The 918,429-nt window shown below is 72.3% G+C and carries 783 protein-coding genes, 27 pseudogenes and 1 riboswitch (2 of these 811 cut by a window edge); of the genes and pseudogenes, 403 read left to right on the forward strand and 407 right to left on the reverse strand.

What is annotated here, in order from left to right; all coding sequences use genetic code 11:
• The 4 genes from OHS71_RS34395 to OHS71_RS34410 all read right to left on the reverse strand — a co-directional run.
• Positions 1-768: the 5' portion of a vWA domain-containing protein gene (locus tag OHS71_RS34395; RefSeq protein WP_328483208.1), read on the reverse strand. The gene continues 84 nt to the left of window position 1, outside the view; the window shows 768 of its 852 coding nt (coding positions 1-768); its start codon is at positions 766-768; its stop codon lies beyond the left edge, outside the window.
• A 99-nt stretch (positions 769-867) separates the two neighbouring features.
• Positions 868-3,222, reverse strand: a complete 2,355-nt coding sequence (locus OHS71_RS34400) for an outer membrane protein assembly factor BamB family protein (RefSeq protein WP_328483209.1) — start codon at positions 3,220-3,222, stop codon at positions 868-870.
• 101 nt (positions 3,223-3,323) lie between these two features.
• Entirely contained in the window at positions 3,324-5,381 is a 2,058-nt protein-coding gene (locus OHS71_RS34405) for an outer membrane protein assembly factor BamB family protein (RefSeq protein WP_328483210.1), read from the reverse strand.
• Positions 5,382-5,627: 246 nt separating this feature from the next.
• Positions 5,628-6,098 (reverse strand): winged helix-turn-helix transcriptional regulator, encoded by a 471-nt coding sequence (locus tag OHS71_RS34410; RefSeq protein ID WP_328483211.1) that lies wholly within the window; start codon positions 6,096-6,098, stop codon positions 5,628-5,630.
• A gap of 135 nt (positions 6,099-6,233) precedes the next feature.
• Between OHS71_RS34410 and OHS71_RS34415 the strand changes: the two genes are divergently transcribed.
• Entirely contained in the window at positions 6,234-7,403 is a 1,170-nt protein-coding gene (locus tag OHS71_RS34415; protein ID WP_328483212.1) for a thiolase family protein, read from the forward strand.
• Positions 7,404-7,442: 39 nt separating this feature from the next.
• Here OHS71_RS34415 and OHS71_RS34420 read toward each other — a convergent pair whose 3' ends face one another.
• On the reverse strand, positions 7,443-8,264 hold the full coding sequence (locus tag OHS71_RS34420; RefSeq protein WP_328483213.1) for a TVP38/TMEM64 family protein: 822 nt from the start codon (positions 8,262-8,264) through the stop codon (positions 7,443-7,445).
• A 49-nt stretch (positions 8,265-8,313) separates the two neighbouring features.
• Between OHS71_RS34420 and OHS71_RS34425 the strand changes: the two genes are divergently transcribed.
• A complete protein-coding gene (locus OHS71_RS34425) occupies positions 8,314-9,060 on the forward strand; it encodes a DNA alkylation repair protein (protein ID WP_328483214.1) in 747 nt (248 codons plus the stop codon).
• Here OHS71_RS34425 and OHS71_RS34430 read toward each other — a convergent pair.
• A complete protein-coding gene (locus tag OHS71_RS34430; protein WP_328483215.1) occupies positions 9,055-9,615 on the reverse strand; it encodes a hypothetical protein in 561 nt (186 codons plus the stop codon). The two genes, OHS71_RS34425 and OHS71_RS34430, sit on opposite strands and share 6 nt — an antisense overlap.
• A gap of 266 nt (positions 9,616-9,881) precedes the next feature.
• Between OHS71_RS34430 and tuf the strand changes: the two genes are divergently transcribed.
• Both tuf and OHS71_RS34440 read left to right on the forward strand, forming a co-directional pair.
• The gene (tuf, locus tag OHS71_RS34435) at positions 9,882-11,069 is read left to right on the forward strand and encodes an elongation factor Tu (protein ID WP_328483216.1); all 1,188 of its coding nucleotides are present in this window, start codon (positions 9,882-9,884) and stop codon (positions 11,067-11,069) included.
• 443 nt (positions 11,070-11,512) lie between these two features.
• Complete coding sequence (locus OHS71_RS34440; protein ID WP_328483217.1) at positions 11,513-12,385, forward strand: spermidine synthase; 873 nt, start codon at positions 11,513-11,515, stop codon at positions 12,383-12,385.
• A 32-nt stretch (positions 12,386-12,417) separates the two neighbouring features.
• On the opposite strand, the gene OHS71_RS34445 is transcribed toward OHS71_RS34440, so the two are convergent.
• Positions 12,418-13,464 carry a hypothetical protein gene (locus OHS71_RS34445; RefSeq protein ID WP_328483218.1) on the reverse strand — a complete coding sequence of 349 codons (1,047 nt, stop codon included), beginning with the start codon at positions 13,462-13,464 and terminating at the stop codon, positions 12,418-12,420.
• Positions 13,465-13,734: 270 nt separating this feature from the next.
• Between OHS71_RS34445 and OHS71_RS34450 the strand changes: the two genes are divergently transcribed.
• The gene (locus tag OHS71_RS34450) at positions 13,735-14,172 is read left to right on the forward strand and encodes a DUF4442 domain-containing protein (RefSeq protein WP_328484740.1); all 438 of its coding nucleotides are present in this window, start codon (positions 13,735-13,737) and stop codon (positions 14,170-14,172) included.
• A 225-nt stretch (positions 14,173-14,397) separates the two neighbouring features.
• On the opposite strand, the gene galU is transcribed toward OHS71_RS34450, so the two are convergent.
• Positions 14,398-15,387 carry a UTP--glucose-1-phosphate uridylyltransferase GalU gene (galU, locus tag OHS71_RS34455; RefSeq protein ID WP_328483219.1) on the reverse strand — a complete coding sequence of 330 codons (990 nt, stop codon included), beginning with the start codon at positions 15,385-15,387 and terminating at the stop codon, positions 14,398-14,400.
• Positions 15,388-15,803: 416 nt separating this feature from the next.
• On the opposite strand from galU, the gene OHS71_RS34460 reads away from it, so the two are divergent.
• Positions 15,804-17,699: an RICIN domain-containing protein gene (locus OHS71_RS34460; protein ID WP_328483220.1), complete on the forward strand. Its 1,896-nt coding sequence runs from the start codon at positions 15,804-15,806 to the stop codon at positions 17,697-17,699.
• Positions 17,700-17,857: 158 nt separating this feature from the next.
• Here the strand turns inward: OHS71_RS34460 and OHS71_RS34465 are convergent, their stop codons facing one another.
• Positions 17,858-18,271, reverse strand: coding sequence for a hypothetical protein (locus tag OHS71_RS34465; RefSeq protein ID WP_328483221.1), 414 nt, complete (start codon positions 18,269-18,271; stop codon positions 17,858-17,860).
• 252 nt (positions 18,272-18,523) lie between these two features.
• Between OHS71_RS34465 and OHS71_RS34470 the strand changes: the two genes are divergently transcribed.
• Positions 18,524-19,174: a DedA family protein gene (locus OHS71_RS34470; RefSeq protein WP_328483222.1), complete on the forward strand. Its 651-nt coding sequence runs from the start codon at positions 18,524-18,526 to the stop codon at positions 19,172-19,174.
• A gap of 83 nt (positions 19,175-19,257) precedes the next feature.
• Here the strand turns inward: OHS71_RS34470 and OHS71_RS34475 are convergent, their stop codons facing one another.
• Positions 19,258-19,785, reverse strand: a complete 528-nt coding sequence (locus OHS71_RS34475) for a gamma carbonic anhydrase family protein (RefSeq protein ID WP_328483223.1) — start codon at positions 19,783-19,785, stop codon at positions 19,258-19,260.
• Positions 19,786-19,860: 75 nt separating this feature from the next.
• Here OHS71_RS34475 and OHS71_RS34480 point away from each other — a divergent pair, with 75 nt between their 5' ends.
• On the forward strand, positions 19,861-20,652 hold the full coding sequence (locus tag OHS71_RS34480; protein WP_328483224.1) for an acyltransferase: 792 nt from the start codon (positions 19,861-19,863) through the stop codon (positions 20,650-20,652).
• A 36-nt stretch (positions 20,653-20,688) separates the two neighbouring features.
• Here OHS71_RS34480 and OHS71_RS34485 read toward each other — a convergent pair whose 3' ends face one another.
• Positions 20,689-21,546, reverse strand: coding sequence for a DMT family transporter (locus tag OHS71_RS34485; protein ID WP_328483225.1), 858 nt, complete (start codon positions 21,544-21,546; stop codon positions 20,689-20,691).
• Positions 21,547-21,741: 195 nt separating this feature from the next.
• Between OHS71_RS34485 and OHS71_RS34490 the strand changes: the two genes are divergently transcribed.
• Together OHS71_RS34490 and OHS71_RS34495 are read left to right on the forward strand one after the other, a co-directional pair.
• The gene (locus OHS71_RS34490) at positions 21,742-22,317 is read left to right on the forward strand and encodes a helix-turn-helix domain-containing protein (protein WP_328484741.1); all 576 of its coding nucleotides are present in this window, start codon (positions 21,742-21,744) and stop codon (positions 22,315-22,317) included.
• A gap of 43 nt (positions 22,318-22,360) precedes the next feature.
• Entirely contained in the window at positions 22,361-22,918 is a 558-nt protein-coding gene (locus OHS71_RS34495) for a YbaK/EbsC family protein (protein WP_328483226.1), read from the forward strand.
• A 199-nt stretch (positions 22,919-23,117) separates the two neighbouring features.
• Here OHS71_RS34495 and OHS71_RS34500 read toward each other — a convergent pair whose 3' ends face one another.
• Positions 23,118-24,260, reverse strand: coding sequence for a cation diffusion facilitator family transporter (locus OHS71_RS34500; RefSeq protein ID WP_443047121.1), 1,143 nt, complete (start codon positions 24,258-24,260; stop codon positions 23,118-23,120).
• 61 nt (positions 24,261-24,321) lie between these two features.
• On the opposite strand from OHS71_RS34500, the gene OHS71_RS34505 reads away from it, so the two are divergent.
• The gene (locus tag OHS71_RS34505; protein WP_328483227.1) at positions 24,322-24,684 is read left to right on the forward strand and encodes an ArsR/SmtB family transcription factor; all 363 of its coding nucleotides are present in this window, start codon (positions 24,322-24,324) and stop codon (positions 24,682-24,684) included.
• 10 nt (positions 24,685-24,694) lie between these two features.
• Here OHS71_RS34505 and OHS71_RS34510 read toward each other — a convergent pair.
• Together OHS71_RS34510 and OHS71_RS34515 are read right to left on the reverse strand one after the other, a co-directional pair.
• Positions 24,695-25,663 (reverse strand): annotated as a pseudogene (locus tag OHS71_RS34510) (FAD-dependent monooxygenase).
• A gap of 1 nt (position 25,664) precedes the next feature.
• Positions 25,665-26,072 carry a CoA-binding protein gene (locus tag OHS71_RS34515; RefSeq protein ID WP_328483228.1) on the reverse strand — a complete coding sequence of 136 codons (408 nt, stop codon included), beginning with the start codon at positions 26,070-26,072 and terminating at the stop codon, positions 25,665-25,667.
• Between the two features lie 111 nt (positions 26,073-26,183).
• Between OHS71_RS34515 and OHS71_RS34520 the strand changes: the two genes are divergently transcribed.
• The 5 genes from OHS71_RS34520 (at position 26,184) to OHS71_RS34540 (ending at position 32,800) form a co-directional block, all read left to right on the forward strand.
• On the forward strand, positions 26,184-26,942 hold the full coding sequence (locus OHS71_RS34520; RefSeq protein ID WP_328483229.1) for a hypothetical protein: 759 nt from the start codon (positions 26,184-26,186) through the stop codon (positions 26,940-26,942).
• A complete protein-coding gene (locus tag OHS71_RS34525; RefSeq protein ID WP_328483230.1) occupies positions 26,939-27,490 on the forward strand; it encodes a SixA phosphatase family protein in 552 nt (183 codons plus the stop codon). Before OHS71_RS34520 ends, OHS71_RS34525 begins: the two co-directional genes overlap by 4 nt.
• Before the next feature lie 135 nt (positions 27,491-27,625).
• On the forward strand, positions 27,626-28,252 hold the full coding sequence (locus tag OHS71_RS34530; protein WP_328483231.1) for a YigZ family protein: 627 nt from the start codon (positions 27,626-27,628) through the stop codon (positions 28,250-28,252).
• A gap of 361 nt (positions 28,253-28,613) precedes the next feature.
• Positions 28,614-29,777, forward strand: a complete 1,164-nt coding sequence (locus tag OHS71_RS34535; RefSeq protein WP_328483232.1) for an exonuclease SbcCD subunit D — start codon at positions 28,614-28,616, stop codon at positions 29,775-29,777.
• Positions 29,774-32,800 (forward strand): SMC family ATPase, encoded by a 3,027-nt coding sequence (locus OHS71_RS34540; RefSeq protein ID WP_328483233.1) that lies wholly within the window; start codon positions 29,774-29,776, stop codon positions 32,798-32,800. The genes OHS71_RS34535 and OHS71_RS34540 overlap by 4 nt, the downstream gene beginning before the upstream one ends.
• Here OHS71_RS34540 and OHS71_RS34545 read toward each other — a convergent pair.
• Entirely contained in the window at positions 32,761-33,207 is a 447-nt protein-coding gene (locus OHS71_RS34545; RefSeq protein WP_328483234.1) for an Lrp/AsnC family transcriptional regulator, read from the reverse strand. The two genes, OHS71_RS34540 and OHS71_RS34545, sit on opposite strands and share 40 nt — an antisense overlap.
• A gap of 140 nt (positions 33,208-33,347) precedes the next feature.
• On the opposite strand from OHS71_RS34545, the gene OHS71_RS34550 reads away from it, so the two are divergent.
• Positions 33,348-33,881, forward strand: a complete 534-nt coding sequence (locus OHS71_RS34550; RefSeq protein ID WP_328483235.1) for a rhodanese-like domain-containing protein — start codon at positions 33,348-33,350, stop codon at positions 33,879-33,881.
• Between the two features lie 137 nt (positions 33,882-34,018).
• On the opposite strand, the gene OHS71_RS34555 is transcribed toward OHS71_RS34550, so the two are convergent.
• On the reverse strand, positions 34,019-35,710 hold the full coding sequence (locus OHS71_RS34555) for a DUF885 domain-containing protein (RefSeq protein WP_328483236.1): 1,692 nt from the start codon (positions 35,708-35,710) through the stop codon (positions 34,019-34,021).
• A gap of 33 nt (positions 35,711-35,743) precedes the next feature.
• Positions 35,744-36,235, reverse strand: coding sequence for an Lrp/AsnC family transcriptional regulator (locus OHS71_RS34560; protein WP_328483237.1), 492 nt, complete (start codon positions 36,233-36,235; stop codon positions 35,744-35,746).
• A gap of 60 nt (positions 36,236-36,295) precedes the next feature.
• Here OHS71_RS34560 and OHS71_RS34565 point away from each other — a divergent pair, with 60 nt between their 5' ends.
• The gene (locus OHS71_RS34565; RefSeq protein WP_328483238.1) at positions 36,296-37,573 is read left to right on the forward strand and encodes a trans-sulfuration enzyme family protein; all 1,278 of its coding nucleotides are present in this window, start codon (positions 36,296-36,298) and stop codon (positions 37,571-37,573) included.
• Between the two features lie 494 nt (positions 37,574-38,067).
• On the opposite strand, the gene OHS71_RS34570 is transcribed toward OHS71_RS34565, so the two are convergent.
• The 3 genes from OHS71_RS34570 to pdxR all read right to left on the reverse strand — a co-directional run bounded on the left by OHS71_RS34570 (position 38,068) and on the right by pdxR (position 42,852).
• Positions 38,068-39,495, reverse strand: coding sequence for a GNAT family N-acetyltransferase (locus OHS71_RS34570; protein WP_328483239.1), 1,428 nt, complete (start codon positions 39,493-39,495; stop codon positions 38,068-38,070).
• Between the two features lie 205 nt (positions 39,496-39,700).
• Positions 39,701-41,287: an alkaline phosphatase D family protein gene (locus tag OHS71_RS34575; protein WP_328483240.1), complete on the reverse strand. Its 1,587-nt coding sequence runs from the start codon at positions 41,285-41,287 to the stop codon at positions 39,701-39,703.
• A 128-nt stretch (positions 41,288-41,415) separates the two neighbouring features.
• Entirely contained in the window at positions 41,416-42,852 is a 1,437-nt protein-coding gene (gene pdxR / locus OHS71_RS34580; protein WP_328483241.1) for a MocR-like pyridoxine biosynthesis transcription factor PdxR, read from the reverse strand.
• A gap of 47 nt (positions 42,853-42,899) precedes the next feature.
• Here pdxR and OHS71_RS34585 point away from each other — a divergent pair.
• Positions 42,900-43,736: pseudogene (locus OHS71_RS34585) on the forward strand (EamA family transporter); the annotation flags it as partial.
• Between the two features lie 45 nt (positions 43,737-43,781).
• Here the strand turns inward: OHS71_RS34585 and OHS71_RS34590 are convergent.
• A complete protein-coding gene (locus OHS71_RS34590; RefSeq protein WP_328483242.1) occupies positions 43,782-44,612 on the reverse strand; it encodes an alpha/beta fold hydrolase in 831 nt (276 codons plus the stop codon).
• Positions 44,613-44,940: 328 nt separating this feature from the next.
• Here OHS71_RS34590 and OHS71_RS34595 point away from each other — a divergent pair, with 328 nt between their 5' ends.
• Positions 44,941-45,702 carry a GntR family transcriptional regulator gene (locus tag OHS71_RS34595; RefSeq protein ID WP_328483243.1) on the forward strand — a complete coding sequence of 254 codons (762 nt, stop codon included), beginning with the start codon at positions 44,941-44,943 and terminating at the stop codon, positions 45,700-45,702.
• A 128-nt stretch (positions 45,703-45,830) separates the two neighbouring features.
• Here OHS71_RS34595 and OHS71_RS34600 read toward each other — a convergent pair whose 3' ends face one another.
• Positions 45,831-46,988, reverse strand: a complete 1,158-nt coding sequence (locus OHS71_RS34600) for an ROK family transcriptional regulator (protein ID WP_328483244.1) — start codon at positions 46,986-46,988, stop codon at positions 45,831-45,833.
• A 428-nt stretch (positions 46,989-47,416) separates the two neighbouring features.
• Between OHS71_RS34600 and OHS71_RS34605 the strand changes: the two genes are divergently transcribed.
• Positions 47,417-47,788, forward strand: coding sequence for a hypothetical protein (locus tag OHS71_RS34605; protein WP_328483245.1), 372 nt, complete (start codon positions 47,417-47,419; stop codon positions 47,786-47,788).
• Positions 47,789-47,853: 65 nt separating this feature from the next.
• Here the strand turns inward: OHS71_RS34605 and mug are convergent, their stop codons facing one another.
• The 8 genes from mug to OHS71_RS34645 form a co-directional block, all read right to left on the reverse strand.
• Positions 47,854-48,399 (reverse strand): G/U mismatch-specific DNA glycosylase, encoded by a 546-nt coding sequence (gene mug, locus OHS71_RS34610; RefSeq protein ID WP_328484743.1) that lies wholly within the window; start codon positions 48,397-48,399, stop codon positions 47,854-47,856.
• Positions 48,396-49,838 (reverse strand): adenylosuccinate lyase, encoded by a 1,443-nt coding sequence (purB, locus tag OHS71_RS34615; protein ID WP_328483246.1) that lies wholly within the window; start codon positions 49,836-49,838, stop codon positions 48,396-48,398. The genes mug and purB overlap by 4 nt, the downstream gene beginning before the upstream one ends.
• Before the next feature lie 73 nt (positions 49,839-49,911).
• Positions 49,912-50,721, reverse strand: coding sequence for an SGNH/GDSL hydrolase family protein (locus OHS71_RS34620; protein ID WP_328483247.1), 810 nt, complete (start codon positions 50,719-50,721; stop codon positions 49,912-49,914).
• A 65-nt stretch (positions 50,722-50,786) separates the two neighbouring features.
• Positions 50,787-51,824, reverse strand: coding sequence for a hemolysin family protein (locus OHS71_RS34625; protein WP_328483248.1), 1,038 nt, complete (start codon positions 51,822-51,824; stop codon positions 50,787-50,789).
• On the reverse strand, positions 51,821-53,161 hold the full coding sequence (locus OHS71_RS34630) for a hemolysin family protein (protein WP_328483249.1): 1,341 nt from the start codon (positions 53,159-53,161) through the stop codon (positions 51,821-51,823). Before OHS71_RS34630 ends, OHS71_RS34625 begins: the two co-directional genes overlap by 4 nt.
• 205 nt (positions 53,162-53,366) lie before the next feature.
• On the reverse strand, positions 53,367-53,792 hold the full coding sequence (locus OHS71_RS34635) for a GNAT family N-acetyltransferase (RefSeq protein ID WP_328483250.1): 426 nt from the start codon (positions 53,790-53,792) through the stop codon (positions 53,367-53,369).
• Between the two features lie 88 nt (positions 53,793-53,880).
• Complete coding sequence (locus tag OHS71_RS34640; RefSeq protein WP_328483251.1) at positions 53,881-56,448, reverse strand: ABC transporter permease; 2,568 nt, start codon at positions 56,446-56,448, stop codon at positions 53,881-53,883.
• Positions 56,449-56,452: 4 nt separating this feature from the next.
• Positions 56,453-57,361 carry an ABC transporter ATP-binding protein gene (locus OHS71_RS34645; RefSeq protein ID WP_328483252.1) on the reverse strand — a complete coding sequence of 303 codons (909 nt, stop codon included), beginning with the start codon at positions 57,359-57,361 and terminating at the stop codon, positions 56,453-56,455.
• 147 nt (positions 57,362-57,508) lie between these two features.
• On the opposite strand from OHS71_RS34645, the gene OHS71_RS34650 reads away from it, so the two are divergent.
• Both OHS71_RS34650 and OHS71_RS34655 read left to right on the forward strand, forming a co-directional pair.
• On the forward strand, positions 57,509-57,751 hold the full coding sequence (locus tag OHS71_RS34650; RefSeq protein ID WP_328483253.1) for a toxin-antitoxin system HicB family antitoxin: 243 nt from the start codon (positions 57,509-57,511) through the stop codon (positions 57,749-57,751).
• A 4-nt stretch (positions 57,752-57,755) separates the two neighbouring features.
• Positions 57,756-58,130, forward strand: coding sequence for a fic family toxin-antitoxin system, toxin component (locus OHS71_RS34655; protein WP_328483254.1), 375 nt, complete (start codon positions 57,756-57,758; stop codon positions 58,128-58,130).
• Between the two features lie 4 nt (positions 58,131-58,134).
• Here OHS71_RS34655 and OHS71_RS34660 read toward each other — a convergent pair whose 3' ends face one another.
• Both OHS71_RS34660 and OHS71_RS34665 read right to left on the reverse strand, forming a co-directional pair.
• A complete protein-coding gene (locus OHS71_RS34660) occupies positions 58,135-58,821 on the reverse strand; it encodes a class I SAM-dependent methyltransferase (RefSeq protein ID WP_328483255.1) in 687 nt (228 codons plus the stop codon).
• Between the two features lie 95 nt (positions 58,822-58,916).
• On the reverse strand, positions 58,917-59,603 hold the full coding sequence (locus OHS71_RS34665; protein ID WP_328483256.1) for an esterase/lipase family protein: 687 nt from the start codon (positions 59,601-59,603) through the stop codon (positions 58,917-58,919).
• Between the two features lie 118 nt (positions 59,604-59,721).
• On the opposite strand from OHS71_RS34665, the gene OHS71_RS34670 reads away from it, so the two are divergent.
• Positions 59,722-62,145, forward strand: a complete 2,424-nt coding sequence (locus OHS71_RS34670; protein WP_328484744.1) for a LuxR C-terminal-related transcriptional regulator — start codon at positions 59,722-59,724, stop codon at positions 62,143-62,145.
• 481 nt (positions 62,146-62,626) lie between these two features.
• Here OHS71_RS34670 and bioD read toward each other — a convergent pair whose 3' ends face one another.
• From bioD to bioB, 3 genes are read right to left on the reverse strand one after another with little or no spacing between them, the layout of a single operon-like run.
• Positions 62,627-63,349, reverse strand: coding sequence for a dethiobiotin synthase (gene bioD, locus OHS71_RS34675; RefSeq protein ID WP_328484745.1), 723 nt, complete (start codon positions 63,347-63,349; stop codon positions 62,627-62,629).
• A gap of 2 nt (positions 63,350-63,351) precedes the next feature.
• On the reverse strand, positions 63,352-64,650 hold the full coding sequence (locus OHS71_RS34680; protein WP_328483257.1) for an adenosylmethionine--8-amino-7-oxononanoate transaminase: 1,299 nt from the start codon (positions 64,648-64,650) through the stop codon (positions 63,352-63,354).
• A complete protein-coding gene (gene bioB, locus OHS71_RS34685) occupies positions 64,643-65,884 on the reverse strand; it encodes a biotin synthase BioB (RefSeq protein WP_328483258.1) in 1,242 nt (413 codons plus the stop codon). The genes OHS71_RS34680 and bioB overlap by 8 nt, the downstream gene beginning before the upstream one ends.
• Before the next feature lie 147 nt (positions 65,885-66,031).
• Between bioB and OHS71_RS34690 the strand changes: the two genes are divergently transcribed.
• Positions 66,032-67,159 (forward strand): 8-amino-7-oxononanoate synthase, encoded by a 1,128-nt coding sequence (locus OHS71_RS34690; RefSeq protein WP_328483259.1) that lies wholly within the window; start codon positions 66,032-66,034, stop codon positions 67,157-67,159.
• 46 nt (positions 67,160-67,205) lie between these two features.
• Here OHS71_RS34690 and OHS71_RS34695 read toward each other — a convergent pair whose 3' ends face one another.
• Together OHS71_RS34695 and OHS71_RS34700 are read right to left on the reverse strand one after the other, a co-directional pair.
• Positions 67,206-67,448, reverse strand: a complete 243-nt coding sequence (locus OHS71_RS34695) for a DUF397 domain-containing protein (RefSeq protein ID WP_328483260.1) — start codon at positions 67,446-67,448, stop codon at positions 67,206-67,208.
• A gap of 9 nt (positions 67,449-67,457) precedes the next feature.
• A complete protein-coding gene (locus OHS71_RS34700; RefSeq protein WP_328483261.1) occupies positions 67,458-68,318 on the reverse strand; it encodes a helix-turn-helix domain-containing protein in 861 nt (286 codons plus the stop codon).
• A gap of 213 nt (positions 68,319-68,531) precedes the next feature.
• Between OHS71_RS34700 and OHS71_RS34705 the strand changes: the two genes are divergently transcribed.
• Positions 68,532-69,014, forward strand: a complete 483-nt coding sequence (locus OHS71_RS34705; RefSeq protein WP_328483262.1) for an ATP-binding protein — start codon at positions 68,532-68,534, stop codon at positions 69,012-69,014.
• 56 nt (positions 69,015-69,070) lie between these two features.
• Here the strand turns inward: OHS71_RS34705 and OHS71_RS34710 are convergent, their stop codons facing one another.
• The 3 genes from OHS71_RS34710 to OHS71_RS34720 all read right to left on the reverse strand — a co-directional run bounded on the left by OHS71_RS34710 (position 69,071) and on the right by OHS71_RS34720 (position 71,057).
• Entirely contained in the window at positions 69,071-69,544 is a 474-nt protein-coding gene (locus OHS71_RS34710; protein WP_328483263.1) for a C40 family peptidase, read from the reverse strand.
• A gap of 3 nt (positions 69,545-69,547) precedes the next feature.
• Positions 69,548-69,718, reverse strand: a riboswitch (cyclic di-AMP (ydaO/yuaA leader).
• A 390-nt stretch (positions 69,719-70,108) separates the two neighbouring features.
• Positions 70,109-70,414, reverse strand: coding sequence for a hypothetical protein (locus OHS71_RS34715; RefSeq protein WP_328483264.1), 306 nt, complete (start codon positions 70,412-70,414; stop codon positions 70,109-70,111).
• A 7-nt stretch (positions 70,415-70,421) separates the two neighbouring features.
• The gene (locus OHS71_RS34720) at positions 70,422-71,057 is read right to left on the reverse strand and encodes an ATP-dependent Clp protease proteolytic subunit (RefSeq protein ID WP_328483265.1); all 636 of its coding nucleotides are present in this window, start codon (positions 71,055-71,057) and stop codon (positions 70,422-70,424) included.
• A gap of 74 nt (positions 71,058-71,131) precedes the next feature.
• Here OHS71_RS34720 and OHS71_RS34725 point away from each other — a divergent pair, with 74 nt between their 5' ends.
• Positions 71,132-71,410, forward strand: coding sequence for a type II toxin-antitoxin system Phd/YefM family antitoxin (locus tag OHS71_RS34725; RefSeq protein WP_328483266.1), 279 nt, complete (start codon positions 71,132-71,134; stop codon positions 71,408-71,410).
• Positions 71,411-71,701: 291 nt separating this feature from the next.
• Here the strand turns inward: OHS71_RS34725 and OHS71_RS34730 are convergent, their stop codons facing one another.
• Positions 71,702-72,691, reverse strand: a complete 990-nt coding sequence (locus OHS71_RS34730; RefSeq protein ID WP_328483267.1) for an ABC transporter permease — start codon at positions 72,689-72,691, stop codon at positions 71,702-71,704.
• Between the two features lie 164 nt (positions 72,692-72,855).
• Between OHS71_RS34730 and OHS71_RS34735 the strand changes: the two genes are divergently transcribed.
• From OHS71_RS34735 to OHS71_RS34770, 8 genes are all read left to right on the forward strand, one after another.
• Complete coding sequence (locus OHS71_RS34735) at positions 72,856-73,485, forward strand: TetR/AcrR family transcriptional regulator (RefSeq protein ID WP_328483268.1); 630 nt, start codon at positions 72,856-72,858, stop codon at positions 73,483-73,485.
• Positions 73,486-73,617: 132 nt separating this feature from the next.
• Positions 73,618-73,920, forward strand: coding sequence for an urease subunit gamma (locus OHS71_RS34740; RefSeq protein ID WP_028808600.1), 303 nt, complete (start codon positions 73,618-73,620; stop codon positions 73,918-73,920).
• Positions 73,921-73,930: 10 nt separating this feature from the next.
• The gene (locus OHS71_RS34745) at positions 73,931-74,242 is read left to right on the forward strand and encodes an urease subunit beta (RefSeq protein WP_328483269.1); all 312 of its coding nucleotides are present in this window, start codon (positions 73,931-73,933) and stop codon (positions 74,240-74,242) included.
• Positions 74,235-75,956, forward strand: a complete 1,722-nt coding sequence (locus OHS71_RS34750; RefSeq protein WP_328483270.1) for an urease subunit alpha — start codon at positions 74,235-74,237, stop codon at positions 75,954-75,956. Before OHS71_RS34745 ends, OHS71_RS34750 begins: the two co-directional genes overlap by 8 nt.
• A 28-nt stretch (positions 75,957-75,984) precedes the next feature.
• Positions 75,985-76,659, forward strand: coding sequence for an urease accessory protein UreF (locus OHS71_RS34755; RefSeq protein ID WP_328483271.1), 675 nt, complete (start codon positions 75,985-75,987; stop codon positions 76,657-76,659).
• 126 nt (positions 76,660-76,785) lie between these two features.
• Entirely contained in the window at positions 76,786-77,463 is a 678-nt protein-coding gene (gene ureG, locus OHS71_RS34760) for an urease accessory protein UreG (protein WP_328483272.1), read from the forward strand.
• Between the two features lies 1 nt (position 77,464).
• Entirely contained in the window at positions 77,465-78,223 is a 759-nt protein-coding gene (locus OHS71_RS34765; RefSeq protein ID WP_328483273.1) for an urease accessory protein UreD, read from the forward strand.
• A 187-nt stretch (positions 78,224-78,410) separates the two neighbouring features.
• Positions 78,411-79,943, forward strand: coding sequence for an alpha/beta hydrolase (locus tag OHS71_RS34770; RefSeq protein WP_443047181.1), 1,533 nt, complete (start codon positions 78,411-78,413; stop codon positions 79,941-79,943).
• A 104-nt stretch (positions 79,944-80,047) separates the two neighbouring features.
• Here OHS71_RS34770 and OHS71_RS34775 read toward each other — a convergent pair whose 3' ends face one another.
• From OHS71_RS34775 to OHS71_RS34800, 6 genes are all read right to left on the reverse strand, one after another.
• Positions 80,048-80,782 carry a lysophospholipid acyltransferase family protein gene (locus tag OHS71_RS34775; RefSeq protein WP_328484746.1) on the reverse strand — a complete coding sequence of 245 codons (735 nt, stop codon included), beginning with the start codon at positions 80,780-80,782 and terminating at the stop codon, positions 80,048-80,050.
• Positions 80,783-80,923: 141 nt separating this feature from the next.
• Positions 80,924-82,177 carry a PP2C family protein-serine/threonine phosphatase gene (locus OHS71_RS34780; RefSeq protein ID WP_328483275.1) on the reverse strand — a complete coding sequence of 418 codons (1,254 nt, stop codon included), beginning with the start codon at positions 82,175-82,177 and terminating at the stop codon, positions 80,924-80,926.
• An 84-nt stretch (positions 82,178-82,261) separates the two neighbouring features.
• Positions 82,262-84,745: a SpoIIE family protein phosphatase gene (locus OHS71_RS34785; protein ID WP_328483276.1), complete on the reverse strand. Its 2,484-nt coding sequence runs from the start codon at positions 84,743-84,745 to the stop codon at positions 82,262-82,264.
• A gap of 183 nt (positions 84,746-84,928) precedes the next feature.
• On the reverse strand, positions 84,929-86,158 hold the full coding sequence (gene rocD / locus OHS71_RS34790; protein WP_328483277.1) for an ornithine--oxo-acid transaminase: 1,230 nt from the start codon (positions 86,156-86,158) through the stop codon (positions 84,929-84,931).
• A complete protein-coding gene (gene ddaH / locus OHS71_RS34795; RefSeq protein WP_328483278.1) occupies positions 86,155-86,967 on the reverse strand; it encodes a dimethylargininase in 813 nt (270 codons plus the stop codon). The genes rocD and ddaH overlap by 4 nt, the downstream gene beginning before the upstream one ends.
• 164 nt (positions 86,968-87,131) lie before the next feature.
• Positions 87,132-87,617: an Lrp/AsnC family transcriptional regulator gene (locus tag OHS71_RS34800; protein WP_328483279.1), complete on the reverse strand. Its 486-nt coding sequence runs from the start codon at positions 87,615-87,617 to the stop codon at positions 87,132-87,134.
• Between the two features lie 78 nt (positions 87,618-87,695).
• Here OHS71_RS34800 and OHS71_RS34805 point away from each other — a divergent pair, with 78 nt between their 5' ends.
• The 4 genes from OHS71_RS34805 to OHS71_RS34820 are packed head-to-tail and all read left to right on the forward strand — an operon-like array spanning position 87,696 to position 91,763.
• Positions 87,696-88,460 carry a LytR/AlgR family response regulator transcription factor gene (locus OHS71_RS34805; RefSeq protein WP_328483280.1) on the forward strand — a complete coding sequence of 255 codons (765 nt, stop codon included), beginning with the start codon at positions 87,696-87,698 and terminating at the stop codon, positions 88,458-88,460.
• Positions 88,457-88,834, forward strand: coding sequence for a hypothetical protein (locus OHS71_RS34810; protein WP_399345664.1), 378 nt, complete (start codon positions 88,457-88,459; stop codon positions 88,832-88,834). Before OHS71_RS34805 ends, OHS71_RS34810 begins: the two co-directional genes overlap by 4 nt.
• Positions 88,831-90,561 carry a sodium/solute symporter gene (locus OHS71_RS34815; RefSeq protein WP_328483282.1) on the forward strand — a complete coding sequence of 577 codons (1,731 nt, stop codon included), beginning with the start codon at positions 88,831-88,833 and terminating at the stop codon, positions 90,559-90,561. The genes OHS71_RS34810 and OHS71_RS34815 overlap by 4 nt, the downstream gene beginning before the upstream one ends.
• Positions 90,558-91,763: a sensor histidine kinase gene (locus OHS71_RS34820; RefSeq protein WP_328483283.1), complete on the forward strand. Its 1,206-nt coding sequence runs from the start codon at positions 90,558-90,560 to the stop codon at positions 91,761-91,763. The genes OHS71_RS34815 and OHS71_RS34820 overlap by 4 nt, the downstream gene beginning before the upstream one ends.
• 78 nt (positions 91,764-91,841) lie before the next feature.
• On the opposite strand, the gene OHS71_RS34825 is transcribed toward OHS71_RS34820, so the two are convergent.
• Together OHS71_RS34825 and OHS71_RS34830 are read right to left on the reverse strand one after the other, a co-directional pair.
• Positions 91,842-92,012, reverse strand: a complete 171-nt coding sequence (locus OHS71_RS34825; RefSeq protein WP_328483284.1) for a hypothetical protein — start codon at positions 92,010-92,012, stop codon at positions 91,842-91,844.
• A 60-nt stretch (positions 92,013-92,072) separates the two neighbouring features.
• Complete coding sequence (locus tag OHS71_RS34830) at positions 92,073-93,023, reverse strand: cytochrome c oxidase assembly protein (RefSeq protein WP_328483285.1); 951 nt, start codon at positions 93,021-93,023, stop codon at positions 92,073-92,075.
• A gap of 180 nt (positions 93,024-93,203) precedes the next feature.
• Between OHS71_RS34830 and OHS71_RS34835 the strand changes: the two genes are divergently transcribed.
• On the forward strand, positions 93,204-93,842 hold the full coding sequence (locus OHS71_RS34835; protein WP_328483286.1) for an HAD family hydrolase: 639 nt from the start codon (positions 93,204-93,206) through the stop codon (positions 93,840-93,842).
• Between the two features lie 10 nt (positions 93,843-93,852).
• Positions 93,853-94,092, forward strand: a complete 240-nt coding sequence (locus OHS71_RS34840; protein WP_328483287.1) for a hypothetical protein — start codon at positions 93,853-93,855, stop codon at positions 94,090-94,092.
• A gap of 27 nt (positions 94,093-94,119) precedes the next feature.
• Here OHS71_RS34840 and OHS71_RS34845 read toward each other — a convergent pair whose 3' ends face one another.
• From OHS71_RS34845 to OHS71_RS34860, 4 genes are all read right to left on the reverse strand, one after another.
• On the reverse strand, positions 94,120-95,550 hold the full coding sequence (locus OHS71_RS34845; RefSeq protein WP_328483288.1) for a hypothetical protein: 1,431 nt from the start codon (positions 95,548-95,550) through the stop codon (positions 94,120-94,122).
• Positions 95,551-95,785: 235 nt separating this feature from the next.
• The gene (locus OHS71_RS34850; RefSeq protein WP_328483289.1) at positions 95,786-96,811 is read right to left on the reverse strand and encodes a 6-phosphofructokinase; all 1,026 of its coding nucleotides are present in this window, start codon (positions 96,809-96,811) and stop codon (positions 95,786-95,788) included.
• A gap of 342 nt (positions 96,812-97,153) precedes the next feature.
• Positions 97,154-97,882 (reverse strand): type 1 glutamine amidotransferase, encoded by a 729-nt coding sequence (locus OHS71_RS34855; RefSeq protein WP_328483290.1) that lies wholly within the window; start codon positions 97,880-97,882, stop codon positions 97,154-97,156.
• 17 nt (positions 97,883-97,899) lie between these two features.
• A complete protein-coding gene (locus tag OHS71_RS34860; protein WP_328483291.1) occupies positions 97,900-99,138 on the reverse strand; it encodes a MurT ligase domain-containing protein in 1,239 nt (412 codons plus the stop codon).
• A gap of 156 nt (positions 99,139-99,294) precedes the next feature.
• Between OHS71_RS34860 and def the strand changes: the two genes are divergently transcribed.
• On the forward strand, positions 99,295-99,849 hold the full coding sequence (gene def, locus OHS71_RS34865) for a peptide deformylase (protein WP_328483292.1): 555 nt from the start codon (positions 99,295-99,297) through the stop codon (positions 99,847-99,849).
• A gap of 630 nt (positions 99,850-100,479) precedes the next feature.
• Here def and OHS71_RS34870 read toward each other — a convergent pair.
• A complete protein-coding gene (locus OHS71_RS34870; RefSeq protein WP_328483293.1) occupies positions 100,480-101,121 on the reverse strand; it encodes a TetR family transcriptional regulator in 642 nt (213 codons plus the stop codon).
• 178 nt (positions 101,122-101,299) lie between these two features.
• On the opposite strand from OHS71_RS34870, the gene OHS71_RS34875 reads away from it, so the two are divergent.
• Positions 101,300-102,526: an acyl-CoA dehydrogenase family protein gene (locus OHS71_RS34875; RefSeq protein ID WP_328483294.1), complete on the forward strand. Its 1,227-nt coding sequence runs from the start codon at positions 101,300-101,302 to the stop codon at positions 102,524-102,526.
• A 135-nt stretch (positions 102,527-102,661) separates the two neighbouring features.
• Here OHS71_RS34875 and OHS71_RS34880 read toward each other — a convergent pair whose 3' ends face one another.
• The 5 genes from OHS71_RS34880 to OHS71_RS34900 form a co-directional block, all read right to left on the reverse strand.
• Positions 102,662-102,895, reverse strand: coding sequence for a DUF6213 family protein (locus OHS71_RS34880; protein WP_328483295.1), 234 nt, complete (start codon positions 102,893-102,895; stop codon positions 102,662-102,664).
• Between the two features lie 25 nt (positions 102,896-102,920).
• On the reverse strand, positions 102,921-104,306 hold the full coding sequence (locus tag OHS71_RS34885) for an NADP-dependent succinic semialdehyde dehydrogenase (RefSeq protein WP_328483296.1): 1,386 nt from the start codon (positions 104,304-104,306) through the stop codon (positions 102,921-102,923).
• A gap of 76 nt (positions 104,307-104,382) precedes the next feature.
• The gene (locus OHS71_RS34890; protein ID WP_328483297.1) at positions 104,383-104,856 is read right to left on the reverse strand and encodes an NUDIX domain-containing protein; all 474 of its coding nucleotides are present in this window, start codon (positions 104,854-104,856) and stop codon (positions 104,383-104,385) included.
• Complete coding sequence (locus tag OHS71_RS34895; RefSeq protein ID WP_328483298.1) at positions 104,853-106,391, reverse strand: ATP-dependent DNA ligase; 1,539 nt, start codon at positions 106,389-106,391, stop codon at positions 104,853-104,855. The genes OHS71_RS34890 and OHS71_RS34895 overlap by 4 nt, the downstream gene beginning before the upstream one ends.
• 114 nt (positions 106,392-106,505) lie before the next feature.
• Positions 106,506-107,534, reverse strand: coding sequence for an NAD(P)/FAD-dependent oxidoreductase (locus tag OHS71_RS34900; protein ID WP_328483299.1), 1,029 nt, complete (start codon positions 107,532-107,534; stop codon positions 106,506-106,508).
• A 79-nt stretch (positions 107,535-107,613) separates the two neighbouring features.
• Between OHS71_RS34900 and OHS71_RS34905 the strand changes: the two genes are divergently transcribed.
• From OHS71_RS34905 to OHS71_RS34930, 6 genes are all read left to right on the forward strand, one after another.
• Positions 107,614-108,186, forward strand: coding sequence for a helix-turn-helix domain-containing protein (locus tag OHS71_RS34905; RefSeq protein ID WP_328483300.1), 573 nt, complete (start codon positions 107,614-107,616; stop codon positions 108,184-108,186).
• A gap of 111 nt (positions 108,187-108,297) precedes the next feature.
• The gene (locus OHS71_RS34910) at positions 108,298-109,269 is read left to right on the forward strand and encodes an NADPH:quinone oxidoreductase family protein (RefSeq protein ID WP_328483301.1); all 972 of its coding nucleotides are present in this window, start codon (positions 108,298-108,300) and stop codon (positions 109,267-109,269) included.
• On the forward strand, positions 109,266-110,450 hold the full coding sequence (locus OHS71_RS34915) for an acyl-CoA dehydrogenase family protein (protein WP_328483302.1): 1,185 nt from the start codon (positions 109,266-109,268) through the stop codon (positions 110,448-110,450). Before OHS71_RS34910 ends, OHS71_RS34915 begins: the two co-directional genes overlap by 4 nt.
• Entirely contained in the window at positions 110,447-111,529 is a 1,083-nt protein-coding gene (locus OHS71_RS34920; protein WP_328483303.1) for an acyl-CoA dehydrogenase family protein, read from the forward strand. The genes OHS71_RS34915 and OHS71_RS34920 overlap by 4 nt, the downstream gene beginning before the upstream one ends.
• A gap of 171 nt (positions 111,530-111,700) precedes the next feature.
• Positions 111,701-112,561 carry a phosphatidylinositol-specific phospholipase C/glycerophosphodiester phosphodiesterase family protein gene (locus OHS71_RS34925; protein WP_328483304.1) on the forward strand — a complete coding sequence of 287 codons (861 nt, stop codon included), beginning with the start codon at positions 111,701-111,703 and terminating at the stop codon, positions 112,559-112,561.
• A 140-nt stretch (positions 112,562-112,701) separates the two neighbouring features.
• Positions 112,702-112,896, forward strand: coding sequence for a hypothetical protein (locus OHS71_RS34930; protein ID WP_328483305.1), 195 nt, complete (start codon positions 112,702-112,704; stop codon positions 112,894-112,896).
• Positions 112,897-112,928: 32 nt separating this feature from the next.
• On the opposite strand, the gene OHS71_RS34935 is transcribed toward OHS71_RS34930, so the two are convergent.
• The 3 genes from OHS71_RS34935 to OHS71_RS34945 all read right to left on the reverse strand — a co-directional run bounded on the left by OHS71_RS34935 (position 112,929) and on the right by OHS71_RS34945 (position 116,183).
• Positions 112,929-114,158 carry a phosphodiester glycosidase family protein gene (locus tag OHS71_RS34935; RefSeq protein ID WP_328483306.1) on the reverse strand — a complete coding sequence of 410 codons (1,230 nt, stop codon included), beginning with the start codon at positions 114,156-114,158 and terminating at the stop codon, positions 112,929-112,931.
• 254 nt (positions 114,159-114,412) lie between these two features.
• The gene (locus tag OHS71_RS34940) at positions 114,413-115,606 is read right to left on the reverse strand and encodes a bifunctional class I SAM-dependent methyltransferase/NUDIX hydrolase (protein WP_328483307.1); all 1,194 of its coding nucleotides are present in this window, start codon (positions 115,604-115,606) and stop codon (positions 114,413-114,415) included.
• A gap of 127 nt (positions 115,607-115,733) precedes the next feature.
• Positions 115,734-116,183 carry a carboxymuconolactone decarboxylase family protein gene (locus OHS71_RS34945; protein ID WP_328483308.1) on the reverse strand — a complete coding sequence of 150 codons (450 nt, stop codon included), beginning with the start codon at positions 116,181-116,183 and terminating at the stop codon, positions 115,734-115,736.
• A gap of 112 nt (positions 116,184-116,295) precedes the next feature.
• On the opposite strand from OHS71_RS34945, the gene OHS71_RS34950 reads away from it, so the two are divergent.
• On the forward strand, positions 116,296-117,186 hold the full coding sequence (locus OHS71_RS34950) for a pirin family protein (RefSeq protein ID WP_328484747.1): 891 nt from the start codon (positions 116,296-116,298) through the stop codon (positions 117,184-117,186).
• Positions 117,187-117,220: 34 nt separating this feature from the next.
• On the opposite strand, the gene OHS71_RS34955 is transcribed toward OHS71_RS34950, so the two are convergent.
• Positions 117,221-118,504: a YhgE/Pip domain-containing protein gene (locus OHS71_RS34955; protein WP_328483309.1), complete on the reverse strand. Its 1,284-nt coding sequence runs from the start codon at positions 118,502-118,504 to the stop codon at positions 117,221-117,223.
• A 500-nt stretch (positions 118,505-119,004) separates the two neighbouring features.
• Here OHS71_RS34955 and OHS71_RS34960 point away from each other — a divergent pair, with 500 nt between their 5' ends.
• The 4 genes from OHS71_RS34960 to OHS71_RS34975 all read left to right on the forward strand — a co-directional run bounded on the left by OHS71_RS34960 (position 119,005) and on the right by OHS71_RS34975 (position 125,680).
• Positions 119,005-120,081: a PucR family transcriptional regulator gene (locus OHS71_RS34960; RefSeq protein WP_328483310.1), complete on the forward strand. Its 1,077-nt coding sequence runs from the start codon at positions 119,005-119,007 to the stop codon at positions 120,079-120,081.
• Between the two features lie 179 nt (positions 120,082-120,260).
• On the forward strand, positions 120,261-120,701 hold the full coding sequence (locus tag OHS71_RS34965; RefSeq protein ID WP_328483311.1) for a hypothetical protein: 441 nt from the start codon (positions 120,261-120,263) through the stop codon (positions 120,699-120,701).
• A gap of 544 nt (positions 120,702-121,245) precedes the next feature.
• Entirely contained in the window at positions 121,246-122,955 is a 1,710-nt protein-coding gene (locus OHS71_RS34970; protein WP_328483312.1) for a VanW family protein, read from the forward strand.
• A 352-nt stretch (positions 122,956-123,307) separates the two neighbouring features.
• Complete coding sequence (locus OHS71_RS34975; protein ID WP_328483313.1) at positions 123,308-125,680, forward strand: protein kinase domain-containing protein; 2,373 nt, start codon at positions 123,308-123,310, stop codon at positions 125,678-125,680.
• Positions 125,681-125,875: 195 nt separating this feature from the next.
• On the opposite strand, the gene OHS71_RS34980 is transcribed toward OHS71_RS34975, so the two are convergent.
• Positions 125,876-127,777, reverse strand: a complete 1,902-nt coding sequence (locus tag OHS71_RS34980; RefSeq protein WP_328483314.1) for a glycoside hydrolase family 97 protein — start codon at positions 127,775-127,777, stop codon at positions 125,876-125,878.
• A 34-nt stretch (positions 127,778-127,811) separates the two neighbouring features.
• Positions 127,812-130,145 carry a glycosyl hydrolase family 95 catalytic domain-containing protein gene (locus tag OHS71_RS34985; RefSeq protein WP_328484748.1) on the reverse strand — a complete coding sequence of 778 codons (2,334 nt, stop codon included), beginning with the start codon at positions 130,143-130,145 and terminating at the stop codon, positions 127,812-127,814.
• A gap of 174 nt (positions 130,146-130,319) precedes the next feature.
• Here OHS71_RS34985 and OHS71_RS34990 point away from each other — a divergent pair, with 174 nt between their 5' ends.
• A complete protein-coding gene (locus OHS71_RS34990) occupies positions 130,320-131,009 on the forward strand; it encodes a polysaccharide lyase family 7 protein (RefSeq protein WP_328483315.1) in 690 nt (229 codons plus the stop codon).
• An 18-nt stretch (positions 131,010-131,027) separates the two neighbouring features.
• Here OHS71_RS34990 and OHS71_RS34995 read toward each other — a convergent pair whose 3' ends face one another.
• Positions 131,028-131,687: a DUF6629 family protein gene (locus OHS71_RS34995; protein ID WP_328484749.1), complete on the reverse strand. Its 660-nt coding sequence runs from the start codon at positions 131,685-131,687 to the stop codon at positions 131,028-131,030.
• 275 nt (positions 131,688-131,962) lie between these two features.
• Here OHS71_RS34995 and OHS71_RS35000 point away from each other — a divergent pair, with 275 nt between their 5' ends.
• Together OHS71_RS35000 and OHS71_RS35005 are read left to right on the forward strand one after the other, a co-directional pair.
• Positions 131,963-132,316, forward strand: coding sequence for an STAS domain-containing protein (locus OHS71_RS35000; RefSeq protein ID WP_443047122.1), 354 nt, complete (start codon positions 131,963-131,965; stop codon positions 132,314-132,316).
• On the forward strand, positions 132,313-133,245 hold the full coding sequence (locus tag OHS71_RS35005; protein WP_328483316.1) for an anti-sigma factor RsbA family regulatory protein: 933 nt from the start codon (positions 132,313-132,315) through the stop codon (positions 133,243-133,245). Before OHS71_RS35000 ends, OHS71_RS35005 begins: the two co-directional genes overlap by 4 nt.
• Positions 133,246-133,481: 236 nt before the next feature.
• Here OHS71_RS35005 and OHS71_RS35010 read toward each other — a convergent pair whose 3' ends face one another.
• On the reverse strand, positions 133,482-135,293 hold the full coding sequence (locus OHS71_RS35010; RefSeq protein WP_328483317.1) for a protein kinase domain-containing protein: 1,812 nt from the start codon (positions 135,291-135,293) through the stop codon (positions 133,482-133,484).
• Positions 135,294-135,479: 186 nt separating this feature from the next.
• On the opposite strand from OHS71_RS35010, the gene OHS71_RS35015 reads away from it, so the two are divergent.
• The 10 genes from OHS71_RS35015 (at position 135,480) to OHS71_RS35060 (ending at position 144,257) form a co-directional block, all read left to right on the forward strand.
• The gene (locus OHS71_RS35015) at positions 135,480-137,198 is read left to right on the forward strand and encodes an FAD-dependent oxidoreductase (protein WP_328483318.1); all 1,719 of its coding nucleotides are present in this window, start codon (positions 135,480-135,482) and stop codon (positions 137,196-137,198) included.
• A 134-nt stretch (positions 137,199-137,332) separates the two neighbouring features.
• Positions 137,333-137,938: a hypothetical protein gene (locus OHS71_RS35020; protein WP_328483319.1), complete on the forward strand. Its 606-nt coding sequence runs from the start codon at positions 137,333-137,335 to the stop codon at positions 137,936-137,938.
• 116 nt (positions 137,939-138,054) lie between these two features.
• Positions 138,055-138,807 (forward strand): class F sortase, encoded by a 753-nt coding sequence (locus OHS71_RS35025; RefSeq protein WP_328483320.1) that lies wholly within the window; start codon positions 138,055-138,057, stop codon positions 138,805-138,807.
• A gap of 136 nt (positions 138,808-138,943) precedes the next feature.
• Positions 138,944-140,104, forward strand: a complete 1,161-nt coding sequence (locus tag OHS71_RS35030) for a SchA/CurD-like domain-containing protein (RefSeq protein WP_328483321.1) — start codon at positions 138,944-138,946, stop codon at positions 140,102-140,104.
• Between the two features lie 95 nt (positions 140,105-140,199).
• Positions 140,200-140,619 (forward strand): cupin domain-containing protein, encoded by a 420-nt coding sequence (locus OHS71_RS35035; RefSeq protein ID WP_398153261.1) that lies wholly within the window; start codon positions 140,200-140,202, stop codon positions 140,617-140,619.
• A complete protein-coding gene (locus tag OHS71_RS35040; protein ID WP_328483323.1) occupies positions 140,616-141,884 on the forward strand; it encodes a beta-ketoacyl-[acyl-carrier-protein] synthase family protein in 1,269 nt (422 codons plus the stop codon). The genes OHS71_RS35035 and OHS71_RS35040 overlap by 4 nt, the downstream gene beginning before the upstream one ends.
• A complete protein-coding gene (locus OHS71_RS35045; RefSeq protein WP_328483324.1) occupies positions 141,881-143,131 on the forward strand; it encodes a ketosynthase chain-length factor in 1,251 nt (416 codons plus the stop codon). The genes OHS71_RS35040 and OHS71_RS35045 overlap by 4 nt, the downstream gene beginning before the upstream one ends.
• Positions 143,132-143,166: 35 nt before the next feature.
• The gene (locus OHS71_RS35050) at positions 143,167-143,421 is read left to right on the forward strand and encodes an acyl carrier protein (RefSeq protein WP_328483325.1); all 255 of its coding nucleotides are present in this window, start codon (positions 143,167-143,169) and stop codon (positions 143,419-143,421) included.
• A gap of 1 nt (position 143,422) precedes the next feature.
• Positions 143,423-143,905: an SRPBCC family protein gene (locus OHS71_RS35055; protein ID WP_328483326.1), complete on the forward strand. Its 483-nt coding sequence runs from the start codon at positions 143,423-143,425 to the stop codon at positions 143,903-143,905.
• 19 nt (positions 143,906-143,924) lie between these two features.
• Positions 143,925-144,257, forward strand: a complete 333-nt coding sequence (locus tag OHS71_RS35060) for a TcmI family type II polyketide cyclase (protein WP_328483327.1) — start codon at positions 143,925-143,927, stop codon at positions 144,255-144,257.
• A 62-nt stretch (positions 144,258-144,319) separates the two neighbouring features.
• Here OHS71_RS35060 and OHS71_RS35065 read toward each other — a convergent pair whose 3' ends face one another.
• From OHS71_RS35065 to OHS71_RS35085, 5 genes are all read right to left on the reverse strand, one after another.
• The gene (locus tag OHS71_RS35065; protein ID WP_328483328.1) at positions 144,320-145,348 is read right to left on the reverse strand and encodes a methyltransferase; all 1,029 of its coding nucleotides are present in this window, start codon (positions 145,346-145,348) and stop codon (positions 144,320-144,322) included.
• 31 nt (positions 145,349-145,379) lie between these two features.
• Positions 145,380-146,567 (reverse strand): right-handed parallel beta-helix repeat-containing protein, encoded by a 1,188-nt coding sequence (locus OHS71_RS35070; protein ID WP_328483329.1) that lies wholly within the window; start codon positions 146,565-146,567, stop codon positions 145,380-145,382.
• 100 nt (positions 146,568-146,667) lie between these two features.
• Positions 146,668-148,935 carry a sensor histidine kinase gene (locus OHS71_RS35075; RefSeq protein WP_328483330.1) on the reverse strand — a complete coding sequence of 756 codons (2,268 nt, stop codon included), beginning with the start codon at positions 148,933-148,935 and terminating at the stop codon, positions 146,668-146,670.
• A 166-nt stretch (positions 148,936-149,101) separates the two neighbouring features.
• A complete protein-coding gene (locus OHS71_RS35080) occupies positions 149,102-150,301 on the reverse strand; it encodes a sugar ABC transporter permease (protein ID WP_328484751.1) in 1,200 nt (399 codons plus the stop codon).
• 257 nt (positions 150,302-150,558) lie between these two features.
• Positions 150,559-151,647, reverse strand: coding sequence for a substrate-binding domain-containing protein (locus OHS71_RS35085; RefSeq protein WP_328483331.1), 1,089 nt, complete (start codon positions 151,645-151,647; stop codon positions 150,559-150,561).
• Between the two features lie 121 nt (positions 151,648-151,768).
• Here OHS71_RS35085 and OHS71_RS35090 point away from each other — a divergent pair, with 121 nt between their 5' ends.
• Together OHS71_RS35090 and OHS71_RS35095 are read left to right on the forward strand one after the other, a co-directional pair.
• On the forward strand, positions 151,769-154,108 hold the full coding sequence (locus tag OHS71_RS35090) for a SpoIIE family protein phosphatase (RefSeq protein ID WP_328483332.1): 2,340 nt from the start codon (positions 151,769-151,771) through the stop codon (positions 154,106-154,108).
• Entirely contained in the window at positions 154,105-155,199 is a 1,095-nt protein-coding gene (locus OHS71_RS35095) for a substrate-binding domain-containing protein (protein ID WP_328483333.1), read from the forward strand. Before OHS71_RS35090 ends, OHS71_RS35095 begins: the two co-directional genes overlap by 4 nt.
• 22 nt (positions 155,200-155,221) lie before the next feature.
• On the opposite strand, the gene OHS71_RS35100 is transcribed toward OHS71_RS35095, so the two are convergent.
• Positions 155,222-155,506 carry a zinc-ribbon domain-containing protein gene (locus OHS71_RS35100; RefSeq protein ID WP_328483334.1) on the reverse strand — a complete coding sequence of 95 codons (285 nt, stop codon included), beginning with the start codon at positions 155,504-155,506 and terminating at the stop codon, positions 155,222-155,224.
• Positions 155,507-155,821: 315 nt separating this feature from the next.
• Between OHS71_RS35100 and OHS71_RS35105 the strand changes: the two genes are divergently transcribed.
• Complete coding sequence (locus OHS71_RS35105) at positions 155,822-156,802, forward strand: hypothetical protein (protein ID WP_328483335.1); 981 nt, start codon at positions 155,822-155,824, stop codon at positions 156,800-156,802.
• Between the two features lie 301 nt (positions 156,803-157,103).
• On the opposite strand, the gene OHS71_RS35110 is transcribed toward OHS71_RS35105, so the two are convergent.
• From OHS71_RS35110 to OHS71_RS35125, 4 genes are all read right to left on the reverse strand, one after another.
• The gene (locus OHS71_RS35110) at positions 157,104-157,802 is read right to left on the reverse strand and encodes a response regulator transcription factor (RefSeq protein ID WP_328483336.1); all 699 of its coding nucleotides are present in this window, start codon (positions 157,800-157,802) and stop codon (positions 157,104-157,106) included.
• Positions 157,803-158,001: 199 nt separating this feature from the next.
• Positions 158,002-159,375, reverse strand: a complete 1,374-nt coding sequence (gene dacB / locus OHS71_RS35115) for a D-alanyl-D-alanine carboxypeptidase/D-alanyl-D-alanine endopeptidase (RefSeq protein ID WP_328483337.1) — start codon at positions 159,373-159,375, stop codon at positions 158,002-158,004.
• 151 nt (positions 159,376-159,526) lie between these two features.
• On the reverse strand, positions 159,527-161,119 hold the full coding sequence (locus OHS71_RS35120; RefSeq protein ID WP_328483338.1) for a hypothetical protein: 1,593 nt from the start codon (positions 161,117-161,119) through the stop codon (positions 159,527-159,529).
• 227 nt (positions 161,120-161,346) lie between these two features.
• Positions 161,347-161,949: a hypothetical protein gene (locus tag OHS71_RS35125; protein ID WP_328483339.1), complete on the reverse strand. Its 603-nt coding sequence runs from the start codon at positions 161,947-161,949 to the stop codon at positions 161,347-161,349.
• A 346-nt stretch (positions 161,950-162,295) separates the two neighbouring features.
• On the opposite strand from OHS71_RS35125, the gene OHS71_RS35130 reads away from it, so the two are divergent.
• Positions 162,296-162,589 carry a DUF6355 family natural product biosynthesis protein gene (locus OHS71_RS35130; protein ID WP_328483340.1) on the forward strand — a complete coding sequence of 98 codons (294 nt, stop codon included), beginning with the start codon at positions 162,296-162,298 and terminating at the stop codon, positions 162,587-162,589.
• 222 nt (positions 162,590-162,811) lie between these two features.
• On the opposite strand, the gene OHS71_RS35135 is transcribed toward OHS71_RS35130, so the two are convergent.
• Entirely contained in the window at positions 162,812-163,663 is an 852-nt protein-coding gene (locus tag OHS71_RS35135) for an alpha/beta fold hydrolase (RefSeq protein WP_328483341.1), read from the reverse strand.
• A gap of 196 nt (positions 163,664-163,859) precedes the next feature.
• Here OHS71_RS35135 and OHS71_RS35140 point away from each other — a divergent pair, with 196 nt between their 5' ends.
• From OHS71_RS35140 to OHS71_RS35160, 5 genes are all read left to right on the forward strand, one after another.
• Positions 163,860-166,799, forward strand: a complete 2,940-nt coding sequence (locus OHS71_RS35140; protein WP_328483342.1) for an AfsR/SARP family transcriptional regulator — start codon at positions 163,860-163,862, stop codon at positions 166,797-166,799.
• A 422-nt stretch (positions 166,800-167,221) separates the two neighbouring features.
• Complete coding sequence (locus OHS71_RS35145; RefSeq protein ID WP_328484752.1) at positions 167,222-169,123, forward strand: AfsR/SARP family transcriptional regulator; 1,902 nt, start codon at positions 167,222-167,224, stop codon at positions 169,121-169,123.
• Positions 169,124-169,217: 94 nt separating this feature from the next.
• Entirely contained in the window at positions 169,218-170,297 is a 1,080-nt protein-coding gene (locus OHS71_RS35150) for a helix-turn-helix domain-containing protein (protein ID WP_328483343.1), read from the forward strand.
• Positions 170,298-170,630: 333 nt separating this feature from the next.
• The gene (locus tag OHS71_RS35155; RefSeq protein WP_328483344.1) at positions 170,631-171,599 is read left to right on the forward strand and encodes an alpha/beta hydrolase; all 969 of its coding nucleotides are present in this window, start codon (positions 170,631-170,633) and stop codon (positions 171,597-171,599) included.
• 21 nt (positions 171,600-171,620) lie between these two features.
• Complete coding sequence (locus OHS71_RS35160) at positions 171,621-172,337, forward strand: alpha/beta fold hydrolase (protein ID WP_328483345.1); 717 nt, start codon at positions 171,621-171,623, stop codon at positions 172,335-172,337.
• 260 nt (positions 172,338-172,597) lie between these two features.
• Here the strand turns inward: OHS71_RS35160 and OHS71_RS35165 are convergent, their stop codons facing one another.
• Positions 172,598-173,539 (reverse strand): TIGR01777 family oxidoreductase, encoded by a 942-nt coding sequence (locus OHS71_RS35165; protein WP_328483346.1) that lies wholly within the window; start codon positions 173,537-173,539, stop codon positions 172,598-172,600.
• Between the two features lie 448 nt (positions 173,540-173,987).
• Between OHS71_RS35165 and OHS71_RS35170 the strand changes: the two genes are divergently transcribed.
• Entirely contained in the window at positions 173,988-176,042 is a 2,055-nt protein-coding gene (locus OHS71_RS35170; RefSeq protein WP_328483347.1) for a galactose-binding domain-containing protein, read from the forward strand.
• A gap of 23 nt (positions 176,043-176,065) precedes the next feature.
• The gene (locus OHS71_RS35175) at positions 176,066-176,686 is read left to right on the forward strand and encodes a TetR/AcrR family transcriptional regulator (protein ID WP_328483348.1); all 621 of its coding nucleotides are present in this window, start codon (positions 176,066-176,068) and stop codon (positions 176,684-176,686) included.
• On the opposite strand, the gene OHS71_RS35180 is transcribed toward OHS71_RS35175, so the two are convergent.
• Positions 176,667-178,733, reverse strand: a complete 2,067-nt coding sequence (locus tag OHS71_RS35180; RefSeq protein WP_328483349.1) for a SpoIIE family protein phosphatase — start codon at positions 178,731-178,733, stop codon at positions 176,667-176,669. The genes OHS71_RS35175 and OHS71_RS35180 overlap by 20 nt on opposite strands.
• Positions 178,734-178,869: 136 nt before the next feature.
• On the opposite strand from OHS71_RS35180, the gene OHS71_RS35185 reads away from it, so the two are divergent.
• Positions 178,870-181,332: a SpoIIE family protein phosphatase gene (locus OHS71_RS35185; RefSeq protein WP_328483350.1), complete on the forward strand. Its 2,463-nt coding sequence runs from the start codon at positions 178,870-178,872 to the stop codon at positions 181,330-181,332.
• A 233-nt stretch (positions 181,333-181,565) separates the two neighbouring features.
• Positions 181,566-181,844: pseudogene (locus tag OHS71_RS35190) on the forward strand (SDR family oxidoreductase); the annotation flags it as partial.
• A gap of 65 nt (positions 181,845-181,909) precedes the next feature.
• Here OHS71_RS35190 and OHS71_RS35195 read toward each other — a convergent pair.
• The 6 genes from OHS71_RS35195 to OHS71_RS35220 form a co-directional block, all read right to left on the reverse strand.
• Positions 181,910-182,239, reverse strand: coding sequence for a CU044_2847 family protein (locus tag OHS71_RS35195; RefSeq protein ID WP_328483351.1), 330 nt, complete (start codon positions 182,237-182,239; stop codon positions 181,910-181,912).
• A gap of 41 nt (positions 182,240-182,280) precedes the next feature.
• Positions 182,281-183,501, reverse strand: a complete 1,221-nt coding sequence (locus OHS71_RS35200) for an extracellular solute-binding protein (protein WP_328483352.1) — start codon at positions 183,499-183,501, stop codon at positions 182,281-182,283.
• The gene (locus tag OHS71_RS35205) at positions 183,498-184,388 is read right to left on the reverse strand and encodes a hypothetical protein (RefSeq protein WP_328483353.1); all 891 of its coding nucleotides are present in this window, start codon (positions 184,386-184,388) and stop codon (positions 183,498-183,500) included. Before OHS71_RS35205 ends, OHS71_RS35200 begins: the two co-directional genes overlap by 4 nt.
• Positions 184,385-185,848 carry a VWA domain-containing protein gene (locus OHS71_RS35210; protein ID WP_328483354.1) on the reverse strand — a complete coding sequence of 488 codons (1,464 nt, stop codon included), beginning with the start codon at positions 185,846-185,848 and terminating at the stop codon, positions 184,385-184,387. The genes OHS71_RS35205 and OHS71_RS35210 overlap by 4 nt, the downstream gene beginning before the upstream one ends.
• Before the next feature lie 70 nt (positions 185,849-185,918).
• The gene (locus OHS71_RS35215; RefSeq protein ID WP_328483355.1) at positions 185,919-188,060 is read right to left on the reverse strand and encodes a tetratricopeptide repeat protein; all 2,142 of its coding nucleotides are present in this window, start codon (positions 188,058-188,060) and stop codon (positions 185,919-185,921) included.
• Positions 188,061-188,069: 9 nt separating this feature from the next.
• On the reverse strand, positions 188,070-189,770 hold the full coding sequence (locus OHS71_RS35220) for a trypsin-like peptidase domain-containing protein (protein ID WP_328483356.1): 1,701 nt from the start codon (positions 189,768-189,770) through the stop codon (positions 188,070-188,072).
• A gap of 207 nt (positions 189,771-189,977) precedes the next feature.
• On the opposite strand from OHS71_RS35220, the gene OHS71_RS35225 reads away from it, so the two are divergent.
• The 5 genes from OHS71_RS35225 (at position 189,978) to OHS71_RS35245 (ending at position 197,327) form a co-directional block, all read left to right on the forward strand.
• Positions 189,978-190,964 (forward strand): hypothetical protein, encoded by a 987-nt coding sequence (locus OHS71_RS35225; protein ID WP_328483357.1) that lies wholly within the window; start codon positions 189,978-189,980, stop codon positions 190,962-190,964.
• A gap of 63 nt (positions 190,965-191,027) precedes the next feature.
• The gene (locus tag OHS71_RS35230; RefSeq protein ID WP_328483358.1) at positions 191,028-192,875 is read left to right on the forward strand and encodes an HSP90 family protein; all 1,848 of its coding nucleotides are present in this window, start codon (positions 191,028-191,030) and stop codon (positions 192,873-192,875) included.
• 2 nt (positions 192,876-192,877) lie between these two features.
• Positions 192,878-195,814: a hypothetical protein gene (locus OHS71_RS35235; RefSeq protein ID WP_328483359.1), complete on the forward strand. Its 2,937-nt coding sequence runs from the start codon at positions 192,878-192,880 to the stop codon at positions 195,812-195,814.
• A 126-nt stretch (positions 195,815-195,940) separates the two neighbouring features.
• The gene (locus OHS71_RS35240) at positions 195,941-196,162 is read left to right on the forward strand and encodes a hypothetical protein (protein ID WP_328483360.1); all 222 of its coding nucleotides are present in this window, start codon (positions 195,941-195,943) and stop codon (positions 196,160-196,162) included.
• A 487-nt stretch (positions 196,163-196,649) separates the two neighbouring features.
• Entirely contained in the window at positions 196,650-197,327 is a 678-nt protein-coding gene (locus OHS71_RS35245) for a phosphatase PAP2 family protein (protein WP_328483361.1), read from the forward strand.
• Positions 197,328-197,363: 36 nt separating this feature from the next.
• On the opposite strand, the gene OHS71_RS35250 is transcribed toward OHS71_RS35245, so the two are convergent.
• The 22 genes from OHS71_RS35250 to OHS71_RS35355 all read right to left on the reverse strand — a co-directional run bounded on the left by OHS71_RS35250 (position 197,364) and on the right by OHS71_RS35355 (position 227,723).
• Positions 197,364-198,698: a glutamate-1-semialdehyde 2,1-aminomutase gene (locus OHS71_RS35250; protein ID WP_328483362.1), complete on the reverse strand. Its 1,335-nt coding sequence runs from the start codon at positions 198,696-198,698 to the stop codon at positions 197,364-197,366.
• An 8-nt stretch (positions 198,699-198,706) separates the two neighbouring features.
• Positions 198,707-199,258 carry a dTDP-4-dehydrorhamnose 3,5-epimerase gene (gene rfbC, locus OHS71_RS35255; RefSeq protein ID WP_328483363.1) on the reverse strand — a complete coding sequence of 184 codons (552 nt, stop codon included), beginning with the start codon at positions 199,256-199,258 and terminating at the stop codon, positions 198,707-198,709.
• Positions 199,255-200,493: a polysaccharide pyruvyl transferase family protein gene (locus OHS71_RS35260; protein ID WP_328483364.1), complete on the reverse strand. Its 1,239-nt coding sequence runs from the start codon at positions 200,491-200,493 to the stop codon at positions 199,255-199,257. The genes rfbC and OHS71_RS35260 overlap by 4 nt, the downstream gene beginning before the upstream one ends.
• Positions 200,490-201,437 (reverse strand): glycosyltransferase family 2 protein, encoded by a 948-nt coding sequence (locus OHS71_RS35265; RefSeq protein ID WP_328483365.1) that lies wholly within the window; start codon positions 201,435-201,437, stop codon positions 200,490-200,492. The genes OHS71_RS35260 and OHS71_RS35265 overlap by 4 nt, the downstream gene beginning before the upstream one ends.
• Positions 201,434-202,744: a hypothetical protein gene (locus OHS71_RS35270; RefSeq protein WP_328483366.1), complete on the reverse strand. Its 1,311-nt coding sequence runs from the start codon at positions 202,742-202,744 to the stop codon at positions 201,434-201,436. The genes OHS71_RS35265 and OHS71_RS35270 overlap by 4 nt, the downstream gene beginning before the upstream one ends.
• A 5-nt stretch (positions 202,745-202,749) precedes the next feature.
• Positions 202,750-204,123 carry a DUF4910 domain-containing protein gene (locus OHS71_RS35275; RefSeq protein WP_328483367.1) on the reverse strand — a complete coding sequence of 458 codons (1,374 nt, stop codon included), beginning with the start codon at positions 204,121-204,123 and terminating at the stop codon, positions 202,750-202,752.
• Complete coding sequence (locus tag OHS71_RS35280; RefSeq protein WP_328483368.1) at positions 204,120-205,145, reverse strand: NAD-dependent epimerase/dehydratase family protein; 1,026 nt, start codon at positions 205,143-205,145, stop codon at positions 204,120-204,122. Before OHS71_RS35280 ends, OHS71_RS35275 begins: the two co-directional genes overlap by 4 nt.
• 3 nt (positions 205,146-205,148) lie before the next feature.
• The gene (locus tag OHS71_RS35285) at positions 205,149-205,796 is read right to left on the reverse strand and encodes a PIG-L deacetylase family protein (RefSeq protein ID WP_328483369.1); all 648 of its coding nucleotides are present in this window, start codon (positions 205,794-205,796) and stop codon (positions 205,149-205,151) included.
• The gene (locus tag OHS71_RS35290) at positions 205,793-206,620 is read right to left on the reverse strand and encodes a glucose-1-phosphate cytidylyltransferase (protein ID WP_328483370.1); all 828 of its coding nucleotides are present in this window, start codon (positions 206,618-206,620) and stop codon (positions 205,793-205,795) included. Before OHS71_RS35290 ends, OHS71_RS35285 begins: the two co-directional genes overlap by 4 nt.
• A complete protein-coding gene (locus tag OHS71_RS35295; RefSeq protein ID WP_328483371.1) occupies positions 206,617-207,852 on the reverse strand; it encodes a class I SAM-dependent methyltransferase in 1,236 nt (411 codons plus the stop codon). The genes OHS71_RS35290 and OHS71_RS35295 overlap by 4 nt, the downstream gene beginning before the upstream one ends.
• Complete coding sequence (locus tag OHS71_RS35300) at positions 207,849-209,123, reverse strand: glycosyltransferase (RefSeq protein WP_328484753.1); 1,275 nt, start codon at positions 209,121-209,123, stop codon at positions 207,849-207,851. The genes OHS71_RS35295 and OHS71_RS35300 overlap by 4 nt, the downstream gene beginning before the upstream one ends.
• Positions 209,124-209,125: 2 nt before the next feature.
• On the reverse strand, positions 209,126-210,358 hold the full coding sequence (locus tag OHS71_RS35305) for an O-antigen ligase domain-containing protein (RefSeq protein WP_328483372.1): 1,233 nt from the start codon (positions 210,356-210,358) through the stop codon (positions 209,126-209,128).
• A 1-nt stretch (position 210,359) separates the two neighbouring features.
• A complete protein-coding gene (locus OHS71_RS35310; protein WP_328483373.1) occupies positions 210,360-211,883 on the reverse strand; it encodes a right-handed parallel beta-helix repeat-containing protein in 1,524 nt (507 codons plus the stop codon).
• A 13-nt stretch (positions 211,884-211,896) separates the two neighbouring features.
• Positions 211,897-213,864, reverse strand: coding sequence for a heparinase II/III family protein (locus OHS71_RS35315; protein WP_328483374.1), 1,968 nt, complete (start codon positions 213,862-213,864; stop codon positions 211,897-211,899).
• On the reverse strand, positions 213,861-216,056 hold the full coding sequence (locus OHS71_RS35320) for a bi-domain-containing oxidoreductase (protein ID WP_328483375.1): 2,196 nt from the start codon (positions 216,054-216,056) through the stop codon (positions 213,861-213,863). The genes OHS71_RS35315 and OHS71_RS35320 overlap by 4 nt, the downstream gene beginning before the upstream one ends.
• A 45-nt stretch (positions 216,057-216,101) precedes the next feature.
• Entirely contained in the window at positions 216,102-218,027 is a 1,926-nt protein-coding gene (gene asnB / locus OHS71_RS35325) for an asparagine synthase (glutamine-hydrolyzing) (RefSeq protein WP_328483376.1), read from the reverse strand.
• Between the two features lie 3 nt (positions 218,028-218,030).
• Positions 218,031-219,584, reverse strand: a complete 1,554-nt coding sequence (locus tag OHS71_RS35330) for a Wzz/FepE/Etk N-terminal domain-containing protein (protein WP_328483377.1) — start codon at positions 219,582-219,584, stop codon at positions 218,031-218,033.
• The gene (locus tag OHS71_RS35335; protein WP_328483378.1) at positions 219,581-220,957 is read right to left on the reverse strand and encodes a Wzz/FepE/Etk N-terminal domain-containing protein; all 1,377 of its coding nucleotides are present in this window, start codon (positions 220,955-220,957) and stop codon (positions 219,581-219,583) included. Before OHS71_RS35335 ends, OHS71_RS35330 begins: the two co-directional genes overlap by 4 nt.
• Positions 220,954-222,219 carry a glycosyltransferase family 4 protein gene (locus tag OHS71_RS35340; protein WP_328483379.1) on the reverse strand — a complete coding sequence of 422 codons (1,266 nt, stop codon included), beginning with the start codon at positions 222,217-222,219 and terminating at the stop codon, positions 220,954-220,956. Before OHS71_RS35340 ends, OHS71_RS35335 begins: the two co-directional genes overlap by 4 nt.
• A complete protein-coding gene (locus OHS71_RS35345) occupies positions 222,209-223,525 on the reverse strand; it encodes a nucleotide sugar dehydrogenase (protein ID WP_328483380.1) in 1,317 nt (438 codons plus the stop codon). The genes OHS71_RS35340 and OHS71_RS35345 overlap by 11 nt, the downstream gene beginning before the upstream one ends.
• 82 nt (positions 223,526-223,607) lie before the next feature.
• Positions 223,608-225,086, reverse strand: a complete 1,479-nt coding sequence (locus OHS71_RS35350) for a sugar transferase (protein ID WP_328483381.1) — start codon at positions 225,084-225,086, stop codon at positions 223,608-223,610.
• 948 nt (positions 225,087-226,034) lie between these two features.
• Positions 226,035-227,723: a TROVE domain-containing protein gene (locus OHS71_RS35355; protein ID WP_328483382.1), complete on the reverse strand. Its 1,689-nt coding sequence runs from the start codon at positions 227,721-227,723 to the stop codon at positions 226,035-226,037.
• 799 nt (positions 227,724-228,522) lie between these two features.
• Here OHS71_RS35355 and OHS71_RS35360 point away from each other — a divergent pair.
• From OHS71_RS35360 to OHS71_RS35385, 6 genes are all read left to right on the forward strand, one after another.
• Entirely contained in the window at positions 228,523-229,461 is a 939-nt protein-coding gene (locus tag OHS71_RS35360) for an ABC transporter ATP-binding protein (RefSeq protein ID WP_328483383.1), read from the forward strand.
• Complete coding sequence (locus OHS71_RS35365) at positions 229,458-230,297, forward strand: ABC transporter permease (RefSeq protein ID WP_328483384.1); 840 nt, start codon at positions 229,458-229,460, stop codon at positions 230,295-230,297. The genes OHS71_RS35360 and OHS71_RS35365 overlap by 4 nt, the downstream gene beginning before the upstream one ends.
• Positions 230,298-230,323: 26 nt before the next feature.
• Positions 230,324-231,607, forward strand: coding sequence for a sensor histidine kinase (locus OHS71_RS35370; protein WP_328483385.1), 1,284 nt, complete (start codon positions 230,324-230,326; stop codon positions 231,605-231,607).
• Positions 231,604-232,272 (forward strand): response regulator transcription factor, encoded by a 669-nt coding sequence (locus tag OHS71_RS35375; protein WP_328483386.1) that lies wholly within the window; start codon positions 231,604-231,606, stop codon positions 232,270-232,272. The genes OHS71_RS35370 and OHS71_RS35375 overlap by 4 nt, the downstream gene beginning before the upstream one ends.
• Before the next feature lie 263 nt (positions 232,273-232,535).
• Positions 232,536-232,745 carry a DUF6243 family protein gene (locus OHS71_RS35380; protein WP_328483387.1) on the forward strand — a complete coding sequence of 70 codons (210 nt, stop codon included), beginning with the start codon at positions 232,536-232,538 and terminating at the stop codon, positions 232,743-232,745.
• Positions 232,746-232,975: 230 nt separating this feature from the next.
• Complete coding sequence (locus OHS71_RS35385; protein ID WP_328483388.1) at positions 232,976-233,638, forward strand: hypothetical protein; 663 nt, start codon at positions 232,976-232,978, stop codon at positions 233,636-233,638.
• A 306-nt stretch (positions 233,639-233,944) separates the two neighbouring features.
• Here the strand turns inward: OHS71_RS35385 and OHS71_RS35390 are convergent, their stop codons facing one another.
• Positions 233,945-234,955 carry a LacI family DNA-binding transcriptional regulator gene (locus OHS71_RS35390; protein WP_328483389.1) on the reverse strand — a complete coding sequence of 337 codons (1,011 nt, stop codon included), beginning with the start codon at positions 234,953-234,955 and terminating at the stop codon, positions 233,945-233,947.
• A 446-nt stretch (positions 234,956-235,401) separates the two neighbouring features.
• On the opposite strand from OHS71_RS35390, the gene OHS71_RS35395 reads away from it, so the two are divergent.
• On the forward strand, positions 235,402-236,718 hold the full coding sequence (locus tag OHS71_RS35395) for a ferredoxin reductase family protein (protein WP_328484754.1): 1,317 nt from the start codon (positions 235,402-235,404) through the stop codon (positions 236,716-236,718).
• 912 nt (positions 236,719-237,630) lie between these two features.
• Here OHS71_RS35395 and OHS71_RS35400 read toward each other — a convergent pair.
• A complete protein-coding gene (locus OHS71_RS35400) occupies positions 237,631-239,100 on the reverse strand; it encodes a non-reducing end alpha-L-arabinofuranosidase family hydrolase (RefSeq protein ID WP_328483390.1) in 1,470 nt (489 codons plus the stop codon).
• Between the two features lie 821 nt (positions 239,101-239,921).
• Here OHS71_RS35400 and OHS71_RS35405 point away from each other — a divergent pair.
• The gene (locus tag OHS71_RS35405; RefSeq protein WP_328483391.1) at positions 239,922-241,352 is read left to right on the forward strand and encodes an endo-1,4-beta-xylanase; all 1,431 of its coding nucleotides are present in this window, start codon (positions 239,922-239,924) and stop codon (positions 241,350-241,352) included.
• A gap of 31 nt (positions 241,353-241,383) precedes the next feature.
• Positions 241,384-242,757, forward strand: a complete 1,374-nt coding sequence (locus OHS71_RS35410; RefSeq protein ID WP_443047123.1) for an RICIN domain-containing protein — start codon at positions 241,384-241,386, stop codon at positions 242,755-242,757.
• On the opposite strand, the pseudogene OHS71_RS35415 reads toward OHS71_RS35410, so the two are convergent.
• From OHS71_RS35415 to OHS71_RS35440, 6 genes and pseudogenes are all read right to left on the reverse strand, one after another.
• Positions 242,705-243,438 (reverse strand): annotated as a pseudogene (locus OHS71_RS35415) (cation:proton antiporter domain-containing protein). The gene OHS71_RS35410 and the pseudogene OHS71_RS35415 overlap by 53 nt on opposite strands.
• 39 nt (positions 243,439-243,477) lie before the next feature.
• Positions 243,478-243,876, reverse strand: coding sequence for a DUF2255 family protein (locus OHS71_RS35420; RefSeq protein ID WP_328483392.1), 399 nt, complete (start codon positions 243,874-243,876; stop codon positions 243,478-243,480).
• A gap of 256 nt (positions 243,877-244,132) precedes the next feature.
• Complete coding sequence (locus OHS71_RS35425) at positions 244,133-244,516, reverse strand: nuclear transport factor 2 family protein (RefSeq protein WP_328483393.1); 384 nt, start codon at positions 244,514-244,516, stop codon at positions 244,133-244,135.
• 1 nt (position 244,517) lies between these two features.
• Positions 244,518-245,534, reverse strand: a complete 1,017-nt coding sequence (locus tag OHS71_RS35430; RefSeq protein ID WP_328483394.1) for a zinc-dependent alcohol dehydrogenase family protein — start codon at positions 245,532-245,534, stop codon at positions 244,518-244,520.
• A 36-nt stretch (positions 245,535-245,570) separates the two neighbouring features.
• Complete coding sequence (locus tag OHS71_RS35435; RefSeq protein ID WP_328483395.1) at positions 245,571-245,777, reverse strand: hypothetical protein; 207 nt, start codon at positions 245,775-245,777, stop codon at positions 245,571-245,573.
• Between the two features lie 30 nt (positions 245,778-245,807).
• Positions 245,808-246,131, reverse strand: coding sequence for a carboxymuconolactone decarboxylase family protein (locus OHS71_RS35440; protein ID WP_328483396.1), 324 nt, complete (start codon positions 246,129-246,131; stop codon positions 245,808-245,810).
• Between the two features lie 274 nt (positions 246,132-246,405).
• On the opposite strand from OHS71_RS35440, the pseudogene OHS71_RS35445 reads away from it, so the two are divergent.
• The 3 genes and pseudogenes from OHS71_RS35445 to OHS71_RS35455 all read left to right on the forward strand — a co-directional run.
• Positions 246,406-247,078 (forward strand): annotated as a pseudogene (locus OHS71_RS35445) (helix-turn-helix domain-containing protein); the annotation flags it as partial.
• Positions 247,079-247,183: 105 nt separating this feature from the next.
• Positions 247,184-247,294 (forward strand): annotated as a pseudogene (locus OHS71_RS35450) (type 1 glutamine amidotransferase domain-containing protein); the annotation flags it as partial.
• Between the two features lie 270 nt (positions 247,295-247,564).
• Complete coding sequence (locus OHS71_RS35455; RefSeq protein WP_328483397.1) at positions 247,565-248,512, forward strand: quinone oxidoreductase family protein; 948 nt, start codon at positions 247,565-247,567, stop codon at positions 248,510-248,512.
• A 476-nt stretch (positions 248,513-248,988) separates the two neighbouring features.
• On the opposite strand, the gene OHS71_RS35460 is transcribed toward OHS71_RS35455, so the two are convergent.
• Positions 248,989-249,444: a MarR family winged helix-turn-helix transcriptional regulator gene (locus tag OHS71_RS35460; protein WP_328483398.1), complete on the reverse strand. Its 456-nt coding sequence runs from the start codon at positions 249,442-249,444 to the stop codon at positions 248,989-248,991.
• Between the two features lie 72 nt (positions 249,445-249,516).
• Here OHS71_RS35460 and OHS71_RS35465 point away from each other — a divergent pair, with 72 nt between their 5' ends.
• The 4 genes from OHS71_RS35465 (at position 249,517) to OHS71_RS35480 (ending at position 253,079) form a co-directional block, all read left to right on the forward strand.
• Positions 249,517-250,308, forward strand: coding sequence for an SDR family NAD(P)-dependent oxidoreductase (locus OHS71_RS35465; protein WP_328483399.1), 792 nt, complete (start codon positions 249,517-249,519; stop codon positions 250,306-250,308).
• 285 nt (positions 250,309-250,593) lie between these two features.
• Complete coding sequence (locus tag OHS71_RS35470; RefSeq protein ID WP_328483400.1) at positions 250,594-252,129, forward strand: aldehyde dehydrogenase family protein; 1,536 nt, start codon at positions 250,594-250,596, stop codon at positions 252,127-252,129.
• Positions 252,130-252,495: 366 nt separating this feature from the next.
• Complete coding sequence (locus tag OHS71_RS35475) at positions 252,496-252,864, forward strand: TetR/AcrR family transcriptional regulator (RefSeq protein WP_328483401.1); 369 nt, start codon at positions 252,496-252,498, stop codon at positions 252,862-252,864.
• A gap of 8 nt (positions 252,865-252,872) precedes the next feature.
• Positions 252,873-253,079, forward strand: a complete 207-nt coding sequence (locus OHS71_RS35480; RefSeq protein ID WP_328483402.1) for a hypothetical protein — start codon at positions 252,873-252,875, stop codon at positions 253,077-253,079.
• A 10-nt stretch (positions 253,080-253,089) separates the two neighbouring features.
• Here OHS71_RS35480 and OHS71_RS35485 read toward each other — a convergent pair whose 3' ends face one another.
• The gene (locus OHS71_RS35485) at positions 253,090-254,463 is read right to left on the reverse strand and encodes an FAD-dependent monooxygenase (protein ID WP_328483403.1); all 1,374 of its coding nucleotides are present in this window, start codon (positions 254,461-254,463) and stop codon (positions 253,090-253,092) included.
• A 19-nt stretch (positions 254,464-254,482) separates the two neighbouring features.
• On the opposite strand from OHS71_RS35485, the gene OHS71_RS35490 reads away from it, so the two are divergent.
• From OHS71_RS35490 to OHS71_RS35500, 3 genes are all read left to right on the forward strand, one after another.
• Positions 254,483-254,938 (forward strand): hypothetical protein, encoded by a 456-nt coding sequence (locus OHS71_RS35490; protein ID WP_328483404.1) that lies wholly within the window; start codon positions 254,483-254,485, stop codon positions 254,936-254,938.
• Positions 254,938-256,041, forward strand: coding sequence for an alcohol dehydrogenase catalytic domain-containing protein (locus OHS71_RS35495; RefSeq protein ID WP_328483405.1), 1,104 nt, complete (start codon positions 254,938-254,940; stop codon positions 256,039-256,041). The genes OHS71_RS35490 and OHS71_RS35495 overlap by 1 nt, the downstream gene beginning before the upstream one ends.
• A 65-nt stretch (positions 256,042-256,106) precedes the next feature.
• Complete coding sequence (locus OHS71_RS35500) at positions 256,107-256,994, forward strand: SDR family oxidoreductase (RefSeq protein WP_328483406.1); 888 nt, start codon at positions 256,107-256,109, stop codon at positions 256,992-256,994.
• A 201-nt stretch (positions 256,995-257,195) separates the two neighbouring features.
• Here the strand turns inward: OHS71_RS35500 and OHS71_RS35505 are convergent, their stop codons facing one another.
• Both OHS71_RS35505 and OHS71_RS35510 read right to left on the reverse strand, forming a co-directional pair.
• Positions 257,196-257,432, reverse strand: coding sequence for a TetR-like C-terminal domain-containing protein (locus OHS71_RS35505; RefSeq protein WP_328484756.1), 237 nt, complete (start codon positions 257,430-257,432; stop codon positions 257,196-257,198).
• A gap of 31 nt (positions 257,433-257,463) precedes the next feature.
• A complete protein-coding gene (locus OHS71_RS35510; protein ID WP_328483407.1) occupies positions 257,464-257,655 on the reverse strand; it encodes a hypothetical protein in 192 nt (63 codons plus the stop codon).
• Between the two features lie 181 nt (positions 257,656-257,836).
• Between OHS71_RS35510 and OHS71_RS35515 the strand changes: the two genes are divergently transcribed.
• The gene (locus OHS71_RS35515) at positions 257,837-259,372 is read left to right on the forward strand and encodes a hypothetical protein (protein ID WP_328483408.1); all 1,536 of its coding nucleotides are present in this window, start codon (positions 257,837-257,839) and stop codon (positions 259,370-259,372) included.
• Here the strand turns inward: OHS71_RS35515 and OHS71_RS35520 are convergent.
• The 3 genes and pseudogenes from OHS71_RS35520 to OHS71_RS35530 all read right to left on the reverse strand — a co-directional run.
• Positions 259,373-259,564: pseudogene (locus OHS71_RS35520) on the reverse strand (transposase); the annotation flags it as partial.
• Positions 259,565-259,604: 40 nt separating this feature from the next.
• Positions 259,605-259,859, reverse strand: a complete 255-nt coding sequence (locus OHS71_RS35525) for a hypothetical protein (RefSeq protein WP_328483409.1) — start codon at positions 259,857-259,859, stop codon at positions 259,605-259,607.
• Between the two features lie 364 nt (positions 259,860-260,223).
• The gene (locus OHS71_RS35530) at positions 260,224-260,823 is read right to left on the reverse strand and encodes a TetR/AcrR family transcriptional regulator (protein ID WP_328483410.1); all 600 of its coding nucleotides are present in this window, start codon (positions 260,821-260,823) and stop codon (positions 260,224-260,226) included.
• A 143-nt stretch (positions 260,824-260,966) separates the two neighbouring features.
• Here OHS71_RS35530 and OHS71_RS35535 point away from each other — a divergent pair, with 143 nt between their 5' ends.
• A complete protein-coding gene (locus tag OHS71_RS35535) occupies positions 260,967-261,761 on the forward strand; it encodes an alpha/beta fold hydrolase (RefSeq protein WP_328483411.1) in 795 nt (264 codons plus the stop codon).
• Positions 261,762-261,853: 92 nt separating this feature from the next.
• On the forward strand, positions 261,854-262,225 hold the full coding sequence (locus OHS71_RS35540) for an antibiotic biosynthesis monooxygenase family protein (protein WP_328483412.1): 372 nt from the start codon (positions 261,854-261,856) through the stop codon (positions 262,223-262,225).
• A gap of 189 nt (positions 262,226-262,414) precedes the next feature.
• Here OHS71_RS35540 and OHS71_RS35545 read toward each other — a convergent pair whose 3' ends face one another.
• The 6 genes from OHS71_RS35545 to OHS71_RS35570 form a co-directional block, all read right to left on the reverse strand.
• A complete protein-coding gene (locus tag OHS71_RS35545) occupies positions 262,415-263,785 on the reverse strand; it encodes a (2,3-dihydroxybenzoyl)adenylate synthase (protein ID WP_328483413.1) in 1,371 nt (456 codons plus the stop codon).
• A 261-nt stretch (positions 263,786-264,046) separates the two neighbouring features.
• Positions 264,047-264,337 (reverse strand): hypothetical protein, encoded by a 291-nt coding sequence (locus tag OHS71_RS35550; RefSeq protein WP_328483414.1) that lies wholly within the window; start codon positions 264,335-264,337, stop codon positions 264,047-264,049.
• Positions 264,338-264,483: 146 nt separating this feature from the next.
• On the reverse strand, positions 264,484-265,152 hold the full coding sequence (locus tag OHS71_RS35555; protein ID WP_328483415.1) for an NAD(P)-dependent oxidoreductase: 669 nt from the start codon (positions 265,150-265,152) through the stop codon (positions 264,484-264,486).
• Positions 265,149-265,982 carry an NAD(P)H-binding protein gene (locus tag OHS71_RS35560; protein ID WP_328483416.1) on the reverse strand — a complete coding sequence of 278 codons (834 nt, stop codon included), beginning with the start codon at positions 265,980-265,982 and terminating at the stop codon, positions 265,149-265,151. Before OHS71_RS35560 ends, OHS71_RS35555 begins: the two co-directional genes overlap by 4 nt.
• A 155-nt stretch (positions 265,983-266,137) precedes the next feature.
• Complete coding sequence (locus OHS71_RS35565) at positions 266,138-267,058, reverse strand: RNA polymerase sigma-70 factor (protein ID WP_328483417.1); 921 nt, start codon at positions 267,056-267,058, stop codon at positions 266,138-266,140.
• Positions 267,059-267,237: 179 nt separating this feature from the next.
• On the reverse strand, positions 267,238-267,711 hold the full coding sequence (locus tag OHS71_RS35570) for a carboxymuconolactone decarboxylase family protein (protein ID WP_266719165.1): 474 nt from the start codon (positions 267,709-267,711) through the stop codon (positions 267,238-267,240).
• A 170-nt stretch (positions 267,712-267,881) separates the two neighbouring features.
• On the opposite strand from OHS71_RS35570, the gene OHS71_RS35575 reads away from it, so the two are divergent.
• Positions 267,882-268,265 carry a DoxX family protein gene (locus tag OHS71_RS35575; RefSeq protein WP_266719163.1) on the forward strand — a complete coding sequence of 128 codons (384 nt, stop codon included), beginning with the start codon at positions 267,882-267,884 and terminating at the stop codon, positions 268,263-268,265.
• Positions 268,266-268,476: 211 nt separating this feature from the next.
• Here the strand turns inward: OHS71_RS35575 and OHS71_RS35580 are convergent, their stop codons facing one another.
• Together OHS71_RS35580 and OHS71_RS35585 are read right to left on the reverse strand one after the other, a co-directional pair.
• Positions 268,477-269,673: an NAD(P)/FAD-dependent oxidoreductase gene (locus OHS71_RS35580; protein ID WP_328483418.1), complete on the reverse strand. Its 1,197-nt coding sequence runs from the start codon at positions 269,671-269,673 to the stop codon at positions 268,477-268,479.
• A 113-nt stretch (positions 269,674-269,786) separates the two neighbouring features.
• Positions 269,787-270,239, reverse strand: a complete 453-nt coding sequence (locus OHS71_RS35585) for a nuclear transport factor 2 family protein (RefSeq protein ID WP_266719159.1) — start codon at positions 270,237-270,239, stop codon at positions 269,787-269,789.
• Between the two features lie 166 nt (positions 270,240-270,405).
• Here OHS71_RS35585 and OHS71_RS35590 point away from each other — a divergent pair, with 166 nt between their 5' ends.
• On the forward strand, positions 270,406-271,296 hold the full coding sequence (locus tag OHS71_RS35590; RefSeq protein WP_328483419.1) for a LysR family transcriptional regulator: 891 nt from the start codon (positions 270,406-270,408) through the stop codon (positions 271,294-271,296).
• Positions 271,297-272,400: 1,104 nt separating this feature from the next.
• Here OHS71_RS35590 and exaC read toward each other — a convergent pair.
• The 4 genes from exaC to xylB form a co-directional block, all read right to left on the reverse strand.
• Entirely contained in the window at positions 272,401-273,924 is a 1,524-nt protein-coding gene (exaC, locus tag OHS71_RS35595) for an acetaldehyde dehydrogenase ExaC (RefSeq protein ID WP_328483420.1), read from the reverse strand.
• Positions 273,925-274,372: 448 nt separating this feature from the next.
• Positions 274,373-275,641 (reverse strand): GAF domain-containing protein, encoded by a 1,269-nt coding sequence (locus OHS71_RS35600; RefSeq protein ID WP_328483421.1) that lies wholly within the window; start codon positions 275,639-275,641, stop codon positions 274,373-274,375.
• Positions 275,642-275,887: 246 nt separating this feature from the next.
• Entirely contained in the window at positions 275,888-277,096 is a 1,209-nt protein-coding gene (locus OHS71_RS35605) for an ROK family transcriptional regulator (protein WP_328483422.1), read from the reverse strand.
• A gap of 38 nt (positions 277,097-277,134) precedes the next feature.
• Entirely contained in the window at positions 277,135-278,580 is a 1,446-nt protein-coding gene (gene xylB, locus OHS71_RS35610; protein WP_328483423.1) for a xylulokinase, read from the reverse strand.
• Positions 278,581-278,707: 127 nt separating this feature from the next.
• Here xylB and xylA point away from each other — a divergent pair, with 127 nt between their 5' ends.
• Positions 278,708-279,874: a xylose isomerase gene (gene xylA / locus OHS71_RS35615; RefSeq protein ID WP_328483424.1), complete on the forward strand. Its 1,167-nt coding sequence runs from the start codon at positions 278,708-278,710 to the stop codon at positions 279,872-279,874.
• 949 nt (positions 279,875-280,823) lie between these two features.
• On the opposite strand, the gene OHS71_RS35620 is transcribed toward xylA, so the two are convergent.
• Both OHS71_RS35620 and OHS71_RS35625 read right to left on the reverse strand, forming a co-directional pair.
• Positions 280,824-282,128: an SWF or SNF family helicase gene (locus OHS71_RS35620; protein WP_328483425.1), complete on the reverse strand. Its 1,305-nt coding sequence runs from the start codon at positions 282,126-282,128 to the stop codon at positions 280,824-280,826.
• A complete protein-coding gene (locus OHS71_RS35625; protein ID WP_443047182.1) occupies positions 282,125-285,145 on the reverse strand; it encodes a DEAD/DEAH box helicase in 3,021 nt (1,006 codons plus the stop codon). The genes OHS71_RS35620 and OHS71_RS35625 overlap by 4 nt, the downstream gene beginning before the upstream one ends.
• A 283-nt stretch (positions 285,146-285,428) precedes the next feature.
• Between OHS71_RS35625 and OHS71_RS35630 the strand changes: the two genes are divergently transcribed.
• On the forward strand, positions 285,429-285,611 hold the full coding sequence (locus OHS71_RS35630) for a hypothetical protein (protein WP_020125819.1): 183 nt from the start codon (positions 285,429-285,431) through the stop codon (positions 285,609-285,611).
• Positions 285,612-285,705: 94 nt separating this feature from the next.
• Here OHS71_RS35630 and OHS71_RS35635 read toward each other — a convergent pair whose 3' ends face one another.
• Together OHS71_RS35635 and OHS71_RS35640 are read right to left on the reverse strand one after the other, a co-directional pair.
• Positions 285,706-286,599: a hypothetical protein gene (locus OHS71_RS35635; RefSeq protein WP_328483426.1), complete on the reverse strand. Its 894-nt coding sequence runs from the start codon at positions 286,597-286,599 to the stop codon at positions 285,706-285,708.
• Positions 286,600-286,737: 138 nt separating this feature from the next.
• Positions 286,738-287,067: a hypothetical protein gene (locus OHS71_RS35640; RefSeq protein ID WP_328483427.1), complete on the reverse strand. Its 330-nt coding sequence runs from the start codon at positions 287,065-287,067 to the stop codon at positions 286,738-286,740.
• 96 nt (positions 287,068-287,163) lie between these two features.
• Here OHS71_RS35640 and OHS71_RS35645 point away from each other — a divergent pair, with 96 nt between their 5' ends.
• Entirely contained in the window at positions 287,164-288,060 is an 897-nt protein-coding gene (locus OHS71_RS35645; protein ID WP_328483428.1) for an oxygenase MpaB family protein, read from the forward strand.
• Here OHS71_RS35645 and OHS71_RS35650 read toward each other — a convergent pair.
• The gene (locus tag OHS71_RS35650) at positions 288,046-288,570 is read right to left on the reverse strand and encodes a PadR family transcriptional regulator (RefSeq protein ID WP_328483429.1); all 525 of its coding nucleotides are present in this window, start codon (positions 288,568-288,570) and stop codon (positions 288,046-288,048) included. The two genes, OHS71_RS35645 and OHS71_RS35650, sit on opposite strands and share 15 nt — an antisense overlap.
• A 155-nt stretch (positions 288,571-288,725) precedes the next feature.
• On the opposite strand from OHS71_RS35650, the gene OHS71_RS35655 reads away from it, so the two are divergent.
• Positions 288,726-289,484 carry an alpha/beta fold hydrolase gene (locus tag OHS71_RS35655; protein ID WP_328483430.1) on the forward strand — a complete coding sequence of 253 codons (759 nt, stop codon included), beginning with the start codon at positions 288,726-288,728 and terminating at the stop codon, positions 289,482-289,484.
• 4 nt (positions 289,485-289,488) lie between these two features.
• On the opposite strand, the gene OHS71_RS35660 is transcribed toward OHS71_RS35655, so the two are convergent.
• The gene (locus tag OHS71_RS35660) at positions 289,489-290,088 is read right to left on the reverse strand and encodes a class I SAM-dependent methyltransferase (RefSeq protein ID WP_328483431.1); all 600 of its coding nucleotides are present in this window, start codon (positions 290,086-290,088) and stop codon (positions 289,489-289,491) included.
• 152 nt (positions 290,089-290,240) lie between these two features.
• Here OHS71_RS35660 and OHS71_RS35665 point away from each other — a divergent pair, with 152 nt between their 5' ends.
• The 5 genes from OHS71_RS35665 to OHS71_RS35685 all read left to right on the forward strand — a co-directional run bounded on the left by OHS71_RS35665 (position 290,241) and on the right by OHS71_RS35685 (position 295,171).
• Complete coding sequence (locus tag OHS71_RS35665) at positions 290,241-291,035, forward strand: MHYT domain-containing protein (protein WP_328483432.1); 795 nt, start codon at positions 290,241-290,243, stop codon at positions 291,033-291,035.
• 41 nt (positions 291,036-291,076) lie between these two features.
• Entirely contained in the window at positions 291,077-293,629 is a 2,553-nt protein-coding gene (locus OHS71_RS35670) for a sensor histidine kinase (RefSeq protein WP_328483433.1), read from the forward strand.
• A complete protein-coding gene (locus OHS71_RS35675; RefSeq protein ID WP_328483434.1) occupies positions 293,626-294,063 on the forward strand; it encodes a roadblock/LC7 domain-containing protein in 438 nt (145 codons plus the stop codon). Before OHS71_RS35670 ends, OHS71_RS35675 begins: the two co-directional genes overlap by 4 nt.
• A gap of 22 nt (positions 294,064-294,085) precedes the next feature.
• The gene (locus tag OHS71_RS35680; protein WP_328483435.1) at positions 294,086-294,496 is read left to right on the forward strand and encodes a DUF742 domain-containing protein; all 411 of its coding nucleotides are present in this window, start codon (positions 294,086-294,088) and stop codon (positions 294,494-294,496) included.
• Positions 294,497-294,565: 69 nt separating this feature from the next.
• Complete coding sequence (locus OHS71_RS35685) at positions 294,566-295,171, forward strand: GTP-binding protein (RefSeq protein WP_328483436.1); 606 nt, start codon at positions 294,566-294,568, stop codon at positions 295,169-295,171.
• A gap of 20 nt (positions 295,172-295,191) precedes the next feature.
• On the opposite strand, the gene OHS71_RS35690 is transcribed toward OHS71_RS35685, so the two are convergent.
• The gene (locus OHS71_RS35690; RefSeq protein WP_328483437.1) at positions 295,192-295,620 is read right to left on the reverse strand and encodes a PPOX class F420-dependent oxidoreductase; all 429 of its coding nucleotides are present in this window, start codon (positions 295,618-295,620) and stop codon (positions 295,192-295,194) included.
• Between the two features lie 105 nt (positions 295,621-295,725).
• On the opposite strand from OHS71_RS35690, the gene OHS71_RS35695 reads away from it, so the two are divergent.
• Both OHS71_RS35695 and OHS71_RS35700 read left to right on the forward strand, forming a co-directional pair.
• Positions 295,726-296,139 carry a roadblock/LC7 domain-containing protein gene (locus tag OHS71_RS35695; RefSeq protein WP_328483438.1) on the forward strand — a complete coding sequence of 138 codons (414 nt, stop codon included), beginning with the start codon at positions 295,726-295,728 and terminating at the stop codon, positions 296,137-296,139.
• A 133-nt stretch (positions 296,140-296,272) separates the two neighbouring features.
• A complete protein-coding gene (locus tag OHS71_RS35700) occupies positions 296,273-297,151 on the forward strand; it encodes a DUF6397 family protein (protein ID WP_328483439.1) in 879 nt (292 codons plus the stop codon).
• 9 nt (positions 297,152-297,160) lie between these two features.
• Here OHS71_RS35700 and OHS71_RS35705 read toward each other — a convergent pair whose 3' ends face one another.
• Positions 297,161-298,027: an acyl-CoA thioesterase gene (locus OHS71_RS35705; protein ID WP_328483440.1), complete on the reverse strand. Its 867-nt coding sequence runs from the start codon at positions 298,025-298,027 to the stop codon at positions 297,161-297,163.
• 37 nt (positions 298,028-298,064) lie between these two features.
• Positions 298,065-300,578 carry a DEAD/DEAH box helicase gene (locus tag OHS71_RS35710; protein ID WP_328483441.1) on the reverse strand — a complete coding sequence of 838 codons (2,514 nt, stop codon included), beginning with the start codon at positions 300,576-300,578 and terminating at the stop codon, positions 298,065-298,067.
• 145 nt (positions 300,579-300,723) lie between these two features.
• On the opposite strand from OHS71_RS35710, the gene OHS71_RS35715 reads away from it, so the two are divergent.
• On the forward strand, positions 300,724-301,518 hold the full coding sequence (locus tag OHS71_RS35715; RefSeq protein ID WP_328483442.1) for a metal-dependent hydrolase: 795 nt from the start codon (positions 300,724-300,726) through the stop codon (positions 301,516-301,518).
• A gap of 92 nt (positions 301,519-301,610) precedes the next feature.
• On the opposite strand, the gene OHS71_RS35720 is transcribed toward OHS71_RS35715, so the two are convergent.
• The 4 genes from OHS71_RS35720 to OHS71_RS35735 all read right to left on the reverse strand — a co-directional run bounded on the left by OHS71_RS35720 (position 301,611) and on the right by OHS71_RS35735 (position 306,415).
• Entirely contained in the window at positions 301,611-301,868 is a 258-nt protein-coding gene (locus OHS71_RS35720) for a type B 50S ribosomal protein L31 (RefSeq protein ID WP_328483443.1), read from the reverse strand.
• 69 nt (positions 301,869-301,937) lie between these two features.
• Positions 301,938-302,408: a DUF5709 domain-containing protein gene (locus tag OHS71_RS35725; protein ID WP_328483444.1), complete on the reverse strand. Its 471-nt coding sequence runs from the start codon at positions 302,406-302,408 to the stop codon at positions 301,938-301,940.
• Between the two features lie 321 nt (positions 302,409-302,729).
• The gene (locus tag OHS71_RS35730) at positions 302,730-304,556 is read right to left on the reverse strand and encodes an ABC transporter ATP-binding protein (RefSeq protein ID WP_328483445.1); all 1,827 of its coding nucleotides are present in this window, start codon (positions 304,554-304,556) and stop codon (positions 302,730-302,732) included.
• Positions 304,553-306,415, reverse strand: a complete 1,863-nt coding sequence (locus tag OHS71_RS35735) for an ABC transporter ATP-binding protein (RefSeq protein WP_328483446.1) — start codon at positions 306,413-306,415, stop codon at positions 304,553-304,555. The genes OHS71_RS35730 and OHS71_RS35735 overlap by 4 nt, the downstream gene beginning before the upstream one ends.
• 415 nt (positions 306,416-306,830) lie before the next feature.
• Here OHS71_RS35735 and OHS71_RS35740 point away from each other — a divergent pair, with 415 nt between their 5' ends.
• Positions 306,831-308,519, forward strand: a complete 1,689-nt coding sequence (locus tag OHS71_RS35740; RefSeq protein WP_328483447.1) for a peptide-N4-asparagine amidase — start codon at positions 306,831-306,833, stop codon at positions 308,517-308,519.
• Positions 308,520-308,708: 189 nt separating this feature from the next.
• Entirely contained in the window at positions 308,709-310,259 is a 1,551-nt protein-coding gene (locus tag OHS71_RS35745) for a cation:dicarboxylate symporter family transporter (RefSeq protein WP_328483448.1), read from the forward strand.
• Positions 310,260-310,349: 90 nt separating this feature from the next.
• Here the strand turns inward: OHS71_RS35745 and OHS71_RS35750 are convergent, their stop codons facing one another.
• Positions 310,350-310,853 (reverse strand): MarR family winged helix-turn-helix transcriptional regulator, encoded by a 504-nt coding sequence (locus OHS71_RS35750; RefSeq protein ID WP_328483449.1) that lies wholly within the window; start codon positions 310,851-310,853, stop codon positions 310,350-310,352.
• A 93-nt stretch (positions 310,854-310,946) separates the two neighbouring features.
• On the opposite strand from OHS71_RS35750, the gene OHS71_RS35755 reads away from it, so the two are divergent.
• Positions 310,947-312,749 carry an ABC transporter ATP-binding protein gene (locus OHS71_RS35755; protein WP_328483450.1) on the forward strand — a complete coding sequence of 601 codons (1,803 nt, stop codon included), beginning with the start codon at positions 310,947-310,949 and terminating at the stop codon, positions 312,747-312,749.
• 53 nt (positions 312,750-312,802) lie between these two features.
• Positions 312,803-313,666 (forward strand): endolytic transglycosylase MltG, encoded by an 864-nt coding sequence (gene mltG, locus OHS71_RS35760; protein WP_328483451.1) that lies wholly within the window; start codon positions 312,803-312,805, stop codon positions 313,664-313,666.
• 34 nt (positions 313,667-313,700) lie between these two features.
• Here mltG and OHS71_RS35765 read toward each other — a convergent pair whose 3' ends face one another.
• The gene (locus OHS71_RS35765; RefSeq protein ID WP_328483452.1) at positions 313,701-314,777 is read right to left on the reverse strand and encodes an NAD(P)-binding domain-containing protein; all 1,077 of its coding nucleotides are present in this window, start codon (positions 314,775-314,777) and stop codon (positions 313,701-313,703) included.
• A gap of 223 nt (positions 314,778-315,000) precedes the next feature.
• On the opposite strand from OHS71_RS35765, the gene OHS71_RS35770 reads away from it, so the two are divergent.
• Both OHS71_RS35770 and OHS71_RS35775 read left to right on the forward strand, forming a co-directional pair.
• Complete coding sequence (locus tag OHS71_RS35770) at positions 315,001-315,423, forward strand: secondary thiamine-phosphate synthase enzyme YjbQ (protein WP_328483453.1); 423 nt, start codon at positions 315,001-315,003, stop codon at positions 315,421-315,423.
• A 92-nt stretch (positions 315,424-315,515) separates the two neighbouring features.
• Positions 315,516-317,156: a serine/threonine-protein kinase gene (locus OHS71_RS35775; protein ID WP_328483454.1), complete on the forward strand. Its 1,641-nt coding sequence runs from the start codon at positions 315,516-315,518 to the stop codon at positions 317,154-317,156.
• Between the two features lie 23 nt (positions 317,157-317,179).
• On the opposite strand, the gene OHS71_RS35780 is transcribed toward OHS71_RS35775, so the two are convergent.
• Both OHS71_RS35780 and OHS71_RS35785 read right to left on the reverse strand, forming a co-directional pair.
• Positions 317,180-317,395: a DUF4177 domain-containing protein gene (locus OHS71_RS35780; protein WP_328483455.1), complete on the reverse strand. Its 216-nt coding sequence runs from the start codon at positions 317,393-317,395 to the stop codon at positions 317,180-317,182.
• Between the two features lie 221 nt (positions 317,396-317,616).
• Positions 317,617-318,354 (reverse strand): class I SAM-dependent DNA methyltransferase, encoded by a 738-nt coding sequence (locus OHS71_RS35785; RefSeq protein WP_328483456.1) that lies wholly within the window; start codon positions 318,352-318,354, stop codon positions 317,617-317,619.
• A gap of 494 nt (positions 318,355-318,848) precedes the next feature.
• Here OHS71_RS35785 and OHS71_RS35790 point away from each other — a divergent pair, with 494 nt between their 5' ends.
• The 4 genes from OHS71_RS35790 to OHS71_RS35805 all read left to right on the forward strand — a co-directional run bounded on the left by OHS71_RS35790 (position 318,849) and on the right by OHS71_RS35805 (position 322,755).
• Positions 318,849-319,052 carry a cold-shock protein gene (locus tag OHS71_RS35790; RefSeq protein WP_020125862.1) on the forward strand — a complete coding sequence of 68 codons (204 nt, stop codon included), beginning with the start codon at positions 318,849-318,851 and terminating at the stop codon, positions 319,050-319,052.
• 205 nt (positions 319,053-319,257) lie between these two features.
• Positions 319,258-320,673, forward strand: coding sequence for a DEAD/DEAH box helicase (locus OHS71_RS35795; RefSeq protein WP_328483457.1), 1,416 nt, complete (start codon positions 319,258-319,260; stop codon positions 320,671-320,673).
• A 53-nt stretch (positions 320,674-320,726) separates the two neighbouring features.
• Positions 320,727-321,167 (forward strand): OsmC family protein, encoded by a 441-nt coding sequence (locus OHS71_RS35800; protein ID WP_328483458.1) that lies wholly within the window; start codon positions 320,727-320,729, stop codon positions 321,165-321,167.
• Positions 321,168-321,354: 187 nt separating this feature from the next.
• Positions 321,355-322,755, forward strand: a complete 1,401-nt coding sequence (locus OHS71_RS35805) for a cytochrome P450 (protein ID WP_328483459.1) — start codon at positions 321,355-321,357, stop codon at positions 322,753-322,755.
• Positions 322,756-322,801: 46 nt separating this feature from the next.
• Here the strand turns inward: OHS71_RS35805 and OHS71_RS35810 are convergent, their stop codons facing one another.
• The 11 genes from OHS71_RS35810 to OHS71_RS35860 all read right to left on the reverse strand — a co-directional run bounded on the left by OHS71_RS35810 (position 322,802) and on the right by OHS71_RS35860 (position 341,734).
• Positions 322,802-325,276, reverse strand: a complete 2,475-nt coding sequence (locus OHS71_RS35810; protein WP_328483460.1) for a cellulosome protein — start codon at positions 325,274-325,276, stop codon at positions 322,802-322,804.
• 114 nt (positions 325,277-325,390) lie between these two features.
• On the reverse strand, positions 325,391-326,293 hold the full coding sequence (locus OHS71_RS35815; RefSeq protein ID WP_328483461.1) for an amidohydrolase family protein: 903 nt from the start codon (positions 326,291-326,293) through the stop codon (positions 325,391-325,393).
• A 33-nt stretch (positions 326,294-326,326) separates the two neighbouring features.
• Positions 326,327-326,575: a hypothetical protein gene (locus tag OHS71_RS35820; RefSeq protein WP_328483462.1), complete on the reverse strand. Its 249-nt coding sequence runs from the start codon at positions 326,573-326,575 to the stop codon at positions 326,327-326,329.
• A gap of 45 nt (positions 326,576-326,620) precedes the next feature.
• Positions 326,621-327,175 carry a DinB family protein gene (locus tag OHS71_RS35825; protein WP_328483463.1) on the reverse strand — a complete coding sequence of 185 codons (555 nt, stop codon included), beginning with the start codon at positions 327,173-327,175 and terminating at the stop codon, positions 326,621-326,623.
• A gap of 87 nt (positions 327,176-327,262) precedes the next feature.
• Positions 327,263-329,206 carry a hypothetical protein gene (locus OHS71_RS35830; protein ID WP_328483464.1) on the reverse strand — a complete coding sequence of 648 codons (1,944 nt, stop codon included), beginning with the start codon at positions 329,204-329,206 and terminating at the stop codon, positions 327,263-327,265.
• Positions 329,203-333,189: a DUF5682 family protein gene (locus OHS71_RS35835; RefSeq protein ID WP_328483465.1), complete on the reverse strand. Its 3,987-nt coding sequence runs from the start codon at positions 333,187-333,189 to the stop codon at positions 329,203-329,205. The genes OHS71_RS35830 and OHS71_RS35835 overlap by 4 nt, the downstream gene beginning before the upstream one ends.
• A 5-nt stretch (positions 333,190-333,194) precedes the next feature.
• Positions 333,195-334,376 carry an ATP-binding protein gene (locus tag OHS71_RS35840; protein WP_328484758.1) on the reverse strand — a complete coding sequence of 394 codons (1,182 nt, stop codon included), beginning with the start codon at positions 334,374-334,376 and terminating at the stop codon, positions 333,195-333,197.
• A gap of 35 nt (positions 334,377-334,411) precedes the next feature.
• On the reverse strand, positions 334,412-339,415 hold the full coding sequence (locus OHS71_RS35845; protein ID WP_328483466.1) for a hypothetical protein: 5,004 nt from the start codon (positions 339,413-339,415) through the stop codon (positions 334,412-334,414).
• Complete coding sequence (locus OHS71_RS35850; RefSeq protein ID WP_328483467.1) at positions 339,412-340,266, reverse strand: DUF4132 domain-containing protein; 855 nt, start codon at positions 340,264-340,266, stop codon at positions 339,412-339,414. Before OHS71_RS35850 ends, OHS71_RS35845 begins: the two co-directional genes overlap by 4 nt.
• A 247-nt stretch (positions 340,267-340,513) precedes the next feature.
• Complete coding sequence (locus OHS71_RS35855; protein WP_328483468.1) at positions 340,514-340,903, reverse strand: cold-shock protein; 390 nt, start codon at positions 340,901-340,903, stop codon at positions 340,514-340,516.
• Positions 340,904-341,347: 444 nt separating this feature from the next.
• Positions 341,348-341,734 carry a DUF5997 family protein gene (locus tag OHS71_RS35860; protein ID WP_328483469.1) on the reverse strand — a complete coding sequence of 129 codons (387 nt, stop codon included), beginning with the start codon at positions 341,732-341,734 and terminating at the stop codon, positions 341,348-341,350.
• A gap of 58 nt (positions 341,735-341,792) precedes the next feature.
• Between OHS71_RS35860 and OHS71_RS35865 the strand changes: the two genes are divergently transcribed.
• The gene (locus OHS71_RS35865; RefSeq protein ID WP_328483470.1) at positions 341,793-342,587 is read left to right on the forward strand and encodes a LysR family substrate-binding domain-containing protein; all 795 of its coding nucleotides are present in this window, start codon (positions 341,793-341,795) and stop codon (positions 342,585-342,587) included.
• A gap of 14 nt (positions 342,588-342,601) precedes the next feature.
• On the opposite strand, the gene OHS71_RS35870 is transcribed toward OHS71_RS35865, so the two are convergent.
• Both OHS71_RS35870 and OHS71_RS35875 read right to left on the reverse strand, forming a co-directional pair.
• Positions 342,602-345,388, reverse strand: a complete 2,787-nt coding sequence (locus OHS71_RS35870; RefSeq protein ID WP_328483471.1) for a beta-L-arabinofuranosidase domain-containing protein — start codon at positions 345,386-345,388, stop codon at positions 342,602-342,604.
• 141 nt (positions 345,389-345,529) lie between these two features.
• A complete protein-coding gene (locus tag OHS71_RS35875; RefSeq protein ID WP_328483472.1) occupies positions 345,530-346,006 on the reverse strand; it encodes an Lrp/AsnC family transcriptional regulator in 477 nt (158 codons plus the stop codon).
• A 302-nt stretch (positions 346,007-346,308) separates the two neighbouring features.
• Between OHS71_RS35875 and OHS71_RS35880 the strand changes: the two genes are divergently transcribed.
• Positions 346,309-347,817, forward strand: a complete 1,509-nt coding sequence (locus tag OHS71_RS35880) for an FUSC family protein (RefSeq protein WP_328483473.1) — start codon at positions 346,309-346,311, stop codon at positions 347,815-347,817.
• A 176-nt stretch (positions 347,818-347,993) separates the two neighbouring features.
• Complete coding sequence (locus tag OHS71_RS35885; RefSeq protein WP_328483474.1) at positions 347,994-349,034, forward strand: lactonase family protein; 1,041 nt, start codon at positions 347,994-347,996, stop codon at positions 349,032-349,034.
• An 856-nt stretch (positions 349,035-349,890) separates the two neighbouring features.
• Here the strand turns inward: OHS71_RS35885 and OHS71_RS35890 are convergent.
• From OHS71_RS35890 to OHS71_RS35905, 4 genes are all read right to left on the reverse strand, one after another.
• Positions 349,891-350,814 carry a sirohydrochlorin chelatase gene (locus tag OHS71_RS35890; protein ID WP_328483475.1) on the reverse strand — a complete coding sequence of 308 codons (924 nt, stop codon included), beginning with the start codon at positions 350,812-350,814 and terminating at the stop codon, positions 349,891-349,893.
• 189 nt (positions 350,815-351,003) lie between these two features.
• Positions 351,004-352,011, reverse strand: coding sequence for an N-acetylglucosamine kinase (locus OHS71_RS35895; RefSeq protein ID WP_443047183.1), 1,008 nt, complete (start codon positions 352,009-352,011; stop codon positions 351,004-351,006).
• Between the two features lie 79 nt (positions 352,012-352,090).
• Positions 352,091-352,768 carry a uracil-DNA glycosylase gene (locus tag OHS71_RS35900; protein ID WP_328483477.1) on the reverse strand — a complete coding sequence of 226 codons (678 nt, stop codon included), beginning with the start codon at positions 352,766-352,768 and terminating at the stop codon, positions 352,091-352,093.
• An 81-nt stretch (positions 352,769-352,849) separates the two neighbouring features.
• Positions 352,850-353,935 (reverse strand): WD40/YVTN/BNR-like repeat-containing protein, encoded by a 1,086-nt coding sequence (locus tag OHS71_RS35905; protein WP_328483478.1) that lies wholly within the window; start codon positions 353,933-353,935, stop codon positions 352,850-352,852.
• 290 nt (positions 353,936-354,225) lie between these two features.
• Between OHS71_RS35905 and OHS71_RS35910 the strand changes: the two genes are divergently transcribed.
• The gene (locus OHS71_RS35910; RefSeq protein ID WP_328483479.1) at positions 354,226-354,807 is read left to right on the forward strand and encodes an Rv1733c family protein; all 582 of its coding nucleotides are present in this window, start codon (positions 354,226-354,228) and stop codon (positions 354,805-354,807) included.
• Between the two features lie 148 nt (positions 354,808-354,955).
• On the opposite strand, the gene OHS71_RS35915 is transcribed toward OHS71_RS35910, so the two are convergent.
• Positions 354,956-356,686 (reverse strand): acyl-CoA dehydrogenase family protein, encoded by a 1,731-nt coding sequence (locus OHS71_RS35915; RefSeq protein WP_443047124.1) that lies wholly within the window; start codon positions 356,684-356,686, stop codon positions 354,956-354,958.
• 63 nt (positions 356,687-356,749) lie between these two features.
• On the opposite strand from OHS71_RS35915, the gene OHS71_RS35920 reads away from it, so the two are divergent.
• On the forward strand, positions 356,750-357,502 hold the full coding sequence (locus OHS71_RS35920; RefSeq protein WP_328483480.1) for a PaaX family transcriptional regulator C-terminal domain-containing protein: 753 nt from the start codon (positions 356,750-356,752) through the stop codon (positions 357,500-357,502).
• A 77-nt stretch (positions 357,503-357,579) separates the two neighbouring features.
• Here the strand turns inward: OHS71_RS35920 and OHS71_RS35925 are convergent, their stop codons facing one another.
• Positions 357,580-358,401, reverse strand: coding sequence for a pectate lyase (locus OHS71_RS35925; RefSeq protein WP_328483481.1), 822 nt, complete (start codon positions 358,399-358,401; stop codon positions 357,580-357,582).
• Positions 358,402-358,826: 425 nt separating this feature from the next.
• On the opposite strand from OHS71_RS35925, the gene OHS71_RS35930 reads away from it, so the two are divergent.
• Positions 358,827-360,167, forward strand: coding sequence for an extracellular catalytic domain type 1 short-chain-length polyhydroxyalkanoate depolymerase (locus tag OHS71_RS35930; protein WP_328483482.1), 1,341 nt, complete (start codon positions 358,827-358,829; stop codon positions 360,165-360,167).
• Between the two features lie 290 nt (positions 360,168-360,457).
• On the opposite strand, the gene OHS71_RS35935 is transcribed toward OHS71_RS35930, so the two are convergent.
• Entirely contained in the window at positions 360,458-361,822 is a 1,365-nt protein-coding gene (locus OHS71_RS35935; protein ID WP_328483483.1) for an FAD-dependent oxidoreductase, read from the reverse strand.
• A 317-nt stretch (positions 361,823-362,139) separates the two neighbouring features.
• Positions 362,140-362,778, reverse strand: a complete 639-nt coding sequence (locus OHS71_RS35940; protein WP_328483484.1) for a DUF305 domain-containing protein — start codon at positions 362,776-362,778, stop codon at positions 362,140-362,142.
• Between the two features lie 189 nt (positions 362,779-362,967).
• Here OHS71_RS35940 and OHS71_RS35945 point away from each other — a divergent pair, with 189 nt between their 5' ends.
• A complete protein-coding gene (locus OHS71_RS35945) occupies positions 362,968-364,470 on the forward strand; it encodes an LVIVD repeat-containing protein (RefSeq protein ID WP_328483485.1) in 1,503 nt (500 codons plus the stop codon).
• Here the strand turns inward: OHS71_RS35945 and OHS71_RS35950 are convergent.
• The 3 genes from OHS71_RS35950 to OHS71_RS35960 form a co-directional block, all read right to left on the reverse strand.
• Complete coding sequence (locus OHS71_RS35950) at positions 364,458-365,132, reverse strand: TetR/AcrR family transcriptional regulator (RefSeq protein WP_328483486.1); 675 nt, start codon at positions 365,130-365,132, stop codon at positions 364,458-364,460. The two genes, OHS71_RS35945 and OHS71_RS35950, sit on opposite strands and share 13 nt — an antisense overlap.
• Before the next feature lie 252 nt (positions 365,133-365,384).
• A complete protein-coding gene (locus OHS71_RS35955) occupies positions 365,385-365,873 on the reverse strand; it encodes a hypothetical protein (protein WP_328483487.1) in 489 nt (162 codons plus the stop codon).
• 26 nt (positions 365,874-365,899) lie between these two features.
• Positions 365,900-366,571: a phosphatase PAP2 family protein gene (locus OHS71_RS35960; protein WP_328483488.1), complete on the reverse strand. Its 672-nt coding sequence runs from the start codon at positions 366,569-366,571 to the stop codon at positions 365,900-365,902.
• 243 nt (positions 366,572-366,814) lie between these two features.
• Between OHS71_RS35960 and OHS71_RS35965 the strand changes: the two genes are divergently transcribed.
• Entirely contained in the window at positions 366,815-367,120 is a 306-nt protein-coding gene (locus OHS71_RS35965) for a hypothetical protein (protein ID WP_328483489.1), read from the forward strand.
• 11 nt (positions 367,121-367,131) lie between these two features.
• Positions 367,132-367,257, forward strand: coding sequence for a hypothetical protein (locus tag OHS71_RS35970; protein WP_328483490.1), 126 nt, complete (start codon positions 367,132-367,134; stop codon positions 367,255-367,257).
• A 115-nt stretch (positions 367,258-367,372) separates the two neighbouring features.
• Here OHS71_RS35970 and OHS71_RS35975 read toward each other — a convergent pair whose 3' ends face one another.
• From OHS71_RS35975 to OHS71_RS35990, 4 genes are all read right to left on the reverse strand, one after another.
• On the reverse strand, positions 367,373-367,867 hold the full coding sequence (locus OHS71_RS35975; protein WP_328483491.1) for a DUF3883 domain-containing protein: 495 nt from the start codon (positions 367,865-367,867) through the stop codon (positions 367,373-367,375).
• Positions 367,868-367,961: 94 nt separating this feature from the next.
• Entirely contained in the window at positions 367,962-368,612 is a 651-nt protein-coding gene (locus OHS71_RS35980) for a PASTA domain-containing protein (protein WP_328483492.1), read from the reverse strand.
• Positions 368,613-368,961: 349 nt separating this feature from the next.
• Positions 368,962-369,897, reverse strand: coding sequence for a M56 family metallopeptidase (locus OHS71_RS35985; protein ID WP_328483493.1), 936 nt, complete (start codon positions 369,895-369,897; stop codon positions 368,962-368,964).
• 81 nt (positions 369,898-369,978) lie between these two features.
• Positions 369,979-370,521 (reverse strand): DUF5134 domain-containing protein, encoded by a 543-nt coding sequence (locus OHS71_RS35990; RefSeq protein WP_328483494.1) that lies wholly within the window; start codon positions 370,519-370,521, stop codon positions 369,979-369,981.
• Between the two features lie 287 nt (positions 370,522-370,808).
• Here OHS71_RS35990 and OHS71_RS35995 point away from each other — a divergent pair, with 287 nt between their 5' ends.
• Entirely contained in the window at positions 370,809-372,419 is a 1,611-nt protein-coding gene (locus OHS71_RS35995; protein WP_328483495.1) for an FUSC family protein, read from the forward strand.
• On the forward strand, positions 372,416-373,015 hold the full coding sequence (locus OHS71_RS36000; RefSeq protein WP_328483496.1) for a MarR family winged helix-turn-helix transcriptional regulator: 600 nt from the start codon (positions 372,416-372,418) through the stop codon (positions 373,013-373,015). The genes OHS71_RS35995 and OHS71_RS36000 overlap by 4 nt, the downstream gene beginning before the upstream one ends.
• Before the next feature lie 79 nt (positions 373,016-373,094).
• Here OHS71_RS36000 and OHS71_RS36005 read toward each other — a convergent pair whose 3' ends face one another.
• Both OHS71_RS36005 and OHS71_RS36010 read right to left on the reverse strand, forming a co-directional pair.
• Positions 373,095-373,859, reverse strand: coding sequence for a VOC family protein (locus OHS71_RS36005; RefSeq protein ID WP_328483497.1), 765 nt, complete (start codon positions 373,857-373,859; stop codon positions 373,095-373,097).
• Between the two features lie 117 nt (positions 373,860-373,976).
• Positions 373,977-374,369: a VOC family protein gene (locus OHS71_RS36010; protein ID WP_328483498.1), complete on the reverse strand. Its 393-nt coding sequence runs from the start codon at positions 374,367-374,369 to the stop codon at positions 373,977-373,979.
• A 73-nt stretch (positions 374,370-374,442) separates the two neighbouring features.
• Between OHS71_RS36010 and OHS71_RS36015 the strand changes: the two genes are divergently transcribed.
• The gene (locus tag OHS71_RS36015; protein ID WP_328484760.1) at positions 374,443-374,979 is read left to right on the forward strand and encodes a GNAT family N-acetyltransferase; all 537 of its coding nucleotides are present in this window, start codon (positions 374,443-374,445) and stop codon (positions 374,977-374,979) included.
• A 105-nt stretch (positions 374,980-375,084) separates the two neighbouring features.
• On the opposite strand, the gene OHS71_RS36020 is transcribed toward OHS71_RS36015, so the two are convergent.
• On the reverse strand, positions 375,085-375,768 hold the full coding sequence (locus tag OHS71_RS36020) for a glycerophosphodiester phosphodiesterase (RefSeq protein WP_328483499.1): 684 nt from the start codon (positions 375,766-375,768) through the stop codon (positions 375,085-375,087).
• Between the two features lie 287 nt (positions 375,769-376,055).
• Here OHS71_RS36020 and OHS71_RS36025 point away from each other — a divergent pair, with 287 nt between their 5' ends.
• From OHS71_RS36025 to OHS71_RS36040, 4 genes are all read left to right on the forward strand, one after another.
• Entirely contained in the window at positions 376,056-377,453 is a 1,398-nt protein-coding gene (locus OHS71_RS36025; RefSeq protein WP_328483500.1) for a DUF6421 family protein, read from the forward strand.
• Between the two features lie 35 nt (positions 377,454-377,488).
• The gene (locus tag OHS71_RS36030) at positions 377,489-378,235 is read left to right on the forward strand and encodes an SDR family oxidoreductase (protein WP_328483501.1); all 747 of its coding nucleotides are present in this window, start codon (positions 377,489-377,491) and stop codon (positions 378,233-378,235) included.
• Positions 378,232-379,302, forward strand: coding sequence for a threonine aldolase family protein (locus OHS71_RS36035; RefSeq protein ID WP_328483502.1), 1,071 nt, complete (start codon positions 378,232-378,234; stop codon positions 379,300-379,302). The genes OHS71_RS36030 and OHS71_RS36035 overlap by 4 nt, the downstream gene beginning before the upstream one ends.
• 101 nt (positions 379,303-379,403) lie before the next feature.
• Complete coding sequence (locus OHS71_RS36040; protein WP_328483503.1) at positions 379,404-379,997, forward strand: transglutaminase domain-containing protein; 594 nt, start codon at positions 379,404-379,406, stop codon at positions 379,995-379,997.
• A gap of 73 nt (positions 379,998-380,070) precedes the next feature.
• Here OHS71_RS36040 and OHS71_RS36045 read toward each other — a convergent pair whose 3' ends face one another.
• A complete protein-coding gene (locus OHS71_RS36045) occupies positions 380,071-380,799 on the reverse strand; it encodes a lysophospholipid acyltransferase family protein (RefSeq protein WP_328483504.1) in 729 nt (242 codons plus the stop codon).
• A 177-nt stretch (positions 380,800-380,976) separates the two neighbouring features.
• Entirely contained in the window at positions 380,977-381,405 is a 429-nt protein-coding gene (locus OHS71_RS36050; protein WP_328483505.1) for a DUF4395 domain-containing protein, read from the reverse strand.
• 75 nt (positions 381,406-381,480) lie between these two features.
• Here OHS71_RS36050 and OHS71_RS36055 point away from each other — a divergent pair, with 75 nt between their 5' ends.
• The 4 genes from OHS71_RS36055 to OHS71_RS36070 all read left to right on the forward strand — a co-directional run bounded on the left by OHS71_RS36055 (position 381,481) and on the right by OHS71_RS36070 (position 384,631).
• A complete protein-coding gene (locus OHS71_RS36055; protein ID WP_328483506.1) occupies positions 381,481-381,894 on the forward strand; it encodes a TlpA family protein disulfide reductase in 414 nt (137 codons plus the stop codon).
• A gap of 208 nt (positions 381,895-382,102) precedes the next feature.
• Positions 382,103-382,612: a flavin reductase family protein gene (locus OHS71_RS36060; RefSeq protein WP_328483507.1), complete on the forward strand. Its 510-nt coding sequence runs from the start codon at positions 382,103-382,105 to the stop codon at positions 382,610-382,612.
• 217 nt (positions 382,613-382,829) lie between these two features.
• On the forward strand, positions 382,830-383,618 hold the full coding sequence (locus tag OHS71_RS36065) for an electron transfer flavoprotein subunit beta/FixA family protein (protein ID WP_328483508.1): 789 nt from the start codon (positions 382,830-382,832) through the stop codon (positions 383,616-383,618).
• 50 nt (positions 383,619-383,668) lie between these two features.
• On the forward strand, positions 383,669-384,631 hold the full coding sequence (locus tag OHS71_RS36070; RefSeq protein WP_328483509.1) for an electron transfer flavoprotein subunit alpha/FixB family protein: 963 nt from the start codon (positions 383,669-383,671) through the stop codon (positions 384,629-384,631).
• 64 nt (positions 384,632-384,695) lie between these two features.
• Here OHS71_RS36070 and OHS71_RS36075 read toward each other — a convergent pair whose 3' ends face one another.
• Positions 384,696-385,619, reverse strand: a complete 924-nt coding sequence (locus tag OHS71_RS36075; RefSeq protein ID WP_328483510.1) for an endonuclease/exonuclease/phosphatase family protein — start codon at positions 385,617-385,619, stop codon at positions 384,696-384,698.
• A 182-nt stretch (positions 385,620-385,801) separates the two neighbouring features.
• Between OHS71_RS36075 and OHS71_RS36080 the strand changes: the two genes are divergently transcribed.
• Positions 385,802-387,091: a DUF6986 family protein gene (locus OHS71_RS36080; RefSeq protein ID WP_328483511.1), complete on the forward strand. Its 1,290-nt coding sequence runs from the start codon at positions 385,802-385,804 to the stop codon at positions 387,089-387,091.
• Between the two features lie 320 nt (positions 387,092-387,411).
• Here the strand turns inward: OHS71_RS36080 and OHS71_RS36085 are convergent, their stop codons facing one another.
• The 3 genes from OHS71_RS36085 to OHS71_RS36095 all read right to left on the reverse strand — a co-directional run bounded on the left by OHS71_RS36085 (position 387,412) and on the right by OHS71_RS36095 (position 389,670).
• Positions 387,412-387,801: a VOC family protein gene (locus tag OHS71_RS36085; protein WP_328483512.1), complete on the reverse strand. Its 390-nt coding sequence runs from the start codon at positions 387,799-387,801 to the stop codon at positions 387,412-387,414.
• A gap of 86 nt (positions 387,802-387,887) precedes the next feature.
• Positions 387,888-388,625: a hypothetical protein gene (locus tag OHS71_RS36090; protein WP_328483513.1), complete on the reverse strand. Its 738-nt coding sequence runs from the start codon at positions 388,623-388,625 to the stop codon at positions 387,888-387,890.
• 7 nt (positions 388,626-388,632) lie between these two features.
• Positions 388,633-389,670 (reverse strand): LacI family DNA-binding transcriptional regulator, encoded by a 1,038-nt coding sequence (locus tag OHS71_RS36095; protein WP_328483514.1) that lies wholly within the window; start codon positions 389,668-389,670, stop codon positions 388,633-388,635.
• 233 nt (positions 389,671-389,903) lie between these two features.
• Here OHS71_RS36095 and OHS71_RS36100 point away from each other — a divergent pair, with 233 nt between their 5' ends.
• From OHS71_RS36100 to OHS71_RS36110, 3 genes are all read left to right on the forward strand, one after another.
• A complete protein-coding gene (locus tag OHS71_RS36100) occupies positions 389,904-390,875 on the forward strand; it encodes an ROK family protein (protein WP_328483515.1) in 972 nt (323 codons plus the stop codon).
• Positions 390,876-391,222: 347 nt separating this feature from the next.
• The gene (locus tag OHS71_RS36105; RefSeq protein ID WP_328483516.1) at positions 391,223-391,417 is read left to right on the forward strand and encodes a hypothetical protein; all 195 of its coding nucleotides are present in this window, start codon (positions 391,223-391,225) and stop codon (positions 391,415-391,417) included.
• 150 nt (positions 391,418-391,567) lie between these two features.
• A complete protein-coding gene (locus tag OHS71_RS36110) occupies positions 391,568-392,611 on the forward strand; it encodes an NUDIX hydrolase (RefSeq protein WP_328483517.1) in 1,044 nt (347 codons plus the stop codon).
• 418 nt (positions 392,612-393,029) lie between these two features.
• On the opposite strand, the gene OHS71_RS36115 is transcribed toward OHS71_RS36110, so the two are convergent.
• Positions 393,030-394,385 carry a dipeptidase gene (locus OHS71_RS36115; protein WP_328483518.1) on the reverse strand — a complete coding sequence of 452 codons (1,356 nt, stop codon included), beginning with the start codon at positions 394,383-394,385 and terminating at the stop codon, positions 393,030-393,032.
• Positions 394,386-394,578: 193 nt separating this feature from the next.
• Here OHS71_RS36115 and OHS71_RS36120 point away from each other — a divergent pair, with 193 nt between their 5' ends.
• Entirely contained in the window at positions 394,579-395,886 is a 1,308-nt protein-coding gene (locus OHS71_RS36120; protein WP_328483519.1) for a geranylgeranyl reductase family protein, read from the forward strand.
• Positions 395,887-395,919: 33 nt separating this feature from the next.
• Here the strand turns inward: OHS71_RS36120 and OHS71_RS36125 are convergent, their stop codons facing one another.
• Entirely contained in the window at positions 395,920-396,375 is a 456-nt protein-coding gene (locus OHS71_RS36125) for a nitroreductase family deazaflavin-dependent oxidoreductase (RefSeq protein WP_328483520.1), read from the reverse strand.
• A 153-nt stretch (positions 396,376-396,528) separates the two neighbouring features.
• On the opposite strand from OHS71_RS36125, the gene OHS71_RS36130 reads away from it, so the two are divergent.
• The 3 genes from OHS71_RS36130 to OHS71_RS36140 all read left to right on the forward strand — a co-directional run bounded on the left by OHS71_RS36130 (position 396,529) and on the right by OHS71_RS36140 (position 399,583).
• The gene (locus tag OHS71_RS36130) at positions 396,529-397,233 is read left to right on the forward strand and encodes a TetR/AcrR family transcriptional regulator (protein ID WP_328483521.1); all 705 of its coding nucleotides are present in this window, start codon (positions 396,529-396,531) and stop codon (positions 397,231-397,233) included.
• Positions 397,234-397,631: 398 nt separating this feature from the next.
• Positions 397,632-398,885, forward strand: a complete 1,254-nt coding sequence (locus OHS71_RS36135; protein ID WP_328483522.1) for a histidine kinase — start codon at positions 397,632-397,634, stop codon at positions 398,883-398,885.
• A gap of 32 nt (positions 398,886-398,917) precedes the next feature.
• Entirely contained in the window at positions 398,918-399,583 is a 666-nt protein-coding gene (locus OHS71_RS36140; protein ID WP_328483523.1) for a response regulator transcription factor, read from the forward strand.
• On the opposite strand, the gene OHS71_RS36145 is transcribed toward OHS71_RS36140, so the two are convergent.
• Both OHS71_RS36145 and OHS71_RS36150 read right to left on the reverse strand, forming a co-directional pair.
• Entirely contained in the window at positions 399,544-399,828 is a 285-nt protein-coding gene (locus OHS71_RS36145) for a DUF6332 family protein (RefSeq protein WP_328483524.1), read from the reverse strand. The genes OHS71_RS36140 and OHS71_RS36145 overlap by 40 nt on opposite strands.
• 260 nt (positions 399,829-400,088) lie before the next feature.
• Positions 400,089-401,579, reverse strand: coding sequence for an MFS transporter (locus OHS71_RS36150; protein WP_328483525.1), 1,491 nt, complete (start codon positions 401,577-401,579; stop codon positions 400,089-400,091).
• A gap of 86 nt (positions 401,580-401,665) precedes the next feature.
• Here OHS71_RS36150 and OHS71_RS36155 point away from each other — a divergent pair, with 86 nt between their 5' ends.
• The gene (locus OHS71_RS36155) at positions 401,666-402,073 is read left to right on the forward strand and encodes a MarR family winged helix-turn-helix transcriptional regulator (RefSeq protein WP_328483526.1); all 408 of its coding nucleotides are present in this window, start codon (positions 401,666-401,668) and stop codon (positions 402,071-402,073) included.
• A gap of 13 nt (positions 402,074-402,086) precedes the next feature.
• Here OHS71_RS36155 and OHS71_RS36160 read toward each other — a convergent pair whose 3' ends face one another.
• The 4 genes and pseudogenes from OHS71_RS36160 to OHS71_RS36175 all read right to left on the reverse strand — a co-directional run.
• Positions 402,087-402,833 (reverse strand): maleylpyruvate isomerase family mycothiol-dependent enzyme, encoded by a 747-nt coding sequence (locus tag OHS71_RS36160; protein WP_328483527.1) that lies wholly within the window; start codon positions 402,831-402,833, stop codon positions 402,087-402,089.
• Positions 402,834-402,882: 49 nt separating this feature from the next.
• Entirely contained in the window at positions 402,883-404,121 is a 1,239-nt protein-coding gene (locus tag OHS71_RS36165) for an MFS transporter (protein WP_328483528.1), read from the reverse strand.
• Between the two features lie 263 nt (positions 404,122-404,384).
• Positions 404,385-405,032, reverse strand: a complete 648-nt coding sequence (locus OHS71_RS36170; RefSeq protein WP_328483529.1) for a response regulator transcription factor — start codon at positions 405,030-405,032, stop codon at positions 404,385-404,387.
• Positions 405,029-405,478, reverse strand: a pseudogene (locus OHS71_RS36175) (ATP-binding protein); the annotation flags it as partial. The gene OHS71_RS36170 and the pseudogene OHS71_RS36175, both read right to left, overlap by 4 nt.
• Before the next feature lie 55 nt (positions 405,479-405,533).
• On the opposite strand from OHS71_RS36175, the gene OHS71_RS36180 reads away from it, so the two are divergent.
• The gene (locus tag OHS71_RS36180; RefSeq protein ID WP_328483530.1) at positions 405,534-406,187 is read left to right on the forward strand and encodes a hypothetical protein; all 654 of its coding nucleotides are present in this window, start codon (positions 405,534-405,536) and stop codon (positions 406,185-406,187) included.
• 185 nt (positions 406,188-406,372) lie between these two features.
• Entirely contained in the window at positions 406,373-408,313 is a 1,941-nt protein-coding gene (gene htpG, locus OHS71_RS36185) for a molecular chaperone HtpG (protein WP_328483531.1), read from the forward strand.
• 356 nt (positions 408,314-408,669) lie between these two features.
• Here the strand turns inward: htpG and OHS71_RS36190 are convergent, their stop codons facing one another.
• Positions 408,670-409,809, reverse strand: a complete 1,140-nt coding sequence (locus OHS71_RS36190) for a methyltransferase (protein ID WP_328484761.1) — start codon at positions 409,807-409,809, stop codon at positions 408,670-408,672.
• Positions 409,810-409,886: 77 nt separating this feature from the next.
• Here OHS71_RS36190 and OHS71_RS36195 point away from each other — a divergent pair, with 77 nt between their 5' ends.
• Together OHS71_RS36195 and OHS71_RS36200 are read left to right on the forward strand one after the other, a co-directional pair.
• A complete protein-coding gene (locus OHS71_RS36195) occupies positions 409,887-410,549 on the forward strand; it encodes an alpha-ketoglutarate-dependent dioxygenase AlkB family protein (RefSeq protein ID WP_328483532.1) in 663 nt (220 codons plus the stop codon).
• A gap of 28 nt (positions 410,550-410,577) precedes the next feature.
• On the forward strand, positions 410,578-411,822 hold the full coding sequence (locus OHS71_RS36200) for an ROK family protein (protein WP_328483533.1): 1,245 nt from the start codon (positions 410,578-410,580) through the stop codon (positions 411,820-411,822).
• A gap of 133 nt (positions 411,823-411,955) precedes the next feature.
• On the opposite strand, the gene OHS71_RS36205 is transcribed toward OHS71_RS36200, so the two are convergent.
• On the reverse strand, positions 411,956-412,492 hold the full coding sequence (locus OHS71_RS36205; RefSeq protein ID WP_328483534.1) for a hypothetical protein: 537 nt from the start codon (positions 412,490-412,492) through the stop codon (positions 411,956-411,958).
• 199 nt (positions 412,493-412,691) lie between these two features.
• On the opposite strand from OHS71_RS36205, the gene OHS71_RS36210 reads away from it, so the two are divergent.
• Positions 412,692-413,642: an NAD(P)-dependent oxidoreductase gene (locus tag OHS71_RS36210; protein WP_328483535.1), complete on the forward strand. Its 951-nt coding sequence runs from the start codon at positions 412,692-412,694 to the stop codon at positions 413,640-413,642.
• A 14-nt stretch (positions 413,643-413,656) separates the two neighbouring features.
• On the forward strand, positions 413,657-414,079 hold the full coding sequence (locus tag OHS71_RS36215) for a PPOX class F420-dependent oxidoreductase (RefSeq protein ID WP_328483536.1): 423 nt from the start codon (positions 413,657-413,659) through the stop codon (positions 414,077-414,079).
• A 108-nt stretch (positions 414,080-414,187) separates the two neighbouring features.
• On the opposite strand, the gene OHS71_RS36220 is transcribed toward OHS71_RS36215, so the two are convergent.
• Genes OHS71_RS36220 through OHS71_RS36230 form a run of 3 tightly spaced genes read right to left on the reverse strand, consistent with a single transcriptional unit; the run spans position 414,188 to position 416,252 of the window.
• On the reverse strand, positions 414,188-415,096 hold the full coding sequence (locus OHS71_RS36220; RefSeq protein ID WP_328483537.1) for a phosphotriesterase family protein: 909 nt from the start codon (positions 415,094-415,096) through the stop codon (positions 414,188-414,190).
• Entirely contained in the window at positions 415,093-415,677 is a 585-nt protein-coding gene (locus OHS71_RS36225; RefSeq protein ID WP_328483538.1) for a DUF4865 family protein, read from the reverse strand. The genes OHS71_RS36220 and OHS71_RS36225 overlap by 4 nt, the downstream gene beginning before the upstream one ends.
• On the reverse strand, positions 415,677-416,252 hold the full coding sequence (locus OHS71_RS36230; protein WP_328483539.1) for a TetR/AcrR family transcriptional regulator: 576 nt from the start codon (positions 416,250-416,252) through the stop codon (positions 415,677-415,679). The genes OHS71_RS36225 and OHS71_RS36230 overlap by 1 nt, the downstream gene beginning before the upstream one ends.
• Before the next feature lie 301 nt (positions 416,253-416,553).
• On the opposite strand from OHS71_RS36230, the gene OHS71_RS36235 reads away from it, so the two are divergent.
• Positions 416,554-416,847, forward strand: a complete 294-nt coding sequence (locus OHS71_RS36235) for an SHOCT domain-containing protein (protein WP_328483540.1) — start codon at positions 416,554-416,556, stop codon at positions 416,845-416,847.
• 181 nt (positions 416,848-417,028) lie between these two features.
• Here OHS71_RS36235 and OHS71_RS36240 read toward each other — a convergent pair whose 3' ends face one another.
• Positions 417,029-417,565 carry an ATP-binding protein gene (locus OHS71_RS36240; RefSeq protein WP_328483541.1) on the reverse strand — a complete coding sequence of 179 codons (537 nt, stop codon included), beginning with the start codon at positions 417,563-417,565 and terminating at the stop codon, positions 417,029-417,031.
• A gap of 217 nt (positions 417,566-417,782) precedes the next feature.
• The gene (locus OHS71_RS36245; protein WP_328483542.1) at positions 417,783-418,106 is read right to left on the reverse strand and encodes a hypothetical protein; all 324 of its coding nucleotides are present in this window, start codon (positions 418,104-418,106) and stop codon (positions 417,783-417,785) included.
• Positions 418,107-418,503: 397 nt separating this feature from the next.
• Between OHS71_RS36245 and OHS71_RS36250 the strand changes: the two genes are divergently transcribed.
• Positions 418,504-419,628 carry a PLP-dependent cysteine synthase family protein gene (locus OHS71_RS36250; RefSeq protein WP_328483543.1) on the forward strand — a complete coding sequence of 375 codons (1,125 nt, stop codon included), beginning with the start codon at positions 418,504-418,506 and terminating at the stop codon, positions 419,626-419,628.
• Between the two features lie 21 nt (positions 419,629-419,649).
• Here the strand turns inward: OHS71_RS36250 and OHS71_RS36255 are convergent, their stop codons facing one another.
• Positions 419,650-420,120, reverse strand: a complete 471-nt coding sequence (locus tag OHS71_RS36255) for an SRPBCC family protein (RefSeq protein ID WP_328483544.1) — start codon at positions 420,118-420,120, stop codon at positions 419,650-419,652.
• Between the two features lie 56 nt (positions 420,121-420,176).
• Positions 420,177-421,007, reverse strand: a complete 831-nt coding sequence (locus OHS71_RS36260) for a DeoR/GlpR family DNA-binding transcription regulator (RefSeq protein WP_328483545.1) — start codon at positions 421,005-421,007, stop codon at positions 420,177-420,179.
• A 291-nt stretch (positions 421,008-421,298) separates the two neighbouring features.
• Between OHS71_RS36260 and OHS71_RS36265 the strand changes: the two genes are divergently transcribed.
• Positions 421,299-423,632 (forward strand): hypothetical protein, encoded by a 2,334-nt coding sequence (locus OHS71_RS36265; protein ID WP_328483546.1) that lies wholly within the window; start codon positions 421,299-421,301, stop codon positions 423,630-423,632.
• 5 nt (positions 423,633-423,637) lie between these two features.
• On the opposite strand, the gene OHS71_RS36270 is transcribed toward OHS71_RS36265, so the two are convergent.
• The 4 genes from OHS71_RS36270 to OHS71_RS36285 all read right to left on the reverse strand — a co-directional run bounded on the left by OHS71_RS36270 (position 423,638) and on the right by OHS71_RS36285 (position 428,265).
• Positions 423,638-426,085, reverse strand: a complete 2,448-nt coding sequence (locus OHS71_RS36270) for a right-handed parallel beta-helix repeat-containing protein (protein WP_328483547.1) — start codon at positions 426,083-426,085, stop codon at positions 423,638-423,640.
• A 108-nt stretch (positions 426,086-426,193) separates the two neighbouring features.
• On the reverse strand, positions 426,194-426,799 hold the full coding sequence (locus OHS71_RS36275; RefSeq protein ID WP_328483548.1) for an Rv1733c family protein: 606 nt from the start codon (positions 426,797-426,799) through the stop codon (positions 426,194-426,196).
• Between the two features lie 182 nt (positions 426,800-426,981).
• On the reverse strand, positions 426,982-427,806 hold the full coding sequence (locus OHS71_RS36280) for an MOSC domain-containing protein (RefSeq protein WP_328483549.1): 825 nt from the start codon (positions 427,804-427,806) through the stop codon (positions 426,982-426,984).
• 39 nt (positions 427,807-427,845) lie between these two features.
• Positions 427,846-428,265, reverse strand: a complete 420-nt coding sequence (locus tag OHS71_RS36285) for a DUF6643 family protein (protein WP_328483550.1) — start codon at positions 428,263-428,265, stop codon at positions 427,846-427,848.
• Positions 428,266-428,545: 280 nt separating this feature from the next.
• Here OHS71_RS36285 and OHS71_RS36290 point away from each other — a divergent pair, with 280 nt between their 5' ends.
• Positions 428,546-429,862, forward strand: coding sequence for a TerD family protein (locus OHS71_RS36290; protein ID WP_328483551.1), 1,317 nt, complete (start codon positions 428,546-428,548; stop codon positions 429,860-429,862).
• Positions 429,863-429,943: 81 nt separating this feature from the next.
• Here the strand turns inward: OHS71_RS36290 and OHS71_RS36295 are convergent, their stop codons facing one another.
• Complete coding sequence (locus OHS71_RS36295; RefSeq protein ID WP_443047184.1) at positions 429,944-431,107, reverse strand: glycosyltransferase; 1,164 nt, start codon at positions 431,105-431,107, stop codon at positions 429,944-429,946.
• Between the two features lie 69 nt (positions 431,108-431,176).
• On the opposite strand from OHS71_RS36295, the gene OHS71_RS36300 reads away from it, so the two are divergent.
• Both OHS71_RS36300 and OHS71_RS36305 read left to right on the forward strand, forming a co-directional pair.
• Positions 431,177-431,965 (forward strand): glutamate racemase, encoded by a 789-nt coding sequence (locus OHS71_RS36300; protein ID WP_328483553.1) that lies wholly within the window; start codon positions 431,177-431,179, stop codon positions 431,963-431,965.
• Positions 431,966-432,073: 108 nt separating this feature from the next.
• Positions 432,074-432,649 (forward strand): hypothetical protein, encoded by a 576-nt coding sequence (locus tag OHS71_RS36305; protein WP_328483554.1) that lies wholly within the window; start codon positions 432,074-432,076, stop codon positions 432,647-432,649.
• Between the two features lie 25 nt (positions 432,650-432,674).
• Here OHS71_RS36305 and OHS71_RS36310 read toward each other — a convergent pair whose 3' ends face one another.
• Positions 432,675-433,688, reverse strand: coding sequence for an O-antigen ligase family protein (locus tag OHS71_RS36310; RefSeq protein WP_328483555.1), 1,014 nt, complete (start codon positions 433,686-433,688; stop codon positions 432,675-432,677).
• Between the two features lie 260 nt (positions 433,689-433,948).
• Here OHS71_RS36310 and lnt point away from each other — a divergent pair, with 260 nt between their 5' ends.
• The 4 genes from lnt (at position 433,949) to OHS71_RS36330 (ending at position 438,928) form a co-directional block, all read left to right on the forward strand.
• Positions 433,949-435,559: an apolipoprotein N-acyltransferase gene (lnt, locus tag OHS71_RS36315; RefSeq protein WP_328483556.1), complete on the forward strand. Its 1,611-nt coding sequence runs from the start codon at positions 433,949-433,951 to the stop codon at positions 435,557-435,559.
• A 26-nt stretch (positions 435,560-435,585) separates the two neighbouring features.
• Positions 435,586-436,065, forward strand: coding sequence for an NUDIX hydrolase (locus tag OHS71_RS36320; protein ID WP_328483557.1), 480 nt, complete (start codon positions 435,586-435,588; stop codon positions 436,063-436,065).
• 54 nt (positions 436,066-436,119) lie between these two features.
• Positions 436,120-436,923: a 3-hydroxybutyrate dehydrogenase gene (locus OHS71_RS36325; protein WP_328483558.1), complete on the forward strand. Its 804-nt coding sequence runs from the start codon at positions 436,120-436,122 to the stop codon at positions 436,921-436,923.
• 76 nt (positions 436,924-436,999) lie between these two features.
• Positions 437,000-438,928, forward strand: a complete 1,929-nt coding sequence (locus OHS71_RS36330; RefSeq protein WP_328483559.1) for a helix-turn-helix domain-containing protein — start codon at positions 437,000-437,002, stop codon at positions 438,926-438,928.
• A 314-nt stretch (positions 438,929-439,242) separates the two neighbouring features.
• On the opposite strand, the gene OHS71_RS36335 is transcribed toward OHS71_RS36330, so the two are convergent.
• Positions 439,243-440,643, reverse strand: a complete 1,401-nt coding sequence (locus OHS71_RS36335; RefSeq protein WP_328483560.1) for an MFS transporter — start codon at positions 440,641-440,643, stop codon at positions 439,243-439,245.
• Between the two features lie 901 nt (positions 440,644-441,544).
• On the opposite strand from OHS71_RS36335, the gene OHS71_RS36340 reads away from it, so the two are divergent.
• A complete protein-coding gene (locus tag OHS71_RS36340; RefSeq protein WP_328483561.1) occupies positions 441,545-443,965 on the forward strand; it encodes a SpoIIE family protein phosphatase in 2,421 nt (806 codons plus the stop codon).
• Between the two features lie 62 nt (positions 443,966-444,027).
• On the opposite strand, the gene OHS71_RS36345 is transcribed toward OHS71_RS36340, so the two are convergent.
• From OHS71_RS36345 to OHS71_RS36360, 4 genes are all read right to left on the reverse strand, one after another.
• Complete coding sequence (locus OHS71_RS36345) at positions 444,028-444,360, reverse strand: putative quinol monooxygenase (RefSeq protein ID WP_328483562.1); 333 nt, start codon at positions 444,358-444,360, stop codon at positions 444,028-444,030.
• A gap of 265 nt (positions 444,361-444,625) precedes the next feature.
• A complete protein-coding gene (locus OHS71_RS36350) occupies positions 444,626-446,236 on the reverse strand; it encodes a sodium/solute symporter (RefSeq protein WP_328483563.1) in 1,611 nt (536 codons plus the stop codon).
• Positions 446,233-446,790, reverse strand: a complete 558-nt coding sequence (locus OHS71_RS36355; RefSeq protein ID WP_328483564.1) for a DUF485 domain-containing protein — start codon at positions 446,788-446,790, stop codon at positions 446,233-446,235. Before OHS71_RS36355 ends, OHS71_RS36350 begins: the two co-directional genes overlap by 4 nt.
• Before the next feature lie 143 nt (positions 446,791-446,933).
• Positions 446,934-447,986: an alcohol dehydrogenase catalytic domain-containing protein gene (locus OHS71_RS36360; protein WP_328483565.1), complete on the reverse strand. Its 1,053-nt coding sequence runs from the start codon at positions 447,984-447,986 to the stop codon at positions 446,934-446,936.
• 152 nt (positions 447,987-448,138) lie between these two features.
• On the opposite strand from OHS71_RS36360, the gene OHS71_RS36365 reads away from it, so the two are divergent.
• From OHS71_RS36365 to OHS71_RS36375, 3 genes are all read left to right on the forward strand, one after another.
• Positions 448,139-448,867, forward strand: a complete 729-nt coding sequence (locus tag OHS71_RS36365; protein ID WP_328483566.1) for a TetR/AcrR family transcriptional regulator — start codon at positions 448,139-448,141, stop codon at positions 448,865-448,867.
• A 133-nt stretch (positions 448,868-449,000) separates the two neighbouring features.
• Positions 449,001-450,008 (forward strand): NADP-dependent oxidoreductase, encoded by a 1,008-nt coding sequence (locus OHS71_RS36370; protein ID WP_328483567.1) that lies wholly within the window; start codon positions 449,001-449,003, stop codon positions 450,006-450,008.
• An 82-nt stretch (positions 450,009-450,090) separates the two neighbouring features.
• Entirely contained in the window at positions 450,091-450,888 is a 798-nt protein-coding gene (locus OHS71_RS36375) for a maleylpyruvate isomerase family mycothiol-dependent enzyme (RefSeq protein WP_328483568.1), read from the forward strand.
• Positions 450,889-450,984: 96 nt separating this feature from the next.
• On the opposite strand, the gene OHS71_RS36380 is transcribed toward OHS71_RS36375, so the two are convergent.
• Complete coding sequence (locus OHS71_RS36380) at positions 450,985-454,644, reverse strand: LamG-like jellyroll fold domain-containing protein (RefSeq protein ID WP_328483569.1); 3,660 nt, start codon at positions 454,642-454,644, stop codon at positions 450,985-450,987.
• 434 nt (positions 454,645-455,078) lie between these two features.
• Here OHS71_RS36380 and OHS71_RS36385 point away from each other — a divergent pair, with 434 nt between their 5' ends.
• The 5 genes from OHS71_RS36385 (at position 455,079) to OHS71_RS36405 (ending at position 461,122) form a co-directional block, all read left to right on the forward strand.
• Complete coding sequence (locus OHS71_RS36385; protein ID WP_328483570.1) at positions 455,079-456,101, forward strand: LacI family DNA-binding transcriptional regulator; 1,023 nt, start codon at positions 455,079-455,081, stop codon at positions 456,099-456,101.
• 143 nt (positions 456,102-456,244) lie between these two features.
• Positions 456,245-457,492, forward strand: coding sequence for a sugar ABC transporter substrate-binding protein (locus OHS71_RS36390; protein WP_328483571.1), 1,248 nt, complete (start codon positions 456,245-456,247; stop codon positions 457,490-457,492).
• Positions 457,493-457,502: 10 nt separating this feature from the next.
• Positions 457,503-458,483, forward strand: a complete 981-nt coding sequence (locus OHS71_RS36395; RefSeq protein WP_328483572.1) for a carbohydrate ABC transporter permease — start codon at positions 457,503-457,505, stop codon at positions 458,481-458,483.
• Positions 458,480-459,304, forward strand: a complete 825-nt coding sequence (locus OHS71_RS36400) for a carbohydrate ABC transporter permease (RefSeq protein ID WP_328483573.1) — start codon at positions 458,480-458,482, stop codon at positions 459,302-459,304. The genes OHS71_RS36395 and OHS71_RS36400 overlap by 4 nt, the downstream gene beginning before the upstream one ends.
• An 81-nt stretch (positions 459,305-459,385) precedes the next feature.
• Complete coding sequence (locus OHS71_RS36405; RefSeq protein ID WP_328483574.1) at positions 459,386-461,122, forward strand: amylo-alpha-1,6-glucosidase; 1,737 nt, start codon at positions 459,386-459,388, stop codon at positions 461,120-461,122.
• Positions 461,123-461,235: 113 nt separating this feature from the next.
• Here the strand turns inward: OHS71_RS36405 and OHS71_RS36410 are convergent, their stop codons facing one another.
• Both OHS71_RS36410 and OHS71_RS36415 read right to left on the reverse strand, forming a co-directional pair.
• The gene (locus OHS71_RS36410) at positions 461,236-462,795 is read right to left on the reverse strand and encodes a mucoidy inhibitor MuiA family protein (RefSeq protein WP_328483575.1); all 1,560 of its coding nucleotides are present in this window, start codon (positions 462,793-462,795) and stop codon (positions 461,236-461,238) included.
• A 6-nt stretch (positions 462,796-462,801) separates the two neighbouring features.
• The gene (locus tag OHS71_RS36415) at positions 462,802-464,910 is read right to left on the reverse strand and encodes a DUF4139 domain-containing protein (RefSeq protein WP_328483576.1); all 2,109 of its coding nucleotides are present in this window, start codon (positions 464,908-464,910) and stop codon (positions 462,802-462,804) included.
• A gap of 269 nt (positions 464,911-465,179) precedes the next feature.
• Here OHS71_RS36415 and OHS71_RS36420 point away from each other — a divergent pair, with 269 nt between their 5' ends.
• Both OHS71_RS36420 and OHS71_RS36425 read left to right on the forward strand, forming a co-directional pair.
• On the forward strand, positions 465,180-465,899 hold the full coding sequence (locus tag OHS71_RS36420; RefSeq protein WP_328483577.1) for a DinB family protein: 720 nt from the start codon (positions 465,180-465,182) through the stop codon (positions 465,897-465,899).
• 706 nt (positions 465,900-466,605) lie between these two features.
• Complete coding sequence (locus OHS71_RS36425) at positions 466,606-467,757, forward strand: acyl-CoA dehydrogenase family protein (protein WP_328483578.1); 1,152 nt, start codon at positions 466,606-466,608, stop codon at positions 467,755-467,757.
• On the opposite strand, the gene OHS71_RS36430 is transcribed toward OHS71_RS36425, so the two are convergent.
• From OHS71_RS36430 to OHS71_RS36445, 4 genes are all read right to left on the reverse strand, one after another.
• Positions 467,751-468,320, reverse strand: a complete 570-nt coding sequence (locus tag OHS71_RS36430) for a PaaI family thioesterase (RefSeq protein WP_328483579.1) — start codon at positions 468,318-468,320, stop codon at positions 467,751-467,753. The two genes, OHS71_RS36425 and OHS71_RS36430, sit on opposite strands and share 7 nt — an antisense overlap.
• Positions 468,321-468,336: 16 nt before the next feature.
• A complete protein-coding gene (locus OHS71_RS36435) occupies positions 468,337-469,311 on the reverse strand; it encodes an LLM class flavin-dependent oxidoreductase (protein ID WP_328483580.1) in 975 nt (324 codons plus the stop codon).
• Positions 469,308-471,659, reverse strand: a complete 2,352-nt coding sequence (locus OHS71_RS36440) for a bifunctional acetate--CoA ligase family protein/GNAT family N-acetyltransferase (protein WP_328483581.1) — start codon at positions 471,657-471,659, stop codon at positions 469,308-469,310. Before OHS71_RS36440 ends, OHS71_RS36435 begins: the two co-directional genes overlap by 4 nt.
• Before the next feature lie 134 nt (positions 471,660-471,793).
• Positions 471,794-472,873 carry an amidohydrolase family protein gene (locus OHS71_RS36445; RefSeq protein WP_328483582.1) on the reverse strand — a complete coding sequence of 360 codons (1,080 nt, stop codon included), beginning with the start codon at positions 472,871-472,873 and terminating at the stop codon, positions 471,794-471,796.
• A gap of 184 nt (positions 472,874-473,057) precedes the next feature.
• Between OHS71_RS36445 and OHS71_RS36450 the strand changes: the two genes are divergently transcribed.
• From OHS71_RS36450 to OHS71_RS36480, 7 genes are read left to right on the forward strand one after another with little or no spacing between them, the layout of a single operon-like run.
• Positions 473,058-474,380 carry a phenylacetate--CoA ligase family protein gene (locus OHS71_RS36450; RefSeq protein ID WP_328483583.1) on the forward strand — a complete coding sequence of 441 codons (1,323 nt, stop codon included), beginning with the start codon at positions 473,058-473,060 and terminating at the stop codon, positions 474,378-474,380.
• Positions 474,380-475,102 carry a hypothetical protein gene (locus OHS71_RS36455; protein WP_328483584.1) on the forward strand — a complete coding sequence of 241 codons (723 nt, stop codon included), beginning with the start codon at positions 474,380-474,382 and terminating at the stop codon, positions 475,100-475,102. The genes OHS71_RS36450 and OHS71_RS36455 overlap by 1 nt, the downstream gene beginning before the upstream one ends.
• Positions 475,103-475,112: 10 nt before the next feature.
• Positions 475,113-476,024 (forward strand): SDR family oxidoreductase, encoded by a 912-nt coding sequence (locus tag OHS71_RS36460; RefSeq protein WP_328483585.1) that lies wholly within the window; start codon positions 475,113-475,115, stop codon positions 476,022-476,024.
• Between the two features lies 1 nt (position 476,025).
• Positions 476,026-476,469 (forward strand): Zn-ribbon domain-containing OB-fold protein, encoded by a 444-nt coding sequence (locus tag OHS71_RS36465; protein WP_328483586.1) that lies wholly within the window; start codon positions 476,026-476,028, stop codon positions 476,467-476,469.
• Positions 476,466-477,614: a thiolase family protein gene (locus OHS71_RS36470; protein WP_328483587.1), complete on the forward strand. Its 1,149-nt coding sequence runs from the start codon at positions 476,466-476,468 to the stop codon at positions 477,612-477,614. The genes OHS71_RS36465 and OHS71_RS36470 overlap by 4 nt, the downstream gene beginning before the upstream one ends.
• Before the next feature lie 18 nt (positions 477,615-477,632).
• Positions 477,633-478,880 carry an acyl-CoA dehydrogenase family protein gene (locus OHS71_RS36475; RefSeq protein WP_328483588.1) on the forward strand — a complete coding sequence of 416 codons (1,248 nt, stop codon included), beginning with the start codon at positions 477,633-477,635 and terminating at the stop codon, positions 478,878-478,880.
• Positions 478,877-479,992, forward strand: a complete 1,116-nt coding sequence (locus tag OHS71_RS36480) for an acyl-CoA dehydrogenase family protein (RefSeq protein ID WP_328483589.1) — start codon at positions 478,877-478,879, stop codon at positions 479,990-479,992. Before OHS71_RS36475 ends, OHS71_RS36480 begins: the two co-directional genes overlap by 4 nt.
• 648 nt (positions 479,993-480,640) lie before the next feature.
• Here OHS71_RS36480 and OHS71_RS36485 read toward each other — a convergent pair.
• The 6 genes from OHS71_RS36485 to OHS71_RS36510 are packed head-to-tail and all read right to left on the reverse strand — an operon-like array spanning position 480,641 to position 486,083.
• Entirely contained in the window at positions 480,641-481,798 is a 1,158-nt protein-coding gene (locus OHS71_RS36485) for an acyl-CoA dehydrogenase family protein (protein WP_328483590.1), read from the reverse strand.
• 51 nt (positions 481,799-481,849) lie between these two features.
• A complete protein-coding gene (locus OHS71_RS36490) occupies positions 481,850-482,410 on the reverse strand; it encodes a DoxX family protein (protein ID WP_328483591.1) in 561 nt (186 codons plus the stop codon).
• 8 nt (positions 482,411-482,418) lie between these two features.
• Positions 482,419-483,330, reverse strand: a complete 912-nt coding sequence (locus OHS71_RS36495) for an SDR family NAD(P)-dependent oxidoreductase (RefSeq protein ID WP_328483592.1) — start codon at positions 483,328-483,330, stop codon at positions 482,419-482,421.
• 17 nt (positions 483,331-483,347) lie between these two features.
• Positions 483,348-484,514 (reverse strand): CaiB/BaiF CoA transferase family protein, encoded by a 1,167-nt coding sequence (locus OHS71_RS36500; protein WP_328483593.1) that lies wholly within the window; start codon positions 484,512-484,514, stop codon positions 483,348-483,350.
• A gap of 32 nt (positions 484,515-484,546) precedes the next feature.
• Entirely contained in the window at positions 484,547-485,326 is a 780-nt protein-coding gene (locus tag OHS71_RS36505) for an enoyl-CoA hydratase/isomerase family protein (RefSeq protein WP_328483594.1), read from the reverse strand.
• 1 nt (position 485,327) lies between these two features.
• Entirely contained in the window at positions 485,328-486,083 is a 756-nt protein-coding gene (locus OHS71_RS36510; protein ID WP_328483595.1) for an SDR family NAD(P)-dependent oxidoreductase, read from the reverse strand.
• A gap of 85 nt (positions 486,084-486,168) precedes the next feature.
• On the opposite strand from OHS71_RS36510, the gene OHS71_RS36515 reads away from it, so the two are divergent.
• The 6 genes from OHS71_RS36515 to OHS71_RS36540 all read left to right on the forward strand — a co-directional run bounded on the left by OHS71_RS36515 (position 486,169) and on the right by OHS71_RS36540 (position 492,836).
• Positions 486,169-487,311, forward strand: coding sequence for an acyl-CoA dehydrogenase family protein (locus OHS71_RS36515; protein ID WP_328483596.1), 1,143 nt, complete (start codon positions 486,169-486,171; stop codon positions 487,309-487,311).
• Between the two features lie 107 nt (positions 487,312-487,418).
• Complete coding sequence (locus tag OHS71_RS36520; RefSeq protein WP_328483597.1) at positions 487,419-488,909, forward strand: aldehyde dehydrogenase family protein; 1,491 nt, start codon at positions 487,419-487,421, stop codon at positions 488,907-488,909.
• A 28-nt stretch (positions 488,910-488,937) separates the two neighbouring features.
• Positions 488,938-490,512 carry an AMP-binding protein gene (locus tag OHS71_RS36525; protein WP_328483598.1) on the forward strand — a complete coding sequence of 525 codons (1,575 nt, stop codon included), beginning with the start codon at positions 488,938-488,940 and terminating at the stop codon, positions 490,510-490,512.
• A 4-nt stretch (positions 490,513-490,516) separates the two neighbouring features.
• Positions 490,517-491,668, forward strand: coding sequence for a thiolase family protein (locus OHS71_RS36530; protein ID WP_328483599.1), 1,152 nt, complete (start codon positions 490,517-490,519; stop codon positions 491,666-491,668).
• The gene (locus OHS71_RS36535) at positions 491,665-492,069 is read left to right on the forward strand and encodes a Zn-ribbon domain-containing OB-fold protein (RefSeq protein ID WP_328483600.1); all 405 of its coding nucleotides are present in this window, start codon (positions 491,665-491,667) and stop codon (positions 492,067-492,069) included. The genes OHS71_RS36530 and OHS71_RS36535 overlap by 4 nt, the downstream gene beginning before the upstream one ends.
• Positions 492,070-492,086: 17 nt before the next feature.
• Positions 492,087-492,836 carry a FadR/GntR family transcriptional regulator gene (locus tag OHS71_RS36540; RefSeq protein WP_328483601.1) on the forward strand — a complete coding sequence of 250 codons (750 nt, stop codon included), beginning with the start codon at positions 492,087-492,089 and terminating at the stop codon, positions 492,834-492,836.
• A gap of 27 nt (positions 492,837-492,863) precedes the next feature.
• Here the strand turns inward: OHS71_RS36540 and OHS71_RS36545 are convergent, their stop codons facing one another.
• From OHS71_RS36545 to OHS71_RS36555, 3 genes are read right to left on the reverse strand one after another with little or no spacing between them, the layout of a single operon-like run.
• Positions 492,864-493,886, reverse strand: a complete 1,023-nt coding sequence (locus OHS71_RS36545; protein WP_328483602.1) for a TIGR03617 family F420-dependent LLM class oxidoreductase — start codon at positions 493,884-493,886, stop codon at positions 492,864-492,866.
• A complete protein-coding gene (locus tag OHS71_RS36550; RefSeq protein WP_328483603.1) occupies positions 493,883-495,061 on the reverse strand; it encodes an acyl-CoA dehydrogenase family protein in 1,179 nt (392 codons plus the stop codon). The genes OHS71_RS36545 and OHS71_RS36550 overlap by 4 nt, the downstream gene beginning before the upstream one ends.
• Positions 495,062-495,064: 3 nt before the next feature.
• On the reverse strand, positions 495,065-495,883 hold the full coding sequence (locus tag OHS71_RS36555; RefSeq protein WP_328483604.1) for an enoyl-CoA hydratase/isomerase family protein: 819 nt from the start codon (positions 495,881-495,883) through the stop codon (positions 495,065-495,067).
• An 80-nt stretch (positions 495,884-495,963) separates the two neighbouring features.
• On the opposite strand from OHS71_RS36555, the gene OHS71_RS36560 reads away from it, so the two are divergent.
• A complete protein-coding gene (locus OHS71_RS36560) occupies positions 495,964-496,818 on the forward strand; it encodes a crotonase/enoyl-CoA hydratase family protein (protein WP_328483605.1) in 855 nt (284 codons plus the stop codon).
• A gap of 173 nt (positions 496,819-496,991) precedes the next feature.
• A complete protein-coding gene (locus OHS71_RS36565; RefSeq protein ID WP_328483606.1) occupies positions 496,992-498,407 on the forward strand; it encodes a glycoside hydrolase family 1 protein in 1,416 nt (471 codons plus the stop codon).
• On the opposite strand, the gene OHS71_RS36570 is transcribed toward OHS71_RS36565, so the two are convergent.
• Entirely contained in the window at positions 498,386-498,889 is a 504-nt protein-coding gene (locus tag OHS71_RS36570) for a MaoC family dehydratase (RefSeq protein WP_328483607.1), read from the reverse strand. The genes OHS71_RS36565 and OHS71_RS36570 overlap by 22 nt on opposite strands.
• A gap of 45 nt (positions 498,890-498,934) precedes the next feature.
• Positions 498,935-499,756, reverse strand: a complete 822-nt coding sequence (locus OHS71_RS36575; protein WP_328483608.1) for an enoyl-CoA hydratase/isomerase family protein — start codon at positions 499,754-499,756, stop codon at positions 498,935-498,937.
• A gap of 110 nt (positions 499,757-499,866) precedes the next feature.
• On the opposite strand from OHS71_RS36575, the gene OHS71_RS36580 reads away from it, so the two are divergent.
• The 4 genes from OHS71_RS36580 to OHS71_RS36595 are packed head-to-tail and all read left to right on the forward strand — an operon-like array spanning position 499,867 to position 503,484.
• On the forward strand, positions 499,867-500,985 hold the full coding sequence (locus OHS71_RS36580; RefSeq protein ID WP_328483609.1) for an acyl-CoA dehydrogenase family protein: 1,119 nt from the start codon (positions 499,867-499,869) through the stop codon (positions 500,983-500,985).
• A gap of 32 nt (positions 500,986-501,017) precedes the next feature.
• A complete protein-coding gene (locus OHS71_RS36585) occupies positions 501,018-502,196 on the forward strand; it encodes an acyl-CoA dehydrogenase family protein (protein ID WP_328483610.1) in 1,179 nt (392 codons plus the stop codon).
• A complete protein-coding gene (locus tag OHS71_RS36590) occupies positions 502,193-502,708 on the forward strand; it encodes a nuclear transport factor 2 family protein (protein WP_328483611.1) in 516 nt (171 codons plus the stop codon). The genes OHS71_RS36585 and OHS71_RS36590 overlap by 4 nt, the downstream gene beginning before the upstream one ends.
• Positions 502,705-503,484, forward strand: a complete 780-nt coding sequence (locus OHS71_RS36595) for an SDR family NAD(P)-dependent oxidoreductase (protein WP_328483612.1) — start codon at positions 502,705-502,707, stop codon at positions 503,482-503,484. The genes OHS71_RS36590 and OHS71_RS36595 overlap by 4 nt, the downstream gene beginning before the upstream one ends.
• 36 nt (positions 503,485-503,520) lie before the next feature.
• On the opposite strand, the gene OHS71_RS36600 is transcribed toward OHS71_RS36595, so the two are convergent.
• On the reverse strand, positions 503,521-504,738 hold the full coding sequence (locus tag OHS71_RS36600) for a CaiB/BaiF CoA transferase family protein (protein ID WP_328483613.1): 1,218 nt from the start codon (positions 504,736-504,738) through the stop codon (positions 503,521-503,523).
• A 144-nt stretch (positions 504,739-504,882) separates the two neighbouring features.
• Here OHS71_RS36600 and OHS71_RS36605 point away from each other — a divergent pair, with 144 nt between their 5' ends.
• From OHS71_RS36605 to OHS71_RS36630, 6 genes are read left to right on the forward strand one after another with little or no spacing between them, the layout of a single operon-like run.
• Positions 504,883-505,398, forward strand: a complete 516-nt coding sequence (locus tag OHS71_RS36605) for a PaaI family thioesterase (protein WP_328483614.1) — start codon at positions 504,883-504,885, stop codon at positions 505,396-505,398.
• A 4-nt stretch (positions 505,399-505,402) separates the two neighbouring features.
• Entirely contained in the window at positions 505,403-506,248 is an 846-nt protein-coding gene (locus tag OHS71_RS36610; protein ID WP_328483615.1) for an enoyl-CoA hydratase-related protein, read from the forward strand.
• 19 nt (positions 506,249-506,267) lie between these two features.
• Positions 506,268-506,720 carry an FAS1-like dehydratase domain-containing protein gene (locus OHS71_RS36615; protein ID WP_328483616.1) on the forward strand — a complete coding sequence of 151 codons (453 nt, stop codon included), beginning with the start codon at positions 506,268-506,270 and terminating at the stop codon, positions 506,718-506,720.
• A complete protein-coding gene (locus OHS71_RS36620) occupies positions 506,717-507,139 on the forward strand; it encodes a MaoC family dehydratase (RefSeq protein WP_328483617.1) in 423 nt (140 codons plus the stop codon). The genes OHS71_RS36615 and OHS71_RS36620 overlap by 4 nt, the downstream gene beginning before the upstream one ends.
• A complete protein-coding gene (locus tag OHS71_RS36625) occupies positions 507,136-508,596 on the forward strand; it encodes a class I adenylate-forming enzyme family protein (RefSeq protein WP_328483618.1) in 1,461 nt (486 codons plus the stop codon). The genes OHS71_RS36620 and OHS71_RS36625 overlap by 4 nt, the downstream gene beginning before the upstream one ends.
• A gap of 11 nt (positions 508,597-508,607) precedes the next feature.
• Positions 508,608-509,735: a serine hydrolase domain-containing protein gene (locus OHS71_RS36630; RefSeq protein ID WP_328483619.1), complete on the forward strand. Its 1,128-nt coding sequence runs from the start codon at positions 508,608-508,610 to the stop codon at positions 509,733-509,735.
• Positions 509,736-509,820: 85 nt separating this feature from the next.
• Here OHS71_RS36630 and OHS71_RS36635 read toward each other — a convergent pair whose 3' ends face one another.
• Positions 509,821-511,002, reverse strand: a complete 1,182-nt coding sequence (locus tag OHS71_RS36635; protein ID WP_328483620.1) for an amidohydrolase family protein — start codon at positions 511,000-511,002, stop codon at positions 509,821-509,823.
• Positions 511,003-511,223: 221 nt separating this feature from the next.
• On the reverse strand, positions 511,224-512,027 hold the full coding sequence (locus OHS71_RS36640) for a FadR/GntR family transcriptional regulator (protein WP_328483621.1): 804 nt from the start codon (positions 512,025-512,027) through the stop codon (positions 511,224-511,226).
• A gap of 182 nt (positions 512,028-512,209) precedes the next feature.
• Here OHS71_RS36640 and OHS71_RS36645 point away from each other — a divergent pair, with 182 nt between their 5' ends.
• Together OHS71_RS36645 and OHS71_RS36650 are read left to right on the forward strand one after the other, a co-directional pair.
• Complete coding sequence (locus OHS71_RS36645) at positions 512,210-513,112, forward strand: enoyl-CoA hydratase-related protein (RefSeq protein ID WP_328483622.1); 903 nt, start codon at positions 512,210-512,212, stop codon at positions 513,110-513,112.
• A complete protein-coding gene (locus OHS71_RS36650; RefSeq protein WP_328483623.1) occupies positions 513,109-513,702 on the forward strand; it encodes a DUF2889 domain-containing protein in 594 nt (197 codons plus the stop codon). Before OHS71_RS36645 ends, OHS71_RS36650 begins: the two co-directional genes overlap by 4 nt.
• 16 nt (positions 513,703-513,718) lie before the next feature.
• Here the strand turns inward: OHS71_RS36650 and OHS71_RS36655 are convergent, their stop codons facing one another.
• Positions 513,719-514,483, reverse strand: a complete 765-nt coding sequence (locus OHS71_RS36655) for a DeoR/GlpR family DNA-binding transcription regulator (protein ID WP_443047125.1) — start codon at positions 514,481-514,483, stop codon at positions 513,719-513,721.
• Positions 514,484-514,828: 345 nt separating this feature from the next.
• Between OHS71_RS36655 and OHS71_RS36660 the strand changes: the two genes are divergently transcribed.
• From OHS71_RS36660 to OHS71_RS36670, 3 genes are read left to right on the forward strand one after another with little or no spacing between them, the layout of a single operon-like run.
• Positions 514,829-516,106, forward strand: coding sequence for an extracellular solute-binding protein (locus OHS71_RS36660; protein WP_328483625.1), 1,278 nt, complete (start codon positions 514,829-514,831; stop codon positions 516,104-516,106).
• A 1-nt stretch (position 516,107) separates the two neighbouring features.
• Positions 516,108-517,163 carry a carbohydrate ABC transporter permease gene (locus OHS71_RS36665; RefSeq protein ID WP_328483626.1) on the forward strand — a complete coding sequence of 352 codons (1,056 nt, stop codon included), beginning with the start codon at positions 516,108-516,110 and terminating at the stop codon, positions 517,161-517,163.
• A gap of 50 nt (positions 517,164-517,213) precedes the next feature.
• Positions 517,214-517,993, forward strand: coding sequence for a carbohydrate ABC transporter permease (locus OHS71_RS36670; protein WP_328484762.1), 780 nt, complete (start codon positions 517,214-517,216; stop codon positions 517,991-517,993).
• A gap of 62 nt (positions 517,994-518,055) precedes the next feature.
• On the opposite strand, the gene OHS71_RS36675 is transcribed toward OHS71_RS36670, so the two are convergent.
• From OHS71_RS36675 to OHS71_RS36685, 3 genes are all read right to left on the reverse strand, one after another.
• The gene (locus tag OHS71_RS36675; RefSeq protein ID WP_328483627.1) at positions 518,056-519,255 is read right to left on the reverse strand and encodes a flotillin family protein; all 1,200 of its coding nucleotides are present in this window, start codon (positions 519,253-519,255) and stop codon (positions 518,056-518,058) included.
• 13 nt (positions 519,256-519,268) lie between these two features.
• On the reverse strand, positions 519,269-519,517 hold the full coding sequence (locus OHS71_RS36680; RefSeq protein WP_328484763.1) for a hypothetical protein: 249 nt from the start codon (positions 519,515-519,517) through the stop codon (positions 519,269-519,271).
• 111 nt (positions 519,518-519,628) lie between these two features.
• Positions 519,629-520,855, reverse strand: coding sequence for an acyl-CoA dehydrogenase family protein (locus tag OHS71_RS36685; RefSeq protein ID WP_328483628.1), 1,227 nt, complete (start codon positions 520,853-520,855; stop codon positions 519,629-519,631).
• A 140-nt stretch (positions 520,856-520,995) separates the two neighbouring features.
• Here OHS71_RS36685 and fabG point away from each other — a divergent pair, with 140 nt between their 5' ends.
• From fabG to OHS71_RS36710, 5 genes are read left to right on the forward strand one after another with little or no spacing between them, the layout of a single operon-like run.
• Positions 520,996-521,742: a 3-oxoacyl-ACP reductase FabG gene (fabG, locus tag OHS71_RS36690; RefSeq protein ID WP_328483629.1), complete on the forward strand. Its 747-nt coding sequence runs from the start codon at positions 520,996-520,998 to the stop codon at positions 521,740-521,742.
• 48 nt (positions 521,743-521,790) lie between these two features.
• Positions 521,791-523,041, forward strand: a complete 1,251-nt coding sequence (locus OHS71_RS36695) for an acetyl-CoA C-acetyltransferase (RefSeq protein WP_328483630.1) — start codon at positions 521,791-521,793, stop codon at positions 523,039-523,041.
• A gap of 1 nt (position 523,042) precedes the next feature.
• The gene (locus OHS71_RS36700; protein WP_328483631.1) at positions 523,043-524,482 is read left to right on the forward strand and encodes an OB-fold domain-containing protein; all 1,440 of its coding nucleotides are present in this window, start codon (positions 523,043-523,045) and stop codon (positions 524,480-524,482) included.
• A complete protein-coding gene (locus tag OHS71_RS36705; RefSeq protein WP_328483632.1) occupies positions 524,479-525,687 on the forward strand; it encodes an acetyl-CoA acetyltransferase in 1,209 nt (402 codons plus the stop codon). Before OHS71_RS36700 ends, OHS71_RS36705 begins: the two co-directional genes overlap by 4 nt.
• Positions 525,688-525,703: 16 nt before the next feature.
• The gene (locus OHS71_RS36710; RefSeq protein WP_328483633.1) at positions 525,704-526,498 is read left to right on the forward strand and encodes an SDR family NAD(P)-dependent oxidoreductase; all 795 of its coding nucleotides are present in this window, start codon (positions 525,704-525,706) and stop codon (positions 526,496-526,498) included.
• An 87-nt stretch (positions 526,499-526,585) separates the two neighbouring features.
• Here the strand turns inward: OHS71_RS36710 and OHS71_RS36715 are convergent, their stop codons facing one another.
• Positions 526,586-529,285 (reverse strand): branched-chain amino acid ABC transporter permease/ATP-binding protein, encoded by a 2,700-nt coding sequence (locus OHS71_RS36715; protein WP_328483634.1) that lies wholly within the window; start codon positions 529,283-529,285, stop codon positions 526,586-526,588.
• Positions 529,286-529,413: 128 nt separating this feature from the next.
• Between OHS71_RS36715 and OHS71_RS36720 the strand changes: the two genes are divergently transcribed.
• Genes OHS71_RS36720 through OHS71_RS36730 form a run of 3 tightly spaced genes read left to right on the forward strand, consistent with a single transcriptional unit; the run spans position 529,414 to position 531,894 of the window.
• The gene (locus tag OHS71_RS36720) at positions 529,414-530,652 is read left to right on the forward strand and encodes an ABC transporter substrate-binding protein (protein ID WP_328483635.1); all 1,239 of its coding nucleotides are present in this window, start codon (positions 529,414-529,416) and stop codon (positions 530,650-530,652) included.
• Positions 530,653-530,662: 10 nt separating this feature from the next.
• Positions 530,663-531,406 (forward strand): ABC transporter ATP-binding protein, encoded by a 744-nt coding sequence (locus OHS71_RS36725; protein ID WP_328483636.1) that lies wholly within the window; start codon positions 530,663-530,665, stop codon positions 531,404-531,406.
• A gap of 41 nt (positions 531,407-531,447) precedes the next feature.
• Positions 531,448-531,894: an acyl-CoA reductase gene (locus tag OHS71_RS36730; protein ID WP_328483637.1), complete on the forward strand. Its 447-nt coding sequence runs from the start codon at positions 531,448-531,450 to the stop codon at positions 531,892-531,894.
• A 41-nt stretch (positions 531,895-531,935) separates the two neighbouring features.
• Here the strand turns inward: OHS71_RS36730 and OHS71_RS36735 are convergent, their stop codons facing one another.
• The gene (locus OHS71_RS36735) at positions 531,936-532,595 is read right to left on the reverse strand and encodes a YceI family protein (RefSeq protein WP_328483638.1); all 660 of its coding nucleotides are present in this window, start codon (positions 532,593-532,595) and stop codon (positions 531,936-531,938) included.
• Between the two features lie 219 nt (positions 532,596-532,814).
• On the opposite strand from OHS71_RS36735, the pseudogene OHS71_RS36740 reads away from it, so the two are divergent.
• Together OHS71_RS36740 and OHS71_RS36745 are read left to right on the forward strand one after the other, a co-directional pair.
• A pseudogene (locus OHS71_RS36740) lies at positions 532,815-533,009 on the forward strand (LLM class flavin-dependent oxidoreductase); the annotation flags it as partial.
• Positions 533,010-533,121: 112 nt separating this feature from the next.
• Entirely contained in the window at positions 533,122-533,694 is a 573-nt protein-coding gene (locus OHS71_RS36745) for a MarR family winged helix-turn-helix transcriptional regulator (protein WP_328483639.1), read from the forward strand.
• Between the two features lie 94 nt (positions 533,695-533,788).
• On the opposite strand, the gene OHS71_RS36750 is transcribed toward OHS71_RS36745, so the two are convergent.
• Positions 533,789-534,610: a gamma-glutamyl-gamma-aminobutyrate hydrolase family protein gene (locus tag OHS71_RS36750; RefSeq protein WP_328483640.1), complete on the reverse strand. Its 822-nt coding sequence runs from the start codon at positions 534,608-534,610 to the stop codon at positions 533,789-533,791.
• A 310-nt stretch (positions 534,611-534,920) separates the two neighbouring features.
• Here OHS71_RS36750 and OHS71_RS36755 point away from each other — a divergent pair, with 310 nt between their 5' ends.
• The 3 genes from OHS71_RS36755 (at position 534,921) to gndA (ending at position 538,943) form a co-directional block, all read left to right on the forward strand.
• On the forward strand, positions 534,921-536,555 hold the full coding sequence (locus OHS71_RS36755; protein ID WP_443047185.1) for a cellulase family glycosylhydrolase: 1,635 nt from the start codon (positions 534,921-534,923) through the stop codon (positions 536,553-536,555).
• A 251-nt stretch (positions 536,556-536,806) separates the two neighbouring features.
• Positions 536,807-537,313: a MarR family winged helix-turn-helix transcriptional regulator gene (locus OHS71_RS36760; protein WP_328483641.1), complete on the forward strand. Its 507-nt coding sequence runs from the start codon at positions 536,807-536,809 to the stop codon at positions 537,311-537,313.
• Positions 537,314-537,503: 190 nt separating this feature from the next.
• Positions 537,504-538,943 (forward strand): NADP-dependent phosphogluconate dehydrogenase, encoded by a 1,440-nt coding sequence (gene gndA / locus OHS71_RS36765; RefSeq protein ID WP_328483642.1) that lies wholly within the window; start codon positions 537,504-537,506, stop codon positions 538,941-538,943.
• A 152-nt stretch (positions 538,944-539,095) separates the two neighbouring features.
• Here gndA and OHS71_RS36770 read toward each other — a convergent pair whose 3' ends face one another.
• Positions 539,096-540,547 carry a glyceraldehyde-3-phosphate dehydrogenase gene (locus OHS71_RS36770; protein WP_328483643.1) on the reverse strand — a complete coding sequence of 484 codons (1,452 nt, stop codon included), beginning with the start codon at positions 540,545-540,547 and terminating at the stop codon, positions 539,096-539,098.
• A gap of 588 nt (positions 540,548-541,135) precedes the next feature.
• On the opposite strand from OHS71_RS36770, the gene OHS71_RS36775 reads away from it, so the two are divergent.
• Positions 541,136-541,534, forward strand: a complete 399-nt coding sequence (locus OHS71_RS36775; RefSeq protein ID WP_328483644.1) for an SseB family protein — start codon at positions 541,136-541,138, stop codon at positions 541,532-541,534.
• 73 nt (positions 541,535-541,607) lie between these two features.
• Here the strand turns inward: OHS71_RS36775 and OHS71_RS36780 are convergent, their stop codons facing one another.
• The 3 genes from OHS71_RS36780 to OHS71_RS36790 form a co-directional block, all read right to left on the reverse strand.
• Complete coding sequence (locus OHS71_RS36780; RefSeq protein ID WP_328483645.1) at positions 541,608-542,000, reverse strand: MarR family winged helix-turn-helix transcriptional regulator; 393 nt, start codon at positions 541,998-542,000, stop codon at positions 541,608-541,610.
• A gap of 74 nt (positions 542,001-542,074) precedes the next feature.
• A complete protein-coding gene (locus OHS71_RS36785) occupies positions 542,075-542,425 on the reverse strand; it encodes a VOC family protein (protein WP_328483646.1) in 351 nt (116 codons plus the stop codon).
• A gap of 279 nt (positions 542,426-542,704) precedes the next feature.
• Positions 542,705-543,733, reverse strand: coding sequence for a LacI family DNA-binding transcriptional regulator (locus tag OHS71_RS36790; protein ID WP_328483647.1), 1,029 nt, complete (start codon positions 543,731-543,733; stop codon positions 542,705-542,707).
• Between the two features lie 125 nt (positions 543,734-543,858).
• Between OHS71_RS36790 and OHS71_RS36795 the strand changes: the two genes are divergently transcribed.
• The gene (locus OHS71_RS36795; RefSeq protein WP_328483648.1) at positions 543,859-545,139 is read left to right on the forward strand and encodes an RNA-guided endonuclease InsQ/TnpB family protein; all 1,281 of its coding nucleotides are present in this window, start codon (positions 543,859-543,861) and stop codon (positions 545,137-545,139) included.
• Here OHS71_RS36795 and OHS71_RS36800 read toward each other — a convergent pair.
• The 3 genes from OHS71_RS36800 to OHS71_RS36810 are packed head-to-tail and all read right to left on the reverse strand — an operon-like array spanning position 545,091 to position 548,244.
• Complete coding sequence (locus tag OHS71_RS36800) at positions 545,091-545,996, reverse strand: carbohydrate ABC transporter permease (RefSeq protein ID WP_328483649.1); 906 nt, start codon at positions 545,994-545,996, stop codon at positions 545,091-545,093. The genes OHS71_RS36795 and OHS71_RS36800 overlap by 49 nt on opposite strands.
• Positions 545,993-546,916 carry a carbohydrate ABC transporter permease gene (locus tag OHS71_RS36805; protein WP_328483650.1) on the reverse strand — a complete coding sequence of 308 codons (924 nt, stop codon included), beginning with the start codon at positions 546,914-546,916 and terminating at the stop codon, positions 545,993-545,995. The genes OHS71_RS36800 and OHS71_RS36805 overlap by 4 nt, the downstream gene beginning before the upstream one ends.
• Positions 546,913-548,244 carry an ABC transporter substrate-binding protein gene (locus OHS71_RS36810; RefSeq protein ID WP_328483651.1) on the reverse strand — a complete coding sequence of 444 codons (1,332 nt, stop codon included), beginning with the start codon at positions 548,242-548,244 and terminating at the stop codon, positions 546,913-546,915. The genes OHS71_RS36805 and OHS71_RS36810 overlap by 4 nt, the downstream gene beginning before the upstream one ends.
• 229 nt (positions 548,245-548,473) lie before the next feature.
• Here OHS71_RS36810 and OHS71_RS36815 point away from each other — a divergent pair, with 229 nt between their 5' ends.
• From OHS71_RS36815 to OHS71_RS36875, 13 genes are all read left to right on the forward strand, one after another.
• Complete coding sequence (locus OHS71_RS36815) at positions 548,474-550,495, forward strand: beta-galactosidase (RefSeq protein WP_328483652.1); 2,022 nt, start codon at positions 548,474-548,476, stop codon at positions 550,493-550,495.
• Positions 550,496-550,599: 104 nt separating this feature from the next.
• Entirely contained in the window at positions 550,600-552,168 is a 1,569-nt protein-coding gene (locus OHS71_RS36820) for a glycoside hydrolase family 53 protein (protein ID WP_328483653.1), read from the forward strand.
• A gap of 228 nt (positions 552,169-552,396) precedes the next feature.
• Positions 552,397-552,684, forward strand: coding sequence for an ArsR/SmtB family transcription factor (locus OHS71_RS36825; RefSeq protein ID WP_328483654.1), 288 nt, complete (start codon positions 552,397-552,399; stop codon positions 552,682-552,684).
• 132 nt (positions 552,685-552,816) lie between these two features.
• Positions 552,817-553,785: an SMP-30/gluconolactonase/LRE family protein gene (locus OHS71_RS36830; protein ID WP_328483655.1), complete on the forward strand. Its 969-nt coding sequence runs from the start codon at positions 552,817-552,819 to the stop codon at positions 553,783-553,785.
• Between the two features lie 79 nt (positions 553,786-553,864).
• The gene (gene crcB, locus OHS71_RS36835) at positions 553,865-554,320 is read left to right on the forward strand and encodes a fluoride efflux transporter CrcB (protein WP_328483656.1); all 456 of its coding nucleotides are present in this window, start codon (positions 553,865-553,867) and stop codon (positions 554,318-554,320) included.
• Entirely contained in the window at positions 554,317-554,727 is a 411-nt protein-coding gene (locus OHS71_RS36840; protein ID WP_328483657.1) for a DUF190 domain-containing protein, read from the forward strand. Before crcB (OHS71_RS36835) ends, OHS71_RS36840 begins: the two co-directional genes overlap by 4 nt.
• Positions 554,728-554,729: 2 nt before the next feature.
• The gene (crcB, locus tag OHS71_RS36845) at positions 554,730-555,095 is read left to right on the forward strand and encodes a fluoride efflux transporter CrcB (RefSeq protein ID WP_328483658.1); all 366 of its coding nucleotides are present in this window, start codon (positions 554,730-554,732) and stop codon (positions 555,093-555,095) included.
• Between the two features lie 161 nt (positions 555,096-555,256).
• On the forward strand, positions 555,257-556,093 hold the full coding sequence (locus OHS71_RS36850; RefSeq protein ID WP_328483659.1) for an undecaprenyl-diphosphate phosphatase: 837 nt from the start codon (positions 555,257-555,259) through the stop codon (positions 556,091-556,093).
• Between the two features lie 185 nt (positions 556,094-556,278).
• The gene (locus tag OHS71_RS36855) at positions 556,279-556,956 is read left to right on the forward strand and encodes a FadR/GntR family transcriptional regulator (protein WP_328484765.1); all 678 of its coding nucleotides are present in this window, start codon (positions 556,279-556,281) and stop codon (positions 556,954-556,956) included.
• Positions 556,953-558,392 carry an amino acid permease gene (locus tag OHS71_RS36860; protein WP_328483660.1) on the forward strand — a complete coding sequence of 480 codons (1,440 nt, stop codon included), beginning with the start codon at positions 556,953-556,955 and terminating at the stop codon, positions 558,390-558,392. The genes OHS71_RS36855 and OHS71_RS36860 overlap by 4 nt, the downstream gene beginning before the upstream one ends.
• 44 nt (positions 558,393-558,436) lie before the next feature.
• Positions 558,437-559,453, forward strand: coding sequence for an asparaginase (locus OHS71_RS36865; RefSeq protein WP_328483661.1), 1,017 nt, complete (start codon positions 558,437-558,439; stop codon positions 559,451-559,453).
• 276 nt (positions 559,454-559,729) lie between these two features.
• Positions 559,730-561,142 carry an aspartate ammonia-lyase gene (aspA, locus tag OHS71_RS36870; protein WP_328483662.1) on the forward strand — a complete coding sequence of 471 codons (1,413 nt, stop codon included), beginning with the start codon at positions 559,730-559,732 and terminating at the stop codon, positions 561,140-561,142.
• Positions 561,143-561,236: 94 nt separating this feature from the next.
• The gene (locus OHS71_RS36875; protein ID WP_328483663.1) at positions 561,237-562,166 is read left to right on the forward strand and encodes a glutaminase; all 930 of its coding nucleotides are present in this window, start codon (positions 561,237-561,239) and stop codon (positions 562,164-562,166) included.
• Positions 562,167-562,172: 6 nt separating this feature from the next.
• Here OHS71_RS36875 and OHS71_RS36880 read toward each other — a convergent pair whose 3' ends face one another.
• Positions 562,173-562,952 carry an alpha/beta fold hydrolase gene (locus OHS71_RS36880; RefSeq protein ID WP_328483664.1) on the reverse strand — a complete coding sequence of 260 codons (780 nt, stop codon included), beginning with the start codon at positions 562,950-562,952 and terminating at the stop codon, positions 562,173-562,175.
• 192 nt (positions 562,953-563,144) lie between these two features.
• On the opposite strand from OHS71_RS36880, the gene mptB reads away from it, so the two are divergent.
• Both mptB and OHS71_RS41435 read left to right on the forward strand, forming a co-directional pair.
• Positions 563,145-564,551 (forward strand): polyprenol phosphomannose-dependent alpha 1,6 mannosyltransferase MptB, encoded by a 1,407-nt coding sequence (gene mptB / locus OHS71_RS36885; protein WP_328483665.1) that lies wholly within the window; start codon positions 563,145-563,147, stop codon positions 564,549-564,551.
• Positions 564,552-564,805: 254 nt separating this feature from the next.
• Positions 564,806-565,198, forward strand: a pseudogene (locus tag OHS71_RS41435) (glycosyltransferase family 87 protein); the annotation flags it as partial.
• Positions 565,199-565,344: 146 nt separating this feature from the next.
• Here the strand turns inward: OHS71_RS41435 and OHS71_RS36895 are convergent.
• Together OHS71_RS36895 and rho are read right to left on the reverse strand one after the other, a co-directional pair.
• Entirely contained in the window at positions 565,345-566,727 is a 1,383-nt protein-coding gene (locus tag OHS71_RS36895; protein ID WP_443047126.1) for a D-alanyl-D-alanine carboxypeptidase family protein, read from the reverse strand.
• 86 nt (positions 566,728-566,813) lie between these two features.
• Positions 566,814-567,956, reverse strand: a complete 1,143-nt coding sequence (gene rho, locus OHS71_RS36900; protein WP_328483666.1) for a transcription termination factor Rho — start codon at positions 567,954-567,956, stop codon at positions 566,814-566,816.
• Between the two features lie 431 nt (positions 567,957-568,387).
• Here rho and OHS71_RS36905 point away from each other — a divergent pair, with 431 nt between their 5' ends.
• Positions 568,388-569,281 (forward strand): hypothetical protein, encoded by an 894-nt coding sequence (locus tag OHS71_RS36905; RefSeq protein WP_328483667.1) that lies wholly within the window; start codon positions 568,388-568,390, stop codon positions 569,279-569,281.
• A gap of 30 nt (positions 569,282-569,311) precedes the next feature.
• Here the strand turns inward: OHS71_RS36905 and OHS71_RS36910 are convergent, their stop codons facing one another.
• Positions 569,312-569,728: a nuclear transport factor 2 family protein gene (locus tag OHS71_RS36910; RefSeq protein WP_328483668.1), complete on the reverse strand. Its 417-nt coding sequence runs from the start codon at positions 569,726-569,728 to the stop codon at positions 569,312-569,314.
• 79 nt (positions 569,729-569,807) lie between these two features.
• Between OHS71_RS36910 and OHS71_RS36915 the strand changes: the two genes are divergently transcribed.
• Together OHS71_RS36915 and OHS71_RS36920 are read left to right on the forward strand one after the other, a co-directional pair.
• Complete coding sequence (locus OHS71_RS36915; RefSeq protein ID WP_328483669.1) at positions 569,808-570,371, forward strand: PadR family transcriptional regulator; 564 nt, start codon at positions 569,808-569,810, stop codon at positions 570,369-570,371.
• A 5-nt stretch (positions 570,372-570,376) separates the two neighbouring features.
• Positions 570,377-571,150: a class I SAM-dependent methyltransferase gene (locus OHS71_RS36920; protein WP_328483670.1), complete on the forward strand. Its 774-nt coding sequence runs from the start codon at positions 570,377-570,379 to the stop codon at positions 571,148-571,150.
• Here OHS71_RS36920 and OHS71_RS36925 read toward each other — a convergent pair.
• The 7 genes from OHS71_RS36925 to OHS71_RS36955 all read right to left on the reverse strand — a co-directional run bounded on the left by OHS71_RS36925 (position 571,128) and on the right by OHS71_RS36955 (position 576,955).
• On the reverse strand, positions 571,128-571,886 hold the full coding sequence (locus tag OHS71_RS36925; RefSeq protein WP_328483671.1) for a GntR family transcriptional regulator: 759 nt from the start codon (positions 571,884-571,886) through the stop codon (positions 571,128-571,130). The genes OHS71_RS36920 and OHS71_RS36925 overlap by 23 nt on opposite strands.
• A gap of 155 nt (positions 571,887-572,041) precedes the next feature.
• The gene (locus tag OHS71_RS36930) at positions 572,042-573,208 is read right to left on the reverse strand and encodes a serine hydrolase domain-containing protein (RefSeq protein WP_328483672.1); all 1,167 of its coding nucleotides are present in this window, start codon (positions 573,206-573,208) and stop codon (positions 572,042-572,044) included.
• A 124-nt stretch (positions 573,209-573,332) separates the two neighbouring features.
• Complete coding sequence (locus OHS71_RS36935) at positions 573,333-573,737, reverse strand: nuclear transport factor 2 family protein (RefSeq protein ID WP_328483673.1); 405 nt, start codon at positions 573,735-573,737, stop codon at positions 573,333-573,335.
• 10 nt (positions 573,738-573,747) lie between these two features.
• Positions 573,748-574,716: an acetylxylan esterase gene (locus OHS71_RS36940; RefSeq protein WP_328483674.1), complete on the reverse strand. Its 969-nt coding sequence runs from the start codon at positions 574,714-574,716 to the stop codon at positions 573,748-573,750.
• An 86-nt stretch (positions 574,717-574,802) separates the two neighbouring features.
• Positions 574,803-575,390, reverse strand: coding sequence for an Rv1733c family protein (locus OHS71_RS36945; protein WP_443047186.1), 588 nt, complete (start codon positions 575,388-575,390; stop codon positions 574,803-574,805).
• Between the two features lie 190 nt (positions 575,391-575,580).
• On the reverse strand, positions 575,581-576,357 hold the full coding sequence (locus OHS71_RS36950; protein WP_328483676.1) for a ferredoxin reductase: 777 nt from the start codon (positions 576,355-576,357) through the stop codon (positions 575,581-575,583).
• Positions 576,350-576,955, reverse strand: a complete 606-nt coding sequence (locus OHS71_RS36955) for a sulfite oxidase-like oxidoreductase (RefSeq protein ID WP_328483677.1) — start codon at positions 576,953-576,955, stop codon at positions 576,350-576,352. The genes OHS71_RS36950 and OHS71_RS36955 overlap by 8 nt, the downstream gene beginning before the upstream one ends.
• A gap of 217 nt (positions 576,956-577,172) precedes the next feature.
• Between OHS71_RS36955 and OHS71_RS36960 the strand changes: the two genes are divergently transcribed.
• Complete coding sequence (locus OHS71_RS36960; RefSeq protein ID WP_328483678.1) at positions 577,173-578,105, forward strand: NADP-dependent oxidoreductase; 933 nt, start codon at positions 577,173-577,175, stop codon at positions 578,103-578,105.
• Complete coding sequence (locus tag OHS71_RS36965) at positions 578,102-578,830, forward strand: GNAT family N-acetyltransferase (protein WP_328483679.1); 729 nt, start codon at positions 578,102-578,104, stop codon at positions 578,828-578,830. Before OHS71_RS36960 ends, OHS71_RS36965 begins: the two co-directional genes overlap by 4 nt.
• Before the next feature lie 55 nt (positions 578,831-578,885).
• Here OHS71_RS36965 and OHS71_RS36970 read toward each other — a convergent pair whose 3' ends face one another.
• The gene (locus tag OHS71_RS36970; RefSeq protein ID WP_328483680.1) at positions 578,886-579,347 is read right to left on the reverse strand and encodes a MarR family winged helix-turn-helix transcriptional regulator; all 462 of its coding nucleotides are present in this window, start codon (positions 579,345-579,347) and stop codon (positions 578,886-578,888) included.
• 278 nt (positions 579,348-579,625) lie between these two features.
• Here OHS71_RS36970 and OHS71_RS36975 point away from each other — a divergent pair, with 278 nt between their 5' ends.
• Entirely contained in the window at positions 579,626-580,486 is an 861-nt protein-coding gene (locus OHS71_RS36975; protein ID WP_328483681.1) for a putative protein N(5)-glutamine methyltransferase, read from the forward strand.
• Here the strand turns inward: OHS71_RS36975 and OHS71_RS36980 are convergent.
• A complete protein-coding gene (locus OHS71_RS36980; protein ID WP_328483682.1) occupies positions 580,479-581,210 on the reverse strand; it encodes a hypothetical protein in 732 nt (243 codons plus the stop codon). The two genes, OHS71_RS36975 and OHS71_RS36980, sit on opposite strands and share 8 nt — an antisense overlap.
• A gap of 117 nt (positions 581,211-581,327) precedes the next feature.
• Complete coding sequence (locus tag OHS71_RS36985; protein ID WP_328483683.1) at positions 581,328-583,394, reverse strand: SpoIIE family protein phosphatase; 2,067 nt, start codon at positions 583,392-583,394, stop codon at positions 581,328-581,330.
• A gap of 241 nt (positions 583,395-583,635) precedes the next feature.
• Between OHS71_RS36985 and OHS71_RS36990 the strand changes: the two genes are divergently transcribed.
• The 4 genes from OHS71_RS36990 (at position 583,636) to OHS71_RS37005 (ending at position 587,767) form a co-directional block, all read left to right on the forward strand.
• Positions 583,636-584,529, forward strand: coding sequence for a hypothetical protein (locus OHS71_RS36990; protein ID WP_328483684.1), 894 nt, complete (start codon positions 583,636-583,638; stop codon positions 584,527-584,529).
• Between the two features lie 121 nt (positions 584,530-584,650).
• A complete protein-coding gene (locus OHS71_RS36995; protein ID WP_328483685.1) occupies positions 584,651-585,019 on the forward strand; it encodes a hypothetical protein in 369 nt (122 codons plus the stop codon).
• Between the two features lie 116 nt (positions 585,020-585,135).
• The gene (locus OHS71_RS37000) at positions 585,136-587,151 is read left to right on the forward strand and encodes an NADPH-dependent 2,4-dienoyl-CoA reductase (protein WP_328483686.1); all 2,016 of its coding nucleotides are present in this window, start codon (positions 585,136-585,138) and stop codon (positions 587,149-587,151) included.
• Between the two features lie 31 nt (positions 587,152-587,182).
• Positions 587,183-587,767: a PadR family transcriptional regulator gene (locus tag OHS71_RS37005; protein ID WP_328483687.1), complete on the forward strand. Its 585-nt coding sequence runs from the start codon at positions 587,183-587,185 to the stop codon at positions 587,765-587,767.
• Here OHS71_RS37005 and OHS71_RS37010 read toward each other — a convergent pair.
• Together OHS71_RS37010 and OHS71_RS37015 are read right to left on the reverse strand one after the other, a co-directional pair.
• Entirely contained in the window at positions 587,764-588,309 is a 546-nt protein-coding gene (locus OHS71_RS37010) for a hypothetical protein (protein ID WP_328483688.1), read from the reverse strand. The genes OHS71_RS37005 and OHS71_RS37010 overlap by 4 nt on opposite strands.
• A gap of 284 nt (positions 588,310-588,593) precedes the next feature.
• Complete coding sequence (locus tag OHS71_RS37015; RefSeq protein WP_443047127.1) at positions 588,594-589,574, reverse strand: fibronectin type III domain-containing protein; 981 nt, start codon at positions 589,572-589,574, stop codon at positions 588,594-588,596.
• Positions 589,575-590,409: 835 nt separating this feature from the next.
• Between OHS71_RS37015 and OHS71_RS37020 the strand changes: the two are divergent.
• Positions 590,410-591,111, forward strand: a pseudogene (locus OHS71_RS37020) (glycoside hydrolase family 75 protein); the annotation flags it as partial.
• A gap of 384 nt (positions 591,112-591,495) precedes the next feature.
• Here the strand turns inward: OHS71_RS37020 and OHS71_RS37025 are convergent.
• The 3 genes from OHS71_RS37025 to dhaK are packed head-to-tail and all read right to left on the reverse strand — an operon-like array spanning position 591,496 to position 593,570.
• Positions 591,496-591,906, reverse strand: a complete 411-nt coding sequence (locus OHS71_RS37025) for a PTS-dependent dihydroxyacetone kinase phosphotransferase subunit DhaM (protein WP_328483689.1) — start codon at positions 591,904-591,906, stop codon at positions 591,496-591,498.
• 7 nt (positions 591,907-591,913) lie between these two features.
• The gene (gene dhaL, locus OHS71_RS37030) at positions 591,914-592,525 is read right to left on the reverse strand and encodes a dihydroxyacetone kinase subunit DhaL (RefSeq protein WP_328484768.1); all 612 of its coding nucleotides are present in this window, start codon (positions 592,523-592,525) and stop codon (positions 591,914-591,916) included.
• 52 nt (positions 592,526-592,577) lie between these two features.
• The gene (dhaK, locus tag OHS71_RS37035) at positions 592,578-593,570 is read right to left on the reverse strand and encodes a dihydroxyacetone kinase subunit DhaK (protein ID WP_328483690.1); all 993 of its coding nucleotides are present in this window, start codon (positions 593,568-593,570) and stop codon (positions 592,578-592,580) included.
• Between the two features lie 407 nt (positions 593,571-593,977).
• Here dhaK and OHS71_RS37040 point away from each other — a divergent pair, with 407 nt between their 5' ends.
• Positions 593,978-594,541 carry a hemerythrin domain-containing protein gene (locus OHS71_RS37040; RefSeq protein ID WP_328483691.1) on the forward strand — a complete coding sequence of 188 codons (564 nt, stop codon included), beginning with the start codon at positions 593,978-593,980 and terminating at the stop codon, positions 594,539-594,541.
• A gap of 340 nt (positions 594,542-594,881) precedes the next feature.
• Here the strand turns inward: OHS71_RS37040 and OHS71_RS37045 are convergent, their stop codons facing one another.
• Positions 594,882-595,409 carry a hypothetical protein gene (locus OHS71_RS37045; RefSeq protein ID WP_328483692.1) on the reverse strand — a complete coding sequence of 176 codons (528 nt, stop codon included), beginning with the start codon at positions 595,407-595,409 and terminating at the stop codon, positions 594,882-594,884.
• A 270-nt stretch (positions 595,410-595,679) separates the two neighbouring features.
• Between OHS71_RS37045 and OHS71_RS37050 the strand changes: the two genes are divergently transcribed.
• The 4 genes from OHS71_RS37050 (at position 595,680) to OHS71_RS37065 (ending at position 601,091) form a co-directional block, all read left to right on the forward strand.
• Positions 595,680-596,474 (forward strand): YqjF family protein, encoded by a 795-nt coding sequence (locus OHS71_RS37050; RefSeq protein WP_328483693.1) that lies wholly within the window; start codon positions 595,680-595,682, stop codon positions 596,472-596,474.
• A 184-nt stretch (positions 596,475-596,658) separates the two neighbouring features.
• The gene (locus tag OHS71_RS37055) at positions 596,659-597,120 is read left to right on the forward strand and encodes an RpiB/LacA/LacB family sugar-phosphate isomerase (RefSeq protein WP_328483694.1); all 462 of its coding nucleotides are present in this window, start codon (positions 596,659-596,661) and stop codon (positions 597,118-597,120) included.
• Between the two features lie 258 nt (positions 597,121-597,378).
• The gene (locus tag OHS71_RS37060; protein WP_328483695.1) at positions 597,379-599,763 is read left to right on the forward strand and encodes a phosphoketolase family protein; all 2,385 of its coding nucleotides are present in this window, start codon (positions 597,379-597,381) and stop codon (positions 599,761-599,763) included.
• Between the two features lie 350 nt (positions 599,764-600,113).
• Positions 600,114-601,091 (forward strand): ATP-grasp domain-containing protein, encoded by a 978-nt coding sequence (locus OHS71_RS37065; RefSeq protein WP_328483696.1) that lies wholly within the window; start codon positions 600,114-600,116, stop codon positions 601,089-601,091.
• On the opposite strand, the gene OHS71_RS37070 is transcribed toward OHS71_RS37065, so the two are convergent.
• A complete protein-coding gene (locus tag OHS71_RS37070; protein ID WP_328483697.1) occupies positions 601,075-602,733 on the reverse strand; it encodes an ATP-binding SpoIIE family protein phosphatase in 1,659 nt (552 codons plus the stop codon). The genes OHS71_RS37065 and OHS71_RS37070 overlap by 17 nt on opposite strands.
• A 223-nt stretch (positions 602,734-602,956) precedes the next feature.
• Between OHS71_RS37070 and OHS71_RS37075 the strand changes: the two genes are divergently transcribed.
• Positions 602,957-605,341 carry an excinuclease ABC subunit UvrA gene (locus tag OHS71_RS37075; protein WP_328483698.1) on the forward strand — a complete coding sequence of 795 codons (2,385 nt, stop codon included), beginning with the start codon at positions 602,957-602,959 and terminating at the stop codon, positions 605,339-605,341.
• Positions 605,342-605,466: 125 nt separating this feature from the next.
• On the opposite strand, the gene OHS71_RS37080 is transcribed toward OHS71_RS37075, so the two are convergent.
• Entirely contained in the window at positions 605,467-605,832 is a 366-nt protein-coding gene (locus OHS71_RS37080; RefSeq protein WP_328483699.1) for a DUF6479 family protein, read from the reverse strand.
• Positions 605,833-605,979: 147 nt separating this feature from the next.
• Here OHS71_RS37080 and OHS71_RS37085 point away from each other — a divergent pair, with 147 nt between their 5' ends.
• Together OHS71_RS37085 and OHS71_RS37090 are read left to right on the forward strand one after the other, a co-directional pair.
• Positions 605,980-606,369 (forward strand): four-helix bundle copper-binding protein, encoded by a 390-nt coding sequence (locus OHS71_RS37085; RefSeq protein ID WP_328483700.1) that lies wholly within the window; start codon positions 605,980-605,982, stop codon positions 606,367-606,369.
• Between the two features lie 332 nt (positions 606,370-606,701).
• Entirely contained in the window at positions 606,702-607,880 is a 1,179-nt protein-coding gene (locus OHS71_RS37090) for an acyl-CoA dehydrogenase family protein (protein WP_328483701.1), read from the forward strand.
• Between the two features lie 262 nt (positions 607,881-608,142).
• Here the strand turns inward: OHS71_RS37090 and OHS71_RS37095 are convergent, their stop codons facing one another.
• A complete protein-coding gene (locus OHS71_RS37095; RefSeq protein WP_328483702.1) occupies positions 608,143-609,066 on the reverse strand; it encodes an SDR family NAD(P)-dependent oxidoreductase in 924 nt (307 codons plus the stop codon).
• Positions 609,067-609,150: 84 nt separating this feature from the next.
• On the opposite strand from OHS71_RS37095, the gene OHS71_RS37100 reads away from it, so the two are divergent.
• Positions 609,151-609,720 (forward strand): TetR/AcrR family transcriptional regulator, encoded by a 570-nt coding sequence (locus OHS71_RS37100; protein WP_328483703.1) that lies wholly within the window; start codon positions 609,151-609,153, stop codon positions 609,718-609,720.
• 848 nt (positions 609,721-610,568) lie between these two features.
• On the opposite strand, the gene OHS71_RS37105 is transcribed toward OHS71_RS37100, so the two are convergent.
• Positions 610,569-611,471: a helix-turn-helix domain-containing protein gene (locus tag OHS71_RS37105; RefSeq protein WP_328483704.1), complete on the reverse strand. Its 903-nt coding sequence runs from the start codon at positions 611,469-611,471 to the stop codon at positions 610,569-610,571.
• A gap of 229 nt (positions 611,472-611,700) precedes the next feature.
• On the opposite strand from OHS71_RS37105, the gene OHS71_RS37110 reads away from it, so the two are divergent.
• The 8 genes from OHS71_RS37110 to OHS71_RS37145 all read left to right on the forward strand — a co-directional run bounded on the left by OHS71_RS37110 (position 611,701) and on the right by OHS71_RS37145 (position 622,035).
• Positions 611,701-612,840, forward strand: coding sequence for an MFS transporter (locus tag OHS71_RS37110; RefSeq protein ID WP_443047187.1), 1,140 nt, complete (start codon positions 611,701-611,703; stop codon positions 612,838-612,840).
• A gap of 94 nt (positions 612,841-612,934) precedes the next feature.
• The gene (locus OHS71_RS37115; RefSeq protein WP_328483706.1) at positions 612,935-613,957 is read left to right on the forward strand and encodes a zinc-dependent alcohol dehydrogenase family protein; all 1,023 of its coding nucleotides are present in this window, start codon (positions 612,935-612,937) and stop codon (positions 613,955-613,957) included.
• Between the two features lie 269 nt (positions 613,958-614,226).
• The gene (locus tag OHS71_RS37120; protein WP_328483707.1) at positions 614,227-615,363 is read left to right on the forward strand and encodes an XdhC family protein; all 1,137 of its coding nucleotides are present in this window, start codon (positions 614,227-614,229) and stop codon (positions 615,361-615,363) included.
• Positions 615,364-615,888: 525 nt separating this feature from the next.
• Positions 615,889-616,536 carry a (2Fe-2S)-binding protein gene (locus OHS71_RS37125; protein WP_328483708.1) on the forward strand — a complete coding sequence of 216 codons (648 nt, stop codon included), beginning with the start codon at positions 615,889-615,891 and terminating at the stop codon, positions 616,534-616,536.
• Positions 616,537-616,548: 12 nt separating this feature from the next.
• Positions 616,549-617,529, forward strand: a complete 981-nt coding sequence (locus OHS71_RS37130; protein ID WP_328483709.1) for an FAD binding domain-containing protein — start codon at positions 616,549-616,551, stop codon at positions 617,527-617,529.
• Complete coding sequence (locus tag OHS71_RS37135; RefSeq protein WP_328483710.1) at positions 617,526-619,724, forward strand: xanthine dehydrogenase family protein molybdopterin-binding subunit; 2,199 nt, start codon at positions 617,526-617,528, stop codon at positions 619,722-619,724. Before OHS71_RS37130 ends, OHS71_RS37135 begins: the two co-directional genes overlap by 4 nt.
• A 359-nt stretch (positions 619,725-620,083) precedes the next feature.
• The gene (locus OHS71_RS37140; protein ID WP_328483711.1) at positions 620,084-620,764 is read left to right on the forward strand and encodes a flavodoxin; all 681 of its coding nucleotides are present in this window, start codon (positions 620,084-620,086) and stop codon (positions 620,762-620,764) included.
• Positions 620,764-622,035 (forward strand): ferric reductase, encoded by a 1,272-nt coding sequence (locus OHS71_RS37145; protein WP_328483712.1) that lies wholly within the window; start codon positions 620,764-620,766, stop codon positions 622,033-622,035. The genes OHS71_RS37140 and OHS71_RS37145 overlap by 1 nt, the downstream gene beginning before the upstream one ends.
• 329 nt (positions 622,036-622,364) lie before the next feature.
• Here the strand turns inward: OHS71_RS37145 and OHS71_RS37150 are convergent, their stop codons facing one another.
• The 5 genes from OHS71_RS37150 to OHS71_RS37170 all read right to left on the reverse strand — a co-directional run bounded on the left by OHS71_RS37150 (position 622,365) and on the right by OHS71_RS37170 (position 626,275).
• Positions 622,365-622,955, reverse strand: coding sequence for a TetR/AcrR family transcriptional regulator (locus tag OHS71_RS37150; protein ID WP_328483713.1), 591 nt, complete (start codon positions 622,953-622,955; stop codon positions 622,365-622,367).
• A 130-nt stretch (positions 622,956-623,085) separates the two neighbouring features.
• A complete protein-coding gene (locus OHS71_RS37155) occupies positions 623,086-623,514 on the reverse strand; it encodes an ester cyclase (protein WP_328483714.1) in 429 nt (142 codons plus the stop codon).
• A 214-nt stretch (positions 623,515-623,728) separates the two neighbouring features.
• A complete protein-coding gene (locus tag OHS71_RS37160) occupies positions 623,729-624,427 on the reverse strand; it encodes an SDR family oxidoreductase (protein WP_328483715.1) in 699 nt (232 codons plus the stop codon).
• A 201-nt stretch (positions 624,428-624,628) separates the two neighbouring features.
• A complete protein-coding gene (locus OHS71_RS37165; RefSeq protein WP_328483716.1) occupies positions 624,629-624,769 on the reverse strand; it encodes a hypothetical protein in 141 nt (46 codons plus the stop codon).
• Positions 624,770-625,156: 387 nt separating this feature from the next.
• Positions 625,157-626,275 (reverse strand): alpha/beta hydrolase, encoded by a 1,119-nt coding sequence (locus tag OHS71_RS37170; RefSeq protein WP_328483717.1) that lies wholly within the window; start codon positions 626,273-626,275, stop codon positions 625,157-625,159.
• Between the two features lie 786 nt (positions 626,276-627,061).
• Between OHS71_RS37170 and OHS71_RS37175 the strand changes: the two genes are divergently transcribed.
• The 3 genes from OHS71_RS37175 (at position 627,062) to OHS71_RS37185 (ending at position 629,076) form a co-directional block, all read left to right on the forward strand.
• Positions 627,062-627,559: an alpha/beta fold hydrolase gene (locus OHS71_RS37175; protein ID WP_328483718.1), complete on the forward strand. Its 498-nt coding sequence runs from the start codon at positions 627,062-627,064 to the stop codon at positions 627,557-627,559.
• 284 nt (positions 627,560-627,843) lie between these two features.
• Positions 627,844-628,659 carry an oxidoreductase gene (locus tag OHS71_RS37180; RefSeq protein WP_328483719.1) on the forward strand — a complete coding sequence of 272 codons (816 nt, stop codon included), beginning with the start codon at positions 627,844-627,846 and terminating at the stop codon, positions 628,657-628,659.
• Positions 628,660-628,953: 294 nt separating this feature from the next.
• Positions 628,954-629,076 (forward strand): hypothetical protein, encoded by a 123-nt coding sequence (locus OHS71_RS37185; protein WP_328483720.1) that lies wholly within the window; start codon positions 628,954-628,956, stop codon positions 629,074-629,076.
• Positions 629,077-629,400: 324 nt separating this feature from the next.
• Here the strand turns inward: OHS71_RS37185 and OHS71_RS37190 are convergent, their stop codons facing one another.
• From OHS71_RS37190 to OHS71_RS37205, 4 genes are all read right to left on the reverse strand, one after another.
• Positions 629,401-630,300, reverse strand: a complete 900-nt coding sequence (locus OHS71_RS37190) for an NADP-dependent oxidoreductase (RefSeq protein ID WP_328483721.1) — start codon at positions 630,298-630,300, stop codon at positions 629,401-629,403.
• A 517-nt stretch (positions 630,301-630,817) separates the two neighbouring features.
• Positions 630,818-631,816, reverse strand: a complete 999-nt coding sequence (locus OHS71_RS37195; protein WP_328483722.1) for an SMP-30/gluconolactonase/LRE family protein — start codon at positions 631,814-631,816, stop codon at positions 630,818-630,820.
• 145 nt (positions 631,817-631,961) lie between these two features.
• Positions 631,962-633,188: an MFS transporter gene (locus OHS71_RS37200; RefSeq protein WP_328483723.1), complete on the reverse strand. Its 1,227-nt coding sequence runs from the start codon at positions 633,186-633,188 to the stop codon at positions 631,962-631,964.
• 120 nt (positions 633,189-633,308) lie between these two features.
• Positions 633,309-633,995, reverse strand: a complete 687-nt coding sequence (locus OHS71_RS37205; protein ID WP_328483724.1) for an SDR family NAD(P)-dependent oxidoreductase — start codon at positions 633,993-633,995, stop codon at positions 633,309-633,311.
• A gap of 155 nt (positions 633,996-634,150) precedes the next feature.
• On the opposite strand from OHS71_RS37205, the gene OHS71_RS37210 reads away from it, so the two are divergent.
• Positions 634,151-634,888, forward strand: coding sequence for an IclR family transcriptional regulator (locus OHS71_RS37210; protein ID WP_150484059.1), 738 nt, complete (start codon positions 634,151-634,153; stop codon positions 634,886-634,888).
• A gap of 82 nt (positions 634,889-634,970) precedes the next feature.
• On the opposite strand, the pseudogene OHS71_RS41440 reads toward OHS71_RS37210, so the two are convergent.
• The 4 genes and pseudogenes from OHS71_RS41440 to OHS71_RS37225 form a co-directional block, all read right to left on the reverse strand.
• Positions 634,971-635,100 (reverse strand): annotated as a pseudogene (locus tag OHS71_RS41440) (IS630 family transposase); the annotation flags it as partial.
• A 186-nt stretch (positions 635,101-635,286) separates the two neighbouring features.
• Positions 635,287-635,568 carry a PAS domain-containing protein gene (locus OHS71_RS37215; protein ID WP_328483725.1) on the reverse strand — a complete coding sequence of 94 codons (282 nt, stop codon included), beginning with the start codon at positions 635,566-635,568 and terminating at the stop codon, positions 635,287-635,289.
• A gap of 265 nt (positions 635,569-635,833) precedes the next feature.
• A complete protein-coding gene (locus OHS71_RS37220; protein ID WP_328483726.1) occupies positions 635,834-637,723 on the reverse strand; it encodes a propionyl-CoA synthetase in 1,890 nt (629 codons plus the stop codon).
• Positions 637,724-638,196: 473 nt separating this feature from the next.
• Positions 638,197-638,820, reverse strand: a complete 624-nt coding sequence (locus tag OHS71_RS37225) for a TetR/AcrR family transcriptional regulator (protein WP_328483727.1) — start codon at positions 638,818-638,820, stop codon at positions 638,197-638,199.
• A 148-nt stretch (positions 638,821-638,968) separates the two neighbouring features.
• On the opposite strand from OHS71_RS37225, the gene OHS71_RS37230 reads away from it, so the two are divergent.
• The 5 genes from OHS71_RS37230 to OHS71_RS37250 all read left to right on the forward strand — a co-directional run bounded on the left by OHS71_RS37230 (position 638,969) and on the right by OHS71_RS37250 (position 643,338).
• On the forward strand, positions 638,969-639,964 hold the full coding sequence (locus OHS71_RS37230; RefSeq protein ID WP_328483728.1) for an NADP-dependent oxidoreductase: 996 nt from the start codon (positions 638,969-638,971) through the stop codon (positions 639,962-639,964).
• Positions 639,965-640,012: 48 nt separating this feature from the next.
• Positions 640,013-640,879: an alpha/beta fold hydrolase gene (locus OHS71_RS37235; protein WP_328483729.1), complete on the forward strand. Its 867-nt coding sequence runs from the start codon at positions 640,013-640,015 to the stop codon at positions 640,877-640,879.
• 202 nt (positions 640,880-641,081) lie between these two features.
• On the forward strand, positions 641,082-641,684 hold the full coding sequence (locus OHS71_RS37240; protein ID WP_328483730.1) for a TetR/AcrR family transcriptional regulator: 603 nt from the start codon (positions 641,082-641,084) through the stop codon (positions 641,682-641,684).
• 118 nt (positions 641,685-641,802) lie between these two features.
• Positions 641,803-642,264, forward strand: a complete 462-nt coding sequence (locus OHS71_RS37245; protein ID WP_443047128.1) for a hypothetical protein — start codon at positions 641,803-641,805, stop codon at positions 642,262-642,264.
• A 63-nt stretch (positions 642,265-642,327) separates the two neighbouring features.
• Complete coding sequence (locus OHS71_RS37250) at positions 642,328-643,338, forward strand: enoyl-CoA hydratase/isomerase family protein (protein ID WP_328483732.1); 1,011 nt, start codon at positions 642,328-642,330, stop codon at positions 643,336-643,338.
• Between the two features lie 418 nt (positions 643,339-643,756).
• Here the strand turns inward: OHS71_RS37250 and OHS71_RS37255 are convergent, their stop codons facing one another.
• Complete coding sequence (locus tag OHS71_RS37255) at positions 643,757-644,224, reverse strand: winged helix-turn-helix transcriptional regulator (protein ID WP_328483733.1); 468 nt, start codon at positions 644,222-644,224, stop codon at positions 643,757-643,759.
• 105 nt (positions 644,225-644,329) lie between these two features.
• Between OHS71_RS37255 and OHS71_RS37260 the strand changes: the two genes are divergently transcribed.
• The 3 genes from OHS71_RS37260 to OHS71_RS37270 all read left to right on the forward strand — a co-directional run bounded on the left by OHS71_RS37260 (position 644,330) and on the right by OHS71_RS37270 (position 648,598).
• Positions 644,330-644,830, forward strand: coding sequence for a PaaI family thioesterase (locus tag OHS71_RS37260; RefSeq protein ID WP_328483734.1), 501 nt, complete (start codon positions 644,330-644,332; stop codon positions 644,828-644,830).
• A gap of 593 nt (positions 644,831-645,423) precedes the next feature.
• A complete protein-coding gene (locus tag OHS71_RS37265) occupies positions 645,424-646,311 on the forward strand; it encodes an oxygenase MpaB family protein (RefSeq protein ID WP_328483735.1) in 888 nt (295 codons plus the stop codon).
• 55 nt (positions 646,312-646,366) lie between these two features.
• Positions 646,367-648,598: a serine/threonine-protein kinase gene (locus tag OHS71_RS37270; protein ID WP_328483736.1), complete on the forward strand. Its 2,232-nt coding sequence runs from the start codon at positions 646,367-646,369 to the stop codon at positions 648,596-648,598.
• A gap of 48 nt (positions 648,599-648,646) precedes the next feature.
• Here OHS71_RS37270 and OHS71_RS37275 read toward each other — a convergent pair whose 3' ends face one another.
• Positions 648,647-648,931, reverse strand: a complete 285-nt coding sequence (locus tag OHS71_RS37275) for a hypothetical protein (protein WP_328483737.1) — start codon at positions 648,929-648,931, stop codon at positions 648,647-648,649.
• Between the two features lie 196 nt (positions 648,932-649,127).
• Between OHS71_RS37275 and OHS71_RS37280 the strand changes: the two are divergent.
• Both OHS71_RS37280 and OHS71_RS37285 read left to right on the forward strand, forming a co-directional pair.
• A pseudogene (locus tag OHS71_RS37280) lies at positions 649,128-649,619 on the forward strand (transposase); the annotation flags it as partial.
• Positions 649,620-649,664: 45 nt separating this feature from the next.
• Positions 649,665-650,039: pseudogene (locus OHS71_RS37285) on the forward strand (integrase core domain-containing protein); the annotation flags it as partial.
• On the opposite strand, the pseudogene OHS71_RS37290 reads toward OHS71_RS37285, so the two are convergent.
• A pseudogene (locus OHS71_RS37290) lies at positions 650,039-650,428 on the reverse strand (3'(2'),5'-bisphosphate nucleotidase CysQ); the annotation flags it as partial. The pseudogenes OHS71_RS37285 and OHS71_RS37290 sit on opposite strands and share 1 nt — an antisense overlap.
• 126 nt (positions 650,429-650,554) lie before the next feature.
• Here OHS71_RS37290 and OHS71_RS37295 point away from each other — a divergent pair.
• Positions 650,555-651,475, forward strand: a complete 921-nt coding sequence (locus OHS71_RS37295) for a LysR family transcriptional regulator (protein WP_328483738.1) — start codon at positions 650,555-650,557, stop codon at positions 651,473-651,475.
• A 56-nt stretch (positions 651,476-651,531) separates the two neighbouring features.
• Here the strand turns inward: OHS71_RS37295 and OHS71_RS37300 are convergent, their stop codons facing one another.
• The 4 genes from OHS71_RS37300 to OHS71_RS37315 form a co-directional block, all read right to left on the reverse strand.
• A complete protein-coding gene (locus OHS71_RS37300; protein WP_328483739.1) occupies positions 651,532-652,386 on the reverse strand; it encodes a hypothetical protein in 855 nt (284 codons plus the stop codon).
• Positions 652,387-652,828: 442 nt separating this feature from the next.
• Positions 652,829-653,425, reverse strand: coding sequence for an NADPH-dependent F420 reductase (locus tag OHS71_RS37305; protein WP_328483740.1), 597 nt, complete (start codon positions 653,423-653,425; stop codon positions 652,829-652,831).
• A 41-nt stretch (positions 653,426-653,466) separates the two neighbouring features.
• The gene (locus OHS71_RS37310; RefSeq protein WP_328483741.1) at positions 653,467-654,288 is read right to left on the reverse strand and encodes an inositol monophosphatase family protein; all 822 of its coding nucleotides are present in this window, start codon (positions 654,286-654,288) and stop codon (positions 653,467-653,469) included.
• Between the two features lie 100 nt (positions 654,289-654,388).
• The gene (locus OHS71_RS37315) at positions 654,389-655,336 is read right to left on the reverse strand and encodes a hypothetical protein (protein WP_328483742.1); all 948 of its coding nucleotides are present in this window, start codon (positions 655,334-655,336) and stop codon (positions 654,389-654,391) included.
• A gap of 475 nt (positions 655,337-655,811) precedes the next feature.
• On the opposite strand from OHS71_RS37315, the pseudogene OHS71_RS37320 reads away from it, so the two are divergent.
• Both OHS71_RS37320 and OHS71_RS37325 read left to right on the forward strand, forming a co-directional pair.
• Positions 655,812-655,946: pseudogene (locus OHS71_RS37320) on the forward strand (LuxR C-terminal-related transcriptional regulator); the annotation flags it as partial.
• 146 nt (positions 655,947-656,092) lie between these two features.
• Positions 656,093-658,684, forward strand: a complete 2,592-nt coding sequence (locus tag OHS71_RS37325) for a fibronectin type III domain-containing protein (RefSeq protein ID WP_328483743.1) — start codon at positions 656,093-656,095, stop codon at positions 658,682-658,684.
• A 367-nt stretch (positions 658,685-659,051) separates the two neighbouring features.
• Here the strand turns inward: OHS71_RS37325 and OHS71_RS37335 are convergent, their stop codons facing one another.
• Both OHS71_RS37335 and OHS71_RS37340 read right to left on the reverse strand, forming a co-directional pair.
• Positions 659,052-659,300: a cupin domain-containing protein gene (locus tag OHS71_RS37335; RefSeq protein WP_328483744.1), complete on the reverse strand. Its 249-nt coding sequence runs from the start codon at positions 659,298-659,300 to the stop codon at positions 659,052-659,054.
• A 183-nt stretch (positions 659,301-659,483) separates the two neighbouring features.
• Positions 659,484-659,675: a hypothetical protein gene (locus tag OHS71_RS37340; RefSeq protein ID WP_328483745.1), complete on the reverse strand. Its 192-nt coding sequence runs from the start codon at positions 659,673-659,675 to the stop codon at positions 659,484-659,486.
• A gap of 183 nt (positions 659,676-659,858) precedes the next feature.
• Between OHS71_RS37340 and OHS71_RS37345 the strand changes: the two genes are divergently transcribed.
• The 4 genes from OHS71_RS37345 (at position 659,859) to OHS71_RS37360 (ending at position 665,849) form a co-directional block, all read left to right on the forward strand.
• Positions 659,859-661,502 carry a phytoene desaturase family protein gene (locus tag OHS71_RS37345; protein ID WP_328483746.1) on the forward strand — a complete coding sequence of 548 codons (1,644 nt, stop codon included), beginning with the start codon at positions 659,859-659,861 and terminating at the stop codon, positions 661,500-661,502.
• A 54-nt stretch (positions 661,503-661,556) separates the two neighbouring features.
• Entirely contained in the window at positions 661,557-662,666 is a 1,110-nt protein-coding gene (locus OHS71_RS37350) for an NAD(P)H-dependent flavin oxidoreductase (protein ID WP_328483747.1), read from the forward strand.
• On the forward strand, positions 662,663-664,216 hold the full coding sequence (locus tag OHS71_RS37355) for an acyl-CoA synthetase (RefSeq protein WP_328483748.1): 1,554 nt from the start codon (positions 662,663-662,665) through the stop codon (positions 664,214-664,216). The genes OHS71_RS37350 and OHS71_RS37355 overlap by 4 nt, the downstream gene beginning before the upstream one ends.
• 136 nt (positions 664,217-664,352) lie before the next feature.
• Complete coding sequence (locus OHS71_RS37360) at positions 664,353-665,849, forward strand: acyl-CoA synthetase (protein ID WP_328483749.1); 1,497 nt, start codon at positions 664,353-664,355, stop codon at positions 665,847-665,849.
• Here OHS71_RS37360 and paaK read toward each other — a convergent pair.
• Positions 665,844-667,145, reverse strand: coding sequence for a phenylacetate--CoA ligase PaaK (gene paaK, locus OHS71_RS37365; protein ID WP_328483750.1), 1,302 nt, complete (start codon positions 667,143-667,145; stop codon positions 665,844-665,846). The two genes, OHS71_RS37360 and paaK, sit on opposite strands and share 6 nt — an antisense overlap.
• A 177-nt stretch (positions 667,146-667,322) precedes the next feature.
• On the opposite strand from paaK, the gene OHS71_RS37370 reads away from it, so the two are divergent.
• Together OHS71_RS37370 and OHS71_RS37375 are read left to right on the forward strand one after the other, a co-directional pair.
• The gene (locus OHS71_RS37370; RefSeq protein ID WP_328483751.1) at positions 667,323-668,168 is read left to right on the forward strand and encodes an alpha/beta fold hydrolase; all 846 of its coding nucleotides are present in this window, start codon (positions 667,323-667,325) and stop codon (positions 668,166-668,168) included.
• 132 nt (positions 668,169-668,300) lie between these two features.
• Positions 668,301-669,809 (forward strand): esterase/lipase family protein, encoded by a 1,509-nt coding sequence (locus tag OHS71_RS37375; protein ID WP_328483752.1) that lies wholly within the window; start codon positions 668,301-668,303, stop codon positions 669,807-669,809.
• Positions 669,810-669,880: 71 nt separating this feature from the next.
• Here OHS71_RS37375 and OHS71_RS37380 read toward each other — a convergent pair whose 3' ends face one another.
• Positions 669,881-671,485: an acyl-CoA synthetase gene (locus OHS71_RS37380; protein ID WP_328483753.1), complete on the reverse strand. Its 1,605-nt coding sequence runs from the start codon at positions 671,483-671,485 to the stop codon at positions 669,881-669,883.
• 173 nt (positions 671,486-671,658) lie between these two features.
• Here OHS71_RS37380 and OHS71_RS37385 point away from each other — a divergent pair, with 173 nt between their 5' ends.
• The 6 genes from OHS71_RS37385 to OHS71_RS37410 all read left to right on the forward strand — a co-directional run bounded on the left by OHS71_RS37385 (position 671,659) and on the right by OHS71_RS37410 (position 676,952).
• On the forward strand, positions 671,659-672,459 hold the full coding sequence (locus OHS71_RS37385; protein WP_328483754.1) for a crotonase/enoyl-CoA hydratase family protein: 801 nt from the start codon (positions 671,659-671,661) through the stop codon (positions 672,457-672,459).
• A 131-nt stretch (positions 672,460-672,590) separates the two neighbouring features.
• Positions 672,591-673,535: a Zn-ribbon domain-containing OB-fold protein gene (locus tag OHS71_RS37390; protein WP_328483755.1), complete on the forward strand. Its 945-nt coding sequence runs from the start codon at positions 672,591-672,593 to the stop codon at positions 673,533-673,535.
• A complete protein-coding gene (locus OHS71_RS37395) occupies positions 673,532-674,602 on the forward strand; it encodes a thiolase domain-containing protein (protein WP_328483756.1) in 1,071 nt (356 codons plus the stop codon). The genes OHS71_RS37390 and OHS71_RS37395 overlap by 4 nt, the downstream gene beginning before the upstream one ends.
• Positions 674,599-675,765, forward strand: coding sequence for a thiolase domain-containing protein (locus tag OHS71_RS37400; protein WP_328483757.1), 1,167 nt, complete (start codon positions 674,599-674,601; stop codon positions 675,763-675,765). The genes OHS71_RS37395 and OHS71_RS37400 overlap by 4 nt, the downstream gene beginning before the upstream one ends.
• A gap of 83 nt (positions 675,766-675,848) precedes the next feature.
• Complete coding sequence (locus OHS71_RS37405) at positions 675,849-676,091, forward strand: DUF397 domain-containing protein (protein ID WP_328483758.1); 243 nt, start codon at positions 675,849-675,851, stop codon at positions 676,089-676,091.
• Between the two features lie 363 nt (positions 676,092-676,454).
• Positions 676,455-676,952 carry a hypothetical protein gene (locus OHS71_RS37410; RefSeq protein ID WP_328483759.1) on the forward strand — a complete coding sequence of 166 codons (498 nt, stop codon included), beginning with the start codon at positions 676,455-676,457 and terminating at the stop codon, positions 676,950-676,952.
• A 7-nt stretch (positions 676,953-676,959) separates the two neighbouring features.
• Here OHS71_RS37410 and OHS71_RS37415 read toward each other — a convergent pair whose 3' ends face one another.
• Together OHS71_RS37415 and OHS71_RS37420 are read right to left on the reverse strand one after the other, a co-directional pair.
• Entirely contained in the window at positions 676,960-678,891 is a 1,932-nt protein-coding gene (locus OHS71_RS37415) for an N-acetylmuramoyl-L-alanine amidase (protein ID WP_328483760.1), read from the reverse strand.
• A 242-nt stretch (positions 678,892-679,133) separates the two neighbouring features.
• Positions 679,134-680,264, reverse strand: a complete 1,131-nt coding sequence (locus OHS71_RS37420; protein ID WP_328483761.1) for an aminoglycoside phosphotransferase family protein — start codon at positions 680,262-680,264, stop codon at positions 679,134-679,136.
• 232 nt (positions 680,265-680,496) lie between these two features.
• On the opposite strand from OHS71_RS37420, the gene OHS71_RS37425 reads away from it, so the two are divergent.
• Positions 680,497-682,008: a DNA-binding protein NsdB gene (locus OHS71_RS37425; protein ID WP_328483762.1), complete on the forward strand. Its 1,512-nt coding sequence runs from the start codon at positions 680,497-680,499 to the stop codon at positions 682,006-682,008.
• 24 nt (positions 682,009-682,032) lie between these two features.
• Here OHS71_RS37425 and OHS71_RS37430 read toward each other — a convergent pair whose 3' ends face one another.
• Entirely contained in the window at positions 682,033-683,424 is a 1,392-nt protein-coding gene (locus tag OHS71_RS37430) for a PP2C family protein-serine/threonine phosphatase (RefSeq protein WP_328483763.1), read from the reverse strand.
• Between the two features lie 349 nt (positions 683,425-683,773).
• Here OHS71_RS37430 and OHS71_RS37435 point away from each other — a divergent pair, with 349 nt between their 5' ends.
• Positions 683,774-684,187, forward strand: coding sequence for an SsgA family sporulation/cell division regulator (locus OHS71_RS37435; RefSeq protein WP_328483764.1), 414 nt, complete (start codon positions 683,774-683,776; stop codon positions 684,185-684,187).
• Positions 684,188-684,200: 13 nt separating this feature from the next.
• Here the strand turns inward: OHS71_RS37435 and OHS71_RS37440 are convergent, their stop codons facing one another.
• Together OHS71_RS37440 and OHS71_RS37445 are read right to left on the reverse strand one after the other, a co-directional pair.
• A complete protein-coding gene (locus tag OHS71_RS37440) occupies positions 684,201-685,226 on the reverse strand; it encodes a Gfo/Idh/MocA family protein (RefSeq protein ID WP_328483765.1) in 1,026 nt (341 codons plus the stop codon).
• 126 nt (positions 685,227-685,352) lie between these two features.
• Positions 685,353-686,447 (reverse strand): baeRF3 domain-containing protein, encoded by a 1,095-nt coding sequence (locus tag OHS71_RS37445; RefSeq protein ID WP_328483766.1) that lies wholly within the window; start codon positions 686,445-686,447, stop codon positions 685,353-685,355.
• Positions 686,448-686,834: 387 nt separating this feature from the next.
• On the opposite strand from OHS71_RS37445, the gene OHS71_RS37450 reads away from it, so the two are divergent.
• The 5 genes from OHS71_RS37450 (at position 686,835) to OHS71_RS37470 (ending at position 707,606) form a co-directional block, all read left to right on the forward strand.
• Positions 686,835-688,544, forward strand: a complete 1,710-nt coding sequence (locus tag OHS71_RS37450; RefSeq protein ID WP_328483767.1) for a fatty acyl-AMP ligase — start codon at positions 686,835-686,837, stop codon at positions 688,542-688,544.
• A 156-nt stretch (positions 688,545-688,700) separates the two neighbouring features.
• Positions 688,701-702,896: an SDR family NAD(P)-dependent oxidoreductase gene (locus OHS71_RS37455; protein WP_328483768.1), complete on the forward strand. Its 14,196-nt coding sequence runs from the start codon at positions 688,701-688,703 to the stop codon at positions 702,894-702,896.
• A gap of 148 nt (positions 702,897-703,044) precedes the next feature.
• A complete protein-coding gene (locus OHS71_RS37460; protein WP_328483769.1) occupies positions 703,045-705,618 on the forward strand; it encodes a thioester reductase domain-containing protein in 2,574 nt (857 codons plus the stop codon).
• Positions 705,615-706,748: an alpha/beta hydrolase gene (locus OHS71_RS37465; protein ID WP_328483770.1), complete on the forward strand. Its 1,134-nt coding sequence runs from the start codon at positions 705,615-705,617 to the stop codon at positions 706,746-706,748. Before OHS71_RS37460 ends, OHS71_RS37465 begins: the two co-directional genes overlap by 4 nt.
• A gap of 63 nt (positions 706,749-706,811) precedes the next feature.
• On the forward strand, positions 706,812-707,606 hold the full coding sequence (locus OHS71_RS37470) for an alpha/beta fold hydrolase (RefSeq protein WP_328483771.1): 795 nt from the start codon (positions 706,812-706,814) through the stop codon (positions 707,604-707,606).
• Positions 707,607-707,628: 22 nt separating this feature from the next.
• On the opposite strand, the gene OHS71_RS37475 is transcribed toward OHS71_RS37470, so the two are convergent.
• Together OHS71_RS37475 and OHS71_RS37480 are read right to left on the reverse strand one after the other, a co-directional pair.
• Entirely contained in the window at positions 707,629-709,119 is a 1,491-nt protein-coding gene (locus OHS71_RS37475; protein WP_328483772.1) for an FMN-binding glutamate synthase family protein, read from the reverse strand.
• Positions 709,120-710,727 (reverse strand): alpha/beta hydrolase, encoded by a 1,608-nt coding sequence (locus tag OHS71_RS37480; RefSeq protein ID WP_328484769.1) that lies wholly within the window; start codon positions 710,725-710,727, stop codon positions 709,120-709,122.
• A gap of 305 nt (positions 710,728-711,032) precedes the next feature.
• Here OHS71_RS37480 and OHS71_RS37485 point away from each other — a divergent pair, with 305 nt between their 5' ends.
• Complete coding sequence (locus OHS71_RS37485) at positions 711,033-711,815, forward strand: chaplin (protein WP_328483773.1); 783 nt, start codon at positions 711,033-711,035, stop codon at positions 711,813-711,815.
• Positions 711,816-712,372: 557 nt separating this feature from the next.
• Positions 712,373-713,149, forward strand: coding sequence for a GNAT family N-acetyltransferase (locus OHS71_RS37490; RefSeq protein ID WP_328483774.1), 777 nt, complete (start codon positions 712,373-712,375; stop codon positions 713,147-713,149).
• A gap of 225 nt (positions 713,150-713,374) precedes the next feature.
• Here the strand turns inward: OHS71_RS37490 and OHS71_RS37495 are convergent, their stop codons facing one another.
• Entirely contained in the window at positions 713,375-713,815 is a 441-nt protein-coding gene (locus OHS71_RS37495; RefSeq protein WP_328483775.1) for an SPW repeat protein, read from the reverse strand.
• Positions 713,816-714,088: 273 nt separating this feature from the next.
• Positions 714,089-714,685: a sigma-70 family RNA polymerase sigma factor gene (locus OHS71_RS37500; RefSeq protein WP_328483776.1), complete on the reverse strand. Its 597-nt coding sequence runs from the start codon at positions 714,683-714,685 to the stop codon at positions 714,089-714,091.
• Positions 714,686-714,824: 139 nt separating this feature from the next.
• On the opposite strand from OHS71_RS37500, the gene OHS71_RS37505 reads away from it, so the two are divergent.
• Entirely contained in the window at positions 714,825-715,793 is a 969-nt protein-coding gene (locus OHS71_RS37505; protein ID WP_328483777.1) for a MerR family transcriptional regulator, read from the forward strand.
• 374 nt (positions 715,794-716,167) lie between these two features.
• Here OHS71_RS37505 and OHS71_RS37510 read toward each other — a convergent pair whose 3' ends face one another.
• Both OHS71_RS37510 and OHS71_RS37515 read right to left on the reverse strand, forming a co-directional pair.
• Positions 716,168-717,541 (reverse strand): cryptochrome/photolyase family protein, encoded by a 1,374-nt coding sequence (locus OHS71_RS37510; protein ID WP_328483778.1) that lies wholly within the window; start codon positions 717,539-717,541, stop codon positions 716,168-716,170.
• 152 nt (positions 717,542-717,693) lie between these two features.
• Positions 717,694-719,223 carry an SDR family oxidoreductase gene (locus OHS71_RS37515; RefSeq protein ID WP_328483779.1) on the reverse strand — a complete coding sequence of 510 codons (1,530 nt, stop codon included), beginning with the start codon at positions 719,221-719,223 and terminating at the stop codon, positions 717,694-717,696.
• A 123-nt stretch (positions 719,224-719,346) separates the two neighbouring features.
• Between OHS71_RS37515 and OHS71_RS37520 the strand changes: the two genes are divergently transcribed.
• The 7 genes from OHS71_RS37520 (at position 719,347) to OHS71_RS37545 (ending at position 725,581) form a co-directional block, all read left to right on the forward strand.
• Positions 719,347-719,853: a MarR family winged helix-turn-helix transcriptional regulator gene (locus OHS71_RS37520; protein ID WP_398152346.1), complete on the forward strand. Its 507-nt coding sequence runs from the start codon at positions 719,347-719,349 to the stop codon at positions 719,851-719,853.
• A gap of 240 nt (positions 719,854-720,093) precedes the next feature.
• Positions 720,094-722,235 (forward strand): MMPL family transporter, encoded by a 2,142-nt coding sequence (locus tag OHS71_RS37525; RefSeq protein WP_328483780.1) that lies wholly within the window; start codon positions 720,094-720,096, stop codon positions 722,233-722,235.
• 84 nt (positions 722,236-722,319) lie between these two features.
• A complete protein-coding gene (locus OHS71_RS37530) occupies positions 722,320-722,487 on the forward strand; it encodes a hypothetical protein (protein WP_328483781.1) in 168 nt (55 codons plus the stop codon).
• 258 nt (positions 722,488-722,745) lie between these two features.
• On the forward strand, positions 722,746-722,823 hold the full coding sequence (locus OHS71_RS41445; protein ID WP_350786652.1) for a putative leader peptide: 78 nt from the start codon (positions 722,746-722,748) through the stop codon (positions 722,821-722,823).
• 334 nt (positions 722,824-723,157) lie between these two features.
• Complete coding sequence (gene ssuE, locus OHS71_RS37535) at positions 723,158-723,712, forward strand: NADPH-dependent FMN reductase (RefSeq protein WP_328483782.1); 555 nt, start codon at positions 723,158-723,160, stop codon at positions 723,710-723,712.
• A 167-nt stretch (positions 723,713-723,879) separates the two neighbouring features.
• The gene (locus OHS71_RS37540; protein ID WP_328483783.1) at positions 723,880-724,320 is read left to right on the forward strand and encodes a peptidoglycan-binding protein; all 441 of its coding nucleotides are present in this window, start codon (positions 723,880-723,882) and stop codon (positions 724,318-724,320) included.
• 28 nt (positions 724,321-724,348) lie between these two features.
• Positions 724,349-725,581 carry a hypothetical protein gene (locus OHS71_RS37545; protein ID WP_328483784.1) on the forward strand — a complete coding sequence of 411 codons (1,233 nt, stop codon included), beginning with the start codon at positions 724,349-724,351 and terminating at the stop codon, positions 725,579-725,581.
• Here OHS71_RS37545 and OHS71_RS37550 read toward each other — a convergent pair.
• Positions 725,546-726,574 (reverse strand): acyl-CoA dehydrogenase family protein, encoded by a 1,029-nt coding sequence (locus OHS71_RS37550; RefSeq protein ID WP_328483785.1) that lies wholly within the window; start codon positions 726,572-726,574, stop codon positions 725,546-725,548. The genes OHS71_RS37545 and OHS71_RS37550 overlap by 36 nt on opposite strands.
• 114 nt (positions 726,575-726,688) lie before the next feature.
• Between OHS71_RS37550 and OHS71_RS37555 the strand changes: the two are divergent.
• The 8 genes and pseudogenes from OHS71_RS37555 to OHS71_RS37590 all read left to right on the forward strand — a co-directional run.
• Positions 726,689-727,273: pseudogene (locus tag OHS71_RS37555) on the forward strand (RNA polymerase sigma factor); the annotation flags it as partial.
• A 111-nt stretch (positions 727,274-727,384) separates the two neighbouring features.
• Positions 727,385-728,710 carry an aldehyde dehydrogenase family protein gene (locus tag OHS71_RS37560; RefSeq protein WP_328483786.1) on the forward strand — a complete coding sequence of 442 codons (1,326 nt, stop codon included), beginning with the start codon at positions 727,385-727,387 and terminating at the stop codon, positions 728,708-728,710.
• Between the two features lie 268 nt (positions 728,711-728,978).
• The gene (locus OHS71_RS37565; RefSeq protein WP_328483787.1) at positions 728,979-729,143 is read left to right on the forward strand and encodes a hypothetical protein; all 165 of its coding nucleotides are present in this window, start codon (positions 728,979-728,981) and stop codon (positions 729,141-729,143) included.
• The gene (locus OHS71_RS37570; protein ID WP_328483788.1) at positions 729,140-729,703 is read left to right on the forward strand and encodes an RNA polymerase sigma factor; all 564 of its coding nucleotides are present in this window, start codon (positions 729,140-729,142) and stop codon (positions 729,701-729,703) included. Before OHS71_RS37565 ends, OHS71_RS37570 begins: the two co-directional genes overlap by 4 nt.
• On the forward strand, positions 729,700-730,566 hold the full coding sequence (locus tag OHS71_RS37575; protein WP_328483789.1) for a hypothetical protein: 867 nt from the start codon (positions 729,700-729,702) through the stop codon (positions 730,564-730,566). Before OHS71_RS37570 ends, OHS71_RS37575 begins: the two co-directional genes overlap by 4 nt.
• Positions 730,567-730,620: 54 nt before the next feature.
• Positions 730,621-731,541: an aldo/keto reductase gene (locus OHS71_RS37580; protein ID WP_328483790.1), complete on the forward strand. Its 921-nt coding sequence runs from the start codon at positions 730,621-730,623 to the stop codon at positions 731,539-731,541.
• A gap of 504 nt (positions 731,542-732,045) precedes the next feature.
• Positions 732,046-732,441 carry a VOC family protein gene (locus OHS71_RS37585; RefSeq protein ID WP_328483791.1) on the forward strand — a complete coding sequence of 132 codons (396 nt, stop codon included), beginning with the start codon at positions 732,046-732,048 and terminating at the stop codon, positions 732,439-732,441.
• A gap of 27 nt (positions 732,442-732,468) precedes the next feature.
• Positions 732,469-733,539: an adenosine deaminase gene (locus OHS71_RS37590; protein WP_328483792.1), complete on the forward strand. Its 1,071-nt coding sequence runs from the start codon at positions 732,469-732,471 to the stop codon at positions 733,537-733,539.
• On the opposite strand, the gene OHS71_RS37595 is transcribed toward OHS71_RS37590, so the two are convergent.
• Together OHS71_RS37595 and OHS71_RS37600 are read right to left on the reverse strand one after the other, a co-directional pair.
• Positions 733,521-734,036, reverse strand: a complete 516-nt coding sequence (locus OHS71_RS37595) for a mycothiol transferase (protein WP_328483793.1) — start codon at positions 734,034-734,036, stop codon at positions 733,521-733,523. The two genes, OHS71_RS37590 and OHS71_RS37595, sit on opposite strands and share 19 nt — an antisense overlap.
• 25 nt (positions 734,037-734,061) lie before the next feature.
• On the reverse strand, positions 734,062-734,946 hold the full coding sequence (locus OHS71_RS37600; RefSeq protein WP_328483794.1) for a LysR substrate-binding domain-containing protein: 885 nt from the start codon (positions 734,944-734,946) through the stop codon (positions 734,062-734,064).
• Between the two features lie 123 nt (positions 734,947-735,069).
• Between OHS71_RS37600 and mgrA the strand changes: the two genes are divergently transcribed.
• Positions 735,070-736,062: an L-glyceraldehyde 3-phosphate reductase gene (mgrA, locus tag OHS71_RS37605; protein ID WP_328483795.1), complete on the forward strand. Its 993-nt coding sequence runs from the start codon at positions 735,070-735,072 to the stop codon at positions 736,060-736,062.
• A gap of 396 nt (positions 736,063-736,458) precedes the next feature.
• Here the strand turns inward: mgrA and OHS71_RS37615 are convergent.
• A pseudogene (locus tag OHS71_RS37615) lies at positions 736,459-736,584 on the reverse strand (nuclear transport factor 2 family protein); the annotation flags it as partial.
• Positions 736,585-736,891: 307 nt separating this feature from the next.
• On the opposite strand from OHS71_RS37615, the gene OHS71_RS37620 reads away from it, so the two are divergent.
• The 4 genes from OHS71_RS37620 to OHS71_RS37635 are packed head-to-tail and all read left to right on the forward strand — an operon-like array spanning position 736,892 to position 741,222.
• Positions 736,892-737,302 (forward strand): hypothetical protein, encoded by a 411-nt coding sequence (locus tag OHS71_RS37620; RefSeq protein WP_328483796.1) that lies wholly within the window; start codon positions 736,892-736,894, stop codon positions 737,300-737,302.
• 48 nt (positions 737,303-737,350) lie between these two features.
• Positions 737,351-739,690, forward strand: coding sequence for an FHA domain-containing protein (locus OHS71_RS37625; RefSeq protein ID WP_328483797.1), 2,340 nt, complete (start codon positions 737,351-737,353; stop codon positions 739,688-739,690).
• 9 nt (positions 739,691-739,699) lie between these two features.
• Positions 739,700-740,245 carry a hypothetical protein gene (locus OHS71_RS37630; RefSeq protein ID WP_328483798.1) on the forward strand — a complete coding sequence of 182 codons (546 nt, stop codon included), beginning with the start codon at positions 739,700-739,702 and terminating at the stop codon, positions 740,243-740,245.
• Complete coding sequence (locus OHS71_RS37635; protein ID WP_328483799.1) at positions 740,245-741,222, forward strand: serine/threonine-protein kinase; 978 nt, start codon at positions 740,245-740,247, stop codon at positions 741,220-741,222. Before OHS71_RS37630 ends, OHS71_RS37635 begins: the two co-directional genes overlap by 1 nt.
• A 132-nt stretch (positions 741,223-741,354) precedes the next feature.
• Here OHS71_RS37635 and OHS71_RS37640 read toward each other — a convergent pair whose 3' ends face one another.
• Entirely contained in the window at positions 741,355-742,623 is a 1,269-nt protein-coding gene (locus OHS71_RS37640; RefSeq protein WP_328483800.1) for a streptophobe family protein, read from the reverse strand.
• A 196-nt stretch (positions 742,624-742,819) separates the two neighbouring features.
• Between OHS71_RS37640 and OHS71_RS37645 the strand changes: the two are divergent.
• Together OHS71_RS37645 and OHS71_RS37650 are read left to right on the forward strand one after the other, a co-directional pair.
• Positions 742,820-744,091, forward strand: a pseudogene (locus tag OHS71_RS37645) (DUF6777 domain-containing protein); the annotation flags it as partial.
• Positions 744,092-744,436: 345 nt separating this feature from the next.
• Positions 744,437-744,889, forward strand: a complete 453-nt coding sequence (locus OHS71_RS37650) for an ATP-binding protein (RefSeq protein ID WP_328483802.1) — start codon at positions 744,437-744,439, stop codon at positions 744,887-744,889.
• A gap of 57 nt (positions 744,890-744,946) precedes the next feature.
• Here the strand turns inward: OHS71_RS37650 and OHS71_RS37655 are convergent, their stop codons facing one another.
• A complete protein-coding gene (locus OHS71_RS37655) occupies positions 744,947-745,834 on the reverse strand; it encodes an RNA polymerase sigma factor SigF (protein ID WP_328483803.1) in 888 nt (295 codons plus the stop codon).
• 209 nt (positions 745,835-746,043) lie between these two features.
• Here OHS71_RS37655 and OHS71_RS37660 point away from each other — a divergent pair, with 209 nt between their 5' ends.
• On the forward strand, positions 746,044-746,472 hold the full coding sequence (locus tag OHS71_RS37660) for a helix-turn-helix domain-containing protein (RefSeq protein ID WP_328483804.1): 429 nt from the start codon (positions 746,044-746,046) through the stop codon (positions 746,470-746,472).
• Between the two features lie 19 nt (positions 746,473-746,491).
• Here OHS71_RS37660 and OHS71_RS37665 read toward each other — a convergent pair whose 3' ends face one another.
• Positions 746,492-747,094 carry a ClpP family protease gene (locus tag OHS71_RS37665; protein ID WP_328483805.1) on the reverse strand — a complete coding sequence of 201 codons (603 nt, stop codon included), beginning with the start codon at positions 747,092-747,094 and terminating at the stop codon, positions 746,492-746,494.
• 1 nt (position 747,095) lies between these two features.
• Positions 747,096-747,734 carry an ATP-dependent Clp protease proteolytic subunit gene (locus OHS71_RS37670; RefSeq protein WP_328483806.1) on the reverse strand — a complete coding sequence of 213 codons (639 nt, stop codon included), beginning with the start codon at positions 747,732-747,734 and terminating at the stop codon, positions 747,096-747,098.
• Between the two features lie 222 nt (positions 747,735-747,956).
• Between OHS71_RS37670 and OHS71_RS37675 the strand changes: the two genes are divergently transcribed.
• The 3 genes from OHS71_RS37675 (at position 747,957) to OHS71_RS37685 (ending at position 750,241) form a co-directional block, all read left to right on the forward strand.
• Positions 747,957-748,439 carry a VOC family protein gene (locus OHS71_RS37675; protein WP_328483807.1) on the forward strand — a complete coding sequence of 161 codons (483 nt, stop codon included), beginning with the start codon at positions 747,957-747,959 and terminating at the stop codon, positions 748,437-748,439.
• A gap of 250 nt (positions 748,440-748,689) precedes the next feature.
• Positions 748,690-749,490, forward strand: a complete 801-nt coding sequence (locus OHS71_RS37680; RefSeq protein ID WP_328483808.1) for a VOC family protein — start codon at positions 748,690-748,692, stop codon at positions 749,488-749,490.
• A gap of 31 nt (positions 749,491-749,521) precedes the next feature.
• Positions 749,522-750,241, forward strand: coding sequence for a ribonuclease H family protein (locus OHS71_RS37685; protein WP_328483809.1), 720 nt, complete (start codon positions 749,522-749,524; stop codon positions 750,239-750,241).
• 15 nt (positions 750,242-750,256) lie between these two features.
• On the opposite strand, the gene OHS71_RS37690 is transcribed toward OHS71_RS37685, so the two are convergent.
• From OHS71_RS37690 to melC1, 3 genes are all read right to left on the reverse strand, one after another.
• The gene (locus tag OHS71_RS37690; protein WP_328483810.1) at positions 750,257-750,709 is read right to left on the reverse strand and encodes an SRPBCC family protein; all 453 of its coding nucleotides are present in this window, start codon (positions 750,707-750,709) and stop codon (positions 750,257-750,259) included.
• Between the two features lie 91 nt (positions 750,710-750,800).
• Positions 750,801-751,625, reverse strand: a complete 825-nt coding sequence (gene melC2, locus OHS71_RS37695; protein WP_328483811.1) for a tyrosinase MelC2 — start codon at positions 751,623-751,625, stop codon at positions 750,801-750,803.
• Positions 751,626-751,681: 56 nt separating this feature from the next.
• The gene (melC1, locus tag OHS71_RS37700; RefSeq protein WP_328483812.1) at positions 751,682-752,050 is read right to left on the reverse strand and encodes an apotyrosinase chaperone MelC1; all 369 of its coding nucleotides are present in this window, start codon (positions 752,048-752,050) and stop codon (positions 751,682-751,684) included.
• Between the two features lie 350 nt (positions 752,051-752,400).
• Here melC1 and OHS71_RS37705 point away from each other — a divergent pair, with 350 nt between their 5' ends.
• From OHS71_RS37705 to OHS71_RS37725, 5 genes are all read left to right on the forward strand, one after another.
• Positions 752,401-753,618: an FAD-dependent monooxygenase gene (locus OHS71_RS37705; RefSeq protein ID WP_328483813.1), complete on the forward strand. Its 1,218-nt coding sequence runs from the start codon at positions 752,401-752,403 to the stop codon at positions 753,616-753,618.
• Positions 753,619-753,731: 113 nt separating this feature from the next.
• The gene (locus OHS71_RS37710) at positions 753,732-755,216 is read left to right on the forward strand and encodes an MFS transporter (protein WP_328483814.1); all 1,485 of its coding nucleotides are present in this window, start codon (positions 753,732-753,734) and stop codon (positions 755,214-755,216) included.
• A complete protein-coding gene (locus OHS71_RS37715) occupies positions 755,213-755,842 on the forward strand; it encodes a TetR/AcrR family transcriptional regulator (protein WP_328483815.1) in 630 nt (209 codons plus the stop codon). The genes OHS71_RS37710 and OHS71_RS37715 overlap by 4 nt, the downstream gene beginning before the upstream one ends.
• A 122-nt stretch (positions 755,843-755,964) precedes the next feature.
• Positions 755,965-756,948: an aldo/keto reductase gene (locus OHS71_RS37720; RefSeq protein WP_328483816.1), complete on the forward strand. Its 984-nt coding sequence runs from the start codon at positions 755,965-755,967 to the stop codon at positions 756,946-756,948.
• Positions 756,949-757,115: 167 nt separating this feature from the next.
• Positions 757,116-757,541 (forward strand): DUF6328 family protein, encoded by a 426-nt coding sequence (locus OHS71_RS37725; protein ID WP_328484771.1) that lies wholly within the window; start codon positions 757,116-757,118, stop codon positions 757,539-757,541.
• A 6-nt stretch (positions 757,542-757,547) separates the two neighbouring features.
• Here the strand turns inward: OHS71_RS37725 and OHS71_RS37730 are convergent, their stop codons facing one another.
• A complete protein-coding gene (locus tag OHS71_RS37730) occupies positions 757,548-758,612 on the reverse strand; it encodes a hypothetical protein (RefSeq protein WP_328483817.1) in 1,065 nt (354 codons plus the stop codon).
• A gap of 158 nt (positions 758,613-758,770) precedes the next feature.
• Positions 758,771-759,742, reverse strand: a complete 972-nt coding sequence (locus OHS71_RS37735) for an LLM class F420-dependent oxidoreductase (RefSeq protein WP_328483818.1) — start codon at positions 759,740-759,742, stop codon at positions 758,771-758,773.
• Between the two features lie 97 nt (positions 759,743-759,839).
• Here OHS71_RS37735 and OHS71_RS37740 point away from each other — a divergent pair, with 97 nt between their 5' ends.
• Positions 759,840-761,300, forward strand: a complete 1,461-nt coding sequence (locus OHS71_RS37740; RefSeq protein WP_328483819.1) for a serine hydrolase domain-containing protein — start codon at positions 759,840-759,842, stop codon at positions 761,298-761,300.
• On the opposite strand, the gene OHS71_RS37745 is transcribed toward OHS71_RS37740, so the two are convergent.
• The 9 genes and pseudogenes from OHS71_RS37745 to OHS71_RS37785 all read right to left on the reverse strand — a co-directional run bounded on the left by OHS71_RS37745 (position 761,289) and on the right by OHS71_RS37785 (position 774,431).
• Complete coding sequence (locus OHS71_RS37745; RefSeq protein ID WP_328483820.1) at positions 761,289-762,929, reverse strand: serine/threonine protein kinase; 1,641 nt, start codon at positions 762,927-762,929, stop codon at positions 761,289-761,291. The genes OHS71_RS37740 and OHS71_RS37745 overlap by 12 nt on opposite strands.
• 307 nt (positions 762,930-763,236) lie before the next feature.
• Positions 763,237-764,193 (reverse strand): annotated as a pseudogene (locus tag OHS71_RS37750) (threonine/serine dehydratase); the annotation flags it as partial.
• 129 nt (positions 764,194-764,322) lie between these two features.
• A complete protein-coding gene (locus OHS71_RS37755; protein ID WP_443047129.1) occupies positions 764,323-765,387 on the reverse strand; it encodes a polyprenyl synthetase family protein in 1,065 nt (354 codons plus the stop codon).
• A 461-nt stretch (positions 765,388-765,848) separates the two neighbouring features.
• A pseudogene (locus OHS71_RS37760) lies at positions 765,849-766,868 on the reverse strand (tetratricopeptide repeat protein); the annotation flags it as partial.
• Between the two features lie 299 nt (positions 766,869-767,167).
• Positions 767,168-770,161: a helix-turn-helix transcriptional regulator gene (locus tag OHS71_RS37765; protein ID WP_328483821.1), complete on the reverse strand. Its 2,994-nt coding sequence runs from the start codon at positions 770,159-770,161 to the stop codon at positions 767,168-767,170.
• 270 nt (positions 770,162-770,431) lie between these two features.
• Positions 770,432-770,785, reverse strand: coding sequence for a UBP-type zinc finger domain-containing protein (locus OHS71_RS37770; protein WP_328483822.1), 354 nt, complete (start codon positions 770,783-770,785; stop codon positions 770,432-770,434).
• Entirely contained in the window at positions 770,782-772,257 is a 1,476-nt protein-coding gene (locus OHS71_RS37775) for an ATP-binding protein (RefSeq protein WP_328483823.1), read from the reverse strand. The genes OHS71_RS37770 and OHS71_RS37775 overlap by 4 nt, the downstream gene beginning before the upstream one ends.
• Positions 772,254-773,930 carry an FAD-dependent oxidoreductase gene (locus tag OHS71_RS37780; protein WP_328483824.1) on the reverse strand — a complete coding sequence of 559 codons (1,677 nt, stop codon included), beginning with the start codon at positions 773,928-773,930 and terminating at the stop codon, positions 772,254-772,256. The genes OHS71_RS37775 and OHS71_RS37780 overlap by 4 nt, the downstream gene beginning before the upstream one ends.
• Before the next feature lie 144 nt (positions 773,931-774,074).
• A complete protein-coding gene (locus OHS71_RS37785; RefSeq protein WP_328483825.1) occupies positions 774,075-774,431 on the reverse strand; it encodes a VOC family protein in 357 nt (118 codons plus the stop codon).
• 61 nt (positions 774,432-774,492) lie between these two features.
• On the opposite strand from OHS71_RS37785, the gene OHS71_RS37790 reads away from it, so the two are divergent.
• Entirely contained in the window at positions 774,493-775,365 is an 873-nt protein-coding gene (locus OHS71_RS37790) for a universal stress protein (protein ID WP_328483826.1), read from the forward strand.
• Position 775,366: 1 nt separating this feature from the next.
• Here the strand turns inward: OHS71_RS37790 and OHS71_RS37795 are convergent, their stop codons facing one another.
• The 3 genes from OHS71_RS37795 to OHS71_RS37805 all read right to left on the reverse strand — a co-directional run bounded on the left by OHS71_RS37795 (position 775,367) and on the right by OHS71_RS37805 (position 778,129).
• Positions 775,367-776,602 carry a DUF4032 domain-containing protein gene (locus tag OHS71_RS37795; RefSeq protein WP_328483827.1) on the reverse strand — a complete coding sequence of 412 codons (1,236 nt, stop codon included), beginning with the start codon at positions 776,600-776,602 and terminating at the stop codon, positions 775,367-775,369.
• A 9-nt stretch (positions 776,603-776,611) separates the two neighbouring features.
• Complete coding sequence (locus OHS71_RS37800) at positions 776,612-777,361, reverse strand: MBL fold metallo-hydrolase (RefSeq protein WP_328483828.1); 750 nt, start codon at positions 777,359-777,361, stop codon at positions 776,612-776,614.
• Between the two features lie 138 nt (positions 777,362-777,499).
• On the reverse strand, positions 777,500-778,129 hold the full coding sequence (locus OHS71_RS37805) for an alpha-ketoglutarate-dependent dioxygenase AlkB (protein WP_328483829.1): 630 nt from the start codon (positions 778,127-778,129) through the stop codon (positions 777,500-777,502).
• A 157-nt stretch (positions 778,130-778,286) separates the two neighbouring features.
• Between OHS71_RS37805 and OHS71_RS37810 the strand changes: the two genes are divergently transcribed.
• Together OHS71_RS37810 and OHS71_RS37815 are read left to right on the forward strand one after the other, a co-directional pair.
• A complete protein-coding gene (locus tag OHS71_RS37810) occupies positions 778,287-778,946 on the forward strand; it encodes a TetR/AcrR family transcriptional regulator (RefSeq protein ID WP_328484773.1) in 660 nt (219 codons plus the stop codon).
• 28 nt (positions 778,947-778,974) lie between these two features.
• Positions 778,975-780,648: an FAD-binding dehydrogenase gene (locus OHS71_RS37815; protein ID WP_328483830.1), complete on the forward strand. Its 1,674-nt coding sequence runs from the start codon at positions 778,975-778,977 to the stop codon at positions 780,646-780,648.
• Between the two features lie 9 nt (positions 780,649-780,657).
• Here OHS71_RS37815 and OHS71_RS37820 read toward each other — a convergent pair whose 3' ends face one another.
• Positions 780,658-781,017 (reverse strand): DUF488 domain-containing protein, encoded by a 360-nt coding sequence (locus OHS71_RS37820; protein ID WP_328483831.1) that lies wholly within the window; start codon positions 781,015-781,017, stop codon positions 780,658-780,660.
• A gap of 153 nt (positions 781,018-781,170) precedes the next feature.
• Here OHS71_RS37820 and OHS71_RS37825 point away from each other — a divergent pair, with 153 nt between their 5' ends.
• The 4 genes from OHS71_RS37825 to OHS71_RS37840 all read left to right on the forward strand — a co-directional run bounded on the left by OHS71_RS37825 (position 781,171) and on the right by OHS71_RS37840 (position 786,027).
• Positions 781,171-782,586 (forward strand): M1 family metallopeptidase, encoded by a 1,416-nt coding sequence (locus OHS71_RS37825; protein WP_328483832.1) that lies wholly within the window; start codon positions 781,171-781,173, stop codon positions 782,584-782,586.
• A gap of 244 nt (positions 782,587-782,830) precedes the next feature.
• Positions 782,831-783,529, forward strand: coding sequence for a response regulator transcription factor (locus OHS71_RS37830; RefSeq protein ID WP_328483833.1), 699 nt, complete (start codon positions 782,831-782,833; stop codon positions 783,527-783,529).
• Positions 783,526-785,424, forward strand: a complete 1,899-nt coding sequence (locus tag OHS71_RS37835; protein WP_328483834.1) for a sensor histidine kinase — start codon at positions 783,526-783,528, stop codon at positions 785,422-785,424. The genes OHS71_RS37830 and OHS71_RS37835 overlap by 4 nt, the downstream gene beginning before the upstream one ends.
• Before the next feature lie 153 nt (positions 785,425-785,577).
• The gene (locus OHS71_RS37840) at positions 785,578-786,027 is read left to right on the forward strand and encodes a DUF6098 family protein (protein ID WP_328483835.1); all 450 of its coding nucleotides are present in this window, start codon (positions 785,578-785,580) and stop codon (positions 786,025-786,027) included.
• Between the two features lie 92 nt (positions 786,028-786,119).
• Here OHS71_RS37840 and OHS71_RS37845 read toward each other — a convergent pair whose 3' ends face one another.
• On the reverse strand, positions 786,120-786,368 hold the full coding sequence (locus OHS71_RS37845) for a WhiB family transcriptional regulator (protein ID WP_328483836.1): 249 nt from the start codon (positions 786,366-786,368) through the stop codon (positions 786,120-786,122).
• A gap of 103 nt (positions 786,369-786,471) precedes the next feature.
• Positions 786,472-787,689 (reverse strand): saccharopine dehydrogenase family protein, encoded by a 1,218-nt coding sequence (locus OHS71_RS37850; protein ID WP_328483837.1) that lies wholly within the window; start codon positions 787,687-787,689, stop codon positions 786,472-786,474.
• A gap of 358 nt (positions 787,690-788,047) precedes the next feature.
• On the opposite strand from OHS71_RS37850, the gene OHS71_RS37855 reads away from it, so the two are divergent.
• Positions 788,048-788,755, forward strand: coding sequence for a TetR/AcrR family transcriptional regulator (locus OHS71_RS37855; protein ID WP_328483838.1), 708 nt, complete (start codon positions 788,048-788,050; stop codon positions 788,753-788,755).
• Here OHS71_RS37855 and OHS71_RS37860 read toward each other — a convergent pair.
• Entirely contained in the window at positions 788,745-789,647 is a 903-nt protein-coding gene (locus OHS71_RS37860; protein WP_328483839.1) for a LysR family transcriptional regulator ArgP, read from the reverse strand. The genes OHS71_RS37855 and OHS71_RS37860 overlap by 11 nt on opposite strands.
• Positions 789,648-789,724: 77 nt before the next feature.
• Between OHS71_RS37860 and OHS71_RS37865 the strand changes: the two genes are divergently transcribed.
• A complete protein-coding gene (locus OHS71_RS37865; protein WP_328483840.1) occupies positions 789,725-790,339 on the forward strand; it encodes a LysE/ArgO family amino acid transporter in 615 nt (204 codons plus the stop codon).
• Between the two features lie 222 nt (positions 790,340-790,561).
• Entirely contained in the window at positions 790,562-791,872 is a 1,311-nt protein-coding gene (locus tag OHS71_RS37870) for an MFS transporter (RefSeq protein WP_328483841.1), read from the forward strand.
• Positions 791,873-791,884: 12 nt separating this feature from the next.
• On the opposite strand, the gene OHS71_RS37875 is transcribed toward OHS71_RS37870, so the two are convergent.
• Together OHS71_RS37875 and OHS71_RS37880 are read right to left on the reverse strand one after the other, a co-directional pair.
• Positions 791,885-792,340: a cyclic nucleotide-binding domain-containing protein gene (locus OHS71_RS37875; RefSeq protein WP_328483842.1), complete on the reverse strand. Its 456-nt coding sequence runs from the start codon at positions 792,338-792,340 to the stop codon at positions 791,885-791,887.
• Between the two features lie 383 nt (positions 792,341-792,723).
• Entirely contained in the window at positions 792,724-792,999 is a 276-nt protein-coding gene (locus OHS71_RS37880) for a hypothetical protein (protein ID WP_328483843.1), read from the reverse strand.
• A 341-nt stretch (positions 793,000-793,340) separates the two neighbouring features.
• On the opposite strand from OHS71_RS37880, the gene OHS71_RS37885 reads away from it, so the two are divergent.
• From OHS71_RS37885 to OHS71_RS37905, 5 genes are all read left to right on the forward strand, one after another.
• A complete protein-coding gene (locus OHS71_RS37885; RefSeq protein WP_328483844.1) occupies positions 793,341-793,781 on the forward strand; it encodes an ATP-binding protein in 441 nt (146 codons plus the stop codon).
• Between the two features lie 225 nt (positions 793,782-794,006).
• Positions 794,007-794,825 (forward strand): SigB/SigF/SigG family RNA polymerase sigma factor, encoded by an 819-nt coding sequence (locus tag OHS71_RS37890; RefSeq protein ID WP_328483845.1) that lies wholly within the window; start codon positions 794,007-794,009, stop codon positions 794,823-794,825.
• A gap of 44 nt (positions 794,826-794,869) precedes the next feature.
• Positions 794,870-795,112, forward strand: coding sequence for a DUF5133 domain-containing protein (locus tag OHS71_RS37895; RefSeq protein ID WP_328483846.1), 243 nt, complete (start codon positions 794,870-794,872; stop codon positions 795,110-795,112).
• Between the two features lie 157 nt (positions 795,113-795,269).
• Entirely contained in the window at positions 795,270-796,106 is an 837-nt protein-coding gene (locus OHS71_RS37900) for a DUF1206 domain-containing protein (RefSeq protein WP_328483847.1), read from the forward strand.
• Positions 796,107-796,134: 28 nt separating this feature from the next.
• Positions 796,135-796,566, forward strand: a complete 432-nt coding sequence (locus OHS71_RS37905) for a hypothetical protein (protein ID WP_328483848.1) — start codon at positions 796,135-796,137, stop codon at positions 796,564-796,566.
• A gap of 70 nt (positions 796,567-796,636) precedes the next feature.
• On the opposite strand, the gene OHS71_RS37910 is transcribed toward OHS71_RS37905, so the two are convergent.
• Together OHS71_RS37910 and OHS71_RS37915 are read right to left on the reverse strand one after the other, a co-directional pair.
• Entirely contained in the window at positions 796,637-798,889 is a 2,253-nt protein-coding gene (locus tag OHS71_RS37910; RefSeq protein WP_328483849.1) for an FUSC family protein, read from the reverse strand.
• A gap of 29 nt (positions 798,890-798,918) precedes the next feature.
• Entirely contained in the window at positions 798,919-800,295 is a 1,377-nt protein-coding gene (locus tag OHS71_RS37915; protein ID WP_328483850.1) for an NAD(P)/FAD-dependent oxidoreductase, read from the reverse strand.
• 233 nt (positions 800,296-800,528) lie between these two features.
• Here OHS71_RS37915 and OHS71_RS37920 point away from each other — a divergent pair, with 233 nt between their 5' ends.
• Entirely contained in the window at positions 800,529-801,017 is a 489-nt protein-coding gene (locus OHS71_RS37920; protein WP_328483851.1) for a MarR family winged helix-turn-helix transcriptional regulator, read from the forward strand.
• Positions 801,018-801,024: 7 nt separating this feature from the next.
• Here the strand turns inward: OHS71_RS37920 and OHS71_RS37925 are convergent, their stop codons facing one another.
• The 6 genes from OHS71_RS37925 to OHS71_RS37950 are packed head-to-tail and all read right to left on the reverse strand — an operon-like array spanning position 801,025 to position 806,899.
• Positions 801,025-802,764 carry a PP2C family protein-serine/threonine phosphatase gene (locus tag OHS71_RS37925; RefSeq protein WP_328483852.1) on the reverse strand — a complete coding sequence of 580 codons (1,740 nt, stop codon included), beginning with the start codon at positions 802,762-802,764 and terminating at the stop codon, positions 801,025-801,027.
• Positions 802,761-803,870: an ATP-binding SpoIIE family protein phosphatase gene (locus tag OHS71_RS37930; protein ID WP_328483853.1), complete on the reverse strand. Its 1,110-nt coding sequence runs from the start codon at positions 803,868-803,870 to the stop codon at positions 802,761-802,763. Before OHS71_RS37930 ends, OHS71_RS37925 begins: the two co-directional genes overlap by 4 nt.
• Positions 803,867-804,319 carry an anti-sigma regulatory factor gene (locus OHS71_RS37935; protein ID WP_328483854.1) on the reverse strand — a complete coding sequence of 151 codons (453 nt, stop codon included), beginning with the start codon at positions 804,317-804,319 and terminating at the stop codon, positions 803,867-803,869. Before OHS71_RS37935 ends, OHS71_RS37930 begins: the two co-directional genes overlap by 4 nt.
• Positions 804,316-804,720 carry an STAS domain-containing protein gene (locus OHS71_RS37940; RefSeq protein ID WP_328483855.1) on the reverse strand — a complete coding sequence of 135 codons (405 nt, stop codon included), beginning with the start codon at positions 804,718-804,720 and terminating at the stop codon, positions 804,316-804,318. The genes OHS71_RS37935 and OHS71_RS37940 overlap by 4 nt, the downstream gene beginning before the upstream one ends.
• On the reverse strand, positions 804,717-805,616 hold the full coding sequence (locus OHS71_RS37945; protein WP_328483856.1) for an STAS domain-containing protein: 900 nt from the start codon (positions 805,614-805,616) through the stop codon (positions 804,717-804,719). Before OHS71_RS37945 ends, OHS71_RS37940 begins: the two co-directional genes overlap by 4 nt.
• Positions 805,617-805,621: 5 nt before the next feature.
• Positions 805,622-806,899, reverse strand: a complete 1,278-nt coding sequence (locus OHS71_RS37950) for a PP2C family protein-serine/threonine phosphatase (RefSeq protein ID WP_328483857.1) — start codon at positions 806,897-806,899, stop codon at positions 805,622-805,624.
• A gap of 105 nt (positions 806,900-807,004) precedes the next feature.
• Between OHS71_RS37950 and OHS71_RS37955 the strand changes: the two genes are divergently transcribed.
• Entirely contained in the window at positions 807,005-807,487 is a 483-nt protein-coding gene (locus tag OHS71_RS37955) for a MarR family winged helix-turn-helix transcriptional regulator (RefSeq protein WP_328483858.1), read from the forward strand.
• A 165-nt stretch (positions 807,488-807,652) separates the two neighbouring features.
• Here the strand turns inward: OHS71_RS37955 and OHS71_RS37960 are convergent, their stop codons facing one another.
• From OHS71_RS37960 to OHS71_RS37975, 4 genes are all read right to left on the reverse strand, one after another.
• Positions 807,653-808,042, reverse strand: a complete 390-nt coding sequence (locus OHS71_RS37960; protein ID WP_328483859.1) for an STAS domain-containing protein — start codon at positions 808,040-808,042, stop codon at positions 807,653-807,655.
• A gap of 227 nt (positions 808,043-808,269) precedes the next feature.
• Complete coding sequence (locus tag OHS71_RS37965; RefSeq protein WP_443047130.1) at positions 808,270-810,771, reverse strand: SpoIIE family protein phosphatase; 2,502 nt, start codon at positions 810,769-810,771, stop codon at positions 808,270-808,272.
• Between the two features lie 55 nt (positions 810,772-810,826).
• Positions 810,827-815,119 carry a HAMP domain-containing protein gene (locus OHS71_RS37970; RefSeq protein WP_328483860.1) on the reverse strand — a complete coding sequence of 1,431 codons (4,293 nt, stop codon included), beginning with the start codon at positions 815,117-815,119 and terminating at the stop codon, positions 810,827-810,829.
• Positions 815,120-815,421: 302 nt separating this feature from the next.
• Positions 815,422-816,303, reverse strand: a complete 882-nt coding sequence (locus OHS71_RS37975; RefSeq protein ID WP_328483861.1) for an RNA polymerase sigma factor SigF — start codon at positions 816,301-816,303, stop codon at positions 815,422-815,424.
• Positions 816,304-816,503: 200 nt separating this feature from the next.
• Between OHS71_RS37975 and OHS71_RS37980 the strand changes: the two genes are divergently transcribed.
• Together OHS71_RS37980 and OHS71_RS37985 are read left to right on the forward strand one after the other, a co-directional pair.
• On the forward strand, positions 816,504-816,875 hold the full coding sequence (locus OHS71_RS37980) for a PRC-barrel domain containing protein (protein ID WP_328483862.1): 372 nt from the start codon (positions 816,504-816,506) through the stop codon (positions 816,873-816,875).
• Entirely contained in the window at positions 816,872-817,330 is a 459-nt protein-coding gene (locus OHS71_RS37985) for an ATP-binding protein (protein ID WP_328483863.1), read from the forward strand. The genes OHS71_RS37980 and OHS71_RS37985 overlap by 4 nt, the downstream gene beginning before the upstream one ends.
• Before the next feature lie 87 nt (positions 817,331-817,417).
• On the opposite strand, the gene OHS71_RS37990 is transcribed toward OHS71_RS37985, so the two are convergent.
• Both OHS71_RS37990 and OHS71_RS37995 read right to left on the reverse strand, forming a co-directional pair.
• Positions 817,418-817,864: an ATP-binding protein gene (locus OHS71_RS37990; protein WP_328483864.1), complete on the reverse strand. Its 447-nt coding sequence runs from the start codon at positions 817,862-817,864 to the stop codon at positions 817,418-817,420.
• A 178-nt stretch (positions 817,865-818,042) separates the two neighbouring features.
• Positions 818,043-819,947, reverse strand: coding sequence for an AMP-dependent synthetase/ligase (locus tag OHS71_RS37995; protein ID WP_328483865.1), 1,905 nt, complete (start codon positions 819,945-819,947; stop codon positions 818,043-818,045).
• 197 nt (positions 819,948-820,144) lie between these two features.
• Between OHS71_RS37995 and OHS71_RS38000 the strand changes: the two genes are divergently transcribed.
• The gene (locus OHS71_RS38000) at positions 820,145-820,378 is read left to right on the forward strand and encodes a DUF6480 family protein (protein WP_328483866.1); all 234 of its coding nucleotides are present in this window, start codon (positions 820,145-820,147) and stop codon (positions 820,376-820,378) included.
• A gap of 67 nt (positions 820,379-820,445) precedes the next feature.
• Here the strand turns inward: OHS71_RS38000 and OHS71_RS38005 are convergent, their stop codons facing one another.
• From OHS71_RS38005 to OHS71_RS38030, 6 genes are all read right to left on the reverse strand, one after another.
• Positions 820,446-821,534 carry a glutamate--cysteine ligase 2 gene (locus OHS71_RS38005; protein WP_328483867.1) on the reverse strand — a complete coding sequence of 363 codons (1,089 nt, stop codon included), beginning with the start codon at positions 821,532-821,534 and terminating at the stop codon, positions 820,446-820,448.
• Positions 821,535-821,591: 57 nt separating this feature from the next.
• A complete protein-coding gene (gene glgB / locus OHS71_RS38010) occupies positions 821,592-823,796 on the reverse strand; it encodes a 1,4-alpha-glucan branching enzyme (protein ID WP_328483868.1) in 2,205 nt (734 codons plus the stop codon).
• A 5-nt stretch (positions 823,797-823,801) separates the two neighbouring features.
• Complete coding sequence (locus OHS71_RS38015) at positions 823,802-825,163, reverse strand: maltokinase N-terminal cap-like domain-containing protein (RefSeq protein WP_328483869.1); 1,362 nt, start codon at positions 825,161-825,163, stop codon at positions 823,802-823,804.
• Between the two features lie 28 nt (positions 825,164-825,191).
• Complete coding sequence (treS, locus tag OHS71_RS38020) at positions 825,192-826,928, reverse strand: maltose alpha-D-glucosyltransferase (protein WP_328483870.1); 1,737 nt, start codon at positions 826,926-826,928, stop codon at positions 825,192-825,194.
• Positions 826,929-826,960: 32 nt separating this feature from the next.
• Entirely contained in the window at positions 826,961-828,916 is a 1,956-nt protein-coding gene (locus OHS71_RS38025) for an alpha-1,4-glucan--maltose-1-phosphate maltosyltransferase (protein ID WP_328483871.1), read from the reverse strand.
• A gap of 73 nt (positions 828,917-828,989) precedes the next feature.
• The gene (locus OHS71_RS38030; RefSeq protein ID WP_328483872.1) at positions 828,990-829,289 is read right to left on the reverse strand and encodes a DUF5133 domain-containing protein; all 300 of its coding nucleotides are present in this window, start codon (positions 829,287-829,289) and stop codon (positions 828,990-828,992) included.
• 294 nt (positions 829,290-829,583) lie between these two features.
• Here OHS71_RS38030 and OHS71_RS38035 point away from each other — a divergent pair, with 294 nt between their 5' ends.
• Both OHS71_RS38035 and glgX read left to right on the forward strand, forming a co-directional pair.
• The gene (locus tag OHS71_RS38035) at positions 829,584-830,096 is read left to right on the forward strand and encodes a pep a2 (RefSeq protein ID WP_328483873.1); all 513 of its coding nucleotides are present in this window, start codon (positions 829,584-829,586) and stop codon (positions 830,094-830,096) included.
• A gap of 35 nt (positions 830,097-830,131) precedes the next feature.
• A complete protein-coding gene (gene glgX / locus OHS71_RS38040; RefSeq protein ID WP_328483874.1) occupies positions 830,132-832,249 on the forward strand; it encodes a glycogen debranching protein GlgX in 2,118 nt (705 codons plus the stop codon).
• 46 nt (positions 832,250-832,295) lie between these two features.
• Here glgX and OHS71_RS38045 read toward each other — a convergent pair whose 3' ends face one another.
• A complete protein-coding gene (locus OHS71_RS38045; protein WP_328483875.1) occupies positions 832,296-833,099 on the reverse strand; it encodes a VOC family protein in 804 nt (267 codons plus the stop codon).
• A gap of 100 nt (positions 833,100-833,199) precedes the next feature.
• On the opposite strand from OHS71_RS38045, the gene OHS71_RS38050 reads away from it, so the two are divergent.
• A complete protein-coding gene (locus OHS71_RS38050; protein ID WP_328483876.1) occupies positions 833,200-833,535 on the forward strand; it encodes an ANTAR domain-containing protein in 336 nt (111 codons plus the stop codon).
• A gap of 3 nt (positions 833,536-833,538) precedes the next feature.
• On the opposite strand, the gene OHS71_RS38055 is transcribed toward OHS71_RS38050, so the two are convergent.
• Positions 833,539-834,330, reverse strand: coding sequence for a SigB/SigF/SigG family RNA polymerase sigma factor (locus tag OHS71_RS38055; RefSeq protein WP_328483877.1), 792 nt, complete (start codon positions 834,328-834,330; stop codon positions 833,539-833,541).
• A 586-nt stretch (positions 834,331-834,916) separates the two neighbouring features.
• Here OHS71_RS38055 and OHS71_RS38060 point away from each other — a divergent pair.
• Entirely contained in the window at positions 834,917-835,438 is a 522-nt protein-coding gene (locus OHS71_RS38060; protein ID WP_328483878.1) for a hypothetical protein, read from the forward strand.
• A gap of 60 nt (positions 835,439-835,498) precedes the next feature.
• Here OHS71_RS38060 and hemC read toward each other — a convergent pair whose 3' ends face one another.
• The 5 genes from hemC to OHS71_RS38085 form a co-directional block, all read right to left on the reverse strand.
• On the reverse strand, positions 835,499-836,434 hold the full coding sequence (hemC, locus tag OHS71_RS38065) for a hydroxymethylbilane synthase (RefSeq protein WP_328483879.1): 936 nt from the start codon (positions 836,432-836,434) through the stop codon (positions 835,499-835,501).
• A 127-nt stretch (positions 836,435-836,561) separates the two neighbouring features.
• Entirely contained in the window at positions 836,562-837,029 is a 468-nt protein-coding gene (locus tag OHS71_RS38070; RefSeq protein WP_328483880.1) for a GNAT family N-acetyltransferase, read from the reverse strand.
• Positions 837,026-837,172, reverse strand: a complete 147-nt coding sequence (locus OHS71_RS38075; RefSeq protein WP_328483881.1) for a hypothetical protein — start codon at positions 837,170-837,172, stop codon at positions 837,026-837,028. Before OHS71_RS38075 ends, OHS71_RS38070 begins: the two co-directional genes overlap by 4 nt.
• 78 nt (positions 837,173-837,250) lie before the next feature.
• The gene (locus OHS71_RS38080) at positions 837,251-838,027 is read right to left on the reverse strand and encodes an NPP1 family protein (protein WP_328483882.1); all 777 of its coding nucleotides are present in this window, start codon (positions 838,025-838,027) and stop codon (positions 837,251-837,253) included.
• A gap of 154 nt (positions 838,028-838,181) precedes the next feature.
• Entirely contained in the window at positions 838,182-839,162 is a 981-nt protein-coding gene (locus tag OHS71_RS38085) for an ATP-dependent DNA ligase (protein WP_443047131.1), read from the reverse strand.
• Between the two features lie 293 nt (positions 839,163-839,455).
• Here OHS71_RS38085 and OHS71_RS38090 point away from each other — a divergent pair.
• The 8 genes and pseudogenes from OHS71_RS38090 to OHS71_RS38125 all read left to right on the forward strand — a co-directional run.
• Positions 839,456-839,929: pseudogene (locus OHS71_RS38090) on the forward strand (response regulator transcription factor); the annotation flags it as partial.
• Positions 839,930-840,218: 289 nt separating this feature from the next.
• Positions 840,219-841,451: a cytochrome P450 gene (locus tag OHS71_RS38095; protein ID WP_328483883.1), complete on the forward strand. Its 1,233-nt coding sequence runs from the start codon at positions 840,219-840,221 to the stop codon at positions 841,449-841,451.
• A 54-nt stretch (positions 841,452-841,505) separates the two neighbouring features.
• The gene (locus OHS71_RS38100) at positions 841,506-841,700 is read left to right on the forward strand and encodes a ferredoxin (protein ID WP_328484776.1); all 195 of its coding nucleotides are present in this window, start codon (positions 841,506-841,508) and stop codon (positions 841,698-841,700) included.
• Complete coding sequence (locus OHS71_RS38105) at positions 841,697-842,866, forward strand: NAD(P)/FAD-dependent oxidoreductase (protein ID WP_328483884.1); 1,170 nt, start codon at positions 841,697-841,699, stop codon at positions 842,864-842,866. The genes OHS71_RS38100 and OHS71_RS38105 overlap by 4 nt, the downstream gene beginning before the upstream one ends.
• A 213-nt stretch (positions 842,867-843,079) precedes the next feature.
• Positions 843,080-843,598, forward strand: coding sequence for a MarR family winged helix-turn-helix transcriptional regulator (locus OHS71_RS38110; RefSeq protein ID WP_328483885.1), 519 nt, complete (start codon positions 843,080-843,082; stop codon positions 843,596-843,598).
• A 504-nt stretch (positions 843,599-844,102) separates the two neighbouring features.
• The gene (locus tag OHS71_RS38115; protein WP_328483886.1) at positions 844,103-844,501 is read left to right on the forward strand and encodes a DoxX family protein; all 399 of its coding nucleotides are present in this window, start codon (positions 844,103-844,105) and stop codon (positions 844,499-844,501) included.
• Entirely contained in the window at positions 844,498-844,965 is a 468-nt protein-coding gene (locus OHS71_RS38120; protein ID WP_328483887.1) for a peroxiredoxin, read from the forward strand. Before OHS71_RS38115 ends, OHS71_RS38120 begins: the two co-directional genes overlap by 4 nt.
• 65 nt (positions 844,966-845,030) lie before the next feature.
• The gene (locus tag OHS71_RS38125; RefSeq protein WP_328483888.1) at positions 845,031-847,379 is read left to right on the forward strand and encodes a SpoIIE family protein phosphatase; all 2,349 of its coding nucleotides are present in this window, start codon (positions 845,031-845,033) and stop codon (positions 847,377-847,379) included.
• Positions 847,380-847,412: 33 nt separating this feature from the next.
• Here OHS71_RS38125 and OHS71_RS38130 read toward each other — a convergent pair whose 3' ends face one another.
• Positions 847,413-848,243 carry an aldo/keto reductase gene (locus OHS71_RS38130; RefSeq protein ID WP_328483889.1) on the reverse strand — a complete coding sequence of 277 codons (831 nt, stop codon included), beginning with the start codon at positions 848,241-848,243 and terminating at the stop codon, positions 847,413-847,415.
• A gap of 191 nt (positions 848,244-848,434) precedes the next feature.
• Between OHS71_RS38130 and OHS71_RS38135 the strand changes: the two genes are divergently transcribed.
• Positions 848,435-849,430 (forward strand): TauD/TfdA dioxygenase family protein, encoded by a 996-nt coding sequence (locus OHS71_RS38135; RefSeq protein ID WP_328483890.1) that lies wholly within the window; start codon positions 848,435-848,437, stop codon positions 849,428-849,430.
• Positions 849,431-849,436: 6 nt separating this feature from the next.
• Here OHS71_RS38135 and OHS71_RS38140 read toward each other — a convergent pair whose 3' ends face one another.
• The 3 genes from OHS71_RS38140 to OHS71_RS38150 form a co-directional block, all read right to left on the reverse strand.
• A complete protein-coding gene (locus OHS71_RS38140; protein ID WP_443047132.1) occupies positions 849,437-850,471 on the reverse strand; it encodes an LLM class flavin-dependent oxidoreductase in 1,035 nt (344 codons plus the stop codon).
• A gap of 68 nt (positions 850,472-850,539) precedes the next feature.
• Complete coding sequence (locus tag OHS71_RS38145; RefSeq protein WP_328483892.1) at positions 850,540-852,045, reverse strand: metallophosphoesterase family protein; 1,506 nt, start codon at positions 852,043-852,045, stop codon at positions 850,540-850,542.
• A 345-nt stretch (positions 852,046-852,390) separates the two neighbouring features.
• Positions 852,391-853,239, reverse strand: a complete 849-nt coding sequence (locus OHS71_RS38150; RefSeq protein ID WP_328483893.1) for a class I SAM-dependent methyltransferase — start codon at positions 853,237-853,239, stop codon at positions 852,391-852,393.
• A gap of 413 nt (positions 853,240-853,652) precedes the next feature.
• Here OHS71_RS38150 and OHS71_RS38155 point away from each other — a divergent pair, with 413 nt between their 5' ends.
• Entirely contained in the window at positions 853,653-856,058 is a 2,406-nt protein-coding gene (locus OHS71_RS38155; protein WP_328483894.1) for a M4 family metallopeptidase, read from the forward strand.
• 83 nt (positions 856,059-856,141) lie between these two features.
• Here OHS71_RS38155 and OHS71_RS38160 read toward each other — a convergent pair whose 3' ends face one another.
• From OHS71_RS38160 to OHS71_RS38170, 3 genes are all read right to left on the reverse strand, one after another.
• Positions 856,142-857,401 (reverse strand): glycoside hydrolase family 64 protein, encoded by a 1,260-nt coding sequence (locus tag OHS71_RS38160; protein WP_328484777.1) that lies wholly within the window; start codon positions 857,399-857,401, stop codon positions 856,142-856,144.
• A 111-nt stretch (positions 857,402-857,512) separates the two neighbouring features.
• On the reverse strand, positions 857,513-858,268 hold the full coding sequence (locus OHS71_RS38165) for a dienelactone hydrolase family protein (protein ID WP_328483895.1): 756 nt from the start codon (positions 858,266-858,268) through the stop codon (positions 857,513-857,515).
• A 133-nt stretch (positions 858,269-858,401) separates the two neighbouring features.
• On the reverse strand, positions 858,402-859,022 hold the full coding sequence (locus tag OHS71_RS38170; protein WP_328483896.1) for an L-threonylcarbamoyladenylate synthase: 621 nt from the start codon (positions 859,020-859,022) through the stop codon (positions 858,402-858,404).
• Positions 859,023-859,243: 221 nt separating this feature from the next.
• Between OHS71_RS38170 and OHS71_RS38175 the strand changes: the two are divergent.
• Positions 859,244-859,600, forward strand: a pseudogene (locus OHS71_RS38175) (helix-turn-helix domain-containing protein); the annotation flags it as partial.
• 115 nt (positions 859,601-859,715) lie between these two features.
• Here the strand turns inward: OHS71_RS38175 and OHS71_RS38180 are convergent.
• The 8 genes from OHS71_RS38180 to OHS71_RS38215 all read right to left on the reverse strand — a co-directional run bounded on the left by OHS71_RS38180 (position 859,716) and on the right by OHS71_RS38215 (position 866,628).
• Positions 859,716-860,939, reverse strand: coding sequence for a cytochrome P450 family protein (locus OHS71_RS38180; protein ID WP_443047188.1), 1,224 nt, complete (start codon positions 860,937-860,939; stop codon positions 859,716-859,718).
• A 2-nt stretch (positions 860,940-860,941) separates the two neighbouring features.
• On the reverse strand, positions 860,942-862,186 hold the full coding sequence (locus OHS71_RS38185) for a cytochrome P450 (RefSeq protein ID WP_328483898.1): 1,245 nt from the start codon (positions 862,184-862,186) through the stop codon (positions 860,942-860,944).
• Positions 862,183-862,809 carry a GTP-binding protein gene (locus tag OHS71_RS38190; RefSeq protein WP_328483899.1) on the reverse strand — a complete coding sequence of 209 codons (627 nt, stop codon included), beginning with the start codon at positions 862,807-862,809 and terminating at the stop codon, positions 862,183-862,185. The genes OHS71_RS38185 and OHS71_RS38190 overlap by 4 nt, the downstream gene beginning before the upstream one ends.
• Positions 862,778-863,143 (reverse strand): DUF742 domain-containing protein, encoded by a 366-nt coding sequence (locus OHS71_RS38195; protein ID WP_328483900.1) that lies wholly within the window; start codon positions 863,141-863,143, stop codon positions 862,778-862,780. Before OHS71_RS38195 ends, OHS71_RS38190 begins: the two co-directional genes overlap by 32 nt.
• Positions 863,140-863,562: a roadblock/LC7 domain-containing protein gene (locus OHS71_RS38200; protein ID WP_328483901.1), complete on the reverse strand. Its 423-nt coding sequence runs from the start codon at positions 863,560-863,562 to the stop codon at positions 863,140-863,142. The genes OHS71_RS38195 and OHS71_RS38200 overlap by 4 nt, the downstream gene beginning before the upstream one ends.
• Positions 863,559-865,085: an ATP-binding protein gene (locus tag OHS71_RS38205; protein ID WP_328483902.1), complete on the reverse strand. Its 1,527-nt coding sequence runs from the start codon at positions 865,083-865,085 to the stop codon at positions 863,559-863,561. The genes OHS71_RS38200 and OHS71_RS38205 overlap by 4 nt, the downstream gene beginning before the upstream one ends.
• 362 nt (positions 865,086-865,447) lie before the next feature.
• The gene (locus OHS71_RS38210) at positions 865,448-866,044 is read right to left on the reverse strand and encodes an HD domain-containing protein (RefSeq protein ID WP_328483903.1); all 597 of its coding nucleotides are present in this window, start codon (positions 866,042-866,044) and stop codon (positions 865,448-865,450) included.
• Positions 866,045-866,160: 116 nt separating this feature from the next.
• Positions 866,161-866,628, reverse strand: a complete 468-nt coding sequence (locus OHS71_RS38215; RefSeq protein ID WP_328483904.1) for a hypothetical protein — start codon at positions 866,626-866,628, stop codon at positions 866,161-866,163.
• Positions 866,629-866,864: 236 nt separating this feature from the next.
• Here OHS71_RS38215 and OHS71_RS38220 point away from each other — a divergent pair, with 236 nt between their 5' ends.
• On the forward strand, positions 866,865-867,101 hold the full coding sequence (locus OHS71_RS38220; protein ID WP_328483905.1) for a hypothetical protein: 237 nt from the start codon (positions 866,865-866,867) through the stop codon (positions 867,099-867,101).
• A gap of 159 nt (positions 867,102-867,260) precedes the next feature.
• Here the strand turns inward: OHS71_RS38220 and OHS71_RS38225 are convergent, their stop codons facing one another.
• Both OHS71_RS38225 and OHS71_RS38230 read right to left on the reverse strand, forming a co-directional pair.
• Positions 867,261-867,674, reverse strand: coding sequence for an ArsR/SmtB family transcription factor (locus tag OHS71_RS38225; protein WP_328483906.1), 414 nt, complete (start codon positions 867,672-867,674; stop codon positions 867,261-867,263).
• Between the two features lie 156 nt (positions 867,675-867,830).
• On the reverse strand, positions 867,831-868,205 hold the full coding sequence (locus OHS71_RS38230; RefSeq protein ID WP_028806388.1) for a hypothetical protein: 375 nt from the start codon (positions 868,203-868,205) through the stop codon (positions 867,831-867,833).
• Positions 868,206-868,617: 412 nt separating this feature from the next.
• On the opposite strand from OHS71_RS38230, the gene OHS71_RS38235 reads away from it, so the two are divergent.
• Positions 868,618-869,517 carry an alpha/beta hydrolase gene (locus OHS71_RS38235; RefSeq protein WP_328483907.1) on the forward strand — a complete coding sequence of 300 codons (900 nt, stop codon included), beginning with the start codon at positions 868,618-868,620 and terminating at the stop codon, positions 869,515-869,517.
• A 65-nt stretch (positions 869,518-869,582) separates the two neighbouring features.
• On the opposite strand, the pseudogene OHS71_RS38240 reads toward OHS71_RS38235, so the two are convergent.
• The 7 genes and pseudogenes from OHS71_RS38240 to OHS71_RS38270 all read right to left on the reverse strand — a co-directional run bounded on the left by OHS71_RS38240 (position 869,583) and on the right by OHS71_RS38270 (position 879,098).
• Positions 869,583-871,387: pseudogene (locus tag OHS71_RS38240) on the reverse strand (RICIN domain-containing protein).
• A 62-nt stretch (positions 871,388-871,449) separates the two neighbouring features.
• Positions 871,450-873,585: a beta-galactosidase gene (locus OHS71_RS38245; RefSeq protein ID WP_328483908.1), complete on the reverse strand. Its 2,136-nt coding sequence runs from the start codon at positions 873,583-873,585 to the stop codon at positions 871,450-871,452.
• 108 nt (positions 873,586-873,693) lie between these two features.
• Positions 873,694-874,623: a carbohydrate ABC transporter permease gene (locus OHS71_RS38250; protein WP_443047133.1), complete on the reverse strand. Its 930-nt coding sequence runs from the start codon at positions 874,621-874,623 to the stop codon at positions 873,694-873,696.
• The gene (locus OHS71_RS38255) at positions 874,620-875,444 is read right to left on the reverse strand and encodes a carbohydrate ABC transporter permease (protein ID WP_328484779.1); all 825 of its coding nucleotides are present in this window, start codon (positions 875,442-875,444) and stop codon (positions 874,620-874,622) included. The genes OHS71_RS38250 and OHS71_RS38255 overlap by 4 nt, the downstream gene beginning before the upstream one ends.
• 46 nt (positions 875,445-875,490) lie before the next feature.
• Positions 875,491-876,888: an ABC transporter substrate-binding protein gene (locus OHS71_RS38260; protein WP_328483909.1), complete on the reverse strand. Its 1,398-nt coding sequence runs from the start codon at positions 876,886-876,888 to the stop codon at positions 875,491-875,493.
• Positions 876,889-877,201: 313 nt separating this feature from the next.
• Positions 877,202-878,344: a LacI family DNA-binding transcriptional regulator gene (locus tag OHS71_RS38265; RefSeq protein ID WP_328483910.1), complete on the reverse strand. Its 1,143-nt coding sequence runs from the start codon at positions 878,342-878,344 to the stop codon at positions 877,202-877,204.
• 166 nt (positions 878,345-878,510) lie between these two features.
• Positions 878,511-879,098: a hypothetical protein gene (locus OHS71_RS38270; RefSeq protein ID WP_328483911.1), complete on the reverse strand. Its 588-nt coding sequence runs from the start codon at positions 879,096-879,098 to the stop codon at positions 878,511-878,513.
• Positions 879,099-879,431: 333 nt separating this feature from the next.
• On the opposite strand from OHS71_RS38270, the gene OHS71_RS38275 reads away from it, so the two are divergent.
• The gene (locus OHS71_RS38275; RefSeq protein ID WP_328483912.1) at positions 879,432-879,884 is read left to right on the forward strand and encodes a flavodoxin family protein; all 453 of its coding nucleotides are present in this window, start codon (positions 879,432-879,434) and stop codon (positions 879,882-879,884) included.
• 139 nt (positions 879,885-880,023) lie between these two features.
• Here the strand turns inward: OHS71_RS38275 and OHS71_RS38280 are convergent, their stop codons facing one another.
• Complete coding sequence (locus tag OHS71_RS38280) at positions 880,024-880,488, reverse strand: hypothetical protein (RefSeq protein WP_328483913.1); 465 nt, start codon at positions 880,486-880,488, stop codon at positions 880,024-880,026.
• A 507-nt stretch (positions 880,489-880,995) separates the two neighbouring features.
• On the opposite strand from OHS71_RS38280, the gene OHS71_RS38285 reads away from it, so the two are divergent.
• Positions 880,996-883,266 (forward strand): M4 family metallopeptidase, encoded by a 2,271-nt coding sequence (locus OHS71_RS38285; RefSeq protein ID WP_328483914.1) that lies wholly within the window; start codon positions 880,996-880,998, stop codon positions 883,264-883,266.
• A 284-nt stretch (positions 883,267-883,550) separates the two neighbouring features.
• On the opposite strand, the gene OHS71_RS38290 is transcribed toward OHS71_RS38285, so the two are convergent.
• Entirely contained in the window at positions 883,551-884,255 is a 705-nt protein-coding gene (locus tag OHS71_RS38290; protein ID WP_328483915.1) for a hypothetical protein, read from the reverse strand.
• Positions 884,256-884,407: 152 nt separating this feature from the next.
• Between OHS71_RS38290 and OHS71_RS38295 the strand changes: the two genes are divergently transcribed.
• The 4 genes from OHS71_RS38295 to OHS71_RS38310 all read left to right on the forward strand — a co-directional run bounded on the left by OHS71_RS38295 (position 884,408) and on the right by OHS71_RS38310 (position 887,026).
• Entirely contained in the window at positions 884,408-884,680 is a 273-nt protein-coding gene (locus tag OHS71_RS38295) for a hypothetical protein (protein WP_328483916.1), read from the forward strand.
• Positions 884,681-884,894: 214 nt separating this feature from the next.
• Positions 884,895-885,233 carry a hypothetical protein gene (locus OHS71_RS38300; protein WP_328483917.1) on the forward strand — a complete coding sequence of 113 codons (339 nt, stop codon included), beginning with the start codon at positions 884,895-884,897 and terminating at the stop codon, positions 885,231-885,233.
• 188 nt (positions 885,234-885,421) lie between these two features.
• Positions 885,422-886,258: a chitosanase gene (locus OHS71_RS38305; RefSeq protein WP_328483918.1), complete on the forward strand. Its 837-nt coding sequence runs from the start codon at positions 885,422-885,424 to the stop codon at positions 886,256-886,258.
• Between the two features lie 324 nt (positions 886,259-886,582).
• Positions 886,583-887,026: an ATP-binding protein gene (locus OHS71_RS38310; RefSeq protein WP_328483919.1), complete on the forward strand. Its 444-nt coding sequence runs from the start codon at positions 886,583-886,585 to the stop codon at positions 887,024-887,026.
• Between the two features lie 40 nt (positions 887,027-887,066).
• Here the strand turns inward: OHS71_RS38310 and OHS71_RS38315 are convergent, their stop codons facing one another.
• On the reverse strand, positions 887,067-887,576 hold the full coding sequence (locus OHS71_RS38315) for a molybdenum cofactor biosysynthesis protein (RefSeq protein ID WP_328483920.1): 510 nt from the start codon (positions 887,574-887,576) through the stop codon (positions 887,067-887,069).
• Positions 887,577-887,693: 117 nt separating this feature from the next.
• Positions 887,694-889,019 (reverse strand): lipase family protein, encoded by a 1,326-nt coding sequence (locus tag OHS71_RS38320; RefSeq protein ID WP_328483921.1) that lies wholly within the window; start codon positions 889,017-889,019, stop codon positions 887,694-887,696.
• Positions 889,020-889,361: 342 nt separating this feature from the next.
• On the opposite strand from OHS71_RS38320, the gene OHS71_RS38325 reads away from it, so the two are divergent.
• The 7 genes from OHS71_RS38325 to OHS71_RS38355 all read left to right on the forward strand — a co-directional run bounded on the left by OHS71_RS38325 (position 889,362) and on the right by OHS71_RS38355 (position 899,436).
• Entirely contained in the window at positions 889,362-890,009 is a 648-nt protein-coding gene (locus OHS71_RS38325; RefSeq protein ID WP_328483922.1) for a hypothetical protein, read from the forward strand.
• 50 nt (positions 890,010-890,059) lie between these two features.
• Positions 890,060-891,127: a helix-turn-helix domain-containing protein gene (locus OHS71_RS38330; RefSeq protein ID WP_328483923.1), complete on the forward strand. Its 1,068-nt coding sequence runs from the start codon at positions 890,060-890,062 to the stop codon at positions 891,125-891,127.
• Between the two features lie 322 nt (positions 891,128-891,449).
• Positions 891,450-892,934 carry an MFS transporter gene (locus OHS71_RS38335; RefSeq protein WP_328484780.1) on the forward strand — a complete coding sequence of 495 codons (1,485 nt, stop codon included), beginning with the start codon at positions 891,450-891,452 and terminating at the stop codon, positions 892,932-892,934.
• 147 nt (positions 892,935-893,081) lie between these two features.
• Positions 893,082-893,528 (forward strand): hypothetical protein, encoded by a 447-nt coding sequence (locus tag OHS71_RS38340; protein ID WP_328484781.1) that lies wholly within the window; start codon positions 893,082-893,084, stop codon positions 893,526-893,528.
• A gap of 290 nt (positions 893,529-893,818) precedes the next feature.
• On the forward strand, positions 893,819-896,875 hold the full coding sequence (locus OHS71_RS38345; protein WP_328483924.1) for a glycosyl hydrolase: 3,057 nt from the start codon (positions 893,819-893,821) through the stop codon (positions 896,873-896,875).
• Positions 896,876-897,150: 275 nt separating this feature from the next.
• Positions 897,151-898,302, forward strand: a complete 1,152-nt coding sequence (locus tag OHS71_RS38350) for an abortive phage infection protein (protein ID WP_328483925.1) — start codon at positions 897,151-897,153, stop codon at positions 898,300-898,302.
• A 93-nt stretch (positions 898,303-898,395) separates the two neighbouring features.
• Positions 898,396-899,436, forward strand: coding sequence for a YihY/virulence factor BrkB family protein (locus OHS71_RS38355; RefSeq protein WP_328483926.1), 1,041 nt, complete (start codon positions 898,396-898,398; stop codon positions 899,434-899,436).
• Between the two features lie 8 nt (positions 899,437-899,444).
• Here OHS71_RS38355 and OHS71_RS38360 read toward each other — a convergent pair whose 3' ends face one another.
• The 4 genes and pseudogenes from OHS71_RS38360 to OHS71_RS38375 all read right to left on the reverse strand — a co-directional run.
• On the reverse strand, positions 899,445-900,218 hold the full coding sequence (locus tag OHS71_RS38360; protein ID WP_328483927.1) for a polysaccharide deacetylase family protein: 774 nt from the start codon (positions 900,216-900,218) through the stop codon (positions 899,445-899,447).
• 189 nt (positions 900,219-900,407) lie between these two features.
• The gene (locus OHS71_RS38365) at positions 900,408-902,345 is read right to left on the reverse strand and encodes a glycoside hydrolase family 5 protein (protein ID WP_328483928.1); all 1,938 of its coding nucleotides are present in this window, start codon (positions 902,343-902,345) and stop codon (positions 900,408-900,410) included.
• Between the two features lie 249 nt (positions 902,346-902,594).
• Complete coding sequence (locus OHS71_RS38370) at positions 902,595-903,167, reverse strand: AMIN-like domain-containing (lipo)protein (RefSeq protein ID WP_328483929.1); 573 nt, start codon at positions 903,165-903,167, stop codon at positions 902,595-902,597.
• A gap of 320 nt (positions 903,168-903,487) precedes the next feature.
• Positions 903,488-903,928 (reverse strand): annotated as a pseudogene (locus tag OHS71_RS38375) (amino acid permease); the annotation flags it as partial.
• Positions 903,929-904,030: 102 nt separating this feature from the next.
• Between OHS71_RS38375 and OHS71_RS38380 the strand changes: the two are divergent.
• The 3 genes from OHS71_RS38380 to OHS71_RS38390 are packed head-to-tail and all read left to right on the forward strand — an operon-like array spanning position 904,031 to position 905,849.
• Positions 904,031-904,738 (forward strand): nucleotidyltransferase family protein, encoded by a 708-nt coding sequence (locus OHS71_RS38380; RefSeq protein ID WP_328483930.1) that lies wholly within the window; start codon positions 904,031-904,033, stop codon positions 904,736-904,738.
• Positions 904,735-905,082, forward strand: coding sequence for a BON domain-containing protein (locus tag OHS71_RS38385; protein ID WP_328483931.1), 348 nt, complete (start codon positions 904,735-904,737; stop codon positions 905,080-905,082). The genes OHS71_RS38380 and OHS71_RS38385 overlap by 4 nt, the downstream gene beginning before the upstream one ends.
• Positions 905,079-905,849, forward strand: a complete 771-nt coding sequence (locus tag OHS71_RS38390) for a metallophosphoesterase family protein (RefSeq protein ID WP_328483932.1) — start codon at positions 905,079-905,081, stop codon at positions 905,847-905,849. Before OHS71_RS38385 ends, OHS71_RS38390 begins: the two co-directional genes overlap by 4 nt.
• 123 nt (positions 905,850-905,972) lie before the next feature.
• Here the strand turns inward: OHS71_RS38390 and OHS71_RS38395 are convergent, their stop codons facing one another.
• Together OHS71_RS38395 and OHS71_RS38400 are read right to left on the reverse strand one after the other, a co-directional pair.
• On the reverse strand, positions 905,973-906,470 hold the full coding sequence (locus tag OHS71_RS38395) for a peptidylprolyl isomerase (protein WP_328483933.1): 498 nt from the start codon (positions 906,468-906,470) through the stop codon (positions 905,973-905,975).
• 149 nt (positions 906,471-906,619) lie between these two features.
• Entirely contained in the window at positions 906,620-908,095 is a 1,476-nt protein-coding gene (locus tag OHS71_RS38400; protein WP_328483934.1) for a glutamate-cysteine ligase family protein, read from the reverse strand.
• A gap of 378 nt (positions 908,096-908,473) precedes the next feature.
• Between OHS71_RS38400 and OHS71_RS38405 the strand changes: the two genes are divergently transcribed.
• On the forward strand, positions 908,474-910,264 hold the full coding sequence (locus tag OHS71_RS38405; RefSeq protein ID WP_328484782.1) for an MFS transporter: 1,791 nt from the start codon (positions 908,474-908,476) through the stop codon (positions 910,262-910,264).
• Positions 910,265-910,660: 396 nt separating this feature from the next.
• On the opposite strand, the gene OHS71_RS38410 is transcribed toward OHS71_RS38405, so the two are convergent.
• Positions 910,661-911,857 carry an MFS transporter gene (locus tag OHS71_RS38410; RefSeq protein WP_328483935.1) on the reverse strand — a complete coding sequence of 399 codons (1,197 nt, stop codon included), beginning with the start codon at positions 911,855-911,857 and terminating at the stop codon, positions 910,661-910,663.
• Positions 911,858-912,182: 325 nt separating this feature from the next.
• Between OHS71_RS38410 and OHS71_RS38415 the strand changes: the two genes are divergently transcribed.
• Positions 912,183-913,688 (forward strand): glycoside hydrolase family 3 N-terminal domain-containing protein, encoded by a 1,506-nt coding sequence (locus OHS71_RS38415; protein WP_328483936.1) that lies wholly within the window; start codon positions 912,183-912,185, stop codon positions 913,686-913,688.
• A 95-nt stretch (positions 913,689-913,783) separates the two neighbouring features.
• Here the strand turns inward: OHS71_RS38415 and OHS71_RS38420 are convergent.
• A pseudogene (locus OHS71_RS38420) lies at positions 913,784-914,344 on the reverse strand (glycosyl hydrolase); the annotation flags it as partial.
• Positions 914,345-914,513: 169 nt separating this feature from the next.
• On the opposite strand from OHS71_RS38420, the gene OHS71_RS38425 reads away from it, so the two are divergent.
• Entirely contained in the window at positions 914,514-915,542 is a 1,029-nt protein-coding gene (locus OHS71_RS38425) for an N-acetylglucosamine kinase (RefSeq protein ID WP_328483937.1), read from the forward strand.
• Between the two features lie 244 nt (positions 915,543-915,786).
• Here OHS71_RS38425 and OHS71_RS38430 read toward each other — a convergent pair.
• Positions 915,787-916,930 (reverse strand): annotated as a pseudogene (locus OHS71_RS38430) (NEW3 domain-containing protein); the annotation flags it as partial.
• Between the two features lie 105 nt (positions 916,931-917,035).
• The gene (locus OHS71_RS38435; protein ID WP_328483938.1) at positions 917,036-917,920 is read right to left on the reverse strand and encodes a MurR/RpiR family transcriptional regulator; all 885 of its coding nucleotides are present in this window, start codon (positions 917,918-917,920) and stop codon (positions 917,036-917,038) included.
• 177 nt (positions 917,921-918,097) lie between these two features.
• On the opposite strand from OHS71_RS38435, the gene OHS71_RS38440 reads away from it, so the two are divergent.
• Positions 918,098-918,429 carry the 5' end (the start) of an SIS domain-containing protein gene (locus OHS71_RS38440; protein ID WP_328483939.1) on the forward strand. The gene runs 457 nt beyond the window's last position, so the window shows 332 of its 789 coding nt (coding positions 1-332); it begins with the start codon at positions 918,098-918,100; its stop codon lies beyond the right edge, outside the window.

Genomic DNA, 918,429 nt, shown 5'->3' on the forward strand with positions numbered 1-918,429 from the left:
CACCAGACCCCGGCTGCCGTACCGCACCGGGACGTGCAGTGCTCCCGCGGTCTCCCGCATGCTGTCCGGCAGTTCGCTGGACATCGAGAACAGCAGCCTGCCCTCGGGCGGCAAGTCGTCGGGGGTCTGCGGATACAGCATGGGATCGAGCGGCAGCGAGGTCACGTGCGCGTTGAAGAGGAGTACCTGCCCGTCCCTGGTCGCGAGCGAACGCACCCGCTCGGCCGGTTCCACCGGCGACTCCCCGGTGGCCAGACCGTCCGTCAGATTGACGACGATGGGCGGGAAGCTGCGGGGATGCTGGTCCACCCACTCCGTCAGCAGGTCGTGGGCGTAGTCCAGTGCGGCCGTCATGTCGGTCCGGCCGCCGGCGGCCGTCTCCACCCACACCGGGAACCTCACCGGCACGTCGATCACGCCCCCGGCCCCGTCGGGACGGGTCTGCGTCCGTTCCTCGATCCGGGCCGGGTTGTCGCGCAACTCGCTGATGGTCACGATGTCCTTGTCCGCGAGCGGGCCGCAGAACAGTGAGCGCACGGTGTCGTCGTAGCCGATGATCGAGATGTCGTAGTAGTTCTTGACCTTCGACTGGGTGCTCGGGCTGGCCCGCTGCACGAGTTCGAAGATCAGCCGGTTCAGGGCGTCGGCGACCTCCTCGGACTTGGGGCGGGTGCCCCCGAAGAAGGGCGCGTCCATGGAACCCGACTGGTCTATGAGCAGGACCACGTACGTCGGGTGAGCGCTGTTGATCTCCGCCTCGTACGGCATGCTGTCTCTTTCCGCTCGGTGCATATGTGTGGTGGTAAGTGGGTCGGGTGTGCGGTCGGGTGGTACGGCGCCTGCCGCGCGCGGTCTTCTTTCGAGGCCTCAGTCGGCGCGGTTGAAGAGGACGGTGAGCGCCGCGTCTATCTCCGGGTCGATGCGCAGGGCGCCCTGCGGCCCGCCGGCCCCTGTGCGTGTGGCCACGGCGTAGAGGTGGCAGTCGGACGAGCCGGTGAACACCAGGCCGTCGGCCGCGAGGGGACCGCAGCGCCCGATCCGGCCCGTGGTGCGCCGGGACCACAGCGGGCGCCCGCTTCCCTCGGTCACGGCCCACAGACACCGGTCGCGGGTGGCCACGAAGACCATCCCGGGGCCGGGGGCCGGCGCGGTGGTCACGGCGGTGGGCAGTGCGACGACGGACCGCAGGTGTCCTGATACGGCGTCATGGACCGCGACCATGCCTTCGGAGCCCCGCGAGCCGCTCACGTACAGGGCGCCGTCGGCGGCGAGCGGTGGCCCGGTCACCGCCCCGCCGGTCGGGCAGGTCCACCGCACCTCTCCCGACGCGGCGTCGCAGGCGTACACCAGACCATCGGGGGTGCTGCCGAACAGCAGACCTCCGGCCAGGGCCAGGCCGCACCCGTTGAGGTCGCCGAGATCGGGCCGGGACCACAGGGCGCTGCCGTCGCAGGCCAGCCGGTGCAGCCCGGTCACGGTGGGAATCCACAGACATCTCTGCCCCGCAACGACATCCGAGGCCACTACGTCCGCGGGCACACCGGGTACGGCGACCGTGTTCCGGGACCCGTCGCGGAGGCTGACCGTCTGGAGGGTGCCGTCGACCCCGCCGAGCCAGACCCGGTCGTCCACCACGGCGGGCGCGGATCCCAGCGGGTCGTCGATGGACACCGACCACTGCACCCGGCCGTCGTCAGCTCCCACGCTGTACAGCCGGCCGTCCCGTGCCGCCAGCAGGATGCCGTCGCGGTACGGCACCGGGGCTGCCTGGCACGGGCCGTCGACCCGGAGCTCCCACAGGCCGGCGCCGCTGCCGCCTTCCACAGCGCGCAGTACGCCCTCGCCGCGGTCGGTACCCGCGACATAGAGCACCCCGCGCGCGTACGCGGACGGGGCGTCGGGCAGGAAGCCGAGGTCTGTCGTCCAGCCCCTCTCGGGCAGGGGCGGCCGGGATGGATCGGCGGCCGGGGTCACGGTCTGCTGCCGCTGCTCGACGGCGTGGTCGTCGGCGCGGGCGGCCGCGACCGCCGCCGGCAGCTCCGCGCCCGGCACCGGCTCGTCGGGCGCCGGGGTGACGTCGGGCCGGTCTTCGGGGCGGGGCGGTGCCTCGACGCCGTGGTCGACGACGGCCGACGCGTCCTCCGTCGGCACCGGCACCGCTACGAGGGCGGTGGACGGGGTCTGGGCGGTCATGGGCAACTCGCCGTGACCCTGTCCGACGGGTTGCGGCTCGCAGACCTGCGGCTCGTCGGCCTGCGGTACGTCGGCCGGATGTGGCGGCAGTACGCCGGACGGGTGTGGTCGCCCGCTCGGCGTGGCGTCCGGCGCGGGCGGAGCTGTCAGGTCCGTTGCGGGCGGGTCACCCGGGTCCGTGGCGTCGGACGCTTTGCGTGCGGCGCCGAAAGTGGTGACGGTGCCGCCGGTGGGGAAGCGGGTGTCTCCGGCGGCCGTCGCCCTGACCAACCGGCTCGTCCACTGCGCGAGTGCCGCACCGGGCTTGAGACCGGTCCTGCGAAGCCCCTTCGAGGCCCGGTGCGCGACCTGCTGGGGCGACGGCCTGCGCCAGGGCTGATGGCGGGTGCACTCCTCGACGAGGCTGCGGAGAGCTTTGCCGCCGGGGCCGGGAGTTCCGCCGACGATGTTCTTCAGGACCATGCCGAGTGCGTACACGTCGGACGCGGTGCCGCCCCATTCGTCGCGGACGATGCTCTCGGGCGCCAGATAGAGGGTGCCGAACCGCGGATGACTCGGCGTGACCTCGCTGTGTCTGCGTTTCCGGGCGGTCCGGCTCAGCGGTCCGACCAGGGAGTGGTCGGCCAGCAGCGGCCCGCTTGCGGTGCAGAGGATCGTGGTGGGGTCGAGCGCGCCATGGCTGCGGCCGTCCTCCGCCAGTGCCCGCAGCACGGTCGCGACGGACTGGGCCAGCCACAGGACGACCGGCACGGGCAGCCGGCCGGTGTGCCGCTCCAGCGTGTCCAGCGTGGGTGCGGCCACGAGGTCCGTCACCACACAGAAGCCGCCGCCGAGGTCACCGGGCCGCAGGACACCGCGCACGGCGACGGCTCCGGGCACCCGGGCGTCGCGGGCGTGGGCGGCCGCCTGTTCCAGGCGGACCGGGCCCGTCGGATCGACCGTCCAGTGCGGGGTGAGCCGTGTGAGCGCCACGGGGCTCCCGTCGTCCGTGAGTCCTTTGAAGGTCTCGCCGAGCAGTCCTTGCCGCATCGGCGTTCCCAGCCTGTAGCGCGCCGTCGGGGCCGTGCGCGCCGGGTCGGTTCCCGATCCGGGCGGCTCTGCCTTCCTGGTCCGGCGCCCCGGTCCGAACCTCATGGGCACGACTCCCGGACGAGCGTGCGTGTGCGGCCGGCCCCGAGCTCGACGGCGTGTACACGGCCGTCGGCCGAACCCACGTAGACCAGACCGTCCGCCACGGCGACCGCGGAGTCCACGGCGCTGTCCGCCTCGAACCAGCGCCGGCGGTGCCCGGTGCGGCTGTGCACGACGTGCACCACCCCGTCCTGGCTCGCGACGTAGACGCACTGGTCGTGCGGTGTCGGCGTCGCGCGGATCGCCGCGCCGACCAGGTAGCGGTGGACGACCCTGGCGTCGGTCAACGACAGGGCGTAGACGCCGCCGTCGGCACAGCCCACCCACACCAGCCCGTCATGGACGGCGGGGGAGGCGACGACCTGGCCCTCGGTCCGAAAGCGCCAGTTCTGCTTCCCGCTCGCGGCGTCGAAGGCGTACACATGGCGGTCCCCACTGCCCACCAGGACGGTGTCGCCCGCCACCACCGGCCCGCCCTGGAGCTCCCCGCCGGTCGGCGACCGCCACAGCCGCGTGCCGTCGGCGGCGTCGAAGGCGTACAGGTGGTGGTCCCATGCCGCCGCGTAGACGACGCCCGTCGGTTCGCGGACGGCCGGCGCCCCGAGGACGGCCCGGCTGCCCGCGCCCGTCCGCCACCGTAACCGGCCGGACCCGGGCTCCAGCGCCGTCACCCTTCCCTCACGGTCGCCCAGACAGATCAGGGAGTCCGTCGCCGAGGGCGCCGAGGGCGCGGTGTTGCCGGTGCCGTGCCGCCACAGTGTGGCGCCCGAGGCGAGGTCCAGGGCGTAGACGGCGCGGTCGGCGCAGGGGACGATCACCGTTTCGCCGGCCGCGGCCAGGGTGCATTCGACCCGTGCGCCCAGCGCGCGGGTCCACACGGGTGTGCCGTCGGCGCAGTCCAGCGCGCGCACCGTGCCGTCGAGCGCGGCCACCAGGAGGCGGCCCTGGTGCGGCAGCGGCGTGGCGTAGTAGGTCCGCCCGGGCAGCCGGTACGACCAGCGGGGCGCGATGCGGGTCGCCGCCGGTGCACCGGACAGGGGTCCGGGCCCGGACCGGGCGGGTCTCGCGTGCGGCCGCCGGTAGGGCGTCGGACCGGCCGGCGGATCCGCGGGCGCCTGCGGCACGAGTACGTTCGCGTAGCGCCGCAGTACCTCCTGGGCGCCCTCCGGAAGCCAGGCGAGAGCGCCCAGGCCGGTTGTCGCGCGGCCGCCGCCGACGCCCTGCGCGGACAGGGAAAGGCGATCGGCCCGGTCCATCAGGGCGGCAGGGGCCATACGGCCGGAGGCGTCCTGGACCATGCAGGCGTCGACGAGGTCGCGGACGACGGCGGGCAGGTGCGCGATGTCCGGTGAGCCGTCCGGCCGGCGGGCGACCATCACCCCGTTGTCGCCCAGCGGGAGGTCCTCGCCCGTCACGGCGAAGGCCAGTACGCCCCCGAGCGCGTACACGTCGGTCGCTCCGCCGACACCCCGGTTGCGGACCTGCTCCGGTGCCACGTATCCCACTGTGCCTCTCGGCGTGGAGAGGCTGCCGGACGGCAGGGTGATGTCCCGGACCAGCCCGAAGTCGATCATGCAGGGTCCGTCGGGGGTGACGAGGATGTTCGAGGGCTTCAGATCACGGTGGACCAGGCGCAGTTCGTGCAGTCTGACGAGGATCCGGGCCAGTTCCCGTACGAGGGCCATGGCCGCGGGCACGGGGAGCGGCCCGGACTCCTTCACCAGGTCCTTCAGGGTGGGCGCCTTGACGTAGTCGATGGCGAGCCAGGGCCGGAGGCCGTCGAGGCTGTAGTTCTGCACCGCGGGCGTGCAGTGCCCGCCCAGTTTCCGGCACGCCGCGACCTCACGGGTGAACCTCTCGCGGAACTCGGCGTCCAGGACGTGGTCGGCCTTGATCGTCTTGATCGCGGCGGGCCGCCCGCCGCGCGCGAGCTCACCCAGGTAGACGCGGCCCATTCCGCCCTGACCGATCACGGCCCGCAGGCGGTAGTCCCCGATCCGGCGCGGGTCCTGGTTGCCCAGTGCCCGCAGGACGTTCGGGGCTGCAGACGTGGCCATGACCGGAACCGCCTCTGTGCTCGCTGCCGACAGGTACATGTCGTTTCCGTCAAAGGCCCTGATAAACACGGAAGTTGGGCAACGGATACGATAGACCACCCGATCATCCACCATCCATCAAATGGGCTTATTCGCCCTCTTGAACGGACTTGCGAACCGGTCGACTGCGGTCTGTGGTCCGCAGGTTCGAGGGCCGCGGGTGCGAGGTGTGCGGGTTCGAGGACCGCGGGTGCGAGGTGTGCGGCCTCAGGCGGTCGACGGGCCCGTCACGGTCCACCCCGGGGTCTGCGGATGGGCCCTCAGGTCCTCGTGGCGGACCCGGCCGCCGCAGGCGGAACAGGTGACCTCGGGGGTCAGCTCGTTGCCGCAGACGTGCTCGATCACCATGGGCCGCTCGTCGTCCCGGCGGAGGTGGCGGTCGCCCCACGCCATGAGCGTCATCAGGACCGGCTCCAGTTCGAGCCCCGCGGGCGTGGGCCGGTACTCGAAGCGCTGCGGGCGCTCGCTGTACGCGCGCTTGGTCAGGATGCCGGCGTCGACCAGGCGCCGCAGCCGGCCGGCCAGGATGTCGCGCGGGGCGCCGATGTTGCGCACCAGCTGGTCGAAGCGGCCGTTGCCCAGGCAGGTCTCCCGCAGGACGAGCAGGGAGTACTTCTCGCCGACGAGGGCGAGGGTGTCGGCGATCGAGCAGGGGCGCGGGTCTTTGGGGGAGGCCATGGCCGCGAGTCTAGGGGAGGGTTGGAAAAGTGAACCCTGGTGGGTTGGATTTCCAAACCCTCAGGGCTATGGTGAGTCCAGATTTCCTACTCACCGGTAATCTTCCTGCCCGTGCTCGTCATGGAGGCCCCGCAGATGCGTGACGCAGTCATCGTCGAAGCCGTACGCACCCCGATCGGCAAGGGCAAGCCGAACGGCTCCCTCGCCCACGTCCACCCCGTCGAACTCCTCGCCCACACCCTGCGCAGCCTCGTCGAGCGCTCCGGCGTCGATCCCGCACTGATCGACGACGTCATCGGCGGCACCGTCGACCAGGTCGGCGAACAGGCCATGAACACCACCCGCTACGCGCTGCTCTCGGCGGGCTTCCCGGAAACGGTCCCCGCGACCACCGTCGACCGGCAGTGCGGCTCCTCCCAGCAGGCCGTGCACTTCGCGGCCCAGGGCGTCATCTCCGGCGCCTACGACCTCGTCGTCGCCTGCGGTGTCGAGTCGATGAGCCGCGTCCCGATGTGGTCCAACGTGCCGGCGGGCAAGGACCCCTTCGGCCCCGGCGTCGCCGAGCGCTACCCGGAGGGACTCGTCCCGCAGGGCATCAGCTCCGAGCTCATCGCCGCCAAGTGGTCGATCACGCGGGAGCAGATGGACGCCTTCGCGGTCTCCTCGCACCACAAAGCCGCCGCGGCCTGGGAACAGGGCCTCTTCGACGCCGAGGTCGCGCCCCTGGACGGCGTCTCGCGCGACGAGTGCGTACGGCCCGGCAGCACCCCCGGGATCCTCGCCGGTCTCAAGCCCGCGTACTACGACCCGGCCTTCGCCGAGCGCTTCCCGCAGATCGAGTGGAACGTCACCGCGGGCAACGCTAGCCCGGTCAACGACGGCGCCTCGGCCGTGCTGATCACCTCCACCGAGACCGCCGCCCGCCTCGGTCTGCGCCCGCTCGCCCGGCTGCACAGTTTCGCCGTCACCGGCTCTGATCCGCTGCTGATGCTGACCGGCGTGATCCCGGCGACCGAGAAGGTGCTGCACCGGGCGGGGCTGCGGCTCGACGACATCGACCTCTTCGAGGTCAACGAGGCATTCTCCAGCGTCGTCCTGGCCTGGCGGCAGGAGACCGGGGCCGACCTCGCCAAGGTCAACGTGCACGGCGGCGCGATCGCGCTGGGCCACCCGCTCGGCGCCAGCGGCACCCGGCTCACCACCACCCTCGTCCACGCCATGCGGGAGCGCGGCGCCCGCTACGCCCTCCAGACGATGTGCGAGGCGGGAGGGCTCGCGAACGCGATGGTCCTGGAGTCCGTGTAGCGGCCCGGGCGTCAGGCGGCGGAGCCAGGGGCCGGCCGGCTACGGCCGGCGCAGATGGTGGCGCTTGCGCCAGGCCACCACCGCGCCGAGCAGGGCCGGCAAGGCGATGCAGGCCATGGCGATCAGGAAGGCCGGCGAGGTGGGCGAGGAGGCGCGGGCCCCGGCGACGACGTACGCGGCGGTGTTCGGGATCGAACCCAGCGCCGTCGCCACCAGGAAGGACAGCCAGCCCATGCGGGAGACGGCGGCGCAGTAGTTCGCGGCCCAGAACGGCACCCCCGGGAACAGACGGGCCGCCAGCATCGAGCGCATGCCGTGGCGGCTCAGCTGCCCGTCCGCCGCCTTGAGCAGCCGGCCGCGCAGCAGTGGTCGCAGCGCCTCCTGCCCGAGGAGCCGGCCGAGCCCGAAGCTGATACCGGCTCCCAGCACCGTGCCCGCCAGCGCCGCGGCGATGCCCCACTGCGAGCCGAACAGCGCGCCCGCGGCCAGGTTCAGCAGCGGTCGCGGAACGAACGCCACGGTGCACAGGCCGTAGGCCAACGCGAAGACCGCGGCCGCCGAGGCGCCGCCCAACTGGGGTGGCCAGCCGTCCGCGAGGAGTTTCTGCGGCTCGAAGAGCAGCACGCTCGACGCGGCCGCCGCGAGCAGCGTGACCAGCAGCGCGAACCGCGACCAGGGCGAGAGGAGCACTCTCGTGCAGCGCGCGGCGAAGCCGCCGGGCGCGACGGCCGCCGAAGCGACGGACGCGGTGACGGGCACGGTGCGGGGCACGGGAGCGAGCGCGGGGACGACGAGCTCCGTGGCGGTGGCCCGGGGAGGGGCCGTGGCGGTGCCCCCAGAGCGGGTGGTGGCATCGAGCATCCAGCGACACTAACCGACGCACGTGTGTGATCGCCGTATGGTTCGTCTCATGACGGTCACAGGTGCGGACACGATCGGCGTGCCGGACAGCGTTCTCGCCGACCTTGTGCTGGAGCGGCTGACGACCGTCTACGGCGCCGCGGCCGACCCGGGCCGGGCGGCGGCCATGCGCGCGTACATGAAGGACGTCGCCCCGTTCCTGGGCCTGCCCACCCCCGCCCGGCGGGCCCTGTCGCGCACCGTCCTGGCGGGAACGGCCCGTCCGGACGAGGGCGACTGCACGGCGGTCGCGCTGCGCTGCTGGGCGCTGCCGCAGCGGGAGTACCACTACTTCGCCGTCGACTATCTGCGCCGGTACGCGCCCCGCCTCTCGTCCTCGTTCCTGCCCGTCGCACGCCGGCTGGTGACCACGGTCTCGTGGTGGGACACGGTCGACCTGCTCGCCGCACACGTGGTCGGCGCGCTCGTCGAGGCCGACCCCCGGCTCCGCGCGGACATGGACGCCTGGATCGTCGACGAAAACCTGTGGGTCGCCCGCACCGCGCTGCTCCACCAACTCCGTTACAAGGAACACACCGACACCGACCGGCTGTTCGCCTACTGCCTGCGCCGGTCGGGCCACCCCGACTTCTTCGTCCGCAAGGCCATCGGCTGGTCCCTGCGCGAGTACGCCAAGACCGACCCGGCGGCCGTCAGCGCCTTCGTCGCCCGCGAGCGGGGACGCTTCGCGCCGCTGACGGTGCGTGAGGCGCTGAGGAACATCGGGGACACGGCGACGCCGCCCGGCGGGTCATGAGGGACGCAGGCGGGGCGCCTCGTCGTCCGGGGTGTGCGGGCTCGCGAAGTGGAAGGGCACCGACAGCCCTGCGGCCAGGGCCCTGCCCACCTGGTCGGCGACGGCGGCGCAGGGATGGCTCAGGGAGGGATCCGTGCCCGCGAGGAGCCGCTGTGCCGCGCGCCGGTAGACGGTGGCGAGGACCTGCTCGCCGTCGGGGTCGGCGGTGACGGCGTACAGGGTCACGAACCAGTCGTGGACCGTGTCCCCGTCCCAGACGGCCTCGACCGCCACGACCCGGCCCGGCGCCCCCGCCGCACGGGCGGTGAGCGAATCCAGGTCCAACGGGTCGTCGGGAGTCCGGGCGATGCGGTCACCGTGGTGGGAATAGCGTTCGTGGACCACGACCTGAGCCTCGTGAAGGTCGAGACCGTGGGCCCGTCCCGCCTCCCAGGCGACGCGGACCGCCCGGAACCAGGCGTCCTGGAGGACGAACCCGTCCACCTGCTCACGGACGCCCTCCGGCAGCAGCCGCCACCACCGCTCCCACGACTCACCCTCGTCGATGTCGGTCATCAGGACCGCACCCCTCTCCATCCCGCGAAAACCATTCGACACCGAACGAACCGTCGGCGATGATCGACTCCATGTTCCGGTACGCCTTCCTCCTCGCAGCATCCGCCGTCGCGGATACGCCGAAGGCTGCCGTCCCGCTCCTCGTGGCCGCTGTCGACGGCGCCCGAAGCTGACCCTCTCCGGAACGTCCGGCGGACCCCGCAGGGGGAGGGTCGGCCAGGTTACCGGGGTCCCCGCTTCCCACGGACACGCTTCGAGGTAGAGCCATGCCCAAGACCGCTTACGTACGGACCAAACCACACCTGAACATCGGCACCATGGGGCACGTCGACCATGGCAAGACCACCCTGACCGCCGCCATCACCAAGGTCCTCGCCGACCGCGGCAACGGCACGTTCGTGCCGTTCGACCGCATCGACCGCGCCCCGGAGGAGGCCGCGCGCGGCATCACCATCAACATCGCGCACGTCGAGTACGAGACCGACACCCGGCACTACGCGCACGTCGACATGCCGGGCCACGCCGACTACATCAAGAACATGGTCACCGGCGCCGCACAGCTCGACGGGGCGATCCTCGTCGTCTCCGCGCTCGACGGGATCATGCCGCAGACCGCCGAACACGTGCTGCTCGCCCGGCAGGTGGGCGTCGACCACATCGTGGTCGCGCTCAACAAGGCCGACGCCGTCGAGGACGGCGAGGACACCGAGCTCATCGACCTCGTCGAACTGGAGGTCCGCGACCTGCTCACCGAGCACGGCTACGGCGGCGACTCCGCGCCCGTCGTCAGGGTGTCGGGGCTGCGGGCCCTGGCCGGCGACCCGCGCTGGACGGCGTCCGTCGACGCCCTGCTCGACGCGGTCGACACCTATGTGCCCATGCCCGAGCGGTATCTGGACGCGCCGTTCCTGCTGCCCGTGGAGAACGTGCTCACCATCACCGGCCGCGGGACGGTCGTGACCGGCGCCGTGGAACGGGGGACGCTCCGCCTCGGGGACCGGGTCCAGGTGCTCGGTGCCGAAGCCGACGCCGACACGGTGGTGACCGGCATCGAGACCTTCGGCAAGCCGATGGGGGAGGCGCAGGCCGGGGACAACGTGGCACTGCTGCTGCGCGGGGTGCCCCGGGACGCCGTCCGGCGCGGACACGTGGTGGTGGCGCCGGGGAGCGTGCTGCCCAGCCGGCGGTTCACGGCGCAGGTGTACGTCCTGTCCGGGCGCGAGGGCGGCCGGACGACACCCGTCTCGACCGGGTACCGGCCGCAGTTCTACATCCGCACGGCGGACGTCGTCGGCAACGTGGACCTGGGGCAGATCCCGGTCGCGTGGCCCGGTGACACGGTCGGCATGACCGTCGAACTCGGTCGCGGGGTACCGCTGGAGCCGGGTCTCGGTTTCGCCATCCGCGAGGGCGGCCGCACCGTCGGAGCGGGAACCGTGACAGCCGTCCTGTGAGACCGGCCGGGGCGCGTGGGGACCACCCGCGCGCCCCGGAGACGGCGAACCGACTTCGCGGCCCGTCCGCCCGCCGGTTCCTGGCCCCGCGGTGGCGCACAGGCGGGGGCGTCTGGGTCTCACTCGCCCATGGTCGGGAGCGGCGAACCGGCCACGGCTTGCCCGCCCGCCGGTCCCTGGCCCCGCGGCGCCGCACCGGCGGGGGCGTCTGGGTACCACCCGCGCTGCTCGGGAGCGGCGAACCGGCCGCGGTCGGTCGCCCGCCGGTCCCCGGCGGTGCGGTGGGGTGGCGGTCTGCGGCGTGCCGCACCCGCCGGCCGTCGACCGTCGGCAGACCGCCCACATCCCGGTGCTCGGGGACGTGGTGCGTCGGCGGTTGCGCGGGTCGTCGGCGCTGCGGTGCCGACGGCTGCCGCCCGGGGGCCCACGAGCTCTTCGCAGGCATGGGCCGCAGGCACAATGGGACGGTGAACGACGAGCCCGTACCCGTCTCCCGCGCCGTCGACCACGGCACCGCCAAGCTGATGCCCGACGTCGACCGGGAGCGCGCCTGGCTGCTCACCGTCGACGGCGCGCCGCAGTCGTACGTCGACCTGGACGAGCCGACGCATCTGGAGTTCGAGTACGCGCGGCGCCTCGGACATGTCCTGGACACCGCCGCCGAGACTGGGCGCCCCCTGGAGGTCGTGCATCTCGGCGGCGGTGCGCTCACCCTGCCGCGGTACCTGGCCGCGACCCGGCCGGGTTCCCGGCAGGACGTCGTCGAGTTCGACCGCGGTCTGCTGGAGATGATCGTCGAGCACCTGCCGGTCCCTCCCGGAACCGGCATCGCGCTGCACGCCGCCGACGCGCGGGCCTGGCTGGAAGCGGCGCCGGACGGCTCGGCCGACGCGCTGGTCGCCGACGTCTTCGGCGGCTCGCGTGTCCCCGCCCATCTGACGTCCCTCGCCTGCACCCGGGAAGCAGCACGGGTCCTGCGCGGCGACGGCGTCTATCTGGCGAACCTCGCCGACGCGGCGCCCTTCGGCTTCCTGCGGTCCCAACTCGCGAACCTCGCCGCGGTTTTCGGGGAACTCGCCCTCATCGCCGAGCCGGCCGTGCTGCGCGGACGACGGTTCGGCAACGCGGTGCTCGTCGCCGCGCACCACCCGCTCGACGTGGCCGGCCTCGCCCGCCGCACCGCCTCCGACGCGTTCCCGGCCCGGGTCGAGCACGGCCCCGGGCTGCGCCGCTTCATCGGCGACGCACGCCCGGTGCGGGACGAGGACGCCGTACCGTCACCGCAGCCGCCCGAGGGCGCGTTCGGCATCGGCTGAGCGATGCGCCGAGCCCGGAGTCCCGTCCGCCCCTAGTTCTGTGTCGGTGTCCCGTGCAGCCGTACGGTGCTGAGGATCTGCATGATCGTGGCCTTGGGGAGTTCGTCCTTCACGCCCTTGGCCCCGTACAGGTTCCACGACACGTAGTCCCCGTTGGAGTTCTTGAAACCGAACGTGATCGCCTTGCCGTCGCTGTCGCACTTGCCCTTCTGGGGCGTGTTCGCCGACTGCGCCCAGGCGTAACTGCCCTTGACGCCCGAGGCGGTGGTGAAGGCGGTCGCCTTCTTGTCGAAGGTCAGGCTCTTCTTGTCCGGCTCGGTGTAGCCGCCGAAGACCCACCAGGCGGGCGTGTTGACAGCGATCTCGTCGGTGCTCTTGGCGCCTTCGGCGCCCTTGCTCCCGACCACGGCCAGGGCGGTGTCCTCGGTCTTGCCGTCCTTGTCGGAGTCCGTGGAGCACCACTTCGACTTGAGCTCGGCCGTACCCCCCTGAAGGATCCGGTCGTAGCCGTCGGACTTCGTCTTGTCCTCCCACTCGAACCCCTGGCTGAGGCTCGGCGACTGCACCTCCCAGTCCGCCGGCACGTCGAAGGCGATGCCCCACTTGGGGTTCACCACGACCTTCCAGCCGGCGACGGTCGGCTTCTCGGTCTCGTTGCTGCGCGGGTTGTCGTCCGTGCCGGCCGACGAAGACGCGGAAGCCGAGGCGGAGCCTGACGAGGAGACCGTGGGGCTCGCGCTGCCCTTGCTCACGTCTGCCGGGTCGTCGTCGCCGCCCAGCACCAGGAACCCGGTGACACCGGCGGCCACGACGACGGCGGAGGCCGCGATGACCGCGACCAGCTTCGTCCGGTTGCCACCGCCCGTGCCGCCCCCGCCGGGCGGAGGTGTGGGCGCGCCCGCGGGTGACGGGGCGCCCCACTGCGGCTGCTGCACATAGGGGTTGGGCTGGGGGCCGGGCTGCTGCTGATATCCGGGTTGCTGGTACGGATTCGGCTGCTGGTATCCCGGCTGCTGGTACGGATTGTTCTGCGCCTGCGGGTTCTGCTCTCCCCCGGGCGGCTGCTGTCCTGGCCACATGGCCAGAAACACTAGTGCCGCCCGGGACACGATGCGGTCACCGCCCCTTGTCAGGGACGTACCGAATCGGGATTTCCGCCGGCCGGGACGGGCTGACGGTGTCCGTGATCCGACGTATGCGCCGGATTGCGGTGACCGGTCCCTCGTCGCCCAAAGCGTGGGTCGCACACGTTCCGGGTCGTCCTCGCGGCCGGTGTGCGGGGCTGGTCACACCGGTCTGGCCAGTCGAAGCTACTCACAGGTAACATCGATTTCATGAGCGCAGACCAGATGTCCATCGGCGAGATGCTCGCCGCCACGGTGCCCATGGCCCGGACCCTGCACCTCGAGTTCCTCGAGGCCGGTCCGGAGAAGGCCGTGGTCGCCCTGCCCGACCAGGGCGAGTTCCACAACCACGTGGGCGGGCCGCACGCCGGGGCGATGTTCACGCTCGGGGAGTCCGCCAGCGGCGCGATCGTCCTCGCCGCGTTCGGCGACCAGCTCGGCCGCGCCGTGCCGCTGGCCGTCGGCGCCGAGATCACCTACCGGAAGCTGGCCATGGGCGCCGTCACGGCTACCGCCACCCTCGGCCGCCCGGCCGCCGAGGTCGTCGCGCAACTCGACGCGGGGGAGCGGCCGGAGTTCCCCGTGACGATCGAGATCCGGCGCGCCGACGGGGCCGTGACGGGTGAGATGACGGTGATCTGGACCCTGCGCCCCAACGGCTGAGCGGCCGCCGTACGAAGGCGCGCCCCGCGATCACACCCGTCGCCGCCCCTGCCGGTCCGTCAGGCGCCACCGCCGGTCCGGTGATGCCGACGCGGTGCCGCGCGTGCGGCATGGACGGCGCGACAGCGCGCCGGCGTGCCGTGGACTCCTTGGCCGCGACGGGCGTCGGCGGAGGCAGGGAACAGTCCGCACACCCGGCGCCGGGCGGGTGCCGTCGGGCGCCCGTCAGGCCGCCAGCCGATCGCCGGCCGCTTCGCCGGCCGCGTTGCCGTCCGTGGCTCCGTCCGTGTCCTTCTCCGGGTCCTCCTTTGCCCCGCCGGTTTCCAGGTCCGCCACGAACTCCTTGAGCCAGGCGACGAACTCCGGTCCCAGGTCGCGCCGGTCGCAGGCCAGACGGACGACCGTGCGCAGGTAGTCCGCCTTGTCGCCCGTGTCGTAGCGACGACCGGAGAAGACCACGCCGTGCACCGTGCCGGCCGCCGCAAGCTCCTGGAGGGCGTCGGTGAGCTGGATCTCGCCGCCGCGCCCGGGCCCGGTGCGCTCCAGGACGCCGAAGACGGCCGGGTCGAGGACGTACCGCCCGATGACCGCGTACCGGCTCGGGGCGTCCTCGGGGGCGGGCTTCTCCACCAGGCCGGTGACACGCACCACCCCGTCCTCGCCGGACGGCTCCACGGCCGCGCAGCCGTAGAGGTGGACCTGCTCGGGCGGGACCTCCATGAGGGCCACCACACTGCCGGCGTACCGCTCGCGGATCTCGAGCATCCTGCTGAGGAGCGTCTCCCGGGGGTCGATGAGGTCGTCGCCGAGCAGCACCGCGAACGGCTGGTCGCCGACGTGGTTGCGGGCGCACAGCACCGCGTGACCGAGGCCCAGCGGGTCGCCCTGGCGGATGTGGTGGATGTCGGCGAGCCGGGCGGGGTCGCGCACGGCGTCCAGCCGCACGGTGTCGCCCTTGGCGGCGAGCGCCTGCTCGAGCTCGAAGGCGTGGTCGAAGTGGTCCTCGATGGCCCGTTTGCGGCGGCCCGTGACCATCAGGACGTCGTCGAGACCGGCGGCGGCCGCCTCTTCGACGACGTACTGGATGGCCGGCTTGTCGACCACCGGCAGCATCTCCTTCGGCGTCGCCTTGGTGGCCGGCAGGAATCGGGTGCCGAGGCCGGCGGCCGGGACGACCGCCTTGCGGACACGGGGTGCGGAGTGGGGGGCGCTCATGCGGATCAGGGTGACCCGCCGGGATGGGAGTACCCCGGGAGTGACCTCTGAGATTCCTGTGGACCGTCCGGGCGCCGGCACCGGCACCGGCAACGGCGGCGTCGCCCGTCCTCGAAGTCGCAGATTCCTGTGTCATCCGGCTTTGCGTGTACACGAGTTGAGTCCGGAGGCCGGGCGGCTTTCGAATGCGGGTGCGGATACCGCCGGTAACTTATCTGAAATTCCCGCACTTTGAACTTGGGTCACTCGAACTGCTTGTTTCATGTGAGACCTGTGTGCGAAGGTGAGCCTCCCCTTACGGATGGACCGGATCAGGCCAACGTGCCTGGTCAGGCCAAAGGTACGCACCAATCCGGCACCGCTTTCCGACACCGTGCTTTTCCGTGCCGTTCGTTGGCTTGGAAGGAAATGGTTCCGTGCAATCCCCCAACCCCCCACGCCCGCCCCACCCGCCCCGCCCCGGCTGGACCCCCGGCGATTCCGATCCCCAACTCGCCGCCCGGCTGGCCGACCGGCCCGCCCACGGAGACGCACGGGCCGGCGCGGTCGCCCTGCTCTTCGCCCGCCACTGGCGCGCGGCCCACGCCTACGCCACCGTCTGCCTCGCAGGCACCGAGGACACGGCCCGACTCGTGGCCGCCGCCGCGTTCCACGAGGTGCTCGGCAAGCTCACGGACGGACGTACCGGCGGCGCCCTGCGTCCCCAACTCCTCGTAGCCGTACGGGAGACGGTCCGGGAATGGGCCGGCGCCGACGGAGTGGCCGACGTTCTGCCGGAGCTCCGCAAAACCGTCGGAGGCCGCGGACTGCGCGCCGCGCGGCCGGTGACCGCGGAAAGGCGGCAACTCGCCGAGCGGTCTTTCCAGTCGCTTCCGGCCGCCTCCCAATGCCTCTTGTGGCACACCGAGGTGGAGGCGGAACCCATAACCGTACCGGCCGGTCTGTCCGGTGTGGACGTCATCAGTGCGACGGCAGCACTGGAACAGGCGCGGCAACAATTCCGGGCGGGCTGTGTCCGTGCCCACCGCGAACTCGCGCCCACGAGCGAATGCCGCTTCTACAACCGTCTCCTCGACATTCCCCTGCGCCGCGGCGGAACCCTGCTCCCCGATGTGCGGCAGCATCTCGCGCACTGCCGCTTCTGCCGGCACGCCGCCGAACAGCTCAGCCATTTCGACGACGGACTGGACGTGCTGCTCGCCGAGACCGTGCTCGGCTGGGGAGCCCGCCGCTACCTCGACTCGCGCCCCGGGCGCAGGGCCGCGGCCGACGCGCCGGCCCGGCCCGCCGCGGAACGCCCGCCCGTCGCGAACGGCCGGCACCGCACCACCTCCGCGGGACTGCTGGACCTGCCGGGCCGACGGCACAAAGCCGTGCTGGTGGGCGTGGGCCTGGCCTCCCTCGCCCTGGTCGCGACCGTGTTCGCGGCCAGGAGCTGGTCCGACGGCAACGGTGTCCCCGCTCCCGGGGCCACCTGGGGCGCGCCCGTCGGCGGGGCCGGCACCTCGGCCACCGGCGCACGGGGCCCGGCCGGCGGCCCCGGCCACCCCTCGCCCTCCGGATCGCCGTCGGCCGCCTCCGCGTCCCGGTCCGCCGAGGTCGCGCACGGCACGCTGCGCAGCCCGGACACGGACCTCTGCCTCGAACCCGCCGGTGGCCGAGCCCGGGCCGGTGCGGCGATGGTGCTCGCGGGGTGCTCGCAGGCCGCGGCCCAGCAGTGGTCGTACGAGGAGGACGGGCTGCTGCGCAGCGCGGCCGACCCGACGCTCTGCCTGGCGGCCGACCCGGGGCGACGGACGACCGCACTGGTCAACTGCCTGGTGCACGCGGGCGAGACGTTCTTCGACCTGACGGTCCGTGGCGAGCTCCTGCTGCGCCGGGACGACACTCTGGTCGTCGCTCCCGCAGCCGGTGAGCGCGGCGCGCCCGCGGTCGTCGCCGAGCGGGACGGTTCCGGCGGTCAGCGGTGGGTGTTCGACACCGCCGGCGGAGCGCCCGGGGCGCCTGGTCCGGAGCTGCGGAATCCGGCGGCTCCGGCCGCTCCCGGCACACCCGGCGCCCCCGGCGTCCCGGCGCCGCGCGGCGACCGGCGCCTCGTCCCCGACGCCGATCCGGCGCCTGCCGGAACCGCTCCGGCCGTACCGGAGTCCGGGACGAGGGTGGCGCAGGTGCAGTGCTGCGACCGGCCCGCCGACCCGGCCGGGCCGACGTTCCCGGCCACGCTCCTCGATGCCCTCCCGGCGGCGCCCGCCCAGGTGTCCGACGCGCTGGGGAACGTCGTCACGGACGTGACGAAGCCCCTCGGCGGCTGAGCCGCACAGCCGACGGATCGGGGAGCCGACGAAGCCGGGAGCCGGGAGCCGGGAGCCGGGGGAGGAGCGCACGGGAAGAGGAACGTGCCAGGAGCCGACGCAGGGGCCGCACGAGGGGAGCGGCCCCTGCGTCCTCGTCGTGCGGACGGCCACCCGGGTCACGACGTGCAGAGGTCCCTCAGCTCCGAGGCCGCCCTGTCGATCCCGGCGGAGTCGGGCCGCCCGCCGGCGAGGACGTCCCGGTTGTAGTCCTCCACGTCCTGCCGCAGGTCGTCGACCGCACGGTCGACCTTGCCGGCGTCGGCGTCGCTCTCGGCCGCCCAGTCGTGGATCCGGTCCAGGTTCCTCTGGATGGCGTCGACGGAGTCCCCGGTCCTCGACGGGTCCCCGACGGCGTCCGCGCCGGCCCTGTTGATCGCCGTGATGCTGTCCGTGAGGTCGTCGGCGTTCGCGACGCAGTCGACGGAGTCGTCGAACTCGCAGCCGGTGAGGAGGCCGGCGGTCAGCGCGAAGACTGCCGCTGCGGTGGCGACGGCGGCGGCACGGCGTCCGCGTCGGTGGGGCACGGCCATGGGAGGTCCCTTCGGAAACGGTGGGGCACGGCGGGTTCGTCCTCCACCACGATCACGTCGCGGGGCCGCCGTCACGAGGGACCGGGCCCCCGGATCCGTGGTGTAGCCGGCTACACCACGCAACCGGGCGGGGCCGGGCGACCCGGTAGGCTTCCCGGGTAGGCGAGGGGGCCGCCACCCGGCGGAGGCCGCCTTCGGCGGCGGCCGGCGGTGCGAGGCCGGCCCAGGGACGTCAAACGGGAGGAACCCGCGGTGCACGTGCAGGAATGGCTCGACACGGTGCCCGCGGCCGCCGTCTACGCGGTGGTCGGCCTGGTCATCGGACTCGAGAGCCTCGGCATCCCGCTGCCGGGCGAGATCGTCCTGGTCTCGGCCGCGTTGCTGTCCTCACAGCACGGCGGGATCAACCCCGTGGTCCTCGGCGCGTGCGCCACCGCGGGCGCCGTCGTCGGCGACTCCATCGGCTACGCCATCGGCCGCAAGGGCGGACGCCCGCTGCTCGCCTGGCTCGGCGCGAAGTTCCCCAGGCACTTCAGTGAAGGGCACATCGCCACCGCCGAGCGGTCCTTCGAGAAGTGGGGCATGTGGGCCGTGTTCTTCGGCCGCTTCGTCGCCCTGCTGCGGATCTTCGCCGGCCCGCTCGCGGGCGTGCTGCACATGCCGTACTGGAAGTTCCTGACCGCCAACGTCCTCGGCGGCATCGCGTGGGCGGGCGGCACGACGGCCGTCATCTACTACGTGGGCGTCGTCGCGGAGTCCTGGCTGAAGAAGTTCTCCTACCTGGGCCTCGTGGTGGCGGTGCTGATCGGCCTGACGTCGATGCTGATCATCAAGCGCAAGGCGAAGAAGATGCAGAGCACTCCGCGAGAGACCGAACCGGAGCCGGTGCCCGCCGCCGACTAGCCGCAGGGCACGACCGAGAGGTGGCCCGTCCCGCCCGCGCGGCGGAGCACCGTGTCACACCCCCGCGGCCGAGGGCGCCGCGCCTACTCGTGGATCTCCGAGTGGGCCTTCGCCAGGTCCGCGTACAGCGTGCCGTTCAGGGTCACGCCCTGCCGCTCCTCCTCGCTCAACTCCCGCCTCACCTTGGCGGGCACCCCCGCCACCAGCGACCCCGGCGGGACCTCCATCCCCTGGGGCACGAGCGCCTGCGCGGCGACCAGCGAACCCGCCCCGATCACCGCCCCGTTGAGGACCGTCGCCCCCATCCCGATGAGGCAGTCGTCGCCGACCGTCGCCCCGTGCACCACGGCGTTGTGGCCGACGGACACCCGCTCCCCGATCGTCACGGGAAAGCCGGGGTCGGCGTGCAGCGTCACGTTGTCCTGGATGTTGGCGTCCGCCCGGACGGTGATCCGCTCCACATCGCCCCGGACGACGGCCCCGTACCAGAGGCTCGCGCCCGCCTCCAGCGTCACGTCCCCGATCACCGAGGCGGTCGGCGCCACGAACGCCCCCGCGTCGACCTTCGGTTCCCTGCCGCCGATGCCCACGATCAGCGCCCTGTGCGTCATCACCGTCTCCTCGTGTCGGTCGTATGCCCGCACCGTACGCCACGGGTGGGGCGAAGATCACAGGGCCGCGGGCCCATGGCCGCACCGCGCGCTGAGTACGGTGAGCGGGTGCCGAAGCCCTGGAACACGTTCTCATCATGGCGGCGCCGACAGGTGCAGCGCGCCGTCCACGCGGGCTGGGCCTGGGTCCAGCGCACGGGCTCCGTCACCGCCGAGCATCCCGGACGCTTCCGCTTCGGTTCGATGGGCCGGGGCACCCGGCTGGCCTTCCCGCTCGGCACGGTCTTCGGGGAGCCCTGGATCCACCTCGGCGCCCACTGCATCGTCGGCGAGCAGGTCACCCTGACCGCCGGCCTGATGCCCGACCTGGACCTCGGACCCGACCCGATCCTGCGCCTCGGCGACGGCGTGGTGCTCGGCCGGGGCAGCCATGTCATCGCCGACACGACGGTCACCATCGGCAGCGACTGCTACTTCGGTCCGTACGTGTACGTCACGTCCACGAACCACTCCTACGACGATCCGCACGAGCCCATCGGCAAGCAGTGGCCCCGCATGGAGCCCGTCGAGATCGGCCCGGGGTGCTGGATCGGCACGGGCGCCGTGATCCTGCCGGGCGCGCGGATCGGACGCAACGTCGTCGTCGCGGCCGGGGCGGTGGTGCGCGGCACGGTCCCGGACCACGCCGTCGTCGCGGGGGCGCCCGCCAAGGTCGTACGGCGCTGGACGCCCGCCGAGGGCTGGCAGCCGCCGCTGCGCACCCCGGCGCCGGTGCCGATCCCGGACGGGGTCACCTCGGACCAGCTGGTCGCACTGTCGGGACTGGACGAGGAGACGGCGGCCGCGCTGGCCCGGCTGGAGCCGTAGCGTCGCTCGGGCGGATCACGAGGGACGTGGCCCCTGTCACCCCGCCGCCAGCAGCAGCGTGCCCACCAGGGCCAGTCCCGCGCCCGCCGCCTGGACCGCGCGCAGCCGCTCCCGCAGGAATCCGCGCGCGGCGAGGGCGGTCACCACGGGATAGAGCGAGGCGAGCACGGCGGCCACCGTGACCGGGCCGTGCTGGGCGGCGACGGCGTAGGTGCCGTTGGCTGCGACATCGGCACACCCGACGAACCCGTAGGCCGGCAGCGAGGTCCACGACAGCCCGCCCTCGGGAAGCGCGGGCGACCCCCGCCGGACGGCGACGTACAACGCCGCACCTCCTGCGGCCACGTTGGTCACGCGCTGCACGAACAGGGCGAGGAACAGGCCGGTGACCGTCGTGGACGCCTCGGTGATCAGGACGAAGACCGTGCCGAAGCCGAGCGCCGCGACGAGCGTGAGCAGGACGGCCCGCCGCTGCACGGGGGCGCTCCTCAGCTGCGGGCCGCCCGCCAGGACGACGCCGACCACCGCGACCGCGATGCCCGCGACCTGGACGAGCCCCGGCCGCTCGCCGAGGATCAGCCCGACGGAGACCGGCACGGCCACGCTCAGGGTGGCCAGCGGGGAGACGACTCCCATGGGGCCGAGCGCCAGCGCCTGGTAGAAGGACAGCAGGGCGACCGGGCCCACCAGCCCGGCCGCGACCGCGAACCACAGGCGGGGACCGGTCTCGCTCCAGCCGCCGGTGGCGACGACGATCGCACCGAGGGCGGCTGCCGCGATCGACTGCGACACGACGACCACGGTGAGTGCCGGGACCCGACGGGTGAGCAGCCCGCCGCCGAAGTCCGCCAGTCCCCACAGAAGGCTGGTGGCCAGGGCGAAGAGTGCTGTCACGGGGTCCCTCGCAGTACAGTTCGTTGCACGATCGGGTGCACCACACGGTAGTGCAGGAAACTGAACCCTGTCATCCAGGATATTGAACTCCGGAAGGGCTGGAACCAGCCGGGAACCCGCTGTAACCCATTGAGGGCGGAGGGGTCGGGCGGGATCGGGCGGGTCCGGACGGGACCGGACGGAATGGGACGGAAAGTGTCGGACCTCGACCTGCTGACGGCGTCCTTGGCGCGCAACGTCAAGCGCTGGCGCACCGAGCGCGGATTCACCCTGGACGCGCTCGCCGCCCGCGCCGGTGTCAGCCGCGGCATGCTCATCCAGATCGAGCAGGCCCGCACCAATCCCAGCCTCGGCACCGTCGTCAAGATCGGCGACGCGCTCGGGGTCAGCATCACCACCCTGCTCGACTACGAACAGGGCCCGAAGGTCCGTATCGTCCCCGCCGAACAGGCGGTGCGGCTGTGGCACACCGACGCGGGCAGCTACAGCCGGCTGCTCGCGGGCACGGAGGCGCCCGGCCCGCTGGAGATGTGGGACTGGCGGCTTATGCCCGGCGAGAGCAGCGGCTCGGACCCGCATCCGTCCGGCACGGTCGAGATCGCCCATGTCACGGCCGGTGAACTCACCCTCGCCGTGGACGGCACGGAGTACCGCGTCCCGGCCGGCGCGAGCGTCACCTTCGAGGCCAACGCCGCCCACATGTACGGCAACCGGGGCGACGTCCCGATGGAGATGGTGCTGACCGTCTCGGTGCCGCCGCCCGTGCACTGAGACGGCCCTCCGACGGCCCGGAACAGACTGTTAGCGTGCGGCCATGCGCGCACCCATCGGCAACTTCGACACCGCCGTCCCGGTTCCCGACTGCCTCGACGAGCTGACCCGCCCGGTCGCCGACGCCGTACGCCGCTGGAGCGGCAGCGTGCCCGCCGATCAGCTTCTCCACGTCGACACCGAACCGGAGTGGGCCGACACGGCCGTCTTCGTGGAGCAATACGGTCGCGACCTGCTGGAGCGGTCCGCCAACTGTGTGGTGGTCGCCGGGAAGCGGGGCGGCGGGACGACCCTCGCCGCGTGCGTCGTGCTGTCCACCACCCGGGTCGACGTCAACGGGGTCGTCCGCCGGCGACTCGGCGCCCGCAAGGCCTCGTTCGCCGCGATGGACACGGCGGTGGGGGAGACCGGCATGGAGTACGGAGGCATCACCCCGATCGGACTCCCTGCGGGCTGGCCGGTGTTGGTGGATCCCGCCGTCGTCGACCTGCCGTACGTCCTGGTGGGCAGCGGTCGTCGGCGCGGGAAACTGCTCGTCCCGGGCAAGGCGCTCGCCGAACTGCCGGACGCGGTCGTGCTGGAGGGGCTCGGCGTGGCCTGACCTCAGCCCCGCGCTCACGCGATCCGCTCACGCGATCCGCTCACGCGATCCGCTCACGCGATCCGCTCACGCGATCCGCTCACGCGATCCGCTCACGCGCGTCGCTCGACTCCGAGCGCTCGCCCGCACCGTTCGGCCCTGCCCGCCGCTCGACTGCTCGGCCCTGCGTCGGTCTCTCGCGCCGCTCGGCGCGCCGGTCTCAGGCCGCCGTGTGGTGGGCGAGGGCCAGATGCGGGTCGTCCTCGCCCGGTACCGGGGCCGGATCCGCGTGCACCAGCGCGGCCGTCAGGCGCGGTACGGCGTGCAGCAGGGCGTGTTCGGCCGCCACGGCGACGGCGTGCGCCCGGCGTACCGTCGCCTCACCGTCCACGACGACCGCCACCTCGGCCCGTAGCCGGTGCCCGATCCAGCGCAGCCGCAGCTCGCCGACCGCGCGGACCCCCTCGACCTCCCGCAGCGCCCGCTCGGCCCGGTCCACCAGGGCGGGGTCGACCGCGTCCATCACCCGCCGGAACACCTCCCGCGCCGCGTCGCGCAGCACCAGCGCGATCGCCGCCGTGATCGCCAAGCCGACCAACGGGTCGGCGAGCTGCCATCCCAGCGCGGAGCCGCCCGCGCCCAGCAGTACCGCCAGTGAGGTGAAGCCGTCCGTGCGCGCGTGCAGCCCGTCGGCGACCAGCGCTGCCGAGCCGATCGAACGTCCGACGCGGATGCGGTAGCGCGCGACCCACTCGTTGCCCGCGAAACCCGCCAGCGCGGCCACGGCGACCGCGCCGAGCTGCTCGACGGGGCGGGGGTCCATCAGGCGCTCGACCGCCGTCCACCCGGCGAAAGCCGCCGACGCGGCGATGGTCAGCACGATCGCGATGCCCGCCAGGTCCTCGGCCCGCCCGTAGCCGTAGGTGAAGCGGCGGGTGGCCGGCCGCCGGCCCAGCACGAAGGCGATGCCCAGGGGTACGGCCGTGAGCGCGTCCGCCGCGTTGTGCACCGTGTCTCCGAGCAGCGCCACCGAGCCGGACAGCGCGACGACCACCGCCTGCCCGACGGCTGTCACACCCAGCACCGCCAGGGAGACCCACAGCGCGCGCATGCCCCGGGCCGACGACTCCAGCGCCGGGTCCAGCTTGTCGGCGCTCTCGTGCGAGTGCGGCGTGAGCAGGTGGGCGACCCGGTGGCGCAGGCCGGGGGAGGCGGGTGAGGAGGCGTGGTGGGGGTGCTCGTGGGCCTGCTCGACCGCGTGCCCGCGGTGGCGCCAGTGCTCCTGCTCGTGGTGGTGTCCGTGCTCCTGGTGGTGCCCGCGGTCGTGCCGGTGCCCGTGCTCGTGGTCGTGCCGCTCCCTCACGTCGATCCCTTCCGGTGCGCCGAGGTGGACGCGCGTCCGTCCACACCGCCATTATGTGCGTATGAGCGCACGCATGCACCTGTCACCTGCGCACCATGCGCACCCGCGCACCCCCGGCGAGGAGCAGTTCGCCCTTGCCGCCGAGCTCCTCGCCCTGCTCGGCGACCGCACCCGGCTCACCCTGCTGCACGCGCTGACCTCGGGCGAAGCCGACGTCACGACGCTGACGGAAGTCTGCGCGGCGGCCCGGCCGGCCGTGAGCCAGCACCTGGCGCGGCTGCGGCTGGCCGGGCTGGTGAGCACCCGCAAGGAGGGGCGCCGGGTGATCTACTCGCTCTCCGACGGCCATCTGCGCCGCCTGGTCGACGAGGCGCTGAACGTGGCGGACCACCGGCTCGGGGACGAGCCGGTGCACGACGACTGACCCGGCCGGTTCAGTAGTGCGCGGCCGTTCCGAGGTACTGCTCGGCGAACGCGGCGGCAGCGGTGGGAGAGGCGAACAGGCGGCGCAGCCGGGCGACCGTGGTGCCCGCGCGGCGCTTCTCGATCAGCCGCCCCTCGGTGAGCGGTGGGGCCTCCGCCGCATCGAGGCGCCGGCGCAGTTCGGACCAGACCCGGTCGTGGGGCCAGTTCCCGGGGTCGTCACCGGGCGGGCACTGGAGGTAGTAACGGGTCACCTCGGGACTGCGCGCCATGTGCCCGGCGAACCCGTTCGGATGGACGCCGAACAGCACACAGTCGGAGGACGGCGGCGCCTCGGCGAGCAGCGCCGGCCAGCCCATGCCGTAGTCGTGCCGCGCGATCCGGGCCCGCCCCGGCACCAGGGCGGCGCGGCTCACTCCGCGCGCCCCGTCAGCGCCCACGACGAAGTCGCAGGTCAGCACCTGCCGTTCGGGGGCGCCGGGGCGGGTGTACGACACGGAGGGGCGGCCCGTGTCCAGGTCGTGCAGTGCGACGTCGCGCACCGAGAAGCGGGCGTCACCGCCGCGTACGTCGACGTACTCGCGGACGAGGTCCGTCACCAGCAACGGCTGTGGATACACTCAGTGGTGACGGCCGGTCAGTTCGGTGTAGGGGAAGCGGTGGCGTTCGCCGTCGAAGCGGAACTCGCAGGCGGAGTGCCGCTGGGCCCGCGCCAAGAGGTTGTGCGCCAGGCCGCGTTGGCGCAGGCCGAGGACGGCCCACTCCTCGATGACGCCGGCACGCGGCCGCCGCTCGATGAACTCACGGCTCTCCGTCTCCAGTACGACGCAGTCGACGGACGCGGCCCGCAGGACGTTGCCGACGGTGAGACCCGCGGGGCCCGCGCCCACGACGACGACCGGAGTGTGGTGGGGGAAGGGGAGTCGGTCACCCGCACAGTATGGGCGGGCTCCCGGGCCCGCCGGGGGAAGCGCCGGCAGGTCAGCCCAGCCGGGGGATCTCGATCGCCGGGCAGCGGTCCATGACCATCTCCAGGCCCGCGGCCCGGGTACGGTCGTAGGCCGCCTGGTCGATGACACCGAGCTGGAACCACACCGCCTTCGCCCCCTTGGTGACCGCCTCGTCGGCGACGGCCCCCGCGAGTTCGCCGTTGACGAAGACGTCGACGACGTCCACCTCGAAGGGGATGTCCGCGAGGGAGGCGTACCCCCGCTCCCCGTGCACCGTCTCCGCCTTCGGGTGGACGGGGACGACCCGCTTGCCGAAGCGCTGGAGGACCTCGGCCACCCCGTAGGCCGCCCGCCCGCGGTTCGTCGACAGGCCCACCACGGCCCAGGTGTCACCGAGTCCGGTGAGGATCTTGCGGATCGCTGCCTCGTCGCCGTACACCGGCGGCCTCCTTGGATCGGAAAGGAACACTCGTCGACCACAACAGTGCGCGCCGGACCCTGATTCCGGCCCCTGCCTGCGAAGTCGCCCCCGCCCGCCTAGGCTCGCCTCGTGCTGCGCATCATCGACGCCCGAACCGGCGAACCCGTAGTCGCCGCCCCCGTCCGCCGTGGCCTGACCCGGGTGGAGGCGCACGCCTCCGGCTACGGCGCAGGGTCGCTGAGGGTCCTTCTCGTCGCCGACCTGCTCGTCCGTGCGCTGGAACTCGGCGGCACACCCGTCTGGGCGCTGCTGTCCGGTGAGGACGATCAGGCGGAGCTCAGAGCCGGGGCCACGGCGCTCGGCACGCATCCCTTCGAGGACGGCCGCGACCTCGGCGCGGGCGCCGGAGTGGGCGAGGCGCAGATCCTGCACGTGGTGGCGGAGGGCGGCCCGGCCCCGGACGGGGGCCGGATCGCCGTCGCGCCGGCGCAGGGGGCCGTCCCCGGGGGGCCGCCGTCGGGCCAGGTACGAGAGGGACCGGACACGGAGTGGGCCGTCCTGCGGCTCGCGCTCCTCTCCCGGCCCCGCACTGAGCCCCTCCAACTCGACGCGGACGTGCTGGCCGAGGCGCGGGACACCCTCGCACGCTGGCGGCGAGCCGTCGCCGAGTGGGCGCGGCGGCCCTCGCGGCCGGTTCCCGACGAGGTGCGCAGCCGACTGCGCGGCGCCTGGGAAGACGACCTCGACCTGCCCGAGGTGCTGCGGGTGCTGCGCTGGGCGGAGGACGCCGGCCCCGAGCTGCCGGAGGGCGCCCGCTTCGAGACGTACGCCTACGCCGACCGCCTCCTGGGCCTCGACCTCATGCGCGACGTGGGAGGCCCGGCGTGAACCGGCCCGGCGGCGGGACACCGCCGCGCCGGCTGGTCGTGCTGCGGCACGCCAAATCGGCCTGGCCGGCGGGTGTGCCCGACCACGAGCGGCCGCTCGCCCCGCGCGGCCGGCGGGACGCGCCGGCCGCGGGCCGCGTGCTGGCCGGCGCCGGCTGCCTCCCGGACCTGGCCCTGTGCTCCACCGCCGCCCGCGCCCGCGCGACCTGGGAGTCGGCCGCCGCCGAGTGGGGCGCCCCGCCCCCGGTGCGCTTCGACCCACGGCTCTACGGGGCCGACGTCCCCGAACTCCTGGACGTCGTGCACGAGACGCCGGCGGCCGTCGGGACGCTGCTGCTGGTCGGGCACAACCCCGGCCTCCAGGAGCTGGTCCTCGAACTGGCCGGGGACGGTCCCGACGACGCCCTGGACGAGGTGCGGCTGAAGTTCCCGACCTCGGCGACCGCCGTCCTGACCTGGTACGGACCCGGCTGGTCCGCCCTGACCCCGGGCACGGCTCTGCTCACGTCGATGGCCGTGCCGAGGGGCCGGAAGCCGCCCTCGGCCTGAGAACCCGTCCTGACCGACGCGCACGCGCGGCCCTCGCCCGGGACCGGCTTCCGCGCCGCGACACCTCCCCCAACGTCGCCCGTCGACCGCACCTGCGACGACGGCGACCCGGCGAGCACCGCATAGGCTGGCCGGATGCAGGACGAGTACCGGACGATCCTCCACGCGGGCGTGCACGAGACCGAGGTCAACCGTTCCCGCTTCCTGTGCGCCCTCGCCCCGGCGGCCACCGAGCGGGAGGCCCAGGACTTCATCGCGTCCGTCCGCAAGGAGCACTCCGACGCCACCCACAACTGCTGGGCGTACGTCATCGGCGCCGACGCCTCCGTGCAGAAGGCGAGCGACGACGGCGAACCCGGCGGCACGGCCGGCGTCCCGATGCTCCAGATGCTGCTGCGCCGCGACATGCGGTACGTCGTCGCCGTCGTCACCCGCTACTACGGCGGGGTCAAGCTCGGGGCCGGCGGCCTCATCCGGGCCTACGGCGGCTCGGTGGGCGAGGCCCTCGACGCCCTCGGCACTCTCACCCGCCGCCGCTTCCGGCTCGCCACGGTGACCGTGGACCACCAGCGCGCCGGCAAGGTGCAGAACGACCTGCACTCGACGGGACGCGCGGTACGGGACGTCCGCTACGGCGAGCGGGTCACCATCGAGATCGGCCTGCCGGACGCCGACGTGGACGCCTTCCGCGCCTGGCTCGCGGACGCGACGTCGGGAACGGCCGGGTTCGAGCTGGGCGGGGAGGCCTACGGGGACGCGTGAGCGCGCCGCGTGATCGTGAGGCCGGAGTCGTGAGGCCGGAGTCGTTCACCCGGTCCGTGATGCCAGGCCGTGATGCCCGGTCGGTGATGACCGGCCCGTGATGACCGGCCCGTGATGACCGGCCCGTGATGACCGGCCCGTGATGACCGGCCCGTGTGTTCGGTCCGTGGTTCACGAGTCCTGAGGTGCGGTCCGTGAGGCGTGCATCCGTGCGGCCCGGTCCGTGACGAGTGACACGTGACATGGCGAGCCGGAAGGCGGGCCGAAATGTCCGGAACGGCTCGTTGTGTCGCCCGGTATGACGGTGCGATACGGGAGTAACCGCCCGTGCTGTCGGACCCGGCCGTTAGTCTCGGGGATCATGAGGCTCCTGCACACTTCCGACTGGCACCTCGGCCGGGCGTTCCACCGGGTGAACATGCTCGGCGCCCAGGCCGAGTTCATCGGGCACCTCGTCACGACCGTGCGGGAGCGCGAGGTCGACGCGGTGGTCGTGTCGGGAGACGTGTACGACCGCGCGGTGCCGCCGCTCGCCGCGGTCGAGCTGTTCGACGACGCCCTGCACCGGCTCGCCGGCCTCGGCGTGCCCACGGTGATGATCTCCGGGAACCACGACTCGGCCCGCCGACTCGGGGTCGGAGCCGGGCTCATCGGCCGCGCCGGCATCCACCTGCGCACCGATCCGACGGCGGCGGGGACGCCGGTGGTCCTCGCGGACGCCTTCGGCGAGGTCGCCTTCTACGGCCTGCCCTATCTCGAACCCGCCCTCGTCAAGGACGAGTTCGGCGTGGAGAAGGCCGGCCACGAGACCGTGCTGGCCGCCGCGATGGACCGGGTCCGCGCCGACCTGGCCGCACGCGCGCGTGGTACACGGTCCGTCGTCCTCGCCCATGCCTTCGTCACCGGCGGCGAGCCCAGCGACAGCGAGCGGGACATCACCGTCGGCGGGGTCGCCTCCGTGCCCGCCGGGGTCTTCGACGGCGTCGACTACACGGCGCTCGGACACCTGCACGGCTGCCAGACCATCACCGAGCGCGTGCGCTACTCCGGCTCCCCGCTGCCGTACTCCTTCTCGGAGAGCGAGCACCGCAAGACCATGTGGCTCGTCGACCTCGGCGCAGGCGGGGAGATCGAGGCCGAGCGGATCGACTGCCCGGTGCCGCGGGCGCTGGCCCGGGTCCGCGGCCCGCTGGAGGAACTGCTCGCCGATCCCGCCCTCACGCGCCACGAGGACGCCTGGGTCGAGGCGACGCTCACCGACGCCGTCCGTCCGGCCGACCCCATGGCCCGGCTCATCCAGCGCTTCCCGCACACCCTGAGCCTCGCCTTCGCCCCCGAGCGCGCGCCCGACGACCCCGATGTCTCGTACGCCCGGCGTCTCGCCGACCGGGACGACCAGGAGATCGCCGAGGACTTCGTGGCACATGTGCGCGGGGCGGGGCCCGACGCCCGCGAGCAGGACGTCCTGCGGGACGCGTTCGACGCGGTGCGCGCGGACGACGCGGTACGGGAGGTGGCGCGGTGAGGCTGCACCGGCTCGACCTGACGGCCTTCGGTCCCTTCGGCGGCTCCCAGCGTGTCGACTTCGACGAACTCTCCGCCGCCGGGATCTTCCTGCTGCACGGGCCGACGGGCGCCGGCAAGACCTCCGTCCTGGACGCCGTGTGCTATGCCCTGTACGGCTCCGTGCCCGGCGCCCGGCAGAGCGGCCAGGGCCTGACCCTGCGCAGCGACCACGCGGCGCCCGGCACCCGCACCGAGGTCACCCTCGAACTCACCGTCGCGGGACGCCGACTGGAGGTCACCCGGCAGCCGCCCTGGGAGCGGGCCAAGAGGCGCGGCACGGGCACGACGGTCGAGAAGGCGCAGAGCCTGCTGCGCGAGCACGACCCGGTCGCCGGCGCCTGGAAGGACCTCAGCCGCTCCCACCAGGAGATCGGCGAGGAGATCAGCCAGCTGCTCGGCATGAGCCGCGAACAGTTCTGCCAGGTCGTGCTGCTGCCCCAGGGCGACTTCGCCCGTTTCCTGCGCGCCGACGCCGAGGCGCGCGGCCGGCTCCTCGGCCGCCTCTTCGACACGCGCCGGTTCGCCGAGGTCGAGAAGCGGCTCACCGAGCGCCGCCGCGCCACGGAGGCACGCGTGCGTGAGGGCGACTCCGCGCTGCTCGCCGACGCGCACCGGATGCAGCAGGTGGCCGGAGACGCCATGGCGCTGCCCGAATGCACCCCGGGTGAACCCGGGCTCGCGGAGGCCGTGCTGTCCGCGGCCGCCGTCGCCCGCAGCACCGCGCGCGAGCTGCTGACCAGCGCCCACTGCGGCCGCCTCGCCGCCGAGTCCGCGCAGGCCGACGCCGAGCGCACGCTGGAGGACGCACGGGAACGGGCCCGGCTCCAGCGCCGGTTCGCCGAAGCGCAGGAGCGGGCCGCGGCGCTGGAGGAGCGGGCCGGCGCCCATCGGGAGGCGCAGGCGCGGATGGAGCGGGCGCGCAAGGCGGAGGCGGTCGCTCCGGCTCTGGAGCTGCGCGACGCCGCCGACGCCGAGCACACCGAGGCGTCCGCCCGTGCGGCACGCGCCCGTGCCCGGCTCCCCGAGCGGTTCGCGGACGCCGGGGCCGCCGGGCTCGCCGCCGCCGCACGCCGGGCCGCCGAGGACCTGGGCGGGCTGGAGTCGGCCCGCCGTGGCGAGCGGCGGCTGACGGATCTGGTCGCCGAACGGGACGACCTGGACCGGCGGGAGCGGGACGACGAGGACGTCCTGACGGAGACCGAGGCATGGCTCGCGGGCTGGGACACCGTCCGCGCGGGTCTTCAGGCCCGCGTCGAGTCCGCGCAGGAGGCAGCCACCCGCGCCGAACAGTTCGACGGCCGCCGAGAGCCCGCGCAACGCCGTCTGAAGGCCGCCCGGCGGCGCGACGAGCTGACCCGTGACCTGGAGGCCGGCCGGCGCAGGGCCCTCGCCTCCGGCGAGCAGGCGCAGACGGCCCGTGCGCACTGGCTCGACCTCAAGGAACAGCGCCTGAACGGCATCGCAGCCGAACTGGCCGCCACCCTGGCCGACGGGAGACCGTGTGCCGTCTGCGGCGCCACCGAGCACCCCGCGCCCGCCCGCAAGGTCGCGGGACACGTCGACCGCGAGGCCGAGGAGCGGGCCCTGACCGCCTCCCGGCGCGCCGAGGAACGGCACGCCCAGGACGAACGCGATCTCGGTCCCGTCCGCGAGGCGCTCGCGGCCGCCGCCGCCGAGGCGGGCGACACCGCGACGGACCGGCTCGCCGCCGAGGCGCAGGAGGCCGAGGACGCCTACGCGCGGGCCCGCGGGGACGCCTCCGCGCTGCACTCCGCGCGCGAGGAGCTGCGCCAGGCCGAGCTGGAGCACGAGCGTCGCACCGCCGCGCAGCGCGAGGCCGCGGTGAGAGCCGCCTCCCGGGTGGGCCACCGCGACCGCCTGGAACGTGAACGGGCCGTCCTGGAAGAGGAGTTGGCGCAGGTCCGAGGAGCCGCGGCAAGTGTCGCGGCGCGGGCCGCCGAACTGGAGGAGCTGGCCGCACGCCTCACCGACGCGGCCGACAGCGCTCGCGTCGCCGAGGAGAGCGCCGCCCGCCTCAAGGCGGCCGACGGGCGCCTCGACGAAGCCGCGTTCCGGGCCGGTTTCGACACCCCGCGGGCCGCCGCCGACGCCCTCCTCGACGCCGCCGCCCACCGTGAGCTGCAACGGCGACTGGACGCCCGGCAGTCCGAGGAGGCCGCCGTACGGGGCGTCCTCCTCGCCGAACCCGAGACCGTGGCCGCCGGCCGGCAGCCGCCCGTCGACCTCGCGGCCGCGGAACGGTCGGCGGCCGCCGCGGCGGAGCGGCTGCGCACGGCTGCCTCCGTCCAGGACGCGGCCGCCCGTCGCTGCGCGGAGCTCGACCAGCTCTCCGCGCGCGCGAGCGACGGCGTACGGCGTCTCGGGCCGCTGCGCGAGGAGTACGACCGGGTGGCCCGACTGGCCGGTCTCGCCGCCGGCACCTCGGCGGACAACGAGCGCAAGATGCGCCTGGAGGCGTACGTCCTGGCCGCCCGCCTGGAACAGGTGGCCGCCGCCGCGACCGTCCGGCTCCAGCGCATGTCCTCGGGGCGCTACACCCTCGTCCACTCCGACGACCGGGCCGGACGCGGCCGCAGCGGGCTGGGCCTGCACGTCGTCGACGCCTGGACCGGGCGGGAGCGGGACACGGCCACCCTGTCCGGCGGCGAGACGTTCTTCGCCTCGCTCGCCCTCGCCCTGGGTCTCGCCGACGTCGTGACCGACGAGGCGGGCGGGGTCCGCCTCGACACCCTCTTCATCGACGAGGGGTTCGGCAGCCTCGACGACCAGACGCTCGACGAGGTACTCGACGTCCTCGACTCGCTGCGCGAACGCGACCGCAGCGTCGGCATCGTCAGCCACGTCGCCGACCTGCGCCGTCGCATCCACGCGCAGCTGGAGGTCGTCAAGGGCAGATCGGGGTCCGTCGTGCGGCAGCGGGGCTACCGGCCGAGCGGGCGCCGGGGGAGCGGCGAGGAGTAGACGACGCTGGTCGTCACCGACCCCAGCGCGCCGATCTTGCCCGACACCTCCTCCAGGTGCCGCATCGACCGGGCGGTCACCTTGATCACGAAGCAGTCGTCGCCCGTCACATGGTGCGCCTCGAGGATCTCGGGCGTGACGGCCACCAGGTCGTGGAACGGCTTGTAGTTGCCGTTGGGGTAGCGCAGCCGCACGAAGGCCAGGATCGGCAGCCCCAGCCGCTCGGGGTCCACCACGGCCGCGTACCCCTGGATGACGCCCGCCTCCTCCAGCCGTCGCACCCGCTCGGTGACGGCACTGGGCGACATCGCCACGGCGCGCGCCAGGTCGGCGAAACTGGCCCGGCCCTCGCGCTGGAGGACCTCGAGAATGCGCCAGTCGGTGGCGTCCGGGGAATACGCGGTCATGGAGGACAGATAGCAGGGGAATCCACGGCGAGGCAAGGCAAGGGCCGGGGAACGGCCCTTCAGGAAGGCGGTCGCCGGTCGTAGATTTCTGGGTGTCGGCAGCGGCCGCCGACCGTAACCCGCCACGGAAAGGCCCCGCGATGACCCCCGCGACCACCAGGATCCCCGAGAGCACCTCGAGCCCCCAGAGCACCTCGAGCCCCGCGACCGCCGTCAACCCCGTCCTGCGCGTCGCCCCCGCCGCCCCGGCCGAGGCCGCCGCCCACTTCCGGGCGAGTCTCGCCCTGTACGCCGACGTCTCCGACGTGGCCGCGGCCCTCGCCGCCGGCGGCGACCCCGGCTTCGTCGTCCTGGACTCCCGGTCCACGGATTCCTGGGACCAGGGCCACGTCCCGGGCGCCGTCCACCTGCCCACCGCACTCATCCCCACGCAGGCAGCACAGCTCCTCGACCCGGACGTGCCGGTCGTCACCTACTGCTGGGGTCCCGGCTGCAACGGAGCCACCCGCGCGGCCCTCGCGCTCGCCGAACTCGGCTACCGGGTCAAGGAGATGCTCGGCGGCTTCGAGTACTGGGTGCGCGAGGGCTTCGGCTACGACACCTGGCAGGGCCACGAGCGGCGCGACGCCGATCCGCTCACGGCGCCCGTCGACGCGGAGAACTGCGGCTGCTGACAGCCCGGGACACGGGGCCGCCGGCCGTGCATGCGCGCCGTACCCGTACGCACCGGGCGGGGCGCTCGGGCGCCAGGTGCGTACCGGCAGGGCCGGGGCGGCGACTACGTCCGACGCCCCGGCCCCGAAACCGCGCCTCAGAGCCGGGCCAGCTCGTCCACCAGGTCGTCCAGCCCCAGCGAGCCCTGCGAAAGGGCCGCCATGTGCCAGGACTTGAGGTCGAAGGCGTCTCCGTGACGCTCGCGGGCCTTCTCCCGGCCGAGCAGCCAGGCACGCTCGCCGAGCTTGTAGCCGATCGCCTGGCCGGGCATCGTCAGATAGCGGGTCAGCTCGCTCTCCACGAAGTCCGCGGGGCGGCTGCTGTGCCCCCCGAAGAACTCCTGGGCCAGCTCCGGCGTCCAGCGCTCACCCGGGTGGAAGGGGGAGTCCGCCGGGATCTCCAGCTCCAGGTGCATGCCGATGTCGACGATGACCCGGACCGCCCGCATCATCTGCGCGTCCAGATAGCCGAGCCGCTGCTCCGCGTCCGTGAGGAAGCCGAGTTCGTCCATCAGCCGTTCCGCGTACAGCGCCCAGCCCTCGCAGTTGGCGCTGACGAATCCCACGGAGGCCTGGTAGCGCGACAGGTTCTCGGCGACGTGCGCCCACTGCGCCAGCTGGAGGTGATGACCGGGGACGCCCTCGTGGTACCAGGTGGAGACGAGGTCGTAGACGGGGAAGCGGGTCTGCCCCATCGTCGGCAGCCAGGTGCGGCCCGGCCGCGAGAAGTCCTCCGTCGGCGGCGTGTAGTACGGGGCGGCGGCGCCGCCGGGCGGGGCGATGTGCGACTCCACCCTCCGCACCCGCTCGGCGAGTTCGAAGTGCGTGCCGTCGAGCTGCTCGATCGCCTGGTCCATCAGGCCCTGAAGCCAGTCGCGGACCTCGTCGACGCCGTCGATGTGCGTCCCGTGCGCGTCGAGGTGGGCCAGCGCCACCCACGGCGTCTCCGCGCCCGGCAGGACCTTCTCGGCCTCCTGCTTCATCTCGCCGAGCAGCCGGTGGTACTCCGCCCAGCCGTACGCGTACGCCTCGTCGAGGTCCAGGTCGGTGCCGTTGAAGTAGCGGGAGCAGCGGGCGTACCGCTCCCGGCCGATGGTGTTCGGCGCGCCCTCGATCGTCGGCGCGTACACCTCGCGCATCCAGTCCCGCAGCTGCACGACGGCCGCTGTCGCTCCACGGGCGGCCTCGTCCAGCTCCGCGCGCAGCGCCTCCGGCCCGCCGGCCGCGAAGTCCTCGAACCAGCCGCGCCCCTCGCCGTTCGTGTCCGACCACTCGGTGAGCTGTCCGACGAAGGTGGCGGTCGGCCGGGGAGCCGCGTACAGCTTGCGCTCCAGACCGAGCGCCAGTGACTCCCGGTAGCCGGCGAGGGCGGCCGGCACCGCGCGCAGCCGCTCGGCGATCGCCGCCCAGTCCGCGTCGGTCTCGGCGGGGGTCACGGTGAACACCTCGCGCACATGATGCGGAGGGGTGGCCATGTTGCCCACGGCGCGCAGGCCCTCGTCGGCGTCGTGCACGGCGAGTTCCGCGGTCAGGCGCTCGCGCAGCAGGCGAGCGCACCGGCGCTCGATGTCACTTTCCGCGCCGGGCCTGCGTTCCGCCGCGTCCAGCTCGGCCAGGGTGTCCCGCGCGAGCTGCGCGAGCGCGTCCTGGCCGGCGGGCGAGTAGTCGGGCAGACGGCTCGAACTCTCCTGCACGCCGAGGTAGGTACCGGTCACCGGGTCGAGGGCGATGAAGTCGTCGACATACGCGTCGGCGACCTCACGGGGAAGCGGGCTGTTGGTCTGTGACATGCGCTCCATCCTCGTACGGGGCGGTGGCGCACGTCACGTCGTTTGTCCCGAAGTCGTCGGCGGCAGCAGGGGCCCGCACTCCCACTGCTGGAATATCAGCCGGGTCTCGACCCGGGCCACCTCCCGCCGTGCCGTGAACTCGTCGAGCACCAGCCGCTGGAGATCCGCCATGTCCGCGACGGCGACATGGACCAGATAGTCGTCGGGCCCGGTGAGGTGGAAGACCGAGAGCGCCTCCGGCATCGCCCGGATCCGCTCCACGAACGGTCCCACCAACTCCCGCCGATGCGGTCTGACCTGCACCGACAACAGCGCCTGAAGACCACGCCCCAGTTTGGCCGGATCGAGTCGCAGCTGATGTCCGAGGATCACGCCCGAGCGCCGCAACCGTGTCACCCGGTCCAGGCAGGTCGAGGGGGCGACACCGACCTGTGCCGCGAGATCCCGGTAGGTGGTCCGGGCGTCGTTCTGCAGCAGCCGCAGCAGCTGGAGATCGACCGTGTCCAGTACGACGGATTCGGCCATCGGCCGAACGTAGCACGGTATTCGAACACAGCGACCCGTCCGTTGTTCACCCTGCGGTCCATGGACTCAGCCCCATCGAGCACGCACGCGTACGACGACGTACGCCGACCCGCGTCGAGAGCGCCCCGCGCACTGGCCACCGAGGCCGTGCACGCGGGACGGGACGATCTGGCCCGGCAGGGCCTGCACGCCCCGCCGATCGACCTGTCCACCACCTATCCCTCCTTCGACAGCCGGGCCGAGGCGGCGCGCATCGACGCGTTCGCCGCCACGGGCGCGGAGCCGGAGGGACCGCCCGTGTACGGCCGGCTGGGCAATCCGACCGTCGCCCGCTTCGAGACCGCCCTCGCCCGCCTCGAAGGCGCCGAGAGCGCGGTCGCGTTCGCCAGCGGGATGGCGGCGCTGAGCGCGGTGCTGCTCGCGCGCGCTTCGACGGGACTGCGGCACGTGGTCGCCGTCCGTCCCCTCTACGGGTGCAGCGACCACCTCCTGACCGCCGGGCTGCTCGGCTCCGAGGTCACCTGGACCGACCCCGCCGGGATCGCGGACGCGCTGCGCCCGGACACGGGTCTGGTCATGGTCGAGTCGCCGGCCAACCCGACGCTCGCCGAGGTCGACCTGCGGGCTGTCGCCCACGCCTGCGGCTCGGTCCCGCTGCTCGCCGACAACACCTTCGCGACGCCCGTGCTCCAGCGGCCCGTGGAGGAGGGCGCACGGCTCGTCCTGCACAGCGCCACCAAGTACCTGGGCGGGCACGGGGATGTGCTGGGGGGTGTGGTCGCCTGCGACGAGGAGTTCGCCGGGACGCTTCGGCAGATACGTTTCGCCACCGGTGGCGTGCTGCATCCGCTGGCCGGCTATCTGCTGCTGCGGGGACTGTCGACCCTGCCGGTGCGGGTGCGGGCCGCCTCCGCGACCGCCGCGGAGCTGGCCCGGCGGCTGGCCGCCGACCCGCGTGTCGCCCGTGTCCACTATCCGCGGATCGGCGGCGCGATGATCGCCTTCGAGGTGTACGGCGACCCGCACGAGGTGATCGCCTCGGTCGGCCTGATCACCCCTGCCGTCAGCCTCGGCAGCGTCGACACCCTCATCCAGCACCCGGCGTCCATCAGCCATCGCATCGTGGACGCGCACGAACGCCGGGGCGTGGGCGTGAGCGATCGTCTGTTGCGGCTCTCGGTCGGCCTGGAGGACGTCGAGGACCTGTGGGACGACCTGCGAGGAGCGCTCGGCGCGCGCCCCACGACCGCCGCGTCCGAGCGTCCGGCCGCCGCTGTCCGACCGGCGACGGCGGACCGTGTGGGCGAACCGCGTACGGCGGACCGCCTGCGCTGGTGAACCGTGTGCGGTGAGCTGCGCAGGGCGAACGGAGACGGCGAACCGTAAGTGCGTGGCCCGGCGGAGTGGCTCCGCCGGGCCCGCACGTTCGAGGCTCGCGGTTCGCGGCTCGGAGTCCGGAGTCCGGAGTCCGGAGGCCCGGAGGCCCGGAGGCCCGGAGTTGGGTGTCCCACGGTCCGGAGACCTTGGGGGCGCAGGTCCTGAAGTGCAAGGTCTGGTGGTCCATGGTCCGGAGACTTTGAGGTCGCAGGTCCTGAAGTGCAAGGTCCGGTGTCCGCACGGCCCGGAGACCTTGGGGGCGCAGGTCCTGAAGTGCAAGGTCCAATGTCCCCCGGTCCGGAGACCTTGAGGCCGCAGGTCCTGAAGCACATGGCCCGGTGGCCCACAGCCCGGAGACTCCGAGGCTCGGGACCCCGAGGCCCCGAGGCCCCGAGGCCCCAGGCCCGGAGGTCGGAGGGCCGGGGTCCGAGGCTCCGGGTCCGTGGTCCTGTGTCTCAGTCGCGGGTGACGCGCTCGTCGTAGCGCTCGGACGTCATCCGGGACCCGGCCGCGGCGACGCCCTCCAGGCGGGCGGTGATGACCAGGGTTCCCTCCTCGATCTGGTAGTCGAGCGGCAGGTCGAGGCCGCGCATCGCGGCGACCATGCCGGTGTTGGAGGCCTGCGTGACGGCGTAGACGCTCTCGCAGCGCGCCTCGAGGGCCATCGCCACCAGCCGGCCGAGCAGTTCGGCGCCGATGCCGCGCCGCTGCCACTGGTCCTCGATCAGCAGTGCGACCTCCGTCTCGTCGCCGTCCCACAGCAGATGGCCGAGGCCGACGATGCGTCCGGACGGCGTCTGCACGGCGAGGGTGCGTCCGAAGCGGGGGCTGAGCAGGTGCCTCAGATAGCGGTCCGCGTCGCCGACGGGCCCGTGGTAGCGCATCCCGAGCGTGCGTGCGGAGCACCGCTCGTGCATGGCCTTCGCCGCCGCCAGGTCACCGGTGTCGGCCCGGCGCACGGTGATGGCGTTGCCCTCGGGCAGCGTCAGCACGTCCTGGCCGGGCGGGATCCTCGGGCCGAGCCGGGCGTCCAGCTCCACCAGCGCACGCGCGCGTGCGAACTCGGTCGGGGTGAACGGCAGGTACGGCCGCTCCACCGTGATCACTCCGCCTTCCGGCGCCCGCAGGCGCATCACGGTGTCCTCAAGTACGCCCTCCATGGGCACGCTCTCCGGACTCCTGCCACCGCTCCATGAGGCGGCGGGCAGGGAACGGATCGTGCAGCGGCCCAGTAGCTGGCGCAGGGCCAGGGGGAGTTCGGCGGCGTCGAGGGCGGTACGGGTGGCCAGGCCGAGGACCCGGGTCGGCGCGTCCACCAGGTCGTGGGCGTCGGCCCGCTCGATCCAGGTGCGGCTGCCGCCCGCCAGGGCCACGGCGCGGGTGATCCCGGCCGCCGGCAGGGCGCCCGGTGCGCGCAGCAGGAACTCGTCCACGGTGTCCTCGCCCAGCGGGTGGGTCTGGAGGCTCAGGATGTCCACCCGCCGGCCGGCCAGCGCGGCGCAGAGCGCGGCCAGTGACCCCGGGGCGTCCTTGACCGTCGTCCGCATCCGCCACAGGGCGCTCTCCGCGGCGACCGCGGAGGGGAGTTCGGACGGCCCGGCCTGCGACTCGTCGGAGTGCGGCCGGGCGTCGGTATCGCTCGTGGGAGGCGCGTGGCCGTGGCGCCGTGCCCACCACGTGTGGAAGCCGGCCGTGGCGACGAGCAGGGCGGCGGAGGCGGACAGCAGTACCAGGCCGTCGGGGCCGTGCCCCACCAGGTTCGCCACACCGTCGGCCACCGCGACGGCCGTGAACAGTGCGGCGAGTTCCACCACGTCCCGCCGCCAGTGGTGCACCGGGCGTCCGCGCTTCGCGCGCGTCACATCAGGAATGTCTCGAGTCATGCAGCCACTGTGGAGGAACGGTGTTGCGTGATCACGAACGGTGTGTGACTGATGGGTAAAGGTTCTTAATGCCCGTTTTGTTGAGCCTTTTACGACCTACGCCCACGCCGCGCACCGGGGGATGACGCCGGTGCGCGGCACAGGACCGAGGGTACGGGACGGAGGGTACGCAACCGAGGTATGGGACGAGGTACGGGAGACCGGACTACTGCCCGACGCGCCCGGGCTGGAGCACCTTCGTGAACAGCACGGTCCCGTCCTGCTCGCGCAGACGCACGGTCAGCTCCCCGCTGCCGCCGTCGATGTCGACCTCGCCGAAGAACTGGTAGCCGCCCGCGGGCGAGACATTGGCGGCGGTCGGAGCCTTCACGAACACGCGCTCCGGACCGAACGTGGCGTCCAGCGCGCTGGCGGGGAAGGCGCCCGCGTTGAGCGGACCGGAGACGAACTCCCAGAACGGCTCGAAGTCGGTGAACGCGGCCCGCGACGGCTGGTAGTGCTGCGCCGAGGTGTGGTGGACGTCGGCCGTCAGCCACACCGTGCCGGTGATCCGCCGATGCTTGATGTACCGCAGGAGTTCGGCGATCTGGAGCTCACGGCCCAGTGGCGCCCCGGGGTCGCCCTGCGCGACGGCCTCGATGTTCGCCCTGCCCTCCGTGGCGTCCGGCACGACCAGCCCGAGGGGCATGTCCGCGGCGATCACCTTCCACACCGCGCGTGACCGGGACAGCTCCCGCTCGAGCCACTTCAACTGCTCGGCGCCCAGGATGCCCTGCGGGTCCACGCTCTGGTCGTCGGGCGAGTTGGCGTTGCGGTACGTCCGCATGTCCAGCACGAACACGTCCAGCAGCGGCCCGTGGCGCACGACCCGGTGGACGCGGCCCTGTTCGGCGCCCGGGCGCAGGCCGGAGATCGGGAAGTACTCGCTGAACGCCCGCCGGGCGCGCGCCGCGAGGACGTCGACGCTCTTCTCGGCGTACCGCGTGTCGGAGCCGGCGATCACCTCGCCGGGGTACCAGTTGTTGCGGACCTCGTGATCGTCCCACTGGATGACGGACGGCACCTGGGCGTTGAAGCGGCGCAGGTTGTCGTCGAGCAGGTTGTAGCGGAAGTTGCCCCGGAACTCGGCGAGGGTCTCGGCGACCTTGGCCTTCTCCTCGGTGGTGATGTTGCGCCACAGGGAGCCGTCGGGCAGGGCCTGCGTGGACGCGATCGGCCCGTCGGCGTAGATGTTGTCGCCGCTGCACAGGAAGAAGTCGGGATCGAGCTTCGCCATCGCGTCGTAGATGCGGTATCCGCCCAGCTCGGGGTTGATGCCCCAGCCCTGGCCCGCGAGGTCCCCCGACCACAGGAAGCGCACCCCGTGCCGGCGCCCGAGCGGGGCGGTCCGGAAGGTGCCGGTCACCGGCTCGCCGGTACGGCGCGGGTCGTCCGGGTCGGCGAGCAGCACGCGGTAGTGGATCTGCTCGCCGGCCGGCAGACCGTGCAGCCGGGTGGTGCCGGTGAAGTCCGTACCCGGGCCGAGCAGCGGGCCGTGCCACCGGCGGGCACCGCGGAAGGACTCAGTGGCGGACGTCTCGACGATCATCCGCGCCGGGCGGTCCGAGCGCACCCACACCAGACCGGAGTCGGCGGTCACGTCCCCGGTCTGCACCCCCCACCCCGCCCCGGGCCGCCCGGACCGTGCGAAGGCGGGGGCCGCGCCGAGGGTGGTGGGCAGGGTCAGGGCCGCGGACGCGGCGAGCGAGCCGCGCAGGACGCTGCGGCGCCCGGGAAACGGAGTGGGTGACATGAAGGGGCCTCCAGGGGCGGGATCCGGCCGGTGTGCACAGCCACAACTACTGGTGCGCCGCAGCGCACACGGAAACCGCAAGTGAACAACTGCCCGCGCCCGTGCGGGATCCGGCGCGCCGGCCCCGGTCACCGGGTGGCGACGGCCTCCGCCATCAGGCGTACGCCGTCCCGCACCCGCTCGGGAGGCACGTGCGCGTAGCCGAGGACGAGACGTACGGTCCCGTCCCGCACGGCACGCGCGTGTGTGTAGTCCGCCAGCGCGCGCACCTCGACGCCCGCCGCGGCCGCCCTGGCGAGGAACCGCTCCTGCGGCCCGTACCGCGGGGGGAGCTCGGCGATGACGTGCAGCCCCGCCGCGATCCCGGACACCCGCGCCCCGGGGAAGTGCTCCCGGAGCGCGTCCACGAGGGCGTCCCGGCGCTCACGGTAGGCCCGCTGGCAGCGGCGCAGCTGGCGGTCGTAGTCGCCGTGCTCCACGAACCGGGCGAACAGCGCCTGGTCGAGGGCGGGATGACCGAGGTCCATGGTCCGCTTGCGCTCGACGACCTCAGCGGCCAGCGCCTCGGGGACCAGCAGCCAGCCGAGCCGCAGTCCCGGCGCGAGCGACTTGCTGACCGATCCGGTGTAGGCCACGCGCTCCGGGTCCAGGCCCTGGAGCGCGCCGACGGGGGCACGGTCGTAGCGGAAGTCGCCGTCGTAGTCGTCCTCGACCACGAAACCGTCCACGGACCGCGCCCAGTCGAGCAGTTCCGCGCGCCGTCGCGCCGAGTACGCGATGCCGGTGGGGAACTGGTGCGCGGGCGTCGTCACCACGGCCCGGACCCCGGACGACCCGAGGGCGTCCATGGCGAGCCCCTCGTCGTCCAGCGCCAGGGGAACGGCGGTGACGCCCGCCGCCGCGTACAGGGCGCCGTGCCGGGGGCTCCCGGGGTCCTCGACGCCGACCGTGTCCATACCGCGCGCGTGCAGCGCGAGACCGAGCAGCGCCGTCGCCTGGGCCACCCCGGACACGACCACGACACGCTCCGGATCCGCGACCACGCCCCGGCGACGGGCGAGAAGTCCGGCGAGCGCGGTGCGCAGTCCGGGCAGCCCGCGCGGGTCGGGATAGCCGAGCTCGTGGTGGGGCAGTCCGGCGAGCACGCTGCGCTGTGCGGCGGCCCAGGCGGCGCGCGGGAACAGCGACAGGTCCGGAGTGCCCGGCACGAAGTCGGCCCGCGCGCCCGGGGTACGCGGAGCGAGGTCCCGCGCGTGTGGCCGGGCCGCCCGGACGGCGTCGCTCACCCAGGTCCCCGCGCCGCGGCCGCTGCGCAGATAGCCCTCGGCCGTCAACTGCTCGTACGCCTCGGTGACCAGGCCGCGGGACACCCCGAGGTCGGCGGCGAGGTCGCGGCTCGACGGGAGCCGGGTGCCCTGCGCGAGGCGCCCCGAACGGACGGCGTCCCGCAGCGCGGTCTGCAACGCGCGGCCACGCGCGCGCGGCGGGGCCGAGACGGCCGGCATCAGCACCTCCCAGGCCGCCGGTCCGGGCGCCCGGCCGGAATTGGTCCCCGATGACGTCATGGAAGTGGACCTTAACCGGGGCCGCCGCCCTTCCTACCGTCGCTTCCATGAACGTCACCACCCTGCGCGGGTCCCTGCTCGCCGCACTCGCCTGTCTCCTCGTCGGAGGGTCGTTCACCGCCAACAGCGTGCTCGGCGCCTACCCGTACGCGGGCGGTCAGGCCCTGCGCTACGGCCTCGCCTGTCTGCTGCTGGCGCCCGTGGTGGGCGCGGGGGCGGGGGCCCGGCTGCGGGCGCTCACCCCGCGGCTGTGGCTGCGCCTGGCGCTGCTCGCGGCCGTCGGGACGGTCGGCTTCAACATGGCCGTGCTGGCCGCCGAACGCTCGGCGGAACCGGCCGTGCCCGGCGTGCTGGTGGGCTGCGCGCCCGTCGTCGTCGGCGTCCTCGTCCCGCTCCTGGAGGGACGGCGGCCCCGCCGGTCGGTGCTCGCGGGGGCGTCGCTGGTCGCCGTCGGCGCGTTCACGGTGCAGGGGTGGGGCCGCACGGACGGCGCGGGGCTCGCCTGCTCGGTCTGCGCCCTGGCCGGCGAGGTCGGGTTCGCCGTCCTGGCCGTGCCCGTCCTGCGGCTGCTGGGGCCCCGGCTGCTGTCCGCCGCGGTGTGCGGGATCGCCGCGGCGGAGGCCGCGGTGACCGGTCTGCTGCTCGACGGCGGCGCGTGGCTGCGCAGGCCGGACGGCGCCGAGGCCGCCGCGCTGCTGTGCCAGGCGGCCGTCGTCACCGTCGTCGGCTTCGTGTGCTGGTACATGGGCGTGCAGCGGATCGGCGCGGAGCGCGCCACGATCTTCTCCGGGCTCATCCCGGTGGCGGCCGCCTGCACCGCGCCCCTCGTCGGAACGGGCGCCTACGGCCCCGCCCAGGCCGTCGGAAGCGCTCTCGTCGGGGGTGGGGTCGCCCTGGGGGCCGGTGCGGTGAGGCGTGCCCGCCGGGGCTCAGCGGCTGCCGTCGAGAAGCACCCGCGCGACGAGCGCCGGGTCGTCGCTCATCGGGCAGTGACCGCAGCCGGGCAGTCGCACCAGGCGCGCGGCGGGGATGACCCGCTTGGCGCGGACTCCCTGGCGGCGTACGAGCAGCCAGTCGCGGGTGCCCCAGCCGAGCGTGACCGGGATGCCGGGGACGTCGTCGGTGAACCGGACGGTGGTGCCGGCCCGCAGGGTCTGGTCGAATCCGGTGGCCCGGGCCAGGGCCAGTGTCTCGGCGACCACGGCCTCGGGTGAACGCCGGCTCGGGCGGGCGTAGATGGTGCTGGTGAGGGCCGTACGGCCGGCCACCGTGCCGGCCATCCGCTCGACGAGGGGCAGAGGCATCCGGCGCGAGATCTGGCGCATGGTCATGAGGATGCCGAAGGCGTAGCGCCGTTCGGCCTGCGACCAGAACCCGGCCGGGGACAGTGCGGTGACGGACCGTACGAGTTTCTCACGGCCGAGTTCCAGGGCGAGCAGACCGCCGAGGGAGTTGCCCGCGACGTGCGGCCGGTCGAGTTCCAGCGCCTCGCAGAAGGCGCCGAACACCGCGGCGGTGGTGGGCAGGTCGTAGGCCAGTCCGTCCGGCAGCGGCGGGGAGGCGCCGAATCCGGGCAGGTCCACGGCGATCACCTCGCGCTCGGTGGCAAGGATGTCCACCACCGGGTCCCAGGCCTGCCGGTGGTGTCCGATGCCGTGCAGCAGGAGCAGCGGCTCGCCCTTGCCCACGCGCGCGTAGGAGACGGTGACCGGCAGCGGGCCGCTGGGGGAGGGGACCGTGAAGGAGACGGTGGCGGACATGGGGAGCTCCTCGACTGGACGGGCCGTGGACCGGCCGGCGGACGCCGTAGACAGCTTGTCAGCAAAAGCTACCGACGGGTAGCCCCTCGGGCCGGTGTCGGGTCCCCGAGTCGTGTGGCCGGGGCTTTGCCGCACTGTCACGAGAACGCGCCCGTACGAACGCCCCGTGAACGCTTCCCGACCCGGAGCCCCAAGCCCCGCCGAGGGATCGAGGATTGGTCTTGACCAAGGGTGGGGGCCGTCCTATGGTCGCAGAGAAGTACAACAACCTTTAATAAACAAGGGCGCGAAAAATTGCCGCCGGACCACGGCGATTGCGGAGGACAGGGTGGGGACCACGCAACTGGAATCGGTACCGGAACCGAAGTACTGGCATCTCAAGACCGTGCTCAGTGAGGCACTCGACTCGGAATTCACCGTCGGCGAGATCCTCCCCAACGAGCGTGACCTGGCGGCCCGCTTCGGCGTCGCCCGCGCCACGCTGCGCCAGGCACTGGAGCAGCTCGAACTCGAGGGCCGTCTCCAGCGCCGCCGCGGCGTCGGCACCACCGTCGCCCCGCCGCGGATGGGAGTCGCCGTCGGCACCGGGCAGCAGGCCTGGCCCGGCACGGGCGACGACGCCTGGCAGGCCGTCGACTGCGCGCTCGCCGTCCCGCCCGCCGTCGTCGCCACCGCCCTGGAGACCGCGCGCGACCGGTCCGTCCACGTCGTGCGCCGCTCGCGGGTCTCACACGGCCAGCCCGTCGCCGCCGAGCTGCTCTACGTCCCCGTGACGTCGGTGCCCGATCTCACCGCGATCGACGCGCCCACCGAAGCGGCACGCGCGCGTGCGGTACTGCGCGAACTCCAGCGGCTGGAGCTCCAGGGCCAGGACAGCGCCGTCGAGCTGGGCTCGGCCCGCGCGGACGACGCCCGGGAACTCGACCGGCTTCCCGGCGCGCCCGTCCTCGTCGTCACCACCCGCTTCTTCGCCGGGGGACGCACCGCGGCACTCTCCGTCGCGACCTACCGCGCGGACACCTGCCGGCTGACGTTCGGCGCGTCAGGGGGCGTGGAAATACACCACGGACCGGAGCGACAGACGTCCTGAACACCCCCTCCGCCCCGCGCCGGACACGGCAGGCTCCCTGAACCGCCTGCAACCCGCCGCCGGGCGGACGCCCCCACCGCGCCCCGGAACCCCACCGGGGCGCGGCGCGTCGCACCGGTGACAGTCGGTCAGCGCCGCGCCGTCACCGTTCCCTCGACCGCGAACAGCTGCTCCTCGACGTGATCGAGGGCGAGCCGCAGCGCACCCGTCGCCACCGCCGCCTCACCGAGCAGCGACAGGGCCACCTTCGGCGGCCGCAGACAGTAGCGCGCCAACTCGCGGCGCAGCGGCTCCAGCACACCGTCCAGACCGGCCGCCCAGCCGCCGACCACCACCAGCTCGGGATCGAGCGCCAGGACCAGCGCGGCCACGTCGTGCACGAGCCGCTGGATGAACCGGTCCACCGCCGCCCTGGCCTCCTCGTCCCCCTCGCGGGCCTGCGCGAACACCTCCGCGACCGCCTGCTCGTCCAGCGGATGCAGCGGCTCGTCCGTCATGGACAGCAGCGTCTCGGGCGTCACCTCACGGCCCAGCAGGTGCAACGCGCCGATCTCCCCGGCCGCCCCGCCGTACCCCCGGTGCAGCCGCCCCCCGATCAGCGAGCCGGCACCCGGGCTCAGCCCGGCCAGCACGAAGACGACGTCGTCGGACTCGGTGGCCGACCCCTTCCAGTGCTCGGCCACGGCCGCCGCGTTGGCGTCGTTCTCCACCAGCACCGGACATTTGAAGGAACGACTCAGCCGCTCGCCCAGCCGCAGCCCCGTCCACTCGGGCAGCGCGGTGCCCAGCCGCACCGTCCCGTCCGCCTCCACGATGCCCGGCGTGGCGACGCCCACGGCCCGCAGCGAGCTGCGCGGGACGCCGGCCCGGCGCAGCAGCTCGGCGACCGCGGTACGCAGCCGCTCCAGCCGCTCGTCCGCCGGCGCCGCCTCGTCGACCTCCTTGGCCTGCGCGCCCAGCACCCGGCCGTCCAGGTCGGCCAGCAACGCGGCCACCCGGTGCGAGCCGATCTCCAGCCCCAGCAGATGCCCGGCCTCCGCCCGGAACCGGAACCGGCGCGCGGGCCGCCCCTGCCGCCGGGCCACGCTCTCGTCGGCCGCCTTCTCGACGACCAGCCCCGCCCCGATGAGATCCTCGACGACCCCCTCGACGGTCGGCCGGGACAGGCCCGTCACACGGGTGATCTCCGTGAGCGTCGCGCAGTCCGCGGCACGCAGCGCGTGCAGCACCACCGCGGAATTGATCCTTCGCAGCAGCGAGGGATCCCCGCCGGTCAGCCGCCCCAACGACCCGTCCTTCCAGCTCGTGCGCGTGATGGCCGGATCGTACTCGGCGGGACGGAGCCGGGCGAGTGAGGAATCCGTACCGATATCTTTCCGAAGCGCGATCACCGCGGTCGACGCATCGTGAGGCTCGCGCGGTGATCGCCGCCCGCGGCACGGTTGCTGCCCCGGGCTTCCGCGGCACCGCGTCGGCAGGCGGCCCGGCCATGTCCGTCCGCCGCCCCGCGATCAGGCGGCGGCCCACCGAGCCGCCGAGTCGCTCCCGGCAGGGGTGACAGCCACGCCGGGCCCCGGACCGGGCTCGCGGTGGCGGCCCGGTGGAGGGCAGGGGCGGTCGCGGCGGGGTCCTGGAGCGTGCGGCGGAGGGTCCCTGAGGGGTCAGCGGGCTGACGGTCCGCCAATTGTCGGTGGCGGCGGGTTTACTGGAGGTCATGGACATCGACAGGTACCTCGGGCCGGGTCACCGTATGACGGCCTTGGTGACCAGTCATGGCCTGGCGGTCGCGGACGCCGCCGCGCGTCTCGCGGAGCTGGAGCGCTTCCACGCGCGGAAGGAGGACCTCGCCGGGCAGCTGACCGGAAGATGGGGGGACCCGCACCACGTCGGCCTACAGACGGTCCGGCTGCGGACCGGGACCGAGGAGATACCCGAGCCGTGGGCCGAGCTGAGCCTGCGGGTGGCTGACGTGTACCTCTGGCGGACGGAGGAGCCCGGCCGCTGGGTGGCCCTGGGCGTCGCCGACCTCGACCCGTGGGACGAGATACAGCTGCTCCTGGTCGTCACCGACACCGACCCGCCCTGACGACCCGCCCTGACGATCCGCCCTGACGACCCGGCACCGACCCCTCGGACCTCAGCCCTCGGACCTCACTCCTCGGCGGCCACCCGCAGCCGCGCGAACTCCTGAGCCATCGTGGCCGCGGTCCAATGCGCGTTCAGGCCACTGGGATTGGGCAGCACCCACACACGGGTGTCCCCGATGAGGCGTTCCTGCGGGCCCACCGCCGCCTTGCGGTCGTCGAAGGCCGCCCGGTAGGCGGTCACACCCACCACCGCCAGCCAGCGGGGCTTCAGCCGAGTGACCTTCTCCGCCAGCAGCCGCCCGCCGTCCCGGTACTCCCGCGCCGTGAGCTCGTCGGCCCTGGCGGTCGCCCTCGCCACCACGTTGGTGATGCCGAGTCCGTAGGACAGCAGCTCCTGCTGCTCCGCCGGTCTCAGCAGCCTCGGTGTGAAGCCGGACAGGTGCAGCACCGGCCAGAAGCGGTTGCCGGGGCGGGCGAAGTGGTGGCCGCTCGCCGCCGTCATCAGTCCCGGGTTGATGCCGCAGAACAGCACACGCAGGCCGCCCGCGACGACGTCCGGTACGAGACGGTCGCGAGCGGCCTCCAGCTCCGCCTGGGTGAAGCGCGTCAGAGGATCGCTCCGGGGGTGTAACCGGCGGCCTCGGGACGCTGCTTCACGATCTCCTCGATCCGGCCGACGACCGTCGACACCTGGGCCGCCGCGGCGCCCGTGAACGACAGCTTGTCGGCCATCAGCGCGTCCAGCTGCGCCCGGTCGAGCGGGAGCCGCTCGTCGGCGGCGAGCTTGTCCAGCAGCTCGTTGCGCTCGGCGCCCCGCTCGCGCATCGCCAGCGCCGAGGCGACGGCGTTCTCCTTGATCGCCTCGTGCGCGACCTCACGGCCCACGCCCGCGCGCACCGCGCCCATCAGCACCTTGGTGGTGGCGAGGAACGGCAGGTAGCGGTCCAGCTCCCGGGCGACGACCGCCGGGAAGGCGCCGAACTCGTCGAGCACCGTGAGGAACGTCTCCAGCAGACCGTCGAGCGCGAAGAAGGCGTCCGGCAGCGCGACCCGGCGTACCACCGAGCAGGACACGTCGCCCTCGTTCCACTGGTCGCCCGCCAGCTCGCCGGTCATCGACGCGTACCCGCGCAGGATGACCATCAGGCCGTTGACGCGCTCGCAGGAACGGGTGTTCATCTTGTGCGGCATCGCCGAGGAGCCCACCTGGCCAGGCTTGAAGCCCTCGGTGACCAGCTCGTGCCCGGCCATCAGCCGGATCGTCTTCGCCATCGACGACGGTGCCGCCGCCAGCTGCACCAGCGCGGTGACGACCTCGTAGTCCAGCGAGCGCGGGTAGACCTGGCCGACGGAGGTGAACGCCTGCGAGAAGCCCAGGTGACCGGCGATCCGGTCCTCCAGCTCGGAGAGCTTCGCGGCGTCGCCCCCGAGCAGGTCGAGCATGTCCTGCGCGGTGCCGACCGGGCCCTTGATGCCGCGCAGCGGGTAGCGCGCGAGCAGTTCCTCGACCCGGCCGTAGGCGACGAGCAGCTCGTCGGCGGCGGTCGCGAACCGCTTGCCCAGGGTGGTGGCCTGCGCGGCCACGTTGTGCGAGCGCCCGGCCAGGACCAGCTCGCCGTACTCGCCGGCCAGCTTGCCCAGACGTGCCAGCACGGCCACCGTGCGGTCGCGGACGAGCTCCAGCGAGAGACGGATCTGGAGCTGCTCGACGTTCTCCGTCAGATCGCGGGAGGTCATGCCTTTGTGCACCTGCTCATGGCCGGCGAGGTCGTTGAACTCCTCGATCCGGGCCTTCACATCGTGCCGGGTGACCTTCTCGCGTTCGGCGATGGAGGCCAGGTCGACGGTGTCGAGGACACGCTCGTAGTCGGCGATCGCCGCGTCCGGCACCTCGATCCCGAGGTCCTTCTGCGCCCGCAGCACGGCGAGCCAGAGCTGACGCTCCAGCTTCACCTTGTGCTCGGGCGACCAGAGCGTGGCGAGCTCGGCGGAGGCGTAGCGTCCGGCGAGGACGTTGGGGATACGGGGCTTGGCGGGAGCGGAAGTCACGTGGACGGATTCTACTGGCGGTTCGTGCAGGCCAGCGACCCGGTCCCGTTCGGCGGAACCTACGAGACGGACGTCACCCGGCGTCACTCCGGCGCAGCACCCGCTGGAGCGGGCCCTCGTAGGGCAGCAGGTCGGGCCGCTTCGGCGGCAGGCCGTCCCCCGAGGACCTGCCGGTCAGCCGGCGGCCTATCCAGGGGATGAGGTACTGCCGGGCGAATCGCGCGTCCGCGACGCGCCGGGCGGCCCAGCCCGGCGGCAGCGTCGTCGGCATCGGCGTGTGCCAGGCAGTGTCCTCGGGGTCGTGTCCGAGGGTCTGCCAGACCGCCTCGGCGACCCGGCGGTGGCCCTCCGCCGTCAGGTGCAGCCGGTCCACGTCCCACATGCGCGGGTCGCTCAGCGAGGCGGCGCCGTACAGGTCGACGACGAGTGCGCCGTGCCGCTCCGCCAGTTCCTCGACGTGCACGAACAGCTCCTCCATACGCGGCCGGAACCGGTCGAGGACCGGCCCCTGCCGGCCCGGGCTGCGCATCAGCACCAGCTCCTTGCAGGCCGGTGTGAGGCGCTCCACGGCCTCGGTGAGCAGGCCCTTCACGCGGCCCATGTCGCACTTGGGGCGCAGCGTGTCGTTGAGGCCGCCGACCAGGGTGATCACGTCGGCGCCCATCGCGGCGGCCACCGGGACCTGCTCCTGGACGATCTGTCCGATCAGCTTGCCGCGCACGGCGAGGTTCGCGTACCGGAAGCCGGGGCTGCGGGCGGCCATCCGCGCGGCGAGGAGGTCCGCCCAGCCCCGGTAGGAACCGTCGGGCAGCAGGTCCGACATGCCCTCGGTGAAGGAGTCGCCGAGGGCGACCAGGCTGGTGTGTGTGGGATTCGTCTGCATGGCGACACAGATGGTAGCCCGAGTCCCATACCCAGTGGTCGGTCACCTCCGGTCCGTGCGCCCCCTCACGCCCGCTGGCCGAACAGCTCCTGCAACACGTCCTCCATGGTCACCAGGCCGGAGAGCTTCCCGTCCGAGCCGAGCACGGCCGCCAGATGCGTGCGGCTGCCCCGCATCGCGGTGAGGACGTCGTCCAGCGGTGTCGCCTCCCGCACGCGTGCGATGGGCCGCATGTCCGACGACCGGAACGGCTTGTCCCGCGGCGACGCGTCCAGCGCGTCCTTCACATGCAGGTAGCCGACGATCCGCCGTCCCTCGTCCACCACGGGGAACCGGGAGAACCCGGACTCCGCCGCCAGCCGCTCCAGTTCCTCCGGCGTGACGCCCACGCGCGCGTAGACGACCCGCTCCAGCGGCAGGACGACGTCCCGCACCGGTCGGCGGCCCAGTTCCAGGGCGTCGTGCAGCCGCTCCAGGGCGCGGTCGTCGATGAGACCCGCCTCACTCGCGTCCTTGACGATCTGGGCGAGCTGGGCGTCCGAGAACGCCGCGGCGACCTCGTCCTTGGTCTCGATCCGCAGCAGCCTCAGCAGGCCGTTCGCGAAGGCGTTGATCGCGAAGATCACCGGACGCAGCGCACGCGCCAGCGCGACCAGCGGCGGCCCCAGCAGCAGCGCGCTGCGCACCGGCTCCGCGAGAGCGATGTTCTTCGGCACCATCTCGCCGAGCAGCATGTGCAGATACGTCGCCAGTGCCAGCGCGATCACGAAGGACACCGCGTGTCCCGCGCCCTCCGGCACGCCCACCGCGTGGAACACCGGCTCCAGGAGGTGGGCGATGGCCGGTTCGGCGACCACGCCGAGGACCAGGGTGCACAGCGTGATGCCGAGCTGTGCGGCCGCCATCAGCGCGGACACGTGCTGGAGGCCCCACAGCACGCTCCTGGCGCGCCGCTCGCCCTGTGCCCCCTTCGCGCCGTCGCCGTCCTCGAGATACTGCTCGATCTGTGAGCGGCGTACGGAGATCAGCGCGAATTCGGCGCCGACGAAGAACGCGTTCACGACGAGGGTCGCCAGTGCGATCAGCAACTGGATGGCGATCACTTTCCGGCCTCCTGTCCAGAGCCCTCGGACACGGCGAGCGGCGCGTGCAGCAGCACCCGCGCGGCCCGTCGGCCCGAGGCGTCCACCACGTCCATGCGCCAGCCGGCCACCTCCACGGTGTCGCCGACGGCCGGTATCCGGCCCAGTTCGGCGGCGACCAGCCCGGCGAGCGTCTCGTACGGCCCCTCGGGGACGTGCAGTCCCACGCGCGCGAGCTGGTCGGTGCGGGCGGCGCCGTCGGCCGAGTAGAGGGCGCGGCCCTCGTCGTCCGTGCCCGCGGCGGCCAGCTCGGAGGTCTCGTGCGGGTCGTGTTCGTCGCGGACCTCGCCCACGACCTCCTCGACGATGTCCTCCAGCGTGGCCACGCCCGCCGTGCCGCCGTACTCGTCGATGACCACGGCCATCGTCCGCTTCCCGGACAGCCGGTCCAGCAGCCGGTCCACGGTCAGCGACTCGGGTACGAGCAGCGGCTCGCGCATCAGCTCGGAGACGGGCACGCGCGCGCGGCGCTCGGCCGGGATCGCCAGGACGTCCTTGATGTGCGCGGTGCCCACGACCGAGTCGAGGCTGCCGCGGTACACCGGGAACCGGGACAGGCCGGTCGCCCGGGTGGCGTTCGCCACGTCCTCACAGGTCGCCGCCGCCTCGAGGGCGATGACCTGGACGCGCGGGGTCATCACGTTCTCCGCGGTCAGATCGGCCAGGTTCAGCGTGCGCACGAACAGCTCCGCGGTGTCCGCCTCCAGGGCGCCCTCCTTCGCGGAGTGCCGGGCCAGGGCCGCGAGTTCCTGGGGGCCGCGCGCGGCGGCGAGTTCCTCGGTGGGCTCCACGCCGAGGCGGCGCACGATGCGGTTCGCGGTGTTGTTGAGATGGGTGATGAAGGGCCGGAAGGCGGCGCTGAACCAGCGCTGCGCGTTGCCCACGCGCTTGGCGACCGCCAGCGGGGAGGAGATCGCCCAGTTCTTGGGCACGAGTTCGCCGACGACCATCAGGAACACGGTCGACAGGGCCGTACCGAGCACGAGCGCCACGGAACTCGACGCGGACTGCGACAGGCCGAGCGACTCCAGCGGCCCGGCGATCAGTTTGGCGATCGACGGCTCGGAGAGCATGCCGACCACCAGGTTGGTGACCGTGATGCCGAGCTGGGCGCCGGAGAGCTGGAAAGTGAGGTTCCGTACGGCCTTGAGCGCTCCGGAAGCGCCGCGCTCGCCGCGCTCCACCGCCCGCTCCAGTTCGCTGCGCTCGACCGTGGTCAGCGAGAACTCGGCGGCCACGAACGCGCCGCAGGCGAGCGACAGCAGGATCGCCACCACGAGCAGCAGGACTTCGGTCATCGGGTCACCTCCGTCCCATGGTCGGACAGGGCGGACAGGGGCGCGCGATGTCGCGTGCGGGGCTCGGTCGTACTGGGAGGCTCGCCCATGGGCGGACGCTCACACCTTTCATGAAGTCATCAGGGGACCGCGCGGAGGCTCCGCACGGTCCCCCAATGGTAAAGGATCGGCAAAAGGGGCCGGGTGGCCCCCCGAAGGGCCGCGGTCAGTCGCTGAGCGGCTTCACCCAGCGCCGCCACTTCTCCTCGGGCGCGTACCCCGCCGCGCGCCAGGCATGATGCGCAGTTTCGTTCCGGGTGAGCACCATCGCGTCGCCCCGGCGCCCGCCCAGCCGCACGAACCGCTCCTCCGCGGCGGCCAGCAGCGCCGACCCGATACCCCGGCGGCGGTGCTCCGGATGCACCGCCAGCCGGTACAGGTGGCACCGCCAGCCGTCGAACCCGGCGATGACCGTCCCGACCAGCTCACCGCCCTGCTCGGCCAGGATCAGCGCCTCCGGGTCGCGGGCGACCAGGCGCTCCACCCCGCTCCTGTCGTCGCTGATGCTCGTGCCCTCGGCCGAGGTCTTCCAGAAGGCCAGCACCCTGTCCAGGTCCTCGGGGCCGCCGGCCCGTGTCCGCAGATCACTCATGGGGCCGATCCCACCACGCGTGGTTGCGGCCGGAACGCGATTTTCAGCATGCGGACCGCCCGCGTGACCCGGGCCCGCAGGGGCCGCGTCACTCGTGCGCGATCGCGGCCAGCACGTTCATCCGGGAAGCGCGCAGCGCGGGCAGCAGCGCGGCCACCACACCGACGACCGCCGAGCCCACCACGACGGCGACGATCGTGCCCCACGGGACAGCGAAGGCCTTCATGCCCTGCAACGACAGCACCTGCTGTATGCACACGCCCCACACCAGCCCGAGCGCCAGCCCCAGCACCGCGCCGAACACCGCGATCACGACCGACTCCAGCCGGATCATCCGGCGCAACTGCCGCCGGGCCAGCCCGATGGCACGCAGCAGCCCGATCTCCCGGGTCCGCTCCACCACCGACAGCGCCAGGGTGTTGACGACACCGAGCACCGCGATCACGATCGCGAGCCCCAGCAGCGCGTACACCAGGTACAGCAGGACGGCGATCTGGTCGTGCACCAGCTTCTTGTAGTCGGCCTGGTCACGGGCCTGGACCTGCGGATACGCGTCGAGCGTCTTCTCCAGGCGGGGCCGCAGCCCGTCGCCGGTCGTGCCGGAGGCCGCGTTCACGTACAGCGCGGAGTCCTGCCCCTCGGGCACGTACTTCTCGACCGTGGCGATCCCGAGGAACAGCCCGCCCTGCATGCCGAACCCGTCGCCGCCCTCCTGGTCGGTGAGCGCGCCCACCTTCAGGGACGTGGTCCGGCCGCCGGGGAACTGCACCGGCAGCACACTGCCCAGCCGCACGCCGTGTTCCCGGGCGAAGTCGACGTCCATCCCGATGGCGCCGTCGGCCAGCGCGGCCGCGGTGCCGCCCTCGGCGTACGTGACATGGGCGACCTCGTCGACCTGGTCGTCGTAACCGCTGGCGGTCGTCTCGACGCGCTTGCCGTCGGGCAGCCGCACGGCGACGGGCGCGAACCTCTGCCGTACGACCAGGCCGACCCCCTCGGTGTCGCGCACCGCGGCGGTCACCTCCGCGGAGAACGGCGTGAAGTTGGCGTTCTGGACGACGAAGTCGGCGCCCAGCGTCTTGTCGATCTGCTGGTCGAACGACTTGGACATCGAGGCGCTCGCCACCGACATCCCGCCGACCAGGGCGAGGCCCACCATCAACGCGGCCGCCGTGGCGCCCGTACGGCGCGGATTGCGCAGGGCGTTGCGCTGGCTCATCCGGCCGACCGAGCCGAACAGCGCCGGGAAGGCGCCGCCGAGGACGCGGATCACCGGGCGGACGAGCAGCGGCCCCGCGATGACGGTGGCGACCAGGGTGAGGACGACGCCGAGGCCCAGCAGGGAGGCCGCGGACGCCGTCTTCGACGAGCTCGCACAGCCGACGAGCGCGGCCACGCCCAGGACACCGACGACCGCGCCCACCACCGCGCGCACCTTGAGCGGACGGCCCACTCCGGCGATGTCGGCGTCGGCGAGGGCCGCCATCGGCGACACGGTCGCGGCGCGCCGGGCCGGGAGGTAGGCCGCCACGAAGGTGACGCCCACGCCGACGACGTACGCCGACACAGGCGTCGCCCAGCCGACGACCATCTCCGCGGCGTTCAGATTCATGCCGAACGCGCTCATGAGCTTGATCAGCCCGGCGGCCAGACCGATTCCGGCGGCGAGGCCGAGCGTGGAGCCCACCAGACCGAGCAGCACCGCCTCGGTGAGCACCGAGCGGCGTACCTGACGGCGGTCGGCGCCCAGGGCGCGCAGCAGGCCCAGCTCACGGGTGCGCTGGGCGATCAGCATCGAGAACGTGTTGACGATCAGGAACACGCCGACGAGGACGGCGATCCCGGCGAATCCGAGCATCACGTACTTGATCACGTCGAGGAACCCGCCCAGGGACTCCGACGACGACTTCGCCTGCTCCTCGGCGGTCTTCACCTCGTACGTCCCGGTACCGATCGCGGCGACGACGCGCTGTTCGAGCACCGCGTCGTCGACCCCCTGCGCGGCGTCGACGGAGATGCTCGTGGCCTTGTCCGCCGCCCCGAGGAGCTGGGTGCCGGCGGTGCGGGGGTCGAGGTAGACGAGGGCCGCGCCGGGGTTCGTGGTGGTGAAGGTGGCGATACCGACGATCTTGACCTTGAACGTGCCCGGCTGGGCCATCACCGTGAGTGTGTCGCCGATCCCGACGTGCTTCTTGTCGGCCGTGTCGGCGTCGAGCATGGCCTCGGCGGCGCCCTGCGGCGCGTGCCCGGAGGTCAGTTTCACCGGGCTGCGGTCAGTGACGAACCAGTCGGTGGCGATGGTGGGCGCGCCGGTGGTCGGCCCGACGGACTTGTTGTCGGCGTCGACGACGGTGATGTTCTCCACGCTCACGTCCGCGTGGGTGGACGCGACGCCGTCGACCCGGGCCACCTGCGCGGCCAGGGAGGCCGGCACGGTCTGCACCGCGCCGGTCGGCACGGACGACTTCAGGTCGTCCTTGGGCTGCACCGTCACATCCGGCGACGTCGACGCGAAGAGCCGGTCGAAGGTCCGCGTCACGGTGTCGGAGAAGATCAGGCTGCCCGCGACGAACGCCACCGACAGGACGACGGCGAGCGCGGACAGCAGCAGCCGGCCCTTGTGCGCGAGGAAACTCCGCAGTGTCGCCTTCAGCACCGGATCACTTCTCCTCGGCGTCGGAGTCGGCGTCGGCGCCGCGGACGTCGCCGGCATCGGCGCCGACGGCGGGAACGACCGTGTCGTCGCCGCTCCCGCCGCTCCCGCCGTCTTCGCCGCTCCCGCCGTCGACCTGGGCGCGGAGCACGTCGAAACGCTTCATGCGCTCCAGCACCTCCTCGGCCGTCGGCTGCTCCATCTCGTCCACGATCCGTCCGTCCGCCAGGAAGAGCACCAGGTCGGAGTGGGCTGCGGCGCCCGGGTCATGGGTGACCATGACGACGGTCTGCCCCAGATCGTCGACGGCCTCCCGCAGGAACGCGAGGACCTCCAGCCCGGCGCGCGAGTCCAGGTTGCCGGTCGGTTCGTCGGCGAAGATCAGCTCGGGGCGGGAGGCGAGCGCCCGGGCGCAGGCGACCCGCTGCTGCTGGCCGCCGGACAGCTGCGACGGCCGGTGCTTCAGCCGGTCGCGCAGGCCCAGTGTGTCGATCACCTGGTCCAGCCACTCCCGGTCGGGCTTCTGCCCCGCGATGTCCATGGGCAGGGTGATGTTCTCGGCGGCGTTGAGCGTCGGGATGAGGTTGAACGACTGGAACATGAACCCGATCCGGTCCCGTCGCAGCCGGGTGAGCTCCCGATCCTTCAGGCCGGTGATCTCGGTGTCGCCGAGCCACACCTGACCGGCCGAGACCGTGTCGAGGCCCGCCAGACAGTGCATCAGGGTCGACTTCCCGGAGCCGGACGGGCCCATGACGGCGGTGAAGCGGCCGCGCGCGATGTCCACGTCCACCGAGTCCAGGGCGAGCACCGCGGTCTCGCCCGAGCCGTACGCCTTGGTCAGACCGCGGGCGCGGGCCGCGATCCCGCCGGCCGGGGCCAGGCCGGGGGCGTGCTCCGCAGCAGGTGTGGACAAGGCTGCCTCCTCGCTCGTACGGACGTGCCGACTGAATGCCGGTGTTCCTGCCGGCCCGAGCGTAGTGTGACCCGGCGCACACCAGGTATCGCTTTTCGAACCCGAGCGCCCTTGCCGTTGCTAGCATTCTGGCGCTAGCGTCTAGGTATGGCGAAGACCCAGCTGAACGTACGCGTCGACGAGGGCACGGCCCGGGCCGCCCGCGAGCGGGCCACCGCCCGCGGCATGAGCGTCAACCGCTACATAGAGGAGCTGGTCAGACAGGACGCGGGCGAGGTCGGCCACACGTTCGTCGAGGCCGCCAGCGACTTCATGAAGCAGTACGAGGCGGTCTTCGTCGAGGAGTTCGGCGCCGAACGCGAGGGCGGCACGCGCGAAGGTCGCCGCTGATCCCTTGAGCGAACTGCGCATCGACCTCGCCTGGCTTCTCATGCTCGCCGAACAGAACACTCCTGGAGACCCCCAGGTCACCGACTGGGGGGCGCTGGTCGCGGCCGTGGCGCGGCACCAGGCCGAGATATTCGACGTCCCCGTCTACGACGACGCGCCGGCCCGCGCCGCCGCGCTGCTCCAGCTCCTCATCCACGTCCCCGCACTGGAGCGCTCCAACGCCCTGTTCGCCTGCGCCGTCGCCTACGCCTATCTCGTCGCCAGCGGGCTGAAGGTGGCGACCTCGCCCGAACAGGTCCGCGATCTGGCCCGCCTGGTCAAGAACGGGGAGGCGTCGGTGGCCGACATCGCGCAGGAACTGCGCCAGTGGAGTGCGTGAACCCTCACTCCGGTGCTGCGGGCCGCCAGGCGGCCCCGGTCACGCAGTAGGAGAACGGCAGCCGCGGCCCCTTCTCCGGCAGCGTCATCCGCCGGTACGGGCCCAGCTCGAACCCGGCGTCCCGGAGCGCGCCGACCGCGTCGCGGGTGAGCCGGCAGCCGCCGGCCAGGTGCGGCCACACCGTCCGGTCCAGGGCGCGCTGGGTGAGCCGCATCGCCCGGCCGCCGCCGGGCCCGTGCTCGAGGAACCGCACCTCGCCGCCGGGCCGCAGCACCCGCCGCAGCTCGGCGAGGGCGCGCGGCAGGTCCCGCACGCTGCACAGCACCAGCGAGACCACCGCCGCGTCGAAGGCCTCGCTCTTGACGGGCAACGCCTCGGCGGTCCCCGGCACCACGTCGACGGGCACGTCGGCGCGCACGGCCGCTTCCAGGGCCGGCCGGCGCAGTCCGCGCTCCGGTTCGATCGCGACGACCTCCGAGACGGCTCCGGGGTAGTGCGCGAAGTTCAGCCCGTTGCCCGCCCCGACCTCGACGACCCGGCCGGAGAGCCCGGCGAGCAGCCGGTCGCGCACCCCGGCCAGGCCCGCTTCTGTCTCCGCGGCCGTTGCGAGCCGGGCGTAGCAGCGGGCGAACAGCGGATGGTGGACCTGATCACCGGGCGCCTGTGGGGAACCGGTGGACCGTAGCGGCATGGCAGCCTCCCGGGCAGGACGGGCCTGTCGGGATTCTTCCCCGGACAGGCCCGTCGCACCCCCGCTGCCGCGTTCGCGCGGGGTCACCGCGCCCCTCACCGGACGAAGTCGCGCACCTTTTCGTATACGCCGTGGTCGTTGTTCATGGCGTCGTGCGAGATGCACCCGACGCCGACGTTCGTGGCCCCGCTCAGCAGCGCCGAGGAGTCCGGGTCGATGGCCGCGTCGCAGTTCGACCAGTAGGTCGCGTAGCTGACGCTGCCCGGGGTCTCGTCACCGGAGTTGAGCGCGGTGACGTACGAACTGCCCGTGACCATCTCGGCGCACGAGGTGTAGAGCCAGCTGCACCACGAGGCGACCGACGTCCCGTGGTTGGTGCCCGCGACCGAGACGAAGTCGTCCACGTACGCGGTCCCGCCGAGGTTCTTGAGGTAGTAGCGGGAGCTGAGCGCGCCCATGGAGTGGATGACGACGTCGACCTTGGCCGCGCCGGTCCTCGCCAGCACTTTCTTGATCTCGGTGGCCAGCTGGGAGGCGGTGGTGGCGTTCGACTGGGACCAGCTGTACGACCAGGCGTCCAGCTCGGCGGCCGTGTAGCCGTCGGCCTTGAAGTCCGCGACCCAGTCGTCCCAGCTGCTGGAGGAACTGCTGATGCCGTGCACGAAGACGATCGGGTCGTGGGTCGCGGCGTGGGCGGTGGGGGCGGAGAAGGACAGTGACAGAAGGAGCGATGAGACCACGGCCGAGAGAGCCGCGGCGATGCGACGCTTGGGGCGCTGCATGATGCCTCCTGAAACGTGTGGGGTTGCCAGGAGTGTCCAGCCGGGTCTACGCGCGCCGCATCGGTGTAATCGCCAGTCTTTACGGTTCAAGTAACCCGCCAGTAACGTCAGTTGTGTGGTGACATCGGTGAACCCCCCGCCTCTGGACCGCACTTCGCCACCGACGCCCCCGGACACGGGCCCGCGCCAGGGCCCGCCGCTGTCCGCCGGCGTCCGCGTGCGGGTGCTGCGCCTCGTCCACGGCGATCCGCGCGCCGCCGCGGAACTCCTCGCGCGGCTGACCGAACGCCAGGCGGTCGGCCTCGACCCACTGCCGGCCGAACCCGCCGACCTCGCCCCCGAGACGCTGCGCGCCCACCGCGCCGAGGTCCGCGCGCTCCCCGACGGCACCCGGCTGGTGCTGCTGCTGGCGGCTGCCGACCAGTACCCGGTGGCCACCCACGCCTTCCTGCGCGCCGTCGCCGCCGGCCGCCTGGACACCCGGCCCCTGGAGGCTGCCGAGGCGGCCGGGATCGCCTGCGCGACGGCCGGCGGAGTCGGCTTCCGCGACGCCTGGACCCGGATCGCCGCCTACGAGACGGCCGCCCCGGCCGACCGGCGCGACGCCCACCGACTGCTCGCCCGGGTCCTGCACGGCCCGGCGGAGGCGCCCCGTCGGGCCTGGCACCGGGGCGCCGCCGCGCTCGGGCCCAGCGCGCGACTCGCCGTGGAACTGACGGCGGCGGCCGCCCGGGCACGCGCCGCCGGCGACCCGGCGCTCTCCGGCACCCTCGCCGAACGCGCCGCCGTGCTCTGTGAGGACCCCCGCGAACGGTCCCGCCTCCTCGCCCACGCGGCGGCCGACGCCTGGCACTGCGGGGACGGCGACCGGTCCCGCGCACTGGCGGCCCGCACCGACGCCGACACCCTCACCGGCATCCTCGCCCTGCGAACGGGGCACGCGGGGGAGGCGTTCGACGCCCTGCTGGCCGGAGCGGCGCGGGCCGCGGGCAGGGTCACCGAGGCCGCCGAGGCGGCTGAGGTCACCGGGTCCGGCCGGACCGTCGACTCCGCCGAGGCCGCGGAGCCCGGCGCCGGCGCCGGCCATGCCGGGGGCGCCGGGTCCGGCCGGCCCGCCCCGCCTGCCCCGGCGGCGGGTGACGGCGGGGTCGAGGGAGCGGTCGTGGTTGCCGGGTCTGCCCTCGGTGCCGGGGGTTCGGGGGCCGTGGCGGCCGCCGTCGCCGGGGCGGAGGGTGTCGGGCCCGCCGCGCACTTCCTGGCGCGGGCCGCCGAGGCCGCCGTCTACACCGGGGACCTGCGCCGATGCCGTGAAGCGGCGCATGTGGCACGGCAGTCGGGCATCGACCCGCCGGGTGTGCTCGGCGGGATCGCCGCGGCCGTCGACGGGCGTTACGAGGACGCACGCCACCTGCTGGAGGCCGCCGCCGGGCGGTGCGGCCCGGGCGGGGACCCCACCCTCCTCCTGCACGCGGGCATCGCCGCGCTGATGCTCGGCGACCACACCCGCGCCGCCACCGCCACGGTCCGGGCGGCCGCCGCTGCCCGGGCCCGGGGCACCACGGCACTCGTGTCCCAGGCGATGGAGTTCCGCGCCTACGCCGACTTCTGGACCGGCCGCCCGCGCGCCGCGGAGGCAGCCGCCCTGGACGCCCTGCGACAGGCGTACGCCACCGGCCAGGACAACGGCGCCTGCCATCTGCAGGCCGCCCTCGCGATGTTCGCCGCCCTCACCGGCGACGAGGGCCTGTGCCGGGAGCGGGCCGCCGCCGCCCGGTCCTACGCCCTCGCCCACGCCCTGGGTCTGCCCGCTGCCCTGGCGCAGTGGGCGCTCGCCTTCCTCGACCTCGGTTCGAGCCGCTTCGACGCAGCCGCGGCGCGGCTGCGGGCGCTCGCCGCCTCGGGCCCGGGCCACGGCCACCGGGCCATCCGCCACCTGGCCACCCCGCACTATGTCGAAGCCGCCGTCCGCACCGGCGAGACCCGGGTCGCACGGGCCGCGCACGCCGACTACGAGCGCTGGGCCCGTGCCGTCGGCAGCGCCGACGACCTCGCACTCAGCGCCCGCTGCCGGGCCCTGCTCACACCGGGCGCCGACGCCCTCGAGCACTACCGGGCGGCCCTCGATCTGCACGCCGAGGGCACCCGCGCCGTCGAACGCGCCCGCACGGAACTGCTGTTCGGCAGCGCGCTGCGCAGACTGCGCCGGCGCGCGGAGGCCCGTGACCGGCTGCACAGCGCCCTCGAGGCGTTCGACGCCTTCGACGCGCCGCACTGCGCCGAGAGCGCCCGCGCCGAGCTCCGCGCGCTCGGCGCCCCCGCGGACCCCGCCCGCGGCGGCCGGCGCCCGACGGCCGATCTGACCGCCCAGCAGCTCCTGGTCGCCCGCATGGCAGCCGACGGCGCCACGAACCGGGAGATCGCCACCCGCCTCGCCCTCAGCCCCCGCACCATCGACCACCACCTGCGGGGTGTCTTCACCCGCCTGGGCATCCGCTCCCGCATCGAACTCGTGCGGCTGCTCGCGGACGCGGACGACGGCTAGGGCGTTCAGGCCGCCGCCGTGCGCGTATTCGAAGATCGTTGTGTGCCTGTCATGCGCACAACATTCCGTGTCACAACGGAGACCGCAGGGAGGACCTGTACGCCCGTGACAAGGCAGGCGTCCTCTGGTTCTACGGGCCGGGGCAACGGTACCTTCGGCACACGGGTCCGGGTCGGCAGCGGCTGGAACGCCATGCGCGAGATCAGCTCGGCGGGCGACCTGACCGGTGACGGCCGCAGGGACCTGCTGGCCCGCGACACCGCCGGAAAGCTGTGGCTGTACCCGGGCAACGGCAAGGGCGTCCGTCCGCGTCCTCTGACGCGTCGGTGCCGGAGCAGACGTACGCCTGACAGGGCGGGCCGGACGAGGACGGTCGCAACGGTGGGGAGTCCGGGGGTGTCGCCGCCCCCGTTCTCCCCTCCTCCCCGCCCCGCCCTCCGGGTCTCTCCCCGGGGCCCACACGGCGATCGGGCGAAGGACCCTACGCCCCTGAACCCGTCCGCGCCCGGAAGGCCTCCGCCTCCCAGGTCCCGTCCAGCCGGGGCGCCAGCCAACCCGGCGCCACGGTGCGGAAGTCGGCGGGTGCGAGCGCGCCGGCCCCCGAGGGCAGCGCCCCCAGCAGCGGCGCCCCGGCCACCTCCGGCAGGTCCGCGACATTGCAACGGGACGCCAGATCCGGGGAGTCGGGCCAGCTCCCGATCACCAGACCCAACAACTCCACTTCCCGCGACCGTAGTTCACGGGCCGTCAGCTCCGTGACGTTCAGCGTGCCCAGCCCCGCCGAGGCCACGACCAGCACCGGCGCCCGCAGCAGCTGCGCCGCGTCGGCCAGCGTTGCGCCCGCCTCGTCGAACCGTACGAGGAGGCCGCCCGCCCCCTCCACGAGCACCAGATCATGGCCGACGGCCAGCTTCTGCGCCGCCTCGGCGACGTCGTGGGGCCGCACCGGCGCCAAGCCCGCCCGCCGCGCCGCCGTCGCCGGGGCCAACGGCTCGGGATAGCGGGCGACCTCGACCGCCGTCACCGCGCCCGCGAGCCGGGCGACCTCGTCGGCGTCCCCGCACTCGTCCGCCCGCACCCCGGTCTGCGCGGCCTTGAGAACGGCCACCGACCGCCCGGCCGCGAGCGCCGACGCGGCGATCGCGGCCGTCGTGACCGTCTTGCCGACCTCCGTACCCGTCCCCGTGATCACCAGGATCGGCATGTTCATCCCTCCCGCGCCGCGGCACACACCGCGCGCGCGATCCGTGCCACGTCCGTGTCGTCGGTGACGTACGGCGGCATCGTGTAGACCAGGTCGCGGAACGGCCGCAGCCAGACGCCCTCGCGCACGGCGGCCCGGGTGGCGGCCGCCATGCCCGCGTCGTCGAGGGGGTGGTCGAGCTGGACCACACCGATCGCGCCGAGGACCCGGACGTCCCGCACACCGGGGATCTCCACCGCCGCCGCGAGGCCCTCCCGCAGCCCCGCCTCGATCCGCTTGACCTCCGCGAGCCAGTCCTGTGCGAGCAGCAGCTCGATCGAGGCACAGGCGACGGCCGCGGCGAGCGGGTTGCCCATGAACGTCGGCCCGTGGGCCAGGACCGGCACCTCGCCCCGCGAGATCCCGTCGGCCACCCGGGAGGTGCACAGGGCCGCCGCCATCGTCAGATAGCCGCCGGTCAGCGCCTTGCCGACGCACATCACATCCGGTGTCACCGCGGCGTGCTCCGCCGCGAACAGCGCACCGGTGCGCCCGAACCCGGTCGCGATCTCGTCGAACACCAGCAGCACGTCGTGCGCGTCGCACGCCTCGCGCAGCACCCGCAGGTAGCCGGGGGAGTGGAACCGCATCCCGCCCGCGCCCTGCACCACCGGCTCCACGATGACCGCGGCCAGTTCGTCGGCGTGCCGCCCGATCGCCTCGCGCAGCAGGTCGGCGTACGCCTCGTCGAACTCGGCGGGAGGCGGGTCCACGAAGACCTGCCGGGGCAGCACCCCGGTCCACAGGTCGTGCATCCCGCCCTCGGGATCGCACACGGACATCGGCTGCCAGGTGTCGCCGTGGTAGCCGCCGCGCCAGGTCAGCAGGCGCTGCTTGGCCGGGCGGCCCAGCGAGCGCCAGTACTGAAGGCACATCTTCACCGCGACCTCGACCGACACCGACCCCGAGTCGGCGAGGAAGACATGCTCGAGACCGTCGGGTGACATGTCGACAAGGAGCTTCGCCAGGCGGACGGCGGGCTCGTGGGTGAGCCCGCCGAACATCAGATGACTCATCCGGCCCAGCTGCTCGCGCACGGCCTCGTTGAGCACCGGGTGGTTGTAGCCGTGGATCGCCGACCACCAGGACGCCATGCCGTCCACCAGCTCGCCCGAGCCGTCCGCCGGCCGCAGCCGGACCCCGCTCGCCGACTCCACCACGAGCGGCTCGGCCCGGCCGGGCATCGGACCGTACGGATGCCATACGTGCCGCCGGTCGAGCTCCAACAGTTCGGAGACGCCGAGCGGGGACCGCTCAGGCATTGGGCGCGAGATCCGTGCCGGCGCCACGGCGGCGCACGGCGACCAGGTCCGTACGCGCCTCGCCGGCCGCCGCGACCGGGGAGGCGGCCGCCGCGGCCGCCGGGACGGAGCCGCACACCCCGCCGCCCTCGTGGGACCCGCACCCGGCGTCCTCGTGGGACCCGCAGCCGCCGCCCTCGTGCGATCCGCACCCGGCGCTCCCGTGCGACCCGCAGCCGCCGCCCGCCGTCGCCCGGTGCCCGGGCAGCGTGACCTGCTCCGCGCCCTCCACCTCGAAGCCGGCGTCCGCGATCATCTCCAGGTCGGCCCGGCCCGCCTGGCCCTCCGTCGTGAGGTAGTCGCCCAGGAAGATGGAATTGGCCAGGTGCAGGGCCAGCGGCTGCATCGTGCGCAGATGGACCTCGCGGCCGCCCGCGATGCGCACCTCCACGTCGGGGCAGACGAACCGCACCATCGCCAGGATGCGCAGACAGCGCTGCGGCGTGAGGTTCCACTCCTTGGCCAGCGGGGTGCCCTCCACCGGGATGAGGAAGTTGACCGGAACGGAGTCCGGGTCCAGCTCGCGCAGCGAGAAGACCACGTCCACGAGGTCCTCGTCGGACTCGCCCATGCCCGCGATGAGACCCGAGCACGCCGACAGGCCCGCCGCGTGCGCCTTCTGCACCGTGTCCACCCGGTCGGCGTACGTGTGGGTGGTGGTGATCTCGCCGTAGGTGCCCTCGGAGGTGTTCAGGTTGTGGTTGTAGGCGTCGGCGCCCGCCTCGCGCAGCCGTTCGGCCTGGCCGTCGGAGAGCAGGCCCAGACAGGCGCACACCTCGACGCCCTCGTTCTGGTCCTTGATCGCCTTGATGGTGCCGGCCACCCGGTCGACGTCCCGGTCCGTCGGGCCGCGCCCGGACGCCACCAGGCAGACCCGCTTGGCCCCGCCCGCCAGCCCGGCCGCCGCGGCCCGGGAGGCCTCCTCCGGCTTGAGCCAGGTGTACTTCAGGATCCCGGCCGTGGAGCCGAGCCGCTGGGAGCAGTAGGAGCAGTCCTCGGGGCACAGTCCCGACTTGAGATTGACCAGGTAGTTCAGTTTCACCCGCCGCCCGAACCACTGCCGGCGCACCCGGCCGGCCGCGGCCACCACGTCCAGCACGTCGTCGTCGGAAGTGGCCAGAACGGCCAGCGCTTCCTCGCGGGTCGGCAGCTCGCGCCGAAGCCCCTTGTCCACCAGCGTGTTCAGCAGGTCCATGAGAGCCGATCCTGTCCTACGCACCCGCTCCGGGCCAAGGTAGGGATCACACAACACACCGGGTTCGACGTGTGGGTATTGCCACACCGTGGGTGGGCGGTCGGCCCGCTAGTGTCTGTCCGCTACCTACAAAAGCCCGGAGGACCCATGGCGTTCGGCTGGATCGACGAACAGGCGGAGCTGCGCCGCCGGGCCGGACTCGTGCGGACCCTGCGGCCCCGTCCGGCGGAGTCACCGCTCCTCGACCTGGCGAGCAACGACTACCTCGGTCTCGCCCGCCATCCCGAGACCGTGGCGGGCGCCGTGGCGGCCGCCGGGACCTGGGGCGGCGGTGCCACCGGTTCCAGGCTCGTCACCGGCACCACCGAGCTGCACGGCGAACTGGAGCGTGAACTCGCCGAGCACTGCGGGTTCGAGGCGGCCCTCGTCTTCTCCTCCGGGTACGCGGCCAACCTCGCGGCGGTCACCGCGCTGGCCCCGCACGGCTCGCTGATCGTCTCCGACGCGGGCAACCATGCCTCGCTCATCGACGGCTGCCGGCTGGCCCGCGGCACCACCCAGGTCGTCGCCCACGCCGACCCGGACGCCGTGCGCAAGGCGCTCGGCACCCACGCCGGCCCGGCCGTGGCGGTCTCGGACACGGTCTTCTCGGTCGACGGCGACGCCGCCCCGCTGGCCGCCCTGGCGGCGGCCTGCCGCGAGTACGGCGCCGGACTGGTCGTCGACGACGCCCACGGTCTCGGGGTGCTCGGGGACGGCGGACAGGGCGCTCCGTACGCGGCGGGACTGGCGGGCGCCGACGACGTCGTGGTCACGGTCACCCTGTCCAAGTCGCTGGGCAGCCAGGGCGGGGCCGTGCTGGGACCGGCGCGGGTCATCGACCAGCTGGTGAACGCGGCCCGGACCTTCATCTTCGACACGGGTCTGGCGCCCGCGGCGGCGGGCGCGGCGCTGGCGGCCCTCAGGCTGCTGCGCCGGGAGCCGCAGCGCGCGGTGCGCGCCCGTGCCGTGGCGGGCGAACTGCACGCGCGCCTGACGGCCGCGGGCCTGGAAGCGGTGCGTCCGGACGCCGCGGTCGTCTCCGTGCGTGCTCCGTCCCCGGAGGCGGCCGTGCGGTGGGCGGCGGACTGCCGGTCGGCAGGCCTGGCCGTGGGCTGCTTCCGTCCTCCCTCCGTGCCCGACGGCATCTCACGCCTCAGGCTGACCGCGCGTGCGGACCTCTCCGGGGCCGAGCTGGAACGCGCTGTACGGGTGATCGGCGAAACACGACCATGAGTCGGCGTGACACGGCCGTGGACCGCCTCTGACTACTCGGGTGCGGTCAGCGGACCCGGGAGACCGCGGCCGTGAAGTCCGTCCAGCTCTCGGGGGAGAAGAGCAGGGCGGGTCCGGCCGGGTCCTTGGAGTCGCGTACGGCGAGCAGTCCGGCCAGGGGGCCGGAGGCCGGCCGGGCCGTCTCGACGCAGTTGTTCGCTCCCGTGCTGTAGCTGCTGCGCAGCCACCGCACATCCGGGAGACGGTCGGGTCCGGTACTGGAAGGTACGTTCCGCGGTGGTGCGGACATGGCGCCTCCTCACGCGCCGCCTGCTATCGCGGCGATGTAATCCGATGAGTCCCCGGGCGAAAGGGCGTGCGCCCGAAGGGCGTTGAAGGCCTCGGTGTAGGCCTGGAGGTCTTCTTTCCGTTCGAGATGGAGGCTACTCGTCAAGTGGTCGAGAACAACCACATCCAGATCAGAAGTGCGCGGAAATGAGAAGATAACGAAAGGGCCGGTAATGCCGATATGCGCTCCGGCGGCGAACGGCAGTACCTGGAGGCGTACTTGGGGCATCCGGGCGGCCTCCACCAGACGCTCCAGCTGATGCGCCATCACCTCGGCCCCGCCCACCTGCCGCCGCAGCACCGCCTCGTCCAGCACCGCGTTCAGCTCCAGCGGCGGCGTCGCGCGCAGTACGTCCTGCCGGGCCAGCCGCACCTCCACCAGCGTGTCGAGCTGGTCCTCGTCGGCTCCCTCCACGGCTGCCGCTGTCACGGCGCGCGCGTACTCGGGCGTCTGCAACAGCCCGGGGACCACGGTCGTCTCCAGGGTGCGCATGGCGCTCGCCTGGGACTCCAGACTGATGAAATCCCGGTAGGTGAGCGGCAGCACCCCGCGGTAGGCGTGCCACCAGTGGTCCCGGCCGCCCCCGCCGTCGGCTCCCGCGAGCGCGAGCATCAGTTCCCGCAGCTGCGGATCGGCGACCCCGTAGGCATCCAGGAGTAACCGCACATCGGCCGGTTTTGACCCACTGACCCCGGTCTCCATGCGGCTCACCTTGGACTGGTGCCAGCCCACGAGCCGGGCCGCCTCACCACTGGTGAGACCGGCCCGGGCGCGCAGATTGCGCAGTTCGGCGCCCAGTTTCCGGCGGCGCACCGCGGGACCGTGCTGCATGGGCTCCTCCTTACTCCTGACGGGTCGGCCATATACGCTCCGTCGTCGCAGAGTTCACCGCATCGGGCGACAGATATATGCATATCTTGGTGGATCGCCACCCGTGGCCGGCGCGGTAATGGCAGTCTGGCGAAGAAGCACCAGTCCGGGACCGTACTCGAACCATCCGCACCGCGTCGGGCTCCCGGTCCCGTGGAAAGGGGCGACGTCGCCATGGCAGATCACCTGGAAGCATCCGTCATTCTGCCGAGCGATCCCGCCTCGGTCTCCGCGGCCCGCTGCTTCGTGGCCGACGCCCTCGGGGAATGGGGTCTCCCGGCGGACGCGGAGCTGGCCGACGCCGTCCGGCTGATCGTCTCGGAACTCGCCACCAACGCCGTACAGCACACCTTCGGGCAGTCACCCACCTTCACGGTGGCCGTCGTCCTGGACCGTGACGAACACGTGCGTGTCGGCGTCACCGACAGTCACCCGCGCTTCCCCAGACGACTGCCGGCCGCCGTCCAGCAGGACAACGGCCGAGGCATGGTGATCATCCGCTGGCTGACCGCGGAGTGCGGCGGCAGGCTGAGGGTGCGGCCCACCCGGGAGGGCGGCAAGACGGTCACCGTCGAGCTCCCGTGGACCGTCCCGGCGACGGAGCCGGTGGCCGGCGTCCTGGCGGTTCCGGCGGAGGGTGAGCTCCCGGGGCGGTGAAGGCGCGTCAGGACGCCCCCACCACCCCGGGAAAACCGGCCGGCGAGCAGCCCGTCCTAGCGGACCCGGCCGTACCAGACGCTCTTGGTCCAGATCTTCTGGAGCTTCACCACGTCACCGGTCTTGGGCGAGTGCCAGATCTTGCCCTTACCCGCGTAGATCCCGACGTGGTAGACGTTCGACCCGGAGTGGAAGAACACGAGGTCGCCTGCCTTGCGGCTCGACGCCGAGATGTGCTTCGTCTTGTTGTACTGCTGGGCCGCCGTCCTGGGCAGGGTCTTGCCCGCCTTCTTGAACGAGTACATCGTCAGCCCCGAGCAGTCGAACCTCTTCGGCCCGGTGGCGCCGTACTTGTAAGGTGCACCCTTCTTGGAAGCCGCGATCTGGAGCGCCTTCGTCGCCGGTGTGGCGGCCGCGGCGTCCGGGGCGAGCCCCGGGACCACGACCGAGCCGCCCACGGCGGCAATGGCGAACGCCGAGGCCGTACCGGCCCGGACCATGAGCGACGGGACACGATTGAGCGCAGACATGCGCAACCCTTCGTCAGCCGCCTGTGAAGGATGACCTGTCGGATTCGGGCTGACAAAGTTGCCCGGCCGCGGTTGCGGCTTCACCCCAAGGGCTGCTCGGCCCGGTCATGGCGTGACCGTTCCGGCGACCCGTCGTGCCTGGGTCCTCCACTCCTGCCGATGCACTCCTGTCGACCGGTCATCCGGGCGGCGGCAGGACTCGGCGTCCGCCCGGACCGCCCCGCCGCTTGTGGCGGGGGCTTGTCGTCAGTCAGGGATCTTGGCTCACTCGTGTCCGAAAATCCCAACGGAACCGGGGATTTGTGGGGTTACTCACCACTCACCCGTTCGGGTGAACACTCTGATGGGCGATCAGATGTCCGAGTGCGTCAGGGGCTCCCACCAGCGGCGAAGCCTCCGGTTCGGCCCGCGGAGCGCCCTTTTGCGCAACTCCGGGGCGTCCGGGGAAACAGTAGACGCTCTGCCGAACGGGGGTACGCCTTCTGGGCCGTTTCAACTCCGTCGCGGTCGGCACGTCCCGGGGGCGGGCGGGCGGGCGGTGGGACCGGAGGCGGGCCGGCCGGATCAACTGCCGGAGAGCGGCGGCAGTGTGACGCGCGCGGTACGGCGCTCCCCGTCCAGGACGCGCAGCGCCCGCGCGAGCGTCGGCGCGTGCAGCTCGCTCTCGCCCCGCTGGTGCATCAGCGTCAGCGCGTCGCGCAGCGCGGTCGCCTTGGTCACCAGCGCCTGGGCGGCGCGCAGCCCACGGTAGGTGTCCCCGTGGTGGGCGGGGTTGATACGGCCGAGCATGTCGACGACGTCGAGATAGCCGTCGATCAGCTCGGCCTCCGCTCGGGTCAGCGCGGGCAGCGGTGGCAGCTCGGGCACCATCGGCGGCTCACCGCCCGCCGGTCGTGCCGGCCGAGGTCTTGCGGCTGGCGACGATCCCGTCCACCAGCCCGTACTCCACGGCCTCCCGGGCGCTGAGGGACGTGTCCCGCTCGATGTCCGAGGCCACCTGCTCAGGGGTTCGCCCGGTGTGCCGTACGAGCATCTCCTCCAGGCTCGCGCGGGTGCGTGCCAGCTCCGCGGCCTGGATGGCCAGGTCGCTCGCCTGTCCCTCGACCCGCTCGGACAGGGACGGCTGGCGGATCGTCATCCGCGCCCCCGGGAGCGTGAACCGCTTGCCGGGCGTGCCCGCCGCCAGCAGCACCGCCGCGGTCGAGCCCGCCCGGCCCAGGCAGGTCGTCTCCACGTCGCAGCTGACGAACCGGATGGTGTCGTACAGGGCCGTCATCGCGCTGAAGGAGCCGCCCGGGGAGTTGATGTACAGCGCGATGTCCCGGTCCGGGTCCTTGTGCTCGAGGTACATGAACTGGGCCGTCACGTCGTTCGCCGAGACGTCGTCGATCGGCGTCCCCAGGAAGACGATCCGCTCCTCCAGCAGCTTCGCGTACGGATCAGTGGTCCGGTGCCCGAAGCTCGTGCGCTCGGTGAACTCGGGCAGGACATGACGAGCCGACGGTCGGTTCATCGGAGCCCCCTCCTTCTGTGTCTGACGGCATCTGTAAAAAATGTACAGGATGTACGTGACGTTAGAATGGGGTCATGGCCTACGAGATTCCGGTGACGCAAGCCAGGGCTGAACTCGCCGATCTGATCAACCGTGTGGTGTACGGCGGTGAGCGTGTCGTCGTGACCCGGCACGGCAAGCCTCTTGTCGCCCTCGTCTCCGCCGCTGACCTGGAGCGACTCGACGAGCTCGACCGGGCCGCGGAGGAGCCGGTGATCAGCTCGGTCGCCGCCGTGCGCGAGGTCGCGTCCGCTCCCCGCGAACAGCACCGGTTCGGGGTGACGGCGGAGTACCGGGGACCGAACCCGTCCTAGGCCCGACGAGTCGGCCACCCGCACGCGAAGGGCCGTGCACCCAGGGACGGCACCCCGCACGCGGAGGGCCGTGCCCCCCGGGGACGGCAACCCGCACAAGGAAGAAGCGTCCACCCAGGGACGGCAGCACGCACGCGAAAGGCTGTGCCCCGGGGGCGGCACCCCGCACGCGAAGGGGCGTGCACCCCGGGACGGCGACCCGCACAAGCAAGGGGCGTCCGCCCGGGGGCGGCACCCCGCACGCGAAGGGCCGTGCACCCCGGGAGGAATGCACGGCCCTGTGGGACGGGGTCAGGCGACGAGCGCGGGCTCCCGTGCCCCGGCGGCCGGCCGGTCCGGGGCCGTCCCCCGCTTCAGCCGGGCACCCAGTACCACCGCCCCGAGACCCAGCGCGGCCCAGCAGGCCAGCGTGAGCGCCGGGCCGGTCGCCGCCGCTCCGTCGAAGAACGACACCGAGCGCACCAGGCTCGTGCCGGCGCCGGGCGGCAGCCACTGGCCGATCGCGCCCACCGGCTCCGGCAGCATCCGCGGCGCCGAGGCGGCCCCGGAGAACGGGTTGCCGAGGAACATCACCACGAACGACACGACTCCGATGCCCGGGGTGCCGAGCAGCGCGGCGCAGCCCGCCACCGCCGAGCCGACCGCCAGCGTCGACAACCCCAGCACGGCGGCCTCCGCCCACCAGTCACCCGTGAGCACCCCGAGCCAGCTGTGTGCCAGCGCCGCCGCGACCAGGCCGACCAGGGCGGCGGCGCCGAGCAGCGCGGCCACGGCACGGACCCCGCGCAGTCCCAGCAGGGACACCACCGCGCCCGCCGCGAGGCCGGCCAGGGCGAGCGGCAGCACGCTCGCTCCGAGGGCCGCGCCACGCGGATCGGTGGCCGGCGCCGGCACCACGTCCACCGTCCGCAGCTCGGCGCCCGTGGCGGCTGCCTGCCGCCCGACCGCCTGCTGGAGCAGCTGGGCGACGACCGGGCTCGCGGCCGAGGCGGTCAGCAGCTCCGGTCCCTGCGCCGTGACGACCACCGCGCCGTATACGGTCCGGTCCTCGACGGCGTCCCGGGCGGCCTTCAGGCCGGCGTAGCGGTGGATCTCGAAGGCGCCCTCGTGGCCGGCCAGTTCCTTCTCCAGCCGCGCGGTCGCCGCGGGCGGGCCCGCCACGCCGAGCGGCAGATCGCGGGGCGCGGTCCGGGCGGCCGGCCAGGCGAAGGCCCAGAGGGCGACGGCGGCGAGGGTCGGGACGATGAGGACGACGGCGATCAGGCGCCGGGTGGCGGACATGGGGCTCCCCCTGAGGGCGGTGTGAGGGTCTGGCTGACGGATGGGCCCCGTGCGAGCGATCGGGGCGGCGGCTAAAAAGAAGGATCGTTCGTTTTGCTGTTCTCTTACCGTGTTCCCGGCCGTGTCCCTTGTCAAGAAGGAATGTTCGTTTTAGTTTGACGACCATGGCCCGTGTATCCCAGGCACACCTGGACGCCCGCCGTCGGCAGATCCTCGACGGCGCATCGATCTGCTTCGCCCGCAACGGCTTCCACGCCACGTCCATGCAGGACGTGCTCAAGGAGGCCGACCTGTCCGCCGGGGCGGTGTACCGCTACTTCAGCGGCAAGGAGGAACTCATCGCGGCCATCGTCGGCGAGGTGCTCGGCCAGGTCCGGGAAGCCTTCGAGGAGGAGTCCCGGCACATTCCGCCCCCGGCGCCGGACGCCCTCGTCGCCGCGGTCCTCGGCCCCCTTCTCGCCGCCCGGGAGTCCCTGACCGTGGACGGACAGCCGGCCTTTCCGCGCCTCGTCGTCCAGGTGTGGACGGAGACGTTGCGCAACAAGGAGCTGGCGGCCCTTCTGTATGAGGGCTACACCGGGGTGCGCGAGGGCTGGGGCCGGATCGTCGTCGCCTACCAGGAAGCCGGGATGATGCGGACCGACGTGCCCCCGGACCACGTGGCGCGCACCATGATCGCCGCCGTACTGGGCTTCCTCGTCCAGCAGTCGCTGTTCGGGCCCGCCCCGGTGGAGGTGCTGCGGGACGGCCTACGCGCGTTGATGAGCGTGTCGCCCCCGCTGTCGGGGGCCTGAACCGGTCACAGCTCGGTTAACGCGCCTGAAATGCGGTCCAACTAGCCTGCCGATCCATGCCACCAGGGTCTTTCCCCGGTGGCCGCGGCAGCCGGGCCCCGCACGGCCTGGAGCGAGGATGTGAGGTGGGACGTGCAACTGACCCCGCACGAGCAGGAGAGGCTGCTGATCCACGTGGCGGCCGACGTCGCCGAGAAGCGCCGGGCCCGCGGGCTCAGGCTCAACCACCCGGAGGCGGTGGCCCTCATCACGTCGCACATCCTCGAGGGCGCGCGTGACGGCCGTACGGTGGCCGAACTCATGTCGTCCGGCCGCAAGCTGCTCACCCGCGACGACGTCATGGAGGGCATCCCCGAGATGATCCACGACGTCCAGGTCGAGGCCACCTTCCCGGACGGCACCAAGCTCGTCACCGTCCACGACCCGATCGTCTGAGGGGGCCTCGATGATTCCCGGAGAGTTCCTGTTCGCCGACGAGCCCGTCGTGTACAACGAGGGTCGTGAGGTCACCCGCCTGACCGTGCTCAACGCCGCCGACCGTCCCGTCCAGGTCGGCTCCCACTACCACTTCGCCGAGGCCAACCCGGGCCTGGAGTTCGAGCGCGCCGCCGCGCGCGGCAAGCGGCTGAACGTTGCCGCGGGCACTGCCGTGCGCTTCGAGCCCGGGATCCCCGTCGACGTCGAACTCGTCCCGCTGGCCGGCGCGCGGGTCGTGCCCGGGCTGCGCGGGGAGACCGGAGGTGCCCTCGATGCCTGAGATCTCGCGTGCCGCGTACGCCGACCTGTTCGGTCCGACGACCGGCGACCGCATCCGGCTCGCCGACACCGACCTGCTGATCGAGATCGAGGAGGACCGCTGCGGCGGTCCGGGGCTCGCCGGCGAGGAGGCGGTGTTCGGAGGCGGCAAGGTCATCCGTGAGTCGATGGGGCAGTCCCGCGCCACGCGCGCCGAAGGCACCCCCGACACCGTCATCACGGGCGCGGTCGTCGTCGACCACTGGGGTGTGGTCAAGGCCGACGTCGGCATCCGTGACGGGCGCATCACCGGTATCGGCAAGGCCGGAAACCCCGACACGATGGACGGGGTGCACCCCGATCTGGTCATCGGCCCGGAGACCGAGATCATCGCCGGCAACGGCCGGATCCTGACGGCCGGCGCGGTCGACGCGCACGTCCACTTCATCTGCCCGCAGATCGCCGACGAGGCGCTGTCCGCCGGGGTCACCACACTGGTCGGCGGTGGCACCGGGCCGGCGGAGGGATCGAAGGCCACCACCGTGACGCCCGGCCCGTGGCACCTGGCACGGATGCTGGAGGCGATGGAGCAGTACCCGCTGAACATCGGCTTCCTCGGCAAGGGCAACACCGTCTCGCAGGACGCGATGCTGTCCCAGATCCGGGGCGGGGCGCTGGGCCTGAAGCTGCACGAGGACTGGGGGTCGACGCCGGCCGTCATCGACGCCTCGCTGACCGTCGCCGACCGGACGGGCATCCAGGTCGCCATCCACACCGACACCCTCAACGAGGCCGGGTTCGTGGGCGACACCCTCGCCGCGATCGCGGGACGCGGCATCCACGCGTACCACACCGAGGGCGCCGGGGGCGGGCACGCGCCGGACATCATGACGGTGGTCTCCGAGCCGCACGTGCTGCCGAGTTCCACGAACCCCACCCGGCCGTACACGGTGAACACCGCCGAGGAGCACCTCGACATGCTGATGGTGTGTCACCACCTCAACCCGGCGGTCCCCGAGGACCTCGCCTTCGCCGAATCCCGGATCCGGCCGTCGACGATCGGCGCCGAGGACGTCCTGCACGACCTCGGGGCGATCTCGATCATCTCCTCCGACGCCCAGGCCATGGGCCGGGTCGGGGAGGTCGTCCTGCGGACCTGGCAGACGGCGCACGTGATGAAGCGACGGCGCGGTTCCCTGCCGGGCGACGGCCGGGCGGACAACAACCGGGTACGCCGCTACATCGCCAAGTACACGATCAACCCGGCCCTCGCGCAGGGCCTGGCCCGCGAGATCGGCTCGGTCGAGGGCGGCAAGCTCGCCGACCTGGTGCTGTGGGAGCCGGCGTTCTTCGGCGTCAAGCCGCACCTCGTCATCAAGGGCGGACAGATCGCGTACGCGCAGATGGGCGACGCCAACGCCTCGATCCCGACGCCGCAGCCGATCCTGCCGCGTCCGATGTACGGCGCGATCGGCCGGGCCCCCGCCTCGAACTCGTTCAACTTCGTGGCGCCACTGGCGATCGAGGACGGGCTGCCGGAGCGCCTCCAGCTCGGCAAGAGGTTCGTCGCCATCGACTCCACGCGCGGGGTGACCAAGGCGGACATGCGGGAGAACGACGCCCGGCCGCGTGTCCAGGTCGACCCCGACAGCTTCGCCGTGCACATCGACGGGGAACTCGTCGAGGCGACCCCGGCCGCCGAACTGCCCATGGCCCAGCGGTACTTCCTGTTCTGATGGCTGGTTCCCGGATCGCGAGGACGATGTGACGAGGGCAGCACTGCTGGTCCTGGCCGACGGCCGCTTCCCCGCCGGAGGGCATGCGCACTCCGGCGGTGCCGAGGAGGCCGTCAAGGCGGGGCGGATCACCGGCGCGACGAGCCTGGAGGCCTTCTGCCGCGGGAGGCTGCACACGGCCGGGCTGGTGGCGGCGGCGCTGTCGGCCGCCGCCGCGGCCGGGGCGGACCCGGCGGAACTCGACGCGGCGGCGGACGCCCGCACCCCGTCCCCGGCACTGCGGGTGACCGCCAGGAAACTGGGCCGGCAGCTGATGCGCGCCGCCCGGGCGGCCTGGCCGAGCCCCGAACTCGACGCACTGGCCCAGGAGTTCCCCAAAGGGGCCCATCAGCCAGTGGTGTTGGGACTGACCGCGCGGGCGGCCGGGCTGGAGGCGGCGGACGCGGCGTACTGCTCGGTCTACGAGAGCGTGAGCGGACCCGCCACCGCCGTGGTGCGCCTGCTGAGCCTCGACCCCTTCGAGGCCGCCGCCGTGCTGGCCCGGCTCGCGCCGGAGCTGGACCGGGTGGTCGACCGGGCGGTGTCCTGCGGGACGGCGGTGCCGGCCGGCGGCGTCGACGTGCTGCCGGCGGCCTCGGCGCCGCTGCTGGAGATCGGGGCGGAGGTGCACGCCGCCTGGCCGGTACGGCTGTTCGCCTCGTGAGTTTCCCCGCCCCCGCCGCCCCTTCCCGTTCCCGACCCTGGGAGCCTCGCCCCCAGCCCCCCGTTCGGCCCTGAAACGGGCCTCGTCCCCGAACGCCGGACGGGCTGTCCTTGAGGAGCCGCAGTCATGCATCTCGACCACACCCTCCACGGTCCGGCCGCCGTCGGCGCCGACGCCCGCCGGACCGACGGTTCGCGCCGGGCCCTGCGGATCGGGCTCGGCGGGCCCGTCGGGTCCGGGAAGACCGCCACCGTCGCCGCGCTGTGCCGGGCCCTGCGCGACGAACTGTCCCTCGCCGTCGTCACCAACGACATCTACACCCGCGAGGACGCCGAATTCCTGCTCCGGGAGGCCGTCCTGCCGCCCGAGCGGATCACGGCCGTCGAGACGGGAGCCTGTCCGCACACCGCGATCCGCGACGACATCTCCGCCAACCTCGAGGCCGTGGAGGACCTGGAGGACGAGGCGGGGCCGCTGGACCTGATCCTCGTCGAGTCCGGCGGGGACAACCTCACCGCCACCTTCTCCAAGGGGCTCGTGGACGCGCAGATCTTCGTCATCGACGTCGCCGGCGGCGACGACATCCCCCGCAAGGGCGGGCCCGGCGTCACCACCGCCGACCTCCTCGTCGTCAACAAGACGGACCTGGCGCCGTACGTCGGCTCCGACCTCGCCCGCATGGCCGCCGACGCCAAGGCCCAGCGGGCCGAACTGCCCGTCGTCTTCCAGTCGTTGCGCAGCGAGAGCGGTGTCACCGACGTCGCCGTGTGGGTGCGGGCGCGGTTCGCCGCCTGGACGGCGTGACATGAGCGGTGTGCACGCCACCGCGCGGATCGGGGCGCGCGACGACGGACGCGGAGGGACCTCCCTGCCCGTCCTCGAGAGCGACGGACCGCTCGCCCTGCGGCGTACCCGGGGCACCGGCGGCGAGGCGCGCGTCATGCTCGTCGGCGCGATGAGCGGGCCCCTCGGCGGTGACCGCTTCAGGGTCGAGGCGGACATCGGCGCCGGCGCCCGGCTGCGCGTCGGTTCGGCCGCCGCCACGATCGCCCTGCCCGGGCAGGCGAAGGACGAGGCGCACTACGACGTACGCCTCACCGTCGCCGACGGCGGCGAACTGCACTGGCTGCCCGAGCAGTTGATCTCGGCCAGGGGAAGCGACCTGTCCGTCACCACCCGGGCCGACCTCCAGGCGGGCGCCCGGCTCGTGCTGCGCGAGGAGCAGGTGCTCGGGCGGGCGGGGGAGGAGCCCGGAAGGCTGACCAGCCGGCTCACCGTGCGGATCGCCGGGGGAGTCGTCCTCGATCAGGAACTGTCCTGCGGACCCGGCGCACCCGGCGGCTGGGACGGGCCCGCCGTCCTCGCGGGACATCGTGCGGTCGGCCAAGTCGTGCTGGTGCGACCGGAGTTCGAGGGCGAACCGGCCGTGGCGCGGCGCGTCGCGGAAGACGCCTGTGTGATGCCGCTGGCCGGGCCCGCCGCGCTGGTCACCGCCGTCGCGCCCGACGCGTTGCGGCTGCGGCGGGTGCTGGACGAGGCGCTCGCCGATCTCGGCATCCGGTGAGCGGTACATCCCTTTCCGGTTATCGGATTGGCAAAGAAGGTCAACGACACCTTTTCTCAGGTGCCTCACAGCCGCAAGGATCCCTGTGCCGCCATAACCAGGTAGGGGGAGTTCCCACTTGAAGGACATACGACCCAACAAGCGCACCACAGCGCTCGGCTCGGCCGGTGTACTCGTCGCCGCGACGATGCTCGCCGGCGCCGTCGCGGCGCCCACGGCGAGCGCGACCAGCGGCCGTTCGGGCGAGGACCGGGAGGCACGAGGCGCCGCGGTCGCAGCGGAGCGCGCCGCGCAGGCGGGCATCGACTGGCAGGACTGCCCCGCCGACTGGGGTCTGGAGAAGCCGATCAAGTGCGGCTGGGTCAGCGTGCCGCTCGACTACGCCAAGCCCGACGGCAAGCAGATCAAGCTCGCCGTCGACCGCATCGGCAACACGGGCACGGCCGGGGAGCGCCAGGGCGCACTCGTCTACAACCCCGGCGGTCCCGGCGGCTCCGGGCTGCGCTTCCCGCGCCGTGTCACCACCAAGGCACCCGTGTGGGCCAACGTGGCGAAGGCCTACGACTTCGTGGGCTTCGACCCGCGCGGTGTCGGCCACTCCGCGCCCATCTCCTGCATCGACCCGCAGGAGTTCGTCAAGGCGCCGAAGGCCGACCCGGTCCCGGACAGCGAGGCCGACAAGCTCGGCCAGATCAAGCTCGCCCGCGAGTACGCGGACGGGTGCGCCGAGCGCAGCGGCAAGGCCGTACTCGCGCAGATGACCACCCCGAACACCGTCCGCGACCTGGACGTCATCCGCGCCGCCCTCGGCGAGAAGAAGCTCAACTACCTGGGCGTCTCCTACGGCACCTACATCGGGGCCGTCTACGGCACGATGTTCCCGGGTCACGTGCGCCGCATGATCGTGGACAGCGTGGTCAACCCGTCCCGCGAGAAGATCTGGTACGAGGCCAACCTCGACCAGGACATCGCCTTCGAGGGCCGCTGGAAGGACTGGGAGGACTGGGTCGCCAAGAACGACGCCGCCTTCCACCTGGGCACCACCCGCGCCGCCGTCCAGGCCAAGTGGCTCGCGCTGCGGGCCACCGCGAAGAAGAGCCCGCTCGGCGGTCTCGTCGGCCCGGCCGAGCTGATCTCCTTCTTCCAGAGCGCCCCGTACTACGACTCCTCGTGGGTCCCGGTGGCCACGGTCTTCAGCAAGTACGTCGCGGGTGACACCCAGGCGCTCGTCGACGCGGCCGCCCCGGACCTGACCGACACGGCCGGCAACATCTCCTCGGAGAACGGCAACGCCGTCTACACCGCCGTCGAGTGCACCGACGCCAAGTGGCCCACCAGCTGGCGCAAGTGGAACCGCGACAACACGCGGCTCAACAAGGACTACCCGTTCATGACGTGGGCCAACGCATGGATGAACCTGCCGTGCGCCTACTGGCCGGTCAAGCAGCAGACGCCGGTGAACGTCAAGACCCACAAGGGCCTGCCGCAGGTGCTCATCGTGCAGTCCACGAACGACGCGGCCACCCCGTACGAGGGCGCCGTCGAACTGCACAGGCGTTTCGACGGTTCCCGTCTGATCACGGAGAAGGACGCCGGCTCCCACGGAGTGACCGGCCTGGTGAACACCTGCATCAACTCCCGGGTGGACGCCTATCTCCTCGACGGCAGGCTGGACACCGCGGACGTGACCTGCGCGCCGCACGCCACGCCCAAGCCGTAACACCGCCCGCGCCGCGGCGGTGACCGCAGCGGACAGCGAGAGGGGCGGCCGGATCGATCCGGCCGCCCCTCAGGCGTCTGCCGACGGCGTCGCGCGTCGGTACGTCAACGCGACGGCAGACGCGGGAACTTGCGCTGCTTCTCCGTCCCGGCCGCCTTCGCCGCGGCCTCCTCGGCCTTGGCGGCCGCCGCGTACTGGTCCACATACTCCTGCTCGGACAGCGTCAGGATCGCGTACATGATCTCGTCGGTGATCGCGCGCAGCACCGCCTTCTCGTTCTCCATGCCGAGGTAGCGGGAGAAGTCCAGGGGCTCGCCGAAACGGATCACCACGGGGTGCAGGGTGGGGATCACCTTGCCGGGCGGCTGCGCCTCGAAGGTGCCGATCATCGCGCAGGGGATGACGGGGACCTGGGCCCGGAGCGCCATCACCGCCACCCCGACCTTGCCCTTGTACAGGCGCCCGTCGTGCGAGCGGGTGCCCTCCGGGTAGATGCCGAGCAGTTCGTCCTTGGCGAGCACGCCCAGACCCTCGCGGATCGCGGCCTGGCCGGCCTCCTTGCCGGAACGGTCGACCGGGATCTGGCCCGCGCTGCGGAAGAAGGCCGCGGTCAGCCGGCCCTTGACGCCGGGACCCGTGAAGTACTCGGCCTTCGCGAGGAACGTGATACGCCGTTTCAGCACCGCGGGCATCAGGAAGTGGTCGGAGAACGACAGATGGTTCCCGGCGACGATCGCCGCCCCCGTATCCGGTATGTGCTCCAGACCCTCTATTCGGGGCCGGAACAGCAGTCTGAGCACCGGTCCCAACACCACGTACTTCAGGAGGTAGTAGAACAAAGGAGTCGCTCCTCGTGTCCGGCGGATCGGCGTGCCGCCGTGTTCCAGCAGGTCAACCGGCATGGTGTGGGGTGTCAGTGTAGGGGCAGGCGGCCGCGGCCGGTACCGGGCCGATCGGGCGCCGTTCATCCGCCCGGGATCTCACAGCCGCACGACGACCAGGGCTGTGTCGTCGGTCGCGCCGCCGGGGGGCAGGAGTTGCAACAGGACGGCGTCCGCGAGGGTTTCGGGGTCGGCGTCCCGGTGCCGGGCGAGGGCGTCGGCGAGCCGGTCCAGGCCGGTGTCGATGTCCTCGCCCCGCCGTTCCACCAGCCCGTCGGTGTACAGGACGAGGGTGGCGCCGCCGTCGTAGGTGGTCCGTGCCTCGGGCCGCCGCATCGGGGTGGGGTAGGCGTCGAGCGGGGGATCGGTGGCCCGGTCGAGGAATTCCACCCGGCCGTCGGCGTGGACGAGCACGGGCGGAGGGTGGCCGGCGCTGCTGTAGGCGATGGTGCGGTGGTCGAAGTCGATGAACGTGGTGACCGCGGTGGCCGACTCGGCGCCGTCCACGACATGCGCGTACCTCCCGAGCACGTTCAGGGCCTCGGCCGGGCCCTCGGCGACCCGGGAGGCCGCGCTGAGCGCGCTGCGCAGCTGGCCCATCACCCCGGCGGCCTCCAGACCGTGCCCGACCACGTCGCCGACCGACACCCCGATGCGGTTGCCGCCCACCAGATCCACCAGGTCGTACCAGTCCCCGCACACGTTGAGCGCGCCGACCGCCGGACGGTAGCGCACGGCGGCCCGGTGATGGCCGACCTGCCGGCCGGCGGGCAGCATCGCCTTCTGGAGGGCGAGGGCCACCTCGCGCTCACGGGCGTGGGCCAGGCGCAGCCGCTCGTTCAGTTCCTGGAGCTCGCGGGCGCGGGTGTACAGCTCGGCCTCCAGGACCCGGCTCCTGCTGCCCACCCGCGCGCCGTTCCCGGCCGTTGCGCGCCCTCCCCGGGCCCGGATCAGTTCCGTGACCTCCTCGACCCGGTGCACCAGCAGCACCACCGAGCCGTCGGGGCCGTACACCGGCGCGTTGACCGGGCTCCAGTAGCGCTCGTCCCACTCGCCGGGCCGCTCGGCCGATTCGACGTCGTAGCGCTGTAGCGCCATGGCGTCCCGTTCGCCGGTGGCCAGCACCCGGTTCAGCGAGGCCTCCAGATTGCGCATGCCGTTCGCGGCCGGGTCGTTGGGGTTGTCCGGGAAGACCTCGAAGACGTGCCGGCCGACCATCTGTTCGCGGCTGCGGCCGGTCACCCGCAGGAACTCCTCGTTGGCGTCCGCGTACACCAGCTGGGGCGTCAGCAGTGCCACCATGCCCGGCAGGGCCTGGAACACCGCCGTGTAGTCGATCGCCGTATCGTTCATGGCCGCGCCCCATCCGCCCGTCTTGCGTCATTTTCTCATGTCATGTGACGAATGGTGGGGTGGTCGGTGGTCCCGCGGAACCGTTCACGCGCCGGAGTCCGCGAACGGCTGTTCGGCCCAGATGATCTTTCCCTCGGGCAGGAAGCGGGTGCCCCAGCGCTGCGTGACCTGCGAGACCAGCAGCAGCCCGCGGCCGCCCTCGTCGGTGGCGCGCGGATGACGCAGGTGCGGCGCCGTCGCTCCGCCGTCGAAGACCTCGCAGAGCAGGGCGCGCTCACGGATCAGCCGCAGCCGGATCGGTCCGGTGGCGTACCGGATGGCGTTGGTGACCAGCTCGCTGACCACCAGCTCGGTGGTGAACGACAGTTCCGCGAGACCCCACTCCGCCAGCCGGCGGCTCGCGGTCTTGCGGGCCTCGGCCACCGCCGCCGGGTCGGCGGGCAGCTCCCAGTCGGCGACCCGGTCGGCGGGCAGGCGGCGGGTCCGGGCCATCAGCAGGGCGACGTCGTCGTAGGGACGGGCCGGGACGAGGGCGTCGATCACGGCCCGGCACCGCACATCGAGCGTGTCCGCCTGCTGCTCCAGCGCCTGCCGCAGCCGTTCCCGGTCGGTGTCCAGCGCCCACCGTTCGCCCCGGGCCAGCAGACCGTCCGTGTGCAGCGCGAGCGTGCTGCCCTCCGGCAGGATCACCTCGGTCGATTCGAAGGGCGGCCCGCCCGCGCCGAGCGGCGCCCCCGGGGGCAGCGCGACGAACGTGACGGTCCCGTCGGGCAGGACGACGGCCGGGGCGGGATGCCCGGCGGCGGACATCGAGCACCGCCCGTCGACGGGGTCGTAGACCACGTACATGCACGCGGAACCCACGGTGCGGGTGCCGTCCGTCCGGGGTCCCGACTCCGCCTCGCCCTGCGCCGTGCCCTCCTCGTCGTCCATGCGGGTGACCAGGTCGTCGAGGTGCGCCAGGATCTCCTCGGGCGGCAGGTCCAGGGCGGCCAGGGTGCGCACGGCGGTCCGTACGCGCCCCATGGCCGCGGCGGCGTCGATACCGTGGCCCGGCACCTCGCCGACGACCAGGGCGACCCGCGCCCCCGACAGCGGGATCAGGTCGTACCAGTCGCCGCCGAGGCCGGTCAGCTCGTCGGCCGGCCGGTAGCAGGCGGCCACCTCGACCGCGTCCTGCTCGGGCAGCCGGCGGGGGAGCAGGTTGCGCTGGAGCACCAGGGCGGCGTCCCGCTCGCGCGTGTAGCGCCGGGCGTTGTCCAGGCAGACGGCCGCGCGGGAGACGAGGTCCTCGGCGAGCGTCAGGTCGTCGTCGTCGAACGGCTCGTGCCGGTGGCGGCGCAGGAAGGTGGTGACGCCGAGGGTGGCACCGCGCGCCCGGACCGGCACGATCATGGCGCTGGGCGGCTCGGACCCGGCGGGCAGACCGGCGACCCACTCCCCGGCGAACGGCTCCAGCGCGGCCGCGGCGTCGAGCGGATCCAGCCGCTCCACCCGCCAGGGCCGCCCGCCGCGCAGACAGCGCACCGCCGGCGAGCCGGCCCGGTACACGACCTCCGGCGCAGCGCTCGAGTCCCCGGCGCCGCCGGTGCGGCCGGCCGTCCGCCGCCCCGCCCTGCGCAGGGTGACGAAGTCGTCCGGCCCGTCCGCCGCCTGCGCCGGTGCGGGCTCCGCGCCCCGCAGCACCGGCTCCAGCAGGTCCACGGTGACGAAGTCGGCGAACCCGGGCACCGCCACGTCCGCCAGTTCCTGAGCGGTACGCGCGATGTCGAGGCTGCGGCCGATCTGCCGCCCGGCCCGGTCCAGCAGGGCGAGCCGCTGCCGGGCACGGTGCCGCTCGGTCATGTCCACGACCGTGTAGTAGACGCCCATCGCGCTGCCCTGGTCGTCGTCCAGCCGGGTGAACGAAAGCATGTGCGCAGTCTCGCGGTGCGGAGCGGCCCGCACCCGCCCCACCAGCTCGTAACCGATGACGGGCTCCCCGGTCTCCAGCACCCGGCGCATCTGCGCCTCGATCGCCTGGGCGTCCAGACCCGGCTGGACGTCCGCCAGCCGCAGCCCCAGCCGGCGTTCCGGCGCCCCGCCGCCGAACCGGGCCAGAGCGGCGTTCGACCACACGAAACGCAGGTCGGTGTTGACCATCGCTATGCCGATGGGAGAGCCGCCGATCATCTTCTCCAGCACCGAGCGGCTCATGTTCCAGCCGTGTGCGTCGGCCATCTCGTTCAGCAGGACCAGCCAGCGGGCGCGGCCGCCGGGCTCGTGGGCCGAGGTGATCCGCGCCATGACGGGCACCGGCCGCCCGTCCCGGCGGCGGGCCGACAGCAGCCCGGCCCAGCCACCGGACCGACCGCACCGTTCGAGGACGTCGGGGACCCGCCCGGCGTCCCCGTGGGCGAGCAGCCCGGCCAGGTCCATGCCCACCGCTTCGGTGGCCGCGTATCCCAGCAGACGCTCGGCGTCCCTGGTCCAGCTGGTCACCACGCCCCGGGTGTCGAGCAGCAGGGGCGCGGTGTCCGCCACGTCGAACCGCCGGCGGGCATCGTCGTCCTCGTCGTATGTGCCCACGGCCGACCTCTCTGTCGCTGAGAGTGGTCTACCACCTCCCGACTCAATCTTCACCCTGCCTGGAGGACAGCGGCTGAGCCACCCGGGAGCCTGACGCCGCGCCGCAGGGGAGGTGAGGGGAGCGCGGGGCCCACCGGCCCCGCGCTCCGCCGGCACTCCCTACCCCTGCCGCGCCGGCACTCCCTACCCCCGCTGCGCCAGCACCCTCCCCAAGGTGGCCAGCGCGGAGGACAGTTCCTCAGCGGTGATGGTCAGGGGCGGCGCCAGCCGGACGGTCGAGCCGTGGGTGTCCTTGACCAGGACGCCCTCCCGCATCAGCCACTCGCTCACCTCGCGGCCCGTGCCCAGGGCGGGGTCGACGTCCACGCCCGCCCACAGCCCGCGCGCCCGGAAGCCGACGACGCCCTTGCCGACCAGCCCGGTCAGCCCGTCCCGCAGGGCGACGCCCAGGTCGGCCGCCCGGCGCTGGAACTCGCCCGTCTCCAGCAGCTCCACCACCGCGGTGCCGACCGCGGCGGCCAGCGGATTGCCGCCGAAGGTGGACCCGTGTTCGCCCGGCCGCAGCACCGACAGCACCTCACGCCGGGCCACCACCGCAGACACCGGCACGATCCCGCCGCCCAGCGCCTTGCCGAGCAGCAGCACGTCGGGAACGACCCCCTCGTGTTCCACCGCGAGCGTCCGCCCGGTCCGGCCGAGCCCGGACTGGATCTCGTCCGCGACGAACAGACAGTTCCTGCGCCGGGTCAGCTCCCGCACCCCGGCCAGATAGCCGTCGTCGGGGATGACGACGCCCGCCTCGCCCTGGATCGGCTCGATCAGCACCGCCGCCGTCGTCTCGTCGACGGCCTCCTCCAGCGCGGCCAGGTCGTTGTACGGCACGATCCGGAAGCCCGGCGTGAAGGGCCCGAAGCCCGCCCGCGCTGTCTCGTCGGTCGAGAAGCTCACGATCGTCGTCGTCCGGCCGTGGAAGTTGTCTGCGGCGACCACGATCGTCGCCCGGTCGGCGGGCACGCCCTTCACCTCGTACGCCCACTTGCGGGCCACCTTGATGCCGCTCTCGACCGCCTCGGCGCCCGTGTTCATCGGCAGCACCATGTCCAGGCCGGTCAGCGCCGCGAGCCGTTCGGCGAACTCGGCGAGGCGGTCGTTGTGGAAGGCGCGGGAGGTGAGGGTGAGACGGTCCAGCTGACGGTGGGCCGCCTCGATCAGCAGGGGGTGACGGTGGCCGAAGTTGAGGGCCGAGTAGCCGGCCAGCATGTCGAGGTAGCGACGGCCCTCGACGTCCTGCACCCAGGCGCCCTCGGCGCTCGCGACGACCACGGGCAGGGGATGGTAGTTGTGCGCGAGGACGGGCTCCTCGGCACGGATCAGCTCGGCGGAGGTGCGCGTACGGACGACGGGTGCGGTCATGAACGGATCTCCTGCGTGCAGCACTTGATGCCTCCGCCGGCCTTCTGGAACTCGGAGAGGTCGACGGGGACGGGGACATAGCCGCGCTCGGTGAGACGGGAGGCGAGGGCCTCGGCCCGGGGTGCGATGAAGACGTGACGGCCGTCGGATACGGAGTTCAGGCCGAACGCCATGGCGTCGTCACGGGTGGCGAGCACCGCGTCCGGATACAGCCGGGCGAGCACCGCGCGGCTGCCGGCGGAGAACGCCTGCGGGTAGTACGAGATGTTGTCGTCGTCCAGGACGAACAGCGCCGTGTCCAGGTGGTAGAAGTGCGGGTCCACCAGCGTCAGGCTGATCACCGGGTGACCGAAGAACTCCTGCACCTCACGGTGCGCCTCACGGGTGGTGCGGAACCCCGTGCCGGCCAGGACGTACCGGCCCGTCCACACCAGGTCGCCCTCGCCCTCGCAGACGGACTGCGGCCGGTGGACCTCGTAGCCCGCCGCCGTGAACCAGGTGTCGTAGTGGTCGGACTCGGGTCGCCGCTCGGGCGCGTGGAAGAGGGAGCCGAAGACACGGCCCGCCACCACGACCGCCGAGTTCGCGGCGAACACCATGTCGGGGAGACCGGGGGCCGGCTCCACGGTGTCCACGGTGTGGCCGTGGGCACGGTAGGCGCGGATCAGTGACTGCCACTGTTCCTGGGCGAGGTCGACGTCGACGGGGGTGTCGGGACGCATCCAGGGGTTGATCGCGTACTGCACGGCGAAGTGTCTGGGTTCGCAGACGAGGAAGCGCCGGGGGCGCCGCACACGGCTATCGGTCACAGAGAGGTACCTCCACCTTTCCATGTTCCTACGGAGCCGACGGATGGGTTGACACCAAGGTAGGAACTGACCGGGACGCCCGACAAGGAACAAGCATTGCGTGTTCACGCAGGAATGCTGCGTGATGTGCCGATTCGACGCAGGTTACCTGCGCAAGGGCAGGTTTATTCGGGAGCGGGTTGGCTCGCACCCGCCTCCGGGCTGTCCGGCAGCAGGTGGGAGAGCACCATCACGCTGATCGTCTTGCGGATGAACGGCTCCGACCGGATGCGCTCCAGCACGTTCTCGAAGTGCTCCACGTCCCGCGCCCGCACATGCAGCAGCGCGTCCGCCCCGCCCGTCACGGTCATCGCCGCGGTGATCTCCGGATGGTTGCGCGCCACCTCGGCGAGGCGTCTGGGCGGCGCGGCGCCCTCGCAGTACACCTCCACGTACGCCTCGGTCCGCCAGCCCAGCGCCGCCGGCCGCACGGTGGCCGTGAACCCCGTGATCACCCCGGTGTCCCGCAGCCGGTCCACCCGGCGCTTCACCGCCGTGGAGGACAGACCGACGGCCGTGCCGATCTCGGCGAAGCTCGTCCTGGCGTTCGCCATCAGAGCTGTGATGATCTTCCGGTCGAGCTCGTCGAAAGAGGCAGGCACGCTGTTCATCCGCGCACTGTATCCAGCACATACGTCCACACCCCCGTACATGTCCAGACGTGCGGATCGCCCCTACACTCCACCCTCATGCTGCGCGCCCTCGCCGTCGACGACGAACGCCCCTCGCTGGAGGAGTTGCTGTACCTGCTCACCGCCGACCCCCGGATCGGCACCGTGGAGGGCGCCGGCGACGCGACCGAGGCGCTGCGCCGCCTCAACCGGGCCCTGGAGTCCGGCCCGGACGGCCCCGCGGCCATCGACGTGGTCTTCCTGGACATCCAGATGCCCGGCCTCGACGGTCTCGACCTGGCCCGCCTCCTCACCGGCTTCGCACGGCCGCCGCTGGTCGTGTTCGTCACCGCCCACGAGGACTTCGCCGTCCAGGCCTTCGACCTCAAGGCCGTCGACTACGTCCTCAAACCCGTCCGCAAGGAACGGCTCGCCGAGGCGGTCCGTCGAGCCGTCGAACTCAGGGCCGCCGACCGGCGCGGAGCCGCGCCGCGGATCCCCGTGCACGAGCCCGACCCGGACCACATACCCGTCGAGCTGGGCGGAGTGACCCGCTTCGTCACCGTCGGCGACATCACCCATGTCGAGGCCCAGGGCGACTACGCCCGGCTGCACACCGACCGCGGCAGCCACCTGGTACGGATCCCGCTGTCCACCCTGGAGGACCGCTGGCGCTCCCGCGGCTTCGTCCGCATCCACCGCCGCCACCTCGTCGCCCTGCGCCACATAGGCGAACTCCGCCTGGACGCCGGCACGGTGAGTGTCCTGGTCGGCGGCGAGGAACTCCAGGTAAGCCGCCGCCATGCCCGAGAACTGCGCGACCTGCTGATGAGGAGGCCCTGACCGTGCCCCACCAGGACCCCGCGGAACGCCGGGTCGTCGTCACCGGTCCCGCCCGCCGTTCCCGCCGCACCCGGCGGGACCCGGGCTATCACCGCCCGCGTACCGAGATCGACGAGCAGACCACCCTCGGCCACACCTACGTCCGTTCCCTGATGCGCTCCCAACTGCGGGCCGCCCTCGCGGTGTTCGCCGTACTCGCCCTTCTCGTGGGCCCGCTGCCCCTGCTCTTCGCGGCGATGCCCGACGCGCACCGCCTCGAATGGGCGGTCCTCGGCTTCTGCCTCTACGCCCCGCTCGTCCTGCTGGCCCGCTGGTACGTGCGCCGCGCCGAACGCAACGAACGGGACCTCATACGCCTGGTCGAGGACCGGTGAACTCGGCCTTCGCCGTCCCCGCGGTCGCCCTCGTCGTCGTCGCGACCGTCCTCGTCGGCGCCTTCGGCCTGCGCATCTCCCGCACCACGTCGGACTTCTACGTCGCCTCCCGGACCGTCGGCCCCCGCCTCAACGCGGCCGCCATCAGCGGCGAGTACCTCTCCGCCGCCTCCTTCCTCGGCATCGCCGGCCTGGTCCTGGTCCAGGGGCCCGACATGCTCTGGTACCCGGTCGGCTACACCGCCGGCTACCTGGTGCTGCTCCTCTTCGTCGCCGCCCCGCTGCGCCGCTCCGGCGCCTACACGCTCCCCGACTTCGCCGAGGCCCGCCTCGCCTCCCAGCCGGCCCGGCGGCTCGCGGGCGCCTTCGTCGTCGGCGTGGGCTGGCTCTACCTGCTGCCCCAGCTCCAGGGCGCGGGACTGACGTTGACGGTCCTGACCGGCGCACCGGACTCGCTCGGCGGCCTGATCGTCGCGGTCGTCGTCACCGCGACCGTCGCCGCGGGCGGCATGCGCAGCATCACCTTCGTGCAGGCCTTCCAGTACTGGCTCAAGCTGACCGCGCTCCTCGTCCCCGCCCTCTTCCTCGTTCTCGCCTGGCAGGGCGACGGAGCGCCCCGCGATGCCTTCGCGGAACCGGCCACCTTCCGCGACCAGCGGGCCGTCCGCGTCGACGACACCCTCGACCTGCGACTGGAGCGCCCTCTGACCGTGACGGTGACCGGCACGATCGACGGCCGCCCGCACCAGGACGCCGTGCTCAGCCTCCCCGCAGGCACCCACCACATAGACCGGGGCACCCGCCTCACCTTCGCCGAGGGCGCCACCGTCCCCGTCGCCGTGCGCGGCGGCAACGGCGCCATGTCCACCTCCCTCGCCGCCGGCCGTGAGGAACGTCCGCTGTACGCCACCTACGGCCTGATCCTCGCGACCTTCCTCGGCACCATGGGCCTCCCGCACGTCGTCGTCCGCTTCTACACCAGCCCGAACGGAGTCGCCGCCCGCCGCACCACGGTCGCCGTCCTTGCCCTGATCGGCGCCTTCTACCTGCTGCCGCCCGTCTACGGCGCCCTGGGCCGCCTCTACGCCCCCGAGCTGGCCCTCGGCGGCGACGCCGACGCGGCCGTCCTGCTGCTGCCCGACCGGGTGATCGGCGGCCCGGGCGGCGACCTGCTGGGCGCGCTGGTCGCCGGGGGAGCCTTCGCCGCGTTCCTGTCCACGGCCTCCGGGCTGACGATGGCCGTCGCCGGCGTCCTCACCCAGGACGTCCTGCCGGCCCGCGGCGTACGGCACTTCCGGCTGGGCACCGGACTCGCCATGGCCGTACCGCTCGCCGCGAGCCTGCTGGTGGGCGGGCTGCCGGTGGCCGACGCGGTCGGGCTGGCCTTCGCGGTGTCGGCGTCCTCCTTCTGCCCGCTCCTGGTCCTCGGCATCTGGTGGCGCCGGCTGACCCCGCCCGGCGCGGCCGCCGGGATGCTGGTGGGCGGCGGCTCCGCGTTCGCCGCCGTCGCCGCGACCATGGCGGGCTTCCCCGGCACGGGCGGCCTGCACGCGCTGCTCGCCTGGCCCGCGCTGTGGTCCGTACCGCTCGGCTTCCTCACGATGGTCCTGGTGTCCCTGGCCACCCCGGGCCGGGTCCCGGCCGGCACCGCGGCGATCCTGGCCCGGTTCCACCTGCCGGAGGAGCTGAGCACCGAGGAACTGCGGGCGGCGGAGGCGAAGGCGTGAGCGGCTTCCTCGCGGGCGTCTGCATCGCGATCCTCCCCTTCCTCGCCGCGGGGTTCTGGCTGGGCCGCCGCACGGCCCGCCCGGAGAACCTCGGCGGCCTGGGCACCCCCGTCGAGCACGCCACCTTCGAGACCCTGCACACCGCCTCGCTCGCCGCGCCCCCGCTGCGGGCCGGCCTCACCGAGGAGACGGCCCGCAGATCCGCCCGCAGACTGCGCACGCTGCTCGGCACGGACGCCCTGTGCCTGACCGACGAGAAGGGGGTGCTGGTCTGGGACGGGGTGGGGGCCCACCACCGCACCGAGATCACCCAGCGGCTCGCCGGCCCTCTGGAGAGCGGCCGCGGGGAGGCATTCCGGCTCACCTGCGAACACACCGACTGCCCCGTCCGCTGGGCCGTGCTCGCCCCGCTCACCGTCGACGACCGGGTGCACGGCGCCCTCGTGGCGTGCGCGCCCCGCGAGTCCGCCGTCCTGGTCCGGGCGGCGGGCGAGGTAGCCCGCTGGGTGAGCGTCCAGCTGGAGCTGGCCGACCTCGACCAGTCCCGCACCAAACTGATCGAGGCGGAGATCAAGGCCCTGCGCGCCCAGATCTCCCCGCACTTCGTCTTCAACTCGCTCGCGGTGATCGCCTCGTTCGTCCGCACCGACCCCGAACGCGCCCGCGAGCTGCTCCTGGAGTTCGCCGACTTCACCCGCTACTCGTTCCGCCGACACGGCGACTTCACCACCCTCGCCGACGAACTCCACGCCATCGACCACTACCTGGCGCTGGTCCGGGCCCGCTTCGGCGACCGCCTCGCCGTCACCCTCCAGATCGCCCCCGAGGTCCTTCCGGTGGCCCTGCCCTTCCTCTGCCTTCAGCCGCTCGTGGAGAACGCCGTCAAACACGGCCTGGAGGGCAAGGCCGACAAGTGCCACATCCAGATCACCGCGCAGGACGCCGGCGCCGAGGCGCTGGTCGTGATCGAGGACGACGGCGCCGGCATGGACCCCGTGGTGCTGCGCCGCATCCTGTCCGGCGAGGCCAGCCCGTCCGGGGGCATCGGGCTGTCCAACGTGGACGACCGCCTCCGCCAGGTGTACGGCGACGACTACGGCCTGGTCATCGAGACGGCTCCGGGGGCGGGCATGAAGATCACCGCCCGGCTGCCGAAGTACCAGCCGGGCGTGCACTCGGCGGCCCGTCCCACCGGCGGGTAGGACCGACCGGCGGGTAGGCCCCACCGGCGCAGACCGGGTGGGCCTGACCGGCGGCAGGGCCCACCCGGCGGACAGGCCTCAGCTTGTCCGCGTCACGATCATGGTGAGCGTGATCAGCCCCAGCACGACCCAGCCGAACCACAGCCAGCCGTTGCTGCCGAGCGCCACCGTATAGGCGGTCACCATGACGAGTCCGCCGACGGTGAGCACCCCCATGGTCTTCGTGGAACCGTCCGTCGTACCTGCCATCGCGACACCCTCCTCAGGGCCGCCCTCCGCAGGGCGCGTCCCCTCCATGGTGCCCCGGGTTCAGCGCCCGTGTGCCTCGAGCGACGCAAGATAGGCGTTGTACGCCTCCAGCTCCTGGTCGCCGTCGCGGTCGGCGGCCCGGTCCTTGCGCCTGGCCTGGCGCTGCTCGGAGCCGTACCACTGGAACAGCAGCGCGATCAGCACCAGCACCGAGGGGATCTCGCTGAACGCCCAGGCGATGCCGCCGGCCGCGTTCTGGTCGGCGAGCGCGTCGATGCCGAGCGAGGCGGGCGGGTTCTCGAACGTCCCGACCATCGGCTGCGACGCCATCATCAGCGCGATGCCGAAGAACGCGTGGAACGGCATGCCCGCGAACAGCTCCAGCATCCGCATCAGATACCCCGGCCGGTTCGGCCCCGGGTCCACGCCGATGATCGGCCAGAAGAACACCACGCCGACGGCGAGGAAGTGCACCATCATCGCCAGGTGCCCCGCCCTGGAACCCATCAGGAAGTCGAAGATCGGCGTGAAGTACAGCGCGTACAGGCTCGCGATGAACAGCGGGATCGTGAACGCGGGATGGGTGATGATCCGCATGTACCGGCTGTGCAGCAGCATCAGCAGCAGCTCACGCGGCCCCTTGCGGCCCCGTCCGGCGGCCGGCAGCGCGCGCAGCGCCAGCGTCATGGGCGCCCCGAGGAGGAGCAGGATCGGCGACAGCATGCTGATCACCATGTGCTGCACCATGTGCACGCTGAACATGACCATGCCGTAGTCGTTCAGCCCGGTGCACATGACGAGCATGATGGTCAGCACGCCGACGACGAACGAGACGGTGCGCCCGACGGACCACGCGTCCCCGCGCCTGCGCAGCCGCAGGACCCCCCACCCGTACAGCCCGAGCCCCACCAGACAGGCGACGAGGAAGAAGGGGTCCGCCGACCACTGAAGCCCCCGCCCCAGCGTGAACGGCGGCAGATCCATGGTCATGCCGTGCCCGCCGTGATCCATTGCGCCGGCTCCTGATTCGTGGGGGGTTGTACGTTTCCTGCCGCCCACAAGAGTAGGGAAGCCCCCGGCGATCTCCGTCACCGGGGGCCGGTGAGCACGTCCCCGCGCGGACCCGGCCCGCTTCCCCGTTCACCCGGGCGGTCCCGACTCGGAACCCGGCAGGGCGGGGAGGCATGTGCCATGTCTGTCATCTTCTTCGACATCGGGGCGACCCTGGCGGATCCCCGCCCCCGCCCCGACGGGTCGCTGGCACTGCGGCCCCGGCCGCGTGTCCTCGCCGTGCTCGACGGCCTGAGCGCGGTACGCAAGGGTGTCATCTCCAACCCGGGAACGGCCGAGGCCGCCGTGGCCCGGGCGCTGGCGGAGGCGTTCCCCGGCCGCTTCACGGACCCGGCCCTCGTGCACTGGGGAGTGAAGGACAGCCGGGAGATCTTCGACCGTGCGGTCGCCGCCACCGGGGGAGAGCGGGCCGACGACTGTGTCTTCGTGGGAGAGGACGCCCAGGAGCGCGGCTTCGCGCGGGAGGCGGGGATGCGGACCGCGGCCCACCCCGTGTTCGCCCTCGCCGCCGCGGAGCACCGTCCCGTGCTGCGGGCGCGGATCGAGTTGCGGGACGGCCAGGAGCAGCGCTCGCTGACCGCGGTCATGGACCAGGCCGAGGCGGTTCCCGTCGAGGTCGTCTCCGAACGGCTCGTGCTCGCCCTGGTGACCACGCGGGGCGTCGAAGCGCTGGAGGACGCCGGCTTCACGGTGGACGTGCGGGGGCCGGCGGAGGATCTGGTGGTCTCCCCCGTCCGGGACGACCCGCCCACGCGATGAGGAGCCTCGCATGACTGCGCGCGACGACGAGGGTCCGCAGCACGCCGGTGGCGGCGGGCAGGGTGACGAGCGCGACGACGTGGAGCCCGACGACGCCGAGCGCCGGGCGACCGAGAAGTTCGTCAGTGACCTGCTGGCGCGCGGCGAGGCCGTCTTCGAGGGTGAGGAGCCGACCCCGCGGACGACCCATGTGATCGAGCGCGCGGACGACGGACGGCTCCTCGTCCGTCGTCTGCGCTTCCGGAGCTGACGCGCCGGCGTACCGGGTGCCGGCTCGTCAGTCGAAGCACCGCCGGACCAGCGTGAGGCCGTCGTCGGTCGCGCTCCGCGTGATCTCGTGCGTCCTGAGCCGGGAGGGGCTGTCGTCGACGAACGCGGTGGCGGAGCGGTGCTCCTCGGGCACCTCGACCCGGCCGCGACGGAAGAGGTCCTCGAGGAACGACGTGGCCACCCGCTCGGGGTCGGCGGGCCGTACCGAGCCGCCGGCCGGGTCGGAGCCCGCGATGCCGAAGCGGCGCTCCTGCGCGGGTGCGGAGAGGGTGAGCGGCCCGGTGATGCCGTAGGTCTCGCCCTGGACCGTCACGGGCATCAGACCCATGTCGTCGGCACCGCCGGGCGCCATGTCGGCGATCGCCGCGCCCCTGCGCGCCATCTCCGGCTCGGTGAGGGACGTCGCGGCCTCCAGGGAGAGGATGCCGTGCCGGATGAAGGCCGAGCGCAGCGACGGACCGTACCTGCCGCCGTTGCGCCGACGGTCCGCGGCGATCATGTGCCCCGCGACCTGCGCGTAGTAGGCGGACACCACGGGCGCGGCCACGACGGCGTCCACCAGGAGCTGCCCGGCGATCTCGGCCGACATGGCCAGACCGGCCTGGTCCTGGAGGTCCTGCTGCCGGAAGATCCCGGCGACCGCCTTCAGGAACGCGCCGCTGAACACCCGGGAGAACGAGTGCGGCTCGCTGGAGAGGGTGTTCGCGGGGCCGTTCGGCGGCAGCTGCACGGGGTCGCGGTAGAAGAAGCTGTTCGCCATGTTGCGCAGGCAGTCGGGGTCGACCGAGTTGGGGTGCCGCTGGCGGATCGCCCAGCCGAGCTGCTCGGCCATCTTCGACACCCGCGAGGACAGTTCCAGGTCGCCCCGGGTCTCGGCCAGCACGACGATCCGCAGCGACTCCAGCTGCAGCGAGCTCAGCAGGGCGCTGATGTCGCCGAACGCCTCGTGCAGGGCGGCCGCCTCCGCGCTCGCCGCGCTGAACAGCTGAGGGCGCAGGGCGTCGAGGATCGCGTGCCCCGTTTCGTGCTCGACGACCTCGTTGCTCTCGCACGTGGCGACGTTGACGCCCGCCACCGTGTGCCGGAAGAACCACAGGCCCCTACGGTCGTAGAAGGCGTTGAGGTCGTCCCCCGCGTCGAGGTGCGCGGTCAGGGCCCGTCCGACCTGCGGATGCCACTGGGTCCCGGTCGGGACGAGGGGTCCCCACGTCTGGGCGGCCCTGCTCAGCGAGTCGGCCGCCACCCAGTAACGGAAGGCTTCGGTACCGGGGCCGGCACTGTCCGGCTGGGGCGTGTTCCCCGCGATGGCCGTGGGGAAGGGCTGCGTGTCGAGCCGCGGTACGGGATGCGGTACGGGCATGTTGACCTGGGGAGGGAATCCGGGGTCGTCCTCGTACACCAGCACCGTCGGGGTGGTGACCTGTGTCTGCGCCGTCATGGGGGCTCCCTGGGGGAGAGATGGGGGGAGGGGGAGGGCTCCAAGGGGACTCTCCAGAAACGGGAGTCCCTCACGTGCGGTCCCTCGCGCCCAGTACGAAGCCCCAGGAGCCGGGTGTCAATTCGAGGAGGGGCGGGCGGGGAAGCCCGAAGCGGCCCGTGCCCGGTGGGCACGGGCCGCCGAAGCGGTGAGGGGTAGGCGGCCGGTCAGGTGACGGCGCACAACCCCCGGACGGCTAGAGCACGCACTCCGCTTCCGCGTACCGGTCCTCGGGAACCGTCTTGAGCGTCGCGACGGCGTCGGCCAGCGGCACCATCACGATGTCCGTCCCGCGCAGGGACGTCATCTTCCCGAACTCCTGCCGGTGCACGGCCTCCACCGCGTGCCAGCCGAACCGCGTCGCGAGGACCCGGTCGTACGCGGTCGGCGTGCCGCCCCGCTGCACATGGCCCAGGATGACCGGCCGGGCCTCCTTGCCGAGCCGGGACTCCAGCTCGATGGAGAGCTGCCGGGCGATCCCGGCGAACCGCTCGTGCCCGTAGATGTCCTTCGCGCCCTCGTCGAAGGCCATGCTGCCGGCCTTCGGCTTGGCGCCCTCCGCCGCGACGACGATCGCGAACCGCTTGCCCGCCTCGAACCGCTCGCCGACCCGGCGGGCCAGCTCCTCGATGTCGAAGGGCCGCTCCGGCACGACGATGGCGTGGGCGCCGGCCGCCATGCCGGACTGAAGCGCTATCCAGCCGGTGTGGCGTCCCATGACCTCGACGACAAGCACCCGCTGGTGGGACTCGGCGGTGGTCTTCAGCCGGTCCAGCGCCTCGGTGGCGACACCGACCGCCGTGTCGAAGCCGAAGGTGACGTCCGTGCCGGCGATGTCGTTGTCGATGGTCTTCGGCACGCCCACGATCGGCAGACCGCTGTCCGACATCAGCCGCGCGGCCTTGAGCGTGCCCTCACCGCCGATGGGGATGATCGCGTCGAGACCGAGTTCCTCGACGTGGCCCCGGGCCCGCTCCACGCCGTCCCGCAGATGCGAGGGCTGGACGCGGGAGGAGCCGAGGATCGTGCCGCCGCGGGCGAGGATGCCGCCCACCGCGTCGAGGTCGAGCTTGAGGTAGTCACACTCCAGGAGGCCCTTCCAGCCGTCCCGGAAGCCGATGACCTCGTCGCCGTGGTCGGCGACGGCACGGTGCACGACGGACCGGATGACGGCGTTCAGGCCGGGGCAGTCGCCGCCGGACGTGAGGACACCAATGCGCATAGCCCGAAACAACCTTCTCCACGTGGGCCGGGTCCGGACCACTCTGTCCGGCTCGAATCCCGCCACCCTAGCGGCAGGAGGGGGCCGGGCCGAAGCACGCGTCCGCCTGCTGGACGTGCCTGCTCACCTGTGCGGATGCACCGTCAGACGGGCTGCTGACGGCACACCGACAAACAGGTGAACACACGACACACCGCCCGCCCACGAGACAGCCCCTCCGCAGCCCTGCGCGGACCGCCTCACACGGGCTGCCCGCAGCGGTGCCCACGCGGGCTGCTGCGCAGGTGGTGCCTACACACGCTGCCCGCAGCGGTGCCTACGCAGGCTGCTGCGCGGTGGTGCCTACGCAGGCTGCTGCGCAGCAGCGATGCGCTCGTTGCGGAGTGCCTCGTACCAGTGGTCGTCGATCGGGGGCAGCGCGTTCACGTCGAGGGCCAGTTTCAGCAGCAGGTCCGCGATCAGCGGGTTGCGGGCGAGTACCGGGCCGTGCATGTACGTGCCGAACACGGTGTCGTTGTACGCGCCCTCGGTGCCGTCACCCGTGCCGTTGCCCTTGCCCAGCTGGACACGGGCGAGCGGACGGGCGGTCGGGCCGAGGTGGGTGATGCCCTGGTGGTTCTCGAAACCGGTCAGCGGAGGCAGGCCGAGACGCGGGTCGATGTCCCCGAGGACGTCGCCGACGCACCGCTCGCCCTCGCCACGCGTCGTCGTCACGTCCAGCAGCCCGAGACCGGGCTCGCGCTGGCCGAGGTCGTTGACGAACTCGTGGCCCAGGATCTGGTAGCCGGCGCAGACGGCGAAGACGATCGCGCCGTTGTTCACCGCCTGGTACAGGTGCCCGTCACGCCGCAGCCGCTCCGCCGCGAGCCGCTGCGGCCGGTCCTCGCCGCCGCCGATGAGGTAGATGTCGCCGGAGGTCGGGATCGGCTGGTCGCTGCGCACGTCGAGACGCGCCACGTCGAGGCCGCGCTGCCGGGCCCGGCGCTCGACGACGAGGGCGTTGCCCTGGTCGCCGTAGGTGCTCAGCAGGTCCGGGTAGATCCACACCAGCCGCAGTTGGTTGTCGCTCATGGAAACGTCCTTCGGGGTCAGTTGCCGACGCGGCGGCGAAGGTCCTGGAACGCGGTGTAGTTCGCGATGACCTCGATCCGGCCCGGCGGCGCCTGCTGCACGGCCTGGTCGAGGTTCTCGCACACCTGGAAGTGCTGGTTGGCGACCTCCAGACGCACCGCGAGGTCCAGCTTGCGGTCACCGACGACGAAGATCGGGTGGCCGGTCAGCCGCGTGTAGTCGACGTCCCACAGCCAGGAGGTGTCGGTGCCGTCGGCGCCGCGCGCGTTCACCGAGAGGATCACCGGGGTGGGCGGCGGATCGATCAGGCTGAACGTCTCGAGCCAGCCGGCCGGGTTCTTCGCGAGCAGCAGGCGCAGGTCGCGGCCCAGGAACTGGACGACGTCGTAGCGTCCGGCGACGGCCTGCACCTGGTACATCCGCTCCAGCGCCACCTGCGGCGGCACCCCGAAGACGGCGGCCACCGCGGCCGAGGAGGCGGCGTTGGCCTTGTTGGCGCGGCCCGGCAGCTGGAGGTGGATCGGCCAGGCGGACCCGTGCGGGTCGAGGACATGGTCCCCGGACAGCGCCCAGCTCGGCGTCGGACGGCGGAAACCGCACTCGCCGCAGAACCAGTCGTCCCCGGGCCGCTGCATGACGCCGCCGCAGGACGGGCACGACCAGGCGTCGTCCTTCCACATCTGGCCGGCGGCGACCCACACCACGTTGGGGGAGGAGGAGGCGGCCCACACCACGAGCGGGTCGTCGGCGTTCGCGACGACGACGGCCTTCGAACCGGCGAGGCCCTCACGCCAGTTCTCCGCGAGCATGCGGGTCTCGGCGGCGCGGTCGAGCTGGTCGCGGGAGAGGTTGAGCAGCGCGATGCACTTGGGGGCGGTGTCCCGGGCCACACCCGCGAGGTACTTCTCGTCGACCTCGATCACGCCGTAGCGGGCCTCGGAGCCGCCGGCGAGGGCCGAGGTGATGCCGGCCGGCATGTTGGCGCCCAGCGCGTTGGACACGACAGGACCGGCGGCGCGCAGCGCCTCGGCGATCAGCCGGGTGGTGGTGGTCTTGCCGTTGGTCGCCGAGACGAGGACCACGTCCAGGTTCTGGGCGAGCCGGGCGAGGAGGTCGGGGTCGAGTTTCAGCGCCACCCGGCCGCCGATCACCGAACCGCTGCCGCGCCCCGCGGCGCGCGACGCCGCCGCGACCGCCTTGCCCGCGGTCACGGCGATCTTGGCCCGCGGCGTGAGCGGGTCCGAGTTGCCTGCCATCAGTTCTCGATCCTCCTTGCGTACGCGCCGCGCCTCTGCCGTACGGCAACGTGGTAGGTGGTCAGCCTATCGAGATCCATTCGCACTCCCGAATCCCGGCACCACCTCACGCCCGTGCGGCATGCGCGTGTCAGAAAGGACCGTACCCTTGCCGCCATGCGACACGGCTCCATCCCGGGCGCCCACGGGCACGTCCGGCCTCTCTCCCTGCTCGGCGATCCCGTCCTGCACACCCGCTGCGAGGACGTCACCGACTTCGGCCCCGAACTCGCCCGCCTCGTCGAGGACATGTTCGCCACGATGTACGCGGCTCAGGGAGTGGGCCTGGCCGCGAACCAGGTGGGCGAGCCGCTGCGGGTCTTCGTCTACGACTGCCCCGACGACGACGACGTCCGCCACCTGGGCCATGTGGTGAACCCCCGGCTGGTGGAGAGGGACGGCATCGTCTGGCGCGGCCCCGAGGGCTGTCTGTCCCTGCCGGGTCTGGAAGCGGGGACGGAGCGCCACGACATCGCGGTGGTCGAGGGGTTCACGGTGACGGGAGAGCCGGTCACCGTGGTCGGCACGGGATTCTTTGCCAGATGCTTGCAGCACGAGTGCGACCACCTGGAGGGGACGGTGTACGCGGACCGCGTCACCGGCCTGCGCAGGAGGAGACTGATGCGCCAGGTGGCCCGGGCCCCGTGGCACCGAGCGGGCACCCCGGCCTAGGGCGTGTCTGACAATTCGCGTCGGATCAGCGCGCGGCGTCCGGTGCGGTGCATCGCAAGGCGGAGCATCGCCCGCGTACTGGATGTACTCGGGTGATGCGACAACGCGGCGAGGTGCCGTGCCGGACGCCGCGCGCCCGGCGGGAATTGTCAGACACGCCCTAGGGCCGGTCGTTCGGATCGAGTCGCGCGTCGCGGGGTGTGGCACGCACTTCTGCGGCGTCGTCGTCGGTCGCCGACTCCCCCACTCTCGGCTTCGCTCGACCGAGGGGACCCCCTCGTGTCGACTCCCTCCTCCGCCTTGCCGCTGCACGCACCACACCCCGCTCGGGCCGGCTTGCAAGGCCGTGAGTCAGGCCGGCCTGATCCACACGAAAGGCCCGAGGCGCGACGCGGAGTCGTGTCGACCTGTCGACCTGTCGACGTGTGTGCCGCGCCGTACGGGCGGGCCGTGTCGACGTGGGGAGTCGCGTCGCACGGGCGGGGCCGCGTCGGCGGGGCTGCGCCGTACGGGCGGGGCCGCGTCGGCGGGGCTGCGCCGTACGGGCGGGACCGTGTGCCGCCGCTGCGGCGACGCCGGCGCGCGCAGGCCGCGCCGGTCACGACGGACCCGCCCGCCGGCGCGCGGCCGTCAGAAGCCGGGGCCGCCCAGCTTGTCGCCGGCCGCCGCGAGGCGGCCCCACAGCAGGTCTGCCAGACTGCGTACCAGTTCGGCCCGCGAACAGGGCCGCTCACCCAGCCACCAGTCCCCGGCGGCGTGCATCATGCCGACGATCCCGTGCCCCCACACCCGAGCCAGCTGCTGGCTCCCCGGTCCGAGGTCCACCCGGTCCTCGATGACCTGGGCCAGCTCCTCACCCATCCGCCGCAGCAGAGGAGCCGAGTGCTTTCCCACGTCGAAGCCCTGCTCGCCCGGCGACCCGTCCGACGGATGCATCAGGAACCGGTAGACCTGGGGACGGGCCTCGATGGCGTAGAGGTAGGTGTCCAGAGTGGCTTCCACCCGCTCCCGTCGCTCGGCGGGAGCGTCCAGCGCGGCCCGCAGCGAGTCCAGCAGCGCGTCCGTGTGCCGCTTGGCGAGCGCGGCGTACAGGCCGCCCTTGTCGCCGAAGTGCCGGTACAGGATGGGCTTGGTGATGCCCGCCTCGGCGGCGATCGCGTTCATCGACGCCTGTGGGCCGTCGCGCAGCACCACCCGGTCGGCGGCTTCCAGCAGCTCGCGCCGTCGGTGGTCGGCGGACCGCTGTTGCCCGGTCCGCTGCGTGGTGTCCATGATCTCTCCCCACCCGTGCTGTTTCGGTGACGCCTGCGCAAACTAACACCTGGCAGCAGCCTGACACCGAACGGGCCGGGCGGCTCCTGGGCTGCCGACAGGAGTTGACTTTTCCTACCGACCGGTAACAGACTCGCGTTACCGCTAGTAACACGCACGTTCCGCCGCTGGAGGGGTCATGGCCGAGTTCACCATGGAGCTCAACGACGAACAGAAGGAGGTCCGGGACTGGCTGCACGGCTTCGCGGCCGACGTCATCCGCCCCGCGGCCGCCGAATGGGACGAGCGTGAGGAGACTCCCTGGCCGGTCATCCAGGAGGCCGCGAAGGTCGGCATCTACTCCCTCGATTTCTACGCGCAGCAGTACTTCGACCCCACCGGCCTCGGCATCCCGATGGCCATGGAGGAGCTGTTCTGGGGCGACGCGGGCATCGCCCTGTCGATCGTGGGCACCGGACTCGCTGCCGTGGGCGTTCTCGCCAACGGGACCGAGGAGCAGATCGGCACCTGGATCCCCCAGATGTACGGCGACGCCAGCGACGTCAAGGTGGCCGCCTTCTGCTCCTCCGAGCCCGACGCCGGCTCCGACGTCGCCTCCCTGCGCACGCGTGCCGTGTACGACGAGGCCAATGACGAGTGGGTGCTCAACGGCACCAAGACCTGGGCGACCAACGGCGGCATCGCCAACGTCCACGTGGTCGTCGCGGCCGTGGACGCCGAACTCGGCTCCAAGGGCCACGCCTCCTTCATCGTCCCGCCGGGCACCCCGGGCCTCGCCCAGGGCCAGAAGTTCAAGAAGCACGGTATCCGCGCCTCGCACACCGCCGAGGTGATCCTCGACAACGTGCGGATCCCCGGCTCCTGCCTCCTCGGCGGCAAGGAGAAGCTGGACGAGCGGCTGGCGCGGGCCCGCGAGCGGGCGAAGACCGGTGGCGAGCGCGTGAAGAACGCCGCGATGGCGACCTTCGAGGCATCGCGGCCCGCGGTCGGCGCCATGGCCGTCGGCACGGCCCGCGCCGCCTACGAGGTGGCCCTCGACTACGCCAAGACGCGTGAGCAGTTCGGCCGCCCGATCATCGACAACCAGGGCGTCGCCTTCCAGCTCGCGGACATGCGTACGCAGATCGACGCCGCCCGGCTGCTGGTCTGGCGCGCGTCCTGGATGGCGATCAACGGCAAGCCGTTCACCGCCGCCGAGGGCTCGATGTCGAAGCTGTACGCCAGTGAGACGGCGAAGCAGGTCACCGCGCAGGCGGTCCAGATCCTCGGCGGCAACGGCTACACCCGTGAGTACCCGGTGGAGCGCATGCACCGCGACGCGGCCATCTACACGATCTTCGAGGGCACCAGCGAGATCCAGCGCCTGGTGATCGCCCGCACCCTGTCGGGTATGCCGATCCGGTAGCCCCGACCGGTCCGGTAGCCCCGACCGGGGAGCCGTGCGACGCCGGCCGGCGGCCCGCCCGGACCGGCCGCCGGCCCGCGTCGCAGGCGCGGATCGGCGACGGGCCCGCGCCCGCAGGGGCGCGGGCCCCGTCCGTTACGGGGTCCCGCTGCTGTGGGCGATGCACGCCACGTCGATGCGGTCGGCCAGCTTGGCCAGTTCGATGGTCAGGGCGGCCACCGTGTCCTCGTCGAGCCCGTCCGCACCGGCCTCGACGAGATGCAGCCAACGCCCTCCCAGCGTGCGGAGCAGCTTGCTCACGTCGGCCGCGGCCACCTGCAAGGTCCCGCGGTCGTCGACGATCAGAGGCAGAGTCACTTCGCGGTTCACAACCGGGATCGTAGCCGCGCGACCCTCACGCACCGTGCCAAACCGTGGTGATGTTGCAGAACTCCCGGATTCCGTGCCCGGACAGCTCACGGCCGTATCCGGACCGCTTCACCCCGCCGAACGGGAACGCCGGATGGGACGCGGTCATCCCGTTGACGAACACGCCGCCCGCCTCCAGGTCGCGTGCGAACCGGTCGACCTCGGCCTCGTCCCGGGTCCACACGTTGGAACTCAGTCCGAACGGCGAGTCGTTGGCGATGAGCACCGCCTCGTCCAGGTCGGCGGCCCGGTACAGCGTCGCGACCGGCCCGAACGCCTCCTCCCGGTGGATGCGCATCTCGCGGGTGACGCCGGAGAGGACGGTCGGCGGGTAGTACCAGCCGGGCCCCTCGGGCCGTTCGCCACCGCACAGCACGGCCGCGCCGCCGCGCCGGGCGTCGTCCACCAGCTCCTCCAGGTCCGACCGCCCCTGCTCGCTCGCCAGCGGCCCGACCTCCGTCTCCTCGGCCAGCGGGTCGCCGACCTTCAGCGCCGCCATGCCCGCCACGAACCGCTCGGTGAACGCGTCGTACACGTCCGTGTGAACGATGAACCTCTTGGCGGCGATGCACGACTGACCGTTGTTCTGCACCCGCGCCGTCACCGCCACCCGCGAGGCCCGGTCGATGTCCGCCGACGGCATGACCACGTACGGGTCGCTGCCGCCCAGCTCCAGCACCGTCTTCTTGATCATCTCGCCGGCCGTGGAGGCGACCGCCCGCCCGGCCGGCTCGCTGCCGGTCAGCGTCGCCGCCTTCACACGGTCGTCGCGCAGGATGTCGTCGACCGCCCCCGAGCCGACCAGCAGCGTCTGGAAACAGCCCTCGGTGAATCCGGCCCGGTGGAACAGGTCCTCCAGGTACAGGGCGGTCTGCGGGACGTTCGAGGCGTGTTTGAGCAGCCCCACGTTGCCCGCCATCAGCGCCGGGGCGGCGAACCGGACCACCTGCCAGAGCGGGAAGTTCCACGGCATCACCGCGAGAACCGGGCCCAGCGGCCGGTAGCGGACCAGGGCGCGTGCGCCCCCGGAGTCCTTCACGTCGGCGGCCGACGGCTCCTCGTCGGCGAGCAGTTCCGCCGCGTGCTCGGCGTACCAGCGCATCGCCCTCGCGCACTTCGCGGCCTCCGCGCGCGCCTGCTTCACCGGCTTGCCCATCTCGGTGGTCATCACCCGGCCGATCTCCTGCTGGTCCTCGTCCAGCAGATCCGCGGCCCGGTCCAGCAGGCGCGCGCGTTCGGCGAACGTCGTCGTCCGATACGTACGGAACGTGGCCTGCGCGAGCTGGAGCCGGCGTTCCAGCTCCTCCTCGCCCATGGCCTCGTACGTCCGAAGCGTCTCGCCGTTCGCCGGGTTCACCGTCGCGATGGGCATGAACGACCTCCTGAAGGGCTGACTGTGCTTCGACCTTCCCGCGCCGGACCCGGGGCCGCAACGCGTGCGCATCCGCTCAGCCCGAGTGCTCCGCGAGCCGGTCGAGAAACGCGGCCTGTGCCGTGACGATCACCTCGCGGGCCCGGTCGAGCCCGAACCAGGCCACCCGGTCCAGTTCGGGGAACTCCCGCGTCCGCCCGGACCTCGGCGGCCACTCCATGGTGAAGGTGCCGGGCTCGACGGCGTCCGGATCGAGATCGGCCTCGATCGCCCACACGATGACGGTCTTCCCGTTGGTCTGCCGGACCTCGCCGAGCGCGATCGCCTCACCGTCGGGCGGCGGCAGCCCCAGCTCCTCCCGGAACTCGCGGCGGGCCGCGTCCCAGGCCGGCTCGTCGGGCTCGTACTCGCCCTTCGGGACGGTCCACGCCCCGGCGTCCTTCTTCGCGAAGTACGGACCGCCCATATGGCCCAGCAACACCTGCGGACCGTCGTCGGTCCGCCGGAACAACAGCAGGCCCGCACTGCGCTTCCTCGCCGTGGCTGTCACGGGCGCACCTCCGGGTGGGCGGCGAGCAGGGTCTCCACCGTGTCGGCCTCCTGCGGGCGCTTGTCCTCGCGGTAGCGGAGCACCCGGGCGAAGCGGAGCGTGACGCCGGCCGGGTACCGGGTGGAGCGTTGCAGGCCGTCGTAGGCGATCTCCACGACGAGTTCGGGCCGTACGGTCACCACATGACCGCTCTCGTCGACGGCCAGTTCCCTCAGCCGCTCCGTCTGCCAGGTGAGCATCGCGTCGGTCAGCCCCTTGAACGTCTTGCCGAGCATGACGAAGCCGCCGTCCGCGGTGCGGGCGCCGAGGTGCAGATTGGAGAGCTTGCCGGTGCGCCGCCCGTGGCCCCACTCGGCGGCCAGCACCACCAGGTCCAGCGTGTGCACGGGCTTGACCTTCAGCCAGGACGCGCCCCGCCGGCCCGCGCTGTAGGGGGCGTCGAGGGCCTTCACCACGACTCCCTCGTGCCCACGCAGCAGGGTCTGCCTCGCGAACTCCTCCGCCGCCTCGGCGTCCCCGGGCCCGGACACGATCGTGCGGCGCACCCGCATCGGCTCGGGCACCAGCCGGGCCAGTTCCGCGTGCCGTTCGGCGAACGGCAGGTCGAGCAGGTCACGGCCGTCCACGGACAGCGAGTCGAAGAACACGGGGGAGACCGGGACCGCCTGCGCGGCCGCCGTCACGTCCACCCGGGAGCCGACCCGGCCGGCCGTCTCCTGGAAGGAGCGGGGGCGTCCCGTCGCGTCGAAGGCGATGACCTCGCCGTCCAGGATGAACCGCGTGCCTGCCAACCGCCGTGCGGCGTCCGTCACTTCGGGCAGCCGGTCGGTGATGTCGTCGAGCGTGCGGGTGTAGAGGCGGACGTCGTCGCCGTCGCGGTGCACCTGGACGCGGATGCCGTCCAGCTTCTCCTCCACCGCGCAGACGCCGAGCTTGCCGACCGCCTCGGTGACCGAGGACGCGGTGTGCGCGAGCATCGGCAGGACCGGACGGCCGACGGTCAGCCGGAACGCCTCCAGCGCGGCCGGCCCGTCCGCGAGCAGCGCCCGTGCGACCGTCTGTAGCGAACCGGCCAGCATCACCGCCCGCCGTACGTCCGTGGCGGGCGCCCCGGTCGCCTGCGCCAGGCCCTCCACGGCGACGGCGTCCAGCGCGCCCTGCCGGACCTCGCCGGTGATGAGTCCGAGCAGGAAGCGCTGTTCGTCCGCGGTGGCCGCGCTCATCAACTCACCCACCAGGCGTGTCCGTTCGGCCTGCGAGCCGGGGCCCGACACCTTGCCGAGCTCGCCGAGCAGGGCGTCGGTCTCCCGCACCGAGAGCGTCGGCTCGCCGGCCGGGTCGACCGGCCGGCTCAGTACCTTCCAGCCGACGCCCAGGCGGCCCTGGGGCAGTCGGCCGGCCAGGTAGGGGATGACGATCGGGACGTCGTCCGCCTCGGCGTCCCGGAAGAGTTCGGCGAGCAGGGCGATCTTGCGGGAGCGCGCCGAGGTGGCGGCGACCTCCCGGGACACGTCGGCGAGCCGGGTCAGCAGCATGCAGCCATGGTGCAACGCCGACGGCCCTTCTACCTCCGCACTGCGGTGGCCGCCGCCCGGTCGCTGCCTGTGTACGGCGGTGATTTCCGGCGGGCCGCTACCTCCGCACCGCTGTCACCTCCGTACGGCCGGGTCGGCCGTCGCCACCGCGAGCTCCGCGGCCACCGCGAGCTCGGCGGCCTCGGCGGCCTCCGCGGCCTTCGCGTCGAGGTCCGCCATCAGCAGCTCTCCGTTGATCGCGGCCCCGGCCCGGTAGCCGCGGCTCGCCGCGTTCACGACCTGCTCGGCGAAGCCCGACGCGTTGCCCGCCGCCCACAGGCCGGGCACGGTGGTCAGACCCGTTGCGTCGACCACGGGGTAGGCGCCGAAGGGCGTCTCGCTCATCTCGGCGCCCAGCCGGACGAGCAGATCGGTGCGCGGAACCGCCCGGGGTGCGACGAACAGCGCGTCGCGGTCGTGCACCCGCCCCTCCACGAGCCGGACCCCGGTGAGTCGGTCGTCCTCGACGACCAGGCCCGCCACCTCGCCGGGGACGACGCGTACGCCGGCCGCGGCCAGCCTGCGCAGATCCCCGTCGGTCAGCTCCGCCTCGGAGACCGTGTGCAGGAAGAGCGTCACGTCCTTCGACCACTGGGACACCATCAGCGCCTGGTGGACGCTCATCGAGGTGGTCGCGAGCACGCCGAAGGCCTGGTCGCGGACCTCCCAGCCGTGGCAGTAGGGGCAGTGGAGCACATCGCGGCCGAAGCGCTCGGCGAGGCCCGCGACCGGCGGCAGCTCGTCCTTCAGGCCCGTCGCGACGACGAGCCGGCGGGCGTGCACGGTCCGGCCCGCCCCGGATGCGGCACCCCCGGTGAGCCGCACGGTGAAGTCCTCGCCCCTGGTGGCGTCCACCACCCGGTCGCGGACCAGTTCCACGCCGTACCGCGCGATCTCCTCGCGGCCGGCGGCGAGGAAGGCGGCGGGCGACATGCCGTCCCGCGAGAGATAGCCGTGCATGTGAGCGGCGGGCGCGTTGCGCGGCTCACCCGCGTCGACGACCAGCGTGCGGCGCCGGGCCCTTCCCAGGACGAGCCCGGCGGACAGGCCTGCGGCGCCGCCGCCGACGACGATCACTTCGTACTTCTCGGCCTTGTCGGTCATGGTGACCACCTCCGCGACCACGGTCGCCGGACCGGCTCGGGATGGACAAACAACTTTGCCGGTTCGGCAATATGGAGGCATGACTACCGATGACGTACTCGCGGAGGTCGGACCGAGGCTGCGGCGGCTGCGCAAGGAGCGGGAGGTGACGCTCGCGGCGCTGTCCGAGTCGACGGGCATCTCCGTCAGCACCCTGTCGCGGCTGGAGTCCGGGCTGCGCAAGCCCAGCCTGGAGCTGCTGCTGCCGATCGCCCAGGCCCACCAGGTGCCGCTGGACGAGCTGGTCGGGGCGCCGCCGGTGGGCGATCCGCGGGTACGGGCCCAGCCGATCGTGCGGCACGGACGCACCTTCTGGCCGCTCACCCGCCAGCCCGGCGGACTCCAGGCGTTCAAGGTGCTGGTGCCCCGGAGCGACGAGCAGCCCGAGCCGCGCACCCACGAGGGCTACGAGTGGCTGTACGTGATGTCCGGGCGGCTGCGGGTGGTGCTGGGAGAGCACGACGTGGTCATGGCTGCGGGCGAGGCCGCGGAGTTCGACACGCGCGTCCCGCACTGGTTCGGCTCGACGGGGGAAGGGCCGGCCGAATTCCTGAGCCTCTTCGGACCGCAGGGGGAGCGGATGCATGTGCGAGCGAAGCCCCGGCAGGGGTGACGGAGGCGACTCTTCGGCCGACGCCTGTTCCCTCACGGCAAGCGACCGCTTAGTATGCGATCGACCCGGTCCGAACGCCGGGCGGACGACGCAGTCCCGTGGAGGCTCCGCATGCAGGCATGGCAGGTGCACGAGAACGGCGAGCCGAGCGAGGTGATGCGGCTCGAGGAGGTGGAGCGGCCCACGCCCGGCGACGGCCAGGTCCTGCTCAGGGTGCGAGCCGCGAACATCAACTTCCCGGACGTGCTGATGGTGCGGGGGCACTACCAGGTGCGGCCTCCGCTGCCCTTCACGCCGGGCGTCGAGATCTGCGGCGAGACGGAGGACGGCCGCCGCGTGATCGCCAACCCGGCCCTGCCGTACGGCGGATTCGCCGAGTACGCCGTGGCCGACGAGGCCGCTCTGCTGCCCGCCCCCGAGTCGCTGGACGACGCCGAGGCCGCGGCGCTGCACATCGGCTACCAGACGGGCTGGTTCGGCCTGCACCGCAGGGCGCACCTGGAGGCCGGCGAGACACTGCTCGTCCACGCCGCCGCCGGAGGGGTCGGCAGCGCGGCCGTGCAGCTGGGCAAGGCTGCGGGCGCCACCGTCATCGGTGTCGTCGGAGGCCCCGAGAAGGCCGCCGTGGCCCGGGCGCTGGGCTGCGACCTCGTCATCGACCGGCGGGCCGAGGACGTCGTCGGCGCCGTCAAGACGGCCACCGGCGGCCGGGGCGCGGACGTGATCTACGACCCCGTCGGCGGCGAGGCCTACGCCCAGTCCACGAAGGTCGTCGCCTTCGAGGGCCGGATCGTGGTCGTCGGCTTCGCGAGCGGGACGATCCCGAATCCCGCGCTGAACCACGCCCTCGTCAAGAACTACTCGATCCTCGGCCTGCACTGGGGCCTGTACAACACCAAGAACCCGAAGCTGGTCCAGCACTGCCACGAGCGGCTCACCGAGCTGGCCGCCCGGGGCGCGATCCGGCCGCTGGTGAGTGAGCGCGTACCGCTCGACGGGGCCGCGGCCGCCGTGCAGCGGGTCGGCGACGGCGTCACCACCGGCCGGATCGCCGTCGTACCGCAGAACGGAGCCGCCGTATGACCGACGCAGCCGAACTGAAGCGCCGCACAGCGGAGTTGCTGGCCGCGCACCCGCCCGCCGCTACCAGCCCCATGGACTTCCTCAAGGCCCGCTTCGACGCGGGGCTGGCCTGGGTCCACTACCCCGAGGGCCTCGGCGGCCTCGGCGCGCCCCGCTCCCTCCAGGCCGTCGTGGACGCCGAGCTGGCGGCGGCGGGCGCCCCCGACAACGACCCCCGCCGCCTCGGCATCGGCCTCGGCATGGCCGCGCCGACGATCCTGCGGTACGGCACCGAGGAGCAGAAGCAGCGGTTCCTGCGCCCCCTCTGGGTCGGCGAGGAGGTCTGGTGCCAGCTGTTCAGCGAGCCCGGCGCCGGCTCCGACCTGGCCGCGCTCGGCACCCGCGCCGTCCGCGAGGACGGGGGCGACTGGGTCGTCAACGGGCAGAAGGTGTGGACATCCAGTGCCCATGTCGCCCGCTGGGCCATCCTCATCGCCCGCACCGACCCCGAGGTGCCCAAGCACGCGGGCATCACCTACTTCCTCTGCGACATGACGGACCCGGGCGTCGAGGTCAGGCCGCTGCGCCAGATCACCGGCGAGGCCGAGTTCAACGAGGTGTTCCTCACCGACGTCCGCATCCCCGACTCCCGCCGCCTCGGTGACGTCGGTGACGGCTGGCGGGTCGCGCAGACCACGCTGAACAACGAACGCGTCGCCATCGGCGGCATGCGGCTGCCCCGCGAGGGCGGCATGATCGGCCCGGTCTCGAAGACCTGGCGGGAGCGCCCCGAGCTGCGCACCCACGATCTGCACCAGCGGCTGCTGAAACTCTGGGTCGAGGCCGAGGCCGCCCGCCTCACCGGCGAGCGCCTGCGCCAGCAGCTCGTCGCCGGCCAGCCCGGCTACGAGGGCTCCGGCATGAAGCTCGCCTTCGCCCGGCTCAACCAGGAGATCAGCGGCCTGGAGGTCGAACTCCGCGGCGAGGAAGGCCTGCTGTACGACGACTGGACGATGCGCCGCCCGGAACTGGTGGACTTCACCGGCCGGGACGCCGGATACCGCTACCTGCGGTCCAAGGGCAACAGCATCGAGGGCGGGACCAGCGAGGTCCTGCTGAACATCGTCGCCGAACGCGTCCTCGGCCTGCCGTCCGAGCCGCGTACCGACAAGGACGTCGCCTGGAAGGACCTCGCCCGATGAGCGCACAGCCCGATCTTCTCTACTCCGAGGAGGAGGAGGCGCTGCGCGCCGCCGTCCGCGACCTGCTCGCCGATCACTGCGGCGCGCCCGGGGTCATCGCGCGTACCGAGTCGGACGCACCGCACGACCTGGCGGCCTGGAAGGCGCTCGGTGACGGCATGGGCCTCGCGGGACTGCTGGTGCCCGAGGAACTGGGCGGTCAGGGCGCCACCCATCGTGAAGTGGCCGTGGTGCTGGAGGAGTTGGGGCGCGCTGTCGCGCCCGTGCCGTACCTGAGCAGCGCCGTGGTCGCCACGGAGGCGCTGCTGGCCGTCGGGGACGAGGAACTGCTCGGGCGGCTGGCTTCGGGGCGGACCATCGGTGTCCTGGCGGTCGGGCTGCACACCGCACCGGGAGCCGCCGTCAAGCCGGTGCACGTCGAAGGCGGCCTGCTCGGGGGCGAGTTGGCCGGTATCGCGGACGCCGCTGTCGCCGACGTACTGCTCGTCCCCGCCGACGACGGCGGCCTGTACGCGGTGGACGCCTCGGCCGTCACCGTCACCCCGCAGGTGTCCTTCGACCTCACCCGTCCGCTCGCGACGCTCACCCTCGCCGGCGCTCCCGGCCGCCGCCTCGGCGACGCCGAACCCGCCGTCCGCCGGGCCCTGCGGGCCGGTGCCGGACTGCTGGCGTCCGAACAGCTCGGGCTCGCGGACTGGGCGTTGACCGAGACCGTGCGCTACCTGAAGGAGCGCAAGCAGTTCAACCGGCCCGTCGGCGGCTTCCAGGCGATCAAGCACCGGCTGGCGCAGCTGTGGCTGGAGGTCGTCAACCTGCGGGCCGTGGCCCGGGGTGCGGCCGACGCGCTGGTGAGCGGTGAGGACGTCGACATCGCGGTGGCCGTCGCCCAGGCCTACGCGGCAGGGGTCGCCGTCCACGCCGCCGAGGAGGCGCTGCAACTGCACGCCGGGATCGGCATGACCTGGGAACACCCGATCCACCTCAACCTCAAGCGGGCCAAGGCCGACTCGATCGCCTACGGCACCGCGGGCGCCCACCGCGCCGCCGTGGCCGAACTCGTCGACCTGCCCGCCCCCTGACCGTCACCAGGTGAAGCCCGCCCCACCCGGGGCGGGCTTTTTCATGCGTGTGGCCGGAAGGAGTGAACAGGCGGCGGCGGTCCGGCCAACTCCCGTCACGCACAGCTTCTTCGGCCTTCGGACAGCCCATACTCCCTGTGGTCCCGGCCCGCCCCACAGGGAGGAACAGACATGGCCCCCGTCACCCGCCGCAGCGTTCTCACCGGCCTAGGCGCCACCACGGCCGCAGTGCTCGCACCGCCGGCCGGCAGCGCGTTCGCCGACGGTCGCGAGCACGGCCCCCGCCCTCTGTGGCGCGCCCACGCCCACAACGACTACGAGCACCCCCGCCCCCTGCTCGACGCCCTCGACCACCGCTTCGGCAGCGTCGAGGCCCACATCTTCCTCGTCGACGGCGAACTGCTCGTCGCCCACTCCGCGGACGAACTCGACCCCGCACGCACCCTGGAGTCCCTCTACCTCGCCCCGCTCGCCGCCCGCGTGAGGGCCGAACGCGGTTCCGTGTACCGGGGGCACCGGCGGCCGCTGCAACTGCTCATCGACATCAAGACCGAGGGCTCCTCGACCTACCTCGCACTCGACCGTCGACTCGAGCGCTACAAGGACCTGTTCACGACCTACGCCCACGGCCGCGTCCACTCCGGTCCGGTCACCGCCGTCGTCTCCGGCGACCGGGCGGCCCGCACGCCCATGGAGGCGCAGCGCGTGCGCCGGGCCTTCTACGACGGCAGGCTCACCGACCTCGGTACCTCGAAGGCGTCGTTCACCTCGCTGATCAGCGACAACTGGCCGCTCAACTTCACCTGGTCGGGCGTCGGAGCCTTCCCCGAAGCGGAACGGCGCAAGCTGCGGGATGCCGTGCGGGCGGCGCATGCCCGGGGGCAGCGGGTGAGGTTCTGGGCGACGCCCGACCTCGCGGGCCCCGCCCGGGACGCGGTGTGGGCCGAACTCCTCGCCGCCGGGGTCGATCACCTCAACACCGACGACCTGGCCGGGCTGGAGGCCTTCCTGGACGCCCACCGGACGGCGTAGACGCCTCGTCGGGCCACCTCCGTCCGCACTCCTTCCGACACCACTCGTTCGGCGGACGGATCAGCCGCCCGGACGAACCCCTCCTTACGCGACACTTACGGCCGAACAGTGTGTCAAGGGACGTGCGGAGGAGGTTGACGGTGGCCATTTCGATTTCCGCGGTGCTGTTGCTGCTGGTCCTGGCGGTGATCTTCATGCGCAACGGCGGACTGAAGGTCTCGCACGGGCTCGTCTGCCTGCTGCTCGGGTTCCTCCTGGCCGGCACCAACATCGCTCCCAGCATCCAAAGTGGCCTCACGGCGACGGCCGACATCGTCGGCGGGCTCCGGCCGTGAGGCGGCTGCGGGGCCGCCCATGACCCGGGCGGCTACCGGGTGAAGACTCCGATGCCGTTCGACACCGGGCGCTCGGACCCGTCGGACGGGTGGTTGCGGACCGTCACCCCGGCCGAGCCCGGGGGGCGGGCCACCAGGGTCGAGGAGCCGCCGCCGTCCAGGCTGAAGCCCTCGCTCGCGCCGAGGTTCTTCAGGGCGGTGGCGACCTCGGCGATGGTCAGGCCCCTGCGGTACGTGGTCGCACCGTCCAGCGAGAACAGGAACACCCGCTTCCCGCCGCTCGCGATGCCGACGGCCGTGCGCACGGCCGGCACCGAGTCGTCCAGACCGGCCCGCGGTCGGGCGCCCGACAGGATCGGGTAGCCGCCGACGGCGAAGCCGTACGCCCGGCCGGCCGCGGACGTGAGCCCGTAACGCACCGTCACCGGCTGGTCCCTGACGAGCTGCTGGAGGCGCTGGGCGCCCGCCTCGCGCCCGACGAGAACCGTCGTGCCCACCGCGATGCTTCCGCGCCCCGGTGCGGTCGACGCCGACACGACCCGGCCGCTCCTCAGCGTCACCTCGTAGGTGCGGGTACTGCACGGCGCGGCCCGTTCGGTGTCCGTGCCGCAGGTGGCCCGCCGGCGGGAGACGCTGCCCCAGTCCGAGGTGAACGCGCCGACGGAGTTCTCCGGCAGCGCGTACTGGTTGACGCCGCCCAGCGGCAGCTGTCGTCCCAGAGTGCTGTAGGTGCCGTTGAGGGTCAGGGTGTCCAGCCGGGCCCTGCCGTCGGTGCCGACACCGACCACGGCCCCGGTGCCGGTGCCCGGTGGCAGGGCGGGACCGAACCGCTGGGCGTTCGGGACCGCGCCCTTGAGCACCCTCCCGTCCGCGATCGCCGGCCCCACGCTCGCCCCGGTCGCCGCGACGCCCGGGTGCTGCGTCTCGCTGATGTCGAAGAAGTCCCCGTTGATGCCGGCGACGGCCTTCTGGCTGTTCGCCAGCGAGGAGACGGCCGCACGGGACGCGACGGCTCCCGGGTACAGAAGCCCCAGCCTTACACGGGTGTTGGCGAGATCGACGCTGAGCACGTGCGCGTGCGCCGTCCCGGCGGCCGCCCTGAGGTCGTACTGCCGGTAGGTCACGCCCGCCGCCACGGTGGTCCAGGTCGCGGCGGGGCCCGGGGCCGCCACCGCCGGCGTCGCACCGGCCAGCGTGCCCACTGCGACGAGCAGCGTGACGGCCGTGTTGCGCGCCCCGGACCGTTTCTGATGTCGTGTCACAGACCCCCCTGGGTGATTTCCGGCCGCAACTTTCTCATGAGCTGCGGTGGCCACCGCCAGGGGAACGGGTGGGAGGATCACGGGAATGGGTGATGAAATACCCGATTTCCGGTGATTCGCGCCGCAGTTCAGTCGCCCCACCGGGCCATCCGTGCTATTCGCGTGCGCTAAGTAGTGGTAGGCGGTGCGGTGCGCCGTCGCGGGGACGCCGTCCGGGCGGCCCCGGCGGCCGCTCGGACGAGGGCATCGTGGGCTCAGCCGCCGGCGCCGCCCGTGCGGTCGTCGTACGGGGTGAAGTGGGCCGGGGCGTGGTCGATCGGCAGGTCCGGTCGCCAGACGGTGAGGGACTGGGCGCTGCACACGAACAGGGACGGCGGCAGGTGGTCCAGGGAGTACCAGCGCCAGTCGCCGACGCTCTCGCCGGGCTGGTCGGCCGGTTCGCCCTCCCAGTCGGTGACGACGGCGCCGACGGTCATCCGCACGACACCCTCGACCCGGTCGAGGAGGGTGCCCAGCAGCCGTACCCTCGACGGGTCCGCCCGCAGCCCGGTCTCCTCCCGCAGCTCCCGCACGACCGTCTCCCGCAGTGACTCCCCGGGCTCCACCGTGCCTCCCGGCAGCTCCCAGGTGCCTCGGCGGTGACGGCCCAGCAGGAGCCCACGGGGGCCGTGCAGGATGGCGCCGACGCCGATCGCCGCGTGCGCGACGGGCGGGCGCCCGCTGCGGGGGCGTGCGGAGACGCGCAGGGGGCGCCGGGCTCGCAGGACACGGTAGGCGGCGGGGTTGCCGGGGTCGGGCGAGGTCACCGGCACCACGTCCTCCACACGCAGCCCGTGGTCGGTGAGCAGGGCTTCCCACACCTCGGTGGTGGGCACCCACATCCGCACCGTCGCCGCGCCGCCGCCCGCGAACCGCAGGGTCTCCGGGCGGGCCACCAGCTCCGAAGTCGGCCCCTCACCCGACGAGTTGGTGTGCAGGACGGAGAAGCACAGCGTCCCGCCCGGCTTCAGCGCGGTCGCCAGGGCGGGAAACAGCCGCCGTGGGTCGACGTACGGGACGGCGTTGACGGAGTAGATCACGTCGTACGGCCGCGCCGCCCGCAGATGTTCGACGGCGTCGGCGTGCAGCAGCCGCAGCCCGGGCAGCGCCCCGTACCGGTCCCGGGCCCGCTCGATCTGGCCCGGCGCGAGATCGACGGCGTCGACGGTGGCGCCGTACGCGCGGACGAGCCGGGCCGCGTGCCGCGCCGGTCCGCAGCCGAGGTCCAGGACCCGCCGGCCCGTCAGCTCTCCGAGGAACGCCTCGTCCGGCCCCGCGCCCGGGAACCCCCAGTCGATCCGCTCCGCCTGCGCGAGCACGGTGCCGCGCCGCAGATGGTGGGTGGCATAGGCCTGCCAGGCTTCGGCGTTGACGGACTCCGGGCCGTCGGGGGCGGGGGGAAGGGGCATGGGCGGGCCTCCACAGGGCGGCGGTCGGTGCTCACCGGGCCAGGCGATTCTTACCGGACCCGGCGCCGGGCAATCGCGGCCCTCCGACTCCCGCACTCCGGCGGCCCCGCGCCGGGCGGCGGTCCGCTCAGTGCACGGGGTGCTTGCTGAGGATGGACACCCGGTTGAAGGCGTTGATGGTGACGGCCACCCAGATCACCGCCGATATCTGGTCCTCGGTGAGAACCGTGAGGGCGTCGGCGTACGCGCTCTCCTGCGCGGCGGCGTCGGACGGCACGGTGGTCGCCTCGGCCAGCGCCAGGGCGGCGCACTCCAGGGGAGTGAAGAGGTCGGTGTCCCGCCAGGCCGCGAGGACGCCCAGCCGCCGGGTGTCCTCGCCCGCCCGCAGGGCCGCCCTCGTGTGCACGTCGAGGCAGAACGCGCAGCCGTTGAGCTGTGAGACGCGCAGGTTGACCAGTTCGACGACGGTGCGCTCCAGGCCCGCGTCGGCGGCGGTCGCCCGTACGGCCTCGGATGTCTGGACCAGCGCGTGGTAGGCCTTGGGGCTCTGCTTGTCTATGAAGATCCGTCGAGTCATAGTTGAATATCAAACCATTCATGGGTCGGAATTGCAGGAACGAGAGGTGCCCACGGTGAGCAAGGTCGAGGTACTCACGCCGAGAGACGTCCCGCTGGGCGGTCCCCGGGCGATGACCGTACGACGGACGCTGCCGCAGCGTACGCGCAGCCTCATCGGCGCGTGGTGCTTCGCCGACCACTACGGCCCCGACGACGTCGCCGACACCGGCGGCATGGACGTGGCCCCGCATCCCCACATCGGTCTGCAGACGGTGAGCTGGCTGTTCACCGGCGAGATCGAGCACCGGGACAGCCTCGGCAGCCACGCCTTCGTCCGCCCCGGCGAGCTCAACCTGATGACCGGCGGGCACGGCATCGCCCACACGGAGGTCTCCACCCCGGACACCACCGTCCTGCACGGCGTCCAGCTCTGGGTGGCCCTCCCGGACGCCCACCGCGACGCGCCGCGGGACTTCCAGCACCACGCCCCCGCCCCGGTGGACCTGCGCGGCGCCGAGATCAGGGTCTTCCTGGGCTCCCTCGCCGGGTCCGCCTCCCCGGTCCGCACCTTCACCCCGCTGCTCGGCGCCGAACTCGTCCTGCGGCCGGGCGCGGAGGTCAGCCTCGCCGTCGACCCCGCCTTCGAGCACGGCCTGCTCGTCGACACCGGCGAGCTGCGCTTCGCCGGCACCGTCCTGCGCCGCGCGGAACTCGGATACCTGGAACCCGGCTTCGGCCACCTCACCCTGACCAACGACTCGGACACCGACCCGGCCCGCGCGATCCTGCTCGGCGGCCCGCCGTTCGAGGAGGAGATCGTCATGTGGTGGAACTTCATCGGGCGCAGCCATGCGGACGTGGCGCGGGCCCGGGAGGACTGGACGGCGGAGCTCGCGCGGCCGGCGGGGCAACAGGGCCTGGGCAAACCCCGGTTCGGCGAGGTCGAGGGATACGACGGGGAGCCGCTGCCGGCCCCCGAACTGCCGTCGGTGCCGTTGCGGGCGCGAGGCAGGGCGCGCTGACCCGCGGTCTCGGCAAGGCTCTCGCACCCGCCGCTCAGGCGGGGGGCCGCGGGGTGAGGCGCCGGTGGCCCCTGCGGTCGTAGTACCCGGCCATCGCGAAACCGAAGAGCAGACCCGCGACCGCGCCGACCGCGATCATGATCCACGCCCGGGTCAGCCCCGCGTCGCCGCGCGCGTCGAAGTAGAGGATCGCCCGGACGCCGTCGCTGAGCTGGCGCATCGGCTCGAAGTAGGACAGGAAGCGGTAGAAGCCGGGCACGGCCTGGAGCGGGACGGTGGCGCCCGAGGAGGGCAGGCCGAGCACGATGAACACGAACATGGACACCAGCTGGCCGATCCCGCCGAAGGCCGCGTTGATGGCCTGGACGCCGAGGCCGACCGCGAGGGCCGCGCAGTAGGAGTAGACCCACAGCAGCGGGATGTGGGTCGCGTCCATGCCGAGGATGCCGACGCAGGCGAGCGTCACCAGGGAGACGCTGACGATCGTGATGCCGGCCGTCATGGCCATCTTCAGCAACAGCGTCTGGGTGCGGTTGATCGGCACCGTGGGGAACCGGGTGTGCCAGGGGCCGATCTCGTTGTCGGCGTAACCGAGCGCGGTGTCCACGCCGTTGCTGATGACGTTGCCGCCCATGAACCCGGCCAGTACCAGCAGCAGGGTGTAGTAGAAGGCGCTGAGACCGAGGCCGCTGTGGTCGCCGAGCGGGTGTCCGGCCTCGGTGGTGATGACGACCGGGTCGGCGAGCAGCAGTCGGCGTGTGGAGTCCGCCCCCTTGACGGCCGCCGTCAGCCGTTCGCCGATGGTCCGGGATGCCTGCTGGGCCGCCGTGGTGGTGATCCGGCTCGCGAGGGAGGAACCGAGGCTCCCCTTGGCGGGGTTGGTCAGCACCGTCATCCCGGGCCGCGTGGTCGCGTGCGTGGTGGTGAGCGCGGTCACGGAGTCGGTGAAGTCCGCGGGGATGACCAGGGCGCCGTACACCTTGCCCGAGTCCAGCTCGTCCTGGGCCCGGGCCCGGGACAGCTGCCGCCAGTCGGCGGCGTCGCTCGAGGTGTCCGAGGTGATGGCCGCGGCGATCTGGGTGCCGAGGTTCTGGCTCTGCCCGGCCGGCGGCCTGCCGGTGTCGCCGTTGACGAGTGCGATCGGCAGGTCGTGCAGATCGCGCTGCGGGCTGACGACGCCGCCCATGTAGAGCAGCGACAGCAGGAGGGCGAGCAGTCCGGTGAGGACCGTGGGCATCAGCCACAGCTTGGGACGGCGCACAAGCGTGGCGGCGCGTGCCTGCGGGCCGGGATCGGGGGTCGTGCCGTCGGCGGTCATGGTTCTCCGTCGGGTCTGGTACCTGGTGGGTGGGAAACCGGCTCCGGGGCGGGCCGGTCGTCCGCGGTTCGTCGGCCGGGACGAGGAGGTACGGCGGGCGCGGTACGGCGAGCGCCCCCAGTCTTGCCCCACCTCGGCCCGGGGGAGGGCAGGCGGTCACCGTGTCACCCCGCCGTAGGAGACCGCCGGGGGATGTCGAAAGCGCCGGCAGCCGGTCGGCCCGGCCTCGACCGGGCGAAGGCCGCCGCGGGGGACCGGAACGTCGGCACCGCGGGCAAGGCGACCTCGGGTGCCGCCGGCGGGGCCGGACGGGCGGGGCGCTCCGAAGGCGTCGCGGGGTCCGAACGTACTGGCGGCGCGCCGGTGCGTGCGGCCGTCCGCACGGGCCGCCGGGCAGACTTGCGCGCAAGTCCCGCCGGACGCGCCCGGCGCACCTCTCCGCCGTCGTACTGTTCGGTACGAACGCATGTCCGACGACGTCCTGACCGAACGGGGAGACCATGACCGGCCAGCACCCGTCCGAGCCGTTCCTCGACGGATTCGACCGGATCCTGGCGGACGCCGCGCGCACGGGCCGCCGGCTGACCCGCGACGAGATCGAGTCCCGCCGGGCGCTCGGCGCCCGGGCCGCCGAGGCCGGGCGCGGTTGGCGCGGCCTCGTCCACGCGCATCTCGTGGCCGGCCGGGAGAGCCGTCCGCGAGGAGCCGATCCCGACAGCGTCCTCGCCGTCGTCGAACAGGCCGTGGACGCCTTCGCCGACGGCTACGAAGGGGCACAGCGCCTCGTGATCCGCAAAGAGGAGGCGTCCCGCCGGGAGTTCATCGACGACCTGCTGCACGGGAGCAGCGCCGCGGGCCGACTCGCCGAGCGCTCCGAGCGGTTCGGGCTGAGGCTGTCCCGGGCCCATGCGGTCGCGGTGGCCGAGGGGCCGGCGAAGTACGACGAGACGGACCCCGTCGCCCGGCAGGTGGCGGACGAACTGTTCGGCCGCTTCGAGAAGCGGCGCATCCTGTTCACCACCAAGGACGGCCGGATGGTGTGCATCGCGCCCGCCGACCGCGACGAGGTCCTCACCCACTTCGCCCGGCACGTCCGTGCGGCCACGGGCGGCGCCCAGGTCGCCATCGGCCGCCCGCGGACGGGCCCGGTCGGCATCGGGCACAGTTACGAGGAGGCGCTGAACGCCCTGGACGTGGCCCAGCGCATGGGCCTCGACGAGCCGCTGCTGCGCGCCTCGGACCTCCTGGTCTTCCCCGTCCTGGCCCGGGACCGGCAGGCACTGGTGGATCTCGTGCAGGGTGCCCTCGGGCCGCTGGAACGGGCACGCGGCGGGGCGCGGCCCCTGCTCGACACCCTCACCACGTACTTCGACACCGGCTGCGTGGCCGCCGCCACGGCCCGGCGGCTCTCCCTCAGCGTGCGCGCGCTCACCTACCGCCTCGCCCGCATCCACACCCTGACCGGCACCGACCCCACCGACCCCGCCCACCGCCACGCCCTTCAGACCGCGGTCATCGGCGCCCGGCTGCTGGACTGGCCGGCCAGACCCCTGACCCCGGCCGAGATCTCCTCCTGAGGCGCGGCTCCCGCCCCCGCCCATTCCCGCTCGGGGTCCGTCGGCGCCCCCCGGCCGGCCCGGAGAACCGGGCGAGGCACGTGCGCTCCACGGCCGGGTGGGAGAATGCGTGCCGAGGTCCACGCTGCCATGGCGGCCGGCGTTCCCGGGGGCATGAGGGCCGGAAGGAAGCGTGGAGCATGATCGAGTGGGTGTCCCTCCGGGCCGGCGCCAGGCCCGTGCCCCAGCCCGTCGCGACCCCGGTGGTCTGGGCCACGGCCTTCGGCGGTGCACTGGTCCTGGTGGCGCTGCACAACCTGCTGGTGGGTTCGGACCGCCCGGGGTTCGCGCTGGCCGCGCTGTCCCTGCTGGCGGCGCTGCTGGGGCTCTGCGCCCGCTTCACCGCGGCCCCGGGCACGGCCGTCCTGTGCTGGCTGATCCTCAACGGTTTCGCCGTCCCGCCGGCCGGCACGCTCACCTGGGCCGGCCACCGGGACGCCTTCTGGCTCACCTGTCTGTGCGCGGCGGCTCTCGTCGGCACCGTCCTGGCCCGCATCGGCCAGGCCCGCGCCGCCTACCGGCGGATCGCCGCGGAGGTGACCCCGCCGACGGACCCGCACGAGGGTCCGCTCGGTTCCTGACGCTCGGCTCCCGACTTCTGCCTCCCGGCTCGCGGCTCGCGGACCTCAACTCCTGACGCCTGGCTCTTGCGTCCGGCCCCCGGCCCCCGGCCCCCGGCCCCCGGCCCCCGGCCCCTGGCCCCTGGCCCCCGGCCCCCGGCCCCCGGCCCCCGGCCCCCGGCCCCTGGCCCCCGGCCCCCGGCCCCCGGCCCCCGACGCCTGACTCTTGCGTCCGACCCCCGGTTCCCGGCTCCCGGACCCCGTCCCTGACGTCTGGCTCCTCCGTCCGACGCCGGGCTCACGGCTCCCGGCCGCCCGCGCGCCCGGCGGATCCCGACGGCCGGCGCGGCTCGGGCCGCGCCCGGGGCGGGGCACGGGCAGCCGGCCGCCCAGGCGGGGCGCGGGCGACGGAGGCACGGGCGCGCTTCAGGGGGACGTGATCCGGAACATACGTGTTCTGGGACATATGAGCCCATCGCCCAGTATGGGTAACTTGGGCGTCTTGCCCTGTGTGCGGTACCGCGTGCCGGGGCGCCCCCAGCCGACACGTCCGTCCAGGAGATCCATGCGCTCTCGAACCGCCTCCGTGCCGCCCCTCGCCCTGGCGGGCGGTGCGCTGACCGTCGGCGTCGGCGCTCTGTATCTGGCCGGACTGCTGGTCACGGGCGGTGAGATCGAGTCCGGTACGACGGTGCGCGGCGTGGACATCGGGGGCCTCAGCCGTACGGAGGCCATCCACAAGCTGGACAGGCGGCTCACGGCGGCCGGCGCGCGCGAGCTGACCGTGCGGGTCGGGGACCGCACCGCGCGCCTCGACCCGCGCCGGGCCGGACTCGCCTTCGACGCCGAGCGGACGGTCGACCGGGCGACGCGCAACGGCTCCGATCCGGTGGGCGTCTTCCGTGGGTTCTTCCGCTCGGGGGGCGAGCAGGAGCCGGTCGTCCGTCTGGACGAGACCAGGGCCCGCGCCGCTCTGGCGAAGCTGGCGGGGACGCTCGACCGGACGGTCCGCGAAGGCGCCGTCGGCTTCGCCGGCGGCCGGGTCCGGCAGGTCGCCCCCCGCAGTGGTCACGCACTGGACGTGGATGCCGCCGTCGGGACGCTGCGGACCGCCTTCCTGCACGGCGGCACGGCCGGGGTCACGGACCTGCCCGACCGCGAGACGCGGCCGAAGGTGACGGCGGACGAGGTGCGGCGGGCGGTGCGCGACTTCGCGCGGCCGGCCATGTCGGCGCCCGTGACGCTCACCGCGGGAGGCAAGCGGTTCACCATCGGCCAGGCCGTCCTGGGCGAGCACCTGACGATGCGGCCGGACGCCGCCGGGAGGCTGGTCCCGAAGCTGGACGCCAAGGGGCTGCGCGCCGGCCCCTCGGTGGCCCGCCCGCTGGCCGGCGTCACGACCGCCCCCGAGAACGCGGTGCTGCGGCTGGACGGCGACCGGGTCGTGGTGGCCCGCGACGCCCGGACCGGCGTGCAGGTCACCGACAAGGCGCTGGGCAAGGCGGTGCTGCCGCTGCTGACGCGGTCGGGCGGTGCCCGCACCGGGGAGGTGGCCGCCCGGCCGACCCGGCCGGAGGTGACCCGCGACAGCGCCGCCCGGCTGGGGCTGAGGGAGAAGATGTCCTCCTTCACCGTCCACTTCGAGCGGGCCGCCTACCGCACACAGAACATCGGGCGGGCCGCGCGGCTCATCGACGGCTCCGTCGTGAGGCCCGGTGAGACCTGGAGCTTCAACCGGACCGTGGGGCGGCGCACCGAGGCCAACGGTTTCGGCGAGGGCATCATGATCCTCGGCGGAGAGTTCACCAAGGCGCCCGGCGGCGGTGTCTCCACCGTGGCCACGACGATGTTCAACGCGATGTTCTTCGCCGGCGTCGAACCCCTGGAGCACGGCGCCCATTCCTTCTACATCGAGCGTTACCCGGAGGGCCGTGAGGCCACGGTCGCCTGGGGCAGCCTCGACCTGAGGTTCGCCAACGACTCGGGTCACGCCCTGTACATACAGGCCGAGGCCACCGACACCTCGGTGACCGTCAACTTCATCGGTACCAGAAAGTACGACGAGGTCAGGTCCGTCACCGGGCCCCGCACCAAGGTGACACAGCCGCGGCGGAAGGTGAGCACGGACGAGAAGTGCGTGCCGCAGACCCCGCTCGAGGGCTTCGACGTCACTGTCGACCGGGTCTTCTACGACGACGGCAGGGAAGTGCGGCGGGAGCCGTTCCGCACCCACTACACCCCGCGGGACGAGGTCACGTGCGAGACGGGCCGCTGAGCGGGAGCGGAGGCGGGCGGGGGCGATGAGAACGCGGGGTGACCTTCGGCACATCGGAGGTCTCCGGCCGGGTTGGTGATTTCATTCTGCACTTATGTCCCGGCTGTTGCTTCTGTCGCACTGTTCCCGCAGGACGGGCACGTGTCACCCGATCTCTGACGGGTCGTCATATCGCGTTCCCGAGGCACGGGCTGGACGGAACGCTCAGGTCCGGGACAGCGAAAACGGTTGCCGACAAGCACTCTCGTCCGCCGTTCCAGCCTCTAGTCTGCTGCCAGACCCCCCACAGGGCCTTCCCCCGCGGCGTGGGCGGGACTCCCGCCCGTACCACCGAGAACAGGCGGCCGAGGGCATGCAGCCACTGCACCCAGAAGATCCCGAGCAGCTAGGGCCCTACCGTCCGGTGGCCCGCCTCGGAGCAGGCGGCATGGGCCGCGTCTATCTGGCCACGTCGTCGGCCGGCCGTACCGTCGCGCTCAAGGTCATCCGTCCCGAGATGGCCGAGGACAAGAACTTCCGGATCCGCTTCAGGCGCGAGGTGGCCGCCGCGGCGGCGGTCGGCGGTGTGTACACGGCCCCCGTGGTGGACGCGGCGCCCGACGACGAGACGCCCTGGCTCGCCACCGCCTACGTACCCGGCCCCACCCTGGCCGAGGCGGTCGCCGCGCACGGGCCGCTGCCGGTGGAGACGGTCCTCGCGCTGGGCGCGGGCATCGCCGAGGCGCTGATCGCCGTACACGCCGAAGGGCTGGTGCACCGCGACCTCAAACCGTCCAACGTACTGCTGGCCGCGGACGGTCCGCGCGTCATCGACTTCGGCATCGTCCGGGCCCGGGACGGCTATCAACTCACCGGTTCGGGCGGTCTGTTCGGCTCCCTCGACTACGTCTGCCCCGAACAGGCCACCGGTGATCCGGTGGGACCGGAGGGGGACGTCTTCTGCCTGGGCTCGGTGCTCGCCTTCGCCGCGTCCGGACACGCGCCGTTCAGCGGGGCCGCGGCGGCCGCCCTGCTCTACCAGGTGGTCCACGGCGCGGCCGATCTCACGCTGGTGCCCGAGCCGTTGGACAAGATCATCAGCCTCTGTCACGCCAAGGACCCGGTCCTTCGTGTCAGCCCCGACCGCCTCTCCGCGGCCTGCGCGCCAGGCGGTGCCGAACTGGTGCTGACGGAGGGCTGGCTGCCCGCCCGGGTGGCCGCCATGGTCGACGACCGCCGGGCTGCCGCCGCGGACCTCGACCGCCTCGCGCGGACCCTGACCGCCGTACGGCCCGCAGCCGACGCACCCGGCGCCGATGCGTCCACCGCGTCCGGCCGCCGCGGACCGGCACGGCCGCCGGCAGGGCCCTCCGGGGAGGACACCACCGGCGGCGGAGGCGACGGGGCGGACCAGGATCGCGTCCTGCCCGACGGCGGCGCCGGCGACCGCGCGGCCGGTGGAGCCGCCGGCGGCGTGCCGCCCACCGCCGAGCCGCCGGAGCGGTTGTCCCCAGAGGTGCCGACGCCCACGGCGGAACCGGTGGTGGAACGTTCCGCCACCCCCGCGCACCGGCGTGCCCCCGGACGGTCCGTCGTCGGTCGGCGCACTCTTCTCGCCGTGACCGCGGGCGCGGCCCTGGCGGGGGGCACGGCCCTGGTCGTCAGAGGGAGAACCGGCGGCCGGCAGACGCCTCGGCTCGGTCCGGCCCCCGAGCCGACCTGGGTCTACCGCGGCAGCCCGTTGCTCCAGGCGCCGGCCGTCTTCAACGACGGCACGGCCCTGATGAAGACCCGCCCCGGCAACATGATCTGCCTCGACCTGGCGAACGGCTCCCGGCCCAGATGGCTCTACCAGGGCATCAGTCTCTCGCCCAGCCCGGTCCTGCTGGCCGACGGCGCCGCGGTCGCGCTCGGCACCGGTGCGACCCTGATCGGCGTCGACCCGGCCGCCGGCACCGAGAAGTTCACCCTGGACTTCGGCCAGGACTTCCAGTTCGACCAGATCTTCGGCATGTACGACGGCTACGTCGTCTCGGTCCTCGGCGCCAAGCTGGAACGCCGGTCCGAGGAGCAGGGCGTCGCGACCTCCACCAGCGCGGTCTTCGCCGTCGACCTCAGGGCCCGCCGGGCCGTCGTCATACCGATCGACCCCGAGGACGTCGGCATTCCCCTCCAGCCCGTCATCACGTCCGACTCCTTCGTCTACGCCGACGGACTGCGCAACGTCACGGTCCGCGGCACCCGCGACGGCGGCGGCCTGCGCTGGCGGCACCCGGTGGGCTACGACCTGCGGCCTGGGCTCGCGGTGCTCGGCGGGACGGTCTTCGCCATCGGCTCCGAGTTCATCGCCCTGGACCTCGCCACCGGGAAGCTCCGCTGGAAGGCGAAGGCGGAACGCGGCATGTTCGCCTCCCTCGGGGCGGCCGGCAACACGGTCTACGCCACGGGCACCGATCCCTACGGCGTCCACGCCTTCAACGCGGCGACCGGCGACCGGCGTTGGTTCTGCGAGACCCCCCGCCTCAACGTCGACCACCCGATCGCGGTGGGGGCGCACTCCGTCCATGTTCCGGCCTTCGAGAACAAGAACGGCTTCTACGCGATCGACACCGCCTCCGGCCGTCTGCTGTGGAACTTCACCGACGGCCGCGAGACCGGCGTCAACGACTGGCAGCTCTCCTGCGACGGAGCCGGACACCTGGTGGCCCAGCACTTCGACCGGGCCTACGGACTGCCCGTCACCTGAGGACGGGGGCCCGGGCAACGGCCCCCCGGCAGCGCCCCCTTCGGTCCCCGCCGGCCGCCGCACGCCCGGACGGGGACCGACGCGACGGTCAGGTCCCCGCCCGGGAGGCTGCACCCCCGGCGCGGCGCGCGTACGGGGAAGCCGTCCCCGCACGCGCGCCGCGCCGCCCCTGTCCGCCCGGTGAGCGCGGAGTGCTCAGCGGTGGCAGGTGGTGACGCCCGGCCGCCAGGGGCAGGCGAGGGCCGCGAAACCGCCGCCTGCGACCACGTCGACGGTGAGCGTGTCCCCGCCGCGCAGCACCCGCCGGTCCTGGACGAGGCCGTCGGCGCCGTCCCCGATCGTCTCGACCAGCCACCGCCCCGGACCGACGGACAGCGGCACCTCGGCCGTGCGGGCCGCACCCGCGTACACCCCGCCGATGAACCAGCGGTCACCGCTGCGGCGGGCGAGCACCGCCTCCTGCCCGGGCTGTCCGGCCAGCAGACGGGTGTCGTCCCAGGCCGCCGGCACCTGGTCGAAGTAGGCCCGGGCAAGCGGCCGTACGTCGTACGACTCGGGGGTGCCGGCGAACATCTGGAGCCCCGACTCGTAGGCGACGCTCAACCCGACCTCGGCCGCGTCGGAGTTGGGCCGCAGACCGACGCGCTGGAAGGCGCCAGGAGTGAAGTCCATGGAGCCGATGACGTTGCGGGTGAAGGGCAGGGTGGTGAGGTGCGCGGCGGTGTTCGTCCGCTTCTCCTCGCCGCCGACGCCCTCCAGGGTCATCACCTGCGGCCAGGTGCGCTGGATGCCCTTGGGGATCGTCGAACCGTGGAAGTCGACCAGGAGGTGGTGGGCGGCGGTCTCCGGGAGGATGGCGTCGTACCACCGGAGCATCGACTGTGCCTCGGAGTTCATGAAGTCGATCTTGACGCCCTTGACGCCCCACCGCTCCAGGGCGGGCAGCCACTGCGCTCGTTCCTCGGGGGTGTCCAGGTCGCGCTGGTGGATCCAGACGATGATCCCGACGCCCTTGGCCCGCGCGTACTCGACGAGTTCCGGCATCCAGCTGTTCGTCTGCCAGTCGGGGTCGGTGACGTCCCACTCGTCCTTCTTGAAGTACCAGCCCGAGTCGACGGCCTCGTAGGGCCAGTTCCGTTCGGCGGCGTAGTCCACGTAGGCCTTCTGCGCCGCGAGGCTCTGTCCCGCCGCACGGCCGCCGGCGAGCCAGGTCCACAGCACGGTGCCGGGCCGGATCCACCGCGGGTCGGCGACCTTGGAGGCGGGGGCGAGGTCGTCGGTGAAGGTGGACCGGGTGACGGTGGCGAGGTCGCCGGTCACCATCGCCCGCCAGGAGGTGGCGAGCGGACCGTCGGCCTCGACCTGTTCGTCGGCGAGTTGGACGCGGTAGGCGCCGCTGCCCTGCGTGTGGGCGAGCCTGGCCCCCGAGTAGCTGCCGGTGAGGTCGGACTCGGCCAGCAGGATGTAGCCGCCGGGGGTGGAGAACAGCGCTTGCGGGGAGTAGGCGTTGGTGGGCGCGGTGGCCGCCGTGTACGGTGCGAACTGGCCCTCGTTGTCGACCCGGTAGGTGCTGAGCCAGGCGCCCGCGTCCGCCGGCAGGTTGAACGCGGAGGTCTCGCCGAGCACGTCGCCGTACGCGGCGGGCAGGACGTACCGGTAGGCGACGCCGTCGGCGGAGGCGCGGACCACGAGGTCGAGCCGGGCGCCGGCGGTGGTGGCGAACGACAGCCGGGTCTCGTTCATACGGACCCGGCGGTCCAGCCGTTTGCCGGACTTCGTCCGGTACCGCTCGTCGACCAGCCGGTCCTTGCGGCGCAGGAAGCGCAGGTCCTTGGAGAAGTCGGCCTGTTCGGTGACGATGCCGACGGGCGACGGCTCGACGACCGTACGGCCGTCGCGGGACACCGCGAGGCTCAGCGAGCCGGTGGTGTCGTCCAGGGCTATCCGCGCACGGGGCGCGTGGGGAGCCGCCGAGACGGCCCAGACATGGTCGCGGGAGACCGTGTCCTGCCCGGCCCGCGCGGGGACGGTCGTGAGGAGTGTGGCCACCAGCCCGGCGCAGAGCGTGGCGACCGCGGTTCTGATCGGAACAGCCATGTGAGTCTTTCCTGTTGGTCCGGGCGGGCGGTGGTTACGGCAGGCCCCAGGCCGCGCCCGGTTCGCTGACGGCGACCGGCGCGATGACGAGGTCGGGGCGGGAGCCGGAGTGGATCAGCACCTCGCGGCCCTTGGGCAGGTCGATGGAGAGCACACCGCCGCCGAGGTCGTGGGTGCGGGCCGGGCTGCCGTCGTCGAGGAGCACGGTGAGCCGGCCGCTGAGACCGTGGCGCACCTGGAGCGGCTCGCCCGCCAGGCTCCTGATCCGGATGAACCGGGTCGCCCCCGCCTTGCGGACGGCGCTGACCAGGAACGCGCCCTGGGCGCGGAAGTCGTGCAGGGTGACGTCCGCCCAGGCGGCCGGGACGGCCGGGAAGACCCGGATCACGCCGTTCCAGCTCTGGCAGAACATGTCGTGCAGGGACTGCGAGGCGGACAGCGGCGTCTCGATGACCGGACCGGCCTCGGTGTAGTGCGTGTTGGGCCGGCAGGGGAAGCGGGTGGTGGGGTCGAAGAACTTCCGCAGATACGAGATCGCGGTGTCGCCGTCGCCGGCCATCGCGTACATGGAGGCGGCCCCGGTGTAGCTGTAGCCCCGGTGGGCGCCGGTCAGCGAGTGCCAGTGCACGAGGGACCTGGTGATCAGGTCGCGGCTCTCGGGCTGGTCCCAGTTGACGAGGTACAGCGGATACACCATCAGCAGGTGTGAATAGTGCCGGTGGGACTGGGCGTACGGGGTGTCCGCGCCGATCATGAAGCCGTTGGCGTCGACCGGGTACGGCGTGAGCTTGGCGAGCACCTCCCGCCACCGCGGCGCCAGTTCGTCGTCGATCCCGAGCAGGTCGGCGGAGTCGATGAGCGTTCGGCAGCCCCAGCGGATGAGCGCCAGGTCGTAGTTGGTGTCCTGCGGCGGCACGACGGGGTACTCGGGTGAGAGCGTGCTCGGCAGATGGAGCTTGCCGTCGCTGCCCGGCGTGAGGAAGTGCAGGTAGTAGTTGATCGCCCGACGCAGCACCGGGTAGACCGTGTCGCGCAGCAGGGCCTTGTCCATGGAGTGCCGGTAGGACAGCCACACGTTGTGCAGCGCCCAGGTGAGGTCGCCGGTCTCCGCGCCGGTGCCGGGCCGTCCCACGGTCCGGTTGGCGAACATGTCGGAGCTGCGGCCGACGCCGGCGCTGTCCGAGCGGTAGGCGGCGGGCACGTTGGCGGTCAGCTGTTCCTGGCTCTGGCGCAGCGTCGTGGCGAGCGAGTCCAGTTCGGGGTGGTTGAAGCCATGGATGAGCCAGTACTCCAGCTGGACGTTGAGGTTCCACCACACCGCCGGCCAGGGCGTGGGCTCCAGCCAGGGCCCCGACGTGGCCATGACCGGGCCGCCCGAGCGGCTGGCGGAGGCGACCTTGTAGAGCTGGATCCAGTGGAAGCTCTGCAACCGCTGGTCGGGGAACGACACGAAGCTCTTGGGGTAGAACGCGTGCCACCAGTCGGTGTGCCGCCGTCTGAGGGTCCCGTACGAGGACGCGCGCCGCAGGTTGCGCAGCGAGTCGGTCTCGGCGGCGGTGCCGGAGGGGAAGCTGTGCCCGACGCTCAGGAGCAGCTCGCTGCCGGCGCGGCGGTACGCGGTGGCGGTCAGGCCGCCGCCGGTCAGCGGCTGGAGCACCTGCTCCGTGCCGTCGGCGGCGGTCTTGGTGGTCCAGGCCGGGTTGGCCGTGTAGCCGGCGGGCGGCTCCTCCTGGATCCGGCGGGGGCTGAGGGCCTCCTCGGGATGGAAGGTCCAGGTGACCTTCTCGCCGCCGCTCGCCGTCACCCGGGTGGCCAGTACCTCGTCGTGGATGAGGGCGGAGAGCGTGAGTTTCCCGGCGGTCGTGGTGACGGTTCCCGTGAGCTCGGCGTTCCACAGGCTCAGTCGCCAGTCGACGGCGGTGATGGTGCCGACGGGATCGAGAGTGAGGTGTCCGACGGGCAGGCGGCAGGTGCCCCAGCCGCTGCCGAACTCGGGCCGGTGGTCCTGCACCCGGCCGTGCTGGACGGTGAAGCGGATGCGGTTTGCGTCCGGCTCCTGGTAGATCATGCTGCCGAGCAGTCCGTCACCGAGGAACGGACCCTCGTACCAGCGGGTGGGCAGCGTCCTCCACAACAGGTCCTGGCCGCGCAGGAACGCGGACCACGCGCTGTCGGTGGCCACGGCGGAGCGGAGTTTCCACGGGCTCTTGCCTGCTGCCGCCGCACCGGCGCCGGCGGACCGCACCGCCGGTAAGAACTCGTCCGCGTGGGCCGTTGCGGGCAGGGCCGCGACAGCCGCACCGCCCAGCGCGGTGCCGATCACGGCTCTGCGGGGCAGGGGGGAGCGCTTCCCCGGCTGCGAGGTCATCATCGTCCTCCAGGAACCTGACGGGTCGTCGATACATCGGGTGTATTCGGAACTTAGGCAGGCCCGTTGAGCCTGTCAATGCTCCGGAGTCCTTGACTCCTCCGATGTATTGCGCTTGCCTGCTGGCAGGTTCCTGACTGACCGACTCCATCCGCCACCGGAAGGAAACGCGTGATGAACAGGAGATCCGTCTTACGGGCCGGGGCCGGCCTGCTGGCCGGCGGCGCCGCCCTCACCCTGCCGCCCGCCCCGCTCGCCGGCGCCGCGACCGCAACGTCGGCCGCCGATCCGACCGACGGCTGGACGCAGACCTCGTTCTCGTACAGCTGGCAGAAACCCTGGAACCTCGACCTCGCCGACCGGCACGCCTACAGCGGCGGTGTCCACCGCATGTGGGTGTACGACACCGACGAGCCGTTCGAGGAAGGCAGTTCGACCGACCCGCGCACCGAGATGCGCTGGAAGGTGGACTACAGGACGGGCGAGCGCATGTGGGACGCCGACGTCTACCTCCCGTCCGGCACCGACGGCGCGTCCTTCGTCCAGATCCTGCGCGGCGTCCACCCCTCGGGCACCCCGGCCACCGACATCATGCTCAACGTCTACGACACGGGCGGCGGCACCGTGCGGCGCTACGACGGCACCGTGCTCAGGACGAACGCCTTCGACACCTGGTTCAACGTGAAGATCGCCCACGCCGCGACCAGCGGTACCGGAACAGTCAAGGTCTACTTCGACGACTCCCTCGTCCTGACGGTAGCCGACCGGGGCCCCGCCACGCGGTACTTCAAGAACGGCGTCTACAACCACGGTTCCGGCCGTGCCGAGGCCCGGTTCCGCAACATCGCCTACTGGACGCGCTGACCACACCGCAGCCCGGTCTCACCGAGCGGGGCCGGAGCTCCGCGACCGGCCCGGCGGCAACCGCGCCGGGTCCGGGCGCCTGCGTACCCAGTCGAGCAGCAGCACCGAGCTCACCGCGGCGAAGGCGCACCAGGTCGAGACGAACTCCAGCCGCCACAGCGCGAAGCAGGCCGACGCGCCCGCCCCGGTCACCACCCCCAGCACCAGCAGCCGGCGGTCGCCGGAGAGCAGCAGGGAGCCGACCGTGGCCAGGAGGTAGCCCGCGACGAGCACGGCCGGGTGCGGTAGGTCCACCGCGTACCCGACCGTGCGGCCGCGGATCTCCGCGGTCACCGGCCCGGAGGCGATCGCGGACGCCGACGCCACCGCGGCCACGACGCCGATCGCGAGAAGGAGCGTCAGTCTGCGCCGGGCGGCCGGCGGAGCCGCGCACCATACCCCGGCCGGCACCCACACGGCCAGCAGCGGCAGCGCGATCACGGCCCACAGGACGGTCGCGGGCCCGCGACCCCTGCCCGAGTGCCAGACGGCCGCCTCCACGATCTGATGAAACCCGAGCAGCAGCGGCAGGGCGGCGAGGGGAAGATCCCGGCCGCTGCGCACCCGCGTCACACAGGCGACCCCGACCGCCGCCACACCGGCGCCCGCCACCAGGTCGGCCGTCGCACTCCAACACATCACGTCACCAAGGGTTCGGCCGCCGTCCGGATCGCCACGCTGCGCGTGTCAGGCTACGTCCCGCCCGGTCGATCCACCGGCCGCCGGGCCGCGGACGGCGTCGTGCGGACGGCGCGGCCGGCAGGGCTGCGTCCTTCGCGGACCGCCTCGCGTCGGAGCGGCCGCCGACGGCCCCGGAGGCCGCGTTAGGCTGCTCCCCGTGGGCAGAAGGCTGCCCGTGGACCTCCCGCCTGGTGCGGCGGCGGGTGACCGGCAGGGATCGAAGGAGGCCACGGGTGGTGGACGCCTCGCACGGAGTCGAAGGATCCGCGCTGGTGCACGGCGTGGCTGTGCTGGAGGTGGGCCCGTTGTCCGGAAGGCCCGGCATTCGTGCCCGGGGCGAGATCAGCGAGGTCACTCGTTCGCCGTGGGAAGCGGCCCTGGCGGGCCTGGCGCGGCAGCACTCCGACGTCTCCTACGTGGAACTGTCCGAGGTGGGGTTCGTCGACGTGGCAGGGGTGGCGGCGCTCGCCGTCACGGCGCTCAGCCTGCCCGGGGGACGGGTGGTGGTCGAACACCCGCCGCCTCAGGTGCCGCGCGTGCTGGGCCTGTTCTGGCCGGGCCTCGGCAGGATCGAGGTGGCGCCGTGACGGCCACGGTGGCGACCCACGAGGCGTTCCAGCACCCCGCGCTGTTCTACCGCACCGAACAGGAGTACGTGGCCCGTACGGTGTCCTTCGTGCAGGAGGGCCTGGACCTCGGCGAGCCTGTCGCGGTGGCGGTGCCCGGGCCCAACCTGGAGCTCATCAGGGCCGGCCTGGGCCCGGACGCCGGGACGGTTCGGCTGCTGGACATGACCGTGGAGGGCCGCAACCCGGGCCGGATCATCCCCGGGGTGCTGCGCGCGTTCGCCGACGCCCATGAGGGAGGGCGGGTGCGGATCATCGGCGAGCCGGTCTGGGCCGGCCGCAGCGCGGTCGAGTACCCCGCCTGCGCGCAGCACGAGGCGTTGATCAACGCCGCCTTCGAGGGCCGGGCGGTGACCATCCTGTGCCCGTACGACGAGGCCCGTCTGGACGAGGAGGTCCTGGCCGACGCGAGGATCACCCACCCGACCGTCGTGGCCCGTGACGAGGAGCTGGTCAGCGACGCCTACGACTGGCGTTCCGTCGTCGCCCGCTACAACGAGGAGCTGGTGCCCGCACCGGACGCGGCCGTCTTCTCCTTCGGCGCCGACGAGCTGTACGCGGTGCGCGCCTTCGCTGTCGAGGAAGCCCGGCGGCTGGGCCTCGCGGGGCAGCGGCTGAACGACGTCGAGCTGGCGGTGGCGGAACTGACGACCAACAGCGTGGTGCACGGCGCCGGGCTGGGGACGCTCGCCGTCTGGGCGGTGGCGGGACAGGTCGTGTGCGAGGTCCGGGATGCGGGCCGGCTGTCCGATCCGCTGGCCGGCCGCAGGCCGCCCGCGCGCGGACAGATCGGCGGCCGCGGGCTGATGCTGGTCCACTACGTGGCCGACCTGGTCCGCCAGCACACCTCCGCCGAGGGCACGACCGTCCGCTTCTACCTCGGCCGCTGACAGCCCTCCCGAGCCGGACCGCCTCCGAGCACCCGCAGGCGGGCGGCGACCGGTCCCGCCGCACGGCGCGGCCGGTCCCCGCCTCCGTGCGGGCCGCTTTCCTCGCGGTCACCCCGGCCGACGGCACACTGCGCACCCCGCTCGGGGCCACGGCGCGCCCCCGACCGGGGTGTCCCACGATCCTGGTGTCCCCCGACCGGGGTGTCCCACGATCCCGGTGTCCCCGGACCGGGGTGTCAGACGGTGTCGCGCAGGGCGGCCCAGGTCGCCTTGTTGACGACGCCGTTGACCGCCAGTCCGCGGTCCGTCTGGAAACTGCTGACCGCCGTCTCCGTGTCGGCGTCGAAGTCGCCGTTCACACCCGAACCGCCCACGGCGTAACCGCGTTCGACGAGCATGCACTGCGCCTGCCGCACCCGCTTGCCGGTGTCTCCCAGGGCGGTGCGGGCCTTGCCGGCGTAGTACGTGCAGTCGGTGATCCAGGCCGGGGCGGCCGGCTCGGACGGTGCGGTGTCGGCGGACGGGCTCGGTGTGTCGGAGGGTGGGGAGCCGACGACGGCGGAGGCCGTGGCCTCCGGCCGCCCGGCGGAGGCGGAAGCGGGCACGGCGGTGCCGGGCGGCGGGGCGCTCTCGTCGCCGCTGACCTCGGCGCGTCCGCCGGCCGAGCCCGCGGCGGAGGCCTTGTCCCAGGCGCCGGGCGTGGCCGGCGGCATGCTCCGCCCGGACCGGGCCGTCGGCGTGACGGCCTCCGGCCGGGGCGAGGCGCCGGCCACCGAGCCGTCCGGGCGTGAGAAGACGAAGAAGCCCGCGGCGACCGCGCACAGGGCGGCACCGGCGGCGACGGCCAGCAGCCGCTTGCGGTGCGCCCCGGGCAGGGCGGCCGTCGGACGCGGGGGCGTGGGCGAGGCCGCGTCGGCGCCGGGGGAGGCGCCCAAGGACGCGGCCACCGCTGCGGCTGGCGCCGGGGCCGCCTGCCCGGGACCCGCCCCGGGAGGGGCCGCCGGCACCGGCTTCACCCGGTTGTCCGAGGGGCGCAGCCGGACCGCCCGTTCGACGGGGAGGCGATACAGCGTCTCGTACGCCCGCTGACGGGCCAGCACCCTGCCGTGCAGTGGCTCGGGCCAGCCGGACGACCCGGCCCGCGGCCCGGCGGCGTCGATGAGTTCACCGGGGGTGGGGCGCCGCTCGGGCTCCTTGGCCAGACAGGCCGTCAGCAGCGCCCCCAGCTCGGGGTCGGCCGCCGCCACCACGCCGGTCACCTCCGGGTTGGGCTCCTCGAACGCCACCCGGTGCATCACGTCGACACCGGTGCCGTCGCCGAACGGGGCCCGGCCGGTCGCCGCGTAGAGCAGGGTGCCGGCCAGTGAGAACACATCGGAGGCCGTGTCGCAGTGACCCGTCCTCAGGTACTCCGGTGACATGTAGGCCGGGGTGCCGACCCGGTTGCCGGTGCCGGTGATCGCGCTGGCGTCCGCGGCCTTCGAGATGCCGAAGTCGATCACATGAGCGCCCCGGAGCGACAGCAGCACGTTGGACGGCTTGAGGTCCCGGTGCACGATCTCCGCGGCGGCGAGGGCGGTGAGCGCCCGCCCCAGCTCCGTCACCAGCTGCCACACGGTGGCCGGCGGCAGGGCGCCGTCCTCGCGCACCACGTCGGCCAGGTCCAGCCCCGGTATGTACTCGGTGGCCATCCACAGCAGTTGGTCGTCCCAGCCGGTGCCGCGTAATCTCGGCGCGTGCGGCGGCCCGAGCCGGGCGTGCACGTGGGCCTCGTGCACGAACCGGCGCTGGAAGCGGACGTCCTCCGCGTACTCCGGCCGGATGACCTTCACCGCGAACAGACCCGGACCGTTGTCGGCGGCGCGGGCCAGATAGACCCGTCCCATCCCGCCGCTGCCGAGCAGCGCCACCGGCACGAAGGGGCCGACCCGGGCCGGGTCGCCGACCCGCAGAGGTGCGGCCCCGGTCCGCCGGAGCGCGGCGGCCTCGTCCGACGCGGAGTCCGCGGGGCCCTCGGAGTGCGGTGGGGGCGGCAGGTGGTCGGACACGTAGCTCCCGAAGTGATGTTCGTCGTAAGTCAGTTCGCCCTGTACAGGACACCGAATCTAGCCGAGCCACGGCCCGTGCTCAGGGTTTCCACGTTTCCGTCCGGCCGTCACGGGCCCGGGACGGCCCGCCGGCACCGCGACGCAGGCGGGTGAAGCCTGAGCCGCCGTCACCTCCGCGGGGCATGCATGAGGATCTCCGCCGTATCCGGCCGGGTCGGCGGAATCGACGCGCTGGAGGCGAGAGTGACGAAAGAACGTGCCGAAGAGAGCGGCCCCCACACCCTCAGGGTCCCGGTTCTCATCGTCGGCGGCTCCCTGGTCGGCCTGGCGACCTCGTTGTTCCTGGGACGGCTGGGCGTGCCCCACGTGCTGGTGGAGCGCCACGCGGGCACCTCCCTCCACCCGAAGGGCCGCGGGAACAACGTCCGCACGATGGAGCTGTTCCGGGTGGCGGGCGTCGAGCCGGCGATCCAGAAGGCCGCGGCCACCCTGGCCGGCAACCACGGCATCCTCCAGACGCCCACCCTGGTCGGCGACGCGGGCGAGTGGCTGTTCCGGGCCATCGACTCGGGCGGCGGGCTCGCCCGCTTCAGCCCCAGTTCCTGGTGCCTGTGCAGCCAGAACGACCTCGAGCCCGTCCTCCTCGACCACGCCCGCGAACACGGCGGCGACCTGCGCTTCCACACCGAGATGATGTCGTTCGACAGCGACGACACCGGCGTCACCGCGGTGGTCAAGAGCCGTGAGACGGGGGAGCACACCACCATCCGCGCCGACTACCTCGTCGCCGCCGACGGCCCCCGCAGCCCCGTCCGCGAGCAGCTCGGCATCGGCCAGAGCGGACCCGGCGACCTGTTCCACAACGTCAGTCTGACCTTCCGCTCCCGCGGGCTCGCCGAAATCGTGGGCGACCGCCAGTTCATCGTCTGCTACCTGACCGATCCGGAAGCCGACGGCGCCCTGCTGCCGGTCGACAACCGCGAGAACTGGGTCTTCCACGCCCCCTGGCACCCCGAACACGGGGAAACCCTGGAGGAGTTCACCGACGAGCGGTGTGCCGAGCACATCCGTCGGGCGGTCGGCGTCGCCGGTCTCGACGTGGAGATCACCGGCAAGGCGCCCTGGCACGCGGCCCAGCGGGTCGCCCGCAGCTACCGGTCGGGACGTGTGTTCCTGGCCGGCGACTCGGCCCACGAGATGTCCCCCACCGGGGCCTTCGGTTCCAACACCGGTATCCAGGACGCGCACAACCTCGCCTGGAAGCTGGCCGCGGTCCTCGACGGCTGGGCGGGGGAGGAGCTGCTGGACACCTACGACGCCGAGCGTCGCCCCGTCGCCGAGGCCACCAGCGCGCGGGCCGCCGCCCGGTCGGCCGAGCACAGCCACCCCGGTTTCGCGGCCCCGCCCACCGCGGGCGGGGGCGGGCCCCAGCGCGGCATCCTCAACGTGGCCCTCGGCTACCGCTACCCGCAGGGGGCCGTCGTCGGCGCCGATCCCGAGGTCCCGGTCGTGCCCGATGGCCTCGACCTGACCGGCGGACCCGGCAGCAGGGCGCCCCACCTGTGGGTCCGGCACGGGGACCGCCGGCTCTCCACCCTCGACCTGTACGAGCGGTCCCTCGTCCTGCTCAGCGACGCCGCCGAGCCGGGCGGATGGCACGAGGCGGCCACCCGCCTCGCCGGGGAACTGGCCCTCCCGCTCCTCTCCTACCGGGTGGGCGCCGGAGCCGGGGCCGACCTGGTGCCGGAGGGCGACGTCGACTGGGCGGAGCGCCACGGCACGGCGCGCGGGGGCGCCGTACTCGTCCGCCCCGACGGGTTCGTCGCCTGGCGGTCGCAGGGTCCGCAGGCGGATGCCGAGGCGGTGCTGCGCCGGGTCCTGAAGACCGGTCTGTCCGTCTCCTGACCCGATGGGCTTCACCCGTGTGAACGCCCCGGGTGGTGCTGCGCCGCCACCCGGCTGACGGTGGATCACGTGCCGTCCGGGTCTCGCGAGCTGACGAGGTGTCGGCTGCCCGGTCGTGACGGAAGGACCATCAGATGCGTTCTGCTCGCTTGATCCTGGCCACCGCGGCGGCTTCGGCCGCCCTCGCCATCGGCGCCCCGGGCGCCTACGCGGTCGGCGGTGACACGGACCACGACGACTCGTCCTACACCAAGGAGGACACCTCCTCGTACAGCTCGGAGCACGGCACGGAGGAGGACTCCTCCTACGGCAAGGAGGAGGACTCCTCCTCGGGCAAGGAAGAGCACGGCAAAGAAGAGCACGGCAAGGAGCACGGCAAGGAGCACGACTCCCCGCACGGTGGCATCCACACCGGCGGCGGCGCACTGGCCCTGACCGGCGACAGCACCGACCGCGGCGCCGCCAAGGACCCCCGCTTCGACCCCGAGACCTACAAGGACAAGTCCGCGGAGGGCTCGGACAGCTCCCGGGAGAACGGCAACGACTCCTGGAGCGGCGGCAAGGAGGAGTCCGGCGGCGGCTGGAGCAAGGAGCACGACAAGCCCAGCGGCGGCATGCACACCGGCGGAGGCGCCCTCGCCACCCCCACGTCGACCGCCGCCGGACTCGGCCTCCTCGCCGTCGCCGGCACCGGCCTGTACGCCCTGCGCCGCAAGAAGACGGCGGGAGGCGCGGCCTGACCCATGCCTGACGCGATAGCGAAGCCGCGGCCGCCACGCATGCCCCCGCGTGGCGGCCCGGCTCGCTCCCCGTGCCCCGTCCGCTCCGCTGCCGCGCCCGAGTGAGGTGGTCCCCGATGGCAGTTCCTTCTTCCGCCCCTTCTCCTTCCGACCCCGAGAAACCCACCGGCCGCGCGCCGGCGTCCCTCGAAGAGGGAAACTCCCGCACCGGCCTGATGATGATCTGCGCCGCGGCCGCGGTGCTCCTGGCGCTGAACCTGTTCGGCGCCAACGACACGTCCGGCGCCGCCAGCCCGCCGCCCGCCCCGCCCGCCGCCGGGTCGGTCCCCGCGGCCAGTGCACCGGGCGCCGGCGCCCAGCCCACCTCGGACCCGGCGGCAGGGCAGCCGGACGCCGGGGGCCCGGTCGGCAAGCACCTGCCGCGCTCCAGGCCCGTGCGGCTGCTCATCCCGAAGATCTCGGTCGACGCCCCCTTCACCGACCTCGCCATCGGCCCCGACGGCAGACTGGAACCGCCCCCGGCCGGCGACGTCAACCTCGTCGGCTGGCACGCCAAGGGGGCCTCGCCCGGTGAGACGGGCACCGCGATCATCGCCGGGCACGTCGACACGAAGACGTCCCCCGCCGTGTTCGCGGGACTCAGCGCACTGGCGAAGGGCGACGGCTTCCAGGTCCTGCGGGCCGACGGCAGGAAGGCGTCCTTCCGGGTCGACAGCGTCGAGATCTTCCACAAAGCGGACTTCCCCAGCGAGCGGGTGTACGGCGACAGCCGTCAGGCCCAGGTGCGGCTGATCACCTGTGCGGGCAACTACGACCGGCAGGTCATGGACTACACGGACAACCTGGTCGTCTTCGCTCATCTCGTCTGACGGCAGGCGGCCAGTCACCCACGTAGTTCATCCGAGTCGCGCGCTTGCGGGGACGGGCACAGGATCGAGGAATGCTGACGTCGCATCACCGCGGCCGGCGTTCACCCACCCCCTCCGCGAAGGAGATGTGCGCAGGATGACCACCACGTCCGAACGTGTTGCAGGTTCGCGGGCGCGACAGGCGTCGCAACGTGTCTCCCAGTCCGTGTTCGACGGTTCCCGGCTCCGAGTCGTCCTGCTGGTCGACGTCTACGACGGCGCCCAGCAGCAGTTCCTCGAGGCGTACGAGCAGCTCTGCAACCAGGTCGCGTCCGTCCCCGGACACGTCAGCGACCAGCTGTGCCAGTCGATCGAGAACCCCTCCCAGTGGCTCATCACCAGTGAATGGGAGAGCGCCCCGCCGTTCCTCGCCTGGGTCAACAGCGAGGAGCACGTGGCGATGGTCGAGCCGCTGCACAGCTGTGTACGCGACACCCGCTCGCTGCGCTTCCACGTCGTCCGCGAGACCGGCGGCCCGGCGGAGAGCACCGAGCAGGGCAAGCGCCGGCTCCAGACGTCGCCCAGGATCGGCGACGGGGTGATCCGGCACGCGCTCACCTTCACCGTCAAGCCGGGCAGCGAGGAGATCGTCGCCAAGATCCTCGCCGACTACGCCTCGCCCGAGCCGAAGGTCGACGACACCACCCGGCTGTGCCGCACCTCGCTGTTCATGCACGGCAACCGGGTGGTGCGGGCCATCGAGGTGCGGGGCGACCTGCTCTCCGCGCTGCGCCACGTCTCCCGGCAGCCCGAGGTGCGGGCCGTCGAGGAGGCCATCAACCCCCATCTGGAGCAGGACCGGGACCTCAACGACCCCGAGTCCGCGCGGGTCTTCTTCACCCGGGCCGCGCTGCCGGCCGTCCACCACGTGACGGCGGAGCGGCAGGACGCGCAGGCCGAGCGGTACGCCCTGCACTACCCGGCGCGGCCCGACCGCGGCATGAAGCTGGCCGAGCTCCTGGCCCGCCAGGACGAGGCGGCGGCGGACGACCCGCGCAGCCCGGTCCTGCGCAGCACGATCTTCCAGCGCGACGACGTCGTTGTACGGCTGATCGACGTGCGCGGCGGGCTCGAGGCCGCCGACCCCGTGCAGGCCCTCGGTCTTTCCGACCCCGGACAGGTGGCCGAACTGACGACGCTCCAGGACGACGCCGACGCCGACGCGGACGCGTCCGCGCCGAAGGACCGCCGTCTCGCGCGCTTCCTCGAACTGGCGCGCATGGATCTCGTCACCGACCGCCGGTCGCCCGACGCCTGATTCGTCATCGCGTGGGAGGGGCGGTGCCCCGCCCCTCCCGTGCCGGTGCAGTACACCATCGGAGGAACGTCGTGATCACTTCCCGTCACAGAATCGTGGATCTCAGCGAGGTCGAGCCCAACACCCGGCGGGGCGGCGACCTGCGCGCCATGCTCACCCCGGCCACGGTGGGCGCCACCAGCGGTTTCATGGGCCTGGCCCTCATCCAGCCCGGCGACCGCATCGGTGAGCACTACCACCCGTACTCCGAGGAGTTCGTGTACGTCGTGTGCGGGCAGCTGGAGGTGGACCTGGACGGTGAGCCGCATCCGCTCCAGCCCGAGCAGGGGCTGCTGATCCCGCTCAACGTGCGCCACCGCTTCCGCAACGTCGGCAAGGTGGAGGCCCGGATGGTCTTCCACCTCGGCCCGCTGGCCCCGAGCCCGCCGCTGGGCCACGTCGACACCGAGGGGACGGAAGCCGAGCCCGCGGCGGTCGGGGCCGAGGCGGCCGGGCGAGGTCAGGTCCGGTCATGACGCGACGAGTGGCGGTCACCGGCATAGGCATCGTCGCCCCGGGCGGCATAGGCGTACCGGCGTTCTGGAGCCTCCTGGCGGCCGGACGCACGGCGACACGCGCCATCACGTTCTTCGACCCGGCCGGTCTGCGTTCGCGGATCGCCGCCGAGTGCGACTTCGACCCGGCGGCCCACGGGCTGGACGCGCGGGACGTGGAACGCTGCGACCGCTACATCCAGTTCGCCCTGGTCGCGGGCGACGAGGCGGTACGGGACGCCGGCCTCGACCTCGGTGCCGAGAACCCCTGGCGGGTCGGCGTCTCGCTGGGCACGGCGGTCGGCGGCACCACCCGGCTGGAGAAGGACTACGTCCTGGTCAGCCACGGGGGGCAGCGCTGGGACGTCGATCACCGGGAAGCGGCCCCGGACCTGCACCGCGCGTTCACGCCCAGCACGCTCGCCTCGACGGTGGCGGAGCGGTTCGGGGCGCGCGGCCCGGTGCAGACCGTCTCCACGGGCTGCACCTCCGGACTCGACGCCGTCGGATACGCCTTCCACACCGTGGAGGAGGGCCGGGCCGACATATGCATAGCCGGCGCCTCGGACTCGCCGATCTCCCCGATCACCATGGCGTGCTTCGACGCGATCAAGGCCACCTCCCCGAACAACGACGACCCGGCGCACGCCTCGCGTCCCTTCGACGCCGACCGTGACGGGTTCGTCATGGGCGAGGGCGGGGCGGTGCTCGTCCTGGAGGAGCTCGAGCACGCCCGGGCCCGCGGGGCGCACGTGTACTGCGAGCTCGGCGGGTACGCCACCTTCGGCAACGCCTACCACATGACGGGTCTGACCAGCGACGGCCTGGAGATGGCCCGGGCCATCGAGGACGCCCTCGACCACGCCCGGGTCGACGCCGGCGCGATCGACTACGTCAACGCGCACGGGTCGGGCACCAAGCAGAACGACCGCCACGAGACCGCCGCGGTGAAACGGGTCCTGGGCCCGCACGCCTACGACACCCCGATGAGCTCCATCAAGTCGATGGTGGGTCACTCCCTCGGCGCGATCGGAGCGATCGAACTCGTCGCCTGCGTCCTGGCCCTGGCCAACCAGGTGGTACCGCCCACCGCGAACTACGAGACCCCCGACCCCGAGTGCGACCTGGACTACGTCCCGCGCGTGGCCCGCGAGCGCAAGCTCTCCAGCGTGCTCTCGGTGGGCAGCGGGTTCGGCGGATTCCAGTCCGCGGTGGTCATGAACCGGCCGAGGGAGAAGACACGATGAGCGAACCCCATGCTCGGCGCGCGGCCGTCACGGGAATCGGCGTGGTCGCGCCCAACGGAGCCAGTACCGAGACCTTCTGGAAGTCCACCAGGGAGGGCATCAGCGTCCTGGACCGGGTGACCCGCGAGGGCTGTGAACATCTGCCGCTGCGGGTGGCGGGCCAGGTGCGCGACTTCGACCCGTCGGCCGCGATCGAGGAGCGGTTCCTCGTCCAGACCGACCGGTTCACGCACTTCGCGATGGCCGCGGCCGACCTCGCGCTGGACGACGCCCAGCTGCACCGGACCGAGACCGACGGCGCCCCTTTCTCCGTGGGCGTGGTCACCGCGGCCGGTTCCGGCGGCGGGGAGTTCGGACAGCGCGAGCTCCAGAGGCTGTGGGGCAAGGGCAGCCGGTTCGTCGGCCCCTACCAGTCCATCGCCTGGTTCTACGCCGCCAGCACCGGCCAGATCTCCATCCGCCGCGGCTTCAAGGGGCCCTGCTCGGTCGTCGCCGCCGACGAGGCCGGCGGCCTGGACGCCCTCGCCCACGCGGCACGGGCCGTGCGGCGCGGCACCGACGTGATCGTGGCCGGGGCGACGGAGGCGCCGATCGCGCCCTACTCGGTGGTCTGCCAGCTGGGCTACGAGGAACTCAGCACGGTCGACGACCCGAGCCGCGCCTACCGCCCGTTCACGTCGGCTGCCTGCGGGTTCGTGCCCGCCGAGGGCGGCGCCATGGTCGTGGTGGAGGCGGAGGAAGCGGCCCGGTCCCGGGGTGCGCGCGTGCGGGCCCGGCTGGCCGGACACGCGGCGACCTTCACCGGAGCGTCCCGCTGGGAGGAGTCCCGGGAAGGGCTCGCCCAGGCCGTGCGGGGCGCCCTGGCGGAGGCCGGCTGTGCCCCCGAGGAGATCGACGTGGTCTTCGCGGACGCGCTCGGCGTACCGGAGGCGGACCGCGCCGAGGCGCTGGCGATCGCCGACGTCTTCGGGGCCCGCGGCGCCCGGGTGCCCGTCACGGCGCCGAAGACCGGGATCGGCCGGGGCTACTGCGCGGCGCCGCTGATGGACGTCGCGGCGGCGGTGCTCGCGATGGAGCACGGTGTGATCCCACCCACCCCCAACGTCTTCGACGTCTGCCACGACCTCGATCTCGTGACCGGCCGTGCCCGTACCGCCGAGGTACGCACGGCGCTGGTCCTGAGCCGGGGACTCATGGGGTCGAACTCGGCGCTGGTGCTGCGGCACGGCGCCAACGACGCCTCGTAGCGAGGCGCCGCGGAGCAGCAGAGGAAGGGAATGGCATGACCGACCGCATCACTGTGGAAGAGCTGGCCGAACTCATGAAGAAGTCCGCCGGTGTCACCGTCGCCCCGGAGGAACTCCTCCGCGACGAGGCGGGGTTCGACCGCCTGGGCGTCGACTCGCTGGGCCTGCTGGGCATCGTGGGCGAGCTGGAGAACCGGTACGGCACCCCGATGCCACCCGACGCCGAACGCTCCAAGTCGCCCCGGCAGTTCCTCGACCTCGTCAACAGTGCCCTCATGACAGGAGCGTGAGATGACCGGACACACGCAGAACGAGATCACCATCGCGGCGCCGCTGGACCTGGTCTGGGAGGTGACCAACGACCTGGAGAACTGGCCGCGGCTGTTCAGCGAGTACGCCTCCGTCGAGATCCTCTCCCGGGAGGGACGCAGAACGACGTTCCGGCTGACCATGCACCCGGACGAGAACGGCACCGTATGGAGCTGGGTGTCGGAGCGCGAGCCGGACCGCGACACGCTCACCGTCAAGGCCCGCCGGGTCGAGACGGGGCCCTTCGCCCACATGGACATCCACTGGCGGTACGAGGAGGTGCCGGGCGGCGGTACGCGGATGGTGTGGACGCAGGACTTCGCGATGAAGCCCGAGGCGCCGGTCGACGACGAGTGGATGACCGACAACATCAACCGCAACTCCAAGGTCCAGCTGGGCCTGATCCGGGACCGCATCGAGAAGACCGCCGCCGAGCGCGGTGCGACCCCCGGTCTGACCGACTGAGCCGGACGGAGACAGCCCCATGCACCAAGCCCTGATCGTCGCCCGGATGGCCCCGGGATCGGCCCCCGACATCGCCAAGGTGTTCGAGGAGTCCGACCGGGGGGAGCTGCCGCAGCTCGTCGGTGTGACCCGGCGCAGCCTGTTCCAGTTCGGCGACGTGTACATGCATCTGATCGAGTCCGAGCGCGACCCCGGGCCCGCCATCGCCAGGATCACCGGCCATCCGGAGTTCCGGGACGTCAGCGAGCGGCTGGCCGCGTACGTCAGCGCGTACGACCCCGAGACCTGGCGTTCCCCGAAGGACGCCATGGCGCAGCGCTTCTACCTCTGGGAGCGCGAGCCGGCCGGCTGACCCCCGCCGACCGGTGTCTTGAGGGGACGGGTGTGCGGGGGGAGCAGGGGGCCGCGCTCGGCTCAGCCGGGGACGTGGCAGTCGAACGCGTGCAGATACGGGTTGACCGGACTGATGTCGTCGATGACCAGGCCCGCCTCGGTCAGCCGCTCCACCATGCTCCGGGTGGTGTGCTTGGCCCCGCCGACGTTGAGGAGCAGCAGCAGGTCCATCCCGGTGCTGAACCGCATGGAGGGCGAGTCGTCGACGAGGTTCTCGATGACCACGACCCGTGTCCCGGGGCCGCCCGCCTCGCGGACGTTGCGCAGCGTGCGGGCCGTGCTCTCGTCGTCCCACTCGAGGATGTTCTTGATGACGTAGACGTCGGCCTTCACCGGGACGGCCGCGCGGACGTCGCCCGGCACCACGCGCGCACGGTCGGCGAGGTCGCCACCCGCGCGCAGCCTCGGTACCGCGTTCTCCACCACCCGGGGAAGGTCGAGCAGCGACCCGTGCATCGCGGGGTACTTGTCGAGCAGGCTCGCCACGACGTGCCCCTGGCCGCCGCCGATGTCGGCGACCGACGCGGCTCCGGTCAGGTCGAGGAACTCCGCGACATCCCGCGCCGACTGCACGCTGGAGGTCGTCATGGCACGGTTGAAGACGTCGGCCGACTCCGGGGCGTCCTCGTTGAGGTAGGGGAAGAACTCCTTGCCGTACAGGCCCTCCACCACGTTGTCGCCGGTGCGTACCGCCTCGTCGAGCAGCGGCCAGGCGTCCCAGGTCCACGGCTCGGTGCACCACAGGGTGATGGCGCGCAGGCTGTGGGGGTCGTCCTCGCGCAGCAGCCGGGAGACGTCGGTGTGCGCGAACGTCCCGTCCGCCCGCTCGTCGAAGACGCCGTAGCAGGACAGGGCCCGCATCAGCCGGCGCAGCGGGCGGGGTTCGGTCTTCACCGCGGCCGCGATGTCCTCCACAGCCATGGGGCTGTCGCCGAGGGCGTCGGCGACGCCCAGCCGGGCGGCCGCGCGCAGGGCGGCGGCACAGGCCGCCCCGAACGCGAGTTCCCGCAGCCGCATGGACGGCGGAGGGGCAGACTGTGCGGTCGTCATGTGTCGCCTTCCTTCTGGGAGGTCGGTGGAATCAGCACAGACCGGCGGGCTTCGACGAGCGGCAGGAGTTGCCGGTGAAGGAGTTGCCCTTGCCGCCGGTGTCCGTGACGACCAGGTCCGCCGGGGAGTTGCCCCGCAGCAGGTTGCCGCTGATCCGGTTGCGGTCGCTGGTCGTGCCCACGAAGCTCTTGAACAGGACGATGCCGCCCGACAGCGGGGACTTCCCGACGTTGTCCTTGATCACGTTCTGGGTGACCAGGCTGTCCTCGGCCCCGGTCAGCACGATGCCCGAGCCCTGGAGGGCGTCCAGCCGGGCCGTCTTCGGGCACGATTTGTTGTTGCGCTCGATGAGGTTCTCGCGCACGGTCACGAAGCCGGCCTTCGGCTTGTTCTCGTCGCCGACGACGAACACGGCCGCGCAGTTGCCCGTGAGGTGGTTGTCGGAGACGGTCAGGTTGCGCAGCCGGCGGACGGTGACGCCGATCCGGTTGCCCTCCAGCCGGTTGTGCTCGACCACCGTTCCCTCGGTGTCCGTGGCGCCGAGTTCCTCCTTCACGGAGTTGGCGAGGAACAGGCCCGCGTCGCCGTTGTCCCGGGCGGTGTTGTCGCGGTACACCCCGTGGACGGAGCGCTCCGTGGCGATGCCCCACACCCCGTTCTTCACCGCGGTGACCTTGCGCACGGTCAGCCCGTCGGCGTCCGTGGCGTAGACGCCGTTCTTGGTGAAGCCGGTCACGGTCAGGGAGGCGATGGTGACGTCGCCGACGTTGTTGCCCTTCGTGCCGACGACGCAGATGCCGTTGCCGCTCGCGGCACAGCTGCCCGCGGCCTTGGCTCCCGTCGAGCCCTTAGTCGCCTCGGGGCCCTTGGTTCCCTTCGGTCCCTTCGGCGTCGAGTCCTTCGGGCCCTTCGCTGCGCCCGATCCGGTGCCCGCGGTGGTGCCCGCGGTGGTGCTCGGCGCGGCCGCCGGCTGGAGCACTGTGTGGCGGCCCATGCCGCGCAGGGTGAGGCGCGGGGTGCTCACGTCGACGCTCTGGCGGAAGGTGCCGCGCGTCAGGAGTACGGTGTCGCCCGGCACGGCGGCGTCGACCGCCTTCTGGATCGATTCCCCGGGGTGGACGACGTGGACCGTGGGGTGGGCGGCCGACGGAGCGGCGCCGAGGCCCGTCCCGAGCAGCGCCGCCGTGCACGCCAGATATGCGATATGGCATTTCTTCATATTGTGGACTTTATGGCGCATTGAGGCCGAAACCGGCGCGATGCGCCATCCGGCGGCGTGTCCCGGCCGGCTCCGGCCGGCTGCCGCTCGCGCCCGGCCGTCAGCCGGCAGGTGGACGGCGGTCGCGCCGGGGCGCGCGGCGGGAGAGCCGTCGCGGACGGCCGCCGGGGGACGGCGCGGCCGACAGCTCGCCGGGGGGACGCGTCCCGGCCGGCTCGTCCTGCCACGCCTCGTAGTCCGAGAACGCGTCGCCGGAGTCCTGGCCGCCGTGAGACATCGTGGCGCCCGCGTACCGGGCCTCCGGGGCGGTCTTGAGCAGAGCCAGGGTCAGGGTGTCGGAGTCGGGCAGGGCGTCCGGCGAGAGCTGGGTGACCGAGTCGGGCAGCATGACCAGGGACGTCGTGCCGGACTCCTCGCCGGACGGGCGCAGCTGGACGCGGATGCCGTGCCGTTCGGCGAGTCGGCCCACCACGAACAGCCCCATGTGCTGGGCGATGTCGACGTCCACGGTCGGCGGGTGGGCCAGTTTGTTATTGATCATCGCGAAGTCGTCCGCCTCGAGACCGATGCCCTCGTCATGGATCTCGATCATGATCTGGCCGTCGGGGAGCCGGGCGGCGGTCACCCGCACCTCCGAGCGCGGGGAGGAGAACACGGTCGCGTTCTCCAGCAGCTCGGCGAGCAGATGCACGAGGTCGGGCACGACCGGGCCGCCGATCTGGGCCTCCGGCATGCCGGACAGCCGGATCCGCTCGTACTGCTCCACCTCCGAGGAGGCCGCCCGGACGACGTCGACCAGCGGCAGCGGCTGGTCCCACTGCTGGGCGGGCTTCTCACCGCCGAGCACCAGGAGGTTCTCGCCGTTGCGGCGGACCCGGGTGGCGAGGTGGTCCAGCCGGAAGAGGTTCTCCAGTTGCTCCGGGTCGGTCTCGTTGTCCTCCAGGCTGGTGATGAGGGCCAGCTGCCGTTCGATCAGGGACTGGCCACGATGGGACAGGTTGGTGAAGATCGCGTTGATGTTGCCCCGCAGCAGGGCCTGCTCGGCGGCCAGCCTGACCGCCTCGCGGTGGACGAGGTCGAAGGCGCGGGCGACCTCGCCGATCTCGTCGGTGGTGTCGATCGGGATGGGGAGGACCCGGGTGTCCGCTTCGGCCGAGTCGGGCCCGGACATCTGGTCGATGAGGGCGGGCAGCCGCCGGCCGGCGATCTCGATGGCGGCGGCGCTCAGCCCGCGCATACCGGTGCTCATCGTGCGGGCGACCCAGGAGGCCAGCAGGAAGGCCACGAGCACCGAGGCCAGCACGAGCGCCGCGTTGGTGACGGCGTCGCGGCGCGCCTCGTCGGCGATATCGTGGGCGCTGGTGAGCGCGGTGTCGGTGAGGTTCACCTGGATGCCCCGGTAGGCGTCGAAGCCCAGGGTGGACGCGGCGAAGAACGACTGTGCGGTGATGCCCCGCGCGGCCAGCTCCCCGGTCGGCTTCCCGGCGCCGATCTCGTTGATCATCTCGTCGATACCGGGCGGGGCGACGAACGTCCGGCCCGCCGCCCCGGCCTGGGCGGCGGCCTCCGCCGTCTGCTGCCTGCCCCGCTCCTCGGCGGCGGCCAGCGCCTGCCGCAGCCTGGTCATGTCCTCGGTGGTGCCGGCGCCGGCGTACTCCTGGAGCCCCACCTTCTCGAGGTAGGCGTACGAGCGGAACGAGGCGAGCTGGGAGGCCAGCTCACCCGGGGCGAGCCGGTCGCGGTCCTCCACCAGCAGGTGCGTGCCGATGGACCTGATCAGGGACTCGGCGGCCTGGGTGAGGGACACGGCGTAGAGCGTCCGGCCGAAACTGGCCTGGTTGCTGCTGCCGAAGCCCAGTTCGTTGGAGAGCTCCATCAGCGGGTGCTGGACGGTGTGGTAGCTCTCCTCCGTCTGCACCCCGGTCATCCGGGAGGTGAACGCGTTGGCCCGTACGGCGGCCAGCTGCGCCTCACCCGCGCGCACCAGCTGCACGCGCCGCAGGAGACCGCTGGTCCGCGGCATCCGGGTGACCGCCGCGTCGAACGCGCGTGCGTCCGCGTCGGTGATCGCGCGGGCCTGCGTGACGATGTCCGACGCCTTCGCGTCCGTCAGCAGGGGGATGACCGACAGATCGCGTTCGTTGATCGCGTCGCTCGCGTACTTGTTGCCCGCCTGGACGAGTTCGGCCACCCGGACGGCGTCGTCGGCGTCCTGCCAGGTGTCGATCGAGCGTTTCACCCGAACGCCCCCGAGCACCAGGGCGACGAGCACGGGGATCAGCAGCACGGCCCGGAGCCGTCTGGCCACCGGCCAGTTGCGGGTGAAGGGCTTTCTTCGTCCCTCGTCCGCGGTGGAGTTGTTCGGCACTGTCGACCTATCGCCTGTGGAGCGCCTCGCGCGTGACGCGCCGGTACCCCTCACTACGAGGCGTCGGTGCCATCGCGTTCAAAAGTGGTGCAAGTTTCACGTAAGCGATTGCGCTCGGCCCGCGCACGCGGCCCGTGCGAGCCCGTCCGTCATCCTCGGACGGGCGTCAGGCCCGTCCGTGCGCCTCCTGGGAACGCCGTGACAGCGAGTCGATGATCACCGCGGCGAAGAGCACCCCGCCCGTGATGACGAACTGCACGGCCGGGGGAGTGTCCGTGATCGCCATGCCCGAGGCGATCGACTGGATGACCAGCATGCCCAGCACCGCCGACCAGGTCGTACCGCGTCCGCCGAACAGACTGGTGCCACCGATGACGGCCGCCGCGATGGCGTTGACCAGCAGGACACCCGAGCCCGAACTCTGGCTCACCGAGGTGATGCGCGAGGCCAGGAACAGACCTCCCACGGCGGCCATCGTGCCCGAGGCCGCGAGCACCGCGGTCTGCACCCAGGTCACGTCGAGGCTGGCCCGGCGGGCCGCCTCGACGCTGCCGCCGAGTGCGTAGACCTGCCGTCCGTAGGGGGTGCGGCGAAGCAGGATGTCCAGGCCCGCCACCACCACGATGAAGATCAGCAGGGCGAGCGGCAGACCCTGGAACCGGTTGAGCAGATACGCGGTGCCGAACGCGATCGCCGCGAGCACCGCGGTGCGCACGGAGATGGCGCGCAGCGAGCGGTGCGGCATACCGATGGCCCTGCGCCGCCGCCGGTCCCGGTCGGCGACGAGGAAGACCGCGGCCGCGGCGACCGCCGCCAGTCCGTACGCGACGGCGTCGTCGGTGAAGTAGTAGCTGGTCAGCTTGGCGACCAGCCCGTTCTCGTCGAGGTTGACGGTGCCGCTGTCACCGAGGACGGACAGCATGAGGCCGTTCCAGGTGAGCAGCCCGGCGAGGGTGATCACGAAGGCCGGCACCCGGGTCCTTGCGATGGAGTAGCCCTGGACGGTTCCCGCCACGGTCCCCGCCAGCACCGCGACGACGAGCGCGAGCCACTCGGGCACCCCGTTGTTCACGTTCAGCACGGCGAAGACGGCCGCGGCGAGACCGCTGATCGAGCCGACGGACAGATCGAGCTCCCCGAGCAGCAGCACGAAGACGATGCCGACCGCGATCATCCCGGTGCCCACGATGTCCACGCTGAGGTTGGACAGGTTGCGGGGCGAGAGGAAGTTCTCGTTGAGGGACTGGAAGGTGATCCAGACGACGGCCAGGACGAGGACGACGGGGAGGGCGCCCAGCTCACCGGCGCTCAGCTTGCCCCGCACAGCCGTCACTCCGCTGCGCACGGCGCCGGTGACGGCCCGCATATCGGTCACCACCCCGCCTCCCGGGCGGCCTGCCGTCGGATGACCTCGGCGACGCCGAGGCGCTTGCGCGCGCCGCGCAACGCCGGCAACGGGGGATCCGGCACGGAAACCATCTCCTTCCCGAGGGCGTGGGGCCCGTGCTGCGAGGTCCGGGCTGCAAGGTCCATGCTGCGTCAGGTCGCGGCGGTGCGCAGTCGCTGCGGCGTCCGGCCGGGGCGGCCGGCCGGGCCGTTCGCCCGGGCCGCCGGGCCGTCCGCTCAGGTCAGTCCGGCCCGGACGCAGGCGGCCCGCAGTTCGGGGGTGCAGATCTGCCGGACGGTGTGCAGTCCGTCCCTGACCACCGTGTCCTCCATGTTCTCGGCGGTCACCGACACCGGGGTGAGCAGGACGGCGGCGACCGCGTCCCCGCCGCGCGTCGGCACCTGCTGTTCGGCCACCTGGTCCAGGCTCTCCCCGCGGGCCGCGGCCACGGCCATGGCGCCGCCGGCGGCCGCCTCGGGCCTGAACGGCTTGGCGACGGTCATGTACTGTTCGCCGCCGAGGATGCGCCGCAGGGCGGAGAGCTCCGCGTCCTGCCCGGTGACCGGCGGCAGCGGGTCCGCCTTGTTCGCCTTGAGGGCGGAGATGCTTCCGGCGGCGAGGCCGTCGTTGGCCGCGTAGACCCCGTCGATGGAGTCGAGGCCGAGGGCCGCGATGGCCCCGGACATGTTCATGTGCGCGGTCTCGGTGCGCCACTGCGGCGTGTCGTAGGCCTTGCCGATCTTCACCCTGGTGCCGAGCGCGGACAGCGCGCCCTCCTCGAACGACTTGGTGTTCGGATCACTGGGATCGCCGTTCATCATGACGATCTGCGCCCCCGGCACCTTGTCCCCCATCGCCTTCAGCAGCGCCCGGCCCTGGAGCCTGCCGACCTCCACGCCGTCGAAGGAGACGTAACCCGAGATGGGGCCCTCGGCGAGCCGGTCGTAGGCGATGACGGGGATGTCCGCCTCGTGCGCCTTGGTGACTGCGGGGCCCAGCGACCGGGCGTCCACGGCCACCAGCACGATGACGTCGACCCCGTTGGTGATCATCGAGTCCATCTGTTCCTGCTGGAGGGCCACATCACCCTTGGCGTTGGCGTGTTCGACGACGCAGTCGGCGCACAGTCCGCCGATCTCCTTCTCCAGCAGGGGCCTGTCCTGGGCCTCCCAGCGGGCGGTGGTGGCGTCGGGCAGCAGCAGACCTATGTGCGGCCCGTCCTCTTCGTGGGGGGCGTCGCCGGCGCTCGTCCCGCAGGCCGTCAGGACGACTGCGGTGGAGACCGCGGTCACCGCGGCGGCCGTGGCCCTTATGCAGGCCTTCATGGGTGATACCTGCCATAGACGACAATAAGGTGGATATGTTCGGTTGACCCGTATATGCGATTCTGGTGCTTGGGTGCCCCGATCTCAACCTGTCGGCACCTGCGCCAGGACGGGAGGTACGGTGCGGACATGCCTCGACCAGGCCCTGACCTTCGCCGGTGCGACACTGGCGGCGGTCTACGCGTCCGGGGCCGGCACACGCGAACTCCGACTGGTGGACATGTCCGGAAGCACCTCGTCCGGATCGGCGCCGCCGGAGCGCCTGCTCCTGTCCGGTGACTCGCCCGCGGCACGCGCCTTCCGGACCGAGAGCCCCCTGTGGCTGACCTCCGGGGCCCCGCTCGGTGCGCTGCCGCTCGGCGGCCGGCTGGGCTGCCTCCTCGTCCTCGGAGCCTCGGCGGACGGCTTCGAGACCGAGCAGCGCCGCTTCTGGGAACGGTACGCCGACGCGGTCACCGAACTCCTCCCACCGGGCCCGGACCTGCCGCGGCCGACGCCGCTGCTGGACCCCGCCCTGCGGAGTCTGCGGGCAGGCTTCTTCGTCCTCTCCCCGGACACCGGCCTGATCGAGGCCGACGACACCCTGCTCGAACTGGTCGGCATCACACCCGACGACTTCGACGGCAAGGTCGACACCCTGCTCGCCCACGCCCTCCCCGAGGACATGCACGCCCTGATGTCGGTCCTCGAACTGTCCACCGACGCCTTCGGCCGGCGGGACCTGGAGTTCCGGGTCCGTGGCCCCACCGGCGAGATGCGCTGGCTGAGTCTGAGCTGCCGGGCGGAGGCGGACGCCCACGACGGGCCGCAGCGGGTCCTGGGCGTGGTGACCGCGACCCCGGTACTGCGCCGCGGCGGCGACGACGTCTCCAGGATCCAGTGGCTGACGGCCGCCCTCGACGACGCCGCCACGGTCCGCGACGTCGGCCGGGTGGTCGTCGCGGCCCTGCGCGAGCCGCTGGCCGCCGACCACGTGGCCGTCGCCGCACTCCAGGACGACCGGGTCATGGTGACCGTCCTCGACCCGCCCCAGCCCAGCGCCTGGCCGCAGATCTGGCGCGCCGAGTGGCGCACGGAATGGCCCGACGCGCCCCTGCGCGCCCTGCCCACCCTCCAGGCGGCCCTGCGGGACGGGCGGATGGACCTCTGGCCCGCCGGTACCGCTCTCGAAGCCGGTCTGGCGGGTATCGGCGCCGGGGGACTGGCGGTCCTGCCGCTCCCCGCCAAGGGCCAGGTGGCCGGGGTCTGCCTGGTCGGCTGGGACCGGCCCCACGAGTTCGTGCCCGAGGAGCGGTCCCTGCTCACCGCCACCGCCGCCCTGGTCGGCCAGGCCCTCAAACGCGCCCACGCGCACGACGCCGAGCAGGAACTCGCGACGATGCTCCAGCGCAGCCTGCTGCCCCGGCGGCTGCCCGAACTGCCCGGCGGGACCGCAGTCGCCCGCTACCTGCCCGCCCGGCGCGGATTGCAGGTGGGCGGCGACTGGTACGACGTCATCGCCCTGTCCGAGGACCGGGTGGCCCTGGTCATCGGAGACGTCCAGGGACACAGTGCGGGGGCCGCGACGATCATGGGCCAGATGCGGACGGCGGTCCGCGCCTATGCCACCGAGGGCCACCCGCCCGACGTGGTCGTCTCGCACGCCAACCGGCTCCTGGTCGGCATGGAGACCGACCTGTTCGCCACCTGCTGCTATGCCGAACTCGACATGGAGGAGGGCAACGTCCTCTTCGTCCGGGCCGGACATCTCGCCCCCCTGCTGCGCCTGCCCGACGGCGCCACCGAGGAGGTCGAGGTGGCGGGCGGACCTCCGCTCGGCATCCTCGCGGAGGCGGACTTCCCCATGACGGCCCTCGAACTGGCCCCCGGCACGGTCCTCGCCCTGGTCACCGACGGTCTGGTCGAGGCCGCCGACCTGCACCTGGACGAGGGCATGCGCCGCACACGCGTCGCGCTCGCCGCGGCCGACCCCGCGGATCCGGGCAAGATGGCCGACGAACTCCTCGGCGACGCCGGCCGCCGGGAGGACGACGTGGCGCTGCTGCTCCTGCGCTACGACGGTATGAAGACCCGGCCGGTCAAGGTCGGCTGGATGGTGTGGCGGCTGCCCGACGCCGTCATGCACGCCCGCCGCTTCACGGCGCGCACCCTGCGCCGCTGGAAGGTCCAGGAGACGGCCGACGCCGTGCTCCTGGTCGTCTCCGAACTCGTCACCAACGCCCTGGTGCACACCCAGGGACCGGTCCGTCTCGACCTGATCCTGCGCGGCGACCGGGTGCGCGTCTGCGTGAGCGACGCCTCGCCGCGCGCGCCGGCCAAACCGGTGATCGTCGACTGGGAGGCGACCGGCGGCCGGGGCCTGCTGCTGGTCGAGGCCATGTCGGAGTCGTTCGGCTCGGTCCCGGTGGCCGGCGGCAAACAGGTGTGGAGCGAGATCGCCGTACCGGGAGGAACACCATGAGGACGCGTCGCGGAGCAGTCGTCGCGGTACTCGCCACGGCGCTCCTGACGACGCCTTTGGCCTCCTGCGGCGGAGGCGGCGAGGCGGCCGGGGACGACTTCACCGTCGGCCTGCTGCTGCCGAGCCGCGCGGTCCCGCGCTGGGAACACGCGGACCGGCCGCTGATCGAGGCGCAGGTGAAGAAGAGGTGCGGCGGCTGCCGGGTGGAGTACGCCAACGCCGAGAACGACGTCACCCGGCAGCGCCAGCAGATGATCTCCATGGTCACCAAGGGGGCCAGGGTCCTCATCCTCGACGCCGCCGACACCCGGGCGCTGCGCTCCTCGATCCAGGAGGCGCGCCGGGACGGTGTCCAGGTGATCGCCTACGACCGCCTCGCCGAGGGCCCGATCACCGGCTACGTCGGTTTCGACGGCCTCCAGGTCGGCAGGCTCCAGGGCGAGGCCCTGGTGAAGGCCATGAAACGCGAGGCCGGGAGCCGCGACGTCGTCATGATGAACGGCGATCCCACCAGCCCCAACGCGGCCTCGTACCGCAGGGGCGCGCTCTCCGAGCTCGCCGGCAGGGTCCGGGTCGCCCGGTCCTACAACACCCTGGACTGGAGCACGCAGAACGCCCACACGAACATGTCCGCCGCCATCGCGGCCCTCGGCCCGGACCGGATCGGCGGAGTCCTCGCGGCCAACGACAACATCGCCGCCGGCGTCGTCGCCGCGCTCAAGAGCGCCGGCGTCACCGAGATGCCGCCCGTCACCGGCCAGGACGCCGACCTCGACGCCGTGCGGCGCATCGTCAAGGGCGAGCAGTACATGACGGTCTACAAGCCGTTCGTGAAGGAAGCCGCCGCGGTCGCCGCCATGGCCGTCGCCGTCGGGCGGGGCGAGGACCCCCGTGACAGCGCCAGGACGACCATCGACAGCCCCACCCACCGCCGCATCCCGTCCGTCCTGCTCCAGCCGCATGCGGTGACCGCACAGGACATCCGCCGGACCCTGGTCGAGGGCGGCCTGTACACCATCGCCCAGATCTGCACCCCCGACCTGCGGGCCGCCTGCGTGCGGGCCGAGCTGACCGGCGCAGCGGGCCGGTGAGCCGAGCGGGCCGTACGGCCCGTCAGTGCTGGTACGGCTGCTGCTGCGGCTGCCCGTACGGCCGGCCGCCGACGCCGCCCTGCGCCGTCAGCTGCTCGGCCTGCTCCTTGGTCAGCTTCTGCTCCGCGCCGCAGAACGTGCACTGGGTCGCGTACTTCGTCGAGACCGGGAACAGCGGTACGAAGAACAGCGTGAACTTCGTGACCCGCTTGCGCAGCGTGTGCGCGGCGGGGTTCCCGCAGCGTCCGCACACGAGCGTCAGTATCGCCAGCTGGTAGAGGTATCCCTTGGTGCCGAAGATGATCACGCTGTGCTTCCTTCTGGGTGGGTGTCGATCCGGGTGGGCGTCGGTCCGGCTGGGTGTCCGTATGGAGGGGCGGCCGTCCGGATTCGCAGACCGTACGGACCGGTGGCGGGCCGGACGGATTCCGACCGGTCGCCCGTCCGCCCCGCACAGTCTGGTGCATCGCCGGCTCACCCGGGTGAGCGGCAGGCGGGTCCATGCCCTGGGCCACGCGGGCGATCCCCCGGCCGTGACTGCGGCGGCCGGGTCCCGCCCGGAGCCATGGTCGTCTGGCCGCCGCACTGCGGCGTTCCCGACTTCCCTGCAAGGAAGGGTCCCATGCCCCGAGCCCCCCGTCCGGCGGTTGTCACCGCCGCCGTCCTCGCTTTCGGCCTGCTCGCCACGGCTCCGGCCACGGGAGACGAGCCGAACGTCTCCGCACCGCGCGTCGTCGCCCACTTCGACCTCGCCCGGGGAGAGTCACCGGAGAACATCGCGCTCGAACCCGACGGCTCCGCCGATCTGACGTTCTCCAACGCCCGGCAGGTCGTCAACGTCACCCGGCAGGGCCGGACGCGGGTCCTCGCGACGCTGCCCGCGGTGGCGAACCCGCACACGCCCGTCGTCGGCGCGGCCGTCGTCCTCGGCATCGCCCGCGCGCAGAACGGCACCCTCTTCGTCAACTACGCCACCGGCACCGCCGCGACCGGCATCTGGCGCATCCCGGCCGGCGGCGGCAAGCCCCGGCAGATCGCGCAGCTGCCGCCGACCGGATTCCCCAACGGCCTCGCCCTCGACGAGCGCCGGGGTGTGCTCTACGCCGCCGACTCGGTGCTGGGCACGATCTGGCGTGTCCCGCGCTCCGGCGGCACGCCCAAGGCGTGGGCCACGGGAGCCGCGCTGGAGCCGCGCAACCCGCGGCCCGCGGCCCGGGTCGGGGCCAACGGCCTGCGGTTCCACCGCGACGCCGTGTGGGTGTCCAACACCAATGCCGGGACGCTGATGCGCATCCGCGTCCGCCAGAACGGCTCCGCCTGCGCGATCGAGACCCGGGCGACCCAGCTCTACGCGATCGACGACTTCGGGTTCGTCGAGCGGCACCGCGACACGGCTCTCGTCGCGCTGACCGGCGGCAGCGAGGTCGCGATGGTCCGCCCGGACGGCACCCATCGAGTCGTCCTCACCTCCAAGGACGGGCTGTCCAACCCCACCTCCGTGGCCGTACGCGGCCGGACCGCCTACGTCCCGGGCGCGGCGTACTTCACGCAGCGGGACCCGAACCTGCTGCTGGCCCGCGTGCACCTGCGCGACCGCGGCTAGGGCCTCTCGTTCGGATCAGGTCGGCCTGACTCACGGTGCCTTGTGGGCCGGCCCGAGCGGGGTGTGGTGTGCAGCTGCAAGGCGGAGGAGGGAGTCGACGCGATGGGGGTCCCCCCGGTCGAGTGAAGCCGAGAGTGGGGGAGTCGGCGACCGACGACAACGCCGCAGATGTGCGTGCCACACCCCGCGACGCGCGACCTGATCGGAAACGACAGGCCTCGGGTCCGTCCGCCGGACGCGGCCCCGTACCCGCAGGGCGGGTACGGGGCCGGGAGCGGAACGGGGGAGGGGCCGGGCCGGGTCAGGCCGCCGGCTGGACCAGCCCGTACTCGTACGCGAAGGCGACCGCCTGGACCCGGGCGCGGGCGCCGATCTTGGTGAGGATGTGGCTCACGTGTGATTTGACCGTGGTCGGGGCGATGGAGAGCCGGGCGGCGATCTCCGCGTTGGACCAGCCGGAGGCGACGGCGACGAGGACGTCGCGTTCGCGCTCGGTGAGGGAGGCGATTCCGGTCGCCCGCTCGCCGTGGCGCGGGGCCCGTGCGTGGCGGACGGTGTCGATGAGCGCGCGGGTCAGTTCGGGGGTGATGACCGCGTCTCCGGCGGCCACGATGCGGATGGCAGCGGTCAGTTCGTGGGCCGTGGAGTCCTCGATGAGGAATCCGCCGGCGCCCGCGCGCAGGGCGGCGTAGGCCTGCCCCTCGTGACCGGTCGAGGTCAGCACCAGGATCCGCGGCGGCTGCCCGTCCGGCCCGGCGGGTCCGTGGACCGCCGTCAGGTGTGACGGGTGTGCGATGCGGCGAATGGTCTCGGTGCCGTCCGTCCGGGAGCGGTCGCCGCCCATCAGGACGACGTCGGGACGGAGCGCGGCGCTCATACGGACCGCTTCGGCCCCGTTCGCCGTGTCGCCCACGACGGTGAGGTCGGGCTCGGCGCTCAGGAGCATGCGCAGACCGACGCGCTGGAGGGACTGGTCGCTGACGATGAGTACGGAGGCCATGGCTGTGTTCTCCATGCGAGTGGGGGTGTACGCCTCTCATGAACGAAACTGTTTCGTTCACTTGCTGGCCAGCGTAACCCTCCGGCTCATCGAAACGGTAGCGTCTTCTTGTGGCTTGGGTCACACCTGAAAAGTCCCGGTCCGGGAGGCAAGAAGGGCCGGACCCCCAGGGGGGCCCGGCCCGTGCTTCGCGTCCGCGCTAGGCCCAGCAGCCGTTCACCGTCGCCGCGAGCCCGTCCATGGCGTCCTTGATCTCGCCGGGGTCGGCCGTGGAGCCGTTCTCGATGAAGGAGAACACCTTCCACTTGCCGTCCTTGCCCTGCGTGAGGCCGCTCAACGCGATGGCCCCCGTGAGGGTGCCGGTCTTCGCGTGCACCTTGCCGACGGCGCACTTGGAGTTCACGTCGTCGAATCGGCCCCACTCGGGCCCGAGAGTGCTGCCGGCCTCACCCGAGACGGGCAGTCCGTCCAGAATGGAGCTCAGGGTGGCGGAGTAACGGGATTCCGTCAGCAGTTCGAGGATTTCCGCGAGTGTGGCGGCCGGAATGCGGTTGGCCCGCGAGAGGCCGCTGCCGTCGTGGATCTCGAAGTTCTTCAGGGACACGCCGTACCGCAGGCTCAGCACCTGACGCACGACCTCCGTGCCGGCCTCGAAGGTGGCCGGGCGGTCCGCGCCGAGGGCGGTCATCCGCAGCAGGGTCTCGGCGATGTTGTTGTCGCTCACCTTGATCATCGTGTGGACGATGTCCGACAGCGGCGCCGACCGGTGCCGGGCCACCGGTACGTCGTGCGGTCCCGCCTCGGCACGGGTGACGGCGCCGTCGACGGTGACCCCGGCCGCGGTGAGCTGCCGGGCGAAGACCTGCCCGGCGTCGATCGAGGTGTCCTGGACACCGTGCCCGTCGACGACCAGCGCGCGCACCGGTGCCACGGAGTCGGGGTAGTAGCCGCTGTTCCAGCCGACCGCCAGGGTCGGTTCGCCGAAGAGGCTGTCGTCGACGGCGACCTTCACCGACATCAGCCCCGCCGCCTTCAGGCCGGCGACCGCCGTGTTCGCCAGTTCGGCGAGGTCGGCACTGGTCAGGGTGCGGTCGCCGCCCCCGATCACGGTCAGCGTGCCGTTGCCGTACACGACCCGGGTGGTGAACCTGTGGTCCGGGCCGAGCACCGTCAGGGCGGCGGTCGCCGTGGCGAGTTTGGTGTTGGACGCCGGCATCAGCGCGGTCGCGCCGTTGTGGTCCCACAGGGTGGTGTCCGTCCCGGAGTCGAGCACCACACCGCTGACCGTGGAACCCAGCCGCCGGTCGACGACCCGGGCCTCGAGGTTGGTGACCATCTGCTGGTCGTCCGCGTCGAGAGTCCGGGCCGCCGATGTGCCCTTGGCCGTCGTGCCGATCCCCTTCTCGGCGGCGAACGCCGAGGGGCCGGCCAGGGCCGCCGACGTGACGGGCAGGGCCAGTGCGAGCACGACCGCCCGCCGGACACCGGTGCCGCTCTGCTTCGCCTTGCGGTGACGGCGCCGACCGCCCGGAGCAAAGGAATGCACGGGAGTTTCCGCCATTATGTCGTTCATGGAGTATCTCAAGGCTTTCGTGTGGGGGCCCTGCGCGAGAGAAATCCGGCGCACCTTATCACCCGTCACATCGGCCTAGGAGTAACCGAGTCGGCAATTGACGGCTGTTCAACGAACCGCAATTCCCGGTCTTTTCACTCCGAATTCCTCATCAGAGCCCCGTCCCCAGGCTCTGTGTCGTGTAGGCGCACTCCGTGTAGATGTAGCCCGACTGGAGCTTGGCCGTGTCCGAGGCGGGGGTGGCCAGGCTGTCGCCCTTGGGCTTGTGCAGGAAGTAGGTGGTGCCGACCGGCAGGCTGATCGTGCGCTGCGGATAGTTCCTACCGCTGTCGTTGCACGGCTCGAAGGACGGGTTGAGGGTGCTGCCGAGGGAATAGGCCTTGCAGCTGCCGCACGCCTTGAGGGTGAAGCTGCCCGTGACCGGACCCGTGTAGAGGACCGTGACCTCGTCGGGGCTGTCGTTCTGCACGGTGACCGAGATGCTTCCGCCGGTGCGGTTCGTCGGCAGCTTCCTGCCCGCGGCCGGCACGGTCTGGGCTACCTCCGCCGCTATCGCGATCTTCGTCGCCAGGGCCGCGTTCTTGGCGGTCTTGTGGTCGGAGACGTACTCGGCCATCGTCGTCCGCGCCGACTCGAAGTCCCCGTCGCGGTACTGGTCCACGCCGCAGGTGTACGCGCCGGCGTCCGCGCTGCCCGCGGCCCGCTGGGCGTCCTTGTCGAGAGCGGCGCCGACGTCGGCCTGTCCGGCCTGGAGGCCGTCGATCTGCGAGCCGAGCGTGCTCAGCCGCTGGACGGCCGCGCAGGGTTCGGCCCCGTTCAGGTCCTTCTGGGTACGGGTGACGGCGGCGGCCACGGACGGCTCGACCTTCGCGGACTGGTCCGACTCGGGGAACGTGGACAGCAGCTCCCCGTACTGCGACGCCCAGGTGGCCTCGCCGGCCGTGAGCGCCTTCGACGCGCACTCGTACAGCGAGGTGGCAAGCCGGTCGTCGGGCCAGGTCCTGAGCGTGCCGAGGTCCGTCCCGGGCAGGCTCTTGGGAACCGTGCGCAGATACTTCAGCGGCTCCACCGCCTGGCAGTAGTCGCCCTGCGCGTACGGGGCGCCGACCGTCGTGTAGTACGTCTTCATCCGTGCGGGCACCCGCTCGGCCGCCCGGGAGCCCGGGTGGTCGGACCTGAGGTCCGCATAGACCGAGAGCGCCTTGCGGTAGTCGGCACGGGCCGACTCGAACGACCGGTCACCGGCGGCCTGCACCAGCCGGTCGGCCTCGTCGAGCCGGTCGAGCAGCATCTGCTGGGTCGCCTCGTCCCGCGCGTCGTCGTACAGCACGACGCCCGCGGCCGGGACGACGAGCAGGAGCAGCGCGAGCCCGAGCGCCAGCGGCGCGCGCCGCAGCCCCGCGAGCGGAGTGCGCAGGCCCACGCGCGCACCGTGCGCCGCCGCCGCGGCGAGGAACACGCCGTACAGGACGAGGGCGGAGTCCGGCACACCGTCCGGATCCGCCGGCAGCGCCACGAACAGCAGGACGGCGGTGGCGGCCCAGCACAGCCCCATCAGGACCCAGCGGCGCACCAGCGCGTAGCCCAGGCCCAGACCGCTGAGGTTGAGCACGGCCACCGCGACGGCCCGCGCGCCGTCCGCCGGGGCCGGCGGTGGAGCCGGCGGGGCCGGCGGCATGGGCGGGACGTAGTAGAAGGTGTTCTGGTCGGTGTCGTCGTATCTGCCGTACTGGTCCCCCGACATGGCGGCTCCCCCCGATCAACTGCGCCCGCACGTCTACGATTTGTCAGTGTACGGGCGAAGCGGGCGGGCCGACAGGGGCGAAAGGGTTCCCGCATACGATCCGTGACGGGACCGTGACGGGACAGGCCCGGCCGGGGAGCGGGCCGTGTGGGGGCGCAGACGTCGGCCGGGCCGCCACGCGGGGGCATGCGTGGCGGCCGCGGCTTCGCTATCGCGTCAGGCATGGGTCAGGCCGCGCCTCCCGCCGTCTTCTTGCGGCGCAGGGCGTACAGGCCGGTGCCGGCGACGGCGAGGAGGCCGAGTCCGGCGGCGGTCGACGTGGGGGTGGCGAGGGCGCCTCCACCGGTGTGCATGCCGCCGCTGGGCTTGTCGTGCTCCTTGCTCCAGCCGCCGGACTCCTCCTTGCCGCCGCTCCAGGAGTCGTTGCCGTTCTCCCGGGAGCTGTCCGAGCCCTCCGCGGACTTGTCCTTGTAGGTCTCGGGGTCGAAGCGGGGGTCCTTGGCGGCGCCGCGGTCGGTGCTGTCGCCGGTCAGGGCCAGTGCGCCGCCGCCGGTGTGGATGCCACCGTGCGGGGAGTCGTGCTCCTTGCCGTGCTCCTTGCCGTGCTCTTCTTTGCCGTGCTCTTCCTTGCCCGAGGAGGAGTCCTCCTCCTTGCCGTAGGAGGAGTCCTCCTCCGTGCCGTGTTCCGAGCTGTACGAGGAGGTGTCCTCCTTGGTGTAGGACGAGTCGTCGTGGTCCGTGTCACCGCCGACCGCGTAGGCGCCCGGGGCGCCGATGGCGAGGGCGGCCGAAGCCGCCGCGGTGGCCAGGATCAAGCGAGCAGAACGCATCTGATGGTCCTTCCGTCACGACCGGGCAGCCGACACCTCGTCAGCTGACACGACCCGGCCCGACGTGATCCACCGTCAGCCAGCGAGCGCCTCTCCACCACTCAAGGCGCTCACCCGGGTGAAACCGTCGGCCGTACCGGCGATCTCCGCCGTCGGGTCGTTCTTCCGGGGTGATCACTCCGACGGAGCAGCGGCGAAACGATTCGCGGGGTGAACGGGCCGCGTGTGCGGTCAACTCCGGCGAGCCCGCCACGATCCTGGTGCGGCTGCCGGTCCGCACCGGACCTGCGCCTTTTCCCGTGCCGACCCGGTCTTCCGACCTTCATTTCACCCAAGGAGATCCGCTGTGCGTGTTCGTCGTACGGTGCTCAGCACCATCGGTTCCGTCGCTCTCGTGCTCACCTCGCTGGGCGCGCTGACGGCCGCCACCGCGAGCCCCGCGGCCGCTGACCCCTGCGGCTTCTACGAGACCGGTTCCGACGCCTTCTACAACCACTGCACCTCCGACGGCTCGCGCGTGGTCATCAAGGTGGACGTGGCCTGGGCCGCCGACTACGAGCGGTGCGTCGGCCCCGGCATCTCGTGGCTGGGCTCCGCCGACAAGATCCAGGGAGCCCACTACACCGGCCGTACCTGCTGACAGGCGGTCACACCCGGTTCCCGGGGCCCCGGGCGAGGTCGTCCCGGGGCCCCGAGCGCGTGTTTCGCCGGTCCGGCGGGCTCCGGGGCGACGGCGCCGTGCGCCTCCGGTCCGCCGGTCACGCCGACCGGTCACTCCGGGCCGCCGGTCGGCAGCCGGCCCCGGCCGTCATTCCGGGCCGCCGGTCGGCAGCCGGCCGGGCCGGGCCGGCGCTCCGGGCGGTCAGGCCAGGACGGTCAGCAGGTGGTCGGCGAACTCCTTCGGGGACTCGACGGCTGCGAGGTGGCCGCCGGGGAACTCCACCAGCCCGGATCCCAGGAGCTCCGCGAGGCGCGCGGCGGGCCCGTACAGCGGCAGCCGGCCGCGGGAGTCGCGCCCCGCGGCCGGCACCAGTTTGTGGGCCACGGGGCGCAGGGCCGCGAGGTCGGGCAGGGCGGAGGAGAAGGGGCACAGCACCCGCCCGAGGAAGACGGGCAGGTTGGCGCGCATCCGGCCGGCCATCTCCTGGATCCCCGGAGGCAGTTCCGTCGGTTGCCGCGCCGGCGCACGCTCGGCCGCCCCGTCCGCCAGGCCCTCGCCGAGCCGGGTCATGGCGGCGTCGGCACCCTCGGCGCGGAGGATCTCGCGCACCTCGGCGAACAGGGCCCGAGGAGGGACGGGGTCCTCCAGCAGTTCCAGCAACGGCGGCTCGTGCGCGACCACGCGGCGCAGCCGCTCCGGGTGCCGGGCGAGGAGTTCCACCGCGACCACGGCGCCGGAACTGCACCCGAGGACCACCGCCTCCTCGTCTCCGGCGAACCGTTCGAGCAGCCGGCGGGCGTCGTCGCTCCACACCTCCACCCGTTCGTCGGTGCGGGGTGCGTCCGCCGGGCCGTCGAGAGGGCTGCGGGACATGCCGCGCGGGTCGTACGAGACCACGGTGTACCGGGTGGCCAGTTCCGGCGCCATGCCCGCGTACAGGCCGGCGTCCCCCGCGCCGCCGGGAATGAGCAGCAGGACGGGTCCGCTGCCGAGCGTCTCGTAGTGCAGGGTGGCGCCGGGCACTGCCAGGGCGCCGGTCCGGTGCGGGTGCATCACGTGCTCCTGTCGGTCGTCGGCACGGCACGCGCCGTCCGGCTTCCTAGTATCCCTAGGTTTTCACCTAGCTCAACTAGTTTTCAGTGCGTCGCGGGCGCCTTCGGGAGAGCCCGAACGCGTTGGGGGTAACGCTGGGTAACGTCTCTCCTGTCGTACAGTCGGAGCCGGGGAGGAAGACCGGAGAGGGGATGACGTGCCGCTGGAGCCGGTGCGGTTCGCGGTCCTGGGGGCGGTTCGGGTCTTCCGGGGGGACGTGGAACTGGAGCTCGGAGGGCCGCAGGAACGTGCCTTCCTGGCCCTGCTCCTGGTCGGGGCGGGGCGGCCGGTGGCCGTGGGCGACATCGTCGACGTGCTCTGGGGAGCGGACCCGCCGCGCAGCGCGGTCAACGTCGTCCGGCGTCACGTGGGTGCGCTGCGCCGGCTGCTGGAGCCCGGCCTCGCCGCCCGCGCGGAGGGCCGCAGGCTGATACGGGACGCAGGCGGATACCGGCTGGTGACCGACGGTGACTCCGCGGACCTCCTGACGTTTCGCGCGTTGTGCGAGGAAGGGCGCAGGACCGCGGACAGCTCACCCGGGCAGGCCCTCGAACTCCTCACCGAGGCACTGTCGTTGTGGCGCGGGCCGCTCGCCGCGGGCATCCCCGAGCAGGCCCGCGCGCACCCGGCGTTCGACGCCGTGGACCGCGAGCGGCTCGCCGCCGTACGGCAGGCGGCCGGCGCCGCGCTGCGCGCCGGAAGACCGGAGGCGGTCCTGCCCGAGCTGCGGGAGGCCGCGGCACGGCACCCGTTGGACGAACCCCTCCAGGCGGCACTGCTCCTCTCGCTCGCGGCGGTCGGCCACCGCTCACAAGCCCTGGCCGTGTACGAGGCCGTACGGGCGCGGCTGGCCGAGGAACTGGGGATCGACCCCGGCGCGGACCTGCGCGACGCCCGCGACACGGTGCTGTCGGAGACGCAGGGGGCAGGGGCCCGGCGAGTGGAGGATGCCCAGGACGCACTTGGGGCACCCGGCCCCGACGGGGTGCGGGGTCCGTGCTCGGGCCCGGACGACGCCGTGGCGCCGGGGGCTGCCCCGACGCTGCCGGCCGTTTTCTCGCCGCCCGCCCAACTGCCGCACGACATACCGGCCTTCACCGGGCGGAGCGCCGAACTCGACGAGGCTTTCGCGCTGTCCGGTGCGGACGGCCCCCGGCCTGGGACCGTGGTGATCAGCGCCATCCGCGGAATGGCGGGCATCGGCAAGACCACACTCGCGGTGCACTGGGCGCACCGGGTCGCCGACCGCTTCCCCGACGGCCAGCTCTACGTCAATCTGCGCGGCTTCGATCCGTCCGGCGCCGTCATGGACCCGGGGGAGGCGGTCCGGGGGTTCCTCGACGCGCTCGGGGTGCCGCCGGAACGGGTCCCGTACGGCGTCGACGCCCAGGCCGCGCTCTACCGCAGTGTGCTCGCCGGCCGGCGGGTCCTCGTCGTGCTGGACAACGCCCGTGACACCGAGCAGGTGCGGCCGCTGCTGCCCGGCTCGCCCGGCTGCCTCACCCTCGTGACCAGCCGAAGCGGGCTGCCGGGGCTCGTCGCCGCCCATGGCGCCCACTGCGTGACCCTGCACCCCTTCGACACGGCCCAGGCCCGGGCTTTCCTGGTCCGCAGACTGGGCGCCGAGCGGGTCGCGGCCGAGCCCGCCGCAGCGGACGAGATCAGCGACCTGTGCGCCGGACTGCCCCTCGCCCTCGCCTGCGTGGCCGCCCGGGCCGCCGGTCACCCGCACTTCCCGCTCGCCGCCGTCGCCGGCGAACTGCGCGAGGCCCACGGCAGTCTCGACGCCTTCGCGCGCTCCGACGCCTCCGTGGACGTCGGCACCGTCTTCTCCTGGTCCTCCCGCGCGGTCTCGGCCGCGGCCGCCCGGCTGTTCCGTCTGCTCGCCCTGCACCCCGGTCCTGACTTCTCCCTGCCGGCCGCGGCCTCCCTCGCGGGCCTGCCCGCACGCCGGACCCGGCCGCTGCTGGCCGAACTGACCGGCCTGCACCTCGTCACCGAACACAGTCCCGGCCGCTACGGTTTCCACGACCTGCTGCGCGCCCACGCCGCCGAACTCGTCGACGAGCGCCACACCGGAACGGACCGCAGGGCGGCCCTGAACCGGCTGTACCACCACTACCTGCACACCGCCCACGCCGCGGACGTGCTGCTGGCACCCAACGCCGACCCGCTGCCCCCGCCCCCCGCGCCCGAAGGCGTCCACCCCGAACCCCTGGCCGACGACAGCCGCGCCCTGGCCTGGCTCACCGCCGAGCACGCGGTGCTGCTCGCCGTGGTCGACGCGGCCGCCGCCTCGGGGCAACCCGCGCAGGAACGTCTCGCCTGCCAACTCGCGTGGGCCCTGGAGCCGTTCTTCGACCGGCGCGGACACTGGCACGACGGGCTCGCCGTGCAGCGCACCGCCCTCGATGCCGCCCGACGGCTCGCCGATCCCGGACTGGAGGCCCGCGGCCTGCGCGGACTGGGCCGCGTGGAGGGCCGGCTCGGGCTGCACTCCCGGGCCGTTCCCCGGCTGGAACGGGCCCTGGAACTCTTCACCGAGCTGGACGACGCCACCGGCCGCGCCCAGACCCACCGCAGTCTGGGCTGGGAACGCGAGCAGCAGGGCGACCTGGCCGGGGCTCTGCGGCACAACCAGGTCGCCCTCGGCCTGTTCCGTGCCCTCGGCGAACGCGCCGCGCAGGCCAGCGTCCTGAACTCGGTCGGCTGGTACCACGCCCTGCTCGGCGAGTACCGGCACGCCCTGACGCACTGCTTCGAGGCGCTGACCATGCTCCAGCAACTCGGCGACCGCTACGGCCAGGCCGCCACCTGGGACAGCATCGCCTACGCCCACCACCACCTCGGCCGGCACCCGCACGCCCTCCTCGGCTACCGCAACGCCCTCGCCCTGCTGAGGGACCTGGGTGTGCCGTACGTCGAGGCGGACATTCTCGTCCGGGTCGGTGACACCCACCTCGCCACCGGCGATCACGAGGGCGCCCGCACGGCGTGGGAGCAGGCCCTTGTCCTCCTGCGGGCCCTGAACCACCCGGACGCCGAGCGTGTCGAGGCCCGGCTGACCGCACGGGAGGGGCACGCCGGTGCCGTCTGAAGCCCCGCCCCTGCCCGCACACCGGCACCGGCACCGGCCCCGGCACCGGCCTTCGCCGGCCTCCCCGCGCCGATTCGGGACGGCATCCCGCCAGTGCGAGGGCCCCGCGCCCGGGGCGGTGTCCCGCCCTCCCGGACCTGACGGGTCGGCAGTGTCCCGGCTCCCCGGCGCCGACGGGTGGGGGATGTTCCGGCTCCTCGGTTCCGACACGGCAGCGGTAGGGCGGCCTCTCGGCTCCGACACGGCGGCGGTAGGGCGGCCTCTCGGCTCCGACGGCTCGGTCGTAGCGTGTGCGGTCCTGCCCGTGAGGCTCGGTCCGATCGCGCCGCCGGGCCGGGCGCCGTCACCGGTCCCGCCCGGGCCGGACCGGCTGACCGGGCCGGCCGGCCGGTCCTCGCGGCTCGGACACGGTCTTGAGTGAGGTGATGCGCTTCGAGGTGCTGGGGCCCGTACGGGTCTGGCGGGAGGGGCGGGAGCTCGATCCCGGTTTCCCCCAGCAGCGCGCCCTGCTCGCCCTGCTCCTGGCACACGCGGGACGGACCGTGCCCGCGAGCGAGATCATGGACGTGCTGTGGGCCGAGCGGCCGCCCGCCAGCGCGCCGAACGTGGTGCGGCGCTACATCGGCGCGTTGCGACGGCTGCTCGAACCGGGGCTGCCGCCGCGCGCGCCGGGCCGGCGTCTGCCGCGCACCGCCGGGGGCTACCTCCTGGAGGCGGCCCCCGAGGAGGTCGACCTGCTGCGTTTCCGCGAGCTGACCCGGCAGGGAAAGCGTGCGGTGGCCACCGGACGTCCCGAGACGGCCGCGCGCCGGTTCGTGCTGGCGCTGGAGGAGTGGCGAGGACCGGTGGCGATGGGGGCTCCGGCGTCGGTGCGCGAGCACGTCCAGTTCACGGCCGTGCAGCGGGAACTCCTGGAGACGTCCGGGCTGGCGGCGGACGCGGCACTGCTGTGCGGCAGAGCCGACCAGGTGCTGCCCGCCCTGCGCCGGGCCACCGCGCACGATCCCCTCGACGAGTCGCTGCACGCCAGACTGGTGCTGGCCCTGGCCGCCTGCGGCCTTCAGGCGGAGGCGCTGGGGGCGTACGAGGGCATCCGCCGGCGCCTCAGCCGTGAACTGGGCCTCACCCCGGGCGCCGAACTCGCGGCGGCGCACACCCGCGTACTGCGCCAGGACGTGGGACGGCGGTCGAAACAGGGGCCGGTCGTGCGGCCCGGCCGCCCGGTCACCGCCACGGGGACGCACCCGGCCCCCGACACCGAGACCCGACCGCCCACTCCGGCCACCGGCACGCTCAGCCGTGCCGGTGGGGGCGGTGACGTGGCGGCGGCGGTGCCGTCTGCTCGGTTGCCGTCGGCTTCCGGGTTCTTCGTGGGGCGCGGAGCCGAGTCGGAGTGGCTGGAGGAGGCCGGTTCGGCGGCGGGCGTCGTCCTGGTCACGGGGATGGCCGGGATCGGCAAGAGCACCCTCGCGGTGCACTGGGCGCACCGGGCCGCCGACCGCTTCCCCGACGGCCGGTTGTTCGTGGCGCTGCGCGGCTCCGATCCGGACCGGTCCGCGGTGCGGCCCGCCGACGCGCTGCGCGGGATGCTCACGGCGCTCGGCGTTCCCGCGCCCCGCACACCGGACGGGGTCGACGCCCTCACCGGCGCGTACCGCACCTTCCTCGCACGTCGGCGTGTCCTCGTCGTCCTCGACGACGCCGCCGGCACCGCGCAGCTGGCTCCGCTGCTGCCTGCCGGGCCGGGCAGTCTGGCGCTGGTCACCAGCCGCCACGGACTGCCCGGTCTGGTCGCCTCGGGTGCACGTCCGCTCCGTCTCGCGCCGCTGTCCGCCGAGGACGCGCACGCGTTGCTGGCGCGGCGGATCGGCGCCGCGCGGGTGGCCGCCGAAGCCCGGGCCGCCGACGAGATCGTCGCGCGGTGCGGCCGGCTGCCCCTGGCGCTGACCGGCGTCGCCGCGCACGCCGCCGGCCGACCTGACATCCCGCTCGCCGCGGTGGCCGCCGGACTGCGCGAGTCCCACGGCGGTCTCGGCGCCCTCGCCACCACCCGTGAGGCGTTCCTGAGCTCGTACCGGCTCCTTGCGCCGGACGCCAGACGCCTGTTCCGGCTGCTGCCCCGGCACGAAGGACCCGGCATCACGGCGGCCGGGGCCGCCGTGCTCGCCGGTCTGCCGGTCCGCCGGGCCCGGCTGCTGCTCGGCGTGCTGGCCGACGCCCACCTCCTCACGGAAACCGCACCGGGGCGCTATGCCCTGCACGTCCTGCTGCGGGCCTTCGCCACGGAGCGCGCCGAGGCGGAGGGCCGTGCGGGAGGCTCGTGAAGGCGTCGTCACTTCGTTGTCACTCTTTTTGCACATCCGCCCAACTACCGTCCGCACGACGTGATCGACGATCCCCCGGAGGCTACGGCGGAAGATGCCCAGCACCAGCACGAGCACCTGTGACAGCACCCGCACTCCCGGCGCGTCCGCGAACCGGACACCCCTGGGCGTCGAGATCATGACCGGCGAGGAGACACCGGCCCGGCTGCCGGGAGAGGCGTCGTCGCACCGCGCCCACCGGCTGCTCGCCCGTGACGGCGGCGAGTACCTCTTCGTCGGACTGCGGACCGGCGGCCGGCCCGAAAGCGCTCCCGCCGCTCCGCTCGGCTCCCTCACGCCTCCCGGCCTCGCCGTAGCTACGGCTTCCGCCGGTCCGACCGCTCCCGCTGAGCCGCTCGACGCCCCCGCGTTGCCTCTGACACCCGGGGACGTCTGCTTCTACGACGTCCGCCGCGCCCCCGCGCTCGATTTCCGCGAGCCGTTCCGGGCGACGGTGTTCCTCGTCCCGGCCGACCTGCTGGGCCTCGCCGACTCCGACGTGGGGCGGATCGCGCGGACGCCGGTCGCCCGCTCCTCGGGGCTGGGCACCCTGCTGTCGCCGCTGCTGTCCGACCTGGCGCGGGCGACCGCCGAGGCCCGGCCCCCGGTCGGCGAGATGCTCGCCTGGAACGTGGTGAACCTGCTGGCGACCCTCGCCGCCGAGCAGTTGGGTTCAGCGGCGCCCGGAACACCCCGACCGTACGCGCCACCCGGGGCGCCTGGGACGTCCGGAACACCGGGAGCACCGAGCACGTCCGCGACAGCGGGTACGCCCGGCGCGCGCCCTGCGGTGCTGGGGCGCATCCTGGAGTACGTCGAACTGCACCTGACCGACCCGGACCTGTCCCCGGAGGTCATCGCCCGTGCCCACCACATCTCCGTGCGCTATCTGCACAAGCTGTTCAAGGACGAGGGCAGAACGGTCGGCCGGTGGATTCTCCGCCGCCGCCTGGAGGAATGCCGGCGCGATCTCACGCGGTACGGCCGCGGGGGCCGGACCATCGCGGCCGTGGCCGCCCGGTGGGGTTTCCTGAGCGCCACGCATTTCAGCCGGGTCTTCCGGTCCGCCTACGGCATGTCCCCCCGTGAATGGCGGGACACCGCGGGGCGCGGCGCGTGGGCCGGACCTCGCTGAACGGGACGGCGGGCGGCCTTTCGGGCGACCGGACCCGGTGCCGTCCGAGCCGTCCGACTGCTCTTCAGAAATTCAGGCGGCCGTAGGCCGTCACGCCCTTGTTCTCGCTCCGCCCGGGGACGGAACCCGCCGCGGAAAACCCGGAGGTCCCGCAATGTTCCGGCAACGCACGGGAAATGTGTCGGCAATGCACGAGCCATGTGCAAGGTCGCGGGAAAAGGCCTCTGTGCGCTGACAGCACAGCGTTCGTGCACAGGTGGACAAACCCCGCCCGCGTGGCAGTTTTAGCGTGACGGGGCAAGACAACGCACATCGATAGCAGCAGGAGATGCCATGTCCGACGTCGTCGAGCCGGTCACGCCGGTGCTCGAGCCCGCCGCTCAGGCGTTCGCCGAGGCGACCGCCCGTCCGCCGTTTCTGTTCGATCTGCCGCCGGCCGAGGGGCGCAAGGCCGTCGACGAGGTTCAGTCGGGTGAGGTCGACGCGCCGGCGGTGGACGAGGAGTGGGTGACCGTCCCGGGTGGTCCCACGGGCAGTGTGCGGGTGCGGATCGTGCGGCCGGCGGGTGCTTCGGGGACGTTGCCGGTGATTCTCTACATTCATGGTGCGGGCTGGGTGTTCGGCAACGCGCACACGCACGACCGGCTGGTGCGTGAGCTGGCGGTGGGTGCGGGTGCGGCGGTCGTGTTCCCCGAGTACGACCTTTCGCCGGAGGCGCGGTATCCGGTGGCCGTCGAGCAGAACTTCGCGGTGGCCCGGTGGATCGTGGAGGAGGGCGCGTCGCGCGGGCTGGACGGGGGCCGGCTGGCGGTCGTCGGCGACTCGGTCGGCGGCAACATGAGTGCGGCTCTGACCCTGATGGCCAAGGAGCGCGGTGGTGTTCCGCTGGTGCAGCAGGTGCTGTTCTATCCGGTGACCGACGCGGCGTTCGACACGGGTTCCTACCATCAGTTCGCCGAGGGCTATTTCCTGCGCCGTGACGGCATGCAGTGGTTCTGGGACCAGTACACGACGAGCGAGGCGGAGCGTGCGCAGATCACCGCGTCGCCGCTGCGTGCCACCACCGCGCAGCTGACCGGTCTGCCTCCGGCCCTCATCATCACCGGTGAGGCCGATGTGCTGCGCGACGAGGGCGAGGCCTACGCCAACAAGCTGCGCGAGGCGGGCGTGCCCGTCACCGCGGTCCGTTTCCAGGGCATCATCCACGACTTCGTCATGCTCAACGCCCTGCGCGAGACCCACGCCGCACAGGCCGCCATCACCCTGGCCGTCGGCACCCTGCGCGACGCCCTGCACGTCTGACCTCCAGGAGACAGAAAAGCCATGACCACCACCCCTACCGTCGTTCTGGTCCACGGAGCGTTCGCCGACGCGGCCAGCTGGTCCGGCGTCATCGCCGAGCTCCAGGGCCACGACATTCCCGTGATCGCCCCGCCGAACCCGCTGCGCGGCCTCGCCTCCGACTCCGCGTACGTGGCCTCCGTCGCCGCCCAGATCGACGGCCCCGTGATCCTCGTCGGACACTCCTACGGCGGCGCCCTCATCACCGTGGCCGGTGCCACGGAGAACGTCGTCGGCCTCGTCTACGTCGCCGCCTACGTCCTGGAGGAGGGCGAGAGCCTCGGCGAGCTGCAGAACCGCTTCCCGCTCTCGCCGCTGGTCAGCAACCTCAAGGAGTGGACGTACCCGGTGCCGGGCGGCGACCCGGCCGTCGAGGTCACCATCGCCGAGGACGCCTTCCCGTCGGTGTTCGCCGCCGATCTGCCCCCGGGCGTCACCAAGATCCTGGCCGCGGCCCAGCGCCCGCTGGCCGCCGCCGTGTTCGGGGAGACCGCCGCCGCGGCCGCCTGGCACACCAAGCCGTCCTGGGCGCTGATCGCCGGAGCGGACGAGGCCATCAACCCCGAGGTCGAGCGCTTCGGCGCCACGCGGGCCGGGGCGACGATCGTCGAGCTCGACGGCGCCTCGCACGCCGTCGCGGTGTCCCAGCCGAAGGCGGTCGCGGACCTCATCCTGGACGCGGTCCGCGCGACGGGCTGACGCTCACCGAGGACGGCGGCGCGGACGTGCAAGCCCTGTGCGCGTCCGCGCGGCCCCACCCGTTGCCGGCTCATCCGCTGCCGGCTCATCCGCGGCTCGTGGACGCCGGACACGAGCCCGTCCTCGACCGGCATCGTGTCCGGCCCTGCGGCGCACAGCGCGGGCACCCGGCGCGGGAGCGCGCCTTCCTGACAGCTCCTCACCCCAGCCCGGCACGGCCGCTTCCATGACCCGTGCCGTCCCGGCCCGGACGGCCCGTGTCAGCGGCCCCGCGCCCGTCGTACGAGGTCGGCGGCGGCCCCCGCCCACTCGGGGTGGTCGAACACGAAGCCCGCGTCGAGCAGACGACCGGGGACGACGCGCCGGCTCTTGAGGAGCAGTTCGGTGTCCGAGCGCAGGGCGAAGGCGCCGAGTTCGGCCATCCACCTCGTCGCCGGCAGGCCCACCGGCACACCCCACGCTCCGCGCAGCGCGCGCATGAACGCGCGGTGGGGGAGCGGGGCGGGGGCGGCCAGGTTCACCGGCCCGGCGACGTCCTCCCGGGCGACGAGGAACTCGACCGCCCGGACGAAGTCGTGGTCGTGGATCCAGGACACGTACTGACGGCCGCCCGCGACCGGGCCGCCGAGACCGAGCCGGGTGAGCCGCGACAGGACGTCGAACACCCCGCCCCGGTCCGGGCTCATCACCATCGCGGACCGCAGGGCCACCTTGCGGGTGTGCGGCGTGTCGGCGCTCTCCTGTTCCCGCTCCCAGGCGGTCGCGATGTCCACGCTGTAGCCCCAGTACTCAGGGACGCCGGGTTCCGTCCCGCCGATCACGCCGGTGGACTCGTCGTGGGGCGCGTCGAAGCGGTGGGCGTAGACGGTGGCGGTGCTCATCTGGAGCCAGACCCGTGGGGGCCGCGCGGCGTCGGAGACCGCCCGGCCCACGACCCGGGCCGAGTCCACCCGGGAGTCCATCATCGCCCGCAGGTTGTCCGGTGTGTAGCGGCAGCTGACACTGCGGCCGGCCAGGTTGACGACCACGTCGCTGCCGTCGATCGCCTCCGTCCAGGGGCCGAGGGTCCGGCCGTCCCACGCAACCTCGCCAGGGCCCGCGGGCCGTCTGCTCAGCACCGTGACCTGGTGTCCGGCCGCCGTCAGCGCGCGCCGCAGCACGGTCCCCACCTGTCCGGTCCCACCGGGCAGCACGATCTTCATGGGTAAGGCCCCCTCCGTGTGTCGGAAGACGACCCTACTACTGTTTTGAACGTGTTCAAAACTCCGTCCGGCGTGCCTCTGTGCTCCGCTCGACGCGCGACTCGACCGCACGTGACTCCCTGCGCCTCCGGCGCACCGTCGGACTCCCGGCACCGCCGCACTCCTGGCTCCGGCGTACGTCCGGGCGGGGGTGACCGGGTGGGGAAGGGTCCGGGTGGGGGAGCGCTCCCATGGTGCTCGTTACGCAACTGCCGCGCCGACGTGGGGCGTTCGGGTCGTGTAGCGGTGCACCACTCATCAGGTCAAGCGTCCCGGACTCTTGACTCGGTAGGCGGTCCGGCTCGATCCTCATCGCATTATCTTGCGTCGGTCATGACAATCTCATGGGCAGTCAAAACGCCCACGTCGACCGCGCCTTCCCGCCGACCGAGGGACGTGGGCTGTGACCATGACCGGACGCCCGTACCGCAGACGGCGGGATGTCACCGTCGTCTCCCTGCTCCTCCTCGTCCTCGCCACGATCCTCGGCCCGACGCCGAGTTCGGCGGCCGCCGCGGACTGGTGGACGCCGACGGCCAGGCCGAACCCCGACTCGCAGATCGGTGTCACCGGCGAGCCGTTCACCGGAACCGACTCGGCGGGCCAGGTGCGCGGGTTCGTCGACGCGCACAACCACCTCTTCTCCAACGAGGCCTTCGGCGGGCGGCTCATCTGCGGCAAGGTCTTCTCCGAAGCCGGCGTCGCCGACGCGCTCAAGGACTGTCCCGAGCACTACCCCGACGGATCACTGGCGATCTTCGACTACATCACCCACGGCGGCGACGGGAAGCACGACCCGGCCGGCTGGCCGACCTTCAAGGACTGGCCGGCCTACGACTCCATGACCCACCAGGCGAACTACTACGCCTGGGTGGAGCGGGCCTGGCGCGGCGGTCAGCGGGTGCTCGTCAACGACCTCGTCACCAACGGCATGATCTGCTCCGTCTACCCGTTCAAGGACCGCAGCTGCGACGAGATGACGTCGATCCGCCTCCAGGCGAAGCTGGCGTACGACCTCCAGGCGTACATCGACAAGATGTACGGCGGTACCGGCAAGGGCTGGTTCCGCATCGTCCTCGACAGCGCGCAGGCGCGTGAGGTCGTCAAGCAGGGGAAGCTGGCGGTCGTCCTGGGCGTCGAGACCTCCGAGCCGTTCGGCTGCAAGCAGATCCTCGACATCGCGCAGTGCAGCCAACAGGACATCGACAAGGGACTGGACGAGCTGTACGGGCTCGGCGTGCGCAGCATGTTCCTGTGCCACAAGTTCGACAACGCGCTGTGCGGCGTGCGTTTCGACGAGGGCGGCCTCGGCACGGCCATCAACGTCGGCCAGTTCCTGTCGACCGGCACCTTCTGGAAGACCGAGAAGTGCACCGGACCGCAGCACGACAACCCCATCGGCACCGCCGCGTCCACGGCGGAGGCCGACCTGCCGGCGGGCACGGACGTCCCGTCCTACGACTCGAACGCCCAGTGCAACACCAGAGGCCTCACCGGCCTGGGCGAATACGCCGTACGCGCCATGATGAAGCGCAAGATGATGCTCGAGATCGACCACATGAGCGTCAAGGCCACCGGCCAGGCGCTCGACATCTTCGAGGCCGCGAACTACCCCGGCGTCCTGTCCTCGCACAGCTGGATGGACCTCAACTGGACCGAACGGGTCTACTCCCTCGGCGGTTTCGTCGCCCAGTACATGCACGGCTCCGAGGCGTTCGGCAAGGAGGCCGCGCGGACCGAGGCGCTGCGTGACAAGTACGGTGTCGGCTACGGCTACGGCACCGACTTCAACGGCATCGGCGACCACCCCGCCCCGCGCGGCGCCGACGCCGCGAACAAGGTCACGTACCCCTTCAAGAGCGTCGACGGCGGCTCCGTCGTCAGCCGGCAGACCGTCGGCACACGCACCTTCGACTACAACACCGACGGTGCCGCCGACGTCGGTCTGATCCCCGACTGGATCGAGGACATCCGGCTCGTCGCCGGCCAGGGCGTGGTCGACGACCTCTTCCGGGGCGCCGAGTCCTACCTCGACACCTGGGGCTCGACCGAGCGGCACCAGGCCTCGGTGAACCTCGCCCAGGGCCGGACCGCCACCGCCGGTTCGTCCGAGTCCAACCCGTTCACCAGCTACCAGCCCGGCCGCGCCGTGGACGGCGACGACGCCACCCGCTGGGCCAGTGACTGGAGCGACGACCAGTGGTGGCAGGTCGACCTGGGCTCCACCAACCTGGTCTCCCGTGTCACCCTCGACTGGGAGCGCGCGTACGGCAAGTCGTACCGCGTCGAACTCTCCACCGACGGCGCCACCTGGACGACCGCCTGGTCCACCACCTCCGGTGACGGCGGCCTGGACACCGCCAGGTTCACCGGCACCCCCGCCCGCTATGTCCGGGTGCACGGCCTGGACCGGGGCACGGATTGGGGATACTCGCTGTACGAAGTGGGCGTGCACAGCGCCTGACAGGCGGTCACGGGGGGACACACATGGCACGGATGCCGTCGGCGCAGCGGCGCCGGCAGCTGACGGAAGCGGCGATCAGAGCGATGGCCCGGGACGGCGTCCCCAAGACGACGACCCGGTCCATCGCCGCCGAGGCCGGGGTGTCCCTCAGCGTCTTCCACTACTGCTTCGACTCCAAGCAGGCCCTCGTGGAGTCCGTCATCACGACGCTCACCGACCACTCGGTGAGCGTCGTGAAGGACGCGCTGCGGCCCAGGGCCACCCTCGAGGAGACCGTCCGGGCCGGATTCCAGGCGTACTGGGACCACGTCCGCGCCCACCCCGACGAGCACATGCTGACCTACGAACTCACCCAGTACGCCCTGCGCGAGCCGGGCTTCGAGCAACTGGCACGGCGGCAGTACGAGTTGTACGGCGACGCCTACACCGAACTCATCGAGCAGCTCCGCAGCGGCATGGACCTGCGGCTCCGTGTCCCCGTGTCCGTGCTGGCCCGCTACCTGGCCGCGATGACCGACGGACTGACCCTCAACTACCTCGTGCTCGGCGACGCGGGCGCCTGGACCGACATCCTCGACACGGTCACCGCCCACATCGCCGGGCTCGTCATGGCCGACACATCCGCTACAGGATCCGGGCGATGAGCAGGGCGACGTCGTCGTGGTCGTCGGGGTGGCGCAGGCCGTAGAGCAGCAGGTCGCAGATCTCCTCCAGGGGACGGCCGGGCTCGTCCAGGAAGGTGAGCAGGACGTCCAGACGGTCGTCGATGGAGTGCTGGCGCGTCTCCACGAGACCGTCCGTGTACAGGACCAGCAGATCGCCGGGGACGAGCTCGACCGTGGTGGTCCCGAAGGCGACGCCGCCGACGCCGAGCGGGGCCCCGGCGGGCAGGTCCAGCAGCCTGGGGTCACGGCCGGTGCCGGCCAGCGCGGGCGGCATGTGGCCCGCGTTGGCGATGCGGCACTGCCCGGTGCGCGGGTCGTACACCGCGTACAGGCAGGTCACGATGTAGTGCTCCAGATCGCAGGTGATCTTGTCCAGATGCCGCAGCACGGCGCCCGGATCGAGGTCGAGATCGGCGTAGGCGCAGGTGGCGGTGCGCAGCCGGCCCATGGTGGCGGCGGCGTCGATGCCGTTGCCCATGACGTCACCGACGACCAGCGCGGTCTTGTCGTCGGTCAGCGGAATGACGTCGTACCAGTCGCCGCCGACCTCGCTGGTCGCCTGGGCGGGCTGGTAGCGGGAGGCCAGTTCCAGACCGGTGTGGTGGGCCGCGTGGTCGGGCAGCAGACTGCGCTGGAGGGTGAGGGCGGTGTTGCGCACACTCTCGAACCAGCGGGCGTTGTCGATGGCCACGGCGGCCCGGCCGGCCAGTTCACCGGCCAGGACGACATCGTCCTCGTCGAACGGGAGCGGGTTGCGGGTGCGTTTGAGGTCCAGGGCGCCGAGCACCTCGCCGTGGGCGATCAGCGGCACCGCGAGATACGAGTGGACACCCGCCCGGGCCAGCAGCGCGCCGGCCCCGGCGTCGCGGGCGATCCGGGGGATGTCCTGCTCGCCGACGTGCCGCACGAGGACCGGCCTGCCCGTGTGCACGCACAGGGTGACCAGGCGATCGCCCTCGTAGGCCGCGACATCGCCGGGAGCGTCGGCGGCACGCAGCGCCACGGTGGGGTGGGCCGCCTTCAGCGCGAGGGCCCGGAACAGCTCCGGGCCGTTGTCCGGCCTGCGTGAGCGGCGGCAGGCCAGCGCGGAGTCGAGGATGTCCACGGCGACCACGTCGGCGAGCTGCGGGACGGCGATCTCGGCCAGCTCGTGGGCGGTGCGGTCCACCTCCAGTGTGGTGCCGACCCGGGTGGAGGCCTCGGCGATGAGGGCGAGCCGCCGCCGGGCCCGGTCCGCCTCCGCGGCGGCGCGGTGGCGTTCGGTGACGTCGACGACCGAGGCGGCCGCGCCCAGGACCCGCCCGCCCGGGTCCTCCAGGCGGTAGAAGGACAGCGACCAGGCGTGCTCGTGGTCGGGGTCGGTCGGCGGGCGGCCCACGTGGTACTGGTCGAGCAGCGGGGTGCCGGTGGTGAGCACCTGCCGCAGCGCGGACTCGACGGTGTCGATGTCGGGCAGGAGCTTCGCCTCCCTGAGGCTGCGGCCGACATGGTTCTCCGCGGGGATGCCGTCGACCCGTTCGAGCGCCGGGTTGACCAGCAGATAGCGCAGCTCCGGATCCAGCAGGGCCAGACCGATCGGGGACTGGTTGATCAGCCGTTCGCACAGCGCGAGGTCGGTCTCGACGCGCTGGAGCAGATTGTGGTCGGCGGCGATGCCCAGGGCGTAGACGTCCCCGAGATCGTCCTGGAGCCGCATGTTGCGGAACTCCATCAGGCGGCTGCTGCCGTCCTTGTGCCGGATGGGAAAGGCTCCGGCCCAGCTCCGGCCGGTCTCCAGCACCTCCGCGAACAGCCTCACCACCGACTGGAGATGCTCGGGACGGATCAGCAGCCGTGCCGCGTACCTGCCGAGGGCCTCCTGAGCGGTGTAGCCGAACAGCTCCTCCGCCTGGGGGGTCCAGAACACGATGCGCCCCTCGGCGTCGACGACCATCGCGGACACGCTCAGCACGTCCAGCAGACCGGTGGGGGCATGCGCCTCGGGACCGTACGGGTCGCCGTCCGGCCGGATGGGTTCGGCTGTCATCGCGAGCCTCCTCCTGTCCCTCCATGCTGCCCCCGGTGCGCCGAGTGCGGAAGCCGGGAGCACCGGGGGCGGGCCGACGGCGCCGTGCGCATCACGTGGACAAGCAGGACCATGGGTCGTGTAAAGGACGGCCGCCATGGACTCTGCACGAGAAGCTTCCGACGCTCCGACGCCCGCGGGGCCGCCCGATCTCCTCGACGCGTCCACCGACGCGGCGGCGATCGTGGCGGCCGACGGCGTCGTGGTCGGCTGGACCCGCGGTGCACAGGAACTGCTCGGCCGCGCGGCGTCGGAGGTGGTCGGCCGCTCGGCCGCGGAGTTGGTGGCGATGGACCGGGATCCGGCCCGGGTGGCCGGTGTCGCACAGCGGTGCCGCGCCGGAATGGGGTGGAGCGGTCTCGTCCCGGTACGGCACCGCGACGGCCGCGTGCTCGACGTCGACCTGAGGGTGTCCGCCTCCTTCCGGATCGGCGACGACGAGTGCTTTCTGCTCTCGGCCCGCGAACGCAGCCGGCGGTGGACGGTGGGCCAGTCCGTCCTCGACGGGTTCCTGACCCGTTCCCCGGTCGGAATGGCGGTGATGGATCTCCAGCTGCGCTATGTGTGGCTGAACGACACGCTCGAACGGTTCGGTGGTGTGCCGCGCGAACAGCGGCTGGGGCGGCGGCTGAGCGACCTGCTGCCCGGGTTGCAGGCGGTCTCCCTCGAGAAGCTGATGTGCAAGGTGCTGGAGACCGGCATCCCGGTCACCGACTACGAGTATCTGGGGTGGAGTTGGGCCGACCCCCACCGCCGGCACGCCTACTCCACGTCCTTCTTCCCCTTGGTGGGCGACGACGGCTCGATCACGGGGGTCTGTTACATGGTCCAGGACGTCACCGAGCGGTGGGACGCCCGGCAACTGCTGTCGCTGGTCAACGAGGCCGGGACCCGTGTCGGCACGACCCTGGACGTGATGCGCACGGCGCAGGAACTCGCCGACTTCGCCGTTCCCCGCTTCGCGGACTTCGTCATCGTCGACCTCCTGGAACCGGTGCTCAGCACCGAGGGGGACGGGGCGTGGCTGACCGACGCGGGACCCGCGCCCGTGCGGCCGGTGATGCGGCGGGCCGGGATGGCGTCCGTGCGCGAGGGCTGCCCGGAGGCCGTCGCGCGGATCGGGGACCGGGTGGATTTCCTCCCCCCGCCGCACGACGCCCATCTGCTCATCGACGGCGAGCCGATCCACATCCCCGTCCTCGATCCTTCCGACGCCCTGTGGACCGCCCAACAGCCCGAGAGGGCGGCCAGCATCCGCGCGTTCGGACTCCACTCCCTCATCTCGGTGCCGATGCGGGCCCGCAACACCGCCCTGGGCCTCGCCACCTTCGTACGGTCCGTCAACCCCGTCCCCTTCCGGTCCGACGACGTCCTGCCGGCCCGGGAGCTGGCGGCGCGGGCGGCGCTCTGCGTCGACAACGCCCGCCGGTACACGCGGGAACACACGGCGGCGGTCACCCTCCAGCGGAGCCTGCTGCCCCACGCCCTGGCGGGCGGGACGGCGCTGGAGGTCGCCTCCTCCTACCTGCCGGCGGACGCCACGGACGGGGTCGGAGGGGACTGGTTCGACGTGATCCCGCTGTCCGGGGCCCGGGTGGGTCTCGTCGTCGGCGACGTGGTGGGGCACGGCATCACCGCCGCGGCGACCATGGGCCGGCTGCGCACCGCGGTGCAGACCCTCGCCGACATGGAGATGCCCCCCGACGAACTGCTGGCCCACCTCGACGACCTCGTGCTCCGCCTCAGTGCCGAACGGACCGACGACCCGGCCGCCCAGCAGAGCGCTACCGCCTTCCTGGGCGCGACCTGCCTGTACGCCGTCTACGACCCGGTCACCCAGCGGTGCACGATGGCCAGGGCCGGACATCCGCCCCCCGTCGTCGTCACCGCCGACGGCCGGGTGTCGTTCCCGGAGCCCCCGGCAGGACCCCCGCTGGGACTCGGCGGGATGGCGTTCGAGGCCACCGAGATCGAACTCGCCGAGAACAGCCTGATCGGCCTCTACACCGACGGCCTCGTCGAGACGGCCGACCGGGACATCGAACAGGGCATGAACCGGCTCGGCGAGGTGCTGGCGCGGTCCGAGGCCGACCTGACGGCCCTGTGCACCTCGGCGGTGCGACAGCTCGTGCCCGTGCCCAGGCCCGACGACATCGCCCTGCTCCTGGCCCGCACCCATGCCCTGGGCGCCGACCGCGTCGTCTCCTGGGACGTTCCCGTGGACCCGGCCGCCGTCGCCGACGTCCGGGCCCGGGCGACCCGCCAGGTGGAGGCCTGGGGGCTGGGCGACCTCGCGATGACGTCCGAGCTCATCGTGAGCGAGCTGGTCACCAACGCCGTTCGCTACGCCACGCCCCCCATACGGCTGCGGCTGCTCCTCGACGCCCGTCTGACCTGTGAGGTCTCCGATGCCAGCAGTACGGCCCCGCGGCTGAGGCATGCCCGCATCATGGACGAGGGCGGCCGCGGCCTCTTTCTGGTGGCCCAGCTCGCCCATCGGTGGGGAGTGCGGTACACGGCCGACGGAAAGATCATCTGGGCCGAGCAGGAACTTCCCTGACCCGGCCGCCCCGAGGCGCTGCCGCTTGGGCCAGCGGGTCGGCGCAGCGGGTGAGGACGGGGCCCGAGGGGGCAAGGCCGGCCCGGACTTCCAGGAGTGCTCCGGCGGGGCGACCGGCACCGCGATGGATGTCCACGATGCCGATGCCCCTGCCCCTGCCCCTGCCGATGTGATGCGACGCGATGACGGTGGTGCTGTCGATTACGAGGGGGACGGACCGTGCGGTGGATCGCGTCGAGGCTGTTCAGACCGCCGCCGCCGCGCCCGCCTTCCGCGACGCGAACGTCCGCGAGACACCTCTGGGCCGCACCGGTACGGCGCACGAGGTCGCCCCGCTCGTCGGTTCCTGCTGGTCCGACAAGGCATCCTTCATCACCGGCGCCGAGATCCCCGTCGACGGCGGGCTCACCGCGCACGGCGGCGTGAAGTCCGTCTCCGACGCCCTGCGCGAGCCGGCTGCCGAGCCGTTCACCCCCGTCGTCGGTCCGGCGCGTGGACCTGGGGTCTTATGACAGGCGCGACGTGCGGGAACACGGCAGTCACGGGAGCGTCCGGCAGGGGGATCCACGGACCCCGGTCAGCTGGGCGGTGCCGCTTCGGTGCCGCTCCAGCGGAGGGTGACGTCCAGGTGGGCGCTGACGCCGGCGCTCGACAGGACCGCGCCGAGTTTCGCGTCCAGCACGACGCCGAAGGTGACCTCCACCTCGTCGGGCCGCTGGGCGACGCCGCGGAACTCGCTGATCACCTCGGAGGCCGCGGCCGTGATCGGCGTCAGCGCCTCGCGCAGACTGCTTCCCGCGCTCTCCAGCCGGGTTCCCAGACCCACGGCCCCGGTCCCGGTGCGGGCGGGCGGCGACACGAGGACGACGGTGCCGTCGTCGAGGCTGAACTGGACGGCGTCCGGCATGAAGGCTCCTGAAGGAAGGATCAGTGAGGGGGCGGCGGGGGTCAGGGGGTGTGGCAGAGCGGTCCGGGCGGCGGCGGTGATTTCGGGTTCGCGTACCCGAGTGCTTCCTGGACGTCGTCGAGTGCCTCCAGCAGCGGTCCCGCCGCCTTGCCGTTCGCGTAGTCCAGCACCGCCCGGTAGAAGGCGGCGGAGACGTCGGGGTCCATCGCGTCGGCGGCGCTGAAGCAGAGCGTGTACCGGGGCGAGCGGAGCATCTGCGCTATCCGGCCCTGCGTGGTGTCGGCGTACCGTGTCACCCGGCTGTCGGCGGAGAGCGCGAAGCCGGGTTCGTCCACCCATGCCTGCTGGGCCCGCGCACCCGCCAGGTACGCGATGAACTCGTCGGCGCTCCTGTTCCCGGTGAACTTCCCGACGAAGTCCGCCGAGACCTCCAGCGCTTCACGGGAGGAGGGCACGTACGTGTACCCGTCGTCCTTGACCTGGGCCGGATCGAAGGCCATCGCGGACAGGGCGCCGTGGCTCAGGGAGCACTTCCTCTCGGTCATCCTCTTCGCGGCGGCGCGGAAGTTGAACGCGGCCGCGCCCCTGCGGGCGCCGGCCACGAGGTCCCCCCATGCGGTCCAGGCGTCCCTGACGGGCTTCCCGTCCCATCGCACGTCCCCCGACGCCCAGTCGGTGTACGGGTCGACGCCCCCGTCGGCGAGCAGGATGTCCGCTATCCAGTCGGCGCCGGGCCAGCCGGAGGTCGGGCCCGACTCCAGCCCCAGGCACCAGTCGTCGGAACGGGACCGCAGCGCCGTCCAGCTGTCGGGAGGCCGGGGAGTGACCCTGGCGTCGTACCAGACGAGGCTTTTGACGTCGGCTTTGACGGGGACGGCGTAGACCTCCCCGCCGTGCATGCCGAGCCCGCGGAACGGCTGCACATAGGCCTGCGTGTCGATGCCGAGTCTGCGCAGCGCCCCTTCCTCGCGGTACTTGGCGATCGCCCCGACGCTGGGCAGCACGGCCAGGTCGGGCTCCGCGTCCGCGGCCACCGCGGCGTCGAGCTGCTGGGTCAGGGCGCGGGTGACCTGCGGTTCGACGTCGATGTCGTGATCCTTCTCGAAGGCCTTGACGACCGCGTAGAACGCCTGGAACTCGGTGCCCGACCAGGGAACCATGATCGTCACCTTGTCCTGCCGCGGTTCCCCGCACGCGACCGGCGCCAGCAGCAGCGCGAGGACCAGGGCGCAGCGGACGAGGGGTGCCGTGAGTCTCCTCATGAGCGGGGGAACCTGTACTCGGCGAGCCGGGGACGATAGGCCAGATATGTGAGCGCACCGGCGGCGGCGAGCACCGGCAGCGCGATCCCCGCGGCGAGCGGGTCGGTCGTGCACATGGCGACGCCGACCGACGCGGTGGCCGACAGGGCCAGGACGAGTGCCGGGCTGGGATAGCGCCGGTAGCGCCGGGCCACGATGTAGCCCGTAGCGCAGACCAGCACCAGCATGACCGTCACCGGTGCGATGAACAGGGGCCACAGGAGGGCGGGGTCGCGCCAGCCCGACCGGAGCTGGTCCCGGCGGGCTTCGGCCTCCAGTTCCTCGAGATCCCTGAGCGACTGTCTGAGACCGCCGGTGAAGGGGACCGGTTCCTTCCCGTCGTACTCCGGCGCGTCGTCCAGCGCGTCGCGGGCCCGCGCCACGCCGGACGCCCCGTCGAGGACCGCCCTGTTGGCCGCCTGCACACATGTGGACAACTGCCCCTGGACGAACTGGATGTGGCTCAGTCCCTGTTCCCCGGCCGCGTTGCCCTCCGTCGCCGAGGTGAGGTGGGAGGTCACACGGGTGGTGGCGTTGGCGAAGTCGCCGCCGGTGCCGGTCAGGGCGACCGCCCCGATCCCGGAGACGGCGTCGAGCGCGTCGTCCGCCTTGCCGGCCTGCTCGTAGGCGGCGCCGATGTGCCGGATGGCCGTCGTCGTGCGGTGGGCGGCCGCGATCTGCTCCCCGGCCCGGTTCGCCACCACCAGATACAGCAGCGCCGTCACCGCCACCACAGTCAGCATGCTCGCCCGCAGCCACCGCAGCAGGACGATCGGATGGGGGACCCGCCCCCGAATCCGCTCCCGCACCCGTGCCCGCACCGGTGTCCGTGTCCGCGCGCCGGTCACGGCGCGTCCACCGGCTCGTCGCCGACGCCCGCGTCCCCGAGCCGGTGCCCGCACTCCTCGCAGAACGTGGCCGTGGGCGAGGCCGACGTCGTACCGCACCGTGGGCACACGCGCGGCAGTCCGGACCCCCGGGGCAGCGGATCGTGCGGATCGTGCGGGTCCACCGGTCGTCTCGCGGTCTTGGTCGACTCGACGCCGATTCCCAGGATCTGGCCCCGGGTCACGTCCCGCCGCACCCGCAGCCGGCCGTCGGGGCCGCCGGCCGCCACCGCGCGCAGCAGTTTCAGACGCGCCGTGTCCCGCAGGGACTGCGCGAGGCCGATCGCCAGGCTCAGTTCGCGGTCCGCGCGGTCGAGGTCACCGCGCAGATGGGCGTCGGCGCAGGCGCGCATGGCCATGCCGAGTTCGCGCTCGTTCTCGACGCGGGTGAGGTCGGGGGAGCGGGCGATGCCGAAGCCGGGCGTCGAGCGGCGCCTCACGACCATCGCGGCCGTCTCGGAGCAGGGCCGGCGCGTTCCGTCGGGGAACTCGGCGTGCAGCGTGACGCGGGCGGCGCGCACGGTCTCGTCGACGGGCAGGCTGTCGGCACCGAACCGCAGGGAGATCTGGTACTGGCGGCTCTCCGGCGGCCAGGAACCCAGGGGGACGTGCGTCTCCTCGCCGTGCTGCTGGCGTGCCGTCAACTCCGCCTCGACGGGGCGGGTCTGCCGAACGAACCCCAGCCGGAAGACGCTGTTGAGACGCAGGCCCAGATAGACCCGGGGTACGACGATCCGCTGCGCCTCGCGCATCAGACGGGTGAAGTCCTGTGTGAGGTCGGAGAATGTGACGACGGCCTCGGCCGTGCCGTGCAGTGCCTCGGTGACGCGGAGCAGTTCGGTGTAGCGCCAGTCGTCGCCCAGTCCCCGGGCGTCGCACACGAATCGGTCGGTGCACTCCGCGAGGATCTCGCCCAGCTGTTCGGGTGTCTCGTGCTCGTCCTTGCCGTCGGTGTAGAGCACCGCGTGGCGCACCGTGCCGGGGGAGTCCACCGAGGAGAAGAGATGGCGGGCGCGTGCCAGCCACTGGCCGATCGCCGTGCCGCCCTCGGCGAGCTGGCCGACCACCCGGAGCTTGGCGTCCTCCCGGGTCCAGGCGTCGACGCGGGCCAGACCGCCCGTCGTCGGGAAGATCACCTCTGCCGTGTGGTTGCCGGCCACGATCCCCAGGAGAGTGCCGTCCCGAAGGGTGTCGATGCCCGCGCACATCGCGCGTTTCGCCTCGTCCAGTCGGTGCCCGGACATGGACAGCGAGCGGTCCATGATGAGGATCTCGGCAGCCGGGGCCTGCGCGGCCGAGCTCGCGGCGGAGCGTGCCGTGACGGTGATCAGGGCGTCCGCGCGGCGTTCGTCGTAGGGCAGATCCGAGGGTGCGTCCACTTCCAGGGCGAAGTCGAGCCCCAAGGGCGACCTGTCCCCCACCGGCACCACCCGATCGTGTCGCTGCTGCGTGTTCCCTTACGGAGCGTGCGAGCTTTCTCGACGGAAAGTGCTAGGAGCTTAGCCTGCCGGTCGTCGCTCCGAAACGGGAATGACCCGTTCTGCCACGTCTTTTGGACCATCCCCATCTCAGCGCCGGACGCAGCCGGTTCGCCAGATCCACCAGGGCGACGTACTCGCGCTCGGTCGGCGCGTGCGGAGCGAGGGCGCGGACGGTGTCGGACAGCTTCAACCGGTCGCGGGTGCGCAGGAACTCCGCGTACTGGATCTCGGCGCGCAGCGCGGCGGCCGCCGCCTCGTCCACGTCGAGACCGGGCAGGGCGGCTCTGGCCAGGGCCACGTCGTCCTCGGTCGGCGCCGGACGGCCCGGCCCGGGCAGGACCACGACACGCAGTCGCACGGCAGCCACGCGCGCCTCGCGTTCGTAGCGGAACTCCTCGGCCAGTTGTTCGGCGACCTCCACCGCCTTCGCGCGCTCGCCGGCCAGCAGCAGGACGCGGGCCAGTCCGAAACCGGCCGCACCGAGCGCGGGCGTGGTGCCGAAGACCGTGCCGTAGTGCGACCGCGCGACCGTGCGGTCCCCCCGCAGCTCCGCGCACAGGCCGAGGGCGAGGGGCGGTATCAGCTCACCGGGCAGTGCCCTGCGCACCCGGCCGAACACGACGGCGGCCCGCTTCGGGCAGCCGTCGGCCAGGGCGATCAGGCCGCAGTACCAGTCGGACAGCCAGTGCCAGTCGGGCAGGCCCGCCGCCGAAAGCTGTGCCGCCGCCGACGCCGGATCCTTTCTGCGCAGGGCGAGCCGGCCCTCGGCCAGCGCGCCGCCCGCCGAGCCCGTGACCCCTGGGTCGTCGGGATCCGACAGAGGAGCCGGGAGGGCGGCCGCCACGTCACCGGCTCGCGGTGAGGAGAACGGCGCGGGCATCTCCAGCAGGCCCTGCGCGTCCGGCTGCGCCTCCGTCCAGCGCGCCTGCACCCAGTGGGCGAGGGGCCGGGCCGCCCCCAGTCCGCCGTGCAGCGGTTCGGGCACCGAGCCGAACAGGGCCGAGGGCCTGGCCACCTGACGACGCGTGGGCGGGGCCGCCACGACCTGGCGGATGACACCGCTGAGCTGCTCCGCGAACTGCCGTGCCGACACGAACCGCCACCACGGTCGCGCGGGATCCGTGGCACGGTCCAGCAGCAGATGCAGCGAGTCGACGCCCGGCGCGCTGCGGTCCGTCCAGCGGGTGCGGCAGACCTCGCGCAGGGTCATGCCCAGCCCGTAGAGGTCGAAGCCCGGGGTCGGGTGCAGATGCTCCGGATCGGTCTCCGGCGGCGCGTACGCCCTCGTGCAGGCCACGACCGGCCCGGTGTCCTTCGTGTGGCTGCGCACCGCGCCGAAGTCGATGAGCCGCACCCGGTCGAGCGCGCCCGCCGGGCTCTCCTCCCGGAAGCGGATGATGTTCAGGGGTTTCACGTCGCAGTGCAGCAGACCCCTCGCGTGCAGGTAGTCGAGCGCCTGGAGGACGCGGACGCCGTGCGCGAGGAGGGTTTCCAGACGGTCGCCGTCCCGGGCCGAGAGCGGTTCGCCCGGCACGTACTCGAGGACCAGGTGCGGCCCCTCGGGCTCGTAGCCCAGGATGCGGACGATGCTGTCGTGCCGGAGTCCGACCAGGACGTCCCGTTCGTGCCGGGCGGTCTTGGCGACCGACTTGTGCAGGGCCTTGAGTACGACCTGGGTCGCCAGATTGCGGTCGTGGGCGAGGTAGGCGGCGCCGTACGCCCCCGAGCCGACGACGCGGGCGACGTCGTAACGGCCGGCGATGGTCAGACCGTCGGGCCGGGCGAAGTCGAACCGGGTGCCGCAGTGCGGGCAGAAGCCGGCGGTCCGGCCCGGTTCGCCGTCACGACCCCGGCCGACCGGCTGCCGGCACGACGGGTCCGGGCAGAAGCGGTGCGCCTCGGCGACCGGGTCCGACGAGGTGAGCGGTATGTCCGGGGCCTGATCGGAGTCGACCAGCGCGAGGCCGTACCAGGGATCGGGGCGCACGTGCGCCACGCCGACCCTCGCGCCGCCCCGCGCCGGCGGTTGCGCGGCCGGCGTCGCCGCGCCCTCCTCCTGCGGCAGCGGCCGGCGGTCGCACACGTCGCAGAATCCCTGTTCGTCGACGGCGCCGCGCCCGCAGCCGGGGCGGTTGCACATCAGCCCGCTCATCCCCGCATGTCACCTCTCCTCCAAGCGTCGGTCGACCTCGTCGATGTAGCGCCTGACCAGCGTGCGGGCGGTCCCGAGGTCGATCGGCTCGGTCAGCAGCGCACGGGCGGCGGGGGCGTGCCGCTCGGCGAGCCGCCGGTCCTCGTCGCCGAAGTACCGCGCGGCCCGCACGCGGTGCAGTTCCAGGCCGGCGGTGAGGTCCTCGTGCGCGGCGACCAGCCGGCGCAGGTCGCGATCGAAGCGGGTCAGGGCGGCGCGGGCGTCGTCGGCCCGGTCGTGGATCGCCGCGAGTTCGGGGCTCGGCTGCGTCGTCCGGGCCACGGCCAGCCGGACCCGTAACCGGGGCGCGGCGCGCGGCGGCAGCCGGGGCGCGGCGAAGAACCGCAGACCCCACTCCTGGTGCAGCGCGGACGCGGCGTCCTCCTGCGCCGTGAGCTGTGCGAGGGCCGTGTGGACCTCGGCGGCGGTCACACTCCGGCCGACGTCTCCGCGCAGCGGCTCGGGGTCGAGGCTGACGTCGTGGGGGAGACCGGCCGGTGGCACCCCCTCGAAGCCCAGCACCAGGCGGACGCCGCGCGACCGGGCCCGAGCGGCCAACTGCCCCAGCAGGTCCTGTACGAGGGCCTCCGGGTCCCTGGCCCGGTCGACGCCGCCCACCACCAGGCAGGCGGGCGGCCTGCGACGCAGCAGTTGCCGCCGCACCTCGTGGGCGTCCCCGCCGGGGAGCCCGAACCGGCGGGTGAGGTAGCCGCTGACATCGGCGAGCGACCTGCCGCGTGCGTCGTAGGCAGCGTCGATGGTGCCGAGCCGCAGGACGGTGTCCCCGGGTGCGCCGGTGAGTTCGGCGTCGGTGACGGTGGCCCGGGCCGCCGGATCGGCCGTCCGCACCAGACGGACCAGCCAGGAGTCGCCCACGGCCGTCGTGCCGCCGGTGCCGACGACGACGGTGCCGCACCAGTCGCTGTCGAGCAGCCGGGTGAGCTCCTGCGTCAGTGCGAGCCGCAGCGGGTCGCCGAGCACGTCGCCGGACAACTCACCGTGCGAGCGCCCCAGTTCGTCATTACGGTCGCCGCCGGTGAACTCCTCGATCCGGGGCAGGTACGTCAGGATCGTCTCGGTCGGCAGCATCCAGGCCGCCTTGGCGTCGCCGTTGACGTAGTCGGCCACCACGATGCCGATGACATGACCGTCGAACGCGCCGCCCACCGCCATCGCCCCGGCGCCCGAATAGCCCCGCTCGATCCACGGATCGCCCTCGCGTATCCGCTTCAGCAGGCCCCACTCGCCCTGCCGGTGACCGGATCCCGCCAGCCGTGCGTCGGCCCCCATGCCGAAGGGTTCGTCCTGGGGAAAGCCGTACACCTGGACCGTGCCGCCGGAGAGGGGCGCCTTCCACAGCGTGGTCCGCGTGCCGCAGCCGGCCGGCTCGTCGAGTTCGAGCAGCGCGACGTCGCCGCGCTGTGTGCCGTGGTCGTGCACCCAGGTGTCCGGGGCCACGTGCGCGGTGCGGGTCCACTCGGGGCGGCACGCCACACTGCTGATCCGGACGTGGGACGTGGTGCCCCCGGGCGCCGCTCCCGCGAACCCGACCACATGCGCGCAGGTGAGCACGTGGCGGTCGTCGAGCAGCACCCCGGCGCCACAGGGGGTGCCTGCCTCGTCGTCCACCCTCACGCGCCACGGGCGGTCACTGTGGTGATGCAGCGCCATGGGCCCAAGGTATGACAACGAGCGTCACATTGCGCCCGGTTGGCGGTACGGCGTTCCGCGTCCCGCCCGCACGGGCCGCGGCGGTGCACCGTCGGTTCGGCAAGGGGACCGAGCGGTGGAGCGTTGGTGAAAACCCTGTGGAAGTGGTGTCGGTGGCGCCGTTTATGCTGCCCCCGAAGATCACGCGGGACCAGGGGAGGGCGCGGCATGTTCGGCAAGCTGTTCGGAAGGGGCGCGGAGAGATCCGCGGCAGGTCCGCATGCCCTTCCCGCCCCGCGCAGACAGAAGAACGGGATGTACACGCTGCGCGCGCTCGGCGACGCGCGGGTGCTCGCGCTGGTCGAGGCCGCCGAGGCGGGCGACTGGGAAGCGGTCAGGGCGGCACTCGCCCCCTTCGACCTCGGCCGCGACCACCAGGTCCTCGGCGAGCTGGCCGACGTGGACGGCGTGCAGGACTGGATCGGCCGGGCCGTCGAGGAGGACAAGGAGCACCGGGCGACCGCCCTGCTCATATCCGGGGCACGCCACATCATCTGGGGCTGGCAGGCCCGCACCTCCGCGCGCGCTGTGCACGTCACACAGGAGCAGTGGCGGGTCTTCCACGAGCGGCTCCTCGTCGCGGAGGAACACCTGCTCGAGGCCGCCGAGCTGCGGCCGGACTGGGTCACCCCGTGGCGCCGTCTCCTCACGTCCGGCCGCGGCATGTCGCTCGGCACCGCCGTCAACGAGGCCCGCCTCGACGCCGCGCTGCGGCGCGACCCCCTGGACCTGGAGACCCACATCGAGTGGGTGTCGCAGTTGCAGCCCCGCTGGAACGGCGAGCCGGGACAGGCCCTGGCGTTCGCCCGGGACGCGTTCTCCCGCGCCCCGCACGGGCACCGCCTCGGCTGTGTGCTTCCCATGGCGTACATCGAGGAGTGGGTCGAGTCGGAGCGCGGGGACCACCTGCGGACCGCCGAGATCCAGGCACAGCTGCGGGAGGCGGCCGACCACAGCATCCTGCACCCCGCCTACGCGTGGCGCCCGGGCTGGCAGGAGGACTTCAACACGTTCGCCATGGCCCTGTCGCTGGCCGGCGAACGCCACACCGTCCGGCGCGTCTTCCGCACGCTGGACGGCGCCTACACCCTGTGGCCGTGGAAGTACTTCGGGGAGCCCGAGAAGCAGTTCGCCCTCCGCCACCGCCGTGCCTGAGCACCCGCCGGCCCCGGTGCCGCCCGCCCGCCACCCGTCGTCCCTCCCACCCCGGACTGCCCGATGACTTCGCCCGACACCGCCGTGGACCCGGCCGGCGCCGACCGCACCTTCCAGGTCGATCTGCGCGGCCTCGTCGATCTCCTCTCCCACCACCTCTACTCCAGCCCCCGTGTCTACCTCCGCGAACTCATGCAGAACGCGGTGGACGCGCTGACCGCACGGCACGGCCTCGAACCGTCCGCACCCGCCGGCGCCTTCGGCATCCGCCTCTACGCCGACGCATCCGTGGTCCGCGTCGAGGACGACGGCGTCGGTCTCACCGAGGCCGATGTACACACCTTCCTCGCCACCATCGGCCGCAGCAGCAAGCGGGCAGAGGGCATCGCCGAGCAACGCGGCGACTTCATCGGCCAGTTCGGGATCGGCCTGCTCTCCTGCTTCCTGGTCGCCGACGAGATCCACGTCCTCAGCCGCTCCGCCCGCACCCCCGGCGCACCGGCCGTGGAGTGGCGGGGACGCGGCGACGGCAGCTACACCGTCCGCACCCTGCCCGCCTCCGCCCGCCCCCGGCCCGGCACCACCGTCACCCTCACGCCGCGAGCCGACGCGCTCGAGTGGACGCGCCCGGCCCAGGTGCACGCGCTGGCCCGGCACTTCGGCTCCCTGCTGCGCCACCCGGTGACCTTCGACGACGGCACGGGCGGCCCGGGCGCGGCCGTCAACCCCGAGCCCGCGCCCTGGGCGCGCACGTACCCCACGCCGGGAGCCCGCTCCCGGGCGCTGGCCGCCTACGGCGCGGACGTCCTCGGATTCACGCCGCTCGACACCATCGAACTGGACCTGCCGGCGGTCGGCCTCAAGGGCGTCGCGTGCGTCCTGCCCGAAACGGTGCCCGCCGGGCGCCGCCACGGCCACCGCGTGCACGTCAAGGGGATGCTGCTCTCCGAACAGGCCGAGGAGATCCTGCCCGAGTGGGCCTTCTTCGTCCGCTGCGTCGTCGACGCGGAGAGCCTGCGCCCGACGGCCTCCCGCGAGTCCCTGTACGAGGACGACACCCTCGCCGCCGTCCGCGACGCCCTCGCCGAGCGGCTGCGCGCCTGGATCGCCCGGGCCGCCGCCAGCGACCCGGACCTGCTGGCCCGCTTCCTGCGGGCCCACCACCTGGCCGTGAAGTCGCTGGCGGTGCACGACGACGAGATCCTGCGGATGCTGCTGCCCTGGCTGCCGTTCGAGACCACCGACGGGCACACCACCCTCGACGAGTTCGCGCGCACCCACCGCACCGTGCTCGTGACGTCGAGCGTGGAGGAGTTCCGGCAGGTCGCGGCGATCGCCTCGGCTGCCGGGCTCGGCGTCGTCAACGGCGGCTACACCTACGACCGTGAGCTGGTCCACCGGCTGCCCGAGATCAGGCCCGAGGCCGCCGTCGCCGACCTCGACCCGGCGACCCTCACCGCCCACCTCGACCCCGTCGACCGCGACACGGAACTCGCCGCCGCCGCGTACCTCGCCCAGGCCCGCGACGCCCTCGCCGTCTTCGACTGCGACGTCGCGCTGCGCACCTTCCAGCCCGCCTCGGCCCCCGCCCTCCTCGTCGACAGCCGCGAGGCCCGGCACGAGCGCACCCGGTCCCAGCTCGCCCGCGAGCAGGAGGGCGGCCTGTGGGGTGACATCCTCGGCGCCCTGCGCCAAGAGGCGCCGCGCGCCCAGCTGATCCTCAACCAGCTCAACCCGCTGGTCCGCACCGCCGTCGCCATCGACGAACCGGAGCTGGCCCACACCAGCGCCGAAGCCCTCTACGGGCAGGCCGCGATGCTGTCCCGGCGCCCGCTGAGGCCCGCCGAATCGAGCCTCATCAACCGCTCCTTCCTCGACCTGCTCGCCCACGCCCTCCGCAAGGACAGCTGACGATGCCGACCGCACCCGCACCCCGGACCACCGACGAGCTGCGCCAGGCGCTCCAGGAGAACGACCGGCGCCCCTACGGGCGTACCCGTACCGTCACCGCGGAGGAACTCGTCGACGCCGCCGAGCAGTTCGCGGAGCCCGAGGTACTCGTCCACGCGCTCTTCGAACTCCAGGAGGCGTACGCCTACGGCTCCGAGCCCCGCAAGTCGCCCGTCGTCTTCGCCCGTCTGCTGAACCTCTTCGACGAGCAGCCCGACGTCTTCGACGAGCGCCTGCGCCACCTGCTGTTCTGGCGGTTCAAGTGGGTGGCCAACGCCCTGCGCGCGCTGCCCGAGATACCGCTGACGAGTCTGCGTCAGTGGCTGACGGAGATGCGCGACCGGTACGAGAAGGCCGGTCTGGGCCTCCAGCCCTACTACGGACAGGCGTACCAGCTGGCCACCCACGTGGGCGAGGACACCACCCTCGCCTACGAGCTGTGGGCGGGCCGCGCCCGTACCCGGCTCAGCGACTGCGAGGCCTGCGAGATCTGCGAGCGCGCTCTGCACCACCTCGCGGCGGGCGACGACGAGCGGGCACTGCGCGCCTGGGAGCCCGTCCTGGCCGGCAAGGAGTCCTGCCAGGAGGAGCCGGCCCGCTCCGTCTCGCACGCGCTGCTGCCCCTGCTGCGCACCGGCCGCACCGACCGGGCCCGCGAACTGCACCTGGCCGGATACCGCAGCTGCCGCCGCAACCCCTCGATGGCCCAGGAGGTCGGTCGGCACCTGGAGTTCTGCGCGCTCACCGGCAACGAGGCGCGCGGCCTCGAACTGCTCGCCGAGAACCGCGGCCTGTTCGACGAGGTCGACTCGCCGCTGGACCAGCTCGGTTTCCTCACCGGCGTGGAGGTCCTCCTCCAGCGCGTCGAGCTCCTCGGCCACGGCGAACTGCCCGCCGCCGGGTACGCGGGCCGCACCTGGACCGTGGCCGGTCTGCGCGCCGAGGTGCGCGGCCGCGCCGCCGGCCTCGCCGCCCGCTTCGACGCCCGCAACGCGACCACGGCGCACACCGACCGCCGCCGGGCCCGCCTCGACCGTGCCCCGCTCCTCGAAGCACTGGAACTGACCCTGCGCACCCCCAGCCTCGACGACGTGGCCCCGGCGGCGCCGACAGCCGCGCCCGCCGCGCGTGCGGCCGCCGCGGTCCCCGACTCGCTGCCCGAACTCATCCTCCGGGCAAGGGCCCTGGACGAGCAGGGACATCCGGACGAACCCGCCTGCTGGGCGCGGCTGCGCACGCTCGTCGCCGCCCGGGACTACACCCACCCCGACGATCCGGCCGTGGGCCCGCTCGTCCGGCTGCGCGCCGACCTGCTGGCCGACGAGGCGAGCCGGGCGGCCGAGAAGGACGAGTCCGACGCCGCCGCCCTCTACGAGGAGGCCGCGGCCCTCTACGACGACGCCGGACTCCCGGGACAGGCGGCGCTCGCCCGCGCCTGCGCCCTGCTGCCCGCCGCCGACACCCCCGCGCAGGACACGGACGGGGCCGAGGCGAAGGCCGCCGCCCTGACCGCCGCCCACGCCTCCATGGTCCGCCTGCACGAGGAGACGCCCGGCCTCCCGCCCTTCCTGGAGGGCCGCCTGCTGCGGCTGCGGGCGACCGCGCTCGGCATGCGCCTCCAGACGTCGGGGAGCGAGGCGCACGTCGCGCCGGTCCTCGCCGAGGTGGACCTGCTGCACGCCTTCGCCTCCCGGCACGATCTCGCCGGACAGATCTCCGGCGCCCTGTTGCTGCGGGCCAGCACGTACGCCCTCTCCGGCGATGTGTCCGCCGCGGTCACCGAGATCGACACCCTCCTCGACCGGCTGAAGGCGCACGGCCCCGCCTGGCACCTGCCCCGCACGCTCGGACTGCGCGGCCGGCTCCAGCTCCTCCTCCACGACGCGCAGACCGCGCACGCGGATCTGACGCAGGCTCTGCGACTGGCCGCCGACTGGCCGGCCGACGGGATCGACTCCTCCCGCCTGCACGGCGATCTGGCCGAGGCCTGCCTGCACCTGGGCCGCCCCGACGAGGCCCTGCGGCATCTGACGCGCTCCGCGGAGCTGGAACTTCGCCGCGGCAGCCGGACGGACGGCTTCCGCACGTACAGCGACGCGGCCCGGCTCAGCCTCGAACTGGGCCGCGTCGAGGACTGCATCGCCCTGCTCGACTCCCTGCTCGCGGAACCGGACGTCGGTGCGGGGGAGCGGGGCGACCGGCTGGTCGCGCAGCTCCGCCTGACGCGCGCCCGCGCACTGCGCGAGGGGGAGGACCTGAAGGCCGCCACGGCCGAGTTCGTCGCCCTCGCGGCCGAGTCGGCCGGCTGGGACGACGACCCGGGAAGCCACGTCATGATCGCCTCGGAGACGGCCGTCCTGCTCGGTGAGTCCGGCGAGTTCGACCGGGCCCGCGAGGTCGTGGACCGGGCACTCGCCGCCCACGCCGAGTCCCCGGCCTACGAGCGGATCAGCAACTGCCTGCGCGAACTCGCCAGGCTCCAGGCCCAGCGGCAGGGCGCCGACGGCCTGGCCGACGCCCTCGCCCTCCTCGCGGACGCCGCCCGGATCGCCGACGAGGCACGCGCCGCGGGACACGAGCCCCGCGGCCGCTCCCTGGACACCGCCCTGGCCTACGAACACGGCCGGGTCAACGCCCACGCCGGCGAGTACGAGACCGCTCTGGCCGCGCTCGAGAAGGCCCTCGCACTGCTCGGCGAGCCGGGACCGGACGACGACCGCGCCGGCGAATGGGCCGAGTGCGTCCGTCTCGCGGGCGCGGTGGAGGGCATCTACCTGGAACGCCCCGTCCCCGCCCTCGCCCGCCTCGACGCGGCGGTCTCCCGCCTGACCGCCCTGGGCCGCACCGAGGAGACCGAGCCACTGCTCTCCCTGGCGGCCCGCCTGCGCGACGAGGCGTGAAACGGCGGCGCCGGGGCGGCACGCCCGCCCCGGCGCCGGGCAGGCTTCGCGGGGCCTCGCCGACGGCAGCGGCGGCGCCGGGCCGGGAGGCGGGGAGAAGCCGGCGGGAACGGAAGGGGACCGGATATGACGAGGCAGCCGGACGGCAAGAAGCGCGGGTTCTCGCTGCCGGGATTCGCGTTCATGCTCTGCTCCGTCGCGATCGCGCACTGCGTCACCGAAGTCGCCTTCGGCCGCTCCGTCGGGAGCGCGCTGGGGACGCTGGCCGAGGACGCGGTCACGCTCGTCGTCGTGGTCGCGGTGGTCGCCCGCGTCCTGGCCGGGAGGCGGCGGAGGTCACCGGGGTGAGGGACCGACCCGGGCCGGGGACGCCCGGCTGGTCACGCGGCCAGGATTTGAGGACCAGGACCCAGGATTCCGCGGAGTGTCGACGCGGACTTTCCGGCGGCGGTGTTCCCGGACCGCACGGTTGGTTAATGTGACTGTCGGATAGTCATGGGTGGGGAGTGGCGTCGGCGGCGCGGGCGGTTCCCGCCGGGCGCGGCAGCGGCGGGTGACAGCGCGTCGGCCCCGACGGGAGGGGGAGGATGCATCGCATCTGCCGGACGGCCGAGGGTGTGCGGGCTCATCCCCGTCCCGGCCATGAGCGGGCCGTACGGCTCGACCGCCACCGGGCTGGGGTACGCGGACCGGCCGGGTCCGGCGACGAGGTGCGGGCCTCTGGCGGGGCCGTAGCGGCAGCCGGCGACCGGCGTCCGCGACGTACCGCGCGCGGCACGGCTGCGGACCGCCGGCCGGACCGCCGGCCGACCCTCGGTCCGCCACCGGCGGACGGGTGACCGGCCGGCCGGCGCCCGCGGTGCTGCCCCCGTCACTGCGCGGACGGCTCGGGCTGGTCGCGGCCCTCGCCGCGCTGGTGGTCGTCCTGCTCGGGGTCCTGTACGCAGGCGACAGCGAGCCCGGCCGGGTGGACACGCGGATCGGCGCGGTGGTGGACGGCGTGGGGCCGCCGTGGCGGCACGTCGCCCTGGCCATGGACTTCCTGGGGGAGCCCGTGGGAGCGGCCACGCTGGTCGCGGCCGCCGTGACCGGCTGTCTGCTGCTCCGGCGTCCTCGCGCGGCGGTGCTCTTCGTCGCCGGCGCCGCCCTGACGGTCGGGACGGCGACACTGCTCAAGCATCTGGCGGGACGCACCATCCACGGTGAGGGGAACCTGTCCTACCCGAGCGGGCACACCGCCTTCCTCACCGCGCTCGCCCTGGTGGCGGCGCTGCTCGCGACCGGCCGGCTCGGCCTCGGCAGGACGGCCGGCACGTCACTCGTGCTGGCCGCCGCACTGGCCGCCGGCGCCGCCATGGGCTGGGCGCAGGTCGCGCTGGGCGCGCACTACCCGACCGACGTCCTCGGCGGCTGGTGCACCGCGCTGGCGGTGACACCGGCGACCGCGTGGCTGGTCGACCGGTCGGCCGACCGGCTGGACGGCCGCAGGACCGACCGGCTGGTCGACCGGTAGGCCGACGCCGGCCGGCCGGGTGTCGCCGACGTCACGTCACGCCGAGCGCCGGAACACGGGCTTCACCGGCCGTCCGGCCAGCCACGGGGTGGCGTCACCCGCGTCCAGCGCCTTCCGGTACACCGCGCACGCCCGGGCCACCACCTCGACGGTGAGATCGATGTCGGCGTCGTCGAGCGCGCTGCTCACCACGAACGACGGGGCCAGCACCCCGCCCGCGAGAAGCCGGCGCAGGAAGAGGGTGCGGTACTCCTGCGACGGTTGAAGGTGCTCGTCGAGGGTGGCGAAGACCAGGTTGCTGGCCCGGCCCCGGACGACGATGTGGTCGCCGACCCCCATGGCGGCCGCCGCCTCGCGCACACCGGCGGCCAGCCGCTCGCCCAGGCTGTGCAGCCGCGCGGTGACCCCCTCTTCGACATAGGTGGCCTGCACGGCCATGGCGGCTGCCAGGGAGTGCGTTTCCGCACCGTGCGTGGTGGACAGCAGGAACACCCGGTCGCCGGAGTGCCGCAGCCCGCCCAGCTCCATCAGGTCGCGGCGCCCGGCCAGCGCCGAGACGGCGAACCCGTTGCCCAGCGCCTTGCCGAACGTGGAGAGGTCGGGGACGACGCCGTACAGGCCCTGCGCACCCGCCTCGGACCAGCGGAAGCCGGTGATCATCTCGTCGAAGACCAGTACGCAGCCGTGCCGGTCGGCCAGCTCGCGCAGGCCGGCCAGATACCCGGGCGGCGGCTCGGTGTGGGTGGCGGGTTCGAGGATCAGACAGGCGACCTCGTCCCGGTACCGGGTGAGCAGTTCCTCCGTGGCGGCCAGGTCCCCGTAGGGAAACGTCACGGTGAGCTCGTCGGTCGCCGCCGGAACACCGGCGGACATCGGCGTGGTGCCGATGAACCAGTCGTCGGTGGAGAAGAACGGATGGTCGGCGCAGAGGGCCACCCGCAGGCGCCCGGTGGCGGCGCGGGCGAGGCGCACCGCGGCCGTGGTGGCGTCGGAGCCGTTCTTCGCGAACTTCACCATCTCGGCGGTCGGTACCGTGGCCAGGAAGCGTTCCGCGGCCTCGACCTCGACGATGGACGGCCGGACGAAGTTGCTGCCGCGGTCGAGTTCGCGCCGCACCGCCTCGACGACGCGGGGGTGGGCGTGGCCGAGGCTGACCGACCGCAGCCCGGAGCCGTACTCGATGTAGCGGTTGCCGTCGATGTCCCATACATGGGCGCCGAGGCCGTGGTCGATGACCGGAGCCAGGTTGTCGGGGTACTGGTCGTCACCCTTGGCGTAGGTGTGCGCGCCCCCGGGGATCATGGCGTGCAGCCGCTCGTTCGCCCTCCGCGACCGGGGGAGGAGGAGCTCTTCGGTGCCTTCAGTGTCCAAAGCGGACCTCAACTCTCTGCGTGCTTCAGGACCTGGGCGAGGCTCGGCGCCTCCCGGTCCCGCTGGGACATCGATGTGACCGGCAGCGGCCAGGCGATGGCGAGCTCCGGGTCGTCGAACGCGATCGTCACGTCCTCGGCGGGATCGTGCGGGCGGTCGATGCGGTACGAGGTGTCGGCGGTCGCGGTCAGCGCCTGGAAGCCGTGCGCGCAGCCCGCCGGGATGTACAGGGTCGTCTGTGTCTCGCCGGACAACTCGAAGGAGGCCACGTTGCGGTACGTCGGCGAGTCCGTCCGCAGGTCCACGACGACGTCGAAGATCCTGCCGTAGGAGCAGCGCACCAGCTTGGCCTCGCCGGCGCCGGAGCGCAGGTGCAGACCGCGCAGCACCCCCCGGACCGAGCGGGACAGGCTGTCCTGGACGAAGGCGTCCGGATCGAGGCCGACCGAGCGGACCACGTCGGCGTCGAAGGTGCGGCAGAAGAAGCCGCGCTCGTCGGCGTACGGCGTCGGCTCGAACAGGTACGCACCGGAGATCTCCGGGACTTCGGTCGCTTTCACGGGGTCTCCTGCCGGGCGTGGGCGTGGGTGCGGTCGGCCGCCGGGAACAGGGCCGCGGTCAAGGCGGTGAACTGGTGCTCGAGTTGCCGGACGGCGTCCCGGTTCCGTTCGACGAGCGTCTGCCGCAGCTGCGCCGATCGTTCCTCCAGTTCCCGGAACTGCTCGAGCAGCCGGTCGGCGTCGACCTCGCGAGCCGGGTGACAGTACGCGGCGAGCCCCATCTGCGCCATGAGCGCGTCGCTCTTCGCCGCATAGCTGAGCGCGAGCGTCGGCGTGCCGGCCTTCAGCGCGCAGATCAGGTTGTGGTACCGGGTCGCCACCACGGTGTCGGCGGCCGCCGTCTCCTTCATCAGGTCGGCGAGCGAGGCCGTCTCGGCGGCGGTGACCAGCGGCGAGTCCACCGCGGCGAGGATCGCGGCGACCACCGGCGCGTCGCACTCGTCGCCGGTGAGCAGCCGGACCGGTCGGCCCTCCTCGGCCAGCGCGCGCACGAAACGGGTCGTCCCGTCGAGGTAGCGCCGGTGGATCTCCTCGGCCCGGGCGCGGTCGTCGTCGCCGCCGTGGAAGTCCATGACGCCGACGCAGACGGGGCCCGGCGCGCCCGTGGGCGCGTTCGCCGGCGGCGACGGCAGGGCGAACGCGAGGTCCGGGTGCACCTCGTCGCGCGCGGTGTCCACGCCCATCGCCCGCATCGCGTCGCGGGACGGGGCGTCCCGGTACGACCGGTAGGCCGCCAGCCGCGCCGACCGGCGCACCAGCGCCCGGGTGGCCCGGTTGCCGATCGGGGCGGCCCCGACGCCGACCAGCGCGACCCGGGTGCCGGACAGCCGTCCGGCCGCGCAGAGCAGGAACAGCGCGTAGGGGAAACCCCACGGCCGCAGCGGCAGCGTGGCCTCCAGGACGCCCATGCCGGGCACGATCACCACGTCGTGGCGGCGCACCCAGGCGGCGGTGCGGAAGACGTCGACGAACTTGCCCAGGCCCTTCCCCGCGATCGCGCCCGCCCGCGACGCGGTCCGGTACTCCCCGCGGTACCAGTGCAGCCGCGTCGCGGGGATCCCGTACCGGGCCGTCACAGCCTCGGGTCCGCCGCACAGCGCGTCGACGACCGCCGCCGGATGCTCCCGCCCGAGGTATCCGAGCACGGCCTCGAGCGACCCGTCGTTGCCGAGGTTGCCGGAGCCGAGCAGGCCGAACACCCCCACGCGCACCGGAGTTCCGTCCGCGGACGTCATGTCTGCCTCCCCTCCCGTCCGGCGACCAGCGCGTCGACGGAGACGGTGAGCCGGCCCGGGTCGAGCGGGGCGCGGTCCTCGACCCGTTCACCGGCGCCCGGCCGGACCCGGCTGGTCATCCATGCGGCCAGATGGCGGTAGCACGCGCGCCGGTCGTCCGGGGACAACGGAGCCCGCCGGATCGCCGAGACGAAGCCCCAGACGTACTCGGCGAGCAACCGGGGCGTCGGGTGCAGCGGGCCCGCCCGGCGCGGGTCCAGGTTGACGCAGCGGGAGCGCTTGGACGGGTTCGCCCGCTCGGCGCGGGTGGGGTGGTCGCGCCGGAAGTACAGCAGCTCCGGCACCTGGTGGAAAGGCCCGTGCAGGGTGATCTCGGCGACGTACGTGCGGTCCGCGTGGTGGTAGCTGTCCATCGCTTTCACCCGGCGCAGCACGTCGGCCCGCATCACCCCGTAGAAGTCGTCGCCACCGGGCTCGAACAGCAGACTGCGGAAGCGCTCCGGCGCGTGCGGCGAGTCGGTGGCGAGCCCGTACTCGTAGGGGACCGTCACCTTGCCGTCGCCGTCGATGATCGCCTGGCCGGTGTGCGCGAGGATCATCTCCGGCCGCTCGTCCAGCGCCTCCACGCAGCGCCGCAGCAGGTCCCGGCCGTACAGGTCGTCGTGCGATGCCCACTTGAACAGCTCGCCGCGGGACTCGTCGAGGACGTGGTTGTGGTTCGGCGTGGCGCCGATGTTGCGGGGCAGCCGCAGGTACCGGATGCGCGAGTCCTTCGCGGCGTACCGGCGGCAGATGTCCTGGGTCCCGTCGCTCGAGGCGTTGTCGGAGACGACCAGCTCGAAGTCCTCGTAGGTCTGGCCGAGCAGGGCGTCGAACGACTCGGCCAGGTACTCCTCGCCGTTGTACACGGGCAGGCCGATGCTCAGCCTGGGTCGGTCGGTCATGTGGTCCTCACTTCGGGGATGGGATCGCGGTGGCGCTCGCGCAGGGCGGACCGCAGGTGCAGCCACCACAGGGCCGAGCCGCTGATGGTCGCGGCGGCGACTCCCCAGGCCGACCCGACCGTGCCGGCCGCGACCGCCCCGCCGAGCCCGCCGCCGACGTAGCCTGCGGAGGCGAACAGCTGGCAGCGCAGGCTGCGCCGGGCCGCGCCGAGCGCACGCAGCCCGGCCGCCGCGCCGGTGCCGAGGCCGGCGCCCGCGACGCCGAGAGTGATCGGCACGATGAGCTGTGAGGCGGAGTGCCAGACGCCGCCGAGCACCAGCTCGCCGAACCGGCCCGGCACCAGCAGCAGCGCCCCGCCCCAGAGCAGCGCGCCGACGGCCTGTCCGCCGCCCAGGAGGAGGCAGAACGAGGCGAGGCGGTGCGGGGCCTGCCGCAGCACCCGCGCCGCCTCCGGGACCGTGACCAGCGACAGCCCCATCAGCACGGCGAGGAACGGGCCGAGCAGCAGCTCGGCGCCCCGCACCGCGCCCACCGCGCCGACCCCGACGATCGCGCCGAGGCCGTACGCCCGCAGCTGGCTCGCGCCGCTGAGGCTGACGTTCTCGACCAGGTACCAGTAGCCGAGGTCGCGCTGCTCGCGGAGCCACCCGCGCGCCTCGGTCGTCCGGGGCCGGATGCCGGACTGGAGCAGGCCGTACCCCGCCGCCACCGTGGCGGACGCGCCCCAGGCGAGCACGAAGGCGGCCACGCTGCCCACGCGGGCCGCCACGACCATGGCCGGGACGAGCGCGATGCCCCACACGAGGTCGTTGACGAACGCCTTCCGCCCCGCGCCGGCGGCGAAGAACGAGAACCGCCAGGCGTCCTGGAGCAGCAGCCCCGGCAACATGACACCGAGGGCGGCGAACGCGGGCCCCACGCGGCCGCCGAGGCCGAGCCCGGCCGTCAGGCACACCGTGCCGAGGGCGACGCCGACACCGAGCGCGGTACCCGACGCCCGGCCCACCGCCCCGCGCCAGGCCGCTTCCGGGACGCCGCTGAAGCGCACCACCAGGGGGTCGGTGGCCAGCCCGCGGGAGACGTTGAGCACCACGCCGTACGTCACCCAGGCGAGGCTGAACACGCCGAACGCGGTCACCCCCAGCGAGCGCGCCACGTAGATGCCCACCGCGAAGTTGCTGATGCTGGAGGCCGCCTGGTCGGCCAGTCCCCACGACAGCCGGCCGACCATGGCCCGTTTGGCGGTCCGCGGGGCGGGTCCGGCCGGTGCCGCCGGTGCCGTCGCGTGCTCCCCCTCGGTGTTCATCGGCGTCACGCCTTGATCAGTTCGGCGCCGTGCAGCGCGTCGGCCGCCGCGGTGACGGTGGCGAACGGCAGCCCGGACCGCTCGGCGACGTCCAGCAGACTGTGCTCGCCGTCGGAGAGGCTGAGCACCCAGAGCATGGCCATCTGGGCCTCCCTGGTGTCGCTGCGGCCGCCGAGCGCGTCGTACAGCCCGCGCCGGCCCAGCTGGGGTTCGCCGTAGGGGCTCAGGTTGACGTACCGCCGGTTGCCGTCCAGCACGGCGAACGCCTCGCGGCACAGGGCGAGCGTGTCCGCCATCGCCTCCGGGGAGACGAAGTCCGGGTTGTCCGCCGAGGTGTGGTACTCGGGGTATCCCGCGTACGGGGTCCGGCTGAGCGAGCCCACGCCGAGATCGAACCCGGGCGAGCAGTACTGCCGCTCGTCGTAGCCGTACGGAGTGAACTCGTTGATCTGGTGCGGGCGTTCGGACGCCGCCAGCACATACCGCATCACGCGGTCGATCTCCGCGTCGCCGCGCCTGCTCTGCTTGTACGTCAGGTGCCCCCGGTCGCCGGCGCAGGCCAGCACCAGCCCGTGCTTGACCCTTCCCCCAGCTCCCGGCTCCTCCCCCCCGCCCGGCTTCGCTCGCGCGGGGGGACCCCCATGAGCAGTTGATGCCCCCGTCACCCGTTCCGTGTTGCGGGCGAGCCAGGTGATCGCCCCGATGGTGCCGGGCGCGAAGATGAACCGGTAGGTGAAGTAGGGCGTCCGCTCCGCCAGCGCCCGGGCCAGAAAGGTGGCCACCGCGATGCCCGCCAGGTTGTCGTTGGCCAGCGACGGGTGGCAGACGTGGCAGGAGACGATCACCTCGTCGGCGACCTGCCCGGGGACCACGTGCTCGGCGTAGGTGAGGTGGCCGTCGGCGAGCGTCGAGTCGATGCACACCTCGTACGCGCCGTCCGGCATCGCGTCCAGGGTCTCCTGGGCCAGGCAGAACCCCCATTCCGGCTTGTAGTAGCTGGTGCGGTAGGGCACCCAGGACGGGTGGTCCGGCAGGGTGTGCAGATGCCCGCGCAGCTCGTCGAGCGGCATGGTCGCCGACACCGGCACGCTGTAGCCGAGCACGTGCAGGCTGGACGCGGCGAAGTCGACGACCCGCCTGCCGGTGGCGTCGGCGATGTAGGCGTCCCGGATGTTCCACTCCTGCGGCACCGTCCAGTCGAGCACCTGGGTCCCGGTCGGCACCTCGTGCACCTGAAGCGGCAGGTACTCGCCGACGATGTCCAGGGTGGCGCGCACCCCGTCGCCGGTGATGCTTCGGCACAGCGGGTACAACCGCTCCACCAGCGCGTGCATCTCCTCGCCGGCCGCGGCGACCGGCTGCTCGCCGTCCGCGGTCATCCGCGCCACCGCAGGGTGTCGTCGACGGTGCCGGCGTCGGAGGCCGCGCGCAGCACGGCCAGCCGGGTGAAGCGCCGTTCGAAGGCCTCCTGCGTCAGCCCGTGCTCGCGGTAGGCGTCGGCGAGTTCCAGCGCGCCCCGCTTCACCGACCACTCGCAGTCGAAGCCGGGGATCGCCGCGCGGAACCGGGAGAAGTCCACCCGGTACGACCGCGGATCGGCGCCGTTCTCCCCGGTGATCACCACCTTGGAGCCGGACACCGCCTCGGCGACCTGCCCGGCGATCTCGGCCACCGTGACGTTGTTGATCTCGCTGCCGATGTTGAACGCCCGGTCGTGCACCGCCTCCCGCGGCGCGGTCAGCGCGGCCGTGAAGGCCCGGGCGATGTCGGCGGCGTGCACCAGCGGGCGCCAGGGGGTGCCGTCGGAGAGCACGAGCACCTCGCCGGACAGGAGCGCGTGGCCCACCAGGTTGTTCAGCACGATGTCGGCCCGCAGCCGGGGCGAGTAGCCGAAGGCGGTGGCGTTGCGCATGTACACCGGGCTGAAATCGCCGTCGGCCAGCGCGTGCAGGTCGTCCTCCACCCGCACCTTGGACTCCGCGTACGGCGTCACCGGGCGCAGCGGGGCGTCCTCGGCCACCAGGCCGTCACCGCCGGCGGCGCCGTAGACCGAGCAGGTCGACGCGTACAGGAAGCGCTTCACCCCGGCCTCGCGGGCCAGCCGGGCCAGCCGCACCGACGCGTGGTGGTTGATGTCGTAGGTGAGTTCCGGAGCCAGCGACCCCAACGGGTCGTTGGACAGGGCGGCCAGATGGATCACGGCGTCCACCCCGGCCACGTGCCCGGCCGTGACGTCGCGCAGGTCCACCCGGTGCCCCGGCGGATCCGCGGGCGCCGGGCCCAGCACGCAGTCGGCGAACAGACCGGCGTCCAGGCCGACGACCTCGTGCCCGGCGGCCGCGAGGACCGGGGCCATCACGGTGCCCAGGTAGCCCTGGTGTCCGGTCAGCAGTACGCGCATGGGTCATTCCCCCAGATCGAGCGTGAGTTTGGTGACGGCGAAGGCCTCGGCGTAGCGCGCGTGGCTTTCGATGCCGCGGATCCGGGCCAGCCCGAGGAAGGCCTCCCGGTCGTACCAGGGCCGGTGCCGCTGCGAGGGGTAGTGCTCCTGAAGCAGTTGCACCTTCTGCTCGGCGATCTCCGGCGACAGCGGCTGGTACGCCGCCATACGGCCCAGATCGCCGTCCCACTTGACGATCTCGTAGCCGAGCACGAGGTGGTCGCGGAACGCGGTGGACACCAGCTTCGCCAGACCGCGGTGATCCTGGTGCGCGTCGTCGGTGCGGGGGGCGAGGACGAGATCCGGCTCCGTGTCCGCGCGCAGCTCCTCGACCGCGTCCTTGGCCTCGGCCCAGTACGCGGGCAGCCGGCCGTCCGGCAGCTTGTGCACGGTCAGCCGCAGATCGGCGCCGGGGCAGAAGGCGGCGAGCGCGGCCTGCTCCTCCTGCTCCCGCTCGCTGCCCCCGCCGGTGAGGACCAGTGCGTCGACACGGATGCCCGGCCGCGCGAGGCACAGTGTCAGCAGCGTGCCGCCCGCACCGATGGCTATGTCGTCGCAGTGCGCGCCCACCGCGACGATCCGGTCGAGGCGGTCGGCCCCGAGGCGGATCACGCCCTGGCTCCGGAACCGTCCAGGCTGCCGGACGTGCCCGCCCCCGCGCCGTCCCGTTCCCACACGGCCCACGGCCGGTCGCCCCGGGTGTAGGCGTCGTCGAGCGCGGCCCGCTCCTTCACGGTGTCGGTCGGCTTCCAGAAACCGCGGTGCTGGTGGGCCACCAGCCGTCCGCGCTTGGCGAGCTGGCCGCATCCGTCGGCGACCAGGTCGCCGCCCTCCGGTATGTGGTCGAAGATCTCCTGGCGGAGCACGAAGTAGCCGCCGTTCTCCCACAGCGGCAGTTCGCTCACCGCGGTGATGCCCCCCACCAGGCCGTCCTCGCCGAGTTCCACGCAGTGGAACGACGACTGCGGCGGCACCACCATCATCGACGCGCCGGCGTCGCGCCGGGCGAACCGGTCGATCATCTCCGGCAGCGGGGCGTCGGTGAGCACGTCGGCGTAGTTGGCGAGGAACATCTCGTCACCGTCCAGGTGGTGTCTGACCCGGCGCAGCCGCTCCCCGATCGGTGACTCGATGCCGGTCTGCGCGAACGTGATCGTCCAGTCCGAGATGTCGGTCGACAGCAGCTCGGTCCGCCCGCCCCGCAGCACGAAGTCGTTGGACGTCGTCTCCTCGTAATTGAGGAAGAAGTCCTTGATGTGGTGGGCCCCGTATCCGAGGCACAGGATGAACTCCGTGTGCCCGAAGTGCGCGTAGTAGCGCATGACGTGCCAGATCAGCGGCCGCGGGCCGACCATGGCCATCGGCTTGGGCACGTCGTCGGAGGCGCCGTTGCGCATGCGCATCCCGTAACCGCCGCAGAACAGAACGACCTTCATGACGTGACCTCGACGATGCTCAGTTCCGGTATGGGGAAGACCAGCCGGCCACCCCAGTCGTGCACGAAGGACAGCTGCTCGACCAGCTCGTCCCGCAGGTTCCAGGGCAGGACGAGGACGTAGTCCGGCCGGTCGGCGGCGATCTGCTCCGGCGGCAGGATCGGGATCCGGGTGCCCGGGGTGAACCTGCCGTGCTTGTAGGGGTTGCGGTCGACCGTGTACGGGAGCAGGTCGGGCCGGATGCCGCAGTGGTTGAGCAGGGTGTTGCCCTTGCCCGGGGCGCCGTAGCCGACGACCGTCTCACCGCGCTCGGCCGCCTCTATGAGGAACCGCAGCAGGTCCCGGCGCACCTTGGCGACCCGGGCGGAGAACTCCGTGTACCCGGACAGTTCCTGGAGCCCGGCGGCCTTCTCCCGGTCCAGTACCTCGGCCACCCGGCGGGTCGGCTCGCCGGCCACCTCGGCCGGCCGGGCCCACAGCCGGATGGAGCCGCCGTGCGTCGGCAGCAACTCGACGTCCACCAACGTCAGTCCGCCGCTCGCCAGGGCCCGGGCCGCGGACGCGACCGTGTAGTACTGGAAGTGCTCGTGGTAGATCGTGTCGTACTGGTTCTCCTCGATCAGGGTCAGCAGGTGCTGCACCTCGATGGAGACCCAGCCGTCGTCGGCGACCAGGGCGCGCAGCCCCTGCGTGAACCCGACCACGTCGGGGATGTGCGCGTACACGTTGTTGGCCACGACCAGGTCGGCCGGACCGTGCTCGGCGCGCACGCCGGCGCCGGTGGCCGGGTCCAGGAACTCCGTGAGGGTGGGCACGTCCGCGTCCCGCGCCGCGGCGCCGACGTTCACCGACGGCTCGACGCCGAGACAGCGGATCCCGCGGTCCACCACGTGCCTCAGCAGATAGCCGTCGTTGCTCGCGACCTCGACCACGAAGGAGTCGGCGTCCAGCCCCAGCCGCTGTACGGCGTCGCCGACGAACGTGTGCGCGTGCTCCACCCAGGAGGTCGAGTAGGAGGAGAAGTACGCGTACTCCTTGAACGTCTCCTCCGGAGTGATCAGCGGAGGGATCTGCGCCAGCCAGCAGTCGGTGCAGACCCGCAGATGCAGCGGGTACGCGGGCTCCGGCAGGTCCAGTCGGTCCTCGGCGAGAAAGCTCTCGCACGGCGGGGTCGCCCCCAGATCGACGACGCTCTCCAGCGCCGCCGAGCCGCAGAGTCGGCATCGTGTCATCTACTGCCCCCATCCCTCTCGCGCCGGTGCCCCCGCCGCGAGCCAGTGCTCATGTCCCCAACCGGCGGCGGGCTGTCCCCGCCGCCGGACCGACCCGCGATCGCGGTGCGGTACCCCTCCAGCAGGCGCTCCAGCCCGACGGCCGGGCTGAAGCCCTGCTCGTAACGGCGCCGGGCCGCCCGGCCCATCTCCTGGTTACGGTCCGGCCCGGCCGTGATCCGCCGCAGGCACGCCGCGAGCGAGGCGGCCTCGCCCGGCCGGTGCAGCAGCCCGGTCACCCCCTCGTCGACGAGTTCGACGAAGGCGCCGTGACCGGCGGCGACGACCGGGACCCCGGCCGCCATCGCCTCCACGACCACCAGGCCGAACGCCTCGAGCCACGTGGAGGGGGCCACCACGGCCACCGACCGCGCGACGGCCTTCTGACACTGCGCCGCGTCGTACAGGCCGTCGTAGCGCACGTCGTCCCGGCCCGCCGCCCAGGCGGCCACCTCCCGCTCCAGCGGCCCCGTGCCGGCGACCACCAGCGGCACCCCCACACCGCCTTGGGCGGCGATCTCGTCCCACGCGGCCATGAGCAGCCGCACGCCCTTGGCCTCCGCGAGGCGGCCGAGATAGAGCAGATGCTCGCCGGCGCCCGTCCGGCGGTCGGCCGGCTCGGGCACGAAGTTGTGCTTCACCGCCAGCCGTTCCGCCGGCATGCCGGAGCGCACCAGGACGTCGCGCTGCGCGGCGGAGATGCAGAAGAACCGCTCCACACCGGACCACCACCGCCGCCGGTTGACCGACAGGCTGACCGCGAGCGGCACCGTCGCCAGCCGGGAGCCCCGGTAGCAGCCGTGCCGCACGGCGGGCAGCGGCGCCGACCCGACGCACTCGGTGCACGGCCGGCCGTCCCGCTGGAGCGTGCCGGGCGGGCAGACCTGGGTGTAGTTGTGCAGCGTGGCGACGGCGGGGACCCCGGCGTCGGCACAGGCGGCCAGCACCGCCGGCGACAGGAGCGGGAAGACGTTGTGGACGTGCACCACGTCCGGCCGCTCGGCGCGAAGCCGGTCGGCGAGCTCGGCGCGGACCGACGGGTTCCACGGCACCAGCAGCGCCACCGCGGCCTTGCCCGGCAGGGACCGGGCGGCGATGTCGTCGCTGCGCCGCTCGAACAGCTCGACCCGGTGGCCGGCCCCGCGCAGCAGCGCCACCTCCTGGTCGACGACCTTGTTCTCCCCGCTCGGCTGCGCCGAGGCGTAGTGGTTGTGCACCACGAGGACGTGCATGCTCACGTCACCTCCGATCTGCGGGCCCATCGCGGGGCGGGTCGTCGAGTGACTTCGGGCGCCGTCGGGGCAGCGGCCGGGGCCGGCGCGGCCAGCAGCGAGGCGGCCACGGCCAGGTGCAGCAGATACGGGGAGGCGTCGCCCAGCCCGGCCTCGGTGTACGACGCGATAGCGCAGTAGCTGATCAGGAAGATCGCGCAGGCTCTCGACAGCGACGGCGGCCGCAGCAGCGCGACGCCGCCCAGCACGATGATGATCGCCGCCACCAGGGCGATGCCGGTCACGCCCTGCTCGTTGTAGACGGCCAGCCAGCTGTTGTCGATCGGGAGCCCGCCGAACGACTTGTCGCCCAGGCCCGTGCCGAACAGGTACTCCGTGGTCGTCCGGGGCGCCGCCAGCAGGGCGTGCCAGACCTTGGCCCGGCCGGTGAGGCTGGCGAAGTTCTCCTGGCTCTGCCCGCGCAGGAACCACGCCTGGAGCGCGGAGCTGAACCCCACCGCGGCCACCGCGGCGCACAGCACCGCCCAGGAGAAGACCCGGCGGGCGGCGGCGCTGGTCAGAACGAGGGAGGTGATCGCCAACGTGAGCCCGATGACCAGGCCGAGCGTGGCCGTCCGGGTATGGGTCAGCGCCAGCAGGACGAGGGAAGGCACGATGACCGTCGCCGCGCTGGTCCGGTCGGTCCTGCGGCCCAGGAGGAGCAGCACGGTGAGCCCGATGATCACCGCGGCGTACTGTCCGATCTGCGGCGGGGTGAGCGGCCACAACGCGCCGACAAGGCGTCCGCCGTAGAGATCGGGCAGCGCCGCGCCCGGTGAGATGACCAGGCCGGCGGCCACCGACCCGAGCACCGCGAAGTACATCCGGATGTGGTGCCGGACGAACGTCGGGCCGCCGTCCCACCAGCGGCTGAGCAGCCACAGCGTGCCGACGAAGAGAGCCAGCCGGGTGCAGCGGAACAGCGAGCCGAACCCGGCTCCCTGGTCCACGCTGGAGATGAGGCTCGGCACCAGCAGGAGGGTGAGCAGGAACACGTAGGCGCTGGCCCGGATACGCACCCGGGGGTTCACCACGAGCGCCAGTGCGAACGCGGCGACCAGCGAGCCCATGGTGACCATCTGGATGAGGGAGCGGGGCAGCGGGACGATGGTCCTCGCCCCGGCGGAGCCGAGGGTGTTGAGGACGAGCAGCCCCCAGACCGTCCCGACGATCTTCGATGTGTGGTCCGTGCTCATCTCACCCACCGTCCTTCGCGCGCAGGGTGCTGCCCGCGTCCTGCCGGTAGGGAGCGGCCCGCCACTGCTTTAAGCCGACGGTCCGGCTCGCGTCGTGGACGACGAAGGTCCACGGTCCGACGTAGACGTTGTCGTGCCAGCGGTTGTGCTGCGCGCCGGTGATCGCCTCGGCCACCCGCTCGCCCTGGTACGGCGACCAGTCGGGATAGGTGCCGTAGTTGGAGAGCACCGCCATGCGGTCGCACTTCACCGTGCAGCCGACGACGGACTTGTCCAGCACGAAGCGGTTGTCGTGGATGTCCACCCGCTGGGTCTTCCACCGGCAGTCGGAGTAGAGCGGTGCGTCGGCGATCGCGGGCTGCGCGCAGCGGCCGGTGTTCTTCACCAGCAACGTGCAGTCACCGGAGGAGGTGTTGGCCGGGCTGTTGCAGAACCGGTCGGCGTTCTCCCACAGGGTGATCCCGGACCAGTTGTTCTCCAGCACGTTCCGGTAGATGTCGATCTTGTCCGTGCGGGCCCGGATCCGGGGTTCGCCGCCGGACTCGGAGAGGTAGACCGTCGCGAACGGAAAGGTGTCGCCGGCAGCGGCGTAACTGCGGCCCTCCACCCAGTTGTTCCGCCGGATCGTGTTCTTCCGGATGACCGCGTTGTAGCTGGTCTCGTAGATCAGCGCGGCACCGTCGTTGTCCTCGATCAGGTTGTCCTCGATGAGGAAGTCGTTGTTGTTGGTGTCCGCCCACAGCCCGGTTCCACGGTTGTCGTGCACCCAGTTGCCGCGTATGTCAGCACCGTTGACGGCCCAGAACTTGACGCCGCCACTACAGCCGCAGTCCGGCCGCTGGCGCTCCCAGTCGTCCGTGTTGTTGCCCGTGATCTCGTTGCCCTCGACCACCAGGCCCTTGATACCGTCCGCGGCCTTGTACGCGTTCATGCCGTACTGGCCGTTGTCGCGCAGGCAACTGGCACGGACCTGCTGACGGGCGCCGGCCATCAGCCCGGCGCCGGTGTTCTTCTGGATCGTCGCGTGCTCGATCACCCACCCGTCGGCCGAGTCGTGGTTGACCACGCCCTCGTCCCGGGGCGCGACGAACTGCTGCACGGTCAGGTAGCGGATGGTGACGTCGGGGGCGGCGCCACCGAACGCGTACTGGTTGCTCCTGCGGCCGTCGAGCACCGCGCCCGGCGCGCCCACGTAGACGTCCCCCTCCTTGGGGATCACCTGGTCGTAGCGGTCCGACATGAGCGTGTGCTTGCCCGGCCGGAGCCAGAAGGTGGTGTGCGCAGGGCTGTTCTCGGTCTTCGCGGCCAGGTCGCCGGGCACCGCGGGGTCGACCGTCACCGCCCCCGCCGGCGCCTTCGCCGGCCCGGCGGCGGGCTTGGCACACATACGGGCCGCGGACGTGGGGGGCGCGGCGGTCGGCTTCGGCGTCGCGTCCGTCGTGCCGCTGTCACAGCCGGCCGCCGCCAGCAGAGCCAGCGCCAGCGGTGCCGCCGGCCAGACCCGGTGCCGCCACTTGATCCCCACGTGCCCTCCCTTCCTAACCGTGGAACCCGAGCACGGTGGTGAAGTCCTCCGTGCCGTCGGTGAAACCGGTGCCCACCAGGGTGGTGGCGGGCTCCTTGCGCCCGAAGCCGGCGGAGTACCAGCCCAGCGGCGGCTCGCTCTCGCCGCGATGCGCCCGCCACGACAACTGCCCGGGCAGGTCGAGCACCGCGGAACGGTCCTCGCCGTCCACGCTCCAGGTGAGCGCCGCCCGGCTGTCCACCAGGTCCGCTGCGACGGCCGGGCCCAGGTGGAACGCCAGACGCACGGCGCGGCGCGGGCCGCGCACCTCGTCGACCACCCTCAGTTCCTGGCTCGCGGCCGTCAGCTCCACCCGGCGGCGGTGCACGGAGGGCCGGTAGCCGTCGTGTTCGGCGCACCAGCGGGCCGTCCCCCCGTCGGAGGCGTCCGCGACCAGCACGCGGCTGCGGGCATGCCGGGTCCACAGGAACGGGCCGCCGGAGACGGACTGGTCCTCGCCGTCCAGCTCGACGGTGTTGTGGCCGAGCGTCGACCGGAAGTAGCGCCGCCACTCGGGCTGCCCGTGGTAGCAGAACGTCCCCGGGTCGGCGAGCACGTCGACCCCGTCGTGCCGGACCTCCACGGACAGCGCGTCCGCGTGGGCGTGCGCGGCGATGGACAGGAACCCGTGCGGACCGCCGTCGCAGCGGCACCAGATCTTCTCCGGCCCCCGCAGGACGGTCATGCCGGCGTCGGCGAAATGGGCCGGCCGGCTCGCCGGGCGGGACACGGCCGGTGCGGTGCCCCCCTTCGCGTACGGCCGGATGAGCGCGGCCAGCAGCGGGGTGCGCACATCGGTGCCGGTCACCGTCGGCCACCAGGCGAGCCGGCCGAACACGGCGTCCCCGGTGGCCAGCAGCGAACCCCAGCGGTCGGTGCCGGAGCCGTCCACGACCAGCCCGTGCCCGTCGTCCGCGTCCCCCTGCCGCGGCGGCCGCAGCCGGTTGTCCACGACGGCCGCGAGCGCGTCGGTCATCCGCAGCAGCACCAGCCGCACCGACGCGGGGACCGGCACGTCCGCGGCATCCGCCTCGGCCACCGCGGCCAGGCCGAGCTCCAGCACCAGCCCGTGGTACTCGCTGGCCAGTTCGCGGTTGAGGCCGGAGCCGAAGGTGTTGCCGCGCAGCTGCCGCTCCAGCGACCGCAGCGCGTCGGCCCGCCAGCGCGCCGAGGAGGGGAACCACCCGAACGCGCAGCCCGCGGCGAACTGCCCGGCGGTCTCGGCGATGACGTGGTTGTTCGCCGAGGACCCCCGGCTGGGGAAGGCGGCCAGCCAGCGCTGGTGGTGCCAGATCTGGTTCAGCGCCACCGGGTTGCCCTCGAACAGATGGGCCGCGCCCGGCCAGCCGTCGAGCAGACGGCGGACCCACACCCAGGACAGCAGCCGGATCCCCAGCTCGATGCCGCTGGTCCAGTGCACCCCGCGCAGCGGCGCGTTGGCCGCCCACCACGACCGCAGATGTCCGGCCGCCCGCTCGGCGTACCGCTCGTCCCCGGTGACCGCGTAGGCGGCGGCGAGCACGGTGAGGTGCTGGTGCCGGGACAGCTCCCAGATCTGCTTGATGTCCCCGACCGCTTCCTCGTCGCGGTAGGGCACGTCGAAGGCGTAGCCCGACGGCGCCCGGCGCCCGGTCCTCGGGTCGTGGAACCAGTCCGGGTCGGCCAGGTCGTCGCGGTCCACCCCGAAGTACTCGGCGTGCCCGGCCATCAGCCGGTCCGCCTCGGCGACGAGTCGCTTCGCGGCGTCCGGTGGCACCGCGGCGATCGTCCCCGCGGGCAGGACCGCGGTGAACCGGGCGCCGGTCACGCCCGGGCAGTCGGGCGGCGCCGACCGCCACCGCCGCCGGCGCACCGTGTCGCCCACCCGGCCGCCGACCTCGCGCGGTCCCATCCGGGACAGCCGCCGCAGGTACCAGCCCGGGCTCCCCGACCTCACCGTCATCGTGACCCCGCCAGGGTCACCGGCGCGCCGCCCGCCAGGCCGGCCCGCACGGCGAGGGTGGCCGCCGTGGTGGCGACCAGCGACTCCAGCGGCACCGGCATGGGCCCGCCGGTCCGCACGGCCTTGACGAACGCGGCCAGTTCGGCGGACTGGCCCTTGTCCCGGGCTTTGGGCAGCCGCGAACTGACCCACCGCTTGCGGTCGTAGACCGAGGCGCGGACGAAGTCGTCGAGCCGCAGCACCTTGCCGTCCGCCACCAGGTCCAGGGTCTCCTTGGGGAAGCCGGGCGCGCCGGTGGTGACGTAGCTGATGGCAGCGGTCGACCCGTCCGGGTAGCGGAGCACGACCTGGAGGTCCTCGTTGCCGGGCGCGGCGACCGCGTACACCGAGACCGGATCGGCGTCGAGCAGCCAGCTCGCCGTGTCGATGAAGTGCCCGCCCTCGCCGGCGAACCGCGAGCCTTCGGCGCCCTGCTGGAGGTACCAGCTGCCGTGGTCGAGACGGCCCGCGTTCACCAGGTAGCGCAGGCTCGCCGGACCGGTCCTGGCGCCGAACCGCTTCCTGGCCTCCTGAAGCAGCGGCGCGAACCGGCGGTTGAAGCCCACCTGGATCCGGTCGTTGCCGGACTCCTCCACGGCCGCGAGCACACCGCTCAGCTCGTCCTCGGTGAGCGCGAGCGGCTTCTCCACGAACACCGCCTTGCCGGCGAGGAGTGCCTTGCGGGTCAGTTCGGCGTGCGAGCTGTGGCGGGTGACGACGAACACCGCGTCGACGGACCGGTCGCCGAGCACGGCGTCGAGATCGGTGGTCGCCTCGGCGAAGCCGAACTTCCGCTTCGCGTTGGCCGCGGACAGCGCCGTCGTGGTGACCACCGTGGACAACTCGACGCCGTCGCGCTGCGCCAGGTGCGGCAGCAGCATCGACGTCGCGTAGTTCCCGGCGCCGACGAACGCCAGCCGCACCGGCGCCCCGGCGGCGCGGCCCGGGGCGGGCGCCGCCGTGCCGCGACGCACCGCGGGCACGGTCACGGCCGGGGCCTGCGCCTGCGCCGCCTCCGCCTCCTCCTTCTGCTCGGGGTACCGGAACAGCACGGCCACGGCCTTGAGTTCGCCGTCCTTCAGGCTCCGGTACGTCTCGACGGCGTCATCGAAGTCGGCGACATGGGAGATCAGGGGCTCCACGTCGACGCGGCCGCGGGCGGCGAGATCGAGGAAGCACGCCAGGTTGCGGCGCTCGGTCCAGCGCACATAGCCGATCGGGTAGTCCCGGCCCTCGAGCTCGTACTCCGGGTCGTAGCGCCCCGGGCCGTAACTGCGGGAGAACCGGACGTCGAGCTCCTTCTCGTAGTAGGCGTTCCACGGCAGGTCCAGGCGGCACTTGCCGATGTCGACGACCCGGCCGCGGTCCCGGCTCAGCCGGGCGGCCAGCTCGACGGGCTGGTTGCTGCCGCCGCCGGCGGCCAGGTACACCTGGTCCACGCCGTGCCCGCCGGTGAGTTCGGCGACGGCGTTCTCCACGGCCGCGGAGGCGGGATCGCCGCAGGCCGTCGCTCCCAGGCGTTCGGCGAGTTCGCAGCGCGCCGGGTCGGGGTCGGCCCCGACGACGCGGACCCCGGAGGCGGCCAGCAACTGCACCACCAGCTGCCCGATCAGCCCGAGGCCGACGACCAGTGCCACTTCGCCGAGCCGCGACTCGCCCTGGCGGACGCCCTGCATCGCGATCGACCCGACGGTGCCGAAGGCCGCGTGCCGCGGCGCGAGGCCGTCCGGCACCGGGGCGTAGAGGTTCTTCGGCACCCAGTTCAGCTCGGCGTGCAACGCGTGCTCGTTGCCGGCGCAGGCCACGAGGTCGCCGACCTTCACATCGTCGATCCCGGCGCCGACCTGCTCGACCACCCCGCACAGCGAGTAGCCCAGCGGTGTGTAGGAGTCCAGCTTGCCCATCACCTTGCGGTAGGTGGCGGGCACCCCGTTGGTGGCCACGCTCTGCACGACCTTGGCCACCTGGTCCGGGCGTGAGCGGGCCTTGCCCAGCATCGACATGCCGGCCTCGGACACCTTCATGAGCTCGGTCCCGGTGGAGATCAGCGAGTACGCGCTGCGGACCAGCACACCGTTCGGCTTGCACCCCGGCACCGGCACGTCGAGCAGCGCCAGCTCGCCGCTCTTGTAGTTCTGTACGACCTGTTTCACCCGAAGTCCTCTTGTCTCTACGCCGTCAAAGGGAGTTCTGAGCCGTCAAAGGGAGTTCCGACCGGCCCCGGAGGCCGCTGCGCGATACCAGTACTCGAGGGTCAGCACGTGCCACAGATGCTTGGAGTAGTCCCGGTGCCCGGCGGCGTCCTCGGCGACCATGCGCGCCAGGGCGTCGCGGCGCAGGAGGCCCGAGCGGACGAGTTCGCCGTCGTTCACGACCTCGCGCACCAGCGGTGCCAGATCCCGGCTCATCCAGGCCCGCAACGGGGCGCTGAACAGGCCCTTGGGCCGGTACACGATCTCCCGTGGCAGGACCGAGGAGGCAGCCTCCTTGAGGACGGCCTTGCCCTGCCTTCCGACGATCTTGCGGTCACCGGGCACGGCGAACGCCGCCCTGACCACCTCGACGTCCACGTACGGCACCCGCACCTCCATCGACGCGGCCATGCTCGACCGGTCGGTGTAGGCGAGGTTCAGGCCCGGCAGGAACATCCGGGCGTCACCCAGGCACATGCGGTTGACGAAGTCGTCGAGGTCGTTGTCCCGGTAGACGTCCGCGTGCTCGGTCAGCACGTCGTCGACCGTTCCGGCCAGGTCGGGATCGATCAGGGCCAGCAACTCGTCCTGGTCGTACATCGTGTAGCTGCGCCGGAACGCCGTCTCCTCCGGCAGATCGGCGAAGGAGAGGAACCGCTTCGCGAAACGCACCGAGCGGTATCCCCGTCGGGCCGTGGCGACCGGCAGCCGGTCCACGGCCCTCGACAGTCCGCGCCGCAGGGGCCGCGGGACGCGCTGGTAGCGCAGCGCGATCAGGTTGGCCAGATGCTTGCGGTACCCGGCGAACAACTCGTCGGCGCCCATCCCCGAGAGCATCACCTTGACGCCGGCCTCCCGGGCGGCCGAGCAGATCAGGAACGTGTTGATCGCGGCGGGGTCGCCGATGGGCTCGTCCAGGTGGTACGTCATCTGCGGCAGCAGGTCGAGCACGTTCGGCGCGATCTCGATCTCGTGCAGGTCGACGCCGAACCGCTCGGCCACCTGCCGGGCGTAGCGCAGGTCGTCCGGCATCGCCTCGAACCTGGCGTCCTCGGCGCGGAACCCGATCGTGTAGGCGGAGATCCCCGGCCGGTCACGGGCCGCCAGCGCCGTCAGATAGCTGGAGTCGAGCCCGCCGGAGAGGAACGTCGCCACGGGCACGTCGGAGATCAGGTGACGCCGCGTCGACTCCTCGACGACGGCGGCGAGGTCCGGCAGCTCTCCGCTCAGGGCCCGCTCCCGGCCCTCCGCGGCGACGTCCCTCAGGTTCCAGTACCGGCCGCGCTCCACCCGCCCGTCGGGCCGGCACCTGAGCCAGCTCCCCGGCGGCAGCTTCTCCGCCTCGCGGAACGCGCACCGCGAGTCCGGCACCCAGTAGTACAGCAGCGAGGCCACCAGCGCCGCATGGTCCACCTCGAGCGACCCGCCGGTCACGGCGGCGAGCGCCTTGAGCTCGGAGGCGAACACCAGGCCCTCGCCCCGCCGGAGCAGGAACAGCGGCTTGATGCCGAGCTGGTCGCGGGCGAGCACCAGGTCGCCGGTGCGCTCGTCGAAGATCCCGAACGCGAACATGCCGCGCAGCCGGGGCAGGCAGTCCGTGCCCCAGCGCCGCCAGGCCTCCAGCAGCACCTCGGTGTCAGAGGTACCGCGGAAGCGCACCCCGGCGGCCGCCAGCTCGGCGCGCAGTTCGGGCGCGTTGTACAGCTCGCCGTTGTACGTCAGGACGAGGCCGTCGGAGACCATCGGCTGGGCGCCGGTCTCGGACAGGTCGATGATGGCCAGCCGGCGGTGCCCGAGGTGTACTTCGGCGTCACCGACGGGGTGGCTGTACCGGCCCGCCCCGTCCGGGCCACGGTGGGCGAGGGTATCGGTGAGCCGGTCGGTCACGGCCTTCCCGTCCGGCCATCGGTAAGCTCCTGCGATGCCACACATGTGTTACTGAGCCTCCTGGTCGCTGTCCGGGACCCGTGCCGCCCACATCGGCAGCCGCTCCGCCCGCCGTGGGCCTTCCCCCACTGCCGGAACGGCGTGGGAGGTACCCCCACCGTTGTGCCGGGCCGGCCGCTCGTTCTGGCCGCGCAGCGCGGTGTGCCGCGCGTCCCACAACGTGCCGTCGGTCCGGTCACGCGGGTCGGGGTCGATCAGCACCACGCCGATCACCGTGATGTGCTGGTCCGCGAGCTGCCGCGCCACGGTGTGCAGCCAGGCGGCGCTGCCGTGCCCGGCACGCACGGTGAGCACCGCCCTGGTGCCGAGGTACTGGAGGTCGGTCCACGCCGTGCCGGGCGCGACCGAGCCGACGCCGATCCGGCGCTCCTGGGGCGACACGGCCTCGGCACGGTCGCCGGTGACGACGGCCGGGTCCCCCGGGTTCGGGCGGCGGCCGGCGAGCTGTCGGCCCGGCAGACCGTCGACGACGACCACCGGCCCCTCCGCCGCCAGCGCCCTGGCGAGGTCCAGGGCGATCACGCTCGTGTTGCGCGCGCAGCCCAGTTCCAGCAGCGACACGGGTTCCGCGGTGCCGCGCACTGTGCGGGCGAGGGACGTGGTGAGCCGTTCGCGTGCCGCCCGGACCCGGCGGCGCTGCCAACGCCGGCCGGACCGGTGGGGCAGCTCCGCGATGACCGAGGCGCCGAGGTTCGCGGCGATCTCCCGGCGCAGCACGGGACGGTCCGCCACCACCGCGCCCACCGCGGCCACCGCGAGCCCGAGGAACAGCCCGAGGAACAGCCCGATCACGGCGTCGGTGGCAGCGGCCTTGGGCAGGGAGCGCCGCACCACGTACGGGGCGTCCACGATCTGCGTGCCGGCGACGAGCCGGGGTGTCCCGATGCTCGCCTCTCCGGCGCGCTGGCTGAAGTCGGTGATCTGCGAGGTGAGTTCGGCCCGGCGGGCATAGAGGGATTCCAGATCGGCCGACGACTCCGGCCCGCTCGCCTCGGTCCCGTCCCCGATCGCCTTGTTGACCTGGGCCAGTTGGTCCTTCAGCTGGTCACGCTGGTCGAGCAGGGCCTTCGCCTCGGCCTTCGAGGCCTCCTGGATCCGCTTCACATGGTCCGCGACGAACGCATCGGCCAACGCCTTGGCGCGGGCCACCGCTTCCGTGCCGGTGTCACCGGTCACGGTGATCTGGAGCATGTTGTTGGTCAAACCGGTACCGCTGTAGTTCTGCATGAAGTCCTCGGCCTTTTCCTCGGACTTGAGGGACTTCAGAGCCGTGTCGGCGATCCGTGTGGTATGCAGCAGCGCGACGTCGGTGCGGATCAGCGTTCCGGGGTCGTTCGGCTGGTCCTCCTCGTGCGCGACGAGAATCTTGGTCACGGCGGTCGGCGGCTGCGGCAGCAGGAACGCCACCGCCGCGCCGCCGATCAGCCCCAACAGCGCGAGGGAGCACCAGAAGCGGCGCCGCCTGCGCACGGCCGCCACCAGAGCCTGCAGGTCCAGCAGCGGAGCGGCGGCCGACGACTCCGTGGTCGTACTCGTCGTCACCCTTTGACTCCTGTCGCGTCGTCCAGTTCGCCGTCGAAGCTCTCGAGCGCCGGTACGACGGCGTGCCGAGAGCCGTCGGCCGACCGCGACGCACGGACCGGACCGGCCAGGACGATGCCGACGACCGCGTGCTTGGCGTCCGCACACGCCTCGGCGACGCCGGCGAGCTCCGCCGCGGTCCAGCTGCCGGCGCTGAGCACGATGAGGGCGCCGGACTCCTGGCCGCGGTCGGGCACCATCGGCCGGGACACCGAGACCGCCACCGCTCGCAGCGCCGGATCGCCCCCGGCCTCGACGACGAGCTGCCCGGCGGCCCGGCGGGCGATCTCGTCACCCTCGGGGAAGACGACCAGTTGCCGCTGCGGTGCCGGCCGCTGCTCCCGCAGGCGGGAGCACACCCGCCGGTAGCGGATCTGCCTGCTGGCCTCGTCGCCGGACGTCTGCGGCGCCGGGATGTCCCACCGGACGTCGAGGCCCAGCAGCCGGCGGATCCACGCCTTCGGGCCACGGCCCGCCGGCCGGTGCATGGGACGTTCGACGGGCACGTCGACGGTACCGAGCAGCGCCGATCCCAGCGCCGCGGTGATCTCCGGTTCGCCGCGCAGCCGACGGCTCATCCGCGCTGCGGTGAGATGAGCGATGACCGCGAACAGGAAGAACAGCAGCGCTCCGCCGCCGATGAGCTGCGTCCTCGTCGGCGGTGCCTCGCCGGTCGGCCGGGCCGCCGACCCCATGACGACCATGCTCTTCGCCTCGTCGTCGGCCGGGTCGGCCTGTTCCATGGTGTTGATAGCCTCCCGCAGCGCGGTGCGCAGCTTCTCCAGTTCGGTGCGGGTCTGCACGCTCTCCACGGTCTGTCCCGGGTCGGTCGCGTCGGCCAGCTTGCTGATGCGGCGGCTGGTGTCCCTGACCGACTTCTGAAGCGCGGCGAGCTCCTGCGCCGCTCCCGGGTCGGCACTGTCGGCCGCGATCCGCGTGGCGTAGGAGACGAACTCCTTGGCCACCTGGTCGGAGAGCTGCTGCGCACGAGCCGGGGTGTCGGCCGTGCCGGAGATCTTGATGATGTTTCCGTCGGTGGTCTTGGCGCTGACCTGTTCCCGCAGGTCGCTGCCGCTCACCCCGGTCCAGCCGAGCCTGGCGGCCGCGCGGTCGACCACCACCGAGCTGGTCGCCACCTCCGTCTGCGTCAGCAGCTCGCGCTCCTCCCACGTCCCCGGCAGCAGTACCGATGCCGAGGTCGTGTAGCGCGGCGGGAACAGCAGGGAGGCGCCGTATCCGACGAGCGCACCCACCAGGGCCAAGATGGTGAGCAGCCGCCAGCGCCGACGGATGATCCGCCCCAGGGTGACCAGGCGTATCGTGTCATCGTTCAACGGCGCGGCCTCCGCCCTGCGCGGGACGGGGCGCCCGCGGACACCGGAGCCTGGTCACGGCAGGCCGCGGCGTAGGCGGCGAGCAGCGAAGCCTGTGAGTTCCGCCAGGCGAGCGGTCCGCTGATCCGCTCCTCGCCGATCTTGCCCATCCGGGCCCGCATCTCGGGATCGTCCAGCAGCACCGCGATGAGCCCGGCGAACGCGCTCTCGTCGTCGGCGGGCGCGTAGAGGGCGGCGTCACCGGCGGAGACGCGTGCCTCGCGGAGGTCGAACGAGACGATCGGCCGGCCCATCACCATGTACTCGAGGACCTTGTTCATGGTGGACACGTCGTTGAGCGGATTGCGCGGGTCGGGGGAGAGGCACACGTCCGCGGTGGACAGGTAGCGCACCAGGTCGGCGTCCGGGATGCGCCCGGTGAACTCCACCTGCTCCGAGAGGCCGAGCCGATGCGACAGCTCCACCATCGCGTCGAAGGTGTCGCCGCCGCCGACGAACACCGCGTGCCAGTCGGTCCGCCCGCACTCGTCGCGCAGTTTCGCGAGGGCCCGCAAGGCGTAGTCGACGCCGTCCTGCGGGCCCATGACGCCGAGGTAGCACAGCAGATGGGGCTTGCCGCGCTTCAGCTCCGGCTCGGGCGGCACGGGGTGGAAGCGTTCCACGTCGGGAGCGCTGCGCACCACGAAGACGTCCTCCGGACGCCGGCCGCCACGGCGCACCGCGACGTCCCGGTAGCTCTCGTTCGTGGCGAGCACGATGTCCGCGGCCCGGTAGGTCCGCCGTTCCAGCGCGCACACGGCGCGATAGAGCAGGTCCTCACCACGGTCGAACCGCGAGAGGTACAGCTCGGGAACCAGGTCGTGCTGGTCGAAGACGAACCGCGCTCCGCGCCGTTTCATCCACAGGGCCGGCAGGAACAGCAGGTCGGGCGGGTTGCAGGCGTGCACCACGTCGACCGGGCCGACCTTGCGGGCCAGCCGGACCGTGTGCCACAACGCCGATCCGTACTCCCGCAGATAGCCGGACGGCCCTCCGGTGGCCGCGCGCAACGGGTAGCGGTGGATCCGCACCCCGTCGATCTCCGCCTCCGGTTCCGTGTCCCGCTTGCTCCCCTGGGGACAGATGACGTCCACCGTCCAGCCCGCGTCGCGCAGCGTCGTGCACTCCTGCCACACCCGCCGGTCGAAGGGCACGGACAGGTTCTCCACCAGGATCAGCGCGCGCCGCTCCGGCCGGTCGCCGCTTCTCGCGTCACCAGGCAAGGCCCACGTACCCCGGTTCGGTCCGGCGCGCGTCGGCGTCGGGAAGGTGGACGAGGTCGACGATCACGGGGCTGTCGCCATGCGGGAGCTTCGACAGCACGGCCGGATCCCTGGTCCCGACCAGGCACACCTCGGCGTGCTCGAGCACCTCCTCGACGGAATCGGCGAGCAGTTGCGCGAGGTGCGGCAGCCGGGTCTCGATGTACTCGCGGTTCGCGCCGAGCAGCCGGGACAGGCTCACGTTGGCGTCGTAGATCTTCAGGTCGTAGCCCTTGCCGAACAGCCGTTCCGCCAGTTCGACGAGCGGGCTCTCGCGCAGGTCGTCGGTGCCGGGTTTGAAGGAGAGTCCGAACAGGCCCGCCCGGCGCTTGCCGGTGCGCTCGACCAGCTCCACCGCGCGCTGAAGATGGTCGGCGTTGGACGGCAGTACGTGGGACAGGATGGGCACCGAGACGTCGGCCCGCTGCGCGGCGTGGACCAGGCTGCGCAGATCCTTCGGCAGGCAGGAGCCGCCGAAGGCGAAGCCGGGCCGCAGGTAGGCGGGGCTGATGTTCAGCTTGCGGTCGGCCAGGAACACGTCCATCACCTGGTGGGAGTCCACCCCGAGTGCCTGGTACACCGCCCCCAGTTCGTTCGCGAAGCCGATCTTGAGGCCGTGGAAGGCGTTGTCCGCGTATTTGATCGCCTCGGCCGTCGGGATCGGCACCCGGAACACCTCGCCGGGCAGGCCGTCGTACAGCGCCCGCACCGCGTCGCCGCTCGCCGGGTCCAGCTCGCCGATGACGGTCTTGGGCGGGTCGAAGAAGTCCCGCACGCTCGTGCCCTCGCGCAGGAACTCCGGGTTGACCGCGACCCCGACGTCCACCCCGGCCGTGCCGCCGACGTACTTCTCCAGGATCGGTACCAGCAGGTTCAGGCAGGTGCCCGGGAGCATGGTGCTGCGGAACACGACGGTGTGCCGCCCGCCCCGCTCGGCGAGCGCCGCGCCGATCTGCTCGGTGACCCGCTCCAGATACGTGGTGCACAGGCTGCCGTTGGGCTCGGACGGCGTGCCCACGCAGACGAGCGACACCTCGCTGCCCTCGATCGCCTCGCGGACGTCGTCGGTGGCGCGCAACGCTCCCGTCCGCACGACCTCGGCGATGAGCTCGCCGATCCGCTCCTCGACCACCGGGGCCTTGCCGTCGTTGACCAGGTCGACCTTCACCTGGCTGACGTCGACCCCGATGACCTCGTGACCCATGCTGGCCAGGCACGCGGCCGACACGCAGCCCACGTAGCCGAGCCCGAAAACGCTGACTCTCATGACTCGTTCCTCCCCCCGGGCAGGCCCTTGTGGCCTGCGGTCCGCACACCGGCGGGACCGTCGGGTCGCAGCCCCCCGCCCATCAGTAGGCCCCCTGCCCGTAGAGCACGGCACGCAGCGTCTTCCACAAGATCACCGTGTCCAGGGCGAGCGACCAGTCCTCCACGTACCGCAGGTCCAGCCGGACCGCCTCCTCCCACGACAGGTCGCTGCGCCCGCTGATCTGCCACAGACCGGTGAGTCCGGGTTTGACCAGCAGCCGCCGCCGGATGTCGGGGCCGTACGCGGCGGACTCCTCCGGCAGCGGAGGCCGCGGACCGACGAGCGACATCGATCCGGTGAGCACGTTGAAAAGCTGCGGGAGCTCGTCGATCGAGTACCGGCGCAGCACCGTTCCCAGCCGGGTCACGCGCGGGTCCCGGCGGAGCTTGAACAGCAGGCCGGCGCCCTCGTTGCGGTCGGCCAGCTCGGCACGTGCCCTGTCGGCCCCCGCGACCATGGTCCGGAACTTGAGAATGGTGAACTCGCGGCCGTCCTTGCCGACCCGGCGCTGGCGGTAGAACGCCCCGCCCCGGCTGTCCACCAGTACAAGCAGGGCGACCAGCACCATCAGCGGCGCGAACAGCACCAGAAGAATCGTTGCGCCTACCCGGTCGACGACCCCTTTGACCGCCCGGCGGCCGCCGGTGAAGGTCGGCATGCTGACCCGCAGCAGCGGGATCCCGAGCACCGCGTCGACGTGCAGCCGAGGACCGGCCACCTCCATCAGCACGGGCGCCACGACCATCTCGGCGTCGCTGCCCTCGAGGTTCCAGGCCAGCCGCTGCAACCGGTGCGGCGACCAGTGCGGGTCCGGTGTGACCGCGACGACCCGGTAGCCGTCGCGGTGGACGTGATTGGCGACGTCCGCCAGCCGGCCGACGACCGGCACTCCGTCCAGTTGGTCGCCGTCGGTCCCGAGACCGTCCGTCGTGCACACGGCATCCACTCGCCAGCCCAGGTGCGGGAACTTACGGGTCCGGGTGATCAGGTCGTGCACGGTTGCCGGGCTCCCGGCGGCGAGCACCGGTCTCAGGCACCGCCCCTCCTTGCGCTGCTTGTGCAGCCCGAGGCGAAGCAGATACCGCGCGGTCATGGTGACGATCGCGATCGCGGGGATCGCGACGAAGATCCAGAGTTTGATGTTGCGCGAGGTGAGGGCGATACCGCCGAGTGCCAGGACGACGGTCGCGGTGAACAGCGAACGTCCGAGCCGCCGGAATTCCTCGGCGCCCTGTCCGAGTACGGCCGGAGACCACGACCGGCTCACCGCAAGTGAACCCAGCACCAGCAGTTCGGTGCCGAATGCAAGAATTCCCCACTTCTCGTGCCAGTTGGCCGCGTCGCGGGCCCCGAAGAAGTTGCCGATGCCCGCCACCACGAAAGCGGTTGCTGCGGTATCGCTGGTGATCACGGCGCGGCGATAGCGTTGTTCCCAGTCGCTCGCGGGCCGGCTGATTGCCCCGTTCGCCAGACGCCCCCGCGCTGACGGAAACGGGCTGACCAATTCCCCTTGTCGCACAGAACCCCCCAGGTCCCCAGTGGTTCGACGTGTTCGCCTAGCACTGTTCCTCCCCTCGGGAGGCCCCCGCCCCCCGCACTGTTTCCCTCTCCGGGAGGCCCCCGCCCCCCCGCACCTGCCCCTCCCTCGGAAGCCCCCGCTCCCACGCGAAATCCCGGCTGTCGAAAGCTGCTTGGACGCCCACCTCGACGGCGGGCAGGCCGGCATGGCCCGTCGGACTCCCGAGATGTGCGAGGACCCGTCGGAACCTCGGATGCTCCCCGCACCCGAAGCCCCTCTCGGGCTCCAAGAATTGATCACCCCCACGCTTGTCGCCGGGGACACGACCACCGGCTTTCCTTAGTGCCGGATCAATAGATCGTTAAGGGTTGCCTCGTGTCCGAACGGCTGAAGCAAGGTCAATCTAGACCATCGGGGCCAGTATGAAGAGAGGATGTGTGTAATTTGTGTTCAAGCTTTGAGACTTGATCGATTGATCGTTGACCGCCTCTGGACACCTTGACGTCACCCCGTGCTCAGGCCCGGAAGGCCGGTGGGCGAAGCCGGATGTGAGGGCGCATCCCGGTTTACCGCCCAGCCGCGTGCCACCCAGGGCACCCGACGGCGTCTTTCCCGGTCAGGTGCCCTTTTCCAGGCGGGGAAAGAAGCGCGTTTCCCATTGGTGAATATGACAGAAGCAGTTTCTTGGCCTGCTGATGGCACGCCCCACAGGGGGACGACTTGTCCCTCTGCCCCCTGCGGAAGCGTGAGGCCACCGGCCCGGGAACGGTCCCACTCACGGTCGCAAGCGCGATCCGGGCCTCGACGGTACGGCCCGTGCCTCGCCGACGACTGTCCGGAACTGACCCTCGACCTGTCGGCGCCCGGCCCGGCGCTCGGTCTCGTGCCCGGTCGCCGTCCTGGCGATCGTCTTCCGGCGGCTCGATCGGGCACGCATGCACACCACCCTCAGGAAGGTGCCGCCGTCCACGGCCACTTGGCGTCCTGGCCGGCCTCCAGGAGCGGGATCATCCGGAACGCGGCGTCGCTCAGGCCGCCGAAGGTATGGCGGTGAGGGCCGGACGGGGCGTGGGCCGGTGCGTAGCCGGCCAGGTTCCAGGTGTAGACGGGAATGTGGAAAGGGACCCTCTGCAACGGGTTGGACCACTGGGTCGGCCCGGTCTGCTCGTCGGTCACCACGACCACCCGGTCGTGACGGTCGTAGTGCCGGTTGAACGCTGCGGCCGTGTTGGTTCCGCCCAGGTCGTGGAAGCGCTCCAGGACGCGCAGTACCGGTTCGCCGGGGCCGAGCTCGACGCGACGGCTGTCCGACCCGAACTCCACCAGGTCGGCCCGCTCGGCCCGCAAGGCGAGCGCCGTACCGAAAACGGCCGCCGAATCGGCCCGGTTGAGCTGAGTGTGCTCACTGGGCCGGTCGAACATCGAGCCGGACCGGTCCACCAGGATCAGCGTGCGGCCGGGCAGTTCGGGCACGTTGGCGAGCGAGTGCCCGAGGGCCGTCTCCAGAGCGTCCTCCCAGCGGCGCGAGGGCGCGTTGCGGTGGGCGGCCAGGTAGCGGAAGGGGAACTGACGCGAGCGGCGCACCTCGTCCGGGCAGGAGATCCGCGCGGCGACCTCGGCGGCGACCCGGTCGCTCACCGCGGCCAGGTCGAGGTTGCGCAGGTTGCGCACGAGGGCCATCGCCCCCATCGAGGGGATCAGGGCCTCCCACACCGCCGCGTCGAGCGGCCCCTGCAACCAGCCCGCCACCGACTCCCAGGTCATCCCCGCCGCGTTCAGCCGCTCGGCGCCGCCCTGTGCGGTGACCAGGGCGCGCCGCTCCTCGACCGGTACGGCCATCAGCTCCCGGTGTGCGACGAGCAGCGTCTCGCCGGACGGGGGCAGGGCGCGGCCGGGGCGGTGGCGGCGGTCGAGCGCGTACGTGAACAGGGCGCCCTGCCACGGACGTCGAGGGTCGGGGGACGGGTGGGTGAGTTCGATGACGTCGCCGAAGCGGTAGGCGCGCGATTCGGTGTCGTACTTGAGGAGCGCGCGCCCGGTGTAGAGACGCCGTACGGCGTCGGCGATCCCGCGCTTGAGCGGCTGCGGGAGACTCCGCCCGTACCGGGAGGTCCAGTACGCGAGCAACTCACCCGGCTCATCGGGCCGTTGGAGCACGGTGGCCACGGCCCGCCGTGAGAAGCCGGCGGCCCCCGCGTCCAGCCTGGCCCGCACGAACTCGGCCGCGCCCACCAGGGAGGCGGTGCGCATCTGGCCCTCGGTGCGCAGCCAGCCCAGCAGTCCGAGGGTCCACTCGGGGTCGCTGACGGCGAGTCCGCGCACCAGCTGCTCGTAGCGCTCGTCCCGGGCGGCTGCGTCTTCGTAGAAGCTGTGCTGGCCGACCATGTTGGACATGGCCAGCAGGAAGAGTTCCGCCTTGGGCGAGCGGGCGTGCGCGGTGCCACCCTGGTGGGTGAGGTGGTGGGGCCTGAGGGCGGCCGGGTGCCGCAAGGTCCGTGTGCCGGCGGACTGTGGGAGTGGCCACCGGCCGTGGGTGGAGAGCGACGACGTCGCTCCGCCTGCGGTCAGGCCCGGTATCTCCGCCTGGATCTCGCTCCTGGCTTCGGACTTGGCCCGCTGACGGTTGAAATGGGGCATGCAGAAGGTCCCTTGGGAGACGTTCCGGGAAGAAGTGGAGACGCCTTCCGAGATCAATAGTGGCACCGGGGTGGTGTTGCGTCTCGGACAGGAAGTAACCGGGGCACAGCGCATCGGAAGGCGTCGAACAGGCACGCTAGCCGGTGCGGGAAGCGGACGCACGCGAATAAATGCGCTCCGGTCCATCCGGCCGATGACCGGCTCCCAGGGCTGCGCGGCACCGCGCCGAAGGCCATTCTGCGAAAGGGCGCCTGACGGTCCGTAAGCCAGTCCGGGCGCCCCTCCTTCCACGCGTCCGGAAGAAGCCGAGCTTCTTGGGCGAGTAGCTCACCAGCAGGTTCTTCGTCTGCTGGAGGTACACGCTCACCGTCGCCTCTGACCTGCGGCAAAGGGTGGAACCGGCTGCTGCTGAACCGAGTTGGCCGCGCCTGGTCAGGATCTCGGTCCGTGCTCTGTGGTGTCGGCGTGCGCGCCCTGCGGACAGCGGATGCCTCGACATCGGCGCGGCGTCCGGGACCCGGGGGGTCCGCTACGCCCGTTCGAGCGCGGAGCGAGCGGGCCGGTGCGCCGCGGATGCCGGCGCGCGGTGGTTCGCGCATCCGCGGGGGCCGGATGCCCGCCGCGACCACGGCGGAGCCGACGAACACGGAAAGCACCGCAGGTGGGCGCGTAGTACCGCGGTACCACGCGTACGGCGCAGATCAGCCTCCCGGTACCACCGGATCGGGGGATTCGACACCTAGCGTTGCCGGTGCGGCGTCGAAGTGACGGACGCCGGAGTCCGACAGAGAGAACGCGAATGATCGAGTCACGGCGGTTGACCAAGAGGTACGGCGAGAAGACAGCCGTCGACGGGCTGGACTTCGTCGTGAAGGCGGGCACGGTGACCGGCTTCCTCGGGCCCAACGGCGCGGGCAAGTCCACGACCATGCGCATGATCGTCGGCCTGGACGCCCCGACGAGCGGCTCCGTCACCGTGAACGGCCACCGCTACGCCTCGCACCGGGCGCCGCTCCAGGAGGTCGGCGCCCTCCTGGAGGCGAAGTCGATCCACCCCGGCCGCTCGGCGTACAACCACCTGCGGGCCCTCGCGCTGACACATGGCATTCCGGGCCGCCGGGTCGACGAGGTCATCGACCTCGCAGGCCTGGGCAGCGTCGCGAAGAAGCGGGCCGGCGCCTTCTCCCTCGGGATGGGCCAGCGGCTGGGCATCGCGGCGGCGCTGCTGGGCGACCCGCAGACGGTGATGCTGGACGAGCCGGTGAACGGGCTGGACCCGGAGGGTGTGCTCTGGATCCGCAACCTGCTCAAGGGACTCGCCGACGAGGGCCGGACGGTGTTCGTGTCGTCGCACCTCATGAGCGAGATGGCGCTGGTGGCGGACCACCTGATCGTCGTGGGGCGTGGCCGGCTGCTGGCCGACACCACCGTCGCGGACCTGATCCGCGAGGCGGGCGGGGACACGGTGAAGGTGGTGACGCAGGACCCGTCGCGGCTGCGGGACGTCCTGGCCGGGCCGGGTGTCGACGTCACGGGTCGGATCGGATCCGAGGAGCTACAGGTGAACGGGCTGACCGCCCGCGAGATCGGGCTGAAGGCGGCCGAGCACGGGATCGCACTGTTCGAGCTGAGCGCGCGGACCGTGTCGCTGGAGGAGGCATTCATGGACCTGACCAGGGATGCCGTGGAGTACCACGGCACCACGACCGGCATCGAGACCCTGGGGAGGCTCGCATGAGCACCCTCACCGCAACCGCGGAGGAACCCCGGACCACCCCCGCCCGCCCCGTCTACCGGGTGACCGGACGGCGTGTGCTCTCCTCCGAATGGGCCAAGTTGTGGTCCCTGCGCTCCACCTGGATCACCTTGGGCCTGGGCCTGCTGTTCCTGGTGGCCTTCGGCCTCATCGCCGCGAGCCGCTACAAGTCGGGGATCGACTCCGGCAACCTGGACCGGGACTTCGCCGACTCGACGACCGTGAGCCTGTCTCTCTTCGGTACGAACTTCGCCCAGCTGGCCCTGGGCGTGCTCGGCGTGCTGGTCACGGCGGGGGAGTACTCGACCGGCATGATCCGCTCGACGCTGGCGGCGGTGCCCCGCCGGCTGCCCGTGCTGTGGTCCAAGGCGGCCGTGTTCGGGCTGGTCGCGATGGTGGTGGGGACGCTGGGGGCGTTCGTCACCTTCCTGATCGGGAGCGGAATCGTCTCCGGCACACCCGCGGCCATGAGCCTCTCGCACGCGGGTGTCCTGCGGAGCCTGCTGGGCGCGGGGCTCTACCTCGGCCTGGTCGGGGTGATCGGCGCCGCCCTGGGCGCGCTGCTGCGGTCGGTGGCCGGCGGAATCTCGGTTCTGGTGGCTACCCTGATGCTGATCCCGGGACTCGTCTCACTGCTGCCGAGCTCCTGGCAGAACGACATCAGCCCCTATCTGCCGTCCAACGCGGGTCAGTCGATGTTCGCGCTGACCCACGACGCCACGTCCCTGTCGCCGGGCGCCGGACTGCTGGTGTTCCTGTGCTGGACGGCGCTGGCGCTGGGCGGTGCGGCGTACCGCCTCGTGCGCAGTGACGTCTGAGCCCGCACCGTGGACAGGTGACGTCCGTGACCACCGATGACCTCAGCGGAATGGGACCGCTGGTCGCCCGACTGTCCCGGGGCGGCCAGCGGCTGCGGCATGCCGACCGGACACATCCCTGGGTGCTGGACACCGCGGTCGTCGTCCTGGTCTTCCTGATGTTCTGCCTGCCCGACCTGATCCACGGCGGTGTGGACGACGGCGACGGCCCGCGCCGGTTCCGGCTCGCCTTCACCGAGCTGCCAGTAGCGGGGATGCTGGCCGTGCAAGCGGGACTGGTACTGCCCCTGCTGTGGCGGCGACGCAAGCCCGCGGCGGCCTTCGCCGCCATCACTGCGGTGTTCGTCCTCCAATGGTCCCTCGGCGCCCCACTGCGTGCGGACATCGCCCTCTTCATCGCCCTGTACAGCCTGGCCCTGCACGGGCGACTGCGACAGCTGCCGTGGGCCTGTGCGGCCGCGGCGGGCGCCCTGGCGCTGGTCGCGGTCCGCGCGTCCTCGGCCGTGTCCGTCGGGGACGCACTGTTCTTCCTGCTGAGCACGGCGACCGCGGCCCTCGCGCTCGGCCTCATGGTACGAATCCGGCGGGCCCAGCTGGCCGGTCTGCGGGAGCGCGCGGCCCGGCTGGAGATCGAGCGCGACCAGCGCAGCAGGCTGGCCACGGCCACCGAACGCACCCGGGTCGCCCGCGAGATGCACGACATCGTCGGCCACAACCTGTCCGTCATCATCACGCTCGCCGACGCCGGCGCCTACGCCACGGACATCGCACCCGAACGGGGCAAGGAGGCCCTGGAGCTCATCGGCGACACCGGCCGGCAGGCCCTCGGCGAGCTGCGGCGCGTGCTCGGCGTGCTGCGCGAGGCCGCGGACGCCCCCGCGGGCGGGCCCGAGCTCAGCCCGCAGCCCGGCATCACGGACATCGAAGCGTTGTGCGTCAAGGTGCGCGCGGCAGGACTCGAGGTCCGCTACCGGACCTCCGGCGACGTGGACGCCCTGGACAGCGGGGTGCAGCTGACGGTGTACCGCATCGTCCAGGAAGCCCTCACCAACACCATGAAGCACGCCGCCCCCGACACCCGGGTACACCTGGCGATCCTCGCCGAGGACAGCCGGCTGACCATCAGGGTCCAGGACATCGGCCCGGGCACCTCACCCGGACCGCCGAACGAGGAAGGACATGGCCTGGTGGGCATGCGGGAGAGAGCTGCCTTGTACGGCGGCACCGTCAGCGCGGGACCGGCGGCCGGTGGAGGATGGAGCGTCGAGGCCGTCCTCGACCTCACACCCGGAAGCGGCGGTGACCGATGACCACCGTGCTCATCGTGGACGACCAGCCTCTGCAACGCTACGGCTTCCACCTGCTCCTGGACTCCGTCCCCGAGACCGACGTCGTCGGCGAGGCCGCGCACGGCGCCGAGGCCGTCCGCAAGGCGGCCGAACTGCGTCCCGACGTCGTCCTGATGGACGTCCGCATGCCCGGCATGGACGGCATCGAGGCCACCCGCCGCATCGTCGCCGCCGGTGACCGTTCACGTGTCCTCGTGCTCACGACGTTCGACCTCGACGAGTACGTCCACGCCGCCCTGCGGGCCGGCGCGAGCGGCTTCCTCCTCAAGGACGCCCGCCCCGAGGAGCTCCTCGCCGGGATCCGCGCGGTCGCCGTCGGCGACGCTGTCATCGCGCCCGCTCTCACCCGCCGCCTCCTCGACGAGTTCGCCCAGTACGTCCCCTCCCACCGAACTGTCCCGTCCGAGGACCTGAGGCTCACCTCCCTGACCGACCGGGAGCGCGAGATCCTCGTGGCCGTCGGCAAAGGCTGGACCAACGGGGAGATCGCCGCGCGGTTCGTTCTGTCCGAGTCCACGGTCAAGACGCACGTCGGCCGTGTCCTGGCCAAGATCGGCGCCCGCGACCGCATCCAGGCCGTGATCTTCGCCTACGACCACGGCCTCGCCCGGCCCGCCGTGGACTGAACCGGCGAACGGCCGCCGGCTGTGATCCGGGAGCCCGTCACGCGGCTGCCCCTGGGCGCTCACCGAAGGCCCGGCCGACGCCGTGACGGCGAAAAACCTGGTATGCGGAGCCGACGCGACCAGGTAACGTCTTGGTCATGTTCTTCCAGACGCCGATTTACGAGTGAGAGCGTGACGGGCCCCTGCTGACGTCCTTCGACGTAGCCGCGCCCGTCGCCCACCGATGAATCCGTAGATCACTTCACATCATTCCGGGAGAACCCGTGAGCAAGAACATCAACAACCCAGTGGGCATGGGCGGCGGCCAGCGCAAGAAGCTGTCCCGCGCCGAACGGCAGAACAACGGTCCGTACCGCAACCTCGACCGCCAGGGCGCCGCCGACCAGAAGGCGGAGCTGGTGCGCAAGATGCGCGAGAAGGCAGGCACAGCCGAGGACGCCGGGCAGACGGGCGACAACACCGCACAGAGCTGACGCACCGCCACCGCAGGGCGGCACCGCACGGGGCAGGGCCCGGACCACGACACGTGGTCCGGGCCCTGCTGTGATGACGCTCTTTGAAAAATCCCATGCTTGGGAGTGGGACAGACCGCCTCGCTGAGACTCCCCACCCGCCCGCCGCCGTCACGCACGCCCTCTCACGCGGTCCTGACCGGTGCGGCACAATCGCGGTCAACTGGGCAGCCAACGGTGGGGGTGGGAACGTGGGGCGTTTTGGCTCGCGAAGCCGACGTAAGGGCATACCGAACGAGCCGGCACTCCTGGCGGCGGCTGCTGAGAACCCCGGTGGCAGCGTCGCCGAGATCGACCCGACGTATATCGACGACCCGAACGGCTACGTCCCGCCCGAGGCAATCCGCGGCGCGTGGCTGGTGGACGACAGCGGGAAACTGACAGGTGAGTACCAGGAGAATCCCCGTCACGGGGTGCCGCAGGACAACTTCAGCAAGCTCACCGACCCTGATCACTGGCTTGGCTGGCTCGGCGACGATCCCGCGACCGCCGTCCGGAAGGGCATCGAAGAGTCCTTGCGTGCCCAGGTGGCAGACGCAGTGGTCGAGTGGGTCAAGATCCTGGAAACGCCTCGGTTTCTCACGAGTGGGCGTCGACATCGTGAGGACGAACAGGTCATGTTGGTCACTCGCGCGGCACTCGCCGCGCCGTTTGCGTTGTCCGTGCGCACCACGCAGCACGGGCGTTCCATCCTCCTGGGGGTGTTTTCCTGGGCGGCGGTGAACCTCTCACCGCCCGAAGTCCGCAGGGACCGGCACTGGTTCGACCTGGGCGTCGGGCTGGACTGGGCCGGTGAACGGCTTCAAGAGCGGATCTACGAGATCGACGGTGCGGACGGCACCGCCGAGCGCTAGAGCGGCAATGCCATTTCGTACCGGGGGTCAGTCCCCTCGTACGTGGGAGTTCGTACGCACTCGGAACCCGGCGTTCATGCTGGTAACGGGCCGTACCTGATCGACCGTGTCGACGGCGGACTGCACCCGATCGGCGTCGTCTCTGCGGTAACCGGGCAGTGGGAGTCCGACTATCGAGCCCGAAGGTGCACTGTTCGGTGCTCCTGGCTGGTGGTCACGTCCCCGCCGCGCCTTCCTCGGTACGGTCCCTTCGGGTCGTCCCATTCGGGCAGCCGACGTGACAGCGCCGTTCCGGGCCCTCGCCGGTCACGGTGTGCCGTTCCTTTGCCGCACCGGGCGCCGTGTGGACCGGCGAGGGGCCAGCACCGGGTGCACGAGCCGGCGCCGGTCAACATCGCTGCGGGCATTGATGACAGCGATCAGCAGATCCACCGCTTCGCCGCTCACCCGGTCCGGACGGAGGCTGAGCGTGGTGACGGGCGGAGTGGTCGTCGCGTAGTCAGGATCCTCGCTGATGCACGCCACCAGCAGATCCTGCGGCACTCGCAGACGGTGGTGGCGAACGGCGGCGAGGATGTTGTGACCGGAGTCGGAGTAGGCGCCGACGACGGCATCCGGTCTCGGATCGTGGTCGAGCAGCCGGCTGACCGCGGCCTGTTCGGCCGTGAAGTAGTCGGGCAGCGACGCGTACTCCTCCACGAGGGCGGGCATGCGGTGTTCGTCGCACCAGGACTGGTAGGCGTGCGCGATCAGGCGCGGGTACGCGTCGTCGTGAAGGGGCAGGGCGAGCCCGATCCGCCGGGCGCCGGACTCCGCGAGGTGGTCGAGCAGCAGGCGCAGGCCCGCTTCGCAGTCGGCGTCCACCCACGCGTCGTCCCACTGCGGCTGGGGCGGCCGGCCTTGGCAGACCATCGGTATGCCACGCTCTCGCAGGATGGAACGCACCGGGTCGTCCGCGCGCGGATCGACGTGGATGACGCCGTCCATCGGCGCGTTGAGCCACATCCACGGTGACATCGAACTCGGCATCACTTGAAGCAGATAGCCGCGCTTGTGCGCCGCCGCCATGGCGCCCAGCGCCAGCTGTGCGTAGTAGGGGATCTCGGTGTACGGGACGGGAAGGTCGCCGTACGTCGTCATGGTCAGACCGAGCACTCCGGTGCCGCCGCGGGCCAGGGCACGGGCCGTGCTGGCCGGGGCGTAACCGAGTTCGCGTGCCGCGGCCAGCACACGCTGCCTGGTCGTCTCGGACAGTCGCCCGGTGCCGTTCAGCGCATTCGACACCGTGGCCGTGGACACGCCGGCATGTGCGGCCACGGTATCCAGCGTGGGACGCCGCCAGACACGCGAGCTCGTCATGTGTACCCCATGTTCCCCAACAGCCCCGTGACGGCTTGTGGTTAAGGCCTTAATCAACCAGCGTGCTCAGCGGCGGCCTGGATCGGCCGCCGGGTAGGGAGTTAATCAGATGCCAGATGTCCAAACCCTGGTCTCCGGACGGGTGGTCCACGACGCGGGATCGGAGACGGGACGGGCCCGAGCCGAGGCGGCGTAGCGCATGGGCGCGCCGGGCGCCGGCCGAGGGGTCGCAGTGCGCCCCGTAGGGCGCGGTGTGGTCCGCTCGATCAGCGTGCCGATCGCGGAACAAGAACGGTCGAGGCCAAGGAGAACTCTCCGTTCCTGAATGCGTCACCAGAACAAGAACAAGAACCAGAACCAGAACCAGAACAGAAGAGGAAGCGGTGGAAGCGACATATACACAGGTGCGGCGAGGTACCACACCTCCGGTGGTTGCGGCGCGCTGGGCGCTGTGGACGTTTGTCGTCGTCAACCTGTTGATCGTCGAGGTCCTGTTCCTCACCGCCGGGACCGGGCAGAACGGGGTGCTCACGGTCGCCCGGTTCTTCGGCCTGCACGCCGCCGTGCTGATGCTGTTCCAGCTGCTGCTGGTGGCCCGGCTGCCGTGGCTCGACCGCCGTATCGGCATGGACAGGTTGACGGTGTGGCACCGGTGGGTCGGCTTCACCCTGCTGTGGACCATCCTCACCCACGCCGTACTGGTGGTGCTCGGGTTCGCGAGACTCGGTGACGCGTCGATGACGAGGACGTTCCTCTCGCTGGCCGGAGTGCCGGCCTCCCTGCTCGGGATGGGGGCCGCGGCGATCGTCGTCGTGGTCGCCGCGGTCTCCGCCCGGTATGTGAGGCAGCGGCTGCGGTACGAGACCTGGCACGGCCTGCACCTGCTGCTGTACCTGGCGTTGGGGCTGGCGTTCGTCCACCAGTTGCAGGAGACCACGACCTTCACCTCCTCCGCGCCCGCGCAGATCTACTGGTGGGCCCTATGGCTGTTCGCGTTGGGTGCCCTGGTCACGGGCCGGATCGTCATGCCTCTGTGGCGCAACGCCTATCACCGATTCGAGGTCACAGCGGTGGTGCCGGAGTCGGACGACGTGGTGTCGGTGCACGTCACCGGCCGCCACCTCGACAGGCTGCCGGCCCGGGCCGGTCAGTTCTGCATCTGGCGGTTCCCCGGGCACAACCACTGGTGGCTGGCGAACCCGTTCTCGCTGTCGGCGGCACCCGACGGCCGCACGTTGCGCCTGACCGCCAAGGCGGCCGGCAGCACCAGCGCCGGCCTGCGGCATGTCCCGGTCGGCAGCCGCGTGTTCGTCGAGGGGCCGTACGGGGCATTCACCTCATTGCACCGAACGCGGCCCGGCGCACTGCTGATCGCCGGAGGGGTGGGGATCACGCCGGTTCGAGCCCTGCTGGAGGAGGAACCGGCCGGCGACGTCGTCGTGCTCTACCGGGTGCGCAGCGAGAACGACGCCGTGCTGGTCGACGAGGTCCGAGCCCTGGTCGCGGACCGCGGTGGGCAGCTGCACCTGCTCACCGGCCGTACAGGTGAGGGGAACCCGCCCTTCGAGCCGGACGGTCTCCGCGCCCTGGTTCCCGACATAACCGAACGCGACGTGTACGTCTGCGGCCCGCCGGCGATGACCTCGGCCGTGCTCAGCGCCCTGCGGACGCTGAAGGTTCCCCACCGGCACGTGCACGCCGAGCGGTTCGGCCTGGCCTGAGCCCCGTCTGCGGCGGTATCCGGTTCGAAGCCGAGGGGAGCGGGGAGGGGCACGGCCGGGCAGAGCCCGTGTGTGGGGGCTCTTGGCGCAGCCGTGACCGGAGGGCTCGGGACAGACGGTGCACCGAGTCCCTCGTGGCATCGGTACCATCGCGCGACGCGCGAAACCGTTCGGACGCTGCGGAGGCGGAAGCAGGAGCCATCTCCCACGGTAGGCCCCTGGCCCGCGCGGCACCCGGTGAGGGAGCGCCGCCGGGCGCCGTGCGGTCCGCCACGCGCATACGGGGGAACAGTGCCGGCGGATCCTGAGTCTCCGGAGCCGACAGTGGCTGTTCCTTCGTACACGGGCGGCCGTCGCCCGCCGACGGGCACCACGCACTGCGGCGGCCGTCGACCGCAGCCCCCTACCGCTGATCCGGCCGTGCCCCGCCCGCGAGGCAGGCCGAACTCGACCTTGCAGGATCGTGGGCGGAGCGGGAGGCGGCCCTTGAGCAGGGCACACGGCGAAGGGCCGTCCGGGGCCCGCAGTCGTGTCGTAGCAGGGCGTTCCCACTCAGAGCCGAAGCTGCGATTCAACGCCACCGACCAGCACGACAACCGCCGATAGGCCCGCACCGCGGAGCCCTCCTGCTCCGAGCAGGCTCCCCGATTCTGGTCGCTGGTACGCAGAGCTATGGCCAGCACTGCCTTCGGCACGCCCGATGAACCCACCCACCCCACCGTGAAGACCTCAGCAGCAAGCGCCACCGGCGGGGCACCGCGTCGCAGGATGGCCCTCGGGCCGGTGAGCGTTGCCCGCCCCTGCGCTCCGTCGCCGTATGAGCGCTGACGTGTCGCGTGACCCGGGCGGGCTCGGCCTTCCGCCGAGTCCGCCACGCCGGCTCCCTACCAGAGCCGGACCCGTGTCACGCCGTCAGCGCTGCAATGTCAGCAGACCCGGCCGGTAGGGCAGGAGGCCGTAGTCGACGCCGTCGGAGTTGGGGCTGCGTCCCTGGTAGAGGAACTGCAGGTTGCAGGGATCGACGGTCATGGTCTGATCGGGGCTGGTGCGGATCAGTTCGCCATGGCTGATGTCGTTGGTCCAGGTGGCGCCACTGTTGGCCTTGCCGGCGAAGGGATTGCTCTCGGTCGCGGCCTGGGGTGTCCATGAGCCGTCCAGACCGGTCGCCGTGAACGAGCGGAAATAGCGGCCCTGCGAGCCGATTGCCTCGACGATCATGAGGTAGCGGTTCTGGCCCTGCAACTTGTAGACCTGCGGGGCTTCGAACAGGTTGTTCCGCGTATCGCTCACGATCACTGCCGAGGTCGTGCCGAAGCTGCCCGGGAAGTTCCCGATCGGCATATTGGCCCGGTAGATCTTGCCGTTGTCACCGGCGAAGAACAGGTACATGTTGGTCCCGTCACCGATGAGCGTCTGGTCGATGGGTCCTGTTCCGGAGTCGGGGATGCTTCCGGAGAAGAGCACCTGCTCCGATGACCAGCCGTTCGGGTTGGTGGGGTCGCTCGACGTCCGGTAGGAGAAGGCGGTCCTACCCCACTGGTAGGCGAGCACCCAGATGTTCTTCGGCGCGAAGTAGAAGAGCGTGGGCGCGACGGTGGAGGCTGACATCGTGTTCTGGCCGGCCGATGCCATCTCGGACCAGTTGGTGAACAGGCCGAAGTTCATCGACCCCCACTTCGTCCCCGTGTCGTGTGTTGTCGCATAGACGAGTTGCCTGCCGTTGTAGGGGACGACGGTGAAGTCCTTGAGCGAGACCCACCCCGGCTTTGGCTGCGCCAGGGCGCCCGTCGATGTCCAGCGGTACGTCGACGCAAGAGCGCACGGGCCGGGGTTGTCGCCGCCGACCTTGACGAGCTGCCACTGCTGGTTGGTGCCGCCCCAGTCGTCGTACTGGACGATGTTCGCGTTGTCGGCGGTGGAGGCGCCTTGCACCTCGAGGGCCTTGTTGCTGTGGCGCGAGATGAGCCTCACGTAGCCGTCGGAGCTGTCGGCCAGCCGCCACTGCTGGTTGGTGGCGTTCTGGTCGGCCCATTGGACGATCGAGCCGCCGTTCGCGGTGGACCAGTTGTGGACGTCCAGCACCTTGCCGGAGTGGCGGGACTTGATGCGGTAGTAGCCGCCTCCGGAGTCGACGAACTGCCACTGCTGTTGGTTCTGATCGTTCCTGGTCCACTGGGTGATGCGGGCGCCATCGTTGGTCGCCAGGTTGTAGACGTCGAGGGCTTTGCCGCTGTTGCGGTTGACCAGCACGTACGAGGCGTTGGGGTCTACGGTCGTCGCTCCGGCCGGCTGGGCGCCGAGGAAGGTGGCCACGAGCAGCAAGGGCGCGAGGACGGCGAGCAAGCTTCTTGGACGAACCGGGGACGGGCGGCGAAACCACATCACAGGGCCTCCTTTGGGGGCGGGGGTGAGGTGACCCGATGGACCGCGGAGCGGACGTGCCGGGGACAGGGGCATTCTCGAATGTTTCGAAGGATTCTCCGGATGCTTCGACGCCACAAGCTAGGAACGCGGGGCTCTCTGGTCAAGGCATGGCGCTGATCTGTCCACAAAACAGCGCAACCCCTCTGGGCCTGACAAGCTGTCGCGCCGGCCGGAACCGCTCTGGGAACTGCGGATACGGCTCGTCAGTCCACGGTGGCGGCCGCCGAAGGCGACGCCGAGGATTCGCCTTCCGGCTTGGCGGGAGTCCGAAATATTTCGGGCGAGGAGCCGAAACATTTTTCTGCGGGGAGTATTGACGATCCACCGTCAATACCTCAATCATCCCTGTCTGAGAGACGGACCATAGTTCGAGTTTTCGAACCACGTCAGCCCTGAGCAGTCTGCGCTGCACGGCAGATCCACGCACAGCTGCACGGCAGATCCGCGCACCGAAGCACCTGCGCCACCCCGTCTCGTTCCGTGAGGTTCGCACCAGCGCATCCTGGATCTTCGCGCAGTCGAGAGGTACGCGACGCCGCGTGGCGGTCCCCCGGCTGAGCCGCGATGGAGTACCCACATGCCTGTGAAACACCGCCGCCGCCCGCCGTACGTCACCCGACGGCGGACCGGGTGCCGTCCGTGCCGGTTGAGATCGTCCCGGTCACATGACCGCGGTGCCCGGCGATTCCGTGCCGCCCGGGTTCCGGCCAGCCCTGTCCGTCTGCCGAGTGGGAGCGGACAACGCATTCCCCTTTGATTTCTACCTTGGAGGCACAGTCATGGGCACCTATGCCCCTCCCGGATCCGTTGTCCGCCGGAAGATCCGCGGCCTGTTGTGGGCGCTGGTCGTCGGCGTCCTCGGTGCGGCCGCCGTACTGGTCGCGCCGCCGACCGCACAAGCCGCCGAGAGCACGCTCGGCGCCGCGGCGGCGCAGAGCGGCCGCTACTTCGGCACCGCCATCGCCTCGGGTCGGCTGGGCGACTCGGCGTACACGACGATCGCGGGCCGTGAGTTCAACTCGGTGACGGCCGAGAACGAGATGAAGATCGACGCCACCGAACCGCAGCGGGGCCAGTTCAACTTCGCCGCCGGTGACCGCGTCTACAACTGGGCGGTGCAGAACGGCAAGCAGGTGCGCGGCCATACTCTGGCCTGGCACTCCCAGCAGCCCGGCTGGATGCAGAGCCTCAGCGGCAGCACGCTGCGCCAGGCGATGATCGACCACATCAACGGAGTGATGGCCCACTACAAGGGCAAGATCGCCCAGTGGGACGTCGTGAACGAGGCCTTCGCCGACGGTAATTCGGGAGGCCGGCGCGACTCCAACCTGCAACGCACCGGCAACGACTGGATCGAGGTCGCCTTCCGCACCGCGCGCGCCGCCGACCCGGCCGCCAAGCTCTGCTACAACGACTACAACATCGAGAACTGGACCTGGGCCAAAACCCAGGGCGTGTACGCCATGGTCCGGGACTTCAAGCAGCGCGGCGTGCCGATCGACTGCGTCGGTTTCCAGTCGCACTTCAACAACGACAGCCAGTACAACAGCAACTTCCGCACCACCCTGCAGAGCTTCGCCGCCCTCGGTGTCGACGTGGCCATCACCGAACTCGACATCCAGGGCGCCCCAGCCACGACGTACGCCAACGTGACCAACGACTGCCTGGCCGTCCCGCGCTGCCTCGGCATCACCGTCTGGGGTGTGCGCGACACCGACTCCTGGCGAGCGGAGCAGACGCCGCTGTTGTTCAACGGCAACGGCAGCAAGAAGCCCGCCTACACCGCCGTCCTCAACGCGCTCAACGGCGGCACCTCCACACCTCCTTCGGATTCCGGACAGATCAAGGGCGTCGGTTCGGGCCGCTGCCTGGACGTGCCCGGCGCCGCCACCACCGACGGCACCCAGCTCAACCTGTGGGACTGCCGCAGCGGCACCAACCAGCAGTGGACGTACACCACCGCCGGTGAGCTCAGGGTCTACGGCAACAAGTGCCTGGACGCCGCCGGCACCGGCAACAGCACCAAGGTCCAGATCTACAGCTGCTGGGGCGGCGACAACCAGAAATGGCGTCTCAACTCCGACGGATCCATCGTCGGCGTCCAGTCCGGTCTCTGCCTCGACGCCGTCGCAGGCGGCACCGCGAACGGCACCCTGATCCAGCTCTACTCCTGCTCGAACGGCAGCAACCAACGCTGGACCCGCACCTGAGCGGACCTGCCACAAACGAAAGGGTGAATCGATGAAGACCTACGGTGAGGTTTCTCCCGCCCCTCCACGATTACATGGCTGGTGGTCCCGGGTCGCCGCCCTGGTGGCGCTGACCCTCGCGATCGGCATGCTCGCCGCAGTGAATCCGGCGCCCGCCGAGGCGGCGACGGTGGACACCAACGCTTGGTACGTCCTGGTCAATCGCAACAGTGGCAAGGCGCTGGACGTCTCCGGCGCCTCCACCGCCGACGGCGGGCGGGTCAGCCAGTGGACACGCAACGATGGAGTCAACCAGCAGTGGCAGTTCGTGGACTCCGGCGACGGCTTCTACCGCCTCAAGGCCCGGCATTCGGGCAAGGTCCTCGACGTCGCCGGCTCCTCGACCGCAGACGGTGCCGCGATCCAGCAGTGGGCCGACCACAGCGGGGCCAACCAGCAGTTCCGCCTGGCCGACTCCGACGCGGGCCACGTCCGGCTGATCAACCGCACCAGCAGCAAGGCGGTGGAGGTGCAGGGCGCCTCCACCGCCGACGGCGGCGTCGTCGTCCAGTACACCGACTGGGGCGGCGCCAACCAGCAATGGCAGATGATCAGGCTGTCGTCCGGTGGAGGCGACGGCGGATGCGGCAGCGCCCCGACCCTGGCGAGCGGGACGCACACGATCCAGAGCGGCGGCAAGAGCCGCAGCTTCATCCTCAGGGTTCCCGCCAACTACGACAACAGCCACCGCTACCGGCTGATCTTCGCGTTCCACTGGCGGGGCGGAACAGCGGGCGACGTCGCCTCGGGCGGCACGAGCGGGACCGCCTGGTCCTACTACGGCCAACAGGAACAGTCGAACAACAGCGCGATCCTCGTCGCCCCCCAGGGCCTCGGCAACGGCTGGGCCAATTCGGGCGGTGAGGACGTCACCTTTGTCGACGACATGATCCGGCGCATCGAGGGCGGCCTCTGTGTCAACCCAGCACAGCGTTTCGCCACGGGATTCAGCTGGGGCGGCGGTATGAGCTACGCACTCGCATGCAGCCGGGCGAACGTCTTCAGGGCTGTCGCGGTCATGTCCGGTGCTGAGATCAGCGGGTGCAGTGGCGGCACCCAGCCCATCGCCTACTTCGGAATCCACGGCGTCAGCGACTCCGTCCTCAACATCGCGCAAGGACGGTCCCTGCGCGACAGATTCGTCCGCAACAACGGCTGCGCCTCCCAGAGCCCGCGCGAGCCCGCGCCGGGCAGCCGAACGCACATCACCACCACCTACTCGGGCTGCCGTGCCGGATACCCGGTCCAATGGGCCGCGTTCGACGGAGGCCACATACCCGGTCCGGTCGACGGTTCCACCGGCGAAAGCGGCGTCACCACCTGGACCAAAGCAGAGATCTGGAGGTTCTTCGCACAGTTCCAGTGACACGCCCGCACCACGGAGTGGAGCCCGGGATCGATCCCTGGCTCCACTCCGTCGACGTCTGTCCCGGATCGCCAGGTGGCGCCGGAGGTTCATGTTGACCCAGGCGACCGCCACGCCGACCGCGGCCCCACCGCCGTACGCCAGCAGGAACAGCGCTCCGACGTGCGCAAGGGTGAGGTGCTCCTCGCCGACCGTGACCGACCGCCAGCCCGTAGATGACCAGCGCCGTGCCGTCGTTGACGAGGCTCTCCGCCCGGAGCACGGTGACCTCACGGCGCGGCAGGGAACCGGCCAGCGCGCCGACCGCGGTCGCGTCGGTGGGCGCCACGGCCGCGCCCAGGACCCACGCCGGCCCCCAGGGCAGTCCGAGCGCGTGCCCGGCGGCCGCGACGGCCCACGCGGTGAGGATCACCAGAACCGTGCTGAGCAGGACGATGCGCGCAGGTTCGAACGGATCTCCCGCATGGACGTGGTCAGGCTCTCCCAGTACAGCAGCACGGGGAGGAAGAGCAAGAGCACGACTTCGGGCGGGAGTTGGGTTTGGCGGACGGCCGGCACGAGCCCGATGAGGGCGCCCACGATCAGTAGGACGACGGGCGGCGCGACACCGAAGCGCTGCCCCAGGGCATTGCCCAGCAGCACGGCCGCGCCCAGGACGACGACGAGTTCAAGACCGAGCATGGCGCTTACTCCAGTGCTGGACAAGCTGTCCGTGGGGGTTCAGCGGCTTCCGCGGGGATCGTGCTGCTCATCGGGGATCAGCCGTAGCGTCGTGGAGCGTGCGGCGACCATGGGGTCGACGTAGGCGCCGCCGAAGCGGCCGTACTTGGTGCGGTACGCCGTGTCGATACGGTCGTTGATCTCGTCGTCCTGCACCTCCACGAAGGTGACGTCCTTGTCCACTCCGCCGGAGCGGATGTGCCCCTCGTGGCTCGCACGGGCCGTACGCCACCAGCCGCCGTCCGTGCCTCGGAAGGAGCGGACGTAAAGGTCGTCACCGTCGCGGACGACCCAGATCGGCACCGGCCTCCGCAGAGTGCCGTCGCGCCTGAGCGGTGCCATCTCCAACTCGTCAGCGGTGGCGATGCGGTTGAGGTCATCGCTCGTCCATGCCGTCATGGGTGTGTCTCCGATCTCCTTGATCCGGTGAGTACGCGAGGAAGCCCGTCAGGTCGTCGGGCCGGCCTCGGGAAGAGATTCGCCGCAACACCGACGAAGGCCATGACCGCGGTGACGGCCAGGCTTTCGCCCAGGCTGTGCGGGATGTCGCCATGGGCTGCCGGCAGGGCGCCGAACGGACATGCGGGGGCTCCTGAGACCGAGGAGGGCGTAAGTACCGATGTGTCGCTGTCGAGGAATTTCGGAAGACCTGCGGTCAGGCGGGACCTGGAGTGAGAGGCGCACCGAGGTAGCTTCGGGTGACGCCGAGCCAGTCCTCGAAGACGCGGTAGCCGGTGATCAGGCCGTCGGTGATGGTGAACCGCAGGATCATCTCGCTTTCGAGCACCTGCCCCGAGGGATGGAACCGGGAGGCGTACCGGCCCGGCACCAGCACCTGTCCGTCGGTCTCCACCAAGGAGCGCAGCTCACATGCGAGCGGCTCGACGGCCGCGAAGAACGCGGCGAGAGACTGCCGGATCTCCTCCGGCCCGCTGCGGGGCCCAGCCCATGGCCGTTTCTGCTGGGCGGCGGTGGGCGGGCGTTCACCGCTCGGTGGTGGCGGCGGTGGTGGGCGCGGCCCACCACCGCCGGGCTTCATGTCACGGACGCAGCAGCGCCTTGATGGCGCGGCGCTCGTCCATGGCCTTGTAGCCTTCGGCGACCTCGTCCAGGGGCAGGGTGAGGTCGAAGACCTTGCCCGGGTTGATACGGCCGCTGACGACGCGGTCGATCAGGTCGGGAAGGTAGGCGCGCACGGGCGCAGGGCCGCCGCGTAGACCGACGTGGGAGAAGAAGAGTTCCTGGCCGTCGATCTGCACGCCGTGAGGCATGCCGACGAAGCCGACGTTGCCACCGGGGCGTGCGGACTGGAGGGCCTGGTGCATCGACTCCTGGGTGCCGACGCACTCCAGAACCGAGTCGGCGCCTACACCGTTCGTCAGTTGCTTGACGCGGGCGACGCCCTCCTCGCCGCGCTCGGTGACGATGTCGGTGGCACCGAACTCCAGGGCCAGCTTCTGCCGGGGTGCGTGCCGGCTCATGGCGATGATGCGTTCGGCGCCCAGTTCCTTCGCCGCGATGACACCGCACAGGCCCACCGCACCGTCACCCACGACCACGGCCGTCGAACCCGGCTCGACCTCGGCCGCCTTGGCGGCGTACCAGCCGGTGCCCATGACGTCGGAGAGGGCCAGCAGATTCGGGACCAGCTCTGAGGCCGGCTCCTCCGGGGTGGCGACGAGGGTGCCGTCGGCGAGGGGGATGCGGACGTATTCGGCCTGGCAGCCGTTGGGGAAGTCACGGTGCTGGCAGGAGGTGTGGTAGCCGGCCCGGCAGACCGGGCAGGTGTTGTCGGAGGCGATGAAGGAGCCGATGACGAACTGGCCGGGCCTGACATTGGATACGTCGCTGCCGACCTCCTCGACGATGCCGACGTACTCGTGACCGATCGGCTGAGCCTCGGTGACTGGGTTGACGCCCCGATAGCTCCACAGGTCGGAGCCGCACACGCAGGTGGCGACGGTACGGATGACGGCGTCCGTCGGTGCGACGATCTCCGGTTCGGGGACGTTCTCCACCCGGATGTCACCAGGCGCGTGGATGATGGTGGCTCGCATGATGCTCTCTCAGGTCGGTTCGGATCTGGCGTGGTGTCAGGGGCGGGTACGGGCGTTGGCGCGCGGTCCGTCGTACTCGTCGTCCGAGACGTGCTCGAGCCAGGTGGCGTCGTCCGTCTCCCACAGGGCGAGGCCCCGCATCCGAGAGGGCTCCTCGCCACGGTGGATCACGTCGGCGTAGACGTCGCCGGTGAACCATTCGGCAGGCAGCTTCACGGTCGGAGGCTGCTTCAGCAGTTCCATGGTGTGTCTTTCCCTTGATGGGGGCGCTACTCAGCCCGACTGCTCCACGATCGCCTTGAGCTGGGTCACTGCGGTCATCGCGTTGGGCCATCCGGCGTAGAAGGCCAGATGGGTGAGGGCCTCCACCAGCTCGTCCTTGGTCACGCCGTTCTCCAGCGCCTTGCCGAGGTGGAAGCCGAGCTGGTCGTTGCGGTACAAGGCGGCCAGAGCGGTGACGGTGACCAGGCTGCGGTCTCGTGGGGACAGACCCGGTCGCTCCCAGATGTCACCGAACAGGACCGTGTCGGTCACCTCGGCAAGCTTCGGGGCGAATTCCTGGATCGCCGGCGGTGCGAACTTCTTCCGCTCGGTCATGGGGTGGTGCTCCTTGCGTGTTCAGGGATTCGGGTGGCCCGGCCTGCGGCCGGGAGCTGTGTCATATTCGCAAACCAATTCCGCACTCAGCGTTTGACAGCTTGCCTTTCGGTTAAAGGCTTTCCGCGGGCCGACCGCGCTCGCCGACTCCGTCTTCGACCCTGCCACCATCGCGTGAGCCCGCAATGGGGAGAATTCCACCCCGGGCAAGGCTTATCCAGGGAAGAATCCTTCCCCCCCCTCGTCAGGGCGGGACGGTGCGAGACTGGTCGGCATGACCAGCGACGCGCATGTGAACGAGCTGGGAGCATTTCTCAAGGAGCGGCGGGTCGAGTTGAGTCCGCGCACCGTCGGCCTGCCCGACACCGGTAGCCCGCGACGTGTGCCCGGCCTGCGCAGGGAGGAGGTCGCCCTGCTCGCGGCCATCAGCTCCGACTACTACACACGGCTGGAGCAGGGGCGTATCCAGCCGTCCGCGCCGGTGCTGGCGGATCTCGTCAGGGTCCTGCACCTGAACAACGACCAGCGGGACCACCTCTTCGAGCCGGCCGGTCGCCAGGCGGCTCGCCCGCGTCGTCAGGCCGCACAGAAGGTGCAATCGCAGCTGCGTCGCCTGCTCGACGATCTCACCGCGACCCCCAGCGTGGTGATCGGTCGCCGCATGGACATCCTGGCCTGGAACTCTCTGGCGGCCGCTCTCTTCACTGACTTCCATCGCGTCCCGGAGAAACGGCGCAACTACGTCCGGCTCCTCTTCACCGAGCCCGCCTTCCGCGATCTCTACGTCGACTGGAGTACGGTCGCCCGGAGCTGCGTCGCGCAACTGCGCCTGCTGGCCGCCCGGTGCCCCGGAGAACCCGGATTGACGGCGCTCGTCGGCGAGTCAGTGGTGGGCAGGCCGCCACCTGGCCGGCCTGCGGGTGGGCGCCAAGAAGCTGCGCCACCCGGAGGACGAGCCGGCCTCGCACCCCGTCGGCCGCCGGCACTTGATGGGCCTCGGCGGCCCGTTCTGCCGGAAACGTCTTCGCGGCCCGGAGGGGTGATCCGGCCCCATGGCGAAGATCCTCTTCGTGATCACCGCGTCCGACCACTGGACGCTGGCCGACGGAACCCGGCAGCCCGCCGGCTTCTGGGCCGAAGAAGCGCTCGGCCCGTACCTGGTGGAGGCCCTGAAACGGCACATGGTCGCGCGGCTTGTCGCATGTCGTGCTCGCCGCGTGATGAAGCATTGCATCGGAAGGACGCGGTGTGAGGGGGAAGAAATTTTCCCCGGCACGCAATGCACCGGGGATCCGGTCGATCCCTCAGGGAGAAGGAAAAAGCGCAGAACGGCGAAGCAAAAGCACGGGGGCGCTGCATTCTTGTGAGCGCTCCGCTCAAAAAATTCACCGCAATGGGGAATCGGGCCTTCCGGCACCGCGTTCTCCCCTGACATGAGCGAAGTAGTAGTTGCGCGTGCTTACGGTGGTCCCGAGGTGCTGTCGGTGATCGATGTCGCCGTAGCGGAGCCCGGGCCGGGTCAGGTGCGCATCGAGGTCCGCGCCGTCGGCGTCAACCCTTTCGACCACAAGATGTACAGCGGCGCCTTCGGAACCGATCCGGCGAACCTGCCGATGCGGCTCGGCGCCGAAGCGGCCGGGGTGGTGACCGCTGTCGGTGCCGACGCGACCGGCCCCGCCGGTCCGATCCGGATCGGCGACGAGGTGATCGCGTACCGAGCGCCCGGCGCGTACGCCGCCGAACTCATCGTCCCGGCCTCGTCGGTGGTGCCCAAGCCCGCCGCTCTCTCCTGGGAGCAGGCCGGAGGACTGATGGTCACGGGCGTCACGGCTGTGCACGTACTCGAAGCGATCGGCCTGCGCGAGAACGACTCGGTTCTGGTCCACGGCGCGGCGGGTGGCGTCGGCCTGATGGCCGTGCAACTGGCCGTCGAGCGCGGAGCCAGGGTGCTGGGAACTGCGAGCCCGGCCAAGCACGACGTACTGCGCGACCTGGGGGCGATTCCGATCGCGTACGGGCCGGGTCTGGCGGACCGGGTGCGCGCGGCAGCACCGCAGGGAGTCCACGCGGCTGCCGACCTGGTGGGCACCGACGAGGCGGTGGACGTCTCGGTGGAGCTGGTGGCGGACCGGTCCCGCATCGCGACCGTCGCGGCGTTCGAACGCGGGGCCCGAGCCGGCATCAGGCTCCTGGGCGGCGGGCCCGGCGCGGAACCCGGCACGGAAGTCCGTGCCGCTGCGCGCCCGCAGCTCGCCGAAGCCGCGGGCGCCGGGCGACTGCGCGTCCTGATCGCCGCCAGCCATCCGTTGCGCGAAGCCGCCGCCGCGCATCGGCAGATCATGACCGGGCATACGACGGGGAAGATCGTCCTCGTCCCGTGACCGGGCCCCCGACCGCACCGGCAACTCCGTTCGGATAGCCGTGGCCGACCGAGGCACGAGTCCTGACGCTGCTGTGCCCGTGACGTCATGACGCAGTGAGAAGAGAGAAAGGAGCGTCCGAGGCGGAAGCGGAGGGCGAAGAAGCTCTGCCCCGTTGCTCGCGGTGGTGAGGACCGCTGGAAGCTGCGGCCCACCCGCTTCAGGCGGCAGGGCGCGCCGTTCGGGATCCGTGCCGCCCTGCACGGATCGACCGTGCATGGACGAGATCGCCGTGCCGATGTCGACCTTGAGGCGAGGGCGGTGGACTGGTCCTCGAGCGAGTGGTCGCGGCTTTCGCTGCGGGCCGACCGGTGCCGCGGTCGGCTGGAGCCGCGCTGGCGGCGGCCTACGATGCGCCGAGACCGCCGGGGGAGCGGGCGGCGTGCGCCCTGCCTGGGCCACCGACGCGCCGGCCTGTCCTTGACCGGGCGACGAGCTCAGGCGTTGCGCACCGTCTTGCTCACCTGGTCGAGCAGCGTCCGTAGCTGCGCGCTCTGGTCCGGTCCCAGGCCCTCGGTGATGTGACGCTCTACGTCGGCGATCACCTGGTCGGCCGCGCGCAGCGCCTCCCGCCCGGCGTCGGTGAGATGCAGTTCCTGCACGTGCCGGTGGCGCGGGTGCTCGCGCCTCTCCAACTGGCCGCGGCCCTCCAGGCGTGCCACGAGGGAGGCGACGGCCTGAGGGGTGACGTGGAGGCGGCGGGCCAACTCGGCGCCGGCCAGCCCTGGTTCGCTGTGCACCGACATCAGCAGGGTGTAGTGCGCGGCGGCCATGCCCAGCGGGCGTAGCCGCTGTTCCTTGAGCGTCTGCACCGCCAGTTCCGCGCGCCGCAATGCCCAGGTCACCCGGTCAAGCGCGCCGAGCCCCACAGGCTCCTCGTCATCACGTATCACCCGCCAAGGGTACGACACTTCATAACCATCAAGCGTTTGACACTCAGCTAACGGTTGAGGCATGCTCGATGTATGACTCGCACGATCGCTCTCATCACCGGAGCTTCCTCCGGCATCGGCGCCGAATACGCCCGTCTGCTGGCGGATGACCACGACCTCGTCCTGGTGGCGCGCCGCGCGGACCGGCTCGGCGACTTCGCGGAGGAGCTCCGCGCCCGGGGTGCCGCCGTGGAGGTGCTGCCCGCCGATCTCGGCACCCACGAGGGCATCACCGCTGTCACCGGCCGTCTCGCCGCGGGGGACGTGCGCCTGCTGGTCAGCAACGCCGGCGCCGGCGGCTACGCCCCGCTCGTCGACGTCGACCCCGCCGACATCGACCGCCTGCTCACCCTCAACGCCGTGGCCCCCGTTCAGCTGGTCCGCGCCGCGCTTCCCGGAATGCTCGCCGCCGGAGAAGGCGCGATCATCACGGTGGCCTCGCTGCTGGCCTTCAGCGGCGGCCTCAACGACCCCCGCGCACCACGACGCACTCTCTACGCGGCGGCGAAGGCCGCCACCGTCGCCTTCACCCGGACCCTCACGGGTGAGCTCGCGGACACGCCCATCCGTACGCAGCTGCTGCTGCCCGGCGTCGTGGCCACGGAGTGGAACGAAGGCGTCGGCCGCGACATCCCCTGGGCGATGACCCCGCAGGACGTCGCCTCGGCCAGCCTTGCCGGCCTGCGCCTGGGGGAGACCGTGTGCGCACCCGGTCTGGAGAACCAGGCCGCAGCCCTTGAAGCCCTGCTGGCCGCGGAGTCCGCTCTGCTCACCGGCGGCAACCAGCCCACCCTCGCAACTCGCTACCGCGGCCCGCAGGCGTAGCAGCGGGCGCCTTCTCGGCGCTGCCCCCGACCCGGCCACGGGTCGCCCTCCCAGGGTTGCGCCACGCCCGTCCGTCGAGGGTGCTTCCCGATCCGCGGCCCCCCTTGCCGAACTGCCGAAAGGCCGGCACGGCACACGCTCCCCATGACCTCCACCATGCAGTCCTCCACGTCGGCCCGCGCCGACTGCCCTCCAGCGGCCACTCGTGCCGAAGACCGCCTCCGCCACCGCCCTCACCCACGGCGTGTCGCATTCGGGCGGGCGGAAGAAAGTTAGGGAAGACCTATGACCGACAACATCCCGACGATCACACGTGACGGCGTCATCGGATACGACGCGACCGAGATCGTCACCATCGACCAGGCCACCGGAGCCGAGTTCGCCCGGTATCCCGTGGCCGGCAAGGAAGAGGCGGCCGCGGCCGTCGCCGCCGCACGCTCAGTCACCGGGGCCTGGTGGGACCTCGGCTTCGAGGGCCGTGCGGAGCGGCTGCGCGCGTGGCGGCGGCAGATAGCTTTGAGCGGTGAGGAGGGCGCCGCACTCATTCACGCCGAGAACGGCAAGCCCCTCGACGACGCCCGCGTGGAGGTGCTCGGAACTCTCGAGCACCTGCACTACGTTGCTGACAACGCCGCGCGGGTCCTGGAGCGCCGGGAGGTTCCGGCCAGCCCCACCACGCCCAACCAGCGTGCGTGGGTCGAGTACCAGCCCTACGGCGTGGTCGGCGTCATAGGCCCGTGGAACTTCCCCCTGCTCACTCCCGCGGCCATCCTCGCCGATGCGCTCGCGGCCGGGAACGCCGTCATCCTCAAGCCGAGCCAGATCACGCCCGGCGTCGCCGAATGGCTCATCCGAACCTGGCAGCGTGCCGTTCCGGAACTGCCGGCCGTCCTACAGAACCTGAACGGATACGGGGCCACGGGCCAGGCGCTCATCGAGGCCGGCCTCGACAAGCTCGCGTTCACGGGCAGTGTCGCCACGGGTCGGACGGTTGCCGCCCAATGCGCGCAGACCCTGACCCCCGTTCTGCTGGAACTCGGCGGAAAGGACGGCGTCATCGTCGCCGAGGACGCCGATCTGGACGAAGCCGCCGCTCACGTCGTGTGGGGCGCGATGCAGAACACCGGACACGGTTGCATCAGTCTCGAAGTGGCCTATGTCGTCGAGTCGGTGCACGACGAGTTCGTCGAGAAGATCAGCGAGCTCGCCGGGCAGGTACGCGTCGGCAGCGACGAGGACGCGGAGATCGGGCCGGTTCCGCTGCCGAGCCAGACCTCGATCATCCGGGAACACATCCAGGACGCCCTGGAGCGCGGCGCGACCGCCACCGTCGGCGGCCTCGACGCGGTGGGCGACCGCTATGCCGCGCCCACCATCCTGGTCGGTGTGGCCCCCGACGCCCTCGCGGCGACGGAGGAGACGTTCGGGCCGACGCTGGCAGTCGTCAAGGTCGCCGACGCCGATGAGGCCGTCGCTCACATCAACGCCGGCCGGTACGGGCTGGGCAGCGCCGTCTTCAGCCGCGACCGCGGCGAAGCCATCGCTCGTCGCCTCCGCGTGGGAATGACCAGCATCAACGATGCTCTGGTGTTCTCCATGAACCCCGCCGTGCCGTTCGGCGGTCGGGGCGACAGCGGTTACGGGCGCAAGCAGGGGGAGGAGGGACTGCGGGAGTTCGCCTACGCGCACTCCTTCACCGCCAAGACCGGCCCCGCCCGGTTCTCCGCCTCGACCTTCGGCAGGCCCGCGGGTGCCATGGCGGGAGCCCTCGCCGGCGCCCGTAACAGGATCCTGGCCGAGAGCGGCGAGAAGTCGGACTGATTCACCTCACGGGCGCCGACGGAGGTTCCGGGCCGAGCCCGGCGCCGTACGTGCCCTCACGAGGCAGGCCATCGGCCTGCCCGGCACCCGGGTTCGATACGCTGCACCGTCTTGGACCCGGGTCCCGGACTACGCGCCGATGCCGGGGCGCATGGGAGAGCTGCGGCGCGGCCGCGGGTGCGAGCGGTGAGCGATGGATGGCCGCCGGGCATGCGGCCGCCCGGCGATGGTCTTCCCCGGTGAAGGATCTCCAGGGACTCCTCGCCGGGGACCGGCGGGCACAGCACTCCTTCCTCCTGAGCAGGGCGCGGCCTGCCGGGTGTCTACACTCACTTGAGATGTGGTGAACTCATGGGAGGAGTCGGGATGCCGCGGAACCGCCAACAGATCCCCCGGGAGGAGCGCACGGGTGATCTGCTAGCCGCGGCCACCGAGCTCTTTCTCTCGAAGGGCTACGACAAGACCACGATGGCGGACATCAGTTCCGCCGCGGGCGTGGCCCGGGGCAACGTCTATTGGTACTTCGACTCCAAGGACCACATCTTCGCCGCCGTCATGAACCGCATGCTCAGTCGCGAGATCCGCATCCTCAACGAGGAGCAGGCCGGTGCCGACCCACTGAGCCGCCTGGTGCGCGGGCTGTCCGACATGCGCTATTCCCGTCCGCTGCACCAGGCCATGCACGACCGGCTTCCTCATTCGGAGGCAGTCCGCGAGGCCCACAACACCTCCTGAACTGGATTGTGGGACTGGTCGACGAGCTCATGGCCGAGCACGGCCTCGATCAGGCCCCCGGCGTCGATGCCGCGCTCGTCCGCGATGTCGCGGTCGCCGTGTTCGAAGGGGCGAACGTGCCCAACGACCGGAACAGGCCGGCCCACGAGATGATCCGGTTCCTGATGGAGTCCGCCCTGGCCAGGAGTTCAGGGGCCAAGGGGCGGAAGCGCTGAGAGCGGTAACTCAGACGAGGTGAGTACCGACTCCCGCTGACACCGTCCGCGCCGCTCCGGGCGCTTGCGCGTCCGGAGGCGGGAACGTCGCCCCGCGCAGCATGTCGAGCACAGCGACGGGATCCGCGGGAGCCAGCCGACCCCGCCAGCCGACGTGGCCGTCCGGGCGGACGAGGACGAGCGGCCGCTCGTACAGCTCTGCGGCGGCCGGGTCGGCGAGGCTCAACACCGTCAACGGCACATGACACCGGCGGGCGGCCTGCACCAGCGGCGTCGGGTCCGCGGAACCCGAGACCACGAGCGTGAACCCATGCCCGAAGTGGTCGAGGACCGAACTGCCGTCGGGCAGCCAGACGTGCGGTGCGCGGCAGCCGGGCCACGTCGACGGTACGTACTCGTCCGGCTCGTCGGGCGGCTCCGGACTTCCGTCCGGCACGCAGATCGGGGAACCGCTGTAACGGTATCCGAGCTGGACGCCCGTGCAGCGGAACTCCTTGGCCCGGGACCGGCGGATCTCCTCGCCCAGCTCACGTCGGAGCCGTTCGCCTTCCGCGTCCATGCGGTCGAGCACTGGATCGGGGACGAGCCCCGCGTCGGCCCTCCAGTTGCTGGAGGCTTCCGTGACGTTGCGGACGGCGACGGGCCGCCGCTCCTTCTCGTAGCTGTCCAGGAGCGCCGGGCCTCCCCATCCTTGGAAGGTCGCGGCGAGCTTCCAGCCGAGGTCCACGGCGTCGCCGATCCCGGTGTTGGCGCCGAAGCCTCCCTTGGGCCAGAGCAGATGCGCGGCGTCTCCCGCGAGGAACACGCGCCCCTCACGGTAGGTGCGGGCCACGACGCAGTGTCCACTCCAGGGCTGCGCTGCGAGGATCTCCACGTCGATCGGCGCACCGACGGCGTCGCGTATCCAGGCGACCGCGTCGTCGGGGTCGGGCTCCTCGTCCAGGTAGACCGAGAGCCGCCACTCGTCCACGCCGTTGACGACCGTGATGTACGGCCTGCGCACCGACGACAGGGTGTGGATCTGCACCGCTGGGCCGCCCAGCCGCTCCCGCAGCAGGTCCAGCAGCTGCGGCGAACGGAAGTGCACAGCGAAGTTGTGCCCCTGGGCGAACATGCCCTCGAACTCGATGCCGAGCGCCCGACGTATGCCGCTGCGGCCTCCGTCGCAGGCCACCAGGTAGGTGCCGGTCAGCGTCTCGGTGGCACCGCTCGCCAGGTCGCGCACCACGGCCAGGACACCCTTGGAGTCCTGTTCCATCGTCTCCAGGCGGGTGCCGTACCTGATCTCGACTCCCGGCAGTTCACCGGCTGTGCGTGCGAGCAACGGCACGAAGGAGAACTTGGACAGGAACGCGGGACCTTCCGGCGTCAGCGGGTTGTACACCCCCGAAGACGGTGATGTCGTGGCCGACCGCGGCCACGACATCACCGTCTTCGGGGTCGACGAACAGCTCCTGCTCGAGCAGGTGCACCAGGAGGACCGGCGGATGGCGGTGCTGCGGGCCGATCCCGGTCAGGACACCACCTGGCTGTACGCGACAGATCGCATCCGCCTCGGCATGGTCGCCACCATTCCCGGCGGACAGCGCCGCTACCGGCGTACCCTCGACGCCGACGAGATCCAGTACCAGGCCCGTGGTCACCGCACGCTGATCACCCAGCGGGGCATCGTCGACCTCAAGCCGGGCGACTTCGTGCGCATCCCGCTCGGCATCTCCCACACCAGCGTCGTGACCGAACCCGGGGACTACGTCAGTCTCCTCTCGCACCAGGAACTGCCCCAGGTCGCCGAGACCACGCGTACGGCGGATGCCTACACCCCCGAACTTCTCCCGAGCCTCACCGTGGAGGTCCGCTGATGGCCACGATGCTTGCCCTGCGAGCGCACCAGGGCGCCGAAGCGCTCGTCCTGGGGGAAGTGCCCGTCCCCGAGCCAGGTCCGCTCGACGTGGTCGTGAAGGTCGCCTCCGCCGGCCTGGCGCCGGGCATCATGCGCCTGCTTCGGATGGGAGCGCTCAAGCACCTGCCCACCACACTCGGCCACGAGGCCGCAGGCGTCGTCTCCGCCGTCGGCCGGGACGTCACCGGCCACGCGGCCGGCGACCGGGTGCGGGTGCACCCCCTGCTGAACTGCCGTGAGTGCGAGTACTGCCGTACCGACCGGGACATGATGTGCCCCCAGCAGGCCATGCTCGGTCACGCCGCCTTCGGCGATGCCCCGATGCCCCTGTACGAGCAGTACCACGACGGCGGACTCGCGGAATACGTCCGTGTCCCGCACTGGCTGACCGATTCCCTGCCGGACTCCGTCGGCTTCGACGTCGCGGCCAAGGTTCAGGATCTGGCCAACGCCGTGCGCGCACTCAAGTGCGCGGACCTGCCGGAACGGGCCACCCTCGTGGTCACCGCCGCGACCGGCACCATGGGAACCGCGACGGTCAAACTCGCGGAGCATTTCGGAGTCGCCCGTCTGATCCTCGTCGGCCGCGACAGCGAGCGCCTCCACCGCGTCGCCGGGCTCGCCGGCGGCGTACCGGCCGGTGTCGTCGCACTCGACGAACTCCCTGACAACTGGTCGACCGACGGCACTCTCACCCGTCGGCTGCGCGAGCTGGCACCCGAGGGAGCCCATGCCGTCATCGACTTCATCCCGGAGGGCCCCGCCCTCGGCCAGACCATGGCCGGCATGGCCACCGGCGGCACACTCGTGCACATGGGCGGTAACTCCACCCCGCTGTCGCTCCCCGCCATCGCCCTGATGATGCATTGCTGGCGCTTCGTCGCCACTCGCGCGTGCACCCGCCAGGACACGACGGATGTGCTGCGTCTGCTCGCGACGGGCGCCCTCACCGCCGACGAGCTCATCACCCATCGGTTCCCGCTCACCGAAGCGCTCAAGGCCATGGACGCCATAGAGCAACGGGTCGACGACCCGATGTGGATGACCGTGATCAATCCCTGATCCGACGCACGAGCGTGTCACGACTCCGAGAAGTCGCCGCAGAACCGCGAGAGGAAGCCGGGAACGTGTCCGAATCACAAGCCGTACGCAGTCAGGAGCCGCCCCTGATCGCGGTGATCGGGGCGGCCGGGCTCTGCGGTACGTACGTGCTGAAGGCCGCGCTGCTAGCCCCATTCAGGGTCCGGGCCGTGGTGCACGGCCCGGCAGGGCGGGAACGAGTGGCTGCCCTGGGCGTGGACGACATCGTCGAGGCCGACCTGGCGAAGCCGGACGGCATCCGTCAGGCGCTGGAGAACGCGGACTCCGTGTTCATGATCCCGCCGGCGTTCCACCCGGAGGAAGACGTGCTCTCGACGAGGGCGCTCGAGGCGGCTGAGCACGCGGGCGCCCGCCGGTTCGTGTACCTGTCCGTCCTCCACCCGCACACCCCCGGGCTGCGCCACCACCTGCGCAAGGCGAACGCCGAGGCCGCCGTGCGGGCCTCGCGGCTGAACTGGACGATCCTCCAGCCCTCGATGTTCGCGCAGATCGTCCTGTCGACGTGGGGGAGGGCTCCGGCCGGCCCCGTCGGGGTGCCGTTCAACGTCGACAACGTGTTCTCGTTCATCGACTTGCGCGACCTCGGGGAAGCCGGCGTCAAGGTGCTTGCCGAGAAAGTCCACGACTCGGCGACCTACGAACTCGCGGGACCCGCTCTGACGTTGGCCCAGGCGGTGCGCTTCGCCGGGCGCACGCGAGGAGTGGATCTGGAGGCGAGGACGGTGGACTGGGCGGATGCACCGCTCCCGCCGGGAGTGGCCGACTCCGCCTCCCGGGCCTCGGACATGCGCGCCATGTGGCAGGACTATGACCGGCACAGCCTGCGCGGCAACAGCAACGTCCTGTGGATGCTGCTCGGCCGTGCACCCGCGTCCTTCATGGAAGCGGCCACCGCGTTCGCCGCGCGAGACTGAGCGCCCCCGACGAAGTCGTGGGGTGCCCGCCAATGGAGGGGAGAGACCTCACGTAGGGACAACGGAGAACCACCACCGCGCTGACGGCTGGTCGGTAGGCGACAGACGAGCGGCCGGGGCGCACCACCATGTCGGGTTCGCGCGCCCACCGGGTGCGGTGCGGCGGGCGGGTGGCAGCGGCTGCGCCCCCGTGCCTACGCTTCAACTGCGTGGGGAGCTGACAGGCCGTAGGCCATGGAGGACGGTGCCGACGATCTCTTCGGGCAGCCCAGCCGGGAGGTCGGGGTCGTGGCGTACCAACGTGCGGATGAGCAGTGGACCGACGAACATGTCGATGGCCAGTTCCCGGTCGATGCCCATACGGAGTTCCCCGTTCAGCTGGCCTCGCCGGAGGATCTCCTCCTTTCCGCGTTTCTTTCTCACGTCGGCGCGCCGGATCCGGGAAGCGGCATTCGCTGGTCGGCCAGGGCTAGTTCAGTGATCGAGTGTCGACGGCGAGGGCGTCGGGGTTCAGTTCCTCGACCAAACGGTAGAGCAGCCGGTGAATGGCGTCCTTGTCGTCCGGGGGGAGTGGCGACGTCGTCTCCCGTTCGATCCGACGCGCGATCGACGCGGCACGAGCGGCCACCGCGTGTCCCTCGGCCGTCGCGAACAGGCGCATGCTGCGGCGGCTGGTCGGATGCGGCTCCCGTCGCAGCAGTCCTCGCTCGACGAGCTGCGTCGCAGGCGGGGGCTTCGCGAGGCGCCGGTAGTGGCAAAGGGGCGACGGCTGGCCTTTCAAAATTACTCAGAGCAGCTCACCCAGTGCATTCTCGTCCTTGTGGCCAGGGCACGGAGACGTCATGGTGTCAATCGTGAACTATGGCCGCTTCAGCAAGCGCCGGTCCATCAAGCGCGAGATAAGGGAACTACAGGTGCGCTTCGACGCGGGCGACCAACGCGTGGCGTACCGGCTCGGTGAGTTGCTGGCAAAGCTGGGCCGTAGCGATGAGTTGCGTGCCCGGGCCGATGCGGGCGACAGGTATGCGGCCGAGCATCTGGCGCGTCTGCTGGCAGCGCAGGACCGGATCGATGAACTGCGCGATCTTGCCGAAACCAGCAGCTCACACATCGTGGCCCAGTTGCTGTACGCCACGCTGGCAGGGCTGGGCCGTCTCGATGAACTACAGGCCCGCGCCGAGGGCGGAAACCTGTACGCCGCGAAGAAGTTGGTAGTTGTGCTGGTCGACGCGGGACGTTTCGACGATGCCGTCGCGGTGCAGGCCAGTTTCGATACGGCCGACACATCTCCCAGCGACGCGGATTCACTTACCGTCCTGCTCGTCACGTTGCTGATCGACCACGGCCGTGTAGACGAGGCTCTCGACGTCCAACGGGCCCGTGCCGACGCCGACGACAGTTACGGCGCCGACAGGCTGGCTTATCTGCTGATGGAACACGGCCGTCTCGACGAGCTGCGGACGCGTGCCGACACCGGCGACAGTAGCGGGGGGCGGGAGGCGGCCTGTGATGCCCTGGCCCGCATGATGGCGGCGCAGGACCGTGTGGAGGAGTTGCGGACCCGGGCCGACGCGGGGGACAGCTACGCCCGCGACAACCTGATCTTCCGGATGAGGAAGAAGCACAGTACGGAAGACTTGCGGGCCCTTGTTGACGACGGTGACACGTACGCCGCTGTCGCTCTGGCCCGTGAGCTGGAGCATCCGCGCAGTGACCGCGAGTTGTCCGCGTTCATCGATCTGCTGGCCGAGCGGGGCAGTATCGACCAGTTGCGCGCGCTCGTCGGTGAAAGCTCTACTCTCGCCATTTACAGACTGACCCATCTGTTTACCCACCAGGGCCGTATCGACGACGCCATCGCCATATGGGGCGACCGCACCGAGGCGCAGCCCAACGACTGGCATGCTCCTTACCGGCTGGCCCAGATGCTTGCCGAGCATGGCCGGATCGACCAACTGCGGGCGCGCGCCGACTCCGACGACGCCTATGCCGTTTTGAGGCTGGCCGACCTCCTGGCCGGGCAGGGACAGCTGGAGGAGGCCATCACCCTCCTCCAGGCCCACCCCCACAGCCCCGACAGACTCGTCAAGCTACTCCTCGACGAGGGCCGCATCGACGATGCCGTCGCTGTCCGACGGGCTGCCGCCCGAGTTCCCGGTGCGCGGGAATCAAGCGACCAGCAGATGGCTCGCATACTGGCGGAGCTGGGCCGTTTCGATGAGCTGCGCGCGGCACAGGAGAGCGACCGGCACGGGGACTTCCGGCTGGCTCACCTCCTCGTCCAGCTGGGTCGTGTCGAGGAGTTGCGCTTCTTCCCCGACACCGGGGGTGTTAACGAAGAGCACCGAGCGGTCCAGGACGCTCCCCCCGTCGAGTGACGCGACCTGGCAGTTGGCCTGCTTGCCCAGCGCACCGCAGTACTGGTGGGCGACGCCGACGGACATCCGTCCGTCCTTGGGGAACGACACGCCATCGACCGCCCAGGCGTCCGGGCCGATCTGCGGCACCGGCCGCTCAGCGATCCGCCGGCGCACCGGCACCGGATCCCAGGTGGACTGGTTCACGAACTGCGCGCCGACGCAGCCGCATAGGCCGGCGGTCACCGGTCGGCTAGTGGAGCGGACCCGCGAGCAACGCCGCCGGCCCCGCCGCCGCGGCCCCCACCCAGGTGAGCAGGCCGGCGGTTCCTGCATGCAGCGCGTCGTCGAGCTCGTGTCCAGCGGGCTCCACGTGCCTGGCCGACCCCAGACCAAGGAACGCGCCGGTCACGAGGGAACCGGACAGCGCGGTGCCGACCGCCGAAGTCTGGTGCCGCGCAGCAGGGTGGCCGACGTTGTCCACCGGCGGGACGAGGAGTACGTGCATGACCGCCAGACAACAGCCGCCTCATAAAGCACGTACCACTCAGCGCATGAAGCCTCCATGAAGCCGATCGCCGGAGCGACGCCCGTACCTTCGAGAGCTTCGCACCGGTGCAGAGCCTCGCTCAGGTCGGTGGTCGACCGCACCGGCTCGGCCGACCAGGGGTCGGCGAGCACGTCCGGCAGCACCCGACGTCGTTCCACATGCGCACCCGGGCAGGTGGCCGGCGGTCATGTCGGGTGTGGAGTGGTTCCCGACAGCAGGCGGCGAGGCTCACTCGGCAGGGGCGGCGATGACGGGTCGACACGAGTCCGGGTTCGCTGTCTGAACGCGGTTGTTCCTCTCTGCCGGGAGCTTTCGGTGACTACTACCGGGAGTCCTGCGGTGCGTCGGCAAGTTGCAGCGTGGTGAGCCATTGGGCGACGACGGCGTCGATGAAGGCGTCGGTGACCTGGCCGCGGTCGAGGAAGAGCCGAGCGAGGACGGGCCCGTAGAGCAGGGTGAACTCGTCGTCGCTGATCTGGATGCCCGAAGGTTCCAACAGCTTGTTGAAGCCGGCGTGGCGGTCTTCGCCGATGCGGGCGAGTGCCCGGGCGCTGTCGGGGTCGTGGTCGGCCTGGGCGGTGACGGCCAGGGCCGCGGATCGAACGGCCGGCACGCTGACGCCGGTGCGCAGGCTCTTCAGCCAGGCTGTGGCCACTTCACGTACGTCGGTGCCCGGTTCGGGGTAGGTGTCGAGGTCGGGGCCTTCGAGGACGAGGTCGAAGAGCAGCGCGGCTCGGGTGGGCCAGTGTCGGTAGAGGGTTTGGCGGGTGACGTCCGACCGCTCGGCCAGCAGGGCGTAGGTCAGCCCGGCCGGTCCGACCTGAGGCAGCAGTTCCCGCGCGACGGCCAGCACGCGATTGCGGGTGCGCTGTACGCGCGGGTTGCCCGGGGTCGGCTGGCGGCGGTGGAGGGGCTGCTTCATGCCGCCACTCTACCGGCCCATCATACGGTGTGTGTGATTGACGTCACAGGTCCAAATCATACGTGCTGTGTGATAGACCTGAGGAAGCAATCACACGCACTGGATGATTCTCGCGTGTCGGCGCATTCGAAAGGCAGACGGCCATGTCACCTCGCAACCTGATCGCACCCACGTTCGCCCGCACTCGCCTCGGCTCCGGCCCCGGCCTGCTCCTCGCCCACGGCGCCGGCAGCAGCCTGGCCGGCACCTACGGCCCCGTAATGGAAGCGCTCGCCGCGCGCCACACCGTCGTCGGCGTCGACTACCCCGGCAGCGGCGACACTCCCCGCTCCACCACCCCGCTGTCCGTCGACGACCTCGCCGACCAACTCGTCGCCGCCGCCGACGCGGAGGACCTCGACCGCTTCGCCGTGTCCGGCTACTCCCTCGGCGGGCCGGTCGCCATCCGCGCCGCCACCCGCCACCCCGAGCGCGTCGGCGCACTCGTCCTGACCGCCGCCTTTCCGCACCGCGACAACCGGCTCGCTCTCGCCTCCTCGATCCAGAGCAAGATCGCAGCCTCCGGTGACCGCGAGCTGCTCGCCGAATTCCAGCTCATGATGGCCCTCGGCACCCAGGCACTGGAGTCCATGCCCGCCGAGCAGCTGCGGCAGACCCTCGGCTACGTCGCCGCCGGTACGGCCGACGGCAGCTCCGAGCAGACCGACCTCGTCGGCCAGGTCGACGTCCGGGACGACCTCGCCGGCATCACGGTCCCCACGCTGGTCATCTCGACCACCGACGACCGGCTCGTCTCCAGCGACCTGCATCGCCGGCTCGCCGAGACCATCCCGGGCGCCCAACTCGCCGAAATCGCCACCGGTCATCTGCCGATGCTGGAGCGGACCGACGAGTGGCTGAAGCTCATGACCGACTTCCTCGACAAGCACCCCGCCTGAACGCACACCACGGGCGATGCCACAGGGGCCTGACCCCTCACCCGGACCGCTCCGGGATCACCACTCACCACACACGAGTTCATGGAGGAACCATGCTCAAGTTCGGCCGGCTCGACGAGTCCACCCACTTCCACGACCAGCAGAAGGAGGAGGCCGGCCCGGTCACCATCATCAACACCTTCGTCGCCCCGGAGGGCAAGGAGGACGAGGTGGTGGCCGCCTGGAAGGACGACGCGGAGTATATGAAGAGGTCGGGGAGCCTCCTCTCGGTGCAGCTGTACCGGGGCATCGGCGGCAGCCGGCTTTTCACCAACGTCGCCGTCTGGAAATCCACCGAGCACCTCCGTTCAGCGCTCGGCACGCCGGAGTTCGCCTCGCATCTGGGGAGCTACCCTGCCGGTACCGTGGCCTACCCGCACCTGTACCAGAAGTTCGCTGTGGAGGGCGTCTGCGACGGGGAATGACGGCTGGTCACCAGGGGGGGTGCATCCGGCTGCTGGTCCGACGGTCGGGACGGGCGACGGCGATGGCGGTACCTGGAGGTGTTTCCCCAGGTACCGCCAGAAGGCCGGCAAAGCCGATCGGCTCCCTCCGGGGGCAGCGGAAGCGTCACCGCAAAGCCGCCGGCCCGTTCGCCGCCGCGGCGAGCGCCGTCACACCGCCTCGACGGAGTCCGCCTTGCCACGGACGACATCCCGCAGACGCTTCTTGTCGATCTTGCCGACCTTTGTCAGCGGCAACTCCTCCACGACCAGCAGGTCTTCCGGGAGCTTGTATCGCGCCACCTGCATTGCGGTGAGGGCGGCACGGACCGATTCGAGGCTCAAGTGGGTCCCCGGCTCGACGACCACAACCGCGCACACCCGCTCCCCCAGGTCGGGGTCGGCCTTCGCGACGGCCGCGACGCGGGCGACGCCGGGCAGGCGGTAGATCAGGTTCTCGACCTCCTCGGCGGAGATCTTCTCGCCGCCCCGGTTGATGAGGTCCTTGTCTCGTCCTTCGACGACGAGATGGCCCGACGGGTGCAGCCGGACGACGTCACCGGTGCGGTACCAGCCGTCGGGAGTGAACGCTCGGGCGTTGTGCCCGGCGGCACGGTAGTAGCCGCGTGGGGTGTACGGGCCGCGGGTGAGCAGTGCGCCCATCTCGCCGGGCCGGACCGGGTTGTCGGAGGCGTCGACGACGAGGATCTCGTCGTCCGGACACATGGGGCGCCCCTGCGTCTCGATCTTGATGTCGTCGGGGTCGTCAGGGCACGTGTAGTTCAACAGCCCCTCTGCCATGCCGAACACCTGCTGGAGCGTGCCGCCGAGCACGGGTTCGGCGCGGCGGGCGACCTCCGGCGCAAGGCGGGCGCCACCCACTTGCAACAGCCGGAGAGCCGGCGGGGCGGGGTGGCGGCCGGAGGCCACCGCGTCGATCCAGCGCTGGACGACGGCCGGTACGGCGGCGGTGGCCGTCACGCCCTCGGCGGTCATCAGCGGCAGCACCTTGTCGGGGTCCGGGGTGAGGGCCAGGACGACCCGGCCGCCGTTCATGAGGGTGCCGAGGATGCCGGGGCAGGCCAGGGGGAAGTTGTGCCCGGCGGGCAGCGCCACCAGGTAGACGGAGTCGGAGTCGAGGCCGCAGACCTCGGCGCTGCGGCGGGCGTTGTACTCGTAGTCGTCATGCGTACGGGTGATGAGCTTCGGCAGTCCGGTCGTGCCGCCGGAGAGCAGGAAGACGGCGACGTCGCCGCTGTCCGGGGCGATCCGGTCGAGCCGGGCCCGTGCGGCGGCCGGGTCCTCGGCCGGTTCCGCCAGGGCGCGCAGGCCCGTGGCGTCGGTGTCGACCGTGCCACCCGCGACGAGCAACAGCCGCACGCTCGGGGTGGCTTCGGCGATCTCCCGCCCCAGGGCCTGGTGGTCGAAGTCGCCGAGACGGTCCGGTACGGCGATCGACGTGACCTCGGCATGCGCGGCCAGGTAGCGCAGTTCGTGACCGCGATGCGCACATGCCCTGTACGTACTGCTGGGATCGGGCACGTCGCTCCGCGTCGAACCGGGTGGGCCACTGGGCGACGGGGTCGAGTTCCTCTACCGGCACGACCACGGGACGGAGGTGCATCAGGTCAAGCGGCAGAACCGCAACGCGAACAGCTGGAATGTGGCCTCCCTCCGCGGCAAGGGAGTATGGGACGCGGCCGTGTGGTCGGCCGGCGGTCGGCCGTGAGCCGCTGCCGTTCGTCGGTGATCTGCTTTGCGCGCTATGGAGACCCAGCGCAAGCGTGCTGACCTGTTGCAACGTCAGAAGCAGCTGAGCGGCGCCGAGGCGGAGCGAGCGAGAGTGACGGAACCGGGTGCTGCGGTCCACACGATGATGTGCTGCTCGGGATCCGGTACCGCGGTGGCGATCAGCGCCGGCAGGAGTGTGGCGACGGCGAGTTTGTCGAGGGCGTCGAGTTCGACCAGGCGGACCTGGGTGTAGACGGTGCTGTCGAAGCCGCGCAGCGAGAGTTCCGGGACAAGGTCCGACGTGAGGAGTCCGGCGAACAGCCCCGCGAACACGAGGCTGACGAAACGGGCGTACTTCGTCATGATCACGTTCTTTCGTGAGGGGTGACCCGGACGGCGAAGTGACGGGCGGGACGGCCGAGGCATCTTCACCACCTTGTTGGCTACCGTCGCGGATCGTTGCTCGCCTTCTCACCCGCAGCCCGGGTCGTGTGCGTGGCTGGTATTCGTCAGTTCGCGATTCCGACGACCTGCTCGATGCTGTCCGGCTGGTTCACCATGGCCAGCATGTGGTGGGCGACGTCGGCGCGTGGCACGGAGAACCCGCCCCGGATGTTGCGGTTCCACGCGGTCCGGTACGTGCCGGTCAGGGGCTTGTCGGTGAGCTTGGGCGGGCGCGACACCGTCCATTCCAGTCCGCTGTCGCGCAGCGTCTGCTCGGTGACGGCGAGGTCGGCGTAGTGCCGGCCGAACATCGCCCGGGTGAACGGGACTCCCAGGTGGCGCATGAAGAAGCCGTCGCCGGGATCGTGTCTGGGTGGCGTCGGCCGGCCGGGCAGCGGCACCGGTCCGACGGGTGCGGCGCTGACGATGATGATCCGCCGCACGTGCTCGGCCTGCATCGCCGCGACGATCGCGCGGGTGCCACGCGAGGTGATGCCGGCGTCCGCGCGCGGGTTGCGCGGGCCGAGCGCGGACAGGACGGCGTCGGCGCCGCGTACCGCCGTGGCGAGCGTCGGCATGTCGGGTCGGGTGAGGTCGACGGCGACCGTCCGGACGCCGTCCGGCAGCTCACGTGGGCGGCGGGCCACGGCGGTGACGTCATGCCCGCCGGCTACCGCCTGCTCGACCAGGTGCCGTCCGATACCGCCGGTGGCGGCGACGATCGTGAGTTTCATCGGGTTCCTCCCGAGGTGAAGGCGGCACGGTGGTCCTGCGCCCAGGTGGCGTACGTACGTGCCGGGCGGCCCAGCAGCCGCCGCACGGTGTCGGTGGTGGGCCCGGCCTCGCGGGCGTAGTCGGCCAGCGAGCCGAGCAGCCGGTCGGGTACCTCGTCGGGCAGGCCGGCGGCGAGCATGCCGTGGCGGATCGCGTCCGGTGCGGCCTCGACGAACGACAGTGTCCGGTCGAGCGCCGCGCCGAGCGCGGCGACCTTCTCCGGCTGGCTCAGCGACTGTTCTCCGGTGAGCAGGTACGTCTGACCGCGGTGCTGTGGGTGGGTCAGGGCGAGGGCGGCCACCGCGGCGATGTCACGCTCGTCGACGGTCGAGGTCCTCGCGTGCGGGTACGCCCCTCGCACGGTCCCGGTCGCCTGGATTTGGCCGGCCCAGGCCAGGGTGTTGGCGGCGAAATCGGCGCAGCGCAGGATCGTCCAGTCCAGGCCGCTCCTCTTGGCGACGTCCTCGACCGCGTGGAACTGCTGCCGGAAGCGTGCGTGCCCGGCCGGGTACTGCACGGTCACGGCGGACAGTACGACCACTCTTGCCGCGCCCGTCCCGCGGGCGCGGGCCAACAGGTCGACAGCGGTGGATCCGGCGGCACGCGGGCTGAGCAGAACGGCCTCCACGCCGTCGAGGGGGGGAACCTTCGCGGGGTGGACGAGCTGTGTACCCACGGGGAATCCGGCGTGCGGGTCGCGGGTGACAGCGGCGACCTTCGCTCCCCTCTCAACCAGGAGGCGGACGGTTTCCCGGCCGACGACACCGGTGGCCCCGGTAATCAGGATCATGACTGAACCCCCAGTAGGTGTGTCGATAGTCGATCTTGCGCGATGGATGATCACGGTTCGTATCGCGGGAGGACGTCACGGGCAAGCCGTGCGCCAGGATCATCGGCATGCGGCAATGAAGCCTCCGGTCCTGCCCTGTCAGGCTGGTCGGGAGATCACTGGGTTTTACGGGTCTGCTTCACTTCCTGGTCGACGGCCCAGGCGTCGGCGACCGGGCCGAGGTGGCTGAGCTTGTCGGGGTTGATGACCGCGCGGATCGTCTGGATCTGCCCGTCGAGTGTGTCGAGGACGAGGATGTGGAGGATTTTGCCGTCGCGGTCGCGGAAGAGCGCGCCCGGCTGGCCGTTGACCTCGTGCGGTTCGAACGTGATGTCGATCCGGGCCATGAGCGGGTAGACGGTGGCGAGCAGCCTGGCCACGTTCTCGGCGCCGGTGACGGCCCTGGCCAGCTGCGGTGCCTTGCCACCGCCGTCCCCGACGAGCTGGACGTCGGCGGACAGCAGATTCTGTAGTCCGTCCACGTCTCCCTGCGTCAGTGCCTCGAAGAACCGCCTCGCCAGCTCCTGCCGCTCCTGGCGGTCCGCTTCGAACCGGGGCCGTCCCTCGTGCATGTGGCGGCGTGCCCGTACGAGCAGCTGTCGGCACGCGGCCTCCGAGCGCCCCACGGCGGTGGCGATCTCGTCGAAGCCGAAGGCGAAGACCTCCCGCAGCACGAACACCGACCGCTCCAGCGGACTGAGCCGCTCCAGGAGCAGCAGCGCCGCCATCGACACCGAGTCGGCGAGCTCCGCCGCGCGGGCCGGGTCCTCGTACGGATCGTCCAGCAGCGGCTCGGGCAACCACGGTCCGACGTACTTCTCCCGCCGTACCCGGGCGGAGCGAAGCACGTCGATCGCGATCCGGGTCACCGTGGCTGACAAGAACGCCTTGGCCGACACGGGCCGGGTTCTCGAGGCGTCGTAGCGGAGCCAGGTCTCCTGCACCGCGTCCTCCGCCTCGCCCACGCTGCCCAGGATCCGGTACGCGATCGAGAACAGCAGCGGCCGGAGCTCCTCGAACTCCTCGACCTTGCCCATGCAGTCTTCCCCCCATTGCGGTCTGTGTGCCCGTCCGGACCCGCGCCGGTGAGGCACCTTCGAAGATCATCCGATGTGTGGGCGGAGCAGACAACGCTCGTACCGCGACCGCCCTGCCCGCCTTGACCACGGCGTCCTGGCCCCGGCGGGCCTGACCTGAGCCAGGATGCGGTGGCGGTTCAGTGGAACTGGCCGACCTGGTAGTCGCCGGCCGGCTGCTGGGTGATGATGTTCAGTCGGTTCACCGTGTTCATGAACGAGACCAGCAGCACGAGGGCCGTGAGCTGCTCCTCGTCGTAGTGCTGGGTGGCGCGCGCCCACACGTCGTCGCTGACCCCGGTGGCCGCGTCCGCGACCCGGGTTCCCTGCTCCGCCAGCTCCAGTGCGGCGCGCTCGGCCGCGGTGAAGACCGTTGCTTCCCGCCAGGCCGCGATCAGGTTCAGCCGCACCGGGCTCTCGCCGGCCGCGGCGGCTTCCTTGGTGTGCATGTCGATGCAGGCCGCGCAGCCGTTGATCTGGCTCACGCGCAGCGCCACCAGTTCCTGCGTCGTGGCCGGCAGCGGCGATTCCTTCAGCTCCCGGCCGACCGACATGAAGTACTTGAGCGCCTTGCCGGCGGTCGGGCTGGCGAAGTAGTTCAGTCGCGTGTCCATCGTGTGCTCCTCCACGTTCGTCGATGCCTTCATCCCCAAGACGAGACGGCCCTCACGTCTGTGACACGACGCGGTGTGAGCCACGTCTCTCCGCTGACCGGGCTCGGGATGTCACAGGCCAACTCGCTGCCTCGTCTCGGGTGCGGAAGTCCTCGATCAGGGAGTTGATGATGAACGTCGCACTGTGGATCACTGCCGGAGTGCTCGCCGCTGTCTGCCTGGTGGGCAGCTCCAAGGTGTTCGTGCCGAGGGAGAAGCTGGCCGCGATGGGCTCCTCTGCGCAGTGGGTCCTGGAGTTCAGCCCCGGTGCCCTCAAGGCCATCGGTGCCGTCGAGCTGCTGGCTGCGGTCGGCCTGATCCTGCCCGCGGCGCTCGACGTCGCGCCGGCCCTGGTGCCGCTGGCCGCCACCGGACTCGTTCTGCTGTTCGCCTGCGCGGTCACCATGCGTCTGCGCCGTGGCGAGAAGGCCACGATCGCAGGCGACCTGATCTACCTCGCCCTCGCCGCCTTCATCGCATGGGGCCGTTTCGGCCCCGAGTCCTTCACCGGCTGACCACCGGCGCATATCAGTCGAGCGCCGAAGTGCCGGGCACACTCCAGGTCGTACCGATACGCCTACCAGCCAACGGAGTTGGCTACGACGTCACTCTCTTCGGCAATGAACACCCGCCTACTACAACAGCTTCGTCGCTATTGAACTTGCGCCGCGCCGCACAAAGAACACAGCCGAGTGCCGGGACCCACGTCGGCTGCCGGTGCGCGGTTCAGGCGGACTGCTCGGCGGTGGCCGCCGTCTCGCGGCGCTGGGCCCGCAGCAGTCGGCGGCCCTGTTCGCCCTTGGCCCAGGTGTGGGAGCCGGGCTTGCGTGCCTCGTTCACCAGCTGCTTGATGGTGTGCTTGCACACGAACTCCTTCACCTTCGCGCCTGTCCGGCCGCCGAGGTGGAGCCGCTTGGCGGTGTCGTCCCGGTGGGCGAACTGGAAAATGCCCGCACGGCGCCCCAGGCTGATGCACTGGCCGGCGAACCCCAGGTCGATCGGTGCGGGCCGCTTGTTCGCGATGCGGCTGAGCACCGTGTCGGCGGCGTGTGCGCCCAGCGGGCCGGCGGCCTGGCAGCTCATCCGGAACGGCATGTCCGACGGTGCCGCCGAGTCCCCGGCGGCGACGATCCACTCGTCGTCGATGCTCGTCAGGGTCTCGTCGGTGAGCAGGCGGCCCAGGGTGTCGGTGCTGAGCCCGCTGCGGGCGGCCAGGTCCGGCACGCCGAACCCGGCGGTCCAGACGGTGACCGCGCTCGACAGCTCACGGCCGTCGCCGAGCCGCACACTGCCACCGGTCACCTCCGTGACCTTCGTGCCGGGGCCCTGCAGCACGGTCACACCGAGGCCGGTCAGCCGCTCGGCGACCGAGCAGCGGCCGTTCGGGTGCAGGTAGGGGCCGAGGAGCCCGCCGCAGACCAGGGTCACGGTGCGGCCCGCCTCCGCCAGTTCGGCGGCGGTCTCGATGCCGGTCGGACCAGCGCCGACCACCGTCACCGGGGCCGTGGCGGGGGCGGCGTCGAGGACCGACCGCAGGCGCCGCGCCTCCTCGAACGTGGCGATCGGGTGGGCGAACTCGGCAGCTCCGGGCACGCCCGGATCGGCGCTGCCGCTGCCCACCGCGTAGATCAGGTAGTCGTAGCCGACCGTGCCGCCGCTCGCCAGCTCCACCCTTCGCCCCGTCGCGTCGATCCGGGTCGCGGTGTCGACCACCAGCCGGACGCGCTCGCCCAGGACCTTCCGGTAGTCGTTGACGGCCGTGTGCGTCCCGCCCGCCAACTGGTGCAGTCGGATCCGCTCGACGAAGTCCGGGCGGCAGTTGATCAGCGTCACGGTCACGTCGTCGCGCTGCGTCAGCCGGTTGGCCGCCATGACCCCGGCGTAACCGCCGCCGATCACGACGACTTCGGTGTTCTCAGCCATGGTTTCTTTCCTCCGCTTTATAGGAATTCGCGTTTCAGGAATTCGCGCACGCAAGATGTCGACTTGGCGCGCAGGATGTCGACTTCGCACACCGTGACGGCGTGCGGGACGGATCAGCTGAGGCCGAGGCGCTGCGGCGCCGAGCCGCGGAGCGGGGTGAAGTCCAGGTACCGGACCTCGTAGATGCGTTCGCTGAACTTCCAGCCGTCGGCGGTTCGCTCATAACGGTCTTGGTAGAAGGCGTAGTTCAGGTGCGAGCTGCCGTCGCGCATCCGTCCGAACTCCTGGATGTACGCTCGCCCGGCCGCGGTGTCGCCGTCCAGCCGGATGACGCCCGGGTGGACGTTCTGCACGAAGAACTCCCAGAGCGACTGGCCCCACTCGATCCCCGCGCGGATCTCCTCGCGGCCGACGAACTCCTTGTCGATGTGCGGCCAGCGCATGGCGCCCTCGGGCGTGAACAGCGAGACGGCGCGTTCGAAGTCACGCATCATCACCGCGTCCGTGAGTTCGGCTCGCAGCGCCTCTATCTCGACGCGATCGGCGATGGCCCGCATGTCGCTCATCGGTTTCCCTCCCCATCCATGTGTGCGTCAGGCGGGTGCCGCCTGTCCGGTGGTGATGGATCCAGCATCGGCGCGGGCGAACAGCGGAACAATGTAAGGTTCCTTGAGCTATTCATAATGTGGCGGTTATGTATGGGTGGCGGTTACGCATGGATGGGGGTTGTGCGTGGAGCTGCGTGACATCGAGATCTTCCTGACCTTGGCCGAGGAGTTGCACTTCGGCCGCACCGCGGAGCGGCTTCATGTGTCCCAGGCCCGCGTCAGTCAGGCCATCGCCAAGCAGGAACGGCGTCTGGGCGTCGTCCTGTTCGACCGCAGCAGCCGGCGCGTCGCCCTGACCCCGGTCGGCCGGCGTCTTCGCGAGGACCTCCAGCAGGCCGTCGACCTTCTCCGGGAGGGGCTCGCCCGCGCCGAAGCGGCCGGTGCGAGGACGGGGCAGACCCTGCGTCTGGGCGTGTTCGGCCATGCCGGCCACGAACTGCGCCCTCTCATCGAGGCCTTCCGCGCCCGCCACCCCGGCAGCGACGTCCAGTTCGGCGAGATCAACGGCAGCGACCCGTTCACCGCGCTGCGCACCGGAGAGCACGACGCGCACGTGCTGTGGCTTCCGGTGGCCGAACCGGACCTCTCGGTCGGCCCGACCGTCCTGACCGGAGGCCGCGTGCTCGCCGTGGGGGCAGACCATCCGCTGGCCGAGCGCGGCACCGCGTCGCTGGAGGACCTCGGCGACAACCACGTCGTCGACTTCGGCCCCGACGCCCCCGAGTACTGGGTCACGGCGATGGTCCCCACGCGTACGCCGCTCGGCCGCCGAATCCCGCGCGGGCCCGCCGCGCGGACCTTCCACGAGATTCTCTCCCTGGTCGCCTCCGGACAGTGCGTCCACCCGCTGGGCGAGATCGCCGCCCGCTACAACCGTCCCCCCGGCATCGTCTTCCTCCCCATGCCCGACGCCCCCACCCTCCACTTCGCCCTCACCTGGCGATCCACCGACGACAGCCCCACCCTCCGCGCACTGGCCCAGACCGCCGCCGACCACGGCCCCATCTCCATATGACAGCGGATGAAGGCCAGTTGATGGTCGCCGCTGCCGGACGCCAGGCCGGGCCCCGGCGATGGAGTGACGTCCGCGCAACGACGTCAGCGCCTACCTGACGGTGTTCACCCGAAGCTCCCCGGACCGCGCAACGGGAGCGTCCGGCTGAAGCACACGCCGCCGTTGGCCGCCGCGCAATCCGACCTCCTCGGGGCTGAGCTTGGCACGGCGTGCCTTGAGGAACTCACTCGGTCGGGTGCGGGTTGCGGTTCATGATCTCCAGCGTCGCCCACAGGCCAGGTGTTGTGAGGGGGAAGGACTCTTCCTACGTCGGGCGCGACCTGGCCGCCGAGTGAGCGCACCGCTGGGACGTCTGGACGTGCCTTGAGCAGCTCCTGGGCCAGTGCAACCGCCGAGCCAGGGTTCTAGCGGGCGGCGAGCACTACCTCGACACTGTCGCCTACGTCGAAACGGGCAGGTCTCGACGCGAAGGACACCCAGGGCATCCTGGCCGGCAACGCCGAAGCGCTTCCGGGGCTGGCCTGATCATCGGGGTGCGCTGACGAGACCATCCGGGGCCGACATGACAGCGGTGGCCGGATGTCAGGACGGTGGTGGTGGGCCCGGCGACGTCCGCCGGGCCCACCACCATGCCGTTGAGCAGGAATCAGGCGCGCAGCATCCGGTCGGGGTGTGTCCCGGGTCCTCCTCCGTGACGGAGACAACCGGCGTGGTCTGGCCGCGCTCGCCGCTGCGCCCGGGCCACGTCACGCCGTGGCCGATCGTCATTGCCGGGGCGTTGTTTCCAGTGACTGCCGCCGGGCGACTGGAGGGTCTCGGCCTGTGCTGGTTCGCGCTTGGTTGGCGACGGGGCGACTGGGGGCCTGTCTCCCGGTGTTGCCGGCGGTTCGGGTGCTGCTTACGGATACCAGGGGGCGCTGCGGTCGTGAGCCGGTGGCTCGTGGGGTCGTGTCCCTCGGCGCTATTCGGTCCGCGACTGGTCCGGGGAATCCCCCTTGGATGTCGGACAGTGACTCGAAAAACCCGATTGATCGCATTGGGTGCCTGCGATGTCGGGTTGCCTGGTGGAGCGCAACGATGCCCCAGGCAACCCGACTTCAGGCTCTAGAAGAACCCAAGTTTCTTCGGGCTGTAGGAGACAAGAAGATTCTTCGTCTGCTGGTAGTGCTCCAGCATCATCTTGTGCGTCTCGCGACCGATGCCCGACTGTTTGTAACCGCCGAAGGCGGCGTGCGCCGGGTACGCGTGGTAGCAGTTCGTCCAGACGCGACCCGCCTGGATCGCGCGGCCCGCGCGGTACGCGGTGTTGATGTCCCGCGTCCACACCCCGGCGCCGAGGCCGTACGACGTATCGTTGGCGATCTTGATGGCGTCGTCGAAGTCGTCGAAGGAGGCGACCGACACGACCGGACCGAAGATCTCCTCCTGGAAGATCCGCATACGGTTGTCACCCTCGAAGATCGTCGGCTGGACGTAGTAGCCGCCCTTCAAGTCGCCGTCGTACTGCGCTCGTTCACCGCCGGTGAGGATCTTGGCGCCCTCCTTCCGGCCGATGTCGATGTAGGAGAGGATCTTCGCGAGCTGGTCGCCGGACGCCTGTGCGCCGATCATCGTGTCCGTGTCGAGGGGGTGGCCCGGCTTGATGAGTTCGGTGCGGGCCACGGCCGCCTGGAGGAACTCGCCGTAGTTGCCGCGCTGGATCAGCCCGCGCGACGGGCAGGTGCAGACCTCCCCCTGGTTCAGCGCGAACATGGTGAACCCCTCGAGGGCCTTGTCGCGCAGCTCGTCGTCCTTCTCCCACACGTCGTCGAAGAAGATGTTCGGCGACTTGCCGCCCAGCTCCAGGGTGACCGGCTTCAGGTGTTGCGCGGCGTACTGCATGATGAGCCGGCCTGTGGACGTCTCACCCGTGAAGGCGACCTTCGCCACCCGGGGACTGGAGGCGAGCGGCTTGCCCGCTTCCGGGCCGAAGCCGTTGACGATGTTCACCACGCCCGGCGGCAGCAGGTCGCCCACCAGGCTCATCCAGTAGTGCAGGGAGACCGGGGTCTGTTCCGCAGGCTTGATCACCACCGTGTTGCCCGCGGCGAGGGCCGGCGCGAGCTTCCAGGTGGCCATCAGGATGGGGAAGTTCCACGGGATGATCTGCGCGACGACGCCGAGCGGCTCGTGGAAGTGGTAGGCCACCGTGTCGTCGTCGACCTGGCTGAGCGAGCCCTCCTGCGCCCGGACCGCACCGGCGAAGTAGCGGAAGTGGTCGATGGCCAGCGGGATGTCCGCCGCCAGCGTCTCGCGGACCGGCTTGCCGTTCTCCCAGCTCTCGGCGACCGCCAGAGGCTCCAGGTGCGCCTCCATACGGTCGGCGATCTTCAGCAGGATGTCGGAACGCTCGGTCGCCGAGGTGCGGCCCCAGCCCGGCGCGGCCGCGTGGGCCGCGTCGAGCGCCCGCTCCACGTCCTCGGCCGTGCCGCGGGCCACCTCCGTGAAGGTCTCCCCGTTGACCGGAGACGGGTTGTCGAAGTACTGCCCCCGGGCCGGAGGCACGTACTCGCCGCCGATGTAGTGGTCGTAACGGGCCTGGTAGGAGACGATCGCGCCCTCGGTGCCGGGCGCCGCGTAACGGGTCATCCTGCTCTGCCTCCCTCAGCAGCGCTGCCCGCCGTTGGGCAGCTCTGCGCCGGAGGTTAGGGAAGCGGACGTTGCATCCACGTTGCGGCCCCGGCCATTGCGGCCCCGGCCATTGCGGGCCCGGCCCCTGCGACCCACCAATGCGGCCCCGGCCCCTGCGACTCCGACCAATGCGATCCCGGCCCCTGCGACTCCGACCACGACACCTCGATCGGCCCCCCACCCGCGATCACGCCCCACCGAGGAACACTCACGCCCGGGTTACGGGCGCGACGCCCGAGGGCCGGTGCTCCGCGCGGGGGAGAGCGGCACCCGGCTGCCGGTGTTCCGCTCGGGTACGGGTGCGGCGCACGGCCGTCGACGCCCGGCACGGGTTCGCGGTGCGGTGCCCGGCCGTCGGTCTTCCGTTCCCCTACGGGCGCGCCGCCCCGACTGGGCTGCCGAGCTTCTACTCCGGCGGCCACCCCTTCGGCGCTCCCAGTTCCGACTGGAGCGAGGCGAGGCGGGCGCGTATCGCGGCCGTCGGGCGGGCCGACGCCAGTGCTCGCCACACCGTGAGGTCGTCCTCGCCCCACGGCGCGTGCGCCCAGTCGGCCAGCAGGTCGGGGTCGCCGCGGGCGATCAACGCGGCGCGCAGTCCGTCGGCGAGACGGCGTCTCAGCCGCACCACCGCCGGGGCCTGGGACGACGGCAGCGGCGGCCCGGTGTACGCGGCCAGCGCCGCCGTGACCGCGCCGGCCGCCAGTCTTCGTTCGACGACGGCCAGGTCCGACTCGACCGGAGCGGTGAGCCGGTAGGGACGCGACGCCAGCAGCCCGGGGCCGAGCACCCCGCGCAGCCGGGCGAGTTCGGCCCGCAAGGTCACCGGGGGCACCGACTCGTCCTCGTACAGGGCACACAGCAGCTCATCGCCCGTCAGGCCCTCGGGGCGGCGGGACAGCAGCACGAGGATCTCGCTGTGCCGACGACTCAGCCTCAGGTCACGCCCCCCGCTGACCAGACGGATTTCGTCCCGGCCCAGCACGGTCAGCCGCGGGATGCCGGAGACGGGCCCCGCCGGGGCGAGGAGCGCGAGGTGAGCCTCCGCGGCCCGCGCGACCGCCTGCACGAAGCCCAGGCTGTGCGGATGCGCCAGGCCGTTCCCGCCTGTGATGTCCACGGCGCCCAGCACCTTCCCGGTCCGCGGGTCGTGCACCGGGGCGGCCGCGCACGTCCAGGGCTGCACCCGCCGGATGAAGTGCTCGGCCGCGAACACCTGTACCGGCCGGTCCAGGGCGACCGCCGTGCCCGGCGCGTTCGTCCCGACCGCGTTCTCCGCCCACCGGGCGCCCGGCACGAAGTTCATCCGCCCCGCCTGCCGCCGCGTCGCCGCATGGCCCTCGACCCACAGCAGCCTGCCGTGCGCGTCGCACACCGCCAGCAGATGCTCCCCGTCGGCGGCGAACGTGCCCATCAGCTCGCGGAACAGCGGCATCACCCGCGCCAGCGGATGTTCCGACCGGTAGGCGCCGAGGTCACCGTCGGTCAGCTCGACACTCGCCGTGCCGTCGGGACCGACGCCCGCCCGCGCGGAACGCCGCCAGGAGTCGGCCACGACGGCGCGCACCGGACGCGGCACGGTGCCCGCCTCCGTGAACGCCTCATGCGCCCGCCGCAGGACGCGCATCCGCTCCGCCGGATCGGCGCCCGGTTCCAAGGCCACCCAGGGATCGGTCAACTCGTCCTCCCGGAAGGCGATATGGCTGGAGTGCGGTGGTACGTCCGGCGTGTGGCCGTCGTACCACCGGGGACATCGTCACTCCGTGGGCGAGGGCCGACAACCGTTCGGACGACGCCCGATGCGATCCGGCCCTCCGGTTCCGGTCCGCTGCGGTCCGGGCGCGGCCGACGACTCCCCAGCAGCGGCCCTGGTCCCCTCCGGGGCGGTATCGGTGTGATCGGTGCCCGGCACGGCCACGGCCGTTCACGTCCGTTGCGCCACCGCCGCGGGGTCGTCCAGCACGGCCCTCACCACCGAGTGCGCGGCTCCCAGCAACGGTCCCTCGGGACCCAGCCGGGAGACGGACACGGGGCGGGCGGGGCCCGCTGTACGCCGGGACAGTTCGGTCTCCAGGGACGGCAGCAGCCACGGCGCGAGCCCGGCCAGGGCGCCACCGAGCACCACGCCCTCCGGGTCCAGCAGATTCAGCGCACCGGTCAGAGCGATGCCGAGAGCCGTGCCCGCCTCGCGCAGCGCCCGCCGCACGTCGGGGTCGCCGTCCGCGGCGCGTCCCGCGAGGAGCCCGACGCGGTCCCCGCCGGGTGCCAGACCCGCAGCCCGGAGCACCGCCTCCTCGCCCGCGTACTGCTCCAGGCACCCGCGGCCGCCGCACACGCACGCGGGTCCGTCGGGGTGGACCGGCACATGGCCCAGCTCGCCCGCGAAGCCGCGGGTGCCGCGCAGCAGGCTGCCGTTCACGACCAGCGCGGCGCCGATGCCGATCTCGGCCGACACGTGCAGGAAGTCCCCGGGCGTGTCCGTGCCGAGCCAGAGTTCCGCCAGTCCGCCGAAGTTGGCCTCGTTGTCCACGGTCAGCGGCAGCTCGCCGGGCAGCAGCGCGCCGAGATCGACCTGCTGCCAGTCGAGGTTCGGCGCGCGGACGACGGTACGGGCGTCGCGGGCGACCAGGCCGGGGACGGCCACGGCGAGTCCGGCCGGCCACAGCCCCTCGCGCTCGGCCTCGGCGACCACCTGGCGCACGAGCCCGGTCAGCTCCTCGACCACGGGCCCGGGGGAGCGGCCCCGGTTCGTGCCGTGCCGCACGGCCCGCGCCCGCACCTTCCCGCGCAGGTCGACGGCGCAGGCCGCGAGGTGGTCGACGCCGATCTCGGCGCCTATGCCCGACGGGCCGTGTCCGCTCACCGCCAGCGCCGAACCGGGTCGGCCCACCCGGCCGGGCCGCTCGGGGCCCAGCTCCTCGAGCAGTCCGGTGCGTATGAGTTCGTCGACGAGGGTCGAGACCGCTGCCCGGGTCAGGCCGATGTGCGAAGCCACCGCCGCCCGCGAGAGCGGTCCCTCGTCGCTGACGGCGTGCATCACCCTGGCCAGATTGCGGCGGCGCATGCCCTGCTGGGTGTCGGGCAGCGCGCGCCCGGGGCCGGTCGGCCGGGCCTCGTGCAGCGGTGCGGTCATGCCTCCGTCGATTCGTCGGTTCGTCGGTTCGTCGATGTTCAGCGGGCGTCCGCGCGCCGTTCCAGCAGCGGAGCCGCGTCGGAGAGTACCCCGGCGATCCTGGCCAGCGTCGCCTCGTCCCGCTCGACGGCGTCGAGCACCGGGCCCCGGGTGGTGTCCCAGCGGCGGGCGACGGCGGCAGGGTCCTCGCCGGTCAGCAGGCCCGCCGCCTGTGCCGCGGCCCCCAGCGCCACGAGTTCCCTGGCCTCGGGCACCTGGACCGGGCGCCCGGACAGCCGCCGCACGGTCTCCTGCCAGGCGGTGCCCCGGGCGCCGCCGCCGATCAGCAGCAGGGGCGCCGAGCGGTCCGCGTCCTCGTCGAGGACCAGGTCGAGCGCGCCGAGCAGGGAGTGCACGGCGCCGTCGTAGGCGGCCTGGAGCAGTTGGCCGGCGGTCGTGTCGTGGCGCAGACCGTGCAGGAGGCCCGATGCGTTCGGCAGATTGGGGGTGCGTTCGCCGTCCAGGTAGGGCAGCAGGGTGAGGTCCGCGGTGGGCTCCACGGCCTCGCGGTCCAGACCCAGCAGGGCGGCGACGCGGTCGACGGCGAGCGTGCAGTTCAGGGTGCAGGCCAGGGGCAGCCAGTCGCCGTGGGCGTCGGCGAAGCCGGCCACGGTGCCGGTGGGGTCGGTGGGGCGGCGCTTGACCACCGCGTACACCGTGCCCGAGGTGCCGAGGCTCAGTACGGGTGTGCCGGGACGCAGCCCGAGACCCAGCGCCGCCGCTGCGTTGTCGCCGGTGCCGGGCGCGACCAGCGTTCCCCTGGCGAAGGGGAGGTCGTGACTGTCGCGTACGGTGCCCGCCACCTCCCCGGGCCGCACCACGCGGGGCAGCAGCGCCGGGTCGAGTCCCACGTGGGCGAGGATCTCCGCGTCGTAGGACTCGGTCGCGGACGCCCACCAGCCGGTGCCGGAGGCGTCACCGCGGTCGGTGGTGCCCTCACCCGTGAGGCGCTCGGTGAGGTAGTCGTGGGGGAGGCGCACGGCCTTCGTCGCGCGCAGGGCGTCGGGCTCGTGCTCCGCCAGCCAGGCCCACTTCGTGACCGTGAAGGAAGCGGCCGGAACGGACCCGGTGCGCTCCGCCCAGAACTTGGCGCCGCCCAGTTCCTCGGTCAGCCGTCGGGCCTGCGGGGCCGACCGCACGTCGTTCCACAGCAGCGCCGGGCGCACCGGCTCGCCGTGCCCGTCCAGGGTGACGAGCCCGTGCTGCTGTCCGCCGACCGACACCGCGGCGGCCTCCCGGGCCGCGTCACCGCACTGGTGCAGCGCCTCGCGCAGGGCGTCCCACCACTGCCGGGGGTCGCTCTCGCGGCCGGCTCCGGAGGACACCGTGTGGGGCGCCTGGCCGCTCGCGACGACCTGGCCGGTGGCCGCGTCGACGACCAGTGCCTTGGTGGACTGGGTGGACGTGTCCACGCCGACGACGAGCGGACCCTCGGCTGCTGACATCGGGTTCTCCTCAAGTTTTTCCGCGGCTCTACAGGATCTGTCTTCCCAGAGATGCGTCCGCATACTAATTTGTAAACTGCCATGACGAAATAGTCGGCGACACAGTCCTCAAGCAAGGAGCCGTGGCATGAGCTACCAGCCCACCCCCGATGACAGGTTCACCTTCGGCCTCTGGACCGTCGGCTGGCAGGGGCGGGACCCCTTCGGCGACGCCACCCGGCGTGCCCTGGACCCGGTCGAGTCGGTGCAGCGCCTGGCCGAGCTGGGCGCCTACGGCGTGACCTTCCACGACGACGACCTGATCCCCTTCGGGTCCTCGGACAGCGAGCGCGAGGAGCACATCAAGCGCTTCCGCCAGGCCCTGGACACCACCGGCATGACCGTGCCGATGGCCACCACCAACCTCTTCACGCACCCCGTCTTCAAGGACGGCGCGTTCACGGCGAACGACCGCGACGTGCGCCGCTACGCCCTGCGCAAGACGATCCGCAACATCGACCTGGCGGCCGAGCTCGGCGCGAAGATCTACGTCGCCTGGGGCGGCCGCGAGGGCGCGGAGTCCGGCGCCGCCAAGGACGTGCGGGTGGCTCTCGACCGGATGAAGGAGGCCTTCGACCTCCTCGGCGCGTACGTGACCTCCCAGGGCTACGACCTGAAGTTCGCCATCGAGCCCAAGCCGAACGAGCCGCGCGGCGACATCCTGCTCCCCACCGTCGGCCACGCCCTGGCCTTCATCGAGCGCCTGGAGCGGCCCGAGCTGTACGGCGTCAACCCCGAGGTCGGCCACGAGCAGATGGCCGGGCTCAACTTCCCGCACGGCATCGCCCAGGCGCTGTGGGCGGGCAAGCTGTTCCACATCGACCTCAACGGTCAGTCCGGCATCAAGTACGACCAGGACCTGCGCTTCGGCGCCGGCGACCTGCGCTCGGCGTTCTGGCTGGTCGACCTGCTGGAGAGCGCCGGTTACGCGGGCCCGAAGCACTTCGACTTCAAGCCGCCGCGCACCGAGGACCTCGACGGTGTCTGGGCCTCCGCCGCGGGCTGCATGCGCAACTACCTGATCCTCAAGGAGCGCGCGGCAGCGTTCCGGGGCGACCCGGAGGTCCAGGAGGCACTGCGCGCCTCCCGCCTGGACGAGCTCGCCCAGGCCACCGCCGCCGACGGTCTGGAGGGCCTGCTCGCCGACCGCACCGCCTTCGAGGACTTCGACCCCGAGGTGGCCGCCGCCCGCGGCATGGCCTTCGAGCACCTCGACCAGCTCGCCATGGACCACCTCCTGGGCGCCCGGGGCTGAACGCACGCGCACGCGTGTGTGCCCGGGCGAGGGTGCACACACGCGTGCCGTCGAACCGCCGGAAGAACTCCGCTCGTCCCGGCGTGCAATGCACCGGAATCATGCGGTCCATGGCATGAGTCGGTATCAACTTGCGCGCGGGGCTCGCGCCCTGGGCTGATCGCCGCGACGCTGGACGCCATGGCCATGCCGCCCGTACCGCCCCAGCCGCCCGGACCTCCGGGGGGCCCGCCGCCTCCGGGCGGTTCCGGACCGCCCCACTCCGGCTTCGGACCCTACGACGGGACGGGCGGAGGCGGTTGGTCGTCCCCTCCGCCGTCCCGGCCGCCGGGCGGCTCCGGAAGGCGTAGGAACCCCCTTCTCGTCGTCCTCGTACTGCTTGTCGCCGCCGGAGCCGTCCTCGTCGTCGTGCTGATGGCCTCTGGAGGCGGGGACTCCTCGGACGACGAGCCGAACCCGGGCAGCAGCACCGGCGGCTCCACTTCCTCTCCGTCCTTCAGCCTTCCGAGCAACTTGCCCAGCGGCCTTCCCACCGGCCTTCCCAGTGGCCTTCCGAGCGGTCTTCCGAGCGAGCTGCCGTCGCAGTTCCCCACCGGGCTGCCGTCCGGGCTGCCGAGTGAACTGCCGAGTGATCTCGGGTCGCTGATGCCGTCCCTGGGGGAGCTGGTCCACTGACCGCCGTGCGCGCGTGGGCACCGCACCACGCCACGCGCGTGTGGACACCCCGCATCGCCACGCGTGTGCGGCCCACGAGCCCACTGTCACGGGCTCCGCGGCAGCCGCACATACGTGACCGTCGTCTCGGCGCGCAGGGCCGGCCAGCCGGCCCTGCGCGCCGAACGCCCCGGAACCGTCCGTCATCCCGAGGTCGTCGGCGGCGGCGAGGGCCGCCCGCGCGGCCGACACCCCGGACACCCCCGACACCCCTACGCACGGAGAAGGAACGCTCCTAGGGGAGCGCTTCCTCGCCTTCCGTCCCGGCCGTGATCAAGGCTGTCGCCGGGTCGTGGGCGGCTTCCCCGGCCGGCATCCAGCGGCCCGCCTCCTCGCGGTACGGCCACCATCTGCCGTCCCGCCCCAACCGCAGTTCGCAGGCCGTGCCGACGACCGTCCACCGGTTCCTCCGGGCCCGCAACTCCGGCCGCTCGTCCTCCTCCCAGGCGGAGTCCAGCGCGGCACGCGCGCGTGCGAGCGTCTCGCCGTCCACGGTCCACTCCTCCTCGAGCACGGACAGAGCGTCCGCCCCTCCGTACCGCCACGCCCGGACGGCGGCGGCCATCTCCTCCCGGTCGCGGCCCGTTCCACGGGCGAGCCGGTCCGCCACGCCCTCTGCGGTCCGATCCGCCGCCCCGGCTGCGTCGAGTACCCCTTCCGCCAGCCGCACGGCGTCCTGGCCCAGCGGCCACGGGGCTGTCGGCGTACGCGGCCCCGCGCCCTCATGGAGCGCCTCCGCGAGCAGCAGACGGGCGGCGGCGGCCGTCCGGGCGGCCAGGATCGCCAGTGCCGCCGGGTCGACTCCGGCCGGGGGCGGGGCATCCGTGTCCAGCGAGGGCGGAACGCCCGGTTCCCCCGGGAGCCCGGGCGCCGCGGGCAGCGGAGGCAGGATGCCCCCGGCCGCGTACGCCTCCGCCGCGTCCACCCCCTCGCTCCGGCGGAGCGCCGCTTCGGACGGAGCCGCGCCGCCGCGCGCCTGGAGATCGTCCAGCAGACTCTGCTCGGCGCGCCCCCGGAGCAGAAGGAGGACGAAGGGATCCTGGTCGAGCAGCCGTGCCACCTGGTAGCAGACCGCCGCCGTATGACCGCAGTGGTCCCAGGCGTCGCAGTCGCACTTCGCCTCCAGTTCGCCGAGCGCAGGCAGCAGGTCGATGCCGGCCGAACCGGCGTCCTCGACCAGATGCGGCGGCATCTCGCGGTCGAGCAGCGCGGCGACGTGTCCCGCCCGCTCCACCGCGAGATCCAGGAGGCGCTCCCACTGGGTGTCCGAGAGCCGGTCGAGCAGCACATCGGCCCGGTGCTGGGTGCGATCGGGGTCCCGGACGAGGGCAGTGACGCGCCCCGGCCGTACCGACACCGCGCCGACGGCTCCCGCGCGCGCGAGACGACGGCCCGCTTTCACCTGCGCCCCGTCCAGGGCGCCGTCCTCGAGCGCGGCCAGCCACGCCCGTCCCCACCATGTCTGCGCGAACGCCCTCCCCGGCGCGGGAGGCAACGCGGCGAAGGTCCGTTCCTCGCTGCTGTCGTCGTGCCGGTTCATCGTGTGTCCTCCCGCAGTCGCACCAGATCGGCCAGCTCCGCGTCCGTGAGCTCGGTGAGCGCCGCCTCACCGGCTCCGAGAACGGCGTCGGCGAGATCCTGTTTCCGGCGCAGCATCTCGGCGATGCGGTCCTCGACGGTGCCCTCGGCGATCAGCCGGTGCACCTGCACGGGCCGGGTCTGGCCGATGCGGTACGCCCGGTCGGTGGCCTGTGCCTCCACGGCCGGGTTCCACCAGCGGTCGTAGTGCACGACGTGCTCCGCGCGCGTGAGGTTGAGGCCCGTGCCGGCCGCCCTCAGCGAGAGCAGGAACACCGGGACCTCACCGTCCTGGAACCGCCGGACCATGGCCTCACGCTCGGCGACGGGGACGCCACCGTGCAGAAACTGGGTGGGTACACCGCGCAAGGCCAGGTGTTGTTCGAGGAGCCGCGCCAAGCGCACGTACTGCGTGAAGACCAGCACGCCGGCCCCCTCCGAGAGAAGAGTGCCGAGCAGTTCGTCCAGGAGTTCCAGTTTCCCGGAGCGTCCGGCGGTCCTCGGCCGATCCTCCTTCAGGTACTGGGCCGGGTGGTTGCAGATCTGTTTGAGGCCGGTCAGCAGCTTCACGATCAGCCCGCGCCGGGCCATGTCGTCGGCTTCGGCGATCGCCGCGAGCGTCTCGCGCACCACGGCCTCGTACAGGCCCCTCTGCTCCGTCGTGAGCGCCACGGGCCGATCGGTCTCGGTCTTCGGCGGGAGCTCTGGGGCGATCCCCGGGTCCGACTTGCGGCGGCGCAGCAGGAACGGCCCCACGAGCCGGCCGAGCCGCTCCGCCGCGGCCGGGTCGGCGCCGTTCTCCACCGCTCGTGCGTACCGCGTGCGGAACGTCCCGAGCCGGCCCAGCAGGCCGGGCGTCGTCCAGTCCAGGATCGCCCACAGTTCCGACAGGTTGTTCTCCACCGGGGTGCCGGTGAGCGCCACACGCGCGCGTGCGCCGATGGTCCGAAGGGCCCGCGCGGTCGCCGAGTACGGGTTCTTGACGTGTTGCGCCTCGTCCGCCACGACCAGGCCCCACGCCACCTCGCCGAGCCGCCCCGCGTCCGACCGCAGCGTGCCGTAGGTCGTGAGTACGACCTCCCCGTCGGCGAGGGCCTCCAGATCACGTCGTGGCCCGTGGAAGCGGCGCACCGGCGTGTCCGGCGCGAACCGCTCGATCTCCCGCTGCCAGTTGCCCATCAGGGACGTCGGACAGACCACGAGCGTCGGACCGGCCGCCGTGGCGTCCGTCTGCCGGTGCAGGTGCAGGGCGATCAGAGTGACGGTCTTGCCCAGCCCCATGTCGTCCGCCAGGCAGCACCCCAGTCCCAGAGCCGTGGTCCGGGCCAACCAGTCCAGGCCGCGCCGCTGGTAGTCGCGCAGCGTGGCCCGGAGGGCCGCGGGCTGCTCCACCAGCTCCTGGGCCTCGGGCCGCGTCAGCCGTTCCCGCAGGGCCGCCAGCCACCCGGTGGGCCGCACATCGACTCTGCGTCCGTCCACCTCCGTCGAGCCCGTCAGAGCCGCGCCCAGGGCGTCCAGGGGTGTCATCCTGCGGTCCTGCTGGGCCCGCGCGCGACGCAGTTCCCGAGGATCGAGCAGGACCCACTGGTCACGCAGCCGCACCAGGGGCCGGTCGGCCTCGGCCAGCCGGTCGAGTTCCTCGCGCGTCAGCTGCTGGTCGCCGAGCCCGAACCACCAGGTGAACGTCAGGAGCGAGTCCGCGGACAGGAACGAGGGCGTGTCCGCGGCGAGCCGGTCGGGCCCCGTTCCCTCCTCGTGCGGTCCCACGACCGCACGAGCGGTCAGTGTGCGGGCCAGTGCCCGCGGCCAGTGCACCTCGATCCCCGCGCCGGCCAGGGCCAGGGAACCCTCGTCCAGGAGCTCGGTGACCTCCTCGTCGACGAGTTCGACGGCGTCCGGGACGGTGGCCGAGAGCAGGGGTGTCAGCGCGGGCCAGGCACGGGCCGCACGGCGCAGGGCGAGCAGGGCGTCCATCCGCGCGCGGGGGCCGAACGCCTCGTGCGTGACACCCGACTCCGTCCAGATCTCGGCGGCGTCCACGACGAGCGCGGGATCGCTCACGCTGTGCACCTGCGGCACGGCCCTGAACCGGGGCGCCGCCCCGTGGCCCGCTGCCGGCACGGCGCTCTGGACGCCACCGGCCCCGCGCGCGTTCGAGCCGGGTTCCGTGACCCCGCGCGCGTCCGTCACGGCCCCGGCCGCCCGCAGGGCAACTGCCGTGGCTACAGCCGCACCGGATGCAGCCGCCCCGGTCCCGCCGGCGCCGGACGGATCCGTCGCCGGCCGGCCCGCCCGGCGGTCGTCCATCCCCGGCGTGTCCAACCCCGAGACCTCGATCCGCAGGGAGATGCGCACGCCTGCGTCATGGCCCGCGGCGACATCGCCGGCCCACGCGCGCAGCTCCGGCGCATACCGGGGCTGCCGGGCCGCGTAGGCCGGTCCTGCGGTCAGGAGCGGCGCCGCGGGGCTGCGGGGCAGCGCGTCCGCGACGGCGTCCAGGAAGGCCCGCAGCAGGCGCTCGGGTTCGGGAAGGCGCAGCGGCCGGGTTTCGTCCACCGGCACCGCGTGAGCCTCGGGCGGCATCGAGGCGGCCAGCCGACGCACCTGCTCGGCGTCCTCCGGGTTCAGGGGGCCGATGCGCCAGGCGTCGTGGCCCTGCGGCGACAGTCCGGGCAGCAGCAGCCCGCGCGCCACGCAGTGCAGGGCGAGCAGCGCGGCCGCTCCCCAGAAGGCGGCGGCCCGATGGCCGTCCGGCCCGACCCGCGCGCGTGCGAGGGCGGTCAGTGCCTCGTCCACCGGCAGCAGTACGGCGGGCACGCGCGCGAGGGTCACCCCGGCGCCGACGGGCCGCACGACGGACAGTTCCTCCGCCACCCGCGACGGGACGGCGGGCAGCACACCCTCGTCGGGCCGCCAGAAGGCGACGCGTCCGGTGCGGGCCGGGGTGCCGGGCAGGAAGACGGCGGAACAACGAGCCAGTTCAGAGATCTCGGACGGTGTTTCCCAGGGAATCCGCTGCGCGGTGATGAGTGCTCCTCAAACTTGACTACTGGAGGCGGGGTCGCCGAGGGTACAACACTTCGCAGGCGAAGGCGCAACGATTCCGGCTTCGTCCTCGGCCCGCCTGCGTGCCGCAGGTGTGGTCGGGGATGTCTCGGGGATGAAGCTCAGGGACGTCTCGGGGGTCGATTCCGGAACCGCGGGCGGCGCGGAGCCGTTTTCATGGCAGAGAGCGGCAGTTGCCGCGAAGGAGGCGACGCACATGTCGAAGAACGCGAAGATCGCCGCGGGGGGCGTGGCGGTCGGGCTGCTGTTGCTGATCTGGTTGCCCTGGTGGGCGGCCCTGCTGATCGTGCTGGGGGTTCCGGCGGCGGCCTACCTGACGCTCGACCCCTCCCAGCGGCGCAGACTGCGCCGCGCCACGCGCAAGGAACTGGGCCGGTGAGTGGCGGGGGCCGCGCCGCGGTCCCCGCCGTCCCGCACCTGCCGCTCGGGCCGCCGACGCCCCCCGGGCCCTGGCGGCTGGTGCCCGTACCGCCTCACAGGGGTCGGACGGCCATCTTGTCGAGCGCCTCCAGCAGTCCGGGCAGTTCGGGTCCGCGGCCGACCGGCAGCACCTCGCCGGGCTCGTCGTCGAGCAGGACGAACGCGATGTCGTCGGTCCTGGCGACCAGTGACCAGCCGGGACCGTCGGCCCGCAGGGTACGGGCGTCACCCGGCGCGAACGACGAACGCACACGGCCGAGCGGAGGCGGGGCCTCCACATAGGCGCGCACCTCGGCCAGGACACGTCGGACACCCCGGTGGCCCTTGGTCGCGTCCTGCCCCGTCCCGCTCGCCGGGCCGGCGTCGCCGGACCCGCCCGATTCGCCGTCCCGGGCCTCCTGACCGGGGCCGGGGTCCGCCGCGCCGCCGTCCTGCGGACGAGCGAAATCCGCGTCGTCGATCTGCTCACGCCACAGGGCCCACTGGAGCGCGATCTCGTCCGCCCCGAGCCGTCGCTGGGCCGGACCCCACCTGGTCGTGTCCGGAGGCGACAGCGCAGGACCGTCCGCGACCTCGGGGGCGGGATCGTGCGGCGCGGGCACACCGGGAGCCGCGACGGCGACCGCCAGCGGCCAGCCGGGCAGGGCGGCGACGACCGTCCGCTCACCGGGCGACAGGTCGTACTCCATGCCGCAGTCCCACGACGCGATGGCCACGGCCACCAGCGACACGTCGTCGATGACGACGGTCCACCGCGCGCCCTCGCCGTCCTGGCCCAGCACCAGTCCGTACCCGTCGGCGAGCGGCGGGAGGCCGAGCGCCGCACAGGCCTCCGGATAGTCGTCGCCCAGCGCGCTCGGGAACTTCGCCGGCGTCAGCAGCACCGCCGTGAGCACATAGAGCGCGTCGTCCGCGGCGGCGACGGCGTCCTCGTCCGTCCCGGCCATCCCAGCCTCCCCATAGGTTTGTCCAACGGCGCGCACCCTAGTGCGGCAGGAAGGCCCTTGTCACGACTCCCCGACTACCCGGAGCTGCGGTTTTCCGGTCGGACGGGGCGAATCGACCACCTCCGGCCGTTGCGTGCGTCACGCCGAGGGCAGTCCGAGGAGCTCACGCGCCACGGCCCGCGGCGATGCGTCGCGCTCTCGCGCGAGCGCGATGACCGCGCGACAGGCCAGTTCGTTGACCCCGAAGGACAGCGCCTCCGGCGAGACCCAGCCCGCCGCCTCGTCGATGCCCTCCTGATCGTCCTCCGCACACGCCGAGACGTACGCGGCGGCCGCCTCGAACAGATTGTGCGGCCTCTTCCGATTGCCGCGCGTCTTGCTCCCCGCACCCTCCTCGCCGCTCGGACGCGACCGCGCGCCCATCGCGTCGCGGAATCTGCCGTAGGTGTTGCGAACCCTGCCGAACATGCCGACCGCCTCCCTTGTGTGCCTGCCCGACCGATCGCTCATCTCCTTGTGTTCAACCTAGAGTTGGAGATCCGGCGGCAGAAGGGGGACGGCGCAGTGAAGCGCTTCGACCGGCTCGGGCAGATCCGACGGATGGACCCGTACGAGGACGCGTCCGAGATCTACCGGCTCACCGCCGCGTACGAGTTCCCCTGGGACTTCGCTCGCGCCCTTGAGCTGGCCCTGTATCGCACGTACGCCGTGCCGAGCATCGGGCGTCTGCTCGCCGAGACGGCGGAACTCACCGACCGCACCCAGAAGCGCTACGACGACACCGCCCTGCTGCTCGACGCCGTCGTCGAGCACGGCTTCGACAGCGAGCAGGGCCGGACGGCTGTGCGGCGCATCAACCGGATGCACCGCTCCTACGACATCGGCGACGACGACATGCGCTACGTGCTCTGCACCTTCGTCGTGATGCCGAAGCGATGGATCGACGCCTACGGATGGCGCCGGCTCTCACGCCACGAGATCGTCGCGTGCACCGTGTACTACCGCACGCTCGGGCAGCGGATGGGCATCAAGGACATCCCCGGGACGTACGAGGAGTTCGAAGCCTGTCTCGACGCCTACGAGGCGGCGCACTTCGCCTGGGACGAGGGAGCGCGGCGCGTCTCGGACGCCACACTCGCCATGATGGCCTCCTGGTATCCCAGGCCGCTGGCACCCGTGCTGCGCGCCACCACACTCGCCCTGCTCGACGAACCGCTCCTGCGGGCGTTTCGCTACACCCCCGCGGGCCCCGTGGCCCGCGCGGTGGTGCGTGGGGCGGTACGCGCGCGTGGTCGTGCCGTCCGGCTGCTGCCGCCGCGCCGCGCGCCCCACTACGCGCGGCAGAACCGGGAGATCAAGGGCTACCCGAACGGCTACCGCCTGGGCGAGCTGGGGACCTGCCCGGTCCCCGGCGTCCGCGGCTGCCCCGTCCGTCCCGCTGGCGGATCAACCGTCGAGTGAGGTGAGCGTGTCGCGCAGCCAGGCGAGTTCGGCCCGGGACGTGGCCCGCGCGACGGTCAGGACACCGCGCCGGAACGGGTCGTCCAGTTCCTCCGCGGCCAACGGCCGCTCGCCGTCGTAGAAGAAGCTCGCCGGCTCCTCCAGGAAGGCCAGCCGGCGGCGCAGTACCACGACCTGGGCGGCGGCGTCGTCGAGGTGCCGGAGGAAGGCGAGCACCGTGAACCACCGGTTCTCGTCGGTGATGTCCTGGGGGGCGGGTTCGGCGAGCCGCCGGCGCAGTTCGCTTCCGCCCTCCTCGGTGAGGCTGAGGACATGTCGCGGAGCGGCCACGGCGCCCGGTTCGGTGGCACGCACCAGGAAGCCCGCTCTCTCCAGCCGCTTGATCGTCGGGTACAGGGTGCTCTCGGCGACCGGCCGTACGTGTCCCGTGAGTGCCGCGATGCGTTTGCGCAGCTCGTAGCCGTGCAGTGGGGCGTCGTACAGAAAGCCGAGGATGGCGAGCTCCAGCATGTCCGCATTCTGCCCCAGGACGGTGGTACATCGGCTCAGCAATATCCCGGAACTCGAAATACATCTGGAAGAGGATATGACGTTGACGAGATACATCGGATGCGAGGTATCTTGTCGGCGGTGGAATCGACGGCGCGACGAGATGAGGGGGCACGGTGCAGCAGACGGAGTTCGACGGTGTCGGCAGTCAGATCCGGTGGACCGAGTCACCGGGGGCGCGGCCCGCCCGGGTGTACGTGCACGGACTGGGCGCGGCTTCGGCGGTCTACCACGCGCACGTGGCCGCCCGTCCCGAACTCGCAGGCCGGCGCAGCCTCTTCGTCGACCTGCCCGGACATGGCGTCAGTGACCGTCCCGCGGACTTCGGCTACACCCTCGACGAGCACGCCGACGCCCTGGCGGCGGCGCTGGACGCGGCAGGGGTGACGGGCGCCGAACTGGTGGGCCACAGCATGGGCGGCTCCGTGTCGGTCGTTCTCGCCCACCGCCGGCCCGACCTGGTCGGGCGGCTCGTGCTCACGGAGGCGAATCTGGACGCCTTCCCGCCGCCCTCCGCCGGGAGCAGCGGTATCGCCTCGTACACCGAGGAGGAGTTCGTCGACGGCGGGTACGCGCGCGTGCTGGGCGAGGTCGGGCCGGTGTGGGCCGCGACCATGCGGCTGGCCGACCCGCGGGCCCTGCACCGCAGCGCGGTGGGACTCAGGCGTGGGTCCGACCCCGTCATGCGAGAGATCCTGACCGGCCTCGACGCGGTGGACCGCGTCTACCTTCAGGGCCGGCTGACCGGCGAGCTCGGCGGAGCGGACGCCCTGGAGGCGGCGGGCGTGCGCGTGGTGACGGTTCCGGGCGCCGGCCACAACGTCATGTTCGACAACCCCGACGCCTTCGTGCGGGCCGTCGCCGGAGAGGTGTGAGCCGTCAGATCTCGCGGACGGCCAGGGCCAGGAAGCGGGCGTCCTCGTCGGTGTAGGACGTCATGCGCCAGCCGGAACCGGCCAGCAGGGGACGGAGATTGGGTTCGGCGCGCAGGTCCTGTGGCGTGAGCCGGCGTCCCTGCCGGGCCGCGAGCGCCGCCCGGCCGATCGGGTGGAACAGTGCCAGCGTGCCGCCGGGGCGCACCACCCGTGCCAGTTCCCGCAGGTTGTCCTGCGGCCGGGGCAGGTGGGCGAGGAGGCCCGCCCCGAACACGGCGTCCAGCGAGGCGGAGCGAAGGGGGAGCGCGGTCACGTCGGTGAGCATCAGCAGGGCCGCGCGGTCGCGTCCGGCCCGTCCGGCGGCCGCCAGCATGGCCGGGGTGAGATCGGCGCCGACGACCACTCCCGAGGGCCCCACGGCCGCCCGCAGCGGCGTCAGCGCCCGTCCGGTGCCGCACCCCGCGTCCAGCACCCGGTCACCCTCGCGCAGACCGAGTCGGCCGACCGCGGCGGCGTAGGCGGGACCGTCGTCGGGAAAGCGGCTGTCCCAGTCCGCGGCTCGGGCGCCGAAGAACTCCTGAACGTGCGTGTGGTCGTCGCTCATGCTCCGCATGATCCCTCACCGACACGGACGATGCCTCAGTGCACACGTTCGAGCGTGACCCGATCGTTCCGGCGCACTACTTCGCCACATTCCAACACCTTTCGAAATGCGCCCCCTTTGTGCTCCCGTGCCCCGACTAGCGTCCCGTGGCCATGGGACACCTGGACCACGCCGCCTTCGGCTGGCTGACCCCCGTGCTGTCGTACGTCATGGCCTGCGTCGGCGCCGCCCTCGGGCTGCGCTGCACCGTGCGCGCGCTCGGCGCCACCGGACGCTCGCGCCGCAACTGGCTGATCACCGCGGCCTCGGCGATCGGCACCGGCATCTGGACCATGCACTTCGTGGCCATGCTCGGCTTCGCCGTGAGCGGCACGGACATCCGCTACGACGTTCCGCTGACCGTGCTCAGCCTGCTCGTCGCCATGGCCGTCGTCTGCGCCGGCGTCTTCGCTGTCGGCTACAGCCGCGACCGCACGCGCGCGTTGCTGATCGGCGGGCTCACCACCGGCCTGGGGGTGGCGAGCATGCACTACCTGGGCATGGCCGCCGTCCGGCTGCACGCCGACGTGACCTACGACCCCGTGCGCGTCGCACTGTCCGTCCTGATCGCCGTCGTCGCGGCGACCGCGGCACTCTGGGCAGCGCTGAACATCAGCTCGCCGATCGCCGTCACCCTCGCCTCCCTCGTCATGGGCGCGGCGGTGAGCAGCATGCACTACACCGCCATGTTCGCGGTGAGCGTCGACGTCACACCCTCCGGCGAGACGCTGCCCGGGGCCACGGCGATGCAGTTCATCTTCCCCCTCGCCGTCGGCCTCGGCTCCTACCTCTTCCTGACCTCGGCCTTCGTCGCGCTGTCGCCCACCACGGGGGAGCGCGAGGCGTCCGCCTCGGCACAGCAACCGGGGGACGGCCTCACCGTCCGACAGCAGGCCCGGTCCGTCTGACGCGACCGGACCGCCCCGAACCACTTCCGAGCGAGGAGGCCATGCGTACACCCCGTAGGACCCCCACGGCAGGCGCTGACGCGCCGCCCACCACGCGCGGGCGCCGCGCCCACGCCGGACCCCCCGCAGACGAGGGCCCGGACGAGCAGACCGACGCTCCGGCGGGCGCGATACCCCCGCGCGCGGAGCGCTGGCGCGTCCGACCGCGCACCGTACGCGCCAAGATCGTCTGCCTGCTGATGGTGCCGGTCGTCTCCCTGCTGGCCCTGTGGGCGTACGCCACCGTCAGCACGGCCCAGAACGTGTCGGGGCTGCGCCAGTTGCAGCGCGTGGACTCCCAGGTCCGCGCCCCCGTCGCGGCAGCGGTGACAGCCCTTCAGACCGAGCGGGCGGCCGCCGTACGGTACGCGACCCACCCGGCCCCCGGGCAGGGCGGCGACCTGAGAGCGCTCGGGGAACGCACGGACCGGGCGGTGGCGGAGCTGCGGCTCGGCGACGACAGCACCGTCGCCGACGGCCAGGACCTGCCCGCGGGCGTGGCCCAGCGGCTCGAGACGTTCGTCTCCGGGGCCGAGGCACTGACCTCGCTGCGGACCGCGGTGCTCGACGGCGGCGCGGACTGGGAAGAGACCTACGGCCGGTACACGAGCACGATCTCGGCGGCCTTCTCGGTCGGCGGCGCCCTCTCCGGCATCCAGGACGCCGAACTCGGATCGGACGCGCGTGTGCTGCTCGAGTTCTCCCGCGCGGGCGAGGCGCTGGCCCAGGAGGGCACCGTCCTCGCCGGCGCCCGCCTCGCGGGACGCCTCGACGGCGAGCGTCTGCGGCTGTTCGCCGGCGCCGTCGACACGCGCCGCGCTCTGACGGAGTCGGCTGTCGCGGATCTGCGGGGGCCCGAACGGACCGCCTGGCAGCGCCTCGCCGCCGGCAGCGCCTACGCGGCCCTGTATGCCGCCGAGGACAGGGTGCTCGCCGACGGACCCGGCGCGAAGGCGGTCGACGCCGCCCCCGCGAGCGTCTGGGACAAGGCCCACGCACGCGTGCAGAACGGGATGCGGGCCATCGAGGCGGACGCCGGACGCGGTGTCGCGGACCGCGCCGACCCGTTCACCCGCGGTCTGCTCACCTCGGCCGGCGCCGCCGTCCTGCTGGGCCTCGCCGCCGTCGTCGCCTCACTCGTCATCTCCGTGCGCATCGGCCGCGGCCTCGTCGTCGAACTGGTCAGCCTGCGCAACAGCGCCCTGGAGATCGCGCGGCGCAAACTCCCCGAAGCCATGCGGAAACTTCGTGCGGGGGAGGAGATCGACGTCCGCGCCGAAGCACCACCGGGACCTCCCGCCGAGGACGAGGCCGGCCAGGTGGCCGAGGCCCTGGGCACCGTGCACCGCGCCGCGCTCCGGGCCGCGGTGGAACGCGCCGAGCTCGCCAGCGGCATCTCCGGGGTGTTCGTCAACCTCGCCCGCCGCAGCCAGGTCCTCGTCCACCGCCAGCTGAGCCTCCTGGACAGCATGGAGCGCCGCTCCGACGACCCGAACGAGCTGAGCGACCTCTTCCGGCTCGACCATCTCACCACCCGCATGCGGCGCCACGCGGAGAGCCTGATCATCCTTTCCGGGGCGGCGCCCGGCAGGGCCTGGCGCATGCCGGTGTCCCTGACCAACGTGGTCCGTGCCGCCGTCTCCGAGGTCGAGGACTACGCGCGCGTGGAGGTCCGCCAACTCCCGGAGGCGGCCGTCATCGGCACCGCCGTCGCCGACCTCACCCACCTGCTTGCCGAACTCGTGGAGAACGCCGCCCAGTTCTCGCCCCCGCACACGCGTGTGCGGGTCACCGGCGAACCCGTGGGCAACGGATACGCCGTCGAGATCGAGGACCGGGGCCTGGGCATGGGCAAGGAGACCTTCACCGAGGCCAACCGGCGCATCGCGCAGTCCGAGGCGCTGGACCTGTTCGACAGCGACCAGCTCGGCCTCTTCGTCGTCAGCAGACTCGCCGCCCGTCATGACATCAAGGTGCACCTGCGGACCTCCCCCTACGGCGGCACCACGGCGGTGGTCCTGCTGCCGACCGCACTGCTGCACAGCGGCAAGCCGGAACGTTCCGTCCCCGAGGCGACGCAGGCACGGCAGCCCGAGGAACGCGTGTACGCGCGTGTGTCCGCCGCGGACCGGCACACCGCCGAGCCGCGTCAGGAAGCCGTCCCCGCCCCCGCCGACCGCCCCGCGCTCGTGGCCCCCGTACGGGCCGCCGCCGAACCGCCGACCGCCGCCGAACCGCCGGCCGCCGGCCCCCCGCCTCCCGGAGTCACCGCCTTGCGCCTGCACCGTCCCCCGGACGACTCGGAGGCATCGGACGATCTGCCACGCCGGGTACGGCAGGCCAACCTCGCCCCGCAATTGCGCAGGCCGCACCCCGAGGAACCTCCCCGGCCGCCCGGCCCGCGCGGCGAGGAAGGGCGCACCCCCGAACTCGTACGGGACCGGATGTCCGCGTACCGGAAGGGCTGGGCCCGGGGCGGTGGCAGACAGCCCGGCCACGCATCCGCCCCGGACCCCGAACCGGGCGGCGACAGCAGCGAAGGAGACCCCAGATGATCCAGGACCCGAGCACGAGGTCGGCCCAGCGGTCCGGCGAACTCGACTGGCTGCTGGACGACTTGGTGATGCGCGTGAGCGAGGTGCGGCACGCGGTGGTGTTGTCCAACGACGGCCTCGCCGTGGGCGCCTCGACCGACCTCAGGAGGGAGGACGCCGAGCACCTCGCCGCCGTCGCCTCCGGCTTCCACAGCCTCGCCAAGGGCGCCGGCCGGCACTTCGGAGCGGGCGGAGTGCGCCAGACCATGGTGGAGATGGACGACGGCTTCCTGTTCGTGGCCGCCGCGGGCGACGGCTCCTGCCTGGCCGTCCTCACCGCCGTGACCGCCGACATCGGCCTGGTCGCGTACGAGATGGCCCGGCTGGTCAAGCGGGTCGGAGAGCACCTCTACTCGGCGCCACGCCTCTCCGCGCGGCCGCCCACCTCCGGATGAGGCGAGGAAGCGGCCCACGCAGATGACCGAGGACACGACCGGCGCCCCGCACGCGCTGGGCAGCCAGTGGTACGACAACGAGGCCGGCCCGCTCGTCCGTCCCTACGCCATGACGGGCGGGCGCACCAGACCGGGGCCCACCGGAGTGCGGTTCGACCTGATCGCCCTGGTCACCCTGGATCCGGGCGCGCCGGGCACGGACGGTGTGCCCCTGGGACCGGAACACCGCACTCTCATCGGCCTCTGCCGCAAGGAGACCCAGTCCGTCGCCGAACTCTCGGCGGGAGCGGACCTTCCCGTGGGCGTGGTCCGGGTACTTCTCGGAGACCTGCTGGAACTGGGCTGCGTCACCGTCAGCCGTCCCGTCCCACCCGCGCAGTTGCCGGACGAACGGATTCTGCGCGAGGTCATCGAGGGGTTGCGAGCGCTGTAGATGAACCTTCGGACCGTCCCGGACGCGTACGGACCCACCCCACACCGACACACCCGAGAGAAGTGATCCATGGTCTCCGAGCACTCCGATGCCACGGACGGCGACACGGCCCCCCTGGCGTTGAAGATTCTGGTCGCCGGCGGGTTCGGCGTCGGCAAGACCACCATGGTCGGCGCGGTCAGCGAGATCAAGCCGTTGCGCACCGAGGAACTGCTCAGCGAAGCGGGCCAGTCGGTGGACGACACCGACGGCGTGGACCACAAGGTGACGACGACCGTCGCCATGGACTTCGGCCGGATCACCATCCGCTCCGGCCTGTCCCTCTACCTGTTCGGGACGCCGGGACAGGACCGCTTCTGGTTCCTGTGGGACGAACTCTCGCAGGGCGCCCTGGGCGCTGTGGTCCTCGCCGACACCAGGCGCCTCGAGGACTGCTTCCCCGCGGTCGACTACTTCGAGCACCGGCACATCCCGTTCGTGGTGGCCGTCAACTGTTTCGTCGGCAGCCGGACCTACGGCGCCCAGGACGTCTCGCGCGCCCTCGACCTGGACGGTGGCACTCCTGTCGTCCTGTGCGACGCCCGTGACCGCGACTCGGGGAAGGAGGTGCTGATCCGACTGGTCGAGTACGCCGGGCGGATGCACACCGCCCGGCTGCTCGACTCGGTGGGCTGACGTCGCTCGCGCGGGCCTCGTCAGTCCGCGACGTCCTTCTGGGCCAGGATCTTGTCCAGGGCGACCCGGACGAGCAGTTCACCCGGGACCCCGTTGCGGGCGCCGAACTCCTCGGCGCGCTCCTCGCCCATGTAGCGGGCGGCGATACGAGTCGCCCAGTGCCGGACCTCGTCGAGGTCCTCCGAGAGACGGGCCCGGCCCTGCAGGATCACGAAATCGAACGGCGGCCGGTCGTCGTCCACGCACAGGGCGATCCGGCCGTCCCGCGCGAGATTGCGCCCCTTCACCGTCTCCTTGCCGGTGTTGAACACCACCTCGTCCCCGTCGAGCACGAACCAGATCGGCGCCACGTGCGGACTTCCGTCGGCCCGAACGGTGGACAGTTTTCCGGTGCGGGTTCCGTACGTGACGAAGGCCCGCCATTCGTCATCGGTCATCTTCTGTGCCATGCCGCCATCCTCCTTGCTCCCGCGGCCGCTCGTGGGGAAGGCTGGCGGGAAGATTCTCCGCAGAGGCGGACGATCACAGGGGAAACGTCACACGGGGAGCGGGACATGGGGCAGAACCAGGGGCTGGACCGGCTGCTGGACGATCTGACCGAGCGCGTCGACCATGTGCGCTACGCACTCGTCCTGTCCAACGACGGGCTGGTGGCGGGTGCGAGCACCGGACTGCTCCGGGAGGACGCGGAGCACCTCGCCGCCGTCTCGTCCGGACTGCACAGCCTGGCCAAGGGATCCGGGCGCCACTTCGGCGCAGGCCGCGTGCGCCAGACGATGATCGAGTTCGACGACGCGGTGCTGTTCGTCACCGCCGCGGGCACCGGCAGCTGTCTGTGCGTGCTCAGCGGGGCGGAGGCCGACATGGGCCGGATCGCCTACGAGATGACCCTGCTCGTCAGCCGGGTCGGAGAGCACCTCACGGTGGACGCCCGGCATCCCGACCGCACGCCCCTGGAAGACATCTGACCTGCACTTCTCTCACTCTCCGTGGAGTTGTCCACAGGCTCGCCGCGCGATCGGTCATTCCGGCTAGGTTTTTTCCGGGGCCACCGCGGACAGCGCGGGCCTCTCGCACCTCACTCCACGGGGGAGACCGACCATGTCCGGAAACACCGTCACACGACCGCATCCCGCATACTGCGCGCCGAGCCGAGCGGCGCGGGAACTCGATCTCAAACGCGCCGAGTTCGACCTCGCGGTACACCTCGGACGCGTCAGGACCGTGCCCGACGAAGGCGGAGGAGGCCGCCGGGTGGCTTGCGCGGAGATCGACCGTCTGCGCGCCGCCCCCGGCTTCCCGGACTCGCTGCGCAAGAGCGTGCTGGCCGTGGGCACCGGCGAAGCCGCCGCAGTCCTGGACGTGCCGACCGCCCGGTTCACCCGCCTCGCGCGGCTGGGCCTCGTGGTGCCCGTCACGTTCTACCTCAACCGCTACCGGGCCGTCGTCTGGCGGTATCTCGCCGAGGAACTGGAGCAGTTCGCCACGGACCGGAGCAACGCCTTCCTCCTGACAGGCCGTACCCCCGAGGTGTTGCGCAGCCGGCTGGCCGCAGGTGTGGATCTGCGGCCCCGGAACTGGCGCGGCCGCCACCTGGGCTTCCTGTACCGCCAGGCCGACGGCCCCTGGCAACGCGCGGGAGTACTGGCCGGGTTCCTCGACCCGCTCAAGGTCGCCGAGATCGTCGAGGACCCCTGCGAACGCTCCCACCTGAACAGGTTCCGGCCGGGACCGCCGACGCACAGCGCCCCCGGCACACCGGCCGCGCAGCTCGCTGAGAAGATCATGACGGCTGACGATCCCGACGAGATCGACTGGCTGGGGTACGACCTGGCCCACACCCTGGACGAGGCCCGTGCCGAGCAGCCCGCCCCGCGGCCCTCCCCGGCATCGGCCCCCGTGCCCGCGGCCGCGCCGTCGGACCTGCCCGACCGGCCGGCACGCGGACTGCTGGACCGGCTGCGCCGACGGGGCGCGTGAGCGCCTGACCTACAGCGCCCGGAACAACCCCTCCTGGACGACCGACACCAGCAGACGGCCCTCCCTGTCGTAGATGCGACCGCGGGCCAGCCCGCGACCGCCGGTGGCGATCGGCGACTCCTGGTCGTACAGGAACCACTCGTCCGCACGGAACGGCCGGTGGAACCACATCGCGTGGTCCAGCGACGCCATGTCGAAGCTCCGCGGACCCCACAAGGGCTCGATCGGAAGACGTACGGCGTCCAGGAGGGTCATGTCACTGGCGTACGTGAGCGCACAGGTGTGGACGAGCGGGTCGTCGCCGAGCGGCCCGACCGCGCGCATCCACACCGCGCTGCGCGGCTCGGCCTCCTTGACGTCCTCGGCGCTCCAGCGCAACCGGTCCGCGTACCGGATGTCGAAGGGCTGACGGCGCGCCATCCGCTCCAACTGCTCGGGCAGCGAGCCCAGGTGCTTTCGGATCTCCTCGACGACCGTCGGCAGGGACTCCGGATCCGGGACCTCGCGACCCGGCGGCAGCTGGTGCTCGAAGGGACCTTCCTCAGGCTTGTGAAAGGAGGCGGTGAGATTGAAGATCGTGCGCCCCTGCTGCACGGCGGTGACCCGGCGGGTCGTGAACGACCTTCCGTCCCTGACCCGTTCGACCTGGTACACGATCGGCACCCCCGGCCGGCCCGGCCGCAGGAAGTACGCGTGCAGCGAGTGCACGGGCCGGTCCCCGTCGGTGGTGCGGCCGGCCGCGACCAGCGCCTGGCCCGCCACCTGGCCGCCGAAGACCCGCTGCAGGGACTCCTGCGGACTGCGGCCGCGGAAGATGTTGAGCTCGATCTGCTCGAGGTCGAGCAGGTCGACGAGCTTCTCGGCCGGATTCGTCATCGGTGCGCTTCTCCTGTGCCTCTGCCTGCTTCGGGATCTACAACTGGCCGACGGAGGTGACGCGGACGACCGCGCGGCCCTCGGCGTCGGAGGCCGTGAGGTCGACCTCCGCACTGATGCCCCAGTCGTGGTCGTCGTTCGGGTCGTCGAAGATCTGGCGGACCCGCCACAGGGCGTTCTGCGGCTCCTCCTGGATGACGAGCAGCTTCGGGCCCCGGGCGTCCGGACCGGTGCCGAGGTCGTCGTACTCGTCCCAGTACTTGTCCATCGCCTCGCCCCACGCGTCGGCGTCCCAACCGGACTCGGCGTCCATCTCCCCGAGTTCACCGACATGGTCGAGGGCGGCGAGCTCGACACGGCGGAACATCGCGTTGCGGACCAGGACGCGGAAGGCACGCGCGTTTGCCGTCACCGGCTTGACCTCGTCGGCCTTCTCCTGCGCCTCCTCGGCGGTCATCTCCGCGGGGTTGGCGAGCTGCTCCCACTCGTCCAGCAGGCTCGAGTCCACCTGGCGCACCATCTCGCCCAGCCACTCCACCAGGTCCTGGAGGTCCTCCGACTTCAGGTCGTCCGGGACCGTGTGGTCGAGTGCCTTGTAGGCGCCGGCCAGGTAGCGCAGCACGATGCCCTCGGTGCGCGCCAGCTCGTAGTGGGACACCAGCTCGGTGAAGGACATCGCCCGCTCGTACATGTCACGGATGACGGACTTCGGCGACAACGGGTGGTCGCCGACCCACGGGTGGCTCTTGCGGTACGTGTCGTACGCGTGGAAGAGCAGCTCCTCCAGCGGCTTGGGGTACGAGACGTCCTGGAGGCGCTCCATCCGCTCCTCGTACTCGATGCCGTCCGCCTTCATCGCGGCCACCGCCTCGCCGCGCGCCTTGTTCTGCTGGGCGGCCAGGATCTGACGCGGGTCGTCCAGTGTGGACTCCACTACGGACACCATGTCGAGGGCGTAGGAGGGCGACTCCGGGTCCAGCAGTTCGAACGCGGCCAGCGCGAAGGTGGAGAGCGGCTGGTTCAGCGCGAAGTCCTGCTGGAGGTCCACGGTGAGGCGGACGACGCGGCCCGACGCATCCGGTTCGTCGAGCTTCTCGACGATCCCGCCGTCGAGAAGCGAGCGGTAGATCGCGATCGCGCGCCGGATGTGCCGCAGCTGCTGCTTGCGCGGCTCGTGGTTGTCCTCGAGCAGGTGCCGCATCGCCTCGAAGGCGTTCCCGGGGCGGGCGATCACCGAGAGCAGCATCGTGTGCGTGACCCGGAAGCGGGAGGCCAGCGGCTCCGGGTCGGACTCGATGAGCTTGTCGAACGTGTTCTCCGTCCAGCCCACGAATCCCTCTGGCGCCTTCTTGCGCACCACTTTGCGACGCTTCTTCGGGTCGTCGCCGGCCTTGCTGAGGGCCTTCTCGTTCTCGATGACGTGCTCGGGAGCCTGCGCCACCACCAGACCCGCCGTGTCGAAGCCGGCCCGGCCGGCCCGGCCCGCGATCTGGTGGAACTCACGGGCCCGCAGGGTGCGCACCCGGTTGCCGTCGTACTTGGTCAGCGCCGTGAACAGCACGGTGCGGATGGGCACGTTGACGCCCACGCCGAGCGTGTCCGTACCGCAGATCACCTTCAGCAGGCCGGCCTGGGCGAGCTTCTCCACCAGACGCCGGTACTTGGGCAGCATTCCGGCGTGGTGGACGCCGATACCGTGCCGCACGTAACGCGACAGGTTACGGCCGAACTTCGTGGTGAAGCGGAAGTTGCCGATCAGATCGGCGATGTGTTCCTTCTCCTCGCGCGAGCACATGTTGATGCTCATCAGGGCCTGCGCTCGCTCCACCGCCTGCGCCTGGGTGAAGTGCACGATGTAGACGGGCGCCTGCCTCGTGACCAGCAGGTCGCTGAGCGTCTCCGTCATCGGGGTGTACCGGTACTCGTAGGACAGCGGCACGGGCCGGATCGCCGAGCGGACCACCGACGTCGGACGGCCGGTGCGCCTGGCGAGGTCCTTCTCGAAGAAGGACACGTCGCCGAGCGTGGCCGACATGAGCACGAACTGCGCCTGGGGCAGCTCCAGGATGGGGATCTGCCAGGCCCAGCCGCGGTCGCCCTCCGCGTAGAAGTGGAACTCGTCCATGACGACCTGGCCGACGTCCGCGTTCCTGCCGTCGCGCAAGGCGATCGAGGCGAGCACCTCGGCGGTGCAGCAGATGACCGGGGCGTCGGAGTTCACGGACGCGTCGCCGGTCAGCATCCCGACGTTCTCCGTGCCGAAGATCTTGCACAGCTCGAAGAACTTCTCCGACACCAACGCCTTGATCGGGGCGGTGTAGAAGGTGACCTCGTCACGGGCGAGCGCCGCGAAGTGGGCGGCAGCGGCGATCATGCTCTTGCCGGAGCCGGTGGGCGTCGACACGATCACGTTCGCCCCGGAGACCACCTCGATCAGCGCCTCCTCCTGGTGGGGGTAGAGCGTCAGACCACGCTCCTGCGCCCAGGACTCGAAGGCTTCGTACAGGGCGTCGGGATCTGCGGTCGGCGGCAGCTGATCGATGAGGGTCACGCCCCCATCTTGCCTGCCCTCGCGGCTGAGGGGGGAATCGGATGCCGGGCCGAAGATCACGACCGCTACGCTGTGTCGCCGACGGAGCGTCAACGCACCCGGTCAACTGGACAGCGGTATTCGAGGAATAGGGCGGGCCACGGCCATGATGGGACCAGCACACTCACTGTCGGGCGCCGCCGCCTGGCTCGGCGTCGGTGCGGCCGCCGCGGCGAGCGGACACACGATGCCCTGGCCGGTTCTCCTCGCGGGTGCGCTGATCTGCGCCGGAGCCGCGCTCGCTCCGGACCTCGACCACAAGGCCGCCACCATCTCGCGGGCCTTCGGACCGGTCTCGCGCTGGCTGTGCGAGATCGTCGACAAGCTCTCCTACGCCGTCTACAAGGGCACGAGGAAGCAGGGCGACCCGCGTCGCTCCGGCGGGCACCGGACCCTCACGCACACCTGGCTGTGGGCCGTCATGATCGGCGCGGGGGCCTCGGCGCTCGCGATCACCGGCGGCCGCTGGGCGGTCCTGGCGCTTCTCTTCGTGCACATGGTGCTGGCGATCGAGGGCCTGCTGTGGCGGGCGGCCCGGGGATCCAGCAGCGACGTGCTGGTGTGGCTGCTGGCCGCCACCAGCGCATGGATCCTCGCGGGCGTCCTGGACAAGCCCGGCAACGGCTCGCACTGGCTGTTCACGGAGCCGGGTCAGCAGTACCTGTGGCTGGGGCTGCCGATCGTGCTCGGCGCGCTGGTGCACGACATCGGCGACGCGCTGACCGTCTCGGGCTGCCCCGTCCTGTGGCCCATCCCGATCGGACGCAAGCGCTGGTACCCGATCGGCCCGCCGAAGGTGATGCGGTTCCGGGCGGGCAGCTGGGTGGAGCTCAAGGTGCTGATGCCCGTGTTCATGCTGCTCGGAGGAGTGGGCGGGGCGGCCGCCCTCAACTACATCTGACCCCTGCTGCGGCGAGCGGCCCGACCGGTGCCGCCCGCGGCGGGCGCGCCGGTGCGCACGGCCGCGGGGTCGCCGGCCGGGGCGGCGCCGGTTCAGGTCATCGCCCCGCCGTCGCCGTAGCGCCGCTCGAAGCGGGCCACCCGGCCCTCGGTGTCCACCGTGCGCGACTTGCCGGTGTAGAAGGGGTGGCTCTCGGAGGAGATCTCCACGTCCACGACCGGGTAGGTCTCGCCGTCGTCCCACTCGATGGTCTGATCGCTGGTGGCGGTGGACCGGGTCAGGAAGGCGTAACCGGCGGTCCGGTCGCGGAAGACGACCGCGTGGTAGTCGGGCTGCTTGTCCTGCTGCATGCGTGCTCCTCGTGCGGTGGAGGCGGTGGCGACGGGCCGGGAACGGCGGGGCCGGCCGCCGTGGGCGGGTCAACCGGACAGGGCGTCCTCGTCGACGATGTGTACCGCGGCCTCCTCGGCGGAGGCCGCCGCGCCGTCGATACCGACGTCCGTGGCGATCAGGGCGCTTTCCTCGTCCTCGTGAACCCCCTCGTCCGGTGCCACGAGCCGGCCGGAGCGTGCGGCGCCGACCTCGTTGTCGAGGAGTTCCCCGTCGGTGCCGTCGCAGTCACCGAGACCGTCGCCGTCCGGCCCGGCGAGCTCCGGAACCTCTTCCGTGAGCCGCTGCTCCAGGCTCTCGCCCTGGTGGCGCTCGGCGGCGGTCACACCGGCGTGCTCCACCGCCCAGGGGCGGTCCGGTGGCGACCAGCCGCGGTCGAGGGGGTCCTCGACACCGTCGTCCTCCAGCGTGTCCTCGGCGTCGAGCAGTCCGGCGTCGTCCTGGATGTCGGACGAGTCGGGCTGATAGACGTCGTCTCCCCATCCGTCGGCACTGGTCACGGGTACCTCCAGGGGGTGACGTCCCCGTCCTCATCGCGGTCGGCGGCGGGGTGCCGTCGCACGGGGCACCGGTCGGGCGCGGTGGGGTCCACGGGGATCCCGGCCGACTGCCACGCGGGTGCCGCTATCCAGCGTTCCACCCCGATTCGGGACCGCGCAACGGCAGAGGACGCGCGAAGGCGGGACGGAGCCGCTCCGGCCGAGGGGCGGGGGTGTGACCCGAGGCCGCCCCCCGGCCGAGGACGACGAGGTGGCCGCCCTGCGCGGCGGACCTCCACCCCTTGCGCGCGCCTCGGCCGGCCGGATCGAGCGGGACGCGGCTCAGTCGTGCCACGACCGCCAGAGAGCCGCGTACGCACCGTCCGCCGCGACCAGCTCCGTGTGGCTGCCCAGCTCGCTGATGCGGCCGTTCTCGACGACGGCGATGACGTCGGCGTCATGGGCGGTGTGCAGACGGTGGGCGATGGCGACGACGGTGCGGCCGTCCAGGACGCGGGCGAGGGACCGCTCCAGATGGCGGGCGGCACGCGGGTCGAGCAGCGAGGTCGCCTCGTCCAGGACCAGCGTGTGCGGGTCGGCGAGGACCAGCCGGGCCAGGGCGATCTGCTGGGCCTGCGCCGGGGTGAGCGCCACACCGCCGGAGCCCACCTCGGTGTCGAGCCCGTCGTCCAGAGCGCGGGCCCAGCCGTCCGCGTCGACCGCGCCCAGCGCCGCCCAGAGCTCGGCGTCCTCGGTGTCCGTCGTGGCCGTCGGGGCGGCCCCGTCCGGGTGGAGTCGCGCGGGGGGAAGGGCGAGCCGCAGGTTGTCCCGCAGGGAACCGACGAAGACGTGGTGCTCCTGGTTGACGAGTGCCACGTGGGAGCGGACCCGCTCGGCGGTCATCCGGGACAGCTCGGTGCCGCCGAGGGTGATCCGCCCGTCCCGTGGCGCGTAGATCCCGGCGAGCAGCCGGCCCAGCGTGGACTTCCCCGCCCCCGAGGGGCCGACCAGGGCCAGCCGGGTACCGGGGGCGACCTCCAGGGTCACCGCCCGCAGCACGTCGACGCCCTCCCGGTAGCCGAAATGCACCCGGTCGGCGTGCACGTCCCGGCCGTCCGGCACGAGCCCGGCGTCCCCGCTGTCCGGCTCGATGTCGCGTACCCCGACGAGACGGGCCAGCGACACCTGGGCCACCTGGAGCTCGTCGTACCAGCGCAGGACGAGGTTCACCGGGTCGACGAGCATCTGCGCCAGGAGCGCGCCCGTCGTCAGCTGGCCGACGTCGATCCAGCCGTGCAGCACGAACGCGCCGCCGAGCATGAGGACCGAGCCGAGCACCGTGACGTGCACCAGGTTGATGACCGGGAAGAGCACCGAGCGCAGCCACAGCGTGTAGCGCTCCCAGGCGGTCCACTGCTGGATGCGCCGCTCCGAGATCGCGACGCGGCGGTCGCCCAGCCGGTGCGCCTCGACGGTGCGGCCGGCGTCCACGGTCTCGGCGAGGGCGGCGGCCACGGCGGCGTAGCCGGCGGCCTCGGAGCGGTAGCCGGCCGGCGCCCGCCTGAAGTACCAGCGGCACCCGGCCACCAGCAGCGGCACCGCGACCAGGACGGCCGGCGCGAGCGGCGGCGCCGTGACGACGAGCCCGCCGAGCAGCAGCAGTGCCCACATCACGCCGATCGTCAGCTGGGGTACTGCCTCGCGCATCGCGTTGGCGAGCCGGTCGATGTCCGTGGTGATGCGGGACAGCAGGTCGCCCGTCCCGGCCCGCTCGAGGACGCCCGGCGGCAGCCGCACCGAGCGTACGAGGAAGTCCTCGCGCAGGTCGGCCAGCATCCGCTCGCCGAGCATCGCCCCGCGCAGCCGTACCTGCCGTACGAAGGCGGCCTGGACGACCAGGGCGAGCACGAACAGCGTGGCGACGAGCCCGAGGTGGAGTTCTCGCGCGCCGTCCGACAGTCGCTCCACGAGGTCGCCGAGCAGCCAGGGGCCCACCATCGAGGCGACCGTCGCGACCGTGTTCACGAGCAGGAGGAGCACAAAGGCGCGGCGGTGCCGGCGCAGGAGTTCGGCCACGTAGGCGCGGACGGTCGCGGGGGCGCCGACGGGCAGCGTGTTCGCCGTCGTCGGTGCCGCCGGGTCGTACGCGGGCGGCGCCACGCCGATCATGCGGTCTCCTCGATCTCTTCGAGTGCGTCGTCTTCCAGGTCCTTCAGCACCCCGTCCGTCAGCGCACCGTCGAGGGAGACCCTTTCGTCCCCGACGGCCTCGCCCAGGGCGTTGCCGAGCGCGGCTTCCTCGTCGGTCTCCCTGGTCACCACGGCGCGGTACCGGGGCTCGGAGCGCAGCAGTTCGCGGTGCACGCCCACCGCGACCGCCTCGCCCTCGTGCACGAGCACGACCCTGTCGGCCCGGTCCAGCAGCAACGGGGACGAGGTGAACACCACCGTTGTGCGTCCTGCCCGTACTTCGCGAAGCCCCTCGGCGATCCGTGCCTCGGTGTGCGAGTCGACGGCGGAGGTGGGCTCGTCGAGGACGAGAACCTCGGGATCCGTGTACAGGGAGCGGGCCAGCGCGAGCCGTTGCCGCTGGCCGCCGGAGAGGGACCGGCCGCGCTCGGTGATGCGGGCGTCCATCGGGTCGGCGGCGTCCAGCGAGCCCTGGACGAGCGCGTCCAGGACATCCCCGCACTGCGCGGCGGCCAGCGCGGCGCCCGCTTCGATCCCACCCGAGGCGGGCACGTCGAGCAGGTCGCGCAGGGAACCCGACAGCAGCACCGGGTCCTTGTCCTGGACCAGGACGGCGGCGCGCGCGCAGTCCAGCGGCAGTTCGTTCAGGGGGACCCCGCCGAGCAGCACCGAAGGGCTGTCCTCCGGGGGGTGTCCGCCCAGCCGCTCCGCCAGCTGTCCGGCGGCGTCCGGGTCGCCGCACACGACGGCGGTGAGCCGGGCGGCCGGCGCGAGCAGACCGGTGACGGGGTCGTACAGGTCGCCCGCTGGAGCGTCGGCGGCGAGGGACCCGCCGACGTCGGTGACCCGCGCCAGGGACAGCACGCGTGCGGCGCGTTTGGCCGACGGACGTGAGAAGGAGTACGCCATCGCGATCTCCTCGAAGTGCCTGAGGGGATAGGCCAGGACCATGACGGAGCTGTAGACCGTGACCAGTTCGCCGACGGTGATGCGGCTCTCGCGGGCCAGGTGGACGCCGTAACAGACGACGGTGATCAGCAGCAGGCCGGGCAGCAGCACCTGGATGGCGCTGATCAGTGACCACATGCGCGCGCTGCGCACGGCCGCGTGCCGGACCTCCTGCGAGGCGCCGCGGTAGCGGTCGAGGAACAGTTCCTCGCCGCCGATCCCGCGCAGCACCCGCAGGCCGGCCACGGTGTCCGAGGCCAGTTCGGTGGCGCGTCCGGCCTTCTCGCGCTGGAGGTCGGCCCGTCGGGTGGCCGGGGGCAGCAGGGGCAGCACGGCGAGCGCGACGACGGGCAGGCCCACGGCGACCAGCACGCCGAGCGCCGGCTGGTAGACGACCAGTCCCACGCAGACCAGCAGCACGGTGAGGGCCGCGGCGCTGAAGCGGGACACGGCCTCCACGAACCAGCCGATCTTCTCGACGTCGCCCGTGGAGACGGACACCACCTCACCGGCGGCGACCCGCCGGGTCAGCGCGGAACCGAGCTGTGCGGCCTTGCGGGCGAGCAGTTGCTGCACGCGGGCGGCGGCGGTGATCCAGTTGGTGACGGCGGCGCGGTGCAGGAAGGTGTCCCCGACCGCCGTGGCGGCACCGCACAGCGCCATCACGCCACCGGTGAGGGCGAGGCGGGTGCCGGACCGGTCCACGACGGCCTCGACCGCCGCCCCGACACAGAACGGCTGCGCCGAGACGGCGACGAAGTGCAGCAGCCCCCACGCCAGGGCCTTGAGCTGGCCGCCCAGCTGGTTACGGCCGAGCCACCACAAAAAGCGTGGCCCCGAACGTGCGTCCGGCACGCCCGGGTCGGGGTACGGAAGGTCTTGGATCTGCATGACGTCCCAGTGGATCGAGTCAGCGGTAGGGGGAGAGGGAGGGGGGAGGGAGAGGAGAAGGGGAGTCGCGGGTGTACGGGAAGGACCGCGGGGAGCGGCAGCAAACCGTGCAAGGTTCGCGTCGCGGCGTGGTCACAATCAACCGGTTTTTCATCGCGGCGGCCGGTTTCTCGCCAGATCGAGGCGCGCACGGCGACGGGGAACGACTCCACGGGCTCCGCCGTCGTGCTCGACATCGGAAGCGGCCGGAACGACCACGGCAGTGGTGCTTCGGCCTGGGTCAGCCGGACCGGGACGCGCCGAGGTCGCGGGCGGGGGCGGCGGACGGGGGCCTTGCTCGCGGTGCCGGGCCCAGCGCCGCCGGCGCGGCAGGCCTCATTGCGGGGAACGGGTGACTCCCCGTAGAACACCGGCCATGAGAAGCCGGATTAGCATGTCCATGCTCACCGGAGTGATCCTCCTGGCGGGCACCCTCCTCGGGAGCGGCACGGCGCAAGCGGCGGCCCGCTTCCCCTCCGTCACGTCGGTCGTCCCACCCTCCACGTCCGTGTCCCCCTCGGTGTCGGCCGCTTCCCGCGCCGCGTCGGCCGAGGTCCCCGCCGAGTTCGGCAGCGACTGGCACGACCCCCTCACCGCCGCGCCGCCCGTGACCAGGCCCCGCACCAGGAGCTGCCGGGTCACCCTCGCCGAGGCACGGTTTCGTGACTTCACGCCGTACCGGGGCTCGTACACCCCGCCGGACGGCTGCGGCGAACGATGGAGCAAGGTGGTGCTGCGGCTCGACGGCAGGATCGCGGGGCGGCAGTTCGACCGGCTCGGTCACCTCCACGTCGGCGGGGTCGAGATCCTCCGTACGTCGACGCCCGAGCCGTCGCCCGACGGGATCGAGTGGTCCGTCGAGAAGGACGTCACCCGCTACACCGACACGTTCCGCTCCGCCCGGGACGTGGAGATGCTCATCGGCAACGTCGTCGACGACACCTACACCGGCGTCATCGACGTCAAGGTGACGCTCACCTTCTACGAGGGGAAACCGGCCACCGTCCCCGATCGCGTGCTCACTCTGGCCGCCGGCCCGGACGGCCCGACGCTCACCACGCCCCGCAACAGCGAACGCATCGTCGCCGAGGTGTACGCCACCGGCTCCGGCGGCGGGTGCGAGGAGTACTGGTACCTGGCCGTGCCCGCCACCGCGCCCTACTCCTGCCGCGCGGACGACGGGCCCTACCGGGAAGTGCAGGTCGAGGTCGACGGCCGGCTGGCCGGGATCGCCACCCCCTTCCCGACCGTCTGGACCGGCGGCTGGTCCAACCCCTTCCTCTGGTACGTGGTTCCGGGCCCGCGCGCCTTCGACGTCAAGCCGATCGAATACGACCTGACCCCGTTCGCCGGGATTCTCGACGACGGCCGTCCGCACCGCGTCGAGGTGTCCGTCGTCGGCGTGCCCGAAGGGCAGGGCGGCTGGAGCACGCCGGTCAACGTGCTGGTGTGGCAGGACCCCGGGAAGGCCGTCGTCACCGGGAAACTCCTCACCCACGAAGCGGGGGAGCTCACCGACTCCACCGCCTACACGCCCGGCGCCGAACACCGCGTCGACACGGTGGGCGGGCACCGACTGACCGTCGCCGGATACCTCGACACCTCGCACGGGCGCGTGCGGACCACCGTGACCCGCACCCTCGCGAGCACCTCCGCGCACCGCTGGACCGACGGCGAGGCCGTGGACGGCCTGGACGCCTCCTGGACGGACGACGAGTCGGTCACCGTCGACAGCCGCGGATCTGCCCGTACGGCCCGCACCGGGCGTACGTACACGATGAACGGCGTCACCACCCTCGGCGCGGACGACCGGCTGCGCACCGTGCTGACCCTCGGCGACCTGGCCGACACCGTGACGACCCGGAACGGCCGGCGCACGTCGTGGTCGCGGCTCGACGACACGTACCGGGGTGACGCCACCTTCACCGTGAATGTGCCCCGGGACCAGCGTCACGCCGTCGGCAGGACGGCCGAGCGCTACCGGTCGTACGGCTCGGAGGGCTGCTACGACCGTCGACTGGCCACTGTGCAGGGGGTGTTGACCGAGGACCGCACACGCCGCTGAGCGCAGACGCGTGCGACGCGTCACTCCTGGCGGGATTTACACGGCGGAAACGCGGGTGCCTTCTGCGCGATCAACAGCCCCACCAAAGTGATCGTCACGGAAACCGCTTTCCGCATCGCAGAAGTTCCGCCGGTCCCCGTTCGGCCGTCCGGGCTCCTGCGTGCCACCTCCCTCCCCCAAGGAGTGCCTGTGCCGCCGTCCGTCCCGTCCCCGCCGCGACGCGTCGCACGCATACTGCGTACCTCACTCTTCGCGCAGGTCGCCTGCGCGCTCGTCCTCGGCGTGCTCGTCGGAAAGCTGTGGCCCGGGGTGGCCACGGATCTCCAGCCGCTCGGCGACGGTTTCACCCGGCTCATCAAGACGATCATCTCGCCCCTGGTGTTCTGTGTGGTCGTCGTGGGCATCGCCAAGGCCGGTGACCTGAAGGCCTTCGGCCGGATCGGGCTCAAGGCCCTGATCTGGTTCGAGGTCGCGAGCACGATCGCGCTGGTCATCGGGCTTCTCGCCGCCAACATCGTCCAGCCGGGCTCGGGGATGAACGTCGACCCGTCCACACTCGACACCTCGGCGGTCGACGCGAAGACGGGCGGGGGTTCGCTGCCCTCGACGACCGAGTTCGTCGTCAACGCGCTGCCCACCAGTTTCGTCGGCGCGTTCGCGGAGAACTCGCTGCTCCAGGTGCTCGTCCTGGCCTGTCTGGTGGGTGCCGCGCTGCTGCACCTCGGCCACACCAGGGTGCCGAAGGTACTGCCGGCCATCGAGCAGGCCCAGGAGATCATCTTCGCGATCGTGGGCTTCGTCATGCGGCTGGCGCCGATCGCCGTGTTCGGGGCGATGGCCGTCCTGATCGGCAACTACGGCCTCGGCGTGATCGAGACCTACGGCAAACTGATCATCCTCTGCTACGCGGCCGCCGCCCTGTTCGTCACACTGCTCGCCGTCGCTCTGCGGGTGGTCACCGGGCTGAGCCTGTGGAAGTTCCTGCGCTACATCCGCGAGGAGATGCTGCTCGCGCTGGGCACCGCCTCCACCGAGTCCGTCATGCCGCGCGTGATGCAGAAGCTCCGCAAGGCAGGCGCCCGCGACGACGCCGTGGGTCTGGTGCTGCCCACCGGCTACTCCTTCAACCTCGACGGCGCCTCGCTCTACCTGTCCATCGGCACGCTGTTCATCGCCCAGGCGGTGGGCGTGGACCTGGATCCGGGGCAGCAGATCACCGTGGTGCTGGTGCTCATGCTCACCAGCAAGGGCATGGCCGGCATTCCCGGCTCGGCCTTCCTCGCCCTGTCCGCGACGGCCTCCTCGCTGGGGGCCATCCCCGCCGGCGCGGTCGCCCTGCTGCTGGGCGTGGACCGCATCATGGACTCGATGCGCGTCGTCACCAACCTCCTCGGCAACTGTGTGGCGGTCTTCGCCGTCTCCCGCTGGGAGGGCGCGCTGGACCTGGAGCGTGCGAAGAGGGTCCTGGACGGTGAGACGGCGGCCGTGGGGGAGGAGGAGCCGGGCGGCTCCGCACGGCCGGGCCCCACGGCGAGGCCGGACGTCCACCCCGGGCCGGACGCCTGCGCCGGGCCGGGCGCCTCGGCCGCCGGGCCCGAGGGAGCCGAGCAGCCGGAGAGCCACGACGGGCGGGAGAGCCCCGACGGGCTGGAGGGGCCGGAGAGTCCGTACACCGCCGCCGGGGTTCCGGTGGCCGTCGTGGCCGGGCTCACCGAGGAGACGGCGCCCGAGGCCGGCTGACGGCCGCCGTCGAGACACCGAACCGGGGCCGTTCCTCTCGCACTGCGAGAGGAACGGCCCCGGTTCACTTTCGTGTTGTCCGGCAGTTGTTCAGCAGGTCCGGCCCTGCCCCTGTTCCGGCCCCGGTCCCTGCCCGTGCCCGTGCTTCGGGGCCCCGCCTGGTGCGCCGTCCACCAGCGCGTCCAGCAATCCGCTCAGCACCTCGCGCTCCAGGTCCGTCAGCGGATCGAGGATCTCCTCCGCGGCGGACATCCGGGCCCCCCGCAAGTGCCGCAGAGCCTTGCGGCCGTCCTCCGTGAGCTCGATCCGGATCACCCGCCGGTTCGTGGGGTCCGGCATGCGCCGCACCTTGCCGCTCGCCTCCAGCCCGTCGACCAGGGTCGTGACGGCCCGGGGCACCACCTCGAGCCGCTCGGCGAGGTCGGCCATGCGCGGCGGTGCGTCGCAGTGCGCCAGCGTGCGCAGCAACCGGGCCTGGGCCGGGGTGACGCCGAGCCCGCTCCGCTCCAGATGGTGCTTCTGGATGCGGTGCACCCGGCGCGTCAGCCGCAGCAGCTGCTCGGCGAGCAGACTGTCGGAATCGGGGGTGGTCATGCGGGAACAATATCAGGATGCCGTTCATTGTGAGTATAGGTAACAATGAGCTATGCTCCGTCAGTCCTCACCGTCTCACCCTCCGTAGGAGCCATGCCCCGCGACCACATCGACTGGACCCCCTCGCCCGGCACCTCGACCGACCAGCCTCGGCAGGTGCGCCGCATCCTCGGACTGTTCAAGCCCTACCGTGCCCGCCTCGCCGTCGTCGGCCTGCTGGTCGCCGCCGCTTCGCTGGTCACCGTGGCGACCCCGTTCCTGTTGAAGGAGACGCTGGACGTCGCCATTCCCCAGGGACGCACCGGTCTGCTGAGCCTCCTCGCCCTGGGGATGATCCTCAGTGCCGTGCTGAGCGGCGTCTTCGGCGTTCTACAGACCCTGATCTCCACCACCGTCGGCCAGCGCGTGATGCACGATCTGCGCACGGCCGTCTACGACCGTCTCCAGCGGATGTCCCTCGCCTTCTTCACGCGCACGCGCACCGGCGAGGTGCAGTCCCGCATCGCCAACGACATCGGCGGCATGCAGGCCACCGTCACCTCCACCGCCACCTCGCTGGTCTCCAACTTCACCAGCGTGGTCGCCACGATCATCGCGATGGTCGCCCTCGACTGGCGGCTGACCGTCGTCTCACTGCTCCTGTTGCCGGTCTTCGTGTGGATCAGCCGTCGCGTCGGCAACGAACGCAAGAAGATCACCACCCAGCGCCAGAAACAGATGGCCGCGATGGCCGCCACCGTCACGGAGTCCCTGTCGGTCAGCGGAATCCTGCTCGGGCGCACCATGGGCCGCTCGGACTCCCTCACGCGGTCCTTCTCCGAGGAGTCCGAGCAGCTGGTTGACCTGGAGGTGCGGTCCAGCATGGCCGGCCGCTGGCGCATGGCCGTGATCGGGATCGTCATGTCCGCCATGCCGGCGTTCATCTACTGGACCGCCGGCGTGGCCCTCCAGTTCGGCGGACCGGACGTCTCCCTGGGCACGATCGTCGCCTTCGTCTCGCTCCAGCAGGGCCTGTTCCGCCCGGCCGTGAGCCTTCTGTCGACGGGCGTGCAGATCCAGACCTCCCTCGCGCTGTTCCAGCGCATCTTCGAGTACCTCGACCTTCCCGTCGACATCACCGAGCGCGACGACCCGGTCCATCTCGACCAGATCAAGGGCGAGGTCCGCTTCGAGGACGTCACGTTCCGGTACGACGACAAGGACGGACCCGTCCTCGACGGCATCGACGTCACCGTCCCCGCCGGCGGCAGCCTCGCCGTGGTCGGTCCGACCGGCGCCGGCAAGTCCACGCTGGGCTATCTGGTGCCGCGGCTGTACGACGTGACGGGCGGCCGGGTCACCCTCGACGGCGTGGACGTCCGGGACCTCGACTTCGACACCCTCGCGCGCGCGGTGGGCGTCGTCTCGCAGGAGACGTACCTCTTCCACGCCACGGTCGCCGACAACCTGCGCTTCGCCAAGCCGGACGCCACCGACGAGGAGCTGCACGCGGCCGCGCGGGCGGCGCAGATCCACGACCACATCGCTGCCCTGCCCGACGGCTACGACACGGTCGTGGGCGAGCGCGGCCACCGGTTCTCCGGCGGCGAGAAGCAGCGGCTGGCCATCGCCCGCACCATCCTGCGCGACCCTCCGGTGCTGATCCTCGACGAGGCGACCAGCGCCCTCGACACACGCACCGAGCAGGCCGTCCAGGAGGCCATCGACGCGCTCTCGGCGAACCGCACCACGCTCACCATCGCCCACCGGCTGTCCACCGTCCGCGGCGCCGACCAGATCATGGTCCTCGACTCCGGCCAGGTGGCCGAACGGGGCAGGCACGAGGAGCTGTTGCAGCGGGACGGGAGATACGCGGCCCTGGTGCGACGGGACGCCCGCCTGGAGCCGACAAGATGACTGTATGGCAGGTTATGCCAGGTTTGTGACTATATGAGGGTTACCGTGCCCGCATGCAGATGAACACTCCGCCTCGGAGCACGATCCGACTGACGCGCCGGGGCCGTCTCGTCCTCATCGCGACCGGAGCCGTCGTGGCCGGCACCGCCGTGGCGGTGCCGCTGCTGAGCCTGGACAGCCCGAAGAAGGAGGCGAAGCCCGCGACCCTGGTCATCCCGGAGGGCTGGCGCGCGAGCCAGGTCTACGAGGCCGTCGACAAGGCGCTCGCCCTGCCGGCCGGTACCACCAGGAACGCGCTGCCGAAGGCCGGCCTGAAGCTGCCGAGCGACGCCGGGGGCAACCCGGAGGGGTATCTCTTCCCGGCGACGTATCCGCTGGACAAGAAGGCGACGCCCCAGACGCTGCTGTCCTACATGGTCGACACGGCAGACAAGAAGTTCAACGGGGCGCCGATCGCGGCCGGCGCCCAGCGCAACGCCCTGAACGTCTATCAGACGGTCACCGTCGCCAGCCTCGTGCAGGCCGAAGCCGCCACCGACGCGGACATGGGCAAGGTGGCCCGGGTCGTGTTCAACCGCCTGAAGCGCGGGATGCCGTTGCAGCTGGATTCCACGATCAACTACGCGCTGAACCGCTTCACGCTCAGGACGACGGAGAGCGACACCCGCCTCGCGAGCCCTTACAACTCCTACCAGCGCATGGGCCTGCCGCCGACGCCGATCGACAACCCCGGCGAGGAGGCGATGCGGGCCGCCATCAGCCCCACCCCCGGCGACTGGCTGTACTTCGTCACGGTGAAGCCGGGCGACACGCGTTTCACGGCGAGCTACGCGGAACACCAGCGCAACGTCGCCGAGTTCAACCGGAACCAGCAGCCCTCGAAGAGACCGGTCAGCCGGTCGGCGGCGGCCGGCTGACCGGGCGGTCCGCCGAGCGGGGGAGCGGCGACCGTCAGGCGGCGACCGGCTCCTGCGCGAGCAGCCGCCTGATGTCCCTCACGGCCGCGCGTCCGGCCCGGTTGGCGCCGATGGTGCTGGCCGACGGTCCGTAGCCGACGAGATGGATGCGCGCGTCGGCGACGACACGGGTGCCCTCGACCCGGATGCCGCCACCCGGCTCACGCAGCCGCAGAGGCGCGAGATGGTCGATGGCGGCCCGGAAGCCGGTCGCCCACAGGATGACATCGGCGGCGACCCGCCGGCCGTCGTCCCATGCGACGCCGTCCGGAGTGATCCGGTCGAACATGGGCAGCCGGTCCAGGGTTCCGTCGGCGATCCCCTGCCGGATCGCGTCGTTGAGCGGCAGTCCCGTCACGGACACCACACTCTTCGGCGGGAGCCCCTGCCGCACCCGTTCCTCCACGAGAGCGACCGCCGTACGGCCGGCACCCTCGTCGAAGGGTCCTTCGCGGAACACGGGGGGCCGCCGCGTCACCCATGTGGTCTCCGCCGCGTACGGCGCGATCTCCAGCAGGTGCTGCGTACCGGACGCGCCGCCCCCCACCACGACCACCCGCAGTCCGGCGAACGCCTCGGGGCCCGGATACCGCGCGGTGTGCAGCTGACGGCCGCGGAAGGTCTCCTGGCCGGGGTAGCGCGGCCAGAACGGCCGGCCCCAGGTGCCGGTGGCGTTGATCAGCGCCCGGGTGGACCACGTACCGCCGGAGGTCTCGACGCGCAGTCGCCCGCCGGCGCCTTCGCGGACCGCCCGCACCTCGACCGGCCTGCGCACGCGCAGGTCGAAGGCGCGCTCGTAGGCGTCGAAGTACTCGGGGACGACCTCTGACGACGGGCGGGCGGGATCCGCGTCCGTCAGCTCCATCCCGGGCAGGGCGTGCATCCCGTGCACCTTGCCGTACGTCAGGGAGGGCCACCGGAACTGCCAGGCGCCCCCCGGGGCGGGAGCGTGGTCGAGCACGACGAAGTCGCGCTCCGGCTCGAAACCGGTGCGCCGCAGGTGATAGGCGGCCGCCAGACCGGCCTGACCGGCGCCTATGACGACCACCTCGACCTCACGCAAGCTGTTCACGTTTCTACCAACGGCTGGACGAGCGTGGATCTTCCCGGACGCCCGTGATCACGGGACCGGTGTGCGGCCGGATGCGGCTCGGGAGAACCCGCACGGGCGGCCGATGCTCACGGGGGTCTCTCAGGGGGAACGGCAGCCGGGTCCCCGTGGACCGGTCGCCTCGTCTCACGCTCGGGTCGGCAGGTCAGGTGTGGAACCCGGCGTATGGGTCAGGATGGGGGGCATGTCAGATGCGTTCACCACCCGAGTTCTGCACATCGCCTCAGGCTCCCGGGAGCGGGTCGTCGACCTCACCGGGGACTGCGAGACGTTCCTGCGTGAGGTGGCCGCCGGCCGTGACGGCCTCCTGAACGTCTTCGTCCCGCACGCCACGGCGGGCGTCGCGATCATCGAGACGGGCGCCGGAAGCGACGACGACCTCCTGGCCGCCCTGCACACCCTGCTGCCCGCCGACGACCGCTGGCAGCACCGTCACGGGAGCCCCGGCCACGGCCGCGACCACGTCCTCCCGGCCCTCGTCCCGCCCCACGCGACCCTGCCGGTCCTGGACGGGCGGCTGGAACTGGGGACCTGGCAGTCCGTGTGTCTGGTCGACACCAACAAGGACAACGCCGACCGGCAGGTCCGGTTGAGCTTCCTCGGGTGACTGCGTCCGCCGACGCGAAAAGGCTCCGCTAGAGTCTCGCCTCATCCTCGGTCGGACGTTCTGCCCGGGAACGTGCGCTGGGGGTACGGCACATGGGGCTCGAACGCATGGAACTGCCCGGTTACGAGATCCAGGACGTCCTGGGCCAAGGCGGGTTCGCCACGGTGTACCGGGCCAGGCAGCTGGCCGTGGGCAGGGAGGTCGCGCTGAAGGTGGACAGCAGGACGCTGTCCACACCGCGCGACCGCCGGCGGTTCCTGCGAGAGGTCACCGCGGCAGGGCAGCTGTCCGGGCATCCGCACGTGGTGCCGGTGTACGACGCCGGGGTGCTCGCCGACGACCGCCCTTACATGGTGCTGGAGTTGTGCCCCGGTGGTTCGCTCGGCGACCGGCTGCACCGGCAGGGACCACTGCCGCTGAAGGAGGCGCGCGACATCGGAGTGGGCCTCGCGGACGCGGTGGCGGCCGCCCACGCGGCCGGGGTCCTGCACCGCGACATCAAACCCGGGAACATCATGGTCAACCGCTACGGCGGAGTGGCCCTCACCGACTTCGGCCTCGCGGCCATGCCCCGGCCGGGGCGCGAACTGTCCGTGACGCGGGAGGCCCTGACCCCCGCCTACGCGCCGCCCGAGGCCTTCCACATGGCGGAGCCCACTCCGGCCGGTGACGTGTACTCGCTGGCGACCACCGTCTACGCCCTGCTGCGCGGCTGCCCGCCGCACTACCCGGATGACGGCACCCAGCTCAGCCTGGCCGAACTGATCGTGCGGCACACCTGGCCCTACCCCGATCTGCCCGGTGTGCCGGCCGCCCTCAACTCCGTCCTCCGGCATGCCGTGGCCCCGGACCCGGCACGGCGGCTGTCCGACGCGGGCGCGTTCCGCGACGCTCTCGCCGCCGTCGACCTCGACGCCGTCGAAGCGGGAGGCGTCGGCGGCTTCGGGCCGGTGACCGGCACGACCACGGCCCCCGCATACCGGGATGCGCCGCCCCCCTCGTACCGGCGGCCGCGCGATACGGCTCCTCCTCACGACGGCGCCCCGCCGCCGTCCGTCCGGGACGCGGGCCGCACGACCACGGTCGCCGGGCCCGGCGGCCACGGCGACGACGGACGGAAGAAGGGATCCCGACGCCGTCGTCCGATCGCGGTACTGGCCGCCGTGGCCGTGTCGGTGAGCGTGTCGGTCACCGTGGTGACGTACCAGAACGGCCGGCAGGATCACGGGGACGAGAACACACGCTCGTCGGCCTCGCCCTCCTCAGGTGCCACCGGCGGGAACACGAAAGCGTCCGGCTTCGCAGGGGTGGCCACCACGGTGGAGAACTGCCCTGCGGCGGGCGTCCACGGCGTGGGCGGCCGGTGTGTCACGACTCCCGAGTGCTGGAGCGGCATCACGGACATCTCCGGGATCATCACTGTCAGCCGCGCCGACTGCCGGACCAGACACGTGTGGGAGACCTTCGCGATCGCCCCGCTGCCCGAGGACGGCATGACGAACAACGCGCGGGACCTGGTCAGGCACCCCGACGTCAAGGCGCTGTGCTCACAGCGGGTCATGGCCGAGTCCCTGGCCCCCGGCGGGCGTGAGGTCGCGGACGAGTGGAACGTCGACGTCCTGCCGCCCACCGCGGGCGAGTGGGACAAGGGGCTGCGCGTCTTCCGCTGCGTGGCCGCCGCGGTCACCGAGGACGGCGAGAAGACCGGCAGCCAGTTCGCCGTGCAGGGGTGAACCGGGTGGACCGGCGGCGGCCGTCAGCGGCGCGGGCGTTCCAGGGTGAGGAGCAGGCCCTCGACCGCACCGGGCCCGATACGGCCCTTGACGTCGGCGGACGTGATCGCCTTGAGGGCCCAGCCGTCCTCGGCGTGCTTGTTCAGCAGCTTCTCCAGCTTTCCGCTGTCCAGGGCGTCTCCGATCAGTGACTCACGGAAGGTGACGACCTTGTACTCGAGTGCGTGCGGACTGCTCATGTCCGGGGCCTTCCTGTCGACGGGCGGCCCATCGCCTGGACCGGGGACAGCCAACCACCGTGCGCCGTCACCGCGCACGGCGGGGCGGGGGTGTGTCGCCTCCGGCGGGTCACGCGGTGATGCCGGCCGTCGGCGGCGCGTCGTCCTCGGCACGCCGTCTGCCCGGTCCCGCCGCCCTGTCCCGCCGCTGGGCCGTGCGGTACCGCCGTCTTCCCGTCGGCTCAGGCCGGTTTACGCCAGACGGAGATGTGCTTCGTGGAGTCCTGGGTGAACGGAGTGCCGTCCCAGTCCTCGACGCGCCGTTCCAGTCCGAGTCCCGCGATCCGTGCCATCAGGTCCAGCTCGGCGGGCCACGCGTACCGGTGGCGGGAGTTGCCGCGGCGGTAGTCGCCGTCGTCCTCGCGGGTGAAGTGGTGCGAGACGAGAATCTGCTCCACCAGGTCGAAGGTGTCGAAGCCCAGGTGCCGCTCGGACACGTCGAACGGCACCGCGACCTGTCCGGGAGGCAGGAACCGCAGTGGCGGAACTCCCAGCTCGATGACGAAGCGGCCGCCCGGCGCCAGGTGCCGGGCGGCGTTGCGGAAGCACTCGACCTGCTCGTCCTGCGTGAGCAGGTTGGTGATGGTGTTGTAGACCAGGTACACGAGGGCGAACTCGCCCGGGACGACGGTCGTGGCCATGTCCCCGATGGTGACCGGGAGCGTGTCCTCGTCGATCTTGCGGCGCAGGACCGCGGCCATGGGCTCGGACAGCTCGACGCCCGCCACCGGCACACCGCGCTCCCGCAGCGGGACACCCACACGGCCGGTTCCGATGGCGAACTCGAGCGCCCGGCCGTCTCCGGCGAGTCCGGCGAGGAAGTCGACCGTCGGTCCCAGGACGGCGGCCGAGGACATCTCGCCCTCCTCGGCGTCGTAGCGGTCGGCGGTCGCGCGGGTCCACGGTTCGCTGCTCGTCACGAGCCGACACTCTGCCGGGTGCCGCGGTTCGCTGTCGACGTGATTTACCGCCGCCGGCCCGCGGCCGGCCGTCCTCCGTTCCGGCGCCTGGCCTCCGTCGTCCCGCTGTCGTCTCTCCGTCGTCCCTCCGGCCCGTGGCCCGGCGAGGGCGTCGCGGCTGTCAGTCCGCCCGCCCACCCCGCTCCGGAGGGTCGACGAGTTCTCCTGCGGCGCATCTTGTGTAATCTGAAAGTTAACCTTTCGCGTGTATTTGAGTTCGTACAGGCTTGCGCGGCCGATCCGACGCCACGTGGGCGAAAGGTAGTGCGGTTGTATGTACCGTGCTAGGCTTCGTACTAGTTGCAGTTGTGGTTCCCGAAACTTCAAGTGCCTCGGCGGCAGTGTGCCGCCGGGCATTTTTGTATCTCCGGTGCTTATCCGGACGGGGTTCATTGTGGCAACGCATGGGTCCACACGGTGTGGACCTCTGGGCACTGCCCCGAAGGAGATGTGACATGGCTACTGGCACCGTCAAGTGGTTCAACTCGGAAAAGGGATTCGGTTTCATCGAGCAGGACGGCGGCGGCCCCGACGTTTTCGCTCACTACTCGAACATCGCCACCCAGGGCTTCCGTGAGCTCCAGGAAGGCCAGAAGGTGAACTTCGACGTCACGCAGGGCCAGAAGGGCCCGCAGGCGGAGAACATCACGCCCGCCTGACGCGAAGCGTATGAGGCAGCTGGGGTCCGCACCACGTGGTGCGGACCCCAGCTTGCTGCTTTTTCGGAATTCAATTCCGCAGGAATTCCTTCAGTCTCATTTTCGGCCTGGTATCCCGGCCTGTTTTCCGGCTCGTGCTTGCAATTCATCCGGCTCGTTCCGCCGGGAATTCCTCGATGCGTGCCCTGTCGAGGAAGGTTCTCCCATGAGCCGTTCAGCTCGCACGAATGACCGCTCCGAGTTCGCGTTGCCGGTCACCGTCACCCCCGCACTCCCCGCAGCCGCGACCTTCGATGAACTGGACATGCCCGCCGAGTTGTCGGCGATGCTCACCGAACGCGGCCTGCACACGCCGTTCCCGATCCAGGCCGCCACCCTGCCCAACTCCCTCGCGGGCCGTGACGTCCTGGGCCGCGGGCGCACGGGGTCAGGCAAGACGCTCGCCTTCGGCCTGGCGCTCCTCGTCCGCACCGCCGGCCGGCGTGCCGAGCCGCGCAAGCCGCTGGCCCTGGTCCTCGTCCCCACGCGAGAGCTGGCCCAGCAGGTCACCGACGAGCTCACCCCTTACGCCCGGTTGCTGAAGCTGCGGCTGGCCACCGTCGTCGGCGGCATGTCCATCGGAAGGCAGGCCGGGGCGCTGCGGACCGGGGCCGAGGTGGTCGTCGCGACGCCGGGCCGCCTCACGGATCTCGTCGAGCGCAAGGACTGCCGCCTGGACCGTGTCGACATCACCGTCCTCGACGAGGCCGACCAGATGGCCGACATGGGCTTCCTGCCCCAGGTGACCGAGCTGCTCGACCAGGTCCGCCCCGACGGTCAGCGCATGCTGTTCTCGGCCACGCTCGACCGCAACATCGACGCCCTGGTCGGCCGGTACCTCCACGACCCCGTGGTCCACTCGGTCGACCCTTCGGCGGGCGCGGTCACCACGATGGAGCACCACGTGCTCCAGGTGCACGGCGCGGACAAGCACGCCACCGCCACCGAGATCGCGGCCCGCGAGGGGCGCGTGCTCATGTTCCTGGACACCAAGCACGCCGTCGACCAGTTCACCCGGCACCTGCTGAGCAGCGGAGTCCGGGCCGCCGCGCTGCACGGCGGGAAGTCGCAGCCCCAGCGCAACCACACCCTCGCCCGGTTCAAGGACGGCCAGGTGACCGTGCTGGTGGCGACGAATGTCGCGGCCCGCGGCCTCCACATCGACGACCTCGACCTCGTCGTCAACGTGGACCCGCCCGCCGACCACAAGGACTACCTGCACCGCGGCGGCCGCACCGCACGCGCCGGCGAGTCCGGCAGCGTCGTCACGCTGGTGCTGCCCGGCCAGCGCAGGGACATGGCCCGTCTGCTGTCCGAGGCGGGCATCAGGCCGCAGATCACCCAGGTCCGCTCCGGTGAGGCCGAGCTCAGCCGTATCACCGGCGCCCAGGCTCCCTCCGGCGTCCCCGTCGGCGGCAGCGGGCCGGCCGCGACGGAGCGTCCGAAGCGCGGCGGCGCTCCGTTCCGCGGCATGGGCACCACACCGGGCCGGGCCGGCCGCGGCGGCGAGTCCCGCAAGTCCGCCGAGGCCCGCCGGACCGCCGAGGCCCGCGCGGCCGCCCGGGTACGCCGGGGCGGCTAGGCCCTGCCGGGCGGGCACCACCTCCGGCACGGCACGCCACTAGTGTCCTCGCCATGAGCGAAGACTCCCTGCGCCTGGTCACCGTCGAGCGGACCGCCACCGGCCGGTTCACCGCCACGAACGCCCGCGGCGGCACGATCGGCTTCGGTACCGGCTCCGGAACCGACGGCGGCACCGAATTCACCCCGGTGGAACTCCTGCTCGCGGCGATCGGCGGCTGTACCGCGGCCGACGTCGACGTCGCCACCGGACGGCACGCGGAACCCGCCGAGTTCACCGTCACCGTGTCCGGAGACAAGGTCAGTGACGAGCTGGGCAACCGGATGACCGGCCTCGCGGTCACCTTCTCCGTCGCCTTCCCGGACGGCCCGTCCGGTGACCGGGCCCGGGCGATCCTGCCCCGGGCGGTCGCGGTCTCCCACAACCGGCTGTGCACCGTCAGCCGCACGATCGAGGTCGGCACCCCCGTCGCCGTGACGGTCGTGGACCGCTGATCGCACGCGATGACACCAAGGGCACCCGCAGTAACGGGACTTTACGGAAGGGTGGCGACGGCTGGGCGCTCCCGCCCGGCCGTGCCCCCGTCGTCCGGGGTGCTGGGGCCCTGGGATAGGGTCCGTCCGGTTCCGGTTACCGGGTGAAGACGGGCCGGTACGGGGAGTGGCGGAGGGCGGCAGAGCGATGGAATCGCAGGTGGGCGACGGCGGATCCGTGGACCTGGACGGCGCGCGGTTGGAGACGTTGGCTCCTGAACCGCTGCTGACCCGGGACTACGAGACCCGCCCCTCGCTCGTGTACGAGAGACTCAGGCAGCGCCACGGCGCCGTCGCGCCCGTCGACCTGCTGGGGGTGCCCGCCTGGCTGGTCCTGGGTTACCGCGAGTCGCTCGAGGTGCTCCAGGACGACGCAGGGTGGCCCAAGGGGCTGGAGAACTGGCGGGCCCGCTCGGAGGGCAGGGTGCCGGCCGACTGGCCGCTCGGGCCGTCCCTCGAGGTCAACCATGTGCTGATCCAGGGCGGTCCCGGCTACCGTCCGTTGCGGACGGCCTGGGACGCGGCGCTCAAGCCGTTCCAGGACCCGCGCCACCCGCAGGCCAAGAGGCTGAAGACGGCCGTCACCGCCTACGCCGACGAACTGATCAGCCTGGTGGGGCAGGCCGGCGGCACGGGCTGGGCGGATCTGTCCGCCCAGTTCGCCCGGCCGCTGCCCCTGATGGTGGCGAGCCATCTGCTGGGCTTCCCCGGGTCGCAGGGCGACGACGCGCTGATGGACATGTGGCGGGTACTGGACGCGGGTCCGGACGCGGAGCCCGCCCTGGAACGGCTGCTGGCGGCGCTGGCCGAACTGGCCGCGGGGAAGCTGGAGAAGCCGGGGGAGGACTTCCCCTCCTACCTGCTGGCCGCGCACCCGGACCTCTCGCTCGACCAGCTCGCCCGTGAACTGTTCATGCTGCTCGGCATGACCTCCGACCACGTCGGCATCCTGATCTCCAACACGGTGGTCGAGGTGATCTCGGGGGAGGGCGGAGTGCGGGCCAGCCTGTCCGCCGGGATGGTGAGGGAGAGCATGAACCGGGTGGTCATGCGCAAGCCGCCGCTGGTGAACTTCGTGCCGCGCTTCGCGGCCGCGGACACCCCGCTCGGGAACTACACCATCCGGGCGGGCGACCCGGTGTGGGTCTCCTCCGCGGCGGCGCACGCCGACCCGGTCTTCGCCGGCCACGCGGAGTCGGGGCCCACCGTCAGCAGCCGGGCGCACCTGGCCTGGGGCGCTGGCCGTCGCCAGTGCCCGGCGCGGGAGCTGGCGTCGACGGTCGCGGCGGTCGGGGTGGGCCGGCTGTTCGAGCGGTTCTCCCACCTTGAGCTGGCCCTGCCCGTCGACCAACTGCCGTGGCGCTCGTCGCCGTTCATGCGGGGCCTGCGCTCACTGCCCGTGCGCTACGAACTCGCCGCCATGCCGGAGCAGCCGGCCGCGCAGACCCCGGCCGAGGAACAGGCAGGGACCGCACTGCCCGATGCGGCGGTCCGGCAGCGCTCGTCGCTGTGGCGCTATCTGACGGGCCTGATAGGCGTCGGCCGCTGACCCGGGCGCCTGCCGCACGCGCGCCCGGGACCCGGGCGCGCCAGGACTACGGCCGCAGGAAGACCCTGCCCAGTTCGATGCGCGCGATGTACGGGGCCCGGCCCGTCGCGTTGCGGAAGACCACGGGGCAGGCGCCCTCCCGCAGATCGACGGGGACGCCCAGCGTCCAGTAGTCGTGCCGGCTCCAGGTGTTCTTGAAAGTGACCCGCGTCGGTGCTCCGGAGCCGACGGTGACGTCCGCCATGCGCGACATGATGTCGGTGTTGTAGGCGTGGCCGTTGTCGCGTCGGTCGTCGTGCGCGTAGTGGACGACCAGCACGTAGCGGCCGGAGGCGGGCGCGTGCACCGTGAACTCGGCCGCGCTGTCGGGGCTGTTGCCGAGCTCCGCGACGCAGGAGCCCCCGGGGGCGTGGGGGGAGCCGACCAGCTCGGCCCCGCCGCTGAGGACGGCGGACGAGGCGTCGTAGGTGAGGACGTCGTCCGTCGAGCCCGCGCCCGAGACGTCGAGGGTCCGGACGGCGGCGTCCTCCGCGGTCACCGTGAGGCGGTTGTTGCCCGCCACCAGGTAGAGCCGCAGGGGCTCGTCCGGCGCGGCGGTCACCCGCCCGCCGTGCAGCGTCAGCCGAACGGCCGCCGAGGCCCGCGGCACCACCGTGAAGTAGCCGTCGCACGGGGCGTGGACGTCGAAGACGGCCCGGTCGCCCTCGCGCAGGACGAGGGCGCCCGTCCCCGCTCCGGCGGACGAGGAGTAGTCGTACGACGGACTGCCGGCGATGTCCGCGAGCGTCGCCTCGTAGGGCGTCGAGGGCACGCCGGTGCGTGCGGTGAGGTCGATGCGGTCGAGGGTGACCTCGGCGTCGTCCTGGGCGAGGGTCAGCACATGGGTGCCTGCCGCCAGCGCGACGGTGAGGTCCTTCTTGCCGCGGTGGGCCCGGTTCTGGGTGGAGGGGTAGGTCACCGTGACCGGGTCCGCGCCGTCGACGGACAGCTTCTGGGTGGCGGGGGCGCCGGACTCGTTGCCGTACAGGACCGCGAGGTCGTACGTCCCGCCCGCCGGGACCGTCACCGTGAAGTCGGCCCGGGCGGCGGCGGTGGCGAGGCAGACGTCGTTCGTGCCGGACGCCGCGTAGCCCTCGGCGTCGCCGACCGTGCTCCGGGTGCGGGCCTCGCCGCCGGTGATGGCCGCGTCCTCGGCGTTGTACGACGCGGACCAGGGGACGGACGGGGCGGACGGGGTGCCGGCGCCGCCCGGGGTGAGGACGACCCGGTACGCGGACATCCGGTGCCCCCCGCGGAGCGGCACGGTCACCGAACCGTCGTCCGCGACCTCCAGCGCCGTACGGGCGAGGACCCGCGGAGCGGCATGCGAGCCCTCGTAGCCCGACCAGGCTGCCTCGGCGACGGTCGCGGTGACCGTGTGGCCGAAGACGGTCAAGGGCACGCCCCGCACGACGACGTCCGTGTCACCGTCCGAGCCGCCGAGCAGCACCTGGACCTGACGGCGCGAGGTGTCGAGGGAGGCGAGGCCCTGGAGGGTGCCGGCGGTGTGGGGCAGCGGCGGGGCGACCTCGACGGTGTCGCCGGTCAGTCCGGCATACCAACGGAAGAACCACCAGCCGCCGTTGGGGATGTTGGTCCGCACCACGTTGCCGGCCAGGTTGCCGGCGGCGTCCCAGTAGGCCTGGTTGGCGTACACCTTGTTCCGCTCGAACATCGCCACCCACTGCACGAGCCGTCCCGGCACGGACAGATCAGGGCGGTTGGCGTACTCGTCGATGCTGACCCTCAGCGGTGCGATGCCCAGCCGGCGCTCGATGCCCCGGTAGTCGTCGAGGTGGGCCTGGAAGTCCCGCAGCGAGTCCGGGCTCAACTCGTGCCAGGTCACCACGTGGGGCAGTACGTCCTCCCGCTGGGCGAAGGCGAGGAAGTCGCTCATCAGGCGGGAGTGGTAACCCGTCTCGTTGGGGCCGGCGATCCTCGCCCCGGGGGCGAGGGCTCGGATGCGCCGGTACACGGTTCTCCAGTCCTCGAAGAACCGGTCCCGGTGGGTCTCGTACTCCGTCCGGTCGGGGACGCCGAGGTCGTACCAGATGCAGTCGGGCTCGTTGAACGGGATGTGGACGAAGCGGTCGCCGAGCGGGTGCGCCGCCACCTCCCGGACGATTCTGTCGATCCTGGTCAGGTAGTCGTCGATGCCCGGGTTCTCGTACGGCCACCGCGCATAGACGTCCTGCATCATCACGTTGATCTCGCCGCCGCCGTTGCGGAAGAACGCCGGGGACACGGAGAGCGCGTCCCCGTTGGGGTGCTGGGCGCCGCCCTCCGGCTTCTGCGTGATGCTGGTGATCTTCAGCGGTGCGAGTGCGGCGTCGCTGGGGACCCCGTCGTCGCCGATCCCGTACAGCGCGCCGTTGGCGCCCAGCAGCACCGGGCCCTCACAGACGCCGAGATCGACGACGAGGCGCTGCGGCGGGGCTGCGGGAGCTGCCGTCGACGGCGATTTGTGACCGGTCACATCCATGACGGGATTCTGATCGTTCACACAGAGACCGTCAAGAGGCCCCGACGAGCGGCGGGGGAGGGCAGGGACGGCAGCCCCGACGCCGCCGCCACCGCCGCGGACGGCGCTCGCGGGTCACCGCCTCCCGGTGAGAAGGCGCCGCGGGTTGGTCACGCGGAAGGCGTGCGCCGCGGCTTCGCCCAGCCCGAAACCGGCTTGCTCCGGCGGCCCCGCGTAGGGCCGGTCGGTGCCCAGCACGACGGCGCCGGCGCCCAGCGCGCCGACGACCGCGCCGACGGCACCGCCACCGTACGAGGACGTCTCGACGAACACATCCCGGTCGGCCGCCTCCTGCCCCCCGCCGCGCGCGGCGAGGCGTTCCCCGTGCAAGGGCGCGAGTCCGGCCAGCAGCGCGAAGCACACCCGCAGCCGTGGATGGCGGGGCCGGCCGAAGGCCCGGAAGGCGAACCAGGCGGAGTGCATCTGCTGGACGTACGGAACCAGCGCGGGCCACCAGCCGGGCACCTCGGCCCCGCCGGCCGCCGCCGGCCCCGGGTGGACGAACAGCGGCAGACCGCGCTCCTCGAGCAGTTCCAGCAGGGGGGCACAGCGCGCGTAACCGTCCGCGTCGGCAAGGGCGTTCGCCGGGAGCTGGAGGCCGACGAACCCCTGGTCGAGGTCGTCGGCCAGCGCCCCTGCGTCGATCTCCCGCACACAGGCGGCGGCCCAGGCGCCGAACGGCTCGGGAAGTGCGGCCGCCCCCTCGTGGTAGGCGTCGAGCAGGGGCCGCGCCTCGGCCGCGGGCAGCCATTCCACCCCGATCGGGGCGGACAGCGACACGAGCGCCCGGCCAAGCCCGTCGGCCGCGGCGAGTTCCGTGCGCCGGGCCACGTCGTGGTCGGCGAGCGGAACCTCGTAGGGCGGCTCACCGTCCAGGAAGAGCGTCCAGCCGTCCAGGTACGGCGGCTCACGACGCGACCGCAGGGCCGCCACCAGCGACGGTGTCCACAGATGCTGGTGCACGTCGACCTCGGTCATGACGCTCCTCGCCTTCCGGGACGGCCGCTTCCGTCACCCGGTGTGCAGGGTGCTCCGCGTGTCGTCGCACCCCGGACGGGGCGGCTCACCGCCCGCCACGCCCACCCGCGCAGGGCGGTCGTAGTCCGGCCGGGGCACGAACGTGCGGAGCGCCCGGTGCGGGAGCACGTGCGACTGTTCCCGCACCGCACCGTCCTCGACAACATAGCCGCCGTCCCGCGACGCGTCCTTCCCACCCCCGCCGGACGCCTTGGTGACACCGTGCGCGGCGGCCGTGGGCACGCCGGTGTCCGTCGAAACGGTGCGCGCCCCGGCCGCTCGGGGCGGTCAGCCCATGCTCTTCGCGCCGTCCAGGGACTCGCGGAGGATGTCGGCGTGACCGGCGTGCTGGGCCGTCTCGGCGACGATGTGCAGCAGGACCCGGCGGGCCGACCACTGCATACCCTGCTCGAACCACGGGGCCGAGGGCAGCGGGTGCGCCAGGTCCAGATCGGGCAGGGACACGACCAGTTCGTCCGTACGGCTCGCCACCTCGTCGTACTGCTTCAGCACCCCCGCCAGCGTCTCACCGGGCAGCATCCGGAACTCGTCGGCCCGGCGCGCCCAGTCCTCCTCCGTCATGTTGTCGAAGTCGCCCATCGCCGACGGACCGTCCACGATGAACGCCGCCCAGTTCCGCTCCACCGCGGACACGTGCTTGATCAGGCCGCCGAGACACAGCTCGCCCGCGGTCGTCCGCAGCCCGGCCTGCTCGTCGGTGAGGTCGCGGGTGGTGAAGCGCAGGAAGTGCCGCTGCTTGGCGAGCGCCTCCAGCAGATCGGCACGCTCGCCGCCGACGGCGGGTACTGCTGCGGTCTCGTCGAGGGTGGTGGGCTTGCTCATCGTCGCCTGCTTCCGTGAGTACTGTTCCGCTGTCGAGTACCACGTTAGGAGCGATAGAGGTCAGATCCTGTCCTAAAGGGCCGGGTCTCACGGAGAAGTGGGCACCGCTTCGGCTTGCCCCGCCGCTTCCCGCTCCACCGTGCTCTCCGCCTGCCCCGCCACCTCCGCGGTCGTTCCCCAGGCCGCCGCGCACAGTGCCCGGTCGACCGCGCCGGTGTAGACGGCGGCGGCCAGCCAGGCGCGTGCGAAGCGGCCCGTGTCCGCGGGGAGCAGCCGGCCGAAGGCGTCGCGGGAGCGGTCCGCCGCCGCTGCCCGCAGTTCGTCGAGCAGGTCGGCCGCGGTGGCGAGACCGACGCTCCGCAGCCGCCCGCCGTCACCCGCCCCGCTGTCCGGGAACCCCAGCACCGGGCGGCCCCCGGACACGGCCTGGTGCACGCGGCGGCTCAGAAGGTGCAGCGGAGCCTCGTCCGCCGGGGGAGCGGCGGTGGCGGGCGCGGCCGGCGCCGTGGGGAGGTCCGCGTGCTGGAGGCGGTCCAGCCCCAGGTCCAGCCGGGCACCGGCCCGGGAGGGGTGTTCGGCGGCGAGCAGCAGGGCACAGGGAAACGGCCCCGGGCTGAGGCGCGCGACGACCCGCAGCCGGCGCCCGCCGGCGGCGGCCAGCAGACGGAGGTTGTCGCGGTAGGGGAGCGCGGGGTCGTCGTGCGCCGTGCCGAGCCGGACGGTGAGACCGTCGCAGTCGGCCAGCAGGCGCTCGCCCGTCGCCTCGCGGACCGTGCCCGCCAGGGTGACGTGCAGGAAGAGCAGGTCGTGGCCGCCGTTCAGGACGCGCGCGACCTGCTCCGCGACCGGCGCCGCCCACAGCCGGCTCAGCGGGTCGGCGCTCCAGTCGGCACCCGACGCGCGTACCGCCCGCACACCCGCCCCCGCGCCGAGCCGGCCGGTCGGAGACACGGTCGCGCCGGAGACGGCGAGCCCCGCGCGCGACAGCTCACGGTGGGTCAGGGAGGTGTCGCCGATCCGTACGGCCCGGTCGGCGGCGCCGACCGCCCGGCCGGGTCCGCCCGGGGCCACGTCGGAGACCGTGTAGAGGCGGCCGTCGGCGTCGGCGGTCCAGGTGACGGCGCCCGCGTACCCGGTCGTCGTCAGGACGGGCTCGGAGAAGAGGCCGTACAGCCGCAGCGAGCCGTCCGGGGTGTACGGCTGACGCACGGTGCCGCGAAGTCCGGCCAGATCGGTGCCGGTCGCGAACGGCAGACGGTGCGCCATACCGAGGACCGTGCGCAGGGCGTCGACCAGGTCGGACAGCCGGTGGGCGGGATCTGCGGAACGGGCCGCGCGTACCCCGTTGACCACGGAGACGGCGGAGGCGGCGACCCGGGGGAGACCGGCGAGGCGCGCGGTGTGCGCGGCGCGCAGAAGCGCCGCCTGGTGCACGGCGCCGGCTCCGTCCGCACCGGCCTCGAGCACGGCGGCCGACGCGTCGAACACGGCCCCCGCGGCTACGAGTTGAGCCGCAGTGGCGGCTTCGGTGCCTACGGGTCGAGCCGGTGCGGCGGCTTCGGTGGCGCCAGGCGGCGGGCATCCTTCCGCGTCCCCTGGTCGTGCCGGACCCGCCCGTCCAGTCGGCGTCGCCGACCCCGCCGGCCCTCCCTCCACTTCTTCTTCTGCCTTGCCCGCCTTGCCTGTTCGCTCTTGCCGTGCGGGTCGGGGCGCGGGTGCGGGCAGGGCGTCGGGAGCGTCGTCGGCCACCGGCGCGGCCGAGGCCGCGGCCGCGCGGTGCAGACAGTCGGGAGCGAGCAGACAACCGCAACGGATCGCGTCCGCACGGGTCACCGAGCCTCCGGGCGCGTGCAGTTCGAGGTCGGTGTCGTCATCCACGGCGATCCGTACGGTGTCGCCCTCGCGGACCACCGGACGGGCCGTCAGCTTGGCGACACCCGCGTCCAGCCGCTTGCGCAGCCGGGGCGAGAGCGCCTCGACGAGTTCGGCGGTGACGGACGGGGCGACCGGAGGCAACAGGTCCGGGCTCATGCGATCTTCTCCCCTACCCAGCGGGCGAGTTCGAGCGGACTGAGAGCGGCGACGGGCATGCCCGCAGCGACGAGCTGCCCCGCGACACCCGTGGAGTAGCGCGGCCGGCCCGTGTCGTCGAGGCTCGCGCAGCCCAGGACGTGGCAGCCCGCCCCGACCAGCGCCCGCACCTCGGCGAGCAACCCGCCGAGCGGATAGCCCTCCTCGAAGTCGCTGACCACCACGACCAGCGTCCGCGACGGGACGGTGACCAGTTCGCGTGCGTGCCGCAGTCCCGCCGCGATGTGCGTACCGCCGCCCACGCTGACCTCCAGCAGCAGCGACAGCGGGTCCTCGACCTGGCCGGTGAGGTCGATGACCTCTGTGGAGAAGGCCAGGAAGTGCGTGGACAGCGTCGGCACCCCGGCCAGCACGGAGGCCGTCAGCGCGGCCCACACCGTGGACGCCTCCATGGACCCCGACACGTCCGTGACGAGGATCAGCCGCCAGTCGGCGGCCCGCCGCGCCCGGGTACGGAACACCGGGTGCTCGGGGACGACCCGGACCGTGCCGTCCGGGCCGCGCCGTGCGGTCGCCAGGTTGGCGCGCAGAGTGCGCGGGAGATCGAGGCCGCCGCCCGGCCGCCGGCTGGGACGCGGCAGCACCGTGCCGTGCAGCGCGGGGCGCAGCCGGGTGGCCAGCTCCCGGGTCAGCGCCTCCACCAGCCGCCGCACCAGCGGACGCAGCGCCGCGAGCCGGGCCTCGGGCAGCCCGCCCGCGTGCCGCAGCACCGTGCGCAGCAGATCGACCGAGGGGCGCACGCTGTCCGCGTCGAGCTCGGTGAGCACGTCCTTGCGGCCCGACGCGGCGGCCGCCGCCAGCACCTCCTCCCGGATGCCCGGGCCGAACAGTGCGGCCAGTTCCTGCGACCACTCCCGCACGCCGGGATACGGCGCCTCCCGGCCACCTCCGGCCCCCGGACCCGTCAGATCCCCACGACTGCCCTCGCCGCGCCCGCTGCCGTACAGCTCGTCCAGAGCGGTCGCCAGCGCGCGTGCCGAGAAGGGGAGCCGTTCGCTACGACGCCCCAGGAGCAGCCGCCAGCGGTCGGCGGGGGCGAGGAGACGTTCCTCGCCGCAAGGGGGAGGCCCGTCGACCCCCGTCCCTTCGGCCACCGCCCTGCTCGCCTCGGCCCCATCGGTCACCGACCCGTCGGCCCTGGCCCCCTCGGCCGCCGCCCCGTCGGCCAGCGCCTCGTCGGCCACCGCACCGCCGGTCACCGCCTCCGTGGCGAGGCCCTCGTCGGCGGGCGCCCTTTCGGCGTCGTGCGGCGCGGGCAGCAGCCTCAGCGACCGCAGGGTGGCGCGGGCAGCGAAGTCCGCACCGGCCCAGGCGGCGAGCGCGGCCGGGTCGAACCCGCCGGTGTCGGCGACGCGTTCGGTGCCGAGGCGTTCCTCCACGGCCGCGAGGAGACGGTCGCGGGCCGCGGGACTCAGTGTCTCGAAGCCGCCCCGCAGCGCGGGAAGCCGATCGAGGAACCCCCGGTCGGACAGCTCCGAGATCCGGCCGAGCAGGGGATCCAGCGCGGGCGCCGCCGCTTCCAGCAGCGGACCCGCGGCGGTCAGCAGCCCGCTCAGCCGGGCCGTCAGGGCCGACCGGGAGTCGGGGTCGACCGCCGCGTCCACCCAGGACGCGACCCTGTCGCCGAAGGCCCGGGCGTCCTCCTGGCCGAGCAGCACCCGGACGGCCCCGGCGGCACCGCGCATCAGCGGGGAGCCGTCGGCGGCCAGCCGGGCGAGCGCGTCAGCGAGCCGGATACCGCCCAGCAGATCGGCACGGTGGGCGAGTTCGAGCAGGGCATGGGCGTCGGCCGGATCCTCGGAACCGGTCAGACCGTCCACCTGCCGCACCGCCGCCGCGGTGAGCAGCTCGGCCACGGCGGCCGCCCGTGCCGTACGGTCCGGGGCGGCGCCGAGGCCCGGCACATGACCGGCCCGCAGGCGGTCCGACAGGGCCAGACCGGCGAGGAGTTCGGGCAGCGTACCGGCCAGGGGCAGCACCTCGGCGACGTCGTCGAGCCGCTCGTCCACCAGGACGGGCAGGCCGCACTCCGCGGCCTGCGCGAGCCCCTGAAGCACCTGGGCGGCCGTCGAGCCGCCCGCGTCCCGCTCCGCGCGCCGACGCTCGCGCAGCACGCCCTCGGCGGCCTGCGCCGCGGTGACCCCGCGCACGCCGGCCGCGGTCAGCACGGCCGCCGTCGCCGGCGTCCATCTCACCTCCCAGCGCGAGGTGAGAGCCTCGGCGCCGCCCGCGCCGACGACCTCCCGCGCCTCGCCGTACGGCACCCCGCACACCGTCAGCCGGCGCAGCAGCAGCTCACGGCGCCGGTCCAGGTCCGACCGCAACGGGTCGAGCCGCAGATCCCGGGCCGGGCCCGAGGCGTTCTCCGGGCCGGGCAGACCGAGTCCCGCCATCTCCGCCTCGACCGCCGGGACGAGACCACTGCGCGGTGCGTCCGGCGCCGGCCGGCCGGTGCGGGCGCCGACCAGCACCCGCTCCATCGCCCGCGCCACGGCCCTGCCCCGCCCGTACGGCTCCCCCTGTGCGAGGACTGTCTGCACCGCCTCGACCAGCTCGCCCCGGCCCGCGGCGGGCAGCCCGCGCAGCCGGGCCAGATCCGAGGCCAGCCGGGTGATCTCGCGCGCGTCCGCCGGCCCGGACGGATGGCCCAGGTCCCGCAACGCCGCGCACACCCGCACGGCCGCCCGGGTCAACGCCTCCTCCAGCGCCGCCGGATCGCCCGCCGCGCGCAGCACCATGTCCTGCCACTCCGGGTCCCGGATACCGGCCGGGTAGCCGGAACGCTCGTCGAGGAGGGCATACGCGTACGGGATCAGCGAGGTCGTCCACACCGCGCGCCCCCGGACGCCGCCCTCCCCTCGCGCACCTCCGCCCGAACCACCGTCTCCGGCCCGCCCGCCGTCACCGCGGCCGGGGTCTCCGGTCCGCCGGCCGACGGCTGGGGTGTCGTGCGGCTCGTCGACGGTGGGACCGGTGGCTCCGGTCCTGTCCTCGCCGACCGGCCGACCGTCATCCCGCCCGGTTCCGGCCGAACCACCGGACCCTGCCCGCCCGTCACCGGCCGCAACCGTGGTTCCGGGGGGTTCCTCGAGGTCTGCGGGGGCGTCGTGCCAGGCGGTGGACGGGCCGGTCAGTGCCGGTGCGTGGAAGGCGCCGACGATCACGGCGGCCCGCTCGCCCCGGGCCGTGGCCCGCGCGATCCGCGACCGCATCCACCGCTCACGCCGCAGATCCAGCTCGGGCACCCCGCCGGAGGCGGCCGCGTCCCGGCGCAGTGCCCACCCCGTCAGCAGCGCCGCCCGGCGCACCGCCTCGGGCGGGGAGCCCGGGGCGGTGGCTTCGACGAGCCGGTCCCACAGGTCGTCCCCGGGGCGCCCCGTGAGCCGGGCGCGCAGTGCGTCGGTGAGCCCGGGAGACCGGCCCTGCGCGGTGTCACCGCGTCCTTCGTCCCACGCCCGGTCCGCGAGGGGCAGGTCGCAGGCGAGCACCGGGACGCCGTGCCGGGCGGCCCAGCGCACGGCGGCCAGCTCGGGCGAGAAGTCGGCGAACGGATAGAACGCCGGGCCTCCGCCACCCCCGCCGTCACCCGGGGCGGCCGCGAGCGCGACCGGTGCCCGGGTCTCCTCGTGCCCGAGCCAGGGCAGCCATTCCTGCATCTCGGCCGGCAGCTCGACGAGCACCACGTCGGGCTTCGCCCCGTCCAGCAGCGCGGGCAGGGCCGCGGCCAGCGAGGGCGCGTGGTGCCGCACGCCGACGAGGTAGGGCGCGCCCGGGTCGGTGAGGGCCGCGAGGGCCTCCTGCGGAGAGCCGGCAGAGTCGGCAGAGCCCGGGACACCCGCAGTGCCGGGAGCGTCCGGGGAGCCGGGGAAGCTCAAGGAGCCCGCGTCCGGTGCGTCCAGTGCGGGGGTGGGGTGGAGGGACACGGCCGTCAGCCCTCCAGGACCGTGCGCAGGTCCCACAGGGTGCGCCAGGTGGCGGAGCCCTGTTCGGCGCGGCGCCGGACGGGCCCGTCCCAGTAGCCGCGCAGCCGGGCCGCGTCGGCCGGGTCGTCCTTGCGGACCACACCCAGCAGGTGGCCCGGCAGCAGCCCCAGCACATCACGGTCACCCGGGAAGTAGGCCGCCGCGAGCGCCAGCGCACCCGCGACGGACACGGCCTCCGCGGTGCTCATCACCGTGGACGGGCGTTCCACCTCCCAGCCTTCCGCCGACCGTCCCTCCCGCAGATCACGGAAGGCGGTGACCAGCGCCTCCAGCACGGCGTCGTCGACCTGGAAGCAGGCGCCGACCCGCTCCACCGAGGCCCGTGCCTGACTGCGCACCAGCGCGGTCTCCGCGTCGAGGTCCGGAATCGGCCCGACCGTCTCGAAGTTGAAGCGGCGCTTGAGGGCCGCCGACATCTCCGAGACGCCCCTGTCCCGCAGGTTCGCCGTGGCGATGAGGTTGAAGCCGGGCGCCGCATGCGCCAACGCGTCGTCCGAACCCGCCAGTTCGGGTACGGCGATGCGCCGCTCCGACAGCAGCGAGACCAGCGAGTCCTGCACCTCGGGCAGGCACCGTGTGACCTCCTCGACGCGGGCGATGGCCCCCCGCGACATGGCGGTCAGCACCGGTGAGGGCACCAGCGCCTGCGGGCTCGGCCCCTGCGCCAGCAACAGGGCGTAGTTCCAGCCGTACTTGAGCTGGTCCTCCGTCGTCCCCGCGGTGCCCTGCACGACCAGTCCGCTGGTGCCGCACACCGCGGTGGACAACAGCTCGGACAGCATCGACTTGGCGGTACCGGGCTCGCCGACGAGCAGCAGCCCCCGCTCACCGGCGAGCGTGACCACACACCGCTCCACCAGCGCCCGGTCGCCGACGAACTTGCCCTCCACCACCAGGCGGCGGGGCACCCCGTCGGGCGCCTCCGTCCCGTCGGGCAGCTTCAGGGCGCGGCCGTCGCTGCCCATGACGAACGTGACGACGGCACGCGGGGTGAGACGCCAGGCGGGTGGGCGCGGTCCGTCGTCGTACGCGGCCAGAAAGGCCAGCTCACCGGCGTACCGGTCCTCGGGCGGGACGATCTGACGGACGGCGCCGGCGGAGTCGTGGGGGAGGGCGGTGGTGGTCATCGGCGCGTGTTCTTCCAGGTGGGGCGGGAGGGTGGTCATCGGCGGCGTCCCTTGCGGGTGGCGCGGGTGGTGAGCTGCTCGTAGGCCGGGGCGTCGCCGGAGACGACGCGGGCCCAGGCGCGTTCGAACAGTTCGGGCACCGGCGCCAGCGGCACCACCCCCGCGTAGGCGCGCACCGGGTACAGGCCCTCCTTCCAGATCTCCACCGGCAGCGCGGGGGACCTCAGGTCGAGCCAGCCGCAGGGGAGGAAGAGTGTGCGCCCGGCGCGCGCTCTCTTGGCCTCGACGACCAGGCCGCTCGCCGCGAGTTCGACGCGTGCCTTCTTCGTCCGGGCGGGCTTCCAGCCGGTCCACCGCGCGCAGTTGCGGTCCGTGGGGTCCGGCAGGGCCAGCAGCTGGAGGTAGAGCGCCGCCGCGTCCTCGCCCAGCGCGTGGTGTGCGGCGACCTCGGCGACCAGTTCCGGCACGCTGAAGGCCGGGTCCTGGGCGTGTCCCGCGGGTTCTCCGGGGTCGCCCCCGGCCGCGAGCGCACGGGCCAGATCCCCGCCGAGGACGGTACGCAGGGCCCACATGCCCTCGCTCCGTCCCGGGCCGACCAGCCCCTCCACCAGCCCGAACACAGGGTCGTCGGGAGAACCCAGTGCGCCCGGCCGGACCAGGACGGTCTCCTGGTCGCCGTACCAGGGGCGCAGCACGAGAGCCTCGCCCACGTGGGTCAGGCCGTCCGCGTCGGCGCCCCCGGCGGCGGGCAGCCCGTACGCCTTGCGCAGTTCGACGGCGGTCGGGGAACCCTTCTCCGTCCATGCGACGTCCAGGTCGAGCAACAGGCCCGGGTCGGTGAGGCGGCGGCGCAGCGCGGCGAGGCCTTCCGGCAGAAGGGCTCGCAGCGGGTGTCCGTACGGCAGGGCGTAGGCGAGCCCGGCGAGGGCGGTCACGGCACCGGTCAGGTGGTGCCGGCCGGGCAGCGCCGACGGGTCCTCCGCGACCAGGTTGCCGTCCTTGTCCGGCCGCTGGACCGTGGTGCGGCCGATCCACGGGGTCAGCTGCGGGTTCAGGACCTGCTCGGCGGAGCCGGTGGGCGTGCCGGCGAGGGAGAGCTCCCCGGCGAGATCCTCGGGCAGCCGTACGACCTTGCCGAGCCGTTCGGCCCACACCCGGCCCGCGGCCTGCGTGTCCGGCCCGGTCGTCCACAGATCACCTGGGTTGCCGGGCAGCAGGGCGCCGACGAGGGCCGCCCGGTCGTCGCTCCCGACCGAGGACAGCAGAACGTCGCCCAGTGCCTTCTGGCGCGGCTTGAGGCCGGTCGCGGCGATCACCTCGGCGGTGAGCTGTTTCGGCTTTCCCGCGAGCAGCAGAGCCGCCTGGAGCGGGCCCAGCGCGCCGTGGGTCGCGGCGGCGAGGGCGTCGGTCGCCTCCGGCTGCCAGGGCGCCGGCCCCTTGTCCCGGACGAGCGCGGTGACGGCGGCCAGCGCGTCGGTGGGGAACGGCGCCGGACGCGCTGTCTCCCGCTCCAGTGTGAAGTGGGCGATGGCGCCGAACGTGCCGGCCGGATCGTGATCCAGGGCGAGCCAGTGCACCCGCCCCGCCTGCCGGTCCACGTTCTGGCAGCCGAGGACGACGACGGTCCGGCCGTCCCGGCGCAGCACCTGGCCGACGCGTTCCTGCTTGTCGTGCGGTTCGCTCAGCACCACCTCGCGCAGGGCCCCCCGGGGAGCGGCCAGCGGCCCGTCGGCGATCGCCTCGAACAGCAGCAGCAGCGCCTCGCGGTGCGCCTCGGTCACCGTGGCGGAGGCGGCGCGGTACGCGAGCGGGCGCAGCACGTCCAGCACGGGCGTCCACACCAGACCGATGCCGGGCAGGGTGAACTCGTCGCTGCGCCACCCCTCGGACGTCCCGGTGGAGCGGACGGCCTCGGCCAGCGCCTTCCCGTCGGCGGGCTTCCCGGACAGCACGTGGTTCACGGCGCGGATCTGCCGCAGCGCGCCCCAGCGGACCTCGCTGCCCCACCAGCCGTGCACCTCGACGAGGCCGGTGGTGGCCTCGCGCAGCGTCGCGTCGTCGCCGTACTCGGGGCTGAGGTCGGCGAACATGCCGTCGACGCGCCGCCGCTCCGCCTTGGGCCGCTCCTCCGGCGGTGTCACGAACGCGGCGGCCGACTCCCGGAGCCGCAGCACCGCACGCACCAGCGCGGCGACACCCGTGACGAGGCCGCCGTCGCCGAGCGAGGGCAGGACGCGGGAGACGACCTCCCGGACGGCCTCGTCGGCGGGCGGCACGACGGCAGAGCTCTCCGAGGTCCCGTCGACCACCTTGGCGGCCGCCAGCTTCGCCTGCCGTCGGGCCAGCGCCTCGGCCGCGGCCCGCAGCACCTCGGCCGCCTGCTCGTCGGTCAGTGCGCGCAGCACCGCCGACGCGCGCTCGTCGCGTGGGCGCAGGGCGTGCCAGAAGTCGACCGGCGGGACGAACCGGGTGCCGGCCGCGAACTCGCCGCCGCGCTCCATCGGTGTCACCCGGCCCAGCTCACCGGCGGAGGACGTGTCGTCGCCCGCGTACAGGGCGATCTGCCGGTGCAGGGCCACGGCGACGGGCTCGGCCCCGCCGGGCAGCCGCAGTGCGCCGAGCAGGACGCCGGGCGCCCGGCCGTCGGCCCACGGCAGGGTGACGGTCCGGCCGTCCGGCGTACCGGCGACCGTACGGGCCTCGCCGCCCTCGCCCTCGGTGCGCACCCAGCGGCCGAGCACGGTGCCGTCCGTCCCGAACGGGCTCTGCTCCAGGCCGGGTTGGAGGGGCAGGACCTCGCAGTGGTGGAGCGAAAGGGGCGCGTCCTCGCGGATGCCGGACGTCAGGAACGCGGGCAGGGAGGCCCGCCCGTGGGTGCCGGTGACCGGGTCGTACTCGAGCCAGACCTGCTGTCGGCCCTGCCTGCCCTGGCGCCAGTACGAGGTGCCGTCGCCGAGAATGCGGCGGCTCGGCGGCAGGACGGTGTCACCGGCGTGCAGCGTGCGGCCACCGGTGGCGCGACCGCCCGCGGGCAGCGGGATCGAGGGCTCACCCGCGTCGTTGCCCCCGTACCACTGCGGGATCTGCTCGCCGCCGAGGGGGAACACGTCGGCCGGGCGGGCCGACCAGTAGCCGACCTGCTTGCCGTTCTGCCGCCACATGACGAGGAGTTCGCCGTCGGTGTAGCGGTAGCGCGGGCGCTGCCAGCGGTCCAGCTCGACGGGGAGCCGCAGATCGTGCTCCAGCAGGATCTCGTCGGGTCCGACGACGACCACCTTGTGCGCGCGGGCCAGGATCAGAGCGGGCCAGGCCTCGCTGACGCTCAGGGTGTCGTCGCGGTCGCGCCTGGTCTCGGCGTCGAGCCGGCGCAGCGCCTCCTCCAAGGCGGGCCAGCCCAGCTCGTCCAGGAGACCCGCGCGCAGGGTGTGCCCGAGCAGCGGCGCGACCTCGTGTGCGGCGACCGCGGCGACGGCCGCGGGGCTCACGCGGGCGGCCACCGCGCGCAGGGGGCGCAGCCGTTCCAGCGCCGCCCGCGCGGCGGGCAGACCGACCGCGGAGGTCAGCTCCCCGGCCGCGTCGTCCAGCCATTCGCGCAACACGTCGCCGAGCACCGGGTGGGCGGCCAGGCCCTCCAGTGCCTCGGGATCGGGGCGGTAGCCGCCGCTGACGGTGCCGATGTCGGTGTACAGCAGCCGTCGCAGCCGTGGGTCCGCCGCGGCGGCGCTCAGGTCGCGCCGGCCGGGGAGGGTCTCGCGCAACCAGCGGTCCAGGGACAGGTACACCACCTGGTCGGGGGCGGGCAGCTTCAGCGGAACGCCCTCGGCCGCGCACAGGTCGAGCAGGTCGGGATCCGCGCCGGCGTGCCAACGGCCCGAGCACAGGTCGACGGGACGCCCCTGGTCACGCAGCCGGGGCGCCATCCGTTCCACGAGGGCGAGGGTCGCCGGGGAACGGCCACTGACGTTGCCGCCGTGCTTGCGGTGCTGGGCCCACCGGCCGAGCCAGTCCGCCGGGTCCACGTCGGACGCCGTCTCACCCGTGAGGAGCAGATCCGCTTCGCACTCCACGAGCAGCGCGAGCCAGAACTCGTCGTCCTCGACGGACCGCCCGAGGCCGGCCGGCATGATCTCCAGCAGCCGTTCCCGCACCGGGGGCTGCCGCTCGGCGAGGATCGCGAGCGTCGAACGGTAGGCGTTCCAGAAGGACGCGGGGGCGCGGACCGCGGCGGGCGAGGAGAGCAGGTCGGCGACCAGGCCGCACTCCTCGGCGACCCGGTCGAGGCCGGCGGCCTTGATCAGGGCGCGCGCGTCCTGCGGCAGGGACGCGTAGGGCGGCATCCCGGCCGCGCAGCGCTCCACCGTCAGCTGCCGGAACTGGTCCCAGGCCCCGGCCGGGTCGAGGCGCGCCGCGAGGGCCTTGACGTGCTCCTTGAGCGCCTTGACCGTGAGGGCCCCGGCGAAGGCGAACTCCAGGAACACGGCCCGCTGCCGCTCCTCGTCCACCTTCAGCGCGTGCACCCGCTCGGCCTCGCGGGCCTTGCCGAAAAAGGCGGAGGCGTACGTCGTGTTCTCGTGCTGGAGGAAGACGCGGGCGGCCTGCTCGTAGAAGGTGGGCAGGAAGTGCGGCACGGCCCGGCCGAGCCGGGTGCCGAGCTCCTCGAAGCCGTCCTTGGCGGTGCCGGGGCGGGACTTGGCCTGCCGCGCGAGCCGCTCGACGTCCTTGACCAGGGCCAGCGCGTGGTGCCCGTTGGCCGGGTCGTTGACCAGGGCCCAGGCGGGGAAGCCGAGCGTCTCCCGGCGCACCTGGCCGACCTCCGGGGTCTCCGGGTCCCGGGCCAGCCCCAGGAAGTCCAGCGCCAGGTCCTCGGCCTCGCCCAGGGTGCCCGGCACGAGCCGCACGATCCGCCGGCCGTCGAGCGCCGGGTGCGAGTACCTGCGCACGGTGAGGGTGTCGGCGTCCTCGCGGGTCGTGCTGCCCGGTGGCAGGACGGCGCCGGCGTCGAGCAGTGCGGCCGCGGTGGTCTCGTCGTAGGTCGTCATGCCGCCCGCTCCTCGTCCTCGATGTCGCGCCCGGCGTACAGCGCGGCCGCCATGCGCATGCCCTCGGACCAGGCCACCGGCCCGATCCGGCCGAGCTTCAGCACCCGGCCAGAGGAGTCGGTGAACACCAGCGGGCCGGTCTCCGCCTCCTGGTAGCCCTCGTAGTCGCCGACCCATACCCGGGCCTCGACGGTGCGGTCGTCCTCGAGGACGGAGACGACGGCGTGACCGCCGCGCACGCGGTAGCCGAGCTGGGTGACCCGGCCGTGCAGGAACCGCTGCTCCTTGAACGCGCCGCCCGCGTAGTCCTCGACCGAGGTGCTCTCCGCGTCGAGGGCCGCGGGACGCCGCCACACCTCGCGGAACAACTGCTGGGCACGCTGCTCGACGCCGAGTTCGACGGCGAACTCCCGCAGCTCCTCCAGGTCGTCGAGGAGCACGGGGTGCGGGAGGCGGACGAGGTCGGGCGTGATGCGGACGGTGTCGCCGTCGAGGTCGACCAGACCGAGGCCGCGCTCGGGGTCGGCGTCCCGCAGGAATCCGGCCACCTCGCCGTCGGCCCCGGTGACGACCAGGTCGCGCAGGGCGGCCTGCCAGGCGGGGTCGGGCCATACCTGCGCGACGACCGTGAACGGCACCGGCAGCGAGCGCACCATCCACCGCTCCACGTCGGCCAGGCACTGCCGGTCGTGCCGTTCCAGCCACTCGGTGAGCTGACGCAGGCCCACCACGGCCGGCTCGTCCGCGATCTTGGGCGGCACGGACTTCAACCGCCGCCCGGCCGCGTTGCGGCACACCACCTTGCCGTCATCGAGGGCGACTTCGTAGTCGCCGGCCGACACCCACCCCATGTGTGCCTCCCGCACCCGCAGTGATCAAGTGACGGGAACTGTAGATCAGGCCACTGACAACGGGATCAGGACGAGGGCGGGACGAGCGGTGCCGTGGGGCCGGGCGGGACGTAAGCGCACTTCGACGGCCCGTTCCGGCATTCCGGGAGGGTCGGCCGCGTCCGGTCGCGGCATGACGAGGGCGCGGGCCGGCGCCCTGTTCCGGGTCACGCCGGGGACACCCCGCGGCCCCGGCCGGACGGTCGCGTCAGCCCTCGACCCAGCCGTGGTTCTTCGCGAACTGCGCGAGCCCGGCGCGCACCTGGACGATCTGCTCACCGGTCAGCGAGGGCGCCGCCGTCAGCAGTGCCTCGGTGACGTCCCGGGTGAACTCCTCGGTGCTGAGCACGTCACACAGGACGTCGTCGTCGGCGGCGAGGGGCTTGCCGTCCGCGCCGCGCGCGAGCCGTACCCCGGACGCCTTCGGACCGCGCTCGCCGTCCTCGATCTCGAACTCCACCACGATGCCCCTGCGCACCTGCGACTCGGGCATCAGCATGTCGTTGACGTGCAGGAAGACGTCCTCACCGCCGTCGTCGGGCGCGATGAACCCGTAGCCCCGCTGACTGTCGAAGCGCACCACACGACCAGCGACCATCCCAACCCCCAGCGACCTCGAAACACCCACGTCGGTGAACCTGTCCAGATCGTAGTCAGACCGACGGGTTCCGGGCGACTCCGGGGATTCCCGCAGTGCGGTACCGCCTGGTCAGCGCCTCGGCCACGGTGTGCGCGGCGGGACGGGGGCGTCGCGCCGGGGCACCGGACGGACGGCGGCGGGCTCGGCGCCGCGCACCGGCGGGCAGGCGGCACGGGGACGCGGGCACCGGTCGGCCCGGGGGCCGCCCCGACCGTGGCGGCCGGTGGCGGGCACCGTCAGCGGGTCCTCGGTGCCGAGGGTCTCCTGCGTAGCGTGCGGCCGGGGCCACGCCCCGGGGTGGTTCGGGCCGGGGCGGCAGCGCGGACCGGCAGACCGGTCGGCCGGCCGCCGAGAGCGTCGACGCGGACGGCTGCCGGGCGGCCGAGCCGATGCCGACGGGTGTCAGGACTCGGCGCGCTCCGCGTTGCGCTTCTTGATGCGGACGGTCTCCTTGCGGACCTCGGCCTGCGTGGCGCGCTCCTTCTCCAGCCACTCGGGCCTGGCGTCCTTGAGGGCCTCGATCTGCTCCGTGGTGAGCGCCTCGGTCACTCCGCCGCGGGCCAGGCCCGCGATGGAGACGCCCAGCTTGGCGGCGACCACCGGACGGGGGTGCGGGCCGGACTCGCGCAGCTCGACCAGCCAGGCGGGCGGGTTCGACTGGAGCTCGGTCAGCTCGGTACGCGAGACGACGCCCTCCTGGAACTCGGCGGGCGTGGCGGGGAGGTGCACACCCAGCTTCTTCGCCGCGGTGGCGGGCTTCATCGTCTGGGTGCTCTGCTGCGACTTCATGCCGTCCAGGGTATCGGCCGCGGCGGAGACCTCCGACCACAGCCGGTAACCTGGCGGGATGACCGACTCGGCGGACTCCCCCTCGTTCCGGCTCGCGTACGTCCCCGGAGTGACGCCCGCCAAGTGGGTGCGGATCTGGCACGAGCGTCTGCCTGACACGCCCCTCACCCTCCTCCAGGTGACCCTCGCCGAAGCGTTCGAGGTCCTGCGCGACGGGGCGGCCGACGCGGCCTTCGTGCGGCTCCCGGTGGACCGTACGGTGTTCAGCGCGATCCCCCTCTACACGGAGACGACCGTCGTCGTGGTGCCCAGGGACCATGTGCTCACGGCGGCCGAGGAGGTCACCCTCGAAGACCTCGCCGACGAGGTGGTCCTGCACCCCCTCGACGACGTGCTCGGCTGGGAGCGGCCGCCCGGCGAGGCCGCCTTCGAGCGCCCGGCGACCACCGAGGACGCGGTCGAGCTGGTCGCGGCGAACATCGGCGTCCTGGTGGTGCCGCAGTCCCTGGCCCGCCTCCACCACCGCAAGGACCTGACGTATCGCACCGTCGTCGACGCCCCCCGGTCGGACGTCGCCCTCTCCTGGCCCGAGGAGGCGACCACCGAGCTGGTCGAGGACTTCATCGGCATCGTCCGGGGCCGCACCGTGAACAGCACCCGGGGCCGCACCCAGCAGGCCCCGGCGCAGGAGCGCAAGGGCGAGCGGCGCACGCCGCAGTCCGGCGGCACGCCCCGCAAGGGAACGACGGGCGGCGCGGGTGGCCGCGGCCGCAGTGGAAGTGCGAAGGGCGCGGGTGCGAAGGGCGGCGGCCGGCGCGGGACCGGCGGCGGCAAGCCCCGCCGCCGGTCCTGACGCGTCCCCCGCGGTCAGGGCACGTACGTCGCCCCGTCGGCGGTGCTCACCACCTTCGCCCCGTCGGCCGCGCCGAGCAGACCGGCGGCCACCCACGCGTCCACCACCGTCCGCACCCGCGCCACCAGGGCCGGCTTCCCGGTGAACGGAGCCCCCGCCCACACCTCGTCGAGCAGCGTGGTGCCGCCTGCCTTCGCCGGGTTGGCCACGCCGGAGTCGGTGTTCCCGAAGACGATCCGGGGCTCGGCCCGGCGTACGTAGGCGTGCGTCGGGTCCTCGGTGCCCTCGAAGAAGGGGGCGAACTCGGTCCCGTCGAGGGTGTAGTGCAGCGGTTTCCCGCTCACCGGCGTGAGGGAGGGCAGCAGGTCACCGCTCAGGGCCGCGTTGCGGTAGAGGCCGAACTCCAGGTACGCGGTCGCGGAGTTGCGGGCGACGAGGTTGACCGGGCCGTGGAACAGGGTCTGAAGGGCCGGCTCGTCCGGCGTCTTCTCCGCCCGGAGCCGGAACGGCATCGCCACCCGGACGACGTCCCCGTCGCGCCAGGTCCGCGACACCGTGAAGTAACTCCCCGGCGTCGGCGCCCCGTCGGCCCTGCGCCCGTTGACCGTCACCTGGAAACCGGCCGTCGCCCAGGACGGCACGCGCAGCCGCAGCGCGAACGCGGCCCTGCGGCCCCGGACCGTGAGGGTGCTGCCCTGCTCCCGCGGGAAGTCGGTGCTCTGCGTGAGAGTGATCCCCTTGTCGGCCCAGGTGAGCGTGGACGGGCTGTAGAGGTTGACGTACAGCGCGCCACCGTCGGCCGCCCGGAAGTACACGGAGTCCTGGTACTTGGTGGCGCTCTCCATCCCGGTGCCCTCGCAGCACGTCGTGCCCTGCTTGGGCGTGTAGTCGCGCACGTGCCCCGGCTCAAGCCCGATGAAGTACGTGACCAGCGGCTTCTCCGCGCCCGCGGTGTCCTGCCGGGAACCGAGGACCTGGTTGTACAGGGCCCGCTCGTAGTAGTCCATGTAGGCGGGATCCTGCTCGTGGAAGAAGAGCGTGCGGCTCAGCTTCAGCAGGTTGTACGCGCAGCACGTCTCGGCCGTGGTCGCGCCGATCGTCCCCGCGACCACGTCCCGCGCCTTCCAGAACTCACCCGTGCTGGTTCCGCCGATGCCGTACATACGGTGCGGTACGACCATGCGCCAGAAGTTCTTCGCGGCGGTGAGGTAGCGCGTCTCGCCGGTGGCGTCGTACAGCCGCACCAGCCCGGTGAAGATCGGGATGTGCTGGTTGGCGTGCAGTCCGTCGAGCGTGTCGGTGTCGGCCGCGCAGGCGTCGATGAGCTTGTCGAGGTCGAACAGCCGGGCCAGCGCGAGGTGTTCGGCCTTGCCGGACAGGGCGTGCAGATCGCAGATCGCCTCGACGATGCCGCCGAACTCGCCGCTGGAGAAGATGCCCCACATGCGCTGGAGCGTCGCCGCGGGCAGCTTCGACAGCCGGGAGTACATCCAGTCGCACATCCCGGACGCCAGGTCGAGCGCGCGGTCGTCGCCGGTGGCGAGGTGGGCGTCCAGCAGACCCCTGAGGATCTTGTGGGCGGTGTAGTAGGGCGCCCACACCTTCGTGTAGTCGCTGCCGGTCATCGACTCCAGCTGGATGAACTGGGTCTCCGGGTAGGCCGCGAGGAACCCCGGATGGCTCGGCCCGCCCCAGGTGCGGCGCAGGGTGGCGGTCAGGCCGCGTCCCGAGGCGTCCGCGAAGGAGCCGCCGGACGTCTCGTCGAAGGCGTACGAGGCGAGGTCGCCGCCCGCCGGTCCGCTCTGAAGGGCGGCGACCTGCTCGGCGGTCAGCGCACGGGACCAGACGTCGAAGCCGCCGAAGGCACCCGCGAAGACGGGGTCCGACGTGTAGTGGGACCGGCCGAGCCAGTGGCCGGTGAGGGCGCCCAGGGCGGCCGGAGTGAGGGACATGGCGGTGTTGCGGGCGACGGGCGTGCCGTCGACATACAGGGTTCCGGTGCTCCCGGTGAGCGTCACGGCGAGGTGGCTCCACTGGTTCAGCGGCAGCACCGCCGTGCCGTCGAGCCCCTGCTCGCGGCCCGCCCCGCCGGTGGTGATGGCGAACCGGGGCACCCCGCTCGCGTTGCGGGCGGCCAGGTACAGATACCGGGTCGTGTCGTTGCCGAAGTCGAAGATCCGGGTCCAGCCGGCGTCGTGGGTGGGTTTCACCCAGGCGGCGAGGGTGATCTGCGTGGCGCCGCCGAGGACGCCGGAGGGCAGGTCGACGTACCGGTAGGAGCCGCGGACGTTCTCCACGGCCGGACCGGACCTCCCGTCGGTGTTCAGCACGGAGGGGTCGTGGCGCAGGGCCTCGCGCACCTCGGTGAGCGCGCCGACCGCCGTGGCGATCCGGTCGGCGAACACCTGCTCGCCGGTGCTCGCGTACGCCTGGGAGAGCATCGTCAGGAAGTGGCCGGTGTAGTGGCCGCGCAGGTTGCCGTTGGCCTCGCCGTCCAGGCCCTCCCAGCCGCCGGGGGCGACCGCGCCGAGCGTGGAGAGGCCGGCGTTGGCGCGGAAGACCTGGAGCAGCCGGTTCACGTCGTAGCCGCGGGCGTGGTCGAGCATCAGCTTGCGCTTGGCGGCGAAGACTCCGGGGCCGAGCGCGACCTGCTCGAGGCCGAAGGGCAGGAGGGACCAGGCGGCCGGGGGCGGCAGCGCGGCCGCCGAGGCCCCGGTCGCGGCCGTGGCGGGGATCGCCGGAACGGCCGCGGCGAGTATCGCGCTCTGGAGAAGGGTCCGTCGGGTGAGGGGCGGTGCCATGGGTGCTGCTCCTCCGGTCCACAGATGATCACACGGTCTCGTTCGGTATCGCGAACAGTGTGCGGATGGTCGAGCAGACGTTAAAGGGGTGGCGAGGGAGCGTCAACGGTCCTGACGGGACGGAAAGTTGCGGGGCCGCGACTACCTGCCGACGGCCCGCCCGATCGACTCCACCAACGGCAGCAGCCGGTGCGGCACCCGCTCGCGCAGGGCGACCTCGGTGCGGGTGCGGACCACGCCGGGCAGGCTGATCAGCTTCTGGATCACGTCTTCCAGGTGCGCGTTGTCGCGGGCCACGACCCGGGTGATGAGGTCGCCGCCGCCCGTGATGGAGAACGCCTCCACGATCTCCGGTACGGCGGCCAGCGCGTCGCCCACATCGTCGAGGTGCCCCTGTGTGACCTCGATGTGCACGAACGCGAGCACCGGGTGGCCCAGTGCGGCCGGCGAGAGCGACGGCGCCATGCCGGTGATCACGCCGTCCCGCTCCAGCCGGTCGAGGCGGGCCTGAAGGGTGCCGCGCGCGACACCGAGGAGCCGGGCGTACTCCCGCACACTCGTACGCGGCTGCTCGAGCAGCAGACGCAGGATGCGGGTGTCCAGCTCGTCGACGGCCATCCGGAGGCCTCCTCGCACAGTCGTGATCGGCGCCGACTGTACCAATGGCCCAGCCCGAGGGACGCGGACCGGGCCACCGGCGGTGGGGGAGCCGCAGAAGGAAGTGGGCCGATGGCAGGCTGATGGCGGAGTGATCCCGCTTCCGACTGATCCATTGGCTCAGTATTCCGGAAGCCGGTTGAACCACCAGTCCTCCGGATGCTCAAATGGCCGGGTCGATGGCGCTGCGGACCCCCGCGGCGCCTTTCTCATGTGCCCACCGCGCGGGTGGGGCGTTCAGGGTGGGGAAGGGGCGGGGCGACTTGCTGAAGAGGGCGTTCGTGGCACCGGATCCCGGGCGGGTGCGACTGCGGTTCGCCTCCCGGGCCGTACTCGGCATCGGGCTGGCCGTCACGCTGTGCGGCCTCGCCGGGCACTCGCTGGTGGCGGCCGTCACCGGTGGCCTGGCCGCGCTGCTCGCGCTGTTCACGGTCACGGACACCACGGGGCGCGCCAGGGCCGTGACGACCGCCCTGCTCCCGGTCGTCGGGCTGCCGGTGCTCGCCCTCGCGGCCGTCCTGCATGACCTGCCCGTGGCCCGTGACGCGGTGTTCCTCGCCGTCGTGGGCGCGGGGGTGTACGCCCGGCGCTGGGGGCCGCGCGGGCACTCGCTCGGGGTGTTCGCGTTCATGACCTTCTTCGCCGCCCAGTTCCTGCACACCGTCCCCGGTCAGCTGCCCGAGCTGGGCACGGCCGTCCTGCTGTCGGTCGCAGGGTCGTCCGCGGTGCGGTTCGGGGTGTGGCCCTACGAACGGCGCTTGCCGGTGCCGCCCGCCGTCGCGCCGCCGCCCGGCGGGACGGGGCTGGCCCGGATCACGACGCGCCAGGCGGCCCAGGCGACGGTGGGCGCCGGGATCGCCCTCTTCGTCGGACAGGCGCTGTCGGACCAGCGGTGGTACTGGGCCGTGGGCGCCACCTGGTGGGTGTTCGTCAACACCACCTCCCGCGGCGAGACCCTGGTGCGCGGGTTCCGGCGTTTCCTCGGCACCGTGCTCGGGATCGTGCTCGGCCTGGTCGTGGCCGTGCCCCTGCACGGCCAGCCGGTGGCGACCGCCGTCGTCGTCGCGGTCGGCGTCTTCGGGATCTTCTACTCGGCCGCCGTGTCGTACACCTGGATGATGCTCTCCGTCACCGTCATGGCGAGCGCGCTGTACGGGCTGCTCGGCCTGCTCGACCCGGCCCTGCTCGCCCTGCGCGTCACCGAGACGGCCGTGGGGGCGCTGGCGGCCGTGCTCGCCGTCCTGCTGGTGCTCCCGGTCACCACGCACTCCGTCACCGACGCCTGGGTGGAGCGCGCACTGCGCTGCGTCCACCTGTGCACCGAGGAGGCGGCCGCCCGGCTCGCGGGTTCCGCGACGGCGGACCCGGCCCGGCGGCTGGTCGAACTGGAACAGATCCTCGCCCGGGTGCGGATGTCCCTGGCACCGCTGGTGCATCCGCTCAGCCCCCTGCGGGCGCGCAAGGGCCGCGCCCGGCGGGTGCTGGCGCTGCTCGACGACTGCGCCCGTGAGGTGCGCGGGCTGGCCTCGGTTGCCGCCGACCCGGAGGCCTCGCACGACGCCCGGCTCGTCGCCGCCTGCTGGCGGGTGGAGGCAGCGGTCGAGGCGCTCACCGCGCCCGCGGCCGGTGGACGGCCGGGCCCGGCGGATACGGCCGTGCCCCTCGGCGCGACGGCCGAGCCGGTGCTGGCCCATCTGCACGCCCTGGAGCGGGCACTCCTCGAACTCGCCGGGCCCCTGCGCGGCTCCGGACGGGTCCCGGCAGGAGCCTGAGCGGGCACGGATTCCGCAGCGGCGGCTCGTCGGCCTCGCGGGTTGCTGCGGCGCCCTCGCACGGCGCGCCGACGCCCTCGTAGCGTGAGTGAGCGCGTCTGGTCTAGACCGCTGGTGATCGACTGCTACCGTCACCCCGAGCAGCAGCGTCAGCAGCGACCCGGGAGGGGACAGCGGTGGCAGACCTCGGCGGAAGGCGACGGCGGGCGTTCATCGGCTCGTTCACGGCGGCTGGAGGGCCCGGTATCGTGGCCGCCGCCGTGGACCCGGCCAGTGGCGCGCTGACCGCACTCACCAGTGTGAACGGCGTCCCCGACCCCTCCTACCTGGCCCTGTCGGCCGGCGGTGACACGCTGTACGCGGTCAGTGAGACCGTGGACGGCGCGGTGGTCGCCTACCGGGTGAACGGCGACGCGCCGGAACAGGCCGGGCCGCCCGTGCCGGTCGGCGGCAGCGGCCCCACGCACCTCAGCGTGTACGACGGACACGTCCTCACCGCCAACTACGGCTCCGGCAGCGTCACCGCCGTCCCGGTCCGCCCGGACGGCACCCTCGCCCGGGTCGCCTCCGGCGTCCTCAGACACACCGGCTCGGGTCCACACACCCGGCGACAGCAAGCCCCGCACGCCCACCAGGTACAGCCCGATCCGAGCGGTCGCTGGGCGGTCAGCGTGGACCTCGGGACGGATTCCGTCCGGGTGTGCGCCCTGCGTGACGGGAATCCCGTCCTGCACCGGGAGCACGCACTGCGCCCGGGCTCCGGCCCGCGCCACCTGGCCTTCCATCCGGACGGCCGGCACGCCTACGTGGTCAACGAACTCACCCCGACCGTCACCGTCTGCCGGTGGGACGCCTCGGACGGCTCGCTGAAGCCCCTGGCCGAGGCCGCGGTGCTGCCCGGCGCCCCCGCCGGGGACGCCTACCCCTCGGGACTGGCCGTCTCGCCCGACGGCCGGTTCGTCTGGACCGCCACCCGGGGCGAGGACGTGCTCTCCGTCTTCGCCGTGGAGGGCGAGGGGGAGGCGCTGCGGCTGGTCGGCACCGTGCCCTGCGCCGGACACTGGCCGCGGGCCCTCGCCGAGTCCGGCGGTTTCCTGTACGTCGCCAACGAGCGCTCCGGCGACGTCACCTGGTTCGCGCTCGACCCGGCCACCGGCCTGCCCCGCCGGGCCGGCTCGATCCCGGTCCCCGCCGCCTCCTGCGTCGTCCTCACCTGACCCACCTCCCGGGCCCGGCCCCTGCACGGCACCCGTCCCGGCCGGCTCGAAGCGCCCCAGGACAGTCCGGGCCTGTACGGCACCCGTCCCGGCCGGCCCGATACGGCACAGACCACCCGGCCGCACGGCACCCGTCCCGACCGGCGCGAAGCGCTGCACGACAGCCGGGCTCGCGCACCCGTCCCGGCCAGGCTTGAAGCGCTGCACGACAGCCGGGTCCGACGGCCCCCGTCCCGGCCGAACTCGTGGCGCGGCGGGAGAGTCCGGGCGGGCGGCACCCTCGCCCGGGTTGCTTCCAGCGTCCGCAGGCATACCGGCTCGGGCCCGCGTGCGGTGCTCGTCCCGGTCGAACTCGTGGCGCGGGGGGAGAGTCCGGGCAGGTTTGGGGCCCGTCCCGGTCAGCCTGGACGGCATCCTCGCCTGGGTTGCTTCCAGCGTCCGCAGGCATACCGGCTCGGGCCCGCGTGCGGTGCTCGTCCCGGTCGAACTCGTGGCGCGGGGGGAGAGTCCGGGCAGGTTTGGGGCCCGTCCCGGTCAGCCTGGACGGCATCCTCGCCCGGGTTGCTTCCAGCGTCCGCAGGCGCACCGGCTCGCGTACGGCACCCGTACCGGCCAGATGGGAAGTGGCCCGGGACACCCCGGGCCCGTACCGGCCCCCGGCGGGTTCGCCGAACGCCGGTCGCTGCCATGGCGGCCCCGGCCAGCGGAGTCGGCAGGGGCCGCGTCGGCACCGCGCGCACGGCTTCCTGCCCGCTCGTACCCGTGCGGCGCCCCGAGGGGTGCCCGCAGGGAACGCGAAGGGCCCGCTCCACCTACGGAGCGGGCCCTTCGTTCGTGCGGCGTCCGGACGGGCGGTTCAGCGGACCGGCGCGCCCTGCGGCTGCGGCGGGGCGATCCCGAGGGCGGTCGTGTACTTGGCCAGCGCGAGCTTGCCGATGGCCGGGTACGGGCCGAGCGCCTCGGCGGCGGCGCAACCCGCTTCGCGGGCCGCCTCCTCGATCAGCGTGGCGTCGATCTCCGGACCGATCAGGTAAGGAGCCAGCGCCAGCTGCTGAGAGCCGGAGGAACGCAACTGCTCGGCCACGGAGGCGATGGAACCCTCCTGGTCGAGAGCCGCAGCCATCACCGGCACGGCGAGGCGCGCGGCGAGCAGCATGCCGGTGATCCCGGCGGCCTGCACGGCCTCCTCGCCGCCCACGGAGGCGAGGATGATGCCGTCCGCGGCCGTCGCCACGGTGAACAGCCGGGCGCGGTCGGCGCGGGCCAGACCCGCCTCGGACAGCCGCACGTGCAGGGCCTCCGCGAGCAGCGGGTGCGGTCCGAGCACATCGGTCAGTTCGGACGCGATCCGGCTCTCCATGACGGCCTGGCGGACCTGGCGAAGGAGCGCACCGTCGGGACCGGCCAGCAGCGGCACGACGACCGCGACCGGGCCGTCGGGCTCCTTGACGTCCAGACCGGCGGCACGGGCCTGCTCGAAGCGGGCCGTGCGCTCCTCGGCGGCGTGCACGAGAACGGACTGGAGGGTGGGGAAGCCGGTGTCGTCCCCGTCGAGGTATCCGATGCGTGCGTCGAGGCCCGGAAGCTCGGAACGGGCGATGCTCACGATCTCCTCGGCGAGGCCGCGGATGGCGGCGCTCGGCGGGCCCGGCACCGCGAGGACGAGCGCGGGCGCGCCCTCGGGAGCCGCCAGCGGCTCGGGTCGGCGGTGCCGCCCGGGCTGGCGAGGCCGCGGCATTCGTACTGGCAGGCCGGACGCGGGCCCAGTGGGGGAGCTCATGGCGACGCATGTTACTGGCTATCTGGGCTCCCCTGTTCGGGGAGGGTGCACGTGAGCGGTATCCGTCCGGTTTTGTCTGATGAGTTACGTACGGATCAGAAGTGATCAGCGTGTTTTCCAGGCGACTTGCCCTCGGAGGGAGTAATCCCCCTTTTTGGGCTATGGCGTACATTCCCTACGCGCGATGCATCAGTTGAGCCTCTTCACCGACAGGAGCGTCTCCTCACCCGGCAGTGTGAGCGTGTCCGTCGACAGTGCCGCGGCGATGCGCAGGGCGCCGTCCAGCGGGCCGCCCTCGGGGGGCACCCGCAGGGCATGCGGCACCCGTCGCGCCAGTTCCTCCTCCAAGGGGACGAGGAGAGGGTCGCCCAGCCGGAACAGACCCCCGGTGAGGGCGAGCCGGGGCTCGCCGCCGGCCGGGCACACGGCTTCGGCCGATTCGGCCAGGTGCCGGGCCGCCGCGCGCAGGATGCCGCCCGCGACCAGGTCGTCCCGGGCGCAGGCGGCCACCTGCGGTGCGAAGGCGGCGAGGACGGCCGGCCGGTCCGGGCGTGGGTAGAGCCGGCCGGGCAGCCCGCTCATCGGCCCGAACCGCTCCTCGGCGCGGGCCAGCAGCGCGGCGGACCCGCCGGGACGTCCGTCGTACGCGCGCAGGGCCGCTTCCAGGCCGGCCCGCCCGATCCAGGCGCCGCTTCCGCAGTCGCCCAGCAGATGACCCCAGCCGTCCGCCCGCCGCCATGCCGTCAGGTCCGTGCCGACGGCGATCAGGCCCGTCCCGGCTGCCACGACCACCCCCGGCCGTGGTCCGAGCGCACCGACGTAGGCAGTGACGGCGTCGGCGGCGAGCGCGGTCGTACGGACGCCGAACTCCCGGGCCAGGGCGCCCGGGAGCCCTGCGCGCAGCGCGTCGCCCAACGTGCCGAGTCCCGCCGCGCCCACGACCGCCGTGGCCGGCCGGGAGATGCCGGTCTCGGCCGACAACGCCCTTACCAGCGGGGTCAGTTGTTCCAGCAGGTGGTCCGGGTCGATGCCCCGCGCGCCGGTGCGCACGGGGACCGGGGACGAGCGCCGGGCCAGGGCGCCCCGCGCGGCGGTCCCGAGGGCGACCCGCAGACCGGAACCACCCGAATCCACCGCGAGGATGCCGTCGCGGTCGTCGTCGCGGCCCGGGCCCCCGCCGCTGCCGTCGGAGCCGATCACCGGGCCGGCCCCGGACCGGCCCCGGTCCCTGTCCCCGCCCCGGTTCCGGGGCCGTCGCAGGGGCAGGCCTCGGCAGTCACGGCAGGCGCCAGTCCACCGGTTGTCCTCCCTGCCGTACCAGCAGGTCGTTCGCCCTGCTGAAGGGCCGCGAGCCGAAGAAGCCGCGGTCCGCCGACATGGGGGAGGGGTGCGCGGACTCCACCGAGGGCAGGTCCCCCAGCAGCGGACGCAGATTGCGGGCGTCGCGGCCCCACAGGATGGACACCAGGGGCTTGCCACGTGCGGCCAGTGCCCGTATCGCCTGCTCGGTGACCTCTTCCCAGCCCTTGCCGCGGTGCGCTGCCGGTTTGCGCGGCGCGGTGGTGAGCGCCCTGTTGAGCAGCAGAACCCCCTGCTGTGTCCACGGCGTCAGGTCGCCGTTGGCCGGCTGGGGCAGGCCCAGGTCGGCGCCCAGCTCCCGGTATATGTTGATCAGGCTGCCGGGCAGCGGACGCACGTCCGCGGCGACCGAGAACGACAGGCCGACCGCGTGCCCGGGCGTCGGATACGGATCCTGCCCGACGATCAGGACGCGTACGTCGTCGAAGGGCTGCTGGAAGGCCCGTAGGACGTTCTGTCCGGCGGGGAGGTAGGTGCGTCCCGCGGCGATCTCCCCGCGCAGGAAGTCGCCCATCTCGGCGATCCTCCCGGCGACAGGTTCGAGGGCCTTCGCCCAGCCGGGTTCGACGATCTCATGCAGGGGTCGTGGTGCCACGGCGTCACCCTACTGCCGTACGCACGGCGGTGATCAACCGGTGGCCACGGCTTGCCGGCCGCCCCGCGTGTGCCGTAGGGCTCATCCGACCACCGCGGCCCGCACACACAGGACGTCGGGCAGATGCGAGGCCAACTGCCGCCAGCTGTCGCCGTCGTCGGCCGACGCGAACACCTCGCCGTTGCGATTGCCGAAGTACACGCCCGCCGGGTCCGCGTCGTCCGTGCAGAGCGCGTCGCGCAGCACCGTGCCGTAGTGGTCCTCCTGCGGCAGGCCCGCCGTGAGCGGTTCCCAGCTCCTGCCCGCGTCCGACGTACGGAAGACCCGGCAGCGGCGGTCGGCGGGCACCCGGTCGGCGTCGGCGTTGATCGGGAACACGTACGCCGTGTCGCCTCGGGTCGGGTGCGCGGCGACGGCGAAGCCGAAGGTCGAGGGCAGGCCCGCGCCGATGTCCGTCCACCGCCCGCCCGCGTCGTCACTGCGGTAGACCCCCCAGTGGTTCTGGAGGTAGAGGCGGTCCGGATCCGCCGCGTCCCTGGCGACCTTGTGCACGCACTGGCCGAACTCCGGGTCGGGGTCCGGCAGGAAGACCGCGGAGACACCGGAGTTGGCGGGCGTCCAGCTCACGCCGCCGTCGGTCGTGCGGAACACCCCGGCGGTGGACACGGCCACGGTCACCGACCGCGGGTCGCGCGTGTCGGTGAGGACCGTGTGCAGGCCCTCCCCGCCGCCGCCCGGCACCCACTTCGAGCGGGTGGGGTGCTCCCAGAGCGGGCGGACCAGCTCGAAGCTCTCCCCGCGGTCCTGCGAGCGGTACAGCGCGGCCGGTTCGGTCCCCGCGTACACCACGTCCGGCTCGGCGGCCGCCGGATGCAGCTGCCACACCCGCTCGAGCGAGGCCCCGGTGTCCTGCGGGAACCTGACGGCGGGCGCGGCCGGTTCGGTCCAGGTCCGGCCGAGGTCGTCGGAGTGGAACACCGACGGGCCCCAGTGCGCGCTGTCGCCGCCGGCCAGCAGCCGCGGGCGGTCGCCCCGGGTGTCGATGGCCACCGAGTAGATCGCCTGTGCGTTGAAGTAGGGGGATTCGTCGAACTCCCATGAGCCACCTCGCCGACGCCCGACGAACAGGCCCTTGCGTGTGCCCACGGCGACCAGTGTCTCGGTCACGCCGATCACCTCCGATGTCGTCCTTGACGTCCTTGTCCCAGACACCGGCCAGTTTGCACCCCGCCACTGACAGTCACCTCCGGAAACGCCGTAGCCGCAGGTCGCAGCGGCAACGGCGGGCAGGGAGCGCAGAACATCGGCCACTTTCGCCGGGCCGTCCGCGCGGACCCGGGGCCCCTCGGACCGTCGGGACGGGGGACGACGACGGGTTCGGCCTGAGCATCGGGCCCTCCCGCACCGTATGGGAGGGCGGTCGGGGTGTTCGTGTGCTCGTGAGGAGGAAGCCTTCGATGGCGTTCCGTGGTCCGAAGGTGTGGCTGTGGCGCTGGCGGCGCAACCCGCTCCGGCGTCGCGCCGACGCGGTGGAGGCATGGGTCGTGCTCGGCGTGTGGGCGCTGACCGTGCTCGCCGGGGTGCTGGCGGGGTGGGCGACCGCCGGGGCCGTCGAACAGGGTCTGGCGCGGGAACGCGTCGAGTGGCGACCGCTCGAGGGGAGGCTGACCGAGCGGGCTCCCGGCAAGGCGGCCGTGAGCGGTTCCTCCAGCGGTGACCAGGTGTGGGCGAAGGTCGGCTGGACCGGGCCGGACGGGTCGGCGCACCACGGCCAGGTCCGGGTCGGACCCGGCAGCGCCGCAGGGACCCCGGTCACGGTGTGGACGGACCGGCAGGGCCGCCTGGTGACGAAACCGGCCACCGCCGCCCAGGCCGGACTGCGCGCCTCCCTGGTCGGCGGGGTGGCCGGAGTCGGCGCCGCCGTGCTTCCGCTTGCGGGCGGCCGCTTCCTGCGCAGCCGCATGGAACGCCGGCGCGTGGAGCAGTGGGACACCGACTGGGCGCGCTTCGACGCGCTGTGGGGACGCCCGACCGGCTGACCCGACCCGCGCCCGGGCGGCCGCAGGTCCGGCGGACCGGGCGTCGGCCAGCCGCCCTGCACCCGGGCGGTGTGCTCCTCGCGGGGTGCGCTCGGCGTCACCGGCGAGGAGGGGGAGCCGCTGACTGCCGACTCGGCGCCGAGCGCCGTCAGTTCGTGACGGGAAGGCTCCGGTCCAGGATTCCGTCGAGATCGGCGCCGTCCGGGAGGGTGCCGAAGGCGTACCCCCAGTCGCCGCCCAGCCGGGTCGCACAGAAGGCGTCCGCCACGGCGGGCGGGGCGTGCCGCACCAGGAGCGAGGCCTGGAGCGTGAGGGCCATCTGCTCCACCAGACGGCGGGCGCCGGACGGCGTCGCCCCGCCGAGCCCGGTCCGCAGCCGCGAGACGGCGGCGTCCAGGCGGGCGTCGGCCCCCTGGGCCAGGGCGAGTTCGGCGAACAGGGCGTCCGCCGTCGCCGGCTCCCGGGTCAACGCCCGCAGCACGTCGAGGGCGTTGACGTTGCCCGAGCCCTCCCAGATGGACAGCAGGGGGGCCTCGCGGTAGTACCGGGGCATCCCGGACTCCTCCACGTAGCCGTTGCCGCCCAGGCACTCCAGGGCCTCCGCGGTGAAGGCCGGACCCCGTTTGGTCACCCAGTACTTGCCCAGCGCGGTGGCGATCCGCCGGAAGGCCCGTTCCGTCCCCCGGTCGTCGTCCCCGCGCACCGCGCGGTCGGCCGCCCCGGCCAGTCGCAGGGTGAGCGTGGTGGCGGCCTCCGACTCCAGAGCGAGGTCGGCCAGCACATTGCGCATCAGCGGCTGGTCGAGCAGCCGCGCCCCGAACGCGGCACGGTGGCGCACATGGTGCCCCGCCTCGACGAGCGTCCTGCGCATCAGCGTCGCCGACATCATCACGCAGTCCAGCCGCGTGCAGTTGACCATCTCGATGATGGTCTTCACACCCTGCCCCTCGGGCCCGACCAGCCAGGCCACGGTCCCGTCGAACTCGGGCTCGCAGGACGCGTTGGAGCGGTTGCCGAGCTTGTCCTTCAGCCGCTGGATACGGAACGCGTTACGGGTGCCGTCGGGCAGCACCCGCGGCACGAGGAAGCACGAGAGTCCGTCCGGCGCCTGTGCCAGGACCAGGAAGACGTCGCACATCGGCGCCGAAGTGAACCACTTGTGGCCGCGCAGGGTGTACACACCGGGTTCCGCCGTCGGAAGGGCCGCCGTCGTGTTCGTCCGGACGTCGGAGCCGCCCTGCCTCTCGGTCATCCCCATGCCGGCGAGCAGCCCGCGCTTGCGCGTCGGCACCCGCAGCCCCGGGTCGTACTCCCGGCCGGTCAGCAGCGGCTCGTAGACGGCGGCGAGCTCCGGCCGGTGACGCAGTGCGGGGACGGCGGCGTAGGTCATCGACGTGGGGCAGCCGTGCCCGGCGTCCGTGTGCCCCCAGGCGAGGCCGCTCGCCGTGCGTGCCACGTGAGCGCCCGGCCGGTCGTCCGCCCATGGCGCGCCGGCCAGCCCTTCCGCGACCGCGACCCGCATCAGCTCGTGCCAGGCGGGGTGGAAGTCGACCTCGTCGACGCGGTGGCCGTACCGGTCGTGCGTGCGCAGTTCGGGTTCGTACCGGTTGGCCAGCTCGCCCCACTCCTGCGCCTCGGCTCCGCCCGCCAGCAGACCGATCCGGCGGACGTCCGGCTCCGCCCACCCGGCGCCCTCCCGCCGCAGGCCCTCCAGCAGGGCCGCATCGTCGGACGCGTCGTACGGAACCAGGGGCGGCGGCTGGTTGGTGACCGCGTGCGTGACGGTCGAGGGCACGGGCGACGAAGGGTGTTCGGCAGCCCGGGGCTCCGTCGGTTGCGGGGACTGCGGCTGGGCGGGTGTCTGGACCATGCCGATCATGTTGCACTTCCTCTACGGCTGTAGCAATAGTGCAACACGGTGGGCGCACTACAGTACGTCCTCATGCGGATGAACGTGCCGGCGCGGCCCGGCGAGGTCGACCTGCCACCGCTGTCCGCGCGGTCGGTGATCCTGAGCCTGCTGCTGGGCACGCATCCGCCCGAGCTCGCGGCGAAGGACCTGGTGCGCGGGGTGGAGCCGTTCGGTGTCGGCGGGTCGACCGTCAGGGCCGCACTCAGCCGGATGGTGACGGCGGGTGACCTGCGGCGGACGGACGGCGTCTACCGGCTCAGCGACCGGTTGCTGGAGCGCCGGCGCCGCCAGGACGAGGCCGTGCATCCGGACACGCGCGCGTGGGACGGCGGCTGGGAGATGGCCGTGGTCACCGCCACCGGCCGCGGCCCCGCCGAACGCGCCGAACTGCGCGCCCGGCTGAGCGCCCTCAGACTCGCCGAGCTCCGGGAGGGCGTCTGGCTGCGGCCCGCCAATCTGGGCCGCCCCTGGCCCACGGACCTCGGGAACGCCCTCCAGCACTTCACCGCCGACCCCGACACCCCCGGGCGCGACCTGGCCGCCCTGCTCTGGCCACTGGACGCGTGGGCGCGGACGGCCCGGGACCTGCTGGCCCACGTCGAGCGGTCCGCCCGGCCCCCCGACCGCTTCACGGCCCTCGCCGCGGTCGTACGGCACCTGCTTGCCGACCCGGTGCTGCCGGACGGTCTCCTCCCCGCCGACTGGCCCGGGCCGGCCCTGCGCACCACCTACGTGCACCATCGGCAGCGACTGACGGCGACCGCGCCGGTGGCGGACGCATAGGTGCGGCGGCCGTGCGAAGCGCCGTGCGGGGACGCTTCGTACGGCCGCCTTCTCACCGTGGGGGGCCGGAGGGGGGACTACTTGTAGGTGATGTCGGACGACGCGTACTTGCAGTAGGTGCCGTCCGCGTTGCTGCCGTTGGTGGTCGGTTCCTTGCCCGTGTTGTTCCCGATGTACTTCTGGCACGGGATGATCTTCTTGCTGCTGTCCCCGACGATGGTGATCTTCTTCAGGGTCGCGCTGTCGCCGTAGTTGGTGTTGATGCCGACGAGCCGACTGCCCTTGTACGTCGCCTCGATGGTGTTGAGGTTGATCGTGCGCTTGTACTGGCCGCTCTTGCAGTTGCCGCAACTGCGCACGAAGGTACCGAAGTTCTTCACGGCGAAGTTGGAGACGTTCAGCGTCCCGGCGCCGTTGAACTGGAACACCTTGTCGCTGGCTTCCTTCGCCCCGCCGCCGGAGACGGTGTAGACGTTGGACGACGAGGAGCCCAGGAAGGTCGCCGCGTCCTCGCCGACGTCCTCCCACCAGACGTTTTGCAGCGTGCAGCTGCCCAGGCAGTGGATGCCGTCGGCGGCGGGCGATCCGATGATGACGTTCTTCAGGACCGCGCCGGCCGCGAGTTCGAGGAGGGGGTCCTGGTCCTCGTTCTGACCGCCGGTGCCGAGGTCGCCGGCGCCGTAGAGGCGCTTCATCCCGTAGTCCTTCGTGCCCGAGACGGGGATGGTCGAGGTGACCGCCTGGCTGCCGTTGGCGGTGGGCCAGGTGGCGGCGCTCGCGGGGGTGAGCGCTCCACTGGTCATGATCATGCCAACCGTGAGGCCGACGGCGGCCAGTCCGCCGGTGAGGGCGCGCCCGCGGGTGCGTCCAGGTGCTGCCGAACTTGCTGGTGAAGCCATGTCCCGATGCCTTCTTCCAGGTGGGGGCGGATGGGTGAGGAGAGCGGATTCATGCATGTGAATTGCGTATGTGAAGCTGAACGGCATGCCGCAGCAGAGTGGCCATTTTCACGGGTTTCGCGAGCGGCTCGGTCACACTGCTGAACGGAACGTAGGGGGCAAGCGCTTTCTAGTCAACGCTTTGCGCAGAACACATCCGGCCACCCCGCCTGGCCTCGGCCAACCAGTAAGGGCTTGCGGACAGTTGGCGTGGGAGCGCTTCCATGGCGGGCGTGTGCATGCCACGATGCGATGCGGACCCTCACCTTCACGGCCTGTCGGAGAGAGGAGGACCGCCCGGCCCGCGCCGACTACCGAGCTGCCGCTTCGCGCTCGCGCACCTCACGTACGCCGTCCCCGAGCCGCTACCAGAAAGGGACAAGCACGTGTCGAACTCCCTCGGGAGAGCCCTGCGTTCGCTGTCGGGGGCATTGCTGCTCCTGCTCGCGGCCGCTCTCCTCACCGCCCCCGCCGCCTCCGCTGCCTCCGCCGGTCCGCGGGCTGCCCCAGCCGTCCCCGACGGCCCGCGGGCCGCCGCTCCGGTCCCCGCGGCCACCCTCACCGAGGTCACCGGCTTCGGCGCCAACCCCAGCAATCTCCAGATGTACGTGTACGCCCCGGCCGCCGTCACCGCCCATCCGCCGGTGCTCGTCGCCGTGCACTGGTGCGGAGGCTCCGGGCCCGCGATGTACTCCGGCACCGAATACGCGCAACTCGCGGACCGGTACGGCTTCCTGATCGTCTATCCGTCCGTCACCCGCAGCAGCAAGTGCTTCGACGTCTCCTCGCCCCAGGCGCTCAGGCGCGACGGCGGCAGTGACCCGGTGGGCGTGAAGTCGATGATCGACTGGGTGACCGCCGCCTACGCGGCCGACACCAGCCGCGTCTACGCCACCGGCATCTCCTCCGGCGCGATGATGACCAACGTCCTGCTCGGCGACTACCCCGACGTTTTCGCCGCCGGATCGGCCTTCTCCGGCGTCCCGTTCGGCTGCTTCGCCACCGCCGACGGCTCCGAGTGGAACAGCGCCTGCTCCGGCGGCACCGTGATCCGCACCCCCGGGGAGTGGGGCGACCTCGTCCGCGGCGCCTATCCCGGCTACACCGGTCCCCGGCCCCGTATGCAGGTGTGGCACGGCACCGAGGACGACGTGCTGCGCTACCCCAACTTCGGGGAGGAGATCAAGCAGTGGACCGATGTGCGGGGAGTGGGGCAGACTCCCGCCGCCACCGACTCGCCCGTGTCGGGCTGGACCCGCACCCGGTACGGCGGCACCGGTGACCAGGCTCCCGTGGAGGCCGTCAGCCTCCAGGGCGTCGGCCACAACCTGTACGCCTGGGGCATGGCCGCCCGCGTGCTCACCTTCTTCGGTCTGGACGCCTCCGGTCCCACTCCGCAGCCCCAGCCCGGGAGCTGCCGGGTGACCGCGACGACCAACGCCTGGAACACCGGCCTGACCGTCTCAGTGACCCTCACCAACACCGGCACCGCCACGGTCGACGGCTGGCGGCTCGGCTTCACCCTGCCCTCGGGCCAGACCATCACCAACGGCTGGGGCGCCACCTACGCGCCGGCCTCCGGGGCGGTGACGGCGACGAACGCGACGTACGACGGCAGAGTCGCCCCCGGCGCGAGCGTCACCATCGGCTACCAGGCGAACCACACCGGAAACAGTGCGGCACCCGGCTCCTTCACCCTCAACGGGACTGTGTGCAGCACGAGTTGACATGACGGAGGCGGTCGGTGGCGCCCTGCCTCCGGCCGCCACCGGACTGCCTCCGGCCGACGCCGGACGACCACTTCCCCCTGCCCGGGTTCCCCGCCCTGTCCTCGACGGGCCGCTCACCGCCGACCGCGACGGCTTCACGCCACTGCGACGGCTCGCACACGACCGCGACGGCTTCACGCCACTGCGGCGGCTCGCACACGACCGCGACGGCTTGCACGCCACTGCGGCGGCTCGCACACGACCGCGACGGCTTGCACGCGACCGGGCGGAGGGTCTGATCAGCGAGATCACCGGCGGGGTCCACGTGGACCGGTCCGGGCCGGTCCGGCGGCGGTCCGCAGTGCCGCCCAGTCCGCGAGCTTCACCACGCCCCGCCCCAGGGAGGCCCCAAGCTCCGCCTCCGCCCGTTCGATCGCCAGCCACCCCGCCCACTCGACGGGCTCGGCCCCCGCGGCCCGCAGCGACCCGAGCGGATCACCGGGCAGCTCCCGTCGTAGCAGGGCGGGGCCGTCGGCCAGCAGGGACGTCGCCGTCTCCTTGGCGCACGGCCGGTTGGTGCCGATGACGCCTGTGGGGCCCCGCTTGATCCAGCCGGCCACGTACTCGCCCGGCGCCACGGCGCCCTCCCGCAGGACCCGCCCGGCCAGGTGCGGCACCGTGCCCCGCTCCGGATCGAACGGCAGTCCCTCCAGCGGCACCCCGCGATAGCCCACCGACCGCAGCACCAACTGCGCCCCGATGTCCTCGTAACGGCCGGTGCCCGTCACCCCGCCGTGCCGGTCCGGCGCGGTCCGCTCGAAACGGACCGCGCCCACCCGGCCGTCGTATGCGAGCAGTGCCGCGGGCCGCAGGAAGAACCGCAGCCGGATCCGCCGCCGGGCGCCCCGGGCGGGCGCGGACGCCCACGCGCGCAGCACCTCCACGTTGCGCCGCTGCGCCGCCGGCAGGCCCGCGGAGTCGCCGTACGCCGGATCCAGTGCCAGTTCCGCCTCGTCCACGATGATCTCGGTGTCCGGCAGGCCACCCAGCTCACGCAGTTCCTTGGTGGTGAAACGGGCCTGGGACGGGCCGCGCCGCCCCACCATGTGGATCTCGGTGACCCCGCTCGAGGCGAGCGCGGTCAGCGCCGCCTCGGGCATGTCGGTCGGACTCAGCTCGGCCGCCCTGCGGGCCAGGATCCGGGTGACGTCGACCGCCACGTTCCCCAGGCCCACCACCACGGCCGAGCGGGCGCCCCGCAGGAAGCCGTCGTCGGCGGCGTCCGGATGGGCGCTGTACCAGGACACGAACTCCGTCGCCGACCAGCTCCCGGGCAGTTCCTCGCCGGGGACGCCGAGATGCCGGTCGGCCGCGGCGCCCACGCAGTACACGACCGCGTGGTACAGCTCGCGCAGCCGGGCCGGCGGCACCCCGTCCGTCCCGATCCTGATCCCGCCGAGGAAGCGCACCCGCTCGTGCTCGAGCACCGCGCGCAGGTTGTTCTGCAACGACTTGATCTTCTCGTGGTCGGGTGCGACGCCGTACCGCACGAGCCCGTACGGGCACGGCAGCCGGTCCAGGACGTCGACGAGCACCTCGGGGTCCTGCTGGACCAGACTCTGGGCGGTGTAGACCCCACTCGGCCCTGAGCCGACGACGGCGACACGCAGCACGGCGGAACTCCTTACCCAGGGGGACGGAGGAGATCGCTGGTCCGTCCAGCATGGCACCAGGACGGCCGCGCTGACAGGGTGCCGCGCGGACCCGGCGCCCACATGGCCGTCGCTGCGCAAAGTGATCAGTGGTCACTTTGCGTGAGGTGGCTCCGAGGCGTGCGGCGCGGCGGATGCCGAGGGCGTGGAAGGCGCGGGTGAGGCGGCTCGCGGGGTCGCCCCGGACGGCGTGTGGGAGGCGGCCGCCCCCGAGGGCGCCAGGGAGCCGCCGGGTCCCCGATGACGGGGCCGAGGGGCAAGCCCGCCGGCGAGGGGCCTCACTGCATCGCGCGCATCCGGGTGATCTCACTCGTCTGCTGCGCGATCACGTCGTCCGCCATCTCCTCGATCCGTACGTTGTTGCCGTGCGCCTTGACGTCCGTGGCCATGCTGAGGGCGCCCCCGTGATGAGTGATCATCAGGGTGAGGAAGAGCGCGTCGAACGCCTTGCCACGCGCTGCGCGGAGTTCGGTCAGCTGTGCCTCGGTGGCCATGCCGGGCATCGCCGTGTGCTCGTGCCCGCCGCTCGTCCCTTCCTCGCCGTAGGTCGCGAGCCAGGCTTGCATGGCCTTGATCTCCGGCCCCTGCCCGGCGCCGATCCGTGCCGCGAGCCCCTTGACGGACTTCGACTCTGCTTGCTGCGGGGCCAGTTCGGTCATCTTCAGGGCCTGGGCGTGATGCTGGATCATCATCCGGGCGTACGCCACGTCGGCGGAGTTGGGCGTGTCGTCGTCGACGCGCCGGCCTGCCGCGTCCTGCGCGGACAGGGTCCGGTTCGACTCGCCGGGCTTGCCCGGCACGATCACCGAAGGGCCGCTCGCCGCCCCGGACTTGGTGTCCGTCCCGGAGTCGCACCCCGTGAGCACGAGTGCGAGCAGCAGCGAAGCTGAGACGAGGGTCACGCGACGGACGAGCACAACGACCTCCTGTAGCGGGCGAGTTGGGAACGGGGTCCGTCCCTGTCCGAATCCTTGCACTGTGGATCGCGCTGACGGACGGAAAGATTCATTACGAGTGCGTTGCCAGCGCTTGATATGTGCATGATGAAGACGATACTTCGGAGCACCGCGAACCGTTCCTCGTGAACGGCTACAAGGGAGGACGCAGTGACCCTGTTGAACGACCTTCGAACGCGCCGCAGACGGCTGGGAGTCGCCGCCGCGTGCACGGGACTCCTGGCCGCGCTTCTGACGACCGTCCCAGCTGCCGCCACCCCCGACCCCGGGGACGGTCCCGCCGTCGAGCAGCGGGTGTCCCAGGACGCCCGGGCCGACGCGGCGGCGGCGATCGCCGACGGCGAGATACCGGGGCAGGACGCGATCGTCCACTCGAGCAACATCGAACACCTGGTGAACATCCCCAAGGACGCGCTGCCCGGCACCAACTCGGACCTCGCCTTCCAGGGCAAGTACGCCTTCGCCGGCAACTACGACGGCTTCCGCATCTTCGACATCAGCAATCCGAAGTCACCGAAGACGGTCGCCCAGGTGCTCTGCCCCGGCTCGCAGAACGACATCTCCGTCTCGGGCGACCTGCTCTTCCTGTCGACCGACTCCTCGCGCAGCGACAGCAGTTGCAACAGCACCACGCAGCCGGTGACCGAGAAGTCCTCCTGGGAGGGCATGAAGGTCTTCGACATCAGCGACAAGGCGAACCCGAAGTACGTCGCCGCCGTCGAGACCGCCTGCGGCTCGCACACCCACACCCTGGTGCCCGAGCGCAAGAACGTCTACGTCTACGTCTCCTCGTACTCGCCGAACGCCGCCTACCCGGACTGCCAGCCCCCGCACGACGGCATCTCGGTCATCAAGGTGCCGCGCAAGTCGCCGGAGAAGGCCGCGGTCGTGAGCTTCCCCGTCCTGTTCCCGGGGGAGGGGCCGGACGGCGGCGGCAACCCGGGCTCGCCCACCAACCCCGGGGTCTCCAAGACGACCGGCTGCCACGACATCACGGTCCTGCCCGACAAGGACCTGGCGGCGGGCGCCTGCATGGGTGACGGAATCCTCTTCTCCATCAAGGACCCGGAGCACCCGAAGGTCGTCGACCGGGTGCAGGACAACGTGAACTTCGCGTTCTGGCACTCGGCGACCTTCAACCAGAAGGCGGACAAGGTCGTGTTCACCGACGAGCTGGGCGGTGGCGGCGCCGCCACCTGCAACGCGGCGACCGGCCCGGACAAGGGCGCCGACGGCATCTACGACATCGTCGGCAAGGGGGACAAGCGCAAGCTCGTCTTCCGCAGCTACTACAAGATCCCCCGCCACCAGGCGGACACCGAGAACTGCGTGGCCCACAACGGCTCGCTGATCCCGGTCAAGGGCAAGGACATCATGGTGCAGGCCTGGTACCAGGGCGGTGTCTCCGTCTGGGACTTCACCGACTCCTCGAAGCCGAAGGAGATCGCCTACTTCGAGCGCGGTCCGCTGGACACCCAGGTGATGAGGACCGGCGGCTCCTGGTCGGCGTACTACTACAACGGGTACATCTACTCGAACGACATCGCCAAGGGCTTCGACGTGCTGAAGCTGAGCGACCGGCGCACGGACCCGGCGAAGCGCATCCACATGCGTGAGCTCAACGTCCAGACACAGCCGGACTACTTCGACTGATCGCCGGTCGGCGCCTCCGTCGCGAAGAACCGCGACAGATCGGTGTCGGTGGTCCCGCCGGTCGCCTCGGCGTCCGGCGGGACCCCCTGCTCCCAGTCGAGCCGGTAGCGCGCGAACAGTTCGGCGCGCAGCGTCGTGAGCGGCAGGGGCACGTTCGGCAGCACCATCGCGTAGACGGCTCCCATGAGCTGGGAACGCAGCATCGGGTAGTCGTGATCGACGTCCTGGGAACCGTGCCGGGCGGCGGTCTCCCGCAGCAGCTCCGCCAGCCGCTGCTGCTCCGGGCACTGTACGAAGCCCTCGGCCTGTAGCAGCCCCGCCATGTGCTGGCGCATCAGCACCGTACGGTCCCGGGCGAGCCCCAGGATGCCGTCGATGGCCCGAGCCATCCGCTCCCGGCCGTCCTCGGTGCGCGGCTCCCGCTCCAGCGCCTCTTCCAGCGTGCGGTGCATCAGCCGGTGCACGGCCGACTGGACCAGCTGACGCTTGCCGGGAAAGTAGTACGACACCAGACCGCGCGCCGAGCCGGCCCGGTCCGCGATGTCACCGAGCGTCGTCGCCTCGTAACCGCGCTCGCTCACGAGCTCCACCGCGGCCTGAAGCAGCCGCTCGCGGGAACGCCGCCGCAATTCTTCATTGACCGAGGCGCTGCGCGGGGACATTCTGTAACTCCTGCGTTGACTGGCTGGCAGCCAACTATACTCAGGACGTCCCGGTCGGGTTCCGTTTCGGAGCACGCCGGGTTGCCGCCTGCTCTGGGCGACGCGGGGGATCGTCCAGAGTGGGCGGCCGCGCCCCCGACAGTGGCCTGAGGCGACTGTCGGGGGACGGTGAGCCGAGTCCCCGAACCGTGGGGTCACCGTGCGGATCTCGCGGGCCCCGTGCTTCCCGCCCGCCTTGCCGGTCCGGCGGAGTCACCTCACGTGCGACACGTTCCACGCGAGCGGGAGATCGCTGTCGCAGAACACGCAGCCGAACACCTCCTCACGCACGACGTTGTTCTCCCCGCACCGCTCGCAGCGCCGGAACACCAGCGCGTGGGTGAAGCCGTCGGGACGGCCGATGCCGGCCCGGTCCAGGGCGGCGGCCACCGCCGGCCAGCAGTCGGGGTCCGGGCAGTAGCCGGTGGACTGGTTGCTGATCTCGTCGACGTGCGGTCCGTGCGGCGTGTGCCGGAACGAGATCTCGCCCGCGCCGAGGACGTCGGCGGCGCCCGCGCAGGCCACGTGCTCGCTGCGCCGGGGTGCGAGCCGCAGCAAGGCGTCGAGCCCGACGACGTACGTGATCGGCTCCCCGTCCGTCCCCGCCTCCGCCTGCGTCCACGTGTGCAGGTCCGCGGCGCAGCGGATCACCCTGCCGCCGGCGCCGGGAGCGACCGCCCGCCGTACGTCCTCCGGCCCCACGTAGCCATACCTGCGCCGGGACGCGGTCACGGATGCCGGCGCTGATGGGCCGCGATCGCCAGCGCCACCAGCATGGCGCCCAGCAGCCAGCCGCCGAGGACGTCGGAGGGCCAGTGCACACCGAGCCAGATCCGGGTCAGTCCCACGCCCACCACGGAGACCAGCGCCACCGCCAGCGCCGTACGCCACAGGACGGGGGAGGCGCCGTGCCGGTGCAGCAGCCACAGCAGGAGGCCGAACACCACCGTCGCGGTCAGCGCGTGTCCGGAGGGGTACGCCGCGTAGTGGGCGGAGTCGACCGGATCGGGCCAGACCGGACGGGCGCGGCCCACCCCGGCCTTGAGGGCCTGCTGGATCAGCGTGCCCATCGCGGAGGCGACGACCAGCCACCCGGCCGTCCACCAGTCCGCGTGCCGCCACACCAGCCACACGGCGACCGCGGCTCCCAGCAGACGCATGGTCAACGGGTCCCAGACCCAGTCCGTGAGGATGCGGCAGACCTGGGTGACGTCGGGGTCGGCGACCGCCCAGCGGTGGGTGGTGCGGGAGATGTCGCCGTCGACGGAGACCAGGGGGTGCCACGCGGCCGCGACCAGGACGAGGAGCAGCGCGGAGCACACCCCCAGAGCCAGGGCGGTCCGCAGCGTCGTGCGCACGGCCGAGGAGCGGGGCGGGGAGTCGACGGACGGGGTGTGCATGGGGAAATCCTCGCCGAACGGTGGTGCCGGAGGCGAACCCGGGTGGTGGGCCGGTCCGGGGCCCGGGGCCCAGGGCCCGGGGCCCCGGGCGCCGTACCGGATCGTCGAGGTTGCTCTTCCCCGTCCGGGGGGCCGCAGTCCTCGTCGCCGGAGGGCCGGCCGGGGTCCTGGGCCGGTTCCGCCCGCTCCGGTGCGGCTGCCTGCTCCCGCAACCCGGGCGTCGGTCTCGCGCCGTCGCTGATCGTGGACGAGGGATGGCACGCCCTCATCCCCCACACCGCCCTGTACGCCGATCTCTGCGAGCGGCCGGGCGGCGGCTTCGTCCACCATTTCCCGGGCTGTGACCCGACGAACGACGACCCGCCGATCCTCGACCGCACGCGCGAGAAGATCACCGAACTCGGGTGGGAGGCGGACCCGCAGCTGTGGGGGCCGCCGTCCGACGAGACGCTCGCGTCCGTGGCGGCGAAGTGCCAGCACTCCCCGGACTGCACCATCGTCATCACACCGAAGCCGAAGCCCGGCGGCGTGGTCCAGCCTCCCTGCTGATGGGAGGCGACATGGCCGAATGGATTGACCCGCGGTACGCGGAAACGCTGGCGGTGTGGAAGCGCACGCAGCAGCCTCGGTCCCGTGACCCGCAGCCGCAGCCCAAGCGGGTGTGTCTCGTCCCGCCCAAGGGCTGAGCACCAGCGGCCCGCTCGCTCTCGTACCCCAGGCGTCACGGAGGGCGGGCGGGAACCGCGGCCTCGGTCGGCGCCACCCGTCGCCGACCGGGGCCATTCCACGTCCGTCGCCGGGTCACAAGGGAACACCGACCTGCTCTCCCAGGGCGAGGACGTCCGCAGGCATCGTGTGCCATAGGCCCTCATCGCCCACCCCGCGGTACTGCCCTTCCGGCAGCTCCGGTGCGGGAGTGACCAACTGCCAGGGCAACCTGCCCGGCTCCCGGACCACGACGAGGACCGGGGCCGTCTCACAATCCAGCACCACGTACAACCACCAGTCCGGCCCGAGGTCGAGCATCGCCTTCCGCTGCCGGTCCAGGATCGAAACCGATGTGCGGCGCCCCCGCCTGCCCTTGACCTCGATCAACCGGGCGATCCCGCCGTCCGGTTCACACGACACCAAGTCACACGTGAAGCTGCGGGCACCAGGATGACGCGCTTGAGTCCACGCTCGAACTTTCCCGGAGAGGCCTGGACGCCAGCTGTCACCGACGTCGGTGACGTGGCGGCCCTGTGATTGCTCGTAGCGGATGGCCAGTTCAACGGCAGTGCGCTCAGTCGAGTTCATGACTCACAGCTCCATGTCGCGCCCGGCACATGTACCCTGCCTTCCACCCGAGCCCGCTGAGGAGCCGGGGCCCACCCCTTCCAGCAGTTGGCCATCAGGGGCACGTTTCCTCGAACTTGACCGCGCCGAACTCGACGGGCTGCCCGTTCAGCTTCGTCCCTGCCTTCGGAGTCTGGGTACACACCTTCCAGTTCGACTCCACGAGGATGAACCGGTCGTCTCCGGACACGTCGGTGACGGTGATCGAAATGCCCGAGTCGAGCGCCGCGCGGGCGGCCTTCACGGACTTGCCACCGAAGTCGGGCATCGTGCTACCGGCTGCCTCGGGGGCTTTCTCATCTGTGGCCGGGCAGGTCTCGTCGAGCTTTACGGCGCCGAAGTCGAGTTTGGTGTCCGTCGACACGGTCTTGCCGGCCATGACGTTTTGAGAGCAGACCTTCCAGTTCCGGTCGAGGGCCTGCATGCGGTCGCGGCCGAGAGAGTCGTGCGAGGCCAGACTGAAGAATCCGGCGGCCTGGGCGGTGTCTTGGGCGGATTGGAGGCCCATGCCGACGAAGCTGGGGATCGGCTTCATCTCGGTCTTGCTGCTGGCCGTGTCGTCGGTTTTGGCCGTTGCGGTGGCGGGGGTGTCGGTTGTGGCCGTCGTGCTGCCGGTGTTGGTGCTGTTGTCGTCGCAGGCTGATCCGAGGCCGCCGATGACGAGTACGCCTGCGGTGATGCCGCCGATAAGTTTCCAGTTGGCCATGATTGCCCCCCAGTTGGTACAGGTTGTGATACCGCGTGAGGGTAGAGGCAGCAGTGTGACCGTGTGCCCTGCGTGACGGTGCTGTAATCCGAATGGACGGATGCAGGCGAGTGGATGCGCCGACGTCGACCAGCCCTTGAACCATCACTCGATCGTGGTCACAAGCCGGTGACGCGCTCCTCACGCGGTGCTCACAAGCCACCGAGGAGGCAGCCGGGCGCATTCGGCGGGCGGCAAACTTGCGACGCGGGCTTCTGCCAGCTGTCGGCGTGGAGAGGAGCGTTCAGCATCGACCCCCACGGCGCCGCAGCCTTCCTGCGCGGCAGGGTCTCGCCAACGAGGGGCCCGTTCAGCCGAGTGCGCGCAGTGCGGGCACCAGGGTCACCAGTACCGGGATCGCCGGTACGAGTGAGGCCGCCGCCGTCAGGCGTAGCCTGCGGGCCGCGGTGAGCCGGCCGGGCGGCGTGAGCAACCGGTGCACGCGGTGCGGGACATGGGCCTGCGGGGCGGGGGAGGGGCCGAACACCCCCCGGTCCTCGTTGAGTTCGACCAGCGCCAGCGCGGTCGTCAGCCGGCCGAAGCGGCGGGAGGCCATGTCGTCGGCCGACAGCTCGACCAGCCGGTGCATCTCGTCGCGGAACGCGGCGAACACCGGCACCTGCGGAAACCCGGTGGCCAGCGCCGCCGAGCAGTGCAACAGCCAGTCGTGACGCGCCTGGACGTGCCCCTGCTCGTGCGCGAGCACGGCGTCGAGCTGGCGCCCCTTCAGTCGCCGCAGCGCGGCCGTGGTGACCACCAGCCGAGGCGCCGCACCCGCCAGCCACCAGGCGTCGGCCCGCTCGGCCTCCAGTACGAGCAACCGTCCCGGCATCGGGTCCTCACCCGGCAACAGCGGTGCGCGGGCACTGAGTTCGGCATGCCGGGTGCGGCGTCCGGCCCGGCTCCGCAGGACCTCCCGCACGAGCATGGCCCCGGTCCACAGCCCGCCGCACGCGAGTGCCACCGCGGTCGCCGCGGCCCAGGGGCCTGTCGTGCCCAGCGCGTACGCCTCCACCACCGAGCGCGGGGCCGGCGCGAAGACATGACCGCGCACCGCCTGCCAGGCCGCCGCCGCGCTGAGCGTCATCGAGAACACGCAGCACAGCAGCACCGCGGCCACGACGCACTGCCACGCCCACAGGGCGATCACCGGTTCGCGGTCCGGCCAGTCGGCCCGGGCGATCAACTGGGGGGCGATCACGGCGGTCAGGGCACCGAGCAGCAGCAGTACCGCGGGGACCATCATGAGCAGCAGCCTATGAGCGGCGTACCGCTCGGGGGTACGGCTTCCCGGCGTGAAGTGACGCAGGCCACGCCCGGCCCGTGTTCACAGGGCAAGGAGCATGGCCAGCATCCCGATCCCCATCGACAGCCGGCATGCCCGCGACACTTCGGGCCGGTCGCTCCAGGCGACGGCCGCGGCACCCGCCCCGGCCACCGGCAGCAGCCGGACCCCGGAGAGCAGGACGTACCCGGCGAAGTACAGGAGCAGCACCCCCGTCAGCACGGGGACGCCTGAGCCGCCGTGCCCGTGCGTGTGCGCGGGGGCTGCGGCCATCGCGGCCGCCATGTAGGCCATGGCCCCGGCCCCCACCAGATGGTGCAGGTGGTGGGCGCTCGCGCGAGCCGCCCACAGGGCCCGCAGCGCGGCCCCCGCGAAGACGGCCGCGAACGCGGGCCAGACCCACGACGGCAGGGTGAACGCGGCCGGGGGCACGGCCATCGCGGCCATTCCGAAGCCCATCAGCGCCTCGCCGCCCGCAGCCCTGCGCTGTTCCTCGACCTTGCTGCGCATCCGCAGCAGACAGTAGGCGCCGGTCGCCGCACACAGCGCCACCAGCAGCCAGCCGGGCGAAGCCGGTCCGTGCACGCGCACCTCCCCGCTCGACGTCCGCAATCGAGGATTGCGATGCCCATCGGGGATCCTGCGCACGCGGGCGCAAGGGTGTACACGGGGAGCGTTCGGCGGGGCACGAGATGATTCACGAGTAAAACACATGCTAAATTGATGGATATGAGCAGTGCGAGCCCTCAGCGCCCCGACCACGGACCCGGCGTGCGGTCCCGCCGCGGATCCCGCCTCGAACCGGCTGGTGAACCCGGTCGGGCCGCTCGCGCGCCGGGTCGCCGGCCGCGTCCCGACTCCCGCTCGCCGGTGTGCTGCGCCTCGGCCGCCCCTCCGACATCTGGTTCAAGCCCGCTCTGAGCGTGCTCGCCGCGGTCGCCCCGCCGAACCTGATCCTGCTGGCCCTGGGACGGCTGGATCTGGCGATGTACACCATGGCGGGGTCCCTGTGCGCGCTGTACGCCCACAACCGCCCCTACCCGGCCCGGGCCAAGGTCCTGGCATGGGTGGTGCTGGGCATGACCGGTGGCCTGGCCGTCGCCCTGCTCACGGCCTCGCTCACCACCGACGCCGTCGCCCTGGTCACCGTCGGTGCCCTCCTCGCGGCCGCGCAGAAGGTCCTCTGCGACGCGACGCGCCTCGGCCCGCCCGGCAACGTCGTCCTCACCTTCATCAGCTCCGCCGCGCTGTTCGTCCCCCAGACCCCCGGGCAGGTGCCCGGCCGTCTGGGACTCGCGCTCGCCGCCGGCGCCTGGGCCTGGCTGATCGGCATGGCGCCCGCACTGGTGCGGCCGCACGGCCCCGAGCGCCGCGCCACCGCCCACGCCCTGACCGCGGCCGCGGCGTACGCCGCGACGGACGGCGTCGGCGACCACCACGTCCGGACCCGCGCCGCCGCGGCCGCCGCCGTGCACACCGCCTGGCAGACCCTCCTGTCGGCCCGCCCGACGCAGACCCGCCGGGCCCTGGAACGACTCGTCGTGCGTGCCGAGATCGCCCTCGCCGCCCCCGCCGACACCGACCCGACACGGTTGCGCGGCTGGGCCCGGCGGCTGCGGGGCACCGGCCCGGTCCTGCATCCGGGCGATCTCGTGGACGACGACGAGCTCCTCGGCGTCGACGCCGAAGTCGCCGCCGCGGCGCCGCCGCCATGGCTGCGACTCGGCGCCCTCGCCCCGATCGCCACACGCACCGCACTCGGCTGCGCCTTCGCCGGCTACGTCTCCCTCGCCCTCGGCGTGGGCCGGCCCTACTGGGCCCTGGTCACCGCCGCGTCCCTGTACCAGGCGAACGTCACGCTCACCTGGAGGCGCGCGGTCCAGCGCGTCGTCGGCAACCTGGTCGGCGTCCTCGCCTTCGCCGCGCTGGTCCCGTTGACCCGTCTCACCCAGGCGGCGCTCGTGCTGGTGTGCCTCGTGCTGAACTTCGGCGCCGAAGCGCTGATCAGCCGCAACTACTGGCTCGGCAGCGTCTGTGTGACCCCGATGGCGCTGCTCGTCACCGAGTTCGCGCGGGCCCAGGACTCCGGGCGACTGATCACCGACCGGCTCGCGGACACCTTTGTCGGCGCCGTCGTCGGCTTCGTCGCCGCGGTCGTCGTCACCGACCGAAGGGCCGGCGACCGCCTCGGACACGCCCTGACGGCCGTCGAACGGAAGCGGGAGCAGACCGCCCGCCTCCTGGCGGAGCCGTGCCCCGCCCCCGGCACCCTGGAGTCCGCCCGGCGCGGTCTCGCCGCCGCGCTGGTCGACCTGCGTGCCACCGCCGACGCCGCGTCCGGCGAGTGGTGGCAGCGGGCGCTGCCCGAGGAGCGGGTCGTGGCGGCCGAACAGTGCGGACACCGTACGCTCGCGGCGACGGTACGGCGCCAGGGGCTGCTCCTGGACCGGAACGCGACCACCGAGGAGGACGTACGGCGATGACGGCGACGCAGGGACGGGTGGCGGCCGGGACCGGATCGAACGGGCCGGACGACGCGGGTGAGGCCGACCGGACGGGCACGGGCGACCCGGCACGCAGCGACACGGTCGCCGCGGTCGTACGGCAGTGGCAGACCGTGCGGCCCGACCTGGACACCGGCCCGATGGAGATCATCGGCCGCGTCAACCGCTGTGCCGCCCTCCTCCAGCAGGCGGAGGACGCTCCGCTGCGCCGAGCCGGACTGAGCCGTGCCGAGTTCGACCTGCTGGGCGCGCTGCGCCGCACCGGCCACGAGCTGACTCCCGGGGAACTGGCCCGCGAGACCTTCTCCTCGGGGGCGGCCGTCACCAAGCGTCTCAAGCAGCTCACCGAACGCGGCCTGGTGGACCGCCGCGTCGACACCCGGGACCGACGGGTCGCGCACCTGCGCCTCACGGACACCGGGCGTGACCTCGTCGACGGGCTCATGCCCGAGCAACTCACCTACGAGAGTGCCGTGCTCTCCGCCCTGGACGACGGTCGGCAGGGTGAACTGGCCGACCTGCTGGGCGAGTTGCTGAGCCGGCTGGAGGGGCACATGCGGGCGCTGCGCGTCTGAGCGCCCGGCCGGCGCGGCTGTCCGCGGCGACACCGGCGCGGCTGCGGACGACGCGGCCCGTCGCCGCGCGTCCCCACGTTCACTTCTCGTCCGCCGCCCGGTACACGCCGAACACCGCGCCCTGGGGGTCCCGCAGCAGGGCGATCCGCGGACCGTCCGGTACCGAGGTCGGTTCCATGAGGGCGGTGCCGCCCGCGGCCACCGCCGTCGACGTGGACGCGTCCACGTCCGCCACCGCGAAGTACGGCAGCCAGTGCGGGGGCACCTCGGGCGGGAACTTCTCGTCCATCGCGATCATGCCGCCGAAGTCGGCGCCGCCGACACCCCAGTGGACGTAGTTCTCCGAGGAGCCGACGGTCCAGCCGAACACCGTCGTGTAGAAGGACTCCGCCCGGCCGGGGTCACGGGTCAGCAGCTCGACCCAGCCGAGCGAGCCGGGCGCGTTGAACAGCCCTGCGCCCGGGAAGGCCCGCGCCTGCCACAGCTGGAACGCGGCGCCGCCCGGATCGAGGGCGACCGCGAAGCGGCCCGCGTCGAAGACGTCCATCGGGCCGACCAGCACCGTGCCGCCGGCCTCCGTGAGCAGCCGGGCGCTGACATCGGCGTCGGTCACCGCGAACGACACGTTCCAGGCGCACGGCTGTGCTTCCTGGTACAGGGGACTGAGGGCGGCGACAGCCGCGCCGTCGAGATGCGCGACCGTGTAGCCGCCCGCCTCCTGGCGCGGATCCGTCTGCGCGCGCCAGCCGAACAGCTCCGCGTAGAACCGCTTCGCCGCCTCCAGGTCACCGGTCCCCAGCTCGGCCCAGCAGGGCCCGCCGGGCACGGGCGCGTCGAGCTTCATGGCTGTTCCTTCCGAAAGGGACCCCTTTCAGCACGCTATGCCCGGGCCCGGTCCGTGGCATCCGGTGGCAGCACGACCCGCAGGCCCGTCCCGGGCGGCCCGTCGCGGCCGGCTCGCTCAGATCCCCGGCCGGTACCGGATCGGGTGGTCCGCCGGTACCTCGACCAGGACGATCGGTGTGCCGTCCGGATCGGCGATCCACATCTCGAGCAGCCCCCAGGGCTCGCGCACCGGTGGCCGGACGACCGTCACGCCCTTGGCCCGCAGTTCGTCGTGCGCCGCCGCCACGTCCGCCACCTGGAGCCACAGCCGTACGGCGGGTTCCGGCGTGGTCCGCGAGCGGCCCGAGACCTCCAGGAAGCCGCCGCCGAGGAAGTAGACGACCCCGCGCTCGGGCCCCGTCCCGAACTCGCGGTAGACGCCCAGACCCAGCTGCTCCCCGTAGAAGGCGCGGGAACGTTCGGGGTCGGTCGGTCGGAGCAGGGTCCTGCTGCTGAGTACGTGCACCATGCATCCGGAGCGTACCGGCGAAGGGTCTACGCTTCTCGTGCCCCAGCCGAGTCAGACACCGGAGACCACCCGCATGGACACCGCCGCCGCCTTCACCTTCCGAGACGCCACCGATGCCGACGTGGACGCGCTCGTCGCCCTCATCGAGTCGGCCTACCGGGGGGAGTCCAGCCGGGCAGGGTGGACGACGGAGGCGGACATCCTCCAGGGGCAGAGGACCGACCCCGACGGTGTGCTCGCGGTCATCAAGGCGCCGGACAGCCGGCTGCTCACGGTCGAGCAGCAGGGCCGGATCGTCGCCTGCTGCCAGCTCGAACAACGCGACGGACACGCCTACTTCGGCATGTTCGCCGTAAGCCCCGCGGTCCAGGGGGCCGGCCTCGGCAGGACGGTCATGGCCGAGGCCGAGCGGCAGGCCCGCGAGATCTGGGGTGTCACCGAGATGCACATGACCGTGATCTCCGTACGCGAGGACCTCATAGCCTGGTACGAGCGGCGCGGCTACCGCCGTACCGGCCGCATGACCCCGTTCCCCTACGGCGACGAGCGCTTCGGCATCCCGCAGCGCGACGACCTGGAGTTCGAGCTGCTGGTGAAGGAGCTGGTCTGACCACCAGGACCGCACCTGCGCGGCGCACACCCGCGCCGTGAGGCTGCGTGCCGTGAGGTGGTGTGCGCCGAGGTCCTGTGCCGTGGGCTTCCGGGCCGCCAGGTCCTACGCCGTGAAGCGGCCGGTGCGCCTGATCTCCGGGTAGTCGGTGGTCGCGCCGTCCAGTTCGAGGGCGCGGACGAGCCGCAGCTGGTCCTGTGTGTTGACCACCCAGCCGATGATCCGCAGGTCCCGCTTCCGCGCCTCCTCGACGACCTCCAGGGTGAGCCGGCGCAGGTTGAGGCAGACCGTCGTGGCGCCGGCCTCCACGGCGCGGTCCACGATGTCGAGGCCGTAGCGGCTGCCGATGAGCGCGGTGCGCACCCCGGGGACGAGCCGGGCGATCTCCACGAGGGCCTCGTCGTGGAAGGAGGACACCTCCACGCGCTCCACCAGGTCCCGCGCCCGCATCACCTCGGCCAGCGCCCGTGCCGCAAGGACGTCCTTGATCTCGGCCTGGAGCGGGAGCCGTACGGCGTCCAGGACCTCCTCGAAGATCGGGACGCGCTCTCCCCGGCCCGCGTCGAGGGTCCGCAGCTCCGCGAGCGTCCGGTCGGCGACGGGCCCGCTCCCGTCGGTCGTACGGTCCACTTCGGGGTCGTGCATGACCACCAGAGCGCCGTCCTTGCTCAGGTGCAGATCGAGTTCGATGACGTCCAGACCGCCGTGCTCGGCGGCGACGAAGGAACGCAGGGTGTTCTCGGGCTCGACGCCCATGACTCCGCGGTGACCGATGGTGAGGAAGTTCAAGACACGACTCGCTTCCGTCGACGGCGGGGGCTGGAGGCGCACGCAGCCTAGTGGTCCCGGGCCCGCAAGGACATGCGCGTGCACCGAGGGTTCCCCTACCCGCCCCGCGCGGCGATCCGACCTGTCGGACCGTCTCGGACGGAAGTCGTCGCACCTCCGGTGTCCGGCAGGAAAAAGTGCGGTGAAGACATGGGCGCGCAGGATAATTTCCCGAAGGTCCACTTGCTGGAGGAAAGCCGCTGTGCATACGGTGTGCTGACGCGAGTTTCTCCAGCGAAGGATGGGACATGACGGAAATTCTTGTGCAGGCAGCTACGGGGGAGCAGGTTCCTCCGGCGGTCAGGGTGGTGGAGCACCCGGCGTGGCGCGTGCTCAAGGATGCCGTGGAGGGGATCCGGCCCTGGCAGTCGAAGGACGGATCGATCGACTTCGCGGCCGAGGGCGCGCCCACGGGCACGGATGCCGAGCAGGCGGTCCTGCGGGTGATCGAGGCCGTCGAGGAGCTGTCCCCGCTGCTCCCGCACGACGCCGACTACCACCGCGCGCTGGTCAAGGACCTGCGGGTCTGGGCCGACGGCGGCTTCGGGGTGCCGGACTTCCTCGACTCGCTGCTGGCCTTCCAGCCCGCCGCGAACCGCCGCGACGGCCAGACGCATCTGGTCGTCTTCGCCATGTACACGCAGAACGGCAACCCGGACCGCAACCTGGAAGCCGTCGTGCTGCGCATGGTCTGGCCGCAGTGGCTCGCCGAGCTGGAGCGCACCCGCTACGACAACCCGCTGTTCTGCGGCATCACCTTCGAGGACTTCACGGCCGGCTACGACACCAACTCGGCCGTCCTCTTCCCGGAGACCATCGCCGTCCGCGAAGCGCCGGAACGTTTCTCCTGGGGTGGCATCTTCTGCGACCGTGAGGCCGCCCGCTTCCGCCGGGTGACCGACGCCGCCGTCGACATCCTGGGCCTGGAGCTGCCCGAGGACATCGCCGCCATGGTCCACGACCAGAAGCGCTGCGAGGAGGCCTTCGTTCTGTGGGACATGGTCCACGACCGCACCCACAGCCACGGCGACCTGCCCTTCGACCCCTTCATGATCAAGCAGCGCCAGCCGTTCTGGATGTACGGCCTGGAGGAACTGCGCTGCGACCTCACCGCCTTCAAGGAGGCCGTGAAGCTGGAGGCCGACGACGTCCCGCAGGCGCGTGACGTGCAGTACGCGGTCCTCCTCGACCGCATGTTCCGCTTCCCGGTCACCGGTGAGCGGGTCCGCAACTACGACGGTCTCGGCGGCCAGCTGCTCTTCGCCTACCTGCACAAGCACGACGTCGTCCGCTGGACGGACAACAAGCTGCACATCGACTGGCAGCGGGCCCCGGAGGTCACCAACCAGCTCTGCGCCGACATCGAGACGCTGTACCGCGACGGCATCGACCGTCCGAAGCTCGTCCACTGGTTCGCCGGCTACGAGCTGGTCTCCGCCTACCTCGCCCCGCACCCGGGCTCCAGGTGGGCCAAGGGCCCCGACGCCCTGGACCTGACCCAGCCGCCCCGCAAACTCGTCGATGACGTGCTTCCGGACGAGTTTCCGCTGAGCATGTTCTATGAGGCACTGTCCAAGAAGCTGAAGAACGTGATCGCCTCCACCAAGGGCATCACGGCGGACAGCGCCGAGAGGGTCGCCGCGTGAGCGACCGTACGAACACCGCTCAGCAGGAGGCAAGGATGGGGAACGGGGCTCTCAACGGTGCGGTGATCGCGGTGGCCGGTGCGGGCGGACCCGCCGGCCGGGCGGCACTGCTCAGGCTCGCCGAGGCCGGCGCGACCGTCGTTGGCGCGGACAACGACCCCGAGCGCCTGGCGGAGGCCGTCGACGCGGCCCGCTACGGGGCCGGGGGCGCCACGGTCACCGGCGAGCCGGTGGACCTGCTCGACCTGGACTCGACCCGGGAGTGGGCGAGCCGCGTCGAGAAGGAGTTCGGCCGGATCGACGGAGTGGTCCACCTGGTGGGCGGCTGGCGCGGCAGCGAGACGTTCATCAAGACCAGCCTGGACGACTGGGACCTGCTGGAACTGCTGCTCGTCAAGACCGTGCAGCACACATCCCTCGCCTTCTTCGAGGGCCTCCAGCGCAGCGAGCGCGGCCGTTATGTGCTCATCAGCGCCTCCGGCGCCTCGAAGCCCACCGCGGGCAACGCCGCCTACGCCGCCGCCAAGGCCGCCGCGGAGGCGTGGACCCTCGCGCTCGCCGACGCCTTCCGCAAGGCCGGGGGCGCCGAGGGGCCGACCTCGGCGGCTGCGATCCTGGTGGTGAAGGCGCTGGTGCACGAGGCGATGCGCGCCGACCGCCCCAACGCGAAGTTCGCGGGCTTCACGGACGTCAAGGACCTGGCCGAGGCCATCGCCGGGGTCTGGGACAAGCCCGCCCATGAAGTGAACGGACAGCGTCTGTGGCTCACCGAGAAGCCGTGAACCCTTCGAAGACCGACGCGCGGCGCCACCACGACCCGGAGATCCGCGGTTTCGCCAGTGACAACTACGCCGGGGCCCACCCGGAGGTGATGGCCGCCCTGGCCCTGGCCAACGGCGGCCATCAGGTGGCGTACGGCGAGGACGACTACACCGAGCACCTCCAGAGCATCGTCCGGAGCCACTTCGGCTCCTCTGCGGAGGCCTTCCCGGTCTTCAACGGCACCGGGGCCAACGTCGTCGCGCTCCAGGCGGTCACCGACCGCTGGGGCGCGGTGATCTGCGCCGAGAGCGCCCACATCAACGTGGACGAGGGCGGCGCGCCCGAGCGGATGGGCGGCCTGAAGCTGCTCACCGTCCCGACGCCCGACGGCAAGCTCACCCCCGAACTGATCGACAGGCAGGCCTGGGGCTGGGAGGACGAGCACCGCGCGATGCCGCAGGTCGTCTCGATCACCCAGAGCACGGAACTCGGCACGCTCTACACGCCCGACGAGATCCGCGCCATCTGCGACCACGCCCACGCGCACGGCATGAAGGTGCACCTGGACGGCTCCCGGATAGCCAACGCGGCCGCCTCGCTGGACGTCCCGATGCGGACGTTCACCAACGCGGTCGGCGTCGACATCCTCTCGCTGGGCGGGACGAAGAACGGCGCGCTGTTCGGCGAGGCGGTGGTCGTCGTCAACCAGGACGCCGTCCGTCACATGAGGCACTTGCGCAAGCTGTCCATGCAGCTCGCCTCCAAGATGCGCTTCGTGTCGGTGCAGTTGGAGGCCCTGCTCGCCAAGGACCTGTGGCTGCGCAATGCCCGCCACGCCAACGAGATGGCTCAGCGGCTCGCGGAGGGTGTGCGGGCCGTGCACGGGGTGGAGATCCTTCACCCGGTGCAGGCCAACGGCGTGTTCGCGCGGCTGCCGCACGACGTGAGCGAGCGCCTCCAGAAGAAGTTCCGGTTCTACTTCTGGGACGAGGCGGCGGGTGTCGTGCGCTGGATGTGCGCGTTCGACACGACGGAGGACGACGTGGACACCTTCGTCGCCGCGGTCAAGGAGGAGATGGCGCGGTAGCGTGACGGATCAGCCGTCCGACGTCCGTTGCGATGCATAGATATGCGGTCACCTGAAAAGTCATTGACTCTCGGGTGATCGCATTCCTATGCTCTCCCGCCATGGAGCTGATCCAGGAGAACCCCGACCTTTCCGCCTATCTAGCGGCTGATGAGGTCATCGACCACCACCATCCGCTGGTGCGGGACACAGCCGCGCGCCTCGCGAGGGACGCGCAGGACTCGTATGCCTATGCGCGCCTTGCCTTCGAGTTCGTCCGCGACGCCATCACGCACTCGCAGGACGCCGACGACCCGCGCGTGACCTGGCGCGCCTCGGACGTGCTGGCGCAGGGGACGGGCATCTGCCACGCCAAGGCGCACGCACTCGCCGCGCTGTTGCGGGCCGAGGACATCCCGACCGCGCTGTGCTACCAGCGCTTCGCGCACGACGAGGGGGACGGACACGTCCTGCACGGACTCGTCGCCGTGCGGTTCGGCGGGGCCTGGCACCGCCAGGATCCGCGCGGCAACAAGCCGGGTGTGGACGCGCGGTTCTCCCTCGACGGCGAACGGCTGGCCTTCCGCCCCGACCCCGGGGCGGGCGAGCTGGACTACCCCGGCCTCCACGCGGCACCGCACCCTGCGGTCCTCGGCGCCCTGCGGGCGGCCCCGGACCGGCCGCGTCTGTGGAAGACCCTCCCCGCCGCGCTGTGAGCGCGGGCGAGCCCCGGGCGGGCGGACACCGGCCCGGGGCTCACCCGCTCGGGGCGACGGCGGGGAAGGGGCGTCAGCGCGCCTCGGCCGCGCGGACCTGCTCCGGTGTCGGTGCCGTGCCGCCCAGGTGGGCCGGCATCCACCAGGTGTCGTTCGCGTCCTTGGGGCGGACCGGGTAGGCCCGCTGAGCGGCCTCCAGAAGCTCCTGGACGCGCTCGCGCAGCTGCCGGGTGATGGCGCCCGCGTACTTGTCACGGGAGGCCTCGAGAGCCTCGCCGACGCGGATGGTGATCGGGGTGTGGCTGCGCTTGAAGTTGCGGGGGTGGCCCTTGGTCCACAGCCGCTGCGTACCCCACAGCGCCACCGGGATCAGCGGGACGCCCGCCTCCTGGGCCATCCGGGCCGCACCCGACTTGAAGCTCTTGAGCGTGAACGACTGCGAGATGGTGGCCTCGGGGAAGACTCCGACGATCTCGCCCGAGCGCAGCGACTCGAGGGCGTGCGCGTAGGCCGTCTCGCCCTGGTTGCGGTCCACCGGGATGTGCTTCATGCCGCGCATCAGGGGGCCGGAGATCCTGTGGCGGAAGACGGACTCCTTCGCCATGAAACGAACGAGGCGTTTCTGCGGGAGCGCGGCCAGGCCGTCGAAGATGAAGTCGAGGTAGCTGATGTGATTGCTCACCAGCACGGCTCCGCCCGAGCGCGGGATGTTCTCCGATCCCTTGCAGTCGATCTTGAGGTCCCAGGCCTTGAACAGGGTCTGGGCGAGGCCGACGACGGGACGGTAGACAAGCTCTGCCATGGGCGGGGCGAACCCTTCCTTCTCTTTGCCGGGGATGCCTCCCGGCGGCAAAGTTACGCAGCCGTAGGTTTACGGCATCTCGCAGATCGTGCCCGAAGAACGACCGGGGAGCCAGCCCTCGTGCCCGGGAACGGCGAGATACTCGTCACTTCAACCCCCTTGATCCACCTCGGGCTTTTAAGTCGTCTTTACTTCGCGCGCACCCGCGACCCGGCGTACCAGCAGGTACATCTCGCATCCGAGGCAGTACCCGAAAGCGGCATTGAGGAACGCGGCCGCCAGCGCGGCCCCGGTCGCCGCGAGGCCCAGCCAGCCGGGACCCAGTGCGAGGCCGACGAGGCCGACCCCCGCGAACACCAGGCCCACCACCTGCGCGAACCGCGGCGGCTGAGGCGCCTCGAACCCGGTGGGCGGACCGATCCACGGCCGTACGGCCCTGCGGAACACCCAGCCGTACGGCGACCGTCCCACCCCGCCCGCCGCGCCGAGCGCGAACGCCAGCGTCTGCCACGCCAGCAGCCAGGCGCTGCCGGTGATCAGTACGACCGCGAGCACCAAGGTCGTCACGGCGGCCCCGAAGCGCGGGCCCCTCACATCGATGTCCATGAATCAAGCATTCCGCATCGGAAACGATTCCTGGGGGCGGGAATCTTTGCAGTCTCGTGAACGCTGGAGCGTCTGATGACCGGACTGGTGGTGTGTGCGGCGGTGCTCGTGGCGGCGAGCGCCTACGGAGTGCTGCAACGGCGGCGGAGCGGGAGGATACGGGTGCGCGGGCGCGACGACGGCAAACGGCTCGGAGCGGACCGGCTCGGCGGCGAACTCGGCGAACGGGCCACGCTCGTACAGTTCTCCAGCGCCTTCTGCGCGCCCTGCCGGGCGACCCGCAGGGTCCTCGGCGAGGTGGCCGGCGTGGTCCCCGGCGTCGCCCACATCGAGATCGACGCCGAGGCGCACCTGGACCTCGTCCGCGATCTCGACATCCTCAAGACCCCGACCGTCCTGGTGCTCGACGCCGACGGCCGCGTCGTCCGGCGCGCCACCGGCCAGCCCAGCAAGGCGGACGTCATCGCCGCCCTGGGGGAGGCCGTGTGATCCGCCGCCGGGGGGCGGTGAGGCATCTCCCAGATGCCGGAACGTACTTGACTGTGCGCGCCACCTATCGTCAGCCTGACCGTATGCCTGAGGAACTCCTTCGCCACGGACGGGTCCCCGTCGACCTGGTCCGTACCGCGAGCGCGCGCTGTCCGGTCCGTTGAGCACCCAAGGACCGGCTCGTCCCCTCCCGCAGAAGGACCACTCCATGACGGCCACGCCCGGCCTCGGCTCCCCGCACCTGGCCTCCCCCGACCTGCTGCGCTCCGTCTTCCGGCGGCACGCGGCGGGGGTCGCCGTGATCACCGCCCCCGGCGACGGCGGCCCGGTCGGCTTCACCGCCACTTCGCTCAGCTCCGTCTCCGCGGAGCCGCCGATGGTCTCCTTCGGCATCGGCACCGGCGCCTCCAGCTGGCCGGCGCTGTCCCGGGCCACGCACGTGGGCGTGCACATACTCGGCGAGCACCAGCAGGAGCTGGCCGCCACCTTCGCCAGGAGCGGTGCCGACCGCTTCGGCGCTCCCACCGCCTGGCGTGAGGGCCCGAAGGGCGTCCCCGTCCTGGACGACGTGCTGGCGTGGCTGGTGTGCCGGGTCGTCGCCCGGGTTCCGGCGGGGGACCACCGCATCGTGCTGGCGGAGGTGGTCCTCGGGGACCCGGAGGGCGCCGGGCGGCCGTTGCTCTACCACCAGGGGCGCTTCACCGCTCTGCGGGATTGATCACCCCCGACTGTCCTGCGGAGTCGTCGGATTCCGATTACGCTGCGTTGCAAAGGTCACAGTTCAAAGCGCTTGCTCAGCGGGAACGAACTGGGTGTACTGACGAGTAATATTTCGGTCGGAGCGCGGCCCGCCCCGACCGGGATCGGCCGCTTGTGGCGCCTATGCTGCCTGGAAGAAGGCAGCCGAGAACTGACGATGCAGTAGGAGAGCCGGCGTGAGCTTGAGGATCGTTGTCACTGTGAAGTACGTGCCCGACGCCACTGGCGACCGGCACTTCGCCGATGACCTGACCGTCGACCGTGACGACGTGGACGGTCTGCTCTCGGAGCTCGACGAGTACGCGGTCGAGCAGGCGCTGCAGATCTCCGAGGGTTCCGACGACGACGTGGAGATCACCGTCCTGACGGTGGGCCCCGAGGACGCCAAGGACGCGCTCCGCAAGGCGCTGTCCATGGGCGCCGACAAGGCGATCCACGTCGAGGACGACGACCTGCACGGCACCGACGCCATCGGCACCTCCCTGGTGCTGGCCAAGGCGATCGAGAAGGCCGGCTACGACCTGGTCATCTCCGGCCTGGCCTCCACCGACGGCACCATGGGCGTCGTCCCGGCCCTGCTGGCCGAGCGTCTGGGCGTCCCGCAGGTCACCCTGCTCTCCGAGGTGTCCGTCGAGGACGGCACCGTCAAGGGCCGCCGGGACGGCGACGCCGCCTCCGAGCAGCTCGAGGCCTCCCTGCCGGCCGTGGTGTCGGTCACCGACCAGTCCGGCGAGGCGCGTTACCCCTCGTTCAAGGGCATCATGGCGGCCAAGAAGAAGCCGGTCGAGTCCTGGGACCTCTCCGACCTGGACCTGGAGGCCGAGGAGGTCGGCCTGGAGGGCGCCTGGACCGCGGTCGACAGCGCCACCGAGCGTCCCGCTCGCACCGCGGGCACGATCGTCAAGGACGAGGGCGAGGGCGGCAAGCAGCTCGCCGAGTTCCTCGCGGGCCAGAAGTTCATCTAAAGGCCCTTCGCCGACCGCCCCTCAACTTCGTTTCGCAGGAGAGCAATCCCATGGCTGAAGTCCTCGTCTTCGTCGACCACGTGGACGGCGCCGTCCGCAAGCCCACCCTCGAGCTGCTGACGCTGGCCCGCCGCATCGGCGAGCCCGTCGCCGTCGCCCTCGGCGCGGGCGCCGAGAACACCGCCGCCGCGCTGGCCGAGCACGGCGCCGTGAAGGTGCTGACCCACGACGCTTCCGAGTACGCCGACTACCTGGTCGTACCGAAGGTCGACGCCCTCCAGGCCGCCGTCGAGTCGGTCTCCCCGGCCGCCGTCCTGGTGCCGTCCTCCGCCGAGGGCAAGGAGATCGCCGCCCGCCTCGCGCTGCGCATCGGCTCCGGCATCATCACCGACGCCACCGACCTCGAGGCCGGCGACGAGGGTCCGGTGGCCACCCAGTCGGTGTTCGCCGCGTCCTTCACCACCAAGTCCCGCGTCTCCAAGGGCACCCCCGTCATCACCGTGAAGCCGAACTCGGCCGCCGTCGAGGCCGCCCCGGCCGCCGGCGCCGTCGAGTCCCTCGCGGTGACCTTCTCCGCCCAGGCCACCGGCACCAAGGTCACCGGCCGCACCCCGCGTGAGTCGACCGGCCGCCCGGAGCTGACCGAGGCCGCGATCGTGGTCTCCGGCGGCCGCGGCGTCAACGGCGCCGAGAACTTCGCCCTCATCGAGTCCCTCGCCGACTCCCTCGGCGCGGCCGTGGGCGCCTCCCGCGCCGCCGTGGACGCCGGCTGGTACCCGCACACCAACCAGGTGGGCCAGACCGGCAAGTCCGTCTCGCCGCAGCTCTACATCGCCAACGGCATCTCCGGCGCCATCCAGCACCGCGCCGGCATGCAGACCTCGAAGACCATCGTGGCCGTCAACAAGGACGCCGAGGCCCCGATCTTCGACCTCGTCGACTACGGGGTCGTCGGCGACCTGTTCGACGTCGTGCCCCAGCTCACCGAGGAGATCAACACCCGCAAGGGCTGATCACCCGGAAGTCGCCCGGACGAGCCGAGGCCCCCGTGACCGCGCAGGTCACGGGGGCCTCGCCTCATCCCAGGCTCAGGGACGCCTGCACCGGCAGGTGATCGCTCGGGTACTGGCCGCCGACAGCGAAGGGGTCGGTCCACTCCCGGTGGACCGTGACCCCGGGTGTCGCCAGGATCCAGTCGATCCGTTCCCCGTCCGGGACCAGCGGCCGGTACCCGTGGAAGGTGGCATACGCCGCGCCGCGCACGCGTGCGGTGTCCCAGGTGTCCACCAGGCCGGCGGCGAGCAGCGCGTCGTGGACCGGAGCGTCCTGCGCCGTGGTGTTGAAGTCGCCGGTCACCACCAGCGGCAGCGAAGGGTCGAACCGGGCGATCCGCGCGGCGATCAGGGCGGCGCCGCGCACGCGCGCGTACTCGCTCGCGTTGTCGAGATGGGTGTTGAGGACCCGGAACTGTCGCCCCGCCGCCCGCAGATCACGGAATCGCACCCAGGTCACCATGCGCGGGTGTCCCCCGCCCCAGGTGTTGGAACCGCGCACTTGTGGCGTGTCGGAGAGCCAGAAGTGCTCGTAGCCGGCCGGGACGAGCCGCCGCGTGTCGTAGAAGACGGCCATCGCCTCGTCGTCGCCCACGGCGCGGCTGGTGCCGATCCAGTCGTAGTGCGGTCCGAGGTCCGCCTCGATGTCCCGCAGCTGCTGCGGCCGGCCCTCCTGGGTGCCGATGACGTGTGGGGCCGCCCGGCGCAGCAGGGCGCGCATCACCGGCCGGCGCTGCGCCCAGCTGTTGGGCTTCTTGGCGGACGCGAAGCGGAGGTTGAACGTCATGACCTCCAGCGGGGGCGCCGGCGCCGGCAGGAGTGTCCCCTGCGTCCGGCTCTCGTGCCGAGCGGCCGAAGCCCCCACCGTGCCGAGCAGGGGGACGGCGGCGACGGCGGCCACCATGGTTCTCAGCCCCGCCCGCCGGGTGGACCCACTGCTGCCCGTCATGTGTTCCCCTTCGCCTCGTGAGCCAGGATGAAGGTGTGGACCCCCGGACGGAAGAGGGCACGGGTGCGGCGGTGAACGCAGGGACCACGCCGTGGACAGGGTGTTGACCTGCCGGAAGCCGCACGGATAACTTCGCTCTACGGATTGTTGATTCCGTACAGCGGAAAAATGGAGGGTGTGGAATGGGCCAGGGCCAGCAGGAGACGACGGTCGCGACCAGCCTCGCGGGCGCCGTCAGCGAAGAGATCAGCGCCTCCCTCGCCCCGGTCGACGCCGAACTCGCCCGCCGCTACCCCGGCGACCCGGGCACGCGCCAGCCCGTCCACACCGTCTACGTGCCCGGCGACGCCTTCGACGCGGGCACGATCCGCTCCTGGGGCGACAGGGCCCTGGCCGCCCTGGACGAGCACGCCCCCGACGCGGCGTCCTTCGCCGCCTGCCTCGGCCTGTCCGCCGACCTCGCCGAGCCCGTGTACGCGCGCGTGCGGGCCAAGCTCGAGCGCGAGCCGATCGAAGACCTCCGCGTCGACTTCGAGGACGGCTACGGCCCCCGCCCGGACGCGGAGGAGGACGAGACGGCCGCCCGGGCGGCCCGGCTGATCGCGCAGGCGTACACGAAGGGCACCGCCGCCCCGTACATGGGCATCCGGATGAAGTGCATGGAGGCCGCGGTGCGCGACCGGGGCATCCGCACCCTCGACGTCTTCCTCACCGGCCTGATGGAGGCCGGCGGCCTCCCCGAAGGCCTGCTCCTCACCCTCCCGAAGGTGACGTACCCCGAGCAGGTGAGCGCCATGGTCCGGCTCCTGGAGGCCTTCGAGAAGGCGCGGGGGCTCCCGCCCGGGCGGCTCGGCTTCGAGATCCAGATCGAGACCAGCCAGGCGATCCTCGGCACCGACGGAACCGCGACCGTCGCCCGCATGATCCAGGCGGCCGAGGGCCGTGCCACCGGCCTGCACTACGGCACCTTCGACTACAGCGCCTGCCTCGGCGTCTCCGCCGCCCACCAGGCGAGCGACCACCCCGCCGCCGACCATGCCAAGGCGGTCATGCAGGTCGCGGCCGCGGGCACCGGCGTACGCGTCTCGGACGGCTCCACCAACGTCCTCCCGGTCGGCCCGACCGAGCAGGTCCACGACGCCTGGCGGCTGCACTACGGCCTCACCCGCCGCGCCCTGTCCCGCGCCTACTACCAGGGCTGGGACATGCACCCCGGTCACCTGCCCACCCGCTACGCGGCCGTCTTCGCCTTCTACCGGGAGGGCCTCGCCCGGGCCGCCGACCGGCTCGCGCGCTATGCCGGCCGGGCCATCGGCGACGTCATGGACGAGCCGGCGACCGCCAAGGCCCTCAGCGGCTATCTGCTGCGCGGTCTGGACTGCGGCGCTCTCGACCTCGCCGAGGTGACCGACGCCACCGGGCTCACCCGGCCGGCCCTGGAGGGCTTCGCGGGACCCCGCCGAGGGATCTGACGGCCGCCGCGCAGTAACGCGCGCCACGGGCCTCGGGGGCCCTCTTTTCGGTGTGGGACTGCCTTCCGGCGGCCTTCCTCCAAGAAGGCTTCCCTCCCGCGGGGCTTCCCTCCGGCGGGGGCTCCCTTCCGGCGGCCCTTCGCTCCGGGGCTCCCTCCGGCGCCCGGTCCCCGGCTTTCCCGCTTCCCCCGCGCCGCGCCCGGTGCCGGACTCCTCGGCCGATGAGGCGTCGGCCCGAGGGGGCAGGGATCCTCGCCGAGGACCGGCAACCGCCGGACACGACCGCGCACCCCTGCCCCACCGCCCCCGACCTGCGTCGACTACTGCTGCGGGGTCTCGTACGGGCGCGTGATGATCTCCATGCCGTGCCCGGCGGGATCCATGAAGTACACGCCCCGACCGCCGTGGTGATGGTTGATCTCACCGGGCTGCCTGCCGTGCGGATCGGCGAAGTACGTGATGCGGGCCCGTTCGATCCGGTCGAAGGCCGCGTCGAACTCCTCGTCCGAGACGAGGAACGCGTAGTGCTGCATGACGATCGACTCCGCCGGGATGGCCGCGAAGTCCAGAGTGACCCCGTTGCTGGTGGCCACCGGGACGAACGGGCCCCACTCGGCCCCGACTTCGAGTCCCAGGATGTGGGCGAGGAACTCGGCGGACTCCCGGTTGTCAAGGGAGTGGATGATGGTGTGGTTCAGCTCGACTGACATGTGTGGAATGCCTCCGTAAGGCAAACTCACGGGCGCCTCCATGCCTCACCCAGCCGGTGACCGGCACGCGATGCCGTGGGATCACCCTAACCGACGTGCAGGTGTTCCAGACCGGACGCGGTCACCAAATTCTCTTCGGCGAACAGTCGGGTGCCTTGCTCGCAGAGCCGCGCGTCGGCCCGGGCGCGGGCGCAGAACTCCTCCGGGCTCGCCCCGAACAGTCGACGCAACGCCGCTGACCGAGCAAGAAGTTCCGTGATCAGGGCGCGCTGCCCGGGATGGCTGCGAGGCAGGCCGTCTCCGTCGCGCAGAACGCCATGGTGGTTCACATATGCGAAAACTTCGAGGAGGGTCTCGCCGCCCTCCTGCTCGACCCGGAAGCCGGGCTGGGGCAGCAGGACCCGGTCGTAGTTCGGCTCCGTCGCGTCGATCGCGGCGAGCTGCTCCGCGTCCAGCCAGATGACGAACAACTCCCGCGTGACGGCGGGAGCTTGCACGGGCGACGCGGACAGGTATCCGGCACGGCTGACATGCGCCGAGACGCCGATCTCGATGCCCGTCACCCGGGCCCTCACCATCGGGACGGAGGAGACGATCCCGAACTCGCCCATCTTGTAACGCAGTTGGGCGGGGTTGGCGTTGGAGCCGACAGCCACGACCGGAGTGCGGCCGGGATGCGTCAGCCGGTCCAGCGGCAACAGCTCGTCGCCGTCGAGCAGTACCGAGCCCGCCGGCCAGGAGCCGGGATAGGACAGCGGGTGGTCGCGCGGTGCGTCGGCCAGACCCAGCGCCTCGAGCGTGCGGTGTTCGTCACGGGCCGCCATGGGGGACTCAGCCGGCCGGCGGCAGCTCGCCCGAGCCGCGTTCGACGAGCCGGGTCGGCAGTTCGATGCGCTCCGGCGTGATCAGCGTGCCGTCCAGCTGTGCGAACAGGCGCTCGGCGGCGGTACGGCCGAGCGTGGCCGCGTCCTGGGCGATCACGGTGACCCCCGGCTGGAGCAGGTCGGCGAGCTCGAGGTCGTCGAAGGCCACCAGGGCGACCTGACGGCTCTGCTCGGCGAGCACCCGGATCACGGTGACCGTCACCCGGTTGTTGCCCGAGAAGATCGCCGTGACCGGGGCGGACCCGGACAGCATCTCCTCGGCCGCGCGCCGCACCCGCAGGGGGTCGGTGGCGCCCAGCGACATCCAGGCGTCCTCGACCGGTATGTTCGCGTCCTCCATCGCCGTGCGGTAGCCGCGCAGGCGCTCGGCGGCGGTGTGGATGCGGGGCATGTCGCCGATGAAGCCGATCCGGCGGTGTCCGTGCGCCACGAGGTGGCTCACGCCCTCGTGGGCGCCGCCGAAGTTGTCCGACAGGACGCAGTCGGCGTCGATCCGGCCGGCCGGCCGGTCCACGAACACCGTGGCGACGCCCGCCTTCATCTCGGGTTCCAGGTAACGGTGGTCGTCACCGGCCGGGATCACCACCAGACCGTCCACCCGGCGCGCACACAGGGCGAGCGCCAACTCCTGCTCCCGGTCCGGGTCCTCGGCGCTCGAGCCGTTGATCAGCAGTGCCCCGTGGGCCCGGGCGACCTCCTCCACGGCGCGGCTGAGCGGTCCGTAGAAGGGGTCGGCGAGGTCCTCCAGGACCAGGCCGATGCTGGCCGTGCGGCCCTTGCGCAGTACCCGGGCACTGTCGTTGCGGCGGAAGCCGAGCGCGTCGATGGCCTCCTGGACCCGGCGCTCCGTCTCGGGAGTGACGCCCGGCTCGCCGTTCACCACCCGCGAGACCGTCTTCAGGCCCACTCCGGCGCGAGCGGCGACGTCCTTCATGGTGGGACGGTTGCCGTAGCGGCTGTCGGGCCGGCGCTGCGTCTCGGGCACGATGCGGTGTCCTGTCCTGTCGTCCACGGGAGGTCGGCCAAGCACGTCGTCCGTGACATGGTGCACACGGAGATGCGTGGGTCCCAGGGGTTGTATGAGGATGTGGCGTCGAGCATAGAGCCTGGACAACGTTGTCAGATGCGGGAGACACTGTCCACCGCAATCTCCGGCCCGCGCCCCCACCGCTGGACCGGTCGGCCCTTTTCCATGGTGGAGCGGGAGAACCCAGACTGATGCACACCGACCTCGTGGCCGCGCTCGACATCGGCGGCACCAAGATCGCCGGAGCGCTGGTGGGCGGCGACGGCACGATCCTGGCCCGCGCGCAGCGCCCCACGCCCGCACAGGAGAACGGCGACACCGTGATGCGGGCGGTGGAGGAGACGCTGGCGGAGCTGACCGCGTCACCGCTGTGGGGTCGCGTGCATGCCGTCGGTATCGGCAGCGCGGGCCCCGTGGACGCCTCGGCCGGCACGGTCAGCCCGGTGAACGTGCCCGGCTGGCGCGACTATCCGCTGGTCGACCGGGTCCGGGCGGCGACCGGGAACCTTCCGGTCGAGCTCATCGGCGACGGCGTGGCCATCACCGCGGCCGAACACTGGCAGGGCGCCGCCCGCGGTCACGACAACGCCCTGTGCATGGTGGTCTCCACCGGCGTCGGCGGCGGCCTGGTCCTCGGCGGCCGGCTGCACCCGGGCCCCACCGGCAACGCGGGGCACATCGGCCACATCAGCGTCGAACTCGACGGCGATCCGTGTCCGTGCGGTGGCCGCGGCTGTGTGGAACGCATCGCCAGTGGTCCCAACATCGCCCGCCGGGCCCTGGCGAGCGGCTGGCTGCCCGGCCCCGACGGCGACACCTCGGCGGCCTCGGTGGCCGCCGCGGCCCGTGCGGGCGACCCGGTCGCGGTGGCCTCCTTCGAACGGGCCGCCCAGGCCCTGGCCGCCGGTATCGCGGCCACCGCGACCCTCGTCGAGATCGACATCGCGGTGATCGGCGGGGGAGTGGGCAAGGCGGGCGAGGTGCTCTTCGCACCCCTGCGCCGTGCGCTCCGCGACTACGCGACCCTCTCCTTCGTCCAGCGCCTGACCGTGACACCCGCGCAGATGGGCACGGACGCGGGACTGGTGGGAGCGGCCGCGGCGGCGCTGGCCGCGAGCACCGGCGCGGCGGCCAGGGCGGGGGCCGCGGCGGCGGGGGTCTGACCAGGGGCTGTTGCCGGGGTCTGCGCACGGTCGGACACAGGTGCCGGGCGCAGGGGGTCTGACACAGAGGCGCCGGACGCCGGTGCGCTTGTCCCGAAGGAACGTTTCGGCACTGAAGGGGGCGTACCGGCGGTGCCCGGCGCAGGCTTCCGGTCCCGGTCCCGGTCCCAGCCGCCGGCGCTGACGCCCACGTGGGCCGGTGGTGCCGGTGCCTCGCTCGCGGCCGGGAGGGTGGCGGTGACCGGGGGCGGGCCGATCGTGGGGCGGTGACCTCCGGTCGGCCGATCGTGCGGGCCGATCACCCCGATACGCGTGACCCCGAGCCCGTCGTCGCCGTTGATCCGCGTATGAAGAAGCGCAGCATGCTCGCCATCGCCTCCCTCGCCACCGGATTCGTCGTCGCGGCGATCTCCCCGTCGCACGGTCTGGCCGGTGAGGACCTCGACGGACTGAACGTGGGCGACACCCTCAGCACACTGGACCACACCATCGCCAGTGACAGCCTGGACGTCGACGAGAACGCCCTGGGGCAGAACGGCTGACCGACCGGGCACGGACCGCCGAGCCGGGGCGCCGGCACCCCACCGCGAGGGGTGCCGGCGCCCCGGCCTTCGTGCGCCCTCAACGCGAACTGGTTTCCGTGGCAGGGTGGAGCGGGCAAGCCTCAGGGGGCCAACAGAAGAGGGGGAACCGTGACCGTCGTCTGGATCAACGGCGCGTTCGGTGCGGGGAAGACCACCACCGCACGGGAACTGATCGACCTGATCCCGAACAGCACGCTCTTCGACCCCGAGACCGTCGGCGCGGCACTCCCGCACCTGCTGCCGCCCAAACGTCTCGCCGAGGTCGGCGACTTCCAGGACCTGCCGATCTGGCGACGGCTCGTGATCGACACGGCGGCCGCGCTCCTCGCCGAACTGGGCGGCACCCTCGTCGTCCCCATGACCCTGCTGCGCCAGGAGTACCGCGACGAGATCTTCGGTGGTCTCGCCGCCCGCCGGATCCCCGTCCGGCATGTCCTCCTCGCTCCGGCGGAAACGATCCTGCGCAAGCGAATAGCCGACCGGGAGATCCCTTCGGACCTCCCCGACGGCGAGATACGGATCCGTCAGTGGTCGTACGACCACATCGAGCCGTACCGTGCCGCCCTCTCCTCCTGGCTCACCGCCGACGCCCACCCCGTCGACAACGGGGCCCTCACCCCGCGGGAGACGGCCCAGCGGGTCGCCGAAGCCGTCGGCAGCGGCACCGTGGCCGCCTGCGAGATCGTGCAGACCCCCGAGCCCACCGCCGAGACGGTGGCGGCCGGGGTGCTCCTCTTCGACGAGCTGGACCGGGTCCTGCTGGTGGACCCGACGTACAAGCCCGGCTGGGAGTTTCCCGGAGGGGTGGTGGAGCCCGGCGAGGCTCCCGCCCGCGCGGGACTGCGCGAGGTCGAGGAGGAGACCGGGATCCGGCTGGACCAGCTGCCCCGGCTGCTGGTCGTCGACTGGGAACGGCCGGTCCCGCCCGCCTACGGCGGACTGCGCCTCCTGTTCGACGGCGGCCGCCTCGACGCGGCGGCCGTGGCCGGCCTGCTGCTGCCCGGTCCGGAGTTGAGGGCCTGGCGGTTCGTCACGGAGGAGGAGGCCGCCGCCCTCCTGCCACCGGTCCGCCGCGAGCGCCTGCGCTGGGCGCTGCGCGCCCGCGAGCGCGGGGCCGCGCTGTATCTGGAGGCAGGAGTCCCCACCGAGTGAACGGCCCGCCCAACGGGTGATACGGCGACGGCCGAGGGGGCGACGCCCTGCGGCACCGCGCCGTCGAGGGGCGGTGCGGCGGAAAGCATCGAGGAACAGCCATGAACAGCCGTGAACAGTCATGAACACCATGAACGGCCATGAACTGTGGTGATCGGTGACGTATGGCGGTGGACAGCCCGTCGTGTGCGGCAAGGGCGGGGCCGGATCGGATGCTGCGAGGCCCTGAGCAGGTAGGGCGTGCGACGATGCCGACCGGCATGACCGCCGACCCGCTGCCCAACGCCCTCTGACCGACCGACCGACCGACCGGCATGACCGCCGGGCCGCTCCACCCGCCTTCGATCACCTACGGCGGGCGACCGCACGGAGGGCCCCGCCCCGCCGGGGCGAGGCCCTCTGCCGACGGCCGAGCGGCTCAGCCGGCCGCGTAGTTGCGCAGGAACAGGGCCTCCGCCACCGACAGCCGCTCCAGCTCCTCGGGGGACACGCTCTCGTCGACCGCGTGGATCTGGGCCTCCGGCTCGCTCAGGCCGATGAGCAGGATCTCCGCCTGCGGGTAGAGCTCGGCCAGGGTGTTGCACAGGGGGATCGAGCCACCCTGCCCCGCGTACTGCATCTCCTGACCGGGGTACGCGACCGACATCGCGTCGGCCATCGCCGCGTACGCCGGGCTGGTGGTGTCGGCGCTGAACGCCTGGCCCTGGCCGATCTGCTCGGTGCTGACGCGCGCACCCCACGGCGTGTGGGCCTCCAGGTGGGCCTGCAACAGCTTCGTCGCCTCGGCCGCGTCCACGCCCGGCGGCACCCGCAGGCTGATCAGGGCACGGGCGCCGGCTTGCACGGACGGGGTGGCGCCGACGACCGGCGGGCAGTCGATCCCCAGCACGGTGACCGCGGGGCGGGCCCAGATGCGGTCGGCGACCGTGCCGGAACCGATCAGTTCGACGCCGGCCAGGACCTTGGCGTCCCGGCGGAACTGCGACTCCTCGTATTGGAGGCCTTCCCAGCGCGTGTCGTCGGTGAGGCCGTCGACGGTGGTGGAGCCGTCCTCGGCGCGCAGCGAGTCCAGTACGCGGATCAGCGCGCCCAGCGCGTCCGGCGCGGCCCCGCCGAACTGGCCCGAGTGCAGATTGCCCTCGAGGGTGTCGATCCGCACCCGCATCATGGTCATACCGCGCAGGGTGGAGGTCACCGTCGGCAGACCCACCCGGAAGTTGCCCGCGTCGCCGATGACGATGGTGTCGGCCGTCAGCAGGTCGGGGTGCTGCTCCGCGTACCGCTCCAGCCCGCCCGTTCCCTGCTCCTCGGAGCCCTCCACGATCACCTTCACGGTGACGGGGACACCGCCGTTCGCCTTGAGCGCGCGCAGCGCGAGCAGGTGCATGATCACGCCGCCCTTGCAGTCGGCGCTGCCGCGGCCGTACCAGCGGCCGTCGCGCTCGGTCAGTTCGAAGGGAGGGGTGGTCCAGGCGGACTCGTCCAGCGGCGGCTGCACGTCGTAGTGGGCGTAGAGCAGCACCGTCCTGGCGCCGACCGGGCCCGGCAGACAGCCGTACACCGACTGGGTGCCGTCCGGCGTGTCGAACAGGGCCACGTCCTGGAAGCCCTCGGCGCGCAGCGCGTCCGCGATCCAGTTCGCGGCGGCCTCGCTCTCGCTCCGGGGAAACTGGTCGAAGTCCGCCACCGACTTGAAGGCCACCAGTTCGGTGAGCTCCGCCCGTGCCCTGGGCAGCAGCGAGGCGACGGTCTCTGCGACCGGATTCGACGACATGGGCACGCTCCTTGTGGGTGCGACGTTGTACTGGTGTGTACTGGTCCGTACGGGTGACCGTGCGAGCGTACGCGCCTGCCGGGATGTGGGGCGCCCACGCCGCCGATCCTCCCACGGCGGACCGTGGCGATCTCCGCCGTAGGATGCGGGGGACAGGTGCGGCAAGCGGCTTGATCAGGAGCAGTAGACCATCGTGAGCAGCGAGAACTCTCCGGCGGACGACGAGAACTCTTCGGCGGACGACGCGCGGCAGGTATGGGACGTCGTCGTGGTCGGCGCGGGCCCCGCAGGGGCCTCGGCCGCTTACGCGGCGGCTGTCACGGGGCGGCGGGTGCTGTTGCTCGAGAAGGCGGAGCTGCCCCGCTACAAGACGTGCGGCGGCGGCATCATCGGCCCTTCCCGCGACGCGCTGCCACCCGGCTTCGAGCTGCCCTTCCGCGACCGGGTGCACGCGGTGACGTTCTCGAACAACGGCCGCTTCACCCGCACCCGTCGCTCCCGCCAGATGCTGTTCGGGCTGATCAACCGGCCCGAGTTCGACCAGCAGCTCGTCGAGCACGCCCAGAAGGCGGGCGCCGAGCTGCGCACGGGAGTCGCCGTGCAGCGGGTCGAGCAGCACGGCTCGGCGGTGCCGGACCGGCGCACCGTCGCGGTCGTCCTCCAGGGCGGCGAGACGCTGCTGGCCCGCGCGGTGGTCGGTGCGGACGGCAGCGCGAGCCGCATAGGAGCTCATGTCGGCGTGAAGCTCGACCAGGTGGATCTCGGTCTGGAGGCGGAGATCCCGGTGCCGGAGACGGTCGCAGAGGACTGGAAGGGCCGCGTCCTCATCGACTGGGGCCCCATGCCCGGCAGCTACGGCTGGGTGTTCCCCAAGGGGGACACGCTGACGGTCGGCGTGATCTCGGCCCGCGGCGAGGGCGCCGCCACCAAGCGCTACCTGGAGGACTTCATCGGGCGGCTCGGCCTCGCCGGGTTCGAGCCGAGCATCTCCTCCGGTCATCTGACCCGCTGCCGGGCGGACGACTCCCCGCTGTCGCGCGGCCGGGTCCTGGTCTGCGGCGACGCGGCGGGGCTGCTGGAGCCCTGGACCCGCGAGGGCATCTCCTTCGCGCTGCGGTCGGGGCGGCTCGCGGGCGAGTGGGCGGTCCGTATCGGTGAGGCGCACGACGCGGTGGACGCCCGCCGGCAGGCCCTCAACTACGCCTTCGCGATCAAAGCCGGCCTCGGGGTGGAGATGAGCGTCGGCAAGCGGCTGCTCGCCCTGTTCGAGCGCCGTCCCGGGCTGTTCCACGCCGGCCTCACCGGTCTGCGCCCGGTCTGGCGGGCGTTCACCGACATCACCCGCGGCCGGACGACGCTCGGCGAACTCGTTCGCTCCCACCCGATGGCCCAGCGCGCGCTGACCGCGCTGGACCGGCGGCAGGAGGAGGCGGACCAGGCGGAGCAGGCGGAGCGGGAGTCCGCGCCGGTGGCGCAGGAAGGCGGCAAGAGCGGTACCTGACCGGCGGGACCCGCGGATGCCGCCGGGGGCGGATCACCGTCGGTTCATGACGGTGATCCGGAACACCGGGTGGTCAGGGGCGATACGGCGCATCTCGGCATCGGGAGAGTCGGGGCCCACCCCGTTGAAGAAGACACCGACCTCGGCCTTCCAGCGCTTGAGGTAGGCGCGCAGCAACGGCGTCTTGTCGTCGTCGGCGACCTCGGTCGCCGTGAACTCCTCCACGTTCTTGCCGAGGCGAAGCTCACCACCGCCCGCCGCCCGCATGTTGTGCGTCCACTGGACGTGACCGCGCGGCGCGATCAGGTACTGCTGCCCGTCCACGGTGAGCAGGTTCACCGGGGTGGTCCGCCACTCACCGCTCTTGCGGCCGCGGACCGCCAGGACCCGCGACCCCCATACGCTCAGACCCCGGCGGGTCAGCCACGCCACGGCACGGTTGAAAACGTTGACGGTGAACCAGCCGGGCTTCTGCACGTGGGTGGACATGACTGCTGCCTCCTGAAGCGGAAAGTGTGAGCACTGCTCTCGCTCGCCTTGAGTCTGCCCGAGCCTGCCGCTCCAAAGCAAGAGCGGCGCTCTCTTATTTGTCCACTGCTCTCCAATGTGGGCGGTGCTCTGCTTTCGTGGGATGCTGTCCGTATGAGCAGCGTCCGAGGGGCCCGAGCCCGCGCCAGGATCGAAGTCACTGCCGCCATCAAGGAGGAGGCCCGCAGACAGCTCGCGTCCGAGGGTCCGACCAAGCTCTCGTTGCGTGCCGTGGCCCGGGAACTCGGCATGGTCTCCTCCGCGCTGTACCGCTACTTCCCGAGCCGTGACGATCTGCTCACCGCACTCATCATCGACGCCTACGACTCCCTCGGCGAGGCCGCGGAAGAGGCGCACGCGGCCGTCGCCGACGGCGCTCCCGTCGAGCGCTGGGTGGCGGTCGGCGAGGCGGTGCGCGGCTGGGCGCTGGCGCACCCGCAGGAGTACGCGCTGATCTACGGCACACCCGTGCCCGGCTACAGCGCCCCCCAGACGACCGTGCCGGCCGCGGCCCGCGTCGGCCTGCTCCTCATCGGCATCGTGCGGGACGCGCATGAGGGACACAGGCTGGACGTGCCGCTTCTGACGGACGAGCTGGTCCCCGAGGCGGTCCGGATGGCTGCCGGCCTCGCCCCCGACCTCCCGCCGGGGGTCGTCGCGGCACTCGTGGCGGCGTGGGCCCAGCTGTACGGACTCGTCGGGTTCGAGCTGTTCGGGCAGTTCAACGGCGGTGTCGTCGACGAACGGGCACCGTTCTTCCGGTACGCGGTCGCGCGCCTCGCCCACGCCGTGGGGCTCCGTCAGGACACATCCGGCTGAGCCGACCGGCTTCGGACCGCTCACCACTGCCGTGGGCCCCGGATCGGTCGGCCCCTGGTCGGTCGGTCCTGCGCCGGCGACCCTGCGCCGTTCGGCTCCGCGCCGGTAGGTCCCGCACCGCCCGGCCCCGCACCGGTCGCCGCCGCCCGGCAGGGACCGTCGGGGTCGGCCGCCGGACAGGTCCTGGTGGGCGGCGCCGGGCAGGCCCCTGCCGTCGGCCCCGGCGGGTGCAGGTACGGGTCGGCCCGCCCGCCGAGGCGGAGGGAGGTGTCCGAGGAGTTCACGGCTCGCGGCGGTATCCGACGGCTCCGGTGGCCGCGCGTACTTCCCGGGGAGTACGGCTGATCACCTCGTCCGGCGGACGTCCGGCGCGGCCGGCTGCGTCTAGCGTGGCGGACATGGACGAACAGCGGACGCACGGGCGCGGCGGCCCGGGGCGGTGGTGGCGGAACGGGCCGCCGTCCTGGCCGCGCCGCCGGGAGCTCCGGGAGGGCGGGAGCGGCATGCAGGCCCGTGACGCGCGCTTGCCCTGGCCTTCCACCCTTCTGGTCACCGCCTTCGTCCTCGCCGGCTCGAACTTCGCCGCCCATGTGCAGGAGGGTGAGCGTGCCCGGCTCGACGTCCTCGCGCGCGTGCTGCTGGTGGTCGCCTCGGGGCTGCTGCTGTGGCGGCAGCGCCACCCGGTGGCCGTCGTGTTCGGCACGGCGTCCGCCGCGGCTCTCTACCTGGGCGCCGGCTACCCGTACGGACCGGTCTTCCTGACCGTGGCCGTGGCCTGTTTCACCGCCGTCGTCGCCGGGCACCGGCGGGCCGCCTGGACGGCCCTGGGCCTGCTGTGGGCCGTCCATCTGCTGGTCGCGCACTGGCTGTACCGATGGCTCCCGCCCACTGGCGACGAGCCCGCCTCCTACGCGCAGGAGATCGTCGTCGCGGGATGGGCCGCCGCGATCGTGGCGGCCGCCGAGCTGGCCCGGGTCCGGCGTGAACAGTGGGCCCGTGAGCGGGCGGAGCGTGCCCAGGTCGCCCGGCGGCGTGCCGACGAGGAGCGTCTGCGGATCGCCCGCGAACTGCACGACGTCCTCGCGCACAGCCTCTCGGTGATCAATGTGCAGTCGGGCGTGGGCCTCGCGCTCCTCGACTCCGACCCGGAACAGGCGCGCACGGCGCTCACCACCATCAAGTCGGCCAGCAAGGAAGCGCTGGGCGAGGTACGCCAGGTCCTCGAAAGCCTCCGCACCCCGGGGGACGCGCCGCGCACCCCCGCACCCGGCCTCGACCGGCTGCCCGAGCTGGTGGAACAGGCGGCGCACGCGGGCCTGACGGTCGAGGTGACGGGTCGTACGCCCCGGTTGTCGCCCCATACGGATCTCGCCGCCTTCCGTATCGTCCAGGAGGCCCTCACCAACGTCGTACGTCACTCGGGTTCGCGCCACGCGCGTGTGCGGCTCGATCAGGGCGGCGGCACGCTACGGCTGCGGATCGACGACGAGGGACCGGCGACCGGTGCCGACGCGGGCGGCAGCGGCAACGGCCTCGCCGGGATGCGGGAGCGGGCCGCGGCGCTGGGTGGCACGATCGAGGCGGGTCCGCGCCCCGACGGCGGCTTCCGGGTGCTCGCCGTCCTGCCCGCGAGGGCCGGGGAGGACCGGTGAACGAGGGAGTGAGGGTGAACGGGGGAGGACCGGTGATCCGTGTGCTGCTCGCCGACGACCAGTCGTTGGTGCGGGCGGGATTCCGGGCGCTGCTGGACGCGCAGCCGGACATCGAGGTGGCGGCCGAGTCCGCCGACGGCGAGGACGCGGTGCTCGCGGTGCGCGAACTGCGGCCCGACGTCGTCCTGATGGACATCCGCATGCCACTCCTCGACGGCCTGGCCGCCACCCGCCGGATCACCGGCGACGGGGCGCTCGCCCGGGTCAAGGTCATCATGCTCACGACCTTCGAACTGGACGAGTACGTCTTCGAAGCGATCCGCTCGGGTGCCTCCGGCTTCCTGGTCAAGGACACCGAACCGGAGGAACTCCTGCGTGCGGTACGGGCGGTGGTGGCGGGTGACGCGCTTCTGTCGCCGGGGGTCACCCGCCGGCTCATCGCGGAGTTCGCCGCCCGCTCCAAGGAGCCCGCGGCGGCCGACGCGCTGACCCGGCTCACCGAGCGCGAGCGCGAGGTGATGGCGTTGGTCGGGATCGGCCTCTCCAACGAGGAGATCGCCCGCAGGCTGGTGGTCAGCCCGCTCACCGCCAAGACCCATGTGAGCCGCACGATGGTCAAGCTGGGCGCCCGGGACCGAGCCCAACTGGTCGTCCTGGCCTACGAGTCGGGGCTGGTCCGGCCGGGCTGGCTGGGCTGAGCGCCGGTCCGCAGGCGGACGAGTACGGAGATCACCCGGGCCGCGAAGACCACCGGAGCGAGCGCCGTGCCCGCCCGCAGCAGCGACTTCTCCGCAAGGCCGGGCAGGTGGAACAGCAGCGCCGGACCGGCGACCGCCCCGTACACCACCGCGGCCGCGAACGCCGCACTGAACAGCGCGTATCCGATCTCGACGGTGATGATGTCCCGCTCGGTCTGTGTGCGCCGGCCCCCGTACCCGCTCATACGGCGAGTCTCACAGGTGTGCGCCCGGCGGGGCAACCGCCCCGCCGGGCGCACCTGGAGGCGATCCCCCCAGGGCCTGTCCGTCGGGACAGGTCCTAGTGCCGCGACAGGCAACGTTCGCCCCGTCGCGACGCCCGGCACGCACTCTCGCCGCACCGGCCGAAAGCCCAGGTACGTCCAGTACGAGGACTTCCGGCCGGCACGCCGAGAGCACGCACCGGACGCCGCTCCTTGACGGGCAAACGTTGCCCGCCGCGGCACTAGTCGCGGGCGCCCACGGGCTCCGCGTCCGCCTCCGCCATGGTGGACCTGGCCACGACGACCGACTCCCGGGCCTGTCGGGTGCGCAGTCCGGGGAGGGTGATGAGCAGACCCGCGGCGGCGATGAGCGTCACCACCGCGAGCCCGGGCCGGTAGCTGTCGAGGACGGCCTGAGGGGTGGGGTCGGCCGGGGCGCCCGCGGTCACCACCGCCGTCACCACCGCGAGGAAGATCGCCCCGCCGACCTGCACCGAGGTGTTGAGCAGCCCCGAGACCATGCCCTGCTCATGGTCGGCCACCCCGTTGGTGGCCTGGATGTTGAGCGAGGGGAAGACCAGTGCGCAGGCCGCCCCGATCAGCAGCATGGTCGGCAGGATCACCGCCGCGTACACCGGGTCGAGATCGACCCGGAGGAACAGTGCGTATCCGGCGACCATGAAGGCGAAGCCGGCCGCGATCAGCCTGGGGGTGCCGAAGCGGTCCACGATCGCACCCATCTTGGTCGAGGACACCGCCACCAGCGCACCGGCCGGCAGGAAGGCGAGTGCCGTGTGCAGCGCCGACCAGTCGAGCAGCGTCTGCATGTACAGGGTGGCCAGGAACTGGAAGCCGACGTACGAGCCGAAGAAGGCCATAGCGCCGAGCTGGGCGCGGATCTGGCTGCCGGAGCGCAGGACGCCGAGTCGGATCAGCGGGCCGGCCGAGCGGCGTTCTACGAGGACGAAGGCGGTCAGCAGGACGGCGACGGCGAGGAACGACAGCAGCGTGCGCGCGGACGTCCAGCCGGACTCCGGAGCCTGGACCACGGTGAAGACCAGCAGCAGCATCGACGCGGTGCCGAGGACGGCGCCGGGCACGTCGTAACCGTTGTGGTCCTTCTCGCGCTCGCTGAGCGGCAGGAGTTTGAGACCGGCCACCAGCGCGATCAGGGCGATCGGGGCGGGCAGCAGCATGGTGAGGCGCCAACTCGCCTCCGTGAGCAGGCCGGAGAGGACCAGGCCCATGGAGAAGCCGGTGGCGGCGCAGGTGGTGTAGATGGACAGGGCCCGGTTGCGCAGCGGGCCCTGCGGGAACGTCGTGGTGATGATGGACAGGCCGGCCGGGGCCGTGAAGGCCGCGCTCAGGCCCTTGATGAACCGGCTCGCGATCAGCAGCGGTCCCGAGTCGACCAGCCCGCCGAGCAGCGAGGCCAGCGCGAAGACGCCGAGGGCGATCAGGAAGACCCGGCGGCGGCCGAGCAGGTCGGCCGCGCGGCCGCCGAGGAGGAGCAGCCCGCCGTAGCCCAGGATGTAGCCGCTGACGATCCATTGCAGGGTCGAGGTGGTGAGGCCGAGGTCCGAGCCGATGGACGGCAGGGCGACGCCGACCATCGACACGTCCAGCGCGTCCAGGAACATCGCGGCGCACAGCACCAGCAGGGTGCCCCACAGCCGGGAGGTCCAGCGGCCCTCGGGGAGGGGGGACGCGGGGGAGGGGAGCGGAGAGGTCATGCCGGAGACACTACATGCGCATGCATTGAATGCAAACACATTTAATTCTGATGCAACGAAACGTCTTCTCTGCTACGGTGCGCCCCATGGCGGCGGCGGAGAGTGGCGGGACGGGGGCCGAGGAGGCACTCGTGGAGCAGTGGCGGGACATGCTGGCGCTGCACGCGCGGACCCAGTGCGAACTCGACCGGGCGCTGCACCGGCACGGGTTGTGCGGCAGTGACTTCGAGGTGCTCGACGTCCTCGCGGAGTCGCCCGCGCCCGACGGCTCGTGCAGTTACCGCGTCCAGGAGATCGCCGAACGCGTCCACCTCAGTCAGAGCGCGCTGTCCCGCCTCGTCGCCCGTCTGGAGAAGGACGGCCTCGTCGAGCGCGGCATGTGCGCGGAGGACCGCAGAGGCGTCCGGGTCGCGCTCACGGGCAAGGGGCGCGCGCTGCACGGCGACGTACGGCCGGTGCAGCGCGCGGTGTTGAGCCGGATGCTGACGGACTGACCCACGCGGCTCGTCAGCCCACGGCGGACTGTTCCCGCCACAGCGTCGCCAGCGTGTCGTCCCCGGTCACGGCGGGCAGCGGCGAGCGGTTCCACAGCGCCAGGTACATCAGCGCCGCGGGCCCGGACACCTCGCAGTCGGCCTCGCCCTCGGAGTTGCGCTCCGTCACGGGCGGCTCGGACGACAGGCGTACGGTCCACACCGCGTCGGCCGTGTCCGTCGCCCGCACCCGCAGGAGCCGGGGCTCCGCGGTGCGCACCCGGCTCTTGGCACGCGCGTGGAACCCGCGCAGCAGTTCGTCGATGCCGTCCGCCGCGAAGCCGGCACTGAAGTCCCCGGCGATCTCCTCGGGTGCGCGGCCGCGGGCCGACTCCGCGTCCACACGGTGCACGGCCGTCTCGTGCGCCTGTCGCCTGGCCCAGAACGCCAGCGGTGACGGCGCGGGCAGGAAGTGCCAGCACTGTACGTCGGACGGGGCGTCGGACAGGGTGCCGACGAGCCGCCGATGCCCCTCGCGGAACCAGTCCAGCAGCGCGTCGCCGACGAGGTCCGGCGCCTCGTCGAAGGGACGGAACGACGGGTTGCCCTCGGCCACGAACGAGGTCGCCCAGCGGTGCACCGCCCCCGTGTGCCGCAACAGGTCCATGACCTGCCAGTCCGGGCAGGTCGGCACCTTCGCGTCGGGGCCCGCTTGGGCCGCCGCGGCGGCCAGCGACCTGCCCTCCCGGTCCAGGACGTGGATGAACTCGGCAGTCTCCATGGGGGGAGTGTGCCCGATGGAGTGCGGTCGAGGGCAGGGACGACGGTGTTCAGCCGGCCGTCGCCCGTCGCGTGGCGAAGCCGATCGCAGCGGCCACCGCTGCGAGCGCGGCCACACTGGTGAGGGCGGCGGACAGGGAGAACCAGTCGGCCATGAACCCGATGGCGGGCGGGCCCAGCAGCATGCCGCCGTAACCGAGCGTCGAGGCGACGGCGACCCCGCTCGGGCCGGCCAGCGCGCCCGCGCGTTCGACGGCGACGGGAAAGAGGTTGGCCAGGCCGAGCCCTGCGATCGCGTAGCCCAGGAGCGCCGCCCACAGGGCCGGGGCGAGCGAGCCGAGCAGCATCCCGGCCGCCGCGACGACCCCTCCGGTCACCACGGTACGGGTGCGGCCGAGCCGTTCGAGCAGGGTGGTGCCGGTGAGCCGGCCGATCGTCATGGCGAGCGCGAAACACGAGTACCCGACCGCGGCGGCCCCGGCGGAGGAACCCAGGTCCTGTCGCAGGTGCAGGGCGCCCCAGTCGGCGAGCGCCCCTTCGCCGTAGGCGGTGCAGAGGGCGATCAGACCGAAGACGACGACGAGACGGCGGGTGCGGGGCGTCGGGCGGTCCGGAGTCGATCCCGCGGACCCCGGACCGTCGGACCCGGACCCGGACCCGGACCCGGGGGCCGCGGGTGGCCGCGGCGGCTCCTGCCGGAGGAGCGTGGGCGCCGTGAGCGTGGTGACGAGCAGCCCGATGACGCCGAGGCCCAGCAGATGGCGTGTGGGGGACAGCGACCCCGCGACCAGCCCGCCGAGACCGGCGCCGATCATGCCGCCCATGCTGAACGCGGCATGGAAGGTGGGCATGACCGGCCTGCGCAGCGCGGCGACCAGATCGACGGCGGCGCTGTTGAAGGCGACGTTGATCCCGCCGTAGGCCGCGCCGAACAGCAGCAGGACGGCGCCGAGCGCGGCGGCGGAGTGGGTGAGCGGGGGAAGCGTGACGCTGAGGGAGAGCAGCACGGCGCAGACCACGGTGACCGGGTGGCTGCCGTAACGGTTGCACAGGCGACCGGTGACCATCATCGTGATCACCGCGCCCGCGGAGACGCCGAGGAGCGCGAGACCGAGGGTGCTGGAGGAGGCGCCGGTCTGTTCCTTGATGGCGGGGATCCGGACGACCCATCCGGCGAAGACGAAGCCGTCGAGGGCGAAGAACGTGGTCAGGGCGATCCGGAGCCGGGCGAGGTCGTTGCCGTCGCTGGGCGCCGCGTCACGCGTGCGGGCTTTGTTTATTTGCGGCACAAAACGAGGCTAGGGGGTCGCCCAGGGTTCAACAAGGGGGGCCCGAAGCGGTGGTCGCCGTCCGGACAGGGCCTCCGGGGGCGGGTTTGCGGAGCTTCGGGTCTGCGCGTTTGCGGGTCCTCGGGGCTTCGGGTCTGCGGGTCTGCGGGGCTTGGCTGTGGTGCTCCCGGGTTCCGTGGGATGTGCGGAGGGGCCGCGGGATGGCCGGTGGTGCGGGCAGCTCGACGGCATGAGACGGGGGGCGACGTCGTCGCGCCGCGCCCTCACGGCAGCAGTCGTCTCTCCTTGGCGACCGCCACCGCGCCCGACCGGGTCTCCACCCCCAATTTGCCGTAGATCCGTCCGAGATGGGTCTTGACCGTCGCCTCGCTGATGAACAGCGCCCGGGCGATCTCCCGGTTGCCCAGGCCCTGGGCGAGCTGGGCGAGGATCTCCCGCTCACGGGTGGACAGCGCTGGGCGCGGACTGCGCATCCTGGTGAGCAGGCGGTCGGCGACCGGAGCCGACAGCGCGGTGCGGCCGGCCGCCGCGCTGCGGACGGCGGTGAAGAGTTCGTCCGGCCGCTCGGCCTTGAGCAGGTAGCCAGTGGCGCCCGCCTCGATGGCGCGGGTGATGTCGGCGTCGGTGTCGAACATGGTGAGCACCAGGACCCGGGGACCCGCGTCCGGGCCGCTCGTCAGACGCCGGATGGCCGTCACGCCGTCCATGCCGCCGTCGAGCTGAAGGTCCATCAGCACCACGTCGGGACGCAGCCGGGCGGCCAGGGCGAGTGCCTCCTCACCGGTGCCCGCCTCGCCGACCACCTCGATGCCGTCGGCGCTGGACAGCAGGGCGCGCAGTCCCGCCCGGACGACGGCGTGGTCGTCGCACAGCAGCAGCCGGACGGGCGGCGGGGGCACGGACGTGTTCACGGAACGGGCTCCTTGACGGTGTCGGGGACGAAAGACGCCGGCTGCACCGCGACCGTGACGACCGTGCCCTCGCCCGGCCCGGACTCGACACTGAGCGTGCCGCCCACCTGCCGGGCCCGGATCCGCATGGCCGGCAAGCCGTGCCCGCGGGTGCGGTCCTGTTCCGGTACCGGCGCGGTCTGCGGGGTGGACGAACCGGAGGAGGCATACCCCGAACCGGGCCGCCCTGCGTGCGGACCGCCCGCACCGCTTGGACCGCCCGGGCTTCCCGGGCCGCCGGGGCCGCGCGAGCCGCGTGTGCTGTCCGGACCGCCGGCTCTGCCCCGACCGTCCGTACCTTCCGGGCGGCTCGGGCCGAACCCGCGTCCGTTGTCGGCGATGTCCAGGGAGACCAGGTCGTCCAGGCAGGTCAGGGTCAGCACACAGCGGGTCGCCGCGGCGTGTTCAAGATCCGGGTCACCCACGGCACCTGATCCGACCGAAGGAGGGGACCATGGGCGCATGCGGACGAACGGAGCCCGGCTGCGGACCCTGGCCGGCGCGGTGCTGATGGCGGCCGTCACGGGGGCCTGCGCCGGTCAAGGAGACGGCAGGGAGCCTGCGAACGCCACGGCGAGCGCGCCCGGCACGGGTACGGCTACCCGCAGCGGCAGCGGCAGCGGCAGCGGGACCGGAACCGGCACTCGCCCCGAAGCCCCGCCGACCGCACCGGCCCCTCACTTCGACGAAGAGATCGGACTGCCCGACGGCCGGCGGGTGGGCATGTCGTACGTCGACGGGCGCGGCCTCGTGGAACAGCACCGGGCCGCGGGCGCGGACGGGTGGAGCGCGCCGCACGTCGTGTACGCGACCACGACGGACCGGTGCCAGAGCCTCACGCTCCGGGTGTTCGGCGGGAGGGTCGCGGTCATCGCCGACTGGGGCGACTACTGCTACGACGGCGAACCGCCCATGGAGTCGGTCGCCGCCGTCGGCACGGCGGACCTCGCCCGCTGGGACACGAACCTCACCAGGAGCTTCGACGGCTGGACGAAGGTCGCCCCCGTGGGCGACTCGGGCGACCTCCTGTTCACCGAAAGCTCCACCGAACGACTGACCCGGCTCCGGTGGAGCCCGACGGAGGGCTTCGCGCAGGTGGAGGAGATCCCGCGCTGACCTCGGGGTCGCCCTTCATGTGCGGCACACGCGCGTGCACGCACGCGTGGCCCTCTCCGCCGGTGAGCGCCGGCCGGCAGCGGGAGGACGACCGCGAAACATCGAGCGACGCGGGCTGACTTGGTGTTTTACAGTGGCTCTCGCCAGTCCAGGAGACTCCGGAACCTGTGAGGTACACGCTCATCATGTCGACCGAAACGTTTGAGTTCCAGGTAGAGGCCCGTCAGCTGTTGCAGCTGATGATCCACTCGGTCTACTCGAACAAGGACGTCTTTCTCCGCGAACTCGTGTCCAACGCCTCCGACGCGCTCGACAAGTTGCGTCTTGCCGCGCTGCGGGACGACACGCTCGACGCCGACGTGTCCGACCCGCACATCGAGATCGAGATCGACGAGGAGTCCCGCACCCTGACGGTTCGGGACAACGGCATCGGGATGTCGTACGACGAGGTCGGCCGGCTCATCGGCACGATCGCCAACTCGGGTACGGCGACGTTCGCGCAGGAGCTGCGGGAGGCCCAGGAGGAGGCCGGGGCCGAGGGCCTCATCGGGCAGTTCGGCGTCGGCTTCTACTCCGGTTTCATGGTGGCCGACGAGATGACCCTGCTGACCCGGCGGGCCGGTGAGAGCCAGGGCACCCGCTGGTCGTCGCGCGGTGAGGGCACGTACACGCTGGCGCGGGTGGACGACGCGCCGCAGGGCACGTCCGTCACGCTGCACCTGAAGCCCGCCGACGCGGACGACCAGCTGCACGACTACACCGCGGACCGGACGATCAGGCAGATCGTCAAGCGCTACTCGGACTTCATCACCTGGCCTATCAGACTGATCCCCAGGACGGCCCCCGCGACCTCCGGCGACACCGCCTCCGACGACACCGCGGAGACCGCCGCGGCAGCGGGCGAACCCGAGACACTCAACTCGATGAAGGCCCTGTGGGCCCGCTCGCGCGACGAGGTGTCCGACGACGAGTACCACGAGCTGTACAAGCACATCAGCCACGACTGGCGCGACCCCCTGGAGACCGTCCGGCTCCAGGCGGAGGGCACCTTCGAGTACCAGGCGCTGCTGTTCCTGCCCTCGCACGCCCCGCACGACCTGTACAACCAGAACCACCAGCGCGGTGTGCAGCTGTATGTGAAGCGCGTCTTCATCATGGACGACTGCGAAGCGCTGCTGCCGCCCTATCTGCGCTTCGTCAAGGGTGTGGTCGACGCGGCGGACCTCTCGCTGAACGTCTCCCGCGAGATCCTCCAGCAGGACCGGCACATCCGGATGATGCAGCGCCGGCTCACCAAGAAGGTCGTGTCGACGGTCAAGGACATGATGACCGCGGCCCCCGACCGTTACGCCACCTTCTGGCGGGAGTTCGGCGCCGTCCTGAAGGAAGGACTGCTGACCGACTCCGACAACCGCGACACCCTCCTCGCCGTCTCGTCGTTCGCGACCACGCACAGCGAGGACGAGCCGACGACGCTGAAGGCGTACCTGGAGCGGATGAAGGACGGGCAGGACGCCGTCTACTACCTGACCGGCGAGTCCCGGCAGAGCATCGAGAACTCCCCGCACATGGAGGCGTTCCGGGCGAAGGGCATCGAGGTCCTGCTCCTCACCGACCCGGTCGACGAGGTGTGGGTCGACGCGGTCGGCGAGTTCGAGGGCAAACCGCTGCGGTCCGTCGCCAAGGGCGAGGTCGACCTCGGCGGGCAGGACGACGAGCAGACCGAGGGTGAGCGCGAGAAGCAGGGCGAGGAGTACGCCGGTCTGCTCGGCTGGATGAAGGAGCAGCTGGGCGAGGACGTCAAGGAGGTGCGGCTGTCGTCCCGCCTCACCGTGTCGCCGGCCTGCATCGTCTCCGACGCGCACGACCTCACCCCGGCGCTGGAGAACATGTACCGCGCGATGGGGCAGGAGGTGCCGCGCGCCCTGCGGATCCTCGAACTCAACCCCGATCACGCGCTGGTGAAGGGCCTGAACCAGGCCTACAACGAGCGCGCGGACCGGGCCGGACTCGCCGAGACCGCCGAGCTCCTGCACGGCCTGGCGGTCCTCGCCGAGGGCGGACGGCCGAAGGAGCCCGGACGGTTCGTGAAGCTGGTGGCGGACCAACTGGAGCGCGCACTGTAGGACACCGCGGAGACCGGGCAGAGCCCCCCGCCCGGTCTCCGCGCCCACCTGTCCCGGCGGCCGGTCTCCGCTCTCGCCGCTCACTCGGACGGCGGCCGGTCCCGGCTCTCGCCGCCCATCCGGACGGCGGCCGCCACACGATCTCGCGACCGGCCGTCACATGATTTCGCCATCGGCCATCGGCCATCGGCCACCGGTCCCGCGGCCACCGGCTACCGGTCCCGCGGCCACCGGCTACCGGTCCCGCGGCCACCGGCCACCGGCCACCGGCCACGGGTCCGGGGCGACCGGCGCCGGCCTCAGCCGCGCGGGGCCTCGCCGGGCGCCGTCGGACGGGTCGTCGCCTGCCCGCCTTCTCAGCCTCGCGCGACCGACCTCAGCACCACGAACTTCCGGTCACCGGCGACCAGTTCGGCGTTGCCGAACAGCCGCTTCAGCTTGACGTGATAGCCGAGGTGCCGGTTGCCCACCACCCACAGTTCCCCGCCCGGACGCAGCGCGCGCCGCGCGCCCGTGAACATCCGCCAGGCCGTCGCGTCCGTCGTCGCCTGGTGGGAGTGGAACGGCGGGTTGTTCAGCACCACGTCCACACTGCCGTCCGCCACCCCCGCCAGTCCGTCGCCGACCCGGAACTCGGCGTGCCCCGGCACCCCGTTCGCCTTGTACGTCGCCTCGGCCGACGCCACCGCCTGGAACGACTCGTCCGTGAAAAGCACCTCGGCCCGTGGATCGGCCAGCGCCACCGCCGTGCCCACGATCCCGTTGCCGCAGCCCAGGTCGACGACCCGCTGGTCGCCACCGGTCCTCGGCAGGTGCCGCAGGAGGAACCGGGTGCCGATGTCGAGCCGGTCGGCGCAGAACACGCCCGCGTGGTTGACGACCGGACGCCCGGAGAGGATGCCGCCGATGTCGTCGGGGAGACCGTAGGTGTAAGGCCAGGGGTTGGCAGGACGCTTCAGCGACGGGTCCGGGGTGCAGAGGATGAGCCGGGCCTTCTGCTCGGCCAAGGACGTCCGGGTCGGTCCGAGGATCCGCTCGAACAGCTTCAGCGTCGAGGTGTGGATCTCCTTCACCATGCCGGTGCCGGCCACGACCGTGTCCGCGTGCACGGCGGGCGCCAGCCGCAGCAGCTGGTCCTCCAGCAGCGCCAGGCTCTTGGGCACCCGGACCAGCAGCACGTCGATCCGCTCCGGAACCGGGTCCTGCGTGGTGAGCAGCCGTACGGCGCCGGTCTCCACGCCGTTGCGCGCGAGGTTCGCCCGGGTCGCCTCCTGTCCCAGCCAGGAGTCGGTGATCTGGAGCGGGCGGTGCGCCGAGAGCGCCGTGACCAGCGCACCCCAGCGGTCGCCGAGCACCACCACCGTGCCGGTCAGCGGAACGTCCTGCTCCGCCAGGTACCTGAGCAGGTACGCGTCGGAGGCGTCCCAGGCGCGCAGCCTGTCGCGCGGGTCCTCGGGGTGGCGGGCCAGCGCGACCTCGCCCCACGGCGTCGTCATACGGTCGTTCATCGTGCCTCAAGGCTAACCGAGCCGCAGCTCAGGCCCGGTGTGTACCCATGACGGAGGATGGGTCCATGGACGACGAGCTGTTTCCCCGGGAGCGTGCGCAGATCGCGCCGGGCGCGGTGCACCTGCCCGGCTGGCTGGACCCGGCGCACCAGCGTGAGCTGCTCGCGGCCTGCCGGGACTGGGCCCGCCCGCCGGCCGGTCTGCGCACGGTCCGTACACCCGGCGGCGGCACCATGACCGCCCGCCAGGTCTGTCTGGGCTGGCACTGGTACCCGTACGCCTACGCCCGCACGGTCGGCGACGGCGACGGCGCGCCCGTCAAGCCCTTCCCCGCCTGGCTGGGCGAGCTGGGCCGGCGCGCGGTGGCCGACACGCTGGGGCCGGCGGAGGCCCGGGACGCCGCGTACGACATCGCGTTGATCAACTTCTATGACGGCGACGCCCACATGGGCATGCACCGTGACGCCGACGAGCGGTCCGGCGCGCCCGTGGTCTCCCTCAGCCTCGGCGACACCTGCGTCTTCCGCTTCGGCAACACGCTCACCCGCACCCGCCCGTACACCGACGTGGAGCTGCGCAGCGGCGACCTGTTCGTGTTCGGGGGGCCGTCCCGGCCGGCGTATCACGGGGTGCCGCGCGTGCTGCCGGGCACGGCGCCGACCGGGCTGGGGCTGAGCGGGCGGCTGAACATCACCCTGCGGGTCAGTGGCTTCCCGGACGCCACCTGACGAAGCGGATCATGGGAGACTCGCCCTCATGAGCGGCAAGGCGGACCCCCGGCCGGCGGGGGATGGGACCCCCTCGAGGGCGCGGTTGGACCGCGGGCGCGGTGCGCTCGGGCCCGCGCTGGAGCTCGTGCACACCGGGCGGGCGCCCACCCGCGCGGTGCTCACCGCCGAACTCGGCGTCACCCGCGCGACGGCCGGCGCGGTCGCGGCGGAGCTGGAGGCGCTGGGCCTGATCAGGGTCGACGCGCGGCCCGCTGCCGCAGCCGGTTCGCAGGGCCGCCCCTCCCACCGGCTCGAAGTCGCGGAAGAAGGCCCTGTCGCCCTCGCCGCGCAGGTCCATGCCGACGGGTTCCGGGCCGCACTGGTCGGGCTCGGTGGGCGGATCGTCGCCACCACGCCCAGCTGCGAGGCGGTCGACGCCGATCCCGCTAAGGTGCTCGGCGCCGCCGTCGACGCCGGCGCCGAACTGCTGCGCGAGACGGGCCGGCCCTGCGTGGGCGCGGGCCTCGCCGTACCGTCCGCGGTCACCGAACCCGAGGGCCTCGCGCTGAACCCCCTGCACCTCGCGTGGCCGGTGGGCGCGCCGGTGCGGGAGATCTTCGCCGAGCGGGTCCGCGCCGCCGGTCTGGCCGGGTCCGCGTTCGTGGGCAACGACGTCAATCTCGCCGCCCTCGCGGAACACCGGCACGGCGCCGGACGTGGCGCCCGCGACCTGCTGTGCGTCGCCACCGGGCACCGGGGTGTCGGCGGCGCGCTGGTGCTCGACGGCCGCCTGCACACGGGCAGTGCGGGACTCGCCCTCGAAGTCGGCCATCTCACCGTCAACCCTGAGGGCCGCCCCTGCTACTGCGGCAGCCGCGGGTGTCTCGACGTGGAGGCGGACCCGCTCGCCCTCCTCACCACCGCGGGCCGCGACCCCGGACCCGAGGGGTCCCTGCTCCAGCAGGCCGACGAACTGGTTCAAGAGGAGTACGGCGACCCGGTGGTCCGCAGGGCCGCCGAAGCCCTGATCGACCGGCTCGGCCAGGGACTGGCCGGTCTGGTCAACATCCTCAACCCCGACCGCATCATCCTCGGCGGCCTGCACCGCACCCTCCTCGAAGCCGACCCCGAGCGGCTGCGCGCGGTCGTCGCCGACCGGAGCCTGTGGGGCCGCAGCGGCGGTGTCCCCATCCTCGCCTGCTCCCTCGACCACAACAGCCTCGTCGGCGCGGCCGAGTTGGCCTGGCAGCCGGTGCTGGACGACCCCCTGCGGGCCCTGCGGCCCCTCTGAGCCGCGCCGACGCCCCCGGCGCGACCGCGCCCACGGAACGGCCCGGCCCGGGGGACGCCGGGCACGCGTCGCCCAGCTCGGAGCACGTCCACGTACAGTGCGGCCCGGCCCGCGGCACGGGGGAGGGGGCGGATCAGTCGTCGTCGCAGGCGTGGGCGCGGAAGTCCTCGATCGACGAGGTCAGATTGCCGTCCTCGTCGGCACCCGGCACATCGCCGGCGGAATAGCGCACCTGTCCCGGTGTGAGCGCGGCCAGGTCCGCGCGTGTGAAGGACACGCTGTTCGTGGACCAGGAGTTGTCCTCGGTCGTTCCGTAGAGGACGTAGGTGCGCTGCCCTTCGAGCGCCGTCGGCATCGCCCGGTGGACGCTCCAGCCCTCGCCGCCGGCGTGCAGCGGCCAGGTGAGGTAGCCGGTGGCCGGCTCCGCGCGGCGCCAGCTCCCCACGTCCTCGGACTCGTCGCCGGGGCCGGGGGAGTACAGGATGGCGGCGTCGATGTGATGGTGACAGACCATCAGGACGCCGACCGGCCGGCCGTCCCGGGTCACCGTGATGCCCGTGGCGCCGGCGACCGGCACCGTGCAGCCGGCGGACGAGGCCAGCGCCAAGGCGCCGGCGCAGGTCGCGGCGGCGTACCGGATCCGCATGGTCACCCCCTGGAGGAGACTCACATCGTGGTCTCCGCAGCCACAACCGGCAAGGAGGGTGTCCCAGTTGTTACCGGTGCCGGAAGCCGTCCGCAGCGGGTCGCGGGCCCGGAGTCCATCGGGCCCGGAGTCCATCGGGCCCGGAGTCCATCGGGCCCGGAGTCCATCGGGGCAGGCGTCGCCGCGCGGCCGCTGGAGCAGGACCCACGAGCGCCGGAACCCGATGCCCCACGGCCACCGCGCGCGGCTGGTCGGGCAGGTCGGCGCGGCGTCGAAGTACGTTGAACTCATGACAGACCAACTGACCGTGAGTGTCCTGGGGACCGGCATCATGGGTGCCGCGATGGCCCGCAACCTCGCCCGGGCCGGTCACACCGTGCGTGCCTGGAACCGCACCCGTGCCAAGGCCGAGCCGCTCACCGCCGACGGCGTGCGCGTCGTCGACACCCCCGCCGAGGCGGTCGAGGGCGCGGATGTCGTCCTGACCATGCTGTACGACGGCCCCGCAGCCCTGGAGGTCATGCGCGAGGCCGCTCCCGCCCTGCGCGCGGGGACGGCCTGGGTGCAGTCGACGACCGCCGGGACCGGGGCCATGGGCGATCTGGCCGCCTTCGCCCGTGCACACGACCTCGTCTTCTTCGACGCGCCGGTGCTGGGCACCCGGCAGCCCGCCGAGGCCGGCCGGCTGACCGTGCTGGCGGCGGGCCCGAGCGCGCACCGCGACGCGGTGACGCCGGTCTTCGACGCGGTCGGCGCTCGCACGGTGTGGACGGGGGAGGACGGCGGCGAGGGCAGTGCGACCCGTCTGAAGCTGGTGGCCAACAGCTGGGTCATCGCGGCCACCGCCGCGGCGGGTGAGGTCCTCGCCCTGTCGCAGTCCCTGGGCGTGGACCCGGACGCGTTCTTCTCGCTGATCGCGGGTGGCCCGCTCGACATGGGGTACCTGAAGGCGAAGACCGGCCTGATCCTCGAGGACCGGCTGACACCGCCGCAGTTCGCGGTGGCGACGGCCGCGAAGGACGCCCGTCTGATCGTCGAGGCCGGCCGGGAGAACGGCGTCCGGCTGGACGTGGCGGCGGCGAGCGCCGAGCGCCTGGAGCGGGCCGCCGCTCAGGGCCACGGCGAGGAGGACATGGCCGCCGCCTACTTCGCCAGCTTCGACGAGAACGACTGACCGCGAGGAGCCCCATGTCCAAGCCCCCGCTTCCCCCCGAGGCCGTGGAACTGCTCAGCCGCCCCAACCCCTGTGTGATGGCGACCCTGCGTTCCGACGGAGCTCCCGTCTCCACCCCCACCTGGTACGTCTGGGAGGACGGACGGGTCCTGATCAGCCTGGACGAGAGCCGGGTCCGCCTCGAACATCTGCGCCGCGATCCTCGCATCAGCCTCACCGTCCTGGACGGCGACGACTGGTACACGCACGTCACGCTCCTCGGACGGGTGGCCGGGCTGCACCAGGACGAAGGGTTGACCGACATCGACCGCATCTCCACCCACTACACCGGCAAGCCGTATCCGGACCGGGTCCGCTCCCGGGTCAGCGCCTGGATCGAGGTCGACCGCTGGCACGGCTGGGGCGCCCTGAAAGACAGCGGCCAGGCGTCCACCTGACCGTCCCCGCGGCCGCGGTGTCCCCCCAGCACGGCCGCGGTCACGGCGCCTGGGACCGCGCTGCCGGTCCGATCCGGTCCGTTGCGATGGGGTCCGTTCCGGCCGGGCTCAGCGCCACTCCACGCCGAAGGCCCGCCCCGGGTTCTCGGTGAGGATCCTCGCCACCAGCTCCTCACCCACCGCGAGCACCAGCCGCGGCGCGACCCGGCGCAGCAGGTACGGCATCCCGGGGCCGCCGTTCACCGACCGCGCCGCGGCCGTCGTGGTGTCACCCCCCAGCAGCAGCCGGTCGCCGTGGCCGGCGTCGGCCAGGGCCCGTACGGCGTCCGGCATCCGCCAGTCGGTGGGGTGGTTGGCGCGCGACGGGCCGTCGAAGGCGAGCCAGCAGCCCGCCTCGGCGGCCAGGCGGTGCACCACCCCGTCCGGGGAGCGGTTGAGGTGTCCGAGGATCACCCGGTGCGGGGGCACACCCAACTCCCCGCACAGCAGGTCGAGAACGTCGAGCGCGCCGGTGCCCAGCTCCAGGTGGACGGCGACGGGCGCGCCCGTGGCGTGATGCGCCTCGGCCGCGGCGGTCATGGTCCACCGGGCGTGCGCGTCGAGGGCGTGGAACCCGCCGGCGACCTTGACGAGCCCGGCCCGCACCCCCGACGTCCCGATGCCCACGGTCAGCTCGGCCACGAACACCTCGGCGAGCCGGTGCCGCAGCCCGTCGAGCGTCGCCCCGTCGTAGTGCACGTCCTGGTGCAGCCCCGTCGCGGCCACCACGTGCACCCCGGCCTCCCGGGACAGGGGCGGCAGATCCGCCGCGCGCCGCCCGAGACCGTAGGGCGTCCACTGCACGACGGCGTCACCGCCCTGCGTGCGGAACGCGTCGAGCTCGGCGCGCGCCGCCGAGCGGCTGTTCAGCTCCTGGCCGGGCAGTCGGGGACTGCCGAAGAACAGGTGGTCGTGCGCGTCGCACACGCCGAGCTCCTCGGCCGGGATGTCCCCGAGGACCGTCCTGACGGCCCTCACCACTGCCGGCCCCCGGGCAGGGCGGCCCGTCCCGGCGCCGACAGGTGCAGCACCCGGAACAGGTCGCCCTCGGCCTTCGGCGTGCCGTGCTCCCAGAGGGAGAGGTGCACGCTCTCCCAGCGGCTCGTGTCCATCGCCGCAGCCGTGAGCACCGCCCCGTCCTCCCGCGCCAGCCGTGCGGTCTCGTCCACCGCCTCCCGCACAGCCTCGGCGAGCGGCACCCCGTCCGGCACGCGCCGGCGCCGCCGTACGGCGAACGGGGCGGGGGAACCGATGGCGGCGCCCTCCTCGTAGGCCAGGCCCGTCCACTGACGGACCGCCGGTCGCCCGAAGTCGTCGCTCAGCCGCTGGAAGCCGCCGCCCCAGAGGAAGGTGTTCATGCCCTCCACGGTGTTCCAGAGGTAGAACGGCGCGTACTGGTTGACCGGCGATCCGTGGATCCCGCGTTCGCGCACCAGGTACGCCTTGACGCCGAGGCCCTCCCAGTCGTCGAGGAGGTGGCCGACGCGGGACACGCGCGTGCGGATGGCGTCCATGTCGTAGTCGGCGGGCAGCGTGAGTTCGTACTGCATGGCGTGCATCAGGCCTCCTGGCCGGCCGGACGGGGTGCGAGCAGCGAGAGCAGTCCGCGGACCCCCGCGTCGAAGGCGGTAGGCGAACCGGACGCGCGTGCCAGGACGTAGCCGCCCTGGACGGTCGCGACGACGGTGGCGGCGATCGCCTCGCCGTCCAGTCCGGGTGCGAACTGCCCCTGCTCCTTGCCCTCTTCGACGATGTGCGCGATCCGTTCACGGATCAGGTCGATCGTCTCGTCGACGGGTGCCCGCAGCTCGTCGCTGGCGATCACGTCGGGGTCCATCGTCAGCCGCCCGACGGGGCAGCCGCGCAGCACGTCCCGCTCGCGCGTCAGGTACGCCTCGATGCGCTCGTACGGTGTGCCCGGCCCGTCGAGCACTCCCTCGGCGGTGGCGCGCATCTCGTCGGCGGTCCGCCGGATCGCGGCCAGGGCCAGGTCCGGCTTGCCCCTGAAGTGGTGGTACATGCTGCCCTGCCCGGCGCCCGCGCGCTCCAGGATCGCCTTGGGGCTCGTCCCCACGTAACCGCGCTCCCAGAGCAGCTCCCGGGTGGACTCGATCAGTCGCTCCGCAGTGCTCATGACCCGACTGTACATACTGGTAGTTACAGAAGTCGAGCACGCAAGCCGACCTAGCACACGGACGCGACGGAGCACGACCGAGCACACGGACGCGACGGAGCACGCGGACGCGACGGAGCACACGGACCCGACCGAGGACGCGGGTCCGATCGGGCATTGAGGCCGTTCCGCAGGGAGCAGCCGCGACCCGCGCGCGTACTCCCGGCGAGGTACGCGCACTGCCGCTGACCGTACGACGACCCGGACCCCCGCCCCGCGGGACTCTCGAGGCATCACACGAACCCACCGAGGAGATGACCCGATGAACACCCTGGCGAACTGGGACGGTGGCGGACCCGGCCCGTGGATCCTGTTCCTCCCGCTGATCTGGGCGGCCGTGGTGATCGGCGTCGTCACGGTCCTGCGCCGCACCGCCCGCCGCGGCCGCCGCGGCCCGTGGGGCGCGACCGGCGACCCCCGGCCCACCGGCGACTCGCCCCTCGCCGTCCTCGGCCGTCGTTTCGCCTCCGGCGAGATCGACGAGGACGAGTACTGGCGCCGGCTGTCCGTCCTGGACGAGCAGTTCGGCCGCGCGGGCAGGGGCGATGCGGCATGAGCACCGCGCTGGTGGACGTCACCGCCGGAGCCCTGGCCGGCCTGCCCCCGGCGCGGCGCCCGGCCCGCCCGGACGTACTGCGGGCCGTCGCCGCCGAGTGACGTACGCCCGAACGGCGTACATCCCGGGTACCGGTCACCGTGGCGCACGCGGACGCGTGCCCAAGGACGTCACCGCCCGGTCAGCCGACGACGGCCGACCGGGCGGGGGCATGTGCGGGCCGCAGATCGTCGACGCAGACGACCTCCGTGAACCGGGGCGACGCCTGCTCCCGTGGCATGCGACGCGGCGGACGCGCCGCCGGCTCACGGGCGGCGACAGGCGCCGGCAGCGTGAACCACACGACCTTGCCCGAGTCGCCGTCCGGCCGGGCGCCCCAGCTCTCGCTCACCGCGGCCACCATGGCCAGCCCGCGCCCACAGGTGGCGAGGATCCCCTCGTCCACGGGCCCCACGACCGGCAGCCGCGGATCGTGGTCGCGCACGGAGACGGTGAGCCGGTCCAGCAGCAGCTCCATCTCCACGACGCACGTCTTGTCCGGCTTGGCGTGCAGGTGGACGTTGGTCAGCAGCTCCGTCACACCGAGTGCGGCCCGGTCTATGAGCGGATCCATATGCCAGTAGCGCAACTGCGCCGATACGATTCTGCGGACCTGGCCGATCCGCGACGGCAGGGCCTGAAGCTCGACCGTGCAGTGCCTGCTTGGGTTGGTGATCACGGCTGCGACTCCCCGACTTAGGTCCGGAAGAACACGGAGTTCGGATCGAGCAGGGCAACTGCGCAAGGCGGCCGCCTGCTGTCGTGGCCGGCGGGGCTGGTTCGCAGCGTTATCGCCGGTAAACCCAGAGTGACGTGAGACCAGAGTGGCGCAGCGGCCGCATTGCCGCAACTCGCGGTGGTCCGGCCGCCCCGCCCGGTCTCCTGCCGGCGCCGGCTCAGCCGCCGCGCCCCGCCGCCCTGCGCACGGCCTCGATGAAGCGGCGCGCCGCGGGTGGCCCCGGTTCGCCGGGCGCCGGGTCGTGCTCGCCGAGCGTCAGCAGGTACCGGTTGCCGTTGAGATCGGCCAGAGCCCGGTCCTCGGGCGCGAACCAGGGCCGGGAGGCGCGGACCGCCTGCACCGGCGCACTGTCGATCTCGCTGCCGTAACTGGTCAGCAACTCCAGCCTGCCGTCACTGATCCGGACCTGACCGGCCCGGGTGAGCGAACGCAGCCGCTTCCCGATGCGCACGCCCGTAGCCGTGAACTCCGGCTCCGCCATGCCTCCCCGCCCCCTTGTGCGCCTGGGCGGGCCGAACCGTGCACCCGCTTGGGTCGTGATCCAGCCCGCGTCGTGATCGAACCCGTCCTCGATCCAGTGTGCGCCCCCGTCCGGGACCCTCGTCCGGACCGGCGTCATCACCTCGCCCGGACCTTCGCCCGACCCGGTGCAGTCTGCCCCGGCCCGGCGTCGAGCACCAGTGCGTGCGACGCCTCGGGGCCACCTGCCCGGAGCATTCACCGGAATGCGCCCCCAGGTGCCCGCAACCGCCCCCCAGGGCCGCCTTTGGGACCCCCAAAGGTGTGTTTATGCAGGTGAGAAGCGTGTGCAAGGTGTTTATGATCGGTATGCCGACCGCGCGGACCACCGTCGGCGCACAGCCGAAGGAGCCCCCGCCGTGACCACGCCCCAGCACAGCAGGACCGGCGCCACCCTCGACGTCGACCGCACCGACACCGCCTACCGCGACTGGCTCAAAGAAGCCGTCCGCAAGGTCCAGGCGGACGCCAACCGTTCGGCCGACACCCATCTGCTGCGCTTCCCGCTCCCGGACAAGTGGGGCATCGACCTGTACCTCAAGGACGAGTCGACCCACCCCACCGGAAGCCTCAAGCACCGGCTCGCCCGCTCCCTCTTCCTCTACGGCCTGTGCAACGGCTGGATCCGGCCGGGCCGCCCGGTGATCGAGGCGTCCAGCGGTTCGACCGCCGTCTCCGAGGCGTACTTCGCCAAGCTGATCGGCGTGCCCTTCATCGCGGTCATGCCGCGCACGACGAGCGCCGAGAAGATCCGCCTGATCGAGTTCCACGGCGGCCGCTGCCACTTCGTCGACGACCCCCGCACGATGTACGAGGAGTCCGCCCGCCTCGCGGTGGACGGCGGCGGCCACTACATGGACCAGTTCACCTACGCGGAACGGGCCACGGACTGGCGCGGCAACAACAACATCGCCGAATCCATCTTCCGCCAACTGGAGTGGGAACGTTTCCCGGAGCCCGCCTGGATCGTGGCCACAGCCGGCACCGGCGGCACCTCCGCGACCCTCGCCCGGTACGTGCACTACACCCAGCGCAACACCCGCGTCTGCGTCGCCGACCCGGAGAACTCGTGCTTCTTCGAGGGCTGGACCACCGGCGATCCGGACGTCACCTGCGACTGCGGCTCACGCATCGAGGGCATCGGCCGCCCGCGCATGGAGCCGAGCTTCGTGCCCGGCGCCGTCGACCGGATGATGAAGGTCCCGGACGCGGCCAGCGTCGCCTCCGTACGAGCCCTGGAACGCGCCATCGGCCGTAAGGCGGGCGGCTCGACGGGCACGGGACTGTGGAGCGCGCTGAAGATCGTCGCCGAGATGGTGGCCGACGGAGAGCGCGGCAGCGTGGTCACCCTGCTGTGCGACCCGGGCGACCGCTACCTCGACAAGTACTACTCCGACGCCTGGCTCGCCGCCCAGGGCCTCGACATCAGCCCGTACACCGCCGCGATCGAGACGCTGCTGGCCACGGGCGTGTGGCAGGCCTGACTGCGCGGGCCGCGCCGCCCCTCAAGCGGCGAGCCGGCGGTCCAGCCGCGTCACCGCACCCCTGAAGGACCGCCCGAGGCCCGGCCGGGCCGGCCGCAGAACAGCCCGGAACGCCCTGGTGCCGTCGGCGGCGAACGTCCACTGCACCCGCGTCCCCGTCCCGGCCGGAGCGAGCCGCCACTCCTCGACCAGCGCCCGGACGCCCGGCGTGTTGGTCACGTCCACGCGGTAGGCGTACAGGTCCGGCTCCTTCGCCACGAGCACCGTCTCGCGAAAGCGCCCGCCACCCAGCAGCCGTACGTCACGCCCCGCGCCGCCGTCCAGCGGCTGGATGGAGCGCACGCCCGGGAACCATTGCGCCCAGCCGGACACGTCCTCGGCGAGCGCGCGGAAGACCTGTTCGGGTGAAGCGGACACCTCCGTGGCGAAAACCAGCCGTACGGGAGCCGTCCCGACGAAGTCGAGCCCTTCGGGGCGTAACCGGTGAGCCATGCGCGCAACCTCCTCATGGCGAGGAAACGGGGTGCGCCACCCTAACCGCAGCCCCCTCAGATGTCTGTACCCTCACCGGACTCGCCCGCGATCACCAGCCGGCGCAGCTGCTCGGAGATCTCCGCACGCGCCGCCTCAGGCAGCCCCGCGTCCGTCACCAGCGTGTCGACCTGATCCAGCGCCGCGAACGAACTGAGGCCCACCACACCCCACTTGGTGTGGTCCGCGACCACCACGACCCGGCGCGCCGACTGCACCAGGCGCCGGTTGGTCTCGGCCTCCGCGAGATTCGGCGTCGACAGACCGGCCTCGGCCGATATCCCGTGCACGCCCAGGAACAGCATGTCGAAGTGGAGCGCCGCGATGGCCTGGTCGGCGACCGGCCCCACCAGGGAGTCCGACGGCGTGCGCACCCCGCCGGTCAGCACGACCGTGGCCGCGCCCTGCCGGGGGCCCGAGGTGCGCTGCGCCATGTGGAAGACGTCGGCCACCCGCACCGAGTTGGTCACCACGGTCAGGTCCGGCACGTCCACCAGATGATGCGCCAGCGCGAACGTCGTCGTACCGCCCGACAAAGCGATCGCGCTGCCCGGGGCGACGAGTTCCGCCGCCGTCTTCGCGATGTCCTCCTTGGCGGTCAGCTCCAGGCCCGACTTCGCCTCGAAACCCGGCTCGTGGGTGCTCGCCTCCACGACCGGCACCGCGCCGCCGTGCACCTTCTCCAGGACGCCCTGCCGCGCCAGCGCGTCGAGGTCCCGGCGGACCGTCATGTCCGACACGCCGAGCTTGCGGGTCAGCTCGTTGACCCGTACGCCGCCACGACGGCGTACCTCGTCCAGGATCAGGGCGCGGCGCTGCTCCGCGAGGAGGTTCTGATTCTCACTCACGTACGCTCCGGTCCTTTCCCTCGACCCGTCCGACAGGCCCGCTCACCTGCTCCGACGAGGAAATTCTCGCCGATACCGGTGCGGGGGCGTCCCATCCTCGCACGGCCGGCTCACAGCCGGTCCACCACCCCGACGCGTCTCTGCCGCCCGGGCGCCGCACCCGCGTCTCCCGCACGGTCCGGGGAGGTTCCGTGACAGGAGGTGTATCAAGCCCCCGGAGTGGCGATCCTTATGTCCGCACAGACACATACAGACACCTGGCGAAGGCGTGTCACGGGGGAAGTGCGAACAGTGGAACGTGCCTCTGCGGACAGAACGGCCCTGGAACTCCTGGTCCACGGCGTGGGTGGCGCCACGCCCGAGAAGATGCTGAACGACCCGCGCACCGTGAGGATCACCGGCGACGACACAGCGGCCGTGTTCCGGCGCGCCGACGACGTCACCGCGGACACCGGCCCCGCCGAGGACCGCGGCCGCGACACCCCCGTTCCCGAGGCCTATGTGTGGTCCAACCTCACCTCCGGCAACGGCACCCGCGCCCTGTGGCTCCTGCTGCTGCCGTTCATGGTCGTCAACCTCGCACACTGGATGCGTCCCGCCGCACGCGAACGCCTTCGCGCGGTGCGGCTGTACGGACTGCTGGTGAGGCTCGCGGCGCTGAGCCTCACGGTGCTGCTCGTCGCCGCCGCCTGCGAGGTCGCCCTCGACCTGACCGCCTGGCAGTGCGCGGGCACCACCGCCTGCGCCGAGCGCCACTCGTGGCTGGGCTTCCTCTCACCCGCCGTCTCGGACAGCGGCTGGTGGAGCCTGCCCGGCCGCAGACTCGCCCTCGCCGCCCTGGTCCCGACCGCCCTCACCGGTCTCCTGTGGTACCTGTCCCACCGCACCTGGCGGGCCTACGAGTCCCAGGAACCCCTGGACCGCACGAGCGAACCCGAGAACGGCCCCGCCCACACCGCACTCGGCCGGCCCGGCTTCTGGTACGGACGCCGGCTGGTGGCACGCCTGCGCGCCGCGCACACGGCGGCGGGGCTGCTGACGGTGGCCGCGGCGGCCGGCACGGCGGCCGCACGCCAGGACCGCCGCCCCGGCGGCCCGCCCCTCCTCGACGTCCTCGGCCGGCTGCTGGAGGCGTCCCTGCTGCTCGGCGCGCTGGCCACGGTCTGGGTGGTGTGCCGCCGGGGCCGCAGCGAGCACCACCTCGACCGCCGCCTCGACGCGCACCTCGTCCACCGTCTGCCGTCGGCCGCACTCGTCCTGCTCGCCCTGACCCTGCTGTACGCCGGGTGGGAGCGCCCCGGCTGGCAGTCCGAGGGCAGACTCCCCGGCGACATGACCTTCGGCGCCCTCGCCCTCGCCCAGGGCGTCCTGGTGATCGCCCTCGCCGTCGTCGCCCGGCTCCTGCACCACTGCCCACGCGAACGTGCGCCCGCGGACCCGGACGGGACCGCGGCCGTACGGCACTTCCCGCAGGAGCGCTGCGCCCTGCACGGGCTCGGCGGCCCCGCCGTCGCGATGCTGGCCTGCGCTCTGGGCGGGGTGATGTCCGGCGGAGTGTCACAGCGGGTGTCGGACTGGCTGGACGGCACCGGGACCTACCTCGACGGACCGCCCGTGCTGCTGACCTGGCAGGCGTCCGTGATCCCCGTGCTGATCGTCGTCCTGCTGGCGCTGTGCGCGCTCCTCGCCCGGCGGACCCTGCTTCTGACCCGCGCCGAGCAGGACGCCGTGCTCCGCGCGTACGGGGTCGGACACGGTGACCCGGCCCGCACCCGGCGCATCGCCCGCGCCCGCGCGATGGCCACGCTCACCGACCGCGGCCCGCTCCTCGTCGCCGTCACCTCTACCGCGACCCTGCTCCTGGGCGCGGGCGCGCTCGTCGGCGCCCTCGGCACCGGAAAGACCCCGGTCCGGGCCGGGGACGGCGCCCAGCCCTTCGTACAGGGCGCCGCCCAGACCGCCCAGGCGCTGGGCTCCTGGCTCATAGGGCTCGGCTTCGTCCTCTTCGTCACCTGGGGCCGACGCGCCTACAAGGACGCCTCCGCGCGGCGCACGATCGGCATCCTCTGGGACGTCGGCACCTTCTGGCCGCGCGCGGCGCACCCCTTCGCCCCGCCCTGCTACGCCGAGCGCGCGGTCCCCGACCTGACCTGGCGGATGGCCGGCTGGACGCGCGCCACCGGCGGACGCCTGGTGATCTCCGGGCACTCCCAGGGCAGCGTCCTCGCGGCCGCGGCGGCCTGGCAGCTTCAGCCCTCCGACCGCAAACGGGTCGCCCTGCTCACCTACGGCTCGCCGATCGAGCGCCTCTACGGCCGCTGGTTCCCGGCCCACTTCGGCCCGGCCGCGCTCGCCGCCCTGCACGAGGACATCGCCTGCTGGCGCAACCTGTACCGGCTCACCGACCCCATCGGCGGTCCGATCCGGCTGTCCGGCGACGACTGTGGTCCCCAGGTGGACCGCGAACCCCTCGCCGACCCCCTGGCGTACGGGCGCGACGAGCAGCACCCGCTGCCCGCGCCGGTCCTCGGCCACTCCGACTACCAGGCCGACCCGGCGTTCGCCGAGGAACGCGCGAAGCTGCTGGGGCGACTGCGACCGGACGTCCCCCAGCAGCGCATCTGAGCGGATCAGGGCAGCGCGGGCAGATCCTCCGCGTACACCAGCGTCAGATCGTCCGTGCTCGGCTCCGCCACCTGGGCGACCCGGCTCGCGTGCCGCTCCACCATCGCCTCGAACGTCTGGCGCGCGGTGCGCCCGTTACCGAAGGCGGCCCCCTTGGGGAGCTCCGTGAAGTACTTCAGCAGGGCATCGGCGGCGCCCGGGCCGAGCCGGTACTCGTGCTCCTCGGCCTGCTGCTCCACGATCCGCAGCAGTTCCTCGGGCCCGTAGTCACCGAAGGTGATGGTCCGTGAGAAACGGGACGCCACACCGGGGTTGACGGAGAGGAACCGCTCCATCTCCGCCGTGTAGCCCGCGACGATCACGACCACCGAGTCCCGGTGGTCCTCCATCAGCTTCACCAGGGTGTCGATGGCCTCCTTGCCGAAGTCCCGGCCCGCGTCCTCCGGCGACAGCGCGTACGCCTCGTCGATGAACAGCACACCGCCGTGCGCCCGTTGGAAGGCCTCCTGGGTGCGGATCGCCGTCGAGCCGATGTGCTCGCCGACCAGGTCGACGCGGGACACCTCGACGAGATGCCCCTTCTCCAGGACGTCCAGGGCGGCGAGGATCTCGCCGTAGAGACGGGCGACCGTGGTCTTGCCGGTGCCGGGGGAGCCGGTGAAGACCAGATGGCGTTTGACCGACGCGGCCTTGAGGCCCGCCTGCTGACGGCGCCGGCCCACCTCGATCATGTCGATGAGGGCCCGCACCTCGCGCTTGACGCTCTCCAGGCCCACCAGCGTGTCCAGCTCGCCGAGCACGTCCTTCGAGTTCCGGGCCGACGTCCCGGACCCGTCGGCCCCGTGCTGCGGCTCCGGCGCGATGGCCCGCTGCTCGGGAAGTTTGCCCACCAGGCCGGGCGCCTGGACGGTCGCCTGCACGGCGGTCTCCGGTGCCGCCGCGGCCCCCGGGGTCCGCACGCCCGCGCTCTCGTCGCTGGTGCAGTCCTCGACCACGGGACCGGTGCCCGAGCCGGCCTCCGCCCCGGCGTCGGCGAACTCGTACCCTCCGCGCGCGCACCGCTCCGTGCGGCACTTGCGCAGCGTCGTACGGCTGCCGTCTATCACGTGGAAGCCGTAGCCGCCGCTGTTCGTCACCCGGCAGTCGAGGAAGCTGCCGCGGCCGCCGGCCGACACATAGAACCCGGCCTCGGCGGGGGAGTCGACCGTGCACCGCTCGACCACGGGGTCGGCGCCCTTGGTGACGATCACGCCGGTCTGGGTGCTGTCCACGGTGCAGTTGTTGAGCGTGCCGCCGCTGCCGTGGTCGCGGAACCAGGCGCCGGTCGCCGCGTCCCGGATCCGGCAGTCGTCGAGCTGGGCGGTCGCCCCGTCGCTCACCGACACGGCCGTGTTGCGCACCTGGGACAGGTCGCTGTCCACGACGTCCGCCCGGGAGCCCCGGTCGAGGACGAACAGGGCGTCGGGCACGTCGTGCACCCGGCAGGAGTCGAGGACCGCGGTCGCGCCGTCGCTGACCCAGACGGCGGGGTAGTCCCCGGTGCTGTCGAAGATCTCGCACTGGTTGGCGTCCACGCGCGTGCCGGGATCCCATACCGACAGCCCGTTGCGACCGAACTGACGCACCGTCGTGCGGGTCAGCGTCAGGACGGAGCGGGAGCGCAGGTCGATCGCGTTCTCCGGGATGTCGTGGATACGGCAGTCGGCCAGGGTGAGCACGGCGTCCGTGTCGAGGGTGACGCCGTCGGCGCTCGTGCGGTGCACATCGCAGTCGGTGAGGTGCGCGGTGGCCCGGGCGGTGATCTGGACGCCGCCGCCCCTGATCTCGTACACCTCGCAGCCCACCGCCTCCAGGGAGGAGCCGTCGCCGGTCGCGCTCAGACCCGCGCCCGAGGTGTGGTGCACCCGGCAGCGCTCCAGCCGGGGGTGGGCGCCCCCGCGCACCGAGACACCGGCCTGGCCCGCCGATACGACCTCGCACTCCTCGAAGACGCCGCCACCGCCGTCGACCACGGCGATGCCGATGCCCGCCGGGTTGTCGACGGTGCACCGCCGTACCGTGGGGCGGGCACTGCCACGCACCTCGATGCCCGCCGCGGACCGCGTCACGATCCGCATGTCGAGCAGCTCCGGGGTGCCCTCCTCGACGAGCACGGCGGGCGCGGCCGCGTCCTGGCCCTCCACGTGCAGGTCCTGCACCACGGCCGAGGCGCGCACCGTCAACGGCACCCCGTCCACGGGCGCGAGGCGCACGGAACCCGGGGAACCCTCGGGACCGCGCAGCGTCACCGACCGCTCCACGACCAGGTTCTCCCGGTACGTTCCGGGAGCGATGGTGAGGACGTCACCTTCGGCCGCGGCCTCCAGGGCCGCTGCGAGCGACGCGTACTCACCCGTGCGGCGCCGCCACCTCGATGTGCCGGTGTGCGTCACCTGGACCGTGCCCTGTGCCATGGCGTTGATGTGCCCCCACCTCGTGGTACGCGGGTTGATGCCGAAATGGTTCGGCCGGACCACCGTAGCGTGCGCGCGGGTGGTGGGTTGACCAGAGACGGAAGGCCGTCAGCTGCCGGTACCGGTGCGTCCCCAGTCCGGTCCCGCCCGGTCCCATGCCTGGTCCCAACGGGCGTATCGGCGACGCACCATGCGCCAGACGATCAGCCGCCGGCCGCCCTCGAACATGCCCGCGGTGAGCAGGGCCGCGCCGAAGCCGGCGAGCACCGCGTGCGTGGTCGCCGTGGCGGAGTCCAGCGGCCGGGCGACCAGACGTCCGTGTCCGTCCGTCCATATCCCGAAGTGGTCGCCGCTGTGCGGGGTCTTGAGGCCCGCCAGGACCGTGCCGTGCTGTGCCGTGCCGTCCGGCGCCGTCCAGTCCGCGACGACCCGGGTGCGGGCCTCCCGGCCGGTGGCCGTCTCCGGGTCCGCCTCCAGCGGCGAACCGCCCGCCTTGCGCACCACGGTGGCGGTGACCTCGTGGCGGGACTGCCGCTGCTCGTGTACCGACTGCTGAAGTGCGTCCTGGGCGACGGTGCCGACGAGGGAGCCCGCCACGGGCGCGACGAGGAGGATCAGCAGCAGGGCCGACAACGCCACCCACGCCTCGACCAGATCCGTCGTACGACGCAACGGGTTGTGTCGCCAGCGCCAGATTCCGCCGATCGATCGCACACCCGCACCCCCTTCCCGCTCCGTGATAACCCCCGTCGGAGCCGTTCACGCGCGAGCCCGGGGAAAGAGAGAGCGAAATCACCAGGGCCCGGAACCTCTCATGAACTTCTCACGCAAGCCCAACGATCCGAAGCCGGGCAGGGGTTCCCGCGGATCGCCCCGTCCCCAGGCCGAGGCCGGAATTATGCGATGACGCGCACCGGATCACCGACTCTGATCGTTCCGCGACCGAGAGGTATCAGGTTCTGTCCGAAGATGAGTTTGCCGTCGATGCGCCGATGCCGGCCCAGGGTGTGGAGAGGTTCCTTGCCCCGTGCCGCGGTGGCCTGGTCGGTGGTGGTCACCACGCACCGGCCGCACGGTTTGGCCACCCGGAACCCGACCTCGCCGACGGAGAGGCGCGACCAGCCGTCTTCGGCCCACGGGTCGGTGCCCGCCAGGACCAGGTTCGGCCGGAAACGGTTCATCGGCAGCGGACCCTCCCCGGCGTGAACGTCCCGGGCGATGAGCGAGTTGAGAGCGTCGAGGGACGCGGTCGTGGTCGCCAGCAGCGGATATCCGTCGGCGAAGGCGACGGTCTCGCCCGGCCGCGCGTATTGGGGATCGACGGGCCGACGCGTAGCGGGGTCGTCCATGTGCACGAGGCGCACGTCGGCGCCGACGTGGGCGGAACACCAGGCGTGCGCGGTCTCGTCGGCGAGGACCCCCTCCACCTTGTCGCGGAAGATCTCCAGCGACACCGTGCCCACCGGTTCGGGCACCGCCACGGTCAGCGGCTCGAGACCGGGTGCGGACAGCCGCACACCGCCGCCGGGCAGGACCTCGGCGGCGGCCAGCGCGAGACGCGGCCGCTGCCGTTGGGTGACGACCTTTCCCCCGTCGTCGATCAGCGCCCAGCGCCGGTCACCGGCCAGCCCCCAGGGCTCCACGACGGCTTCCCGGGGTGACGTGCCCCGGAACGCCTTGACCGGATGGACGTGAATCGACAGCAGCTCCGCGTGGTCCATGGGGTCATCCTGCCAGGTGGCACCGGCGACCCCGGCGGATCAGTAACCGCGGTACTGCTGGTTGTACGGGTCCTGGTACTGCGGCGCGGCGGGCCGGGGCGCGGCCGGGCGCATCGCGTCGTAACCCGTGCCCGGACGCGGCTGCTGCTGAGCCTGGGGCCCGGGGTAGCCGCGCGGCGCGGCGGCCTGCGGCGGGATGTACGCCGCCGGGGCCTGCTGGAGCGGCGCGGGCTGCTGCGCCTGCGGGTAGCCGTACATAGCCTGCGAGGGACCCGCGGGGAGAGCGGGCAGCGCCGACGGCAGCGCGGGCAGGTTGCTGCTGCCCATGTCGTACGCGGCGGGGACCCGGATCGGGGCGATCTGCGGGGTGCCCCGCTCGGCCACGAGCGAGTCGTAGATCGGAGTGTCCGGGAAGGAGGCGTAGTAGCCGCCGCCATAGGTGGAGCGGGGGGAGGTCATGGCACATAAGTTAAGCCCACGATGTGCTGGTTGGGGAGACCGATAAGAGGGTTGATTTCCGTGTCGGCGGTGGCTTGGGCCCCCCAATGCGAGCGAACTCGGGAAAATAGGACGCCGAGCACCCCTCGGATCGCGTAAAGGCCGAGTTCCGAGCGGGTTACCGGCGGTTGGGCAGGGCTGTTCCTGCGCTCCGGATGGGCGCGCGGGGCCGCGCGCAATAGGTTGGCCGGACAGGCAAGCCGAGGGCGCCGAGGCGTGCGGCCCGGCGTACCGACACGCGATGGGGGCGTACATGTCAATGTCGAAGGGGTCCAATGCTCCGGTGCCGACCACGGCACTGCGGGTCGAACTGGGCTGGCGCTCCGGACCGGGCGTCCCGGACGCGGACGCCTCCGCACTGCTCCTGGTGGGCGGCAAGGTCCGTTCCGACGCCGACTTCGTCTTCTACAACCAGCCGGGCCACTCCTCCGGAGCCGTCCGCCACGAGGGCAAGCGCGACGCGGGAGGCCAGGTGACCGACAGCCTGCTCGTCGACCTCGCGCGCGTGGAGCCCGCGATCGAGACCATCGTGCTGGCCGCCTCGTCCGACGGCGGTTCGTTCGGCCAGGTGCCGGGCCTCTACATCGAGGTGCGGGACGCCGCGCAGGGCACTGTCGTGGCGCGGTTCGACAGCGCCGGTGCGACGGTGGAGACGGCGTTCGTGCTGGGCGAGTTCTACCGCCGCCAGGGCGCCTGGAAGTTCCGGGCCGTCGGACAGGGCTACGGCAGCGGTCTCGAAGGGCTGGCCACCGACTTCGGGATCGCCGTGGACGAGCCCCAGCGGGCGGCTGCCCCGGCCCCGTCGGCCCCGCCGCAGACCCCGCCGCCCCCGCCGCCGACCATGCCCGCCTTCCCGGTCACGGTGCCCCCGCCGGTCCACCAGGCCCCGCCTCCGCCGCCGGCGCCGCCCGTCACACCGGTCCGGCTGACCAAGGTGACGCTCACCAAGGCCGCTCCGTCGGTGTCCCTGAGCAAGCAGGGCGGCACCTCGGGCGCGCTGCGGGTGAATCTCAACTGGGAGGTGCGCAAGCAGTTCTCGGGGTGGGGCAGCAAACGCGGGCGCGCGGTCGCCATGCACAACGACCTCGACCTCGACCTGTGCGCCCTGTTCGAGCTCGCCGACGGCCGCAAGGGCGTGGTCCAGGCCCTCGGGAACGCCTTCGGCGCCCTGCACCAGCCTCCGTACATCCATCTGGACGGTGACGACCGCACCGGCGCCGCGTCGAACGGTGAGAACCTGACCGTCAACCTCGACCACAAGAACGACTTCCGGCGCATCCTCGTCTTCGTCACCATCTACGAAGGCGCCCGTTCCTTCGCCGACCTGCACGCCACCGTCACGCTGCAACCGCAGCACGGCGCCCCGATCGACTTCTCCCTGGACGAGTGCACGGTCCCCTCGACCGTGGCGGCACTCGCACTGATCACCAACAACGGGGGAGACCTCGTCGTCCAGCGAGAGGCCCGCTATCTGGTGCCCGAGCGCGGGGTCAGTCCCCAGCGGACCGTCGACTACGCCTACGGGTGGGGCATGAACTGGACACCGGGCCGCAAATAACGCTGCTCATCGCCACGCCGCCACGCCTCCACGGGCCCGTGGGCCAGGGGTCTCCCGCACCGGCAGGCCCCTGCCCAAGGCTCAGCCCTCGTCGGCGACGGCGTCCGGCCGGGCGTAGGTGCGGCCCTTCCAGGCCGCACCCCGTCCCCGGTAGTGCTGCACCGCCGAGTCGACGGTCATCAGCAGATAGAGGGACGCGGTGAACGGCAGCAGGGGAGCGAGCCACAGCGGCTGACGGTAGTAACGCAGCATCGGGACGTACGTCCCCGCCATCACCAGCCAGGCCAGGCCGCCGGACACCGCGGTCGCCGTACTTCCGAGCGCGAGCCCGCCCAGCAGGGCGAGCGGCGGCACCAGGTACACCAGCGCGAGACCGAGCACCGTGCCGGTCAGCACCAGCGGACTGTGCCGCAACTGCGCGTAGGCGCTGCGCGAGACCATCCGCCACAGGTCGTGCAGGCTCGGGTACGGACGCACGCTGTCCACACGGTCGGCCAGCCCCAGCCAGATATGTCCGCCCGCCCCCTGCACGGCCCGCGCGAGGGCCACGTCGTCGATGACGGCGTGCCGGATGGCGTCCGGGATCCGCGCCCGCTCGGCGGCCTCGGTCCGCAGCAGCACGCAGCCGCCCGCCGCGGCCGCCGTCCGGGCCCCGCGCCGGCCGATCCGGCGGAAGGGATAGAGCTGTGCGAAGAAGTAGACGAAGGCGGGCACCACCAGCCGCTCCCAACGGCTCTCCACCCGCAGCCGCGCCATCTGCGAGACGACGTCGAACCCTCCGGTGCGCGCCGCCGCCACCAGTTCCCGCAGACTGTCCGGCCCGTGCGCGATGTCGGCGTCCGTCAGGAGGAGGTACTCGGGCTCACGCGCGCGTGCAAGGCCCATGCCGTGGCGGACCGCCCACAGCTTGCCGGTCCAGCCGGCGGGAGGTTCGCCCGGCGAGTCCACGGTCAGCGGAAGCCCGCCGTACCGCCGGGCGAGCGTGCGCGCCAGTTCCCCCGTGCCGTCGGAACTGCCGTCGTCGACGAGGAAGATCTCCGCCCGACCCGGGTAGTCCTGCGCGAGAAGGGAGGGAAGGCTCGCCGGCAGCACCGCCGCCTCGTCACGCGCGGGGACGACGACGCAGACCGGCGGCCACCGCGACGGCTCCTCACGGGCCGGCAGCCTCACGTCCGTGCGCCAGAAGAAGCCCTGACAGAGCAGCAGCCACAGCCAGGCGGCCAGGGACACGGCGGCGATCCACACGATGGCGCTCACGCGCGCAGTCTGCCCCACACCACCGGGCCCCAGGAGCACATCGTCTATGGTGGCCGGGTGAAGATCGCGCTCATGGACTCCGGAATCGGCCTGCTGGCGGCCACCGCCGCGGTACGGCGCCTGCGGCCCGACGCCGATCTCGTGCTCTCCCTCGACCCCGACGGGATGCCCTGGGGACCGCGCACCCCGCAGGACCTCACCGCGCGTGCCGTCGCCGTCGCCGAGGCCGCCGCCGCGCACCGCCCCGAGGCCCTCATCGTCGGCTGCAACACGGCGACCGTGCACGCCCTGCCCGCGCTGCGCTCCCTCCTCGAACCCGGCATCCCGGTGATCGGGACCGTACCGGCGATCAAACCGGCCGCGGCCGGCGGCGGCCCCGTCGCGATCTGGGCCACGCCCGCCACCACGGGCAGCCCCTACCAGCGCAACCTCATCAAGGATTTCGCCGGCGACGTGGCGGTCACCGAGGTGCCCTGCTGGGGACTGGCGGAGGCCGTCGAGCGCGCCGACGAGGCGGCGATCGACGCCACCGTCACCGCGGCCGCCGCCCTCACCCCCGAGGAAGTGACGACCGTCGTCCTCGGCTGCACCCACTACGAACTGGTCGCCTCCCGCATCCGCGCCGCCGTGCAGCGCCCCGGACGGCCCCCCCTCGTCCTGCACGGCTCGGCCGGCGCCGTGGCCGCGCAGGCCCTGCGCCGCATCGGCGCGCGCCCCGCACCCGAGGCGGCGGCCCTCGGCACCGTGACGATTCTCCTCAGCGGTCGTCCGGGTGGTCTCCCGGCGCCCGCCCTGGCCTACGCGGAAGGCCGGCTGCTCGAGACGGCCGTCAGCCCCGCCCCGTAGGGAAGGGGCACCACCGGCCGCTCCTCGGGGCCCGCTCGCCGCCCGGGCGGAGCAGTCACCCTGCGCGACAAGGTACCGGCGCAGCGAAACCTGAGTAACCTCATGAATATGAGGGACCACCCCCACGACGAAAGCACCCCGCTTCCCGACGTCCCGCATCGCGACGCCCCGCATCCCGACGTCTGGACCGGGCGCGCCACCAACCGGGTCCAGTGGCTGCTCGCGCTCGCCGGCGCCGCCTGTCTGGCGCTCGGCATCGAACTCGCCGTCGAATCCGCGTGGACGTCCGGGATCGCCCCGCTCGCCATGTCCGTCGTCGGCTGCATCGCCGCCGGGCTGCTCGTTCTCTTCGGCACCCTCGCCTTCGTGCACGTCGACCTGAAGCTCGACCGCGAGTCGCTCGAGGTGCGCTGCGGCCACATCGGGCTGCCGCGCCGCCGTATCCCGCTGGCCCATGTCGCCGGCGCGGACTTCGAACCCCACGTCACTCCCCGCCACTGGGGAGGCTGGGGCTACCGCTGGCGACCCGACAAGGGCACGGCCGTCGTGGTCCGCCGGGGGGAGGGCGTGGTGCTGCGGCTCTGGGACGGTCACACGTTCACGATCACCGTGGACGACGCGGAGTCTGCGGTCCGCGTCATCAGGGACCGGCTGCGGACGGGCGCCCCGGGCGCCGCCCCCTGACACAGGCGCCGGGTGCGCGCCGCGCTCAGGCGGCCGGACGGTCGCCGTGCTCCAGGTCCCGCGCCTGCCGCACCGCGGGCGCCGCCGGTTCCTCGGCGAGCGGTCGGGCCGTGGCCAGACCGGCCAGGAGACCCGCTCCGGCCGTCACCGTCGTGAAGCTCAGCGCGTTGCCGACCGCGGCCACGGCGGCCAGAGCCGTCAGCGCGGCACCCGCGGTGAGGACGACCGGCGTGGGGCGCGGCGCACGCCACAGGGCGAACAGCACCCAGCAGAAGACCCCGGCGAGCAACAGCACCCCTACGACACCCTGCTCCGCGGCCAGTTGCAGCGGCGCCGAGTGCGGCTTGCCGTCGGACAGCGGGGACCCCGCCGCCGTACCGCTCAGCTCCCCGAAGCGCCCGGGGCCCACGCCGAAGCCGGCCTCACGGTGGGCCATTCCCAGGGCGTCGCGCCACAGATCGCCCCGGTGCTCGGTCAGCCGGTCCTTCAGCGGGCCTGCCAGGCCGCCGGACAGCGCGTTCCCGGCGAGCGCCCAGACCAGGCCCGTCACCAGAGCGGCCGCCACGGCCAGAACCGCGAGGCCAGGACCCCGACGGTGCATCCGGCCGGCGGCCAGGGAGCACAGCAGCACCGCGCCGCACATCACCACAGCCGTGGTCGACCCCAGCAGGCCCCCGGTGACCGCGATGCCCCCGGCGAGCAGCCACAGCCCGAACCGCAGCACGGGCCCGGACGTCGCCCAGGCGGCGCAGCACGCGGCACCGGCCGACAGGGCCAGCACCGCGGCGGTGGCACCGGCATGGCCCAGCGGCGGGACGAACTCCGGGCCCGGGCCGAGCCGCGGCCGGACCACCGACAGAGCGAGCCCCGCCAGCGCACCGGCGCAGGGCGCGGCGACCGGCAGCAACACCCCGAGGATCCGCCCCGCCGCATAGCCGGCGGCCACCGCCAGCACCGCGAGCAGGACACCCTCCGGGCGTCCGCCGTGCACGGTGGCGGTGACCAGGGACCAGATCGCACAGGTCCCGAGCACGGCCATGCCCGCCGCATCAGAAACGTTTCGTCTTTCTCCGTCCGCGTCGGCCGCGGACGTCGTCCCCGTGGAACCCACCCCGTCCCCCCGAACCCGGTCGCCCCCCGACCGTGACGGACCCCGGCCACCCGCGCGACCGGAGCTCTGCCACACCGTAACGGCTCATGTGCGGTTTGTGGATGACTCGCGTAGACGCGGGCGGCAGACCCGGACCGCCCCACGGACCGTGCTGTCGGCCAAAAGGTCACCCGCCGTACACTCCCCGAGTGACCGTCACCGCTACTTCCGTGGGCCAGCCGGACCAGCTGGAGCCCCAGGCCGCGCGAGCCTCGCGCCGCGCCCGGCTCCAGCGCCTCGTCCCGGCCGCCGCAGCCGCGCTCTCCGGAGTGCTGCTCTACGTCAGCTTCCCGCCGCGCACCCTGTGGTGGCTGGCGCTGCCGGCCTTCGCCGTCCTCGGCTGGGTGCTGCGCGGACGCAGCTGGAAGGCGGCCCTCGGCCTCGGCTACCTCTTCGGGCTCGGTTTCCTGCTGCCGCTCCTCGTGTGGACCGGCGTCGAGGTCGGCCCCGGCCCCTGGCTCGCCCTGGTCGCCATCGAAGCGGTCTTCGTCGCCCTCGTCGGCGTGGGCGTCGCCACCGTGTCCAAGCTGCCGGCCTGGCCGCTGTGGGCGGCGGCGCTCTGGATCGCCGGCGAGGCGGCACGCGCACGCGTGCCCTTCCGCGGCTTCCCCTGGGGCAAGATCGCCTTCGGCCAGGCGGACGGCGTCTTCCTGCCGCTCGCCGCGGTCGGCGGCACCCCCGTGCTCGGCTTCGCCGTCGTCCTGTGCGGTTTCGGCCTGTACGACGTCGTGCGCCTCGTCCTCGAACGGCGGCGCACGGGCGAGGTGCGGCGGTCGGCGGCCGCACTGGCCCTGCTCAGCGTGGCCGTCCCGGTCGTCGCGGCCGTGGCCGCGCGCCCGCTGGTCAGCGACAAGGCGGAGGACGGCACCGCGACGGTGGCCGTCATCCAGGGCAACGTCCCCCGCCTCGGTCTGGAGTTCAACGCCCAGCGCAGGGCCGTCCTCGACTACCACGCGCGCGAGACGCAGCGTCTGGCCGCCGAGGTCAAGGCGGGCAGGATCGCCCGGCCCGACTTCGTGCTGTGGCCGGAGAACTCCTCCGACATCGACCCCTTCGCCTACCCCGACGCCGCCGTGGTCATCGGCAACGCGGCCAAGGCGATCAACGCGCCCATCTCGGTCGGCGGGGTCGTCGAGCGGGACGGGAAGCTCTACAACGAGCAGATCCTGTGGGATCCGGTCAAGGGACCGACCCAGACGTACGACAAGCGGCAGGTCCAGCCGTTCGGCGAGTACCTCCCGCTGCGCTCGCTCATCGGCGCCATCAACGAGAACTGGACGTCCATGGTCCGCCAGGACTTCAGCCGGGGCAGCAAGCCGGGCGTGTTCGACATGGACGGCACCGAGGTCGGCCTCGCCACCTGCTACGAGGCGGCCTTCGACTGGGCCGTGCGCGACACCGTCACCCATGGCGCCCAGCTGATCTCCGTGCCCAGCAACAACGCCACCTTCGACCGCAGCGAGATGACCTACCAGCAGCTGGCCATGTCCCGCGTCCGCGCCGTCGAGCACAGCCGGACCGTCACGGTGCCCGTGACCAGCGGCGTCAGCGCGATCATCATGCCGGACGGGAAGATCACCCAGAAGACCGGCATGTTCGTCGCGGACTCCCTGGTGCAGAAGGTGCCCCTGCGCTCCTCGCGGACGCCGGCGACCGAACTGGGCATCCTGCCCGAAGTCGCGTTGATGCTCGTCGCCCTCGGCGGCCTGGGATGGGCGGCCGGCGCCGGGCTGCGGGCCCGGCGCCGTGCGACCGGCTGAACACACGGCCCCGATAGGGTCGCGGTATGCCGACTCCTGACTTCATCACCGAGATCCGGTCCTCAGCCGGCCACGGACTGCTCTGGCTGCCCGGCGTCAGCGCCGTCGTCTTCGACGACGAGGGGCGGGTGCTGCTCGGACAGCGCGCGGACAACCATCAGTGGTGCCTGATCTCGGGCATCCCGGACCCGGGCGAGCAGCCCGCCGACTGCGCGGTACGGGAGGTGTACGAGGAGACAGGCGTGCACTGCGTGCCCGAACGCATCGTCGTGGTCCGCGCCGGACGGGAGGTGGAGTACCCGAACGGCGACAGGTGCCAGTTCATGGACGTCACCTTCCGCTGCCGGGCCGTGGGCGGCGAGGCGCGGGTCAACGACGACGAGTCCGTCGAGGTGGGCTGGTTCGCGCTCGACGCCCTTCCGCCGATGCACGAGCGGCAGCTGTTCCGGATCAAGCAGGCACTCTCCGACGAACCCACGTGGTTCGAGACCACGCCGTCCAGCTGAAGTATGGCGGGTGACCACATGGGGCGAGAACCCGTCTCTGCCTAGGGTCACCACATGACTCCGCCCCAGGTCACCGCCCCCGGTCATGCCGCCCCCCTGCTCGACCTCGGCGGTCGTACCGCTCTCGTCACCGGCGCGGCCGGCGGCATCGGACGCGCCTGCGCGCTGCGGCTCGCGGCCGCCGGGGCCAAGGTCCGCGCCGTCGACCGGGACGCGGCGGGACTGGAGACGCTCGTCGGGGACACGGCCGGCCTGCCCGGCCCGGTCGAACCGTACGTCCTGGACCTCACCGACCTGGACGCCGCCGAACTCGCCGCCGCCGGGACAGACGTCCTGGTCAACAACGCCGGACTACAGCGGGTGTCCCCGATCGAGGAGTTCCCGCCTGACGTCTTCCACACCGTGCTCACCGTGATGCTGGAGGCGCCGTTCCGGCTCATCCGCGGAGCCCTGCCCCACATGTACGGGCAGGGCTGGGGCCGCATCGTCAACGTGTCCTCCGTGCACGGACTGCGCGCCTCCGCCTACAAGTCGGCATACGTCGCCGCCAAACACGGGCTCGAGGGCCTCTCCAAGACCGCCGCCCTCGAAGGCGCACCCCATGGTGTGACCTCCAACTGCGTCAACCCCGCCTATGTGCGCACCCCACTCGTGCAGCGGCAGCTCGCCGACCAGGCACGGACACACGGCATCCCCGAGGAACGCGTCCTGGCCGAGGTGCTCCTGCGGGACAGCGCCGTCAAACGGCTCATCGAACCGGAGGAGGTCGCCGAGGCCGTCGCCTACCTGTGCGGCCCGCAGGCGTCCTTCGTCACGGGCGCCTCGCTCGTCCTCGACGGCGGCTGGACCGCACACTGAGCGCCGGGCCGCCCCGCGCCGGCGCGGTTGTCCACAGGGCCGACGGGGCGGCCCGGCGATGAGGAATCCTGTGAGCATGTCCCGCGATCGCATGAAGGGCGCCACGGCAGCCCCCGGCCCCGCCCACGACGTCGACGCGCCGTTCCTCGAACTGCTCGCCCGGGGAGCGGCCGCCGAGGCGTACGACCGGCCCGTGCTGCTCGCACGCGCCGAGGGAGGGGACGGGGAGCGGATCGCCGCACTCGAACACGCCAAACTCCTCGCGCTGCGCGTGCGCTCGGAACTCGAGGGCCGGCGCCGACGGGAGGCCGAGCTGTCGGCGCTGTTCGAGACGGCCCACGACCTCGCGGGCCCACGCGACGTGGACGCCGTGCTCCAGGCGATCGTGCAACGCGCCCGCTCACTGCTCGGCACCGACATCGCCTACCTCAGCCTGCACGACCCGGCCCGGGGCGACACGTACATGCGGGTCACCGAAGGCTCGGTCGCCGCCCGCTTCCAGCAACTGCGCCTCGGCATGGGGGAGGGCCTCGGCGGCCTGGTCGCCCAGACGGCCCGCCCCTACGTCACCGACGACTACTTCCGCGACGACCGCTTCCGGCACACGACGACCATCGACGCGGGCGTACGCGACGAGGGACTGGTGGCGATCCTCGGCGTCCCGCTGACCCTGGGACCCCACGTGATCGGCGTGCTGTTCGCCGCGGACCGGCGCGCCCGCGTCTTCGAACGGGAACAGATCGCCCTCCTCGGATCCTTCGCCGCCCTTGCCGCGGCCGCCATCGACACCGCCAACCTGCTCACCGAGACCCGCTCGGCCCTGGCCGGCCTGGAGCGCGCCAACGAGATCATCCGCGACCGCAGCGCCGTCATCGAACGTGCCTCCGACGTCCACGACCGTCTCGCCGAACTGGTTCTGCGCGGGGGCGGGGTCCACGACGTGGCAGCCGCGGTGTCCCAGGTGCTCGACGGCACCGTGGAGTTCCTTGAGGACGCGCCGGCCGACGCGCTGAAGGCATCCCGCGCGGAGGGCCACGCCGTGCGCCATCAGGACGACTGGATCGCGGCGGTGGCGGCGGGCGGGGAACTGCTCGGCGCTCTGGTGCTGCGTGGCCACCCGGGTCTCGACCCGGTCGACCAGCGCACCCTGGAACGGGCCGCGATGGTCACGTCCCTGCTGCTCCTGGCCAGACGCTCCGCCGCCGAGGCCGAACAACGCGTGCGCGGCGAACTCCTCGACGACCTGCTCGAGGCCCGCGACCGCGACCCGCGCCTGCTGCGCGAGCGCGCCGCCCGGCTGCACGCGGACCTCGACGCGACCCACGTCGTCCTCGCGGCCCGCCTCGACGCCGCCGGACCCGACGCCGACCAGGAAGCGGCCGCACGCCGTCGCCTGTGGTCCGCCGCCTCCCACCTCGCCGCCACCCGGCACGGCCTGGCCGCCAGCCGTGACGGGGGCACCGTCCTGCTGCTCCCCCTCGAACCGGGCGACACGGCAACGGAGTCGGCCCGCCGTACCGCACTGCACCTCGGCACCGCCGTCCAGGAAGCGGTCACCGTCGGCGCGTCCGCCCCCGTGCGCGGCCTGGCCGCCGACCCGGACGCCGTGGTCGCCGCGTACGCGGAGGGCCGCCGCTGCCTCGACGCACTGCGGCTGCTGGGCCGTTCCGGCGACGGTGCGGCCGCCGAGGACTTCGGCTTCCTCGGCTTGCTCCTGGCCGGCGACCGGGATGTGGCGGGCTTCGTGGACCGCACCATAGGACGGGTCGTCGCCTACGACGAGCGGCGCGGAACCGACCTGCTGCGCACCCTCGACGCGTACTTCGCCGCGGGCATGAGCCCGGCCCGCACCAAGGACGCACTCCACGTCCACGTCAACACGGTGGCCCAGCGACTCGAACGCGTCGGCCGCCTCCTGGGCGACGACTGGCAGAGCCCCGCCCGCACACTGGAGATCCAGCTCGCGCTGAGACTGCGTACGTTGGCGACCCCCGCACCACACTGACCCCCAGCACCACACTGACCACCGCCCGCACCGAACTTCTTGCCCGTACCGGCCCCTGCCCGTACCGGCCCCCCGTGCGCGTTCCCCTCCCTATACGCGCTGCCCCCGCACGCGTCGGTTCCCGTACGCGTCCGCCCCCGCACGCGTCGGTTCCCGTACGCGTCCGCCCCCGCACGTGTCGGCCCCCGTACGCGCGGCCGGCGTACGGGGGTGACTGTGTGGGTGGGAGCGAAGACCGGACCGGGGACGGGACCAGGGACGCGGTCAGGAGAACGGGATCGAGGCCGGGATCGAGGCCGGGGCCGGGGGCGGGATCAGACCGCGCGAGCGTCCGTGGCGGGGGTTCGGGTGTGGTCCGTGTCGGCGGAGGGGTCACTGCCGGCCGGATCGCCGGCGGCCAGGTCGCGGTGACGGGTCTCCTTGGCCACTCCCACGGCGACCACCGTCAACAGGGCGGCGGCGATCACGTACAGGGCGATCGGCGTGGAGCTGTCGTAGTCGGCCAGCAGCGCGGTGGCGATCAGCGGCGCCGGCGCTCCCGCCGCCACCGAGGCGAACTGGGCGCCGATGGAAGCGCCGGAGTAGCGCATCCGGGTCGCGAACATCTCGGAGAAGAAGGCGGCCTGGGGTGCGTACATCGCCCCGTGGAGCACCAGACCCACCGTCACGGCGAGCACGAGACTGCCGAAGGCGCCGGTGTCGACGAGCGAGAAGAACGGGAACATCCACAGCCCGATGCCGACCGCGCCCAGCAGATAGACGGGGCGCCGCCCGATCCGGTCCGACAGCGCACCCCAGGCGGGGATCACCGCGAAGTGCACGGCGGAGGCGATGAGCACGGCGTTGAGCGCGGTCTGCTTGGAGACACCGGCTGAGGTGGTCGCGTACACGAGGATGAACGCGGTGATGACGTAGTACGAGATGTTCTCCGCCATGCGCGCGCCCATCGCGACGAGCACGTCACGCCAGTGGTGCCGCAGCACCGACACCAGCGGCAGTGGTTCCGCCTCCGTCGTACGCACCGCCTTGCGGGCCTCGGCCTGCGCCAACGCCTCCTGGAACACGGGGGATTCATCGACAGACAGACGTATCCACAAACCGACGACCACCAGCAGCCCGGAGAGCAGGAAGGGGATCCGCCAGCCCCAGGAGGCGAAAGCGGCGTCGGAGAGCACGGCGGTCAGCAGGGACAGCACACCGGTCGCGAGCAGTTGCCCGGCGGGCGCGCCCGTCTGCGGCCACGAGGCCCAGAAACCGCGCCGCCGCGCGTCCCCGTGCTCGGACACCAGCAGAACGGCTCCGCCCCACTCGCCGCCGAGGGCGAAGCCCTGGACCAGCCGAAGCATGGTCAGCAGCACGGGCGCGGCGCTTCCGACGGTCGCGTGCGTCGGCAGCAGCCCGATCGCGAAGGTCGCCCCGCCCATCATCAGCAGGCTCAGCACCAGCAGTTTCTTGCGCCCGAGCCGGTCCCCGAAGTGCCCGAAGACCAGGGCTCCGAGCGGCCGCGCGGCGAAACCGACGGCGTAGGTGAGGAACGACAGGAGCGTGCCGACGAGCGGGTCGGAGCCGGGGAAGAACAGTTTGTTGAAGACGAGGGCGGCAGCGGAGCCGTAGAGGAAGAAGTCGTACCACTCGATGGTGGTGCCGATGAGGCTCGCGGCGACGATGCGCTTGAGGCTGGCGGGGGGTGGGGGAGCGGTTGTGGCCGATGCCATGTGCGCCACTTCCTCGTGTGTGGTGGGGACGGGTGGGTGTCCGCACACCGTAGGAACGCGCAGGTCAGGGGCACATGTGGTGGGGCAACACAGTTCGAGGGTCGGCTATGGGCGTGCGGCCACCATGCCGGCTCGGGGAAGGGCGCTTCAGGCGCCCGAGGCGGTCGAAACGAGTATGTCCGGGTCCGCACCTGGTCCGGATCTTCACGCCGTCCATGCTCTGCTCAGTCGTCTTGGCGGCCGGTGAAAAGGTCACAGAGGCTCCGCCCACGATCACGGCGCGGAGCCCCTGCGCGGTGGAAGGGAGATCCGCTCCGCGGAGGTTCGGACCCACGACGCGCGGTCGCTCCAGCTCCGCTCTCCTCGCCGCCCGCACCTCGGAGAGGGCGGGACTCGGAACTCCTCCGGGCTGTTGGTTTCGGAGAGCCCGGTCTCGGCATCCCGCAGTCGAACGCGCTCACCGGCAGCGATCCACGGATGGCGGCCGTCACAGAGCAGTGACGCGCCGAGTTGCTGCGCGACCGCTATCTGCGTCCACTGGAGACGGAGGGGATTGCGGTGCGCTCATCGAGAGGCCGGTGCCGGATACCCGGAGAGGGACGGCAGATCCGCGTCGTCGCCCGCGGCGCACCCGTCCATGTCCGCGCCGTCCCCCACCGGCTGCGCCGTTCGGGTGGCCGACCGGCACCGGCCTGGACGCTCCGGACACCGCGGTGGAGCTCGGGCGAGTCTCCGCGGCACACGAGGCGGAGGCCGTGGAGGCCCGGCCCGGGGCCCGGCAGGACGCAGAACGCCGAGCCGCCGCCCCGGATGCCGTCATGCCGGTCACCGGCCGGGGCCGGGACCCGCGGCGGAACATCGGTGACCGAGTACAGGGTGGTGTTCAGCGGTGGAGAAGCGGATGACGGAGCTCAGTGAAAGCCACGACGATCCGTTCGCCCTGCACCTCGCGGCCCTGGCGGTGCTGGACGACCGGGGAGTCGTGGTCGGGTGGAACCAGCAGGCCCAGGAACTGCTCGGCCATCCGGACACAGCAGTCATCGGTCGTCCGGCATGCGAGGTCCTCGTCGATCCGCGCGATCTGCCGGCTGTCAGGGAGGCAGCGGCGATCTGTAGGAGAGCCGGCGGCTGGTTCGGCGTGCTCAAGGTGCGCCATCGCGACGGGCGACTGGTGGAGATGGGGCTCAGAGCCCATGCGCTGTCACGCGGTGACCGGGTCCGCGAGTGGTTTCTCGCGGGGGCACTCGCGGTTGACGTCATGGACTGGCAGGTGGACCTCGCGGTTCTCGACGGGTTGTACCGCCGGTGCCCGATCGGCCTGGTCATTCACGGCCCCGACCTGAGGCTTCTCCGGGTCAACCGGGCCGTCGAACGCTTCAGCGGCGTCCCGGCAGCAGACTTCAGGGGGCTGCCCACCGGGCGGATGCTCCTCCCCGACGACGCACGCAAGGCCGTGGACCGGGTGCGCCAGGTGATGGAGACCGGAAGCCCTTTGGTCTACTCCGAGCAGTTCGCCCGGCTGGAGCAGGATCCCGAACGCGAGCGGGTCGCGTTGGTCTCGTCCTTCCGGATGGAGGATCCCGTCGGGCGCGTCCTGGGCGTGGCCGAGATGATCGAGGACATCACCGCACGTCATCGGGCCCAGAGTCGGCTCGCGCTCCTCGACCAGGCCGGCAGCCGTATCGGAACCACTCTTGACGTGGCGGACACCGCCCGTGAACTCGCCGAGGTGATGGTGCCTCACCTCGCCGACCATGCGTCGGTGGACCTGTTCCAGCCGGTGACGCGCGGTGAGGAGTTGACACGGACCCTGGCAGGGCCTCTGGTACGAGTGGGGGCCTGTAGCGTCGGTGCCCAGCAACCCGGCCCGACCCACCCCCAGGGCGAGCCGGTGCAGTTCGCGCCCGACACCCCCCAGGCCCGATGCCTGGCCGAAGGACGCCCCGTGCTGGAACCGGTTCTCCCGCCCGACTGGTTCTCCGCGGAAGGCCGTCGCAGGACCCGTGTTCCGGAACTGGGCGTCCACTCACTGATCGTGATGCCTCTTGCCGCGCGTGGCCTGGTGCTGGGCGTGATGACCCTGTGGCGTTCGCGCCGTCCCGACCCCTTCGAGACGGACGATCTCACCCTCGCCCAGGAACTGGCCTCGCGTGCCGCCGTCGCCATCGACAACGCCCGGCGCTTCACCCAGCAGCAGCAGACCGCGTTCACCCTACAGAGCAGCCTCCTGCCCCGGGCGGTTCCGGAGCAGTCGGCCGTCGAGGTGGCCCTGCGGTACCTGCCGGCCAGCGCGGCCCCGGGACTGGGCGGTGACTGGTTCGACGTCATCCCCCTGTCGGGGGCCCGGGTCGCCGTTGTCGTCGGCGACGTGGTGGGACGCGGCATCCATGCCGCCGCCACCATGGGGCGGCTGCGTACAGCCGTACACACGCTCGCCAGCCTCGACCTGGAACCGGACGAGGTCCTCTCCCGCCTGGACGACCTGGTCAACCTGCTGGCGGCCGAGCAGGAAGCGACCGGCGAGCGGCCCGTGGGCGAGCAGGTCGTCGGCGCCACTTGCCTGTACGCCGTGTACGACCCGGTCTCCGGGCGCTGCTCCGTGGCCCGCGCGGGTCACCCGCCGCCCGTGCTGACCGCTCCGGACGGGCGGGCGGCTCCGCTCGAACTGCCCGCCGGCCCACCGCTCGGCCTGGGCGGCCTGCCGTTCGAGGCCCGGGAGATCGAACTGGCCGAAGGAAGCCTGCTGTGCCTGTACACCAACGGAGTCATCGGCGAACGCACCATCGATGCCGATGTCGGCCTGGCCAAGCTGTGCGCAGCGCTCACCCACCCCGCGGACGCCCTGGAAAGGACATGCCAAGCGGTGATCGACGCGCTCGTGCCGTCGCGGCCCAGCGACGACGTCGCGCTGCTGATCGCCCGCACCCGGATGCTGCCACCGGAGGACGTCGCCTCCTGGTCTCTCCCACCGGGACCTGCCGGTGCCGCCCGGGCCCGGGCACTGACTTCGGCCAAACTGACCGAATGGGGCCTGGAGCACCTGGCGTTCACCACCGAGCTGATCGCCAGCGAACTGGTCACCAACGTCTACCGATACGCCGGCGGTCCTGCGACCCTGCGGCTGATCCGTGAACGGTCTCTGGTGTGCGAGGTCAGCGACACCAGCCACACCTCACCCCACCTGCGCCGTGCCCGGACCACCGACGAGGGCGGGCGCGGCCTGTTCCTGGTAGCCCAGATGACCGAACGCTGGGGTACCCGCTACACCCGCGAGGGCAAGACCGTGTGGACCGAACAATCACTGGCAGGCATGCCCGCCTGACCGTCTCGGGCCATACCGGGGTTCCGGCTGATGGCTGCTCCCGGCCCGGGGCTCGCCGACGACTACTCCTGGCCGGGGACCGCCATCTCCCCGAGCAGCGACCAGTCGTGCTGCGGCACGGTCACATTGACGATGCGCGGCGTCTCGGCCAGATGGGGCGGCAGCGTCCGCTGCGCGGCCTTGAAGTGCGCGGACTGCACATGCGTGACGGCGGCCTCGTCGTCGCGGAAAGCCTCGATCAGGACGTACGCCGTCGGGTCCTCCACACTGCGCGACCAGTCGAACCACAGGCAACCGGGCTCGGCGCGCGTGGCCCGGGTGAAGTCGGCGGTGATCTCGGGCCAGTGGTCGGCGTGCTCGGGACGCACTCGGAACTTGGCGGTGATGAAGATCATGGGATTCCTTCGCTGAAGTCTGTGCGTTGCTCGGCGCGGCGCCTCCACCCGTGTCAACCGGGGTGGGTACACGACGGACACGGGGACGGGCCGATCCGCGGGGCGGGCGCGACTTCGCCTGCTTTCGCGCCGTGCCACCAGGGCTCGCGCGACAGGATCGTACGACCTCGAAGCCTGCGGTCGCCGGCTCGCCGACCCGCGAGGCGGACGCGTCGCACCACCCCCGGCACAGCCACGCCGCCCCGCCCCGCCCCCGCTGTCGGGGTCATTCGGCCGCGGCGAGCAGCCGTGCCTCGCTCTCTTCGTACAGCCGCCGGTTCTCGTGGCTGTCGGCCGGGCGGTGCTGTCGGTCCAGACGGCTGCCCAGCCAGCCCGCCAGATAGCCGAACGGGATGGAGACCAGCCCGGTGGACTGCATGGGGAACAGGTGGAAGTCGGCGTCGGGGAAGACGGCGGACGGTGTGCCCGAGACGGCCTTGGAGAAGATCATCAACAGCAGGGCGCAGGCCGCGCCGCCGTAGAGGGTGGCGAGCAGGCCGGTGCGGGTGAATCCTCGCCAGAACAGGGAGTAGGTGAGCGCGGGCGCCACGGCGGAGGCGCCTATGCAGATGGCCAGAGTGGTCAGCACGCCGACGTCCCAGTGCTGGACCAGGGTGGAGAGCACGATCGCGACGGTTCCCACGACCACGCTCGTCCACGCCGCCACCGTCATCTCCGTGCGCGGCGGCGCCTGCCCCCGCCGCGCCGCATGGGCGTACAGATCGTGGGCGAGTGACGAGGCAGCGGCCAGGGTCATTCCCGCGACCGACGACAACAGGGTGATGAAGACCATGCCCGCCACGGCCGAGTAGAGGATCGTCGTGCCTGCGGAGCCGGGGGCTCCGCCGAGCGTCTGCGACAGCATGAGCAGCGACGTTCTGCCGTTCGGGTCGGCCGCGGTGATGGCCCGCGACCCCACCAGCGCCGCCGCGCCCGTCCCCATGACGATCACGAGCAGGCAGAACGTGGTGACCGTGCCGACCGCCCACGACATGGAGCGGCGCACGGCCGGCACGTCCTGCGCGGAGTACAGACGCATCGTGATGTGGGGCAGGCAGGCCACGCCGAGGACCACGGTGACCTGGAGACCGACGAAGTCGAGCCGGTCAATGGTCGAGGTGCCCAGCTGAAGGCCCTGCTGGAGGTAGGCGGGGCCCGTGCCACTGCCGTGCTGGGCGGCCCTGAGGACGTCGCTGGGGTTCCAGTCGAAGCGGTTCAGTACGAGAGCGGCGACGACGACGCTGGTGCCGAGCAGGAGGACGATCTTGATCATCTGCATGAGGGCGGTGCCTCTCATGCCGCCGATCGCCGCGTAAATGATCATCAGGCTGCCGACGATGACGATGCACGCCGTCCGGGCGCCCGTCACGTGCGGGAGGTCGAGGATGAAGGTGAGCAGCGACCCGGCTCCGGAGAGCTGGACGACCAGGAAGGGCAGGGTCGCCGAAAGCGTCACCACGCAGGCTGCGACGCGCACGGACCGCTCCGGCATGTTGCGGGCCAGGACGTCGCCCATGGTGAACCTGCCCGCGTTGCGCAGGGGTTCGGCCAGCAGGAACATCAGCAGTACCAGCGACAGGGCGGTGCTGACCGCGAGAACGTAGCCGTCGTATCCGGCGAGCGCGATGATGCCGGTGGTGCTCAGGACCGTGGCGGCCGAGATGTAGTCGCCCGCGATCGCCAGGCCGTTCTTGAGCGGGGTCAGCGAGAGGTAGCCGGTGTAGAAGTTCGTCAGGTCGTCGCGGTCCGGTCCCGTCATCACGCACATCATCAGCGTGACGGTGACCAGCGTGGTGAAGAGAACCAGGACGGTGGCCTGTGTCCCGGAGTCGTTCATCTCGCCACCTCCGTGTTCCGGCCGGTGGGGACCGCACGCTCTCTGACGGCGCGGGCCAACGGATCCACCGAGCGTCGTGCGCCGCGTCCGTACCAGGAGACCGCCGCGAAGGTGACGACGAGCTGGAAGACCCCCAGGGCCATTCCCAGGCTCATCTCTCCGACGATCGTGGCCCCCATCAGCTCAGGCGCGTAGCAGGACAGCACGACATACACCACGAAGGAGCCGAGCGCGGCGAGCGTGGCCGTTCGACGCAGCCGGCGGTAGGCCGAGCGGAGTGCGGCGAGGTCGGCACTGTGCCGATGAGGCTCGTGCCTGTACGCCTCGTCCCGAGGGGCTTGCCCGTACGAGTTCGCGTTCGCGTTCCCGTACGAGTTCGCGTTCCCGTACGAGTTCGCGTTCCCGTACGAGTTCGCGTTCCCGTACGAGTTCGCGTTCGCGTTCGCGTAAGAGTCGTACCGAGGGACGTGGTGGCCGTACGTCCGGGGCTCGGTGTGGGGCAGCGGCCATCCCGTGGGTGATGGCGGATTTCGGTTCTCGTCGGCGTACGTCATCGCCTGGCCTTCCACTGCGGCTCGGATCCGTGGAGGTGAACGGGGAGGAATGGTTCTGGCGGCGCACCATACCGACCAGTTGGGATGTCTGTGATCCCCCTGGGGGTCACGTTTCGGGGTCGATGCGGTTCCCCCCGGGCGGATCAGCGGGCGGGGTCGAGGAGGACCTTGCGGACGCCGGAAGCGCGGCTGTTGAACAGTTCGTACGCCGCGGGGCCCTCGGAGAGGGGGAAGCGGTGGGTGACCACGACCTCCGGGGTGATCCGGCCGGCCTGGGCGAGAGGGATCAGAGCAGGGAGTTCGTAGTGGATCGAGCACAGCCCGATGGCGAACTCCAGCTCCTTCACCTGGGCCAGTCCCATGTGGAAGGGAAAGGCCCTGTTCTGGCTGACGCCGATGACACTGACGCGTCCCGCCTGCCGGACGGCCTTGAGGGCGAGCTCGATGGTGGCGTCCGAGCCCACGGCCTCCACCACGGCGTCCGGTCCGCGTCCCGCGGTCATCTCCCGTATGGCCGTCCGTGCGTCCTCCCCCTCGACCGGCTCGACGCCCAGGATGGCGGCGAAGGCACGGCGCTCCGCGACCAGGTCCGCGCCCAGCACACGGGCGGCGCCCATCGCGAAGGCGGATTGCGCGGCCATGAGGCCGACCGGGCCCAGACCGATCACCAGCACCGTTTCACCGGGCTGGATGCGGGCGCGGCGGCATCCGTACCAGGCAGTGGGAGCGTTGTCCGTCAGGACGACGGCGGCCTCGTCGGAGATGCCTTCGGGCAGGTGCACCAGGTTGATGTCGGCGTGGGGCACGGCCTGCGCCTGGGCCTGACTGCCCGGAAGGTGCTGGCTCACTCCGTAGCAGAGGTCGGTCGGGGCATGGGCTCGCTCGCACCGTGCGGTGAGTCCCCTCGCGCAGGTCCTGCACAGAGTGCAGCCGACCGAGGCGGGAACCATGACCCGGTCGCCGGGCTTGAAGCGGGTGACCTGGTCGCCGACGTCGACGACCACGCCGACGCACTCGTGTCCCGGTGTGTAGCCGGTCTCCGGGCTGAATCCGTTGCCGCCGTAGATGTGCAGGTCACTGCCGCAGATACCGGCCGTGGTGACCTGGACGACCGCGTCGGTGGGGCTGGTGACGGCCGGGTCGGGTACGTCTCCGTACCGGATGTCGTGGGGGCCGTGGTAGGTCAGTGCCTTCAATGGATGCCTCCATCCCGGCGCGGGGCGGCGCCGTGCAGAACAGGGATTCCGGAGCGGTTACGTGACTCCCGCAGTGCAGCGCATCAAGGCGCGTTCATCAAGGATTAATGCATGCGTATTAATTCGGCGGGGCGACGCTAGCATGGGCATCCGTGACAGCACATGAGACGCAGGCCACGGCGCCCCGGAGCCGGAATGCCGGTGACACCCGCGGCACGCTCATCCGGGCTGCGGAGCGGTTGTTCGCGGCGAAGGGCGTCGACGGTGCGTCGCTCAACGAGATCAAGCGGGCCGCCGGTCAGCGCAACGCGATGGCCCTCCAGTACCACTTCGGCGACCGGGCGGGTCTGCTGCGGGCCGTGCTCGACAAGCACCTTCCTGCGGTGGACGCCCGCCGGGAGGTACTGCTGCAGCAGTACGAAGACGGCGTCGGCGGCGACGGCGATGACGGCAGCGGCAGCGGCAGCGGCGCCGTCGAGCTTCGGCCTCTGGCCGTGGCGCTGGTGCTGCCCGCCGCCGCCAAACTCGCCGACCCCGATGGCGGCCGCGAGTTCCTGCAAATCGTGGCCGAACTGCTCAATCGCCCCGAACCCCTGGTCGAGGTCGTCGTGACGAAGGGGTCCAGCATCTATCCCTGGCGGCGCCTGCTGGAGCCGTTGCTGGCTCCCGAGTCGACCGCGGTGTTCCATACCCGCTTCACCGCCATGCGCTTCTGTCACGCCGAACTCGCCGCCAGGGCCGCTGCCCGTCCTCGCAGGGACGACCGGCTGTTCACCAGCCGACTGGTCGACCTGGTCACCGCGCTGCTGGCCGCGCCGGTCTCCGAGCAGACCGCACGACTGCTGCACGAGCGGGACCGCAGCAGCCGGTCCGGGCGGTAGCCCTCGGCTCGCCGGCCCGTCCGGCGCGGGGCGTGGAGGGCGGGGGCGGGCAGGGTGTGTGGTGAACATCACGCAGCCCCGCATACCTACTGGTCGGTACCCTGCGGCGAAGCCGCGAACGACAGGAGACGCGATGTCTGCGACCAACCGCCAGATCCGTTTGGCAGCCCGCCCCTCGGGCGAGGTCAAACCCGGTGACTGGCAGCACTGTTCAGGGACCGTCGACGACCCGGGCCCGGGCCGGTTCGCGGGTCGGACGCGCGTCATCTCCCTGGACCCGGCCATGCGAGGCTGGCTGGACGACCGTCCGTCCTACCTGCCGCCGGTGGGCATCGGCGAGGTGATGCGCGCCGGATCGGTCATCGAGGTCACCGCATCCCACCACCCCGGCTTCCAGCCGGGTGATCACGTGGTCGGCACGTTCGGCGTCCAGGAGTACGTGGTCTCCGACGGCAGGGGCGCCATGAAGATCGACACCTCCCTCGCCCCGCCCTCGACGTATCTCGGCGCGCTGGGCATGCCCGGCATGACCGCCTACTTCGGCCTGCTCGACGTCGGGGCACTGAAGGACGGCGAGACCGTCGTGGTGTCGGGGGCGGCCGGGGCGGTCGGCACCATCGCCGGTCAGATCGCGAAGGCCAAGGGCTGCCGGGTCGTGGGCATCGCCGGAGGGCCGGAGAAATGCGCCCTGCTCACCGACGAACTGGGATTCGACGCCGCGATCGACTACCGCACCGAGGACGTCGGGAAGGCGCTGCGCCGACAGGCCCCCGACGGCATCGACGTCTACTTCGACAACGTCGGAGGTGACATCCTCGACGCCGCCCTGACGCGGTTGGCGATGCACGCGCGCGTCGTGGTCTGCGGCGCGATCAGTCAGTACAACAACGACACACCGGTCAAGGGCCCCTCCAACTACCTCTCGCTGCTGGTGCGCCGCGCCCGCATGGAGGGGTTCGTCGTCTTCGACTACGCCGAGCGCTACGCGCAGGCCGCCCAAGAGATCGCTGCCTGGATCGGCGCCGGCCGCGTCAAGGTCAAGGAACATGTGGTGAGGGGGAGCGTGGACGACTTCCCCGAGACGTTGCAGATGCTCTTTCGCGGGGAGAACGTCGGAAAACTCGTCCTGGAGCTGGCATGACCGCCGTTCGGGGCGAGGCCGCCTTCCGGCCTCGACCAGCCGTACCGTCGAACCCGCAGTTCCTCTCGAAAGGCAGGTCACGTTGAAGGCGTCCGACCCCACCCACCGCACGTCCGTTTCCGTCGCGGTCGATCACCGCACGGCTGTTGCCACGGAGACCGCCCGGTTCGTCGCGGTGGTCAAGGACGCCGACCCGGCTACGGCGGTGCCCAGCTGTCCGGGCTGGACGCTGGCCGACCTGGTCAAGCACACGGGCAGCGTCCAGCGCTGGTTCTCGGTCCTGTTGCGTGCGCGCATCCAGGAACCCCCGCGCAAGCGTGAAGTGGACCTCCGGCTTCCGGAGCAGGAGGACGGATACGCCGACTGGCTGGCCGAGAGCGCGACCGTGGCCGCGGACGCCTTCGCGGCCACCGGCCCGAACGTGCCGATGTGGGCGTGGGGCGCCGACCAGCACGCCCGCTTCTGGGCACGCCGGATGCTCTTCGAGACCCTGGTGCACCGGACCGACGCCGAGCTCGCACTCGGTCTCCGGCCCGCGATCGACCGTCCGGTCGCGGTCGACGGGATCGACGAGTTCCTCGTCAACCTGCCCTTCGCCACCTTCTTCGCCCCCAAGGTGGCCCATCTGCGCGGCCCCGACAGGACCATCCGCTTCCGCGCGACCGACGGGGACGAAGTCTGGGTCGTCCGCCTGCGGTCCGACGGCTTCGGGCTGGACACGGCACACCCGGCCGCGGCAACCGCCGACGCGACCCTTCAGGGAACCGCGGCCGACTTGCTCCAGCTCGTCTACGGTCGCCTGCCCTACGAGGCAGAGGCCCTCGCCCACGAAGGGGACGAGCACCTGCTGGCCCACTGGTTCGCCAACTCCGCATTCTGAACTGCCTCGTACACCTCGCCCCCGGCTGCTGATCCGTGCGCCCGGGCCGTCCGAAGCGACGGACCCGGGCGCCGGCCGATGTCACCGGCCAGGGGTTCAGCGCACCTGCCGTGCGTACGGCGCCACGGTGATCCGGTCGATCAGCGGAGCGTAGCGGGAGCGGAGCGGCACTCCGGGGAAGGTGTCCGAGGCGTAGGTGGTGCCGTCGAAGTCGGGCAGTTCCTCGGAGCGGAAGGTGATCGTGTTCTGTCCCTTCCTGAGCTGGACAGGCACGGTCGACTCCCAGAAGTTGTTCCGGTGGAAGGTGTGGGGGAAGCCGACGCGCTGCGTCCTGCCCCTGCCCACGGTGATGTCGGCGTGGCGGGCGAGCGGATCCGGGTTGTAGTGGGTGGCCTCCGCCTGCTCCGGGTTGGAGTAGCGGATCCGCAGCGCGTACAGGCCGGCCTTGTCCGCGGTGACCGTGAACGTCGCCGTGTTGCCGTTGCCCGGGTCGCCGCCGATCCCCGTGATCGCCGTGCCGTCGGTGGCGAGCGACAGCGGGGTCAGCGTGGCCGAGCCCGCGAGCACGGCGTCCTGCGCCTCGTACGTACGCCCGTCGAGCGTGCCGTCGGTGGGCGTGACGCTCAGACGATCGACGAGGGTGGTGGCCGAACCACCGGTCACGGTCACCTTGTTGACGCCGCCCGAGAGGGAGACCGCCACCGCGTGGCTGCCCCGGGTGATGTGCAGTACGTCGTGTCCGTTGACGGAGAGCCGCGCGTCGGCGCCGCCGAGGGTCTCGACGTCGAGCGTGGCCTCCCGGTCGGCGGGCGAGTAGACCCAGAACGTGGCCGTCTGACTTTTCGCGAGCCGGACCGCGCCCGAGCCGGTCGCCGGGACCGCGGTGTGCTTCGGAAGGTCGTAGACGGGCCGTGCGCCTCCACCCGTCCAGGCCAGCTCGCCCTCGTACACCCGGGTGGCCGCCGACGCATGCGGCAGGGACAGGGTGAGCCGGTCGACGATGGCGTCGCCCTGGGTGGCGCGTTTGCCGTCCAGACTCCTCGCGGCGAGCGTGAGGGTGTGCCTGCCCTCGGTGAGGTGGATTCTGGTGTCGGTGTGGTCCCACACCACCCACTTGTAGCTGAGCGGCAGGTACAGCTCCTGCTCGCTGTCCGCCTTGCCGTCGACACGCAGGAAGACGTTGGTGGGGCCCTGCTCCTGGACCTTGTCGAAGGTGTTGAGGGAGTTGGCGAAGACGCTCAGGTCGTACGTGCCGTCCTCGGGCACGTCCACGCCGAAGTCGAGGGTGACGTCCGAGCCGGTGCGCAGGCCGCCCACGTCGTAGCCGCCGGAGGTGTAGAACTTCGACACGTCGCCGGGCGAGCCCTCCGGGCCGTTCCTGGAGTAGCCGGAACCCGTGTGGGCGGCGTCTTCCGCCTCGTAGGCGCCCTGCCAGCGCACGGGCGGCGACTGCGTGCCCTTCGCCTTCCCGGCCGGGCTGAGGACGATCTCGTACGCCGAGGACTCCTTCAGCTTCGGCAGCGTTCCGTCGCCGAAGTCGACGGAGACCGAGCCGTCGTCACCCACCTCCAGGTCCGTCTCCGCGAGCAGCTTCGGGCCGGAGGAGTCGCCTGTCTGCCCGCTCCACTCGATCTCGCGCACCCAGGCGTGCACCCGGTCCCCGAAGAGTTTCCCCGGGACGTCGGCGAAGGTGATGTGGCCCTTCCCGGTGGACCCGCCGAAGATCAGCCGGGACTGCTTCTTCTTCTCGTCGAGTGTGGCCACACCCTGCATGCGATAGTTCTCGCCCGGGAACGGCGGGGTCACCTCCACCGTGTGACCGCTCATCGAGGCGTACGAGTTCAGCAGCCACCACTGGCCGTTGCCGCGGTTGGACTGCACCGCGGAGTCGGAGAGGTTGCCGTCGATGTTCCAGTACGCGATGTCGGCGTCCACCTTGGACTCCTCGATCGCGGAGACCCACTGGATCATCTGGCCGGGGACGGAGGTGTGGTAGTTGAAGGCGTACTCGTTGATGTTGACGGGGAGTTGAGTGCCCTCGCGGCCGGTGCCCTTGAACAGTTCCTTCTCCCACGCCCGGTACTTCGCCACGCTCTGGCGTACCGCCTCCGGGTGGCTCAGCTCGTGCCAGGTGATGACGTCGGGGAGGGTGCCGGCGGCCAGGGTGTGGGCGAGGAAGCCCTTCACCTGGTCGTAGAGGACGCTGGTGTTGGGGCCGGCGATGCGGGCGCTCGGCATCCTGGCCCTGATGAGCTTGTAGGCGTCGTCCCAGGCGGCGAAGTAGCCGGCCGGGTCGTCGAGCCAGCTGACCTTGTCGTAGCTCCACTCGCCGGTGCCGAACATGTTGCCCTCGGGCTCGTTGAACGGCACGAAGACGATGTTGTCCTGGTACTGCTCCGGCAGTTTCAGGACCTGGTCCACCTGTTCGGCGATCTTCTCCTCGTAGAGCCTGAGCTTCTCCGCGGGGGTGTCGCCCGGCCACTGGTACGGGAAGCCGCGGTGGATGTCGGTCATGTAGATGTACACGTCGCCGTCGGTGGAGTCGGCCAGCGGCCCGACCACGTCCAGCGCGTCGGCACCGGGGTGCTGCGGGCCGTCCTGGGCCTTGGTGGAGACGGTGCGCAGGCCCATTCCCTCGATGAGGTTGCCGGTGGGGACGTCCGGTCCGTAGACGCCGTAGAGGGTGCCGGAGGCGCCGCCGTGGAACGGCCCGGTGTCCGAGCCGAGGCCGACGGTCAGCTGTCCCTCGCGGACCACCGTGACGGTCGCCCGCACGGCGCGGCCGGCCGCGGTTCCGCCCACCGTGAACGTCCCCGGCCGGTCGTACCTCCCGGACGGTACGGCGTCCCAGACGACCGGCGTGTCGCGGTCATAGCCGTCGGAGAAGGAGGAGCGGACCGCGGCCGGGAGCGACGGGGCGGTCCCGGTGGTCGTGCGCACCTCGAAGGCCGTCTGCGCGAGTTCCCGGAGGGTGGGGAGGTTCCCGACCGTGCCGGCCACCTGTTCGGGGCTGAGCGCCGCATGCCAGACCGTGAAGTCGTCGATCACGCCCTTGAACAGCGGGTCCTGGTAGAAGGACCTGCCGATGTAGCCGGCCGCCGTTGCCGAGCTGTCGAGCAGGTCCCGGGCCTCGAGCGTCGTCGCGGCGGACGAGACCGCCACCCCGTCCAGATAGGTGGTGACCCGGTGGGTGGAGGTGTCGAGGGTGACGGTGACGGTCCGCCATCCGCCGGCGGGAAGCGGGGCGTACCCGGAGACCTGTGCCTCCGCGCCCCCGCCGCCGGCGGTCACGGCGGTGCGCAGCACGCTTCCGTTGTACGGGGTGGTGAAGAGGTACCTGGAGGTGTCGGTGCCCAGGTCGAAGATCCGTTGCCAGGACGACTTGTCGCCGCTCCAGTTCACGCGGGCCGAGACCGTCAGGTCGCCGGCGTCGCCGAGCACCTCGCGGGGGAGGCGGACATAGGCTCCGTCGGAGGCGGGTGCGCCGCCCGGCAGGGCGAGCGCCCTGCCGCCGTCCGTGCCCGCGACGGACCGGGCGGTGGCGCTGTTCACCAGGGTCGCCGTCAGGCCGTTGCCGGAGCTGTCGGTGAGCTGGCCGGAGGCGAGGTCGTCCTGGTCGAAGGTGTAGCGGGCTGCGGGCCGGGGCGTATCGGCTGCCCGTGCCGGGACGGCCGGCGCGGCCAGCATGCCCGCCCCGAGAGCCAGCGCCACGGCGGCCGGGGCGCGGCGCCGGGCGGATCGGTCAGCGGATGGCATGGATGGCGTCCTCAATCCTTGAATGCGTGTGGACAGGCGGGTCGGGAAGTGCCGATGAGGCGTCGAACCGGTTCGATGCCGGGGAAGGCGGAAGCCGGGGAGTGTCCGGGGTGATGGGGTGGCGGCCCCGTATCTCCCGGGCGAGGGGGAGCGGGGCCTTCGGCTGCCGGAAGGATCGCTTCATCGAACCGGTTCGGGGAAGCTAGCACTGGGTCTCCGTGCCAGCAATCCCTCGCGCAGAAGGATCCGGCGGCCGCATCACGGGTCGGGAAAGTTCGTCCGGCGGTGTTGACAGGGTGGAGGGCAGTTCCTACCTTCACTTCACGCGAACCGGTTCGACAGCCGGTCCCCGTTCTTCGTTCCAGCCCCTACCCTCACGACCGGCGGGCGCTTCCTCTTCCGAGGGGTCGAACCGGTTCGAGCAAGGAGTCGCCGTGAACATCGGTGAGATCGCCCGACGGGCCGGTGTCTCGCGGAGCACGGTGTCGTACGCCCTGAGCGGCAAGCGCCCGGTCTCGGACGACACCCGCCGAAAGATCCAGGAGGTCATCGACGAGCTGGGCTACCGACCCAACGCCAGCGCCCGCGCCCTGGCCAACGGCCGGACCAGCACCATCGGCCTGGTCTTCCCGCCGGCCGGCAGCCACTACACCGGGATGCAGCTGGACTTCATCGGCAGTGTGGTGGAGGCCGCCGCGGCCCACGACTACGACGTGCTGCTCTCCCCGAGCGGTGTGGACAGCGACCGCTCCTTCCAGCGGCTGCTGGGCGAGCGGCGGGTCGACGGCGCGATCCTCATGGAGATCAGGCTGGAGGACGACCGGGTCGATCACCTGGCCGCCCTCGGGTTTCCCTCCGTCGCCATCGGCCGCACCGCGCACCCCGAGAGCGGCTGGTGGGTGGGCCTGGACCACACCGTGCTCGCCGCGGCCTGCGTCCACCACCTGGCGGATCTGGGCCATCGCAGGGTCGCCTTCGTCAACCGCCCCGAGCAGCTGCTGAGGGCCGGATACGAGTCCGCCCAGCGGGGCCTGGACGGGTTCACCAAAGCCGCCGCCGAACGCGGGCTCACCGTGCGGACGTACTGCTGCGGCGACGACGCGGCGTCGGGCCAGACCTGCCTGGAGCGGATCCTGTACGACGACCCCGCCACCACCGCCCTGGTCACACTGAACGAAGCCGCCCTGGGCGGCCTCTACCGAGGGCTCGCCGGGGCGGGCCGTCATGTACCGCGCGACTTCTCCGTCACCGGGATCGTGGCGGGCCGCTGGGCGGAGACGGTGACCCCGCAGCTCACCGCGGCCGACGTACCGGCGGAGGAGATGGGCCGGCGCGCCGTCGACCTGCTGGTGGAGCGGCTCGACCATCCCGACGCGCCACCCCGCCACCATCTCCTCACGCCCCCGATCTCCCTGCGGGCCAGCACCGGGCCCGCCGCAGCCGCCACGGCGCCCTGACCGCACCGGCGCAACCCTCCTCACGACACGCTGATCTCCTCACCCCACGGACGCCCGAACCGGTCGACCGCGCCGCTCGCCGTGCCTGTTCCTCCTCACCACCCCTGCCTCGGCACCCGCATGTCCAGAAAAGGAACCTCGCGATGAACGCCTCCTCCAGACAGCGCCGTCTGACCGCAGCCGCCCTCACCGCCCTGGCCGTCGCCGTCAGCGCCACCGCCTGCTCCTCCGGCTCGGGCAGCACCGACACCAAGGGAGCCGCCGGCGGGACGTACACCATCTGGGACCCCTACCCGCAGTTCGACAAGAGCTCGGCCTGGGCGAAGCTGCTCGACCAGTGCGGCACCAAGGCCGGCGTGAAGATCAAGCGGACCGGCTTCGACACCGGCGACCTGGGCAACAAGACCCTGCTGGCGGCACAGCAGGGCAACTCGCCGGACATCCTGATAGTCGACAACCCGGTCGTGTCGACCCTGGCCGAGGCCGGCGTGCTCACCACGACCGCCGAGAACAAGCTGGACACCTCGAAGGTCGACCCCAACCTGCTGGCGGCCGGTCAGTCTGGCGGCAAGACCTACGGCACGCCGATCGGCGCCAACACCCTCGCCCTCTACTACAACAAGAAGGTGCTGAAGGAGGCCGGGGTCGACATCGCCACGGTCAAGGACTGGACGTCCCTGACAGCGGCACTGGCGAAGGTCGAGAAGGCGGGCAAGAAGGGCATCACCTTCTCGGCGATCGGCACGGAGGAGGGCAGCTTCCAGTTCCTGCCCTGGTTCTGGGGATCGGGCGCCGAGCTGACCGAACTGGACTCCTCCCAGGCCGTGTCCGCGCTGTCGCTGTGGAAGGACTGGCTGGCGAAGGGCTACGCCCCCAACTCGGTGCTCAACAACACCCAGACCACAAGCTGGCAGGAGTTCATCGGCGGCGACTACGCGTTCGGTGAGAACGGCACCTGGCAACTCGCGGGCGCCGGGAAGGCCGGCCTCGACTACGGGGTTCTTCCCGTCCCCGCCGCCACCGGCGGCAGCGCCTCCGCCCCGACAGGCGGTGAGTTCATGACGGTCCCGGTCCAGCGGGACACCGGCCGCTACGCCACCTCCGAGAAGCTGGCGAACTGCCTGACCAGCACCGACAACCTCTACAACACCGACACCACCCTGTCCTACGTGGCCCCCACCGGCGAGGTCCAGGACAAGCAGGTCGCCGCGAACGCCGGGCTGAAGCCCTGGGTGGATGCCGTCAAGGCGGCCAAGGGCCGCACCAGTGACGACCTGGGCACCAAGTACCCCAAGATCTCCGAGCAGTTGTGGAAGGCCGTCCAGTCCGCCCTCAGCGGGTCCAAGTCACCGAAGGACGCGCTCACTTCGGCTCAGGCCGCGGTCAAGTGACGTGGGTCCGATGAGGCAGACGACGCATCCGCCGGATCACCGGTCCCCGCTCGTCCGGAACGCCCCGGCCGCCGCCCCGGCTCCGGCCCGCACCGGGAAACGCCGGCGGCCCGCCTCCAAGCAGTGGGCCGCCTGGGGATTCCTCACCCCGGTGACCCTCTACCTCGCCCTGTTCTACGCCTGGCCGCTGTACCGCAACCTCGACCTGAGCCTGCGCGACTACACCGTCCGCTCCTTCGTGCAGGGCGACGCCCCGTTCACGGGGCTGGCCAACTACCGCAAGATCTTCGACGACCCGACCTTCGCCCCGGCCCTGCTCCACACGGCCGTCTTCACCGCCGTATGCCTGGTCTTCCAGTACGCCATCGGTCTGGCCCTCGCGGTCTTCTTCCACCAGCACTTCCGGCTCTCCGTGACCCTGCGCGCCCTGTTCCTCGTACCGTGGCTGCTGCCGTTGATCGTCTCGGCCTCCACCTGGTCGTGGATGCTCAACAGCGAGTCCGGCGTCGTCAACGCCACCCTGCACGCCGTCGGCATCGCCCCGGTGAACTGGCTGACCTCACCGTCCTGGTCACTGGCCTCGGTGATCATCGCGAACATCTGGATCGGCGTCCCGTTCAACCTGGTCGTGCTGCACAGCGGCCTTCAGTCCGTCCCGGCCGGTCTGTACGAGGCGGCCGCCCTCGACGGCGCGAACGCCTGGCAGCGGTTCTGGCGCATCACCTTCCCGCTGCTGCGACCGGTGTCGGCGATCACGCTGCTGCTGGGGCTGGTCTACACCCTCAAGGTCTTCGACATCATCTGGATCATGACCAAGGGCGGCCCGGCGGACTCGTCGACCACCTTCGCCACCTGGTCCTACCAACTGGGCTTCGGCAACCTCCTGCCCGCCTTCGGCCCGGGCGCGGCCGTCGGCAACCTGCTCGTCATCGCCGCGCTGGCCTTCGGCCTGGTCTACGTACGGGTGCAGAGGAAGCAGGCGCCGTCATGAGCCGAAACCGCAGGCGTACGCGGGGAAAGACCGCGATCGGCGTGCTGCTGACCGCGATCATGCTCTTCCCGGTCTACTGGATGCTCAACGTGTCCTTCACCCGCGACCAGGACATGCGCAAGAGCCCGCCGGACCTGTTCCCGGTCCACGGCACCCTGGCGGGCTACCGCACCGTCCTCGACGAGCAGTTGCCCTACCTGGGCACCAGCCTCGTCGTCGCTCTGGGAACCGTCGTCCTGACCGTCGCACTGGCCGCGCCCGCCGGCTACGCACTGGCCAAGCTGCGCCCGCGCGGCGGCGGCATCCTGAGTTTCGTCCTGCTGGCCGCCCAGATGATCCCCGGCATCATCATGGCGATGGGCTTCTACGCCATCTACCTCGGTCTCGGCCTGCTCCAGTCCGTCCCCGGCCTGATCGTCGCCGACTCCACCCTGGCCGTGCCGTTCGCGGTCCTCATCTTCACGGCGTTCATGTCGGGCATCCCCGGCGAGCTGATCCAGGCCGCGCGGATGGACGGAGCAGGGGCCCTGCGGACCTTCTGGTCCGTCGTGCTGCCGATGAGCCGCAACGCCGTGGTCACAGTGTCGCTGTTCGCGTTCCTGTGGTCCTGGTCCGACTTCGTCTTCGCCGGCACGCTGGTCAACGGCGGCGCCCACGAGCCGATCACCCTGGGCATCTACCACTACATCGGCAACAACAACCAGGAGTGGAACGCCGTCATGGCCACCGCCGTCGTGGCCTCGCTGCCCGCCGCGGTGATCCTGGTCCTCGCCCAGCGCTATGTCGCGGCCGGCGTGACCGCCGGCGCCGTCAAGGACTGAGTCGCCCCGACCCGACCACGACGGTCGGCCCCTCGTGCGCCGGCCGACGTCGTCCCCTGCTCCAGAAACGAGTCACGCCACATGACCGCCGCCTCGTCCGGCCCGGCCTTCTCCGTCCACGACATCCCGTTCAGCACCTACGGGTCCTGGTTCGACATCTCGCCCGTGGTGGCGGAGAAGACGTACGCCGAGGACCTCCACCTCGTCTCGCACCAGAACGGTATGCACGCCGTCCTGCGTCTGGTCCCCGTGGACCCGGCCACCGGAGACCGGGCCGCCACCCGCGTCGAGGCGACACCGGGTCTGCTCGGCTGGTCCGGCGACAGCGGGCACATCGACCTCGCCTACGAGAGCGCGGACACCGTTCGCCTGCGGGGGAGCGGGCTGGGCGTCGGTGTCCTCGCCGCCGCGCACACCCTGACCCCCTTCAGCGGAACGTACTTCTTCCACGACCCGGCGGCGCGGGCGCACGTGTTCACGTCGTACGAGACCGGACGCCGCTACCGCGTCACCCTGCTGTCCGGCACCCTCGCGGAGCCGGTCGGAGACCAGGCCCTGAGCAGCAGCGACCGCGGGCTCACCGTGACGGCGCAGGCGGACGGAGCCTGGGAGATCGCGATCGAGGAACTCGACACCGCCCGCCCGCCGTACGCGCCCTCGGCGCCCTTCGACGACATCGTGGAATCCGCTCGGGGCGCGTTCGCGGACTTCGTCGACGCGGTGGCCCCCTGGCGCTCGTCCGTCACTCCGGCCGCCGAACTCGCCGCCTACGTCGTCTGGTCGGCGAGCGTACGCCCGGCCGGTCTGGTCACCCGGCCCGCCGTGCTGATGTCCAAGCACTGGATGGACAAGGTCTGGAGCTGGGACCACTGCTTCAACGCCCTCGCGCTGGCACCCGGTCGCCCCGCGCTGGCCCTGGACCAGTTCGCCCTGCCCTTCGACCACCAGGACGACAGCGGCGCCCTTCCCGACTCGGTCACCCACTCCGAGGTCCTCCACAACTTCGTCAAACCACCCATCCACGGCTGGGCCTTCGGCCGGCTGCGCCGCCGCCTGTCGGCCCCTCCCGGCCACGACGAACTCGCCCGGACGTACGCCCGACTGGAACGCTGGACGGACTTCTGGCTCACCGCGCGGAGAGCCCCCGGCGCCCTTCTGCCCTACTACCAGCACGGCAACGACAGCGGCTGGGACAACGCCACCACCTTCGACCCCGAGCGGGTGGTCGTCACCGCCGACCTGACCGCCTTCCTCGTTCTCCAGATGCGCGAACTCTCCTACCTTGCGAAGGAGTTGGGTAAGGAGGAACAGGCGCGTCGGTGGGCGGACGCGGCCGAGGAGACACAGTCGGCGCTGCTCGACCAGCTCTGGACCGGCGACCGGTTCGTCGCCCGCGGAGCGGCCACCGGGGACACCTGGAGCAGCTCCAGCCTCCTCGACCTGATGCCCATCATGCTCGGCGAGCACCTGCCCGAAGACGTCAGCAGCGCGCTGGCCGACCACATCAAGGCCCACCTGACCCCGCACGGCCTGGCCACCGAACTGCCCACCTCACCGCACTACCTCCCCGACGGCTACTGGCGCGGCCCCATCTGGGCCCCCGCCACCGTCCTCATCGAGGACGGCCTGCGCCGCGCCGGCCACCAGCGCCTCGCGGACGACATCGGCGCCCGCTTCCGCGCCCTGTGCGAAACGCACGGCTTCGCCGAGAACTTCGACGCCCTCACCGGAACGGGCCTGCGCGACCGCGCCTACACCTGGACCGCCAGCAGCTACCTCCTGCTGGCCGAAGCACACGCACGCAGGGAGAGCCGCTGAACGGCCGCCTCCCGCAGGCGGCCCCGCCGAGCGGCTCGCTCGGGGCGGCGACGCGGACACGGCCCAACGAGTTCCAGCGGTGCGCCGGGTCGGCGCGGACGGTGTGCGAGGGTTCAGAGTCCGGCGACCTTGGAGCTCGCCGACAGCTCGTACACCAGGGTGACGGTGCGTCGCCCGCCGGGCGGGAGGGCGACGTTCCAGCAGGCGATGCCGTCGGCGTCGAGCGTGTCGGGGGCGGGCGAGCAGAGCTCCTTGCGGAGGCGTACCTCCACCGCCGCGACCTCGGACACCGGGATCCGTTCGCGCAGGACGATCACCCGCTCGCCCTCTTCGCCGGGCATGGAGAACCGGGACAGGTGGAGGCGGACGGTGCGGGTGACCACGGTCCGCTGGGTGAGTGTGGCGGTGTCGCGGGTCTCCTCGGTGTGCCGGACGACCCGGTGGTCGTCGCGGCTGCCGTAGGCCAGTTCGACGGGGGCGTCGGGAGCGGTGAAGTCCAGTGTGCCGCGACCGGTGAACCCGCTGCCGCGGATGAGGTCGACGGGGCCGGCGAGCAACGCGTGGCCGGACTGGTTCCCGAACCGAACCACCTCGGTGACCAGCGGGGACAGCTCAGGTGCGCAGACGTGCTCGACGTTCGCTGGCGTGGTGAAGGCGGACAGCGGTACGCGGTGGGCGCGGCCGTCCGCGCGCACGGACACCGGTGCGGGGGACCGCAGCACCCGCACCTCGCCCGCGTCGTCCACGCCCGGCAGACCGAGCACCGGGGTCGGGCCGAGGTCCGTGATCTCCTCCTCGCGCAGTTCGACGTCGACGCTGCGGCGCTCGGCGGGGGAGCGGTCCTGAAGCGTCAGCCGGTCCTCGTCCAGCCGGGGCGGCTCGGTGGACAGCGCCGAGCGTGCCGTCGACAGCGTCAGCCGTACACCGGACCAGTCCTCGCCGGTCCGCTGCCAGACCATCGCGTCGGTCTCCAGCGTGAGGGAGCCGCCGTCGAGCACGGACCGGTAGGCCGGCCGCCACAGCGCGCACCCGGTGAGGTGGCTGAGGCGCAGCGCGGCCGGCCCGGCGGCTGCGGCATCGAGGGTCAGTTCGATGTGGCCGACCAGCTCGGCGGGCTCCTCCTCGGCGAGGTCCATGACCTCCCGGGCCGAGCCGAGTTCGCCGGCGAGGGAAGCCGACCGGGCTTCCACGTCGCGCAGTTGCTCGCCGTAGGAGTCGCGTTCGGCGTCCACCCGGTCCAGTTCGCGCGTCCAGCGAGGCCCTTCGGTCTCTCCCGAGCCGGCGCCCTCGCCGACCTCCCGCAGCAGATCGGCGGCGAGACGGGCGAGTACGTCGAGGCGGGTGCGCAGCCGGACGCGCCGCAGCTCCAGGGCGCGCAGTTCCTCCTCGAGGGTGTGCACGCGCCGGCGCAGCGCGGAGTCCTCGTCGGTGGGCAGCGGCCCGCGCGGCGTCCAGCTGCGGACGATCCGTACGTCGAGCACGGTCGCCGGGTGTTCGGCGGTCAGCTCGGCGTGCAGCGTGCGGTCGACGGCCAGCGCGCTGACCGGTCCGAGACGCAGCCGCTGGACTCCCGCCGTGAGAGCGAGCGTGGTGGTGCGCTCGACGTGGGCGCGGTCCTCCAGGCAGGTGACGGCGGTGACGGGGAGGGGGATCGGCTCGGGTGCCGTGGACATGGGGTGTCAGCTCCTGCGGTTGCCGCCGGCCAGGGTCTTGGCGGACGCGATACGGATCTCGTAGCCGCCGTCGAGGGCGGTCGTGGCGCCGGTGGGCAGGTCCACCCGCCAGACGCGGGTGCCGGGCGCGTGGTGCTCCCGGCCCTCGCCGTCCTGGGGCGGTGTCGTCCAGGCCGCCCGTTCCTCGATCCGGATGTCCGCGTCGGAGGTGACCGGTACCCGCTCGCGGACCTCGACGGTGACGGGTCCGGCGAGAAGGTTGGCCAGTTCCACGTGGACCCGGTGGTCGAGCACGGTGGTGGTGTTGCGCAGACCGGCGGTCGACTCGTGCACATGGGTGCGGCGGGTGACCCTGATGCCCTCGGCGGGGCCCAGGCCGACCCGGCACTGACCGCCGGGGGCGAGCGTGGGCAGTGCGGTGGTCAGCAGGAAGTCGTCACCGGCGGTGACCTCCACCGGGCCGGCCAGCAGTGCCTGGTCGGTGGAGTTGGAGAGCACCAGCGTCGCGTACACGCTCTGTTCCACGGACGGCACACAGACGTACTCGGTGTGCAGACCGACCGGGATCTCGCCGACGGTGACGGTGTGCCAGGTGCCGTCCGAGGGGATGTCGGCGCGGGCGACGGCATCGAAGCGGTGGTCGAACGAACCGGCCGACCGGCGAGGCCGCACGGCGTGTCCGGGCAGCGGCAGCGCGGCCACCGCTTCGGCGCGGCGGCGGTACTCGGTCGCCACCGGGTCGAAGGCGGAGTCCGGGAACAGCCGGCCCCGGCGACCGCCCGCCTCGTCGGGGCCGCACAGCACGAGGGCGGTGTAGTCGAGTTCGGCGCCGCTCGGCTGCGGCGGACCGGCCGCCGGCGCGGCCGCGCCCGGAGCCGCGGGCGCCTGCGGCATGAGCGGCGCCGCCCCGCCGGAGGCCTGCGGCGCCATGGCGGCGGAGGGGGCGAAGGGCATGCTGCGGGCCCGCGGCCCGCTGCCGGGCCGTGACGGGGCCGACCGCGCGAGGTCGCCCGGCGCGCCGCCCGTCTTCGGGCGGGCGAAGCCGGCACTGCCCGGCGAGGGCGCGGGGGGCGGTGCGCCGTAACCGGGCGGCGCCGGCGGTCCGGCGTGGACCGGGGGTGCCGGCTGCATCGGCGGAACGGGACCGGGTACGGGGCCGGCGGCTGCGGCCACCGACGAGGGATGTCCCCCGGCGGGGCGAGTGCCGGCCCCGTCGTACCCGGCGAACAGGTCGGCAAGGCCCGTCGGCGGCTCGCGCCAGCCGGACGGCAGGGGGGCGGGCTGACGGCGCCCGATCCGGACCGAGCGGAGCCTGGGCAGATCGGTACGGCGCCGTAGGTCGGCGGTGGCCAGGGCGATGCGCACACCGGTCCAGTCCTCGCCGGTGCGCTGGGCGACCGAAGCCCGCAGCACCAGACGGCCGCTGCTGTCCCCCTGGCGGTGGGTGAGACGGTAGGCCGGCACCCAGACGGCGCCCGGTACGCCGTACTCCAGCTCCACTTGCGCGTCACCGCTCCCGGCGAGGGTCAGGACCGCCGAGACCGTGGTCTCCACGTGCGCGGACGGCGCGTCGGTGGAAGCCCGGGCGAGCCGGTCGGCGGCGACGGAGAGCGCGTGCTCGGCGTGGCCCACCGCCTCCTCCAGCTCGAGGAGCCGGGCGTGCAGCCCGGTCAGCCGCTCGTCGACGAAACCGGCGAGCTCCAGCCAGGCGTCGACCGGGGTGCGGCGGTGCGGGTCGTCCCGCCTGCGGGCCGGCGGGACCGGGCGCAGTGCCCCGATCTCCTCGATCAGGCTCTGCTGCCGGTCCCGGCGCCCCTGTGCCGCCGCGTACTCGTCACTCAGCCGCTCCACCTCGCGCCGCAACGCGTCGGGGACGGCCGTGGTGGCGGGCTCGGCCTCGACCTCGACCCGTGCCTCGGTGACGCGCACTGCGGCGCCGCCCGTGATCCGGGCGCGCAGGGACCCGGGGTCCAGCGAACGCGGCAGTCCCGTCACCCGTACCCGGCCGTCCGGCGGCACACCGCCCCGGGCGAGACGGCGGCAGACCGCGCCCTGCGCGTACACCACCACCGAGTCGAGGGTCGATTCCCACCTCTGTGCCGTCGCAGCCGTCATGCGCTCCGTCCCCCGTCGCGTCGTGCTGAGCGAAGCCTACGCCCCGGGTGGTCCGCGCGGCTTCCGGCTGTTCACGGCGCAGCCGGCCGCGCAGGGACGGACCGGTCCGCAGCCGTCATGTGCGCCCGCGGTGACGCGGCGGGGCGACGCGGGGGGCCGCACCGCACCGCCGAACGCGCGGGGAATTCGGTGGCGCCCCGTGCGGTGAACCATTAACTTCCGCCTGGGCGTGATGCGTTGACGGGGCGCGACCGTGAGGGGAGTCCGGCATGGAGATCCAGGGCCCGCGTACGGATCGTCTGGGCCTGCTGCTCGACCAGTTCGACCAGGCCAGGGACATGGCCCAGGTGCGACTGGCCGGGCTGGGCGACGAGGAGTACCTGTGGGAGCCGGTGCCCCATTGCTGGTCGATCCGGCCGCGGGGCGAGGCGACGACGCCCAGGGCGTTCGGGCCCGGCGCGTGGGTGCTCGACCTGGGTGCGGCGGACATCCCGGCGAGCGAGTACGCCGAGGTGGCCCGGCAGGCGGCCGGCGGCATGACCGTCGACAAGATCGCCGACGACTGGAGCGTGAGTGTGGAGCGGGTCGAGCAGATCCTCGCTCACACCGGTACGCCGCAGGCCGACGAAGTGCCGGTCACCACGATCGCGTGGCGGCTGGGGCATCTGCACTTCCACTTCGCGGGACCCTGGGAGTGGACCTTCGGCGAACGGCGGCGGGAGCCGAAGCTGCTGGTCGACTTCACCCCCTCCGCCGCTCTGGCGCTCGATCGGTTCTGGGCGGTGATCGACCGCTGGCGCGACAGCGTCGCCACGGTCACCGAGGAGCAGCTCGACACGGTCGGCTTCTCGCAGTACCCGTACAGCAACGACGCCGATCACCCGTTCGTCTCCGTGCTGGCGGGCTCCAACCTCGAGTTCATCCACCACATGGCGGAGATCGCGCTGCTCCGTGACCTCTGGCGGACCCGCTTCACCGCCTCCGGATAGGTCCGGGCGCGCCGGCGGTGCGGCCGGCGCTGTCGTGCCCGTTGCGTGTGCCGCACGGGATCAGGGATCAGGGGCCTCGGCGGCCGCGGCCCCACCGCCCGCGTCCGGTAGGGGGGGCGCCGCATGTCCCTGAGCACCGGGGACCGGCCGCCGGGGCTCACTACCGCGGCCGGGCGCCGGGTTCCGGCCGGGCGGTGACGTCCCCGGGCGTGAGGGCGGAGTGCTCCCGGAGCCCTCGACGACGACGCGGAGCGGAGCACCGCAGTCCGTGTGGCGAACGGCCAGGACGGGGCCGTCGGAGTCGAGGGGTATGCCTCCCCTCACTGGCTCAGCGCCCTCAGGAAGGGCTCGGGTCCCAGCGCTCGCAGGCCGGGCGGTACTCGTCGCGAGCCCGGCGGCTGCCCGGCTCCTGGTACGGGGCGGTCCGCAGGCCGCCGGCCGGACGGGGCAGTTCTCCGTGCTTGCCGCGATCCGCTTCATCCCGCTGTCGGAAGGCGCTGACGTCGCCCTTGACCGTCGGCAGGGCGTGGGACCCGGTGCCTGGCCCTCAGGGGCGAGGCGGTCGGCCCCATCCGGCAGCGGCCCCGACCCGGCCCGGCTGCCCCGCGACCGCGCAAACCCGGGGGAGGTGCTCCCTATCGCCGACCTATCAGCTAACATAGAATAATTAGGTAGATGAATTGGCTGATGGTGGCGAGGAGTGGCCGTGGACTTCGGGTTGACCGACGAGCAGGACCTCTTGCGCGCGACGGCACGGCAGTTCGTCGCCGATGTGTGCCCGGCCGAGAAGGCCAAGCGGTGGGACGAGGAGGGCGTCGTGCCGCCCGAGCTGTTCCGGGGGATGGCCGCGATGGGATGGTTCGCGCTGCCGTTCACCGAGGACGAGGGAGGCGACGGCGGGGGTCCGCTCGAGCTCGTCCTCATCGCCGAGGAGCTGGGACGGGCCAGCTTCGACGTGGCCATGTGCTACATCGGCGTGCTCATCCCCGGCATCACGGTGTTCCGGTGGGGCGACGAGGCGCAGCGCGACTTCATCCGCGAGCAGGTGATGACGGGCCGCCACCGGCTCGCCGTCGGCCTCAGCGAACCGGACAGCGGGTCCGACGCCGCTGCGCTGCGCACCACCGCCGAGGACCGCGGGGACCACTTCGTCGTCCGCGGCCAGAAGGCGTGGTGCACGGGCGGCGGGCTGCCCGACACGACCATCGCCACCTACGTGCGCACCGGCCCCCGTGAACCCAAGCACGGCGGCATCAGCCTGCTGCTCGTCGACCCCGCGACCGAGGGCGTCGAGGTGCGCAGGACGCCGACGCTGGCCCGCCACATCCTGGGCACCAACGAGGTCTTCTTCAACGACGCCCTCGTGCCGAAGGAGAACCTCGTCGGCCCGCGCGACGAGGGCTGGAAGGTGATGCTCTCCAACATCGAACTGGAGAAGGTCATCATCACCGGCGGCTATCTGGGCGCGGCTCAGGCCACCCTCGACGAAATGCTCGCCTACGCCCGTGCCCGGCACGCCTTCGGGCGTCCCATCGGCACCTTCCAGGCCCTCGCGCACGCCATGGCCGACCTCCAGACCGAGATCGACTCCGCCCGGCTGCTCGCCTACCGCGCCGCCTGGCTGCTCGCCCGGGGCAAGCCGTGCACCCGGGAGGGGTCGATGGCCAAGCTCAAGGGGTCGGAGACGTACGTGGCGGCCGCCCGGCTCGGGATGCAGGTCTGCGCGGGGCACGGCTTCTCCACGGAGAGCGTGATGAGCTTTCGCTACCGCGAGTCCATCGTGGCCACCATCTCCGGCGGCACCAGCCAGATCCAGCGCAACGGCATCGCCCGCAGCATGGGCCTGCGGTCCTACTGACCTTCCCCCCGCCCTTCCCCGCCCGTCCCGCGTCCGGCCTCGCCCGTCTCCTGCGCGGCGAGCCATGCCGCGTGGCGGGCGAAGTGGCCCGGGTCCCGGGTCACCCAGATCCCGGACGCCCGGGCCAGTACGGCGCGGGTCGGCAGCAGCACCATCTCGCCCGCGATGTACCAGCGCGAGCCCTCCCGCCGCTCGACCCGGGCCCGCACCTCCAGGGGCCGTTGCACCGGCACCGGCTTGACGAAGCTCACGGTCAGTTCCGCCGTCACGCTCAACACCCGGTGCAGCAGCGGCAGATGACCCAGACAGTCGTCGAGCACGGCCGCTGTCCAGCCGCCGTGCGCCACCTCGGGCCCGCCTTCCTGGTCCCGTGGACAGGAGAGCGCGAACCAGGCCACGCCGTCCTCGTCGAGCCGCTCGCCCCGCACGCCCAGCCGGCAGGCGCCGACGGCCCGGCACGCGCCGCACAGCGCCACACCGCCGGGGGTCCGGGGCGGCTCCTGGAAGTCCGCCCCCGACCAGTGGCCCGCCGGGGTCGCGGCACCCTCGCCGGTACTCGTCATGCCGCTCCTCCTCGCATCAGACATCGGCAAGCAGCGGGCGCAGCTTCCCGGCGATGAGGTGGACCTGGCGGGCCACCATGTCCTCGGGCATCCCGGCCAGCGAGGCCCACAGGAAGACCCCCTCCACGGGCAACCCTGCCACGTACGTCCTGATGGCATCCGCCGTCTCCTGCGGCGTGCCGTACAGGAACTGACCGACCCCGGTCGCGCCGAGTCCCGTCTCCCGCCACTTCTCGGGGTCGATCGGGCGGGGGACGGGCCTGTCCGTTCCCTCCACCATGTAGCGGCGGTAGCTGTCCCACTGGTACGAGAGGTGCCTGCGCACCACCGGCCAGTCGGCGTCCGGGTCCTCCGTCACGAAGGTCGTGAACGAGCCCTGCATCCGGCCCGCCGACACGTCGAGCCCGCTCTCGGCGAGCCCCTCGCGGTACGGCGTCAGCAGCGCCGGGTTGAGCGACAGCAGGCCCGTGCCGAGCCGGCCCGCCCGCCGGGCGCCCTGCGGACCCTGGTAGCCGAGCCAGATCGGCAACGGGTCCTGGACGGGGCCGGGGACGACACGGGACTCGGCCCACAGGGCCCGGATCTCCCGTACCCGCTGGTCGGTCGTGGTGTAACGCCTGGCGAGGTCGGCTCCGTACAACCGGTACTCGGGCACCCGGTAGCCGGTGCCGAGACCGAGGTCGAGCCTGCCGTCGCTGATGATGTCGACGATCGCGGCCTGTTCGGCGATCTCGGGGGCGGCGTGCAGCGGGGCGGGGATGACGGCCGTGCCCAGCCGGAGCCGGCGGGTACGGGCCGCGGCCGCGGCGGCCATGGTGAGCGGCTGCGGGAGATAGCCGTCCTCGAAGCCGTGGTGCTCGGAGAACCAGACCGAGTCGAGGCCGAGGCGGTCCGCCTCCTCGCACATCTCCAGCGCGAACCCGTAGACCCGGGACCAGCTCTGCCGCCAGGGCGGGGGATTGCGCAGGTCGAAGTAGATGCCGACTCTCACGCTCGGCTACCTCCCTTGGTGTGGTCCGTCAGCCGGATCGCCGCCCGGGTGACGGCGACCCCGTCCCCGGGCGGCAGCAGCCGCACCGGGCGCAGTTCCAGTGCCTCGATCTCGGGGAGGTCCTCGACCATGGCCGAGATCCTCAGCACGGTCTCCTCCAGGGCCGCGAGATCCACCCCGCGGCCACCCGCCCGGCCGTCCAGCAGCGGGGCGGCCCGCAGCGAGCGGACCATCTCGCGCGCGTCGCGGTCACTGAGCGGGGTGACCCGGTGCGCGACGTCCGCCATCAGGTCGGCGTAGTCCCCGGTGAGCCCGAAGGCGACCACCGGGCCGAAGACCGGATCGGCGCGGACCGAGAGGAACGCGTCGGGGCCGGGACCCGGGCCGGTGTCGCGTACGGCGATCCCGTACGCGTCGAGGATCGCGGCGGCGACCGCCGCGGGGACCGGGCCCGGCGCACGGCCGGCGAGCAGCGAACGGGCGCGCTCGGGGTCGACGCCCGCCAGGTCGGGTACGACGCCCGCGGGCGTGGCGCGCCAGGCCTGGTAGGCGGCCGCGTGTCCGAGCGAGGAGGCCGCCGCCTCGGGGAACGTGTACGTCGGCACCACCAGGTCGCCCCTGCGGAGAACGTCGGCGACGCCCGCGCCGCCCAGGAAGCTGGCCAGCACCGGTTTGTCGGGCCGGGCCGCCGCCGCGTCGAGGATCGCCGAGGCCACCTCGTCGGGTTTGTCCGCCAGCGGCGGCATGAACAGGACGACGGCCGCGTCGATGCCGTCGTCGGCCAGGACGGCGTCCAGCGCCCGCCGGTAGTGCGCCGCGGTGGCCGTCGGCGTCAGATCGACCGGGTTGGCGACGTCCGCGCGGGGCGCGAGGGCCGGGCGCAGGGCCTGCCGGGTGCGCTCACCGAGCGGGGGCACACGCAGGCCGCTCGCCTCGCAGGCCCCGACCGTGAGCGCCGCGGGGCCGCCCGCGTTGGTGACGACGGCGACCCGGTCGCCGGGCGGTGGCGGCTGGTGGGCGAGCAGCAGCGCGACGTCGAACAGTTCCTGGAGGCTGCGGGTGCGGATCACACCGGACTGGGCGAACAGCGAGCTCACCGCCGCGTCCGCGTGGCCCGGGTGGACGGCGACGATCGGCTTGCGCGGTGCGATGCGGCGGGCGACACGGGCGAACCGGCGCGGATTGCCGAAGGTCTCCACGTGCAGCAGGATCACCGCGGTGTCCGGGTCCTCCTCCCACCACTGGAGCAGGTCGTTGGTGGAGACGTCCACGGCGTGCCCCACCGACACGAAGCCCGAGAAACCGAGCCGCAGCCGCTTGGCGAAGTCGAGCACCGCGAGCCCGAGCGGCCCCGACTGGCTGGACATCGCCACCCGGCCGGGCGCCGGAAGGGCGGGTGAGAAGGTCGCCGCCAGGCGTGCCGGGGGCGTCGTGTTGACCACGCCCATGCAGTTCGGGCCCACCAGCCGCATCCCGGAGGCGCGGGCGAAACGGGCCAGCTCCAGCTCGGCCGCCCGTCCGCCGACGCCCGTCTCACCGAACCCCGTCGAGACGACGACCACGGCCTTGACGCCGGCGTCCGCGCACTCGCGCACGACCTCGGGCACCGCCTCGGCCCGCACGGCGACCAGCGCCAGGTCCGGCGGCTCGGGAAGGTCCAGGACGCTCGGGTGGGCCGGCAGGCCGGCGATCCGCTCCGCACGCGGGTTGACCGGGAACACGCTGCCGCCGAAGCCGCCCCGCAGCAGGTTCGCCACGATCTCGTGACCGATCGTCAGCGGGTCGCGGTTGGCGCCGATCACGGCGACCGACCGCGGTTCGAGCAGCGGCCGCAGGGAGCGTCGTACGGCCGTGTGCTCACGGCGCTCGGCCCGGGCCACGGCCTGGGCCTGCGGGTCGATGGCGATCTCGAAGTGGATGATCTGGCCGGGCGGCCCCGTCTCGATCCGGTGGCCGGAAGCGAGGAACACGTTGATCATCCGGGTGTTGTCGGCGAGGACGTCGGCCTCCAGCACCCGGATGCCCCGGGCGCGGGCGGCGGCGGCGATGTGCTCCAGGAGCAGCCGGCCGAAGCCCTCGCTCTGGTGGTCGTCGCGGATGGTGAAGGTGACCTCGGCGTGTTCGGGGTCCTCGGGGTCGCGGACATAGCGGACCAGGCCGGCGATCTCGTCGCCGGCCAGCGCCACCAGCGCGAGCTCGTTGAGGTAGTCCACGTGGGCGCCGCGCCGGATGACGTCGTCGCGGGCGCGGACCACGGGGCCGAGCGAGCGGTAGGCGAGGGTGGCCCGGGACAGGCCGCCGACGAAGGCGACCAGACGGTCGGCGTCCTGCGGCCGGATCGGCCGCACGAAGGTCGACCGTCCGGTCCTGACGAGCCCGGGCCGTTCCAGGTCCTCGGGGTACGGGGGAGCGGGTACGGGTGACCCGCCCGGAGTTCCCGAGGCGCCCGTGCCCACCGTGTCGCCCGTGTCGTCAGCGCCGTTCAGACGGCCGCCTCCTGGGGAGTCTGCTCCGGCAGGCCGAACAGCTCGTCGAACGTGCCCCGGGTGACGCGGTCGCGGATGTCGTCCGAGACGCCGTCGAAGAGGTCGTGCAGCGTGGACTGGGTGTGCCCGTAGGTGCCTTCGAGGTGCGGGTAGTCGTCGCCCCACATCACGTTGCGGTAGCCGGTCGACTCGACGATCTCGACCGAGCTCTTGTCGTGCTGGAAGGAGGCGTACACCTGCTGTCTGATGATCTCGCTGGGCAGCCGGCTCAGTTTCGGCCTGACGAACATCCCGTGCTGGCGGTAGGCCTCGTCCATCCGGTCGCCGATGGCCGGCACCCAGCCCGCCCCGCCCTCCGCGATCAGGATCCTCAGGTCCGGGTGACGGTCCAGGGCGCCGCCGGCGACCATGTGGGACACGACGCGCATGCCCGGGTAGGTCGTCTCCATGTAGTTGACGACGGCGCCGCCGGGTCCGCGGAAGACGACGTTCTGACCGCCCGTGCCGATGTGGAAGCCGAGCACCAGCCCGGCCCGCTCGACCGCCGTCCACAGCGGCTCCCAGCGGTCGAGGGCGTACTCCTCGCCGTCCCGTGTGGAACACGGCAGGAAGATCGCCTTGAAGCCCAGTTCCGCCACCCGCTCGACCTCGGCGACCGCGTCGTCGATGTCGGCCGTCGAGACGCAGGCGGTGGTGATCACGCGCTTGTTCTTGCTGAGGATCTCCTCGTGCGCCCAGTCGTTCCAGGCCCGTACCGTCTCCCGGGCGAGCTCCCGATCGGTGATCGACACGAGCCAGAACCCCATGGACGGGAAGGCCAGTTGGGACCAGACCCCCTCCTGGTCGAGGTCCTTCAGCCGGACCTTCAGGTCCCAGGCGCCCGGCGGACGCATGGCGTCCATGAAGTCGCCGAGCTGCCGGTCGATGCGTTCGCCGTCGATGTAGAGCATCTCGTACTTCTCGCCGCGCTCGCTGCGCGGTGCGCGGGCGCCGAGACGCGCGGGAAGCCGCTCGGTCCACACGTCGGCGGGTTCCATCACGTGGGAGTCGCCCGAGTTGACCCAGATCTTCGACATGCCGCTCCTTCGGGGCCAATGGATGTAATCAGTTAGCGATTTTAGTTGTATCGGCGACCGAAAGGGAAGGCCGGGAGGGTGCGGATCGCCGGCGTGCCGGTCCGGCGGTGTCTAATCCGTCCAATTGGTTGACTGATTGCGCTGATAGTTGCAAGATCTGGGCACTGAGCCGCGAGGAGGCGCCATGGTCGCAGACACGGACACCGAGGACAGGTACTTCGAGCCCCAGGTGGAGACCATGCCCCGGGAGCAGCTCCGGGCGCGGCAGGAGGAACAGGTCCTGGAGCTCGTCGAGTACGCCTACCGCAACTCGGCCTTCTATCGTGAGCTCTGGGACGAGCACGGGGTGCACCCGCGCGACATCCGGTCCCTGGACGACTTCCGCGCCCGGGTCCCCTTCATCACCAAGGACATGGTGCGCGCCTACCGGACCCGCACCGGAGATCCCTTCGGCGGACTGCTCTGCGTCCCCGTCGAGGAGCTGACCTCGGTCTCCTCGAGCTCAGGCACCACGGGCGACCCGGAGTTCTTCGCCGAGATCTGGCAGGACGCCCCGCCCCTGGTGACCGCGCAGGTGCGCGACCTCTGGGAACTCGGCCTCAGGCCGGGCGACCGGGTGCTGAGCCCGCCCGGCACCTTCCGCAACCTCATGGACCCCGGCTACCAGGCACTGGGCGCGGTGGTCATAGAGGTGGACACCTGGCTCGGGAAGATGCACGAGGTCGTCGAGGCGCTGCGCACCTACCGTCCCGCCTACCTCCAGATGATGTACCCGCAGATGGTGGAGCTGGAGCACCTCGCGGAGAAGACGGACCTCAAGGAGGCCTTCTCCTCCCTCAAGGGCGCCTCCTGTGCCGGTCAGCCGCTCAGCCGCAAGATGCGCGAGCGGATCCGCGACGACTGGGGCATCGACGTCTACGAGTACACCAGCGCCGCCGACACCGGCACCGCCTGGGAGTGCCGCGAGCACGACGGCTTCCACCTGTGGGAGGACACCGTCTTCGCCGAGTGCCTGGACATCGACGAGCACGGCTGGCGCGACGTGCCGGAGAGCGACCTCGGCGAACTGGTCGCCACCGACCTGGACAACCGCGCCGCACCGCTGATCCGCTACCGCAGCGAGGACCTCGTCCGGCTGTCCCGGGACCGGTGCGGCTGCGGCCGCACCCACGCCCGGATGTGGGTGGCCGGACGACGCGGCGACGAGACGCTGGTCCAGGGCCGCTCCGTGGTCCTGAGGGACGTCTGGCAGGCCGTCGAGGACCAGCCGGAGACCGTCGCCGGCGTCTTCCAGATCGTCCGGGACGGACGCGAGGTCGACGAACTGCGCCTGCGCGTCGGCTACGACCCCGCGCTCACCGCCGACGTCGCCGCCCTGGCCGGACGGCTCGGCGCGGCCGTACGCGAGCGGACCGGCGTCGAACCGGTGCTCGACCTGCGCACCGAGGAGGACCTGTTGAAAACCATGACCAGCGTCGCCAAGTTCCCCCGGGTGGTGAAGAACTGATGGCCCGCGCCGACACCCTGGCCCGCGCGAGGAGACTCGACCGGCCCGAACTCGCCTACCTCGTGCGCTTCCCCACCCCCGCCGGAGTGCGGGACGTGGAACTGACCTGGGCGGAACTCGCCCGGGACACCGACTGGGCCGCCGCCCGGCTGCGGGAGCACGGCCTCGCCGGGGGACAGCGCGCGCTGCTGACCGCCTCCGGCTTCGAGGGCTTCTGGGGCCACGCGGTCATCGGCGCCCTGCGCGCGCTGAACGTGACCTACGGCATCGCCGAGGCGATGGGCTGGGACCACCGCCGCACCGCGGTGTTCCACCGCGAACTGAACCCGCACGTCGTGATCGGCCTGTCGGCGGAGACCCTGGAGGGGCTCGCCGGCACGGCCGACGTGGGCGAGATGTTCCGGTCGACGCCGGTCGTCCTCGCCCGGCCCGCCGCCGTACCGCTGCTGCGCGCGGTCGGCGTCCCCGCCGCGCAGCTCTGCGCGGTGGGCCCTGCCCTCGCACTGGAGTGCCCCGAGCGAAACGGTGCGCACGTCAACGCCGCCGAGTGGCGGGTCCACGAGCGGGACGGTCAGCTGTCCGTCGCCGCGGGGGAGGGGCGCGCATCGGTGCTCACCGAGACACCGCTCGGCCTCGCGGGCCGCGTCGTAACCTCCCGATGCGCCTGCGGCAGCGAAGACCCCCGGGTCCTGCTCGCCGAGGCCGACCGGCTTTCCCGATGAGGAGTTGAGGATGTCCGAAGCAGTGGTCGACGGCCGGATCGTGGTCGTCACCGGAGCCGGCAACGGGATCGGCCGGGCACACGCCCTGGCGTTCGCCGCGCACGGCGCGAAGGTCGTGGTCAACGACCTGGGCGGCGCGCGTGACGGGGCCGGCGCCTCGGCCGGCCCCGCCCAGAGCGTGGTCGACGAGATCGTGGCGGCCGGCGGCGAGGCGGTGGCCAACCGCGACGACATCTCCACCTGGGACGGCGCGGGACGTCTGGTCCGGCAGGCGGTGGACACCTACGGCGGACTGGACGTGCTGGTCAACAACGCCGGCATCCTGCGTGACCGGATGATCGTGTCGATGACCGAGCAGGACTTCGACAGCGTCCTCGCCGTCCATCTCAAGGGCAGCTTCGCCACCGTGCACCACGCGGCCGCGTACTGGCGCGAGCGCGCCAAGTCCGGGCTGCCCAACGACGCCCGGGTGATCAACACCACCTCGCCGTCCGGCATCTTCGGCAACCCCGGCCAGTCCAACTACGGATCCGCCAAGGCCGGCGTCGCCGGACTCACCATCATCGCCGCGGCCGAACTCGCCCGCTACGGCGTGACGGTGAACGCCATCGCGCCCACCGCGCTCACCCGGCTCACCGAGGACATCGAGATGATGCGGCGGGCCGCCGAGGCGCAGGACCTCACTCCCGAGGCGATCTCGCCGCTCGTGGTGTGGCTGGGCTCGGCGGCGTCGCGCGAGGTCACCGGCCGGGTGTTCGGCGTCGTCGGCAACCGGATCACCGTCCTCGAGGGCTGGGTCAACGGCCCCGCCGCGAGCACCGACTCCCGATGGACCCCGCAGGAGCTGTCCTCGGTCGTCCCGAACCTGGTGGCCAAGGCTGCTCCCAACGCCGACGCCCTCGGCCACCGGAACGGAGCCTGACATGACGACCACCCGAGAACCGGTCGCACAGGGCCTGTTCACCTGGCCGCCGACCGGGTCCGCGCCGCTGCGGCTCATCGCCTCCGAGTGCGCCGACTGCGGGCTGCTGAGCTTTCCGGCCGCCACGGACTGCGTCCGGTGCGCGAGCACCGCTTCGAAGGAGCGGCTCCTGGCGGACCGCGGCACCCTGTGGACGTACACCACCCAGGGCTTCCGGCCGCCGTCGCCTCCGTACGACGGCCCCGAAGCCTTCGAGCCGTACGCCGTCGGCTACGTCGAACTCCCCGGCGAGCTGCTGGTCGAGGCACGTCTCACCGGGTCCGGCCCGGAGCGGCTCAGGATCGGGCAGGAGATGCGGCTGACCTGCGTGCCCTACACCGTGCGGGACGACGGCACCGAGGTCGTCACCTTCGCGTTCGCCCCGGTCGAGGAGGAGACGTCATGACCGAAGCCGTCATCATCGGGGTCGGGCTCCACCCCTTCGGCCGGTTCCCCGGAAAGCCGGCACTGGACATGGGCGCGGACGCGGTACGGCTCGCGCTCGCCGACGCGGGCGTCGGCTGGCCTCGGATCCAGGGCGGTTACATCGGCAGCTACGAGGTCGCCAACCCGGACGCCATCGTCGGCCGGCTCGGCCTGACCGGCATTCCGCTGCGCGGGGTCTTCAACGGCTGCGCGACGGCCGGCACGGCGGTGGCACTGGCCGCCCGGGCGATCGAGACCGGTGAGCACGACCTGACGATCGCCATCGGCCTGGACAAGCACCCGCGCGGCGCGTTCGCCGCCGATCCGTCCGTGGCGGGCATCCCCTCGTGGTACGGACAGACCGGGATGTTCCTCACCACGCACTTCTTCGGCATGAAGATCAACCGCTATATGCACGACCACGGCATCTCCCACGAGACGCTCGCGCGCGTCGCCTCCAAGAACTTCCACAACGCCGCCCGCAACGACAAGGCCTGGCGCCGCACCCCCCTGTCGGTGGAGGAGATCCTCGCCTCCCCGGTCCTCAACCACCCCCTGCGCCAGTTCATGTACTGCGGGCCGAACGAGGGAGCCGCCGCCGTCGTGCTGTGCCGGGCCGACCAGGCCCACAAGTACACCTCCACCCCGGTGCGCGTCCGCGCCACCGCCCTGCGCAGCCGCAAGCTGGGCGCCTTCGAGGTGCAGAGCCCTTCGTTCCCCGTCGGAGAGCCCGTCGAGAGCCCGACCGTGGACGCCTCCCGGGCGGCGTACGAACTGGCGGGCATCGGTCCCGAGGACGTCGACGTCGCCCAGCTCCAGGACACCGACGCCGGTTCGGAGATCATCCACATGGCCGAGAACGGTCTGTGCAAGGACGGCGAGCAGGAGCGTCTCATCGCCGAGGGCGTCACCGGCATAGGGGGCCGGCTGCCGGTCAACACCGACGGCGGGCTGCTCGGCAACGGGGAACCCATCGGCGCTTCCGGACTCCGCCAGATCCACGAGATCGTCCTCCAACTGCGCAGAACGGCGGGCGCGCGTCAGATCGCCGGTACACCCCGCGTCGGCTACACCCACCTGTACGGCGCGCCCGGCGTGTCGGCGGTGACGATCCTGTCGACCTGAGAGCCCAGGGAACCAGTCATGGAACAGGACATGCAGGACTTCGCCGACGAGGCACGCCGCTTCCTCAACGCGCACGCGACGAAGGCACCCGACCGGGCTGCCCTCACCTGGGGCGTGGGCGACGACTCGACGGCGTACTTCAGCAGCCTGCCGCCCGAGCAGGAGCACGAGCAGGTGCGGCGGGCGCGGGAGTGGCAGCGGATCCGCTACGAGAACGGCTTCGGCTGGATCACGGGTCCCGTGGAGTACGGCGGCCGGGGCCTGACCTTCGTCCACGACCTGCTCTACGACGCCGTCGAGTCCGAGTACGAGGTCGCCGACACGGGCGTGATCGGTGTCGTCGGCCTCGGCATGATCGGCCCGACGATCCTCGCCCACGCCCAGCCGCACCTCAAGGACCGCTGGCTGCCCGCGATGTACCGGGGCGACGCCATCGCCTGCCAGTTGTTCAGCGAGCCGGGCGCCGGATCCGATCTCGCGAGCGTGAGCACCCGAGCGGTCCGCCAGGACGACGGCGACTGGCTGCTCAACGGACAGAAGGTGTGGACCTCGGTCGCCCAGCACAGCGGGATCGGCCTCGCGCTGACCCGTACGGACCCGGATGCGCCCAAGCACCGCGGGATCACCGCGTTCCTGGTCCCCATGGACACCCCCGGCGTCGAGGTCCGGCCGCTGCGGCAGATGACCGGCGGCACGGACTTCAACGAGGTCTTCCTCACCGACGTCCGCATCCCCGACGACCACCGCCTCGGCGAGGTCGACGGCGGCTGGACGGTCGCCCTGACCACCCTGATGAACGAGCGCGCCACGGTGGGCAGCGAAGGCGCGGGACCGGTGGCCGCCGCCCTGTCGCCGGATCACCTCTCGGCGCTCATGCGCGCCACCTGGACCTGGGACGACCGCGCCCTGCGGGCCCGCCTGGCCGAACTGCTGGTGGACGTGCTCGCGACCCGGCACCTCAACGCCCGTGCCCTGCAAGGGCTGCGCGCCGGCGTCGCCCCGGGACCCGAGATGTCCGTCTCGAAGCTGCTCCACGGCCAGAACCTCACCCGCGCCGCACACTTCGTGTCCGAGGTCCTGGGCCCGCGCATCATCGCGGACACCGGCCAGTGGGGCACGTACGCCTGGACCGAACTGCTGCTGGCCACCCCGGCGCTGAGAATCCTCGGAGGCACCGAGGAGATCATGAAGAACATCCTCGCGGAACGCGTCCTCGGTCTGCCCAGGGAGCCCGTGACCACCGCTGCCAAGGAGGTGCGGCCGTGACCGCCGAAGAACACGAACTGCGCGAACTGCGCTCCTCCGTAAGGGAGTTCCTGGAAACCAAGTCGTCGGAGGAGGCCGTGCGCAAGCTGATGGAGAGCGAGCCGCGCTTCGACCCGGCGGTCTGGGCCCAGGCCTGCGGCCAACTGCGCCTGGCCGCACTGGCCCTGCCCGAGGAATACGGCGGCGACGGCTTCGGCATGGTCGAACTCGGCGTCGTACTCGAGGAGACGGGCCGCGCGCTGTTCTGCTCGCCGTTCTTCGCCACCGTGGTCCTCGCCGCCCAGACACTGCTCGCCTCCGGCGACGCGCGGGCCTGCGCCCGCCACCTCCCCGGCATCGCGGCCGGACGGACCACGGCCGCCCTCGCCGTGGCCGAGGACGACGGCTCCTGGGACCCCGCCCTGGTCTCCGCCCGCGCCCTGCCCGACGGCGACGGCGGGTGGACGGTGCGCGGCCGTAAGTCCTTCGTCGTCGACGGGACGACGGCCGACCTCGTCCTCGTCGTCGCCCGGACCGTCGCCGGCCCCTCGCTGTTCGCCGTGGACCGCGAGGCCACGGGGCTGACGGCCGAACCCATGGACACCCTGGACGCCACCCGTGCCATGGCCCGGCTGACGTTCGACGCCGTGCCCGCGACGCCCGTCGGCGCGGACGGGGCGGGCGGGCGCGTCATGGCCAAGGTCCTGGACATCGCCTCGGTGGGACTGGCCGCCGAGCAGGCGGGCGGGGCACGCCGCTGCCTGGACACCAGCACCGAGTACGCCCGCACCCGCCACCAGTTCGGACGGCCGATCGGCTCCTTCCAGGCGGTCAAGCACAAGTGCGCGGACATGCTCGTCCAGGTGGAACTGGCCGAGGCGTCCTCCCGGGAGGCGGCACGGCTTGCCGCCGAGCACGACCCGGCCTTCCCGGTCGCCGCGGCCGTGGCACACGCGTGCGCCTCACGCGCCTACCTGTACGCCGCCACCGAGAACATCCAGGTCCACGGGGGCATCGGCTTCACCTGGGAGCACCCGGCCCACCTCTACTTCAGACGGGCCAAGTCCTCACAACTGCTGCTCGGCGGCCCCGCGGTGTATCACGAGCGTCTGCTGGACCGGCTGGGCATCTGAACCGGCCGGGCGCTGACGGCAACCGGCCGGGCAGCCGACGGCAACCGGCGGGGCATCCGACGCCCGGCGAGAACCGGGCGGACCGGGCGGCCGGCATGGGGCGCGGACCCGCACCCCATGCCGGCCGCCCGGTCGTCGTCGCCGCCCGACCTGAGGTGTCAGTACCGCTGCCGGGCCCGGCCGGCACGGTCCGCGCAGCGCCGCGCCTGGACCCGGGCCTGCCGCACGGGTGGGGCTTCGTCTCCTCGGCGACCTTGCCTTCCGGCGACCGCCGACCGCCGACCGCCGACCGGCGACGGCCGGCCGCTGACTGCGGACTGCTGACCGGCGACTGCCGACCGTCCTGACTGCTGACCGGCGACAGCCCACTGCTGACACCCGACTGCTGACCGGCGACGGCCGACCGCCGACCGCCGACCGCCGACCGCCGACACCCGACTGCTGACCGCCGACAGCCGACCGGCGACGGCCGACCGCCGGTGTTGCGGTCGGATGTCGGCTGTCGGCCGTGTCCGAAAGGTCACGCCCGAGGCGAGGGGCCTCGCCGCGAAGCGGACGGCGGCCGTGGAGTCCGGGCCGTGGTCCGCAGGGGCAGGCCGCGTGCGCGCGTCGCGACACCTGAGCGCGGCGCCCGAGGCGACGGGTGTCTCACCCGCGCGCCGCCTCGCCCAGCAACGCCTTGGCGATGATCACCTGCTGGATCTGGCTGGTGCCCTCGTAGATGCGGAACAGCCGGGCGTCGCGGTAGAAGCGCTCGACGGCGACGCCGCGCATATAGCCCGCCCCGCCGTGGATCTGCACCGCCCGGTCCGCGACCCGCCAGACCATCTCGCTGGCGAAGTACTTGGTGCACGAGGGCCCGATCTTCGTGTCGGTACCGGCGTCGAAGGCACGGGCGGCCTCCAGCACCGTGGCGCGCCCGGCGTAGTAGTCCGTCATCGAGTCGGCGATCAGGCCCTGGACGAGCTGGAAGGAGCCGATGGGCCGGCCGGACTGGCGGCGGGTGCGGGCGTACTCGACGGACTCGTCGACCAGCCGCTCGGCCATGCCCACGCACAGGGACGAGATGTGCACCCTGCCGTGCGCGATACAGCCCATCGCTGTGCCGAAGCCCCGGTTCAGGCCCTCCTCGCCGCCGACGAGCGCGGAGGCCGGCACGCGTACGTCGTCGAAGTACACATCGGCGGTCCAGGCGCCGAACTGGCCCATCTTGTGGTCCTTGGGCGCCACGGTGAGCCCGGGGGTGCCGGCCGGGACCAGGAAGGTGGAGATGCCGCGGGTACGCGGGGCGTCGGGGTCGGTGCGGGCGAAGACCATGAAGACGTCGGCGAGCGGAGCGTTGGTGATGTAGCGCTTGGCCCCGTTGATGACCCACTCGTCGCCGTCGGCATACGCCTTCGTGGTGAGGGTCGAGGGGTCCGAGCCCGCGTCCGCCTCGGTGAGCGCGAACGACGCCAGCACCTCGCCCGAGGCGATCTTCGGCAGCCACCGCGCCTTCTGCTCCTGTGTGCCGCCGACCATCAGGACGTGCCCGGCGATGCCGTTGTTCGTGCCGAACATCGAGCGCAACGACGGCGTCGTATAACCGAGTTCGAACATCAACTGGGCTTCCTCGTACATCGACAGCCCCAGCCCGCCGTACTCCTCGGGCAGCGCGAAGCCGAACAGCCCCATCTGCTTGGCAGCCTCGCGGATCTCCGCGGGCATCTCGTCCTTCTCGTCGATCTCCGCCTCGAGCGGCACGACACGGTCCCGGACGAAGCGCCGGACCCCGGACAGCACCGCGCTGAAGTCAGCCGCGTCCATGTCGTCTCCCTTGTTGCCTGATTGCCTTGTCGCCGTGTTGCCCTGTGGCTCTTACTGTTTCTTCTGCTCGTCGTGGTCCCGGTGTTCCGTCTCCGGGTCCGTCCGAGGCCCGTCCCGCTTGCTCTGCGGCCGGTAGCACACGGCCAGCAGGGCCGCCGCGCCCGCGGCGCCGAGTCCGGCCGCCGCCAGCGCGTGCCCCACGCCCGCGCGTTGCCGGCGCAGCAGCCCGTCGAGCGAGTACCTGCCGTTGCCCAGCGCCGCCAGCGCCAGGGCGGCCCCGCCCACCACGCCGACGTACTCCCAGCCACCTTTGAAGACGAAGAAGCCCTTGCCCCGGTGGTCGGTGCGGGCCGCGACGGCCATCAGGCCGACGGCGGCCGCCGCCGGAAGCGGGTTGGCCGCGCCCAGGGCGATGCCCACGCCGGCCGCCATCTCGGTCCCGGCCGCCATCCGGGCGTGCGCCCCGGCCGGCCGCAGACCCAGCGCCTCGAACCAGCCCGTCGTGCCCTCGAGCCCGCCGGGACCGTTCACCTTGTTCCAGCCGTGCGCGAACAGCATCGGACCGAGCGCCGTGCGCAGCACGAGGGCGGCGACGTCGGGTCCTCGGCTCACCGGCCGGTTCACTGGCCGACCCCGGTGGCCCGGCCGGCTGGGGCGACCCCGTACAACCGCGGTACCGCGTCGACGAGTTCCTCGTAACCGAGAGCCTCGCCCGTCCGGCCGGGGTGGACGCCTGTGACGGTCCAGCCCTCCAGCCGGTTGAGCCGGTTGCCCTCGATCCGCAGCACCTGGCCGGTAAGCCAGGCCGCGCTGTCGGAGGCCAGGTAGACCACCACTCCGGAGGCGTTGGCGGGATCGCGCGGGTCGAAGCCGCCGTCGGCCCGCAGGGACTCGCCGACGGAGAGCCCGTCCGTCATCCGCGTGGCGGCGATCGGCGAGATGGCGTTCGCGGTGACGCCGTAGCGGTGCATCTCGAGGGCGGTGAGAACGGTGAGCCCGGCGACCCCCGCTTTGGCGGCGCCGTAGTTGGACTGTCCCTGGTTGCCGAACAGCCCTGTCCCGGACGTCGTGTTGATCACCCGGCCGGCCACCCGTTCTCCCCGTTTCGACGCCTCGCGCCAGTACGCGCAGGCATGCCGGGTGAGGGCGAAGGTGCCCTTGAGATGGACGGCGATCACGGCGTCGAACTCGGCCTCGCTCATCGAGAACAGCATGCGGTCGCGCACGATCCCGGCGTTGTTCACCACGATGTCGAGCCGCCCGAACTCGGCGACGGTGTCCGCGACCATGGCCTCGGTCGCCGTCCAGTCCGTGACCGAGGCATGGTTGGCGACCGCCCGCCCGCCGCGCTCGATGATCTCCGTGACGACCTCGTCGGCCGGCGAGTCACCGGTCTGTTCGCCGTGCACGCCCGCACCGGGATCGTTCACCACCACGGTGGCGCCGGCCTCGGCGAGCGCCAGGCAGTGCGCCCGGCCCAGCCCCCTGCCACCGCCCGTCACGATGGCGACCTTGTCGTCGAGAATGCCCACGCCGTACCTCCTGAGCTTCATGTGCCGGGTCGGTCGAGTTCGGCGAGCACTTCGTCGGTGTGCTCGCCGAGGGTCGGAGCGCCGCCGCGCGGCTTGTCGTCGACGCCCCAGAAGCCGACGGGTGTCGCCACCGTCCGCAGCGGGGGCGCGTCGCCCATGCCGGGCTGTTCGACGAACGCCCCGACCGCCTCCGCCTGCGGATCGGCCGCCACCTCGGCCAGCGTCTGCACGGGCGCCCACCACACGCCCGCCGCGTCGAACCGGGCCGCCCATGCGGCGAGCGGCCGCTTCGCGAACTCCTCGTCGAACTCGGCGATCAGCTCGCGCACATGGCCCCGCCGGGCCTTCCCGGTCGCGAACCGCTCGTCGGCCGCCAGGTCCGTGCGGCCGAGCGCCTCGACGACACCGGGCCAGTGCCGGTTCCCCTCCAGTCCGACCAGCCAGAACCAGCGGTCGTCGGCGGCCCGGTAGGAGTTGTAGAGCGGGGACTCGTGCTCGGTGCGGTGCCGGGTTCGGCCGCGCCGGCCGAAGAAGTTCTGAAGGGCGAGGTCGTTGCCGTTGGCGTAGGTGCCGGAGCGCAGCAGGGACACGTCGACCACGCCGCCCTCGCCGGTGCGCTCCCGGCGCAGCAGCGCGGCCAGCACGCCCGCCACCAGATTGGACGCGGCCGTACGGTCGCCGAGGCCGGGCCGGATACCGGGCGGCGGCTCCCCGGCCGGGTTGAGCATGGCGGCGATGCCGGGCCGGGCCCAGAACGCGGACACGTCGTAGCCCGCCCGGTCGCGTTCGTCACCTGCCCAGCCGTATCCCGTCAGGGTGCCGACGACCAGCCGGGGATGGCGGGCGCGCAGCTCGTCCGGTGCCAGTCCCAGCCGCTCCAGTGCGCCGGGGCGCAGGTTGGTGACGAACACGTCGGCCCGCTCCAGCAGCCGTTCCAGCACGTCCTTGCCTTCCGCGGAGCGCAGATCGAGGACGATCCCGCGCTTGCCGCGGTTGTCGGTCTCGAACGGGGGCGCGCTGTCGATGTCCTGGCCCACGTGCCGCAGGGTGTAACGGTTGGGGTCGCCGGTCGGCGCCTCCACCTTCACCACGTCGGCGCCCCAGTCCGCGAGCATGGTGGCCGCGGCCGGTGCCGCCACCCACATGCCCAGCTCGACGACGGCAATGCCCTCAAGTGGCCGCACGGCCCACCTCCACATCGTTCGGGGACGGTTCGTCACGCGCCGCGGAACTCGCCGGGCCTGCGCTCGCGGAACGCCTTCAGGCCCTCGGCGCGGTCTTCGGTGCAGAACAGCACCGAGACGGTCTCGCGCTCGTAGGCGATCGCCGCCTCCAGGTCCATGCCGAGGCCGTAGTCGATCAGCCGCTTGCCCGCCGCGAGCGCCAGCGGGGCACCCGCTGCCAGACGGGCCGCCAGCGCCTCGGCGACCTTCAGTGCGTCGCCGGGTTCGGCCAGTTCGTTGACCAGCCCCAGCACATGGGCCCGGGCCGCGTCGATCGGCTCGCCGGTGAGGATCATCTGTTTGGCGACCGCGGGCGGCAGCAGACGCGGCAGCCGCTGGGTGCCGCCCGCGCCGGGCAGCACCCCGAGCTTCATCTCGGGCAGGCCCAGCAGGGCGCCCCGTTCCGCCACCCGGAGGTCGCAGGCGAGGGCCAGCTCCAGGCCGCCGCCGTAGGCGAAGCCGTGGACCGCCGCGACCGAGGGCTTCGGGAAGTCCTCCAGGAGCGCGAACGCCTCGGTCAGCCGTCCCACGAAGGCACGGAACTGGCCGGGCGCGGTGAACGACTCGATCTCGCCGAGGTCGGCTCCGGCCGAGAAGGCCCGGCCGGCTCCGGTCAGCACCAGGGCGCGGACGTCGTCGTTGTCGCGCAGGTCGTCCAGCGCCTCGGTGAGCCGTTCGACCGTCTCGGAGCCGACGGCGTTCAGCCGTCCGGGACGGTCGAGGGTCAGCACGGCGATGTCGTCGCGCAGTTCGGTACGCAGCACGGTGCTCACCTCAGACCATCGTGAGTCCGCCGCTGACCGAGAGCGTCTGCCCGGTCACATAGGCGGCGTCGTCGGAGACGAGGAAGGTCACCACGTCGGCGATCTCGGTGGGCCGGGCGACGCGGCGCAGCGGGATCGCCCGCACCGTCGCGTCGTACATCTTCTGGCTGTACTCGGCGACCTGCCCGAGCAGCGCGGTGTCGGTGGGCCCCGGGCAGACGCTGTTCACGGTGATGCCGTGCCGGGCGACCTCGCGGGCCAGCGCCTTGCCGAAGGCGATGACCCCGCCCTTCGTCGCGGAGTACACGACCTCGCCGGAGGAGCCGACGCGGCCGGCGTCCGAGGCGATGTGCACGATCCTCCCGCCGCCGCGTTCGATCATCGGGTCGAGGACCGCCCGGGTCACGGTGATCGTGCCGCGCAGATTGACGGCGATGATCCGGTCCCAGGTGGCCTCCGCGCTGTCCACGAAGCGGCCGATGACATCGACGGCAGCGTTGTTGACCAGGATGTCCACCGGCCCGAGTGCGGCCGTCACGCGCTCCACGGCGGCGCGTACGGCCGCGCTGTCGGAGATGTCCGCGCCCACCGCCGTCGTCCGCGCCGTGTAGCGCTCCGCGAGCCGGGCCGCCACCTTGTCCGCGGCCTCCGGGTCCAGGTCGCAGACGGCGACGGCGGCTCCATGGGCGGCGAGCCGCTCGGCGATGGCCTCGCCGATGCCCCGCCCCGCCCCGGTGACGAGCGCCACCTTGTCCCGTACGCTCACGCGCCCTCCCTCGCCCGGACCTCGATACAGCGCTATCGTATAACTACTTCAGCTAAATAAGCGAGATGCACGAGCGGAGTCGAGTATGCGCCGTACGATCTTCACCGAGGAACACGAGCTGTTCCGGGAGACCGCCCGCACCTTCTACCTGCGCGAATGCGCCCCGCACACCGAGCAGTGGGAGCGCGACGGGCAGGTGGGCCGGGCCGCGTGGGCGGCGGCGGGCAAGGCCGGACTCATCGGCTGGCAGTTCCCGCAGGAGTACGGCGGGCAGGGGATCTGGGACTTCCGCTACAACGCCATCATGGCCGAGGAGATGGCGGCCACCAGCTCGGTCGGCATCGGGCTCGGCCTCCAGAACGACGTCATACCGCCCTACCTCGCACGCCTGACCACCCCGGAGCAGAAGGCGCGCTGGCTGCCCGGGGTGATCAGCGGCGAGACGATCTGCGCGCTCGCGCTGTCGGAACCCTCCGCCGGCTCCGACCTCAAGAACATCCGCACCACCGCCCGCCGGGACGGCGACGAGTGGGTGATCGACGGCTCCAAGACCTTCATCACCAACGGCATCCTGGCCGACCTGGTCATCGTTGCCTGCAAGACCGACCCGGACGCGGGCCACAAGGGCATCAGCCTGATCGTCGTCGAGCGCGGCGCCGAGGGCTTCGAGCGCGGACGCAAGCTCGACAAGGTCGGCATGAAGGCCCAGGACACCGCGGAACTCTTCTTCCACGAGGTGCGCGTCCCCGCCGGGAACCTCGTCGGGCAGGAGGGGTGCGGTTTCTACCACATGATGGGCAACCTGCCGACGGAGCGGCTCGCCATCGCCGTCTCCTCGCTGGCGGCGGCCGAACGGGCCTTCGCGCTGGCGCTCGAGTACGCCAGAACCCGCACGGCGTTCGGGCAGCCGATCGGGCAGTTCCAGGCCAACAGGTTCGCGCTCGCCGACGTCAAGGCCAAGCTGGGCGCGGCCCGGGTCTACCTGGACGGCTGCATCATGGCCCTGTTCCAGGGCGACCTGACAGCCGAGGAGGCGGCCGCCGCGAAGTACTGGACGTCCGAGACCGGCTGGGAGGTCATCGACCGCTGTATGCAGCTTTTCGGCGGCTACGGCTACGTCAACGAGTACGAGATCGCCCGTATCTGGCGGGACAGCAGGGTGCAGCGGGTTTTCGGCGGGACCTCGGAGATCATGCAGGAGATCGTCGGCCGGTCCCTGGGTCTGTGAGGCCGCCGGCCGGCGGGGTGCCGAACTCATTGACTAGCTTCGATAAATAGGTTAGCTATTTAGCCCTGGATGCGCGGACGGCGCACACAGGGCTCAGGGAGGCACCCGTGGTCACGGTCGACGTGCAGCTCCACCAGGAAAGAGCCGAGCGGGATCTGCCGCGGCCGAGGCTGGTCATCGGCGGCAAGGACGTCACCGATCCGAGCGGCGGCGTCCACGAGCACCGCAACCCGGCGACCGGGCTGGTCCAGGCGCACATCCCGCTCGCGGGCCCTGCCGAGGTGGACCGGGCCGTCGCCGCGGCCCGCCAGGCCTTCGAGGTCTGGGGCGCCATGCGGCCCGCCGAACGCCGCCGCCTCCTCACCCGTTTCGCCGGTCTGCTCCGCGACCACATCCCCGCCTTCGCCGCGATCAGCCCGCTGGAGAACGGCGTCTGCATCGGAGGCTGGGCGGACAACGTCGGACCGCACGTCGCCGAGTGGACCGAGTACTACGCGGGCTGGGCCGACAAGATCGAGGGGCTGGTCGGGGCGGGCCACAGCCCGCACGAGAACTTCGAGTACACGATCGCCGAGCCCTACGGGGTCATCGGCCACATCATCACGTGGAACTCGCCCGCGCTGTCGCTGGCGATGAAGGTCCCGCCGTCGCTCGCCGCCGGGAACACCGTGGTCATCAAACCGGCCGAGGCCACACCGTTCTCCGCCCTGCTCTTCGCCGACCTGGCCCATGAGGCGGGCATCCCCGAGGGCGTCGTCAACGTCGTCACCGGACTCGGCGACGCCGGCGCGGCCCTGGTGAACCACCCCGGCGTGGACAAGATCTCCTTCACCGGCGGACCCGCCACCGCGCGCCGCATCATGGCCGACGCGGCGCGGAGCCTCAAACCCGTTGTCTTCGAACTGGGCGGCAAGTCCGCCAACCTCCTGTTCGCCGACTCCGACCTGGACACCGTCGTCCCCTACTGCGCGGCCTTCGCCATGAGCAACACCGGCCAGGGCTGCGCGCTGCCCACCAGGCTGCTGGTGGAGCGCCCGGTCTACGACGAGGTGATCGCGCGCGTCGCGGGCGTGGTCGCCCACCTGCCCGTCGGAGACCCGCTGGACCCGGCGACGTACATCGGACCCCTCGTCGACGCCGCCGCCCGCGACCGGGTCCAGGGCGTGATCGACAGTGCGGCCGGGAGCGGTGCGGGACGCCTGGTGAGCGGCGGTGAACGCATCGACGCCGACGGGTACTTCGTCGCCCCGACCGTCTTCGCGGACGTCGACAACCGTAGCGACCTCGCGCAGCGGGAGATCTTCGGACCCGTCCTCGCCATCACCCCGTTCGACACGGAGGACGAGGCCGTCGCGCTCGCCAACGACACCGAGTACGGCCTGTCCGCCTACATCCAGAGCCACGACATCGCCCGCGTGAACCGCCTGGTGCCACGGCTGAGGGCCGGGACGGTCTACGTCAACCCCGGCCCCAACCCGATCACCTCGCCGGCCACGCCCTTCGGCGGCGTCGGCATCAGCGGGTTCGGCCGGGAAGGCGGCAGAGCGGGACTCGACGAGTTCATCCACGTCAAGGGCGTAGGCGTCGGCCGCGTCTGACGTCCTCTCACCTCCTGGAGCCAACAGCATGCACCCCGCCCGCCGCCTGACGTTCGGCGACATCATCCGTGAGCACCGAAGGTCCTTCCCCGGCACAGTCGCCCTCGTCGACGGCGACGTCCGGCTGACCTGGCCGCAGCTGGACGAGCGCACAAACCGCCTGGCCCACGCCCTGACCGCCGCCGGCGTCGGGCCCGGCGACCGGATCCTGTGGCTCGGACAGAACTCCTTCCGGATCTGGGAACTGCTCGGCGCAGCCGCCAAGACGGGCGCCATGGTCTGTCCCGGCTACTGGCGCTGGGCCGCCCCCGAAATGGCGTTCGCCGTGCGGGACTTCGATCCCCGGGTGGTCGTCTGGCAGGACGAGGAGATCGGCGACACGGTCGCCAAGGCCCGCGCCGAACTGGGCGACGACCACCGCGCGTTGTGGCTGCGCCACGACACCGGGGAACCCGACGGCTACGAGTCCTTCCTGGCCGCCGGCTCGCCCGAGGACCCGGACACCGACGTCGATCCGGACTCCGCGCTGCTGGTCATCTACACCGCCGCCATCTCGGGACGGCAGTCCGGCTCGATGCTCTCCCACCGCAACCTGCTCGCCATGGGCACGGGCGCCGCCTGGATGGGCGACATCGGGGCGGAGACGGCCTTCCTCGGCGCCGGCCCGATGTTCCACATCGGCAACTACCAGTTCTGGGGCGTCCCGGCCTTCGTCCACGGCGGCAAGAACGTGATCGTGCGCCGGGTGGTGGCCGAGGAACTGCTCCCCGTGCTGGCACAGGAGCGGTGCACGCACGCCTATCTGATGCCCCCGACCATCGCACAGCTCGTCGCGCTGAACCGCGAGGCCGGCCACGACCTCTCCCACCTGCGCGCCAGCGTCGCCGCACCCCTGTGGCAGGGCACCGTGCCCACCGACCGGAGCCGGTTCACCCGCAACGGCGGGGGAGAGGGCCGCGGCTACGGCCAGACCGAGGTGACCGGCTTCGCCGTGACCGGCGCGTACGGCGGTAGCGGCGAGGGCAACGCGGGACGCCCCGGCCCCGGCACCGCCGTACGCGTGCTGAACGACGCGGACGAGGAGTGCGCCGCCGGCGAGGCGGGCGAGATCTGCCTGCGCGGCGACCTCGTGCACCTCGGCTACTGGAACCGGCCGCAGATCAACGAGGAGCGCTTCCGGTCCGGCTGGTGGCACACCACCGACCTGGGCCGCCGCGAGCCCGACGGCACGATCAGCTTCCTCGGCACGACGACCCGCATGCTCAAGTCGGCGGCCGAGAACATCTTCCCGGCGGAGGTGGAGAACTGCATCGAGTCCCACCCGGCCGTCCGGGAGGCGGCGGTGATCGGCGTGCCGAACGAGCGCTGGGCGCAGGACGTCAAGGCGGTCGTGGTGCTCCACCCGGACGCCGGACCCGTGACCGCGCGGGACGTCGTCGAACACTGCCGGGCGCGGATCGCCTCGTACAAGAAGCCCAAGACGGTGGAGTTCGTCGAGGCGCTGCCCCGCACCAAGGACTTCGCCATGGACTACGAGGCGCTCGACGAGCGCTTCGGCGGGGGCGGCTACCCCGGCGGCGACACGCTCGGCGCGGGACGGTGACGGCGTGAACGGCCGGCTGCCCGTCGTCGTCGGCGTCCACGCCACCGAGCAGGCCCTGTCCCTCCCGCACCGGGACGCCATGGACCTCGCCCTCGAATCGGTGCGCGGTGCGATCGAGGACGCCGGGCTGACGCCGGCCGACGTCGACGGCGCCCAGGTGGACTGGCCCGGCCCCGGCGGCGTACCCGGCGAAGGCAGCTCCTGGGCGCGCATGCTCGGCCGCGACCTGCGCTGGACCAGCGACTCGATGCTCGACAACGCCGGCTCGCGCGGCCTGCTGAAGGCGGCCGCGGCGATCCGCGCCGGATACGCCGACACCGTCGTGGTCGGCGGCTGCAAACTGGTCTCGCGCGGCTCGGGCCCGGTCGGGGCCGGGGTGCCGCTGGAGTTCGCCGACGTCTGGGGCAGCTATGTCGTCGCCCAGTTCGCTCTGGTGGCGGCCCGGCACATGCACGAGTACGGGACGACCTCCCGCCAGCTCGCGGAGGTCGCCGCCACCATCCGCAACAACGGCACCACCAACCCCGAGGCGATGATGTACGGTCGCGGCCCCTACACCGCCGACGACGTGCTCGCCTCCCGCACGGTGGCCACCCCCTTCCATCTGCTGGACTGCTGCATCGTCGGCGAGGGCGGCGCGGCCCTCGTGGTGACCACCGCCGAACGCGCCCGCGACCTGCCGAACCCGCCCGTCGCGGTGCTCGGCGGCGGGATGGAGTACCACCAGGCCGCCTACGCGAACCCTGCGCTGCACCGGGAGGTCGGGCAGCTCGGCCGGGACGCCGCGGCACGCGCGTACGCGATGGCGGGGATCGGCCCGCAGGACGTGGACGTCTTCTCGCTCTACGACCCCAACTCCTTCGAGATCATCCGGCAGCTGGAGGTTCTCGGGCTGTGCGGGGAGGGCGAGGGCGGACCCCTCGCGGCCGCCGGCGCGATCGCCGTGGGCGGCAAGCACCCGGTCAATCCCGACGGCGGCTGTCTGTCGTACGCGTGGAACGGCACCCAGCAGATGACCCTCAAGGTCGTCGAGGCCGTACGGCAGTTGCGCGGCAGCGCCGTGCACCAGGTCGAGGGCGCGGAACTGGCGGTCGTCGGCAACGCCGGCTCCGGCGCACAGCACTACGAGATGAGCGTGCTGGGGAGGATGCGATGAACGGGCGACCCGTCCCCGTCCCGACTCCGCTGTCGGAGCCGTTCTGGGCCGCGGCCCGGCGCGGTGAGCTGGTCGTACCGGCCTGCCCCGACTGCGGCCTGCGCTTCTTCGTGCCCGAACCGGCGTGCCCGGGCTGTCTGTCCGCGCGATGGCGCTACCAGCCGAGCGCGGGCCGGGGGACCGTCTACTCGGTGACCGTGGTGCACCGGGCGCCCGGACCAGGGTTCGACGCGCCCTTCGCGCTGGCCGTGATCGACCTCGATGAAGGGGGCACCATGCTGTCCCACGTGGACGCCGGCGACCCCGACCAGGTCGTCATCGGGATGCGCGTCCGCGTGGACCTGCGCGCCTTCACCGACGAGATCACCCTGCCGTACTTCGTACCGGACACGAGCGCATGAGGGCGGAGGCGGGTGCGGTGACGAACACACCGGTACGGGTCCCGAAGATGGCCGAGCTGGTGGCGGCCCAGCTGCGCCGCAAGATCGTGCGCGGGGAACTCGCCGAGGGGGAGGCGCTGCCCGCCGAGACGGCCCTGATGGCGGAGTTCGCCGTCTCCCGGCCGACCCTGCGCGAGGCGTTCCGGGTGCTGGAGTCGGAGTCGCTCATCAGCGTGCGCCGGGGCGCCCGGGGCGGCGCGCGGGTACAGGTACCGGAGGGCACGGTGGCCGCCCGCTACGCCGGAGTGGTCCTGGAGTACCGGGGCACGACCCTCAAGGACGTGTACGACGCCCGTACGGTGATCGAGGCGCCGTGCGCCGGGCTGCTGGCCGGGCGCCGCACCGACGGGGACCTGGAGCGGCTGCGGGCCGCCGTCGCCGAGGCCGAGGGGCTGATGGAGAACCCGTCGGCGTTCATCCGCGCCCACATGGAGTTCCACGCCCTGGTCGTCGAACTGGCGGGCAACGAGACGCTGAGCGTCCTCAACGGCATGGTCCGGCACATCATCGACCAGGCGAACTGGTCCCACGTCGACCTCGACGCCGGCAGCCCCGAGAACATCCGGGCCAACCGCCGCGGCTTCGGCGCCCACCGCGCGCTCGTCGAGCTGGTGGCCGCCCGCCGGTCCGAGGCCGCCGAGAAGCTGTGGCGCCTGCACCTCCAGGAGGCGGAGGACTACCTGCTGCGGAACAGGTCCATGACCACGGTCCTGGACCTGTTCGACTGACGCGGCGGGCTCAGCTCCGCCCCGGGGTCAGCCTCCGCGCAGTTCCGACACGATCGGCTCCCACACCTCGGCGCCGATCTCGTAGGCGGTGTAGAAGGACACCCGGTCGACCAGCGGCCCGTACCGTCGACGGATCTCGCCCGCCACCCGCTCCGGCTCCGCCACCACCGCGAAGGTGTGCAGCACCTCGTCGTCGACGAGCCCGCTCATCGCCTGCCACTTGTCCTCGCGCCGTGACGTCGACAGCGCGTGCAGTTCGTCACCGAGCGCGCCCCAGCCGTGCAGCTCCAGTACCCCGCGATAGGCGGGCGTGCTGCCGTAGAAGGCGATCTGGGCGCGGGTGCTGTCGATCGCGCGGGTCATCTCCTCCTGGGTGCGGCCGGTCGCGGTCAGCAGCAGATGGGACACCGAGAAGTCGTCCCGGGCGCGGCCGGACGCGGCCAGCCCAGCGGTCACGGTCGGCAGGGTCACCTCCCGCAGGTACCGCTCGGTGGTGAACCCGTGGGCGAGGAGCCCGTCGGCGACCTCGCCCGCCACCCTGGTCATCGCCTCGCCGACCGCGGCCACGAACACCTTGGGCGCGCCGCCCGGAGCGGGCGGCGGGGAGAAGAAGGGTGACATCAGCGTGTGCGAGTAGAAGTCGCCGCGGAAGTTCAGCCGTTCGCCCTCGTTCCAGGCGGCCCAGATGGCGCGCAGCGCACTCACGTACTCCCGCATCCGGGCCGCGGGCCGGCTCCAGGGCATGTCGAAGCGCCGCTCGATGTGCGGTTTGATCTGGCTGCCGAGGCCGAGCGAGAAACGCCCGCCGGAGTAGCTCTGGAGGTCGTGCGCGGTGTACGCGAGCTGCATGGGGGAGCGGGCGAAGGCCACCGCGATGGCCGTCCCCACCTCCAGCCGCTCGGTGTGCTCGGCCGCCAGCACCAGCGGCAGGAAGGGGTCGTGCTTGGACTCCGAGGCCCACAGGCCGTCGTAGCCGGCCTTCTCGTGGTGCCGGGCCTCCTCGACGACCTCCGCGGTGCCCCACACGCTGAGTTTGCCGTCAACCTTCATGCCGCTCCTCCGACCGTCCCGATGTGCGTGTCCGTGTCCGTGCCCGCGTCCAGACCGATGCGCCGCGCGAGCAGCTCCCGGTGGTAGGCCGGGTCGCCGAACATCAGCTGTGATGTCTTGGCCCGCTTGAGATACAGGTGGGCCGGATGTTCCCAGGTGAAACCGATACCGCCGTGCACCTGGATGTTCTCCGCCGTGGCCTGGAGACAGGCATCGGAGCAGAACGCCTTGGCCAGACTCGCCGCGGCGGGCAGCTCCGGGTCCTCGCGCTCCGCGGCGAGCAGCGCGTAGTGGGCGGCGGCGCGCGCCGACTCCACCTCCAGGAGGACGTCGGCCAGGAGGTGCTTGACGGCCTGGAAGGAGCCGATGGGCCGCCCGAACTGATGGCGGACCTTGGCGTACCCGACCGCCATGTCCAGCGCCCGGGAGGCCACCCCCACCTGCTCGGCGGCCAGCGCCACCGCCGCCCGGTCGAGCACCTGCGCGACGGTGTCCCAGCCGGACCCGTGCGTACGCAGCCGCGTCGCGGGGACGTCGGCGTAGTCGAGGCGCGCCTGCCGCCTGGTCGGGTCCATGGTGGGCAGCGGGGTGCGGCGCAGCCCGCTCGCGTCGCCGTCCACCCGGAAGACGCCGATGCCGTCGCCCGTGCCGTCCCCGGTACGGGCGACGGTGAGGACGACATCGGCGGTCGCCCCGTCCAGGACGAACGTCTTGTGTCCGCTCAGCAGCCAGCCTCCCGCCGATTCCCGGGCGCGGAGCCCGACGCCGGACGCGTCCCACCGGGCGGAGTCCTCCGTCAGGGCCAGCGTCCCGACGAGTTCGCCGGAGGCCAGCCCCGGCAGCAGCTGCTTGCGCGCCTCCTCGTCCGCACAGCGCAGCAGCGTGGTCGTCGCCAGCACGGCCGAGGACAGGAACGGCGCGCAGAGCAGCGCCCGGCCCATCTCCTCCATGACCACGCCCACTTCGACCGGACCGCAGCCGGCGCCGCCGTACTCCTCCGGCACGGCGAGCCCCTGGAGGCCGAGTTCCTCACCCATACGGCGCCACAGCGGCCGGTCGAAGCCCTCCGGCGTCTCCATCAGACGCCGTACCTCGGTCTCGGGCGCGGTGTCCGCGAGGAACGCCCGTACCGTGCGCCGGAGTTCCTCGTGCTCGTCGCTGAACGCGAAGTCCATGCCTCAGCCCTCCTGGCCGGCCCGGCGGCGCCCGCGGGCCTCGATGATCTTCTCGACGACCGCGATGTGCTCGGCGGAGCGCATGGTCTCCCGCTCGGCGAGCAGAGCGGGTTCGAGGACGTGGGCGAGGGCCTGCTCCAGATGCAGGTTCACCGCCCGCTTGGTCCCGCGCAGCGCCCGCGCGGGCAGCGCCGCCAGCCGTCCGGCCAGGTCCATGGCCTCGTCCATCAGCTTGTCCCGCGGGACGGCGCGGTTGACGACGCCCAGCCGGACCGCCTCCTGGGCGCTCACCCTCTCGCCGAGGAACAGCAGTTCCTTGGCACGGGTCAGGCCGACGAGCAGGGGCAGGACGAGAGCGCCTCCGTCGCCCGCGACGAGGCCGACCTGGACGTGCGGGTCGGCCAGATACGCGTCGTCGGCGATCAGTACCAGGTCGCTCAGCAGCGCCAGACTGCACCCGAGGCCGACGGCGGGCCCGTTGACCGCCGAGATCACCGGCAGCGGGCAGCGGACCATGCCGTGGACGATCCGCCGGGCCTCGTCGACGTTGCGCTGGCGGAAGGTCGCGTCGGTCTGCACCCGGGTCATGATGTCGAAGTTGCCGCCGGCGCTGAACGCCCGGCCGCGCCCGGTGAGCACCACGACGCGTGCCTCAGGGTCCGCGGCGAGCTCGTCCCACACCGAGGCGAGACCCGAGTGCAGCTCCTCGCTCATCGCGTTGAGCTGCTCCGGCCGGTTCAGCTCGACCAGCCGGACCGGCCCGACGGCCGTCACCACCAGATCCGTCATCTCCACCGCCGCAAGCAAGGAAGGGAACAACATGAATGAGTCAGTAGAGTTGAATGCTATAACTAATTAAGCTTTCTGGAAACCTGTCCCGCCCAGTGACGGAGGACGCCCCCATGTACGAGACCGTGCGCACGGAAGTGGCGGACCGGATCCTCACGGTCACCCTCGACAGACCGGAGAAACTCAACGCCTTCGGCCCCCGGATGATGAGCGACCTGCTGGACGTCCTGGACGCGGCCGACGCCGACGACGACATCCGGGTGATCGTGGTGACCGGCGCCGGACGCGGGTTCTGCGCGGGCGCCGACGTCAGCTCCGGCGGCTCCTCCTTCGACCACCGGACGGCGGGCGCCGCGCACCGGGACACCGGCGGCCGGGTGGCGCTGCGCCTCTTCTCCTGCGTGAAGCCCGTCATCGCGGCGATCAACGGCCCGGCGGTGGGCGTCGGCGCCAGCATGACCCTGCCGATGGACATCCGGCTTGCGTCGACCTCGGCCAAATTCGGCTTCGTCTTCGCCCGGCGCGGCATCGTGCCGGAGTCGGCGGCGAGCTGGTTCCTGCCGCGCGCCGTCGGCATGCAGCGGGCCATGGAGTGGGTGGCGACCGGTCGTCTCTTCGGGCCGGACGAGGCGCTGGCGGCCGGACTGGTCCGCTCCGTCCACCCGCCGCAGGAACTGCTGCCGGCGGCCTACGCACTCGCCCGGGAGATCGCCGAGCACACCTCGCCCGTCTCGGTGGCCCTCTCGCGCCAGATGATGTGGCGGATGCTCGGCGAACCCCACCCCATGGCGGCGCACCGCCTCGACTCGCGGATCATGGGCCAGATCGGCGGCGGCCCGGACCCCGTGGAGGGTGTCGAGTCCTTCCTGGCCAAGCGGCCGCCGCGGTTCCCCGGCCGGGTCGGCAAGGACATGCCCCCCGTCTACCCCTGGTGGCAGGAGGAGGAGTTCCGGCCCCTGGAGCCGTGACCGCCCCTGCCGCGGAAGCCGCCCCTGCCGCCGAGGCCGTCCCGCCGCGCCATCGGTGGGCGGAGCTGCGGAGATCTGGCCGAAACATTGTCGTGGTCTGTCTGAAGTGTTAGCGTCCGGACGGCGGGCATTCAGTTGAATGCGCTAAACCATTCACCGCCTGGACGGTAACCATGAGTGATGGTTCCCTGTACGAATCCCTTCGCGGTGTCGACTGGGGGGTCGCCACCGCGGACACCGTCGCGGCCCCGCCGCCGCCCGTACCGGAGCGGGGCGGGCACTTCCGCCAGTGGACCGACGACATCCGGCAGCTGACCGGGGTCGCCGCGGACACGCACCGCATGGTCGCCGGATGGCCGCTGCTCCAGCCCGCCGGCCCCGGCAGCTGGGACCGGCAGGCCCTGGACCGCTGCGACCGCGCCCTCGACGCCCTGCTCGCCCGGGGGACGCGGCCCGGCCTCACACTCCTCGACCGTTCGCTGCCGCCGTGGCTCGACGCGGCCGGCGGCTGGCTCGCCCGCGACACCGCCGAGCACTTCGCCGAGTACGCCGCCGAACTGGGCCGCCGTTTCGGCGACCGCGTGGAGCGCTGGATCACCTCCAGCGACCTGGCCGGCCCCACACTCGCCGACCATGTGGCCGGAATGTATCCACCGGGCCGTGGCGCCGGGCGGGCCGGGCTGGCCGCCGTCCATCACCTCCTGCTCGCCAACGGCCTCGCCACCCAGGCACTCGGCGCCGCCGGGGCGGGGGGCCGGATCGGGACCACGGTCACCCTGGTCGGCGGGTACGCCGCCACCGACGACCCCTACGACCGTCTCGCCCTGGAGCGCCTGGAGAGCTGGACCAACCGCCTCTTCCTGGATCCCGTGCTGCTCGGCGCCCACATGGTGACCGAGGACGACGTCTCACCGGTGGAGGCCACCGGCTGCGTACGCCCGGGCGACCTGGAGGTCATCGCCACCCCGCAGGACCTGCTGGGCCTGTCCTGGCACACCCCGTTCCGGGTCACCGCGCCGGAGAACCTGCCCCGCGTCCTGCCGACCGCGACCTGCCAGGGCGCCCTCAACGAGGTGAACCGCCTGCTCGTGGGCATCGGCTTCGCGATCGTCCCCTTCGAGGACGTGGAGACGACCGCCTACGGCTGGCCGATCATCCCCGAAGGGCTCGCCGACGCCGTCGCCGGCCTCTGCGACCTCTACGGAGACCTGCTGCCCCCGCTGTCGGTCGTCGACAACGGCATGGGCGACCTGGACCTGGTCGACGCGACGGGGCACAGCGACGACGCCCGACGGGTGGCCCTGCTGCGCGCGCGCCTCACCTGGCTGGCGCGACTCGTCGCGGCAGGGGTGGAGGTGTGCGGCTACGAGTACTGGTCGGTCCTCGACAATCTCGAGGCCAAGTTCCGCTACACCCGTCTGTACGCGATGGCGGTCCCGGACCACGAGCCGCCGCCGCGCCCGCCGATCCCCTCCGACTGGCTGCACCGTGGCGCGTTCGCCGGTGCCCCCGTGCCCGACACGGGCCGCGCCGCCCGGCTGAGTCTGGTACCGGCCGCGTCCCGGGGTCAGGGCGTCGAGGACGCGTAGTCGCGGCCCCGGATCAGCCGGACCGGGGTGTAGACGAGCACCTCCTCGTCGCGCTGGTTGCGCACCCCGATCCGGCTGGTCACCACCCCTCGCCCCGGCTTGCTCGACGGTCGGCAGCCGGTGGTCTCCACGACGGCGTACAGCGTGTCGCCGACGTACACCGGGCCCCGCACGGACAGCTCCATGTGCAGGAAGGCGAGACCGGTGCCGTGCAGCACGTTCGTCTGGAGCACCAGCCCCTCGGCGATGCAGTAGGTCAGCCCTCCCGGGACCAGCCGGCCGGTGTAGCCGCCCTCGGCGGCGTGGGAGGCGTCCCAGAAGAGGGGCTCGGTGAAGCCGCCCCAGGTGACGAAGTTGACCAGGTCGGTCTCGGTGACGGTGCGGCGGGCGGTGCGGAAGATCTGCCCGACCGGCATCTCCTCGTAGGTGAGCCCCCGCACGAGCGGGGCGGCTTCGGTGGTGGTCGTTCGATCGGCGGTCATCGGGGAGTCCTGTCCGTATACGAGGAGCGGGGGTCGCAGCGGGGGTCAGAGCGCGAGCGGGTGCTTGTCGCCCACGCCCTCGAAGTCCGGAGTCCGCTTGTCGCGGTGGGCGGCCAGCCCCTCGACGACCTCGTGGCCGGCGAACCCGAAGAACTCCAGTCCCAGCGAGGCCTCGAAGATCGGCTGGGCCGTGCGGTACCAGTGGTTCAGGGACCTCTTGGTCCAGCTGATGGCGCTGGCGGGACCGGCGGCCAGGGCGGTCGCCACCCGCAGGGCCTCGGTGTGCACCTGGTCGTCGTCCACGCACTTGGACACCAGGCCGATCCGCTCGGCCTCCTCGCCGGTGAGCGTCTCGCAGGTCAGCAGGTAGTACTTGGCCTTGGCCATGCCGCACAGCAGGGGCCAGCAGATGGCCGCGTGGTCGCCGGCCGCCACCCCGAGGCGGGTGTGCCCGTCGACGATCTTCGCCGTGCGGGCGGCCACGGAGATGTCCGCGAGCATGCCGATCACCAGACCCGCGCCGACCGCCGGGCCGTGGATCGCCGAGACCACCGGCTTGGAGCAGTTGAGCACCCCGTAGACCATGTCCCGGGCCTCGCGCATCACCCGGGCGCGGACCGCGTACTCCCCGGTCATGGCCTCGATGGAGTCGAAGGTCCCGCCCGCGGAGAAGGCCCGGCCCGCCCCCTGGACCAGCACCGCGCGGGTCTGCTCGTCCCGGTCCACGACCGGCCAGACGTCGGCGAGCTCGCCGTGCATCCGCGGATCGACCGCGTTGAGGTGGGGGGCGTCGAGCACGATGCGCAGCACGCCGGGCGCGGGCCGCTCGAAGGTCAGGCTCGTGAACGGCTCGTAGGGATCGGTCACGTCGCGCTCCTGGTGTATTCAGTGCGGATACTATAATTATCTAACTGTATCGAGCGGCGAGCAGCAAGCGGGCGACAGGCGCCTCTTGCACCGAGGACGGGAAGCTCGGCATGGATCTCACCTTCAGCGAGGAACAGGACGAACTGCGCAAGGTCGTGCGGTCGTTCCTCGCCAAGCACTCCGACGAGGCGGAAGTACGCCGCCTGGCGGCCGACCCGCTGGGTCACGACCCGGCCGTCTGGCACAGGATGGCCGGCGAACTCGGCCTTCAGGGGCTCGCCGTCCCCGAGGAGTACGGCGGCTCGGGCTTCGGCTACGTCGATCTCGGCATCGTCTTCGAGGAGGCGGGCCGCGCCCTGCTGTGCGGGCCGTACTTCGCCACCGTCGCCCTGGCCGCCGAGGCGCTGCTGCGCTGCGACGACGAGGAGGCCCGACGCGACCTCCTGCCGGGCCTGGCCTCCGGGGAGACGGTGGCCACCCTGGCGCTCACCGAGGAGGACGGCCGCTGGGACGAGGCGGGCATCCGGCTCACCGCGCACGGCACGACGGACGGCTGGCGGCTGACCGGAGTCAAGACCTACGTCCCCGACGGACACCTCGCCGACCTGCTGCTGGTCGCCGCCCGGACCCCGGCGGGCGTCAGCCTCTTCGCGGTGGACGCCGGCGCCCCCGGCCTGACCCGCACCCCGCTCCCCACCCTGGACCAGACCCGTAAGCAGGCCCGGGTGCGGTGCGCGGACACCCCCGCCCGCCTGCTGGGGGCAGAAGGGGCGGCATGGCCCGCCCTCGCGCGCACCCTCGCCACGGCCTCCGTACTGCTGGCCGCCGAACAGGTGGGAGGAGCCGCGGCGACCCTGGACGCCGCCGTGGCGTACGCGAAGATCCGCGAGCAGTACGGCCGGCCCATCGGCTCGTTCCAGGGGATCAAGCACAAATGCGCCGACATGCTGATGGAGATCGAGTCGGCGCGCTCGGCCGCGTACGGCGCTCTGTGGGCCCTGGACGGCGGCGACGAGACGGAGACCGCGCTCATGGCGGCCCTCGCCCAGACCTACTGCTCCGAGGCGTTCAGCCGGGTCGCCGCCGACAACATCCAGGTGCACGGCGGTATCGGCTTCACCTGGGAGCACCCCGCGCACCTGTACCTCAAGCGGGCCCAGAGCTCCGAGGTACTGCTCGGCAGCCCGGCGTACCACCGGGAACTGCTCGCCGCCCGGCTCGGCATCTGAGAACCACCCCACGACCCCAGGGAGAGGCAGACATGGAGCTGGACTTCGGCCCCGCCGTACGCGACTTCCGCGACGAGCTGCGGGACTGGCTGGCGCGGCACCTCGTCGGGGAGTTCGCCGAGCACCGGGGCGTGGGCGGACCCACCGACGGCGAGGCCTGGGACGTCCGTCTCGCCTGGGACCGCGAACTGGCCGCCGGGAACTGGCTGGGCGTCGGCTGGCCGCGGGAGTACGGGGGCCGGGGGCTCGGGCTCCTGGAGGAGATCGTCTTCGCCTACGAGTACGCCCGCGCGAACGCCCCCTACCGGGCCACCGTCAACGCGCTCGACCTGCTCGGCCCGATGCTCCTGGCGATGGGCAGCGAGGCGCAGAAGAAGCGCTTCCTGCCGCCGATCCTCGCCGTCGAGGCACTGTGGGGCCAGGGCTTCAGCGAGCCGGGCGCGGGCTCCGACCTGGCGTCGGTCCGCACCAGGGCCGAACGCGACGGCGACCAGTGGGTGGTCAGTGGACAGAAGGTGTGGACCTCGTTCGGCGTCCACGCCGACTGGCTCTACGTCCTCACCCGCACCGACCCGGACTCGCAACGGCACAAGGGTCTGACCCTGCTGCTCCTGCCCACGGACCAGCCGGGCGTGGAGATCCGCCCCATCCGCAACCTCGCCGGCCAGGACGAGTTCGCGGAGGTCTTCCTCTCGGACGCGCGCACCGACGCGGACCTGGTGGTGGGGGAGGTCGGGCAGGGCTGGCGCACGGCGATGGCCACGCTCGGCATCGAACGCGGCACCACGCTCCTGCCCCAGCAGCTCACCTTCGAGCGGGAGGCCGAGGCGCTGATCGGACTGGCCAGGCAACGGGGCGCGCTCGACGATCCGATGCTGCGCCGCCGGATCGTCGACGCCTGGATCTCCGTACGCATCATGCGCACCACCAACCTGCGGACCATCGCCGAACTCACCGCCGGCCGGACGCCCGGCGCGCAGGCCACGACCGCGAAGCTGTACGCCTCGACGCGGCACCAGCGACTCGGCAGGCTGGCCATGGAACTGGCCGGACCAGCCGGGCAGATCGTGGGCCGGGACTACGGCCTGGACACCCGGCAGCGCTCCTTCCTGCTCTCGCTCGCGGAGACGGTCTACGGCGGGTCGAGCGAGATCCAGCGCAACATCATCGGGGAGCAGCTCCTCGGACTGCCGAAGGACCCGCGCCCATGACCTCCCTCGAGGAGCGCGTCGACCGCGTCGAGTCGCAGCTCGCCATCCAGCAACTTCCCATCCGCTACGCGCTGGCCGTGGACGGCCGCGACCTCGACGCGTGGGTCGGCTGCTTCCGGCCGGACGTGGACATGGGCCGTCACGGCAGCGGGCGGCACGCTCTGCGCCGCCACATCGAACCCTTGCTCCGCGGCTTCCACCGGTCCGTGCACCAGATCTGCGGGCACCGCGTCGAGCTGACCGGCCGCGACACCGCGACCGGTGCGGTCTACTGCCGGGCCGAGCACGAGGTGGGGGACCGGTGGATCGTGATGGCGATCTGCTACCGGGACGACTACGCGCGCGTGGACGGCGAGTGGTACTTCTCCCGCCGCCGTGAGCAGCACTGGTACGCGGCGGACGTGACCGAGCGCCCGCAGGCGGTGGGCTTCGAGGGCTGGGCGGGCGCCGGACGGCCGGCGCTGCCCGGGGCGTTCCCCTCCTGGACGCCCTTCTGGAAGGAGACGACGTGACGGGACGAGGCAGCGAGCCGGGCACCCGGCTGGCCGGGCGGACGGCCCTGGTCACCGGCGGCGGACAGGGAGTGGGCCGCGGCATCGCGCTCGCGCTCGCCGCGCAGGGGGCGTCGGTGGTGATCACCGGCCGGACCGGGGGCAGGCTCGAGGACACGGCGCGGGAGGTCGCCGCCCGCGGCGGGCGGGCGTACACGGTGGTCGGCGACGTGGGCGAGCGGGAGGACGTCGACCGTATGGTGGCCGAGACGGTGCGGGAGTTCGGCGCGCTCGACGTGCTCGTCAACAACGCCCAGTCCTCGGTTCAGCGCCGGTTGGAGGAGACGTCGTACGACGACGTCGAACTCGCCTACCGCAGTGGCCCGTTGGCGGCCTTCCACGCGATGCGGGCCGCGCTGCCCCATCTCAAGGAGAGCCGGGGCAGCGTCGTGAACCTCGGTTCGTCGGCCGCGGTCCGGGGCGAGGCGACCTTCGCGGCGTACGCGATGGCCAAGGAGGCGATCCGGGGCCTGACGCGGGTAGCCGCGCGGGAGTGGGGCGCGTACGGGATCCGGGTGAACGTCATCTGTCCGGCCGCGCTGAGCCCGGCGGCGCAGGAGTACCTCGCCGCGCACCCGCACAAGGCGGCCGAACTGGCCAGGGAGATCCCGCTGGGGCGGCTCGGCGACCCGGAGGCGGACATCGGCCGGGCGGTGGTCGCGCTGGTGAGCGACGACCTGGCCTATCTGACCGGCGCGACGCTCATGCTGGAGGGCGGTCGCACCCTGCTCGGCTGACCCGCCGTCAGCGGCGCCCCGCCACGCGCCGGCCGGTCACACGACACCCCGGGCCCGCAGTTCCGCCAGCCGGTCCCGCGTCACCCCGAGAAGTCCCGTGAGTACTTCGGCGGTGTGCTCGCCCAGGGCGGGCGGCGGCGCGTATCCCTCGACCGGCGTCGCGGTGAACCGGATCGGGTTGGCGAGCAGCGCCAGTCGTCCGGAGAGCGGGTCCTCGACCTCGACCAGCATCTCCCGGTGCCGTATCTGCGGGTCGGCGAAGACCTCGGGCAGCTCGTTGTAGGGGCCCGCGGGGACGTCGTGGCGGTCGAGCAGGACCAGCCACTCGTCCCGGGTCCTGGTGCGCAGGACCGTCTCCAGCACCGGGAGGATCTCCTCCCGGTGGGCGATCCGCGCGGAGGTCGTGGCGAACCGCTCGTCCTGGAGCAGGTCGGTGCGCTCGGCGGCCGCGCAGAACGCGGCGAACTGCTTGTCGTTGCCCGCGACCAGGAAGATCGGTTTGTCCGCGCACTGGAAGGCCTGGGACGGGATCCCGCCGTACCCGCCGTTTCCGCGCCGCCGGGGAACCTCGCCGGAGACCAGGTAGTTCATCGCGAAGTGCGACAGCGAGGCCAGACCGCAGTCCAGCAGGGACAGGTCGATGAACTGGCCCTCGCCGGTGGCGTCCCGGTGCCGCAGCGCCGCCAGCACGGCCGTCGAGGCGTAGAGCCCGGTGAGGATGTCGACCATGCTGACGCCGACCTTCATCGGCTCCTCGGGGTGCCCGGAGACGCTCATCATCCCGGACATGGCCTGGAAGATGCCGTCGTAGCCGGGGCGTGAGGCGTACGGGCCGCTCTGCCCGAAGCCCGTCACGGAGAGGTAGACCAGCCGCGGATCGATCTCCCGCAGGTCCTCGTGGCCGAGCCCGTACTTCGCCAGCGTCCCGGCACGGAAGTTCTCGACGACGACGTCCGACCGGGCGGCGAGGCCCCTGATCAGGTCCTGCCCCTCGGGGGTGGCGTGGTCGACGGTGACCGACCGCTTGTTGCGGTTGCAGGAGAGGTAGAAGGCGGCGGTGTCGGTCCGCTCGCCCTCGCCCGCGGCCCCGGGCGCGAAGGGCGGGCCGTACGTCCGTGAGTCGTCGCCGGATCCCGGCCGCTCGACCTTGATCACCTCGGCGCCCAGATCGGCCAGCATCTGGGTGGCCAGCGGCGCGGCGAGGATGCGGGACAGATCGAGGACGCGGATCCCGGCCAGGGCGGTCGACGGCATCTGGTTCTCCCTCTGTCATGGACGATGAATCAGTTATATAAATAATACATCTAGGTGACCGATGGGACTCCGGATGATTGCTGAACTATCCAATTCATGTAACTATATGGATCGGCTGACAGGCCGAGACCGGAGGGCGTGCTGATGACCGTCGCGGCGAGGACCCTCACCGATCAGGAACAGCGCGAACGCCGGGCGTGGTTCCGTGCCCGCTGGGAACGCGGGGTCGCCTTCAACCGGCGCTGCCGCATCCGCGTGACGCGCTGGGACCCGGACGCCGTCGAGATCGTGCTCCCCTACACCGAGGCCCTCTCCGCACACGAGGGCATCTTCCACGGCGGGGTGATCTCGGCGCTCATCGACACCGCGGGCGCCGGCGCCGTGGTCGCCGGGCACGACTTCGAGAAGGGGAGCCGGGTCAGCACCGTGTCGATGTCGGTGCAGTACCTCGCACCCGCCGAGGGCCGGGAGGCCGTCGCCCACGCGCGCTGCGTCCGGCGCGGCCGCAGACTGCACTTCGCCGACGTGGACGTGATCACCGACGGCCGGATCTGCGCCCGCGGGCAGGTCGTCGTCACCATCTCCGGGGAGCGTCCGGGCGTCGGCGAACCCATCGAACCCCTGGCCGATCCTTCGGCCGAGCCCTTCGCACAGGAGTGACCCGATGCCCGAGGAACCCGATGAGGACCTGGTGCTGTACGAGGTGGACGAGGACGGCGTGGCCGTCCTCACCCTCAACCGGCCCGAGCGCAGGAACGCGTGGAGCATCCCCATGGAGCGCCGCTTCTTCGCCCTCCTCGACGAGGCCGCGCACGATCCGGCCGTCCGCGTCGTCGTCGTCACGGGCGCGGGCAAGGCGTTCTGCCCGGGGATGGACGTCCAGCGGCTGGAGCAGAACGCTCAGCCGGGTCAGTCCCTGAACCTCCAGGCCCGCGTGCCCATGTACAGCAGGCGGCACCTGCCCAAGCCGATGATCGCCGCCGTCAACGGCGCCTGCGCGGGCATCGGCCTGATCCAGGCCCTGATCTGCGACATCCGCTTCGCCGCCCGCGGAGCCCGCTTCACCACCGCCTTCACCCGGCGCGGTCTGGCCGGCGAGTACAACCTGCCGTACGTCCTGCCGCGAGTCGTCGGCCTGGAGAACGCCCTCGACCTGCTGCTGTCCGGCCGCGTCTTCGACGCCGACGAGGCCAAGGACCTCGGCCTGGTCAGCAGGGTCGTCGAACCGGAGGACCTGCTCGACGCGGCCCGCGGCTACGCCCGGGACATCGCCCGCAACTGCTCCCCGCGTGCCATGGCCGTCGTGCGCCATCAGGTCTACGGCGATCTGGACCGCACCTTCACCGACGCCCTCGCCCGCTCCTACTCCGCCATGGAGTTCTTCGCGGGCTCGCCGGACTTCCGCGAGGGCGTGGCCAGCTTCATGGAGAAACGCGAGCCGAAGTTCGAGGGCCTGCCGCCGGACTTCGACCCGGACGAGGCCACCCGCGACGCCTTCCTGCCGTACTGAGCACCGAGGAGACCGCACGATGACAGGGCAGCCGTTCCCCGTCGAGGCCGGGCACATCATGATGTTCGCCCGGGCCATCGGCGACGAGAACCCGGCGTACCGGGGCGGGGCCGCGCTCGCGCCGCCCACCTTCACCATGGCGAGCGCCCACCACGACCCGGAGTACCACCTGCGGCCCAGGCCGGACGAGGAGTGGTTCGGCTCCGGCGGCGGTCCCGGGGTGATGGCGGAGGGCGGCGGCGGACTCCACGCCGAGCAGCACTTCGAGTACCACCGGCCGGTGCGCGCCGGCGAGACGCTGTACGCGCACACTGTCCCCGGCCGCAGCTGGGAGAAGCAGGGCCGCACCGGCCGGCTGCTGTTCAGCGAGCGTGTCACCGAGTACCGGGACGCCGACGGCGAACCGGTCGTCAGCGCCGTCACCGTGGCCGTCGTCCCCGAGGGCCCCGCGACCCCGAAGGACGCCCGATGACCCTGAGTCCGGACGACGTCAAGGTCGGCGAGTCACGCGAAAGCGTCCTCGTCGACGACCTCAAGCGCACCCGGATCGTCCAGTACGCCGGCGCCTCGGGAGACTTCAACCCGCTGCACACCGACGAGAGGTTCGCCGTCGAGGCCGCCGGATACCCCGGCGTCTTCGCCCACGGCATGCTGACGATGGGCATGGCCGGCCGGGTCCTCACCGACTGGGTCGGTCCCGGGGCGCTGCTCCGCTTCGGCGTGCGCTTCAAGGCCCAGGTCTGGCCCGGCGACACCCTGACCGCCACCGCCGTCGTCGACTCGGTCGAGGACACCCCGGCCGGTCCGGTCGCCCACTTCTCGCTACGGACGGTCAACCAGGACGGCGTCGAGGTGGTCAACGGCACCGCGACGGCCCGCCTGGAGCCGTGACGGCGGTGGGTGGCGCGCACGGACCGAGGTGGGCGGCCACCTGGACCGCGATGGTGAACCGCGCCTACGACCACGCCCGCCCCGCCGTCCGGTTCGGCGACCTGACCTGGACCGGGCGCGAACTCCTCGACCGGGCGGCCGGCGCGGCCGACTGGCTCGACACCCTCGGCCCGCAACCCGGCGCCCCCGTGCCGGCCCTGATCGCCACCTCCGCCGACGCCCTCGCCCTGGTGATCGGCGGCGCCGGGTCCGGTCACCCGCTCGCACCGCTCGGCGTACGCATGACCGCGCACGAGATCGCCGCCGTGGTCGGCGAGACGCGAGGGCACCTCCTGCTGGCGCAGCCCGAGTTCGCCGACCTCGGCCGGCAGGTCGCCGACCTGTCCGGCCGACGACTCCGCATCGTGCCCGAACTGCGTTGCGGCTCAAGGTCGTTGACCGCCGATCCCGGAGCCCTCGCCGCCGTCCTGCACACCTCCGGGACGACGGGCCTGCCCAAACCGGTCCCGATGAGCCAGGCGCGCCTGGCCGCCCGCGCGCGGATCAACGGACACCTGTGCGCGCTCCGCCCGGACAGCTTCTACGGCGGCAGCGCGCCCTTCCACCACATCGCCGGACTCGGCAACCTCGCTGTCGCTCTCGCCGCCGGTGCGCTCGTCACCGGCCTGCCCCGCTTCACCGTCGAGGGCTGGACCCTGCTGCGCGACCTCGGCACCACGCACACCAGCATGGTCCCGGCGATGCTCGAAACGCTGCTGGCGGCCGGACAGGCCCGGCACGAGACGCTGCGGACCCTCCAGTACGGAGGCGCCCCCGTGCGCCCCGGCACACTGCGCCGGACCTACGAGGCGATGCCCGGCGTCCGGATGCTCAACATGTTCGGCCAGACCGAGGGCTCGCCGATCAGCGTGCTCACTCCCGAGGACCACCGCGAGGCGGTCGCGGGACGCGCCGAGCTGCTGCGGTCGGTGGGCCGGCCCGCCCCTGGGGTCGAGCTCAGGGTCCACGGCGCCGGCCCGGACGGCGTCGGCGAGATCCACGCCCGCGCCGGCCATTTCTTCCGCGTCGACGCCGAGGGCTGGCTGCACAGCGGCGACCTGGGCCGGGTGGCGCAGGACGGCTATCTCTACCTGCTGGGCCGACGCACCGACATGATCATCCGTGGCGGCGAGAACGTCCACCCGCTCGAGGTGGAGACCGTCGTGGCCGCGCACCCCGGCGTCGCGGACGTCGCGGTCACCGGCGTCGCCGACGAGCGGCTCGGCCAGACCGTGATCGCCTTCGTCGTCCCGGCCGACCCCGGCGCGCCGCCGGAGCCGGCGGCGCTCACCGCCCACACCCGCGCCCGGCTGTCCGGGTTCAAGATCCCCGTCCGCTGGTGGTTCGTGGACGCCCTGCCGCGCAACGCGAACGGCAAGGTCGTACGCGCCCGGCTGCGGGAGCCCGCCCGTCCGTGAAGGAGCACCGCATGACGCCTGACCGTACGCCTGTCGCCCCCGAGGCCGCGGGCATCGACCCGCACCGGCTGGACGTACTGCTGCGCCGGATCCGGCTCGAGGTCGAGCACGGACAGCTGCCCTCCGCACAGGTCGCGGTGGCCCGGGGCGGGCGGCTGGTGGCCTTCGAGACCTGGGGCGACGCCGGGCCGGACACGCGCTACGTCCTTCAGTCCGTCGGGCGCTCGATCGTCGCCGGCGTCGTCTGGCAGCTGCTGGGCGAGGGTCTTGTCGGCCTGGATGAGCAAGTCGCCGCGATCATCCCGGAGTTCGCGCCGAACGGGAAGGAGACGGTGACCGTCGAGCAGGTGCTCACGCACACCGCGGGCTTCCCCTTCGCGCCGCTCGGCCACCCGAAGACGCTCGACCGCGAACAGCGGCTCGCCGCCTTCGGCCGCTGGCGGCTCGACTCCACGCCCGGCAGCCGCTTCCAGTTCCACCTCACCTCGGCCGCCTGGCTGATCGCCGAGATCGTCGAACGGCGCACGGGCCTGCCCTTCGCGCGGTACCTGGAGCAGCGCGTCGCCCGGCCGCTCGGGCTGTCCTCGCTCGAACTCGGCGTCCCGGTCGGGCGGCAGCCCGGCACCGTCGCCCCGATGACCGCCACCGACCGCACGAGCGCGGACCAGGACGCCGACCCCTGGGGTCCCTGGTACCTGTCCGATCCGCAGGTGCTCGCGGCCGGGGAGCCCAGCCATGCGCTGGTCGCCACGGCGGCCGACGTCGCCCTGTACTTCCAGGCCCTGGAGCACTCGGGACTGTGGAAGCCGGAGGCGGTCGCCGAGGGCACCAGGATCAGGTTCGTGGACCACCCCCACGGGGAGCGGATCTACGGCGGCGGCTCCCACCGGCGTACCGCCATGGGCCTGTTCGTCACGGTGGCCGGACCGGACGCGGGCAGTGGGCTGCCCGCCACCGGCTCGCCCGCCCTCTTCGGCAGCGCGGGCGCCGCCTACCAGCTCGGTTTCATGGACCCGGAGACCGGGCTGTCCTTCGCCTGTCTCAGCAACGGGTACCCGCTGGCCGGCTACGACCACTCGCGGCGCGGTACGGCGCTGCTGACGAACATCGCGAACCTCGCCGCGGACCTCACGCACTGAACGCCGCGGACCTCAACGCACCGGAGCCCGGTACCGTCGTCCGGTACCGGGCTCCGGCCCGTGGGATCCGTGCCGCCGGCGACGCTCAGCGGCTGATCAGCTGCTGGGCGTTGTTGTACATGATGTCGTCCTGGGCGGACTCGCCGAGTTCCGCGATGAGCTTGCGGAAGTCCGCCGGGGCGGCCAGGCCCTCCGCGTGCGGGAAGTCCGAGCCCATGACGATGGACTCGTGGTAGCCGAGGCGCTTGATCACACCCACGATGTCGTCCTCCGGGTAGGGGACCACCCGGACGTGCTTGCGGAAGACCTGACTGGGCCGCTCCTCCAACTGCCCGCCGATCCAGGGGCCGTTGCGGCCCATGCCCCGGCTCTTGTCCATGTGGCGCACGAAGTGGGGCACCCACTCGGAGCCGAACTCCGAGACCAGTACGTTGATGTCGGGGAAACGGCCGAAGAGGTTGTCGAAGATCAGCGCGGAGAGCGTCTCCTCGACGGGCCGCTGACCGTAGGTGTTCTGCCACTGCCAGGCCGACATCCGGAAGTGGATGGGATGCGGGTCGTAACCCCAGGAGGGCGCCACCTGCGAGTTGTAGTAGAACTCGCTGATGTGGTAACAGACGCTGGCCTTGGCCTCGTTGACCAGTTTCCAGAACGGGTCGAAGTACGGGTCGCCCGGCGAGCGGCCGTAGACCGGTCCGGTGGGCAGCAGGATGAAGCGGGCGCCCTGGTCGAGCACATACTCCAGCTCCTTGACCGCGCTGTCCAGGTCGCGCAGGGAGAGCAGCGCCGGGGCGTAGATGCGGTTCTGGTGGTCGAAGCCCCAGACCTCGTTCATGTAGCGGTTGAAGGAGTGGTAGTTGGCGTAGAGCGGCTCGACGCCCTTCACGTACTCCTCCGCGACCAGGGCCCAGCCGCCCGGGTAGATGATCGTCTGGTCGAGGCCCTGCTCGTCCATGACCCGCAGCCGGGCCTCACGGTTCTGGTAGGACTCGTGCATGGCCTCGAACTGGTACGTCTCCTCGGGATTGCCCGAGGCCATCGCCTTGAGCATCTCCTTCAGCGAGCCGGGACGGTACACCTGCCCGAACTCGGGCTCCAGGCATACGACGATCCGGTCCCCGGCGAGGATGACCTCCCGCCCGTCGGGCAGGGTCACCGGTGCGACCGCGGCACCGAGGAATTCCTTCGGGAGGTAGCGGGTGAAGGAGTCCCGCTCCTCGTACATGTGCTGGTCGCAGTCGAAGATGCGCTTGCGCTGTTCGGCCATGGCCGTCGCCTCCGGACCCCAGGAACTATTCAGTACGCCTTCTATAATTATCTAACTGTTTAGCGAGCGCAAGGGGTGGTGGGCCGGCAACGGGCCGCATGTGTCCAGGCGACGCATCCGCGCAGGTGGCGGGCGCGGATGGGGCGGCGCGTGGGTGGTGGCCGGCGCGCTCGGGTGGCGGCCAGGTGCGAGGCGGGCGCGCCCGACTTCGGGCGCACCGGTCAGTCGAGGAGCTCGAGCACCGTCTTGGGTCCGGCCGCGTTCACCACGTCGTCGGCGCTGGAGATGTGCCGCTGCCAGAGCTTCTCGGCCTCGTCGGCCTTGCCGGACTCGATCAGCCCGACGAGCCGCACATGCGCCCGGTGTCCCTTGAGGGCCTGGGCCTTCTGGGTCTCGGCGTCGGCCGCGGCCGCGGTGTACGTGGCGTTGGCCCGGTCGATGATGTGCCGCAGCATGCCGCACAGCAGGATCAGGGTCTGGTTCCCGGTGAGCTCGATCAGCAGGGCGTGGAAGGCGTCCTGCGCGTCGACCAGGGCGAGCGGGTCGTCCAGGGCGGACTTCTCGGTCGCCACGGCGTCGCGCAGCCGCTTGATGTCGTCGGCCGTGTGCTTCACGGCGAGCTGGCGGGCGCAGGGCGGCTCGATGACGGCCGCCGCGCGGTAGATGTCGCCGAGGGTGGCGCCCCGGTACTCGAGGATCAGGCCCGCGAAGCGGGCCGCGACCTCCGCGTCGGGCGCGCTGACCCGGGCGCCGCCGTGGGCCCCGCGGCGCACGGTGATCAGGGACTCCGACTCCAGGACGCGGAACGCCTCGCGCAGGGTCGGCCGCGAGATGCCGAACTGCTCCATCAGCCCCGACTCGGGCGGCAGTGCGTCACCCGGCTTCAGTTCGCCCCGCACGATCTGCCGGCGCAGGTGGGCGGCGACCAGTTCGGCGGTCTTCGGCACGCGGACCTGGCGTCCGACGCGGCTGCGGGAGGGTGCGGGCACGGTCGCCGTCTCTGCTGCGCGGGCTGCCTCGGCCACGGTGTGCTCCTCATATAGCAAAATGAATCGTCTTAGTGCATCGAGGGTACCAGGTCAAGGGATGGATGATCATCGGTTGCGGGCAACCGGGTCTGGTGCCCTCGCAGTGGTTGGTATATAGATGATTCATCTATCTATTAGTCGGCCGGCTGTGCCGTCGACGGGCGGTGGGAGTGACCTCGATGACCGAGAACCCGACCCCGGTGATCCTCACCGAGCTCACCGACGACGGGGTCATGCTCCTCACCCTGAACCGGCCCGACCGGCACAACGCCTGGACTCTGGAGATGGAACTGCTCTACAACGAGCTGTTCGACCGGGCCGAGGCTGACACACGGGTGCGGGCCGTGGTCCTCACCGGGGCGGGGCGCAGCTTCTGTCCGGGGATGGACATGAGCGTGCTGGACGGTGCGTCCTCCGGCGCCCGCCCGTGGCCGACGGACCGGCTGCCCCCGCGCACCCGCCCCATGTCGTTTCCCAAGCCCGTGGTGGCCGCCGTCAACGGAGCCTGTGCGGGCATCGGGTTCAACCAGGCGCTGATGTGCGACGTCCGGTTCTCGGTGCCGCACGCCAAGTTCGCCGCCGCCTTCAGCGCACGCGGCCTGGTGGCCGAGGACGGCGTTTCCTGGATCCTGCCCCGGCTGGTCGGCCACGGCAACGCGGCCGACCTGCTGCTCTCCTCGCGCCGGATCACCGGACCGGAAGCCCACGCGATGGGACTGGTCAACCGGCTGGTCGAACCGGAGGACCTGCTCCCGGCGGCGCTCGGGTACGCGGCCGAACTGGCCCGCTCGGCCAGTCCGTACGCCATGTCGCTCATCAAGCGGCAGCTCGCCGACGACCAGGCGAGGACCTTCACCGACAGCCGCGACCACGCGGCGGCCCTGCTGGCCACGGCCAAGCGCGCCCCCGACTACCGCGAGGGCGTGCTCAGCTTCATCGAGCGCAGACAGCCCCGGTTCGCGGGACTGGGGGACGCCGCAGCCGTCGCAGCCCCGGGGGAGACCGCGGACACGCCGGCGACGGAGGACGCCGGGCCGCCGCCGCGGCAGAACGCGTCCGCGCCCGCGAAGACCTCGTCATGACGCGCGCCCGGCTCCCGCTGCACCGCCGTACCGTCGTCCTCACGGCCTACGAGGAGGAGGGCGGCGACGAGATCTCGGTGGAGGCGGAGCTGTGCGACGAGCGGGCGTGGGCCGAGCCGCCGGCCGCCGTCGTGCACCGGATGGCGCTCACCGTGCGCGTCCGCCTCGCGGACAGGGTGATCGTGGCCGCCGGGGCGCGGATGCGGAGCTTCCCGCACGCCGAGTGCCCGCTCGTCGTGCCGGTGTTCGACGGGCTGGTGGGGCTCAGCGTCGCCGCCGGCTACAACCGGGCGGTCCAGGAGCGGTTCCGCGGTGTCCTCGGCTGCTCCCACCTCTACGAACTGGCCCGGGCGCTCGGTCCGGCGGTGGTGCAGGCGGCGTTGTCCGCCCATGTGCGCCGACGGGAGGCGGGCGGGCCCGCGCAGGGGCCGAGCTCCACGGCCGGGGTGCTGAACAGCTGCCACATCTGGGCGCCCGAAGGGGTGGGTCTGCGCAAGCTCGACGCGGGCTGGCGCCCGGGCTCCGGCCCGCGCCCGGTCCCGCCGCTCGAGACCTTCGAGGGCGGCGGGGCGAACCCGTCCGGCAGCTGAGCGCGGCCCGCGGGACTCAGACCTCGATCACCTCGACACCCGCCTCGCGCAGCCGGTTGCAGGTCTTGCCGTCCCCGGGCGCGTTGGTCACCACCATGTCGAGTTCCTCCGGGCCGCACACCCGGGCCATGCCCGTGCCGGGGAACTTGCCCGCGTCCGCCAGCAGGACCACCTGGGCGCTGGCGGCGATCATGGCCCTCTTCACCGGCACCTCGACCGCGGTGGTGTCCAGCACCTGACCGTCGGGCCGGACCCCGCTGGTGCCGAGGAACAGGCGGTCGGCGTGGACCTGCCGCAGGTTGTCCTCGGTGAGGAAGCCGACCAGTGAGCGGTAGTCGCGCCGGACCACACCGCCCAGCAGGATCAGCTGGACGGACTTGTCGTCCTGGAGCTCCTCGTAGACGGCCAGGTTGCTGGTGATCACGGTGAGGGACCGGCCGTGCAGATGGCGGGCCACCCGGTGGGCCGTGGTGCCGATGTCGAGCAGCAGGGTCTCGCCGTCCCTGACGAGATGTGCGCACCAGGCGGCCAGGGTGTCCTTCGCCTCGACCCGGACGCCGGCCACGTCGGCGAACGGGTCGTCCTCGCCCACGACCGGCGCGGCACCGCCGTAGACGCGTTTGAGCAGTCCCTCGTCCTCCAGTTGCGCGAGATCGCGCCTGATCGTGGCCTGGCTCGCCCCGACCTTGTCGGCCAGGGCGGCGACCGTGGTGGGCCCGTCCGCACGCAGGGCGCGCAGGATCAGCTGGTGTCTTCGGTCAGCGAGCATGCGGCAGACCATACTCGCCGACTCACCAAACTCAAGCAAAGTCGAGCATGAATGTCTCGATACGCGCTTGACTCTTGTCAAAGCTGCGCACCGGGTGCACTCTCTTGCGTAATTCGGAGCCAGGTCCGGACCCCACTCCGGTCGGCCGAAGCGGATCAACGGCGTATCGCGCCGTCACGGCCGCCTCGGCACCGTCCGAGAGGACGAGGTCGCACGCCCCGGGTGGCTGAAGAGTTCCCACTCACGCCGATGCCCTTCAGCCACCCGGCCTCCCGCCGCGTCCCCACCGCGGCTCCCAGCCCCCGCCCTGTCGGACATGCCGGACACGCCGAACCCGCCGATTCCTAGGAGAAGATCGTGGACCTTTCCCGCAGACGGTTCCTTCAGGCCGCCGTACTGACGGCGGCCGCAGCCGGCGCCACCGCCGCGTGCGGCGGCGGCTCGGGATCCAGCGGCGCCAAGGACAGCAAGAACCTGACTCTCTGGTACTGGGCCGGAGGGCTGAGCGACAAGGTCGTCGCGGACGCCAAGACGCACTTCTCCGACATCAGCCTCAAGACCTCCGTGGTCGGCGGTGACTTCAAGACCAAGCTGCTCACCGGTCTGCGGGCCGCGCAGTCCGCGCCGGACATCACCGGCGTCAAGGGCGAGGACATCGCCTCCTTCCTGCCCAACGCGGACCGCTTCGTCGACCTGAAGACCGTCGGCGCGGACAAGCTGGCCCCGCAGTACCTGTCGTGGAAGCTGAAGCAGGCCACCACGAAGGACGGCAAGCTCATCGGCTTCCCCATCGACATCGGCCCGTGCGCCACCTTCTACCGCGAGGACCTCTTCGCCCGGGCGGGCCTGCCCACCGATCCCGCCCAGGTGTCCGCCCAACTCTCCACCTGGGACGACTACTTCAAGGCCGGCGTCGAGCTGCACAAGGCCGTGCCCAAGACCTACCTGATCAACAACATCGGCTCGGTGTTCTCGATGATGATCGGTCAGGGCACCCAGCGGTTCATCGACGAGGACGGCACGTTCATCGGCGACCAGGACCACATCCGCACCGCCTGGACCACCGCCGTGAAGCCCTACACCCTCGGCATCGACGCGAAGATCAACGACAACACCTGGAACGCGGCCATCAGCGGCGGCACCCTGGGCACCGAGATCGGCGCCGCCTGGCACGCGCTGGACATCAGCAACGCGGCCCCGGGCACCAAGGGCAAGTGGCGGGTGGCGAGCCTGCCCGGCGGACCCTCCAACCTCGGCGGGTCCTTCCTGGCCATCCCCGCGACCAGCGGCAACCCCGAAGAGGCATTCAAGATCATCAGCTGGATCCTCAGCCCGGAGAACCAGGCCCGCGGCTTCACCGACGCGGCCCTGTTCCCGACCGCCCCGGCCGCGTACAAACTGCCGGCGCTGACCGCCGGCGACGCCTTCTTCGGCGGCCAGAAGACCATCGAGATCTTCGGTCCGGCGGCCGAGAAGATCCCCTCCGCCTACGAGGCCCCGGCCGACGCGGCGGTCTCCGCGCCCTACTACAGCGAGCTGACCAGCATCGAGGCCAAGGGCAAGGACCCCGAAGAAGCCTGGAAGAACGCGGTCTCCCAGGCCAAGCAGATCGCGCAGCGGCAGGGAGTGAAGTGACATGTCGTCAAGCCCGGTAGCCGGACCGGCTCCCTCCGGACCGGCCTCCGGCAGCGGCACCGGACCCACCGGCAGCCCCGCTTCGGACCGCGACCACGGTCCGGGGCGGCGCGCCCCCCAGATCAGGCCGGTGTCCGCCGGGTCCCGGCGCGGGCCGCGCCGGCGGGTCGCCCGGTACTGGCCGCAGTACCTGGCCATCTCGCCGTACTACGTGATCTTCACGGTCTTCATGCTCTTCCCGGTGCTCTACACCGTGTTCCTGGCGTTCCAGAAGTGGGACGGCATCGGGGACATGCACTTCGTCGGGTTCCAGCAGTTCCGCTTCCTGTGGGACGACCCGGTGTTCTGGCTGTCCGTCCGCAACACCCTGGTCATCTGGGTGCTGTCGACCGTGCCGATGCTCTGCATGGCGCTGGTGCTCGCGGTGCTGGTGAACTCCACCAAACGGCTCACCGCCTTCTACCGCGTCGCCCTGTTCATCCCCAGCATCACCTCGCTGGTGGCCATCGCGATCTTCTTCGGGGCGGTCTTCAGCAACAACTTCGGCCTGATCAACGCCGTTCTGCGGGCCCTGCACCTGTCGGCCGTGCCCTGGATGAGCAACGAGTGGACGATCAAGCTGGTGATCTCGGCCCTGATGACCTGGCAGTGGACCGGCTACAACGCCATCATCTACCTCGCCGGCCTCCAGGCGATCCCGTCGGAACTCTACGAGGCGGCCCGGGTGGACGGCGCGGGACCGGTGCGGATCTTCCGGTCCATCACGGTCCCGCTGCTGAGGCCCATCATCCTGTTCACCGTGGTGATCTCCACGGTCACCGGCATGCAGAGCTTCACCGAACCGCAGGTGCTGTTCGGCAGCGAGGCGGCCACCAACCCCAACTCCGGTGGACCGGGCCAGGCGGGTCTGACCACGTTGCTGTACTTCTACCACCAGGCCTTCGACAACAACGACTTCGGTTACGGGGCCGCGATCGTCTGGGCCTTCTTCCTGTTCATCCTGCTCATCGTCGTCGTCAACTGGCGCCTGGTGCAGCGTAAGGAGCCACGGCCGTGAACAGCCAGAACCGTAAGCGCCTGCGGGGGCTCAGCGTCCACGCCGTGCTGATGACCGGCGTCGTCATCTCGGTGTTCCCGTTCTACTGGATCGTCGTCATGGCGACGAACACCTCGCAGGACATCTACCGCTACCCGCCCAAGCTCTGGTTCGGCGACCATCTGCTGACCAACGTCCGCCACCTGTTCGACAAGATGGCGTTCTTCAGCTCGCTGTCCAACACGGTGATCGTCGCGGTCTGTACGACGGCGCTGGTGCTGTTCTTCGACTCGCTGGCCGCCTTCGCCTTCGCCAAGTACGACTTCCCCGCCAAGAAGTTCCTGTTCGGCGTGCTGCTGTCGATGTACATCCTGCCGACCCAGCTGGCGATCATCCCCCAGTACGAGATCATGGTGCAGCTGGGCTGGCTGGGCACGCTCAAGGCGCTCGTCGTGCCCGCCGCCGCCAACGCCTTCGGTATCTTCTGGATGCGCCAGTACACCACCAGCAGCGTCCCCGACGAGCTGCTGGACGCCGCCCGCATCGAGGGCGCCGGGTTCTTCCGGCTGTACTGGCACGTGGTGCTGCCGTGCGTCCGCCCGGCGCTGGCGTTCCTCGGTATCTACACCTTCATCGCCGCCTGGAACGACTACATCCTGCCGTTGGTGATGCTGGTCAACCCCGACCGGCTCACCCTCCAGGTGGCGCTGGCCCAGTTGTACGCCGGACACTCCACCGACTACAGCATGGTGATGGCCGGTGTGCTGCTGTCGGTCATCCCGCTGGTGCTGGTGTTCACCTTCTTCGCGCGCGGATTCATCGCCGACGCGACGAAGGGCGCCCTGCGCTGACGCCGTGTCCCGCCCTCGGGAACCGGACCGCGGCCGGACCCGAGGACGGGACGGGCGAGGGCCTAGTCGATGTCCACCGGCCCGTCGTTCGCCTTCTTGTCCTTGCCCGCGCGCAGCTGGAGCAGGCCGTTCGCCCCGGCCCCGGGGTCCTCCTCGGGGCGCCGGGTGCCGGAGGAGTCCTGGCCGTTGCCGAGGTTCTGCCGGACCGAGTCGAGGATCGTCAGGCCCTGGGAGACCAGGCCGGCGGCGATCTCGCCGAGTCCGTCCGCGCCGTTCAGGACGTTGACGTTGGCTCCGGCGAGGCCGCCCGCGGCCTCCTTCACGATCTGCGGCAGCTGGTCGATCAGCATCCGGTCGAGCGCGACCCGGTCGTAGGACGCGGCCGCCTCGGCCTGGATCTTCATGCGCTGCGCATCGGCGGCGGCGAGCACCCTGATCCGCTCGGCCTCGGCCTCCGCCGGCTTCACGATCTCCGCCACCAGCTGCTGCTGGCGCAACTTGGCCTGGCGCAGCGCCAGTTCGGTCTGGGCGGCGAGCACCTCCTGCTGGGCGTGGGCCTGGGCGAGTGGTCCGGCCTGCGCGGCCTGCGCCTCGGCGCGGTTCACCTCGGCCGAGTACTCCGCCTTGACGACGGCGGTCTGCCGGGCGTACTCGGCCTGCTTGCGGGCCGCCGCCTGCTCCGCCTCGGCCGCGGCCTGGGTGGCCTGGGCCTGCGCGATCTGGGCCTGCCGCTGGATGGCCGCCTTGTGCGGCGCGGACATCGCGTCGATGTACCCGGTGTCGCCGTCGTCGATCGACTGGATCTGTAGCGAGTCCACGATCAGGCCGATCTTCGCCATCTCGGTCTTGGAGGTGTCCAGGACCTCCGCGGCGAGCTTCTGCCGCTCGGTGACGATCTCCTCGACCGTCATCGAGCCGATGATCGCCCGCAGGTGACCGGCGAAGATGCGGCCGGTCAGCACCGACATCTGGTCCTGGTCGGAGAGGAAGCGCTGGCCGGCGTTGATGATGCTCTCGTGGTCGTTGCCGACCTTGAAGGCGATCACCGCGCGGACGTGCAGCGCGATGCCCTGCCGGGTCACACAGGTCTCGGTGACCTCGGACTCGCACATCGACAGGGTGAGGAAGCGGGTCTTGCGGAAGACGGGGAGCACGAACTTCCCGTGTCCCGTCACCACTCGGAACGGCGCGCCCCCCAGTCCCCGCCTGCCCCCCGAGATCAGCATCGCCTCGTCGGGAGCGGGAACGCGGTATCCGAACATCACTCTTCTACTCTCAGTCGGTCCCGGCGTGATCGCCGAGCGCGTCCAACGGATCCACCCACTCGACGACGTCGACCTGACGGCAACCGCGCGACTCGATCACCAGCACCGTCGCCCCCGTCGGCAGAGGATCCTCCGACCAGGCGAGAAAGGTCTCGGAACCGCCTCTGACCCGCACCAGGATCTCGCCGGGACCCGCGGATCCGCGGGTCCCGACGAGTACTCTCCCCGTGCAGCCGATCACGGCCTCGTCCTGCGGCATCACCGGCCGCCCTCCATCGCTCTGGCCCACGATTCAGACGATAGACCCACCAGGGTCGGGGGCCAACGGGAAGGTCGTCCGTGTGGACCGCCGTCTGCCGGACGGCCTGCCTCATCCCGCCGCGGCCCGGGGCTCGCGCGGGAGTCCCAGCACCTTCTCCGCGAGGATGTCGCGCTGCACCTGAGAGGTCCCCGCGTAGATCGTGCCGGAACGGGCGATCAGATAGGTCGTCGACCAGGACGCCGAGGAGTTCGCGGCGCCGGGATCGTCGGCGCGGTAGGTGCGCAGCGGCTGGCGGCCGGCCGGCACCTGCCCGTGCAGGCCCATGATGTCCATCGCCAGGTCGGTGACCTCGGTGTGGTACTCGCTCCAGTACAGCTTGGCGATGGACGTCTCGGGGCCGGGCTCGGCGCCCTTGAGCCAGCCGGTCAGGATCCGGTAGCCGAGGTAGCGCATGATCTCGACCTTCGACCAGCACCAGGCGATCCGCTGGCGGACGACCGGATCGCGGTCCTTGCCGTGGAGCCGGGCCAGCTCGACGAGCCGTTCGACCTCCGCCCTGAACAGGATCGGGTTGGTCGCCGCCTCCTCGCCGCGCTCCACGCCCAGCAGGCTCTGGGCGACCGTCCAGCCGTTGTCGACGCCGCCGACCACGAGGTCGGCGCGGGTGCGGGCGCCGTCGAAGAAGACCTCGTTGAAGTGCAGCTGGCCGCTCATCATGCGGAACGGGCGGACCTCGACGCCGGGCTGGTCCAGCGGGACGAGCAGGAAGGAGATGCCGCGGTGCCGGGGCGCGTCCCGGTCGGTGCGGGCCAGCACGAAGATCCAGTCACTGTGGTGGGCGCCGGAGGTCCACACCTTCTGGCCGTCGATCACCCACTCCCCGTCCTCGCGCACCGCGCGCGTCTTCAGGGACGCGAGGTCCGAGCCCGCGTCCGGTTCCGAGTACCCCTGGCACCAGGTGTCCTCGCCGCTGAGGATGCGGGGGAGGAAGTGGCCCTTCTGCTCCTCCGTCCCCCAGCGCAGCAGGGTGTTCGCCAGCATCTTCACGCCGAAGGTGTCCTGCGGCAGGCCGAACGGCGCACCGGCGAGGGCGAGTTCCTCCATCAGGACGACCTGGTGGAGCTTGGACAGGTCCCGCCCGCCGAAGCGTCGGGGCCAGGTCAGGGAGAGGTATCCCCGTTCGGCGAGCCGGCGGCGCCAGTCGCGGGCGAAGGCCCAGGCGGCCTCCTCGTCGAGTGCGCCGATGCCCTTCCAGTCCGGGGGCAGCGCCTCGCCGAGGAAGGCCCTGACCTCGGCGCGGAACGTCTCGGTCTCCGCGGGATAGCTGATGTCCACCTGCGTGCGCTCCTCGTCCGGCCCCGCTCGCACGGCCTGTCGCGGCCTGTAGCAGCCTGTAGTTCTATTGATTGTTTCAGCATAATAGGTTATCTATTTAGAAGGAATAGAGGGTGGCGTCGAGCCAGGGGCGGACTGACATGGGACTGCTGGACGGCCGGAACGCGGTGATCACCGGTGGCGCACAGGGGATCGGCTTCGAGATCGCCAGGGTGCTCGGCGCCCACGGCGCGCGTGTCGTGCTCGGAGACATCGACGAGGAGGCCGCGGCGCAGGCCGCCGGACGCCTCACCGGGAACGGCGTGACCGCCACCTCGCTGCGCTGCGACGTCACCGACGAGGACGAGGTCGCCGCTCTCGTCGCCCACTGCTCCGACACCCTCGGACCCGTCGGCGTCATGGTCAACAACGCCGGGATCACCCGGGACGCCACCCTGCGCAAGATGGCCCTCGCCGACTTCCGCGCCGTGGTCGACGTCCATCTGACCGGCGCCTGGAACGGCACCCGGCACGCCGCCGAGGCGATGCGGGCTCACGGACAGGGCGGCAGCATCGTCAACATCTCCTCCATCGCCGGCAAGGTCGGCAACTTCGGCCAGACGAACTACAGCGCCGCCAAGGCCGGACTCGTCGGCCTCACCAAGGCCTCCGCCAAGGAGCTCGCCAGGGCGGGCATCCGCGTCAACGCCGTGCAGCCCGGGCTGATCCGCACCGCGATGACCGAGGCGATGCCCCGGGCCGCCTGGGACGCCAAGCTCGCCGAGATACCCATGGGCCGCGCCGGCGAACCCGCCGAGGTCGCCCAGGCCGTCCTCTTCCTCGCCTCCGACCTGGCCGGCTATGTCACCGGAGCCGTGCTCGAGGTGACCGGCGGCCGGTACATGTGAGCCCCGCGCCCGGCCCGACGCCCCCACCCCTCATGAAAGGCACGCCCGATGCCCGCCCTCCTGCGTGACGCGGTGATCTGCGAACCCCTGCGAACCCCCGTCGGCGGCTACGGCGGGGTCTTCCGCGACGTGACGGCGGCCGAGCTCGCGGCCACCGTCGTACGCGCCGTGCTGGAACGCACCGGCGTACCGCCCGCCGCCGTCGACGACGTCCTGCTCGGCCAGTGCTACCCCAACGGCGAGGCCCCCGCCATCGGCCGCGTGGCCGCCCTGGACGCGGGACTTCCCGTGTCGGTCCCCGGGCTCCAGGTCGACCGCCGCTGCGGCTCCGGACTCCAGGCGGTCATCACCGCCGCCCTCCAGGTGCAGACCGGCGCGAGCGACCTCGTGCTGGCCGGGGGAGTGGAGTCCATGAGCCGGGCCGAGTTCTACACCACCGACGTCCGCTGGGGCGTACGCGGCGCGGGCACCACCCTGCACGACCGGCTGGCCCGTGGCCGCGTCACGTCCGGCGGGGTGAACCACCCGGTCCCCGGGGGCATGCTGGAGACCGCCGAGAACCTGCGCCGCGCCTACGCCATCCCCCGCGAGGAGCAGGACCACCTGGCCCTGCGCTCGCACGAGAAGGCCGTCGCGGCCCAGCGGGCGGGCCGTTTCGCCGACGAGATCGTGCCCGTCACCGTGCGGAACAGGAGGGGCGAGACCGTCGTCGACACCGACGAACACCCGCGCCCCGACTCCTCGGCCGAGAAGCTGGCGGGGCTGCGTCCCGTCCTCGCCGGCCAGGACCGCGAGGCGACCGTCACCGCGGGCAACGCCAGCGGGCAGAACGACGGCGCCGCGCTCTGCGTCGTCACCCACCCCGAGCGGGCCGCCGAGCTCGGCCTGCGCCCGCTCGCCCGGCTCGTCTCCTGGGCCGTCGTGGGAGTGCCGCCCGAGACGATGGGCATCGGCCCGGTGCCCGCCACCGCCAAGGCCCTGGAACGGGCGGGACTGAAGCTCCACGACATCGACCTGATCGAACTCAACGAGGCCTTCGCCGCCCAGGTGCTCGCCTGTACCCGCGAATGGGGCCTCGCCGACACCGACTTCGAGCGGTTGAACGTCAACGGCTCCGGCATCTCGCTGGGTCACCCCGTGGGCGCCACCGGGGGCCGCATCCTCGCCACCCTGCTGCGCGAACTCGACCGCCGTCAGGCCCGCTACGGCCTGGAGACCATGTGTCTCGGCGGCGGCCAGGGCCTCGCGGCGGTCTTCGAACGCCCGACGCACGCAACCGACGCTCATGGAGGACGCTGACATGGCCGGACTGATCGCATACGGCGCCCACGTGCCGTACCACCGCCTCGCGCGGACCGACATCGCCGCCGCCCTGGGCACGGGGGCGGGCCGCGGAACGCGGGCGGTCGCGGGCTACGACGAGGACACCACGTCCATGGCCGTGGAAGCCGCCCGCGGCGCCCTGGCCCGCGAGGGCCTGCGCCCCCGCATCGGCCAGCTGTTCCTCGCCACCGCCGCCCCCGCCTACCTCGACAAGACGAACGCGACGGCCGTGCACGCCGCGCTCGGCCTGGACCCGCACGTCCTCGCCGCCGACATGGCCGGCTCCGTCCGTTCGGGGCTCGGAGCGCTGGTCACGGCCGCCCGCTCCCCGGTGCCCACCCTCGCCGTCCTGTCCGACCTGCGCACCGGCCTGCCCGGCGGCAGCGACGAGAGCGCCGGCGGCGACGGCGCGGCCGCCTTCGTCTTCGGCGGCCACCGCAACGGCGCCCCCGTCCTCGCGGAGCTGCTCGCCCACGACACGGTCAGCGACGAGATCCTCGACCGCTGGCGGCTGCCCGGCGCACCCTCCTCCCGCGTCTGGGAGGAACGCTTCGCCGAGGACGTCTACGTGTCCCTCGCCGACCAGGCGCTGACCGCCGCCCTCGAACAGGCGGGTCTGGAACGCGGCGCGATCGACCACCTCGTCGTGGCCGGCCTGCACGCGCGCGCGTGCGCGGCGGTCCGCCGTACCCCGGGCGTACGCCCCGAGGCGGTGACCCCGGATCTCACCGGGGTGATCGGCAACGCCGGCACCGCCCAGCCCGGGCTGCTCCTCGCCGACGTCCTCGACCGGGCGCACCCCGGCGAGGTCATCGCGCTCCTCGTGCTCGGCGACGGCGCCGGAGTCCTGTTGCTGCGCGCCACCGACGCCCTGCCCGTCCATCGCGCGCCCCGTCCCGTCGCCGGCCAGATCGCCGCCGGCGGCCCGCCCATGCCGTACGCGACGTACCTCTCCTGGCGCGGTCTGCTCGACCGGGAACCGCCCCGCAGGCCGGACCCCGAGCCGCCCTACGCCCCGCCCGCCCACCGCCGCACCCGCTGGAAGTACGGCTTCACCGCCTCGGCCTGCGAGAAGTGCGGCACCCGCCATCTGCCGCCGGAGCGGGTGTGCACGTCGTGCCGCAGCGTCGACGCCATGACGGACGAGCCGATGCAGCACGTACGGGGCACGGTCGCCACGTTCACCGTCGACCGGCTGGCCCACACGCCGAGCCCGCCGATGCTCGTCGTGGTCGTCGACTACGACGGCGGCGGCCGGTTCCGCTGCCAGCTGACCGACGCCACGGAGGCGGACGCCGCCATCGGCGCCCGGGTGGAGATGACGTTCCGCCGCACCGTCACCGCCGCGGGCGTCCACAACTACTTCTGGAAGGCCCGGCCGGTGCGCACGGGCGAGACCGAGGGGACACACGGATGAGCTCGCACGGAATCCGGGACCGGGTCGCGATCGTCGGCATGGGCTGCACGCCCTTCGGCGAGCACTGGACCCGCTCGGCGGACGACCTGCTGATCGACGCCGTGGGCGACGCGGTCACCTCGGCCGGTGTCACGCTCGACGACATCGACGCGTTCTGGTTCGGCACCCAGGCGTCCGGCGTGTCCGGACTCACCCTGAGCCGGGCGCTACGCCTGCCCAACAAGCCGGTCACCCGCGTCGAGAACATGTGCGCGACCGGCTCCGAGGCACTGCGCAACGCCTGTTACGCCGTCGCCAGCGGCGCGTACGACGTGGCGATGGCGGTCGGCGTGGAGAAACTCAAGGACTCCGGCATGTCCGGGCTGTCCGGTACGGCCGTCCCGGGCGCCGGCGACGACAGCCGGGGCGAGATCACCGCCCCGGCGAACTTCTCCCTCCTGGCCCCCGCCTACGCCGCCAAGTACGGCCTGGCACAGGACGAGATGAAGGACGTCATCACCCGCATCGCCTGGAAGAATCACGTCAACGGCGCCCGCAACCCCCGTGCGCAGTTCCGCAAGGAGGTCCCGCTGGAGCGCATCCGGTCGGCCCCGATCATCGCGGGCATGCTCGGCGTGTTCGACTGCTCGGGCGTCTCCGACGGTTCGGCCGCCGCCATCGTCGTACGCGCCGAGGACGCCTACAAGTACACCGACAGGCCGATCTTCGTGAAGGCGCTGTCCCTCGTCGCCGGCCCGGCCGACGGGCTCCTCGACCCGGAGTACGACTTCACCACCTTCCCCGAGGTCGTCGCCTCGGCCCAGGAGGCCTACCGGCAGGCGGGCATCACCGACCCGCGCGCCGAACTCGCCCTCGCCGAGGTCCACGACTGCTTCACGCCGACGGAACTGGTGCTCATGGAGGACCTCGGCTTCGCCGGGCGCGGCCAGGCATGGAAGGACGTCACCGGCGGGGCCTTCGACCTGGACGGCTCGCTGCCGGTCAACCCGGACGGCGGCCTGAAGGCCTTCGGCCATCCGATCGGCGCCTCGGGTCTGCGCATGATGTTCGAGGCCTGGCTCCAGCTGCGCGGCGAGGCGCCCCCCGAGCGCACGGTGAAGACCCTGGCCGAAGGACGCTCCCTCGCCCTCACCCACAACCTCGGCGGCGGCCCCGGCGAATGCGTCTCCTTCGTCTCGGTCGTCGGCAGTGAACCCACCGACTAGGAAGGGCGGCCGGACCATGGGACGACTCGAGGGCAAGATCGCCGTCGTGACCGGGGCGGCCGGGGGCATCGGCGCCGCCACCGCCCGCAGGCTGGCGGCCGAGGGCGCGCACACGGTGGCCGCCGATCTGGATTCCGACGGCGCCGAGGCGGTCGTGCGGGAGATCCGTGCGGCCGGGGGTTCCGCCACGGCGGTCCCGGTCGACCTGGGGGACGTCGAAAGCGTACGGGCCATGGTGGCCGCGGCGGTCGAGACCTACGGCGGGCTCGACGTCCTGCACAACAACGCGGCGGCCACCCACCTCGCCGCCCGCCGCGACCTCGCCGTCCTCGAGGCCGACCCGGCGGTCTGGGACGAGACCCTGCGCATCAACCTGCGCGGCACCATGGTCGCCGTCCAGGCCGCCGTCCCGCACCTGATCGCCCGCGGCGGCGGGAGCGTCATCAACACCTCGTCCGGAGCCGGGCTCGCGGGGGACCTGCGCAACCCCGCCTACGGCGCCTCGAAGGCCGCGCTGCTCAACCTCACGCAGTACGTCGCGACCCAGTACGGCAAGCAGGGCGTGCGCTGCAACGCCATCGCGCCGGGCTTCATCGTCACGCCGGCGAGCACCGGTTCGGCGCACGGGGCGATCCGGGAGGCGATGCTGCGCCATCACCTCACCCCGCGCCTCGGCCGGCCCGAGGACGTGGCGGCGGCGGTGGTCTTCCTCGCCTCCGACGAGTCGGCCTTCATCACCGGCCACACCCTGCGGGTGGACGGCGGGCTGCTCGCCCACCAGCCGTACGTCGCCGACCTCCGGGACGCGTGACCCCGCCCCGGTCCCGCTCGCTGCCGCCGTCGCCGGGGGCCTCTCCAGCAGAGGCCCCCGGCTTCGGGCCGTCCGGGCCCGGACGGCTCAGGACAGCGTCTCCGGCTCCAGGTCGCCCAGGTAGGCGGCGCGGACCGCGGGGTCGTTGCGCACCTCCTCGGGCGTACCGGTGCGGATCAGACGTCCGAAGTCCAGGACGACGACCTGGTCGCAGACGCTCATGACCATGTCGACGTCGTGCTCGACGAGCAGCACCCCCATCCCCCATTCCTCGGCCAACCGCCGCACCAGGTGAGCCAGTTCACGGGTCTCGTCGTCGGACAGCCCGGCCGCCGGTTCGTCGAGCAGGAGCACCGAGGGGGAGGCCGCGACCGCCCTCGCGATGGCCAGCAGCCGCCGTTCCCCGTACGAGAGGTCGCCCACCGGCCGGTCGAGACCGTGCTGGAGTCCGAACTCCCTGATGGCCACGCGTACCTGTGGGGGCAGCGGGCGGCTGCCGGGACGGATCAGGTCGGTGAGGTACGCCCATCGGCCGGGCCGGTCGCAGGCCGCGTACAGGTTGTCCAGGACCGTCATGTCCTCGAACAGCTCCAGCGACTGGAAGGACCGGCTGAGTCCGGCCGCGGCCCGCCGGTGCACCGGCAGCCGGCTGATGTCCCGCTCGCCCAGCAGCACCTGGCCGGACGTGGTCCGGGTGAAGCCGGTGACGGCGTCGATGGCGGAGGTCTTGCCGGCGCCGTTGGGGCCGATGAGCCCGACGACCCGGCCCGGTCCGACGTCCAGCGAGAGCCCGTCGACGGCGACGACGCCGCCGTACCGGACGGTCAGGTCCCGGACCCGCAGGGGGAGCGGCGCGGCACGGGGCACCGTTTCCGTCGCCTCGTCGCGCACCGTGTCCGCCGTGACCGCGCCGCGTCGGGCCGGCAGTCTGCGTCGGACGCCCGCGGCCTGTGTGCCGAGCCCCTTCCCGATGCCGTCCTGGTTGCCGACCAGGGTCAGGATCAGGATGATGCCGCCGATCAGGGGCATCCACTCGCTCAGCCCGGGCAGCACCAGGTCCCCGAAGCGGGCGCCGACCGTGCCCGCGGCGAACGTGGCGCCGAACAGCGGGCCGGCGAGGTAGCCGACGCCACCGATGACGGCGAGTCCCAGCGCGGTGACGGAGCCGAAGCTCGCGAAGTCGGCGAAGACCACCGATGTCGAGCGGAACCCGGTGAGCACCCCGGCGAGCGCCGCGATGGCCGCGGACAGGCCGAAGGCGTAGAGCTTGGCGGCGCGGACGTCGATGCCGAGCGCGGCGGCGGCCCGTTCGTTGGCCCGTACGGCGATGAGCCGCCGGCCGGTCCGGCCGCGCCGTACGTTGGCGACGACCAGCGCGGCGGCGACGAACAGCACGAGCACCACGGCGGCGTAGCGCTGCGGGTGGTCGACGCCCGAGATGCTGACGCCGAAGAGTCTCTGTCCGCCCACCGCGATGCCGTCGCTGCCGGGGGTCGTCGACAGGTCGGTGTTCTGGAAGACCATCGCCTCCAGCGTGGTGCCGAGGCCGAGGGTGATGATCGCGAGGTTGACCCCGCGGGTACGGACCGCCGGGAGCGCGAACAGCAGGCCGATCGGCACCGTCCCCAGCACTCCCGCGAGCAGGGCGAGTTCGAAGGGCCAGCCCCAGTCGGCCGCCGCGTGCCCGGCGATGAAGGCGCCGGTTCCGGCGAGGGCGTAGGCCGCGAGGGAGACCTGCCCCGCGTAGCCGGTGACCACGACGATGGACAGGATGATCAGGGCCAGTACCAGGGTGTTGGTGATCGCGTCGGCCCACAGGGGGGTCGACAGGCTCACCAGGAGCAGCCCGACCGCGACGGCCAGCGCCAGCGGGACGGGCCGCACCCGGCCGGTGCCCAGCGCGGGCAGCCGTTCCAGGAACGTGCCGCGCAGCGGGAGCGCCCGGCCGCGCGCGACCAGGACGAGGGCGATGAAGAGGAAGGGCACCGAGGTGGCGAGCCCGGTGACGTCGGAGCCGAAGCGGGTCAGCTCGGACTGCACGAGGCCGATCACCAGACCGCCCGCCAGGGTGACGGGGAAGGACGAGAATCCGCCGACCAGGGCTGCGGCCAGCGCGCTCAGCAGCAGCGTGGTCAGCCCGGTCACCGACAGGCCGATGACCGGCACGATCAGGATCGCGGTGAGTCCGGCGAACGCCGAGCCGAGCGCCCAGTTGACCGTGGCGACGAGGTCGGGGGACCAGCCCAGCGCGGCGGCGGTGTGCTCGTTCTCGGCGACCGCGGTGGTGCCCAGGCCGAAGAGGGTGCGCCGGTAGAGCAGATGGAGGACCGCGGTGACGGCGACGGCGATGCCGAGCAGCCAGACCCGGTCCTCGGAGACCGTCGCGCCGCCGATGGTCAGCAGCCGCGTCGGCAGTCGGCCGGGCACCAGCTGGAGGCTGTCGCCGTAGCGTGTGACGGCGATCGCGGTGAGCACGATGAACACGGCCAGGGTGCCGACCAGACGCGCCGGTGAGGACGCCCGGCGCAGCGGGCGCAGCACCAGCAGATGGGTGAGGACGCCCAGCAGCGCGGAGCCGAGCACGCCGCAGGCGGCGGCGGGCCAGTACGGCATGCCGTGCCGGGTGGCCAGCTCCCACTGGACGTAGGCGCCGGCCATCCCGATCGCGCCGTGCGCGAGGTTGAGGACGCCGGAGCCCCGGTAGACCAGCACGATGCCGTGCGCGGTGAGCGCGTAGAGCGCACCGAGCCCCAGGCCCAGCAGTGCGAACCGGAGGATGTCGACCATCGGGGGACCTCCCGGAATCAGGACTTGAAAGCACATTCATTTAAATAATTGTGCCGAGAGTACTTCACTAACGAGAAAACGCACCCCATGCTGTTCGCCATCTCGACGACGAGCACCGCGGAGGAACCATGAACGACTCACGCCGACGCAGAACCGCAGCAGCCAGCTGTCTCGCGGTGACCGGAGCCCTGCTCGCCGCAGGGTGCGGGGGGAACGCGGCCGGCAGCTCTGCCGAGACCTCGTCGCTCAAGGGCACACCGGTCAAGGTGATGGTCTGGACGCCGGAGGACACCCAGGGCAGCGCCCAGCCCGGAGTCCGGCTCACCGCCCAGGCGTACGAGAAGTGGATCAACGCCAACGGCGGCATCAAGGGCGCCCCCCTGAAGGTGCTGACCTGCAACGAGAAGAACAACCCCGACGAGGCCGAGAAGTGCGCCCAGCAGGCGGTCGCCGAGAAGGTGGTCGCGGTCGTCGGCTCCTACAGCCTCGCCGGTGACCGCTACATGCCCATCCTGCAGAAGGCCGGCATCCCGTACATCGGCGGCACCGGCGTCTCGGCCGCGGAGTTCTCCAACCCCCTGTCGTTCCCGGTCAACGGCGGCACTCCGGTGGTCTTCGCGGCCCATGGCCGGCAGCTGGTGCAGAACGGCTGCAAGAAGATCTCCGGCGTGCGCTACGACGTGGCCGCCGCCGCCGTCGTCTCGCAGTTCCTCACCCTCGGCGCGGTCTCCGCCGGAGGGTCGGCGCCCAAGGACATCAAGGTGCCGCTCACCGCCACCGACCTCGCACCGCAGGTCGCCGCCGCCACCAAGGGCAGCGACTGCGTGAGCGTCATCATGGGCACCGCCTCGGGACTGTTCGTGAAGTCGTACGTGCAGTCCGGCGCCAAGACCGAGCTCGCCAGCGTGGTCGGCAACCTCACCCCGCAGCTGGCCGAGTCCACCGGCGGAAGCAGCAGCCCCCTGGAGGGCGCCGCGATCACCGGCTACTACCCGCCGATCTCCGACCCCGCCTGGAAGGACTTCGTCGCGGCGGCCAAGGGCAAGGACATCGACACCACCAACGGCGCCAACGGCACGACCTGGGTCGCCTTCAAGGTCTTCACCGAGGCCGTCGTGAAGCTCCCGGCGATCTCCGCCGCGGCCCTGGTGCAGGAGCTCGACACCACCAAGGGCATCGACACCGGCGGACTGACCCCGCCCCTGAACTGGCAGGCGTCCACGGCCCTGCCGATCAAGGGCCTCGACCGCATCCACAACACCACCGCCACCGAACTCACCATCCGCGACGGCAAGATCGAGTGGGCCAGGTCCGGGTCGACCTTCGTCGACGTCCGCAAGGTGCTGACGGCCACGACGTCCGGCTGAGGGAGCACCCGTGTCCGACACCGAAGCGCCCCTGATCGCCACCCGCGCCCTGTCCGCCGGATACGGCAGCCGGCCCGTCGTGCACGACCTCGACATCGAGGTCCGCCCCGGCGAGGTCGTCGCCCTGCTCGGACCCAACGGCGCGGGCAAGACCACCACCCTGCGGGCCCTGTCCGGCGATCTCGCCCCCCTGGGGGGCGAGGTGCGCTGGCTGGGCCGCACCGGCCGTGCGCCGCTGCACCGCCGTGCCCGGGAGGGCCTGGCCTACGTCGGTGAGCGGGCGGTCTTCACCCGGCTCGACACCGCGGACAACCTCCGGGTCGGCCGCGTGACGACGGGCCAGGCACTCGAACTCTTCCCCGAGCTCGGAAAACGCCTGCGGACCGGCGCGGGCATGCTGTCGGGCGGTGAGCAGCAGATGCTGTCACTGGCCCGCGCGCTGTGCCGCGCACCCCGGCTGCTCCTCGCGGACGAACTGTCCCTCGGCCTCGCCCCGCTCGTCGTCGACCGGCTCCTGCGCGCGGTGCGCCGGGCGGCGGACGACGGGCTGGGCGCGCTCCTGGTCGAACAGCACGTGCGCAAGGTGCTGGACATCGCGGACCGCGTCTACGTCCTGCACCGGGGCCGCGTCACCATGACCGGCACCCCGCAGGACCTGCGCGCGAACCTGGACGCGATCGAATCGTCGTACCTCGCGGCGAGGACACCCGGCCCGACGGAGCAGACCACCTACGCGAACGACCGAGGCGAATGAGGTGAACGCGGTACCGAGCGCACGCGTGCAGATCCGATCCCTTGTCCCTTCCGGCTCCACCTTCGACCAGCCGGCCGACGCACTGCGGGAGTTGCAGCTCGAAGCCGCCAGGGACGCGCTCGCGGCCCACCGCGAGCGCGTCCCGCTGCTGCGCACTCCTCGCGCACGAGTACCGGGTGTGGGGCGGCTACGACCGGCGGGGCCTGGTCATCCGCTCACCGGAACCGGTGGATTTCCACCCCGACGGCAAGACCGTCAACGTCGTCCCCGTGGGCGCCCTGTCCGAGGCCGTCGCGCACACCGGGGTCGCCACCCGGACGGTGGGCGTGTACCCCGACGCGCGCAAGGCGGAACTGCGTGACGCCCTCGCCTGCGCCGGTGTCCAGCGCGTGGTCTCGCTGGGCGGGGCGGGCGGAATGCCGCCGGGCCCCCCGCACGACGGTTTCTATCCGCTGCACCGGCTCGTGCGCTGGGTGAACGACGAGTGATCCGGCGGGGGGCGGCCCCGGCCGTCCCCCGCCGGCGTCCGTCAGCCGGCGACCGGCGTGCGAATGGCGGCGATGTCGAACTGGAGCCGCACTTTCTCACTCACCATCGCGCCGCCCTCGGCCAGTCGGGCGTTGTACGTCAGACCCCATTCCGAACGGTCGATGGTGGTGGTCCCGTCGAAACCGGCCCGCTCATAGCCGAACGGGTCCACGACATGACCGAGGTAGGTGAGTTCGAGGATTACGGGACGAGTCGTGTCCTTGATGGTGAGGTCGCCGGTCATGCGGTAGACGTCAGGGCCGGCGAGTTCTACGGCGGTACTGGTGAAACGCATCTGCGGATAGGCCGCGGCGTTCAGGAAGTCACGGCCGACCAGATGCGCGTCGCGCTGCTCCACGCCGGTGTCGACGCTCGCGGTGGACAGCAGGATCTCGGCCCGGGAGCGGGACGGGTGGCGGCCGTCGAAGTAGAGCCGGCTGCGGTACTCGGTGAAGGCGCCGCGCACGGTGGTCACCAGGGCGTGCCGGACGGAGAACCCGATGCGGCTGTGTGCCGGGTCGATCATCCAGTCGCCGGTCAGCGCCGCCAGGGCGGGATCGGGCGAACCGGTGGGGGGAAAGGCGGGCGAGCCGACGGGAGGTTGCGCGGCTGTGGGGGCCGCCGACCGTCGGGTGGATGCGCCGCGGGTGAACAGGTTCATGGTTCACGTAGTTACTGCACCTCTGAAAGCGCCGCAAGCCTGCTCCCCGGGCGGCGACGGACCGAATCCGCCCTGACAGGCCTATACGCCGCCACCGAATGTCCGGCGGACGCAATATCCACACATCCCCGTCACTCGACGGTCAAGTGAATCCCCGGACCCCTGCGGGCCTTTCCCGTCGACACGCTCGACGACATGCCGGGATACCGTCGGCGCCCGTCGTCGCTCCTGCTCGCCGCCATCGCCTCCGTCACCGACCGCCTGCGGCTGGCCGCCGCGGTCCTGGCACCCCTGCGCCACCCGCTGCTGATGGCACGGGAACTGGGCACCCTCGACCTGATCAGCGAAGGGCGGCTGCTGGTCCAGCCCACGGTGAGCTGGAGCCGCGACGAGTACGACGCCCTGGGCGTCCCCCCGCGGCGCTCACCGCCTGAGGAGGCGCCCTCCGCCCGGGCCTGTCGTTTCGTACAATTTGAGTCCGAACAACACGACGACCCACGCAGCATGTGGCCGAAGGAGTGTGCCGATGCCCGGCCAGCGATCCATCGCCGAAGCCGAGAAGCTCGCCGAGGCCAAGCTCGGCGGCATTGCGTTGCGGCGGGAACAGATGGCCGTCGTCGCCAACATCTACCGCGCCGCCTCGGCGGTGCGCCAGCACCTGGAGAACTCCGTACTGCGCGGCTCCGACCTGACATGGACGGCGTTCGTCGTGCTCTGGGTGGTGTGGGTGTGGGGCGAGTCGGAGACCCGGCACGTCGCCGAGGAGGCCGGGATCTCCAAGGGCACGCTCACCGGTGTGGCCCGGACGCTGGAAGGGCGGGGACTGCTGCGTCGGGCGGGACACCCCGCCGACGGCCGGCTGGTCCTGCTCAGCCTCACCGACGAGGGGGAGGCGCTGATGAAGCGCCTGTTCCCGGCCTTCAACGAGGAGGAGGCCTTCGTGGCGAGCCGCCTCAGCGACGAGGAGTGCCGGAGTGTCGCCGACGGGCTGCGCCGCGTCGTGCGACAGGTCGAGGAAAAGGGCGAGGAGCGCCGCGCGGCCCTCCTCGACGGAGCCGCACCGGCCCCCCGCCGCAGCGGGCGCCGCCCGAAGGCCTGAGCGGGTCCGGGCAACGGCCGCCGCTGGGAAAACCGGAGCCCGCCCCGGCAGGGCGCCGAGTGGGCCTGCCCCCGGCCCGCACGACCTGGCTCGATCACCCGGCCGGACGACGTGTCCGCGCCGGGAGCGTCGAGGAGAGCCGGGGGCGTCGGCGCTCGTCGCGGGCGGCCGCCACCAAGGCGTCGAACAGGCCCTGTTGGGCGCGATCCTCGTGCGCGGTGTCCTCCGGGTGCCACTGGACCGCCGTGAACCAGCCCGGTGCGCCGGGGAGTTCGAGTCCTTCCACCGTGCCGTCGGCGGCACGCGCGCTGACGGTGAGTCCCGGCGCGACGGTGGCCACCCGCTGATGGTGGTAGCAGGAGGCCCCCACCGTCCGCGCACCGGTGGCCTGTTCGAGCAGTGTGCCCCGCTGTATCTCCACCGGGTGCACCACATGCCGGTGTTCGCGGCCGGGGCCGCCCATGTCCTGTTCCAGGGTGCCGCTGAGGGCGACGTCGACGACCTGGAGGCCCCGGCAGACCGCGAGCAGCGGGAGGCCCGACTCGATGGTCCACCGGGCGAGTGCGAGGTCGAAGGCGTCCTGGACCGCCAGGGTGAGCGGGAAGTTCCACGGTACGACCGCGGCGACGACCCCGGCCGGCTCCCGCGTGACCAGGGCGAGCGCGTCGGGCGCGGTGTGCGGGGACTCGTCGGTGAGCTTGTCCGCCAACTGCCCGTACCAGCGGAAGGTGTTGACGAGGGCGCGTAGTTCGATCGCGTACGCCTCGGTGACGGGCTTGCCCATCTCCAGGGTGACGGTGAGTGACTCAAGGCCGCGTGGCGGCGGGGGTCCTGTGCGAGGTCTTGACGTGTACTTGACGTAGTGGCTGTATGGGAGCGCTCCCACGTCGATGCCGTCCGCCGGCGTCGTCCCCATCCCCGGACCCCTCTGCCCATGGCCGCCCGAGTTCTCCGGCCTCACTTCTGGAGTCGCAGTGAGAAGAACGAGAAGAGCAAGGAGCACCGAACGAAGCACGCGAACGATCACGAAGCGAAGCGCGACCGCCGACGCGCCACGGAGCGCGTCCACGAACGACGCGGAGCCGAGCGCGACGACGAGCGCGCTGCGAGGCGGGAGGCGCGGCAGGACCACGCGCGCGGAGCTGAGCGCGAGGCCAGGTGCCACCACGAGCACGGAGCGCGACCCGGCACGGACGACCGTCGGGGGCCCCACACGAGCGCACCTCCTGGGCAGGTTACTGACCGGACTCGCGGCTCTCCTCGGCCTGGTCCTCGTCGGTGCGGCCTGCCCGGCCGCCGCCCAGGGCCGGACCCAGGCCCCCGGCACCTTCACCACCGGCCTGCACATCAGCGACGGCCGACTCGTCGAGGGCAACGGGAACGACTTCGTCATGCGCGGCGTGAACCACGCGCACACCTGGTACCCCGGCAGGACGCAGCAGTCCCTCGCCGACATCAAGGCGATGGGCGCCAACGCGGTGCGTGTCGTGCTCGCCGACGGACACCGCTGGAGCGCGAACAGCGCCTCGGACGTCGCGACCGTCGTCGCGCAGTGCAAGGCCAACCGGCTCATCTGCGTCCTGGAGGTGCACGACACCACCGGCTACGGCGAGGACACCGCCGCGGGCACCCTGGACCAGGCGGCCGACTACTGGATCGGCCTGAAGGACGTGCTGGCCGGTCAGGAGAGCTACATCATCGTCAACATCGGCAACGAGCCCTGGGGCAACACCGATCCGGCGGGCTGGACCGCTCCCACCGTCGCCGCGGTCAAGAAACTGCGCAGCGCCGGATTCCAGCACACGATCATGGTGGACGCGCCCAACTGGGGACAGGACTGGCAGGGCGTGATGCGCGCCGACGCCCGGTCCGTCCACGACGCCGACGTCACCGGGAACCTGATCTTCTCCATCCACATGTACAGCGTCTTCGACACCGCGGCGGAGATCACCGACTATCTGAACTCCTTCGTCGACGCCGGACTTCCCCTTGTCATCGGCGAGTTCGGCGGGCCCGCCGATCAATGGGGCGACCCCGACGAGGACACCATGATGGCCGCCGCGCAACAGCTCGACCTCGGATACCTCGCCTGGTCCTGGAGCGGGAACACCGACCCGATCCTCGACCTGACGGTCGACTTCGACCCCACGCAGCTCAGTTCCTGGGGCCGGCGCGTCTTCAACGGCGTCGACGGCATCGCGCAGACCGCCAGGGAAGCCACGGTCTTCGCAGGCGGCACCCCGGGCGACACCCAGGCCCCGACCGCTCCGGGCACCCCGACCGCCTCCGGCGTGAGCGCCACCTCCGCGACGCTCACCTGGGCCGCGGCCACGGACAACGTCGGCGTCGCCGGCTACGACGTCGTACGGATCAGCGGCACCACCGAGACCGGCGTCGCCGCCTCGACCACCAACAGCGCCACCGTGACCGGCCTCACCGCGAGCACCGCGTACAGCTTCGCCGTGTACGCCCGCGACGCCGCAGGCAACCGCTCCGCCCGGTCCGCCACGGTCGCTGTCACCACCGGCGGAGCACCCGCCGTGGCCTGCTCCGTCGGCTACCGGGTGGTGGGGGAGTGGCCCGGTGGCTTCCAGGGCGACATCACCCTCCGCAACACCGGCACCGCCGCCATCAGCGGCTGGAAGCTGGGCTTCACCTTCGCCGACGGGCAGACCGTCGGCAACATGTGGGGCGGGACCGCCACCCAGAGCGGAGGCGCGGTGAGCGTGGCCCCCGCCTCCTACACCTCCACGGTCCCCGCCGGCGGTTCGGTCACCGTCGGCTTCATCGGCAGCAAGGGAGCGACCAACACGGCCCCGACAGCGTTCACTCTCGACGGAGGTGCCTGCGCCACCGGTTGACCGTCCGGCCCGCCGGTCGGCGGAGGGATCCGTGCCTCCGTCGGCCGGTGCGCCGTACCGCAGCGGAGCGCCGCGGTGCGCTTTCGCGACACCCTTCCCACCGTTCCCCGGACCTCGGCTGTTCCCCGGAACCCGCTGAGCCTCCGACCTCCTCCGACCTCCTCCGACCTCCTCGGACGGGTCCACCGCCTGATCGCGGCGCTGTTCCGGCTCTCGGGGCGCCGTGCGGCCATCCCCCTTAGGGTGTGGCCATGTCCACGACGCCCCGCTGGCTCAACGCCGACGAACGACGAGCCTGGCTGGCCTACGTCGACTTCTCCACCCTGCTCGCCGACCACCTCAACCGGCAGCTGCGACGCGACGCGGGTATGACGCATGCCGACTACAGCCTCCTCGCCTACCTGTCCATGGCCCCCGGTGGCACCCTCGGCATGTCCGAGCTCGCGCAACGCCTGAAGATCACACGCAGCCGGCTCACCCACGCCGTGAACCGGCTGCGCGAGGTCGGGCTCGTGGACCGCCGGGAGGACCCCGCCGACGGCCGGGGCCAGCTCGCCTTCCTCACCGACCAGGGCAGGTCCCTGCTGGAAGAGGTCGCCCCGGGACATGTGGAGGCCGTACGCCGAGCGGTGTTCGACGCCCTCACCCCCGAGCAGGTACGCCAGTTCGCGGACATCGGAGAGGCCATCAGCGCGGCCCTGGTGCGGGCCGAGAGCACCGAGGCCGACCCCGCGGCGCTGCCCTGGCGACGCCGGTGACGACCTGTCCCGCCGGCCGACGTCCGGGCGACCCGTACCGCCGTCCGGCGGGCCGGTGAGGGGCGGATCGGCAGGGAATCTGCGGCGAATCGGTGGCGGATCGAGAAGAACCGGCCGACGGTCCGTACCTGGGGGTACCGGGGGGCCGCCCGCCCCTCCGACCACGCCACCGATCCTAGGGACGTACCTCGTGAACGCAACCGCCGCCATCGGCGTCACCGGCCTCGGCGTGATGGGCCGCAACCTCGCGCGCAACTTCGCCCGTAACGGCTACACCGTCGCCGTCCACAACCGTTCCGCCGGTCGGACCCGCGCGCTCGTCGAGGAGTTCGGCCACGAGGGCGCGTTCGTTCCCGCCGAGTCGGCCGCGGACTTCGTGGCCGCGCTCGAGCGCCCCCGCCGGCTGATGATCATGGTGCAGGCGGGCGCGGTCACCGACGCGGTCATCGACGAGTTCGCCCCGCTCCTGGAGCCCGGCGACATGATCATCGATGGTGGCAACGCCCACTACGCCGACACCCGCCGCCGCGAGGAGGCCCTGCGCGAGCGCGGCCTCCACTTCGTCGGCGCCGGCGTCTCGGGCGGCGAGGAGGGCGCGCTGAACGGGCCGGCCGTCATGGTCGGCGGCTCGACGGAGTCGTACGACGTGCTCGGCCCCATGTTCGAGTCGATCAGCGCGAAGGTCGACGGGGAGCCCTGCGCGACGCACATCGGCACCGACGGCGCCGGGCACTTCGTGAAGATGGTGCACAACGGCATCGAGTACGCCGACATGCAGCTCATCGCCGAGGCCTACGACCTGCTGCGTCAGGTCGCCGGCTACACCCCGGGGGAGATCGCCGACATCTTCCGCACCTGGAACGAGGGCCGGCTCGGCTCCTACCTCATCGAGATCACCGCCGACGTCCTCGCACACACCGACGCCACCACCGGCCTGGCATTCGTCGACATCGTCGCCGACGCCGCCGGTCAGAAGGGCACCGGCCGCTGGACCGTGCAGACCGCCCTCGACCTGGGCTCCCCGGTCACCGCCATCGCCCAGGCCACCTTCGCCCGCGCCGCCTCCGGTCAGAGCGCGCTGCGCGCCGCCTACGCCGGACTGCCGGGCGGCACCACGCCTCCGCTCAGCCGCACCGAGGCCGCCCGCTTCACCTCGCAGGTCGAGCACGCCCTGTACGCCTCGAAGGTCATCGCCTACGACCAGGGCTGGAAGATGATCCAGGACGCGGCCGGTGAGTTCGGCTGGAAGATCGACCTCGGTGCGGTCGCCCGGATCTGGCGTGGCGGCTGCATCATCCGCGCCTCGTTCCTCGACCGCATCCGTGCCGCGTACGCCGCCGACCCGGAGCTGGTCAGCCTGCTCGGCGAGATGGAGTTCGCCATGGAGATCACGGACGCCCAGGTGCCCTGGCGCGAGACCGTGGCCTCCGCCGCCCGCCGTGGCATCCCCGTTCCTGCCTTCTCGGCCGCGCTCTCCCACTACGACACCCTGCGCGCCGAGCGCCTGCCCGCCGCGCTCCTCCAGGGGCAGCGCGACTACTTCGGCGCGCACACCTATCAGCGCACCGACCGCCCGGGCGCCTTCCACACCCACTGGGCCGAAGCCGGCCGCCCGGAGAGCTCGGCCTGAGACACGGCGCGCGCGTACGTCCGTACGCGCGCGTGGATCCACGCAAAGGGGGTGGGGCACTCGGCGGGTGCCCCACCCCCTTTCGGCCGTTCGGTCCGTTCGGGCCGATCGGTCCGAAGCGTTCGATCTCCGCCGCCTGTCGGCGTGGCCCGTCAGACGCCCGTCGCCGGGTACGTCGGGTACTCCACCCCGGAAACGTGCTGGACGACGCGGACGACCTGGCAGGAGTAACCGAACTCGTTGTCGTACCAGAGGTAGAGGATCGCGTTGTCGCCGTCGACCTTGGTGGCGCCCGCGTCGATGATCGACGAGTGGCGCGAGCCGATGAAGTCCATGGAGACCGCGTCCGGCGCCGTGGTGAAGTCGATCTGGCGCTTGAGCGGCGAGGTCAGCGAGACCTCACGGAGGTGTTCGAGGACCTCCTCGCGGGTGGTCTCCCGGCCGAGCCGCAGGCTGAGGATCGCGATCGAGACGTCCGGCACCGGCACCCGGATCGAGCTGCCGGTGATCGGAGCCTTGAGGTCGGGCAGCGCCTTGGCGACGGCGGACGCGGCGCCGGTCTCGGTGATGACCATGTTCAGCGGCGCCGAACGGCCGCGACGGTCCGCCTTGTGGTAGTTGTCCAGCAGGTTCTGGTCGTTGGTGAACGAGTGGACGGTCTCCACGTGGCCGCGCAGCACGCCGTACTCGTCGGCCATCGCCTTGAGCGGCGGGACGATCGCGTTGGTGGTGCAGGACGCGCAGGACAGGATCTGCTCGTCCGGCTTGATCGTGTCGTGGTTGACGCCGTGCACGATGTTCGGAACGTCGCCCTTGCCGGGCGCGGTCAGCACGACCTTGTCGATACCGGGCCGCAGGTGCTTGGAAAGGCCCTCGCGGTCGCGCCACTTGCCGGTGTTGTCGATGAGGATGGCGTTGCGGACGCCGTACTCGGTGTAGTCGACCTGGCTCGGGTCGTCGGCGTAGATCACCGTGATCTCGTTGCCGTTGGCGATGATCTTGTTGTTGGCCTCGTCGACCGTGATCGTGCCCTGGAACTGGCCGTGCACGGAGTCGCGGCGCAGCAGGGACGCGCGCTTGACCAGGTCGTCGGCGGGCCGGCCGCCGCCGCGGACGACGATGGCGCGCAGCCGCAGGCCGTTGCCGGAACCGGACTTCTCGATGAGTAGCCGGGCGACGAGGCGGCCGATGCGGCCGAAGCCGTACAGGACGACGTCGCGCGGCTCCCGCCGGTCGATCTTGTTCGCGCCCGTGGCGCCGGCCACGGCCTCGGCGGTGAACTCCGCCACCGGCAGACCCCGGTCGTCGGCCCGGTAGGTCGCGGCGAGCATCCCGATGTCGATCTGGGACGGGCCGAGGTCGAGCGCGGTGAGAGCTTGGAGGAAGGGCAGCGTCTCTGTGACCGAGAGCTCCTCGCCGGCGATCTGGCGGGCGAACCGGTGGGTCTTGAGGATGCTGACCACCGACTTGTTCACCAGGGAGCGGCTGTGCAGCAGAACGGTCACGTCCCGCTCGCGGTGCAGCTTCCCGATCATCGGGATCATCGACTCCGCGATCTCCTCGCGGTTCTTCCAGTTGGTGAACGAATCGTCGTTGAGCGTCACGGGCCTATCTTTCGAGCTAGGAGGCGCTCATATGCTAACCCTCCCGCCGTTCGATCATTCAAGCGGGCTGGTGCTCACCTGTGCACATCGCCGGTCGAGCCGACCGCCGGCCTTCAACTCGCAGGCGGGAACGCTTTTGCGATCAGGTCGGCATGCCGGGCCCCGGGGCTCGGACGACGGTCCGCAAGCCCGCGCCGACTGCGCTCGGGCGCCCGGCCCGGGAGAACGCGTCGGCTCGCCCGTATCCCGGCCGCCCTCACACGGATCGCGGCGATCGCGCGGCTCACGGGCATCGCGGAACGTGGCGGGCGAGCACCCACGACGCTCCGCACAGGCAGGCCGACCGCGGTCGCCACGGAGGCCGGCGTGGCGCTGACGTCCGCGCGGCCCTCGACTACGACTCCCACGTGTCGAGGCGCCGGCCCGTCAAGGACCCGTGCCGGTCCTCGTCCGCGGCACGGCTGCCTCCGAGCTGCCGCGGCGTGGCGGACGGGCCTGTCGTTCCGTCGGCGCTCGTCCACCGCCGGGCGGTTGATCCCTCCCTGGTCGGGTACGCGAGGCCGGACCGCCGCTACGAGGGAGTTCGTCATGGAGACACCCGCACACGACCGCAACGACAACCCCGCCGCGCTGGCGCTGGACGCGCTGGCCCGGGACACCGAGGACCTCGCGGCACTGGACACGCTCGCTCACTGCGACGTGCTCGTGCCCGTGCCCGACGACGCCAGCGACGAGGACGTCACCAATCCGGCCACGGTCGCGCTGCCGGTCCTCGAGCAGCCCGGGGGCGCACCCGTGGTGCCGGTGTTCACCTCCGAACCGGAGATGGCGGAACTGCTGCCGGAGATCGACCGCTACCGGCTCGTGCCTCTCGGCGCGCTCGCGGCGCAGTGGCCGACCGGCGAGCTGTCCCTGTCCATCGACGCGGCCGGCGACCATCCGCTGACCCTGACGTCGGAAGGTGTCCGCACCCTCCTCGCGCGCTGAGGCACCGGATCTCCCCCCGGCCTGGGCTTTGCCCGGCGCCACGCGCCCGGCGCGCGCCGGGGGGCGTGTCGGCCTAGGTCTCGGCAAGCATCCGTTCCAGCACTGCCCGCTGGAGCGGCCGTACCGCGCCGTGCAGGTCGCGGCCCTTGGCGGTGAGAGCGACCCACACGCCGCGCCGGTCCTCCATGCAGACCGAGCGCTCCACCAGGCCTTCCTTCTCCAGGCGGCCGATGAGGCGGGACAGCGCGCTCTGGCTCAGGTGCACCCGCCCGACGAGGTTCTGCACCCTGCACTGGTCGCCCGCCCGGGGCGCCTCGGAGGCGAGGATGTCGAGCACCTCGAAGTCACTCGCTCCGAGGCCGTGCGGATGGAGCGCGCGATCGATCTCGCACATCGTGCGCGCGTGCACCGACAGGATGTCCCGCCACCGCTCCTCGAGGCCCGACTCGGCCGTCTTCGCTGCCATACCTGCACGGTAACACCGAAACGGCCATTCATTGAGTGTGCAACTAGTGCGGGTGCAAGCGGTTGCGGAGCGCCTCAGGCAGCCGGATCCTGGAGCAGCCCCACCAGGTTGCCGTCCGCGTCCTTCACGGACGCGATCAGCCGGCCCCCGCCGACGTCCTGCGCGTCCTGAAGCAGCTCCGCGCCCGCGGCCACCAGCGCGGCGAGCCGCTCGCGCAGGTCGGTCACATGCCAGTACGGAACCGGTCCGGTCATGCCCTTGGCGTGTCCGTTGGGGTCGAGGCCGACGTCCTGCCCGGCGGCCTTGAAGCCGACGTAGTAGGGCTCGTCGGCGTACGGCTCGACCTCCAGCAGCGTGCTGAACAGGGCCTTCGCCCGGTCGAGGTCCTTGACGGGGTAGATGATCGTCTGCATGCCGGCGGCCATGGCGTCCTCCTCGGTGAGGTGCGGTGCGCGGGAACGTGTCCGTGTTCCCGCACTTCTCACGCTAGGCGGGACGACCGCGGAAGGCTTCTCCGATCCTGACCGGTCCGGCGCGTTCGCCCTCCCGCGTTCACCTTCCCGCGATCGCCGTCCCCCGAATGCCGTCCCCGGAGCGCCGTCCCCCAGGGCGCCGTCCCCGGTACCTCGTCCCTGCCCACGTCCCGCCGCTCACCGCCCACCCGAGACAGACACTCCCGTCCGCTCCGGCCGCGTCCGCTCCGGCTACGTCGACTCCCGCTTCACCAGCTCCGTCGGCAGGATCACCGCCGCCGGGTCCTCGCCCCCGATCTGGGCGAGCAGCACCCGGACCATCTCGTTGCTGATCCGGTCCCAGGGCTGACGGATGGTGGTGAGGGAGGGGCTGACCGCGGTCGCCGCCGGGGAGTCGTCGAAACCGCCGACCGCGACGTCCTGCGGCACCCGCCTGCCCGCCCGGTGCAGCGCGGTCAGCACGCCCTGCGCCATCAGGTCGGACGCGACGAACACCGCGTCGAGGTCCGGCGCCTGCGCCAGCAGCCGCTCGGCGCCCGCCTCGCCGCTGGCCCGGCTGTAGTCACCGGAGACGACGAGCCGCTCGTCGTGGTCGACGCCCGCCTCCGCGAGCACCTCGCGGTAGCCGGCGAGCCGCTCCACGCCGCCGGGGGTGTCCAGCGGACCGGTGACCACACCGACCCGCCGACGGCCCTGCGCCAGCAGATGACGCACCATGTCGCGGGCGCCGTCCCGGTCGTCAGCGGCCACGTAACTCACCTTGGACCCGAGCCCGATCGGCTTGCCGCACGCGACCAGCGGGACGCCCGCCTCGCGCAGCTCCGTGGCGATGGGGTCCCCGGAGTGGCTGGAGACCAGCAGCACCCCGTCGACGTGCCCGGCGGTGATGTACCGGGTGATGCGCCGCCGCTCGTCCTCGGTGCCGGCCAGCATCAGCAGCAGGGGGATGTCGTGCCCGGCCAGTGCCTGCGTGCAGCCGCGCAGCAGGACATTGAAGTTGGGGTCCTCGAAAAACCGTTCCTGAGGCTCCGTCAGCAGGAAGCCCACCGAGTCGGAACGCCCGGTGATCAGGGAACGGGCGTGCCGGTTCACGACGTAGCCCGTCCGGCGGATGGCGGCGTCGACGGCCTCGGCCGCGGCAGGGCTGACGTAGTGGCCCCCGTTGAGCACGCGCGAGACGGTGCCCCGGGAGACCCCTGCCTCCCGCGCCACGTCGTGGATGGTCGGCGGTCTGCGCCGGGCCCCCGCACCCTTGTTCATTGGGGCCCTCTTTCGTGGATACCCCGGCCTTCAGGCCGGGGAGGAGACGAAGCCAGGGCGGACCGGCGTCCACCGCCCACCGGCCGACATCCGTCACTCACAGGGGAGCTGATGGAGTGTGAGGTATGGCGGAGCAGGTCAAGCGGGCGTTCAGGTACCGCTTCTACCCCACGGACGAGCAGGCGGCTGAGCTGTCGCGTACGTTCGGCTGCGTCCGCCTCGTGTACAACAAGGCGCTGGAAGAGCGCACCCGGGCCTGGTACGGCGAGCAGCGCCGCGTCTCCTACGTGCAGTCCTCCGCCGCGCTCACCCAGTGGAAGAAGACCGAACAACTGGCCTTCCTGACCGAGGTGTCCTCGGTTCCGCTCCAGCAGGCGCTGCGCCATCTTCAGACGGCGTTCGCCAGCTTCTTCGCCAGGCGCGCGAAGTATCCGCGCTACAAGTCGCGGAAGAAGTCCCGGTCGTCGGCCGAGTACACCCGCAGCGCCTTCACCTGGCGCGACGGACAGCTCACGCTCGCCAAGATGGCGGAGCCCCTGGACATCCGCTGGTCGCGCCGCCTGCCCGAGGGTGCGGAGCCGACCACGGCGACCGTGTCCCGCGACGCGGCGGGACGCTGGTTCGTGTCCCTGCTGTGCGAGGACAGCATCGCCCCGGCCCCCGCCACGACGGCGGCGGTCGGCCTGGACGCCGGGATCACCTCCCTGGTGACCCTGTCCACCGGGGAGAAGATCGCCAACCCCAAGCACGAGCGCCGTGACCGCGCCCGTCTCGCCAAGGCGCAGCGTGAGCTGTCGCGCAAGGCGAAGGGCTCGGCGAACCGGGAGAAAGCCCGGCGTCGCGTCGCCAAGGTCCACGCGCGGATCGCCGACCGGCGCCGCGACTTCCTGCACAAGCTGTCGACTCGTCTCGTCCGTGAGAACCAAACGGTCGTGATCGAGGACCTCACCGTCCGCAACCTGCTGAAGAACGGCAAGCTCGCGCGCGCCATCTCGGATGCGGCCTGGACGGACCTGCGCTTCATGCTGGAGTACAAGTGTGCCTGGTACGGGCGCGAACTCGTCGTGATCGACCGCTTCTTCCCCAGCTCCAAGCTGTGCGGAACCTGCGGCACGGTCCGCGGGAAGCTGCCGCTGAACGTCCGCGAGTGGACATGCGGGCACTGCGGTGCCGTGCATGACCGCGACGTGAACGCGGCACACAACATCCTGGCCGCCGGGCTGGCGGTGTCTGCCTGTGGAGACGGTGTAAGACCTCAACGGGAGTCCTCCCGGACGGGGCGGTCGTCGGTGAAGCAGGAACCCCAGCGGGCGACCGCTGGAAACCCCCGCCTTCAGGCGGGGGGACGAAGTCAAGGTCACGACTTTACGGCTCCGGACAGCAGATCGAGGCTCCAGAACCGCTGAATGACCAGGAACAGCGCCACGAGCGGGATCACCGCGAGGAACGCGCCGGTGATCACCAGGGTGTAGAGCGCCGGGGTGTTGGCGCCCTGTTCGAGGAGGGTGAACAGGCCGAGCGTGAGCGGGAACTTCTCGTCGTCGCTGAGCATGATGTAGGGCAGCAGGAAGTTGTTCCAGATCGCCACGAACTGGAACAGGAACACCGTCACCATGCCGGGCACCATCATCGGCAGCGCGATCCTGGTGAAGATCCGCCACTCGCTCGCCCCGTCCATCCGGCCGGCCTCCACCACGTCGCTCGGCACGGCCGCGGCCGCGTAGATGCGCGAGAGGTAGACGCCGTAGGGCGAGAGGATCTGCGGCAGCAGCACGGACCAGTGGGAGTCCGTCAGGTCCGCCTTCGCCATCAGCAGGTACTGGGGGATGGCGAGGATGATCGGCGGCATCAGCACCCCCGCGAGGAGGACGTTGAACATCGTCTCGCGACCCCGGAAGCGGTAGGTCGCCAGCGCGTAGCCGCTGAACGCCGACACTGCCGTCGACAGCAGCGCGCCGAGCACCGCGTACAGCGCGGAGTTGGCCATCCACTGCCAGTAGATGCCGTCACGGTAGGCGTCGAGGTCGCGGACGTTGTCCGTGAAGCCGCTGCCCGGCAGGAACGTGAACGTGGAGAACAGCTCGCTGCCGGACTTGGTAGACGCGATCACCACCCACGCCACCGGCAGCAGGCAGTAGACGGCGCCCAGCAGCAGGGTGATCGTCGGCGCCAGTGCGATCCGGCCGCGCAACGGCGGACGGCTCCGCGCCGCGCTCGTGGCCCCGGCTGCCGGGGGCGCCTTCCGGACGGCGAGAGAACTCATCGCGCTGCCTCCTGCTTGTTGCGATGGTTGGCGGCCCGCAGGAAGCCGAAGGACAGCACCAGCGTGACGAAAGCGATGATCACGGCCTCGGCGGCCGCCTGGTGGATGTCACCGGTGCCGAACGCGTCCCGGTACACCTTCATCAGCGGACTCCACGTGGTGGAGACCGAGTTGGTGAGCGGCTTGAGCGTGGTCGGCTCGTTGAACACCTGGAGCGTGGCGATGATCGAGAAGAAGAAGGTCAGCACCAGGGAGGGCGCCACCATCGGGATCTTGATCCGCAGGGCGATCTGCGACGGGGTGGCGCCGTCCAGCTTCGCCGCCTCGTAGACCTCGGCCGGAATGGCCTGCAACGAGGTGTAGATGACGATCATGTTGAACCCCGTGCCGCCCCAGACCGCGATGTTCGACAGGGCGAGGTACAGCGGACCCCCGTCCAGCAGGTCGGGCTGCGGCATGCCCAGCTTCGCCAGCACGAAGTAGAACGGGCTGACGTCCGGCAGGTACAGGAAGCCCCACAGCAGCGCGGCCACCACGCCGGGGATGGCGTACGGCAGGAAGATCGCGAGCCGGGTGAAGGGGGCGAGCCGCACCTTGTCCGAGTCGAGCATCAGCGCGAACAGCAGTGCCAGGCCCAGCATCACGGGGACGACGATGCAGCCGTAGCCGAGGACGCGCAGCGCGCCGTCGAGCAGCTCGCTGTCGGTGAAGGCGTCGGTGTAGTTCTCGACGCCGGCCCAGACCTCGCTGCGCGCACCCGAGCCCAGGCCGAGGCCGGAGACGTGCACCTTGCGGAAACTGAGCCACACCGCGTAGCCGATGGGCAGCGCGAAGAACAGGGCGAAGAGGATCGTGGCGGGGACGAGGAAGCCGTACGGGGCGCCCTTGACCCCGTACGACCTCCGGCGTGCGACTGTCACTCGGAGACCTCGAAGCCCTGCTTCTTCATATCGGCGACGGTGTCCGCCTGCACCTTGTCCAGGGCGGCGGAGAAGTCCGACTTGTCCTTCGCGGCGGCGCCGAACGCGTCCTTGAAGGTCGTGTAGGCGACGTTCACGTTCGGGCCCCAGGCGGACGGCGCCGTGGTCTTCGCGATCTTGGCTGCGGTGGTGTAGAAGTCCGCCTGGTTCGAGAAGTAGTCCGGCGGGGTGGTGAAGGCGCCGCTGAGCTGGGCGGACGTGGAGGCCGGGTAGATGCCGCCCTCCTTGGCCAGCGCGGTGAGGGCGTCGCCGTCGGTGTTGAGCCAGGCGGCGAACTTCGCGGCGGCCGCCTTGTGCGCGGAGTCCGTCGTCACGGCCGTGGAGGATCCGCCCCAGCTGCCGGTGACGTTCTCGCTGTCCGACCACTGGGGGAGCGGGGCCATGGCCCACTTGCCCTTGGTGTCGGGCGCGGCGGTGGTCAACGTGCCCGGGGCCCACACGGCGGAGACCCAGGCGATCTGCTTGCCGGTGTTCAGCGCCTTGTTCCAGGCGGGCGTGTACATCGGCTGGTTGTCGATGGCGCCCTCCTTGACGAGGCCGCCCCAGAAGCCGGCGACCTTCTTGGTGGCCGCGTCGGCGATGCCGACGTTCCACTTGTCGCCCGAGGTGGTCCACCACTTGGCGCCGGCCTGCTGGGCGAGGCCCGCGAAGAGGCCGGAGTCGTTGGCGGAGAAGGTGGTCAGGTCCGTGCCGGGGGCCTTCTTCTTCAGTGCGCGGGCGGTCTGCGCGAACTGCTCCCAGGTCGCAGGGACCGTCAGGCCGTACTTCTTGAAGAGGTCCGCGCGGTAGTAGAACATCATCGGGCCGATGTCCTGCGGCACGGCGTAGACGGCGTCCGTGCCCAGCGTCGTCTGCTGCCAGACGCCGTCGGCGAACTTGGCCTTCGCGTCGCCGACGTTCTTCGCTATGTCGGCCAGCGCGTCATTGCTGACCAGCGTCGGCAGGGCCTGGTACTCGGCCTGGACCAGGTCGGGGGCCTTGCCGGCCTTGTGCGCGGTGAGGATCTTGGTGACCAGCGTGTCGCCGGACGCCTGCTTCTTCACCGTGACCGTGATCCGGTCCTTCTTGCCCTGGCCCTTGTTCCACAGGTCCACGACCTTGTCCATGCCCGGTGTCCACGTCCAGTACGTGAGCGAGACCGGACCGGACTCGGCGTCGCTGTCGTCGTCGGACGACCCGCAGGCGGCGAGTGCGGTGGCGCCGAGGGCGACGGCGATGGTGGAAGCTGCACCTCTGACAAAGAGCCGCCGGCGCTTCGTGTTGGGCATGGATCTCTCCCCTGACCTGGGTTTTCGCCCGGTGCGAAAACCTGCCATGCGATCACATGAGCCGAGCCCCCGCCCGTGGCGAGAGCCCGTCCTGCTGTCTGTGAGCGTTCACAGTAGAGAAACATCCCGGACACTTGTCAATGGTTGTTGCTGTGCGGTTATGTTGGGCTCCGAGCGGCATCGTTGTGTGTGCACGTTCCCAAATGATCGCCAAAACGGGAGAGATCCAATGCCGGAGACCAGCCCCAGGGGCCTCACCAGGCTCGCCTTCGGTGGGGACTACAACCCCGAGCAGTGGCCGGAAAGCGTCTGGCAGGACGACGTCCGGCTGATGCGGGAGGCCGGCGTCACCATGGTGAGCGTCGGGATCTTCTCCTGGGCCCTGCTGGAGCCCTCACCCGGCACGTACGACTTCGGCTGGCTGGACCGCGTCATCGGCCTGCTGCACGACAACGGCATCCGCGTCGACCTGGGCACGCCCACCGTGGCGCCACCGGTCTGGTTCTACCGCGAGCACCCCGACGCGCTGCCCGTGACCGCCGAGGGCGTGCGCTACGAGTTCGGCTCCCGCGCCGCGATATGCCACAGCAACGCGGACTACCGCGCGGCCGCCGCGAACATCACCACGCGCCTCGCCGAGCGCTACGGCGACCACCCGGCGCTGGCGATGTGGCACGTGCACAACGAGTACGGCGTCCCCGTCTCCGCCTGCTACTGCGACTCCTGCGCCGCCCACTTCCGCCGCTGGCTGGAGACGACGTACGGCACGGTCGACGCCGTCAACGAAGCCTGGGGCACCGCCTTCTGGGGCCAGCGCTACGCCGGCTTCGAGGACGTCAACCCGCCGCGGGCCACGCCGACCGTCGGCAACCCGGGGCAGGCCCTGGACTACAAGCGGTTCGCCGACGCCACCATGCGCGAGAACTTCCGTGCGGAGCGGGACATCCTGCACCGGCTCGCGCCCGGCGTCCCGGTGACGACCAACTTCATGACCGCCCTCAGCCAGTGCGACTCGGTCGACTACTGGGCCTGGGGCCGCGAGGTCGACATCGTCACCAACGACCACTATCTGATCACCGACGGCCGCCGCACCCACGTCAACCTCGCGATGGCCGCCGACCTCACCCGTTCCGTCGCCGGCGGCGCCCCCTGGATCCTGCTGGAGCACTCCACCTCGGGCGTCAACTGGCAGCCGCGCAACCCCGCGAAGGCCCCCGGCCAGATGGCCCGCAACTCCCTCGGTCATGTGGCCCGCGGTTCCGAGGGCGCCATGTTCTTCCAGTGGCGGCAGTCCCGGCGCGGCGCCGAGAAGTTCCACTCTGCGATGGTCCCGCACGGCGGTACCGACACCCGTGTGTGGAACGAGGTCGTCGAGCTCGGCGCGAGCCTCGACTCGCTCGGCACGATCCGCGGCACCCGCACCGAGGCCGATGTCGCGGTCCTGTGGGACTGGCATTCCTGGTGGGCGCAGAACCTCGCCTGGCGGCCCAGCGAGGACGCCGACCCGCGCGAGCGCGCCGACGCCTTCTACGAAGCCCTCTACGACCGCCACCTCACCGTCGACTTCGCCCACCCCGAGGCCGACCTGTCCGCGTACCCGCTGGTCGTGGTGCCCGCCCTGTACCTGATGACGGAAGCGGCCGGCAACAACCTCAGGGAGTACGTCGCGAGCGGCGGCACCCTCGTCGTGTCGTACTTCTCCGGCATCGTCGACGAGCACGACGCCGTCCACGAGGGCGCCTTTCCCGGCGCGCTGCGCGACGTCCTCGGCCTGACCGTCGAGGAGTTCTCGCCGCTGCTCCCGGGCGAGAACGTGCGCGTCACAGGCCCCGACGGCTGCGCACTCACCGGCGACGTGTGGACGGAGTTCGTGGTGCCGCGCGGCGCCGAGACCGTCTGGACGTACGCCGAAGGACTCACCGAGGGCCGGCCCGCCGTCACCCGCCACCGGCTCGGCGAGGGCACCGCCTGGTACGTCTCCACCCGCCTCGGCGCCGAGGGTCTGGACGCCCTGCTCGGCCTGGCCGCCGAGGACGCGGCGATCGTCCCGCGCGCGGAGCTGCCCCACGACGTCGAGGTCGTACGCCGCTCGGGCGGGACGGGCAGCTACCTCTTCGCGATCAACCACACCGCCGCCGACGCCAAGGTGCCGCTGGAGACCTCCGGCACCGAACTGCTGACGGGCGAACGCGCCGCCGGCCGCCTCGCGGTCCCGGCGGGGGCCGTCCGGGTCGTACGACTCGACGGCTGAGCCGACTCCCCCTTCGCCCGTGGAGCCTCGAGCCGCGGGCGGAGGGGGCCCTTCACCCCACGAGGGAACCCCACCCCATCACGTCGAAGGGACGACGGACGACGATGTTCCATCCCAGACGCACCCTCAGAGCCCTGCTGCTGCCGCTCACCGCCGGGCTCGCCCTCACCGCCCTGCCCGCGCAGACCGCGCAGGCGGCCGGCACCCTCACCAACGGCGGCTTCGAGACCGGCGCGGCCGGCACCGCGACCCCGGCCGGCTGGTCGACGTACTCGGCCGCCGGGCAGAACTCCGCCTCCTTCACCGAGTCCGGTGGCCACGGCGGCAGTTACCGCCTCTCGCACTACTCGGCCACCGCCTACAAGGTCGAGACGTACCAGTACCTGTCCGGCCTCACCAACGGCACCTACAAGCTCACCGCCTGGGTGCGCTCCGGGGGCGGCCAGAACTCCGCGTACCTCGCGCTGAAGAACTGCGGCAGCGCCGAGCAGCGCACCGACATCCCGGTCTCGGCCGCCGGCTGGATCCGCGTCGTCACCTCCGTCGCGGTGACGAACAACCAGTGCACCATCAGCGTCAACTCCGACGCCAACGCCGGGAACTGGATCAACGTCGACGACCTGACCTTCGCCCCGGGCTCCTCCGGCCTGAGCGTCAAGGGCTCGGACGTCTCGTCGCTCGTCAAGAGCGAAGCCCTCGGCGGCGTCTACCGGAACAGCTCCGGCACCGCCCAGGACGCACTCGCAGTTCTCCGGAGCGCCGGACAGAACTACGCGCGGCTGAAGGTCTGGGTGAACCCCGCCGACGGCTACAACAACAAGGCGCGGGTCCTGGCGGCGGCCAAGCGCGTCAAGGCGCAGGGCATGAAGCTCCTGGTGGACTTCCACTACTCGGACATCTGGGCCGACCCGGGCGCCCAGACCGTGCCCTCCGCCTGGGTCGGACACTCCTACAGCCAGTTGAGGACGGACGTCTACAACCACACCTACGACGTCCTCAGCGCCCTGAAGTCCCAGGGCACCACCGCGGACATGGTGCAGGTCGGCAACGAGATCAACGGCGGCATGCTGTGGTCCGCGGGCTCCACCGACAACTGGCCGCAACTGGCCGGACTGCTCAACTCCGGCTACGCCGCGGTCAAGGCGGTCGACTCCGGCACGGCCGTGGCGCTGCACCTGGCCAAGGGCGGCGACCTCTCCGGCACCCGCTGGTGGTTCGACAACGCGGTCTCGAACGGGGTGAAGTTCGACGTCATCGGCCTGTCCTACTACGGGTACTGGCACGGCACCCTCGGCGACTTCCAGACCACCCTCGACGACGCCGCCTCCCGCTACGCCAAGCCGGTCTACGTCGCCGAGACGGCGTACCCCTTCCGGCTGGACAGCGAGGACGCGCACGAGAACATCATCGACCTCCCGAGCGAGCTGGTGTCCGGCTACCCGGCATCCGTCAGCGGACAGACCCGGTGGATGAAGGACGTGGCGAGCATCGTCGAGGCCGTCCCGAACGGCCGCGGGCTCGGCGTCTTCTACTGGGAGTCCACCTGGACCGCCGTCACCGGCAACGGCTGGGACCCGACCGACGCCGCGTCCGGCAACGGCTGGGAGAACCAGGCCCTGTTCGGCTACGACGACCGGGCCCTGTCCTCCATGTCGTGGTTCAGCCACCGCTGATCCACCACTGATCCACCGTCTCCCGCAGCCGGGGCCCGGCCGCAGCACGCGTCCGGGCCCCTCCCCCCTCCCGGCCCCTCTCCCGGCCGATCGACCGAACAGCCTTGCACACAACGGGTGTTGGATCCCGGCCAAGGCCCACGGAGTTCGGGACAGGGCGGCCCCGACTGCGGAAGAGTGGGGAGACGGTGCGAGGGAGCCCCGACCGACGGGACAGAGGGGACGACGATGCTGACGACTCCCGTGAGCGAGAGGCGACTGGACATCCTGGAGTGGCTGAAGGAACCGGCCCGGCACTTCCCGCAGCAACGGCACGGCGACCCCGCCGAGGACGGCGTCACGGCGGACGCCGTCGCGGCGAAGCTCGGCGTGCACCGCCGGGTGGCGAACACCCACCTCACCCTGCTCGCCGGCATCGGCCTGCTGCGCGCCGAGAGGATCGGGCGCCGCACCTACTACCGGCGCGACGAGATGCGCATCGCCGAAGTGGCGCGGATGTTCGAAAAGGGCTGGTAGGGGGCGTCGCGAGGGACGGCAGGGGCGAAGGGTCCGCCCCGCGGAAAACCCCGGCAAAGCCCACGCCCCCCGCCCGCCGGCCCCGGGCTCGCCTGCGAGGATGGCCGCCTGTCGAAGGAAGGGCGGGCCCCTATGGACCGTCGGACGCCTCTCGTCCCCCTCAGGTACCTCACCCTGCCCGGGCACGGCCCCGAAGACGTCGTCGCCGACCCCAGAGGGCGGGTACTGACCGGGGTGTCGGACGGGCGGATCCTGCGGATCGACGGTCTCGACGACCCGCCCGCGGCTCGCGTCGAGCACGTCGCCGAGATCGGCGGCCGCCCGCTGGGCCTCGAACTCCTGCCGGACGGCGACCTGTTGGTGTGCTGCGCGGACGGCGCACTGCTGCGCCTCGATCCCGACGCCGGCCCCGGAAACGTCCGCGTCCTGACCGAGTCGGCGGCGGGGGAGCGGCTGCGCTTCTGCAGCAACGTCGTGGCCCTGCCCGACGGCACCGTCTACTTCACCGTCTCCAGCCAGGTCCACCCGTTGCGGGACTGGATCGGCGACCTCGTCGAACACACCGGCACCGGACGCCTGCTGCGGCTCGCCCCCGGCGCCCGCGAGGCCGAAGTCGTCCTGGAAGGGCTCCAGTTCGCCAACGGCCTGGCGCGCGGCCGCGACGACTCCTTCCTGATCGTCGCCGAGACCGGCGCCCGCCGCCTCACCCGGTTCCAGCTCACCGGCCCCCGGGCCGGACAGGCCGAGCCCCTCGTGGAGCACCTGCCGGGGTTCCCGGACAACCTGTGGCGCGGTGCGCCCGACGGCCCCCTCTGGGTGGCGCTGGCCGGCCCGCGCGTTCCTCCGCTCGACCTCCTGCACCGCGCCGGCCCCGCCGTACGCCGCCGCGCCGCCTCCCTGGCCCGGCGCGCGCCGTTCCGCCCCTCGGGCACCGCGGGAGTCCTCGCGGTCGACGACGACGGCCGGATCGTCCACCACCTCACCCACCACCGCTCGAGGTTCCGCATGGTCACCAGCGTCTGCGAGACCGGCGGCCGGCTGGTCCTGGGCAGCCTCTGGGAGCGGGGCATCGCGGTCTGCGAGGCGCCCCCGACCAAGTGAGACGGCGTTACGCTGGTGCCCGGTCGGTGATCACCTCGAGGAGACGGGGTGCTCCCGGCCCGGGCAGGAGACGTACCACATGACAGCTCCGGAGGCCGAGAGCCTGCGCACCGGCGCCGCCCGCGGCAGCACCGGCACGGGTCAGCTCCCGGTGGTCGCCGTCGTGGCCGCCGGCGGCGGTATCGGAGCCACCGCCCGCTACGCGGCCTCGCTGTGGTGGCCCGCCCAGCCCGGCGGATTCCCCTGGACGACGTTCTGGGTGAACGTCGTGGGCTGTGCGGTCATCGGGGTCTTCCTGGTGCTGATCAGCGAGGCGGTGAGCGTCCACCGGCTCGTGCGCCCCTTCTTCGGCACCGGGGTGCTGGGCGGCTTCACCACCTTCTCGACGTACGCCGTCGACATCCGGCAGCTGTTCGGCGAGGGACGCCCCGGCACCGCCCTGGGCTATCTCGCCGCGACGCTGTGCGCGGCGCTCCTGGCGGTGTGGTCGGCGGCCACCGCGACCCGCCGCGTTCTCCGACGGAGGCAGCGATGACAAGACTGACCGGCAGTGCCCTGCGGCTGACCGTCTTCGTGGGCGAGAACGACACCTGGCGCCGCAAACCCCTCTACTCGGAGATCGTGCACCGCGCCCACGCGGCCGGTCTCGCGGGCGCCAGCGTCTTCCGGGGCATCGAGGGCTTCGGCGCCTCCTCCCTGATCCACACCTCCCGGCTGCTCTCCCTCAGCGAGGACCTGCCGGTCGCCATCGTCGTCGTGGACACCGAGGAGCGGGTGCGGGCCTTCCTGCCCGAGCTCGACGAACTGGTCACCGAGGGCATGGTGATCCTCGACCCCTGCGAGGTCATCCGGTACGTCGGCCGCGGCGCCGACCGGCCGGGGACCGGGGCCGCGAACGAGGCCAAGAGGCAGGACGATCCGGACATGAAGGGTAAGAAGTAGTTGTGAACTGGCTGGTGGTCGTCGCCGGCGGCATGATCGGCGCCCCCCTCCGCTATCTGACCGACCGCGCGGTGCAGTCCCGGCACGACTCGCTCTTCCCCTGGGGCACCTTCGCCGTCAACGTCGCCGGCTGTCTGATCCTGGGCACCCTGACCGGCGCCGCCGCGGTCGGGCCCGACCTGCGGTTGTTCCTGGGGACGGGCCTCTGCGGCGCGCTGACGACGTACTCGACGTTCTCCTACGAGACCCTGCGGCTGACCGAGACCGGCGCGGGCCTCTACGCCGCGGCCAACGCCGTGGCGAGCGTGGTGGTGGGTCTCGCAGCCGCCTCCGCCGGTGTGGCGATGGGCCACTGGGCGGGGGCGTAGCCGGTCATCCGCGCCTGGTAGGACTGTGTGCGTTCCGGCCCGGCTCCGCGCCTGGTAGGACTGTGTGCGTTCCGGCCCGGCTCCGCGCCTGGTAGGACTTCGTACGACACCGGCGCGTACACGACGCCGTCGACACATTCGTCTTCTCAGAACTGGATTCCATGAGCGCCATCTCCGTCGGCCAAGCCGTCGTCCTCGGAGCCGTCGAGGGAGTGACCGAGTTCCTCCCCGTCTCCTCCACCGGCCATCTGAAGATCACAGAGGGCCTGATGAGCATCCCGGTCGACGACGACGCGGTCGTCGGGTTCTCCGCCGTCATCCAGGTGGGGGCGATCGCCGCGGTGCTGGTGTACTTCCGCAAGGACATCGTGCGGATCGTCTCGGCCTGGTTCCGGGGGCTGCGCAGCCGTGAGGAGCGTCACTCCCACGACTACAAGTTCGCCTGGTGGGTGATCTACGCGACCATCCCCATCGTGATCGTCGGCCTCGCCGCGAAACCGCTCATCGAGGGACCGCTGGCCTCGCTGTGGGTGGTCGCGGGCTCGCTGATCGCGGGCAGCGGCGTGATGTGGGCGGCCGACCAGATGGGCCGGCACAAGCGCGGTGAGGGCGACACCTCGTTCAAGGACGCGATGCTGGTCGGCAGCTCCCAGATCCTCGCGCTGCTCTTCCCCGGCTTCTCCCGCTCCGGCGCCACCATGTCGACCGCGCTCATCCTCGACCTGGACCGGGTGGCGGCCACCCGGCTGTCGTTCTTCCTGGGGATCCCCGCCCTGACCGGTGCGGGGATCTACGAGCTGAAGGACGCCCTGGGCACGGGGGCGGGCGCGGCGCCCCTGGTGGTCGGCACCGCCGTGTCCTTCGTCGTCGCCTACGCCTCTATCGCCTGGCTGCTGAAGTTCGTGGCCAAGCACTCCTTCAACGCGTTCGTCATCTACCGGATCGTCGTCGGCCTGGCGCTGTTCGGGCTGCTCGCGACCGGAGTCCTCGACAGCTGACCACCCCGGCGACACGGCCGGCAGGACCCCTCAGGGGGCGGGAAGTCGCCTTTCAGACTTCCCGCCCCCTGAATTTCTTGTTTCAGGGTGTGTCTTGACAGCGGTGGCCGGACACCCGGAGTATCACTTCCGTGAACCTGTCAGACAGCCAGACAGGTGGTGCGGGGCCGCGGCGCGTCAGCGCCATGGAAGCGGTACTCACCCACCTCCGCGGCGCCATCGAACGCGGCCGGTACGCCATCGGCGACAAGCTCCCCTCCGAGGCGGAGCTCTGCCGCACCCTCGAGGTCTCCCGGCCCGTCCTGCGGGAGGCGCTGCGCGCCCTCCAGACGATGGGCCTGACCGTCGCCAAGACGGGCAAAGGAACCTTTGTGATCGCGAACACCGTCGAAGACCCCACCTTCGGCGACTACGCGGCCAGCGACCTGCTCGAGGTACGCCGGCACGTCGAGATCCCGGTCGCCGGGTACGCGGCCCTGCGCCGCACCCCGGAGAACCTGGACCACCTGGCCCACCTGCTCGACCGCATGGAGCGGGAGACGGACACCACCGCGTGGGTCGCGATGGACACCCTGTTCCACCTGGCCGTGGCCGAGGCCGCCCAGAACCCGGTGTTCCGCCGGGTCATCGAGGAGATCCGGGACGCACTGGCGCGTCAGTCGGCCTTCCTCAACGAACTGGGCGGACGGCGCGAGCAGTCCAACCGCGAGCACCGGGCGATCGTCGAGGCACTCGTCGACGGTTCGGAGCCCGACGCGGTGGCAGCCATGAGCCACCACCTGGACCGCGTCGAGACGACCCTCACCGACATCGTGCGCGCCCCGCGCACGGACACCCCCCTGGAAGGCGGACCCGCGGCGTGAGCGACCAGCACCTCAAAGACGAGACGCGCCCCTCGACCCGTCACGTCGACGCCGGCGACGAGGGCTACAGCAAGTCGCTGAAGTCCCGCCACGTCAACATGATCGCCATCGGCGGCGCCATCGGCACCGGGCTCTTCCTCGGCGCCGGCGGCCGGCTCGCCGACGCCGGACCGTCCCTCTTCATCGCCTACGCGGTCTGCGGAGTCTTCGCCTTCCTCGTGGTGCGCGCCCTCGGCGAACTCGTCCTGTACCGCCCCTCCTCGGGCGCCTTCGTGTCCTACGCCCGCGAGTTCATGGGCGAGAAGGGCGCGTACACGGCAGGCTGGATGTACTTCCTGAACTGGGCCACCACCGGCATCGCCGACATCACCGCGGTGGCCACCTACACCCACTACTGGGGCATGTTCTCCGACATACCCCAGTGGGTGATCGCGCTCATCGCGCTGGCCGTGGTCCTCACCGTGAACCTCATCTCGGTGAAGATCTTCGGCGAACTGGAGTTCTGGTTCGCCATCGTCAAGGTCAGCGCGCTGGTGATCTTCATGTGCATCGGCATCTTCCTGCTGGTCACCCAGCACCCGGTGGACGGCGCCACCCCCGGCCCGTCCCTCATCACCGACAACGGCGGCATCTTCCCGAGCGGCCTGCTGCCCATGCTGCTGATCATCCAGGGCGTCGTCTTCGCCTACGCCTCCGTCGAGCTGGTCGGCGTCGCCGCCGGCGAGACCGAGAACCCCGAGAAGATCATGCCGAAGGCGATCAACTCGATCATGTGGCGGGTGGGCGTGTTCTACGTCGGCTCCGTGGTCCTGCTGTCCATGCTGCTGCCCTGGAACAAGTACACGGCCGGCGAGAGCCCCTTCGTGACGGTCCTCTCCAACATCGGCATCCCGGCGGCGGGCGGCGTGATGAACCTCGTCGTCCTCACCGCGGCCATGTCCTCGCTCAACTCCGGGCTGTACTCCACCGGCCGCATCCTGCGCTCCATGGCGATGTCCGGCTCCGCCCCGAAGTTCACCTCGGTCATGAGCCGCAGCCAGGTCCCGTACGGCGGCATCCTGCTCACCAGCGGTATCTGCGTCCTGGGCGTGGGGCTGAACTTCGTGGTCCCGGCGGACGCCTTCGAGATCGTCCTGAACTTCGCGGCGATCGGCATCCTCTCCACCTGGGGCATGATCATGGTCTGTCACCTCCTCTTCTGGCAGAAGACCCAGAAGGGCGAGCTGACCCGCCCGGACTACCGGCTGCCGGGCTCCCCCTGGACCGAACTCGTGACGCTGTTCTTCCTCGTGTCGGTCCTGGTCCTCATGTACGCCGACGGCGGCGCCGGACGCACCACCGTGCTGTGTCTGCCGCTGATCGTCGCGGCGCTGGTCGCCGGGTGGTACGCCATCCGCCGCAACCTCGCCCGCACCTCCTCCAAGGCCGACGCGTGACCCCGCGGCCGGCCGCCGACCGCCCACCACCGATGCAGGCAGTGATGTACAGCAGTTCCCTCGCCGACGCCCCCGCGATCCGCGAACCCCTCCACGCACCCGTCGCCCACCTCGTCCGCGGCGGCGTGACCGAGGGCATCCACTACGGCTCCGTCGTCGTCCTCGGCGCGGGCGGCGACATCGAACTCCAGCTCGGTGACGTCGAGGCCGCCTTCTACCCGCGCTCGGCGGTCAAGCCCGTGCAGGCCGTCGCCATGGTCCGGGCCGGACTGCCGCTCGACGGCGAGCTGCTCTCGCTCGCCGCCGCCAGCCACTCCGGCGAGGAACGCCACCTCGCCGGGACCCGGCGGATCCTCGAGCTGGCGGGCGTCTCGGAGGACGACCTGCGCAACGTCACGGACCTGCCGTACGACCCGGCGGTCCGCGACGCGTGGATACGCGAGGGCCGCGCGCCCGACCGACTGGCCCAGAACTGCTCCGGCAAGCACGCGGCCATGCTGTACACCTGCAAGCTCAACGGCTGGTCCCTCGACGACTACCTCGACCCGGCGCACCCGCTCCAGCAGGCGATCGCCGAGATCGTCGAGGACCTCACCGGGCAGCGGATCGCCCGGGTCACCGTCGACGGGTGCGGCGCCCCCCTGTTCTCCGTCTCGCTGCACGGCCTCGCCCGGGCCGCCGCCCGCGTCACCGCCTCCGAGCCCGGCACGCCGGAGGCCCGGGTCGCCGACGCGATGCGCGAGCACCCCGAGATGGCCTCCGGCTCCGGCCGCGATGTGGCCGCCCTGATGCGGGCCGTCCCCGGTCTGCTCGCCAAGGACGGCTTCGAGGGCGTCGAGGTGGCCGCGCTCCCGGACGGCCGGGCCGTGGCCGTCAAGATCTCCGACGGAGCGAACCGCGCCCGCGTCCCGGTCACCGCGGCCGCCCTCGTCCGGGCCGGCGTCGACCCCGCCCTCCTCACGGAGTTCGCGGGCGAAGCCCTCCTCGGCGGTGGTGAACCGGTCGGCTGCGTCCGCCCGGCCCGCGCGCTCGACCCGGTCACCGTACGGGCCTGCGCCTGACGGTCCGGCCGCCGCCGGCGCCGTACCGCTCGGGCGGCCGCCCCGCCGCACCGGCCGGGCAAGCCGCGCCCGGGTCGTGGCGAGAGGCCGCCACGACCGCCGTGCCGGGTCCGGCACGGCCCGTCGGGCGAGCGGCCGGCCCCTGAACCGCCGCCCCGGTCACCACCGGGCCGGCACCCGACCGGCTCGGGCGGACGTCACCCCGTACCGCCCGAGCCGGCCGCTCCTCCTCCACCACCGCCCGCACCCCGTTCCCCAGAAAGAGGCCGCACCCTCATGACCGCCGCCGTCACCCGCAGCGAACACGATCTGCTCGGGGACCGGGACGTTCCCGCCGACGCCTACTGGGGTGTGCACACCCTGCGCGCGACGGAGAACTTCCCCATCACCGGGACACCGATCTCCGCCTACCCCCACCTCATCGACGCCCTGGCCGCCGTGAAGGAGGCCGCCGCCCTCGCCAACGAGGAACTCGGTCTGCTGGCGCCCGAGAAGGCGGCCGCGATCGTCGCCGCCTGCCGTGAGATCCGCGCGGGAAAGCTGCACGACCAGTTCGTCGTCGACGTCGTCCAGGGCGGCGCGGGCACCTCGACCAACATGAACGCCAACGAGGTGATCGCCAACCGGGCGCTGGAGCTGCTGGGCCGCGCGAAGGGGGAGTACCGGTTCCTGCATCCCAACGAGGACGTCAACCTCGGCCAGTCGACCAACGACGTCTATCCGACCGCCGTCAAGATAGCGACGGTCTTCGCGGTACGCGGACTGCTCAGGGCGATGGCGGTGCTCCAGGACTCGTTCGCCCGCAAGGCCGTCGAGTTCCGCGACGTGCTCAAGATGGGCCGTACGCAGTTGCAGGACGCGGTCCCGATGACGCTCGGTCAGGAGTTCTCGGCCTACGCCGTCATGATCGACGAGGACCGCAACCGTCTCGACGAGGCCGTCCAGTTGATCCATGAGATCAATCTGGGGGCCACGGCCATCGGCACCGGCCTCAACGCCCCCGCCGGATACGCCGAGGCCGCCCGCCGCCACCTCGCCCACCTCACCGGTCTGCCGCTGGTCACCGCAGCCAACCTGGTCGAGGCCACGCAGGACTGCGGCGCGTTCGTCCAGATGTCCGGTGTGCTGAAGCGGGTCGCGGTGAAGCTCTCCAAGAGCTGCAACGACCTGCGGCTGCTGTCGTCGGGGCCGCGCGCCGGTCTCGGCGAGATCAACCTGCCGCCCGTGCAGGCCGGTTCCTCCATCATGCCGGGCAAGGTCAACCCGGTGATCCCCGAGGTCGTCAACCAGGTCGCCTTCGAGGTGATCGGCAACGACGTCACCATCACCATGGCCGCCGAGGCGGGGCAGCTCCAGCTCAACGCCTTCGAGCCGATCATCCTGCACTCCCTGTCGGAGTCCGTCACCCATCTGCGCGCAGCCTGTCTCACCCTCGCGACCCGCTGCGTGGACGGCATCACCGCCAACACCGAGGCGCTGCGCGCGAGCGTCGAGAACTCCATCGGCCTGGTCACCGCCCTCAACCCGCACATCGGGTACACGGCCGCCACCGACATCGCCAAGGAGGCCCTGCGCACCGGCCGAGGAGTCGCCGAACTCGTCCTGGAAAAGGGCCTGTTGCCCGCCGATCGGCTCGCCGACCTGCTGCGCCCCGAGGTCCTGGCGGGCAGCGGAGCACCCCTCGTCTGACGTCGTCGTCCGACATCTCCCGTCCGGCACCGCCGGTCCGGCGCCCGCGTCCGCGACGACGCGCCAGGACCGGCACGGAGGCACAATAGTGATCATGCCAAAGACGTCGTCCCGCGCCTTCCAGCCGGTCCTGGAACGCATCGCCGAGGAGATGGAGCGCACCCCGGGCCGGGGCCGCCCCGCCGACTACATCCCGGCGCTCGCGGCCTGCGACCCGCGCCGCTTCGGCATGGCCGTCGCGGAGCCGGACGGCACGGTGTACGGCGTGGGGGACTGGCGGGAGCCGTTCTCCACACAGTCCCTCACGAAGGTCTTCACCCTCGCCCTCGACCTGGCGCGCGAAGGGGACGAACTCTGGGAGCACGTGGGCCGCGAACCCTCGGGCAACCCCTTCAACTCCCTCGTCCAGCTGGAATACGAGAACGGCATCCCGCGCAACCCGTTCATCAACGCGGGCGCGCTGGTCGTCACCGACCGCCTCCACACCCGTACCGGTGACGCGGCAGGCGAACTCCTCGGCTTCCTGCGCGCGGAGAGCGGCAATCCCGCGCTCGGCTTCGACGAGGAGGTCGCCGCCTCCGAGTCCATGCACGGCGACCGCAACGCCGCCCTCGCCCACTTCATGGCCTCCTACGGCAACATCGACAACGCCGTGCCGGTCCTGCTCGACCAGTACTTCCGGCAGTGCTCCCTCACCGCCTCCTGCGCCGACCTGGCCCTGGCCACCGGCTTCCTCGCCCGGCACGGCGTCCGCGCCGACGGCACCCGGCTGCTCACCCGCAGCCAGGCCAAGCAGGTCAACGCGGTGATGCTGACCTGCGGTACCTACGACGCGGCCGGCGAGTTCGCCTACCGGGTCGGGCTGCCCGGCAAGAGCGGCGTGGGCGGCGGCATCGTCGCCGTCGTACCGGGCCGCTGCACGCTCTGCGTATGGAGTCCCGGCCTGGACGAACGAGGCAACTCGGTGGCGGGAGTGGCCGCCCTGGACCGCTTCACGACCCTGACCGGCCTGTCGGTGTTCTGAGCCGGCTCACTCCGGCCGGCCGAGGAACTCGGTCAGCAGCGGAACCAGCAGACTCGTGCGCCGCATCAGCGCCATGTGGGTGGTGGCGGGGAGGACCGCCAACTCCGCCCGGGGGATCAGCCGCTGCATCTCGGCCGCGTGCTCGATGCGTACGAAGTCCGTGTCGCCGATCACCAGCAGAGTGGCCGCCCGCAGTCCGCGGAGGTCGTCGGGCGACCAGGGCAGCGGGGCGTGCGCCGCCGCGGTGCACTTGGCGACGAGGTCCTGGAAGCGCTCCGGATGCGGGGCGACGGCCGTGTACGCGTCGGTCATCTCCTGGAAGTCGGCCCGGCCGGGGAGCCGCGGTGAGCTCTGGTCGGCGGAGCGGATCTCCTCGTGGTAGCCCTCCTGGGTGTACTGCGTGGCGGCGAGCACCAGCCGTCCGACGCGCCCGGGGTGTTCCAGGGCCAGGTGCAGCGCGGTCGCCCCGCCCAGGCTGAACCCCAGCACGTCGGCCTGCTCGACGCCGAGCCCGTCGAGCAGCGCCAGCACGTCGGAGGCCAGGTTCGCCGGTGTCATGGCCCGGTCGATGTCGGCGGTGTGGCCGTGGCCCTGGAATTCCGGGGCGATGACCCGGCGATCGGCGGCCAGCGCCGGGAGAACGGCCGCGAAGGACAGGCCCACGGTGAGCACGCCGCCGTGCAGCAGCACCAGCGGGCGTCGGGTGCCGTCGCCAGCGCCGTGGATCTCGTAGTACATCTCCAGGCCTTCGACCTTGGCGTAGTCGGAGCTGTGCGGCACGGTCATCGCCTCCCTTCGGCAGACATGTCTGTGTGTATGCGTATGCGTATGCGAGTGCGTGGACGGACGGAGGGGAGACCTCCGCGGCCCGCGGAACTCATCGGCACGGCCGCACGCTCACGCGCCGGTCACGCGAGGGCCGCCGCCCCGAAGGCGTGACGTCGCCCGGCGGCCACCCGGGACGGACACCATCACGGGGTGTCGCCCAAGGCGTTCCCCATCGATCTCCGTCACTGCCGGGTGCTGGGCCTGGCCGGTACGGCCTGTCTCGCGCTCGGCGGTGAGACGGCCGGCGCGCTGCCCGCACGAGAGCTCCTGGCCCCGTCCTCGGCGCACGCCGTGCTGGGGCTGGTCGGCGTGTACTTCGGGCTGGTGCTGCTGACCACGGCCTGGATACTCCTGGGCGCCCTGGTGCGCGGCGCCGATTCACCGGGCCCGCGCGCCCTGGTCCTGGTCCTCGCCCTCTGGGCGGCGCCGCTGCTCGTCGCGCCGCCGCTGTTCAGCCGGGACGTGTACAGCTACCTGGCGCAGGGCGCCATGGTGGACGCCCACCTCGACGTGTACGCGCACGGCCCGGCCCGGCTCGGCGGTCCGCTCGCCGACGAGGTCGCCCCGCTGTGGCGGAACACCGGAGCCCCGTACGGCCCGGTCTTCCTCGCCGTCGCCGGCGCCCTGGCCGGTCTGACCCGGGGCGCCCTCTCCGCCGGGCTGCTCGGCATGCGGTGCGTCGCGCTCGCCGGGGTCGCGCTGATGACGGCAGCGCTGCCCCGTCTGGCCCGGCACAGCGGCGCCGACCCGGCCGCCGCGCTCTGGCTCGGCGCGCTCAACCCGCTGGTGCTGCTGCACCTGGTGGCCGGCGCCCACAACGACGCGATCATGCTGGGCCTGCTCGGCATGGGCCTGGTGGCCGCCCTCGGTGGGCGCCCGGTGCTCGGGGCCGTCCTGGTCACCCTGGCCGCCCTGGTCAAAGCGCCCGCCGCACTGGGTCTCGTGGCCGTGGTGGTCCTGCACCTGCGGGCGGGTGGCCGGCCGGTCCGGGCCCTGTCGGCCACCGGGGCCGCGTCCGCCGCCACCACGGTCGTGGCGACGGCCGTCGCAGGTACCGGGTACGGCTGGACAGCCGCTCTGGACACACCCGTCTCCGCGCACAACTGGGCGCTCACCAGTCTCCTCGGCCGTGCCACCCGAGCTCTCCTGGAGGGGCAGGGCAGCGACCTGGCGCCCCTGGCGGTGCCCGTCTGGCATGCCCTGGGCCTCGCTGCGCTCGCCGTCGCCCTCGTCCTCATCTGGTGGCGGCTGCATCCGCGGCCGGTGTACGCCCTCGGACTGAGCCTCGCCGCGACGGCCGCCTTCGGCCCGGCGATCCGGCCCTGGTACGCGCTGTGGGGTCTGTTCCTCATCGCCGCCGCGGCCCCCGGCGCACTGATCCGCCATCGGACGGCGGCCGTGGCGGGCGTCCTCGCGCTCGCCGTCCTGCCCGACGGGGGCCCCGCCGACACGGGCCGCCTGGTCCTGGCCGTCTGCGGCGGCGCGCTCGCCGTGGTCGTGCTGTGGCAGCTCCGCCTGGCGGCACGGACGCCCACCGCCCTGAGGCGTACGGCGTGAGACCGAGGGCGATCCGGGCGCTGAGCCGGCCCGGCACCGACCGGAGCCGCCTGCTGCTGCTCCTCGCGCTCGCCACCGCGGTCACCGCCTTCACGGCGACTGTGCCCCTGCTGCGCGACTGGTTCGACCTGCGCGTCTACTACGGCGCCGTCGACGGCTGGATCCACCATGGCGCCGGCGTCTACGACTACCGGGTGCCGGGCACGCCGTACGGATTCACCTACCCCCCGTTCGCGGCCGTGCTGATGCTGCCGATGGCGCTGATCGGGCTGCGCACCGCGATCGTGACCGCCCTGCTGCTCAATGTGGCGGCGCTGGCCGTCGCGGTGCGCGCGTGGGTCGGGCCCGGCCGGTGGAACCACGGCTGGTACGGCGCCGGCCTCGCCGTCTGCGCCCTCGCGCTGTACGAACCGCTGCGCGACACCTTCAGCTTCGGGCAGGTCAACCTGCTGCTGCTGGCCCTCGTCCTGACCGACGCCCGGCTGCTGACGACCGGGCGGACCCGATGGGCGGGGGTCGGTATCGGCGTGGCCGCGGCGGTCAAGCTCACACCGGCGCTGTTCATCGGCCTGCTGCTGGTCACCCGCCGTGTGCACCACCTGGTCTGGCTGCTGCCGTCCTTCGAGCTGCTGGTCCGCGCGGGCCGCCCACGCCTCGCGGGAGCCCTGTACGCGGTGCTGTGCACCAGCGTGGTGTGGCTGTGGTTCGACGACGCGTCCGGCGTGGACGGTTTCCTCGGCAGCAACACCTACACCTGGATCACGCTGGGCCTGCTGGTGTGGCTCCCCGTCGGTCACCTCCCGGAGGGGCGGCGGCCCGCGATCCGCAGCACGAGTGCCACGGCGGCCCCGCCCAGTACGGCGGCGCCCCCGATCAGCGCCGCCTGCGCCCAGCCGGGAACGTCGGCGACGGCAGCCGCCGGGGTCGCGGCCGACGTCGTGGCGGCGAGCCCGGCGGCGGGCGACGTGGTGGACGCGGACGGGGTCGCTACGGCCACCGTCGCGGCCGACGGGGTCGCGGCCGACGCGGTCGGAGCGGACGGGGTGGTGACGGGCCCGGGCGTGACGGGCACGGGTACCGTCGCGGCGGGCGCCGGCACGGAGCTCTGCTCCGGGCCCGGCCGGGGGCCCGGCCAGGGGCGCGGGCGGGTCCGCAGCGCGTCCAGCGAGCCGACCGGATCGACCCGTCCGGCGGCGGCGAACCCCCAGTCCAGCAGCGCACGGGCCTCCTCGTAGACGGCGAACCCGCCGCCCGCCTGCGGGTTCATCACCGACACGACGAGGGTGCGCCCGCCCCGGTGGGCGGCGGCGACCAGCGTGTTGCCGGCGTTGCTGGTGTAGCCGTTCTTGATCCCGATCAGCCCCGGATACGGTTCGACGCCGTCCGCCCCGGTCAGCAGCCGGTTGGTGTTGGCGATCCCGTACGACCCGTCGCCGTCCCCTTCCCCGTCCGCCGGGAAGCGCGCCTGCGCGGTGGCGCAGTACCGCGCGAAGTCCGGGTTGCGCAGACCTGCCCGCCCGAACACCGCCAGGTCGTACGCCGACGACACCTGGCCGGGAGCGTCGTATCCGTCGGGCGACACCACATGCGTGTCCAGGGCGCCCAGGGAACGCGCCTTGGCCTGCATCATGGTGGCCGTGGTGTCCCAGCCGCCGTTGAGGGCCGCCAGCACGTGCACGGCGTCGTTGCCGGAGTTGAGGAACACCCCGCGCCACAGGTCGGCGACCCGGTAGGTGCGCCCTTCGGCGACGCCGACGAGGCTGCTGCCGGGCCCGATGCCCATCAGCTCCTCCTCGCGTACCCGGTGTCTGGCCTCGCTGGGCAGGGCCGGCAGCACGGTGAGGGCGAACAGGGTCTTGAGGGTGCTGGCGGGCGGCAGCCTGCGGTGCGCGTGCGACGCGGCGAGCACCTCACCGGAGTGCGCGTCGGCGACCAGCCAGGACAGTGCCGAGACATCGGGGACCTCGGGAGCGCCGTGGCGGGGCCTGACCTGTGTCCCGGAGCGGTAGAGCTGGGACGGCAGGGGCGCCGTCACCCGGCGTCCGCCGGGTGCGCCCGGTGTGGTGGGGTCGGCACCGGCCGGGGCGGCGGCCGCCACGGGGCCGAGGGCGAGGAGGCCCGCCGCACAGAACACGCAGGCCGTCACAGCGGTCCGGGAAGAGAATCCGATCGTCATACCAGCAACGTAGGAAGGAACCCGGGCATCCCCGCGCTGCCCGGCCGTACGCGTGCGTGCGAGCACCCGGATGCCGCACGTTCCGCCTATGCGGCGGGCAGCGTCGGCTGGATGCGGCGCAGGAAGGCCGCGTTGTCCGGGGTCTCGCGCATCCGTTCCACAAGCGTTTCCAGGTTCGCCTGGCCGTCGCGGGTCCGAAGGGCCCGGCGCAGACCCCGTACCGCGGCCAACTCGTGCGGGGAGTAGAGGAGTTCCTCGCGCCGGGTGCCGGAGCTGTCGATGTCGACGGCCGGGAAGACCCGTCGGGAGGCCGGTTCGCGGTCGAGGCGGAGCTCCATGTTGCCGGTGCCCTTCAGTTCCTCGAAGTAGAAGTCGTCGGCGCGGGAGCCCGTTTCGACCAGGGCGGTGGCCAGGATGGTGAGGGAGCCGCCCTCCTCGGCCGCGCGCGCGGCGCCGAAGAACCGCTTGGGGCCGATGAGGGCGGTCGCGTCGACACCGCCGCTGAGGGTGCGGCCACCGGCGGCGGCCGCGTTGTTGTGGGCCCGGCACAGCCGGGTCAGCGAGTCGAGGAGGATCACGACGTCCTCGCCCGCCTCGACGAGCCGCTTGGCCCGCTCGATGACGAGTTCGGCCAGCGCGATGTGCTGCCGGGGCGTCCGGTCGAAGGTCGAGGCGTAGACCTCGCCGCGCACGGAACGCCGCATGTCGGTGACCTCCTCGGGCCGCTCGTCGAGCAGGACGACCATCAGCCGCGCTCCGGGGTGGTTGCCGGCGACGGCGGCGGCGATCTGCTGGAGCAGCACGGTCTTGCCCGTCTTCGGCGGGGCGACGATCAGCCCGCGCTGGCCCTTGCCGACCGGCGCGAGGAGATCCATGACCCGTCCGGCGAGGCCGGCCGCCGGGTGTTCCAGGCGGAGCCGCTCGTTCGGGTGCAGCGGGGTGAGATCGTGGAAATTCCGACGGGCACGCAGCCCGTCGGGCGTACCTCCGTTGACGCGGGCGACCTCGGTGAGGGCGCGCTGGGTGCCGCGGACCCCTTCGACGAGGTCGCCCTTGCGCAGGTGGTGACGCCTGATCAGCGCGGCCGGGACCTGGACGTCGGCGGGCGTGGGCAGGCAGTCCGCGCGGCGCAGCTGTCCCTTCCCGCTCGAGTCGATGTCGAGGACACCGGCGACGGCCCGGGCCGGTGGCTGCTGTTGTACCTGGGGGTGTTCGAGAGTGGTGGTCATGTGGTCGGTGTCCTTTCACGGACGAAGGCATGAGGCATGCGGAGAGGGGGAGGGGTCGCGAAGGGAGGGCGCGGGGCGCACCTCGGGCGGCGTGAACAGCACCTCGGCCACGGCGGAGACCAGCCGTCGGTGAGGTGGTGCGGGAAAACCGCTGTACCGGCCGGGAACGGCGGGTGATGCGGTGAACCGAAGGGAACTGGCACCGGCGCCCAAGAGGGGGCGTACACAAGTGCTACGGGCACTGTAGCACACCGGTCGGCCGCGATGGCTTCGACGCATCCGTGGCGGCCGATGCCCCCTGTCGGCGGGGCTTGGCAGGGCTGGGCGGGGCGACAGTGGGCGTCTTCCGGGTTCCGTCGCAGATATCCTCAGAGAGTAACGATCCGTGACGGCACGGGACTTGACCGCTCATTCTGCATTATCTTCACGTCATGTCCACGCCGCCTCAGCCCCCGCAGCAGCCGGAGCAGCCGTCCGCGTCGTCGGCCCAGCCGAGCGCGTACCCCTATCCGAATCCGCAGTCACCCGCCACCGGCGGGCCGTTGGGCTTTCCGCCGGCGGCGCCCGCCACCCAGGCCGGGCAGCAGAGCGTCTACGCCCAGCCGACCCTGATCGGGCAGCCCGCTCAGCCCCAGCCCGTCAACCCGTACCTCCAGCAGGGGCCGTACCCCGTCGTCGGGCCGCCGCCGGCGAGCAGCGGCGGTGGCGCGGGGAAGGCCGTCGTGTGGGCCGCCGTCGGCGCGGTGGCGGCGTCCGCCGCCTGGGCGGCCGGCGTCTACCTGATCGGTGCCGCGGCCGAACCGGACCTGCACGGCTACTCGGCGCCGGTGAACCTGTGCAACTCCACGGACTACTCGTCCTTCAAGGAGGAGTACCCGGACAACGACGGGTCCCCGACGCACAACAGCCTCCAGGACGGCGCCCTGGACGAGAGTCTGTGCAGCCTCAACCTGAAGAAGACCGGTTCGAGCTACGCGGACGCCTACCTCTACGTCCAGATCGACCTGCACAAGAAGACCGACCCGGGACCGGAGTTCACCGCGGGCTGGAAGAACTACGGCGACAGCCACTCCGGTTACGACGTGCAGACGGTCACCGGCATCGGCGACGAGGCCTACCTCGTCAGCAACGACACCACATCCGGGTCGACCAGCGGTTCCCTGTACGCGACGCTCGCCGTGCGGGACGGCTGGACGACGTACACGATGAGTTACAGCGCCTACCACTCCTCGTACGACGCCGACAAGGACCCGCCGACCCTCGAGGAGGTCACGGGCTACCTGAAGACGGACACGAGGACGACCCTGGAGGACCTGAGGGGCTGAAGGGCTGAGGCCCTCCGGGCCGCGGGTCCGCTAGGAGAGGGACCGGGCGGAGGCCGAGCGCGCCTCCGCCTCCTTCAGGATCTCGTCGAACTGCGCCCCCATCGCCGCCGCGAGAGCCTGGGCGCCCGACAACGGACGGACCATGACGGTGAGTTCGTCGATGAGTCCCTCCTCGTTCAGATGGATGAAGTCGCAGCCGGTCAGCTCGCGCTCACCCACCCGGGCCGTGAACACCAGCGCGTGGTCGCGCCCGTCGCCCCCGCCGAGCTCCCGTTCGTACCGGAAGTCCTCGAAGACCCGGGTCACCCCGCGCAGGACCGCCGCGGTGATCGCCTTGCCCGGGTAGGGCTTGAACACGACCGGGCTGGTGAACACCACGTCCTCGGCCAGCAGCGCTTCAACGGCGTCGAGATCGCCGGCCTCGACCGCTTCGCGGAACGCGCGCATCGGATCACCTCACAGCGTGAGTAGTAAATTTGTTGACTAGGTGCGGATGACAATAGTCACCTGCTGTTAACGTGTCCATATGTCCCTCAAGTACGCCGTCCTGGCCGCTCTCCTGGAGGGCGAGGCCTCGGGCTACGAGCTGTCGAAGGTCTTCGACGCCTCACTCGCGAACTTCTGGCCCGCGACCCCGCAGCAGCTCTACCGCGAACTGGAGCGCCTCGCGGCGGACGGTCTGATCGAGGCGCGGCTGGTGCAGCAGGAACGCCGGCCCAACAAGCGGATGTTCACCCTCACCGAGGCCGGTCGCGCGGACCTGGACGCCTTCGCCGCCGTCCCGCCCCGCAGACCGACCGTGATCCGCGACGAACTCCTCATCAAGATCCAGGCGATGGACGGCGCAGATCCCGAGGTCATCCGTGAGCTGGTCGGAGAACGCCTGACCTGGTCCCGCGCCAGACTCGACCGCTACCGGCGGCTCCGCGACCGCCTCCTCGACGGGCGCACCGAGGACGCGTACCTGAGCGAGGCGGACCGGATCGGCCCCTATCTGACCCTGATGGGCGGCATCGCCTTCGAGGAGTCGAACCTGGCCTGGTGCGAACGCGCCCTGCTGCTCCTGAAGCGGCGCACGGCCGTAGGCTGACGCGGATGTTCAGTCCCGAAGGCCCCACGCTGCGCGAACTCGCCGTCCAGGCCCTGTCGTCCGTCGAGCACGGCTACGACCTCCTGGCGCCCAAGTTCGACCACACGCCCTTCCGCACCCCGGACTCCGTCCTGGACGCGGTCGCCTCGGCCCTGGAGAAGTCCGGCCCCTACGAGGACGGCCTCGACCTGTGCTGTGGCACCGGCGCGGGGGCCGGCGTGCTGGCGACGGTGTGCCGGGGGAGTGTGACGGGCGTCGACTTCAGCGCCGGCATGCTCGCTCAGGCCCGCGGGCGGACCCGGCCGGCCGGCCCCAGGGTCTCCTGGGTGCGCGCGGACGCCCGCGCCCTGCCGTTCGCCGCCGCGTTCGACCTCGTCGTCAGCTTCGGCGCGTTCGGGCACTTCCTGCCCCGCGAACTGCCCGCCCTGTTCGCCGGGGTGCGCACCGCGCTGCGGCCGGGCGGATGCTTCGCGTTCCCCGTCCTCGCCCCGCCCGGGCCGTCCTCCCCGGCCTTCTGGATGCTCCTGGGCTTCGACGGGGTGATGCGGGTGCGCAACGCGCTGTGGCGGCCGCCGTTCGTGATGTACTACCGCGCCTTCCGGCTCGGTGAGGTGCGGCGCGAACTGGAGCGGGCCGGGTTCCGTGTGGACCTCCGCGCCCTGCCCGAGTTCGGGACGAGGAGCGACGGAAGTCCCCGGGTCCGTCTGGTCGAGGCGCGCCGGACGGACGGCCCCGGCGGCCCGGACGGGACAGGGGTCAGCCGGCCGCAGGGAGGGTGAACGCGTAGACCAGCGCCTCCCGCCGGGTGTCTACCACCAGGTCGGTGATCTCCAGCGGGCGCGCGTACTGGTCGTGCACGCGCCGGGTGACCAGCATCGACGGAGCGTCGTCGAGATGGGTGATGCAGTCCCGGTGGTGCAGCGTCAGGCCCGCCCGGCGCATCCAGTCGTAGGCCCGCCGGAGTTCCGGGGTGGCGCCCGCGTCGGCGCGGTCGCGGTAGCGGGCCAGTTCCTCGACCTCGGCCAGGGCCACCGCGGAGAAGGACGTGACGGCCGTCCGCAGCCCCCGGCCGTCGGCGCGGGCGGACTCGTAGCGGTGCACGAGCGTCGGCCGGTGGAGGGCGAGTCCGAGCGCCTCGGCGTGCTCGGGCGGGGGCTGCTCCCAGCTCACGGCGGCGCGGGCCACCGCCGACGGATCGTCGGCGGGCCGCGCGCCCACGGGGAAGGCGAGGAAGGACGGGTCGCCGAGCGGCCCGCCCGGCAGGGCGGCGTGGCTGCCCCGCCGGTCGGTCTCGACCAGCCCGTCGCGCCGCAGGACCTCCAGAGCCTGTCGTACGGTCTCCCTGCTGACGCCGAAGTGAGCAGCCAACTGCCGCTCGCCCGGCAGCCGTTCGCCGGGCGCGACGGTGCCGTCGCGCAACTCGCCGAGCAGCCTCCCCGCGATCCGCCAGTACAGCGGCCGGTCGTCGGGGCAGGGGTGGACATGAGAAGGGGTGGTGGTGGTGCTGCGGGCCATGCCGCGAGCCTCCTGTAGGTGACGTGCCGTGTTCGTGCGGACTCGGTGCGCCACCAGATCTAGCATTGGTCTAAACCAGCAGGGAAGGGCAGGGCGTCCGATCGGCTGAAACCGGACCGCCCCGCGCCGTCACACCGGCACCGCCGGCACCGCGTTCACAGTGCGCTGTACAGGGCGTCGACCAACGCCGTCTTGCGCGGGTCGTCGGCGATGTGGGGCCCCATCCGGTTCATCACGTACCCCAGCGACACCCCCGCCTCGGGGTCGGCCAGCCCGCAGGAACCGCCGAAGCCGTCGTGTCCGAAAGCGCGCGGGTTGGGTCCGTACGAGCCGTTGGGGCCGCTGAGCCACAGCCCGAGCCCGATCTCCGTCTCGTGCGCGAACCCCGTCCCCAGCACCAGGTCCCGGCAGGCGCCCTGCCCCTCGCGCACCCGCTCGGCCGCCTCGGGCGAGAGGACGCGGCGGCCGCCGTAGGTGCCCCGGCCGGCGAAGATCCCGTAGAGCGCGGCGACCGCCCTCGCGGTGCCGTGGCCGTTCGCCGCCGGGATCTCCGCGGCCCGCCACCGCGGCGAGTTGGCCTCCGCCGCACCCGCGAGCGGATTGGTCAGGGCGGCGATGGCCGCCGGTGACAACTGGCTGAAGACCGCGGCCTGTTCGCTCGACGAGGCGGCCTGTGGATGCACCAGTTCGGCCGCCCGCCCGGCCTCCTTCTCCGGCAGCCCGATGGTGAAGTCGACGCCCAGCGGCCCGGTCACCTCCCGCTCCAGGAAGGCCCCCGGCAGCAGCCCCGTCACCCGGCGTACCACCTCCCCGACCAGGAAGCCGTACGTCAGGGCGTGATAGCCGGACCGGGTGCCGGGCTCCCACCAGGGCTCGGTGGCCGCGAGGCGCGCGGTGGTGCAGTCCCAGTCGTAGAGCTGCTCCAGCGAGTGCGGCTCCCGCAGCCCGGCGAGTCCCGCGCGGTGGGACAGCAGATACCGGACCGGCACGCGTTCCTTCCCCGCCGCGCCGAACTCCGGCCAGTACGCGGCCACCGGCGTGTCCAGGTCGAGCAGCCCCCGGTCGACGAGGATGTGGGCGCACAGCGCCGTCGGGCCCTTCGACGTGGACCACACGTTGACCAGGGTGTCCCGCTCCCACGCGCGCGTGCGCGCCGCGTCGGCCCAGCCGCCCCACAGGTCGGCCACCGGCACCCCGCCGACGGTCACGCTCACCGCGGCGCCGAGTTCGTCCCGGTCCCGGAAGTTCTCCTCGAAGGCGGCGCGCACCGCCGCGAAGCGGGGGTCGCAGTGGCCGTGGATCGGGGCAACGTGCTCGGACATGGGGCCTCCGTGGTCCGCCGGAACGCCGGACCGCGACGGTGCGGCCGGGCACCCCGAACGTACCGACTGGTCGGACTGGGGGGAAGTCCGGTCACGGACACCGGTCGGCCGGGCAGGACCCGGGTCACATCAGGAACCGTCGCCCCATCGGCTCCCGATGCCCTTCGGCCGTGTGCCAGTAGTCCCGCGACTCGACCGCGAGCCCGGCGCCGTCGAACCGGACGAAGACGCAGCCGGCCAGCGTGACGGCCGCCCCGTCCTCCTCGGACAGCACCCGGAACTCGGCCACCGCCACTCCGTCGCCGCCCACGACCGGTGGCGAGAACCGCACGTCGGTCACCCGCTCCGCCGCGAACGACCAGCGCAGGTAGGCGGCCAGTGCGGCCCGCCCCCGGTGCGGTTCGCGGAAGGGCATCGACCGGTGGACGCAGGTCTCGGCGTACAGCTCCAGCAGCGCCGCCACGTCGTGCGAGGTCCAGGCCCGTTCCCACACCCCGACGAACCGCTCGGCGGCGGCACGCGTGTCCACGGCCCGGCCCTCAGACGTACGAGCGCAGCCAGCGCAGCTTGGCCGCCTCCTGGTAGGGCCCGCCGCCCTCGTGGTCGTTGAAGTCGTACACCTCGATCGCCTTGTCCCCGTGCGCCCACGCGTTGAAGGCGGCGAACACGGTCGACGGCGGGCAGGTCTGGTCCTCCAGAGCCGCCGAGAACAGGGCGGGGGCCGAGCCCCGGGACGCGAAGTGCACGCCGTCGAAGTACGCAAGGGTGCTCAGGGCGTCCTGGGTGCGGCCGCGGTGCGTCTTGAGGAACAGGCCTATCTCACGGTACGGGTGACGGTCCGTCAGAACCGCCGCACGGGGGAAGTCGCACAGGAACGGCACGTCCGGGGCGATGCCCGCCAGATCCGGCACCAGGCCGCCCACCGCGATCGTGATGCCGCCGCCCTGGCTCCCGCCGAGCGCCACGGTCCGCGCCGCGTCGGTCAGGGGGTGGGAGCGGGCGGCCTCGACCGCACGCACGGCGTCCGTGTACACCCGGCGGTAGTAGTAGTTCTCGGGGGCGTCGATGCCCCGCGTCATGAAACCGGGGTACGAGGGCGCGCCGCCCACCGGGTCGGCGGTACCGCCGCCACCGCCCCAGGCGCTGCCCTGGCCACGGGTGTCCATGATGAAGTGCGCGCGGCCCGTCGATGCCCACAGCAGGTGCTCGTGCGGCAGACCCCGTCCGCCGCCGTAACCGACGAACTCCACGACCAGGGGCAGGGGTTCGTCGGCACCCGCGGGCAGTGTCAGCCAGCCCTTGACGGGGTGTCCGTCGAACCCGGCGAAGGTGACGTCGTACACCCGCACCGTCGTCAGACCGGTGTCGACCGGCTCGAAGCGCGCGTCCAGGTCGTGCTCGCGTGCCTCCTGGAGGGTCTTGGACCAGAACGCGTCGAAACCCTCGGGTTCGGTGGACGCGCTGCGGTAGTCGCGGAGTTCCTCGAGGGGCAGGTCGAACAGGGGCATCAAGGACCGCCTTTTGTCAGGTGCCCATACGGATGATCACACCGTACGTGGGCGGCGGGATGCCTCGCCAGACCCCGTGGGACTCATCAGGCCGGCCTGCGGCGGGTCCACTGGGGCTCCGTGCGGGCCCATTCGCGCTCCCACTCGTCCAGCCGGTGCCGCAGCGCCACCCGGCGGACGGCGGCGTGCCCCAACAGCACCACGGCGGCCGTACCGCCGGCCGCGCACGCACCCAGGGTCACGGTGTGCTGCCACACCATCGTGTCGTTCGGCGGGGGCGCGACGCTGCGGCCCCGGGCGTCGAACCACACCTCCACCACGTCACCCCTGCGCGTGCCCTCCGGAACCCGGGCGGTGGCCGTCCGCGGGTGTTCACCCGGCGGGGTCCACCGCACGGCCACACTGAACGTCTGCTCCCGGACACCCTCCGCCGAGGGCATGGTCGCGGGCGGACGGCCGACGACCTCGGCCCGCACCCGATGACGTTCGGCCCGCTGCTGGACCGCGACCGCCCGGGCGTCGTCATGGGCCCACCGGCCGGCGAGCCCGCCCGCCACCGGTACGGCGACCAGCAGCAGCACGGCGAACAGCAGCGCCGTCCACGCCTCCACCGCGTCGGACCTGCGCCGCAGCGGGTTGTCCCGCAGGCGTCGGCCGCGCACCCGGTCTCGCATGTCGACCTCCTCGCCGTCACGCGTACGAGTGCCCACATGAGCGTCATACTCCGTTCGGAGTACATCGTTTCACGCATCGTTCACGTCGGCCCCTCGGGAGCCGCCGGGGCCCGGACGGGCGGCCCGACGAGAGGGGTGAGGCTGCCGGGCGGACGGCCGGAAAGGCCGCCCGGAAGGGCTGCCGGACGGGTCAGCCGAACCGCTCGATCCGGATGCGTTCGACCGGCTGTCCCGCCTCGACCAGCAGCCGCGAGGCGTGCTCCGCGAACCCGTTGGAGCCGCACACGTACGCCTCCCAGCCGCCCGCAGGCTCCTCGGCGAGCAGCGGAGCGAGGTGAGCGGCGCCCAGCCGCCCCACGGGCACACCCGCCGGCGCGCTCCGCGTGAACACGCGGGTCGTCTCGGCGCCGTACTCCCGCGCGTAGATCAGCTCCTCGGGGCCACGCGCGGACACCAGCAGCCGCAGCGGCACGCCGAGGCCGCGCGCCCGGTGGTGGCGGACCATCGACATCAGCGGGACGACCCCGGAGCCCGCGCCGATCAGCAGCGCGGGCCGGTCACCGGGCCAGGCGAAGAAGCCGCTGAGCGGACCGCGCACCTCGACCTCGTCCCCGGGCTCGGCCCGCGAGTGGAACCAGCCCGAGACCTCGCCGCCGTCCACGTGGTCCAGGGTCAGCTCGATGTGCCCCCGGTCGTCGGGCGCCGAAGCGATCGAGTAGTGCCGCTGGGCGGTGTAGCCGTCGGCGGCCGTCAGCCGCAGCATCAGGTGCTGGCCGGGCAGGTGCCCCGCCCAGTCCGGCACCGCGAACCGGAACGTCGCCGCCCGTGCGGTCTCACGGCGGATCCCGGTGAGCGTCGCGGTCTGCCACACGGCGGCGGCCCGGGTGCTCACGGCGATCCGGCCGGGCACGGCGAACCGGGTCGGGGGGGTGAAGGTCCCCGCGGGCGGGGCGAAGGTGTCAGTCACCGGAGTACCTCTGCTCCTCCCAGGGGTTGCCCCGCGCGTGGTAGCCGTTCTGCTCCCAGAAGCCCGGCTCGTCGTGGTCGAGGAGTCGCAGGCCCGCGATCCACTTGGCGCTCTTCCAGAAGTACAGGTGGGGCACCAGCAGCCGCGCCGGACCCCCGTGCTCGGCCTCCAGGGGCTTTCCGTCGTACTCCCAGGCGATCCACGCCCGCCCGCCCGTCAGGTCGGCCAGCGGCAGGTTCGTGGTGTACCCGGTGTGCGAGTACGCGACGGCGTGGGTCGCCGCCCGATCCGGCCGGACGGCGGCCAGGAACGCGTCCAGGGACACCCCCGCGAACCGCACCCCGAACTTGGACCAGCTGGTCACACAGTGGATGTCCCCCTCGTACGCGGACTCCGGCAGCGCGTGTGCCTCGTCCCAGTCCCAGGTGCGCGGGGCCGCCACCAGCCCGTCGACGCGGAAGGTCCAGTCGGCGGGCGCGAGGTCGGGCGTGACCTCGGCGGACAGCACGGGCCAGTCGTCGCCCGCGTCGTACTGACCGGGGGGCAGCCCCGGATCGTCGACGCGGGGGCGGCCGGTGAAGCCTCGGGTGACGTTCATACGGTTCCCGTGGGAGGGCGGCGCTCGTTCACCACTCAACGGTACGTGCATGTCAGCGGTGTTCCGCACCGGGCCCGCCCGCCGATCGTTAAGCCCGTATGAACAGTCCCGGGAACCGCGGGAGAGGGGGAATAGTCACCCGGCTCCCCGCTCTTGCACGTGTCGTTCCGGATCCAGCGGTCCAGCGGTCCGGTGACGGCGAAGGAGAGTGGAAGCAATGCCGAAGGCGTACGTCTTCACCCGGTACGGCGGCCCGGAGACCGAGGCACTGGTCGACCTGGACCGGCCCCGGCCCGGGCCCGGCGAGGTGCTCGTCGCGGTGCGCGCGGCGGGTGTGAACCCGGTCGACTGGAAGCAGCGCACGGGCTACCGGCGCCCCGGCGAGAGCGGGGAGCGCGTGTTCCCCGCGGTCCTGGGCAACGAGGCGGCGGGTGTCGTCGAGGAGAGCGGCGAGGGCGTGACCGGGTTCGCGCCCGGCGACGAGGTGTTCGGCACCGCCGTCGCGGGCGGCTACGCCGAGTACGCGCTGCTGGCCGCCGGCATCACCGCGCACAAGCCCGCCGAACTGCCGTTCACCGTCGCCGCGACCCTCCCGGTGGCCGCCGCGACCGCCTACGACGGCGTCCACCAGCTCTCCCTGCCCGCCGGGGCGACGCTGCTGGTCACCGGCGCGGGCGGCGGGGTCGGCGTCGCCGTCGTCCAGATCGCCCGAGCGGCGGGGCTGCGCGTCGTGGGCGTCGCGAGCGAGGGCAAGAAGGACTTCCTCGAGTCGCTGGGCGCCCTGCACGTGCCGTCCGGCCCCGGCTGGGCCCACGGCGTGCGGCCGGCCGCCCCGGACGGCGTGGACGGCGTCTACGACCTCGTCGGCGGCGAGGTGCTGCGCGAGGCGGCCGGCCTGGTGCGGGACCGCTCCCGGCTGATCACCGCCGGAGCCCCGGCCGAGGAGGCCGAGAAGCTGGGCGGCGCCCGGGTGCTGCGCGCCCGTGACGCGGCCGTGCTGCGGGCGGTGGCGGACCTGGTCGTCCGCGGCGACCTGGACCCGCACGTCACCCGTACGTTCCCGCTGGAGCGGGCGGGCGAGGCGCTGCGCGAGGTCGAGAGCGGCCACACGCGGGGCAAGGTCGTCCTGGAGATCGGAGCGCACGCATGAGCACCGTCGAGCCCCCGCACGTCCTCGACAACCCCGCCCTGGCCTCCCTCACCGGACCGCACGCCCGCTTCGCCGAGCGCCGGGGCCGCGTGCTGCGCTACCCCGTCGACGTGTCGCCCTGGCTGGCGCTGCCGGAGCGGCCGGACGCGGACGACTGGGCGGACCTCGCGGCGCTCGCCGGCCCCGGCGCGGAGGTACCGCTGCCGGGCTTCCGCGGTGAGCTCCCGGCCGGCTGGGAGATCACCTTCCAGGTCGAGGGCGTGCAGTTCGTCGACGACGGGCTGGCCGCCGCACCCGATCCGGAGGCGATCCGGCTCGGCCCCGCCGACGTCCCGGAGATCCTCGACCTGGTCGCCCGCACCCAGCCGGGACCCTTCGAGGCCCGCACCATCGAACTCGGCACGTACCTCGGCATACGACGCGGCGGCGCGCTGATCGCGATGGCCGGCGAGCGCCTGCATCCGCCGGGCTGGACCGAGATCAGCGCGGTCTGCACGGATCCCGCCCACCGGGGCGAGGGCCTGGCGACCCGGCTGATCCTGGCCGTCGCCCACGGCATCCGCGAACGCGGCGAGACGCCCTTCCTGCACACCGCCGCCGGCAACACCGGCGCCATCCGCCTCTACGAGTCCCTGGGCTTCAGGCTGCGGCGCAGAACGGCGTTCCTGGCGGCCCGGGTGCCGGAGCGGCTGGGAGAGGGGCGGGAGCCGGTCCCGGTGGCGTGACGGACGCGCCGTGCGCTGCCGCGGGCCGGACGCCCGGGAAGGAGGGGCCCGTGCGTCACGGGGCCGCCCCGGGGAGCCGGTCGCTTCCGGAGGCGGGCCCGTGCCACTCGTTGTAGCGCACGAGGTACTCCGCGAACCGCTCCAGATCTGCCTGCGGCCACCGGGCGAGCCGTTCCCGGAAGGCCGTGCGCCGGCTCTCGGTGACCTGGGCGAGGATCCGGCGGCCCGCGTCGGTGAGCTGGAGGACCTGGACGCGGTGGTCCTCGGGGTCCTGGCGCCGCTCGATCAGGTCGGCGCGCTCCAGGGCGCCGACCTGGCGGCTGACCGTGGACTTGTCCAGCGCGTAGTGCTCGGCGAGGTCGGTCGCCCGGCAGCCGCCGCTCTCCTCCAGGTGTCCGAGAAGCGTGTAGGAGACCAGGGACAGCTCGGGGTGCAGCCGGCCCGCCGAGGCGCGGGCCCGCCGGGCGAAGCTCGTCATCTCCCGCTGGATGGTCTCCACGGCGTCGGCCTCTTCCACTTCGGCTCCCTCACTGCTGCCTCGCGCCCTGCTGCCTCACACCCACCTGGTTGCACAGTACAACTCCGGCGGGGTGGGAGCGCGGGGTGGGAAAGGGCGTCCGCTCCTTGGGGTAGGGTGATCGTCCGGCCGCGGAGGTTCCCGGTCGCGCGAGACGAGGAGGTGAGTCCCCATTACCGCAGTGTCAGGTCGGGTGCTCTCCCCCTGTGGCAGCGTGGATCGCCGCCGCTAGGCGACCGCGAGGGCGCCCTTCGGCTTCCGAAAGGCTTCTCGGCTCCATGCCCCCTCGCACCCCTTCCTCCTCTCCCTCCACCTCTGCGTCATCCTCTTCCTCCTCTCCCTCGCCGTGCGCGTCCGCTCCGTCCCGGGCCGCGCTGGTCGCCGTACTGCGGGCCGCCGGGTGCGTCTTCGCCGAGGACGAGGCGGAGCTGATCCTCGGCACGGCCCGCACCCCGGACGAGGCCGCGGCCATGGCGGAGCGCCGGGCGGCCGGTCTGCCCCTGGAACACGTCGTGGGCTGGGCCGAGTTCCACGGTCTGCGCATCACGGTGGAGTCGGGCGTCTTCGTGCCCCGCCGCCGTACCGAGTTCCTCGTCGACCAGGCTCTCGCCGCGGTGCCGCACGCCTCCGTCGTCGTCGACCTGTGCTGCGGCTCGGGCGCGGTCGGCGCCGCCCTCGCCGCCTCCCTCGGGCCGGTCGAGCTGCACTCCGCGGACATCGACGAGGCGGCGGTGCGCTGCGCCCGGCGCAATGTCGCCGGCTACGGCGGACACGCCTACGTCGGCGACCTGTTCACCGCCCTTCCCGGACGGCTGCGCGGCCGGATAGACCTCCTGGCCGCCAATGTGCCCTACGTCCCCAGCGGCGAGGTCCCCCTGCTGCCGACGGAGGCCCGGGACCACGAGCCGCTCACCGCCCTCGACGGCGGCGGCGACGGGCTCGACGTGCTGCGCCGGGTCGCCGCCGAGGCTCCGCACTGGCTCGCCCCCGGCGGCTGTCTCCTCGTCGAGACCAGCGAGCGCCAGGCCCCGGCCGCCGTCGAGGCCTTCACCCGCAGCGGCCTGACGGCGCGTCTGGTGGACGACGAGGAGCTGTACGCCCACGTCGTGGTCGGGACCAGGAGGAGCGGGGTCAGGTAGCCGCTCCGCCGCCCATGGGGCCGGGGGACGGCGAGCGGTCGTCCCCGTGGTTCCACGGAGACGGCGAGCGGTCGTCCCGGTGGTTCCACGGACCGTGCCCCGGTGAGCCGCCGCGCCGACGGTCACCCGGGCCGCGGTCGCCGAAGGCGCCGGACAGGACGCGGTCGGCGGTGTTCGTGTCACCGGAACGGGTCCCGGCGACGTACACCGTGTCGCCCTTCTTCAGGGCGCCGGCCCCGGAGCCGGAGGCGCCGTCGGCGGACACGGACGTGTCCGGGCCCACCGTCCACGTCCACGAGGCGCCGTCCTCGCTCCTGACGGTGATCCGGTCGTCGTCCGCCTTCTGGACCGTTCCCCGCTGCCAGACGCGGACGACCCAGTCGCCGGTGCCGGGGTCCTTGACGGTCGCCTCACCGTGCGCCGCGTCGCCGCCGAAACCGGACCAGGGGCCGCCGTGGCCGTGCCGGCCGCCGGGCCCCTCGGAGGAGGACGCGGTCGGCGCGCCGGACGGCGATCCGCCCCCGGAGTCCCCGGAGGCCGCCGCATAGGCGACGGTGCCGCCGAGCGCCAGGACGGCGACGGTGGCGGCCGCGACGACCGCCCGTCCGCGGGCCGTCCGGCGTCGCCACAGCGTGCGCAGGCCGGCGCGGTCCCGTTCCGCGTCGACCGGTCCCGAGAGCAGTTCGACCTCTTCCGGCCCCTGCGGCCTGTCCGGCTCCTGCATCACGGCTCACCCTCCTCGGGCACGACGACGGCACAACTGCCACGCCTCACTGTGATTGTCCGAGGCGCCCGGTAAGGAAGCGATAACGAAAGCCTGTGAATCGGGCGGCGGCGTCGCTCAGCCCCCGGCGCGCGCCCGCGCCACCAGCAGAGCCACGTCGTCGTGGTTGTCGGGGTGGTGCAACGCGCCGAGCAGCAGGTCGCACACCTCCTCGAGCGGCCGCGCGGGATCGTCGAGCAGCGCGAGCAGCGCGTCGAGACGCTCGTCGAGGGAGTGCCTGCGGGTCTCGACCAGACCGTCGGTGTACAGCACGAGCTGGTCGCCGGGGGCGAAGTCGACGTCGGTCGTGGAGAACGGCACCCCGCCCACCCCCAGCGGCACGCCGGTGGGCAGGTCGAGGAGCTCCGGCGGACGGTCCGGGCGGACGCGCACCGGAGGCAGGTGCCCGGCGTTGGCGATCCTGCACCTCCCCGCACGCGGGTCGTGAACGGCGTACACGCAGGTGGCGATGGAGTGGTCCAGGCCCTGGGTGATCCGGTCGAGGTGCTCCAGGAGGACCGCCGGGTCGAGGTCGAGGGAGGCCAGTGTGGTCGTCGCGGTGCGCAGCCGGCCCATCGTGGCGGCGGCGTCGATGCCGCTGCCCATCACATCGCCGACGACGAGCGCGGTCTTGCCGTCCGGGAGGGGGATGACGTCGAACCAGTCGCCGCCGACCTCGGTGGTGGCGCCCGCGGGCTGGTAGCGGGAGGCGACCTCGAGGCCGCCGGTGACGGGCGGATGGCTGGGCAGCAGGCTGCGCTGGAGCGTGAGCGCGGTCGTGCGGGCGCTCTGGTACCAGCGGGCGTTGTCGATCTGGACGGCCGCGCGGGCCGCCAGCTCACGGGCGAGCAGCAGGTCGTCGGTGCCGAACGGCAGGGGGTTGCGGGTCCGTTTCAGGTCGAGGGCGCCCAGCACCTCGCCCCGCGCGATGAGCGGCACGGCCAGGTACGAGTGCACACCGGCCCGGGCCAGCAGTGCCGCCGCCTCCGGTGAGTGGGCGATGCGCCCGAGGTCCTCGTCCTTGACCTGCGCCACCATGACCGGCCGGCCCGTGCGCACGCACTCCGTGACAAGCCGGTCGGACGCGTAGTGGGCCACCTGACCGGGCTGGTCGGCCGCCCGCAGCGCGTCCGGCTCGTCGGCGGCGCGCACCGCCAGGGAGCGGATCGCGGCCGGCTCGGCGGGTCCGAGACTGGTGCGCCGGCCCGCCACCACCGCGTCGAGCAGATCCACCGCGGCCATGTCCGCCAGCTCCGGAACGGCCACGTCGGCCAGTTCGCGTGCGGTGCGCTCGAGGTCCAGGGTGGTGCCGATCCTCGCGGAGGCGTCCGCGACCAGGGCCAGCCGGCGGCGGGCCGCCTCTGCCTCGACGGCCGCCCGGTGCCGGTCGGTGACGTCGACGACCGAGACGGCCACGCCCAGCACGGTGCCGCGGGCGTCCTCCAGGCGGTACAGGGAGAGCGACCAGGCGTGGTCCTTGTCAGGGTCGGCCGGGGTGCGGCCGAAGGTGGACCGGTCGAGGAGCGGCTCCCCGGTCCGAAGCACCTGGCGCGCCGCGGCCTCCAGGGCGTCGGCGTCCAGGCGGGGCAGCACCTCGCGGACGGTCCGGCCCAGGTGCTCCTCGGCCGCGACGCCGTTCATCCGTACCAGCGCGGGGTTGACCGACACATAGCGCAGGTCGGTGTCCAGGACGGCGAGGCCGTTGGGGGACTGCGCGACCATCCGCGTCGACAGCGCCAGGTCCCGTTCCAGCCGGCGCACCGTCGTCCGGTCGGCGGCGAGCCCCAGGGCGTAGACCTCCCCCCGGTCGTCCATGAGCCGCATGTTGCGGAACTCCACCAGTCGGGTGGTGCCGTCCTTGCGCCGGATGGGGAAGGCGCCCGCCCAGCTCTGTCCGGTGGCCATGACGTCCGCGAACAGCTGTACGACCAGGTCGACGTGGTGCTCGTCGACCATCACGTGGGCCGCGTACCGCCCCAGGGCCTCGTGCGCCGCGTACCCGAACAGCTCCTCGGCCTGAGGGCTCCACAGGGCGATGCGCCCCCGGGTGTCGAGCACCACCGAGGCCACGTTGAGCACGTCCAGCAAGCCGCTGGGCCCGGTGGGGCCGCCGGGCCCAGCGGCGGACGATCCGGCTCCGCTCATGGCACGCACCGCCTCCGCCTGTCGCCGCGGCACGTCGTCCCCCGTGCCGACTCCCCCTGTTCTACCGTGCTCAACCCATTTCTCCCACGGTTCGCGCGCCCTTCTCCATGCTCCTCCAGTACGGGGACGCGCGCCGTTCTCCTCAAGGTCCGCATGTGTCCATGAAATTGGTCTGTACATGACCACCGGGCCGGGCCAGACTGTCCGCCGAATGCGCCCACCCCCCCCGACGAGGAGACCCATGCCCCTGCGTCCTGCCCGCCGCCGTCGCACCCCGGCCGGCGCCGCCCGCGCTGCCCTGCTGGCGATGGCCGTCGCGACGGTCACCACCCTCTCGGCGGCCCCGCCCGCCGCGGCCGCCGACACCTGGACCGAGGTCGGTTCCGACCGCGCCGACCCCCTGACCGAGAGTCAGGGCCTGGCCTCGGTCGAGGTGCCGACGGGCAGCGCCAACCGCTACACCGGCATCGGCACCATCCCCTGGTCCGTGTCGAGCCGCGGCTGGAACCACGTCGGCGACCCCGACGCCTCCTACGACGGCTACTACGTCGAGCCCTACCAGAGCGACTCGAACAACGCGAAGATGTACCGGGTGCAGGCACCCGGCGGAGCCTGGTCGGAGTACGTCCACGCGCTCGGCTCCGGTGAGGCCCTGAACAACTCCTGGGCCGCGATCACCCCGGACAGTCAGTGGATGCTGTCCGGCGAGTGGGGCACCATGACCCGGTTCCTGGTCTTCCCGACGCCCGGGGCCAACCCCGCCACCTCGCCCTCGGCGAACCTGCCGCAGGTGTCCACCGTCCGCCTTGACCACGCCGTGCGCGACGTCCAGGGCTGCGACTTCACCGGCCCGGCCACCCTGCTGTGCGCCTCGGACGACCCGGCCGGCACTCTCTTCGGCATCACCAAGCCGCTCCTGCGGATCGACCTGTCCGCCGCGCCGAACGGCACCTCGGACGTCACCGGCCACGTCACGGCCCTGCGGCAGCTTCCGCTGCGCAGCGGCTGCTCGGGCACGTTCGAGGCGGAGGGCATCGACTACGACCGCCGGTCCGGCACCCTGCGGGTGATCGTCGTCTCGCCCGGCTTCTGTGTGCTGACCGACAGCAAGACCTACCGCTTCACCCGGAGCTGACCGGGCCGCTGACAGCCCTCCCGCCGTTGGTCCCGCTCGGAAAGTGATGCTTTTCTGGGGATGTGGCGCGGTTCGCGGGGAACCCGCCTTCCGCGTCACAGCCACGAGAGGAGCGAACACGATGGATCGCGAGCGACCGCACGAGGAGTCCGTCTCCGTCGAGATCAGCGGATGCAGCAAGGAGGACGCCCGGATCGTGTTCGACACGCTGAACCAGTGCTTCGAGTCGGACCGCGGTAAGGGCGAAGTGCCGCAGCAGCTCCATGAGAGCCGCCCGATGGTGTGGCTGGGCACTTTCGAGGTCTCCGAGACGCGCGACTGCGCACGGCCGGCCCGTCTGTCGTCCTCCGTGGAGGCCGACGCGCAGGGCAGCTACTGGGCGATCGAGCGGCTGCGCGCGACGCTGGACTCGGTCTTCGAGGTGCGCGACCTCTCCTCGGCCTCCGGAGACCAGGAGCGGGAGCTGCACGTCCTGCTGGCGAGCCGCTGAGACCGTCTCCCCGGTGACCTGCGGCACATGACCCCGACCCCATTGTGCAACTAGTTGCATAAACCGTGCGCGGTCCTCTAGAACTGGAGGGAAGACACCGCGCACGGAGGGCTGCCATGAGCCGTTACCCGCACCTGCTGAGCCCGCTCGACCTGGGCTTCACCACGCTGCCCAACCGCGTCCTGATGGGCTCGATGCACGTCGGCCTCGAGGAGGCCGAGCGCGGCTTCGAGCGCATGGCCGCGTTCTACGCGGCCCGGGCGCGCGGGGGAGTGGGCCTCATCGTCACCGGCGGCATCGCCCCCAACGACGAGGGGCGGCCGGGCGAGGGCGGCGCCAAACTCACCACCGACGAGGAAGCCGAGCAGCACCGGGCGATCACCGAGGCCGTGCACCGCGAGGGCGGCCGAATCGCGATGCAGATCCTGCACTTCGGCCGGTACGCCTACCACCCCGACCTGGTCGCCCCGAGCCCCCTCCAGGCGCCGATCAGCCCCTTCACGCCCCGCGAGCTCACCGACGCCGACATCGAGCGGACCATCGACGACTACGCCCGCGCCGCCCGCCTCGCCCGGCAGGCCGGCTACGACGGCGTCGAGATCATGGGCTCCGAGGGCTACCTCGTCAACGAGTTCATCGCGGCCCAGACCAACCACCGCACCGACCGCTGGGGCGGCAGTTACGAGAACCGCACCCGCTTCCCCCTCGAGATCGTGCGGCGGGTACGCGAGGCCGTCGGCGAGGACTTCATCGTCATCTACCGGCTGTCCATGCTGGACCTGGTGCCCGGCGGCTCGACCCTGGACGAGGTCGTCACCCTCGCGAAGGCCGTCGAGGAGGCCGGCGCGACCATCATCAACACCGGCATCGGCTGGCACGAGGCCCGCATCCCCACCAGCGCCACCTCGGTGCCGCGCGGCGCCTACACCTGGGTGACCAAGAAGCTCATGGGCGCGGTCTCCGTGCCGCTCGTCACCACCAACCGCATCAACACCCCGGAGGTCGCCGAGCAGTTGCTCGCCGACGGCTGCGCGGACATGGTGTCGATGGCCCGCCCGATGCTCGCCGACCCCGAGTTCGTGGCCAAGGCCGCGGCCGGCACACCCGAGGCCATCAACACCTGCATCGGCTGCAACCAGGCCTGCCTCGACCACACCTTCAGCGGCAGGATCACCTCTTGCCTGGTCAATCCGCGCGCCTGTCACGAGACCGAACTGATCCTGGCCCCGACCCGGCTGCGCAAGCGGGTCGCCGTGGTGGGCGCGGGCCCGGCCGGCCTCGCCTGCGCCGTGAGCGCGGCCGAACGCGGGCACGACGTCACCCTCTTCGACGCCGCGAGCGAGATCGGCGGCCAGCTCAACGTCGCCCGCAAGGTGCCCGGAAAGCAGGAGTTCGACGAGACGCTGCGCTACTTCCGTCACCAGCTCGACGCGCACGGCGTGGACGTACGGCTCGACACGCCCGTCGCCGCCGCGGACGTCGCCGGCTTCGACGAGGTCGTCGTCGCCACCGGCGTCAGCCCCCGCACCCCCGACATCCCCGGCGTCGACCACCCGAGCGTCGTCGGCTACCTCGACGTCCTGCGCGACGGCGCGCCCGTCGGCGACCGCGTCGCGATCCTCGGCGCCGGCGGCATCGGCTTCGACGTCGCCGAGTTCCTCACCGACGGCGGCGACCGGGCGAGCGAGGACCCGGCGGTCTACTTCCGCCAGTGGGGCGTAGACCAGGACTACCGGAGCCCCGGCGGTCTCGCCGCCCCCGAGCGCCCCGCCCCGCCCCGCACGGTCCACCTGCTCCAGCGCAAGACAGGCAAGGTGGGCGCCGGCCTCGGCAAGACCACCGGCTGGATCCACCGCACCGAGCTCAAGCACCGGGGCGTCACGATGGTCCCCGGGGCGCGCTACGACCGGATCGACGACGCCGGGCTGCACCTCACCGTCGGTGAGCAGAGCATGCTGCTCGAGGTCGACACCATCGTGCTGTGCACGGGGCAGGACCCGCGCCGGGACCTGTACGAGGCGCTGCTCGCCGACGGCGCCAAGGCGCACCTCATCGGGGGCGCCGACATCGCCGCCGAGCTGGACGCCAAGCGTGCGATCCAGCAGGGCACGGAACTGGCGGCGGCGCTGTAGGACCGCACCGGCCCGTCCCTAGGATGACCGCATGTCACTCCCGCACGCGATCCTCACCGCCCTGCTGGAAAGGCCCTCGTCGGGGCTGGATCTGACCCGCCGCTTCGACAAGTCGATCGGCTACTTCTGGTCGGCGACGCACCAGCAGATCTATCGTGAGCTGGGAAGACTGGAGTCCGAGGGACACATCCGGGCCCTGCCGGCGCAGGCCCCGGCCCGCGGGCAGAAGAAGGCCTACGAGGTGCTGCCCGCGGGACGTGCCGAACTCGCCCGGTGGACGTCGGCCGCCCAGGACCCGAAGCCGCACCGCGACGCGATGCTGCTGCGGCTGCGCGCCGCGGCCGTCGTGGGCACCGCGGGCCTGGAGGCCGACCTGCGCCGCCATCTCGACCTGCACCGGCGGCAGTTGGCCGAGTACGAGGAGATCGAGAAGCGCGATTTCCCGCCCGGTGACGACAGCGCGCAGGCCAGGCTCCAGCACCTGGTCCTGCGCGCCGGCATCGAGCTGGAGACCTTCTGGACGCAGTGGCTCGCCGAGGCCCTCCGGGAACTGCCCGGGGCGCCGGACGAGACGGTCGGGACGAGCGGGCCGGACGCGAAGGACGCGAAGGACTAGAGCCGGTACGGCTTCGAGCGGCGACGCAGGAACCAGGCCCCCGCGATGACGCCCGTCCCCACCAGCGCCCCGCCCACCCCCATGGCGACGGGGCCGTAGTCACGGGCCGCGCCGCCGAGGCCCCCCATGACCCCCCGCGAGGGCGAGGCGGTGGGCGTCACCGACGCGGTCGGGCCGGCCGGCGTCGAGACGATCACGGACTGGGTGCCCGCGGTGCTGCCGTTGGAGCACATGACGACCACGGTGTAGGTGCCGGGGGAGACACCGGACCAGGCGGCGGACTGGCCGGCGGACGTGCCGGACAGGGCGACCTGACGCCCCTGGGCGAAGCTCGCCTGACCGCTGGTGAGCAGCGCCGCCGTGCCCCAGCTGCCGTTGATCTGGGTGCAGGCGCTGGTCACGACCGACACCGTGGAGCCGGTCGTGCTCACGGAGATGCCCGAGGCCCGGGCGACGGCCGGCTGGGCGGTGAGGGCGAGCGGCAGTGCGGCGGCGGCTGCCACGGTCAGTCCTGAGCGGACGAGGAAACGGGAAACACGCATCGGAAGCCTCCGGCGGCGGCACGGTTGGCGGTACATCCCTTGCGCCGCCGAAGGTCGGGTACGCCCGTGCTGCCTCAGGGGCAGCCAACGCGCCCCGGCCGCGCCCCGCACGCGGACCGCCTCCGGGCAGGTGACGCATTCCCCCGGACGGCCCCAACCGGGCGGCACCAGGCCGCTGCGCCCTCGGCCGGACCACCGCACCGATCGCCGGCGCCGGGGCGGTGGTCCGGCCGAGGCCGGGCCGGGTCAGCGGCCCGGCCGACGGCTTCCGCCGCGACGGCTTCTCACCCCCGCCGGCCCGTCGTCACCGTCAGCTCCGCCGAGAACGCGCCCCACGTGCCGTCGGGCAGGCGGGCCCTCAGCCGCACCCGGTGAGCGGCGCCCTCCTCCCGCCCGACGTAGAAGCTGTACGTCGCCGTCCCGCGGGGCGGGGTCCCGCCCCAGACCAGTGAGGTGGCCGGCCGGCCGTCGAGCTGGATCTGGTACTCCGTCACCACGCCGTCCACGAGGGGCGCCACCCAGGACAGGTCGAGGTAGTACGCCCCGTCGGCGTGGAGGCGCGCGGTCGCCCGGAAGCCGGCCGGCGCGGTGTCCGCGCCCTCGGCGTCTCCCGCAGGGGTGGTCAGGCGCACGGGCGGACCGGCCGGCGAGAGGTTGTCGGCCGCGTCGCGGGCCCGCACGGTGAACGCGTAGCGCGCGCCCGGACGAAGCCCCGTGACGACCGTCGCCGTCTGGCCGCCGCCGACGCTGTGGATCCGTACGTCGCCCTGGTAGACGTCGTAGGACACCACCTTGCGATCGTCAGTGGACGCCGACCAGGACAGCTGGACGGCCCGGCTCCCGGCGGCCCGGGCGGTCAACGCGCCCGGCGGGGTCGGCGGCGAGCGGTCCGCCGCGCCGGCCGCCGGGGTCGTGGCCCGCGCCTCCTGGCTGCGCGGGCCGAGCCGCCCCTCGCCGTCGCGGGCCCGCACGGTGAAGACGTACGCCGTCGACGGGGAGAGGCGGACGACGTCCAGCATGTGCGCGGAGCCCGGCACGTCCCCGACCTTCTCGGTACCGCGGTACACCTCGTACACGCTGACCTCCGGATCCGCGGCGACCGCGCTCCACATCACGTGCACGCTCGTCGCGCTCCCGGCCGCGGCGGTCACTCCGGCCGGGGCGCCGGGCGCCCGCCCGTCCTCATCCCTCGCGCCGTTCGCGCACCCGCAGGACAGGGCGGCCACCAGGGCCCACGGCACCACCCACAGCACAACGCGTCGCACGGCTTCGCCTCCCGGCCCGGCACGGCGGCAATGGTCCGGACCAATATGGCGTGGCGGTGCGCGCACAGCAAGAGGGCCGACCGGTCCGAGGGCAGCCACCCCGCGACCGCTTCCGGCGGCTACGTATGCCGGGCCCTCGCGGCTGAACCGGCCCCGAGCGCGCCTGAGTTCGGGGCACGCGTCCCAGGCCGGTGGCGCGGACCGCTGTCATCGCTGATCCCGCGCCGGCGGAGCGGCCCGGGGACCCGGACCCGAGACGGCGGCCGGGCCCCGGACCCCTGCCACCCCGTCGGCTCCCCGCCGCGCACCCGCCACCTGTCGGCCGCCCCCCGCCGGGCACCGTGGCGCGTTCCCCGTCGGCTCCCTGCGGCCCTGCGGCCCGTCGGCCTGTCGCGCCTGTCGCGCCTGCGGCTCGTCGGCTCGTCGGCCTGTCGCGCCTGCGGCTCGTCGGCTCGTCGGCCTGTCGCGCCTGCGGCCCGTCGGCCCGTCGGCCCGTCGCGCCTGCGGCCCGTCGGCCCGTCGCCCTCTCGGCCTGTCGCCCTCTCGGCCTGTCGCCCTCTCGGACTGTCGGCCCGTAGGCCCGTAGGCCCGTAGGCCCGTCGGCCCGTCGGCCCGTAGGCCCGTAGGCCCGTAGGCCCGTCGGCCTCTCGGACTGTCGGCCCGTCGCGCTGTCGCGCCGTCGGCCCGCCGGGCAGCGTGGCGCGTTCCCCGCCGTACGTCGCGCCCCGTGGCGCGTGTCTCCGTGCTCCGTACGGCCCCCTCAGGGTGGCCCCAGGGTGCGGTCGACACCAGATTGTCCTGGGTGTCCGCATGCCCCTACGAGAGGGTCCGTATCGTGCGTGTCCAGTCGCTGACGCTGGCGGCGGCCGGCTTTGCCCTGCTGGCCCCGACCGTCTCACCCGCCGCCCCCCGCCCGCCCCTCGGCGCCTTCGGGGCACCGGCGTCCCGGCAGGAGGGCTCGGTCCGCGCCGCAGACCTGTTGGCCCGGGTCCGTGACTGCACCCCGGTGTCCCGCGGCCGCTACCGGACCGACGACGACACCCCGCCCACGATCCCGGTCTGCGGCACCGACGGGGCGGTGTTCTGGACGGCCGACATGGACATCGACTGCGACGGCCGCCCGGGCCCGGACTGCAACAGCCGCACCGACCCGCTGTTCTCCAGCGCCACGGCCTACCAGCAGTCCGACGGCCGCTATCTGAGCGCCGAGACACTGCCCTACATCGTGGTGCCCGGTGTGAGCGCCATCTGGAACCACCGTGACCACGGGGTGGGCGGCGGCTCGGTCGCGGCCGTCGTCTACCGGGACCGGGTGCAGTACGCGGTCGTCGGCGACACGGGACCCCGCGAGATCATCGGTGAGGCGTCGTACGCCACCGCCAAGGCGCTCGGCATCCGCCCCGACCCGCGCGGCGGCGGCACCCCCTCCGGCGTCACGTACATCGTCTTCAAGAACTCCCGGGCGACCCCGATCGAGAGCCACGCGTCCGCGGTGGAGGTGGGGCAGCGGCTGGCACGGCTGTTCACGCGGGGCGCGGCCGAGGACTCCCGTGTGCCGCAGGCGCCGTGGGACGAAGGGGCGCCCGCCGAACCTTCGGAGTCACCGCAGGGTGACGGAGGCGCGGCGGGGCCGACGGGGACCCACGGCAACGGTGGAGCAGCCCTCGAGAAGCCGAGGCCCCGGGGGAACCCGGCGACGCGGGACGACGACGCGGCACAGCAGGAGCGGGGGGACGCGGACGACCCGGAGCCCCAGGAGGACGCGGACACCGATGAGGGCGAGGGGGACGAGGACAGCCCGTAGACGAAAGGCCCGACCCGACGCCGGGCGTGCGGGCCGGGACGGACGTGGTTCCCCGGCGCCCCCTCATGACGGCGCCGGGCGGCGGTCCGGCCCGCACGGCGCCCCCACCGAGACCCGTCACACCTTCCGGTAGTCGTACGCCTCCTTGGCCGCCTCCTCGACCGTGTCCAGGTCGGCACCGGTCGCCGCCGTCACCACCGCGGCCACCGCGCCCTCGACGAACGGGGCGTCCACCAGCCGGGCCGTCTCGGGCAGTTCGTCGCCCTCCGCGAGCATGGCCTTGACCGTGAGGACCGCGCTGCCCAGGTCGACCAGGACCGCGACCCCGGCGCCCCGGTCCACGGAGGCGGCAGCGGCGGCGATCAGCTCGGCGCTCGTGCCCAGTCCGCCGCCCTCCGTGCCGCCCGCCGCCGCGACCGGTACGACCGGGCCGCCCCCCACGAGGCCCTGCGCCAGCCCGGCCACCGCCACGGCGACCTCGGCACTGTGCGACACCAGTACGATGCCCACCAGTTTCTCGTCGCTCACCTGTGCCTCACTCCCCGCCCGTGCCGGCGTCGGTATCGACCAGGGCGGCGATGAGCAGTGCCGCCGAGGTGGCCCCCGGATCCTGGTGCCCGATGCTGCGCTCGCCCAGATAGCTGGCCCGGCCCTTGCGGGCCTGTAGCGGTGTCGTCGCCTCGGCGCCCTGCTCGGCGGCGGCACGGGCGGCGCCGAAGCCGTCGGGGAGGGCGTCGACGGCCGGCACCAGCGCGTCGATCATGGTCTTGTCGCCGGGCGCGGCGCCGCCGAGCTGCATCACGGCGTCCACACCCGCGCGCAGGGCCTCGGCGAACCGACCCTCGTCCACCTCCGCCGCGTCCCCGAGGTCCTTGCCGGTGCGGCGCAGGAGTGTGCCGTACAGCGGTCCCGAGGCACCGCCGACCGTCGAGATCAGCTGGCGTCCCGCGAGCACCAGGACGGCGCCGGGGGTCTCCGGGGCCTCCTTCTCCAGCGCCGCCTTCACCGCGGTGAAGCCCCGCCGGAGGTTGCTGCCGTGATCCGCGTCCCCGATGGGCGAGTCGAGGGCGGTGAGCCGGTCCGCCTCGCGGTCGACGGACGCGGCGGTCGCGGTCATCCAACGGCGGAAGAAGTCGGCGTCGAGCACTGGATCTCCTTGCATGGTCGGTACGGTCGGAGCGCCTGTCCCTGTTCCTGGCTCACACTCCCCAGCGCAGTCCCGCGGTCCGCACCGGCGCGTCCCAGAGCCGCAGCAGGTCCTCGTCCACCTGGCACAGGGTCACCGAGGCGCCGGCCATGTCGAGGGACGTCACGTAGTTGCCCACGAGCGTCCGGGCGACGGCCACCCCGCGTCCGGCCAGCAGACGCTGCACCTCGGCGTTGAAGCCGTACAGCTCCAGCAACGGCGTCGCGCCCATGCCGTTGACCAGGACCAGGACGGGATTGCGGGGCGACAGGTCGTCCAGGATCGCCTGGACCGCGAAGTCGGCGATCTCACCGGAGGTCATCATCGCCCGCCGCTCCCGGCCGGGCTCCCCGTGGATGCCGACGCCCAGCTCCAGCTCGCCGGGCGGCAGATCGAAGGTCGGGCTGCCCTTGGCCGGTGTCGTGCACGCGCTGAGCGCCACGCCGAAACTCCGGGAGTTCTCGTTGACCTGCCGGGCGAGCGCCTCCACCCGCTCCAGCGGCTGACCCTCCTCGGCCGCCGCCCCCGCGATCTTCTCCACGAACAGCGTCGCGCCCGTACCGCGCCGGCCGGCCGTGTAGAGGCTGTCGGTCACGGCCACGTCGTCGTCGACCAGCACCTTGGCGACCTGTATGCCCTCGTCCTCGGCCAGCTCGGCGGCCATGTCGAAGTTGAGCACATCGCCCGTGTAGTTCTTGACGATGAACAGCACTCCCGCCCCGCCGTCCACGGCCGCCGCGGCCCGCGCCATCTGATCCGGCACCGGCGAGGTGAACACCTCGCCCGGGCAGGCCGCCGAGAGCATCCCGAGCCCGACGAATCCGCCGTGCAGCGGCTCGTGCCCCGAGCCGCCGCCGGACACCAGCCCCACCTTCCCGGCCACCGGTGCGTCCCGTCGCACGATCACCCGGTTCTCGACATCCACGGTCAGCTCGGGATGGGCGGCCGCCATGCCGCGCAGCGCGTCCGCGACCACGGTCTCCGGAACGTTGATCAACATCTTCATCGGTACCTCCTGATGGAGCCGGCAGATGTGCCCGGTCTCGATTTTCGCAACTCGGGGCGGAGTGAGCCAGTCAGCGGTCCCTGCGGTCCGGTCGGCCGGGGCCGCTCGACGGCGGGCTCCCGCGGCGTCGGCACCGATTCGGTGCCGGGTCCGATGACGCGTGATCATGTGAGGCCGGGCCCCCGCAGACGGTTCGGTGTTCGGGAAGGCTGCTCCCGGCAGTATCCGTCCTGAGGCGGCGGGGGTCACGGGGGCGGGAGCCGCCGGCCACGGTCGGAGCCCGCCGTCCGCTACCCACTATGGCCCCCCGGTCCGACGGGTGCCGTGTCGATCCGCCGACGTCGGGAACCCGGGGGCGTGGACGGGTCCGGCCCGGAGCCGTCCTGCTCACGCTGGAGGTGTGCGACATGGGTCATGGTGGGAACGTCGTCGACGAGCTGATGACCGATCACCGCGAGGTCGAGGAGTTCTTCGGCCGGATCGAGGCGCTGCCGTCCGGGTCCAGGGACCGCAAGCTGTTCGCGGACCGGGCCACGATGGAACTGGTCCGGCATTCGGTGGCCGAGGAGGCGTACCTCTACCCGGCGGTGCGCGAGCACGTGCCGGGCGGCGAGGCCCTGGCCGACAGGGAACTCGAGGACCACGCGCGGGCCGAACAGATCATGAAGGATCTGGAGGGCTGCGACCCGGGCGATCCCGAGTTCGACCGGCTGGTCACGGTGCTGATGAGCGAGATCCGTGCACACATCGCCGACGAGGAGCAGAACCTGTTCCCGAGGCTGCGCGCGGTGTGCCCGGCGGAGGCCCTCGACGACCTGGGCGACAAGGTGCGCAAGGCGAAGAAGACGGCTCCGACGCGTCCCCACCCGGCCGCCCCGGACAAGCCCCCGGCCAACAAGATGCTGGCCCCCGGCGTCGGAATGGTCGACCGGCTGCGCGACGCGCTGACCGGCCGGGGCAAGAGCGGCTGACGTCCGTCCCGCTGCCCTTCGACACGGGCTCGCACCCGCACGGCACTCTCCACCGGCGTGCTGTCGACGGGGCTCCTCCAGGGCGGCGCGAAGGCCGCTTCACTGCCGTTGGGCCCGCTGGGCGGCCCGGCGGCTCCGAGTGGGCGTGGCGCCCGTACGGCGACGGGCCCTATGCCGACGGCTCCTATGGCGACGGACCACATGGCGGCAGGCCATACGGCGATGGACCACACGGCGGCAGGCCATACGGCGACGGACCACACGGCGGCAGGCCATACGGCGACGGACCACATGGCGGCAGGCCGGGCCATACGGCGGGTCGGTGGCCCCCGCCGTGCCGTCAGGCGATCAGCGCCTGGCCCCGGCCGAGGCGGTCGAGGAGCGGGTCGCGGTGGAGGGCGGCCACCGGGGCGAGAAGGTCGGGGTGGCGCAGCAGCGCCGCAGCCTGCTGGTCATGGTGGTCGGGTGCGGTCAGACGCCGGAAGTCCGGCGGTGTCCCCCCGGTGTGCTCGCTTCCGGCGAGCCCGCCCAGCGCACCCGCGGCCAGTGCCGGATCGGCGAGCAGACAGGCCGCCCAACTGGCCACCACCTCGTCCACCCAGCTGCGCCAGGCCGCGTCGTCCGGGTCCCGCTCGGCGTCCGCGTCCGCGCCGCTGATCCGGTCCAGCCGGGCGGAGCCGCCCGGACCCGCCAGGCCCAGCAGTGCGGCGTCCGTGGCGGTCGGGTAGCGCAGCCAGGCCGCGACGGTCACGGCCTGGCGGGCCTGCGCCTCGCACAGGGCGCCGGCGAGCGCGCCGCCGCTCGCCGGGTAGGCGCCGGTGAGCCATTGCGTGGTGGCGGCGATGACGGGAGAGAGGTCTGCGAGCACGGAGCCGTCCCAGGGGTTCGCGCAGGAGGCGGGGGAAGCGGGAGGAGGGGGAGAAGCGGGAGAGGGGGCGAAGCGGGGAAATCTCTGAGACCGTAGCCTGCGGCACGCCTCGGACGACATGGCCGAGCGCTCACCACCCGCGTGGTCTCGGCCACAGCCCGAGCGGTGCGTGCTCCCCGGCCCGCCCCGCCATGTGCCTCCGGCCCTGCCCGTGCGCGCGCCCCGTCCCCCGGCACGGGGCCGTCGTCCGCTCTCTGTGATACTGACGCGGTGCCGTCGACACCGCGCCCACAGGTCCTGGCCACACCGCGTCCCATCACCCCCGACGCGCCGGACGCGATAGCGCGCCCCTTGCTCACCCAGTCCTGGCTGGATCTCACCTTCCTCCACTGGGCGGCGGACCCGGCCGACGTGGCCGGTCTGCTGCCGGCGGGGACAGTGCCGGACACCCTGGACGGCGTGACGTACGTCGGTCTGGTGGCGTTCCGGATGCACCGCGTCGGCTGGTTCCGTCTCCCGGGCGTTCCCTACCTGGGGTCGTTCCCCGAGACGAACGTCCGGCTCTACTCGGTCGACGCGCACGGGCGGCGGGGCGTGGTCTTCCGCTCGCTCGACGCGTCCCGCCTGCTGCCGGTGGCCGTGGCCAGGATCGGCTTCCGCCTGCCCTACGTCTGGTCCCGCATGGCGATCGAAGCCGACGCCGACGCCGACACCGTCACCTACACCAGCCGCCGTCGCCTGTCCGGCCCGGGCGGTGCCCGCAGCCGGATCACCGTGCGGGTGGGCGAACGCATCGGTGAACCGACCGCGCTGGAGCACTTCCTGACCGCGCGCTGGGGCATGCACAGCGCGTTCTTCGGCCGGTCGATGTACCTGCCCAACGCCCACCCGCGCTGGCCGCTGCACCGGGCGGAGCTCCTGGAGTGCGAGGAGAACCTGGTGGTGGCGGCGGGTCTGCCGGCGCCGGCCGGGGACCCGGTGAGCGTCCTGTACTCCCCGGGCGTCCCGGCCCGCTTCGACCGCCCCGCCCGCCCCCACCGCCCGGCGGGCATCCCGACTCCCTGACCGTCCACGGGCCGCACCCGACCCCATCCCGGCTCGAACCGCTCGCCCGGACCGCCCTGGACTCCGGCACCATCCCGAGCGCCTCCCCGGTCGGACCGACCGGGGACACCTGGAGCGCCGTCGTCGGATGACCGCGCAGGCCCGCGGGGCGACAGCGGGAGATCCGCTCAGTAGGCTCCCCGGCATGCGGATCTCCGTTTCCTCGGACATGGACGAACCAGTGGCCCGCGCACTCGTCGCGGAGCTGCGCGGGCGCGGCCACGACGTGGTGCCGCACGGCGCGCTGCGGCCCGGCGACGACCCGCAGTGGGCGGCGTGCTCGGCGGCGGCGGCCCGGGACGTGGCCGACGGGACTGCCGAGCAGGCGGTGGTGTGCTGCTGGACCGGCACCGGCGCCTCGATCGCCGCGAACAAGGTGCCCGGCGTCCGGGCCGCCCTGTGCGCCGACGCCTACACCGCCGACGGCGCCCGCCGCTGGAACGACGCCAACGTCCTCGCCCTCAGCCTGCGCCTGACGTCCGAGCCGCTGCTCAAGGAGATCCTCGACGCCTGGTTCGCGGCCGAGGGCGGTGGGGACGCCGAGGACCGGCGCAACGTGGCCCAGGTCGACGCACTCGACGCCGCCCGCCCGCGCTCCGCCGGCTAGGACCACGCCCGGCTCGCCGTCGCCGAAGCCGGGTCCCGGGGATCGCGCCCGGCTCGCCGTCGCCGAAGCCGGATACCGGGGATCGCTTCCGCCTCGCCCGGCCGCAGCCGGGTACCCGGGGCCGCGGCCCTCTTACGGACGGCTTCGCTCCTCCGTATGGCCCGCTCGGCCCTGTCGGGTACCCGGCGGCCGCGAGAGGGTGAGGACGTACGGGCCGGCACGTACCTCCGAGCGACCCGATCCGGAAGGGAACCCGAGATGTCCGTCGACCCGCAGAACACGTCCGCCCCACTCGGCGACGACGAGCTCAGGACGCTGCACGCCCACTGGCGCGCGGCGAACTACCTCTCCGTCGGGCAGATCTACCTCATGGCCAACCCGCTGCTCACCGAGCCGCTGCGGCCGGAGCACGTGAAGCCGAGGCTTCTCGGCCACTGGGGGACCTCACCGGGCCTGAACCTCGTGTACACGCACCTCAACCGTGTCATCCGCGAGCGTGATCTGAACGCCCTGTGCGTCTGGGGCCCCGGTCACGGCGGCCCCGCGGTCGTCGCCAACTCCTGGCTGGAGGGCTCCTACACCGAGACCTATCCGGACGTCACCCGCGACGCGGCCGGCATGGCTCGGCTGTTCCGGCAGTTCTCCTTCCCCGGCGGCATCCCCAGCCATGTCGCCCCGGAGACGCCCGGTTCGATCCACGAGGGCGGCGAACTCGGTTATTCGCTCTCGCACGCCTATGGCGCCGCGTTCGACAACCCGGACCTCCTCGTCGCCTGCGTCATCGGCGACGGAGAGGCCGAGACCGGGCCGCTGGCCGCCTCCTGGCACTCCAACAAGTTCGTCGACCCGGTCCACGACGGAGCGGTCCTGCCGATCCTCCACCTCAACGGGTACAAGATCGCCAACCCCGCGGTGCTGGCCCGCATCCCCGAACCCGAACTCGACCAGCTGCTGCGCGGCTACGGCCACGATCCGATCCACGTCACCGGCGACGAGCCCGGCGCCGTGCACCGCGCGATGGCGCAGGCCATGGACACCGCCCTGGACCGCATCGCCGCGCTCCAGCGCGCCGCCCGCGAGGAGGGATCGGGCGAGCGCCCCCGCTGGCCGCTGATCGTGCTGCGCACCCCGAAGGGCTGGACCGGCCCCGCACACGTCGACGGGCTGCCCGTCGAGGGCACCTGGCGCGCCCACCAGGTACCGCTGTCCGCCGTCCGCGACAACCCGGAACACCTGCGCCAGCTGGAGACCTGGCTGCGCTCCTACCGGCCCGGGGAACTCTTCGACGAACACGGCGGCCCCCGCCCGGACGTCCTCGCCTGGATCCCCGACGGCGCCCGCCGCCTCGGCTCCACCCCGCACGCCAACGGCGGACTGCTGCTGCGTGAACTGCCCCTGCCCGACCTGGAGTCGCACGCAGTACCCGTCGACAAACCCGGCACCACCCGGCACGAACCCACCGGTGTGCTGGGCAAGTTGCTCGAGGACGTCATGCGCTCCACCGCGGACCGGCGGGACTTCCGTCTCGTGGGCCCCGACGAGACCGCCTCCAACCGTCTCCAGGCCGTCTACGGCGCGAGCGGGAAGGCGTGGCAGGCGCAGACCCTCCAGGTGGACGAGAACCTCGACCGGCACGGCCGGGTGATGGAGATCCTCTCCGAACACACCTGCCAGGGCTGGCTGGAGGGATATCTGCTGACCGGCCGTCATGGGCTGTTCTCCTGCTACGAGGCGTTCGCGCACATCGTCGACTCGATGGTCAACCAGCACATCAAGTGGCTGCGCGTCACCCGTGGGCTGTCCTGGCGCGCACCCGTCGCCTCCCTCAACTACCTGCTCACGTCCCATGTCTGGCGTCAGGACCACAACGGTTTCTCCCATCAGGACCCCGGCTTCGTCGACCACATCCTCAACAAGAGCCCGGAAGCCGTACGGGTCTACTTCCCGCCGGACGCCAACACCCTGCTGTCGGTGGCCGATCACGTGCTGCGCAGCCGTGACTACGTCAATGTGATCGTGGCCGGGAAGCAGCCCTGTTTCGACTGGCTGAACATGGCCGAGGCACGCGTCCACTGCGCGCGGGGCGCCGGCGTCTGGGACTGGGCCGGCACCGAGGACGGCACCCGCGAACCCGATGTGGTCCTGGCCTGCGCGGGCGACGTCCCCACCCAGGAGGTAGTGGCCGCCGCCCAGCTGCTGCGCCGCGACCTGCCCGACCTCGCCGTGCGGGTGGTGAACGTGGTCGACATCGCCCGCCTTCTGCCGAGCGGTGAACACCCGCACGGCATGGGCGACTTCGAGTACGACGGACTCTTCACCGCCGACCGGCCGGTCGTCTTCGCCTACCACGGCTACCCCTGGCTCATCCACCGCCTCGCCTACCGCCGCACCGGCCACCGCAACCTCCATGTGCGCGGCTACAAGGAGATCGGCACCACGACCACGCCGTTCGACATGGTCGTGCGCAACGACCTCGACCGCTACCGCCTCGTCATGGACGTCATCGACCGCGTCCCCGGCCTCGCCGTACGCGCCGCCGCCGTACGCCAGCGGATGGAGGACGTGCGAGTGCGCCACCACGACTGGATCCGCGCCCACGGCACCGACCTCCCCGAGGTCACCGACTGGGTCTGGGACGGCTGAGACGGCAGCTCACCCACGGACGGGCAGGGCGCACGGGCCGGGGCGGACGGCGCAGAGGAAGGGGCAACGGGCGGCCCGCCGTGCGCCCTGGTGAGGCGTCCCGCCGGGTGCTTACAGTGGTCGGCCGGCCCTGCCCGCGCATCCGGCGGGGCGAGTCCCACCCGTGGTCGCCCGTCGTCCCCGTCCCCGCCCGGCACCTGTCCCGACCCGGACCCGGCTCCGCACCGGAGCGGCTCCCGGGGCGACGGGCGCGACGACCACCCGCGCGACACGCACCATCCGTGACACCGCTCGGGCCGTGTGGGGGCTGCCGCGGCACGAGCGCGCGTCGAGAGCCACTGGAGGCCGCTGTGTTCCGACCTTGCATCGCCCTGATCGCCGACCCCACCTCGCCCGAAGGCTGCCGTGAGTACCTCGCCGACGCCGTGGAACTGCTCACCGGCGCACCGCCCGTCCGGGTCGACTCCCGGCACTTCGCGACCGGCGGAACCGGCCGCGGCGTCCGCGACGGCGGCCGGTTACGGCTCCAGGTGCCCGAGGAGCGGCTCGACTTCGTGCCCGACGTCGTGCTGCTCTACGAGATCCCGCCGCACCACCGGCGGGCCCTGGCGGGGTTCCAGGAGTTGCTGGAGAGCCATGACGTGGTGACCCTGGCCGCCGGGCCGGACGCCTGGCGGACGGCGACCGAGAAGAACCTCACCGTCGAACGTTTCCTGCGGGACGGCGTCGCGCAGATGGAGACCGCGGTGCTGTCCCGGCCCTCCCCGCGGGAAGCAGCCGAGGCGTTCGACCGGCTCGGCCGGGACACCTGGGCCAGGCCCGTCGTCGGCACCGGGGGCAACGACACCTTCCATGTCACGTCCCCGGCCCGGCTGGAACAGGCCGCCGCCTACTATGCCGAGCGCGGCACGGACTGGCTGCTCTCCCGCGACGCGGGCAACGTCACCGCCGACGGCCTGCGTCACCAGTTCCGCGTCTTCGTCCTGGGCGACCGGGTCGTGCACGCCCGCGAGCACCTCCAGCCCGCGACCGACACCCCCTGCAACACCTGCCAGGGCGCCACCGCCGTGCACCTGGCCCCGTCGGACCTCCCACCCCGGCTCGCCGAACTCGCCGTCGCGGCCACCGCGTCGGTCGGGCTGCCCTTCGCCGGGGTCGACCTGGCCGCGGAGAACGGCGGCGTCGTCTTCGAGGTCAACGTCCAGCCCGCCTTCGTCGACGGCGAGCTCGAACTGCGGGCGGTGGCCGTGCCCTACGTCCAGGCGCACCTGGACGCCTTCGCGCCGGCCGTCCGCGGCCCGTCCCGGGGGCTCACAGCTTCAGCGTGAACCAGATCGTCTTGCCCTCGTCCGTGGGCCGCATCCCCCAGTCGGCGGCGAGAGCGCGGACCAGGATCAGACCGCGGCCCGACTCGGCGTCCTCGACCGCCACCCGCGGCTGGGGGAGCTGCGGGCTGCGGTCGCTGACCTCGACCGTGAGGTCGGTGGCCGTGCGGTGCAGATGCAGGCCGACCGGGCCCTCGGAGTGCTGGACGGCGTTGGTCAGCGTCTCCGACAGCAGCAGGAGCGCGTCGTCGGCGTTGGCCGTACAGTTCCACGAGGTGAGCGCCTTGTGCAGAAAGGCGCGTCCCTCGGGCACGGAGGCCGGGGTGGCGGCGAAGTGGGTGGTGACGGCTGCCAGCGGCGCGGCGGGCAACTGCGCGAGCAGCAGGGTGACGTCGTCGTTGTGACCGTCGGCGTCCGGCAGCAGCCCGGCGAGTACATGGTCCGCCGCCGCTTCGAGGCAGGGCGCCCCCACGAACAAGTCGCTCAGCAACAGGGTCAGTTCACCTATCCGGAGCTCGATGTCGCTGCCCGGCGTCTCGATCAGGCCGTCCGTGTAGAGCACCAGCGTGGCACCCGGCGCTATCTCCGAACTGGACTCCTCGTACAGGATGTCGCCCACGCCGAGCGGGGCGTTGACCGGACAGGGCAGGGCGCTGATGCCCTCGCCCGCCCCGGCGACCAGCACGGGCAGATGTCCCGCGGAGCACACCGTCACCGTCCCCGTGTCCGGGGCGATCACCAGATAGCAGCAGGTGACGAGCTGATCGGGTACGTCGAGGTCGGCGACGCAGGTGTCCAGCGCCCGCATCAGCTGCCGGGGCTGCATACCGGTCTTGGCAAGGGCGTGCGCGGCCGACCTCAACTGGCCCATCACGGCGGCCGCTTCGAGCCCGCGGCCCATGACATCGCCTATCAGCACTCCCACCCGGTCGGCGCCCAGCGGGATCAGGTCGAACCAGTCGCCGCCCACCCCGGCGCCCTGGGTGGCGGGCCGGTAGCGGCTCGCGGTGGCCAGCCCGGGCAGGGCGGGCGGGGTGCCCATCAGACTGCGCTGGAGCGTCAGGGCGATGTGCCGCTGCTGTTCGTACAGGGCCGTGAGCTCTGCCTCGGCGGCCTTGCGGTCGCTGACGTCGCGCACGGCCGCCGACACCAGCAGCCCGTCCGCGGTCTCCATGGGGCTCAGGCTGATCTCGACGGGGAACTCGGTGCCGTCCTTGCGCAGCCCGTGCAGTTCGAGCCCGGCGCCCATCGGACGCACCTGACGGTTGGCCGTGTACCCGCTGCGGTGCTCGGTGTGCTGCTGGTGGAACCGGCGCGGGATGAGCAACTCGACAGGTCGGCCCAGGAGTTCCTCGCGACCGTGTCCGAAGAGGGCCTCGGTCTGGGCGTTGACGAGCTTGATGATGCCGCAGTCGTCGACGATGACCATGGCGTCCGGCGCCGCCTCCAGCAGCCCCCTGAACCGTTCCTCCGCCCCGCCGAGCGCGTCCTGTGGCGCGGACGCTCCGCAGCCGCACCGTTTCTGCTGGGTCTCCGGCCGGGCCTTCTGTTTCACGCTGCGCTTCGCGGCGCCCGCTTCCGTTCCCGCCACCGCCACCGCCCCTGTGCGCCGCGCAGGTTCCGCCCGCATCACGTCGGCCATCATCCACCTCATCCCGCACGACGAATCAAGCCATCTCAGCGCCTGCGGCCCGCCCGCGCCTCGCGTTGTCGCTTACTGTCCGCGGCCTGTCCGAACCTGAACGCCGTGGAACCGATCAGTATTCGAGAAGCGCCGACCCACGGGTCACAGCTAGCGTGGCGACGGTCAGGACGAGCCAGGTGACGCCCGCCCCCGCGAAGGCGGCCCGCGCGACGGAGGAGAGACGATGAGCATCGCCAAGAGGACGGACACGCCGCCTGCGCAGCACGTCGCCGACAGTCACGACCTGATCCGTGTGCACGGCGCACGGGAGAACAACCTCAAGGACGTCAGCATCGAGATCCCGAAGCGCCGCCTGACGGTGTTCACCGGCGTCTCCGGCTCGGGCAAGAGCTCGCTGGTGTTCGACACGATCGCCGCGGAGTCGCAGCGCCTGATCAACGAGACCTACAGCGCCTTCGTCCAGGGCTTCATGCCGACGCTGGCACGGCCCGAGGTCGACGTGCTCGACGGTCTGACCACCGCGATCATCGTCGACCAGCAGCGGATGGGAGCCGACCCCCGCTCCACCGTCGGCACCGCCACCGACGCCAACGCGATGCTGCGCATCCTCTTCAGCAGACTGGGGCAGCCGCACATCGGGCCGCCCACCGCGTACTCCTTCAACACCGCCACGGTCCGGGCCAGCGGCGGGATCACCGTGGAGCGCGGCGCCAAGAAGACGGTGAAGGCGACCTACTCCCGCACCGGTGGCATGTGCGTCCGCTGTGAGGGCCGCGGGACGGTCTCCGACATCGACCTCACCCAGCTCTACGACGACAGCAAGTCCCTCAACGAGGGCGCGCTCACCGTCCCCGGCTACAGCATGGACGGCTGGTACGGCCGTATCTTCGGCGGCTGCGGTTTCTTCGACCCGGACAAGCCGATCCGCGAGTTCACCAAGAAGGAGCTGCACGACCTCCTGCACAAGGAGCCGACGAAGATCAAGGTCGACGGCATCAACCTCACCTACGAGGGCCTGATCCCGAAGATCCAGAAGTCGATGCTGGCCAAGGACATCGACGCGCTCCAGCCGCACATCCGGGCGTTCGTGGAGCGGGCGATGACGTTCACCACCTGCCCCGAGTGCGACGGCACCCGGCTCAGCGAGGGCGCCCGGTCGTCGAAGATCGGGAAGATCAGCATCGCCGACGCCTGCGCGATGCAGATCAGCGACCTGGCCGCATGGGTCCGGGGCCTCGACGAGCCCTCCGTCGCTCCGCTCCTCACCGCGCTCCAGCACACCCTGGAGTCGTTCGTGGAGATCGGCCTCGGCTACCTCTCGCTCGACCGGCCCTCGGGCACGCTGTCCGGCGGTGAGGCGCAGCGCGTGAAGATGATCCGCCACCTCGGCTCCTCGCTCACCGATGTCACGTACGTCTTCGACGAGCCCACCACGGGCCTGCACCCGCACGACATCAGCCGGATGAACGACCTGCTGCTGCGTCTGCGGGACAAGGGCAACACGGTGCTGGTCGTGGAGCACAAGCCGCAGACCATCGCGATCGCCGACCATGTCGTCGACCTCGGTCCCGGCGCCGGCACGGCGGGCGGTTCCGTCTGCTTCGAGGGCACAGTCGAGGGGCTGCGGGCCGGAGACACCATCACCGGCCGACACCTCGACGACCGGGCGGCCGTCAAGGAGACGGTGCGCAAGCCCACCGGCACACTGGAGATCCGCGGCGCCACGGCGCACAACCTGCGGAGCGTCGACGTGGACATCCCGATGGGTGTGCTGACCGTGGTCACCGGTGTCGCGGGTTCCGGCAAGAGCTCTCTCGTGCACGGTTCGATCCCGGCCGGCGAAGGCGTGGTCTCGGTCGACCAGGGCGCGATCCGCGGCTCCCGGCGCAGCAACCCGGCGACGTACACCGGCCTGCTCGACCCGATCCGCAAGGCGTTCGCGAAGGTCAACGGAGTGAAACCGGCACTGTTCAGCGCCAACTCCGAGGGCGCCTGCCCGACCTGCAACGGCGCCGGCGTCGTCTACACCGACCTGGCGATGATGGCGGGCGTGGCCAGCACCTGCGAGGAGTGCGAGGGCAAGCGCTACCAGGCCGCGGTCCTCGGGTACCACCTCGGCGGCCGCGACATCAGCGAGGTGCTCGCGATGTCGGTGAGCGAGGCCGAGGAGTTCTTCGCCGCGGGCGAGGCGAGCACGCCCGCGGCGCACCGCGTCCTGGGGCGGCTCTCCGACGTCGGCCTCGGCTACCTCAGCCTCGGCCAGCCGCTCACCACGCTGTCCGGCGGCGAGCGGCAACGCCTGAAGCTGGCCACGCACATGGGCGAGAAGGGCGGTGTCTACGTGCTCGACGAGCCGACCACCGGTCTGCACCTGGCCGACGTGGAGCAACTGCTCGGCCTGCTCGACCGGCTCGTCGACGCGGGGAAGTCGGTCATCGTGGTCGAGCACCACCCGGCGGTGATGGCGCACGCCGACTGGATCATCGACCTCGGTCCCGGGGCGGGTCACGACGGTGGCCGGATCGTCTTCGAGGGCACCCCCGCCGATCTCGTCGCCGCCCGGTCGACCCTCACCGGCGAACACCTCGCGGACTACGTCGGCGCCTGAGCGAGGCGCTCCGCGGAGCAGTCGGGGGCGGACCGTCACAGGGTGACGGTCCGCCCGCCCGACTCCTCCCGTGTGGCCCTGTGCCGATCAGGTCCGGTCGGCGTCGGATCGTCCGCCGGTCGCGCTCAGTGGGAGCCCAGACCGCCCCCGCCGAAGGAACCGCTGCTGCCGCGGCTCCAACGCGGCCGTTTCTTGTCCTCGCTGGACCGGGTCTGCATATTGGTCAGCTCGTACGGCGTGAGGGGACGGCCGCCCTTCGGCGTCCGGGGTACCTCCTCGGGTTCCCTGTTCTCCCGGATCTCGTGCACGGCGCCGCCCGGCGGCAGGTGCGGCTGCTCCTCGGGGCGCGGCCTGGCCGGCTCGCGCGACTTCACACGCGTGCCCAGCCAGAAGCTGCCGCCCAGCACGGCCACGAGAGCCAGCCCGACCACGAACATCCCGAGACTGAGCAGGCCGCTCGCGGCGGCCAATTGCAGGCTTGCGGTACTCATATCAGCTCAATACCCGTCGAAAGGGTGGCGAACCGGTCATTCGGCGCCCGTGGCTCTCCGTCGGCAACGCCTCACGCCGGGCGATATCCGCCGTCTCCGGCCCGGCTCCACGGGTTTCGTGCCGCCCCGACCGGCTACCCGTCCGGTGTGACGACGACATCCCAGACGTATCAGACATCGCAGCGGGAGCTCTTCCAGTTCCTCGAGGACCGCTTCGCCTGTGCCCAGGCGTGCACGGAGTGTGCGCGAGCCTGCGCGCTGCGCGCGAGCCTCGTGGAGCCGGGCGGGACCGAAGACCAGGAACTGCTGCGGCGCAAGGGCATCATGTGCGCGGAGGTGTGCGACGCGACCTGCCGCGTGCTGTCCGAGGGCAACCGCCTGGACGAGGCCGGTATCCGCGCCCAGCTCGAATGGTGCCGGACCGTCTGCCTCGAGTGCGCCCACGTCTTCGACAGGCACCCCGGGGCGGAGCGGAGCGCGGCAGCCTGCCGCGCATGCGCCGAGGCGTGCACGGAGTTCATCAGCACACTGGCCTGAGCCGCCCGCCCGTCGTGGGGGGGACGCCGGCCTGAGTCGCCCGCCTTCACGGGCATGCCGCCCGAGAGCCGTCGGGCCTTCGTGGGCGCACGGACCTGAGCTGTCAGGTCTTCCTCGGGCGCACGGGACTGAGCCGTCAGGTCTTCCTCGGCACGCCGGCGTGGGTCGCCCCGCTTCACCGGCATGCCATCTGGGTCACCTGCCCGTCTTCGGCGCGGGGACGTGAGCCGCCCATGGTCGTCCGGCCGATAAGGCCCCCGGCATTCCCAATTCCTGGAACACGTTCTACCGTGTGCGCCGTCAGGACCGGCCTTGGGGAGCCAGGAGGCGCCGTGCACCTCGACCACACGCCCGAGCAGCTGCGGCTGCGCACCGAACTGCGTGCCTACTTCGCCGAGTTGGTGCCGCACAACGCCTACGCCCGGCACATCGACCCGGTCGCAGCGAAGCGCTTCTACCGCAAGACGATCCGCCGGCTCGGCGCGGACGGCTGGCTCGGCGTCGGCTGGCCCGAGGAGTACGGCGGCCGCGGTCTCACCCCGATCGAGCAGTTCGTCTTCTTCGACGAGGCCGCCCAGGCCGGTGTGCCGCTGCCGCTGATGGCGCTGAACACGGTCGGACCGACGATCATGCGGTACGGCACCGACGAGCAGAAGGCGTACTTCCTGCCGAAGATCCTGGCCGGCGAGATCGACTTCGCCATCGGCTACAGCGAACCCGAGGCGGGCACCGATCTCGCCGCGCTCAAGACCCGCGCCGTGCGCGACGGCGACACGTACGTCGTCGACGGGCAGAAGATCTGGACGACCAACGGCGACACCGCCGACTGGGTGTGGCTCGCCGTGCGCACCGACCCCGAGGCGCCGCCGCACAAGGGCATCACCATGCTCCTCGTGCCGACCACCGACCCCGGATACTCCTGCACGGTCATCCGCACCCTCGCCTCCCACGACACCACCGCCAGTTACTACGAGAACGTGCGCGTCCCCGTCTCCCGGCGCGTCGGCGCCGAGAACCAGGGCTGGCGGCTGATCACCAACCAGCTCAACCACGAGCGCGTGACCCTCGCCGCGCACGGCACGATGGCGATCCGCGCCCTGCACGACGTACAGCGCTGGGCCACGGAGGCCAAGCTCGCCGACGGCCGCCGGGTGGTCGACCTGCCCTGGGTCCGCCGTCTGCTCGCCCGCACCCACGTCAGGCTCGACGCGCTCAAGCTCCTCAACTGGCAGATGGTGGGCGCCCTCCAGAACGGCACCCTCACCCCGCAGGACGCCTCCGCCGTCAAGGTCTACGGCTCCGAGGCCCGCCGGGACGCCTACGCCTGGCTGATGGAGGTTGTCGCCGCCCCCGGCGCACTCCAGGAGGGTTCGGCGGGCGCCGTGCTCCACGGAGAGCTCGAACGCGGCTACCGCTCCGCCGTGATCTTCACCTTCGGTGGCGGCAACAACGAGATCCAGCGGGAGATCATCTCGTGGATCGGCCTGGGGATGCCGAGGGTGCGGCGTTAGTGCCAATGTGACGAGGATTTATAGTTGGCACAAAAGATGGATAGTTGGCACCAAGATCACGCCCACGGAGATGCTGGTATGCAGAGTGGGTGCCGTTGAGTGGCACGGCGTCGGTCCGGCACGGAGATGCTGGTATGCAGAGTGGGTGCCGTTGAGTGGCACGGCGACGCCCTGGCGCGGCACATATGCCGGGTCTCACTGAGCGAGGACTGTGCGCAGGCCGACCCTCTCATCTTGGTCGGCCTGATCGCGGGTGGACGCCTCAGACGGGGAACGTGACGTCGGTGAGCTGCTCGGACACGGCCCACAGGCGCTGCTGGACGGCTGTGTCGTGGGACTTCTTGCTGGAGGCGACCACCTCGGGGTATCCGCGGGTGCCGCCCATGCCGTTGGGGCCGTAGAACTGGCCTCCGGTGACGGCGGGATCGGTGGCCGCCCTCAGGCTGGGCAGCGCTCCCATGGAGGCCGGCTGGGCCAGCAGAGGCTGGAACAGTTCGGCCCCCTTGCGCGCCAGGCCGCTCATGTTCTGATTGAGTTCGGTATCCGACGCGCCGGGATGCGCGGCGGCGGCGATGGTGGTGTGGTGCGGGGCGAGGCGGCGCTGGAGTTCGTAGGTGAACATCAGGTTGGCCAGCTTGGCCTGCCCGTAGGCGACAACCCGATTGTAGGAGCGGTCGAACTGCAGGTCGTCGAAGTGGATGCCGGCCCGGATACGGTGGCCGAAGCTGCTGACGGTGACCACCCGGGAGCCGGGCACGGGCAGCATCAGGTCCAGCAGCAGGCCGGTGAGCGCGAAGTGCCCGAGGTGGTTGACCCCGAACTGCATGTCGAACCCGTCCTCGGTCTTCTGCCGGGGCGTGTACATCACGCCCGCGTTGTTGATGAGCAGGTCGATCTTCGGGTGTGCGGTGTGCAGCTCATCGGCGGCCGCGCGTACCGATTTGAGGGAGGCGAGGTCCAGGCGCTGGAGGCTGAGCTTGGCGCCCGGGGCGCTCTCGCGGATGCGGGCGAGGGCCTGGCGGCCCTTGTCGGGGTTGCGCACGGCGAGGACGACGTGCGCGCCGTGCTCGGCCAGGGCCCGCGCGGTCTGCAGTCCGAGTCCGCTGTTGGCGCCGGTGACGACGGCGACCCTGCCGTCCTGGGCGGGGATGTCCTGTTCGGTCCACCGGTCGGTCGTGCTAGCCATGATCAACCTCCATAACATGAATGATGCTTCACCTTGTAGAGTGAAGCATCATTCACCTTTCGTCAAACGGTTCCGGAGGGCCCCATGACCTCACCTCGACCGCTACGCGCCGATGCGGCGCGCAACCGCAGCCGGATCATGACCGCGGCGCATCAGCAGATCACCGAGCACGGGCCCGAGGTGTCGATGGAGCAGATCGCCGCTGCCGCGGGCGTCGCGGTCGGAACCCTGTACAAGCACTTCCCGAACAAGAGCGACCTGGTCACGGCCGCGATCGCCGCCTCGTTCGAAACCCTCGCCGACGACGCCGAAGAGTGCCTACAACGCGAGGCCCAAGGTTCACCCGCCATGGCGGAGCTCACCGGCTTCCTCAATCGTGTCATGGACACGGTCGCCCACAACCGCGCCGTCAAAGCAGCCGCGCACGCGCTCAGCGCCGACCACACCGCCCACCCCGCCATGCAGGACGTGGAAACCCGCGTCACCCAGGCCCTCGGCCGGCTCATCCGCACCGCACAAGCCCAGGGCGGTCTGCGCGCCGACTTCACCCTCGACGACCTGTACCTGATGCTCTCCACCCTCCCCGCTGACCAGCCACCTACCGCCCGCGCCCGATGGCTCGCCCTCCTGCTCACCGGCCTCACCGCCCGCTGACCGACCATGCGGCAGGAGTGCACAGCACTGTGCGCACACGACACGGAGGCAGCGGAGTGCCGCCCTGTCCACGCTTCTGTCGGCGCAGCTCTCCGTACGTGAGGTCTGTGGCCGACAGGTTCGTCTCGACCACCGTGAAGGCCACCGCGTCCGCGGGGTGCCGGTCGCAGAGCAGTTCGGCGGCGCAGGCCACGTATCACGCACGACTACGACCGCCCCGTGCTGACGGAGAGATCTGCTCCGTCGTAGCCGTGCCCGTCGTGGTGTCCGGTGCGGTGCGCGTGGTGCCCTACGGAGCCAGTCGACTGCCGCTCCCCGGCGGGCGAAGTCCAGAGCGTGTTCCCGGCCGAGTCCTCGGCCGGCGCTCGTGATCGCGACAACACGATCGGTGAACGTGATCTGGGACATGGATGCTTCTGGGTCTTGGCGCTGGAGGACCGGTGTGATGGTGCTGACCTGCCACCGTTGGACCGAACTGGCAGTTCGCCAAGGACAGTTGCACGGTGGCATGCCCGTTCTCAGGGAGCGCTCACCGGCAGCCGATGCACGCGAGGGCACGGAAACGGCGCACTTCCCAGCCAAGATCCGTTACACCACTCCGCGGGACACCATCCCCAAAGGCCGCCTGTGCCGTCTGTGCGGTGGCACTGGAGCCTACGAATGAAAGCGCCGGGATGTGCGGGTTGTCGATGAAACTGCTGCGCAGTTCCCTGTCGCCCACGGCTCTGCTGCGGCTTTCGAGTCGTTTGCCAGGTTCAGCGAGCACAAGCTGCCGCCCGCAACCTCGCCGGCCTGCGGGCGTCGCCTCATCTCGATCTCCTGCGCCGCAACGGTCCAGCTCGCCCGGCTCACGACCGCCGGCGCAGCGAGTCGGCAGGTCGGGGGGTGGCCGTCCAGCTGGCGAGGAGTTTGAGTCGTTCTTCGTCGGGGGTACCCGGCTGGGCGGTGTAGATGGTCAGGGAGTGTGCTTCGCGTGCGGAGATGGGCAGGTCCAGTGGCTGGTAGGTGAGTTCCAGGGGGCCGGCGTCGGGGTGGTGGAAGCGTTTGACGCCGCCGTGGTGGATGCGCACGTTGTGGGCGGCCCACCGGGTGCGGAATTCGGTGCTGATGGTGGACAGTTCGCCGACGAGTTCGCGCAGTGCCTTGTCGTGGGGATAGCGGCCGGCTTCGGCGCGCAGCAGTGCGACGGTGGTGTTGGCGGCGCGGTCCCAGTCATCGACGAAGTCGTGGGCGGCGTCGTCGAGGAAGTAGTACCGGGCGAAGTTGGGGAGGCTGCGCTCACTGGTGGTGCGACTGTTGACCATCGGCGCGAACAGGGCGCGGGCGAGTGCGTTGGTGGCCACGATGTCCAGGCGGCCGTTGGTGACGAAGGCCGCGGACAACGTCATGGAGTCGAGGAGCCACTGGACGTGAGGCGGGACGTCGACGGCTTTGCGGCGGCGCCGCGTTGCCGGGCTGGGGTGGGCGGCTTTGGCGAGGTCGAACAGGTAGATGCGTTCGTCCTCGCTCAGCTGCAGGGTGCGGGCCACCGCGTCGAGGACCTCCTCGGACACGCCGCTGATGTGGCCTTTCTCCAGCCGCGTGTACCACTCGGTGCTCACCCCGGCGAGGACGGCGACCTCTTCGCGGCGCAGCCCCGGTACGCGGCGCCGGCCGCTGGTGGGCAGGCCGACCTGTTCGGGCGTGAGCTGGGCGCGCCGGCGGGCGAGGAAGTCACGGATGTCGGCGCGGTTGTCGGGGCGGGGTTCCATGCTTTCCACGCTACGGCCCGTAACCCTGGGCAGGGGGGTTGAGCTTGTACCCCCTATAAACGCAGCCTCCCGCGCGGGCGGCAGGAGCGGTTTCGTGGGATGCGCACCCCGATCTCGATCGCTGCGGAGATGATGCATGACCACGCGAGGAGGAGCCCTCCACGCCCCTGCCGATGTAAGCGCCGGTGACCGCGGGCGTCCGCCTGCCCGGCTTCCGCTCGTCGTGTACGTGCTGGCGCTGGGCACGTTCCTGATGGGCACGACCGAGTTCGTGGTGGCTGGCCTGCTGCCGGAGATTGCGGGCGATGTGCAGGTCAGTGTGGCCCGGGCCGGGCTGCTGATCACGGTCTTCGCCATCGGGATGATCGTCGGTGCGCCGCTGATGGCGATGCTGACGCTGCGGCTGCCTCAGCGGCTGACCCTGATCCTCGCCCTGGGTGTTTTCGCGGCCGGACACGTCATCGTCGCGCTCGGCTCCAGCTTCACGCTGCTGCTGGCCGCACGGTTCCTGACGGCGCTGGCAACAGGGGCTTTCTGGGCGGTGGCCAACGTGGTGGCCACCCGCGCCGCCGGCCCCGCCGCGAGTTCCCGCGCCCTGGGCGTCGTGGGCGCCGGCGCGATGCTCGCCAACGTCGTCGGGGTGCCGCTCGGCGCCTTCGCCGGACAGCTCATGGGCTGGCGGGGACCGTTCTGGGCCCTGGCCGTCTTCGGAGCGGCCGCCATGGCACTCATCGCCCGCCAGGTTCCGCACGACACCGACGGCGGCCAGACGATCTCCGTGCGCTCCGAGCTGGCGGCTCTGCGTTCGGGGCGTCTGTGGCTGGCGCTGGCGGCCTGCACGACCACCACCGGCGGCGTGCTGTCGACGTACACCTACATCTCACCGCTGCTGACCGACCGGGCCGGTCTGGCCGCCGGCCTCGTGCCGCTGGTGCTGGTCGGCTTCGGCGTCGGCGCCCTGGCGGGATTCCTCGTGGGAGGCCGCCTGGGGGACCGTCGTCCGCACGCGACGACGATCGTGGCCCCCGCGGTGACCACGGCCCTGCTGCTGGCGATCTGCCTGCTGTCCACCCACGCCGCGCCCACGGTCGCACTGATCGCCCTGCTGGGACTCTTCGGGCTGGGCGCCAACCCGGTCCTCATTTCCCTGGGCGTGCGCTTCGCAGGGAAGGCGCCCACCCTGGGGTCAGCACTGACCGTGTCGGCGTTCAACCTCGGCACCGCCATCGGTTCCTGGATCGCCGGACTCGCCCTCGAATCCTCCTTGGGCACTACGGGCCCCGCCGTCATCGGCACCGTCATTGCCGCATTGACCCTGATCCCCACGATCGCCATCGCACTCATCCAGCGCCGTCGCTTGGCGACATGAGTCCCATCAACCCAGCAGGTCGCGGCACTGCCGTGCCTTCCGCAACACGAACCGGCGCCGTAGGCGCCAGCACAACAGAGCAAGGAGAACCACCATGCGTGGAGTAGTGATGTACACGGCCGGCGACGTCCGGGTGGAGGAGCGCGACGATCCGAAGATCGTCGAGCCGACCGACGCCATCGTGAAGCTGACCGCGACCTGTATCTGCGGCTCGGACCTGTGGCCGTACCGCGGCATCGAGCCCGCCGATCACCAGGTCATGGGGCACGAGTATGCCGGCGTCGTCGAGGAGGTCGGCTCAGAGGTCAAGAACGTCAAGGTCGGCGACTTCGTCGTCGGGTCGTTCGTCATCTCCGACAACACCTGCGAGATCTGCCAGGCCGGCTTCCAGTCCAAGTGCGTGCACGCCGAGTTCGTCGCGCAGACGATCGGCACCCAGGCCGAGAAGGCCCGCATCCCGCATGCCGACGGCACTCTCGTCGCCACTCCGGGACAGCCCGATCCCGAGCTGATCCCTTCCCTGCTGGCGGCCTCCGACGTGCTCGGCACCGGCTGGTACGCCGCCGTCGCCGCCGAGGCCGGGCCCGGCAAGACCGTCGCAGTCGTCGGCGACGGCGCGGTCGGCCTGATGGCTGTCCTCGCAGCCAAGCAACTGGGTGCGGAACGCATCATCGCGATGTCGCGTCACCCCGAGCGGCAGAAGCTGGCCCGCTACTACGGCGCCACCGACATCGTCGAAGAACGCGGCGACGAGGGCATCGCGAAGATCAAGGAACTCACGGGCGGCCTCGGAGCGCACTCGGTCGTCGAGGCGGTCGGCACGCAGGAGTCCTTCATGCAGGCCGTCGGCGCCACGCGCGGTGGTGGGCACCTGGGCTATGTGGGCGTCAACTACGACGTGAAGATCCCCGGCATCGAGCTGTTCTTCGCCGGTATCCACACCCTCGGCGGCCCGGCCCCCGTGCGCCGCTTCCTGCCGGACCTGATCCAGCTCATCTGGGACCGCAAGATCGACCCCGGGAAGGTCTTCGACCTCACCCTGCCGCTGGAGCAGGCCCCCGAGGGCTACAAGGCGATGGACGAGCGGCGCGCCACCAAGGTGATCCTCACCTTCTGACCCGCATTTCGCGTCCTTGTCCGCTCCTCCACACCACCGCAGCAGACAGCGCTGGCCGAGGAACTCGTCTCCTCAGCCGCTCTGTCACCCCCATTGCGCGCCGACGTGTTGCTCTGACCTCGGAGCCGTCAAGGACCGTCCAAGCCGGCCTGGCCGCCGCCCCCCGTCCGGCTGCCGGGCCATCCAGGGCCGCCGCCGCTTCCCACTCCCCGGAGGGTGCGGCGGCGGCCCGCCCCACCACACGAAGAAGCACACGCCGGAGGCAGTCCATGCTCAACATCGCAGACGTACTGCACCGCTGGTGCCGCACAGCCCGCCCCTTCGCCCTGGCCACCGTCGTCGACGTCACCGGCAGCGCACCCCTGCCCATCGGCACGTCGGTCGCGGTCGACGAAGAAGGCAACGCGGTCGGCAGCATCTCCGGCGGCTGCGTCGAAGGCGCGGTGTACGAGCTGTGCCAACAGGTGCTCCACGACCGGGGCGCCCCACAACGCGCCTGGTTCGGCTACTCCGACGACGACGCCTTCGCCGTCGGCCTGACCTGCGGCGGCGAACTCGACGTCCTCGTCCAGCGGATCGACCCCACACAGCAGCCCCACCTGACCGCCGCCTTCGCCGAGGTCGCCGAGGGCCGACCGGCCGCCGTGGCCCAGATCGTGGACGGCCCTGACCACCTCCTCGGCGCGACTGTGAGCATCCTCGGCGATGACCACGTCGACCACGGGACCATGGACAGCGGACCAACGTACCGGGCCGTGGCGGACCAGGCACGTGCCCTGATGCGAACGGGGCGCACCGGACGCGCGGAGGCCGCCGGCGGGGGAGACGACTGTCCCGGACCGCTGTCCGTGCTGGTGCACGTCCACGCCGCCCGCCCGCGCATGCTGATCTTCGGAGCCGTCGACTTCGCCGCCGCCCTCAGCCAGGCCGGGGCCTTCCTCGGCTACCGCATCACCGTGTGCGACGCCCGCCCCGTCTTCGCCACCACGGTCCGCTTCCCGCACGCGGACGAGGTCGTGACCGACTGGCCTCACCGCTATCTGGAACACACCGAGGTGGACGAACGCACCGCCATCTGCGTCCTCACCCACGACGCCAAGTTCGACATCCCTCTGCTGCGCCTGGCTCTCGGCACGCCTGCCGCCTACGTCGGTGCGATGGGCTCACGGCGTACCCACCACGAGCGCCTGCACCTGCTGAGGCAGGCCGGCCTGGCCGAGGACCAACTGGCCCGGCTGCGATCCCCCATCGGTCTCGACCTGGGCGCCCGCACCCCGCAGGAGACCGCCGTCTCCATCACAGCGGAGATCATCGCCCACACCAATCGGGGCACCGGGCTGCCTCTGTCGGTGACCAGCGGCCCGATCCACCGGCCGGCCGTGAGAGAACGAGCTGCCATGAAGTGAGCCAGGCATTGAGTGCTTGCCGAGGCGGCGCTCCACGCGACGGAAGTAGTGGGTCGCACCGGACAGCTACCTCACGGGTCACGTGTATGACAACACCGTCCTGAACGAGGTGACTTGTCGGCTGTCCGTGGCGCTCGACCGGCCAGCGACGGCCGCACGCCCCGGCGACTACTACTTCTTCCGCTTCGAAGCCGCCGGCATTGGGCACGAGTGGCACCGCGACTTCACCCGCAAGGTCGGCCGCGTCGCACCCGGTACGCCAGTACGCGTGCCATCTCCGAATGGTTGTCAGCTTGGTCGCCAAGTGTCAGGGGTTCATGGCCCAGACGGTAGTCGTGAGCCTGCTCAGGAGGGGGGTTGAGTTTGTGCCCCCTATAGACACGACCTTCCTCATGCGCGGCTGAGCCGGTTTCCTGAAGCACCGCAGCTCGATCACGTCCCGTATCCCGTACTGCACGACTACCCGCACTAGCTGCCGCAGCGCCCTGTGCGCGGCTGATCCGTCCGTGATGTGAAGGCGTACGTATGTCCACTGAACTCCCTCAGTCCTCCGTTCCTCCCCCCACCGGAGTCGACGAGCCCTCCTCGGCCCCCACCCGGCGCACCTTCATCGCCACCACCACCGCGGTCGGTGGTGCCGTCGTTGCGGGCGGTGTGACCGGAGGCACCTTGCTCGTCGATGACGAGGCGGCCGCCGCCGAGGCCCCGCCTGAGAGCTGTGTCTCCCTTACGGTCAACGGCACCCGGCGGACCGTGACCGTGGACAACCGCACCTCGCTGCTGGATCTGCTGCGCGAGCACTTCGGCCTGACAGGGTCCAAGAAGGGCTGCAACGCGGGTGCTTGCGGGGCCTGCACGGTTTTGGTCGACGGGCGTCGGGTGAACTCCTGTCTGACGCTCGCGGTGCGGCTGGAGGGCGCCGAGGTCACCACCATCGAGGGCCTGGCCGACGGCGACGAACTGCACCCGTTGCAGCAGGCGTTCATCGACGAGGACGCCTTCCAGTGCGGCTACTGCACGCCCGGCCAGATCATGTCCGGGGTGGGCTGCATCAAGGAGGGCCACACCGGCTCCCCGGCGGAGATCCGGGAGTGGATGAGCGGCAACATCTGCCGCTGCGGCTGCTACGTGAAGATCGTGCGCGCGGTCGAGCAGACCGCCGGCCGGAAGTAAGGAGCCGCTGACATGCATCCCTTCTCCTTCACGAAGGCCGCCAACACCCGCGAGGTCCTCAATGCCGGTTGCGCGGGCGGCCGTTACATCGCCGGCGGCACCACCCTCGTCGACCTGATGCGCGAGACCGTCGAGCGGCCCGAAACCCTGGTCGACATCAGCGACCTGCCACTGCGCGAGGTCAGCGTCACCGAGCGCGGAGGCTTGCGCATCGGCGCCCTGGTGAGCATGGCCGAGAGCGCTGCCCACCCCAAAGTGCGCTCCCTCTTCCCCGTCGTCTCCGAGGCTCTGGAGCTGAGCGCGTCGGCCCAGCTGCGGAACATGGCGACCATCGGCGGCAACATCATGCAGCGCACCCGCTGCACGTACTTCCGGGACGTGAGCGCCGACTGCAACAAGCGTGAGCCCGGCTCGGGCTGTGCAGCGTTGCACGGCTTCAACCGCATGCACGCGATCCTGGGTGCCTCCGACGTGTGTGTGGCCACGCACCCGTCCGACGTGGCGGTGGCCTTCGCGGCGCTGGAGGCGACCGTGCACCTGCTGGGCCCGGATGGGGAGCGCACGGTACTTTTCGCCGACTTCCTGCTGCGGCCCGGCAACACCCCCAACCGTGAACAGGCCTTGCGTAGGGGCGAGTTGATCACGGCAGTGGAGATCCCCGCCCTGCCGCGCCCGTTGAAGTCCGGCTACCTGAAGGTGCGTGACCGGCAGTCGTACGAGTTCGCCCTCACTTCCGCCGCCGTGGCGCTGCACATCCGCAGCGGGGTGATCCGGGAGGCGAAGGTCGCCGCCGGGGGCGTGGGCACGGTGCCGTGGAAGCTGCCCGCCGTCGAGAAGCACCTGGTCGGTGAGCGTCCCTCGGAGTCGTTGTGGGCAGCCGCCGCCGAGCGAGCCGCCGACGGGGCACGTCCCCTTGACCACAACCGGTTCAAGGTCGCGCTGCTCAAGCGGACCGTCGAACGTCAGCTGCGCGTCGTAGGAGGTACAAAGTGAGCCCCCAGCCCCAGGCAGCCGTGGGTGCGCCGCTGTCCCGGGTGGACGGGCGGCTGAAGGTCACCGGCAAGGCGCAGTACGCCGCCGAGTTCGACGTCGACGGGGTGGTGCACGCGGTCATCGTCGACGCTAGCATCGGACGCGGCTGTATCACCGGCTTCGAGACCCGTGATGCCGAAGCCCATCCGGGCGTGCTGCGCGTGATCCACCACGGCAACGCGCCGAAGCTGCCGTACCGCGACAACTCCAACGGTTCGAACAACCCGGCAGGACGCAGACTGCGGGTCTTCCAGGACGACAAGGTCCTCTTCCACGGCCAGCCGGTCGCTGTCGTGGTGGCCACCACGCTGGAGGCCGCGCAGCACGGCGCGAGCCTGGTGAAGGTCCGCTATGAAGCCGAGCAGCCCTCGACCGACCTGACCGAGGGCAAGGCGGGCGAGCCGACCGAGTACGCGCGCGGTGACGCCGAAACCGGCCTGCGCGACTCGGCGGTGAGGATGGACCTGACCTACCGCATGGCACGCAACCACCACAACCCGATGGAGACCCACGCCACCATCGCCCGCTGGGACGGGAACAAGCTCACCATATGGGACAAGACCCAGTGGGTGGTGGGCACCCAGACGGAACTCTCCACGGTGTTCGATGTGCCGCTGGACTCCGTGCGGGTCATCAACCCCTTCGTCGGCGGCGCCTTCGGCAGCGGACTGCGCTGCTGGCCGCACACGGTCGTCGCCGCGCTGGCCGCCCGCGAGATGAAACGTCCGGTCAAGGTGGTCCTGACCCGCAAACAGATGTACTTCGGCACCGGCTTCAGGCCCTCCTACGAGTACCGGCTGAGCCTGGGCAGCGACCGGCGGGGCCGTCTGAAGGCCACGGTCCACGAGATAGACGCGGAGACCTCGTCGTACGAGACGTTCGAAGAGGCCATCATGCTCGCCGGCCAGATGTTCTACAGCACACCGAACGTCAGCCAGGCGTACCGCAAAGTGCCCCTGGATGTGAACAGCCCGATCTGGATGCGCGGTCCGGGCTTCGCGAACGCCTCCTTCGCCATCGAGTCGGCCATGGACGAACTCGCGCACCGCCTCCGCATCGACCCGATCGAACTGCGCCGGCGCAACGAACCGGCCGAGGACGAGTCGAACAACCTGCCCTGGTCCACCCGCCGGCTGCGCGAGTGCTACACCGTGGGCGCCCGGGAGTTCGGCTGGCACCGGCACAACCCGAAACCCCGCGCGAGGCGTGACGGCGACTGGCTGATCGGTCTGGGCATGGCCGCGGCCGTGTACGACCCCAACAACATGGAGGCGCACGCGCGGGCCCGCCTGAACGCGGACGGCACCGCGGTGGTCGAGGCAGCCGCCAGCGACATGGGCCCGGGCACCTACACCTCCCAGACCCAGGTCGCCGCCGACGCCCTCGGGCTGACCATGCGCGCGGTGACCTTCCGGCTCGGCGACTCCCTGTATCCGCAGACCCCGCCGCACGGCGGCTCCATGACCATGATGTGCGTCGGCTCCGCCAACCTCGACGCCTGCAACAAGATCCGCCGACAAGCGATCAAACTGGCCGTCGAGGACGAGGCATCACCCCTGTACGGAGCCAAGGCCGAGGACATCGTCGTGCGCAGCGGGCGCCTGCACGTGCAGGGCAACCCGGCCCGTGGCGAGACCTACCAGCGGCTGCTGACCCGCAACAACCTCACCCACCTCGAAGCCGACGGCTCGTGGTCCGGGCCACAGGATCCCGAGCGGCACTCGTATTACTCCTACGGCGCGGTCTTCACCGAGGTCGGTGTGGACGCGGCGCTGGGCCTGGTGCGGGTGCGGCGGATGCTCGGCGTGTACGACTGCGGCCGCATCGTCAGCCCCAAGCTCGCCGACAGCCAGGCACTGGGCGGCATGGTCGGCGGCATCGGCCAGGCGCTCCTTGAGCACACGGTCACCGACCACCGTGACGGCCGGATCGTCAACGCCGACCTTGCCGGCTACCTGGTCCCGGTCAACGCCGACATCCCCGAGATCAAAGCGATCTACCTGGAGGGCGAGGACATGCAGGCCGACCCGCTCGGCGTCAAGGGAGTCGGAGAGATCGTCCAGGTCGGGGTAGCGTCCGCCATCGCCAACGCCGTCTTCAACGCCACCGGCCGACGAGTCCGCGAACTGCCCATCACCGCCGACGCGTTGCTCTGAACCGGAGCGCCCCGGGCCACTGAGGAGCGGCCCGGTCGCCCGGGGCGCTCCATCCTCGTCCGGCAGTCGGTCCCCCGTCCGGCTGTCGGACTTCCTCGGGGGACTGCCGTCGCGTACCCCTCGTCGGGCGCGGCGGCGGCCCGCCTGTCGCTCCGATCCCCTCGACCCACACGGAGAAATCCACCCATGCTGAACACCGCGGAGACGCTGAACCGTTGGTGCCGCGAAGCTCGTCCCATCGCGCTGGCCACCGTCGCCTGCGTCTGCGGCTCGAACCTCTGGCCCAACCGCGGCGTTGAGGTGATCGACGGCCCCACCCCATGGGACCCAGTACGTCGGTGTCGTCGAGGGGGTCGGCCATGAATCCGCACGGCGTCAGCCGCCGCAAACTGCTGGCACTGATTACCGCCGGCTCCGCTGCCGCAGCGGGGCTCCTGGCCGTGGACTGGCAGAACGCGTCCGGCCCCGGCTGGCCGGGCATCTCCCCGGTCAACGCCGGGGGCACACCACCTAGGCGGGGCGACAAGACCCTGGTCGTCTTCTACTCCAAGACCGGCAGGAACTTCCCCGACCTCAACCTCGAAGTCGGCAACACCGCCCAGGTCGCCGGATTCATCCACGACCGGGTCGGCGGGGACAGATACGAGGTTGTCCCGGCTGAGCCGTACCCGGCCGACTACGACGAGACCGACAGGATGGCGCAACGGGAGGCGAGTGAGCGCCTCTACCGTCCCATCAAGCCCGGCACACCCGACACCGACCAATACGGCACAGTCTTCCTCGGCTTCCCGGTCTGGTGGGGCGAACAGCCCATGGCGATGCAGACCTTCATGCGGGATCACGATCTCAACGGAGCCAGGATCGTGCCCTTCGTCACCCACGAAGGCTCGCAGTTCGGCAACTCACTTGAAATCCTCGAGCGCTACTACCCCCAGGCAGACGTCCTGGACGGCTACGCCCGGCAGGGTCAGCAGGTCTACCGCGATCCTGACGGCACCCGGACCCAGGTCAACTCCTGGCTGGAAGGACTGGGGTTCTGATGGCCAGGACGCTGCTGCTGTGGGGCCTTGTCGCGGTGTTCCCGCTGCCCCTTGCGCTCACCTTGAACGCCCAGCTCACGGACGTGACGAGCATGCGGCTCTACATATCCCTGGGGCTGGTCGCGTACTGCTGGTGGCTGCTGGCGATCCTGCTCAGTGTGCGCCCGTCCTGGCTGGACCGGGCCGTAGGGCTGCGGCACATTTACGCGCTGCACGGTGTGCTCGGCATCCTCGCCCTCATCCCGGCATATCTGCACCGCGAAAACACCTTCGCCCCGAGCACCTGGGCCAGGGACCTCGGTGATTGGGCGTTCTGGGCGGCGTTCGCGGTGCTGGGCTATTCGCTCCTGTTCATGAGCGGATGGCTGACCGACAGGTCGCTACTCCTGCTGAAGGTGAAGAGCCGGCTCGAACTTGTCTTCCGGCACCAGATCTCGGTCTGGATACATCGGCTCAACCTGGCCGCCGTCCTCCTGATCTGGCTGCACGTCCACCTGATCGACCGGGTGGCCCAGCACTTCGCGTTCATGGTCCTCTTTGACCTCTACACGCTGGCGGTGCTCGGCATCTACGTCTGGAAGAAATGGATCGCACCAGACAGCTACCTCACGGGAAGAGTGCAGGACAACGTCGCACTGAACCGGGCGACCCGCAGGCTGGCGGTCACACTTGACCGTACGTCGACGACGTCACGGCCCGGCGACTTCTACTTCCTCCGGTTCGAGGACCCGGGCATCGGCCGGGAATGGCATCCCTTCTCCGCGACCGACGACCGTCACGACACCCTGACGTTCACGATCCGGCAGACCGGCGACTACACCCGCAAGGCCGGCGGCGTCGCGCCCGGAACACCAGTACGCCTGGAAGGACCGTTCGGACAGTTCGACCAGACTGTCCGGCAACACCCTGCCGGTGCACCGCTCGTGCTCGTGGGCATGGGCGCAGGTGTCGCACCGCTGCTAGGTCTGATCTCAGCCCATCGCGGGGATCGGCGCATCCACCTGCTCTGGTCGGTCCGCCGTCCCGAGGACGCCTACTACGGCACCCTTCTGAAGGAGTACGAAAACCTCAGCGGCGGTCGCCTCACCGTAACTGTCCGGACCGGGCGGTTCACCCGAGACGATCTGGCGCATGCCCTGTCCGAGGAGGAGGTCGCGCGTGGGGCGTTCTTCGTCGTCGGGCCCAACCCGGCCGTGCTGGCCACCCAACGCACGCTGCGCCGCATCGGGGTATCAAGAGGCCGCACCCACCACGAGCGACTCACGATGTAGTTCCGGCTCATGCCAACTCAGCCGCCCCCATGGATAGTTCGCTGGTTGACGCCGATGATCCGGTCCCCGTTCTCGTCGCTGGTCTCCAGCACGTCGGCGGCGAGGCCGATGCCCGCGACGTTGGCAAGCACTGCCGGAGGGCCGACCGCCAGCGCTCGGCGGCGAAGGCGAGCGCGATCGCGCGGCCGAGGCCGGAGCCTGCGCCGGTGACGAGGACGGTCTTGCCGGCGCACACCATGACGGTGAGGCCACACCCGCGCGACGTGGTGGAACTACGGGAACCGCTCGGAGTCCGCGCCAACTCCAGCTTTCAGCAGGGACGTTGCACGTCAGACGCGCTGCCCGGCGTCCAGCAGCGCGAGGACGTTGTCCACCCCCTGGTCGAGGAGCTCGTTGGCGAGTCGGTTGTCGGTCAAGGCGCGGGAGAGCTGCAGCGTCCCGGCCATCAGGCCGAGGAGACTGAGTGCCTTCACGCGGGCGGAGGACGGGTCCTCGGGCGCCATGCGGGCGGCGATGCCGTCGATGAGGATCAGCACGCCGTCGGTGTACGCCTGCCTGGTCACGTCGGTGCAGCGCCCGATCTCGTCGAGCAGAGCGGCGTTGGGGCAGCCGTCGCCGAGCATTTCGCGGTGCTGGGGCGAAAGGTAACCCCGCACGATCTGTTCGAGTCCGGCGCGGCCGGGCGCGGCCTCGGCGACAACGCTCTCGGCCTGCGCCTTCAACTGGTCGGCGATCGCCGTGGTGACGAGGTCGTCCTTGGATGCGAAGTGGGCATAGAAGGCACCATTGGTCAGCCCCGCGTCCTTCATGAGCGTCGAGACGCCGGAGCCGTCAATACCGTCCTGCTTGAACCGGCGGCCCGCCGTCTCGATGATCCGCCGCCTCGTCTCCGACTTGTGCTCTTTTCCGTACCGCACCACAGCACACGCTCCTTCATCGACCAAAAGGACCGGTTGCCCTCTACCGACTGGGCCAGTGTATGGTATTGCGAACGTAATCCAAAGAATCGGCGTGGGCTCGACGAGGTCGGGGGCCGGGGCTCTCGGTCGGTCAGGACTGCAGCTGGGCGAACAGTGTCGCGAGGTCGATGAGGCCCCAGTGGTCGGTGAGTTTCCCGTCGGCCACCTTGAACATGCGGACCTCCAGCACCTTGATCGATCGGCCGGTGGCGGGAGTGCCGTTGAAGGGTCCGGTGTTCGTGCCGGCGAGGACGAAGCTGATCGCGAACCAGTCGCCCTCGGCGACGACACGGACCGGCGCGGCGGCGAAGTCGGGGACCGCATTTAGGAACGACGCCAGCACCGCGCGGGTCCCGTGGACGCCTGAGGTGGTGCCGTCGGCGGCGTGGTTGCGGAAGTCCGGCGCGTACAGGGCGAACAGGCCGTCGATGTCATGCGAGTTGACGAGTTCGACGTACTCATCCGCAAGTGGGTGCAGGTCGGCCGCGGTCGTTCGGTTCTCGACGTTCGAGGAAGACATGCGCTTCTCCAATGGGGCTGGAACAGACGGGTTGGAGGAGCAGGGTCCGGCAACGTTTCGTGAGGGGTGCCGGCGTTCCGATCGGCGCGGTCGGGTGGCGAGGAAGGTGGCCACCTCGGCCGTGAAGGCATCGATGGGCCGGCACGGGTGACGGCGGCTGAGTGCCCCTCGCCGTCGTGTCCCGCCGCAGTGGGGTTTTCCGGGCGGTGGGCGTTCAGGACAGCTGCGGGTAGAGCACGGAGACGCCCCCGGACAGTGCGGCCTGGGCTTGCCGGGCGGCGTCGTCCGCGAGGATCTCGTAGGCGCCGGCGGCGATGCCGTCGATGGCGATGCGGGCGATGTCGGCGGGGTCGGACTTGGGCGCGTCGACGGCCCGGGCCATGTCGGTGTCCATGTAGCCGACGTGCAGGCCGGCGACGCGGATGCGCTGGTCGGCGAGTTGGAGGCGCAGGGTGTTGGTGAGTGACCACTGTGCGGACTTGGCGGCGCAGTAGGCGCCGGCCTCCGGGAAGCTGAACCAGGACAGGCCCGAGAGGATGTTCAGGATCGCGCCACCGCCGCCCGCTGCGATCTGGGGTGTGAAGGCCCGGACCACCGAGAGGGTGCCGAAGTAGTGGGTGTCCATCTCCAGGCGGATGTCGTTCAGACCCGCGGCCAGTAGATCGGCCCCGGTGGAGGACCCTGCGTTGTTGATCAGGACGGTCACGTCACCGGTGGCCTTTGCGGCGGCCGCGACGGAGGCGGGGTCGGTGATGTCGATCGCGATCGGCTTGGCGCCGGGCAGGTCGACTTGGTCGGGATTGCGGGCGCCGGCGTAGACCGTGGCGCCGCGGCTGAGCAACTCGGTGGCGAGGGCCCGGCCCAGGCCCCGGTTGGCTCCGGTGACGAGGGCGGTGCTGGTGGAGAGGTCCATGAAAAGCTCCTCGCGATGTGGGAAGGGCGCTGTGGCGGCGCATCGGCTGCGCCTGCTGATGGGCTCTCTCGAGCAATTAAAGTATGATCATAATTCAATAAACCTGGTGACCGCAAGACAAGGAGGCGGCCCGCGCCCTCGTCGTGTCGGGCTTCGAGGTGATCGGAAAGGCTCGTACCACCGCGCGAGTCACCGCGCGAGTCACCGCGCTCCCGTGTCGCGCAACGCCGGCTGCGTGGTGAGCAGCTGCGGGATGACGAACAGCAGGGTGAAGTACCCCGCGGAGAGAGCGAGTATCAGGCAGGTGGCGGTCTGGAACCGCGTGGACCGGATTGTCGTCATCGGCACATAGCCGTCGGGGCGGCGGCGCGTATAGATGATGAGCAGGGTGATCGAGATCGCCGTCGCTGCCAGGCCGGCAGTGGGTGCGAGGCGACCATCACGACGCTTCCGGAGAGCACCCACTGTGCGGACCTGGCGGCGCAGTAGGCGCCGGCCTCCGGGAAGCTGACCCATGACAGGCCGGACAGGATGTTCAGGATCGCGCCCCCGCCGCCCGCCACGATCTGGGGTGCCAAGGACCGGACCGCCGAGAGGGATCCCGCGACCGCTTCCACCCGGGCCGGTCGATGGGCAGGGGCCCTGTATCCGTTTCCGAGGGGCCGCTTCCGCCGTGGGGGCTCATCCGACAGGCCGGTGGTGGTACCGGCCTGTCGGGGGCGCTTTCGGTCAGGCGAGGTTCTTGGTGAAGAACTCGTCGAACCTGTCGAAGGGGATGAGGTCTTTGCGGTCGTACAGGTCGACGTGGTCCGCGCCTGGGACAATTACGAGGTCGATGCTGTCGGGTGCCTTGGCCTGGATGTCCTCGGAGTAGTAACGGGAGTGCGCGTCGGCGCCTGCCACCAGGAGCGCCTTGCGGGGTGCCAGCATGTCGATGTTCGTCGCCAGCTGGAAAGCGAAGAATGACATCGGCGTGGTGCCGGTGAATGCGGTGGTGGAGTTGATCGAGCGCGGGTGGTAGCCGCGCTCGGTGCGGTAGTAGTCGAAGAAGATCGCCGTGATCGGGTCGGCGTCTGCCGGGAGGGTCTCGGGAAGGACGCGGTTTGTGGGGGCGACGTTGCCGTTGTCGTCGAAGGGGACCTCGTGTGAGAGTCGCGCGTAGGTGCCGTTCTTGGCGTCGATCCAGCGCTGCCGGCTGAGGTGGTCCACGACCTTCTGGCGCTGCTCACGTGTGTAGTAGTCCTTGTGGCCGCGGGACATGCTGCGCGACATGTCGTACATCGAGGCCGTGGCGACCGCCTTGATACGGCTGTCTGCAGCCGCCGCGGTGAGCGCCATAGCGCTCAAGCCGCAGACGGCCTGCGCGCCGATCCGCTTGCGGTCGACGATCTTCTGCAGGCCGAGGAAGTCGACGGCGGCGCTGTAGTCCTCGGTGTAGATGTCCGGCGAGGCCACGTCGCGCACCGTGCCGCCGCTCTCCCCGGAGAAGGAGGGGTCGAAGGCAAGGGCGACGTAGCCGCGACGGGCGAACTCGTTGGCGTAGAGCCCCGAGGACTGTTCCTTGACCGCGCCGATCGGGCCGCTGACCACCAGGGCGGGCAGCTTGCCCCTGGCGTTCTTCGGCACGTAGAGGTCCGCAGCGACCTCGATGCCGTAGCGGTTCTTGAACCGCACGGAGGACCGCTCGACGTTCTTGTCCAGCGCGAAGGTGTAGCCGCCCTTGTCCGTGGCCTCGCCCTGTCCTGTAGCGCCCGCGGCGCGGCTCGTCTCCGCACCGAAGGAGGGCACAGCCGCGGCGGTGGCGGCACCGGTAGAGGCGATCAGTCCGAGCGCTTTACGACGTTCCATGGAGGCGACCTCATACTCGATCGGTGGAGGAAAGGGCGCGACGGTCGGTGATCTCGTGACCGAGGCGCGATTTCAGGAAACCGCTTCTGCGCCAGGCGTGGCAGGTCGCATTTATAGGGGGTACAAGCTCGACCCCCCACCCCGCGGGGTGTGTGTCGTAGCGAGGAAGGCGCAGCACACCGACGCCTCGGCCAGGCCGCCGCCATGTCCGAGGGCGGCCCGATTGGTGCAGGCGCCTCGGGCGGACGGCGTCCTTACTGGAGGAGAACCGAACCGGGCGCGGACGAGCGCTGAGCGACAACGAACCGCGACCGCTTCCACGAGGCCCAGTGGCGACGATGCAGCGCCGCAAAATCTTGCCACGGTCCTACCCGCGCCATCTGCCACGGTGGCCGGGGGCGTCCACCGGCAAGATCCTGAAGCGTGAACTCGCCTGACGGCGACGCCAGTTGTGTCCGCAGTGTGTTCCCTTCGGGTCCTCCTTGTGGGTGGCCCGGAAGGAGGCATGTACCGAGAACCATGGTGCTGACTCGGTGGTGGCGGCCGCGCGCCGGAACTGGCCTGCCCCCCCCGGAGCCGATCGGCTTGCCCTCTCCAAGGCCGTTGGCGCCTGGCGGAACAGGAAGACAGTGCATTTTCAGGAACATCAGGAGGCTCGCGGCGTGCCGTAAGTAGTAGTTGGTCAGTGCCAGGCACTCGGTGAAAGCCCCACGCACACGAGTGGATCACCCAATGCGGTCTTTCGACGGATCTGGTTGATCAGGCGCTGCGCTGTCGGGCACGCAGTTGCCGGGGGGATTCGCCGTACCACCGTCGGCAGGCCCGCGTGTAACTGCTGGTCGCGACCTCACAGCGCTCCCGCCGGACTTCCTGCGGGAATTCGTGCGGAGTGTCATGTGCGTTCCGCGGACGGAAGGCTTCGGCGCACGGCTGGAACTGCCAGAGAAGCTGCCCGACTGGCTCGACCAGGGTGACGTGGACTTCCTCGTGGCCGAGCTCGAGCACACGGGGCTCACTGGGCCACTGAACCATTACCGGACCACTGATCTGAACTGGGAAGTCCTTGGAGAGTACAAGGACAGGCCGGTGACCGTGCCCGCGCTCTTCATCGGGGGCGACCGGGACGTGACGACGATCTGGAGCCAGGAAGCGATCGCCCGGATCGGCGAGAAGGTCAAAGACCTGCGGGGAGCGGTGATCCTGGCCGACTGCGGGCACTGGATCCAGCAGGAGCAGCCAGAGGCGGTCAACAGGGAGCTCCTCGCCTTCCTCGCCGGTCTCTGATCGGGCAGGGCATTGGCCGGGTGGCAGTGGTGCCGGTAACCGTCGCCAGCTGCTCGGGCGCCCCTCACGCCCTGGTTGGAAGAGGGGCGCTTGTCGCCGGCGAGGCTGCTCGCAGAAGGCACGCAACGTCGACCGATTCCATAGTCGCCATCGGTCAAGGCTGCACGAAGACCACGCCCACCTCCGGATGCAGGGATGCCGGCGATCGCGATCGGAGATTGTCCGGGGCCGACCATCCTGCTATTGTATTATCATCGTAATTCAAAACATTCAGGGAGCTGGCCATGACAGCAGACAGACCGCTTGCGCTCGTGACCGGCGCGTCCTCAGGTATCGGCAAGGCGACATCGCACGCGCTCGCCGAGGCAGGGTTCGACGTGGTCGGGACGAGTCGCAAGGTGACCGCGGGAGATTCGCGCGGCGGCGTGACGTTCCTGAGTCTCGATGTCACCCGCGATGACTCGGTCGAGAGCGTCGTTCAGCAGGTGATCGAGAAGTTCGGGCGTATCGACGTCCTGGTCAACAACGCCGGGATCGGTGCCAACGGAGCCGCCGAGGAAATCTCCGCAGCCCAGGCACAGCGCATCTTCGAGGTGAACGTCTTCGGCCTGATGCGCATGACCAAGGCCGTCCTGCCGCACATGCGCCGCCAGGGGAGGGGGCGCATCATCAACATCTCCTCGGTGATCGGATTCGTGCCCAACCCGTTCATGGCCGTCTACGTCGCGACGAAGCACGCGGTGGAAGGCTACTCCGAGTCCGTGGACCACGAGGTCCGTGAGCAGGGCATTCGAGTCCTGCGCGTCCAGCCGGGGCCCATCAACACCCCGTTCGACGTCAACATGATGCAGGCCGACACCCCCCTGCCGATATACGCGCGGCAACGGGCCGTATTCGATGAGTTGATGGAGGAGCAGATGAGAAGTGGCGACGATCCCGCCGTCGTCGCCAAGGTGGTCGTCGCGGCAGCGACCGACCCGAAGCCGAAGCTGAGCTATCCCGCCGGCTCGATCGCCGCACGCGTGAGCGTGCTGCGGCGCATCGTCCCGGCCCGGGCCTTCGACAAGAGCGTCCGCAAACTCAACCGCATGACCAGCTGACGGCACAGAGCCGGGAACATGTGCGGATCGTGTCCTTCGGAATACTGGGTTCACGGGAATTGAGCACGAGCCTGAACTCTGGCCGTTGCTGAAGTCCGTCGGACGCGGCCGCGGTTACCAGGTCGCGTACTGCCCTTTCGAGTTCGAGTCGGGGTAGAAGTACGGTCCCGTGTGGTGGGCAGGAACCCGTCGAGGCGCCACTCCGCGCGGCATCGCCGTGCCGCGTGCGTAGGAGTCCCATCATCGTCGTCGGGGACGGCCGCCAGTGCGCCCCGTTCTACAGCGACAGTAAGCATGACCGGACCACTCAGATTTTTTGGCGAGCGCATGACCGGCCTCGAACCCTGGCAGCGCGAAGGCTTCGATCCCAAGCTCAACCTGCACGAACTGCTGCGCAGTCCCGCTTCATCGAAGTGATCCGGCCGGAGGCAGAGGCCGTCGTCAACGAACTGCACCGCCTCACCCAGGACTCCGCCTACGCGGACCGTAGTATCACGTGATCACCCTGCGCCACGGCGACCGGACGCAACTGGTACAGAACTTCGTCGACCAGCACAGCGCATCGATGTGTCGGCCCGTGAACGTCACAGCATCCTGGTCGGCACACCCGAGTAGTTCAAGGGAGACCAGCGCGACGTCATTCTCCAGTCGATGGTCGTCGACGGAGCCAACGTCATCGCCGCAGCGTTGGGCATGGACGTGGTGCTGACGCAACACGTCGTCGGAGTGCCCCGCATGTTCTTACGGGGCCAGCAAAAGCTTTCCTCGCAAGCCTCCCTGCTCGAACGCCTTGTGCGCCGCTGCGGCGTTCGACAGCGGGTAGGTGCGGCAGAGCGGCACTGACAGCGTGCCGTCGGCCAGTTGCTCGGCGATCACGGCCAGTTGGTCTCCGCCCTCCTCGACGTAGCATTTGCGGGGCGTGATCTCGCGCTGCGGACCCGGCTGTTCGTTATCCGTGATCGAGAGGAATTCGCCGCCGTCGCGCACGGTCGAGATCGTCTGCGGGAGCCCCGCGGTGTCGATGACGGCGTCGAACGCCTGCTGAGGAACGTCTGCACCGGGCGGATACACCGTACGAACGCCGAGCGAGGTGAGATCGTCCTTGTCCGTGGCTCGGGCGAGGCCCGAGACCTCGTGCCCGGCCTGGACGAGCCACTGGACGGTGACCCGTCCCACCGCGCCGGCGGCTCCCGTGACGAGCACCTTCGCCCGCTCAGGCAGGTGCAGGTTGCTCATGAGCTTGGCCGAGGTCAGCACGGTCAGGGGAGCCGCCGCCGCGGTCTCCAGACTGAGCCCGGCGGGTACCGGGGCGAAGAGCTCTTGCGGTGCGCTGACGAATTCCGCGTAGGTTCCGTGGAGCCGGGTCATCTGCTTGACCATGCCCATCACCCGGTCGCCCACCCGGAACCGGGAAACCTCTGAGCCGACGGCGTCGACGGTTCCCGCGACATCCCAGCCGAGCACGGCGGGGAAGGTGAGATCGAGTCCGGGGATGCCTCGTCGGGTCCAGACGTCGACCGGGTTGACCGCAGCGAAGGCCGTCTTCACCCGGATGTCGTGCGGCCCGGTCTGCGGGAGCTCCACATCGGCGTAGGTGAGTTCGTCCGCCGGTCCGGTGCGGACGATGACTGCTGCTTTCATGCTGAGTTCCTTTCGGGGATCACCGTGAGTTCAGGGCGCTGATTTCGGGCTGTGCAGCGAGCAGAACACCAGTGCGGAGGCCGACGCGGGGCCGATCGCTGCGCCGAGGGGGCAGAGGGGGGTGAACACTGCTCGGGCACAGAGGCTGTGACCCCGATGACCTGGGTGGCGCTGGAGGAGGTCTCGGCGAGTACCTCAAGGGTCCGGGCTGCTGCGAGGACGATCCGCCGGAGATCCGGGCGGTCATGGAGGTAGATCCGAGGGTCGCGAGCGAGGCCAGGACTGATACCGAGTTGGCGGAGCCGTGGTGGGCGATGCCGAGGGACGCCGTCTCGCATCGGCCGATGCTGGGCTTGCCCATCTGCAGCGCGATCTCCCGCACTCGGTTCCCGGTCTGCTGTCGGCGTCGACCGCTCCACCGTCATCCGCGCCGCGGGAACGACCGGGTGACCGACAGCGGCGGCCGCCGCCGTGCGGCATTCTGCTGCGCGCGGCGGCCTCATGTGTAGTGGTCGGGTCAGGACTTGGTGACGACCACTTCGTAGGTGGGTGAGGCGGGCGGGTCCTGCGGCGTGGGGCGGGTGTCGAAGTGGGCGTTCACCGCGGCGAGCAGGTGGCCGAAGCGCGCCGCCGTCGCCGGGACGCCGTAGGCCGGGCTGGTGATCTCCTTCCCGAGGGTGCCGCTGCGCAGGTCGCCACTGAGCTTGAAGCGGGAGATCTTGTTGTCGAAGCCCTGCACCACCCACAGATCTCGGCCGTGGAGCACGAGACCGTCGGCGTTGGGTGCCTTGACGCCCTTGATCACCGTGGAGGCACCGGTGTCCGGGTTGATGGTGTAGATCCGCTGGTTCGCGAAGTGACCGACGATCAGCGTCTTGCCATCGGGCGTGGCCTCGATCCCGTTGAGGTTGTACTCGCCGCTCAGCTCGGCGGCCGGGCCGGTGACGTCGAGGGTGCGGACCTGTCCCAGGGTGCCCTGCTTGCCGACGGGCACGAAGTGGAGTTTTGCCTGCGCGGAGTCGGTGAACCAGGCGCCGCCCGCGGTGAGGACCACGTCGTTGATGAGGCTGGTGGTGCCGGGGGTGGCGAGTTGGAGGGTGGCGACCTCCGCACCGGTGGAGGTGCTGTACACGTACGCCTGGCCGCTCTTGTCACCGGCGACGAAGAGCAGACCGTGGCGCGTGTCGGCCTTCATCCCCACTGCCGCCCGGCCGGCGGGGGCGTCGATGAAGCGTTCCGCGGTGCCGGTGCGGATGTCGCCGCGGTAGATGTCTCCGGCGTAGAGGTCGCCGGCGTAGAAGGTCGTCCCCTTGCCTGCCGCGATGCCCTCGGCGGATGTGGCGCCGGGCAGCGTGATGACCTTGTTCTGTACGGCCGAGTGGTGGGCGGTGGGGGTGGCGGCGACAGCGGTGGCCGCCGTGTGGGAACCGGCGACGAGCAGTCCCGCCGCGAGAAACGTGACGGGTACGCCCTTCAGGACACGGGCGGGCGAACGCTTCCAGAGGATTGTGCGCATGGAGTCTTCCTGTCGTGTGAGTTCGGGTGAGTCCTGGCCCCACCTGTCAGGTGGGGCGCGGATGCGCCCCTGCGGGGTGGCATCGGGTGTGTGCCGGCGCCGTGGCGGACGGGCCCGTGACGCGCAATGTCGGCTGCGGTTCGTGTCAGAGCACCAGTGCGGAGGCGAGCGCGGGGCCGATCGCGCCGCCGAGGAGGTAGAGCAGGGTGAACAGCCCGATCGCTGTCGGCTTGTCCTGTTCGGGCACGGAGGCCGTGGCCGCGATGACCTGGGTGGCGTTGGCCGAGGTCGCGGCGAACAGCGCCAGGAAGATCCCGGCCAGCAGGAGAACCGGCGCACTCGCGAGGACCGCGGCGAGTACGGCGGCGGTCCCGGCTGCGACGAGGACCATCCGTACGTTCGTGCGGGAGAACCGGGCGGCGACGGAGGTGAATCCGAGGGTGGTGAGCGAGGCCAGGACCATCGCGATGAGCTGCCCGGTGGCGGCGGCGTCTTTGGTCCAGTGGGCGCGGGTGATGAGCAGCTGCGGGATGACGAACAGCAGGGTGAAGTACCCCGCGGAGAGAGCGAGTGTCAGGCAGGTGGCGGTCTGGAACCTCGCCGACCGGATCGTGGCGACCGGCACATAACCGTCGGGGCGGCGGCGCGTATGGATGATGAGCAGGGTGATCGAGATCGCCGTTGCTGCCAGGGCCGGCAGTGGGTTCGAGGCGACCATCACGATACTTCCGGAGAGCACCGCGACCAGCAGCGCGCCCCCGGCGTCGAAACGGCCGGTGCCGGCTGTGTCTGGTGCCAGGCGGCGGCTGACGACGGGTACGGCGATCAGCGTGATCGCCAGCATGGAGAGCGCGACGCGCCACGACAGGACGTCGGTGAGCTGGGTGCCGATCAGCGGACTGACCGCACCGAACAGCCCCATCCCGGCGCTGATGGCGCCGATCCTGCGGGCGCTGCCGGCCAGGGCGATGGCGAGCACGTTCAGGCCGGCTCCGCCGGCGGCCTGGGTGGCCCGTCCGGCCACGGCCAGGGGCAGCCAGGGCGAGACCAGGACGATGAGCGTGCCGGCGGCGACGAGCGCGGCGCTCGTGAAGAGGACCGTGGGCCTGCCGCGATGCCTCATGAGCGCGGCTTGCAGGGGTGTCGCAACCGCCAGGGCGAGCGCGAACACGGTGGCGAGCCAGGAAGCGGTCGCGGCGGTCGTGTCCAGCGCGGTGCCGATGTCGTCGAGGATGAGCACCGTCGCGTTGTTCGCGGCGGCCACCGGCGACGCCATGAGCACGAGCCACAACACCGGCACCAGTGGCCGGGAGAGCTCCCGCGCGGGGCTCTGGCTGGACGTGTGTGAATGTGCGGGTGAGCTGTCCGTCATGGTCTCCGCGCCTTTGGGGTGCGGGCGGGGCTTGTCCGGTCGCCTACCGCCGGCGCCCCGCCCTTGAAAGGGTGGCAGGGCCAGGACCGCATTCTCGGTGCTGACCCTGCGCATCGGGTGTTACCAGGGCAGGATCTGCTCGTCCTGGTAAAAGGCGCCGGTGCCCGCCTCGGCGGGCAGGTTGACGACGTGCTTGACGCTGGCCGCGCCGTCCGCGAGGGGGCGGCCGCCCTCGCCACCGAGATCGCTCGCCGTCCAGCCCGGGCTCGCGGCGTGAACGGTGATCCCGTCCTCGGCGAGCTCTGCGGCCAGCGAACGGGTCAGCGCGTTGAGAGCCGCCTTGGACGCACCGTAGGCAGGAGTGGCCGCCCCCATGCGCGCCAGCGACGCCGCCTCGCTGGACACGTTGACGATGCGGGCACCCTGCGCCTTGCGCAGCAGCGGCAGCATGGCCTGGGTGACACGCCACGTGCTGAAGAGGTTGATCTCCAGCGCGTCCTGCACCACGCCGAGGTCGGCGGTGGATGCCTGCTGGGCGTAGTCGAAGATGCCACCGACGTTGTTGACCAGCACGTCAAGACGGCCGTGCTCGGCCTCGACCTTCTGCGCCGCGGTCTTGATGCTCGTCGGGTCCGAGGCGTCGAGCTGGACCGGGTGGGTGTCGCCGCCGATCTCTGCGGCTGCCTGAACTGCGGCATCGCCGTTGCGGGCGCTGAGCAGCACGGTGTCGCCGTCCGCGGCGAACTGGGCGGCGAGCTCGCGGCCGATGCCGCGGTTCGAACCGGTGATGAGGATGACGCGTGCCATAGCTGTGTCTCTTCCTTGCGGGGGGATGGGTGGGGGCCGGCCGATACGGCCGCTGATGCGGCGTCCACCACGGACGCGCCCTCGGTCACCACCTTGGTTCCGTGAGAGCACAATGTCAAACAATCAGGCCAAGAAATCTGATAGAGTTCAACATTATGGAATCCGAGACGTCATCCGGCCGTGTGCTCCAGTCCGTACAGCGGGCTTTCGACCTGCTGGAACGCATCGCGACGCACCCCGAAGGCGCACGGTTGAGCGAGCTCGCCGACGGCGCCGGACTCAACCGCAGCACCGCCCACAACTTGCTCGCTTCCCTCGAAGGGCTCGGCTACATCACCCAGGACAAGAAGGGCGCCGCCTACCGGCTGACCGGCAAGCTCAACCGCCTGCTGCGCCTGGACGCCGAGGCGGAACACGCCCTGCGCGCCCGCATCCGGCCCGTGCTCAAGAACGTGAGCCAGGCATCGGGCGAGTCCACCTTCCTCGCGTTCGCCACCGGCACCGACTACCTGTGCGTGGACGCCGTGCAATCGGACCAGCCCCTGCACCTCGCCGTCAGACCCGGCGAGCGAAAGTCACTGATCGGCGAGGCGCTCGGCCACGCCCTGCTCGCAGCCGACGCAGACCTCGCCCACCTGGTCCGCGCCGAAGACCCGGACCGGTGGGAACGCCACGCGCAGGAGATCGCCGACGCCAAGCACCACGGCTTCGCCCTCGACCTGGACAGCCAGCAGGCAGGCATCTCGTGTGTCGCCGTCGCGGTCACCCCACGCGCCGCGATCGCCGTCGCCGGGCCCACCAGCCGCCTCCCGGAATCACGCCTCATCACAATCGGCCAGAAGATCCGCGAGGCACTGGACAAAGTTCGACCGGCCAACCAGGAATGGCTGTGACCCTGAACCACTCGAAAGCGGAAAGCCAGCGCATGTGAAAGCGCGCCGGCCTTACGGCCTAATCAGTCCGGTGGTCTGGGCGCAGGCTCTTCTTCAGGTGCGCCCAGACCACCCCCGGCCGGACTGAGGTCGGGGGTGTAGGTCGGGAAGCGGAAGACCGTCAGCCAGGGCCGTTTGCCGATCAGCTCGCGCATAGCGGCGTCGACGCGGTAATCCGGGTTCTCTCCGGCACACTGGTGACCGTGCTGCAACTCGGCCCCCGCTCTGCTGCATTGAGCGGAAGGCATCGCCCAACGCGGTTACGCGCAGGCCTTCTGTCGCCCTCGGCGGGCGCGCATGGGTATCCCACGTTTCGGTGAAGCGGGCGTGCCGTGAGAGCGCCTGGACGGTCTTTCGGATCATGCTGGCCTGGTCCGCCGGATTTGCTGATCGGGCCCCGCGCAGGAGGTGCGCACGAACCCATTCCGGTGCCTCAGCCACACCCGGCCACTCCACCTCCGCAGCGCCTTGATCTCGCGCAGCATCTCGGAGGGAAGATCCTCATCGAGGAGGCGTGCGGCGGGCTTCCCGACGACCTCGTCCGGCGGATGGCCCAGCAACTGGCGGGCGCCCTCGCTCCACCTCGTCACGATGCCCTGCTGATCGACGACAGCCCAGGCCGCGCCACCGTCGTCGAGCACGTCGCCAGGCTGGCCCAGTCGTGCAGCGACCGGGATCCGTCGATGTTCCATCGCCGTCTCGCTTCTACGGGCCCTGGGGGCTTCGGCCTGCCGACACCAGTTTGCAGGCCGACCCCGTATCCCCATGTTGCTACGCTTCACCCGACGACGCCTGGCTGGGATCTTCAGTCACCTCAGGCATGTCAGCCGTCTGTACGGATCTTTGTCCGCGGGCAGGCGTGGGACAGCGGGTCCGCCGGCACCGCAAACGGACACGGTGTGCCCTTCACCGGGTGTGACCGGGACGGCGGAGGACCGGGCGCAAAGCCTCGATGACGCCGGGGTCGTCCACCGTGGAGGGGATGGGTTCGTCGAGTCCGTCGGCGATGCCGCGCATCGTCTTGCGCAGGATCTTGCCCGAGCGGGTCTTGGGCAGGGCGGCCACGACCGTGACGTCCTTGAGGGAGGCGACGGCGCCGATCCGGTCGCGGACGAGTTGGACGAGTTCGGCCTCGACCTCGCTCGGTTCGCGGTCGGTTCCGGCTTTCAGGACGACGAAGCCGCGCGGGATCTGGCCCTTGAGCTCGTCGGCGACGCCGATGACGGCGCATTCTGCGACGTCGGGATGGGCGGCCAGGGCCTCTTCCATGGTGCCGGTGGACAGCCGGTGTCCGGCGACGTTGATGACGTCGTCGGTGCGGCCCATGACGAAGACGTAGCCGTCGTCGTCGATGTGGCCGCTGTCGCCGGTGAGGTAGTAGCCGTCGTAGGCGGAGAGGTAGGAGGCGACGTAGCGGTCGTCGTCGTTCCAGAGGGTGGGGAGCGCGCCGGGCGGCAGGGGGAGCTTCACGACGATCGCACCGTCGACGCCTGCGGGCACCGCCCTGCCCGAGGCGTCGAGGACGCGGACGTCCCATCCGGGCAGCGGCCGGGTGGGGGAGCCGGGCTTGAGGGGAGCGGCTTCGATGCCCACGGGGTTGGCGACGATGGGCCAGCCGGTCTCGGTCTGCCACCAGTGGTCGATCACCGGGACGCCCAGGAGAGCGCTCGCCCAGTGATAGGTCTCGGGGTCGAGGCGCTCGCCGGCGAGGAAGAGGTAGCGCAGGCGGGAGAGGTCGTGGTCCGCGGTGAGCGTTCCCTTCGGGTCCTCCTTGCGAATGGCCCGGAAAGCGGTGGGCGCGGTGAACATGGTCTTGACGCCGCACTCGGCGGCGACGCGCCAGAACTGGCCCGCGTCCGGGGTGCCGACCGGCTTGCCCTCGTACAGGACGGTGGTGGCGCCGGCCAGCAGCGGCCCGTAGACGATGTACGAGTGCCCGACGACCCATCCGACGTCGGAGCCGGTGAACATCGTCTCGCCCGGGCCCACGTCGTACACGGCGCCCATCGACCAGTGCAGGGCGACCGCGTAGCCGCCGCAGTCACGCACGACTCCCTTGGGTTTTCCGGTCGTTCCGGACGTGTAGAGGATGTAGAGGGGATCGGTGGCGGGGACGGGAACGCAGTCGGCCGGCGGCGCGGCGGAGACCAGCTCTGCCCAGTCGAGATCGTCGGGCCCCAACTCGGCCCGCTCCTGTGGGCGTTGCAGGATCACGCTCTTCTGCGGCTTGTGGGCGGCGAGTTCGACCGCCCGGTCGAGCAGGGGCTTGTACGGGATGACCCGCTCGCCCTCGATGCCGCAGGAGGCGGAGACGACCACCTTCGGCGTGGCGTCGTCGATACGGAGGGCCAGCTCGCGTGGGGCGAAGCCACCGAAGACGACCGAGTGGACCGCGCCGATCCGTGCGCAGGCCAGCATCGCGACGGCGGCCTCGGGAACCATCGGCATGTAGATGACCACGCGGTCGCCGTGTCCCACGCCGAGCTGCGCGAGCGCTCCGGCGAAGGCCGCCACCTCGTTCCTGAGCTGTTCGTAGGTGTAGATGCGGCGGGTGTCGGTCACGGGGGAGTCGTAGACGAGTGCGGGTTGTTCGCCGCGGCCGGCTGCGACGTGCCGGTCGAGCGCGTTGAAACAGACGTTGAGCCGCCCGTCGGGAAACCAGCGGTGGAACGGGGCACCCGAGGAGTCCAGGGCGCGTTGCGGAGCGACATCCCAGTCGATGCCCTCCGCCGCCTTCAGCCAGAAGCTCTCCGGGTCCTCGGTACTCGCACGGAAGACACTCTCGTATGTTCCCATCACGCACTCCTTTGTGGCATCGAGGGACGGTGGTGGGGCTGCTCGCACAACGGTGTCGGACACAAGTACCGCATGCCGGCGGGGAGGGTCGAGCAAGATGCCGGCGACCGGCGGACAGGTCACCGGCATGGAGGTGGTGCGGCGGCCCGGCCGTCGCCGGGCCCGCCCTCGGTACGGCTTCCGCTCACGCGCCGAGGTGCCTGCGCAGCCACTGACCCATCTTGACCCATCCACTGGATCGCGCGGTCCACCTCGGGTACGCGCCCGGCGCCCAGGACGAACGAGTGCTGCCCCTCGGGCGGCGGATCGACCTCGGAGGTGACCTTGAGCGGCGCGGATCGCGGCGAGGCGCCCGTCGCGGTCGCGGTCGCGGCTGCGGTCGGGGCCGGGATCGGGGGCGACGACGCCGTGGTGCGCGCTCATGGGGTGTGCCCTTTCCGGGGTGTTCGATGGTCGGCTCGCGGAGCGAGCGGTCATGCGGCGCGGTGGTGGGGCGCCACGGAGGCGTGGATCTGGGCGCCGATGTCGGCGAGGACGACTTCGTCGCTGCGGTGCAGGTGCACGGTGGCGGTCGTGCTGATGTGGATGACCGCGGTGATCACCCGCGCCAGCGTCGCCGCGTCGGCGGCTTCGATGTGCTCGTCGCGGGCGAGCAGGCCGGTGATGCCGTCCTCGAGGCGGCCGGCAAGGGCCAGGCCCGCTTGCCGGTAAGGCTCGGACGGGTCACCGAAGACGAGTTCGTGCAGGTATGTGCGGCCGTTCTCGATGTGCTCCCTCACGCACTCCACCACGGGACGGACGAGGGCGACGACGGACTCCGGCACGCCCTGTCCGACGGCGGCGTCCGCGGCGGTGAGGCCGGCGTCGATGGCGGCGGCGAACTTCTCGTTCTGCACCATGATCAGCAACTCGGCCTTGGTGGACGCGTACAGGTAGAGGGTGCCGATCGCGACGTCGGCCCGGCGGGCGATCTGCTGCGTCGTGACCCCGCTGACGCCGTGTTCGGCGAACAGTTCGCGGGCTGCGGTCATGATGCGCTCGCGCTTGGCGGCTTTGGCCCGCTCACGGCGCCCGTCGACCACGTGACCGCGCTCCATGGGACCTCCCTTGACAATAATTCTGAGTGGACTCATGATTGAGCGTACTCGGATTAGTGGAGTGAGGCGAGGCCCCTGACGTCGCGCTGAATTGGCTGATCTGATCTCAGATGTGGATAAACAGGATGAAGGCAAGGAGCGACGCCCCATGAGAGCGTTCGTCGTCACCAAGTACAAGGAGCCGCTGCAAGAGGCGGACGTCCCCGAGCCCACCGTGGGGGAGCGCGACGTGCTGGTGCGGGTGGAGGCCGCCGGGCTGAACCCGCTGGATGAGAAGATCCGCGCCGGTGAGTTCAAGCAGATCCTGCCCTACAAGCTGCCGCTGATCCTGGGCAACGACGTCGCGGGCACTGTCATCGGCGTCGGGACGGCGGTTCGCGGCTTCAAGCCCGGAGACGAGGTCTACGCCCGACCCGACCAGGGGCGCATCGGCACCTTCGCCGAGCGCATCGCCGTCGCGGAGGGCGACCTGGCGCTCAAGCCGGCCTCGATCAGCATGGATGAGGCGGGCTCGCTGCCGCTGGCGGCGCTCACGGCGTGGCAGGCGCTGGTGGAGCGCGGGAGGGTGCGGCCAGGGCAGAAGGTTCTCATCCACGCCGGCGCCGGCGGGGTCGGTTCGATCGCGATCCAGCTGGCCAGGCACCTCGGTGCGAGCGTCGCCACGACCGCCGGCGGTTCCAACGCGCACTTCGTGCGCACGCTCGGTGCGGACACGGTGATCGATTACCGCAGCCAGGACTTCGAGCAGCTCCTGACCGGCTACGACCTCGTGCTGGACAGCCTCGGTGGTGAGAATCTCGAGAAGTCCCTGCGGGTGCTCAAGCCCGGCGGCAAGGTCATCGGGATCGCCGGTCCCCCGGACCCCGCGTTCGCCCGCGAGGCCGGTCTGAACCCGCTGCTGCGCCTGGCGGTCGCAGGCCTGAGCGGCAAGATCCGCAGGCAGGCGAAGAAGCTCGGGGTGACGTACGAGTTCCTGCTCATGCGTGCCAGCGGCGACCAGCTCCGCCAGATCGCCACCCTCATCGACCAGGGCGTGGTGCGCCCGGTCGTGGGGAAGGTGGTCGGCTTCGACCAGACCCCGCAGGCGCTGGAGTCCCTGTCCCGGGGCGGGATCCGCGGCAAGGCCGTCATCGGCAACAGCTGACCCGCCGCAACCGCGACGGGCGACACGAAGACACGAGGAGACTCCGACATGAGCAGCGCCGACATCCCGAACGAAGCCGTCATCACCTCCTACGCGAAGGCCCCGGCCCGCACCGTCAGCGCCGGTGGCGTCACCTACGCCTACCGCGAGCTGGGACCGAAGGGCGGCATCCCCGTCGTCTTCTTCGTCCACCTCGCCGCGACCCTGGACAACTGGGACCCCCGCATCATCGACCCCGTCGCGAAGGGCCGTCACGTCATCGCCTTCGACAACCGCGGTGTCGGGGCGTCCACCGGCCAGGTGCCGGACAGTGTCGAGGCGATGGCCGACGACGCCTATACCTTCATCAAGGCGCTCGGGTACGACAAGATCGACGTCTTCTCCTTCTCCCTGGGCGGCATGGTCGCCCAGGCCCTGGTGGTCAAGCACCCCGAGCTCGTCCGCAAGCTCGTCCTCACCGGCACCGGGCCCAAGGGCGGCAAGGACATCGACAAGGTCGCCGGAACCACCTACCGGGACATCCTGCGGGCCACCCTGACCCGGTCGGACCCCAAGGAGTTCCTGTTCTTCAACCGCGACTCCGTCGGCAAGGCCGCCGGACGCGCGTTCGTCGACCGGCTGGGCGAGCGCACCGTCGACCGCGACGCGAAGATCAAGACCAAGGCGTTCCGGACGCAGCTGAAGGCGATCAAGAAGTGGGGGCGCTCCGCCCCCGACGACCTGTCGTCGATCACGCAGCCCACCCTGATCGCCAACGGCGACAACGACCGCATGGTGCCCTCGGTCCTGTCGGGCGACCTGCACCGGCGCATCAAGGGCAGTCAGGTGATCATCTACCCCGGCTCCGGGCACGGCGGCATCTTCCAGTACCACGAGGAGTTCGCCCCCGTGGCGGTCGAGTTCCTCGCCCGATGACCATCGCCCGACCAGGGAGCGAAGGGCAACACCATGAGCACGCTTCGTTCGAGGGGAGGTGAAGTGTGTGGCTGTTGCACGGATGGGGCGCCGGCTCCTCGCCCTGCCGTGGGAGAATGAGTCCAGCCATATTCGAGCCCACGCGGTAATGACTGTCATCGTAACTGATTGCAGTCAGAATCTACTCCTGGAGGACACCGCCATGTCTGTCGCCCCCCGGTCGGTCGGACGGCGCGAGCGGAACAAGCAGGAGAAACTCGACCGCATTGTCGCTGCCGCCAGTGAGCTGTTCGCCGAACACGGCGTCGATGACGTCACGACCCAGCAGATCGCCGACAAGGCCGACATCGGCACCGGGACGCTGTTCCTCTATGCCAAGACCAAGGGCGAACTGCTCCTGCTCGTGCAGAACGCCAAGTACGCCGAAGCGCTCCAGCAGGGCCGGGCGGACGCCGAGACCGTCCCGGACGTGCTGGACGCGGTGATCGCGATCGTCCGGCCGATCGTGGAGTGCAACCGCGTCCAGATCGACAACGGCCGCACCTACCTGCGAGAGATGGTCTTCGGTGACCCCGAGGAGCCCCGGCACGGCGCGGCACTCGCCATCGTCGCGCAGACCGAGGAGGCCATCGCCGCCGTGCTGCGCCGAGATGAGCGCGTCTCGGAGGGCGACGCCGCGACGCTGGCACACATCGTGTCCGCCGTGATGTTCCTCAGCACGGCGGCGAGCGTGAACATCGCCCTGAGCGTCGAGGAGATCGTGCAGGAGATCCGCAGGCAGGTCGACGTCCTGCTGCCTCGCTGAAGCCCCGCCCGGCCTCAGGGCCGGGCGATCGTCAGGACGGTCTTCGGCGGCGTCATGACTCCGACCCCGACCCCGACCCCGACCGCGGCGACGGCGCGGCGGCCTGTGGTTCGGTCGGGTGAGTTCACCGCACCGGAATCTCGTCGGCGTTCACTCCGGAAGCGGTTCATCGGCCCATTCGGCGACCTGGGCGCCGCTCGTGCACGGTATGAGCCGTCCGGTCGGTGCTCACTTCCACGCCGCGCACGGTCTGTCGAACGCGATGCTCTTCCCCGCGGTGACCGCGTTCTCCGTGCCCGCCGCCGTGAGCCGGTACGCCGACTGCGCCCGCGCCCCCGGAGCCGCCCCCGCCGGCGACAGTGCCGCCCTGGCCGCCGATAGGCTCGTGGAGGCGCTCCGAGCCCTGTGCCAGGATCTTGTGGTGCCCACCCCAAGAGCCCACGGGATCGACAAGGACGAGTGGTTCCGCCTGTTGCCCCTCACGGCCGGGCAGGCGCTCGCGTCCGGATCCCCGGCCGACAACCCCGTCGTACCGACCGTGGACGAGATCCACGATCTCTACGCGCAGAGCTACGCCTGACCGGCGAGTGAGGAACGTGATGGCCACGACAGCAGGTCCGCACGGACGGCGAGGTGACGACCGATGACCGACACCGCGGCGGCCGAGATTCTCGCCGACGTCCACCGGGGCGTCGGCCGCATCCTGCTGAACCGGCCCAAGGCGCTCAACGCCCTGACGACGGACATGGTCGTCGCCATCGACCGTGTGCTCGCCGGGTGGGAGCACGCATCGCTGTCCGCTGTCGTGCTCGCCAGTACCAGCGCGAAGGCGTTCTGTGCCGGTGGAGACATCCGTACGGTCCGCGAGCACAGCCTCGCCGGGGACGCCGAGGCCAGTGAGCGGTTCTTCGCCTCCGAGTACCGGCTCAACGCCCGGATCGCCGAGTACCCCGTGCCGGTCGTGTCGCTCATCGACGGCCTGTGCATGGGCGGCGGTCTCGGTCTGTCCGTGCACGGCGGCTTCCGCGTCGTCACGGAGCGCGCGGTGCTGGCGATGCCCGAGACCGGGATCGGGTTCTTCCCGGACGTCGGGGCCAGCTACTTCCTGCCGAGGCTGCCCGGCGCGATCGGCATGTACCTGGGACTGACCGGGCACCGGCTCGACGCGGCCGACGCGCTGTACACGGGACTGGCCACGCACTTCGTCCCCGCGGACGGGCTCGACGCGGTCGGGGAGGCCCTGGCCGACAGCCCCCGCGACCCGGTGGACGTGGTGCTGAACCGCCTTGCCGGCCGTTCCCCGGTGGCGGGCAGCGGGCTGGCGGACGTACGCGGGGACATGGACTGGGCGTTCGGCGCGCCGGCCCTCGGTGAGATCGACAAACGCCTGCGCCACCTCGACACCCCCTGGGCGGCAGCCGCGCTTGCCGCCTTGGAGTCCGCTTCGCCGCACAGCTTGGAGATCACTCACGCCTTGCTGGCCCGGGGCAGGCAGCACACGTTGCGCGAGTGCCTCGGCCACGAACTGGCCCTCACGCGCACGACCGTCCGCTCGCCGGACTTCCTGGAGGGTGTCCGTGCGGCCCTGGTCGACAAGGACCGCACTCCCCGCTGGCGACGTGCGTCGCTCGGCGGACGGACGCTGCTCTCCTGAGCATGTCTTCCCCCGCCTGCGTGCCTGAACATGTCTTCCCCCCGCGTGCGTGGCGGTCCGTCCGGCGTGATCACACTCCTGACACGTTGCGGGTGCGAGGGCTTGACCACGGCTCGGGGGCGTCGTGGAGATGTGCGGCGCGTCGTGTCGCAGGCTGCCGTCCTCGATCCTGCTCACCGTCAAATGCCGGCGTTTTGGACCGTGCCGACGTCAGGAACTCGGCCGGGGGAGACATCCGTCCGATCCGCGGGTACGGCCTCGCCGGGGATGCCGAGGCCGGTGGGGCTTCTCTCGCGAGACTGTGACCGGAGCACTCGTCGGGTGATGTCGGCGGCGCGCCGAAGCCGACCGTGCGCTGAGCCACGGCACTCGGCTGCTGTCTCACCGCAGTCCGGCCCGCGACCGCGAGGTCGATGGCTCACGACCTGAGGCGGGCGCCCGTTCCCAGCCGGGCGGTGACTTCACGCGGCGTGAGGGTGGAGTGCTCGGCGGAGCATTCGACGACGACGCGGACCGCGGCGTCGCACTCGGTGTGGCGGACGTCCAGTACAGGACCCTCGGAACCGAGGGTGTATGCCTCGCCCCATTGGCTCAGCGCCATCAGCACGGGCCACAGGTCCCAGCCCTTGCGGGTCAGGCGGTATTCGTTGCGCGAGCGGCTGCCGGGCTCCCGGTAGGGGACGGTCTTGAGGATGCCGGCCGAGGTCAGCTTGCGGAGACGGTCGCTGAGGACGGCCTCCGACAGGCCGATGTGGCGGTGGAAGTCGTCGAAGCGGCGGACTCCGTTGACGGCGTCACGCAGGATCAGCAGTGTCCATTTCTCCCCGATCACGTCGAGCGTGCGCTTGACGGGGCAGTTCTCCGTGCTCGCCTCAAGCCACTCCATTCCGCCATCGTAAGGGACCTGCCTTCGCCATTGACAGTCAGGTGACCAAAAGTCTAGCTTCATTTGAAAAAGTCAGCTGGCAGTCAGAGAGAAGGGCGCTGGACGGTGGGGCGAACGCGTACGTATCAATGGGGTGATCCCGCGATCTCGGCGGAGGCCGCCGCGGGCATGGCCGGCCTCGACTTCCTGCGCGAGATGCAGGCGGGGCGGTTGCCGAGGGCGCCGATCGGCGACACCGTCGACTTCACCCTGGACGAGGTGGAGCCTGGCAGGGCGGTCTTCTCCCTGACACCGGGCGAGGAGCACTACAACCCGATCGGCAGCGTCCACGGCGGCATCTTCGCCACCCTGCTCGACTCGGCGGCGGGCTGCGCCGTCCAGTCCACCCTTCCGCAGGGGACGGCGTACACCTCGCTCGATCTGACCGTGAAGTTCCTGCGACCGATCACCGTGGACACGGGCCCGGTGCGCGCCATCGGCACGGTCGTCAACAGGGGGCGCCAAACGGCCCTTGCCCAGGCGCAGTTGCTCGACGAGAAGGACCGACTGCTCGCCCACGCCACCAGCAGCTGCATGCTCTTCCCGGTGCCCGACCGTCGGGTGTGACTCCGCAGGCAGGGCCCTCGGTCCGTGGGGGGCAGTCGGGACACAGGGAGTGCACGGGGCTCCGCCGCAGTAGATCCGGTACTGCGGCAGTGTGGCCTGACCGGCGATCGCCCCGCCCTTGCCGTAGACGATCACGGAGTTCGCGCCGTTGGAGGACTCCATCACGTTCAGGCCCTCCTCGATCTCCCGCTGAAGATCCCGAAGTCGCTGGCAGCCGGCCACGAAGATGTCGTGTACCTGCCCGGTGTCACCGGGTAGTCCTGTCCCCGTGCGGTTCGCCGACGGCGAGTACGCCCACACCGGGCGCCGCGAGGGCCGGACCCGCTGCCGAGGGGCCGCGCCGCCGTGACCTCGGCTTGGCCGCCCCTCGGTCCCGCCAGGAGCCGTCCGGGGGAATGATCCGGCGGCGTTCCGGGAACGATGCGGGGACGGCGTCGTGAGGCGGGGATGCCCTGGGGGAGGAGCCGGAGGAGAGTGAGGCGTTTCTTGCGCGACCGCACAGGATCCGTGAGCTCGGAGCGAGGTGTCGGAAAGCATCGGCAGGCCGCCCTACGCTCCGCTGTGGCCGGTCGGCAGAGGCACAGGTCGCCGTGATGCCCCGAAGACGCCCGGCGGCTGTGGCCCCGCCTGCCGGTACGGACGCCGACCCAGGGCTGTACGGTCCGGCCAGTGTGACCTGGCAGATGCACGGCGACCCGATGATGTGGGTCGCCGGTGTGCGCGCTCTCTATCTCCAGGCGCTGCATCCGCGTGCCGTGCGCGCGGTCATGCAGAACTCCGACTTCCGGCGCGACGCCTGGGGCCGGCTGATGCGCACCGCCGATTTCGTCGGCACCACGACGTACGGCACCACCGAGGCCGCCGAGAAGGCGGCGGCGCGCATCCGGAAGATCCACCACATGCTGTCGGCGACCGATCCGGACACGGGGGAGCGGTACGCCGTCGACGAACCCGGACTGCTGGTGTGGGTGCACTGCGCCGAGGTCGACTCCTACCTGCACGTCCTGCGCCGCTCCGGCTATCCCCTCACCGACGCCGCAGCCGACCGCTACCTCGCCGAACACCGGGTCGGCGCCCGCCTGGTGGGGCTCGACCCCGACGCGGTGCCCGCCGACCGGACCGCCATGGCCGCGTACTTCGAGAACGTGCGTCCCGAACTGGCCGCCGGGGCGGAGGCGCGCGAGGTCGACGACTTCCTGCTCCGGCCCCCGGTGCACCCCCTGCTCGTCCCGGCGCGCGCCCTGCTGTGGCGGCGGGTGGCGCACCTGGCCTACGCCTCTCTGCCGCCGTACGCCCACCGGCTGTACGGCAGACGGGCCCCGGCGCCCGCCACCGTCACCCGGCAGTTGCGTGCCCTGGGCACCGTGCTGCGCTGCGTTCCCGCACGGGTGCGCTGGCAGCTCCCGCCCAGGCATGTACTGCGGGCCATGGCCAGACTCGGCCCCGAAGCCCGACCCGCCCCGTTCAAAGTCGGGCGATAGACAGCGATACTGGACCCGGCCGGGGAGGGCCGGAAAGCAACGGGGGCGGCGCACGATGGCGGAGAGCAGACTGATCCAGGGCCGGTACCGGCTGCTGGATGTGATCGGGCGCGGTGGCATGGGCGAGGTGTGGCGGGCCCGTGACGAGTCACTCGACCGGCAGGTGGCCGTGAAGTGTCTCAAACCGATCGCCGCGCACCACGACCCGTCCGCCGGGCGGGTCCGGCGTGAGCGGTTCCGGCGTGAGGGCCGGGTCGCCGCCTCGCTCCAGCACCGCGGGGTGACGGTCGTCCACGACTTCGGGGACAGCGACGGCGTCCTCTTCCTGGTCATGGAACTCCTCGACGGCAGCAACCTGTGCCAGCTGCTGGACGACAACGACCGCCGGCCGCTGCCCGTCCCCGAGGTCGTGGAGATCGCCGAACAGGTCGCCGCGGCCCTCGCCTACACCCACCGCCAGGGCATCGTGCACCGCGACCTGAAACCCGCGAACATCGTGCGGCTCACCGACGGCACGGTGAAGATCTGCGACTTCGGGATCGCCCGCCTCGGCCACGACGCCGGCTTCACCTCGCGCCTCACCGGCACCGGCATCGCCATGGGCACCCCGCACTACATGTCGCCGGAGCAGATCGGCGGTGAGGAGGTGGACCGGCGCAGCGACCTGTACTCGCTGGGCTGCGTGCTCTACGAGATAGCCACCGGCGCCCCGCCGTTCGACCTGGAGGACCCCTGGTCGATCCTCGTCGGCCACCGGGACACCCCGCCCGTGCCACCCCGCGAGCACCGCCCCGACCTGCCCGAGCACCTCGACCGGATCATCCTGGACCTGCTGGCGAAACCACCCGGAGAGCGCCCCCAGGACGCCGGTGACATCGTCCGCCGCCTCGACACCGGCCGCGCCACGCCCGGGTACGTGCCGACGCTGGTGACGCCCCGGCCCGAGCCGCTGCCGTCCGGGTCCGCCGGCCGCGAGCCTCACCTGCCGTCCTGGACGCAGGGCATGACCACCGGCCACAAGGCCACCGGCGCCGGAATCCGGATCGCGCCCCCGGACGCGGGGGCGGCCCTGACCGGCGAGTGGATCCCGCGGCCGGCGCTCGGCGCGGTCCCCGTCCCGCCGGCGCCGGACACCCCGTCCCCGCAGGCGCTCACCGCGCTCGACGCCCGGCACGGCGCCGGCCTCAGCCTGGGGCGGCTGGGCCGCTGGGGCGAGGCCGGGGAGGTGCACCGCGCCGTCGCCGCCGAACGCGCGCATCTCCTCGGCCCCGACCACCCCGAGACCCTCGCCAGCCGCTACGAGGTCGCCTTCACCCTCAGCCGTACCGGCCGCGCCGCCGACGCGCTGCGCGAGTACCAGCAGGTCGCCGCCGCCCGTACCCGGGTGCTCGGTGCCGAGCACGCCGACACCCTCGCCACGCGCCAGGAAACGGCCTACGTGCTCGGCCGGCTGGGCCGCCACTTCGACGCCCACCAGATCTACTCCTCGGTCCTCGCCGCCCGGATGCGCACGGCGGGGCCCGACCATCCCGACACCCTGCGCTGCCGGCACAACCTCGCCTTCAACCTCAGCAGGCTCGGCCGTCTGGAGGAGTCCCACCGGATGGCGAGCGAGGTGGCCGCCGCCCGCGCCCGCGTCCTGGGCCCCGCACACCCGGACACCCTGGTCACCCGCTACGAAGTCGCTTACGCGCTGGGCCAGTTGGGTCGATGGGCGGAGGCTCTTCAGACCTACCGCGAGGTCGCGGCGGCCCGTGCGCAGGCGCTCGGCCCCGACCACCCCGACACCCTGGCCGCCCGCTACGAGAGCGGCATCAGCCTCGGCCGCCTCGGCCGCAGCGCGGAGGCACTCCGGCTCTACCGCGACCTCGTGGACGATCGCACCCGCGTCCACGGCCCGGCGCATCCCGAGACCCTGCGGGCCCGCCACGGTCTGGGCGTCAATCTCGGCCGACTGGGCCGGTGGGAGGAGGCGCTCGCCGAGTCGCGGGACGTGTGCGCGATCCGCGAACGCGTCCTCGGGGCCGACCACCCCGACACGCTCGTCAGCCGCCGTGAGGTCGCCGTCGGCCTGGGCTGGCTGGGCCGCTGGGCCGATGCCCTGGCCGAGTACCGGCGGGTGTCGACGGCCCGTGAGCAGGTGCTGGGCGCCGACCACCCCGACACCCTCGCCGGCCGCAACGACGAGGCGCACTGCCTGGAGCAGCTCGGCCGGGGCCAGGAGGCGGTCGCGCTGTACCGCAGGGTGGCGGTGCTGCGGCAGCAGCGGGCGGCCGGGGGAGCGTAGACGCGGGCGGCGGGGGCGGCGGGGGCGGCGGGGGAGCGCGGGGGTCCCTCAGCTCCAGCCCAGCTCCGTGTACAGCCGCCCGGCGCCGATCCCGGCGATCGCCGCCCTCGCGTACGGCACCATCGGCTCCGGCAGGGCGTCCGGGGGCCACCAGTCCCGGCCGAGACACTTGTCCGGCTCCAGCAGCCGTGGTTCGCCCTGCCACCGCCGGGCGCGGAAGACCAGCTGAAGGCGCGGCTGTGTACCGGCCCGGTCGACGACGCGGACGACATGCGCCAGCTCGACGTCCTTCGCGATCGGGACTGTAAGACGTTCGGTGTAACTCCCGATCATGGAAGATGCATCGATGACCAGTGAGAACGTGTCCGAGTCCGAGGCTGTCGAGCCCACGAAGGCTGTGTCGGCGAAGGCCGTAGACGACCAGCTGATCGACGAGCTGGTGGGCCGCGCCCAAGCCGGGGGCCTGCAACTGAAGCCGACCTCGGTCAGGACGGTCTTGGAGCGTTTGCCGGTGCGGGAATTGGAGACCGTCTGGCCCAGGACGATCGTGCAGACCTGCGTGGTGCATCTGCTGCGGAACTCCTTCCGCTATGCCGCCCGCCAGGACTGGGACAAGATCGCCAAGCTTCTCAAGCCCGTCTACACCGCCCCCACCGAAGAGGCCGCGCTGGATCGGTTCGCCGAGTTCGCCGACGCCTGGGGCCGGAAGTATCCGGCGATAGTGAAACTGTGGGAAAACGCCTGGGAGGAGTTCACTCCGTTCCTCCGCTTCGACACCGAAATCCGCCGCATCGTCTGCACGACGAACGCGATCGAGTCCGTCAACGCCCGCATCCGCCGGGCGGTCAAGGCCCGCGGACACTTCCCCAACGAGCAGGCCGCACTGAAGTGCGTCTACATGGCAATCATGTCTCTCGATCCCACAGGCAAGGGGCAGGCCCGCTGGACCATGCGCTGGAAGACCGCCCTGAACGCCTTCGATATCACCTTCGACGGCCGCCTGTCGGCGGCCCGTCAGTAACCTCAACTACCGCAGTTACACCAGTCGTTTGACAGTCCCCGACGAAAGAAGGAGACCGCCACCGCCTTCTGGACACGGGCCCACGCCTTCTTCACCAACTACGGGATGACTGTCGAGCGGGTGCTGACCGACAACGGATCCTGCTATCGCTCACGCGACTGGCGCGATCTGCTGGCAGCAGCCGGGATCGCCCACAAGCGAACCCGGCCCTACCGGCCGCAGACCAACGGCAAAGTCGAACGCTTCAACCGCACCCTGCTCGACGAATGGGCTTACGCCCGCCCCTACCCCTCAGAGACCGAACGACGCGAAGCGTTCCCCGGCTGGCTGCACACCTACAATCACCACCGCGGACACACCGCACTGAAGGGCCAACCACCCGCCAGCCGCGTCCCCAACCTCTCAGGGCAATACATCTAGGTGTCGCCGGTCAGCGGGAGGTGCCCGAGCGTGAGGACCGGCTGGTTGTCACGTACGAGGGTGGCGGTGACGGCCCAGTCGCCCATGCCGTGGACGTGGTTGATGTTGCCCTCGGCCGGGTCGCAGACCCACCAATCGCCCGGTGGGAGCGCCCCGCCCGCCAGTTCGTACTCCACCCACCGCGCCACCGGACGCAGCTCCAGCAACGGCCGGCGCAGGACGGCCAGGACCGCGTCGTCGTTCGCGCGGGTCTCCTCGACGACATCCTTCAGGCTCACGCCCCGGGCGTGGGGTGTGTAGCGCTGCCGCAGGGTGGCTCCGGCGTCCTCCACCACGGCGGTCACCGCGGGCAGAAGCGTGGCGCCGAGGCCAGGCATGGCTGCGGCCATGGGGTGCTCCCTGGATTCGGTAGTTAGCGGGGCGGTGTTGGGTGTTCCTCTCGGCCCCGCGTCTCGAAGGTGGAAGCCATCACTGTTCACGACAGTTGAATGATATTCATTTGTATAGTTACTGCCATGCAACTGGATTTGAATCTGCTTACTGCCCTGGACGCGTTGCTGGAGGAGGGCAGCGTGACTGGGGCCGCGGACCGGTTGCACGTCACCGCGCCGGCGATGAGCCGCTCGCTGGGCCGTATCCGCAAAGCCACCGGCGATCAGATCCTGGTCCGTACCGGACACCACATGACGCCCACCCCCCGTGCGTTGACCATGCGCACCGAGGTCCATGCTCTGGTACAGCAAGCTCACCAGTTGCTGTCCGCCCGTACGGACCTCGACCTGGCTGGCCTGGAGCGGGTGTTCACCGTCCGTTTGCACGACGCTCTCACCACCGCCTGCGGGAGCGCCCTCGTCGCCGCGGTGCACCGCCAGGCCCCGGGGGTGAAGATGCGTCTCACGGTCGAGCCCGGCCACGACACCCCTGAGCTGCGTCGCGGTGAGGTCGATGTGGCCTCCAGTGACGGACCGCCGTCCCAGCCCGACATCCGTCAGCGCCTCATCGGCCAGGACAGGATCATCCTTGCTGTTCGGGCGGATCATCCGCTCGCCGCAGGGCCGGTGACCGTCGAGAGGTACGCGGCGGCCGATCACGTGACCGTCTCCCGGCGTGGAAGCCTGCGCGACCGGGTCGACGAGGTCGTCGCCGCCCTCGGCCACGAGCGCCGTGTCATCGTCTCCGCCCCCGCGACGGACACCGCGCTGCAACTCGCCCGTGACGCCGATGTCGTGGTCACCCTCCCCGACGCGGTCACCCGCTCCGCCCGCGAGCAGCTCGGCCTGACCACGCTGCCGCTGCCGTTCGACCTGCCGCCCGTGCCTCTCTATCTGCTCTGGCACAAGCGTTACGACAACGACCCCGCCCACACCTGGCTGCTCAACGTGGCGACCCAGACCCTCCAGGACCTGTTCACCACCCCGCATACCTCTGACCAGTAGCGTTTCGTCAGGGCATTCTCGATGAGCTTCAAGGGCGGCGGGGTGTGTCGATGCATTCATACTCCCGACCGGTCTTCCGGTTGGAGATCGTCGGCTGCTTTCGGTACGTCGGCCTTCCCTCGGCGGATGCGGCGTACGCCTTCGATGACGCCGGTCACCACGAACGCGAGCCCGACACCGACGGCGATGGCCAGCGGCGTGTTCTCCTGGAACCCGACACCGCCGAAGTAGCCGGTGAGTGCGGTGTACGCGCTCCAGGTGGCGGTGGCGAACGCGATGAACAGTAGGTACTTGCCCAACGGGTAGCGGACGAGCCCGGTGGACAGGGTGGCCAGGTATCGGCCCACCGGGATGAACCGTGTGGTCACCAGGAGGAAGCCGCCGCGGGCGTCGAGTTCGCGGGTGAACCAGTCGTGTGCCGCCCGGCGTTTGCCGCCGGTGAGCGGGCCGGCCTCGAACTGATTGATCATCCACATGGTCGTGCCTTCCGCGACGCGCGCGTACCCGCCGCGGGTACCGTCCCGTCCCACCGTGAGCACGGTGCCCTCGGGCCGTTCGTTCCCGGCGGGCACCATCGCACGCCAGGCGTAGTGCCCGGCGTGCACCGCGGCGTCGCTGCCGGGTACGAGTCGGGCGCGCACGCGGGAGTACACCCCGTCCGCGCCGATCAGCAGATCTGCCCGGAGCTCTTCACCGTCGGCCAGATGGACGACGATCTCCGTCTCGTTCTCGGTGTACGCGGCCATGCGCGTGCCGAGGAGGATCCGGTCCCGGCCGACGGCGTCGGCGAGTAGATCGCTCAGCGCGGGTCGCCGCACGAGCAGGAAGCGATGCTCGCGCGCCCCGAATTCGGCGGCACGGACCGGGTGCCCGGCGGCATCGTAGAACCAGGTGCCGACTTCGCGGCCCATGCGGCGCACCGCGGGGGTGGGGGTCTTGCTCCCTGATCCTGAACAGGGCCTTGTGGCTTCGGCCGGCGTAGTTGATGTTGTTTGGAGTGCTCGCTCATAGGCGAGGTGGCGGCAGAGCGCGCCGTCGTTGGCCAGCCGATGGGCGATCACCTCCAGTGCCGCTCGGAAGAACGGATGAGCGGGGTGCGCCAGCCGCAGCAGTGCGACCCTTGCACCCGGCGAAGCGACGCTCGGACTTCCGACGTGCCTCGCCTCGGTTCAGGGCACGACGACGAGCCGCCGACTCGGTCGGCGGCTCGTCGTGAAGGATCGACGCTAAGCCATAGAGATCAAAATCGGTGCAAACCAATCGGAGCCTGACGGCTGTTGTGGCCGTGCTGTGCAGGCGTCAACCCGCCGCTGTCGGTGGCCACGTCGGCGATCCAGCAGTGTCCCGGGGCTTTCAGCGGGCGAGCGAGACGGCAAACGGTGTGAATCCGCTGGACCGGATCACGTGGGGGACGAAGAGTATGGCGGCCTCGGTTGCACGGGCGGTTTCGATGCCGCCGAGGTCGGTGATCCAGTCCTGCTGCCAGCCGAGGTCGGAGAGAAGCCCCCGTACGACCTGCTTGGCCTCCTGGTCCGCGGCGGAGAGGAAGACGGTCGGGGCCTGAGTGAGCGCGGCGGGCGCGGTCATCACCGGGAAGAGCATCGTGTTGAGTGTCTTGACGACGCGTGTTTCGGGGAGTGCTTCCTGGAGTTGCTCGGCGAGGCTCGAGCCGGGGTAGATCAGGTCGGCGGGCAGTCCGTCGGGTCCGTCGGTGGTGGCGTTGGAGACGTCGATGAGGATCTTGCCCCGCAGTTCGTCGCGCAGCGCGGTGAGCCGCTCCAGCGAGCCGGCTCCCGGGGTGGCGTTGATGACGACCTGGGCTCTCCGGGCGGCGTCGGCGGCGGCGCCCGGCTCCCGGTCCACCGCGGTCACCTCGTGTCCTGCCTTGGTGAGGGCGGTGGCGAGGTTGCCTCCGACGCGGCCGTTTCCGAGAACTGCGATCGTGGTCATGATGATGTGGTCTTTCCGTGAGTGCAGGTTGTGGTGTGTGGTCAGCGGGAGAGTGTGGTGACGGCCTGGGCATGGACGCCGGGCGCGGCGGCCAGGAAGCTCTCGCTCTGCGGGGTCCAGGGGCGGCCCTGGGCGTCGGAGATCTGTCCGCCGGCCTCGGTGACGAGCAGCGCCCCGGGAAGCAGGTCCGCGCGGGCGCCGGCGAACTGCCAGAAGGCGTCGAGCCGGCCGGCGGCCACGTTCACCAGGTGCAGGGTGGCGGGTACGGAGGTGCGGACGACGAGCGCGTCGAAGAGCATGGCGGTGATCGAGGACCCGATGCGCCGCACGACCTTCTCGTTCTCGTCCGGGCGGGCCTGGCTGGTGGCCACGAGGCTCAGCCCGAGGTCCGCTGTCTGGGACACGTGCAGCGGGCGGCCGTCGAGGTGGGCACCCCCGCCGGCCACTGCGGTGTAGGTCTCACCGGTCAGCGGCACGTGGACCACGGTGAGCACCGGCTGGTTGTCGCGGACGAGAGTGGCGGTCACCGCCCACTCCGGCAGGGCGTGCAGGTGGTTGACGTTGCCCTCGGCAGGATCCACCACCCACCACTCGCCCGAAGGCAGCGCCCCGCCGCCCAGCTCGTCCTCCACCCATCCGGCATCCGGCCGCAGACGCGTAAGAACGGGGCGCAGGATCTCCAGGGCCGCGTCGTCGTTGCCGGCGAGCGCGCTCATCAGCTCCTCCCGCGTCCGGTAGGAGACCACGTCGCCGAACCGCTCCCGCAGCACGGAACCGACCTCGCGCACAGCGACCACGGTCTGGCCGAGCAGATCCGCGTCGGACACGGCGACGCCGCCGGCCTGAAGAAGAGTTTCGGACATGGCTGTACTCCCGTATGCAGAAGGTGGGTTGAGGCTGCCGGTCCGAGCTGTTCGCTGCGTCCCGCGCTCTGCTCTCGAACATATAGAGGCCACTGATTAACTACAACTGCATGTAAAGCACTGTTGAGATGACTCTCATGCAATTGAATCTGTTGTCTCCCCGGACGGACTCGACGTGCGACGAGGGATCAGGTTTTGCCGTCGCAACTCCACTACGAGGTTCGCGCCCAGCGCGGCGCCGACGATTCCGAGGACCGGGGCCCACAGCCCCGTTCCCGCCAGCGATCCCAGCAGTGCTCCCACGAACGCCCCTGCGACTGCCGCGGCAGCTGTGAACCAGGGTCCGGGCTTCGCCGTCGGTCGGGCGAGGTGCGCACCGAGGCCGATCAGCAGTCCGGCGCCGGGTACCACCACGACCGGGTCGGCGATGAACCCATCCCGGCGCCAGCGTCCAGGTGAACAGGACGCCCAGGAACCAGCCGGCCAGGCCGAGCGGCACCATGGTCAGCGCCCGGATCCACCGGCTCGCCCGGCCACTGGGCGCGCCGCGACGCAGGCGCCTGCGGAGCAGCAGGCCGAGCACCAGCAGGCCGATCAGCACCCCGCCTGTGGGGATGCCGACGAGGAGAGCGGCGATGGTCGGCATGCTCAACGGCACAGCGTCGAAGGCGACCGGACGCCGGTCGAACTGCGAGCTGTCGCCGTGACCGGTGTCGGAGAAGGTGGTCAGCAGGTGCTTGCCCGCCTCGGGTTGGTGTTCCCAGAAGTCGTGGGTGTGGCCGAGACCGGGCAGGACCACCTGGTGCCCGCGGGACAGCGTGGGCAGCAGTTCCTTGGTTGCGTTCACCGGCGGTGTGGAGAAGTCGAGTTCGCCGCCGACGAGCAGTGTCTCGACCGGGCGGGGCCGGACCGTGCGGTATGCGGCGTTGTCGGGGCTGTCCGGCCAGACGGTGTGGAAGCCGGCTGAGCCGCCCCAGAGGAAGTCGGTCGAGGCGTTGCCGGCGCTATCCCTCTTGGGAGTGACGTCCGGCCGGTTCGCGCCGGGCACAATGACCGGATGCTCAGCACGAACGAGGTGAACCGCTTTGCGCTGCGCCGGTGGCTCGGCCGCGCGGGTGCGAACGAGACGGAGCGGTCCCTGGCGCGTCAGTCGGTCCTGGTGGGGGACGTGTGCCTGGCCGTCGACACAGTGAGCTTCTTGACGCGTGGTCCGGAGTCGGGACCGTGGAACCCGCTTCTTCTGACCGCGATACTGATTGCGGACGCAGCTCCGGTGACTTCGCCCAGGTTCTCCGGCTGGGTCGCGGTCGGACACGTCATGGTGGTTTCCGCGCTTGCTTTCGTCCTTCCCGGCCGGAGCGCGAGCACCGCCGGCCAGTTGGTCAGCGCGTACCGGGCCGGTGCCTGGTTGCGGGGGTGGCCGGCCGGCGCGGCGCTGGCGACGTCGTGCGGTGGGGTCCTGAGCTCGTTCCTGATCGCCGGGCTGAGCGCACCGGCTTCCCTGGTGAGCCTCGTGGCAGGCCTACGTCGGCGAACAGACCGTCAAAACCCACGGCTCACGCGTCCTGGCCAAACTCGGACTCAGAGACCGGGTACACGCCGTGCGCTTCGCCCACCACCACGGCCTGATCGAACCAGACGATACCTCCGGCCTGTGACGGGTCACGGTTGCCCGCCGCGCGGGTGACGAAGCCGATTCAAATAAGGAGAAGAGAAGGTGAATCCGCACATAGTTGAGGGCTTGCGCAGATGGCTGAGCCGTTGGCTGTCAGGGCGTCGAAGACGTGCTTCATGGACGGCGGCTGTGGCCGTCGTGGTGGCAACGGCACTGATCTGTAGCACGGGGGTGTCGGCCGAGGCGGCACCAGGCCGGCAGCCGGTCCTCGCGCAGCTGGCCACCGAGGATCTGAACGGTACGGTGACCGCCGAGGCCGACGGGGATCTAACGTTCACCCTTGACCCGCGCGTCACGTACGACTCGACGGCCATGCAGCAGCGGCTCGACGAGACCGAGGCCCTGAATCCTCGCCTGAGCGACACGGTCAAGGCGGAGCTTGAGCAGTTCCCGGTGGGTATTGGCAGCGAAAGTGCCTCGGAGTGGGTGGATTTCGACGGCACGCTGAGAATGACGGCCGACCACACCGGCCTGTCCCTCACCATCAACGCTTCGGATGTACAGGCTTCCGAGACCTGGTCGCAGTGGGCGTTCGCCATGGCGATGGGCTATCTGTCCAAGTATCTGACTGTATTAGGTTGCTTGTACCTCTTTCCTGAACTAGCCCGCGCCTGCTCCATCGTCGGGGGATTCACCGGTGCCCTCATCAGAGGCCTCGTCACCCAGTTCTTCAACCATCAGTTGGGGGATGCGGGGGCGTACCAGAAGACCTTTCTGAAGGCGTTGAAGGCGGCACTTTGGGTGTACGCGAAGGGCAAGCTCCTGGACTGGCTGGAATCGAAATTCCCCGGGCTCGTCACGGAGTTGAGCAACGCGCTGAGGGAACAGGCGTGGTCGTGGGCGAAGGACGCTGCGAACTGGGTCGCCGAAGTGCTCAGGGATATGGCCGAGATGCTTCCTGACGGGATAGCGGAGTGGGGTCCGCCGCCGCCGGGTACCGCTGACGCGCCGCTCAGGGTCATGGTGGTGGGCGACTCGATGACCCAGGGCGACGAAGGGGACTGGACATGGCGTTACCGTCTGTGGGAATGGTTCAAGGACCAAGGTGTCAACGTCGACTTCGTCGGCCCGTACAGCGGCACCAAGAATCCACCGGAGGCCGCCGCCCCGGCCCCGCCGCCGTTCCAGGGCTCCCCGCCTACACCTTCGGGCCCACCCCCCACCACCGGCGGGTACAGCGCAGACGCAGACCCCGCCTTCGACAGAGACCACTTCGCCGTGTGGGGCCGACAGGCAGCGCAGGACAAGACGCTCATCCGCCAGGTGGTGCAGAATTACAAGCCCGACCTGCTGCTGGTCGGGCTCGGGTTCAACGATATGGGCTGGTTCGTCAGCGGCCCCGAGGGAACTCTCGACAGCATGAGGACGCTGGTCAGCGAGGCCCGCGCCGCGAAGCCCGACATCAACTTCGCCCTGGCCAACGTGCCGCAGCGAACCCGTATCGGGGGCCGTGAGGACTTGATCGTCAACACCGACGCGTACAACCGGATGCTCGCCGACGCGATTCCGCAGTGGAGCACCATTCTCTCCCCTGTGGCTCTCGTCGACTGGCGCGGCAACTACGGCTGCGGACCCGACAGTTGCCCGGCCGGCTACGACGGCCTGCACCCCAACGCTCTCGGCGAGTTCCAGATCGCCCAGGCTTTCGAGCGTACCCTGCACACCACGTACCACCTCGGCTTCAGTGTGCCAGGCTTCTCCGGGCCACTGTTCCGGCCAACCCCCACGCCGAGCAACGTCAGTGCCGAGGCCGTTCCGTCCGGCATCAAGGTGACCTGGGACCGCGCCTACGGCGCCCATGGCTACGACGTCCAGTACCGGATCCGGGGCGCTGCGGACTGGAGCCAGTTCCATGTGTCGACGAACCGCTTCGACACCGCGTGGACCATCGACGGCCTGGCGTGGGAATACCAGGTCCGTACCAACAACGGCGACCAGACCTCCGACTGGTCCCCGGTGGTCAGCGCGATCTCCCACCCGCAGACCGCCCCACCGCCGACTGACATCGCCACCCACGCCACCGCCACCGGTGTCGACGTCTCATGGACGCCGCCGACCGGTGACTTCACCGGTTCGATCGACCGCTACGAGGTCATCACCTGGGACGTGGACACCCCCGGCACGTTCATCGAGAGCGTGGGGGTCCGGGGCACATCGGGGCACATCGGCGGCCTCATACCCGGGCGCCGCTACTTGATCGCGGTGGCGACATGGAATGCAGTCGGCGGTGGCCTGCCCGAGATCGCCCATTCGGTAATCGTCGGCGGCGGCACCCCTGCGGTGCCGACCGGCCTGAAGGTCACCTCCACCGATCCCACCACCGTTCAGCTGTCCTGGAACGGATCGAGCGGGGCAGCCGGATACCAGGTCTGGATCCGTAGCACATCCGTCGACAGCGGCGGCACCTACGAACCGGACACCACCACCGCAGACAGCACCAGCCACACTGTCGCCTTCCTGTTCCCCGGTACCTGGAACTACGAGTTCTGCGTCAGTGCGTTCAACGGGAACGACGAGTCGCGTCGCTCCGACTGCGTGGTCGCACCACGACCCCCTGACACGGGGGCGGGAGATCCTGCGACGGGTGACAACCCCGCCGGTCCTTTTGCCGCGGAAGTCTCACCGCCCGCGCTGATGGTCCCGGGCAGTGCGCTCGATGAGTTCGCTCAGCTCAATAAGCTTGCTCAATCTGTTCAGCTGCCGACCTCGACGACCTGGTAGCCGACAAGCTGACTCATTGCCCGACCGGTCATCAGTCGGCCCGGCCCGGGATCGGACGACCCCGGGCCGGATGCGTCTGCACCTGCGCCTCAGGCCGCAGGCGCCTTGCGGCCCGGCTTCCACCCGTCCGACTTGGGGGTGATCTGGCTCGCCAACGACGGTCTGGTGACCGCCCTGCCCGACGACCCGGCGGCCTCCCGCCGACTCATTGCGTACCTCTCGGAGTCGGTCCGCACCACCCCGGCTCGTGGAGCGCTGCCGCCGCCCAATCCCCTGCCAGCTGGCGCACCTGACCTGCCTGACCGCATGCGAGCACGTCGCAGGTAGGCTTCGGCGGCACCGAGCGAAGTGGATGTTGCGGGTCGCCTCAGCTGTGGAGATGACTGCGTTCGCCGTTGTGGTCGAGGATGATCAGGATCTCGGCGGGGCCGCGGTCGCTGCGGAGGGTGTGGGGGGTCATGGTGGAGAACGAGGCGGCCTGGCCGGTCTCGACGCGGATGACGCGTTCGCCGAGGTAGAGGACGACGGTGCCGGACAGCACGGTGAACCAGTCCCTGCCGGGATGGACACCCATGTCGTCAGAGGTGACGCTGCCCGCCTGGTCGGTGATGCGCATCTTGCCGACGGTCAGCCCCTGGGGGCCATTGTCCTTGGTGAGGAGCCAGGTGGTCAGGCCGCGGGTCTCGTCGCGGTCCGGTCGGATGACGACATCGGGCTATGGATTCAGTGAGGCTGACCCCCTTCAGCGCTTCGCGCTCCCGCAGGTACTCGACAACTTTGGTTCCGACAGGCGACTTGCCTAATGAACGGCCAGGAAGTGGTGGTGGTGCAGGGGCGCGAAGGGCGAGTCGGGGTGGCGCAGGCCGAGCAGGATCCTGCCCTCGTGCTCCAGATGCAGATGGACACCGACGACGTTGGGGACCGTCTGCCGGTCGCGTGGCGGCCCCGCGGTCCGAAGCGGCTCGGGTGCGGACTCCGGATCGGTGGTCATGCGGTTCCCCCTCGGGTCAACGCGGTCGCGTTTCACGGTACTTGAGGACGTCGTGATCGTTCGGGAGCCGCGAACGCGTGCCGCGCCCCGGCAGCGGAGCGGGAGCGACGGTCCGGCCACGCCGGCCGGCAGCGGCCGTGACCACCTCTGGCCGACCTTGATCGGCTCGTGTTACGAAGAACCATGCCTGCACACGAGGGAATCCAGGGACATCAGGGCCGCCAGGGGCACGGGGACCGCCCGGGACATCGCGCCTACGACGCCGTGATCGTCGGCGGCGGACACAACGGTCTGGTCGCCGCGGCCTATCTGGCCAGGGCCGGCCGGTCCGTGCTGGTCCTGGAACGGCTCGACCACACCGGGGGCGCCGCCGTCTCCACCCGCCCGTTCGCCGGCGTGGACGCCCGGCTCTCCCGCTACTCCTACCTGGTCAGCCTGCTGCCGCGGAAGATCCTGCGGGACCTGGGGCTGGACTTCCGCCTCCAGGGCCGCACCATCTCCTCGTACACCCCCGTCGAGCGCGGTGGGCGGCCCACCGGGCTGCTCGTCGGCGGCGGCGAGGAACGCACCCGTGAGGTGTTCGCCCGGCTGACCGGCGGCGAGCACGAGTACGCGGCCTGGGAGCGCTTCTACGCCATGACCGGGCACGTCGCCCGGCGGGTGTTCCCCACCCTCACCGAACCGCTGCCCACCCGGGACGAGCTGCGCCGCCGCGTCGACGACGAGGAGGCGTGGCGGACCCTGTTCGAGGAGCCCGTGGGGGTCGCCGTCGAGGAGCGCTTCGCGGACGACCTGGTGCGCGGTGTGGTCCTGACCGACGCCCTCATCGGCACCTTCGCCGACGCCCACGACCCCTCCCTGAAGCAGAACCGCTGCTTCCTCTACCACGTGATCGGCGGCGGCACCGGCGCCTGGGACGTCCCGGTCGGCGGGATGGGCGCCCTGACCGACGCGCTGGCCGCAGCCGCCCGGGAAGCGGGCGCCGTCCTGGCCACCGGGCACGAGGCGGTACGCATCGACACGGACGGCCGTACCGCCGAGGTCGCCTACCGCACCGCCGACGGCGAGGGCGTCGTCGCGGCGCGGCACGTCCTGGTGAACGCCTCCCCGCAGGCCCTCGCGGCCCTCACCGGCGACGAGCCGCCCGCCCCCGCCGAGGGCGCCCAGCTCAAGGTCAACATGCTGCTCACCCGGCTGCCGAGGCTGCGCGACAGCTCCGTCGACCCGCGTGAGGCGTTCGCCGGCACCTTCCACATCGCCGAGGGCTACGAACAGCTCGCCACCGCCCACGCCCAGGCGGCCGCCGGTGAGCTGCCCACCGCCCCGCCCTCCGAGATCTACTGCCACTCCCTCACCGATCCCACCATCCTCGGACCGGACCTGGTGGCGAAGGGCTACCAGACCCTGACCCTGTTCGGCCTGCACACGCCCGCCCGCCTCTTCGACCGGGACAACGACGGCGTGCGCGAGGAACTCCTGAGGACGACCCTCGCCCAGCTGGAGGCCCACCTGGCCGAACCCCTCGCGGACTGTCTGGCCACCGACGCCGACGGCCGCCCCTGCATCGAGGCGAAGACCCCGCTGGACCTGGAACGCGACCTCGGTCTGCCCGGCGGCAACATCTTCCACCGCGACCTGGCCTGGCCGTACGCCCAGGAGGGCGCCGGGCGCTGGGGCGTGGAGACCCGGCACGCCAACGTGCTGCTGTGCGGGGCGGGCGCGGTACGCGGCGGCGGGGTGAGCGGGGTACCGGGCCACAACGCGGCGATGGCGGTGCTGGAGGAGCCCGCCGACGGCACGGCACAGCCGCACGCCCAACAAATCTGACGGAGTATCAGAAAGAGGCTTCCGTCGTCGCACCGGCTGCGGCATCCTGCGCCCATGCAGACGGAGCTGAGCAAGCAACTGGGAATCGAGCACGCCGTCTTCGGCTTCACGCCGTTCCCCGCCGTCGCCGCCGCCATCAGCCGCGCCGGCGGCTTCGGCGTGCTCGGCGCGGTCCGCTACACCGCACCCGGCGACCTCAAACGCGACCTCGACTGGATCGAGGCCCATGTCGACGGCAGACCGTACGGACTCGACGTCGTCATGCCCGCGAAGAAGGTCGAAGGCGTCACGGAGGCGGACGTCGAGGCGATGATCCCCGAAGGGCACCGGCAGTTCGTGCGGGACACCCTCGCCAAGTACGGGGTGCCCGAGCTGGCCGAGGGCGAGGCGTCGGGATGGCGCATCACCGGCTGGATGGAACAGGTCGCCCGCAGCCAGCTCGACGTCGCCTTCGACTACCCGATCCGGCTGCTGGCCAACGCCCTCGGCTCCCCGCCCGCGGACATCGTCGCCCGCGCCCACGAGCGGGACGTGCTCGTCGCCGCGCTCGCCGGAAGCGCGCGGCACGCGCTCAAGCACAAGGAGGCGGGCATCGACATCGTGGTGGCGCAGGGCTACGAGGCCGGCGGCCACACCGGTGAGATCGCGTCGATGGTGCTCACCCCGGAGGCCGTGGACGCCGTCGCCCCCCTCCCCGTCCTCGCCGCCGGGGGTATCGGCAGCGGCCGGCAGATCGCCGCCGCCTTCGCGCTCGGCGCCCAGGGCGTATGGCTGGGGTCCCTGTGGCTGACGACCGCCGAGGCCGACCTGCACTCGCCCGCCCTCACCCGCAAACTCCTCGCGGCCGGCTCCGGTGACACCGTCCGCTCCCGCGCCCTCACCGGCAAGCCCGCACGCCAGCTGCGCACCGAATGGACCGACGCCTGGGACGCAGCCGACGGGCCCGGCACCCTCCCCATGCCGCTCCAGGGCCTGCTCGTGGCCGACGCCGTCTCGCGCATCCAGAAGTACGAGGTCGACCCCCTGCTCGGCACGCCCGTCGGCCAGATCGTCGGCCGGATGAACGAGGTCCGCAGCGTCCGGGCCGTCTTCGACGACCTCACCCGCGGCTTCGAACAGGCCGTGAGCCGCGTCAACCGCATCGCCGGAAGGAGCGGAACGTGACCAGCACACCCCCCGCGGGCTTCTGGGCCCAGGCGGCCCAGGACCCCGACCGCACGGTCCTGATCGCGCCCGACGGAGAGAAGTGGAGCGCCGGACGCCTGCACGCCGCCGCCAACCGGCTCGTGCACGGACTGCGCGCCGCCGGACTGGAACGCGGCGACGCCTTCGCCGTCGTCCTGCCCAACTCGGCGGAGTTCTTCGCCGCCCACCTCGCGGCCACCCAGGCCGGTTTCTACCTCGTCCCCGTCAACCACCACCTGGTGGGACCGGAGATCGCCTGGATCGTGTCCGACTCCGGCGCCAAGGTCCTCCTCGCCCACGAGCGGTTCGCCGACCAGGCACGCAGGGCCGCCGACGAGGCCGCTCTGCCCGCCACCCACCGGTACGCCGTCGGCGAGGTCGAGGGCTTCCGCCCGTACGCCGAACTTCTCGACGGACAACCGGAGTCGGCGCCCGCCGACCGCACCCTCGGCTGGGTCATGAACTACACCTCCGGCACGACGGGACGCCCGCGCGGCATCCGGCGCCCTCTGCCCGGCAAGCTGCCCGAGGAGGCCTACCTCGGCGGATTCCTCGGCATCTTCGGCGTCCGGCCCTTCGACGGCAACGTGCATCTCGTCTGCTCGCCGCTCTACCACACGGCGGTGCTCCAGTTCGCGGCCGCGTCCCTGCACATCGGCCACCCGCTGGTGCTGATGGACAAGTGGACGCCGCAGGAGATGCTCCGCCTCATAGACGCCCACGACTGCACGCACACCCACATGGTCCCGACCCAGTTCCACCGCCTGCTGGCCCTCCCCGCGGACGTACGGGCGCGCTACGACGTGTCGTCCATGCGCCACGCCATCCACGGCGCCGCGCCCTGCCCCGACCATGTGAAGCGAGCCATGATCGACTGGTGGGGCGCCTGCGTGGAGGAGTACTACGCGGCCAGCGAGGGCGGCGGCGCCTTCGCCACGGCCGAGGACTGGCTCAAGAAGCCCGGCACGGTCGGCAAGGCCTGGCCCATCAGCGAGCTGGCGATCTTCGACGACGACGGCAACCGGCTGCCGGCCGGTGAACTCGGCACCGTGTACATGAAGATGACGACCGGCGGCTTCGCCTACCACAAGGACGAGGACAAGACGCGCAAGAACCGCATCGGTGACTTCTTCACCGTCGGTGACCTCGGCGTGCTCGACGAGGACGGCTACCTCTTCCTGCGCGACCGCAAGATCGACCTGATCATCTCGGGCGGCGTCAACATCTATCCCGCCGAGATCGAGTCCGCGCTGCTCGCCCATCCGGCCGTCGCCGACGCCGCGGCCTTCGGCATCCCGCACGACGACTGGGGCGAGCAGGTCAAGGCCGTGGTCGAACCGGCCCCCGGCCACGAGCCCGGGCCCGCCCTCACCGCAGCCCTCCTCGACCACTGCGCCGACCGGCTGGCCGGCTACAAACGCCCCAGGAGCATCGACTTCATCACCGAGATGCCCCGCGACCCCAACGGCAAGCTCTACAAGCGGCGCCTGCGGGAGCCGTACTGGGAGGGCCGCACGCGCCCGGTGTGAGCGGGCAGCGAACGCCGACCGGCCGTCGCCCCGCCAGACGCCCGTGGGACGGCGGGTACGCCGACAGCGGGGGCGCGGGGCCCCGGTGCCGCCGGCGACTTGACCAGCCCCGGCCGTCCCCTGAGGATCACTTCTCATGACGCCCGGACATGGCAGCACGGTCGACGGGGTGCTGCGGCGCAGCGCCCGCCGCACCCCGGCCCGGGTCGCGGTCGAGTACCGCGACCGCACCTGGACCTACGAGGAACTCGACGAGGCCGTCTCACGCGCCGCGGGCGTCCTGCTCGGCGAGGGCCTCACGCCCGGCGACCGGGTCGGCGCCTACGGCCACAACTCCGACGCCTACCTCATCGCCTTCCTCGCCTGCGCCCGCGCGGGCCTGGTGCACGTGCCGGTCAACCAGAACCTGACCGGCGAGGACCTGGCGTACATCGTCCGCCAGTCGGGCAGCGCCCTGGTCCTCGCCGACCCCGGCCTCGCCGCCCGACTCCCCGCCGGCACACGGCACATGCCCCTGCGCGACGCCGACGACTCGCTCCTCGCGCGGCTCCCCGCGACGCCCGCCCACGACGGTCCCGAGCCGCGCACCGACGACCTGGTGCAGCTGCTGTACACCTCGGGAACCACGGCTCTGCCCAAGGGCGCGATGATGACCCACCGCGCCCTGGTGCACGAGTACCTGAGCGCGATCACCGCCCTCGACCTGAGCGCCGGCGACCGTCCCGCGCACTCCCTCCCGCTGTACCACTCGGCGCAACTGCACGTGTTCCTGCTGCCGTACCTCGCGGTCGGCGCCACGAACATCATCCTGGACGGACCCGACGGCGACCGTCTCTTCGACCTCATCGAGGCGGACCGCGTCGACAGCCTGTTCGCCCCGCCGACGGTGTGGATCGCCCTCGCGAACCGCCCCGACTTCGCGACCCGTGACCTGAGCGGGCTGCGCAAGGCGTACTACGGGGCGTCGATCATGCCGGTGCCGGTCCTGGAACGCCTGCGCGAACGCCTGCCCGGCCTGGGGTTCTACAACTGCTTCGGCCAGAGCGAGATCGGCCCGCTGGCCACCGTCCTCGCACCCGACGAGCACAAGGGCCGGCTGGAGTCCTGCGGACGCACCGTCCTGTTCGTGGACGCCCGTGTCGTCGACGAGAACGGCGAGGACGTCCCCGACGGCACCTCCGGCGAGATCGTCTACCGGTCCCCACAGCTGTGCGAGGGCTACTGGGACAAGCCGGAGGAGACGGCGGCGGCCTTCCGCGACGGCTGGTTCCACTCCGGCGACCTCGCCGTGCGGGACGCCCACGGCTACTTCACCATCGTCGACCGAGTGAAGGACGTCATCAACTCCGGCGGCGTACTGGTCGCCTCCCGCCAGGTCGAGGACGTGCTGTACACCCACGACGCGGTCGCCGAGGCCGCCGTGATCGGCCTGCCCGACGAGAAGTGGGTCGAGGCCGTCACGGCCGTGGTCGTCGCCCGCGGCAAGGTCACCGAAGAGGAACTCGTCGCCCACGCCCGTGCGCACCTTGCGCACTTCAAGGCGCCGAAGCGGGTCGTCTTCGTGGAGGAGCTGCCCCGCAATGCCAGCGGCAAGATCCTCAAGCGCGAACTGCGCGAACGGTTCGCCTCATGACTCCCGCATCCGCAGGTCCGCGATCCGCTTGATCTTGCCGACCGACCGCTCCAGCGACTGCGGGTCGACGATCTCGACGGCGACGGACACGCCGATGCCGTCCTTCACGGCCGCCGCGATGGCGCGCGCGGCCGTGTCACGGTCCTGCGGGGTGGCGTCGGGGCGGGCCTCCGCACGGACCGTCAGGGCGTCGAGGCGGCCCTCGCGGGTCAGACGGAGCTGGAAGTGGGGCCCCACGCCCGGGGTGCGGAGCACGATCTCCTCGATCTGGGTCGGGAAGACGTTCACCCCGCGCAGGATCACCAGGTCGTCGCTGCGGCCGGTCACCTTGCGCATCCGCCGGAAGACGCGGGCCGTGCCCGGCAGCAGCCGGGTCAGGTCACGGGTGCGGTAGCGGACGACCGGCATCGCCTCCTTGGTGAGCGAGGTGAAGACCAGTTCGCCCTCCTCGCCCTCCGGGAGCACCTCGCCGGTGATGGGGTCGACGACCTCGGGGAAGAAGTGGTCCTCCCAGATGTGCAGGCCGTCCTTCGTCTCCACGCACTCCTGCGCCACCCCGGGACCGATCACCTCCGACAGCCCGTAGATGTCGACGGCGTCGATCGCGAACCGCTCCTCGATCTCCTGGCGCATCCGTTCCGTCCACGGCTCGGCGCCGAACACGCCCACGCGCAGTGACGTGGAGCGCGGGTCGACGCCCTGGCGCTCGAACTCGTCGAGCAGCGTGAGCATGTAGGAGGGGGTCACCATGATGATCCGGGGCTCCAGGTCCAGGATCAGCCGGACCTGACGGGACGTCATGCCGCCGGAGGCGGGGATCACCGTACAGCCGAGGCGCTCGGCGCCGTAGTGGGCGCCGAGGCCGCCGGTGAACAGACCGTACCCGTAGGCCACATGGACGGTGTCGCCGGGTCGGCCGCCGGCGGCGCGGATCGAACGGGCCACCATGTCCGCCCACATGGACAGGTCGGCGTCCGTGTAGCCGACGATCGTCGGGCGTCCGGTGGTGCCGCTGGAGGCGTGGATGCGGCGGACCCGGTCCCGGGGCACGGCGAACATCCCGTACGGGTAGTGCTCGCGCAGGTCGGCCTTGGTGGTGAAGGGGAAGCGCGACAGGTCGCCGAGGTCGCGGAAGTCGTCGGGGTGGACGCCGGCCCTGTCGAACGACTCCCGGTAGAAAGGCACGTGGGCGTACGCGTGGCGCAGCGAGGCCCGCAGCCGCTCCCGTTGCAGGGTGCGCAGGGCGTCCTCGTCGAGGCGCTCGCCCTCGTCCAGCAGGTTCCTCGCGTCCGTCATGGGGCCGTCTCCTCGTCACCCTCGTCGAACCATGGCAATACGGGCGACCGATCATTCGGTCGATCTTGTCCACGATCAGTAATCCAGGCTCACGGGCCCCGGACAAGAGGGCGACCGTGAATTTCGCCCGGGAGAACCCCGTTGCGGCCCGGCACGGACGCCGTCGAGGATCGGGGCATGCCTACCTTCACCGCCCCGGACGGGACCGAACTCGCCTATCACGTACGGGGCGTGGGAGAGCCGCTCGTCGTCCTCCCCGGCGGCCCCATGCGCGCCTCCGCCTATCTCGGCGACCTCGGCGGTGTCGCCGCGCACCGCCGTCTGGTCCTCCTCGATCTGCGGGGCACCGGAGACTCCGCCGCCCCGGCCGACCCGGCGACGTACCGCTGCGACCGGCAGGTCGACGACGTCGAGGCCCTGCGCGCCTTCCTCGGACAGGAGCGGATCGACGTGCTCGCCCACTCGGCGGGCGGCAGCCTCGCGCTGCTCTACGCGGCCCGGTACCCGCGGCGGGTCTCCCGGCTGGCGCTGATCACCGCGACGCCGTGGGCCCTCGGCCGGCCGGCCACCGTCGAGGACCGGCTGACGGCGGCGCGGCTGCGCGAGGACGAACCGTGGTTCGCCGCCGCCTTCCCCGCGTTCGAGTCATGGCTCACGGGCGGGAGCGACCCCGACTGGTCCGCCGTCGCCGCGTTCTTCCACGGGCGGTGGGACGACACGGCCCGCGCCCTCGAAGCGGCCACGGACGAGCAGACCAACGCCGAGGCCGAGGAACGCTTCTTCGGTGCGGGCGCCTTCGACCCGCCCGCCCTGCGCACCGCCCTCGCGGCGGTGACCGCCCCGGCGCTGGTGCTCGCCGGTGAGGTGGACGGCGGACCCCGGCCCGAACTCGCCCGGGTCGTCGCCGACGCCCTCCCGAACGCCGAGTTCGCCGTACAGCCCGGCGCCGGCCACTACCCGTGGCTGGACGATCCGCGGTGGTTCACCCGACGCGTGCGCGCCTTCCTCGACGGCCTCGGCTGAGCGGACAGGCGCGCGCACCCACCGGCCCCCGGCGTCCTTCCGGTCGCCGCTCCGATGCCGCCCGCCTAGACTGAAAGCGCCTCCACCAGCGAACGGTTGCCTTCCGCACCCGTACCGACCGCGGAGTGGACCATGCCCGATCAGACGAAACTCCCCATCGTGTACGTCAGGGGATACGCGGGCGACACCTCGGGGATCAACAGCGCCGTCCAGGACCCCTTCTACGGCTTCAACGAAGGCTCGACGCATGTCCGGGTGGGACCGGGCGACAAGCCCGCCTTCCACCAGTTCGAGAGCCCCTTGCTGCGACTGCATCTGGACGAGGGCTACCGGATCCTGGTGCAGGGCGGCCAGGAGGCGTACCTGGAAGCCGCCGCGGAGATCCCGCCCGACAGCATCTGGATCCACCGCTTCTACGACGCCTCGGCGAGCACCTGGACCACGAAGCCCAGGGAGTTCCGCCTCGAGGACGCAGCCCAGGACCTGCTGCGCCTCGTCAGAAGGCTCAAGGAGAAGAGCGGGGCGCCCCGGGTCCATCTGGTGGCCCACTCCATGGGCGGCCTGGTCTGCCGCTGCCTGCTCCAGAAGGTCCTTCCCGACCTGGGCGAGGACCCGGCGGACCACGTGGACAAGTTCTTCACCTACGGCACCCCGCACGGAGGCATCGCCTTCGACGTCGGGGGCGGCCTCGTCGAGCGGCTCATGGACGCCACCGGCGTCGCCGGCGCGGACGTCTTCGCGCCCCGGCGGATGTACGAGTACCTCACCCCGCAGGCGCTGCGGGAGGGAGACGGCGGCCCGCCGAAAGGCTGGGACCCCCGGGAGATACCCGAGGGCACCTTCCCGCCGCACCGGGTCTTCTGCCTGGTGGGCACCGACCCCGCCGACTACGACGTGGCCCACGGCCTGTCCTCGCGTGCCGTCGGCGTGCGCAGCGACGGGCTGGTGCAGATCGACAACGCCCAGGTGCCGGGCGCGCACCGGGCGTTCGTGCACCGCAGCCACAGCGGCCGCTACGGACTCGTCAACTCCGAGGAGGGCTACCAGAACCTGCGGCGCTTCCTCTTCGGCGACCAGCGGGTCCAGGCCGAACTGGTGGGCCTGCGGATTGCCCGCGAGCGCGGAACCAGGTGGCAGGCCGAGGTGCGGCTCTCCGTGCGCGGGCTGCCCAGCGTGATGCACGAACGGCTGGCCGCCCACTGGTGCCCCGTCCAGTTGCCGGAGCCGCACGGTGACGGCACGGCCGCCGAGCCCGTCCCGCTGACGACGACGTTCCTCAACAGCAAGGCGCCCCGGCCCCCGCAGACCCCCACGCTGCGTTACGCGCTGCACCTGCGGATCCTGTCTCTGCGGGAGCGGGACGGCGTCCTGAGCTTCGCCGACCACCTCGAACAGACCGCGGACTTCGACGACATCCTGGTCGTCGACGTCGGCCCCGCGCAGACGGGCCTCGGCGTGTGGGCCGTCTGGAACTCCGACCTCCCCGGCGCCATCTGGGAGCACCGGCCCACCGGCACACCGTGTGGTGACGAGGACCCCGGCAGCGACGTCTGGCTGGCCCACGTCCCGCTGCCGAAGACCGCGGCGCCGATCCTGGGGGAGGAGGCCGGAATCCGGCTGACGGTCACCCCCTGGAGCTGACGCCCGGACCGGGACCCGCGGACCGGGACCCGCGGACCGGGACCGCGGAGCCGGCGTCCGGGTGTGCCGGGTCACCGGTCCTCGGCGACCGCCACCTCCCGCGCCCACCGGTAGTCCGCCTTCCCGCTGGGCGAGCGGCGGATGGACTCGGCGACCACCAGCTGACGCGGGATCTTGTAGCCGGCGAGCCGGGAACGGCAGTGGCTCTGGATGTCTTCCAGCGACGGCAGCGCGGCCCCGTCGCGCACCTGCACGACCGCCGCCACATGGTTGCCCCACGTCGGGTCGGGCACCCCGGCCACCAGGGCGTCGTACACGTCCGGATGCGACTTCAGCGCCTGCTCCACCTCCTCGGGGTAGACCTTCTCGCCCCCGGTGTTGATGCACTGCGAGCCGCGCCCGAGGACGACGACCACGCCGTCCTCGTCGACGGTCGCCATGTCACCGAGCAGTACCCAGCGTTCGCCGTCCTTGAGGAAGAAGGTCTCGGCCGTCTTCGCCGGGTCGTTGTAGTACCCGAGGGGCACGTGACCGCGCTGGGCGACGCGTCCGACCTCGCCGGCGGCGACCGGCTCGTGGGTGGCCGGATCGACCACCCGGGTCCGGGAGTTGACGCGAACCCGGAAGCCGCGCTCGGGTCCCGAGTCCTCCGTCGCCGTGCCGTTGAAACCGGACTCCGAGGACCCGAAGTTGTTCAGCAGCATCGCGTTCGGCATCAGCGCCCGGAACTGCCGGCGGACGGTGTCCGACATGATCGCCCCGGAGGAGGACACACTGAAGACCGACGAGCAGTCGGTGCCCCTCAGCGGGCCTTCGAGGGCGTCGATCAGCGGCCGCAGCATCGCGTCGCCCACCAGGGAGATGCTGGTGACCTTCTCCTTCTCGATCGTCCGCAGCACTTCCTCGGGCACGAACTTGCGGTGGATCACGACCCGCTGGCCGAAGTTGAAACCGATGAACGCGGTGAGGGTGGAGGTGCCGTGCATCAGCGGAGGGGTGGGGAAGAAGGTGATCCCCGTACCGCCGGCGGCGACCCGCTCGGATATCTCCTCCGGCTTCTTGACCGGTTCCCCGGTGGGTGAACCGCCGCCCAGTCCCGAGAAGAACAGGTCCTCCTGGCGCCACATCACGCCCTTGGGCAGGCCGGTGGTGCCTCCGGTGTAGATGATGAACTGGTCGTCGCCCGAACGGGCCGGGAAGCCGCGCCCGGGGGAGCCGCCCGCCTCGGCTTCGGCGAAGGAGGTGATGCCCTCGCCCGGCGGTCCGACCCGGATCAGGTGCCGCAGCGCGGGCGTCTGCGGCAGCGCGGCCGCCACCCGGTCCGTGAACTCCGCGTCGAAGACGAGCGCCACCAGATCCGCGTCCCGGTAGAGATAGACCAGCTCCTCCTCCACGTAGCGGTAGTTGACGTTGACCGGCACGATCCGCGCCTTGAGACAGCCCAGCACCGTCTGGAGGTACTCGACGCCGTTGTACAGGTGCAGGCCGAGGTGCTCGCCCGGGCGGATCCCGCTGTCGAGGAGGTGGTGACCGATGCGGTTGGCCGCGGCGTCCAGCTCCGCGTACGTCAGACGGCGTTCCGCGCCCGTGCCGGGGTGGTCCACGTACACGAGCGCCTCACGCTGCGCCGCCACGTCGACGACCGACTCGAACAGGTCGGCAAGGTTGTACTCCACCGCTCCTCCTGACCGGGGGCCTGGTTCCCTGACGGTTCGTCGGTCATCTGAGCAAAGGGCGCGGCAAGTGGGAAGGGCTCACGCCAATAAATCTGACTGTCTGTCAGAAAACCCTTGAACTGCCATCACGCCTCCTGCAACCTGTTCTCGTTCTTTCCGAGGGGAGATCTGCGATGGGCGGTACCGAACACCTCACCGTGCGGCGCGAGGGCGCCACCATGGTGCTCACGCTCAACAGGCCGGAGGCCAGGAACGCGCTCTCGATCGCCATGCTCGTCGGCCTGTACGACGGCTGGCTCGAGGCCGACGAGGACGACTCGGTCCGCTCGGTCGTGTTCACCGGCGCGGGCGGCTCCTTCTGCGCCGGCATGGACCTCAAGGCCCTGGCCGGCCGGGGGATGGAGGGCGAGCAGTACCGCGACCGGCTCAAGGCCGATCCCGACCTGCACTGGAAGGCGATGCTGCGCCACCACCGCCCCCGCAAACCGGTGATCGCCGCCGTCGAGGGGTACTGCGTGGCGGGCGGCACCGAGATGCTCCAGGGCACCGACATCCGCGTCGCCGGCGAGTCCGCCACCTTCGGTCTCTTCGAGGTGAAACGCGGCCTGTTCCCGATCGGCGGCTCCACGGTCCGTCTGCCACGCCAGATCCCGCGCACCCACGCCCTGGAGATGCTGCTCACCGGCCGGTCCTACACCGCCCGGGAGGCCGCCGCCATCGGTCTGGTCGGGCATGTCGTCCCCGACGGCACCGCCCTGGACAAGGCCCTGGAGATCGCCGAACGGGTCAACGCCTGCGCGCCACTCGCCGTGGAGGCCGTGAAAGCCTCCGTCTACGAGGCCGCCGAGCTGACCGAGGCGGACGGGCTCGCCGCCGAACTCGTCAGGGGCTGGCCGGTGTTCGACACGGCCGACGCCAAGGAAGGCGCCCGCGCCTTCGCGGAGAAGCGGGCGCCGGTCTACCGGCGTGCGTGACGCTCCGCCGGGTGATCCAGGTGCTGAGCGCCGTTCGCCATACTGCGGGTCCGTCGTGGCTGGTCGCGCAGTTCCCCGCGCCCCTTTCGGGGCGCTCCCGCTGACGTCGGCTTCCCAGGGAGGCAGCCCCGATGCCCGAAGTTCTCAAAGCACCGCTCGTCGTCGAGTTTCCGTTCACCCGGTCCCTCGGTCCCGTACAGGGCGCCTTCCTCACCGGCCTGCGCGAGCAGGTCGTCCTCGGCGTGAAGACGTCCGACGGCCGCACCCTCGTACCGCCCGTCGAGTACGACCCCGTCACCGCCGACGAGATCCACGACATGGTCGAGGTGGCGCCCACCGGCACGGTCACCACCTGGGCGTGGAACCCCGCACCCCGCCGCGGCCAGCCCCTCGCCACCCCCTTCGCCTGGGCCCTGGTCCGCCTCGACGGCGCCGACACCGCGCTCCTGCACGCCCTCGACGCCCCCGGCCCCGACGCCGTCCGCACCGGAATGCGGGTCAGGATCCGCTGGGCCGCGGAACGCGCCGGCGCCATCACCGACATCGCCTGCTTCGAGCCGTACGACGGCGACCCCGGCCGGCCGGCCAGGACCTCCGGGCAGCCCGGGGGCGAGCGGGTCACCGGAATCGTCGCCCCCGCACGTCTCGACTACACCTACTCGCCCGGCCGCGCCCAGTCCGCCTACATCGCCGCGCTCTCCACCCGGCGCACGGTCGGCGAACGCTGCCCCTCCTGCCGCAAGGTGTACGTCCCGCCCCGCGGGGCCTGCCCCACCTGCGGAGTGCCGACCGCCGAGCAGGTCGAGGTCGGACCGCGCGGGACCGTCACCACCTTCTGCATCGTCAACATCAAGGCGAAGAACCTCGACATCGAAGTGCCCTACGTCTACGCCCACATCGCCCTCGACGGCGCCGACCTCGCGCTGCACGGACGCATCGGCGGCATCCCCTACGACCAGGTGCGCATGGGCCTGCGCGTCGAACCCGTGTGGACGCAGGGCGCCCGCTACCCCGACCACTACCGCCCGACCGGCGAACCCGACGCGGACTACGACGTCTACAAGGAGCTGCTGTGACCCGCGAGGAATCCTCAGGCGTCCGCGACATCGCGGTGGTGGCCTTCGCGCAGACCGACGTCCTGCGCACCACCGACGACGTCTCCGAGGTCGAGATGCTCATGCCGGTCCTCCACAGCGTCCTGGACCGGACCGGGCTGAAGACCGCCGACATCGGCTTCACCTGCTCCGGCTCCAGCGACTACCTCGCCGGCCGCGCCTTCTCCTTCACCCTCGCCCTCGACGGCGTCGGCGCCTGGCCCCCCGTCTCCGAGTCCCACGTCGAGATGGACGGCGCCTGGGCGCTGTACGAGGCGTGGACCAAGCTGCTCACCGGCGACGCGGACACCGCGCTCGTCTACTCCTACGGCAAGTCCTCGCCCGGATCCCTGCGGGACGTGCTCACCCGCCAGCTCGACCCCTACTACGTCGCCCCCCTGTGGCCCGACTCCGTCGCCCTCGCCGCCCTCCAGGCACAGGCGCTGATCGACGCGGGCGCCACCGACGAGAACGCCCTCGCCGCGATCGGGGCCCGCAGCCGGCAGGACGCCACCGCCAACTCCCATGCGCAGTCGCGCGGTCCGGTGCCGCAGGGCGACTACGTCGTACGGCCGCTGCGCACCGGCGACTGCCCGCCGATCGGCGACGCCGCCGCCGCCGTGATCCTCGCGGCGGGCGAGCGGGCCAGGCAACTGTGCGAGCGGCCCGCCTGGATCCGGGGCATCGACCACCGCATCGAGGCCCACGCGCTCGGCGTGCGCGACCTGACCGACTCGCCCTCCGCCCGGCTGGCCGCCGAGAAGGCCGGCGCGTTCGAACGGCCGGTCGACACCGCCGAGTTGCACGCGCCGTTCAGCGCACAGGAGGTCGTCCTGCGCACCGCGCTGAAGCTCGGTGACGACGTCCGTGTCAATCCGTCCGGCGGCGCGCTCGCCGCCAATCCGATGATGGCCGCCGGCCTCATCCGCATCGGGGAGGCCGCCGCCCGCATCCACCGGGGCGAGTCCGACCGCGCCCTCGCCCACGCCACCTCCGGCCCGTGTCTCCAGCAGAACCTGGTCGCCGTACTCGAAGGGGAACCGCGATGAGCAAGGAGCCCGTAGCCGTCGTCGGCATCGGCCAGACCAAGCACGTCGCGGCCCGCCGGGACGTCTCGATCGCCGGACTCGTCCGGGAGGCGGCCCTGAGCGCCCTGACCGACGCGGAGCTGACCTGGGCCGACATCGACGCCGTCGTCATCGGCAAGGCCCCCGACTTCTTCGAGGGCGTCATGATGCCCGAGCTGTACCTCGCCGACGCACTCGGCGCGGTGGGCAAGCCGATGCTGCGCGTCCACACGGCCGGCTCCGTCGGCGGGTCCACCGCCCTCGTCGCCGCGAACCTCGTCGCGGCCCGCGTCCACGGCACCGTGCTGACCCTCGCCTTCGAGAAGCAGTCCGAGTCCAACGCCATGTGGGGGCTGTCCCTGCCCATCCCCTTCCAGCAGCCCCTGCTCGCCGGGGCGGGCGGCTTCTTCGCCCCGCACGTACGGGCGTACATGCGGCGCAGCGGCGCCCCCGACACCGTCGGCTCGCTGGTGGCGTACAAGGACCGGCGCAACGCGCTGAAGAACCCCTACGCCCATCTCCACGAGCACGACATCACGCTGGAGAAGGTCCAGGCATCGCCCATGCTCTGGGACCCGATCCGCTACTCGGAGACCTGCCCCTCCTCCGACGGCGCCTGCGCGATGATCCTCACCGACCGGGCCGGAGCCGCCCGGGCCCCCCGGCCGCCCGCCTGGATGCTCGGTGGAGCGATGCGCAGCGAACCGACTCTCTTCGCCGGCAAGGACGCCGTGTCGCCGCAGGCCGGCAAGGACTGCGCCGCCGACGTCTACCGGCAGGCGGGCGTCACCGACCCGCGCCGGGACATCGACGCCGTCGAGATGTACGTCCCGTTCTCCTGGTACGAGCCCATGTGGCTGGAGAACCTCGGCTTCGCCGACGAGGGCGAGGGCTGGAAGCTGACCGAGGCCGGGGTGACGGAGCTGGACGGCGACCTGCCCGTCAACATGTCGGGAGGCGTCCTGTCCACCAACCCCATCGGCGCCTCCGGCATGATCCGCTTCGCGGAGGCGGCGCTCCAGGTGCGGGGTCAGGCCGGGGAACACCAGGTGGAGCGGGCCGGGAAGGTCCTCGGACACGCCTACGGCGGCGGCTCGCAGTTCTTCGCCATGTGGCTCGTGGGAGCGCGGCCACCGCAGTCCTGAAAGGTCCCCCTCACGTGCTCTGTCGGCGTCCGGGGCCGATCGCTAGGCTGGCCCGCGGACGACGAACCGGGAGGAGCACGGACGTGGCCGAGAGCACCATCCAGCAGCAGCCGCTCACGGGCTGGGACAAGCCGGAGCTGGACCTCAGCAGCGCCGAGTGGCAGTCCACGAGCCGGGGGCGGGGGGATGTCCAGATCGCCTTCGTCGAGGGTTTCATCGCGATGCGCAACAGTGGCCGTCCCCAGAGCCCTTCCCTGATCTTCACGCCCGCCGAGTGGGGCGCGTTCGTGTCGGGGGCACGGGAGGGGGAGTTCGACCTGACCTGAGCCCGGTCCCGGCCGGCGGCCGGGAGAGGACTCGGAGGGGCTCGCCCGTACGGGGGTGCAGGCACGGGCGTGCCGCGCCGGTTCCCGTACATGACCCCCTACGCCTTCCGTGGCCCCGTACGCCCTTCCGGGACCTGCCCGGGGAGCTGTCCGGGCGGGGGACGCAGGCGCACAGACCCGTGGCCGAGGCCGGCCCGAAGCCGGCCGGAGGCGTGCCGGCGCCTCTTGCCGGCGCCGTCTGCGCGGTGACAGGAAGGCCGGCCGTGGCCGGCGGAGCCCCGGCCGGCCGCCCACGGCGCCCGAACGGCGAACCGCGTCCCTCCCGGCGATCGCGGGACGGCTCTGTCCACGTACCATGGCGGCATGTCGTTCCTCCGCCGCCGCAGCGCCACGCCCGCCGGGCCCGACTTCGACGTCCTGGCCATGGATCCGGGCGACTGGCCCGGCAATCTGGGCGCCGGGCTGCTGCCCGCCCCCGACGGCAGCTGCCAGGGCGTCTTCCTGCGCTACGACCTCTTCGGCGGCCGAGGCCCCGCGATGATCATCGGTAATCTGCCGGAGGGCTCCCCGGCCCGTGAGGTGGAGGACGGCGAGGTCCCCTTCGAGGTGGCCCAGCTGCTGATCGCGCTGGAGAACGACGAGGAGGTGACCGTCGTCGGCGCCGAGGACATGCCGGTGATGCAGGGCGACAACCTCCTGATCGTGCGCCGCCTCAAGCTCTCCGAGGGCCGGATCTCCTGCGTGCAGTTCGACCGCAGCGACAACGTCCTCGTGACCATCGCCGCCTGGGACCGCCCCATCACCGACGACCTGTACGCCCTGCTGAAACCGCTCCCGGCGGAGCTGTTCCAGCAGGACTGAGGCGCGGCTACGACGGCGACGGCATCAGCGTGACGTCGGCGGCCCGCACGAACGCCACCCGGTGGCCGTACTGGATCTCGTAGTAGAGGTCCTTGCCGGTCACCACCCGGTGCGAGCCGGTGGCGAACGTGACCGCGTAGTAGTACTCGCCCGGCACCTTGTCACCGACCACGTACTTCTGGCCCCGCGGAAGGGTGTAGGTCAGCGGTGACACCGTCTGGGCCGGCACCCCCGCCGGGTAGGCGGACGCCTCCGGATAGGCGCGGCCGTAGACCGGAACGCTGTCGCGGCCGTCCTTGGGAGTGATCACCTGGCCCGCCGCCGGTACCGCCGTCGGATGCCCCTTCGGGTTCCTGAACCACGCCTTCTGCCCCAGGAACCAGATCGCCGTCCAGTCGCCCCACTGGTCGGCGACCGCGTACTGCTGCCCGGTGGAGACGCGTGAGGAGATGTCGTTCACGCCGGTGGTGGGGGCCGAGCCCTGGCCGACGTCCTTGATCAGGGCCGACTTCTCGTCGTGGTCGGAGTACAGCCGCACCGCGCCGGAACCGTGCGCCGCGCACGGTTCACCCTTGGTGACACAGCCCGTGTACACCGGCTGGTTGGCGCTGTAGTCCGGGCGGATCGTCACCAGGCCGCCGCCGGCCTTGCGGGCCGTCGCCGTGAAGGGCCGGTCCAGCAGCTCGAAGTAGTGCCGCCAGTCCCAGTACGGGCCCGGGTCGGTGTGCATCCCGGAGACGGTGGCGGTGGTCGGGCCGGGCACGGTGTCGTGGCCCAGAATGTGCTGCCGGTCCAGCGGGACGCCGTAGCGCGCGGCCAGGTACTTCACCAGGCGCGCCGACGACCGGTACATGGCCTCCGTGTACCAGGCGTCCGGCCGGGCGAGGAAGCCCTCGTGCTCCAGGCCGATCGACTTGGCGTTGACGTACCAGTTGCCCGCGTGCCAGGCCACGTCCTTGGCCTTCACATGCTGGGCGATGTGGCCGTCGGTCGAGCGCAGCGAGTAGTTCCAGGACACGTACGTGGGGTCCTGGACCATGTCCAGCACCCCTTCCCAGCCGCCCTCGGTGTCGTGCACGACGATGTACCTGATGCCGGGGGCGGCCGGCCGGTCGCCGAGGTCGTGGTTGCCGTAGTCGTTGTCGCCGAACTGCTCGTACGGCGCCGGGATCCACTCGCAGGACACCGTCGCCGGGCATTCGGTGCCGGCGGCCGAGGCCCTGCGCAGGCCGGTCCGCCGCAGCTGGGCCGTCCGCGGCGCGACCTCCGGCCTGGCGGCCAGGGCGAGCGGCTCACCGGTGTCCGTGGTGCGCTTCTCGCCGGTGCGGAGCACGGCGTAGACGTCGTTGGCGTAGCCGGCGGCCGTCGCGCTGTCGTCCGCGCCCGAGAAACGCGCCACCGCGCCGTACCAGTCCGCCGGGTCGGCGCTCAGGGGCTCACCCAGTTGTCTCTGCGCGGCCGCGAGGAGCGCGGCACCCCCCTTGATGTTGGCCGCCGGGTCCGTACGCAGTTCCGCCGGGCTGAGGCCGGTGAGCTCCGCCGCCTTCGGCAGGGTCCTCAGCCGGGCCGGGAGCTCTCCGCCCGACGGCCGGCGCAGGTGCGCCGCGACCCGGGGCGGGCGGGCGGAGTCGCCGCGGGCGTCCTCCGCGTCCTCGCTCCGCGGCGGGGCCGCGGCGAGCGCCGTACGGGCGTCGGTGAGGTGCATCGGGCCGTAGCCGCCGGTCACGCTCGGCGCTCCGTCGTGCGCGTCCCAGCGGGACTGGAGGTAGGAGACGCCCAGCAGCAGGCTCCGCGGCACGTGGTACTGGGCGGCCGCGGCGGTGAAGGCCCGCTGAAGGGCCTGGCCGGAGGAACCCCCGTCGGCCGGGGCCTCCGGAGCCGGGGCGTCGGCCGGGGACGCCGCGCCGAGCAGCGGGAACAGCAGAGCCGCGGACGCCATGGCGCCTGCGGCTCTACGGGCTTGTCTGCCGGGTCCTGGGTGAGTGGCGGATTTTCGCAAAGCGGCCTCCTGGGACGGGCGTGCGGAGTGCGCGGGGCCTGGCACGGGTCACCTCGTACCGGCTTGCCGACAGCCCGTCAATCATGCGCACAGCCCGCGGACTTCCCTCGGCGACACCGCTGACGCACCCTCGGGGGGCCGTGGCGCGCCCCCCGTTCAGGCGCACCGCCGGCCTCGTCCCGTCAGCGGGTGCCGACCGCCGCGCGCACCGCCCGACGGGCCAGCTGGCAGTCGTCGTGCAGCCTTCGCAGCAGCAGGCGCTGTTCCTCGCCGGACGGCGTGCCACCCGGCTGGGGCGCCGAGGGGGCCAGGTCGTGCATCGAGCGCTGCACGGCCGTCTCGTAGGTGCGGATCTCGCGGGTCAGGACCAGCATCAGGTTCACCAGGAAGGCGTCCCGTGAGGCCGGGCCCGCCGACTGGGCGATCTGGCTGATCTGACGGCGCGCCACCGGCGCGTCGCGCAGCGCCGACCACAGCGTGGCCAGGTCGTAGCCCGGCAGGTACCAGCCCGCGTGCTCCCAGTCCACCAGCACTGGACCGGCCGGTGAGAGAAGGATGTTCGACAGGAGGGCGTCGCCGTGGCAGAACTGGCCCATGCCCTGCCGGCCCGCGGTGGCCGCGATGCCGTGCAGCAGCTTCTGGAGGTCGCCCATGTCCCGGTCGGTGAGCAGGCCCAGCTCGTGGTAGCGGGAGATACGGGCGGCGTAGTCCAGCGGCGCGTCGAAGGTCCCCGCCGGGGGCCGCCAGGCGTTGAGCCGGCAGATCGCGCCGAGTGCCGCGCGGATGTCCGCCCGCGGCGGGGCCTCGGTCGGATGCCGCTGGAGGGCAGCCACCCGGCCGGGCATCCGCTCGATCACCAGGGTGCAGTTGTCCGGGTCCGCCGCGATCAGTCTCGGCGCCCGCACCGGGGGGCGGTGCCGGACGAACGTGCGGTATGCGGCTATTTCGTGCCTGATCCGATCGGCCCACGCGGGGGAGTGGTCGAGTAAACACTTGGCGACCGCCGTGCTCCGCCCGGTCGTACCGACCAGGAGCACCGAGCGTCCGCTGCGGCGCAGTACCTGCACCGGGGCGAACTCCGGGCAGATCCGGTGCACGGACGCGATCGCCGTGCGCAACTGGGTGCCCTGCGGGCCGGACAGGTCGAGCCGTCCGCTCAGCGGCTGGGCGCCGAGCCCCGCGGGGCGGCGGGCCGGACCCGCGCCGAGCGTGGGAGCCGCCGAGCGCGCGGGGTCGAGATAGGGGCCGCCGCCGCCCGGACGGGTGTGCAGCGACCGGGGCGGGGCGGACACGGAGGACGATGCTGCGTACATGGGGGAAACAGATCCCTTCGTGTGCCGGACGTCAAAGCGCTGCCCCGACCGGTCCTTTCGGGTACACCCTGGGGAATGTCCCTCGGCGACCGGGTCGGGGTGGCGCTTTCCTACCTGACACCTGTCGCCCAGTGGCACACCATCTGGCGGACCCTGGCGAACCCTGGCGAATAGTCGCCCGGCAACTTTCACCGGGCTACTGTCAACTCAGCCGAGAACCTGGGGGCTTGACGTGAGCGGACAACCCAACACCCGTCTCTCGGACCTGTTCGGCCTGGCCGGCTGGTCCAAGGGTGAACTCGCGAGGCTGGTCAACCGGCAGGCGGCGGCCATGGGCCACCCCCAGCTGTCGACCGACACCTCCCGGGTGCGGCGGTGGATCGACACGGGAGAGATCCCGCGCGATCCGGTGCCGCGGGTGCTGGCGGCCCTGTTCACCGAGCGTCTCGGCCGTGTCGTGACCATCGAGGACCTCGGTCTGGTCCGGCACGGGCGTACAGGTAAACGGCCCGGCGGCGGGAGTGTCGAACACCCCGACGGTGTGCCGTGGGCGCCCGAACGGACAGCTGCGGTCCTCACCGAATTCACGGGAATGGACCTCATGCTCAACCGACGCGGCTTGGTGGGCGCGGGTGCCGCGCTCGCAGCGGGATCAGCTCTCAGCAGTGCCATGTACGAGTGGCTGCACACCGACCCCACCCTCTCCTCCGACGCACCTGTCATCGACCATCCCCTCCTCCACCATGCCGACCCCGCCGGGTTCGACCGCTACGAGGCCGCCCCCATCGGAACGGAGGAGGTGGACGAACTCGAACGCTCGGTCGAGGTGTTCCGGGCCTGGGACGCCGCCCGCGGAGGCGGGCTGCAACGCAAGGCCGTGGTGGGACAGCTCAACGAGGTGGGCGGCATCCTCGCCTACCGCCACCCCGCCCATCTCCAGCGGCGCCTGTGGGGCGTCGCCGCGAACCTCGCCGTCCTCGCGGGCTGGATGTCGCACGACGTCGGTCTGGAGCCCACGGCCCAGAAGTACTTCGTCATCGCCGCCCATGCCGCACGAGAGGGCGGCGACCGGCCACGGGCGGGCGAGGCGCTCTCCCGGGCCGCCCGTCAGATGGTCCATCTCGGCCGGCCCGGCGAGGCCCTCGACCTGATGAACCTCGCCCAGTCCGGTTCCGGTGACCACGCGCTGCCGCGCACCCGGGCGATGTTCCACACCGTCGAGGCGTGGGCGCAGGCGTCGATGGGCAAGGGCCAGGCCATGCGCCGGACCCTCGGCCGGGCGGAGGACCTCTTCGTCTCCGACAAGGGCGACGTCACCCCGCCGTCCTGGATGCAGACCTTCAAGGACGAGGATCTGTACGGCATGCAGGCGCTGGCCTACCGCACGCTGGCCGAGTTCGAGCCGCAGGCGGCCACGCAGGCCCAGTACTACGCGCAGAAGGCGCTCACGCTGCGCGTCGACGGACGGGAGCGTTCGAAGATCTTCGACCATCTGTCCATGGCGTCCGCCTGCTTCATCGCGGACGACCCCGAACAGGCGGACAGGTTCGCGCGACTGGCCCTGATGTCGATGGGGTCGAACTCCTCCCGGCGCACCTGGGACCGGCTGAGCCAGATGTACCGGCTCACCGCGCAGTACGCCGACTACCCGAGGATCAGCGAGCTGCGCGAGGAGATCAGGCAGGCGCTGCCGAGGCCGAAGGGCGCCAAGGCGGGCAAGGGGGGCAGCGGGGCTCAGGTGTGAGCCGGTGGACGGCGGTCGGGTGGCTCACCGGGTGACCCGGGCGACCAGTACGCAGGCGTCGTCCGCTCGCTCGCTCCCGCCGCACTCCTCCATGGCCGTCCGCACGCAGTCCTGTGCGGTGCGGGCCCTGTCCAGACGGGGCGCCAGGGCGAGGAGACGGTCGGGGGGCGCGAGTGCGTCGGTGTGCAGCAGGAGCAGGTCGCCTTCTTCGAGGGTCTCCTCGGCCTGTCCGTAGGCGGCGCGTGCGGTGGCGCCCAGGAGTACGCCTTCCGGGGCGTCCAGCCGACGGCCCGTCCCGTCGCGGAACAGCAGTGGGGCTGGGTGTCCGGCCTGCGCCCACGTCAGGGTGCGGGTGTCGGGCCGGTAGCGGCAGCAGACCGCGCTGCCCAGGGCCGGTTGCGCGGTGGCGTCCAGTAACTGGTTGAGCAGGGACATCAGTTGGGCCGGCCCGGTGCCCGTCATCGCCATACCGCGCAGGGCGCCCAGCATCATCGCCGTGCTCGAACTGACGGACGGGCCGTGTCCGGTGAGGTCGCCGACGCTGAGCAGTGTCTGACCGTCGCAGAGTTCGAGCGCGTCGTACCAGTCGCCGCCGATCTGTGACGTCGTCGCGGCGGGCAGGTAGTGGGCGGCGACGTCGAGGGAGCCGGGGCCCTGGTGCGGGAGACGCAGGGCGCCGCGCCAGGCCGGCAGCACCGCCTCGTGCAGTTCCACTGCGAGCCGGTGTTCGGTCTGGGCCCGGTGCTGCTGGTGCTGGAGGCGGTCACGGCTGTCGCGCACCGCCCGCTGGTTGCGGCGCAGTGCGCTGACGTCGCGCAGTACGGCCCACATCGACGCGGTGCCGCCCTCGGGGTCGAGCACGGGCTCGCCCATCATGTGCACGGTGCGGCTCTCGCCGTCCGGCCGCACGACACGGAACTCGCCGTCGATGGGCCGGGCGTCCACGAGGCAGTCGGTGACCATCGTCGTGAGCTTGGGCCGGTCCTCGTCGAGGACGAGCGAGGGCAGTTCGTCGAGGGTGAGCGGGGGAGCGGCGGGGTCGCGGCCGAGGATGCCGTAGAGCTCCTCGGACCAGAACGCCTCGTCCGTCAGCAGATTCCACTCGGCGCTGCCGACCCGGCTGAGCAGGGACTCGGGCCGGGGCGGCACCGGCGTGGCGGGCGTCGGGGCGGGCACGGGTGGCGGGCCGTCACGCAATTGGGCCAAGTGCGCGCCCAGGTCGTCGAGTTGCTGGAGGGCCAGGTCGTAGAGCGCGCGCTGCCAGCGTTCCTGCGGGTCCGCGGTGTCGCTGCGGGTGTCGTGGCGCACGGCGTCCATGTCGCCCTTGAGCCGGCGTGTCTGTGTGATCAGCGCGTCGACCGAGCCGCGCCCCGGCGGCCGGGCGGCTGGGCGATCCGCGGAGACAGGGGGCGGCATGACGCACTCCGATGCGGGACGGTCCGGCGAAAGCTGACACAAGGGCCGTTACGACTGTTGCACAGCCCGCGACGGCGTGTAAGAGATTTGGCAACACACGATTCAGTGGTGCTTCTGGCATATGCCACTGTCTATCCGGAGGCCCTGCGGGGAGTGGTCGACACCTGCGCTCGGGGGGTCAAGTCGTAGGTGACGTACGTGACTTGGGGGACGCCTGAGGGGGTCGAGGTGACCATCGGTCGCATGTTCGGCGGGCTGATGTTCCAGGCCCTGGGCTCTGTGACGCAGGTCACACGAATTGGACGCCGCTTTCGCGTAATGCAGGAGGCCTCTCCGAGGTCGTACATGCATGGACATCACTCTGGAACAGCCTGTCCGCGCCCGTCTGATCACCGCGGAAGACCAGGAGCTGCCCGTGCCCGCCACGCTCCGCTACGACTCCTGCGACCCGTTCGCCGTGCACGTCGACTTCCCCGCGGAGGTCTCCCTCGCGGGAGAGGCGGTCACCTGGACCTTCGGGCGCGCCCTGCTGGAGCAGGGCGTGAGCGGTCCGGCCGGAAGCGGTGACGTGCACATCTGGCCCTGCGGGCGGGCCCGTACGGTGGTGGAGTTCCACTCCCCGCTCGGTCTGGCCCTGCTCCAGTTCGACACGGGCGCCCTGCGCAGGTTCCTGGTGCGCAGCTACGCCGTGGTCGCGCCGGGCCGGGAGGATGTCGGCGCCGCCGTGGACCAGGGCCTCGAAGCCCTGCTCGGCAACGTCTGAGGGCCGCCGGGTGTCAGTGACCGCCCCCGGCGTACAGGCCGGGGCGCGGGGCGAGTTCGACGGCGACGCGGGCGCCGCTCTCCAGTGCCCGGATGCCGGCCTCGGCGACGGCGGAGGCCGCGTAGCCGTCCCAGACGGTCGGGCCGGTGACCCGGCCGCGCCGGGTGGCGTCCACCCAGGCCTGCACCTCGCGGTCGTAGGCGTCCCCGAACCGTACGAGGTAGTCCTGGGGCACGTCCGCGCCGGCGGCGCCCCGTGCGGTGACGAGCATGCCCTGGTCGTCACCGACACGCGCACTGCCCGCCTCGCACACGGCCTCGCAGCGCACCTGGTAGCCGAAGCCGCAGTTGACGAAGACCTCCACGTCCACCAGGGCGCCCTCCTCGGTCTCGAAGAGCACGAACTGCGGGTCGAGCAGGCCCTGCGGGGCGCCTGACGAGGGGCGCGGGCGCCGCACGGTGACCGAGGTCAGCTCCTGGCCGAGCAGCCAGCGGGCGGCGTCGATCTCGTGCGACACCGAGCTGTCGATCAGCATCGCGCTGGTGAAGCCCGCGGGTGAGGAGACGTTGCGGTGGACACAGTGCAGCATCAGGGGCCGGCCGAGCCGTCCGTCGTCCAACAGGGCCTTGAGCCTGCGGTACTCGACGTCGTAGCGCCGCATGAACCCGATCTGCGCGAGCCGCCGGCCAAGCCTGGCCTCCGCCTCCAGCACCCGCAGGGCTCCGGCCGGGTCGGGCACCATGGGTTTCTCGCACAGCACCGCAAGCCCGCGGGCGAAAGCCGCCAGCAGCGCCTCCTGGTGCGCGGGACCGGGCGAGGCGATCAGGACGGCCTCGACCCCGGGCGCGTCGAGGGCGGCCTCCGCCTCCGTGTGGACCGTCACTCCCGGGATACCTGCCACGGCCTCCTTCGCGCGTGCGGCGTCGGGGTCCGCCACGGCGGCGACCCTGGCCCCGCTCACCACGCGATCGAGGCGGCGAATGTGATCGGCCCCCATGTGTCCGGCGCCCAGTACGGCGACGCCCAGCAGGTCACCCACGCGCCCTCACCCTCCCGGTCGACGATCACGCCGTAGCGTACGCCGCCGGGCAAAGCCGCTGAACAGGGCCTGGGGAGGGCACCGTGGCGACGCCGGGATCCTGACCGGGCCGCCCTCGGGCGGGTGTCAGTACCGCAGCACCCCCGCCATCCCGTCCGCGTCGCCCAGCGTGCCGTCGGGCACGAAGCGCACCTCGGCGCCCGTCTCCAGGCACTGCTCGACGATCTCGTCCACGATGTCCTCGCGGGCGTCCGGATCGCCGCTCGCGGCCGGGACGAGATGGTCGCCGCCGTCGCGGACCGTGACGCGGTGGTTCTCCTCGACGGCCAGCAGCCGGACCCGGCCCTCCCTGGCGCTCTGCCAGAGCTCGTCGACGCCCGCCGCGAAGGTCTTGTGCCCGCGGGCCGAGTCGAGCTCCCGGGCGACGGCGGCGGTGTCGCGGCGGGCCTGCGCCTCGTGCAGCGGGCGCACCGCCTGCCACACCGCGTCCGGCGTGCCGTGGGAGAGCCCGCCGTGCGGGAGGTGCACCGCGTCCCGGGCGGCTCCCCCGAACTCGTCGAGGAGCGACAGCGCCGCCGGTTCGCCGGTGACGTACACCGTCCGCCGGCGCTCGCGTACCAGCGCGCCCAGGGCGGTGTCGGCGTCGCGCAGGAAGCGGCGGGTGTCCTCGTCACGGAAGGTGCTGGGCAGGTCGCCGGTCCGTTCCATGCGCTCGGCGTCGAAGTTCTGCTCACGTCTGACCAGCGGGAAGCCGCCGGCCCGCGCCTCGGTGACCCGGTCGGCGCCGCCGTTCCACAGTGTGACCCGGTCGGCGGAGACCGACATCACCCAGAACGGCCGTTCCGAGGCCCGGGCGGAGACGAGGTTGCGGGTCAGGAACGTGTCGGAGAGCACGACGCGCTCCGGTACGGCACGGCCGAGGGACCACACCTGGTGCTCGCCCGGGGCGGCGTAGATCACGAGGCCGTCCTCGCTGTGCGCCAGGTCGACCTCGGCCAGGGCCCGGTCCAGCTGGTCGGCGACGTCGGCGCGCCGCTCCCGGGTGACCGCCGGGTCGCTCTCGAGCTGCTTCTTCGCCTCGGCCACGACATTGCGCAACCGGACCCGGTCCTGGGCGTTCTCGGGTTCCCGCCGATGGGTCGGCGTCAGCACGGACACCGCGGGATAGGGCCGCGGGCGGCGCAGTTCGGAGAGGGTCGCGGGGCTGAGTGCGTGCTCCATACCAGCACCATAGGACCGATCCGGCCAGGGGGCATTTGGGGGAACGGCGGGATCGCGCACGGACGGGGACCGTGCCGATCGGGGCGCGCCGCGTGGCCGAAAATGTGCCGGATGGCGGGTTCGGTGTCGAAGTACGATCAAAAATGATCACTTGAAGTTCAAGTAGTCATCTCCATGGAACACTTGGGTTCGACTCTGTTGGATACGTAGGGTTTACATATGTTCGACCCGCTGTGTGCGTGGGCTTGATAGGGTGTTACTCATCGGTAGCAAGCCGGGTGAGGCATCGGGGGATTCCGTGACGGACCATCACGGACGCCCGCCCGGCGGCGAATTGCGGACTCCCGTTCCCATGCCACCACATCCAGACAGGTGAGACTCGTCAACATGGCTCGTTCCCTGGTCGATCTGCTGACCACGCACGCCACGCACCGGCCCGAGCGGACCGCCTACCGCTATCTCGCCACGGGGGACTGCGACGGAGAGGTCCAGGAACTCTCCTACGCCCGCCTGGCCACCCGCTCCCGGGCCGTCGCCGCCTGGCTCCAGGAGCGCGGCCTCGCCGGCTCCCGCGCCATGCTGCTCTACCCGCCCGGCCCCGAGTTCATCAACGGCTACCTCGGCTGTCTGTCGGCCGGAGTCGTCGCCGTACCCGGCGTGCCCCCGCAGGGCCGCGCGCAGAACCATCGCGCCCTGACCCGGATGAAGCGCCTGATCGCCGACTCGGACGCCAGGGTGATCCTGGGCGGCCACGAGGTCATCGCCGCCCTCGGTCGCCTGGCGGAGCACCTGCCCGAGCTCGCCGGGATCACCTGCGTCGCCACCGAGGACATACCCGACGAGACCGCCGCCTCCTGGCGCGAGCCGGACCTGACCGCCGACTCGGCGGCCTTCCTCCAGTACACCTCCGGCTCCACCTCCGCGCCGCGCGGTGTCGTCGTCACCCATGGCAACCTCATGGACAACGAGCGCGTCATCACCGAGCGCATGGGCCACACCCCGGACGTCATCGCCCGGTACGGCGGCGAGATGTTCGTCAGCTGGCTGCCCGTGTACCACGACATGGGGCTCATCGGCCCGGTCCTGAACACCCTGTACCTCGGCGTCACCGCCACCCTCTTCTCGCCCCTGCACTTCCTCCAGCGCCCCGACCGCTGGCTCACCGCCGTCAGCCGGTACCGCCCGCACACCAGCGGCGGCCCCAACTTCGCCTACGAACTCGCCCTCAAGCACGCCACGCCCGCCCTCCTCGACACGCTCGACCTGAGCTCCTGGCAGGTCGCCTTCAACGGCGCCGAGCCGGTCCGCGCCGCCACCCTGCGCCGCTTCAGCGAGACCTGCGCACCGGCCGGGTTCCGCAGCGAGGCCCTCTACCCGTGCTACGGCCTGGCCGAGGCCACCCTCATGGTCACGGGCGGCACGGTGGGCGCACCTCCCGTACTCCTGGAGAGCGGAGCGGGCGACGCCGATACGGCCGCGGTCGGCTGCGGGCGGCCCGGCGAGGGCGTCACCGTCGTCATCGCCGACCCCGAGGCGGCCCAGGAGCGGCCCGAGGGCGAGATCGGCGAGATCTGGGTGCGGAGCGCGAGCGTCGCCAAGGGCTACTGGCGCAACGCCCTCGCCACCCGCGAGTCCTTCCGTGCCACCCTCCCCGGCCACGAAGGGCGCTTCCTGCGCACCGGCGACCTGGGCTTCCTGCGTGACGGCGAGCTGTTCGTCACCGGCCGGCTCAAGGACCTCATGGTCATCGACGGACGCAACCACTACCCGCAGGACCTCGAACTCTCCGCGGAGACGTCCCACCCCGCACTGCGGCCCGGCTGTACCGCCGCCTTCTCCGTGGACAGCGGCGACGCCGGCGAACGGCCCGTGCTGATCGCCGAGTTGGCGCCGGAGTCGGTCGGTGAGTCGGAGAAGATCACCGACCTGATCCGCGCCGCGATCGGCGACGCCCACGGACTGTCCGTGCACGACGTCGTCCTGGTCCACCCCGGCACCATCCCGAAGACCTCCAGCGGCAAGATCCAGCGCCGGGCCTCCCGCACGGCCTACCTCGACGCCACCCTCTCGCCGGTCGGAGCGACCGCCGCCGTCTGACGCCGCCGTCCGGCGACACCGCCGCCGGTCCGCCCGCCCGGACCGGCGCCGGTCCCCGGACCCACGTCCCCTTCATCGCCGTACGCCCGCGCGCCCCGACGCGTCCCGCACCGTACGGATCCGCCGCGCACCCAGCTCACGAGGACTCCTTTCCAGATGCCTGCGCACGCGTCCCACCACCCGAGCACCGAACCTTCCCCGGCGACCGCCGAAGACGTACGCGCCTGGCTCACCGCGGCCGTGGCCAGGACGGCCGGACTCGACCCGCTGAGCGTCGACCCGCACCGGCCGATCGCCGAGTTCGGCCTGGGATCACGCCAGTTGGTGACCCTCGGCAGTGACCTCGCCGAGCGGATCGGCCGCACCCTGGAGCCCTCCCTCGTCTTCAACCACCCCACGATCGCGGCGATCGCCGACGCCCTCTTCGAGGAGGAGCGGCCCGCCGTCGAACCGACGCCCGCGCCGGACGGGCCCGCACGACATGGCGGCGACATCGCCATCATCTCCATGGCCTGCCACTTCCCCGGCGGAGCCGACGACCCGGAGGCGCTGTGGCGGCTGCTCGACGCCGGGCAGGACGTCATCTCCGAAGTCCCGGCGGGCCGTTGGGACACCGCGGGACTGCTCGACCCCGACCCGGAGGCCCTCGGGAAGGCCTACACCCTGCGCGGCGGCTTCCTCGACGGCATCGACCGCTTCGACGCGTCCTTCTTCGGGATCTCCCCCCGCGAGGCCGCCGCCATGGACCCGCAGCAGCGGCTCCTGCTCCGGACCACGTGGGAGACGTTCGAACGCGCCGGGATCGTCCCCGACACGCTGAACGGCAGCAACACCGGCGTCTACGTCGGCCTGTACGACAGCGGATACCTGGCCGCGGCCTCCCTCGGGCAGCTCGACGGGCACGTCGCGACCGGCTCGGCCGCCGCCGTGGCCTCCGGGCGCATCGCCTACACCCTCGGCCTCCAGGGGCCCGCGGTCACCGTCGACACCGCCTGCTCCTCCTCGCTGGTCGCCCTGCACCTGGCGGCCCGGGCGCTCGCGGCCGGCGAGTGCGACCTCGCCCTGGCGGGCGGCGCGACGCTGATGGTCACTCCGCGCGGACACGTCGAGTTCAGCAGGCTGCGCGGGCTGTCGCCGTCGGGCCGGTGCAGCCCGTTCTCCGCCGACGCGGACGGCGTCGTCTGGGCCGAGGGCTGTGGTCTGGTGCTGCTGAAGACGCTCGACGACGCGCGACGGGACGGGGACAGCGTGCTCGCCGTCGTCAAGGGCACGGCCCTCAACCAGGACGGCCGCAGCCAGGGCCTCAGCGCCCCCAGCGGACGCGCTCAGGAGCGGGTGGTGAGGGCGGCTCTGGACGCCGCCGGGCTGCGCCCGCAGGACATCGACCACGTCGAGGCCCACGGCACCGGCACCCGGCTCGGCGACCCGATCGAGGGCAACGCCCTGGCGGCCGTCTTCGGCCCGGGCCGGCCCGCCGACCGCCCGCTGGGCGTCGGCTCCCTGAAGTCGAACATCGGGCACAGCCAGGCGGCGGCGGGCATCGGCGGGGTCATCAAGACGGTGCTGGCCCTCCGTCACGAGCGCATGCCGGCCTCCCTGCACGCGCACCCGCCGACCGAGCACATCGCCTGGGACGGCGCCGGCCTGCGGGTCCAGGCCACCGCCGAGGCCTGGCCCCGCAGCGCCGACCGGGTACGGCGGGCGGGCGTGAGCGCGTTCGGCATCAGCGGCACCAACGCGCACGTGGTCCTGGAGGAAGCCCCCCAGGACGCACCCCTGCCTGCCGGCGAGTCGCCTGCCGCGGCCCCGCCCGCCGCCACCCTGACTGCCGCCACCCCGCCCGCAGCCCTCCCGACTGGGGGCGAGTTGTCTGGCGTCGGCCTGGTAGACGGCGAGCTGCCTGCTGTTGCTCTGCCGGACGGCGAACTGCCTGTCGCGGCCCCGCCTGCCGCCCTCCCGACTGGGGGCGAGTTGTCTGGCGTCGGCCTGGTCGACGGCGAGCTGCCTGCTGTTGCTCTGCCGGACGGCGAACTGCCTGTCGCCGCCCCGCCTGCCGCCACGCTGCCTTACGGTGACCTGCCGGGACGCGCCCCTGCGGTGCCGGGCGGTGAGGTGTCCGCCGACGCCCTGGCCGACGCCGCGCCGTCCGGTGCGACCCCGCCCGACGGCGAGCTGTCGGGGCATGCGCCGGCCGGGAGCGGGGGGTCGGGGCCTTCGTGCTTTCCGCTGTCGGCCCGTGGTCTTCCCGCGCTGCGGGGGCAGGCGGCGCGTCTTGCCGAGGAGCTGGCCGAGCGGGCGGACTGGTCCCTCGGCGCCGTCGCGGCGACCCTCGCCCACCACCGCACCCACTTCGAGCACCGGGCCGTCGTCCAGGCGGGCGACCGCGACGAACTGATCCGCGCGCTGCGGGACTTGGCGGACGGCGAGCCCGACCCCGATCGCACCGTGGGGCCCGGGCAGACCCTCCCGGCCGGGAAGGTCGCCTTCGTCTTCCCCGGCCAGGGCGCCCAGTGGGCCGGCATGGCCCGCGACCTGCTGACCGCCGATCCGGTGTTCGCGGACGAACTCGACCGCTGCGACGGCGCGTTGCGGCCCTTCACGGGATGGTCGGTCGCGGGCGTCCTGCGCGGCGATGCGGGCAGTCCGCCCCTGGACCGCGTGGACGTCGTCCAGCCCGCGCTGTTCGCCGTGATGGTGTCCCTCGCGGCCGTGTGGCGGGCCCGCGGGATCAGGCCGGACGCGGTGATCGGGCACAGCCAGGGCGAGGTGGCCGCGGCCTGCGTCGCCGGAGCCCTCAGCCTCAGCGACGCCGCCGCCGTGGTGGCGCTGCGCAGCCAGGCACTGACCGCGCTGTCCGGCGCCGGCACCATGGCCGTCGTCGCGCTGTCCCGCACCGAGGTCGAGGAGCGTCTCGCGGGCCTCGACGGACGGGTGTCCGTGGCCGCCGTCAACAGCGGCCGCTCCACGGTCGTGGCGGGCGAGACGGAGCCGCTGCTCGGCCTGCTGGACGACCTCGAGCGGGAGCAGGTGTTCGTCCGCCGCCTCGACGTCGACTACGCCTCCCACAGCTCCCAGGTCGAACCGGTCCGCACGGAGATACTCGACGAACTCGACGGCGTGACCACCTACCCGGCCTCCGTCGCCTGGTACTCCACGGTCACCGGGGGCCCCGTCACCGAGGAGCTGGCGGCCGGCTACTGGTACGACAACCTGCGCGAGCCCGTCCGCTTCGCACCGACCGTGGAGCGCATGGTGGCCGACGGCCACCGCGTCTTCGTCGAACTCAGCCCCCACCCCTCCCTGTCGACGGCGCTGCGCACGATCGACGAGGACCTGGTCGTCGTCGGTTCCCTGCGCCGGGACGCGGACGGTCCCGCCTGCCTGGACCGCGCGGCCGCGGAACTCCACGTCCACGGACGCCGGATCGACTGGCGACGCCTGGTCCCGGCCGTGGCCCCGGTGGAGCTGCCGACGTACGCCTGGGACACCCAGCGCCACTGGATCGAGCCGGAGACGGCGAGCGGCGGTGCGGGACTCTTCGACCGCGCTGCCCACCCGTTGCTCGGCATCCAGCTCCAGTCGGCCGACGCGTCCCGCTGGACCTTCCGGGGCGAGTGGTCCCCGGCGTCCGCCGAGTGGCTGCCCGACCACGCCGTCTTCGGGCGGACCGTGGTCTCGGGCACCACCCTGCTCGAACTCTGCCGGGCGGCCCTCGCGACGGCCCGGCCGGACGAACCCGGCGACCTCACCGGGCTGCTCCTCCTCGCCCCCCTCACGCTGCCCTCCACGGGTACGGTCGAGGTCTCCGTCGAGGTCTCCGTCGAGGGGCCGGGTGCGGAGGTCTCCGTGCACAGCCGGCCGCGCGGTCAGGAGGCCACGGGGTGGACGCTGCACGCCACCGCCTCGGCCGCGCCCGCCGTCCCGCATCCGGCGGACCGGCCGCCGGTGTGGCCCGAGGGCGTCGAAGCGGCCTGGACCCCGCAGACGTACGAGCGGCTGACCGGCCTCGGCCTCGGCTACGGTCCCGCCTTCCGGGGTGTACGGGAGGCCGTGCGCACCGGTGACGGCGAGCTGATCGCCCGGCTGTCGCTGCCGGCCGCGGCCCGGGACGTCGGCGACCCGTATCCCGTCCACCCGGCGCTGCTGGACGCCGCGCTGCACGTGGCTGCCGCGCTCGACGCCGCCGACGGGCGGGTACTCCTGCCGGTCGCGGTGGGCCGCTGCGTCCTGCCGCCCGGCGGCCGCACCGACCTGACGGTCACCGTCCGCAGGACGGGAGCCACGGAGACCGACCTCACCCTCGACGTCACGCTGTGGGACACCGACGGCTTCCCGGCGGGCCGTCTGGAGGGCGTGCGGCTGCGCGCCGCGACCCCGGCCGACCTCAGCAGCGGATCGGGGAACGCCCGGCATCTGTACGAGGTGGCGTGGACGGCCGTCGAACCCGCGCAGGCGCGCCCCGGGGAGTGGACGGTCGTCGGTGCTCCGGAGGTGCTGCCCGGGTTGGAGGCGGCCGGGATCCGGCTGAGCGACTCGGGCGCCGACGTGGCCGTACGGTTCTGGCCGCGCTCCGGGGATCGCGCCGAGACGGCGGCAGCGGCACAGGAGTCGGCCGCCGCTGCGCTCGCCGAGCTTCAGGCGCTCATCGCCCTCCCGCCCGGCCGGGCGCCGGCCCGCACCCTCTGGGTGACACGGGGTGCTGTCGCGGCGGCCGGGGAGGACGCCGTCCCCGACCTCGCGCAGTCCGTGCTCTGGGGTCTGGCCCGCAGTGCGCGCAGCGAACATCCGGACCTCGGGCTCAGCCTGCTGGACCTCGACGGCCCCGAAGACGCCGACGAGGCCCTGATCGCCGCCGTGGCCCACACCGACGAACCCGAACTGGCTTACCGCCACGGCGCGTTGCTGGCACCCCGCCTGGTCCGGGCCGGCGCCGCCGGGAGCGGGGCCCTGCCCGTCGGCGGCACCGCCCTGATCACCGGCGGACTGGGCGCGGTCGGCCTGCACATCGCACGGCTGCTCGCCGAACGGGGCGTGCCTCGCCTGCTGTTGACATCACGACGGGGTGCCGGTGATCCCCGTGCCGCCTCGGCCGTCGCCGAACTCGCCGCCCTCGGCGCCGAGGTGGAGGTCGTGGCGTGCGACGTCACGGATCCGGAGGCCGTCGCCGCTGTCGTCGCGGGCGTCGGTGAGGAGGTCCCGCTGCGCGCTGTCGTGCACTGCGCGGGAATCCTCGACGACGGGGTGATCGCCGAACTGACCCCCGAGCGTGTCGCCCGGGTGCTCGGCCCCAAGGCCGACGGCGCCGCCCACCTGCACCGGCTCACCGCGGAACTGCCCCTGGACCTGTTCCTGCTGGTCTCCTCGGCCGCCGGCGTCCTCGGCAACGCGGGCCAGGCCAACTACGCGGCCGCCAACGTCTTCCTCGACCAGCTCGCCCACCACCGGCGCGCCCGGGGCCTGCCCGGCGTGTCTGTCTCCTTCGGCGCCTGGGCAGGCGAAGGTCTCGCCGCCGAACACGCCGACCTCGGGCGGATGGCCCGCCTCGGTCACCGCGCCCTCACCCCCGAACAGGGCCGCGACCTGATCGAACTCGCCCTGGGACGCGGCACCCCTCACCTGGTGGCCTGGGCCCTCGACCTGCCGCGGCTGCGCGGGACCGTCGCCGGGACGCCCCTGTGGCGCACCCTGCTGCCCGCGTCCCGCACGGCCACCGGACCGGGCGGCGGCCTCGTGGAGCGGCTGGCCGCGCTGCCCGAGCCCGAACGCGCCGCACGTGTCCTGGCGCTGGTCCGCGAGGAGGCCTCCCGCGCCCTCGGCCTGCGTTCGGCGGAGGCAGTCCGCCCCGACCAGCCGCTGCGGGAAGTCGGCATGGACTCGGTGACGGCGGTCGAACTGCGCAACCGCATAGGCGTCCGGCTCGCCACCAAGCTGCCCGCCACCCTCCTGTTCGACCATCCGACGCCGGCCCGGCTCGCCGCCCACCTGCTCGGCAACGTGCTCGGAGCGCCCCGGCAGACGGCCGGCCCGCGCCGGGCCCCTGCCGTGACCGCGGTGGCGACCGACGAGCCGATCGCGATCGTCGCCATGGCCTGCCGTCTGCCCGGCGGGGTGAACGACCCCGACGGCCTCTGGAGACTGGTCGCGGACGGCGGGGACGCCGTCGGGCCCTTCCCGGCCGGACGCTGGGACGTGGAGTCCCTCTACGACCCCGACCCGGACGCGCCCGGCAAGTCGTACGCCCGGGACGGCGGTTTCCTCGACGACATCGAATCCTTCGACGCGGGCTTCTTCGGCATCACCCCGAAGGAGGCCGCCGCCATGGACCCGCAGCAACGGCTGCTCCTGGAGACGGCCTGGGAGGCGCTGGAGAAGGCCGGCATCGTGCCCGGCGCCCTCGCCGGCAGCACCACCGGCGTCTATGTCGGCATGTTCGGCAGCGACTACCTGTCGGGCTCGCGCCTGGACCAGCTCGACGGCTACGTCGGCACCGGCTCCGCGCTGAGTGTGGCCTCCGGCCGGCTCTCGTACGCGCTCGGCCTGCACGGACCCGCGCTCACCGTGGACACGGCCTGCTCGTCGTCCCTGGTCGCCACCCACCTCGCGGCCCAGGCCCTCAGGTCGGGGGAGTGCGACCTCGCGCTCGCCGGCGGGGTCACCCTGATGGTCACCCCGCAGACCTTCGTGGAGTTCAGCCGCCTGCGCGGTCTCTCCGCGACCGGACGCTGCCGCTCCTTCTCCGACGACGCCGACGGTGCGATCTGGGCCGAAGGGGCCGGCATGCTCGTGCTGAAGCGGCTGAGCGATGCCCGACGCGAGGGCGACGAGGTCCTCGCCGTGCTCCGTGGCACCGCCGTCAACCAGGACGGCCGCAGCCAGGGCCTGTCCGCCCCGAACGGCCCCGCGCAGGAACGCGTGCTGCGCCGCGCCCTGGAACTGTCCGGGCTCACGCCCGCCGACATCGACTACGTCGAGGCACACGGCACCGGCACCACCCTCGGCGACCCCATCGAGGCGAACGCCCTCTCCGAGGTCTTCGGCGCGTCCAGGCCGCAGGACCGGCCGCTGTACCTGGGCTCCCTGAAGTCCAACATCGGCCACGCACAGGCCGCTTCGGGCGTCGCCGGACTGATCAAGGTCGTGCAGTCGCTGCGCCACCGGACCCTCCCGGCCACCCTGCACGCGCGCACGCCCAGCCGGCACGTCGACTGGGACGACAGCGGACTGCGGCTGCTCCAGGAGGCGCGGCCCTGGGCGGCGCCGGGGGAGCGGGTGCGCCGCGCGGGTGTCAGCGCCTTCGGCATCAGCGGGACCAACGCGCACGTCATCGTCGAGGAGGCGCCGGACGCGGAGCGCCCGGCGGCGTCCCCCGAGGGTGAAGTCGTCCCCGGAGCCCAGCTGTTCGTGCTGTCCGGGCGCAGCGAGGCCGCCCTGCGGGGACAGGCCGCACGGCTGGCCGCGTATGTCACCGAGGACACGGCCCTGCCCGATCTCGCCCACACCCTGGCCCGGCACCGCAGCCACTTCGAGCGGCGCACGGCCGTCGTCGCGGGCGACGCGGACGAACTGCGCACCGCCCTCGCCGCGTTGGCGTCCGGCCGGGCGTCCCTGGCCGGGCCCCGCGAGGAACGGACCGGCAAGGTCGCCTTCGTCTTCGCCGGGCACGGCGGACAGTGGCCCGGCATGGGCCTGGAGGCGATGGCCGGGTCGGAGGCGTTCCGCGAGGAGCTGACCCGCATCGACGAGGCGGTGCGGCGGCACGCGGGATGGTCCGTGCTCAACGTGCTGCGGGCGCCCGAGGAGTTCTCGCCGCTGGCACGCACCGAGTACCTCCAGCCCGTGCTGTTCGCCGTCAACGCCTCGCTCGCGGCCGCCTGGCGTGCCCTCGGGGTGATCCCGGACGCCGTCGTCGGACACAGCCTCGGTGAGATCGCCGCTGCGTACAGTGCCGGCGCCCTCACCCTCGACGAGGCCGTGACCGTGGTGACGGCACGCGCCCACGCGGTCGTCCCCCTGGTCGGGCACGGCGGCATGATCGCGGTCGAACTCCCGCACCCCGAGGTCGGGGAACTGCTCGCGCCGTACGAGGGGCGGCTGTTCGTCGGAGCGGTCAACAGCGCCCGCTCCACGGCGGTCAGCGGAGACACCGACGCCCTCGCCGAGCTGCGCCTGCACCTCGAGGAGCGCGGCGTCACCGTGCGGACGCTGTCCACGCCGTTCGCCTCGCACAGCCCGCTCATGGAACCGCTGCGCGAGGAACTGCTCGACCGTCTCTCGGGTGTCCGGGGCATACGGACCGACACGCCGCTGTACTCGGCCGTGCTGGCCGAACCCGTACCCGGAGACGGTCTGGACGCCGCCTACTGGTTCGCCAACCTCCGCCGGCCGGTCCGCTTCGCGGACACCGTGGCCCGCATGCTGGACGACGGTTACCGCTACTTCGTCGAGCTCAGCCCGCACCCCTCGCTCACCGGCGCCATCGAGGCGACGGCGGCCGAGGCCGGCGTGGACGCGGTCGCCGTCTGCTCGCTCCGCCGCCAGCAGGGCGGCGACGGTGTCCTGCTGCGCCGGGTCGGCGAACTCTACGCGGCCGGGCACGAACCGGACTGGACGGCACTCTTCCCCCGGGGCCGCCGCCTCGACCTGCCCACCTACGCCTTCACCCGCGAACGGCACTGGCTCGCCCCCGCGCCGGCCGGTGCGACCGGCGCCTCCCCGCTGCTCGGCACTCATGTCGAGGCCGGCGACGAGCCCGGACGGCACCTCTTCCAGAGCGAACTGGACCTGCGCGACAACCGGTTCGCCTACCTCACCGACCACCGGGTCACCGGCGAGGTGTGGCTGCCCGGCGCCGCGTTCCTCGACATGGCGCTCGAGGCCGCGGCCGCGTTGTCGGACGGCGGCGAAGTGAGCCTGGCGGACGTGCGGTTCGTCGAGCCACTGCGCCTCGACGAGGACCGGCCCGTACGGCTCCAGCTCGCGCTGCGTCCCGCCGAGGACGGCGCCCGGGAGTTCACCATCGCCTCGGCGGCCGCCGGTGACCGGCGCTGGGAACAGCACGCGACGGGACGAGTCGTGACGGACGCACCCGTCGGCACGGCGACCCTGGACGAGATACGCCGACGCTGCACGGACAGCATCGAACTGGCCCCGCTGTACGCCCAGTTGGGCGCTCTCGGCATCGACTACGGGCCCGCCTTCCGCAACCTGGAGTCCGGCCGCCGCACCGGCACCGCCGCGCTCGGCCGGCTCGCCGACCGGCCCGCCGCCGGACACCTCCTCCACCCCGCCGTCCTCGACTCGGCCTTCCACGCCGCGGCGCTGGTGGGCGACGCCCCCGAGGGACGGGCCTTCGTGCCCGCCGGGACCGGCCGGATCCGCCACACCGGCCGGCGCACCACACCCGCGTGGGTGACCTGCGAACTGCGCTCGGTGGACGGGGACACCGCCACCCTCGACCTGCGTGTGTGGGACGAGGACGAGCAACTCGTTCTGGAAGCCGAGGAGTTCCGTCTCGCCGCTCTCTCACCGCTGGACGGCGCCCTCTTCGAGACCCGCTGGCAGCCCCGCCCAAACGCGCAGGAGCCGCCGGCCGAGGGCGGCTGGTTGCTCCTCGCCGACGGGACGGGGGCCGGCAGCGACCTGGCAGATCGCCTCCGCTCGTCCGCCGTGCCGTTCGTCGTCGCCCACCGGGGCACGGAGTTCGCGGTGGAAGGTCCCGGCCGCTACGTTCTCGACCCCGCCGACCCGCGCCACCTGGCGCGACTGCTCGACGAGGCGTACCCCGACACCCTGCCCGCCCGGATCGTGCAGCTCACCGCGCTCGACGCACCGGCCGTCGTCGACGCGTCCACCGCCGAGGAGGCGGGCCGCCTCGGCTGTCTGAGCACACTCCACCTGGTGCGCGCCCTGGCCGAACGGCCGCGCGGCCGCGCCCCGCGGCTGTTCACCGTGGTGCGGGGCACCCAGGCCGCCGGCGACAGCGAGCAGGTCGCACACCCGCAGCAGGCGCTCGCCTGGGGCTTCGGGCTCGCGGTGGCCCAGGAGTATCCCGAGCTGTCGCTCACACTTGTGGACCTCCCGGCGGTGGGCGGCGCGGACGCGCTGTGGACCCAGCTCCGGCACGCCGACGACGAACGGCTCGTCGCCCTGCGGGAGCCGGGCCGGTTCGTCCCGCGCCTCGCCCGCACCCGCCCGGACGACACGCACGACCTCGCACGCGACGGAGTCCACCTGATCACCGGCGGTCTGGGCGGCCTCGGCCGCGTCGCCGCCGAGCGGCTGGTCCGGCGCGGGGTCCGCAGCCTCGCCCTGCTGAGCCGCGGCACGCCCGACCCGGACACGGCCCGCTGGATCCGGGGCCTGGAGGAGCGCGGAGTCGGCGTGCACCTCGCCCGCGCCGACGTCGCCGACCGCGACGGACTCGCCGCCGCCCTGGACGCCCTACGACGGGAGGCCGGGCCGCTCTCCGGGATCGTCCACGCAGCCGGCGTCCTCGACGACGCCACCGTGGCGAACCTGACCGACGAACGCGTCCTGCACGTGCTCGCCCCCAAGGTGCTGGGCACCGCCCTGCTCTGCGAACTGGCCCCCGAGGCGGGGTATCTGGTGCTGTTCGCCTCGGCGGCCGGTCTGCTCGGCTCGGCCGGACAGAGCCCCTACTCGGCGGCCAACGCCTTCCTCGACGCCTTCGCCCACCACCTCTCCCGCACCGGCCGACGGGCACTGAGCCTCGACTGGGGCGCCTGGTCCGGCGTGGGCATGGTCGCCGGGTCCGGCACCCGGGCCGCCGAGACCGGCCGTTCCGGCCTGCTCGCCTTCTCCCCGCAGGAGGGCGGGGAGCTCCTCGACCGGGTCCTGACCACCTCGCGCCGGCAGCTCGCCCCCCTCGCCCTGGACTGGGAGATGCTCGCACTCGCCCCCGACGTGGCCCGCGCCCGCCCGGTCCTGGCCGATCTCGTCACCGCCCCCACCGGCCCCGCGGACGCGGACGGCCTGGTGAAGAAGGTCTTCGCCGCGACCACCGACGAGGACCGCGTCACCTGGCTCGAGGCCTATGTCCGCGCGCGCGTCGGCGAGGTGTCCGGCGGCGTCGCCGACGACACCGCGGGCACCGCGCTCAAGGAACTGGGCCTGGACTCCCTCATGCTGGTGCGGCTGCGCAACGCCTTCGCCCGCGAACTGGGCGTCGAACTGCCCACCGCCGAGATGTTCGCCGCCGCGGACATCCGGGGGCTGGCGGGCACACTGGCCGCGGCCCTGCCCGAACGGCCCGTGCCGCAACAGGCCGCGACCCCCGCCCACGAGGTGCCGGAGACCGAACTGCGCCCCGTCACCCGTGACGTCGTACGTCTCCTGCGCAGCGCCTCGCCGGGCATGCCGCAGGCGGCCCACGCGGTCGGCCTCGCCGTACGTCTGACCGCGCCCACCGGCCGGGAGACTCTGACCGGCATCGTCACCCGGCTCGCCGCCCGGCACGCGGCCCTGCGCACGGGCATCGTCACGGGCACCGACGGACGGCAGCTGCGTGTCGTCCGGGAGCTGGCGGAGCCACCGCTGCGCTGGACGACCGTGAACGCCGAGCCCGACGCCGCCGAACGGCTCCGGGCGCTGCTGGAAACGCCGTTCGACCTGGCCACCGCGCCCCTGTGGCGGTTCCAGCTCCTCGACGGCGCGGCAGACGGCCAGATCCTGCTGTTCGGCGCCCACCACGCCGTCAGCGACCTCCAGTCCCTGCTGCTCGTCGCCGGGGAGATCGACGCCGAACTGTCCGGCGCCCCGCTCGGCGCCGACGTCAGCAACCGCGACGTCCAGCTCCTGATCGAGGCCCAGCAGACGGGCGCGGACAGCGCGACGGCGGGCGGCGGCACGGCCACGGCCGAATGGCGCGAGGCCTTCGAGGGCAGCGAACGCCTCGACCTCACCCTCTCCGGCCCGCGCCCCGCCGAGCGGTCCTACCGGGCCGGCAGCGTCACCGTGACCCTTCCCGAGCACCTCATGGACCGCGTGACGACGGCCGCGAGCGGCCTCGCCGTCACGCCCGCCGCCTTCTGCCTCGGCACCCTGACCGTCCTGCTGGCCCGCATGCGCGCCAAGGAACGGTTCGTGCTCGCCGTGCCGGTGGACACCCGGATCCACGCCGACGCCTTCGACGCGGTGGGCTTCTTCGGCGTACCGGTGCCGTTCCCCGCCGAGGCGCGTCCCGGCGAGCCGGTGGCGGACGTGCTGCGCCGCACCGACGGGCGGCTGCGACGGCTCCTGGCGAAGGGCGCCATGTTCTCGGACGTCCTGCCCACGCTGGCCCGCCAGGGCCTGCACCGGGCCGACGCCCCGCTGGTGGAGGTCTACTTCAACTACGTCCGCTACGGCAGCCGCCTCGACCGGCTCAAGGTGCTGCCCGCCGGGACGGGATACACCGACCTCGACCTGATGATCACGATGACGCCCGACGCGGGCCGTGTGCGCCTCGACCACAACCTCGACATCCTGGACGCGGCGGACACGGCCGCGCTGGGCAAGGAGTTCCTGCGGCTGCTGGAGGAGGCCGCGAAGGACACGTCGGTGCTGGTACGGACGGCGCGGGGCGCGACACGGCCCGCGACGCCGACCGTGGCCCCGGCGGCCGCCGCCCGGCCGCCCCTGGACGCGACGGCTTCTGTGCCGACGCCCGCCGTACCCCCGACGGCTCCCGTGCCGACGCCCGCCGTACCCGCGGCGGCTCCGGTCGGGACGGTTCCCGGCACGACGGTTCCCTCAGCGACCGCCGCTCCCGGCCGGACCCTCGCCCTCGCCGCCACCTTCGCCCTCGGCAACCTCCCCCTGATGTGCCGGGCGGCCCTCGGGGACGCTGCGCCCACGGTCGCCGAGGCCCCCTACCACCAGGTGCTCGCCGCTCTGCGCGACCCCTCCGGAGTCTTCGCCGACCCCGCCACGGCGGTGGGGGTGGTGCTGCTGCGGGCGCAGGACCTGGAACGGTTCGGCCCCGTCGACGACACGCTCCTGGCCGAACTGCGGACGGAGTACCCGGCCGCGCTGCGGGCCCTTGTCGAGCGGACCCGCAAGCCGCTGATCGTCGGCTTCCTGCCCTCCTCCCGCACGCCCTCCCCGGACGACCGACGGCTCGTGGAGTGGGAGCGCGCGGTCGCCGCCGAACTGACCGGGCTGCCCGGCGTCGCGGTGCTCGCGGCCGGCCACTGGACCCGCCGGCACACCGTCGAGGAACGCTTCGACGAGCGCACCGAGCGGCTGGCCCATCTCCCCTTCACCCCGCAGTTCCAGGCGGCGGTGGCGCTGTCCCTCGCCGAGGTCGTGCGGGCGGTGCTGCGGCCCGCGCCCAAGGTGATAGCGGTCGACGGCGACGAGACGCTGTGGAGCGGGGTGGCCGGTGAGATCGGGCCCGATGCCGTGGACCTGTCCGGACCCCGGGCCCTTCTCGCGCGCAGGCTGGTGCAGTGGCGCGAAGCCGGGGCGCTGCTGGCGCTGATCAGCAACAACGACGAGGAGACCGTGCGGGCCGTTCTCGACAGGACCGACAGTCTGCTCAAGCCCGAGCACTTCAGTGTCCTGTCCGCCGCCTGGGGGCCGAAGCCCGCCCGGCTGGCAGCGGCCGCCCGCACCCTCGACCTGGGCGTGGACAGCTTCCTGTTCCTCGACGACAACCCGGCCGAGATCGGGAAAATGCGGTCGGCGCTGCCCCAGGTCCTGTCGGTGACCTGCCCGCCGGAAGCCGAACTGGCGGACTTCCTCGACCGGTTGTGGCCACTGGTGCCGGTCGCGGCGACCGCCGAGGACGCGTTGCGGGCCCGGTTCTACGACCAGGAACGCGAGCGGGACGCCGTCCGTGAGCAGGCGGGCTTCGAGGACTTCCTCGACCACCTGCGACTCGAGGTGGACATCCGCGCCCTCGCCGAGGACGACGTGCAACGCGCCGAGCAACTGGTGCGCCGCACGAACCAGTTCACCCTGCGCGCCCGCTCGTCCGGGGGCGGCGATCTCGCCAGGTGGCGCCGGCTGGGTGAGGTGTGGACCGCGGCGGCCCGCGACCGCTTCGGCGACTACGGTCAGATCGGCCTGCTCGCCGTCCGCGCCGAGGGTGACCAACTCGACGTCGTGGCCTGGCTGATGAGTTGCCGGGCGCTCGGACGGGGTGTAGAGGAACGCCTGCTGGCCTGGCTCGCCGACCGCGCCGACGAACTCGGCTGCACGAAGGTCCGGCTGACCGCGGAGCGCACTCCGCGCAATAGCCCGGCCCGCCGGATCGTGGCAGCGCTGGGCGGCGGAGACCCGGAGGACGAACTCCTGGAGACCGTGGCCACGCCGGAGCACCTGCGGGCGTTCCGGTCGTGGCGGCAGTGACATGCCATCGACGGCGACGGCGACGGCATCGACGCGGCAGCGCCCGCGGCGCCGGCAGTGACGCCGGCCGGCCGGCATGGGCAGAGCGACAGCAGTGACAGCAGTGACAGCAGTGACGAAAGGACCGTGCACACGGTGAAGGGCTTCCATGCGTGACATCAACGAGGACGCGGCGGCGAACGCCGGGCAGCGGGCGACCGCCGAGTCGATCGAAGGGGGTGGCGAAGGGCTCAGCGTGACCGACCTGCTGGCCATGGTCGCGAACACCGCCCCGGAGGCGCCGCCCGCCGCGGCCGTACGCGCCGCCCCGGCCGCGGACGAAGCTCCCGTCCCGGACGTCAACGGGCTGGCCGCGGCCATCGCCGGCGCGGCCGGGCGCTATCTGCCCGAGGGCCGGCTGTCGCCGGACGCCGACTTCTTCGACGCCGGCGGCAGTTCCGTGCACGCCGTGGAACTCGCGGCGGAGCTGGAGCGCGACCTGGGTGTGGAACTGGACCTGGACGACGTGTTCGCCGACGCCCGGCCGATCAGCCTGGCCCGCCGCTGGCTGGAGGCCGCCGGCCTCACGACCGACGCCACGCCCGGCTCGTTGCCTCACACCACGACCAGCCACATGCCCGCCGTCACGAGCGGCGCAACACCCGGTGCGGTGCCCGCCGTCACGCCCGCAGCGGTGCCCGGCGGCTCGCCGGTCGGGAGCGCCTCGGCGGCGAGCGGCGAGGGCGGCCGCCCGGCCCCCGGTGCACCGGCTCCCCCGGCCTTCGCGGCGGGCACCCGGCCCGTGCCGGCCCCGGGCGTGAACCCGGTCCCGGCCCCTTGGACCCCGCCGCCGGTCACCACGCTTGCGCTGCCGGAGTTCCCCCTCCACGACGACGGTCCGCACTCCCACGCCCGCCAGGAGGACCTGGACCAGATCCTGGCCGACCTGGCCCTCGCCGACCGGCTGCCGTTCACCCGCTCGCCCGAGCCGCTGCCGCCCCGCCGGATCCTGCTCACCGGTGCGACCGGCTTCCTCGGCGGGCATCTGCTGCTGGACCTGCTGCGGCACAGCGACGCGCACGTCCACTGCCTGGTGCGCGGGGCCGACGAGGCGGCGGCGACCGCCCGGCTCGGCGAGCAGCTGCGGAGCTACCGGCTCCCCTGGAACTCCGAGATCCGTCGCAGGATCACCGTCGTGCCCGGCGATCTGCGCCGGCCCCGTCTCGGCCTGTCCGACGACCTGTGGCACACCCTCGCCCAGGAACTGGACAGCATCGTGGGCGTCGCGGCCGCGGTGGACTTCCTGCGCGGCTATCAGTCCCTGCGCACCGGCAACGTCCTCGGCACCCTCACCCTCGCGGAACTCGCCGCCACCGGCCGGCCCAAGCCGTTGCACCACATCTCCTCGATCGCGGTGTTCAACGAGGTCGGCATCACCTCCATGGGCGAGGACGACCCCTTCGCCCACGTGGACCGGCTCATCGCCGGCTACGACCAGACCAAGTGGGCCGCCGAGGCCGCCCTGCGCCGGGCCCGCGACCACGGCCTGGTCGTCTCCGCCCTGCGCCCCGGCGGCATCGGCGGACACAGCAGGACCGGCGCCTACAACCCCCAGGACCTCAGCAGCGGCCTGATCTCGGCCTTCGGCCGCTTCCGCACCGTACCGGCGTTCCGCTACCTCAACGTGGCCCCGGTCGACTGGGTCAGCCGCGTCGCCGCCGCCGTCGTCTGCGAACCGGACGCCTGGGGCTTCGACTACAACCTCACCGGCGTCCCCAGCACCCTCGACGACGTCGTGCGGGACATGGCGTTCGGCGGCATGCACGTCCGGGTGCAGGACTGGGACGAATGGCGGACCGACACCCTGGCCCGTCTGGAGGCCGAGCCGGTCCCCGAACTCGGCTTCCTCTCGCGGGTGTTGCGGAGCCCGACCGCCCTGAAGCTGTGCGAGGCCACTCTCGGGGGCCCGGCCGCCGTCGCCGAACGCACCGACGCCCTGGTCGAGGCCCTCGGTCTGCCGCCCGCCGCGCGTTACGACGCCCAGGCCCAGCTGAGGACGTTCGAGAAGCTCGCGGGCGACGGCCTCGGCCGCCTGCCCGGCAAGGGCGACCAGCCGTACCTGTGGTTCAGCGAGACCACCGCGGGCAGCGTCCGGGCCCTGGACGGCGGCACGGACGACAGCCCCTGCTCGATGTCCCTCACCCTCTCCATCGCGAGCATGTACCAGCTCGTGAAGGAGCGCCGGGTGGACGTGACCGGCGAGGTCACCTGCCCGGCGGTCCACGCCCGGCCCCTCACCGTCGTCCACGGCGACGTCTGGGTCCGACCCGACGAGGGCATCCCGCGACACCACGGTCTCAAGCATCAACTCCTGCGCTATCGGCTCCAATTGCGGGACGAGGACGGTGAACTGTGGTGGCTGGAGGGCCGCAAGTACGCTCGCGCCCGCCGCGACCTCTGGCACCAGACCCGCGCGCTCACGGTCGAGGCGGGCCGCGAGGGCGAACCCGCGACCCTGGCCGGCGAGGTCGTCGTCCCGGCCGACTCCTACGTGCGTGACCAGATCGACGGCATCAAGGTCGCCCCGCACCTCACCGGCCAGGAGAAGCGCGCCGCCAAGCTGACCTGGCTCGCCTGGTTCGGCCTGGAGATGGGCCGCGGACTGCTCGGCCCCTTCGCCCGGGCCGCCGCGGACCTTCTCGACCTGCGCCGCACCCCGAACCTCACGGAGCAGCACCGATGATCTTCAGAACGACCCCCGCCGCCAGGCCGGCGCTCCGCAGGGTGCGGACCACCACCGCCCTGCGGCCCCTGCGCCACCGCCTCGACCCGGCCCGCGTCCAGGAGATCCCGTTCCGGGCGCCCGACGGCGTCCGCCTCGGCCTGACCCGCATCGACACCGGCGACACCGGCCGCCCCGCCGTGCTGCTGCTGCACGGTCACACCGCGTCCGCCGACATGTTCCTGCTGCCCGAGACCCGCAACCTCGTCGACTCGCTCCTCGACGACGGTTACGAGCCCTGGCTGCTCGACTGGCGCGGCAGCCGCCGCCTGCCCTACAACGAGACCGGGCAGCGGTACACCTACGACGACGTGGCGCTGTACGACATCCCGGCCGCCGTCTCCCGCGTCCGCGAAGCCGTCGGCGACCGCCCCCTGTTCGTCGTGGCGCACTGCATCGGCTCCCTCTGCCTCTCGCTGAGCATGACGGCCGGACTGGTGCCCGGACTGGCCGGAGTGGTGTCCCAGGGCGTCTTCCTCACCCCCAAGCTGGCGGGCCGGACCTCCCTGCGGATGTCCCTGGCAGGGGAGTTGCTGAAGACCCGGATCGACCACATCCCGGTCGACTTCCGCAAGGTCGGCCTGTGGTCCAGGTACACCCCCCTGTTCGCCCTCGCCTCGCGCGGGGCCGGCTGCCCGGACCCGACCTGCCAGATCCTGCACAACTCGGCCTGGGGGACGGGAGCTTCGCTGTTCGTCCACGAGAACCTGTCCGAGGCCACCCACGACCGGCTCGCCGAACTCCTCGGGCCCGCGCCGCTGTGGATCCTGCCCCACCTGCGCCGCATCGAGCTGGCCCGCAGCGTGGTCCGCTGGCACGAGACCGACCGGCGCTACCGCGCCCTGCCGCCGAACGCCCTCGACGCGGCCGGCCGCATCGACACGCCGGTCCTGCTGCTGGCGGGCAGCGAGAACGGACTGTGGCTGGACTCCCAGCAGCTCTGCCACGACGTCCTCGCCCACCGGCAGCCCCAGCTGGACGTCCGGTACACCGAGATTCCGGGCTACGGCCATCTCGACACCTTCCTCGGCCGGGGCGCCGCCCTCGACGTCTTCGGACACATCCTCGATTTCCTGGGCGGACAACGGTGACGGCACCCCCGGCAGCCGGTTACCGTACGCGTCAGTAACCAGGAACGCACCGCAGGAGGCACCATGCCGCAGCTCGAAGTCGCCGGCGCAGCACTGACGTACGACGACGAGGGCCCGCGCGACGGCGAGGGCGTACCCCTGGTCTTCGTGCACGGCTGGACGGCGAACAGGCACCGCTGGGACCACCAGGTGGCCCACTTCGCCCGGAAGCGCCGGGTGATCCGGTTCGACCTGCGGGGCCACGGCGAGAGCGGCGGCGCGGGCGTGAAGACGGTCGAGGAGCTGGCGGGGGACCTCCTCGCCCTCCTCGACCACCTGGAGATCGAACGGTTCGTGCTGGTCGGCCACTCGATGGGCGGGATGATCTCGCAGACGGTCGCGCTCTCCCACCCCGAGCGGGTGGAGCGCATGGTGCTGGTCAACTCCATCGGCCGGATGACCTACAGCCGGGGCAGGGGTCTGCTGATGGGCGTCTCCACGCTCGTCCCGTTCAAGCTGTTCGTCGCCGCCAACATCCAGCGCGCCTTCGCCCCCGGCTACCCCCGCGAGGAGATCCGCGCGTACGTCAAGGCCTCCGCGGACACCCCGCGTGAGGTCGTCATGACGCTGTACGGGGCCATGCGCGCCTTCGACGTCCTGGACCGGGTGGGGGAGATCCGTACCCCGACCCTGATGATCCACGGCTACCACGACATCCAGCTTCCGGTGAAGCAGATGCTGCGCATGGCCAAGGCCTATCCGGACGCCACCGTCCGCATCCTCGACGCGGGCCACGAACTGCCCGTCGAGAAGCCGGCCGAGCTGACGGCCGCGATCGACGCGTTCGTGGGCGTCCAACCCGTCCGGCCGTCCGAGTGATCGTCCGATCGCGTCGTCCGCGTCAGCCGAAGCTGTCCGGGTCCGCCGCCTTCCAGTCCGCCTCCCAGGACTGCGGCGGACCGGCGAGCAGCTCTCCCGGCGCCAGCCACTCGTACAGTTCCGCGTACGAGCGGAACGTGCCCGGTCCGGTCCGGCGGACCAGGTGGGAGGGCGTGACTCCGGCCGGCTCGCGGATGCCCATCGCCGCCATGATCCGCAGGGCGTCATGGACCGTCTCCTGCTGGTAGCGCCGGACCTGCCGGGCCTTGGCGGCCACGTCGAGGGCGCGGGCCCGCAGCGGATCCTGGGTCGCGACGCCGGACGGGCAGGTACCGGTGTGGCAGCGCAGGGCGCCGGCACAGCCGACGGCGCGCATCATCGCGCGCGCCGCGTTGGTGTAGTCGGCACCCTGCGCGAGACGGGTGACGACGTCCGAGCCGGTGGCCACTCGGCCGCTCGCCCCGATCCGGATCCGGTCCCGGAGCCCCACGCCGACCAGCGCGTTGTGCACGGTGACCAGTCCCTGGGTGAGAGGCATGCCGAGCTGACCGGCGGACCCCGCCGGCCCGGCGCCGGTGCCGCCCTCCGCCCCGTCCACCACCACGAAATCGGGTGTCAGCCCCTCCGCCACCATGGCCCTGCACACCGCGAGGAACTCCCGCCGCGACCCCACGCACAGCTTGAAACCGGTCGGCTTGCCGCCCGCGAGCCCACGCAGCCGGGCCAGGAACAGCACCAGTTCACGCGGCGTCGCGAACACGCGGTGGAAGGGCGGCGACACCACCGTCGCGCCCACCGCGACCTTCCGCTCCCGTGCGATCTCGGCCGTCACCTTCACCCCGGGCAGCACCGCGCCGCCGCCGGGGAACGCGCCCTGGGACAGCTTCAACGACACGCACCTCACCTCGGGCAGCGCCGCCTTGTCCGCGAACTCCCGTGCGTCGAAGCCGCCGTCGGCGCCGCGGCAGCCGAAATACCCCGTGCCGATCTCCCAGACGAGGTCGCCCCCGCCCCGCAGATGGTGCTCCGACAGCCCGCCCTCCCCGGTGTCGTGCGCGAAGCGCCCGAGCGCCGCTCCCCGGTTGAGGGCGAGGACCGCGCGTGAGGACAGCGCCCCGAAGCTCATCGCGGACACGTTCAGCAGCGCCATGTCGTAGGGCTGGGAGCAGTCCGGCCCGCCCACCCGTACCAGCGGCGGTTCCCCGGCCGGCTCGACCGGTCGCAGCGAGGGCACCAGATACTCGTCCACGTCTGTGTCGCCGGCGGGCGGCTCCCGCCGGCCGGTGCCCGAGGAAGGGCCGGGCACCCGTTCCACCGGGTACCGCAGCCGGCCGACCAGTGGGTGGTTGCGCAGGACGGGGCGGCGCCGCTGGAGCAGGTCCCGGGCGCCCAGGCCGGCCGCCGCCAGCAGCGGTCCGGCCGCGAGCCACCACCACGGCGACCGGGTGAGCGAGGCGGCCGCCACCCCCGCCGCGAGGACCCAGACGAGCAGCAGCGGCAGGAACCGGCGCACTCAGCCGTCGTCCTGGTCGGGCCCGCAGGAACTGCCGCTGGGCGGGAGCGAGCCATACAGCAGGAAGTCGTCGACCTTGCGGTGCACGCACTTGGACGACCCGTACCCGGTGTGGCCGTCGCCCTTGTTGTCGAGCACCACGGCCGGCGAACCGAGACGCGCCGCCGTCTCCTCGGTCCAGCGGTACGGCGTCGCCGGGTCGCCGCGCGTGCCGACCAGCAGCATCTTCGGGGCGCCCAGGTCCTTCACCTCGTCGCGGATGAACTCGGTCCCCCTGGGGCGGCCGTAGCACATCAGCACCTGGGTGAGGCGGTACCGGCCGAAGACCGGTGAGGCCTTGTCGTACGCGGCCCGCAGCCGCTTGAGGTCCGCCGTGATCTGCGCGACCGTGGGGCGGTCCGGGTCGTCGGCGCAGTTGATCGCCATCAGCGCGGCCGGCAGGTTGTCGAGGGGGACGTCCTCCTCGTCGACGAGCGCCCCGGGGGTCGGATCGACGCGGCCCGCGGTCCGCAGCGGGAAAGCGAAGCCGCCGGTCGCGAACCCCAGGACACCACTGGCGTCGCCGCTCTCGACGAGCTGGGCAAGCGCCCGCTCCAGCAGGGGCCACAGTTCCCGGCTGTACAGCCCCTGCCCGAGGGCACCGACGAGGTCCTGGCCGGAGAAGTCGTCGCCGAAGTCCGTCGGCACCGGGTCCTCGTCCAGCGAGCGCACGAGCCGGACGACCTGCTCGCGGGCCACCCGCGGATCCTGACCGAACGGGCAGGCTATGTCCTTCGCGCACCAGCCGACGAAGTCGTCCAGTGCCACCTGCTGCCCCCGGGCGCCCGCTATGCCCTGTTCCGTGAGCGGCTCGGTCAGCGTGTCCACGCCGTCGAGGACCAGTCGGCCCACCTTGTCCGGGAACTGGGCGGCGTACACCGCGCCGAGCCGGGTGCCGTACGAGAAACCCAGGTAGTTGAGCTTGTCGTCGCCCAGCGCCGCGCGCATCACGTCCAGGTCCCGGGCCGCGTCGACCGTGCCGATGTGCGGCAGGACCGGTCCGGAGTGCTCGGCGCAGTCGGCGGCGACCTGCTTCAGCCGGCCGAGGAGCGCCTGCGGGTCGGGGAGGGCCGAGTCGTCGTCCAGGGAGGCGAGACCGCTGTCCTCGCCGGCGCCGCAGCTGACGGGCGAGGAGCGGCCGACGCCCCGCGGATCGAAGGACACCACGTCGTAGCCGTCCGTGAGATCCATGAACTCCTTGCTGCTATGGGCGAGTTCGGGCACCCCAGGACCTCCGGGGCCGCCGAAGTTGAGGACCACCGAGCCCCGCTTGTCGCCCGTCGCCCGGTAACGGGCGAGTGCGAGGTGAAGCGTGCCGCTCTTGGGACGGCTGTAGTCGAGAGGGACGGTCAGCGCGGCGCACTGGAGGTCTTCGGGCATGCCGTCGCCCCGGCACGCGGACCAGGCGACCTTCTGGCCGTAGAACCGGGACAGGCCGGGACGGTCGCCTCCGTCGGCGCTGCGGTTCGCGGTCGCCGTCGGTATGCCCGCGCTCAGCAGGGTCAGCGCGGCGGTCGCGGCGAGCGCGCAGTGTCGCAGCCCGGGCCGCGTCGGCAGCTTGGCCAGCATCAGTGCCTCCAGGGACGCCCGCAGCGGTCCGGGAACGGCGCCCTCGCTCACGATAAGCGGCCTGCCGACGCCCCGCCTCCGGGCGGGGCCGGCCCCCGGACCGGCCCCGCCAGGACCGCTCACCGGCCGTGGCCCGGCACACCGCGGGGCGCCCCCGTGACGGGTTTGACACCAGTTCGACAAGAGCGCCGGGAGGGGGACCGCCAAAAGGGTGAAAGGACGTTCAGGCATAACCCGGACGGTTCGCCGGCGTTCTATCGGGTGCGGGCGAGTGCCCGCGACTTTTGTCTGGAAGGCAGGGACCCATGAGACGGGTTACCCGAACCGGTGTGATGGCCGTCGCCGCAGTCTCCGGCGCGATGGCTGTGACACTGCCCGCACACGCCGACTCCGCGGCGAACGGCCTTGCGGCCGGCTCGCCCGGAGTGATCTCCGGCAACGGCGTCCAGCTGCCGGTGCACCTCCCGGTGAACCTGTGCGGGAACACGGTGAACGTGGTGGGCGTGCTGAACCCCGCGGCGGGCAACGCCTGCGCCAACAAGGGCGGGGCCGCGTCCTCCGGGACGCACCAGGCGTCCTCCGGGAGCGGCGCCACCGGCACTTCCGGGACGCACCACGCGTCCTCCGGGAGCACCGCCACTTCCGGGACGCACCACGAGTCCTCCGGCGGCGCCATCGCGCAGGGCGCCGCTGAGGACTCGCCGGGCGTCGTCTCCGGCAACGGCGTCCAGCTGCCGGTCCAGCTCCCGGTGAACGTCAGCGGCAACAGCGTGAACGTCGTCGGCATCGGGGACCCGGCGTTCGGCAACGAGTCCGTCAACGCCTCCGGAGAGAAGCCCGAACAGCCCGGCGGGCCCGCGCAGCAGCCGCCGACCCGGCACGACCTGCCCTCGGAGCCCGAGTACCAGGACCCGGGGGCCGTTCCGCAGGAGCCCTCCCGGGCAACCCAGGTCCCGGTGCCCGAGGCCGGGGGCTCCCTCGCCCACACGGGGGCCGACGCCACCCTGCCCGCCCTCGCGGGCAGCGCGGCCCTGCTCCTCGGCGGAGCGGCCCTCCAGCGCCGGTTCCGCCCTCGCACGGAGCGCTGAGCCGCCCCACGCGAGGGACGGCACGCAGGCCCCGCGGCCACCTCGGGCCAGGCCCCGAGCCGGGGGCAGGGGCCTGCGGCGATCTGACGGGGCCCGCCGTGCCCACTCCGAACGGAATGCCGTCAGGTCAGGTGGACGGGCAGGGGGGCGGCGCCGACGGGAACGGTGGCGGCGGGCTCGGCCGTGAGCGGTCTGCCGCGGGGGATCCGCCGCGGCCCGGCCCCCGACGGCCGGGCTGATCACCGCCTCCGTCGACGGTCGGCCGCGCGTCGCCGGAAGGCCCTCACCGCGGCCCCCCGGGCGGCCGACCGCGGTGAGGGCCGGCGTGACGAGGGGCAGCGCCGCCCACGGCAGCGCCGCCGCGCCCGGCGGCTTCTGCACGACCCCTCCGGTCGGCGGGCCTGCGCCGATGCCCCCGTCGTACTGCCCGGAGTGCAACCGCGGCCGGCTGAGCGCGTGTCCGGCCGCGGTGCGGCCGTACGGCACGGGCGCGCTCCGCTCGGCGCCGCGCCGGTAATTCCGTTGTGGGGGCCGGGCCGGGGTGCTGGAGTGAGCGCATGGATCATGCCGCGGTACTCGCTTTGTACGACCGGGACATGCGCGAAGGCGCCCGCCCGGAGAGCTCGGACGCCCGTGTCGAACGGACCGGGAGCGTGGTCCGCCATGTCGGCGGCCAGGGCGGCTGGAGCGGTGTGCTCTGGTCGGACCTCGACTCCGCCGACGCCGACGCCGTGATCGCGGAACAGGTCGCCTACTTCACCGGCCTCGGCCACGAGTTCGAGTGGAAGCTGTACGGGCACGACCGTCCGGCCGACCTCGGCCGACGGCTCACGGCGGCCGGATTCACGGCCGACCCGGAGGAGACCCTGATGATCGGGGAGACCGGTGACCAACTGGTGGACGCCGAACCGCCCGAGGGTGTCCGGATCGTCCCCGTCACCGACCAGGCCGGTGTCGAACTCATGGTCGAGGCGAACGAGAAGGCCTTCGGCAGCGACGGCTCCTGGCTGCGGGATCTCCTGATCGCCCGGCTTTCCGCCGACCCGGACTCCCTCGTGGCCCTCCTTGCGATGGCCGACGACGTGCCGGTGAGCTCGGCCCGGATGGAACTCATACCGGGAACGAGGTTCGCGGGCCTGTGGGGCGGCGGCACCGTCGAGGGCTGGCGTGGCCGGGGCGTCTACCGCGCCCTGATCGCCCACCGCGCCCGTATCGCCGCCGACCGTGGCTACCGCTATCTCCAGGTCGACGCCTCGGACCAGAGCCGCCCGATTCTCGAACGCCTCGGCTTCGCACCCCTGAGCGCCACGACGCCCTACGTGTACGCGCGGTAGGGCCGACACGGGGAATGCGCCGGGGCCGACGAGCGCGAGCACGAGGCCGAAAACGCCGACGCCAGGCCCGGTGACCGCGACCACGCCAGGGCCGGCTCCGAGGCGCGGGGGACGCGCGGGGACGGGTTGCCTCGCGGGTCCACCGGGAAGGGCGGCACGGCATGAAGGCCGGGCCGGTCCGCACGGGCGGCCCGGCCCGGCCCTCGTCCGGGGTTCGAGTGGCCGCTACCGCTCGGGCGTGCTCCTGGCCGCCGTCATGGTGCACATCAGGCCCAGGATCAGGGCCAGCGCGCCGATGATGATGTTGTTGACCGCGACGCCGGCGTCCGGGCTGTCGCCGACGACCCAGGGTGCGACGATCATCCAGATGCCCGCCGCGCACATGGCCCAGCTCAGGCCGTACATGCGAGCGGGAGCCGCGGTGAATCCGAGGCCCAGCAGGCCGATCGCGATCCCGACGATCAGGTTGTGGGTGGCGAGCGCCGGCTGGCTCACGGTGTAGTGGAGGATCCACGGGGACACGGCGCAGTACAGACCGAGCAGGAACACCGGTCCGTCGACGAGCGCCACATCGCGACCGCCGAGCATGCGGGCGTACCGCGCCTGCATCTCGGGAACATCGGGATGCGTCGACATGTCACCTCTGGTGGGCGAGACGTTGGCCATGATCCGTCTCCTTCGACTCTTGGGCCCGACCGCTGAGGAGCGGTGTGCGGTAAGTGCCGCGCCCTCTCATTTTGCTCTTATTTCTCCTTTATGTGTAGAGGTGGGGCAGGCAAGTGCGAAATACCCATGGATGTCCGGTCGCCGAGGGGTTTGGCTGTCCGAGCCGCCTCCGCGAAACGTCTTCCGGCCGGGCATCCGAAGGCATACGCTCGAACGCAGCGTTTGTGCATCGAAAGCGCGTTCGCAGGTGACGGCGTCTGCGAAGGGGGCGGCTCAGCCGGCGTGCTGCCCGGGTTCCAGGAGGCCGCGCAGACGGCGCATGCCACGACGGGCGTGGCTCTTGACCGTGCCCAGGGGCCAGCCCGTGCGCTCGGCGATCTGCGTCTGAGTCAGGTCCTCGTAGAACGTCAGTCGCAGCACCCGCCGCTGCGGTGCCGGGAGCCGGGCGAGTTCGCCGCGGACCAGTACGCGCTCCAGGGCCTCCTCGGGCCGGTCGTGACCCGGGTCGCGCAGGGCGAGCCAGGACCCGGCCGAGGTCACGAGTTCCTGACGGCGGGTCCGGGCCGCCAGGGCGTCAGCGATCTTGCGTCGGGTGATGCCCACGATCCAGCCGCCGAGCGCGCCGCGCTCGGGCCGATAGCCCGCACGCCCGCTCCACACCCCGATGAACACCTGCTGCGTCACGTCCTCGGCCTCTCTGGCGTCGCCCAGGGAACGCCAGGCGAGCGAGTGCACCAGGGTGCGCCAACGGCGGTACACCGCGGCCAGGGACGCCTCGTCCCCCGACGCCAGGCCCCGGGCGAGTTCCTCGTCGGTGAGCGAGTCCTCGGTCGGTGCGGAACAGGACACGGCGGTCGGGTACGGGCTCATGACGAAGGCTCCTCGCGTCGGGAGGCCTGCGCCCAGGCCGTTCCGGAACGTCCTGCGGGGCGGGCCCCGGTGACGTCATCCTGCGATTCGCACCCGAGGCGCCTCAACACGCATCGGTTCTGCGTCGTATCGTCGTCCCATGAGCGCGTTCCCGAGCCCGGACGACACCGGCCTGACGACCGGGGCACTGGCCCGCCGACTGGGCGTGGCGCCCACCACCCTGCGTTCCTGGGACCGCCGCTACGGCATCGGGCCCGCCGTCCGCGCCGACGGACGGCACCGGCGCTGGCGGCCGGACGACGTGGCCGTGCTGGAGACGATGTGCCGGCTCACCGCGTCCGGTGTGCCACCCGCGGACGCGGCCCGCGCCGCGAAGGAAGGGCTGCTTCCGCCCGCCGCGGATCCGCCGTCCGCGGTCACCGCACGGGCCGGCGGGACCGGCGCCCTGACGTTCGTCGGCGGCGACGTCCGTCAGGAGTGCCGGGGGCTGGCGCGCGCCGCGGTACGGCTCGACGCGCCGGCTGTCGCGGAGCAGTTGGACACGGCCGTCGAACGGCACGGACTCACTGTGGCGTGGCAGGAGGTGATGGTGCCGACGCTGCACGCCGTGGGACGCAAGTGGGCCTCTTCCGGCGACCGGTACATCGAGGTGGAGCACCTGCTGTCCTGGCACGTCTCCACCGCCCTGCGCCGCGCCACCCGCCCGGCCGGCCCGGGAGACGCGGCGGGCGGCCCGGGGCCGGTGGTGCTGGCCTGCGTACCGGGCGAACAGCACAGTCTGCCGCTGGAGGCGCTGAACGCGGGGCTCGGCCGGCTCGGCGTCCCCACCCGGATGTTCGGGGCGGCGGTGCCGGTGGAGGCGCTGACCGCGATCGTGCAGCGGCTCGGCCCGGCCGCCGTGGTGCTGTGGGCCCAGGCGCGTTCCACCGCGAGCCTGCCCCTCGCCCGGCATGTCGCGGAGTCCCGCTGGGGCGTCACCGGAGCCCGCCGGGCCCCGGCCGTGCTGCTCGGCGGCCCCGGCTGGGCCGGTCGCCCCGCCCCGGGCCTGCCCCGCCCTACCGGCCTGGGCGACGCCCTGACGATGCTGGCCGGGCTGTACGGCACCTGACGAGGCGCGAGCCCCGCGGAGCCCGGCCGGGGCCGGGCGACCCGTATCCCTCCGGGCGACCCGTATCCCTCCGGGCTCTCCGGATCCCGCCGGGCTCTCCGGATCCCGCCGGGCTCTCCGGACCCCTCCGGTCCCGCCGGGCTCTCCGGATCCCGCCGGACCCCTCCGGTCCCGCCGGGCTCTCCGGATCCCGCCGGGCTCTCCGGATCCCGCCGGACCTCGCCGGGCTCTCCGGACCTTCCGGATCCTCCAGACCCGCCGGGCTCACCGGACCCGCCGGGCTCTCGGGACCCCGCCGGACCCCGCCGGACCCCGCCGGACCCCGCCGGGCTCTCCGGACCCGGCGCGCACCGCATCCGCCCGGTGAGGGCTGCTCAGGTGCGTTCCCGGGCCTGCCTGAAGCGGGTGAGTCCCGCCGCGAGACCGACGATGGGATCCGGGTAGTCGAGCGCAGCCCGGTCCGCCTCCGGCAGCTTCCACGGCTCGTGCACGACGGGCGCCGCCAGCTTCTCGAGCTCCGGCAGCCAGCGCCGCACATACGCCCCGTCGGGGTCGTAGCGCTTCGCCTGGGTGACGGGGTTGAGGACCCGGTTGGGCCGCGAGTCGGTGCCGGTCCCCGCCATCCACTGCCAGTTGAGCTGGTTGTTCGCCACGTCCCCGTCGACCAGCAGGTCCAGGAAGTGCCGGGCGCCGACGCGCCAGTCGACGTACAGCGTCTTGGTGAGGAAGCTCGCGGTCAGCAGCCGGCCCCGGTTGTGCATCCACCCCTCGTGGCGCAGCTGCCGCATCGCCGCGTCCACCACCGGGTAGCCGGTCCGGCCCTCCCGCCACGCGTCCACGTCGGCGCGTGCCGTCCGCTCCGAACGCCAGCGGTCGCGTTTGGTGCGGTAGTCGGTGCTCGCGGCGTCGGGCCGGGCCGCCAGCACCTGACGGTGGAAGTCGCGCCAGGCCAGTTGCCGCACGAACGCCTCGGCTCCCGGACCGCCCGCACGACGCGCCCGGTGGACGAGTTCCACCGGGGACAGGGTGCCGAAGTGCAGATGGGGCGAGAACCGGGAGGTCGCGTCACCGGCCAGGTCGTCGTGCCGGTCCTCGTAGGCGTCGATGCCGTGACGCAGCCATGAGGCGACCCGCTCCCGGCCCTCCCGTTCGCCTCCCGCGGCCAGTCCCGGAGACAGTCCGCGCACCCCCTCGCGGGCCGGCAGGTCCTCCGAGCCGACGCCGTCCGGGACCCGTACGGTCCTGGGCGCGTCGAGCGGCTCGCGCAGCCGCCACTGCGACCAGTGCCGGAAGTACGGCGTGAAGACGGCGAAGTGGTCAGACGAGCCGGGGGTCACCGCCCCGGGATCGACGGCGGTCGTCACCGCGTCGTGCACATGGAGCCGTACGCCGTCCGCCTCCAGGGCGCGCCGCAGCCGTTCCTCGCGGTGGCGCGCGTGCGTGCTCCCGTCGGCGGCCAGGTGGACCTCGTCCGCCTCCGCCTCGCCCGCCACCCGGCACACCTGCTCCACCAGGTCGCCCGAGCGCAGGACGAGCCGGCCGCCGCGCTCGCGCAGCCCCGCGTCGAGGTCGCGAAGACAGTCGGCGAGGAACGCCAGCCGGTTCGGCACGGCGAATCCGGCGGCGTCCACCGCCCGGTCGCGCACGAACAGCGGGACCACCTGCCGCGCCCCTTCCAGGGCCGCGCACAGGGGCGGGTGGTCGTGCAGACGCAGATCCGCGGTGAACAGGACGAGCGAGACGTTCATGGACGGGCTCCGGGGAGAGGTGCAGAACAGGGCGCGGGAGGGGCGGTTGGGGCGGGAGACGGACGGTGGGAGGGGCCCCGGTGACTGCGGGCTGGTGGCAGGGGGGACCGCGGACCGTGACCTCGGGGGCGTCCGGGCCGCTGTCCGTCCGGTCAGCTCGACGAGGCCCGTTCCCGTGGGCGGTCCGCCGCTCCCGCCGAGGCCGCCCGGGCGATGTTGCGGGCCATGCCGCCGAACACCAGGGCGTGGAACGGGGAGACGCTCCACCAGTAGGCGTGGCCGAGCAGTCCGTGGGGATGGAACAGCGCCCGCTGGCGGAAGCGGGTGCGGCCGTCCGCGTCGGTCTCCGCGCGCAGCTCCAGCCAGGCCAGGCCCGGCAGCCGCATCTCGGCCCGCAGCCGGAGCAGACGGCCGGGTTCGATCGCCTCCACGCGCCAGAAGTCCAGCGAGTCGCCCACCCGCAGCCGGGCCGCGTCCCGGCGGCCGCGGCGCAGCCCCACCCCGCCGGCCATCCGGTCGAGACGGCCGCGCACGGCCCAGGCGAGGGGGAAGGAGTACCAGCCGTTGTCGCCGCCGATGCCCTCGATCACCCGCCACAGGGAAGCGCGCGGGGCGTCGACGGGCAGTTCGCGGACGTCGCTGTAGAGGCTGCCGCCGGCCCAGCCGGGGTCGGTGGGCAGCGGGTCGCTGGGGGCGCCCGGGACGGACGCGGAGGACCACCGGGTGGCGACCCGCGCGTCCCGCACCCTGCGCAGGGCGAGCCGGACCGCCTCGTCGAAGCCGAGCGGGTGGCCGGGCGGGTCCGGCACGTAGCGGGCGAGGTCGCGCTCGCGGCAGACCACCTCGTGCCGCAGCGACTCGGTGAGCGGCCGGGCGATCGAGGCCGGTACGGGAGTCACCAGGCCGACCCAGTGGCTGGACAGCCCGGGGGTGAGCATCGGCACCGACAGGATGAGCCTGCGGGGCAGTTCGGCGACGGCGGCGTAGCGGATCATCATCTCGCGGTACGTGAGGACCTCCGGGCCGCCGATGTCGAAGGCCCGGCTGACGTCGTCCGGCATCCCGGCCGAGCCGACGAGGGCGCGCAGCACGTCGCGGACGGCGACGGGCTGGATCCGGGTGTGCACCCAGCTCGGCGTGACCATCACCGGCAGCCGCTCGGTCAGGTAGCGCAGCATCTCGAAGGAGGCCGAGCCCGAGCCGATCACGACCGCGGCCCGCAGCACGGTGGTGGGGACGCCCGATTCCAGCAGGATGTGCCCCACCTCGGCGCGTGAGCGCAAGTGCGGCGAGAGCTCCCGCTCGGGCACGCCGGCCGGTGTGAGGCCGCCGAGATAGACGATGCGGCGCACTCCCGCCGCGCGCGCCTGTTCACCGAAGATCCGCGCCGCCCGCCGGTCGGTCGCCTCGAAGTCCTCTCCGGTCCCCAGCGCGTGCACCAGGTAGTACGCGACGTCGACGCCGCGCAGGGCCGCCCCGACCGACGCGGCGTCCGTGACGTCCCCGCGTACGGTCTCGACGTCGCCGGCCCACGGGTGGTCGCGCAGCCGGTCGGGGGAGCGGGCCACGCAGCGCACCCGGTGGCCCGCGGCCAGCAGTTCCGGGACGAGCCGGCCGCCGACGTATCCCGTGGCGCCGGTCACCAGGCAGAGCGTTCCGGTGCCGCGGCCGTCTCCGGTCATGAGCCTCGCTCCTTCGCGTGGATGGCCCCCTCGCAGATCGCTTCCACGCGGGGCGGGCCCGCGGATGCGGCAGGGGCTTGTGCGCACGAACGAGTGATCGCGGACGGCGACTACGCTGACCTCGTGGCCACAGCGAACGACCGTGAGGGGCGGGTGCCGGGACAGCCGTCCGAGGCGTCCGAGGCGCCGACCGACCTGCATGCCTTCGCCGTTCGGCTGCGGCGGATGAACGGCGAGATCAACCGGCTGGTGCACGGCTTCGCGGGCGATCAGGGGCTGCACGCGACGGACGTCCAGGCACTCGCGGCGATCCTGGACGCCGACGAGCCGATGACTCCGAAGCGGCTGCGCGAGCATCTGGGGCTCACCTCCGGCGCCGTCACCGCGTGCGTGGACCGGCTCGAGCGTGCGGGACACATCCGCCGGGTCCGCGAGAACGCGGACCGCAGGGTGGTCCACCTGTACTACGCGGCCGACGCCCGGTCGGTGGCCCGCACCTACTTCCGGCCGCTGGCCGAGGCCACCCGGGCCGCACGCTCCCGTTTCACCGAGGAGGAGCTGTCGGTGGTGCTGCGCTTCCTGACCGCGATGGGCGAGGAACTGTCCGGGATCACCCCGCCGGGACGCTGAGACGGATGGCGGCCCGGCGCATCCGGGGGCCGGCCGCGGGCAGAAGGACGGGCAACGTCTACGATCACTCGAGCGCTAACTTACTCAATCATTGAGATTGTTTGTTGTTGAGATACCTGTGCTCGTCGACCCCGGCACCGACGTTTCGACGAGCCGACATGTCGATGTGTCCACGTGCCCGTAAGTCCGTGCCCGGGCGCGGCCGGGTCCGTACCCATCGCCGTCCCGAACTGGAGAACGATGTCCACCACCTCCCGACGCACCACGCCCCGGCGCGCCCGCTGGCGCGTCCCGGTCCTGCTCGTCGTCGTATGGCTTGGCGTCGGCGGCACCCTCGGCCCCTACGCCGGGCGGCTCGGCGAGGTCGCCACCAACGACCAGGCCGCCTTCCTGCCGCGCAGCGCCGAGTCCACCGAGGTCGTCGCCGCGCAACGCGCCTTCCGGCAGGACGAGACGCTCCCGGCGATCGTCGTCTGGACGGCGGGCGGCAGAAGCGCAGCCGACGGCCCCGCAGACGGGGCAGGCGTCAGGGACCGGCTGGACGCCGCCGGCCGCGCGCTCGTCTCCCTCGCCGACGACGAGGGGGTGTCCGGGGAGGTGTCGCCCGCGCTGCTCTCCGACGACGGGAAGGCCATCGAAGGCGTGGTGCCGCTGCGACCCGACCTCGGTGACCGACTCGCCCCCACCCTCGACAAGATCCGCGCCGCCGCCGAACGCGTCCCCGGCACGACGGTCCGGCTGGCCGGGCCTGCCGCGAGCCGGGCGGACCTGTCCGACGCCTTCGCCGGCATCGACGGACTGCTGCTCGCCGTCGCCCTGGCGACCGTCCTCGTCATCCTGCTGCTCGTGTACCGCAGCGTGCTGCTCCCGCTGGTGATCATCCTCGGCGCGGTCTTCGCCCTCGGTCTCGCCTGCGCGGTCGTGTACGCGCTCGCCGACCACGACGTGGTGCGTGTCGACGGGCAGGTCCAGGGCATCCTCTCCATCCTCGTGATCGGCGCGGCCACCGACTACGCCCTGCTGCTCACCGCCCGCTACCGGGAGGAACTCGTCGCGCGCACCGACCGGTTCGCCGCCATGACGGCGGCGCTGCGCAAGTCCTGGGGCGCGGTGACGGCCAGCGCCGCGACCGTCGCCCTGGGGCTGCTCGCCCTGCTGATCAGCGACCTCACCAACAACCGCGCCCTCGGACCGGTCGGCGCCGTCGGTATCGGCTGCGCCGTGCTGAGCACACTGACCTTCCTGCCCGCCGTCCTCGTCCTTCTCGGCAGGGCCGCGTACTGGCCCGCCCGCGTGACGTCGGGGAGCACGGGGCACGGCGTCTGGCAGCGCGTCGCCGGCCTCGTCGACCGGGCGCCGCGCCGCGTCTGGGCCGTGACCCTCGCGGTCCTGCTGGCGGGGGCCGCCTTCGCCCCCACGCTCGCCTCGAAGGGCGTGCCCCTCGACGAGATCTTCGTGAACGACGCCCCCTCCGTCGCCGCGCAGGAGACCCTCGCCCGGCACTTCCCGGGAGGCTCAGGCAATCCCACCGTGGTCGTCGCGGACGCCGACCGGCTGACGGAGGTCCTCGCCGCGTCCCGCGCGACGAGGGGCGTAGCCTCGGCGGCCGCCGTCACCGCGTCCGGTCGTCCCGGCGGCGAGCCCCTGGTGGCCGGTGGGCGGGTGCGGGTCGACGTCACCCTCGCCTCCGCCGCCGACGGCGACGCGGCCCTGCGGACGGTGGCGCGTCTGCGCACCTCCCTGCACGCCGTTCCCGGCGCGGACGCCCTCGTGGGCGGCTACACGGCCCAGCGGTACGACACCCTGCGCACCGCCGAACGCGACCGCACCCTCATCGTCCCCGTCGTCCTCGCCATCATCTTCTTCATCCTCACCGTTCTGCTGCGCTCGCTGCTGATGCCCGCCCTGCTGGTGGCCACGGTGGCGCTGAACTTCCTCGCCACCCTGGGCGTCTCGGGCCTCGTGTTCCGGCACGTGTTCGGCTTCAGCGGCACCGACCCCTCCGTGCCCCTGTACGGCTTCGTGTTCCTGGTGGCGCTGGGCGTCGACTACAACATCTTCCTCATGTCCCGGGTGCGTGAGGAGTCCCTGCGGCACGGCGTGCGTGAGGGGGTCCGGCGGGGTCTGGTCACCACCGGCGGGGTCATCACCTCGGCCGGTGTGGTGCTCGCCGCCACCTTCGCCGCGCTCGGGGTGATCCCGCTGGCCTTCCTCGCCCAGATCGCCTTCATCGTCGCTTTCGGCGTCCTGCTCGACACCCTCGTCGTGCGCTCGCTGCTCGTGCCCGCACTGGTGCGCGACATCGGCGCCCGCGCCTGGTGGCCGGGACGGCTCAGCCGCGGCCGTGACACGGCGGATGACGACCCGTCGGGACGTTTCTGAAGGGTTGTCGGACATGTCGGGGGCGATCCTGGGAAGCCGCAGTACGGAGAAGCTGTCCGTTCCGTACCGGGAGGTGCTGCCGCTATGAGCGCGAAGGTCTTGGAGCGTTTCCCCGCAGGATCCCCGCGAGGGTCGTGGCCGGCGGAGGAGTACGCGGCGCGGCGGCGGGCCGAGGGGGAGCCCGCGACCGTGGTCATGGACCTGAAGTCGGATGCCTTCCTCGTCGTGGTCCCTGTGGGCGACGAGGACTGAACCGCCGCGGGCGGGCGGGCTCGGAGCGGGACCGGTCTTCGGCGGCCGGTCCCTTTCCGGCTCCCGCCCGCCGTCGGCCGGTGCGGGCGCGCGGTGAGCCGGTCCGCGCGCACGACCCGCCAGACTCGGCCCCGTACCGGCGCGGTTGAAGGGGTCCGACCGTCACGCCCATGGGAAAGCCGGTGGTCCGCGATACGAGACCGGTCGGATTTGCCTTGACTGCCGTCGCGGACGGCTGCCACGATCAATGACATGCAGATGCGACTGGACCTCACGCGGCGACGCCATGTCGACCTCGCGCGCGTCTCCAGTGCCTCCTGTTGCGCCGCGGCCTGATCCCCTTCTCGCGATCCGCCGCGCTTTTCCTTCTTCCCGGCTTCCCGGCCGAATTCATCACGGCCGCCCACTTCATGGCGTCCGCAAGCCCCTCGGCGGCCTGTGCGCGCCACGAACGCGACGTGCCCGGGAACATTCCGCTCCAGGAATTCCGCATGTCCGCCGCGGTCGTGGGCTTCGCCTGCTCCGGGACCGGGTGGTTCCGGGAGCACGCCCTGCCCCGGGTGTGCGACGGAAGTGGCGAACCGCCCGAATCCGCCCGGTACTTCTGACCACCTCCAACCGGGGCGCCCGGCTAAGCCGGGTCGCCCCGCGCTCCTTCGAAAGAGGATTCATGGCCACCGTCCTGTCCGTCTCCGGCAGTCCTTCCGTCTCCTCCCGCACCGGCCGTCTGCTGCGCCACCTCGACCAGCGGCTCGCCGCCCAGGGGCACGAGGTGATCCCGCTCGACGTCCGTACGATCCCCGCCGAGGCGCTGCTCGGCGCGGACTTCCGTCACCCGGCCATCGTCGAGGCGACCGAGCTGGTGGCGCGCGCCGACGGCGTCGTCGTGGGCACCCCGGTCTACAAGGCGTCATACTCCGGTGTCCTCAAGGCGCTCCTCGACCTGCTCCCGCAGTACGCGCTGACCGGCAAGACGGTCCTGCCCCTGGCCACGGGCGGCTCCACCGCTCACGTCCTGGCCATCGACTACGCGCTGCGTCCCGTGCTCAACTCCATGGGCGCGGCCCATGTCGTGCAGGGCTGGTTCACCCTCGACAAGGACATCACCGCCCACGAGGACGGATCCATCACCATCGCCCCGGCCGCCACCGAGGCGCTCACCCAGGTCGTCGACCAGTTCTCGGCCGCGCTCGGGCGGACGCCGTACCTGGCCGCGGCGAGCTGAGCGCACGATGCCGTCGCGGGCTGCCGGGGCCTTCCGTGCGCGCGCCACGACATCGCGGAATTCCATGAGCGGTTCAATCGAATATTCAATTGGCGAACATTCAACTGGCTTTCCCCGGTGGGTTGTCCGTGTCGAATTCTTCCCGGTTCGTCATTAGCATGGTCCGTATGAATACGACACCGGAATTCTATGTGGTGAGGGAGGGCGACTCGCTCTCCAAAATCGCGGTCAAGTTCCATGTGACACTGGCCCAGATCACGAAGTGGAACCCTCAGATCAAGAATCCGAACGTGATCCACGTGGGCCAGCGGGTCCGCGTGACGGAGCCGGCCACCGTGCCGGCCGCCGACGACGAGCCCTTCCCCGGCAAGGACTTCTTCCAGTCGTCCGTGAGCAGCCCGATCATCGAGGTCATGGGCTGGCGCCTCGTCGAGGAGGGCTGCTCGGCCTATCCCGACGAGCCGGATCTCCAGTGGAGCGAGGACGATCGCAGGTCCTACGCCAAGTGGCAGCGCAAGCTCGGCTTCACGGGCGGCGACGCGGACGGCACCCCGGGGCGGCAGTCCTGGGAGCGGCTCCACGTACCCGCCCTCCACATGAGCGAATAGCCCGCCCCGTCGGCGACGGAGATCGGCGATGGACAACTCCGCGGCGGTCGATGAGGACCTCTCGGCCCGTACGCGCCGAGGGCGCGCGGTGAAGCCGCGCACCCGACCGCCGCGCTCGCCCTGGCGGGCACGGGCCACGGCCCGTCTCGCCGCTCTCGAAGCGCAGTTGAAACGCCAGGAGGCAAGGCCTCGCCCCGACGGCCGCAAGGCCCTCCTCGAGGGAATGCGAGGCCATCTCGAAAAGGCCCGTGCTGCTGCGGACGAGAGATTCGGATGGCGGCGGCCCTGGTCGGGCGCGACCGCCCGCGAGGGCGTCTGGGCCAATCTGCGCGACGCCGACGTGCTCCTGCTCCAGCTGGTGTCCGACGCGGAGGCCGCGGGCCGCGCCGGCGAGGTCCTGGCACTGGTCCGGCGCCATCTGGACAAGGACAACCCCCAGCGCGTCAGGCTCGCCCAGCGGATCGGGCACATCGTCTCCGTGGGCCCGACGCCGAGCGACCGGGCGCTCATGGTCCGGGCGCTCGACGGCGCGTACGAGAACCTGGACGCCGAACTGGCCCGGGTCCGCAGCCTGCGCAACATCCTGTGGACCGCCACCTTCGTGGTCCTTCTCGGTGTGACGGGCCTCGCCCTCTACGGCTGGTTCTTCCCGAGTTCGCTGAGTCTGTGCTTCACGCCCAAAGCCGGCCCCGACGACACGCAGGTGATGGACGTCGTGTGCCCCAGCAAGGACTACCCGACCGCGATGAAGGGCAGGTCCGCCGGCAGCCACGCCCTGCCGAGGGACATCCTCACGGTCGAGATCGCCGGGCTGGCCGGCGCGGCCCTCACCGTCATCGCCTCACTGCGGCGCATACGGGGCACCAGCGCCCCCTACATGCTGCCCCTGGCCTCGGCGGTGCTGAAGTTCCCCACCGGCGCCCTCTCGGCCTTCCTCGGCGTACTGCTGATCAGGGGTGCCTTCGTCCCCGGGCTCAGCGACCTGGACAGCAGAGCGCAGGTCCTCGCCTGGGCCGCGGTCTTCGGCGCCGCGCAGCACCTGGTCACCCGCCTGGTCGACGAACGCGCACAGATGACCCTGTCGGAAGTGGGCCGGCCGACCGGCGCGGGCGCCGACCCCGAGACCGCCGCGCTCGGCGCGAGCGGCGGCGACGAGCAGCCCGGGACAGCCGGGGCGCCGGCCGCGGACAGCGACGGCGAAGGGCGCCGCGAACCGGCCGGGACGTCACCCGGCCAGCGCGCCGAGGTGCGCGGCGCGTGACTCCCGTGTCTGGGCCTGGACCATGAGGAACAGGGCTTCCCTCGCGAGACGTTGGGCCCTGCCGGTCAGCAGCATGGAGCGGCCGCCTCCGGTCACCACCGCCGCCGTGGTGGCGGCCTGCATCACCCCGTGGGCCCGGGTCCTCAGGGCCAGGCGCTCCGAAAGGTGTTCCTGGGGTCCCGCACGGTCGGCCAGGGCGTAGGCCCGGGCGCGGACGGCCGTGAGACGGGCGCGCAGCGGGGCCGCCGTGTTCTCGTCCAGCAGGGTGAGGGCCGTCTCCGTGATGCCGAATACCGCCGGGTTGGCGTCGACGGTCTTCGCGCGGTCCGTGGCCGCCCACTGCGCGTAGGGGATGCGCAGCACGACCGCCTCCTCCGGCAGCCACAGGCCGTCCAGCTCGAGCGACACCGTACGGGTCGCGGTGAGGGCGGCGAGGCGCATCGGGGCCGACGCCCGCAGACCCGGCTGCTCCCGCGCCTCGGCGAAGGCGAACAGGGCCTCGTCCGAGTCCGTGACCCCGGCGAGGAGCATCACGTCGTTCAGGCCCCACCCCGTGTACCAGGGGACCGTGCCGTCGAAGCGCCGGCCGCCCCGCTCCCGGGAGACCCGGACGGGGAGACGCGGGTGAGCCCGCAGATGCGCGTACGCCACCCCGGAGAGCAGCTCGCCCGAGGCCAGCCGGCCCAGCAGGCGTTCGCGCGCCGGGCCCTCGCTCCTGGCCAGCGTGCCCACCGGTGTGTGGTGCTGTGTCTGCACGAACCAGGTCGAGCAGCACGCCCCGGCCAGGATCTCCGCCGTCTCGCGCGTCACCGCGGCGGGCGCCGCGGCCCCGCCCCACTCCTTCGGCGCGTTCAGCCCGAGCAGACCCGAGCGCCTGATCTCCGCGAGGTGGCCCGCGGGGACCTCCCCCTGGTCGACGCGTTCGGCGTGCGGGGCGAGGAGGTCGTCCGCGAGGCGGCGGGCGCGGGCGACGAGGGGGTGCGCGGCGGTCATGGGCAGGATTCTTCCGCTTCCGTGGCGCGGGGTGTCGATCCGGAGGGCCGCCGTTCGTGTAGGAGGTGACAGAACGGCACGACGACCCGGAGGACGTCATGAAGCACTACCTGCCGGCTCCTCGCCGAGCTGATGCCGGACGAGCCCGAGGTCACCGGCCTGCTGGCGCTGATGCTGCTCGTCCGGTCCCGCCGGGCCGCGCGGGAGGACGCCGACGGCACGCTCGTCCCGCTGCCCGAGCAGGACCGCGGCCGATGGGACCGGGAACTGGTCGCGGAAGGACAGTCACTCGTCCGTGCCTGTCTGCGCCGCGGCCGGCCCGGGCCGTACCAGATCCAGGCCGCGATCCAGGCCGTCCACAGCGACGCCCCGACCGCCGCGGACACCGACTGGCGGCAGATCCTGCGGCTGTACGACCAGCTCATGGCCCTCGCCCCGAGTCCGGTCGTGGCGCTGAACCGGGCGGTCGCCGTGGCGCAGACCCAGGGGCCGGCCCGGGCCCTCGACCTCGTGGACGCGCTGGACCTCGGCGGCTACCACGTCTGGCACGCGGTACGCGCGGACCTGCTGCGCCGTCTGGACCGGGTCACCGAAGCCCGGCATGCCTACGACGAGGCTCTGGCGCTGAGCCGGAGCCCGGCGGAACGGGCCTTCCTCGACCGGCGCGGACGCGCTCTGGCAACGGACGCCGACGAATAGTCGTCGTTCCGGGAATGTATTTTGGCGGACGAAAGGTTGGTATATACATCGAGCTGACCGCTCGCACCGAGAACCCAGGGCCGCGAGGCCCGTGCACCCCAGCGAGGCACCGTGACCACCGCCGCCACTCCCGAGCAGCCCGCCGACGTCGTAGCCCGGCTGCGTGCCGCCTTCCGCACCGGACGCACCAAGCCCGTCGCCTGGCGCACACAGCAGCTGCGCCACCTGCGCGCGCTGCTCACGGAGCAGGGCGCCGAACTGGCCGACGCGCTCCACGCCGACCTGGGCAAGAGCTCCGCCGAGGCCTACCGGACCGAGATCGACTTCACGGTCCGGGAGATAGACCACACCCTCGAGCACCTGGACGCGTGGCTGCGCCCCGAGCCGGCCCCGGTCCCTGCCCATCTGGGGGCCGACGCGAGCGCCTGGACGCAGTACGACCCGCTCGGCGTCGTCCTCGTCATCGCGCCCTGGAACTACCCCGCCCAGCTGCTGCTCGCCCCGCTGGTCGGCGCCCTCGCCGCCGGCAACGCGGTCGTCGTGAAGCCCAGCGAGCTCGCCCCCGCCACCTCCGCGGCGCTGGCCCGCCTGCTGCCGGCGCGTCTCGACACCGACGCGGTCGCCGTCGTCGAGGGCGGGGTGCCGGAGACCACCGCGCTGCTGGCCGAGCGCTTCGACCACATCTTCTACACCGGCAACGGCGCCGTCGGCCGCATCGTCCTGCGCGCCGCCGCCGAGCACCTCACTCCCGTCACCCTCGAACTCGGCGGCAAGTCCCCGGCGTTCGTCGACCGCGACGCCGATCTCACCGTCGTCGCGGACCGGTTGGCGCGCGGCAAGTTCCTCAACGCCGGCCAGACCTGCGTCGCCCCCGACTACGTCCTCACCGACCCGGAGACGGCCGCGGCCCTCGAACCCCTGCTGGCCCACGCGGTCGAGACGCTCTACGGCACCGACCCGCAGAGCTCCGCCGCCTACAGCCGTATCGTCAACGAACGTCACTTCGACCGGCTCACCGGTCTGCTCGACTCCGGCCGGATCGTGGTCGGCGGCGGCGCCGACCGCACGGACAAGTACCTCGCGCCCACCGTGCTCGCCGACGTCGACCCCGGCTCGCCCGTCATGCGGGAGGAGATCTTCGGCCCGATCCTGCCGATCGTCACCGTGGACGGCCTGGACGAGGCGATCGCCTTCATCAACGACCGGGACAAGCCCCTCGCCTTGTACGTCTTCACCGAGTCCGACGGCACCCGCGCCCGCATCGCCGCGCAGACGTCCTCCGGCGGCCTCGGGTTCGGCCTCCCGCTCGCCCATCTCACCGTCTCCGACCTGCCGTTCGGCGGGGTGGGCGAGAGCGGCATGGGCAGCTACCACGGGCGCTACTCCATCGAGACGTTCAGCCACCGCAAGGCGGTCCTGGAGAAGCCGCTGCACTGAGCGGCGCGGGATGCGAGCGGTCGGCGCAGCGGGCGAAAACGGACGGGAGCGGACGGGAGTGGGCGGAAGTAGCCCGCCAAGCGGCAACCAGAGAACGGGTATTAGTCCGGAACGGTACGGTCCGTAGTCCGAAACGGCCAATTCCGGCGGCCTTTCGAACCGGGCATGCACGAAACGGCGGCGCCGCACGCCGTGGGGGCAGAAGGTGTGACCGATGCCTTCCGGGGTCCATGGGCCCCGCACCGCCAGCGGAAGGACCGAAGGGTCCGTGAACGACCAGTTCGAACAGCTCGCCCGCGACGTGGCGTTGTCCGTGCTCGCCCTCCGGGTCTTCGGACCCGGCGTCCTCACCCTCGCGCGCCGGTTCGTCGCCGCGCTCGTGCGGGTGGGCGTCCGGGAGATGGACCATCGGATCCCGGGGGGCGATCGGTGACCCAGGAGGAGTTGCGCCCCGCGGGAAACCCGCGGGCGCCGGAGAAACTGCCCCTGGACTTCAGCGCCTTCCACCAGATGCACCGGCCGCGCTATGTCCGCGAGGCCGAACGCTGTCTGCGCTCGCGCGCCGACGCCGAGGAGGCCGTGGACGAGGCGTTCGTCCAACTCGCCCGGCAGTGGCCGCGCATACTGCGCGCCGAGAACCCGGCCGCCTACGCGTGGCGGGTGATGAAGAACCGTGTCATCGACCACGCCCGGGCCCGCGGCCGGCGCGCCACGCTGATGGACACGGCCGTCTTCGAGACGGTCACCCTCCAGGGCGCCGAGGACGCCTTCGAGGTGATCGAGCAGAACCTGCGGCTGTTCCGCGCGATCTCCGCTCTCCCCGAGCGCCAGCGGGACGTCATCAGACTGCGCTACTGCGAGGGCTACAGCACCGCCGACGTGGCGTTCCACCTGGGGATCACCGAAGCCGGGGTGCGGTCCACCGAGCGCTATGCCAAACGCCGTCTGCGGGAGATCTACACAGCGTGCGCCGAGGAGGAGGAGCGGTCATGACCTTCGACACCGCGAGCGACATCGACACCCTGCTGGCCGGGGCGCGCCTCGTGCCCACGGCCGCCTACCGCCGCTCGGACATCGACGCAGCCGAGGCCCGGATCGCCGCCCGGGTCGCGGCCGGCGGCCCCGACGGACCCGCGACCCGGGTGTGCCCTCAGCGCGCCGCGGCGGCCCGCAGAACGCCGAGGACGCACCCCGCGGCCCGGGACCTGACATCCCTGTGCGAGGCGCTCCTGACCCGCACGGGGGCGCTCAAGGGCATCGGCAACTTCCTCGGCAGCGCCCTGCCCGAGCCCTCCGGCGCCCGGATCCTCGGCAGCCTCCTCTACCTGGCCGACTGCGAGGACAGCGCCCGCTTCTGGTGGCAGTACGGCGCCGGGGCCTCCGACACCGTCTCCTCCTACTGCCTCTACCTCCACCACCGCTCGATGGGCGAGGACATGGAGGCCGACTGGTGGCTGCGCCACACGGAGATCACCCCCGCCACCCTGAGCCGGGAGGCCACCGAAGTGGAGATCGCCACCGCGCTGCATGTGCTCGGCGGCCTGCGCCGCGGCGGAAGAGGGCTGCCGGAGGCGTTGCGGGCGCTGGTGGAGTACGTGCCGGCCGTGGTCGGCTTCGTCGACGACGACCTCGAACTCCCCCTTCCCGACGGCGATCTGGCCGAGATCGTGGAGGAGGTCGTCGCCCATGGCGCCCCGCCCGTGAAGGAGCGCCGGCGTGCCAGGTCCGGCCCGCTGCCCGAACGCCGGGAGCCGGCCGTGCACACCGTGTCCTCGGCCACCCCCCGCACAGCCAGGCGCTGGAGCCGCGACGTCCAGGAGGCGCTGCGCAAGTGCGAGGAGAGCGCGGCCTGTTGAGGGTCCACGCCGCCGGCCCGTAGCGGTGTGCGCGATGCGTGCGAGACTGCACGGATGACCAGCGAAACGATCACCGCGAACGCCGCGGGCACCTGGGACATCGGCGGCCTGACGGTCGGCCGCGTCGGCTTCGGCGCGATGCGGCTGACCGGCAGCGCGGCCTTCCACCTCGGTACGCCGAGCGAGCGCGGCCGTTCGATCGCCGTCCTGCGCGGGGCGGTCGAGCTCGGCGTCAATCACATCGACACCGCCGCCTTCTACTTCTCCGCCCTCCGCTCCGCCAACGAGCTGATCAACAGCGCGCTGGCCCCGTACCCGGACGACCTGCTCATCGCCACCAAGGTCGGCCCCTTCCGCGACTGGTCGGGGGAGTGGGGCACCTCGGCCCGCCCCGAGGACCTGCGGGGCCACGTGGAGGAGAACCTGCGCCAGCTCGGCCGCGACCACCTCGACCTGGTCTACCTGCGCCGGATGCGCCAGGAGTCGATCGCCGAGCACTTCGGCGCCCTCGCCGAACTGCGCACCGCCGGACTGGTCCGCCACCTCGGCGTCTCCGACGTCGAACCCCGTCATCTCGCCGAGGCACAGGCCATCGCCCCCGTCGTCAGCGTGCAGAACCGCTACGGCTTCGGGCACCACTCCCCGGCGACCGAGGAACTCCTGCGCGTCTGCGGCGAGCAGGGCGTGGCCTTCGTGCCGTTCTTCGCCATCGCAGGCGACGGCGGGGCCCGGGGCGCCTCCACCGCCCATGACGAGGCGCTCCTCACCGTCGCCCACGCCCACGGCGCGTCCCCCGCCGCTGTCCGCCTCGCCTGGACTCTCGCCCAGGGGCCGCACGTGCTGGCCATCCCCGGCACGGGAGACCCCGCCCACCTCGCGGAGAACGTGGCGGCGGGCGCACTGCGCCTCACGGTCGAGGACCTGGACCGCCTGAACACCGCGCACCGCGCCACGGGCGGGACGCCGGAGAGCTGATCCGCCGGATCCGGCAGGCAAGGCCGGCGCGGCACGAAGACCGGATGCCGCCACCGCCCCCGGATCCGTCGGCCGGCGGGATCCGGGCGCGGGCAGGGCGCCTGCGCGGCCCACGCCCCGTCCTGCATCAAATGCCGCCCGGGCAACTCGTGCTCCCCCCGCCATGCCCGGCACCGCGACCGCCCGCACGGCGACCGCCCGCACGGCGACCGCCCGCACCCTGAGACGGGCGTACGACGCGCTGTCCCGCCCCGGGTCCCGGCCGGTGCTCGCCAGGACCGCCCGGGCGGCCTCCTCCGTTACCTCCTCCCCGGTGTGCGTCCGGTCCTCGCCGTCGACGAGGACGACCTCCCGCGTGTCCCGACAGCCGGGCGGGTCCGGCCGCTCTCCCGGAGCTTCCGCCGCCCGCCCGCGAGGGCAACTGGCGTGGGTGACGTTTTACGTATAACCTCACCCGTCAATCGCACCTCGCGAAAGCCCCCGCACACTCCCCGAAAGGCCACGATGAGTCGCATCGCCCTGGTCACGCTCGTCGTCGACGACTACGACGAGGCGATCCGCTTCTACACCGAGGCGCTCGGATTCCGGCTGGCCGAGGACGAACCCCGTCCCGGCGGGGCCCGCTGGGTCGTCGTGCGGCCCGGGGACCGCCAGGACGGCACCGGGCTGCTGCTCGCCCGGGCCAAGGGCGACGCCCAGCGCGCCCGCGTCGGCGACCAGACCGGCGGCCGCGTCGGGTTCTTCCTGCACACCGACGACTTCGCCGGCGACCATGCCCGCATGCTCGCCGCCGGCGTGACCTTCCTGGAGGAGCCCCGCCACGAGGCCTACGGCTCCGTCGCCGTCTTCCAGGACCTGTACGGGAACCGCTGGGACCTGCTCCAGCCCGCCACCACCTGAGAACCACCTGCCGAGGAACACAGACTGATGACCGCGCCCCGCATCGACACCGAAACGCTCCGCCGACTCCCCAAGGCGGTCCTGCACGACCACCTCGACGGCGGCCTGCGCCCCGCCACCGTCGTCGAACTCGCGGACGCGGTCGGCCACAAGCTGCCGACCGCCGACCCCGACGAGCTCGCCGCCTGGTACTTCGAGGCAGCCAACTCCGGTGACCTGGTGCGCTACATAGCCACCTTCGAGCACACCCTCGCCGTGATGCAGACCCGCGAGGGCCTGCTGCGCACCGCGGAGGAGTACGTCCTCGACCTGGCGGCCGACGGGGTCGTCTACGGCGAGGTCCGCTACGCCCCCGAGCTGAACGTCAACGGCGGGCTGAGTCTCGCCGAGGTCGTGGAGACCGTCCAGGAGGGCCTCGCGGCCGGCATGGCGAAGGCGGCGGCGGCCGGGACGCCGGTCCGGGTCGGCACGCTGCTGTGCGGCATGCGGATGTTCGACCGCGTGCGCGAGGCCGCCGATCTCGCGGTCGCCTTCCGGGACGCGGGCGTCGTCGGCTTCGACATCGCCGGCGCCGAGGACGGCTTCCCGCCCGCCGACCACCTCGACGCCTTCGAGCACCTGCGCCGCGAGAATGTCCCCTTCACCATCCACGCCGGCGAGGCCCATGGCCTGCCCAGCATCCACCAGGCCCTCCAGGTCTGCGGGGCCCAGCGCATCGGCCACGGCGTGCGCATCACCGACGACATCGTGGACGGCAAGCTCGGCCGGCTCGCCGGCTGGGTCCGCGACCGCCGCATCGCCCTGGAGATGTGCCCGACCTCCAACCTCCAGACCGGCGCGGCCACCTCGATCGCCGAGCACCCCATCACCGCGCTGAAGGACCTCGGCTTCCGCGTCACCCTCAACACCGACAACCGGCTGGTCTCCGGCACCACGATGACCCGCGAGATGTCGCTGCTGGTCGAGGAGGCCGGCTGGACCGTCGAGGACCTGCGCACCGTCACGGTGAACGCCCTCAAGAGCGCGTTCGTGCCGTTCGACGAGCGCAACGCCCTCATCGAGGACGTCGTCCTGCCGGCCTACGCCGCGGCGCTCTGAAGCAGCCCGCGGACATAGGCGGCCTGTCCGACGTGCTGGAGATCGTCGGACAGGACGCTCACCAGCCGTACGCCGAGGGTGACCGGCGGGTCCCAGCGCTCGTCCACGACACGCTCCAGATCCGCTGCCGTCAGCGCGTGCAGCGCCGCCAGGCTCTGCGCGTGCACGGCGTCGTGGTATCCGGTCAGCAGATCGGCGTCGGAGACCTGCACCTTCGCGACCTGCGCGGCGCTGTGCCCGTACCCGGTGTCCTGGCGCGGCAGGCCGAGAGCGAACCGCTTCTCCCAGTCCTGGGCCAGCCACACCTGGTCGAGCCCGAAGGCGTCGGCGACATGGTCGTCCTGAACGCGGGTGAGGTGCCAGACGAGCCAGGCGATCGAGTTGGACGCGGCGGCGGGCCGGGCGGCCAGGGCGTCGGGGTCCAGGCCCTCGACGGCGGCGTGGACCTCTTCCCGGATGCGGCTGTACCCCTCGATGAGGATGTCCTTGGCATGCATGCGTCCACCATCGCGCACCCGGGGCTCAGACGCTCCCCGTCTCGAGCAGCGCCATCAGTGCCCGGGCGGCCGGGCTGGTGGCCCGGGCGGGCGGCAGCAGTGCGACCGTCTCGTACACCGCCTCGCCCGTTCCCTTGAGGGGCAGCGCGGTGAGCGCCTCGCGCTTGTGCCGGAAGTGGCGCGGTACGACGGCGACGCCCAGGTTCTCGGCCACCAGGTCCAGGAGGCTGTGCACGTCGTTGACCTCCAGGGCGACCGTGCGCCGTACTCCCGCCTCGGCGAACGCGACGTCGGTGGCCCGGCGCGGCCCCCAGTCGGGGTGGAAGTCGACGAACACCTCGCCCGCGACGTCCTGCGGCGTCAGCGCCGCCGACACCCCGGCGAGACGGTGCTCGGGATGGCACAGCACGTACATCGGCTCGCTGGCCAGCGGCGCGCAGCGGAGCTGGTCGGTGTCCGTCTGGGTCCGGTAGGCGAAGGCCAGGTCGAGCCGGCCGGCCGCCACCTCCTCGCCCAGGGCGCCGGAACCGGTCTGGCGCAGCCGGATCTCCACATCCGGATGGCGCCGCCGGAACGCCGCGAGCAGCCCCGCCACATCCACCCCGGCGATGCACTGCTCGGTGCCCACGGAGAGCGTGCCGCGCACCACTCCCTGGACGGCGGCCACCGCCTCGTGGGCCGCACGCACCTGCGCGAGGATACGTTCCGCCTCGGCCAGCAGCGCCCGGCCCGCCTCGGTGAGCGTCACCCGCCGGGTGGTCCGGACGAACAGCGGAGCGCGCAGTTCCCGCTCCAGGGCCCTGATCGACGCCGACAGGCCCGACTGGGAGACCATCAGGCGTTCGGCGGCCCGGGTGAAGTGCTGGTCCTCGGCGACCGCGACGAAGTGCTGGAGGTGACGCAGTTCCATGATTGAGAAGCGTAGCCGCACAATTCCATCGGATTCTTCTGTTGGACCACTATCCGCAGGTCGGCGAGAGTGGGTAGCAGTCTGTGAGACCGATCTTCCGTGCCAACCCTTCCTGGAGTCGCGTTGTACACCGCACACCCCGACCGCTACGCGGACATGCCCTACCGGCGCACCGGACGCAGCGGCCTGAAGCTCCCCGCGCTGTCGCTCGGACTGTGGCACAACTTCGGCCCGGACCGCCCGGTCGAGACCCAGCGGGCGATCCTGCGCCGCGCCTTCGACCTCGGTGTCACCCACTTCGACCTGGCCAACAACTACGGGCCGCCGCCCGGCGCCGCCGAGTCGGCGCTGGGCGAGGCCCTGAAGGCGGACTTCGCGCCCTACCGCGACGAGCTGGTCATCTCCACCAAGGCCGGTTATCTGATGTGGCCGGGCCCGTACGGGGAGTGGGGTTCTCGCAAGTACCTGCTGTCCTCGCTCGACCAGAGCCTGAGCCGGATGGGCCTGGAGTACGTCGACGTCTTCTACTCGCACCGCCCCGACCCGGAGACTCCCCTCGAGGAGACGATGGGCGCCCTGCACACCGCGGTGCAGCAGGGCAAGGCGCTCTACGTCGGTGTCTCCAACTACTCGGCGGAGCAGACCCGCGAGGCCGCCCGCATCCTCGGCGAGCTGGGCACCCCGCTGCTCATCCACCAGCCGCGGTACTCGATGCTGGACCGCCGCCCCGAGAGCGAGGGCCTGCTCGACGCCCTGGACGAGCTCCAGGTGGGCTCGATCGTGTTCTCGCCCCTGGAGCAGGGTCTGCTGACCGGCCGCTACCTGGACGGCATCCCGGAGGACTCGCGGGCCGCGAGCGACAGCCCGTTCCTGAACTCCGACGCGCTGACCGAGGAGCTCGTGGGCAAGCTGCGCGCCCTCGACGACATCGCCAAGTCCCGCGGTCAGTCCCTCGCCCAGCTCGCCCTGGCCTGGGTGCTGCGCGGCGGGCGGGTGACCTCCGCGCTGGTGGGCGCGAGCAGCGCCCGGCAGATCGAGGACAGCGTCGGCGCCCTCGCCAACCTGGACTTCGAGGCCGGGGAGCTGGACCGGATCGACGCGGTGATCAACGGCTGAGTTGTTCCGTCAGGAGGACGGTCACCGGATCGCCCTCCTGTTTTCCGATCACCTCGCGCACCTCGGCGTCGACGGCAAGCCTGCGGGCGCCCTCCCCGGGGCATAGGTCCAGCCGCCTTTCGCCGGGCTCTTGCGCAGGACGCCCGTGAATTCGGTATTCACTGTTCCGGTTCCGTTTCCGGTTGCACTCATGATGTCCTCGGCCCGCGGTGATCCGTCGGGGATCGGACCACCGCGAGCGAGGGAATTCATCGCCGGCCGGCCGACCGCATTTCAGGCGCTTGCGGGCAGCCCGGTCGAGGAATCCGCGGGTGCAGGTGATCCGCCCCGGGAGTCCGGAGTCCGGGGGCATGACGTCGGACCGGCCACCGGCGCCGGAGCTGTGCCCGAGGAGACGCCCCCGGCGGCCCACGCGGCGGTAACAGCCTTGGCCAGAGCTTCGGGCCCACGCGCGTTCCACGCCTCGAACCGACGGGCGACGGCGTTCTCCTGTCCCTCGTATCGCCCGGTGTTCGCGGACACGGGGAATGGCTTCCAATGAGGTCGTCGACACTGGTCAGGACGCGGAATCCGGCATTCGCCGATCCGGTGTGACCACCTTGCCCGCGCCCGCCGTCCGGGTCGATTGCCTGTCGGGTAATGACGACGCACTCCGGCGCTCGCCGAATTTCGGCCATGAGGGGCACGGAATATGCCAAGAGACTGGCCGGAAAGTCATGGTGACAGTGTTTCAAGAGTGAACATACTCGAACGTCAGGGGTAGTTCACCCCTCAGAGCCGCACGGAAAGCGAGGCACAACCGGCAAGCGAGCACCCGGGGGAGAGAGACGTGCACGACGAATTCCTGTGCCATGTCACCGCGTACGGCGTCTGCGACGGCCGGCGCATCGGCGTGCCGCTCGGCACCTATCGTGCGCCGACGCTGGCGCTCGCCCTGTGGTGGCTGAGGGACCGGGCCTCCTGGATGGCCGAACGGCTCGATCCGCAGCCCGAGAGCGAGCACATCCCGCCGGGCGCCCTGGTTCCGGTCGCCGACAACGTGCCGGACGTGCCGGCACTGCTGCGGGCCTGGTGTGCCGACATGGGCCGTCAGGAGCTGGTGGCCGACGAGTTGGCCGGCGGGCGGCTGGTGCGGATCGCGATCAGCGACGAGACCACCGAGTACGAACTGCTCGCCGAATCCGTCGACGCGCTGCGGATGCAGCGGACCGTCCCCGCACTCGTCCTCCCCGTCGGCTGACGCTCCGCCCGTCGGGCGCACCCAGGAGCAAATCGATAGAATTCAGACATGGTGGAGCGACCGGTCTCCTCGACCGCGCCCGAACTCGTGCTGGAGACCGAGACGGGTGGCGGTGTGCTGATCCCGGGCCATGACTACCGCATCGGACGGGACCCGCTCAGCGACATCGTCATCGACGACACCCGCGTCTCCTGGCACCACGCGGTGCTGCGGCCCGACGGCGACCACTGGATTCTCGAGGACGAACAGAGCACCAACGGGACCTACACGGACGGCCGACGCGTCCAGGAGTGGGACGTCGGCCCCGGCAGCGTGATCCGCCTCGGCAGCCCCGCCGACGGCCCCTGCCTGGTCCTGTCCGGCCGTCCGGCTCCCCTCGCCGAGCGCCCCTCCGCGGTCTCCCGGCCCGCAGTGACCGGCACCTTCCGCCGGCCCACCAGCGTCCGGGCGCTGCCCCCGCGCACCGTCCGCATCGGCCGCGCCGCCGACAACGACCTCGTCGTCGACGACCTGGTCGTCTCGCGCCGGCACGCGGAACTGCGCGAGCTGCCCGGCGGAGGCCACGAGATCGCCGACCTCGGGAGCCACAACGGGACGTACCTCAACGGCCTGCCCGTCACCCGCGCCCCGCTCGGGCCAGGTGACGTCGTCGGCATCGGCCACTCGGCCTTCTGCCTGGTCGGTGACCTGCTCCAGGAGTACGTCGACACCGGCGAGGTCTCCCTCGACGTACAGGACCTCACGGTCACCGTAGACCGTGGCCGCAAGGTGCTCCTCGACCACGTCTCCTTCCCGGTGGGGGAGAAGTGCCTGCTGGCGGTCGTCGGACCCAGCGGCGCAGGCAAGTCCACCCTGCTCGGCGCCCTCACCGGCCAGCGCCCGGCGGGCCACGGCACGGTCGTGTACGACGGCCGCGACCTCTACCGCGACTACGCCGAACTGCGCCAGCGCATCGGACTGGTCCCGCAGGACGACATCCTGCACGCCCAGCTGACCGTGCGCAGCGCCCTCGTCTACGCCGCCGAACTGCGCTTCCCGCAGGACACCGCCAAGGCGGAGCGCCGCGAGCGGGTCGAGGAGGTCATCCGCGAGCTGGGGCTCGAGCAGCGCTCGGGCCAGCCCGTGCACAGCCTCTCCGGCGGTCAGCGCAAGCGCGTGAGCGTGGCACTGGAGCTGCTGACCAAGCCGTCGCTCCTCTTCCTCGACGAGCCGACCTCCGGACTCGACCCCGGCATGGACCGCTCGGTGATGCACATGCTGCGCGGCCTCGCCGACGACGGCCGTACCGTCATCGTCGTCACGCACAGCGTCCTCAGCCTCGACGTCTGCGACCGGCTGCTGGTGCTCGCGCCGGGCGGCAGGGTCGCCTACTACGGCCCGCCGGGGGACGCCCTCGCCTTCTTCGGCTTCGAGCACTGGCCCGAGGCCTTCGAGGCCTTCGAGCGCGATCAGGAGCGCGACTGGGCGGCGCAGTACCGCGACTCGCCGCTGCGGCGGCAGTACATCGTCAACGACAGTGAGCAGCCCCGACTGCCCCGTTCCGGGCCGGTGATCATGCTGCCGCCGCCCCGGCCCCGCAGCAGGGGCGCCCAGCTCGGCACCCTCGTGCGCCGCTACACCGCCGCACTCGCCGCAGACCGCACCTTCCTCGCCATCATGATCGCCCTGCCGTTCGTCATGGGCGCCATGGCCCGCGCCCTGGCCGGCGGCACGCTCGACCAGGAGCACGCGATGAACGTGCTGCTCATCCTGTGCGTCGGCGGCGTTCTCACCGGCGCGGCCAACGCCGTGCGCGAGCTCGTCAAGGAACGCGTGATCTACCAGCGAGAACGCGCCGTCGGCCTGTCCAGATCGGCCTACCTGATGTCCAAGGTCGTCGTCCTCGGCACCGTGACCGTCGTACAGGCGGTGGTGCTGACCCTCGTCGCCCTGCTCGGCGTCGATCTCAACGCACCGGACGGCGAGGGTGTGTTGATGCCGCCCCTCGTCGAGATCGCCGTCGCGGTGGCCCTGCTGGCCTTCACGGCGATGATGCTCGGTCTGCTGGTCTCCGCCCTGGTCCGCAAGGAGGAGGTGACGATGCCGCTGCTGGTGCTGCTCGCCATCGTCCAAGTGGTCTTCTGCGGGGCGCTGCTGACCCTGGACGGCGTGCCGGGCCTGGAGCAGCTGTCGTGGCTGGTGCCCGCACGGTGGGCGCTCGGCGCGATGGCCGGCACCATCGGTCTCGCCAGGATCGTGCCGGGGGACCTCACCTCGGATCCGCTGTTCGAGCACGCGGTGGGGGTGTGGCTGCTCGACGTGGGGATGCTCGTCGTGTTGTCGGCGGTCTTCGGATTCCTCGTCTCCCGGCTGCTGCGCCGGCACGAGCCCGCCGTGATGCGGAAGTAGGAGCGGCCCATGACGACTCCCGGATTCCGGCCCACGCACGTCGTCCCGCAGGACGGCATGCCCGCCTGGGACGCCCCCGACCCGGCCCGTCCCACCGTGCCCCTCGATCCGCTGCTGCCCGTCCGGCTCATGGAGCGGCGCGGCGACTGGGGGCACGTGCTGTGCTCCAACGGCTGGTCCGCCTGGGTCGACGGACGCCGTCTGGTCGCCGTCCCGCAGGACCCGCCCCACTCCGACGGCCCGCTCGCGGCCTCGGCCGATCCGCGCCCGCTCCTCGGCCGCGCCGAAGACGCCCTCGCGCGCTACCGGGAGGCGGTGCGGGAACTGGCCGACGGCGGACTCGACGGCGAGTCCTTCCGCCGCCGGACCCAGGGCCTGCGGATCGGCGTGGTCGTCGACGGCGAGGACGTGTGGCTGTACGACCCGGCGCGCGAGAGCTGGGTGTACGGCGACGGCAGCCGCCTCAGCACGTACGCGACCGACCGGGCGCCGGACACGGCCGGGGACCAGGACCACACCGCCACCCGGGTCGTGGATCCCGGGCGGGGATCCTGATGGCCCGCGCGTCGGCACCCTTCTCCGGCCGTCCCTCCGAACTGACCGGCCGGCGGATCGCCGGCTACCGCATCGAGCACGAGATCGGACGCGGCGGCATGGCCGTCGTCTACCGGGCCCACGACCTGCGACTGGACCGGACGGTCGCGCTCAAACTGCTCGCTCCCGAACTGGTGCGCAACGACGTGTTCCGCAAGCGCTTCACCCATGAGTCACGGGTCGCCGCGGCCATCGACCACCCGCACATCGTGCCCGTCTTCGAGGCGGACGAGACCGACGGCGTCCTGTACATCGCCATGCGGTACGTGGAGGGGAGCGATCTGCGCCACCTCCTCGACCGTGAGGGACCGCTGCCCCCGGCGACCGCCGTCCGGATCGCCGCTCAGGTCGCCTCCGCGCTGGACGCCGCCCATGACCACGGGCTGGTCCACCGGGACGTCAAACCCGGCAACATCCTGGTCGCCCGGGGCACCGACAGCGACCACCCCGAGCACGTCTACCTCACCGACTTCGGTCTGACGAAGAAGTCGCTGTCCCTGACCGGCTTCACGACGGTCGGCCAGTTCGTCGGCACCCTCGACTACGTCGCCCCCGAGCAGATCTCCGGGCAGCCGGTCGACGGCCGCTGCGACGTCTACGGTCTGGCCTGCGTGGTCTACGAGTGCCTGGCGGGCCGCCCGCCCTTCCTGCGCGACGACGACATGGCCCTGCTCTGGGCCCACCAGAATGCCGAACCGCCCCCGCTGACGGCGGCCCGCCCTGCCCTTCCCGCGTCCGTCGACACGGTGTTCGCCCGCGCGCTCGCCAAGAGCCCCGAGTCCCGCCATTCCACCTGCGGCGCCTTCGTCGCCGCCCTGCGGTCGTCCGCCGCGGGGGAACGCGGGCCCGGTGGTCCGCCGACGGAACAGGCCGGGAGGCCGGCGCGGCAACCCCCGCCCTGGGCGCGTCCGGTCTTCCGCACGCTTCGTCCCGGCTGATCCGAGCCGGGTCGCCGAGGGGAGTCCGCGGGGCGACCGCTTCGCGGCCGACGGCAGACGCCTCCGTCAGCGCGGGCGTCCCGGGCCCGCCACCCGAAGGGGCGCTCGGCCCGCGACGTGCACGCCGCCCCGTCAGCGGGCCTTCGGCGCGCGCCGTCGGCGGGCCCGCACCGCCAGAAGCCCGCCCAGGAATCCGGTGACCAGCCCCCACAGCGCGGCGAAGCCCAGCGCCGACCACAGCTCGGGACGCAGGAACAGCTCCCCGGACAGATCGCCGCCCAGGTCGCCGAGGCCGAGCACCGACAGACCGTAGTGCGCCGAGACCCGGCCGACCAGGCAGATCATCAGGACCGTGAGCACCAGCGCCACCGCCATGTGCACGGCGTGCCGCCAGGCGGGCGTCCGGGCGGGGGAGTGGGCCGTCATCACGAACGCGGCGCCCAGCAGCAGGACGGCATCCACGGCGACCAGCCACCACACGCGGCCGTCGTACTCGGCGAGGGTGGCGAGGTTCAGCCGCGTGTCGTCCGGGGCGCGCAGCACCTCGTCCAGCACATGGGGCATGGGCAGCCCGAACGGACCCTCGACCCGGCCGTTCCAGGTGGCGCCCAGACCGATCGTGAACGTCAGCCACACCAGATTGGGCAGCCCGAGCAGGGCCGTGGCGGCGGTCGCGGCGGCGTGTCCCCGGGTCGCCGCGACGACCAGCGCGACGACGACGCCCAGGGCGACGCAGACGAGCAGCAGCAGGACCATCGCGTACGCGGCCGGCCGTACCGACCCGTGCAGGCGCAGCAGCCGGGCCGGCAACGGAGCCCCGGGCGAGACCAGCAGCGCCAGCACCAGGACGCCGGCCAGCCACACGAGTCCGACCACAAGCGTGAGGGGGACGTCCGTGGTGAAGCCGGCCTCGGGGCTGACGCCGAACAGTTCGCCGAGGTCGCTCAGCGTGTCGTCGCCGAGGGAGATCTTGAAGCTCTGGTGGGCGGCGAGGGCCAGTCCGAGCAGTCCGAGCAGCCACACCACGGCGATCCTGACCGCCCATCCGGCCAGCTCCGCGGCGCCCGCCACCGCCCGGTGCCGCAGCGGCCGCAGGAATCCGGCGCCCAGCACGAGCGCCCCGGCGAGGGTGACGGACAGCGGGATCACCGTCAGACCGGCCTGTGTGTCGGCGAGTGCGCCGGCGTTCCCGGAGAGTTCGACCGTGCCGCCGACGCTCGTGACGACGGTCGCCGCGATCACCCGGGGGTAGGCGCCCTCGGGCAGGTCCGAGGCTCCGGCCGCCCACAGTCCCAGCGCCGCCACCACCCCCATCACGATCAGCCCGGCCAGTGCCACGACGGCCGCCCGCACCCAGCCATGGCGGGAGACTGCCTGCTCGTGCGGGGTGTGCGCGCTCACCCTGCCACGCTAAGCAGCACCGGGGGAGCGCGCCTGCCGGGAGGGCCGTCCGCGCCCGGCTTGCGAGCCGCGACCGCCTGGAGCACACAATGGTGCGTTGTGGAAGAAAGCGGCGCATAACGGATGGATCGGTCCTGTGGACTCTCCTCGGGGCCGACGGCCGGAGCGCTGCGAGAAGCCCACGTCGGGAGTGCTCGTGAGCGTCGAACCGCCGTCCTCCGGCCGCCCCACGGGACCGCCCTCCGGCCCGCTGTCGGGCCGGCCCCCGGAGCCGCCCTCGGGTCCGCCTTCCCAGCCCCCTTCGGGCCCGGGCTCCCGGCCCCCTTCCGGCCCGCCCTACGGACCGTCCGACGCCGACTCCCCGGAGGGCGGCGACGGGGAACCGCGCCGGCCCTGGTGGCGGTCCGGCCCCCGGATCGCACTGCTCACCACCGCGGTCGTGGCCGCCACGGCGCTGGTCCTGGTGCTCGCCCTGTCGAACGGCGGCGGCTCCGACCAGGTCGGCGAGGTCTTCATGCAGCCGGCCGGCGAACGGGGGCCCGAGCCCTACACGAAGCCCCCCACCACCGAGAACTCCTTCCCGCCCGCCTCCGTCGCCCCGGCCGGCTCCTCACCGCCCACCCGCACCGTCCCCGGTGTCGACGGCGGGGAGAAGGGCCTCTACGGCGGTACCCGCAACGTGTCCGGCTGCGCCGTGGAGCAGCAGATCAAGGCCCTCGGGGCGGAGCCCGCGAAGAACAGGGCGTTCGCCTCCGTGGCCGGGGTCGCCCCCTCCGGGGTCCCGGCCCATCTGCGCTCCCTCACCCCCGTGCAGCTGCGTCTGGACACCCGCGTCACGAACCACGGATACCGCGACGGCGCCGCCACCTCCTATCAGGCCGTCCTCCAGGCCGGCACGGCCGTCCTGGTCGACCGACGCGGTGTCCCGAGGGTGCGCTGCGCGTGCGGGAACCCGCTGACCCCGCCGGTCGCCCAGCCGACGGGATTCAAGCGGACCGGCCACTCCTGGCCGTCGTACAGCCCGGCGACCACCGTCGTCGTCAAACCCTCCGTCACGGTGATCGACGTGTTCGTGCTCTACGACCCCGGACACGGCCACCACTGGTTCGCCCGTCGGCCGGGCGACAGGCCCCAGCAGGACCGGCCGACCCGTCCGCCGCCGAGGCTCACTCCGACCATCACCGTCAGCACACCGGGTATGCCGAGCACGTCGACGAGCCGCGGCCCGGGCACCTCCCGGGCGTGCGACTCGCCCCCCGCCGACCGGCCGCCGGGCTGCCCGCCGCCCTCCTCCGGGACGTCCTCGGAAGAACCGAAGTCGGACGGGCCGAAGTCGGAGGAACCGTCCTCGGACGAACCCTCGTCGAAACCGCCGTCGTCACAGTCGTCCCGCGGCGAGAGGCCGGGAGTCGCACCCCCGTCCTCCGGAACCTCGTCCTCCGGAACCTCGTCCTCCGGCTCGTCGTCCTCCGGCTCGTCACCGCCGGTGTCCCCGTCCTCCGACTCCTCGGCTGCGAAGCCGCAGTCCGGCTCACCGTCCGCGGTCACGAGCGGTTCCGCGAGCTCCCTCTCCTCGCTCGCGGGGTCCGCGCCGCCGGCAGACGGCGCGGGTCGGTCGTCCCAGGCCGCTCGCTCCGGCGATGCCTCCCTCGCCCCCGGCTCCCCGGCCGGCTCACGGGCCGTGTGAGACGCCCCGCCGGCCCTCCCGCGGACCGGGCCGAAACTGACCTGGACTGTGTGGCGGAACTCGGGGTACGAGGACAAAGGCACAGCCAGCAGCGTCCGGCCAGTCCGGCCTCCGAGAGAGAAACGCATGATCGAGCACCTGGACGGGGCAGTGATACCTACTGGTTTCGACGTACCCGTGGAACCGCTGCGGCGGGCGGCGCACTACACCGGTGAGCCCGGCTGCATAGCCGAGGCCAGGGCCTTCGCCGCGCACTTCGTCGAGCAGCTCAGGACGGAGTGGTGCGCCACGATCGGCGACCGGGTGACCGGTGAGGTGATGCTGGTGGTGAGTGAACTGATCACCAACGCCGACCGGCACAGCAACGGGCCGTACATCCTGGAGCTGGAGGGTACGGACGCCTCGGTCACGGTCTGTGTCTACGACAGCAGCGACGCGCTGCCGATGCGGTTCCCCAAGGACCCCCAGCGGGTCGGCCGGCACGGTCTGGAGATCGTGTACGCGGTGGCCGCGCAGGTCAGTGCCGAGCGGGTGCCGGTCGGCAAGCGCGTGCGCGCCGTGCTCAGCTTCGGGTCGTAGCCCCGGCGGGCACCATGCCCCCGCCGGGGGGCTCGGCCTCCTGCCCGACCCGGGTGATCAGGCGCAGCCGAGTTCGCCGAGCATCCCGTGGCGCAAGCGCGTGATGATCCGCTTGATCAGGCGCGACACGTGCATCTGCGAGCAGCCGAGCCGCTCGCCGATCTCCGCCTGGGTGGCCTCCTCCACGAACCGCAGGTGGATGATCTGCCGGTCGCGCTCGCTGAGCTCGGCCATCAGCGGGGCGAGTGAGTGGAAGTCCTCGACGAGCCGCAGCCCGTACTCCTCGACGCCGATGAAGTCCGCCAGGACGGATTCGCCGTGCTCCGGGCCGTCGCCGGTGAGCGCGGCGTCGAGGGAGGAGGAGTTGTAGCCGTTCGAGGCGATCTGCGCCTCGACCACCTGGCTCTCCGCGAGGTTCATCAGGGTGGCCAGCTCGGACACGGTCGGCTCCCGGTCCAGGCGGCTGGAGAGCTCCTCGCGGGCCTTGGCCAGCTCGACGCGCAGCTCCTGAAGCCGCCGCGGGACGTGCACCGCCCAGGTCGTGTCCCGGAAGAAGCGCTTGATCTCACCGACGATGTACGGCAGCGCGAACGACGTGAACTCCACCTCGCGCGAGATCTCGAACCGGTCGATGGCCTTGATCAGGCCGATCATCCCGGTCTGGACGATGTCCTCCATGTCGTCCCCCCGGCCGCGGAACCGGCCGGCGGCGAACCGCACCAGGGACATGTTCATCTCGATGAGGGTGTTGCGCGCGTACTGGAATTCCCGGGAGCCCTCTTCGAGCACGGTCAGCCGCTGGAAGAACTGACGGGAGAGCTCGCGTGCGTCGCGCGGAGCCACGCTCCGGGGCGCCTCGATCCCGGGGAGGGGTCCGCCGTCCGTGCTGGTGACGGTGGTGTCCTCGACGGCCCCGGCCTCTGACCGGATCACGGCGCTGCCCATTGTCTCTCCCTGGAAAGTCACGGTTCGACGTCTGGTGTGTTCGGTCCGTGAGCGAGCGCGTGCAAGCCCTCTCGGGATGCGGGTACCCGCATCCCGAGAACCCATGCATCCAGGGTTTCGGGACGGTGGAGCGCGGGACTCCGCCCGATTCCACCGAGGGCGCAACGCCCGGCCCTTCCGGTGGCGGCCCGGTTTCCTAGGCTGGGAAGGTGAGCAACCAAGCGCCGAACCGAGCCCGCGTGATCCCGCTGCGCCCGTCTGCCGAGCGCCCCGGCGTCGCCCCGGCCACCGCTTCCCCCGCCGCCCCGGCACCCGCTCCCCGGTCCCGGCCGCGCGAACCCCTGTGGCGCGACCTGGTCGGGGACGTCCTGCGCCGTGAGCGCCGGGCGCAGGAACGCACGCTCAAGGACGTCGCCGACGCGGCCCGTATCTCCATGCCCTACCTCTCCGAGGTGGAGCGCGGCCGCAAGGAGGCCTCCTCGGAGGTCCTCGCGGCCGCCGCCCACGCCCTCGGCCTGAGCCTGGGCGATCTGCTGGCCCGGGCCCAGGGAGAGCTGGTCAGGCTCAGCAGCCGCCACCCCGTCCGCGGCCGCACGGCCGTGCCGTCGTCCTACGACGGCCTCTGCCTGGCCGCCTGACGGACCGCGGGCCGGCGTCTCACACCGTCACGGGACGCCGGCTCAGCACCTCGTCGGCCAGGCCGTACGCCACCGCCTCCTGCGCGGTGAACACCTTGTCGCGGTCCATGTCCGCACGCAGGGTCGCGATGTCGTGGCGCGTGTGGCGGGCCAGCACCTCCTCCACCTGAGAGCGGATACGGACCATCTCCTTGGCCTGGAGCGCGAGATCCGAGACGGTGCCCTGCCGGCCGCCGCTGGCCGGTTGCCCGAGCAGCACGCGCGCGTGCTCCAGGACGAGCCGGCGGCCGGGATCCCCGCCCGCGAGCAGCACGGCCGCCGTCGACGCGGCCTGTCCGACACACAGGGTCGAGATCGGCGCCTGGACGAACGTCATCGTGTCGTAGATCGCCATCAGCGAGGTGAACGAGCCGCCGGGGGAGTTGAGGTAGATCGAGATCTCGCTCTCCGGGGACGCGGCCTCCAGATGCAGGAGCTGCGCGATCACGACGTTCGCGACGCCGTCGTCGATCTCGGTGCCGAGGAAGATGATCCGTTCGTTCAGCAGCCGGCTGAACACGTCGTAGGACCGCTCGCCCTGCGGGGTCCGCTCGACCACGTTCGGAATCGTGTAGGTCCCCATGTCACAGCCCCATCCGTCGCTTCTGCGCGGCCGGGCGGACGTCCGCGAGGGACTCCACGACCCGGTCCACCATGCCGTACTCCCGGGCCTGCTCGGCCGTGAACCAGCGGTCGCGGTCGCCGTCGCGCGAGATGGCCTCCGGGGACTGCCCGGTGTGCTCGGCGGTGATCCGTTCGATGGTCCGCTTGGTGTGCTCCAGGTTCTCCGCCTGGATCTCGATGTCCGCCGTGGTGCCGCCGATCCCGGCCGACGGCTGGTGCATCATGATGCGCGCGTTCGGCAGCGCGAACCGCTTGCCGGCCGCGCCGACGCTCAGCAGGAACTGGCCCATGCTGGCCGCGAAGCCCATGGCGAGCGTCGAGACGTCGTTGGGGATCAGCCGCATCGTGTCGTAGATGGCCAGCCCCGCGTGCACCGACCCGCCCGGGCTGTTGATGTACAGGACGATGTCGGTGCGCGGGTCCTCCGCCGACAGGATCAGCAGCTGTGCGCAGACCCGGTTCGCGGACACCTCGTCCACCTGAGTCCCCAGCAGCACGATGCGCTGCCCGAGCAGTTGGGCGGCGAGATGGTCGTCGAACCGGGACGGTGCGGTGTCGCCCTCCTCGGCGCGGGGGGCGAGCGTGGTGAGTGGCGTCATCGGTTCTCCTCGTCGTGGCGTGGATGCCGTCGACTCCACTCTTGACCCCGGTGGACGCCCGCACCCCGATCCTCTGCCCGCAGCAGATCCGCCGTGGGCAGAGCGGCCGCCCGCTCGCACGGTTCGCCGACGCCGTCCGGATGACCTCACGGCCCGAGCGATGAGTTCCGGGGCGAGCGGGAGTCGACACTGATGACCGCGTCCCACGCCCAGGAGGTAAAGATGACCACCGACGGATTCACCACGTGTCTCTGGTTCGACGGCCAGGCCGAGGAAGCCGCCCACCACTACGTCTCGGTCTTCAAGAACTCGAGCATCGGCAACATCGGCCGCTACAACGAGGCCGGCCCGGGCCCGGCCGGCTCCGTGCTGGCCGTGGAGTTCACGGCCAACGGGCAGAAGTTCGTCGGCATCAACGGCGGCCCGCAGTTCACGTTCAGCGAGGCGGTCTCCTTCCAGATCTACTGCGCGGACCAGGAGGAGGTCGACTACTACTGGACCAGGCTCACCGAGAACGGCGGCGAGCCCGGCCCGTGCGGCTGGCTCAAGGACAAGTACGGCCTGTCCTGGCAGGTCATCCCGGACGGACTGATCGAGATGATCAGCGACCCCGACCCCGAGAAGGCCACCCGCACCACCAAGGCCATGTACGCCATGAGCAAGCTCGACGTCGCCGCCCTGAAGAAGGCCTACGCGGGGGAGTAGACGCCCGGTGAAAGGGGCGGGCGCGCTAACGGGCCTCGGCCAGGATCTCCCTGATCACATGCCGGGACTGTACGAACCTGCCGGAGCGGGCGGAGGGCGTCTCGTGAGTGCGACGGCTTCCGCCGCGTGCTCCCGCGCGCCGGAGCGCTCGTGTGTCACTCACGGTGCCCGGGTGTCTCGGCGCGCGGGCCGACGGCCGGGTGACTAGCGTGAGCAACCGGACAAAACATCTCACCGGAGGGCTGAGGTCATGGCCGTACGAGCACTGGGAATCCCCTGCTGGGCCGACGCGATGTTCAGCGACGTGGAGGGCGCCAAGACGTTCTACGCCGAGGTCCTGGGCTGGACGTTCGGCGAGTCGTCGTCCGAGTACGGCAACTACACACAGGCCTACGCGAACGGCAAGGCGGTCGCCGCCGTCGTCCCGCCGATGCCCGGCCAGGAGGGGCAGTCGCAGTGGTGTCTGTACTTCGCCTCCCCGGACGCCGCCGCGACCGCCGCCAAGATCCGGGAGAACGGCGGTGAGGTGCTGATGGAGCCGATGCAGGTCGGCGAGTTCGGCACGATGTGCCTGGCCCGCGAGCCCAGCGGCGCCGTGTTCGGCGTGTGGCAGGCGGGTGTCCACGAGGGGTTCGAGGCGCCGCCGGAGCAGCCGGGCGCCTACTGCTGGGCCGAGGTCTTCACCCGCGAACCGGAGAAGACGGACGCGTTCTTCCCGGCCGTGTTCCCGTACAAGGCGAAGCAGCTCCAGGACGACGCGGTCGACTTCCGGGTGTTCGAGGTCGACGGCGAGATGGTCCTCGGCCGCATGAGGATGACGGAGGAGTTCCCGCCCGAGGTCCCGTCGTACATCAACGTGTACTTCACGGTCGACAACTGCGACGAGGCCGTGGCCAGGGCCACCAAGCTCGGTGGCGTCCTGCGGTTCGGCCCGATGGACACACCGTTCGGACGGTTCGCCGCGATCAGCGACCCGCAGGGCGCGAACCTCTCACTCATCGACGTCACCACCACGACGGGGGACATGCCGCAGACGAAGGACGTCTCCTAGCCGCCCGGTGGAGCGCCCCGCGGGGCGTGGCATGATCGTGCGCATGCGTGAACGAGTGGTGGCCGCGTGCGACGGGGCCTCGAAGGGGAATCCGGGACCGGCGGGCTGGGCGTGGGTGGTCGCGGACGACGCGCAGACACCGGCCCGCTGGGAGGCGGGGCCGCTCGGGAAGGCGACCAACAACATCGCCGAACTCACCGCGCTGGAACGCCTGCTGGCGTCGACCGACCCGGATGTGCCGCTCGAGGTCCGGATGGACTCGCAGTACGCCATGAAGGCCGTCACCACCTGGCTGCCGGGCTGGAAGCGCAACGGCTGGAAGACGTCCGCGGGCAAGCCGGTGGCCAATCAGGAGCTGGTCGTCCGTATCGACGAACTGCTCGACGGCCGCTCGGTGGACTTCCGCTACGTGCCCGCCCACCAGGTCGACGGCGACCCGCTCAACGACTTCGCCGACCGCGCCGCCAGCCAGGCGGCGATCGTCCAGCAGCCGGCCGGCAGCGACCGGGGTTCCCCGGAGCCGCCGGCCTCGCCGGACACCCCGAAGGCGAGGTCCGGGGCGAAACCGGACCGCTCCGCCGGGAGCAGATCTCCCCGGCGGAGCGGTGGTGCGGCGTCCCGCACGATCAAGGCCAAGTTCGCCGGCCGCTGTGTGTGCGGCCGCCCGTACGCCGCCGGCGAGCAGATCGCCAAGAACGCGCAGGGCTGGGGGCACCCGGAGTGCCGTACGGCGGACGCCGCCGAGAGCTGATCCGTGGCGCGCCGGTCACACCACCGCGCCGCGCCAGCCTCCGGTCTCGAGCCCGCGGTTCTCGATGAACTCCTTGAAGCGCTCCAGGTCACCCTTGGTCTGGCGCTTCACGAAGCCCAGCTTGTCGCCGACGGTCTCGGCCAGCCCCTCCGGCTGGAATTCCAGTTGGAGCATCACCTTGGTGTGACTGTTGTCGAGCCGGTGGAAGGTCACCACGCCGGCCTGCTTGGCCTCGCCGGAGATCGTGGTCCAGGCGACCCGTTCGTCCGGGATCTGCTCCGTGATCTCCGCGTCGAACTCCCGGTGCACGCCGTTCACACTGGTCACCCAGTGGGTGAGCGTGTCGGTGCGCTGCTCGATGCGGTCCACCCCGCTCATGAACTCGGGGAACGTCTCGAACTGGGTCCACTGGTTGTAGGCGGTGTGCACGGGCACGCCGACCTCGATGGATTCCTCGACCTGCGACACGAACGTCTCCTCCTTCGTTCTCGTGAAGCGTCTCGTCGCTCTTGTCCGTCGCGGGTACCCGTGACCTGCGCGGCAAACCGGCGGACGGGGATCAGTCGGTGTCGAAGGTGTAGTGCGGGGTGTGATCGAGAAGGTCCGCCGGGGTGGTGTCGTTCCAGGGCTTCATCGTCTCGTGGAGGTCGACGACGTCCGGCGTTCCGCCGCCCGGCAGGTATCCGGAGCCCGGGTGCCGGCGCTGCCACTGGGCCCACAGCTTGTCGATGTAAGCGTGATGCAGCCAGAACACCGGGTCGTTGGGGGAGACCCCGGTCGCCATCTGTCCGCCGACCCAGACATGGACCCGGTTGTGCAGATTCACCCCGCGCCAGCCCTCCAGATGATTGCGGAAGCCGTCGGAGGCGCTGTTCCACGGAGCCATGTCGTAGGCCGTCATCGCCAGCACCGACTCGACCTCGGCCCGGGTGGGCAGTTCACGGACGCCCGCGCCGAGCGCGCGCCGCAGGTAGGTGCGGCCGTCCACCCGGACGCCGATCGCCCAGTCGCCAGCCGACGCGGCGAACGGTCCGTCCATGACCTGGCCGTCGCGGCTGCGCCCCGTGCCGCCGAGGAAGTCCGGCGCCCACAGGGAGGAGCGCGGCGAACGGTCGGCGGACCAGTCCCAGTACGGCAGTGCCACCGAGGCGTCCACCGACTGCAGGGCCCGCTCGAACTCGAGCAGGAATCTGCGGTGCCACGGCAGGAAGGACGGAGAACGGTGGCCGGTGCGCTCGCCGTTGTCGGTGTCACCGAGGATGAACCCGTTGTGGGTGGTGACGAAGGCGTCGTAGCGGCCGCTGCGCTTGAGTTCGAGGACGGCGGCGACGAACCGGCGCTTCTCGTCGGAGGTCAGGGACGCCTGGTTCTTGCGGACGGTCATGTGTGGTGCTCCTGGTGTGCGCGGGAGGTGAGGGCGGGTCGTCCGGCCGGCGCCGGTCAGCCGGCGGGGAACGGCACGAGCCGGGCGCCCTGGAGCTCGTCGACCGCGGCCCGGGCCGCGGCCCGCGGCGTGGGTACCGGGTCGTAGTGGCTCACCACGCTGATCCAGGTGCCGTCGGCGTTGCGCATCACGTGCAGTTCGACCCCGTCGACGTACACGGCGTAGCCGCCGCCGTGGTGATGACCGCCCCCGGCGGCGGACCGGCCCTGTATCCGGCGGCCCCGGTAGACCTCGTCGAAGGAGTCGGGGGAGGCGGGGGAGTCGTGGTGGTGGTCGGCGGCCCGGGCGGCGGGGGCGGCGACCAGCGGGGCTCCGGCGACGGCGGCCGCCGCGGTGAGCGCGCGACGACGGCTGAGTTCCGGCATACGGGACCTCCTGGGGTGTGTTGGGTTGACGACCCCGTATGCCTATCGACCTGCACGAGAAAGGGAGAAATCCCTCGCACCGGGTTGGCTGCGATCCGGACATTCACTTACATGTCGTGCAGTCTTGAACGAAGATGATCTTGTCGCTTTCGGGTGCTCGCACCGTGCGGAAGGGGCAATTCCTTTCCGTGCGTGCACCGCTTCCGGTGATCTTTCGCGCACCGCCCGGCCGGTGGTGGTGTGGCCCACGTGCGGAAAGTGGCGCGATCGGGCAGGTGGGGCGGCTCCTGGCGCCCGCCGCGCCCTGCTACCCTGCGTCGTCAATCAAACACGTCTGGTGACTCCTGGGAGTGTGCGTGAAGGTCGCCTGTGTCGGCGGCGGGCCCGCCGGCCTGTATCTCTCGATCCTGCTCAAACGGCAGAACCCGTCCCACGACATCACCGTCCACGAGCGCAACCCCGAGGGCTCGACCTACGGCTGGGGCGTCACGTACTGGCAGGGGCTCCTCGACCGACTCCGGGTCTGCGACCCCGAGTCGGCGCGCGCGATCGAGGAGGCCTCCGTCCGCTGGACGCAGGGCGTCGCCCACGTGGGGGATCTGGCGACCCGTCAGCCCGGCGACGAGGGACACGGCATCGGCCGTCACAAGCTGCTGGAGATCCTCGCCGCCCGCGCCCGCGCACTCGGCGTACGGCTGGAGTTCGAGAGCGACATCACCGCCGACGACCCCCCGGACGCCGATCTCGTCGTCGCCGGCGACGGCGTCCACAGCGTCCTGCGCACGCACCACGCGGACGAGTTCGGCGCCGCACTCACGCCGGGACGCAACTCCTACATCTGGCTCGGCACCACCAAGGTCTTCGACTCCTTCACCTTCGCGTTCGTGGAGACCGAGCACGGCTGGATCTGGTGCTACGGCTACCCCTTCAGCTCCGAGCAGAGCACCTGCGTCATCGAGTGCGCACCCGAGACCCTGACCGGGCTCGGTCTCGACCGCGCGAGCGAGGGCGACCGGCTGGCCCGCCTGGAGAAGCTGTTCGCGCACATCCTCGACGGCCACGCGCTGATCGGCCGCGCCGCCGCCGACGGCAGCACCCAGTGGCTGACCTTCCGCACCCTCACCAACCGCACCTGGTTCCACGGCAATCTCGTCCTCCTCGGCGACGCCGCCCACACCACGCACTACTCGATCGGCGCCGGTACCACCCTCGCCCTGGAGGACGCCATCGCCCTCGCCGACGCCCTGCGCGAGAGCGCGGACCTTCCGCGGGCCCTCGCCCGCTACGAGCAGGAGCGCAAGGCGGCCCTGCTGTCCCGGCAGAGCGCAGCCCGCTACAGCGCCCAGTGGTACGAGAACCTCACCCGCTACATCCACCTCCCCCCGGAGCAGATGTTCGCCCTCCTCGGGCAGCGCCACTCACCCCTGCTGCCCTATGTGCCGCCCCAGCTGTACTACCGGCTCGACCGGGCGGCCGGACGACTGGAGGCCCTGCGCCGGCTCAAGCGCTGGCTGGGGCCGAAGCTGGCGCGCGGCGCCCACGTCAGGGCACTGACCACACAGAAGTAGCCCCGGAAGGGGGCAGGGCACGGTCGGCGAAACCTTGGGTGAATGGCAATTCACTGCTACGGTGAATTGCCATTCACCCTTTTTTGTTCACCCCGTAGGCCGCTGGAGTGCCCATGGCGTCGCCCGCTCCGATACCCGCCCCGGACGGGACGGACCGCGGCCTGCGGGCCCGGCTCACCATCCCGGTCCTGGCCTACTGCGGCATTCTCATGGCGGTCATGCAGACCGTCGTCGTCCCGCTGCTGCCCGACCTGCCCCGGCTGACCGGCGCCTCGGCGGGCGCCGTCTCCTGGATGGTGACCGCCTCCCTGCTGTCCGGCGCGGTCCTCACCCCCGTCCTCGGCCGCGCCGGGGACATGTACGGCAAGCGGCGGGTGCTGCTCCTCTCGTTCGCCCTGATGGCCGCCGGCTCGGTGATCTGCGCCCTGACCTCCGACATCGGCGTGCTCATCGCGGCCCGCGCACTCCAGGGCGCCGCGTCCTCCGTCGTCCCGCTGTCCATCAGCATCCTGCGCGACGAACTGCCGCCGCAGCGCCGGGGATCCGCCGTGGCGCTGATGAGCTCCACCGTCGGCATCGGCGCCGCGCTCGGACTGCCGGCGGCAGCCGTGGTCGTGCAGTACGCGAACTGGCACGTGATGTTCTGGGTGACCGCCGCGCTGGGCGCGACCGGTGTCGCGCTCATCCGGTGGGCGGTGCCGGAATCGCCCGTGCGCGAGCCCGGCAGGTTCGACGTGACGGGGGCGCTCGGGCTCGCCGCGGGGCTGATCAGCCTGCTCCTCGCCGTGTCGCAGGGCGGCCAGTGGGGCTGGGGGAGCGCCCGGATCACGGGCCTCTTCCTCGCCGCCGCGCTCGTCCTCGGCCTGTGGTGGTGGCACCAGTTGCGCGCCGAACAGCCCCTGGTGGACCTGCGGCTGGTGTCCCGGCCGAGGGTCGGCCTGTCCCACCTCGCGGCGCTCCTGACGGGCTTCGCCTTCTACGCCAACTCCCTGGTCACCGCCCAGCTGGTGCAGGCGCCCGTGGCGAGCGGGTACGGCCTCGGCCTGTCCATCGTCCAGACGGGCCTGTGCCTGCTCCCCGGCGGCATCACCATGCTGCTGTTCTCGCCGCTCTCCGCACGCATCTCCGAGGCGCGCGGGCCGCGGATCACCCTCGCCCTGGGCGCCGCCGTCATCGCCTCCGGGTACGCCCTACGCGTCGTCGACAGCCACGAACTGTGGATGATCATGGCGGGGGCCACGGTCGTCGCCACCGGCACCACCCTCGCCTACTCCGCGCTGCCGTCGTTGATCCTGCGCGCCGTCCCGCCCGGCCAGACCGCCTCGGCGAACGGCGTCAACGTACTGATGCGCACCATCGGCCAGGCCACCTCCAGCGCCGTCGTCGCCGCCGTCCTCGTGCACCACACCAGCCTCGTCGGCGGAGCCCCGGTGCCGACCCTGCACGGATATCTGCTGGCCTTCGCCACCGCCGGCGCGGTGGCCCTCGCCGCGTGCGCGGTGGCGCTCACCATCCCCGGCGACCCCGGACCGGACGGCACACGGCGCGCCCCCGGGCGTACCCGCTCCGTGAGCGACGGGGCACTCGAGGGAGCATGAGTGCCGTGAGCACCCCACCCGACTCCTCCGCCATGAGCACCCCACCCGACTCCGCCGCGGGCGGCCCGCCGTCCCCCGCACGGCGTGACGCCGAGGCGACCAGAGCGGCGATCCTGCGCGCCGCCCGGTACCTCCTCGCCCGCCACGCGCACGCCGACATCACGCTCAAGGCCGTCGCGGAACGCGCCGGGGTGAGCGCCCCGCTGGTCCTGAAGTACTTCGGAAACAAGGACGCCCTGTTCGCCCGGGTGATGTCCTTCGAGGAGGACGCCGACGCCCTGCTGGACGCCCCGCCGGAGGAGTTGGGCCGGCACATGGTCCGGCACGTCGTGGTCAGCCAGCGCGAGCGCGGAGCCGACCCGCTGCTGCGCATCGCCTTCGCGCCCCTGCACGGCGACCACGGTGACGTCCTGCGCGCCAACTTCCGCACCCAGGTCACCGCACGGCTGGCCGCCCGCCTCACCGGCCCCGACCCGGGGCTGCGCGCCGAACTCGCCGTCGCCGCGGTGCTCGGGCTCGGCGTCATGTACGGCATCGCCCGCGGGAGCGAGCTGCGCGAGACGCCGGTCGAGCACATCGTCGACCGGTACGGGCCGGCGGTGCAGGCCCACCTGGACTCGGCCTAGGGACACGGCCCAGGGGCACGGACGCCCGCGCCGGCACGCGGCCGGACGAGGTGCGGGTGTGCGGGTGGCCGCTCGGAGCGCTCCGTTCCGCACCGCGTCACGGCGGATGACAGACTGATGCCATGGACGAGCGCGAATTCGGCAGGTCAGGTCAGCACGCATCCGTCGTCGGTCTCGGCACCTGGCAACTGGGCGCCGACTGGGGAGACGTGGACGACAAGGAGGCACTCACGGTCCTGGAGGCGGCGGCCGAGTCGGGAGTGACCTTCTTCGACACCGCCGACGTCTACGGCGACGGACGCAGCGAGCAGACCATCGCCGCTTTCCTGAGCGGCCGGCCCGACCTGCATGTGCTGGTCGCCACCAAGATGGGCCGCCGCGTCGACCAGGTCCCCGAGAACTACGTCCTGGACAACTTCCGCGCCTGGAACGACCGCTCCCGCCGCAACCTCGGCGTCGACCGCATCGACCTGGTGCAGCTGCACTGCCCGCCCACCCCCGTCTACTCCCGCGACGAGGTCTTCGACGCCCTCGACACCCTCGTCGAGGAGGAGCGCATCGCGCACTACGGCGTCAGCGTGGAGACCTCCGCCGAGGCCCTCACCGCGATCGCCCGGCCGGGCGTGGCCAGCGTGCAGATCATCCTCAACCCGTTCCGGCTCAAGCCCCTGCACGAAGTGCTCCCGGCGGCCCGCGCGGCAGGCGTCGGCATCATCGCGCGCGTCCCGCTCGCCTCCGGCCTGCTCTCCGGCAAGTACACCAAGGACACCGTCTTCCCGGAGAACGACCACCGCACCTACAACCGGCACGGCGAGTCCTTCGACCAGGGCGAGACGTTCTCCGGCGTCGACTACACCACCGGCGTCGAGGCCGCCGTCGAGTTCGCCGCCCTCGCGCCCGAGGGGTACACCCCCGCCCAGCTGGCGCTGCGCTGGATCATCCAGCAGCCCGGCGTGACCACCGTGATCCCGGGCGCCCGCTCGCCCGAGCAGGCCCGCGCCAACGCGGCCGCCGCCAGGCTCCCGGAGCTGTCGCAGGAGACCCTCGCGGCCGTCCGCGACCTCTACGACCGGCGCATCAAGGAGCAGGTCGAGGGCCGCTGGTAGACGAACCCGGCGCCGACCGGCAAAAACCGCCGCTCACGGGGTACTCGCGGTGAGGAGGGGGTCGAAGGACCACTCGGACCGGGAGGACGGTAAAGGTGACGGACACGGCGACGAGCGCCGAGCGGCGCACGGGGCGGAACGAGACCGAGGAGGAGAGAGCCGACCGGATGTGGGGGGAGCTCATCCAGGAGATCCGGGTCGCGCAGACGGGTGTGCAGATCCTCTTCGGCTTCCTGCTGACCGTCGTGTTCACCCCGCGCTACGCGGACCTTCAGGACATCGACCAGGTCATCTACATCGTGACCGTGGTCCTGGGCGCCTGCGCGACCGGAGCCCTCATAGGCCCCGTGTCCCTGCACCGCCTGGTCTCCGGACGGCGGGTGAAGCCGCAGGCGGTCATGGTGGCGTCCAGGCTGACCTTCGTCGGTCTGCTCCTGCTGCTCGCCACCATGACCTCCTCGCTGCTGCTGATCCTGCGGGTGGCCACCCACGACGCGTTCGTGCCCTGGCTCGTCGCGGGCGTGGTCTCGTGGTACGGGCTGTGCTGGTTCCTGCTGCCCCTGTGGACCCGGCGCCGCTACACCACGAACTGAGCCGGACTACCCGGCCTCGGGCGCACCGCCCCGCGCACCGCGCAGCACCGTGATGCAGCCGGCGATCGCCTGCTGGAGCTCCTCCAGTTGCTGCACCATGTCGTCCTCGTAGAACTCCTGCGCGTCGACATCGTCGAAGGTGAGCTCCTCGAAGACCTTCGTCACCCGCTGAAGGCTGCTGTAGAACTTCGTGCGCCGCTCCTGGACGCGCAGCTCGGGGTCGGCCTCGACGGTCTCCACGACCAGGGTCTTCATCGTGTCGTAGGCGTCGCTCGCCCACTCGCCGCAGTCCTCGTCGTCGTCGAGCTCGTCGAGCAGCGAGAGGTGGCGCTCCGCCTCCTGGCGCAGCTCGACGGGAGCGTCGACGGTCTGCCCGGCGGGCGTCTTGATCAGGCCCGACTCGGCGATCTGGCGCACGTACCCGATGCGGTCGGCGGAGCGGCTCTCGGTGGCGACGGCCTTTTTGAGGTCGTCGGTGCGCACGACGTCGCGGGCCAGCTCGATCTGGAGCTCCGGGTCCTCCTTGACGCGGTCCAGGAGGGCGGCGCGGGCCGCGCGGGCCGTCGAGGGATCGGCGAGGATCGCGGCGCGCAGGGCGGTGGGGTTCTCCGCGACCTCCAGCGCCTTCGTCGGGCGGATGCCCTCGGCCTCGGCGGCCTGCGCGATCGCGGTGCCGCGCTCGGAGGCGCCGCTGGAGCGGGAGACGTAGTAGGTCAGCCACACCTCGGCGTCCGGCAGCTCGACCTCCTGGCCCGGGGCCAGCTCCTCGAAGTGCGGGACGAGACCGTCGTCGGCGGCCCGGTCCCAGGCCTTGTAGTAGCGCATGACCCGCTCGGGGGAGCAGCCGGCCAGTTCGGCGAACTCCTTCGCCGGCACCTTGGGCGTCTCGCCCGCGGCCTGCCCGCCCGGCCGGACGCTGCGCGCCACCATCAGGCCGAAGGCCCACCCGCCGGTCCGCGCGTAGACCCCGAACTCGCGGGCGTCCCGGGCCACGAGGTCGGACAACGGGGCGGGGGACGTCTCCGCGGACGTCTCGATGGCCGTCTCGGGCAGGTCGATCGCCAGGGTCACTGAAGACTCTCCTCTACAGGCTGCTGGACGCAGGATCGGGCACCGCAGAAGTGCGGAACGGAAGCCTATACGCGCCCCGCGGCAGCCCCAGCAGCCCCAGCAGCCCCGGCAGCCCCGGCAGACCCGCGCGGCACAGCGGGCGGGGCCCCGCGCGGCCGTCAGGCGAAGGCGTTGCGCAGCGCGGGCAGGAGGGTCTTCTCCGACCAGTCCAGGTACGCCGGCTGGGAGTCCCCGCCGATCTGCACCAGGGCGACCTCGGTGAACCCGGCCTCGACGTAGGGACGGACGGCCTCGACGAAGTCGTCCGGGTCGTCGCCGCAGGGGATCGAGGAGGCGACGTCGTCGGGGGTCACGAACTGGGTCGCCGACTCGAAGGAGTCCGGGTGGGGCAGTTCGGAGTTCACCTTCCAGCCGTTGCCGAACCAGCGGAACTGGGCGTGTGCGCGCTTCAGCGCCGTCTCCCGGTCGGGATCGTGGCAGACCGGAAGCTGACCGACGCGCGGCTTGCCCTCGCCGCCGTTGCGGTCGAACGACTCCAGCAGGCCCGGCTTGGGCTCGGTGGCGATCACGAGGTCGCCCAGCCGGCCCGCGAGGCGGCAGGACCGCTCGCCGGAGACGGCGATGCCGATCGGCGGCGGCTCGTCGGGCAGGTCCCACAGCCGGGCCGAGTCCACGTCGTAGTGCGTGCCGTGCCGCGTCACATGCCCGCCCTCGAAGAGCGCGCGGATGATCTCCACGGCCTCCTCGAACATCTCGTGCCGCACGTCCACGGAGGGCCAGCCGCCGCCCACCACATGCTCGTTGAGGTTCTCGCCCGAGCCCAGCCCCAGCCGGAAACGCCCCTCGGACAGCAGCTGCATCGTGGCGGCCTTCTGCGCCACCACCGCCGGGTGGTAGCGGAACGTCGGACACGTCACGTACGTCATCAGCGGAATGCGCGACGTGGCCTGCGCGGCGGCGCCGAGCACGCTCCACGCGTACGGCGCGTGGCCCTGCGCGCGCAGCCAAGGGAAGTAGTGGTCCGAGGTCACCGAGAAGTCGAAGCCCGCCTCCTCGGCCCGCACCACGTGGTCGACCAGGTCCCGAGGGCCTGCCTGTTCGGTCATCATCGTGTACCCGATTTGCACCATGGGGCCCGGGTCCCCGGACTTCGGGGAGAGGAAACGGACTGTTCCCGACCGGAAAAAGCCGTCGATCACCGGCCGCCGTCCGGGGGAGGATGCGGGTATGAACGCGCGCCCGCTGCCCTCGAGCACCCCGTCCGCCCAGGGAGTCGACGCCTTGGGCGTCACGGCCTTCCTCGACGCTGTCGAGGCGGCCGGGAGCATCGAGCCGCACAGCCTGATGATCCTGCGCCACGGCAGCCTCGTGGCGTCCGGCTGGTGGGCGCCGTACGCCCCCGACCGGCCGCACCTGCTCTACTCGCTCAGCAAGAGCTTCACCTCCACGGCCGCCGGGTTCGCCGTGGACGAGGGACTGATCGGCCTGGACGACACGGTGCTCTCGTACTTCCCGGAGCTCGACGCGGACATCACCGACCCGCGCAGCCGAGCCGTACGGGTACGGGACGTGGCCGCGATGGCGAGCGGGCACGAGCAGGAGACGTTCGAACGGGCGCACGCGCTCGACCCCGGCGACCTGGTCCGGGGCTTCCTGCTGCTGCCACCGGACCGCGAACCGGGAACGGTGTTCGCGTACAACCAGCCGGCCACCTACGCGCTCGCCGCGATCGTGCGACGCGTCACCGGCGTCCCGCTCACCGACTATCTGCGGCCGCGTCTGCTCGACCCGCTCGGCATCGGAGAGTTCGCGTGGATGACCGACCGGTCCGGCCGTGAACTCGGCTTCAGCGGACTGCACGCCACCACCGACGCGATCGCCCGGCTGGGGCAGCTGTACCTGGACGAGGGCGTGTGGGAGGGCAAACGGCTGCTGTCGCCGGAGTGGGTCGCCGAGGCGACCCGCGAGCACATCGCGACGTCTGCGGCGACGGCCGGGACAGGCCCCACGGACTGGGAACGCGGCTACTGCTTCCAGTTCTGGCGCTCCCGGCACGGTTACCGCGGCGACGGTGCCTACGGGCAGTTCTGCGTCGTCCTGCCCGAGTACGACGCCGTGATCGCCATGACGGCGGCGACGAACGACATGCAGGCCGTGCTCACCCTCTGCTGGGAGCAGCTGCTGCCCGCGTTCCGGCCCGGACCGCTGACCGGGCGCGAGGAGGCCGACGCGGCCCTCGCCCGCCGGCTGGCGCACCTGGCGCTGCCGCCGGCCCCCGGCACGCCCGCGCCACCGGACCCGGGGCAGTGGTCGGGCGCCGGGTTCACCCCGTCCGGCGGCGCCGGCGCCGGCCCGCGGGGACTGACCGGCGCCGTCGTCACCGGGAGCGCCGACGGCTGGACGCTCGCACTCGTCGAGGAGCCGGACGGGCGGCGGCTGGAACTGTCCCTCGGCTCCGGCGGCTGGCAGGTGAGCGACGTGCCGTTGCCCACCGCGGTCAGTGGCGGCTGGACCGACGGCGACACGCTCACGGCGCACATCGTGTTCCTCGAGACCCCGCACCGCCTGCGGGTGACCTGTTCCCTGGCCGACCGGACCTTCGACGCCCGCTGGGACACCGAGCCGCTGCACGGCGGCTCGCTGCACCGGATGCGCGCCCCGCGCGGACCGGCCCGCTCAGGCGGCTGAACCCGGCCGGAACGTCCGCAGGAAGGTGTCCAGGGCCTCACGGTCGGCCTTCTTGTCCCAGTCCGCGGCGGGTGTCGTCCAGCGCAGCGAGAAACTGCGGTGCCCGCCGAGGAGGAGACCGCGGCCGAACGTGCGCACCTGCGCGCCGTCGACGTCCATCAGCCACTCCATGTCGGCGGCCTTGTAGCCCTGGTAGGTCACCGCCTTGATGTCGCCGAGGCGCCGGAAACCCTCGGTCTTCTTCAGACCGGGCTCGACGTCCTCGCGCCAGACGGCCACCGGGTCCGGCCCGGCCTTCTCGCTGTAGGTCACCGCGAGGGTGCGCGGATCACCGGGCGCCCCGAAGGTGACGCGGTACGCCCGGTCGTCGCGCGCGGTCTCCAGCGGCTTCCACCCCTTGGGGAGCGCGACCGAGAAACCCTCGGGGGAGCGGTACACGCGGTAGCCCTCCGGGAGGGCGTCGGCGGTGGCGGGCGCCGAGGGCGAGGACGACGGGGACGTGCTCGGCGAGGGCGGCGGGCTGCTCGGCGCGGTCGGGGCGGGTGCCGGAGCCGCCGGGTCTCTTTCGTCCGCGTCCTCGCCCGGGGTCGCGGCGGACGCGGAGGGCCGGGCCTGCGCGTCGCCGCCCGCGGTTTCTTCGGTGCCGGGCAGCTGATGGGTCACGGCGAGGGCGGCGACCGCCACGGTGACGACCGCCAGGGCCGTCCCGGCCGCCATGGCCCGGCCGCTCCACCGCGGGCCGACATGGCGGGCGGCGGCGCAGGCCCGCTTCAGCCTGGGGGGCTGCATGACGGCGTGCGGGTCCTCGTCCAGCACCCGGGTGAGGGACTGGCGCACGACCGTCCTGGTCAGCCGCTCCCGGGAGTCCTTGCGCAGCAGCCCCTGCACGGTCGGGGTGAGCGAACCGGCCCGCAGCGGGGTGCGCAGCGGCAGCCGGTCCACCCCCTTGAGCGTGCTCTCGGGGCGGTCCCGGTCCCGGTACGGCGGCCGTCCCTCGACCATCGTGTACAGGATGGCGCCGAGCGCCCACAGATCGGCCGCCGGGCCGATGCGCTCGTCCCTGGCCTGTTCGGGAGAGGCGTAGGCGGGGGCCGCCACCCGCGGGGCAAGGGTCGCGCCCGCCAGCCCGAAGCCGGTGAGGACAAGAGGGCCCCGGGCCCGTACGAAGATCTGGCCGGGGCTCAGCTCGCCGTGCGTGATGCCCTCACCGTGCGCGACCTCGAGCACGTCGAGCAGTTGCAGTCCGATCGTGGCGGCCCTGGCCGGGCTGAACGCCCCCTTCTGTGCGAGGAGCTGTCCCAGCGGCAGCCCGTCGATCCACTCGGTGACGGTCCACAGGGAACCGGCCTCCTCCACGGCGTCGACGACCGCGGCGATCCGGCCGGGACACAGCCGCGCCATCGTCTCCGACATGCGCAGGACCCGGTCGGAGGCCTGCCGGGCCTTCTCCTCGCCCTGGTCGGGAGGCAGTCCGATTCTGGTGACCAGACACGGCCGGGCGGCCCCGGTGTCCTCGACGTACTCGCCGTACCAGCTGACGCGGTTCGTCTCCCGGTGGACGACGTCGAGCAGCCGGTACCTCCCGGCGACCAACTCGTGGGCGGAGACGTGCGTCTTGGCCATGGTCATCCTTCGCTGAACCGCTGGTACTCACCTTGCCCATGGGTACGACCGGTGCGAGGGGGTGCGTTCAATGCGAGCGCAACTCCGGAGTGATTTCTGTCTTTTATTCAAAAGAGCGGCGGACGGACCGAGTGTATGTGCGAGAAAAAGGAATTGACGCGACTCGTCCCAGGGGCCGTCCGGCGGTGTAACCAGCGGTAAACGGCACGGCCGGAACTCACTCGAGGATCCCGGGAACGGTCTTCCGGGCCGTACTGCATTCCTGCTCGCGGGCGTTCCCCGCGCTTTTTCCCGTCCCGGCGGAGTCGCCCCGGCGCAGCCCGAACCGTTCGGTCCACGCCATCATGTCCGCGGGGGTCGCGTTGCCTCCGCAGACCACCAGTCCCAGCCGCGCGCCGTCCCCGACCCGCTCCACGACCTGCCTGGCCGCGGGCAGCAGACAGCCGGCCGCCGGTTCGGTCCACACCTTGGCGTGCTCGGCCAGGTCGAGACAGCCCCGCACCGCCTCCCGGTCGGGGACCACGAGCACCTCGGTGACCAGGGCGCGGACATGGTCGTACGTCAACCGCGAGACGCTGGGCGCGCTGAGGGTGGAGACCATCGACGACAGGGCCACCGGCACCGGCCCGCCGGCCGCCAGCGCCTGTGACATGGCCTGCGCGCCCTCGGTCTCCACACCCCAGACCCGCACCTGCGGACGGCGTGCGCGCAGGGCCGCGGCGACGCCGGCGATCAGGCCGCCGCCCCCGATGCTGACCAGTACGTCGGTCAACTCACCGGCGTCGGCGGCGAACTCCAGGCCGACCGTGCCCTGCCCGGCGACGACCAGCGGATCGTCGAAGGGGTGCACCAGGGTCGAGCCCCCGTCCCGCACATGCTCCGCCAGCGCGAACGCATCCTCCATCGTGTCGGTCAGCCGCACCGATGCGCCGGCCGCCTCCGCGAGCCCGACACTACGGGCGGGCGCCGACCGCGGCATCACGACCGTGGCCTTCACGTCGAGCGCGGCAGCCATCACCGCGAGCGCGATCCCGTGGTTCCCGCCGCTCACCGCCACGACCCCGGCCGCCCGCTCGGACTCGCTCAGCGACAGCAGCTTCGCCGTCGCCCCGCGCACCTTGAACGAGCCGGTGCGCTGGAGGAGTTCCAGCTTCGCCGTCACGGGAACACCGAGCAGCGCCGACAGGCCCGGGCTGGGCACCGTGGGTGTCCGGACGACGTGTCCGGCGATCCGCTCGGCCGCGGCTTCGATGTCCGGGATGCCGATCAAGTCGGTCAAGGCAGTCACCCTTCGGCGCGGCGGAGGCGGGCGGCCCGCGCCTCGGTCTGTCGTTCTCCCGGCACCCTCACCCGGCGCCGTCGCGCCGGTCAAGCCGCCTTCGCGATCACGGCGGCAGCGTCAGAGGTTCCGGCGCATCGCGAAGTCGGCCAGGCAGCGCAGGTCGCGGACCGCGCCTGCGGCCAGCGGCGCCTCCGCCAGCGCCGACTCGGCGGCGGCGACCTGCCGGGCCGCCTCGGCGAGCGCGGCGGCCCGGCCCCCGGCCGCCTCGGCCAGCGCAGCCGCCTCGTCCGGGGCTCCGTCGTGCTCCAGCAGCGCCGCCAGCCGGCGCGCGGCGGGAGTGGGCGAGTCCAGCGCGGCCAGGACGGGGAAGGTCTTCTTCCCCTCGCGCAGATCGCCGTGGACGGGCTTGCCGGTGACCGAGGGGTCGCCCCAGATGCCCAGCACGTCGTCGACCACCTGGAACGCGACCCCCAGATGCCGCCCCGCCCGGTCCAGGGCGGCCGCCGCGGCCGGCGACCCGCCGCCCAGGACGGCCCCCAGCGCGGCCGCACAGCCCAGCAGCGCACCTGTCTTGCCCTCGGCCATCGCCCGGTAGGCGTCCGGCCGCACCCGGTCCGGTCCCGACCAGGGCCGCCCCGCGAACAGCAGATCGTCGGCCTGCCCGCGGACGAGGTCGCCGAGAGCCACGGACAGCAGGCGCACGGCGTCGGAGCCGGCCGGGGGCGGCTGGAGCGCGAGGGTCTCCACCGCCAGGGCGAACAGGGCGTCCCCCGCGAGGACCGCCGGGCCCGTGCCGTACGCCTTCCACACCGTGGCACGCCCGCGACGGGTCGGATCGCCGTCCATGATGTCGTCGTGGAGCAGGGAGAAGGCGTGCACCAGCTCCACCGAAACCGCCGCGGGCACCCCGGCCCCTGCGGGCGCGCCGGCCGCCTCGGCGCCGAGGACCGCGAGCGCCTGCCGCAGGCCCTTGCCCGCTGAGCCCGCCGCGGGCACGCCGCCCACCCCGCACCAGCCGAAGGAGTAGCCGGCCATCTCGCCCACCCACGGGTGCGTCCGCCCGACGGCCTCCCTGAGCGCGGGGCCGGTCAGCGCCCGGCAGCGGGCGAGGATCCGGGGCGCGTGCGGCACGTGCGGGTCCGTCGCGGCGGCGTCCCGCACCGGCGCACCGAGAGCCGTCACCGGGCGGCCGTCGTGCGCGCTGCGGACGCGGTCGTGGTCCTCGCCGTCGCCGACGCAGGCGGTATCGACGCGGGCGCCGCTGCCGCTGCCGCTGCCGAGGGAGCCGCTGTCGCCGCCGGTGCCGACGGGACCGGCTCCGACGGGGTCGTTGCCGAGGGGCCCGCTCCTGACGGGGTCGTTGCTGGGGGAGCCGCTGCCGCCGCAGGTGCCGACGGGACCGGTGCCGACGGGACCGGCTCTGACGGGGTCGTTGCGGAGGGGCCCGCTCCTGACGGGGTCGTTGCTGGGGGAGCCGCTGCCGCCGCAGGTGCCGACGGGACCGGTGCCGACGGGACCGGCTCCGACGGGGTCGTTGCCGAGGGGCCCGCTCCTGACGTGACCGTTGCTGGGGGAGCCGCTGGTGCCGCGGTCGATGCCGCCGCGGTCGATGCCGCCGCGGGCGGTGCCGACGGGGCCGGGTCGAGCCCGAGTTCCCGCTGCGCCCGGGCGACCATCTCCCGTGCGTGCCTCAGCCCGATGCGCTCCAGGTCCCGCGCCAGCTCGCCCAGTTCCGCCGCAGTCTCCTCGGGGTCGCGGCCCAGGCGGGCCAGCGACTTGGCCAGACCGAGCCGGGACAGCGCCTCGCCGCGGGGCTCGCCCATGGCGCGGAACTCGCCGAGCGCCTGCTCGTACAGGTTTCGGGCCTCGGCGTGACGCCCTGCGCGGTACAGGACGTTGCCGCGCATCTTGTGGTTGTAGGCCAGGGCGCCGGACAGGTTCATCGCGCGGCAGGACTCCTCGGCCTCCGCCAGCAGTCCGAGGGCGCGTTCGGTGTCCCCGTCCCGCACGGAGACGATGTCGGCCAGCCCGCGCAGCGCCCAGGCGTGACCGCGCCGGTCCTCGGCGGCCGCGGCGATCCGGGCAGCCTCGTCGAAGAGGGCGTAGGCCCTGTCGTGGTCCCCGGAGTTGCGGTGCATCTGCGCGATGCCTTCCAGGGCCCACACCGTGTGCCTGGCCTCGCCGCGCCGGCGGGCCTCCGCCAGCAGCTGTTCGTGCAGTTCGCCCACGGCCTCGTAGTCGCCCTGGATGCGCCCGGTCTCCGCGAGCCCGGCCAGCGAGTAACCGCGCACGACGACGTCACCGCTCCGCTTGCCGAGGTCGGCCGCGAGCCGGAGCAGCCGCCGGGCCAGCGGGAAGGAGCCCCGCTGCCGGGCCAGGGTGCCGCCGCTCCACAGGGCCCAGGCCATCGCGGCGACGTCACCGGCGTCCCGGGCCGCCCGGTAGCTCGCCTTCCACGCCAGGCCGGCCTCCCGCACCTGCCCGAGCCGCCGGTGCGCCTCGGCGACGGCGAGGCCCGAGCGGGCCGCCTCGCCGTGCTGCCCGGCCTGCTCGGCCGCCCTCAACCGCTCGGTGCCGACGGCCAGTACGTCGTCCAGCGAGGAGTTCACGGACAGGGTGGTGAGAGCGCCCTGGTACTCCGGGGCGAATGCCTTGCCGTACATCGGTTCCCTTCGGTCGATCACCGGGTATCCACATATGCACGCTGTGTATACGCGGTGCGTATAGTGCTGTACTCCCGGTCAAGACGCGGGCACGCCGAAGGGGGTTGCCTGTGAGGCTCAGATCACCACGAAGGCCGAGAGGACCACGCCGGGCCCGGCGAGGTGGCCGCAGCCGGTTCGGCCGGGGACGCGCGGGTCACCCGGGGTGCCGTCTCCGGGTGGAGGAGCCGGTCGCGCTCGGGTCGGCGGGGGCGTGGTGGAGTACGTGGGGGCGTCAAGGCCGGGTCGGGCTGTGCGGGTCACCCGGGGGTGTCGGTCTCCCGGGGGAGGAGACGGTCGCGGTGGGCGATGGCCACGGCCTCGGTGCGGCCGGACGCACCGAGCTTGGCGAGGATGTGGGAGACGTGGACGCTCGCCGTCTTGCCGCTGATGAACAGCTCCTCGCCGATCTGCCGGTTGCTGCGGCCGAGCGCGAGCAGACGCAGGACGTCCTGTTCCCGGGCCGTCAGACCGGCCGAACCGGTGCGGGCGGCGGACGGCGCTTCCGCGAGGCGCCCACGCCGGATCAGGGCGTCCGCGCGCTCCAGCAGGGGTGTGGCGCCCAGCCGCACGGCCGTCTCCCGGGCGGCGCGGGCCTCGGCGCCCGCTTCCTCGCGCCGGTCGGCCGCCAGCAGGGCGTGCGCGTACCGCAGCCGGCAGCGGGCGAGCTCATAGGAGTCGCCGTAGCCGAACGCCGCCACGGTCCTCTCCCAGGCCTCCGGGTCCGGCCCGGTGGTGGCCCACGCCCACTCGGCCTCCGCACGGGCCAGCCAGGCCCGCCCTTCGGGCCCCTGCGGCGCTCCGGTGGCGCCCCGCAGGGCCACCGCCCGCGCCGGTTCGAGCAGTTCGGTCGCGACGGCCGACCAGCGGTCGGCCGCCGCCCCGTCACCGACGTGCCGTGCCCCCGCGGCCGCGTCGGCGACCGCCGTGAGGGCGAGCGCGGTGAGCCGGACCGTGACGTCCGGGGGCGTCCCCACGTCGTCCGTGAGGGCCTCGACCGAGGAACGCAGCCGCGCGACCGCCGCCCCGGCGTCACCGCTCAGGACCGCCGCGTCGGTCAGCACGATGCCCGCCACGAGCGTCGCCATCCAGTCGAAGCGGCCCTCGAGCAGGGTCCGGGCCCGCCCGACGACGTCCTTCTCGCCCCGCGCGAGGCCCACGTACAGGGCCGGACCCACCGCGTAGCCGCCCGACGCCGGCAGTACCGCCAGATCGGTCGTCGCCGTCCGCAGACACTCGTCCCAGCGGCCCAGCGTGTAGAGCACCAGCAGTTGCAGGTACCGCATCTCCAGCGGATACGGCGAGGACAGCAGTCCGGCCCGGCGGGCACGGTCCAGGCCCTCCTCCAGCCAGGGCAGACTCTCCTCCAGATCCCCGGCCTCGTAGGCGCCGATGGCCAGGGTGAACAGGGCCCGCATCTCCACCGGCGCGTTGCCCCCGCGCCGGGCCAGTTCGCGTGCTTCCTTCAGGCGCGCGCGGCCCTCGGCGGAGCCGCGGCCGCCGCCCTCCAGGTTGGCCAGCGAGACCAGGAGGTCGGCGCGCGCGTCCGTCAGACCGAGGTGCTCGGCGGCGCTCAGCGCCCGGCGTGCGACGCGCAGGGCGCTGTCGGGATCACCGACCTGACGCGCCGCCAGGACATGCGTGGCGGCGGCCCACACCCAGGTCGGCGAGGGCGGCTCGGCGGGGATCATCGCCAACGCCTCGCTGCTGTAGGCGAACGCGGCCGTCAGACTGTCGACGCCCATGAGGGTGCCGGCGAGCGTGTACCGCACGCGGGCGGCGAGTTCGGAGTCGGTGTCCTGGCCGACGCCCGCGAGCGCGGCCCGGGTCAGGGAGACCGCGCGGTGCGCGTCCCCGGCGTGTGCGGCCGCCGCCGAGGCACGCAGCATCAGCGTGACCCGGTCGGTCCTCCCACCCGGCTCACGGGCCGGCGCGGGGACCGCCTCCCACAGGTCGAGCACGGCTTCCAGGTGGCGCAGTTCCTCGGCGGGCGCACCGACGCGCCGGGCGTGGTCGGCCGCCTCCAGCGAGGCGGCGAGGGCCTCGCCCAGGTCATGGCCGGCGCGGTAGTGGTGGGCGCGTTCCGCGGCGGTCTCCGCGTGGTGGCCCCGGGCGGCCAGGAGCGCGGCGAACGCGCCGTGCAGCCGGACGCGTTCACCGGGCAGGAGATCGGCGTACACCGCCTCGCGGGCCAGGGCGTGCCGGAAGGCGTACGCGCCGTCGGCGCCCGCGACCAGGAGCTGATGGCCGACGGCCTCCCGCAGCGCGGACTCCAGCTCGTCCTCGGGCAGTCCCACCGCGTCCCGCAGCAGGTCGTGGGCCACGCGCCGACCGGCGACGGCGGCGGTCCGCAGCACCTGCTGGGCGGTGTCGGTCAGTTGCTCCACGCGGATGAGCAGCAGGTCGGCCAGCCCGCTGGGCACCCCGCCGGCCTCCGTGTCCGTGGCCGCCAGCAACTCCTCGGCGTAGAAGGCGTTGCCCTCCGCGCGTTCCACGATCCGGCGCACCGTGGCGTCCGGCAGCGGTCGGTCCTCCAGGGCGCGCAGCAGGCGGACCACCTCGGCGTCCGCCAGCGGCCGCAGCTCCAGCCGGTCCACGGCCGGCAGCCGCACCAGCTCCGCCAGCAGGGGGCGCAGCGGGTGGCGGCGGTGCAGGTCGTCCGCCCGGTACGAGGCCAGCACGGTCAGTCGGTGACCGGGGCCGTTGCCGGCGGGCCGTTGCAGGAAGCCCCGGCTGAGCAGGAAGCGCAGCAGGTCCCGGGAGGACTGGTCGGCCCAGTGCAGGTCCTCCAGGACGACGAGCAGCGGGGTGACGTCCGACAGGTCGGCGAGCAGCGCCGCCATCCCCTCGAACAGCCGCAGCCGCCCTTCCCCGTTGCCGGAACGCGCGGCGGGATCCCCGTCCTCCCGCCCGGCCTCCGGGCCCGCGCCCAGCAGCCGGTCGACCAGGGGGTGCGCGGTGAGGACGGCGGCGAACCGCTCGTCGGCGGCGAGCAGGCCCAGGATCTCGGTGAACGGCAGATACGGCAGGCCCACGTCACCGAGGTCGACGCAGTGCCCGGTGAGCACGGTCGTGCCGGAACGGGCGGCCCGCGCGGCGATCTCGTCCAGGACCCGGGTCTTGCCGACGCCGGCGTCCCCGGCGATCAGCACCGCGCGAGCCTCACCGCCCCGGGCGCGCTCCAGCACGCCGGAGAGCCGGGCGAGCTCCTCTTCCCGGCCGACGAACGGAGTGGCGAACACGGTCTGCGACACGGCTCCATCCTGGCACGCGCCACCGACAACGCGGCCCGCGACCAGGAACGGAGCCCTGCCGTGACGACCGCACCGATGCCGTCTCCGTGCCGTCGCCATCGAGGAGGTGCGCACCTGCCGTCGCCACCGTGCGGGCCGCGCCTGCGGTCCGGCACGTGCGGTCCCGACCGTGCCGTCGCCACCGGCGGGCCGCGCCTGCGGTCCCGACCGTGCCGTCAGGAGGGTGCGGTCCCGGCCTCGCCGTCGAGCGGTGCGACGGGCCCGTGCGGGTCAGTCGTGCAGGGACCGCGTCCAGTCCTCCGGCACCCGCCCGGCCGGCCCCGGCACGGGCTGGTCGGCGGGGTGATGGGCCGGCGGGGCGAGCTCGGGCCCGGACTCGTACAACTCGTCGCTCGAGTAGTCCCAGAACCACTCCTCGCCCGGCTCGAAGCTGCGCACCACGGGATGTCCGGTCGCCTTGTAGTGCGCGGTGGCGTGCTGGGAGGGGGAGGAGTCGCAGCAGCCGACATGGCCGCAGTTCGCGCAGCGCCGCAGATGGAACCACCAGCCCCCGGACGCGTCGCAGTCGACACAGCCGGCGCCGCTGGGCGGGACGCTCGGGTCGATGGCGTCTACGTCGGTCATACGGGCTCCTCGGCGGTTTCGGGGTCCTGGGCACTGTCGGGTTCGGAGGCGGTCAGCGGCAGCAGCACCTGGAAGCGGGTGTCGCCCGGCACCGACTCCACCTGGAGGCTGCCGTGGTGCTTGTTGACCACGATCCGCCAGGAGATGTCCAGGCCGAGCCCGGTGCCCTCGCCCACCGGCTTGGTGGTGAAGAACGGGTCGAAGATACGGCCCCGGACGTCCGGCGGGATTCCGGGTCCCGTATCGCGGAACTCCACCAGCAGCCGGTCGCCCTCGCGCGCCGTCCGCACGGTCAACGTACCCTCCCCGCCCGCGCTGTTGACGGCGAAGACGGCGTTGTCGACGAGGTTCGTCCACACCTGGTTGAGCTCCGCCGGGTAGGCCGGGATCTGCGGGAGCCCGCGGTCGTAGTCCTTGACGACCTCGATGCGCTGCCCGATCTTGCCCGACAGCATCAGCAGGGTGCTGTCGAGGAGTTCGTGCACGTCGACGACCCGGTAGGGGGCGCGGTCGAGCTGCGAGTACTGCTTGGCCGCGTCGACGAGATGGGAGATGCGGTTGGTGGAGTCGCCGATCTCGTCCATCAGCAGCTCGGTCTCGACGGTGTAGTTGAGCCATCCCATCGCGCTCGGCAGGATGTCCTCGTCGACGGCGTCCGCGATCTGTTCCAGCCAGTCCACGTCCAGTCCGGCCTGCACAAAGGTCGGCGCGATGCGCCAGCCCTCCTGGACGCCGTGGTCGTCGAGCCAGTCGCTGAGCGTGTCCTCCCGGTCGGAGGCCTCCAGCGGGCTCAGAGCCGGTGCCTTGGCGACCAGTTCGGCCGTCCGCTCCTGGATCTCGATCAGCCGGGTCAGCGCCTCCGGGTCGTACGCGCCGGACGCGATGACGGCGAGCTTGTGCCGCATCTTCGCCACCCGCTCCCGCAGCGTCGCGGTGGCCCGCACCGCCGCCGCGGCCGGGTTGTTGAGCTCGTGGGTGAGACCCGCCGACAACGAGCCCAGGGCCAGCAGCCGTTCGCGCTGGCCGACCGCCCGCTGGGTGTTCTTCGAGCCGAAGAAGAGTCCCTCCAGCAGGTGGACCGCCATCGGGAACCACTCGCGCATGACGTCCGAGAACGACTGCGCGGGCAGTACGAAGAACCGCGTCGGTTCGGTCACCCGCATCGAGTTGTTGTAGACCTGCGGCACCTGGTCGCCCAGGTAGGCCTGCATGGCCCCCGCGTACACCCCGCGCTGGGAGGTGCGGCTCACCTCGACGTCGTCCCCGCCGACCCGGCGGTACAACACGACCGAGCCCTCGATCATCACGTAGAAGCAGGTCGCCGGATCGCCCTCGGTGTACACCGGACCGGGCTCGAACCTCTCCACCCGCCCCTCGCCGCACAGCCGTCCGAGCTGCTCGGGGGTGAGCTTCTCGAAGAGGAACAGCGAGCTGATCTCGGTCGGGCTGCACGGCACCAGCTGCCCGCTCATGACTGCTCCAGGTAACGGTGGACGAGCATCACGGCCATGGCTCCCTCTCCTACTGCGGACGCGACGCGCTTCGCTGACTCGGCGCGCGCGTCGCCCGCCACGAACACGCCGGGAATGCTGGTCTCCAGGTGGTACGGCGGCCGGTCCAGCTCCCAGTCCGCGGGCGGCCGTCCGTCCGGTGTGAGGTCGGGCCCGGCGAGGATGAACCCGCGGTCGTCGCGCAGCACCGTGCCGTCCAGCCAGCCGGTCAGCGGGGCCGCGCCGATGAACACGAACAGCCACTGCGCGTCCACGAGTTCGGTCTGTCCGGTCGTCACGTCCCGCAGTGTCAGCTGTTCCAGGTGACCGTCGCCGTGCGCCGACTCGACCACCGTGCGGGCGCGCACGGAGATGTTCGACGACTCCTCGATCTGCTGGATCAGGTAGTGCGACATCGACGCCGCCAGCGACTCCCCGCGCACGAGCAGGGTGACGGACTTGGCGCCCCTCGCCAGGTACATGGCCGCCTGGCCGGCCGAGTTGGCGCCGCCCACGATGTACACGTCGTGCCCCTGGCAGGAGGCCGCCTCGGTGAGCGCCGAGCCGTAGAACACCCCGCAGCCGGTCAGGTCCTCGCAGCCGGGCGCCGCCAGCTGCCGGTACGACACGCCCGTCGCGAGGATCACGCTGTGCGCGGCCACCGCCGAGCCGTCCGAGAACCGCACGACGCGCGCGGAGCCGTTGACCTCGAGCCCGCTCACCTCGCGCGCGGTGAGGATCTCGGCGCCGAACTTGGTGGCCTGGCGCCGCGCCCGGTCGGTGAGCTGGGCTCCGGACACGCCGTCCGGGAAGCCGAGGTAGTTCTCGATGCGGGAGCTCTGCCCGGCCTGTCCGCCGGTGGCCGACCGTTCCACGAGCACCGTCCGCAGCCCCTCGGAGGCCCCGTAGACCGCCGCGCCGAGCCCGGCCGGTCCGCCGCCGATCACCACGAGGTCGTAGAAGTCGGCGGTCGGTGTCGTCGCCAGGCCCACGTGGGCGGCGAGTGCGGGCGCGTCCGGTTCGACGAGGGGCGTGCCCTCGGCGGTGACCACCAGCGGCAGCCGCTGGCCGTCGGCCCCGGCCGCGGCCAGCAGCCGCTGTCCCTCCGGGTCGTCGGCGGAGTACCAGCGGTAGGGCACCTGGTTGCGGGCCAGGAACTCCCGCACCTCCGAGGACCGGGCCGACCAGCGGTGCCCGACGACCTTCGTGGCGGGCACGGGTCGGTAGTCGCTGGCGCGCCAGGCGTCCAACAGGTCGTCCAGGACGGGGTAGAGCTTCTCCTCCGGCGGGTCCCAGGGCTTCAGCAGGTAGTGGTCGAGGTCGACGACGTTGATCGCGTCGATCGCCGCGCTCGTGTCGGCGTACGCGGTCAGCAGCACCCGCCGGGCGCCCGGATACACGTCCAGGGCCTGTTCGAGGAACTCGATGCCGTTCATCTGCGGCATCCGGTAGTCGGCGAGGATGACGGCCACCAGGTCGCCGCGGAGCTTCAGTTCGCGCAGCGCCTCCAGCGCGGACTCCCCGGACTCGGCGCGCACGATCCGGTACGCACCGCCGTACCGGCGCCGCAGGTCACGGGCGACGGCACGGGATACCCCCGGGTCGTCGTCCACGGTCAGGATGACGGTCCGCGCCGAATCGGCGGCCTGTGCCATACGTCTCCCACCCCGAGAGGGTTGTCGCTCACGGCGGCACGGCGAAGCCCGCGCCGGCTCCGCCCATCGTATGTTCGATCGCCCGCGTCCGCTCCGGGATACCGGCCGAGCATGCGCTCCGGGTACAGGGCCGGGCGCGCGCGGTCAAGGCGACCGCCGCGCTCCCAGCACACAGAACTCGTTGCCCTCGGGGTCGGCCAGCGTCACCCACGCCTGCTCGCCCTGCCCGACGTCGGTGCGGCGGGCGCCAAGGGACAGCAGGCGGGCCACCTCGGCGTGCTGGTCTTCGGGGCGGAAGTCCAGGTGGAGCCGGTTCTTGACCGTCTTCACCTCCGGCACCGGGACGAAGATCAGACCGGGCAGCCGGTCCCTCTCCGGTCGGATCTCGTACTCGTCCGACGTGTCGTTGATCACGACCCAGCCCAGGGCGGCCGCCCACCAGCGCCCCAGTGCCACCGGGTCGGCCGAGTCGACGACCACCTGCTCCCACTCCAATGCCATGACCGAAGCGTAGTGAAGACTGGGCCCGACGGATGTGATCACGACACGAGGAGGCGGCCGGATGACGGGGCCGATCACGGCAGGGGTCGACGGGACGGACGAGAGCCTCGCGGGGCTCGCCTGGGCGGCCCGCGAGGCCGTCCGGCGCGACCTGGAACTGCGGGTGGTGCACGCCTGGCGGTTCCAGCCGGACGCCGCGGCCGACGTGGCCGAGCGGGACGCGCAGGAGCGCTGGGTGCGGGACTCCGCGCGCGGCGCCGTCGCGGCGGTCGCCGAGCGGCACCCGGGGCTGACCGTCACCACCGACGTGCGGGAGGGCGGCCCGGTCGAGACGCTGGTCGCCGCCGCCGCGGACGCGGAACTGCTGGTGCTCGGCTCGCGCGGGCACGGCCCGGTCGTCGGGTTCCTGCTGGGCTCGGTCGGTCAGCAGGTGATCGCCGAGGCCGCCCGCCCGGTCGTGCTGGTGCGGGCCGGCGACCGGCCCTCGTCCGAGGTGGCCGGTCATGAGATCGTCGTCGGACAGCAGGGTGATCCCGAGGACAGCGCCGCCGCGCTGCGCTTCGCGTTCGAGACGGCGGCCGCCCGGGGCGCGGGCATCCGCGCGGTACGGGCCTGGACGCTCCCGCCGGTCTTCGCCTACAGCCCCGGCTCGCTCAAGCTCCTCGACGACGCGGGCGGTCTGGAGCCCTACGAGAAGAAGGCGCTGGCCGAGGCCCTTGAGCCGTGGCGGGAGCGGTTCCCCGACGTGCCGGTGGTGGAGCACGTCGAGATGGGCAGCGCGGGGCAGGTGCTGCTGTCGGTCGCCGGGCGGGCGCAGCTGATGGTGGTCGGCCGGCGCGCCCACCGCACGGCCGTGGGCGCCCGGATCGGTTCGGTGGCGTACGGCGTCCTGCACCACGCGGACTGCCCGGTCGCCGTCGTGCCCCAGGACTGACTCACTCCGGGATCGTCGGCTCCAGGGTCTCCCTGGCCCTGGGCAGGATCTTGCTGATGTAGTCCTCGACGGCCGTGCCGAGCCCGATGTCGTGCTGCGCGTGCTCCGAGAGGTACCAGCGGTGCTCCAGGAGCTCGTGGTAGATCTCCGCCGCGTCCATCTGACCGCGCAGCTCGAGCGGGACCGCGCGCACGGTGGGCCGGAAGACGTCCCGGACCCAGCGGTGCGCCAGCACCTCCGGGCGCGCCGCGAGGGGGTCGCCCGGGGCGTAGTCGTCCTGGGTGGCCATCCAGCTCTCGAGGTCGTTCAGCAGCCGCCGGGCCTGGTTCTCCTCGGTGTCCAGGCCGGTCAGTCGCAGCAGCTGGCGCTGGTGGTGACCGGCGTCGACGACCTTCGGCACGAAGGTGACCGTGTCGCCGTTGGAGGAGTGCTCGATCTGCATCTCGGCGACGTCGAAACCGAGGTCGTTGAGCCGCCGGATCCGGCGCTCGATGTACTGGTACTTGCCCGCCGGGTAGACCGAGGTGCGGGTCAGCTCCTGCCACAGCGCCTCGTAGCGGGCGCAGATCTCCCTGCCGAACTCGATCGGGTCCACCGACGGGTGCAGCGCCCCGGACGCCTCCAGGTCGAGCAGTTCGCCGCTGATGTTGACGCGGGCGAGGTCGAGGTCGTAATCGCGCTGGCCGGTGCTCAGCCGGGGGTGCAGGTCGCCGGTCTCGGCGTCGACGAGATAGGCGGCGTAGGCCCCGGCGTCCCGTCGGAACAGCGTGTTGGACAGCGAGCAGTCGCCCCAGGCGAACCCGGCCAGGTGCAGGCGCACCAGCAGGACTGCGAGGGCGTCCATGAGCCGGTGCATGGTCGCCGGGCGCATCGTCGTCTCGAACATCGAGCGGTACGGCATCGAGCCGCCCAGATGCCGGGTGATCAGCACCGGCTCCAGCGGGGCGCCGCCGTCGTCGGCGCGGCCGGTGACCACGGCCAGCGGGTCGACGGCGGGGATGCCGAGCCGGTCCAGGTCGCGCAGCAGCTCGTACTCGCGCAGCGCGGGGCGTTCGGCGAGCTCCTTGACGGCGATCACCTCGTCGCCGGCCCGGGCGTAGCGCACCACGTGGCGGGAGATGCCGCGGGGCAGCGGGACGAGGACCTCCTCGGGCCACTCCTCCAGAGGCAGGTGCCAGGGCAGTTCCAGCAGGACTGCCGGATGCTCCGGGTTGGTGGCGCTGATCTGCAAAGCCATGGCCTGACCTTAGACGGCGCGTTCGCGGGCCTGCTGGGCCGCCGCCTTCACGGACCCCCGGTGGAGCGGGCCGTGCCCCGGCAGCAGCAGCTCGCCCGACAGCCCTTCGATCACGTCCAGCGAGGTCACCGCGCGGGCGCGCTCGTGGTGGAACATGTCCGGCAGCAGCTGCGGCCCCCTGAGGCGCGAGGTCGGGTGGCCGCTGACCAGGGCGTCGCCGGAGACGACGACGCCCGCCCACGGAAGGTGGAAGACGGCGTGGCCGCCGGTGTGGCCGGGGGTGTGCACCGGGACGGGCCGCCCGGGCAGGTCGAGGGGGCCGCCGGCGCCGGGGAACGCCTCGGGCGCGGTGACCGGGTGCTGCTCGGTGCCGCCGGAGCGCAGGGCGTGCACCGTCCAGGGCAGCACACCGGGCCGCCAGGCGTTCCTCAGCACCTCGCCCACGGTCACCTGCTGGAGGAACTCCCGGCGGGCGTGCGGCACTTCGGCCTCGTGCAGATACACCGGGGTGCCGTACACCGAGCGGAGGTGCTCCGCGGAGCCCAGGTGGTCGTTGTGGGCGTGGGTGATCAGTACGGCCGTGACCGCCTCCGGGGAACTGCCCACGGACGCCAGGGAGTCCAGGACCAGCTGCCGGTCTCCCGGGTAGCCGGTGTCGATGAGGGTGACGGCGTCCCCCTCGGTGAGGATGACCCAGTTGGTGTTGCTGCCGTGCACCAGGTGGATGCCGTCCGCCACTTGCCGTACGTCTGCCCGCATGGCCGTCCCGTGTCCCGGAGATGGTGCTCGAGGTCTGTGCCCGAGGTTCGTGCTCGACGGGGGACAGCAAAGCAGATCGGTGGGCGGATGCGGACGGCGGGGCTCCGTACGTCCTCCGGCGCCGGAGGCGGCTCCGTCTCACCGCACCCCGTGCGGGCGGAACTGGATGCTGATGCGCGGCCCGGCGGCGCGGGTGGACTTGGGGACGCAGTGCTCCCAGGTCCGCTGGCAGGAGCCGCCCATCACGATCAGGTCGCCGTGCCCCAGTGGCCGCCGGACCGTCTCGCCGCCCCGCACCGGGCGCAGCAGCAGGTCGCGCGGGGAGCCCACGGAGAGGATCGCGACCATGGTGTTCTCCCTGGCGCCGCGCCCGATCCGGTCGCCGTGCCAGGCGACGCTGTCCCGGCCGTCGCGGTAGTGGCACAGGCCGGCGGTGACGAAGGGCTCGCCCAGTTCTCCAGCGTAGTGCGCGGACAGCGCCCGCCGGGCCTGCGCGAGCACCGGGTGGGGCAGTTCCTCGCCCGCTCCGTAGAACGCCAGCAGGCGTGGTACGTCGACGAGGCTGTCGTACATCTTCCGGCGCTCCGCGCGCCAGGGCACCTCGGTCGCCAGCTGCTCGAACAGGGCGTCCGATCCGGTGAGCCAGCCCGGGAGGACGTCGATCCAGGCGCCTGCGTCGAGCGGGGTCCGGCGGATCCCGCCGAGGGAGCCGAGGTGCAGCTCGTCGGTCTGGTCGAAGAGGGAGCCCTGGAGGTGGTGCGCGGTCATGGCTCCAGCCTACGCCTTAATCGAAAATATGTTCCATCGACTTCCTCGCCGGTGGCGTGGGGCGGTCGCGGGGGCGCTGCGGTCCGGTTCGCGAAAGCTTTCGATACAGCGATGTATCGGATACATTCCCGTATCGAACGGAGGTCCGAGAGTGGCGATGGAGCAGGGCCGGCGGCCGGAGCAGCCGGCCGAGGAGAGCGGGCGGACGGCCGGGCGCGTCACCAGACGCCGGGTCCGCACCCGCGCGAAGCTGCTCGACGCCGCCTTCGAGGTGTTCGCCGCCAAGGGCTTCGGACGCGTCTCGATCGAGGAGGTCTGCGAGGCGGCCGGCTACAGCAGGGGCGCCTTCTACTCCAACTTCGACAGCCTGGACGAGCTGTTCTTCGCCCTCTACCGGCAACGGGCCGACCTGATCGCCGAACAGGTGGCCGGAGCCCTCGCCCTCGACGGACCCGACCTCGACGTGCCCGCGGCGGTCGACCGGGTCACCGAGGTCCTCCTCCTCGACCTCGACTGGCTCCTGGTGAAGACGGACTTCCTGGTGCACGCCGCGCGCGCCCCGGACGTCGCCCAGACGCTGCTGGCGCACCGCGCGCGGCTGCGGCGGGCCGTCGCCGACCGGCTCGCCCGCGCCCGCGGGCTCGCCGCACTGCCTGCCGTGCTCGGCGAGGCCGACAGCGCGGCGCACGCCGTCGTCGCCGCCTACGACGGGGTCACCACCCAACTGCTGCTGGACAAGGACGTCGAGGGTGCCCGTGTCTGGCTCAAACAACTGCTCACCGCGCTGCTGACCGACGGCAGCGGCACCCCGCAATGACCACTTCAGGAGAAAGGCAGCGGACGCCATGGACGCGGACGTCATCGTCGTCGGAGCGGGCCTCGCGGGTCTGGTCGCGGCGCACGAACTCACCAGCAGGGGCCGGCGGGTCGCCCTGGTCGACCAGGAGAACGCCGCCAACCTGGGCGGCCAGGCGTTCTGGTCCTTCGGCGGGCTGTTCCTCGTCGACTCCCCCGAGCAGCGCCGCCTCGGCATCAAGGACTCCTTCGACCTCGCCTGGAGCGACTGGCAGGGGAGCGCTCAGTTCGACCGCACCGACGACGAGGACTCCTGGGCGGTGCGCTGGGCGCGCGCCTACGTCGAGTTCGCGGCGGGGGAGAAGCGCACCTGGCTCGCCGGACACGGGATCTCGTTCGTGCCGACCGTCGGCTGGGCGGAGCGCGGCGACCTGCGCGCCGACGGACACGGCAACTCCGTGCCCCGCTTCCACGTCGCCTGGGGTACCGGCACGGGCGTCGTCGACCCCTTCGCCCGCTACGCCAAGCAGGCCGCGAAGGACGGGCTGCTGACCTTCTACCACCGCCACCGGGTGGACGAGCTGGTCCTCGACGACGGCGCCGCCCGCGGTGTACGCGGCACGGTCCTCGCCCCCGACGGCTCCGCGCGCGGCGTCGCCTCCAACCGCGACCGCATCGGCGACTTCGAACTGACCGCCCGGGCCGTGGTCGTCACCAGCGGCGGCATCGGCGCCGACCACGACATCGTGCGGCGCTACTGGCCCGAGCGGCTGGGCACGCCTCCCCGCGAGATGGTCACCGGTGTCCCCGCCTACGTCGACGGCCGCATGCTCGACATCAGCGCCGGGGCGGGTGTCCGGCTGGTCAACCGCGACCGCATGTGGCACTACACCGAGGGCATCCGGAACTGGGACCCGATCTGGCCCGGCCACGGCATCCGCATCCTGCCCGGCCCGTCCTCCCTGTGGTTCGACGCCCTCGGCCGCCGGCTGCCCGACCCCTGCCTGCCGGGCTACGACACCCTCGGCACGCTCAGGCACCTGCGGACGACGCCGGACATCGCCGAGCACGACCACTCCTGGTTCATCCTCACCCGCAAGATCGTCGAGAAGGAGTTCGCGCTCTCCGGCTCCGAGCAGAACCCCGACATCACCGCCAAGGACCGCAAGGCGGTCCTGCGCGACCGGCTGCTCGGCAAGGGCGCCCCGGCCCCCGTCCAGGCGTTCCTCGACCGCGGCGCCGACTTCGTGATCGCCGACACCCTGGACGGTCTCGTCGAGAAGATGAACGGGCTGACCGGGAAGGCGCTGCTCGACGTGGACACCCTGCGCCGCCAGATCCAGGCCCGCGACCTCCAGATGGCCAACGCCTACAGCAAGGACGCCCAGGTCCAGGGCATCCGCAACGCCCGCCGCTACATCGGCGACCGGCTCGGGCGCGTCGCCACCCCGCACCGCGTCCTGGACCCGGAGGCCGGCCCGCTCATCGCCGTCAAGCTGCACGTCCTCACCCGCAAGACCCTGGGCGGCATCCAGACCGACCTCGACTCGCGCGCCCTGGGCGCCGACGGGCAGCCGGTCGAGGGGCTGTACGCGGCCGGTGAGGTGGCCGGCTTCGGCGGGGGAGGGGTCCACGGCTACAACGCCCTGGAAGGCACCTTCCTCGGCGGCTGCCTCTTCTCCGGACGCGCGGCGGGACGAGCCGCGGCGAAGCAGACGGGCTGACCAGAGGCGTCAGTGCCGGTCCGCCTCCAGCAGGCGGACCAGCACCGCCGTGTGGCTCTGCTCGGGGGATTTCGCCGAGGTCAGCAGCGTCACCGGCCCCTCGTGCGTCAACTCACGTACGTGGTCGAGGAGTTCGGCGGCCTCCGGGGCTGCCAGCTCCGCCTCGTAGCGATGCGCGAACTCCTCGTACGACCCCTCGCCCGCGTGGTACCAGCGGCGCAGGCCGGCGGACGGGGTGAGGCCCTTGGGCCACTCGTCCACCCGCGCCGCCTCCTTGGACACACCGCGCGGCCACAGCCGGTCGACCAGGACCCGCACACCGTCGTCGGGCTCCGGCGGGTCGTACACGCGACGCACACGGACACTCATGGGCGGACCGTCCTCGAGTCGGCGGGTTCCGTCCGAGCGTAGGCCCGGACACCCGTCGGCACCGCCGGATGTGACCCGAACGAGAAGTGAACGGGTACGCGCAGTCCCTAGTCTGGGCATGTCTGACCACCCGCCACCCCCCCAGGAGCGCACGTGAGACACCCCCGCAGACGCACCACCCTCCCGCGCCGCGAAGCCGTAGCCGCCACCGTCCCGGTCGCCCTGGCGGCGCTGCTCACGGCGGCCGGGCCCGCCACCGCGGCCGGACCGACCGGCTCCGCCGGCGTCGGCGATCCCTACTTCCCGTCGGCCGGCAACGGCGGCTACCACGTGGCCCACTACGACCTGACGCTCCGCTACGACCCCGCCACCCGCCACCTCGACGGCAAGGCGGTCCTGACCGCCCGCGCCACCCAGCGGCTGACCCGCTTCGACCTCGACCTCCAGGGGCTGAAGATCACCGGCCTGACCGTCGACCACGTCAAGGCGGAGCACCGCCGCAACGGCCAGGAACTCGTCGTCACCCCGAAGCGCGCCCTGCGCAAGGGCGAACGGTTCCAGGTCACGGTCACCTACAACGGCACGCCCGGCCCGGTCACCGACCCCGACGGCTCCCCCGACGGCTGGATCCCCACCGACGACGGGGCCTTCGTCGCCGGCGAACCCCAGGGCGCCATGACCTGGTTCCCGGCCGACAACCATCCCCTCGACAAGTCCGGCTACGACTTCACGATCACCGTCCCCGAGGGCCGCGCCGCCGTCGCCAACGGCGTCCTGCTCGGGCAGCGCACCGCCCACGGCAGGACCACCTTCCACTGGCGGCAGAGCGAACCCATGGCCGCCTACCTCGCCACCGCGACCATCGGGAAGTTCAAGGTCCAGCAGTACACGACGCGCGACGGCCTCAAGGTGTACGACGCCGTCGACCCCCGCGAGGCCGCGGCCGCCGCCCCCGTCCTGAAGCAGCTGCCGTCCGTGCTGAAGTGGGAGAGCGGGCTGTTCGGGCCCTATCCGTTCCGCGCCGCCGGCTCCATCGTCGACCACGCCCCGGACGTCGGCTACGCCCTGGAGACCCAGTCGCGGCCCGTGTACGACCGGGCGCCGTCCCTGAGCACCCTCGTCCACGAGAACGCCCACCAGTGGTTCGGCGACTCCGTCTCCCTCACCTCCTGGAAGGACATCTGGCTCAACGAGGGCTTCGCCACCTACGCCGAGTGGCTCTACGCCGAGCAGCACGGCGGTGACACCGCCCAGCGGACCTTCGACGCCCTCTACGCCCGCCCGGCCACCGACGGTCTGTGGGCGTTCCCGCCCGGCGACCCCGGCAGCGGCGCGAACATCTTCGGCACCCCCGTCTACGCCCGCGGCGCCATGACGCTGCACGTCCTGCGCACGACCGTCGGGGACCGTGCCTTCTTCCGCATCCTGCGCGCCTGGGCCGCAGCCCACCGCCACGGCCACGGCACCACCGCGCAGTTCGAACGGCTCGCCGAGCGGGAGTCCGGCGCGGACCTCGGCGCGCTGCTGCGGACCTGGCTGTACGGCCGGGGCAAGCCCGGCACGCCGTAGCACCCCGAACGGGGCCCGGAACCTGACGAGTTCCACACACCTGTCGGCGAAGGTCGAACGACGATCACACCCCGGCCCGGGCCGCGCCGCCCGCCGCGTCCCGCGCGCTCGCGGGACGCGGCGGGCAGCGGCCTCCCCGGAGCCCCTGCCGTCGGCCTCGCCGCAGCCGGGCGCCCCGCTGCCGGCCCGGGGCCGTCCCGCACGGTCCTGTCCGCCCGTCCCGCCGAGAGAACGGAGTCGTCGCGTGTGCGCTCATGTCCTGGTCGCCGAGGACGACACGATGCAGGCTGAACTCATCCGCCGCTCGCTGCTCGCCGAGGGCCACACCGCCACCGTCGTGCACGACGGCGCGGCCGCGCTGGACGCGGTGCGGCGCAGCCGGCCCGACCTCGTCGTCCTCGACCTCATGCTGCCGGTCATCGACGGCTTCGGGGTGTGCCGGGTGCTGCGCCGGGACGACGACGTCCCGGTGCTGATGCTGACCGCCCGCGCGGCCGAGGACGACGTGCTGCTCGGCCTGGAACTGGGCGCCGACGACTACATGACCAAGCCCTACAGCCCGCGGGAGCTGATGGCCCGCATCCGCACCGTCCTGCGGCGCAGCGGGCGGGCCGGGGACGACCGGCGGGACGACCCCGTCGTACGGGCCGCGGGGCTCGCCGTCGACCCCGAGCGGCACGAGGTGCGCTGCGCCGGCCGGCCGGTGGAATGCACGCCCGCCGAGTTCCAGATCCTGCTGGCGATGGCCGCCGAACCCGAACGGGTCTTCTCCCGGAGGCAGTTGCTCCGGTGTACCCGCGGGTTCGACCGTTCCTCGACCGAACGGGCCGTCGACGTGCACATCATGAACCTGCGCCGCAAGATCGAGGCCGACCCCCGCAGACCCGTACGGCTGCTCACGGTGTTCGGCGTCGGCTACAAACTCAGCGGCGGCCCCGCGTGAAGCGCCCCCGCACTGCGGGTGCGGGCGACGCCCCCCGCCCCGCCCGCACCCGCATACCGCTGCGCAAGCGCCTGCTGGTCCGGCTGCTGATCGCGTCCGTCCTGATCGCCGTCTGCTCGGTGGCCGCCACCGCATGGCTCGCCGTCACCACCACCACCCGCGCGCTGCGGGAGGAACAGGGCCAGGCCCTCGCCGGCGACATGGACATCCTCGCGCAGCTCAGCGGCTACGCGGCCACCCACCCGGACTGGACGGGCGTGCGGGCCGTGGTCCGCGACCTGTCCGCCCGCACCGGCCGGCGCATCGCCCTGACCACCGCCGACCGCACCCCCCTGGCCGACTCCGCGCCGGCCGGCACCTCCCTGCCCCCGATCGCCGCCGCCGCCGTCGACCCGCTGCGCACCGACACCTACAGCGAGCCCGGCGCCCAGCTGAGCGGCACCGACCCGCGCGTCGTGGGCCCCTACCGGCTCACCCCGTCCGAACGCGCGAAACTCGACACCGCGGCCGCCGCCCGGCAACGCTGCTTCTCCCGCTACGGCGTCGACACGCTCGTCACCCATGCCCCGAACGGCCGCCCGGTGGTCACCGCGACGGACGGCACCGCCACCACCTCCGGGTACGTGGCCGAGGAGTGCGCGGACGAGCGGTTCGACGTGCCCGTGGCCACGGAGGAGAAAGCGCTGACCGCGCTCCAGGCCGGGGCCGGCGGCTGTCTGACCCGCGCGGGCCTGGACCCCGGCGTGCCCCTGCTGTTCGGAACCGACTTCGCCGGCACGACCGACCGCAAGCCGGACCTGGCGCTCGCGGTCGTCAAGGCGGCGGGCGGCAAGATGCAGGACACCAAGGGTGTCGTGCGCGCCGCCCAGACCTGCCTGGAGACCGCGCGCCGCGCCCAGCTCGACCCGTACGTCGCCCCACTTGCCGAACTGTTCCTCGGTGTCGGGGACAGCGGCGCCGCGCCCCGCTGGGTCATGTCCCCGGCCAACAAGGCGAAGGTCGTCGGCGCGGCCGGTCTGGTGCTGGCCGTCACCGTGGCGGTCACCGCCGTCGTCGCCACCCGTCTCGTGAGGCCCCTGCGCGCCCTGACCGAGGCCGCGGGGCAGCCGCCGGACCAGCACGCGCGGGTGCCCGTCACGACCCGCGACGAGACCGGGATCCTCGCGGAGGCCTTCAACGACCTGGCCGAACGCCGGGAACGTCTGGAGGCGCAGCGCAAGGCCCTCGTCAGCGACGTGGCCCACGAACTGCGCAGCCCGCTCACCAACATCCGCGGCTGGCTGGAGGTCACCCGCGACGGCCTCGTGGAACCGGACACCGAACTGCTCGGCGCCCTGCACGAGGAGGCGCTGGTCCTCCAGCGCGTCATCGACGACCTGCGCGACCTCGCGGCCGCCGACGCCGGCACCCTGCGTCTGCACCGGGAACCGGTGGCCGCCGACGACCTGCTCGCCCAGGTGACCGCCGCCCACCGCGTCGCGGCCGACACGGCGGGCGTGCGCCTGCGCAGCGAGACCGAGGGTTCCCCCTGGCTGGACGCCGACCCGTTGCGGCTGCGGCAGGCGCTCGGCAATCTCGTCACCAACGCCGTTCGTCACACCCCGCCCGACGGGACGGTCACCCTGAGCGCCAGGGGTGACGGCGAAGGGGTCGTCCTGGAGGTCGCCGACACCGGTGCGGGGATCGCCGCCGAGGACCTGCCGCACGTCTTCGAGCGGTTCTGGCGGGCGGAGAAGTCACGCAGCCGCCGCACCGGCGGCAGCGGCCTGGGTCTGCCCATCGTCCGCCAGCTGACGGCCGCCCACGGTGGCACCGCCCGGGCCGCGAGCACCCCGGGCGCGGGCAGTGTCTTCACCTTGCGGCTGCCCTCCGCGGCGGCGCCCGAGGACGGCTGAGGGGACACCGCCGGGAACCCGGAGCCGGACGGCCGGGAGGGAGGGAGGCCCGCTGGGGAGGGCCGGGCTGAGGGCATTGATTCCGTCCCGTCCGCGCGGGTACTTCGTACCCCCGGCGGAGCCGGCCGGAGGACGAAGAGGGAGGTCCATGCCATGAACGCGCCCGACGGCCTGCCGATCGCGCGCTCCCTGGCCGCACTGGCCGAGTTGGTCGAGCGGCAGCGGAGCCTGTTCGTCCGCTGGTCGCGCGGGCCCGCCACCGACCTGCGTGAGATGTCCAGCACCGACGACCTCACCGGCGTGGCCCTGCCCGGGCTGTGCGCGAACCCGCTGGACGTGGAGGACTGGTGGGCGGACCGCTCCCGCACCCTGTGGGTGGCCCGGCGGCTGTACGACTACGCGCACCTGCCGCACGAGAAGGGCCCCGGTGTCCGCCCCTGGGTCCTGACGGGCCGGGAGGCGGGTCGGGGCCCCGACAACGAACCGCTCGTGGCCGAGGTACGGCCCCTGGCCTGGATCGACTCCGCGGTGATCGAGGAGGCGCGGGCGGCGGTTCTCCGCCAGGCGGCGACCTGGGGCCCGCTACGCCGGACGGGCCGGTGAGTGACCGGCCCGTCCGAACCTGCGCCGTGCCGGGCGCCCGGCCGGGACGGTCACCCGAACCCGCCGCGGGCCCCGGCCGCCCGGGCACCGGGTCATGAACTGCGTCGTGCCCTGATACGCCGCTTGAGGGCGCGTCGTTCGTTCTCGTTCGTACCGCCCCAGACCCCGAGCGTCTGATCGGTCTCCATGGCCCACTCCAGACACGCCTCCTGCACGGGGCAGCGTCGGCAGACCGCCTTCGCCTGTTCCGCCTGGAGCAGTGCCGGACCGGAGGTACCGATCGGGAAGAAGAGGTCGGGGTCCTCGTGGCGGCACTCGGCGTGCTCTCGCCAGTCGTCCATCGAAGTCACCTGCGATCTCGTCGTATGTGCTGTTCCGGATACGTTGCTCGTGATCGGGTGACCGCAGGAACGGCGCTGAAACTGGGCGGGCAGGGAAAGACGTTCACTGTTCCCGCAAGCCCCACGGGGAGCCGTACGCCGTCAGCAGGTCGAGGAAGGGACGGGGCGCGAACGCCTCGGGGCCCAGGACGCCCACGCCGGACCACGCGCCCGTGGCGAGCAGTTCGAGGGCGACCACCGGGTTGACGGCGGTCTGCCACACCACGGCCTGGCTGCCGTACTCGGCCATGGACCACCCGTTGTCGACCACGTGGTACAGGTACACCTCGCGCGGCGCGCCGTCCTTCACGCCCTGTACCCAGGTGCCCGCGCACGTCTTGCCGTGCATCAGCCCGCCCAGGGTCGCCGGGTCGGGCAGACAGGCGGCCACCACGTCCCGGGGCGAGACGGGCACCGCCGCGCCCGCGCTCGGCACGGCCACGGGTGCGGTGCGGTCGAGGCCCAGCCGGTGCAGCGTCTTCAGGGTCTCGATGAACTCGCCGCCCAGGCCGTACTTGAAGGTGACGCGGCGCGCCTTCACCCAGCGCGGCACGAGCAGTACCTCCTCGTGCTCGACGTTCACGCACTCCACCGGCCCGATCCCCTCGGGGAATTCGAAGACTTCGGGCTCGCTGAAGGGTGCGGTGGTGAACCAGCCCCGGTCGGCCTCGTAGACCACCGGCGGGTTCAGGCACTCCTCGATGGTGGTCCAGATGTTGAAGGAAGGCGCGAAGTCATGGCCCTCGACGGTGAGGTTCGCGCCGTCGCGGATGCCGATCTCCTCGATCTCGTCGAAGAGTTCGTCCGCCGCGTACCGGGCGAAGACATCCGAAAGACCCGGCTCGACCCCCATGCCGACCAGGGCGAGGGCGCCCGCGTCGGCCCAGTCGTCGGCCTCGGCGAACTGTGCGTCACCGAGCCGCACCCCGCACTCCTCGTACGGCCGATCGGGATGCGGGCGCGACAGCGACATCGCCATGTCGACATAGGTGGCGCCGGCGGTCCGCGCCGCGTGGAACAGCGGCATCACGAACCGCGGGTCGGTGGCGTTGAGCAGGACGTCACAGCGGTGCCGGGCGAGCAGGCCGGCCACCGCCGCCTCGTCGGCGGCGTCCACGCGCTCGGCGTGGAACCGCTCGTCGCCGTCGAGCGCGGCGACGGCGGAGACGGCTCGGGCGGGGTCGTGATCGGCGACCACCATCGCCTCGAAGAACGGGCGGCGGGCGGCGATCCGGGTGATGGCGGTACCGACACCGCCGGCGCCCACGAGCAGGACACGCATGACGAGAACTCCCTCGGCTGAGAATGCGAACGAAGGTGTGTGAAAGGGGCCCCTGAGAGAGATACAACGTCGTGCCTGCGCGTAAGGTCAATGGCGTTGGCATAAGGGCGGGGTGGTGGCGCCCCGGGGCGGGAGCGGGACGGGCGCAGCTCGAGAGGGCGTGCAGGGACAGGCGGCAGCGAGCGGCGGCCGGCTGGTCGGCGGCTCGACGGCGGGCATCCCGGGAACGGGTGCAGCCCTGGAGGGCGCGGCGCGAGGCGGCGCAGGGACAGGGCGCAAGGACAGGGCGCAAGGACAGGGCCGGCCGGGCGAAGCACGTCCGCGGCGGCGGAAGAGAGCGGACGAGGGAAGAGGGATCGTGGCCAAACCGGTCGTACCCGAGGAGAAGCGGCGCCGGCGCCGGCCCACCAGGAGCGGCACCGTGCTGTCCGAGCGGCTGATCGTCGAGGCCGCGCTGCGCCTGCTGCGCGAGCACGGCAGCACCGGCCTCAGCGCCCGCCGTCTCGGCCTGGCCCTGGACTGCGACCCCAGCACCCTGTACCGGTACTTCCGCGGCATGGACGAGCTGACCCTCGCCATCGGCGACGCGCTCGTGGGCGAGGCGCTGCGCGGCTGGCGGCCCACGGGGGAGTGGCGGACGGATCTGCACGCCGTCGGGTTGCGCATCCACGCCGCCTACGTCGCCCACCCGCAGGCCGCCCAGCTCACCACGAGCCGGGTGACGGGCCGGGCCAACGAACTGGCCGCCGACGAGGCGGTGCTGGACGTGCTGCGCAATGCCGGGTTCCCGCTGCCGGACACCGTGCGGATCTACCACGCCTTCATCGACCAGACGCTGGCCTTCGCTGCACTGGACGCCGCGGCCCTTGCCCTGCCCCGCGCGGCTCAGCGCGCCGACGACGCGATTTGGCGCTCGACGTACGCGCGACTGCCCGCCGCGACCCACCCGCGGATCGCGGAGGCGGCCCCGCTGCTGTCGACCCGCATGGTGACCAGCGCCTATCCGACGGCGCTGGAGATGCTGCTGGACAGCGCGCAGGCGACGCTGGCCCGGCTCAGCTCCTGAGGGTCTCGGCTGCGGTCGCCGCCACCGCGGCGGCCACCGCCGCCAGTGCCGGGGAGTCGAGCTTCCACTGCTGCCAGAACAGCGGGACGTCCAGGGGGCGTTCGGGCGCGAGGGAGACCAGGCGGCCGGAGCGCAGCAGGGGGCCGGACTGCGCCTCCGGCACCATGCCCCAGCCGAGTCCGGCCGCCACGCCTTCCACGAAGCCCTCCGAGGTCGGTACCGCCTGCCGGACGGGGCCGGCGCCCTCGGCGCCGTGGCGCAGGCCGCGGACGAACGCGTCCTGAAGGTCGTCGCTCCTGTCGAAGGTCATCACGGGCGCCCGGGCGAGGGTCTCGTGGAGGGGGCCGTCACCGAGGTGACGGGAGACGAAGTCCGGGCTCGCGGCGGCCTGATAGCGCATCGTGCCGAGCGCGCGCACGGAGCAGCCCGTCACCGCCTCGGGCGATGAGGTCACCGCGGCCATCACCAGCCCCTCCCGCAGGAGTTCCGCCGTGCGCGTCTCGTCCTCACGGTGCAGTTCGAAGCAGACCTGCGGCTCCCTGGGCACCCGGTTCAGGGCCGGCAGGAACCAGGTGGCGAGCGAGTCCGCGTTCACCGCGACGCTCACCCGCGTCGGCTCGCCCTCCCCGCTCATGCCCAGCTCGGATCGCGTGTCGCGTTCGAGCCGGGCCAGCTGGCGGGCGAACCGGACGATGATCTCGCCGGACTCGGTGGGCCGGACCGGCTTGGTGCGCAGCAGCAGGACCCGCCCCGTGCGCTGCTCCAGGGCCTTGACGCGCTGACTGACCGCGGACGGCGTCACGTGCAGGGCGGCGGCGGCCGCGTCGAAGGTGCCCTCGTCCACCACCGCGAGCAGGGTCCGCACCTGATCGAACGGGAGGTCGGCCATCATCGGATCATCACAGGAGCTAATGATAGGTAAGAATCTTTAGCTGTACGTCCGCTGATCGCTTCCCTAGCGTGGACGGCATGTCCCACACCCTCACCGCCGCGGCCGCCGGATTCGGCACCGGCCTGTCGCTCATCGTCGCCATCGGCGCCCAGAACGCGTTCGTCCTGCGTCAGGGCATCCGCCGTGACGCCGTCCTCGCCGTCGTCGGCATCTGCGCCCTGTCCGACGCCGTGCTCATCGCCCTCGGTGTGGGCGGGGTGGGCGCCTTGGTGGTGGCCTGGCCCGGGGCGCTGACCGCCGTCGGCTGGATCGGCGGACTCTTCCTGCTCTGTTACGGGGCACTCGCCGCCCGGCGGGTGTTCCGGCCCGCGGGCGCCCTGGCGGCGGAGGGGGAGAGTGCGGGCTCGATGCGCCGGGCGGTGCTGACCTGTCTCGCGCTGACCTGGCTCAACCCGCACGTCTACCTCGACACGGTCTTCCTGCTCGGTTCCGTCGCCGCCGACCGCGGACCGCTGCGCTGGACCTTCGGTCTCGGCGCCGCCCTCGCCAGCGTCTGCTGGTTCGTCACGCTGGGCTTCGGCGCCCGGCTGCTCGGCCGCTTCCTGACCCGCCCGGCCGCCTGGCGCGTCCTCGACGGCCTGGTCGCCGCCACCATGATCGCCCTCGGCGTGACGCTCGTCGCGGGGGCCTGAGAACGGGGGTCGCCCCGAGTGCCGGGGAGCGGGGGGACCCGGGCCATCGAGGTCAGGATCCGGTCCGGGTCGGCATCGAGGGCAGGATCCGGTCCGGGCCGCATCGAGGTCAGTATCTGGTCCGTATTTCGAGATCACGTGTCCAAGGAGCGGTGCGAGCACCGCGGGTGCTGGGATAGTGGCCTCCGACCCGAAAGATGTATCGAGCAACCAGGGAAGCGCGTGGACACGAGCGAGAGCGGCGCCGCACCCGCGGCCGAGGAGGCCGGTCCGGCTCCGAGGAGGGACCGGCCCCCACGACGCGGCTGGCGCGGCTGGGCGATGGACACCCGTCCGCTGCGCCGTCCGGCCTACCGGCGGCTGTGGTCCTCGACCATCGTCACGGCCGTGGGCAGTCAGCTCACCGCCGTCGCGGTGCCCAAGCAGATCTACGACATCACCGGCTCCTCCGCCTGGGTCGGCTACGCCAGCCTCGCCGGGCTGGTGCCCATGGTGCTGTTCGCGCTGTGGGGCGGCGCGGTCGCCGACACCGTCGACCGGCGCAAGCTGCTGCTGATCACCAACAGCGGTATCGCCGTCACCTCGGTGGTGTTCTGGCTCCAGGCGGTCTCGGGACTCGACTCGGTGGCCGTGCTGATGGTGCTGCTCGCCACCCAGCAGGCGTTCTTCGGCCTGAACTCGCCGGCCCGCAACGCCTCCATCGCCCGCCTGGTCCCCGCGGAGGAACTGGCCGCCGCCAACGCCCTCGGCTCGACCGTCATGCAGACCGGTCTGGTCGCCGGGCCGCTGTTCGCGGGCGCCCTGATCCCCGTCATCGGCCTGCCCGAGCTGTATCTGCTCGACGCCGTCGCGCTGTGCGTGACGCTGTGGGCCGTCTTCCGTCTGCCCGCGCTGCCGCCGGCGGCGAGTGCGACGGCCAGGCGGGCGGGGCTGCGCGAGATCGCGGAGGGCTTCCGCTACATCTCCCGGCACAAGGTCCTGCTGCTGTCCTTCCTCGCCGACGTCATCGCCATGGTCTTCGGCATGCCCAGGGCCCTGTTCCCCCAGCTCGCCGCCGAGACGTACGCCCCTTACGGAGAAGGGCTCGCCCTCGGCCTGCTGTTCGCGGCGATCCCCATCGGCGCGGTGCTGGGTGGACTGTTCTCCGGCACGTTCTCGCGGGCCCGCAGGCACGGCTGGATGGTCATCGGCGCGGTCGTCGCCTGGGGCGCGGCGATCGCCGGGTCCGGGCTGAGCGCCGGCCTGTGGGTCGCCGTGGTGTTCCTGGCCTGTGCCGGTGTCGCCGACATGGTCTCGATGGTCTTCCGTGGGGCGATCCTGCTGTCCGCCGCCACCGACGAGATGCGGGGGCGCATGCAGGGTGTGTTCACGGTCGTCGTCGCGGGCGGCCCGCGGCTGGCGGACGCCCTGCACGGCACGGCGGGCGCCGCCTTCGGGGCCCGTACGGCGGTCACCGGCGGAGGTCTGCTGGTCGTCGCCCTGATGCTCGGCCTGGCGGCCGCGGTACCCGCGCTGCGCCGGTACCGCGTCTGACGCCGGCGGGTTCTACAGCGCCCCGTGCCGGTGCGTCCCGTATTGTTCCATGAGCTTGCCGCGGGTCGTCTCCAGCCGGTGGGCGAGGATCTCGGCCACGATCCGCATCAGCGTGAGCCCGAGCGCCGGGTCCTCCTCGCACAGCTTGAGCACCGGCCGCGCCTCGAGCTCGTAGGCCCGCACGGGGCTGAAGGCCTCGGCGCCGAAATCCCAGCGGTAGGGCGGGAACAGCCAGGACCAGCCCAGCAGGTCGCCGGCGCCGAGGCTCGCGACGGTGACCCGCCGCAGGGACGTCACCTGCTGGAGGAGGGAGACCGCACCGGAGCGGATGACCCAGAAGCGGTCGGCCGTGCCGCCCGCCTCGAAGATCCGGGTGTCCTCGGGGAAGGACACCTCACGGGCCAGTGTCATCAGACGCTGACGCTGGGGCGGGGGAAGGGCGGTCAGCAGTTTGGTCGCTTTGGTCATGGCCCGGGGCTCCTCGCCGAGGATCGCTGGGGGTGCTTCCCCTTCCATTTCAGCCGCTGCCGGCGCGCCGGGCACCTCGGAGGACCGCGTTTTCTGTCTGCGGGCAAGGAAAAGCCCTGGCTGGACGGGGGAGGCCAGCCAGGGCAGTCACGGGGTGGTGCACGGAGGAGGAGTCACCGTCGACCCCGTCCACCACTATGAATGAACCGTAAACCATTCGCGGAGATTTTGTGTACCTGTAACCCGGTCACGTGACCCGTTTCACTTCGGGACGCCGCCGCGACCGTCTCCCGGGCCCTCCCGGTCCTCATTCCAGGCCCGGCCCCGTCCGGCTCTGCGGACGCCTCGCGCGAGCGACCCGGTCGTCGCCGGTTCCCGATCGGTCAGCGCGGTTCCGCGGACCGGCCGGGCGTCAGAATCTCGTCCAGCACCCTGAGCACGGCCTCGTAGGCGAGGCCCCGCACGCGGGCGTCCCGCGCGGTCTCCGAGGCCCCTGGATACCCCGGGTCCTCCGAGTCCGCTGTGCCGCCTGTGCCGCCTCGGTCCGTGCGGGCGAGCTCCGCGCCTCTCGCCCGGCAGGCCAGCAGCTCCTCGTGGGCGCAGGACCGCGCCCGTTGGATGCGCCGCAGCAGTTCGCCGGAGTCCACCACATCGGTCATCCGGTTCGAGTACCCCGCTTGCGCCGGACGATTGCTTCCGGTCCAGAAGGTTTGGCCGGGGCAGGCCCGGCCAGCCGAAATGGAGACGCCCGCACCGGCCGGCGGCGCAACGCCGCCGGCCGGAAGGGACGTCGAGGCCACGGCGTCGAGGCCACCGCGGTGGCGCGGTCGGGCCGGGCGGCGAACGCGCCGGGCCCGGTGGACCGGGGCGGGGCTTCGAGGGCCCGACCGTCCGCGCCGCACGCCCGGCCGGGCGGATCACCGTGCCCGTGAGGCCCGCGCCGGACGCCGCGCAGACGCCGACCACCGACCGATTCGGGAACAGCCAGGGGAGCGAAGGGATGCCGACGAACGACTCGACCGACCGCAGGGACGCGCCGGACGGACTTTGCGGGCGCTCAGGACGCGAACAGTGCCGGCCGGCGGACGTCCGCAGCGCCGTCCGCCGAGCCGTGACCGGGCGCCGCGCCGGCACCGGCCCGTACGACGAGGACAGCCTCTCCGACGCCCTGCTCGTGGCCTCGGAACTGACGACCAACGCCATCCTGCACGGCGGGGGCGTCACCGGATTCGACGTCGACGTGGACGGGCCGGCGGTGCTCGTCTCGGTCAGCGACCGCAGCGACCGGCTGCCGGTCACCATGGACCCCGTGGACGACCAGGGGCGTCGGCGCGTCGGCGGTCGTGGCTGGCCGCTCGTCCGCCGCCTGGCACGCGACGTCAGAGTGGCCTGTCTCCCCTCGGGCGGCAAGCGCATCACCGCCGTCGTCCCCGTGTTCTGAGCCGCTTTCTCCGGCCGGTCCTTCGCATCGGCGAAGAACCTCCCAAACGGTTTTGCGACGGACCGAGTTTGTTCCACCGGAGGCAGGGCAGACGGAGGTTCGTGCTTCGGACCGGAGGCGCGCCGACGGAAGCGGTATGACCGCTCCGAGGTGCCGCACGCGCCCCGGCAGGCAGGAGCCCTCCGTCGTCAGTCCCTGAAATTCACCGTTCAGGAGCGATACCGCATGCCTACAGACATGTCGACAAGCCGTCCCGCCGCATCCGCCCCCACCACTGCCCAGCTGCGGCGCACCCATGACGACGCACCCGACACCGCCAGCCGGTTCGCCCGGCTGGTCACCCTCGAGGAGGGCCCCGAGCGGGACGCCGTACGCGACGAGCTCGTCACCGCCTGGCTCCCCATGGCCCACCGCATCGCCGGACGCTTCCGCGACCGCGGTGAGGCGATCGAGGACCTGCGGCAGGTCGCAGCCCTCGGGCTGGTCAAGGCCGTCGACCGTTTCGACCCCGAGCGTGGGGCCTTCGAGAGCTATGCCGTGCCCACCATCACCGGAGAGATCAAACGGCACTTCCGGGACCGGATGTGGGCCCTGCGCGTGCCCCGCCGGGTGCAGGAACTGCGCAACAAGGTGCGCATCGCCCGCCGCGAGCTCACCCAGAACCCGGGGGCGGCCGAGCCCTCGGTCACCGACATCGCCACCCACACGGGGCTCACCGAGGACGAGGTGAACGCCGGCCTGGAGGCTCTGGAGAGCTTCAGCACCCTCTCGCTGGACGCCGAGACCTCGGCGGGCGACGACGGGTACAGCCTCGCCGACACCCTCGGCGACTCCGACACGTCCTTCGACGTCGTGGTCGACCGGGAGTCCGCCAAGGAAGGGCTGCGCCGCCTGCCCGAACGCGAGCGCGCCATCCTCTACATGCGTTTCTTCGAGGACATGACACAGAGCAGGATCGCCGACCAGCTGGGGATCTCCCAGATGCACGTCTCCCGGCTCATCAGCCGCAGTTGCGAGCGGGTGCGCCAGCAGGCGCTGCGCTGAAGGCAAGGACATCCATGCGTTCCGAACGGAGGAGAAGCAGACCGATGCTGATGCCCCACCCCGCTGTGCTGCGCACACTCGTCGACGAGTACACGGCGCTGATGAAGAACGGATCCGCCGACAACCAGGCACAGGCGCGTGACCTCGCCTACACGCTCTGCGTGTCCACCGGCACGCGCGACGTGCGGCACGCCCTGGAGACCGCGCGCCAGTGGCTCGAGGCGGCCTCGGTCACCGACGCCGCGGTGGCTCCGCCCACCGACAACGAGCCCCACGCATACGCCTGACGGACCGGGCGGGGTGGGCGTGCCGGATCCCGGCGCGCCCACCCCGCCGTTCTTGTGGGCACGAACACGATGCGGGGGCACGCACGCGGCGTGTGTCCGGCGTGAGCGGGGGCATCCGCACCCCGCAGGGATCGGGGAGTCTCAGGGGAGGACCGGCATGAACACGAGTGCTCTGGCGCGCAACGGCGGTGCCCAGGCGAAACGGACGGCGCGGGGCTCGGTGACGAAGGGCGCCGCCAAGGCGGGGCTCGCCGCACGAGGCGTGATCTATCTGCTGGTCGGCCTGCTGGCTCTACAGATCGCCTCCGGCGACGGCGGGAAGGAGGCCGACCGCCAGGGGGCGCTGGCCGAGATATCGGAGAAGCCCTTCGGGGCCGTGCTGCTGTGGGCGCTGGGCGTCGGCCTGGTCGGCATGGCGCTGTGGCGGCTGTCCGAGGCCGTGTTCGGCGCGGCCGGCGCCGACGGGCGCGGTGCCAAGAAGCGGCTGCAATCGCTCGCCCGGTGCGTCTTCTACTCCTTCGTCGCCTACTCCGTGCTGGCCTTCGCCGCAGGATCGGGCAGCGGCGGCGGTTCCAGCGACGAGCAGTCCCGGGACGTCACCGCCCGGGTGCTCGACCTCCCCGGCGGCCGGTGGATCGTGGGCGCGGCGGGCGTGGGGATCGCCGTCGCGGGGCTGTGGATCGGCGCCCGGGCCGTCATGCGGTCGTACCACAAGCACCTGCGGCTCTCGGAGATGTCGCCGCGTGTGCGGCGCCTGGTGGACGTCACCGGGGTGGGCGGCGGCGCGGCCCGCGGCCTGGTGTTCGCCGCCGCCGGAGCCTTCGCCGTACGGGCCGCCGTCGAGTACGAGCCGGACAGGGCCAAGGGGCTGGACGACACGCTGCGCTCGTTCGCCGACACGCCCGTGGGCCCCGGCCTGCTGGCCTGCGTGGCCGCGGGGTTCGTGCTGTTCGGTCTGTTCTCGTTCGCCATGGCCCGCTGGCGCAAGGTCTGACGTCCGGTTGCGGGGGAACACGGAGCAGATGAACGAACCAGAGTTTTCGCGTGACGGACGGCCCGTGGACATGTACCTCGACCTTCTGCGCGTCCGCATGGACAGCGAGGACTACCAGCTTCTGCTGAAGGTCGTCGCCCCTGCGCTGCGCGCCCTGGACGAACAGCCACCGGAGAGTCTCGACTTCGCCCTCGACCCGGAGGACACCCAGCACCTGCCCCAACAGATCCGTGACGAGGCCGCCCTGGTCATCGCCACGGCGGTCACGGGCCGGCTGGACAACCAACTGGTGGAGATCCAGGTCGACGGAACCGGCCCGGTCCGGGTGGTCACCGACGCGGCCACCGCGTCGGACCCCGGCCGTCTGGCCGAGATCGCCGGCTGTATCCGGCAGCGTCAGCAGGACACCGAGGAGCTGCGGGGCATCGCTGCGGCGAGCGGCATGCCCACGGACTTCTGAGCGTGCATGCCCACGGACTGCATGCCCACGGACTGCATGCCCAGGGACTTCTGAGCGTGGACCGGCGCCCTCACTTCGGCGGCGCCACCGGCGCCCCGAGCGGCCGGGCCAGACCGACCACCGCCTCGTCGAGGCGCTGGAGGTGCCGCAGCACCCGGTCGGTCACCCGGCCGTAGCGCGGCGTCCCCGCTCCGCCGGGCGTCAGCAGCGCGGCGATGCTCGGCCCCGTCAGCACCTCGGCGGTGCTCCGCTCGTCCGCGACGCGCGCGGCGATCGCCCCGATGTTGTGCCGGATGCGCTGCCCGGCCCGCCGCAGCCGCGGATCCGCCGTGATCGAGCGCTGGGTGGGAAGCAGCTCGGCCGTGGCCGCGAGCGCCCGCGCGTGATAGGCGCAGGTCTCGAGCAGCGCGACGACATAGCGCGCCGTGTCCCGCCGGGTCCGCAACGGCGTCACCGGATGCGTCAGGGGCTGCGTGGCGGCCCGCAGATCGGCCAGCGCCTGGTCCAGCTCACGGGCCAGGTCCAGCAGATCGGCCGGAGGGCCGCCGCTGAGCTGTTCCACGGCGGCCCCGCTGACATCGGTCAGCCGGTCCAGCACCGTCGTCAGCAGCTCGTTCGTACGCCGGTCCGTGTGCACCGGGAGCACCAGCGCCGCCGCCACGATGCCGCAGGCCGCCCCCAGCGCCGTCTCCTCCACCCGCAGCACCAGCACCGACAGGCTGTAGGTGTGCAGCAGCGTGTACAGCACACCCAGCGCGGCCGTCACGAAGAACGACATCAGCGTGTAGGACAGCGGCGCCGTGTAGAACATCGCGAACACGCACAGCAGCACCACGGCGAACGCCGTCCACGTGTGGTGCCCGACCAGCCCCGCCAGCACGATGCCCGCGACCACACCGAGCACCGTGCCCAGCAGCCGGCGATAGCCCTTGACCAGGATCTCCCCGGTGGAGGCGGTGTTGATGAAGACGATCCAGCAGGTCAGCACGGCCCAGTACCAGTGGTGCGAGGACAGGAGCTCGCCCCCGGCGATGGCCAGCGACGAGCCGACGGCGACCTGTACGGCGGCCCGGGTGGTCGGCCGCCGCAGGCCCGTGTCCTTCGCGGGCGCGGCGGAGTCGTCGTCCTCACCGCCCCCGTCCCCGCCGATCGCGGCGTCCTCGGCGTCCAGTTCCTCGCGGGAGCGGGCGGTCTCGGGGCTGTCGTCGGAGTCGTCCTGCGGTCCGTCCAGCGCGAGCCGCAGCCCCAGTACGGCGCGCGCCGTCTCACCGACGCCCCGGAAGACGTCCCGCACGGCCGGCGAGGCCGGCGGCAGGTTCTCCTCGTCGCGGTACCCGAGCAGCCGGTTGCGTACCTGAGCGGTGGCCGTGCCCTCGGCGACGGGGAGCCGGACCAGCATCCGCAGCGCCCCCAGATCACGGCGCAGGACGTCGAGGGCCTCGTCGCGCACGGGGAGATGGCCGCCGTCCGGCAGCGGCGCGCCCGGCAGGTGCAGGGTGAGCGTGTCGGCCCGCTCGGCGCTGCGGGCCGTCAGCAGGAGCAGCCCGAGCCGTTCGGCGGCGATCTCGGCGTCGGCGATCCGGCGCTGCACCAGCCGGGCCGTCGCCTCGTCCCGGGTGCCCTCGTCCAGCCTGCCCTGGATCATCATGGCCGTGTCGTGCAGCCGGGCGGTGCCCTCGCGCACCTGGGCCAGTGTTCTGCCGACGTCGTCAGGACCGGCGTCGAGCAGGTCGAGCTGGGCGTCGATCAACTGGGCGAGCCGGGCCCGGAAGGCCTCGCGCAGCCGCTGGAGGATGCCGGTCGGCGTCTGCGGCACCAGCAGGAAGCGCGCCACCGCGCTGCATACGAAGCCGACGGCGAGCGACCCGTAGTACCCGGGCAGGGTCGATCCGGTGACCCCGACGAACAGGGACAGGAAGTAGACCTGGAAGCCGATCAGCCCGAGCGCCGTGCCCCGGTCGCCGAACCGGCGCCCGTAGACGGCGCAGAAGATCAGGGCGACGAAGAAGACGTCACCGGCCAGCACCCGGGAACTGAGCAGCGCCGCCAGCGCCATCGAGGCGAACGCGACCGGCAGGCCCAGCGCCAGCGTGACGGCCTGGCGGTCGCGCTGCTTCTCCCGGATCGCGAACGTGGCGACCATCGCGGCGATGGCCCCGGCCACCAGATGCGAGACGTCCGCGCCCAGCAGGGAGAGCACGGCCAGCGTCAGGGCGATCGCGCCGACCGTCCGCAGCCCGGACGCGAGCCGCAGCAGCCCGGGGTCGGACGCCGCGATCCGATCCCGCCACCGTGCACCGAAGGACCGTGCAGCCGCCCTCACGCCACCGTGCTCTCTCCTGCCGTCCGGACTCAGGCGCTCTGCGACCCGGTCCCCTCGATCTGCGCCCGCACCTGCTCGGGCGTCAGATAGCTGTCCGTGTACTCGAAGTCCTTCAGCTTCGCAGCCCGCCGCGCCTGGAAGCCGGTGCGCACGAAATCGTCGCCCGCGATCGCGTTGAGCGTCCAGTTCGTCAGGACCCGGGCCTTGGCCACGCCCGTGCGCAGCGCCGACCAGTGGTAGCCGCGGGCCACGACCTGCGCGGGCAGCCCGCGCAACTCGATGCCGAGCGGCTTGGAGACGGCGTCGGTGCCGCCGAGGTCGACGACCAGACCGAGGTCCTTGTGCACGTACGGCCGCATCGCCCGGCCCCGCAGCGTCGCGATGACGTTGTCGGCGACGACCTTGCCCTGGCGCATGGCGTGCTGCGCGGTCGGCGGGCAGATCGCGCCCTCCTCGCCCTTGGCCTCGTCGGGCACCGCGGCGGCGTCGCCGAGCGCGAACACCCCGTCGTTGCCGGGCAGGTTCATCTCGGCACTGACGGCGAGCCGTCCGCGGACCGTCTCCGCACCGAGCGTCGCGATCAGCGGGCTGGCCACGACTCCCGCCGTCCAGATGAGGGTCCGGGTCGGGATCACCCGCCCGTCGGTGAAGGTGACCTCCTCCGGGCCCGCCTTGGCGATGGACACACCGAGCGAGATGTCGACGCCCCGCTTGCGCAGCACCTCCTGGGCGCTGCGGCCGAGCTTGTCGCCGAGTTCCGGCATCAGCTTCGGCGCGATGTCGATCAGATGCCACTTGATCAGGCTCGGATCCAGGTTCGGATAGCGCTTGACCGCGTTGTGGGTGAGCAGCTGGAGGCAGGCCGCGGTCTCGGTGCCGGCGTAGCCGCCGCCGACGACGACGAACTGGAGCCGCGAGGTGCGCTCGGCGGGGTTCCGGCTGGCGTCGGCCAGGTCGAGCTGGCTGATGACGTGGTCGCGGATGTAGGCGGCCTCGGCGAGGGTCTTCATCCCGAAGGCGTGCTCGGTCAGCCCCGGGATGTCGAAGGTGCGGGTGACGCTGCCGGGAGCCAGCACGATGTAGTCGTAGGGCTCGTTGACGATCTCGTCGGTGATGGTGCGGATGACGCAGACCTTCGACTTGAGGTCCACGCCGATGGCGCCGCCCGGGATGATCCGGGTGCGGTACTTCTTGCTGCGGCGCAGCGATACGGCGATCGACTGGGGCGTCAGCACCCCGGAGGCGACCTGTGGCAGCAGCGGCAGATAGAGCTGGTAGGCGAAAGGCGTCACCAGAGTGACGTCGGCCTCCGCGGCGGAGAGTTCGCGTTCCAGACGCCGAACGCACTCCACCCCCGCGAAGCCCGCGCCCACCACCAGGATCCTGGGTCGTGTCACGATGTCCATCCCTTTCTGCGGCTCCAGGCGGTCTGCCCCGACGTCGTGCGCGTGCCCGCCCGCGGGCGCCTTGCACCTCATCGATACCACCGCGCCCGGACTGGTTCCGCCAGCCGTGCGAGGCATGCAGACGAACGTTTCTCCTGAGGTGACCGTCGTACCCCCCGAAGGGCCTGTGTACGCCCGTCACCTTCGGGTAGGCCGTCGTACATGACAATTGCGGAGGCCGGAGGATAGTGACGGTGGGGTGCGCGGACGGCTCCGGCGAAAGCCGGGGGGAGAGTCGTCGGACACAGGCCCGGCAGGTCGCCGAGGCGGTGGAGAGCCTGGTGGCCTGCTGGCTCATGGCGGCGGAGGAGAGCAGACCCCGGCTGCCCGCCCGTCAGCTGCACGCCCTGCGGACGGTCCGGCTGCGCCCGGAACTCAATCTGACGGCCCTGGCCGAGCAGCTGGGCGTCGGGCTCCCCACGGCGAGCCGCCTGTGCGACCGCCTCGAGGCGGCCGGGCTGCTGGAGCGGACCGTGCAGCCCCGCAACCGGCGCGAGGTGCAGCTCGTGGTGACCACCTACGGCCAGCGTCTCCTCACCGACGTCGCCGAGCGCCGCGTACGCCGTCTGGCGACCGTGTTCGAGGCCATGACCCCGGCCCAGCGCACCGCGTTGCAGCACGGGCTGTCCGGATTCCACGAGGCGCACACCGCGGCCGGCCGGCCCGAGGAGACGGAGGGCTGAACCGTCCTCAGGACCGGTCCCGCGGACCCGTGCCGGGGCGATGGCCGACGCGGCTGTCGATGTGGCAGAGCAGCAGGCAGACGTCGTCGTCGCGCTCGGAGTCGCTCAGCATCGGGTCCAGGATGCGCTCCGCCGAGCCGTCCAGGTCCTCGTCCAGCTCCTCGGGGCGCAGCGCGCCGAGCGCCTCCGCCAGCCGATCGATGCCGGGGTCTATGCCCTGGGCCCGCCGCTCGACCAGCCCGTCCGTGTAGAGCGCGAGCGTGGACCCCGGCTCCAGCGGCACCGTGTGGTCGGCGATCTCCTGGTGCAGCGGGATGCCGAGCATCGCCCCCGGCTTGGCGTCCAGGGTGCGCACCGTGCCGTCGGGGCCGCGTAGCACCGGCGGCGGATGGCCCGCCGCCGCCCAGGTCAGCACCGGCTCGCCGGGCTTGAAGCGGGCGATCACGGCGGTCGCGTACAGGTCGGGCTGGAGATGGTGCAGGAACATGTGCAGCCGCGTCAGCAGCTCGCCCGGGCTGCCGCCGTCGACGGCGTAGGCGCGCAGCGCGGTGCGCAGCTGGCTCATCATCACCGCCGCGTGCAGCCCGTGCCCGGTCACGTCGCCGATGACCGTGATCAGGCTGCCGTCGGGCTGCCGGAACGCGTCGTACCAGTCTCCGCCGATGTTCAGCCCGTACGTCGCCGGCAGATAGCGGGCGGCCAGACGCAGGCCCGAGGTGTCCGGCAGGTCGGTCAGCAGGGCCCGCTGGAGGGTCTCGGCGATGTCCCGGTTGTGCTCGAAGCGGCGGGCGTTGTCGAGTGCCCCGCCGGCGCGCCGGGTGAGCTCCACGAGCATGACGGCGTCGTCGGGGTCCCAGCGCTCGCCGGGCGGGGTCAGTGTCAGGACGCCCAGCGGAGCGCGCCGCGTCGGCAGCGGTACGCACAGCAGGGGCCGGCCGGGATGCAGCGCCGACGGCGGCTGGTCCTGCACGCCGGGCAGCCCTCCGGGATCCGCGGCCGCGTACTGGGGGCGCCCGGTGCGGGCCGCGATCACGGCGGCCGCCGGACGCGGAACGGACGGCGCCCGCCCCCGCTCGTCCTCGGCGTCGAACAGCCAGACGTCGACCGTGCGGGCGTACTCGGGCACGAGCAGTTCGGGCAGCCGCCGCACGATCTCCTCATGGTTGAGGGAGGCTGTCAGCGCCGCGCTGGCATCGGCCAGGAACGTCAGCCGGCGCCGGGCGTCCTCCGCCTCGCGACGGGCCTCCCGCTCCGCCGCGAACGCCTCGCGCTGGGCGCGTCCGGCGGCGTCCAGCTCGGCGTGCAGCGCCAGCACGCCCTGGTTGGTCTGGTGCAGCTCCTCGCGGTGAAAGGCGACCAGTTCCTCCTGCTCGGCCAGTCGCTCCAGCACCAGGGCGGTGTCCTCGTCGGCGCCGAGCAGCGCCTCCGCGAGGGCGGTCGGGTCCCCCGCCACGGCGTCGCCGACGGGCGCCGGGGCCGGTTCCGGGCAGGGCGCCGTGACCACCCACGGTGTTTCGCCGTCGGCCGGGGAGGCGCAGACCTCGACCCGCAGCGAACCCCGGGCCGCCGTCACGGTGAACCGCCAGCCGCCGCCCTTGGTCAGACACTGACGCAGCCGCACGCCGAGGGCCGCCGACAGACGGGTGCGTTCCAGCGGCGGCACCCCGTGGGCGGAGGCCACCCGCGCGACGGTGATACGCGCGCGTGCCGCGTCGGTGACGGTGCTGATCGGCCAGGTGCGTTTCATCGGCGGTCCGGCGGGGTCGGGGCCAGCACGGCCACGGCGGTGTCGTCACGCACCGGCCGGGCGGAGCTGCCGGCGTCGCGGACCGTCACGGCGGCGGTGACGGCGGGGTCGCAGGAGAGCAGGCGGGGGCCGGCCGGCGGGACCCAGCGGCTGGGCAGCCCGTCGCTGTGCAGGACGAGCAGGCGGTCCGTGGCCCAGGCCGCCTCGGTCTCGGGCAGGGTCGAGGGCCGGTGCGCGCCGACTATGCCGGGCCGGGACAGCAGATGACGCCAGGAGTCGCCCTCGCGCAGCCGCGCTCCCACGTTGCCGACGCCGGCGAACCGCAGCCGCCCGGCCCGCAGGTCGAGCTGGGCCACCGCGACCGCGGCGCCCCTCGTGCCGCGCAGCGCGTCGTCGAGGCGGCGCAGCAGTTCGGCCGGCGGGAGGTGGGCCGAGCGGTGCACCTCCCGCGCCGCGGTGGTCGAGGCACGGGCGGCCTCGGGGCCGTGACCCAGCCCGTCGGCCAGCATCAGGGTCAGCCGGTCGCCGTCACGGGCGCAGGTCCAGGCGTCCCCCGAGCACTCGGCGCCCCTGAAGGGGATGTTGACGCCGCCGACGCGCACGGAGAAGAGGGCGGCTGCGGGGGAGGCGTCACCCGGTGCGCCGGACGGCCCCTCCTGCCCGGGGCCCAGCTCACGGCGGCCGCGGCTTCTGGCGGCCCCGCCGATCCGGGCCAGTGCGACCGTCCCGCGGCCGGGGACGCTGTGCAGGTCGAAGTCGTCGGCCACCCGCCGGCAGGTGCCCAGGCCGGCGCCGAGCGAGCCCGCCGTGGAGAACCCGTCGCCCAGGGCGGCAGGGACGTCGGACATACCCGGCCCGTGGTCGACGGCGGTGATCTGCACGACGAGGTCGGCCGCCCCCGCGGCGGGCGGGCCGACCGCCTCCACGAGGAGCCGTCCGCCGCGCGCGTGCCTGAGCAGGTTCGTCGCCAGCTCGGTCGCCACCAGGGCGGCGTCGGCGGCGCGCGAGCGGCCCAGGCCGGCCACCGCCGCCGCTTCCTGCGCGGCGACCTGTGATTCCCGCACCCGCGTCGAGTCGTGCACCGGGACGTCCCACACCCGTGTCATCCGTGCTCCTCGCGCTGCCGTGGCGGGCGGCCCGCCCAGGAGGTCACCGTGACGGTGGTGCCGGCGCCGGGCGTGCTGTCGAGGGCGAACTCGTGCACCAGCCGGCGGGCTCCGCCCAGGCCGAGCCCCAGCCCGCCGCCGGAGGTGTAGCCGTCGCTCAGTGCCCGCTCCGGGTCGGCGATGCCCGGCCCCCGGTCCGTGAACGTCAGCCGCAGGCCCTGCACCCCCCTCCCGTCGTCCGCCACGCGCTCCGCGGCCATCTCGCCGCCTCCGCCGTACACGAGGGTGTTGCGGGCCAGTTCGCTGGCCGCCGTGACCAGCTTGGTCTGCTCCACCAGGCCGAAACCGAGCGCGGCGGCCGCCCGGCGCACGTGCTGCCGCACCCACACCAGGTCCAGGTCCGAGCGGATCGGCAGGCGGGCCTCGACGCCCGCGGTCGTCTCGCTCACCGAGGCTCCCGGCGCGGGCTGCCCGTGGCCCCGGCGAGCAGCTCGAGAGCTGCCTCGGTGTTCAGCGCGGTCCGCAGCCCCGGCAGGGAGAGCCCCAGCTCGACGAGTGTGATCGCCACCGCGGGGCGCATGCCGGCCACCACGGTCCGCGCGGCCAGCAGCCGCGAACTCGCCGCGATCTCGGCCAGGACGCGCCCGAGGAAGGAGTCGACGATCTCCACCCCGGAGATGTCGATGACCACGCCGGTCACCCGGCTGCGGACGATCTGCTCGGCGATGTCCTGCTGGAGCTGTTCCGCGGTGCCGTCGTGCAGGTCGCCCTGGAGGGTGATGAGCAGGACGTCGCCGAGCCGGAGCACCGGTACCGGGGCCTGGCCCGCGAGGGAGTGGTCGTGGTTCACCGAGGACCAGCACCGCCGGGCGTCGCGAGCACGATGTCGGCACCCAGCCGGTGCAGGGCGTACCCCAGGGCGTCGGCGAGGCTGGACCTGGTGACCACGGTGCCCAGGTCCAGGCCGAGGTGCACGATGGTCTGCGCGATGGCGGGCCGGATGCCCGACACCACGCATTCCGCGCCCATGAGCCGGACAGCCGCGACGGTCTTCATCAGGTGCTGGGCGACCAGCGAGTCGACCGTCGGCACCCCGGTGATGTCGAGGATCGCGAAGCGGGCCTGCTGGTCGACGACCGACTCCAGCAGCGTCTCCATCACCACCTGACTGCGGGCGCTGTCGAGCGTCCCGATGAGCGGCACGGCCACGATGCCGTCCCAGAGCCGGATGACGGGTGTGGCGGCCTCCAGCAGCTCCACCTGCTGCCGGGCGATGAGCGCCTGCCCCGCGCTCAGCGAGGTCTCCAGGACCACCAGCCGCAGGGTGCCCATGAGCACCGTCAGGAGGGTCGTGCACTCCCTGAGGTGTTCGGGCGACGCTTCGGGCAGGTCGGCGACCAGCAGGTTCACGGCGGGCGTGCGCAGGCCGTCCACCTCGGTGGACACCTGGCCGGAGCTGAGCCCGAAGCGGGACCGGGAGGCCACCATCGCGGCCAGCTGCTCGCGGACCGCGGTGAACCCGGCCGCGTCGGTGTCGGCGACGCGGCCGGTGTCGGCCACCTGGGCGAGCGCGTCGACGACGACCCGGCCCGCCTCCACCGCCTCGTCGCGCGAGACGGTGAACACCGTGCGGAAGAGGGGTTCGTCGGCCCAGCGCTGGGCGATCTGCTCACGGCGGCGGTGCAGGAACTTCCCGACGTCGCTCGCCGGCGTCGTGTGGTCTGCGGCCGTTGCGTGGTCCGGCAACTGCTTCACTCCTGGTTCTTGTCGGCTTGTGTGTCGCCACCGCGAACCCACCGGTGGCCGGCGGTCGCGCCGGGGCGGTCCGACCCGGCCGTCTCCGTCGACGCGGCCGGCTCCCCGGACCGGCTCGGCTGTGCTCCGAACCAGTCGAGACACACGACGAGCGCGTCGTCGTCCGGTTCGGGGCGGCCCCGGTACGTGTTGAGCTCGCGCAGCACCGCCGCCGGGACGTCCGCCGCCGGCAGCAGGGAAGCGCCTGCGACCGCCCGCGCCAGGGCGTGCTCGCCGTACGTGTCGCCGCCCGGCCCGGCGACCCCGTGGACTCCGTCGCTGACGAACAGCAGCCGGTCGCCGGGCAGCAGGGTGAGCTCCTGGGCGACGTAGTCGGTCTCCTCGAACATGCCCAGCGGCAGCTGCGCGTCGAGGTCCACGAGGGACAGGGTCCGCTCACGCAGCAACAGGAGCTGCGGCGAGCCCGCGTCGATGATCCGCATCCGCCCGGTCGACAGCTCGATGTCCACCAGCAGGACCGACAGGTGCGCCTCGCCCCGGTAGTGGGCGTAGAGCGCCTGGTCGGCCAGAGCCGCCTGGTCCTCTATCGGGACGCCGGCGCGACGCGCGTTGCGCAGCGCGTTGATCCCGAGGTTGGTCAGCAGGGAGGCCTCGATGCCCTCGCCCATCCCGTTGGTGACGTAGACCATCAGATGGTCGGCGGACGCCGCCCAGTCGAAGTTGTCGCCGAAGACGGCATAGGCGGGCTCCAGCTGGGCACCCAGCGCGTATTCCTCCCGGTCGCAGGAGCGGGCGGGGAGAAGCTGCCACTGCATCTCCGCCGCCAGCGTCAGCCGGTCCTTGCGGCGGGCCCGCACATAGAGGTCGGTGTCGCGCTCGGCGACCACCACCTCGTGTCCCACGAGCTCGGCCAGTTCGGCGAGTTCGGTCAGGGACTCCCGGCTCGGCACAGGCAGCGTCAGGGACAGCACGCCCAGCCGGTCGCCGCGCACGGTGACGGGCAGATGGGCCCGCACCAGTCCGGCGTGCGGCTCCTCGACGTACGGCTGCTGCGACCCGAAGGCCCGACCGGGTGCGCTGCCCTGCACGGGCACCGGGTCCGGGCTGTCGGCGGCGGGCGGCACGGGCAGCAGCACCGTCAGCCCGTAGTCGGCCAGCAGGAGCTCCGCCGCCTCGGCGGCGTAGTGGGTGCGCAGCACCTGGCGCAGGGCTCCGGGCAGCCGGTGCGGTGCCGCGGAGCGCAGGGCGCGCCCGGCGGCGAGGAGTCTGTCCACGCGGTCGGTCACCTCGTTTCCCGGACGGCCGTGGGGCGCGGCCCGCGTGCCCGCGGGCGGCCGCGGGCTGACAGCCGCAGGGAAGCCTGCGAGAGTGTGGACGTGATGTCCCCCTCCTCGCGTCCGCAGCCCCTCCAGGTGGCTCGTGTGACCTCAGAGGCGGCGGAGCTGCTGGAAGTCCTCTGGGGCCGTGCCTCGACGGCGCCGGTCTCCGCCTCCCAGTTGCGCGTGCTGTTCATCCTCGAGCACCACGAAGGCATCAACCTGCGTACGCTGGCCGCCTTCCTCGGGTCCTCACCGCCGTCCACCAGCCGGCTGTGCGACCGGCTCCAGGCCGTCGGCTTCATCGAGCGCAGGGTCGCCGCAGAGAGCCGCCGGGAGCTGGAGCTCCTCCTGAGCCGCCGCGGGAGTGCCTTCCTCGCCGACCTCAGGTCACGCCGCGAGGCGACGGTGGAAGGTGTGCTGGAGCTGATGTCCGCCGCGCAGCGCACCGCGCTGCTGCGAGGGCTCGAGGCGTTCTGTACGGCTGCGGCGGAGCAGATCGAGGACTCGGACGGCTCCGACGCCTCCGACGCCCGTACCGCCTGACGGTGTCCCCGGGTGATCGGGTCGGCCCACAGGCACATCCGCGTTCCCTCCCGCATGACTCTCCCGCTCACTCTGTTGCCTTATATACACAGTTGTCAAATGACAAGTATTGGACGGCAGTCGGCCTTGTCCGCGCATTTCCCCGCGCCCTGCCGACGACGGCGATCAGGCCTGCGGCTCCTCCGGGAGCTGCTGCCGGTCGATGAGCTCCAGAGCCTCGTCGACCTTCTCCGATATCGGCACGGTCAGGCTGACCCCGGTGAGTTCCAGGACACGGCGCACGGCCGGCGTCGGGTTGATCACGTGCACACTGCCCGGCAGTGCCCGGGCCTCCTGGTAGACCCGCAGGATGATGTTCATGCCGGACGAGTCCATGAACGGCACCGCCGAGAGGTCGATGAGGAAATGCCGTCGGCCGTGGTGCAGCTGATTGGCGAGATGAGCCTGGAACTCGGTCGCGGTGTCGAGGTCGAGATGGCCTTCGACCGTGACCAGGGCGACGTCCTCCCGAGGCAGCGTGACCTCGACGGACAGGGGGTTCTGGGCGATGGACACACGTACCTCCGAAAGCTGACGGTCGGGAGCGTCTACCCCGGCGGGCGACTTCGATGCGCATGGACGGTGGACGGGTGAGGGCGTGAGGCCGAACGAGTCGGTCTTCATGTTCCGCGTGCCCTGCCCTTCCCACCGTCTGCTGATCCCCGGCCTGGTGTCGCGGACAGGCGGATACCCCCGATGCTCTCTCCCATGCACGCCGGACGCACGGCGGGCGGTCCGGTGACTCAGTGCACGCGGATGCCCACGATGCAGGTGTCGTCGTCCGTGTCCGACCTGCTGTAGGTGAGCAGGCGGTCCAGCTGCTGGTCGAGCGTCGGCGGCACCGTGCGCGCCTGCACCAGCAACTGGGTCAGCGACTCCTCCACGGACCGGTCACGCCGCTCGATCAGCCCGTCGGTGTACATGAGCAGCGTGTCCTCGGCGGCCAGCTGGACCTCCTCCTCCTCGTACACCGTCTCCGGTACGGCGCCCAGCAGCATCCCCCTCAGCAGGGGCAGCGGCGCCGCCTGGGCGTCGCGCACCAGCACCGGCGGCAGATGGCCCGCCCGGGCCCAGCGCAGGGTGTGCCGGGCGGGGTCGTACAGACCGCACACCGCCGTGGCCGTGATGGAACCCGTCAGATGGTGGGCGACGATGTTGAGCCAGGACAGCAGCTGGCCGGGCCCCGCGCCGGTCACGGCCAGTCCGCGCAGCGCGTTGCGCAGCACCACCATGCTGGTCGCCGCCTCGATGCCGTGCCCGGCCACATCACCCACGCACAGCATCACCAGTCCGGAGGGCAGCACGACGGCGTCGTACCAGTCACCCCCCACCAGATGCTCCTCCTCGGCAGGCCGGTAGCGCACCGCCACCTGGAGACCGGGAGCCTCCAGGGGCGCCCAGGCCGGCGGCATGATGGCGTGCTGGAGCTGGAGCGCCAGCCTGCTGCGCTCACTGGCGTGCTGCTCGCTCTGGGCCAGCTGGTCGCGGGTGGCCGCGAGCGCCACCTCCGTCCAGTGCTGCGCGGAGATGTCCTGGTAGGCGCCGCGCACGGCGACCAGCCGGTCGTCGGTGTCGAGCACCGGCTCGGCGACGATCCGCATGTGCCGGGTCACCCCGTCCGGCCGCTGAAGCCGGAACGCGGCGGACGCCGGACGGCGGCGGTGCAGCAGCGTGCGCAGCAGGCGCCCCACGACGACCGCGTCGTCGGGATGGGTGTGCGCCGCCAGGTCCTCCAGCGGGACCGGAGGGCTCGACTCAGGGCGCCCGTACAGGGTGAACAGCTGCCCGTTCCATGTGGTCTCGCCGGTGAGGAGGTCCTCCTCGAAACCGCCGATACGGCCGAGGCGCTGGGCGTTCTGCAACAGACTCGCCAGCCGCGCCGCCTCGTCCTCGATGCGCCAGATCAACAGCACACAACTCCCGTGCCGGCTGATGCTGACGTCCGCGACCGCGGCCAGCGGCACCTCGCCGACCAGCGCCGTCAGACTCATACGACGCGCCCGGAACGGCTCGCCGGTGGCGTGCACGCGCTCGATCCGCTGGAAGAGGTCACCGCCGCCGGCGGTCATCGGATAGGCCTCGAGCAGCAAGGCCCCGTTGACCACGGCGCGCGGGCGGCCCGCCGGGTCGAGGAAGCGGTTGTTGACGTGCTGGATGCGGAAGTCCACCAGCTTTCCCGCCGTGTCGACGTGCGGCACCAGGACGAGGGCCGGGTCGTGCAGACCGTCCGTCAGGTCCATCAGCTCCGACACGTCGGGCAGCAGCACCGGCGTCTCCTGGGCCGGGCCCTTGACGTGCGCGTACGCCTGGAGCGTGTGGGCGCACAGCTCCGCCAGCGCCTCCACCTGGCGCACCACCGCGGGCGGCTGCTGGGCCAGCGGCGCCGGCCAGGCGATCTCCAGGATCCCGTTCACGCGCCCGGCGTGCCCGGCGGGCACGGCCGCCCGGCCACCGTCCGGATGCATCTGACGGCCCATGGTGGGCAGCCCGATCAGGGACAGCGACTCGAACCACTGGGTGGTGCCCTCGGTGAGAGCGCCGCGTGCCACCGTGGCCACCTCCGGCGGGACGTACCGCCAGCGCTCGGCCTCCCCGGGGGAGAAGCCCGCACTGCCGGCGAGGGTCAGTGAGCCGTCGGGGCCCGCCGCCCAGATCGCCACGGCGACCGCGCCCAGCGGCCCCAGCGCGTGCTGGAGCAGGGAGTCGGCGACCGCCTGGGTGTCGTGCGCCGCCGCCAGCGCCCCGCTCTCGGCGGCCCGCAGCCGCACGGCCGCCGACTGCTCCGAGGGATCGTCCGCCCTGGTGACGGCCGCCAGGAAGGCCTCCGTCACCTCGGACACCCGGTCCTTGGCCGCCTGGTTGATGACGTCCACCGCGAACTCCAGCGGACTCAGGCCGGCCTGCCCGGCCAGCTCCGAGAGCTGCTGGGCGGCCTCGCTCGGACCACAGCCGAGGCGCTCCACCAGAATCCCCTTGGCGAGCTCGACCAGGGCGCGCCCGTCGGCCTCCACCTGGGCCGCCATGACCTCCCGGCGCAGCCGGTCCACCGTGGCGGCCAGCCGCCCCACGGGCGAGGCCGCAGCGACACCGTCCGGATCGCTCGGGCTCACGGCTTCCTCGGACTTCCCGGCCGACGGGACGACGTCGGCCTCCAGCGTCGTGGTGGCCGGGGCCGCGGCGGACGCGGCCGGTACGGACAGGGCCCGGTCGTCGCCGGGTTCCTTCGGCTGAGTGGGAATGGTCACGGTGTGCGGACTCCTCGACTGTGGACGCCTGGTGGCTCGGGCGGTGCGGACGTCCTCAGACGGTCAGCCAGCGCCGGACGCAGGACATCAGGTCATGGGTGTCGACGGGCTTGGTCACGTAGTCGCTCGCGCCCGAGGCGAGGCTTTTCTCTCGGTCCCCGGGCATCGCCTTCGCGGTCACCGCGACGATGGGCAGGTTCGCGTACTCGGACATGCGGCGGATCTCGGCCGTGGCCGTGTACCCGTCCATCTCGGGCATCATCACGTCCATCAGGACCATCGCGATGTCCGGGTTGTTGCGCAGCGTGTCGATGCCCACGCGTCCGTTCTCTGCGTGCAGGACACGGATGCCGTGCAGCTCCAGGATGCCGCTGAGCGCGAACAGGTTGCGCGCGTCGTCGTCGACCACCAGGACCGTCCGCCCCACGACGGCGTCGTCGGCGGGGTTGGGAGCCACGGGGTGGGGCGCCACCTGCTGGGGATCCTCCGGCCGGACCAGCGCGAGGACGTCCCCCGGCTGCTCGGCGGAGAGATGCAGGGTGATGCGCTCGCGCAGCTCGTCCAGGCTGGACAGGAACTCCATCGGCTTGCCCGCCGCCCGGGACTGGAGGCTCTCCTCCTGGGCGAGGTCGGCGCGGTGCCCGCTGTGCACGAGCACCGGCACGCCCGTCAGCACGGAGTCGTCGTGCAGGGCCTCCAGGAACCGGGACGCCTCGGCGTCCGGCATCCCCAGTTCCAGGACGACGCAGTGGCAGGGCTCCGCGGCCAGCGCGCCCGCCGCCTCGTGCGCCCCGACGGCGGTGACGATGTCGACCGGCGCCGCCGTGCCGTCGTCCCGGCCCCGCGCCATGTCCGCCACGACGCTCTCGGCGACCAGGGTCAGCAGACCCCGGGGCCGCTCCTCGACCACCAGCAGGCGGCGCGGACGCTGCCCGGCCGTGCCGCCGGGACCCACGGGCACACCGGGCGAGCCGACGGGGAGCGCCGAAGGCGTGCCGCCGAGGACGCGCTCCACCGGCCGGGCGCCCTCGACGACGTCCTGGAAGTCCCGCCGCGCGACCGGCAGGTAGAGCGTGAACGTGCTGCCCCGTCCGGGCGTGCTGTCCACGGTGACCGCGCCGCCGAGCAGATGCGCGATCTCGCGGGTGATGGACAGACCGAGGCCGGTGCCGCCGTACTTGCGGCTGGTCGTGCCGTCCGCCTGCTGGAAGGCCCCGAAGATGGTCTCCAGCTGCTGCTCCGGGATGCCGATGCCGGTGTCCTTCACCCGGAACGCCACCACGGTGCCGCCGCGGACCACGCCGTTGGGCACCTCGTCGTCGGAGGCGGGCTCGATCCGCAGCTCCACACTGCCCTGCTCGGTGAACTTCACCGCGTTGGACAGCAGGTTGCGCAGCACCTGACGCAGCCGGGAGTCGTCGGTCAGCAGGTCGGCGGGGGCGCCGGCGGCCGTGTCGATGGTGAACTCGAGGCTCTTCTGCGATGTCATCGGCCGGAACGTGGCCTCGACGTACTCGATGAGCTGCCGCAGCGAGACCCGCTCCGGAGAGACGTCCATCTTGCCCGCCTCGACCTTGGACAGGTCCAGGATGTCGTTGATCAGCTGGAGCAGGTCCGAACCGGCCGAGTGGATGATGCCCGCGTACTCCACCTGCTTCGGCGTGAGGTTGCGCGACGGGTTCTGGGCCAGCAACTGGGCCAGGATCAACAGGCTGTTGAGCGGCGTGCGCAGCTCGTGGCTCATGTTGGCCAGGAACTCAGACTTGTACTTCGAGGCCAGGGACAACTGCTGCGCCCGTGCCTCCAGTTCCTGCCGGGCCTGTTCGATCTGGAGGTTCTTCGCCTCGATGTCGCGGTTCTGCGCCACCAGCAGCGAGGCCTTCTCCTCCAGCTCGGCGTTGGAGTGCTGGAGCTCCTCCTGCTGCGTCTGCAACTCAGCGGACCGGGCCTGGAGTTCGGCCGTCAGCCGCTGGGACTCGTCGAGCAGTTCGTCCGTGCGGGCGTTCGCCACGATGGTGTTCACGTTGACGCCGATGGTCACCCGCAGCTGCTCCAGGAAGTCCAGGTGGATCTGGGTGAACGCGGTGACGGACGCGAGCTCGATGACGCCGAGCACCTGCCCCTCGAAGACGATGGGCAGCAGGACCAGGGCGGTGGGTTCCACCTGCCCGAGGCCCGAGGAGATGGTGACGTAGCCGGCCGGCAGCTCGTCGACGGTGATCGTACGGCGGCTGCGCGCGGCCTGGCCGACCAGCGAACGCCCGAACGGGATGCGGGTGGGGCGGTCCTCGTCGGCCGGGTAGCCGTAGGCGCCCACGAGCCGCAGCTCCGGGCCGTTCACACCGTCCTCGGCGAGGTGGAAGGCGCCGAACTGCGCCGACACCAGCGGCACCAGCTCGTCCATGATCAGCTCGGCGACCACGGGCAGGTCGCGGTGGCCCTGCATCAGGCCGGAGATACGCGCCAGGTTGGTCTTGAGCCAGTCCTGCTCCTGGTTGGCCCGGGTCGTCTCGCGCAGGGACTCCACCATCGAGTTGATGTTGTCCTTGAGGTCGGCGACCTCGCCGGAGGCCACCACGGTGATCGAGCGGGTCAGGTCGCCCTCCGCGACGGCGCTCGTCACCTCGGCGATCGCGCGCACCTGCCGGGTCAGGTTACCGGCCAGCTCGTTGACGTTCTCCGTGAGGCGCTTCCAGGTCCCCGAGACGCCCTCCACCTCGGCCTGGCCGCCGAGGCGTCCTTCGGTGCCGACCTCGCGGGCGACGCGGGTGACCTCGTCGGCGAAGGCGGACAGCTGGTCGACCATCGTGTTGATGGTCGTCTTGAGTTCGAGGATCTCGCCGCGGGCGTCCACGTCGATCTTCTTGGAGAGGTCGCCCTTGGCCACCGCGGTCGTCACCAGCGCGATGTTGCGGACCTGCCCGGTGAGGTTGTTGGCCATCGAGTTGACGTTGTCGGTGAGGTCCTTCCAGGTGCCGGCCACGTTCGGTACCTGCGCCTGGCCGCCGAGGCGTCCTTCGGTGCCGACCTCGCGGGCGACGCGGGTGACCTCGTCGGCGAAGGCGGAGAGCGTGTCGACCATGGTGTTGATGACGTCCGCCAGGGCCGCGACCTCACCCTTGGCCTCGACCGTGATCTTCTGCGAGAGGTCGCCCCGGGCCACGGCGGTGGCGACCTGGGCGATCGAACGCACCTGGCCGGTCAGGTTGGACGCCATCACGTTGACGTTGTCCGTGAGGTCCTTCCAGGTGCCCGAGACGCCCCGGACCTGGGCCTGTCCGCCGAGGTTTCCGGCGGTGCCGACCTCGCGGGCGACGCGGGTGACCTCGTCGGCGAAGGCGGACAGCTGGTCGACCATCGTGTTGAGCGTGTTCTTGAGTTCGAGGATCTCGCCGCGGGCGTCGACGGTGATCTTCTGGGAGAGGTCGCCCTGCGCGACGGCCGTCGCCACCTGGGCGATCTTGCGGACCTGCGAGGTGAGGTTGCCCGCCATGAAGTTCACCGAGTCGGTGAGGTCCCGCCAGGTTCCCTTGACGCCCTTGACGTCGGCCTGGCCGCCGAGGCGTCCTTCCGTGCCGACCTCGCGGGCGACGCGGGTGACCTCGTCGGCGAAGGCGGAGAGCTGGTCGACCATCGTGTTGATGGTGTTCTTGAGTTCGAGGATCTCGCCGCGGGCGTCGACGGTGATCTTCTGGCTGAGGTCGCCCTGCGCGACGGCCGTCGTCACCTGGGCGATGTTGCGGACCTGGCCGGTCAGATTGCCCGCCATCCCGTTCACGGAATCCGTGAGGTCGCGCCAGACGCCGGCGACCCCCGGCACCTGCGCCTGTCCGCCGAGCTGCCCCTCACTGCCGACCTCGCGGGCGACGCGGGTGACCTCGTCGGCGAAGGCGGACAGCTGGTCGACCATCGTGTTGACGGTCTCCTTCAGCTGGAGGATCTCGCCCCGGGCCGGCACGTCGATCTTCTGCGAGAGGTCGCCCTTGGCCACCGCCGTCGCCACCTGGGCGATGTCCCGGACCTGCGTCGTCAGGTTGCCCGCCATGGCGTTGACGGAGTCCGTCAGGTCGGCCCAGGTCCCCGAGACCCCCGGCACCTCCGCCTGGCCGCCCAGAGTGCCCTCGGTGCCCACCTCGCGGGCCACCCGGGTGACCTCGGAGGTGAAGACGGACAGCTGGTCGACCATGCCGTTGAAGACAGTGGCGATATCGCCCAGCAGACCGTCGCCGTCGGTGGGCAGCCGGGTACCGAAGTCCCCGTCCCGGACGGCCGTCAGGCCGGCCAGGAGCTGCCTGAGCTCGTGGTCGCCCGGAACCGTGTCCAAGGACTCGGTCGCGTTGCTGGTCATGCGAACCTCGTTCCGCTCCCCAGGAGCCCCCGGGCGGGGACTCGGAACCCGGGCCGCCCCGATGGACGGCACCGCCTGTCGTGTGTGCATTTCCGCAGTTCACGGATGTGCGCGATGAGAGAAAGACGCCGCAGGCTAACCCACGGAGGGGCGGCGTAACAAAGCATCACGTCACTTTGCGCGCACAGCAATTCCAGCAGGCGCACACCATGCATACACGAACGGAACCGGGGTACCTGAACAGATTTCGCCCGGGACGGCAGGGTCGCCGTCCCGGGCATTTCACACCGTGATCGAGGCCGTCAGGCGACCTCGGATCCCAGCAGACCGGTCCGCAGTCGCTGCACCATGCGGCTGATCAGACGGGACACATGCATCTGCGAGATGCCGAGCTCCTTGCCGATCTCCGCCTGGGTCCGCTCCTCGACGAACCGCAGGTGGATGATCAGTCGCTCCCGCTCGTCGAGTTCGGCGATGAGCGGTGCCAGTGAGTTGAAGTCCTCGACCAGCTCCAGCGCCGGCTCCTCGGCGCCGATGAAGTCCGCCAGCACCGACTCGCCGTCCGCGCCGCCGTCGGAGGTCAGGGCCGCGTCGAGGGAGGCGGAGGTGTAGCAGTTGGACGCCTTGCGCGCCTCGATGACCTCTTCCTCCGACAGCGACATCAGCTGCGACAGCTCGCGCGTGGTGGGCATCCGCCCCAGTCGCGTCTGGAGTTCCTCCGTGGCCTTGGCCAGTTCGACCCGCGCCTCCTGGAGCCTGCGCGGGACGTGCACGGCCCAGCTCGTGTCCCGGAAGAAGCGCTTGATCTCGCCGACGATGTAGGGCACGGCGAACGAGGTGAACTCGACCTCGCGGGTCAGCTCGAAGCGGTCGATGGCCTTGATCAGACCGATCGTGCCGACCTGGACGATGTCCTCCATCGAGTCGCCCCGGCCGCGGAAGCGGGAGGCGGCGTAGCGCACCAGCGACAGGTTCATCTCGATCAGGGTGTTGCGCACGTACTGGTACTCGTGGGTGCCCTCCTCCACGATCGCGAGCCGGTCGAAGAAGCGGCGCGAGAGTTCCCGCGCGTCCTTCGGGCTCACCTGGGTGGGCATCTCGATGAACGGAACCCCTCCCTGCGGGTCCTCGATGCCCGCCCGTACTGCCGTGGCCGTCGGTGCCTGTGCCGTCACGGCATCCATGCCGCTCACTCCGTTCGTCGAGCCGGTCGATGATGAATTGCGCCTGCCCAGGCTCGCGCATCTCATGCCGGGTGTTCGGCATGAGCTTTTCCACCCGGGTACCTGTACCCCCTTCTTTCGGTCCGGAACGGACGGACGCGCCCCGAGTGCGGCCGCCGCAGCCGGGTAGCCGCAGCTGTGGAACGCGAGAAGGGAGCAGTGTGACCATCGACGGAATCTGGTCGTTCACGCCGGACAGCGGGTACGCCGAGGGGCAGGACCTGACCGGCTACGCCGTCCTGACGGCCGACGGCACCCTCGGACATGTGGAACGCGAGGCGGAGCCCCACGGGATGCGGCACCTGGTCGTCGACACGGGCGTGTGGCTGTTCGGCAGGAGCGCCGTCGTCCCGGCCGGTGTCGTGACGGCCGTGGATCACGCGGGCCGCACGGTGTCCCTGGTCTGCACCGGGGACCAGGTCAAGGACGCACCCCGTTTCCGCACCGACAGCGAGACGACGGACCCGGCGTACCTCACCGCCGTGGGCGACCACTACCGCCGGCTGACCCGACGGGGAACGACATCGGCGTGAAAGAGGAGGAACGCGCGCCCGCGCCGCCGGAGCCCAGGACGGAACCGCCGGGGACACCGGTGAGGACCGCCGCGGCGGCCCGGGCACGGGCCCGCGCGCTGGTGGACGCCCGGTGGAACCGGGTGGGCCGGCCGGCGCGGGAGGAGGATGTCATCGACCTGCTGCTGGTCGTCTCGGAACTGGTGACGAACGCGTTGCGGCACGGCGGGGGACTGGCGGGGTTCGAGATGACGCCGGTGCGTGACGGGATCCGGCTGGCCGTGCGCGACCACCGCGACGAGGCACCCGCCCCGGTGGGCGGGCCGGCGCACCTGCCCGCAGGGCACCGTGTGGGCGGATACGGGTGGCCCCTGATCGTCCGGCTGGCGCGGCAGATCGTCATCGACAGGCTGCCCACGGGCGGCAAGACGATCAGCGTGTTCCTGCCGGTCCGGACGGCCGGCGGACCGGCCTGACGGACCGGGGGACGGGGCAGTCACCGGGCCGCCGGGCCATCCCGGCCGGGCCGTACGTCCCTCTTCGCCGGTCACCGGCGGGCACGTTCACCATGGCAGGAAGACGTGCACGTCCTTGCCCTCGCCCTGCCCGGCCTCGTTCGGAACCACACTGACCTGACTGCACAGGGTGTGCACCAGATACCAGCCGATGCCGCCACCCCCGCTGTCGGGGTGGAACGGGCGCGGAGTGGGCGGGGTGCTGTTGGTGTCGTGGAGCGTGACGTGCACACCGTCGAAGGTGGGGCGCAGGCCGAGGTCGAAGGGGCCCGGCGCGTACTGGACCGCGTTGGCGGCGAGCTCCGTCACGATCAGCACGATGTCGTGCCAGCACTCCGGCGCCGTGGGCGGCACGGCCCGGGCCAGTTCGTGCAGGAACTCCTCGGTGGCCAGCCGGGCACCTGTCACATCGTGTGGTTCACCCGCGAAGCGGGCCATGCGGCTGGGAATCGCCCCGGAGGACAGTGCGTCGTTACCACGTGGCTCGGTTGCCATGTCGTCAGTGCGGTCCCTCGGCTTGCAGGACCGTCGTCCTTTCTCGTACGGCTCTCTGGCGTCGCCCCTTCAGGGTTCCCGAGGCCACTCAGGCTACGCGTCCGGTCTCCGTCGGCATACGGCCCCGGGCAGGCCGATCACCGGCCGGCCCCGCGGCGCGTCCGGCCCGGCCGGGCGCTCACCGGAACACGTCGTCGGCGTCGTCCCAGCCGAGCACCTCCTCCGGCGCGCTCTGCCGGGGCAGCCGCGCCCGGGCCTGGTACATCGCCTCGATCTCCGCCGCGTAGTGCGCCACGATCGAGTCCCGGCGCAGCTTCATCGACGGGGTCAGCAGGCCGTTGCTCTGGTCGAACGGCTGCGGCAGGATGCGGAACGCCCGGATCGACTCCGAACGCGACACCGCGCTGTTGGCGGCGGCCACCGCCCGTCCGATCTCCTCCCGCAGGGCGTTCTCCTCGCGGGCCTCCCGGCTGTCGGTGTCGCCGTGCAGCATCAGGTTCCCGCGCCAGTGGGCCAGGAAGTCGGGGTCCAGGGTGATCAGCGCGCCCACGCAGGGCCGGTTGTCGCCCACGACCACGGCCTGGTGGACGAGCGGATGCATCCGCAACCGCTGCTCCAGCGCGGCCGGCGCCACACTCTTGCCGCTGCTGGTGATGATCACGTCCTTCTTGCGGCCGGTGATGGTGAGGTAGCCGTCCGAGTCCAGATATCCGAGGTCGCCCGTGGCCAGCCAGCCGCCCCACAGCGCGGCCCGCGTCGCGGCGTCGTCGTTGACGTAGCCCTGGAACACCGACGGGCCGCGCACCAGGATCTCCCCGTCGTCGGCCACCCGGATGTCCATGCCGGGCAGGGACTGCCCGACCGTGCCCGACTTCTCCCGGCCGAGCGGCTGCATGGTGATCCCGCCACTGGTCTCGGTCAGGCCGTACCCGTCGTGCACGTAGATGCCGATGCCCTCGTAGAACAGGGACAGGTCGCGGTGGAGCGGGGAGCCACCGGAGGTGGCGCGGTGGACGCGGCCGCCCAGCGCCGCCCGGAGTCTGCGGTACACCGTCCGTTCGAACAGGGCGTGCTGGAGCCGCAGATCGAAGCCGGGCCCGGAGCCGCGGCCCAGCCGCTGCCGTTCCACGGCGGCCGCGAAGTCCCGGGCCGTCTCGGCCGCCCGCTCGAAGAGGGCGCCGCGACCCGCCTCCTGGGCCGCCCGCAGGAAGTTCTTGTAGATCTTCTCGAACACCGACGGCACGGCGTGCAGATACGTCGGACGAAAGGTGCGCAGCGACTCCGCGAGCGCCTCCGCGCCGAGATCGGGTTCGTGCGCCATCAGGATGCCGCCGCGCAGACACAGCCCCTGGATCATCAGCCCGTACACGTGGGAGAACGGCAGGAAGGCAAGGACGCTCGCGGGCCGCCCGGCGGGTGCCGCCGTGTGACCCCAGCCGGCCAGGAGCGTGTCGCAGGGGCTGGCCAGGCTGCGATGGCTCAGTGCGCAGCCCAGGGGCCGGCCGGACGTCCCGGAGGTGTAGGCGATCACCGCGGTGGAGTCGGGCAGCACGATCCGGCGCAGCGAGTCCACCGTGGTGAGCGGCACCAGCTCACCGCGCTGCGCGAGCTGTTCGAACGCTCCGGCGTCCAGCTGCCATACATGCCGCAGCGAGGGCAGGGCCGCGCACACCGATCCCACGGTCATGACGCTCTGCTCGTCCTCGACGAGGACGCCCACACAGTTGGCGTCCCGCAGGATCCACTCGACCTGCTCGCGCGAGGACGTCGGATAGACCGGGACGACCTCGGCCCCTATGGTCCACAGCGCATGACAGACCACCGTCCACTCGTACCGGGTCCGCGCCATGATCGCGACGCGGTGGCCGGGCGAGATCCCACAGGCCACGAACCCCTTCGCCAGGTCGACGACCTCGTCCCGCAGCTCCACGGCCGTCACCTCCTCCCACTCGGCGGAGGCGGGGGCCGGACGGCGGGCGAGCACGGGGAGGGTGGGAGTACGGGCGGCTGTCTCGAAAACGGTGTCGGCGAGCCCTCCGGTCAGGGGCGTGACGGCTGGGGGAGCGAGGGCGAAGTCGCGCATGCGCTGCTCCTGAGGTGTACGGGCTGTGACTCCGCCGACGGGAACTGTCATCGACGGTGGTCGAATCTAGCCCAGGTCGGACCGGTTGTGGCCTGGAACGAATAAGTAATCCGCCTTGATGATCTGCACCCGCCGGCTCCCGGCACTCCGGGCGCCCGCAGCCGGTGAAGCCCGGCGGACCGGGGGACCCGGAGGGCATGAGCCATATCAATCCCGACCCCGAACCCGAACGCACCACCGGACTGGAACCGGGCGGCGGCGTCCCCCCGGGCGAGACCCGGCCCGCGGAGAGCAGCATGCCCGGGGCCGGCCCCCGGGAGACGCACAACCCGTCCAAGGGCTGGGCCAAGGGCCCGCTCACCGTGATCATCGTCCTCGTCGTGCTGTGCGCCGCGTTCTTCCTGGCGTACGCGATCGATCTGATGCTCTGACCCGGGAGGCCCATGCCCTGACCGCGAGCCCGTGCTCCGACCGGGCGGCGCGGCGCGCGGAGCGGCCTCAGGCCTGGGTGTGCTGCACGCAGGCGCTGACCACCTCGCGCAGACTGTGCGTGCGCTCCCACACCTCACGCTGGAGCGCCGAACCGTTGCCGTCCCGCAACAGCCGGGTGCAGGACGCGCGGGCCCGCTCCAGGTCGCCGCTGTCCGCCAGCGCGGCCTGCACATGCTCCAGCAGAGCCCTCACGACCGCCTCGGCGGGCGCGGGCCGCATGGTCGCGGGGTGCAGCAGGTCCCCGGTGAGCCCCGAGCGGGCGGCCCGCCAGCCGGCCAGCCGGAGCAGGCTCACGCTGTGGTCCAACGGCTCCCGGCCGGCCTGCCGGTCGCGGGCGGCCGTCTCGACGAGCCCTCGGACCAGCGTGGCGATCAGCACGGCGGTGTCCGCGTGCAGACAGACGTCGGCGACCCGCACCTCCACGGTCGGATAGCGCGCCGACAGCCGGGCGTCGAAGTAGACCATGCCCTCGTCCAGGATCGTGCCCGTGGACACCATGTCCGCGACCCGCCGGTGGTACCGGTCGGCCGAGCCGAACAGCTCCGTCGGACCCGCCGAAGGCCAGCGCTGCCACACCCGGCTGCGATAGCTGCTGTAGTCCGTCTCCACGCCCTGCCAGAACGGCGAGTTGGCGCTCAACGCCGTCAGCACGGACAGCCAGGGCCTGATCCGGTCCACGACCGCGACGCCCTCGTCGTCCGAGTCGACGGAAACATGGACATGGCAGCCGCACACCATCTGCTCACGCGTGGCGATGCCGTACTGCTCGGCCATCCACTGGTAGCGGCTGTTCATGCTCACGGCCGGGCGCACCGGCAGCGGGGAGGTGGCGAGCGCGGCCACCGCACACCCCGTCTCCTTCGCGTGCTGGGCCGCCTCCCCGCGTATGCGGACGATCTCCGCGCCGAGTTCGTCCATGCCCGACTGCGGGTGGGTGTTGAACTCGAGCATCTGGCTGTGCAGTTCCTTCTCGAAGACGTCCTCGTCCGCCCCCCGCCGGGAGGCGCGGGCGAGGACGGCGGCGGACAGGGCCTGCGGCTCCCCGGTCTCCGGGTCGACCAGGAGGAGTTCTTCCTCCACTCCGACGGTGCGCACGGGCGGTGGCCTTTCTCTGGAGGGTGGTACGCACCCGGATGCCCCGTCGGGTGCTGTTCACACGGGCGACGGCGCCAGCCATACGGTCGCCAGGGGCGGCAGCGTGAGCGAGATCCCGCCCTCCCGTGACACCACGGGAGCCGGATGCCCGACACCACCGCCCCCGTACCGCTCGGCGTCGGTGTTGAGCACCTCGCGCCAGGCCGGCACGTCGCCGGGCACCAGCAGCCGGTAGTCGTGGCGCACCACGGGGGAGAAGTTGCTGACGGCGAGGAGCGGAGCGCCGTGGGCGTCGTGGCGCAGGAACGCGAAGACGTTGTCCTCGGCGGCGTCGCCGACCACCCAGCGGAACCCGGCGGGATCGGTGTCGCGCTCCCACAGGGCCGGGGTGGCCCGGTAGACCGTGTTGAGATCACGCACCAGATCCCGCACGCCCCGGTGATCGCCCGCGGACGCGTAACCCGGGTCCAGCAGCCACCACTCGGGACCGTCGGCCTCGGACCACTCGGCGCCCTGGGCGAACTCCTGGCCCATGAAGAGGAGCTGCTTGCCGGGGTGGGCCCACATGAACCCCAGGTACGCGCGGTGGTTGGCGCGCCGCTGCCACCAGTCGCCCGGCATCTTGGAGACCAGCGCCTGCTTGCCGTGGACGACCTCGTCGTGGGAGATGGGCAGGACGTAGTTCTCGCTGTAGGCGTAGACCATCGAGAAGGTCATCTCGTTGTGGTGGTACTTGCGGTGCACCGGCTCCTTGGCGATGTACTCCAGCGAGTCGTGCATCCAGCCCATGTTCCACTTCAGCCCGAAGCCCAGACCGCCGCTGTCGGTCGGCCGGGTCACGCCTTCCCACGCGGTGGACTCCTCCGCGATCGTCACGACCCCCGGGTTGCGGCGGTAGACCGTCGCGTTCATCTCCTGGAGGAACGCCATCGCGTCCAGGTCCTCGCGGCCGCCGAACACGTTGGGCGCCCACTGCCCGGAGTCCCGTGAGTAGTCGAGGTAGAGCATGGAGGCGACGGCGTCCACCCGCAGCCCGTCGACGTGGAACTCCTCGCACCAGTAAGTGGCGTTCGCCACGAGGAAGTTGCGCACCTCGACACGTCCGAAGTCGAACTCGTAGGTGCCCCAGTCCGGGTGCTCGGCCCGCCGCGAGTCACCGGGCTCGTACAGCGGGTCCCCGTCGAACCGGCCCAGCGCCCAGTCGTCCTTGGGGAAGTGCGCCGGCACCCAGTCCACGATCACGCCGATCCCCGCCCGGTGCAGGGAGTCCACCAGGAACTTCAGGTCGTCGGGCGTGCCCAGGCGCGAGGCCGGCGCGTAGAACCCGGTGACCTGGTAGCCCCAGGAACCCGAGAACGGATGCTGGGCCACCGGCATGAACTCCACATGCGTGAAGCCGAGATCGCTGACGTAGGCCGGAAGCTCGTCGGCGAGCTGGCGGTACGTCGAGCCCGGTCGCCAGGAGGGGAGGTGAACCTCGTAGACGGAGAACGGGGCCACATGCACGGGGACGTCGCCGCGGTGCGCCATCCACTCCTGGTCCGCCCAGTCGTAGCGGGAGGCGTGCACGATCGACGCGGTGTCCGGCGGCACCTCCGCGCGCCGGGCCATCGGGTCGGCCTTGAGGAAGCGGTGTCCGTAGCGGGAGGTGATCTCGAACTTGTACCGGGCGCCCTCGCCGATACCGGGCAGGAACAGCTCCCACACGCCGGACGAACCGAGGGACCGCATCGGGAAGGCGGTCCCGTCCCAGAAACAGAAGTCCCCGGCGACGCGCACCCCCTGGGCGTTCGGCGCCCACACGGTGAACCGGGTGCCGGTCACCCCCTCGTGGGCCATCGGTTCCGCGCCGAGCGCCTTCCACAGCTCCTCGTGCCGCCCCTCCCGGATGAGATGCAGATCCAGGTCGCCCAGGGCCGGCAGGAAGCGGTAGGGGTCGTCCACCTTGTGCTCGACGCCCTCGTACGAGACCAGCAGCGTGTACGCGGGCACCGCGCCGAGCGGCAGGACGGCCGCGAAGAGGCCGTCTCCCTCCGAGACCAGCGCGGTGGCCGTCCCGTCGATCACGACGCTCACGGCGTCGGCGAAGGGCCGCAGCGCGCGGAAGAGGATCCCGTCCGGCACCGGGTGTGCGCCCAGCAGGGCGTGCGGATCGTGGTGCGCGCCCGCGAGCAGGCGCCCGCGGTCGGCCGGGTCGAGTGCGGGCGCCGTGCACGGGCGGGGGCCGGCCGACTCGGGCGGAGAGGTGTCACGCAGGGCCACAGGGGTCAGCCTCCTCGGACGGCGAGTCGTTCGATCGCCGCCATGGGTACGGGCAGCCAGTCGGGGCGGTTACGGGCCTCGTACAGCACTTCGTACACGGCACGGTCCGTCTCGTAGGCACGCAGCAGGGCATGCTTCTTGCGGGGGTCCCAGCCTGCGCGGGCGGCGTAGCCCGCGCAGTACGCCTCACGGCAGCGGCGCGCCCACTCCGGCCGCCACGGGCGGCGCTGGCGGGCGGCGTAGTCGAACGAGCGCAGCATCCCGGCGATGTCCCGGACCGGGGAGTGGGCGCTGCGCCGCTCGGCCAGCGGACGGGACGGCTCGCCCTCGAAGTCGATGACGAACCAGTCGCGTCCCGCGCGCAGGACCTGCCCGAGGTGCAGGTCCCCGTGGATGCGCTGGGCGGGCGGCCCGGCGTCGCAGACGGACAGCGCGCCGAAGGCGGTGATGAGGCCGGGCACGAACGGACGCAGCGCCGGCACATGGTGCGCGGCCGCCTCCAGCCGCTCGGTCATCGCGGCCGCCGTCCGCCCGTCCTCGGCGTCCGGACCGGCCGGCAGCGCAGCGGCCAGCGCGAGGTGCACGTCCGCCGTGGCCCTGCCCAGTTCCTCGGCCTGCGCGGTGAAGTCCTCGCCGCGGGCGAGGGCTCGCAGCGCCAGCGTCCAGCCGTCCGAGGCGTCGGGCAGGAACGGCTGGAGGACGCCGAGTGTCGCCTCCTGGGGATGGGTCGTGCGGAACCAGGCCACGGGCGCGGGCACCCGCCCGCACCCCTGTCCGGCCAGCGCGACCGGCACCTCCAGATCGGGGTTCACCCCCGGCTGGATCCGCCGGAAGATCTTCAGGATGAACGCGTCCCCGTACACCAGCGAGGTGTTGGACTGCTCGGCCTCGAGCAGCCGCGGCGCGAGCCCGGGGGGCAGCGAGACGGACGGGTCGGACTCGAAGCAGAGCGGGCCCAGTGTGCCGGGGTGCCGCATCCGCTCCAGGAGCAGATGCGCCGACCGGGGGTCCTGGAGCGCGTCGTGGATCGTCAGACCGGCCATCGGTCCTTCCTCCACCCTGCCGATCAGAGCCCGCCCCAGGCGCGGTGACAGGTGTTCCTGTACGCCGAGGAGCAGCTGGTAGCAGTCCCCGGCGGGGGGTGTGCCCCCGGGGGTCGGGACGCCCGACTGGTCGGCGTGCACGAGGAGATGCAGACAGCCCGGGTACAGCTCGGTCATCGACAGCATGCGCAGGTCGGTGAGGGGCCGGTCCTTGCCGGCGAACCAGCGCTGCCGCGGCAGCCACTCGCAGAGCAGCGCGGCCAGCGGCCCGACGGAGCGTACTCCGCTCGGGCCGCTCGGTCGCAGGGGTGCGGTCTTCGTCACGGTGACCCATCCTTTCCCCGGCGCTCGCTCACGGGCGGCGGCCGATCCGGGACGCGGCTCTGGTGAGCCGGAACCAATAGAAGCCGTGGCCCGCGAGCGTGAGCAGGTAGGGCAGTTCGCCGACGGCGGGGAAGCGGACCCCGCCGAACAGCTCGACGGGATGGCGGCCGTCGAACCGGCGCAGGTCGAGCTCGGTGGGCTGTGCGAAGCGTGAGAAGTTGTGCACGCACAGCACCACGTCGTCTCCTTCGCCCTCCTTCAGGGGCGCCTCGCGCAGGAAGGCGAGGACGGCCGGGTTGGAGGACGGGAGTTCGGTGTAGGTGCCGAGGCCGAAGGCGGGGTTCTGCTTGCGGATCTCGATCATCCGGCGGGTCCAGTGCAGCAGCGAGGAGGGCGACGACATCGACGCCTCGACGTTGGTGACCTGGTACCCGTAGACGGGGTCCATGATGGTCGGCAGGACCAGCCGCCCGGGGTCACAGGACGAAAAACCTGCGTTGCGGTCCGGTGTCCACTGCATCGGGGTGCGGACGGCGTCGCGGTCGCCGAGCCAGATGTTGTCGCCCATGCCGATCTCGTCGCCGTAGTAGAGGATCGGCGAGCCGGGCAGGGAGAGCAGCAGGGCGGTGAACAGCTCGATCTGGTTGCGGTCGTTCTCCAGGAGGGGTGCGAGCCGGCGGCGGATGCCGATGTTGGCGCGCATACGCGGGTCTTTCGCGTATTCCGCGTACATGTAGTCGCGTTCTTCGTCGGTGACCATTTCGAGGGTGAGCTCGTCGTGGTTGCGCAGGAAGATTCCCCATTGGCAGCGGGAGGGGATCGCGGGGGTTTTCGCGAGGATTTCGGAGACCGGGTAGCGGGATTCCCGTCGGACGGCCATGAAGATGCGGGGCATGACGGGGAAGTGGAATGCCATGTGGCATTCGTCGCCGCCGGAGGCGTAGTCGCCGAAGTAGTCGACGACGTCCTCGGGCCACTGGTTGGCCTCGGCGAGGATCACGGTGTCCGGGTAGGCGGCGTCGATCTCCTTGCGGACCCTTCGGAGGAACTCGTGGGTGGCGGGGAGGTTCTCGCAGTTCGTGCCCTCCTCGGCGTACAGGTAGGGCACCGCGTCGAGCCGGAAGCCGTCGATGCCGAGGTCCAGCCAGAACCGCAGCGCGGAGATCATCTCCTCCTGGACGGCCGGGTTCTCGTAGTTGAGGTCCGGCTGGTGGGAGAAGAAGCGGTGGAAGAAGTACTGCTTGCGGACGGGGTCGAAGGTCCAGTTGGAGACTTCGGTGTCGACGAAGATGATGCGGGCGTCGGCGTACTGTTTGTCGTCGTCGGCCCACATGTAGTAGTCGCCGTAGGGTCCGTCGGGGTCTTTTCTCGATTCCTGGAACCACGGGTGCTGGTCGCTGGTGTGGTTCATCACGAAGTCGATGATGACGCGCATGCCGCGTTGGTGGGCGGCGTCGACGAATTCCACGAAGTCGGCGAGGTCGCCGAATTCGGGGAGGACGGCGGTGTAGTCGGACACGTCGTATCCGCCGTCGCGCAGGGGTGATTTGAAGAAGGGCGGCAGCCAGAGGCAGTCGACTCCGAGCCATTGCAGGTAGTCGAGTTTGGCGGTGATGCCCTTGAGGTCGCCGACGCCGTCGCCGTTGCTGTCCTGGAAGGAGCGGACGAGGACCTCGTAGAACACGGCGCGTTTGAACCACTCGGGGTCGCGGTCCTTGGCGGGGGTGTCCTCGAAGGTGTCCTGGACAGGGGAGTTGACGGTCATGGCGGGCTGGGGCCTCCGATCGGCGGTGCGGGTCACCGGACGAGGAACACGTGGGCGGGTGTCCGGCCGGGCTCCAGGCGCACGTAGTTCGTCCTGCCCCAGGCGTACGTCTCGCCGGTCAGTTCGTCGTGCACGGTCAGGGTTGCGCCGTCGTCCAGGCCGAGTTGCGGCATGTCCAACGACACCGTCGCCTCCTGGGTGTGGTGGGGGTCGAGGTTGACGACCACCAGAACCGTGTTCGACCCGGCACGCTTGCTGTACGCCATCACGGAGTGGTTGTCCGTGCCGTGGAAACGGAGGTTGCGCAGCCAGTGCAGGGCGGGGTTCGCCCGCCGGATCTCGTTGAGCTTGGTGACGAGGGGGGCGATGCTGCGGCCCTCCCGCTCGGCGGCCGCCCAGTCACGGGGTTTGAGCTGGTATTTTTCCGAGTCGAGGTATTCCTCGCCGCCCTCGCGCAGGGGTGTGTTCTCGCAGAGTTCGTAGCCGCTGTAGAGGCCCCAGGTGGGGGAGAGGGTCGCGGCCAGGACGGCGCGGATCTCGAAGGCGGGGCGGCCGCCCTGCTGGAGGTAGGCGGGCAGGATGTCGGGGGTGTTGGCGAAGAAGTTGGGCCGCATGTAGGAGGCGGCGTCCCCCGAGAGTTCGGTGAGGTACTCCGTCAGTTCCTGCTTGGTGTTGCGCCAGGTGAAGTAGGTGTACGACTGCTGGAAGCCGATCTGGCCGAGGGTGTGCATCATCGCGGGCCGGGTGAAGGCCTCGGCGAGGAAGATCACGTCGGGGTCGGTGCGGTTGACGTCCGCGATGACCCGCTCCCAGAACACGACCGGCTTGGTGTGCGGGTTGTCCACCCGGAAGATCCGCACCCCGTACGACATCCAGTGCCGCAGCACCCGCACCGTCTCCGCCACCAGCCCCTTCATGTCGGCGTCGAAGGCGATCGGGTAGATGTCCTGGTACTTCTTCGGCGGGTTCTCGGCGTAGGCGATGGTGCCGTCGGGCCGGTGGTGGAACCAGTCCGTGTGCTTGTGCACCCAGGGGTGGTCGGGGGAGCACTGGAGGGCGAAGTCGAGGGCGATCTCCAGACCGAGCTCATGTGCCTGCTCCACGAACCAGGAGAAGTCCTCCAGGGTGCCCAGGTCGGGGTGGACGGCGTCGTGGCCGCCCTCCGGCGAGCCGATCGCCCAGGGCACGCCGACGTCGTCGGGGCCGGGGTCGAGGGTGTTGTTGCGGCCCTTGCGGAACGTGGTGCCGATGGGGTGGATGGGCGGGAGGTAGACGACGTCGAAGCCCATCGCGGCGATGGCGGGCAGTCTGCGCGCGGCGGTGCGGAACGTGCCGTGCGGCTGCTCGGCGGTCCCCTCGGAGCGGGGGAAGAACTCGTACCAGGCGCCGTACAGGGCGCGCTCGCGCTCGACGAGCAGCGGCAGCGGCTCGGAGGCGGTGACCAGGTCCCGCAGCGGGTACCGGCCGAGTACGTCGTCGACCTCCGGCGTCAGAGCCGCCGCGTAGCGCTCGGTCACCGGGACCGAGTCGTCGAGCAGTTGCCTCGCCGCGTCCCGCATCAGGGTGCGCTCCGGTCCGCGCGGGGCACGGGTGGCCGCCCGCTCGTACAGCCGGCCGCCCTCCTCCAGCACCAGACCCGCGTCGATTCCCGCCGGGATCTTGATCGCCGCGTGGCGCCGCCAGGTGGCGATCGGGTCGCTCCAGGCCTCCACGGTGTAGGTCCAGCGGCCCATGGCCTCCAGGGTCACATCGGCTCCCCAGCGGTCGCTGCCGGGGGCGAGCTCGCGCATCGGTGTCCAGGGCCCACGGCCGCCGTCCGGGCCCTTGAGGACCACGTTGGCGCCGATGGCGTCATGGCCCTCCCGGAACACCGTCGCGGAGATCCGCACCGTCTCCCCGGTCACGGCTTTCGCCGGCCGCCTACCGCACTCGACGCACGGTTCGACGTCCCGCACCGGGATTCGGCCGATCGCCCTGGTGGACTTCACCCTTGCACCTCCGTTGACTGAAAATGGCTTCGATCGCCCGGTGTTGGGCGATCGGACGCACCGAGGCGGAGCGCTACGTCTCCGCCGGCAGGCGGGGGAGGGGCCGTGTCACGGCGAGCCGTGCGACGCCGTTCCTGAGGTGGGGCGCCCTGCGCTCCCGGTGATGTGCGTCGGCTCCGGCGCGCAGGTACTGCTCCGCGGCGTCCGCGGCCTCCCGGGCGCAGCGTTTGCCCATCAGCACGCACAACGTGTAGCCGCAGTCCTCGAATGCGGCCCGCGCCGTGCGGTCTTCGGGACGCGCCAGCATGTCCCGCTCCCAGGCCCGGTAGCTGCGCAAGGTTCTGGCGACTTCGGTCTTCGCTGGTTGCAGCATCGCGCTGGTCACCTTCCGGGAGTCACAGAGGTACGTCGCTCGAGGCGAGCGGGTCGGCCCCTCCACAGAGGCGCAAAACGCGTCCAACCTCCCGCGGCCTTCACTTATGGTGCACGGCGCATCACCCAACGTCCTGTTGGATCTTGGTTGTGGTGTGCTCGTGTTGCACGAATGGCGTAGCAGCCCCACTGTGGTTGTGACTCTGAAGCGATTACCGCTCACGCTTCGTAATGGGAACTCTGGCCCGTCGGGCCGAGCAGGAGTGGGAGCCTCGCCGGTGAGGAGCGAACGACGATGAAGACAGCAGTCCCCTGCTACTACCACCTCGATGTGGACGTCAGTCCGGAACGGGTCGGACAGGTCAGGCGCATTCTGGCCGCTCACCTCCAGTACTGGGACCTCGAGGCGCACGTCGAGACCGTCTGCCGCGGCACGGAGATGCTGCTGACCGCCATCGACGAACACGCCACGGACAAGCACACCTCGATCGAGATGTGGTGGAACGGGCAACACCTGATCACAGCCGTCGGGGGCGCCGACCGGCGCCTCCGACCCGACCCGGACCTGCGCGCCTGTCTGGAGCGCATCGCCGCGATGAGCGACGGCTGGGGCTGCTGCGCCACCGACACCGGAAGCACGGTCATCTGGTTCTCCCAGCGGGCCCGCTCCGGCGAGCGCGTCCCGCTGGTGCCGACCACGCCCGCGCCGGACCTGCGCGAGGTGCTCCAAGTGCCCCGCGAGTTGCCGGTGGCGGCCCTGGCGGCCACAGCGGACGGGACGAGTGGCGTGCTGGAGGCCGCCCGGTGACCTCACGGCCGAACCGGAAGAACCGGAGTGCCGGGGTGCCCGCGTGGAGCGGGCACCCCTTCCCGTTGGGCGCCGACTTCGACGGACAGGGCACCAACTTCGCACTGTTCAGCGAGGTCGCCGAACGCGTCGACCTCGTCCTCGTCGACGACGACGGCACCGCCCGCGAAGTCCCGCTCACCGAGGTCGACGGCTTCGTCCGGCACGCCTATCTGCCCGGGACCGGCCCGGGGCAGCGCTACGGCTTCCGCGTGCACGGGCCCTGGGACCCGTCCTCCGGGCATCGTTGCAATCCGGCGAAGCTGCTCCTCGACCCCTACGCCCGTGCCGTCGACGGCCAGATCGACAACCACGCCTCCCTGTTCGAGCGGGCCGGTGACCGCCCCGACCCGTCGGACAGTGCCGGGCACACCATGCTCGGCGTGGTCACCGACCCCGCGTTCGACTGGGGCGACGACGAACCGCGCCGACGCCCCTACGCCGACACGGTGATCTACGAGGCCCATGTGCGCGGCCTGACCCGTACCCACCCCGACGTGCCGCCCGAGCTGCGGGGCACCTACGCCGGCCTCGCGCACCCCGCGGTGACCGGGCACCTCGTCTCGTTGGGCATCACTGCGATCGAGCTGATGCCCGTGCATCAGTACGTGCAGGACGGCGTGCTGACGGACCGGGGGCTCTCCAACTACTGGGGCTACAACACCATCGGCTTCTTCGCCCCGCACAACGGCTATGCCGCCGGAGGCACCCGCGGCGAGCAGGTCGCCGAGTTCAAGTCCATGGTGAAGGCGCTCCACGAGGCCGGTCTCGAAGTGATCCTGGACGTCGTCTACAACCACACCGCCGAGGGCAACGAGAAGGGTCCCACCCTCTCCTTCCGGGGCATCGACAACGCCTCCTACTACCGGCTCGTGGACGGCGACTGGGCGCACTACTACGACACCACCGGGACCGGCAACAGCCTGCTCATGCGCCACCCGCACGTCCTCCAGCTGATCATGGACTCGCTGCGGTACTGGGTGACCGAGATGCATGTCGACGGCTTCCGGTTCGACCTCGCGGCCACACTCGCCCGCCAGTTCCACGAGGTGGACCGGCTCTCCGTGTTCTTCGACCTCATCCAGCAGGACCCCGTGATCAGCCGGGTCAAACTGATCGCCGAACCGTGGGACGTCGGCGAGGGCGGCTATCAGGTGGGCAACTTCCCCGCGCTGTGGTCGGAGTGGAACGGCCTCTACCGTGACGCCGTACGCGACTTCTGGCGGTCGGAACCCGGTTCGCTGGGCGAGTTCGCCTCCCGGCTGACCGGCTCCCCGGACCTGTACGCCCACAGCAGGCGCCGCCCGCGCGCCAGCGTCAACTTCGTCACCGCCCACGACGGGTTCACCCTGCGCGACCTCGTCTCGTACAACGACAAGCACAACGAGGCCAACGGCGAGGACGACAAGGACGGCGAGAACACCAACCGTTCCTGGAACTGCGGGACGGAGGGTCCCACCGAGCGCCCCGCGGTGCTCGAACTGCGGTCCAGGCAGCAGCGCAATCTGCTCGCCACGCTGCTGCTGTCGCAGGGCATCCCGATGATCGGCCACGGCGACGAACTCGGCCGCACCCAGGGCGGCAACAACAACGCCTACTGCCAGGACAGCGAAGTCTCGTGGGTGGACTGGCGGTTGACCGACGAGCAGCAGAGCCTCAGGGACTTCTGCCGGCGTCTGGTCGCCCTGCGTGCCGCCCACCCCGTGCTGCGCCGGCGCCGGTACTTCCGGGGAAAAACCGTCAGGCACGCCGGGCAGCCGCTGTCGGATCTGGTCTGGCTGCGGCCGGACGCGGGCGAGATGACGGACCACGACTGGCAGCGCGACGACGCGCACAGCGTCGGTGTCTTCCTCAACGGCGACGCCATCGCCGAACCCGACCCCCGCGGCCGGCCCGTCGTGGACGACTCGTTCCTGCTGCTGTTCAACAGCTACTGGGAACCGGTCGTCTTCCGGCTGCCCGGCGCCGCGTACGGCGAGCGCTGGACGGTGTGCGCCGACACCGCGGAGCCGGACGCAGGCCCGGACGAGACGGAGTACAAGGCGGGCGCGGAGGTGACACTGGAGGCCCGCAGTCTGATCGTGCTGGCACGGCCCCCGCGCCGTTCGGCGTGACAGCGCACGACCCGGTGGGCCCGGCGGGGCCCGGCGCCGGCGGCCGTCAGCGCTGCCGGCGTGAGGTCACGGTGAACTGGGCGCCGTCCGGATCGCGCAGCACGGCCTCGTGGCCTGTCTCGACCAGCACGCTGCCGCCGTGCTTCTCCGCGGCCCGGGCGCAGGCCGCCACGTCCGCGACGGCGAAGTGGACCTGCCAGTGCGGGCGGATGGTGGGGTCGGGCGCCGCCTCCAGCGCGCCCGACTCGATCCGCGCGACGACATCGCCCCGGCTGCGCAGCACGACCTCGCCGCGCTCGTAGTGGACCTCGACGCTGCCCGGACGGTCTGTCGCCCAGTCGAGGATCTCGCCGTAGAAGATGGCGGAGTCGAAGGCGTCGCGGGTGTGGAGTCTGATGAAGGCGGGCGCCGCCTGCCGCCAGGCCTCCCAGTTGCCGATCAGCTCCCCCTCCCAGATCCCGAAGGTCGCCCCGTCCCGGTCGGCCAGGAGTGCCGCCCGGCCGGGCGGCAGCGAGATCGGCCCGACGGCCACGGTCCCGCCGCGCTCCCTGGCCCGGGACGCGGCCACGTCCGCGGCGGGTACGGCGAAGTACGGCGTCCAGGCGACCGCCATCTGCCACATCGAGGCGACGGCGGCGACCCCGGCGACCGGGACGTTGCCGACCAGCGCCGTACGGAAGTGGTCGCCGAGCACGCCCCGGCGCCACTCCCAGCCCAGCACGGCCCGGTAGAAGTCCTGCGTGGCGTCCAGGTTGCGGCTGGTCAGACTCACCCAGCAGGGCGCACCGAACACGGAGTCCGTGGAGACGGATCCGCGTGCACCGGGGGCGGATGTCGGGCGACGGTTCATGGGACTCGCGTTCCTGGTCGGTGGCGGACGGGGCTGCCACCAGTGTCCGGCCGGAACGGTCCCGAGCGCCTGCCGAGCCGCCCGGTGGCACGATGGAGCGGTGAGCCGAGTACCGCACGGACCGAGTGACGAAACGGCGCGGATCTTCGCGCTCCAGGAGGAGGTCGACCAGCTGAAGGAGGCGATCGCCTCCCACGCCGTGGTGGACCAGGCGATAGGGGTCGTGGTGGCTCTCGGGCGGATGGCGCCGGACCAGGGCTGGCAGGTGCTGAAGGAGGTCTCGCAGCACACCAACATCAGGCTGCGCAACGTCGCCGAACTGATTCTCGTCTGGGGACGCACGGGGGAGATGCCGCAGGAGATCCGCGCGCAGCTGGAGGACCTCCTCGACCGGTACGGCCCCACCCAGATCCCGGGTGCGCCGCCGTTGGAGTGAACGTCACGTCGTCTCGGCGGCGATCTCCTCGCGCAGCCGTGCGAAGCAGCCGCTGAGCAGCCGTGAGACGTGCATCTGCGAGATGCCCAGTTCCTCCGCTATCCGGCTCTGCGTCATGCCCGCGAAGAACCGCAGGTACAGGATCTTCCGTTCGCGCTCCGGGAGGGCCCGCAGACAGGGCGCCGCGGCCACCCGGTCGACGACCGTGTCGTAGCCCGGATCGGGGTCGCCGAGGGCGTCCTCGAGCGCGTAGCCGTCGGTGCCCGGCAGCTCGGCCTCCAGTGACAGCGCGGAGAAGCACTCCAGCGCCTCTGCCCCGGTACGCACCTCGTCCTCGGTCAGCTGCGTGTACGCGGCGATCTCGGCGATGCTCGGCGGCCCGCCCGGAGTCGTCTGCGACAGCTCCTTCGCGGCGTTGCGCACCCGGTTGCGCAGGTCCTGGACCCGGCGCGGTACGTGCAGGGTCCACATGTGGTCGCGGAAGTGCCGCTTGATCTCACCGGTGATCGTCGGTACCGCGTACGCCTCGAAGGCGCGGCCGCGCTCGGGATCGTAGTGGTCGACGGCCTTCACGAGTCCCAGGGCGGCGACCTGGTAGAGGTCCTCGAGGTTCTCTCCGCGCCCGCGGAAACGGATGGCGATCCGCTCGGCCATGGGCAGCCACAGGCGGACCAGTTCGTCCCGGAGCGCCTGGCGCTCCGGCCCGTCGGACAGGGCGGCCAGCCGTACGAACGACTCGCCGGTGTCCGGGGCGTCGTCGTGGGGGTGTTGTCTGGTTCTGACGGTGCTGGGCATGACGCGGGCCTTCCCCGGGAGGTTGCCGATGGAGGATCGGACCGTGGGGTCTCGCGCTCGGGCCGACGGGAGTGCACCCGGGACCGGCCGTTCGGCGGATCCCACGGACGTGCCTCCTGTCCGAAGCACTCCTTCCGGATTCCCGCGATGGGCCCCCTTGAAACGGTCTGTCCCCTTTTGTTCCATCTCGCTCTTGCTTCTTCCCGGCGTTCCCTCGATCACCCGTCCGAGTGATGGGTTTCGAGAGAGCCCGGTGCCGGCGTATCGGACCGGGGAGTCACGGCGAACGGCGGCGCCGCGGACAGGATCCCGTGGCGATGCGCCGAGTGTGGCGGCCGCGCACCGTGCCACGCGGTCGAGGGCGAGACGAGGGCTCCTGGCGGCCGGCTCGCTGATCTTGCCCCGGGGAGTGATGTGCGGCACGCCCGCGGCGAGCCCTGTCGCGCTCCACCGGCGGATACTGCCTGCGCACGGCTTGATCAGCGATCAAAGGGGATGAATTCCCTGGCCACAGCGCATTCTGCTCATTTGACAGTGCGATCGGCGCACGGATAGGAAGCAGCCGGTAGAAGTCGAGAGGTGGACTGTGTACGAGCCGAACGTGGTCGGGGACTGGCAGGAGTACGACGAGTATGCCGGTCTGCGCGTCCTCGTCCACCGCCTGGAGCAGAGCGAGCCGCCCAGGGGGCGCGACGACGCCGCCGAGGGCCTGACGTACTTCTGCCTGCGGGTGACCGTCGAGAACCGGGGCGCCAAGCACTCCACGATCCATCTCGAGGACGGCCAGATCGACGTGCGGCTGGGCCCCGAGGGCGAGAGCGCGTTCATCGACTGGCGCAACTCGCAGTTCATCGAGGGCTTCGACGTCTATCCGCTGCGCCGGGCCACCGCCGTGCTCTACGCGGCGGGACCCGAGGCGTCGCTCGGGCAGGTGGACGTCCAGATCCAGTTGCGCGTCGACGACGACTGGGCCGACCGCCGGCTGTGGACCGGCGGCATCGGGCTGGCCGAGAGCTCCGGCGGCGCGCCTGCCGGCGCCGGACGCGACAGCCTGGCCCGTCAGGTGAGCAACTTCCTGCGCGACCAGGCCGAAGAGGGCAGCGCCTGACGGGTGCCGCGCACCCGCCAGGCAGCGCCTGACGGGTGCCGCGCACCCGCCGGCGGGCGGTCAGTGCGGGATGCCGTCGATGATCTCGCGCGCGCCCTGCCGCAGCAGCGCCACCGCCACCGACGTGCCGAGCGTCGCCGGGTCCAGCCGGCCCGCCCATTCGTGGGCGTTCAGCCGGGTCTTGCCGTCCGGGGTGAACACACAGGCCCGCAAGGACAGTTCGCCGCTGCGGTCGACCTGTGCGAAACCGGCGATCGGGCTGTTGCAGTGTCCCTGGAGCACGTGCAGGAACATGCGCTCCGCCGTGGCCTCCCGATGGGTGGCCGGGTCGCCGAGCCCGCTGACGGCGTCGATGACGTCGTCGTCGCCGACGCGGCACTGGAGGGCGAGGACGCCCGCGCCGATCGGCGGCATCATCGTCTCGGGCGACAGCACCTCGGTGATGACGTCCCCGCGGCCGATGCGCTCCAGGCCCGACACGGCGAGCAGCAGCGCGTCCGCCTCGCCCGCCGCCAGCTTCTCCAGCCGCCGGTTGGCGTTGCCGCGGAACGGCACACACTCCAGGTGAGGGTGGGTGGCGGCGAGCTGGGCGACCCGGCGCACCGAGGAGGTGCCGATGCGCGTCCCGGCCGGCAGCTCGTCCAGGGTGCGGCCGCCCGGGTGCACGAGGGCGTCGCGGATGTCGTCCCGCTTCAGGAACGCGGCGAACACCGTGCCCGCGGGCAGCGGCCGGTCCGCCGGTACGTCCTTGACGCAGTGCACCGCGAGATCCGCCGCACCGGCCAGCAGCGCCGCGTCGACCTCCTTGGTGAACGCGCCCTTGCCCTCGACCTGGGAGAGATCGCCCATCCACTTGTCGCCGGTCGTTCTCACGGGCACGACCTGGGTGCGGATCCCGGGATGCAGGGCAGTCAACTCGGCCCGCACCCGCTCCACTTGGGCCAGAGCCATGGGCGAGTCGCGGGAGACGATACGGATCAGTTCCGGAACGGACATGCGGGACACGATAGACCCTCGCGACCCGTGGGCCGTGCCGGTCGGCGGTTTCGGCCACGGGCGGGCGGCCCGCCCGTGGCGGGTTCTCGGCCGTGGCCGGGAGCGCCGGACGCCCACCCGGTAGCCGTCAGGGGGACACCTCGAAGGTGAAGCGCCGCTTGTCGGAGCCGAGGGCGCCGAGCCGGGCGTAGAAGCGGATCGCCCCCTCGTTCCAGGCCGGGGTCTGCCACTGCACCTCGCTCAGGCCCAGGCTCCGGGCCTGCACCGCCACGGCCTCCACCAACAGGGCGCCCAGGCCCAGGCCGCGATGGCCGGGGAGGAGGAACAGGCAGTCCATGTGGAGGTACTCGCGGCACTCCCAGGTGGAGAGTTCGGGCGAGCAGGTCGCGTAGCCGACGACCTCGCCGCCGGGCACTTCGGCGACCAGGCAGTACAGACGGCGTACCGGGGCGTCGAAGAGGACCCCGGCCAGACGCTCCGCGAGGTCGGTCGCGGGCGGGGCGGCGCGCTCGTACTCCGCGTGCTGCGCGGCGAGTTCGGCGACGCGCGGCAGATCGGAGCGCTCGGCGTGCCGGACCCGGGCGGCGGCGGTCACCGGACGTCCCCCTCGACGGTGTCCGCGCCCCCGGCGGCCGCCTGGGCACCCGACGGCCGCGCGGCGTGGGCGTGACGGCCCTCGGCGGGGGCGAGCAGTTCCTTCGCCGACACGGCCGGCGGCAGTTCGTCGAGAAGATCCATCCGGACATCATGGGGCGTGCGTGCGCCGCCGTCCACGGTCGGGAAGCGCGCTCCCCGGCCGTGGACGGCGGCCGTGGTTCACGCGGCGGGATCGAAGGCGATCCCGGCCGGCTTCGCCGACGACAGGTGGTTGGTGAAGTTGGCGTCCTTCAGGCCGAAGTTGGCGCTGCCGAAGTCGTACGCGCTCAGCTTGTCGCGCAGGCCCGCCGGGTAGCCGTTCCAGCCGACCAGCGGCGGGTACTGCCAGGTGCCCTTGTGGTTCTCCGGCGGCTCGTCACCCGGGTTCGCCAGCCGGAAGCAGTGCGTGCGGATACCGTCCTTGTGATACACGATCTTGGCGTGCGAGCCGTCGAAGCGGACGCCGGAGGCAGCGGTCACGGTGAACGAACCGTGGTTGGACGTGGAGACGTACTGGACCTGGCCGTTCTGCACCCAGATCACGACGTGCTCCCAGTCGTGCCGGTGGCCGCCGATGCTGCTGCCCGCCACTGCCTGGTCCTTCTCGAAGTACAGGCCGTACATGTAGGCGCACCAGCCGTTGTTGCACTTGTAGCGTGAGTAGCTGTTGGTGTTGTCCAGGTCGGAGGCGTCCCGGCAGCTGCCGTTGAGGGCGCCGGTGGGCTTCAGTCCGCCGTTTATCGTGCCGTCGGGGCCGATGGCGGGGGTGGAGTAGCAGCCGTCCGTGTCGTAGTCGAACGCGGGCTGGTACGTCAGCTCGGCGGCTTCGGCGTTGGACGGAAGGGCCGTCGGCGGGGCTGCGAAGGCCGCCGAAGGAAACGCGACGACGAGCGCGGCGGCGCCGGCGAACCCGGTGAGCCACCTCCTGCGGTGTGCCTTGAACTTCGGTGACGACACTGCGTCCTCCTCGGGGTCCGGGCGCAGCCGAACGGCTGGGTGGGGAGAGGGAGTTGAAAAGCAGCTCAGCTTCCCCGGTTTTCCCTTCCGCGCCAAGAGGTCGCAGGCGTATCGGTGGTGAAGCACAGCCCAACAGTGGGTACCTGAGCCGGGGTCAGGCGGAAATGTCCGGGAGATCCGCCGCCGACTCCTCGGGTGTCAGGTCGGGGCGCAGCCGGAGCCAGGACGGCTGGCGCAGCAGCCCCGCCCGGGTCCGTGTGCTGTAGCGGACCTCACCGACCAGCCGGGGCACGACCCACCGCGCACCGGGCGCCTGCGGCACGGCGTCGAAGGGGCACGCGTCGGTCGCGGCGGCCCGCAGCAGGGCCGCGATTTCGACCCGTTCGGCCTCGCTCCAGCCGGTGCCCACCCCGCCGACGTAGCGCAGGCCCGTGGCGGCCCGCTGCCCCACGAGGACGGCCCCCGGCAGCCCGGTCAGCCGCCCCTTGCCGGGCAGCCAGCCCCCCACCAGGACGTCCGCGACCAGCATGTTCCGGATCTTGATCCAGGCGCGGGAGCGCACCCCCGGCTCGTACGCCGCGTCCAGGCGCTTGCAGACCAGCCCCTCCAGGCCGTGGACGCGGGTCGCCTCCAGGGCCTCCCGCCCGTGTCCGACCAGGGCGCTCGGCGTCGACCAGCACGGCCCCTCCAGCGCCAGCGACTCCAGCCGGGCCCTGCGCCGTGTGTAGGACAGCGGGAGGAGGGAGCGGCCGCCGAGGTGCATCACGTCGAACAGCACGAGGTGCACGGGCGCCGTCGCCGCGAGCCGTGCGGCCCTGCCGGGTGCCCGGACCAGACCCATCCGGGACTGGAGCAGCTGGAAGTCGGCCCTGCCCTCCCCGTCCAGGGCGAGGATCTCGCCGTCCAGTACGGCCGACGTGGTGCCGAGCGCGCCGCCCAGCGGCCGCAGCTCGGGATAGGCGCCGGTGATGTCCTCGCCGGATCGGGCGCGCAGGGTGATGCTCCCGTTCCCGGCGAGATAGACCACGGCCCGCTGTCCGTCCTGCTTGGTCTCGTAGGCCCAGCGCGCGTCCTGGGCGGCGGGCGGCAGCCGGCCCGGGGTGGCGAGCATGGGGGAGATCAGAGGGAGCGTCACGGGTGAGTTGTGGACGCGGCCGGACCGCCGCACGCGGAACCCGCCGCGGTTTCGCCTGAACGGAGCTGTGCCGGCCGTGTCCGCCGGACGGGCGGCCGTGAGCGTCGTGACGACCGGCGGTGCCCGCGCCGTCGTGGGAGCGGGACCGGCCTGCCCGACGTACAGCCGACCGTCCCGGCGTACGGGCGACCGTGCCCGCGCCACGGCGGCTGCCGCCGGAGCGTCTGCGCCCTCGTCGTGCGCGGTGGCCGCGCCGCCGGGCCGGCGTTCACCACACGCACGGCAGCTCCGTGATCGCCCACCGCCCACCGGTCCTCTATCTCACCGCCTGCGACACCCTCGACCGCCTGCTGCCGGAACTCGGCCCGGGAGGCAAGGACTACGTCACCAAGCCCTTGCGGGTGGCCGAGGTGCTGACCCGTATGCAGATGCTGCTGCGGGGCGCCGGCACGGGCCGCGCGGCCGGCGCCCCCGGCTACGGCGACCTGGTCCTCGACGACACCCTCTGCCGGGCCCGGCGCGGCACCCGGGACCTCGGCCTCACGCCCGCCGAGTACCGCCTGCTGCGCCACTTGCTGGTCAACGCGCACCAGGTGCTGTCGAAGGAGCAGATCGGCCGCCACCTCTGGGGCGACTTCCGCGGTGACAACGCCATCGAGCGGCTCGTCTCACGGCTGCGACGCAAGGTGGACGGTGCGTCGCCGGCGCTGATCCATACCCGGCGGGGCTTCGGCTACTGGCTGGGGGAAGACGCGGGCGACGGCTGAGAACCGACGGAGCAAAGACCCGGGGGCCTGGGCGGCGTCGTCCGGGGCGCTGTGTCGCGGGGTGCCGCGCCGCTCGTTCGAGTGCGGATCGAGTCTGTGGACGGATCCTCAAGTGCCGTGGAGTAAGACCTGGTTGGGCGGGTGATCCCGCGTCCACCCGTCCCGCCTCTCCAGGTGATCCATGTCACGTCAGCATTCTGTCAGGCAACTGACCGGCAGGCGTCAGGCCCCTCTGTTTGCATGTGCTCATCAAGGCATCGATCCCTCCCCCTCACCACCGAGGAGAGCCATGGCCGACACGCTGAACGGTCCGGTGTGCGAAGCATCCGACGCCGCCCCCGAGTTCCCGATGCCGAGGGCCGCCCGCTGCCCGTTCGACCCGCCCCCCGCTCTAAAGGAGCTCCAGGAGACGGCGCCGCTGTCGAAGGTCCGCCTCTGGGACGGCAGCAGGCCCTGGCTCGTGACCCGCCACGCCGACCAGCGCGCCCTGCTCGGCGATCCCCGGGTCAGCGCCGACACCGACAGCCCCGGCTACCCGCCCAAGGCGGACGGGGACGGCGGCGACAGCAAGTTCGGCTTCATCATGCTGGACGATCCCGAGCACGCGAGGCTGCGCCGGATGGTGACGGCGCCCTTCGCCGTCAAGCGGGTGGAGGCCCTGCGACCCGTCGTGCAGGGCATCGTGGACGGCCTCGTCGACGAGTTGCTGGCCGGTCCCCGGCCGGTGGATCTCGTGGAGGCGTTCGCGCTCCCCATCCCCTCCCTGGTGATCTGCGAACTGCTCGGCGTGCCCTACGGCGACCACGCCTTCTTCCAGGAGAACACCAAAACGATGGTCCACCGAAACGCCACCCCCGAACAACGGGGGCAGGCGACCCGGGAGATCGCCGGTTACCTCGGCGGGCTCATCGGCGAGCGGCTCGCCGATCCACGGGACGACCTGCTGTCCGGCATCGCCGGGCGCGTCCGCGCCGGTGAGATCGACCGGCGGATGGCCACGGAGATGGCGCTGCTGCTGCTCCTGGCCGGCCACGAGACCACCGCGAACATGATCGCGCTGGGCACGCTGGTCCTGTTCCGCAACCCCGGCCAACTGGCGCTCCTGCGGGAATCGGACGATCCGGAGCTCGCCGTGTCCGCCGTCGAGGAACTGCTGCGCTACCTCAACATCACCCACCTCGGGCGGCGCCGCGCCGTCACCGCCGACATCGAGATCGGCGGGCAGGTGCTCAGGGCCGGCGACGGGCTGATCCTGGCCAACGAGATCGCCAACCGGGACCCGGAGGTCTTCCCCGACCCCGACCGGCTCGACCTCACCCGCGACGCCCGACGCCATGTCGCGTTCAGCTTCGGCGTCCACCAGTGCCTCGGACAGCCGCTGGCCCGCATGGAGCTCCAGGTCGTCTACGGAACCCTCTTCCGGCGGATTCCGACCCTGCGGGCGGCCGTCGCGTTCGAGGACGTGCGTTTCAAGCACGACGCCTTCATCTACGGCGTCCACTCCCTGCCCGTGACCTGGTGAGCCCCCCGCAGACCGACGACAGCAGACCGTGAAGAAGGGAAACCCATGAGCGTCATCAAGGTGGAGCTGGAAGCCGACAAGTGCGTCGCCTCCGGACAGTGCGTGGTCGCCGCCGAGCAGGTCTTCGACCAGGACGACGACGGCATCGCGGTCCTGCTCGAGGAGCGGCCCGCGCCCGAACACCTCGCCGACGTCCGCGAGGCCGCCGCGGTCTGCCCCGCCGCGGCCATCCGGCTGGTCGAACAGTGAACCGGATCGTGGTCGTCGGCGCCTCGGCCGCCGGCCTCGCGGCGGTCGAGACACTCCGCCGCGAGGGCTACGCGGGCCCTCTCACGCTCGTGGGCGAGGAGCCGCACCTCCCGTACGACCGGCCGCCGCTGTCCAAGCAGGTCCTCGCCTCCGAATGGCAGGAGGACCGGCTCCGGCTGCGTACGGCCGGTGATCTCGCCGCCCTCGATCTCGACCTGCGTCTCGGCGTCACCGCGACCGCGCTCGACATCGCCCGACGGAGCGTGCGGCTGGCCGACGGGAGTGCGGTGCCGTACGACCGGCTGGTTCTGGCCACCGGTGTCCGGCCGCGCAGGCTCCCGGGTGAGGGCGCGCACGTGCTGCGCACGCTGGAGGACGCGCTCGCCCTGCGGGACCGGCTGGCTCCCGGACGGCACCTGGTCGTCGTCGGCGCCGGGTTCCTGGGCGCGGAGGCGGCCGCCGTGGCCTGCCGGCTCGGGGCGCGGGTCACCCTGCTGGAACCGGCGGCGGTGCCGCTGGCCCACGCGGTCGGGGAGCGGGTCGGGCGGGTGCTGTCACAGGCCCATCGCGACCGGGGCGTACGGCTGCGCTGCGGGGTCACCGTGACCGAGGCCACGGCGGACGGTGTGCGGCTGGGCGACGGCGAGGTCGTCCCGGCCGACGCGGTGCTGGTCGCGGTCGGCTCGCTGCCCAACACCGAGTGGCTGGCGGGCAGCGGACTGACGGTGCGCGACGGGGTGGTGTGCGACGAGTACCTGGAGGCGGCGCCGGGTGTCTTCGCCGCGGGGGACGTGACCCGCTGGCACAACCCCCTCTTCGGCGCCTCCATGCGGATCGAGCACCGCACCAACGCGGCCGAGCAGGGCATGGCCGCCGCCCGCAACCTGCTGAACCCCGCTGCCCGCAAGCCGTTCGCGCCCGTGCCGTACTTCTGGTCCGACCAGTACGACATGAAGATCCACGCGTACGGCTTCCTGCGCGGTCACGACGAGGTCGCCGTCGTCGGGGGAGACCTTGCCGAACGGCGGTTCGTGGTCGCCTACCGCACCGGCGACCGGGTGAGCGGGGCGCTCGCGGTCGGGATGCCGCCCAAGGTGGTCCGGCTGTGGAGGCAGGCGCTCGTGGCGGGCGCGGCCTGGGGCGATCACGTGCGCGTCCCGGCCTGAGCGCAGGCCGGCCGGAGGGCTCCGGCGGGCTGCGGCAGCCGGCCGGGGCTCGGCTCCGTGTGACACGTACCGGCCGGCACGTGTCACGGCGTACCACCGGGTGCCACCCGGCATCGCCCGGAAGGGTGAACGCGCGTCGTCCGTCCGCCGTGGGCGTGGGGAACGGAGCAGCAACTTACTTGAGTTACGCAACAAGATGGTAAAGTGGGATGCATGTCCACCGAACTGCCCCCGCTGCCCTCGGCCGCGACTCCGGAAGTGGTCGAGATCGAGCGCGCGCTCACCCGGATCACCTACCTGAGCACCCGCGCCCGCCAGCATGACCGGCTGATGACACTGGCCGGCGTCCCCCTGGACCGCGCCGCCGTGGCCCTGCTGCGCCAGGTCGCGGACTCCGAGCCGCTGCGGCCGGGGGAGCTGGCGCAGCGGCTGGGTGTGGAGGCGTCCCATGTGACCCGCACGGTGCAGCAGCTCCAGAGGTCCGGGTACGTCACCCGGGTCCCCGATCCCGACGACGGCCGGGCCCAGCGGATCGAGCTCACGGAGGCGGGCCGCGCGGCCATCGAGCGGGTCCGCGACGCGGGCGCCCGGGGGATGCAGCTGGCCCTGTCCGACTGGTCCCCGGAGGAACTGCGTCAGCTCGCCGTCCTCTTCAACCGCATGGTCGACGACTTCCTCTCGCACTCCCTCGAGGACGAGCCGGAGCAGCCGGCCGCGGCCCCCCGGGCCTGACCCTGACCCCCGGGCCTGGCCTCACACCGGCGAACCGGCCGCTTCCCCGGCCGGGGGAGCGGTGACGGGGGCCGGCTTCCCGCATCCCGCGCAGCAGGAGCCGGGCCACGACGGGGGAAGCCGCGGCGGGAGCGCGGCCCGCCCCGCGGCCGCCCCCGCCTCCGGCACGCTCACGGACGTACGGCGAAGGCCCCTCGGTGCACGTCCACACCGGTGTGGGCCGGGGGCGTCCAGCGCGCTCGTCGCGGCTCCCGCGGGGCGTACGGACAGACACCCGGCCGGCACGAGGAATGCGCGGGTAGCTGTGCCGGACGCGCACGAGATCCCGCAGGGGGACGGCCGTCCCCGCGGGCCGCCCCGGCGGGGCGTCTCCCGCCGTCGGCAATCCCGGCGCGCATCGGGCGAGTTGGGGGGAGCCCGGCCCCGGAGCGCCTCCCGACCCCGCCTCCGGGCCCCCGACTACCCTCCAGTAATGTCGGCCGCCAGGTCATCAGAGGAGGAACCGTGCCCCGGTCCGAACGTTCACCCCTGCTGCTGGCGGGCCTGCTGGCCGGCATGGGCGCAGCCCACTTCGCCGTCCCGCGCCCGTTCGACGCGATCGTCCCGCGCTCGCTGCCGGGCTCGCCCAGGGTCTGGACGCATGCCAGCGGCGTCGCCGAACTGGCGCTGGCGGCCGGAGTGGCCCTGCCCCGTACCCGTAAGGCTGCGGCACTGGCCACGGCCGCCCTCTTCGTCGGCGTCTTCCCCGCCAACATCAAGATGGCGTGGGACTGGCGCCACCGTCCGGCCCCGCTCAGGGCCGCCGCCGTGGCCCGGCTGCCGCTCCAGGCGCCCCTCGTGATGTGGGCACGCAGCGTCGCCGCCGGCGCGGGCGTCGAGAACAGCGCGGGGGGACGGTCATGACGAAGGCTCCGGGGACCGGCGACCAGGTCGAGGACTTCTCGCTGCCGGACGAGACCGGCACGGTACGCAGCCTGACGGACCTGCTCGCGGACGGGCCGGTGGTCCTCTTCTTCTACCCCGCCGCCCTGACCACGGGCTGCACCGCCGAGGCCTGCCACTTCCGGGACCTTGCGGCCGAGTTCGCCGCCGTGGGCGCCCGGCCCGTCGGCATCAGCGGGGACTCCGTCGACCGCCAGCAGGAGTTCGCCGGCCGGCACTCGCTCGGCATGCCGCTGCTCTCGGACGCCGACGGAGAGGTACGGGAACGATTCGGGGTCAAGCGCGGCTTCTCCATGGCCCCCACCAAACGGGTCACCTTCGTCATCGGGCAGGACCGCACGGTCCTCGAGGTCGTCCGCAGTGAGCTGCGCATGAACACCCACGCCGACCGCGCCCTGGAGGCGCTGCGCGCCCACCGGGCCTGAGCCCCGGGGCCCCGCTCGGCCCGGCGCGGTTGATGCGCCGGGCCAAAGGGACCATTCTGGACGACATGGAGCATGTCGTCGCTGCGGCGGTCATCGATGCTCATGGCATCGTGACGGGCTGGAGCGAGGGTGCCCGTCTGCTGACGGGCCACGCGGCCGAGGAGGCCGTCGGCCGGGCCGCGGCCGACCTGCTCGCCGAGGACCCGCCACGACGTGCGGACGGCGAGTGGACCGGCTCCGTCGTGGTGCGCCACCGCGACGGCCACCCCGTCACCCTCGTCGTCACGGCCCGCCCGGTGCTGGGTGCCGACGCCCGGCCCACCGGCTTCACCCTCACCGCGCGGCCGCCGGAGGCCGCGGAAGCCACGCTGGCGGGTCGGGCCTTCCAGCAGGCGTCCATGTCGATGTCGGTCTTCGACACCCGCCAGCGCTACCTGCGCCTGAACGAGGTCGCCTGCAAGGTCATGGGAGTCCCCGAGGAAGTCCTGCTCGGCCGCCACTTCCCCGACACCGTCCGGGAGGAGGAGCACAGCCTCGGCTTCGACTGGCACCTCCGCCAGGTCGCCGAGAGCGGCCGCCCGATCCGCTACGAGAGCTGGACCGGCGCGCCCTCCCTCAACCGGGAGCACGCCTGGACCACGGAGATGTGGCCCGTGCGGGAGCCGTCGGGAGAGGTCGTCGGCGTCGCCCTGGCCGCCTTCGACAGCACCGAGCAGTACCTGGCCCGCCAGCGGCTGGCCCTTCTGAACGAGGCCGCGGCCTCGATCGGCACCACCCTGGACATGGTGCGCACCACCGAGGAGGTGGTCGATCTCCTCGTCCCGCGGTTCGCCGACTTCGTCAGCGTCGACCTGCTCGACTGGGTCCTCGGCGCCGACGAGCCGCCGCCCGTCCCCGACGGCGAGGTGGTGCTGCGCAGGGTCGCCCACGGTTCCGCCCACGAGGGCACCCCCGAGGCGGCGGTCCGCCTCGGCGAGACCGACGTCCATCCCCCCTTCAGCCCGCCGGCGCGCGCTCTGCGGGAGGGGCGCGCCGTCCGTATCCAGGCGGGTGAGCCGGACTTCATGCGGTGGCTCGCCGAACGCAACGCGCGCTCCCCCGAGGGCCGCAGCCACCGGCACGGCGTCCACTCGGTGATCTCGGTGCCCCTGCGGGCTCGCGGCACCACCCTCGGCGTCCTGGTCGGCGTCCGTATCGCCCATGCCGACGACTACGAGGCCGACGACGCCGTCTTCGCCGAGGAGCTCGCCAGCCGGGCCGCCGTCTGCATCGACAACGCCCGCCGTTTCGCCCGGGAACGCACCACCGCCCTGACCCTCCAGCACAGCCTGCTGCCCCGCGGCCTGCCCGGACAGGCGGCCGTCGAGGTCGCCCACCGCTATCTGCCCAGCGGCTCCACGGCCGGTATCGGCGGCGACTGGTTCGACGTCATCCCCCTCTCCGGCAGCAGGGTCGCCCTCGTCGTCGGTGACGTCGTCGGACACGGCATCCCGTCCACGGCGACCATGGGCCGGCTCTGCATGGCCGTACGCACCCTCGCCGACGTGGACCTTCCGCCTGACGAGCTCCTCACCCACCTCGACGACCTCGTCACCCACCTCGCGGCCTACGACGGCGTCGGCGAGGATGTCGCGGAGCTGGGCGCCACCTGCCTCTACGCCGTCTACGACCCCGTCAGCCGCCGCCTCACCCTCGCCGCCGCCGGGCACCCGGCCCCCGCCCTCGTCCTGCCCGACGGCACCTCGGAGCTGGTCCGGATGACTCCCGGGCCCCCGCTCGGCGTCGGCGGACTGCCCTTCGAGGCGGTCGAGCTGGAGCTGCCCGAGGGCACGGTCGTCGCCCTCTACACGGACGGCCTCATCGAGGACCGCGACCGCGACGTCGACCGCGCCACCCGCGAGCTGTGCAGCGCCCTGACCGCACCCGCCGCCACGCTCGACGCGCTCTGCGACTCCGTGATCAAGGCGGTCCTGCCGGACGAGCCGGGCGACGACGTCGCCCTCCTGCTCGCCCGCACCCGGGCGCTCGGCGCGGACCGGGTCGCCACCTGGGACGTCGAGCCGGACCCCGCCCTCGTCGCCGTCACCCGGCAGGCGGCGACCGAGCAACTGACCGCGTGGGGCCTGGAGGAGGCCGCCTTCGTCACCGAACTGGTCGTCAGCGAACTCGTCACCAACGCCATCCGCTACGGCGCGCCGCCCATCCAGCTCCGCCTGATCCGCGACCGCAACCTCATCTGCGAGGTCTCCGACGGCAGTTCCACCTCCCCCCATCTGCGCCGCGCGCACGCCTTCGACGAGGGCGGGCGAGGCCTGCTGCTCGTCGCACAGCTCACCCAGCGCTGGGGCAGCCGGCAGACGGACCGGGGCAAGACGATCTGGGCGGAGCAGACCCTCGACCCCCAGCCGGGGTGAGCCCTCTAACCGGCCACCCCGGCCGCGCGGCGCTCAGAACTCCTCGTGCACCTCGGGGTCGCCGCCCAGCCGCCGGTGCGGCCGCTGCGTGATCGCCGCCAGCTGCTCCGGGCCGAGCTCGAAGCCGAAGACGTCCAGGTTGGCGCGCTGCCGTTCGGGGCTGGACGACTTGGGAATGGGAACCGCGCCGAGCTGGAGGTGCCAGCGCAGGACGACCTGGCCGGGCGTCACGCCCAGCGACCGGGCGACGGAGACGACGGCCGGATCGTCGAGGAGCGCCGAACCGCGGCCCAGCGGGCTCCAGCTTTCCGTACGGACGCCCTTGGCCTCGTGGAAGGCGCGCAGCTCGTCCTGCGGCAGCAGCGGGTGCAGCTCGATCTGGTTCACGGACGGCAGCACACCGGTCTCCTTCTCCAGCCGCTCGATGTGCGCGGCGGTGAAGTTGGAGACGCCGATCGACCGGACCACACCCTCCTCGCGCAACTTGATCATGGCTCGCCAGGAGTCGACGAACTTGTCGACCCGGGGGAGCGGCCAGTGGATCAGGTACAGGTCCACGTGGTCGAGGCCGAGCCGGAGCCGGGACTCCTCGAAGGAAGCGAGGGTCTCCTCGTAACCGTGATGGCGGCCGGGCAGTTTCGTGGTCACCACGATCTCCTCGCGCGCCACCCCGGCGCGGGCCACACCGCGCCCGACCCCGCTCTCGTTGCGGTAGTTCGTCGCCGTGTCGACCAGCCGGTAGCCCAGGCGGAGTGCCTCGGCCACCGCCCGCTCCGCCTCCGCGTCGTCCATCGGCCAGGTGCCCAGCCCCACGGCCGGGAGCCTCGTACCGTCGTTCAGCGTGTGCTCCGCGATGTTGCTCACCAGGGGACCTTTCCTCGACGGTGTCGTCCCCCCACCCTCACCGATGGGACGGCGACGGTTCAACCGGACGCCCCGGCCGGGCGCGTGCGCGTGCCGTGCGGATGCCGGACGCCCTGTCGCCAGGCCGCCGGTTCGCTGTCACGATCTTCGGGGAGCCGTGAGGACCACGAGTGAAGACGAGCGGAGCACGCATGACGACGGACAGCCGGGCGACCCCCTTCGACGACCCGGCGGCCGAGAAGGCCGCGGGGGCAGCCGGAGTCGAGGTGAGACCGGTCGCCGGACACATCGGCGCCGAGATCGGCGGCGTCGATCTGGCCGCCGGACTCGACGACGCCCAGGTGGCCGTGGTCCGCGCGGCGGTGCTGCGCTGGAAGGTGGTGTTCTTCCGCGGACAACGCCTCGACCACGCGGGGCAGGTGGCGTTCGCGCGCCGGTTCGGTGAACCCGTCGTCCTGCGCAGGCGGGGGAGCGCCTCGCCGGCGGACTTCCCCGAGATCGAGACGACCGCCGACCGTCTGGAACTGGGCGGGAAGTTCGGCATGGAGCACGAGGAGTGGCTCAGGCGCCGCCGTCACACCCTCCTGCGCGGCTGGCACTGTGACCACGGCGCCCGCATCGACCCGCCGGCCGCGACGATCCTGCGCGCCGAGACCGTACCGCCCTACGGCGGCGACACGACATGGTCCAACCTGGCGGCGGCCCACGCCGGGCTCTCCGCGCCCCTGCGGGAGTTCCTGGCCGGGCTGCGCGCCGAGCACCGGCTCGGCGTCGGCTACCAGCCCCGCCCGGGCGACGACGCGTACGTCCGCCACCTCCTCGACCACCAGGTCGCCTCGGTGCACCCCCTGGTACGCGTCCATCCCGAGACGGGGGAGCGCGTGCTGTATGTCAACGGCTATTACCTCGAGCAGATCACCGGTCTCTCCCGTGCGGAGAGCCGGGCGATCCTGGAGATGCTGCTGGAGGAGGCGACCCGCCCCGAGTACACGGTCCGCTTCCGCTGGGAACCGGGCAGCGTGGCCTTCTGGGACAACCGGGCCACCATGCACCTCGCCCCGAGCGACAGCGCACACCTGGGCTTCCCGCGCACCATGCACCGGGTGATGCTCGCCGGCGAGGTCCCCGTCGGGGTGGACGGCAGGCCGTCCGAGGCGGTGACGGGAACCGGGCCGGGCCGCTGGTGAGGCTGCTCAGACTCCGGAGCCGGGCCGCCATCCGAGCGCCGGACCGAGCTTCGTCGCCATGTCGGTCAGGATCTGCACGTAGTCCTCGTGCCGGAAGGTGAACGGCAGGGCGAAGGCGACCTCGTCGATCTCGCGGAACGCCGCGTGGGCGTGCAGGCGTTCGGCGATCTCGTCCGAGGTGCCGACCAGGTCCGGGGCGAAGAGCAGTCGCGCCGGACCCTGCGGCGACGTCGTGCGGGGGAGCCGCGCGGCGGCGAACTCCTCGTACCTCGCGCGCTGTTCGGAAGAGGCGGAGTCGGTGGGGATCACCACGAGACCCTGGGAGACGCGGGCCGCGTCGCCGTCGGGGTGGGCGGCCCGGAAGGCGCGGACGTGGGAGAGCTGGATCTCGGCGAAGTCCGCCTCGCCGTCGGGGCCCTCGGCCTTGACGACGCTGCTGGTGAGGAAGTTCATGGCGTGTTCGCCGGCCCACCGGGCCGAACCCTGGCTGCCGCCGCCGTACCACAGGCGGCGGCCCAGTCCGGGGGAGTGCGGCTGCACACGGTCCGAGAACACCTCGAACCCCTCGACGCCGCTGAAATCGGTCGCCGGCTTGCCGCGCACCAGGTCCAGCAGCCGCCGCACCCGCTCGTAACCGAAGTCCTCCGCGTCGAAGGTGTCGGGGTACAGGGCTTCCTTGACCTGCTCGTAGTGCATCGGCGGGCCGACGCTCACGCCCGGGTTGAGCCGGCCCCCGGAGAGGATGTCGACGGTGGCCAGGTCCTCGGCGAGGCGCAGCGGGTTCTCCCATCCCAGCGGGACGACCGCGGTGCCGAGCTCGATGCGGCGGGTGCGCTGGGAGGCGGCCGCCAGGACGGCGACGGGCGAGGAGATGCCGTACTGAAGGTGCCGGTGGCGCACCCAGGCGCTGTCGAAGCCGAGCCGCTCCCCGAGCTCGATGATCTCCAGCGTGGTCTCGTGCCCCCGGCCCGGGTCGTCCGCGTCGAACAGCCCGATGGTGAGGAAGCCCAGCTTGCGCAGGGGGCGAGAGGCAGGCGACACGGGCTCCTCCATCGTTCGACGGCTTCCACGGCCGTACAGCGGTTCTTCGGTGATTGTCGCAGGCGGCCTCAGGCGAGCGGGATCATGACCTCGTCCTCGACCGGGGGGTTCAGCTCCTGGGCGCGGTTCCCGGTGGCGGCGAAGCAGCGCAGCCGGACCGCCTCCGGTGTGACGTCGAGACGCAGGAAGCATTTGAAGAAGGGCGGGCTGTACGTCACCGAGCCGGGTGAGAACAGCTGGGTGTAGATCTTGCGCACCGGCAGCCGGAACCGTTTGCGGTGTTCCGGACGGCTCCCGGTGCCCAGGAGACCGGCCAGCAGGCGGATCCGCCGCGTCACCCTGACCTCCGGGCCCGGTGTGCGGGTGGGCGGGATGCCCAGCCGTTCGGCGACGACCGCCTGGGCCTCGGTCTCGGTGAGGGCGAAGAACCGGCGCAGCCGCAGCCGCCGTCCGTAGAGCCGGCTGTAGAAGGCGAGGGAGTCGCCGCGCAGCGGATAGCAGCGGAAGTCCGCTTCGGTGACGCCGGCCACGGACACCCGCGGGATGGTGTGCGTGGCGTGCATGAAGGCGCCCCCGCCCCCCGAGACCACGTACTGGAGGGTCCGCCCGTCCGCCAGCCGCACCGGGTAGCGCTGGTAGTTGTGGATGTCGCCGCCGATCGCGGCCACGTAGTGGTGCTCGGGCGCGCTGACGATGTCGTCGACGGTGCCGCCCCCTTCGACGGGGCACGGGTGGTGCTCGCCGTCGACGTAGAGCGGGGAGCCGGTGACGAGGATCTTCGGGCGCGGTCCCCGGGACACCTCACGCAGCCAGGCGCCCTGTTCGGCGTCGATCGTGCCCAGCAGTCCGGTGTCGATGCCGATGATCCGTACCGGGCCGGCGTCGATCGCCCAGTACGGCCCGGGCTGCGCGGCCTGTTGGCCTGCCGCGGACCTCAACGCGCGGGCCTCGGCGAGACGTTGACCGTCGCCGGCCCGTGGCCGGTGCCACAGCAGGGAACGCAGCCGGGCGCGGCTGAGCGGACGCGGTGCGGGCTCGGCGGGCAGGGGCGGGGCGTCGCCGCAGAAGACCCGCATGAACGCGCCCAGGTCCTCGTACCAGTCGTGGTTGCCCGGTATCGCGTATATGGGGGCCGGGTAGTCCCGGTAGGGCCGGAAGAACTTGGTGCCGTAGTCGTCGGCACTGCCGACCGGGTAGATGACGTCACTGGCGACGACGGCGAAGGAGCTTCCCTGACTCACCCTCAGGAAGCCGGGCACGACGGCGTACTGGGGATCGTCGCCCTCGCCCGTGTCGCCGATGACCATGAAGGAGAAGCTGTCCGGGTCGGTACGCCGGATCACCTTGTCGGCGGGTGCGCCGGCCGCCGCCCGCTGAGCCACCAGGCGGGCGCGGGTACGGCCCGTCGGATCCCCGAACCAGGATGCCAGGACGCCGTTGCGAGCGGCCCACAGCATCCTGGGATCCAGCCATGAGATCTTCTCGGTCCTGTCCGGCATGAGCTGCCGGTACGCGCCTCGGTCGGCGCCCGTCCAGCCGGCGCCTGCGGCGGTATCGCGTGAGGAGTCAGACACCGGTGCACCGTAGCAAGATCCACAGCGCGGCAGGAGGGCCCCGGCCGCCTTCCGCGGTGACCCGATGACGCGCATCGTCCGGAGGCCGCGACGGATGGCCGCCGCCCCGGCGCCGGCCGGCCCGGCTCCACCCCCCGTCGCCGTCGTGCGGGAGGTCAGTCACCGGGTCCCGCGCCGGACCCGGTGGAGCAGGCGCACCACCCGGTCGCCGTTGATCACCGCGCGCGGGTCCTCCGGCAGGTGTACGGCGCCCGAGGAGGGAACATGGCGAGGCCGGGCGGACGGGACGGCAGTGCCTCCCCGGCGGGCGCCGTGACGCGCCTGCCGTGCCGGGGGCCGGTGCGGTCACGGCTGGGCGGAGTCCTTGCCCCAGACGAAGACCTCGGTGCCGGGCAGCCGGTCGGAGAACCGGCCCGACCCGGAGGAGTCCCGCAGCAGCCGGCGCAGATCGGCCTCGAACGCGTCGCGTCGCGGCCCGAAGAGGTGCGGGGCGGAGAACGACATCGAGAACACCTCGGCGACGACGTCGTCGGCACAGCGTTCGAGCGGTTGCCCGCCGGGAACGACATGGCGCTGGGGGCCGCGGAACCCGGCCCGGGCGAGTATCGCGGCCTCGTCGCCGGGTGTCCCCTGCGGGAGCACGCCGCGGCCCGCTCGTCGGACGGGCCCGAGGTAGTGCCGGATCAGCTCTCCGACGGCCGGGCCGGGCACCGCGGGATGCGGAAGCCCGTCCACGTTCCGGGGACCGGTCTTCAGGTCCGAGATGTGCACCAGCGCCCCGCCGGGCAGAAGCATGGCCCGGACGGTCGCCGCCACCCGCTCGCGATCCATCCAGTGGAAGGACTGGCCGAAGGTCGCGACGCCGAACCTGCCCAGCCCCGCGGGCAGTTCCTCGGCCCGGGCCCGCACCCAGCGGGCCTTTCCCGCCGCCCCTCTTCTTCGGGCCTCACGCCCGGCTTCGGCGATCATGCCCCGGTCGGGGTCGACTCCGACGACCTCCTCGAACAGGTGGGCCAGATCCAGGGCGAGGATGCCCGGTCCGCATCCCACGTCGAGGAGGCGCCCCCGCCCGTCGGGGCGCAGAACCCCGGCGAGCAGATCCGCCAGCCCGGGGGCGTAGGGAAGTCTCCCGCGCCGGTAGTAGGCGGCCGAACCCTCGAACAGCGTGTCGTCCCACTCCCAGCCGGCCACCATGTCCGCCCACCCCCTTCGCGGCGAAGAACCCCGGCCCGCCCGGCTGCCGATGATCCCACGGTCCGGTGAACGACCGGATCCCGCCGCTCGCGGGCCCGGCCGCCGGTCCCGGACCGCGGGTCGCCCCGGTCCCGCCGCCGCCCGGACGGACAGCGGACGCACAGTTCACGCACAGCAGGGCCGTGGGCCGGAGCGTCGGCCCCTCCCGTCACCGAGGGATAACCCTCGAAGCGCTCGACTTTGGCTGACATGCCACTGTCAAGCCTGTCATTCTCCCACCCAACTACCGCGTACCAGCGGCACGTTGCGTCCCATGCTCACGGTCCCGCACCACTCAGCTCGTCCCGGACAGCACACCCGTCTGCCCGGTCTGTCACCGGCCGTACCCCGCGGCCGCCGCAGTAGGAGAACGAGTGAGACCCAACCCCCGCAAGCGGACCACGGTCGGAGCGGCCCTGCTCTCCACCGCCGCCCTCCTGGCCCTCGGCGTCCAGACGGTCCCTGCGACCGCGCTGCCCGCAGCCCCCCACCCCGGCCCCCTGCGCACCGGCGGCCTGCCCGCCGACCTCACACCCGCCCAGCGCACGACCCTGATCGCAAGCGCCGAGGCGAAGACGGCGGACACGGCCGAGTCCCTGGGCCTCGGCGCCCAGGAGAAGCTGGTCGTCAAGGACGTCGTGAAGGACAACGACGGTACGGTGCACACCCGTTACGAGCGCACCTACGCCGGTCTGCCCGTCCTCGGCGGCGACCTCGTCGTGCACACGCCCCCCGCCTCCCTGGCGGCCGGCACGGTGAGCACGACCTTCAACAACAACCGGCGCACCATCGCGGTCAGGTCCACGACCGCCACCTACAGCAAGGCGGCCGCCGAGACCAAGGCCCTGACGGCCGCCAGGGCGCTCGACGCGAAGGCCCCCGCCGCCGGGAAGGCGCGCAAGGTCATCTGGGCCGGCGAGGGCACACCCAAGCTCGCCTGGGAGACCGTGGTGAGCGGTCTCCAGGACGACGGCACGCCGAGCAAGCTGCACGTCATCACCGATGCCGCCACCGGCGCGAAGCTCTCGCAGTTCGAGGGCGTCGAGACCGGCACCGGCAACAGCCAGTACAGCGGGACCGTCTCGATCGGCACCACGCTGTCCGGTTCGACGTACCAGCTCAACGACACCACGCGCGGCACGCACAAGACGTACAGCCTCAACAACGGCACGTCCGGCACCGGAACGCTGATGACGGACGCCGACGACACATGGGGCACCGGGTCCGGCTCCAACACGCAGACCGCAGGCGTGGACGCCCACTACGGCGCACAGGTGACGTGGGACTTCTACAAGAACACCTTCGGCCGCAGCGGCATCAAGAACGACGGCGTCGCCGCCTACTCCCGCGTCCACTACAGCACGGCGTACGTCAACGCCTTCTGGGACGACGACTGCTTCTGCATGACCTACGGCGACGGCACCAGCAGCACCCACGCGCTCACCTCGCTCGACGTGGCCGGCCACGAGATGTCCCACGGCGTCACCTCCAACACCGCGGGCCTCGACTACACGGGTGAGTCGGGCGGCCTGAACGAGGCCACCTCCGACATCTTCGGCACAGGCGTGGAGTTCTACGCCAACAACTCCTCCGACGTGGGCGACTACCTCATCGGCGAGAAGATCGACATCAACGGCGACGGCACGCCGCTGCGTTACATGGACAAGCCCTCCAAGGACGGCGGCTCCGCCGACAGCTGGTACTCCGGCGTCGGCAACCTCGACGTCCACTACTCCTCGGGCCCGGCGAACCACATGTTCTACCTGCTCTCCGAGGGCAGCGGCAGCAAGACCATCAACGGCGTCACCTACAACAGCCCGACCTCCGACGGGGTCGCCGTCGCGGGCATCGGCCGGGCCGCGGCACTCCAGATCTGGTACAAGGCGCTGACGACGTACATGACGTCCAGCACCACCTACGCCCAGGCACGCACCGCCGCGCTCAACGCCGCCTCGGCGCTCTACGGCAGCAGCTCCGCCCAGTACGCCGGGGTGGGCAACGCCTTCGCCGGCATCAACGTCGGCAGCCACATCACGGTCCCGTCGACCGGCGTCACGGTGACCAACCCGGGCAGCCAGTCCGCCACGGTGGGCACCGCGGTGAGCCTCCAGGTCGCCGCGAGCAGCACCAACAGCGGCTCCCTGACCTACGCCGCGACCGGACTGCCCGCAGGCCTGTCGATCAGCAGCTCGACCGGTCTGATCTCGGGTACGCCGACCGCGGCCGGCTCCTCCAGCACCACCGTCACGGTGACCGACAGCACCGGTGCGACCGGCACCGCGGCCTTCACCTGGACCGTCAGCTCCTCCGGCGGCGGCGGCACCTGCACCTCCACGCAGCTGCTCGGCAACGCGGGCTTCGAGTCGGGCAGCACGACCTGGACGGCGTCGAGCGGTGTCATCACCAACTCCAGCAGCCAGGCGGCCCGCACCGGCTCCTACAAGGCCTGGCTCGACGGCTACGGATCGACCCACACCGACACGCTGACGCAGTCGGTGACGATCCCGAGCGGCTGCACGAAGACCACGTTCACCTTCTACCTGCACGTCGACACGGCGGAGACCTCCACCAGCACGCAGTACGACAAGCTGACGGTCACCGCCGGGTCCACCACCCTGGCCACCTACTCCAACCTCAACGCGGCGACCGGCTACGTCCAGAAGTCCTTCAGCCTCGGGTCCTTCGCGGGCTCCACCGTGGCCCTGAAGTTCTCCGGCGTCGAGGACTCCTCGCTCCAGACCAGCTTCGTCCTCGACGACACCGCCGTGACGACCGGCTGATCCCCGCCACCCGTCCGGCCCCGACCGGACGACGACGTCCCGCACGCGGGCTCCCTCCGCGTGCGGGACGTCGTCGTGTCCGCTCAGTTCAGCGGGTCGAGCGTCAGGTAGGCCTGGCGCGGCGAGCCGTCGTGGACGAGGGACTCCTGCTGTCCGACGTCGTCGAAGGCGAACGCGTACGCCTTCCCGTCCGCCATCTGGGCGTGGATCTTGCGGGCGTAGTGGTTGGTCACGGCGTCCCGGTAGAAGTCCGCCGGCGTCGTGTCGGGCTGGTCGGGGTTGACCAGCAGCGTGGAGCGGTTGAAGCCCGCGCACAGGGTGCGGGAGATCGGTCCGCGTACCGCGTCGTTCGGCGCGTCGAGCAGCCGGTGGCAGCCGAAGATGCTGGCCGCGTCCGGCTTCTGGAAGCTGGTCACGACCGCTCCGGAGGCGTTGGTGAAGTTCATGACCCCGCCCGAGACCCGGCCGTAGTACTTCGTGCCCGGCCGGTCGGCGAAGGGGGTGACGGTCAGCGTGGCCGTCGCGTACTTCTGCCAGACGCGGTCGACGTAGTCGCCCATGACGTCGGCCGGGAGCGCGCCCGTCTCCACCCCGTACAGCGGGGAGAGGGCACGCAGGACGGTGCCGTCGGAACGGGTCTGGATGAGGTTCGCCCAGCCGCCGGGCTGTCCGCGCAGCGCGTTGAAGAAGCCGTTGTAGCCGCCCGCTCTGAGATGTCCGGTGCTGACGGTGCTCCCGTCGGCGCGCTGCACGCCGACCGCGTACGGCGCGGAGAACATGTCGACCTGGGTGCTGTTCAGCCACAGCCCGGAGTCGTTCAGCGTGTACTCCGACCAGTTGAACAGGATGTTCCGGTTGGGGTCGCTCGGGTTCTGCACGGCCGGCTGCACCAGCCCGCCGGTGGTCAGCCGGAAGTCGAGCTTTCGTCCGTAGGAGAAGTAGATCCGGCCCGAGAACTTGGGGATCCGGATGGTGGCGGACTGTCCGGCGGCCGGGCCCGCGATGGAGGCGTCGGGCGCCGGGGTGGGCGGGTTGCCGCCACCGGGCCAGGCGTGGAAGGCGCCGGTCGCGTCCGCCCAGCCCTGCCGGCCCGTCGACAGCTGGGTGCCGAGGTCGTAGACGTAGAGAGCTTCGCCTCGCCCCGAGTTGTTGGTGATCTTCAGTGGAACGGTGTCGGGGACGGCGGCCTCGGCCGGTGGGCCGAGGGAGAGCAGTCCGCCGACGAGGGCGACGGCTCCGGCGAGTCCGAGTCCGAGTGCGCGTCCGCGCGCCAGTGCGACCTTGGTCCTCCTGAGCACTCTCCACCTCCGTGCGGGTAGGCCTGTGGGGTTGGTCCGTACCATGTTGAGAGCGCTCTCAACGTCGCACCGGGGTGTGCTCATGTCAACAAGTTGAACGAAAAAGGGGCGCCCGTGGCACCCGCGGTGCCACGGGCGCCCTCAGGCGTCCCCGGCTCAGAAGGTCCGCTTCAGCAGGTCGAGCAGCGCGGCCCAGTGCCGCTCCGCGCCCTTCTCGTCGTACGCGGAGGTGTCGGCCTGGGTGTAGCCGTGCTCGGAACCGGCGTACACCTCGCACGTGTGACGGACTCCCGCCGCGGCGAGGGCCTCCTCGAAGCGCTCTATCTGCTCGGGCGGCAGGCCCGGGTCGTTGTCGGCGTGGCCGAAGTACACCTCGGCCGTGATGTGCCCGGCCGCCAGGTGAGGACTGTCCGGCGCGTCCGTCACGAGGCGGCTGCCGTGGAAGCCGGCCACCGCCGCGACCCGGTCCGGATGGGCGCCGGCGGTCGGCAGGGTGAGCCGGGCGCCCATGCAGTATCCGGTCACCGCGACCGGGCCGTCCGCCACCAGCGCGCTCTCCTGCATCCACCGCAGGTACGCGTCGGAGTCCCGGACGATCAGCTCGGGGGTGAGGGCCAGCACGAACGGGTAAAGGGTCTCGAAGATCTCCGGGCGCGCGGCGGGATCGATGAACTCGGGCAACTCCATCACGGGGGCCCGCCCGTGACGGTAGAACAGGTTGGGAACCAGCACCGTGTATCCGGCTTCGGCGAGCCGGTCGGCCATCGACCGCAGATGCGGACGGAGTCCGAAGGCGTCCTGGTAGAGCAGCACGCCCGGCCGGGGCGCCCCGTCGCCGGGATGCGCGAGATAGGCGTCGGCGACGCCGTCCTCGGTGGAGATGTCCACGTCGGTTCCCTGTACGGAGGTCATGGGGGTGCCTCTCTGCGTGCTGCGCGACGGCGATCGACCGGCCCGGCCCGGCGGGAGCGGGCAGCGACCATCGTTGCACGCACCATCGGTCGTCCGCCGGGACCCCCGGCCCGCAGTCGCCGCCGGAGAGCCCCTACTCGAACCGGGAGGTGTCGCCCGCCCCGTGCCGCACGATCTCCGCCTCGCCTTCGGAGAAGTCGATGACCGTGGTCGGCACGGTGCCGCACTCCCCGGAGTCGAGTACGCCGTCCACCACGTGATCGAGCCGGTCCTTGATCTCCCAGCCCTGGGTCATCGGCTCGTCCTCGCCGGGCATCAGCAAGGTGCTGGACAGCAGCGGTTCACCGAGTTCGGCGAGCAGGGCCTGGGTGACCACGTGGTCCGGGATGCGCACGCCCACCGTCTTCTTCTTCGGGTGCTGGAGCATGCGCGGCACCTCCTTCGTCGCCGGGAGGATGAAGGTGTAACTGCCCGGCGTCGACGCCTTGATCGCGCGGAACACGTCCTTGTCCACCCGTACGAACTGGCCGAGCTGCGCGAAGTCCTGACACACCAGGGTGAAGTGGTGCCGGTCGTCCAGGTCTCGGATGGCCCGGATCCGGTCGATGCCGTCCTTGCTGCCCAGCCGGCAGCCCAGCGCGTAGCAGGAATCCGTCGGGTACGCGATCAGCGCGTCCGCCCGGATGGCGGCCGCGACCTGGGAGATGGTGCGCGGCTGGGGGTTGTCGGGGTGCACGTCGTAGTACTTGGCCATCCACCGAGCTTATGCCGTGCCGCCGGTCGCGGGCTCCGCGGGAGCGCCGCCCGCCGGCCGGCGGGAACGGCCGGCCGCCCCGGTGCCGTCACCGGGGCCTCCCCGGCCGTGGCGCATCCCGTGCCGACGGGCGGCCCGGGCGGGCCGACCGGGCGGGAAGACGCAGGGCGGCGGCCCGAGTCCCGACCCACCCTGAGCCCGCGGGCGGACGTTCCGGCCGCCGTGCCGCGCGGCTCGGCGAGCTGCTCACCGGGCCGGCCCTGCGCGTCCGGGCGCGGGAACTGCCGGCCCGCCTCGACTCCGACGGCCGGGACCTGCGCGGCACGCTGCGCGCCTGGATCAGCGCCGGCGGCAACGCCGAACGCGCCGCCCAGTTGCTCGGTGTGCACGCCCAGACCGTCCGCGAACACGTCCGCAGCGCCGAACCCGTCCTCGAACGCCGGCTGCTCGCCGCCGGCAGTGACCTGTACGAGGTCGTCCCGGCCCACGTGGCGGCGGGCGACCTGCGCAGGCCCGACCTGCGCGGACCGGCCCACCGGGCGGAATCGGGCCATCCGGACTCACCTGTGCACGACTGAGTCCCGCGACGCCGTGAGCGGGCACCGGCACGATTCCCAAGCCGCTCACCAGGCACGTATTTTCGAGAGGCCGCGGGGTCCGACCGGAACGGGGGACCGGTCGCACCCCCGGGTGTCAGCCCCGCAGGGCGACCGGGATCTCCTGCCAGCCGCACGCGATGAACGAGGGCACCTGCCGCAGCTCCCCGGCCCCGGTGGCCAGCCTCAGCGCGGGGAACCGGTCGAACAGCGCGGGCAGCGCCGTCAGCGCCTCCATCCGGGCCAGGGGAGCCCCGATGCACCGGTGCACACCGATCCCGAACGCCAGATGGTCGTCCGCCGCGCGCGCCGCGTCGAACACGTCCGCGTCCGCGCCGTACCGTGCCGGGTCTGCGTTCGCGGCGGCGTACGTCGTGATGATGGCGTCCCCGGCCGGGATGGTCACCTCGCCCACCGTGATGTCGTCGACGGCGAACCGCAGCGGCAGCGCGGCGATCGGCGGGTGCAGCCGCAGCGTCTCGTCGACGACGGCGTCCCAGCCGATCTCGCCGCGCCGCACGGCCGCCAGCTGCTCGGGCCGGCGCAGCAGCGCCACCGCCGCGTTCCCGACGAGGTTCACGGTCGTCTCGAAACCGGCGCCGATGACCAGCAGCAGCGTGTACAGCAGCTCCTCGTCGCCGAGCCGGTCACCCTCCTCGTCCCGGACGCGGATCAGCTCGGTCGTCATGTCGTCGCCGGGGTGCTCGCTCTTGTACGCGATGAGCCCGCCCAGCACCGAGCCGATCTGCTCCTGCACGCGCACGGTGTGCTCGGGCGACGGATCGGTGGTGTCCATGATGTCCGCGACGAGCCGGACGTGCGCCTCCCGCATGTCCTGCGGCACACCGAACAGCTCGCAGACGATCCGCAGCGGCAGCGGGTGGGCGAACGTGGCCTTGAGATCGACCGCGTCACCGCCCTCGTCCAGCGCGTCCAGCAGCTCCGAGGTGATCGCCTCCACCCGCGCGCGCATCGCCTCGGTGCGCCGGTGGGTGAAACTCGGCGCCACCAGCCGGCGCAGCCGGGCGTGGTCGGTGCCGTAGGTGGACAGCATGTTGATCACGCCGATCCAGCCCAGGATCCAGCCCCAGGAGGGGTGCTCGCCCAGTTCCGCCCACTGCCGCCAGTGCCGCCGCGGGTCCTTGCTGACCCGAGGGTCCAGGATCAGCGCCTTGAGCGTGTCGTAGCCCGTGGGCGCCCAGGCCGGAATGCCGCCGGGCAGCTCCACCGGCACGAGCGGGCCGAGCGCGCGTAACCGGGCGCTCTCGGCGTGCACGTCGGCGCCGAACGGGTCGAGGACGATGCGGTCGCGGTCGGTCACGGTCACGAACGGACTCCTGAGGGCTCGGAGGCGGGGGAGCGGGGGCTGAAGCGGACGGGCAGCGCGGTCAGTGAACGGTGGAACGGGCCCGGCCGCCAGGTCAGCCGGTCGCGCGGGACGAGGGGCTCGAGGTCGGGCAGCCACTGGGTGAGCCGCTCGATCGCCTCGGTGACGAGCAGCAGCGTGTGCTGTTTCGCCGGGCAGGCGTGCGCTCCCGCCCCCCACGACAGGTGCGAGGCGTCGTGGGGATGCCGGCCGCCGGTGGCCTCCCGCTCGGCGAGGAACCCGAGTGCCCCGTACGACACGACCACCGGCACCGCCTCGCGCAGCCACACCCCGTGGAAGGCCACCGGCCTGCGGACGTAGTAGATGCCGTAGTTCGCCAGCGGCGTCTCGTGGTGCAGCACCTCCACCACCGCGTCCATCACGGGCCGGGCGCCGCTGGTGAGGGTGGAGTAGTAGAGCGGGTTGCCCAGGATCCTCGACAGCGTGTTGGACAGCAGGTTCGCGGTCGGCCCGTATCCGGCGCCGAGGGTGAGAAACACCTGCCAGGTGACCTCCTCCCGGGTCAGCCCGGCCGGGTGGTCGAGGAGCCGGCTGGGCAGGTCGTCGCCCCGCCGCTCGGCCTTGGCGGCGATGAGGTCCAGCACGTACTGCGCGTACTCCGCCTCGCCCGCGGCCGCGCGTTCGCCGCCCTCCATCATCTTGCCCACACCCGAGTGCAGCCGGTCGCCCTGACTCTCGGGCAGGCCGAACAGGTCGTTGAACACCAGCGCCATCAGCGGCTCGGCGAAGTCGCCGACCAGGTCGGCCCCGCCCCTCGGCCCGATCCGGCCCGCCAGCAGCCGCACCGCCCGGTGCACCCGGCCCCGCAGGTCGTGCGGTTCCACCAGGTCGAAGACGTCGATCAGGGTGCCGCGGTAGCGGATGTGCGCGGCGCCGTCGGAGAACAGGGCGTTGGGGCGCCACCGCATCATGCCGAGCACCGGCGAGTCGGCGGGGACGGTCGCCTCCCACGCGCGCGGGTCGTGCGAGAACGTCTCCTCGTCGTGCAGCACATCAAGGGCGGCACGCCGGTCGGTGACCACGTATGCCGGTACGCCGGGCGCCAACTCGCCCCACCCGACCGGCCCTTGTGCCCGCAGCGCCCGGTAGTGGCGGTGCGGATCGGCCGCGAAGGCCTCGTCCCACAGGCGTACCGGCACGGAGCGCGTGAAGTCGTGGCGGTCCGGCGGGTGGACGGTCACCGGGCCTCCATGGCGTCGCGTGCGATGAGATGGTCGACGAGCGCCAGCAGCGCGTCGATCGAGGAGTCGGGGTCGCGCGCGTCGCACGTCACCATCGGCGTCCCGGGCTCCAGGTCCAGTGCCCGGCGCAGCTGCTCCTCACCGTGGTGGCGGGGCGCGTCGGGAAAGGCGTTGAAGGCCACCGCGTACGGCAGTCCGCTCTCCTCCACCAGCCCCAGCACGTCGAAGGACGCGTCGAGGCGGCGGCTGTCGACGAGGACGAGCGCGCCGAGTGCCCCGTAGGCGATGTCGTCCCACAGGCCCCGGAAGCGCTCCTGCCCAGGTGTGCCGAACAGGTACAGCACGACGTCCCCGGCCAGGCTGAGCCGCCCGAAGTCGATCGCGACGGTCGTCGTCGACTTCTCCCGCACCCCGGCCAGGTCGTCCACCCCGGCGGACGCCTCGGAGAGGTGCTCCTCGGTGTGCAGCGGCCGGATCTCGGACACCGAGCCGATCAGGGTCGTCTTGCCCACCCCGAACGGCCCGGCGACCAGGATCTTCACCAGGTCGCGGGCGGAATCGGGCCGGTGCACGGCGCCGGGCGCGCCGGCGCTAGGCGCGGTGTTTGAGGGCGCGGAGACCATCGGCCACTCTCCTCAGCAGGTCGGGGTCGAACCGTTCGGCGGGCGGGATCGGCGCGCGGGAGACCACCAGGTCCCGGTCGACCAGGTCGGCCGCCAGCACACGCACCGCGGAGACCGGCAGCCTGAGCAGCGCGGCCGCCTCCACCACCGCGAGCGAGCCGCTCTCCAGGGTGTCGAGCAGGGCGAGCTCGGCGGCGGGCAGGCCGGCCGGCGGCGGCTCCTCGCTGCGGGCCAGCACCGTCAGCCGCTCCAGATGGGGCCGGCTGGGACGGGCCACCCCGCCGGTCGACAGATACGCGGGGACGAGGGGCCGGCCGGCCGGACGCCGGGTCACCGGGAAGCGGTGTCGTCGGCTCCTCGGGACGCGGCCGTCATGGCCTTCTCGCCCAGCCGCGCCACCTGGGAGTGCACCCGGTGAGCCAGCAGGTCCAGCCGTGTCTCGCCGTCGCCGTACGCGGCCACGCAGGTGCCGTGGTCGGTCGGCACGATCAGCACGTAGCCGAGGTCGGACTCGATGACGATCTGGCGTACGTCGGCCCGCTCCCGGTCGGCGAACGCGGCCGCCGCCGTCCGGCAGGCTCCCTGCACCGTGCTGGTGATGGCGGCCACCCGCTCGGCCGACGGCTGTGACAGGGCGTCGGTGTAGCCCGTCACGAGTCCGTCCCGGGTCAGCATGACGGCGGCGAGCACGTGCGGCACCTGCAGGATCGGTTCCAGCACCCATGCCGTGTCGCCCGTGTTGCGGCTGGTCATGTCGCCGCTCCCCCCTCGTTGTCGGTCCGGCCGGCGTGCCCGGCCTGGTCGGTGTCTTGCGTACGGCCGGTGCGCCCGGCCCGGTCGGTGTCGTCGGTCATGCCGGTGCGGTCGGACGGGTCCGGCGCGGCGCCCGTGGTGTTCCGGTGGCCGCCGGCCTGGCTGTCCCTGAGCCCGCTGTCCCCGGGCCGGGTGTCCGCGGCGGCGGCGCGGGCCGCCGCCGTGCCGGACTGGAGCGCGCCGAGTGCGGCCGCGGCCTCCTCCGGGCGGCGCGCCGGGCGCTCCGCCGATCCTGCCGCCGGGCTCTGCGACGGTACGGCGGCCCGGCCGCGGCGACGGCGCTGTGGCAGGCCGTCGGTGTCCGAGGGCTCGTGATGGCCCGGTGCCGCCTCGGGTGCTTCGGCCTCCGTCCCGTACCCGTGAGAGGGGACGGGACGGTGCGCCCCGGCCCTGCGGGTCGTGCGGGGCGCGCTCGCGGCCGGCGGCCGGTCGGCCGGATCCAGGTGGCTGAGCAGATGACTGCCGACGCGCAGCACCGCGCGCACCCCGCCGTACGGCGAGGTCGAGGAGAGATCGACACTCAGGTCGAACTGCCTGGTGAGACGGCCGACGGCGGCCAGTCCCATACGCGGCGGATCGCCCAGGTCGGTCAGCAGGATGAGGTCGTCGCCCGCCACCAGCCGCTGGGCGCGGTCGCGTTCGTCCCGCGTCATACCGAGTCCGGCGTCGTCGACGGTGACGCACACACCGTGGTGGACGTGCTCCAGGCTCACCACCACGTCGGTGTCCGGGGCGGAGTGCCTGAGCGCGTTGTCGAGCAGCTCGGCGACGATGATGGCCACCGGCTCGACGGCGTGCGAGACCAGGGCTGTACCGGCCTCGAGGTGGTTGTGGACCTGGACCCGGTGGTAGCCGGCCAGCCTGGCCTGGCCGCCGGTCACAGCGTCCACCAGGTGGGACTCCTCGCGCGCCAGCCCGACCCATGCCCCGCACACCACGGCGGTGACCTGCGCGCGGCGCAGCGACTGCTCGTTCTCATGGTCCAGCCGGAACAGGGTCTGCGCCAACTCGGGTTCGTCGTAGCGCTGTTGCAGTCCGCGCAGCGCGTCCTGGAGCCGGTACAGGGCCGCCTGGATCTCCCGGGTCGCGCCTCGCATCCCGGCCTGTGCGGCCGCGTCGACCCGGGCGCGCTGGTCGGCCACCTCGGACTGGAGGGCCAGCACCACGTTCTCCAGGGCGGTGCCCAGCGGGGTGCCTGCGGTGAGTGGCTGGAGCGGGCCCGGTTCGGGCAGGTGCGGATGGGCCACCTGGCGGGCTGCGGCCGGCACGCGCCGGTCGGCCAGATGCTCGACCTCCGCGGTGAACGCTCGTGCGGACCCGTCGAGTTGGGTGCGCAATGCGGCGATCTCGGCCTGCTGCCGGGTCTGCTGCCGCCGTAGTCGCAGCAGGCTTCCGCCCAGAGCGAGCGCGGACAGTGTGCCGGCGGCCAGGCCGCCGGCCACCAGGTCCGGTAGTTCGATCATCGATTCGGTTCCAGGGAAGGTCGGCCGTCGTCTCCGAACTCGGAGCAGGGGTGGCCCGACGCGTATGGACGGGCACTCGTTGCACAGTACACACCGTCATTGATCGATCCCGCACGGTTGAGCGAGACTTGCCTCTCGAAGTGCCCGGTATCTGTTCGCTTCTGCGTCGACTGTCGGAATTGCCGCAGGCGGAAGGTGAGTTGGACGCGCCCGCGGCAGCCGTCGACCACGTGAGAGCGGACGAGGCGAGGGCCGGTCCGGCTGCCTTGCGGTCGCACGGGGCGGCCCTGAGAACGGGGACGAACGCCGCCGGGCCTCCCCGGGGCCCTGGCACGGACCTGTCTGACACGGCGCTGCCGACCTCAAGCCTGCGCGTGGCCGTATCGCGCCCTGGCTGAGGTCAGGTCGGGTTCGCCGAACCGGGCACGCAGAAGGTCGAATGCGTGGACCTTGTCCGCGCCGAACTTCTCCACGTGCGCGGCATAGGAGTCGGCGGTGAGGAACGTAGGAGGTGTCGTCTTGCTGTGGAACTTGTCCGCGTACATGACCAGTTGCTCTTCGACGGTCTCGGCCAGGTAGTCGGCCTCGGGTATGGCGAGCTTCCGTTCGCGGATGTCGTGCCGGGTAAGACCAACTCCCGTGTGGCAGGAGCAGAAGCGGCGCAGGCGCTCCGGGAAGCCCTCCTCCTGGAGGATCTCGTGGCCGAGGACGCCATGGCGGATGTAGTTGCGGTGATCGAGCCGACCGGCCCGGTCGTACAGCCGGTACACGCCGATGTCGTGGAGCAGGGCGCCAACACGGACCAGGTCGGCGTCGAGGGGGAGGTCTGTCTGTGCCACAAGCTGTTCGGCGATGCCGCAGACGATTTCGCAGTGGGTGAAGACGAGGTCCAGCGCCTCATGCGATGGCGCGTACCGCTCGTGCAGCGCGCGTACCTCGTTCACCGTCGGAAGGATCACTCCGGCAGCGTACTTCCCACCCACAAGCGATCTGCCCCGGCACAGCCGGCCGGGCGCCACGCAGGGCGTACCCCCCGGCGGTGACCGTAGCAGGGCGAACATTGCCTGATGCGGCACTAGCGACCGCACATCGGGGTCAGCACCGCGAGTGTGCCGTTGGCCTGGCGCAGTGCCAGCTCCAGGGTGACGGGCGCGTGCAGCGCGCCGGTTCCGTCCGGCGGGACCAGCCATTCCAGGGACCGTGCGGCCCGGTACGGCGGCGGGATCGCCACCCAGGACCCCCGGCTCGCGCGTCGCAGCCCCGCGCCGATCCACCGGCTGCCGGGATCGGGCGGCAGGAAGAAGCCCACCCGGTGCGCCGCGGTGTCCACGAGCGTGGGTCCGGGTGAGGGGCGCGCGGCCTGCCACAGCAGGTCCAGCGTGAGCAGGCCGAGCCGGTCGGGCACGCTGAGCACGTCCCAGTATCGGCCCGCCTCCAGCAGGGCGATCCCCTCGCCCTGGTCCCATTCCCGCTTGCACAGCCGCGGGTCCGTCGCGGCGGCGGCGAGCCACTCCACGCCGCGCATCCACATCGCATCGCTCATGTCGGCTCCGTGTGACGTCCGCCCCCGGCCGCATGCCGATCGGGCATATGCATGCTGGTAGATATTTCTACATGGCGGAAGGGGTGGCGGACCCTGGCGTTTTGGTGTGTTTCGTTCGAGCTCCGAGCCCGTGTTCGGAGCGGATCCCGTGCGCCTGCCGCAGGTGGTTGCCCCCGGGGGTGAGGGGTACCCGGCGCACGAGGATCACCGAGAGCACACGCTGGGAGGAGGCCCGCATGGCCACTGGCACGGAGACCGGGCATGTGACCGGCACACGGGACAAGGACTACAACCTGATCTGGTACGTGGAAGCGTGCCTGGAGAACGCGCTGCGTCTGGAGACCTACATCCAGGACGCCGACAGGGCCGGGGACGCCGAGGTCGCGGACCTGTTCCGCAAGGCGCAGGCCGACAGCCGCAAGGGCGCCGGACTCGGCAAGGCGCTGTTGCGCAGTCGGCTGGACGGCGGCTGACGCCTGCCGCCCGGGGCCCGGACGACGTGGGACGGTCGCGTCGTCCGGGCTCGCGCGCGTCCGGGGCGGCGCCGGGATCCCGCGACGCCGGCCGGACCCTGCGGTGGCCGCGCCGGAGCCCGGGGTGCGTGGTCGGTGTCCGTACGTGTGCGCCGAACCTCAGGACGCACCCGAAGGAAACCGGAGGCCGCTCACGCTGTCCCTGGCCCGCCCGTCGGGCGTCACCCGCGGCAACGGCAACGGCGGATCGGCCTGGCGCAACTCCGCCAGCAACTCGTTCTGCCCCGCGAGGAGTTCGGTGAGGATGCGGCGGGCGGCCCGCAGCAGCTCGGCCACGTCACCGCCCGCGAGCGCGTAGCTGACCGTGGAGCCCTCCCGGATCGACACCACGATCCCGGAGCGGCGCAACACCGCCAGCTGCTGGGACAGGCTGGACGGTTCGATCTCGATCTCGGCGAGCAGGTCCCGTACGGCGACGGGGCCGCCCTGGAGCAGTTCGAGGACCCTGATGCGAACCGGGTGCCCGAGCATGCGGAAGAACTCGGCCTTGGCCTGGTAGAGGGGAACCTGCATGGTCGATCGCTCGCTCCCTGCCGCGGACGGTGCGTGCTGCCTCACGATCCTGGTGGCTGCGGGCTCCGCACACCCGTGTGATGCGTTGATCTGGATGTGTCGAGATGAAGAAATCTTCAATTCGAGGGTGTGCGAAGCCGCGCGCCGTCCGGTTCTCTACACCTCGAGTTCGGCCTCGATCCGCTTGAGCTGGTGGCGGGCCATGGCCAGGTTCGACCGGCCGCGGTCCAGGACGAGGTAGAGGAACAGACCGCTGCCGCCCCGGCCCTTCAGCAGCCGGATGAGGTGGTACTGACTCGCGAGCGTGATCAGGATGTCCTCGATCTCGCCCTTGAGGCCGAGGTGTTCCATGGTGCGGACCTTGGCGCGGATCACATCGGTGTTGCCGGCCGCGGCGACGTTCAGGTCGAGGTCCTTGCCCCCGCCGAGCGTGCCGAGTGCCATGCCGCTGGTGTAGTCCACGACGGCGACCCCCACCGCCCCCTCGATCGCGGTCATCGTCTCCTTCATCGAGATCTCCAGATTCGCCACGGCGCTTCTCCTGCCGCTCGCGCGGGCCCGGGCTCCTCCGGCCCCGCTGGTTCCACGAACGTACGGAGCCCGTCCCCCTACGGGGCGACGCGCTTCGGGACTGGCCCGAGAAGCTTCGGAACAGCAAGATCCCTGCCCTCATCTGCCCGTACAGGGAGGGGAATTGAGCGGATCGGTGGCGGATGGGCGAACGCGTGATCGCGTCTCCCGTGCCGTCACCTCGTCCGTCTCCCGCCCCGTCTCCGCCATGCCCTCGGCCCGCCCCCGGCCCGTCCCCGGGCTTCGGTGCGCGCGCTCCGGCGCGACGAGGTGCTGCACAAGGAGTGGCGCACCCTGCCCGGCGCGGTGCAGGATGACCCCCAACCATCAGGAATCCTGTTGATTCCGCTTTGTCAGACGGACGGGACCGACCATGCCCCTCAGCCCCAGATTCCAGGCCAGGGCCATCCAGCTGCTGCTCGGCGGCATGATGGCCCGTGTGCACAAGGACCTCCGGTTCACCGACGTCCCCAGGCATGCCGAAACCCTTCGGGTGGAGACCGGCGCCGGGCCGGTGACCTGCACCGTCTACCGCCCGTCAGCAGCGGCCACCACCGACCCGCCCGCCCCCGTGTACGTCAACTTCCACGGCGGGGGTTTCATCGTCGGGCGCCCCGAGCAGGACGACCACCTGTGCCGCCGCATAGCCGCCACGGCCGGCTGCGTCGTGGTCAACGTGGATTACGCCGTCTCCCCTCAGCGGCCGTACCCCGCCGCCGTCACCCAGGCCTACGACGTCACCGCGTGGGTCGCCGCGAACGGCGGCACGGGCGGCTGGGACGGCTCCCGGCTCGCCGTGGGCGGACACAGCGCGGGAGCCAACCTGACCGCCGCGGTCTGCCGCACGGCCCGCGACCGCGGCACCTTCACCCCGCGCCTGCAGATTCTCGACTCCGGCCCCTTCGACATGGTCTCCGATCCCGCCGACAAGCTGTCCCGCACAGCCAAGCCGCTGCTCACCCCGTACCTCATGCGGGTCTTCACCGATGCCTACGTTCCGGACCCGGCCGGGCGAGCCGATCCGCTCGTCTCGCCCGGGCTGGCCGACGACCTCGAAGGACTGCCGCCCGCCCTGGTCATCACCGCCGAGAACGACCGTCTGCGCGACGAGGGGGACGCCTACGCCAAGGCCCTGGAGGCCGCGGGCGTCCCGGTCACGCACCGTGTCTTCGAGGGCGTCGACCACTACTTCACGCACGTCGGCCCGGTGCAGGCCGGGAAGGAGGCCATCGCACTGATGGCCTCCAGCCTGCGCACCGCACTGGACGCCTGACACCGCCCGGCTCCGAGCCTCCGGGCGCCGACGGGCGCCCGCGCGGGACCGGAGCCTGCCGGGCTCTACCGCACGAGGTTCCAGTCCTGTGAGCCGTCCGTGAGCGCGCTGTGCAGAGTGAGCTGCGCTCCGGCGGACGCACCGGTCAGGTACAGGCCGGTGTTCTTGACGGACTGGAACCGGTAGAACCCGTCGGCGGTCTTCACGAGGTTCCAGCTTCCGGTGGCGCTGTCGTCGACCCACTGCCCGATCTTCTGACCGGCCGTGGCGTTGCCGGTCCAGACGGCCGCCGCACGTCCGCCCGACTTGTTCAGCAGGGTCACGCCTCCGTTCGGCTCGGTCGTCACGTGCCAGTACTGGGTGTCCGTGATCGCCGCCGCACCGGAGTCCTCCATGACCACTCGGGCACGTCCGCGTTGCCGAGGTTGGCGTCGTTGGTCCTGTTGCCGGTGCCGATCACCTGGCCGGTCCTGCGGTTCACCAGCCGGTAGTAGGCGCCCGCCGAGCCGCCCAGATCGACCTCGGCATGGGCGATCGTGGAGGTGCCCTGGTTGTTGAGGATCGCGACCCGTCCGGTCCCGTCGACGTACTGGAGGTTGCGGCTGTAGCCGGCCGGCGAGGTGGTCTGGTACTCCTTCCACACGCCGTCGCTGCGCCCGCTGTCGTTGACCCAGACGTCACCGCTGCCGGCCGCGTTGTAGACCAGGCGTCCGTCGGGAAGCGCGATGATCACCGGACTGCCGCCGGTCGCGAGCGGCCGGGAGCCGGCCACGACCGGCAGTGAGGTGACGGCCATGCCCGTGGCGGAGCCGCGGAAGAACGTCAGCGGGTCGTCCGCGAGCACGTACCTGGTGGTGGCGCCCCCGCCCCAGTACTCGAACGTGAGCAGCCACCGTCCGTCCGCCGTCCGCACGACGTTCGTCATGCCCGGCCTGCCGCCGCCGATCTCCTTCTTCCCGCCCCCCATGTCCTGGTCCGAGCCGGCGACGTCGACGACGGGAGCGCTCCAGTTCCTGCTCTTCCCGTTCCAGGTCCTGTGCACGAGGATCTGACCGTGCGAGTCCGTGGCCGTGTCGTTGGCGGGGTCGGGCGTCGGGACACCGGTGACCGGATCGAAGCCCGTGTAGTCGTTCTCGTCGGAGTAGTAGGCGACGAGCTTGTTCCTGTAGACCATCAGGTACGGCTCCCAGAGGGGATCGACCTGCTTGGCGGTGTTGGCCCCGGCGATGTTCTGACCGACCGCGCCCGCGCTGCCGCCCTGCCAGCCGCCGGTGGCGATGACGTTGACGACCTGCCAGGTCTTCCCCTCGTCGGCGCTGGAGTACAGGGCGATCGCCAGATCCTTGCGGTCCCCGTCGTTGTTCGGCGTCCAGGCGGGGTCGGCCGCCTTGTGTTCCTTGTAGTAGTAGTCGTCCCCCGACACGACACTCGCCAGGAGCAGCGTGCCCTTCGCGAGGTCGCCGACCTTCTCCGGAAGGACGTACAGGTACGGGTTGGTCCAGTTGCTCGTGTACTTCGCGTACCGGGGGTCGCCGGACAAGTACGCCGGAGCCTTGACCTCGGACAGCGGCTGCCAGGACGTGCCGTCGTCGTCGCTCTTGTAGACCGGCAGGGTCTGCCCGTCGGCGCTGCCCGTCGCGGACACGACGGTGGACTTCTCGAACGAGGCCACCAGACGTCCGCCCGGCAGCTGCGCCGACTTCGGGTAGACCGCGCAGTTGCCCCGGCCCTTGAGGCACGGCTCGTTCCCGAGCTGGTACAGGGTCCCGCCCGTCGGGTTGTACGCCTGCGCGCTGACCATGGGTATCGCCAGCATCGCCGACGCCGCGGCGACGGTTCCCAGCGTCCGGCTCACTCTTCTGCTCCGCATAGCCCCTCCTCGGGGACAGCCATGTCGATGTCGATGTCGATGTCGGTGGGGGTGGGGGTGGGTCAGGCGACGAGGACGCGTACGTCCCAGGGACCGAGGTCCAGTACGGCGCCCGCGGGGACCGCGGCGCCGCTCAGGACGTCGGAGAGGTCCACCGGGACGGCGACGCCGGTCGGCTCCCAGCTCCAGTTGTGGACGATGTGCACGCGGCGGCCGTCGGGCGCGGTGGCGGTCGTCGCGGTGACGGAGACCGGCAGGTCCCGCCAGGCGTGACGCGCGGCCGGCGTCAGCCATTCGGCCAGCGCCCTGGCGAGATCGCGCCCCGGCGCGGTGCCCACGTACGTGACCCGGCCCGCGCCGTGCCGCCGGCTGGTGACCGCGGGCCAGCGCCCGAAGTGCGGGTGGTCGTAGGCGACGAGCACCTCGGCGTCGGTGACGGTCAGTCCGTCGGCCCAGCGGGTCGCCGTCGCACCCTCGGGGAGGTCGAGCGGACCCCCGGGCGCCGACCGCACGGGGACCTCGCCGACGAGGTTGCTGAACTCGTCGTAGCGGACGCCTGCGACGTCGGTCAGCCGGCCGGGGGCCGCTTCGTGCCGGGCCCGGCCCTCGTGGTCGGCGTAGCCGGTGCGGGGGCCGAGGACGAGGTGGCCCCCGGCCTCGGCGTAGGCCGCGAGCCAGTCGAGCGTCGAGTCGGCCGCGAGGTACAGCGCCGGTACGACGAGCACGGGGTGGCGGCGGACCGCCTCCTCGGGCGTCGGCCCCTCCCGGTCCGCGTGCGGGTCGTGCAGCTGCCGGGCGTGCACGATGCGCACCTGCCGGCCCGCCTCGAACGCGCCCCGGTAGAAGGGGTCGAAGAAGCGGTGGTAGGCGGCCGGATCCGGTTCGCCGTCCGGCCTGGCGAGCGGCGGGTACTTCTGCATCAGCCACTTGGCCGGAGTGGAGTACACCATCGTGATGTCGGCGTCCGGTTCGAGCCCGGCGACCAGCCCGCCTGCCGCCTCGAACTCTCCGCCCAGCCGCGCGAGTTCGGCGTACGTGCGGCCGGGCTGCCCGGTGTGGGGGAGGACGCCGCCCCAGTACGTCTCCGCGCCGAAGTGCAGGGTGTTCCAGTGCCAGTACTCGATCATGCGGGCGCCGCGCGCAACGAGCGCCCAGGCTGCCTGGCGCCACTGGCCGTCGTAGGCGGGGCGGTTGTCCCACGGGAAGCCGATGGAGCCGGCGTTCGTCTCGGTGACGAGGAAGGGCTCCTGACGGGAGGAGAACATCCAGTCCGCGGTCTGGTACAGCGCCCAGACGCCGGTCGTCTTCCAGATCTGCTGGTGGTCGTCGGGCGTGGGATCGGGCAGCAGCAGATCGTCCTGCATGCCGTAGTAGGGGTTGCCGGAGGTGATGTCGAGCGCATCGGTCAGTTCGTCGTCCTCCACCGCGGGGCGGGTGTAGGAGATGCAGGTCGTGACGAACTGCTCGGGGTCGGCGTACTCGCGCACGAGGTCGGCCTGCCAGCCGATGAACTCGGTGACCTGGCGGGCCTGGAACGCCCGCCAGGCGACGTCGTACTGGGGCTGCGCGTTGCCGTCCGGGGTCCATAGGTCGGCCCAGGTGGAGAGGCGGTGCGACCAGTAGACGAGGCCCCACTCGCGGTTGAGCGTCTCGACATCGCCGTACGTCTCGCGCAGATGGTCCACGAAGCGCTGGAAGACGCCGTGGTTGTGGAACAGTTCCAGGCCCGGTTCGTTGTCGACCTGGAAGCCGATGACCGCGGGGTGCCCGGCGTAGCGGGCGACGATCTTACGGATCACCCGCTCGGCGTGGAAGCGGAAGGCGGGGTGGGTGAAGTCGACCTCCTGACGGGCGCCCCAGCCGATGCGCTCACCGGTCCGCCGCTCGCCCGTGATCTCCGGGTACTGCCGGGCCAGCCACGGTGGGACGGCGTACGTCGGTGTGCCGAGGACGACGGAGATGCCGCGTTCGTGGGCGCCGTCCAGCACCGGCTGGAGCCAGTCGAGGTCGAACCGTCCGTTCTCCGGCTCCCAGGTGGACCACACCGACTCGCCGACCCGGATGACGCTGACATGCGCGTCGGCCATCAGGTCCAGGTCGGTCTTGAGGCGCTCCTCGGGCCGTTCGGTGCCGTACGGGGGCCGGTACTCGTGGTAGTACGCGGCGCCGAAGAGGACGCGGGCAGGCAGAGCCGCCATGAAGGAAACCTCCGGGATGACGAGGGGGCGAGGGCGCCGGAAAGGGGCCGCAGAGGGGAAGGGGGCAGGAGGGGGTCAGGAGGGGGTCAGGAGGGGGTCAGGAGGGGGTCACTGTTTGACGCCGCCGGTGGCCAGGCCGCTCTGCCAGTAGCGCTGGAGCAGCAGGAAGGCCACCACGAGCGGGACGATCGAGATGAGCGAGCCGGTCACGACCAGTGCGAGCATGTCGCTGCTCGAGCCCGCCCCGCCGTTCTGCGCCTGCGCGGCCCACGAGGACAGGCCGACGGTGACGGGATACAGATCCGGGTCGTTCAGCATGATCAGCGGCAGGAAGTAGTTGTTCCAGGTCGCCACCAGCGTGAACAGCAGGACCGTCACCAGACCGGGACCCAGCAGCCGCAGGACGATCCGGAAGAAGATCCGGGCCTCCCCGGCCCCGTCGATGCGGGCGGCCTCCAGGAGGCTGTCCGGGACGGCGTCCTGTGCGTAGATCCGCATGAGGTAGAGGCCGAAGGGGTTGACCAGGGAGGGCAGGACGACCGCCCAAGGGGTGTTGACCAGGCCTGCCTTGGCGAAGAGCAGATAGGTCGGGATGGCCAGCGCGGTGGTCGGGACCATGACCGCGCCGAGCACCAGGTTGAAGGCGGCCCGGTCGCCGCGGAAGCGGAACTTGGCGAAGCCGTACCCGCCGGCGGCGGCGAGCAGCGCGGCTCCGACCGCGCTGACTCCCGCGTACATGACCGTGTTGAGCAGCCAGTGGACGAAGACCCCGTCGTCCTGGGTGAAGGTGGCCCTGACGTTGGCCGACAGCTGCGGGGCGTGCGAGAACCACAGGCCGAAGGTGTTGAACAGGTCCTGGGTGCTCTTGGTGGAGGCGATCAGCAGCCAGCACAGCGGCAGCAGGAAGTACGCCAGCACGGCCAGCATGGCGATCGTCAGCGGGGTGCTGCGCCGGGCCCGCGGACGCTTTCCCGGGGGAGCGGCGGAGGCCGGGCGCACCGGCTCGGTGCTCGTGGTCGTCGGGGTCGTGGTCGTCACGCGGTCCTCCTGCGGTTCGCGGTGAGCAGGACGGCGTAGGAGGCGATCACGATGACGAGGCCGAGGAGGAAGGACACCGTGGCCGCGTAGTTGACCTGCTGGCCGGTGAACGCGAGCGTGTAGGCGTAGAGGTTGGCGGTGTAGGAGCTGCTGATCACGTCCGGGGCGATGGTCATCAGCAGCTTCGGCTCGTTGAACAGCTGGAAGCTGCCGATCACCGAGAACAGCAGCGTGAGCATCAGCGCCGGGCGCAGGGCCGGCAGCTTGATGGACCAGGCGATCCGCCAGGCGCCGGCCCCGTCCATCGCGGCCGCCTCGTACAGCTCCTCGGGAACGGTGCGCAGGGCCGCGTACAGGATGATCATGTTGTAGCCGACGAACTCCCAGGTCACGATGTTCGCCAGGCTGCCGAGCATCCAGCCGTTGCTGAGGAAGTCCGGGACGGGCAGGCTGAGGTCGCGGCTGAGCTGGGCGAAGGGGCCGAAGTCCGGCCCGTACAGATAGCCCCACATGAGCGCGGCGACCACGCTCGGGACGGCGTACGGGACGAAGATGCCCAGGCGGATGACCCGGGCCAGCCGGAGCAGTCCGCTGTCGAGAGCCAGGGCGAACACCAGCGCCAGCAGCAGCATCAGCGGGACCTGGATCACGAAGAACAGCGCGACGCGTCCGATGCCGTGCAGGAACTGCGGATCGCCGAGGGCCTGGGCGTAGTTGTCGAGCCCGACGAACGCCGTCCCGCCGATGAGGCGTTCCTGGAACAGGCTGAGATAGGCGGCGTAGCCGAGGGGGGCGAGAAAGAGCAGCAGGAACAGCACCATGAACGGTGCGACGAACAGCGGCCCCGCCGCCCGTTGACGGCTCACCTCAACTCCCCTTGACGGTGAAGCCCTGGTTCTTGGCGTACGACGTGAGCCGTGACTGCCAGGTGCCGAGCGCGCGGAGGGTGTCGGACTTGTCGGCGAAGGACTTGCCGACCGTCTCGGTCCAGTCGGTCGCCGCCTGGTCGAGGAACGGGGGCCACTGGAAAGAGGAGTTGACCGTGGAGCTGATGTCGGCGAACACCTGGTTGACCTTCTGGCCGCCGTAGAACGAGGGGGCGTCGGAGACGAACTCGGTGTCCGAGAGCAGGGCCTTGGTCGCCGGGAAGAAGAACTGCTCGGTGGCGAACATCTTCGCGCTGGCGGGGTCGGTGTTGAGGAACTGAGCGAACATCGCCGCCGCGATCGGGTTCTTCGTGGAGCGGATGACTGCGGTGGTGGAACCGCCCCAGTTGCCGGAGCTGGGCTTCGCGGCGTCCCACTGCGGCAGCGGCGCCGCCCGCCATTTGCCCGCGGTGGCCTTGGCGGAGCCGGAGAGGAACACGGGCCCCCAGGCGGCGGTGATCCAGGTGGCGTACTTGCCCTTGTTGAGGGCCGCGTACCAGGAGTCGGTGAAGTCGGGTTCGACGCCGATGACGCCCTCCTTCGCGAGGCCGCCCCAGAAGGTGCCGAGCTTCCGGGACACCGCGTCGTCGACGCTGATGGTGATGTCGCTCTTGCCCGAGGTGACGTACGGCTTGGCGCCTGCCTGCCACAACAGGCCGTGCCAGGCGGCGACCTGGTTGGCCGCGAGATTGGTGAGGTAGACGTCCGGGTCGGCCTTGTGGAGCTTGCGCGCCGCCGCGGCGAACTCGTCCCAGGTCTTGGGCACGTCTATGCCGTGCTCGTCGAAGATGTCCTGCCGGTACAGCATGCCCATCGGGCCGGTGTCCTGCGGGATCGCCCAGACTTCGCCCTTGGTGCCGCTGACCTGGCCCCAGGTCCAGTCCACGAAGGTGGACCTGAGCGCGGAGGCGCCGTAGGGGCGCAGGTCGAGCAGGCTGTCGGTGATGGTGAAGGTGGGGATGGCCTGGTACTCGATCTGCACCATGTCCGGGGCGCCGCTGCCGGCCTTCAGCGCCGTCCGCAGCTTGGTGTACTGAGGGGTCCCCTGACCGGCGTTGACCACCTTGACCTTGATGGCCGGGTACTTCTTCTCGAAGAGCGCGACCTCCTTGTCGATGTTCGGGACCCAGGTCCAGAAGGTCAGTTCGGTCGGTGTCTTCATCGCCTTGTCGATGTCGGCCTGGCCGACCGGCTTGGACGACGCGGACGAACCGCCGGAGTCGCTGCCCCCGCAGGCGGTGAGGGCGGCGCCGAGCGACAGGGCGCCCGTCGTGGTGAGGAACAGCCGACGGCTCATCGAGGAGCGGCCGGACAGGGACATGAACGTGTGCTGAGACATGGTGAACTCCCGCCGGGGGCGATGGTCACGGCACGCCTGACGAGGGCGTGCGAAGGCATGGTGGAGGAAGGCGTGGTGGAGGAAGGCGTGGGCGAGCGCCGAAGCTGGTTCGCCGGTGCGGCCGGGGCCGGGAAGGGGATCGCGAAGGGAGGTACGAAGGTCGGAGACCCGATTCAGGGCCTGCCACGGTCAGCGGCGGTCCGGGGCGGCTCCGGGACGGTGGCGAGGGGCGCGGACGGTACAGCGGCTCGTCTTCGGGTCACGCGCGCGGCCATGAGGGCGGTCGGTCGGTCGGCGGGTCCGGCCGGGCTGTTCAGTGCGGTGTCGGTCGGCCTCCGTTCGCGTGCGGCGCGGGGGGCGCGGCGCCGAGGACCGGGGCGGCGGTGCGCTGCCCGCGATCCGGGGTCGTCCGGTTCGGCGGGGGCGCGGTCGAGGACCGGACGACGAGGTCGACCGGTGGGTCGCTCGCCGGCAACGGGGTCACGTCCGGATTCTCGATGGCGTGCACCAGACGTTTCAGTCCCTCCTGCGCCACGGCGTCGAACGGCTGCGGCACCGTGGTCAGCGGAGGAGTCACATAGGCGGCGACCGGAACGTCGTCGAAGCCGACGACGCTCACGTCCTGCGGCACGCGCCGGCCCGCCTCCGTCAGCGCGCGGATCAGACCGATCGCCATGTCGTCGTTGGCGGCGAACACGGCGGTGACGGCGGGGTCCGCGGCCAGTTGTCGGCCTGCGGCGTAGCCGGACGCGGCGGACCAGTCGCCCTCGACGACCGGCGGCACCTCCCTGCCGTGGGCGGCCAGCGTGGTCCGCCAGCCTTCCAGCCGGTCCCGTGCGGCGTACCAGCGCCGTGGTCCGGCGAGGTGATGGACCGTCATGTGGCCGAGCGCCAGGAGGTGTTCCGTGGCGATGCGGGCCATCAGGTCGGCTCCGTCACCCGCGGTCAGTACCGTGGGCGCGGCGACCGAGGACGGTGCGCCGAGGACCAGGACCGGCACGTCCACGCGGACGGAGACCTCGCCGTCGGCTCCCTGTTCGTCGATCGGCTCCGAGATGACGATGCCGTCCACGCCCTGGTCGAGGAGCGAGTCCACCGCGCCGGCGATGCCCGCCGGGTCACCTTCCATCGTGTTGACCACGCGGAGCGCGTATCCGGTGTCCCGCAGGGCGCGCTCGACTCCCATGAGCAGGGAGGCGGGGCCGTACAGGGCCGTGCCCAGCGTCACCACGCCGATGGAGCGGGTGCGTCCGGAGGCCAGCGCCCGGGCGGCGTTGTTGCGCCGGTATCCGAGCTGTTCGGCGGCTTCGAGGACGCGCCGGCGTACGTCGGCGGAGACGTACTGCTCGTCGTTGAAGACCCGCGAGACCGTCTTCTGCGAGACGCCGGCCAGGCGGGCCACGTCCACGCTGCGCGGCGCGGCGGTGTTACCGCCCCGCCCTGTTCCTCGCGTCATGGTGTCTCCCGGTGGCCGCACGTCCGAACGATACTGCCAGACGTCCTCGCATGACTGCGCAGTCATGTCTGCGGTGACATGTCTACGCAGTCATAAGGCGGCCGTCAAGAGGTGGGACCGCATCCGTCACGTCGGACGGTGGAGAGGCGCCGGGGGGCCCGGGGGCTCAGCTCGACGGCAGCCACTTCTCGAGGGCGGCGATGAGGCGGTCGAGCGCGGGCTCCTCGGTGGAGCGGTCCGTCGTCACCGTCCGGCCGCCGAACTGGAGCGTGTACCGGAACATGTCGGCCGCCCCCGCGTTCACCGAGAAGGCGGGGACATCGGCCAGGGCCGGATCCCCGAGCAGCGTCCGCAGCGTCGTGAACTGGGCGGCGGTGGTGCGGCGCACCGCCGATTCGCCTCCGTCGCTGGTCCGGACCGTGCCGTCGCCCCGCAGGGCCACCAGTCGGTTCACGCCGGCGAAACCGCCGGTCACCGTCATGGTCACCAGCTTCTGGTTCGGGCCGGTGACGGGCACCGGGGTCGGACTCGCCGACGCCGGGAACGGCGCCGAGGGGGAGGCGGAGGGCGAGGCGGACGGGGCGGTCGGGCGAGGGGGTGAGGCGGACGTCGGCGGGGTGTCGGGCACGGTCACCGAGACGACGGTCTCGTCCGTCGGCTCCGCCGTCTTTCCGTCGTCCCCGTCCCCGGCGGAGCACCCCGCCAGCGCCAGCGCCGCGGCCGCGCACACCATCACCGAACTCCGAGTGAGCACCTCGTCCTCCCTGCCTGCCGTGAGCCCCTGAGTACCCGTCATCTCAGGGTGTCATGCCGTGGGTCCCGGCACCGGCTCCGCGCGGCCGGGGAGGCCTGCGCCCTCGCCGCCACCCCCACCACCCCCGGGCCGCACCCGCCGCCTCGCCAGGCGCCCTGAAACACTCCGCCGACCGCCGACCGCCGACCGCCGACCGCCGACCGCCGACCGCCGACCGCCGACCGCCGACCGCCGACCGCCGACCGTCCCTGTGTCCCGGCCGGCGGCCGGGTTCCCGGTCCGGTCGCGTCGTCGCTTGCGGCCGGGCCGGGGGAGCGGGCAGGGTTTCCTGCCGTGGCCACCTTGCTGATCGTCCATCACACCCCCTCGCCGCACTGCCAGGCGCTGTTCGAAGCGGTCGTCTCGGGCGCGACGGCGCCGGAGATCGAGGGCGTCCGCGTCGAGCGGCGGGCCGCCCTCGCCGCGACCGCCTCCGACGTCCTGGCCGCCGACGCCTACCTGCTGGGCACCCCGGCCAACCTGGGCTACATGTCCGGCGCGCTCAAGCATTTCTTCGACCAGATCTACTATCCGTGCCTCGACACCACCCGCGGCCGGCCCTTCGGCTACTACGTGCACGGCGGCAACGACCTCACCGGCGCGGTACGCGCCGTCGAGACCGTCACCACCGGCCTGGGCTGGCGGCGCGCGGCCGAGCCGGTCGGGGTCACCGGGGAACCCGGCAAGGCGGACGTGGCGGCGTGCTGGGAGCTGGGGGCGACGGTCGCTGCGGGGCTGATGGGCTGAAGGGCGGGCACGACGGTATCGCCGTACGTCGGTGACCGGTGACCGGTGGCCGCCGGATCCGGGCACGCGCGCCCCGTCGAGCGCGCGTCCGACACCCTCGGCCGTCGCGCCGGAGGCAGGTCGGGCGTCGGGGCCCGGCTCAGTTCCAGAGCGGGTACGTCACCACCCGCGCGAACTGCTCGGGCCTGTCACCGAGATAGGTGAGGCTGATCCGGCTGTAGTGCTGCACCTGCGGGTGCTTCTTCCACGACTGCGGCCGGTCCAGCTTCACGACCACGGCGTAGGGGTGGAAGTGGCCCGCCGCGCAGTAGGGATCGCAGTCGTTGACGACGTTGACCCCCGTGGCCCGCGCCGAGCTCCGGCCCCAGCTGTCCCAGTGCAGCGAGACGAGCCGGCTGTTGCCGTCGCCGCACGCCAGCACGAAGTTCTTGGGGCGCACCTGGGCGTGCCAGAAGCAGTCGACCAGGACGGGCCTCGTGACCTGCCGTGCCGTGGGTGCCGAGGCGGCCGCAGACGTGGCCGGCACGGCCGACGCCGAGCCGACGGTCGCCGTGAGGCCCAGCGCCGCACAGAGCATGACCGCTGTTCTCGTCATGTGTCGCATGTCCGCTCCCGCCCGACCGACCGGGGGCCGTCTGGGTGCCGCGCCCCGGTGAGGTTCTCTACCGACGCTACGACGACAAGCGGAAGGGGACCACTCGAACGGCTCATGTCCGGTGCCCGGGGGCGACCGCCCGTGACGTGCTGCGTCGGCTGGAGCGGTGCGTCGGCAGGCTGTGGCGCATCCGGTCCCTGACGAGGCCTGTCCCCGGTGCGGCGCTTCCCCCGTCTCGCGGCTGAAAACATGCGCCGAGCAGGCCGTGTCCTCGGTCGGACATGGTCATTTCCAGCCGTTGTTTTGGCATTCCCATGACAAATCAGTGCACGCAGTGCCACGCTGCTGCCGAAGTTCACCATTCCTTCACACCCGCATCATGCGGGGCATCCGCCACTCACCCCCCACCTCCTTCCACCCGCCAGCCGTGCAGCGCTCCGGACCGGCCCCATCCCGTCGGTCCGCCCCCACCACGGTCCCCACCACGGGCCGACCGTCGCACAGAAGGAGAACCCGTTGCCCCGGCGACACCGCCCCACCCTCCGGCGCAGACGCGCCACCGCCCTCGCGCTGACGACCATCGGCACCCTGCTCGCCCTGGGAGCCCCCGCCGGCACGGCCGGCGCGGCCCCGGCGGACCCGGGCCCGTCCAAGATCACCGCAGTGCCCCGCGCGGGGGCCGCCGCGACCTCCCTGACACCGGCCCGCCGCGCCTCACTGATCAAGAGCGCGCAGACCGCGGCCGGCACCACGGCCCGGCAACTGGCCCTCGGCACGCAGGAGAAGCTCGTCGTCAGGGACGTCGTCCAGGACGCCGACGGCACCACCCACACCCGTTACGAACGCACCTACGCGGGGCTGCCCGTCCTCGGCGGCGACCTCGTCGTCCACGTGAAGGGCAACCGCACCACCGTGTCCAGGGCGAGCGGGGCGACCCTCACGCTGCCGTCCCTCACCCCGAAGCTCTCCGCGGCCAACGCCACCGGCAAGGCCCTCGCGGCCGCGAAGGGCGCCGACGTCACCGGCGCCGGGACCGGGCGAGCGCCCCGCCTGGTCGTCTGGGCCGGCGCCGCCAAGCCCGTCCTGGCCTGGGAGACGGTGGTCGAGGGCGTCCAGCCCGACGGCACGCCCAGCGAACTACAGGTCGTCACCGACGCGAGCACCGGCAAGCAGATCCTTGCGGCCGAGAAGGTGCACACCGGTGAAGGCACCGGCCAGTACGTCGGCACGGTTCCCGTCGGCAGCACCCTCTCGGGATCGACGTACCAGCTCACGGACGGCGACCGCGCCGGGCACAAGACGTACGACCTGAACCAGGGCACCTCCGGCACCGGCACCCTCTTCACGGACGACAACGATGTCTGGGGCAACGGTCTGCCGTCCAACCGCCAGACCGCGGGCGTCGACGTGGCCTTCGGCGCCGCCGCCACCTGGGACTACTACAAGGACGTCTACGGCCGCAACGGCATCCGCAACGACGGTGTCGCCGCCTACAGCCGGGCGCACTACGGAAGCAGCTACGTCAACGCCTTCTGGCAGGACAGCTGCTTCTGCATGACCTACGGCGACGGCTCGGGCAACACGCACCCGCTGACCTCCCTCGACGTGGCCGCCCACGAGATGAGCCACGGCGTCACCGCCGCCACCGCCAACCTGACCTACTCGGGCGAGTCCGGCGGTCTCAACGAGGCGACCTCCGACATCTTCGCCGCCGCCGTCGAGTTCCACTCGAACCTCGCCGCCGACCCCGGCGACTACCTCGTCGGCGAGAAGATCGACATCAACGGCAACGGCACCCCGCTGCGTTACATGGACAAGCCTTCCAAGGACGGTTCCTCCCGCGACAGCTGGAGCTCCACCCTGGGCGGCGTCGACGTCCACTACTCCTCGGGCCCCGCGAACCACTTCTTCTACCTGCTCTCCGAGGGCAGCGGCGCCAAGACCGTCAACGGCGTGGCCTACGACAGTCCGACCTACGACGGTCAGGCCGTCACCGGCATCGGCATCGAGAACGCCGCCGCCGTCTGGTACCGGGCACTGACGACGTACATGACGTCGTCGACCGACTACGCGGGCGCCCGCACCGCCACCCTCCAGGCGGCGGGTGACCTCTTCGGCGCCTACAGCCCCACCTACCTCGCCGTCGCCGACGCCTGGGCCGCCATCAACGTGGGCAGCCGGATAGCCCTCGGCGTCAATGTCGCCCCGATCGCCGACCAGACCAGCGGCGTCGGCCAGGCGGTCAGCCTCCAGGTGGACGCCTACACCACCAACTCCGGTGCGGGCCTCACCTACGCGGCCACCGGTCTGCCCGACGGCCTGACCCTCGGCGCGAACGGTCTGATCTCCGGGACGCCGACCACCCTCGGCACCAGCGACGTCGCCGTCACGGTCACCGACGGCACGGGCGCGTCCTTCACGGACACCTTCACCTGGCGGATCGCGTACATCTACGCCACCGCCACCCGCGTCGACATCCCCGACAACGGCGCCGCGGTCGAGTCCCCGATCACCATCGCGGGCCGGGACGGCAACGCCTCCGCCACCACATCGGTCTACGTCAACATCGTCCACACCTACCGCGGTGACCTGACCGTCGACCTGGTCGGCCCCGACGGCACCGTCTACTCGCTCCTCAACCGCAGTGGCGGCTCCGCCGACAACGTCGACCAGACCTTCACGATCGACGCCTCGGCCCAGCCCCTCAACGGCACCTGGAAGTTGCGCGTCCAGGACCGCGCGTCGATCGACGTCGGCTACATCCAGCGCTGGCAGCTCACCCCCTGACCGCACAGCACCTCACGCCGCCGCCCGGGTCCTGCCCAGGACCCGGGCGGCGGTGCGTCGAGGGCGGGCCCCGGGGGAGAGACACGGGTGTCGGCCCCGATGGCCCTCCGTCGGCACGTGACCGTGGAGGAGGCCCGGAGCGCCGGGTCACGCCGAGGCCGGCCGGCCTCGGCCGCACCTGAGCGGCGCTCGCTCCCGCGCTCCCAGGACGCGCCACGAGCGCCCGACGGCCCCGGCGCGACGTCTGCGGAGCGCGCGGGCCCCGCGTGGGGAGGGCCGCGGCCTCAGCGACGCCGGGGTGGGGCGACGATCCCGCCCGCGAGCTGGGTCAGGGAGGTGCCGCGTGCCCACAGCCGCAGCCGGGGGCCGTCGATCAGGTAGGTGTGGCCCTCGCGCGAGGCCCACACCTCGTCCCGGCGCGTGAACGTGCCCCGGTGCACGACGAGCCGCAGCGGGGGACCGGTCCGGCCCCTGGTCCGTGTCCGTGCCCGGCAGGAACAGGCCGACTCCTCGTCGGGCAGCGGCTCGGCGACGGGACGGAACGCCACGTCGAGCAGTCGTCCGCGGCCGTCGCGGGCGGCGAGGTGGAGCGTGTCGTGCCGGGGAGGCGGCAGCACCCGCCAGCCGTCCCGCCGGAGCATCCGGGCCACGGCGAGCACCAGCTCGGGCATGTCCAGCTCGGCCAGTTCCTGGGCGCTGTAGTACCCGCCCCGCCGCCGGGCCGGCCGACGGGACCGACGGCGCAGCACGGCGGCGGTCAGCACGAGCGGCACGACCATCAGCGCGCAGACCGGCGCGCCGAACGCGCGGTAGACCAGCCCGAGTCCCGCCAGTGCCGCGCAGCCGACGACGACCGAGGCCGCGAACGCCGGCAGGACCTCGCGCAGCCGGGGACCGTCGCGGCCCGACGCGCGCAGCTCGCGTACCGTCCGTCGGCGCCGGGCACGCGCCGACTCGCCGGCGGGCGTCCGCTCCCGTCCGTGTGCCATCAGGGCCGGCCCCCCCACCCCATACACCACGATGCGTGAGGGATGGATACCCGCAGGGCGGGCGATCGCCCCCATAGGCCGCTTTTCCGCCAGGGCTTGGCCGAAGACCGTCCGGCGGGCCGTTGTCAGTGGTGGGTGACACCCTGCTGGTCATGGACGAGGCTGAGTTCTTGCGGGGCCGGGTGTACGGCGCCGATCACGACGACGCGGGCCCCCGCCCGGAGCGGGCGTACGCCCAACTGGTGGGAGGCCCGCTGGACGGGCTGCTGCTGGACGTCACGGACCGGTCCGGTCACGAACCGCGCGAGGTGGCGCTGATCACCGAGATAGGGCGTTACGGACCCGGCGGCCGCGCCCTGTACGGACCACGCGGGGGCGACGACCGCCGCTTCGACTGGCGGGGCGACGCACCGGGCGCACCCTGACCGGCCCTGCTCCCGTCGGCCCGGGGAGGCCCGGAGCATCAGGTCCGGCCGCCGCGGACGTCGGCGGGTGCTTCTCCGAACGGACTCGCGCGCGGGAGTCGCCGGAGCCCGCCGTCCCTCAGAACGGGATCCCGCGGACGGGCGGGGTGCGGGGCCCCGGCCTGCGGCGGCCAGAACGATGGCTTCCGCCGCGGCAAGGTGATCAAATGTGCGAATGTCCACAGGATCCTCACCCGCCGCTCGCGTTGCGCCCGCAGCGCCGACCGTTCGTCATGGCTGGCACAAGCTGCTGATCGCCCTCTTCGTGCTGGGTCGGGTGACCCGCATCCCCGCCGCGATGGACGGCGCCACGGGAGCGACCCCGTCGGGCTGGTGGAACGTGCTGTGGGAGGTGCTCCTCCTGGTGCTGGCGGCCTTCGCCGTGAGCGAGTGGGAGATCCTCGGCGCCGCGTCCTGGCGCATGCCGGTCCGGCAGTGGATCTGCATGGTCGTCTTCCATGTCGGGCTGATCGGCTTTCTGGTGACCCTCTTGGTCCGGCTGCTCCAGCCCTGAGTCCCTTGCCGTGAACGGGCGCTGACGGGGAGTCACGCCGCGGCGCCCCGGTGACGGCCGGATCGTTTGTTCGATCGTACGAACATGGCTTCGATGGGTTACTTCTGTCCTCCGAGCTTGATAGGAAACTTTCCTGTCAGTTGCAGGACAGAGTCATCCCCACCCCCCACTCCTCACCTGGAGCCACTGTGGTGCACATATCCCGGCCGGGCGACGGCCCCGCCCCCACCTCTCGTCGCCTCTTCCTCGCCCTCACCGGCGCCCTGGCGGTCGCGCCGCTCCTCGACGCCCACCGGGCGACCGCCGCCCCGGCGGCGAAGGGCCTCGACGACCCGGCGAAGAAGGAGATCGCCATGAAGCTGGTGTCGAGCGCGGAGAACTCCTCGCTCGACTGGAAGGCCCAGTACCGCTACATCGAGGACATCGGCGACGGTCGTGGCTACACGGCCGGAATCATCGGGTTCTGCTCCGGCACCCACGACATGCTCGACCTCGTACAGCTCTACAGCGACCGCAAGCCCGGCAACGTCCTCGCCAAGTACCTGCCCGCCCTGCGCGCGGTCGACGGCAGCGACTCGCACGCCGGTCTCGACCCGAACTACCCCAAGGACTGGCGCAAGGCCGCCCAGGACACGGCGTTCCAGCAGGCGCAGAACGACGAGCGCGACCGCGTCTACTTCGATCCTGCCGTCCGGCAGGGCAAGACGGACGGTCTGCGCGCCCTCGGTCAGTTCACCTACTACGACGCCATCGTCATGCACGGCGACGGGACCGACCCCACCAGCTTCCGCAACATCCGCAAGCGTGCGCTGACCAAGGCCAAGCCGCCGGCCCGCGGCGGCGACGAGACGACGTATCTGAACGCCTTCCTCGACGCCCGCGTCTGGGCCATGAAACAGGAGGAGGCGCACAGCGACACCAGCCGCGTCGACACCGCCCAGCGCGTGTTCCTGCGCAAGGGCAACCTCGACCTCGAGCCGCCCCTCGACTGGAAGGTGTACGGGGACAGCTACCACATCGGCTGAGCGCCCTCGGCGATCCCGCGCCGGTCCGGGCGCGCGGGTCCGGGTTCCGGGTCCGGGTCCGCGCGCCACGGCCGGCACGGGATCACCGTGCCGCCGCCGACCGGTCGTGCCGCCGCTCGGCCCGGTGGCACGCCGTGCCGGCCGACGACCGGGTCGCGGCCGCCCGCCGACCCCTGGGCAGGGCCGTGCGGGGTTCCGGGTGCCGGTACCGTCGACCGGCGGCGATGAAGGAGTGAGTGGTGTGGCCGGGGCGTGCGGAGTCGGTTCGTCAGTCGGTTCGTGGGTAGTCGCGCCGATATGAACGGGGTAGTGAAGGCGGTGCGGATGGAACCTGTCCCGCCCGGCCAGGGTCCCTCCGTCCTTGACGAGGGCCCTGCGGAGACGACGGTGGCACTGGAGGGCGAAGACGGGTGCATCGCCCGGGCGCGCCGGCTCACCGGAGAGTTCCTGACCCGCGTCCGGAGCCGGCACGGCCTGGCCGTGTCGGCCCGGGCCATGGACCTGTCCCAGCTCGTGGTGAGCGAGCTCGTCACCAACGCGCTCAGATACGCGTCCGCACCGGTCGTGCTCCAGCTGCGTGTCGTCGGGGCGGCGGTGGAGATCGTCGTGCGGGACGGCGATCCGGTGCTGCCGGTGCCCGGCGCACCGGACCCGACGCGGATCGGCCAGCACGGTCTGGAGATCGTGCGGGCCGTGGCGGACGACTTCGATGTCGCGCGGGAGCCGGTGGGCAAACGGATCGTCGTCCGCCTGGGCCTGTCCGAGTGACCGTGAAGCGGCCCGCCCGTTCTGCGACCGCGGACCGCCCTCAGCGTCCGGCGGGCGCCCCGTCGGCGATGCTGAAAGAGGCTCGGCCCAGGACGAGTACACCGTCGGAGAGCGGCGTGCAGCGTACGCCCCCTTTGCCGCGCAGCGCGCGCTGCGCTCCGGGCCCGACGGTGACGTCCATCCACGCGCAGGGCCGTGCGGGCCGGTTCACGGCGAACGTCACGGGACCGGTGCCGGAGTCGAGCACGATCGTCGAGCCGACACAGGAGTCGATGTCGACGCCGCGCAGCAGGATGTTCCGGCGTGTCTGCCGCAGGCCGACGGCCGGATCGACGTGCCGGGGCAGATTCTCCGCGGACATGATGGTCACCGAGGCGTCCCGGTGGGCGGGGCGCCCGTAGTAGCGGTCGCCGACCAGGCCCAGACCGCGGCGGACCTGGATCCGCGGCACGAGTTCGTCGTCCGGGCCGTCCGACGGTCCGTCGGCGGGGCGCCCGGCGAACCGGTGCGACGCCGACACCAGCAGCTCGACCACCTCGACCTCCGTCATGGGGCCCACCCTAGGCGCACGGCCGGGCACGGCGGCGGCCGGTAAGGCGCACGGCCGGGCACGGCGGCGGCCGGTACGGCGCGAAGGCGCGTACCGGCCGACACCGGCTGACTCGTGTCAGGGCCTGAAGGGAAGGGTGGCGCAGTTCGACGTGGCCGGCCTGCCGTGGAGCCGGTCGCTCAGCCAGGAGATGGCGTCGCCCTGGTCGGCGATCAGCGGGGTGAAGTGGTTGATCAGGGAGCTGCCCAGACCGGGCAGCATCAGCGGCTTGTAGGTGACGTCGGCTCCCTTGGCGCACCACGCGACCGCGAGGGCGCGCGCCTGGGCGTGGGGGACCAGGTCGTCCGCGGTGCCGGTCGCCACCCGCACCGGAGACGTGGGCCTCAGAGTGCCGATGCGCTGATCGGCGAGGAACGCCTTCAGGGCGGGCTCGGACTCGATGATGTCGCTGAGGGAACGCCCGTCCGTGGTCCAGTCGGTGCTGCTCGCCGAGTTGTAGCCGAGGAGGGCGTCGCCCACGCACATCGTCGAGAGGTCCTTGAGCGCGGCGCGGCCGGTCGCGTTGAGGTGTGCCTCGGCGATCGGCACGAGGGCGGGATCGGATTCCAGGAAGCCGTTCACCGACCAGCCGAGCGCGCCGGCCAGGTCGCTGCCGTCGATGGCCTCGGTGACAGCGACCAGGTCGGCGGGCGGCGCTCCCGCGTAGGTCCCGGCGAGGGTGACGTCGGGGGCGTACGAGGGCTGGAGTTCGGCGGCGGCCGCGGTGGCTCCTCCGCCCTGGCTGTAGCCGTAGAGGGCGACCCGGGAGCCGGCCGTCAGCGACGCGGTGGCGAGGGAACGGGCCGCCCGGACGGCGTCCAGCACGGCGTGGGCCTCGTCGACCCGGTTGACGTAGGTGTGCAGCCGGTCGGTCGCGCCCAGTCCGGTGTAGTCCGTGACCACGACGGCGATGCCCCGGGCGAGGAGCCGGTAGATCGCCAGGTCCTCGTAACCGACCGACAGCGTCCGGCTGTTGACGAGGAGCGGGTGTTCGAGGCCGAGGGAGGCGGCGCACTGGTCGCCCTGGCCCATCGTGCCCGGGGCCACGGCGACCAGCGGTCGTGGGCCGCCGCCCGTCCAGTGGGCGGTCGGCTCGATGTACGCGCCGGTGACCGCCATGGGCCGGCCGGCCGAGTCGGTGGATTTGTACATCAGGCGGGTCGCCGTGCCGGGCAGCGGTCCTTCGACACCGGGGAGGCTCAGTGCCAGCGGTAGCGGCTCGGAGCGGATCAGGGCGCCGTCGGCCGCCGGAAGGGCGGCGGGCGGGTTGTAGAACGTGGGGATGGTGACGCCGCGCGAGACCACGGCGTCCGGCTGCGGGGTAGCCTCGGCGGGTACTGCGGTGACGCCGAGGCAGGCGGCAGCGGTGACGGCTGCGGCCAGCAGGCGGGTGGGGGCGGGCATGGCGGACCTCCGGGAAGGTGGGAGGCCGAGCCTTCGTCTGCGGCTCGGGTGGCGGACGGCCCGGTGGGGTGCGGACCGTGACGACCGAGCGGCACGAGGCTTCGGTCGCCCACCGTTGCCCCGCACCGCTCTTAGACGAACTGTCAGGACCGTAGCGAGGGATCGGTTACCTCGGGTAGCGGCCGGTAGGTTACGGTTCAGTAATATGACTGCTCAGTAGCAAGCCTGAAGCGCTCAGTTCATCGATCAGCTGGACCACCGGAGACGCCCATAAGCGGTCCGTCGGCGACAATGTCTGACAAAACAAAACCGCGGGGTCACCTGTCGCTAGCGTCCCGGGCCATGAACACCGACCGCAGGCGCGGCGCGCAACTCGGCGACCACGACTCCCGAGACGACACCTTCGTGCCGGCCCAGCCCGGCACCCACCACTCCTCGACACAGACGGCCACCGCGAGCGGCAGCGCCAGGATCACGCAGAAGAACACCCAGCTGAAGTTCTCGATCCCGGTGATCGGACCCCTGCTCAGCCTGGCCTGGGCCCATCCGCTGATCGCGGGGCTCACGGCCGTGGCGGTCGTCGGGGGAGGGGGCGCGGCGCTCTCGGCCGGCCTGCCGGGCTCGACCGCCTCGCCATCGACCGCGCTGGTGCGCGGCTTCGTCATGGAGCAGTCGGACGGCCGGAAAGCCCCCACGGGCTACGACTTCACCCACACCCCGCCCGTGGTCGCCGACTCCGGCACGGACGTCCTCTACGTCCAGGGCGGCTACCTGGTGTCGACCAGCGGCAAACTGGCCTCCTGGGGATCCTCTGGGGCGCCCACGGCGGAGAGCTGCCGGAAGGCCGTCACCGAGAACCCGGAACGGAAGACGGCTGTGTCGGTCGGGTACGCGATGTGCTACCTCGACCGCAACGGCGACCCCGGTTACCTCACCGTCACCGCCTCCGACACCGGCTCCGTCACCGTCGACACGGCCCATCTGGGCTGACCGGACCGCCCCCCAACGGGCCTGTCGGGGCAGTGTGGTTGACTACGATCGTGTTGCACGAGTCGGACTTCCGCACCACGGACCTGCCGGTGGGCGACCGGTTCGAGGCGTGGGCGGAGCGCATGGGCCGTACCCACGCGCCCATGCAGCTCACCAGCGACCGCACCGCCGACTTCCACGGTCACCAACGCCTGATCGGCCTCGGAGACGTGACGGTGTGGCCCGCGAGCTTCGACCCCATGGTCTTCCGCCGCACGCCGAGACTCGTCCGCCAGTCCGATCCCGAGACCTACCACCTCTCCCTGCTGCTGGCGGGCGAAGGAGCGGCCGACTGGGGCAGACAGCGGGCCTCCTACCGGATCAACGACTTCCACGTCAACTCCTCCTCGCGGTCGTGGAAGGTGCTCACCGGCTCCGAGCCCGTCAGCGTCGTCGGCGTCGAGGTGCCGCGTGCTCTGGTGGGGCTGGCCGGGAACCGGGCGGACGGGGTCCTGGGGAGTCTGCTGTCGGGCCGCGAAGGGGTCGGCGCACTGCTCTCGCAGCTCCTGCGCCAGCTGGTCGCGGACACCTCCTCGTACCAGCCCTCGGACGCGCCCCGGCTGGGCACGGTCGTCGCGGACCTCGTCACGGCCCTCTTCGCGCACACCGTCGATGCCGACCCCCGGCTCCCGCCCGAGACCCGCGAGCGCACCCTCACCCTCCACGTCAAGACGTTCATCCGCAGGCATCTGGGCGACCCGGACCTGACCCCCGCCGGGGTCGCCGCCGCTCACCACGTCTCCCGCAGCTACCTGTACCGGCTGTTCCAGGCCGAAGGCCTCACCGTCGCCTCCTACATCAGACACCAGAGGCTGGAGAACGCCCGCCGCGACCTCGCCGACCCCCGGCTGCGCGAGCTGCCCATCCACGCCGTCGGAGCCCGCTGGGGCTTCCCCCGCGCAGCCGAGTTCGCGCGGGCGTTCCGCACCGCCTACGGCCTTCCGCCCAGCGCGCTGCGCGAACAGGCCCTGACCGGGGCGCCGGGCGTCCTCCCCGTGACCCGGTCGGTGGACGCTGTGCCAAGCAGTCGTGGACCGTCCGCCAACGACACACCGTCCGCATCTCCCGCATCCTGGTGATCGCCGCGGCGTACCACCGCGGCATCCGGGCCCGTGCCAGGACGACGGGGGAGTCCTGGCACGGCGCGCGTGCCCGACGCGCCGCGGAGAACGGCACCCGCATCGCCTCGGTCCGCGTCCCGCACACGGCCCGCGGATGATCGAGTGGTGACGGTCAGGCCACGGGCGTAGCGTCTATCGATGGACCCGACAGTGGACGCCTTTTCGTTCACCGACCTCTTCCCCGGGCCCGTCCCCGATCAGGCGACATGTCATGAGCAGTGTTCCGCAGCCGACCTCGGCAACCCGGCCCACCGCCCGACAGGACGGCGGAGGCAACGCGATGGCGCTGCTGGTCATCGCGTCCTGCCAGCTGATGGTGGTCCTCGACATCACCATCGTGAACATCGCCCTGCCGGACATCCAGCGTTCCCTGGGCTTCTCCACCACCAGCCTCGCGTGGGTGGTCAACGCCTACACCCTGACCTTCGGCGGCCTGCTGCTGCTCGGCGGCCGGGTCGGCGACATCCTCGGCAGACGCCGGGTGTTCGTCTTCGGAGTGCTGCTCTTCGTGCTCGCCTCGCTGCTCGGCGGACTCGCCCAGAACGAGGCCCAACTCCTCGCGGCACGCGCCCTCCAGGGCGTCGGCGGCGCCATCGCGTCCCCGACCGCCCTCTCCCTCGTCAGCACGACGTTCCCGGAAGGACCGCAGCGCAACCGGGCGTTCGGCGTCTTCGCCGCCGTCTCGGCGGGCGGTGGCGCGATCGGCCTGCTCGCGGGCGGGATCCTGGTCGAGTACCTCAACTGGCGGTGGGTGCTGTTCGTCAACGTCCCCATCGGACTGCTCATCGCCCTCGCCACGCCCCGCTACATCAAGGAGTCCGAACGCCACCCCGGCCACTTCGACATCGCCGGTGCGCTGACCTCCACCGTGGGCATGGTGCTGCTGGTGTACGGGTTCATCAGAGCCGCGCAGGAAGGGTGGCGGGACACTCTCACCATCGCCTCGTTCGTCGCGGCCGTCGTCGTCCTCGCCGTGTTCGTCCTGGTCGAGCGGCGCTCGCGGCAGCCGATCACGCCACTGCACATGTTCGCCGACCGCAACCGGGCGGGCACCTACGGCATCATGCTGTGCCTCGCCGCCGCGATCTTCGGCATGTTCTTCTTCCTCACGCTCTTCGTGCAGAACGTGCTCGGCTTCAGCCCGCTCGCGGCCGGTTTCGCCTTCCTCCCGGTCAGCGCGGTCATCGCGGTCGGCGCCGGACTGGCCTCACGGTTCCTGCCCAGGTACGGACCCAAGCCCTTCATGGTGGTGGGCGCGCTCCTCGCGGCGGGGGGTCTGTCCTGGCTGACCCTGACCGACGTCGACTCCACGTACGCGGGCAGCGTCCTCGGCCCGATGCTCGTCTTCAGCCTGGGCATGGGCATGGAGTTCGTCTCCCTCACGCTGATGGCGCTGTCCAACGTGTCGCCGCTGGAGACCGGCGCGGCCTCCGGCCTCCTCAACGCCACCCAGCAGGTGGGCGGTTCGCTCGGACTGTCCATCCTCGTCACCATGTACGGCACGGCCAGCCGCAACGAGGCGCAGAACCAGATCCCCGACTTCCTGGCCCAGGCGACGCCGGCCGAACGCCTGAGTTTCCGACGCACCGGCCTCCTGCCCGCACCCTGGTCCGACGAGGTCCTCACGGCCGGCGTCTCGGCCTCCTTCGTGATGGCGGCGATCTTCACGGTCCTGGCCGCCCTGATCGCGATCTTGGTCATCCAGGTCCGGCCCTCCGACCTGGAACGCCTCAAGGGCGGCCCGGTTCCGGGCGGCGGAGCCTGACGTCGGCGGAGTCCCCCGCGTGACGGGACGTCAGGCGCCGGTGATCCGGCCGCGACCGGTGGGCGGTGATCGTGGATCTCGGTCGGGGATCGCGTCGTGCACGTACCGCGACCGGACGGGTTTGCCGTCGCGGTGAGCGGCAACGCGATGTCCATGAGTGAACCGAACAGGAAGACGAATGAAGAGTCCGCAGCCGAGCGGGTGACCGCGTCCAAGGCCCGGCGCACCGCGTCCAAGGCGACCGCCCCGGCGGCCCGGGCGGCGAAGGGCGCCGCGACGAGGACGGACGACGCCGCCTCGGCCGCCAAGGCCGGCGTTCAGCGCTCCGCCGAGGTGACGACCGGTGCCGTGCAGAGCGCCGCGCAGAGCGCCTCGCGGGGCGTCGAGGCGGGCCGCCAGGCGATCGTCGCGACGTCGGGCCAGGTCGCCGCGACGGCCAGGACGGCCTGGACGGTCATCGCGCACCGCAAGCTGGTCGCCGCCGGTGTCGGGGCCGGTCTGTCGGCGCTGACCGCGGCCTCGTACGCCGTCGGGCGCCGTTCCGCCCGTCATGCGCACGGTCCCCTCACCCGGCTCACGGGCGGCCGGATCTGACCCCTCACGGTCGCGGTCGGCAGGTCGGCCCCCGGTGTGGACACCACACCGGGGGCCGGGCCGTTCCGGGCCCGTGCGTCGTCGGACGGGCCGTGCCGCCACCCACCGCGACGCGCGACGGGCCCGGGTGAGCGGGCAGCCGGCCCTGGTGAGCCGGCCGGGCCGGCCCCGTCACCTGCCCGCCCATCGGCCGTCTCCTTTCCGGGACTTGATCCGTCCGGCATCTTGACCTTGGTCAGGACCGAGGCTTAGCGTTCCCGCGTTCGCAAGGTATTGAAACGATTCAATCCATGGCCGACGATCACTTGGGGGCGCTCATGCGGGGACCGGTCGAGCAGGGCCAGGGAATGTCACGACGCGCGGTCCTGGCCGCCGGTGCGACAGCGGGCATCGCGGCCGCGACGGCCACGGCCCTGGCAGCCGGGACCCCCGCCGCGGCCGCATCGTCCGCCGTCGGCGGGTCCGGTGCCGCCGACTGGTTCGCCGCTCCCGGCCGGACGGTGCGTCCCAGGTTCCGCTGGTGGTGGCCGGACGGTCTGGTGAACACGCACGAGATCGCCCGCGAGATCGACCAGATCGCGGACGCGGGTTTCGGCGGCGCGGAGATCGCCGCCGTGCACCACAGCGTCAAGGACAAGTCGGTCCTGGACGCGGCGCACCACGGCTGGGGCAGCAGGCCCTGGCGCGACGGCGTCGAGGCCGCGCTGCGCCGCGCCGCCCGGCGGGGGCTCACCATCGACCTGACCCTCGGCCCGAGCTGGCCCGTCGCGGTCCCCGGAGTCACCCCGGACGACGAGGCGGCCGCCAAGGAACTCGTCCACGGCCGGGCCTCGTTGACCGGCGGAGCGACCTTCCGGGGACCTGTGCCGCCGCCCGTGCACGCGCCCGCCGCGGGCGTCACCCGCCGGCGGCTCCTGGCGGTGCAGGCCGCTCTCGTCGACCCCGCCCACTCCACGCGCAAGGAGACCGGACTCGACGTCTCCAGCGTCCGCGACCTCACCGCCTCCGTCGACGCGGACGGCAACCTGACCTGGACCGCGCCCGGGACCGGGGAGTGGGTACTGATCTCCTACTGGACGCGGGGCAGCGGCCAGCAGCCCGAGTCCGGCCCGCACTCGGCGCCCGCCGCCTACGTCGTCGACCACCTGGACCCGGCCGGCACTGCGGCCGTCACCGGCTTCTGGGAGCGGCAGCTGCTGACCCCGGCCCTGCGAAGCCTGCTGAAGGCTGCGGGCGGCTCCTTCTTCGAGGACTCCGTGGAACTGGAGACGGACGGCCTGACCTGGACCACCTCGCTGCCGGACGCCTTTGCGAAGCACACAGGACGGCCCCTGCTGCCCTACCTGCCCGCCCTCGTCCTCAGCGACAGCAACCAGGTGTTCGCCTTCGAGGCGCAGTTGACCCGGCAGATCAGACACGACTTCTGGGAGACCTTCTCGGAACTGTTCAACCGTCACCACGTCCGCGCGCTGCGGGACTGGGCCCACTCCCTGGGCATGACCCTGCGCGCCCAGCCCTACGGACTCCAGACCGACGCGATCGGGTCCGCCGCGCTTCTCGACGTTCCCGAGGGCGAATCGCTGGGCTTCAAGAACCTCGACGACTACCGCTGTCTCGCCGGCGGCCGGGACATGGCCGGCCACACCGTGCTGTCCTGCGAGGCGGGCGCCTACAACGGCACCGCCTACAGCACCACCTGGGACCGTTTCCTGCGCACCATGGGCGGCGCCTACGCGGCGGGCGTCAACCAGACCGTCGTGCACGGCTTCTCCTACGCCGACGCACCCGGTGCGAGCTGGCCCGGCTTCGCCGCCTTCAGCCCTTACAACGGCGGCCCCGGGTACGGGGAGTCGTGGGGGCCCCGGCAGCCCAGCTGGCAGCACGTTCCGGACATCGCCGCCTACCTCGGCCGGGTGCACGGGGTCCTCCAGACCGGCACCGCCCGCGCCGACGTCGCCGTCTTCCGGCAGACCGGCTACGCCGCCACCGGGATCGGCGCGTCCTGGTTCACCGCGACCGGTGTGCCGCTCGGCTGGACCCACCAGTTCCTCAGCGGTCCGCTGCTCGACCTGCCGAACGCCACCGTCTCGGGCGGCCGGCTGGCGCCGAACGGACCCGCCTACAAAGCCCTGTTCGTCGAGGGCGACTTCTTCTACTCCTCCACCCCCAGCCTCGCCACGGCCGACGCCCGCCGCCTGCTGACCCTGGCCCTGGCCGGGCTGCCGGTCGTCCTGCTGGGCGCCTTCGACCAGCCGCTCACCCCGGGGGTCCCCGACGACGGGGAGAACGACCGGCTGCGGGAGCTCCTCGCCCGTCTGCTCGCCCTGCCCAACGTCACCCGCATCACGGACAAGGCGGCGGTGGGCGACGCACTCGCCGGACTCGGAGTCACCCCGGACGTACGTCACGCCGGCGCCTCCACGCTCCTGAACGCCCACCGGGCCACGCGGGACGCGGACTTCTACTACCTGTGCAACGGCAAGCACGCCGAGACGGTCAAACCGCCCGTGGCCGCCGTCGACCACGAAGTGACGCTGCGCCACACCCGCCGTGCCCGGGGCGTGAGGACCGTCCCCTACCTGCTGGACCCCTGGACCGGCGAGGTCACCCGGATCGCCCGGTACATGGAGGACGAAGGCGACGTCACCGTGCGGGTCGCCCTCCAGCCCGGCCAGGTGATGATCGTCGCACTGGGACGCCCGGGTCTCTTCGGCGACCGCAACGGCGCACGGCCGCACGTCCTGGCCACGGACGCGTCCGAAGTACTGTTCCGGGAAAGGGGACTGACGATCCGCTCGCACGAGGCGGGCACCCGTACGACACGGCTCTCCTCGGGCCGTACGGTCACCACGACCTTCCCCTCCGTCCCCGCTCCGGTCACCCCGAGCCGATGGCAGCTGGACGTCGACGACCGGTACCCCGGAGCCAGCCCGACCCGCACGGAACACGTGCACCGTACCCTGACCCTCGACGCGTTGCTGCCGTGGTCGCGGATCCCCGGGCTGGCCGACTCCGCGGGCATCGGCCGCTACCGCACGACGATCGACCTGCCGCCCGACTGGACCTCCTCGCACGGTGCCCGGCTGGAACTCGGCCAGGTCTCCGACACGGCCCGCGTCACCGTCAACGGCACGGCCGCCCCGGCCCTCGACCGTCTCCACCAGGTCGTCGACGTGGGCTCCCTGCTCCGGCGCGGCCGCAACGTGATCGAGGTGGAGGTGGCGATCCCCCTGGTCAACCGACTCAGGGTCGTCCAGCCGGCGGTCTTCGGGGCCCTCGCCCGGCAGGACCACGGACTCATGGGCCCGGTACGCCTGGTGCCGTACGGGCAGGCCACCATCGGCTGAGGCTGAGGCTGAGGCTGAGGCTGAGGCTGAGGCTGAGGCTGAGGCTGAAGTCGAGGCGGGGCGAGTCGAGGCGGGGGCGGGGACGGAAGTCTGAGTCGCGTTCGGAGTCGGCGCAGGCGCCGGCGAGGGCCCGGGCGTACGACGGGCCGCGTCCTTCGGATGTGTCCCGGCCGCCGAAGTGACCGCCGTCGTCGGCGCGTTCACCTCCCTTCGTCGCGTGGACGCAGACCATCGGCCGACTGCGCCCGGCGCCCCGCTCCCGCACCGTGGAGGACATGGAGACGAATCGGATCAGCCGGGCCGGGTTCCTGGCCGGCGCGGCGGCGGTCGGTGCCGCGGCCGCGCTCGGGCCGGCCGCACCGGCCCACGCCACGCGGCGACGGCGCGGACTGCGACGCAGGGGCGTCGTCTACACCGTGGGGGAGGGCGAGACCCCGGCCACGGGGTGGAACGCCCGGCGGATGCGCGCGGACCTGCGCGCCATCCGCCGCGACCTGCACGCCGACACCGTCGACGTCACGGGGGACGGAGTCGAACGCCTCGCGGCGACCGCGGCCGAGGCGGCCGAACTCGGCCTGCACATCTGGCTCCAGCCCACCCTGGGGGACGTCCCGGCGAGCGACGTCCTCGAACACCTCGCGGAGACCGGCCGGGTCGCGCAGCGGCTGCGCGACCAGGGCGCGAGCGTCGACTTCAGTGTGGGCTGCGAGTTCTGGCTGTTCGTGCCGGGCATCGTGCCGGGGGAGACGGTCCTGGAGCGCATACGCAACCTCATGGACGGCGCCTACGACCCCGTCGCCATGCAGCGTCGGCTGGACGCCTTCACGGCCCGTGCCGCCAGGACCGGCCGCTCGGTCTTCGACGGCCGGCTGTCGTACGCCGCCGCACAGGACGACCAGGTCGACTGGTCCTTGTTCGACATCGTCGGCATCGACTACTACTCGTCCTACCGGCGACCCGCCGACCACCTGAGGGAGCTGCGCCGCTACTCGGGCCGGGGCAAGCCGCTGGCCGTCACCGAGTTCGGCACCTGCGCCTATGTGGGCGCCCCGGACACGGGTGGCATGGGATGGGACGTCGTCGACCACGACAAGGATCCCGAGGAGATCAAGGGCCACCTGGTCCGCAGCGAACGCACCCAGGCCGACTACGTCACCGCGCTCCTCGACGTCTTCGAGTCGGCGGGACTCTACGCGGCGATGGCCTTCGAGTTCGTCACCCCCGACGCCCCGCACCGCGCCGACGACCCGCGCCACGACCTCGACATGGCCTCCTACGCCGTCACCAGGACCGTCCACGAACGCCCCGGCCACCCGGAGTGCGGCTGGCACTGGGAACCGAAGGAGGCCTTCCACGCCCTGGCCCGCCACTACGGTGACCGCGCGGCGGGGACCTCGCGCCGGGACGAAGGGAGAACGCCCCGGTGAGCAGGCGAGGGCCCGAGGCGGGGCACGGCACGCGTGGTCCGGTTGCCGTCCCGCCCGACGCATGGAGCGGTCCATCGCGGTTACTCCGGTGTCATGGCAGGAACATCGAATTCCGAACCCGACGAGGCCACGTCGTCGGTGTCCGGACGTGAGCAGACCGTGGGGCCGGACGAGCAGGTGGAGCGCCGGGCGCCGGACGGGCCGGGCAAGTTGCCGAAGCGGTCGTGGTCGGCCGTGCTCAAGGGCACGCTGCGGGAGTTCCAGGACGACGAGCTGACGGACCGGGCGGCGGCGCTCACCTACTACGGCGTGCTGTCGCTGTTCCCGGCTCTGCTGGTACTGGTGTCGTTCCTGGGCCTGGCCGGGAAGTCGGCGACCGACGAAGTACTGGTCAACCTGCGCAAGGTGGCCCCGGGGTCGGCCCGGGACATCATCAGCGACGCGGTGCAGCAGTTGCAGGGCCGGGGCGGCGTCGGCTCGCTCATGGCGATCGTCGGTCTCGTGCTGGCGGTGTGGTCGGCGTCCGGCTACACGGCCGCCTTCATCCGCTGCGCCAACGCGGTGTACGACATACCCGAGGGCCGGCCGGTGTGGAAGGTGCTGCCGCTGCGTGTGGGCGTGACGGTGGTGCTTCTGGTGCTCGCGGTGGCCAGCGCGCTGATCGTGGTCTTCACCGGCGGCCTCGCCCGGCAGGCCGGCGCCGCGCTGGGCGTCGGCGACACGGCGCTGGCCGTGTGGTCGATCGCGAAGTGGCCCGTGCTGGTGGTCCTGGTCACGATCATGATCGCCCTGCTGTACTGGGCGACGCCGAACGTCCGGGGCCGCGGCCTGCGGTGGATCACGCCCGGGAGCGTGCTGGCGCTGTTGCTCTGGTTGATCGCCTCGGCCGGCTTCGCCTTCTACGTCGCCAACTTCGGTTCGTACAACAAGACCTACGGCACGCTCGCGGGCGTGATCGTCTTCCTGGTGTGGCTGTGGATCAGCAACATGGCGATCCTGCTCGGCCTGGAGTTCGACGCCGAACTGGCGCGGCAGCGCGCCGTCGCCGGCGGGCTGCCCCGGGACGAGGAACCCTACGTCGAGCCCCGGGACACCCGCGCCTGGAGCGAGGAGGACAAGCGACGCGTGGAATGAGCGGGCCGTCAGCGCACCGGGAAACCGAAGGAGTATCCCTGCTGCCGCAGCCACGGCAGGACCTCGCGCAGGGCCGTCACGGTCTGCGCGCGGTCCCCGCCCGCGTCGTGGAAGAGGATCGTCGGGCCGTTGGCCACCTCGTTCTTGACGTTGGCGACGATGGCCGCCGCGCCCGGCCGCTCGAAGTCCTTGGTGTCGACGTTCCAGCCCAGCGGCCGCATCCCGCGTGAGGCGGCGAGATCGCGGCTGTAGGGCGTGAAGGCACCGCCCGGCGCCCGGTAGTACATCGGCCGCACGCCCCCGGAGGCTTCGGTGATCATCCGCTCCGCGTCCAGGATCTGCTGCGACTGGTAGGAGTCCGGCTTCTTGTCCATGGCGGTGTCGTGCGAGACCGAGTGGTCGCACAGCCGGTGTCCGTCCGCCACCACGGCCTTGACCAGGTCGGGATGGGCCTGGGCCTGCGTGCCCACCATGCAGAAGGTCGCCTTCACGCCGTTCTCCCGCAGCACCTGGAGGACCTGTGGCGTCCAGACGGGGTCGGGGCCGTCGTCGATCGTGATGTTGACGCCGTGCGCGCCGCCGTCCGACGCGTGGGCGATGTCCACCGAGACCCGGGCGGGAGCCGCGGCCGAGGGGCGCGCGGAGGCGCCCGCTCCGGCCTGCCCCCCGTCGGCGGGACCGGCCTGCGCGGTCCATACCGAGGTGACGGCGGCCACCGCCGTCACCCCGACCGCTGCCGCGAGTACCCGGCCGTACCATCCCCGCCCGCCATGCCGCGCCATGTCTGCCCTGTTCCCGTCGTGTCCGTGGATCCCGTGCGTCCGTGGATCCCATGCAGCTGTCAGGACGGGGAAAAGGCGCGGCGGGATCCGCCTGTTACCGATCGCGGACACTTTCGCGGAGGTTCCGGGACGTACGCGCGTCCGCGTCGGCAACGTCGGGGTGGGGACGGGCGGTTGAGGCCGTGGTGTTCAGGGCTGCACGGGGACGCACAGCAGGGCGGCGGGGCCCGGCGTGCTGCCGATCCGGGTGGTGAAGGCGATGCCCGCGGCGTACTCGTCGGCGGCGCACTGGCCCTTGTAGCGGCCCGGGGCGAAGTCGCCGCCGCCGTCGGCGGGCCGGTTGTCGGACCGGTCGAACCAGACGGTCCGTCCGACCCGGCCCGGCGCGCTGCGGGCGGGGACGCACAGGGCAGCCGACACGCGCTCACCGCGTCGGCTGTACCCGATGACGAACTGGCCCGCGGGGCACTGGAGTTTGGTGTAGCCGCCGGCCCAGTCGCCGCCCGCCGCGACGTACCGTTCGTCGGTGACGACCGTCTGCGCGGTGCCCGCCGCCCGCAGATCGCCGCCGGTGGTGTCGGTGCACAGACCCCGGCCGCCGGAGTGGCCGAGGCCGATCAGCCGCAGGCCGTCGGGACACGCGGCCTTGGATGCTCCCGGGTCCCAGTCCCCGCCGGCCCGCACCCGCCGGGACTGTACGGAGTCGCCGTGGTCGGTGGTGAGCATGCGACGGACGGAGACCTGCGCGAGGGGCCCGGTCAGGGTCGCGGACGTCATGAGGTGGTCCCAGGCGGCGCCGCGCCAGTCGGCCCGGTCGAGGATGCCGTACCGTCGTCCGGCGGTGTCGTAGCGCAGCAGCGCCCAGTCGTCGTGGCCTTCCCAGCCGACCAGGGGCCAGTAGGCGAAGTCGGCGTCGTGGTCGGCGAAGTAGTCGGTGAGGTTGCCGAACCAGGCGCGGGCGGCGGCGCCGGTCTCCTGGCCGCCGACGCCGAACTCGCTGATCCACACGGGCGCGGTGTAGTGCTGTCCCTCCGCCGTCACGAAGAAGGCCTGGTCGGTGAGGACCTGGAACAGCTGGTCGCGGGTCAGGTCCTGGTAGCGCGCGTCGTGGGTCTCGCCGATCCCGGTGGCACCGCTGTGCCGGGGGCCGGTGTAGCCGTAGAAGTGGGCGGAGTAGACGAGCTTGTGGGCGTCCAGGAGGGTGTGCGAGAGCGTGCGGACGGGTGTGAGGGTGGGGCGCTCGTGCGGCAGCCCGTCCACGGGAACGCCGGTCCAGTTGATGCCCTCGACGACGACGAGGAGGTCGGGGTTGCCCTCGGTCAGGATGCGGTCGGCGGCGAGCTGGGCCGCGGCGTACCAGTCGTGGCCGTCGCCCAGACCCCAGTTGGGGTCGTCCAGGACGTCACGGCGCACCTCGTTGTAGAGATCGGCGCCCACGACACGGGGGTCGGCGGCATAGCGGCGGGCCATGAAGACCCAGTCGTCCGCCCACTGCCCGGTGGACTGACCGCTGTTCCAGCGTTCGTTGCCGTCCACGCCGCAGCACCAGCGGGAGGTGTTGGTGTGGTTGTTGAGAATGACCGCGAAGCCGTCCTGAGTGAGGGCGGCCACCACGGCGTCGTAGATCTGGAGGGGTGTCCTGCCGCGCAGTTGTGGGTTGGCCGAGACCGCGGTGTCCGGCACCGGCGTCGTCGTGCGGATCATCTCGTTGGAGAACGGCAGCCGGATGCTGTTGATGCCGAGCCGGTGGAAGTCGGCGAGCAGCGCGGACAGCGGGGCGCGGTCCAGTCCGAGGGGGATGCCCGAGGAGTTCTGGCCGGCGTGGTGGTTGGCGGGGTCGGCCGTGCTGCCGCTTCCCGACCACGACCCCTGGGCACCGTCCCAGTTGGCGGACTTCAGGCGGAAGCGGTTGCCCCGGGCGTCGACGATGTAGCGGCCCCGGGTGGACAGGGGCGGCTGCCAGGTGTCGGTTCCCTGGACGGCGGCCGGCCCGGCGGGTGCCTCGGAGGCGGTCGTGCCCGGCGCGGTGGTGTCCGGGCCGGCGGCGACCGCGGTCGGCGCCGGGGTCAGCAGCGTGAGAACCACGGCTGCCGATGTCAGGTACTTGACAATTCTGGAAGTCTGCATCCGGTCCTCTGCGGGGCGCGGCGGGGGTGGCGAACGGCGACCGGCAGCCTACGAGATCCGGGCCGAGAAGTCCCTAGCCCCGCGCGGATGCGGGCCCGCGGCCGGCGGACGTCGACATGAACGGGCGGACGCTACTCGCCGTCCCCGTCAGGACGACCTGGGTGCGACACGCCGGACGGCACACGCCCACGCGCCCCCGCTCGCCGACCCCCGGAGGGGCAGGCTCCGGGGGTGGGTGGCCGGTGGGTGTCACCAGGTGTGCGCGACGTCCACCACGAGGTGGTCGGCCAGATGCTGCACACGGAAGGGCAGGCGTGCGCGTACGCCGAGCCCGAACTGCGTCACTCCTTCGAAGCTCCCGGCGTACCGGGTGTCCCGGAAGGCGCTGTACCCGGTGATGTTCACGCCGGGCAGCGACTGCGCCACCCGCCCCGGGTAGGTGGACGCGCCCGTCTCCGGGTTGTAGGCGGGCGCGTTCACCCGCACCTCCAGGATGGCGCCGCCGGCGACGGGGATGAGACGGCCCGACGCGTCCTGGTAGAGCCGGTCGACGTACCTGACCGAGAAGCCGAGTGCGCTGCCGCTCGCGCCCGGGACGTCGACGACGAACCGGTCGTAACAGTCGTGGCGGCCGGTCCTGACGTTCGTCAGCGGTGTCGCCGTGCCGGCGGAGTACGTCTTGGCCAGGCTGCCCCAGCCGGTGGGGCAGGCGGTGGCGGCTCGTGGGGTGGCGGCCGGGGCGGCGGTGGCGGGGACCGCCGCCACGCCCAGTGTGGCGGTCAGAAGGGCGGCGGCGGCCCAGACGGTTCTGCTTCGCACCATGATCTCCCCCAAGGCTCTGAGTGTCGGTTATCAACTGAGACAGCCTGATTGCCCCAAAGGTTGCACTCGATCGGCAAGGAACCGCCGGGCACGAAGCGGAATGCGGGACCGGTCGCCCGATCCGTGTCACCGGCCGGTCGCGGCGGCGGGTGCGTCCATGCATTCTGCGGCCGCCGCTTCCCGGCATCAAGACCCTGGCGAACGCTGCCGGAAGTCGGCAATGCGCCGGCCCGCGCCCGTGGCACACCACGACCCGGGGGAGCACCACGGAGGGTTCCGGTGCGGGGCCGCAGCGGGCGCCCCGCACCGGAATCCGGAGGTCAGACGGTCGTCGCGGGCTGCCTCCGCCGGGTCAGCCGCGCCACCAGGAGTCCGAGGACCAGGACCGCGGGGACGGTCAGCCGGAGCCGGACGGACGTGGCTTCGTCGCCGCCGACGAGGGTGGTGAAGTTCTCGATGATGAGCCAGATCGCCCCGGCGATGCCGAGTGCGCCCAGCGCCGGCGCCACCAGCGTGTTCCAGGGCCGGGTGTCGGCACGCGAGCGCCGGAAGAAGACGATCACGGAAACGGAGGTCAGGAAGTAGAGGAGCATGATGCCCAGGACGGCCACGCCGCTGAACCACGGGAAGAGGGTCAGCACCGGGTCCTTCCCCAGGAGCGCGAACGGGATGACCAGGGCCACCGCGATCACCGTCTGGACGATGCCGGCCGCCCAGGGGGAGTGGCGCCGGTTGAGCCGGGTCAGGCGGTGCGGCAGCACTGACAGCGTCCGCTCCGGCCCCTGTGTGACGGGAGTCGTACGGGGTACGCGGAGCGCGTCACCGACGCGAGCGAGGCAGCGCCTGAGAACGGAGCAGCAGGGATGCAGAGGGTCAATGACGCCGCCGGGGACGAGCCCGAGCCCGGTACCGCTTCCGGGCTCTTCCTGGCGGCCCGTCCGACCGGACCGCAAGCCGCCACGGTCCCGGCAATGTCCCCCCACGGGCCGGTGGGGCCTCCCGCGCACGACCACCACCAGGCGATCCTGGAGGCGGCGAAGCAGGTCGGTTCGCTGCTGAAGCGGGGCGGCCACGCCTTCGCCCTCGCCGGGAGCGTGGCCGTGTACGCCCATGGCAGTGCGGGCCGTCTCCAGCACGACGCCGACTTCTGCGTCCGGCGCGAGGACGCCGACGCGGTCGCCGCCACCCTGAGCGAGGCCGGGCTGCTCGTCTTCGAGCCGCCGGAGGACTGGCTGTGGAAGGCGAAGTGCCTGGGCCAGGACATCGACCTCCTCTTCGAGCTGGCCCACGAGCCGGTGACGTCCGAGGTCCTGGACCGGGCCGAACAACTGCCCGTGGACTCGGTGGTCATGCCGGTGCTGTCCGCCACCGACCTGCTGCGCAGCCTGCTCGCGGCCTTCTCGGAACACCACTGCGACTTCGGCGCCGTACTTCCCATCGCCCGAGCCCTGCGGGAGAAGGTCGACTGGGAGCGGGTGCGCCGGGACTGCGAGGACGCGCCGATGGCGGCGGCCTTCCTCTATCTGCTGGAACGCCTGCGGGTGATCGCACCGACGAAGGGACGACCATGAGCGACCACCGCGCGGACACGCCACGGGCGCAGACCGGCGCCGGCGGCCCGAGCGCCACACGTCCGGCCTCCCCTCCGGGCGCCACGCCCGCGACCGAGCCCACGAACATCGAGTACCGGATCGCCTCTCTGGAGGAACGCCTCGCCGCCCGGGGACTGGGCGAGCTGGGCATGCGGGTCGAGGCGCACGGAGCGACCGTGACGGTCCGGGGAACCGTGCCCACCGCCCAGTGCCGCGAGGAACTGCTCAGCGCGGTGCACGAGGAACTGGCGGGGCTGGCCGTCCACACCGACATCCTGATCGCCGAGGTCACCCCTCCCGGCTCTCCGGAGGAGCTGTCATGATCCGCGTCGCGGCCGTCGGCGACATCCACATGGGACCCGACAGCCAGGGCCTGCTCAGGCCCGCCTTCGACACCCTGTCCGACTGCGCCGACCTGCTGCTCCTGGCCGGTGACCTCACCCGGCACGGCACCCCCGAGGAGGCCCGGGTCGTCGCCGCCGAACTGGCCGGTCTGTCCGTCCCGGTCGTCGCCGTGCTGGGCAACCACGACCACCACGACGAGAAGCCGGAAGAGGTCACGGCCATACTCCGTGACGCCGGGATCCGGGTCCTCGAAGGCGAGGGAACCGTCGTCGAGATCGAAGGCACCAGGGTCGGCGTCGCCGGCACCAAGGGATTCGGAGGAGGGTTCGCCGGGCGCTGCGGCAGCGAGTTCGGCGAGCCCCTGATGAAGGAGTTCATCCGGTACTCGCGCCGTTGCGCCGACGGACTGCGCACCGGACTCGAAGCCCTCGCGGCGCAGGGGTGCGCGGTGCGGATCGCCCTCACGCACTTCTCGCCGGTGCCCGACACGCTGGCGGGCGAACCCCCGGAGATCTATCCGTTCCTCGGCAGCTATCTGCTGGCCGAGGCGATGGACACCGCGGGCGCCGACCTCGCCGTGCACGGGCACGCGCACGCCGGCACGGAACACGGGATGACCAGCGGAGGCGTGCGGGTCCGCAACGTCGCCCAGCCGGTCATCCGCCGGGCCTTCAACGTCTACCACCTGCACGCCCAGGACACCGCCGGGCCGGTGCACGCCGGGACCGCCCGCCCGGCCGGCTGAACCCACCCGGGCAGGGGGACTCCCGGTGTCCCGGCGGCGCCGCGGGACACGGCCGGGGGGCACCGGTGGCCGGCGCCCGCCGTCGGCCGGGGCGGCCCCGGCCGACGGGCGGTCATGGGCCGGTCAGAGCTGGCCGGACTCCGCGATGGTGATCTTCGCCGAGGTGGAGCCGCTGCGCGAGCCGTAGGACTCGATCTTCTTGACGAGGGCCATGCTGTCCTCGTCGGCGACCTCGCCGAACACCACGTGCTTGCCGTCGAGCCAGTCGGTGACGATCGTGGTGATGAAGAACTGCGAGCCGTTGCTGTTGGGGCCGGCGTTGGCCATCGAGAGCAGGCCCGGCCGGTCGTGCTTGAGGGTGAAGTTCTCGTCGGCGAACTTCTCGCCGTAGATGCTCTTGCCGCCCGTTCCGTTGCCCCGGGTGAAGTCGCCGCCCTGGAGCATGAAGGCGGGGATCACGCGGTGGAAGGAGGAACCGGCGAAGCCGAAGCCCTTCTCGCCGGTGGCCAGCGCGCGGAAGTTCTCGGCCGTCTTCGGGACGACGTCGTCGAACAGGTTGAAGTTGATCCGCCCCGCGGGCTCGTCGTTGATGGTGATGTCGAAGTAGATCTTGGTGGTCATGGTTCTATCCTGCACGCTCCCGTCGGCACAGCCGAATCGAGGGGGTCGTGTCGGCCCTCACAGCCTGTCGCGGTCCCCCTCGGCAGGGGCCGCGGGGGACCGGCGGGCACCGGATCGCGCCCGGCCGGGGACCGGTGACCGGGGATCGGTCAGTCGACCGGCCAGGTGTGGGCGGGGGCGTTGAGATGCATGTAGTCCATGTAGAGGCGCGTCATCCGCCGCAGCGCCTCGTGGCGGTCGGGGGTGGAGGCGGCGATGCGGTGCAGCGTCTCCTTCTGCCAGACGGCTCCGTTGCGACCGGTGACACACCGCTGCTCGATGATCCCGAGCAGCGGCTCCCGCCACGCGGCGTCCATGCCCGAGAGTTCCAGCCCCTGGTGCGCCAGCGGCAGCAGCCGCCGCAGAACGAGTTCGGGCACCGGCACCTCGCCCATACCGGGCCAGTACAGCCGGGCGTCGATCCCCTGCCGCGCCGCCGTGTGCAGGTTGTCCTCGGCCGCCCGGAAGGACATCCGTGACCACACCGGCCGTTCGTCCTCCACCAGGGCCCGGGTGAGGCCGTAGTAGAAGGCGCCGTTGGCGAGGGTGTCGGCGACCGTCGGACCGGCCGGCAGACAGCGGTTCTCCACCCTGACGTGCGGCTGGTCGCCCGCGACGGCGTACACCGGGCGGTTCCAGCGGTAGACGGTGCCGTTGTGCAGGGTCAGTTCGCCCAGTTCCGGAACGTCCCCTCCGGCCAGCGTCTCGCGCGGGTCCTGTTCGTCGCACAGGGGCAGCAGCGCGGGGAAGTAGCGCAGGTTCTCCTCGAAGAGGTCGAAGACGCTCGTGATCCACCGCTCCCCGAACCACACCCGGGGCCGCACTCCCTGCGCCTTGATCTCCTGCGGGCGGGTGTCGGTGGCCTGCTCGAACAGCGGGATGCGGGTCTCGTGCCAGAGCTCCCGGCCGAACAGGAACGGCGAGTTGGCCGCCAGCGCCACCTGGACGCCGGCGATGGCCTGTGCCGCGTTCCAGTAGGGGGCGAACTCCTCGGGGGACACCTGGAGATGGAACTGCGTGCTGGTGCAGGCGGCCTCCGGAGTGATGGTGTCCGCGTAGGTCCGCAGCCGGTCGACGCCGTCCATCTCGATGTGCAGATCCTCGCCCCGAGCGGCGAACACCTGATCGTTGAGCAGCCGGTAGCGGGCGTTCTCCGACAGCGCCGACTCGCCGACGTCCTCCTGCCGCAGCGTGGGGAGAATACCGATCATGATCAGCTGCGTGCCGACCGACCTCGCCCGCTGCTCGGCGTGATTGAGCGCGGCGCGGATCTCGGCTTCCCAGGCGTCGGGGCCGCCCTGCGTCAGACGGCGCGGCGGCACGTTGATCTCCAGGTTGAAGCGGCCGAGCTCGGTGGACCAGGCGGGGTCCGCGATCGCCTCGAGGACATCGCTGTTGCGCATCGTGGGCTCGGCCCGGTCGTCGACCAGGTTCAGCTCGATCTCCAGGCCGACCTGCGGCCGCTCGGACTCGAACCGCGACTCGCGCAGCATCTGCGCGAAGACGTCGAGGCACTCCTGCATCTTGATCCGGTACCGGCGGCGGTCCTCGCGGGTGAAGACCAGCGCCGGGACGTCACGTCCCATCGGCCCTCCCGGCTTGTCCTCGGTCGGACGCCCTGTGCCTCAAGCGTCGCACCACCGGGCGCCCCACACCATGCGGAAACCTGCCCGTCGGGGGCGGTGGGCGGCGCCGAGCAGGCGGCCCGGGACGCCGCGCGGGCGGGGCCCGCCCGGCCGCGTCTCACCTCGTGTTCCGCGCCGGGACGCGCACTCTTCCGCGCCGTGATCATCAGATTCACCCGGTCGGATTCTTCCGCATCTCGGGGGCGCTTCCGGGGAGCGATACGGCGGATCGACCCGGTGGAGCGGTGCTTCTCGGACTGCGCTGCGGGCCGACGCCGGCGGGCATCCGCACCGGATGCGTCGCCGGGAGGGCGGAGGCAGACTGAACGCGTGACTGGCATGTACACCAAACAGCAGGCGGGGGCTCCCGCGGGTGGGCCCGTCCCCTCGCAGTCGGTGGCGCTCGCGGCCATGATGTTCGCGGTCGCGATGACGTTCATCGACCAGACCATCGTGTCGATCGCCACGCCGGACATCGTCGACGAACTCGGCCTGTCCTCCTCCGGTATGCAGTGGGTGGTCAACGCCTATCTGCTGGCACTGGCCGCGTTCTTCGCCCTGGGCGGACGGCTGGCGGACCTGCTCGGTCCCCGGCGCGTGGTCGTGGCGGGCACCCTGGTGTTCGTCGTCTCGTCGGTGCTGTGCGGATGCGTACCCCGCGGCGACTTGGCGCTGACCTGGCTCATCGTCTTCCGGACGACCCAGGGCCTGGGCGCGGCGCTGCTCTTCCCCGCGGCGCTCGCGGTGGTCGTGGCGGTCTTCCCGGTGGAACGGCGCGGTCGGGCGCTGGCCCTCTTCTTCGGCGTCACCGGGGCGCTGACGGCCCTCGGGCCGCTCCTCGGCGGCTGGCTCACCGACTGGACCTGGCGGGCCATCTTCTGGGTCAACGTGCCCGTGGCCGTCGTCGCCCTGATCCTGACGGCGCTCGCCCACGTGTCCGATCGCCGTCGTGACGAGCCTCTGGACGTGAAGGGCGCGGCGCTGATCGCGATCGGTATGGGCGCGAGTGTCCTCGGCTTCCAGCAGGCGGCCGCCTGGGGCTGGGGCAGCGTGCTCACCTGGGTCTGCATCGTGGGCGGTCTCGCCGTGCTGTGGCTGTTCTGCCGCTATGAACTGCGCACGGCCCATCCGCTGGTCGAATTCGCGGTCTTCCGGGACCGTGCCTTCGCGGTGGACGGACTGGTGCTCTTCTTCGCCATGCTCGCGTTCGTCCCGCTGTTCTTCTTCGCCTCCGTCTACGCGCAGGTGTCCCTGAGCGCCTCGCCCAACCAGGCCGCCCTGTACCTGCTGTACTTCTTCGCCGGTTTCGCCCTCGCCTCGCAGTGGGGTGGACGGATCCTGGACAAGCGGGGCGCACGGCCGGCCCTCAAGACCGGGTGCGTGGTGGGCGCGGTGGGCTTCGCGCTCTGGGCGGGCAAGCTGACCGATCTGTCCATGCACGACCAGTGGCCCTACGCGGCCCTCGCGGGCGCCGGCATCGGCTTCATCCTGGCCCCCGCCTCCACCGACGCCGTGAACCGGTCGATCGACGCCTCGTACGGCGAGGTCACCGGCATCACGCAGACGATCCGCAACTACGCCGCGAGTGTGGGCCTGGCACTGTTCGGCACCCTGCTGACCCACCGCACGACCGACAACGTCCGCGACACGCTCGAGTCGCGTGGAGTGCCGTCGGGGGTCGCGGACGGCGCGGCGAGGAACGTCGCGGAGTCGATCACCGGCAGTGCCGACGACCGGCAGCTGACCGGTGACGGACCGGTCGCGCGGACGGTGCGGGAGTCGGTGTCCGCGATCCGCATGGACTTCGCGGAGGCCAACCAGTGGGTGTTCTACGGGATGGCCATCGCCCTGGCCGTCGGCTACCTGTGCGCGCTGCGCCACCCCGGCGGCACGACCGGCGCGGAAACGGCGGACGGGGCGTCGGAAGACCGCTCGCACACCGCAGACCCCCCTCCTGACGAAGGCGACGACCACCGGCGGCCGGGGGGCAGCCCGGAGCCTGCTCGGCGAAGCCCGGACCGGCTCGGCGAAGCCGGGACCGGGGAACCGGAACCGAAGAAGCCGGAAACCGGGCAGGCGGGCTGGGCGGAGCCGGGACCGGGGATGCCGGAAACCGGGCAGGCGGGCTGAGGAGGAGCCGGATCCGGGGATGCCGGAAACCGGGCAGGCGGGCTGGGGGGAGCCGGATCCGGGGAAGACGGCTCGCCAAAGTCGGCGTCGGGAGGCCCGGGCCGGGGAAACGCGGGGCTCCCCCGGCTCGCGTGGGTCAGCGGCTGCGAAAGACGCTGGTGGTGAAGAATCCCGTGGCGGCGGCGCTGAGCAGGGCGCAGACGGCGAAGAGGGCGGTACGTCGCATCGAGGGGGCCTTTCCGGTGATGACGGCTGGATTCTGCACAACGCCGGCCGGCCGCATGTCGCTTCGCCGCCGGCCCGACCCCACCCGTACGGATGCGGCCAAGCGGGTGCGCGTGCCACCGTGGCGCGCGGGGTCCGGCCGGCGGTGTGCCGCGCCGGCGGTCGGGTCGGTCACGTCTGCGTTTCCACCCACACCGGTCGCCGGAGCAGATAGGTGCCCGCGATCGAGACCAGGACGGCCATGCACGCGATGAACACCAGCCCGGCGCCCTCCAGACCGAGGGGACCCACCAGCACGCCGACACCGATCACCGGCACCGAGATGCCCGTGTAGGCGACCACGAACAGCGCCGAGATCACCGCCGCCCGTCGGTCCGCGGGGGACGCCTCGGCCACGGCGGACAGCGCCCCGCGGAACGCCAGTCCCTGCCCCGCGCCGCCCACGACCGCGCTCAGCACCACCAGCGTCAGTGACTCCCACCGCAGTGCGCCCGCGAGCAGCGCCAGTCCGGTCAGCAGTGCGGCGCAGCCCAGGGGCAGCGACCGGCCGACCCCCACCCGGACGACGGCCGACTGCCCGGCCGTCGAGGCGAAGAAGGCCAGCGCGACGACCAGACCGCTCACCGCGTGGTCGTTCACGCCGAGGGACTCGGCGAGGAACGCGGGGCTGACGGAGGTGAACACCCCGAACAGCGCGAACCCGACGAACGAGGCGATCGCCGCCGGTCCGAACACCGGCCGTACCTCTGGCGGCAGGCTGGGCCGCTGCGGCCGTACGGTGCTGAGCGGGGCCCGGTCGCGCACGGTCTCCGGGAGCCGCGTCACGACGGCCGCCGAGCCGGCCACCAGGGCGAGATGTACGGCGAACGGCAGGTACAGCGGCCAGGCGGCGTACTGGGCGAGCACTCCGGCGAGCAGCGGACCGCAGCCCAGCCCGCCCATGTTGGCGGCGGTCGCGACCAGCGTGGCCCGGGAGGCGCCGCCGGACGGAGCCAGGTCCATGACGTACGCCGTGGCGGCCCCGGTGAACAGACCGGCGGACAGTCCCGACATCAGCCGCCCGGCGTACAGCCAGCCGAGTCCGGTGGCGGACAGGAAGCAGACGGCGCTCGCCGCCGCACAGGCCAGGCCCGCCAGCAGCACGGGGCGTCTGCCCACGGTGTCCGAGGCGTTGCCCGCCAGCAGCAGCACGCCGATGACTCCGAAGGCGTAGACGGCGTACACGACGGTGACCGTGAGCTCGGAGAAGCCGAACTTCTCCTGGTAGAGGCCGTAGAGAGGGGTCGGCAGCGTGGTGCCGGCCATGCACACGGCGAAGACGGCTCCGCCGAGCAGACAGGGCAGCCATCCTCGGTGATCGCGGTCCATGCCGGCGACAGTAGTCCCGCACCGGACGCGGCCGGGCCCCGACGTGCCCTGCGTGCCGTGACATCCCGCGAGTTCGGGACAGCCGAGTGACCGGGCAGCCGGGCGCCGGGTCGCTCGAACCCTCCGCGTCGAGGGGCGGTCAGGCGCCGGAGCGGTCGCGAGTCGGAGAGTGCGGACCCGGGCGGCGTCCCTACGGGGAGCCGAGGCCCGGGGCCGGCCGCGCTCCTCGGACCTCCGGTGCTCGAAGATCTGCCGTCCTGCCGATTTGAATCACTCAGCCACTGGAATATTGACTTTCGGCTTGGTGAGCCAGAGGATTCCGGGGGTGACGCACTCCGCCCCAGGGGCCGCCGGCCCGGCACTTCCCGCCGCCCTCGACGAGTCGGCGCACCGCTGCCTCGTCGCGGGCTTCGACGGTACGACCACCGTCCCCGACAGCCTGAAACGGATCGTCGACCGGGGTCTGGGCGGGGTCATCCTGTTCACCCGCAACGTCCGCGACGCCGACCAGGTGCGCGAACTCACCGCCACCCTGCGGGCGTTGCGCCCCGACCTGCTGATCGCCATCGACAACGAGGGCGGCGGCATCGGTCACCTGGTGGCCGCGGGAGCCCCCGAGGTGCCCGGCTCCTGGGCGCTCGGCGCCGCCGACGACCCGCGGCTCACCGCCGCCTGCGCGGACGCCCTCGCCGGGCACCTGGTCTCGCTCGGCATCACCGTCTCCTACGCTCCGGTCGCCGACGTCCAGCGGCGGCCCGAGAACCCGATCGTGCGCACCCGCGCCTTCGGCGCCGACCCCGCGCTCGTCTCCCGGCATCTGCGCGCCTGGATCGCGGCCACCGAGGCGCGGGGCGTGGCCTCCTGCGCCAAGCACTTCCCCGGCCACGGCGGGACCGTCACCGACAGCCACCATGAGCTCGCGGTCGACCCCCGGCCGTACGACCGGCTCGACCTCGCGCCGTTCCGGGCGGCCGTCGAGGCGGGCGTGCCCATGCTGATGAGCGCCCACGTCGTGTTCCCCGCCCTGGACCCGGACCGGCCCGCCACCCTCAGCCCGCGCGTCCTCTCCGGCCTGTTGCGCGACGAACTCGGTTTCGACGGCGTCCTGGTGAGCGACGCGCTCGAGATGAAGGCCATCGCGGACCGCTACGGCGAGGCGGCAGGCGCGCGTCTGGCGCTCGCCGCGGGGGCCGACCAGGTCATCGTCGCCGTACCGGATCCGGAGACCACCCTCGCCTGCCGGGACGCGGTGCTCGGCGCCCTGCGATCGGGAGAGCTGGCCGAGGAGCGGGTGACGGAGGCCGCGGAGCGGGTCCGGCGGCTCGCGCTGCGGTACGCGGCGCCGTACCGGCCGGGTGAAGTGGCCGCGTGGGACGCCGGGGCCGGACTGGCCGCGGCGCGGCGGGCCGTGCGCAGCGGGGGGCCGGTGCCGGTGGCGGGGCCGGGCGCCCATGTCGTCGACCTCTTCCCGACCCCGCATCCCGCCCTGAACTGGGGCGGTGAAGACCTCCTGACCGCCTGGCACACCCTCGATCCCACGGCCACCGGCACGGCGGTCGCCGGAGGGCCCCAGGACGCCGGGAAGATCGTCGAGGCCGTCGTCGGGGAGGTGCTGCGGGCGGCCGAGGGGCGGCCGCTGGTCGTCGCCGTGTGCGACGCCGGGCTGTACCCCTGGCAGGGACGTCTGCGGGACGCGCTGCTGGCCGCGCGGCCGGACGCCCTGCCGGTCTCCACCGGGTTGCCCGAGCCGGGCAGCGCGGTGTGCGCGCACGGCAGGGGCCAGGTGAATCTGCGGGCGGTGGCGGAGGTCCTGACGGGCCGCACGTCCTGACCGGGGCGGAGTCTCCGGGGCCGGAGTTCCGGCCGGCCCCGGCCTTCGCCCTTCGGCGGCCCGTTCCCCGGGGCCGCGCCGGTCCCCCTGGTCGTTCACCTCCCGGGGGCTCGCGCCAGGTCCGCTCCCTTCTCGTCGATCAGTTCGGTGATCCCCCTCGCCGTGAGGTGCGCCGCGTCCTGGGCCTGCCGGGCCAGGACCACCGCCGGCCGGACGCCTTCCTCGCGCAGGCGCATCCAGGCGTCGAAGAACGCGCCCCCCGGGCCCGAGACCGAGCGGGTGGACGGCGTGCAGTCCAGGACCAGGGCCGTGCTGCGAGGTGCGGGCGGGGTGGCCGTGGCGCGGAGTTCGGCCACCGTCTCCGACAGGGCCTCGGCGATCGGCTTGGGGCGGCCCGTGGAGTCGAACAGGCCCAGGGTGTACTCCAGTTCCGGGAAGTCCGCCAGGGAGCGGTCGACGTCGTGGGAGCACCACCAGGTGACGCCCCACAGCCGGGCGCAGCCGGCCGCGTTGCGCAGCGTCGCGCGGGCGAAGCCGGGTGCGTCGGCCGCCGGGATGTGCGGTTCGGGCGCCCCGGTCTCCTGGACCCAGACCGGCCGGACCGGATCAGTGGCGTAGGCGGCCGCCAGCTCCGTGCCGTACTCCGCGAGCCGGCGTGCCTGCGCGAGCCCGGGATCGAAGTCGTGCCAGGCGTGGAACCAGCCCCGGCGTGGGGTGTAGTTGACACCGAAGCGGAGCTGCGGCGCGGGCTGGGGCGTGTCGATGGCGTCCTCCTCGCGAGACGGACCTTGCCTGCGGCGAATGTATCAACCACCATGGGCTGCGATGAATAGTGATTTGAACCAAGACCACTCTCTTGTGGTCGGCCTCGACGCCGGCGGCACCCGCACCCGTGCCGTCCTGGCGGACCTCGCCGACGGCCGGGTGCGGGGCCAGGGCACGGCAGGGCCGGGCAACGCGCTCACCGTGTCCGGCCCCGAGCTCGCCGACCACCTCACCGAGGCGCTCGCACAGGCCGTGCCCGAACCGCTGCGCGGGCGGGTGACCGCCGTCGTGGGCGGCTTCGCCGGAGCCGGTCACCAGGGTCAGGGCACCGGCGAACCCGGCCGGGTGCGAGCCCGCACCGCCCTGTCCGCCGCGCTCGCCCGGCTCGGCGTCACCGCCGCCGCGGTCGAGGTGCACAGCGACATCGAGACCACCTTCGCCACCGCCCCCGGGCACCCCGCCGACGGCCTGGTGCTGGTGGCCGGGACCGGCGCGGTCGCGGCCCGGATCGCCGCCCGGGTACCCACCGCGACCTCGGGCGGCGACGGCTGGCTCCTCGGCGACGACGGCAGCGGCTACTGGATCGGCCGCGCGGCCGTGCGCGCGGCCCTGCGGGCGGCCGACGGCCGGGGCGCCCCCACCGTCCTCGCCCGTGCGGTCGGCCGGGAGCTGGGGCTTTCGCCGAACGTCCTGCCCCCGGAGGCCTACGGCGTCGCGGACACCGCCGCCTGGAGCGCGGCCCCGCGCACCGCCTTCCGCGCGCACCTGCTGCCCGCCGTCATGGACCGGCCGCCGGTCAGACTGGCCGACCACGCTCCCCTGGTCGTCCGGGCCGCCGAGGAGAAGGACACCGTCGCCGCGGAGATCCTGCGAGAGGCCGCATGCCGGCTGACGGATACCGTGACGGCCCTGGCGCCGCATCCGGGCGAGCCCCTGGTCGTCACCGGCGGCCTGCTCGCCCCGCACGGCCCCCTGCTCACCCCGCTCACGGAAGCCCTGGCACCCTTCGCGCTCGCGGTCACCCCCGTGTCCGACGGCTCCCCGGGCGCCGTGGCCCTGGCCCGTCTCGCCCACCGCACCGCCCGCTGACGGCCCCCGCGCAGGGAAGTACCCCTCCGAGGCCCCCCGGCCGCCCGACAGCCGAACTCGTCCGGTAGCCGAACTCGCGGCCCGCCCACCACATTCCCCGCCGACGGCCCCCGCGCAAGGACGCGTGGTGCCGGTGGGGGGCAGGTGCCAGGGGCCCTCCCCGAGGCGGGGGTGCACGGCTGGGTGCCACCGTGGCTTCTTCCGCAGGAACCGCCGGGCGCAGACCGTAGAAGAAGTCCATGCTGTCGAGCTCCCCGGAAGCGTGACGCTTCCGCGAACGCGTTGCCGCCCGGGGGTTGCCCCCGCCGGACCGGGGCGGTGACCGCCGCACACGGGTCCGGCTCCAGCTCCGGGACGGGCTCGGGTACTCCTCCTGCACCACCAGCTCGTTGCCGACGTCCCCTGGCCGCGGCAGTTCCCGGCCTCCCTCGGCGAGGGCGCGCAGACTGCTGACGCCTCCGCCGCGTGCGGGGTCGACCGTCAGCTCGTAGAAGGCGTTGCGGATCGTCGTGCCGCCGCCGGCCGTCCAGCCGGGCACCCGGCCCTCGGCGAGGGAGAGCGCCTTGAGGCCCAGGCCTGGCACCTCGGGTACGACGACCCGCAGTTCGCCGTCCTCGACCACCGCGGGCAGCGGGAGACCGTCGACATCGAGCGGCACCAGACCGGGGTCGGCGACGGTCAGCACGTCCCGGCGGGGCCACGTGGCGGAGTTGAGGACGACCAGGTCGGGCGCGGCGCCCGTGAGGTTGGTGTTGGGCTCGTTGTAGGTGCCGCCCATGATCTCGACGCGGCCCGTGCGGATCAGCCGGCGCAGGAAGGCGCGTTCCTCGGGGAAGGCGTCCGGGTAGGGCTTGAGGTAGTCGACCTCGGCGAGCACGAAGGTGTAGGCAGGGTCGCGCCGGGCGAGGTCGCAGTGGGCCCGCACCAGACTCATCCCGGACTGGCCGCGCGAGTCGAAGGTCCGGGCGGGCAACCCGGTGACGGCCGGGTCGTCGGCGACGTCCCAGGTCTCGGTACTAGGCGGCCTGGGTGTTCCACCAGACGGGGTCGTAGTGGAAGTGACTGACCAGGAACATCGTCCAGCCGGGCTCCGCGGCCGTGAACTCGCCGGTGAGGACGGCCCGTCGGGGGCCGTCGACGGCGGTGACCGTGATCTCGCGGCGCTCGCCCGGGGCGAGGCCGTCGACGGCCCCGGGTATCTCGGCGCGTGCGCTGCCGTCCTCGCCTGCGGTGACCGCGCACTCGCCCACGCTGCGGATCCCGGGGCCCGCCACGCTCAGCCGGACCGGGCGGCCGGGGTCGTGCTCGACGGCGACGGTGACCACCTGGTGGGGCTCGTCCCGCGTGCCGGTGAAGAGCTCGGTCGACTCGACGGAGATGGCACGCATGGAGCTCCTCAGGAGTGCGCGGGGGCCCCATCCTGGCACCGCAGGGTGGTTCAATCAACCATTTCTTGTCATATTGGTTGGCTCAGTCATGCAGGGCCGGTCGGCTCAGCGCATCCGCCGGGACTTCACCGCGTGCGCGCCGGCGATGTGGTCGGTCAGCGCGAGGGAGGCGCTCGCCCGCTGGTAGGACAGCTGGCCGACCCGCACGTAGAGGCAGTCGATGAGCATGAGCACCGAGTGGCGCGCGCCGATGCTGCCGGTGCGGAAACTCGTCTCCGAGGAGGAGGAGATCAGCCGCACGTCGGCGGCGCGGGCCAGCGGCGAACGCGAGTCGGCGGTGAGCGCGACCGTGGTGGCGCCACGCTCCTTGGCCAGCTCGAACGGCTCGATCGTCTCCCGGGTCGCCCCCGAGTGGGAGATGCCGATCGCCACGTCCGCCGGGGTCAGCAGGGCCGCCGAGGTGGTCGCCGCGTGCACCTCCGTCCAGCCGCGCACCGCGCAGCCGATGCGGAACAGCCGCGTCTCCGTCTCCTGGGCGACCGCGCCGCTGCCCCCGACGCCGTAGACGTCGATGCGCCGGGCGCGGGCCACCGCCTGGGCCGCGCGCTCGACCGCGTCCAGGTCGATCCGGTCGATGGTCTGCTGGACGGCCCGCAGGTCGGCGGTGCCCACGACCTGGACGACCCGCTCCAGGCTGTCGTCGGGGGAGATGTCCGGGCCGATCTCGGCGCTGCCCCAGTCGGAGGCCTCGCCGCGGCCGCGCTCCTGGGCCAGTTCGATCAGCAGATGCTGGTAGGAGTCGAGGCCGATGGCCCGGCAGAAGCGCGTCACGGTGGCCTGGGAGGTCCCGGTGCGGCGGCCCAGCTCCGCGGCCGAGCAGTGGGTGACGGCGGCCGGATCCTCCAGGATCAGCTCGCCGACCTTCCGCAGGGAGCCGGCCAGCCGGGGCAGCTCGGTGCGGATCAGGGTGGTGACATCGGTCGAGGGCATGCGCAGAAGGTACCAGCCACCCGTTGGGCCGACTCTTGAATACCACGACCGGGACGCCGCCTGTGCCCGGGCGCTCGCGCGACTCTCGCGGCATTGCCCGTCTCGCGGCGGCTGTGATTTATTGATTCACTGAATGCGACTTGAGGGGTGGTTGAAGCCACCAGTGGGGAGTCCCAGGTGTCCGGTGAGTCCGCCAACGAGTCCGTGTCCGAGCCGGTGAGCGCCGACCGCTTCGCACGCGAGGGCCTGGCCGTCCTGAACCGCCTCACCGGGGCCACCCGCGCCGACGTCGGCGCCGCCGCCGCGCTCATCGCCGACTGCATCCGCGACGACGGCGTGATCCATGCCTTCGGCACCGGCCACTCCCAGGCCCTCGTCCTCGAACTCGCCGGCCGCGCCGGGGGACTGGTGCCCACCAACCGCATCAGCATGGCCGACCTCGTCCTCTACGGCGGCGACCGCCCCGGCGTCCTCGACGACCCGCTCCTGGAACGTGAACCGGGCATCGC

Source organism: Streptomyces sp. NBC_00377 (genome assembly GCF_036075115.1).
Classification (GTDB): domain Bacteria; phylum Actinomycetota; class Actinomycetes; order Streptomycetales; family Streptomycetaceae; genus Streptomyces.

Excerpts from the sequence above, each read along its gene's own strand:
- OHS71_RS36945 (WP_443047186.1), bottom strand. The coding sequence starts at position 575,390 with ATGCGAGACCGGGTGCGCGGCCGACGCCTGCGGGACAACCCGCTGCGG.
- OHS71_RS36135 (WP_328483522.1), top strand. The coding sequence starts at position 397,632 with ATGGACGAACAGCGGACGCACGGGCGCGGCGGCCCGGGGCGGTGGTGG.
- OHS71_RS35055 (WP_328483326.1), top strand. The coding sequence starts at position 143,423 with ATGACCGGACACACGCAGAACGAGATCACCATCGCGGCGCCGCTGGAC.
- OHS71_RS37530 (WP_328483781.1), top strand. The coding sequence starts at position 722,320 with ATGAGCGCGAAGGTCTTGGAGCGTTTCCCCGCAGGATCCCCGCGAGGG.
- OHS71_RS37075 (WP_328483698.1), top strand. The coding sequence starts at position 602,957 with ATGAGCATCGCCAAGAGGACGGACACGCCGCCTGCGCAGCACGTCGCC.
- OHS71_RS36995 (WP_328483685.1), top strand. The coding sequence starts at position 584,651 with ATGGATCGCGAGCGACCGCACGAGGAGTCCGTCTCCGTCGAGATCAGC.
- OHS71_RS37510 (WP_328483778.1), bottom strand. The coding sequence starts at position 717,541 with ATGAACGTCTCGCTCGTCCTGTTCACCGCGGATCTGCGTCTGCACGAC.
- OHS71_RS38350 (WP_328483925.1), top strand. The coding sequence starts at position 897,151 with ATGGAGACGAATCGGATCAGCCGGGCCGGGTTCCTGGCCGGCGCGGCG.
- OHS71_RS34535 (WP_328483232.1), top strand. The coding sequence starts at position 28,614 with ATGAGGCTCCTGCACACTTCCGACTGGCACCTCGGCCGGGCGTTCCAC.
- OHS71_RS36780 (WP_328483645.1), bottom strand. The coding sequence starts at position 542,000 with ATGGCAGCGAAGACGGCCGAGTCGGGCCTCGAGGAGCGGTGGCGGGAC.
- OHS71_RS37080 (WP_328483699.1), bottom strand. The coding sequence starts at position 605,832 with ATGAGTACCGCAAGCCTGCAATTGGCCGCCGCGAGCGGCCTGCTCAGT.
- melC2 (WP_328483811.1), bottom strand. The coding sequence starts at position 751,625 with ATGACCGTCCGCAAGAACCAGGCGTCCCTGACCTCCGACGAGAAGCGC.
- OHS71_RS37340 (WP_328483745.1), bottom strand. The coding sequence starts at position 659,675 with ATGACCACCGATCCGGAGTCCGCACCCGAGCCGCTTCGGACCGCGGGG.
- OHS71_RS36745 (WP_328483639.1), top strand. The coding sequence starts at position 533,122 with ATGCCCGGCCAGCGATCCATCGCCGAAGCCGAGAAGCTCGCCGAGGCC.
- OHS71_RS37670 (WP_328483806.1), bottom strand. The coding sequence starts at position 747,734 with ATGACGCCACTCACCACGCTCGCCCCCCGCGCCGAGGAGGGCGACACC.
- OHS71_RS36910 (WP_328483668.1), bottom strand. The coding sequence starts at position 569,728 with ATGCGCGCGTTCCGCGAAGCGGTCGAGGCCGGCGATCTCGACGCCGTT.
- OHS71_RS35740 (WP_328483447.1), top strand. The coding sequence starts at position 306,831 with ATGAGAAGCCGGATTAGCATGTCCATGCTCACCGGAGTGATCCTCCTG.
- OHS71_RS37275 (WP_328483737.1), bottom strand. The coding sequence starts at position 648,931 with ATGATCGGGAGTTACACCGAACGTCTTACAGTCCCGATCGCGAAGGAC.
- OHS71_RS38000 (WP_328483866.1), top strand. The coding sequence starts at position 820,145 with ATGAGCCATATCAATCCCGACCCCGAACCCGAACGCACCACCGGACTG.
- OHS71_RS36580 (WP_328483609.1), top strand. The coding sequence starts at position 499,867 with ATGGATCTCACCTTCAGCGAGGAACAGGACGAACTGCGCAAGGTCGTG.
- OHS71_RS37955 (WP_328483858.1), top strand. The coding sequence starts at position 807,005 with ATGTCCCCCTCCTCGCGTCCGCAGCCCCTCCAGGTGGCTCGTGTGACC.
- OHS71_RS37895 (WP_328483846.1), top strand. The coding sequence starts at position 794,870 with ATGCTGATGCCCCACCCCGCTGTGCTGCGCACACTCGTCGACGAGTAC.
- OHS71_RS36615 (WP_328483616.1), top strand. The coding sequence starts at position 506,268 with ATGACAGGGCAGCCGTTCCCCGTCGAGGCCGGGCACATCATGATGTTC.
- OHS71_RS35960 (WP_328483488.1), bottom strand. The coding sequence starts at position 366,571 with ATGCACACCCCGTCCGTCGACTCCCCGCCCCGCTCCTCGGCCGTGCGC.
- OHS71_RS35435 (WP_328483395.1), bottom strand. The coding sequence starts at position 245,777 with ATGGAACTGCTGAAGCAGCCTCCGACCGTGAAGCTGCCTGCCGAATGG.
- OHS71_RS38425 (WP_328483937.1), top strand. The coding sequence starts at position 914,514 with ATGAATAGTGATTTGAACCAAGACCACTCTCTTGTGGTCGGCCTCGAC.
- galU (WP_328483219.1), bottom strand. The coding sequence starts at position 15,387 with ATGAGCGCCCCCCACTCCGCACCCCGTGTCCGCAAGGCGGTCGTCCCG.
- OHS71_RS35750 (WP_328483449.1), bottom strand. The coding sequence starts at position 310,853 with ATGACCACCCCCGATTCCGACAGTCTGCTCGCCGAGCAGCTGCTGCGG.
- OHS71_RS38410 (WP_328483935.1), bottom strand. The coding sequence starts at position 911,857 with ATGGACCGCGATCACCGAGGATGGCTGCCCTGTCTGCTCGGCGGAGCC.
- htpG (WP_328483531.1), top strand. The coding sequence starts at position 406,373 with ATGTCGACCGAAACGTTTGAGTTCCAGGTAGAGGCCCGTCAGCTGTTG.
- OHS71_RS34450 (WP_328484740.1), top strand. The coding sequence starts at position 13,735 with ATGTCCATCGGCGAGATGCTCGCCGCCACGGTGCCCATGGCCCGGACC.
- OHS71_RS35730 (WP_328483445.1), bottom strand. The coding sequence starts at position 304,556 with ATGATCGGCGTGGCGCCGCCCGCGTACGACCCGGCGGCACCGACGACG.
- OHS71_RS34705 (WP_328483262.1), top strand. The coding sequence starts at position 68,532 with ATGGCAGATCACCTGGAAGCATCCGTCATTCTGCCGAGCGATCCCGCC.
- OHS71_RS36270 (WP_328483547.1), bottom strand. The coding sequence starts at position 426,085 with ATGGCACAGGGCACGGTCCAGGTGACGCACACCGGCACATCGAGGTGG.
- OHS71_RS35795 (WP_328483457.1), top strand. The coding sequence starts at position 319,258 with ATGAGCCGTTCAGCTCGCACGAATGACCGCTCCGAGTTCGCGTTGCCG.
- OHS71_RS35580 (WP_328483418.1), bottom strand. The coding sequence starts at position 269,673 with ATGGCTGAGAACACCGAAGTCGTCGTGATCGGCGGCGGTTACGCCGGG.
- OHS71_RS37370 (WP_328483751.1), top strand. The coding sequence starts at position 667,323 with ATGCCTACCTTCACCGCCCCGGACGGGACCGAACTCGCCTATCACGTA.
- OHS71_RS37235 (WP_328483729.1), top strand. The coding sequence starts at position 640,013 with ATGAGCAGCGCCGACATCCCGAACGAAGCCGTCATCACCTCCTACGCG.
- OHS71_RS36840 (WP_328483657.1), top strand. The coding sequence starts at position 554,317 with ATGACAAGACTGACCGGCAGTGCCCTGCGGCTGACCGTCTTCGTGGGC.
- OHS71_RS34805 (WP_328483280.1), top strand. The coding sequence starts at position 87,696 with ATGCTGCGCGCCCTCGCCGTCGACGACGAACGCCCCTCGCTGGAGGAG.
- OHS71_RS36100 (WP_328483515.1), top strand. The coding sequence starts at position 389,904 with ATGCACACCGACCTCGTGGCCGCGCTCGACATCGGCGGCACCAAGATC.
- OHS71_RS36750 (WP_328483640.1), bottom strand. The coding sequence starts at position 534,610 with ATGGGGACGACGCCGGCGGACGGCATCGACGTGGGAGCGCTCCCATAC.
- OHS71_RS38200 (WP_328483901.1), bottom strand. The coding sequence starts at position 863,562 with ATGACCAGCCGCAACACGGGCGACACGGCATGGGTGCTGGAACCGATC.
- OHS71_RS36025 (WP_328483500.1), top strand. The coding sequence starts at position 376,056 with ATGACGGAAATTCTTGTGCAGGCAGCTACGGGGGAGCAGGTTCCTCCG.
- OHS71_RS34420 (WP_328483213.1), bottom strand. The coding sequence starts at position 8,264 with ATGCTCGATGCCACCACCCGCTCTGGGGGCACCGCCACGGCCCCTCCC.
- OHS71_RS37375 (WP_328483752.1), top strand. The coding sequence starts at position 668,301 with ATGCCCGATCAGACGAAACTCCCCATCGTGTACGTCAGGGGATACGCG.
- OHS71_RS35355 (WP_328483382.1), bottom strand. The coding sequence starts at position 227,723 with ATGCCCCATTTCAACCGTCAGCGGGCCAAGTCCGAAGCCAGGAGCGAG.
- OHS71_RS35165 (WP_328483346.1), bottom strand. The coding sequence starts at position 173,539 with ATGAAGATCGTGCTGCCCGGTGGGACCGGACAGGTGGGGACCGTGCTG.
- OHS71_RS34920 (WP_328483303.1), top strand. The coding sequence starts at position 110,447 with ATGAGCGCACAGCCCGATCTTCTCTACTCCGAGGAGGAGGAGGCGCTG.
- OHS71_RS37845 (WP_328483836.1), bottom strand. The coding sequence starts at position 786,368 with ATGGACGACTGGCGAGAGCACGCCGAGTGCCGCCACGAGGACCCCGAC.
- OHS71_RS36815 (WP_328483652.1), top strand. The coding sequence starts at position 548,474 with ATGCCGGAGACCAGCCCCAGGGGCCTCACCAGGCTCGCCTTCGGTGGG.
- OHS71_RS36045 (WP_328483504.1), bottom strand. The coding sequence starts at position 380,799 with ATGGCAGAGCTTGTCTACCGTCCCGTCGTCGGCCTCGCCCAGACCCTG.
- OHS71_RS35575 (WP_266719163.1), top strand. The coding sequence starts at position 267,882 with ATGAACGTCGCACTGTGGATCACTGCCGGAGTGCTCGCCGCTGTCTGC.
- OHS71_RS37120 (WP_328483707.1), top strand. The coding sequence starts at position 614,227 with ATGCTCAACATCGCAGACGTACTGCACCGCTGGTGCCGCACAGCCCGC.
- OHS71_RS37810 (WP_328484773.1), top strand. The coding sequence starts at position 778,287 with ATGGAGCAGGGCCGGCGGCCGGAGCAGCCGGCCGAGGAGAGCGGGCGG.
- OHS71_RS37460 (WP_328483769.1), top strand. The coding sequence starts at position 703,045 with ATGCGTGACATCAACGAGGACGCGGCGGCGAACGCCGGGCAGCGGGCG.
- OHS71_RS35800 (WP_328483458.1), top strand. The coding sequence starts at position 320,727 with ATGAGCGAAGACTCCCTGCGCCTGGTCACCGTCGAGCGGACCGCCACC.
- OHS71_RS34725 (WP_328483266.1), top strand. The coding sequence starts at position 71,132 with ATGGCCTACGAGATTCCGGTGACGCAAGCCAGGGCTGAACTCGCCGAT.
- OHS71_RS36115 (WP_328483518.1), bottom strand. The coding sequence starts at position 394,385 with ATGTCGTCGAATCCGGTCGCAGAGACCGTCGCCTCGCTGCTGCCCAGG.
- OHS71_RS34465 (WP_328483221.1), bottom strand. The coding sequence starts at position 18,271 with ATGGCCGTGCCCCACCGACGCGGACGCCGTGCCGCCGCCGTCGCCACC.
- OHS71_RS35670 (WP_328483433.1), top strand. The coding sequence starts at position 291,077 with ATGCGTACACCCCGTAGGACCCCCACGGCAGGCGCTGACGCGCCGCCC.
- OHS71_RS35290 (WP_328483370.1), bottom strand. The coding sequence starts at position 206,620 with ATGAAGGTCGTTCTGTTCTGCGGCGGTTACGGGATGCGCATGCGCAAC.
- OHS71_RS37220 (WP_328483726.1), bottom strand. The coding sequence starts at position 637,723 with ATGGGAACATACGAGAGTGTCTTCCGTGCGAGTACCGAGGACCCGGAG.
- OHS71_RS37905 (WP_328483848.1), top strand. The coding sequence starts at position 796,135 with ATGAACGAACCAGAGTTTTCGCGTGACGGACGGCCCGTGGACATGTAC.
- OHS71_RS35535 (WP_328483411.1), top strand. The coding sequence starts at position 260,967 with ATGTCACCTCGCAACCTGATCGCACCCACGTTCGCCCGCACTCGCCTC.
- OHS71_RS35695 (WP_328483438.1), top strand. The coding sequence starts at position 295,726 with ATGGGGCAGAACCAGGGGCTGGACCGGCTGCTGGACGATCTGACCGAG.
- OHS71_RS37295 (WP_328483738.1), top strand. The coding sequence starts at position 650,555 with ATGCAACTGGATTTGAATCTGCTTACTGCCCTGGACGCGTTGCTGGAG.
- OHS71_RS37630 (WP_328483798.1), top strand. The coding sequence starts at position 739,700 with ATGACGACTCCCGGATTCCGGCCCACGCACGTCGTCCCGCAGGACGGC.
- OHS71_RS35775 (WP_328483454.1), top strand. The coding sequence starts at position 315,516 with ATGGGGCTCGAACGCATGGAACTGCCCGGTTACGAGATCCAGGACGTC.
- OHS71_RS37115 (WP_328483706.1), top strand. The coding sequence starts at position 612,935 with ATGCGTGGAGTAGTGATGTACACGGCCGGCGACGTCCGGGTGGAGGAG.
- OHS71_RS38235 (WP_328483907.1), top strand. The coding sequence starts at position 868,618 with ATGCCCCTCAGCCCCAGATTCCAGGCCAGGGCCATCCAGCTGCTGCTC.
- OHS71_RS37195 (WP_328483722.1), bottom strand. The coding sequence starts at position 631,816 with ATGCGCACAATCCTCTGGAAGCGTTCGCCCGCCCGTGTCCTGAAGGGC.
- OHS71_RS35525 (WP_328483409.1), bottom strand. The coding sequence starts at position 259,859 with ATGCACGTACTCCTCGTCCCGCCGGTGGACAACGTCGGCCACCCTGCT.
- OHS71_RS36450 (WP_328483583.1), top strand. The coding sequence starts at position 473,058 with ATGGTCGCAGACACGGACACCGAGGACAGGTACTTCGAGCCCCAGGTG.
- OHS71_RS37850 (WP_328483837.1), bottom strand. The coding sequence starts at position 787,689 with ATGCGTGTCCTGCTCGTGGGCGCCGGCGGTGTCGGTACCGCCATCACC.
- OHS71_RS35175 (WP_328483348.1), top strand. The coding sequence starts at position 176,066 with ATGGCACGGATGCCGTCGGCGCAGCGGCGCCGGCAGCTGACGGAAGCG.
- OHS71_RS36310 (WP_328483555.1), bottom strand. The coding sequence starts at position 433,688 with ATGGCCGTGCTCGGGACCTGTGCGATCTGGTCCCTGGTCACCGCCACC.
- OHS71_RS37130 (WP_328483709.1), top strand. The coding sequence starts at position 616,549 with ATGCATCCCTTCTCCTTCACGAAGGCCGCCAACACCCGCGAGGTCCTC.
- OHS71_RS36055 (WP_328483506.1), top strand. The coding sequence starts at position 381,481 with ATGACCGGACTGGTGGTGTGTGCGGCGGTGCTCGTGGCGGCGAGCGCC.
- OHS71_RS35260 (WP_328483364.1), bottom strand. The coding sequence starts at position 200,493 with ATGACGTCCGCGGACGGAACTCCGGTGCGCGTGGGGGTGTTCGGCCTG.
- OHS71_RS36410 (WP_328483575.1), bottom strand. The coding sequence starts at position 462,795 with ATGTCCACGGCACCCGAGCCGATCCCCCTCCCCGTCACCGCCGTCACC.
- OHS71_RS37270 (WP_328483736.1), top strand. The coding sequence starts at position 646,367 with ATGGCGGAGAGCAGACTGATCCAGGGCCGGTACCGGCTGCTGGATGTG.
- OHS71_RS35275 (WP_328483367.1), bottom strand. The coding sequence starts at position 204,123 with ATGACCGCGGACGGCGAGCAGCCGGTCGCCGCGGCCGGCGAGGAGATG.
- OHS71_RS36070 (WP_328483509.1), top strand. The coding sequence starts at position 383,669 with ATGGCTGAAGTCCTCGTCTTCGTCGACCACGTGGACGGCGCCGTCCGC.
- OHS71_RS37400 (WP_328483757.1), top strand. The coding sequence starts at position 674,599 with ATGAGCAAGGAGCCCGTAGCCGTCGTCGGCATCGGCCAGACCAAGCAC.
- OHS71_RS37925 (WP_328483852.1), bottom strand. The coding sequence starts at position 802,764 with ATGAAACGCACCTGGCCGATCAGCACCGTCACCGACGCGGCACGCGCG.
- OHS71_RS34895 (WP_328483298.1), bottom strand. The coding sequence starts at position 106,391 with ATGCTGCTGACCCGGCTCGCCGACGTGTCCCGGGAGGTCGCCGCCACC.
- OHS71_RS36015 (WP_328484760.1), top strand. The coding sequence starts at position 374,443 with ATGGACACCGCCGCCGCCTTCACCTTCCGAGACGCCACCGATGCCGAC.
- treS (WP_328483870.1), bottom strand. The coding sequence starts at position 826,928 with ATGACCGTCAACTCCCCTGTCCAGGACACCTTCGAGGACACCCCCGCC.
- OHS71_RS34960 (WP_328483310.1), top strand. The coding sequence starts at position 119,005 with ATGACCGGCCAGCACCCGTCCGAGCCGTTCCTCGACGGATTCGACCGG.
- OHS71_RS34910 (WP_328483301.1), top strand. The coding sequence starts at position 108,298 with ATGCAGGCATGGCAGGTGCACGAGAACGGCGAGCCGAGCGAGGTGATG.
- OHS71_RS35230 (WP_328483358.1), top strand. The coding sequence starts at position 191,028 with ATGACTTCGCCCGACACCGCCGTGGACCCGGCCGGCGCCGACCGCACC.
- OHS71_RS36790 (WP_328483647.1), bottom strand. The coding sequence starts at position 543,733 with ATGAACAAGGGTGCGGGGGCCCGGCGCAGACCGCCGACCATCCACGAC.
- OHS71_RS34620 (WP_328483247.1), bottom strand. The coding sequence starts at position 50,721 with ATGCAGACGAATCCCACACACACCAGCCTGGTCGCCCTCGGCGACTCC.
- OHS71_RS36980 (WP_328483682.1), bottom strand. The coding sequence starts at position 581,210 with ATGCAGGAGCCGGACAGGCCGCAGGGGCCGGAAGAGGTCGAACTGCTC.
- OHS71_RS35850 (WP_328483467.1), bottom strand. The coding sequence starts at position 340,266 with ATGGGGTGGGTGTCGGCCGGCGACTACGAAGTCGCCCTCGATGACGGC.
- OHS71_RS36460 (WP_328483585.1), top strand. The coding sequence starts at position 475,113 with ATGTCCGAAGCAGTGGTCGACGGCCGGATCGTGGTCGTCACCGGAGCC.
- OHS71_RS34875 (WP_328483294.1), top strand. The coding sequence starts at position 101,300 with ATGGCCGAGTTCACCATGGAGCTCAACGACGAACAGAAGGAGGTCCGG.
- OHS71_RS36155 (WP_328483526.1), top strand. The coding sequence starts at position 401,666 with ATGGCGGCGGCGGAGAGTGGCGGGACGGGGGCCGAGGAGGCACTCGTG.
- OHS71_RS34970 (WP_328483312.1), top strand. The coding sequence starts at position 121,246 with ATGCGCTCTCGAACCGCCTCCGTGCCGCCCCTCGCCCTGGCGGGCGGT.
- OHS71_RS36565 (WP_328483606.1), top strand. The coding sequence starts at position 496,992 with ATGAGTGATGGTTCCCTGTACGAATCCCTTCGCGGTGTCGACTGGGGG.
- OHS71_RS37495 (WP_328483775.1), bottom strand. The coding sequence starts at position 713,815 with ATGGCCAACGTCTCGCCCACCAGAGGTGACATGTCGACGCATCCCGAT.
- OHS71_RS37070 (WP_328483697.1), bottom strand. The coding sequence starts at position 602,733 with ATGATGGCCGACGTGATGCGGGCGGAACCTGCGCGGCGCACAGGGGCG.
- OHS71_RS34405 (WP_328483210.1), bottom strand. The coding sequence starts at position 5,381 with ATGGCCACGTCTGCAGCCCCGAACGTCCTGCGGGCACTGGGCAACCAG.
- OHS71_RS34730 (WP_328483267.1), bottom strand. The coding sequence starts at position 72,691 with ATGTCCGCCACCCGGCGCCTGATCGCCGTCGTCCTCATCGTCCCGACC.
- OHS71_RS35195 (WP_328483351.1), bottom strand. The coding sequence starts at position 182,239 with ATGCCGGACGCCGTCCAGTTCAGCCTCGACGACGGCACCGTCGTCCTC.
- OHS71_RS35705 (WP_328483440.1), bottom strand. The coding sequence starts at position 298,027 with ATGACGAATCCGGCCGAGAAGCTCGTCGACCTGCTCGACCTCGAGCAG.
- OHS71_RS36060 (WP_328483507.1), top strand. The coding sequence starts at position 382,103 with ATGACGGCCACGCCCGGCCTCGGCTCCCCGCACCTGGCCTCCCCCGAC.
- OHS71_RS35790 (WP_020125862.1), top strand. The coding sequence starts at position 318,849 with ATGGCTACTGGCACCGTCAAGTGGTTCAACTCGGAAAAGGGATTCGGT.
- OHS71_RS36445 (WP_328483582.1), bottom strand. The coding sequence starts at position 472,873 with ATGTCGAAGATCTGGGTCAACTCGGGCGACTCCCACGTGATGGAACCC.
- OHS71_RS37190 (WP_328483721.1), bottom strand. The coding sequence starts at position 630,300 with ATGAAAGCAGCAGTCATCGTCCGCACCGGACCGGCGGACGAACTCACC.
- OHS71_RS38365 (WP_328483928.1), bottom strand. The coding sequence starts at position 902,345 with ATGCAGACTTCCAGAATTGTCAAGTACCTGACATCGGCAGCCGTGGTT.
- OHS71_RS38325 (WP_328483922.1), top strand. The coding sequence starts at position 889,362 with ATGAACACCGACCGCAGGCGCGGCGCGCAACTCGGCGACCACGACTCC.
- OHS71_RS37345 (WP_328483746.1), top strand. The coding sequence starts at position 659,859 with ATGCCTGCACACGAGGGAATCCAGGGACATCAGGGCCGCCAGGGGCAC.
- OHS71_RS35755 (WP_328483450.1), top strand. The coding sequence starts at position 310,947 with ATGCCCCGCGACCACATCGACTGGACCCCCTCGCCCGGCACCTCGACC.
- OHS71_RS37780 (WP_328483824.1), bottom strand. The coding sequence starts at position 773,930 with ATGGCACAGGCCGCCGATTCGGCGCGGACCGTCATCCTGACCGTGGAC.
- OHS71_RS34445 (WP_328483218.1), bottom strand. The coding sequence starts at position 13,464 with ATGTGGCCAGGACAGCAGCCGCCCGGGGGAGAGCAGAACCCGCAGGCG.
- OHS71_RS37600 (WP_328483794.1), bottom strand. The coding sequence starts at position 734,946 with ATGGAACTGCGTCACCTCCAGCACTTCGTCGCGGTCGCCGAGGACCAG.
- OHS71_RS37480 (WP_328484769.1), bottom strand. The coding sequence starts at position 710,727 with ATGCTGGCCAAGCTGCCGACGCGGCCCGGGCTGCGACACTGCGCGCTC.
- OHS71_RS38075 (WP_328483881.1), bottom strand. The coding sequence starts at position 837,172 with ATGGATCTTCTCGACGAACTGCCGCCGGCCGTGTCGGCGAAGGAACTG.
- OHS71_RS38215 (WP_328483904.1), bottom strand. The coding sequence starts at position 866,628 with ATGAGCGATGCGATGTGGATGCGCGGCGTGGAGTGGCTCGCCGCCGCC.
- OHS71_RS38345 (WP_328483924.1), top strand. The coding sequence starts at position 893,819 with ATGGCCGACGATCACTTGGGGGCGCTCATGCGGGGACCGGTCGAGCAG.
- bioD (WP_328484745.1), bottom strand. The coding sequence starts at position 63,349 with ATGCCGATCCTGGTGATCACGGGGACGGGTACGGAGGTCGGCAAGACG.
- OHS71_RS37550 (WP_328483785.1), bottom strand. The coding sequence starts at position 726,574 with ATGACCGCCGCGCACCCCCTCGTCGCCCGCGCCCGCCGCCTCGCGGAC.
- OHS71_RS34440 (WP_328483217.1), top strand. The coding sequence starts at position 11,513 with ATGGGCCGCAGGCACAATGGGACGGTGAACGACGAGCCCGTACCCGTC.
- OHS71_RS36855 (WP_328484765.1), top strand. The coding sequence starts at position 556,279 with ATGGAAGCGGTACTCACCCACCTCCGCGGCGCCATCGAACGCGGCCGG.
- OHS71_RS35045 (WP_328483324.1), top strand. The coding sequence starts at position 141,881 with ATGAGCGAACCCCATGCTCGGCGCGCGGCCGTCACGGGAATCGGCGTG.
- OHS71_RS37995 (WP_328483865.1), bottom strand. The coding sequence starts at position 819,947 with ATGCGCGACTTCGCCCTCGCTCCCCCAGCCGTCACGCCCCTGACCGGA.
- OHS71_RS35515 (WP_328483408.1), top strand. The coding sequence starts at position 257,837 with ATGGTGTCAATCGTGAACTATGGCCGCTTCAGCAAGCGCCGGTCCATC.
- OHS71_RS34430 (WP_328483215.1), bottom strand. The coding sequence starts at position 9,615 with ATGACCGACATCGACGAGGGTGAGTCGTGGGAGCGGTGGTGGCGGCTG.
- OHS71_RS35040 (WP_328483323.1), top strand. The coding sequence starts at position 140,616 with ATGACGCGACGAGTGGCGGTCACCGGCATAGGCATCGTCGCCCCGGGC.
- OHS71_RS35540 (WP_328483412.1), top strand. The coding sequence starts at position 261,854 with ATGCTCAAGTTCGGCCGGCTCGACGAGTCCACCCACTTCCACGACCAG.
- OHS71_RS36340 (WP_328483561.1), top strand. The coding sequence starts at position 441,545 with ATGACGGAGCTCAGTGAAAGCCACGACGATCCGTTCGCCCTGCACCTC.
- OHS71_RS37095 (WP_328483702.1), bottom strand. The coding sequence starts at position 609,066 with ATGGCTAGCACGACCGACCGGTGGACCGAACAGGACATCCCCGCCCAG.
- OHS71_RS38385 (WP_328483931.1), top strand. The coding sequence starts at position 904,735 with ATGAGCGACCACCGCGCGGACACGCCACGGGCGCAGACCGGCGCCGGC.
- OHS71_RS37710 (WP_328483814.1), top strand. The coding sequence starts at position 753,732 with ATGGCGTCGCCCGCTCCGATACCCGCCCCGGACGGGACGGACCGCGGC.
- OHS71_RS34800 (WP_328483279.1), bottom strand. The coding sequence starts at position 87,617 with ATGAACAGCGTGCCTGCCTCTTTCGACGAGCTCGACCGGAAGATCATC.
- OHS71_RS34550 (WP_328483235.1), top strand. The coding sequence starts at position 33,348 with ATGACCCCCGCGACCACCAGGATCCCCGAGAGCACCTCGAGCCCCCAG.
- OHS71_RS38310 (WP_328483919.1), top strand. The coding sequence starts at position 886,583 with ATGGAACCTGTCCCGCCCGGCCAGGGTCCCTCCGTCCTTGACGAGGGC.
- OHS71_RS37310 (WP_328483741.1), bottom strand. The coding sequence starts at position 654,288 with ATGTCCGAAACTCTTCTTCAGGCCGGCGGCGTCGCCGTGTCCGACGCG.
- bioB (WP_328483258.1), bottom strand. The coding sequence starts at position 65,884 with ATGGACCTGCTGAACACGCTGGTGGACAAGGGGCTTCGGCGCGAGCTG.
- OHS71_RS35910 (WP_328483479.1), top strand. The coding sequence starts at position 354,226 with ATGGCGTTCCGTGGTCCGAAGGTGTGGCTGTGGCGCTGGCGGCGCAAC.
- OHS71_RS35980 (WP_328483492.1), bottom strand. The coding sequence starts at position 368,612 with ATGGCCAACTGGAAACTTATCGGCGGCATCACCGCAGGCGTACTCGTC.
- OHS71_RS35180 (WP_328483349.1), bottom strand. The coding sequence starts at position 178,733 with ATGACAGCCGAACCCATCCGGCCGGACGGCGACCCGTACGGTCCCGAG.
- OHS71_RS38300 (WP_328483917.1), top strand. The coding sequence starts at position 884,895 with ATGTCCACAGGATCCTCACCCGCCGCTCGCGTTGCGCCCGCAGCGCCG.
- OHS71_RS35030 (WP_328483321.1), top strand. The coding sequence starts at position 138,944 with ATGACCACCACGTCCGAACGTGTTGCAGGTTCGCGGGCGCGACAGGCG.
- OHS71_RS36080 (WP_328483511.1), top strand. The coding sequence starts at position 385,802 with ATGGGCCAGGGCCAGCAGGAGACGACGGTCGCGACCAGCCTCGCGGGC.
- OHS71_RS34765 (WP_328483273.1), top strand. The coding sequence starts at position 77,465 with ATGAGCGGTGTGCACGCCACCGCGCGGATCGGGGCGCGCGACGACGGA.
- OHS71_RS38095 (WP_328483883.1), top strand. The coding sequence starts at position 840,219 with ATGGCCGACACGCTGAACGGTCCGGTGTGCGAAGCATCCGACGCCGCC.
- OHS71_RS35860 (WP_328483469.1), bottom strand. The coding sequence starts at position 341,734 with ATGAAGTCGCAGCAGAGCACCCAGACGATGAAGCCCGCCACCGCGGCG.
- OHS71_RS37010 (WP_328483688.1), bottom strand. The coding sequence starts at position 588,309 with ATGCGTGTTTCCCGTTTCCTCGTCCGCTCAGGACTGACCGTGGCAGCC.
- OHS71_RS38405 (WP_328484782.1), top strand. The coding sequence starts at position 908,474 with ATGTACACCAAACAGCAGGCGGGGGCTCCCGCGGGTGGGCCCGTCCCC.
- OHS71_RS36645 (WP_328483622.1), top strand. The coding sequence starts at position 512,210 with ATGACCGAGAACCCGACCCCGGTGATCCTCACCGAGCTCACCGACGAC.
- OHS71_RS37420 (WP_328483761.1), bottom strand. The coding sequence starts at position 680,264 with ATGTACGCAGCATCGTCCTCCGTGTCCGCCCCGCCCCGGTCGCTGCAC.
- OHS71_RS34945 (WP_328483308.1), bottom strand. The coding sequence starts at position 116,183 with ATGACTCGACGGATCTTCATAGACAAGCAGAGCCCCAAGGCCTACCAC.
- OHS71_RS37740 (WP_328483819.1), top strand. The coding sequence starts at position 759,840 with ATGAACGCGCGCCCGCTGCCCTCGAGCACCCCGTCCGCCCAGGGAGTC.
- OHS71_RS35375 (WP_328483386.1), top strand. The coding sequence starts at position 231,604 with ATGACCACCGTGCTCATCGTGGACGACCAGCCTCTGCAACGCTACGGC.
- OHS71_RS35915 (WP_443047124.1), bottom strand. The coding sequence starts at position 356,686 with ATGATCGGCATGGTCCAGACACCCGCCCAGCCGCAGTCCCCGCAACCG.
- OHS71_RS36085 (WP_328483512.1), bottom strand. The coding sequence starts at position 387,801 with ATGTCAGTCGAGCTGAACCACACCATCATCCACTCCCTTGACAACCGG.
- OHS71_RS35550 (WP_328483414.1), bottom strand. The coding sequence starts at position 264,337 with ATGACGAAGTACGCCCGTTTCGTCAGCCTCGTGTTCGCGGGGCTGTTC.
- OHS71_RS36000 (WP_328483496.1), top strand. The coding sequence starts at position 372,416 with ATGACGGCGACGCAGGGACGGGTGGCGGCCGGGACCGGATCGAACGGG.
- OHS71_RS35690 (WP_328483437.1), bottom strand. The coding sequence starts at position 295,620 with ATGGCACAGAAGATGACCGATGACGAATGGCGGGCCTTCGTCACGTAC.
- OHS71_RS36330 (WP_328483559.1), top strand. The coding sequence starts at position 437,000 with ATGTCCCGCGATCGCATGAAGGGCGCCACGGCAGCCCCCGGCCCCGCC.
- OHS71_RS34505 (WP_328483227.1), top strand. The coding sequence starts at position 24,322 with ATGAGCGCACGCATGCACCTGTCACCTGCGCACCATGCGCACCCGCGC.
- OHS71_RS38315 (WP_328483920.1), bottom strand. The coding sequence starts at position 887,576 with ATGACGGAGGTCGAGGTGGTCGAGCTGCTGGTGTCGGCGTCGCACCGG.
- OHS71_RS35985 (WP_328483493.1), bottom strand. The coding sequence starts at position 369,897 with ATGATGGTCCCCGCGGTACTGCTGCTGCTCGGTGCCCTGACCGCCGTG.
- OHS71_RS37515 (WP_328483779.1), bottom strand. The coding sequence starts at position 719,223 with ATGACCGGAGACGGCCGCGGCACCGGAACGCTCTGCCTGGTGACCGGC.
- OHS71_RS38340 (WP_328484781.1), top strand. The coding sequence starts at position 893,082 with ATGTCCATGAGTGAACCGAACAGGAAGACGAATGAAGAGTCCGCAGCC.
- rho (WP_328483666.1), bottom strand. The coding sequence starts at position 567,956 with ATGACCACCACTCTCGAACACCCCCAGGTACAACAGCAGCCACCGGCC.
- OHS71_RS35845 (WP_328483466.1), bottom strand. The coding sequence starts at position 339,415 with ATGACGACCTACGACGAGACCACCGCGGCCGCACTGCTCGACGCCGGC.
- fabG (WP_328483629.1), top strand. The coding sequence starts at position 520,996 with ATGGGACTGCTGGACGGCCGGAACGCGGTGATCACCGGTGGCGCACAG.
- OHS71_RS34475 (WP_328483223.1), bottom strand. The coding sequence starts at position 19,785 with ATGACGCACAGGGCGCTGATCGTGGGCATCGGCGGCAGGGAACCGAAG.
- OHS71_RS36305 (WP_328483554.1), top strand. The coding sequence starts at position 432,074 with ATGAGGGACCACCCCCACGACGAAAGCACCCCGCTTCCCGACGTCCCG.
- OHS71_RS37880 (WP_328483843.1), bottom strand. The coding sequence starts at position 792,999 with ATGACCGATGTGGTGGACTCCGGCGAACTGCTGCGGCGCATCCAACGG.
- OHS71_RS36075 (WP_328483510.1), bottom strand. The coding sequence starts at position 385,619 with ATGACGGGCAGCAGTGGGTCCACCCGGCGGGCGGGGCTGAGAACCATG.
- OHS71_RS35660 (WP_328483431.1), bottom strand. The coding sequence starts at position 290,088 with ATGAGCGACGACCACACGCACGTTCAGGAGTTCTTCGGCGCCCGAGCC.
- OHS71_RS38320 (WP_328483921.1), bottom strand. The coding sequence starts at position 889,019 with ATGCCCGCCCCCACCCGCCTGCTGGCCGCAGCCGTCACCGCTGCCGCC.
- OHS71_RS36875 (WP_328483663.1), top strand. The coding sequence starts at position 561,237 with ATGCCAAAGACGTCGTCCCGCGCCTTCCAGCCGGTCCTGGAACGCATC.
- OHS71_RS36370 (WP_328483567.1), top strand. The coding sequence starts at position 449,001 with ATGTCTGCGACCAACCGCCAGATCCGTTTGGCAGCCCGCCCCTCGGGC.
- OHS71_RS37105 (WP_328483704.1), bottom strand. The coding sequence starts at position 611,471 with ATGGAACCCCGCCCCGACAACCGCGCCGACATCCGTGACTTCCTCGCC.
- OHS71_RS38245 (WP_328483908.1), bottom strand. The coding sequence starts at position 873,585 with ATGGCGGCTCTGCCTGCCCGCGTCCTCTTCGGCGCCGCGTACTACCAC.
- OHS71_RS37445 (WP_328483766.1), bottom strand. The coding sequence starts at position 686,447 with ATGGAGCACGCACTCAGCCCCGCGACCCTCTCCGAACTGCGCCGCCCG.
- OHS71_RS36650 (WP_328483623.1), top strand. The coding sequence starts at position 513,109 with ATGACGCGCGCCCGGCTCCCGCTGCACCGCCGTACCGTCGTCCTCACG.
- OHS71_RS35735 (WP_328483446.1), bottom strand. The coding sequence starts at position 306,415 with ATGCAGATCCAAGACCTTCCGTACCCCGACCCGGGCGTGCCGGACGCA.
- OHS71_RS35805 (WP_328483459.1), top strand. The coding sequence starts at position 321,355 with ATGGAATCGCAGGTGGGCGACGGCGGATCCGTGGACCTGGACGGCGCG.
- OHS71_RS37990 (WP_328483864.1), bottom strand. The coding sequence starts at position 817,864 with ATGGCAACCGAGCCACGTGGTAACGACGCACTGTCCTCCGGGGCGATT.
- OHS71_RS38170 (WP_328483896.1), bottom strand. The coding sequence starts at position 859,022 with ATGGCCAAGTACTACGACGTGCACCCCGACAACCCCCAGCCGCGCACC.
- OHS71_RS36610 (WP_328483615.1), top strand. The coding sequence starts at position 505,403 with ATGCCCGAGGAACCCGATGAGGACCTGGTGCTGTACGAGGTGGACGAG.
- OHS71_RS35715 (WP_328483442.1), top strand. The coding sequence starts at position 300,724 with ATGATGGGACCAGCACACTCACTGTCGGGCGCCGCCGCCTGGCTCGGC.
- OHS71_RS38205 (WP_328483902.1), bottom strand. The coding sequence starts at position 865,085 with ATGATCGAACTACCGGACCTGGTGGCCGGCGGCCTGGCCGCCGGCACA.
- OHS71_RS37500 (WP_328483776.1), bottom strand. The coding sequence starts at position 714,685 with ATGAGCCCGTACCCGACCGCCGTGTCCTGTTCCGCACCGACCGAGGAC.
- OHS71_RS37185 (WP_328483720.1), top strand. The coding sequence starts at position 628,954 with ATGACCGGACCACTCAGATTTTTTGGCGAGCGCATGACCGGCCTCGAA.
- OHS71_RS34840 (WP_328483287.1), top strand. The coding sequence starts at position 93,853 with ATGACTGCGCGCGACGACGAGGGTCCGCAGCACGCCGGTGGCGGCGGG.
- OHS71_RS36225 (WP_328483538.1), bottom strand. The coding sequence starts at position 415,677 with ATGCACGCCATGCAGTACGAACTCACGCTGCCCGCCGACTACGACATG.
- OHS71_RS37060 (WP_328483695.1), top strand. The coding sequence starts at position 597,379 with ATGTCCGTCGACCCGCAGAACACGTCCGCCCCACTCGGCGACGACGAG.
- OHS71_RS35830 (WP_328483464.1), bottom strand. The coding sequence starts at position 329,206 with ATGAGCCCGGACCTGTTGCCTCCGGTCGCCCCGTCCGTCACCGCCGAA.
- exaC (WP_328483420.1), bottom strand. The coding sequence starts at position 273,924 with ATGACCCGTTACGCGGCGCCCGGCACCGAGGGCGCGATCGTCTCCTAC.
- OHS71_RS36800 (WP_328483649.1), bottom strand. The coding sequence starts at position 545,996 with ATGAGTTCTCTCGCCGTCCGGAAGGCGCCCCCGGCAGCCGGGGCCACG.
- OHS71_RS36420 (WP_328483577.1), top strand. The coding sequence starts at position 465,180 with ATGGAGATCCAGGGCCCGCGTACGGATCGTCTGGGCCTGCTGCTCGAC.
- OHS71_RS37180 (WP_328483719.1), top strand. The coding sequence starts at position 627,844 with ATGACAGCAGACAGACCGCTTGCGCTCGTGACCGGCGCGTCCTCAGGT.
- OHS71_RS35110 (WP_328483336.1), bottom strand. The coding sequence starts at position 157,802 with ATGGCCTCCGTACTCATCGTCAGCGACCAGTCCCTCCAGCGCGTCGGT.
- OHS71_RS37820 (WP_328483831.1), bottom strand. The coding sequence starts at position 781,017 with ATGAGTGTCCGTGTGCGTCGCGTGTACGACCCGCCGGAGCCCGACGAC.
- OHS71_RS35135 (WP_328483341.1), bottom strand. The coding sequence starts at position 163,663 with ATGCACCCGCACCGGACCGGCGCCCTGGCAGTGCCCGGCGCCACCCTG.
- OHS71_RS36930 (WP_328483672.1), bottom strand. The coding sequence starts at position 573,208 with ATGTCCGAGCACGTTGCCCCGATCCACGGCCACTGCGACCCCCGCTTC.
- OHS71_RS35170 (WP_328483347.1), top strand. The coding sequence starts at position 173,988 with ATGACCGGACGCCCGTACCGCAGACGGCGGGATGTCACCGTCGTCTCC.
- OHS71_RS36050 (WP_328483505.1), bottom strand. The coding sequence starts at position 381,405 with ATGGACATCGATGTGAGGGGCCCGCGCTTCGGGGCCGCCGTGACGACC.
- OHS71_RS36325 (WP_328483558.1), top strand. The coding sequence starts at position 436,120 with ATGACTCCGCCCCAGGTCACCGCCCCCGGTCATGCCGCCCCCCTGCTC.
- OHS71_RS34965 (WP_328483311.1), top strand. The coding sequence starts at position 120,261 with ATGATCGAGTGGGTGTCCCTCCGGGCCGGCGCCAGGCCCGTGCCCCAG.
- OHS71_RS35565 (WP_328483417.1), bottom strand. The coding sequence starts at position 267,058 with ATGGGCAAGGTCGAGGAGTTCGAGGAGCTCCGGCCGCTGCTGTTCTCG.
- OHS71_RS36990 (WP_328483684.1), top strand. The coding sequence starts at position 583,636 with ATGCCCCTGCGTCCTGCCCGCCGCCGTCGCACCCCGGCCGGCGCCGCC.
- OHS71_RS37680 (WP_328483808.1), top strand. The coding sequence starts at position 748,690 with ATGGCCGTACGAGCACTGGGAATCCCCTGCTGGGCCGACGCGATGTTC.
- OHS71_RS36715 (WP_328483634.1), bottom strand. The coding sequence starts at position 529,285 with ATGGTCGACATCCTCCGGTTCGCACTGCTGGGCCTGGGGCTCGGTGCG.
- OHS71_RS38225 (WP_328483906.1), bottom strand. The coding sequence starts at position 867,674 with ATGCAGGTTCCCCTCTACCAGGCCAAGGCCGAGTTCTTCCGCATGCTC.
- OHS71_RS36940 (WP_328483674.1), bottom strand. The coding sequence starts at position 574,716 with ATGCCCCTGTTCGACCTGCCCCTCGAGGAACTCCGCGACTACCGCAGC.
- OHS71_RS36560 (WP_328483605.1), top strand. The coding sequence starts at position 495,964 with ATGTACGAGACCGTGCGCACGGAAGTGGCGGACCGGATCCTCACGGTC.
- OHS71_RS35465 (WP_328483399.1), top strand. The coding sequence starts at position 249,517 with ATGACTCGCACGATCGCTCTCATCACCGGAGCTTCCTCCGGCATCGGC.
- OHS71_RS34630 (WP_328483249.1), bottom strand. The coding sequence starts at position 53,161 with ATGACCGAAGTCCTGCTGCTCGTGGTGGCGATCCTGCTGTCGCTCGCC.
- OHS71_RS35870 (WP_328483471.1), bottom strand. The coding sequence starts at position 345,388 with ATGGCACCGCCCCTCACCCGACGGACCCTTCTCCAGAGCGCGATACTC.
- OHS71_RS37665 (WP_328483805.1), bottom strand. The coding sequence starts at position 747,094 with ATGGGGACCTACACGATTCCGAACGTGGTCGAGCGGACCCCGCAGGGC.
- OHS71_RS38360 (WP_328483927.1), bottom strand. The coding sequence starts at position 900,218 with ATGGCGCGGCATGGCGGGCGGGGATGGTACGGCCGGGTACTCGCGGCA.
- OHS71_RS37860 (WP_328483839.1), bottom strand. The coding sequence starts at position 789,647 with ATGATGGCCGACCTCCCGTTCGATCAGGTGCGGACCCTGCTCGCGGTG.
- OHS71_RS34975 (WP_328483313.1), top strand. The coding sequence starts at position 123,308 with ATGCAGCCACTGCACCCAGAAGATCCCGAGCAGCTAGGGCCCTACCGT.
- OHS71_RS36390 (WP_328483571.1), top strand. The coding sequence starts at position 456,245 with ATGAACGCCTCCTCCAGACAGCGCCGTCTGACCGCAGCCGCCCTCACC.
- OHS71_RS35425 (WP_328483393.1), bottom strand. The coding sequence starts at position 244,516 with ATGAAGCCCGGCGGTGGTGGGCCGCGCCCACCACCGCCGCCACCACCG.
- OHS71_RS36915 (WP_328483669.1), top strand. The coding sequence starts at position 569,808 with ATGTCCCTCAAGTACGCCGTCCTGGCCGCTCTCCTGGAGGGCGAGGCC.
- xylB (WP_328483423.1), bottom strand. The coding sequence starts at position 278,580 with ATGTCAGCAGCCGAGGGTCCGCTCGTCGTCGGCGTGGACACGTCCACC.
- OHS71_RS36415 (WP_328483576.1), bottom strand. The coding sequence starts at position 464,910 with ATGACGGCTGCGACGGCACAGAGGTGGGAATCGACCCTCGACTCGGTG.
- OHS71_RS35365 (WP_328483384.1), top strand. The coding sequence starts at position 229,458 with ATGAGCACCCTCACCGCAACCGCGGAGGAACCCCGGACCACCCCCGCC.
- xylA (WP_328483424.1), top strand. The coding sequence starts at position 278,708 with ATGAGCTACCAGCCCACCCCCGATGACAGGTTCACCTTCGGCCTCTGG.
- OHS71_RS38400 (WP_328483934.1), bottom strand. The coding sequence starts at position 908,095 with ATGGGACGTGACGTCCCGGCGCTGGTCTTCACCCGCGAGGACCGCCGC.
- OHS71_RS36830 (WP_328483655.1), top strand. The coding sequence starts at position 552,817 with ATGGACCGTCGGACGCCTCTCGTCCCCCTCAGGTACCTCACCCTGCCC.
- OHS71_RS37490 (WP_328483774.1), top strand. The coding sequence starts at position 712,373 with ATGGATCATGCCGCGGTACTCGCTTTGTACGACCGGGACATGCGCGAA.
- OHS71_RS35345 (WP_328483380.1), bottom strand. The coding sequence starts at position 223,525 with ATGAGAGTCAGCGTTTTCGGGCTCGGCTACGTGGGCTGCGTGTCGGCC.
- OHS71_RS35015 (WP_328483318.1), top strand. The coding sequence starts at position 135,480 with ATGAGGATCTCCGCCGTATCCGGCCGGGTCGGCGGAATCGACGCGCTG.
- OHS71_RS34735 (WP_328483268.1), top strand. The coding sequence starts at position 72,856 with ATGGCCCGTGTATCCCAGGCACACCTGGACGCCCGCCGTCGGCAGATC.
- OHS71_RS35950 (WP_328483486.1), bottom strand. The coding sequence starts at position 365,132 with ATGTCCCCGCGCAGCGCCTCGGTCAATGAAGAATTGCGGCGGCGTTCC.
- OHS71_RS37625 (WP_328483797.1), top strand. The coding sequence starts at position 737,351 with ATGGTGGAGCGACCGGTCTCCTCGACCGCGCCCGAACTCGTGCTGGAG.
- OHS71_RS34560 (WP_328483237.1), bottom strand. The coding sequence starts at position 36,235 with ATGGCCGAATCCGTCGTACTGGACACGGTCGATCTCCAGCTGCTGCGG.
- OHS71_RS34665 (WP_328483256.1), bottom strand. The coding sequence starts at position 59,603 with ATGCAGCGCCCCAAGCGTCGCATCGCCGCGGCTCTCTCGGCCGTGGTC.
- OHS71_RS36200 (WP_328483533.1), top strand. The coding sequence starts at position 410,578 with ATGAGCGGCAAGGCGGACCCCCGGCCGGCGGGGGATGGGACCCCCTCG.
- OHS71_RS35685 (WP_328483436.1), top strand. The coding sequence starts at position 294,566 with ATGGTCTCCGAGCACTCCGATGCCACGGACGGCGACACGGCCCCCCTG.
- OHS71_RS37655 (WP_328483803.1), bottom strand. The coding sequence starts at position 745,834 with ATGGGCAGCGCCGTGATCCGGTCAGAGGCCGGGGCCGTCGAGGACACC.
- OHS71_RS34905 (WP_328483300.1), top strand. The coding sequence starts at position 107,614 with ATGACTACCGATGACGTACTCGCGGAGGTCGGACCGAGGCTGCGGCGG.
- OHS71_RS34425 (WP_328483214.1), top strand. The coding sequence starts at position 8,314 with ATGACGGTCACAGGTGCGGACACGATCGGCGTGCCGGACAGCGTTCTC.
- OHS71_RS34495 (WP_328483226.1), top strand. The coding sequence starts at position 22,361 with ATGCGCGCACCCATCGGCAACTTCGACACCGCCGTCCCGGTTCCCGAC.
- OHS71_RS34410 (WP_328483211.1), bottom strand. The coding sequence starts at position 6,098 with ATGGCCTCCCCCAAAGACCCGCGCCCCTGCTCGATCGCCGACACCCTC.
- OHS71_RS34530 (WP_328483231.1), top strand. The coding sequence starts at position 27,626 with ATGCAGGACGAGTACCGGACGATCCTCCACGCGGGCGTGCACGAGACC.
- OHS71_RS36720 (WP_328483635.1), top strand. The coding sequence starts at position 529,414 with ATGAACGACTCACGCCGACGCAGAACCGCAGCAGCCAGCTGTCTCGCG.
- OHS71_RS38165 (WP_328483895.1), bottom strand. The coding sequence starts at position 858,268 with ATGACCTCCGTACAGGGAACCGACGTGGACATCTCCACCGAGGACGGC.
- OHS71_RS36850 (WP_328483659.1), top strand. The coding sequence starts at position 555,257 with ATGAGCGCCATCTCCGTCGGCCAAGCCGTCGTCCTCGGAGCCGTCGAG.
- OHS71_RS37790 (WP_328483826.1), top strand. The coding sequence starts at position 774,493 with ATGACGGGGCCGATCACGGCAGGGGTCGACGGGACGGACGAGAGCCTC.
- OHS71_RS35080 (WP_328484751.1), bottom strand. The coding sequence starts at position 150,301 with ATGCGGGCCGTCACCGGCGCCGTGCGCAGCGGAGTGACGGCTGTGCGG.
- OHS71_RS37125 (WP_328483708.1), top strand. The coding sequence starts at position 615,889 with ATGTCCACTGAACTCCCTCAGTCCTCCGTTCCTCCCCCCACCGGAGTC.
- OHS71_RS37210 (WP_150484059.1), top strand. The coding sequence starts at position 634,151 with ATGGAATCCGAGACGTCATCCGGCCGTGTGCTCCAGTCCGTACAGCGG.
- def (WP_328483292.1), top strand. The coding sequence starts at position 99,295 with ATGCGACACGGCTCCATCCCGGGCGCCCACGGGCACGTCCGGCCTCTC.
- OHS71_RS35420 (WP_328483392.1), bottom strand. The coding sequence starts at position 243,876 with ATGACGGCATGGACGAGCGATGACCTCAACCGCATCGCCACCGCTGAC.
- OHS71_RS35560 (WP_328483416.1), bottom strand. The coding sequence starts at position 265,982 with ATGATCCTGATTACCGGGGCCACCGGTGTCGTCGGCCGGGAAACCGTC.
- OHS71_RS36105 (WP_328483516.1), top strand. The coding sequence starts at position 391,223 with ATGAAGAAGCGCAGCATGCTCGCCATCGCCTCCCTCGCCACCGGATTC.
- OHS71_RS35240 (WP_328483360.1), top strand. The coding sequence starts at position 195,941 with ATGACGAGGCAGCCGGACGGCAAGAAGCGCGGGTTCTCGCTGCCGGGA.
- OHS71_RS34830 (WP_328483285.1), bottom strand. The coding sequence starts at position 93,023 with ATGGATCACGGCGGGCACGGCATGACCATGGATCTGCCGCCGTTCACG.
- OHS71_RS37815 (WP_328483830.1), top strand. The coding sequence starts at position 778,975 with ATGGACGCGGACGTCATCGTCGTCGGAGCGGGCCTCGCGGGTCTGGTC.
- OHS71_RS34745 (WP_328483269.1), top strand. The coding sequence starts at position 73,931 with ATGATTCCCGGAGAGTTCCTGTTCGCCGACGAGCCCGTCGTGTACAAC.
- OHS71_RS36705 (WP_328483632.1), top strand. The coding sequence starts at position 524,479 with ATGAGCTCGCACGGAATCCGGGACCGGGTCGCGATCGTCGGCATGGGC.
- OHS71_RS37305 (WP_328483740.1), bottom strand. The coding sequence starts at position 653,425 with ATGACCACGATCGCAGTTCTCGGAAACGGCCGCGTCGGAGGCAACCTC.
- OHS71_RS36760 (WP_328483641.1), top strand. The coding sequence starts at position 536,807 with ATGTCCACGACGCCCCGCTGGCTCAACGCCGACGAACGACGAGCCTGG.
- OHS71_RS34660 (WP_328483255.1), bottom strand. The coding sequence starts at position 58,821 with ATGCCGCTACGGTCCACCGGTTCCCCACAGGCGCCCGGTGATCAGGTC.
- OHS71_RS37040 (WP_328483691.1), top strand. The coding sequence starts at position 593,978 with ATGGGTCATGGTGGGAACGTCGTCGACGAGCTGATGACCGATCACCGC.
- OHS71_RS35925 (WP_328483481.1), bottom strand. The coding sequence starts at position 358,401 with ATGGCTTCACCAGCAAGTTCGGCAGCACCTGGACGCACCCGCGGGCGC.
- OHS71_RS34915 (WP_328483302.1), top strand. The coding sequence starts at position 109,266 with ATGACCGACGCAGCCGAACTGAAGCGCCGCACAGCGGAGTTGCTGGCC.
- OHS71_RS36010 (WP_328483498.1), bottom strand. The coding sequence starts at position 374,369 with ATGGTGCACGTACTCAGCAGCAGGACCCTGCTCCGACCGACCGACCCC.
- OHS71_RS35455 (WP_328483397.1), top strand. The coding sequence starts at position 247,565 with ATGAGCGAAGTAGTAGTTGCGCGTGCTTACGGTGGTCCCGAGGTGCTG.
- OHS71_RS38335 (WP_328484780.1), top strand. The coding sequence starts at position 891,450 with ATGGCGCTGCTGGTCATCGCGTCCTGCCAGCTGATGGTGGTCCTCGAC.
- OHS71_RS37595 (WP_328483793.1), bottom strand. The coding sequence starts at position 734,036 with ATGCATGCCAAGGACATCCTCATCGAGGGGTACAGCCGCATCCGGGAA.
- OHS71_RS37745 (WP_328483820.1), bottom strand. The coding sequence starts at position 762,929 with ATGACCATGGCCAAGACGCACGTCTCCGCCCACGAGTTGGTCGCCGGG.
- OHS71_RS38135 (WP_328483890.1), top strand. The coding sequence starts at position 848,435 with ATGACGACGGACAGCCGGGCGACCCCCTTCGACGACCCGGCGGCCGAG.
- OHS71_RS34980 (WP_328483314.1), bottom strand. The coding sequence starts at position 127,777 with ATGGCTGTTCCGATCAGAACCGCGGTCGCCACGCTCTGCGCCGGGCTG.
- OHS71_RS36345 (WP_328483562.1), bottom strand. The coding sequence starts at position 444,360 with ATGATCTTCATCACCGCCAAGTTCCGAGTGCGTCCCGAGCACGCCGAC.
- OHS71_RS37970 (WP_328483860.1), bottom strand. The coding sequence starts at position 815,119 with ATGACCAGCAACGCGACCGAGTCCTTGGACACGGTTCCGGGCGACCAC.
- OHS71_RS36655 (WP_443047125.1), bottom strand. The coding sequence starts at position 514,483 with ATGGTCTGCCGCATGCTCGCTGACCGAAGACACCAGCTGATCCTGCGC.
- OHS71_RS38280 (WP_328483913.1), bottom strand. The coding sequence starts at position 880,488 with ATGCGACACATGACGAGAACAGCGGTCATGCTCTGTGCGGCGCTGGGC.
- OHS71_RS38265 (WP_328483910.1), bottom strand. The coding sequence starts at position 878,344 with ATGACGCGAGGAACAGGGCGGGGCGGTAACACCGCCGCGCCGCGCAGC.
- OHS71_RS36235 (WP_328483540.1), top strand. The coding sequence starts at position 416,554 with ATGAACACCCTGGCGAACTGGGACGGTGGCGGACCCGGCCCGTGGATC.
- OHS71_RS35815 (WP_328483461.1), bottom strand. The coding sequence starts at position 326,293 with ATGACCGAGGTCGACGTGCACCAGCATCTGTGGACACCGTCGCTGGTG.
- OHS71_RS36920 (WP_328483670.1), top strand. The coding sequence starts at position 570,377 with ATGTTCAGTCCCGAAGGCCCCACGCTGCGCGAACTCGCCGTCCAGGCC.
- OHS71_RS37335 (WP_328483744.1), bottom strand. The coding sequence starts at position 659,300 with ATGCGCATCACCGACCAGGCGGGCAGCGTCACCTCTGACGACATGGGT.
- OHS71_RS36350 (WP_328483563.1), bottom strand. The coding sequence starts at position 446,236 with ATGAACGACTCCGGGACACAGGCCACCGTCCTGGTTCTCTTCACCACG.
- OHS71_RS37590 (WP_328483792.1), top strand. The coding sequence starts at position 732,469 with ATGACCGCGCCCCGCATCGACACCGAAACGCTCCGCCGACTCCCCAAG.
- OHS71_RS37840 (WP_328483835.1), top strand. The coding sequence starts at position 785,578 with ATGAACGCGCCCGACGGCCTGCCGATCGCGCGCTCCCTGGCCGCACTG.
- OHS71_RS36335 (WP_328483560.1), bottom strand. The coding sequence starts at position 440,643 with ATGGCATCGGCCACAACCGCTCCCCCACCCCCCGCCAGCCTCAAGCGC.
- OHS71_RS37055 (WP_328483694.1), top strand. The coding sequence starts at position 596,659 with ATGCGGATCTCCGTTTCCTCGGACATGGACGAACCAGTGGCCCGCGCA.
- OHS71_RS37805 (WP_328483829.1), bottom strand. The coding sequence starts at position 778,129 with ATGACCGCGCACCACCTCCAGGGCTCCCTCTTCGACCAGACCGACGAG.
- OHS71_RS36670 (WP_328484762.1), top strand. The coding sequence starts at position 517,214 with ATGACCGGCGTCGTCATCTCGGTGTTCCCGTTCTACTGGATCGTCGTC.
- OHS71_RS35065 (WP_328483328.1), bottom strand. The coding sequence starts at position 145,348 with ATGACGACCGCACAGTCTGCCCCTCCGCCGTCCATGCGGCTGCGGGAA.
- OHS71_RS35890 (WP_328483475.1), bottom strand. The coding sequence starts at position 350,814 with ATGAGCTCCCCCACTGGGCCCGCGTCCGGCCTGCCAGTACGAATGCCG.
- OHS71_RS34710 (WP_328483263.1), bottom strand. The coding sequence starts at position 69,544 with ATGTCTGCGCTCAATCGTGTCCCGTCGCTCATGGTCCGGGCCGGTACG.
- asnB (WP_328483376.1), bottom strand. The coding sequence starts at position 218,027 with ATGTGTGGCATCGCAGGAGCTTACCGATGGCCGGACGGGAAGGCCGTG.
- OHS71_RS36735 (WP_328483638.1), bottom strand. The coding sequence starts at position 532,595 with ATGAACCTGTTCACCCGCGGCGCATCCACCCGACGGTCGGCGGCCCCC.
- OHS71_RS37005 (WP_328483687.1), top strand. The coding sequence starts at position 587,183 with ATGTCACTCCCGCACGCGATCCTCACCGCCCTGCTGGAAAGGCCCTCG.
- OHS71_RS38355 (WP_328483926.1), top strand. The coding sequence starts at position 898,396 with ATGGCAGGAACATCGAATTCCGAACCCGACGAGGCCACGTCGTCGGTG.
- OHS71_RS38220 (WP_328483905.1), top strand. The coding sequence starts at position 866,865 with ATGGCCACTGGCACGGAGACCGGGCATGTGACCGGCACACGGGACAAG.
- OHS71_RS37350 (WP_328483747.1), top strand. The coding sequence starts at position 661,557 with ATGCAGACGGAGCTGAGCAAGCAACTGGGAATCGAGCACGCCGTCTTC.
- OHS71_RS38120 (WP_328483887.1), top strand. The coding sequence starts at position 844,498 with ATGACGAAGGCTCCGGGGACCGGCGACCAGGTCGAGGACTTCTCGCTG.
- OHS71_RS34650 (WP_328483253.1), top strand. The coding sequence starts at position 57,509 with ATGGCGAAGACCCAGCTGAACGTACGCGTCGACGAGGGCACGGCCCGG.
- OHS71_RS35640 (WP_328483427.1), bottom strand. The coding sequence starts at position 287,067 with ATGTTCGGCAGGGTTCGCAACACCTACGGCAGATTCCGCGACGCGATG.
- OHS71_RS34985 (WP_328484748.1), bottom strand. The coding sequence starts at position 130,145 with ATGACCTCGCAGCCGGGGAAGCGCTCCCCCCTGCCCCGCAGAGCCGTG.
- OHS71_RS37140 (WP_328483711.1), top strand. The coding sequence starts at position 620,084 with ATGAATCCGCACGGCGTCAGCCGCCGCAAACTGCTGGCACTGATTACC.
- OHS71_RS37875 (WP_328483842.1), bottom strand. The coding sequence starts at position 792,340 with ATGACCAAAGCGACCAAACTGCTGACCGCCCTTCCCCCGCCCCAGCGT.
- OHS71_RS38390 (WP_328483932.1), top strand. The coding sequence starts at position 905,079 with ATGATCCGCGTCGCGGCCGTCGGCGACATCCACATGGGACCCGACAGC.
- OHS71_RS36570 (WP_328483607.1), bottom strand. The coding sequence starts at position 498,889 with ATGACCGCCGATCGAACGACCACCACCGAAGCCGCCCCGCTCGTGCGG.
- OHS71_RS36895 (WP_443047126.1), bottom strand. The coding sequence starts at position 566,727 with ATGACGATCGGATTCTCTTCCCGGACCGCTGTGACGGCCTGCGTGTTC.
- OHS71_RS34720 (WP_328483265.1), bottom strand. The coding sequence starts at position 71,057 with ATGAACCGACCGTCGGCTCGTCATGTCCTGCCCGAGTTCACCGAGCGC.
- OHS71_RS35150 (WP_328483343.1), top strand. The coding sequence starts at position 169,218 with ATGCCCAGCACCAGCACGAGCACCTGTGACAGCACCCGCACTCCCGGC.
- OHS71_RS37915 (WP_328483850.1), bottom strand. The coding sequence starts at position 800,295 with ATGGACATCGTGACACGACCCAGGATCCTGGTGGTGGGCGCGGGCTTC.
- OHS71_RS36590 (WP_328483611.1), top strand. The coding sequence starts at position 502,193 with ATGACCTCCCTCGAGGAGCGCGTCGACCGCGTCGAGTCGCAGCTCGCC.
- OHS71_RS37415 (WP_328483760.1), bottom strand. The coding sequence starts at position 678,891 with ATGGCGTCCGCGGCTCTGCTGTTCCCGCTGCTCGGCGCGGCGTCCCCG.
- OHS71_RS35225 (WP_328483357.1), top strand. The coding sequence starts at position 189,978 with ATGTTCGGCAAGCTGTTCGGAAGGGGCGCGGAGAGATCCGCGGCAGGT.
- OHS71_RS34835 (WP_328483286.1), top strand. The coding sequence starts at position 93,204 with ATGTCTGTCATCTTCTTCGACATCGGGGCGACCCTGGCGGATCCCCGC.
- OHS71_RS35360 (WP_328483383.1), top strand. The coding sequence starts at position 228,523 with ATGATCGAGTCACGGCGGTTGACCAAGAGGTACGGCGAGAAGACAGCC.
- OHS71_RS36040 (WP_328483503.1), top strand. The coding sequence starts at position 379,404 with ATGGAGCTGATCCAGGAGAACCCCGACCTTTCCGCCTATCTAGCGGCT.
- OHS71_RS36975 (WP_328483681.1), top strand. The coding sequence starts at position 579,626 with ATGCCCCCTCGCACCCCTTCCTCCTCTCCCTCCACCTCTGCGTCATCC.
- OHS71_RS34680 (WP_328483257.1), bottom strand. The coding sequence starts at position 64,650 with ATGCCTGAGCGGTCCCCGCTCGGCGTCTCCGAACTGTTGGAGCTCGAC.
- OHS71_RS37360 (WP_328483749.1), top strand. The coding sequence starts at position 664,353 with ATGACGCCCGGACATGGCAGCACGGTCGACGGGGTGCTGCGGCGCAGC.
- OHS71_RS35555 (WP_328483415.1), bottom strand. The coding sequence starts at position 265,152 with ATGAAACTCACGATCGTCGCCGCCACCGGCGGTATCGGACGGCACCTG.
- OHS71_RS38035 (WP_328483873.1), top strand. The coding sequence starts at position 829,584 with ATGAAGACAGCAGTCCCCTGCTACTACCACCTCGATGTGGACGTCAGT.
- OHS71_RS35570 (WP_266719165.1), bottom strand. The coding sequence starts at position 267,711 with ATGGACACGCGACTGAACTACTTCGCCAGCCCGACCGCCGGCAAGGCG.
- OHS71_RS38380 (WP_328483930.1), top strand. The coding sequence starts at position 904,031 with ATGCAGAGGGTCAATGACGCCGCCGGGGACGAGCCCGAGCCCGGTACC.
- OHS71_RS37430 (WP_328483763.1), bottom strand. The coding sequence starts at position 683,424 with ATGCCGCCCCCTGTCTCCGCGGATCGCCCAGCCGCCCGGCCGCCGGGG.
- OHS71_RS38125 (WP_328483888.1), top strand. The coding sequence starts at position 845,031 with ATGGAGCATGTCGTCGCTGCGGCGGTCATCGATGCTCATGGCATCGTG.
- OHS71_RS36395 (WP_328483572.1), top strand. The coding sequence starts at position 457,503 with ATGAGGCAGACGACGCATCCGCCGGATCACCGGTCCCCGCTCGTCCGG.
- tuf (WP_328483216.1), top strand. The coding sequence starts at position 9,882 with ATGCCCAAGACCGCTTACGTACGGACCAAACCACACCTGAACATCGGC.
- OHS71_RS35635 (WP_328483426.1), bottom strand. The coding sequence starts at position 286,599 with ATGGCCGGGACGGACGAGGACGCCGTCGCCGCCGCGGACGACGCGCTC.
- OHS71_RS35975 (WP_328483491.1), bottom strand. The coding sequence starts at position 367,867 with ATGAACTCGACTGAGCGCACTGCCGTTGAACTGGCCATCCGCTACGAG.
- OHS71_RS35125 (WP_328483339.1), bottom strand. The coding sequence starts at position 161,949 with ATGCGTTCTGCTCGCTTGATCCTGGCCACCGCGGCGGCTTCGGCCGCC.
- OHS71_RS36090 (WP_328483513.1), bottom strand. The coding sequence starts at position 388,625 with ATGGCGGCCCGTGACGAACACCGCACGCTCGAGGCGCTGGGTCTGGCC.
- OHS71_RS35185 (WP_328483350.1), top strand. The coding sequence starts at position 178,870 with ATGGACTCTGCACGAGAAGCTTCCGACGCTCCGACGCCCGCGGGGCCG.
- OHS71_RS34635 (WP_328483250.1), bottom strand. The coding sequence starts at position 53,792 with ATGAGTGATCTGCGGACACGGGCCGGCGGCCCCGAGGACCTGGACAGG.
- OHS71_RS37685 (WP_328483809.1), top strand. The coding sequence starts at position 749,522 with ATGATCGTGCGCATGCGTGAACGAGTGGTGGCCGCGTGCGACGGGGCC.
- OHS71_RS38055 (WP_328483877.1), bottom strand. The coding sequence starts at position 834,330 with ATGCCCAGCACCGTCAGAACCAGACAACACCCCCACGACGACGCCCCG.
- OHS71_RS35440 (WP_328483396.1), bottom strand. The coding sequence starts at position 246,131 with ATGACCGAGCGGAAGAAGTTCGCACCGCCGGCGATCCAGGAATTCGCC.
- OHS71_RS35770 (WP_328483453.1), top strand. The coding sequence starts at position 315,001 with ATGTCAGATGCGTTCACCACCCGAGTTCTGCACATCGCCTCAGGCTCC.
- OHS71_RS35700 (WP_328483439.1), top strand. The coding sequence starts at position 296,273 with ATGTCCGGAAACACCGTCACACGACCGCATCCCGCATACTGCGCGCCG.
- OHS71_RS36290 (WP_328483551.1), top strand. The coding sequence starts at position 428,546 with ATGGGGGCGTACATGTCAATGTCGAAGGGGTCCAATGCTCCGGTGCCG.
- OHS71_RS37785 (WP_328483825.1), bottom strand. The coding sequence starts at position 774,431 with ATGGCATTGGAGTGGGAGCAGGTGGTCGTCGACTCGGCCGACCCGGTG.
- OHS71_RS34860 (WP_328483291.1), bottom strand. The coding sequence starts at position 99,138 with ATGGCAGGCAACTCGGACCCGCTCACGCCGCGGGCCAAGATCGCCGTG.
- OHS71_RS38435 (WP_328483938.1), bottom strand. The coding sequence starts at position 917,920 with ATGCCCTCGACCGATGTCACCACCCTGATCCGCACCGAGCTGCCCCGG.
- OHS71_RS36160 (WP_328483527.1), bottom strand. The coding sequence starts at position 402,833 with ATGGAGACTGCCGAGTTCATCCACGTCCTGGACCGGGAGGGCAGGTCG.
- ureG (WP_328483272.1), top strand. The coding sequence starts at position 76,786 with ATGCATCTCGACCACACCCTCCACGGTCCGGCCGCCGTCGGCGCCGAC.
- OHS71_RS35650 (WP_328483429.1), bottom strand. The coding sequence starts at position 288,570 with ATGCTGGAGCTCGCCATCCTCGGCTTTCTGTACGACGCCCCACTGCAC.
- OHS71_RS36555 (WP_328483604.1), bottom strand. The coding sequence starts at position 495,883 with ATGTTGTTCCCTTCCTTGCTTGCGGCGGTGGAGATGACGGATCTGGTG.
- OHS71_RS37205 (WP_328483724.1), bottom strand. The coding sequence starts at position 633,995 with ATGGCACGCGTCATCCTCATCACCGGTTCGAACCGCGGCATCGGCCGC.
- OHS71_RS37455 (WP_328483768.1), top strand. The coding sequence starts at position 688,701 with ATGCCTGCGCACGCGTCCCACCACCCGAGCACCGAACCTTCCCCGGCG.
- OHS71_RS36525 (WP_328483598.1), top strand. The coding sequence starts at position 488,938 with ATGCACCCCGCCCGCCGCCTGACGTTCGGCGACATCATCCGTGAGCAC.
- OHS71_RS36675 (WP_328483627.1), bottom strand. The coding sequence starts at position 519,255 with ATGTTCGGATACCGCGTTCCCGCTCCCGACGAGGCGATGCTGATCTCG.
- OHS71_RS34690 (WP_328483259.1), top strand. The coding sequence starts at position 66,032 with ATGGCGTTCGGCTGGATCGACGAACAGGCGGAGCTGCGCCGCCGGGCC.
- OHS71_RS37735 (WP_328483818.1), bottom strand. The coding sequence starts at position 759,742 with ATGGTGCAAATCGGGTACACGATGATGACCGAACAGGCAGGCCCTCGG.
- OHS71_RS38160 (WP_328484777.1), bottom strand. The coding sequence starts at position 857,401 with ATGGTACGGACCAACCCCACAGGCCTACCCGCACGGAGGTGGAGAGTG.
- OHS71_RS37145 (WP_328483712.1), top strand. The coding sequence starts at position 620,764 with ATGGCCAGGACGCTGCTGCTGTGGGGCCTTGTCGCGGTGTTCCCGCTG.
- OHS71_RS35105 (WP_328483335.1), top strand. The coding sequence starts at position 155,822 with ATGCCCCGAGCCCCCCGTCCGGCGGTTGTCACCGCCGCCGTCCTCGCT.
- OHS71_RS36600 (WP_328483613.1), bottom strand. The coding sequence starts at position 504,738 with ATGCCGTCGACCGCCCTGGCCGGGATCCGCGTCCTCGATCTGTCCCGC.
- OHS71_RS37255 (WP_328483733.1), bottom strand. The coding sequence starts at position 644,224 with ATGGAGTGGCTTGAGGCGAGCACGGAGAACTGCCCCGTCAAGCGCACG.
- OHS71_RS35095 (WP_328483333.1), top strand. The coding sequence starts at position 154,105 with ATGAGGACGCGTCGCGGAGCAGTCGTCGCGGTACTCGCCACGGCGCTC.
- OHS71_RS34770 (WP_443047181.1), top strand. The coding sequence starts at position 78,411 with ATGCTCGCCGGCGCCGTCGCGGCGCCCACGGCGAGCGCGACCAGCGGC.
- OHS71_RS34750 (WP_328483270.1), top strand. The coding sequence starts at position 74,235 with ATGCCTGAGATCTCGCGTGCCGCGTACGCCGACCTGTTCGGTCCGACG.
- OHS71_RS36630 (WP_328483619.1), top strand. The coding sequence starts at position 508,608 with ATGACGCCTGACCGTACGCCTGTCGCCCCCGAGGCCGCGGGCATCGAC.
- OHS71_RS34855 (WP_328483290.1), bottom strand. The coding sequence starts at position 97,882 with ATGAGCGACAACCAACTGCGGCTGGTGTGGATCTACCCGGACCTGCTG.
- OHS71_RS38150 (WP_328483893.1), bottom strand. The coding sequence starts at position 853,239 with ATGGTGGCCGGCTGGGAGTGGGACGACACGCTGTTCGAGGGTTCGGCC.
- OHS71_RS35605 (WP_328483422.1), bottom strand. The coding sequence starts at position 277,096 with ATGACCGCACCGCTGCACGAGGCCCGGCCGACCGGCCCCGGGCGCGCG.
- OHS71_RS36145 (WP_328483524.1), bottom strand. The coding sequence starts at position 399,828 with ATGAGCGGGTACGGGGGCCGGCGCACACAGACCGAGCGGGACATCATC.
- OHS71_RS35840 (WP_328484758.1), bottom strand. The coding sequence starts at position 334,376 with ATGACCACCACCGCCCTCCCCCACGACTCCGCCGGCGCCGTCCGTCAG.
- OHS71_RS35060 (WP_328483327.1), top strand. The coding sequence starts at position 143,925 with ATGCACCAAGCCCTGATCGTCGCCCGGATGGCCCCGGGATCGGCCCCC.
- OHS71_RS37170 (WP_328483717.1), bottom strand. The coding sequence starts at position 626,275 with ATGGAACGTCGTAAAGCGCTCGGACTGATCGCCTCTACCGGTGCCGCC.
- OHS71_RS35405 (WP_328483391.1), top strand. The coding sequence starts at position 239,922 with ATGGGCACCTATGCCCCTCCCGGATCCGTTGTCCGCCGGAAGATCCGC.
- OHS71_RS35215 (WP_328483355.1), bottom strand. The coding sequence starts at position 188,060 with ATGAGCGGGCTGATGTGCAACCGCCCCGGCTGCGGGCGCGGCGCCGTC.
- OHS71_RS38295 (WP_328483916.1), top strand. The coding sequence starts at position 884,408 with ATGGACGAGGCTGAGTTCTTGCGGGGCCGGGTGTACGGCGCCGATCAC.
- OHS71_RS36405 (WP_328483574.1), top strand. The coding sequence starts at position 459,386 with ATGACCGCCGCCTCGTCCGGCCCGGCCTTCTCCGTCCACGACATCCCG.
- OHS71_RS36195 (WP_328483532.1), top strand. The coding sequence starts at position 409,887 with ATGGACGACGAGCTGTTTCCCCGGGAGCGTGCGCAGATCGCGCCGGGC.
- OHS71_RS36485 (WP_328483590.1), bottom strand. The coding sequence starts at position 481,798 with ATGGACGCGGCTGACTTCAGCGCGGTGCTGTCCGGGGTCCGGCGCTTC.
- OHS71_RS36285 (WP_328483550.1), bottom strand. The coding sequence starts at position 428,265 with ATGACCTCCCCCCGCTCCACCTATGGCGGCGGCTACTACGCCTCCTTC.
- OHS71_RS36825 (WP_328483654.1), top strand. The coding sequence starts at position 552,397 with ATGCTGACGACTCCCGTGAGCGAGAGGCGACTGGACATCCTGGAGTGG.
- OHS71_RS36775 (WP_328483644.1), top strand. The coding sequence starts at position 541,136 with ATGGAGACACCCGCACACGACCGCAACGACAACCCCGCCGCGCTGGCG.
- OHS71_RS36215 (WP_328483536.1), top strand. The coding sequence starts at position 413,657 with ATGTCCAAGCCCCCGCTTCCCCCCGAGGCCGTGGAACTGCTCAGCCGC.
- OHS71_RS36180 (WP_328483530.1), top strand. The coding sequence starts at position 405,534 with ATGCGGACGAACGGAGCCCGGCTGCGGACCCTGGCCGGCGCGGTGCTG.
- OHS71_RS37485 (WP_328483773.1), top strand. The coding sequence starts at position 711,033 with ATGAGACGGGTTACCCGAACCGGTGTGATGGCCGTCGCCGCAGTCTCC.
- OHS71_RS36475 (WP_328483588.1), top strand. The coding sequence starts at position 477,633 with ATGGAACAGGACATGCAGGACTTCGCCGACGAGGCACGCCGCTTCCTC.
- OHS71_RS34590 (WP_328483242.1), bottom strand. The coding sequence starts at position 44,612 with ATGTCCGCCACCGTCTCCTTCACGGTCCCCTCCCCCAGCGGCCCGCTG.
- OHS71_RS35920 (WP_328483480.1), top strand. The coding sequence starts at position 356,750 with ATGCGGATGAACGTGCCGGCGCGGCCCGGCGAGGTCGACCTGCCACCG.
- OHS71_RS34955 (WP_328483309.1), bottom strand. The coding sequence starts at position 118,504 with ATGACCGCCGACGGCACGACCCCCGATCCCGGCCCGCAGGCACGCGCC.
- dacB (WP_328483337.1), bottom strand. The coding sequence starts at position 159,375 with ATGAACGACATAATGGCGGAAACTCCCGTGCATTCCTTTGCTCCGGGC.
- OHS71_RS34480 (WP_328483224.1), top strand. The coding sequence starts at position 19,861 with ATGGCCGCACCGCGCGCTGAGTACGGTGAGCGGGTGCCGAAGCCCTGG.
- OHS71_RS34950 (WP_328484747.1), top strand. The coding sequence starts at position 116,296 with ATGACCGTACGACGGACGCTGCCGCAGCGTACGCGCAGCCTCATCGGC.
- OHS71_RS35270 (WP_328483366.1), bottom strand. The coding sequence starts at position 202,744 with ATGAACACCGAGGGGGAGCACGCGACGGCACCGGCGGCACCGGCCGGA.
- OHS71_RS34780 (WP_328483275.1), bottom strand. The coding sequence starts at position 82,177 with ATGAACGATACGGCGATCGACTACACGGCGGTGTTCCAGGCCCTGCCG.
- OHS71_RS36905 (WP_328483667.1), top strand. The coding sequence starts at position 568,388 with ATGTCCACGCCGCCTCAGCCCCCGCAGCAGCCGGAGCAGCCGTCCGCG.
- OHS71_RS34870 (WP_328483293.1), bottom strand. The coding sequence starts at position 101,121 with ATGGACACCACGCAGCGGACCGGGCAACAGCGGTCCGCCGACCACCGA.
- OHS71_RS36515 (WP_328483596.1), top strand. The coding sequence starts at position 486,169 with ATGCGCCGTACGATCTTCACCGAGGAACACGAGCTGTTCCGGGAGACC.
- OHS71_RS36795 (WP_328483648.1), top strand. The coding sequence starts at position 543,859 with ATGGCGGAGCAGGTCAAGCGGGCGTTCAGGTACCGCTTCTACCCCACG.
- OHS71_RS37795 (WP_328483827.1), bottom strand. The coding sequence starts at position 776,602 with ATGGCTTTGCAGATCAGCGCCACCAACCCGGAGCATCCGGCAGTCCTG.
- OHS71_RS35865 (WP_328483470.1), top strand. The coding sequence starts at position 341,793 with ATGACCGACTCGGCGGACTCCCCCTCGTTCCGGCTCGCGTACGTCCCC.
- OHS71_RS35720 (WP_328483443.1), bottom strand. The coding sequence starts at position 301,868 with ATGCAGCAGGACAAGCAGCCCGACTACCACGCGGTCGTCTTCCGCGAC.
- dhaK (WP_328483690.1), bottom strand. The coding sequence starts at position 593,570 with ATGAAGATGTTGATCAACGTTCCGGAGACCGTGGTCGCGGACGCGCTG.
- OHS71_RS37580 (WP_328483790.1), top strand. The coding sequence starts at position 730,621 with ATGACCAGCGAAACGATCACCGCGAACGCCGCGGGCACCTGGGACATC.
- OHS71_RS36130 (WP_328483521.1), top strand. The coding sequence starts at position 396,529 with ATGAGCAGCGTCCGAGGGGCCCGAGCCCGCGCCAGGATCGAAGTCACT.
- OHS71_RS37575 (WP_328483789.1), top strand. The coding sequence starts at position 729,700 with ATGACCTTCGACACCGCGAGCGACATCGACACCCTGCTGGCCGGGGCG.
- OHS71_RS36785 (WP_328483646.1), bottom strand. The coding sequence starts at position 542,425 with ATGGCCGCCGGCATGCAGACGATCATCTACCCCGTCAAGGACCTCGAC.
- OHS71_RS37525 (WP_328483780.1), top strand. The coding sequence starts at position 720,094 with ATGTCCACCACCTCCCGACGCACCACGCCCCGGCGCGCCCGCTGGCGC.
- OHS71_RS35120 (WP_328483338.1), bottom strand. The coding sequence starts at position 161,119 with ATGTCGGGGGACCAGTACGGCAGATACGACGACACCGACCAGAACACC.
- OHS71_RS36665 (WP_328483626.1), top strand. The coding sequence starts at position 516,108 with ATGTCGTCAAGCCCGGTAGCCGGACCGGCTCCCTCCGGACCGGCCTCC.
- OHS71_RS35400 (WP_328483390.1), bottom strand. The coding sequence starts at position 239,100 with ATGTGGTTTCGCCGCCCGTCCCCGGTTCGTCCAAGAAGCTTGCTCGCC.
- OHS71_RS37225 (WP_328483727.1), bottom strand. The coding sequence starts at position 638,820 with ATGGAGCGCGGTCACGTGGTCGACGGGCGCCGTGAGCGGGCCAAAGCC.
- OHS71_RS37725 (WP_328484771.1), top strand. The coding sequence starts at position 757,116 with ATGTGGGGGGAGCTCATCCAGGAGATCCGGGTCGCGCAGACGGGTGTG.
- OHS71_RS36230 (WP_328483539.1), bottom strand. The coding sequence starts at position 416,252 with ATGAGCACTGCGGAGCGACTGATCGAGTCCACCCGGGAGCTGCTCTGG.
- OHS71_RS36960 (WP_328483678.1), top strand. The coding sequence starts at position 577,173 with ATGCCGAAGGCGTACGTCTTCACCCGGTACGGCGGCCCGGAGACCGAG.
- OHS71_RS34605 (WP_328483245.1), top strand. The coding sequence starts at position 47,417 with ATGGACATCGACAGGTACCTCGGGCCGGGTCACCGTATGACGGCCTTG.
- OHS71_RS37775 (WP_328483823.1), bottom strand. The coding sequence starts at position 772,257 with ATGAGCGGGCAGCTGGTGCCGTGCAGCCCGACCGAGATCAGCTCGCTG.
- OHS71_RS37100 (WP_328483703.1), top strand. The coding sequence starts at position 609,151 with ATGACCTCACCTCGACCGCTACGCGCCGATGCGGCGCGCAACCGCAGC.
- melC1 (WP_328483812.1), bottom strand. The coding sequence starts at position 752,050 with ATGCCGGAACTCAGCCGTCGTCGCGCGCTCACCGCGGCGGCCGCCGTC.
- OHS71_RS37585 (WP_328483791.1), top strand. The coding sequence starts at position 732,046 with ATGAGTCGCATCGCCCTGGTCACGCTCGTCGTCGACGACTACGACGAG.
- OHS71_RS34940 (WP_328483307.1), bottom strand. The coding sequence starts at position 115,606 with ATGCCCCTTCCCCCCGCCCCCGACGGCCCGGAGTCCGTCAACGCCGAA.
- OHS71_RS36550 (WP_328483603.1), bottom strand. The coding sequence starts at position 495,061 with ATGGACTTCGCGTTCAGCGACGAGCACGAGGAACTCCGGCGCACGGTA.
- OHS71_RS36925 (WP_328483671.1), bottom strand. The coding sequence starts at position 571,886 with ATGGCCCGCAGCACCACCACCACCCCTTCTCATGTCCACCCCTGCCCC.
- OHS71_RS35410 (WP_443047123.1), top strand. The coding sequence starts at position 241,384 with ATGAAGACCTACGGTGAGGTTTCTCCCGCCCCTCCACGATTACATGGC.
- OHS71_RS35630 (WP_020125819.1), top strand. The coding sequence starts at position 285,429 with ATGTCGAAGAACGCGAAGATCGCCGCGGGGGGCGTGGCGGTCGGGCTG.
- OHS71_RS36810 (WP_328483651.1), bottom strand. The coding sequence starts at position 548,244 with ATGCCCAACACGAAGCGCCGGCGGCTCTTTGTCAGAGGTGCAGCTTCC.
- OHS71_RS37000 (WP_328483686.1), top strand. The coding sequence starts at position 585,136 with ATGAGCCGTTACCCGCACCTGCTGAGCCCGCTCGACCTGGGCTTCACC.
- OHS71_RS34545 (WP_328483234.1), bottom strand. The coding sequence starts at position 33,207 with ATGACCGCGTATTCCCCGGACGCCACCGACTGGCGCATTCTCGAGGTC.
- OHS71_RS37540 (WP_328483783.1), top strand. The coding sequence starts at position 723,880 with ATGAATACGACACCGGAATTCTATGTGGTGAGGGAGGGCGACTCGCTC.
- OHS71_RS37715 (WP_328483815.1), top strand. The coding sequence starts at position 755,213 with ATGAGTGCCGTGAGCACCCCACCCGACTCCTCCGCCATGAGCACCCCA.
- OHS71_RS35160 (WP_328483345.1), top strand. The coding sequence starts at position 171,621 with ATGACCACCACCCCTACCGTCGTTCTGGTCCACGGAGCGTTCGCCGAC.
- OHS71_RS37385 (WP_328483754.1), top strand. The coding sequence starts at position 671,659 with ATGGGCGGTACCGAACACCTCACCGTGCGGCGCGAGGGCGCCACCATG.
- OHS71_RS34825 (WP_328483284.1), bottom strand. The coding sequence starts at position 92,012 with ATGGCAGGTACGACGGACGGTTCCACGAAGACCATGGGGGTGCTCACC.
- OHS71_RS37545 (WP_328483784.1), top strand. The coding sequence starts at position 724,349 with ATGGACAACTCCGCGGCGGTCGATGAGGACCTCTCGGCCCGTACGCGC.
- OHS71_RS37505 (WP_328483777.1), top strand. The coding sequence starts at position 714,825 with ATGAGCGCGTTCCCGAGCCCGGACGACACCGGCCTGACGACCGGGGCA.
- OHS71_RS36620 (WP_328483617.1), top strand. The coding sequence starts at position 506,717 with ATGACCCTGAGTCCGGACGACGTCAAGGTCGGCGAGTCACGCGAAAGC.
- OHS71_RS37975 (WP_328483861.1), bottom strand. The coding sequence starts at position 816,303 with ATGGATGCCGTGACGGCACAGGCACCGACGGCCACGGCAGTACGGGCG.
- OHS71_RS34995 (WP_328484749.1), bottom strand. The coding sequence starts at position 131,687 with ATGTGTTGGAGTGCGACGGCCGACCTGGTGGCGGGCGCCGGTGTGGCG.
- OHS71_RS35020 (WP_328483319.1), top strand. The coding sequence starts at position 137,333 with ATGCGTTCTGCTCGCTTGATCCTGGCCACCGCGGCGGCTTCGGCCGCC.
- OHS71_RS36400 (WP_328483573.1), top strand. The coding sequence starts at position 458,480 with ATGAGCCGAAACCGCAGGCGTACGCGGGGAAAGACCGCGATCGGCGTG.
- OHS71_RS35315 (WP_328483374.1), bottom strand. The coding sequence starts at position 213,864 with ATGACGGTGAGGTCGGGGAGCCCGGGCTGGTACCTGCGGCGGCTGTCC.
- OHS71_RS36190 (WP_328484761.1), bottom strand. The coding sequence starts at position 409,809 with ATGACGACGCCGTGGGGCGAGGTCGCGCTGGCCCGCCACCCCGAGGAC.
- OHS71_RS35495 (WP_328483405.1), top strand. The coding sequence starts at position 254,938 with ATGGCCACGATGCTTGCCCTGCGAGCGCACCAGGGCGCCGAAGCGCTC.
- OHS71_RS34990 (WP_328483315.1), top strand. The coding sequence starts at position 130,320 with ATGAACAGGAGATCCGTCTTACGGGCCGGGGCCGGCCTGCTGGCCGGC.
- OHS71_RS35025 (WP_328483320.1), top strand. The coding sequence starts at position 138,055 with ATGGCAGTTCCTTCTTCCGCCCCTTCTCCTTCCGACCCCGAGAAACCC.
- OHS71_RS36125 (WP_328483520.1), bottom strand. The coding sequence starts at position 396,375 with ATGTCCACCCACGTGCAGAAGCCCGGCTGGTTCACCGTCAACGTTTTC.
- OHS71_RS35475 (WP_328483401.1), top strand. The coding sequence starts at position 252,496 with ATGCCGCGGAACCGCCAACAGATCCCCCGGGAGGAGCGCACGGGTGAT.
- OHS71_RS35825 (WP_328483463.1), bottom strand. The coding sequence starts at position 327,175 with ATGAGCAAGCCCACCACCCTCGACGAGACCGCAGCAGTACCCGCCGTC.
- OHS71_RS35875 (WP_328483472.1), bottom strand. The coding sequence starts at position 346,006 with ATGGCCGTCGACGAGCTGGACACCCGCATCCTGCGTCTGCTGCTCGAG.
- OHS71_RS38255 (WP_328484779.1), bottom strand. The coding sequence starts at position 875,444 with ATGGTGCTGTTCCTGCTGCTCTTTCTCGCCCCCCTCGGCTACGCCGCC.
- OHS71_RS37890 (WP_328483845.1), top strand. The coding sequence starts at position 794,007 with ATGCCTACAGACATGTCGACAAGCCGTCCCGCCGCATCCGCCCCCACC.
- OHS71_RS37390 (WP_328483755.1), top strand. The coding sequence starts at position 672,591 with ATGCCCGAAGTTCTCAAAGCACCGCTCGTCGTCGAGTTTCCGTTCACC.
- ssuE (WP_328483782.1), top strand. The coding sequence starts at position 723,158 with ATGGCCACCGTCCTGTCCGTCTCCGGCAGTCCTTCCGTCTCCTCCCGC.
- OHS71_RS35680 (WP_328483435.1), top strand. The coding sequence starts at position 294,086 with ATGACCGAGGACACGACCGGCGCCCCGCACGCGCTGGGCAGCCAGTGG.
- OHS71_RS36985 (WP_328483683.1), bottom strand. The coding sequence starts at position 583,394 with ATGAGCGGAGCCGGATCGTCCGCCGCTGGGCCCGGCGGCCCCACCGGG.
- OHS71_RS36320 (WP_328483557.1), top strand. The coding sequence starts at position 435,586 with ATGCCGACTCCTGACTTCATCACCGAGATCCGGTCCTCAGCCGGCCAC.
- OHS71_RS37800 (WP_328483828.1), bottom strand. The coding sequence starts at position 777,361 with ATGCGGGCAGACGTACGGCAAGTGGCGGACGGCATCCACCTGGTGCAC.
- OHS71_RS35300 (WP_328484753.1), bottom strand. The coding sequence starts at position 209,123 with ATGCACGTCCTCGTGGTGCACAACCACTACGCCTCGGCGCAGCCGAGC.
- OHS71_RS36680 (WP_328484763.1), bottom strand. The coding sequence starts at position 519,517 with ATGCCGCAGGACGAGGCCGTGATCGGCTGCACGGGGAGAGTACTCGTC.
- OHS71_RS36210 (WP_328483535.1), top strand. The coding sequence starts at position 412,692 with ATGCCCCACGGCCACCGCGCGCGGCTGGTCGGGCAGGTCGGCGCGGCG.
- OHS71_RS38260 (WP_328483909.1), bottom strand. The coding sequence starts at position 876,888 with ATGTCTCAGCACACGTTCATGTCCCTGTCCGGCCGCTCCTCGATGAGC.
- OHS71_RS36955 (WP_328483677.1), bottom strand. The coding sequence starts at position 576,955 with ATGAACGTCACCCGAGGCTTCACCGGCCGCCCCCGCGTCGACGATCCG.
- OHS71_RS35220 (WP_328483356.1), bottom strand. The coding sequence starts at position 189,770 with ATGGCGCTGCATCACCACAGTGACCGCCCGTGGCGCGTGAGGGTGGAC.
- OHS71_RS35780 (WP_328483455.1), bottom strand. The coding sequence starts at position 317,395 with ATGAGCAGTCCGCACGCACTCGAGTACAAGGTCGTCACCTTCCGTGAG.
- OHS71_RS35675 (WP_328483434.1), top strand. The coding sequence starts at position 293,626 with ATGATCCAGGACCCGAGCACGAGGTCGGCCCAGCGGTCCGGCGAACTC.
- OHS71_RS34885 (WP_328483296.1), bottom strand. The coding sequence starts at position 104,306 with ATGCCCATCGCGACGGTGAACCCGGCGAACGGCGAGACGCTTCGGACG.
- OHS71_RS35305 (WP_328483372.1), bottom strand. The coding sequence starts at position 210,358 with ATGAGCACGGACCACACATCGAAGATCGTCGGGACGGTCTGGGGGCTG.
- OHS71_RS34570 (WP_328483239.1), bottom strand. The coding sequence starts at position 39,495 with ATGACTCGAGACATTCCTGATGTGACGCGCGCGAAGCGCGGACGCCCG.
- OHS71_RS35665 (WP_328483432.1), top strand. The coding sequence starts at position 290,241 with ATGGGACACCTGGACCACGCCGCCTTCGGCTGGCTGACCCCCGTGCTG.
- OHS71_RS37865 (WP_328483840.1), top strand. The coding sequence starts at position 789,725 with ATGTCCCACACCCTCACCGCCGCGGCCGCCGGATTCGGCACCGGCCTG.
- OHS71_RS37675 (WP_328483807.1), top strand. The coding sequence starts at position 747,957 with ATGACCACCGACGGATTCACCACGTGTCTCTGGTTCGACGGCCAGGCC.
- OHS71_RS37635 (WP_328483799.1), top strand. The coding sequence starts at position 740,245 with ATGGCCCGCGCGTCGGCACCCTTCTCCGGCCGTCCCTCCGAACTGACC.
- OHS71_RS36880 (WP_328483664.1), bottom strand. The coding sequence starts at position 562,952 with ATGACCGTGCCGCACAGCTCCGACTACGCCAAGGTCGAAGGCCTGGAG.
- OHS71_RS37930 (WP_328483853.1), bottom strand. The coding sequence starts at position 803,870 with ATGACACGGGTGTGGGACGTCCCGGTGCACGACTCGACGCGGGTGCGG.
- OHS71_RS36380 (WP_328483569.1), bottom strand. The coding sequence starts at position 454,644 with ATGCCATCCGCTGACCGATCCGCCCGGCGCCGCGCCCCGGCCGCCGTG.
- OHS71_RS38045 (WP_328483875.1), bottom strand. The coding sequence starts at position 833,099 with ATGAACCGTCGCCCGACATCCGCCCCCGGTGCACGCGGATCCGTCTCC.
- OHS71_RS35155 (WP_328483344.1), top strand. The coding sequence starts at position 170,631 with ATGTCCGACGTCGTCGAGCCGGTCACGCCGGTGCTCGAGCCCGCCGCT.
- OHS71_RS37465 (WP_328483770.1), top strand. The coding sequence starts at position 705,615 with ATGATCTTCAGAACGACCCCCGCCGCCAGGCCGGCGCTCCGCAGGGTG.
- OHS71_RS35970 (WP_328483490.1), top strand. The coding sequence starts at position 367,132 with ATGGCCGAATGGATTGACCCGCGGTACGCGGAAACGCTGGCGGTGTGG.
- OHS71_RS36465 (WP_328483586.1), top strand. The coding sequence starts at position 476,026 with ATGACGACCACCCGAGAACCGGTCGCACAGGGCCTGTTCACCTGGCCG.
- OHS71_RS36430 (WP_328483579.1), bottom strand. The coding sequence starts at position 468,320 with ATGACGAGTACCGGCGAGGGTGCCGCGACCCCGGCGGGCCACTGGTCG.
- OHS71_RS35810 (WP_328483460.1), bottom strand. The coding sequence starts at position 325,276 with ATGGATGTGACCGGTCACAAATCGCCGTCGACGGCAGCTCCCGCAGCC.
- OHS71_RS36280 (WP_328483549.1), bottom strand. The coding sequence starts at position 427,806 with ATGGACCACGCGGAGCTGCTGTCGATTCACGTCCATCCGGTCAAGGCG.
- OHS71_RS36470 (WP_328483587.1), top strand. The coding sequence starts at position 476,466 with ATGACCGAAGCCGTCATCATCGGGGTCGGGCTCCACCCCTTCGGCCGG.
- OHS71_RS37200 (WP_328483723.1), bottom strand. The coding sequence starts at position 633,188 with ATGACGGACAGCTCACCCGCACATTCACACACGTCCAGCCAGAGCCCC.
- crcB (WP_328483656.1), top strand. The coding sequence starts at position 553,865 with ATGACAGCTCCGGAGGCCGAGAGCCTGCGCACCGGCGCCGCCCGCGGC.
- pdxR (WP_328483241.1), bottom strand. The coding sequence starts at position 42,852 with ATGACGTCATCGGGGACCAATTCCGGCCGGGCGCCCGGACCGGCGGCC.
- OHS71_RS37470 (WP_328483771.1), top strand. The coding sequence starts at position 706,812 with ATGCCGCAGCTCGAAGTCGCCGGCGCAGCACTGACGTACGACGACGAG.
- OHS71_RS34565 (WP_328483238.1), top strand. The coding sequence starts at position 36,296 with ATGGACTCAGCCCCATCGAGCACGCACGCGTACGACGACGTACGCCGA.
- OHS71_RS37265 (WP_328483735.1), top strand. The coding sequence starts at position 645,424 with ATGCCCCGAAGACGCCCGGCGGCTGTGGCCCCGCCTGCCGGTACGGAC.
- OHS71_RS38370 (WP_328483929.1), bottom strand. The coding sequence starts at position 903,167 with ATGGTGCGAAGCAGAACCGTCTGGGCCGCCGCCGCCCTTCTGACCGCC.
- OHS71_RS38110 (WP_328483885.1), top strand. The coding sequence starts at position 843,080 with ATGTCCACCGAACTGCCCCCGCTGCCCTCGGCCGCGACTCCGGAAGTG.
- OHS71_RS37450 (WP_328483767.1), top strand. The coding sequence starts at position 686,835 with ATGGCTCGTTCCCTGGTCGATCTGCTGACCACGCACGCCACGCACCGG.
- OHS71_RS34715 (WP_328483264.1), bottom strand. The coding sequence starts at position 70,414 with ATGGTGCCCGAGCTGCCACCGCTGCCCGCGCTGACCCGAGCGGAGGCC.
- OHS71_RS34555 (WP_328483236.1), bottom strand. The coding sequence starts at position 35,710 with ATGTCACAGACCAACAGCCCGCTTCCCCGTGAGGTCGCCGACGCGTAT.
- OHS71_RS36605 (WP_328483614.1), top strand. The coding sequence starts at position 504,883 with ATGACCGTCGCGGCGAGGACCCTCACCGATCAGGAACAGCGCGAACGC.
- OHS71_RS34695 (WP_328483260.1), bottom strand. The coding sequence starts at position 67,448 with ATGTCCGCACCACCGCGGAACGTACCTTCCAGTACCGGACCCGACCGT.
- hemC (WP_328483879.1), bottom strand. The coding sequence starts at position 836,434 with ATGTCCGTTCCGGAACTGATCCGTATCGTCTCCCGCGACTCGCCCATG.
- OHS71_RS35200 (WP_328483352.1), bottom strand. The coding sequence starts at position 183,501 with ATGAGGAGACTCACGGCACCCCTCGTCCGCTGCGCCCTGGTCCTCGCG.
- OHS71_RS41445 (WP_350786652.1), top strand. The coding sequence starts at position 722,746 with ATGCGACTGGACCTCACGCGGCGACGCCATGTCGACCTCGCGCGCGTC.
- OHS71_RS35430 (WP_328483394.1), bottom strand. The coding sequence starts at position 245,534 with ATGCGAGCCACCATCATCCACGCGCCTGGTGACATCCGGGTGGAGAAC.
- OHS71_RS36585 (WP_328483610.1), top strand. The coding sequence starts at position 501,018 with ATGGAGCTGGACTTCGGCCCCGCCGTACGCGACTTCCGCGACGAGCTG.
- paaK (WP_328483750.1), bottom strand. The coding sequence starts at position 667,145 with ATGACGGACGCGAGGAACCTGCTGGACGAGGGCGAGCGCCTCGACGAG.
- OHS71_RS37230 (WP_328483728.1), top strand. The coding sequence starts at position 638,969 with ATGAGAGCGTTCGTCGTCACCAAGTACAAGGAGCCGCTGCAAGAGGCG.
- OHS71_RS36965 (WP_328483679.1), top strand. The coding sequence starts at position 578,102 with ATGAGCACCGTCGAGCCCCCGCACGTCCTCGACAACCCCGCCCTGGCC.
- OHS71_RS36710 (WP_328483633.1), top strand. The coding sequence starts at position 525,704 with ATGGGACGACTCGAGGGCAAGATCGCCGTCGTGACCGGGGCGGCCGGG.
- OHS71_RS36820 (WP_328483653.1), top strand. The coding sequence starts at position 550,600 with ATGTTCCATCCCAGACGCACCCTCAGAGCCCTGCTGCTGCCGCTCACC.
- OHS71_RS35050 (WP_328483325.1), top strand. The coding sequence starts at position 143,167 with ATGACCGACCGCATCACTGTGGAAGAGCTGGCCGAACTCATGAAGAAG.
- OHS71_RS35070 (WP_328483329.1), bottom strand. The coding sequence starts at position 146,567 with ATGAAGAAATGCCATATCGCATATCTGGCGTGCACGGCGGCGCTGCTC.
- OHS71_RS37155 (WP_328483714.1), bottom strand. The coding sequence starts at position 623,514 with ATGTCTTCCTCGAACGTCGAGAACCGAACGACCGCGGCCGACCTGCAC.
- OHS71_RS36865 (WP_328483661.1), top strand. The coding sequence starts at position 558,437 with ATGTACAGCAGTTCCCTCGCCGACGCCCCCGCGATCCGCGAACCCCTC.
- OHS71_RS35085 (WP_328483331.1), bottom strand. The coding sequence starts at position 151,647 with ATGAAGGCCTGCATAAGGGCCACGGCCGCCGCGGTGACCGCGGTCTCC.
- OHS71_RS38290 (WP_328483915.1), bottom strand. The coding sequence starts at position 884,255 with ATGGCACACGGACGGGAGCGGACGCCCGCCGGCGAGTCGGCGCGTGCC.
- OHS71_RS35235 (WP_328483359.1), top strand. The coding sequence starts at position 192,878 with ATGCCGACCGCACCCGCACCCCGGACCACCGACGAGCTGCGCCAGGCG.
- OHS71_RS36535 (WP_328483600.1), top strand. The coding sequence starts at position 491,665 with ATGAACGGGCGACCCGTCCCCGTCCCGACTCCGCTGTCGGAGCCGTTC.
- OHS71_RS35470 (WP_328483400.1), top strand. The coding sequence starts at position 250,594 with ATGACCGACAACATCCCGACGATCACACGTGACGGCGTCATCGGATAC.
- OHS71_RS37165 (WP_328483716.1), bottom strand. The coding sequence starts at position 624,769 with ATGACGACAATCCGGTCCACGCGGTTCCAGACCGCCACCTGCCTGATA.
- OHS71_RS35265 (WP_328483365.1), bottom strand. The coding sequence starts at position 201,437 with ATGACCGACCGACCCAGGCTGAGCATCGGCCTGCCCGTGTACAACGGC.
- OHS71_RS34415 (WP_328483212.1), top strand. The coding sequence starts at position 6,234 with ATGCGTGACGCAGTCATCGTCGAAGCCGTACGCACCCCGATCGGCAAG.
- OHS71_RS35620 (WP_328483425.1), bottom strand. The coding sequence starts at position 282,128 with ATGAACCGGCACGACGACAGCAGCGAGGAACGGACCTTCGCCGCGTTG.
- OHS71_RS36695 (WP_328483630.1), top strand. The coding sequence starts at position 521,791 with ATGCCCGCCCTCCTGCGTGACGCGGTGATCTGCGAACCCCTGCGAACC.
- OHS71_RS34400 (WP_328483209.1), bottom strand. The coding sequence starts at position 3,222 with ATGCGGCAAGGACTGCTCGGCGAGACCTTCAAAGGACTCACGGACGAC.
- OHS71_RS36545 (WP_328483602.1), bottom strand. The coding sequence starts at position 493,886 with ATGAAGGTTGACGGCAAACTCAGCGTGTGGGGCACCGCGGAGGTCGTC.
- OHS71_RS36150 (WP_328483525.1), bottom strand. The coding sequence starts at position 401,579 with ATGACCTCTCCGCTCCCCTCCCCCGCGTCCCCCCTCCCCGAGGGCCGC.
- OHS71_RS36255 (WP_328483544.1), bottom strand. The coding sequence starts at position 420,120 with ATGGCTCACCGGTTACGCCCCGAAGGGCTCGACTTCGTCGGGACGGCT.
- OHS71_RS37720 (WP_328483816.1), top strand. The coding sequence starts at position 755,965 with ATGGACGAGCGCGAATTCGGCAGGTCAGGTCAGCACGCATCCGTCGTC.
- OHS71_RS36635 (WP_328483620.1), bottom strand. The coding sequence starts at position 511,002 with ATGGCCGAACAGCGCAAGCGCATCTTCGACTGCGACCAGCACATGTAC.
- OHS71_RS38395 (WP_328483933.1), bottom strand. The coding sequence starts at position 906,470 with ATGACCACCAAGATCTACTTCGACATCACCATCAACGACGAGCCCGCG.
- OHS71_RS36355 (WP_328483564.1), bottom strand. The coding sequence starts at position 446,790 with ATGACGTACGCCGACGAGAACCGAAATCCGCCATCACCCACGGGATGG.
- OHS71_RS36455 (WP_328483584.1), top strand. The coding sequence starts at position 474,380 with ATGGCCCGCGCCGACACCCTGGCCCGCGCGAGGAGACTCGACCGGCCC.
- OHS71_RS36700 (WP_328483631.1), top strand. The coding sequence starts at position 523,043 with ATGGCCGGACTGATCGCATACGGCGCCCACGTGCCGTACCACCGCCTC.
- OHS71_RS38190 (WP_328483899.1), bottom strand. The coding sequence starts at position 862,809 with ATGGTCTCCGCGCCCTCAAACACCGCGCCTAGCGCCGGCGCGCCCGGC.
- OHS71_RS37410 (WP_328483759.1), top strand. The coding sequence starts at position 676,455 with ATGTCGTTCCTCCGCCGCCGCAGCGCCACGCCCGCCGGGCCCGACTTC.
- OHS71_RS34575 (WP_328483240.1), bottom strand. The coding sequence starts at position 41,287 with ATGTCACCCACTCCGTTTCCCGGGCGCCGCAGCGTCCTGCGCGGCTCG.
- OHS71_RS37160 (WP_328483715.1), bottom strand. The coding sequence starts at position 624,427 with ATGGACCTCTCCACCAGCACCGCCCTCGTCACCGGAGCCAACCGGGGC.
- OHS71_RS34900 (WP_328483299.1), bottom strand. The coding sequence starts at position 107,534 with ATGACCGACAAGGCCGAGAAGTACGAAGTGATCGTCGTCGGCGGCGGC.
- OHS71_RS37300 (WP_328483739.1), bottom strand. The coding sequence starts at position 652,386 with ATGGGCCGCGAAGTCGGCACCTGGTTCTACGATGCCGCCGGGCACCCG.
- OHS71_RS37650 (WP_328483802.1), top strand. The coding sequence starts at position 744,437 with ATGATCGAGCACCTGGACGGGGCAGTGATACCTACTGGTTTCGACGTA.
- OHS71_RS35295 (WP_328483371.1), bottom strand. The coding sequence starts at position 207,852 with ATGACACGATGCCGACTCTGCGGCTCGGCGGCGCTGGAGAGCGTCGTC.
- OHS71_RS35280 (WP_328483368.1), bottom strand. The coding sequence starts at position 205,145 with ATGCGCGTACTGCTGACCGGACACCAGGGCTACCTGGGCACCGTGATG.
- OHS71_RS38030 (WP_328483872.1), bottom strand. The coding sequence starts at position 829,289 with ATGCTGCAACCAGCGAAGACCGAAGTCGCCAGAACCTTGCGCAGCTAC.
- OHS71_RS37900 (WP_328483847.1), top strand. The coding sequence starts at position 795,270 with ATGAACACGAGTGCTCTGGCGCGCAACGGCGGTGCCCAGGCGAAACGG.
- OHS71_RS37435 (WP_328483764.1), top strand. The coding sequence starts at position 683,774 with ATGGACATCACTCTGGAACAGCCTGTCCGCGCCCGTCTGATCACCGCG.
- mltG (WP_328483451.1), top strand. The coding sequence starts at position 312,803 with ATGCAGATGAACACTCCGCCTCGGAGCACGATCCGACTGACGCGCCGG.
- OHS71_RS35855 (WP_328483468.1), bottom strand. The coding sequence starts at position 340,903 with ATGGTCGCTGGTCGTGTGGTGCGCTTCGACAGTCAGCGGGGCTACGGG.
- OHS71_RS34925 (WP_328483304.1), top strand. The coding sequence starts at position 111,701 with ATGGCCCCCGTCACCCGCCGCAGCGTTCTCACCGGCCTAGGCGCCACC.
- OHS71_RS35585 (WP_266719159.1), bottom strand. The coding sequence starts at position 270,239 with ATGAGCGACATGCGGGCCATCGCCGATCGCGTCGAGATAGAGGCGCTG.
- OHS71_RS36030 (WP_328483501.1), top strand. The coding sequence starts at position 377,489 with ATGGGGAACGGGGCTCTCAACGGTGCGGTGATCGCGGTGGCCGGTGCG.
- OHS71_RS34700 (WP_328483261.1), bottom strand. The coding sequence starts at position 68,318 with ATGCAGCACGGTCCCGCGGTGCGCCGCCGGAAACTGGGCGCCGAACTG.
- OHS71_RS36245 (WP_328483542.1), bottom strand. The coding sequence starts at position 418,106 with ATGGCGGAGCCGGAGTTCACGGCTACGGGCGTGCGCATCGGGAAGCGG.
- OHS71_RS37885 (WP_328483844.1), top strand. The coding sequence starts at position 793,341 with ATGCCGACGAACGACTCGACCGACCGCAGGGACGCGCCGGACGGACTT.
- OHS71_RS34850 (WP_328483289.1), bottom strand. The coding sequence starts at position 96,811 with ATGCGCATTGGTGTCCTCACGTCCGGCGGCGACTGCCCCGGCCTGAAC.
- OHS71_RS37240 (WP_328483730.1), top strand. The coding sequence starts at position 641,082 with ATGTCTGTCGCCCCCCGGTCGGTCGGACGGCGCGAGCGGAACAAGCAG.
- OHS71_RS34845 (WP_328483288.1), bottom strand. The coding sequence starts at position 95,550 with ATGACGGCGCAGACACAGGTCACCACCCCGACGGTGCTGGTGTACGAG.
- OHS71_RS36005 (WP_328483497.1), bottom strand. The coding sequence starts at position 373,859 with ATGAAGCTCGACGCGCCCGTGCCCGGCGGGCCCTGCTGGGCCGAGCTG.
- OHS71_RS37770 (WP_328483822.1), bottom strand. The coding sequence starts at position 770,785 with ATGACCGACGTAGACGCCATCGACCCGAGCGTCCCGCCCAGCGGCGCC.
- OHS71_RS35510 (WP_328483407.1), bottom strand. The coding sequence starts at position 257,655 with ATGCGCCTGTTCGCGACGGCCGAGGGACACGCGGTGGCCGCTCGTGCC.
- rocD (WP_328483277.1), bottom strand. The coding sequence starts at position 86,158 with ATGACCGCACCCGTCGTCCGTACGCGCACCTCCGCCGAGCTGATCCGT.
- OHS71_RS35530 (WP_328483410.1), bottom strand. The coding sequence starts at position 260,823 with ATGAAGCAGCCCCTCCACCGCCGCCAGCCGACCCCGGGCAACCCGCGC.
- aspA (WP_328483662.1), top strand. The coding sequence starts at position 559,730 with ATGACCGCCGCCGTCACCCGCAGCGAACACGATCTGCTCGGGGACCGG.
- OHS71_RS37250 (WP_328483732.1), top strand. The coding sequence starts at position 642,328 with ATGACCGACACCGCGGCGGCCGAGATTCTCGCCGACGTCCACCGGGGC.